The organism is Streptomyces sp. NBC_00775, from assembly GCF_036347135.1.
Lineage (GTDB): Bacteria > Actinomycetota > Actinomycetes > Streptomycetales > Streptomycetaceae > Streptomyces > Streptomyces lutosisoli.
Genome location: NZ_CP108938.1, coordinates 3,204,730 through 4,122,533, shown reverse-complemented (window position 1 = coordinate 4,122,533; position 917,804 = coordinate 3,204,730). Strand labels below are relative to the sequence as shown.

The window sequence follows — 917,804 nt, the reverse complement described above, 5'->3', positions numbered from 1 at the left end:
CAGCTCCGCCGCCCCCGCGGTGATCCGCTCGGCCCGCCGCTCCGCCCTGCGCCGGGCCGCCTCCGGGTCACCCGACGGCGCGGCTCCAGATGCCCCGCCCGCCGTCGTCCTCTCCTGTGCGCGCTTCCTTCTCCCCTCTATCCACTGCTCCGCCCAGTCCGGCGCCTGCCCCGGCGACACCGAGCCGTCCGCGCCCGCCCAGAGCAGCAGCAGCCCCAACGCGTGCTTGCACGGGAACTTGCGGCTGGGGCAGCTGCACTTGTAAGCGGGCCCGGTGGAGTCCGCGATGTCGATGACCGTCTGATACGGCTTGCTGCCACTTCCCCTGCACAGTCCCCACACCGTCCCCTCGTCAGAACTGCCTGCCTCGGACCACGGTCCGGCCGCGCCGAGTTTGCTCCCCGCCTTGCGTGACGCGGCGTCAGGCGCCAGTGCCAGCACCTGATCCGCCGTCCAGCGCACCGCCTGCTGAGTCATGTCATCGAAGGTAGATCCCGCCACTGACAATCGGCCCTCGCGAGCGCGTTTGTGCAGGTCAGAGCGCATTGTCAGTGGCGTGGTGCACGGTGGTACCAGATCCGAACCGGCCGAGCTGGAGGGGGACCGAGCCATGTCCGTGTCCGTTGAACCGACGTCCGTCGATATGCCTGCGGGAGAGCGCGCGGAAGCGATCGCGGACGAGCCGGGCGAGGCGCTGCGACCGCACGCCGAGCATGCCTTCGCGGCCGAACTCGCCGCGCTGGCAACGCAGGACGACCGGCCCCGCCCGGCCCGCTGGCGGCTGTCGCCGTGGGCGGTCGCGACCTATCTGCTGGGCGGCACCCTGCCGGACGGCACGGTGATCACTCCCAAGTACGTGGGACCGCGCCGCATCGTCGAGGTCGCCGTCACCACGCTCGCCACCGACCGGGCGCTGCTCCTGCTCGGCGTGCCCGGCACCGCCAAGACCTGGGTGTCCGAGCACCTGGCCGCCGCGGTCAGCGGCGACTCGACGCTGCTTGTGCAGGGCACGGCCGGCACCCCGGAGGAGGCGATCAGGTACGGCTGGAACTACGCGCAGCTGCTCGCGCACGGACCCAGCCGGGACGCCCTCGTGCCCAGCCCCGTCATGCGCGCCATGGCCGAGGGCATGACGGCCCGGGTCGAGGAGCTGACCCGAATCCCGGCCGACGTACAGGACACGCTCATCACGATCCTGTCGGAAAAGACGCTGCCGATACCGGAGTTGGGCTCGGAAGTGCAGGCCGTCCGCGGCTTCAACCTGATCGCCACGGCCAACGACCGCGACCGCGGGGTCAACGAACTGTCGAGCGCGCTGCGCCGCCGCTTCAACACGGTGGTGCTCCCGCTGCCGGAGAGCGCCGACGCCGAGGTCGACATCGTCTCGCGCCGCGTCGACCAGATCGGCCGCTCCCTCGACCTGCCTGCCGCGCCCGACGGCACCGTCGAGATCCGCCGCGTCGTCACTGTCTTCCGCGAGCTCCGGGACGGGCTCACGGCCGACGGGCGTACGAAGCTGAAGTCGCCCAGCGGCACCCTGTCCACCGCCGAGGCCATCTCCGTCGTCACCAACGGCCTTGCGCTGGCCGCCCACTTCGGCGACGGCGTCCTGCGGGCGAGCGACGTCGCCGCCGGCATCCTCGGCGCCGTCGTCCGCGATCCGGCGGCCGACCGCGTCATCTGGCAGGAGTACCTGGAGGCGGTCGTCCGCGAGCGGGACGGCTGGAAGGACTTCTACCGGGCCTGCCGGGAGGTGAGCGCATGACGGTCTTCACCGCGGGGCCGTTGCTGCTGGGGGTGCGGCATCACGGCCCCGGGTCGGCGCGGGCGGTGCGGGCCGCGTTGGAGGCGGCCGCTCCCCGGGTCGTGCTGATCGAGGGACCCCCGGAGGCGGACGCACTCATCCCGCTCGCCGCCGACAAGGAGATGCGGCCCCCGGTCGCCCTCCTCGCCCATGTCGTGGACGAGCCCGGCCGCTCCGCCTTCTGGCCGCTGGCCGAGTTCTCACCGGAGTGGGTGGCGATCCGGTGGGCCCTGGACCACGGGCTGCCGGCTCGCTTCATCGACCTTCCGGCGACGCACACGCTGGCGTGGGGCAAGGAGGAGCCGCCGCCCGAACCCGACCGGCCCGCCGGCGAACCCGGCCTGCCCGCTGACGAGCCCGACCTGTCCGCGGACGAGGCAGTGCGGATCGACCCCCTCGGTGTACTCGCCGAGACGGCCGGCTACGACGATCCCGAGCGCTGGTGGGAGGACGTGGTCGAGCACCGAAGCGGGGCGGGGAGCGATCCGTTCGCGCCGTTCGCCGTGCTCGAGGAGGCGATGGGGGCGCTGCGGGAGGCGTACGGGGTCGGGGGACACGACCGGGACCTGGTCCGGGAGGCGCACATGCGACTCCAGCTGCGGGCGGCGCAGCGGGAGTTCGGCGACGAGGTGGCCGTGGTGTGCGGGGCCTGGCACGTGCCCGCGCTGCGGCAGAAGACCACGGCCGGCGCCGACCGGGCGCTGCTCAAGGGGTTGCCTAAGGCGAAGGCCGACATGACGTGGGTGCCCTGGACGCACCGCCGGCTGGCCCGGATCAGCGGGTACGGCGCGGGCATCGACTCGCCGGGTTGGTACGGGCATCTGTTCGCCGCCCCCGACCGACCCGTCGAGCGCTGGATGACCAAGGTGGCCCGGCTGCTGCGCGACGAGGACCGGATGGTGTCGTCCGCGCATGTCATCGAGGCGGTGCGGCTGGCCGACACGCTCGCCGCGATGCGCGGCCGCCCACTGCCGGGACTGACCGAGACCACCGATGCCGTACGGGCTGTGATGTGCGAGGGCTCGGACGTGCCGCTGGCGCTCGTGCGGGACCGGCTCGTGGTGGGCGATGTGCTGGGGGAGGTGCCGGAGTCCGCCCCCGCGGTGCCGTTGCAGCGCGACCTGGCGCGGCTCCAGCGCCGGCTGCGGCTCAAACCGGAGGCACTGGAGCGGGAGCTGGAGCTCGACCTGCGCAAGGAGACCGACGCCGAGCGCAGCAGGCTGCTGCACCGGCTGCGGCTCCTCGGCGTCGAGTGGGGCGAGCCCTCCGCGTCGCGGAGCAGTACCGGCACCTTCCGGGAGACCTGGCGGCTGCGCTGGGAGCCGGAGCTGTCGGTGCGGGTCGCCGAGGCCGGCGTGTGGGGCACGACGGTAGTCGCCGCCGCGACGGCCAAGGCCGAGTCGGACGCCGTCGCCGCGCCCTCGCTGGCCGATGTCACGGCACTGGCCGAGCGCTGTCTGCTCGCCGAACTCCCGGATGCCTTGCCCGTGGTGATGCGGGTCCTCGCCGACCGGGCCGCCCTCGACGCGGACGTCGGCCACCTCGCCCAGGCCCTGCCCGCCCTGGTCCGCTCCCTGCGGTACGGCGATGTGCGCGGCACGGACACCCACGCCCTGACCGGCGTCGCGGTGGGCCTCGCCGAGCGGATCTTCGTCGGCCTCCCCCCGGCCTGCGCGGCCCTCGACTCCGAGGCCGCCGAGGACATGCGCCGCCATGTGGACGCGGTGCAGGGGGCCGTGGGACTCCTGGGGGAGACGTCCACGACGTCACCCGGTGGCGCACAGCCGTCCGGCGACGGACCGGCGTCCCGCGGTATACGCGGCCGCTGGCACTCCGTGCTCCGGGTGCTGGCCGGGCGCGACACCGTGCCGGGGGTGATCCGCGGGCGGGCCGTACGACTGCTGCTGGACGAGGGCGAGTTGGCGCAGGACGAGGCCGCGCGTCTCATGGGCCTTGTGCTGTCGCCGGGGACGGCGCCCGGGGACGCGGCCGCGTGGATCGAGGGCTTCGTCGGGGGCGGCTCCGGCGGCGGGATGCTGCTGGTGCACGACGAGCGGTTGCTCGGCCTGGTGGACGCGTGGCTGACCGGGGTGCCGGCGGAGGCGTTCACCGATGTGCTGCCGCTGCTGCGGCGGACGTTCTCGGCGTACGAGGCGGGCGTGCGCAGGACGCTGGGCGAGCTCGTCCGGCGTGGGCCGGGAGCGCCGGGGCGCACCGCGGCCGCCACCTCCGGGATACCCGGGTTCGCCCCCGACCTCGACCGCGAGCGCGCGGACGCCGTACTGCCGGTGCTGAGCCTGCTGCTGGGGCTGGACGAGCCCGACGACGGCGACTCCGAGGACAGCGATGCCGACGAGAACGACGCCGACTACAACGCCGACAACAACCTTGTGGAGGTGGCCCGATGACCGCAGTGCCGGTGGACGCGCCGGGCACGGCCCGTACGGCCGATGTGCGCGACGAGCGGCTCCGGCGCTGGCGGCTCGTGCTCGGCGGTGACGAGGCGGACGGCACCGGATGCGTGCTCGCCGGGCAGGACGCCGCGATGGACGGGGCGCTCAGCGCGCTGTACGGGAAGGGGGGCAAGGGGCAGCCCGGGCGGGACCGTTCGGCGGGGCTCGGGGCGTCGGCGCCCTCGGTCGCGCGCTGGCTCGGGGACATCCGGACGTACTTCCCGTCGTCTGTCGTCCAGGTCATGCAGCGCGACGCCATCGACCGGCTCGGGCTGTCCACCCTGCTGCTGGAGCCCGAGATGCTGGAGGCGGTGGAGGCCGACGTCCACCTGGTGGGCACGCTCCTCTCCCTCAACAAGGCCATGCCGGAGACAACGAAGGAGACCGCGCGGGCCGTCGTGCGCAAGGTCGTCGAGGATCTGGAGAAGCGGCTCGCCACCCGCACCCGGGCCACACTCACCGGAGCCCTGGACCGCAGCGCCCGGATCAGCAGACCCCGCCACCACGACATCGACTGGAACCGCACGATCGCGGCGAACCTGAAGCACTACCTGCCCGAGTACCGCACGATCGTGCCCGAGCGGCTGATCGGGTACGGGCGCGCCTCGCAGTCCGTGAAGAAGGAGGTCATCCTCTGCATCGACCAGTCGGGATCGATGGCGGCGTCCGTCGTCTACGCCTCCGTGTTCGGCGCCGTCCTCGCGTCGATGCGGTCCATCTCCACCCGGCTCGTGGTCTTCGACACGGCGGTCGTCGACCTCACCGACCAGCTCGACGACCCGGTCGACGTCCTCTTCGGCACCCAGCTCGGCGGCGGCACGGACATCAACAGGGCGCTGGCGTACTGCCAGTCGCAGATCACCCGGCCCGCCGACACGGTGGTCGTGCTCATCAGCGACCTCTACGAAGGGGGCATACGGAACGAGATGCTGAAGCGGGTCGCGGCGATGAAGGCGTCCGGGGTGCAGTTCGTGACGCTGCTGGCGCTGTCCGACGAGGGGGCGCCCGCGTACGACCGTGAACACGCGGCGGCGCTCGCGGCCCTGGGCGCACCGGCGTTCGCCTGTACGCCCGATCTGTTTCCCGAGGTGATGGCGGCGGCGATCGAGAAGCGGCCGCTGCCGATACCGGACACCAGGTGAGGGGAATGGCAAACCCGGACATGCATACCCATCGGTAACAGGGGACTTGCGCAACCTCGGGAGCCCCGTGCGAGGATCGACGCGGCCTCAGAGCCTTCACCCGGCAACCCTCACCCGCCGTCGCGCACCATCCGCCGCCGTCACCCGCCTTCGCACGGGAGGACCCTCCCCCTTGACCCTGTCAGCCGCACTGCCCGGTGCCGCTCTGCGCGTGATGCGTACGGCGGCCGGACGGCGTGCGCTGCAAGTGGTGCTGCTGGTGGGCGGGTTGTTCGCGCTCGGGTTCCTCTGCGGGGAGCAGGCGCACGCCGCCGACGGGGTGGTGCCCACGACTCCGGCGCGGGTCGTCGGGTCGGTGAAGAGTGCGGTGGGACAGGCCGTCGAGCCGGCCTCCGACGCCTCGAAGGCCAACCCGAAGGCCAACCCGAAGGCCAACCCGAAGACCAACCCGAAGGTTGACTCGACCCCCTCCAGCGGCGTCCAGCACGTCACCGGGACGGTCGCGCACGTCACCGACACCGCTCGCCGGATCAGCCGGCCGGTCGGCGACAGCGTCGTCCCGCCGGCCGCCGACAGCGTCGTACGGCCGGTCGGTGGTCTGGTGAAGACGGTCACCGGTGGGCTGGCCGAAGCCCCGCCGGAGGTGCTGCCGCCCCTGCCGGGCCTGCCCGTGCTCCCTGGTGCGGGTGCGCCGACTCCTCCGGCCGCTTCGGCGCCGCAGGCGTCGAGCGGGGTGACGGGGCAGCCGAGCGCGACGGTCGCGCACGACGTGGGGCGGCGACCGGACATATCCGCCACCCCCGCCGCGTACGGCCCGAGCGGCCCCGGCGTGGACATCGGTGACGGTGTCGCCGTGCGCCGTGACCACGGCGGCGTACGGCCGGGACAGGCCCCCGCTCACCAGGCACCCCCCGGCGACCCGACCGGTGCGCTGGGCGACCGGTCCGCGGTCAGCGACGGTGCGCCGCGGCACGGCGATCCGCATGCCGTCACTTCTGACCACCGGGCGCCGCTGCGGCTCGCGCCCGGTGCCTCCGCGGTGATGGCCGCGGCCGAGACCCGGGACAGGTACCGGGACATTCCCGTTTTCCCCGGCTAGGGCAGCCCTTCCCCCGCTGAACGACCTGCCGCGCGGGGGCGGAACAGGTCTGCCCGCCGTCCGGACACCTCTCCGATCCCCGGACGGACGCCCCGGAATTCGCCGGAAAGCACCGCGAATTCCCGGAATGTCCCGAACTCTCGGAATCCCGAAGGATCTGACGTACCCATGAACAAGAACATCCGCCGTTCCATCGTCATAGCCGCCGGTGTCACCGGCGCGTGGGCGCTCGGCTCCGCCGTCGCCAGCGCGGACGAGCTGCCCTCGTCGTCCCTGTCCACTTCCGACGTGAGTGTCGACCTGACCGACACCGTCGGCACGGTCACCGACACCGTCGACGGCGTCGTCGGGAACGTGACGAACGACGTGCAGAGCACGGTCTCCGGCGTCACCCACGGCGTTACCGACGGCTCGGCCGTCGACGGCGCGACCTCGACCGTCACGGGCACCGCCGCCAAGGCGCAGTCGACGGCTACCACCGTCACGTCCACCGCCCAGAAGGCCGCGCCGGTGAAGACCGCGGCCACGAAGACCGCCGACCACGCCCGCCGCTACGTCGACGCCGAGGTCTCCTCCGTGACCCCTCTCTCGCAGGCCAAGGCCGCCGTTGCCGCCACCGCGGAGCACGGCACCGGCAAGGCCCGGGAGACCGTCGCCGACGTCAGCGCCCCGCAGGACGAGATCGACTACCTGTTCGGCCCCCTCGCGGCCTTCGCGCCGGAGCTGGAGGAGGCCCTCGCCGGGGCGCAGAGCAGGCTCGCGGCCGCCCAGCGCACTGCCGCCGCCGTGCCGTCCGCCGCGCAGACCAAGGTCCAGCAGACCGTCGCCACGGCAGGAAACACCGCAGGAAACACCGCAGGAAACACGGCGGGCGACACGGTGACCGGCGCCCGCAGGACCGTCACCGGCGCCCCCGCGCAGGTCCAGGGCGCCGTCGGCACCGCCACCGGCCTCGCGATCCCGGTCGTCGACGAGACCGCCGCCGCCGTCCTGCCGCCGGTCGCCGCCACCGCCGTCCACGGCGTCACCCCGGTCGTGGACCACGCCGTCGGACACGCGACGGCACTGGCGTACGGCGCCGTCGGTGACGTGCGGCCGTTCGCCGGAGGCCTCGTCGGGCAGGTCGCCGACGACACCGTCGCCGCCGTCCTGCCGCCCGTCGCCGCCACCGCCGTGCACGGTGTCGTCCCGGTCGCCGGGCAGTCCGTCGGGGACACGGGCGCGCTGGCGTACGGCGTGGCCGGTGACGTCCAGCCCTTCGCGGGCGGTGTCGTGGGCGACGCGGGAACGCTCGCGTACGGCGTCACGGGCCAGGTCGCCCCGTTCGCGCAGGGTGTCGTCGGCGACGACGTGCGGCCCTTCGCCGGGGGTGTCGTCGGCGCGGTGCGGCCGGTCGTGGACCTCGTGCAGCCGGTCGTGGCGGGCGTCGGGGGCAGTGCCACCGGGCTGGCGTACGGCGTCACGGGCGACGTGCGGCCGTTCGCGGGCGGTGTGATCGGTGAGGCCGACCCGTTCGCGGGTGGTGTCGCCGGCCAGGCGGGTGCCCTCGCGCAGGACCTGACCGGAACCGTCGAGGCGACCGGCGGCCCCCTCGCGGGCAACGCCGTCGGCGGCGTCCAGGGCGTGGCCGACTCGGTCGCCCCGAGCTACCTGCACGGCGCCCAGTACGGCACGTACAGCATCTGACGCCCACCCGCCTGGCCGTACGACGGCGTACGACGACGACCGGCGAAGCCGTCGCACGGCACACGAACGACTCCGCGGGGCCACACACCCGGACGGCCGAAACCCATCGGTCCGTCCGGCCGAAACCTCGCGGATGGGCCGGGTGGTCCCCATTGGGGTGGGGACCGCCCTCCCTGGGCCCCTTCGGGGCCCTTCGAGGGGCCTCACCAGGTAAACCCCAGCCTGGTGAGGCCCGCTCTGTGACAGGTATCACCGCTCATCTGTGAGCTGCGATTTAGGGACGCGCGGGAAGCGGCGATAACCTGCGAGACGGACATGCCGCGCGCTCGGACACCGTGTGCGCCACCCTTGTGACAGCGGACGTCACGTTGCCCTTCGCGGCACGCCCACGCATCCAACGAACCGCGAGATCACTGATAGGGACGGACGCGCGTGGACCTGTTCGAGTACCAGGCGAGGGACCTCTTCGCCAAGCACGGTGTACCGGTGCTGGCCGGTGAAGTCATTGACACGCCTGAGGCAGCCCGCGAGGCGACCGAGCGTCTTGGCGGCAAGTCCGTCGTCAAGGCCCAGGTGAAGGTCGGTGGCCGTGGAAAGGCCGGTGGCGTGAAGCTCGCCGCCACCCCGGACGAGGCCGTCGCCCGCGCGACGGACATCCTCGGCATGGACATCAAGGGCCACACGGTCCACAAGGTGATGATCGCCGAGACCGCGCCCGAGATCGTCGAGGAGTACTACGTCTCGTACCTCCTCGACCGCACTAACCGCACCTTCCTCGCCATGGCGTCCGTCCAGGGCGGCGTGGAGATCGAGGTCGTCGCGGAGGAGAACCCCGAGGCCCTCGCGAAGGTCCCGGTCGACGCCAACGAGGGCGTCTCGATCGAGAAGGCCCGCGAGATCGTCGCCCAGGCGAAGTTCCCGGCCGAGGTGGCCGAGCAGGTCGCCGAGATCCTGGTGACGCTGTGGGACACCTTCATCAAGGAGGACGCCCTCCTCGTCGAGGTCAACCCGCTGGCCAAGGTCGCCTCCGGCAAGGTCATCGCCCTTGACGGCAAGGTGTCCCTGGACGAGAACGCCGAGTTCCGCCAGCCGGACCACGAGGCGCTCGTCGACCACGCGGCGGCCAACCCGCTCGAGGCCGCCGCCAAGGCCAAGAACCTCAACTACGTCAAGCTCGACGGCGAGGTCGGCATCATCGGCAACGGCGCGGGTCTCGTCATGAGCACCCTGGACGTCGTCGCGTACGCCGGTGAGAACCACGGCGGCGTGAAGCCGGCCAACTTCCTCGACATCGGCGGCGGCGCCTCCGCCGCGGTCATGGCGAACGGCCTGGAGATCATCCTCGGCGACCCGGACGTCAAGTCCGTCTTCGTCAACGTCTTCGGTGGCATCACCGCCTGTGACGAGGTCGCCAACGGCATCGTCCAGGCGCTTCAGCTGCTCAAGGACAAGGGCGAGGAAGTCACCAAGCCCCTGGTCGTGCGCCTCGACGGCAACAACGCCGAGCTGGGTCGCAAGATCCTGTCGGACGCCAACCACCCGCTCGTGCAGCGCGTGGACACCATGGACGGCGCGGCCGACAAGGCCGCCGAGCTGGCCGCGGCCAAGTAAGGGACGAGGGAAAACCACAGCCATGGCTATCTTCCTCAACAAGGACAGCAAGGTCATCGTCCAGGGCATGACCGGTGCCACGGGCATGAAGCACACCAAGCTCATGCTGGCCGACGGCACGAACATCGTCGGCGGTGTCAACCCGCGCAAGGCGGGCACGTCCGTCGACATCGACGGCACCGAGATCCCCGTCTTCGGCACGGTCGCCGAGGCGATGGAGAAGACCGGCGCCAACGTGTCCGTCCTCTTCGTGCCGCCGGCCTTCGCGAAGGCCGCCGTCGTCGAGGCGATCGACGCGGAGATCCCCCTCGCGGTCGTCATCACCGAGGGCATCGCCGTCCACGACTCCGCCGCCTTCTGGGCGTACGCGAAGTCGAAGGGCAACAAGACCCGCATCATCGGCCCGAACTGCCCCGGTCTCATCACCCCGGGCCAGTCGAACGCCGGCATCATCCCGGGCGACATCACGAAGCCGGGCCGCATCGGCCTGGTCTCGAAGTCCGGCACGCTGACGTACCAGATGATGTACGAGCTCCGTGACATCGGCTTCTCGTCCGCCGTCGGCATCGGTGGCGACCCGGTCATCGGTACGACGCACATCGACGCGCTCGCCGCGTTCGAGGCCGACCCCGACACCGACCTGATCGTCATGATCGGTGAGATCGGCGGCGACGCCGAGGAGCGTGCGGCGGACTTCATCGCGAAGAACGTGACGAAGCCGGTCGTCGGCTACGTCGCCGGCTTCACCGCGCCCGAGGGCAAGACCATGGGCCACGCCGGCGCCATCGTCTCCGGCTCCTCCGGCACGGCCGCCGCGAAGAAGGAGGCCCTCGAGGCCGCCGGTGTCAAGGTCGGCAAGACGCCGACCGAGACGGCGAAGCTGGCGCGCGAGATCCTCGCGGGCTGAACTTCTTAGCGTAATTCAGCTGAACGCCGGTGGGCCCGCACCCCTTGTTGGGTGCGGGCCCACCGGCGTTGGCCCACAGAAGCACCGGTACGGGCCTCAGCGGCGTCGGCAGTCCGAGCGGCGTCGCGGCCTCACCAGTTCTCCGGGACCAGCCTTTCCGGGCCGTTGACCGTCTCCGACTTCAGCTTGGCGTGGAGTTTGAGCTCCGCGTGGGACAAGGGGCCCGGGGCGGCCCGAGGGGGTACGCCCTGCACCGTTTCGCCCGGGGCCAGCGGCGCCTCGTAGTGGTCCGGGGCCGTCCGGAGCGTCAGCGTCGTGGCGCCGATGAGGAGGACCGTGAAGGCGATGGCCGCGCGGGTCCAGTGCCGGGCGCGGCGTTCGCCGCCCCAGCGGACCGTGCGGGGCTTCGCCGCCCGCAGCCGCTCGATGCTCGCGAGTTCGGCGAGCCGCCGGTGCAGTTCCTGAGGCACCGCCAGCTCCGGCAGGCGCGCCGCGACGGCCGCACGCGCATGCAGCAGCCGGCCCGCCGCCGCGGGCGTGCTCGCCTCCGTCTCGGCCGCGGTCTCCGGCAGATCGAGCCCGACCCCGTCGTACAGCAGCAGCGTGCGCCGGTACACGGGCGGCAGCTTCAGGAGTACGTCGAGCAGCGCGCGGTCGGCGGCATCGGCGGGCGGTGCCTCCGGGTGCCGGTGCCGCAGGCGCATCCGGTGCCAGGGGGAGAGCGCGTACTCGTACGCCGTCGCCCGCACCCACCCGGCCGGATCCCGGTCCACGGCCACCTCGGGCCAGCGGTGCCAGGCCAGTTGAAAGGCCTTCTCCACGGACTCCCGTGCCAGCTCACGCCGCCCGGTGAGCAGATACGTCTGCCGTACGAGGGCGGGGGCGCAGAACGCGTACAGGGCGTCGAAGGCCTGAGTGGGCGTCAGCGAAGGCACCGGGAGCGCGGATTCCACGCCCTCGGGCGGCTGCTCCTCGGCGCGTTCGGCACGTTCGGCACGTTCGGCACGTTCGGGGTGATCGGGGTGATCGGGGTGATCGGCGTGATCGGCGTGAGGTGTCGCGCCGGCGCCCACCAGCGCCGGAACGGCCTGCTCGTGACGAACGGTCACCTCGGCCCCGGTGTCAGCGGGCTCGGTCGGCTCGGTCAGCAGCTGTACGTACGCTTCCCGTGTGCTGCCGCGCGGTGTCGTACGGCCGGTCTCCCACGAGCGCACCGTCTCGTGCGTGACGCCCACCCGGGCGGCGACGTCGGCCTGAGTCAGCGACTTGGCCTCGCGCAGACGACGGCGCTCATGGGGGGCAGGCATCGGGGTAGCGGGGCTCCGCGTCATGTCGCACCCCACAGGGCGCCCCCTCGTACGAAAAAGTGCATAGCTGCATATTGAGCGACACATCCGTAGTTCGCCTGTTACGACGAGAAAGCGCGTGTCGTTGGGACCATGACGGTCGTGACCCAAATGACCGACCGCAGGCTGTCGTTGTCGCCCCTGCTCACACGGATGCGCGACCGATCCCCCGGACTGGCCGCCAGCTTCCTGGGTGGCGCCCTCGCGGCGGGGCTCGGACTCGGCTCGTTCGCCGTCCTCGTCATGGTGCTGTGGATCAGCTCGCCGTACCCGGACAGCGGACCGGGCGGAGCGCTGCACATGGCCGCGGCCCTCTGGCTGCTCGCCCACGGGGTGGAGCTGATCCGCACCGATACGTTGTCGGGCCTGCCCATGCCGGTGGGCGTGACGCCGCTGCTCCTGCTCGTGCTGCCGGTGTGGCTGCTGCACCGGGCGGGGCGCGACGCGGCCGACGCCGAATCCGAGGCGCCGCCGCGCACCGCGTGGGCCGGGGTCGTCGCGGGCTATCTGTCCGTGGGAGCGGCCGCCGCGCTGTACGCCTCGGGCGGCGCGCTGCGCCCCTCCTGGGTGTGGACCGCCGTATGCCTGCCGCTGCTTGCCGCGGGCGCGGCCGGGGCGGGGGTGTGGACGGCGTACGGGCGTCCGCGGGGGCCGATGCCGGCGTGGGGACGGCGGTTCGCCGAGGCCCCGCCGCTGCGTCCGCTCTCCGGCGTACGTCGTTTCGTCGCCGGCGCGGACGCCCGGCTCCTCGGGGGTGCGGTGCGGGCTGCCGGGGCCGGGGCGGCGGCGCTGGTCGGGGGAGGAGCCTTGCTGGTGGCGGTGTCGCTGGTGTGGCACGGGGGGACGGCTCGCGACTCGTTCCTCCAGCTCACCGACGTGTGGTCGGGGCGATTCGCCGTCCTGCTGCTCTGCCTGGCCCTGGTGCCGAACGCGGCGGTGTGGGGGGCGGCGTACGGGCTCGGGCCCGGGGTCGTGCTGGGGGCGGGGCATGTCGCGGGGCCACTGTCGGCGTCCGCGCCCGGGCCGCTGCTGCCCGCGTTTCCGCTGCTGGCGGCGGTGCCGGGGGCGGGGGTGCCGTTGAGTTGGGCGAGCGGGGTGGTGCCGGTGGCCGCGGGGGTGACGGTGGCGTGGTTCGCGGTGGCTGCGGCCGTGCCCGGGGGTGGGGCCGCGGGGCGGGACGAGGCTTGGTCCCGGCGGCGGACGGTTGCCGCCGTCGCGCTGGCCGCCGGGTTGTGCGGCGTCGCGCTCGGGCTGCTCGCCGCGTTGGCCGGGGGGCCGTTGGGGGTGGCTGCGCTGGCTCGTTTCGGGCCGGTGTGGTGGCAGGTGGGGGCTGCGACGGTGGTGTGGACGGGAGTGGTGGGGGTTCCCGTGGCGGTGGGGGTGCGGGGGTGGAGGCTTCGGGAAGCTTGGGGCGGAGGGGCGCGGGGTCCTTTGTCGCGGCCTTCGCGGCCTTCGCGGCGCGCGTGGTTGTCGCGGTCGCGGGGGGCCGGGGCCGGTCTGCCGTCGACGTCGCCGCCGGTTGCCGCGCAGCCTCAGCCCCAGCCTTTTGCCGAGGTGCCGGACCCCCTGCTTGACCCCTTCGAACCGTACGAGTTCCTTCCCGCCGACCCCACGGTTTCCCCCTGGCGCGAGGACGCCTCCCGCGAGGCCCGCTGGGCGGCTCTGAAGGAGGCCTCCGCTCCTCCGGAGCCGACGGATCCGACCTGAGGTCCTGGGTGAGTTCCTCGCCCCCGCCGCCCCTACCCGTCCCATCCCTGGGGGCTGCGCCCCCAGACCCCCCTAAAAGATTGCGCAGTTCCCCGCGCCCCTAAAAGGGGCGCGGGGAACTGCGCAATCTTTTGGACCAGCCCCCACCCACCCGCGGCCAAAGAACCGGCCTACGGGGTCTGGGGCGGAGCCCCAGGGACGGGATCAGCCTTGCGTCCCCAGCAGGCCGCGCAGCTCCTTCGGCAGGAGGTCGTTGCAGGACTGCTTCGCCGCGTTCGTGAGGGCGTCATTCGTACAGGAGTAGTAGTCGCTGTAGACGAGGTGCGCGGTGAAGGTCGCCGCGACCATGACGATGGCTAGCGACGCGGTGACAAGCCCGCTCACCGCGGCGGTCGTCTGGGGACGCGCATTCGGATCGGGCGCCGGCGCATCCGGGTCCGGAGTACGGGGCTTGGCCCGGAGCGCACTGCCGCCCCAGTACAGAGCGAGCGCACCGAGCAGCAATGCCACATACGGCCAGTTGAAGAGGGCGAAGAAGAACGCCCACATGCCGGAAAGCAGGGCATAGCGTGCACGCCGCTGCGCCGGGTCCGTCGGATCCCAGCGCATCCCGGTCCCCGGCCCTCCCGGACCATCGCCGGACCCTTCCGGACCACTCGGACCCTGCGGAGCCCCCGGCCGGTCACCGAAACGGCCGCCGGTCGAAGGCCCGGGCTGCCGGTCGCTCCACTGGCTGCCCCACGGGGACTGCCCGTTCTGGCCGGCCCCGCCGTTCTCGTCCGCACCCTGCCCGCTCGCGGGCCGCCTCGGCTGCCACGGCCGGTCGGGAGTCCCCTCGGGCGGCGGCGCGAACGGATTGTCGTCCGAGTCGGGAGCGTCGGGACCCGTCCCGCCCGAGGAACCGTTTCCACCCGCCGAGCCGTTTCCGCCCACGGGGCCACGTCCGCCTGCGGAGCCGTTCCCGCCCGCCGGCACGTCCCCGCTCGACCGCGGCGGGGTAGACGAAGGGCGCTGCTCGCGCAGCAGGAGCGGAGGGAGTCGGAGACTGCGGTCCGGCATCAGGTGTGCGTCTTCCCCTTGGTGGTTCTGGCGGGCGGCGTGTCCACACAGCATCGTGCTCGCGACGCGCGCCCCGAGCTTCTGCACTCCGGGCTCACACCCTGAGCGTCATACCCAGGGTTCGTACCCCGGGCAACGTGCCCCGGAGTCGCGCCCCGGGGATTCCTGCCCAGGGCTCGCGCCCCGAGCGTGCGTACCCGTCCCGGGTCAACGTCCCGCGCACGCAGGGCGTTCCCCGTGCTGGACGGTGTTCCCGGGTGGATCCTCCCCAGACGCTACCTTCCGGCCACGCCCCCGTCCCGTGGGGGCTGCCCGGTGTGCCGGTATCGTTGCTGACGGTCGGCCGGTTCGTAGACTTCCCCGTATCCCGGGGCGCGAAGCATTCGTACGACCGTACAAACGCTCCCCCGAGAAAGGGCCCCGCCGTGGCCAAGACCAAGCGCCTCGTCGTGCTGGTCTCCGGATCAGGTACGAATCTGCAGGCATTGCTCGATGCCATCGCGGAGGAAGGACCCGAGGGCTACGGGGCCGAGATCGTGGCCGTGGGCGCCGATCGCGACGGCATCGAAGGGCTCGCGCGTGCCGAGCGGGCGGGGATCGCCACCTTCGTCCGACGCGTCAAGGACTACGACGGCCGGGACGAGTGGGACCGCGCGCTCACCGAGGCCGTCGCCGCCCACGAGCCCGATCTCGTCGTCTCCGCCGGGTTCATGAAGATCGTGGGGAAGGAATTCCTCGCCAGGTTCGGGGGGCGGTTCGTCAACACGCATCCCGCCCTGTTGCCCAGTTTCCCGGGGGCCCACGGCGTACGCGACGCGCTCGCGTACGGCGCGCGGGTCACCGGATGCACCGTCCACTTCGTCGACGACGGCGTCGACACCGGACCGATCATCGCTCAGGGCGTGGTGGAGATCCGGGACGAGGACGACGAGAGCGCTCTGCACGAGCGCATCAAGGAAGTCGAGCGAAGGCTGCTCGTCGATGTCGTGGGGCGGCTCGCCCGCAACGGCTATCGCATTGAGGGACGAAAGGTAGTTATCCAGTGACCGCCGACATCACTGTCACGGCCGAGAGCAACCAGCGGGCCATTCGTCGCGCGCTCGTCAGCGTCTACGACAAGACCGGGCTGGAGGACCTGGCTCGCGGGCTGTACGAAGCCGGTGTCGAGCTCGTCTCCACCGGGTCCACCGCCGCGAAGATCGCCGCGACCGGCGTCCCCGTCACCAAGGTGGAGGAGCTGACCGGCTTCCCCGAGTGCCTGGACGGCCGCGTCAAGACCCTGCACCCGAAGGTCCACGCGGGCATCCTCGCCGACCTGCGGCTCGACAGCCACCGTCAGCAGCTCGCCGAGCTCGGCGTCGAGCCGTTCGACCTCGTCGTCGTCAACCTCTACCCGTTCCGCGAGACCGTCGCCTCAGGCGCGTCGCCCGACGAGTGCGTCGAGCAGATCGACATCGGCGGTCCTTCGATGGTCCGTGCCGCCGCCAAGAACCACCCGTCCGTGGCCGTCGTCACCAGTCCGGCGCGGTACGGCGACGTCCTCGCCGCCGTCAAGACCGGCGGCTTCGACCTGCGCACCCGCAAGCGGCTGGCCGCCGAGGCCTTCCAGCACACCGCCGCGTACGACGTGGCCGTCGCCTCCTGGTTCGCGGACGACTATGCGGCCGCCGACGAGAGTGGTTTCCCCGACTTCCTCGGCCACACCTACGAGCGCAAGAACACCCTGCGCTACGGCGAGAACCCGCACCAGGGCGCCGCGCTCTACGTCGACGGCACGGGCGGCCTGGCCGAGGCCGAGCAGCTGCACGGCAAGGAGATGTCGTACAACAACTACACGGACACGGACGCCGCGCGCCGTGCCGCGTACGACCACGAGGACCCCTGCGTCGCGATCATCAAGCACGCCAACCCGTGCGGGATCGCGGTCGCGTCGAACGTCGCCGAGGCGCACCGCAAGGCGCACGCCTGTGACCCGCTGTCCGCGTTCGGGGGTGTCATCGCCGTCAACCGGCCGGTGACGAGGGAGATGGCGGAGCAGGTCTCCGAGATCTTCACCGAGGTCATCGTCGCGCCCGAGTACGAGGACGGCGCCCTCGAAGCCCTCACCAAGAAGAAGAACATCCGCGTGCTGCGCGCCCACAAGGCGCCCGCGAACCCGGTCGAGGTCAAGCAGATCGACGGCGGCGCGCTGCTCCAGGTCACCGACCGCCTCCAGGCCGACGGCGACAACCCGCACAGCTGGACCCTGGCCACCGGCGAAGCCCTGAACGAGGGCGAGCTCGACGAGCTGGCCTTCGCCTGGCGGGCCTGCCGCGCGGTCAAGTCCAACGCGATTCTCCTCGCCAAGGACGGCGCCTCGGTCGGCGTCGGCATGGGCCAGGTCAACCGCGTCGACTCCGCGAAGCTCGCGGTCGAGCGTGCGGGCGCCGAGCGTGCCCGTGACTCCTACGCCGCCTCGGACGCGTTCTTCCCGTTCCCCGACGGATTCGAGATTCTCGCTGAGGCGGGCGTCAAGGCCGTGGTCCAGCCCGGCGGTTCGGTCCGTGACGAGCTGGTCGTGGAGGCCGCGAAGAAGGCGGGCGTCACGATGTACTTCACGGGGACGCGCCACTTCTTCCACTGAGCCACCCGCTTGCTGTCGAACACGTGACGCACACGTGACGCACCAGGGCCGTGTCCCCCTGTACGAGGGGGCACGGCCCTGGGCGTGAACGAAGCGGCTGGCGCGGGGTGTTCAGTAGCGCGGGCGCGCGAACCAGGCGGTGCCGCTGGAGACGACCGGCGCAGCCGTGATGACGGTGGCGAAGACGACCCAGATCAGCGGCAGGATGACCGCGGACGCGAGTCCGGAATCCAGGCCGGCGAAGAGCGCGATCAGGCCGACGATGCCGCCGAGCGCCCCGTAGACGACGGTGGTGATGCGGACACCCTGACCGCCCTTGCTGAACTTCACGCCGAGCGTGATGGAGAGGGTCGCGAGGCCGGCGGCGAGCAGAGCGATCACGACGAAGAGCCCGGCGGCCATGTGACCGCCGTTGCCCACGTTGGTGAACCCGTAGTCGTCCGCGCTGTCCGACACGTCGTTCGCGAAGGCGGCGAGGTAGAACCAGAACAGCGCTGCGATAATCTGCGGCACCGAGATGATGAAGAGGAAGACGCGGGCGGTCATCAGAAGCCCCGGCATCGACTGCGGAAGCATCTGGTTGCCGCCCGGGTAGCCGGGGTACGCCGGCTGCTGTGCATAGCCGTAGCCCTGCGGGGGTACGCCGGGCGGAGCGGCGGGGTAGCCGTAACCGGGAGCGGCCGGCGGAGCGGCGGGGGGCTGCTGGGGCGGCTGCCCGTAAGGGTTGTTCGGGTCGCCGAAACTCATGGCGGGTTTTCCTCCGTTGCATGCGCGGGGACGAAGCGCGGAACGGTCGGAGGAATTTCTACAGAGCGGTCCGTCCCCCCGGTACTGCCCGCGGCACTGTGCTGCTCATCGTTCTTTAGGCGCCTCTTACTTGTCCAGCCGGATGCCATATGTGTTGTGCAAGTGCAACATCAATGATCATGGCCGGATGCGGGGAACGGGCCCGGATATCGGCGCCGGAAGGCCCGTATGGTGGCCTGATTGGAACCGGGGCCGGGTCATCCGGGAGGATGGGGCCATGACCGCCCAGATTCTCGATGGCAAGGCCACCGCAGCCGCGATCAAGTCCGATCTGACCGCCCGCGTGGCGGCCCTGAAGGAGAAGGGCGTCACGCCCGGCCTGGGGACCGTCCTGGTCGGTGACGACCCCGGCAGCCAGAAGTACGTCGCCGGCAAGCACCGCGACTGCGCCCAGGTCGGCATCGCCTCCATCCAGCGTGAACTGCCCGCGACCGCCACGCAGGAGGAGATCGAGGCGGTGGTCCGCGAGCTGAACGAGGACCCCGCCTGCACCGGCTACATCGTCCAGCTGCCGCTCCCCAAGGGCATCGACGAGAACCGCATCCTGGAACTGATGGACCCGGACAAGGACGCGGACGGACTGCACCCGATGAACCTCGGCCGTCTCGTGCTGAACGAGCCGGCCCCGCTGCCCTGCACGCCCAACGGTGTCCTCACCCTCCTGCGCCGCTACGGCGTGGAGATCAAGGGCGCCGAGGTCGTGGTCGTCGGCCGTGGCGTGACCATCGGGCGCCCGATGCCGCTGCTGCTCACCCGCCGCAGCGAGAACGCCACGGTGACCCAGTGCCACACCGGCACCCGTGACCTCTCCGCCCACCTCAAGCGCGCCGACATCATCGTGGCCGCGGCGGGCTCCGCGCACCTCATCCGCGCCGAGGACGTGAAGCCGGGCGCCGCCGTCCTCGACGTCGGTGTCTCGCGCAGCGCCGAGGGCAAGATCGTCGGTGACGTCCACCCGGACGTCGCCGAGGTCGCCGCGTGGATCTCCCCGAACCCCGGCGGCGTCGGCCCGATGACCCGCGCCCAGCTGCTCGTCAACGTGGTGGAAGCGGCGGAGCGCAGTGTCGGCTGAGGGCGGCTCCAAGAACGGTGAGACGCGGGATGCCGAGTCGGCCCTGCGGGATGCCGAGTCGGCCGTACAGGACGCCGTGAGCGCCTCGGACGGCGAGCCCACCGTGCGGGACGCGATCAGCGCGCCCGACGCCGAGGGGAAGCCGCGGCGCACCACGCGACGCTTCCCGCTCTTCACGCGGGACACCGCGCGGCCCGAGGGCGGCGGCCGGGCGGCGCCCGGGGACGCCCCGGCGCCCGCGCGCCAGTGGCCCATCCTCTCCGTGCTGTCGGCCGTCGGGCTCGGTCTGCTGCTGACCGCGCTCGACGTGTTCCGGGTCGGCACGATCCTGATCGGCGCCGCGCTGCTGGCCGGCGCCGTGATGCGCTGGATACTCCCCGACGTGGGCATGCTGGCGGTCCGTTCCCGCTTCACCGACATGCTCACGTACGGCGTGCTCGGCGTGGCCATCGTGCTGCTCGCGCTGATGGCTCAGCCCAACCCGTTGCTGGTGATCCCGTTCCTGGACGACACGCTGCACTTCACGGTGCGCTGAGCGCTTGAGCGCTTGAGCGCTTGAGGTCTGAGCGGCGCGCGCTGCGGGCTGCGCGCCGCGCGTTGGGCCGGACATGGATGCGGCCCGTCCCCTCCCCCGAGTAAGGACGGGCCGCGATCGGGCGGGTGTTCCGCCCGGGGTCAACACTTGTGCACAGGAGCAAGCTGTTCAACGCCTGGCAGTTCCCTGTGGCACGGAAGTGACCATTCCGCTACGGAGTCCGCGCCGTGCGACGGGAACCGGGTGCGTGCCGCCCCTGACCTAGTCCGTCGCCCCTGGGGAACCGTCCGCGCCTCGGTGTCGTCCCTCCGCTGAGAGAACGCCGAGGGAGGTCATCGATGAGTGCGTGGCAGCCGCTGCCGGAGCAACTTCCGACGGAGGTACGCCACTTCGTCGAGCAGTTGCGGCGGCTCAAGGACAGCACCGGCCTCAGCCTGGTCGCCCTCGGCGCGCGCACCGCGTACAGCAAGTCCTCCTGGCAGCGCTACCTCAACGCGACCCAGCCGCCACCCCGGCAGGCGGTCGTCGCGCTCTGCCGGGTCGCGGGTCTCGGGGGCGCGGACACCGAACGATTCGGCGTGCGCTGGGAGTTGGCGGTGCGGGTGTGGCCGCGGGTGCCGGTGAGTGTGGGCCCGTCCGGAGAGCTGTCCGGCGACCCGTCCGGCGAACCGTCCGCAGGCTCGTCCGCCGACGCGTCGGTCGACCCGTCCGTCGACCCGTCGGTCGGTTCTTCGGCCCGTCCTTCCGCCCGTCCTTCCTTCGGTGAGCCCATCCCTGATATGTACGAGGACGACCCCACGCTTCCTTGGTGGGACGTGCCCGAGGTGCCGGAGCCCAAGCCCGCCACGGGGCGTCTGCTCCTCTATGCCGCCCTGTTCCTGCTCGCTCTTCTCCTCGTCGCCCTCGCCGGGGCCGTCACCTTCGGGTGAGCTGATCACTCCCGTGGTTCCTGAGGTCGTTCGTGTGTTCCCGTTGTGTCGATGTCTTGACAAGTTCAAGGATTTGCACTGATCCATCACAACAGCCGGGATAACGTGGGCAATCGGGACGGTCCGGTACGTCCCGTGCGGGGGTCAGAGGTTCGACCGGTCGTACACGATGCCGGTGGGACACTGGACCGCAGCCCAACGGGCGTGCAACGGTGCATGCCCCGGCCCGAATGCTCCCGTGCGCCCCCATCCCGGGAACTGAGATCCCGGCCGAGTGCATCCCTGTGGGTAGCCAGAACGGGGACTCGGCAGAGGGGCGCCACGCGCGGGGAGAACAGTCAGGCACGTACGGGGGAATGCAATGAGGGGGGAGAAGCAATGCCTCGTTGGAGGGCCTTGCCGGATGAACTCGATCCGCAGGTCAGGGAGTTCGCCAGTCAGCTGCGCCGACTCGTCGACCGGAGCGGGCTGAGCATCGCCGCCGTGGCCGACCGCACGGGCTACAGCAAGACGTCCTGGGAGCGTTACCTCAACGGCCGGTTGCTCGCGCCCAAGGGTGCGATCGTCGCCCTGGCCGAGGTGACCGGGACCAACCCCATCCATCTGACGACCATGTGGGAGCTGGCCGAGCGTGCCTGGAGCCGCTCGGAGATGCGCCACGACATGACCATGGAAGCGATCCGGATCTCCCAGGCGCGCGCCGCCCTCGGGGAGTTCGGGCCGACTCCGGCGAAGGGGAGCAACGGGCAGCAGGCCGCCCGCAAGAGCGGCAGTGCGACCGCGATGCCCGGGGTCGCCGGGCCCGCCGGAGTGGCCCCGACGTTCCCGCCGTCGGCGCCGTCCGTGCCGGCGCAGCCGTCCGGGCCCGACGCGGGGGAGTCGTCGTCATACGGGGCTTCGTCGTACGGGGGTGGCTCGCGCGGCGGTTCCGGTGCCGGTGCCGGCTCCGGTTACGGCGGGTCCTCGTCCGGTGGGCCTTCGTCCGGTGAGGCCGGGCGGAGCGGCAGTTGGGGGGCTGTCGCCACGCCGTCCGACGGGGCCGGGCAGTTCGGTCCTGCGGCGCCGGTCGGGCCGGTTCGGCCGGCGGGGGGTCCGCCGCAGGACGCCCGGCCGGGTGGTGCGGGGGCCGGGGGCGGGGCGCGGCGGGGGCGGCGGCTCACGATGTTCCTCGCGGGGATCGTCGGGGCGCTCGTGGTGATAGCCGTGGCCGTCTACCTCACCAGCGGCGGGGACAAGAAGAACGCGAGCCACACGCCCACGACGCCCACGACCTCCGCCAGCACCAACCCCGACCTGCCGGCCGGGGTGAAGTGCAGCGGCGCGGACTGCACGGGCAAGGACCCGGAGAACATGGGCTGCGGCGGGGAGTTGGCCAAGACCACCACCAGCGTCACCGTCGGTACGACCCTCGTGGAAGTGCGCTACAGCAAGACCTGCGGTGCCGCCTGGGCCCGCATCACCCAGGCCGCGCCCGGGGACCAGGTCGAGGTGTCCTCCGGCACCGCCGCCAAGCAGACCGGGGCGGTCGACACGGACACCGACGCGTACACCCCGATGGTCGCGGTCAAGGACGCCGGCGACGCCACGGCGTGCGCGACGCTGAAGTCGGGCCAGAAGGGCTGCACGAAGTAGCGTTTGGCGGGGGCACGCGTTCAAAGATTGCGCAGTTCCCCGCGCCCCTAAAAGGGGCGCGGGGAACTGCGCAATCTTTTAGGGGGGTCTGGGGGCGCAGCCCCCAGGAACGGGATGGGACGGGTAGGGGCGGCGGGGGCGAAAAAGGTCCTCCCGGGGGGTTCTGTGGGGTGGGCCACACGGACCCGGACGCCCGGGGTCCCGGATGCGCGATAGCCTGACGGCGGATCTCTCTTGACGCCGAGAGATCGATCATCGGTACCTTTGATCGATCATTGCGGCGGCCGCAGGGGAAGATCCTGCACCCGGGGCAGGGACGCCCCACCGCCAGCTGTCATACGGAGAACGCCATGACCCGCACTCCCGTGAACGTCACCGTCACCGGCGCGGCCGGCCAGATCGGTTACGCCCTGCTCTTCCGCATCGCCTCCGGCCAGTTGCTCGGCGCGGACGTGCCGGTCAAGCTGCGCCTCCTGGAGATCACGCCGGCACTGAAGGCCGCCGAGGGCACCGCGATGGAGCTCGACGACTGCGCCTTCCCGCTCCTCGCGGGCATCGACATCACGGACGACCCGAACGTCGCCTTCGACGGCACGAACGTCGGCCTCCTCGTCGGCGCCCGCCCCCGTACCAAGGGCATGGAGCGCGGCGACCTGCTGTCCGCCAACGGCGGCATCTTCAAGCCGCAGGGCAAGGCCATCAACGACAACGCCGCGGACGACGTCAAGATCCTCGTCGTCGGCAACCCGGCCAACACCAACGCGCTGATCGCCCAGGCCGCCGCCCCGGACGTACCGGCCGAGCGCTTCACCGCCATGACCCGCCTCGACCACAACCGCGCGCTGACCCAGCTCGCGAAGAAGACGGGCACCACGGTCGCCGACATCCAGCGCCTGACGATCTGGGGCAACCACTCGGCCACCCAGTACCCGGACATCTTCCACGCCACGGTCGCCGGCAAGAACGCCGCCGAGACCGTGAACGACGAGAAGTGGCTGGCCGAGGACTTCATCCCGACCGTCGCCAAGCGCGGCGCCGCGATCATCGAGGCCCGTGGCGCCTCCTCCGCCGCGTCGGCCGCCAACGCCGCCATCGACCACGTCTACACCTGGGTCAACGGCACCGCCGAAGGCGACTGGACCTCCATGGGTATCCCGTCGGACGGTTCGTACGGCGTTCCGGAGGGGCTCATCTCCTCGTTCCCCGTCACCACGAAGGACGGCCAGTACGAGATCGTCCAGGGCCTGGACATCAACGAGTTCTCCCGCACCCGCATCGACGCGTCGGTGAAGGAGCTCGAGGAGGAGCGCGAGGCGGTCCGCAGCCTCGGCCTCATCTGAGCCCACTCATCGTGTTCCTGATGCCCGGGTGGCTCGCGCCGCCCGGGCATCAGTGCGTCCCGCGTCAGTGCGTCAGCACGTCACGTCGAGGAGCCGCTTCTCGAACCAGTGGGCGGCGTAGACGTTGTCGTCGTAGCGCGGGATCTCGGTGTATCCCGACGCCCGGTACATGGCCTGCGCCTCCGTGAGTGCGGCGTGGGTGTCGAGCCGTACGACCTCGCACCCGCGCTCGACGGCCTGTCGCTCAAGGCCGTCGAGGATCCGCCGCGCGAGGCCCAGCCGCCGGGCCGCGGGGTGCACCCACACATGCCGGATCTCGCCCACCCCGGGTTCGAGGCGGCGCAGTGCCCCACAGCTCACGGGGCGCCCTTCCTCGTACGCGACCAGGAAGGCACCCGCGTCCCCCGACACCTCATGGGGCCGTACGAGGGCGGCGGGGTCGAAGCCTTCCGGGAACCGTTCGCCGATGTCGGCGGCGTACGCGGCGAGGCAGTCCCGCGCGTCGCGGGAGGCGCCGTCGACGAGCTCGACGGTGATCGAGGCCAGCCGCAGCAGCCGCTCGGCGACGGCCACCGCGGCGGTGAGTTCCTCGCGCCGGGCCGCGTCGAGACCGCTCAGCAGTCCTTCGGCCAGCGCGTTGGCCCGCCGGTTCTGCTCCTTGACCTCGACCAGCCCGGCCGGTGTGAGCTCCGCGATCCGCAGCCGGCTGTCCGTGGGATGCACCCGCACCCGTACGAGCCCCTGCGCCTCCAGCGCCCGGATCATCCGGCTCAAGTACCCGGCGTCCAGGCCGAGTCGGCTCCGCAGCTCCCGCAGCGAGGCCCCGTCGTCCCCGATCTCGAACAGCAGCCGTGCCTCGCCGAGGGGCCGGTCCTGGCCGAGGTAGTGGTCGTCGAGGACTCCGATGCGCCGGGTGAAGTAGCGATTGAACCGGCGAAGGGCCTTCACATGGTTCGCTGACACTGGCTCCATATTCCTTTGACTTTAGTCAAAGGATTGGGAGGCGTCCATGAGGTGTCCGGCGATCTCCCGCAGCGCATGCGTGGCCCGGCGCTGCAACCCCGGCCCGAACGTGATCCGCGTGGCACCTCGCTCACCGAGCTCGGCGAGGTGTCCGGCGAGCTGCCCGTTGAGCTGTTCGGCGGGTGAGGGGCTGTGGGGCCGGGCGAACACGTTGATCGGCCCCTGGATCCCCGACCGCAGGAGGGGGAGTAAGCCGACCGGGGCGCCGATCGGATAGACGCAGTCGGCGCCGGCGGCGACGTACAGCGCGGCCCGCTCGATCACCCGCTCCGGGTTCGAGTCCCCGTACTCGAAGACGTCGATACGGGCGTTGACGAAGAGCTGGTCACCGGCGGCGGACCGCACCTCGGCCAGCCAGTCGGCGTGCTGGGCCGCAACCTTGAGGACACCCCCGTTGGAGTCCTCAAGGTTGCAGCCCACCGCCCCGGTCTCAAGGAGCCGCTCCACCAGCTCCTTGGGGGCGAGCCCGTACCCACCCTCGACGTCCGCGGACACGGGCACGTCGACGGCCCGGACGATCCGCGCGACCGCCGCGAACATCTCGTCGGCGGGCGTGGCCCCGTCCTCGTACCCGAGCGAGGCGGCGACCCCCGCGCTGGGCGTGGCGAGCGCCGGGAACCCGGCGTCCGCGAACACCCGTGCGCTCGCGGCGTCCCAGGGTCCGGGCAGGACCAGCGGGTCGCCGGGGAGGCGGCGCCGGTGCAGTGCGCGGAATGTCTCGGCCTTGCTCACCGCGGCGTGCGTCCCGGCACGATCCGTGTGCACCGTCCCGCGTTCTTCCGTGTTCACCATTGCGTGTTCACCATTCCGTGCTTCCCGGGGCGATCCGTCGGGTGACCATCAGCCGATTCCATCCGTTGATGACGGTGATCAGCCCGATGAGATGGGCGAGTTGGGCGTCGTCGAAATGCTGGGCCGCGCGCTCGTACACCTCGTCCGGCACGAAGCCGTCCGTGAGCACGGTGACGGCCTCGGTCAGCGCGAACGCCGCCCGCTCACGCTCGCTGTAGATGCCCTCGGCCTCCTCCCAGGCGTCGAGGAGCTGGATCCGCTCCTCGTCGACCCCGTGTTTGCGGGCGAGCCCCAGATGCATGTCGAGGCAGAACGCGCAGTGGTTGACCTGCGAGGCGCGGATCATGACCAGCTCGGCGAGAGCCGGGTCCCCGAGCCCCTTCTTCGCGGCGGCACTGAGCCCCTGCATCGCGGTCCGTACCCCGGCGTCCAGGTGGGTCGTGCGCTCCGTGCGCTCCGTGCCCTGGGCGGTCTGGGCGGCCGTCACTTGTACTGCCCGGCCCGGTAGTGCCCGGGCACCAGACGGCAGGTCACGCCGAACCGGTTCCACGCGTTGATCACCGTGATCGCGGCGATCAGCTGGGCCAGCTCGGCCTCCTCGAAGTGCTCGGCGGCGTGCTCGTACACCTCGTCCGGCACGAAACCGTCCGTCAGGACCGTGACCGCCTCGGTCAGCCCGAGCGCCGCGAGCTCCTTCTCCGTGTAGAAGTGCTTCGACTCCTCCCACGCGCTGAGCTGCACGATCCGCTCGACGCTCTCGCCCGCCGCGAGCGCGTCCTTGGTGTGCATGTCGAGGCAGAACGCGCAGTGGTTGAGCTGAGAGGCGCGGATCCTCACCAGCTCCAGGAGTACGGGGTCCACGCCCCGCCGGGCCGCCGCGTCGAGCTTGATCATCGCCTTGTAGACGTCAGGGGCGAGCTTGGCCCAGGGCAGACGGGGACTGTGCTCGGGGGCGTACTTCGCGGTCTCGTCGGTCCTGCCGGTCTTCGTGCTCTCGTCGGTGTGGGTCGTCATGTGATCGACTCTAGGAGCGGAATAGCCCAGGGGTATGGTCCATTTCCATGGCAGATACTTGGGCCACTTTGGGAGCCGACGGGGTCGACTTCCATCTTGAGCCGACCGGTTCCGGGTCCGGCGTCCGTAAAGGGCTGACGGACGCGCTCCGTGAGGCGGTGCGCGGCGGGCGGCTGACCCCCGGAACCCGCCTCCCGTCCTCCCGCTCGCTCGCCGCCGACCTGGGCATCGCCCGCAACACGGTCGCCGACGCGTACGCCGATCTCGTCGCCGAGGGCTGGCTCACCGCGCGCCAGGGCTCGGGCACGAGGGTGGCCGAGCGGACGGTCGTGCGGCCGGTCCCGGAGGCGGCGCCGCGCAGCAGACGCGAGCAGGGGCTCCCCGCGTACAGCCTCGTCCCCGGCAGCCCGGACCTCGCCTCCTTCCCGCGCACCGCGTGGCTCAAGTCGGCCCGCCGCGCGCTGACCGCCGCGCCGTACGACGCCCTCGGCTACGGCGATCCGCGCGGCCGCCCCGAACTGCGCGCCGCCCTCGCGGGCTACCTCTCCCGGGCCCGGGGCGTACGGGCCGACCCGGACCGCATCGTGATCTGCTCCGGCATCTCGGACGGGCTGACGCTGCTCGGCGCGGTGCTGCGGGCGCGGGGGCTGCGGTCCCTCGCGGTGGAGTCGTACGGGCTGGACGTCCACTGGGACCTGCTGCACCGCTCGGGGTTGCGTACGACGCCGCTCCCTTTCGACGAACTCGGCACGCGCACGGGCGACTTGGCGGGCCTGCGAGCGGTCCTGCTGACCCCCGCGCACCAGTTCCCCATGGGGGTGCCGCTCCATCCGGACCGCCGGGCCGCCGTCGTGGACTGGGCCCGGCGTACCGGTGGGCTGATCCTGGAGGACGACTACGACGGCGAGTTCCGCTACGACCGTCAGCCGGTCGGAGCGCTGCAGGGCCTGGACCCCGACCGCGTGGTCTACCTGGGCACCGCCAGTAAGTCCCTGGCACCCGGGCTGCGTCTGGGCTGGCTGGTGCTGCCGACGTCGCTCGCGGCCGAGGTCACGTCGCTGAAGGGCGGGGGAGGGTGGTCCACCGGGGCCCTGGATCAGCTGACCCTCGCCGAATTCATCACGTCCGGCGCGTACGACCGCCACGTCCGTGCCGCCCGGCTCCGCTATCGCCGTCGCCGGGACGCCCTCGTGGCCGCTCTCGCCGCGCGTGCGCCCGCCGTTCACGCCACGGGTATCGCGGCCGGGCTCCACGCGGTTCTCCAACTCCCCGCGGGTACCGAACAGTCGGTGGTGCGGGCGGCGGCCTGGCAGGGCCTGTCCCTCGAAGGCCTGTCCCGCTACCGACACCCCGACGCCGTCCCCGACTCCCTCGACGCCCTGGTCGTGGGCTACGGCACACCACCGGACCACGCCTGGTCGGGAGCCCTGGACGCCTTGTGCCGAACACTCCCTTGACCCCGCGAGCGTCTTTCGCCCCCGCCGTGGGGGCGCGCCTAAAAGATTGCGCAGTTCCCCGCGCCCCTTTTAGGGGCGCGGGGAACTGCGCAATCTTTTCAGCGGGGGTCTGGGGGCGCAGCCCCCAGGGATGGGACGGGTAGGGGCGGCGGGGGCGAAGGAAACCTCACGTCCCCTCACCCGGCGCCTCCCCGAACCGCGCCAACGCCAACGCCCCCACCACAGCCACCACAAACCCAAGAACCGCCAGCCACTCCAGCCCCTCCCGCGTACGGTCCCCCAGCCACACCACCCCCACCACCGCAGGCCCAATGGTCTCCCCGATGACCAACCCGGCGGTAGCCGTCGTCACCGACCCCCGCTGCAACGCCGAGGTAAGCAGCAAGAACGCCGCCCCACCACCGATCAGCAGCGCATACGTCGCCGGATTGCCCAGCAACGCCCCCGGATCAAGGTCGTCAATGAGCCGCACCGACACCTCGACCACCCCGAACCCGAACCCGGCCCCCAGCCCCAGCGCAAGCGGCCGCCCCCGCTCGGGCAACCGCCCACCCACGAGGCTCAGCAGCAGCACGGCGACCGCGGTCGCCAACATCGCGTACTTCAACTCCGTGGACCCCGCCTGTTCCCCTTCCGTGCCGGATGCCAGCCCCAGCATCCCGAGCCCGGCGCACACCACCCCCACCGCACCCCACTCGACCCGGCTCAGCCGCACCTTCAGCAGCCGCGAGGCAACCACCGCGGTCACCGCGAGGCTGGCGGCGAGCGCCGCCCCGACCGCGTAGATCGGAATGGACCGCAGCGCGGCGATCTGCAGCAGAAACCCGACCCCGTCGAGTGCGAGCCCCGCCAGATACCGCCACTGCCGCAGTGCCCGCAGCAGCAGCGCCGCGTCGCCGCCCGTCCCGCTGTCGGCCGCCGCGCGCGCGGCCATCGCCTGCAACACCGTCGCCGTACCGAAACAGACCGACGCACCAAGGGCGCACATCATTCCAAAGAGCACGAAGTGACTGTAGGGGACGGTGTATCGCGGGGGGCCACTGCGCACCTGCGGAAAGCGATCTCTAATGTGATCGCCTGCGGTAAGCAAATGAACTGACATGAGCTGAACCGCGCTGGATCGATCTCAACACCGATCTCAACTGAACTGAACTGATCAACGGGGGAACGGACATGGCGGACACTCGACGGCAGCTGCGCTCGGGCACGGTCGTCCTCGGCGGCATGGGACTCCTCGCGGCGGCGCTGACCGCCTGCTCCTCGGACGCCGACAAGCGCTGCGTCGACCGCGACAGCTACAACCTCACCAAGGGCTACAAGACCGTCGCCGACAAGAACTGCAAGTCCGCCAAGACGTCGGTCAACGGCGCCTGGTACTACGGCGGCAAGAAGAAGAGCGGCTGGGTCGACGGCGGCTCCTTCACCAAGCCCAGCAAGGGATCCGGCAGCTCCGGCGGCACCCACAAGAGCGTCGACCGCGGCGGCTTCGGCAGCGGCAAGGGCAGCTCGGGCGGCTGACCCCACGACGCCCCCGGACCCTGTAACCCCAGGACGCCACCGGACCCGTAAGCCCAGGACGCGATCGGACCCGTACGCCATGGAACGCCGCACCATCACCCCCCGCCCCGGCTGGCAGCAGACCGTCGAGGAACAGGGCCTCATCTACCCGCTCACCCGCTACCCCGACGACTCCCTGCGCCCCTACTGGGACGAGAGCGCGTACTACGTCTTCTCGCTTCCCGAGGTGGAGGCGCTGGAGGAGGTCGTCGAGGAACTGCACCGCATGTGCCTGGCGGCGGCCGAGCACATCGTCACCGCGCACCGCTTCGCCGACCTCGGCATCACCGACCCGCGCGTCGCGGAACTCGTCGCCGAGGCCTGGCATCGCCGTGCCGAACTCCCCTCCGTCTACGGCCGTTTCGATCTCCGCTACGACGGCACGGGCCCCGCGAAACTCCTTGAGTACAACGCCGACACCCCCACATCGCTGGTCGAGGCCGCGTCGCCCCAGTGGTTCTGGATGGAGGACCGCTTCCCGGGCGCCGACCAGTGGAACTCCCTCCACGAACGCCTCGTCGCCACCTGGAAGAAGCAGGCCGCCCTCCTGCCACCCGGCAGCCCCCTCTACTTCGCGCACTCCGCCGCCGACGAACTCGGCGAGGACCTGATGACGGTCGCCTATCTCAAGGAGACCGCCGAACAGGCCGGCCTCGACACCGACTGGATCTCGATGGAGGAGATCGGCTGGGACCCCCTCTCCGGCCGCTTCGTCGACAACCAACTCCGCTTCATCCGCAGCTGCTTCAAGCTCTACCCCTGGGAGTGGCTCACCACCGACCGCTTCGCCGACCACGTCCTGGACACCCTCGACAACGGCGGCGGCACGGGCAGCACCCTGTGGATCGAGCCCGCCTGGAAGATGCTCCTCTCCAACAAGGCCCTCCTCGCCATCCTCTGGGAGCTCTACCCGGACCACCCGAACCTCCTCCCGGCCTACCTCGACGGCCCACGCGAACTGGCCTCCACCAAGGGATACGTCTCCAAGCCACTCCTCGGCCGCGAGGGCGCCGGGGTGACCGTCCACGAGCCGGGCGCCGCCTCTGCCGCACCCGTCGAAGAGCCCTGCTGCTACCAGGAACTGGCGCCCCTTCCCTCCTTCGACGGCAACCGTGTCGTCCTCGGCGCCTGGGTCGTCGAGGACGAGTCGGCGGGCCTCGGCATCCGCGAGTCCTCCGGCCTGATCACCGACGAGTACGCCCGCTTCCTGCCGCACGTGATCCTCTAGCCACCGGGTTCGGCATTCCCTACGCCCCCAGTACGCCGCGGAGTTGGGCCAGCCCCCAGTCCAGGTCCTCCTTGCTGATGACCAGGGGCGGAGCGATCCGGATCGTGACACCGTGGGTGTCCTTGACGAGGACGCCCCGGTCCATCAGCTTCTCGGAGATCTCCCGGCCCGAGCCGTACGCCGGAGCGATGTCGACGCCCGCCCACAGCCCGCGCCCACGCACCTCCGTGACATGGCCCGTGCTTGCCAGCAGACCCAGCTCGTGGTGCAGATGCTCACCGAGCTCCGCGGCCCGCCGCTGGTACTCGCCCGACCGCAGCATCGCGATCACCTCCAGCGCCACCGCACAGGCCAGCGGATTCCCCCCGAACGTCGACCCGTGCTCCCCGGGCCGGAACACCCCGAGCACGTCCCGGTCGGCCACCACCGCCGACACGGGTACGACCCCTCCTCCCAGCGCCTTGCCCAGCACATACACATCCGGCACGACCCCTTCGTGCTCACACGCGAAGGTCTTCCCCGTCCTGCCGAGCCCCGACTGGATCTCGTCGGCGATGAACAGGACGTTCCGCTCGCGGGTCAGCTCCCGCACCCCCGCCAGATATCCGGGCGGCGGCACCAGCACCCCCGCCTCGCCCTGGATCGGCTCCAACAACACGGCGACCGTCTCCTCGGTGACCGCCTCCCGCAGCGCCGCGAGATCCCCGTACGGCACGATGTCGAAGCCCGGCGTGTACGGCCCGAAGTCCGCCCGCGCCTCCGGGTCCGTGGAGAAGCTGATGATCGTCGTCGTGCGGCCGTGGAAGTTGTCGCTCGCCACGACGATCCTCGCTCTCCCGTCCGGGACTCCCTTGACCCGGTACCCCCACTTCCGGGCCGTCTTCACCGCGGTCTCCACCGCCTCCGCGCCCGTGTTCATCGGCAGCACCATGTCCTTGCCGCACAGCGACGCCAGCTCCCGGCAGAAGTCCGCGAACCGGTCGTGATGGAACGCCCGCGACGTCAGCGTCACCCGCTCCAGCTGCGCTTTCGCCGCATCGATCAGCCGCCGGTTGCCGTGTCCGAAATTCAGCGCCGAGTATCCGGCCAGCAGGTCGAGGAAACGGCGCCCCTCGACATCCGTCATCCAGGCCCCGTCCGCCGTCGCCACGACGACCGGCAGCGGGTGGTAGTTGTGCGCGCTGTGCGCCTCGGCCGAGGCGATGAACGCCTCCGTCGTCTCCCTGGCGGTCACGGGATCCCCCTTCCATACGGCATCAGGTGGCTTGTCGGTCATGGATGGCTTGTGGCTCATTTCCTATCGTCGCTCGCATGGTGGACTGGGGAGCCCGGCGATCCGACGCGCCCGGTAGGCTGATCGGCGGGCCGTGACTGGCGCGCTGGGATGGGACCGACCATCGGGGAGCGGCCTGGATGAATGTGTGCCGTGCGCCTGGGCCGAACCGTGAATCGTGATTGCTGAACGCCACGCCGTCCGGAGGCCGACATGCCCGAGCAGCCCCTCTCCACCGAGTCCACCGCCTTCCGCAACGCCCTCGACGTGATCCGGGCCGTGGAGCCCCGCGTCGCCGACGCCATCGGCCAGGAACTCGCCGACCAGCGCGACATGCTCAAGCTGATCGCGTCCGAGAACTACGCCTCCCCGGCGACCCTCCTGGCCATGGGCAACTGGTTCAGCGACAAGTACGCCGAGGGCACCGTCGGCCGCCGCTTCTACGCCGGCTGTCGCAACGTCGACACCGTCGAGGCCCTCGCCGCCGAGCACGCCCGCGAACTCTTCGGCGCCGAGCACGCCTACGCCCAGCCGCACTCCGGCATCGACGCCAACCTGGTCGCCTTCTGGGCCGTCCTCGCCCAGCGCGTCGAGGCCCCCGCCCTGGAGCGAGCCGGCGTCCGCAATGTCAACGACCTCACCGAGGCCGACTGGGCCCAGCTCCGCCGCGACCTCGGCAACCAGCGCATGCTCGGCATGTCCCTGGACGCCGGCGGCCACCTCACCCACGGCTTCCGCCCGAACATCTCCGGCAAGATGTTCGACCAGCGCTCCTACGGCACCGATCCCACCACCGGCCTCATCGACTACGAGGCCCTGCGCACCTCCGCCCGTGATTTCAAGCCGCTGATCATCGTCGCCGGCTACTCCGCCTACCCCCGCCTGGTGAACTTCCGCATCATGCGGGAGATCGCCGACGAGGTCGGCGCGACCCTCATGGTCGACATGGCCCACTTCGCCGGTCTCGTCGCCGGCAAGGTCCTCACCGGCGACTTCGACCCGGTCCCGCACGCCCAGATCGTCACCACCACCACGCACAAGTCGCTCCGCGGCCCGCGCGGCGGCATGGTGCTGTGCGACGAGACCCTCGCCGAGCAGGTCGACCGCGGCTGCCCGATGGTCCTCGGTGGCCCCCTCCCGCATGTCATGGCCGCCAAGGCCGTCGCGCTCGCCGAGGCCCGCCGTCCCGAGTTCCGCGACTACGCCCAGGCCGTCGTCGACAACTCCCGCGCCCTCGCCGAGGGCCTGATGCGCCGCGGCGCCACCCTGGTCACCGGCGGCACCGACAACCACCTCAACCTGATCGACGTCGCCTCCTCCTACGGCCTCACCGGCCGACAGGCCGAGTCCGCCCTGCTCGACTCGGGCATCGTCACCAACCGCAACGCCATCCCCGCCGACCCCAACGGCGCCTGGTACACCTCCGGCATCCGCATCGGCACGCCCGCGCTGACCACCCGTGGTCTGGGCACGACCGAGATGGACGAGATCGCCGGCCTGATCGACCGCGTCCTCACCGCCGCCGAGCCCGGCAGGACCGCCAAGGGCAGCCCGTCCAAGGCCCAGCACGTCCTGGACCCGAAGATCTCGGACGAGATCGCCCACCGCGCCACCGACCTGCTCACCGGCTTCCCGCTCTACCCGGAGATCGACCTCGGCTGACGCACCCCACCAGGGACCGCTCACCAGACCCTCGGGTCCTGAGGTGCCTTGGGGTGTCCCGAGGCTCTTGGATCCTCGGGCTCCCAGGCGCTCGGCTTCTCGGCTCCCTACAGGTCGATCAGCTCCTGTCGTGGTTCCCGCGGCGGTCCGGCAGTCTCATGCCGGGCCGCCGCGCGGCGTATCAGAAGAGTGCCGCCGGCGCCGATCACCAGGCCCATGGCGAGCCCGGACATCGCCCACCCCGCTCCGTCCGTCAGACCCTGCTCCCCGGCCGTCCCCGAGTCGCTCGCGGAGCCGAACAGATCCCCGCGCCGCGCCAACTCGTCGAACACCGAGCGCGGCGCGCGATGCCAGCGGATGTCGTCGTCCTCCACGTCGGGCGAAGGATCCGACCGCACCCACGGCGTGCCGTCCGCCGCGAGGAACACCTGGTCCTGGCGCTCGATGGCGACATCGCCGCCGGGCGGTCTGCTGGTCTGCGGCCAGCCTCCGACACCGGTCAGCCCCCAGATCACCGTGGCCCGAACCTTCGGGAAGCGGCCCGCCTCCCAGGCCGTGGGCACGCTCTCCGTCCCCGTGTACATGGGTGCCAGCAATCGCCAGAGCCGCACGAAGTCCTCTCCGCCGGAGTGCAGGGCGACCGTCCGCCCCGAGTCACCGGCCACGACCAGGGCCAGATCCGGCATGTCACGCCGAGCGTCCTGCTCCGACGCCTGCGCGCGAGACGCGCCGAGCGCGGTCAGCACCACCACGGCAAGCACTGCCAGCCGAACCTCCACCTGTCTGACCCGGATCCCCATCCGTCCCCCTCCCGCGTCCGTGTCCCCACATCCCTGTGTCGCTGCATCCCCGCGTCGCTCTGGTCCTCTGTCCCTCTGCGTCCCGTCATACGTCCCGCAACTCCTGCCGAGGCTCCGCCTCGCCCTCGCGCCGGCCCAGAAGCCGAGCCCCCGGCACCCCGGCGACCAGGGGCCGCAGCAACAGGGCCAGCACGGCTCCGGCCGCCGCCCCCGGTATCGCCCACCACCAGTCGGTGCCGTCATCGGTCGCCGCCGCGGCCGTGGTGCGGAGCCGCTCGGCCGGTGTGGGCGTGGGCGCAGGCACGGTGGAGGTGTCCTCCGTGGTCTGCCAGGGCGCCGGATAAATGGCCCCGGGACCCTTACCCGACGACTTGCCCATCACGCCGAGCTTCTTGAACAGGGCCCGCACCTGGGCCGGTTGCCCGGCCCTGTGCCAGTAGCCGTTCATCGACTGCGGCACCTGGGTCGTCGTGTGTATCCAGACCTCCTTGCTCCCCGGTGTGTCCGGGTAGACGCGGTCGACGCGCCAAGGCGACACGTCGTGGATCAGCCACGTGACATTGATCTGCCGGCCGCTGCCCAAGCCCAGCCCCGGTGGCTCCTCGCGTGTACCCGAGCCCGGATCGCCCAGCAGGAGCATCAACTTTCCGTACTCCTCGTCCGAGTAGTACAACGCCGTGCTCTCCGCGCTCTCCGGCGAGACCACCAGCACACTCGTCGGGCCGCCGGCCATCGCGGACGGTGCGCCCAGCAGCACCACCGCGAAGGCCACCGCCAACGCCCCCATCCCCGCGAGCAGTTCACGAAGCCTGTGCATCCGAACCTCCAGCCGGCCGGTCGATCCACGTGCGGTCCGCCCGCACGCCGTGTGTCACTTCTGGTACACCGCTCGACCCGCCGGGGTTCCCATTCCGCACCGACCAAAATTCCCGCTGCTTCGGCGACCGAAGTCCCTGCTACTTCAGCGACTTCGCTATCTCCACCGCCCGCGCCTTCGACGCCACCCCCTCAAGGCGGAGGGTCACGTCACCCCCGTGCATCCACAGCAGCGTGGGCCCCGCGGTCCGCTCGGAGCGGGTGAAGCGGTCGCCGTGCGCGTCGATGAGCCAGAAGCTCAGCAGATGCGGCTTCGGAAACCAGAGCGCCTGGTTGCCGTAGTCCTCGGCTTCCCCCAGCGGCACCCATTCCGGCGGTTCCCGCACCGTCTTGGAGAAGCTGACGTCGAGGCTCGCCGGATACTCGTCCAGCCGGACCGTGTGCCCATGCCCGCGCCAGCACAGACTCATCAGGAGCCGCCCCTTCGGCTCGCGCGTCACCGTCACCGCGTCCGGCACCCCGAGGGCGTCGGGCACGAGAGGCGCGAACCCGGCCCGCCGCCCGGCCTGCGCCAGTGTCAGCGAAGGGCCGCACCCGGGCACCCGGGCTCCGGACGAGGGCACCGCCGACGGGTCGTACCTCACCTCGACCCCGCCGAAGCCGAACCAGTCGACGACCGCGGCGCGCACCGGAGGCGTGAGCACGAGGACCGTCAGCACACCGCACAGGCCCGCGGTCAGCGCGCGCCAGCGCAGCCGCGCCCAGCGGCGCACCGACCGGAGCCGCTCGCCGGGTCCCGGCGGCTCGGGCACCGGGGCGGGGAGCCGCTCGGCGAGTATCTGCTCCAGCACCCGCTCGACCATGGACTCGCTCCCGGCCGCCCCGGCCCGGTCCAGCGACCGTCCGAGCGCCCGCAACTCCTCCGGCAGCCGGGAGACGCCCTCACGAGCACGCCGGCCCCGGTCACCGGAAGGCTCCGCGCCCTCCGTGCCCTCCGCGTCCCCGGTGCCCCCGCCCTCGTACGACTCACTCATGTTCATCACCTCCTTCCCGGGATTCCTGATGCTCCCCGGGCTCGAAGCCCGGCAGCAGGCGGCCCAGCTTGCGCAGGGCGCGGTTGAGGCGGGATTTCACCGTGCCGCGTGGCCAGCCCAGGGCCTGGGCCGTCTCCGGTTCGTCCATCTCCAGGAGATAGCGGTACATGACGACGAGGCGGTGCTCCTCGCTCAACTGCTCCAGGGCGGCCAGCAGTGCCGCGCGGCGCTCTATCTCCAGCGCCGCGACCGCCGGGTCCGCCGATTCCGGTATCAGCGGCTCCGCCTCGGCGAACGCGGCCTCCCGGCCGGCCAGCGTCCGCTGGCGCACCGCCGTCCGCACTGTGTTCCTCGTCTCATTGGCGACGATCGAGAGCAGCCACGGCTTGAACGCCGCGCCGTCCCGAAAGCGCCCCAGCGAGCAGTACGCCTTGATGAAGGCCTGCTGCACCACGTCCTCCGCGTCCGCACCTGCCCCGAGCGCCCTGGCCGCCCTGATCGCGATGCCCGTATGAGCACGGACCAGCTCCGCGTACGCCTCCGGCTCACCGGCGCGTACGCGTGCGATCACCACGGCCTCGTCGACGACGATGCGGCCCCCCTCCCGCGTCCTCACACTCTTGCTACACCGCCCGAGGCCGATCGGTTCCCACCTCTGTCACATCTCTTTCCGACCAGTTCTGGACCGGGCACCCACACCTGAGAGAATGGTGAGCATGGCCTCTGATCGTCCCCGCGTGCTCTCCGGAATCCAGCCCACAGCAGGCTCGTTCCACCTCGGCAACTACCTCGGCGCCGTCCGCCAGTGGGTGGCTCTGCAGGAGTCCCACGACGCGTTCTACATGGTCGTCGACCTGCATGCGATCACCCTTCCGCAGGACCCCGCGGACCTGCGCGCCAACACCCGGCTCGCCACCGCGCAGCTGCTCGCCGCCGGTCTCGACCCGGAGCGCTGCACGCTGTTCGTGCAGAGCCACGTTCCCGAGCACGCCCAGCTCGCCTGGGTCATGAACTGCCTCACCGGCTTCGGCGAGGCGAGCCGCATGACCCAGTTCAAGGACAAGTCCGCCAGGCACGGCTCCGACCGCGCCTCCGTCGGCCTCTTCACGTACCCGATCCTGCAGGTCGCGGACATCCTGCTGTACCAGGCCCACGAGGTCCCGGTCGGCGAGGACCAGCGTCAGCACGTCGAGCTGACGCGCGATCTCGCCGAGCGCTTCAACGGCCGCTACGGCCAGACGTTCACGGTCCCGAAGCCGTACATCCTCAAGGAGACGGCGAAGATCTTCGATCTCCAGGACCCGTCGATCAAGATGAGCAAGTCGGCGTCGACTCCGAAGGGCCTCATCAACCTGCTCGACGATCCGAAGACGACCGCCAAGAAGGTCAAGAGCGCGGTCACCGACACGGACACCGTCATCAGGTATGACACGGCGGAGAAACCGGGTATCAGCAACCTGCTGACCATCTACTCGACCCTCACCGGAACCGGTATCCCGGAACTGGAGCAGAAGTACACCGGCAAGGGCTACGGTGCGCTCAAGACGGACCTCGCCGAGGTCATGGTCGACTTCGTGACGCCGTTCCGGGAGCGCACCCAGCAGTATCTGGACGACCCGGAGACGCTCGACTCGATCCTGGCCAAGGGCGCCGAGAAGGCGCGTGCCGTCGCCGCGGAGACGCTCTCCCAGACCTACGACAAGGTCGGCTTCCTGCCCGCCAAGCACTGACCGCCGAGACCACTGCCGTACTGACAGCCGACACGCTGTCGTACGGCAGCGGTACGGCAGCCCCTACCACAGCCCGTTCGGCATTCAGTACGAGACGAGCGCGACACTCGTACGGCAGCCGACAACGGGCCGCACCGCCGTACAGTCGAAAGCCGAACAGACCGGGCAGCCACCCCTGCCCGCGCGGACAACACCGGACCACCGGACCATCGATCAACGACAGGAGACGACGTGGGGACCGTAACGATCGGCGTGTCGATCGCGGTCCCGGAGCCTCACGGCAGCCTGCTCCAGGAGCGGCGCGCGGGCTTCGGCGACCCCGCGGCTTCCGGCATCCCCACGCACGTCACCCTGCTGCCGCCGACGGAGGTCGACGACTCGGCGCTGCCCGCGATCGAGGCGCATCTCGTCGAGGTCGCGGCCACCGGGCGCCCCTTCCCGATGCGGCTGTCCGGCACGGGCACCTTCCGCCCGCTGTCGCCCGTCGTGTTCGTCCAGGTCGTCGAGGGCGCCGAGGCCTGCACCTGGCTGCAGAAACAGGTCCGGGACGCGTCCGGGCCCGTCGCGCGCGAGCTGCACTTCCCGTATCACCCGCACGTCACGGTGGCGCACGGCATCGACGACGAGGCGATGGACCGCGCCTACGAGGAGCTGTCCGCGTACGAGGCCGAGTGGCCCTGCACCGGATTCGCGCTCTACGAGCAGGGCGCGGACGGGGTCTGGCGCAAGCTTCTCGAGTTCGCCTTCGGCGGCGCCGTGGTGCCCCCACAGGCGGGCGCGCCCGAGCGGGACACCACACTGCCGGCTCGCTAGGACGACCGTCTGCGCGGTCTGTGCGTACGACCGTCCACGCGACTGTTCGTACGACCGCCGACTCGATCCTTCCGTACGACCCCGTCCGCGGTACGTCAGATCGGCAGCCGGCGGAACACCGGTCGCGGTACGTGCCGCAGCGCCGACATCACCAGCCGCAGCGACCCCGGCGCCCACACCGTTTCCGACCGGCGGCGCAGCCCCGTCTCCACGGCCGTCGCGACCGCCTCCGGGGTGGTGGCCAGCGGTGCCTGCGGCAGGCCCGCCGTCATCTTCGTACGGACGAATCCGGGGCGTACGACCATCACGTGCACGCCGGTGCCGTGCAGCGCGTCGCCGAGGCCCTGTGCGAAGGCGTCCAGGCCCGCCTTGCTGGAGCCGTAGATGAAGTTGGAGCGGCGGGCCCGCTCGCCGGCGACCGAGGAGAGCACCACCAGGGAGCCATGGCCCTGTGTCTGGAGCGCCCGCGCGCACACCAGGCCGGCGGACACCGCGCCCGTGTAGTTGGTCTGCGCGACCCGTACGGCCTTCAGGGGCTCCTTCTCGTCCTGCGCCTGGTTGCCGAGCACCCCGAACGCCAGCAGCACCATGTCGATGTCGCCCTCGGCGAAGACCTTGCCGAGCACGGTCTCGTGGGACTCGGAGTCGAGGGCGTCGAAGGGGACGGTACGGGCGTCCGCGCCCATCTCGCGCAACTGCTCGGCGGCACGCTCCAGGGCGGGCGACGGGCGTCCCGCGAGCCACACCGTGCGGGTGCGCCGGACGATCAGGCGGCGCGCGGTGGCCAGCGCGATCTCGGACGTGCCGCCGAGGATCAGCAGGGACTGGGGGATACCGAAGGCGTCCTTCATGACAGCTCCTCCTTCATAAGGGCTCCTGGAGCCGACTTCACGCAGCTCCTGGAGCCGACTACAGACCGAGGCGGCGGGACAGGTCCGAGGTGAAGACTCCCCGGGGGTCCAACTCCCGCCGCAGGGAACGGAATTCGCCGAGCCGCGGATACATCTCGGCCAGCAGCTCGGGCCGCAGCCGCGCGTCCTTGGCGAGGTACACCCGGCCGTCGGCCCCCGCCACCTCCGCGTCCAGCTCGTCGAGGAAGGTGCCGAGGCCCGGCAGGTTCGCGGGGATGTCCAGGGCGAGGGTCCAGCCGGGCATCGGGAAGGACAGCCAGCCCGGATCGCCCTCTCCGAAGCGCTTCAGGACGGCGAGGAAGGACGGGCAGCGGTGCTGCGAGATCTTCCCGACGATCCGCCTGAGCGACTCCTCCTGCCCGTAGCCGACGACGAACTGGTACTGGACGAAGCCGCCCCGCCCGTAGATCCGGTTCCAGTGCGGCACCCCGTCGAGGGGGTGGAAGAAGGTGGAGATCTTCTGCAGTTCACCGGCACGCGCGCGTGGTGCCTTGCGGTACCAGAGCTCATTGAAGAGGCCCACGGTCGTCCGCCCGAGGAGCCCCTCCGGCACGAAGGCGGGCGCGGACGGGAACTGCGCGGGGCGGAACACCAAGGGGTGTCTACGCGCGCGTGGCGGCAGCGCGTCCAAAGAGGCGTGCTCTCCGCGGGTCAGCACCGAGCGCCCCATCGACGCCCCGCGCGCGAGCAGGTCGATCCAGGCGACCGAGTACCGGTAGTGGTGGTCCGTGGCGGTGAGGCGGGCCATCAAGTCGTCCAGGTCCGCCGCGCGTTCCGTGTCGACGGACATCAGGGAGGTCTCGACGGGCTGTAGCCGGACGGTCGCCGTGAGGATCACGCCGGTCAGGCCCATGCCGCCCGCCGTGGCGTCGAACAGGGGCGTGCCGCGGCCCACCGTGCGGATCCCGCCGTCCGCCGTCAGCAGCTCGAAGGAGAGGACGTGCCGGGCGAACGAGCCCGACACATGGTGGTTCTTGCCGTGGATGTCAGCGCCGATCGCGCCGCCGACGGTCACATAGCGGGTCCCGGGGGTGACCGGCACGAACCAGCCCAGCGGCAGCAGCACTTCCATCAGCCGGTGCAGTGAGACGCCCGCGTCGCACAGCACGGTTCCGCCGTCCGCGTCGATCGCGTGGATCCGGTCGAGGCCCGTCATGTCGAGCACGGCCCCGCCCGCGTTCTGCGCGGCGTCCCCGTAGGCCCGCCCGAGCCCCCGGGGGATGCCTCCACGTGTCCCGCACTCCCGGACGGCGGCCACCGCCTCCTCGTAAGTGCGCGGGCGGACCAGACGGGCGGTGGTCGGGGCGGTGCGGCCCCAACCGGTGACGGAGACGGCGTCGGCAGGCATGACCGTGACCGTAGCGCCGGTAAGGGTGCATAACGTCGCAATCTAACCGGCCCTCACGGGTCCTCACCGAAATGGGTGATTAATGGGATGTCGTCATAGATTGCCGTAATTCTGCGACCACTCCCTAGAAGAGTGAGATCACATGGACGACATTGACGACCATGACGGCATGGACCGACGGCTTGACGACGTCGGTCACCGACTTGATGGCATGGACCGCCAACTTGAGGACATGGATCGCCGACTGCTGTCGGCCCTCCACGAGTGGGGCATGGATCCGCGCGTCGCGGCTGTCGCACGCGCCCTGTCCTGGAGCGGGGAGCACGGCGCACTGTGGGTCGCGGCGGGGCTCGCCGGGGCGGCCGTCGACCGTGACCGGCGCGGCGCGTGGTTGCGCGCGACGGCGCTCACCACCACCGCGCATCTCGCGAGCATGGCGGTGAAACGGATCGTGCGCCGTCCGCGCCCCGCGCACGTGGTGCCGCTGGTGCGCACGGCCGGACGGCACTCCTTCCCGAGCTCGCACGCCACCTCGGCGGCGGCCGCCGCGGTCGCGTACGGCGCGCTCGGCGTGCACGTCGTCCCCCCGCTCGCCGCAGCGATGTGCGTCTCGCGGATGGTCGTCGGCGTCCACTACCCCTCGGACGTCGCCGCGGGCGCCGCCCTGGGCGCCCTCACGGCCCGCCTGGGCGCCCGCTGGATCGGGGTCGGCCATGACTGAGCGCACGGCACTCCTGGAGCGCACACCGGCCGCTCCCGCGCCCGCGGTGAGCCTCACCGGCCTGGTCCGTGGCCTGGTCAGGACCGCGCGCCCTCGCCAGTGGGTGAAGAACGTGCTGGTCGTGGCCGCTCCCGCCGCCGCGGGCCAGCTCTTCGCCCGGAACGCGCTCACCCAACTGGCACTCGTTTTCGCGCTGTTCACGGCCTGCGCCTCCGCCGTGTACCTGATCAACGACGCCCGGGACGCCGCCGCCGACCGCGCCCATCCGGTCAAGCGCCACCGCCCGGTCGCCGCCGGCCAGGTGCCCGTCCCGGTCGCGTACGCCGTCGGGGGCGCCCTCGCGCTCCTCGCGCCCACCGCCGCCGCCTGGTTCTGCTCGCCGGCCGTCGCCGCGCTGCTCACCGCGTACATCGGCATGCAACTGGCGTACTGCATCAGCCTGAAGCACGTCCTGGTCGTCGACCTCGTCGTCGTCACGACCGGGTTCCTGATGCGCGCGATGATCGGCGGTCTCGCCCTCGGCATCCCGCTCTCGCGCTGGTTCCTGATCACCACCGGCTTCGGGGCGCTGTTCATGGTCTCGGCGAAGCGTTACTCCGAGGCCGTGCAGATGGCCGGGAAAGCGGGCGCCACGCGCGCGTTGCTCACCGAATACACCACCGGCTATCTGCGCTTCGTCTGGCAGCTGGCCGCCGGGGTCTCCGTCCTCGGCTACTGCCTGTGGGCCCTGGAGGAGGGCGGCGTGCCCAGCACCGGCGTGCTGCCCTGGCGGCAGTTGTCGATGGTCGCCTTCATCCTGGCCATCCTGCGCTACGCCGTCTTCGCCGACCGGGGCACCGCGGGCGAGCCCGAGGACGTGGTCCTGCGCGACCGCGCGCTCGCGCTCATCGGGCTGGTGTGGCTGGCGATGTACGGGCTCGCGGTGGCGAACTGGTGAGCGTCGCCCCGAAACCGGTTGCCCCAGGGGCGGCTGCCCAGGAACCGGTTGCCCGGCAACCGGTTTCGCGCGGCCCGCTCGGTCGCGGCCCGTGCGCCCGGAGCGCGTTCGCCCGCAGCCGGCTCGCCCGGAGTCCGCTCGCCCAGGAACTCCTCGGCTTCGCCACCGCCGGAATCCTCGCCTACGCCGCCGACCTCGGCCTCTTCGTGTGGCTGCGCGGCCCAGTGGGCCTCGACCCGCTCACCGCGAAGGCGCTGAGCTTCGTGGCGGGGTGTTCGGTGGCATACGCGGGCAACGCGCTCGGCACCTACCGGCACACGACCACACGGGGCCCGCGCCAGTACGTGATCTTCTTCGCGGTGAACATCGCGGGCGCCCTCGTCCAGCTGCTGTGCATCGCCCTCAGCCACTACGGCCTCGGGTTCACCTCGCAGCGCGCGGACACGGTCTCGGGCGCCGGAATCGGAATGGCGCTCGCCACTGTCCTGCGTTTTTGGGGTACCCGGACATTGGTCTTCCGAGGAGTCAGAGGCGTTCGAGGTGGTCCGGGCGAGGGCAGAGTCGGGTTATGGACTGGCTGAAAAAGCTTCCCGTCGTGGGCCCCCTGGTCACCCGTCTGATGGCCACGCACGCGTGGCAGTCGTACGAGCGACTGGACCGGGTGAAGTGGACCCGGCTCGCGGCGGCGATGACCTTCATCAGCTTCGTGGCGCTCTTCCCGCTCCTGACCGTCGCCGCGGCGATCGCGGCCGCCACGCTGAGCAGCAGCCAGCAGCAGGACCTCCAGGACAAGCTCGCCGAGCAGGTGCCGGGCATCTCCGACCAGCTGGACATCAACGGCCTCGTCCAGAACGCCGGCACGATCGGTGTCATCGCGGGCGCCGTCCTGCTGGTCACCGGCATCGGCTGGGTCGGCTCGATGCGGGAGTGTCTGCGCGCGGTCTGGGAGCTGCCCGACAGCGAGGAGAACGCCCTCCTGCGCAAGGTCAAGGACGGCGGCGTACTCGTCGGACTCGGCGCCGCCATGCTCCTCACCATCGCGGTCTCCACCCTCGCGTCCACGACGGTCGGCTGGTCGGCTCGGCAGTTGGGCATCGACGAGAACGGCTGGGGGAGCGTGCTGCTCCAGGCCGCCGCGTTCACCGTCGCCGTACTCGGCGACTTCCTGCTCCTGCTGTATCTCCTCACCCTGCTGCCCGGCGTCCAGCCGGCGCGGCGTCGGCTGATCGTCGCCGCGCTGATCGGCGCCGCCGGGTTCGAGCTGCTCAAGCTGCTGCTCAGCGGCTATATGAGGGGCGTCGCGTCGAAGAGCATGTACGGCGCCTTCGGGGTGCCGATCGCGCTGCTGCTGTGGATCAACTTCACCGCGAAGCTGCTGTTGTTCTGCGCCGCCTGGACGGCGGCGGGGAGCGATGAATCCGCGGATCCCCCGGAGGCGCCGGGGGATCCGGAGGACTCGAAGGCACCGGGAGATCCGGCACCGGGAGATCCGGAGGACTCGAAGGACTCGAAGGACTTGGAGGAGCCGGAGGTGCCGGAGGAGTCGAAGGGCTCGGCTGTCAGCGGCGGCGGCGCATCAGATCCGGCAGCGGCCACCGGCGGTTGATCAGGAAGGCGCCGGCCGCCAGCAGCACGAGGAGGCCGCCGGTGATGGCCAGCGCGATGCCGATGCCGCTCGAACCGTCCTGCGCTTCGGAGGCGGCGGCCACCGGCTTCGTGGACGCGTTGTCCTTGCCCGAACCTCCCGATGGCTTCGCGCCCGGCTGCGCGCTCGTCTCCACGCCCTTCGGCGGCACCAGCTCACCCACCGGCTCGACCTTGCCCGAGGCCTTGAAGCCCCAGTCGAAGAGCCGCGCGGTCTCCTTGTAGACCTCGTTGTGCTCGTTCTTCTCCGGGTTCATGACCGTGACGAGCAGCACTTTGCCGTCGCGTTCGGCGACGCCGGTGAAGGTGGCGCCCGCGTTGGTGGTGTTGCCGTTCTTGACGCCCGCGATGCCCTGGTAGGTGGAGACGTCGCTGTCGCCCGTCAGCAGGCGGTTGGTGTTCTGGATCTCGAAGGACTCCCGGGTCTTCTTGCCCTTCTTGTTCTTCGTGGTCTCGCCCGGGAACTTCGCCCGCACCGTCGAGCAGTACTCCCGGAAGTCCTTCTTCTGCAGCCCGGAGCGGGCGAACAGCGTCAGGTCGTACGCCGACGACACCTGGCCCTTCGCGTCGTAGCCGTCGGGGCTGACCACGTGCGTGTCGAGGGCCTGGAGCTCCTCGGCGTGCGCCTGCATGTCCTTGACCGTCTGGTCGACGCCCTTGTTCATCGCCGACAGCACGTGCACGGCGTCGTTGCCGGAGCGCAGGAAGACGCCGAGCCACAGGTCGTGGACCGTGTAGGTCTCGTCCTCCTTTATCCCCACCATGCTGGAGCCCGCGCCGATGCCCGCCAGGTCGGAGGAGGCCACCTTGTGCTCGGCGCTCTTCGGGAACTTCGGCAGCAGGGTGTCGGCGAACAGCATCTTCAGGGTGCTCGCCGGGGGCAGCCGCCAGTGCGCGTTGTGGGCGGCCAGGATGTCGCCGGACTCCGCGTCCGAGACGATCCAGGAGCGTGCGGTGAGGTCCTTGGGCAGTACGGGGGCGCCGGCGCCGAGGTTCACCTGGGTTCCGGCCTCGCCCAGCCGTTCGCCGCCGACGGTCGACATGTTCACCGGGGGTGTGGCCGACGGGGTCGTGGTCGGGGTCGCTGTCGCTGTGGGGCTCGCGTCCGCGAACGCGGGTACGGGCGCGGTGAGCGAAAGAGCCAACAGGGTGGCGGAAGTGACCAACAAGGATCGCTTGACGGTCTTTTTGGTGGCGGGCACGGTCGAGAAAGTACAGGGATCGGGTCGGGAAGTCCCATCAGCCTTTCGGGGAGTCCCCTCGCCCTCCACACCCCGGCGCCGGGTCCCGGCCGGCGGGCGCGATACTGAACCCATGAAGCTCAGCCGCCCCGTGTCCTGGTTCCTGCTCGCCTTCGGGGTGTGGAGCTGGGTCATTTGGGTCACTTTCATCAAGAATTTGTTCAAGGACGGCAGCGGGCTCGCGTTCGACGACGCGGGTAATCCGACGGCGTACCTCTGGGTGCATCTGACGCTCGCCGTCGTCTCCTTTGTGTTGGGGACGGTCGTCGGGTGGATCGGGTTGCGCGGGGTGCGCGCTTTGCGCCAGACGTCATAGCGGGGGATACGGCGCCATGGTCATCGTTTTCGTGCTGGCGGGCGTGGCCGCGCTGGCCGTGCTCGGGGGGCTGCACTGGTATGCCTGGCGGCGGCTGGTGCGGGACACGACGGCCGGGCCGGGGGTGGTCCGGCGGGTGGGCGCGGTGGTTTTTGCCGCCGGGCCGCTGTTGATGTTCGGCGCTGTCGCGAGTGAGCGCGGTGGGGCGCCTTTCTGGGTTCAGCGGGTGCTGGCCTGGCCCGGGTTTCTGTGGATGGCGCTGGCGATCTATCTGGTGCTGGCGCTGGTGGTGGGGGAGCTCGTACGGCCGGTCGTGCGGTGGGTTGTCGAGCGGCGTGCGGGGGGTGGGGGTTCCGCGCCCGCCGTTGTGGTGGGGGCGGGTCCGCGCCGGGGTATCCGTCCTCGGTCTGGCGCGGAATCGGTCGGCCTTCAAGGAGCCGGCGTTGACGCGCCATCCGCTGCGGGCGGACACCCCGGCACGGCCCCTCCGGTCGGATTGGCGGGTGCGGGCCGTCCCCCATCGGCGGAGGGTGCCTTTCGGCCTGCCCCATCGGCGGATACAGCCTCCCTGCCTCTCCCCTCGACGGAGACAGCCTCCCGGCGTCCCCTGTCGGCGGAGGGAGCGTCCCGGCGGCTCTTCGTCTCCCGGGTCGTGGGTGGGGCCGCTGCGGCTGCCGCCGTGGGGACTGTGGGGTACGGGACGTACGGGGTTCTGCGGGGGCCTCGGGTGAAGCGGGTCACTGTGCCGCTGGCCAAGTTGCCGCGCTCTGCGCATGGGTTCCGGATCGCTGTTGTCAGTGACATTCATCTGGGGCCGGTGCTCGGGCGTGGCTTCGCACAGAAGGTCGTTGACACCATTAACTCGACGCAGCCCGATCTCATTGCCGTGGTCGGGGATCTGGTCGACGGCAGCGTGAAGGATCTGGGACCGGCGGCCGCGCCTCTTGCTCAGCTTCGGGCGCGGCACGGGGCGTTCTTCGTGACCGGTAATCACGAGTATTTCTCCGGGGCCGCGCAATGGGTCCGGGAAGTGCGGGAGCTGGGGATCCAGCCTCTGGAGAACGCGCGTACCGAGGTGGCCGGATTCGATCTCGCCGGCGTGAATGACGTACAAGGAGAGAGCGAGGGGCAGGGGCCCGACTTCGGGAAAGCCCTGGGGGATCGGGATGCCTCACGCGCGTGCGTGCTTCTCGCGCATCAGCCTGTGCAGATTCATGAGGCCGTGCGGTACGGGGTCGATCTTCAGCTGTCGGGGCACACCCACGGTGGGCAATTGTGGCCGGGGAATTTCATCGCCGCGGCCGCCAATCCAACGCTCGCGGGGCTGGAGCGGTACGGGGACACCCAGTTGTACGTCTCCCGGGGTGCGGGGGCCTGGGGGCCGCCGACGCGGGTGGGTGCCCCCTCGGACATCACCGTCGTGGAGCTGGCCTCCAGGGAAGCCTGAGTGTGGGGGACTGGGCCAGGTTCACGCCTCGTACTCGGTGAGGTCGATGGCGTGGACGTGCAGCGGAAAGCCGTACACCGGGTGTGCCGTCTCGCGTTCCGGCTTCATGCCGAGCTTGCGGATGATGTTCTCGGTGGCGTCGTCGCCCATCCGGCTGATGCTGATGACGCGGTCGAGGCCACGGTCCTGGAGCGCGAACTCCAGCGTGGCCTGGGCGGCTTCGGACGCGTAGCCCTGGCCCCAGAACGGTGAGCCGAGCCGCCAGCTGATCGCCACGGCGGGCAGTACCTCCGGCAGGAACTCGGGCACGGACAGGCCCACCACGCCGGCCAGCTCGCCGGAGGCCAGCAGTTCCACGGCGAAGAGGCCGAAGCCCTCCTCGTCCCATTCCTCTTCCCAGCGCTCGATGTCCTCCGCCGTCTGGTCCAGGTCGCGGAGCGAGCCGTCGTCGATCCAGCGCATGACCTGGGGGTCCGCGTTGATGTCCGCCATGGGTGCGAGGTCGTCGTCGTACCAGCGGCGGAGGAGGAGACGGGGGGTGTGGATCTCGGTCATGGCGCCCATCCTGCCTGATGGCGGCGACAGAGGGCCGACGGCTGGTGAGGGTTGCGGAGACCGCCTTCGGAGAAGCCTGAGAATGAGCTGTGAAACAGGCTTGAAATGATCGTTTCGATCACCTCGGACCACTCTTCCGGAAGCTCTTCCCCCACCTGAAACTCCTGTGGTTAGGTGATCCGCGTCACTAGGGGAGTGACGTGCGGTGGGCCTGGGGAGGGGCACCGATGCGATCGGTTCGCATACGGATTCTCGCGACGCTGCTTGTGCTGGCGGGCGTGGGTGTGGGCGGCTGGCAGTTGCTGCCCACGCAGGAGAACAGCGGCAAGACGATCACGGTCGGCACGACGGACGCTGTCACGTCGCTCGACCCGGCGGGCGCGTACGACGCCGGATCATGGGCGCTGTTCAGCAATGTGTTCCAGTCGCTGCTGACGTTCGAGCCGGGCGGCGCCGCCCCCGTGCCGGACGCGGCGAAGAGCTGCGGCTTCGTGGGCACTGGCCTGCGCACCTATCGCTGTACGTTACGGGACGACCTCACGTTTCCGAGTGGGCGCAAGATGACCGCCGAGGACGTGAAGTTCTCCTTCGAGCGGGTGAAGCGCATCAACGACGAGGTGGGACCGGCGTCCCTCCTCGCCACACTCGGCTCGGTCGACGCGAAGGGCCTCACGGTCACCTTCCATCTGTCCTCGCCCGACGCCACCTTCCCGTTCAAGGTGGCCACCGGCGCCGGTTCGATCGTCGACCACACCCGCTACCCCAAGCGTGCCCTGCGCACCGACACCGGCGCCGACGGCACCGGACTGTACGTACTGAAGACGTATACGAAGGAGAAGCGGGCCGTCCTCGCGCCCAACCCGCACTACGAGGGCGCCGTCAAGGAGACCGGCCGGCCCATCGTGCTGCGCTACTACGCCGACTCGCAGGCGCTGGAAGCCGGCTGGAAGGCGAAGAAGTTCGATGTCGCCGCCCGTCAGCTGCCTCCCGCGCTGCTCGCCGGACTCTCGCCGAGCGACCCGAAACAGCGGGTCACGGAGGTCGACAGCGCCGAGACCCGCAACCTCGTCCTCAATGTGCGGGCGAACGCGCCGCTGCACGACCGGCGGGTGCGGCAGGCCATCGCCGCGCTCATCAACCGCGAGGAACTGGTCAGCCAGACGTACAAGGGGACGACCGATCCGTTGTACGGGCTTATTCCGGCGGGCATCACGGGGCACGCGACGTCGTTCTTCGACGACTACCCCAAGCCGGACGCCAAGAAGGCGCGGACGCTGCTGACCGAAGCCGGGGTGTCGCTTCCCGTGCGGTTCACCTACGGGTACGCGAAAGGACGGGGCGCCGCGGCGCAGGAGGCCGCCGAGCTCAAGCGGCAGCTGGAGGCGAGCGGGCTGTTCAAGGTGGCGACCAAGGGCTACGAGTGGACCGCCTTCCAGAAGCAGTACGCCGAGGGCAGGCTGGACGCGTGGGCCGTCGGCTGGGTCGCCGACTATCCCGACCCGGACACCTTCAGCGCCCCGCTCGTCGGCACCGGCAACAGCATGAAGAACGGCTACAGCAGCAAGGCCGTCGACCGGCTGATTCTGGACACTCAGCAGGACGAGGACCGCAGCCTCGCGACCGACTCCTTCCGGCAGTTGCAGGAAGTCGTGGCTCAGGATGTTCCGCTGATTCCCCTGTGGCAGCGCAAGGAGTATGTACTCAGCAGTGAGGACGTCGGGGGCGGTCAGTACCTGTCGGACGGGACCGGTGTCTTCCGCCTCTGGCGGCTGAGCTGGATATGACAACTGACGTGATCCCGCGGGGCGGACACCCGGCCCAGTGACATCGCGCTCTCGCCCAACGCAGCACCATGTGTCGGAGGTGTGTGCGGGGTGAGGGGCAGACGTGGTGAGACGCAACTCATTCCGGCTGCCCAGGCATCCGGCGTCCGTCGGTCTCGCCCGGCGCCGCGTACGGGACCACCTGGCCGACTGGGGTCACAGCGCCGACGATCCGGCCCTTGCGGATGTCGTGCTGCTCGTCTCCGAGCTGGCGACCAACGCCGTGCGCCACGGACCCCTGCTTGAGCGGGAGTTCGAGGTCGCGGTGACCGCCCTCGCCGACGGCTCCTGCTTCATAGAGGTCTCCGACGAGGGTGCCGCCGAGCCCCGTCTGCGGCCGGTCGCCGACTGGGAGGAGACCGGCCGCGGGCTCCATCTCGTGGAGAACATCGCCGTGGCGTGGGGGGTGTGGAGCCGGGGGAGGTACGGGAAGACGGTGTGGGCGCTGGTGGCAGCCGCGCCCACACCGTCTGCCTGAGAGGCCTTTACGGGTGCGGTGTGGAGCCGTACACCGTCAGGAAGCGGTCGCGGAACGCGCTCATCTTCCAGACCGGGGCGTTGTGCTCCGGCTGCAGGCCGTCCGTCCAGTTCCAGTCGGCGATCTTGTCGAGGACCTTCGGGTCCTTGGCGACGATCGACACCGGCACGTCACGGCTGGCGTTGTTGCCGCTGACCCGGGCGATCGGCTGGTGGTCGCCGAGGAAGATCAGCACGGTGTTCTTGTTGCCGTACTTCACCAGGTAGTCGATGAGGCTGGTCACCGAGTACTGGATGGACTTGCCGTACTCCTCCTTGGACTTGGTGGAGTCGGTGATGATGTCCGCGGGGCTCTTGCCGGCCTTCTCGATGGCGTCGTAGACCGAGCCGTCGCCGACCTGGTCCTGGGGGACCGTCTTGGGGATCGGTGCCCAGGGCTGGTGGCTGGAGGTCAGGATGATCGTCGACATCAGCGGCTTGTCGTGCTTCTTGCTGTGCTCCAGCCGCTCGAACGCGGTCAGCGCGTACTGGTCGGGCATGGTCGACCAGCTGAACTTCGGTCCCTTGTAGCCGAGATCGCGGGAGTCGTAGACCTTGTCGATGCCGTAGAACTTCGACTCCGGCCAAGCCTTCTGCACACCCGGCATGACGCCGACCGTGTCCCAGGCGCCCGTCTTCTTGAAGGCGCCGGGGAGGGTCAGGTGGTTGCCCGCGGTCACGGTGCGGTAGCGCTGCTGGTTGTTGATCCACAGGCCCGACAGAAACGTGGAGTGACCCAGCCAGCTGCTTCCGCCGTACGTCGCCGAGGTCAGCCAGCCGCTCTTCGCCGCGAACCCGGCCTTGGTCAGCTTCTCGTTCTCGGAGGTGAGGGTCGCGTCGACACCCGGCGCCATGACCGGGTCCTCGATCGCGCTGCGGCCGTAGCTCTCGATGAACGTGATCATCATGTCCTTGCCGCGCAGCCCCGTCAGCAGCTGGTCCGGCGGGGTGTTGGCGAACGCGTCCTTCTTGGCGACCTTCGCGAACGCCGCCTCGTCGCGGAGGGTGTTCCGCACCCGCACGGCACGGTCCTGGACGACCAGCGTCGTGTGCTCGGCGGCGATCGGTACGCCGGTGAACTGCACGCCGAGCGCCGCGCAGGTGACCCAGACGATGGCCATCACCAGCGTCGTACGCGTCGCCAGGTCGGTGTTCCGGGCCACCAGGTTGCCCAGCCGGACGACCGACAGCGTCATGAGGACGAGCACCGCGATCACGAGGACCACGACCAGCACCACGATGCCGAGCGCGCCGTTCTTGCCCATCGTGTCCTGGAGGTACGCCTGCGCGTCGCTGAACAGCGTCCAGTCGAGGACGACGTTGAATCCGCGCCCGAGGTATTCGTTGAAGCCGATGTCGAGGAAGTTCAGGACCGTCAGCGCGCCGAGGCACAGCCCGGCGAGCGCCGCCACGGCGATCCGCGGCTTGCGCGGCAGGACGATCAGCACGGCGGCGCCGAAGATCGCCTCCACCGGGATACGGAAGAACTCGGCGGGCCGGAAGGTGTCGATCCTGCTCGGCATGAGCAGCGCGAACAGCACGAGCGCGGCGGCCAGGGCGGTGGTGGTCCACGCCAGGGCGCGGGCCGCGAGGGGGTACCTCTCGCGCCAGCCGTGCCAGCGCCGCCGGCCTCGGGTGGGGGCGGGGGCCGGCGTGGGGGCCGGGGCGGCTTCGGCCGGATCTTCGGTGACTTCGGCCGGGGCTTCGGTGTCATCCGAGGGGGCGGCCGGGGCTTCGGCGTCATCCGAGGTGGTGGCCGGGGCTTCGGTGTCATCCGAGGTGGCGGCCGGGGCTTCGGCGTCGGCGGGGGCTTCAACTTCTGCGGCGGTCGCGGTGGCCTCGGCCGGGGTCTCGCCGTTACCGGAGGCAGCCTCGGCCTGGGTCTCGCCGTCACCTGAGAGGGGTTCGGCCGGGGCCGCCGCACTGGCGCCCGGGGTGGACGTCTCCGCGGTGGCCTCCGGCAATGGCTCCGGCGAAGGCTCCGGCGCGGGACCCTCCTCCGGAGGCTTCTCGTCCGTGTTCGGCAGCTGTCGAGAGCTCGTGTTGAACGACAACCCGGCGGTCCTTCCGTGCGAAGCCCGGTGGTGGCACGGCGGACCAGGCTGGGGAGGTCGGGGCCGCCTTCACCTGTGCTGTACGGCGCCGTGGCGGCCGGTGTTCAATCCTCCGGGTCTGCTTCTGCCCAAGTCCGTCCCAAGACCGTTCTAGCAGGTCACGGGGCCGAAAAGGGGGCGTCAGTGCGCCGGGAGCGTCACCGTGACCGCCAGCCCCTCGCCCGGCGCCGTCCGCACCGCCACCTTGCCCCCGTGCGCCGTCACCACGCCCTGCACGATCGCCATGCCGAGCCCGCTGCCCGCGCCGCCGCCCGCCCGGAAGAACCGGTCGAAGATGCGCGCCGCGTCGTCCTCCGCGAGCCCGGGACCCTCGTCCGCGACACACAACCGTACGACGCCGTCCTCGCGCTCCAGACCGAGCCGCACCGGCACTTCGGCGGGTGTGTGGGTGCGTACGTTGCCCACGAGGTTGCCGAGCACCTGCCGCAGCCCCGACTCGTCGGCGTGCAGCAGCAGCGTGCCTTCGGCGCCCACGCTCACCGGGCGCCCCGGCTGCTGGGCCCGCAGATCCGCGGCCGCGTCCCGTACCAGTCGGCTCAAGTCGACGTTTCTGAAGCGGAGTTCGGGGCGCTGGTCGAGCCGGGCCAGGGTGAGCAGCTCGTCCACGAGCCGGCCCATGCGGTCGGCCTCCGCGTTCATCCGGTCCCAGGCCCGCCTGCGCTCGGCGGGATCGGTCAGCATGCCCTTCTCGTACAGCTGGAGATAGCCGCGTATCGCCGACAGCGGTGTGCGCAGTTCGTGCGAGGCGTCCCCGACGAACCGGCGCAGCTGGGCCGCGCTGCGCTCGCGCGTCCGGTACGCCGACTCGACCTGGTGGAGCATGGAGTTGAGGGCGAGCCGCAGCTGTTCGACCTCCTGGGTCGGATGGTGGCTGGAGGGCACGCGCCGGGTCAGATCCCCCTCGGCGATCGCCGACGAGGTCTCCACCATGGCCTCCAGCGGCCGCATCCGGCGGCGCACGCTGAACATCGTCAGGCAGGCCAGCAGCGCCAACAGCAGGGTGCCGAAGGCCAGATCGAGCTTGAGCGCCTTCGCTATGCCCTTGTGCAGCCCGTCGGTCGAGGTGGCGAGCAGGACGTACGTTCCGTCGGCGAACCGTGCCCCGGTCACCCGGTAGGAGGCGCCATGCACCGTCACGTCGTGCGGGTCGCGGTCGGCGACGAGCGCGTGCGGGTCGTCCACCGCTTCCGCCAGGGCGAGCTGGCTGCTGGTCGGCTTGAAGCCGCCGATGCCGCCGATGGTGACGGCCTTCCCGCTCCGGTCGACCGCCGCGAAGATCGAGTCCGGCCTCGGTGACTCGTCCGCGGAGGCGATGAGCCGGTCGCGTACGAACGCCACCGCGCTCAGCGAGTCGATCTCCCGCATGGTGAGCCGTGAACTGCCCAGCGAGTCCCGCGTCTTGATCAGGTCCGTGTCGACCTGGTCGACCAGATAGTGCCGCATGCCCATCAGGCTCACCGCGGTCGCCATCACGATGCCCAGGGCCAGCAGCCCCACGTTCGCGAGCGTCAAGCCGCCGCGCAGCGAGTGGATGCCGTGCCGGCAGCGCGGGAGCCGGGGTCGCGGCCTCCGGCGGGCCCCGGTCTTCGTACCCGCCTCCGCCGGGACGGTGTCACGGGCCGCGCTGTCCGTGCGCACCGGCGAAATCCTCATGTGAGCCCGTATCCGACGCCTCGCCGGGTCTGTATCACCGGCGGTCCCAGCGGTTCGAGCTTGCGCCGCAGATAGCTGATGTACGTCTCCACGACGGTCGACTCGGCGGGGTGCTCGTACTGCCATACGTGGCGCAGGAGTTGCTCCTTGGGCACGATCCGTCCGCCGTTGCGGACCAGGAAGCGCAGCAGGGCGTACTCGGTGGGGGTGAGCTCGACCGTGCGGCCCGCGCGGTGGACGCAGTACGTCGTCTCGTCCAGCTCCAGGTCGCCGTAGCGCAGGGGCGGGCGCTGCGGCAGGACGTCGTCGGGGCGGGTGCGGCGCAGGACGGCCGTGATCCGGGCGACGACCTCGTCGATGTTGAACGGCTTGGTGATGTAGTCGTCGCCGAAGCCGAGCGCGCCCACGATCTCGGCGGGCGCGTCCCGCGCGGTGAGGAAGACGATCGCCAAGTCCGGCTGACGCTCCCGCAGTTCATGGCCGAGCGCCCGGCCGTCGCCGTCCGGCAGCATCACGTCGAGCAGCGCCGCGTCGGGGCGGGTGCGCTCGGCGAGCGTGAGCGCCTGGCGGACGGTGCCCGCGGTCATCACCTCGAAACGGTGGTAGCGCAGGGCGATGGCGAGGACGTCCGCGATGCTCGGCTCGTCCTCGACGACGAGGACGGTGGCTCCCTCGTGAGCGGTCATGTCCCCAGTATCCGTACACCTGCCCCGACATGGGGCGCTCTCGCTTTGGAGTTCCTTGAGAGTCATGTGCGGGCCGTGTCGCCGCGCACGGGGCTCGGTCGATGGTTGCTCCAGGACTTGGGGGACCAACCGACCGACTGAAGGAGCGTTGAGCGTGGCGACATTGGCACGGTGGTGCTATCGGCACCGGCTGGTGGTCCTGTTGCTGTGGGTGGGGGCGCTGTTCGGACTGGGCTTCGCGGCGTCCACCGCGGGCACAGACTACGCGACCGACTTCTCCCTTCCGAACACGGACTCCAAGCGCGCGTACGACCTGATGGAGAAGGCGTTCCCGGACCGCGCGGGGGACACCGACACGGTGGTGTGGAAGGTCGACGGGGGAACGGTCCGCGACCAGTCCGTACGGTCCCGGATCCAGCCCGCGCTCGAAGAGATCGGGAAGATGTCGGGCGTCGGCGGCGTCACCAGCCCGTACTCGGGTGAGCAGGGCGCGACGCAGATCAGCTCCGACGGGAAGATCGCGTACGCCCAGATCACCTTCGCCGACCAGGCCAACACCGTACCCAAGGACCTGGTGCAGAACGTCGTCGACACCGCGCAGAACGCCGAACGTGGCGGTCTCCAGGTCGAGTTGGGCGGTCAGGCGATCCAGAAGGTGCAGGAACCGCCCACCGGTCTCGCCGAGATGATCGGCATCCTGGCCGCGGCGGTCGTCCTGTTCCTCGCCTTCGGATCCCTCTTCGCGATGCTGCTCCCGATCGGCATCGCCATCTTCGGCGTCGGCACCGGTCTGTTCTCCACGCAGCTGATCAGCCATGTCACGTCCGTGCCCGACCTGGCGCCGCTGCTGGCCACGCTGATCGGCCTCGGCGTCGGCATCGACTACGCGCTGTTCATCGTCACCCGGCACCGGCGCGGCATCCTGCGCGGCATGGCGCCGGAGGAGTCGGCGGTCGTCGCCCTCGACACCTCGGGGCGGGCCGTGCTGTTCGCGGGCGGCACGGTGTGCATCGCGCTCGCCGGGATGCTCGTGACGAACCTGCGCTTCCTGGACGGCGTGGTCATCGGCACCTCGCTCACCGTCATCTTCAGCGTGCTCGCGGCGATCACCCTGCTGCCGGCGCTCCTCGGACTCCTCGGCGCCCGGGTGCTCAGCCGCCGCCAGCGGCGCAAGCTGGCCGCCAACGGGCCGGAGAAGCAGTCGACCAGCGGCGCCGCGGCGCGCTGGTCGACGAGTGTCCAGCGGCGTCCGCGGACGATCGCTGTCCTCGCCCTGGCCGTCATGGCGGTTCTCGCCCTGCCCGTTCTCGGACTGCGGCTCGGCGCCACGGACCAGGGCAACGACGACGCCTCGACGACGACCAGGAAGGCGTACGACCTGCTCGCCGAGGGCTTCGGGCCCGGTTTCAACGGCCCCCTTCAGGTGGTCACGTCCGGCGGCGACACCTCCGCGTTGGTGAAGGACATCGGCGACACGGCCGGAGTGGCCCGGGTCGCGGCGCTGCCGCCCGCGCGGGGCGTGACGGTGATCCAGGTGGTGCCGACGACCTCGCCGCAGTCGGAGAAGACCGACCAGCTCATCGACAGACTGCGGGACCGGGTGATCCCGGAAGCGGGGGCGCAGGCGCACGTCGGTGGCGTGACGGCCGTCTCCAAGGACTTCTCGTCCATCACCGGTGACCGGCTGCCCTACTTCGTCGCCACGATCATCGGCCTGGGCTTCCTGCTTCTGATGGTCGCCTTCCGCTCCCTCGTGGTGCCGCTGACGGCCGCGCTGATGAACCTGATCGCGGCAGCCGCGTCGTTCGGCGTACTCGTCGCGATCTTCCAGTGGGGCTGGGGCCTCGACCTGCTCGGCCTCGGCAAGGAGGGTCCGATCAACTCCTTCCTGCCCGTCATCATGCTGTCCCTCCTCTTCGGCCTCTCCATGGACTACCAGGTGTTCCTGGTGAGCCGGATGCACGAGGAGTGGGTGCACACCAAGGACAACGCGCGCGCCGTCCGCGTCGGCCTCGCGGAGACCAGCCGCGTCATCAACTCCGCCGCCCTGATCATGGTCTGCGTCTTCCTGGCCTTCGTCCTGAGCGGCGACTCGGGCGCCGCGATGGCGGGCGTCGGCCTGGCGGCCGCGGTCGCCCTGGACGCGTTCATTCTCCGTACGGCCCTGGTGCCGGCCGCGATGCATCTGCTCGGCAAGTCCAACTGGTGGCTGCCGGCCGGGCTGGAGAAGCGGCTGCCGCATCTGGCGGTGGAGCCGCGCGAATCGGCGCCCGAGGAGGCTGCCCCCGCGGGCGGCGCGACGGTGGTGCACGGCTTCGTCCGCGACCCGGAGGGTGCGCCGGTCGACGGCGCGGTCCTCACCCTGCTCTCCGCCGGCGGCCGCCAGCTGGACCGGGTGACGTCGCTGGCCGACGGCTCGTACATCGTCTCGGTGCCGGGGCCGGGGACGTATCTGCTGGCGGCGACGGCTGACACGTATGGGGCCCGGGCCCGGCATGTGGTCGTGACCGATGAACCACTCGTGTACGACGTGGAGTTGGCGGAGGGGGAGGTGGACGCGGTCAACTGAGGCCGCCAGGGGGACGTCCTTGGGCGGGCGACCCCCTAAGCCTTCTTCTTGGCCGTCTTGGCCGTCTTGGCGGTTTTAACGGTCTTGGCGGTCTTGGCGGTCGTGGCCTTCTTCGCCGGGTCGGGCAGAGCGTTCGTCATCCCCGGCAGGAAGTCCGTGAACAGCTCGTGCACCTCGTGGACCAGGGGCCGCAGGACACGGAAGCGGGCGAGGGAGACGCCGCGCGCGGTGAGGCGTGCGCCGCGCTCGGCGAGCCGGTAGCTGCGCTCGCGCCCCTCGGTCCGGTCGAAGATCCAGTACAGGACGAGGCCCATCTGCGAGAGCCACATCAACTCGGGCAGCGTGTCCCGGAGTTCCTCGGGCACCTTGGTCTTCGCCCCCGCCAGCACCTCCCGGTGGACGCTGATGGCCTCCACGCGCGCGTGCTCCGACTCGGCGGAGAAGGGGCTGAGCGGGCTGTCCGGGTCGGCGGCGTTCTTGAAGAACTGCACCGCGAACTCGTGGTACGGCGTGGCGATGTCCAGCCACACCTTCAGCACCCCGCCCAGCCGGGCCTCCAGGTCCGTCTCGCGGTCCAGTACCTCCCGGATCGCCAGCTGGTGCTCGGTGGCGAGCCGGTCGTAGAAGCCCTGGATCAGGTGCTCCTTGCCGGCGAAGTAGTAGTACGCGTTGCCGACGGAGACCCCGGCCTCCTGGGCGATGGCCCGCATGGTCGTCTTGTCGTAGCCCCGCTCCTGGAACAGCCGGAGCGCCGTCTCCAGGATCAGGGCCCGGGTCTGCTCGCTCTTGGCCGGGCTCTTGGCGGGGGCCGTAGCGGGACTGTCCTGGCCCGGACTGTCCTGACCGGGACCGTCCGGGCCGGGGCCGTCCGGGGCGGGACCGTCCTGAGCGCGGCTGTGGTGAGCGGGACTGTCTTTCGGTGCTGGCACGGGGTCGAGCCTAACGAGTGGAGCAGGTGCCGCTGTCGCAGGCAGGAGGTTGGTACGTCCATCCCGAGCTCGGGTCGTAGACCCAGCCGTCGCCCCGCTGATAGACGCCCCCGCCCCAGCCCTCGCGGGACTGGGTCTCGCGCCACTTGGCCGCGGTGAGCATGGCGCCCTTCGCGAAACGTGCGCCGGCCGGGGTGCTCAGCCGATGGGCGAGCGGCCGGTGTTCGCGCAACGCCCAGAGGGTGACGACCCAGGCGGCGGCCCCGCGGTAGACCTGCCCTCCGTCCCCCACGACGGTGATGTCCTCGAGGGTGGCCCGGTGATCGAGCGAGGGAAAGAGCGCCCGCGCTTCGTCGGACCCGGCGGGTACCAGCCGGAGCGGCACCAGTTGCGGCTGCTTCGCGAGCCAGCCCCGCAGGAAGGTGCACAGCGAGCACTGCGCGTCGTAGAGCACGGTGAGCCCGAGGACCGGGACGCGCACGGCGTCCCGGTCCCGGGTGGCTGCGGCGCCGGCCACCGGACTCACGCCCCGGCCGCGGGTGCGATCCAGTCGGTCGGCGCGACGGGCGGCTGCTGCTCCCGCTCCATCACGCCCCGCCGCCGGATCTTGTTGAGCACGTACACGTTCCCCAGGTGCATGACCCCGAGGACGAGCAGCACCACCCCGAGCTTGGTCGACAGGGCCTCGAAGATCTCGCGGGCGTTGCCGATCTCGTCGTCCTGGTGCAGATAGAGCGCGACGAAGCCCAGGTTGACGAGGTAGAAGCCCACCACCAGCAGGTGGTTGACGGCTTCGGCGAGCTTCTCGTTGCCGTGCAGCACATCGGACAGGAAGATCCGCCCGTTGTGGCTCAGGGTGCGTGCCACCCAGATGGTCAGCGCGATGCTGACCAGCAGATAGATGACGTACGCGACGACTGTGAGGTCCATGTCCCCACCCCTTCTTGAACGCGTTCAAAACGCTGTCAGGAAGGAATGTAGACCTGTGTTTGAACACGTTCAAGTCGGGGGTGGGTGTCTTGGGTCACGTCGCGGGTCACGTCTTGGGTCGCTCTGGACTTACGCCTTGGGCGATGACTTGGGTGACGACATGGGTCACGCCTACGCCCGTGCGGCGCGGCCCAGTTCGGGTCGCTTGCTGTAGTCGGTGAGGCCGATGACGTTGCCCCAGGGGTCGGCGATCTCGACGGTCCACCCGGTGGCGACGGGGAAGGGTTCATCGAGAGGCTGAACGCCCACCGCGGCGAGGGCGTCCGCCGCGGCCCGCGCGTCCCGCACCTCCAGCCACACCCGCGGCGAGGCCCACGGCGGCGGCCGGTGACTCAACTCCTCGTCCAGCCGCAACAGCACGCCGGGCGTCTCCTTGCCCACCTTCAACAGGGCGATCCCGGCCTCGTCGAGCCGGAACGCCACGGGGAAGCCGGCCCGCTCGTAGAAGGTCACGCCCTCGTTGAGGTCCCCGACGGGCAGGAGCACGTTGTCGAAGCCGAGCAGCTCGTATGACACGTCATCTGACATGTCGTCAGGTTAGGTGCGGACCGGAAGAGGACGAGGAGGGACTGACCGCGGGCCGAACATGTGATCACCCGTTGAGGTGAAGCGCCTCTCATTCCCCCTGGGTACGCTGAATCGACAGGCGAGACTCCGTCCCATGGGAGCACTGATGAGCGCCGCATCCGAGAACGGCCTCGACGACGAGTCGGCGTACCGCTGGCCGATCCCGCCCCCCGAGGGCTGGACCGCGGACGACCTAGACCGGATTCCGGGCCTCCCGCCGCACACGGAGTTGATCGACGGGAGTCTCGTTTTCGTGAGTCCGCAGACCGCCTTCCACGGACGTTGCATGCGTCTGCTGGAGAACAGTCTTCTGGAGCAGGCCCCTGACCATCTTGATGTCATGCGGGAGATGGCGATCAAGTTGGACACCAAGAATCGGCCCGAGCCGGACGTCTTGGTCTTCCTGGTGGAGGCGAACACGGGGCCGAAGCAAACCTGGTACAAGCCAGAGGACATCGTCCTCGCTGTCGAAGTAGTCTCACCCGACTCCCGCGAACGCGACCGAGAAGTCAAACCGCGCAAGTACGCCGCCGCCGGAGTCGAACACTTCTGGAGGGTGGAGGAGGACGACGACAAGGGCCTCCCCGTCGTCTACGTCTACGAACTCGACCCGGCCACCAAGTCGTACGGCCTCACGGGCATCTTCCACGACCGCCTCAAGGTCACCGTCCCCTTCGAGATCGAGATCGACCTGACGGCCATCAATCGGCGGCGCGGCGGTTCAGAACCCGCGTAGGAGCCGTTGCGGGGGCCGGCCACAGGGCGTGGCCGGCCCCCGCGTCACACCCTCAGCCGATGGCGAAAAGGGCTCCCTGGCTGCAAGTCTGAGGCCAGAAGCCCATGGCCATGAGCACTGCCAGGAGGGCGGCATGTTCGCCACCTACGCCGACAGCTTCGACGCGGTGTGGGCGGCGGCGACGCTCGTACGAGAGAGGGGCTGACCGTGGCCCGCACCGAGTACTACGACGACCCAGCCGCACCCAAGCCGAACAGCATGGTCGTCGCCGCCTCCAGCGTCGTCACCGACGACCACGGGCGCATCCTCCTCCAGCGCCGGCGTGACAACGACCTGTGGGCGCTGCCCGGTGGCGGCATGGATCTGACTGACTCCCTACCAGGCACGGCCGTCCGCGAGGTCAAGGAGGAGACCGGCTTGGACGTGGAGATCACGGGCCTGGTCGGCACCTACACCGACCCGAAACACATCATTGCCTACACCGACGGCGAGGTTCGCCGCCAGTTCAATGTCTGCTTCACCGCCCGCATCACCGGCGGCCGACTGGAGATCTCCGACGAGTCCACCGAGCTCCGGTTCGTGCCGGCGGAAGAGATCGAGCAGTTGCCGATGCACCACACCCAACGGCTCAGGCTCCAGCACTTCCTGGAACAGCGCGAGAAGCCGTACCTCGGCTAACTGGCTGACGGCAGTAGCTGACAGCAACAACCCCGCACAGCCACGGACACCCACTCACTTCACCGGACCGGCAAACTGCGCTTGACCTGCGAAAAAGCAGGTAGAGAGGTCCGCCAGTACACGTACTATGTGCTGGCGGGCGAAACGCCGATCCTCGTTCACAACAGCGACGCATGCAACATGGTGTCCAAGCCGAACGCGTTGGCACGGGCTACCGGATACTCCGTCAAGCAGATCAAGGAAGCCATTCATCGAGTAAGGGGCAGGGTGGATGGCGCGGAATTCGCGACAACGGGAATCCCGATATGCTCATCGACCCCAATACGGGTGAAGTTCACCCGCAGATGCTCGATGGAACCCCGGGCGACAGCATCGGAAACATTTTTTGACTATCTCCCGGAGGAGCCGTGATCGAAGAGTTGGAGGACCGCTGGACTCTGGGGCTACGGGGAACCCAGGTTTTGACTGTCGCTCAAGAATCGCACCCTTCGGCGTGCATGGTGACCCTCGCTGGCGGGGTGGACCTGACTGTCAACGGGTCAGTGCATCTGACGCGCGGGCCGGTCGCTGCCCCAGGTGCTGCCCCCATCCAGCAATTGGATGAACTGGTGGGTACCACCGTGCTGTCGGCGGTGGCATTCAAGTCTGGCGTACTGCGGATTGTATTCAGCGCGGGGCAGCACATGAATGTTCGGGGAGACAAGCCCGAGGTGACGGTCCGCATTCGAAAGTCGGGCGAATTTGATCATTCATACAAGGGGGGCGTTGGTGCCATGAAAGTCGTCGGCCCTAGCGCTCCATGAAGTCTGGCCAGGTGTGACGGGCTGTCGGCAGCTTGCCGCATGGCTTAGTGGAACGGGCAGGTGTCTCGGTGAGTGAGCTTCTGAGCCGGGGGACGGGAACTGAAAGTTCAGGCACGGCACCCCTATCGGATTCGCGATAGGGAGCAAGACGGATGGGGAGGGGCGCGTGGACCGTCATCGGTGGGGGCGTGTTGTGACGGCGCTGGTAGGGGTGGCGCTCGTGGCGGGGTGCGGAACGACTGGGGAACCCGGCAAGAAGGCTGAGGCTGTGAAGCTCAGTCGTGCGCAATTGGAGTCCGCCGTGCTGGATGCGGAGACTGTGGCCGACTTCGAGTTCTTTGCCATGTCTCGCAAGGAGATTCGCGGGTGGAGGGATCGGTTCGAGGCGCGGCCGACGGCATGTCTGCCCTTGGCTGACGTGAGGTCGATGCGCATGCGGCCTGAGCCTGGTGCAGTGGCCGCGACGACCGGCGTGGCACCGGAAACCGCTGGTGGGGCAAACCCGGTGGTGACCGTCGTGCTCGGAACCTTTGGGGCGGGAGGCGCGGAGGCCGCGTTCAAGCGGCTTCGGGCGGCAGTGCGTGCCTGTGGGGACGGGTTCAGCGCGACGGTTGATACCTCGCCCGTGCCTCAGCGGTATGCGGCGGTTGTGGAACGCGATGCGCCGAAGGGCAGGGGCGCGGCGATCTCGTACGAACTGTCGAGCAGCTTGTGGGGTATCCCGCGTACCCAGACAGTCACCGTGATCAGAAGCGGGTCCACCTTGGTGTACTTCGGCACGACCCCCGAAGCGGAGGACAGCGCGAGCGGTATTCCCGACGCGGTCGTCACGGCCCAGCTCGCCAAGCTGACGAAGGTGCGGCAGCGGGCTGCGGACTAGTAGCGAGCGCCCGGACCGGGCAGACGTATGCCCTCGCGGGCTGCGGCGAGTAGCGGGTTGAGGGTGGTCGCCCGGAGGGTGAGGGTTGTGGTTGGGGTGTCGGATTCGCGGAGATGGATCGTTCCGTCGGGGGTGGACGCGAGTTCGAGGCAGTTGTTTCCCTCGCTGCTGTAGGACGACTTCTGCCAGTGGAGGGTGTGCACTTCGGGCCTTTCAGAGGTCGTTGAGGATCTCGCGGATCAGGTCTCGGGAGGCGGACTCCTTTAGGGCCACCGCTTCGAAGTGGGCCATGAACGTGCGGTATTTCTCCAGTTGGAGGTCCGCATAGAGGAATACGGACCCATGTTCGGCGTCGAGCTGCACGCTGTCCAGCCGGGGGATCGGGCCCTCCGCATACAGGACGCTCTGCCCGGCGCCGGGGAAGACGCCGGCCTCGTACGGGATGACGAGAACGGTCACCTGATCTCGCTCGCTCATCTCGGCAACGTGCTTCAGCTGCTCGCGGGTTACCTCGCGGCCGCCGAAGCGCATCCGCAGGGCGGCCTCGTGGATGATCGCCGTGTACGGGGTCGGGCTGTCCGAGAAGAGGATGCCCTGCCGCTTGATGCGGTGAGTGACGCGGTACTCGATTTCCGGTGGGGACAGCTCGGGGATGGACTGCCGGAAGATCAGGCGGGCGTAGTCGACCGTTTGGAACAGCCCGGGGATGTGCGCGACTTGGGCGGTGCGGACCGCTGTCGCGTGGTGTTCCAGCTCAGCGAGGTCGAGTAGTCCGGCGGGCAGCGTCTCGCGGTACTCGTCCCACCAGTTGCGCCCGCGCCCTGCGGTCATGGCCGCGAGCGCCTCGATGTACGGCTCGTCCGAGCAGCCGTAGCTGTGCGCGAACATGCGGACGCGGTCCACGCTGACGCCGAAGCGTCCGGCCTCGATGGAGCTGATGCGCGCCGCGTTGACGCTGAGCAACTCGCCAGCCTCACGGGAGGTAAGGCCTGCTTGCTCGCGCAGTTTGCGCAGCTCAGCGCCGATGCGCTGCTGTCGTACCGACGCTGTTGGCCTTGGCGGCATGGCACCGTCCTCTCACTCGTAGGGGTAATGGTTTGACGGAAACGGTAGTAACCCTACTCCGAACCGTTTACCTTCGTGTCACGCCAACTACCCAACGTGGCACCGGGATCCCTGGAAGCGCACCGCCCTGCCCGCGCCCCTCGCAACGGCAGGGCGACAGAGCCACCGCCCGTGTCACTTAACTCTCCCATCCAACCCCCGTACCTCAACGAGGAGTTACGATCATGCCCGAAATCGCTCCGAAGGCTCTTGCCGACTTCCCGCTCGACCCTCCCGACGCCGACTGGGAGTACTCCCTCCGGATTCCCCACTCGCCCCTCGGCCCCGGCATCGTCCGCGCCCACGTGCGTGCCGTACTCAGCCGGTACCGCGTACCCGAGGTCGTCCTGGACAGCGTCGAACTCGTCGCCTCCGAGCTGGTCACCAACTCCCTTGCCTGTACGTGGGATCCGGTGGGAGTACGGCTCGGGCGTGAGGGCGGACGGTTACGGCTCAGCGTGTGGGACAGCAATCCGTTTCCGCCGAGGGAGAGTCCGGGGACGGTGGCGGACCTCGACGCCGAGAGTGGGCGTGGGCTCTGGCTGTTGCGGGAGTGCGCCGATGACTGGGGCCACTACCGGATGCTCAACGGGCGTCGCATGAGCGGCGGGAAGGAGGTGTGGGCGGAGTGGCGGGCTTCGTGCGGGTGAGCGGGGTCGGAGCGCTGTCAGATCGCGGCAGGGCTAGGTCAGAGTGGGGCGATCTCGATCCTGCCCGTGAAGCGGCCGCCCACCTGGGCCGCGAGCCACTCGATGCGTGCGGTGTCGTCGTCGCTCGGGACGTGGACGTACACAGTGTGGTCGGTGGACGGTTCGTCCTGGTAGATGTCTCGGGAGTTCAGCGCGAGGGTCAGGTACGCGTACTTCTGGGAGATGTACTCCAGGCCTGCCTCGGGGACTTCGGGCCAGGCGTTCAGGTCCCAGCGGATGGCAGCGGGGCTCGGGCCCAACGCGGCGATGAAGGGTTCGGCCACGTCGAGGGGGTGGCACCAGTCGTTGACCCGGACGGGCAGGCAGGCCGCCGGGTCGTCGCCGGCCTCCGAGGAGCCGTGTTGCTTTCCGGCCTTCGCCCACCATTCGAGGTCGGGGAGTACGTGACGTACCCGCGTCAGGACCTCCGGCGAGTGGATCACGGCCTCGAAGTCGACCTCCGAGTGATGGAGGTCGGCGATGTCCAGGAGGGTGCGTATGGCGCGCAGCGCTTCGGTGAGGTCGGGGGTGGTGAGGACCGCCGCCGCACGGGAGTTGCTCATGCCCGAACCATAAGACGGGAGGGTGGATTCGGGCGCGGTGATCGATTGTCAGTGGTGGCTCGTACTGTCTTCGGCATGGGAATGGTGACGTTCGTCGACGAGACGACCAGTGGGGACCGCGGCGCGGGCTGGGGGATCGAGATCGCTGAGGAGCGGCTCGCGTTGCGTGAGCTGATCCGGCGGCGGGTCTTCCAGGAGGTCGCCGAGTACAACGCGCGTACGCCGGGGGTCTTCCAGGGACTCGTGCAGCCCAGGGACGCCGAGCGTGTGCTGAACGGGTACGCGTTGCGGACGCCTCGGCGGATAGACCCGGAGGTCCAGACCGAGCTGGCGCTCAAGGCTTTCGCCGGTAATGGGTTCCTGGTGCTTGTCGGGGATCGACAAGTGACCGAGCTCGATGAGGAGATCGAGCTGGTGCTGGGGACCGAGGTCACGTTCCTGAAGCTTGTCGCGCTGGTGGGTGGATGATATCGATCGCTCGCTCGCACACGCAGAAGATCCGGAACCAGGTCGACGTGGGCAACATGGGGATGGTCGCCGACGAGGCTCTGAAGGCTGCCGTATCCAACAAGGGCTACTGGGGCGGTGGTTGGACCGAGATCCTCGACATCCTGCGGGGCCTGTCCGTGGAGGAGCGCATGCGCCTCGGCGGCGCCCTGGCCGAACGGTTCCACTCGGTCGGCGAGAAGTCCGAGGCTCGGCGCAACGTGCTGACGCTGCTCGGCATCATTTCCCGCGATCTTCCCGACGACGTGCTGTCCGTGGAGCGGCTTAAGGAACTCGACGCCCTCGGCCGTCAGCACTCCTTCTGGTACGCGGCGCGGCTCGATGTCCTGGCGGAGGCCGAGCTGGCCGCCGGCCGCCCCCTCGCCCCGGCGGTCGTGGCCGTCTTCCGGCGCTCCGCCATGGACGCCTACCGCTCCGACACCCTCCCCGCCCTGGCAAAGCAGCTCACCGATCCCGTTCTCAACGTCGGCGAGGAGTGGGCCGAGCACGCCATGGAGCAGATCACCGGACCGGACGACCCGTGGCACGCCCTGCTCGGCCACGCCACCACGGCCACCGCCTCCAAGCCCACCGCCAAGTGGGACAAGCAGGCCCTCGCCCTCGTCGACACCCTCGGCGCCGACCGTGTCCGCGCGACCGTGCTGCCCTGGCTCGCCCTCGTCGGCCGCCCCCGGACGTTCCCGTTGGACCGCCAGACGTACGAGCCGGACATCAACAACGCCTACGACCCCTACAACGCCAACGCCCTGCGCGGTCTTGCCTGGCTGGTCTCCCTGCTCCCGCCGCATCCCGATACCGCCCGAGCGCTCGGCGTGCTCGTCGAGACCTCCCTCAAGAAGGTCGCGGGACTCGGCCCTCGCAACCCCAAGGTCGCCAACGCCGGGGTCATCGCGCTCTCACGCATCGACAGCGAGTCCGCCCTCGCCGAACTGGCGCGGCTGGCCACCCGGGTGACGTACAAGAACACCGCGAAGCTGCTCGACGGCGCCCTGGAGGCGCGGGCCACCGCCCTCGGGCTGAGCCGCGAGGAGATCGAGGAACTAGCCGTCCCCGCCTACGGCCTCACCGAGGTCGGCCGGGCCGAGCACCGATTCGGGGAGATCACCGCCCTGGTCGAGGTGCAGGGCCCCAGAGTGGTGCTCAGCTGGCGCAACGTCGCCGGGAAGGCCGTCAAGAGCGTCCCCGTCGCCGTGAAGCGCGACCACCCCGACGAGCTCAAGGAGCTCAAGGCCGCGGTCAAGGACATCGACAAGATGCTGTCGGCGCAGAGCGAGCGGCTCGACCGGCAGTTCCTCGCGCGGCGGACCTGGGCGTACGACACCTGGCGCGAGCGTTACCTGGACCATCCGCTGGTCGGCACGCTCGCCCGCCGCCTCCTGTGGACCGTCGACGGTACGCCCGTGGGGTTCGCCGACGGCGAGCTGCGCACCCTCACGGACGACCCGGTGAACTCCGGGGCAGAAGTGGAGCTCTGGCACCCCGTCGGCCGCGAACCCGCCGAGGTCGTCGCCTGGCGCGACTGGCTGGAGCGGCACGCCGTCACCCAGCCGTTCAAGCAGGCCCACCGCGAGGTGTACCTGCTCACCGACGCCGAGCGTACGACGGGCAGTTACTCCAACCGGTTCGCGGCGCACATCCTGCGCCAGCACCAGTTCCACTCCCTCGCCGCAGTCAGGGGCTGGCGCAACAAGCTCCGGCTGTGCGTCGACGACTCGGCGCCGCCGGCCACCCGCGAGCTGCCCCAGTGGGGCCTGCGCGCCGAGTACTGGATCGAGGGCGACGGCGAGCACTACGGCGAGGACACCACCGAGTCCGGCAGCTATCTGCGGCTGCGCACCGACCAGGTGCGGTTCTATCCCATCGACGCTCCGGAGAACTCGGCGCACTGCTACGGCGGCGAGTACAGCATGTGGCTGCGGAACGGGGAGGACCCGGTCGAGCCCCTGCCCCTCACCGAGATCCCGCCCCTCGCCCTCTCCGAAGTCCTGCGTGACGTCGACCTGTTCGTCGGAGTCGCAAGCGTCGGAAACGACCCGACCTGGCAGGACGGCGGCCCCGGCGGCCGCTTCCGGGAGTACTGGACGTCGTACGGCTTCGGCGAGCTGAATCAGAGCGCCGAGACGCGGCGCGTGCTCCTCGACCGCCTGATACCCCGGCTTGCGATAGCCGACCGCTGCACGCTCGAAGGACGCTTCCTGCACGTCAAGGGCGAGCGTCACACGTACAAGATCCACCTCGGCTCGGGCAACATCCTGATGAGCCCGAACGACCAGTACCTGTGCATCGTGCCGAAGGCGAGCGGCGGCGTGCCGGGGGCCGGTTATCTGCCGTTCGAGGGGGATCGAATGCTGGCTGTGATCCTGAGCAAGGCGATGATGCTGGCGGCCGACACGAAGATCACGGACCCGACGATTCTGAGTCAGCTGTGATCAGGAGGTCTGCTTCGGGCGACCTGCTTCGAGGATCTCGGCTACGTCGAGGGTGACCTTGGCGCCGAGGGAGTCGGGGAGAGTGACGACCTCGCCGGGGGCGTGGATGCGGTGGGTGGCGTACTCGTCCCGCGTCGGCTCGGTGAGGACGTGGAGGCGCTGATGCTTGCGGTCGACGATCACGTAGATCGGGATCTTGGCGTTGGCGTACGCGGTGACCTTGGTTTGCAGGTCGGCTTTCCAGTTGTTGGAGGTGACCTCAAGGACGAGGCGGAAGGGAGCCGGCTCGTAGCAGTTGTTCTCGACGTAATGCTCTTCAGCGTCGGTGTCGACGACTACGAGGTCGGGGATGGCGTAATCCTCGGTGCCGCTGGGCAGCCACAAGCCGATGCCCTGGAGCACCTCCGCCTCGTCTCCGTCGACGCCGGCTGTGTTGAAGGGGCGCATGAGCCGGGTCAGCGCGCGGGAGTGGGGAGCGTCCCGGGGCGGGGACGCGAGGATCTGGCCTCCGATGATCTCGAAGCGGTAGCCCGGGTTGCGGTCCATGAGACGGTTCGCCTCGGCGATCAGCGGACGGTCGCCGTGGGGCCGTTCCGCGGATGCTGCGGACATCACGTGCCTCCTCTGGGCTGTTGTCGAGAGCATCATCGTCGGCCGGACATCCCCCAGGAGTCGTGATCGATCCGCGTCACCCGATCGTGGCCCGGTACGCGAGTGGGCCCCGCTCCCAAGGGGAAACGGGGCCCACAGCGACGTACAGCCAAGAAGATCAGAACCGCCGAGTGATCAGCGCCCTCTTCACTTCCTGGATCGCCTTGGTGACCTCGATACCGCGCGGGCAGGCGTCCGTGCAGTTGAACGTGGTGCGGCAGCGCCACACGCCGTCCTTGTCGTTCAGGATCTCCAGGCGCTGCTCACCGGCTTCGTCACGGCTGTCGAAGATGAAGCGGTGGGCGTTGACGATGGCGGCAGGACCGAAGTACTGGCCGTCGTTCCAGAAGACCGGGCACGAGGACGTGCACGCCGCGCAGAGGATGCACTTCGTGGTGTCGTCGAAGCGCTCGCGGTCCTCGGCCGTCTGGAGACGCTCGCGCGTCGGCTCGTTCGTGTCCTTCGTGATGAGGAAGGGCATGACGTCGCGGTACGCCTGGAAGAACGGGTCCATGTCGACCACGAGGTCCTTCAGGACCGTCAGGCCCTTGATGGCCTCGACCGTGATCGGCTTCTCAGGGTTGAGGTCCTTGATCAGCGTCTTGCAGGCAAGGCGGTTCTTGCCGTTGATCCGCATGGCGTCCGAGCCGCAGATGCCGTGCGCGCAGGAGCGACGGAACGTCAGAGTGCCGTCCTGGTCCCACTTGATCTTGTGGAGGGCGTCGAGGACACGCTCCTTGGGGTCGATCTCCAGCTGGAAGTCTTCCCAGGCCGCCTCCGCCGAGACTTCGGAGTTGAAGCGGCGGATGCGGAAGGTGACCGTGATGTACGGGGAGTCGGCGAAGCCCGCCTCGGGCTTCGCGTCTTCCTTGTCCAGAGTCGGGGTAGCCATCAGTACTTACGCTCCATCGGCTGGTAGCGGGTCTGGACGACCGGCTTGTAGTCGAGACGGATGGACTCGGTGCCGTCGTCGCCGACCTCGCGGTACGCCATGGTGTGGCGCATGAAGTTGACGTCGTCGCGGCTCGGGTAGTCCTCGCGGTAGTGACCGCCGCGGGACTCCTTGCGAGCCAGGGCCGACACCGCCATGACCTCGGCCAGGTCGAGCAGGTTGCCCAGCTCGATGGCCTCAAGGAGGTCGGTGTTGAACCGCTTGCCCTTGTCCTGGACCGAGACGTTCCGGTAGCGCTCGCGCAGCTCCGCGATCTTCTCGACCGCCGTCTTGATCGTCTGCTCGGTGCGGAACACCATCACGTTGGCGTCCATGCACTCCTGCAGCTCCAGGCGGATCGCAGCGACCCGCTCGGTGCCGGTGGAGTTGCGCAGGTGCTCGACCTGCGAGACGACCTGCGACGCCGGGTCCTCGGGCAGCTCGACGTAGTCGGTCTTCGCCGAGTACTCGGCGGCCGCGATGCCCGCACGACGTCCGAAGACGTTGATGTCCAGGAGGGAGTTCGTTCCCAGGCGGTTGGCGCCGTGGACCGACACACAGGCGACCTCACCGGCGGCGTACAGGCCGGGGACCACCGTCGTGTTGTCCGACAGCACCTCACCCTGGACGTTCGTCGGGATGCCGCCCATCGCGTAGTGCGCGGTGGGCTGGATCGGGATCGGGTCCGTGTAGGGCTCGATGCCGAGGTAGGTGCGCGCGAACTCCGTGATGTCCGGGAGCTTGGCGTCCAGCTGCTCCGGCGGGAGGTGCGTGAGGTCGAGGTAGACGTGGTCGCCCTCGGGACCGCAGCCGCGGCCCTCACGGATCTCCGTGTAGATGGAGCGGGACACGACGTCACGGGACGCGAGGTCCTTCATGACCGGCGCGTACTTCTCCATGAAGCGCTCGCCGTCCTTGTTGCGGAGGATGCCGCCCTCACCGCGGGCGCCCTCCGTCAGCAGGATGCCCATGCGCCAGATGCCGGTCGGGTGGAACTGGAAGAACTCCATGTCCTCCAGCGGCAGCCCGCGACGGTAGACCGCCGCCTGGCCGTCACCCGTCAGCGTGTGCGCGTTGGACGTCACCTTGAAGAACTTGCCGGTGCCGCCGGACGCGTAGATCACGGCCTTCGCCTGGAAGACGTGGATCTCGCCGGTCGCGAGCTCGTACGCGACGACGCCCGCCGACTTCTTGACGCCGTCGACCTCGGTGATGAGCTGGTCGAGGACGTAGAACTCGTTGTAGAACTCCACACCCTCCTTGACGCAGTTCTGGTACAGCGTCTGGAGGATCATGTGGCCGGTGCGGTCCGCGGCGTAGCAGGACCGGCGGACCGGGGCCTCGCCGTGGTTGCGAGAGTGACCGCCGAACCGGCGCTGGTCGATCGTCCCGTCGGGCGTCCGGTTGAAGGGCAGGCCCATCTTCTCCAGGTCGAGGACCGAGTCGATGGCCTCCTTCGCCAGGATCTCGGCGGCGTCCTGGTCGACCAGGTAGTCACCGCCCTTGACGGTGTCGAAGGTGTGCCACTCCCAGTTGTCCTCCTCCACGTTGGCCAGCGCGGCGGCCATGCCGCCCTGCGCGGCGCCCGTGTGGGAGCGGGTGGGGTAGAGCTTCGTCAGCACGGCGGTGCGGCTGCGCTTCGTCGCCTCGATGGCGGCGCGCATGCCGGCGCCGCCGGCGCCGACGATGACGGTGTCGTACTTGTGGATCTTCATGAGTGGTTGCCTCAGCCCCGTGCCTAGCGGATGTTCGGGTCGAAGGTGAAGATCACCAGCGTGCCCAGCAGAATCGTGAACACCGTGGCGGTGTACAGCAGGCCCTTCAGCCACAGGCGCGTGTTCGCGCGCTCCGCGTAGTCGTTGATGACCGTACGCAGGCCGTTGGCGCCGTGCAGCATGGCGAGCCACAGCATCGCGAGGTCCCAGGCCTGCCACCAGGGGGACGCCCAGCGGCCGGCCACGAAGGCGAAGCCGATCTTGGAGACGCCGCCGTCGAGGACGAGCTGGATGAGCAGGTGGCCGATGACCAGGACGACCAGGACGATGCCGGACAGGCGCATGAAGAGCCAGCCGTACATCTCGAAGTTGCCGCGGGTCGACTTCGGGGTCTTCTTGGTGCGCTTGCGCGGGGCCTCGATGAGGGGGGCCGGGTTGTCGACGCTGTACGACGAGAACTCGCCCGCGCCCTCGATCGGTCCGATACCGGAAGCGGCGGTTTCAGTGGTGGACATCTGCGTCAGCTCCCGAAGACTTCGCGGAATGCGTGACCGAGGACGGGGTACAGGGCCCCGACCATCAGCACGACCCAGATACTGACGACGGACCAGAGCATCTGCTTCTGGTAGCGCGGGCCCTTCGACCAGAAGTCGACAGCGATGACACGCAGGCCGTTGAGCGCGTGGAAGAGGATGGCGGCGACGAGGCCGTACTCCAGCAGCGCGACGATCGGCGTCTTGTACGTGGACACGACCTTGTCGTAGTCCTCGGGGGAGACACGGACGAGAGCGGTGTCCAGCACGTGTACGAACAGGAAGAAGAAGATGAGGACGCCGGTGACTCGATGAGCCACCCAGGACCACATTCCTTCCCGGCCGCGGTACAGCGTTCCAGCCGGCACGGAAAACCCTCCGGGAGCGGGGATTGGGGCCGCGCCGGCTTCGGTGTCGGACGGGCCCGGCCGGGTACGGTCCACCGGCCCCGGCCATCGTAGCGACGACTTGTCGGAACGCTTACAGCGGCCCTATCTATGTGATCAAACTGGCAATCAATCAGGCACGTTCGGGCTATTACGGGCGCGGTTGAGTGTCGGCTGCGGGCCGGTGGGGGCCGTTCGCGCCCACGCGGCGGAGCCGCACATGTCGCAGCCCCGCGCCCCTAAAAGGGGCGCTCCAGCACAGGTGACTCGAAAGAGTGCCGTACAAGGCGGGTGAGGCGGCCTCTTGCCAGGCGGCGAAGCTCCTCCGCCGTGATGATCCGCTCCTCCTCCGGATCGTTCGTCAATCGTGCTCGGATGCCGGCGAGTACCTGGTCCAGGGCTTCCGCCGGGGCGAAGTCGTCCAGGCAGATCACGAACACATGTCCGAAGCGGCTTTCGTACGCGGCGTGCGCGGCGCTCAGTGCGGTGTGGGCGGCGGAGTACGCGCCGTCCGGGAGCAGCGTGAGGGACTCGCCGGCCAGCGCCTCGGCGACATCGGCGGGGGTCAGGTCGTACGCCGCCTCGTCGGCCGCGGCGAGCAGCGCGTCCAGGTCCGGGTAGGGCCGGTGGTCGACCAGGCGGTGGGCCCAGCGCAGGCTGCGGCAGCAGGTGAGGAGGGTGCGCGCGACCGCGTCGGCGGGCGCGGAGTTGAACAGCTCCAGGCGGGCCGGGGACGGCGCCGCGCTCTTCTGCTCGGGGAGGGCGACCTGGCCGGGGAGGCGTGGGAGACGGTGCGAAGGCAGCGTGGGTCCTCGGCGGTGGGATGTGGGATCCGGATCCGGTGACGCCTGGATGAGCATCTCGCGGACTCGGTACGTGTGATTCGGCAGGGGAAGAAGTGAGAGTTGTGCCGCTCACGCTATCCAGGAGTGTCAGGAGCTGTCCGACGGATGCCCAAATTTCACCCGCACGGGAGAGTTTCGGAACGTGTGGTGGACGGTGAAGGTGGGGACGGGGGCTTAGGTTCGCCGAGGGATGTGCGGCAGCTGTGCGGCACATGTACGACTTGAAGCGGACCTCGAACGGCGAAATAGGGGCGTGATGCGGTGAGCACGGGAAGGCGGCGGGCGGCCGGGCGGCGGAGGCCGTGGGCGGTGGTGACCGTGGCGGGCGTGGCCGTGGCGGGGGCCGCCGCCGCGGTGGCCGTCGCGGTGTGGCCCTCCGGCGGCGACGGCGCGCCGGCGGGGGCGCGGGTGCCGTCGGCCGCCACCTCGGCGACCTCGCCCGCCGGCTCACCCAAGGCCACGCCCTCGTCCTCTCCCTCACCGACCCGGGTGTACCCGCTGTCCCGGACCCCGCGCACCATTCCCTCCGTACGTCAGCACACCCCAGCCCGGGGTCCCGGCTGGCGCCCCGCGGCCGGCGCCCGCGTGGTCGTGGACGACGCGGACCTCGCCGACGAGGGGAAGCTGCTCGCCGGAGAGCTCAAGCTGACGTACGCGGGGCAGACGGATGCCAGGGACGGCGATGTCGAGCTGGGCCTCGACGACGGGACCGCGGGACCGGAGTCGTACACCCTGACCGTCAAGAACCGGCGGGTCACCATCACCGCCCCCGACGACGCGGGTGTCTTCTACGGCACGCGCACCCTCAAGCAGGAGGTGCACGGCGGCGGTACGGCGTCCGAGGGCGTCGTGCACGACCGGCCCGCCAAGCCGCAGCGCGGGTTCATGCTCGACATCGCGCGCAAGCACTTCACGGCGGGCTGGATCGAGGACCGGGTCCGGGAGCTGGGCGACCTGAAGTTCAACCAGCTCGGGCTGCACTTCTCCGACGACCAGGGCTTCCGTATCCAGTCGGACACGCACCCCGAGATCGTGTCGCAGGAGCATCTCAGCAAGGCGGAGGTCCGCAGGATCATCGCTCTGGCGGCCGCCCGGCACATCACCGTCGTCCCCGAGATCGACTCGCCCGGCCATCTGGGCGCCGTCATCGCCGCGCACCCCGACCTCCAGCTGCGCAATGTGGCGGGGGTCGCCACTCGCGGAGCCGTCGACATCTCCAAGCCCGCCGCCGCGGACCTGATCGACGACCTGCTCGACGAGTACGCGCAGCTGTTTCCCGGCGCCTACTGGCATATCGGCGGCGACGAGTACCAGGCGCTGACGGTGGCGAACCCGCAGGCGTCGTTTCCGCAGCTGGCCACCGCGGCCAAGAACACCTACGGCGCCGGCGCGACCGTCGCCGACCTGGCGACCGGCTGGCTCAACGACCGCGCCCAGGTGGTGCGCGGGCACGACCGGACCCCGCGGGCGTGGAACGACGGGTTCTTCCGCGGGGGCACGGTCCAGGCCGACGGCGCTCTGCAGGTGGCGTACTGGACGGGCAAGGAGATCGGGGCCCGGCCGCCGGTCGAGTATCTGAGCGCGGGGCGCAAGCTCATCAACTACAACGACGAGTTCCTCTATTACGTCCTCGGGCAGCCGCAGACCTTCGTCTATCCGACCGGGCAGCGCATCTACGAGCAGTGGACCCCGCTCGTCCTGCGCGGCACGGCGGCGGTCCCCGCGAAGTACGACGGGCAGATCCTCGGCGGGACCTTCGCCGTCTGGTGCGACCTCTCGGGCGCGCAGACCCAGGACCAGGTGGCGGCGGGGATCCGGATGCCGCTGCGCGCGACGGTGCAGAAGCTGTGGGATCCGCGCCGACCGGCGTTGTCCTGGGCGGACTTCAGGGGGCTGGCGGACAAGCTGGGCTGAGACACGCTGGACGTACGGGCGACTGGAAACGTATCTTCCGGATACTTGTTCGTAAGCCGGGCGCGACCCCTGGGGAGGGGAACGCCCGGCTTCTTGTGTCCGTACGAGGTCTTCCGCGATCCCTCGTGCCTGTAGTCCGGGGGGTTCCCATGACCATGCCGCCGCAGCCCGTTTCTCCTCAGCCCGTGTCTCCTCAGCCTGTGTCTCCTCAGCCCGTGTTCTCCCACTTCACCTCGCCGCACGGCCCCGCCTGGCTGCGCTCGCCGGTGGGGCTCGGGCGGGCCGCGGCCGTCATGCTCGGTGTGGTCATAGCCTCCGACGTGCTCGCGATCTGGGCGGATTTCACGATGTCCGATGTGTCGGGTGCCCTCGCGGACGGCGGCACCTCCGCCGACCTGCAGCGGCGGGCCGACCACGCGGACGCGCTCTACTCCGCGGCCGGGTACGTGCAGTCGGCCGCCCTTGTGGCGGCCATCGTCGTCTACCTGATCTGGTTCCAGCGGGTGCGCGTCAACGCCGAGGTGTTCAACCCGCTCGGGCACAGCACGTCGCGGGGCTGGGTGATCTGGGGCTGGTTCGTGCCGGTGCTGAACCTGTGGCGCCCGCGCCGGGTCATGCTGGACATCTGGGACGCGAGCGGCCCTCATGGCGGCCGGGGCTCGCACGGGCTGGTCAATGGCTGGTGGACGGCGTGGGTCGTCGGGCTGCTCGCCGGCCGGGCCGGGTTCACCGAGTACCGCAAGGCCGACACGGCCCAGGAGATCCACGACGCCGTCGGCCAGGTCATGGTCGCCGACGCCATCGACATCGTGGCTGCCGTGCTCGCGATCCTCGTCGTGCTGCGGCTGACCCGGATGCAGAACCAGAAGGCGTACGAGGGCCCGCTTCCCGTCGGCGTCTGACGCGAGCCGCCGCCCCCGTCCGACCGTCCGGCCGTCCGGCGCGGACCGATTCGTCCGTTTCCCTGGCCAACTCCCGCACCCCTGTGGTGTATTCGGCGCGAGCCGCCGAACCGAGACGCCGGGGGGACCGGAATGGGCTACTGGGGGTACTACATCGTGGGCAGAAGCGAGCGGCCGCTCGCGGAGCTGGACGCGCTGGCGGGCGCGCGGGGCATGGTGCGGCGCACCGTGGCGCCCGACGGGTGGCAGGTGTGGGAGTACCCGGGCGGCGACGGCGACATCGGGAAGATGAGCACGCTCGCCCGGGAGACCGGCGCGCCCGCGCTCTTCGGGTACGTCATGGACAGCGACTGCGTGGCCGTCGAGGCGGCCGCGCCGCACAGCGGTGTGTGGACGGCGTGTCTGGCGCGGGAGGCGATGGCCGGGTACGTCGGCGGCGAGGACGAGCTCGGCGTCGACGACTACTTCCTCGAACCGGCCGACGCCGCCGACCGGGCCGTCGCGTGGGCCGCCGAAGCCGGGCGCACCGTCACCGCCCAGCCCCTCCTCGACGTACTGAACGCGGACCCCGAACCGTTGGCCGAAAACCTCTTCTTCCGGCTGCTCGACCGGCTCGGTGTGGTGCCGCTGTGACACTCCTGGTCCGTCGCACGCAGTAAGGGGAAGTGCGGGCTCCGTTAGGGAGAGGCGCCCTGTCGAGGGATTTCTAGGGAGACGTGATGAGCCTGGTGGAACTGATCGCTCAGGCCGACGAGCGAGGTCTGGCGGCGAGCGGTCTGGCTTGTTTGGATCGGTGCGTACCTCTGCTGGGCGGTGACGACGACATCCTGCGGCCCCTGTGGGCGAGCCTGGCGGAAGGGAACCCGTGGGGCGAGCGCCTGGAGCAGGCGCGCGCCAAACTGGACGCCGACGTCCCCGAGCCGGCCGTGACCGACGAGGACAAGGCCGCCGTACTCACCCGCCGCATGCTCGACGCGGTCCCCGCCGAGCCCACCGCCGCCGAACTGCGCCTCTGGGCCGACGCCTGTTCCGTCGCCGCCCTCCAGGTCCACCGGCACCTGGACCACGCCGACGACGCCGAGTCCTGTGTGACGGCCCGTCGCGAGGGCCGTACGGACGGCATGTCGCCGCTCGTCGCCGCCGAACTGCGCCGCCAGGTCACCATCCTGGAGCTGCTCGCGGGCCGAGGCGTGGGCGGACTCAGGCCGGCCCTGGACGTGTCGACGGAGGGGCGGCGGGTGCTGAAGGCCGTGGTGTCCCGGAGGGCGCGGGGGAAGGCGTAAACCAGATGGGCTGAGGGGTTCCTGTGAGCGTCCTGGGAGGGAGATGGCGGTCCTGAGCCGGTGTCGCGAACTCTCCCGTGACGCGTGACGAATCCCGCCCGGAGAGCGCTCTTCCGAGTGTGAACGCAACTCGAGCAACCAGACCCTCAGCCGCGACCAAGCCCGTGCGCTGGGCCGCGGACGCGGTCGCGACGATGCGTGAGGGCGCCCGGCTGCGCCTCGACTACTCGGCGCAGAGCCTGTGGCGCCTCGACCGGATGATCGAGGAGATACGCCGGGACGGGGCGCCGTACGACGCCGTCGGGACCGTGCTGCGCGGATTCGGCGCGTACGCCGGTGAGGTCGTCGCGCGGCACACGGGTGCGGAGTGGTGGGAAACCGGCGGCGAGCACTGGCTGCGCACCCCCGACGGACGCCTGTGGGACCCGGTGGAGGAGGCCCGCCGCTGTTACGCGGGTGACGGTTCGCTGCGGTTGCTGTGCCGGGAGGCCATGCGCTGACCGTCCTTGGCCGAAATTACCGGCTCTTAAGGTACGCGACCGTTCTCAAACGGTGGGCTCCGGAGTGAACATGGGGGCAACTGCCGGACTCGGGAGGCCTCGTGGCCGAGAACCGCCGTTGGTGGGCGCTGGTCGTCATCGCGCTCGCACAGCTGATGGTCATCCTCGACATGACCATCGTGAACATCGCCCTGCCGTCCGCCCAGACCGACCTGAACATGTCGGACGGAAACCGGCAGTGGGTGATTACGGCCTACACGCTGGCCTTCGGCGGACTGCTGCTGCTCGGCGGCCGGGTCGGTGATCTCGCCGGGCGCAAACTCGCCTTCATGACCGGCCTGTTGGGCTTCGCCGCCGCGTCCGCCCTGGGCGGTGCGGCGACCGGCTCCGGGATGCTGTTCGGGGCGCGCGCCCTCCAGGGCGTCTTCGCGGCGCTGCTCGCCCCCGCCGCCCTGGCGCTGCTCACCACGACGTTCACCGATCCCAGGGAACGCGGCAAGGCCTTCGGTGTGTTCGGCGCGATCGTCGGCGCGGGCGCGGCGATCGGGCTGCTCGCGGGCGGCCTCCTCACCGAGTACCTGGACTGGCGCTGGTGCCTGTACGTCAACGTCCCGATCGCGATCGTCGCGTTCGCCGGAGCGTGGGTGCTGCTCGACAGCGGCGGCCGCCGCGAGGACGCGCGCCTCGACGTGCCGGGCGCGCTGCTCGGCTCGGCCGGAATGCTCTCGCTGGTGTACGGCTTCTCCGAAGCGGAGTCGCGGAGTTGGGGCGACGCTCTGGTCCTCGGCCTGCTCGCCGCCGGGGTCGTCCTGCTCGGTCTCTTCGCGCTGTGGCAGACCCGGGCACGGGTGCCGCTGCTGCCGATGTCGGTGGTGAAGGACCGGCAGCGCGTGGGGGCGTTCCTGACCATCCTCTTCGTCACGATCGGGATGTTCGGCGTCTTCCTCTTCCTCACGTACTACTTCCAGCGCGTCCTCGGCTACTCGCCCCTGAAGACCGGGCTCGCCTATCTCCCCATCACCGTCGGCATGATCACCGGCTCGACGCAGATCGCGGCCCGGCTGCTCAACCGGGTCCCGCCGCGCACCCTGATCGTCCCCGGACTGCTGCTGGCCGCCGGCGCGCTGGCGATCATCGCGCAGGTCGGCGTGGAGCCCGCGTACGCCTCCCACGTCCTGCCCGGCATGCTGATGCTCGGCCTCGGCATGGGCACCGCGATGATGACGTGCGTCTCCCTGGCCACCGGAAGCGTCGCCCCGCGGGACTCGGGCGCGGCCTCCGCCACCTTCAACACCGCCCAGCAGGTGGGTGGTTCGATCGGTACGGCACTGCTGAACACGATCGCCGCGAGCGTGACGACCCGCTACGCGACCGCGCACGCCGGGCCCGGCACCGACCGCCGCGCCCTCGCCTCCCGCGCCGCCGTCCACGGCTTCAACGTCGCCACCTGGTGGGCCATGGGCTCGCTGCTGCTGGCGGCGCTGATCGCCGCGCTCGTGGTGGACGCGCACCGGGTGCCGGTGCCGGAGGGGCGGGCGGCCGCCGTGCCGGAGCCGGTGGAGAGCAAGGCCTGACCACCGGCTCCGGAAGGGGGTTCGGTACGCGCTACGGCGCCAGCGTCTGCCCCAGGTGCGCCCCCGTCGGCGTACCGAGCTGCGTCTTGCTGTAGACCGCGCCCTGGGTCAGGCCGAGCCCCGTGCTGTTGCTGGGCACGTACAGCAGGATGCCGTCGCCGCCGTCCTCGCCCTCGGTGCCGAGGACCAGGTCGGTGCGCCCGTACCCGGACAGGTCGGTCAGGGAGACGGCCGAGCCCAGCTTGTCGTCCGTCTCGGTGTTGCCGGGGACGCCCGAGGTGTCCTGCGAGACGGCGATCGCGCCGGAGCCGGTGAGGCCCGTGGAACTGCCCTTCAGGAGGAGGGCGGACCCCGCGTTGGAGCGGTTGACCGAGTCCCGCGTGATGTCCTCGTTCGGGGCGCCCGCGACGACGTCCGCGTAGCCGTCGAGGTTGTAGTCGCCGACGGAGACGGAGGATCCCAGCGCGTCGCCGGACTCGTTGGCGCCCGGGACACCCGTGGTGTCCTGCTGGACCGTCGTCATACCGGTGGTGGTGAAGCCGGTGGCGGTGCCGGGGACCATGGTGACCTGGCCGCCGGAGACGGCACCGGACTCGGAGGCGTACGGCTGACCGATGACGAGGTCGTCGTAGCCGTTGCCGTTCACGTCACCGGCAGCGATCGAACGGCCGCCCTTGACGCTGAGCGTGGACACCTTCGTGAGGCCCGACGCGCCGCCCTTGAACCAGGTGACCCGGCCGATGCCGCCCGCGTCACGGTAGTTGAGGGCCACATCCGCGTAGCCGTCCCGGTTGAAGTCGCCGGTCGCGGCATCGGCGTACGCGATCGCGCTCGTCGACGTGGTGAGGGTGCCGGTCTGGGTGGCGCCGCCGGTCAGGCGGGCGTTCCAGCTGCCGCCGTTGCCGGTGCCCGCGGCGAAGACGTCCGCCTTGCCGTCCGCGTTGAAGTCGCCGGCCGTGACGGCCGAGCCGAGCTTGGAGCCGGCCGCGGTGACCGTCGAAGTGGCGTACGAGAGTCCGGTGTTGAGGGCCGGGCCGTACAGGACCGTCACGGAACCCCGGTCGGTGTTGCCACTGGTGTCGTCCTCGCCGGGTGCGCCGACCGCGAGGTCCGCGTAGCCGTCGCCGTTGACGTCGCCCCACGCGGTGGCGGCGCCCCAGTTGTCGCCCGCCTCGGAGGTGCCGGGGACGCCCGCGCTGTTCTGGGTGAGCGACACCTTCGACGCGGGGACCGGGCCCTTCAGGCCGCCCGGGACCAGGGTGACGCTGCCGACGCCGCCCGACGCCTTGGGCGTACCGGCGACGAGGTCGCTGACGCCGTCACGGTTGAAGTCGGCCGTCGGGATCGCCGAGTTCTTGCCGGCGCTCGCCGCGTACCGGCGGATCTCGGCGAGCTTCGGGTAGAGGTTGGCGCCGGGGCAGGCGGTCGCGTTGGTGTCGCGGTGGCCGAAGACCGTGGGCAGGGTGATCGACGTGCCCTTGTCGACGAGGTTGCCGTCCTGGCCCTTGGCGCTGCCGGACACCAGCGTGACCTTGCCGTTCGGGTCGACGCCGTACATGCCGAACTTCCAGGCGACGATCCGGGATATCGCCTCCAGGCCGGCCCGGCTCGGCTTGGCGGTCTCGTAGTTGCCTATGTACGAGATGCCGACCGTGTTGGTGTTGAAGCCGACGTCGTGCGCTCCGATCACCGGGAGGTCCATGCCGCCGCTGCGGCCCTCGAAGATCTGGCCGCACTTGTCGACGACGAAGTTGTAGCCGATGTCGAAGTAGCCGCGCGAGAAGTGTTCCTGCTGGATGGTGCGCAGCCGGGCCCGGGACTCGCCGCAGGAGAGCTTGTTGTCGCTGTCGACGCCCGTGTGGTGGACGACGGCCGCCTTGATCTCGGTGCCGTACTCGGGGGTGCCGTCGTAGTCGGTGGAGGCGCCCCACTCCGCCTGCGTGATGACCGGCGGCTTGACGACCGTCGAGGGGCGGGGAGCCGGGACGGTGTCCGAGGGGGAGGGCGTCGGGCTCGGGGGCTCCGTGGTGGCCGGTGCCGTGTCGGTGGGCGACGCGGTGTCGGTCGGGACCGGCGGGTCGGTCGGCGTCGCCGAGTCCGTGGTCGCCGGATCGGTCGGTGTCGGTGAGTCGGTGGTCGTCGGGTCGGTCGGCGTCGCCGTGTCCGTGGCCGCGGGGGTCGTCTCCTCCACCGGGAGGGCGTACGCGGCGGGCTCCGTGCCGTGCCCCTTGGTGACGGGGTCGGTGCCGGGGTCGAGCAGCCGGACGTCCATGCCCGCCGGCTGGCCCTTCGCCGCCGTGCCGTCGGCGCCGGTCACGCGCACCTGGACGCCGTCCGCGTCGCCGGTCCACACGGACGCGGTGCCACCGCGCGTTCCGGCCCGCGCGGCCTCCTTGCCATCCGCCGAGAACGGGTCGTCCGGCAGCTTCTGCCAGCCCGACCACTTGCCGGTCTCCAGCGCGCGGTAGCGCACCTCGGGCGTGCCCTTCGGCTTCGCGTCCGGGTCGCTCCAGGTCAGCAGGACGGCGCTGAAGCGGTCGGTGGCCTGCTGGGGAAGCCCCTTGCGGCCCGACCCCTCGTCCTTGAGTTTCAGTGTGTGCGTCGCGGCCTTGCGTGAACCGGCTGCCTTGTCTCCCGGATCCGACGACGGATTCGCGACGGCGTACGTGACGATGCCCGCGCCTCCGAGTACGACCGCCCCTACCGTGATCCACGCCCTCCGCTTCAGACTCAGCGGTTTGTACGCATGGGTCGTCCTGCGACTCAACTGCCCCACCCCTAGAAATGGTTAACAAACGCCCCACCCGTCACAGGGGGGCCTGCTTACCAAGCGCACAGCAAACGCAAAACATCACGTCAGGCGCTCACTTCGCGGGGGTGCGCAGGTCGCCTCACGGCGGTTCCACGCCGCGCCCGCCCCGAGGCGGGCGCGCCCCGAGTTCCCAGGGGGCGCGCCCAGCAGCGTCGGCTCAGAGAACCTGAAGCGCGAGCTTCCCGCTCGGCGCCACCGTGACGCGTTGCGCGGTCCACGTGCCGTCAGCCGACGGGCCCACGACGACCGCCCCACCGTCCGGAACCTGCACGATCTGCGGCTCGGCGGACTCCAGCAGCGTGCTCGGGGCGCCACCCTCCAGCGGAGTGGCCAGCAGCGGTCCGCCGGGGCCAGGAGTCGTCCCGTACGGCGGCCGGTAGGACGTGAGCAGCCACTCCCCGGCCAGGCCGACGAACGCGGTGCCGGCCGGCGACTGCGGCACGGTCACCGCGCTCTGCGCGCCGGCCGGGTCGTCGCGCCGTACGACCCGGGCCTGGGCCGCGCCCTCGTGGTAGACGGCGATGTGCGTGGGGGAGAGCGCCGCCTGGAGCCGGAGCGGGTCGTCGTCCGTGGCGTGGGTGCTGACCTCGGTGATTGCGCCGGTGGTGAGGTCGAGCACTCCGATGGCCGTCGCGTGCCGGAACCGGATGAGCGCGGAGTTGTCGTCCCCCGCGAGCACCGTCTGCTCCTTGTGGAAGAACTGGCTCCCGGGCGGGTCCACCGGAAGGTCGCTGACGATCGCTCCGGTGTCCGACACCCGCAGGACGTGCAGGCGGACGGCCTGCCACACCTCGTTGTACTCCTGCGTGATCAGCGTGGAGCCGAAGGCGGCGGCGACGTACTGCCCGTCGGGCACGGTGACGTCGATCGCCGCGCCGGTCGCCGGGTTCAGCAACCGGGCCTGCCCGCCGGCGTACTGCTCCGAGGCGAGGACGGTGTCGCTGCCGGTGCCGTAGTACCCGTACTGGCCCGGAAGCGCGCCGCTGTAGGTGTCGAGCGTGCGCTCGGTCCCGTCGTAGCCGCGCCAGGTGTACGGGCCGGGCGAGCCGTCGGCGTTGGCGCGGCGGTGCAGGTAGCCGGAGTCTCCGGCGGCGTAGAGCGAGTCCTGTACGTACTGGACCGCTTGGGCGGGCTTCGAGGCGGCAGCGGTGTGCGCGCTGACGGTGACGGCCGACGCGCTCGCGTGGGGTGCGACGGCGATCACGGTCGCGGCGGCCAGAGCGAGTACCGCCAGCGGGTGCCTCAGGGGCATGCGGACCTCCAAATGGTGTGCGGGAGTGGGCAGTTGGCACCGGTGATAACACGCCGCGTTGTCGCACTTCCATTCGAATGGCATTTCTCGCATATGCCGCATCAGCTATCAATCTCCTCCCTTGAGAGGGGAGGGAAGACGCTTGAGTTGGGCGAATCGTTGTACGAACTCGGGAAACTCGTTATGTGTCACATGTCACTCCAGCCACATGTGATGTCCCACGTCCTTGTTCCGCTTGGACTGGTGGACCGGGACGTGACCGCGCCCCGGACGCATGGCGACCAGGGGGTGGGGACTCATGGCGGAGCAGGCACCGGCCGGGCTGCGGATGCGGCGGCAGGCGGAGCTGTTCGTGCGGCAGGCCACTGCGCGCAACCGGCTGCCACTGGACTACTCCGTGAACAGCCTGCGGGTGGTCGACTTCATCGTCGACGGCCTGCGGAAGGGAAGCCCCGACCGTGGCAGCGTCCAGCACGTGCTGTTCGGGCTCGGCGTCTACGCCGGCGAGGTGCTCGTGAGGCGCGCCGGGGCCCAGTGGGTCGATTTCGACGCCGGTCAGCGGGAGCTGTTCGGCCAGCCCGTCGGCGTACGGATGCCCGACGGGCGCGTGTGGAACCCGCTCGGCAAGGTCGTGAAGCGCTTCGAGGCGGGCGAGCTGGAGTCCGTACGGACCTTGTATCTGCAGCTGCACGGGCGAACGGCCCCCGCGGCCCGCCTGTGAGAGCCGGTACGCGTGAGGCGGCAAGGGCGCCTGACGCACTGTGACATTTCTGTGAGGCCCGACGCTGATGACCATGGGGGCGGCGACACGGCAGACCGTGTCGATCGGTGTTGATTTCGGGCGAACTCGGTGCGAACGAGGACAGTGTTGGGCCAGGGAGGGGAACCCCGCCGCGTGCAGGCGTACGACGGGGAGCTGGGCGTGGCCGTCGCGCGGGCGCAGGAGGGGGACGAGGCCGCCTTCGCGGTCGCGTACCGGATCGTGCAGCCCGGACTGCTCGGGTATCTGCGCGGGATCGTCGGCGACGACGCGGAGGACGTGGCGTCCGACGCGTGGCTGGAGATCGCGCGGGACCTCGGGCGCTTCCGGGGTGACGGGGCGGGGTTCCGCGGCTGGACCGCGACCATCGCCCGGCACCGGGCGCTGGACCATCTTCGGCGGCTGAAGGTACGGCCCCGGGGGACCGCGATCGAACAGGACGTACTGGAGCTGCCCGGCACGCACAGCACGCACGACCAGGCGCTGGAGACCCTCTCCACGGAGTACGCCCTGGAGCTGGTCTCACGGTTGCCGCGCGACCAGGCCGAGGCCGTGCTGCTGCGGGTGGTGGTCGGCCTCGACGGGCCGGCGGCGGCGCGGGTACTGGGCAAGCGCCCGGGCGCGGTGCGCACCGCCTCCCATCGCGGCCTGAAGAGCCTCGCGCGGCTGCTCCGCGCCGAGGGTGTGACGGATGAGGGACCCCAGACGCTGGGGGAGTCGGGATGAGCGGCAAGAAGTCGTCGAACGGCAGGAAGCCGTCGGACAGAGAGGGAACCGGACATGGGTGAACGAGACGGCGACGGCGGGAACTCCGGCCGTCGGGTCACGCGCCCGTCGGGTTCCGCGAGTGAAGAGCCCGCCCTGGAGGTGCTGCTCGCCGCCGTGATGCGCGGCGGGGCGCACGACGCCGACGCCGAGGCGCAGGCCGTCGCGGCCTTCCGTACCGCGCGGGACGGCGGCGCGCACGCCGCGCGCACCCGGCGGCGGGACGACTGGCGGCCGCGCGAGCAGCGGCGAGTGGGCCGCTCGCTGAAGGCCACGTTCGCCGTGCTGCTGGCGAGCGTGACGCTGGGCGGGGTCGCCGTCGCGGCCATCGGTTCGTCGTCCGACGACGACCCGGACGACCGGGGCGGGAGCAGGACTCAGCCGTCCAGCAGCGCCCCCGACCGGTCCGCCGTCGAGCCCACGGGGCCTGCGGTTTCCGGTTCGTCTTCCGCCCCCGCGCAGGCCGATCCCTCCGCCCGCCCCTCCCAGGCCCAGGACACCGAGGCCCACTGCCGCGCGTACGAGAACGTCAAGGGCCGGGGCAATGCCCTGAACTCGACGGCCTGGCAGCGGCTGATCACCGCCGCGGGCGGCGAGGACAACGTCGCGGCGTACTGCGCCGAGCAGTTGGGTGAGGACACCGAGCCCACGGACACGAACACGAAGAAGGCGGACAGCGCGCCGAGCCCGGCCGCCACGTCCGCGGCCACCTCGCCGTCGTCACCGACGCCGAAGCCGGCGAAGTCCAGGGGCAAGCAGTAGAGAAGTCGGAGAGCCGAGAGTTTCGAGGGCCCTTCGGGGCCCTTCGGCGTACCCGGCGTACGCCCGCCCTTCCTCGCCGATGGCAACGGCCGGGGCCGCCACCCCCCACAGGAGAGGCCCCGGCCGTCGCGCGGCACGGGCCGCGCGGCGGCCCGTACTCTCTACAGCGCCACGGCTGCGTTTTGTGTCACACCTCGCTCCGTCACGAGGTAGTTGCATGTTGTACGGACATGGACGGGGAGCGGTTTCACGTCGTAACGTGCCATTCGCGCCGGGTGCGGAAGATGCATGACCATCGCAACCACTTGCGGTCCCGGGACCGCAACCATCGACTGACGAACCACGGCGGCGAGGACCCGGTCCGCGAAAGCGGCGCCGGTTTAGGCGCAGGGAGAGGCGCGCGCGGGTGCTGGGGGACGACGCGGAGCTGACCGCCGCGGTGCTTGCTGCACAGGACGGGGACGAGACCGCGTTCCGGACTGTGTACCGCGCGGTGCACCCACGGCTGCTCGGATACGTACGGACGCTGGTCGGCGACCCGGACGCGGAGGACGTCACATCCGAGTCCTGGCTGCAGATCGCCCGTGACCTGGAGCGGTTCAGCGGAGACGCGGACCGGTTCCGCGGCTGGGCCGCCCGGATCGCCCGCAACCGCGCCCTGGACCACATACGGATGCGCGGGCGCCGCCCCGCGATCGGCGGCGACGAGACCGAACTGACCGGCAAGGCCGCCGAGTCCGACACCGCGGGTGAGGCGATCGAGGCGCTGGCCACCGACAGCACCCTCTCGCTCATCGCCCAGCTCCCGCAGGACCAGGCGGAGGCCGTCGTGCTCCGCGTCGTCGTCGGCCTCGACGCCAAGACCGCCGCCGAGACTCTCGGCAAGCGCCCCGGCGCGGTCCGCACGGCGGCGCACCGAGGTCTGAAGCGGCTCGCGGAGCTGCTCGGCGAGGATCCGGAATCCGCCGGCGCACTCGGCGCCGTTCCCCCACAAAGAGGATCGCGCACACGCGCGGTGACGTCCGCGGGTGTGACGCATACGCGTTCGCGGACGCAGAAGGACATGTGATGGCCGACGAGCAGTACAGGTGGCTGGACCGCGATGCCGCGGAGCGTTTGTTGCGCGGAGAGCCGCTGGAAGCCGTCGACGCCGACACCCGCGACCAGGCGGACCGACTCGCCGACGCCCTTGGTGCGCTGGCCGCCGAGACGGCGCTGAGCAGCACCGAACTCCCCGGCGAGGCCGCCGCTTTGGCCGAGTTCCGCAGGGCGCGCACGGGCAGGAACGGCGAGGAGGCGCACCTCGGCCGGCGCGGTCTGACACGCCCGGCCGCCCATGCCTCCGACGCCGGTCTGGTACGTCTCGGACGCCCGGTGCCGGGTGGCCGCCGGGCCCGTTGGGGTCGCCCCGCGCGCTTCGGGATCGCCGCGGCGCTGGCCGCCGGAATGATCGGCGGAGTCGCCGTCGCGGCCGGAACCGGAGTGCTGCCGACTCCGTTCCGTAACGACAGACCGGGCCCCGCCGCCTCGGTCACGGCCGCCGGGACACCGGAACGGCCGCTCGTCTCGCCGTCGCCCGGAGCCTCCGGGACCGGCGGCTCCCAGGCCCCGACGCCCGACGGCAGCACGAGCGGCCCGGCCGACAAGGGCTCCGCGAGCGACGAGGCATCCGGTGGCACCGCCGCGAGCGGGCAGCCGGGCTCGGACAAGACGGGCGACGCCGATCGCTCGGCCGCGTGGTGGACCAAGACCCGTTCGTACTGCCGCGACGTCCTCGACGGCAAGGACCTGGCCGCCGGCCGCCGGCGCGTCCTGGAGGACGCCGCGGGCGGCGGCAGCCGGGTGAAGTCGTACTGCAACGGCATCCTGGGGAAGACCGAGGGCGGCTCCGGCAACGGCCAGAACGGCGACGGGGACACGAACGGCGGCAACCAGGGGTCGGGGCAGGGCTCGGACCAGGGCGATCAAGGGGATCAGGGTGGTGACGACGACGGCAACCACATACTGCCGGGCGGCAACGACCACCGCGGCAACGGCGGCATCCTCACCCCGGCGCCCTCAGTGTCGGCCCTGAACCCGCTGCTGCCGAGCAAGACGGTCGCGGCTCCGACGCCGTCCCCGACGTACAGCGCACTGGCGCTGCTCACCGGCCACTGAGCCACTCACTGGGCACTGAGCCGCTCACAGCACCTCTCCGACCTGTCTTTGACCCGCCTCTGACCTGCGGTTTCGTATTTCTTGGAACTTTCTTCGGCCAGGGTGTGACGTTTTCGGCCGCCGTGACGCAGTAAGGGGTGAGCCGACTGGTCATCGGCCGTCGCACTGAGCCGGGGTTCCCCCCGTACCCATGGCTCGGTGCACATTGGCGCGGGCGGGACACGTTCCCCCGGTCCCGCCCGCGCCCCACTCTCCTTCTCCGCCCCGCGCCGGGTCCGTCACCAGTAGACGACGACCTTGTCCCCCGTGCGGACCTGCGCGAACAGCGCCGCGATCTTCCCCTCGTCCCGTACGTTGACGCAGCCGTGCGAGGCGCCGTAGTAGCCGCGGGCCGCGAAGTCCGAGGAGAAGTGGACCGCCTGGCCGCCGCTGAAGAACATCGCGTACGGCATGGACGTGTGGTAGATCGTCGACACGTGGTAGCGCGACTTGAAGTAGACGCTGAACACACCTTCGCGGGTCGGTGTGTACTGCGAGCCGAACCGCACGTCCATCGTCGAGACCGTCTTCCCGTCGATCATCCAGCGCAGCGTGCGGCTCGTCTTGCTGACGCACAGCACGCGGCCCGTCATACAGCGCGGGTCCGGCTGCGCGGCCGGCTGCCCGCCGTACGGGTACAGCTCCCACTGGGCCGGCTTGTGCGTCATCCTCTTCAGCCGCTCCCAGGTGACGGCGTCCAGTTCGCCGGTCTGCGGCAGCCCGCGCTTGCCCTGGAAGCCCTTCACGGCGGAGGCCGTCGCGGAGTCGTACGTTCCCGTCGGCGCGGTGATGAGCCAGGCGACCTGGTGCAGCCGGGCCTGTACCTCGCGGACGTCCGTGCCCTTGTCGCCGGAGGACCACAGGACCTTGGCGGCGGCGGGGGCGGGCTTGTCGTCCTTGTCCTTGTCCTTGGCCGTCGTCGTGGGCGTGGGGCCGGCCGAACCGCCGGTCCGCACGGCCGGCGGAGTCTTCCCGTGGGCGTCCACGGCCTGTGCCGTGCAGCCGCTCACCGCAGCGAGAACCGCGAGGGCGGCCAGCGATCTCTTCATACCTGCCGTAGTACCCGTCGTACGCATCCGGACCCCCGTTGTGCCGTTGTGTCACCTGAGATGCTCCCCGGGCGTGACCGGTTGCGAACCAGGCGGCATGGTGGAGAGCGAAACGGTGTACAGGTCCGCGGAACAGGTTCGTGAACCGGTCTGTGAGCAAGGTCCCAGCATGGGCCACTCCACCCGGCGCACGGCCGCCGCTACAGTCCGTCGCGAGGGTCGGAACCTACTAGTGAGTAGCTTGAGTGGGAGGCACAGCAATGGCGCGCGAATCCGAGTCCGGTCTGCCGATCGAGCCGGTCTACGGGCCGGAGACCCTGGAGGGCTGGGACCCGGCTGAGAAGCTGGGCGCGCCGGGCTCGTACCCCTTCACCCGCGGCGTCTACCCGTCGATGTACACGGGCCGTCCGTGGACGATGCGGCAGTACGCCGGCTTCGGTACGGCCGTGGAGTCGAACGCCCGCTACAAGCAGCTGATCGCCAACGGCACGATGGGTCTGTCGGTCGCCTTCGACCTGCCCACCCAGATGGGTCACGACTCCGATGCCGCCATCGCGCACGGTGAGGTCGGCAAGGTCGGCGTGGCGATCGACTCGGTCGAGGACATGCGGATCCTGTTCGGCGGGATTCCGCTGGACAAGGTCTCGACGTCGATGACGATCAACGCGCCCGCGGCGCTGCTCCTGCTGATGTACCAACTGGTCGGCGAGGAGCAGGGCGTCCCGGCGGACCAGCTGACGGGCACGATCCAGAACGACGTACTCAAGGAGTACATCGCGCGGGGCACGTACATCTTCCCGCCCAAGCCCTCCCTCCGTCTGATCGCGGACATCTTCAAGTACTGCAAGACCGAGATCCCGAAGTGGAACACGATCTCGATCTCCGGCTACCACATGGCGGAGGCGGGCGCGTCCCCCGCACAGGAGATCGCGTTCACGCTCGCCGACGGCATCGAGTACGTGCGGACGGCGGTAGCGGCCGGGATGGACGTCGACGACTTCGCCCCCCGCCTCTCCTTCTTCTTCGTCGCCCGTACGACGATCCTGGAGGAGGTCGCCAAGTTCCGCGCGGCCCGCCGCATCTGGGCCCGGGTGATGAAGGACGAGTTCGGCGCCAAGAACCCCAAGTCGCTGATGCTGCGCTTCCACACGCAGACGGCGGGCGTGCAGCTGACGGCGCAGCAGCCCGAGGTGAACCTGGTGCGTGTCGCCGTCCAGGGCTTGGGAGCGGTGCTCGGCGGCACGCAGTCCCTGCACACCAACTCCTTCGACGAGGCGATCGCGCTCCCGACGGACAAGAGCGCCCGCCTGGCCCTCCGTACGCAGCAGGTGCTGGCCTACGAGACCGATGTCACGGCCACCGTGGACCCCTTCGCGGGCTCCTACGTCATCGAGAAGATGACCGACGACGTCGAGGCGGCGACCGTCGAACTCATGGACAGGGTCGAGGAGTTGGGCGGCGCGGTCAGCGCCATCGAGCACGGCTTCCAGAAGTCCGAGATCGAGCGCAGCGCCTACCGCATCGCCCAGGAGACGGACTCCGGCGAGCGCGTGGTCGTGGGCGTCAACCGCTTCCAGCTCGACGAGGAGGAGCCGTACGAGCCGCTCCGCGTGGACCCCGTGATCGAGGCCCAGCAGGCGGAACGCCTCGCGAAGCTCCGCGCCGAACGCGACCAGTCCGCGGTGGACGCCGCCCTCGCCCAGTTGAAGAAGGCGGCCGAGGGTACGGACAACGTGCTGTACCCGATGAAGGACGCCCTCCGCGCCCGCGCGACGGTGGGCGAGGTGTGCAATGCGCTGCGGGGGGTCTGGGGGACGTATGTGCCGTCGGACGCCTTCTGAGCAGGGCTTTTGAGGGAACCCGGGGGCGGGCCGATGCGTCTTAGGGAGACATGACGGCCCGCTGCTTCGGGGAGGCTCGGATGGAGTTCGGACGGGAGAGGCCAAGTCGGAGGATCGAGCGCCCGACGAGGAAGATCGAGCAGGTTCGTCCGCCGTTGGAGCCACCCGGCGACCGGTCCATCGACAACGAGATCATCCTGTCGAAGCCCCTCCTCGGTGAGATGCGCGAGAAGCCACGGCTGGACCTCAAGGGGCTGGCCGTCGACGTCGGTCCGCTCGCCAACGAGAAGAAGGTCCTCGACAAGGCGCTGTCAGTGATCGAAGGCATGGAGCCTCCGCTGACCATCGAGAGGGTCAACGAGGAGACCAAGGACCTCGCGATCACGTTCCACGAGATCGGTGAGGGCGAGGACTCGGTCATCGCCCTGACGTGTCCCCTGGAGCCCGGGGGCGCCACCGTCTACGACGCGGCGTCGGTGGCCATCACGGCCCTGCACGGCGATATCGACGCAGCCTTGCTGCAGGGCGTCCACGCCGAGCTCAAGAGCGACAACAGCCTGGCGGCCGGCGCGGCCCGGTGTGTGATCGGCGGCTTCCTCATCCACATGATGCCGACGTCCGTGATCGGCAAGACCGTCACGATGCTGAGTGACGCGGTCCAGGGCATGCGCGAGAAGGCCGAGCAGAAGGAGCTGGAGGCGGCCAAGGACTTCACGCAGACACAGGCGATCGCGGAATGGCTGCGCCACCGTGAGATCACCAAGGACGCGCCACTCACGTACGAGCCGATGGAGCCGCTCGACGACCATGTCGGGCTCTACGCCCCGCCAACCGAGCTCTACGAGAAGTCGACGGAGCTCCCTGACGAGTCGATCGACCTCCCGGGCTTCGACGACGGTCCCTCCTTCGGTCTGTGAGCCGCGTGCTCACCCGCCGATCGCCCGTCCCGCCGGGCGACACCCCAAGAGGGAGTGTCGTACCTCCGTGCGACACTCGTTTTCATGCTCGGTGTCATTGATCTCCCCACCTATCTCGCAGGCCTCGTCCTGATCGTCCTGCTCCCCGGTCCGAACTCCCTCTATGTGCTGTCGGTCGCCGCCCGCCGGGGTGTGCGCGCCGGGTACACCGCCGCCGCCGGCGTCTGGTGCGGGGACGCCGTGCTGATGACCCTCTCCGCGGCAGGAGTCGCCTCGCTGTTGCAGGCGAACGCCGTGCTGTTCGGGATCGTGAAGTACGCCGGTGCCGGGTATCTGACGTGGCTGGCGGTCGGGATGCTGCGGGCCGCGTGGGGGATGTGGCGGACCCGGCGGGAGCGGGTCGCGGAGGCCGTGGAGTCCGAGGCGGCCGCCGAGGAGCGGCCCTACCGGCGCGCCTTCGTGATCAGCCTGTTCAACCCGAAGGCGATCCTGTTCTTCGTCGCCTTCTTCGTGCAGTTCGTGGACCCGGGGTATGCCTACCCGGCCCTCTCCTTCGTCGTCCTCGGCGCCTTCGCCCAGCTCGCGAGCTTCCTGTACCTGACCGCGCTGATATTCAGCGGTACGAAGCTGGCGGCGGCCTTCCGCAGGCGCAAGCGCCTCTCCGCGGGGGCCACGACCGCCGCGGGCGCCCTCTTCCTCGGCTTCGCCGTGAAGCTCACGCTCGCGAGCGCCGCCTAGCCGGGCAGGGTGTCGCGGAGGCCGACGCCCGTCGCGTACTCCGTCAGCCCCTCCGCCGTCCCGCCCGCCCAGCCGACGTAACCGTCCGGTCGCAGGAGGAAGACCCCGCTCCCGTACGCCTCCCGCGAGGGAATCCGCAGTGTGCGGACGGCGGGGAGCGACGGCAGGCTCTCGTCCGCGCCCGGGTCCGTGCCGACCGTCAGCAGCGTCCAGTGCGGCCCCCGGAACGTGTCGAAGAGGCGTACGCCGTCGTGGGCGCCGTCGGGTGCGCGATCGCCCGCCTGGAGCGCGGCCTCCGGCAGGCCCGCACGGGTCTCCACCGCGAGTGAGGAACCCCGGTAGCCGAGGCCGAGCTGCCGCGTGGCCGCGCCGCGGCGGGCCTCGCCCCGGTGGACCCGGGTGGAGAGGCCGAGCATGTCCGCGGCGACGGGCAGCCGCTCCTCCTCGTAGGAGTCGAGAAGGGACTCGGGAGCCCCGTCGCGCAGCACCGCGCCGAGCTTCCAGCCGAGGTTGTACGCGTCCTGGACGCTGGTGTTGAGGCCCTGGCCCCCGGCGGGGGAGTGGACGTGCGCCGCGTCCCCGGCGAGGAACACCCGCCCGGAGCGGAAGCGGTCCGCCAGCGCGGCCCGTGGCCGGAAGTCCGAGGCCCAGCGCACCTCCGTCACGGCGTCGGGGGACAGGTGCGAGCGGGCGGCGACAGTCTTGCGGATGCCGTCGAGGGAGAGGTCGACGTCCGTACCCTCCGCGAACTGGGCCGCGACCTGGAAGTCCGCCGTCCCCGCCAGTGGGCAGATCGCGAGGAAGCCCTCGCCGTCGGACGGCGGGAAGACATGCCAGTTGTCGCGGTCGAGCCCGGTGATCCGGACGTCCGCCACCAGCATCGGGTTCGGGGCCATGGTCATATCGGCCTCCCCGGTCATACCGATCCCGAGCGCGCGGCGCACCGCCGAGCGGCCCCCGTCGGCGGCGACGGCGTACCGGGCGCGGACGGGTGCGCCGGAGGCGAATTCCACGGTCACACCGTCCTCGTCCTGCGTGAGACCGACGACCTCCCGCCCGAACCCGACCCGCCCCCCGAGCTCCGTCAGCCGCGCGAACAGGATCTGCTGCGTACGCCACTGCGGCACCATCCACGGCTGCGCGTACGGCGAGTCGTCGCCGGCCTCGGCCGGGTCGAACATCTGGTGCTCACCGACCCGCTCGCCGTTCTGCCAGATCATGCCGACCGGGTAGTCGCCGCCCGCCGCGCGGATCGCGTCCAGCACCCCGAGGTCGTCGAAGACCTCCATCGTGCGCGGCTGGATCCCCTTGCCGCGCGACCCGGGGAACAGCCTGTCGGCCCGCTCCACGACGAGCGCGGCCACCCCGCGCCGGGCCAGGTCGATGCCGAGGGCGAGGCCGGTCGGGCCCGCGCCGACGATCAGGACGTCCGTGTCCACTGCCATCACTCAATCTCCTTAACGCTGTTAAGTGTCGTCGCTCATGAGCGTGCCCTTAACGCTGTTAAGCTGTCAAGCGTGAGTACGGAACGACGAGCGCCCCTCGACCGCAAACGGGTCGCGGACACCGCCCTGAAGCTGCTGAACGAGGTCGGCCTGGAGGGCCTGACCCTGCGCGCCATCGCCAAGGAGCTGGACGTCAAGGCACCGGCTCTGTACTGGCACTTCAAGGACAAGCAGGCGCTGCTCGACGAGATGGCGACGGAGATGTACCGGCGGATGGCCGCGGACGGGGAGCCCGCCCTCGACACCACCTGGCAGGAACGGCTCCTGACGTCCGGCCGCGGACTGCGCACCGCGCTGCTGAGCTACCGCGACGGCGCCAGGGTCTTCAGCGGCTCACGCTTCACCGGCACCCTGCACGCCGTCGAGATGGAGCGGACCCTGCGCCTCTTCACGGAGGCCGGCTTCACCCTCACCCAGGCGGTCCGCGCGACCACGACCGCCTTCATGTACACGCTGGGCTTCGTCACCGAGGAACAAAGCGTCGAGCCGCTCCCGGGCGAGCGCCGGGACGGCTACGACATGGAAGAACGCGCCCGCCTGATGGCCGACTTCCCCCTGTCGGCCGCGGCGGGCGCGGAGATCTTCGAGGACTACGAACGGCACTTCGAAGAGGGGCTGGCGCTGGTGATCGCGGGGATCGAGACGCGGTACGAGGTCAGTTGACCGAAGAGTCCCGGTGGCGGTGCCGCGGGAGCCCGCAGTGGAATAAGCCAATGAACCCAGATCGATGCCGGGTGCAATATGCGAATTGGAGTGGTGGAATTTAGCAGTCCGGGATCGGCATGAGCCGGCATCCGGGATTCTCGGAAACCTTGGCAGAGATGTCGTACCTGTTCGGCCGACCGCTCCCGTTTCCGGGTGGGTGTTGGCCACCCGGAAACGGTTGGATGCGGTTCAGCAGTGGTCGGTGGACGTCCCGTACCAGCCGCCCCACGTATTGGTCGCGTAGTCGTCATAATTGCAGTAGTAGTTTCCGGCCTCCGTCACGACCTTGACGGCCTTGCCGGCAGAGTTCTCGAAGTAGCCGATGAAGTGCAAGGCTCTGCCGTTGCCCGGCATCTCCTTCCAGCTACCCGCGCCCGACCACGTGTGCCAAATGGTTCCTGAGGGTGCCACACCGAAGCATTCGGACGGCCCGTATTGCCAGGCGACATAGTCCGCGCCGTATGCGTTGAGGTTCCCTGCGTAGCCAAAACAGGTGGCGGACGCCGCGGCTGCGGGCGTCGTGGACACTCCCACCGCGCCCGCAGCTGCCAGTGACACGGCGGCGACAGCGGCCGATAGACGGAAACGAGACTTCACGAGCTCTCCTCTGTTCGGCAATGCTGACTTGTTCCGGATCACACGCTATGGAGGCGTAGGGGCATCTCACAAGCGCGGGTTTCGGCTATCTGTGATAGATGGAGTGAATCCCTCCACGTACGGAAAGGTGTGGAAGAGTTCAGATCCACGTCACTCTTTCGACCCAAGCGCAGCGCGCAATGCGGACAATGGCAAGAAGCCGGGATCATCGCATGCGAGAAAACAGCGTCGGATCATAGTCCGCCCGGTTTGGGAATAACAGGCAAGAGAAAACTGTCCCCGGCCGAGAAAGTGTGCTCACTGCGGGCCCTCGCCCGTGAGCGTTGAGCGTCCGGGGCGTTTGCGGTCGATAAGTGAGGAGAGGCGCGGGTGCCTGCGCCGCGTTGTGGAGCGCGACGTCCGCACCGTCTAGCCCTGGCGGCTCGGGACGGGCCCACGGTTCAGCGCCGCACGCAGCCGCGGCGCCAGCCGCTCCTCCACGTACCGGTTCAGCAGCCAGGCCAGCAGCAGCATCGTCGCTACCGTCAGCAGGAACGTGCCGTACGACGGGATGCCCAGGGTCTGGTGGTAGGCCTTTATGGCGACCCAGCCCAGGTGTTCGTGGACCAGGTAGAAGGGGTACGTAAGGGCCCCCGCGACCGACAGCCAGCGCCAGTTGGCCCAGTTCAGCCAGCCGAGCGCGATGGCCGCCACCGCCAGATAGCCGAACGTGACGACCAGGATGATGCCGAACGACGTGCGGTAGGAGAAGAAGTCCGGGTTCGGGGCGTGCCACAGCTTCACCACGGCGTAGTGCTGGCCGATCAGCCAGCTCACGCCCACGATGCCCCAGGCGTACGCGTCCCGCCGGTTGCGGTGGACGAGGTAGAGGCCGACGCCGCCGACGAAGTACGAGGAGTACTCCGGCATCAGGACGATGTTCAGCAGTGGCTCGTTCGCGGCCTGCGCGATGGCCGCCGCCAGGGTCCAGCCCGCGCAGAAGAGGATCACCCGCTGCCGGCTGGCGCCCGGCAGGACGATGCACAGGGCGAAGAGGGCGTAGAAGCGGACCTCCGCCCAGAGGGTCCAGCAGACGCCCAGCACCCGGTCCACGCCGAGGGGTTGCTGCAGCATCGTCAGGTTCACCAGCGCGTCGCTCGGCGCGACCGCCTTGTACGCGACCACGGGCAGCGCGAAGACCGCCGTCACGATGATCACCGCCGCCCAGTAGGCGGGCAGGAGGCGTGACGCGCGGGAGGCGAAGAACGAGCGCAGGGGCCTGCCCCAGCCGCTCATGCAGATCACGAAGCCGCTGATCACGAAGAAGACCTGGACACCCAGGCAGCCGTACGCGAAGTACGAGTGCAGCAGCGGGAACTGGTGCCTCGCCGAACTGCCCCACGCCTGCGCGACCTCGCCGTCCCGCCCGCCGTAGTGGTACGCGGCGACCATCAGCGCGGCGATGAGCCGCAGCCCGTCGAGCGCACGCAGACGTGGCGCGTGCGCCCGGGGGATTATCCGGGCCGGGACGCCGGCGGCATCGCCGGCCGGTGCGAGCCGCGCTTCCGCCGAGGTGGAAGCGGAAGCTGAGGCGGTCATCCGAGTGCCGCCCGCTTCAACGACCGTGCGCGGCGCGCCACTCGGCGGACCGTCGCGTTGCGCGGGATGAAGGCGAGCTGCGAGGGGACCGCGCCGGGCAGCGCCAGCGAGGTGAGGCGGCGACGCTTGAAGTACCGCCAGGTGCGCTGGTTCAGATGGTGCGTCAGATAGTCCTCGGCGGCCTTGCGCAGGTCCGGGTAGATCTTCGGCTGCATGGCGAACCCAACGGCGCGTACGAGTCGGGTGAGGGCCGCAACATCCAGACCGTGCCGCTGCTCGGTGACCGCCGCCTCGTCCGTCAGCTCGGGCAGCAGGGCGTCCACGATCGTCACGGGGATGCGGTTGCTGTTCTCGTACGGCGTGAGACGGTCGAGGAGCGACCCAGTGCCGATGCGGGCGACCGGCAGGCCGTACAGCGCGGACGCCGTGAGCAGCGCGGTGGAGAAGCAGCCGACGACCAGGGCGGGGCGCATCCGCTGGTAGAGCACCTCGGCGAGGACCGGGGTGTCGAGCACCGTGAGGTCGGCGCCGAGCTTCTCGGCCTCCTTCTCCAGCAGGCGCGACCAGCGGGCCGGGGCCGAGGGGTGCGGCTTGAACACCACGCGGGTGTGGCCGAGCGCGAGGGCGCCCTTCAGCATCCGTACGTGGAGGTTCTCCTCCTCCTCGGCGGTGAGGATGTCCAGCGCGGAGAGGTACTGGCCGAGGAGGAGTGCCGGTTCGTCGATGGCGGGCAACGTGTCGCCGGTGTCCACGAGTTCGGCGAGCACCTTCACGAACGCGTCCGTCGGCACGATCTCCGGCTCGACGTCGAACTCCGTGAGGAGCAGGGGCCTCAGGCCCGGGACCAGGTCCAGGTGGAGCAGGCGGGTCACCCGGGTGCCGACCAGCGGGTCGATCTTGTTGCGGGTGGGGCCGTAGCTCATCAGGCCGTCCGCGTAGACGGTGACGGGCGCGCCGGTGAAGATCTGCGCGACGCCGAGCGCAGGGTTCACCTGGATCGACTCGACGGCCAGCTCGATGTCGTCGTCGCCCAGGTTCCAGGCGAGCCGCAGATGCCGCTCCCACAGGGGCACGTCGTCGAGCCGCGGGGCCCAACCGCCGGGGTGGAAGGGCGAGATGGTCTCGTTCCAGGAGATCACGTCGTCGAAGCGGCCGCGCAGCTGCTCGAAGCCGGGCATCTCGTCCACGCCGGACGTCGTCTCGGGTGTCGCCGCGTTGTTGGAGACGAGCAGGATGCGCCGGTCGGCCGGCGCGAAACACTCGGTGTCCAGGGCGGCGGCGAGCGTGGCCGTTCCGTACAGCGTGGACGCCAGGAAGATCTGGGTGGTCACGCGGCCACCCCCGTGGCGGCGGGACGGCGGCGCAGCCGGCGCAGCCGGGTGGCGCGCTGGATGTCCATCGAGTCGAGGGCGTCGTCGAGCACGTCCTGCGGCATACGCCGCAGGGCGACGGCGCTCATGGACTTGAGTTTCCGTGCCACCGCTGGCTCGAACCTTTCGATGGATCCCAGGTGATGGGAAATAATCGCGCAATATGTGCGCACGGCTTTGGGCAGGAGTTTTTCCGCGTCACGATCCTCGGCGGTTTCCGCCACGACCTGATCGAACGCGCGAATGAAATCGAGCTGGCGTACGTCGCCGATCTGGGTGAGAGAGGAGGCCACGCCACGCCGGTAGAACACGCCGAGCAGCCCCACCGTGGCGAAGGATTCCGCCTCCCGGTGCAGTTTCCAGATCCACGGCCGGTCCTCGGCCGTACGCAGTCCGTGGGTGAAGTGCAGCAGTCCGCGGTCGACCAGCCGGCGGTGGTAGATGCCCGCCCAGGCGTAGGCGTAGTCGACGGAGGTGGACCGGTCGGCGGGCAGGATCGCGTCGCGCGGATTCATCACCACACCCCGCCGGCCCTGCGGAACACGGTGGATGGTGCGGGCGCGGGCGGTGCACTGGACATGGTCCGTACGGACGAAGTCGCAGCCCAAGTCCTCGATGGAGGCCAGGAGTTGCTCGTAATAGCCGGGGGCGAGCCAGTCGTCCCCGTCGAGGAACGTGAGGTAGTCGCCGCGTGCCGCGTCGATGCCCGTGTTGCGCGCGGTCGCCAGTCCTCCGTTCTTCTCATGTCTGACATACACCGCGCCCGGGAGCTCGCGCTCCGCGCGCGCGAGGATGTCCGGTGTCTCGTCGCGCGAACAGTCGTCGACGAGAATGAATTCGAAGTCCGCCCGCGCGTTCGCACGCAGGCTCTTCAGAGTGTCGGGCGCGTATTGCTGCACGTTGTAGAACGGCACGATGACGGAGAGCTTGACCACCCATGTGACGTTAGGCGGCGGCCCGGCATTCGTCTTGACCGGCGGCTTGATGCCAGGTGAACGGCGCGTGGCGAAGCTGTGAACCAGGCTTTTTTCCTGTGCCTAAGCGGCCCGATTCGCCATTCGTCGATGTGCTGTTAACCCTTTGTTGCATTCAGGTTGGGCCGCAACTCCACATCGCTTTCTAGCGTCTTGGACGTGCCAGCAAGTACCACGAAGTTCCTGCGGGTCGCCGTCCTGGCGGACTCCGATACCCGGTGGAAATGGGGCTCGCTCACCGCGAACCGTATTTCTCCTACTGAATCGGACATCCACCTCGACGGATACCTCCTGCGCGGCCGTGCCACCCCCACCGCCCGCCAGCTCGAAGAAGTCGGCGTCCGCGCGGATTCCCTCCGCGAGGTCACCGCCGTCGAATTCCTGCGCGACATGGCGGAGGAGCAGTACGACGTCCTGGTCCTCGCCCTCGTCGGCGGCGCCGTCCAGGCGATGCTGCACGGGCTGGCCCGCGCCTGGGACGGGCGGACGAAGCGGCCCGTGGTCGTCACCGGCTATGTCGGCGTCGTCTACGAGAAGCTCGCCGACGGGCTGCTGCTGCGGCACGGCGCGGACCTCGTCCTCGCCAACTCCCGCCAGGACGCGGACCGTTTCCGGGCCGTGTACGAGGGGGTCGGCGCCGACGCCGAGTCGGTGACCGAGGTCGCGCTGCCCTTCCTGGGCGGCACGGCGTACCCGGCCGGGGGGCACGACCCGTACACGGTCGTCTTCGCCGCCCAGCCCTCCGTACCGGAGAGCCGCAAGGACCGCACGTATCTGCTGAACCGGCTGATCCAGCACGCACGGCTGCACCCGGACCGCGAGGTCCTGCTGAAGCTGCGCTCCAAGCCGGGCGAACACACCACGCACATCGAGGAGCTGCCCTACCAGAAGCTGGTGCAGAAGGCCGACCCGCCCGCCAACTTCCGCCTGGTGTACGGGCACATGGGCGAGGTCCTCGACCGCACCGACCTGCTGGTCACCATCAGCTCCACGGCGGCCCTGGAGTCCCTGCACCGCCGTATCCCCACCGTCGTCCTGAGCGACCTCGGGGTGCGTGAGGCGCTCGGCAACCACCACTTCGTGGGCTCCGGCTGCCTCGCCTCCTGGGACCAGCTCGACGACGGGTACCGGCCGGTGTCCGACGCGGCGTGGGTGGCCCGGCAGGGCGTCGCCGCCGACGGGTCGTACGAGACGGCCTTCGACGTGGCGCGGTTCCGCATCAGCGAACTGCTGGAAGCGCCCGGACTCCCGGCCCTCGCCCCCTACTACACGCCCGTCACCGCGCCCGGCTATCTGCCCGGCATCCTCGCCCGCCACCACCTCGGCCCGGACGGCAGCCCGCTGCCCGGCGCGCCCGCGGCGGACAAGGAGCCCAGCCCCGTACGGCAGATCGTGCGCCGGGCGGCCCGCGGCGCCTACCGCCACGGCGTCCAGCGCGTGGCGCCGGTGATCCGGCGGATGGGAGAGCTGTGAGCGCCGCCGCCCAGGGACCCGGCGGTCCCCACATCCCCGGCACCCCCCGCCCCCCACGCCTTTCTCGCCTTCCTCGTCAAGGAGAACAGCGCATGACCAACCCGGAAGCGGGCCAAGCGGCGCCGGTGCGCCGCGTGCTCGCGGTGATCCCCGCGCGCGGCGGCTCCAAGGGCGTGCCCGCGAAGAACCTCCTCCCCGTCGGCGGTGTGCCGCTGGTGGCCCGCGCGGTGCGCGAGTGCCGCGCCACCCGGCTCGTCACGGACGTCGTGGTCTCCACGGACGACCAGGCGATCGCCGCCGCCGCCCGCGAGGCCGGCGCCGAGGTCGTGCTGCGGCCCGCCGCCATCGCCGGCGACACCGCCACCTCCGAGGCCGCCGTCCTGCACGCCATGGACGCCCACGAGGCGCTGCACGGCTCCCCGGTCGACGTGGTCCTGCTCGTCCAGTGCACCAGCCCGTTCATCGTCCGCGAGGACATCGACGGGGTCGCGGGCGCGGTCGTGGAGAACGGCGCGGACACCGCGCTGACGGTGGCCCCGTTCCACGGCTTCATCTGGCGGGACGCGGACGACGACCCGGCGGTCGTCGACACCGCGCGCACCGCCGAGGTCGGGGGCTCCACCAAGGTCGCCAACTCCACCGCCACGGACGGCGGTTACGGCGTAAACCACGACAAGTCGTTCCGCCCGCGCCGCCAGGACCGCCCCCAGGACCTCCTGGAGACCGGCGCCGCCTACGCCATGGACGCGGCGGGCCTGCGCGAGCACCGGCACCGCTTCTTCGGGCGTACGGAACTGGTGCGCACCGACCCGGCCCGCGTGCTGGAGATCGACGACCCGCACGACCTCGCCCGTGCCCGCGCCCTCGCGCCGCTCTTCGACGCGAACCGGCCCGGCACCCTCCCGACCGCCGAAGACATCGACGCGGTCGTCCTCGACTTCGACGGCACCCAGACCGACGACAGGGTGCTGATCGACTCCGACGGACGGGAGTTCGTCTCCGTGCACCGCGGAGACGGACTCGGTATCGCCGCCCTCCGCAAGAGCGGGCTGACGATGCTGATCCTGTCCTCGGAACAGAACCCGGTGGTCGCCGCCCGGGCCCGGAAGCTCAAGCTCCCGGTCCTGCACGGCATCGACCGCAAGGACCTCGCACTGAAGCAGTGGTGCGAGGAGCAGGGCATCGCGCCTGAGCGCGTGCTCTACGTCGGCAACGACGTCAACGACCTCCCGTGCTTCGCCCTCGTGGGCTGGCCCGTGGCGGTCGCGAGCGCCCACGACGTCGTGCGCGGCGCCGCACGCGCGGTCACCACCGTCCCCGGTGGCGACGGCGCGATCCGAGAGATCGCCAGCTGGATCCTCGGCCCTTCTCTCGACTCCCTCGACAAGTAAGGAACTTCCCCGCCATGAGCACCAACTCCCGTCTGCGCACCTTCGGTTCGAAGACCGCCGGCCCGGGCCACCCCGTCTACGTCGTCGGCGAGATCGGCATCAACCACAACGGCGAGCTCGAGAACGCCTTCAAGCTGATCGACGCCGCCGCCGAGGCCGGCTGCGACGCCGTCAAGTTCCAGAAGCGCACCCCGGAGATCTGCACCCCGCGCGACCAGTGGGACATCGAGCGCGACACCCCCTGGGGCCGCATGACCTACATCGACTACCGCCACCGTGTGGAGTTCGGTGAGGACGAGTACCGCCAGATCGACGAGTACTCCAAGGAGAAGGGCATCGACTGGTTCGCCTCCCCGTGGGACACCGAGGCCGTCGCCTTCCTGGAGAAGTTCGACGTCCCGGCCCACAAGGTCGCGTCCGCGTCCCTCACGGACGACGAGCTCCTGCGCTCGCTCCGCGCCACCGGCCGCACGGTCATCCTCTCCACCGGTATGTCGACCCCGAAGCAGATCCGCCACGCGGTCGAGGTCCTCGGCTCGGACAACATCCTGCTCTGCCACGCCACCTCGACGTACCCGGCGAAGGCGGACGAGCTGAACCTCCGCGTCATCAACACCCTCCAGGCCGAGTACCCGAACGTTCCGATCGGCTACTCCGGCCACGAGACGGGCCTGCAGACCACGCTCGCCGCGGTCGCCCTCGGCGCCACCTTCGTCGAGCGTCACATCACCCTCGACCGCGCCATGTGGGGCTCCGACCAGGCCGCCTCGGTCGAGCCGCAGGGCCTGACCCGCCTGGTCCGCGACATCCGCACCATCGAGGCCTCCCTCGGTGACGGCGTCAAGAAGGTCTACGAGTCCGAGCTCGGCCCCATGAAGAAGCTGCGCCGCGTCACGGGCGTCGTCGCCGAGGCGGAGATCGCCGCGGCCGCGGGCGAGCCGGTCGCGGTCTGAACGCCCTGAATTCCTTACGACGGGACGGTCGTACGTCGATGAGCCCCCGCGCCGGTTCCGCCGGCTCCCACACTCTCGCCTTCGTCGAGAGTCCGGTACAGCTGCTCAACGTGCTGGAGTGGGCGCACACCCACGCCCACAGTGCGACGGCGCCCGGCGCGGGGCCCTCCGGGGCCGCCGATCCGGCGTCCGGCGCGGGGTCCTCGGGGACGGCCGATCCGGCGTCCGGCGCGGGGTTCACCCTCGTCGTCCTCTCGCCCAACGACCCGATGACCCGCGGCCAGCTGCGCCGTATGGCGGAACTGGCCCGCGACGAGGGTCACCAGGTCCGCTGGGAGGAGGCGCGCGGCGGCACCACGGCCCCCTTCCACACCATCGGGGGACTGGCCCCGCTGCTGCGCAAGGCCCGGCGCATCGTCATGGGGGACCCGTTCTCCCGCTACGTACAGCTCCTGCTGACGATCACCAAGGCCCAGGACCTGGTCGTCGTCGACGACGGCACGGCGACGATGGAGTTCGTCGCCCAGCTCGCCCGCGGTGAGCGCCTGGTGCGCTGGCACCGGCGCGGTGGCCGCCCCGGTGCGCGCGACGTGCTCTTCGCGCCGGTCTCGGCCTCGGCCCGCCGCCGTCTCACCCCGACCGGCCGCCGCAGCGTCGAGGTCTTCTCCTCCATGCCGATCGACTCGGCCCCGGACGGCGTCCGCATCACCGCCAACGACTTCTCCTGGACCCGCGCCCGCTTCGGCCCGCCCCGCATCACCAAGGGCGCGGACCTGGTCGGCACCTCGCTCGTCGAGACGGGCGTGGTCGACCCGGACCGCTACCTGGCGGCGGTCAAGAGCCTCGCGGGGGCGCACGGCGCGACCCGCTACTTCGCCCACCGCCGCGAGAGCGCCGACAAGCTGCACCGGCTGGCCGCCGAGACGGGCCTCGAAATCGTCCGCCCCGACCTGCCCCTGGAACTGATCGCCCGCCGCGGCCCCATCGGCCGTACGATCCTGAGCTTCCCCTCGACGGTCGTCCACACCCTCCCGCTGGCCCTGGTCGGCACCGAGGTCCGCGTCGCCGTCTGCGACATCGACCCGACCTGGCTGACCGAAAACGCCTCTCCGCGGGCCCAGGGGTTCCTGTCGGGGGTCACGGGAACGGCGCGGGACGTGACCCGGCTGTCGGCGGTCACGGCGGTGTAGGCGGTCACATCTTCGGCACCCCCGAGGACCAGCGCACCGCGGACTATGTGGCGGGCCGCTTCGGCTGAGCGCCGGGCTCGTCCGCCGTACGCCAGGTGAAGCCCGCGAAGCCGCCGGCGTCGGCCGGCGCGGGGTTCCCGGCCGGCGCCGCGCCGGGCGGGACCTCACCCGGCAGGATCCCGGGTCCGGCGGGCGCGCGGCGGCGCAGCAGCCACACCACCGTCCCCAGCGCCCAGCCCGCGAGGATCATCACCACGAGACCGCCGACGACCAGGAAGGCCGTCCCGATCAGGCCGAACCTCGCCAGCATCCAGGGAATCTGGTCCTCACCGCATCCGCATGCCTCCATGGCCGAAGAGTGCCCGTCCACCGGCCGCCGACCACGGTCCGTGTCGAAACAGCCGCATGGCGGTGATGGTTCCGGAATCCAGCGGGTGTGCTGTGAGACCGTGGACATGGAGTAGTACATGGAGCGCGGGAATGGGCTCGGGCACGCCGGGCGTTCACCGTGCTGATCCGTGGGCGATCCCCGGCGGACCGATTCAAGATCCAATCGCCCGGAAAGACGGGCGAGTTTACCCATCCCCGCAGATACCTATGCGCCGCGCGGCCATATTTTCTTCCCCTAACGGGCTGAACTTTTGTTGATCGTGGGTCAGTTGGCCGCCCCGTCGCCCTACCCTTCAGAGGGTGAACCAACTGATGTCCCGAGAGTCCGAGGCCGATCTCCCCGGGGAGCCGTCGCTCCCCGGCGCGCTGCCCGAGGCACTGCGCGCCGAACTCGTGGCGTTCCGTCGTGACTTGCACATGCACCCGGAGCTGGGCAACCAGGAGTTCCGCACCACGGCGGCGCTCAAGGCGCGCCTGGAGCAGGCGGGCCTGAAGCCGCACGTCCTGGACACCGGGACCGGCCTCATCTGTGACATCGGCGACCGGAACGGCGCAGGGCCCATGCTCGCGCTGCGCGCCGACATCGACGCGCTGCCCATTCCGGACACGAAGACCGAGTGCGCCTACCGGTCGACCGTGCCCGATCGCGCCCACGCCTGTGGCCACGACATCCACACCACGGTCGTCCTCGGCGCCGGGCTCGTCCTCGCCGAGCTGCACCGCGAGGGGCAGCTGAAGCGTCCCGTACGGCTGATCTTCCAGCCGGCGGAGGAGGTGCTGCCCGGCGGCGCCCCCGACGCGATCGAGTCGGGTGTCCTCGACGGTGTCGGGCGGATCGTCGGCGTGCACTGCGACCCGAAGGTGGACGCGGGGCGCATCGGTCTGCGGCACGGCGCCATCACCTCGGCGTGCGACCGGCTCGAAGTCTCGCTCGACGGCGCGGGCGGTCACACCGCGCGCCCCCACCTCACCACCGACCTCGTCACCGCCGCCGCGCGCGTCGTCACCGACGTACCGGCGCTGGTCGCCCGGCGTGTCGACGCCCGCAGCGGCCTCGCGGTCACCTGGGGACGGATCGAGTCGGGGCACGCCTGCAATGTCATCCCGCAGCACGCCGAGCTGTCCGGGACCGTACGCTGCCTGGACCTCGACGCCTGGCGGGCCGCACCGGACCTGGTGCACGCGGCGATCGACGAGATCGCGAATCTCTACCGCGCGAAGTCCGAGATCAACTACATCCGGGGCGTCCCGCCGGTCGTCAACGACCCGGCCGTCACGGACCTCCTCCGCGACGCCATGACCGCCCGGCGCGGCGCGCACTCCATCGAGGACACCGAACAGAGCCTCGGCGGCGAGGACTTCTCCTGGTATCTGGAGCATGTGCCCGGCGCGATGGCCCGCCTCGGTGTGCGCACACCGGGCGACCGCACCACCCGTGACCTGCACCGGGGTGACTTCGACGCGGACGAGTACGCCATCACGGTGGGGGTCGAGATGTTCACGGCGGCGGCTCTGCTGGACGCGGCGGGCTGAGCGGCCGTACGCCACGTCGGATGCGTGAGGTGGCCGGGAGGATACCGATCGGTGGCTTGATTGATGCCCCGATTGGTACCTCTTCGTCCACTTGCGTCACTGGTCCGTAACCGGTGGCGCGCAAACGTAACCCGGCGGCGGCACGGTTCGATAACGGCCCGGAGAAACCCCGTTCCCCTCCCCGTCTACGCGCGTTACTGTGCGCCGAAATCGCTGCGGTGACGGCGAATTGGGGATGCGGTCCGGTGACGGTGCCGTGGGGATGAAGGGTGCTTGTTGTGCGTCTGATCTCTCGGAGGACCAGGTTCTCCCAAGTCGCGGTGACCGCAGCGGTCGTCGCTCTCGCCGCGGCCGGTTGCGGCACCAGCAAGGACAGTGGAGGTTCCACCTCCTCCGACAGCTCCGGCAAGTACACGGGCAAGGGCATCGGCCTCGCGTACGACATCGGCGGCAAGGGCGACCAGTCCTTCAACGACGCCGCGTACGCCGGTTTCCAGAAGGCTGAGACGGAGTTCAAGATCGGCGGCCGTGACATCGAGCCGCAGGACGGCGAGTCCAACGCCGACAAGGTGCAGCGCCTGGAGCAGCTCGCCAAGGCGGGCTACAACCCGGTGATCGGTGTCGGCTTCGTCTACGCGCCGGCCGTCAAGGAGGTTGCGGCGAAGTACCCGAAGGTCACCTTCGGCATCATCGACGACGAGCAGGACAAGGCGTCGAACGTCGCCGACATGGTCTTCCACGAGGAGCAGGCCTCCTACCTGGCGGGTGTCGCTGCGGCCAAGACGACGAAGAAGGACCACATCGGCTTCATCGGCGGTGTGAACATCCCGCTGATCCACAAGTTCGAGGCGGGCTTCGTCCAGGGTGCCAAGTCGGTCAACCCGAAGATCCAGATCGAGAAGCAGTACCTGACCGAGACGGCTCAGGAGGGTGGCTTCTCCAGCCCCGACAAGGGCAAGGACGCGGCGGCCGGTCAGATCGAGGCCGGCGCCGACGTTCTCTACCACGCGGCCGGTCTCTCCGGCCAGGGCGTGATCTCCGAGGCTGCGGGCAAGAAGGTCTGGGCGATCGGTGTCGACTCCGACCAGTACTCGCAGTCGGCGCTCGCCAAGTACAAGGACTACATCCTCGGTTCGGCGCTGAAGAACGTCGGTGGCGCGGTCTACGACCTCGTGAAGTCCGTGTACGAGGGCAAGCCGAAGACCGGTGTGGTCCGCGGCGGTCTCGCCAACGACGGTGTCGGCTTCGCGGACACCAACCCGAAGTACAAGGCCATGACCGACGTCGTCGCCGCGGTCGACAAGGCCAAGCAGGACATCATCGACGGCAAGATCACCGTCAACACCAAGTGACCAACACCAGGTGACCAAGAGCAAGTGACCACCTGAGCACCAGCCACACGGCCGCGGGAGTGAAGCCAGAGCTTCACTCCCGCGGCCGCGTGCGCCCGCCCCCGGGTCAAGGCGCGAGGGGGGCGAGCACCTGGTTGTGGGTGTGCTGGTAGATCACGGAGGTACGGAATCCGACGACTTCGCGGCGCTCGGTGAACTTGTCCATGAGGAAGCCGTGGAGGTAGTCCACGCTGGGCACGGAGACGTGCACGATCATGTCGTCGCCGCCGGTGACGACGTAGACCGTGCTGACCTCGGGCAGGCCGGCGGCATAGGTCTTGAACGCCTCGATGACCGCCCGGCTGAGGGGGCGGATCTGGAAGTGGATGAGCGCCTGGACATGGCGGTTCAGGGCGGCCGGGTCGACCGCGGCGTGATAGCCGGTGATGACCCCGCGGGCGCGCAGCGCGCGGATGCGTTCGAGGCAGGTCGACGGGGCGATGCCGAGGGTGCGGGCGAGGTCGCGGTTGGTCTGCCGCGCATCGCGCTGCAGATGCCGGACGATCGCCGAATCAAGTTCGTCCATGCGGCGAGTATGGTCCGCGCACCGAATTGAATTCGGCAAGTGGCCGCGAGCTTCGCCGAACCGGCTAGCTTCGCGTCATGACAGCCGCACTTGAGCAAGCTCTGTCCCGCAACATCCCGAATCCCTCACACGAGTTGGTGCAGGTCGTACGCGGTCGCCGCAGCGGCCTGGCGATCACTGTCGCGATCCACTCGACCGCTCTGGGCCCGGCAGCCGGCGGGTGCCGGATCGCTCACTACGCCGACCCGGCCGCCGCGATCGCGGACGCGCTGCGGCTCGCGGCGGCGATGACCGAGAAGAACGCGCTGGCCGGCCTGGAACACGGCGGCGCGAAGACCGTCGTCGCCCTCCCGACCGCCGCCCGGCCGGCTGGTGCGGAGCGTACGGCGCTGCTCCACGACCTCGGCGACGCGATCGAATCGCTCGGCGGCCGCTACATCGCCGGCCCGGACGTGGGAAGCGGCCCGGCCGACATGTCCGTGATCGCCGGACGCACCACGCATGTCTGCTGCCGGCCCGTCGAGGACGGCGGCAGCGGCGACTCCTCCCTCCACACCGCGCGCGGCACGCTCGCGGCCCTGGGCGCGGTGGCCGACGAGGCCTTCGGCTCACCGGAGCTCGCCGGCCGGACGTTCGGGGTGATCGGCCTCGGTGCGGTGGGCGCCCACGTGGCCCGGCTGCTGGACCGGGCCGGCGCGCGGCTCGTCGTGACCGACGTCGACCCGGCCACACGGGGCCTGGCCGAGGAGCTGGGCGCGACCTGGGTGGATCCGGACGACGCCCTCGCGACGGAGGTCGACATCCTCGTGCCGGCCGCGCTCGGCGGCCTGCTGACCGCCCGCACGGTGCCGCTGCTGCGGTGCGCCGCCGTCGCCGGCCCCGCCAACAACCAACTCGACGAACCGGCCACCGCCCGCCTCCTCGCGGCACGAGGCGTCCTCTGGGCGCCGGATGTGGTCGTCAGCTCCGGAGGAGTCATCCACGCCACCGGCGTCGAACTGCGCCAGGAATCCGAGGAGCGGCTGACCGAGCGCATCCACGGCATCGCGGCCACGCTCCGGCAGGTCTTCCACAAGGCCCGGACCCACCGGATCACTCCCGCGCTCGCGGCCGGGCAGCTCGCCGAGCAACGGGTTCGCAGGGCCGTCCCGGCCAGGGCGTCGTGAATGGCCGTCCCTACGTTGTGCGTCGCGAAAGTCCACCGATCAGCCCGGAGGTGCCATGCCCCTGAAGATGACGTTGCGCGCGATCACGCTCGACTGCCCTGATCCGCCGGCTCTGGCCGCGTTCTATCAGCAAGCCACCGGCCTCGAACCCCACCCGGAATCCGACGCCGAGTTCGCCGGTCTCACCTGTGAGGACGGGCTCTTCATCGGCTTTCAACGGGTCGATGACTACCAGGCTCCGCGCTGGCCCGATCAGACCGTTCCCCAGCAGTTCCACCTCGACTTCGCGGTCGACGACCTGGACGAGGCCGAGTCCCTGCTACTGGCCCTGGGCGCGACCAAACCGGAGCATCAGCCGAACGAGACCAGATGGCGGGTCCTCACCGATCCGGCCGGACATCCCTTCTGCCTGGTCAGAGACTGACTGCTTTGTCCCCCAGAGCGGGCCAAGGGCCGCAGCCCCGACCCTCCAGGGGCGCGAGGAACGGCGCGCCCAGCCCCCACCCACCCGCAGCCAACAACCAACCCTCACCCACCCCCACCTCAGGGGCGCGAGGAACTGCGCGCCCAGCCCCCACTCACCCGCACTCGACGAACAACCAGGCGGAGCCCAGGTCGCAGCCCCAGGAACACCCCCCTTGCCTCCCGCAAGCCCCCGCCCACTGTCCGTACGCTGTGGGCAGTCTGTGGCCACAGCTCGATAACGGACCGGACAGAAGGGGTGTTCCGTCAGGTCTACGCGCGTTACGCTGCGGCGGAACCAGCGCCTGGTTTGGGCGCTTGCACAAAGGAGTCACGTTCCATGCGCCGGGTGTCCCGAATCGCGGTTGCGGGCGTTGCAACCGCATCCCTCGCTGTTGCCCTCTCCGCCTGTGGCGGCTCGTCCACCGATGCCTCGACCTCGTCGAGCGGCAGCGGTGCCAAGGGCATCGGCCTCGCCTACGACATCGGCGGCAAGGGCGACCAGTCCTTCAACGACGCCGCCTTCGCGGGTATCGAGAAGGCCGACACGGAGTTCAAGTACACCAGCCGTGACATCGAGCCGCAGGACGGCGAGTCGAACGCGGACAAGGTGCAGCGCCTGGAGAACCTCGCCAAGGCGGGCTACAACCCGGTGATCGGCGTCGGCTACGTGTACGCGCCGGCCGTCAAGGAGGTCGCGGCCAAGTACCCGAAGATCACCTTCGGCGTCATCGACGACGAGCAGGACAAGGCGTCGAACGTCGCCGACATGGTCTTCCACGAGGAGCAGGCCTCCTACCTGGCGGGCGTGGCCGCGGCCAAGGCCACCAAGAAGGACCACATCGGCTTCATCGGCGGCGTGAACATCCCGCTGATCCACAAGTTCGAGGCCGGTTACGTCCAGGGTGCCAAGTCGGTCAACCCGAAGATCCAGATCGAGAAGCAGTACCTGACCGAGACGGCTCAGGAGGGTGGCTTCTCCAGCCCGGACAAGGGCAAGGACGCTGCCGAGGGTCAGATCGAGAAGGGCGCCGACGTCGTCTACGCCGCCGCCGGCCTCTCCGGCCAGGGCGTCATCCAGACGGCCGCCGAGCACAAGATCTGGGCGATCGGTGTCGACTCCGACCAGTACAAGCAGGACGCGCTGGCCAAGTACAAGGACTACATCCTGACCTCGGCCACCAAGGACGTCGCCGGCGCGGTCTACAACCTCGCCAAGTCCGTGAAGGACGGCAAGCCCGAGACCGGTGTGGTCCGCGCGAGCCTCGCCACCGGCGGTGTCGGCCTGGCCGACTCGAACCCGGTCTTCAAGAACAACGCCGACCTCCAGGCCGCGCTGAAGAAGGCCGAGGCGGGCATCAAGGACGGCTCCATCACGGTCAAGACCTCCTGAACGAGGCCTTGACTCCGGCCAGGGTCAGGGGGATGTCACCAGGCGCGGCACCCAGTGCATCACCAGGTGATAACCAGACGTCGAAACCATGGCCAAGGGCAACGCTGTAATGGCAGCGTTACGGCCACGGAACGGGGTGTGGGGAGGATGACTCCCCGCGCCCCGTTCGCGCGGCAGAATGCTCGGATCGGATCGAGTCGGATCAGGCTCGGCCAGTCCGAGCACTATTTAAAGCAGGGGCGCTACGCGCGTAGATAGGCCCCTTTTCCAAGGAGAGTGCGCCATCGACGCGTCCAGCAGCCCTCCGCTCACCGCGCAGTCGACCGCGGTCGAGCTGGCGGGGATCACCAAGCGTTTCCCCGGTGTGGTGGCCAACCACGACATCCACCTCAGTGTCCGGAAAGGCACCGTCCACGCCCTCGTCGGCGAGAACGGTGCGGGCAAGTCGACGCTGATGAAGATCCTCTACGGCATGCAGAAGCCGGACGAGGGCACGATCGTCATCGAAGGCGAGCAGGTCACCTTCTCCTCGCCCGGCGACGCCATCGTGCGCGGCATCGGCATGGTCCACCAGCACTTCATGCTCGCGGACAACCTCACGGTGCTGGAGAACGTGGTGCTCGGCAGCGAGAAGCTGCACGGCATCGGTGGCGGCGCCCGGAAGAAGATCAAGGAGATCTCCGACCGGTACGGGCTGAACGTCCGCCCGGACGTCCTGGTCGAGAACCTCGGTGTCGCCGAGCGTCAGCGCGTGGAGATCCTCAAGGTCCTCTTCCGCGGCGCCCGCACCCTGATCCTGGACGAGCCCACCGCCGTACTCGTACCGCAAGAGGTCGACGCACTCTTCGACAACCTGCGCGAGCTCAAGTCCGAGGGCCTCGCCGTCATCTTCATCTCGCACAAGCTGGGCGAGGTCCTGTCGGTCGCCGACGAGATCACGGTCATCCGGCGCGGTACGACGGTGGGTACGGCCGTCCCCTCCAAGACCACCCCGCGTCAGCTCGCCGAGATGATGGTCGGCAGCGAACTGCCCACCCCGGAGACCGCCGAGTCGACGGTCACGGACAAGCCCGTCATCCAGGTCGAGGCCCTCACCGTCTACGCGAGCGGCGGCGCCTCCCTCGGAGAGGTCGGCGAGCCGACGGCCACCGGTCTGCTCACGGAGGCCACGGCCGAGACCGCCGCCACCGTGAAGCGCGTCCTCGACGACGTCACCTTCACCATCCACGCGGGCGAGGTCATGGGCATCGCCGGCGTCGAGGGCAACGGCCAGACCGAACTCATCGACGCGCTGATCGGTCTCAAGCACGCCGACTCCGGCGCCATCTCCTTCCTCGGCGAGGAGATCACCGGCTGGGCCACCCGCAAGCGCCGCGAGCAGGGCATCGGCTACATCCCCGAGGACCGCCACCGGCACGGCCTGCTGCTGGAAGCCCCGCTCTGGGAGAACCGCATGCTCGGTCACGTCACCGAGAAGCCCAACGCGAAGGGCGTCTGGCTCGACATCAAGGGCGCCCAGGAGGACACGCGCCGGATCGTCGAGGAGTACGACGTCCGTACGCCCGGCATCGACGTCACCGCCGCCTCCCTGTCCGGCGGCAACCAGCAGAAGCTGATCGTCGGCCGCGAGATGAGCCACAACCCGAAGTTCCTGATCGCCGCCCACCCCACCCGCGGTGTGGACGTCGGCGCGCAGGCCGCGATCTGGGACCAGATCCGCGAGGCCCGCCGCGAAGGCCTGGCCGTTCTGCTGATCTCGGCCGACCTGGACGAGCTGATCGGCCTGTCGGACACCCTCCGGGTGATCTACAACGGCAGGCTCGTGGCGGACGCCGACCCGGCGACCATCACCCCGGAGGAACTCGGCTCGGCCATGACCGGCGCCGCCTCCGGACACCTGGAGCACGTAGCGGAAAGCGCCGCCCCGGAGGACGAGGCCCGATGAAGAAGTTCGACAAGGAGCGGGTGCTCCTCGCGGTGGCCGGCCCGGTCATCGCCCTCGTCGCGGCGATCGCACTGACCTCGGTCGTGCTGCTCGCCTCGGGCAAGAACCCGTTCGAGCCGTACGCCCTGATGCTTCAGCAGGCGACGTACTCCGACGTCCAGGTGCTGATCGTCAACCAGGCGTCGATGTACTACATCGCCGCACTCGGCGTGGCCATCGGCTTCCGCATGAACCTGTTCAACATCGGCGTCGACGGCCAGTACCGCCTCGGCGCGATGATGACCGCGGTGGTCGGCGCGCACCTCGCGCTGCCGTCCTTCCTGCAGATCCCCGTGCTGATGCTCGTCGCGATGCTCACCGGTGCCTTCTGGGCCGGTATCGCGGGCGTCCTGAAGGTCACCCGCGGTGTGAGCGAGGTCGTCTCGACGATCATGCTCAACGCGATCGCCACCAGCCTCATCGGCTACCTCACCGCCGAGAACATCTGGGGCCAGCAGGTCGGCAACAACAACACGACCGGCATCATGAAGAAGTCCGGCTGGTTCCCCGGCATCAACCTCGGCGCGGACGTCGGCGAGCTCTACGGCATGGTCTTCATCGCGATCCTCGCGGGAGTCCTGTTCTGGATCGCCCTCAACCGCACCCGCTTCGGCTTCGACCTGCGCGCCACCGGCGCCTCCGAGTCCGCCGCCGCGGCCTCCGGTGTCGACGCCAAGCGCATGGTGCTCACCGCGATGCTGATCTCCGGCGCGGTCGCGGGCTTCTCGGGCCTGCCGCTGCTCCTGGGCGACGCGCACACCTACAGCCTGAGCTTCCCGGCCGGCCTCGGCTTCGTCGCCATCGGCATCGCGCTGCTGGGCCGCAACAACCCGGGCGGCATCGCGCTCGCCGCCCTCCTGTGGGCCTTCCTCGACAAGGCGTCTCCCGCCCTCGACTACGCGACCCCGGTGGCGTACGACAAGGAGATCGCCACGATCATGCAGGGCCTGATCGTCTTCGCGGTCGTCATCTCGTACGAGGCCGTACGCGTCTGGGGCCTGCGCCGACAGCAGAAGCGGGTCGGTGAGGAACTGGCCGCGGCCGCCGCCAACAACAACTCCACGAAGGAGGTGGCTGCCCGATGAGCACCGCGACCGTCGCCAAGCCGCAGGCGCAGCAGCCCGGCAAGGGCAGCCGCCGATTCTCGCTCCCGGTACTCCTGCTGATCATCGCGGGCGTACTGATCCTGACGTCGATCGTCCGCCTGATCACCGGCGCCGACGGCATCACCTCCACCGGACAGATGTCCACGGCGCTGCGTCTCGCGGTGCCGATCGGCCTCGCGGGCCTCGGCGGTCTGTGGTCCGAGCGCGCGGGCGTCGTCAACATCGGCCTTGAGGGCATGATGATCCTCGGCACCTGGTTCGGTGCCTGGGCGGGCTACCAGTGGGGCCCGTGGACCGGTGTCGCCTTCGGCATCATCGGCGGTGCCCTGGGCGCCGTCCTGCACGCCATCGCCACCGTGACCTTCAACGTCAACCACATCGTCTCCGGTGTGGCCATCAACATCCTGGCGCTCGGCACCACCCGCTACCTCTCCAAGTTCACCTTCGAGAACGCGCCGCAGGGCTCCTCCAAGCAGTCCCCGCCGATCGACTCGCTCGGCACCTTCGACATCCCGGGGCTGTCCAGCTGGCTGGACACGCTCAACCAGAAGCACTGGTTCCTGGTCTCGGACATCGCGGGTCTGCTCGGCGGACTGGTCACCGACCTGTCGCCGCTCACCGTCGTCGCGGTGGCCCTGGTCCCCGCCACCTGGTGGGTGCTGTGGCGCACGTCCTTCGGCCTGCGCCTGCGCTCCTGCGGTGAGAACCCGGTGGCCGCCGAGTCCCTCGGCGTGAACGTCTACAAGTACAAGTACCTCGCCGTCATCATCTCGGGCGGCTTCGCCGGTCTCGGCGGCGCCTTCCTGTCGATCGTGGCGTCGAACGTGTACCTGGACGGCCAGACCGCGGGCCGCGGTTACATCGGTCTCGCCGCGATGATCTTCGGCAACTGGATGCCGGGCGGCCTCGCCCTCGGCGCGGGCCTGTTCGGCTACACCGACAGCCTCAACCTGCGCGGCGGCGCCACCAACGTGCACGCGCTGATCCTGCTGCTGGCGATCCTGCTGGTCTTCGGCGTGGCCTACCTGCTGTGGAAGAAGCGGACCGTCCCGGCGCTGATCACGGCCGCGGTCTCGGCGCTGATGTTCGTCTGGTACCTCACCACCGACGAGGTCCCCCAGCAGTTCGTGAGCGCCACGCCGTACGTCGTGACCCTGCTCGTCCTCTCGCTGTCCGCACAGCATCTGCGGATGCCGAAGGCCGACGGCCTGCCGTACCGGAAGGGACAGGGCAAGTGACGTCCGCCGGGGCGGTTTCCGCGACCGTCGACTGGGAGGCGCTGAGGGAGGTGGCGCGTGCGGCCATGTCCCGCGCGTACGCCCCGTACTCGAAGTACCCGGTCGGTGTCGCGGCCCTCGTCGACGACGGCCGGACCGTCTCCGGCTGCAACGTCGAGAACGCCTCGTACGGGCTCGGGCTGTGCGCCGAGTGCGGTCTGGTCTCCCAGCTGCAGAACACCGGGGGCGGCCGTCTGACGCACTTCACCTGCGTCGACGGACGGGGCGAGATCCTCGTTCCGTGCGGGCGCTGCCGCCAGCTGCTGTTCGAGTTCGGCGGCCCCGACCTGCTCCTGGAGACCCCGGCCGGAATCCTGCCGCTCTCCGAGATGCTGCCGCAGGCCTTCGGGCCGGACCATCTCACCAAGTAACGCCGTGCGGCCCCTCCTGATCGACCGATGTCAGGGAGGGGCCGCTCATCTTTCGGAAGGAAAGCCATGGCCATGGACGCTGTCTCCGTCATCCGCGCCAAGCGGGACCGCGCTGAACTCAGCGACGAGCAGATCGACTGGGTCATCGACGCGTACACCCGCGGCGAGGTCGCCGACTACCAGATGGCCGCCCTCAACATGGCGATCCTGCTCAACGGCATGAACCGCCGTGAGATCGCCCGCTGGACCGCCGCGATGATCGCCTCCGGCGAGCGCATGGACTTCTCGTCCCTGTCCCGCCCGACCGCCGACAAGCACTCCACGGGCGGCGTCGGCGACAAGATCACCCTCCCGCTGGCGCCCCTCGTGGCCGCCTGCGGCGCGGCGGTCCCGCAGCTGTCGGGCCGCGGCCTCGGCCACACCGGCGGCACGCTGGACAAGCTGGAGTCGATCCCCGGCTGGCGCGCGCTCCTGTCGAACGAGGAGATGCTGCACGTCCTCGACACCACGGGCGCGGTGATCTGCGCGGCGGGCGACGGCCTGGCCCCCGCGGACAAGAAGCTGTACGCGCTCCGCGACGTGACCGGCACGGTCGAGGCGATCCCGCTGATCGCCTCCTCCATCATGTCCAAGAAGATCGCCGAGGGCACGGGCTCGCTGGTCCTGGACGTGAAGGTCGGCTCCGGCGCCTTCATGAAGACCATCGAGGACGCCCGCGAACTGGCCTCCACGATGGTGGGCCTGGGCACGGACCACGGCGTGAAGACGGTCGCGCTGCTGACCGACATGTCGACCCCGCTGGGCCTGACGGCCGGCAACGCCCTCGAAGTGCGGGAGTCCGTCGAGGTACTGGCGGGCGGCGGCCCCTCCGACGTCGTCGACCTCACCATCGCCCTCGCGCGCGAGATGCTCGACGCCGCGGGCGTGAAGGACGCCGACCCGGCGAAGGCACTCGCCGACGGCTCCGCGATGGACGTGTGGCGCCGCATGATCGCCGCGCAGGGCGGCGACCCGGACGCCACGCTCCCCACCGCGCGCGAGCAGCACGTGGTGACGGCCTCTTCGTCGGGTGTCCTGACCCGCCTCGACGCGTACGACATCGGCATCGCCGCCTGGCGCCTCGGCGCCGGACGCGCCCGCAAGGAGGACCCGGTGCAGGCCGGAGCGGGCGTCGAACTGCACGCCAAGCCGGGCGACACGGTGACGGCGGGCCAGCCCCTCCTCACCCTCCACACGGACACCCCGGAGCGCTTCGAGTACGCCCTCCAGTCGGTCGAGGGTTCGTACGACATCGCGGCCGCGGGCACGGACTTCAAGGCGAGCCCGATCGTGCTGGACCGGATCGCCTGAGCCGTACGGACGCGTCATGACGCAGGACTGCGGCATGACGCATGACGCGTGACTTATGACAGGGACCGGCGCTTTCACGGCGCCGGTCCCTCGCGTTTTCGCGACGCGTTCACCCCAGTACGGCCGCGATGACCACCAGCACGGGCACGGCCAGCATCGTCGACAGCAGGATCGACTCCCGGGCCAGGGTCTCGCCGACCCGGTAGCGCGAGGCGTACGTGAACAGGTTCTGCGCGGCGGGCAGGGCCGAGGTGACCACGACGTCGAGCAGGGGCGCACCCCGCAGCCCGAACACGCCGACGGCCAGCGCCCAGGCGGCCAGCGGCTGGCCCACCGACTTCAGCACGACGGAGAGCAGCACCGGGTACCGGTCGGAGCCGCGCCCCGGCAGGCTGCTGCCGCACAGCGAGATGCCGAACGCCAGCAGCACCGCGGGCACCGACATGCCCCCGATCAGCTTGAGCGGATCGAGGATCGGCCCGGGCACGGTCAGACCGGTCGCCGACACCGCGACCCCGCTGAGCGAGCCGACGGCGATGGGATTGCGCAGCGGCGTGATCAGCCGCTGCCACAGCGGACGCCTCTCGCCCTTCGTGGACAGGTCGAGGACGGTGAGGGCGATGGGCGTCACCATGATCTGCTGGAACAGCAGCACGGGCGCCACCAGCGAGGCGTCACCGAGCACATACACGGCGATCGGGATGCCCAGGTTGCCCGAGTTGACGTAACTGGAGCACAGCGCGCCGATCGTCGTCCGGCCCACGCCCCAGCCGCGTACGACACCCACCGCGACGAAGACCCCGGCCGCCGCGGCCGTACTCATCGCGGTGACCAGGAGCCGGCTGGAGAAGATCACCGACAGGTCGGCCTGTGCGAGCGTCGTGAACAGCAGCGCGGGCGACGCCACATGGAAGGCGAGCTTCGTCAGTACCTCCCGCCCGTTGTCCCCGAGATAGCCGCGCCGCCCGATGACGTAACCGACCCCGATGACGACGGCGATGACGGCGAAGCCGGTCAGTACGCCCTGCACGGCACCTCCTCGTCCTGGGCGGGGCAGAAGCCGTCAGGTATCGCGGGAGGTACTGATTCGTGGGGCATACACCCAACCCAACCGGGAGGGCAGGGCGCAGGTCAATGTGATCCTGTACGGGCTCCGGCCGCGCCCCCGATGAGTTCCGCGCCCCCGCCCGGTCTACTGACTGTGGACGCCACGACACCCGACGTACTCGTACTCGTACTGCCCGGACCCGTCACCCGTGACGAGGTACCGCGGCTCTGTGACGACGTGCGGGCGCGGCTGGAGTCGACCGGGGCCGGGTTCGTCGTCTGCGATGTCGCGGGGATCGGGCCGCCCGGTCTCGCCGCCGTCGACGTACTGGCGAGACTGGAGCTGGCGGCGCGGAGGGCCGGAGGCCGGATACGCCTGCGGAACCCGGACCCGGCCCTGCGCGCCCTACTGGACCTGGTCGGTCTCCGCTTCGAGCCGGAGGGGCAGGCCGAAGAGCGGGAACCAGCGGGCGGTGTCCAGGAAGAAGTGGAACCCGGCGATGCGCCCCTTTGAGATCTCCAGCACTTGGACGGACCACGGGACGTAGCCGCCCGCTTCCTCGTCCGGCTTGTACTGGGCGAAGCCCGGCAGACCGTTGACCTCGACCGGCACCAGGCGGGAGTCCGCGCAGGCGGCGCCCAGCGTCGTCATGAAGCCGGTGATGTCGTCCGTGCCGCGCAGCCACAGGTCGAACGGCGGCATCGTCATGATCGCGTCCTCGTGGAGCAGCGCGGTCAGTGCCGTCATGTCGTACCCCTCGAACGCGGCGACATAGCGCTCCAGGAGCTTCTGCTGCTCCTCGTCGAGCGGGTCGGAGGTGGCGGCCTCCGCGCCGTCGCTCTCCGCGAGGGTGGCGCGGGCCCGCTGCAGCGCACTGTTCACCGACGCGACCGAGGTGCCGAGCAGCTCGGCTACCTCGCTCGCCTTCCAGGCGAGGACTTCGCGCAGGATGAGCACGGCCCGTTGCTTGGGCGGCAGTTGCTGCAGGGCGGCCATGAAGGCGAGGCGCACCGACTCCTTCGCGACCGCCGCCTCGGCCGGGTCGGTGACCGTGGGCAGCACGCGGGCGTCGGGCATCGGCTCCAGCCAGGTGTTGTCCGGGCGGGGGGTGAGGGCGGCCTGGGCCAGCGGGGAGGGAGCGGTGAGGTCCATGGGGCGAGCCCTTTTGTTTCCCGCGCTCAACATGTCCAGGCACACGTTCGTCGCGATCCGGTACAGCCAGGACCGCATGGACGAGCGGCCCTCGAACTTGTCGTAGCTGCGCCAGGCGCGGACCATCGTGTCCTGCACCGCGTCCTCGGCCTCGAAGGACGAGCCGAGCATTCGGTAGCAGTACCCCGTCAGCTCGACCCGGTGCTTCTCCAGGCGCACATCCAGGTCTGTCGTCGTCGCCGTACCGTCGCTCATAGCCAACCCACCCCTGTGGCTCTTTCCGTCCTCACGCCAACACTCCGGAAGCTACCGCAGCCCACTGACAATGGCGCCCCGAGTAACAAAACCAGCAGGTCAGACGGTTGCCACCGACCAGTTCCCTCGCCCCCGCCGCCCCTACCCGTCCCATCCTTCCGGGGCTCCGCCCCAGACCCCGTGGGGGCTGGTCCAAAAGATTGCGCAGTTCCCCGCGCCCCTAAAAGGGGCGCGGGGAACTGCGCAATCTTTTGGGGGTCTGGGGGCGCAGCCCCCAGGAGCGGGATGGGACGGGTAGGGGCGGCGGGGGCGAAGAACGCCGTCAGTGGGCCAGGGCCGGGTTGCGGCGGGACTGGGCTCGGGCCGCGTGGGAGCCGAACACCGTGATGGACACGACGCCGAGGACCGCGAGCAGACCGAGCGTCACCGTGCCCGCCCAGCCCCCCGAGTGGAACGCCACCGCACCGAGCGTGCTGCCGGCACTGGACCCGACGTAGTACGCCGACTGATAGAGCGCCGACGCCTGCGCCCGCCCCTCCTGCGCGGTGTGACTCACCGAGGAAGAAGCGACCGCGTGCCCCGCGAAGAAGCCCGCGGTGATCAGGACCAGACCGAGCAGGACCAGGATCAGCGAGTCGGCCAGCGAGAGGAGCAGGCCCGAGGTCGTCGTGCCGCCCGCCAGGTAGAGGGAGCCGCGGCGGCCCATGCGGGCGACCAGCCGGCCCGCCGTCGACGCCGACACCGTACCGACGAGATAGACCAGGAAGACCGAGCCGATGATGCCCTGGGGGAGCGAGAACGGGGCCTCGGTCAGCCGGTAGCCGATGACCGTGTAGACCCCGCCGAACACCGTCATGAAGAGCGCACCGATCGCGTACAGCCGGCACAGCAGCGGATTCGCGAGGTGACCGCGGACCGTCCGGGCCAGCACCCGCGGCCGCAGCGAGCCCGGCGTGAAGTGCCGGGGCGCCGGGAGGAGAAGCCGGAAGGCCACCGCGCAAGCCACCGCGATCAGCCCGATCGTGCCGACGGCCACCCGCCAGCCCCACTCCTGCGCGACCCAGCCGGTAATGACCCGACCGCTCATCCCGCCGACGCTGTTGCCCGCGACGAAGAGACCGATCGCCGTGATCAGGGCCTTGGGGCGGACCTCCTCCGCCAGATACGCCGTCGCCGACGCCGGAAGCCCGGCCAGCGCCGCGCCCTGCACCGCCCGCAGCGCGACCAGCGCGCCGATCGACGGGGCGAAGGGGACCAGCAGACCGACCGTCACGGCGATCACCAGGGACGCCGTCATCAACGTACGCCGTCCGAAACGCTCCGACAGCGCGCTCATCGGGAGGACGAAGAGCGCCAGCGCACCCGTCGCGGCCGACACCGTCCAGCTCGCCTCGCTCGCGCTGACCCCGAAGTCCGAGGAAACGAGCGGCAGGAGGGCCTGCGTGGAGTAGAGAAGCGCGAAGGTCGCGACACCCGCGAAGAAGAGGGCGAAACTCATCCGGCGGTAGCCGGGCCCGCCCGGGGCCATACGGGAGTCGGCATCGCTGACGGCGACGGAGGCGGCGGCTGAAGCGGCGGCGGGAACGGACGGGACGGCGCCCACGGTGGTGGACGCCTCGGTACTGGCGGAAGGCATGTCCCGAACCTAAGGACCCCACCGCTCATCCGTCCAATGCATGGAATCGCCATAATCGTTCCCATGGTGCATCAGCAGAGGTCAGAAGCTCACCTGTCACCGTCCAGTGACACAGAAGACATTGTCGCGGTGCTCGCCCCGCGCCTCGCGTACTTCGCCGGCGTCGCCCGCACCGAGCACGTCACCCGGGCCGCGCAGGAGATGCAGGTCCCGCAGTCCACGCTGTCGCGGGCCATGGTCCGCCTCGAACAGGACCTGGGCGTCGACCTGTTCGCGCGCAGAGGGCGGACCGTCTCGCTCACGGCCGCGGGACGGACGTTCCTCTCCTCCGTCGAGCGTGCCCTCGCCGAGATCGAGCGTGCCGCCGACGAGGTACGCGCCGACGCCGACCCGGCCACCGGCAAGGTCGCGTTCGGCTTTCTGCACACCATGGGTTCGGAGACCGTCCCCGGCCTGATCCGCGCCTTCCGCGCCGATCACCCCCGGGTCCGCTTCAGCCTCGTCCAGAACTACGGCGAGGCGATGCTGGAGCGGCTCCGCTCGGGCGAGTTGGACCTGTGCCTCACCTCGCCCGTGCCGGACGCGCCCGACCTGGTGGGCCGCCGCCTCGACGAGCAGAAACTCCGCCTCGTCGTACCGGCCGACCACCGCCTCGCCGCCCGCAAACGCATCCGCCTGGCCGAAGCCGCCGACGAGACCTTCGTGACCCTGGAACCCGGCTACGGCATGCGCCGCATCACCGACGACCTGTGCCAGGAGGCAGGCTTCAAGCCCCGCATCGCTTTCGAGGGCGAAGAGGCCGAGACCCTGCGAGGCCTTGTGGCGGCGGGCCTGGGGGTTGCCCTCCTCCCGCCACCGGCCGTCGCCCGCCCAGGAGTTGTCGAGCTCACGGTCACCGCCCCACGAGCGGTACGTGAAATCGGCGTGGCCTGGCTGGACGGCCACCCGGACACCCCGCCAGTAGCCGCCTTCAAGAAGTTCCTGCTGTCCAGGAGGGGGCATCTGCTTCCGGACTGACGACGCCAGGAGCGCCCCTCAGGGGCGCGGGGCTGTGACATGTGCGGCTCCGCCGCGTGGGCGCGACAAGCCCCCGCCATCCCGCAGACGACACACGGCCTATCGACGCAAAGCCTTCCCGAACCCAGAAGCAAGCGGCATCCGCAGCCCCAACGGCGGCGGCGCAGCCAACGCATCCTCCAAAGGGCGCGACAAGTTGCGCCCGAACAACGTGCCCATCACGAAGTCCTCCGCCAGCGCATGCACTTCGCCCCGGTGCTGATATAGCCCGTGCCCGTCGGAGTGAACCTCGAACCGGCAGATGTCCCGGTTCGCTTTCTTCGCCCGCGCCGCGAGCCGGAAGGACAACTCCGGGTCGGTGCGCTCGTCGTTCGTGCCGTGCACGATCAGCACCCTTCGCCCCGCCAGTTGTTTCACCGGTTCGGGTGGCGCCGCCATGTCCTCCTCGGGCAGCCAAGGGGCCAGCGCCAGTACGGAGTTGACGGCCGTGTGACCGCCCGCGCGCAGCGCCGCCCGGCCGCCCATGTCCACTCCGGCCAGGCATACCGGAACGTCTCCATAGCGGCGTACGACCTCGTCGGCCGCCCAGGACGCGTCGCGCGCCAGATGCGCCTCGCTGCCGTTCCAGCCCCGGAACCGGTAGTGCACCACGTGGGTGACCAGGCCTTCCGCGCGTCCCGTGCGGGTGAGGCGGCGTCCCAACGCGCGTACGGAGGCGGTTGCCATCATCGGGGACGGTCTTCGGGCCGAGGTCTCCTCGCCGCCCGGGAGCAGCAGAACCACTCCGTTGACCGTCGTCGGCTCCGGGCCGAGCGCCCTCCCCAGCCGGGCCCTGCGAACCGGCGTCGCTTGCTGTGCCATGACAGAACAGTGTCAGAAGCGTCGGTGTACGCCACCCGTCCGCACGGTCACCGTTACATATCGACGGATCCGTCCAACAGGAGATCTACGCGCGTAGGGCGTACAGTGCGAAAATGACGAGCCAGATCCCCAACACCCCGAGCTGGGAACAGATCCGCCGGGCACCCAAGGTCCTGCTGCACGATCACCTCGACGGGGGCCTGCGCCCCGGGACGATCGTCGAACTCGCCCAGGAAACGGTCCCCCACAGCCTTAACGGCGTGGGCGGTGCCCCCAACTCCAGCCTCCCCGAGACCGATCCCGACAAGCTCGGCATCTGGTTCCGTGAGGCCGCGGACTCCGGTTCCCTGGAGCGGTACCTGGAGACCTTCGCCCACACCTGTGCCGTCATGCAGACCCGTGAAGCCCTCGTCCGGGTCGCCGCCGAGTGCGCCGAGGACCTCGCCGAGGACGGTGTCGTCTACGCCGAGGTCCGGTACGCCCCCGAGCAGCACCTGGAAGCCGGGCTCACCCTCGAAGAGGTCGTCGAGGCGGTCAACGAGGGCTTCAGGGAAGGGGAACGGCGGGCCAGGGAGAGCGGCCACCGGATCCGGATCGGTGCGCTGCTCACCGCCATGCGGCACGCGGCGCGCGCCCTGGAGATCGCGGAACTCGCCAACCGGTACCGGGACCTGGGCGTCGTCGGCTTCGACATCGCCGGTGCCGAGGCCGGCTTCCCGCCCACCCGGCACCTCGACGCGTTCGAGTACCTCAAGCGCGAGAACAACCACTTCACCATCCACGCCGGTGAGGCCTTCGGGCTGCCGTCCATCTGGCAGGCGCTCCAGTGGTGCGGCGCCGACCGGCTCGGCCACGGCGTGCGGATCATCGACGACATCCAGGTCCTCGAGGACGGCTCGGTGAAGCTCGGCCGGCTCGCCTCGTACGTGCGCGACAAGCGCATCCCGCTGGAGCTGTGCCCCAGCTCGAACCTCCAGACCGGCGCCGCCGACTCCTACGCCGCCCATCCCATCGGGCTGCTGCGTCGGCTGCATTTCCGGGCGACCGTGAATACGGATAATCGGCTCATGTCGGGGACCAGCATGAGTCGCGAATTCGAGCACCTTGTCGAGGCATTCGATTACACGCTCGACGACATGCAGTGGTTCTCGGTCAATGCTATGAAGTCAGCATTCATTCCTTTCGATGAACGACTGGCGATGATCAATGACGTCATCAAGCCTGGATATGCCGAGCTGAAGTCCGAATGGCTGTTCCAGCAGACCGCTTCCACCAGCGGGTCTGTGGGGGATCACGCCTGATCGGAGGGGTCGGGAAGCGGTCGGGTCTTCACTCATTCTCCATGACTCGGCCGCTTTTTGATGTTTGCGGAGGGTGGCTTTGCATGTTTACGGTTTTGGACCGCTCACCTCCCCGTCTCACGGATCCAAGGACGCATTCAAAATGAAGCAGTCTGCTGCCAAGACTCTCGGTGTCGCCGCTCTCGGTGCCGCCTTCGCCGCTGTTGGCGCGGGTGCCGCGAACGCCGCGCCGGCTGTACCGGACACCGCCACGGCGCTGGACACCGTCACCCACACGCTGCCGGCGGAGAACGTCGCCAAGGCGCTGCCGGGTGCCGGTGAGGCGCTCGCCCAGGGCCAGGGCGCGCTCGGCGCGGGTGTGGCCGCGGCCCAGCCGGTCGCCGCGAAGGTGCTCGCCGACGGGCCGACCGCGCCCGTGGCCGGGCTGCTCGGCGGGCTGCCGCTGAAGGGGCTGCCGACGCACGGTCTGCCGGTGAACGGGCTGCCGCTCGGCTGAGGCCGCCGTCTGTACGAACGCCGGTGGGGCGCACCCTGGTTGGGATGCGCCCCACCGGCGCGTTCAGCCGCGGGAGCCGTGCCTCACCAGGCCGTGCGGGCCTTGTCCTCGGACGGGAACAGGATCCACAGGGCTATGTACAGCAGGAACTGCGGGCCAGGGAGCAGGCAGGAGATCACGAAGATCACGCGCATCGTGGTCGCGGAGGTGCCGAAGCGCCGTGCCAGCGCTGCGCACACTCCGCCGATCATGCGGCCGTTGGTGGGGCGGGCAAGGGCGGTCATGGTGGCTCCTTCGCGAACCGTGGTTGAAGGCCGGTGAGTCCGGCTGAGTCGTCTTGATCGATGCCTTCATCGCGTTCGTCAGCGCGTTCGTCATCGCGGTCTTCGCCGATGTCGATGTCGTCTGCGGTGCCGTCTGCGATGTCGTCTTCGATGTCTTCAACGCTACGGGGACGAAGTGGGCCAAGCGTCGCTCTACGGTGCGATCCCGACCCTGGGAATCGTCGGGGTCCGACCCTGAGCCGCGTCCTCCCGGGGGAGGGCCGCGCGGCGTCGGGTCTCGGCCCGGCGGCGTAGCCCGGCCCTGAGGGCGGGCACGATCGCCAGGTGTGCCAGGGCCACGCCGACCGTGTTGAGCAGCAGTGAGTCGACGTCCACTACCTGGCCGGGGACGCCGGTCTGCAGGAGCTCGATGCCCAGTGAGAGCAGGGCGCCCGCGGCGACCGTGCGGAGGAGGGAGCCGAGGGGGGAGGCGGCGAGCTTGCCGCCCGCCATGGGGAGCAGGACGCCCAGCGGGGCGAGGAGGCCCAGGCCCTCTGCGATGCGGCGGGCCGCCTCCTGTGGGCCCAGCGCGAGGTCGGCTCTGATGCCGGCGAACGGCCGCAGGTTGGCGGCGCTCACCCAGGGGACGTCCAGGGGGCGCAGTGTGATCCAGGCGACGAGCGCGAGGTGTGCGACGAGGAGGACACCTCCTGCCACACGGACGCGGGTCACGGCACTGCCGCCGTCTGAGCCTTGACGCTGCACGCCCCCCAAGACGCGGGCTCCGGCACGATCGGTTCCGGCTGGGAGGTTTTCGCCCCCGCCGCCCCTACCCGTCCCATCCGTTCCTGGGGGCTGCGCCCCCAGACCCCCCTAAAAGATTGCGCAGTTCCCCGCGCCTTCAGGGGCGCGGGGAACTGCGCGACAAGCCCCCACCCACCCGCAGCCAAAGAACCCACCCCCGGGGTCTGGGGCGGAGCCCCAGGAACGGGATGGGACGGGTAGGGGCGGCGGGGGCGAAAAAGGCTACGAGCCGTTCACCGACGTGGACGGTGGGGACTTCGTGGCGGGGGCGGAGCGGACCTCGGGGGTGCACTCGTAGCTGCGGAGGGGGGACGGGGCGGGGCCGCCGAGGATGACGGAGCCGTCGTCGCGGGCCGCGGCGGAGTCGGAGAAGGTGCAGATGATCTGGGCCAGGGCGGCGGACGTGAGGTTCTCCGGCGGAGTGCTCAGCCGGAGGGTGTCCTCGGGGTCCTTGTCGCTGGGCCCGCTGACCGTCATGCCGCCGCGCACGTTCGTCGTGTACCCACCCTGCCGCTCCGTAGCGGAGGGCGTCTCGGCGAGCTCGTCGAGAAGCCCCTGAGCCACCAGAACCCGCCGCGCCGCCTCCGCCGTACCGTCCGGAATGCGCACCGAGCGGTCGACGGTCACGAGCTGCCCGGAACACAGCAGGAACACCTGGACGGGAACGCCCCGGGAGGACTGGGTGGAGATGTCAGGGCCGGAGAGGGCACAGGGGACGAGGGAGGGCGCCGGGCCGAAGTCCGTCGGTACCTGGGTGGAACGGATGCCGCAGCCCGCGAGCAGTACGGCGAGCAGCGGGACGGCCAGCGGGACGGCCAGCCAGGGCCGTACACCCCGCGGACGGAGAGGTCGTGCGATGGTCATCCGGCGGTGCCCCCCGTGCAGTTCCCGTTCCCGTTTCCGTTCTCGTCGCGCCCGTCGTCGGCGATCAGTTCCGACGCGTCCTGAGGCAGCCGCAGCGTGAAGACCGCGCCCCCCTTCGGCGTGTTCGCCGCCGTGATCTCGCCGCCGTGGATGTGCGCGTTCTCCAGGGCGATGGACAGGCCCAGGCCGCTGCCCTCGGAGCGGGGGCGGGACGCGCTCGCCTTGTAGAAGCGGTCGAAGACGTGCGGGAGGACGTCCTCGGGGATGCCGGGACCGTGGTCCTGGACCTCGATGACCAGGGCGTCGGCCTCCTTGCGCACCGAGACCCGTACCGGTGAACCGCCGTGCTTGAGCGCGTTGCCGATCAGGTTCGCGAGGATCACGTCGAGGCGGCGCGGGTCGAGGCGCACCATGACGCCGCGCTCGGCGTCCAGGTCCACCGCGTCCAGCCAGGCGCGTGCGTCGATGCACGCGGTGATCTGGTCGGCGATGTCCACGTCGTCGAGCACGAGACGGGCGGTGCCCGCGTCGAAGCGGGTGACCTCCATCAGGTTCTCGACCAGGTCGTTGAGGCGGCGGGTCTCGCTGACGACCAGGCGTACGGCCGGTTCGATCATCGGGTCGACGCTGCCGGTCTCCGCGTCCAGTTCCTCTTCCAGGATCTCCGTCACGGCGGTGATCGCGGTCAGTGGCGTACGGAGTTCGTGCGACATGTCGGCGACGAAGCGACGGGACGCCTCGTCCCTCGCGCTCATGTCGTCCACGCGTTTTTCGAGAGCTTCCGCCGTGTGGTTGAACGTACGGGAGAGGTCGGCGAGTTCGTCCGTACCCGACACGCGCAGCCGGGTGTCCAGCTTGCCCTCGCCGAGGCGGCGGGCCGCGATGCCCAGGCGGTGGACCGGCTTGAGGACCGTGGTCGCGGCGGCCTGCGCGAGCAGCGCCGAGCCGATCAGGGCGAGGCCGGTCGCGATACCGAGTGACCAGGCCAGGGAGTTGAGGTCTTTGGCCTCCGGCTCCAGGGACTTGAGCATGTAACCGGTCGTCGTGCCGCCGATCACCTTCGCGCCGCCCACCAGGTACGGCTTGTCGTGGTCGGTGATCCGCTGCCAGTACAGGTGGTACGCCGACTTGTTGTTCGAGGAGAGCGGCTGCTTTCTGTTCACCGCCTTCTGGAGGGACTTGGGTACGTCCTCCAGCGTGAAGGTGTCCAGCGCGGAGTTGCCGACGACGGTCTTGCCGTTGGTGTCCTGGGCGACCAGGAGCACGCTGAAGCGCTGGCTGCTGTTGGCCATCTGACCGGCCGTGCGCTGGAGTTCGTCCTGTGCGGGATTCTCCGGCAGCATGCTCGCGTGGTTGCGCATCTCCTGCTGGAAGTCGCGCAGCACCGCGTCCTGCGTACGCGTCAGCACGGCCTCGCGGTTGAGCCAGTACGCGATGCCCGACGCCGAGACGGCGGCCGTGAGGGCGACGAGTCCGAACACCACGACCAGCCGCAGTCGCAGGCTGGTGAAGCGCAGACCGGACAGGATCGCCTTGCGCGCCGCGGCCCAGCCGCGGAGCTTGTCCTGCGGTTTGGTCACTGAGGATTGTCCAGCCGGTAGCCGACGCCGCGCACCGTGCGGATCAGGGTGGGTGAGGACGGCACGTCCTCGACCTTCGCGCGCAGGCGCTGCACACACGCGTCCACCAGACGCGAGTCGCCGAGGTAGTCGTGCTCCCACACCAGACGCAGCAACTGCTGGCGGGACAGCGCCTGTCCGGGCCGGCGGCTCAGCTCCAGGAGCAACCGCAGCTCGGTGGGCGTCAGTTGCAGATCCTCGCCGTTCTTGGTGACCGTCATCGCGGCACGGTCGATGACCAGCGAACCGAACGTCGCCGAGTCGTTCGCCTCGCGCTCACCACGCCGCAGCACGGCACGGATCCGGGCGTCGAGCACCCGGCCCTGCACGGGCTTGACGACATAGTCGTCGGCGCCGGACTCAAGCCCGACCACGACGTCGATGTCGTCGCTGCGCGCGGTCAGCAGAATGATCGGCAGCTGGTCGGTGCGCCGGATGCGCCGGCACACCTCGAATCCGTCGATGCCGGGCAGCATCACGTCGAGGACGATCAGATCGGGCCGCTGCTCGCGCAACAGCTTCAGACCGTCCTCACCGGTGGCAGCGGTGGCCACGCGGTGTCCCTGGCGCGTCAGTGAGAGCTCCAGGGCCGTCCGGATGGCGTCGTCGTCCTCGATCAGCAACAGGGAAGGCACGGACGTCATTCTGGCCCATGTCATGGCCGGGTATCGACCGTTGGAGCGCTCCCACCCATCTCCCGCACAGAAGGAAGGCCTCTCCCGCGGGGAAGTGGGCCCCCGAGTGGTCATCTGCGTAGTCGTACCGCTCTTCTCTGTGATCGCGCTGTGGCGCGCCTGCGGATGGGCGCTGTGACAGGTCTGTGACAGTCGGCGGACACGGCCATGAAGTGGCCCGGGCAAGCTTTTCGACACAAGCAAGGAAGCACCGCGGAACAAACAGAACAACAAGCGGAACAAGCGGTACGAACCGAAGAACCGGGACTCCACGACGGGGGGCGCGAGATGAACACGCTGCACAGCACCAGCACTAGCGCAGTTGCAGTTGTCACGCGGCTCCACGACGTCACCCGGGGCACGGAGAAGTCCGGTGCCGTGAGCGGGCGGGGGTGCGCTCGCGGCGCCGGGCGTCAGCACACCGCGTACATGACGGTGGTTGACGCACGCACGGGGGAGAACGGTACGGGGGACCGGGCTCACGGGGGAGCCGCGTACGGGGAGGTCACGGGGGAGCGTCGCTCGGTGTCGGAGGCGGAGTTCACCGCCTACGTCCAGGAGCGCCGCGCCTCCCTGTACGCAACCGCCTACCACCTGACCGGTGACCGCTTCGAGGCCGAGGACCTGCTGCAGAGCGCGCTGTTCTCGACGTACAAGGCCTGGGACCGGATCAGCGACAAGGCCGCGGTCGGGGGCTACCTCCGCCGCACCATGACCAATCTGCACATCAGCGCGTGGCGCCGCCGCAAGCTGAACGAGTACCCGACCGAGGAACTGCCGGAGACCGCCGGTGACACGGACGCGATGCGCGGCACCGAGCTGCGCGCCGTGCTGTGGCAGGCGCTGGCCCGGCTGCCCGAACTCCAGCGCACGATGCTGGTCCTCCGTTACTACGAGGGCCGCACCGACCCGGAGATCGCGGAGATCCTCGACATCAGTGTCGGCACGGTGAAGTCGAGCATCTGGCGGTCGTTGCGCCGGATGCGCGAGGACGAGGTCCTCAGCTTCGGCCGTGACGAGGAGGAGTCCTTCGGGGAGCTTGTCGCCTGAAGGTCTGGGGGAACGGGGAAACAAGGGGAATGCAGTACAGGCAGTACCGGCAGTACAGCTAGTACGGGGGAGCAGTACCGGGGGGAACCAACGGGGTCACGGGGGACTTCGGGGGAGCACGGGGGAAACGAGCGAGGTCCAGGCGGACGGGGGGTCTGCCTGGACCTTTCTCGTTGTTCGCTTACCCGGTTACGCCGCCGTGGTGCGCGGAGCCGCGCGGCGTCCGGCGGCCGCCGCGGTCAGGCGGCCCAGGGCCTCGTCCTTGTCGCAGGGGTGGGCGCCCAGGGCGGCCTGACGGGCCACGATGGAGCGCTCGGCGCGCATCAGTCGCCAGCCGCGCCGCAGCAGGAAGGGCACCGACTTGCGGCCCTCCTTCAGATCCCGCAGGAAGCGGCGGCGGAAGGTGGTGACCGGGCCGCGTGACAGGCACAGCGCGTCGGCCAGCACCCCCAACTCGCGGCAGCGCTCGACGATCTCGGCGGCGAAGATGCCCTCCGCGATGAACAGCGGGGTCCGCTCGATGCGCAGCGACTCCGTGCCGGTACGGGCGCTCAGCGAGATGTCGTACACGGGGATGGTCGTTCGCCCCGTACGGCACAGCTCCTCGATCGCGGCGACCGCCGTGTCGGCGTCCCAGGACAGCGGGTGGTCCCAGTCGATGTCCGCGCTGCCCTCCACCTGCGGCAGTGTCGGGTCCGTGCCCTCCTTGTAGAAGTCGTCGAGGCGGAGCACGGGCAGCCCGGAATCGGCCGCGAGAAGGGACTTTCCAGAGCCGGAGGGGCCGCAGAGCAGCACCACGCGGGTGGGTATCGGGGGATGGGAACCCAATTCTCTGTACCTTCTGTGAATCGACCTGGTTTCGCCACGCATCGGACGCGTCCAGGACATTATCCCCTCCCCTGGGACTGGCGCTGATATGTCTGTTGACCCGCACAGGCGAATCCGCCGCCCGAACGGCCCTGAAGTCGGGCCGCTTCAACTACTCTGCGTGTCACTCCAGTTGCTCTCGGCTCCCCGAAGGCCACGAAGACCCCTGAAGACCCCGAAGACCCGAAGACCCCGAAGAGGAAAACCTGATGGCGCGACACGCAGCCCAGCTGACCACCATGGCCCGCACGACCGCGCGTATCGCCGCCGCGGTCGGTGTGGTCGCTGCCGGTGCGGCCGCGGCCGCACCGGCCGTCGCGGACACGGACCCCGTCGTGGACGTCATGCGCACCCGGCCCACCTCGCTGGGCAACATCGACCCGCAGGCGGGGCTCCAGGCCCTCACCGGCACGGTGGGTTATGTCACCGGGCCTATCGAGGCCCTCAAACCCAATCCGCTGGCGGGCACCGGGGTCGACCCGCTCGACAACGGCGTCGGCACCCAGCTCGCCGACTTCAAGCCGCTCACCTCGCAGGCGCTGACGGGTCCGCTGGCGCAGGCGCCGTCGGTGGGCAGCATCCCGGTGCTGGGGCAGGCGGCGGGGCTGCTGCACTGAACCGGGCGGTGACATGAGAGAGCCGCGCTCCCCCTGGACGGAGGGGAAGCGCGGCTCTCCCGTGAACGGGGCCCCGGGGACACTGATCGGGGCCCCGAAACCTCAGTAGGACGACCCGGAAGCGCCCAGGGAACCTGTCGGGTGCCAGACCGTCTTCGTCTCGAGGAAGGCCGTGAGGCGCTCGATGCCGGGGGTTTCCGAATAATCCACAGGCTGTGGACGGAGAACGCGCTTCAGGTTGTCGGCCGCCGCGATCTCCAGCTCCTTCGCCAGTACGTCGTCGGCGCCGGCGAGATCGATCGCGTTGACGTCCTGGTGTGCGGCGAGGGGTGCCGCGATCTCGGCGGTCTTGCCCGAGAGGACGTTGACGACTCCACCGGGCAGGTCGGAGGTCGCCAGCACCTCACCGAGGGAGAGCGCCGGGAGCGGGGACTTCTCGCTCGCGATCACGATCACCGTGTTGCCTGTGGCGATCACGGGGGCGATCACCGAGACCAGACCCAGGAACGACGACTCCTGGGGGGCGAGGACGGTGACGACGCCCGTCGGCTCCGGGGAGGACAGGTTGAAGAACGGGCCCGCGACCGGGTTGCCGCCACCGACCACCTGGGCGATCTTGTCGGTCCAGCCCGCGTACCAGACCCAGCGGTCGATCGCGGCGTCGACGACGGCCGCCGCCTTCGACTTCGACAGGCCCTCCGCGTCCGCGACCTCCCGTACGAACTGGTCCTTGCGGCCCTCCAGCATCTCGGCGACGCGGTAGAGGATCTGGCCGCGGTTGTACGCCGTCGCGCCGGACCAGCCGCCGAACGCCTTGCGGGCGGCGACGACCGCGTCACGGGCGTCCTTGCGGGAGGAGAGGGGCGCGTTCGCCAGCCACTTGCCCTTGGAGTCCGTCACCTCGTACACCCGGCCGCTCTCGCTGCGGGGGAACTTGCCCCCGACGTACAGCTTGTAGGTCTTGAAGACGCTCAGACGATTCTGCTCAGACATCGAGGTACGCCTCCAGGCCGTGGCGACCGCCCTCGCGGCCGAAGCCCGACTCCTTGTAACCGCCGAACGGCGAGGTCGGGTCGAACTTGTTGAACGTGTTGGACCAGATGACGCCCGCGCGGAGCTTGCTCGCGACGGCCAGGATCCGGGAGCCCTTCTCGGTCCAGATGCCCGCCGAGAGGCCGTACTGGCTGTTGTTGGCCTTGGCGACCGCCTCGTCCGGCGTACGGAAGCTGAGGACGGACAGCACCGGGCCGAAGATCTCGTCGCGGGCGATGGTGTGTGCCTGGGTGACGTTCGTGAAGAGCGTCGGGGCGAACCAGTAGCCGGAGGAGGGGAGTTCGCAGGCCGGGGACCAGCGCTCGGCGCCCTCGGCCTCGCCCGCCTCGACGAGCGAGGTGATACGGGACAGCTGCTCGGCGGAGTTGATCGCGCCGATGTCCGTGTTCTTGTCGAGCGGGTCGCCGAGGCGGAGGGTCGAGAGCCGCCGCTTGAGCGAGTCCAGCAACTCGTCCTGGATCGACTCCTGCACGAGGAGGCGGCTGCCCGCGCAGCAGACCTGGCCCTGGTTGAAGAAGATGCCGGTGACGATCCCCTCCACCGCCTGGTCGATCGGGGCGTCGTCGAAGACGATGTTCGCGCCCTTGCCGCCGAGTTCGAGGGTGACCTTCTTGTTGGTGCCGGCCACCTGGCGGGCGATCGCCTTGCCGACGGCCGTGGAGCCGGTGAAGGCGACCTTGTTGACGTCGGGGTGCTCGACGAGCGCGGCGCCCGTGTCGCCGTATCCCGGAAGGATGTTGACGACGCCCTTGGGGAGGCCGGCCTGGCGGCAGATGTCCGCGAAGAACAGGGCGGAGAGGGGGGTCGTCTCGGCGGGCTTGAGGACGACCGTGTTGCCGGTGGCCAGGGCCGGGGCGATCTTCCACGCCAGCATCAGCAGGGGGAAGTTCCAGGGGATGACCTGGCCCGCGACGCCGAGGGGCCGCGGGTCGGCACCGAAGCCGGCGTGGCCGAGCTTGTCGGCCCAGCCCGCGTAGTAGAAGAAGTGCGCGGCTACGAGGGGGAGGTCGGCGTCCCTCGTCTCCTTGATGGGCTTGCCGTTGTCCAGGGTCTCCAGGACGGCGAGCTCGCGGGAGCGCTCCTGGATGATCCGGGCGATGCGGAACAGGTACTTGGCGCGCTCGGAGCCGGGCAGCGCCGACCACTTCTCGAAGGCCTTGCGGGCGGCCTTGACGGCGCGGTCGACGTCCTCGGCGCCCGCCTGGGCGACCTCGGAGAGGACCTCTTCGGTGGAGGGGGAGACGGTCTTGAAGACCTTGCCGTCGGCGGCCTCGGTGAACTCGCCGTCGATGAAGAGCCCGTAGGAGGGGGCGATGTCGACGACGGAGCGGGACTCGGGCGCCGGTGCGTACTCAAATGCGGAAGCCATGATGGATCAGTCCACCGTCACGTAGTCGGGGCCGGAGTAGCGGCCGGTGGCCAGCTTCTGACGCTGCATCAGCAGGTCGTTGAGGAGCGAGGACGCGCCGAAGCGGAACCAGTGGTTGTCCAGCCAGTCCTCGCCCGCCGTCTCGTTCACCACGACCAGGAACTTGATGGCGTCCTTGGTGGTGCGGATGCCGCCGGCCGGCTTCACGCCGACCTGGATGCCGGTCTGGGCGCGGAAGTCGCGGACCGCCTCCAGCATGAGGAGCGTGTTGGCCGGGGTCGCGTTGACGGCGACCTTTCCGGTCGAGGTCTTGATGAAGTCCGCACCGGCCAGCATGCCGAGCCAGGAGGCGCGCCGGATGTTGTCGTACGTGGACAGCTCGCCGGTCTCGAAGATGACCTTGAGGCGTGCCGCCCCGGAGGCCTGCTTCACGGCGACGATCTCGTCGTACACCTTCATGTAGTTGCCCGCGAGGAACGCCCCGCGGTCGATGACCATGTCGATCTCGTCGGCGCCCGCGGCGACGGCGTCGCGCACGTCGGCCAGCTTCACGTCCAGCGCGGCGCGGCCGGCCGGGAACGCGGTGGCGACGGAGGCGACCTTCACGCCGGAGCCGGCGACGGCCGCCTTGGCGGTGGCGACCATGTCGGGATAGACGCAGACCGCGGCCGTGGAGGGCGTCGTGCGGTCGGTCGGGTCCGGGTGGACCGCCTTGACGCCGAGCGCCCGGACCTTGCCCGGGGTGTCCGCGCCTTCCAGCGTCGTCAGGTCGACCATCGAGATGGCGAGGTCGATGGCGTACGCCTTCGCGGTGGTCTTGATGGAACGGGTACCGAGCGAGGCGGCGCGCGCCTCCAGGCCGACCGCGTCTACGCCGGGGAGCCCGTGGAGGAAGCGGCGCAGCGTGCTGTCGGACGCGGTCACGTCCGTGAGTGCGTGTGCAGCGGGTGCAGTGGTGGGCATGGTCACCAGCCGAGCATATCTACGCGCGTAGCGGCTGTACACCCCCGGGGTCCTTCTGGGGCTCTGCCCCTTCGACCCCGTGGGTTGTTCGTCGGCTGCGGGCCGGTGGGGGTTGCTCGCGCAGTTCCCCGCGCCCCTTCGGCGGGGCTTCGCCCCGATCCCCCGCCCGCCCCGGTTTCTTTGGCTGCGGGCCGGTGGGGGCCGTTCGCGCAGTTCCCCGCGCCCCTTTTAGGGGCGCGGGGAACTGCGCAATCTTTTAGGGGGGTCTGGGGGCGCAGCCCCCAGGTACGGGATGGGACGGGTAGGGGCGGCGGGGGCGAAAAACGCCTCGGCACCCCCACCACGCGCAAGCCCGCCGCAGGCGTCCGGCAGAATCGGGGCCATGACCACCCCGGATCACCAGCCACCCGTACCGGACGCCTCGCGACCCGAGTCGAAGGACCGGATCTACCGGTCGCCCGCCGGTATCGCGGGCGGCGCACTGCTGCTCGTCCTCGCCGGCTGGCTCGGCATCGACGCGCTGGCCTCGGGGCACGGCCGCACCCCCTGGCTGGCACTCGCCGCGCTGATCCTCGTCGTCCCGCTGGTGTCCGCCTTCACCCTGCGCCCCGCGGTCTACGCGAACGAGGACCGGCTGCGTATCCGCAACCCGTTCCGCGTCATCGTGCTGCCCTGGGGCCAGGTCGCCTCCCTGCGCTCGAGCTACTCCAACGAGGTCGTCGACACCTCCGGCACGAAGTACCAGCTGTGGGCGGTCCCCGTCTCGCTGCGCGCCCGCAAGAAGGTGGCCAAGCAGCAGGCGCGGGGCGCCACGTCGGGCCCGGGCGGTGGCCGCGCGTCCTCGTTCGGCCGTTCGACCCCCGGCTCCGCCGCGTCGACCCGCGCCCAGACCGACCAGATCATGGACGACCTGCGTGACCTGGCCGAGGCCAGGGCCTCCGAGGAGAGCGCGCAGGGCGAGGTCAGTGTGCGATGGGCGTACGAGGTGATGGCGCCCGCGGCCGCGGGGGCGATCCTGCTGGCCATCCTGCTCGCGGTGGGCTGACCGGGCCCCCTCGTACGATTCACAGGCTTCTCGGCTAATTAACGGGGGCACCACCACACCTCCGGCCCGCCTGTCTGGGAAGCGACGCATCGATGAGTACGAGTCTTGAGGGGCCGCTGCGGCTGCCCGCCTCCGCCGTTCCCGACGGCTGCCGTTCCTGGGACGGCGAGTCGGCCTGGCGGTGGACGCGGGCGCTGCCGCCACGCTGGGTGCCGCTACGCGTCCTGTCGGTTCACCTCCTGAGCGTGCCCCTCCTCGCCTCGGCCTCGGCCTTCCTCTGGCTGTTCGGCGCGGACATGTCCCCGTACCTCGCCGCGCTGCTCGCACTCCACGTGGTGTGGATGATGCAGCTGCCGGAGATCGTTCTTGTCTCGGCGCCTGCCCTGATCGTCGCCCTGGCGGTCGAGCGGCCCGGGCTCCCGTGGGCGATTCCGCCGGCCGTGGCGCTGGCCCTGTCCTGGGCGTCCGCCCTTGTACGGCTGCGGGCCAGGACGCGGCAGCGCCACGCGGCCCTGAACGCGGCCGACGGTGTGACCGCCCCGCTGCCGGGCGCGGCCAAGCCGCTGGAGCGCGGGATCTTCCTGCTGTGGGCCGGGCTCCTGCTGGCCGTGCTCGGCGCCGTCGTGCTCGCGCTCTCGGGTCTGCCGGACGCCGCCCAGGACCGGCAGGGCGTGCGGATGGGGGGCTGCTTCGTCCTCGGTCTGGGGCTGACCGTCGTCCTCTCCGGCCTGCTGGGCCGCCGTAGGGCCAGGCTCCTCCGCCGTACGCCCGTGCCCGTACTGCGCGTGCGGATCCGCGACAACGAGGACGTCTGCACGGAGGTGTACGCCGCCGACGACTGGAAGGCACGGCGACCGCTCTTCGTCGTCCCGCTGCGCGAGTCCACCGACGCTCACGATCATGACGACGACATGGACGACGAGGAGCTGGAGAGACTCCTCGACGAGCTCGAAGACGACCCGGCCCCCGGGCCCCTCCGCGAAGCCCTCCTCTACGGAGTCCCTTACGACGGCGCCGAGGTGGTCGTCGTCAGCGCTGCCGAGGAACCGGGCGAGCCCCCGGTCGTCGAGTGGTCGACCGGAGTCGTGCGGCCATTCTCGGAGGCGGCCGTGCGCCGTCGTACCGCCAAGGAGAAGGCCCTCGCGGCACGCGATGCCGCGTACGAGGAGCGGAGTGCGGCGGCGAGCGCGGCGGTGCGGGAGAGTGCCGAGCCGGTACGGCGCTGGCGCGCGGGCTGGCCGGACTGGCTGTCCGCCGCCGCCATCGTCGTGTGGGGCGCGCACTTCTTCTGGGGCGAGACCGGACTGTGGCGGTACGCGATCGGCATCGCGCTCGGCGCCTTCGGCGTCTGGATGCTGCCCGCATGGGTCGCCTGGCGCATCACCGCGGACGGCGCGGGGCTGTGGTTCAACGGGCTGCGCCGCACGCACCACATCGCCTGGGACCACATACGGATCGTCCAGTGCAAGCGCAACCACCTGAAGATCGACAGCCACCGCGCCACCTTCCCGGAGTGGTCGGCCTTCGGCCCGCGCTGGCCCTGGCTGGAGCGGAAGCTGGGCCTGATCCACCCGTACGAGAAGGCGGCCGCCCAGATCACCGCCATGTGGCAGGACCCGGCGCTGCGGCCGGCCGGCGACAGCGGCGAGCGGGAGCTGGGCCGGCCGTTGTGGCCGGTGGCCGTGGTGGCCGGCCTCGGCTGGGTGGCGCTGCTCGTCCTGCTCCCGTAGCCGGGCGGCCGTGGACTGCCCCCGTCGTCAGGGCGCGCTGGGCCACACCAGAAGCATGTACGCGCTGCAGTACGCCGAGCCCAGTACCGCGGCCGTGAGGGCGAGTGTCCGCAAGCGGCGGGAGGCGCGGGCGAGGTGCAGGGCCGGCGGGAGCAGCAGCGGGAAGCCGGGGAGGAGGAAGCGGGCGCGGGGGAAGTACACGCCGCCGCTGCCCAGGACGATCAGGAGCAGGACCCCGGTGAAGACGAGCAGGGGGAGCGGCTGGCGGTCCCACGCGGAGAGGACGTACAGCGCCACCGACGCGAGCAGCGTCACGGTCACCATCACCAGGAACAGCTCGGGCGTCGAGTCGTCCGCCAGGACCTCCCGCAGCCGGCGCACGGTCTCCACGCCGCCGTCCCACTCGTTGTGCCACAGCCGCTGTACGGCGAAGTAGCCGTCCCAGCGGCCCAGCCGCAGGCCCACCCAGCCGACGTAGGCGAGCCAGCCCGCCGGGGCGAGGGCGGCGGCCACGGCGGCGCGTGCCGAGAAGCCGCGGCGCAGGGAGAGCAGGGCCGTCACGGTGACCGCGGCGGCCAGCGCGATGCCCGTCGGGCGGGTCAGCCCCGACACCGCGGCCAGGGAACCCGCCCACAGCCAGCGGCCGGTGAGCACCGCGTACAGCGCCCACGCGGCGAACGCCGTGAACAGGGACTCCGTGTAGCCCATCCACTCGACCAGGCCCACCGGGAGCGCCGCCCACAGGACGGTCAGTAGCACGCCCACACGGCGGCCGTGCAGATGGCTGCCCACCGAGTGGATGCCCCACGCGGCGAGGAACGAGCTCGCGACCGCGATCACCAGGCCCGTCGTCGCCCGGGTGCCTGGCGTCAGCACCGCGACCGCCTTGACCAGGAAGGGATAGAGCGGGAAGAAGGCGAGGTTGTTCGCGTCGTAGGCGCTGCCCAGGTGGTGCGTGTAGCCGTGTTCGGCGATGCCCAGGTACCAGCCCGCGTCCCACTCCGTCGCCAGGATCGGCCAGAGGCCGTGGTGCTGCCGGTGGGCCCACAGGGCGAGCAGGAGCAGACCGGTGACGCGTACGGCCGCGTAGGCCAGGAGCGCGGGGGCCGCGCGGCGCAGATGGGCCAGGAGTCTGGCGGCGCGGGTGGCGTCCCGCGGCGGGCGCCGGATGTTCGGGACGAGTCCGCTCGGGGCGTTCCGATGCGGGGCGGATGTCGGCCGGGAAGCGGTCGAGGGCACGCGGCAGCTCCTGGGACTCGGTGTGCGCTACCGGTAACCGTTCCTCGGTCACGCGGTCGCGCACGGGAGCGCTGCGTCAACTGCCGTGCGGAAATCACCCGTAAGGGCGGCGGAAAGGGCTTCGCCCCGGGTGGGCCCGTCACCGTCCGCGCGACGGTGACGGGCCCACCCGGGCGGTGTCAGCGGTGTCAGATACCGGCCGCGGCCGACAGGTCCCGCTTGATTGCCGTCAGCAGCTCGGTGGCCTTCGCGTGGGCCGCCGGGAGGTCGTCGTGGGTGCCCACGGGCACCACGACCTCCAGGTAGCACTTCAGCTTCGGCTCCGTGCCGCTCGGGCGGACGATGACGCGGGCGCCGTCCAGCGTGTAGCGCAGACCGTCCGTCGGCGGGAGCTTGTCCGTGCCCTTGGTCAGGTCCTCGGACTTCGTGATCGCCAGACCCGCGAGCTCGGTGGGCGGCTGTTCGCGCAGCCGCCGCATGGCGTTCGCGATGACCGACAGGTCCTCGACGCGGACCGAGAGCTGGTCGGTGGCGTGCAGGCCGTACTCGACGGCGATGTCGTCGAGGAGGTCCAGGAGCGTGCGCCCCCCCGCGGCGGAGCCGCTATTGGACTCAGCCTTGAGTTCGGAGGCGAGCTCGGTGATGAGGAGGGCGGCGGTGATGCCGTCCTTGTCGCGTACGCCGTCCGGGTCGACGCAGTAGCCCAGCGCCTCCTCGTACCCGTACCGCAGACCCTCCACGCGGGCGATCCACTTGAAGCCGGTGAGGGTCTCCTCGTACGGCAGCCCCGCCTTCCCGGCGATCCGGCCGAGCAGGGAGGAGGACACGATCGACTCGGCGAACGTGCCGCGCGCGCCCCGCCGGACCAGGTGCTCGGCGAGCAGCGCGCCGACCTCGTCGCCGCGCAGCATCCGCCAGTCGGCGCCGGCCTTCACGGCCACGGCGCAGCGGTCGGCGTCCGGGTCGTTGGCGATGATCAGGTCCGGGCCGGTCTCGCGGGCCTTCGCGAAGGCGAGGTCCATCGCGCCGGGCTCTTCCGGGTTGGGGAAGGCGACGGTGGGGAAGTCCGGGTCGGGTTCGGCCTGTTCGGCGACGAGGACGGGGGCGGGGAACCCGGCCCGGGCGAAGGCCGCGAGCAGCACGTCCTTGCCGACGCCGTGCATCGCCGTGTAGACGGTGCGGGCGGTGCGGGCGGAGCCCCGCGCCAGTACGGCGTCCGTACGGGCCAGGTAGGCCTCCAGTACGCCCTCGTCGAGGGTTTCCCAGCCGGAGTCCGGGCGGGGTACGTCGGCGAGTGCGCGCACCGCGTCGATCTCCGCCGCGATCTCGGCGTCCGCCGGGGGCACGATCTGCGAACCGTCGCCGAGGTAGACCTTGTAGCCGTTGTCGCGGGGCGGGTTGTGGCTGGCGGTTACCTCCACGCCGGCCGCCGCGCCGAGGTGCCTTATGGCGTAGGCGAGGACGGGGGTGGGGAGCGGGCGGGGGAGTACGGCCGCCCTGAGGCCGGCGCCGGTCATCACGGCCGCGGTGTCGCGGGCGAAGTCCGCGGACTTGTGGCGGGCGTCGTAGCCGATGACGACGAGGCCGTTCGTCTCGCCCTTGCTCTTCAGGTACGCGGCGAGGCCGGCGGCGGCGCGGATGACGACGGAGCGGTTCATGCGCATGGGGCCCGCGCCGAGTTCGCCTCTCAGGCCGGCGGTGCCGAACTGGAGGGTGCCGCTGAAGCGGGCGGCGAGCTCGGGCAGGGCCTCGGCGTCGATGAGCTTGGCGAGTTCGTCACGGGTTTCCGCGTCGGGGTCCTCGGCCAGCCACGCCTTGGCCCGTGCGATGAGTTCGTCCTGCACCTCGGGTGCACCTCTCTCTTCGTTCGTACGTTGCTGTGTACCCGGTTTTTCCTCGCCCCCGCCGCCCCTACCCGTCCCATCCCCCAGGGGCTCTGCCCCTTCGACCCCGGGGGTTGTGTTTCGTCTGCGGGCCGGTGGGGGCCGTTCGCGCAGTTCCCCGCGCCCCTAAAAGGGGCGCGGGGAACTGCGCAGCCCTCAGGGATGGGCGGGGCGAGGAAAGTCCTACAGGCGGTCCAGGACCTTGGTCAGGAGTTCGCCCATGCGGGCGGCGGAGTCGCGGCCGGCCTGGAGGACCTCCTCGTGGTTGAGGGGCTCGCCCGTCATGCCGGCGGCGAGGTTGGTGACGAGGGAGATGCCCAGGACCTCGGCACCGGCCTCACGCGCGGCGATGGCCTCAAGGGTGGTCGACATCCCGACGAGGTCCGCCCCGATGACCCGCGCCATCCGGATCTCGGCCGGCGTCTCGTAGTGCGGGCCGGGGAACTGCGCGTACACGCCCTCCTCCAGCGTCCCGTCGATCTCCTTGCACAGGGCGCGCAGGCGAGGGGAGTAGAGGTCCGTCAGGTCCACGAAGTTCGCGCCGACGATCGGCGACGTGGCCGTCAGGTTGATGTGGTCGCTGATCAGCACCGGCTGCCCGGGGCGCATGCCCTCGCGCAGACCGCCGCAGCCGTTGGTCAGCACGATGGTCTTGCAGCCCGCGGCGACGGCGGTACGCACGCCGTGCGCGACGGCGGCGACCCCGCGGCCCTCGTAGTAGTGGGTGCGGCCCAGGAAGACCAGGGCCCGCTTGTCGCCGATCTTGTACGAGCGGACCTTGCCGCCGTGGCCCTCCACCGCCGGCGGGGGGAACCCGGGCAGCTCGGTGACCTGGAACTCGGCGTCGGGGGAGCCGAGCGCGTCCACGGCCGGCGCCCAGCCGGAGCCCATCACGAGGGCGACGTCGTGGGTCTCGGCGCCCGTGAGCTCGCGCAGGCGCGAGGCGGCGGCGTCGGCGGCGGCGTAGGGGTCGCCCTGGATGTCGTCCGGAAGAAGAGATGCGTTCACGCGCATGAGCGTAGCTGGTCCAGGCCTACGCGCGTAGATGACAGAGCTCACGGTCTTGCGATCGTTGTCTTGTCGTTTCCAACAAAGGGGACCCTTCGTTGGAGACGGAGGATTCCCGGGGTGCCCCCGCGCCGGAGGCTTCAGCAGGGGCGCTTGCGCAGCTCCATCACATAGTCGTGCGGCGCGCCCGCCGACTCCGCCGCGTCCGCGATCTCACCGAGGTACCGCGCGGAGGGCAGTCCCCCCTCGTACCCATTGAGTACGTACACCCACGCCGGCTCCTCCCCCTCCAGCGTGTGCACGCGGACGCGCATCCGGCGGTAGATGTCGAGGCCCACGCCCTCCCAGCGGTCCATGGAGTCCTCGTCCAGGGGCGCGATGTCGTACAGCGTCACGAAGACCTGGGAGCGCGGTGCCTCGACGATCGTCGCGAGCGCGCCCTCCCAGCCCATGTGCTCGCCCCCGAAGGTCAGCCGCCAGCCGTTCAGCCAGCCGGTGGCGCGCAGCGGCGAGTGGGGAGCGCGGCGTGTCATGAGCCGCGGGTCGAGATTGCCGGCGTACGCGGCGTAGAGCGACATGGGGTCGAGGGTACGGCAGCGACACGTACGCCTCTTGCGTAACAGAAGGAGCTCGGATGCACGGGCGGTGCCCCCCTGGGCGGAAGCACCTTGAAGCGTGCGGGACAATGGAGTACGTGACTCGGATCGTGATCATTGGTGGCGGACCCGGCGGGTACGAGGCGGCGCTGGTCGCCGCGCAGCTCGGCGCGGAGGTGACCGTCGTCGACTGCGACGGTCTGGGCGGGGCGTCGGTGCTCACCGACTGCGTGCCGTCGAAGACCCTTATCGCTACGGCCGAGGTGATGACCACCTTCGACTCGTCGTACGAGGAACTGGGGATCATCGTCGCCGACGACACCCCGCCCATGGAGCAGGCCGCCCGGGTGGTCGGGGTCGACCTCGGGAAGGTCAACCGGCGTGTGAAGCGGCTCGCGCTCGCGCAGTCGCACGACATCACGGCCTCCGTGACCCGGGCCGGCGCGCGCGTCCTGCGCGGTCGCGGCCGGCTCGAAGGCATGCAGGGCCTGGACGGCTCGCGCAAGGTCGTCGTACGGGCCGTGGACGGCACCGAGGAGACGCTCACCGCCGACGCCGTGCTCATCGCGACCGGCGGCCACCCGCGTGAGCTGCCCGACGCGCAGCCCGACGGCGAGCGGATCCTGAACTGGACCCAGGTCTACGACCTCGACGAACTGCCCGAGGAGCTCATCGTCGTCGGTTCCGGTGTCACCGGTGCCGAGTTCGCCGGTGCCTACCAGGCGCTCGGGTCGAAGGTGACCCTCGTCTCGTCCCGTGACCGCGTGCTGCCCGGCGAGGACCCGGACGCCGCCGCCGTCCTGGAGGACGTCTTCCGGCGCCGCGGCATGAACGTCATGGCCCGCTCCCGCGCCGAGTCCGCCAAGCGGGTCGGCGACCGTGTCGAGGTCACGCTCTCCGACGGCCGGGTCATCTCCGGTTCGCACTGTCTGATGGCCGTCGGCGCCATCCCGAACAGCAGCGGGATGGGCCTGGAGGAGGCCGGGGTCAAGGTCAGGGACTCCGGGCACATCTGGACCGACAAGGTGTCCAGGACCACCGCTCCGGGTGTGTACGCCGCCGGTGACGTGACCGGCGTCTTCGCCCTCGCGTCCGTCGCGGCGATGCAGGGACGTATCGCCATGTACCACTTCCTGGGCGACGCGGTGGCCCCGCTGAACCTCAAGACGGTCTCCTCGAACGTCTTCACCGACCCCGAGATCGCCACCGTCGGCTACTCGCAGGCCGACGTCGACGCGGGCAAGATCGACGCCCGGGTCGTCAAGCTGCCGCTGCTGCGCAACCCGCGCGCCAAGATGCAGGGCATCCGCGACGGCTTCGTCAAGATCTTCTGCCGTCCCGGCACCGGCATCGTCGTGGGCGGTGTGGTCGTCTCCCCGCGCGCTTCGGAACTGATCCATCCGATCTCGATCGCGGTCGACAACAATCTGACGGTCGAACAGATCGCGAACGCGTTCACCGTGTATCCCTCTCTGTCGGGCTCGATCGCCGAGGTCGCCCGGCAGTTGCACACCCGCAAGGCCACGGGCGAAGGCTGACGGTTTCCGGCGACTCTCCGCTGGTCACGGGGAGTTGTCGACCATTCGTACGGCATAGGCGGCACGAGTAGGCGCGTATACCACTTCGTGCCCTGCCGTGCGAACAACTTCTGTTATTCGGCGCAAACTGCTGAAAGCAGACGGTCGTTGGGGTTACTGTCAGTTTCGTGTTCGCTGCAGAACGTCGCCAATTGATCCTCGAAATGGTGCGAGCGAATGGAGCCGTGTCGCTCCGTGAGCTCGCCCGCGTCGTCCAGACCTCCGAAGTGACCGTACGGCGGGACGTGCGCGCACTGGAGGCAGAAGGACTCCTCGACCGCCGGCATGGCGGTGCGGTATTGCCGGGCGGGTTTACGCGGGAGTCCGGCTTTCCGCAGAAATCGCATCTCGCGACCGCCGAGAAGACGGCCATCGCCGATCTCGCCGCGGGTCTCGTCGAAGAGGGCGAGGCCATTGTGGTGGGGGCGGGCACCACCACGCAGGAGCTGGCTCGCCGGCTCGCGCGGGTGCCCGGGCTGACCGTCGTCACCAACTCCCTTCTGGTGGCACAGGCGCTGGCCCATGCCAACCGCGTCGAGGTCGTGATGACCGGCGGCACCCTGCGCGGTTCCAACTACGCCCTGGTCGGCTCCGGCGCCGAGCAGTCCCTCCAGGGGCTGCGCGTCTCCCGGGCCTTCCTGTCGGGCAGTGGGCTCACCGCCGAGCGCGGGCTCTCCACGTCCAACATGCTGTCGGCCTCGGTCGACCGCGCGTTGGTGCAGGCCGCCGCGGAGGTCGTCGTCCTCGCCGACCACACCAAGCTCGGCACGGACACCATGTTCCAGACGGTGCCGACCGACTTGATCACCCGCCTGGTCACGGACGAGCCACCCCCGCACGACGACCGCGCGGTCACCGAACTGCAGGCCCTGGCGGACCAGGGCGTACAGATCGCGGTGGCCGGGTCATCCGCATCCGGCGGCGCGGGAGGCGATCCCGTCCCGGCGGGGCGCCAGCCACGCCGGGACGTACCGCTCCCCGGGCCGCGCCGCGGCCAGGTGGTACCGGGCGCGGGGCCCCAGCTGCGCAGCGCGACGGTCCTGGGCGAACAGCCCCAGGGCGAGCGCGCACGGGTGGCGGATCTTCGCCGCCGCTGAGCGATCGGCTGGAAATCCGGTGCGTCGTCCGCGGGCCCGTCGTGGCTGGCCGCTCCCCACTCTCGGCTTCGCTTGAGCGGGGGGACCCCCATCGCGGCGGAGCCGCATGTCGACACAGCCCCGCGCCCCTTCAGGGCGCCGCCCGCCCTGCCCGCCTCTCGCGCACCGGGCCGCCGCACCGCGCGAGGTCCGAACCGGCGTTGCGCGTTCAGCGCGAAGTCCGAACCGCCGTTGCGCGTTCCGCGCGGGGCTGCGCCGGGCGTCGGCACGCAGGGCGCGCCGCGCCCCGGGGTTCTCCGGGGGCCCGGGCGCCCCCGCTCTCTCCCGTGCGGTCGTGCCCACCACGGCATTCACCTGCCCTCTCCTGCCCCGCGGCCGCGGTTCACCGTGCCATCGGGGGCTGCCGAACGGCCTTCCCGTGCGGGAGCAAAGCCGTATCTTGTTCTGGTACGTCCCTTGGCGGGAGCAGCGCCGGGAGAGTGTGCATGGAGATCAGCGGTGCGGACGGGCGCCGCGTGCTGCGGCTCGTCCGGGAGGCCGAAGAGGCCGGATCCGTCGAGGAGTTGCGGGAGCGCGCGCTGCTGGCGCTGATGGAACTGATCCCCTGCGACGCGGGCCAGTGGTACCGGCTCTCGGCTGACTCCCTGACCACGGGCCTCGCCGCCCTCTCCCATCCCGAGGGTTCCTTCCACGAGGACCCGATGGTGATCTACAACCATCCCCTGGACCACCCGCTGACCGAGGTCATGCTCCAGACACCGACCCCCGAGGCCTGGAAGGTCAGCGACGTGGCCGGGGACCGGCAGTGGCAGCGCACCCACTGCTTCAACCTGGACTTCCGGCCCTTCGGGATGCGCCGGCACCTCGTCGCCTCGGGCGGCTCGGACACGACGATCGTCAAGGGGTACGCCCTCGTCCGCAGCGGCAGCGACTTCAACGAAAGGGAACGCGACCTCCTCGGCTTCGCGCAGCTCCAGCTCGCGGCGGCGGAACGCCACCTGGCCGAGCGCAAGCGCCTGATCGCCCTCTCCGCCGTAGCCCTGGAACTGGTCGGCAGCCAGGGCCGCGGCGTCGCCGCCCTCGACGAGCACGGACACCCGTACGCCCTCAACGCGGCCGCCGCCGCCCTGCTGCCCCTCGTACGCGAGGACCCCCGCGTCGCCGGGACCGTGCCCTTCGCCGTACGCCATGTCGAGGTACGGCCCCTCTCCCCGACCGCGCCCGGGCTCCCCACACTCCTGCTGCTCCGCGACCTCGCCCAAGGGCGCGCCGCCGCCCGGCTGTTCGGCGTGACCGAGCAGGAGCACCGGACCCTGGTGCACCTCGACAGCGGCCGTACGGCCACGGAGGCGGCGAACAGGATGGGGCTCTCGGCGGCGACCGTACGCGGCTATATCGCCTCCCTGCACCGGAAACTGGAGGCCGGGCACACGGCGGCGCTGCTGCGGCGCGGCAGGGACCTGGGGCTGCTCGACGACTGACCGTCGACACGACCCTGACGTGGCCCTGACGCGGCCCGCCCTCCGGCACGCGAGGACACGACATGTCGCGACCGGTCAGAATTGACGGATGGTCATGGGCCAGGTCCGGTCGCTTCACTGGGGGCAGGACGTCCCGACCAGGGGCGGTCTGCCTAGGGGGACTTCGATGACCGCGACGCCGTCACGCGCACATACCGTTGCCGAGGCCACCGCTTCGGGGGCCACGACAGGCCGCAGGATCATGGCGGTCACGGCGGCGCTCGGCCCGCTGCTGTTCGCGGCCGCCATAGCGCTCATTCCGTACGGGACCGCCGACTCCAACAGGGAGATGATCAACCAGATCGCCGACCACCGGTCGATCACCGAACTCACCGTCTGGGGCTGGGTACTGGGGACGATCGCCCTCGTGGCCGGCACGGTCGTCGTGGGGCTGCTGGCCATGCGGTACTCGCCGAAGCTCGGACTGTGGGGGATGCTCCTGCTCGGCACCGGAATGGCGGCGATCTCCGTGACGCCGTCGCTGGACGTGGTCGCGCTCGGCGGGCTCCACAAGGGCGTGAGCCAGTCGGTGCTGGCCAAGATCGGGGACGGCACGTTCGAGCTGCCGGTGGTCGGTGTGCCGACCCTCTACTTCGTGTTCGCGCACGTCGTGGGCGCGATCCTGCTCGGGGTGGCGCTGCTGCGGGGCCGGGTGATCGCGCCCTGGGCGGCCTGGGTGCTGATCCTGTCGATGCCGCTCAACGTCGTCGGTTACGCGGGCGGCATCATGCCCGTCACCGTCCTCTCCTTCGTGATGATGGGCATCGCCTTCGGGGTGGCGGGCCTGGTCATCATCCGCCAGGGCATCGGCTGGGTGCGTACCGCATAGCCACGGGGGACGGGGGAAGAACGAAGCGCCCGGCGGACTGACTGCTCCAGTCCGCCGGGCGCTTCGGGTGTCACACAGAGACTGAGTGATCAGTCCTTGATTTCGCAGATGGCGGCGCCGGAGGTGACGGACGCGCCGACCTCCGCGCTCAGGCCCTTGATGGTGCCGGAGCGGTGGGCGTTGAGGGGCTGTTCCATCTTCATGGCTTCCAGGACGACGATCAGGTCGCCTTCGTTGACTTCCTGGCCTTCCTCGACGGCGACCTTGACGATGGTGCCCTGCATCGGGGAGGCGAGGGTGTCACCGGAGGCGACGGGGCCGGACTTCTTGGCGGCGCGGCGCTTGGGCTTGGCGCCGGCGGCAAGTCCGGTGCGGGCCAGCGACATGCCCAGCGAGACCGGCAGGGAGACCTCCAGGCGCTTGCCGCCGACCTCGACGACCACGGTCTCGCGGCCCGGCTCCTCCTCGGCCTCGGTGTCGGTGGAGGTCGTGAAGGCGGGGATCTCGTTGACGAACTCGGTCTCGATCCAGCGGGTGTGGACCGTGAACGGCGCGTCCGAGCCGCCCAGTTCGGGGGCGAAGGCCGGGTCGGTGACGACCGCGCGGTGGAAGGGGATGGCGGTGGCCATGCCCTCCACCTGGAATTCGGCGAGGGCGCGGGCGGCGCGCTGGAGGGCCTGTTCGCGGGTGGCGCCGGTGACGATCAGCTTGGCGAGCAGGGAGTCCCAGGCCGGGCCGATCACGCTGCCGGACTCCACGCCCGCGTCCAGCCGCACACCCGGGCCGGTCGGCGCGGCGAAGGCGGTGACGGTGCCCGGGGCGGGCAGGAAGCCGCGGCCGGGGTCTTCGCCGTTGATGCGGAACTCGATGGAGTGGCCGCGCAGTTCGGGGTCGCCGTAGCCGAGAGGCTCGCCGTCGGCGATGCGGAACATTTCGCGGACCAGGTCGATCCCGGCGACTTCCTCGGTGACGGGGTGCTCGACCTGCAGGCGGGTGTTGACCTCCAGGAAGGAGATCGTGCCGTCCATGCCGACGAGGAACTCCACGGTGCCGGCGCCGACGTAGCCGGCCTCCTTCAGGATGGCCTTGGAGGAGGCGTACAGCTCGGCGACCTGCGCGTCGGAGAGGAACGGCGCGGGCGCCTCCTCGACCAGCTTCTGGTGGCGGCGCTGCAGCGAGCAGTCACGGGTGGAGACGACGACGACGTTGCCGTGGGAGTCGGCCAGGCACTGCGTCTCCACGTGGCGGGGCTTGTCGAGGTAACGCTCGACGAAGCACTCGCCCCGCCCGAACGCGGCGACCGCCTCGCGCACCGCGGACTCGTACAGCTCGGGGACCTCCTCCAGGGTGCGGGCGACCTTCAGACCGCGCCCGCCACCGCCGAACGCGGCCTTGATCGCGATCGGCAGGCCGTGCTGCTCGGCGAACGCCACGACCTCCTCCGCGCCGGAGACCGGGTCGGGGGTGCCCGCGACCAGGGGGGCGCCGGCGCGCTGGGCGATGTGCCGGGCGGCGACCTTGTCCCCGAGGTCACGGATGGCCTGCGGGGGCGGGCCAATCCAGATCAGGTTGGCGTCGAGAACGGCCTGGGCGAACTCGGCGTTCTCGGACAGGAAGCCGTAACCGGGGTGGATGGCATCCGCCCCCGCATCCTTGGCGGCCTGCAGCACCTTGGCGATGTCCAGGTAACTGGTGGCCGGGGTGTCACCGCCCAACGCGAACGCCTCGTCCGCCGCACGGACATGCAGAGCGTCCCGGTCCGGTTCCGCATACACGGCAACGCTCGCGATCCCGGCATCCCGGCACGCCCGGGCCACGCGGACAGCGATTTCGCCACGGTTGGCGATGAGCACCTTGCGCACGATGGCTCCCTCCTTGAAACAAGCCGAGTTTAGGGACTGCCGACACGACCTTTCGACCCGTCCCCAGTGGTGAGCTTGCCCACACGGAGCGTGATGCGAGGCTTGCCCGACCCTCAAAATCCCTTGTCGCACCACGGCACGCAGGAATCCTTCCCTGAACCCTAGCCCTCCGATGTGGTCAAGGTCTCTGTCCCTCCGTGCTGCGCCCCACAACGTTTCTTTGTGGAGTCCCTACGAATGGCCCAATGATTCTTTGCCCTCGGCAGAACACTTGTCCCGCGCTTTACCCGTTAGTAGCGTTCGGGATGTCTCGAACGTACTTGGGGTAACAGCACTCGGAAGTGGGTGGGGACCGGTGGTACGCAGACCGGTGGCGTGGGTGGCGGCGATCGTGCTCTTCGTGGAGGCGCTCGGCATCGGGTTGCTGAACTGGTTCCTCGGCGTGGTCGTCGACCGCCAGGACATGTCCATGGCCGGCATCGACTCGGACGTGATGTCCATGTCGTCGAAGGTCGGGGGGGTGGTCTTCGGCCTCTACTTCGCGGCGTGCGGTCTGGCTGCCCTGCTGATCGCCCTGCGCGACCGCGCCCCGGGTGTCGTCGGCCGCGTCCTGCTCATCAGTGCCGCCGTGGTGCACGGCATGCTCGGCGCGTTCACGGTGGGCCTGGTGGGCTGGGGCGCGTTCGCCTTCATGATGGTGGTGCTCGGGCTGATCGTGTTCACCCTGATGGCGTACGACCGCCGGGAGGCCGCCGGTCCCGCCGACGCCGCGCCCGGGGACGGCGAGGACCCCGAGGGCGGCAAGAACGGCGACACCGGAGGCGGAGCCTCGATCGCCGCACCGCCGGCCCCGTCGGCGTCCTGATCGCCTCTCCTGATCACTTCTCCGGCGGCGTCCACAAGTCCGTGATGCCGACGCCCAGTTCGGCCAGCAGACGGCGCACCAGCGGCAGCGAGATACCGATGACGTTGCCGTGGTCGCCGTCGATGCCCTCGATGAACGGGGCCGAGCGGCCGTCGAGGGTGAACGCGCCCGCCACGTAGAGGGGTTCGCCCGAGGCGACGTACGCGGCGATCTCGGCGTCGGTCGGGTCGCCGAAGCGGACCACCGTGGAGGCGACCGCGGCGACATAGCGCTTGGCCGCCGTGTCGTAGACGCAGTGCCCCGTCTGGAGCGTGCCCGCCCGGCCGCGCATCGACTTCCAGCGGGCGGTGGCCTCCTCCGCGTCGGCGGGCTTGCCGAGCGCCTCGCCGTCCAGGTCGAGGACCGAGTCGCAGCCGATCACCAGCGCGCCCTGGACCTCGGGCTTCGCCGCCACGACGGAGGCCTTCGCCTCGGCCAGCGCGAGCGCGAGTTCGGCGGGGGTGGGCGCGGTCACGGCGTCCTCGTCGACCCCGCTCACGATCACCTCGGGGGCGAGTCCGGCCTGCCGCAGCAGGTTGAGCCGGGCGGGGGACTGCGAGGCGAGCACGAGACGGCGGCGCGGCTGATCGGTCATGCGGTCAGGGTATCGGCGCCGATCGGCCCACGCCGTACCGCCGGTTCACCCGACACGTGCCACCGGTTCACATGATGCCGAGCACGATCATCGCGAGCACCATGGCCAGCGCCATGAGAACGCCCAGGCGCCGCAACATGTCCTGCATGTCGCGGAGTTCCTTGGGGGGCTCGTTCTCCGGGTCGGACCACAGCATGTCCTCGATCGTGCGGTGGTGAGGGGGTCGCGCGCCTGAGTACGCGTACTCAACTTGCGTACGTCCCGTGTAAATGGGTCTGAGGTTTCTTTAGTGTTCGTGCGCCTGCTACGGTCATGAGGTCAGCTAAAGGAACCCTGGTCCCTTTTAAGGAGGGAACTGCCGTGTTCACCACCGCCTGGACCGCATCGCCCCAGCTCCCCAGTGAAGGCTTCACCCCCAACTGGTCGCGCGAGAGCTTCTGGCGCCAGTCGCTGCGCCAGGTCGTCCGCCTCACCGCGGGCGGCCCCCGGCTCCGCGTCCGGCTCTCCCACACCTACGGCACCTCGCCGCTGCGGATCGCGGGCGCCACCGTGGCCCGTACGGGAGAGGGGGCCGCCGTCGAGGCGGGCTCGGTGCGGCGGCTCACCTTCGAGGGGGCCGCCCATGCCGAGATCCCGGCGCGCGGGCTCGTCGTCAGCGACCCGGTCGAACTCGCCCTGGAATCCCTGGAGTCGGTGACCGTCACCCTCCACTTCGATACCGCCACCGGGCCCGCGACCTTCCACGCGCAGGCCTTCGCGACCAGCTACCGGGGGGAGGGGAACCGCCTCGACGACATCGACGGCCAGGGCTTCGGCGAGACCACCGAGTCCTGGTACGTCCTGACGGCCGTCGAGGTCGACACGGGCGGCCGTACGGACGCCGTGGCGCTCTTCGGGGACTCCCTCACCGACGGCTTCGGCTCGACCCCGGGCGCGAACCGCCGCTGGTCCGACGCGCTCGCCGAACGCACCGGGCGGCCCGTGCTCAATACGGGCATCGGCGGGAATCTGCTGCTCAACGACTCGGCCTGGTACGGCGAGAAGGGCGTCCACCGCCTCGGGCGCGACGTCCTCGACCACCCCGGCGTGGACACGCTCGTGGTGCTCCAGGGCCTCAACGACATCGGCTTCAGCGAGACGGACGAACAGCCGACGTACAAGCCCGCGCCGGTGCTGGAGACCGATGAACTCATCGACGGCTACCGGGAGTTGATACGGCAGGCGCGCGCGAGGGGGCTACGCGTGATCGGGTCCACCCTGCTGCCCTTCGGCGGCTCCGACCACTGGGGCGAGCACGCGGCGAAGGTGAGCCACGAGGTGAACGAGTGGATCCGCGGCTCGGGGGAATGGGACGCCGTGGTGGACCTCAACCGCGTGCTGGCCGATCCGGGAGACCCGGACCGGCTGCACCCGGCGTACGACTTCGGCGATCACCTGCACCCGAATGACGTGGGGTACACGGTGATGGCCGAAGTCCTGGCGGAACTGCTCTAGCGCGACTGCTTCCGCGGAACTGCTCTAGCCGGGCCAGTACGTGCGGCTCCAGGCCTTCGGGCCCGGGGCCGGTACGCGGCTCATGGCCACCCGGGCCGGGTCCGCCCAGGCGTCCGGCTCCTGCGGCGCGCCGGACGGGGTGGAGACCGCCGTCGCGGCGCGCGCCCTGACCACCGCCAGTGCGGCGGCCAGCTCCTCCGGGGTCGGATTGCCCCGTACGACCTTGATCGTCATGTCTGCTCCCAGGATCCGGGTCTACAGGGGTCTACAGCGGGATGTTGCCGTGCTTCTTCGGAGGCAGTGATTCCCGCTTCGTACGCAGTTGACGCAGACCCCGGACGACGTGGGAGCGGGTCTGGGACGGCATGATCACGCCGTCGATGTAGCCGCGCTCGGCCGCCGTGTAGGGGTTCAGCAGCGTGTCCTCGTACTCCTGGATCAGCCGGGCCCGGGTCGCCTCCTGGTCCTCGGCGGCCGCGATGGTGCGGCGGTGCAGGATGTTCACCGCGCCCTGCGCGCCCATCACCGCGATCTGCGCCGTCGGCCAGGCCAGGTTGAGGTCGGCGCCGAGGTGCTTGGAGCCCATGACGTCGTACGCGCCGCCGAACGCCTTGCGGGTGATGACGGTGATGAGGGGGACGGTGGCCTCGGCGTAGGCGTAGATCAGCTTGGCGCCGCGGCGGATGATGCCGGTGTGCTCCTGGTCGACGCCCGGGAGGAAGCCGGGCACGTCCACGAAGGTGATGACGGGAACGTTGAAGGCGTCGCAGGTCCGCACGAAGCGGGCCGCCTTCTCGGAGGCGTCGATGTCGAGGCAGCCGGCGAACTGCATCGGCTGGTTGGCGACGATGCCGACGGGGTGCCCCTCGACCCGCCCGAATCCCGTGAGGATGTTCGGCGCGAACAGTGCCTGCGTCTCGAAGAACTCGGCGTCGTCCAGGATGTGTTCGATCACCGCGTGCATGTCGTACGGCTGGTTCGCGCTGTCCGGCACGATCGTGTCCAGCTCGCGGTCCTCGTCGGTGAGGGTGAGGTCCGCCTCCTCCGGGAACACCGGGGGCTCGCTGAGGTTGTTGGACGGCAGGTACGACAGCAACTGCTTGACGTACTCGATGGCGTCCTTCTCGTCCCCGGCCATGTGATGCGCCACGCCGGAGACGGAGTTGTGGGTCCTGGCCCCGCCCAGCTCCTCGAAGCCGACGTCCTCGCCGGTGACCGTCTTGATGACGTCCGGGCCGGTGATGAACATGTGCGAGGTCTGGTCGACCATGACCGTGAAGTCGGTGATCGCGGGGGAGTACACGGCGCCGCCCGCGCAGGGCCCGACGACGAGCGAGATCTGCGGAATCACGCCGGACGCATGGGTGTTCCGGCGGAAGATCTCCCCGTACATCCCGAGGGCGCTGACACCCTCCTGGATACGGGCGCCACCGGAGTCGTTGATACCGATGACCGGACAGCCGGTCTTCAGCGCGAAGTCCATCACCTTCATGATCTTCTGGCCGAAGACCTCGCCGAGGGCGCCGCCGAAGACGGTGAAGTCCTGCGAGAACACGGCGACGGGGCGGCCGTCGACCGTGCCGTAGCCGGTGACGACACCGTCGCCGTACGGGCGGTTGTTCTCCAGCCCGAAGTCGGTCGACCGGTGCTGTGCGAACTCGTCGAACTCGACGAAGGACCCTTCGTCCATCAGCAGCTCGATGCGCTCACGGGCCGTCAACTTGCCCTTGGCGTGCTGCTTTTCGACGGCGCGCTCCGAGCCGGCGTGCGTCGCTTCTTGAATGCGGCGCTGCAAGTCCGCGAGCTTGCCCGCGGTGGTGTGGATGTCGGGGTGTTGCAGCTGTTCCGGCTCGGACATCGGGATGCGGCTCCCTGCCTGATCTAAGGGGACGTGAGGGTGAGGTGCTCAGAAGGGGGGCTTGCTGGGGGCTTGCTACTCATCCGTAGCGTAGTGGCGTGCCTACTGTTCGGCAGTGCGGCGTTTACCACACCTAGGGTGGGTTGCATGACGCCGCGAGATGCTTCAGACGCGAACGACAACCGGTGGTCCGACCTGGACCGTCCGCCGCTCAACGCGGCCTCCTTGCGCAGAGCGCTGGTCCGCGAGGACGGGCTCTGGCGCGATGTCGACGTGGTGCAGCGCACCGGGTCCACCAACTCCGACCTGGTCGCCCTGGCCACGGAGCAGAAGGCCGACGAAGGGGTCGTCTTCGTCGCCGAGGAACAGAACGCCGGGCGCGGCCGCCTGGACCGCCAGTGGACGGCGCCCGCCCGCTCCGGCCTCTTCTTCTCCGTCCTGCTCAAGCCCACCCAGGTCCCCGTCGAGCGCTGGGGCTGGCTGCCGCTCCTCACCGGCGTGGCCGTCGCGACGGGGCTCTCGCGGGCCGCCGGCGTCGATACGGCACTCAAGTGGCCCAATGACCTGCTGGTGACCGTGGGCGGGGAGGAACGGAAGGCCGGCGGCATCCTCGCGGAGCGGGCGGGCGAGGACGCGGTGGTGGTCGGCATCGGCATCAACGTCACGCTCCGCGAGGACGAGCTCCCTGTGCCCGGGGCGGGGTCGCTGGCGCTCGCGGGGGCGGCGACCACTGACCGTGACACCGTGCTGCGTGCCGTGCTCCGCTCCTTGGAGCAGTGGTACGAGCGCTGGCGCGCCGCCGGGGGCGATCCCGCCGCGTCCGGCCTCCAGGACACCTACGCCGCCGGCTGCGCGACGCTCGGCCGCACGGTCCGGGCCGAGCTGCCCGGCGGGGGGTCCCTCACGGGGGAGGCGGTGGCCGTGGACGGTTCCGGGCGCCTGGTCATCGCCACGGAGGAGGGGGTACAGCAGCCGGTGGGCGCGGGAGATGTGATCCACCTCCGCTCGGCGTAACCCCCCCGGGTTTCTGGGTCGGGTGCGGGTGGGTGGGGGCTGGTCCAAAAGATTGCGCAGTTCCCCGCGCCCCTAAAAGGGGCGCGGGGAACTGCGCAATCTTTTAGCGGGGGTCTGGGGCGCAGCCCCCAGGTACGGATGGGACGGGTAGGGGCGGCGGGGGCGGAAAAACCTGGTTGCCTCGGGCGCAGGCGTCAGGAGTGAGCCAGCGCACACCTGCCGTAGAGTTGACCGCGGTCGATACCTGACCGCGGCAGATCGGAAGGGCAGCAGGCGTGACCGTCGACGACACCGGCTCCGACACGGGTTCCCACCCCGCCCCCGACGGCGAGTCGCCCCGTACCGCCGGGTCGGTCACCGACGCGACCCCCACCCGCCCGGACGCACGGCCCGACGCCGGCCCGGACAGCCGGTACGAACGCCGCCCCGACGCGAACACCCGCCTGGACGCACACCCCGACCCGGACTCCGAAGAAGACCCGCTGGCGCTCCGCCTGGAAGGGCTCATCCTCGGCGCCGAACGCCGCTACACCCCGTTCCAGGCCGCCCGCAGCGCAGGCGTCTCCATGGAACTGGCCTCCCGCTTCTGGCGCGCCATGGGCTTCGCCGACATCGGCCAGGCCAAGGCGCTGACGGAAGCGGACGTCCTCGCCCTGCGCCGCCTCGCCGGTCTCGTCGAGGCGGGCCTGCTGAGCGAGGCCATGGCCGTGCAGGTGGCGCGCTCCACCGGCCAGACCACCGCCCGCCTGGCCGAGTGGCAGATCGATTCGTTCCTGGAGGGGCTGACCGAGCCCCCGGAACCGGGAATGACGCGCACCGAGGTGACGTACCCCCTGATCGAGCTGCTCCTGCCCGAGCTGGAGGAGTTCCTCGTCTATGTCTGGCGGCGCCAGCTCGCCGCCGCGACCGGACGGGTCGTACAGGCGGCGGACGACGCCGAAATGGTCGACCGCCGTCTCGCCGTCGGCTTCGCGGACCTGGTCGGTTTCACGCGGCTGACCCGCCGCATGGAGGAAGAGGAGCTCGGGGAACTCGTCGAGGCCTTCGAGACCACGGCGGCGGACCTGGTGGCCGCGCACGGGGGCCGCCTCATCAAGACCCTGGGCGACGAGGTCCTGTACTCGGCGGACGACGCCGGTATCGCCGCCGAGATCGCGCTGCGCCTCATCGAGACCATGGCGAACGACGAGACGATGCCGGAGCTGCGCGTCGGCATCGCCTTCGGCACGGTGACCACTCGAATGGGCGATGTGTTCGGTACGACCGTGAACCTGGCGAGCCGCCTCACCTCGATAGCGCCACGCGACGCGGTCCTGGTGGACGGCGCCTTCGCGGAGGAACTGATCCACACCGGCGACGCCCCCGCCTCCGAGGCGGAGGCCGCCGAAGCCGCGGCCGCCGCGGAGAAGGAGGGCGAGGAACCGCCCTCCTACCGCTTCGCCCTCCAGCCGATGTGGCAGCGCCCGGTCCGCGGCCTCGGCGTGATCGAACCCTGGCTGCTCGCCCGCAGGGACGCCGAGTCCTAGCTCTTCCTGTCGGCCGTCGCCCAGGCCGTCCAGCCGTCCAGCCGTCCAGCCATCTAGCGGTGGCCCAGCGGCGCCGTCAGGCCGTTCACGCAGATCCCGACGATCGGCACGCACACGCCCGGTGTGCCGGGTCCCGGGGCCGGGGCGTGGGTGGTCGCGCCGGGGGCGGGCTGCGTCGCGGCGGGCGTGGTCGCGGCCGGGGGCGGTGGTGTGGCCATGGGAGCGGTGGGAATGCCGGTCGCGTCCGGTGCGGGGGCCGCGGGGGCGCTCCCGTGAGCCGACGGGATGGACGCGGGCCCCGTCGTCGGAGGCGCCGTCGGCGCGAGGCTCACGCCCGGCGTCGGCGTCGAGCCGGCCCCGCCCATGACCGCCGTCGCCGTGGCGGCCACCGGATGTGCGGCGGAGGGCACGGCCTTGACGGTGGTGACGGCGTCGCCGGCCGCGTCCGTGACGGTCGCCCCGGTCGGCTCGGCCTCCGCGCTCCCTCCACCCCCGATCATCGACTCCGGCGTCATCCGTACGAGGCTCAACACCCCGGCGGCGAGGGCGAGTCCACCCACGGCGAACAGCACCCGCCGCGGCCGGGGCCTGCGATGCCGCCCCTTGACGGGGCGCTGCCAGAGGGGAGCGGGGGTCGCGCCGCCGGAGCCCGATGCGGCCGCCGCGGGCGCCGGGCCGCTTGCGGGAGTGCCCTCGGCGGATGCGGCGGATGCGGCGGATGCGGTGGACGTGGGGGGCGTAGGCGTAGGCCTGCTCAGCGTGCGGCGCCTCGCCGTCCCGTCGTAGGCGGCTGCCCCGCTCGTGGACGGCGACGCCTCCGCTGCCGGGCCGGCCCATGCGCCCCCGCCGGTCGGAGCGGCGAGTCGGTCGTTGCCGGTCGTCCTGAGATCCGCCCATGTGCCGTCCACCGCTTTGGGCTCCGCCGACGCGCCCCCTGGGGGTGTGCGTCGCGGCTCCGGCCGGGTCTTCGTGGCCTGTGTGGTCTGTCGGTTCGTCATGGTCGTCCCTCCCCGATGTGCCCGCGCCCCCCGAACGCGTTGTGGCGGTGCGTAGGTTATGTGCGGTTTGGGGGTGGCGGAACGGAGTTGGGCGGGATGTCACCCGAACGGGGAGGTGCGGGGCGAGGGGACGGGTTTCGTCGGGCGGCGTCGGCTGCGATGATCGGAGGCGTGGGAAGTTAACCCGCGTTAACCGGTCATCGGGAGGGTGTCATGGCGGAGCAAGGGGACGAGCGGCGGTTCGGGGAGTTCGTCGCCGTACGGCGGCACGGGTACGTCGCGGAGCTCGCCCTCGACCGGCCCAAGGCCATGAACGCGGTGTCCACGGACATGGCCCGGTCGATCGCCGCCGCCTGCGAGGCGCTCGGCGCCGACCGTGACGTACGGGTGGTCGTGCTGACCTCCACCCATGAGCGCGCCTTCTGTGTCGGCGCCGACCTGAAGGAGCGCAACTCCTTCACCGACGCCGACCTGGTGCGGCAGCGCCCGGTGGCGCGGGCCGCGTACACCGGTGTCCTGGAGCTGCCGATGCCGACCGTCGCCGCCGTGCACGGCTTCGCGCTGGGCGGCGGGTTCGAGCTGGCGCTGTCGTGCGACCTGATCGTGGCCGACCGTACGGCGGTCGTCGGGCTGCCCGAGGTGTCCGTCGGGGTGATCCCCGGTGGGGGCGGTACGCAGCTGCTGCCCCGCAGGGTCGGTGCCGCGCGCGCGGCCGAGCTCATCTTCTCGGCGCGGCGTCTGGAGGCCGCCGAGGCGCGGGAGTTGGGCCTCGTGGACGAGTTGGTGGCGGAGGGTGAGGACCGGGCGGAAGCCCTCGCGCTCGGTGCCCGCATCGCCGCGAACTCGCCCGTTGGGCTGCGGGCGGCCAAGCGTGCGCTGCGGCTTGGGCAGGGGCTCGATCTGCGTGCGGGGCTTGAGGTCGAGGATGCCGCCTGGCGCTCCGTGGCCTTCTCGGGGGACCGGGCGGAGGGTGTGGCGGCGTTCAACGAGAAGCGTGCGCCGCGGTGGCCGGGGGAGTAGGCGTTTCTCGCCCCAGACCCCCGCTAAAAGATTGCGCAGTTCCCACCGTCCCTAAAAGGGGCGCGGGGAACTGCGCGACCAGCCCCCACCGTCCCGCAGTCGACACGCAACCTCACCCGAACCACCGCCTCGGACCCCTGTTCGCCGCATCAATGTCCCGAAATGCCACAGTTTTACCTAGCCTGGAGTGATGGGTGAGGACAGACGGCTGAGGGCTGTGGTGGAGCTGTCGCAGGGGATGGCGGCGGCGCACACCCCGCGCGAGTCGTGGCGGGCCGCCGCGCTCGGCGCGTGCCATGCGTTGGCCGGAAGCTTCGCCGCGCTCTCCGTGTGGGAGCGCGAACTGGGCCGGCTGCGGGTGCTCGCCAACGTCGGCGAGCGGGCCCCGGACGAGGACGAGTTCCCCGACGGGGAGGCCTACCCGGTGCACCAGTTCCCGGAGATCACCGAGTTTCTGCACGAGCGGTGGGCGGGCGGCGGTGAGCCCAACGCCTGGGTGGAGACGGCGGACGGCCCGGCGGGAGGCGGCGCCGGGTACTGCCATCAACGTGTCGCCGCGCTGCGCCGCCGCGGGCGCGGTTGCTGTGTTGTCGCCCCGATCGTGCTGCACGGCCGCGCGTGGGGCGAGCTGTATGTGGCCCGGCCGACCGGTGCCCCGGTCTTCGAGCGGGCCGACGCCGACTTCGCGACCGTCCTCGCCTCCGTGGTCGCGGCCGGGATCGCCCAGACCGAGCGCCTGGAGGAGGCCCGGCGGCTGGCGTTCACCGACGCGCTCACCGGGCTCGCCAACCGCCGTGCCGTGGACGTGCGCCTCGACGAGGCCGTCGAGCGGCACAAGAAGGACGCGGTCGTCGTCAGTCTCGTCGTCTGCGATCTCAACGGGCTCAAGCGCGTCAACGACACCCAGGGGCACGCGGTCGGTGACCGGCTGCTCGAACGGTTCGGGTCGGTGCTGTCCCTGTGCGGGGCCATGCTCCCGGGCACCCTCGCCGCACGCCTCGGCGGCGACGAGTTCTGTCTGCTGGCGGTGGGCCCGGCGGCGGACGAGGTCGTCCGTATCGCCGATGAACTCTGCCGCCGCGCCGCCGAGTTGGAGCTGGGGGAGGGCGTGGCGTGCGGGGTCGCCTCGACCGAGGATCCGATCGGGCCCGTGCGGTCCGCCCGCCGGCTGTTCCGGCTGGCCGACGCCGCGCAGTACCGGGCCAAGGCCGTGCGCGCGGCGAAGCCCGTGGTCGCCGGGCGCGAGGGTCCCGACGACCCGGTCGTACGCCTCGCGGACGCGCCGTCGCCCACGGAAGGGGAGCGCCGCCGCTTCCGGGGGCGACATGAGCGCCGCCCGTGACGGACGCCGGAGTGGGAGCCCGGCGCGGCGCCCTGTGTGACGTACGTCGGAGTAAGGGGTAAACCGGCCACCCGCTAGTGACATCATCGAATTCACTGCGTACGCTCCTGAATATGGATATGCACACTGTGGTGGTGGGGACGTCCGGGGTGACCGCGTCCGACGTTCTCGCCGTGGCGCGCGACGGCGCCCGGATCGAACTCTCCGACGAGGCGGTGGCGGCCCTGGCCGCGGCCCGCGAGATCGTGGACGCGCTGGCGGCCAAGCCGGAGCCCGTCTACGGCGTCTCCACCGGTTTCGGCGCCCTCGCGACCCGGCACATCAGCCCGGAGCTGCGCGCCCAGCTGCAGCGCAACATCGTCCGCTCGCACGCCGCCGGGATGGGCCCGCGCGTGGAGCGCGAGGTCGTCCGCGCGCTGATGTTCCTGCGGCTCAAGACCGTCTGCTCGGGACACACGGGCGTGCGGCCCGAGGTCGCGCAGACCATGGCGGACATCCTCAACGCCGGGATCACCCCGGTCGTCCACGAGTACGGCTCCCTCGGCTGCTCCGGCGACCTGGCGCCGCTGTCCCACTGCGCGCTCACGCTCATGGGCGAGGGCGACGCCGAGGGTCCGGACGGAGTCGTACGGCCCGCGGGCGAGCTGCTCGCCGAGGCCGGCATCGCGCCCGTCGAGCTCCGCGAGAAGGAGGGCCTCGCCCTTCTCAACGGCACCGACGGCATGCTCGGCATGCTGGTCATGGCCCTCGCCGACCTGGAGACGCTCTACAAGTCCGCCGATGTGACGGCCGCGCTCTCCCTCGAAGCCCTCCTCGGGACGGACAAGGTCCTCGCCCCCGAGCTGCACGCCATCCGCCCGCACCCCGGGCAGGGCGCCGCGGCCGCCAACATGCTGGCCGTGCTGAAGGGTTCGGAGCTCACCGGGCACCACCAGGACGGCGCCCCGCGCGTCCAGGACGCCTACTCCGTGCGCTGCGCCCCGCAGGTCGCCGGCGCCGGCCGCGACACCCTCGCCCACGCGCGCACGGTCGCCGAGCGTGAACTCGCCTCCGCCGTCGACAACCCGGTCGTCCTCCCCGACGGCCGCGTCGAGTCCAACGGCAACTTCCACGGCGCCCCGGTCGCGTACGTCCTCGACTTCCTCGCCATCGCGGCGGCCGACCTCGGCTCCATCGCCGAGCGCCGCACCGACCGGCTGCTCGACAAGAACCGCTCGCACGGCTTGCCGCCGTTCCTCGCGGACGACGCCGGCGTCGACTCGGGCCTGATGATCGCCCAGTACACGCAGGCCGCGCTGGTCAGCGAGATGAAGCGGCTCGCCGTACCGGCGTCCGCCGACTCCATCCCCTCCTCCGCGATGCAGGAGGACCATGTGTCGATGGGGTGGTCGGCCGCGCGCAAGCTGCGTACCGCCGTGGACAACCTCACCCGGATCGTCGCGATCGAGCTGTACGCCGCCACCCGCGCGATCGAGCTGCGCGAGGGCCTGACCCCCGCCCCGGCGTCGCAGGCGGTCATCGACGCCGTCCGTGCGGCCGGCGTCCAGGGCCCCGGCCCGGACCGCTTCCTCTCCCCGGACCTGGAGGCGGCGGACGCCTTCGTGCGCGGCGGCCACGTGGTCGCGGCGGTGGAGCCGGTGACCGGACCGCTGGCCTGACCGGAGCACTTCCGGGCCGCCGCTGTCACAGCGGCGGCCCGGAGTGTGCTACTGTCTCATTGATACGTTTTTGGTACCCATTTACTTTGTGCGCCTGATCGGAATCCTCCGCAGGCGCGTTTTGTTTTACCGGCTATCTCCGGATGGGGCCCTACCTGTTCAGGAGAAAAACATGGCTACCGGCACCGTGAAGTGGTTCAACTCGGAAAAGGGCTTCGGCTTCATCGAGCAGGACGGCGGCGGCCCCGACGTCTTCGCCCACTACTCCAACATCGCCAGCTCCGGCTTCCGTGAGCTGCTGGAGGGCCAGAAGGTCTCGTTCGACGTCGCCCAGGGCCAGAAGGGCCTGCAGGCGGAGAACATCATCCCCGCCTGATTTCGGGGACGCGCTTTTCCAGAGCCGGGGCCCCGCACCTTCGGGTGCGGGCCCCGGCTCGTGCTGTGACTGCTCATGAATGTGGTGAGCGCTGTGCGTGCAGTCCGTGGGGCCCAGGAAGGAAATCCAGATCCAGCATGACTCGATCCGAACGTCCCGTCCGTAAGCGGCCGGCAAACGCGCGCGGCGCCCAGACCGGCGGCTCCGCGAAGACCGGCGGCTCCGCGAGGAGCGCGGGCCGGAACACCGGCCGGGGCGCCGGCAAGGGCGGTGCCCGCAAGGTCGCGCCGCCGCAGGAGTTCTCGCTGCCCGAGACCATCACGCCCGCGCTGCCCGCCGTCGAGTCCTTCGACGCGCTGGACATGCCCGCCGCGCTGACGAAGACCCTCGCCGCCCAGGGTGTCACCGAGCCCTTCCCGATCCAGGGCGCGACCCTGCCCAACTCCCTTGCCGGACGCGACGTTCTCGGCCGGGGCCGCACCGGCTCCGGCAAGACGCTCGCCTTCGGGCTCGCCCTGCTGGCGCGCACCGCGGGCCGCCGCGCCGACTCCAAGGCGCCGCTCGCCCTCGTCCTGGTCCCCACGCGTGAGCTCGCGCAGCAGGTCAACGACGCGCTGACGCCGTACGCGACCGCCGTGAACCTGCGCGTGGCCACGGCCGTCGGCGGTATGTCGATCAGCCGGCAGTCCGGCACGCTGCGCCGCGGCGCCGAGGTGCTGGTGGCCACCCCCGGGCGGCTCAAGGACCTCATCGAGCGGGGCGACTGCCGCCTCGACCAGGTCGCGATCACGGTGCTCGACGAGGCCGACCAGATGGCCGACATGGGCTTCATGCCGCAGGTCGTGGCGCTGCTCCAGCAGGTCGAACCGGGCGGTCAGCGACTGCTGTTCTCGGCGACTCTGGACAAGAACATCGACCGTCTCGTGCGGATGTTCCTGACGGACCCCGTGGTGCACTCGGTCGACCCCTCCGCGGGCGCGGTGACCACCATGGAGCACCACGTGCTGCATGTCGCCGACGAGACCGACAAGAAGGCCGTCGCCCTGCGGATCGCGGCCCGCGACGGCCGCGTCATCCTCTTCGTCGACACCAAGCGCGGCGCCGACCGCTTCACCAAGCGGCTCCTCGCCAACGGCGTACGGGCGTCCGCGCTGCACGGCGGGCGCAGCCAGCCGCAGCGCAACCGCACCCTCGACCAGTTCAAGACCGGTCAGGTCACCGCGCTGGTGGCCACCAACGTGGCGGCCCGCGGCATCCACATCGACGACCTCGACCTCGTGGTCAACGTCGACCCGCCGACCGACCACAAGGACTACCTGCACCGCGGCGGCCGTACCGCCCGCGCCGGTGAGTCCGGCAGTGTCGTCACCCTCGTACTGCCCGAGCAGAAGCGGGAGATGACCCGCCTCATGGCGGACGCCGGCATCACCCCGCGCACCGCCCGCGTCAAGTCCAGCGACGAGGAGCTCACCCGCATCACCGGCGCCCGCGAGCCCTCCGGCGTCCCGGTCGTCATCGAGGTCCCCCAGCCCGCCGAACAGCCGAAGCGCACCAGCAAGCCCCGCCGCGCGACCGGCGGCGGCGCCAGGCGCCCGTCGGTCGCGGGTGCGGGCACGGGCGGCGGCACGGAGTCCCAGGGCCGTCAGCAGCGGTCCCGTCGCGGCGCGAACCCGGCCGCCACGACGAACGGCGGCACCGCCGCCCGCCGCTCCAGCACCACCGGCGGCACCAACGCCCGCCGCAGCGACACCGGCGCAGCGAGCCGCAGGCGCAGGGCAGCCTAGCCAGATCCAGCCAGCAGCCCCGCGTCCCGAAAGGGGCGCGGGGCTGTGGCATGTGCGGCTCCGCCGCGCGGGCGCGATCAACCACGACGGACCCGCAGCTTTTCAAGGGACCGGTGGCGCCCCGACAGGGGCGCGGGGCTGTGACATGTGCGGCTCCGCCGCGCGGGCGCGACCAGCCACGACGGACCCGCAGCTTCCCCACGACCCGCTAGCGCCGCGCCCCGTCACACGTTGCCGAAGAACCCCGGATCCACCGAGTCGAGCTTCCACGCGAAATCCCGGTGCAGACTCAGGAGTTCCGCAAGCGGCACCGCCCGCCGGCTCGTCGAGTGAAGGTCCCGCCGAGCCTCCGCGGACCACAGGAACGGCACGACCGACAACCCCTGCGTCCCCGTCAGCGCACCGGACTCGGCCCGCCACCCGGGCCACCGCAGGGTGTCGTAGAACGCCTCCGTACCCTCGGTGAGAAGCCAGTTGAGCCAGGCCCCATGGCCCACCTCAAGGGCATCCCACCGCAGCGAGTCCGGCGCGAAGTACACCATCTCGCCAGGACGTCCGGGACGGCCCGCCGCCTCGGGGGCGGGCCCGTTCAGCACGAAGACCCCGCCGAGCACGTCATGCCCGACCACAAGCCCGTTGAAGGGCCGCCAGGCCGGATCGAACCGGTCGGGGAACCCGTTGACCTCGGCGAGGCTCGGCAGGCCCGTCGCCCCGCCCGGCAGCCCCGTCGGCACACCGGCGCCCGGGCTGCCGTAAATCCGCAGCCACCCGCTGTCCAGCACCACCCCACCGCAGTTGAGCACCATGCCGCCCAGCCAGGAGCGCGCGGTGATCTGCAACTGGAGCAGGGTCGAGCGGCCCTGGGCCCGGTCGCCGGGCAGCACCTCCATGGACACCCCGCTGGAGGCGAGTGCCTCGGACAGCAGCGGCCAGGCAGGTTCCTCGACGTCGGTCAGCTCGGTCAGGTCACGCATGGGTTCCCCGTGGATTCTGGGTATTCCGGGTCGGACGTACCGACCTCAGTAGGCCATCGTGCGCTCCCGGCGCACCGAATAGGTCACGAACCCGGCGCCCAGGCCGAGGAAGAGGGTGCCGCCGACGACGTACGGCGTCGTGTCGACGCTTCCGGTGTCAGCGAGCTGAGTGTCATCGCCACCCGACTCCGTGCTCGACTCCGTTGACGCCTGCACCGCGTTGGTGGTCGTCGCGGAAGTCGAGGTATTCGCGGTAGTCGCTGAAGCCGACGCCGAGACGCTCGGGCTGGGTTCGTCCTGGGTCGCGTTGGCGTTCGGGACGAACCACAGGGCCCCCAGGAGGGTCCCCGCTGCGGTGGCGGTCAACAACGATCGACGTGCGGCGGACACGAAATATCGATCCCCTTGTGGCGCTGGCGAATTGGCCGTGTGGGGCGATGCTAATGAAAGGCGCGGGTCGTGGGAAAGTCGCGCAACCTGTGGGTCGTACGCTCCGTCCCATGAGTACTCCTGAGACATCACAGTTTGTACGGCTTCGTGTCGAACTGGTGCTGGAAGTCGACGACGCCGCCGCCGTCACCAAGGCCGCACTGCGCCGGATCGCCGACGACACGGACATGCCCGTCGACGAACGGACGCACGCCGAGAACGCAGTGACGGAAGACACTGCCGAGGCCCTCGCCTATCTCATCGATCCGTTCGACCTGGTCAGCGAGGTGCCGGGGATCGAGCTCGCGCAGGCCTCCTGGAGCAGCGAGCCCATTGACTACGACCCCGATTCGCCGGATTGGGATCTCGACGAGGATGATGCTGACGAGGACGACGAGGAAGACGCACTCGGCTGACGCGGCTTGGGGGAATTGTGACCCCGGGCGGCAACCGCCGTCCGGGGTTTCGTCGTCTCAGGAGACGCACTGACCACCTCCGCACCGCTCGGTCCACCTGTCTGGACGTGGTGTGCCCCACACATCCAAGGGATGTGGAACGGGACGAAACGGTCGTAGCGTTGATTGTTCTTACGGGGCTCTCGTGTCTTTTGGTGATTCGGCGACGATGGAGAAGCGTGTGATGACGGACAGTAAGCGGCGCAAGGGCCTGATGGCCGCGTCCGCACTGCTCGGCGGGGTGCTGGTGCTCTCTGCGTGCAGCGGAGGCGACGACAAGGCCAGTGGCTCGGACGGCGGCGACAGCACGTCGCAGGCCAAGGTCGACGAGGCCGCGGCCAAGAAGACCTCCGAGGCCGAGATCAAGATCACGCCCAAGGACGGGTCCGACAACGCCTCCATCAACAACGGCACCGCGGTCACCGTGAGCAAGGGCACGCTCACGTCCGTGACGATGACGACCGCGACCGGCACCGCCGTCGCCGGCCAGATATCCGCCGACAAGAAGAGCTGGAAGCCCGCCGGTCAGCTCGAGCGCGCCACCACGTACAAGGTCGCCGCCGAGGCCAGCGACTCCGCGGGCCGCACCGCCCACGAGAACACCTCGTTCACCACGGTGTCCCCGACCAACAGCTTCATAGGCAACTTCACGCCCGAGGACGGCTCCACCGTCGGCGTCGGCATGCCGGTCTCGATCAACTTCGACAAGGCGATCACGAACAAGGCCGCCGTGCAGAAGGGGATCACCGTCTCCTCCAGCAGCGGCCAGGAGGTCGTCGGTCACTGGTTCAGCGCCAACCGCCTGGACTTCCGCCCCGAGAACTACTGGACCGGCGGCTCCACTGTCACCCTCAAGCTCAACCTCGACGGCGTCGAGGGCGCGAGCGGGGTCTACGGCGTGCAGCAGAAGACGGTCACCTTCAAGATCGGCCGCAACCAGGTCTCCATCGTCGACGCCAAGACCAAGACGATGAAGGTCACCCAGGGCGGCAAGACCATCAAGACCATCCCGATCTCCGCGGGAGCTCCGGAGCACACGACCTACCAGGGCCAGATGGTGATCTCCGAGAAGTTCAAGGAGACCCGGATGGACGGCTCGACGGTCGGCTTCACGAACGACGACGGCAAGGGCGAGTACGACATCAAGGACGTACCGCACGCCATGCGTCTTTCGAGCTCCGGCACGTTCATCCACGGCAACTACTGGGGCGCCAAGTCCGTCTTCGGTTCGGTGAACACCAGCCACGGCTGTGTCGGTCTGTCCGACACCAAGGGTGCCAACGACCCGAACACACCTGCCGCGTGGTTCTACAACCACTCGCTGATCGGTGACGTCGTGGTCGTCCAGAACACCGGCGACAAGACCATCGCCCCGGACAACGGCCTCAACGGCTGGAACCTGGACTGGGCGGCGTGGAAGGCCGGTTCGGCGGTCTGATCCCGCATCAGCCCCGCTTCACCCCGCTTCCGACGGCGGCGGTCCCCTTCACGGGGGCCGCCGCTGTCGCGTTTGTGCGGGTTGCTATGCGGAGCACAGCATTCCGAGGCTGCGCACAGTTCAATCAACCGGTAAACCACAGCCTTCTCATCGTTCTCTTATTTCGGCCTTATCCCATCATCACGCGCCGTACCTAGCTTGCGGCCCATGTTCTTCACCTACCTGAGGCGCGAACTGCGCCGCCGCAGAAAGGCGGCCCTCGTCGTCGCCTCCGGGCTCGCCCTGGGCATCGCCCTGGTCATCGTGGTCAGTTCCGTGTCCTCGGGCATGGAAAAGGCCCAGGGCAAGGTGCTTCAGTCGCTGTACGGGCTGGGTACCGACATGACGGTCACCAAGGCCGCGGCGCCCGCCGCGAGCAGCAGCGACCGCCCGCGCTTCAACTTCGACGCGCAGGACAACGGCGACGACAGCGAGCAGAGCAGCGACCGCGTCATGGTCCAGGGCTTCCAGACCCTGGCCTCCTCGACCGTCACCAAGGTCAACTCCCAGAAGGGCGTCTCGGACTCCGTCGGCGGGCTGAGCCTCCAGGTCATCAAGGTCAACGGCTCGTTCACGCGGGGCCAGTTCCAGCAGAACCAGAACAGCGGCAGCGGCGACCAGCAGGGCCGCCAGGGTGGCGCCCAGCCCTCGCCCGAGGGCACCGTCAAGGGCGGCGGCGCCAACTTCGACGTCAACAACTACTCGGTCTACGGCACCGATGTCACCAAGCCGGCCCTCGGCCCGCTGACCTCGTCGAAGATCACCAGCGGTCGTACGTTCAAGACGTCGGAGACCAACGCCAAGGTCGTCGTCGCCGACAAGTCGTACGCCAAGGAGAAGAAGCTCAAGCTCGGCAGTACCGTCACTATCAAGAGCGTCAAGTACAAGGTCATCGGCATCGCGACGCCGGACAGCGGTGACGCGGCGGCCAACCTCTACATCCCGCTCAAGCAGGCCCAGACGATCAGTGACTCCAAGAACAAGGTCACCACGATCTACGTCAAGGCGTCCGACTCGCAGCAGATCAGCAGCGTCAAGAGCACCATCCAGAAGAACATCTCGGGTACGACCGTGACGACCTCCGCGGACCTCGCGGACACCGTCTCCGGTTCCCTGTCGACCGCCTCCAGCCTCGCCTCGAACGTCGGCAAGTGGCTCTCGATCGCGGTGCTCGTGGCCGCGTTCCTGGTGGCCGGTCTGCTCACCTCCTCGGCCGTCTCCCGCCGCGTGCGCGAGTTCGGCACCCTCAAGGCGCTCGGCTGGAAGTCGCGCCGGGTGACCGGCCAGGTCGTCGGTGAGGCCATCGTGAACGGTCTGGTCGGCGGCGCCCTCGGTATCGGGCTCGGCCTCGCGGGCGCCTATGTCGTCACCTCGATCAGCCCGACCCTCTCTGCTCAGGTGGGGAGTTCGGGCGGTGGCGCGGCCGGCGGTCCCGGCGGTGGCGGCGGCTTCGGCGGTCCCGCACGGCAGACCGCGTCCAAGGCCCTCGACGTCGCGCTCACCGCGCCCGTCAGCCTCAACACCATCGCCGTCGCGGTCGCCCTCGCTGTCGCGGGCGGTCTGATCGCCGGTGCCTTCGGCGGCTGGCGTGCCTCCCGGCTGCGGCCCGCGGACGCCCTGCGCCGCGTCGAATAAGCCCAGCCCCCTTCCGTAAAACAGGAGTTGCACGATGTACGAACTCAGAGGCGTCACCAAGCGCTATACGCGGGGCAAGGACACGGTCGACGCGCTCGCCGGTATCGATCTGACCATCGGGGACGGCGACCGGCTCGTCATCCAGGGCCCCACCGGTGGCGGAAAATCGACCCTTCTCCAGATGCTCGGCGGGCTCGACCGTCCCACCGCGGGCAGTGTCGAACTCGACGGCACGGACATGGCGAAGCTTTCCGAGGCGAAACTCACCAAAGTGCGCAGTGAGAACATCGGTTTCGTCTTTCAGAGCTTCAACCTGATTCCCACGCTCACCGCGCAGGAGAACGTGGAGACCGCCCTCGTACCCCTCAAGGTGAAGGCGAAGGAGCGGCGCGAACGGGCCGCCGCCGCGCTGGAGTCGGTGGGCCTGGCCGAGCGGCTCGGGCATCTGCCCGCCGAGCTCTCCGGCGGTCAGCAGCAGCGTGTCGCCATCGCCCGCGCCCTGGTCAAGCAGCCGAAGGTGCTGCTCGCCGACGAGCCGACCGGCAACCTCGACGAATCCATGCGCGACGAGATCATGGACGTACTGGAAGCCATGTGGAAGGAGCACGGGCTCACTTTCATCATGGTCACGCACGATTCCGCGATCGCGAAGAAGGCCCCGAGGCTTGCGACGATCCGCAAGGGCAAGATCACCGTCAAGGAGAACGCGGGAGCATAAAGGAGCACAAAAGGGGGAGCGCGGGAGCGTAGCGGAACAACTCCGTCAACTCTTCACTGCTGCCTCTCTATTGAGCGGCCGATCACCCCCCGGGCATACTTGCGTATTCCGGGGGGTGTGCGCGCATGCGTACGGGACGTCCCCCGGCCGGACGAATGGGGAATTCGCCCGGACCTCATCTCCAGGGGGAGACTTGCGCAGACAAGTGAAAAGGGCGTGCGCGGCGACCATCGCCACGGCGGCAGCCGTGGCTCTGGCGGCGGGAATGACCAGCCCGGCGTCGGCAAAGGCGGAGCGCGCGAGCAGCGCTTCAGCGGCCAAGGCGGCGGGGCTCACGGCCCGGCACCACATCACGCTGATCACCGGTGACCGGGTGGCCGTCGACGCGAAGGGCCGCGTCGTCGGCATCGAGCGCGCCAAGGGCCGCGCCCACATACCCGTGATGGTCCGCAAGGCGGACGGCCACACCCTCGTGGTGCCGGCCGACGCCCAGAGCCTGATAGCCACCGGCAAGCTCGACCAGCGGCTGTTCGACGTCACCGAGCTGAACAAGGCGGCGACCCGCAAGGCACAGAAGCAGGGCCTGAAGCTGATCGTCGGTTACAAGGGAGCCGCGACGGCCGCCAAGGCCGACGTCCGCGAGGCGGGCACGCTCCGCCGGACCCTGAAGTCGCTGAACGCGGACGCGGTGCTCACTCCGAAGAAGGACGCGGCGGAGCTCTGGTCGGCGGTCACCAACGGCGGCAGTACGGCCTCCGGCATCGCGCACGTCTGGCTGGACGGCGTCCGCAAGGCGAGCCTCGACAAGTCGGTGCCGCAGATCGGTGCTCCCAAGGCATGGGCGGCCGGTTACGACGGCAAGGGCGTCAAGATCGCCGTCCTCGACACCGGCGTCGACGCGACCCACCCGGACCTCAAGGACCAGGTGATCGCGGCCAAGAACTTCTCCACCTCCGCCGACGCGACCGACAAGTTCGGCCACGGCACGCACGTCGCCTCGATCGCGGCGGGCACGGGTGTGAAGTCGGGCGGCAAGTACAAGGGTGTCGCGCCCGGCGCGAAGATCCTGAGCGGCAAGGTCCTCAGCGACGACGGCTACGGAGACGACTCCTCCATCCTCGCGGGCATGGAGTGGGCGGCCGACCAGGGCGCCGACGTCGTCAACCTCAGCCTGGGCGGCGGCGACACCCCGGAGATCGACCCGCTGGAAGCCGAGGTCAACAAGCTCTCCGAGGAGAAGGGCATCCTCTTCGCGATCGCCGCCGGCAACGACGGCGACTTCGGCGAGCAGACGATCGGCTCCCCGGGCAGCGCGGCCGACGCGCTCACCGTCGGCGCGGTCGACGACAACGACAAGCTGGCCTCCTTCTCCAGCCGCGGCCCCGGCCTCGACGGCGCCATCAAGCCCGACGTGACCGCACCCGGCGTGGACATCACGGCGGCCGCGGCCCCGGGCAGCCTCATCGACAAGGAAGTCGGCGAGAAGCCCCCGGGCTATCTCACGATCTCCGGTACGTCGATGGCGACCCCGCATGTCGCGGGCGCGGCGGCGATCCTCAAGCAGGAGCACCCGGACTGGACGTTCGCCGAGCTCAAGGGCGCGCTGACCGGCTCCGCCAAGGGCGGCAAGTACACGCCGTTCCAGCAGGGTTCCGGCCGGATCGCCGTCGACAAGGCGATCAAGCAGTCGGTGATCGCCGACCCGAACTCGGTGAGCTTCGGCATCCAGCAGTGGCCGCACACCGACGACAAGCCGGCGACCAAGCAGCTCACCTACCGCAACCTCGGCAAGACCGACGTCACGCTGACTCTCTCGGCGACCGCCACCAACCCCAAGGGCCAGACGGCTCCTTCGGGCTTCTTCACGCTCGGCGCGAAGACGGTCAAGGTCCCGGCGGGCGGCAAGGCCTCGGTGGACGTCACCGTCAACACCAAGCTGGGCGGCACCACGGACGGCGCGTACTCGGCGTACGTGACGGCCACGGGCGGCGGCCAGTCGGTGCGGACCGCGGCCGCGGTGCAGCGCGAGGTGGAGTCGTACGACGTCAAGCTGAAGTACCTCGTGCGCGACGGCGAGCAGCCCATCCACCTCACCGACCTCTACGCCTACGCGGGGCTCGGCAACGGACGGGACTACTTCTCGCAGGGCACCGCGAGCACCGAGACCATCCGCGTGCCCAAGGGCACCTACATCCTCAACTCCCAGCTGGTCAAGGACCTCACCTCGATCGACGGCGGAGTGGACTGGCTCGTCCAGCCCAAGCTGACCGTCACCAAGAACCAGACGGTGACCATCGACCAGCGCACCGCCAAGTCCGCCGACATCACGGTGCCGGACGCCGGGGCGAAGCCGGTGTCGGCGATGGTCTCCTACATGTACGACCCCGCCGGCATCGGTATGGGCATCGGCCTGGATTCCTTCGCGGGCCTGCGAACGGCGCACATCGGCCCGGCGGTCACCTCCGGCCTCTCCCAGAGCTGGTCGGGTACGTGGACCAAGGGCGACGACGCCGAGTACGACGTGTTCACCGGCGGCAAGGTCACCAAGCTGCAGGGCGCGCACGTCAAGCACTACAAGGCGAGCGAACTGGCCACGGTCAAGACCAACATGGGGGCCGCGGCCTCCGGCAAGACGGGCGCCGTGAGCACGTACGGCTACCTGCCCGACGACTTCTCCTTCGGGCTCCCCGTCGAGCAGAAGCTGCCGGGCACCCGCACGCTGCATGTCTCCACCGGTGACAAGGTCCAGTGGAGCTTCGACTTCGAGCAGTACGCCGGCAAGGACGCCGACGGCTTCCCGATCACCGAGGCCTTCTACACCCTGGGCGAGCCGCAGACCTTCAAGGCGGGCGACAGCTACACGAAGACGTTCAACACCGGCGTCTTCGGCCCGAAGATCAGCAGCCTCTACGGCGTCTACCGCAACGGCAAGTACATCAGCGGGTATCTCCCGATATTCGCCGACGGCCAGTCGCACGCCGGTTCGTCCGTCTACACCTCGGTCAAGACGACCCTGTACCGCAATGGCACCAAGATCGCCGAGAACGATGACGCGCTGGACGGCAGCGGCCAGTTCAAGGTGCCGGACGCGGACGCGGCGTACAAGCTGACCACGTCCATCAAGCGTTCCGTGAAGGTGGCCGCGGCCTCCACACGGATCGACGCGAGCTGGACGTTCCACTCCAAGAAGGTCGACGACGCGAAGCTGCCCATCTCCACGGCCCGCTTCGGCGCGTCCCTCGGCCTGGACAGCCGTGGCCCCGCCGACCAGAAGGTCACCATCCCGGTGACCGTCCAGGGCGCGGCCGCGGGCACCAACCTCAAGTCCCTGGCCGTGTACGTGTCGTACGACTACGGCCAGACCTGGACCAAGCTCGACGTCAAGAACGGCAAGATCACCTTCAAGAACCCGGCGAAGGGCAAGGGCATCTCGTTCCACGCCAAGATCGCCGACAAGAAGGGGAACAAGTCGACGATCTCGATCTACAACGCGTATTACGGGAAGTGAGCCAGTACAGGTAGTGAGCCCATAGCGAACGGCCCGTCGGAAGGAAAGCTTCCGGCGGGCCGTCCGTGTTTGGTTGGGGCCATGACCGTTTCGACTGTCGAATACATCCGGTACCGGATTCCCGAGCAGCAGTCGGCGGAGTTCCTGGCCGCCTACACCCGGGCCGCCGCCCAGCTCGCCGCGGCCCCGCAGTGCGTCGACTACGAACTCGCGCGCTGCGAGGAGGACTTCGAGCACTTCACCCTGCGGATCACATGGACCTCGACCGAGGACCATCTGGAGGGCTTCCGGAAGTCGCCGCTCTTCCCCGACTTCCTCGCCGAGATCCGCCCCTACATCGGCGACATCGAGGAGATGCGCCACTACAAGCCGACGACGGTGCGTGGCACGGGCGCCTCCGTCCCCACCCTCTACGCCTGGGCGGGAGGCGCCGAGGCCTTCACACGGCTGACATCGGCGTTCTACGACAGGGTCCTCAAGGACGACCTCCTCGCGCCCCTCTTCGCCGACCTGGCCCCCGAACACGCCGTCCATGTCGCGCTCTGGCTCGGTGAGGTCTTCGGTGGTCCCGCCGCGTACTCCGAGTCGCAGGGGGGCCACGGTCACATGGTCGCCAAGCACATGGGGAAGGGCATCACCGAGGTCCAGCGGCGCCGCTGGGTGAACCTGCTGCAAGACGCGGCCGACGACGCCGGCCTCCCCACCGACGCCGAGTTCCGCTCGGCATTCCTCGCGTACGCGGAGTGGGGTACGCGGCTGGCTGTCTACTTCTCCGGCCCCGACGCGAGCCCTCCGGGGGATCAGCCGGTACCGAGGTGGACGTGGGGGGCAGCACCGCCGTACCAGCCGTGAGGCGTTCTTCGCCCCCGCCGCCCCTACCCGTCCCATCCGTTCCTGGGGGCTGCGCCCCCAGACCCCCCTAAAAGACTGCGCAGTTCCCCGCGCCCCTTTTAGGGGCGCGAGGAACTGCGCAATCCTTTGGATCAGCCCCCACCCACCCGCACCCGACACACAACCGAAACCCTACTGAGGGGACGTCGCGCCGGCGCGGGTCGCGTCCGTCCCCCAGCTGGCCAGCAGCCGCAGCGCCTCCGCAGAGGCAGAACCCGGCTCCGCGTGATACGTCAACAGCGACTGCTCCTCGTCGTCGACGAGCCTGAACGACTCGAAGTGGAGGCTCAGTTCACCTACCAGCGGGTGATGCAGCCGCTTGACGCCATGGCTCTTCTCCTTGACGTCGTGCGTGGCCCACAACCGCCGGAACTCCTCGCTCTTCACGGAGAGTTCGCCGACGAGGGCCGACAGGCGCGGGTCGTCGGGATGGCAGCCCGCGTCCATGCGCAGGAGACTCACGATGTCGGACGCCTTCTGGTCCCACTCCACGAACAGCTCGCGGTACTCGGGCTTCAGAAACACCATCCGCGCCCAGTTCCGCTCCTGCGGCGGCAGCTCGGACCAGTCGCCGAAGACAGCCGCGGCCATCCGGTTCCAGACGAGGATGTCCGAGCGCCGCCCCACGACGTACGCCGGAACGCTGTCGAGGGTATCGATCAGCTGCCGCAAGGCCACGCGCACCTGCTGCGGCCGAGCCGTCTGCTTCTTCTTGTGCTGCTTGGGCTTCGCCAGGTGAGTGAGATGCGCGTGCTCGGCGCCCGTCAGCCGCAGCGCGCGGGCGATCGCGTCCAGCACCTCCGCCGACACGTTCCGCCCGTTCCCCTGCTCAAGGCGCGTGTAGTACGCGACGGACACCCCGGCCAGCTGCGCCAGCTCCTCGCGGCGCAGCCCGGGCACCCGGCGGTGCCGCCCGAAGTCCGGCAGCCCCACGTCCTCCGGCTTCAGCCGGGCCCGGCGGGTGCGCAGGAACTCGCTGAGCTCGGCACGCCGGTCCAGCGGCAGCCCGGGCTCGCTCGCGGGGCCCTGGGAGCGCAGTTCATCCATACGTCCAGTATTCATGGTCGTACGCAGAGGAGCCTGACCCCGTCAGTAGTAGGACCAGCGGACGTACGCAGAGCCGTGGCCTGGGTGAACCCTGTGAACTGGGGCAGGCTGAGCGCTGTGCCCGGCCGAAGGTAGCCGGGCACAGGACAGAACCACTCCTGAGGAGAACCCCCGGCATGACCACTGTTGCTGCGTACGCCGCTCCCGCCGCCAAGGCTCCGCTGGAGCGCACCACCATCGAGCGTCGCGAGGTCGGTGAGTTCGACGTCCTGATCGACATCAAGTTCGCCGGTATCTGCCACTCCGACATCCACCAGGCCCGCGAGGGCTGGGGCGAGGCCATCTTCCCGATGGTGCCGGGCCACGAGATCGCCGGCATCGTCTCCGAGGTCGGCCCCGGCGTCACCAGGTTCCAGGTCGGCGACCGCGTGGGCGTCGGCTGCATGGTCGACTCCTGCCGCGAGTGCGAGAACTGCAAGGCGGGCCTGGAGCAGTACTGCACCGGCGGCAATGTGGGGACCTACAACGCCGTCGGCAAGGACGGCGAGCCCACCTACGGCGGCTACTCCGAGAAGATCGTCGTCGATGAGAACTTCACCGTCCGCATCCCCGACGGCCTCTCCCTCGACGTGGCCGCACCGCTGCTCTGCGCCGGCATCACCACATACTCCCCGCTCAAGCACTGGAACGCCGGCCCCGGCAAGAAGGTCGCCGTCCTCGGCATGGGCGGTCTCGGCCACATGGGCGTCAAGATCGCGCACGCGCTGGGCGCCGAGGTGACCGTCCTGTCGCAGTCCCTGCGGAAGAAGGACGACGGGCTGAAGCTGGGCGCCGACCACTACTACGCCACCAGCGACCCGGAGACCTTCAAGGAACTGCGCGGCACCTTCGACCTGATCCTGTCGACCGTGTCCGCCCCGCTCGACCTGGACGCCTACCTGTCCCTGCTCAGGACCGACGGCGCCTTCGTCAACGTGGGCGCGCCCGAGGAGCCCGTCTCCCTCAACCTCTTCTCCGTGATCGGCGGCCGCAAGACCCTCGCGGGCTCCGGCATCGGCGGCATCCAGGAGACCCAGGAGATGCTCGACTTCTGCGCCGAGCACGGCTTGGGCGCCGAGATCGAGCTGATCGGCGCGTCCGAGATCAACGACGCGTACGAGAGGGTGCTGGCGAGCGACGTCCGCTACCGCTTCGTGATCGACACCGCCACGATCCAGTAGCACCGCAACGATCCAGCCAGTGCTTCTGGCGTGGACGGGCGCCGACCGGTCGTACGACTGGTCGGCGCCTTTGGCGTTTCCAGGTCCCGTACGGCCGGTCAGCGCCCGCCCGAGCGGCCCAGCAGCCACAGCAGATAGGGGCCGCCCACCAGGGAGGTGAGCGCCCCGACCGGGATCTCCAGCGGCGGGATCAGGGTGCGGGCCACCAGGTCGGCGGCGACCACGACGACCGCTCCCGTCAACGCCGAGGCGATGAGCGGCAGTTGAGGGGTGCGGGTGAGTCGGCGGGTCAGTTGGGGGCCGGTGAGGGCGACGAAGCCGATCGGGCCCGCGGCGCCCGTCGCGGTCGCGGCGAGCACCACGCCCAGGACGGTCAGGCCGAGTTGGGCGCGGTGCACGCGGACACCGAGCGCGGCGGCCGTGTCGGCGTCCAGGCCCAGTGGCCGCATCGCCCGGTTCGCCCACACCAGGGCGGGGAGCGCGAGCAGGAGCACCCAGCCGAGGGGCTCGGCCTGTTCCCAGCCCCGCCCGTTCAGGCTGCCGGTCAGCCACAGTTTGAGCTGCTCGGCGGCGGCCAGTTCGCTCTCGGTGAGGTAGAGCTGGACGACCGCGGAGAGCGCGACGCCGATACCGACTCCGGTCAGCACGAACCGGCTCGGCCGCATCCCGTGCCGCCAGGCCAGCACGTACACCAGCGCGGCGGCCACGAGCCCGCCGGTGACCGCGACGGCCGGCAGCGCGCCGGGGGAGGCGACCGTGCCGGTGGCGAGCGCGAGCACGGTGGCGGCGGCGGCCCCGTGCCCGACGCCGATGACGTCCGGGCTGGCCAGCGGGTTGCGCGTCACGGTCTGCACCAGCGCCCCGGACAGCCCGAGCGCGGCGCCGACCAGCGCGCCGAGCACGATCCGCGGCACCCGCAGCTCCCCGACGACCAGGTCGTACGGGCCTCCGTGGCCGCGCAGCACCCGCCAGACCTTGCCCGGTGGGACGTACGACTGGCCGGCGCACGCCGAGAGCAGTATGACGCCCGCGAGGAGGAGCACGAGGACGGCGGCGACGGCGGCGGAGCGCCGGTGCAGGAGGAGGGAGAGGCCGCGGAAGCGGACTACGGAGAGCCCCGCAGGGCGCGGGCGGCCGGGCGCGGTGGTGGTCACGCGCTCACCCCGGATCCCGCGCTCACTCCGGTGGCTGCCGCCGTCACGTGACCGCCCCCTTCCGCCGTACGAGCACGACCAGCACCGGAACCCCCACCAGCGCGGTCATCACCCCGGCCGGGACCTCCGCGGGCGCGCGGACCACGCGCCCGGCGACATCCGCCGCGAGCAGCAGGGCCGCGCCGAGGAGGGCGGAGAGCGGGAGGGTCCAGCGGTGGCCGCCGGAGACGAGGCGGCGGGCGAGATGGGGTACGGCGAGGCCGATGAACGCGATGGGGCCCGCGGCGGCGACCGCCGACGCCGTGAGCACGGTCGCGCCGAGCGCCGCACAGCCCCGTACGAGCGCGACCCGGTGGCCCAGCGCCCGCGCGGTGTCGTCGCCCAGCGCGAGCGCGTCCAGGCCGCGGGCGCAGGCCAGCACGAGCAGCGCGCCCGCGAGGAGGAAGGGGAGCATCCGCCCCACCGTTCCCGCGTCGCGTCCGCCGATCGCGCCCACCTGCCAGAAGCGGAACTGGTCCAGCGTGGCCGAACTCGACGTCAGTACGACGGTCGTGGCGCCCGCCGTCATCGCCGACAGCGCGGTCCCGGCGAGCGCCAGCTTCACCGGGGAGGCACCGCCGCGCCCGCGCGAGGCGATGGCGTACACGGCACACGCGGCGACGACGGCACCGGCGAAGGCGTACCAGACGTATCCGGCGAAGCCGTTCGCGAGCCCGAGCGCGATCGCGCACACGACACCGGCCGCCGCGCCCTGGCTCAGCCCGAGGATCCCCGGATCGGCGAGCGGATTGCGGCTGACCGCCTGCAGGGCCGCCCCGGCGAGCCCGAGCGCGGCCCCGGCCGTCAGCCCGATCGCGGTGCGCGGCACCCGCAACGACCGTACGACCAGGGCGTCCGGCGTACCGCCGCCGTGCACCAGGGCGTCGAGGACGGCGGACGGCGGGACGGGCCGGGTGCCGACGGCGAGGCTGAGGGCCACGGCCGTGAGTGTGAGGAGGAGAGCGGCGGTGAGCCAGGCGCCGCGCCGGGCGGCCGTCGTACGACCGGTCACGTGCTCAGGGTGTCCGCGAGCTGCTTGATGACGAGCCGTGCGGCGGTCGGACCGGCGTTGAGGTACCACGGGTCGTCGTCGACCTTCACCGCGTGACCGGCCTTGACGGCCTTCATCGACTTCCACAGCGGTCCGGCGAGCACGCTCCCGGCGTCGGTCCTGGACGCGTCGCCCTGCACCGAGTAGAAGATCCAGTCACCGTCGGCGACATCGATGCTCTCCGGGCCGATGTCCTGCGAAATCGCCTTGAACCGCTGCGACGTGGGCCGGCCGAGCCCCATGTCGACGGCGAGGGACCCGGTGAAGGACGAGACGCCGAACATCCGCGTGCGGCCGGGCGTGAACCGCACCATGGAGACGGTGGGATCGCCGAGACTCCTGCCCTGCTCGGCGGCGTCGCCGGTGATGTCGTCGAGCATCTCCCGCGCCTGGCCGCCCTTGCCGATGGCGTCGCCGACGAGCAGCAGGTCCCGCTTCCAGTTGATGCCGTTGCCGGCGGTGATGACGGTCGGGGCGATCTTCTTGAGCTTCGGGTAGAGATCGCCGAGCGAGTCGTTGGCGAGGATGAGATCGGGCTTGGCGGCGGCCAGACTCTCCAGATTCGGCGCGGTACGGGTCCCCGCGTCGGTCATCTTCGCGAGCGCCTTCTTGTACGTCGGGAAGGCGTCCTGGAGATAGTCCGGCACGAGCCCCGCGTTGTCGGCGCGCGTGGTGGCGGCCGGTACGACGCCCAGGGACAGCAGGTCGTCCAGCTGGCCGGTGCTGAGCACGGCGATCCGCTTCGGCGCCGCCTTGACCTCGGTCGAGCCCGCGAAGTGCCCGACGGTGCGCGGGAACTTCCCGTCCGCGTCGGTGTCCGCGCCCATCCCCTTCGAGAGGGCGCTCGGCGCGGCGGACGGCCCCTCCGAGGCCCCGGCGACGAGATTGCGCGACCCTCCGCCGCTCGCCTCCTTGGCATCGTTGTCAGCGCCCGCCGAGCAGCCGACCACCATTCCTCCGACGACGGACACGGCCAGAACGGCCTTCCACCTCAACGCGCGCACAACCACTCCGACCAACCACTCCGACGACGACTAAGGCAAGGCTTACCTTAGCTGCCTCTCGGAGGGGTTGGGGGACCAGGGGGTCGGGAGCCGTCTCCGGTCGCGGGCTCAGTGAACGGAGAGGCCGCCGTCGACGAAGATCGACTGTCCGGTGACGTAGGCGGAGGCGCGGCTCGCCAGGAACACCGCCGCGCCCTCGAAATCCTCGGCCAGACCATTGCGCCCGACCATCGTGCGCGCGGCCAGCGCCGCCACCTTCTCCGGGTCGGTCGACAGTCGCGCGTTGAGCGGCGTCATCACGAAGCCCGGCACCAGCGTGTTGCAGGTGACGCCGTACGGCGACCAGGCCTCGGCCTGCGAACGGGCCAGCGACTCCAACGCCCCCTTGGAGACACCGTAGGCGCCGCTCTGGACGAACGCCCGGTGCGCCTGCTGGGAGGTGATGTGGATGATCCGCCCGAAGCCCCGTTCGGCCATACCGGGCCCGAACCGCTGTCCCAGCAGGTAGGGCGCCTCCAGGTTCACCGCCATGGTGGTGTCCCACACCTCCTCGCCCAACTCACCCATCGGCGGACGCAAGTTGATACCGGCGGAGTTGACGAGGATGTCGGGCTCCCCGAATGCCCCGGCTGCCTCCTCGGCCGCCGTACGCACGCCGTCGCGCGTGCTCAGATCGGCGCTCACCCAGGCCGCCCGACAGCCGTCCGCCGCCAACTCACCGACCGTCGCCGCCAGCTCCGCCTCCTTGCGCGCCACGACCACGACACTCGCCCCCGCACGCGCCAGGGCCCCGGCGATGGCGCGTCCGATGCCGGAACTGCCACCGGTGACCACGGCGACGCGTCCGTCCAGCGAGAACAGTTCGGAGAGGTAGGTCTGCGAGATCATTCCCGCACCCTAGAGGGGGAGTGCCGGTGGGAGCGGCCGGGGGTTCCCGGAGCGGGCGTTCAGCGACGGTACCCGCCGAAGATTCGCATTGCGATCACGCGCGTCTCCTCTCGGCGGCACCGACCACGCCAGCCGCACAGAGCAGGCAACTCGATCCGCCGCGACAGCACCTGGCGGAACAGACACGCCGTCGTCGCGGGTCACGCGTGCGGCAGCGGCTGCTCCGTCCAGACGGTCTTGCCGTCGTGGGTGTAGCGGGTGCCCCACCGCTCCGTGACCTGCGCGACCAGGAAGAGCCCGCGGCCGCCCTCGTCCGTGCTGAGGGCCCGTCGGAGGTGAGGCGAGGTGTGGCTGGTGTCGGACACCTCACAGATCAGGCAGTGCGTACGGATGAGGCGCAGGGTGACGGGGCCGGCCGCGTACCGGTAGGTGTTGGTGACGAGCTCGCTGGCGACCAGCTCGGTGGTGAAGGCCAGTTCCGACAGCCCCCATTCGGTCAGTTTCGCCGTGGTCAGCTCCCTGGCACGGGCAGCGGAGGTCGCTTCCAAGGGCAGCTGCCATGTGGCGACATTCTCTGGGGGCAGCACCCGGGTACGGGCGATGAGCAGCGCGATGTCGTCGATGGGGAGGTGCTCCTTGGGCAGCAGCGCTTCGACCACGGCATGGCAGGTGCTGTCCAGGGGATCGGCGGAGTGGGTGAGACATTCGTGCAGGTGCTCCAGCGCGCCGTCGATGTCGCCGTTGCGCGCCTCCAGAAGACCGTTGGTGTAGAGCGTGAGCAGGCTTCCCTCGGGGAGGTCGAGGTCGTACGTCTCGAACGGCAGTCCGCCCAGTCCGAGCGGTGGGCCTGCGGGCAGGTCGAGCACGGTGACCTCGCCGTCCGGCGTGGTCACCATCGGTGCCGGGTGGCCGGCGCGCGCCAGGGAGCAGTGCCGGGAGACCGGATCGTAGACCGCGTAGACGCAGGTGGCCCCCAGCATCTGCTCGATCACCGACCCATTGCCGTCGGTGTTCGCCTCCAGCTCGGTGGCCAGCAGACTGACCAGATCGTCCAGCCCCGCCACCACCTCGTCCGGTTCCAGGTCGAGGCTGGCCAGGGTGCGCACGGCGGCGCGCAGGCGGCCCATCGAGGCCGCAGCGTGGATGCCGTGGCCGACCACGTCTCCCACAACGAGGGCGACCCGGGCCCCTGACAACGGGATCACGTCGAACCAGTCACCGCCGATGCCCGGTTCACTGCTCGCTGGGAGGTATCGGCAGGCCACCTCGACGGCCGGCAGGTCGGACGCCGCGCTCGGCAGCAGACTGCGCTGCAGAGTCAGGGCGGCGCTCTGCTGCTGGGTGAAGCGGCGCGCGTTGTCTATGCAGACGGCCGCACGCGAGGAGAGCTCCTGGGCCACGGCGGCATCGTCGTCCTCAAAAGGCTCCGAATAGCGCGATCGCCACAGGCTCACTACGCCCAGTACCAGACCGCGCGCGACCAGGGGCACCGCGATCAGCGAATGAACTCCGAGACCCAAGGCGATCTCGACCCGCCGACGGTCCATGGCGTACCACTCGGGGCGGAGGGACAGCAGTCCTTCAAGAATCGGGCGACGCTCGAACAGGCACCGCGCCTGCGGAGATTCCGGAAGCAGCGGGACCACATCGCCTTCCTGGAACGGGACGCGCTGTTCTGGGGGTGAGAGGGCAGCTCGGATCAGCGGACCCGACGCACCGGAAACCGGCTCGTCACCCAGTGTCACCGGCTTGAGGAGATCCACAGAGCAGTAGTCGGCCAGGCCGTCGGCAGCCACCTCGGCCAGTTCCCGAGCGGTCTGTGTCACGTCCAGTGAGGTTCCGATCTTGGCGCTTGCCTCGTTCAGCAGGGCGAGCCTGCGTTGGGCCCGGTGGCGGTCGGTCACGTCCTCGATCGTCTCGGCCACGCCGAGCACCCGGCCCGAGGGGTCTTCCATCCGGAACGCCGAGATGGACACGATCCGGTCCCGGCCCGGATCATGGCGTGCCCGGGCCGACTGCTCCGTGAAGATCAACGGCTCACCGGTCTCCAGGACGTGCCGTACCCGCTCCTCGGTCGGACCCGCGTCCTCGTCGACCATGAATTCGCGAGGGCGACGGCCCACCGGCGCCTCGGCCGGGACACCGCTTGCCTTCTCGACCGCACGGTTGACCCGGATCACTCTGCTGTCCGGGCCGTAAGTGACCAGACCGATCGGGGACCGGCGGTAGAGGCCGTCCAGCAGCGCACGGTCCCGCTGCCAGGCAATGACCTCCGCGGCGGGGGCTCCGACCAGGACCCACTCCTGACGGTCCCCGTCCCGAGTGATCGCGCGGGCCCGGAAACCCATCTCCATCCGCCGTCCGTCGCGGTGTCGGACGGGCAGGACCCCGAACCAGCCCCCCGTCCTCATGGCGTCCACGACGACGGACCGCACGACAGGCAGGTCAAGGGCGTCCACCAGGAGGTCCTGCCACGCCCGTCCGATCACTTCCTTGGCCGGATAGCCCAGCAACTCCTGTGCACGTGCGCTCCAGCCGACCACGGTGCCTTGATCGTCGAGCACCGCCGTGGCGCCACGCCTGAGGGCGAACGGATCCTCCGGACTCTCGCTGAAATGCATCGACGGCATCGCCATAGCCACCACCTTGCCTAACTCCGATGTTCCTCCCCGCGGTCTCCGTTCGCGACCCTCCCGTCTCTCCCGGCCCGGCAGTCCGGCTGGTTCGGTTACTGCTCCGATGCCTCCGGCACCGACGCGATGTTCGCCGGGCAGGACGCCCCCAGTCGGTTTCGAACGGGGTACTCAGCCTGACCTCCGACCCGGCGGGCCTGTGCTGTCATGTGCCCCGTCGGCCGCAGCCGGCTGTTGAGTGAAGCGGCCCGTCAACCCCGTAGGTGGGCAGGGAGTCCATTTCCAAGGGGGTATGGACGTTCCTGGGGCAGCAGCCGGGCGGCGGAGTCCAGGTCACCACCGCTGACGAGGGCGTGGATCTCGTGGGCGAGCGGGGCCACGTCGCGGATGGCGACCGTCCACTCGTCCGCGTAGCGTCGTACGGCCTCACCGGAGAGGCCGAGTTGCAGGGACCGGTACGGCAGGGGCCGCAGGTGCAGGTCCCGCTCGGGGTCCCACTGGACGCGAGCGGGCGCATGCTTCAACTGACGCTGCCAGGTGGCCCGGTCGGGGTGTACCCCGTGGACGTAGCTCGACAGGCACGCGTGGCGCAGCGCCCACTCGAAGCCTTCGCGGGTGATCTCGACGGCCAGAACGGTCTCCTGACCTGCCTTCGTGCCCCAGCCGCAGCGGTACATCATCCACAGGAACGACGGCTTGATCCACGTCATCCTGTCCCGTTTCCACGCGGCGGGGAAACGGCCCTCGCGGACGGCGGGCAGGCCGATCTCCGGGGAGTACGCCTGGTAGACGGTGATCGTGGATTCCGCGTGGGCCGCGCGGATCCTGCGTTGTGGTTCTTCCATGGCGTACAGCGTGAGGTCGGCCCGTTCAGGCGGCCACTGGTTTTCGACCGCCGTCCACGGATACGGGGTGCGCCCGCCGCAGCACCACCGTGCGGGTTGCCGGTGTCGTCACCAGCCCGGTGGCAGGACGGTCGGTTTGCGGAGTCACCACCAGCGGGCATCGCGGCCTTCCGCGAGGGGCCGCCAGTACGTCGACCTCTGACGCCCCCGTGCTTGTCATCCGTCGGCGGGCGCCACGCCGATCGGGCAGGAAACGCCCGTTCCGCCGATCCCGCAGTAACCCGCCGGATTCTTGTCGAGGTACTGCTGGTGGTACCCCTCCGCCGGATAGAAGGTGCGCCCCTCCGCGGGGAGCAGCTCCGTGGTGATCGTGCCGTAGCCCGAGCCCGTGAGGACCTTCTGGTAGGCCTCGCGGGAGGCGGTCGCCGTCGCGGCCTGGGCCGGGGTGTGGGTGTAGATGGCGGAGCGGTACTGGGTGCCCACGTCGTTGCCCTGGCGGAAGCCCTGGGTCGGGTTGTGGGACTCCCAGAAGAGCTGGAGGAGCCGCTCGTACGACACCACGGACGGGTCGTAGACCACGCGGACCGCCTCCGTGTGGCCGGTCAGGCCCGAGCAGACCTCTTCGTAGGTGGGGTGCTCGGTGAAGCCGCCCTGGTAGCCGACGAGGGTCGTGTACACGCCCGCCGGGAGCTGCCAGAACTTGCGCTCGGCGCCCCAGAAGCAGCCCAGGCCGAAGTCGGCGATCTCCAGGCCCTCGGGGTAGGGGCCGAGGAGCGGGGTGCCGAGGACCGTGTGGCGGTCGGGGACCGTGAAGGTCGGCTCGGGGCGGCCGCGCAGAGCCTGCTCGGGGGTCGGGAGCTGCGGTGTACGGCTGTGCAGGAACATGCGGTCTCCACGGGGGTTACTGGGGCACGGGGCCGGGGGGTGGGGTCCGTGCTCTTCAACGCAGGAACCCCGGCCGGAATTCCGACGGTCTGGTGGCCGCCATGCCGACGGCTTGGCGGCCGGAATGCCGGCGGCCTGGTGGCGCGGGCGCCTTGCCTCAGTGCGACAGCGTCGCCGGGCTCCCACCGTTCGCCTCGTACCCCGCCACCGCCAGCGCCCGGTATATCGCGTAGTCGGCCGCCGGGTCGTCGGTGAGGGTCCAGGGCAGCGCGCCCACGTGGCCGTCCACGTGCACCAGCTGGTTCATCGCCTCCGACCAGCGCTCGCCGCGGACGAGGAAGAAGACCAGGAGGTGGCGGACATGCGCCAGCATCGGGTCGTCGGGGCGGGCCGCGTGGACCGCGAAGAGCGCGCCGTGGACCGCCTTCGTCACGACCTCGCTCTGGTAGAAGCTGCGGACCAGGTTCACCTCGGGGAGGTGCTCGAAGACCGCGAAGAGGGGCATCGCGGCGAGGAGGGAGCCTTGGGGGGCGCGTGCTGCCGCGGCCTCCGCGAAGGAGTACGCCACCTCCCGCGAGCCGTGCCACTTCTCGCACCAGTAGTGCAGGGCCGCCAGATGCGCTCCCATGTGGGACGGCGCGCGGTCCAGGATCTTCAGCCAGAGCTTCTCGAACTCCGGCTGGGGGTAGGCGAGTCCGCGGGCCACCGACAGTTCGATGATGTACGGGATCGGGTCACCGGGGGAGAGAAGGGCCGCCTCGCCGCACGCCGCCCGCGCCTCCTCCATGATGATCCGGAACTCGTCCGTCCCCGGCGTCGACGTACGCCACGCCTGCTGCACCAGGAACTCCGCGTGCACCGCCGCGCTGCCCGCGTCCTTGGGCTTCTCGGCCCGCCACACCCGCAGCCACTGCCCGCCCGGCGTCTCGCTGACCCCGCCGGGGCGCTGCTGGAGCTCCAGCGACGCGGCGCCCGCGAAGGCCTGCACGCGCTGCCAGCGCCGCTCGCCCTCCACTTCCGTGCCCGCGAGCAGCTGCGAGGCGGAGCCGTAGTCCTGCGTGCGCTGCACCAGGTCCAGCACGTCCAGCAGGTCGTGGTCCGGGCCCGGCATGCGGATGTCCAGCTCCTCCTGCCGCAGGAACCCGTAGTGCGCCGGGTCCGCGGCGTCCGGGTCGCCGGGCGCGACCTGCTGTATTCCGGCGCGCCTGCGCATCAGCACTGGCAGCAGAACCAGGCTGAACATGGCCAGCGCCATCAGGACCCAGAGAATCTCCATGCCTCAAGCGAACCAGACTGGTCCGACAATTGGCCAACCTGGTCGGACTCCGGCCCGGTTCCGGCGGGCCCGAGGCCCTCGCGCAGGGCGTACGCCGTCATCAGCCTCGCGGGCGCACTACGCTCGGGACCCATGAGCGACAGGCACATCAGTCAGCACTTCGAGACCCTCGCGATCCACGCGGGCAACACCGCCGATCCCCTCACCGGCGCGGTCGTCCCGCCGATCTACCAGGTCTCGACCTACAAGCAGGACGGCGTGGGCGGGCTGCGCGGCGGCTACGAGTACAGCCGCAGCGCCAATCCGACCAGGACCGCCCTGGAAGAGAACCTCGCGGCCCTGGAGGGCGGCCGTCGCGGCCTCGCGTTCGCGTCCGGACTGGCGGCCGAGGACTGCCTGTTGCGTACGCTGCTGAGCCCCGGCGACCACGTGGTGATCCCCAACGACGCGTACGGCGGCACGTTCCGCCTCTTCGCGAAGGTCGTCTCCCGGTGGGGCGTGGAGTGGTCCGTGGCCGACACCAGCGACCCCGACTCCGTACGGGCCGCCCTCACCCCGAAGACCAAGGCGGTCTGGGTCGAGACGCCCTCCAACCCCCTCCTCGGCATCACCGACATCGCCGCGGTCGCGCAGATCGCGCGCGAGGCGGGCGCCAAGCTCGTCGTCGACAACACCTTCGCGACCCCCTACCTCCAGCAGCCGCTCGCGCTCGGCGCGGACGTCGTCGTGCACTCCCTGACCAAGTACATGGGCGGCCACTCGGACGTCGTGGGCGGCGCCCTGATCGTCGGCGACCAGGAGCTCGGCGAGGAGCTGGCGTACCACCAGAACGCGATGGGCGCGGTCGCCGGGCCCTTCGACTCCTGGCTGGTGCTGCGCGGCACCAAGACGCTCTCCGTGCGCATGGACCGGCACAGCGAGAACGCCGGCAAGGTCGCCGAGATGCTCACCCGGCACGCGCGCGTGACGCGCGTTCTCTACCCGGGCCTCCCGGAGCACCCGGGTCACGAGGTCGCCGCCAAGCAGATGAAGGCGTTCGGCGGCATGATCTCCTTCCAGGTCGAGGGCGGCGAGGAGGCTGCTGTCGAGGTCTGCAACCGCGCCAAGGTGTTCACGCTCGGCGAGTCCCTGGGCGGTGTCGAGTCCCTGATCGAGCACCCGGGACGCATGACACACGCGTCGGCGGCCGGTTCGGCGCTCGAGGTCCCCGCCGACCTCGTACGTCTCTCCGTGGGCATCGAGAACGTCGACGACCTGCTCCAGGACCTCCAGCAGGCCCTCGGCTAGGCATCAGGAGGCCTGCCGGCCGGCAGGCCTACCAGCCCGTCAGCGGTGGAGTCGTCTCCGACGGCGGCTCCACCCACGGACGGGCCATCAACGCCCAGACGATGAAGGCGACGGCCGCGGCGAACAGCAGCAGCCACATCAGACGCCGGGCCACCGTCCTGCGGCGCAGCATGCGCCCGCCACGGCGTACGACGTCCGCGTACAGGTCGGGCGGTACCGGGGGCGGCGCCTGCTCCAGCATCCGCCGTACGGCCGCCTCGCGCTCGGGCCGGTTCACGGAAGATCACCTCGCGCAGGGCGCGCCGGACGAGCGGTCCGGCTTGTTTCCGCTGCCGGGGGTCCGGGGGATGTCCCCCGAGAGGGCGCAGTCATGAGGGTGCCACCTCCACCCTGGTCGGTGCCGGGCCCCGCGGCGGGTGCAGCAGCGTCGCCATCGCGCGGGCGCAGATCGCCCGGACCCGTTCCGTGGGGAGCCCGAGCAGGGCCGCCGTCTGTTCCTCGGCGACCCCCTCGTACAGCCTGAGGACCAGAATCAGCCGCTCCTGGGGTGTGAGCCGCGCCAGGACGGTGTCGGCGGAGGGACGGAACCGGAGCCGCCCGAAGCTCCCGTGCTGATGCCAGGCCGCGCGCGCGAAGCGGACGGCCAGTTGCTGGCGCGCGCAGTCGTACGGGTCCTCGCCGCGCAGCCGGTCCCAGGAGGCGTACGTGTGGGCGAGGGCCAGCGTCAGCAGGCGCCGGGCACGCGGGTTGGCGTCCCGGGGCTCCGCCGTGAGCAGCGTGGCGGCATGCAGCAGCCGCCCGGCCGCGCCCGCGACGAACGCCTCGAACTCCCGGGCCCGGCGGGCGCCTTGGGACGCATGCCGTTCTCGCACCGCGCCTCCCGTCTGAGGGCGACCCTGAGGGAAACGGAGCCCCGGCCGCGTACGACATGCCGCACCGCGTACGACAAGGACCCGGTCTCATATGAGGCCAGGTGCCGCCTTCCGGTCAAGAGTCCGGCGCACATGCACGCGCGCGTGGGGAGCGGGGGAGGGGTTTACGTCGCGCGCGCAGGCCCGGGGAAAGATCTCCGCGCGCGTGCGGAACCGGCAGCGAGCCGCACGGCGAGCCGTGCCGGCGCATCGGGCCGCCCGCGCCGGATGACCTACGCGCGCGTGGAGATGCTGGGATGTCACCCGCGCGCCTGGGGACCGGGATCCTGGAAATCACCCACCCGCGCATGGGGCACGGGAGGGCGCCCGCGCGTGCTGGAAATCGCCCACCCGCGCGTGGAGCCCGGACAACCACCTTCGCGCGGCCGAGGCCTCGGGAAGTGGCCCACGCGCGCGTGGAGACCGCGGACACGGTGAAGTGCCCCGCGGAAGTTCAGGAAGTCGGCTCCGGCTCCGACACCGGCATGCCCTGCGCGGCCTGGCGGGCGGAAAGGGCGCTGTTGAAGCGCGTGAGGAGCGTGCAGAACGCCTCGCGCTCCTCCGGCGCCCAGTCGTGTGTCAGCTCGGCCATCAACTGACGCCTGGAGGAGCGCACTTCGTCGAGCCGGGACTGCCCGCGCGGCGACAGCTGGAGCACCACCGCGCGCCCGTCCTCGGGGTGCGACGTGCGCTTGACGAGCCCGGTGTCGACCAGCGGGGCCACCTGCCGGGTGACCGTCGAGGAGTCGATGCCCATGCTCGCGGCGAGCGCCTTGACGCCCATCGGGCCTTCCTTGTCGAGGCGGTTGAGCAGCAGGTACGCGGCGCGGTCCATGGAGTTGCGCACCTGCCCCACCCCGCCGAGCCGGGTCTGTTCGGCACGGCGCGCGAATACCGCTACCTCGTGCTGAAGCGTGTCCAGGAGACCGGTGTCACCGACGGTCGTCATGTCCATCGACATTTCTGGTGTTGTGGGCATGGCCGGGGGCTCAATTCATGCGTGGGGAGCTGGGTTGGGGGACAGGGTACGCGGCTGGGAGGCGGGTCGTACCGGCGCTGCGCAAACCGGTCTCGGAGCGTGGTCACACCAGGAGGGGACCCGCGTGAACTGCGAGACTGGTGGTCATGAGCTACAGCACGGCTGACTCCTTTCCCAGCGTGACTCTCGACGACGTACGTGGCGCGCAGAAGATGCTCACGGGTGTGGCGCGGGTGACCGCGATGGAGGGCAGCAGGTATCTGACCCAGCTGGTGGGCGCACCGGTCCACTTCAAGTGCGAGAACCTCCAGCGCACGGGTTCGTTCAAGCTGCGCGGCGCGTATGTGCGGATCGCGGGGCTGCTTCCCGAGGAGCGCGCCGCGGGTGTCGTCGCCGCGAGCGCCGGAAACCACGCGCAGGGCGTCGCCCTGGCCTCCGCGCTGCTCGGCGTGCGTTCCACGGTGTTCATGCCCACCGGCGCCCCGCTGCCGAAGGTCGCGGCCACACACGACTACGGCGCCGAGGTGAGGCTGCACGGACAGGTGGTCGACGAGACGCTGGCCGCCGCGCAGGAGTACGCGGCCGAGACGGGCGCGGTGTTCATCCACCCCTTCGACCACCCCGACATCATCGCGGGCCAGGGCACGGTCGGCCTGGAGATCCTGGAGCAGTGCCCCGAGGTGCGCACGATCGTCGTCGGGATCGGCGGCGGCGGGCTGGCCGCGGGTGTCGCGCTCGCGGTGAAGTCGCTGCGTCCGGACGTACGGATCGTCGGTGTGCAGGCGGAGGGCGCGGCGGCGTACCCGCCCTCCCTGGCGGCCGGGCGCCCGGTGTCGATCGAGAACCCGGCGACGATGGCCGACGGCATCAAGGTCGGACGGCCCGGCGATGTGCCGTTCCGCCTTGTCGAGGAGCTGGTGGACGAGGTGCGCACGGTCTCCGAGGACAATCTGTCCAGCGCGCTGCTGCTCTGTCTGGAGCGCGCCAAGCTGGTCGTCGAACCGGCCGGCGCGAGCCCCGTCGCGGCGTTGCTGCGCGAGCCCGGGGCCTTCGAGGGCCCGGTGGTGGCCCTGCTGTCGGGCGGGAACGTGGACCCGCTGCTGATGCAGCGCATCCTGCGGCACGGCATGGCGGCGGGCGGCCGCTATCTGGCGGTGACGCTGCGGCTGACCGACCGTCCCGGAGCCCTGGCCACACTTCTCGGGGTGTTGTCAGTGGCGGACGCTAACGTCCTCGATGTGAGCCACGTACGGACCGATCCACGGCTCGGACTCACGGAGGTGGAGGTCGAGCTGCACCTGGAGACGAAGGGGCCCGAGCACTGCGCCGAGGTGAACCTGGCGCTGCGCGAGGCGGGTTACACGGTCATCGACTGAGGTCAGGGCCACGGCAGGGCCACTGTCAGTCCCGGGTGGAAAAATCTGTTGAGCAACGCGATACATCGCGTTACGGTGTGTCCCTTGCTGCTCATTTCGTGAAAATCCCCAACGACGTGGAGAACTCACATGCCAGGCGCCATCTATGCCGAAGGCCTGGTGAAGACCTTCGGTGACGTAAGGGCTCTGGACGGCGTCGATCTCGATGTCCCGGAAGGCACCGTTCTGGGCCTGCTCGGGCCGAACGGCGCGGGAAAGACGACCGCGGTCCGCTGTCTGACGACCCTGCTGCGCCCCGACAGCGGCACGGCGGTCGTCGCGGGCGTCGACGTACTCAAACACCCCGACGCGGTCCGCCGCAGGGTCGGCCTCTCCGGACAGTTCGCCGCGGTCGACGAGTACCTGACCGGCCGCGAGAACCTGCAAATGGTCGGCCAGCTCTACCAGATGAAGGCGAAGGCCGCGAAGGTGCGGGCGGACGAACTCCTGGAGCAGTTCAACCTCGCCGACGCCGCCGACCGCACCGCGAAGACGTACTCGGGAGGTATGCGCCGCCGGCTCGACCTGGCGGCCGCCCTGGTCGTCTCGCCCCCGGTGATGTTCATGGACGAGCCGACGACCGGTCTCGACCCGCGCAACCGCCAGCAGTTGTGGGACGTCATCAAGCAGCTGGTCTCCGGTGGTACGACGCTGCTGCTGACCACCCAGTACCTGGAAGAGGCCGACCACCTCGCGCACGACATATGCGTGGTCGACCACGGCCGCGTCATCGCCCGCGGCACCGCCGACCAGCTGAAGGCGCAGACCGGCGGCGAGCGTGTCGAGGTCGTCGTGCACGAGCGCGAGCACATAGAGGCCGCGTCAGAGGTGCTGCGCGGCTTCGGCAAGGGCGAGACCACGGTCGAGGAGCACACCCGCAAGCTCACCGTGCCCGTCACCGGCGGCGCGAAGCTCCTCGCGGAGGTCATCCGCGAACTGGACACCCGCGGCATCGAGATCGACGACATCGGCCTGCGCCGCCCGACCCTGGACGACGTCTTCCTCTCGCTCACGGGCCATATGGCCGAGGAGCGGGAAGAGGGCAACGGAGTGGCGGGCGGCAGCAAGGGTCCCAAGCGCCAGAAGGAGGCCGGCAAGTGAGTGCCGTGACCGACGCCGTGCAGATCGCGGCGCCCTCGAACCCGTTCAGCCAGTCCATCCGCGACTCGCTGGTCGTCGCCAAGCGCAATCTGATCAGGATGTCCCGGATCCCGGAGATGGTGATCTTCGGACTGATCCAGCCGATCATGTTCGTGGTGCTGTTCAGCTATGTGTTCGGCGGCTCCATGATGATCGGCGGCAGCACCAGCCCCACCGACTACCGCAACTTCCTGATGGCCGGCATCTTCGCGCAGACCGTCACCTTCGCCACCGCGGGCGCCGGCGCGGGCATCGCCGACGACATGCACAAGGGCCTCATCGACCGCTTCCGCTCGCTGCCCATGGCGCGCGGCGCAGTACTGACCGGGCGCACGCTCGCCGACCTCGTACAGACCGCGCTGACCCTGCTGGTCCTCGCGATCGTCGCCCTGCTGGTCGGCTGGCGGGTCGGCTCGGACAGCGACACCAACGCGGGCAAGGTGCTGGGTGCCTTCGGGCTGCTGCTCCTGGCGGGGTACGCGTTCACCTGGATCGGCGCGCTGATCGGCCTCTCGGTCCGCACACCGGAGGCGGCCACGTCGGGCGGACTGATCTGGCTCTTCCCGGTCACGTTCATCTCGAACGCGTTCGTGGACTCCAGCAATATGACGCCCTGGCTGCGGCACATCGCGGACTGGAACCCGTTCAGCGCCACTGTGCAGGCCTGCCGGGTGCTCTTCGGCAACCCAGGGCAGTCGAAGCCGGACGCCTGGCCCATGCAGCACTCGATCTGGGCCTCGGTGATCTACTCGGTTCTGATCACGCTGATATTCAGGACGCTGGCGGTGCGCAAGTACCGTTCGGCGACGGCGTGAGGACGATGACCGGCCGATCGTGACCTGGGCATGAAGATGCCCCCGGCCGTGCGGCCGGGGGCATCTTCGTAGTCGCTGGTCCTGGGCTCAGCCCTGGTACGGCTCGGCCTTGAGGATCTTCACCGAGGCGAACTTGCCGTTCGGCAGTTCGTACTGGGCGTCCTCGCCGACCTTCTTGCCGTTCACACCGGAGCCCAGCGGGGACTGCGGGGAGTACGTCTCGATGTCGGAGCTGGCGTACTCGCGCGAGGCCAGCAGGAAGTCCAGGGTGTCGTCCTCGTCGCCGTCGAAGGCGATGGTGACGACCATGCCCGGCGCGACCATGCCGTCCGCCGCGGGAGCCTCGCCGACCTTGGCGTTCTCCAGGAGCTGGGTCAGCTGGCGCACACGGAGCTCCTGCTTGCCCTGCTCTTCCTTGGCCGCGTGGTACCCGCCGTTCTCGCGCAGGTCGCCCTCTTCGCGCGCGGCCGCGATCTTGCCGGCGATCTCCGTGCGCGCAGGACCAGACAGGTACTCCAGCTCGGCCCTGAGCTGGTTGTACGCCTCCTGGGTCAGCCAGGTGACGCTCTCACTGGTCTGGGTCACAGGTGCTCCTCGTAGGTACTGGGAATACAAAGCATCGCCCTACCCAGAAGAATGTTCCTTCACAGGTGGGCGAAACCACGAGCCTAACAATTCGGTGGCTCGGAGGGGAGGACATAAGACATCAGAATTACGTCAATGCAGGTCAGGGGCTAGGTGCTGAGGGTGATGTCAGCCCGTGTCCGTTCCCGTTCCGTGTTTGTCCGGTTCCGCTCAGTCCGCGTGGCAGCCGAGCAGCTCCGCCGTGGAGCCCCGGGCCGTCGTACGCAGGGTAACCACCTTGTCGATGCGAGAGGAATGCTGGTCGAAGCGGAAGTCCGCGCGGCCCACCTCGGTGCCGTCGGCACTCTGGGAGCGGACCGTGCAGTAGCCGCTCGCATCTGTGTCCTTGCGCACCTCCAGGTGCGCCTCGACCGCGCTGTCGGAGACGGCCTTGAAGGTGATGACCTGGGCGCTGATCTTGTTGCCGCCGACGTAGTAGTAGGCGAACCAGCCCACCAGCACGAGCAGGGCCACTCCCAGCACACTGCCGACGACCTTGAGCTTGCGGTCGGCGCGTTCGTCCGCGGAGCGGCCGTACCGGCCCTCGGGCAGTTGCACCGTACTCATGATCGTCCTCTCCGCGGGGCCCACGAGGCAGGACCCCGGAATTATTCGCCCCCCGATTCCGTCACTATAGAAGCCGCCCATCAAGCCGATTAACGCCGGGCGCCGACTTGCCGACTGGCCGACTTACTGAGGATTGAGTCTTGACTGACCAGCTGCGACTGATGGCCGTGCACGCCCACCCCGACGACGAGTCGAGCAAGGGCGCGGCCACCATGGCGAAGTACGTGTCCGAGGGGGTGGACGTGCTGGTCGTGACCTGCACGGGTGGGGAGCGCGGCTCCATCCTCAATCCGAAGCTTCAGGGCGACAAGTACATCGAGGAGCACATCCACGAGGTACGCAAGAAGGAGATGGACGAGGCCCGCGAGATCCTCGGTGTCAAGCAGGAGTGGCTCGGCTTCGTGGACTCCGGCCTGCCCGAGGGCGACCCGCTGCCGCCGCTCCCCGAGGGCTGCTTCGCCCTTGAGGACGTGGACAAGGCGGCCGGTGAGCTGGTCAGGCAGATCCGCTCGTTCCGCCCGCACGTGATCACCACGTACGACGAGAACGGTGGTTATCCCCACCCCGACCACATCATGACCCACAAGATCTCGATGGTGGCGTTCGAGGGCGCGACGGACCGCGAGAAGTACCCGGAGTCGGAGTTCGGCCCGGCGTACCAGCCGCAGAAGCTCTACTACAACCAGGGCTTCAACCGCCCGCGCACCGAGGCGCTGCACAACGCCATGCTGGACCGCGGCCTGGAGTCGCCGTACGGGGAGTGGCTGAAGCGCTGGTCGGAGTTCGAGCGCACCGAGCGCACGCTGACCACACACATCCCGTGCGCCGAGTTCTACGAGATCCGCGACAAGGCGCTGATCGCGCACGCCACGCAGATCGACCCCGAGGGCGGCTGGTTCAAGGTCCCCATGGAGGTCCAGAAGGAGGTCTGGCCGACCGAGGAGTACGAGCTCGTGAAGTCCCTCGTCGATACCTCCCTCCCCGAGGACGACCTCTTTGCGGGCATCCGCGACAATGCCTGACATGAGCGCAAGCCTGGCACTGACGCACCTCGTCCCCCTCGCCAAGGAGGTCGACCAGAACAAGGTCACCCCCGGCGTCCTCGGCTTCATCGTCTTCGCGGTGATGGCCCTGGCGGTATGGGGCCTGATGAAGTCCATGAGCAAGCACATGGGCAAGGTCACCTTCGAGGAGGACCCCGAGAACGACGCGGCGGCCTCCGGCAAGGGCGCCGGCGCGGGTTCCGGTCCCGCCTCGGCCTCCGCCTCCGGCGGGAAGGCCTCACCCGCGAAGGGCTGAGCCACCGGGCGACGAACGGCTCGTCCCTGCGAGCGTTCGTTCTTGCGCACGCCTGCCGGCGTGCTTCAGCGCGAGTGGTCCGCCAGCGACAGCAGCAGGTGCGCGGACTCCGGCCGCAGATGGTCGGAGTGCGCGCCCGCCGGGCCGCTGCCGCGGACGTACACCTCACTCGCGTCGACGCTGACGAAGCGGTGGTCGAGGACGTCGTGCGGATACGGCTCCTCGACGCCCCGCATCGTGATGGCGGACACCGGCGCGGGCGCGGTGCCGATCCCCGCGTATCCGATGCCCGCCCGTTTCTCGGCGCGCAGATGCCAGAAGCCGGTGGCGCGGTCGTGCTGGGAGTAGGTCGCCACGACGGGGCCGCGCAGCGGTGCCTCGGCGAGGGCGGTGAAGGTGGCGGTGAACGCGTCGCGCGGCGCCGCCATCTGCAACAGCAGCATCGAGTCGACGGTGAACGGCCGGCCGGGCGGCTCGGGCGTGCTCCAGCCGAGCGTGGCGCCCGGTGCGTCGGCCGCCCACTGCACCGCCTCGCAGAGGAAACGGCAGCCGAACGAGTGCCCGACGAGGTGCAGATACTGGCCGTCGCGGTTGGCGAGGACGCCGGACGCGGCCGGGTCGGCGCGATGCGCGTCCAGGTAACCGAGCAGCCGGCCGATGACCCGGGCCGCGTGGCCGTCCGTGCTCATGGCGTGCGCCCGGTCGCGGATGCGCCGGTAGCCGCCGAGCGACGGGAGCGAACGGGACGGCCAGCGGACCAGCACGGTCCACGGCCGCCAGGGCGTGAGCTCCGGATACAGCGCCCGACGCCGTTCGTGCTGGCTCGTCGCCAGCGCCAGCAGCCGCTGGACCGCTGACAGCGCCGAGTCCGGCTTGGTCTGCCAGCCGTGTACGTAGACCAGCAGATCCGTGGCCCAGTCCGGCGGCGCCAGCTCCTCCGCGAAGTGGTCGAGCAGCCGGTCGGCCGGGACGGGACGGGGGCCGCGCGTGGTCGTTTCCAGGGGCCAGCCGTCGGAGTCGAGGTCGACGGTGTGTACGGCGGCGGCGTGAGCGGGGGCGCTCATACGGCGACCTCCTGGCCGGTCTCGGCGGTCGGCAGGGCGGCGCGTTCCAGCCGGGTGTCCATGCCGCAGTGCAGGGCGTAGGCGAAACCGAGCGGGTTGCGCAGTTCGTCCGCGAAGCGGCGGGCGACGGTGTGGGCGACCGAGCCCGCGGTCTCGGCCCCGCGCAGATAGCGGCTCAGGAACTCCAGCGCGTACTCGGCCGCGAAGACCTGCGGCATCTCGATCTGCGGGCCCAGCACGCCCCGGGCACCGGCGTGGATCAGCGCGCGGCCGAGGAAGGCGAGGTCGCCGCCGCCCTCGGGTATTCCGGCGTGGCAGGCGTTGAGGACGACGAAGGGCTGGAAGGGGCTGTCCTCGCCGAAGCCGCGCCGCCGCTCCCGTACGGTCTGTGCGTCGATGGTCGTCTGGTCGGTCAGCTTCAGGGCCAGGATGGCGGGTTGGGAGCCGTTGGACACGAAGTGGCCGTGGCACCAGAAGTACATGAGCTGCTCGCACAGGCCACCGTCCGCCAGCGCCCGCACCAGTTCCGCGCGGGTGGTGCGCTCCACGAAAGAGGTGTCCTTGGCCAGCACCGCGGCCACCTCCGCGGCCCGTGTGAGGCCCTTGCGGTCGACGCGGGTGTCGTGATTGAGGCTGACCGTGGGGACGGCGGGCGCCTCGCGACGGCCGCCGAGCCAGGGGTAGGCGCCGCCGGTCTGCTCGATCTGATGACGGTGGCCGAGGAAGAGCGGGAACAGGGCGTCCGGACCCGAGATCGGACGCGTCACCGGCACGTCCTCGGGGCGCAGGCACACCATCGGCCACGGCACGTGCAGCTCCGAGTCGAAGCGGACCCGCAGTCCCTCGCGGGCCGCCAGCGCCTCCGCCAGATAGTCCCGGAACCGCACGACGCGTGGATCGTTGCCGCCGAGGAGCGTGCCGAACAGCAACTCGGAGCCGACGAGGACGAGTTCGTCGACGATGTCGTACAACTCTCCCGTCGGCCGGTCGCGCAGATCCACGAGCGCGGCGTACGGGCGTTCCGGACCGCCCGGCGCGGGGCGGCCGTCCGCCGTCAACGGCTGGTGGTCGACGAGGAGTTCCTTCCACAACCGGCACAGCCGCGCCGCCCCGGCCCGCACGTCGGCGGGCCGCACGGAGAGATCCACGCGATGCTCGGTGCCGTACAGAGACGGCACGGCGGGGCCGTACAACCGCGCCCTGATCCGGTCACCGGCCAGTACATCGAGGCATACGGTGATGTCGGGACCCTGCGTCAGCTCGTCGGGCAGGGTCCTGAAGCCGTTGCTGGGGTCCTGGACGATCCGGACCCGGAGTTCTGTGCTCATCGTGCCCCTACCGCCCCCGCCGCGCCGTCGCGTGCGGGGCCGCCAACTCGTCCGGCCCGTCCGTGTCCAGGATCTCCAGCTCCGTCTCGACCTGCTGGAGGACTGTTCCGGTGCGTTCCAGGGCGATGGTGAAGCGGATGACGTGGACGCCCGGGCGGCGCGCGGTGAAGCCGAACTCGGCGCCGTGTTCCGGGTGTTCGGAGGGACGGAGGAGGGCGGTGGGGGGTTCGGCCGAGGCGGGGGTGAGAGGGGTGGCGACGGCGGTCAGCCAGGGGGGATCGCCCTCGGGCACGGCCCAGGGGTGGTCGTCGTCCGGGACCACGCGCAGGAGGAGGCGGGCGGTCGCGGCGACGGAGGGGGTGTCGTCGAGGAGGGTGAGGTGCACTTGGCAGTGGGGGGTGGAGGGGAGGGCGGCCTTCGATGGAACGGGAGGCAGGACCGGCGGCATGCTCGTGTCCTCGGCACAGACGCCGACGATGTCGCGGGCCCGGAGCGGGATGATGAGGCCCAGCCATGTGAAGTGCGGCGGATCGGCGGAGAAGCCGGCCACGGCCACCGCGCGCCAGAACTCCTTGAGGTCTTCCTCGATGAGGGAACGGCCGTTCGTCTCGGACGGCAGATGCCACGGAAGAGCTGGAGGGGCATCTCCGTCCTGTCCACTCAGGGCGCGGATGCAGGCCGTCCAGGCGAGACCTCCTTGGTCGTTCAGTTCACGGAAGAGCAGCTCGGAGTCGCGCAGGAACTCGTCCGCGACGGCAGGTGTCGGATGGCTCAGGGCCAGCTCCAGCGCGCTCCAGGCGTGCCCGAGCGGACAACCTGACCCCTTGAACAGGCTCACAGCGGTGAGTAGTTCGTCCAACGGTCGGTCATCGGGATCCAGTAGGGCCAGCCGGTGCAGGGTCCATGCCATGCCCAAGTCGTCCCCGCACTCCCGGAAGTGGTCGGAGGCGGCCATCAGCGCCACGCGCGCGTCATCCGCTTGTCCTCTGCGGGCATGGACCAGACCCAAGTAATGGCAGGTCCAGCCCATACCGCGGATGTCCTCGGTCTCTTCGTGCGCGGTGAGGGCGCGCTGCGCGGTATCGAGAGCCAGGTCGGTGTGGCCGCGCAGCAGATGAAGCCGGATCCTCTCCGTGGACGCCCAGTTCTGGCCGCCTTCGTCACTGGCGGAACGCAGCGTCTGCGTGGCTTGGTCCAGCAAGTGCTCCGCCCGCTGTGTCTGTGCCGTCAGCAGACAGGCGCGTGCGTGGTGCAACAGTGCCCAGCCGCGCCCGCGGGGGCAACCTGCCCTTCGGTGCAGTTCGGCGGCCTCCAGCAGGAACCTCTCCGACTCCGCGAGCCTGCCCTGGTCGCACAGTGACGCGCCGCGGACGACCGCGTGCCACGCCGCGTCGACCCCCTCCGGAGGCGGTGCCTGGTCGAGCGTCGCCAAGGCACCGGCCAGCCGGCCTGTGCAGTACGAGGCGGTGGCTGCCCCGTACGTGGTGTTCTCCGGGGTGTCGTGCTGGAGCAGCACCCAGGCGTGCCTGGACAGGCCCAGACGGCGGAGAGCCGAGCCGAGGGGGCGGCGCGCGGCACTCTCCGAGATCCGGTGAAGAGCGACGAGCCGGTGGGCGTCGCCGCGCACGGCGAGCAGGGTGGCCAGCGCGTTGATGAGCCCCTCCTCCTCGTGCGAGGCGGGGCGCCCCTTGGGCAGCAGGGCCATGAACTCGTCGACGTGCTCGGCGAGTTCGTCCGGTGTCAGCCACACCACGTGCTGGTCGTGCTGCGGCGGCTGGTCCCGGCCGTCGAGCAGTCCCGCCGTGTCCCAGGCGGCGTCGCGCGCGGCAGCCAGCAGGTCGGCGGGCACCCGAACCTTCAACCTGGACACCTCGTACCCCGACATGCGTAGCGGCACGGCGTCCACGAGCGGCGACGGGAGGGTGAATGCTCCCTCGCGCACCTCGTGCACCAGCCCGTACCTTGCCAGCCCGTCCAGGATCCGTTGCGCGCCGGCCTGCCTGCCGTTCTCCCAGAGCAGGGCCTCGACGCTGCGGAGGGTGAAGGGTCCGCCGGGCCCCCACACCGCAAGCCGCTGCAGCAAGTCCTTCTCGGCCACGTCGAGTCGGTCCCATGCGAGGGCGAACAGTGCTGACGGCGTGTTGACGGCCAGCCGCGGTGGAGTGAACGGCGGCCTCAGGATCAATCCGGCGATCCGCAGCAGGGCGGGTAGTCCCTGCGCGGCGGAGACGAATTCGTTTTCGGCGGAGCGGATGCCGTCCTCGGGTTCCGCGCGGGACACGTGCTTGACCAGTTGTAGGGCGTCCTGAGCGTCGAGAGGTCCTACGGCGTGCAGGTATGCGTTTGCGTCTCCGCAGCGTGATTCGTGCCTGGAGGTGATGATCACTTGGTTCAGGCCGGGGCCGAGCGCCTGCACCAGAGAGAGGCCGTATCCCTGCCCTACGTCGTCGAGAACGATGACCGAGCCCCGGATGTGTTCCGCGCACTGCCGCCACAGCTCCGTGGTGAACGCCGGGTCACCCGTGAGGGCTGCCTCCACGATCTCCCGCCGAGGGGCCGCGTGCTCGGCGAGGAGCCGGAGTATCGCCGTCTCTGCGCTGGGAGTGTCACCCACGGAGATCCAGTGCGCCCGTCGTCCCCTGGACCCGGCCACCGCACGGGCCACCTCGGCAGCCAGTGCCGACTTGCCGACACCGGCCGGCCCGTGCAGGACCACCACCTTTGAACGCGACATCGGAGACCTGCCGAAAGACAGCTGTTCGGCGAGGAGCGCGACCTCCCCGTCACGGCCCACGAACGGCACCGGAGGCTCCGGAGCAGGCCCAGGGCCCCGCAGTACGTCGTCCATCGCAGCCCCCAATGCGCCTACTTCGCACGGCAGTTACCGGTCGCGGCCGTACGACACCGGAAACAGCTCCACGTTCCCAGGTAGCCGCCCCCGCGGCCACCGGAACGCGGGCCTTCACTCCCGTCCGGCTCTGACCGCCACCCCCATCACATCCCGGGCATGCCGCCCCGGCACCATCCCCAACCGCCAGGCCTGCCACCCGGCGTCCAGGTCCACCCCCCGCTCCAGCAACAGCTGATACGCCTCGATGTAGTCGTCCAGCTTCGCGTCCCGGGACGCGTGGCCGGTGCGGGAGAGCTGGGCGAGTTCCTCCTGGGCCACGGCCGCGCCGACCTCGTAGCCGCCCGGGGCGGCGTACGGCAAGAGCGTGCACCTCAGGAACTTGGCCCAGTCCTCGCCCCGGTGGTCGCCGTACGACGTGAAGAGGGCGATCGCCTCCTCGCAGAGGGTCAGGGCCTGTTGGGTACGGGCGTTTCCGGCGTCCACCACCGCGAGCTCCAGGCAGGTCCACGCCTCGCCGTGGGCGACGCCGATGCGCTGGAAGTCGGCGCGGGCGTCGACCAGGAGCTGGCGGGCGAAGCCGGAGTTGCGCAAGGAGCCGGTCTGGGCCGCGCGTTGGTCGCGGGTGACGCGGGCCGAGTGGTGGCGGGCGCACGCCAAGCCGTACACGTCCCTCATGCGCGAGAACATCGTCCTCGACCGCTCCAGTTCCCGTACCGCCTGGTCCAGGTTGCCTGTCTCCTCCAAGGCCTGGCCCAGGTAGTAGACCGTCCATGCCTCCCCGCGCGCGTCCTCGTTCTCGCGGTGGCGGGAGGCCGCCTGGCGCAGACCGGCGACCGCGGTGGACGGGTCGCCGTCGACGAGGCGGGCGCGGGCCAGCTGGGTGAGGGCCCAGGCCTCGCCGCGGGCGTCGCGGGTGCGGCCGTACAGGTCGAGGGCCTCGCGCAGTTCGCGTTCGGCGCGCGGTACGTCGCCCATACGCAGGCCCAGCTGGCCGAGCTGGAAGTGGGCCCAGGCCTCGCCGTGCACGGACTCGCCCTCGCGGTGCAGGACCAGGGCCTGGGTGAGGAGTTCCAGGGCCCGGGCGAGCCGGGAGCGGTCCCGCTCGACCGCCGCGAGCGCGTGCATCGTCCAGGCGCGGTCGGCCGCGAGGTCGGGGGAGGCCTGGAGGTCCATGGCCTCCTGGAGCTTGGCCGCCGCCTCGGTGAGGTTTCCCTGGTGGTGGAGGGTGATGCCCAGGGAACACAGCGCCCTTGCCGCGCCCGCGTCGTGGTGGGCCTCGAAGTAGAGGTCCACCACAGAGGTGAGGGTCGTGCGGGCCTTGTCCAGTTCGCCCAGCTGGCGGGCCGCGATGCCGGTGCGCCACTGGACCGAGCGGACCAGCAGGCCCTGGTCGACGGCCTGCGTCAACTCGCTGATCTCGCCCAGGCGGTAGAGGTCGCCGCGCAGGAGGCAGTAGTCGCACAGGGCGCCCAGCAGGTTCAGTACGGCTGCCTGGTTGACGCCCTCCGCCTGTCGCAGTGCCGCCGTGATGAAGCTCGACTCGTCGTCCAGCCAGCGGAGCGCGGCGTCCAGAGACGTGAAGCCGTGCGGCCCAAACTGATCTGCGCGTGTCGACGTCTTACCGTCCACCAGGCGGATCACCGAGTCCGCCAGCTCCGCGTAGTTCACGATCAGACGTTCCTGTGCCGCCGTACGCTCGGACGGCTCCTCCTCGTCCAGGAGGCGGGCCCCGGCGAAGGCCCGTACGAGATCGTGCAGGCGGTAGCGGCTGCCGCGGACGTGGTCGATGAGGCCCGCCCGGGAGAGGGCGGTCAGGTGGCGGGTGGCCTCCGGCTCGTCCGTGGCCAGCAGGGACGCCGCCGCGGCCGTGCCCAGGGAGGCGCGGCCCGCGAGGGCCAGGCGGCGCAGGAGCCGGCGTGCCATGTCCGACTGGTCCGTGTAGCGAAGCCAGAGGACTCGCTCGACCGGTTCCACCGGGCCGTACGCCGCCAGGTCGGAGGCCAGTTGGCGCGGGGTACGGGGGCCGAGGGAGGAGCCCGCGATGCGCAGGGCCAGAGGCAGTCCGCCGCACAACTCCCGTACACGGTCGGAGGATTCGGCGTCGTAGGGGCCCGAGGCGTCCTGAGCCGACGCGTTCAGCAGCTCCTCGGCGCCCCCCGCGTCCAACGCCTCGACGGGCATCTGGTGCACCCAGGCGGGGAGGTCGGCGGGCAGGTCGAGCGGTTTGCGGGCGGTGACCAGGACCAGGCTCTCGGAGCGCTCGGGGACGAGGTCCCGTACCTGCTCGGCGTCCGACGCGTCGTCCAGGACGATCGTGACCGGCAGCCCGGTCAGATGCTGGTGGTACAGCTCGCTCAGTCGCCTGACCTGCTGGTCCTGGGAGGAACGCTCGCGGAAGAGGAGCTGTTCGCGGGGTGCGCCGAGGCGGTTGAGGAGGTGGAGCAGTGCGTCGCGGGTGGTCAGCGGCGGGTCGTCCGGGCTGTCGCCGCGAAGGTCCACCACGCACGCGCCCCGGAACTGGTCCTTGAGATCGTGTGCCGCCCGGATCGCCAGCGTGCTGCGGCCGGAGCCGGGCGCGCCGTGCAGCACGACGACCGTCGGCTTCGTCTCCGTGCTCGCCCGTGCGGCGTGCACCCACTGCGCGACCCGCGACATCTCGGCCCGGCGGCCCGTGAACGGGCCTTCCGGCTCGGGAAGTTGACCGAAGGACTGCTCCAGGACACTGCGCCGCCGCGCCGCCGCGCTCTTGTCGGTGCGCCGCAGCTGGGGCGCACCCTGCTTCGCGCCCGTGGAGGCGCTGAGCACCCGCTGCTGGTCGAGGAACGGGCGGATGCCGCGCACCTCCAGCGCTGTCAGCCACTGCAGGCGCAACTGCTCGGCGCCGCCGGGCTGGCCCAGGGCGCCGGCGCGTCGGCTCGCGGCCGGCAGGTGCGAGGCCGTCACCTTGAGCACGGTGGCCGCCGCGCCCACCACCGCCACCGTGGCGCCCGCGCCGAACGCCGTCCCGGCGCCCGTATCGAGCACCAGGTCCGCGACGACGGCGGCGACCGCCGCAACGGCCGTGACCAGTAAGGACGTTCCGGCGCCCTCCCTGGCGTAGCGCTGTCCGAACGTCAGCCGTCCCGCCTCCGCCTCGTCGAGGGCCCGCGTATATGCCCCGTACTCCTCGGCGGCCGTCTCTCCCATGGCGTCGAGCGCGCCCCGCGCCCTCGACAGCAGCACAGCCCCGTCGAGGCGTCCTCCCGAGCGCCGTACCTCTTCCTCCACGGCCCGGGCCAACAGCCGCTCGGCTTCCGCCCGATGGCTGTCCCGCATGTCACGTCCCCCTCCGGCAGCAACTCCCTTGCTTATGAGTGTCCTTCGTGCGGGACGTGAAGGCGAGAGGCCCGGCGATCATTCGGGCAGGGCCGTCCCGGTCATTCACGCACAGCGTGCCCCTTGGACAGGGCGAGGAACACGCACGCGCAGGCGAGCGCCGCCTCCGCCACCGCGCAGGCCAGGGCCTGGACGAGAGGGGCGCCCGGCTGCGCGGTGGTTATGTCGAACCAGGCGTCCAGCACCGCGACCGAGGCTGTCGCCGACGCGGTCAGCCGGGCGTGCGGACTGCCGCGCAGGCCCAGCGCGGCGGTGGCCGCGCAGCCCGCCGCCATCAGCACGTCGAGTCCGACCCAGGCCACCTGCCAGTTCCGCACCTCGGCGCTCGCCGGGAGCGTACGGACGAGGAGCACCATCCACGGCACGAGCGCCACGGCGGTGGCGCCGAGCAGCACGAGAGCCCACTTGGTCCGCATCCCGGCGCGATTCGTTCCGGCACGATTCGTTCGCATGCCTCCACGATAGAACCGCAGAGGAAATTCTGCAAAGGAAATTTTGCAGAACTCGCTCTGCCGAGGGAAGCGGGCCGGGGATACTGGTCGCATGCCCGACCCCGAGCTGACCAGCCTCGAACGCACCGCCCTGTACAAGTCCCTCGGCAACCCCCTGCGCCGCCGCATCCTCGACTACCTGGGCCGGCACGGCGAGGCGAACTCCACCGTGCTCGCCCGGGAGCTCGGCGAGAGCTCCGGCACGACCAGCTACCACCTGCGCAAGCTCGCCGAGCAGCACCTCATCGAGGAGATCCCGGAGAAGTCGGGCGGCCGTGAACGCTGGTGGCGGGCCCTCCCGTTCAGCCACACCGCACCCGATCCGGCCACGATGCGCCCCGAGGAGTACGCCGCCGCCGAGGGCGTGGCACGCCTGAGGATCGAGATGGACACCGAGCTCTACCTCCGGGCCCACAAGGAGTACGCGGGGCCCGAGGGCTGGTCCCAGGTCCAGCGCTCCGGCAACTGGATGACCAGGGACGAACTCGTCGACTTCGTACGCGAGTACCGCGCGCTCCTGGACCGGTACGGCCACCCTCGTGAAGATGCCCCCGAAGGGGCACGCCAGGTGTACCTGCGCTTCTACGCTGTCCCGGAGGCCGTGGGGGAGTGGGAGAGCGAGCCGGCCGGCCCATGAGAGCAGCCTTCGAGCGGATTCGCCGCCCCCGGCCGCGAAATCGCGCGGAACGCGGGTAAGTCCTAGCGCCGGTTGTCGTCCTGATGTTCCGCAGCCTCTGGCACTTCCTCGGCGGCGGAGCCCTCTTCGTGAGACAGGCGGTAGGCAACGGCGAGTCCCCAGGGGACACCGAAAAGGAGGACGAGGGCGAGGCCGAGAACGAGTGGAGTCGGGCGTGCGGCACCGACTCCCGCACACACGACGGCCATGGCGACGCAGGTGCGGGCCAGCGGTCGGTAGAGCCCGCGGTCCAGGCGCCAGACGCGCAGGGAGGTCGCGAGCACCGTCGTCGCGCAGAGCACGACGGCCGCGCCCCCGCAGAGCGCCCAGGCCGTGGCGGCGGGGGTCCGGCCGGCGTGGGCGTGCTCGACGAGGCCGACCATCGCGGCGCCCATGGCGGCCATCGCGGCCATGAGCGGCAAGTGGACCAGCATCCACTGCACGGTGCTCGCGCGGGTGGGCCTGGGCCGCCGGTGTCCGGCGAAGTCGAAGTACGTCCACCAGGCACCGAAGCCGACGACGACGGCGACGAGCCCGACGGCGAGGGTGAGCGCGTTGGTCGGCTCGTGGGTCAGTCCGTCGACCACTCCGGTCACGGTCTCGCCGAGCACGATGATGATGAACAGCCCGAACCGTTCGGTGAGCGCGTCGGTCACGCTGAGAGCGACCGCCTGTACCGGGGTGGCCGTACCGATCATGACCGCGAACCCCACCAGGTAGACGACGGCCCAAAGGCCCCATGCCGGCACGCGGACGCCTGCGGGCAGGGCGGCGGTCGCGGCCAGGAGGATCGCGGAGACTGCCGTCCCGGTCACGAACAGCGTGCTGGGACGGTGGAATTCGGGGCTGTCACCGCGTGCGGCCAGCAGCCACAGCACCGCCAGCACGGCGAACAGCACCCCCGCGGCCACGGCGAACGCGACTCCGCGTGCGCCGCCCGCCTCGGGGATGAACGCACCCAGCGGTACGAGCACCAGGATCTGCAGCAGGAACATGATCCGGCCGCGAGCATCCTCGCGCCCGTGCAGTTCGTGGTGGAGGGTGCCGTTGAACCAGGCGATCCACACCAGCGCGAACACCGCGGCGAACTCGCCCAGCCCGTGCCAGGTCAGGTGCCCGGCCAAGTGGTGGGCGGCCTGGGCGACCAGCACGACCACCACCAGGTCGTAGAACAGTTCGAGCGGGCCGACCACCCGATCGCGCGGCTGCTCGCCGTGGGCGCGCGGAGGCTGCCACAGCTGACGGCGCAGCCGGGCCCACTGCTCGTGTCGCGAGGCCATGCGCGCAGCGTAGATCGGCTAGCGGACGAACGCCTCGGATACGGCCCACAGGCGGGCTGCGTTCTCCGGATCCAAGGCGTACGGCGCGACGCCGGCGACGGCACCGGCTCGCTCGGTGACGGGCTGGGACTGCGCACAGTCCTCGAAATAGCGGCCGGTGACGCCTTCCACCGTCGGCGAGGCGGCCAGCAGCACCGAGGTCGCGGCGCCCTGCTCCACCGTCTTCTGAGGCGGCAGCGCCAGTTCGCCCGAGGCGATGAAGTCGGCCACCTGCTGCATGTCCATGTGCCGGGCGAGGGACGTGTCCGCGATGTTGCCCGGCATCAGCGCGTTGGCGGTGATGCCGTCGTCGGCCCAGCGTTCGGCGGCACCGACGGCGAACAGGGCGTTGGCGGTCTTCGACTGCCCGTAGGAGGTCCATGGGTCGTAGGGACGGAAGCGGTAGTCCAGGTCGTCGAAGACGACCGGTGAGAAGAGGTGGCCGATGGAACTCACCGAGACGATCCGTGCGCCGTCCGCCGCCGCGAGTGCCGGGTGGAGGCCGGTGGCGAGGGCGAAGTGGCCCAGGTGGTTGACGCCGAACTGCGTTTCCCGGCCGTCAGGTGTGCGGGTGAGTTCCGGCGGGGCCATCACTCCGGCATTGTTGACCAGGATGTGCAACGGGCCTTGCCAGGCCGCCACGAACGCCGCGACCGTCGACCGGTCGGCCAGGTCGAGCCGCCCCACTGTCAACTGTCCTGAGCTGGGCGGCAGTTCCTTCTCCAGGCGCTCCGCCACGCGGGCACCCGCGTCGGTGTCCCGCACGGCCAGCGTGACGTCAGCGCCCGCCGCGGCGAGCGCCCGGGCCGTCTCCACCCCGATTCCGGAACTGGCTCCGGTCACCACGGCCCGGCGGCCGTGCAGGTCGACGCCGTCGACTGCCTCGGCGGCGGTTGTGCTTGCCCCGAACGTGTGGGGCGTCTGAGGTGCGGACATGAGGTGGATCTCCTGAACCGAATGAACCGAATGAACCGAACCGAATGAAACGAACGAAACGAATGACATGCATGAGGTGGGCCGGCCCGCCGACGGGAACCCGTGAGGCGCCGACCGGCCCTCAGCCGTTGAGCGTCCCCATGAACTCGGGTGCGTAGCGGTCGCCGGTGACCGCGCCGTGCGGGGCGACCGCCTCGATCGCGGCGATGTCGTCCGCGGTGAGAGCGACCTCGGTCGCGGCGGCGTTCTCCTCCAGGTAGCGGCGGCGCTTGGTGCCGGGGATGGCGACCGCGCCCTGGTGCTGGACCCAGGCGAGCGCCAGCTGGGAGGGCGTGACGTCCTTGGCGGAGGCGATGCGGCGGACCTCGCGGACGACGTCCAGGTTGCGGTCGAAGTTCTCGCCCTGGAAGCGGGGGTCGGTCCGGCGCCAGTCGTCCTCGGCGAAGTCGTCGGGGCTGGTGATCGAGCCGGACAGGAAGCCGCGCCCCAGCGGGGAGTAGGCGACCAGGCCGATCCCCAGTTCCGAGAGGGTGTCGCGCACTCCGTTGTGCTCGATGTCGCGCTCGAAGAGCGAGTACTCGGTCTGCACCGCGGTGAGCGGGTGCACGGCGTGGGCCCGCCGGATCGTCTCCGCGGACGCCTCGCACACGCCGATGTACCGGACCTTGCCCTCGGCGACCAGCTCGGCCAGCGCGCCGACGGTCTCCTCGATCGGCACCTTGGGGTCGATGCGGTGCAGGTAGTAAAGGTCGACGTAGTCGGTGTCCAGGTGTCGCAGCGACCGGTCGAGCGCCCGGCGTACGTACTCGGGCCGGCCATTGAGGTCGCGTACCTCGCCGTCGTCGGTGATCTCCACGCCCGTCTTGGTGGCGAGGACGGCGGCATCCCGGCGCCCGGCCAGCGCCTTGCCGACCAACTGCTCATTGACGAACGGGCCGTAGCTCTCGGCGGTGTCCAGCAAGGTGACGCCGAGTTCCAGCGCACGGTCGATGGTGGCCAGCGACTCCGTCTCGTCGGTGGCGCCGTAGAAGACGCTCATGCCCATGCAGCCGAGGCCTTGGATGCCTGCCGTAAGCCCCTGGCCGCCCAGTGCCCGCTGTTCCATGGTTCCTCCTCGGGTAACCGGCCGGGGTGGCACCTCGGCCTGACATCTCATTGACATGTGTATATTAGACGGTTCTGGGGCATATTGCATTCTTGTGTGGCTTTTCTGGACATTCAGGGCCTGTAGACGGACGCGATCATGATCGTGTGCTCGGCGTCCTCGCCTAGGTATGGAGGCCGTCGTGGTGAGTGAGCGCACCGATCCGCGCATCACGCGGACCACCGGCGCCCTGCGGCAGGCCGTCGTCGAACTCGCCTCGCGACGGCCCGTCTCCCAGATCACGGTCGCCGACCTGGCCGAGCGCGCGGGCGTGACCCGGGCGACCTTCTACAACCGCTACGGCACCGTGCTGGATCCGCTCATCGAGGTGCTCGACGCCGACCTGGAGACCGGGCACCGGCGGGAGGACCAGCGCCGCGCCGAGGGGTACCCGGGCGTGGAACTCCTTCGTCTGGCCGTCTCGGAGGTGGCCGACCACGTCGAGCGGTTCGGGGACCTCTACCGGCACGCCCTCGGCGACCCCGCGGACCGCGGTGTCTACGACGCGCTGGTGCGCCACTTCAACGAATACGCCCTGGCCTACCTGGCGCGCGGCGCGGGCCGCGGTCTTCCCGGCGTTCCCGGCATCGGCCACCACCAGGTGGTCGCGCAGTTCCTGGCGCACGGTTTCGCCGGAGCCGTCAAGGCGTGGCTCAGCGACCCGGACGTCACCCGGGAGGACCTCGTCGACGCCGCCGTGACGTGCGCACCCGCCTGGTGGGCGTCCGCGGGCGAGGCCCGGGACGCCGACAACTGCGTGTAGGCGTGGGTGGGCGTGGTCCGAAGACCGCTGTCATCTCCACACCTCGATGCCTTCCGTCCCTGGTCAGGACGTCTGCCGCCTGACCTATGCTGACGGGGTGAGCAGCGAACCGGTCCCGCCGCAGGACACCGCCGTCGAGCTGATGCGGGCGATGACGCGGCTGCGAGCGCGGCTGCGTACCGAGGCGCCGATCGACGACCTGCCGTGGAACTGGTCGCATCTGACCACGCTGCACCGGATCGTGACGGACGGTCCGATGACCGTGAGCGAGCTCGCGCAGGCCGAGCACGTACGGCGCCAGTCGATGGCGGAGACCGTGACCGCACTGCGCGACGGTGCGCTGGTCACCACCGCCAAGGACCCGAACGACGGGCGCAAGTCCCTGGTGAGCGCGACCCCCGCCGGACGGGCGCTGACCGAGCGGATCCCGGCGGCCCGTGAGGCGTGGCTGGCCGGCGTGATCGGGACCGCGCTCAGGGCCCCCGAGCGTCGGACGCTCGACAAGGCCGCCGAGATCATGAATCGCCTGGCCGACTCCGAGACTCCTTAGCGTCCTTAGCGTCCTGCCGCGCTCAGGGCGGCGAGGTCCGCGGTGCTGATGATCTCGGCCTGGCTCGGGAACACCTTCTCCACGAGGACCTGGTGCACCTCCGGGTCGGGGTCGGCGGTGGCGTCGGCCAGGAGGAACAGGCGGTAGTCCTCGTCGGCCGCCTGCCGCAGGGTCGTCAGCACCACGCCGCCGGTGGACAGCCCGGCGAGTACCAGGGTGTCCACGTTCCGGGCGCGGAGTTCGGCGCGCAGATCGGGGTCGCCGGCGAAGGCGCTGATCCGTATCTTGCGCACGGTCAGATCGCCCTCCTCGGCCTTCAGGGACTCGTGCACCGCCGTCGCGGGGGTGCCGTCGGTGAGGTACCCGGCCGCGGCGGCCTGGGAGAACGTCTTGTTGCGGGCGGGTACGGCGGCGGCGTCCTCCTCCGTGAGCGCGACGCGTACGAAGACGACGTGCGCACCGTGGGCGCGGGCCCAGTCCAGTGCCTCGCCCGCGCGGGCGAGCACGCCCTCCGGGTCGGGCACGGCGCCGAGCACGATGGGCTGGAAGTCCATCAGCAGCAGTGCGGTGCGGGCCGGGTCGATGGTGGGGGTGGTGTGCGTACCAGTGGTCATGTCGGTGGATCTGCTTTCTGTGCTGTGTGGGGGGTCTCTGGATGGGCCCGGCGCCCGGGGCCGGGCTCCGGGCGGCGTGGGTTCAGTTCGTGTGCTGCCGGTCGGCCCCGGCCAACTGGCGGTCAAGGACGGTCATGATGAGGACGAGGGCGGAGATCGCGACCAGCACCCACGCGATGAGGTGCAGGCCGCTGTCGTCCACGCCGCTGTGGAAGGCGGTGCCGGTGATCGCCGCTGAGGCGATGGACCCGAGGTAGCCGAAGGTGCGCAGCAGTCCGGAGGCGGTGCCCAGCGTGGCGGCGGGGGCCTCCTGGTAGAGGACGCTCTGGTTGGCGACCGTCCCGGCGCCGGAGGTCAGGCCGAAGACCGCGGTGACACAGATGACCACCGCCATCGGGGTGCCGCTGTCCAGGAACAGCGCGGCCACGGCGCCGACGAGGAGCAGGACAGCGCAGGCGGTCAGCGGCAGCCGCACCCCCGCCCGCCGCGACACCACCCGGGCGGTCAGGGCGGTCAGTGCGCCCATCGGCATCAGCGCGAGCCCGGCCTGGTAGGCGGAAAGGCCGCGGGCCACCTCCAGCCACTGGGTGAGCCCGTACAGGATCACGTACGTGCCCATCAGGGTCAGGCCGTTGCGCAGATAGGTGCGGGTCAGGGCTCCGTTGGTGACGAGCAGGCGTACGTCGAGGAAGGGCTGGGCGGCGCGCAGCTCCCAGCCGACCAGGGCCGCGGCGAGGACCAGGGCGGCGGCGAGCGCGGGCCGGTCGAAGTGCGGCAGCGCGGAGAGGAAGATCATCAGCGCGGTGAGCGAGCCGCCGAAGCCCAGCATGCCCAGCGGGTCGATGCGGGACGCGAAGGCGCGCGCCGAGCCGAAGCGCACCGGGTCGGGGTCCCGCGCGATCCCGGCCCACGCCAGGATCAGGGCGACGGCCGCGACCGGGATGTTGATCCAGAAAGCGGTGCGCCAGCCCGACCAGCCGATCAGTAGTCCGCCGACGGCGGGACCGATGGCGACGGTGGCGGCACCGGTGATCGACAGACCGCCGAGCACCCCGCGCGGCGGGGCCTCGTGCCCGGCCTGTTCGGCGCGGCGGCGGATCAGCAGCATCGCCGCCGGGTAACCCGCCGAGGTGCCCGCGCCGATCAGTACCCGGGCCACGATCAGTGCTGTCAGCGAGTGGGCCAGCGAGCCGACGATTCCGGCCACGAGCACCAGCGCGATACCGGCGACGAAGATCCGCCGGGGCCCGAACACCTCGGCGAGGCGCCCGGCGGCCGGCTGGGCCAGTGCGCTGGTCAGATAGAGGCTGGAGATCAGGATCGCGGTGTCCCCGACGGGGATGCGCAGGGCCGCGGCGATGGAGACCAGTGCCGTCGCGATGATCGAGCTGTTGACCGGATTGAGTGAGGCCCCCAGGTACAGCGGCGCCACAAAGCGTGCGCCGAAGGGATTGCCACGGGGCGCTCCGGCCTCGGCCGTCCGCTCCGGAGTGTGGGTGTCACCGGCGAGGGGCATGACGCGGTTCCTTCCTCCGGGGCCTGTGTGACGGGGGTGGCCTGCCAGGGCGATCACGACGCCAATACGCAGGCTGCCTGACAAAGGTAAGCAGGATGCCTGCCTATTTCAAGTTTGCCCGGGTGCGGCCGGCGGGTTCGGCCGCACCCGCGTGCGGCACCGGCTGGTGACCTCGGTGCGCGGTGGTGAGAGGTGGGTTGACGGGGGATCGGGGTGCACCTTCCGGAGTCGCGGCCGTGCGTCGTGAGAAGCTGGGCGCCATGAACCGGTTGGCTGATGTGACCTCGCCTTATCTGCTTCAGCACGCGGAGAATCCGGTCGACTGGTGGCCCTGGGTGCCAGAGGCGTTCGAGGAGGCTCGGCGCCGCGACGTACCCGTCCTGCTGTCGGTCGGTTACAGCGCGTGCCACTGGTGCCACGTCATGGCCCACGAGAGCTTCGAGGACGCCGGGACGGCGGCGTTCATGAACGAGCACTTCGTCAACGTCAAGGTCGACCGCGAGGAGCGCCCGGACGTCGACGCCGTCTACATGGAGGCCGTGCAGGCGGCGACCGGACAGGGCGGCTGGCCCATGACCGTGTTCCTCACGCCGGACGCCGAGCCCTTCTACTTCGGTACGTACTTCCCGCCCGAGCCCCGCCACGGCATGCCCTCCTTCCCGCAGGTCCTGGAGGGCGTGCACGGCGCCTGGACCGGCCGGCGGGACGAGGTCGCCGAGGTCGCGGGGAAGATCGTGCGGGATCTCGCCGAGCGGGAGATGAGTTTCGGGGACGACCAGGTGCCCGGCGAGGAGGAGCTCGCCGGAGCGCTGCTCGGGCTCACCCGGGAGTACGACGCCTCGCGCGGCGGATTCGGCGGGGCGCCCAAGTTCCCGCCGTCCATGGTGATCGAGTTCCTGCTGCGCCACCACGCGCGGACCGGCTCCGAGGGCGCCCTCCAGATGGCCGCCGACACCTGTGAGCGGATGGCGCGCGGCGGCCTCTACGACCAGCTCGGCGGTGGCTTCGCCCGCTACTCCGTCGACCGCGAGTGGGTCGTGCCGCACTTCGAGAAGATGCTGTACGACAACGCCCTGCTGTGCAGGATGTACGCCCACCTCTGGCGCGCCACCGGCTCCGAGCTCGCCCGCCGCGTCGCCCTGGAGACCGCGGACTTCATGGTGCGTGAACTCCGCACCAACGAAGGCGGGTTCGCCTCCGCCCTCGACGCCGACAGCGACGACGGGACCGGCAGGCATGTCGAGGGCGCGTACTACGTGTGGACGCCCGAGCAGCTCCGCGACGTGCTCGGCGAGGAGGACGCCGGGCTCGCCGCCCATTACTTCGGGGTGACGCCGGAGGGCACCTTCGAAGAAGGGGCCTCCGTTCTTCAACTTCCGCAGCACGAAGGCGTTTTCGACGCCGGCCGGATCGCCTCGATCCACACCCGGCTGCTCGCCGCGCGTGCCGAGCGGCCCGCCCCCGGCCGCGACGACAAGGTGGTCGCCGCCTGGAACGGGCTCGCCGTCGCCGCCCTCGCGGAGACCGGCGCCTACTTCGAGCGCCCCGACCTCGTGGACGCCGCGATCGGCGCCGCCGACCTCCTCGTGCGGCTGCACATGGACGATCGCGCACGGCTGTCCCGTACCAGCAAGGACGGTCAAGTCGGCACAAACGCGGGGGTGTTGGAGGACTACGCGGATGTCGCCGAGGGCTTCCTCGCGCTCGCGTCCGTCACGGGGGAGGGGGTCTGGCTGGAATTCGCGGGGTTCCTGCTCGACCACGTGCTCGTGCAGTTCACGGATGCCGAGTCGGGCGCACTGTACGACACGGCCGCCGACGCCGAGCAGTTGATCCGCCGGCCGCAGGATCCGACGGACAACGCCACGCCCTCCGGCTGGAGCGCGGCGGCCGGGGCGCTGCTGAGCTATGCCGCCCAGACCGGCGCCGAACTCCATCGCAACGCCGCCGAGCGGGCGTTGGGCGTGGTGAAGGCGCTCGGGCCGCGCGCGCCCCGCTTCATCGGCTGGGGTCTGGCGGTGGCCGAGGCGCTCCTGGACGGGCCGCGTGAGGTCGCGATCGTGGGGCCGGGCGACGATCCGGCCACAAAGGCCCTGCACCGTAAGGCACTTCTGGCCACCGCGCCGGGTGCCGTCGTGGCCGTGGGGGCGCCGGAGAGCGATGAGCTGCCGCTGCTTTCCGGCCGACCGTTGGTGAACGGGAAACCGGCCGCGTATGTCTGCCGTAACTTCACGTGTGACGCCCCGACGACCGATCCCGACCGGCTCGGCACGGCGCTGAGCGGCTGAAACGGCCCTTCCCCAACCGGACCAAACGCCACCGGTGTCCAGTTTGTTCAGTTACTCGACCGAGTGTGATGAAACATGCTCTTCACCGGAGCAACCCGTGTGCTTCACAGTTCACCCATAGTCTCTGCAGCGTGACGCGACCGGTGTGACTCACCGTCGCGACTGGGGGCTTTTGGGGATCTGGGGGGATCTGTTGCTCACGTCTGTCTTCATCGCTGCCGTTTCGCTGGCCTTGTTCTGGATGGCGGCCTTCACCTTGTGGTGGCAGATGCACGCGTGGCGTACGCCCGAGGTGCTCGCTTCCACCCGGTTCAGCAGTCCGGACGGCGGTGAGAGCCTGTCCTTCTCGCTGCTGCTGCCCGCGCGGCACGAGCAGGCCGTGCTCGACCACACCATCCAGCGGCTGCTGGAATCCAGCCACACCGACTTCGAGATCATCGTGATCGTCGGCCACGACGACCCTGAGACCACCGCGGTGGCCCGCAGCGCCGAGGAGCGCGACCCGCGCGTCCGTGTCGTCGTCGACCACCACGAGAAGAAGAACAAGCCGAAGGCCATGAACACGGCCCTGCCGCACTGCCGCGGCGATGTGGTCGGGGTCTTCGACGCCGAGGACCAGGTCCATCCCGAGCTGCTCGCCCACGTCGACCACGCGTTCCGCACCACGGACGCCGACGTCGTCCAGGGCGGTGTCCAGCTCATCAACTTCAACTCCAGCTGGTACAGCCTGCGCAACTGCCTGGAGTACTTCTTCTGGTTCCGCTCCCGGCTCCATCTGCACGCGCAGAAGGGATTCATCCCGCTCGGCGGCAACACCGTCTTCGTACGGACGAACGTCCTGCGGGAAGCCGACGGCTGGGACCCCAACTGCCTCGCCGAGGACTGCGACCTGGGTGTGCGGCTCTCCAGTGCCGGCAAGAAGGTCGTCGTCGCGTACGACTCCGACATGGTGACCCGGGAGGAGACCCCGGGCAGCCTGATGTCGCTGATGAAGCAGCGCACCCGGTGGAACCAGGGCTTCCTCCAGGTCTACCGGAAGAAGGACTGGAAGCAACTCCCCGGATTCGGGCAGCGGTTGCTCGCCCGCTACACGCTGATGACGCCGTACCTCCAGGCCGTCTCCGGTGTGGTCATCCCGCTCAACGTGGCCATCGCGCTCTTCCTCGACGTGCCCGTCGGCGTCGCGTTCATCACGTTCCTGCCGGCCGTGACCGCCCTGGTCACCTTCGTCTTCGAGCTCGTCGGACTGCATGACTTCGGCAAGCAGTACGGGCTCCGAGTCCGCTTCATCCACTACCTGAAGCTCATTGCCGGCGGTCCCTTCTACCAGGTGCTGCTGGCGGGCGCGGCCGTGCGTGCCGTATGGCGCGAGCAACGGGGGCGCAATGACTGGGAGTTGACCAGTCATGTCGGCGCGCATCTCACCGAAGTGATCCGAGAGGACGTTCCTGCGTGACCTCCACTCTTCCCGCGGCGACCACCACCACGGTCCCCGCGCAGCGGCCCCGTGCGCCCAAAATCATCCCCAACCCCACTCCGGGCTTGCGTTTTCGCAGCTCGCGCTCGGATCTGATCCTGTGCGCGGTGCTCCTCGCGGCGATCCTCGTCGTCCAGGGCTGGAACATCGCCGACTACCCCACCCTCAGCGACGACGAGGGCACCTATCTCGCCCAGGCGTGGGCCGTGCAGCAGGGCAAGGGCCTGGCCCACTACACATACTGGTACGACCACCCGCCGCTCGGCTGGATCCAGATAGCCGCGCTGACCTGGATCCCCGCGCACCTCAGCCCGTCGCTGATGACCGTCGGCTCGATGCGGGTCGCGATGCTGCTGATCAGCGCCATCAGCGCGATCCTCGTCTACGTCCTCGCCCGCCGGCTCTCGCTGCCGCGGTGGGCGGCCGGGCTCGCCATGCTGCTCTTCGGGCTCTCGCCGCTGTCGGTCGTCCTCCAGCGCGAGATCTTCCTGGACAACATCGCGGTGATGTGGACGCTGCTGGCGTTCTGCCTGGCGGCCTCGCCGAGCCGTCATCTCTGGCACCACTTCGGTGCGGGCATCGCGGCCGCCGCGGCCGTGCTCACCAAGGAGACGATGCTCGTCATCCTGCCCGCGCTGCTGGTCACCATGTGGCGCCACGGCCACCGTGACACCCGCAAGTTCGCGCTCACCGGAGCCATCACGGCCTGCGTCCTGATCGGCCTGGCGTATCCGCTCTTCGCCCTGCTCAAGGGCGAGTTGTTCCCGGGCTCCGGCCATGTGTCGCTGTGGGACGGCATCTCCTACCAGATGAGCCGCCCCGGCTCCGGCTTCATCCTCGACCAGGGCACCGGCTCGTACGGCGTCCTGCACTCCTGGCTGTACTACGACCGCGTGCTGCCCCTCGGCGGCCTCGCCGGCGCCCTGCTGCTCCTGGTCACCTGGCGCTGGTCGGTGACCGCGCGCGCCCTCGCCGGACCCGCCCTCACCGTGGCGATCCTCGCCCTGGTGGCACTGCGGCCGAGCGGCTACCTGCCCGCGATGTACGTCATCCAGGCGCTGCCGTTCCTCGCCCTCGTCCTCGCCGGCGGCACTGCCAGCGTCGCGCACGCGGTGCTGCGCAGGTGGCGGAGCGAGCAGGAGAAGACGTACGCCACCTGGTCGCGCCGCGGCCTTGCGGCCGTGCTCGTGGTGGCGGCGGGCGCCTATGTCGTGCCCCGCTGGTACGACGGCGACCACACCGCCGTGACCACCGACGCCAACGCCCCCTACCGGGCGGCCTCCGCGTGGCTGAAAACCGAGGTGAAGGACCCGAGGAGCACCCGGGTCCTCGTCGACGACGCGCTCTGGCTCGACCTCGTCCACGACGGATACCAGCCCGGCCTCGGCGTCATCTGGTTCTACAAGGCCGACCTCGACCCCGCGGTGACCAAGACGATGCCGCGCGGCTGGCGCGACCTCGACTACGTCGTCGCCTCCCCGACGGTGCGGCGCGACGCGGTCGACCTGCCCAACGTGAAGGCGGCGATCGAGCACTCGACGCCGGTCGCCACCTTCGGCAAGGGCGCGGACCGCATCGAGATCCGGCACATCAACGACACCACCACCACCAGTTCCGGAGGCAGTCGATGAGCAGCTTCGAAAGCTTCGAAAGCACTGTCCCGGACGAACTGGGCGATCCGGCCATACGCGCCGCCGAGGTGCCGGAGCCCGGCGCCGTCACCATCGTCGTACCGACGTTCAACGAGTCCGCGAACATCCGCGAGCTGCTGCACCAGATCACGGAGTCGGTGCCGTCCCGGCTGCCCTGCGAGGTCGTCTTCGTGGACGACTCCACGGACGACACCCCCGAGGTGATCTTCCAGGCGGCGCAGGACTGCCCGTTCCCCGTCACCGTGCTGCACCGCGACGAACCCGTGGGCGGGCTCGGCGGCGCGGTCGTGGAGGGGCTGAAGGCGGCGAGCTCCGACTGGATCGTCGTCATGGACGGCGACTGCCAGCACCCGCCGTCCCTGGTACCGGAGTTGGTCGCCTCCGGTGAGCGCGCGCACGCCGGGCTCGTCGTCGCCAGCCGCTACATCAAGGGTGGCAGCCGCGAAGGGCTCGCGGGCGGCTACCGCATCGCCGTCTCGCGCGGCGCGACCTGGCTGACCAAGACGCTCTTCCCGCGCAGGCTGCGCGGCATCAGCGACCCGATGAGCGGGTTCTTCGCGATCCGCCGCAGCGCGGTCACCGCGGACGTCCTCCAGCCGCTCGGCTACAAGATCCTCCTCGAACTCGCCGTGCGCAGCCGCCCCCGCCAGGTCACCGAGGTGCCCTTCGTCTTCCAGGACCGGTTCGCGGGCGAGTCCAAGTCGACCGCGCAGGAAGGCTTCCGGTTCCTGCGCCACCTCGTCGGGCTGCGCACCGCCTCGCCGGTCGCCCGCATGGTGGTCTTCGGACTGATCGGAGCCACCGGCTTCGTGCCGAACCTGCTCGGCCTGTACGCGCTCACCGCGGCCGGCCTGCACTACGTACCGGCGGAGATCCTCGCCAACCAGCTCGGGGTGGCCTGGAACTTCCTGCTCATCGAGCATCTCCTCTTCCGCGAACGCCGGGGGCACCGGCACTGGTGGGACCGGGCCGGCCGGTTCGCGCTGCTCGCCAACGCCGATCTGGTGCTGCGCATCCCGCTGATCGCGCTCTTCGTCGACCGCTTCGGGATGGGCGCACTCTCCGCCACCGCACTGGCCCTGGTGACGACCTTCGTCCTGCGCTTCGCGGGGACCGAAGCGCTGGTCTATCTCCCGCGCCGCAGCGGCAAGCACGCGGGCGGGAGCCGCGGCCGCACGACAAGGAGAACCGCGTGAGATACCGGGTACGACCAAGGCGGAGAACCTCACTGCTGGCCGTGGCGGGCCTGGCCGCCGGACTGCTGCTCGTCTCGCCGCAGCCCGCGTCCGCCGCCAACCTCGTCACCAACCCCGGCTTCGAGACCGCCGGCAGCGACGACATGCCGTACTGCTGGGAGAAGTCGGGCTGGGGCGACAACGACTTCACCTTCTCGACCGTCGCCGACGCCCACTCCGGCGGCAAGGCCATGAAGGTCTCGCTGACCCGGCGCGTCGACGGCGACCGCAAGGCGCTGATCACGGAGTCCGCCAGCTGCGCGCCGACGGTCACCGCGGGCAAGCAGTACGACCTCGGGCTCTGGTACAAGACGACGACTCCCGACGCCGCCATCACGCTCTTCCGGCACGACACGACGGCCGGCTGGCAGTACTGGACCGACCTCAAGACCCTGGACATGGCGGGCAGTTACACCCAGGCGAGCGTCCGGACCCCCGCTGTTCCGGCGGGCACGGACCGCATCACCTGGGGTGTCTCGGTGTACGGCACGGGCTCCGCGACCACCGACGACTACACGATGGAGCAGGTCTCCGACCCGATCCCGCCGGCCAGTTGCACCGGCACGGCCGACGAGTGCGCCAACGGCCGCTGGGACGTGCTGCCCACCCAGAACCCGGTCCGCTCCATGCACTCCGTCGTCCTCAACAACGGCAAGGTCCTGCTGATCGCCGGGTCCGGCAACAGCGAGGAGAACTTCGACGCGGGCACGTTCACCAGCGCGGTCTACGACCCGGTGAACGGCACGTACAAGACGATCCCCACGCCCAAGGACATGTTCTGCTCCGGTCACGTCCAGCTCGCCGACGGGCGGGTGCTGGTGATGAGCGGCAACAAGGCGTTCCCGGTCGCGGGCGGGCACGGGTACGAGGGATACAAGGACTCGTACATCTTCGACCCGGTCACCGAGACGTACAGCAAGACCAACGACCTGAACGACGGCCACTGGTATCCGTCCGCCACCGAGCTGGGCAACGGTGACATCATCTCGTTCGGCGGGCTGCGCGAGGACTCAACCGGTTCGGTGACCGCCGAGCGCTGGTCGGCCTCGGAGCAGCAGTGGCTGCCGCTGTGGAAGGTCAACCAGACCTGGTCGTACTGGGGTCTGTACCCGTCGATGATCCTGATGCAGGACGGCCGGCTCTTCTACTCGGGCAGCCATGTCTTCGGCAACGGCACCCCGGGCACCGGTTCGGCGATCTACGACTACGACGCCAACACCACGACGGCGATCCCGGGACTCCAGAACAAGGACGAACGCGACCAGTCCGCCAGCGTGCTGCTGCCCCCGGCCCAGGACCAGAAGGTCCTGACGCTCGGCGGCGGCAACATCGACTCCAACCCGGACGCGAACCGGCTGACCGACATCATCGACCTCAAGGCCGCCAACCCCGCGTACACCGTCGGCCCGCAGATCCCGCAGGGCACGGTGGATCTGGGCAACGGCCAGGTGGCCGAGACCGGCAACCAGGGCAAGATGTACGTCTCCGCCGTACTGCTGCCCGACGGCAAGGTCCTGGAGACGGGCGGCGGTCTGCACAACCGCGCCAACCCCGTCTACGAGGCGTCGATCTTCGACCCGGCGTCCTCGACGTTCGACCCGGTGGCCGCCGACCCGGAGGCCCGCGGCTACCACTCCTCCGCGTTCCTGCTGCCCGACGGCCGGGTGATGGCGACCGGCGACAACCCTGGCAACGGCACCTGGAACCACGACGTGTCCATCTACACCCCGCCCTACCTGCTCAAGGGCACCCGCCCGACGATCACTTCGGTGATCGACAACGAGTGGGTGTACGGGGACACACAGCGGATCACGGTCGACCGGCCCATCGTGAAGGCGGAGCTGATCCGGCCCGCCGCGGTGACGCACTCCTCCGACCCGAACCAGCGGTACGTCGATCTGCCGCTGTCCGTCGACGGCAACAACGTCGATCTGAACGTGACGAGCAACCCCAACCTGGCACCGCCCGGCTGGTACATGCTCTTCGCGGTCGACGCCAACGGCGTGCCGTCGGTGGCCAAGTGGGTGCACCTCCAGGGCCCGTCCGCGCTGGCCACGGACACCGCGTCGGCGCATGTCCACTCCTTCGCCGACTCCCTGGAGGGCACGGTCACGAAGGCGGGCAAGAAGCGCGCCGGGCAGAAGGTGAGCACCACGATCTCCGGCTGCGACCGCCACTACGGGACGGTCAACGTCTGCGTGCCGACCGTCTTCCCGGACGGCGTGAAGAAGACGACGGCCTCCCGCTGCGCCTGGCTGAAGAAGAACGACTACGGGCGCCTGAAGGTCAACGGCGAGGACGATCCCCTGGGCCTCGACCCCAGCAAGGACGGACTGGCCTGCGGGGCGAAGGATCTGGTGAAGCGTAAGTAACCTTCGAGGGCTGCTGACTGGTGCCGGTACGGCCTGGACCTGAGTCAGCTGCCGAACTCGGCGAGGGCGTGCTCCACGATGGCCTCAAGGCGGTCGTGGTGCGCGCCCTTCCAATACGCGCGCCCGCAGTCCCCGCACTGGGCGAACACGTCGTACGACCGCTGTGTGCCGCCCTCCAACTGGTGCGCGACCTGCTCCTTCGTGGCCTCCTGGAGCAGGCCGTTGCACGCCGTGCAGCGCGTCCAGGGCTTCAGCTCGGGCGCGAACCGGCCCAGTACGTCACGGAGTTGGTCGTCGGGCCGGGTGCTGTAGACGAACGCGCCCGCCCACAGCTCGCGGCGGCGCAGCAGTCCGCGGTCGCGGCTGAGCATGACACGCCGCTCGGCCGCCGAGCGGGCGGAGAGGGCCGGGTCGCCGATGTCCGTCGACTCGTACGCCGTGTCGACGCCCAGCAGTCGCAGCCGGCGGGCGAGGGTGCCGAGGTGGACGTCGAGGAGGAAGCGGAGCGGGGCGCCGGGGACCTGCTGCGGGCGCTCGACCGCGCGTACCTCCACCGACTCGCCGGCCGCCGGGATGTGCGAGAACGGCACCTGACGGCCGTCCACGACCAGGGCGCCGGCCTCCGTCAGCGGGACGCCCAGAGACTCGACGACATGGCCGAGGGTCGAGACGCCGTCGGTGACGAGGGCGGTGGCGCCCCGGCGGCGGTCGTTCGGGACGAACACCGTCAGCTCGGGGGCGAAGTCGACTTGGATCTCGGGTCCGTTCACCCGGTCAGGATGCCACGGGGCAGGGCCCCCGCCTCAGGGCTTTTCGGTGGGGAGGCCGTGTTCCAGGACGTCCATGGTGCGGTCGATGAGGGTCAGGAAATCGTCCTGATGGCCGTTCTCGGCCCAGTACAAGGAGGTCTCCATCAGGCCGCCGATGAAGGACATCGCGTAGACCCGCACCTCCAGGCTCTCCGGGTCCCGGCCGGTGCGCTCGCCGATGGCCTGGCAGAGCATGCTGCCGGTGACCGACATGCTCTCCATCATCCGCGAGCGCACCGCCGGGACCTCGGCCAGCAGCTGGGTCCGCAGCCGGGCCACCTCGGCGTCCTCCTCGATGCCGACCTGGGCGGCCTTCCGCATCACATACCGGATGGTGTCCGGCCAGGGCTCGTCGGCGGGCCGGGCCCGCACCTCCTCCATGATGAGCGGGTCGTACTCGTCCGTGAGGACGATGTCCTCCTTGGTCGGGAAGTAGCGGAAGACGGTCGACGGCGACACCTCGGCGCGCTCGGCGATCTGCTCGATCGTCGTCGCGTCGTACCCCTGCTCCAGGACCAGTGCGTACGTCGCGGTGCGGATCGCCTCGCGGGTCTTGATCTTCTTCCGCTCGCGGAGTCCCAGCTGGGGGCGGTCGGCGGGGGCGGAGGTTCGTGCGGCCGTCATGTCGCTCATTCTCCGGCATCCGCCGGAACAGTGGCCATGGCCGGGTCCTCGTCCTCCTTCTCGGAGTGCGTGACCGGGGTGTTCGGCAGGAACGCCGCGGCCAGCAGGGCGGTGACGAGGGCCGCGATGCCGCACACCAGCAGGACCAGGCTCATGCCGTGGACGTACGCGCTGTTCGCGGAGGCCACGAGATCGGCCGAGCCCGCCTTCTGGGCGACGATGTGCGCCGCGACCACGGACTCCCCGGCGGTGTCGGCCGCCTTCGCGGGCAGACCGGTGACGTCGAGGCGGTCGCGGAAGGTGCTCGCCAGCAGGCTGCCGAGGAGGGCGATGCCGATCGCGCTGCCGACCTGGCGCATCGTCATGAGGAGCCCGGCGCCGCTGCCCGCCCGGTCGCGGGGCAGGGCGCCGAGGGCGCCGTCCATCGCGGGGACGACCGAGAAGCCGAAGCCGAAGCCGGTGATCGACAGCCACAGCGCGGTGAAGCCGTAGCCCGAGTCGACCGTCGTACGGCTGCCGAGCAGCGCGGCGAAGGCCAGTACCACCAGTCCCGCGCTGACCACCGCACGGGAACCGAACCGGGCGACGACCGGCTGGGCGGCCCGGGCCGCGACGATCAGACCGCCCATCATGGGCAGCAGCCTGACGCCGGTGCCGAGGGCGTCGTGGCCGAGCACCGCCTGGAGGTACGGCGGCAGCACGAACAGCAGGCCGGACAGGACGAACATCACCAGGGTCGCCGCGAGGGTGTTGAACAGGAACCCGCGCTGGCTGAGCAGTGTCATGTCGAGCATGGGGCGCTCCACGCGCCGCTCGCGCAGCACCAGGGCGGCGATCAGGACCACGGCCGCGCCGAGCATGCCCACGATCAGCGGGTCGCCCCAGCCGCGGCCGGGTGCCTCGATGATCGCGTAGATGAGGGCGCCGAGCCCGGTCGCGGTGAGCGCGGTGGAGAGGATGTCGACCTTGGGGGAGGCGGGGTCGCGGGTCTCGGGCAGCAGGAAGACGCAGGCGGCGATGCCGATCGCGGCCATCGGGACGTTGACCAGGAAGACCGAGCCCCACCAGAAGTGGTTGAGCAGCCAGCCGCCGATGATCGGGCCGAGCGGCAGACCGAGCGACGAGGCGGCGGAGATGATGCCGACGGCCTTGGTGCGCTCGTCGGGTCCGAAGAGTGAGGGCAGCACGGACAGGGCGAGCGGCATGACCAGCGCGGCGCCGAGGCCCATCACCGTGCGGGCCGCGATGACCCAGTTCACGTCGCCGGCCAGGGAGCCCATCACGGAACCGGCGAGGAAGATGCCGAGTCCGACGACCAGCATCCGCCGCCGCCCGAACCGGTCGCCGAGCAGTCCCGCCGGGAGCATGAGGGCCGCGAAGACGATCACATACGCGTCCGCCATCCACTGCTGCTGGCCGGTGGTGGCGCCGAGTTCACCCGCCATCGTCGGCAGGGCGACGTTGAGGATCGTCGTGTCGAAGCCGAGCGTGAGCATGCTCGCGACCAGGGCCCCGAGGGCCCACCAACGGCGCGGGTCGCGCCGTACGGCATTGTCCTGAGTGACAGTAACCATGAAATGAGAGTAACTCTCAAAAGATGGTGTCTGTCAATGGGGAGGTGCTTTCAAGACATGGCAAAGGGCCGCGGCTCGTAAGCCGCGGCCCTGGAAAGAAGCTGGTGGGAGGGGGTTAACCGTGCTGGTAGGCCACCAGCGAGATCCCGACGTAGTGCACGACGAACGCCGCGAGGGTGAGGGAGTGGAAGACCTCGTGGAAGCCGAACCAGCTCGGTGACGGGTTGGGGCGCTTGATCCCGTAGATCACACCGCCCGCGCTGTAGAGCAGACCGCCGACGATCACCAGGACGAGGACGGCGATGCCGCCCGTGCGCATGAAGTCCGGGAGGAAGAAGACGGCCGCCCAGCCCATCGCGATGTAGCAGGGGGTGTAGAGCCAGCGCGGGGCGCCGACCCAGAACACCCGGAAGGCGATGCCGGCGGCCGCCGCGGCCCAGATGCTCCACAGGAGCCACTGCCCCTTGGCGCCCGGGAGCAGCAGCATCGTCAGCGGGGTGTAGGTGCCCGCGATGATCAGGAAGATGTTCGCGTGGTCGAGTCTGCGCAGTACGCCGTCCATGCGCGGGCTCCAGTTGCCGCGGTGGTAGAGCGCGCTCACCCCGAACAGCAGGCAGGCCGTCAGGGCGAAGATCCCGCACGCGATGCGGCCGCGGGTCGAGGACGCGAGCGCGGTGAGCACCAGGCCGGAGATGAGCACGGCCGGGAACATACCGAGATGCAGCCAGCCGCGGAGCTTGGGCTTGACCGGATGCGGCTGGGAGAGCGCGTCGGGACCGTGGCCGGCGGCCGGCGAGTCCGTGGGCGCGTCGGGGACGGGCGCAGTCATAGGCGGAATCCTACCTACGGAACCGTAAGTTACGTGTCAGTACGGCGCACTGAACAGCCAAGAGTGGCCATGTTCTCACGAGTGTCGCGCAAGGCGGCGCTCACGCAAAGAATCCTTCAGCTGAACCCAACGTGGACGCAAAGAATCACGGATACACGTGGTGATGCTCACTCCGCTCAGCTGTGAAGCCCTCTGGACATATGCGCAGTACCATCGGATGATCATATGAGTGCGGTCGGCACCGGATGAGCGCCAGAGATCGACCACGTGAAGCATCCGGGTCGCGGCCCCCACGGGGCACAACAACAAAACCCTTCATTTAGGAGCAATCGTGGCGCGCGACATCGCGGCTCCCACTACGGTCCCCACCCAGCACAAGGAACTGATCTCGTGGGTCAACGAGATCGTCGAACTGACCCAGCCGGACAGCGTGGTCTGGTGTGACGGATCCGAAGCCGAATACGAGCGACTGAGCGAGGAGCTCGTCCTCAAGGGCACCTTCAAAAAGCTCGATCCGATCAAGCGCCCCAACTCGTACTACGCCGCTTCCGACCCGACCGATGTCGCGCGGGTCGAGGACCGGACGTTCATCTGCTCCGAGAAGGAGGAGGACGCGGGCCCGACCAACCACTGGAAGGCCCCCGCCGAGATGCGGGAGATCTTCGCCGGTGAGCAGGGCGTCTTCCGCGGCTCGATGAAGGGCCGGACGATGTACGTCGTCCCGTTCTGCATGGGCCCCCTCGGCTCGGACCTCTCCGCGATAGGCGTCGAGATCACCGACTCCGCCTACGTCGCTGTGTCCATGCGCACCATGACCCGCATGGGACAGCCGGTCCTCGAGGAGCTCGGCACCGACGGCTTCTTCGTGCGTGCCGTGCACACGCTCGGAGCGCCGCTGGCCGAGGGCGAGGCGGACGTGCCGTGGCCGTGCAACTCCACGAAGTACATCTCGCACTTCCCCGAGTCCCGCGAGATCTGGTCCTACGGCTCGGGCTACGGCGGCAACGCGCTGCTCGGCAAGAAGTGCTACGCCCTGCGCATCGCCTCCGTCATGGCGCGCGACGAGGGCTGGCTCGCCGAGCACATGCTGATCCTCAAGCTCACGCCGCCGCAGGGTGGGTCGAAGTACGTCGCCGCCGCCTTCCCGAGCGCCTGCGGCAAGACGAACCTCGCCATGCTGGAGCCCACGGTCTCCGGCTGGACCGTCGAGACGATCGGTGACGACATCGCGTGGATGCGGTTCGGCGAGGACGGCCAGCTGTACGCGATCAACCCCGAGGCCGGTTTCTTCGGCGTCGCGCCCGGCACCGGTGAGCACACCAACGCCAACGCGATGAAGACGCTGTGGGGCAACTCCGTCTTCACCAACGTCGCGCTGACCGACGACAACGACATCTGGTGGGAGGGCATGACGGAGGAGACTCCGGCCCACCTGACCGACTGGAAGGGCAACGACTGGACGCCGGAGTCCGGTACGCCCGCAGCGCACCCCAACGCCCGCTTCACCGTCCCCGCCTCGCAGTGCCCGATCATCGCGCCCGAGTGGGAGGACCCCAAGGGCGTGCCGATCTCGGCGATCCTCTTCGGCGGCCGTCGTGCCACCGCGGTCCCGCTGGTGACCGAGTCCTTCGACTGGAACCACGGTGTCTTCCTCGGGGCGAACGTCGCCTCCGAGAAGACCGCCGCCGCCGAGGGCAAGGTCGGCGAGCTGCGCCGCGACCCGTTCGCCATGCTGCCGTTCTGCGGCTACAACATGGGCGACTACATGGGTCACTGGATCGACGTCGCCAAGGACAAGGACCAGGCGAAGCTCCCGAAGATCTACTACGTGAACTGGTTCCGCAAGAACGACGCGGGCAAGTTCGTGTGGCCGGGCTTCGGTGAGAACAGCCGTGTCCTGAAGTGGATCGTGGACCGCCTGGACGGCCGTGCCGAGGGCGTCGAGACCCCGATCGGCATCCTGCCGGCCAAGGGCGCCCTCGACACCAAGGGTCTCGAACTGTCCGAGTCCGACCTGGACTTCCTCCTCACGGTCGACAAGGACGTGTGGCGGGAGGAGGCCGCGCTGGTGCCCGAGCACCTCAACACCTTCGGCGATCACACGCCGACGGAGCTGTGGGACGAGTACCGCGCGCTGGTGCAGCGCCTGGGCTAGGCCTGTCGTCAGCCCCAACCAAACTCCGCGGCCGGTCTGACTTGCCCTGACCTGCGACGTCATCACGACCGGCCGCGGTGATGTGGGCGCCGGGAGGTTCTCGCCCCCGCCGCCCCTACCCGTCCCATCCCTGGGGGCTGCGCCCCCAGACCCCCGCTGAAAAGATTGCGCCGTTCCCCGCGCCCCTTGACGGCCGGTGCCGCGCGCCCAGTGCTCCGTTGAAAAGATTGCGCTGTTCCCCGCGCCTCCTGACGGCCGGTGCCGCGGACGCTGTGAAATTCGCTGTCCCGTCGCCGGAGCACGCTGATAGACACTCGGCGTGGAAAAGACTCTGGAATTCCCTGCTCTGCTGCGGCTGATCGACGAACGGTCGGTCGCGTTCCGGGCCTTGGCCGGCGCCGCGCCCAGCCTTGAGGCGCAGGTGCCGACCTGCCCCGGGTGGACGCTGCTGGATCTGGTGCAGCACCTGGGCGGGGTGCACCGCAAGTGGGCCGACACCGTCGCCGCGGGGCCTGCCGACGCTCCCCCGGCCGAGACCACTTCGGAGTACGCCTCGGCCGCGCCCCGGGAGCGCGAGGCCCTGCTGGCCTGGTCGGCCGAGTCCACGGAGCGGTTGCTGAGCGCACTGCGGGACTCCGGCCCGGATCGCGGCTGCTGGACGTGGTGGGGCGGGTCGCAGTCGCCGCAGACCAGCGGTGCCGTCGCCCGGCACCAGGTCCAGGAGGCCGCGGTGCACACCTACGACGCCCAGACCGCCCTGGGTTCCCCGCAGCCGCTGCCGGACGAGGCGGCACTCGACGGTGTCGACGAGTTCCTGTCCACCTGCTGCGCGGGGCCGTACACCTGGCCGTACGAGCCCTGTGCCGTCGACTACCACGCCACCGAGGGCCGAGCCTGGCGCCTCTCGCTCTCCGCCGACGGCGTACGGGCCACCACGATGCCCGCCACAGCTGCCGGCGAGGACCCGGACGGGGCCGACGCCTGCCTCCGGGGCACGGCAAGTGAGCTGGTTCTGGTCTTGTACGGCCGTATTCCGGTGAACTCCCTGAAGGCCGACGGCGACCGACGTCACTTCGACCTCCTCATAGCCTGGGACCCGGATGCGTAGGACGTGACGGTCAACTGGTTGCTCGCGCGGTTCCCCGCGCCCCTTCAAGGGCGCGGGGAACCGCGCGGTCTTTTGGGCCGGCGGCGGGGGCGAACGTAATCCCGCTCCTCATTTCCGCCATCACCTCTGCCGCGCACCGCATTTCGCGGGACACTCGGGACATCCTGCAACGAACCCCCGAAACGAGGTGAGCGGGGTGCGGACACCCGTCAGTGACCCCATGAAGATCGGCCCGTACCGCATCGTGGGGCGGCTGGGCTCCGGTGGCATGGGATGGGTGTATCTCGGCCGTTCGCCGGCCGGACGCGAGGTCGCGGTGAAGGTGGTGCGGCCCGAGCTCGCGGCGGAGGGCGAGTTCAGAGAGCGCTTCGCGCGCGAGGTCGCGGCCGCGCGGGTGGTCAGCGGCGCGTACACCGCGGCCGTCATCGACGCCGACACCGAGGCCGACCTGCCCTGGCTGGCCACCATGTACGTGCCCGGACCGTCGCTCGCCGAAGCCGTCCGCACGGACGGCCCGCTCCCCGAGCCGCAGGTACGACGGCTCGGCGCGGGCCTGGTCGAGGCGCTCCAGGCCATCCACGCGGCCCGCGTGGTGCACCGGGACCTGAAACCGGCGAACGTGCTCCTCGCCTCCGACGGACCCCGCGTCATCGACTTCGGGATCTCCCGCGTCGACGGCGCCCCTGGACTCACCCAGGCCGGCATCGTGGTCGGCACCCCGCCGTTCATGTCCCCCGAGCAGATCAAGGGAGCACAGGCGGGCCCGCCGAGCGACGTCTTCTCCCTCGGCGGAGTCCTGGTGTACGCCCTCACGGGCCGCGCGCCGCACGGCAGCGGGGAGGCCGTGCGCTACCGGGTCGTCCTCGCCGCGCCCGAACTCGACGGCGTACCCGGGGGGATGCGGGAGCTGATCGCCCACTGTCTGGCCAAGCGGCCCGAAGACCGGCCCCAACTGGCCGAGCTGCTCGCCGAGTTGCTGGAACAGACCCCCAAGCCGGCGTCCTGGCCGCCACCCACCGTGGCCCACAGCATCAAGGTGCGCACCCATGAGCTGGCCAACCGCCGCAAGCAGGGCATCAGCGAGTCCGTGCCCTCCTGTCTGCTGCTGCACGCCCAGGCGCTGCTGGACGCCGGGTTGACCGACGCGATGGTCGCCGAGGCGGTGGGCCGTGGCGACGCCTGAGTCCGTTCCCAGCCGGGGGTCCCTCGGTGGACGGGGCCACGAGATCCTCGAAGTAGGAACGCACTGGCGGCAGTTGGTGCAGAACTGGGTCGGCCGGCGGAATTACCACACCGTGACCGACACCGTTTCCGTGTCCATGCAATTCGATCTCGAGGAAACGGGACGGATGGCCACGGTGAGATTCATGACCACCAAACGGCTGCTTGTCGCCTTTGCGACCGACGGCCATTATCTGCGCCAGGATCAACTGGCCGTCGCCGCGGCGGCGTCGAACGCGTGGAATACCGAACAACTGAATCCCATGCTGTCCGTGTGGGACGTACGAGGACCACGGCCCTGTCTCGCCGGGGTCTGTAATCTCCCGCTGACCTGCCGTATGACACAAGCGGATTTCGATGCTTTGGCCAGTGATTGGGTGGAACGGGCGCGACAGATGTTCATCCGCTGCCATCAGGTTTTCAAGTTGTAGAAGTGAAACCCGTCGTGTGCCCCGAACCCCTTCCGGGCGCACGCCGGTTGCCCCCACTATGGGCGAGTGCCTTTCAAGGCCACGGGGGTGTGCCTTTAGGCCACGGGGGGTTGCCCATGCGACGTTCGCTGTGTCTCACGGTGCTTTTCGGAATGGCGGTCGCGATGGCTTCCGCGGGGGCGGTGGCGGCGGCCGACGACTTGTGCGGCGACACCTTCAAGGAGCGGCTCCAATGCTGGTCCAAGTCGATCGACAAGGGTGCCGTCCATGTCACGCTCGACAGCCAGGTGCAGTTCGACGGCAGTGTGCGGGACCGCCAGGACCGCAGGAACGCCGAGAGCACCGTGTGGAACAAGCGCGACAACCTCGTCGTCGAGGTGCCGGCGGGCGCGTGGACCGGTGAGGGCGGAACGGTGCTGCTCCTACTGGCGAAGACCGGCTGGGTGGCCGAGAACGCACAGATCGCCAAGCTGCCGCCCGAGGCAGTGAAGGATCTGCAGAGCGTCAACGCCTGCCCCAAGACCCTGAAGAATCCCAAGGACCTGTGCACCCGGCTCGCCACCGGCCCGCTCCCGGGCAGTGAACTCATCGCCGCGAACCCGGGCACCTACCGGCCCCTCCACGCGTACTCCATCGCCGCCGAAGACGGCAACCGCAACGGAAACGGCAACGGCCACGGCCCCTCCTCGCCCCCGGCGTCCACCAAGCCCCCCTCCTCCTCGCCACCCGGCGACACCACCTCCCACAAGGGCTTCGACGCCGCCACCCAGATCCTCGCCGGCCTGTGCGTCGTGCTCGTCCTCCTGCTCGCCGCCCTCCTGTTCCTGATCCGCCGCTCCTCCCGCGCGGTGGGCACCCTGTCCCGCCGCGCGCTCGCCGCTCCGGGCGTCGGCGCCGTGCCCGTCGCCGCCGCGCGCACCCATGCGCCCGACGAGACGACCACCCGCCTCAGGGTGACGCCGACACCCCGGTACGGGCGGCGGGTCGGCAACGTACCGGGGCCGGCGCGCTCCGCCGTCGTACGCACCGAACTGCACCCGCAGGGCTATGTCGAGCTGGACCGCGTGCTGTACCGGGCGGTGTGGGCGGAGCCCGGGCGGCCGCCACCGGCTCCCGGCGGACTCGTCGACGTCACCGACGCGCGCGAGCGGGACTCCGACGTCCTGTACGCGTTCCCGCCGACCACCGGACGGCACGCCAAAGGCACCCGGCCCTGAGCCCCGAGACGCCCTGAACTGCCCTGAGACCAGGAGAAACAGAGATGCACAGCGAATACCCGCCCACGCTGCCGGCGGAGTACGCCGACATCGAGTTCGAGAACAACGCGCAGCGTCTGCCGCTCGTGCTCTGTCTCGACACGTCGAGCTCCATGGCGGGACAGCCCATCCAGACGCTCAACAACGCGCTGATGGAGTGGACCCGGGAGCTGCACGACGACGTCAGCCTCAGCTACAGCGTCGAGGTCGCCGTGGTCACCTTCGGCGGCCAGGGCGTCGTCGCCTGGCGCGGACCCCAACTCCTCGCCCCGCGCGCCCCGGTGAGCCCCTTCGTGCCCGCGCACACCTTCCAGCCGCCGCAGCTGACCGCCGCCGGCGTGACGCTGATGACGGAGGCGCTGGAGCTGTCGATGCACATCGTCGCGGCCCGCAAGGCCGAGCTGCGCGCCTCCGGACTCCAGTACTACCGGCCGCAGATCTGCCTGGTCACCGATGGCCTGCCGACCGACGGAACCGGCCATCTCACCGACTCCTGGCACCGGTTGATCCCGGTCCTCGCCGACGAGCAGCGCGCCCGCCGCTTCCGGCTGTACGCGATAGGCGTCGGCGGCATCACCGACATGGGCGAACAGGTACTCCAGGCGTTCGCCCCGAAGTTCAACGCCCGGTTGCAGGGATTCCCGTTCCGCGAGCTGCTCCAGATGATGTCCGCGAGCGCGAACGCCGAGCAGAAGGGCGCGGGCGACGAGGTCTTCGAGAAGATCTTCAGCCAGTTCAAGACCCAGCGCCCGGCCTGGGAATCCTGACCGATGGCCGGAGCGGAGAAGCTGGAGTCACCGTGGCGGATCCACGGCATGAGCGTCGAGGGCTATCGCCACCGCCGCCAGGGACTGCCCTGCCAGGACGCCTGCGCGTACACGGCGTCGCCGTCCGTGGCGGTCCTCGCGGTGGCGGACGGGGCGGGCAGCAGGCCGCGTTCCGAGGAGGGTTCGCGGCTCGCGGTGGAGCTGGCCGCGGAGCACTTCGCCCGCCGGGCGGCCGCCGCGGCGGACTGCCATCCCGGTGAGGCCGTGCACGAGCTGCTCGAAGACGCCTTCCACGACGTCAGCAAGGTGTTCCTGGACCGGACCGGGGCCGACGCCGCGGACTTCGCGACCACGCTCACCGTCGTGGTGCTCGCCCCGGGCTGGCTGGGCCATCTCACCGTGGGCGACGGCTTCGTCGTACTCCGGGCGGGGGTGGAGGACGGGGAGCGGCAGTTCCATCTGCTGCCGCAGACGCGGGCGGCCAGCGAGTACAGCAACGAGACGGTCTTCCTCACCTCGACGGACGCGGCCCGCTGGATACACACCGACTGTGTGTCCGACGACGGGATCGACGGGGTGCTGCTGTCCACCGACGGACTCGTGCAGGCCGCGCTCAACCGTGCCGCGCCCACCCCCGCCGGGGGAGGCGCGCTGTCCCCGAACACCTCCTTCGTCGACGCCGTGTTCCGTTCCCTCGACGCTCCCGGACCCGTGACCGACAACGCCCACGAGGGTCTCGCGACCCTGCTGAGGTCGGACCGCCTCACCGCCCTGAACGCCGACGACAAGACCCTGCTGCGGGCCGTGCGCAAGGCGCGGCCATGAGCGGCCTCACGGTGTTCCTGGACGGCAAGCCCGTCACCCTCGCGGAGCTTCCGCTCAAGGGCGGCGGTCAGGCGGCCGTCTTCCCGGTCGTCGGCGACGAGACGATCGTCGTCAAGCTCTACCGCGAACCGCCGGGCCTCGAACAGGAGCGGCGGCTGATGCGGATGCTGACCATGTCACCGCTGGCCGCCCGCCCCACCGACGTCTCCCAGCCGCCCGAACTGGCCTGGCCCACCGCCATCGCCCGCGGCCCGCAGGGGGAGTTCCTCGGCTACGCCATGCGCCGCTTCGGCGAACCCGACCACGTCCAGCTGATCGGCCTGTTCACCCGCGCCCAGCGCCTCAAGCTCTTCGCCGACCGGGCCGACTGGCGCTTCCTGCTCGGCGTCGCCTGGAACCTCGCGTTCATGACCGCCCGTATGCACTACGACAACCTCGTCATCGGCGACTTCTCCAGCAGCAACGTGGTGGTCGACGCCAACGGCTTCGTCACCTTCCTCGACTGCGACTCGATCGCCTTCAACGATCCGGTGTCCGGGGAACTCTTCCCCTGTCTGATGCACACCACCGACTACTCGTCCCCCGAGCGCCAGGCCGGCGGCCCCGCCACCCGCGCCACCGACGACTTCGCCCTCGCCGTCCTCGTCTACCAGCTGCTGACCGCGGGCAACCACCCTTTCGGCGGCGTCCCGCACGACAGCGCCTCCGAGTCGACCGTCAAGGACAACATCGCCGCCAGCTGCTCCTACGTCGTCCGCCCCGAGCGGGTCGTCATCCCGCGCGGCACCATCGACCCCTCCGTGCTGCCCCCCGAACTCCTCACCCTGGCCCGCGCCGCCTTCGGCCCCGGCGTGCACGCCCCCGCCGCCCGCCCCCCGGCGGAGGCCTGGCTGCGCGCCCTCAACAAGGAGCGCTCCCTCGTACGGGTCTGCCAGAACCGCCCGCTGCACGCGTACGGCTCCCATCTGACGTCCTGCCCGTGGTGCACGCGGGCGGCGGTGACGGGGCACGACGTGTTCAACGGGCCGGTACCGGTGCCCGTGCCGGACGCGCCGCCGCAGGGGACGACGGGCGGGGCGTGGCCCAAGGCGCTGAAGGTCGCCGTGCTGATCGCGGTGGTGGTGATCCTGGTGATCATCGGGGTCCACGGGGGCGGGGGCTGAGCCGCTACTGCGACCGTCCCCGGTCCTCCAGATACCGCGTGTGCGACTCCTGCCGCCGCGCCTCGGTCTCCCGCAGCGAGACGGCCAGCCGGTCCGACTCCTCGTGCAGCAGGGCGAGTTGGCGCTCCAGATGGCGCTCCGGCGGCTCGGTGCCGGGGGCCAGCCGGGTCCACCACCTCGTCCGTACGAAGGTGTCGACGGCCTCCGGAATGTCCTGCCGTACGGCACGGGACAGCGTGTGCACGCCCTCCGGGTCCTGGGCGAGCACCTCGGCGACCCAGCCGGGATCCAGCAGGGCGGCGACGAGTCCGGTCAGCTCGATGAGCCGGCCGCCGGCCGCCGGGGGCAGTTCGACGCCGCTCAGATACTCCCGCAGCTTGCCGAAGTCGACGCGCAGTTGCTCCAGTTGGGCCGACGGGTCCGGGAAGTCCGGCAGCGGCGGGCGCTCCGGCGGGGCGATCAGGGCGCCCGCGCCGTACAGTCCGGCGACGACGACGGGCCAGTACGCGCCCGCGACCCCCGTGAAGGTCAGCGCGAGGCCGACGAGCCCGCAGGCGCTGCCGGTGAGGTTCTTGCGGGATTCGAGATACCTCAGCGGGCTCTTACTGGTAGCCACGGATCTCCTCGAAGGCGCCGTCGAGCGAGCCCTTCTGGGCGTCGAAGAGACGGCCGCCGGTCAGGTCGGCGATGTGCTGGAGCTCGCCGCGGTCGGAGTCGCCGAACAGGATCGGGAAGACGGGTATCTCCCGCCGACCGCCCGGCAGCCGGTCGTAGAAGTCGTCGAACGCGGCCGGCTTCGCACCCGAGGTGTTCTCGCCGTCCGTCATCAGCACGATCGACGTGAACGTGTCGTCGTCGGCGCCCAGATGCTCGTACGCCTTCTCCAGTGACGTATAGATCGCGGTGCCGCCGTCGGCGCTCAGCGCGCGGGTGTCCTCGCGGATGCCGTCCAGTCCGGACTTCGGGTCCTCGGGCCGCACCACATGCGTGCGGACGCTCTTGACCGTCGAGCCGAACGGCATCAGCGTCACCTCCTCGCGGTCGCGGAAGTCGCCCGTCAGATCGCTGAGCGCCTTCTTCAGCCGGCTGAGACGGTCGCCGCCCATCGAGCCCGAGGTGTCGAGAACGTATACGGTCCTGGACGGCCGGCGGAGCTTGTTCTCGTACGAGTCGAGGAGCCGGTCGGCGACGGATCGGCTGCCGGGGAAGGGGAGTTCGCGGCGCCTTCCCGTGTCGAGGCCCGCCGCCGGAGGCACCGAGGCGACGACCGGGCGGCGATGCGTGTCACGGGTGATCTCGCCCTGCGCCTTCGGCGTCCGCAGGGCCTCGGTGAGGCGGCGGACGGTCTCGCGGGTGGCCTTCGACGACGACGCGAGGGAGGACAGCGGATAGTCGGCGGTCACGACGCCGTCGCGGGGCCGGATCACCGTCAGGCCCTTCATGCCCTTGAGGACCGACTCGTAGTTGAGCAGTGCGTCCACCGTGCCGCGACGCTCGTACGCCGTCGCCAGCCAGCCCGAGGACCCCGACGTCAGCTTCTGCCCCTTGAAGAACTCCCGCAGCTTCGGTGTCGCCTTGTCCACGTCCGCGTCGGTGAGCGCCGACTGGGCGCCGGACAGGCCCGAGGCCACCGAGACCAGCGTGGAGAAGCCGGAGTTGGAGCGGGCCGGATCGGTCATGCCGTACGTCAGTCTCCCGTCCGCCACCGCCTGCTCCACCTGGGACCAGGTGACGTCGTCCGGCTTCCAGCCCAGTGCGCCCACGGTCGCCGGCTTGACCCCGATGGCCACCGGGCTCGACATCACCGGCGTCTCGGACACGACCTTCTTCGCCGCGTCGGGGCGCAGATGCAGGTAGTCGTTGGACGACAGCCACAGCGCGTCGTACGCGCCGTCCGCCTTGCCCTGCGCGAGCAGGTCCACGGCGGCGAGGGTGCCGATGTAGGTGGGCTTGACCGTGATGCCGGTGTCCTTGTGGATCTGGTCCAACACCGGCTTCATGTCGCTGAGTTCGCTGGAGGCGAGGATGCGGAGGGTGCCCGGTTCGGGAGCGGCGGTGCCCTCGGACTTCTTCTCTTCCTGTGCCGTGCACGCCGTGACGGCGAGCAGCGCCACGACGGCGCATGCCGTACGTCGTCTCATGTGAGCCCGCCTTCCAGGGCCCCCTGCGACCGGCTGCGCTCCAAGTACGCGCTCGCGTGCTGGAGTTCCGCGGTCAGGGACTCCACCGTGGTCGCCATGACCTCGGTCGCCTGGACCTTGTACGTGTCGATCGCGTCGAGGGTGCGGTAGATCTGCTGGAAGGCGGTGCGGAGGGTCTCGGCGCCGACGGCCGGGTCGGCGGCGATGCGCTGGATCTCGCCGCTCTGCGTGGCGAGCATCTCGGCGTTGCCGCGGATGAGGTCCTCCGTGGTGCCGCGCAGGGCGTTGACCTGGTCGACGACCTTGCGCTGGTTGTCGAGGGCGGAGGCAAGCATGACCGAGATGCGCAGGGCCGAGACCGTGGTGGTGGCGGCGCGGTCGACGCCCTTGATGAGCTCTTCGTTGTTGCGCCGGACCACGTCCATGGCCAGGTAGCCCTGGGCGCAGACGGCGAGCTGGGTGAGCAGGTCCTGGTGCTTCTGGCGGACGGGGAACAGGACGTCGGCGCGGAGGGTGTCGCCCTGGGAGGGGTCGACGGACTCCGTGGTGGCGATGTGCTCCTCGACCGCCATGTCCAGGGCCTGGGTCAGGACGACGTACTCCTGGAGCTTGCCCATCGTCTCCCAGAGCCGGACGCGCTCGGTCTGGAGCGCCGCGTTGTCCCGGCGCAACTCGTCCTGGCCGCCACGCAGGGAGCCCACGATCTTGTTCAACGTGCCTTGCGCCGAGGCGTACTTGGCGACGTGGTCGCGCAGCTTGTTGCCGCCGGGCAGCCTGGACAGGAACTTCCGCCCCTTGCTCGCGGGCAGGTCGCGCGGGTCCAGGTCCTCGACCACACGGCGGAGTTCGACGAGCGAGCCCGCGACCTGCGACTGGGCGTCCTCGCCCGTGGCGGGCAGGCTGCGGATCGTCCGCTCCAGCATGCGGTTGGACTGGGCGGCGGCGCCCCGCATCTCGCTCGCGCCCAGGCCCGCGATCTCCCCGACCTTGCCGGCGAATTCGGGCGAGCGGGCGTCGACGGAGGCGAGCCCGCCGACGTACTCGGCGGCGCGCCGCGCCATGTCGTCCCGCAGGGCCGGGTCGACCGGGACGAGCCCGCCGGCCTTCTCACGGGGCACGGCGGCGACGGCCTCGGGCGGCGTGAGGGTGAAGGTGTCTTCGGTTGTCACGTGCTGTTCCCCCTAGTTCCCGGCCCGGCGCGCCATCTCGTGCAGCACCTTGGAGGCGGGCACGGGCGCCTGCCGGACGCCGGTCAGCTTCTGGTTGAGATAGGCGGTGTGGCCGGCGGTCGCCGCCGTGAACTCGGCGGTCGCACCCTGCGGCCGGAACCCGTGCTGGACGGCGAGCCTGCGCAACGTCGGGTCGCTGCTGAGGAGTTCACCCAGCGCGCGGCCCTGAGGTGTGAGCGGTACGACGGTGTGGTCGCTGTTGGCCGTGGTGTCCGGGTAGAGGACGGTGAGGTCGCCGGTGTCCTGGCCCTCGGCGAGCAGCGCGGCGACCTGCGACTCGTAGACGAGGACGAGCGGGTTGCCCGCCCCGCTGATGAAGTCGCGGAACTCCGCGTCCGTGCTGGTCTGCTGGGCCCCCTGGACGCTGACGAGCTTGCGCATGAGGGGCGCGGTGCGCTCGACGGCGGCGGTGTCCGCGGCCACGCGTCCGCCGTCGGCGACGTACGAGGCGGCGGCGAGGTAGAGGGCGCCCGAGTTGGAGGTGTCCGGGTCGGTGGTGGCGATGTAGAGGGTGCCGGTCAACTCGCCGTGCCGGCCGGCCCCCTTGAGCTGCTGCCACGTCCGGTCGTGCCGGGCCGCGTCGAGGTAGGCGGCCATCTTCAGCGTGCCGGTGTTCCGTTCGAGGGTGGCGAGACCGTTGGCGGCGAGTACCTGGGCCGCGCTGCGATGAGCCACGACAACGAGCGGCGAGTAGAAGGGCCGGGGGAGGGGCTGCCGTACGTGGTACTTGTCGGCGAGCTCGTCGGCCGGCGCCTGGCTGGACGGGAAGGCGAAGTCGTAGCCCTTGAGGTCGAGCCCCTCCATGGCCCAGGACCCGGAGGTCTCCGTCTTCACGGTGTAGCCCTTGGCAGCGAGGGCCTTCACCACGTCGGGATCGGCGAAGAACTCCGCCTTCTCCGATCCGATCACTCCTTGCACGGTCTTCGTTGCCGTGCCCTTGTCCTGACCATCGCGGCCTGCGACAACGGCTGCTACCACGCCGCCGATCAGCAGGACCGCCAGGACGATCCCTGCGATTCGTCTCACGCCTGGAGCGTGCACCTCGGAATCCAACGTTCCCCGTCTCCGGGGGTGAACACGGGGTGACCACCGAGTCCCGGTACGCAACCGGAACCCGGGGGTCCCACTCCGTTCCATGGGGCTGCGGACGGCAGGGCGACCGCGGACAAGAGGGCAGCCCGGCGGCGCCCGGAAGCCGGGGTCAAGGAGAGCCCCCTGGTCAAGCGAACGCAGTGTTGTGGCACCCGGTCCGCGCGACGCTGTGGGTGCGCGCGGACCGAGGCCGTACGGGGGAGCCGTGGGCTCGGGGAGCCCGGGGGCTCAGTGGGACGCGAGTGCGCGGGAGCCGGCGGCGGACGCGTGGGCGTCCATCTGTTCGGCAGCCAGAATCGCGGCCGCCGTGTCCGCGCGGGACGCCGCGACGACGAGGGCGCGGCCGGCGAGGGCGTGTGCGCGCTGGTGGAGAGTCACGAGCTGCGGCTCGTGGGCGGCGGCCGAGGCGCGGACCGGGGTGACGCCCTCCCGCAGCCGGGCCACCTGCTGCGCGAGCCGCTCGGCGGCCGTGTCCAGCGCGGGGGAGGGCGCGAGTGAGCGGATCTCGTCCGTCACGGCGAGCAGCGCCGCGAGGTGGCCGGCGAGCTGGATGTCCAGCTCCTCCTCGCGCGACCGGTGGGGGAAGTCGGAGGGGGCGGTGCCGGCCATCGTGTGGACCGACTTGGTGCGGATCGGTTCGTACATGGGATGGCCTCCTGTGCTGACAGGAAACCATCCTAGCTTAGATTTCGTCTAAAGTTGAGCCTGGTCGCAGAACTGGGCGTCCCGCGCACACAGGGTGAGAGTCACGGCTGGCTGTAGCCGTCCAGGAAGTTCCCGATCCGGGTCACCGCGTCGGTCAGATCCCCGACCGTCGGCAGCGTGACGACCCGGAAGTGGTCCGCCTCGGGCCAGTTGAAGCCCGTCCCCTGGACGACCATGATCTTCTCGCGGCGCAGCAGGTCGAGGACCATCCGCCGGTCGTCCTTGATCTTGAAGACCTTCGGGTCCAGGCGCGGGAAGAGGTACAGCGCCCCCTTCGGCTTCACACAGCTCACGCCCGGGATCTGCGTCAGCAGCTCGTAGGCGACATCCCGCTGCTCCTTCAGCCGCCCGCCCGGCAGCACCAGGTCGTTGATCGTCTGGCGCCCGCTGAGCGCGGCGACCACCCCGTGCTGGCCCGGCATGTTCGCGCACAGCCGCATGTTCGCGAGGATCGTCAGGCCCTCGATATAGGAGTCCGCGTGCGCGCGCGGGCCGGAGATCGCCATCCAGCCGACCCGGTAGCCCGCCACGCGGTACGCCTTCGACATGCCGTTGAAGGTGAGGGTGAGCAGGTCGGGGGCGATCGAGGCGGTCGACGTGTGGGTGGCGCCGTCGTAAAGGATCTTGTCGTAGATCTCGTCGGAGCAGACCAGCAGGTTGTGGCGGCGGGCGATGTCGGTCAGCCCGCGCAGCATGGCGTCGTCGTACACCGCACCCGTCGGATTGTTCGGGTTGATGATCACGATGGCCTTGGTGCGGTCGGTGACCTTCCGCTCCACGTCCGCGAGGTCGGGCATCCAGTCGGACTGCTCGTCGCAGCGGTAGTGGACGGCCGTACCGCCGGAGAGCGACACGGCGGCGGTCCACAGCGGATAGTCCGGCGACGGTACGAGCACCTCGTCGCCGTCGTCCAGCAGGCCCTGCATCGCCATGACGATGAGCTCGGAGACGCCGTTGCCGACGAAGACGTGCTCGACGTCCGTCTCGATGCCGAGGGTCTGGTTGTGCATGACCACCGCCCGGCGGGCCGCGAGCAGGCCCTTCGCGTCGCCGTAGCCGTGCGCCGACGAGACGTTGCGGAGGATGTCCTCAAGGATCTCGGGCGGGCACTCGAAACCGAAGGCGGCCGGGTTGCCCGTGTTGAGCTTGAGGATGCGGTGTCCGGCCGCCTCAAGGCGCATCGCCTCCTCAAGAACCGGACCCCGGATCTCGTAGCAGACGTTGGCGAGCTTCGTGGACTGGATCACCTGCATGTCCGTGAGCTTACGGCCGCGTAACGCTCGGCGGGGCGTGTTTTCCACCACGTGAGACGTGCCGGTTTGGTCAGCTTTGTCTGCTCGCTACGCCGCAAGCCCTTGCGGTCTCTACAATGCGCGCCCATGTCCAGGCAGCACGGCGAACCCGACGCCCCGCCGAGGGTGTACCTCCCGCAGGGCGACGGCGAGGTGCCCCCGGCCTATGAGTCGTACCTGGACCCGGCCGAGGCGCACGGCTGGCAGAAGGGCTACGAGGACGGCGTCGAGGGTGGTGACGGCGACGACACCATCGAGCAGGAAGCCGTCCCCGGCGGGTACGAGATCCTCCCGGGCGAGCCGTCGGGCGACACCTCGGGCCGCCACGAGCGGCTGCTGCGCCGGCGCCGTGTCCGGCTGCTGCGCCGGCTCGCCGTGGCCGGCGGGGCGGCGTGCGTCGTCCTTCTCGCCGTCCTGATCTCGGGAGCGTTCGACTCCGGGTCGTCCAAGGGGTCGGGCGGTACGACCGGGCGGACGGCCTCGCCCCCGCGACTCGCCACGGGGGCCGCCGCGCCCACGGAGGGTTCCGCCTCGACCGCGGGAGTCTCCTCGGCGAGTTCGCCGACCGCGTCGCCCGGTGCGTCCGAGAGCGCGGGCGCCGATTCCGCCTCCCCGAGTGCGTCCCCGTCCGTGAGCGCCTCGACGGCCCCCGCGTCCACGGCTCCGGCGACCGCCACCGCGACCGCCACGACCGGGACCGGCCCGGGCAACTCCAACGGCCACGGCCAGGGATCCACCAAGCGACCCAAGTAGCCGCCGGATCCCCCCGACCGGGCCGATGGTCTTTCGGTTCGCCGGCCGGGCGCTCGAACAAGCCGCCCCCTAGGCCAAAAACAACTCCTTGCCCCCCAACCCCCCTCCCCTCACAATGCGCATGACAAAACAGAAGGTGACCGGAAGATCTCCTGTCACCCAAGTCGCAAGAGGGGACCCCCACATGAGAAAGCCTCTCGTTGCCGCGCTCTTCGCTCTGGTGATCGCCGGAGCGGGCGTGGCACCCGCGGTCGCGGCACCCGCGCCCGAGTCGGCGGCCGTGTCGACGTCCGCGTCGGCATCCGCGGTCAAGTCGGACACCAAGGCGGCGGCGCCGACCCTCCAGGCCGTCAACCTCGCCGGGACCGTCGCGCTCAGCAACTGCTCCGGCTCCGTCATACGCTTCCCGAACTCCCTGGACACCGCCCCGGCGCTCGTGCTCTCCAACGGTCACTGCCTGGAGACCGGCTTCCCGGACCCCGGTGAGGTGATCGTCGGCCAGTCGTCCAGCCGTACCTTCGGCCTGCTCAACTCGGCCGGCACCCGGGTCGCCACGCTGCGCGCCAGCAAGGTCGCGTACTCGACGATGACCGACACGGACGTCACGATCTACCAGCTCACCAGCACCTACGCGACGATCAAGAGCTCGTACGGCATCAGCCCGCTGACCGTGCAGGACACGCACCCGACCGCCGGCACCGCCATCACCGTCGCCTCCGGCTACTGGAAGCGGCTGTACAGCTGCAACATCGACGGGTTCGTGTACCGCCTCAAGGAGGGCGACTGGACCTGGAAGGACTCGGTCCGCTACACCTCCGCCTGCAACACCATCGGCGGCACCTCGGGCTCGCCGGTCATCGACCAGTCCACCGGCAAGGTCGTCGCCGTCAACAACACCGGCAACGAGAACGGCGAGACCTGCACGGTGGACAACCCCTGTGAGGTGGACGAGAGCGGCAACGTCACCATCCACGAGGGCATCAACTACGCCGAGGAGACCTACCAGATCCCGGCCTGCTTCACGACCGGCAACGTGCTCAACCTGAGCGCGAGCGGGTGCACCCTGCCCAAGCCGTAACTCCTGTGCGGCGGGCGGTCACCGGGGAGTCCGGCGGACCGCCCGCCCCGCCAGTACGTCCGTCCTGCGCCCGTCCTCGATCACGAAGCGGCCGTCGATGAGGACGTGCGGGATCCCGGCCGGGAGCGTGCGCGGCGCCTCGAAGGTCGCACCCGCGGCGACCGTGGCCGGGTCGAAGAGGACCAGATCGGCGCGGTGGCCCTCGCGGACCAGGCCGCGGTCGGGCAGCCGCAGCCGGGCGGCGGGGCGGCCGGTGAGATGGGCGACGCACTCCTCCAGCGAGAGGACGCCCAACTCCCGTACGTAGTGGCCGAGATACCGCGGGAAGGTGCCGTACGCCCGCGGGTGGGGTTTGTCGCCCCGCAGGATGCCGTCGGAGCCGCCCGTGTGCACGGGGTGGCGCATGATCTGCCGGACGTTCTCCTCGTGGCCCACGTGCTGGAGGATCGTCGGGCCCAGGCCGTCCTCGATGAGCAGGCGGCGGGCGGTGACCCAGGGAGCCTCGCCGCGCAGGCCGGCGGAGTGCTGGACCGTCCTGCCGACGTAGGGCGCGAGCGCCGGGTCGCTGACGCCCGAGATCTCGATCGTGTCCCACTCGATGGGCACGCCGTGACAGCCGTCCGCGCCGACGACCTCCATGTGGTGCCGGATCCGCTCGGCCGTCGTGTCGTCCTTCAGACGGGCCAGGATCGCCTCCGGGCCGCCCTCGCTCGCCCAGCTCGGCAGCATCGCCACGAGGGTCGTGCAGCCGGGGGTGTACGGATAGGTGTCGAGGGTGATGTCCGCGCCCTCCGCCAGCGCCTTGTCCAGGAGGGTGAGCAGGTCCGGGGCCTTCCCCTTGTTCACGCCGAAGTTCATGGTGGCGTGGGCGAGGTGGAGCGGGCAGCCGGCGTCGCGGGTGAGAGCCACCATCTCCTCGTACGCCTCCAGGGCGCCCGCCCCGTACGAGCGGTGGTGCGGGCAGTAGTAGCCGCCGTGCGCGGCGACCACCCTGCACAGCTCGGTGAGTTCGGCGTCCTTGGCGTACATCCCGGGGGTGTACGTCAGCCCGGACGACATGCCGACGGCGCCCTCCCGCAGGCCGTCCGCCACCAACTGCCGCATCCGGTCCAGCTCCTGGGGCGTCGCCTCGCGGTCCTCCCAGCCGACGGCGAGCATGCGTACGGTGCCCTGGGGGATGAGATACGCGGCGTTCACGGCGATGCCCTCGCCGTCGAATCCGTGGTCGAGGCGGTCCAGGTACTCCCCGACCGACCGCCAGCTGAAGTCGATGTCATCGCCGTCACCGTTCCAGCCGGTGATCGCCCTGCGGACCTCGGCGAGCGTACGGTCGTCCACCGGTGCGTACGACAGGCCGTCCTGGCCGAGGACTTCGAGGGTCACCCCCTGCGCCGCCTTCGCGCTGTGGTCCGGGTCCCTCAGCAGCGCGAGGTCGCTGTGCGCGTGCATGTCGATGAAACCGGGGGCGAGGGCGAGACCGTCGGCGTCCAGCTCCCGGCGCGCGGTGGGGCGTTGGCAGCCCGCCGCCGCGGCCTCCTTGACGATCGAGACGATCCTGCCGCCGCCGACCACCACATCGGCGCGGTACGAGGGTGCGCCGGAACCGTCCACGACGTCCGCGTCACGGATGACGAGCTCTTCCACGCCAGGCCTCCTAGAAGAACGTGCGGATGTAGTCCACGACCGTGCCGTCCGCCTCGGCCACGGGAATCAGCTGCCACTTGTCGAAGGACGTGCACGGGTGGGAGAGGCCCATGCCGAGCCAGTCACCGACCTGGAGGTCCGCCTCCTCGGTGGTGCCGAGCCAGGCGTGCTGGTCGGAGAGGCCGGTGACGGTGACGCCGGTCGCGGGGCGTTCGGCACCCTCCCGGCGGACGACCTGGGCGAACGGCAGGTCCAGGTCGTACGCCGCGTCCCGCTTGCCCGCGTTGGCGAAGGCCTGCTCGGGGGAGGGGCGCGAGACGACCTGGGCCCAGAGCCGGAAGGCGGGGTGGAGGGCGCCCTCCTCAGGGACGCGGGTGAAGGGAGTGAGCTTGCGGTAGTGGCCGTCGTCGTGCGAGACGTACGCGCCGGAGCGCAGCAACTTCAGTACCGGGAGGGAGAGTTCGGGGATCTCCGCGAAGACATCGGCGACCGCGTCGAACCAGGCGCTGCCGCCCGCGCTGACCACGATCTCCTCCAGGCCCGTGAACCGGCCCGCCTTGTCGAAGTCCGCCGCCAGGGAGGTCAGCCGGCGCAGCCAGTCGTGGACGCGCTCGGGGGTCGCCCCCGGGACCTCGCCCTCGTAGCCCGCCACGCCGATCAGACGGAGCGTCCGCGTCGCGGCCACCGCGTCCGCGACCGCCGCGCACTCCGCCTCCGTACGGACGCCGGTGCGGGCGCCCTCACCGGCGGCGAGTTCGACGACGACGTCCACGGGGCGGGAGGTCCCGCGCAGCGCGGCGTCCATCAGCTCGACGCCGCGTACGGAGTCGACGTAACAGATGAAGCGGAAGTCCTCGTCCGCCGACAGCTCGGCGGCGATCCAGCGCAGGGCCGCCGTGTCGACGAGCTCGTTGGCGAGGAAGATCCGGTCGATCCCGAACCGCCTCGCCACGCGCACCTGGTGGGGGACCGCGAGCGTGATGCCCCAGGCGCCGTGCTCGATCTGCCTCCAGAACAGCTGCGGGGCCATCGAGGTCTTGCCGTGCGGGGCGAAGGCGAGGCCGTGGCGGGCCGCGTACGTCTCCATCAGTTCGAGGTTGTGCGTCAGACGCTCGGCGGAGAGGGCGAGAACGGGGGTGGTGAAGCCGTCCGTGAAGAGGTTGCGGCGCTGGGCGGCCAGCTCGCCGACGGTGAGGCCCTCGGCGTCCAGGGGGAGGCCCTTGAAGCGGTGGTCGACGCGGTCCGCCGTGAGAGCGGCCAGCTGTGCTGCGGCGGTGTCGGCGCCCATGGGGCCTCCTTGGTGAAGTGCGTGGCGATGAAGTGCGTGGCGATACGTGCGTTGCGATAAGTGCTTTGCGATGAGGTGCGATGCCCGCGTGTTGGCCGTACGTTGCACTGTCTGCAACGGTCATTGCGTATGTCGCTTACTGCTGTCTAACATCCCAGCCAACGCAGGGTCAACGGTGCCGTTGGCCGCGAGAGCGAGGAGCCCCAGCCATCGTGACCCCCAACTTTGTCGATGTCGGCACGCTTGATGTCGTCGCGCTCGGCGAGTCCATGGTCACGTTCCTGCCCTCCCGCCCGGGGCGCCTCGCCGACGTGCCGTCGTTCGTGCGGGGGATCGGCGGGGCGGAGTCGAACGTGGCGTGCGTGCTCGCCTCGGCCGGGCACACCGTGCGGTGGGTCGGCCGGGTCGGCGCCGACGGGTTCGGCGACCACCTCGTCGAGGCGATCGCCGCGTACGGCGTCGACACCTCCGCCGTGCGACGGGACCCGGCGCGCCCGACGGGCATCTACTTCCGCACGGCGGGCGACCGGGCGACCGACGCCCACGAGGTCGCGTACTACCGGGCCGGGTCCGCCGCCTCCGCGATGGCGGTGCAGAACGTGGACCTGGACACCGTCCGCGCGGGACGCGTGCTGCACCTGTCCGGGATCACCGCCGCGCTCTCCGACGACTGCCTCGCCCTGATGCGCGAGCTCACCGAACGCCGGCCCGGCCGCCCGCTGGTCTCCTTCGACGTCAACCACCGCCCGGGGCTGTGGCGCGACACCGCGGGACCGCAGGTGTTGCTCGACCTCGCGCGCGGCGCCGACATCGTGTTCGTCGGCGAGGACGAGGCCGAAGCGGCGTGGGAGGTCACCGGAGGCCCGGCCGCTCTCCGTGCCGCGCTGCCCGAACCCCGCGCCCTGGTCGTGAAGCAGGGGTCCCGGGGCGCCACCCTCTTCGACGGCGACACGGTCACCTTCGCCGCCGCCCTGCACACCGACGTCGTGGCCCCGGTCGGTGCCGGCGACGCCTTCGCCGCCGGGTTCCTCTCCGCCACCCTGCGGGGGCTGCCCGCCAGGGACCGGCTGCGGCACGGGCACTTGATGGCCGCCGCCGCCCTCACCGTGCCCGGTGACCTCGCCGAACCTCCCGCCCGCGACCACGCCGACCGGCTGGCCGCCCTGGACGAGGACGCGTGGGGGAGACTTCGACTCGGCCCCGGCTGGACCGAAGCCGTCACGCGGGCCGACGAGGAGGTACGTACGCCATGAGCCAGACCGTCGACCGAGCGCTGAGCATCCTGCCGCTGCTCGCCGAGGGGCCCGCCGACCTCGGGCAGGTCGCCGACCGCCTCGGCGTCCACAAGTCCACGGCGCTCCGCCTTCTGCGCACGCTCCACGAGCACGGCCTCGTCTACCGCCAGTCCGACCAGCGGTACCGCCTCGGCGCCCGCCTCTTCGCCCTCGCCCAGGAGGCCGTCGAGAACCTGGACGTCCGGGAGATCGCCCACCCCCACCTCGTACGCCTCAACGAGCAGTGCGGGCACACCGTCCACCTCGCGGTGTACGAGGAGAACGAGGTCCTCTACATCGACAAGGTGGAGAGCCGGTATCCGGTGCGGATGTACTCGCGGATCGGGAAGCCGGTCGCCATCACCGTCGCGGCGGTGGCGAAGCTGCTGCTCGCCGATCTGCCCGAGGCCGAGCGCCGCGTGCTCGCCGAGAAGCTCGACTACCCCATGTACACGGCCCGTTCGATCCCCAACGCACCCGCCTTCCTCAAGGAGCTGGCGACGGTGCGCGAACAGGGCTGGGCCACCGACCTGGGTGGCCACGAGGAGTCCATCAACTGCGTCGCCGCCCCCATCCGCGGCGCCGACGGACGCGTCGCCGCCGCCATGTCGGTCTCCGCGCCCAACGTCGTCGTCACCGCCGACGAACTCCTCACGCTGCTCCCGCTGGTGCGCCGCACGGCGGACGCCATCAGCCGCGACTACTCCGGCAAGTCCCCCGCGAAGGAAGACCCGAAGAAATGAGCACAGAAGAAATGAGCACACCATGACGGACAAGATCGCGCTCACGCCCAAGACCCACACCACGCCGCCCGCCAAGTTCTCGCACGGCGTGAAGAAGGGGAACATCCTCCAGGTCGCCGGACAGGTCGGCTTCCTGCCCGCGGAGGAGGGCAAGCCGCCGACGCCCGCCGGTCCGACGCTGCGCGAGCAGACCCTCCAGACCCTCGCCAACGTCCGGGCGATCCTCGAAGAGGGCGGCGCCACCTGGGACGACGCGATGATGATCCGCGTCTACCTCACGGACGTCGACCACTTCGCCGAGATGAACCAGCTCTACAACACCTACTTCGAGGAGCAGGGCCTCACCGCGCCCCCTGCCGCCCGCACGACGGTCTACGTCGGACTGCCGGCCGGCCTCCTCATCGAGATCGACGCGCTCGCCGTACTCGGCTGACCCGGTTGTGAGTCCGCTCGTGAACTCATGAGCTGAGGCTCGTCTCCCTCGTTCTCCCGCACTCCGTACGTCATCACGGTGCGGCGCCCTCACCTGTCATCCCTGGGGCGCCGTTCCGCGATTCCCCCTGCCCGAAAGCACATGTACTTAAGAAGAGGTCCCCCTTGAGCTCCCTTCCGCTCGCCGCACCAGCCCCCGTCGTGGAAACACCACCCCACACCGGCGGTCTGCTCCTCCTCATCGACGGCACCGCCGGGCTCCTCACGGTCGCCGCCCTCGGTATCGCCCTCCTCCTGGTCCTGATCATCAAGGCCAGACTCCAGCCGTTCGTCGCGCTGCTCGCCGTCTCCATAGCCGTCGGCCTCGCGGCCGGACTCTCGGTCACCGAACTCTTCGGCACGGTCCAGCGCTCCACCGCCGTCTCCGTCATCGAGACCGGCATGGGCGGCATCCTCGGCCATGTCGCGATCATCATCGGCCTGGGCACCATGCTCGGCGCGATCCTCGAAGTCAGCGGCGGCGCCGAGGTGTTGGCGTCCCGGCTGCTCAACCTCTTCGGTGAGAAGCGCGCCCCGCTCGCGATGGGTCTGACCGGCCTGATCTTCGGCATCCCGGTCTTCTTCGACGTCGGCATCTTCGTCCTCGCGCCGATCGTGTACGCCGCCGCCAAGCGCTCCGGCAAGTCGATCCTGCTCTACTGCCTGCCACTGCTGGCCGGCCTGTCGATGACCCACGCCTTCCTGCCGCCGCACCCGGGCCCGGTCGCCGCCGCGGGACTGCTCCACGTGCAGCTCGGCTGGGTCATCCTCATGGGCATCGTCTGCGGCATCCCCGCCGTGCTCGCCGCCTGGGTCTACGCCGCGTGGATCGGCAAGCGGATCTTCGTCGCCGTACCGCAGGACATGGTCGAGGCCGCCGCCGAGGCGAAGCTCGCCGTCATCGACGAGCAGCGCGAGGCAGGCGTCGAGCCCCGGGAGAAGCCCGTACCGCTCGGCACGGTTCTCGGCATCATCGGTACGCCGCTGGTGCTGATCCTGGCCGCCACCTTCTCCTCGATCGCCCTCGACCCCTCCACGGGCCGTTCGGTCATCGAGTTCTTCGGCAGCCCCTTCGTCGCCCTCACGATCGCGCTGCTGCTCGCGTACTACCTGCTCGGCATCCGGCGCGGCTGGTCCCGCAAGTCCCTTGAGACGGTGTCGACTTCGTCGCTCAAGCCGGTCGGCAACATCCTGCTCGTGGTCGGCGCGGGCGGCATCTTCGGTGCCGTACTGAAGGCCAGCGGTGTCGCCCAGGCCCTCTCGGACACCTTCAACGACGTCGGCCTCCCGGTGATCGTCCTCTCCTACCTGATCTCCGTGGTCCTGCGGGTCGCCCAGGGCTCGGCGACGGTCGCGATCGTCACCACGGCCGGCATCGTGGCGCCCCTGCTCGCCGAGGGCCACCACTCCCAGGCCTTCGTCGCCCTCGTCATCATGGCGATCTCGGCGGGCTCGATCTTCGCCTCGCACGTCAACGACGGCGGGTTCTGGATGGTCGCCAAGTACTTCGGCATCAGCGAGCGCGACACCCTCAAGACCTGGACCGTCCTGGAGACGGTGCTGTCGGTGGTGGGCTTCGCGGTAGCGGCGGTGCTGAGCCTCTTCGTGTAGTCACTCCGGTATCCAGCCATCCCACTGCACGGTTTTCGAACCGCAACCGGGACTGGCTGTCGCTGACACAGGATCGTCGACCATACTTCCCGCTGTGGAGCAGCGCATAGGTTCGAAGAGCCAGCCCCTGGACGCCGCCGCGGTCAACCCGGCATACATCCCCGGGCTCACGTCACCCGTGTCCGCGGAGCCGGAAGGCGCGGTGGCCGAGGGCGCCGACGTCGAGGACGCGGCAGTCGAGGACGCGGCAGTCGAGGAAGCCGTCTCCGCGGAGGTCACCTCCGAGGAGACGGCTTCCGAGCAGGAGGAGGCCGAGGACGAGACCGGGGGTGACACCGAGGCCGAAGCCGAAGCCGAAGCCGAGGCCGAGGCCGAGGCCGAAGCCGAAGCTGAAGCCGAAGCCGAGGCAGAAGCTGAAGCTGAAGCCGAACCGGAGGCCGACGCCGACGGTCCGGTCTTCGAGGCCTCCGACCGGCGCGCCTCGATCAAGGCCGACCACAGCGGCGTACACCTGCGTCTGGACGACCAGGCGGCGGAGTTCCGCTGGGAGGAGATCGGCGCCGTCGAGACGGAGTCGCCGCGCTTCGGGAAGCGGTTCACCATCACGGTGCACACGCCGGACCGCCGCTGGTACCCGATCGAGATCGAGGCCAAGTCCCGCTCCCGCTTCCAGGAGTGGGAGAACCAGCTGGACGCGGTGCTGGACGCCTACTTCGACGAAGACGCGGCAGACGTGGAAGATGAGGAAGCCGCGGAAGAGGGCGCCCCGTAAGGGGCGCGGGGAACTGCGCGCCCAGCCACAACCGGCCCGCAGTTCCCCGACTACCGATTCACCCCAGTCCTAACTGCAGTACTGGGCCGCCTTACCAATGGACCGGTACATACAGTCCGCGTTCTCCAGCAGCTGCAACACGGCATCCCGGTTCCGTGAGGTCTCCCGCTCGATGACCTCGTCGGGCGGGTAGAAGCCGCCGCCGGAGCTGGACGTCGGGTACATCTCGAAGGTGTAGTCGAAGATCTTCTGGGAGCCCCAGAGATAGTCGTCGATCGAGCCGTCGGTGATGTACAGGTCGCTGGACTGCTCGGGGGTGTACCCGTTGCTGGCGGCCATCTTCTGGCCGACGGCCTTGAACGCGGCGGCGTCGTCCGCGGTCATGCCGGTCGCGGTGTCGGCGGTGGTGTACCCGAAGGGCCACAGCACGAGCTCGCTGTAGGTGTGGAAGTCGATCCCGGCCTTGATCTGCTGTGCGCCGCCGACGACCCGGCTGCGCACGAAGTCCGCGACCACCTTCACCTCGGGCGCCGACTCGGCGGACGTGCCGCGGTAGGTCTCGGAGGACGTGGAGCCCGAGGAACCGCCGCAGCAGCCCCACTTGTAGTTCCAGTTCCGGTTGAGGTCCGTACCGACGTACGAGGAACCGGAGTTGGGCTGACGGTTCTTGCGCCACGAGCGGTACGAGCCCGTCGCGATGTCGTACTCGCCGCCGTCGGGGTTGAGATCCGGGACGATCCAGATCTCGCGGTTGTTCACCATGCTGGTGACGCGGGAGTCGGAGCCGTAGCCCGCGCCGAGTTCGCGCAGCAGGTACAGCGCCATCTCGACGGTCATGTGCTCACGGGCGTGCTGGTGGAAGGTGAGGAGGACCTCGGGCTCGGCCTCGTCGGTCGCGACGTTGTCGCTGACCTTGATGGCGACGATGTCCCGGCCCTGGTACGACTTGCCGATCACCTTCTTGCTCATGATGCTCGGGTACGCCGCGAGACGCTGGTCGATCTCCGTGTTCATCTCGGCGTAGTTGTGGTACTTCGAGTCCGCCGTCGGGAAGTCGAGGATCCGTACGTCGTCGGCGCTGCTCGCCCGGTTCGGTGCCGAGCCCAACAGCGAGACGTCATAGCCCTGTTGGCGCAGCTTCTTGATCTGGTCCGCGCGGCCGGATACGACGACGGTCTCCTCGTCGGCCTCGTCCACGGTGACCCCGGCCTGCTGGATCGCCGTACGGGTCAGGGGAGTTGTGCTCTGGTGGATCTCGTACTGCTTGATGTCGTCGGACGAGGGCGCGGGGGCCTTCACTCCGCTCGCCGTGGCGTCGGTGGCCGTGGCGGTGAGGGGAGCCGCGAGGGCGAAGGCCGCGAGGACGGCGAGAGCGGCGGTGCGCCGCCCGCTTCTGCCTTTGCCGTCAGGGCTGCCGTTGCCGCTGCCGCGTATGCGAAGTCGCATGAAGTCTCCTTGTTTCTCCAGGAATTCCGGGATCTCCGGAATGTGGGGAGTGGAGCGGGGGGTGGTTCATGGCGACGTGCCTGGTGCGGGTGTGGCGCTCATCGTGAGGCCATGGCATGAGCAGGTCAAGACACGATAAAGAGCCGATGGCGGGATCCGGCCGAAAATCGGCCGGGCGGCGGCACGCGCGCTTGTGCCGCCCTCCCCTTTACGCTTTCTTGAACCGCATGACGGAGACCACTGGGAAGTCCGGGAAGTCCGGGAAGTCAGTGTCGGGGGAGGCCATCTCCCAACCCCGCAAGTCCAGTTGGAAGTACATCGGCCCCGGCATCGTCGTCGCCGCGACCGGCGTCGGCGCCGGTGACCTCGTCGCCACCCTCATCGCGGGCAGCAACTTCGGATACACCCTGCTCTGGGCCGCCGTCATCGGCTGCGTCGTCAAGATCTCGCTGGCCGAGGCGGCGGGCCGCTGGCATCTGTCCACCGGACGCACCCTCTTCGACGGCTGGGCGAGCCTGGGCCGGTGGACGACGTACTTCTTCGTCGTCTACGTGGTCGTCTGGGGCTTTGTCTACGGCGCGGCGGCGATGTCGTCGAGCGCGCTGCCGCTCCAGGCGCTGTTCCCCGACGTCTTCCCGGCCGACTGGTCGATCAAGCCATGGGCGGTCATCTGCGGGCTGGTCGGCCTCGTCTTCGTCTGGTTCAACAAGTACGAGGTCTTCGAGAAGGTCATGACCGTGCTGGTGGGCGTGATGTTCGTGGTCACGGTCTATCTGGCGATCCGCGTCACCCCGAACCTCGGCCACGCCTTCGCGGGTCTGCTCCCCGTCCTCCCCGACGAGAAGGACGCGGTCCTCAACACGCTCGGCCTGATCGGCGGGGTCGGCGGCACCATCACCCTTGCCGCGTACGGCTATTGGGTCAACGCGAAGGGCTGGACGAACACCGGCTGGATGAAGGTGATGCGGCTCGACAACCGGGTCGCGTACGCCACCACCGGCATCTTCGTCGTCGCCATGTTCTTCGTCGGCGCGGAACTCCTCCACTCCGCGAACGTGGCGATCGCGAGCGGCGACCAGGGCCTCATCCAGCTCGGCGACATCCTGGAGGCGGAGTACGGCACGGCGACCGCCAAGTTCTTCCTGATCGGCTTCTTCGCGACGTCCTTCACCTCGCTGATCGGCGTATGGCACGGCGTGAGCCTGATGTTCGCGGACTTCGTGGAGCGCTATCGGTCGCGGGGCCGGGCCACGGGCGAGGAGGTCGCCTCGGGCGCCCGCGAGAAGTCCTGGCCCTTCCGCGCCTACCTGCTCTGGCTGACCTTCCCGCCCATCGTGCTCCTCTTCCAGGGCCAGCCGTTCCGCCTGGTCATCCTGTACGGCGTCCTGGGCGCGGCCTTCCTCCCCTTCCTCGCCCTCACCCTGATCTGGCTCCTCAACTCCTCCCGCACCCCAGGGGAATGGCGAAACGGCCTCCTGAGCAACGCCATGCTCGCCATCGCCGGACTGCTCTTCCTGGTCCTGTGCGTGAAGCAGATCTGGGACCAGCCGTGGTCGGAGTTCTTCTAGAAGCTTCCAGGAGCGCGAATGAGAGAGCCCGGGCAGCCTTCACCCCGCTCGCCGCGGATGCGAGGAGCGGGGTGAAGGTGGAGCTGTCCGATGCCCATGTCGCGCCTATGTCGTGCCTGTGCCGTATCTGCGGGCTGTGCCTACAGCGCGTGCACGTGCGGACCCACCGCGTTCGACCAGGCGTTGCCCGCCGACGCGTCCCAGTTCGTCGACCAGGTCATCGCGCCGCGCAGGGTCGGGTAGGTCTTGGACGGCTTGAAGGAGCCGCAGTTGGTGCCCTTGGCGAGGCAGTCGAGGGCGTTGTTGACGATCGTCGGGGAGACGTAGCCGCTGCCGGCGCCGCTGGTGGAGGCGGGGAGGCCGAGGCCCACCTGGGACGGGTCGAGGCCGCCCTCCAGCTGGATGCAGGCGAGGGCGGTCAGGAAGTCGACCGAGCCCTGCGAGTACACCTTGCCGTCGCAGCCGAGCATCGAACCGCTGTTGTAGTACTGCATGTTGACGACGGTGAGGATGTCCTTGATGTTCAGGGCGGTCTGGAAGTACGTGTTCGACGTGGACTGCATGTCGATGGTCTGCGGGGCCATCGTGATGACGAGGGACGACCCGGCCTTCGACGAAAGCGACCGCAGGGCCTGTGACATGTACGTCGCGTTGAGGCCGTTCTCCAGGTCGATGTCGACGCCGTCGAAGCCGTACGTCTGCATCAGGGAGTAGACGGAGTTGGCGAAGTTCGTCGCGGACGTCGAGTCGCTCACCGACACCGTGCCGTTCTGGCCGCCGATGGAGATGATGACCTTCTTGCCGGCGGCCTGCTTGGCCTTGATGTCCGCCTTGAACTGGTCGACGGTGTAGCCGCCGAGCCCGGCCGAGTCGAGGGTGAAGCTCACCGCGCCGGGTGTCGAGGTCGCGTCCGCGAAGGCCACCGCGATGATGTCGTACTGGGACTGCACGGCGGCGATCGTCTGGACCGTGGCGCCATTGTTGAAGTTCTGCCAGTAGCCGGTCACGGCGTGCGCGGGAACCGTCCCGCCGCCCCCGCCGCTGGACGCGGTCGTCGTCCCGGTGACCGCCGTCGACTTCGCCGACTCACCGGCCGAGTTGGTCGCCGTGACCTGGAAGGAGTACGAGGTGGAGGCGGTCAGACCGGTGACTGTCGCCGAAGTCCCGGTCACCGACTGGACCTTGGTGCCGCCCTGGTAGACGTTGTAGCCGGTCGCGCCCGAGACCGTGCTCCAGGAGAGCGAGACGGACGACGACGTCGTGGAGGAGACGGCCAGACCGGCCGGCGTCGCGGGGACGGTCGGGGCCGGGTCGGTGCCACCGCCGCCGTCGGGGCCGTACACCGACAGGTCGTCCGCGTAGTAGGCGGCCTGCGCGTACCAGCCGTGCGTGTACACCGTCACCGAGGTCGTCGACGCGCCCGTGGTGAAGGTGGTCGTCAGCTGCTTCCAGGAGGAGGAGTCGGGCGTCCAGGTCGACACGTCCGTCGTGCCCGTGCCCGTCACACCGAGGTAGGCGTACCCGCCCTGCACCCAGGCGCTCAGCGTGTACGTCGAGTTGGCCTTGACGGCGACGGACTGGGTGCACTGGGCGTTGTCCTGCCCGGCAGGCGTGGCCTTCAGCGCGGCCGAGCCGCCGTGCACCGGTGAGGAGACGGTCGTACCGCTGCTCGCGGAACACGTCCAGTTGCTCAGGCCCGACTCGTAGCCGCCGTTCTTGGCGTTGTTGACGTCCGCGGCCTGGGCCTGGCCCGCCAGGCCGGTGAGGGAGAGGACGGATGCGGTGACGATGGCGGCGAGGGCTCCGGCCCATCTCCGTTTGGGCATACGTGTGACGCGGTCCACTGGTCCTCCGGGAGGTGGGAGAGGTGGGGGAGGGGAGAGGAGGGGATGCGGAACGGTGGCCACCGTTGGATGTACAAGTTGGTCCAGACCAATTCAGTTGTCAAGACCTGTGGAGCCCTCAACCTCCTTCCCGGGGTGTCGAGTTGCGGCATATTCGCCTCACTCTCCGTTGATCACGCCCCCACCTTCCGTGAGTTGATCTCGGAGATTCGGTGTTGAGCGGGGCATGCCGTGGATATGGTGCTGATGCAAGAGGACGTCACAGTGACGATCTGTGGCCATCTGTGACGGTCCATGGCGAAACAGGGGCGATCTGAGGCGGTGGTTGACCACCCCGCCGCAGCGAACGGGGTGTGTGCAGCGTGCCGACCGCGATAGCCGTCACCAGTCCCGACCTGGTGCTCCCGCCGCACGACCGGCAGACCCCGCCGGCGGTCGTCCAGCCGCTCGACACCCTCGAAAGCTCCCTCACCGGGATGCACGCGCTCATCGAGCAGCACGGCTACGTCATCTCGCTCTATCCGTCCTCCGTCTCCGGTGACGTGACACGGCGGCTGCACACCATCCGCTCCGTCCTGGAGAGCGACCGCATCGCGCTGATCGGCATCGACCTCCCGCCACTCGGAGTCGCCCTGCTGGCCCAGCAGTTGCGACAGCTGTCCGTCTGCGACTTCAGCCCCGGCGTGCTCGCGTCCTCCGCCCGGCTGCTCGCCCACTACATCTACGCCGGCGCCCTGCTCGGCTCGGTCGCCAAGCTCGACCGGGTGCCGGTGTCCCTGAAGTCCCACGCCAAGTCCTGGGTGCCGGGCGCCCAGTTCGCCGTACTGGCCAATCCGCGACCCCAGCTCATCAAGGTCGGCCAGGAGGAGCTGCCCGGACCCGAGTTCGGCACCCGGCTGCTCGTCGCCGCGGGCCAGCCGCCCTCCGACTGGGTCACCGCCGAGCTCGCGCCCGCCTGGCGCGCCCAGGGCGTCGCGACCGTCCCGCTCCCGGAGGAGTCGGCCCGCTGGTGGGGCACGTCACGGATCGCCGAGTTCGCCGCCGGGCTGTACGACGTCTCCGTGCTCTACCAGCTCGTCTCGTCCGTCCGGCGGGAGGAGTGCCACTGGTGCGGCCTCGAACTCATCGGTGACCGCTGCGGGTTCTGTGCCGCGCCCCTTCCGCCACCACCGTCGTCGAACGAGCTTCCGACCACCGCCACCCGGGCAGTCTCCTCAGTACGCGCCCTGCCCCGAGGCGCCACATAAGCACACCCGCACACCAGGCACGACCGCTCGACCCCGCCGTCCCCGCCCCACGAACGAGGTTGTCCGCGTCATGAACTCACGCCAGCGCCGCGGCGTCATCCTGCTGGTCCTCTCGGCCCTGTGCGCCCTGGGCGCCTTCGCCGGAGTGCTCTCGGTGATCCGTGACGTGAACTCCAAGGTCGGCCCGGAGGTGGCGGCGTACCGTCTGAAGGGCGACATCGCGCCCTACAAGGAGCTGTCGGCCGACCAGTTCGAGAAGATCTCGATGCCCAAGCGCTGGCTGTCGTCCACCGCCGTCACCAGCCTCTCCCAGATCCGCGGCAAGATCGCGGTCACCCAGCTGGAGAAGGGCTCCCTGCTGCAGACCGACATGATCGTGGACCGGCCCGAACTGGCTGCGGGGCAGCAGGAGATCGCCATCATGATCGACGCGGCGACGGGTGTCGCGGGCAAGATCAACCCCGGTTCGCGGGTCAACATCTACGCCACCTTCAAGGCCGAGAACAACAAGGGCACCGACCAGTCGAAGGTCATCGTCGAGAACGCCCGCGTCATCGACGTCGGCAAGCTCACCGCGCTCGACCCCGGCCAGTCCAGCTCCGACCGACGCAACAGCGCCACCCAGGCCGTCCCCATCACCTTCGCGCTCGACACCGCCGACGCCCAACGCGTGGCGTACGCCGAGTCGTTCGCCGAACACGTCCGGCTCGCCCTGGTCGCGGGCGGCTCCGACACGGCCGTCGCACCCGGCGACCGTACGTACACCCTCGACGAGGACAAGTAGGAGGCCGCGCATGAGGTCCACGCCTATGGGGCGGTGCCGATGGCCGCGTACGGGGCCGACGCGTACGGGGCTGTGCCGATGACCATCCGCATCCTCCCCGCCGTCGGCGACATCGACTCGGCCCGCGCGCTCACCACCCTGCTGAGCCAGCTCGCCGACGCCGAACCGGCCCCGCCCGTCCCCGACTCGACGGCACTGCTGGACACGCTGGCGAGGCTGGCCGTCGAGTCCCTGGACGAGCTGCCCGAGGTGGTCCTGGTCCATGAACGCATAGGCCCGGTACCGGCGTTGGACCTGATCCGCGACCTGGTGATGCGCTTCCCGGCGGTCGGTGTCGTCCTCATCACCGCCGACACCAGCACCGGCGTCCTCACCGGCGCCATGGACTCCGGCGCCCGCGGCATCATCGGCCTGCCCCTGGGCTACGACGCCCTCGCCGAACGCGTCCAGGCCGCCGCCGCGTGGTCCCTCGGCATGCGCCGCCACCTCGGCAGCGGCACGCCCGAGCTGTACGCGGGCCCCGGCGGCACCGTCGTCACGGTGACCGGCGCGAAGGGGGGCGTCGGCGCGACGGTGACGGCGGTCCAACTCGCCCTGGCGGCAGGGGCGTCCGGCCGCTCGGTGGCACTGGTGGACCTCGACCTCCAGTCCGGGGACGTGGCGTCGTACCTCGACGTGCAGTTCCGCAGGTCGATCGCCGACCTCGCGGGCATCAGCGACATCAACCCCCGGGTGCTCCAGGACGCCGTCTACACCCACGACAGCGGCATCGGCCTGCTGCTGGCCCCCGGCGAGGGCGAACGCGGCGAGGAGGTCACCGACCGGGTGGCCCGCCAGGTGCTGGCCGCCCTGCGCTCCCGCCACGACGTGGTGGTCGTCGACTGCGGCTCCCAGATGAACTCCGCGACCGCCGCCGCCGTGGAGATGGCCGACCAGGCGCTGCTCCTCGTCACCCCGGATGTGGTCGCCGTCCGGGCCGCCAAACGCATGGTCCGCATGTGGGACCGCCTCCAGATCCGCAAGGCGGAGGAGACCACGACGGTCGTGAACCGCTTCGCGCGGGGTACGGAGATCCAGCCCTCCCTCGTCGAACGCGTCACCGGCACCAAGGTCGCCCGCTCCGCGGTCCCCGCCGCCTTCAAGGAACTCCAGTCCGTCGTGGACGCGGGCCGCCTCCAGGACCTCGACACCCGCTCGACGGTGAAACAGGCGCTGTGGGCGCTCGCGGGCGAGCTGGGACTCGTGGTCGCCCAGGAGGGCGGGGGCGGCGGCCGTCGTCGTAAGGCGTCGTCGGACCGGGGAGCGCTGGCGTTGCGCCGCCGGGGCGGCGACCGGGGAGCGGTGACCCTCGAATTCGCGGGCATGTTCCCGCTGCTCCTGGTCGTGATGTCGATCCTCTGGCAGTGCGTGCTGTACGGCTACACGTACTCGTTGGCCGGAAACGCGGCGGACGAGGCGGCCCGCGCGGCCACAGCGGCGTACGCCGTCGACGGCGACGTCGCGGGAGCGTGCGCGTCGGCGGGGGAGCAGCACCTGCCCGGCGCCTGGAAGGGCGCCACGATCAACTGCGGTGCCGCGGGCTCCGTGATGAAGGCCAGCGTCGAGGTGGACGTGCCGCTGTTCTTCCCGGGGTTCGACGCGGGGTGGCATGTGAGCGGGGAAGCGGGGGCGGCGCTGGAGGGGGACGGCGGATGACCCTGCCGACACTCCGCCGAAGGCGGTCCAGCCAGTCCAGCCAGTCGCACCGGTCCAGCCGGTCCCGCCGCCTGGACGACCGGGGCGTCTCCATCCTGGAGTTCGCCGGATTCCTGCCCATCCTGCTGGTCATCGGAATGGCCGCGATCCAGCTCGGCCTGGTGGGCTACGGCATCAATCAGGCGGGCTCCGGAGCGCGAGCCGCCGCACGGGTCGCCTCGCAGGGCGGCGACGGCGCGGCGGCCGGACAGGCGGCGGTGAGCGGCTGGCTCGACCCGGCCGTGTCGGCTCCCGAGGGCGCGGACGTCACCACCGCGACGGTCACCGTCACCGTCCCCTCCGTCATCCCCCTCTTCGACGCTGTGACCGTAGTCCGCCACGCCACCATGCCCACCGACGACTGACCGGGAGGAGCCGAAACCATGAGCCTGCGTTCCCGTATCGCCGCCCCCGACGAGGGGGGACCGGCCCGTGAGGACGGACACCTCGTCGCCGTCTACCGGGCCAAGCTCCTCGAAGAGATCGACCTCGCCGAGATGTCGAGCCTGGCGGCGGCCGAACGCCGCGTACGCCTGGAGCGCGTCCTCGGCCACATCATCAGCCGCGAGGGCCCGGTCCTCTCCTCCGCGGAACGCTCCCAGCTGATCCGCAGGGTCGTCGACGAAGCCCTCGGGCTCGGCGTCCTCGAACCCCTCCTCGCCGACGCGTCGATCACCGAGATCATGGTCAACGGGCCGGACTCGATCTTCGTGGAGCGGGCCGGCCGCGTGGAACAGCTCCCCCTGCGCTTCGCCTCCAACGAACAGCTCATGCAGACCATCGAACGCATCGTCTCGACGGTCAACCGCCGCGTCGACGAGTCGAACCCGATGGTCGACGCCCGCCTCCCCACCGGCGAGCGCGTCAACGTCATCATCCCGCCGCTCGCCCTCACCGGCCCGACCCTCACGATCCGCCGCTTCCCCCGCGCGTACACGCTCCCCGAGCTCATCGGTCTCGGCTCCCTCGACGAGCAGATGCTCATGCTCCTCGCGGCCTTCGTACGGGCCCGCTTCAACGTCATCGTCAGCGGCGGAACGGGCTCTGGGAAGACGACGCTCCTCAACGCCCTCTCCGGGCTCATCCCGTCCCACGAACGCATCATCACCATCGAGGACTCGGCCGAACTCCAGCTCCAGCAGGAGCACGTCATCCGTCTGGAATCCCGTCCCCCGAACGTGGAGGGCAAGGGCCAGATCACCATCCGCGACCTGGTCCGCAACTCCCTGCGCATGCGCCCCGACCGCATCATCGTCGGTGAGGTCCGCGGCGGCGAGACCCTCGACATGCTCCAGGCCATGTCGACCGGCCACGACGGCTCCCTGGCCACCGTCCACTCGAACTCCGCCGAGGACGCCCTGATGCGGCTCCAGACCCTGGGCTCGATGTCCGAGGTCCAGATCCCCTTCGAGGCACTCAAGGACCAGATCAACTCCGCGGTCGACGTCGTCGTCCAGCTCTCCCGGCACGCCGACGGCTCCCGCAAGGTCACGGAGATCGCGCTGCTCGTCTCGCACGGCCGCGAACAGTTCCGCGTCACGCCCGTCACCCGCTTCGTGCCCCGCCCCGTCGGCCCGGACCGTGTCGTCCGCGGCCACTTCGAGCACCTTCCCGTCCCACGCCAGATCGCGGAGAAGCTGTACGTCGCCAACGAGCCGCTGCCGCCCGCCTTCGGCGTCGCGGAGGCCATCGACGTACTCGACACGAGGCAGGCGATCGGATGAGGCCCCGCACCTCCGAGCCCCGCACCTCCACGCGCCCCACGTCCGAGTCCTTCACCTCCGAGTCCCTCACCTCCGAAGGGAGGCAGCCATGAACAACCCGGCCCTCCTCGCCCTGGGCGCCACCGTCCTCGGCGGCACACTCGCCGTCGCGGGCGTCCACGCGTACGCCTCGGGGCGTGCCCAGCGCCAGGCCCTCGTCGACCGCCTCTCCGGCGGCGGGCCCCTGCGCACGGCGGCCGGCCGCGTACGCCGCTTCGCGGGCATCGACCGCCGACTGCGGCGCACCCGCCTCGGCCGCACGATCCATCTGCGGCTGTCGGCGACGGGACTCGACGTGACGGCGGGGGAGTTCTTCACCTACGTCGCGGCGGTGGTCGTGGCGCTGTGGCTGATCGCGGCCGCGACGCTGGCCCCCTTCTTCGGCCCGATCGCCGGGATCCTGGGCGTCTGGAGCGCCGCCATCTTCCTCAACTGGCAGCGCCAGAAACGCATCGAGGCGTTCATCAGCCAACTCCCCGACGTGGCCCGCCTGCTGGCGAACGCGACGGCGGCCGGACTGGCGCTGCGGACGGCCCTCGCCATGGCGGCGGAGGAGCTGGAGGCCCCGGCGGGCGAGGAACTGGCTCACGTGGCCGACCAGTTGACCCTGGGCCGCACGGTGGACGACGCCCTCGCCGAACTCTCCGAACGTCTCCCGTCCCGCGAGCTGATCGTCCTCGTCACGACCCTCGTCCTGGCCAACAAGGCGGGCGGCTCGGTGGTGAGTTCCCTGCGCAATCTCACCCAGACGCTGGAAGACCGCAAGGAGACCCGCCGCGAGGTCCGCACGATGCTCTCCGAGGTGAACGCGACGGCCTTCACGGTCCCGTTCCTGGGCATCGGCTCCCTGGTGCTGATCAACTCCTCGAACGAGGGAGCCCTGGCCCGCGTCACCGGCTCCCCGCTCGGCCAGGGCCTGGTCCTGCTGGCCCTCGGCCTCTACACCGTCGGCTTCTTCGTCATCCGCCGGCTCGGCAAGATCGAAGTATGAGGGAGGGGTTACGTTGCTGCCGTTGCTGCTCGGCGTCCTGATGGGCGCGGCTGTCGCGGGCGTCCTCCTGGGCATCCGCATGATCCGCGCCGACGCCAAACTCCCCAGCGACCTCCAGCTCGCCCTGGAGGTCGGCGGAACCCGCGTCTCCAAGGCGGACTCGGCCGTCGACCGACTGGGCATGCGCTTCGCTCCCACGGTCCTGCGTCTGATGGGCCCCCGCAACGTGGACGCCAAGCGCCGCCGCATCGACATGGCGGGCAACCCCGGCGGTCTGACGCTGAACCGCTATGCCGCCCGCCGAGCGGTGTACGGCATCTTCGGCGTCGTACTCGCCTTCGTCTTCTTCTCCAACGGTCAACTCCTCTTCGCCGCCCTCGCGTTGGCGTTCGGACTGCTCGCCGCCGACGCCGCCATCTGGCAGGCCGTCCGGGAACGCAAGGAGGTCATCGACCGCACGCTGCCGGACTTCCTGGACGTGCTGGCGGTCGTGGTCTCGGCGGGCCTCGGCTTCCGCCAGGCCCTGGACCGGGTCGCCGAGAAGTACGAGGGCCCCTGGGCGGACGAGCTCCGCATCACCCTCCGCCAGATGGACATGGGCGTCAGCCGCCGCCAGGCCTTCGACGAGCTCCGCAAGCGCAACTCCTCCGAACAGGTGGCCCAGTTCGTGTCGGCCCTGCAACAGGGCGAGGAGCTCGGCTCCCCGATCGCCGAGACCCTCATCCAACTGGCCACGGACATGCGCCGAACGGACGCCCAGAACGCCCGCCGCCGCGCCGCGAAGACCATCCCCAAGGCGACCATGGTGACCCTCGTCTTCATGCTCCCGGCCACGATGATCCTGATCGCGACGGGAATGTTCCTGGGCTCGGGGACGAACTTCGGCTCGATCCTGGGCCGATGATGAGAGGCCGCGGAATCCACTGGCCGTGGCTGTCCGGGCCGCCACGGCTGCGGCGCCCGTCCCAAGGAGAGCGGCACCCTGCGAGCGCAGGCGAGCGCCACCACCCCGACGGTCACGAATGCGCCGGGCCCCCGGGAACGGAGACCAGCACAGGTTGGCCCCAGGGCGGCGACGCCGGATACCTGGCGGACGACGCCCCCGCCCCCGGCAGCATCCGCCTCCAGCTCAACGCGCTCCAGGCGCTGTGCCGCCAGGCCTTCGCCGTACGCCTCGCGGCGATAGCGATCGGCGCCCCCTTCGCGATGTCGAACGCGACGGACGGCCCACCTCGCTACGCGGTCCTCGCCGCGGCCGTACTCGGCGTCATGGGCTCGTACGCCATGCTCAGGGACTGGGACCGCTTCGGCCCCCGCCTCCTCGCCCACCCGACCCTGATGGCGGTGGACCTGACCTTCGGCGGGATCCTGCTCCTGACGGCGTCCCCCGCATCCCCCCTCGCCTACGCGACGGTCTGCACCCCCCTCCTCGCGGGCCTGCTCTACGGCTGGCGAGGCTCCGGAGTCTTCACGGGCATACAGCTGATCGTCCTCCTGACGGTGTTCAGGGCATGGGACCACCGCCCAGGGGCAGGCGCGAACACCCTGCTCATCGCGGGCTTCTGCATCGGCGCCGGCATCATCGGCGTAACCCTCCGCAACCTGATGTTCCGCTTCGGCACGGCCAGCCAGGCCCTGTCCGAGGCGAACTCCCGTCTGGCCGTCGCCGAGGCCGTGGAGTCCGAACGGGCCCGCCTGGCCCGCGAGATGCACGACTCGGTGGCGAAGACGCTGCACGGCCTGGCCCTGGCGGCGGAGGCACTCGCCGCGTCGGCGGACGCGTCGGACCCGCACACGCTCAAGCGCCAGGCGACGGTGGTGGCGGGCGCGGCACGCAGAGCGGCAACGGAGTCCCGCGCGCTCCTCTCGGACCTACGCCGTCACACGGACCTCACGACTCCCCACGGGGATGTGCTCTCCGAACTGGCGTCCCGTGCCGCAGAGTTCGAGTCGCGCACCCACCTCCCCACGACCCTGATCCACGAGGGCGACCACCCCACCCTCCCCCGCACCACGGCTCACCACGTCCTGGCGATCGTGTCCGAGGCCCTGGAGAACGCCCACCGTCACGCGAACGCCACGCGGGTAACGGTGGAACTGAGCGTCTCCGACACCGAGTTCACGGTGCGTGTCCAGGACGACGGCGTGGGCCTCCCACCCACAGTGACCCTGACCGAGGCGACGGAATCCGGCCACTTCGGCCTGCTGGGCATGACGGAACGAGCCGCCTCCCTGGGCGGACACATCCACCTGAACCCGTCCCCCCAAGGCGGCGCCGAGGTAGCGGTCTCGGTCCCCTTGGTCCACCCCCGCGCACCCTCCACTCCCCTCACCCCCCAAGAGGAGGCCGCACATGCCTGACCAGGCACTTACCGGCCCGCCGCTGCGTGTACTCGTGGCCGACGACAACCCGGTCGTCCGGGCCGGCCTGACCGCGCTGCTCGGCGGCCACCCGGACATCGAGGTAGTCGCGGCGGCGGCGGACGGCGAGGAAGCCGTGGCCTCGGCCACCCGCCTCACCCCCGACGTCGTCCTCTTGGACGTCCGCATGCCCGGCACGGACGGCCTGACCGCACTGCCCGAACTGGCCCGCCTGGCCCCCGTGATGATGCTGACGTACAGCCGCGAACCCGAGGTCGTGGCGGAGGCGCTGCGCCGTGGCGCGTCCGGCTACCTGGTCCACGGCGAGTTCACGGCCGCCGAACTGATCACGGCGGTGCGCGCCCTGCGCCACGGGCGGCCAACTGTCATGAATTCACTCGGAGTTTCGTACGAACCAAACGAAAGCACTTCGCATCTGCAACCATTTATGGCACAGTCGTCAAAGGCTCGACCCGTACCCGCGGCGGGACTCCACCGTCGCGCCCCCAACCAGCCCGACTTCGGCCTGAGTTCAAGGGAGGTGGAGGTGATGGACCTCATCGCGGCCGGCATGAACAACCGCCAAATCGCCGCCACCTGCTTCATCAGCGAGAAGACCGTCAAGAACCACATCAACCGCATCTTCGCAAAGCTGCACAGTTCCTCACGCAGCGAAGCGATCGCCCACTGGCTGGGCACGACCCGCGAGGGGTGGAGCCGGTGACTCCGCCTACGGGAACGAGAAGTTGGGTCCCTGGGCCCACCCGGAGTGAGGGTGTTCTCACGTACGGTGCTCGGGTTGGTGGTGGCGTCGGGTGGGAGGGTTGTGACGATGAGCGGGTTCAGTGGGTGGAGGCGGACCGTTGTCTCTCGGATGCGGGGGCGTGGGCGGGACGCGGGGGCGGGGTTCGTGGAGTATGCGGGCCTGATGATCATCATTGCGGGGATCTTCACGTTGATCGACCAGATCGGCCTGGACGGGCTGATCTCGGGAGCGATCAGGACCGCAGTCACCCAGGTCACTGGCGGCTGATCCGACCGGTCCGCGGCGACCGAGGGCAGACGCTCCCCATTTACATCTGGCTGACGGGGATACTGCTCTTCGCCGCGTTGGCCTTCTTCGTGTTCGCACAAGCAGCGTCCGCCCGCAATGGAGCTCAATCCGCGGCGGACGCTGCGGCGTTGGCGGCCGCTCAGGAATCCCGCGACGAGCTGATGGTGGGCCTGGCGGGGGCCGTCGGCAAGGACGACCAATGGCTGGACTGGCTCGACGGCGACCTGTTCAAGGGTGCGGGAGCGACGGCCGCGGCCGAGCGGCTGGCCGCTGAGAACGACTCGACGGTGCAAGGTGGAGCCGAGCCCACCAATGTGAACGGATTTCCGGGCTACCGAGTGGCCATCGAGACCCGATACACCGTTGGAGACTCGATCATCCCGGGCACGGAGACCACACACGCCAAGGCCCATGCGACGGCGGTCATCGAGCCGCGCTGCACCTTCGCCCCGGACGCGGATCCCAAGAAGCTCGTGGAGCTGGACTGCGGCGGCGATCCCGTCGACATCGATCCCGAAGATTTCAATTCGGACGACCTTCCCGACGCGTCCGTGCTGTTCTCTGTGCATCTGGCCGAGTGAGAGGAAGCCGTACCGATGGATCTCCGGCACACCATGAAGGGCCGCAGGGCAATGGCCGCGATGGCGATCACGACTGGGTTGCTCCTCACGGTGTCTGGGTGCGGCGGAGGAGACGGAGATGGCAAGCCTCAGACGACTTCGTCTACACCCCAGTCCGGCAAGAATGGCGACGGTGGCGCCAGCCAGGCGTCGCAGACGCCGAGTCAGGACCAGGTGCTTGCCGAGGTCAAGGGTGACGACATCACGCTCACGATCACCTCGGCTGTTCGTGACCAGGGCGGGTTCGTGACCGTGAGCGGCAAGGTGAGCAATGGCGGCGGCAAGTTCTGGATCGCTTCGAACTGGCGTGGTGACGAACAAGAGTTGAGCAGGAACGGCGCCTCCATGGCCGGAGCATCCCTGGTCGACAGCAATGGCAAGAAGAAATACCTGGTCCTGCGGGACACCCAAGGACGTTGCCTGTGCACCAAGTTCGACGGTGGCGGCGTGGACGCGGGGCAGTCGGCCGACTGGTTCGCCCAATTCCCCGCCCCGCCCTCCGACACCACCAAGGTCGACTTCCAAGTCGGCTCCATGCCCCCCGCCTCCATCGAAATCTCCGAGGGCTGACCCATGGCCCTACCCCGCCGCACCACCACGACAACGCTCACAGCCGTGGTCGTACTGCTCACCCTCGGCTTCCCCGGCGCCCCGGCGTACGCGGACGACGACCCGAGCGCACCCCCGGGCAGCGTGACGACATCCCCGCCCCCGGAAGTCGACGCCACCAGCCCCGGCCTCAAACTCGCCGACGGCGCCACCCTCGCCCCCGCCAAGGTCCTGGACATCAAGTCGGTGGTGGAGGACCTGGGCGGCGAGGAGCGCCGCGAGGACACCAACTCGGACGTGACGTTCGCGCTGCAAGCAGAGGTGCTCTTCCCCAAGGACAGCTCGAAGCTGAACCCGGACGCCCGTTCCCGTATCCAGGCGATCGCGGACGAGATCAAGGCCCAGAACGCGACGACCGTCCGAGTCTTCGGCTTCACCGACAACCTCGGCTCGTACGCCCACGGCCTGACCCTCTCCAAGAAGCGCGCGGAGGCGGTCCACGACCAACTGGCCGCCGCCCTCGGCTCGACGGACATCACCTTCGAGGTACGCGGCTACAGCGAGGACTACCCGATCGCCGACAACACCTCGGAACAGGGCCGCAGGAAGAACCGCCGGGTGGAGGTGACGTTCCCGCGCGGGGCGTCGAGCGGCGGTACGCAGAGCTGAGTCCCAGACGCAGGGTCTCAGAACTCGCTGCGTAATCTCAGCGAGAATTGCACGGCGGCGGCACCTATGCCACCGCCGTCCAGGCCCCAAGATGCCGCCCGCACGGCAGCTTGGGCTGTTGCGACGCGGGACCCAGTCAGGTGGCGGGCCGGGCGTAGCGCGGGTCCTGGTTGCCGAAGTAGACCACGGTCATGGTCAGTCGGACCGACTGCGCGGTCGGGTTTCGGTACACGTGGGCTCGGTCGCCCCGGATGCGTACGGACCCGCCTTCCGCGACGTGGAACACGGCCCCGCCGACTTCCACGATCAGTTCTCCCTGGTGCAGGTGGATCAACTCGCGCGTGCCGGTGGGATGGGCGTGCGAGCTGATCTCGTCGTGCGGCGCGATGTCGAAATCCCACAGCTCGACGAAGGGCGCCTGCCCGTCGTTGATCAGCAGCCTCGCCTCGCTGGCACGGCCGGCTCGCCGTACGTCGATGTCGGCGGCGGTCGTCACCCGGCCCAGGTCTTCCGGCGGCTCGACGAGCTGTCCGATGGAGATCCCGAGTGTGGCGCAGATACGGGCGACCGTCGCGATGCTGGGATTGGTCTGACCGGTTTCGATCTGCTGGAGCATGCCGCGGCTGACACCGCTGCGAGAGGCCAGGTCTTCCAGGCGCCAGCCGCGCTCGGTTCTTCCCGCCCGCAGATTCGCCGCCAGCGTCGCACTGACCGCCTCTGCTGGATCCGTTGACAACGTGCCGCCTCCGTGACCAGGATGATGCATCTGAATTCCAGGATACTGTATCTGAGGAGGATCAGACATGACGAGCCAGGACCCAGCCACCCACCAGAATGTCCAGTTCTGCCTGGAAGGGATCGGCGTAACCCGGCCCGGCTGGAAGACGCTTGTCGTCGCCGCGGCAGCCGATACCCCGGCCGACCCGCATGAGGTCTGGGCACTCTGGAGCGACCTGGGCAACTGGCCGTCCTGGTCGCCGTTGCACCAGGCCACCGAGTGGACCGGGCCGCCCGGATTCGCGGCGGGTGCGACCTTCGACCAGACGCTCCGCCTCGGTTTTCCCGCCGGGACCACCACCGACCACGTCACCGTCGACATCGCCGAGTCCGCCCACCGCGTCTCCTGGTCCGGCGACGCCAACGGCGTGCGGTCCTGTCATCTGTGGACCTTCACCGCGCGAGCCGGCGGGGGAACCCGGATCGGCAATACCGAGGTATTCGACGGCACAGTCATCGGACTGACCAAGTCGATGCTCGCCTCACGCTGGCGCCGCCAGTTCCAGCAAGCCGTCGACGCACTCGCAAGTAGGGCGGCACCAGTCCGACGTTGAGAGCGTCGCCGGCGCACCGGGTTCACGGGCAGCTACCGCTGACCTTCATCGTCAACGAAGCGCTGCGGCAGGTCGGCTGGCTCGACGAACCTGTCATCCCAGATCACTTCCGTACGCACGACAAGGTCGAGGCCGATCTGGTGCTGGAGGCCTACGACGGGCGCGTTGCGGCTCCTTCGTCGGCGGGTCGTGCTCAATCTGGGCACGCAGAGCTACGCCTTGGACGACAGGGTCCACGTGCTGCCCGTGAGCGCACTCTGGGCCGCTGGGGATCTGGCAGCAAAGTGAGACTGATCTTGCAGGTCGGCCCGTGAGACAGGAGGCGACCGCGCAGGTCAGCGCATCGCTCCATGCCACGGATCGCGAGATCCTGATATGTAGGCGTTTTTGTCAAGTGGGCAGGAGCGTATGGGCTCGTCGGTGCGGGCCGGCCTGGGGGTGGTGTGGCGATCCTGTCCGGGCTCGTCCGAAGGCCCTCCAGGTGGTGTGGGGGTGATTGGCGGATCTGTTCCACTGGGGAAGCCGAAAGTGGCAGGTGGACGGGGCTGGGCGTGGAACAAATCTGCCAATCGCTGGGCTTGTGACGCTTGTTGGAGCCCCCGAGCCCTGGGCCTTCGTCATCCTTGGTTGGCTGCACCACGCCACGGGACGCGACCGTGGAAACGTGCCGGCGAGGTATGCGACGGCAAACGGCGTAGCCGCAGTCGACCGTCTGCAATGACCGAGAGTTGGGTCGTCGATCGCTCGATGCGTGCTGCCTCGTCACATGGCGTGCGGGTCAATCCGTCCTAATTCGCTTAAATCCTGCGGTGGTTGGTGCGATCTTGTCGGAGACCCGCCTGGTGTCCTCAGACGCCCCTTGGATAGCGTTGGTTCGCTTGAGTTACCCCTCACCTCAACGGGAGTCCAGAGTGAACCGCCCCGCCCGGCTCGTGACAGCCGCGCTCACCACATCCGCAGCCCTACTGCTGACCGCCTGTGGATCGGGAGGTGGCGACGACTCGACATCCGACAAGATCAAGGGGGCTGATGCCGACAACAGCACGGCCTCGGCGAGCCCATCCGCTTCGGCCGTGGCCGACGGGGTCAAGCGGCCGGAGATCAAGCTCCCCAGCTCGTTCCAGGCGGACTTCCAGAGCTGGACGAACAGCGACTCCAAGCTCCAGGCGATCCTGAACGACGGACGCGAGGAGTTGCGGTCGAAGTACGCGGCGGTCATCGAGACGGACCCGGATTCGGATGCTGTCGCGTTCTACAACTCGGAAGCCACCCTGGCCTCCGCCCGCACGTGGATCAAGCAGTTCGTCGACGATGACGACACGTTGATCGGGAAGGTCACCGTTTTCGACCCCAAGGTTCTGATCAGCGACTCCGGTTCGGGTGTGCTCTTCTACTGTGTCGACGAGCGCAAGGCATCCACGAAGAATCGCAAGACCGGCAAGATCATCAATACTCCGGACAAGCCCGAGCACGTACTGCAGTACCGGGTCAGGCTGGACAAGAACTCCCAAGGTGTCTGGAGGACCACCTCCCTGACCACCGTTCCGGGGGCGTGTAGCTGATGCGGTCCGTAGCTAAGACATGCGTCCTCCTCGCCGCCTCCGTCTGCGCCACGGGCTTGTCCTCCGCAACGGCCTACGCCATTGGTGAGGACCACGACCAGGCGCCGCTGCCCTCTGGCCCTTCCGGTGGCGCGTCCGGCAGCACGCTGACCGCCAAGGCCACCGCCACCAGCATCAAGGTCACGCAGGTGAGCGGCGGCACCTCGGGAAGCTCCCCCAAGGCGCTCGCCCCGGTGGATCCCAACTGGGAGCCGCCGGCGTGCTGGTACGAACCGGTGGCCACGCCCCAGCAGCTGAAGGCCGCAGTGGACCGGCTCAAGAAGGGTGGGGACCTGGTGCCCGTCACGCCCACGCTCAGCTGGGGTGAGGAGCTGATGGTGGACCACTACGACAAGGGCAAGGCAGAGGCCGGCAGCGGAGAGGGCTACAAGAACTTCAACGTCGGCAAGGACGGCAGGTTCTGGCGCGGGGTGATCAACAAGAACAGGGAGAACGACCCCGAGTCGTCCGTCTGCGAGAACACCCTGTTCTGGCAGAACGCCAACACTCTCCCCGACAACAAACACGCGCCCACCCCGGACGTCCTCGCCGCCTACGCCTACGACAAGATCAAGGTCCCCGAGACCGAGGTCGAGCTGAAGCCCGCGACCAAGTCCATCGTGAACCTGCCCACTTGGGTGTGGCTGGACAAGGGCACCTTCAAAGAGGTCAAGGTCCGGGCCGAGCTGGCCGACGCGGGAGTGTGGGCGGAGACCACCGCGAAGCCGGTTGCCCTGCACCTGAATCCCGGCACCGAAGACGCCGAGACCTACCCCGCGTCCGGCGACTGCAAGATCAACGACGACGGCTCCATCGGCACCCCGTACACCCAGGGCGACGCCGACAAGACTCCGCCGTGCGGCATCACCTACCAGCGGGCGACGAACGGCAAGCCGTACCAGCTGACGGCGTCGATCACTTGGCAGATCTCCTGGGAGGGATCCGGCGGCGCGAAGGGCGACCTACCGGATGGCACATTCGAGACCACCCAGGACATGGCGGTGCAGGAAATCCAGTCCATCAATCGGTAGAGCACGGACGGGGGAACCATGAGCGATCTCTACATAGACAACGCGATGCTGCAGCGTGTCCGTAAGGACCTCGCCCACATCGACGACTTGCTGGAGAAACCGGCCAAGGCGATGGATGCGGTGGATGTGCGCGCCATGGGCGCCTCCGAGTTGGAGAAGCGTATGGACTCCTTCGGCGAGGAGTGGAACTACGGCATCAAGCAGCTGAAGAAGTTCTCGGGGAAGGTGGAGTAGGCCGTCGAGTGCTGGCGGTCAGCGCCATGTCCGAAGTGTGGCGTTCTCCCCACGCGTGCCTCTCTGAAGACCCTGCCGTGATGCTCGGCACGGCCGCCACACATCGTGCCGCCGCCGTCGGCGCCCCCGTCCCACTGGTGACCGGCAGGACCCCGAGTTGCACACCCTCACCAACCCGTGGTCGTCCGTTCGTCAGTTCGCCGCCTTCGCCTACATCGCCGACAGCTTGGCTACCGCTATGACGGGCTGGCTCCCGGCATCTCGGCGGACGAACCGCGCGGGGAGGACACCCCGGAGGCCGGCGGCCCGGATGCCGGAGGAACGGAGCAACAAGCATGAGCACCGTTGCAGAGGCCGAGGGCGATGTGCTGAAGAGACGCGTCCGGTACCCCGTCCTGCTGTCGGTCGGCATCAGCTGCTACGTGCTCGCCGTGATCGCGGGGATGTTCCTCGTGGCGGACGACTTCGGTCCCGGTCTCTTGGTACCCCTGTGGATCGTGCATGGGGTGCTCCTCGTCGTGCTCATCCGGAAACTGGGGGCCAGGGAGTCCAGCGCCTACGCGATGCTCTTCATCGTGTGCACATCCCTGATGTCCGTATACGTCGCCGACGTGGCGCGCGACGACCTCACACTTCAGCAGCGGGGCAGAAAGATCACCGCCACGGTCGTGAAGGAGTGGCGCGACCCGGCGCAGGGGCGCAAGGCCCGTGACTACAACTACGCGCTGGCGCATCGGGACGGCACCGAGGTCCCGGGACCTGCCATGAAAGCGACGTCCGACCTCTACGACGTCGGCCAGGAGGTGACGGTGATCGAGGATCCCGAGGGCGCACTCCGGCCCCAGACTCCGGGCCAGGCGGATGCCACGGGCGATGCACTCGGTTCGGGGGCCTTCGCGCTCGCCGCGCTCGGCGCCGTCGGCTGGATGACATGGCGGGGGTCGGACGCCGCGAGGCGGCGCGACGCACGGAAGCGGCCGGGGGCCATGCGAAAGGTGTACAAGACCGTCACCGGCGATCACTCCACGCAGCAAGAGCAGGAGGAGAAGTTGCGCGAGGCCCTGCACACGTACCCCGCCGACCGCCGTGGCTACATCAAGGTGCACCCCGAGGACTACCCCGACGTGCCGCAGCAGCGGGCCGCCCGGATCGCCTGGGAACTGGGGTTGCGCGCGGAGGCGATGGGCAACCGGGGCTCGTGGCGCTTCGGGGAGACCGTTGTCGAGGAAGTCCCGCACGACTGAGCCCGCGAGGTTCTAGGACTCATCGAGGGGGACGGAAGCAGCTCGTGGACCGAGGTGGTTGGGAGCGGTTGGAGGGGGCGTAGAGGCCAGTGAAAGACGCAGAGATCATCGCCTGCTTCGACGGACGCGGCCGTGCCGAGTTCCTGCTCGGAGGACTCCAAGTCATGGATGGCGACAAAATCACTGCGATCGCCTACGAGTTCGGCTACGACCTCCGGGAGAGCGAAGCCGTGAGCAGGGGCTCGTACCGGATGGTCTACGTGCGGAACGACTCCCCGGAGGTGCGCCGACGCGCCCAGCAGACGCTGGACCGGTTGCGCGCCGGTGGTCCGCTCTTGTCCGTCTGGGTGGGCCCTGGCGCCAGGCCTGGTGCGGTCCTGCCGATCTCGGCAATCGAGGTGGCGTCGATGAGGAGGGGTGTCGAGGCCTACGAGTCCCAAGGGGTGCGGGGATTCGCTGTTTTCGTCGGCTTGCTCAGCCTCGGGTGCTTCGGCCTCGGGTGGGCGCACCGGGACACGCCGGGCGCTGCCCTCGCCGTGGTGGTGATGCTGGGTATCCCGTTGGCGGTGACCGCGGCCTTGACTCCTCGGTGGATGAAGCGCTGGCACGAGAAGAACCGACGGCTGGTACAGCTTTACGACCAGCAGCGGTCAGGGAGAGTGGGGCCACCGCCACCGCCACCGCCACCGCCACCGCCGCCCCCGCCTCCGTCCGGTCCTGCCGAGGGCAGGACCGGTTGACGCGGAGCAAGTGTTGGGCGGTCGCGGGGCTGCGGTCAGAGCAAGTGGTCCGCCTTGCCGGCCTTGGGGACTCGTCGGGGACCCAGCGCTGAAACCGGCTCAGTCGCCTCGCCGGAATTTGGAGAAGGCGCGGCGACGGGGGGCGTCGGGCGTCACGTTCGGGGTGCCCGCGTTGTTCAGGTGGGTGCGATGGCCGGAGGCCGCGAGGGCCATGTCGAGTTCGTCTGCTTCGTGGGTGGAACGAAGTTGCCTGACCGAGAACATGAGCCTGGACGCCCAGCCGAAATTGCCCTCCGCGCACAAGGCGAGCAGGACCTCGCGGATGACCGGCAGTGTTCGCGTCGCGGCCACGAAGTGCGCGTGCCGGGAAACCCAGAGGCGTGGCAGCCCGGGCGCGGCCACCTCCTTGAAGGCGGCCACCAGCTTGCTGTCGGGACATCGCTCGAGGTAGCGGGTTATGGTCAGATCCGCCTCGGCCGAGAGACCCGCCACGAACAGGTCACGCGCATACCCCGGCAACCAGCCGTGATTACCGGGATCATCGGCGACGGCGTTCAGGATCTCGTCGTCGTACGAGGACAGTCCGCGCCGGTGCAGTGCCAGGATCACCTGGGCCGGTGTCCGTCCGGCCTTGACCTCGGCCGTGGCGATCCCGGCGATGACGTGACCGATGTCTTCGCGCGCCTGCGCCTTGTCCAGCTCCTGCATCAGGGCGGCCACCGCCTCCGGTGGGTACTGGAGCCCGATGTCGGTGAGGAGGCTCTGCGCCTGCCCGGCGAGTCCCGCGGCGAGCAGCTCGTCCACCAGGCGCACTACGTCACCGGGTTGCCGGTGCTCGGCGAGCAGCTCCAGCATGCCCGGCGCCAGGTGGTACGACTTCCGTACGGCCTCCGCCAGGGCCGGCACCAGCTCCTCGACGGGGCAGCGCTGCATGGCCCAGACCTGCAGCAGCGACCAGCGACCCCCAACGTCCCGGTGCAGTGGTGAGCCCACGGCCAGCGTCCCCAGGGGCAGGTACTGGGCGGCCTGGTCCAGCGCGTTCTGGAAGTCGGACGGGGAAGCCTCGGCGCGCCACTCTTCCAGCACGTGGCCCAAGTGGCCGGTCTGGGCGACCCGGTCCAGCAGACGCCGCGCACCCGCCTCCCACTTGCCGGACTCCGACGCCTTGAGGACTCTCGTCAGTTCCTTCGCCGGCCGCTGGGCCGCGTGCGAGAGGACCACGGAGGCGGCTTCGTCCAGACGGGCGTCGTACAGGACGTGCTCCCACTCCATGACCAGGGTCATGGATCGACGCGACAGCACCGATTCGAATGCCTTCCACGCGGAGGCGGTCAGCTCGGAGACGGACCCGTTTGCGGGGTCGGGCTCGTGTTCGGAGGCGGGCCCGTATTCCGTCATACCGAGTCTGCGGACCAGCGCGGGCAGACCGGTGGGCGGGCGGGAGTCGAAGGCCGTGAACAGGATCCTGCTGGCGTCCCCGGCACGACCTCGCGCGAGCAGTGTCTGCACGACCTTGGCCATGGTCGCGACCGGGCTGCGCTGTCCCACGCTGTCCAGGGCCCAGCCTCGCGGAGCGCTCTCGTCGTTCAGCCGGCTCAGCAGAAGGACCAAATCGGCGGCGCCACGACAGCGGGTCGCGGTGAAGAGCAGCCTGTGGGCGGCGTCCTGTAAGCCGAAGCCGAACAGGACGTACAAGATGTCCGTCACGTCGGCGATCGGCCGAAACTCGGCCGCCACGTCCGCGGCGAGCAGAGCGTCGTCACGGAGACCGGCACCGTTCAGCTTCCCCACGAGCCGTCCCAGGGAGTCCGGATCGCAGGTCTCCGCGGCGACGACGACGGTCAGCCGTGCCTCGTCGGTGAGTCCCGCTTCGCGCAGTGCCTCCATCAGCAGGCGCACCGCTCCGGCCTTCCTGGACAGGACGGCGCCGCGCAGGAGCTCCGGCACATCGTCTCTCCGGCCCTCGCGCAGCGCGCGTACCGCGTCGATGGTCTGGGCCGTCGGGCGGCCGGTTCCGAGAGCGGCGAGCGCGCGGTCGGCGGCGGTGTCGAGCCCCGCCGTGCGCAGGGACGTGGCCAGGGCCGGGATGTCTTCCAGCGGACGCAGTTCCACCGCGCGCAGGGCGAGGTGTTCGGCGTGCCTCGGGGCTCCGGCGGCGTTCAGTTCGCTCGCGAGGGAGACCACTACGTCGACCGGGCGTTGTTCGCTCACCAGGGGGAGCAGGGCGTCCACGTGCCGGGTCTGACCGGACCGCACCAGGGACATGACGAGGGCACTCAGCTGCCCGGCCGGAAGACTGTGGGCGGCGGCGTTCCGCAGGGTCCGCGCGGCCTCGGTCGCCTCGTTCTCGTGGAGCGTGCCGATCAGCGCGGGAAGGTCCCCGGAGGGGCGGACGGTGGCCGCGATCCCGAGCAGTGCCCGCAACTCCGCGGCTTCCCCGGTGGCGTGCAGGGTCAGGGCGAGGTCGGAGAACTCCTCGGACGGGCGTCCTGCCGCCACGGCCTGCCGCAGTTGCCGGAGGAGGGTGTCCGCCCCGCCCTCGCGCAGCGCCCGCAGCAGCAGCGGCAGGTCGGCCGCGGGACGCCGCAGCGCGACCGACTCCGTCACCGCGTCGCAGTCCAGACCGGCGGCGGAGAGCGCCAGGAGTACGGGCATCACGTCGAAGGCCGATCGGTACGGGTCCAGGACCACGGCCGACACCAAGCTGTGGATCTCGGCCCCGGCCCCGGCATCACGCAGGGCGTTGAGCACTGCGGGCAGATCGTCGTCCGGCCGTTGGCCGAGGACCAGCGCGACCAGCCGCCTCGCCTGCGAGGGCAGCTCCGCGCGACGCAGGGCCGCGAACGCGGTGGCCACCGTCCGCGGTGAGCGACGTGTGGCGACCGTGGCCAGCAGATGCCCCGCCTCGACGTCGTGGCCGCTCCTGGACAATGCCGAGACCAGTGGGGGCAGTTCGTCCGGCGGGCGGAGTCTGGTCCACAGTGCGAGCGCCGTCCTGGCCTCCCGGTCCAGCCACCGGGCGGCGAGTTCGCGGACCAGCCGGACGAAGTCGGTGAACCCGCGCCGCCGTACGGCGGCCTGCAGCAGGACGAGCGAGGCTGCGGCGCCGTCGGACGCGTCCTGGTGCAACAGGCGTACGAGGTCCGTCAGCCGGGGCACGGAAAGGCATCCGGCCGCGGTGTCGAGGACGAGAGCCGCGTCCGAGTCGGCGCCGCTGTCGAGCAGGGCCTGCACCAGTCGGGCCACCTCGGCCGGGTCCCGGGCCGCCGCACGGGCCAGTACCGCGCGGGCGTCCTCGTCGCGGCCGTCGGCCCGCAGGTCCGCCAGGCAGCGCAGGAGACCGGCCGTCGGCCGGGCGGCGATCGCGGTCAACAGCCGCCCGCGATCGGCCGTGCCGCTTCCCGCGGCCTCCAGCGCGGCCACCAGGCCGGGCAGCAGCCGCGCCGGATGGTGCAGGCCACAGTGCGTCAGCACCCGCTCCGCACCGCGCATCAGCCCGGCCGACCGCAATGCCGCCAGCAGGGGAGGCAACGCGTCGGTCGCTTCCCGTACGGCCGCGTACAGAAGCCGCCCGGCCTCATGTCCGAGACCATGGCCGTGAAGGCTCTCCACCAGCTCCACGGTGGCGCGTGCGTCGTACGTCCTCGCGACGCGGGTCAGTACGTCGTGCACGTCGTCCGCGGCCATGCCGAGAAACAGCTCGTCCGGAAGACGGCTCCGCAACCCGGTCTCCAGGACGCGCTGTTCGATTTCGGGGCGCCCGGCACGGTGCAGCGCCCGCCGCAGCTCGCACCACGCGGGCCCGGACCGGAGCAGCGCGCACGCGTCCCAGATCTGTTCCTGGACCGGCACGGGCACCACGTCCGCCAGCTGCACGACGTCACGGGCCGGACCCGTGGCGGCGAAGTCGAGCAGCGGCTCCGTCTCGTGGTGGAGCTGGAACCGGTAGAGGGCCCGGGCGAGCCGGACACCCGGATCCACCTCGGGCTCGGCGACGGCGGACATGGTGTCGGAGACCACGGCCGCGGCAGCCACGGGCCCGGCGGAGGCACCCGGCGAGGGGTGCGGCACGGGCTCGGCCCCGGCGCCCGGCAGCGGGTCGACGATCGGGAACTCGCCCTGGTCCCCGGCCGCGTACACCACCACGCGCAACTGCTGCAGATGGCTCATCTTGCCGTAGCCTCGGTGCAGATCCTCGATGCGGTCCTGGACGTTCTCCTTGAAGCCGCCCAGGTCCAGCGCGCCCGGGTGGCGCAGCAGTACGTCGCGCACCGCACGCGAGAAGAGGCTGAAGGACTCGCCGGGCCGGGTGCCGCAGTCGACTCCGTCGCGGACCTGGTCGCCCGGAGTCACGAACCGGGCCAGCTGGCCGGGGGAGCAGGCGTACACGTACGCGACCTTGCGCCGCAGCTCACGGTCGACCTTGCGGCGTCCCCAGCTCGTGAGGCCCGTGAGGCCCTGGGAGTCCCGCTCGATTCCCTCCCGGCAGGCGTCGACCAGGATCACGATGTGTTCGGCGAGCGATCTCTCCAGGTCACGCTTCCAGTCGATGGCGACACAGCCCTGCTCGAAGGGTTCGAGCTCCAGATGCGCGTCCTCGGGAACGAAGTAGTCCTGTCCCTCGGCGTGCACGCCATGGCCGCTGAGACAGGCGAGCAGGGAGTCGCCGGCCCGGGCCCTCTTGAGGAAACGGCCCATCTCGACATTGACGAAGGTGGTGCCGACCTGCCGCTTGGGTCTCGGGACGCTCACTTCGAAGCCGCGCCGTTCGAGCGCCTCGCCGAGTGCGGCCATGTCGTCCGGGATGAAGGGCAGGGGCGCGATCCCGGGAGAGTCGTAGTCACTCGCTCCGATCAGGAGCGCTCTCTTTCGTGCCATCGGGGGCCGGACCGCGGCTACTGCCGGGAGACCAGTGAGACGGCCCGTGTGTCCGTCACGGCTGTCCCGCCCCCGGGCCCGACGTCGTGCTCGCTCAACTTTCCCCCCACGCACGGAACTTCACACGAACAGCGCAGTGGTCCTCAGCGTATCCCTTCGGCGGGCCCGCCGGATCCTGGTTGACTGGGCACACCCTTGTGTGCCCCTGCCTACGAGACGACATCGGCGAGGTCCGTCATGCGAAAGATCATCCTGATGATGTCGGTGTCCCTCGACGGATACATCGAAGGCCCGAACCGCGAGATCGACTGGCATCAGGTCGACGCCGAACTGCACGGACACTTCAACCGGGAGATCCGGAAAATGGGCGCCCTGATGCAGGGCCGGGTGACGTACGAGCTGTTGGCCGGGTACTGGCCGACGGCCGACAAGGACCCGGAGAGCACGCCCGAGGTGGTCGAGTTCGCCGAGATCTGGCGGAACATCCCCAAGGTGGTGTTCTCGCGGACGCTGCACCACGCCGATGGGCACACCACCATCGTGCGGGAGGTCGTGCCCGAGGAGATCCGGGCCCTGAAGGAGCAGCCCGGCGGGGATCTGGGGCTCGGCGGGGCCGATCTCACCGCCGAGCTCATGCGGCACGATCTCGTCGATGAGTTCTGGGTGTACGTCCATCCCGTGCTGATCGGACGAGGCAAGCCGCTCTTCCCGGATGCGGACGCCCTGACGCGGCTCCGGCTCGTCGAGGCCCGGGTCTTCGGCAACGGTGTCGCGCAGCTGCGGTACGAGCGTGCCGGCAGCGGGGTCGGGGAGTGAACGGGGCTGAGGAGTAAAGAAGTTGTCCGGCGGGCGGCCGGTCGGTAGGAAGGCCGTATGACTGCTCTCGGCGTTGTGTTCCGGCCCCAACTGCCTCCCGAGCGACTGCGTGCCCTCGCGCGTGCGGCGGAGGACTCCGGCCTCGAAGAGCTGTGGCTGTGGGAGGACTGCTTCCTCGAAGGCGGGATCTCCGCCGCGGCGGCCGCGCTCGCCTGGACCGAACGGCTGAAGGTCGGGGTGGGACTCCTGCCCGTTCCGCTGCGCAACGTCGCCGTCACCGCGATGGAGGCCGCCACGCTGCACCGGCTGTTCCCGGGGCGGGCCACCGTGGGCGTGGGCCACGGCGTACAGGACTGGATGGGGCAGGTCGGGGCGCGGGCCGAGTCGCCCGTGACGTTGCTGCGCGAGCACCTCGACGCGTTGCGCGCGCTGCTGCGGGGCGAGCGGGTCACCGTCAGCGGACGGTACGTGAAGCTCGACGAGGTCGCCCTCGACTGGCCGCCGGCCGGGGCTCCCGAGGTCCTCACCGGCGCCACCGGGCCCCGTACACTCCGGCTCTCCGGCGAAGCCGCCGACGGCACCATCCTCACCGCCTCCACCGCGCCCGAGGGGGTGCGGCGGGCCCGCCAACTCATCGACGAGGGGCGGGAGGCGGCGGGCAGGACCGACCGGCATCGCGTGGTCGTCTACCTCCACACCGCCAGCGGGCCCGACGCCGCCGCCCGGCTGCGCGCCGAGATCGAGGCCAACGGGGAGGATCCGGTCCCGGAGCACGGGGTCGCCGGTGACGCGGGTGCCGTCGCCAAGGCCGTCCAGCGCCTTGTGGACGCCGGCGCCGACACCGTCGTCCTCCAGCCCACCGCCGACGAACCGGATCCCGAGGGGTTCGTACGGTTCGTGGCTGAAGAGGTGCGTCCACTGGTCCCCTGATGCCGGTGGACGGTGAGTGTCAGTGGGCGGTGCCAGACTCGGTGAGCATGGATGAGGACGTACGTCTGAGGGATGTGGCCGAAGCCGACCTGGAGCCGTTCTACCAGCAGCAGCTGGACGCGGAGGCGGTGCGGCGTTCGAGGTTCCCCTCCCGGGAACGCGAGGCCTTCATGACCCACTGGGTCACGCGTGTCCTCGGCAACAGCACCGGCTTCGTGCAGACGGTCACCGTCGACGGCGAACCGGCCGGGAACATCGTCGCCTGGTGGGAGGACGGGCAGCGCTTCCTCGGGTACTGGTTCGGCCGTCCCTACTGGGGCCGCGGCATCGGCACCCGGGCCCTCGCCCTCTTTCTGCCCGCCGAGAAGAACCGGCCCCTGTACGCCGAGGTGTTCACCGGCAACACCGCCTCGATACGCCTCCTGGAACGGCACGGCTTCGAGCGCTCGCAGACGGTACGCCACGGGGACGACGAGCACGTCCTGCTCGTACTCGACCCATGACCACGCCTGCCCTCCTCACCCCCCTGGCGCCCCAACTGGTCGGCAACCAGGGCGGTGACGGCTCGGCCGCGCCGGCACGGCGGTGCCTGAGTGCCGACGGTCTCCTCGACGCCCCCACGGCGGAGGCCGCGTACCGCCTGGTGTTCCCGTATCTGCCCCGGCGACCCGATCACCGGCTGCCTCGACGACCCGGACCCGATCACCCGGGCCGGTGATCCCCCGTCCCCCCGTCGATCAGCTCCCGCACGATGTCCATGTGTCCCGCGTGCCGCGCCGTCTCCTCGACCATGTGGATCAGGACCCAGCGCAGGGAAACCGTCGTGCCGCTCCACGACGTGCCCAGGTCGTCGAGCGACAGTTCGGAGATGGTGCGGTCGGCGGTGGCGCGGGCGCGGCCGTAGAACTCGACGATCCGGGCCGTCGTCTCGCCGGGCCCCGCGCTCATGTCCTCCCCGGTGAACGGGTCGAACCACAGCGGTTCGACCTCCCTCCCGAAGGTCGAGCAGAACCAGCTGTACTCGACGGACGCGAGATGCTTCACCAGGCCCAGCAGGTTCGTGCCCGACGGGGTCATCACCCGTCGTACCTGTTCGTCGTCGAGGCCGTCCAGCTTCCACAGCACCGCGTCCCGATGCCGGTCGAGGCTCGCGTGCAGAATCTCCTTCTCGCCCCCGGTGTACGGCACCCGGGCACCCCCTGGATTCGTCGTCATGGGCGGAACGTAGCAGCGGGCACCGACAACGCCCGCCGGGGGAAAACGCCTCGCCTCCCCTCGGCGGGAGTTGAGAAGATCCGCCCATGGCCACCACCCGTACCTTCGAAGACCTCGTCGCCGAAGCCGAGGCCGTGTCCGTCGACGGCTGGGACTTCTCCTGGTTCGAGGGCCGGGCCACCGAGGAGCGGCCCTCGTGGGGGTACGCGCGGGCGATGGGGGAGCGGCTGGCCCGCGCGTCCGCCGCGCTCGACATCCAGACCGGCGGCGGCGAAGTCCTCGGCTCCGCCCCGCGGTTGCCTTCGCTCACCGTCGCCACCGAGGGCTGGCCGCCGAACGCCGCCAGGGCCACCGCCCTGCTCCACCCGCGCGGCGCCGTGGTCCTCGCCTCCCCGGAGGACGCGCCGCTGCCGTTCGCGGACGAGGCGTTCGACCTGGTCACCAGTCGGCACCCCGTCCACACCTACTGGGACGAGGTCGCCCGCGTGCTGCGCCCCGGCGGCCGCTACTTCTCCCAGCAGGTCGGCCCGGCCAGCGTCTTCGAGCTCGTGGAGTACTTCCTGGGCCCGCAGCCGGAGGAGGCCAGGAACGGCCGCCACCCCGACCGCGCCCGCGCCGCCGCCGAAGCCGCCGGGCTCGACATCGTCGACCTCCGCTCGGAGCGGCTCCGCATCGAGTTCCACGACATCGGAGCCGTCGTCCACTTCCTGCGCAAGGTGATCTGGATGGTCCCCGGCTTCACCGTCGACGAGTACCGTCCCCAGCTCCGCGCCCTGCACGAGCGGATCGAGGCGAAGGGCCCGTTCGTCGCCCACAGCACCCGCTTCCTGATCGAGGCGAGCAAGCCACGGAACGATTGACCGAAAACATCCCAATGGGGCGCCCTTTGCGTGAGATGGCCGTCCGTATGGCGGGCGTGCGCCAGGCATCACGGCGCACATCTCCACAGGGTTTCCACATCGTTATCGAGGGCCACTCGCCTGGGCTGTTCGCCTCACGTAAGTTCAGACCAAGGTAATTCGCGTGAGCAAAGCTGCGCGTGTGGCACCGCGCAGTGGAGGGGGCTGCGCGGTGCTGCGTCCGTTTTCTGACGTGGCATCACGCGTCGTGGACCGTCACCCGCACCCCGCGCCGCACACCCCAGCGCTCCATCGCCCCGGCCTCCGCCTCCAGGACCCGCCGGGCCCGCGGGCGCGGCAGCCCCACCCGGCCCGGACGCATCGTCCGCACCGCCAGGACCCGCGACTTCCGGTCCAGATAGGCGACGTCGATCGCGAACCGCATCCCCAGGGTGTGCACCGAGCTCGCCGGTTCCAGCAGCAGCGCCCCCTCGATTCCGTCGCGGCCCAGCAGCCCGAGCCGCCGGGCGCGCGCCGAACCGGCGACTTCCAGTGGCACCGGACCGGGCGTCCCGGGAGTGGTGAACGTGGCCATGGCTGCGAAGTTAGCGGCGGCGTCAAGCGGGCGTTCGGCGCGCGGGTCACCCGCCTGGAGTACGTCCGGGCGAGTCGGCGAGGAAAACCCAATCGGGCGCAAACCCATCAGATCTCCCCGGATCCTCCGCGATTTCCTTGGAATCAGCTGTGATTCAGCCATGATCGGGCCCTGAATCGGGGCTTCCGCGCCCATCGGGGCGTTGTCGGACGACTCCGGAGAGTAGTTGTGGCACGCCGATGCACGCAGCATCACTTACGAAGGGTTATGGTGGAAACCCCCCCTCGGGCCGGTCCGTCTCCCCCCCACGGACCGGCCCGTTTTTTCTGCCCGCACGCGGTGGCCCGACGGGCGCCCCCGTGCGCCCCCCAGCCCCACGGGCCCCGACCGGCACCGGCCCCGGTGACTCAGCGCCGACCGGCGGCCGACGGCCGCCGGTCCCAGGCCGGCTCACCGGCCGGTCTCAGCTCCGACCGGCCCAGATGTTCGTGCCCGGCGTCGACACCGCGAACGTGTCGATCTCCTTCAGCTCCTCGTCCGTGAGCTTCGGCGCCGCCAGCGCCGCCACGTTCTCCTCCAGCTGCGCCACGCTGGACGCGCCGATGAGCGCGGAGGTCATCCGCTCGTCGCGCAGCACCCAGGTGAGCGCGAGCTGGGCGAGCGACTGGCCGCGGCGGGCCGCGATGTCGTTCAGCCCGTTCAGCCGCCGTACGACCTCCTCGCTCAGCAGGTCCGGGTCCAGCGACTTGCCCTGTGTGGCGCGCGAACCCTCCGGGATGCCCTTGAGGTACTTGCCCGTCAGCAGGCCCTGCGCGAGCGGCACGAAGGAGATGCAGCCCATGCCGGCCGCCTCCAGGGTGTCGAGCAGGGCGTCGTCCTCGGTCCAGCGGTTGATCATCGAGTACGAGGGCTGGTGGATCAGCGGACGTACACCCATCTCGGTGAGGATCCGCGCCGCCTCGGCGGTCTGCTCGCTGCTGTACGACGACACACCCACGTACAGCGCCTTGCCCTGCTGGACGGCGGACGCGAGCGCGCCCATCGTCTCTTCCAGCGGAGTGTGCGGGTCGAAGCGGTGCGAGTAGAAGATGTCCACGTAGTCGACGCCCATCCGCTTCAGCGAGGCGTCCAGGGACGACGTCAGGTACTTGCGGGAGCCCCATTCGCCGTACGGGCCGGGGTGCATGAGGTAGCCCGCCTTGGTCGAGATGAGCAGTTCATCCCGGTATGGCGCGAAGTCCTGCTGCAGCAGCTTGCCGAAGTTGAGCTCAGCGGAGCCGGGCGGCGGGCCGTAGTTGTTCGCCAGGTCGAAGTGCGTGACGCCCAGATCGAAGGCGCGGCGCAGGATCGCGCGCTGGGAGTCCAGGGAGCGGTCGTCGCCGAAGTTGTGCCACAGGCCGAGCGAGACGGCGGGCAGCTTGAGACCGCTGCGGCCCGTCCGCCGGTATTCCATCGAGTCGTACCGCTCCGTTGTGGCGCGGTATACAGGCATGTCGTTCATGCACACGAAACTACGACAGGCCACTGACACCCCATAGCAACGCCCTAGTTTTCCGGGGGTAGGCTTCGCCCCGGGGGGACCGCCATACGGACAGGGACTGCCCTCTGCGGCGCCTGTCTGATCCGCACGGAGGGGCTGACAACACGTGACCTTGCGCGACAACCTGCGCCGTCTGCTGGTCAGGTTCTATGCACGCAGGGTGGAAGGCCACCTCGACCACGACCAGGTGCCCAAGCACATCGGGGTCATCATGGACGGCAACCGGCGCTGGGCGAAGGCGGCGGGCTCCACCACCGTCCAGGGACACCAGGCCGGCGGCGAGAAGATCGAGGAGTTCCTCGGCTGGTGCTCCGAGACCGATGTCGAGGTCGTCACCCTGTGGCTGTTGTCCACGGACAACTTCGACCGCCCGGCGGAAGAGCTCGTCCCGCTGCTCGGCATCATCGAGGGCGTCGTCCGCACCCTCGCCGCCGACGGCCGCTGGCGGGTGCACCACGTGGGCACGCCGGACATCCTGCCCGCGCAGATGCAGACGGTCCTCAAGGAGGCCGAGGAGTCCACCGCGCACGTCGACGGGATACTCGTCAACGTCGCCATCGGCTACGGCGGCCGCCAGGAGATCGCCGACGCCGTCCGCTCGATGCTCCTCGACGCCCATGAGAAGGGCACCTCGATCGAGGACCTCGCCGACACCGTCGACGTCGACCTCATCGGCAAGCACCTCTACACCGGCGACCAGCCCGATCCCGACCTCGTGATCCGTACCAGCGGCGAGCAGCGGCTGTCCGGATTCATGCTCTGGCAGACGGCCCACTCCGAGTACTACTTCTGTGAAGTCTTCTGGCCGGCGTTCCGGAAGGTCGACTTCCTGCGTGCCCTGCGCGACTACGCGGCGCGACACCGCCGTTACGGTGGCTGATCCCACCGGCACCCCGGGACCGTACGTCATCAGGAGTTAACGAACGCGCCGTCATATGCCGTGGCATGGCGTGGCGTGTTCGAGGGCATAAGCCTTCCAGGTCGATGCCCGAACCACGGGCGTCGGATCTCAGCGGACGGCACGGGGCCGTCCGCCCGGGAGGCCCTTTGCACCAGCCCGACCGTGCGGTCAGTACGGACGAGACGGAGGGCCGGTTCTCGGCCCGCGCATCGCGGCCAGAACCGGTCCAGCTCCTCTCCGTCGCTCCCCGACCTCATCCGAGGGGGTACGTCCTTCCGTGGTGACCAGCACAAAGCGCCGTATGCCAGACCGGCGCACCTATGTTCTCGACACCAGCGTCCTGCTGGCCGATCCAGGCGCCCTGAACCGCTTCGACGAGCACGAAGTAGTGCTGCCGATCGTCGTGGTCACGGAGCTGGAGGCCAAGCGGCACCATCCCGAACTCGGCTACTTCGCCCGGCAGGCACTGCGCCTGCTCGACGAATTCCGGGTGCGGTTCGGCCGCCTCGATGCCCCCATCCCGATCGGGGACCTCGGCGGGACCGTACGCGTCGAGCTCAATCACTCGGACCCCAGCGTGCTGCCCAGCGGCTACCGCCTGGGGGACAACGACTCCCGCATCCTCGCGGTCGCCCGCAACCTGCAGGCCGAGGGGTACGACGTCACGGTCGTGTCGAAGGACCTGCCGCTCAGGATCAAGGCCTCGTCGGTCGGACTCCTCGCCGAGGAGTACCGCGCCGAACTCGCCATCACGGGCTCCTCCGGCTGGACCGGAATGTCCGAACTGACCCTCTCGGGCGAGCAGGTGGACGTCCTCTTCGACGTGGGCCACGCCTATGTCCCCGAGGCGTCCGACCTGCCGGTGCACACGGGCCTGACGATCCAGTCGGAACGCGGCAAGGCGCTCGGGCGGGTGACGTCCGAGGGCAACATCCGCCTCGTACGCGGTGATCGGGAGGCCTTCGGCATCAAGGGCCGCAGCGCGGAACAGCGCATCGCGCTGGATCTGCTGCTCGACCCCGACATCGGGATCGTGTCGATGGGCGGCCGGGCCGGCACCGGCAAGTCGGCGCTCGCGCTCTGCGCGGGCCTGGAGGCCGTGCTCGAACGGCGTCAGCACCAGAAGGTGATGGTCTTCCGGCCGCTGTACGCGGTGGGCGGCCAGGAACTCGGCTATCTGCCCGGCTCCGAGTCCGAGAAGATGAGCCCCTGGGCGCAGGCGGTCTTCGACACGCTCTCCGCGGTCACCAGCCGCGAGGTCATCGAAGAGGTCACCGCGCGCGGCATGCTGGAGGTCCTGCCCCTCACCCACATCCGCGGCCGCTCCCTCCACGACGCCTTCGTGATCGTGGACGAGGCACAGTCACTGGAAAGGAATGTGCTGCTGACCGTTCTGTCCCGAATCGGCGCCAATTCACGGGTTGTTCTCACCCATGACGTGGCGCAAAGGGACAATCTGCGTGTCGGTCGATATGACGGAGTCGTCGCCGTGGTGGAGAAGTTGAAGGGTCACCCGCTCTTCGCGCATGTCACCCTCAACCGGTCCGAGAGGTCCCAGATTGCCGCCCTTGTGACCGAAATGCTGGAGGACGGTCAGATCTGACCCCACTCACCCCACCTGTTCAAAGGATGGCGGATACACGCTAGTTGGCGCCGTCCGGCAAAAGGCGAAGAGCCTAGCCGGGCGGCGTCTGGCTGTGCGCTCGTTTCCGGAAAACAGCTGAGGCAAACGGGGTGTGAGCTTTCACACGCACATGAGAATTGCCTTGCGGTGTCGGGTTACGGCAGAGTCTCACTCCTGTCAGGCCCCGCATACGACACATCTGTACCCCCAGCGGTATGGCACCACAGGAACCTCAGAACTCCATAAAGCCGTCGTATGCCGCCCGAGCACCACGCGGCGCTCCCCTCGCGGGAGTTGCCCACCGGGCCCGCGCCTCCCGTGACCCCGCAGTTGGGAGGCCAGCGCCAAGGGGCACGATTGCGTCCGCGAGGGTCACCTACAGCGGGCGATGCTGGAAGGAAACCGTGTGAGCCGGATTTCGGTCCGGGGATTCGCAGTGGCCTCGGCCACCGCGGTCACCGCCGTCGGAAGTGTCGTCGGAGTTGCCTCGGGCAGCACTGCCCAGCCGAACGACGCTGAGGCGACGGCAAGTGACTCAACCCTCCTCGCGGACATACCTGCGGGCCAGCAGGCCCAGGTGCAGACCGCGTCCCTGACGCAGCAGGCCGACGCACAGGCCATCGCCGCGGACGCGAGCGCCAAGAAGGACGCGGAGGAGGCTGCCCGCAAGCAGGCGGCCGACGACGCCGTCGCGAAGCAGAAGGCCGCGGAGAAGGCCGAGAAGGAAGCCAAGGCGCGCAAGGCGGCCCAGGAAGCGGCCAGCCGCTCCGCGACGCGTGACGCCTCCAGCTTCTCCGTGCAGTCCTCGTACACCGTCGCGCAGATCCAGGCGATGGCTCGCCAGATGGTGCCGAGCGGTCAGTTCGCCTGCTTCAGCAACATCGTGAACCACGAGTCGAGCTGGAACTACAAGGCGGTCAACGCCTCCTCCGGCGCCTACGGTCTCTTCCAGGCCCTGCCCGGCTCCAAGATGTCGTCCGTCGGCTCCGACTGGCAGACGAACCCGGCCACCCAGATCAAGTGGGGCCTCAACTACATGAACAGCCGGTACGGCAGCCCCTGTGAGGCCTGGTCGTTCTGGCAGGCCAACAGCTGGTACTGAGCCCCACGCCGTACGCCGGCCGCTCAACCTTCTGAAGCCCCTCCCCGTCCTAGGGTGAGGGGCTTCGGCCATGTACGGTCGGAACCGACGACTCCAGGGGGGAGTGGTGGGGAGCAACGGGGAAAAGGGACGGATCATGTCGCGAGTGCCAGGGTGGCTCGGCCGGCTGGGCGCCGGACTGACCGAGCTGGGGGAGCGGTTGGACGAGCGCCGCGCCGAGGTGGAGATGGAGTCGCAGGGTCCCCTCGACTCCGAGGGGACGTCGATGCCGTCCGCGTCAGCGTCCGAGTTCGCGTCAGCGTCTGCGGCTGACGGTCATCCCGACAGTCGTCCCGAAGGCCTTTCCGACCGGCGTCCCGAGAGCCGTTCGGGGAGTCATCCCGAGGACGCGCCCACCCCTTCCGCCGCGCACGCCCCCGTCCTGACGGCCGAGCGTCCCGATCCCGCCCTCGCCGTGCCGTGGGGTGTGCGGGTCGCGGCCGAGGCCGGCTGGCGGCTGCTCGTACTCGCGGGCACCGTCTGGGTGCTGATGCGGGTCATCAGCGCCGTACAACTGGTGGTGCTGGCCTTCGTGGCCGCGCTGCTCATCACCGCGCTGCTGCAGCCGACGGTGGCCCGTCTGACGCGTTACGGGGTGCCGCGCGGGCTCGCCACCGCGCTCACCGCGATCCTCGGCTTCGTCATCATGGGGCTGGTCGGCTGGTTCGTGGTCTGGCAGGTCCAGGAGAACATCGACAACCTCTCCGACCAGATCCAGGACGGCATCGACGAGTTGCGCAAGTGGCTCCTCAACAGCCCGTTCCATGTGACGGACAAGCAGATCAACGAGATCGCCAAGAATCTGCGCGCCGCGATCGGTGCGAACACGGATCAGATCACGTCGGCCGGCCTGGAGGGCGTGACGGTCATCGTGGAAGCCCTGACCGGCATCCTCCTCACGATGTTCTCGACCCTCTTCCTTCTCTACGACGGCAAGCGGATCTGGGAGTGGACGCTCAAGCTCGTTCCGGCCGCTGCCCGGCAGGGGGTCGCGGGGGCGGGGCCGAGGGCGTGGCGGACGCTGACGGCGTATGTGCGGGGCACGGTGATAGTCGCTCTGATCGACGCGATCTTCATCGGCCTGGGCATCTACTTCCTCGAAGTCCCCATGGCCGTTCCGCTGGCCGTCTTCATCTTCCTCGGCGCGTTCATTCCGCTGGTGGGTGCGGTGATTTCCGGTGCGCTGGCGGTGGTGGTCGCCCTTGTCACGCAGGGCGTGTTCACGGCGGTGATGACACTGGTCGTGGTCCTCGCCGTGCAGCAGATCGAGGGCCACATCCTGCAGCCGTTCATCCTCGGGCGGGCGGTGCGAGTGCATCCCTTGGCGGTGGTCCTGTCCGTCGCCGCGGGCGGGATGATCGCCGGCATCGGCGGTGCGGTGGTCGCGGTTCCGTTGGTCGCCGTCACCAACACGGTGGTCGTCTACCTGCGCTCCTACGCCCGCGAGGCCGGCCTCCGCCAGGCCCCGGAGCCCCGCGGCGCCACAGCCCTGGACGCGTCCCCGGCCCACCGCCCGTAGCCCGGGTTTCCTCGCCCCCGCCGCCCCTACCCGTCCCATCCGTTCCTGGGGGCTGCGCCCCCAGACCCCCGCTAAAAGATTGCGCAGTTCCCCGCGCCCCTAAAAGGGGCGCGGGGAACTGCGCAATCTTTTGGACCAGCCCCCACCCACCCGCAGCCAAAGAACCGACCCACGGGGTCTGGGGCGGAGCGCTAGTCGGCCAGGATCGCCTCGGCGTCCAGCGTCGTCCCGACCGCCTGGATCACCGACGCGATCTTGAACGCCTCCTGGATGGTCTCCCGGTCGACACCCGCCTTGCGCAGCACCTGCTCGTGGGAGTCAAGACACTGCCCACACCCGTTCACCGCGGAAACGGCCAGCGACCACAGCTCGAAGTCGACCTTCTCCACACCCGGGTTGCCGATGATGTTCATCCGCAGACCAGCCCGCAGCGTCCCGTACTCCGGATCGGACAGCAGATGCCGCGTCCGGTAGAAGACGTTGTTCATCGCCATGATCGCAGCGGCCGACTTGGCGGCCGTGTACGCCTCGGGCGACAACTGAGCCTTCGCCTCCGGCTCCAGCTCGCGCAGCACCCGCGGAGAGCGCGAAGCGATCGCGCAGGCGAGGACCGTCCCCCACAGCTGCTGCGGCGGAAGGTCGGAGTTGCCGATGACCGAGCCCAGGTTGAGGCGCAGGTCCTTCGCGTAGTCCGGTAGGGCGGACTTCAGTTCGTCGAGGGACATGGAGGGTTACTCACCCGCCAGCAGCGCGACCGGGTCGAGGGTGGTCTCGCCCTTGGTCCAGTTGCACGGGCACAGCTCGTCCGTCTGCAGGGCGTCCAGGACCCGCAGGACCTCCTTGGGGTTACGGCCGACGGAGCCGGCGGTCACCATGGAGAACTGGATCTCGTTGTTCTGGTCGACGATGAACACGGCACGCTTGGCGAAGCCGTCCTCGCCCTCGATGCCGAGGTCCCGCATGAGCTCGTGCTTCGAGTCGGCCAGCATCGGGAAGGGCAGGTCACGCAGGTCGTCGTGGTCCTTGCGCCAGGCGTGGTGCACGAACTCGGAGTCGCCGGAGAAGCCGAGCACCTGGGCGTCACGGTCGGCGAACTCGTCGTTCAGCTTGCCGAACGCCGCGATCTCGGTCGGGCACACGAAGGTGAAGTCCTTGGGCCACGCAAAGACGATCTTCCACTTGCCCTCGTAGGTCTTGTGGTTGATCTGCTCGAACTCCTTGCCCTTCTCCAGCGAGACACAGGCAGTCAGATCGAACGGGGGGAACTGGTCACCAACAGTGAGCACACGCTCTCCTTGTAGCGAGGGAACACCCTTTTTGGGGGCGTTTCCCAGGGGTTGGACGCCGCTGATGGTGGCACAGGCTGCATTGATTAGGGAAATAGCTACACTCGGTCGTGTTGATCGGACTCGACTATCAGTAACGATGAGTAAGAGGTACGGCCATGGCCAGCCCCATCGGCAAGGCGAGCTCCAAGGGGAACGGCCGGCGTCAGCCCAGCCTCGCCCAGCTGCGCGCCTTCGCGGCCGTGGCCGAGCATCTGCACTTCCGTGACGCGGCCGCCGCGATCGGCATGAGCCAGCCCGCGCTGTCCGGCGCGGTCTCGACGCTGGAGGAGACCCTCGGCGTGACCCTGCTGGAGCGTACGACCCGCAAGGTGCTGCTCTCACCCGCCGGCGAGCGTCTCGCCGTACGGGCGAAGGCCGTGCTGACGGCGGTCGGCGCGCTCATGGAGGAAGCCGAAGCCGTCCGCGCGCCGTTCACCGGCGCCCTCCGCCTCGGTGTCATCCCCACCGTCGCGCCCTACCTCCTGCCCACCGTCCTCAAGCTCGTCCACGACCGCTACCCGGACCTCGACCTCCAGGTCCACGAGGAGCAGACGGCCACTCTGCTGGAGGGGCTGTCCGTCGGCCGCCTCGATCTGCTCCTCCTCGCCGTACCGCTCGGCATGCCAGGCGTCGTCGAACTCCCGCTGTTCGACGAGGACTTCGTACTGGTCACGCCGCTGGACCACTGGCTCGGGGGCCGGGAGGGGATTCCCCGGGAAGCCCTGCGCGAGCTCAACCTCCTCCTGCTCGACGAGGGGCACTGCCTGCGGGACCAGGCCCTGGACATCTGCCGGGAGGCCGGACGCGCGGACGCGCCCGTCACCACCACCGCCGCCGGTCTCTCCACCCTCGTCCAACTCGTCGCCGGCGGCCTCGGCGTGACCCTCCTCCCGCGTACCGCCGTCAAGGTCGAGACGACCCGCAGCAACCAGCTCCTCACCGGATACTTCGCGGATCCGGCGCCCACGCGGCGCATTGCGCTGGCGATGCGCTCCGGCGCGGCGCGCGGGGCGGAGTACGAGGAGTTGGCCGCGGCGCTGCGCGAGGCCCTGCGTCCGCTGCCCGTACGGGTGTGGGGACCCGAGGCCTGAACCGCCTCAACTGACTTGCACAGTCGGTCATTTGGGCGACCGATGAAGCCCCTGGAGGGGCGGGAGAATTCAACTTCCGTCAGGTAGTGCGACTCTCGCTGAAATATGCGCCCGGACTGATACACATACCCCCTCAGTGTGACGCATCAGGCGTCTGTACGAGGCTCCAGAGGCTCAAGGGGAGTGATGTCGACCAGTCGGGATTCCCTTGGCCGGGTCGGATACGACCTGCTGTCACGCGCGCTGGACGAGTGCCATCGCGAGAAGGTGACCGGGGGGCTGCGGATTTCCGGGAAGCCCGGGGGAGTCTTCCACTTCCGCGACGGACTGGTTGTCGCCGTCGAGAGCCCCGGTGCCCCCGGGCCCGAGGCACGGATGCTGCGCACCGGCCGGATCGGCGGTGAGCAGTGGGCGGAACTGCTCCGGGAGGGCGAGGGCAAGCGCTGGCCGGAGACCGAACTGGTCGCGCACGGCTACGCGGGGGCCGCCCAGCTCAGGGTCGTCTGCATGATGGCGCTCCAGGACGCCGCCTTCGCCGTCGTCGCGGGTCGGGTGGACGACTGTGAACGGCTCACCGTGTCCCAGCCGTTCGCGCCGGTCGCCGTGGGGGAGGCGCCGGGGCGGCTGCTGCAGGAGGCGGCCCGCAAGCTGGCCGCCGTCGCCGCGCTGCCGTACCCCGTACGCCCCGACCGCGAACGGCCCGCGCCCATACCGGGGTCGGACCTCCGGTGTCTCCGACTCTCCGCCGCGCAACGGGAGTTACTGGCGCACGCCGACGGCCGGCGCACCGCCCGCGACATCGCCTTCGCGACCGGCCGCGCCGTCTACACCGTGACGGTCGGCATGGCCCGCCTGATCGGCGAGGGTCTCCTGGAATCGACGGACGGGACCGGTCCGAGCGCCCCGATCACTGTTCACCTCCCGCCCACGGGAGCCTTGCAGCGCCGGCCACCGGCCGCGCCCCGTCCGGCGGATCGCGGCACGGGACCGGCGGGGGAGCCGCCCGGTGCGGACGGCGCCGAGGGGCGGTCCCTCTCCAAGAGGGAGGCCGAGGAACGCCAGGAGATCGCGGAGCCCAGGGAACCCGCGGAGCCCAAGGAGGTGCCAGAGGAGTCCGTCATCCGGCCCGTAGGACAGACTCCCCGCCTGGCTCCCGAGGTGATCTTGGCGCTGGCCTCCGCGGTGGGCGCGGGGGTCGGCGCCGCCACGGCTGCGGCCGGCGCCGCCAAGGGCGCGGACGCGACTCTCACCCGTCGGTCCGAGGCCGAGGCCCCCGCCACCGCCCGGTCCGAGGCCCCCGCCATCGCCCGGTCCGACGCCCCCGCCACGTCACCACGCCCCACCCCCTCCGAGCTGCCCCGGCGTAAACCCGGGGCGAGCGGGATCACCGAAACTCTCGCCCCGGAAAAAGCCGGGGCGAGTTGGAAAGGGTTCTTCCGTCTGCGTAACCGGATCTGGACCCCGGATTCCGGAACCTGACGTTTCCGGGGAACCGCGAAGTGGATCAGCGCTCTTCTGCGCGAGAACGAACAAGTGCGATCAGGCATCAGGGAGTTCAGCACATGGATCACGAGGCACTGGCGATGGAAATGAGAGGCCTGCGGGAGCAGGTGACCGGAATTACCGACACGGCGGTGGCGGCAGCCGACGGACTGCTCATCGCGGCGGACACCGCGGACACCATCGACCCGGAGGGACTCGCCGCGATCGCCGCCGCGGGCATGGGCATCGCCCGGCGCGCGGCCGAGGCCACGGGCCGGGGCACGTTCCGGCAGACGGTGACATACGGGAGCCAGGGCTGCGCCGCCTTCTACGCGGTCGGCGACACCGCGCTGATGGTGGTTCTGGGCGACGAGGGCATCGACCTCGACCGGCTGCACGAGGAGACCCGGCCCGCGCTGGGACGCATCGGAACGATCCTCACCGCGTCCGAAGGGGCCTGACGGAATGGCGACGAAGCGGATGACACCAGGGTTCTCGGATCAGGTCCTGAGCCTGGTCAAGTCGCTGCGCACTGACGCACCGGACTGTGTGGCCTCGGGCGCCGTCGACATGGCGACCGGAATGCTGCTGGCCTACGAGACCGTGGACAACCACCCGCCCGAGGTCCTGGACCTCCTCGCGGGCGCGACCCTCGACCTGTTCCAGGGGCGTACGGTCGCGATGATCGAGGACGTCTTCAAGGAGCGCCGCGGCGTCACCAGCGATCAGCACTTCTTCCAGGAGATCCTGGTGAACAGCGACAACCTGACCCACCTGTTCGTGCGCATGAACGACCACCAGGACGTCGTCGCGGTGGTCGTCTGTCGCAAGTCGGTGAACGTGGGCATGCTGTTCGCCCAGGTCAGGCGGGTGGTGCGGGAGTACACGGTCTGAGCGGGGCCGGGCGTGACGTGGCGGCTCCCTCCCCGCCCGGGGAAGGAGCCGCCACACGTGTCCGGCCGGCTCCGGCTACTCGGTACGCAGTCCGTCCGGCCGCATCAGGCGGATCAGCGGCGGCAGGCTGAGCAGCGTCACCAGCACCACGACCCCCGCGCCGATGCCCGTCATCGACAGCACGCTCGCCCAGTCCACGCCCACCGGGGTGCTGGTCATCTTCAGCAGGACCGTGCCCAGGGTCAGGCCGACGATCGACGCCAGCAGCAGGCCCAGCGCGATCGGGATCGCGGTCTGCCACAGCACGGACAGGCTCAGCGTGCGGCGCCGGGTGCCGAAGGCGACCAGCGACGAGAGCAGCTTTTTGCGCTCGCGCAGCTGCTCCAGCTGGGAGACCAGGAGGCTCGCGCCGATGAGGATCAGGACGCAGGCCGCGCCGACGGACAGCCCGGTGCGGATGGAGGTGAAGCGCGCGGACTGCGTGGTCGCGGTCCACGTATCGGGGTCCGCGAGCGGGTCGACCTTCGCCGCGCTGTTGCGTACGTACTCACGCACGTCCGGCACCGACTCGTCGAGCTGGAGGAAGACGGTCCCGGTCAGGGTCGACTCGGCCTTCTCGGGCAGCGCGCCGGGGGTGAAGAGGAAGCCTCCGCGCTCGTCGCCCGACGGGTCCTCGCGCGAGTCCGCCGTCCTGATGCTCTTCGGCACCGTCCAGGCGAGCTCCTTGCCCTTGACGGAGGTGCCGTACGACGGGTCGATGTAGAGCTTGGTACCGGGCTCGTCCATGTTCGACGTGTACGAGTCCCACCTGGCGTTCTCCACGGCGAAGATGTCGCCGTCCTTGCAGGAGGGCAGCTTGGCCGCCTCGCGCAGGGCCGCGCAGTCGCCGACGGTCATGGTCGCCTGGCGCTCGGGTTCGTTGCGCCCGTCGCCCATCTCACCCCTGAACAGCGCCGTCGTGCGCGTGACGCCCTTGGTCGCGGACATCTGCTGGACGACCCCGCTCATCGGGATCCCGTCCGGCACCGTGACCGACATCTGCGCACGCGAGAGGTCGTTCTTGTTCGCCTTGGTGTAGTCGCCTTCGACCCCGGCGAACAGCATCTGCAGGGCGATCGCGCCGGCCACCGCCACCGCGATGCCGTTGACCATGCGGGCCGCGGTGCCGCTGCTCAACTGGAGCCTGCGAATGGCCAGTTGCCAGGCCACTCCGCCGGAGTTCAGCCGGTTGACGACCGCCTCCACGACCCAGGGAAGCAGCGCCGTGATGCCGACGAGGAGCAGCATGACGCCGCCGATGACCAGGTACTGGTTGAAGTCCCCGTTGGTGCGCCCCTGCCCGATCATCGGGTAGAGCATCGCGAGGCCGCCCAGCGGCAGCAGCAGCCGCCACCACAGCCGGCGGCGCGAGGGCCGGGCCGTGCGGACCACCCCGAGCGGCTCGATGACGACACCGCGGAGCGCGAAGAGCGTCACCGCGACGGCGGCGGCCGGCACGGCCACGGCGACCAGGGCCGCCAGCGCGGGTGCCGGATTGAGGTCGCTGGGGAACACGCTCATCCTGAACAAGGTGATCATTCCGGCGACTTGACGCCCGACCAGGAAGAACGCGGCGCCGAACACCAGCCCGACCACCGCTCCGGCCAGCGCCTCACCGGCCGCGATCCGCCGGGTCATCCGCCCGTCGGCGCCGACCAGCCGGAGCGCCGCCAGCCTGCGGTCGCGCCGCTCGCCGCCGAAGCGTACGGCCGCGGCGATGAAGACACCGACCGGCATCAGCAGCACCACGAAGACGATCAGCACGAGCAGGAACAGGACGGGGTCCATCGCCTCCCCGGACTGGTCCCTGGACCCGAACGAGTCGATGCGCTCGATCCGGCCGGTCGTCTGCGTGGTCGCCTTCAGATCCTTGATGCCCGCGTAGAAGGCGAGTTCGTGCGGGTCGGTGAGGCCGGTGTCGGCGATCGTCCCGGCGACGCGGTAGGGCAGCCGCTCGCGCAGCAGCTTGCCGTCGGAGGACTTCAGCAGCCGGTCGAGGGCGGGCGAGACGACCATGTCGCCGACCGCGGGCAACTTCTTCACCCCGGGCGGCAGGGGCGCCTGCGCGCCTTCGGGCTCCAACACCCGCCCGCGCACGTCCTGTTCATGGAAGGTGGTGTCCGCGGTGCCGACGAGCAGCGTACGGTCCGACTTCTTATGGACCACCGAGGTGTACGTCATGTCGTTGCGGGAGCGTTCGCGGTCGCCCCGGTTCGCCAAGGCGTTGGGTATCGCCGTGGTGAGCAGCAGCAGCGCCACCCCGAGGCCGACCCCGACGGCCGTGAGCAGGACGCGCACCCAGGCCTCACGGCCACCGGTCACCGCGAACTTGGCACCCATGCCGAGGTCACGGGCCCATTGGCGTGCGCTCATACGATCCGCTCCATGTCGCGCGACTTGCCGTCCCGTACGACGATCTCGCGGTCCGAGTACGCGGCGACCCGTGCCTCGTGCGTGACGAGCACGACGGCGGCGTTGGTCGAACGGGCCGCGTCGGTCAGCAGTTGCATCACCCGCTCGCCGTTGAGCGAGTCGAGCGCGCCGGTCGGCTCGTCCGCGAACAGCACGCGCGGGCTGGTGACCAGCGAACGGGCCACGGCCACGCGCTGCCCCTGGCCGCCGGAGACCTCGCCGGGCCGCTTGCCCTTGAGATCGTCGACCTCCAGCTGCTGCATCCACGACAGGGCGGTGCGCTCGGCCTCCTTGCGCCCCGTCCCGTTCAGCCGCAGCGGCAGCGCGACATTCTCGACACAGGTCAACTCGGGAACGAGCTGCCCGAACTGGAAGACGAACCCGAACTCGGAGCGCCGCAACGCACTGCGCTGAGCGTCGTTCATGGTCGCCATCTCACGGCCGTTGTACGTGATCGAGCCCGAGTCGGGCGTCACGATGCCGGCGAGGCAGTGCAGCAGCGTCGACTTGCCCGAGCCGGAGGGGCCCATCACGGCGACGACCTCGCCAGGGTGGATGGAGAACTCGGCGCCGTCCAGGGCGCTCGTCGGCCCGTACGTCTTGCGCAGTTCGCTGGCGGCGAGCAGGGAACCGGGGGGAGGGGTCATCGACGTCATCGGGCCGTCACCGCCTCGGCGAGCTTGTCGAGGCGTGCGGCGGTGAGCTCCAGCCAGCGCAGGTCGGCCTCCAGGTGGAACAGGGCGTGGTCGCAGATCAGCTGGTCGGCGAGGTCGCCCTTGCGCTTGCGGTCGGTCAGGATGCGCATCATGCGGAGATGCTCCGAGCGTTGCGTGTCGAGGATCTCGCTCGCGTTCCGGTGCGTGAGCAGTGCGAGGACGACCTTCGTGTAGAGGGTCGACTGCAGATACGGTTCGGGCTTCTCCGGCGTCGCGAGCCAGCGCTGTACGTCGGTGATCCCGGCCTCGGTGATCGCGTACCGCTTGCGCTCGGGTCCGCCGCCCGCCTCTATCCCGTCGACCTCGACGAGCCCGTTCTTGAGCAGCCGCGACATCGTCGAGTAGACCTGGCCGTAGTGCAGCGGCCGATCATGACCGAACTTTTCGTCGAAGGCCCGCTTCAGGTCGTAACCGTGACGGGGCCCGGACTCCAGGAGCCCTAGGAGCGTGTGACCGATGGACATGCGGAGCACTCTACACACGGCGTATACATGGCGTGTATACCCGCCGCGAATAGATCGCCCGAGGGGCCACCACTCCGCAGGTCAGCCCCGATTGTCACGGTTCTGTCACCGGTTTCCTCGCCCCCGCCGCCCCTACCCGTCCCATCCGTTCCTGGGGGCTGCGCCCCCAGACCCCCCTAAAAGATTGCGCAGTTCCCCGCGCCCCTGAAGAGAGTCGGCTGCGGGACGGTGGGGGCTGGTCGCGCAGTTCCCCGCGCCCCTTAAAGGCACCCGGGGCGGACCGGCAGTTGTTTAGGGGCGCGGGGAACTGCGCGACCAGCCCCCACCCACCCGCACCCGACCCACAACCCCCGGGGTCGAAGGGGCGGAGCCCCTGGGGGATGGGACGGGTAGGGGCGGCGGGGGCGAGGAAACCCAAGTGCGATCACTTTCCGCATTCCGGCAACCTTCCACCCCTCTCGCTCGTCGGTTTCGTTGGGGCAGCTGCGCAGCGCGTGCTGATTGTCACGTCCGGAAAAGACCGGATCGGCGGCCCTTTGTCATAGCGCGCGGTGTTAGCTTTCTGAGCTGACCTGAGCGACGAACCTGTGTGCCACACGAGAGTGAAGCGGAGCGGATCGACCCATGGGACGAGCGGAAGAGAGACGAGCGCGGCAGGCGCAGGGCCGCCGCGCGGCGCCCAAGCGCTCGTCCGGAGCGGCGTCCGGAGGGGTGTCCGGAGCAGCGACCGGAGCGGCGTCCGGAGCGACAGCCGGGGGCAAGAAGGCCGGCCGCAGCGGTATACGCAGGTTCGTCAACTGGAAGACGATCCTCGGGACGTTCCTCGGCTGCTGCCTGCTCGGCATGGGCGCCTTCATCGTGCTCTACATGGTCGTCGACATACCCAAGGGCAACGCGGCCGCCAGGCAGCAGAGCAACATCTACCAGTACAGCGACGGCGCACTGCTCGCCCGCACCGGCACCGTCAACCGCGAGATCGTGGACCTGAGCAAGGTGCCCAAGGACGTCCAGAAGACCTTCGTCGCCGCCGAGAACAAGTCGTTCTACAAGGACGCGGGCGTCGACCTCAAGGGCACGGCCCGCGGTCTGATCAACACCCTCTCCGGCAAGGGCAAGCAGGGTGGTTCGACGATCACCCAGCAGTACGTCAAGAACTACTACCTCAACCAGGACCAGACCGTCACGCGCAAGCTGAAGGAACTGGTCATCTCGCTGAAGGTGGACCGCCAGACCTCCAAGGACGACATCCTCGCGGGCTACATCAACACCAGCTACTACGGCGAGGGCGCGTACGGCATCCAGGCCGCCGCCCAGGCGTACTACCGCGTGGACGCGAGCGAACTGTCGGTCGAGCAGGGCGCCTACCTCGCCTCGCTGCTCCAGGCCCCGAGCCAGTACGACTGGGCGGTCGCCACGGACACCGGCAAGCGACTGGTCAAGGCCCGCTGGGCCTACACCCTCGACAACATGGTCGAGGAGGGCTGGCTCGACTCCGCCAAGCGCGCGGCCATGGAGTTCCCGGAGCCGAAGGCCCCCAAGGGCGCGCCCGGCATGGAGGGCCAGACCGGCTACCTGGTGAAGGCGGCCGACAGCGCGTTGGCGAAGCAGCTCGTCGCCGATGGCACCGCCACCAGCCTGGACGACGCCCAGAACATGGTCGACGCGGGCGGCTGGACCATCACGCTCAACATCGACAAGAAGAAGCAGGCGCTGCTGGAGAAGACCGTCAAGGCGCAGCTGACCAGCAAGCTGGACCCGAAGAAGCGCAAGGTCGACGGCGACATCCAGGCTGGTGCCGTCTCCGTCGACCCCAAGACGGGCAAGGTCCTGGCGATGTACGGCGGTAAGAGCTACCTCGACCACTACAGGAACAACGCGACCCGCGTCGACTACCAGGTCGCGTCGACCTTCAAGCCCCTGATCTTCGCGGCGGCCCTCGACGAGCAGGCCAAGACGCAGAGCGGCAAGACGATCACGGCGAACACGGTCTACGACGGTACGAACCGCCGTCCCGTCGTGGGCAGTGACATCGCCTTCGCGCCGCCGAACGAGGACGAGCGCAGCTACGGCAACGTCACCGTCCAGACCGCGGTGAACAAGTCCATCAACTCCGTCTTCGCGCAGATGGGCGTCGACGTCGGCATGGACGAGGTCCTCAAGGTCGCGGGCAAGCTCGGCATGGACACCGAGAAGCTCGAGTCGGTGCCCGCGCAGACCCTCGGCTCCATGGGCGCGAGCCCGCTGCAGATGGCCGGCGTGTACGCGACGCTCGACAACCATGGCAAGAAGGTCACCCCTGCCATCCTGGCGAAGGTCGAGCACAAGGACCGTACGGTCAAGATCCCGGACGCGATCGGCGACCAGGTCATCAGCGAAGAGGCCGCCGACACGGTCACCTCGGTGCTGACCGGCGTGGTCGACGACGGTACGGCCCGGCTCTCCGTGCGGGACAACCCTGCCCGCGACGGCCAGCAGGTCGCCGGCAAGACGGGTACGTCCGACAACAACAAGTCGGCCTGGTTCACCGGCTACACGCCGAACCTGGTCACGTCGGTCGGTCTGTTCGGCGAGGGTGCGGTAGGGACCAAAAAGGCGGGCCAGCAGGTGTCGATGAAGGGCGCCACGGGCCTCGTGGCGGAGAGCGGCCGTGTCAACGGTGGTGGCTTCCCGGCCCAGATCTGGGCGGAGTACACCTTCGGCGCGATGGGCAAGGTCACCAAGTTCGACCTGAACACCACGTCGGGCGCGGCGGTGCAGCCCACCACCCTGACGCCCACGCCCACGCGGACGCGGAGCAGCACCCCGACGGCGACGCCGACCACCGAGGAACCGACCACCGAGCCGCCGACGACCTCCAGCCCGCCGACCCCGACGGACGAGCCGACGACGACCGAGCCGACCACCACGAAGCCGACGACCGCGACGGCGACGCCGACCGACGGGATCCCGGACAACCCACTGGATCCGAACAGTCAGTAGGACATGGCCAGTAGGACATGGTCAGTGCACGCCAAGGGCGCCCGGTGATCCACCGGGCGCCCTTGGCGTCTCTGTCTAACCCATCTCATCCATCAGCGCGTACGGCTCGTACGGCTCGTACGGCGCCGCGCTCAGCCCCGGTTCAGCTCGAACCAGACCACCTTGCCCGTGCTCAGCCGCGTCGCGCCCCACCGTCTGGCCAGTTTGTTCACCAGATAGAGCCCGCGTCCGCCCTCGTCCGTGGCGCGCGCCTGCCGCAGCCGCGGCAGTTGCGGTACGTCGTCGCCGACTTCGCAGCGCAGGACGTCCGTGCGCAGCAGCCGCAGTGTGACCGGGCGGGACGCATAGCGGACGGCGTTCGTCACGACCTCGCTGACCAGCAGCTCCACGGAGTCGGTCATGTCCTCCAGGCCCCAGCGGGACAGCGCGCGCCGGGCCAGCCGGCGGGCCCGCCCGGGGGCGGCGTCCTCCGGTTCGAGGAACCAGTACGCGACATCGCTCGGCGCGATCCCGTCGAAGCGCGCGGCGAGCAGCGCGATGTCGTCGTCCCGGTCGCCCGGGCCGAGCATGTCGAGCACCTCGTCGCACAGCGCTTCGAGCGGCGGCGGATGGTCGGGTCCGGTCAGTGCGGCGGTCGCGGCGAGCTTCTCCCGCAGCTGCTCTATCCCGGTCCACACGTCGCGCAGGCGGGACTCGACGAGCCCGTCCGTGTAGAGGAGCAGGGTCGCTCCGGCGGGTGCGTCCAGTTCTACGGCCTCGAAGTCGACGCCGCCCACGCCGATGGGGGCACCCGGCGGCACCCGCAGCACCTCGGCCCGCCCGCCCAGGTGCAGCAGGACCGGCGGGGGATGGCCCGCGTTGGCGATGGTGATGCGGTGCGAGACCGGGTCGTAGACGGCGTACAGGCAGGTTGCCATGCGGTCGGTTCCGAGCCGCTGCGCCTGCTCGTCGAGGTGGTGCAGCACCTCCTGCGGCGGCAGATCGAGCCCGGCGAGGGTCTGCGCTGTCGTCCGCAGCTGGCCCATGATGGCCGCCGACGTCATGGAATGGCCCATCACGTCACCGACGACGAGGGCGACGCGGCTGCCAGGCAGCGGGATCGCGTCGTACCAGTCGCCGCCGACGCGTGCGGTCTCGGCGGCCGGAAGGTAACGGCTGGCGAGCCGTACGCCCGTCGGCCGCGGCAGCGTCTCGGGCAGCATCGTGCGCTGCAACTCGTCGGCGATGTACGCCTCACGCCCGTACAGCACCGCCTTGTCGATGCCGAGCGCGCTGTGCGTGGCGAGCTGGGCGGCGACCAGCAGATCGTCGGCCTCGAAGGCGAGGCGCTCCGGGCGGCGCAGGAACAGCGCCGCGCCGATCACCCGGCGGCGGCCGCGCAGCGGCGCCAGGATCGCGCGCTGCCCGCCCGGCACGGCCAGGTCGTCGCCGAGCAGCTCGGGCAGCGCGGCCCGGGCGGCGGGCGCGTCCGCGAACACCGGCCGTACACCGCGCAGCACCTCGGCGAGGGCGCCACCGGGGCGCACCTCGCACAACTCGGCGGTCATCGACTGCAGTTCGCTGGGCTCGGGCCGCAGCGCGGGCATGAAGCCGCCGTCGGTGTCCCGGTCCTCGGGGATCCGGTCGGTGCGCCGCAGCCGCAGCACGAGGGGCCCGGTGGGCCGCTCGTCGCCGACCGGCAGCGGGTCGCGCAGATAGACGAGGATCGCGTCCGAGAAGGTCGGCACGGTGGCCCGGCACAGGCCCATCACGATCTCGTCGAGGTCGATGCCCCGGGCGATCCGCCGGGTCGCGGCGCCCACGAAGCGCAGCCGGTCGCCGTCGCGCCGCATCGGCATCGGACCGCCCTGCGGCAGCCCCTGCCCGGTGCGCCGCTCCTTGCCGCCGCCCCGCGTCGGCCGGTCCTGATCGGCGGCCGGCTGGGCCGGGATGGCCTCGGACGTGGGGCGCGGGCGGTGCGGATCGGGCTCGGCGGCCGAGGGCTGGGAGTGTTCGGAGGCGGGCGGCGGTGTGGGCGCGCCGGTGCCGGAGGGCGAGGGCGAGCCCGCGCCCGTGTCGGCGGAGCCCTTGGCGCAGGGCACGGCCGTACCCGGTCCGGCCGGGGCGTCGCCGTTGCGCGCCTGAACGGGTAACGCGGTGGTTCCCGGCGTGAGGGACGGCTGCTCCGGGGTACGCAGGAGCGCCCCGCGAGGGTCCGCGGGGGCGGGCGTCAGGCCGGCGCCGGGCTGCCGGCGCTCGTGCGAGGTGGGGTGCTCCGTCACGCGTGTCGAATCCATCCGTCCGGGGCTGCACGCCGTGCGCGCAGTTCGTCCCGCAGCCCCGATACCCGGAATGTGTGCCCCGGGAACGGAATCTGCGCGTCGTCAGGGCCGGGTGGTACGGCTCGCTCCGGCCGGAACGCCGTCGCCGGCGCGGACGCCGTGGCGAGCCCGCGCGGCCTGCCCGGCCGTCTGCAGGCCGTACCGCCGTGGCTCTCGTACCCCTCGCTCACGTCCTGCCGCCCCTCGGTGACGTATGGTCAAGCCCAGCTCATACTGCGGGAGTTGTTGCTGCCGTGTGCCCTCCCGTCACCCGACCGCCATCCCTCAACGACGGTGCTGCGCACCGGCCTTGATTGAATTTGACGCGGAAGACGATCCTACGGTTGTACCACGGGGGCGCATCAAGGGTCTCATGAGGACACATGCGCGGGCGTACGGTCCCAGTCATCCGGCAGAGCGGGAACCGGCCACGACGGATCCGGGCGCCAGTGCTGCCAGCCGTCCGAGAACGGCGCGCCCCAGGCACGGACCGCATCCACCGCCGACCATCCCGCTTCCCTTACCCGTGCGGCCAGTTGAGCATCCATCAGTCCGGCCCGCTGCGCCATGGCGAACTCGTCCTCGTCGAGCCAGCGCCAAGTCCGGTCCGGGTGCACGGAGATGTCCAGGAAGTGATCCTCGGAGTCCACTCCGCCCTCCCAACGGGCCAGCGGCGCCTCAAGGTTCACGTACCAGTTCTTGAAACGCCAGCCCGGCTCCCAGAACAGCCACACCGACCAGGGATCGCCGGGCCGCGCCAACTTCAGTACACCGGTGCCGAACCAGCGGCCGTGCTGCACCGTGCGCGGCTTGGTGTAGCGCGACTCCAGCGGCTCCCCGTGCACGGGCGTGCCGTCGGCGAGGACCGGCTTCACACACTCCGTGCCCGGGGCCAGCCACACCGCGAGCAGCTCGTCGTCGTCCCGTACGACGGTCACGGGGCGGCAGATGTGGACGTGCTCGCCGGCGTTCTCCCGGTACCGCCACAGGATCTGACTCCCGGGGGCCCAGCGCGCCGTCGACCCGTCCGCTTCCACTCGTCTCACCGCTCCACCGTCTGCCATGACCAGATATTAGGTGCCCTGGGCATACGACGCTGCGGCGCGCGTCACGGTTCTCGCCACCCGGCACAGGACGTTACGGGGGCGTCATCAGGCGTTTCACGGGAGACAGAAGGTGTTACGGATGCGTCATCCGCAGGACATCCAGCGCCTCGTCCAGCTGCTCAAGGGTCAGATCGCCCCGCTCCACGTACCCCGACTCCAGGACGACTTGGCGAATGGTCTTCCGCTCCGCCAGCGCCTTCTTGGCGACCTTGGCGGCCTCCTCGTACCCGATGTACTTGTTGAGCGGCGTCACCACGGACGGCGACGACTCGGCGTACTCGCGGGCCCGTTCGCGGTGCGCGACGATCCCGTCGACGGTGCGGTCGGCGAGCAGCCGCGAGACATTGGCGAGCAGCCGGACGGACTCCAGGACGTTCTTCGCGATGACGGGCAGCATGACGTTGAGTTCGAAGTTGCCGGCCGCTCCGGCGGTGGCGACGGTGGCGTCGTTCCCCATCACCTGGGCGGCGACCATGAGCACGGCCTCGGGGATGACCGGATTCACCTTCCCCGGCATGATCGAGGACCCCGGCTGAAGATCCGGGAGGCTGATCTCGGCCAGTCCGGTGCGCGGCCCGGAAGCCATCCACCGCAGGTCGTTCGCGATCTTCGTCAGTCCGACGGCGATGGTCCTGAGCTGCCCGCTGGTCTCGACGATGCCGTCGCGCGCCCCCTGCGCCTCGAAGTGGTCGCGGGCTTCGGTGAGCGGCAGCCCGGTGTCCCGGGCCACTTCCGCGATGACGGCGGCGGAGAACCCGGGCGGGGTGTTGATCCCGGTCCCCACGGCCGTTCCCCCGAGCGGCAGTTCGGCGAGCCGGGGCAGCGAGGCGTTCAGCCGCTCGACCCCGTACCGCACCTGGGCCGCGTACCCCCCGAACTCCTGTCCCAGGGTCACCGGCGTCGCGTCCATGAGATGCGTACGCCCGGACTTCACCACATCGGCGAACTCCTCGGACTTGCGTGCGAGCGAGGCCGCGAGGTGCTCCAGCGCGGGGACGAGATCGCGGGTGACGGCGGCGGTGGCGGCGATGTGGATCGAGGAGGGGAAGACGTCGTTCGACGACTGCGACGCGTTCACATGGTCATTGGGATGTACGTCCCTGCCGAGCCGCTCGGTCGCGAGCGTGGCGATGACCTCGTTGGTGTTCATGTTGGAGGACGTGCCGGACCCCGTCTGGAAGACGTCGACCGGAAAGTGCGTGTCCCAGCGCCCCTCGGCGACCTCACCGGCCGCCTCCTGGATCGCCTCCGCGACGTCCTTGCCGATCACACCCAGCTCGCCGTTCACCTTCGCGGCGGCCGCCTTGATGCGGGCGAGAGCCTCGATGTGGGCGCGCTCCAGGTGCTGTCCGGAGATCGGGAAGTTCTCCACCGCCCGTTGCGTCTGGGCCCGCCACTTCGCGTCCGCGGGCACCCTGACCTCACCCATGGAATCGTGCTCGATGCGGAACGGGACTTCAGCCTGGCCATCTGCCATGGACGACACCTCCACTGGTGACAGCATCGCCGACGGGTCCCGTGTTCCCGCGGCAGACGACGGAAACGGAGTGTCCCGTACGCCGTCCCGCGGGGCCCGGCGGTCAGCGCCGCGGAACGCCGAACAGTCCGGTGCACGCGGGCTTCCCGCCGACCTTGGCGCACGCCTCCGCTCCGCGCGGGTTCGACGCGGCCAGCATCGGGCTGCTGTAGCCGTCCGACTTGTCGCCCGGGTAGGTGGCGGACAGCTCGTCCTGACCCGACCTGATCGAGATCTCCCGCGCGCCACCGGTCCGGGTGCGCACCTCGGACCAGACCGTGGCGCAGGACGGGGAGAAGCGCAGCAGTACGACTTGGGCGGCCTTGACGACGGTGCTCTCCGTACGCGCGTCACGGCCGCAGGTCTCGGAGGTCGGGAACTCCCCCTGGCAGCTGCTGCCGTGGCAGGACGCCGCCGGCCGGGGGGCCGCCGCCTCGTCGGGGTCGATGATGTCCGCCGCGCCGGCGGTGACCGCCACCGTGGCGGCCACCGCCGCGAGGGCGACCACGGCCCGGTTCGGCTGCCGGACACGGCGCAGCCGCCGGGCGCGGACGGGTGCGGGTGCGGGTGCGGGTGCCGGCGGTACGGGTGCGACCGTGCTCGGCGGCCGCTGCCGCGGCGCGGTCGCCGCCCTGGCCTGGGCCCGGACCGCGGCGTCCCACAAGGAGAGCAGCGGGCCGGGGTCGGTGTCCGCGAGCCGGCCGAGCGCCTCGACCGCCTGGCGCGGCGGGAACTGGTCGCCGTTCAGATAGCGGTGCCAGGTCGACTTGCTGAACGGGGTGGCGGTGGCCAGCGCGGCCAGACTCAGTCCCGTCCGCTGCTTGAGGGTGCGCAGCCGCTCCACCAGGAGCTGCCCTGCGTCGTCCGACGAGTCGGGCAGCGGCTGCCTCTTGACCGTCACGTGGCTCTCCATCTTGCTCCCTCGCCGTGCCGGGGTGACCGCCCTGATGTGTTCCCGCGTGCGACGCCTGGCCACACCACGATCGCCGGAATATGAAGGGGAGTTGACCTGCTGTTTCGCCGCGGGGAGGCGGTGTGATCGGCTGATCGACGGGTCGTACGTCAGGTTGCGCGCCCGGTGGTGCCTCCTGACGGGGGGCTGCCCCGCCCCGTCAGGAGGCACCGGGTGTCATGAGCGGCGGAGCGCTCCTCAGCACCAGCGAACGGCGCTGCGGTTCCTCAGATAGCGGGCGGAGACGTAGCCCTTGCGGTGGGCGAGCTTGAACCAGCGCTGGTTGCCCAGGACGCTGGAACCCTGCTTCTTGCAGGAGATGGCCACGACGCGGCCGATGGGCTGCGAGCCGATGACCCGGTAACCGGTACCCGGACCGGACCGGACGTTCAGCCGCAGGTGGTGGGTCGCCACCCGACCCCAGGTGTGCGTCATCACGCGGTGCCGGGCGTGCGTGGTCACGTGGTGCCGGGCGTGGTGGCGCAGGTGGATTGCCGCGTGGTGCCGGACGTGGGTCTTCGGCTTGGTGTGCCGCGCGCCGGGCCGGCCGGGAACGGCGGACTGCGGGGCGGTCGGGTACCAGCTCGGCGTCGAGGTCTGCGAGGGCGTGGTGCCCCAGCCGGGAGCGTGCGGAGCCGGTCCGGCGGAGGCGACGGCCGCCGCCGGGAAGATGGCGACAGCCGCGATCGCGGCCACCAGGCCGTTGCGCAGTGTGCGTCGAATCATGGGACTTCCCTCCGAGTTGACCTTCGGATCACAGGCTGTGATCCAGTCAGCACGGAGCTTTTCCGGCAAAGCGCGCAAAGATGCTGTCCCGCTTGTTCCTGGGACGAAGTGGGACAGCGCGGAGACGTCCCGGGATGCGACGCCATCGCTGGGCCGTCTGTCGGCTGCGGACCGGTGGGGGCCGTTCGCGCAGTTCCCCGCGCCCCCAGGAGCGGGGCTGCGCCCCGCAATCCCCGCCCGCCCCGGTTCTTCGGCTGCGGGTGGGTGGGGGCGGGTCGCGCAGTTCCCCGCGCCCCTAAAGGCGCGGGGCTTCGCCCCGCGATCCCCCGCCCGCCCCAGTTCTTTAGGGGCGCGGGGAACTGCGCAATCTTTTAGCGGGGGTCTGGGGGCGCAGCCCCCAGGAACGGGATGGGACGGGTAGGGGCGGCGGGGGCGAAAACCATCCCCGGTCGCCCCGAAGGGACTACGCCAGCCCGGGCCCACGCACCGGAATCGACGTGAACGTCGGCGCCGGCGCCGGGTCCTGGAAGAAGTCGTTGCCCTTGTCGTCGACGACGATGAACGCCGGGAAGTCCTCGACCTCGATCTTCCAGACGGCCTCCATGCCGAGCTCCTCGTACTCGACGACCTCGACCTTCTTGATGCAGTCCTGGGCGAGCCGCGCGGCGGGCCCGCCGATGGAGCCGAGATAGAAGCCACCGTGCGCGTCACACGCGTGGGTGACCTGCGCCGACCGGTTCCCCTTCGCCAGCATCACCTTGGAGCCCCCCGCCGCCTGGAACTGCTCGACGTAGGAGTCCATACGGCCGGCGGTCGTCGGCCCGAAGGAACCGGACGCGTATCCCTCGGGCGTCTTCGCCGGACCGGCGTAGTACACCGGGTGGTCCTTCAGGTACTGCGGCATCTCCTCGCCCGCGTCCAGCCGCTCCTTGATCTTGGCGTGCGCGATGTCACGGGCCACGACGAGCGGGCCGGAGAGCGAGAGCCGGGTCTTGACCGGGTACTTGGTCAGCTCGGCGAGGATGTCGTCCATCGGCTGGTTGAGGTCGATGCGCACGACGTCCCCCGCCTCGTCGAGATGCTCATCCGTGGTATCCGGGAGGAAGCGCGCGGGGTCGGTCTCCAGCTGCTCCAGGAACACGCCCTCGGCGGTGATCTTCGCGACGGCCTGCCGGTCGGCGGAGCAGGACACGGCGATCGCGACGGGGCAGGAGGCGCCGTGCCGCGGCAGCCGGACGACCCGTACGTCGTGGCAGAAGTACTTGCCGCCGAACTGCGCGCCGATCCCGATCTTCTGGGTGAGCTCGAAGACCTTCTCCTCCAGCTCCTTGTCCCGGAAGCCGTGGCCCAGCTCGGAGCCCTCGGCCGGGATCTCGTCCAGGTAGTGAGCGGAGGCGTACTTCGCGGTCTTCAGGGCGTACTCGGCGGACGTACCGCCGACGACGATCGCCAGGTGGTACGGCGGGCAGGCGGCCGTACCGAGCGAGCGGATCTTCTCCTCCAGGAACTTCATCATGGAGGCCTCGTTCAGAACGGCCTTCGTCTCCTGGTAGAGGAACGACTTGTTCGCCGAGCCGCCGCCCTTGGCCATGAAGAGGAACTTGTAGGCGCCGCCGTCGGTCGCGTACAGCTCGATCTGCGCCGGCAGGTTCGAGCCGGTGTTCTTCTCCTCCCACATGGTGAGGGGAGCCATCTGCGAGTAGCGCAGGTTGAGGTTCAGGTAGGCGTCGTAGATGCCGCGGCTCAGGGCCGCCTCGTCGCCGCCCTCGGTGAGCACGTTCTGCCCGCGCTTGCCCATGACGATGGCGGTGCCGGTGTCCTGGCACATGGGGAGGACGCCCGCGGCCGCGATGTTCGCGTTCTTCAGGAGGTCCAACGCCACGAACTTGTCGTTGCTCGACGCCTCGGGGTCGTCGATGATGCGCCGCAGCTGGGCCAGGTGGGCGGGCCGCAGATAGTGCTGGATGTCATGGATGGCCTCCGCGGCGAGCTTGCGCAGCGCCTCCGGGTCGACCTTGAGGAACGTGCGCCCGTCGGCCTCGAAGGTGGAGACACCCTCGGAGGTCACCAGCCGGTACGGGGTGGTGTCCTCTCCCTGGGGGAGCAGATCGGTGTACGCGAACTCAGGCATCTAGCCCATTCCTCACTCGGCAGACGACGGCGTGCCTCCATTGGCAGCGTCCACCAGCGTAGAACCTGGCACGGACACCGAGCCTGTGAGGTAAGGCTCAGTTCGAACACCGGACGCACGTACGACGGGTTTTCCACAGGTCGCGAGAAGGGGTAGTCGCGATCTATCGCGTTTGGGTACGCTGCTTTCGTGGATTTTCAGAAGCGCCCCGACCCGACCGCGCCCACGTCGGCGAAGCCGACTGCCACCAAGGTGGCGGAGCCGACCGAACTGCGTGCCTCGGACGCCGACCGTGACCGGATCGCCGACATCCTGCGCGAGGCGCTCGCCGAGGGGCGCCTCACCGCCGAGGAGCACGCCGAGCGGGTGGAGGGGGTGCTGGCCACGAAGACGGTGGGCGAACTCGACCAGTTCATACGCGACCTGCCCGCCGCCCACCCGGGCCGCGCGACCTCCGCGTACACCTCCGCGCCCAACCGTCCCACCGCGGGCTCGATCCCGGTGGAGGCCGACGAGAACGTGGTGGCGGTCTTCAGCGCGGCCTCCCGCAAGGGCCGCTGGCGCGCCGGACGCCGTATTCACGCGTACTCGGTCTTCGGCAATATCGAGATAGACCTCAGCGAGGCGATCTTCGAGTACCAGCACGTCGTGATCAAGGCGATCTCGGTCTTCGGCAACGTGGAGATCCGGGTCCCGGAGAACGTCTCGCTGCGCGGCAATGGCGGAGCGGTGCTGGGCAACTTCGAAGTGGCCACGCTGGATTCGGCCGATCCCCACGCACCGGTCGTCTACGTGGACGGACTCGCCGTACTCGGAAATGTCGAGGCGGCGCCCAAGCGCGGCAAGCTGATCGCGGACATTCTCGACCGGATGACGGGCCGCGTGACCGAGCGTGTGGCCGACCGGGTGGACCGGGGTTTGCGCAAACACCTGGATCGTTGACGCTTGTGAATTCGGCGGCGCCGCCAGCGAATTGGTCCAGTTGTACGAGCCTTGCCGCGTACGAGATTGCCCGGGCTTCGGAACTCAGTGCATAGGCTCGCGCACAGCGGGTAGGCCTTGCTGCATCGTCTCTTGGAGGGCGCTGTGGAACTTTCCGCGGTGCCCGGCACGCTCGCGAAGCCGTCGTCAGGAGTAGACCGTGCTGCAACCGCCGCATCAGTCCCTGCAGGTAGCTGCCGTTCCGGCCCCGCGGGCGCCAGTGCGGGACAGGGATCAGGAAGCGCCATGGCACACGGAGGCCGTGTGCCGGCGAGACGAAGCCGGCCTGTTCTTCGCCCCTTCCAAGGAACCCACCGCGGCCCGACTCTCCCGTGAGGAGGCGGCGAAGCGCGTTTGCGCCCGTTGCCCGGTGATGGTCGAGTGCCGCGAACACGCGCTGCTGCAACCCGAGCCGTACGGCGTCTGGGGCGGCCTCACCGCCGCCGAACGCCGAGTGGTCCTCGCCAGGCGCCGCCGCCGCGACCTCGAACTCCAGAAGGCCACCCGGGGGACGATAGCGGCAGCCGGCTAACCACCCAGCACGGAAAGAGGGGCGCCCCCTCCGCACAGGGGGTGCCCCTCTTTTCGTAGCCACTCATCAGGCGCGCGCTGCTCCTGACACGCGCCCCTTCAGCACGCGGCCGTGTCAGACACGCGTCCCTCTAGGCGGGCGTCCCCTTCAGGCGCGCCCCTTTAGGGGCGCGGGGCTGTGACATGTGCGGCTCCGCCGCGTGGGCGCGACCAGCCACAACGGACCCGCAGTCACCCACGGTCCGCAGATACCCAGCGCAACCGACCGGAGCTACTTGGCCCGGTCAAAGTCAATCGCGCTATAGGCCCGCAGCTTGCTCAACCGGTGCTCAGACCTGATCTGCCGCACCGTCCCGGACTTCGACCGCATCACGATGGACTCAGTCGTGGCGGTCTCCGCCCGATACCGCACCCCACGCAACAGCTCACCATCGGTGATCCCCGTGGCGACGAAGAACACGTTCTCGCCGGAGACCAGGTCGTTCGTGGTCAGCACGCGGTCCAGATCGTGACCGGCGTCGATGGCCCGCTGCCGCTCCTCGTCGTCCTTGGGCCACAGCTTGCCCTGGATGGTGCCGCCGAGGCACTTGACCGCACAGGCCGAGATGATGCCCTCGGGCGTGCCGCCGATGCCGAGCAGCAGGTCGATGCCGGTGCCCTCGCGCAGGGCCAGGATCGAGCCGGCGACATCGCCGTCGGAGATCAGCTTGATGCGCGCGCCGGTCTCCCGGATCTCCTTGATGATCCCGTCGTGACGCGGCCGGTCGAGGATGACGACCGTGACGTCCTCGGGCGTGGAGCGCTTGGCCTTGGCGACCCGCCGGATGTTCACGGAGACGGGCGCGTTGATGTCGACGAAGTCGGCGGCCTCGGGGCCGGTGACCAGCTTGTCCATGTAGAAGACCGCGGACGGGTCGAACATGGTGCCGCGGTCGGCCGCGGCGAGCACGGCGATCGCGTTGCTCATGCCCTTGGCGGTGAGCGTGGTCCCGTCGATCGGGTCGACGGCGATGTCGCACTCGGGACCGGTCCCGTCGCCCACGCGCTCCCCGTTGAAGAGCATCGGGGCCTCGTCCTTCTCCCCCTCACCGATGACGACGACGCCGTTCATCGAGACGGTGGAGACGAGGGTTCGCATGGCCCGGACGGCGGCGCCGTCGGCGCCGTTCTTGTCGCCGCGGCCGACCCAGCGGCCCGCCGCCATCGCGGCGGCCTCGGTGACGCGGACCAGCTCCAGGGCCAGATTTCGGTCGGGGGCTTCCGACGGGACTTCGAGTTCGGACGGCAGCTGATGATTCTCGGTCATCGAGACGCACCTTTCTGATACGACGACGGCCGGATGAGGGTGATGGCCTCGACTCTATCGTTAGGCCGACAAAATGAGCAGGGGACCCTACGGATGAGCAGGCCGGGGCACCTGCGACGATAGGTCCGTGGCAGGTACGAAAGGCAAGCAGTCGGTCCGGGACATGATCCTCTCTCTGGCCCTCATCGGGCTCATGGCGGGCATCATCTACATCTTCATCCCGCACGACGACTCGGAGCCTCCTCTCAAGCGCGTCGACTACCGGGTCGAGCTGCTCACGGCGCGCCGCGCGGCGAGTTATCCCGTGGCGGCGCCCGAGGGCCTGCCCGGGACCTGGAAGGCGACGTCGGTGCGGTACGACGGCTCGGAGTTCGACACCTGGCACCTGGGCTTCCATGCCCCGGACGGCCAGTATGTGGCGATCGAGCAGTCCACGCAGAAGCCGGCCGTGTTCATCGACACGGCCAGCCAGGGCGCCGAGGCGACGAAGGTCACCCAGCGCATCGGCGACCGGACGTGGCAGCGGTACACGGGGGGCCGCTACGACGCCCTCGTGCTCAAGAGCAAGGGCTCCACGACGGTGGTGACCGGAACGGCGTCGTTCGGTCAGCTGGCGAAGATGGCCGAGGCCCTGAAGACGTCCTGAGCTTGTAGTGGCGTACGCCTTGGTGCGTACGTACGAGAAGGGCCCCCGGCGTCGTTGCCGGGGGCCCTTCTCGTATGCGTTCGTGCTGGACGTGCTGGACGTGCTGGACGTGCTGGACGTGCTGGACGTGCTGGACGTGCTGGACGTGCTGGTCGCGCGGGATCAGACGGTGGTGACGACCTCGTCGAACGCCAGGCGCGGGGAGCGCGGGAACCAGGCGTCCTCGCCCGGCTTGCCGATGTTGACGACCATCAGCGGGGTGTGGTCGCCGTCCAGGAACTCCTTCTGGACGCCAGCGAAGTCGAGACCGGTCATCGGGCCGGCGGCGAGGCCGGCGGCGCGGACGCCGATGATGAAGTAGGCGGCCTGGAGGGCGGCGTTCAGGGAGGCGGCACCCTCACGGGCCGGACGCTCGGAGAAGAAGAGGTCCTTGGCGGCCGGGAAGTGCGGGAAGAGGGTCGGGAGCTCCTCGTGGAACTCGTTGTCCGCGGAGAGGATCGCGACCAGCGGGGCGGTGGCGGTCTTCGGCTGGTTGCCCTCGGCCATGTGCTTCACCAGGCGCTCGCGGGCCTCGGCGGAGCGGACCAGGGTGATACGCAGCGGCGACTGGTTGAAGGCGGTCGGGCCGTACTTGACCAGGTCGTAGATCGCCTGCACCTGGTCGTCGGTCACCGGCTCGTCGGTGAACGTGTTCGCGGTGCGGGCCTCGCGGAACAGCAGGTCCTGGGCGGTGGGGTCAAGGACGAGAGACATGAAGAACCTTCTCGGGACGAGCGGGGATCCGGGGGGATCGGCTTGAGATCTCGACAGTACGACAGGAAGGTTTAAGCTTCAACCAAAAGTCGCGCAACGTGATCCACTTCACACATGCTTCAACTTTCAAGGATCAGCTGACCGGCCGGCTACTCGGAGCCGGCCGAGCCGCCCCCGGTCTCCTCTTCCTCTTCCGCGAGCGCCGCGTCCAGTCGCTTGCGCGCGCCCTCCAGCCACCGCCGGCAGACCTTCGCCAGCTCCTCGCCCCGCTCCCAGAGCGCGAGGGACTCCTCCAGGCTCGTACCGCCCGCCTCCAGACGGCGTACGACCTCGATGAGCTCGTCCCGCGCCTGCTCGTACCCGAGCGACTCGTCCACCTTGCTGGTCATGCGCCCACCCTATGCATCGACTCGTACCGTGAATTCACCCTCGGCGACCCGCGCCCGCAACTCCTCGCCCGCCGCCACCTCGTCCGGCCCCCGGACCACGTGACCATCGCCCTTCTGCAGCACCGCGTACCCCCGCTGGAGGGTCGCCGCGGGGGAGAGGGCCACCACGCGCGCGCGGGTGTGCGTCAGCTCCGAGTCGGCGCGGTCGAGGAGGTGCCCGAGGGTGCGCCGGCCGCGGCCCAGCAGGGCGGCGACATGGTCCGCCCGCTCGTCGACCATGCGGTGCGGATCCTCTATCGAGGGGCGGGCCAGCGCATGCGCGAGGCCGCGCTCCTCCCGCTCGATGAAGGACTGGACACTGCGCCGCGCCCGGTCCCGCAGGAACCGCACCCGTTCGTACTCCTCGCCGACGTCCGGCACGACCTTCTTGGCGGCGTCGGTCGGCGTGGACGCGCGCAGGTCGGCCACGTGGTCGAGCAGCGGGTTGTCGGGCTCGTGCCCGATGGCCGACACCACGGGCGTACGGCACGCGGCCACGGCTCGTACGAGCTGCTCGTCGGAGAACGGCAGCAGGTCCTCCACGCTGCCGCCGCCCCGCGCCACGATGATCACGTCGACATCGTCCCGCGCGTCCAGGTCCTTCACGGCCTGCACGACCTGCGGCACCGCGTGCACGCCCTGCACGGCGACGTTGCGGACTTCGAAGCGGACGGCCGGCCAGCGGTGGCGCGCGTTCTCCAGCACGTCCCGCTCGGCCGCGGACGCCCGGCCGCACACCAGCCCGATGAGCTGCGGCAGGAAGGGCAGCGGCTTCTTGCGATCGGCGGCGAACAGCCCCTCGCCGGCCAGTGACTTCTTCAACTGCTCAAGACGGGCGAGGAGTTCCCCGACCCCCACCGGCTTGATCTCGGTGGCCCGCAGCGAGAGCTGACCCCGCGGCGCGTACCACTCGGGCTTGGCGTGGACGACCACGCGCGCGCCCTCGGTCACCACGTCGGCCACCGCGTCGAACACCTGCCGGTAGCAGGTCACGCTCACGGAGATGTTGTACGACGGGTCGCGCAGCGTCAGAAAGACGACGCCCGCGCCCGGGCGCCGCGACAACTCGGTGATCTGCCCCTCGACCCACACCGCGCCGAGCCGGTCGATCCATCCCCCGATGAGCCGCGACACCTCGCCGACGGGCAGCGGAGCTTCCGCGGACGTGTTGAGAGCCATGCGCCCGAGCGTAACGGCCGCCACCGACAGTGCCCGCACTCCTGAGGCGCGGGTTACGGGAGCCCGGCCTCGCGTGCCAGTACTCCCATCGCGTGGGCGAGCGCGTCCCGTTCCGTCGCGCTCAGTCCCGCCGTGAGCTCCGCGTCGAGGGCACGCGCGCGTGCCGTGCACTCGGCCAGCAGCGCACGCCCCTCCTTGGTCAGCCCGAGCCGGTGGCGGCGCCGGTCGTCCGGATCGCGTACGCGCTCGATGGCGCCCAGGCCTTCGAGCTGGTCGGCGAGTGTCACCACCAGGCTGGGCACGACGCCCATCGTCCGGGCGGCGTCCTGCTGCGACGCGGGCGCTCCGGAGCTGAGCACGGAGAGCAGCCCTACGTGCTTGGGCTTCACCCCGAGGTCCTCGACGGCTGCCGTGAAACGGGCGCCGACCAGGGTGCCGACGGTGCCGAGCCGGAAGGTGAGGGTGCCGGTCAGTGCCTCGGGGTCGGGTTCCTGGGAGGGAGAGCCCTTGACATCGTTCACGTCGAAAATGCTAACTTCCCCATATCGTTCACAGCTCGAATGATTCGAGGAGTGCATGGAAATGCCGATGAACACGTCCCGCTCGCAGAAGTGGGTCCTCGCCGCCAACGCCGCCCTGGTCGCCACCTCGGCCGTCGCCTCCCTGGTGGGCGTCGTCGATCCGACCTTGGTCCTGCCGGACGGCAGCACGGCGGAGGACGGCCTGCGGCTCTACGCCGAGGGCATCGCCGTACGTCAACTCCCGCTCACCGCCGCGGTGTTCGTCTCCCTGGGCGGCAGGCACCGGCGCCACCTGGTCCCGCTGCTCGCGGTCAGCGCCGCCGCTCAGGCCGGCGACATGGTGATGGGTCTGACCTCACGTGTACCCGGCATGGCCATCGGGGGCGGCGTCAGCGCGGTGGTGCACCTCGCCTCCGCGGTCTGGCTGGGCCGCGGGCAGGCGTCCGCCTCGCTCACGTCTGCGGCACGCCCCGCCCCCGCTGCGCGATGAGCACCGCCAACCCCACCGCCAGCCAGATCGCGCCCACCACCTGGGCCGTGCCCGACGCCTCGACGATCACCGCGACAGTGATCGCGGCGCCGACGACGGGGATCAGCACATGCCGCCACCACACCACCGGCCCGCCCAGCCGCCGTACCGCGAACCAGCCCACCACGCTCGCGTGCAGCAACGTGAACGCGGTCAGCGCACCGATGTCGACGACCGACACCAGCTTGTCGAGGCCGTCGTCCCGCCGCGCGGCCCACACCGCGGCCACCAGCGTGATGACAGCCGCGCACAGCAGCGCGGCCCGCGGCACCCCGGAGTCGGTCCGCGCCAGCGCCCGCGGCAGCCGCCGGTCGCGGGCCATCGCGAAGACGAGACGCCCCGCCGCGGCCTGCCCGGCGAGCGCCGCGAACGCCGCACCGATCGCCTTGCTCACCGCCACCAGGTTGTGCAGCCACGAACCGACCGAGGAGTCCACGGCGTCGTAGAAGGCCGACCCCTGCTTGCCGGGATCGGCGGCGAGCTGCGCGGACGACAGCGGCTCCAGCAGCGCCACCAGATACGTCTGGGCGACGAACAGCACACCCGCCAGCGCCAGACAGAACAGGACCGCCCGGGCCACCTTCTCCGAGCCCCCCGTGACCTCCTCCGCGAACGTGGCGATCGCGTCGAAGCCCAGATACGACAGCACGGCGACCGAGACGCCGCCGATCACCGCCGACATCGCGAACGCGCCCTGCGTGCCGTCGCCGGACAGCGGCGACAGCCAGTCGCGGTGGGCCCCGTCGCGCGCGAGCATGACGGTCGCCGACACGATGAAGACAAGAAGGACCACGATTTCCATGGCGAGCACCAGGGAGCCGACCCGGGCGGCGGCCCGTACACCCCAGAGGTTCAGAAGTGTCGTGATGACGACCGCGAGCGCCGTCCACACCCACCGGGAGACGTCCGGCACCAGGGAGTTCATGGCGATCCCCGAGAAGAGGTACGCCACCGCCGGGATGAGCAGATAGTCCAGCATCGCCATCCACCCGGCGATGAATCCGGCCCCTCGTCCGAGACCCACGCGCGCGTAGGCGAACACCGAACCCGCCCGAGGGACCACGCGAACCATCTGGGCGTAGCTGAAAGCGGTGAAAGCCATGGCGACCGTGGCGACGACGTAGACCAGCGCCACCGCCCCGTGCGACTTGGCGTCGAGGGTCCCGAAGACACCGACCGGCGCCATGGGGGCGATGAACAGCAGCCCGTAGACGACCAGATCCCGGAAGCCGAGGCTGCGCCGCAGTCCGTGTTCCGGGTCGGCTGTGCGGGCCGTGTCCACTGCGGGCTCCGTGCCGGACATCGTGCCTCCCGAGAGTCGCGCCTGGCCCCACCCCTCCCAGCTCCCCGCCCGGCTCCTCACAGTGTCCCCAAGGAGGCGATCTTTGACCCGCCGGGCTCGGCCTTACGATGGGGTGCATGACTGCTTCGCCTGGCCGCCGTGTCCTGCTCGCCGCCCCCCGGGGCTACTGCGCGGGCGTGGACCGTGCCGTGATCGCCGTCGAGAAGGCCCTTGAGCAGTACGGGGCCCCGATCTATGTCCGGCACGAGATCGTTCACAACAAGTACGTCGTGCAGACCCTGGAGAAGAAGGGCGCGATCTTCGTCGAGCGCACGGCGGAGGTCCCCGAGGGGTCCATCGTCATGTTCTCGGCGCACGGAGTCGCCCCGGTCGTCCACGACGAGGCCGCCACGGGCAAGCTCGCCACCATCGACGCGACCTGCCCGCTGGTCACCAAGGTGCACAAGGAAGCGGTCCGGTTCGCGAACGAGGACTTCGACATCCTCCTGATCGGGCACGAGGGCCACGAGGAGGTCATCGGCACCTCCGGCGAGGCGCCCGACCACATCACCCTCGTGGACGGCCCCGGGGACGTCGCCAAGGTCGAGGTCCGCGACCCCTCCAGGGTCGTCTGGCTCTCCCAGACCACGCTGTCGGTCGACGAGACCATGGAGACGGTCGACGCGCTGAAGGAGAAGTTCCCGCAGCTCATCTCCCCGCCGAGCGACGACATCTGCTACGCCACGCAGAACCGTCAGCTGGCCGTGAAGCAGATGGGCGAGGAAGCGGACCTCGTCATCGTGGTCGGCTCGAAGAACTCCTCCAACTCCGTGCGTCTCGTCGAGGTCGCCAAGCTCGCGGGCGCGCGCGACGCGTTCCTCGTGGACTTCGCCGACGAGATCGAGGAGGCGTGGCTGGACGGCGTGACGACGGTCGGCGTCACCTCGGGCGCGTCCGTCCCGGAGATCCTGGTCGAGCAGGTCCTGGAGTGGCTGTCGCAGCGCGGTTTCGAGGACGTCGAGATCGTCAAGGCGGCCGAGGAGTCCATCACCTTCTCGCTGCCGAAGGAACTGCGCCGCGATCTGCGCGCGGAGGCGGCGGCACTGGTCGCGGAGCGCACCGGCGAGAAGTGAGCGCCCGGGGGCCGTGCGGCGCCCGGGCCCGACAAGTGACTGTCAGTCGTACGACGTAACGTAGGGCCATGCAGATCTTCGGTGTGGACATCGGCGGTTCAGGGATCAAGGGCGCTCCCGTGGACCTGGACCGCGGCGACTTGGCAGAGGAGCGCTACAAAGTGCTCACCCCGCAGCCGGCGACCCCCGACGCGGTGGCCGACGGCGTGAAGGAGGTCGTCGGTCACTTCGGCTGGACGGGCCCGGTCGGGATCACCTTCCCCGGAGTGGTCACCGGCGGCGCCACCATCCGTACGGCTGCCAATGTCGACAAGGCCTGGATCGACACCGACGCGCGCGCCCTGCTCGGCGAGCGGCTGGGCGGCCTCCCGGTGACCGTGCTGAACGACGCGGACGCGGCGGGCGTCGCCGAGATGCAGTTCGGTGCCGGACGCGACCGTCAGGGCACGGTCATCCTCCTCACCTTCGGCACGGGCATCGGCAGCGCCCTCTTCCACGACGGCGTCCTCGTCCCGAACACGGAACTGGGTCATCTGGAGCTGTCCGGCCACGAGGCCGAGAAGCGCGCCTCCACCAAGGCCAAGGAAGACCACGAGCTCACCTGGGAGCGCTGGGCGCACCGCGTGCAGAAGTACCTCGCCCACGTCGAGATGCTCTTCTCCCCGGAGCTCTTCATCATCGGCGGCGGTGTCAGCCGCAAGTCCGACCGATTCCTGCACCTCATCGAGGACATCAAGGCGGAGATCGTCCCGGCGCAGCTGCAGAACAACGCGGGGATCGTGGGAGCGGCGATGAGAGCGGCGAAGTCGGCGACGTAGGGCCGCGCTTCGGGAGTGCGGGGCCGTCGCCGTCCGCCGGCTGCCCCGGCTTGCCGACTGCCGTCCCAGCTCGTCGGCTGCCGTCCCGGAGCCGGGCTATCCGGCCGACCGGGACGGACGGCCGGGCGGGAGATCCCGCCGCGAGGCGGCGGCCTGGGCGCGTCGCTGGGCGGCCCGGCGGCTCATCAGCCGTACCTTGCGGACGGTCACGATGAGACCCGCGACCAGCGTCCCCCCGTACAACCACCCCGCCTGCAGGGCGAGCGCGGTGACCAGCCCCATCGCGCGGCCGCCGACCCCGCCCCCACTGTCGTCGGCGACCGGCAGCAGCCCGAAGGCGAAGGCGATCGGTACGACGACGGGTGCGGTCACCAGGTCCCCCCGCCGCACCCACACCGCGGTCAGCGCGCACACCGGCAGGAACAGCACCCCGTACACCGTCGGCGACGCCCCGAACAGCAACTGGTCGAGGCAGCCGAGCGCGAACATCGACGCACTGCAGAACAGCCCGCTCCCCAGCCCGGTGAGCCGGGGATTCGGCATCCTCCGCACCGCCTGGACCAGCGGCGGCGCGGGCCGCCGAGCCGCAGGGGCGCCCCGCCGCACATCGCCGTCCGAGCCCCGCCCGGCTTGTGCAGGAACGGGCATGCCGCGTCGCGGTCGGTACTGAGAGGGACGCGTCCTGTGTTGCTCCACTGGACCAACTTAGGTCGGTTTATGTGTCGAATAGCCCTTCAGACACGCCGAGACACGCCGATAAGCAGACCTTGGCCAAGCGTTCGATACGTCGCCGGTGCGGGCCCGGGCACGCCGTAGACTGGTGGATCGGCCCGCGCATCAGCCATGCCGGTCACCGGTCATGGCAGCCATGAAGGACCCGGGCCGCGCAGCCCCAGTCCTCACATCCTCAACATCCTCACGTACGGGAAGTCGCAACGTGTCGCTCACGATCGGAATCGTCGGTCTGCCCAATGTCGGCAAGTCGACCATGTTCAACGCCCTGACCAAGAACGACGTGCTCGCGGCCAACTACCCGTTCGCCACGATCGAGCCGAACGTGGGCGTGGTCGGCGTCCCCGACGCGCGGCTGACGAAGCTGGCCGAGATCTTCGGCTCGCAGAAGATCCTCCCCGCCACCGTCGACTTCGTCGACATCGCGGGCATCGTGAAGGGCGCGTCCGAGGGCGAGGGCCTGGGCAACAAGTTCCTCGCGAACATCCGCGAGTCCGACGCCATCTGCCAGGTCATCCGCGCCTTCAAGGACGAGAACGTCGTGCACGTCGACGGCAAGGTCTCGCCCAAGGACGACATCGAGACGATCAACACCGAGCTGATCCTCGCGGACCTCCAGACGATCGAGAAGGTCCTGCCGCGCCTCCAGCGGGAGTCGCGCATCAAGAAGGACATCGGCCCGAAGGTCGCGGCGGTCGAGGCGGCGCAGGCGATCCTGGAGAGGGGCGACACGCTCTTCTCCGCGGGCATCGTCCAGGGCTCCGGCAACGAGGAACTGCTGCACGACCTGCACCTGCTCACCACCAAGCCGTTCCTGTACGTCTTCAACGTGGACGAGGACGAGCTGGTCGACGACGCCTTCAAGGCCGAGCAGAGCGCCCTGGTCGCCCCCGCGGAGGCGATCTTCCTCAACGCCAAGCTGGAGGCGGACCTCGCCGAGCTCGACGAGGAGGAGGCCATGGAGCTCCTGGAGTCGGTCGGCGTCGAGGAGCCCGGCATGACGACCCTGGCCCGCGTCGGCTTCAACACCCTCGGCCTCCAGACGTACCTGACGGCCGGCCCCAAGGAATCCCGCGCCTGGACCATCAAGAAGGGCGCGACCGCCCCCGAGGCCGCCGGTGTCATCCACACCGACTTCCAGAAGGGCTTCATCAAGGCCGAGGTCATCTCCTTCGCGGACCTCGTCGAGACGGGCTCGGTCGCCGAGGCCCGCGCCAAGGGCAAGGCCCGCATGGAGGGCAAGGACTACGTCATGCAGGACGGGGACGTGGTGGAGTTCCGCTTCAACGTGTGACCGGTTCGTTGCTTTGAGCCAGGTCGTTCGTCGGGTTCGCAGGTGGCAAGGGGTCGACTCTTTCGGGAGTCGGCCCCTTGCTGCTTCCCGCGCTGGGATGGTGCCGGGTTTTCTGATCGCGCAAGATGCTCGCTCGGGTCAACAAGCTCATCGAAGACGTCAAACGTGACCCCTTCGCAGGGATCGGCAAGCCCGAGCCGCTCGCCATGATGTGGCCGCGGATCTGCCCGTCGCTCTGGACGGGTTCGCCGGGATCCGTCGGCGGCCGGGTGGTGAACGGGGTGAAGGACCTCGTGCAGACCCCTAGGCATACCGACTAGTCGGTACTAGCCTCTGGCCACGCTCTCGGAGCCGGGCGCACCTTGTCCCCCGTCGAACCGACGCAAACACCCGGTTTCCGCGTATCCCCAGGAGGAGCCGTATGCCCGCCACTCCGACGGCGTTCGACGCCGACAGACCCGCGCCCGATGCGCCCGCCGTGGACGCCCGCACCCCGCTGACCTGGCTGTACCGCCGAGATCTGGCGGACTACCCGCCCACCGGTCGCCGTATGACGTATCTCGCGATCGTGGTCATCACCACCGTCGTCCTCTACTACATGCTGTACATCCAGTACGCGGTGGCGACGTCGATCATCACGCACTTCGACATGACGTACCGCTACTTCGTCTGGGTCTCGGTGATCGGCAACGCGATCGGGGCCTTCGCCTCGCTCGTGGCCGGTCTGGCGGATCGCTGGGGCCGGGCGAATCTGGTGGTCTACGGGTTGCTGATCGCCGCGCTGCTGGTCTTCTTCGGGCTGCCGAACGCGGCGAACAAGACCACCTATCTGGTGCTCTTCGCGCTCGTCAGCTTTATCGAGGGCATCGTGCTGGTCGCCACCCCCGCGCTGATCAGGGACTTCTCCCCGCAGCTCGGTCGTGCCACCGCGATGGGGTACTGGACGATGGGCCCGGTCATCGGCTCTCTGGTGGTCACCACCGTCACCAGCAACACCCTCGACAGCGCCACCTGGCAGGACGAGCTGCGCTATTCGGCGATCGCCGGGTTCGTCGTCTTCGTCGTCGCGATCTTCGCGCTGCGCGAGCTGTCCCCGGCGTTGCGCGACCAGACCATGGTGTCGCTGCGGGACCGGGCGCTGGTCGAGGCGCGCGCCAAGGGGCTGGACACCGAGGCGGTGCGCCGCGGCGAGTGGCGGCAGATGATGCGCCTGGACGTGCTGGGCTCGGCCTTCGCCATCGCCGTGTTCCTGCTGCTGTACTACGCGGCGGTCGGCAACTTCGTCGTCTACTTCGCGACCACCTTCGGCTACAGCGAGCAGCGCACCAACGCGTTGGCCAACTGGTACTGGGGGGCGAACGCCATCGCCCTGGTCCTGGTCGGCCTGCTCTCGGACCGGCTGAAGGTGCGCAAACCCTTCATGATCGTCGGCGCGGCCGGCTCCGTCGTGGTGACCGCGATCTTCGCTACCCGCGCCACTCACCTGACGACCGACTACTACACCTTCGCCTGGCTGTTCGTCGGCATCGGCGTCTTCAGCGGCATCGCCTACGCACCCTGGATGGCGAGCTTCACCGAGACCGTGGAGAAGCACAACCCGGCGGCGACCGCGGCGGGCCTGGCGGTGTGGGGCTGGACGGTGCGCATCGTGGTCGCCGTCTCCGCGGCCTTCATCCCGGTGCTGGTCACCTCAGTGACCCCGCTCGTGGAGCACGGCGCCGAGGTCAAGGCCGCCTCGGTGCAGGCGGCGCCGGCGCTGGCCATCGTCAACGCGCACCCTCAGCTCTTCGCCGAGCTGAACAAGTACACCCCGACCACGGTGCCGCCCGCGCTGGGCGCCCGCGCCGTCAAGGAGGTCGGCGCGGAGAACCTGGGCGTCGTGCAGAAGGCGGCGCCGCAGCTGAAGCTGCTGCAGGAGTACGGCGCCAAGGTCCAGAAGGCGTCGAAGGACGGACCCGGCGAGTGGCGCAACTGGTGGTGGATCTGCGTCGGCGGCCAGGTGCTCTTCCTGCCCTTCGTCTTCGTGATGGCGGGTCGCTGGAGCCCGAAGAGGGCGCGTGAGGACGCCGAGGCGCACCAGATCGCGGTCGACCGCGAACTGGCCGCCCTCGCCGCCGCCAAGGAGTGACCGGACGCGGAGCCGGCCGACCCGTCCACGGCCGGACGGGCCGGCCGGCTCCGCGGTCGTGTGTGTCGATCAGCGCGAGTCGGCCGAGAACCCGCCGGAAGCGACCACCGGCGGGGCACTCGCCTCCGCCAGCCAGCCAGCCAGCCAGCCGGGTCGGCCGGATCAGGCGGTGGCGCAGGTGGCACCGCTGAGGGTGAAGGTGGTCGGGGCGGTGTTGGTGGAGCCCTTGCCGGCGATGAAGCCCACGGTGACCGAGCCGCCGGCGGGAATGGTGGAGGTGTAGGAGGCGGGGGTGACGCTGACGGTGCCGCCGCTCTGTGTGGGCGTACCTCCCCACATGTTCGTGACGGTCTGGCCGTCGGCGAAGGTGAAGGCGAGCTTCCAGCCGCTGATGGCGGTGGTGCCGGTGTTGCCGATGCTGATCTCGCCCTGGAAGCCGCCCGGCCACTCGCCCACGATGCGGTAGCCGACGGAGCAGCTCCCGCTGGGAGTGCTGCCGGTGGTGACGTTCACCGTGGCCGAGCGGGCCGAGCGGTTTCCGGCGGCGTCGTGGGCGTAGACGGCGAACGTGTACGTGGTGTCGGCGGTGAGGCCGGGCACGGTGACGGTGTTGGTGGTGGAGGTGGCGATCTTGGTCTCGGAGCTGCCGCTGACGCGGACGATGTCGTAGCCGGTGACGCCGACGTCGTCGGTGGCGGCGGTCCAGGTGAGGGTGGCGGAGGTGGCCGTCACGGAGGAGGCGGTCGGGGTGCCGGGGGTGGTCGGGGCCTGGGTGTCGCCCGAGCTGCCGCCGGAGTAGACGGTGGCTTCCTTGGCGGTCTGGGCGATGCCGTTGGCGCCGTTGAAGACACGCTGGCCCCAGGAACTGAGCTGCGTGGGATCGAAGTTGATCGCCAGGTCGAGGATCGGGTCGGTGTTGCCGCTCCAGGACCAGGCCAGATAGCCGAGCTTGAGCTGCTGGGCCGCGGCCATCATGGTGTCCTCGTCCGGGTCGCCGTACTGGTCGGCAGGGCCTCCGAACTCGCCGATGAGGATGGGCAGTTTGGCGTTGACGAAGGCGTTCAGGTAGTCGGTGATCTCCTGGGCCGTGTCGAAGACGCTGTACATGTGGATCGAGAAGATCAGGTTGCCGGTGGGGTCGGCGTCGTACACGGACTGGGCGTTGGCGCGCATGACGCCCTGCCAGTCCTGGCCCCAGTTGGGCGCGTCCACCATGATCGTGTGCGCGAGCCCGGCGTCGCGCAGCTTCTTGACCGCGGCGATGGTGGGGGCGGTCCAGCCTTCAGGATTCGTGTTGCCCCAGGGCTCGTTGCCGATGTTGATCATGATGTAGTTCTCTTGCCCGGCCAGCACGTCCTTCAGGCCGATCCAGTAGTCGGCCGCCTCGTCGAGCGTGCCGGCCGCGGTGTCCTCGCCGTAGCCGGTGGTGTCGTGCACCTCCAGCACGCAGATGAGCCGGTTGGCCTTGCACTGTGCGATGACGTTGGCCACGTCCGCCGCGCTGTTCGCGCTCCAGCGGTGGCCGTCGGCGAGGACGACGCGGACCGTGTTGGCGCCCAGCGCCTTGATGTCGGCCAGCGACTGCGTCGTCCTGCCCTGGTACCAGGTGTGGGCGTGATTGACGCCACGCATGATGAATTCGTTGCCGTTGCCTTCGAGCAGGCGGCCGTCGCTGATGTGGAGGCCGGCGGCGAGGGCGCCGGGTGACGGGGACTGCTGCGGTGACTGTGACTGCGCCTGGGCCTGGGCCGGGGTTGGGCCGACGGTGCCGAGGACGATGAGTCCCAGGAGGGTGATCAGCCCGGTCAGCAGAGCGGTGACGGGGCTCGTTCGTGTCGTGCTTCTTGCTGTTCTCACTGCGCCTCCAAAGAGTGAGCGCCATGAGCGCCAAGAGACCTGAGCGTCAGAAGAAACGTGGGAGCGCTCCCATGAACCCACCTTGCCAGGGGCACGTCAAGGGATCGCGCGCGCTCCGGGGGCGTCGAAGCGTGCGGCGTATTCGGCGTGACGGCGACGAAGATGGTGTCGCCGACCGGCCGAGCTCCCAGTCCAGGCCGGTGCCGGAGATCCCGTATGTGTGACCGGCGTCCACCCGCCGGAACTGGGAGCAGTCGTCAGCGTTCCGCTGCGACATCTAGTCCCAGTTCGTGTGCAGGTGCCACCACTCCGTCAGAAGGGCGAGGCGCTTGCGGACCTCCTGCGGGGTGTCGGCGGTGACGAGGGCGTCGGCCGCCGACTGGGTCGCGTACTCCAGGCCCGTGCACTCGGCGCCGGGTTCCAGGCGCACGGTGAGGTCCACGCCGGGCACCGGGCACGGTTCGGCGGGCGGGGCGAACCTGCCGTGGCCGGGCGGGAAGAGAACCCAGCCGGTGGAGACTTCGGGCCCGGCGGGCTGGTCGGTGAGGGTGAGCGCGCTGCCGCACTGGGCGCGCAGCCCCTCCTTGGCCAGGTGGACGCCGAAGGACCGCTCGTAGGCCTCGGCGATCAGAGCGCCGCCCGCCCGGCTGGCGATCTCGCACACGACGGGGCTGCCGTCGGCACCGAGCCATGCCTCCAGGTGGAAGGCGAGCGGCTGCTCGGCGGGCGGCAACGCGGCGACGACCTCGTGGGCCAGCCCGCGCAGCAGGGGCGTACGGTCGTCGTCCGCGCCGAGCAGCACGCTGCTGAGCTGGGTCTGGCCCTGCAGATGCTCGGCGACTCCGCTGTTGTACTGGGACGGCCAGCAGTGCAGTACCCGGCCGCCCCGCATGATGCCGTCCACGTGGAAGAAGTCGCCGTGGACGAAGCCCTCGGCCATCCACTGGCCCGGCAGGAAGGGCACCTCGGAGGTGCTCTGCCGGGCCAGGAACGCGTCCAGGTCCGCCGGGCCGCGCAGGATGCTCACGCCCTCCGCGCCGGCCCCGGTCCGCGGTTTCACGACCACGGGACCGTCCTCGGTGTCGAGGAAGTCGAGCAGGTCCAGCGGGCCGTCGACCGCGGCGAAGGACGGCACGCGCAGTCCGGCGTTCCGCAGCAGCCGCTTCATGACCACCTTGTCCCGGTAGGCGGTGGCGCCGGCGGTGTCCTGTCCCGGGACGCCCAGGCGATCACGCAGCCGGGCCGCCCGCAGCACGTCGTCCTCGCTGGTGCTCGCCACCAGCCCGACACCGTACGTCCGGGCCGCCTCCTCGGCGACGAGCTCGGTGGACCACGCGTAGTAGTCGTCCACCAGCCGGTGCTCGGGGAAGTGCTCGGCGAGCACATCCTCCGAACCGGCCACCGCCTTGTGCGTGGTGACCAGGACGACGGTGTCGGCGGTGCTGTCCAGCCAGTCCTGAAGGGGGCGCTTGGCCAACGGCTGGCGGGAGTACAGAAGGACCTTGGGCATGTCGGGGGCATCCTTGGACGGGAGTTCCGGCCCGTGGGGCCGGCGGAGCGGTCGGGGTTTTCTCAGGGAACGAGGGACGCGCGGGGCGCGGCCACGGGGCGTACGGCACCGCGCAGGTGCACCAGGGCGTCGCCCGGCGCCCCGGCCAGGGCGTGCTCGACGGCGGCGACCACCATGTGGTGGTCGCCGAGCCGGAGCCGTTCGCGGCGGGAGCAGACCAGCCAGGCCAGACAGTCGTCGAGCAGCGGAACGCCCTGCGGACCGGTGTGCCAGCGGGTGGGCGCCGCGAACCGGTCGGTGCCGGAGGCGGCGAACCGCTCGGCGACGTCCGCCTGTTCGGCGCTCAGCACCTGGATCCCGAACCACTCGCAGTCCCGGATCCTGGCCCAGGTGGACGAGGTCTCGGCCAGGCAGAAGGAGACGAGGGCCGGCTCGGCGCTGACCGAGGTGAAGGACGTGATGGTCACTCCGGCCGGCCCCGCGGTGCCGGCTGCGGTCAGCACCGCCACCCCGGAGGCGTGCGCGCGCAGCGCCGAGCGCAGGGCCGCTCCCTCGACGGTCACGCCCGCACCTCAGCCGCACGGCGGGCGGAGGCGAAGGCGGGCCGGGGCAGGCCCAGGTTGGCGCGCAGGCTGGTGCCCTCGTACTCGGTACGGAACAGCCCGCGCCGCTGGAGCTCCGGCACCAGCAGATCGACGATGGCGTCGAGGCCGTCCGGCAGATAGTCGGGCATGATGTTGAAGCCGTCGGCGGCCTCGTTGACGAACCAGTCCTCCAGCTCGTCCGCGATGGACTCGGGAGTGCCGAGCAGGAACCGGTGGCCGCGCCCGGCCGCCACCGACAGATACAGCTCGCGGATGGTCAGCCCCTCCCGCCTGGCCTGCTCGTAGATCAGCTGCTGCTTGCTGGTGGAGCCCTCCGTGGGCGGCAGGTCGGGCAGCGGGCCGTCCAGCGGGTATCCGGAGATGTCGACGTCGCCCAGCTGACCGGTCAGCAGCCCGAGCCCGACCACCGGGTCGACCAGGTCCTGGAGGACCGCGTACTTGTCCTCGGCCTCCGCCCGGGTACGGCCGACCACGATGAACGCGCCGGGCAGGATCTTCACGTCGTCCGGGTTCCGGCCGTGCTCGGCGACCTGCTTCTTCATGCCCCGGTAGAACGTCTGCGCCTGGTCCAGCGTCTGCTGCGCCGTGAACACCACCTCGGCCCAGCGGCCGGCGAAGTCCTGGCCGTCGGCGGAGGAACCGGCCTGCACGATCACCGGGTAACCCTGCGGCGGGCGCGCGACGTTGAGCGGGCCGCGCACCGAGAAGTGCTCGCCCTTGTGGTGCAGGATGTGCAGCTTGGCCGGGTCGAAGAAACGGCCCGACTCCTTGTCGTACGAGAACGCGTCGTCCTCCCAGCTGTCCCACAGCCCGGTGACCACGTCCATGAACTCACGGGCCCGCCGGTAGCGGGCGGCGTGGTCCGGCTGCTTGTCCAGGTTGAAGTTCTGGGCCTCGGCGTCGGTGACCGAGGTGACCACGTTCCAGCCCGAGCGGCCGGAGCTCAGGAAGTCCAGCGAGGCGAACTTCCGCGCGATGTTGAAGGGTTCGTTGTACGTCGTGGAGGCGGTGGCCGTGAGCCCTATGTGCGTGGTGTGCACGGCGAGGGCGGACAGCAGGGTCAGCGGCTCGAAGTGGACCATGCGGCCCTGCCGGCTCAGCTCCTCGGCGTCCCGGTAGGTGGTGCGTACCCCGGCGCCGTCCGAGAGGAAGACCATGTCGAACTTGCCCCGCTCGGCGGTCTGCACCAACGAGCGGTAGTAGTCGAAGTCCAGGCCTCCGTCGGGGCGTGCGTTGGGATGCCGCCAGGCGGCGACATGGTGGCCGGGCGCGGGGAGGAAGGCGCCGAGTTTCATGAGACGGCGGTGCGCGCTCACGGTGGTGGTCTCCGATCGGACGTAGGGCGGTGGGACGCGGTGGGACGGTGAGTGGCCGGGCGGGATCCGTGGCGGATCGTCAGCCGAGGATCCGCACGGGCTCGCCGGCGAGGTAGGCCTGGATGTCCTCGACGGCCTGGCCGTAGTAGCGCTCGTAGTTGGCCCGGGACACATAGCCGAGGTGCGGGGTGGCGAGCAGGCGCGGGGCGGTGCGCATCGGGTGGCCGGCGGGCAGGGGTTCTACGTCGAAGACGTCGACGCCCGCTCCCGCGATCCGGCCCTCGTGCAGCGCGGCGAGCAGCGCGTCCTGGTCGACGATCGCGGCCCGTGAGGTGTTGACGAGGTAGGCGGTCGGCTTGAAGAGGTCCAGTTCGGCGGCGCCGATCAGGCCGCGGGTCCGCTCGCCGAGCTTCAGGTGCACGGAGACGAAGTCGCTGCTCGCGAGCAACTCCTCCTTGGAAGCGGCCAGATGGACCCCGACCTCGTCCGCGCGCTCCTTGGTGAGGTTCTGGCTCCAGGCGGTGACCTCCATGCCGAAGGCGAGCCCGACCTGGGCCACCAGGCCGCCGATCCGGCCCAGGCCGAGCAGGCCGAGCCGGCGGCCGTGCAGATCGGCGCCGACGGTGGACTGCCAGGGGCCGCCGTCGCGCAGGGCCCCGCTCTCCTGGACGAGGCCGCGGGCGAGACCGAGGAGCAGGGCCCAGGTCAGCTCGACCGGCGGGGTCGAGAAGCTCTGGGTGCCGCACACGGTGACGCCGTTCGCCCGCGCCGCCGCGTAGTCGATCACGGAGTTGCGCATGCCCGCGGCGATCAGCAGCTTCAGCCGGGGCAGGCGGTTCAGCAGTGAGGCCGGGAAGGGCACCCGCTCCCGCAGCGTGACCACGAAGTCGAAGTCGGCGATGGCCTCGGCGAGTTCCTCCTCGGTCGCGAAGTGCTCCGTGAAGGTGACGACCTCGACCCGGTCGCTCACCGGTGACCAGTCGGCGAAGGCGGTGGCGACGTTCTGGAAGTCGTCGAGTACGGCGCAGCGGAATTGCATGTCGGTTCTCCTTACGGAATGTCGTCGGCGTGGACGGCCTGGGCGCCCAGCCCGGGGGCGTCCGGCAACACGATCCTGCCCCGGTCGATCACCACACCGGAGAACGGGTCGTCGCGCAGGTCGAGATGGCCGTCGAGGTCCAGATGGTCGGCGAGCGGCGCCAGTTGGGCCATCGCGCTCACCCCGAGGGCGCTCTCGGTCTTGCAGCCCAGCATCACGCCCAGGCCGGCCTGCCGGGCCAGCGTGATCATGTCGAGCGCGGCGCGCAGTCCGCCGCACTTGGTGAGCTTGATGTTCACGGCCGATGCCCGGCCGCGCAGCGGCAGTACGTCCTCGGGCAGCACGCAGTCCTCGTCGGCGACCACCGGTATCGGCGAGCCGCGGTGCACCTGGCCCAGGCCGGCCGGATTCCCCCGGGCGACGGGCTGTTCGAGCAGCTCGACCCCGTGCCGGGCCAGCTCGTGGGCCACCTCCACGGCCCGCTCGGGGCTCCAGGAGCCGTTGCCGTCGACCCAGATACGACCGTCGTAGACCGAGCGGAGCACTCCGGCGCGGCTGCCGTCGTCGTCCGGTGTCAGCTTGAGCTTCAGGATCGGCCAGTCGCCGAACTGCCTTCCCTTGCGCTGGAGTTCGTCATCGCTTCCGGCGCCGATGGACAGTGCGCTCGGGGCGAGCGGCAGTCCGGCGAGCCCCAGCATCCGGTGCAGGGGCTGGCCGGCGGCCTTGCCGAGCAGGTCGTGCAGCGCGAGATCGACCGCCGCGGCGACGGCCGGCCGCACCCCGGCGGTGCGCAGCGCGTCGAGGACCCGGCGCAGGTCGTACGGTGTCGCGTCGGCGAGCAGCGGTGCGCAGGCGTCCAGTTCGGCGGGATCGGCGGCGAGCGCCGCCCCGTATCCGGTCAGCCCCGACCAGTCCAGGCGCAGCACGCTCTGGCGTACGTGCGTGGTCACGCCGGTGTTGCTGGCGAAGGGCTCGCTCAGGGTGATCTCGATCCGGCGGTGTCCGGCCCGCATCGGCGTCCCGGCTCCGGTCCGCGGCTTCGTGTCCGTCATGCCAGTGTCTCCTCGAAGGCCGCGACCAGTGCGGAGGCCTGACGCAGGGTCAGGTCGCGGAAGCCGTCCGGCTCGACCGGAACGGCCGCCTCGCGGCTCGCCCCGTCGTGCGGCACTCCGCTGCCGTCCCGGAACCGGTCGAGCAGATACGCGGACAGGCCGTCCCGGTGCTCGGCCAGCCAGCCCAGCGCCGTCTCGTAGGCCTGGTCGCCGGGTGCGGACAGGGTGGTTTTGAACAGGCCCGCCAGCACCTCCGCGTCCCCGGCCGAGGTGCCGGGCGGGCAGAGCATGAAGACGGGGGCGGGCAGCAGGACGAAGCACAGCGGGTGCGCCTCGGCGAAGTCCCGCACCAGCGGGCCCGTGATGCCGCGCATCGCACGGGCGGTGGACTTGCGGCCGAAGTAGCCGCCGCGGCGCGGCGGACAGCCGGCCATCGCCCGGGCCCCCCAGTGCAGATGGACCCGGAAACCGCCGTCCGTGAGACCGGGCGCCCGCGAGGGAGCCGTAACCGGCTCCGGTACGTCCGCACTCGGCCGTACATCGGGATAGTCCACGCCGAACAGCGCCGACAGCACGGTCGTCACCAGGTGCGACATCACTGGAAGCACCGGCGGGAGGGCGCTCAACGAGTCGAAGAACCAACGGGGTTCGGTCAGCGCCCGCAGGGGCAGGAGGGCAGCCTCGGCGAGTTCGCGAGCGGAGCCGAACCGGTGGCCGTCGAGCAGGTAGCCCGTGCCGTCGGGGCGCAGCTCGCAGCGCCCCACCCGGCCGTCCAGCCGGGCCGCGTGGCTGATCAGCTCGGCGAACGCCCGGCGCGGGTTCTCCTTGCGGCCCGCCTCCGCGAGCAGGACGCAGAGCATGTCGGCCACCAGCGGAGCGTGTGCCAGCAGCCGGGTCGCCTCCAGCTCGAAGCGGTATCCGGTGAGCGCGCGCATCCGCCGCCAGTGCACCTCGACCAGCGGAGTCAGCTCGCCGTCCACGTCGGCCCGCACCAGGGGGCAGAACAGCGGGCGGGAGCGGTCCCGGCGGACGAAGGCCCGCCCGTCCCAGGTGTGCAGCGGCAGCGGCCGGCGCCGGCCCCCTTCGACCAGCGAACCGGGCAGATAGACGTCGTCGCCGCCGGTCTCCTCCGCCTCGGTCTGGGTGAAGCCGTAGATGAGCGGGAAGCCGTGGCCGCCGCCGCAGACGGCGGTGTTGAAGTCCATCGGGCCGGACCGGCCCAGCGCGATGTCCTCCCAGTTGCCCAGGTGGCCGCTGCGCGGCGGCAGCAGACCCGGTTCGGCGTGCACCGCGTCGAGCAGCGTACCCACGCGCACGTCACGGGTGCCGAGGTGGACCGGAGCGAACACACCGCCCCGCTCGGTGAGTGCCTCGGCCGCCGGCGACAGGCCCAGTTCGTGCAGCAGACGGGCGCTCACCGGGCCTGCTCCGGTGCGGCGTCCGGCCCGGCCGCCGGGGTGAGGCGGCCCAGCAGATAGGGCATGGTGCCGCCGGCCAGCAGGACGTCCCACTCGCCCGCGGAGTGCACATCGGCGCGGGCGGTGAACGTGATGCCCTCCGCGCGGACGTCGACCAGGCCGTTCTGCCGGGCCCGGTCCAGGGAGAGGTCGAACTCCTCGCGGCCGGTCAGCCCGAGCGAGGGCCAGGACGCGCCCTCGGGCAGCAGCAGGGGCAGGATGCCCATGGCGCAGAGATTGGCGCGGTGGATGCGCTCGAAGCTCTCCGCGAGCACCGCGCGCACTCCGAGCAGCCACGGTCCCTTCGCCGCCCAGTCGCGCGACGAGCCCATGCCGTAACTGCGGCCGGCGAGCACGATCAAGGGGGTGCCGTCGGCGGCGTACCGCTCGGCCGCGTCGTAGACCGGCAGCCGCTCGCCGCTCGGCAGATGCGCGGTCTGCCCGCCGCCGTCCCCGTCGCCGAGCAGCCGGTTGACGAGGCGCGGGTTGGCGAAGGTGCCGCGCGCCATCACCTCGTGGTTGCCGCGGCGTGACCCGTACGAGTTGAAGTCCCGCACCCCGTGCTCGCGCAGATGCCGTCCGGCCGGAGAGTCGGCGCGGATGGCGCCCACGGGGGAGATGTGGTCGGTGCTGACGTCGTCGCCGAGGGCGAGCAGCACCCGGGCGCCGGTGAGCGGGCCGGAACGGGGGCGCGCGCCGACGTAGGCGGGCGGGCGGATGTAGGTGGACGTCTGGTCCCAGGGGAAGACGTCCGAGCCGGACGCGGGGAGCGCGCTCCAGTGGTCACCGGCTGGTGCGCCGGCGGGCGCGGCCGTCGTGTCGCCGGCGCTCGCGGTCTCGGCCGCGAACACCTCCGGGGTGACGTACTCCGCCTCCAGCGCCGCGAGTTCGGCGGCATCCGGCCACAGCTCGCGCAGGTGTACGGGCTTGCCGTCGCGGTCGGTGCCCAGGGGCTCCGTCTCCAGGTCGGCGCGGACATGGCCCGCCAGGGCCAGGGCGACCACGAGCGCGGGGGAGGCCAGATAGCCGGCCCGCGCCTGGGCATGCACCCGGGCCTCGAAGTTGCGGTTGCCGCTGAGGACCGCGCACACCGTCAGATCCGCGTGCTCCACCGTCTCGCCGACTCCGTCGGCCAGTGGTCCGCTGCCGCCGTTGCAGGTCATGCAGCCGTAGCCGGCGACATGGAACCCCAGCTTCTCCAGGTCGGTGAGCAGGCCGGCGGCGCGAAGGTAGCGGGTGACGGTACGCGAGCCGGGGGACAGGCTCGTGCGGACGTGGGCGGGCACGGTGAGACCGCGCTCCACGGCCCGGCGGGCCAGCAGACCGGCCGCCAGCATGGCCTTCGGGTTGGAGGTGCTGGTGCAGGAGGTGATCGACGCGATGACGATGTCGCCGTCGCTCAGCCCGTTCGCGGTCCGGGGCGGACGCGATGTCAGATCCGCGAAGGAGCCGGGGAGTTCGGCCAGGGAGATGTGCTGGTCCGGACGGCTCGGGCCGGCGAGACCGGTGCCCACCGAGCCGAGGTCGAAGTCGATCACCCGCCCGAAGCGCGGCCCCGTGCCGACAGTGTCTGTGCCGGCAGCACCTGTGCCGTCGGCGTCCGTGCCGACAGCGTCCGTGCCGCCCGCGAACAGCCCCTGTGCGCGGCAGTACTCGGCGACGAGCCGGACATCGTCCTCGGCGCGCCCGGTCTGCCGCAGATAGCGCAGGGTTTCGCCGTCCACCGGGAAGAAGGCGCTCATGGCTCCGTACTCGGGTGCCATGTTGGCGATGGTGCAGCGGTCCGCGGCGGTGAGTGCGGCCACGCCGGGACCGGTGAACTCCAGCAGCAGTCCCCGCACGTTCTCCTCGCGCAGCCGCCGGGTGAGGGCGAGGACGACGTCGGTGGGGGAGGTCCCCGGCCGCGGTGAGCCGGTGAGCCGGACGCCGACCAGGGGCGGGACGCGCATCGGCTGGGCCAGGCCCAGCATCAGGGTCTCCGCCTCCAGGCCGCCCACGCCCCAGCCCAGCACACCGAGGCCGTTGACCATGGTGGTGTGGCTGTCGGTGCCGATCACGGTGTCGGGGCGGAGCAGGCCGTCGGGGCCCTGTGCCACCACCGTCGCCAGCCGCTCCAGGTTCACCTGGTGCACGATGCCGCGGCCCGGCGGGATCACGCGCAGCCCGTCGAACGCCGACTCGGCCCACTTCAGGAACGTGTACCGCTCGCGGTTGCGGTCCCACTCCAGCGCCTCGTTGAGGGCCAGGGCGTCCGGCCGGCCCGCCCAGTCCGTCTGGACCGAGTGATCGACCACCACGTCGACGGGCAGCGCCGGGTTGACCCGTCCGGGCCGGGACACCTGGTCGCGCAGCGCCGCCAGGTCCACGAGCAGGGGGATGCCGGTGTAGTCCTGCATCAGGATCCGGGCCGGGCGGAACACCATCTCCACGTCCGGTGTCTGACCGGCGGCCAGCCGCTTGCCCAGCACCGCGGCCGTCTGCGGCTCGCCGTCGCGCAGCAGCGACTCCAGCAGCACCCGGCCGCTGTACGGCACGTCGGCCAGGGCGAATCCGGCGCCCGCGGCGAAGGCGGGCAGGTCGTACCACGTGGCCTCGCGGCCCGCGAGCCGCCCACTGCTGATCATGAACAGTCTTTCTCTCTCGTCGCGGTGTTCGTTGCTGTGCTCGTTGTCGTGTTCGTCGTCGTGTTCGTTGCCGTGCTCGTCGTCGCGCACCGGCTCACCGCTTCCGTTCCGTTGTCCCGGTCATCCGGCGCACACCACCACGAACCGCAGCCGTGCCGCCGCCGCCAGGCTTCGGGCCACCGCCTGCTGTCCGCTGTCGCCGGTGGTGACGACACAGGCGCCGCTGCTGTCGGCGGTGTGCCCGGCGGTGAGGAGCGAGCCGGGCTCCCGCAGCCAGTGGACGGCCTCCACACCGTCGAGGGCGGCGGCCTCCTCCGCGCCGTAGCAGCGCTCCAGCAGCCCGGGGGCGCGCGGTGTGACGAACCGGACGGCGGCCGTGCGGATCGCCCGTGGGCGCACCTCGTCCAGCACCCGCTCGCCGCACACCTGGCGCACCCAGAGCTCGTCGAGGTCCAGCCCGAGGGCCAGCCCGGCCAGTTCGACGATCCGGTCGCCGCCGGGCCGCAGGTGCGTCCCGACCACGCGGGGACCGGCGGGCGTCGCGACGATCTTCGTGTGGGTGGGGCCGTCCTCGACGCCCAGCGCGTCCAGCACCAGCGGCACGTACTCCTCGAACGCCGCGCGCAGTCCGTCGTCGATCGAGGCCGGCAGACAGTGTCCGGTCCGCACCCCCGTCACCGGGTCGGCGAAGGCCTGCGCGACGGACACGATCCGGTGCAGACCCCGCTCGGAGAACGCCTGGACGCCGAACTCCGCGCCGTCCAGGTACTCCTCGGCCATCATCCGGCTCCCGGGCGGCAGCGTGTCCGGGAGGCCGGCCGCCGAACGGACGACACGGACGCCGGCGCCGCCCGTGCCCTCGACCGGTTTGAGCACGAGCGGGAACCCGTGCACCGCGGCGAACGCCGCCACGTCCGCGGCGTCCCGCACCTCGCTCGCCGCGGTGCCGTCCAGGCCCGCCTCCCGCAACCGGTCACGCGTCAGCGGCCGGTGCCGGCTCCGCCGTACGACGTCGGCCGGGTGGAAGCGCAGCCCGAGCGCGTCCGCGACGGCCGCCGCGTACTCCTGGGCCTCCTCGGCGAAACCGCCGACGGCGTCCACCGGGTCGTGCGCGTGCACCGTGCGTGCCGCCGCCGTCCACTCCTCGACGCGGGCGGTACCGGGTACGGCGACGATCCGCTCGTAGCGCGACAGGTCCCCGAGCCGCCGTACGTCGGACACGTCCGCGAGCAGGCTCAGCCGCGCCCCCAGCCGGTGTGCCGTGGCGTGCTGCGGCTCCGCGCCCCCGACGAGCAGCAGATGACCGCTCACCCGGCCGCTCCCGGGTACAGCAGGCCGCGCGGCCCCACATAGTCGAGCAGCGGCCTGATCAGTACGTTGTTGGCGTGCTGTTCGAGCGCCTGGGCGACCCAGCCCGCGGTCCGGCCGATCACGAACAGGGGCACCGCCAGGTCGTCGGGCAGCCCGAGCAGCCGGTAGGCGAGCCCCGCGTACAGGTCGACGTTGGGTGCCACGCCGTGCCGGCCGTAGGGGCGCATCGCGGCGGCGACCGCGTCCAGGATGTCAAGTCCGCGCCGGTCCCCGCGCTCCTCGCTCAACTCCACGACGGTGGCCCGCAGATGGCGGACCCGGGGGTCCTCCGTGCGGTAGACCCGGTGGCCGAAGCCCATCACCGGGCGTCCCTGGCCCTGGAGTTCGGCGACATAGCGCTCTGCGTTGCCGGGCTCGCCCACCTCGTCGATCAGGCGCACCGCCCGCTCCGCGGCCCCGCCGTGCACCGAGCCCGCGAACGCGGCGACGGCCGCGGTGAGCGCGGCCGTCATCCCGGACCGGCAGCCGACGGCGATGCGCGCGGTGAACGCCGAGGCGTTGGCGCTGTGGTCGGCGTGGACGATGAAGCCCTTGTCGACGAACCGCACGGCCGCGGGGGAGGGCCGCTCGCCGAGCAGTGCGGTCAGGAACGCCTCGGCGTACGAGGTCTCGTCGGCCGGCACCGTGAACTCCCGCCCGCTGCGGAAAGCGTGGTGGGCCGCGACCAGCATCGGCACACGGGCGATCAGGGCTGTTCCGGCCGCGAGCGCCTCGCCGTACGTCTCGTCGGCCGTCGTGTCGCGCGCCGGGCCGAACGAGCCGAGTGCGGAGACCAGGGTGCGCAGCGCCTCCATCGGATGGGTGTGCGCGAGGGAGCGAGCCAACTCGACTACAGGCGGGGGAAGTTCGCGCTGGGCCCGGAGCTCCTTGGCGAACGCCTCCCGGGCCGGCTCGTCCGGGAGGTCGCCGCGTACGAGGAGATGGGCGACCTCCTCGAAGGAGGCCCGGCCGGCCAGGTCGTGGATGCTGTAGCCGCGGTATTCGAGGGAGCCCTCCGCGCCGTCGATCCGGGTGACGGAGGTGCGGTCGAAGACCACGCCCTCCAGGCCCCGGTGGACCGTGGTGTGTTCCCCGGCGGAAGCGGCGGAAGCGGCGGAAGCGACGGAAACGGCGGGCCGGGCCCTGGTGTCGGCCGCTGCGTGGCCGTCGGCCTCCGCGAACGCGCGGATGGCGGCCACGGTCCGCAGCTCCAGCGTGAGTTCGTCGTCGACGGGCACGCCGTAGGCCTTTTCCAGGGCGACCATCAGCGAGACGTGGCCGAGGGAGTCCCACTCCTTGATCGACTGGTATTCCAGGGCGGGGGTGACCCGTTCCGGCGCGATCCCCAGCGTGCGGGCGATCAGCTGGTCGACGCTGCTCATGTTTCCTCTCCGGCGGTGCTCGGTAGTGGTGGGCGCCCGGCAACGGGCGCGGGGTGACGGCGGGGGTCAGGCGAGGGCGGCGGTCCGGGAGTCGAGCCATTGGCGCAGCGCGCCGCGGTCGACCTTGCCGTTGGCGTTGACCGGCAGTTCGTCGACCGTGTGCACGGACTTCGGCACCATGTAGACCGGCAGCGCGGCAGCCGCCGCGTCGGACAGGGCCGACAGGTCGTCGGCACCGGTGACGACCGCGGTGATCGTGGCCTCGTCCGGCCACATCAGGCAGACGGCGTCCGTGCAGCCCTGCCGGCGCAGCACGGCCTCGATCTCGCCCAGTTCGACACGGTGTCCGCCGACCTTCACCTGCTGGTCGTTGCGGCCGAGGCAGACCAGCTCGGCTCCCTGGCGGCGCACCAGGTCGCCGGTCCGGTAGTAGGTGCGGCCGGCGTGCTCGAAGAACCGTTCGGCGGTCAGGTGCGGGGCCTGCCAGTACCCGGGGGTGGTCTGGGGACCGGCGACGCACAGCTCCCCGGTCTCCCCGGGGGCGACCGGCGCCAGCTCCTGGTCCACGATCAGGCCGTGCAGGCCCGGGTAGAGCTGTCCGATCGGCACGTTGTCGTGGACGCACTCCGCCGGACTGGTCGCCGGCTCCCAGCGGTGCACGGAGCAGGCGATGGTGAGTTCCGTCGGACCGTACAGGTTCTCGACGACCGAGCCGGGGGCCGCGGCCTGCCAGGCCTCGGCGGAGGCGCGGGGCAGTGCCTCCCCGCAGAAGAGGCTCCAGCGCAGGGACGGCATCGTGCCTGGGGCGAGGACACCGCGCCGGCGCATCACGGCCGCCACCGACGGCACCGAGAACCACACCGTGACGCCGTTGCGCTCCAGGTACTTGAAGGGCGCGAGGAGCTCGATCGGCTCCATGGCGCACACCCGCGCCCCGTGCTCCCACGCCATGAACAGGTCGAACACGGAGAGGTCGAAGGTCTGGTCGAAGGTCTGGGAGAACCGGTCGTCCGGGGTGATGCCGTACCGGTCCTGGTTGGTGTCCAGGAACGCCCGGACGTTCGCGTGGGTGATGGGCACGCCCTTGGGGGTGCCGGTGCTGCCCGAGGTGAACAGCAGGTAGGCCAGGTCGTCGGGGGCGGCCTCGGGCGGTTCGCGCAGCTCGGGCGCCGCGGCGAGGTCGGCGGCGCGCAGGACCGGGCCGCCCGCCGGGCCGTCCCAGGTCCCGTCGCCCGGCAGCAGCAGCGCCGGCCGCCGCTCCAGCCCGGAGAGCAGTTCGGGGAGTTGGGCGGCGGACGCGTCGTCGACGATCAGGGCGTCCAGGTCGGCACGCTCCAGCATGGCGCGGGTGCGGGCGATCGGGAACTTCCGGTTCAGCGGTACGAACGCGGCGCCCGCGCACAGGGCCGCGAGTGTGCCGAAGTACCCGGCCTCGCTGCGGTACGCGAAGACGCCGACCCGTCGGGGCCGTCCGCCGCACGCCTCGACGAGCCGTGCCGCCCAGCGCCGGGCGACGGACGCGGCCTCGGCATAGGTGTACGCGCGGCGGCCCAGGGTCAGTGCGATGTCGTCGGGACGGGCCGCCGCATGCTGCAGGAAGCCTGTACCGAGAGGTCGGTTCGAGGCGTTGGTGGTCATGAGTTCCTGTTCCGTGGTGTGTGCGGGGGCAGGGGTGAGCTCCCGGCCTGCCGCCGGGTCGGTGGAGGGCGGCTGCCGGGTCACGGACGGGGCGGTGTCCCCGGTCGGTTCGGCCGCGTGTCCGGCGCCTCGCCCGCCGTCAGGTCCCGGCGGGTGCCTGGGCCGGGGCTTCCACGCGTGCGCCCGCGGTCAGCGCGACCCGCTCGGCGGTGACGCCGGCTGCCACGAAGACCACGGCCGCGGCGATCCAGCCGGCGGTACCGGAGCCGAGCAGCAGACCGGTGACGACGAGGGGCCCGAGGACCCGCTGGCCGTTCACGCTCAGGTTGAAGACCGACAGATAGCGTCCGCGCTCCTCGGGCGGGGCGAGCGCGATCGACAGGTCCCACACCGCCGAGTTGGCGATGACCTCGCCGAGGGACAGCGCGACCACCGCCGCGGCCAGCCAGGCCACCGAGGTCCAGCCGGGCGAGGCGCCGGACGCGGCGAAGCACAGACTGCCCACCGCCAGCACCGCGCCGGTCCAGGTCAGCATGCGGCTGGTGCGGCGCAGACCGTCGGCGAACCGGCTGACCGGGATCTGCAGCACCACCACGAGCACGGTGTTCGCGGCGAACAGCACCGACACCGTGGCCCGGGGCGCGTCCGTGTGGTCCAGCACCCACACGGGCATGGCGACCAGCAGCAGCGCGTCGAAGAACGACAGCAGGAAGTTGAGCCCGGTCAGTGCCAGATAGCGGGAGTCCGGGACCACCGGCCGCCCGCGTGTCTTCTCCGCCCGGGCCGCCGGTGCCTTCTCCGGTACCCGCAGCACCAGGACCGCTCCGCCGAAGAACGCGCAGGCGATCACGCCCAGGGTGATCCGGTAGGCGGTCGCCGTGTCGAAGGTCAGAGCGGCGCCGGCCGCCATCGCGCCGACGCCGAGTCCGCAGTTGCGGACGACGTTGACGACGGCGAGCAGCCTGGTGCGCTCCTGTTGTTCGGGGAGCGCGCTCGCGACCAGGGCCTGGAGCACCGGCGGCCCGGCCCGGTCGCAGGCCACCGCGCACAGGGTCACCGCCATGAACTGCCAGAAGGAGGTGACGAAGGCGTACGACCCGCAGCAGACCCCGCGGCCCACGTAGACGCCGGCGAGCACCCGCCGTGCCCCGTAGCGGTCGGCGAGCACACCGCCGTACAACGACACCGCAAGCGCGATTCCGCCCGCGGTGGCGAGCCCCGCGGCCACCTGGTTGGGAGTGAGTCCGACCTGCCGCGTGTAGAACGCCATGGAGCTCGCCATGAAGAGCCCGATGCCGAGCGACTGCACGAGCGCGGCCGTGGCCAGCCTGCGACCGCTCGCGGTCAGTTTCATCCCACTCCGTCCCGAGCTCGAATGCCGAGCGAACCCTGCTGATGTAAAGGTGAGCGGAATGGGGAATGGGAAGTTCGTTAACAACGGAGATTCCGTTGCATGTTGAAGTATTCCTTCCCCCGTCCGCTCACGAAGTGCGGCTCGGGAAAGACCGTAGACCAGCTCGCCGGGGGCGTCGCGTTTTCGCGCACACTGGGATTTCCGTGCGGAAATCCCATTCTGCTTGTTTTGCGAATGCCGGGGCGCCGCACGGCGGGGACCGCCCGGTCAGTGTGCGGTCGGGACGCTCACGCGCAGTCCGTAGTGGTGTTCGGGGCGGCCCGCTGCCCCGTACTTGAGGGTGAGCAGGACGCTGCCCCGCTTCTCCATGTGCTTGAGGTAGCGCTGCGCGGTGGACCGGCTCACGCCGGCCTGCTCGGCCACCTCCTGTGCCGAGAGCGGCTCCTGTGCCTCGCGCAGGATCTGGCGGATCAGCTCGGAGGTCGGCCCGGAGAACCCCGTGGACGCGGAGACGGGCACGGCCGACGCGGCCTGCGCGCCGAAGACGCTGTCCATGCCCTCCTGCTCCAGTTCGTCCGCTCCGTCGAACATGCCGTGCAGGGCGGCATAGCCCTCCAGTTTGCGGCGCAGGGCGGGAAAGCCGAACGGCTTCACCAGGTACTGCAGGACTCCCGAACGCTGCGCCGCGCGCACGGACGCGGCGTCCCGGGCCGCCGACACCATGATCACGTCGATCGGCCGGTCCTGCTGCCGCAGTCGCTGCACCAGGCGCAGTCCCGTCTCGTCGGGCAGGTACTGGTCGAGGAGTAACAGGTCGACGCCGCCCCGCTCGATCGCGGCCAGCGCCTCGCCGGCCGAGTGGGCGCGCCCGGCCACCCGGAAGCCCGGAACCCGGGAGACGTACGCGGCGTTGATCTCGGCCACGTGGAAGTCGTCGTCCACGATGAGTACGTTGATCACCGGACGGTCCTCTCCCCGGGGGTGAGCGCCCGGGGCAGTCGTACGGTGAACACGGCGCCGCCGCCCGCGCGTTCGGTCACGCTCGCGGTGCCCTCGTACCGGTCGGCTATCCGTCGCACCTGGGCGAGTCCCGCGCCCCGGCCGCCGCGGGGCTCCTTCGTGGACCAGCCCTCTTGGAACATCAGCTCGCGCGCCCCGGCCGGAACGCCGGGCCCGTTGTCGCCGACCCGCAGCACCGCGCTGTCGCCCTCCGCCCACACGTCGACGTCGACGCGCGGCTCAGGGGTGGGGTGGGCGGCGACCGCGTCCAGCGCGTTGTCGATCAGATTGCCCAGCACCATCATCAGGTCGTGCGGCACGAGCGCGCGGTGCGGCAGATGGCAGCCAGGGCCGATCCGCAGAGCCACGCCCCGCTCCGCGGCGACCGCGCTCTTGCCGACCAGAAGCGCGCTGAGCAGCGGTTCGCGCAGCCGCTGGGCCTGCAATGCGATGCGGGTGGTCCGGGCCCGCGTCACTTCCGCGATGAACTCGCTCGCCCTTTCGTACATTCCCATTTCCAGCAGACCCGCGATGGTGTGCAGGCAGTTGGCGAACTCATGATGTTGAGCGCGCGTCGTTTCGCTGGGAACTCGGATGGTTTTCAACCCTATCCCCCGTGTACGTCGTATACCCCGTAGATCAAGATCCTTTTCTGTCTATCATGAGCAAAATGAGCAGAACAATCTACTCCTGGTAAAGCTTTGACTGCGTGACTTCCGGCATCAAAGATCGCTCCGCCGTCGACTGTCAGTGCCGCGTGGAAGGATGCGCGCATCGGTGCGGACGGCGCATGAGGGGTGTCATGGCGGGTGTGGCGGGGGCGGGAGGGCGACCGCAGGCCGGACAGCCCCCGGTCGGGCGAAAGGCGAGGCAGCTGCTCACGGAAGGCGCGCGGCTGCACGAGGCCGCACGCACCGTGCTCGCCGATCACGCCCGCGCCCTCGAAGCGGTGCGTACGGCACTGGTGCCGATCCAGGCCGAACTCGTCGCCCAGGAACTGGAGTCCATCCCCGTCGCACGGCTGAAGGACGTCACCGAGGGGCGGCTGCGCCTCGGGGCCGTCGAGGCGGCCGGGCTCGGCTCGGTGCGCGCGGTGTACGAGGCGAGCCGCTACGAACTGCGGCAGATCCCGGGGGTCGGTGCCCAGACCGCCGACCAGGCGCTCGCCGCCGCGCGCCAGATCGCCCGCGCGGTCGAGGAGACCGTCTCCGTGCGCCTGGACGTGGACCGGCCCGAGCCCCGCAGCACCGCCCTGGTCGTCGCGCTGCGCAAACTCGTCGAAGCCGGGCCCGAGCTGCGGCGGGCGGTGGACGCCGCCCAGCGGCTCGACGAGCGGCTCGGCGCGCTGCTGCCCGAGGCCCGGCCCACCGCCGGATGGCTGCGGATGGCGTTCACCCGGCGGCACCGGCGGCAGAGCGCGTTCACGGCGGTCGTCGGCATCCGCGAGCTGACGGCCGACGCGGCCACCCGTGACGTACGCCTGCTGCTCGCGCAGGCCTCCACGGACCTGCTGCGCGAACCGGCCTCCGACATCGAGGCCTGGGTCGACTTCGAGCTGCGCTCCACGGAGTACTACAGCCAGCTCGCCGAGATCTCCGAGCACCGGGCGGACGTCGAGGCCGCCGAGGGCTTCCTCCCCTCGGAGGTCGCCGAACGGGTCCATGGGCAGTCCCTCGACGACACCCACCGCCGGGTCTCGCTGCGCGGCTACCAGTCCTTCGGCGCCCGTTTCGCCCTGGCCCAGCGCCGGGTCGTCCTCGGTGACGAGATGGGGCTCGGCAAGACCGTGCAGGCCATCGCCGTGCTCGCCCACCTCGCGGCGGAGGGGCACAGCCACTTCCTGGTGGTGTGCCCGGCCAGCGTGCTGATCAACTGGACCCGCGAGATCCGCGCGCGCAGCACCCTGCGCGCCCTGCCGGTGCACGGCGCCGACCGGCAGGACGCGTACGCCGAGTGGCGGGAGCGCGGTGGCGTCGCGATCACCACGTTCGACGTACTGCACACCCTGCCCACGCCGAACGGGAACGGCCTGTCCAAGGCGAACGGAAACGGCCTGTCCAAGGCGAACGGCACGAAGCCCGGGATCTCCGGCGACCCGGCACCCGGAATGCTGGTCGTCGACGAGGCCCACTACGTGAAGAACCCGGACACCCGTCGCTCCAAGGCCGTCGCCGCCTGGACCGACCGCTGTGACCGGGTCCTCTTCCTCACGGGTACGCCCATGGAGAACCGCGTCGAGGAGTTCCGCACCCTCGTCCGCTACCTCCAGCCCGCCCTCGTGCCCACGATCGACCACGGCACCGCGGTCGCCGGCCCGCACGCCTTCCGCGCCTCCGTCGCCCCCGCCTATCTGCGCCGCAACCAGCGGGACGTCCTCACCGAACTCCCCACGCTGCTCCAGGTCGACGAGTGGGAGGAGTTCAGCGGGGCCGACCAGGAGGCCTACCGGAAGGCGGTCGAGGCGGGGAACTTCATGGCGATGCGCAGGGCCGCGTACGCCGACGCGGAGCGGTCCGCGAAGCTCCAGCGGCTGCGCGAGCTGGTGTCCGAGGCGGCCGAGAACGGACTGAAGGTGGTGGTGTTCTCGTACTTCCGCGATGTGCTCGCCACCGTCCAGGAAGCCCTGGGCACCCCTGCCCGCAAGGACCGGGCGAGGCGCGTGTTCGGGCCGATATCCGGCGCCGTGCCCGCCGCCCACCGGCAGCGTCTCGTCGACGAGTTCGCGGCGGCCGACGGGCACGCGGTGCTGCTCTGCCAGATCGAGGCCGGCGGCGTCGGCCTCAATCTGCAGGCGGCGTCCGTGGTCGTCCTGTGCGAGCCACAGGTCAAGCCGACCCTGGAGCATCAGGCCGTGGCCCGCGCCCACCGCATGGGCCAGGTCCGCACGGTCCAGGTACACCGCCTCCTCGCCGCGGACAGCGTGGACGACCGGCTGCTGCGCATCCTGCGGAACAAGGACCGGCTCTTCGACACCTACGCCCGCCGCAGCGACATGGCGGAGGCGAGTCCGGACGCGGTCGACGTCTCGGACGGCTCGCTCGCCCGCCGCATCGTGGAGGAGGAACAGCGGCGGCTGGCCGCCCAGGGCTGAGCGCGCCTCAGATCCCGTGCACCCACGCCACCGTGAATGGCGTCTCGGGAGTCCCCGGCCCCATCGGCCCGCCCTTGTCGAACTGGGAACGGACGACGAGGGTGCGGCCGTCGCGGCGGACGAGCGTCGTCGGGATCTGGAGCGCGGTGTCGGTGAAGCTCCGCTCCAACCGGGCCGAGGTGCCGTCCGCCGACAGCCGCCAACGGGTGATCGTATTGGTCCTGTTGAGAGCGGCCCACAGCGTGCCGCCGACGAGCTCCAGGCCGTCACCGTTCACCAAGTCGCCGCCGGACAGGGTGACTTGGCGTACGTCACCGGTGGCCAGGTCGACCCGGTAGAGGGCGCCCGACGTCATGTCGACGGTCAGCAGGAAGTGCGCCGCGGCGACGATGCCGTTCAGGGTGAACGCGCCGGAGGGGTGCGGGGACACGACGGCGCCGAGGTCGTAGGCGGTGGTGAGCGAGGAGCGGCCGCCGTGCGCGGCCACCCGCGCCAGTTCGGCCGGGGTCACCCGGTAGATGACCCCCCGCAGGCTGTCCGTCAGATACGCGCTGCCGTCCGCGGTGATCGCCAGGTCGTTGACGAGGAGCGGCGCGTCACCGGGCACGTCGAAACGGGCCAGCAGGGTGCGGGTGCGCAGGTCGTACACGTCGACCCCGGACGTCGAGTCGATCACCCAGAGGCGGCCGGCCCGGTCGGCCTTCAGACCGTTGGCGGTGGTCCGGCCGTCCGCGCCCGCGGGCAGGAAGACCTCGGCCGTACGGCGGCCGGGCTGGGCCCGGTAGACGGCACCGGTGGCGTACGAGCCCACGTACAGGTCGCCGGTACGCGGGTCCGCCGCGATGCCCTCGGGGTAGACGCGGTCGCCGGGGAGTTCGAAAGCGGTGGAGATACGGGGTGCCGCGGTCGCGGGCGGTGCGCCCACGACGGCCGCCGTGACGGTCATGGTGGCGGCGGTCAGGAAGGAGCGGCGCTGGATCGAACGGGACACGACGGTGCCTCTCGGTCGGCTTCTCGCTTATCAATGACGAGTACGAACCTAAGTTAGAGCTCTAATCATCGTCAACGTATTTATGAATGTGTGAGGACTCATCGTCGTATCGCCCATGCAGTGCGCCACGCAGACCGCCGCTACCATGCGGAAATGACGTCCATGCCCGTGTCCGAGCGCCTCGGCTCCCACCTCAAACGGGCCGAGCAGGCCCTCAACGCGACCAAGACCGCGGTCCTGAAACCGGCGGGCGTGACCGTCGCCCAGTACGGGGCGCTGCTCCACCTCAGCACCAACCCGGGTATCTCGGCCGCCGCCCTGGCCCGCCTCTGCGCGGTCACGCCCCCGACCATGAACACGGTCCTGAAGAACCTCCAGGAGCGCGGCCTCATCGAGCGCACCCCGCACGAGTGGCACAGGAACGTCCTCGAAACCCGCCTCACCGACGAGGGCCGCACCGTCATGGCCGACGCGGACGCCCGCGCCGTACGGGTCGAACGCGCCCTGGCCGCCGAGTTCACGGACGAGGAGCGCGACGCGCTGGCAGGCCTGCTGGGCCGGTGCGTCGCGCTCCTCGAAAAGGAACGGCCCCAGGCCTGATCAGCGCCGCACGTCGAGCTCGGCGAGCGCGGCCGGCCCCCGCACGGTGACGCGCACGAACCGGACCGCCGTGCCGTCCGGAGCGTGCCAGCCCTGCCCGTCCGCCGAGACCTCCACCGTGTACGACGCCGGTTGCTCCGTCCACGTCGGCTCGACCGAGCCGACCTGCGCGCCGCGACCCAAGTCGACGGTCAGGGAGGCGCGTTCGGCCGACGGCGACCAGGTCGTGGCCGGGCTGCCGTCCACGGCCGCCTCCGGGTAGAGGCCCGGCTCCGACGAGGTGGCGGTCGCCGGCCGGCAGCGGGCGAGGTCGGTGGTCGGGGCGAGGTCGGGACGGCGGGTCCTGAGGGTGGCCGTACCGGTGAGCCGCACGGGCCCCGTGGGAGTCTCCAGGGTGAAGGGTGCGCCGGACCGCAGGCGGACCGTCGTGGTCGTACGGCCGATGTGGATGTCGTACGTCCGTCCGCGCCACCGCAGCCCCGACAACCACACGCCGCCGTCCGCCAGTTGGGGCGGGAGCACCGGATCGAGATGCAGGGCGTTCTCGCGCAGGCGCAGACCGGTCAGGCCGTGCGTGAAGATCTGCAGGAAACCGCCCTTGCCGGTGAGGAAGTCCTGGGCAGGGGAGCCCGCGAGCGCGTCGCCCGCGCCCGCCTTGCCGCCGCGGGCCTCCGAGAAGAGGGCGAACGGACCCCGGGAGAAGGGACGGTAGGCGCGCTGCAGGAAGGTGTACGCGGCGCAGCCCGGCTCGCCGATCGCGGCCGCGTCGATGGCGTGGACGGAGTCGGTCATGGCCGGACCGTCCGGGTCGGTGCGCCCGGTGTAGTAGTCGAGGGTCGCGGACGCGGCGCCGGCGGGCATCGGCCACTCCAGGGGGTAGAGCAGCAGGACCGCGTCCGCCTGCTTGATCTGGGAGCCGTCGTAGCCCGCGTACTGGAGGAAGACCTTGCGCTCCGGGTCGTACGGCATGCGCAGCCCGCCCGCTACGGCGGCCCAGCCGGGCGGGGCGGGCGCGGCGAGGAGCGCCGCCGCACGGGTCGCGGCGCGCAGGGCGGTGGCCGCGACGGCGTTCGTGTAGACCCCGTCGTCGACGCCGTTGCTGTACTCGTCGGGACCCGCGACGCCCTTGATGGAGTAAGAGCCGTCGGAGTTCTTCGTGGCGCGCGAACTCCAGTACTCCGCAAGGCCCTTGAGCAGCGGCCAGCCGTGCGTACGCAGCCATGCCCGGTCCCCGGTGGCGAGGTAGTACTGCCACGCGGCCAGCGCGATGTCGCCCTGGAGATGGTTCTGGGTGACGCAGTGCGGCGGGTTCCAGCTCTGGCACTCGCTCCACAGACGGCCATGACTCGCGCTCGTCCATGGATAGAAGAGCCCCTGGACAGCGGTCTTGCGCGCGTTGTCGGCGGCTGCGCCACGTGTGCGATAGCGGTAGTCGAGGACCGGGCGGGCGAGGTCGGGCCGGGTGGCGAGCAGTGACGGGAACATCCATGTCTCGGCGTCCCAGAAGACCATGCCCGCGTAGTTGTCGCTGGTCAGGCCCGCGGGCGCGATGCTGTCGGCGGCGCCGGGGCGGAGGGCGGACAGCAGGCCGTACTGCGCCGACCGCGTCCACAGCTGGATGTTCGGATGCCCCGGCACCTCGATGTCCGAGCTCCACAGCGCGCGCCAGGCCGCGGTGTGCGCCGCCATGAGCGCGCGCCAGCCGCGGTCCGCCGCGCGCAGGGAGGCCGAGCGGGCGGCGTTGCGGGGGTCGGGAGCGGTGAGGGTGGTGTCGATGCCGACGTACTTGGTGACGTCGTAGCCACGGCCCGAGTGAACACGGAATGCCGACGACTGACGGGCACTCAGTGTGCCTTTTGCGTCGGCCTCTTGTGGGGGAGAGGGGGCGTCCAGCGTGGACGCCACGGCGCCGTCCACCTTCGTACCCTCCGTGCGGAACGCCACGCCCATCGTGCGGTCGCCGATGCGGCCCGCGTCCGTCTGCGTGAGGCGGCGGGCGCCGCGGCCGTCGATGCGGTCGGTGACGGTGAGTTCGCCGTCCCAGTGCGGGGTGATGTGGAGGCGTACGGCGCCGGTGTGCGAGGCGTCCCGTGCGGTGAGGACGTCGTACGTCAGGTCGGTGCGGCGGCCGTCGGGGGTCGTCCATGTCAGGGCCGTGCGGACGTAACCGCAGCGCAGGGAGAGGGTCTGGCGGTAGTGCGAGATCCGGCTGCGTGCGCCGTACGTCTCGTCGCCGACGCGGATGTCGAGGCCCGTCCAGGCCGGCAGCGCGGCCAGTGCCTCGCGGCCGGCCGTGTTCTGCGGGCCGCGTGCGTAGAGCCCCGCCACGAAGGTGCCGTCGTAGCGGGGGGTGTAGAGCGGCCAGCCCGTTTTCTCGCCGGTGGCCGCGTAGCCCGTGCCGGTGGGCGGGACTCGGGTGCCGAGGTAGCCGTTGCCGACGTAGGGGTGGTAGGTGTCCTTGGCGTCGATGTGGGTCGAGGTGGGCGACCAGGTGGGGTCGTCGTCCGTGCAGCCCGGGGGGTGGGCTGCCGCGAAGGCCGGGGCGAGGGGGAAGGGGAGGGGGAGGAACAGGGCGGCGGCCAGGAGTGGGGCGAGGCGGCGCGGTGTGATCACCGTTTGATCATGGGACGGGTTCCCCGCCGGGGCGCGGTACGCGCGCCGGGCTTGTCCCTCGTTTATCGCCCCCGCCGCCCCTACCCGTCCCATCCCGTTCCTGGGGCTCCGCCCCAGACCCCGGGGGTGGGTTCTTTGGCTGCGGGTGGGTGGGGGCTTGTCGCGCAGTTCCCCGCGCCCCTGAAGGCGCGGGGCTTCGCCCCGCGATCCCCCGCCCGCCCCCAGTTCTTTAGGGGTGCGGGGAACTGCGCAATCTTTTAGGGGGGTCTGGGGGCGCAGCCCCCAGGGATGGGACGGGTAGGGGCGGCGGGGGCGAAAAACCCTACGCTCGCGCCAACCCCGTCTTGACCCCCGCCCCGCACAACGGCACCACCCCCGACCGCCCCTCAAGCACCCCCTCCCGAACAGCCGCCCAACAAGCCACCCCCGTCGACTCCACGTACAACCCCTGAGACGCCAAATCCGCCTGCGCATGACGAATCTGATCCTCCGTCACCGTCAGAAACGTGCCCCCGGACTCCCGCACCGCCCGCAGAATCTGCCGAGCCCGCGCCGGCCGGGCAATCGCGATGCCCTCGGCGAACGTGGGCGCCATGGGCGTGACGCCCACGAGGTCGTCCGCGCCCTCGGCCCAGGCGTGGGCCAGCGGAGCGACTGCCGCGGACTGGACGGCGTAGAGGGCGGGCCGCCGGTCGATGAGACCGGCCGAGTGCAGTTCGGCCACGGCGAGCGCGGCGCCGAGGAGCAGCGTGCCGTTGCCGACGGGGACGACGATGACGTCGGGGAGGCGTCCGCCGAGGTCCTCCCAGAGTTCGTGGACGTAGGTCTTCGTCCCGTGCAGGAAGTACGGGTTGAAGACGTGCGAGGCGTAGAACACGCCCTCCTCGTCGGCCGCCGAGCGCGCCGCCGCGGCCGTCGCCTCACGGTCGCCCCCGATCACACGCAACCGCGCCCCGTGCGCCTCGATCTGCTCCAGCTTCTTCGGCGAGGTGCCCTCGGGGACGTACACCGTGCACGGCAGCGCGGCCCGCGCACAGTACGCGGCGATCGCCGTGCCCGCGTTGCCGCTGCTGTCGGCGAGCACCTGGCGGGGCTTCAGCCGCAGGGCGAGTTCGGCCAGCAGCACCGCCCCGCGGTCCTTGAACGACAGCGTCGGCATGAGGAAGTCGAGCTTCGCGGAGATGCCGTCCCGGAGGGGCACCAGCGGGGTGCGGCCTTCGCCCAGGCTGACGGAGGGAGTCGCCAGCGGCAGGCACTCCGCGTACCGCCAGAGTGAATTGACCCGCCCGGCAAGGGACTTGAGGGACGCGGGCGTCGGCGCGAAGTCCAGGTCGAGCGGGCCGCGACAGACCGGACAGCACCAGGCGAGCGAGCGGGCCGGGACGCGGGTGCCGTCCGCGGGGCAGAAACAATCCGGCAGTGGTGTCATGTGCGCAGGTTAGATGCGCCGATTGGTGACACTGCGTCACGACTTACGCCGACGCGCCAGTGTTGTGGCCCCGCAGGGCCCTTGCGCCATTCCTGTGGAGGCCCCAGCCTTTCGGCTGACGCACAGGGTCAACGCCCCCGCCGGTTTTGCGCGCGCCGTGCCCCCGGCCGTTGTCTCCCTGACCCCCATGACGCCCCCGCCCGTGTCGCGTTTACGATGCGCGCAGCCGTACGGACGTCGTACGTCAGTTCTGCACAGCCCCGCTGGGACTAGGAGCAAGGTACTCGTGGCCATACCCCCGCCGCCCGGGCCGCAGCAGCCCGAGGGTCAGTACCCGCCTCCAGGGACGCCGCCGACCGCTCCGGGGGTGCCGCCGGGCACTCCGGGGATGCCTCCGGGCGCGTATCCGTACCCGCAGCAGACGCCCTATCCGGCGGCCTATCCGGCGCCGTACCAGCCCTGGGGCCAGGGCTACTCCCCGTACAACAGCCCGGCGCCCGTCAACGGCCTCGCGATCTCCGCGCTCGTGCTCGGCATCCTCTGCTTCCTGCCCGCTGTTGGGCTGGTGCTCGGGATCGTCGCGCTCGCGCAGATCAAGAAGCGGGGCGAGCGGGGCAAGGGGATGGCGGTGGGCGGCATGGTCATGTCGTCGATCGGTGTCGTGCTGGTCGCGGTCATGGTCGCCACCGGCGGCGCCCGCGACTTCTGGGACGGCTTCCGGGACGCGGCGAACGACTCGGGGAGCTCGGACTCCGCCTTCTCGCTCAGCAAGGGCGAGTGCTTCGACGCGCCGGGCGGCTCGCTGGAGGGCGTGGCGTACGACGTCGACAAGGTGCCGTGCGCGGGCAAGCACGACGCCGAGGTGTTCGCCGACTACAAGATGAGCGGAGGCAGTTACCCGGGCGACGGCGCGGTCACCGACGCCGCCGACAAGAAGTGCTACGCGCTGGCGGACACGTACGCGATGGACGCCTGGGCCGTCCCGGAGAACGTCGACGTGTACTACTTCACGCCGACCTCGCAGAGCTGGCGCCTCGGTGACCGCGAGGTCACCTGTCTGTTCGGGAACACGGACGCGAAGGGCAGCCTGAGCGGCTCGTTGCGCAACGACGGCACGACCCTCGACGTGGACCAGCTCGCGTACCTGAACGCCGCGCACGGCATCAACGCCGCGATGGACGCGGCGCCCGACGAGGAGTACGTCGAGGACGATCTGCCGGGGCACAAGAAGTGGGCGACCAAGATGTCGGACACGCTCACGGAACAGGCGGACGCGCTGCGCCGCCACACGTTCGCTCCCGCCGCCGCGAAGCGGGTCGCGGTCCTGGTCAAGGACATGGAGCTGTCCCAGAAGGAGTGGGCGCAGGCGGCGAAGGCGAAGGACGCGGACACCTTCTACGCCCACTACGAGAAGGGCATGAAGCTCATCGACCCCAAGAAGACGGTCACCACACGCAAGGCTCTGGGGCTCGCCACGACGCCGCCCGCGTACGACGAGAGCGGCGGCGGCGACAGCGGCGGCGAAGGCGGCACCGGCGCGGAGGTGTGACGGCGGCTATAGCGGGGAGAAAGTGCCTGCGTAAAGCCCTCGGGCGCCACAAGTCATCACATCGAGTGATTCTCTGGCCTTCGCTTGCATGGCACAACCCACGGTTGCCACGCTGTTGCTGTCTGTACAACCTGATGGGAGCGGCTAAGTGACTTTCGGTGAGCAGCCGGCGTACCTGCGCGTCGCGGGCGATCTCCGCAAGAAGATCGCCGACGGTTCGCTGCCACCGCACACCCGCCTTCCGTCCCAGGCCAGGATCCGCGAGGAGTACGGCGTCTCGGACACGGTCGCCCTGGAGGCGCGCAAGGTGCTGATGGCCGAGGGGCTGGTCGAGGGCCGCTCCGGGTCGGGCACCTATGTGCGGGAGCGGCCGGTGCCGCGCCGGGTGGCCCGCTCCGGGTACCGGCCGGACAGCGGTGCGACCCCGTTCCGCCAGGAGCAGGCGGACAACTCCGCGCGCGGCACCTGGGAGTCGAATAGCCGGCAGGTCGAGGCGAGCGGCGCGATCGCCGAGCGCCTGTCCCTCCAGCCCGGCGACCGCGTGATGTGCACGAACTACGTCTACCGGGACGGGGGCGAGGCCATGATGCTCTCCACGTCCTGGGAGCCCCTCGCCGTCACCGGCCGTACGCCGGTGATGCTCCCCGAGGAGGGCCCGCTCGGCGGCATGGGCGTCGTCGAGCGCATGGCGGCCATCGACGTGATCGTGGACAACGTCACGGAGGAAGTGGGAGCGCGCCCAGGCCTGGCCGAGGAACTCCTCGCACTGGGCGGCGTACCCGGGCATGTCGTCGTCGTCATCCAGCGGACCTTCTACGCGTCGGGGCGCCCGGTGGAGACGGCCGACGTCGTCGTACCGGCGGACCGGTACCGGATCGCCTATCACCTGCCGGTGAAGTAACCGCCGGTGAAGTAATCGCCGGTGAAGTAATCGCCGGTTGCCGGGGCGGCGGCGTCGTCGGTGCCCAAGTGGACCGCGCGTGAACCCGGTTGGAATCTGGCCTTTCTCAAGTGCCCGGCCCGCGCCGGACTTCGCGCTGCTCGAGGGGCGCGCGGAGAGCGGTCGACAGCGCGTTCGATGGCGTACGAAGCCTCCGCTCCTGGCTGGTTGCGTACCTCTTTGTGAAAAGTCGTATTCGCTGCGTAAAGGTTAGGCGTAGGCTCGGGCATATGCGGATTGCGGTTTCCTTAGAGGGCGGGGTAGGGCGGGGGCCCGGGGCGGGAAGTGGAGGGGCGCGATGAACGACGGCACGATCACTCTTCCCTGGCTCGTCATACGGCAGGACGACAACGGCAATCGCTATCGCGTGGGCAGGTACGCGACCCGCGCCGAGGCCCAGAAGATCGCGGACAGCCTCGACCATCGGGGGCACAAGCAGCTGTACTGGGTCGAACGGATCGGGCAGAACGGTCAGAGCGGCCAGAACCTGCAGAACGGAAGCAAGTGATCCACGGGCCCGCGGGGCTCCCGTAGGCTCCGGCGCATGACCGAACGGATCGTGGTGGTCGGAGCCGCCCTGCTGAGCGGCGGACGCCTGCTCGCCGCCCGCCGCAGCGCGCCTCCCGAACTGGCCGGGCGCTGGGAGCTGCCGGGCGGCAAGGTCGAGCCGGGGGAGACCCCTGAGCATGCCCTCGTACGGGAGTTGCGCGAGGAACTCGGCGTCGAGGCGGAGCCCCTGGAGCGGGTCCCCGGCGAGTGGCCCCTGAAACCGGGGTACGTCCTGCGGGTGTGGACCGCACAGCTGCGCTCTGGCTCCGCCGAACCCAGGCCGCTGGAGGACCACGACGAACTGCGGTGGCTCACACCTGACGAGATCTGGGACGTGGACTGGCTGGACCAGGACGTACCGGCGGTGAAGGGTGCGCTGCTGAGGCTGGACGCGGGGGCGTAGCCGGCGGCCCGGTACGGGGTCGCCCTGCGGGCGCCGCGGAGAGTGCGGGTGGGGGTTGTTTGTTGGCTGCAGGCCGGTGGGGGCTGGTCGCGCAGTTCCCCGCGCCCCTGAAGGCACGGGTGCGCTTGATGGCGGGAGAGCTCGTGGGGCGCACGGAGGTCTGGCGGGGCGTAGGGGCGGGCCGGGTTGAAGGTCGCGTACGCCGTTCGTGCCACAGTGCGCCTTCGTGTGCGGTAAGGCATCCCGGATATCGGGTATGTGCCCATTAACCCCACGAAACCGGACATGGGTTCCTGGCCTGGGAAGTGATCGGCGTGATCGACACCGAAGGCGACTGCGCCGAGTGGACCTTTCCCGCGGAGCCAGGTGCCGTCCGCACCGCTCGTGCCGTCGTCAGGGGCCAGCTGCGCACCTGGGAGCTGGATTCCCTCGGTGACATCGCCGCGTTGCTGGTCAGCGAGCTGGTGACGAACTCCCTGCGGCATGCCACGGGCCCCATCGGCGTACGGCTGGTGCTTCCCGCCGGGGTGCCGGACGCCCTGCTGGTGGAGGTCTCCGACCCGCTGCCGGATCCGCCGCGCGAACGGACCGCCGCCGCCGACGACGAGAGCGGCCGTGGACTTCAGCTCGTGGCGAGCTCGTCCCGGCGCTGGGGCACCCGTCCCGGGGGTGGCGGAAAGACGGTCTGGTTCGAGCTGGCGGTGCCTGGTTGACGGCTCGTCGGCTGGGGGGCGCGCGACCGATTGGTTCAGGCCACTGGTGCCGACGGGACTCTTTGATTCGAGGGGGCGCCACCTGGTTAGAAGACTGGGAGTATGTCGCGGCCGGTCCAAAAACCATCGGGACCGTGCTGTGATCGTGAACACCGTGTTGTGCGGCGCCGTAGTGCTGGATACTGCGGGCAGCCGCCCCCGGTGACCGGTGCCGGACGCGGTGAGCTGGAGGGGACGGTTCGCGTGAGCGAGATACCAGCGAAGGCCACGGAGTCCGAGGACCCGTCGGACCGCGCGAGGGCTGAGGCGGCGGGCGATTCCGCGCGCACGGTGCCCGGCGAGGGCACGGGGGGCGCCATGGGCGACGCGATGTGGCAGAGCAGTCCGCCCGGTTCGATCTACGACTACATCAAGGTCGCCTCGTTCTCCATCGGCGCCGACGGGCTCGTCGACCAGTGGAGTCTGCGAGCCGAGCAGCTCTTCGGCATCTCCCCCGAACGGGCTGTCGGCATGGACCCCATCGAGGCGTTCGTCGCCCCCGACCGGCGTGAGTTCGGGCAGCGCAAGATGGCGGAGATCCTGGACGGGCGCGAGTGGACCGGTGTGGTCCCCTTCCGGATGCCGGCCCCCGAGGGCGGTGGCGAGGGCGCCGAGGGGCTCGCCGAGGTCTATGTGATGCCCACCACTACGGAGGACGGTGAGCGGGCCGCCGTATGCATCGTCGTGGATGTCCGCACCCTGCGCCGGATCGAGACGGACCTCGCCGCCTCGCAGTCGATTTTCGGTCAATCTCCGTTCGGCTTCCTGCTGATCGACACGGATCTGCGGGTCCGGCGCGCCAACCAGCGGTTCGCCTCGATTTTCGGCGGCGGCGTCGACGACCACCGCGGCAAGGGCGTCCACGACTATCTGCCGCGCGCGGAGGCCGAGCGTGTCTCCGCCACCCTGCGCCGCGTCCTGGAGACCGGCGACTCCATCACGGACATGCACGTCACCGGCTATCTGCCCGGCTCCGACGAACGCCGTCACTGGTCCATCAACCTCTACCGTGTGCACAGCGGCAGCGGCCGCCCCATCGGTATCGCCTGGCTCGGAACCGACATCACCTCCCGCCGCGCCGCAGCCCGTGAGGCGGCCGCGGCCCGGCGCAATCTCGCCCTTCTGAACGAGGCGGGCGCCCGCATAGGCAACTCCCTCGACCTGGAGACCACCGCACGCGAACTGCTCGACGTGGTGGTCCCCGGCTTCTGCGACCTGGCCACGGTGGACCTCTACCAGGGCCTGCTGGCCGGCGACGAGACCCCGCCGGGCCTGGCCGACGGCAGCGCCGAACTCCGCAGGGTCGCCTTCGCGAGCGCCGTCTCCGACGCGCCCTTCGTCGGCGGACCGGCACCGGTGGCCGTGGGCGCGGTCCACCACTACCCGTTCAACTCGCCCTGCGCGGACGCCCTGCGCACCGCACGGCCCCAGCACATCCCCGCCGAAGAGGGCGGCCTCATCCGGTCCACCCTCGCGGTCCCGATGGTCGCCCACGACACCGTCGTCGGGCTCGCCCAGTTCTCCCGTACGAAGGGCAGCGAGCCGTTCGGGGAACGCGACCGTGCGCTCGCGGTGGAACTGGCCGCGCGAGCCGCCGTCTGTATCGACAACGCGCGCCTCTATCGCCGCGAGCACGAGCGCGCGCTGATCCTGCAGAGATCCCTCCTCCCCCCGGGCGACCCGGAGGCCTCCGGCCTGGACATCGCCTGCCGCTACCTGCCGGGCAACGCGGCGACGGAGGTGGGCGGCGACTGGTTCGACGTCATCGAACTGCCCGGCCACCGAACGGCGTTGGTGGTGGGCGACGTGATGGGCCGCGGCCTGCGCGCCGCGGTGGCGATGGGTGAACTCCGTACGGCCGTACGGACACTGGCCCTGCTCGACCTCGAACCCGCCGAAGTCCTCTCCGCGCTGGATGAGATCGCGCGCGGCCTTGGCACCCCCGGCGGGGTCCAGCAGGCCACCCGCGCGGCCCGGCAGCCGCGCGACGCGGATCTGTCGGAGGTGTACCTCGCGACCTGCGTGTACGCGGTCTACGACGCGGTGACCAGGCGCTGCACCTTCGCCAACGCGGGCCATCTGCCGCCGGTGCTGGTGGAGCCCGGCGAGAGCGCGCTGATGCTCGACGTGCCGCCGGGGATGCCGCTCGGCGTGGGCGGCGAGCCCTTCGAGGAGGTGGAGGTCGAACTACCCGAAGGCTCACTGTTGGCGCTCTACACGGATGGACTGGTCGAATCGCGCGACCATCCCCTCGACGAAGGCCTGCAAGCCTTCGTGGGTGCCCTCACCGATCCCTCCAGCCCCCTGGAGGACGTCTGCGACCACGTCCTCAACACCCTCGACACCCACCACGGCGAGGACGACATCGCCCTGCTGATGGCACGTGTCCAGGGGCTGCCCGCCGATTCCGTCGGCGACTGGACCCTGCCGCGCGAGCCGCGCAGCGTCGGGCGCGCCCGCGAACACGCCCGTACGCAGCTGGTGTCCTGGGGCCTGGAGCCCCTCGTCGACACGGCGGAGCTCCTGGTCAGCGAGCTGGTGACCAACGCGCTGCGCTACGGCGAGGGCGAGATCAGGCTTCGGCTCCTGCTCGACCGGATGCTCGTCTGCGAGGTCTGGGACGCGGGGCTTGTTCAGCCGCGGCGACGGAGGGCGCGTGATACCGACGAGGGTGGGCGGGGGTTGCAGCTCGTGGGCCTGCTGTCCGCGGCGTGGGGCTCCCGACGGACCCCGCGGGGCAAGACGGTGTGGTTCGAACTCCCGCTGCCGGACGGGGAGACGGGGCTGGTGGATCCGGCGGAGGCGTTGCTGAGCCTGTTCTGAGGACGAGGGGAGGGCGAGCGGGGGTTTTTCGCCCCCGCCGCCCCTACCCGTCCCATCCCTGGGGGCTGCGCCCCCAGACCCCCCTAAAAGATTGCGCAGTTCCCCGCGCCCCTTTTAGGGGCGCGGGGAACTGCGCGATCTTTTGCACCAGCCCCCACCCACCCGCAGTCGAAACACAACCCCCCGGGGTCGAAGGGGCGAAGCCCCTGGGGCTAGAACTCGTCGGCGGGTCAGGTGGGGGGCGTTGCCCGGCGGGATCGTGTTCGGGGGCCGCCGAAGCTCGCGGGGCCGCCTCCGACGCCGAGGAGGATCCCGCCCAGCACGGCACCCCCCACTCCGGCCCCCTCACACCCCCCGTACGGATTGCCGAAGGCCCGCACGTCCCGCTCGGCAAGCTCCCGCGCCCGACGGGCAAGAACATCGGCCCGCTGGACTTCGAGGAGGAGAGGCGCCAGGGCGAGATGACGTTCCGCCTCCGCCAACCGCGTACGCGCCTCGCACCCCACAGCCCCCCGATGCGTCGTGATGAATCCCCCCGCGACGGCGACCGCACCGCGGGCGGGCAGGAGAGCGTGGTCGAGGAGGCCGCCGGCGCCCTCGGAGGAAGGGACGCCGCCGGACGTCGAGGCGAGCACCGTGCCCGCCTCGGCAACGAGCCGCAGGACGTCCACAGGGTCGTACGGTCCGGCCGCCGTCAACCGGCGTACGTCGGCGAGGAGCGCCTCGGCGTGCGCGACATGCCCGGGCAGCGCACCGGCACCGGCGGTCACCAGCCGGCGGCGGGCCTCCACGAGAGCGGCCTCCACTCCGGTGAGCGCGGCGGGCAACTGCCCCGCGGCCGAGGCAAGTTCGCCCGCCAGCCGGTCGACACCGTTCACGAGGACGCCCGCCTGGTCCACGGCCCCCTCCGCCGCGCGCAGATACGTGGTGGCCTTGCCGACGTCGCCCCGGTCGAGGGACTGCCGCGCCTGGTTGAGATGGATCGTGGCGAACACGAGCCGGTCCTTGGCCTGTTCGACGTGGCCCGTGACCGGGAGGAGCGCGGAGGGGGCGTACCGCTTGTGGAGGTCGACGAGCGTCGTCTCCGTGGCCGGGATGCGTGCGGCGAGCTCACGGAAGCGGGTCTCCGCGTACTCCAGCGCGGTCGCCGCGTTCCGCTCCAGGGCGCGCAGCTGGTCGAACCCGGCCGCCTCCGAGTCCAGCCGCTGACCCGCCTCCGTGCAGCGAAGGACGATCTCCTCCAGCATGCCCCGGCTGTCCGCCGGGGCCGCGTCGTCGAGCCGCTGTCGCAGCCGGAAGGCCTCCGCCAGCTCGGACTTCGCGTACGCCAGCGCCTGCGCGTACGGCTTGACGGCTTCGTCTCCGAACTGGGCGGTGGCACAGCCGAGTTCCTCGGCACTGGTGCGGACACAGTCGTCGGTGGCGACCAGTAACCTCCGGGCGTTCCCGTCGAGTTCATGGATCGGTACCGGCACGGCGTGCGGGAAGCCGCCGCCCGGTGTCGTACGCGTCCTCGCCCGCCGCTTGCGGCGCCCGTACCCGTACGCCGCCAGTGCCGCCGCGGCGCCCACCGCGACGAGGGGCAGTACGAGATCTCCGGTGGCCGTCCCGTCCTGGCCCGGGCCGCCCGCGGCCTCCTGCGCCCCCGCCTCCTCGGTGACCCGCACGTTCCGCGCGAGGGTCGCCGGATCCCCGCTCCCCGTCCTCGCCAGGGGCAGCACCAGCCACCCCACCGCCACCAGCCCCCCGAGCACGGCATGCGCCACCCGCACGGCTATGTGGGACGTGGCTCGGCGCGACCGATTTCGGGTCTGGGGCGACGTCACATTTGGGAGCGTATGACCGCTCGCACGCCGACGCGACCGGGGTACGCCGAGGTGGGGACGCCTAAGGTACGGGGGATACGGGGGCGTACGGGAGGGGTGCGGGGGATGGATACGGGACGGACGGAATCCGAGGCGGAGGACCGCGCGGGAAGGCCGGGACCGGGAACGGAGTCCCACGCGGCCCAGGCCGAAGCGGCGGCCGACGCGGGAACAGCGCGGCTGGAGAGCGCCGACGAGCCCGGCCCGGCCGAAGTACACCGGCCCGCCCCGGAGGCCGCCGGCCCGGCCGGAGGGGACCGGACGGGCGACCCCGCACCGCCGACGGGTGCTCCCGAAGTGCCGACAGGCGGCGGCGCGCGGTCAGCCGGTCGCCCCGAAGCGCCGGCCGGCAACCCCGCGGAGCTGTCAGACCGCCCCGCACCGCCGGCGGACGCCCCCGCACCGCCCCCGAACGTCCCCGAGAAGCCCCCGCGCCGTGCCACCCCCGGCTGGATCCGGCGCCTCGCCCGGACCTGGCGTCACCCCTATCTCCGTTGGCCCAAGCGCGTCGCCTTCACGCTCCTCCTCGTCCTTCTCCTTCCGGCCCTCGCCGCTGGGATCGCCCTCCGGGTGAACTACGCCGGAGACCTGGCGCCCGGTACGCAGACCAGGAACCGTGACGCGATCTGGCTGGGGCATGCCTGGGTGGACGGGCGGAAGGGGGACGCGGACGTCAAGGCGTTGGCGGCGCGGCTGCGGAGTACCGGGATCCGGGATCTGTACGTGCACGCGGGCCCGCTGGAGCACGACGGGACGTTGCCCGCGACGGCGTACCCGTCGGCCGGCTGGCTGATCGCGGCCGTGCACCGTCAGCTGGACGGCGTGCGGGTCCAGGCCTGGCTCGGTGACGAGCTGGCGAGCGAGGGGCCGGTCGGGCTACGGCTGGAGCGGGACGCGACCCGGGCCGCCGTCGTGCGCTCCACCCGCCAGATCCTCGCGGCCGGCTTCGACGGCGTCCACTTCGACCTGGAACCCCTCCACTCGGGCAACCGCGACTACCTCTCCCTCCTCGACGACCTGCACCGGGTCACCAAGGCCCGCGGTGTCCCCCTCTCCGTCGCAGCCCACCAGATCGACCCGCTCCCGGCGGCCAACTCCGTCCGCGGCGCCCTCACCGGACACCCCAAGTGGTGGTCCCAGTCCTACTTCGGCCAGGTCGCCCGCCGCGTCGACCAGATCGCGGTCATGTCCTACGACACGGCCATGCCACTGGAGAGCCTGTACGGCGGCTACGTCGCCCAGCAGACCTCCCTCGCCCTCGAAGTCACCCCGAAATCAACCGACTTGCTGATGGGGCTGCCCTTCTTCCACGAGGACGACATGAGCCACCACGGGTCCGCCGAGACGGTCGCGGCGGCCGTACGCGGCACCCGCCTCGGCCTCTCCCGCGCGGACCGCCGCCGTGAACACTTCGGCGTCGCCCTGTACGTCGACTTCGCCGCGACGGAGTCCGACTGGACGGCGTACCGCGAAGGATGGGTCCGGTGACGCTGCGCTTCCAGGACCACTGCGAAGCCCTGCTGGACGGCGGCTTCCCGGATCCGGGGTTCCTGCGCGGGATCGCGGAATGCAACCTTCAACAGACGGTCATGTGTCTGGAGAACCCGAGTTCGCGCGTGCCATGATCTGGGCACGCGCCGTACTCGGCGCGCACCGGAAAATGGGGGACTGATGCACTGGTATCTGGTGGGGTTCGCCGCGCTGGCAGTGACGGGCCTCGCGGGGTTCGGGATCGCCGCGATCACGACCGGCTGGGTGCCGCCGTGGGGGCGCCGCCGTGTGCTGCGGCCCAAGGTGTGGGGCTACGGCTCGGTGCTGTCGGCCGCCGGCATGTCCCTGTTCATGTTCCTCGGGCCGTTCCGCGGGCCCGACGCCGACATGACGCCCTACGCGATGACCGGGCTGGCCCTCTTCCTCGCGGGCACGGTCCTTCAGGTGGCCGGGCAGCGCCCCGGCCGTCCCGCGGGTCCCGCAAGCCCGTGAACCCGGACTGGCACCTCGCCCTGGGCCTCGCCGCGGGCGTGCTCCTGGGGCTGGGCACCGCCGTCGGGATCGCCGCCGTACGCACCGGCTGGCTGCCGGGGCGGGCGCGCGGCCGTGTCGTCCGGCGGCGGCTGTGGGGCCAGGCGACGCTGGTGCTGACGGCGTCCCTCGGGCTGCAGCCGGTGGCTCTGGCCCTGTTCGGTCCCGGACCCGTCCAGTTCGCCGCCTCCCTCCTGTGCGGCGCCGGGATCATCACCAGCGTCGTCATGCGGCAGCGCGCGATGCGCGACCGGCGCCGCTCCGGCCCCGCTACGACTCCCGGTCCCGCCGCCTGATCTTCGACCCCAGCCACACCAGCGGGTCGTACTTGCGGTCAACCGCCCTTTCCTTCAAGGGAATCAGGGCATTGTCGGTGATCTTGATGCCCTCGGGGCAGACCTCCGTGCAGCACTTGGTGATGTTGCAGTAGCCGAGGCCGTGTTCGTCCTGCGCGGTGCGCTTGCGGTCCAGGCCCGACTCCGCCGCCGCGTCCAGCGGATGCATGTCCAGTTCCGCCACCCGCATCAGGAAGCGCGGGCCCGCGAACGCCGGTTTGTTCTCCTCGTGGTCGCGGACGACATGGCAGGTGTCCTGGCACAGGAAGCACTCGATGCACTTGCGGAACTCCTGCGAGCGGTCCACGTCCTCCTGCCGCATCCGGTACTCGCCGGGACCCAGCTCGGCAGGGGGGACGAAGGCGGGCACCTCCCTCGCCTTGGCGTAGTTGAAGCCCACGTCCGTGACGAGATCACGTACGACGGGGAAGGCGCGCAGCGGTGTGACGGTGATCGTCTCCTCCCGCGTGAACACCGACATCCGCGTCATGCACATCAGCCGCGGTCGCCCGTTGATCTCCGCCGAACACGAACCGCACTTGCCCGCCTTGCAGTTCCAGCGCACGGCGAGGTCGGGGGCCTGGGTCGCCTGGAGCCGGTGGATGATGTCCAGCACCACCTCACCGTCGTTCACCTCCACCGCGAAGTCCTTCAGGCCGCCGCCCTTGATGTCCCCGCGCCACACCTTGAAGCGGGCCTCATAGCTGCTCACTCGTACAGCTCCTCTTCGGCGAGGTACTTGACCAGCTCCTCCTTCTCGAAGAGGGCGAGCAGGTCGGGGCGAATGGGTTCGGTGGTCTCGCGTACGAGGTCGATCTGGCCCGCCACGGGGTCGGTGGCCGCCAACCCGCCCGTCGGGTCGGTCAGTTGGCACAGCAGGTTGATCCGGCGCCAGGACCGCTCCATCGCCGGATGGTCCTCGCGGGTGTGGCCGCCGCGGGACTCCGTACGCTCCAGGGCTGCCCGCGCCACGCACTCGCTGACCAGCAGCATGTTCCGCAGGTCGAGGGCGAGATGCCAGCCGGGGTTGAACTGCCGGTGGCCCTCCACGCCCGCACGGCGCGCCCGGAGCCGCAGGTCCGCGAGCTTCTCCAGCGCCTGCTCCATCTCCGCCTCGCGGCGGATGATGCCGACCAGGTCGTTCATCGCCTGCTGGAGTTCCTGGTGGAGGGTGTACGGGTTCTCGGGCGGGCGCCCGTCCTCCTGGCCCGGCTCGGGTCCCTCGGCCGAGAAGGGCCGCAGCGCCTCCGCGGCGGCCGTGTCGACCTGGATGTCGTCCACGGCGGGGCGGGCCCCGTCGAGCCCGGCCGCGTACTGCGCCGCGTACAGCCCCGCCCGCCGCCCGAAGACCAGCAGGTCGGAGAGGGAGTTGCCGCCGAGCCGGTTGGAGCCGTGCATGCCGCCCGCGACCTCGCCGGCCGCGAAGAGCCCGGGGACGCCGCGTGCCGCCGCCGTGTCCGACTCGACCGCGATACCGCCCATGACGTAGTGGCAGGTGGGGCCGACCTCCATGGCCTCCGCCGTGATGTCGACGTCCGCCAGCTCCTTGAACTGGTGGTACATGGACGGCAGCCGGCGCCGGATCACCTCGGCCGGCATACGGGTGGAGACGTCCAGGAAGACGCCGCCGTGCGGGGAGCCGCGGCCCGCCTTCACCTCGGAGTTGATGGCCCTGGCCACCTCGTCGCGGGGCAGCAGTTCAGGGGGGCGGCGGTTGTGGTCCGGGTCTTCGTACCAGCGGTCGCCCTCCTCCTCGGACTGGGCGTACTTCTCCTTGAAGACGTCCGGGATGTAGTCGAACATGAACCGCTTGCCGTCGGAGTTCCTGAGCACTCCGCCGTCGCCGCGCACCGACTCGGTGACGAGGATGCCCTTCACCGACGGCGGCCAGACCATGCCCGTCGGGTGGAACTGCACGAACTCCATGTTCAGCAGCGGAGCTCCGGCCAGCAGCGCGAGGGCGTGCCCGTCGCCCGTGTACTCCCACGAGTTCGACGTCACCTTGAAGGACTTGCCGATACCGCCCGTGGAGATCACGACGGAGGGCGCTTCGAGGGTGAAGAAACGGCCGGACTCGCGCTCGTAGCAGAACACCCCGGAGACGCGGCTGCCGTCCTTCAGGACCCGGGTGACGGTGCACTCCTGAAACACCTTGAGCCGGCTCTCGTAGTCACCGGTCTCCTTCATGTCCTCCTGCTGGAGCGACACGATCTTCTGCTGGAGGGTCCGGATCAGTTCGAGCCCGGTCCGGTCGCCGACGTGCGCGAGCCGCGGATACTCGTGTCCGCCGAAGTTGCGCTGCGAGATCCGCCCGTCCTTCGTGCGGTCAAAGAGGGCGCCCCAGGTCTCCAGCTCCCATACGCGGTCGGGGGCTTCCTGGGCGTGCAGCTCGGCCATCCGCCACTGGTTGAGGAACTTCCCGCCGCGCATGGTGTCGCGGAAGTGGACCTGCCAGTTGTCGTGGGAGTTGACGTTGGCCATCGCCGCCGCGATGCCGCCCTCCGCCATCACCGTGTGCGCCTTGCCGAACAGCGACTTGCAGATCACGGCCGTACGGGCGCCCCGTTCGCGCGCCTCGATGGCGGCGCGCAGGCCGGCGCCCCCGGCACCGACCACGACGACGTCCCACTCCTGCCGGTCGACCACGGACATCAAAAGGCCCCACTCATCTAGAAGAAGCGCGGATCGTCGAAGGCGCCGGACGCGACCAGATACACGTAGAAGTCGGCGAGTGCCACACTCACCAACGACGCCCAGGCGAGCAGCATGTGATGGGCGTTCAGCTTCCCGACCCACTGCCACATCCGGTAGCGCACCGGATGCTTGGAGAAGTGCTTCAGCTTCCCGCCGACGATGTGCCGGCAGGAGTGGCAGGAGAGGGTGTACGCCCAGATCAGCGTGATGTTGACCAGGAACACCAGGGTGCCCAGGCCCATGTGGCCCCAGCGGTAGTGCTCGTCGCGGAAGGAGAGCACCGTGTCGTACGTGAGGATCCCCGCGACGACGATGGCCGCGTAGAAGAAGTACCGGTGGATGTTCTGCAGGATCAGCGGGAAGCGGGTCTCGCCGGTGTACTTCTTGTGCGGCTCCGGCACCGCGCAGGCCGGGGGCGACATCCAGAAGCCGCGGTAGTAGGCCTTGCGGTAGTAGTAGCAGGTCAGGCGGAAGCCGAGCGGGAAGATCAGGATGATGACCGCCGGGGAGATGGCCCACCAGCTGCCGAAGAGGTCGGCGTTGGGGCCGGCGTGCATCGTCCCGCACCGCTCCGCCAGGCAGGGCGAGTAGAACGGCGAGACGTACGGCGCGGCGTAGTAGTGCGCGTCGGCGAACGCCCGCCACGTCGAGTAGATGACGAACGCCAGCAGACCGGCGGCGGTGGCGGCGGGGGCCAGCCACCACCGGTCGGTCCGCAGATGCTGGGCGGCGATCGCGGCGCGCGTACCGGTGTGTACACCGCCGCTGTTCAGATGGGGTTCCGTACCAGTGGCCAAGGGAGAGCTCCGGTCGGGGTCGGGTCAGGGGGCGTGCCGGTCGCGGGCGCCGAGACCCTCGTCGTCCGAGTCCGTCCACAAGGCGTCGTCGTACGGGGTGTCGGGGATGCGCACGAGGTCGGGGGGCTGTGGCGAGGTGGCACCGGGGGCCGTCTCACGCAGCAGCGCGACGCTCTCGCGCAGATGGTCGGCGTCGGCACGGACGCGGCGCATCTCGAGCCCGCCGCTGCCGATCTCCTGTTCCAGGCGGCCCACTGACCGGTTCAGGTCGTCGAGGCAGCGCTGCACTGACATCAAGTCGTCTTGCACGGACATGACGTGACCTCACTTCCGCGGGCCGTCGGGCCCCTGGGTGGCAACGTTCATGCGCCTGCGAGTGTTGCGCGTCACACCTGCCGGTGTGAAGGGACGTGCACCAATTGGCGGGCGTGCGCTGGGGGCGCCGGCTCCCTGGGATTGCGCCCCCAGGCCCCTGCTTCGGCCTGAACGGCCTCGTCCTTACACGTCGGACGGGCCGAGCCGAGTCGGCCGGCGTTGCGCCGCACGGGTGGGCTTGCCCTCACTCCTCGCGTGTCGCCACTGACAGGCGAACCCTTTCCTCTTCAGTGGGTCCGTAGATCTGATCAGCTCCATATATCCGCAAATATACCGCCAAATGTGATCAGAACCCCTGTTCACCCGCGGAGCGGCTCGTCCCGGAGGTTGCAGTGATGTCCCACGACGGCGTCGGACTGCGCGCGGTGATGCGCTCGGTCGCGTTCCTCACCGCTGGCGCGCTCGCGGTACCCGCCCTCACCGCGTGCAGTTCGGAGGACGCGGCGGGCAAGCCCGTCGCCGGGCAGGACATCGCGCCCGCCTCCCGCGACCTGGTCGCCGACGGCGGCACCCTGCACTGGGCCGTGGACGCCGTACCGGAGACCCTGAACACATTCCAGGCCGACGCCGACTCCGCGACCTCGCGGGTCGTCGGCGCCGTACTGCCCTCGATGTACCGGCTCGACCGGAACGGGCGCCCGCAGATCAACCCCGACTACCTGGAGTCCGCGAAGGTCGTCGAGACCGAGCCCAAGCAGGTCGTGCTGTACAAGCTCAACCAGCAGGCGGTCTGGAGCGACGGCCGCGAGATCGGCGCCGCCGACTTCGCCGCCCAGTGGCGCGCCCTGTCCGGCAAGGACACCGCCTACTGGACGGCCCGCAACGCCGGCTACGACCGCATCGAGAAGATCGAGCGCGGGAAGAACAACCTGGAGGTCCGCGTCACCTTCAGCCGGCCCTACGCCGACTGGAAGTCGCTGTTCTCGCCGCTGTACCCGAAGGACGTCATGGGCACCCCGGACACCTTCAACGACGGGGCGAGAAGGAAACTGAAGGTCACCGCGGGACCCTTCGCGCTGAAGAACGTGAACCGCAAGGACGGCGAGGTCCGCCTCACCCGCAACCCGCGCTGGTGGGGCCGCCCCACCAAGCTCGCCGAGATCGATCTGGTCGCCGTCCCCCGCGCCGAGCGGGCCACCGCGCTCGCCGCCGGCAAACTGGACCTGGCCGAGATCGCCCCCTCCGAGGCCGAGCGGATCACGCTCGCCGGCCAGGACAAGGGCAGCACCCCCCTCCAGGGCCCCGGCGCCACGATCACACCCGCAAAGGCGCTGCGCTCCTGGGCCCGCGCGTACGGCTCCGACGATGACGCCGCCGGCGAGGAGACCCAGGCCCGCAAGAAGCGGCGCAAGGCGATCGCGAAGTACGCGGGCCAGCAGTCGGCCCTGAGCGGTTTCGTGGTCCGCAAGTCCCTCGAACCCATCTACACCCAGCTCGCCCTCAACGGCTCCGGGGGCCCGCTCGCCGACGAACGCGTCCGCCGCGCCGTGGCCCGCGCCCTCGACCGCCAGGAGCTCGCCCAGGTGGTCCTCAAGCCGCTGGGCCTGCCCGCCGTGCCGGTCGGCAGCCACCTCGCCCTCTCCGGCCAGCAGGCGTACGCCGACAACAGCGGCGCCCTCGGCGGCCAGGACACCGCCGCGGCCCAGGCGCTGCTCACCGACGCCGGGTGGGTGCCCGGCGGGCCGGTCACGGAGCAGAAGCCGGACAAGGCGGCCGGGTCCCAGGGCAAGGGGGCCGGCTCCCCGGGCGGCAAGGCGGACTCCGGGGACGGTTCCGGCGACGACGGGCGGTACATCGTCGGCGAGGACAACAAGCCCGGCGAGGCCGACCGGGAGAAGAAGAAGGACCCCAAGGACCACACCGGGCAGCACAAGAACAAGCACTCCGGGCAGCACGCGGACGAGCAGGCCGGCAAGCACCTCGACGGGAAGCAGTACTCCCGCCAGGGCGGGGCACAGGGGGCGTACGCGCCCCAGGGCACGGCCGCCCCGGCGGGCGCCGCGGCCAATGCGCTCGCCAAGGACGGCAAGCCGCTGACGCTCCGCTTCGTCGTGCCCTCCGGCACCGGCTCGGAGCCCCTGCGCGCCGTCGCCGACCGCATCGCGCAGATGCTCCAGCGCATCGGCATCCGTACGGAACTGAACAAGGTCTCGGACGACAGCTACTTCAAGGACCACATCGCCTCGGGCCAGTACGACCTGGCGCTGTACTCGTGGCCCGCCTCCGCCTTCCCGGCCACCGACGCCCGCCCGATCTTCGCCAAGCCGGTGCCGGCCGCCGACGGCTCCCTGAGCGTCGAGCAGAACTACACCCGCGTCGGCACCGACCAGGTCGACCAGCTCTTCGACCAGGCCATTTCCACGCTCGACGAGGACGAGGAGCGCGCCCTCGTCCGCAAGGCCGACGCCCGGATCTGGGCCGCCGCCGGCTCGATTCCGCTCTACCAGCGCCCCCAGCTCACCGCCGCCCGCACCAACCTCGCCAACACCGGCGCCTTCGGTTTCCAGACCCCGATCTACGAGGACATGGGCTTCCTGAAGAAGGGCGCGAACCCTTCGGCGAGCCCCTCCCAGGGCTAGCCGGACCGTGGCCCACGTGGCCCTGCGGAGGCCGCCTCCGTCAGGGCCACGTACCATGGGGTAAGGCCGTGGCGTGTAGTAGCCCGGCAGGCCCCGCGCTGCGGAGGCCGTCCACTCACTCCGGGAGAAGCGCCTCAATATGGCCACGCGCCACGACATCCGCAACGTCGCCATCGTCGCCCACGTCGACCATGGCAAGACCACCCTGGTCGATGCCATGCTCAAGCAGGCCGGTGCCTTCGCCGCGCACGCCGCCGAGTCGCTCGACGACCGCATGATGGACAGCAATGACCTGGAGCGTGAGAAGGGCATCACGATCCTGGCCAAGAACACGGCCGTGAAGTACCACCCCAAGGATGGCGGTGAGGCCATCACGATCAACATCATCGACACCCCCGGCCACGCCGACTTCGGCGGCGAGGTCGAGCGCGGTCTGTCGATGGTGGACGCGGTCGTCCTCCTCGTCGACGCCTCCGAGGGCCCGCTGCCCCAGACCCGCTTCGTGCTGCGCAAGGCGCTGCAGGCCCGCCTGCCCGTCATCCTGTGCATCAACAAGACGGACCGCCCGGACTCGCGCATCGACGAGGTCGTGAACGAGGCGTACGACCTCTTCCTCGACCTCGACGCCGACGAGGACCAGATCGAGTTCCCGATCGTCTACGCGTGTGCGCGTGACGGTGTGGCCTCGCTGACCAAGCCGGAGGACGGCACCGTCCCGGCCGACAGCGACAGCCTGGAGCCGTTCTTCACCACGATCCTGGAGTCCGTCCCGGCCCCGTCCTACGACGAGTCCGCGCCGCTCCAGGCCCACGTGACGAACCTGGACGCCGACAACTTCCTCGGCCGTATCGCGCTGCTCCGCGTCGAGCAGGGCGAGCTGCGCAAGGGCCAGACGGTCGCGTGGATCAAGCGTGACGGCACCATCAGCAACGTACGCATCACCGAGCTGCTGATGACCGAGGCGCTCACCCGCAAGCCCGCCGAGAAGGCCGGCCCCGGTGACATCTGTGCCGTCGCCGGTATCCCGGAGATCATGATCGGCGAGACCCTCGCCGACCCCGAGAACCCGATCGCGCTGCCGCTGATCACGGTCGACGAGCCCGCGATCTCCATGACCATCGGTACGAACACCTCGCCGCTGGTCGGCCGTGGTGGCACCGGCAAGGGCGCGGAGAACAAGGCCGCGGTCAAGGACCGCAAGGTCACCGCCCGCCAGGTCAAGGACCGCCTCGACCGCGAGCTGGTCGGTAACGTCTCCCTCCGCGTGCTCGACACCGAGCGCCCGGACGCCTGGGAGGTCCAGGGCCGTGGTGAGCTCGCGCTCGCCATCCTGGTCGAGCAGATGCGCCGCGAGGGCTTCGAGCTGACCATCGGCAAGCCGCAGGTCGTCACGCAGCAGATCGACGGCAAGACCCACGAGCCGGTCGAGCGCATGACGATCGACGTTCCCGAGGAGCACATGGGCGCGGTCACGCAGCTCATGGGCGTCCGCAAGGGCCGCATGGACAACATGTCCAACCACGGCTCGGGCTGGGTCCGCCTGGAGTTCGTCGTTCCCTCCCGTGGCCTCATCGGCTTCCGGACCGAGTTCCTGACCGGGACGCGCGGCACGGGCATCGCCCACTCCATCCACGAGGGCCACGAGCCGTGGTTCGGCACGCTGACGACCCGTAACAACGGTTCGCTGGTCGCCGACCGCGCGGGCGCCGTCACCGCGTTCGCGATGACGAACCTCCAGGAGCGCGGTGTGCTGTTCACCGACCCCGGCACCGAGGTGTACGAGGGCATGATCGTCGGCGAGAACTCCCGCGCCGACGACATGGACGTGAACATCACCAAGGAGAAGAAGCTCACCAACATGCGCTCGGCCGCCGCCGACTCGTTCGAGGCGATCGTCCCGCCGCGCAAGCTCTCCCTGGAGCAGTCGCTTGAGTTCTGCCGCGACGACGAGTGCGTCGAGGTGACCCCGGAGGCCGTTCGCATCCGCAAGGTCGTCCTCGACCAGAAGGAGCGCGGTCGCTCCGCCAGCCGCGCCAAGCACGGCTGATCGACTGTGCAGTCCGGCTGAGCAATCGGCCGACTGAGCCCGGGTGCCCCCATTGATGGGGGCACCCGGGCTTTTTTCAACCCGTTTTCCCGCACCTCGTGTCCGAAATGCGGAACCTCCCGCCCGATACGCATGTAACACGTCCGTTTCGCGGGCTTCTCCCTCAGATCATTTTGTCCAGATTTTGGAAGATGTACGCGTGAGCTGTGATGGAACCGAGACCTAAAGGCAGTGGTCGGTATCTGGCTCATGTCAGATAGTTAGCCGCGTAACGCTCGGGTCAATGGGTCATGCGCTGTGGGGACAGCGCCGACTCACGAGCACAGTGGGGTGTTTGACCCTCCGTCAGGGGTGTCGGAGGTCAATCAGAGGCCCCTCCTGTCCGTGCACCGGTTGAGTCATGAGGAGGCACCAGATGCCAACTACGCGTGTTCACCTGCGAGTTGTCGCACGCCGCGCCCTGGCGCACAGCGACCGCTAGGCATACGTCTCTCCTGATCCGCATGGTCCGAACGTGGCCGCCCACACCCTGTGGCGACCGCGGAATCGGCGTACCCATGAAATGGACGAACCATGACGAGTCCGATCGAGATCGAGGGCGCGGCAGCCTCCACCGAGGTCGACGAGCAGACGAAGCAGAAGCGTTCCGCCGAGCCGGAGCTGCTGGAGGGCCGATCGCCCGGCCAGCTGATGTGGCGCCGGTTCAAGCGCGACCGCAGCGGTGTCGTCTCCGCGTACATCGTGATCTTCTTCTTCCTGATCGCCGCCCTCGCTCCGCTGATCTCGAAGCTGTACGGCAAGAACCCGTACACGCTCTACGGGCAGGACAACCCGCTGCTCCTGAACGACTTCAACATGCCGTCGGGTCCCAACGGCGGCATCACCTCGGAGTACTGGTTCGGGATCGAACCCACCCTGGGGCGCGATGTGTTCATGCAGCTCCTGTACGGCATGCGCACCTCGCTGTACACGGCGCTCGCGGCGACGATCGCGATGGTCTTCATGGGGGTGCTGATCGGTCTGGTCGGCGGCTACTTCGGCGGCAAGGTCGACTACTGGCTCGGCCGGCTCACGGACTTCCTGCTCGCCTTCCCGCAGCAGCTGTTCATGATCGCGGCGATGCCGGTGATCACCGTGGCGTTCGTCGCTCCTGACGAGGAGACGCCCACCTACATCCACGCGCTCGCGATCATCGGAGTCCTGTGGTTCCTCGGCTGGATGGGCCTCGCCCGGCTGATCCGGGCGGTCACGCTCTCGCTGCGCGAGCGGGAGTTCGTGGAGGCCGCGAAGGTCGCGGGCGCCTCGCCGTGGCGGATCATCCGCAAGGAGCTGCTGCCCAACCTCGTCACACCGATCCTGGTGCAGGGCACGTACATGCTGCCCAACACCATTCTCTCGGTGGCCTTTCTCTCCTTCGTCGGTGTCGGCTACTCCGAACCGACCCCCGACTGGGGCCGGATGTTCGCCATCGGGTCGGACATCTACGAACAGGACCCGGTCTACATGTTCTTCCCGGGTGTCGCCATGGTCGTCTTCGTCGTGGCGTTCAACCTCCTCGGTGACTCGGTCCGGGACGCCTTCGATCCCAAGACGGGCCGCTGACTCCGAGTACGGGGGTGCCGCTGCCACCCGGGAGCCGGCGACGACCGGCCGTGCACTGCCAAGCAGCACCAGTGGATCACTGATCACAACTCACAGGCAGGTGGACTCGACTCCATGAGCATCCTCAGTTCCCGCAGAGCGCGGACCGCCGTCGTCGCGGTCGCGGCCGGCGCCCTCGCGCTGGCAGGCTGCAGCAGCAGTGACAACGGCAACACCACGAACAAGAGCAAGGACAAGAAGGAGGCCGCGGCCCAGTCCGCGGCGGTCAAGATCGGCACCGCGGCGGACTCGACGGGGCCTGCCGAAGAGGTCACGGGCGCCAAGCCCGGCGGCACGGTACAGGTGTACGAGGAGGACGACTTCTCGCACCTCGACCCGGGCCAGATCTACGTCAGTGACGCCGGCCTGCTCTCCAAGCTCATCTTCCGCGGCCTGACCACGTACAAGGAGGACGCCAAGGGCGGCCTCACCGTGATCGGTGACCTCGCGACCGACGCCGGCAAGATGTCGGACGGCGGCAAGACGTGGACGTACACGCTGAAGGACGGCGTGAAGGACGAGACCGGTCATGTGATCGACGCGAACGACATCCGGCACACCTTCGAGCGGCTCTACGACCCGTTCATCACCGACGGTCCGTCCTACATCCAGCAGTGGCTGTCCGGTGCCGGCACCACGTACCGCAAGGCGTACGCGGGTCCGTTCAAGGGCAAGCACCTGCCGGACACCGTCCTCGCGACCCCGGACGACAAGACCGTCGTCTTCCACTTCTCGGCCGCCCAGCCCGACCTGCCGCAGGCGCTGGCCATGGCCGGCTACTCCGTCGTCCCCGAGAAGACGGACACCAAGGCCAAGTACGACACCAAGCCCGTCGCCGTCGGCCCGTACAAGATCTCGGAGTTCAAGGCCGGCAAGAGCGTCAAGCTGGTCAAGAACACCAACTGGGACGCGAAGACGGACGCCATGCGTCACCAGTACGTCGACGGCTTCAACATCGACATCAACCACGACGACGAGGACCAGACCAAGACGATCCTCGCCGACCGAGGTGACGCCAAGAACGCCATCATGATGACCGGTCAGGTCGCCACCACCCAGGTGCAGAAGGTGGTCTCCGACTCGGCGGCGATGAAGCGCACGATCCAGGGCTACGCCCCGTACGTGTGGCAGATGAACTTCAACATGGACCGCATCAAGGACAAGAAGATCCGCGACGCGATCACCTACGCCATGCCGTCCACCGCGGTGTACAAGGCAGACGGTGGCGCGTACGGCGGTGAGGTCGCCAACAGCCTGATGTCGCCCACCACTCCGGGCTACCAGAAGGACTTCGATCCCTTCGACCGGGCCAAGCACCCCAACGGTGACATCGCCAAGGCCAAGAAGCTGATCGAGGAAGCCGGCGCCAAGGGCAAGAAGATCGTCTACGCCTACGCCAACATCCCGGTCCGCCAGCAGCAGGCCGTGCTCGTCGAGAACGCTCTCGGCAAGATCGGTCTCGACGTCCAGAAGAAGGAAGTCGACGCCGCCACCTGGTACGAGCAGATCGGCAAGGTCGACAACGGCTTCGACATCTACATGACCGGCTGGGGCCAGGACTGGTCCTCCGCCTCCACCGTCTTCCCGCCGCTGTACGACGGCACGCAGATCCAGGACGGCGCGTCGAACTACTCGCACATCAACGACGACCACGTGAACTCGGAGATCGTCCGCATCCAGAAGATCACGGACACCGCCGAGGCCACCAAGGCCTGGACCGCGCTCAACCAGTACATCAGCGAGAAGGTCAACCCGGCGTCGCCGATCTACTACACCAAGGTGTTCCAGATCGCCGGCACCAACGTGGGCGGCCTGCGCTACTCCACGGTGACGAGCTACACCGACCCGACCCGGGTCTTCCTCAAGAGCTGACCACCCTCCCGGGGCGCACTCCAGCGAGTGCGCCCCGGGCGCTCCTGTCCCTGGCCGCCGTCCTGAGAGCAGCGTTCCGCCATGCTTCGATTCATCCTTCGCCGGACGTTCGGCGCGATGCTCATCCTCCTGCTGATCAGCGCCTTCACGTTCTTCATGTACTACGCGATCCCCCAGGACCCGGCCACCCTCGCGTGCGGCAAGAACTGCACACCGGACGCGCTGGCGATCATCCACAAGAACCTGGGGCTCGACGAGTCGATCCCGGTGCAGTACTGGAAGTTCCTCTCCGGCATCTTCGTTGGACGGGACTTCGCCGTGGGCCACTGCCCGGCCCCCTGCTTCGGTGTCTCCTTCCGTGACCAGCAGATGGTCTGGGCGACGATCATGGACCGCTTCCCGCTGACGCTGTCCCTCACGATCGGCGGCCTGATCGTCTTCCTCATCGTCGGCCTCGGCACCGGCATGATCGCCGCCCGCTACCGGGGAACCTGGCTCGACAAGGTCTTCAGCTCCATCTCGCTGGTGCTGAGCTCGTTCCAGATCTACTTCCTCGGCCCGATCATGCTCGGCATCTTCGTGTACAGCACCGGCTGGCTGGACAAGCCCAAGTACGTGCCGTTCACGGAGAATCCGGCACAGTGGTTCATGGGACTGCTGATCCCCTGGGTCGTCATGTCCGTGATCTTCACCGCCAACTACACGCGCATGGCGCGCTCGACGATGATCGAGCAGCTCCAGGAGGAACATGTGCGCGCGGCCCGCGCGAAGGGCATGACCGGCAGATACGTCTTCTTCCGGTATGCCTGGCGCGGCTCGCTGATCCCGATCCTCACCATCCTCGGCATGGACCTCTCCGCGCTGCTCGGCGGCGCCGTCGTCACCGAGTTCACCTTCGGTCTCGCGGGCATCGGCCGGCTCGCCGTGGACTCGGTCGTCGGCAAGGACCTGCCGAAACTCATGGGCGTGATGCTCTTCAGCGCCGCGTTCATTCTCCTGCTCAACGTGATCGTGGATGCCCTGTACGCCGTGATCGACCCGCGTGTGCGGCTGTCCTAGTGCTTGAGGAGACCTCTCAGTGACCACACTCACCAAGCCCGAGGACGGCGCGGCGCCGGCCGGCTCCGACGCGTTCCTCTCGGTCCGCGACCTCCAGGTGCGGTTCTCCACGGAGGACGGCGTCGTCAAGGCGGTCGACGGGCTCTCCTTCGACCTGGAACGCGGTACGACACTCGGCATCGTCGGCGAGTCCGGGTCCGGGAAGTCCGTCACCAACCTGACCATCCTGGGCCTGCACTCCCCGCTGAACACCACGATCGAGGGCGAGATCGTCCTCGACGGCAAGGAACTCATCACCGCCACCGAGACCGAGCTGGAGCGGCTGCGCGGCAACAAGATGGCGATGATCTTCCAGGACGCGCTGACCGCGCTGTCGCCGTACCACACCGTGGGCCGGCAGATCGGCGAGCCGTTCCGCAAGCACACCGGGGCGTCCAAGAAGGAGGCGCGGGACCGGGCCATCGAGATGCTGGGGAAGGTCGGCATCCCGCACCCCCAACAGCGCGTGGACGACTATCCGCACCAGTTCTCCGGCGGTATGCGCCAGCGCGCGATGATCGCGATGTCCCTGGTCTGCAACCCTGACCTGCTGATCGCCGACGAGCCGACGACGGCCCTCGACGTCACCGTCCAGGCGCAGATCCTGGACCTGCTGAAGGACCTCCAGCAGGAGTTCGGCTCCGCGATCATCATGATCACCCACGACCTCGGTGTGGTCGCCAACATGGCGGACGACCTGCTCGTGATGTACGCGGGCCGGGCGGTGGAGCGCGGCACGGTCCGCGAGGTGCTCAAGAGTCCGCAACACCCGTACACCTGGGGCCTGCTGGCCTCCATGCCGCGCCTGTCGGCGGACGTGGACGAGCCGCTGACCCCCATTCCGGGCACACCCCCGTCGCTGCTGAACCCTCCCTCGGGATGCCCGTTCCATCCGCGGTGCGCCTTCCGGAGCGAGGTCGAGGGCTCCGACCGGTGTGTGGACATCCGGCCCGAACTGCCGGTGGGGCGCGGCGCCGCCTGCCATCTCACGCCGGACCAGAAGAGCCGCATCTTCACCGAAACGATTCGGCCCAGGCTGGGCTGAGGGGACTGACTGTGAGCGACGCTGTGAGCGACGAGAAGACCGCGGTCGCGGCCGACGTGATCCCCGGGCAGCGGGACGCGGACCCGGCCGAACCGCTGATGCGGGTGCGCGACCTGAAGAAGTACTTCCCGGTGAAGGGAGGCTTCCCGATCCGCCGCACGATCGGCGACGTGCAGGCCGTGGACGGCGTCTCCTTCGACGTCTTCCCCGGTGAAAGCCTGGGCCTGGTCGGCGAGTCGGGCTGCGGCAAGTCCACGACGGGACGGCTGCTGACCCGTCTCCTGGAGCCCACGCAGGGCACGATCTCGTACCAGGGCAAGGACATCAGCCGCTCCACCCGGCGCCAGCTGGCCCCGATCCGCTCCGAGATCCAGATGATCTTCCAGGACCCGTACGCCTCGCTGAACCCCCGCCAGACGGTCGGCACCATCATCTCCTCGCCGATGGAGATCAACGGCGTCAATCCGCCCGGCGGCCGTGAGGCCCGTGTACGCGAACTCCTGGAGACGGTCGGCCTCAACCCCGAGCACTACAACCGCTTCCCGCACGAGTTCTCCGGCGGTCAGCGTCAACGCATCGGCGTGGCACGGGCGTTGGCGCTCTCGCCGAAGCTGATCGTGGCGGACGAACCGGTCTCCGCGCTGGACGTCTCCATCCAGGCGCAGGTGGTCAACCTGCTCCAGGAGGTCCAGCGGGAGATGGGCATCGCGTTCGTCTTCATCGCCCACGACCTCGCCATCGTCCGCCACTTCTCGCAGCGCGTCGCGGTCATGTACCTCGGCAAGATCGTGGAGATCGCCGACCGCACGTCGCTGTACACCGGACCGCGCCACCCCTACACCCACGCGCTGATGTCGGCCGTTCCCGACGCGGACATCGACGCCGAGAAGAAGGAACGCATCCGCCTCCAGGGCGACGTGCCGTCCCCGATCTCGCCGCCCTCCGGCTGCCGCTTCCGTACGCGCTGCTGGAAGGCGCAGGACAAGTGCGCACAGGAGGAACCGCCACTGATCCGGCTGTCGGGCAACGCCGAGGGGCATTTGACGGCCTGTCACTTCCCCGAGGACCCGACGATCGAGGCGCGGGCCGAGGACATCGTGCTGGACCCGGCGCTGGCGGCGCTGGAGGGACACGACGACTAGAAGCGGTCTCCGGACCCGGCGTCAGCGTCCCGCCGAAGCCGGGTCCTGGGTGGCACGTCAAGCGACGGCACCTGACGGAACGAAGGCACCTGACAGATCGCGGTCAGGGAGGTTATGCTCGCCGCGATGATGACTCCCTCTGTTCAGAGATTGGGGGCCCCGTCCACGCAAGGTGAGTGCTGATGCTCACTCAGACCGCGTACGGGTACTCCTCCCTTTCCTACTGGCGCCTTTCCTTCTGGCCGCGCGTGCGAGAGTTCGCCGTGCCGCCGTCCATGATCGAGACTGCGACCGTCCGCCGCTCTGCCGGGGACTGGGCGGGGGCGTGCGCCGCCGCAGGCATCGACATCGATTTCAACCTGCGTTCCGTGGCGCGCACTCATGGCCACGACCTCGCGGCCCAAGTCCGGGCAGATCTACGCCACTTGGCTCCCGACCTGCTGCGCTGGCACATGCCGAGGATCGCTCCTGACGGGCTGTTGCGGCCAGGGCTGACCATCGCTCTGGCTCGGTACGACTACGAGTACGGCGCGGCGGGGCGCGAGGGCGCGTGCCCGGTGCACCTCGTGGTCCGGACTCCGCCGGCCTGGGCGGACGGCGGGCAGCGGATCAGCCTCGCACTGTGGGACGGCTCCCTCGACGGATCCGCGTTCGGGGCAGGCATCGACCGGCATCCGCATCCGCATCCCCATCCAAGCCCGCGGTTCCGCCTCGACCTGCACCGCCACCTGTGGGACGCGCGCAGGGCCGATGAGCTGCGGGTCCGCTCCGGGGCCGACCGGCCGCCCGCCGACGGCCGTTCCGCGGACCCGGACCCGCTGGGGTTGGTGCCGCGAGGGCGCAGCTGTGCCGTCGACCGGTGGGCGGCTGAGGCGGGGATCCTGCTCCGCGCCGAGGGGCGGACGACCGGTGCCGTCGCCGTGCGGTTCGGGGGCCGGCACCGGCTGCTCCTGGACCTGGCCGCGGACGGGGACGGCCTCGGGCCGCCCGCCCTGCGGATCGCGGCGGCGCCCACGGACGGCACCTTCTCCGCGCTGCCGGTGCTGCCCGACGCCGCGACCTGGGTACTGCCCGACCTGGAACTGATCCGCACCGGTGCGATCGAGGCCGGTCAGCTGCACCCGCTGGTCGCCTCGGCGCTCGTACCGGATCGTTCGCCGGCCGGTTCCTCCTGGATTCCGGACCGGGCGGGACAACCGCGCATCGTGGAGTGCCGGGGCGCTCAGCACCGCATCGCCCTGGTCGACGGGGTACTGGCGCCACTGGACCACGACCCGGACGAGATCCGCCGCGAGGAACTGCTGGTCGCACTGACCGGCACTCCGCTTCCGTGCCTGCGGGCCATCGACGAGGCGCACCGCCGTCCGGACTGCCTCACCGGTGTCCGCGAACGCCTGCACCACGGCGACACCGCCGGTGCGCTGGCCGTCGTCGAAGGCCTGCTGGGCCCCGACGCGGTGCTGCGCGGCGGCGCTCTGCGGGACGAACTGGAGGCGGCCGCGCTGCGGCGGATCACCTACGGGCTGTTCAGGGCGGGCCTGGTCGGACCCGGACCTCGGTCCGGCCGCCTCACCCCGGGTCCGAGCCGTCCTCCCGGCCACCGCACGCACCCGCGCCACATGTCCCCTCGCTGACCCGGCTCTCGCCGACCCGGCTCTCGCTGACCGGGGGACGTCTGTCCCCGCGCCCACCTGGCCGTCCCCTGGGCCGACTTGGCCCACTATGAAACCAAAGGTGATGAAACATGACCATGTGCACCGCGTACGCTACTGCCGACGCCCCCTCCGACCAGGTCCACGCCTCCCAACTCGACGTCGCCGCCGAGTTGTTGACCCTGCTGCGCGACGCCACCACCGAACCGCGCCCCGACATCCAACTGGAGGCCCTGACTCTGGCCGTGGCCGCCGACCTGCCCGTGCTTCTGTGGGGTGAGCCGGGGATCGGCAAGACCGCGGCCCTGACACAGCTCGCCGCGGCGCTGGACCTTCCGCTGACCACGGTGATCGCCAGTGTGCACGAGCCGTCCGACTTCTCCGGGCTGCCCATCGTCGGCGACGACCCCGCGGAACAGGGCGTCCCGATGGCCCCGCCGGACTGGGCCGTACGACTGGTGCGGGCCGGCCGGGGGCTGCTGTTCCTGGATGAGCTGTCCACCGCGCCACCGGCGGTTCAGGCCGCCCTGCTCCGCCTCGTGCTGGAGCGGCGGATCGGTGCCCTGCGGCTGCCGCCGGGCGTCCGGATCGTGGCCGCCGCCAATCCGCGGTCCTCGGCGGCCGACGGCTGGGAGCTGAGCCCGCCGCTGGCCAACCGGTTCGTCCATCTCCAGTGGACCCACGACCACGACGTCGTCGTACGCGGCCTCGGCGGGACCTGGCCCCGGGCCACTCTGCCGCGACTCGACCCGGCGAGGCTGCCGGAGGCCGTCGACTTCGCCCGTCGTGCCGTGTGCGGGCTCCTCACCGGCCGCCCCAAGCTGGTGCACCAACTGCCCAGCAGTGAGACGCGTCGGGGCGGCCCCTGGCCGTCACCCCGAAGCTGGGAGATGACCCTGAGTCTGATCGCCTTCGCGACCGCGGCCGGCTCCTCCCGGGAAGTGCTTTCCCTGCTGGTCAGGGGCACTGTGGGGGACGGTCCGGGGCTGGAACTGCTGGCAAGCCTGGACCGGATGGATCTCCCGGACCCCGAGACACTGCTCGCCGACCCGGCCGGTGCCGCCCTGCCCGAGCGGGGGGATCTGCGCCAAGCCGTGCTGGACGGGGTGGTGGCCGCGGTCCGGAGGCGCCCGGAGAAGTCCCGCTGGGACGCGGCGTGGGCGCTCCTGGTCCGGGTGGTGGAGACGGGAGCCCCGGACCTGGTGGTCGTCCCCGCGACCACACTCGCCTCGCTGCGACAGGAGGACTGGGACGTTCCGGCATCGATCGAGCGGCTCGCCGGAGCGGTGTCCGTGTCCCGGCGGGCGGACCAGGCGGCAGACCGAGTGGCGGCCCGCGCCGCCGCCGTCGCCGCGAAGGCCGGCCGATGACCGCGGACGCACCGGTGACCGCGGACGTGCCGGTGACCGAGGAGGCACCGGTGACCGAGGAGGCACCGATGACCGCGGACGTGCCGATGACCCCGCACGCACCGATGACTCCGGACGCACCGGGGACCCTGGACCTCGACAAACTCTTCGCCGCCCGGCTTCAGGCCGCCCGCGCCCGGCCCTACTTGGCGACGGCGCTGTTCGCCCTGCACACCGTGGAGTCGCGGCGGGTGCCGACGATGGCCGTCGACCGGCACTGGCGTTGCTACGTCTCGCCGGTGTTCGTGGACCGGACGCCGGTGGAGGAACTGGCCGGCGTATGGGTGCACGAGGTGTCGCACCTGCTGCGCGACCACCACGGGCGCAGCGACCGGTTCGCGCGGCTGCACGGGCTGACCGGTCCGGCGGAACGGCTGCGGATGAACATCGCCGCGGACTGCGAGATCAACGACGACGTGTTCGGCGACGGGCTGGTCCGGCCCGAAGGCGCGGTCCAGCCGGGGTCTTTGGGGCTGCCCGCGGGGGAGCTCATGGAGGACTACCTGCGCCAGTTCCGGCTCGGGCCGCATACGCAGAGCCTCGCCTGGCTGGACTGCGGCAGTGGCGCCGACGGACTGGAACGGGAGTGGGACCTCGGAGCGGACGGCGCGCACGGCCTCAGCGCGCAGGAGCGGGACGCCGTGCGGTTCCGGGTGGCCCAGGGCATCACCGCCCGTCCGGGGAACACCCCGAAGGCGTGGCAGCGGTGGGCGGAGGACGCGTTCCACCCGCCGCAGCCATGGCGGGAGTTGCTGGGAGCGGCGGTCCGCTCGGCGGCCTCCGGACCCGGCGCCGGCGAGGACTACATCTACGGCCGGCCGTCGCGGCGCTCGGCCGGCGTACCCGGCGTCGTCCTGCCGAGCCTCCGCCGCAGGCCGCCCCGGGTCTCCGTCGTCATCGACACCTCCGGGTCGGTCAGTGACGCCGAACTGGGCAGCGCGCTCCTGGAGGTCTCCGCGATCTCCCGTGCCGTGGGCGGCCGTCGCGACCTGATCACCGTGGTGCCGTGCGACGCGGCGGCCCGCATCGCGCACCCGCTGTGCCGTGCCGAGGGCATCCCCCTGCTGGGCGGCGGGGGTACGGATCTCCGCACGGGCTTCGCCAAAGCCCTCCGGGTGCGGCCTCGCCCCGACGTCATCGTGATCCTGACCGACGGCCAGACACCCTGGCCGGAGACGCGACCACCGTGCCGGACGGTGGTGGGTCTGTTCCCCCGGCGGCGGGAGAACCCGTCGGACGATGAGGACGACCCCGACTACGAACCGGACACGCCGCCCGCGTGGGCACGCGTGGTGGTCATCGGGTGAGCTGCCGCTGGGCGACGGTGACGATTTCGGGGGCGGAGGGGGTGAGCGGCCCCCGCCCCCAGTCCCCGAACTGCTCCCGCACGACGAGCCCGGCCTCGCCGAGGAACCCGGACAGGCCGTCCGGGCCCAGGAACCGCAGGGTGCTGCGACTGAGCCGCGGTCGCTGCCACGCCGGGTGGTCGAAGGTCTCGGTGAACGTCACACGGTCTCCGAGCACGGGTGACTCGACCTCGTGCCAGACGCGTACGACTTCGCCGTGCGCGTCGGTCACTTCGCGCACGCGCTCCGGGGTCCAGGACTCCCAGGCGCGGGCGGCGGGGTTCCGCGTCTCGAAGACGAACCGCCCTTCGTCGCTGAGGGCGTCCCGCACGGAGGCGAGAGACATGCGTAACTCCTCGTTCCCGACGAGAACTTGGAAAGCGTGCCCGGTCATCACGACGAGGTCGAACTCCCGCTGCCAGCGGGAGCAGGCGAGATCCCCGAGCACCCACTCGACGGCGGCTTCCCGGCGCCGCGCCCGCACCAGCATGGCCGCGGCGGGATCCAGCCCGCAGAGCCGCCCCTGGTGCCCGGCCTCCCGGGCCCGCCCCAACAGCCGCCCCGTCCCGCACCCGACGTCAAGCACGGAACGCGCGGACATCACCAGGTCCAGGTAGAAGTCGTCGCTCGGTCCCCATGGATTGAGGGTGTCGTACAGGGCGGCGAGCGGGACTTCACTGAACGAACGATCAGCCATCGGAGCAGTCTCTCAGTCCCCGGGCCCGCTCGAACCCGTGATCGGGAAGGAATTCGGGAAGGAATTCAGGAAGGAACTTCGGGAAGAAGACACGTCGGGTCGCGCCGCCGCGGCCCACGGCGACCGGACGGGCCGAGAGGCCGCGCAACCGTTCAACACGGCGCGAGCGTCGGAACCGTAGAGTCGAAAAGAGCTGACAACTACGGGGAAAGGACGGGCAGTTGAGGAGCGACAACCTCGATGTCGGGTCGGTGACGCCGGTGCTCTTCGACGTGGACGGCGTACTGATCGACACCGCGGACGCGCACGGCCGGGTCTGGCGGGCCTGGGCGCGGCTGCACGGCCTGGACCCCGAGGCCGTCTGGCGGGCTACGCAGGGCAGGCGCCGGACGGACACACTGCGCAGGGTCGCCCCGGATCTCGACCCCGTCGAGGAACACCGGGTGCTGGACCGGCTGATGGCCGCCGAGGAGCCCGGCTTCCGCGCCTTCGACGGCGCCGCCCCCCTGCTGCACGCCCTGCCACCGCACTTGTGGGCCGTCGTCACCTCCAGCCGCGCGACCCCCACGGCGGCCCGCCTCGCCCGTACGGGACTGCCGGTGCCTCAGGTGCGGGTCTGCGCCGAGGACGTCTCCGAGGGCAAGCCCTCGCCGGAGGGGTATCTCACCGCTGCCGCGCGGCTCGCCGTCGACCCGGCCCGGTGCGTGGTGGTCGAGGACTCGCCCGCGGGCATCGAGGCGGGCCTCGCGGCCGGCTGCACCGTGTACGCCGTGGCCTCCACGCACAGCCCCGCCGAACTCGCCCGCGCCCACGTCTGTTTCCCCTCGCTGAGCGAGGCGGCCCGTGAACTGACCCCCGTGCACCCGTCGGAGGAGTGATCCCGCACATGCCCGAGCCCGGGGCCGCCCGCCGCCAGGCCGCCCGAGAACCCGAAGGGCCCGCGGCCGGGCCGAGGCCTCTGACACCCTGACGGTCCGAGGCCGAGGGGAGCGCCGATGCTGCACCACATCGAGTTGTGGGTGCCGGACCTGGGACGGGCGGTGGAGGCGTGGGGCTGGCTGCTGGAGGGGCTCGGGTGCGTTCCGTACCAGGACTGGCCGGAGGGCCGCAGCTGGCGTCTGGGGGAGACCTACCTCGTGGTCGAGCAGTCGCCCGCGCTGACCGGTGACCGGCACGACCGTCTGCGCCCCGGCCTCAACCACCTCGCCTTCCACGTCGCGAGCCGCGCCCGGCTCGACGCGCTGGTCGAGGAGGCGCCGGCGTACGGCTGGACGCTGCTGTTCCCGGACCGGCATCCGTACGCGGGCGGGACCGAGCACTGCGCCGCGTATCTGGAGAACGCGGACGGGTTCGAGGTGGAGCTGGTGGCGAGGGACGAGTGACGAGTGACGCGGTGTCAGTGGACGATCCGGCCGCGCAGCACGATGCGCCGGGGGTGGCGCAGGGTGCCGGGTTCCAGACGGGGGTCGGCGTCGTGGACGGTGATGTCGGCGAGGGCGCCCTCCGTCAGGGTGGGCAGGCCCAGGAAGGTTCGAGCGGTCCAGCTGGCGGCGCCGACCGCGGTCTCGGGCGGGAGTCCGGCCGCGATGAGGTGTTCGACCTCGGTGGCGACGTTGCCGAACGGCGCGGAGTCCGTGCCGGCGAGGACGGTGACACCGGCGTCGTACGCCTCGCGGACGCGGCGGATCATCGTGCGGTGGCCCTCGTGCCAGAGCCGGCCCCGGGCGTTGTCCTTGATGCGGGGTGCGCTGCGGGCGAAGGCGGTGAGGGTGGGGACGTACGAGGTCCCGTGCGCGGCCATCAGCGCCACGCTCTCCTCCGGCATGCCCATCCCGTGCTCGATCGAGTCGACGCCGGCGCGCGCCGCGCCCAGCACACCCTCCGCCGACTGGCAGTGCACGGCGACCCGCCCGCCCGCCGCGTGCACGCCGTCGACGACCGCGCGCAGCAGCTCGCAGGGCACCGGCGCCGCCTCGAAGTCCCAGTCGCCCATGAGCTTGCACCACCCGTCGTGGGCCTTCGCCTCGGCCACCGCCAGGGCGACGAGGTCATCGGTCACCGTGTGGAACCCGGCGCTCTTCGAGAGCCCCGCCCAGGCCAGCCAGCGCCCCGCCGTGATCATGCGCGGAGAGTCCGGCGCGTCCCGCAGCGCCGTGGGCACCTCGCCCAGCAGCCCGGGGAAGCGCAGGGCCGTGGTCCCCGCGTCGCGGTGGGCGGCGATCTGCTCGGCGAAGACGTCCGGGTCGAAGACGAGGGAGCCGTCGGCGGCCCCCGGGTGCGTGTGTACGTCGACCAGGCCCGGAAGCAGGAAACCGCCGTCGGCGACGGTGTCGGCGGGGGCGGTGGGGCGCTGGAAGGTGATCCGGTCGCCGAGTGTCCAGAGGTCGCGTACGACGCCGTCGGGCAGGACGGTTCCGCGCAGGTGGAGGGCCATGGAGGGAGAGTCTGACTCTCCCGCGCGGGCGTCGACAACCCCGTACGGAAGGCGGGTTCTTAATCGCTCGACATCGAACGGACGGCCGGGGATGCTTCACCCCGATGACTCGAACCGACACGCCTTCCGCCTGGGACGAACGCACCCAGCTGACCACCTTCCTCGACTACGCCCGCGCCACGGCGCGCGCCAAGTGCGAGGGCGTCTCCCCGGAGGACGCCCGCAAGGCCCCGCTGCCGGGCTCCCCGCTGATGACCCTGTGCGGACTGATCAGCCACCTCCGCTGGGTCGAGTACTCCTGGTTCCAGGTGGTGTTCCTCGGCGAGGAGGACGAGGGGCCCTGGACGGACGAGGACCCCGACCGCGAGATGCGTATCGCCGTCGACATCCCGCTGGCCGACCTCCTGTCCGAGTACGAGGAACAGGCCGCCCGCTACCGCGAGTTGGTCGCCGAGCACTCCCTGGACGACAAGGCCGAGCGCCCCATCCGCGACGGCCGCCATGTCGACCTCCGCTGGATCCTCCTCCACCTCATCGAGGAGACGGCCCGCCACAACGGCCACCTCGACATCCTGCGCGAACTGGCCGACGGCCGGACCGGGGCCTAGAACATGGGAGAACAAGGACCGTTGAACCCCACCATCCGCACGATCACCTTCGACTGCACCGGCGACCCGTACGATCTCGGGCTGTTCTGGAGCGAGTTGCTCGGCCGGCCGCTCGCCGACGACGACAAGCCCGGTGACCCGGAGGCGGTGATCGTGGACCCGTCCGGTGGGCCGACCCTCCTCTTCGTGCACGTTCCGGAGGAGAAGACGGCCAAGAATCGCGTCCACCTCGACCTCCAGCCGCAGGGACGCACCCGCGCGGCGGAGGTGGAGCGGGCGCTCGGGCTCGGGGCCCGGCAGGTCGCGGACCACACGCGGCCGGACGGTGGCGGGTGGGTCCTCCTGGCGGACCCGGAAGGCAATGAATTCTGCGTGGAGCGCGGGGAGTTGGGTTAGCGGTGGCTGATCTGCGCCTGGAGAGGGTGACGCCGGCCAACGTCGAGGCGGCCATCGCGCTGAAGGTGCGGCCGGATCAGGAACGGTTCGTGTCCCCGGTGGTGAAGTCGCTCGCCGAGGCCTATGTGCACCCTGAGTCCGCCTGGCCCCGCCTGATCTTCGACGGCGAGGAACTCGTCGGGTTCGTGATGGCCTTCTTCGGCATCCGCTTCGACCCCGACAACCCCGACGACCGCCCCCGCTCGGGTCTCTGGCGACTGAACATCGCCGACGGCCGGCAGGGGCGCGGCTACGGCCGGTTCGCCGTCGAGGCGGTGTGTGAGGAGATCCGTGAGCGGGGGCAGTCCCGCGTCACGGTGACGTGGGCCGAGGGCGAAGGCGGCCCCGAGGAGTTCTACCTGCGGCTCGGCTTCCGCCGCACGGGAGAGATGAGCGGCGACCAGGTCGTGGGCGAACTGGACTTGGACCGGGCCTGAAGATGAAAGGGGCCTCGTAGTCCTCGCCCACCCGTGAGGCGGCCTTGAGGGTAGCGAGACGAGCGCCCGCCCTCTGTTGCCAAGGCGGAGGCCTTGCCATGAGCGATCGGCAGACATGTGCCGCCAGCGGCCCCGATCATGCCCGCTCACAGCCCCTCGGATCCGGCACAGATCCGCCCATCGCTGATCCGGGCCGCTGCGGCAGGGCGGGAAACAGGTTGGGGATCTCTCGTAACATCGCGGCCGGCCCGAGCGTGTCCTAGGCAGCAGCAAGTGGGCAGCACGGGAACGTGCCTGACGGACGGGGGAACGGGGATGCCGGCGCAGCCGGAGGAATTCGACGTGTTCTACGCCGCCACCGCCAAACGCCTGGTCGCCCTGGTCTACGCGATGACCGGAGACCTGGGCGAGGCGGAGGACGCGGTGCAGGAGGCGTATGTACGCGCATGGCAGCGCTGGGACCGCCTCACGCGTGAGGGGGACCCGCTGCCGTGGGTCCGCACGGTGGCGATGCGGCTCGCGATCAGCACTTGGCGGCGCACCCGGGGACGGCTGCGCGCGCACTTCCGGCACGGCCCGCAGACGGACGTGCCGGAACTCTCCGGCGACCGGGTGGCGTTGGTGGCCGCTCTGCGCGACCTGACGCCCGACCAGCGGCAGGCGGTCGTGCTCCACCATCTCCTCGATCTGCCGGTGGAGCAGGTCGCCCGGGAGACCGGCGCTTCCAACGGCGCCGTCCGCACCCGGCTCAGCCGGGCCCGCAGGATCCTCGGCGAACGGCTCGCCGAGGTCGATCCCACATTCACCGGCGAGGGGGTGGCCAGCCATGGCTGAGGTCGAGGAACTGCTGGATGAGATCACGGTACGGATGCCCTCCGGGGCCCAGCTGCGTGCCAGGGGCGACCGGCGGCTCGCCCGGCGGCGGGCCGGCGCCGTGGCCGCGGCGGTCGTCGCGGTGGCGGGCGCGGTGACCTGGGCGGTGCTGCCGGGCAACGGTCCGGCGGAGGAGACCCGGCCGGCGAAGGCGCCCACCGCGACCGCCTCACCGTCGTCCGAGCTGGGCGACACGCCGTACAAGAAGAACGGCGTGGTGGACCTGCTGGCCGCCAAGAAGCTGCCGCTGTACGGGCAATGGCACTGGCAGCGGGACGACGAGTCGGACGATGCCCTGTCCATGGGCTCGCTGGGCGACTGCGCGGCGGTGGAGCAGGTTCTCAGGACGTCGAGCGGACCCTGGCGCTACAGCACCGCCTACCACGGGGACCGCGGGGCCAGGGCGGGCCACGACTACACCGAGTACGACGCCGGGCAGGACGGTACCGCCGCACTCGCCACCGCCCTCTCCGGCCTGGGCGAGGCCGCCTCCGGTTGCGGCGCGACCTCGCACGTGACAGCCACGGGCGCCGAGGGCCGGACGATCGACACCTACACGGGCACCGGCGAGAACAACCGCCAACTGCGGATCGTCGTCGAACACGGCCCCCGCTGGCTCTCGGTGGTCGAGGAGTACGGCGGCGCGCCGCGCGCCTGATGCCGGCCGTGGACAGACGAAGGCCCGTGCGCCCCGAAGGGTGCACGGGCCTTCCTTCCCCGGGAGCCGGGATCGTCATATGGCTCGGGTCAATGGGCCGACGTTTCCGGTCCCGTGAGGCGGCGCCCCGACGAATTGGGGTGTGTCAGGGCGTCGCCGGGGGTCTTACAGAGACTTGCGGGCCGCGGGCAGCGCCAGGTCCGCCGTAGTCTCCGGGTAGTGGCACGCCGTCAGATGGCCGTCCTTGTTGCCCTCGACCTGGACCAGCGGCGGAGCCTCCGTCGCGCACTTCTCCGTCGCCTTCCAGCAGCGGGTGCGGAAGCGGCAGCCCGACGGCGGGTTGAGCGGGGAGGGCACGTCGCCGGTGAGCAGGATGCGCTCGCGGGCCGGAACGTCGTCCGCCGTGGCCTCGGGGACGGCGGACAGCAGCGCGCGCGTGTAAGGGTGGCGCGGGTTCTCGTACAGGTCCTCGCGGTTGGCGATCTCCACGATCTTGCCGAGGTACATGACCGCCACGCGCTGCGAGAAGTGGCGGACGATGGCGAGGTCGTGGGCGATGAAGACGAACGCGATGCCCAGGTCCCGCTGGAGGTCCTGGAGGAGGTTCACGACCTGGGCCTGGATCGAGACGTCCAGCGCGGAGACCGGCTCGTCCGCCACGATCAGCTTCGGCGAGAGCGCCAACGCCCGTGCCACGCCGATGCGCTGGCGCTGACCGCCGGAGAACTCGTGCGGGAAGCGGTTGTAGTGCTCGGGGTTGAGGCCGACCGTCTCCAGGAGTTCGCGTACGCGGTTCTCCTGGCCGCCGGGCGGGTTGATCCCGTTGATCTCCATCGGGCCCGAGATGATCTTGCCGACCGTCTGGCGCGGGTTCAGCGACGCGTACGGGTCCTGGAAGATCATCTGGATCTCGGAGCGGATCGGCGCCAGCTGCTTGCGGCCCGCGTGCGTGATGTCCTGGCCGCGGTAGCTGATCTTGCCGCCGGTGGGCTCCAGGAGGCGCGTGATCAGCCGGCCCGTCGTCGACTTGCCGCAGCCGGACTCGCCGACCAGACCCAGGCTCTCGCCCTCGGCGACCTGGAAGTCGAGGCCGTCCACGGCCTGGACCGCGCCGATCTTCCGCTTGAAGGGGAAGCCTCCCATCACCGGGAAGTGCTTGGTCAGTCCGGTGACGTCCAGGAGGGGGTTCGTGTTGCTCATGATCGTGAAATCCCGTCTCAGTTACGTCAGTGCGACCGGGTCGCGGCGTAGTCGGCGAAGAACTCGTGGCGCTGGTCCGCCGTGAGGTGACAGGCGGCACCGCGCCCGTCCGTGATCGTCAGCAGCGGCTGCTCGGTGGAGCAGAGACCGCCCTCGATCTTCTCCGTGAAGGTGCACCGCGGGTGGAAGCGGCAGCCGGTCGGCGGGTTCAGCAGCGACGGAGGCGATCCGGGGATCGGGTTCAGCGGTACGTCCACCGGACCGTCCAGGGTCGGCATCGAGCCCAGCAGACCCCAGGTGTACGGGTGCTGCGGCTCGCGCAGCACCTCCTTCTTGGTGCCGCGCTCCACGCACCGGCCGCCGTACATCACCAGCACGTCGTCCGCGATGTCGGCGATGACACCCAGGTCGTGGGTGATGAAGATGATCGCCGTGCCGAACTCCTGCTGGAGGTCCTTCAGCAGGTCCATGATCTGGGCCTGCACCGTCACGTCGAGCGCCGTCGTCGGCTCGTCCGCGATCAGCAGCTCCGGGTCGCAGACCAGCGCCATCGCGATCATCGCGCGCTGGCGCATACCGCCGGAGAACTGGTGCGGGTAGTCGTCCACACGGACGTCCGGCTGCGGGATGCCGACGCGCTTGAGCATCTCGATCGCCCGCTCCCGGGCCTCCTTCTTGGAGGCGCCGGTGTGCTTGCGGTACGTCTCACCGATCTGCTTGCCGATGGTGTGGTACGGCGACAGCGAGGCCAGCGCGTCCTGGAAGATCATCGACATCTTGTTGCCGCGCAGCTGCTCCATCTCCCGCTCGGAGGCGGTCAGCAGCTCCTTGCCGTCGAGCAGGATCTCGCCGTCGATGGCGGTGCGGTCGCGGTCGTGCAGGCCGAGGATCGTCAGGTTCGTGACGGACTTGCCCGAGCCCGACTCGCCCACGATGCCGAGCGTCTTGCCCTTGGCCAGGTCGAAGGTGAGACCGTCGACGGCCTTGACGACGCCGTCTTCGGTGGAGAAGTGGACCTTCAGATCCCTGACGGACAGGAAGGGCTGCTGATCGGTGCTCGTCACGGGGACGCTCCTGAGGGGGGTGATGCCGGGGGTAGCTGTCGGGGGCGGGGTGCCCGGGGTCAGGCGAGCCGGATCCGCGGGTCGATGAGGGCGTAGACGGCGTCGACGGCGATGTTGGCGAGCACGATCGCGCCGGCCGACAGGACGGTGACGCCGAGCAGCATGGGCAGGTCGCTCTTGACCACGGAGTCCACCGCGAGGCGGCCGACGCCCTGCATGCTGAAGGTCGACTCGGTGATGATCGCGCCGCCGACCAGGGTGCCCAGGTCGATGCCGAAGACCGTGACGATCGGGCCCATCGCACCGCGCCAGGCGAATCGGAAGAAGACGTTCGCACGGGACAGGCCCTTGGCGCGGGCGGTGCGGACGTAGTCCTCGCTGAGCTGCTCGACCAGCTGGGAGCGGGTCATACGGGTGTAGTTGGCGGTGAAGATGATCGCCAGGGTCAGCCAGGGCAGCAGCAGTCCGGAGAACCAGGCGACCGGGTCCTCGGTGAGCGGCGTGTACGACGGCTGCGCGAACAGGCCCAGCTTCGAGACGAAGAAGAACATCGCGATGTAGCCGACGAAGTAGATCTGCAGCGAGGAGCCGAACAGCGAGGCCGAGCTGGCGAACTTGTCCAGGAACTTGCCCTGCTTGAGGGCGGCGAGCATGCCCGCGCCGACGCCGAAGATCAGGAAGACGACGGCCGCGCCGAGGGCGAGGGAGAGGGTCGTCGGCAGGCGGTCCAGGATCGTGCCGAGGACGGGCTCGCGGTTGGCGAAGGAGTAGCCGAGGCAGGGGGCGTTGCAGTTCCCGAAGCTCCCGTAGTCGCGTCCGACGAAGACACCCTTGAGCCAGTCCCAGTACTGCACCGGGATCGGGTGGTCGATGCCCAGGTTGTGCCGGATCTGCGCGAGCATGTCGGGCGTGCAGTTCTTGCCGCAGGACATCATCGCCGGGTCACGCGGGATGGCGTAGAAGAGCCAGAAGGTGATGGCGCTGATGATCAGCAGGATGACCAGTGCGCCGAGGACTCGGCGAATGAGGAAGCGGGACATGGGGGGCGTGACTTTCCGGACGGGGCGCCGTCGCCGGGGGCGTGAAAGGAGGAGGAGCCGGAGGGGGCGGCCGGGCGAACGGCCGCCCCCAGGGTCGTACGGCTTAGCTCATCGCGTAGAGCTTGCAGAGCGCGACGCAGGTGTTGCCGCTGTCGTAGATGACGTTTCCGACCTTGGAACCGTGCATCCAGTTGCGGATGGAGTGGTAGTCCGGGATCACGGCGGCCGTCTCCATGATCTGGCGGTCGATGTTGCCCCAGGCCTTGTTGGCCGCGGCGACGTCCGTGATCTTGGCGGCCGCGTCGATCGCCTTGTTGATCGTCGGGTCGTTCAGCTGGGCGTAGTTGCTGCGGCCGTCGCCGATGTTCTTGCCGCTCCAGCACGGGAAGAAGACCGAGTAACCGTTCGGCCAGTCCGGGCTCCAGCCGGCGGCGAACAGGTCGTAGTCGTTGTCGATCTTGCCGATCTGGGTGTAGAAGGTCGACTTGTCGACCTGCTTGTTGACGACCGTGAAGCCGGCCGCCTCCAGAGCGTTCTTGATCGCGACGGCCTGCTTCTGCGCGTTGTCCGAGGCCTGGTAGGCGATGACCAGCTTCTGGCCCTCCTTGCCGGCTTCCTTCAGCAGGGCCTTGGCCTTGGCCGCGTCGCCGCCGGGCTTCGTGGTCACGCCGTACAGGTCGAACTTCTGGTAGCCCGGGGTCACCGGCGAGAGGATGGTGGAGGCCAGCTCGCTGGTGGAGGCGCCGCCGCGGATCGTCTGCAGCTGCTGGTGCGGCCAGGCCCAGTTGATGGCCTGACGGACCTTGACGTCCGTGATGCGGGTCGTGTTGATCGGCCAGTAGTAGGTGACCGTGTCGACCTCGGTGAGGACGCGCGTCTTGAGCTTGGCGTTGGTGAGGACCGAGGCGATGCGCTCCGGGGCGACCTCGTTGAAGATCGACATCGCGTACTGGTCGTTGCCCGAGTCCGCGACGTAGCGGTCGGTCGAGGCCAGCGGCTCGAAGCCGAACTGGAAGACGTACTTGTCCGGGTAGTTGTTGCGGATCGAGTCGGTCTTCGGGTCCCAGTGCTCGTTGCGCACGTAGGTGAGCGACTTGCCGATGCTGCGGGCGCCGATCTTGTACGGGCCGCAGGAGAAGGGCTTCTTGTCGTACTTCTCCTTGGTGTCGTGCTTCTTGTTCACCAGGGAGTAAGCACGCATGGCCAGCGTGAAGTTGAAGTCGGTGCGCGCCTCGGTGAGGCTGAACGTGATGGTCTTGCCGTCGACCGCGATGGAGTCGAGGGACTTGCCGTCGTAGGGGCCCTTGTACTTGTCGCCGCCGACCAGCCACTGCTGGACGTAGCGGGGACCCTCGGTGACGAAGGTGGCGAAGAGGCGCTCGAAGGTGTGGCGCAGGTCGGCCTCGGAGATGTCCGTGCCGTCCTCCCACTTCAGACCGTCCTTCAGGGTGAAGGTCCAGGTCTTGCCGCCGTCCTTCATGGTGCCCGCGTCCGTGGCCGCGTCGCCGACCAGGGTGGCGCCGCCCTTGTCGTCGATCTTGTAGCCGGTGAGGCCACGCAGGATCGGGACGGTGATGGCGCCCTCGGTGGAGACGTAGATCTGCGCCGGGTCCAGGTGGTCCATGTCGAACTGGTCGAGCGAGTAGATCGTCCCGCCCTTGACCGCTCCCGTGACCTCCGGCGCCGGGCCGGTCGAGTCGGCCTTGGTGCCGACCGGGATCTCCTGGGTCTTGGAGCCGCTGACCTTGGGGACCTTGCGGGTCGACTTGTTGTCGCTGCCGCCGCCACACGCGGTCAGGAGGGACGACGAGGCCGCGACCACGCCGGTCGCGATCAGGAAGTTTCTACGGGAGAAAGACATGGATAAGCCTGCCTTATATGGACGATCGGGACGGATGAAGCCGGCCGGACGACACTGAACTGGCCGGGTGGAACGGGGTGGCTACCGCTTGGACTTCGGGTCGAGCGCGTCGCGCACCGAGTCGCCGAGCAGGTTGAAGGCGAGGACGAAGATCACCATCGAGAGGCCCGGGAAGAGCATGAAGGTGAGGTCCTCGGTGTAGAACTGGGCGCCGCGCTGGATCATGACGCCCCAGTCCGGGGTCGGGTCGATGATGCCGACGCCGAGGAAGGACAGACCCGCTTCCGCGGTCACGTAGGCCGGCAGCATGAGCGTGGACTGGATGATGATCGGCGTCCACAGGTTGGGCAGCAGTTCCTTGAACACGATGCGCCGCGGGGAGGCGCCGGTGACCTTGGCCGCCTCGATGTACTCCCGCTCGCGCAGACCGAGTACCTGGCCACGCAGCAGTCGGGCGATGGAGGCCCAGCCGAAGGCGGAGAGGACGAGGATCAGGGAGACGGCCCGCAGGGAGGTGGGGATGTTGTCGTCGGGGGCGACGAAGAGCCCGTACACCACCGGCATGAAGGCGATGAAGAACAGCGTGGACGGGAACGACAGCACGATGTCGATGATCCGGCCGACGAAGTAGTCGGTCTTGCCGCCCAGGTAGCCCGCGGTGATGCCGATGATCACGCCGACGACGGTGGTCAGCAGGGTGGCGGCCACGGCGAGGCCCAGTGAGGTCCGGATGCCGTACAGCAGGTACGTGAAGACGTCCCGGCCCAGCTGCGGCTCGATGCCGAACCAGAACTCCGAGCTCATCCCGCCGTTCGGACCCGAGGGGTAGGAGAAGGCGTCGAGGAGTTCCGGCCGCTGGCTCGCGTACGTGGTGTACGGGTCCTTGCCGTACAGCTTCGATATCAGCGGGGCGCAGATCGCGATCGCGAAGAAGAAGATCACGATATAGGCCGATATGACGCCCGTGCGGTCGCGTTTGAACCGCTTCCAGGCGAGTCGTCCAGGGGAGCGACTCTCCGAGCCCTTGGGGGTGGAAGACGGAGCCGAGGTTTTCTCGGTCTCGTCGGTCACCTCAAGCGGGGCGGCCGCGGAAGGAGTAGGGGGGGTCATGGTGCTCCAGGCCCGAAGGACGTCAAGGGCTCCGCAGGGCGCTCCCTACGGGCTACGCCGGACTTTTTCAACGCAATTCATTCAAGGTCAATAAATTCTCGACCCCCTTGGGTTTCTCTTTACCTTCTTTGCTTGGACTTGACCTTAGCGTAACTACGCGTGTAGCGCACTGTGGCCGTTCCGTGTCCAGAATCGGACCAACTGCGCGAAACGGGCAAGGAGTTCGATAAGCGGACGCCGGAGTCTCGGAATGCGTACATCTGGTGCACGAAATCCAACGGTTCCGCATCGAACGACGAAGATCCATTGCGTTGATCATCCGGAGTGACCGCGTCCGGATGTGTCCGGACGCATCCGGGTGGTCTGCCACCCGGAAGGGTGGGGTGAATGTGCGATGTGCCCTGTATGCGCCGATATTGGGCGCTAAAGGCACAGCGCACTCTTGAGGAGGCACTCCATGCGTGGAGTCACGCACGCCAGATGGGCCGCATGCGCGGCGGCGGTAGCCCTCGCGGCAACCGCCTGCGGAGGCGGAGGGGGCGGCGGCGGTGGCAACGGCTCCGGGGTACTCACTTCCTCCTGGGGCGACCCGCAGAACCCGCTGGAGCCGGCCAACACCAATGAGGTGCAGGGCGGCAAGGTCCTCGACATGATCTTCCGCGGTCTGAAGCGGTACGACGCCAAGACCGGCGCGGCCGAGAACATGCTGGCCGACAAGATCGACACCTCGGACTCGCAGAACTTCACCATCACCGTCAAGGACGGCTGGAAGTTCAGCAACGGCGAGGCCGTCACCGCGAAGTCCTTCGTCGACGCGTGGAACTACGGGGCCAGCCTGAAGAACAACCAGAAGAACGCGTACTTCTTCGGGTACATCGACGGCTACGACAAGGTCCACCCGGAGGACGGCAGCCAGCAGACCGCCGACACCCTCTCCGGGCTCGCGGTGACCGGCACGAACACCTTCACCGTCAAGCTCAACCAGAAGTTCTCGACGTTCCCCGACACCCTCGGCTATGTGGCCTACGCGCCGCTGCCCACCGCGTTCTTCGACGACCACGCGGCCTGGGTCAAGAAGCCCGTCGGCAACGGCCCGTACACCATCGGCTCGTACACCAAGGGCTCGGAGATGGCCCTCAAGAAGTGGGACGGCTACCCCGGCGACGACAAGGCGCAGAACGGCGGCGTGACCCTCAAGGTCTACACCGACAACAACACCGCCTACACCGACCTGCTGGCCGGCAACCTCGACCTCGTCGACGACGTGCCCGCCTCTCAGCTCAAGAACGTGAAGAGCGACCTCGGTGATCGCTACATCAATACACCGGCCGGCATCATCCAGACGCTGGCTTTCCCGTTCTATGACAAGAAGTGGGACACCAGCGGGGCGGTGAAGGTCCGCCAGGGCCTGTCCATGGCGATCAACCGCGCGCAGATCACCGACACGATCTTCCAGAAGACCCGCACCCCGGCCACCGACTGGACCTCACCGGTGCTCGGTACGGACGGCGGCTTCCAGGACGGGCTGTGCGGCGACTCCTGCGAGTACAACCCGACCGAGGCCAAGAAGCTGATCGAGGAGGGCGGCGGTCTGCCCGGCGGACAGATCAAGATCTCGTACAACGCGGACACCGGCTCCCACAAGGAGTGGATCGACGCCGTCTGCAACTCCATCAACAACGCGCTCGGCAACGACAAGGCCTGCGTCGGCAACCCGATCGGCACCTTCGCCGACTTCCGTAACCAGATCGGCCAGCACAAGATGCCCGGCCCGTTCCGGGCCGGCTGGCAGATGGACTACCCGCTGATCCAGAACTTCCTCCAGCCGCTCTACTACACGAACGCCTCCTCCAACGACGGCAAGTGGTCCAACAAGGACTTCGACAGCCTTGTCGACCAGGCGAACGCGGAGACCGACACGGCCAAGGCCATCAAGCTCTTCCAGCAGGCCGAAGGGGTCGTCCGGGACAACATGGCCGCCATCCCGCTCTGGTACCAGAACGGCAGCGCCGGCTACTCGGAGAACATCTCCAACGTGGCGCTCAACCAGTTCAGCGTTCCCGTCTACAACGAGATCAAGGTCAGCTGAACCGTCCACGGGGCGAGCGCGCTTCTTCTGAGAAGAACCCCGGCGCTCGCCCCGTACTACCTCCGGAGCCCTCATGGGACGGTACGTAATCCGGCGTCTGCTGCAGATGATCCCGGTCTTCATCGGCGCCACACTGCTGATCTTCCTGATGGTGAACGTCATGGGCGACCCCATCGCGGGCCTGTGCGGCGACAAGCAGTGCGACCCCGCGACGGCCGCCCAGCTGCGCAAGGAGTTCGGCCTCGACAAGCCCGTGTGGCAGCAGTACCTCACCTACCTGGGCCACATCTTCACCGGCGACTTCGGCACCGCCTTCAACGGGCAGCCGGTCACCGAGCTGATGGCCTCCGCCTTCCCGATCACCATCCGGCTGACGATCGTCGCGATCCTCTTCGAGATCGTCATCGGGATCACGCTGGGCGTCATCACCGGGCTGCGCCGCGGCCGGCCGGTCGACACGGGCGTGCTGCTGCTCACCCTGGTCGTCATCTCGGTGCCGATCTTCGTCACCGGTCTGCTGCTCCAGCTGGTGCTCGGCGTCAAATGGCACTGGATCGAACCCTCGGTCTCCGGGGATGCCACCTTCGGCGAACTGATCGTGCCGGGCCTGGTGCTGGCCTCGGTCTCCCTCGCCTACGTGACCCGGCTGACCCGGACCTCCATCGCGGAGAACAGACGGTCCGACTACGTCCGTACCGCCATCGCCAAGGGCCTGCCCCGGCGCCGGGTGACCACCAAGCATCTGCTGCGCAATTCGCTGATCCCCGTCGTCACCTTCATCGGCACCGACATCGGCGCGCTGATGGGCGGCGCGATCGTCACCGAGCGGATCTTCAACATCCACGGCGTCGGTTTCCAGCTCTACCAGGGGATCCTCCGGCAGAACACCCAGACCGTGGTCGGCTTCGTGACCATCCTCGTCCTTGTCTTCCTGGTCGCCAACCTGCTCGTCGACCTCCTCTACGCCGTACTCGACCCGAGGATCCGCTATGCCTGAGCAGCCGCCGTACGAGCCGGACGGGCCTGGGGGGCCTGGGGGATCGGGATCCCGTGGTCCTGGGGTGCCCGAGAGGCCGGTGGGGCCTCCTCCGGACGACCTCGCCATCGCGCCGACCGGCTTTGGGGGCACCATGGACCTCGGAACCAGCGAGGCGGAGACCCTGGAGAAGACCCCCGGCGGACCGGAAGGCACGGGTCCGCGGGAGAAGCCCAGGAGCCTGTGGTCCGACGCCTGGCGCGACCTGCGGCGCAACCCCGTCTTCATCCTCTCCGGGCTCGTCATCCTCTTCCTGGTCGTCATCTCCCTCTGGCCTTCCCTGATCGCCTCCGGGAACCCGCTCAAGTGCGACCTGGCCAAGGCCCAGGAGGGCTCGCAGCCCGGACACCCCTTCGGCTTCGACGGCCAGGGCTGCGACGTCTACACGCGGACGGTGTACGGGACCCGCGTCTCGATCAGCGTCGGCGTCTGCGCCACCCTCGGTGTCGCGATCCTCGGCTCGGTGCTCGGCATGCTCGCCGGGTTCTTCGGCGGGCTGGGGGACTCGTTCCTGTCCCGCATCACCGACATCTTCTTCGCGATCCCCGTGGTCCTCGGCGGTCTGGTCCTCCTCTCCGTGGTGACCAGCAATACGATCTGGCCGGTCATCGGGTTCATGGTGCTGCTCGGCTGGCCGCAGATCTCCCGCATCGCGCGCGGCGCCGTCATCACCACCAAGCACAACGACTACGTCCAGGCCGCCCGCGCCCTCGGCGCCTCCAACTCCCGGCTGATGCTGCGGCACATCACGCCCAACGCCGTCGCGCCGGTCATCGTCGTCGCCACCATCGCGCTCGGCACGTACATCTCGCTGGAGGCGACCCTCTCGTACCTCGGCGTCGGCCTGAAGCCGCCGACGGTCAGCTGGGGCATCGACATCTCCTCGGCGTCCGCCTACATTCGGCAGGCCCCGCACATGCTGCTGTGGCCCGCCGGCGCCCTCGCGATCACCGTCCTGGCGTTCATCATGCTCGGCGACGCGGTGCGCGACGCCCTCGACCCGAAGCTGAGGTGACCGCGGTGCTGCTCGAAGTGCGCGATCTGCACGTGGAGTTCCGAACCAGGGACGGGGTCGCCAAGGCCGTCAACGGCGTCAACTACAGCGTGGACGAGGGCGAGACGCTCGCCGTGCTCGGCGAGTCCGGCTCCGGCAAGTCGGTGACCGCGCAGGCCGTGATGGGCATCCTCGACATGCCGCCCGGCAGGATCACCGGCGGCGAGATCCTCTTCCAGGGCAAGGACCTGCTGAAGCTCAAGGAGGACGAGCGGCGCAAGGTGCGCGGCGCCGAGATGGCGATGATCTTCCAGGACGCGCTCTCCTCCCTGAACCCCGTGCTCAGCGTCGGCGACCAGCTCGGCGAGATGTTCACCGTGCACCGCGGGATGTCGAGGAAGGCCGCCCGGGCCAAGGCGATCGAGCTGATGGAGCGGGTACGGATCCCGGCCGCCGCCGACCGGGTGCGCGACTATCCGCACCAGTTCTCCGGCGGCATGCGCCAGCGCATCATGATCGCCATGGCGCTGGCGCTCGAACCCGCGCTGATCATCGCCGACGAACCGACCACCGCGCTCGACGTCACCGTCCAGGCCCAGGTCATGGACCTCCTCGCCGAGCTGCAGCGCGAGCTCCACATGGGGCTCATCCTCATCACCCACGACCTCGGCGTGGTCGCGGACGTCGCCGACCACATCGCGGTGATGTACGCGGGCCGGATCATCGAGTCGGCGCCGGTCCACGACATCTACAAAGCCCCGGCGCACCCCTATACGAAGGGGCTCCTGGAGTCGATCCCGCGGCTCGACCAGAAGGGCAAGGAGCTCTACGCGATCAAGGGTCTGCCGCCGAACCTGATGCACATCCCGCCGGGCTGCGCCTTCAACCCGCGCTGCCCGATGGCCCAGGACATCTGCCGGAGCGAGGTGCCGCCGCTCGCGGAGGTGGACGGTCCGGAAGGGGTCCGCAGGAGCGCCTGCTTCTTCTGGAGGGAGACGCTCGATGCCGCGAGCGGCCGGGGCGCCGGCGACGGGGGCGCGAACGCCGGGGGAGAGTCCGATGTCTGAGACGATTCTCGAGGTCAGCGGCCTGGTCAAGCACTACCCCCTCACCCAGGGCATCCTCTTCAAGAAGCAGATCGGCGCGGTCAAGGCCGTCGACGGCGTCGACTTCCACCTCGACCGCGGTGAGACCCTCAGCATCGTCGGCGAGTCCGGCTGCGGCAAGTCCACGGTCGCCAAGATGCTGGTCAACCTGGAGAAGCCGACCGACGGGACGATCAAGTACAGGGGCGAGGACATCGCCCGGCTCTCCGCCAAGGCCCTCAAGGCCGTACGCCGCAACATCCAGATGGTCTTCCAGGACCCGTACACCTCGCTCAACCCGCGCATGACCGTCGGCGACATCATCGGGGAGCCGTACGAGATCCATCCCGAGGTCGCGCCCAAGGGCGACCGCCGGCAAAAGGTCCAGGACCTGCTCGACGTGGTCGGGCTCAACCCGGAGTACATCAACCGCTACCCGCACCAGTTCTCCGGCGGCCAGCGCCAGCGCATCGGCATCGCGCGCGGGCTGGCGCTGCGCCCCGAGATCATCGTCGCCGACGAGCCGGTCTCCGCGCTCGACGTCTCCGTGCAGGCCCAGGTGATCAACCTGCTGGACCGGCTCCAGGACGAGTTCGACCTGAGTTACGTCTTCATCGCGCACGACCTGTCGATCGTGCGGCACATCTCCGACCGGGTCGGCGTGATGTACCTCGGGCGGATCGTGGAGACCGGCAAGGACGCCGAGATCTACGACCACCCGACGCACCCCTACACCCAGGCGCTGCTCTCCGCCGTGCCCGTGCCCGACCCGGAGGCCAGGGAGCACCGGGAGCGGATCATCCTCGCCGGCGATGTGCCCTCTCCGGCGAACATCCCCTCCGGATGCCGCTTCCGCACCCGCTGCTGGAAGGCGCAGGAGCGGTGCACGCTGGAGGTGCCGCTGCTCGCGGTGCCCGCGGAGTTCCGGCTCACCGAGGGCCCGGCCGCGCACGACTCGGCCTGTCACTTCGCGGAGGAGAAGCGGGTGGTACCGCCGGAGGAGCCACCAGACGATCATGCTGACGGGGTGAAATAGCCGTACAAATGTGCACCAACCGCGTTAACACGCAGGCAACTTAGCCGACCCGATCTCGATATACGGACGCGTCAGTCTGAACAACGTACGGCCGTGCGGGTGCCGTAAACGGACCGGGGCGCGCCATGTCGCCCCGGTCCGTTGCTGTTCCGGCTACGCCAGTCCCAGCGACCGCTTCAGGAAGTCCACCTGGAGCAGCAGCAGGTTCTCGGCGACCTGCTCCTGCGGGGTCATGTGGGTGACACCGGACAACGGCAGCACCTCGTGCGGGCGGCCCGCGGCCAGCAGCGCCGAGGAGAGCCGCAGGGCGTGCGCCACCACCACGTTGTCGTCGGCGAGGCCGTGCACGATCATCAGCGGCCGGTGCGGCTCGGCGGGCGCGGAGAGCCCGTCGTCGGTGATCAGTGAACTCTTCGCGTACGTCGCCGGGGCCGCCGCCGGGTCACCGAGGTACCGCTCCGTGTAGTGGGTGTCGTACAGCCGCCAGTCCGCGACCGGGGCGCCCGCGATGCCCGCGTGGAAGACGTCGGGGCGGCGCAGCACGGCGAGTCCCGCGAGCCAGCCGCCGTAGGACCAGCCGCGGATCGCCACCCGGGAGAGGTCCAGCGGGAAGGTCCCGGCGAGGCCGTGCAGCGCGTCGACCTGGTCGTCGAGGGAGAGCGTGAAGTCGTCGCGGACCGCCTTCTCCCAGGCGGGGGAGCGGCCGGGGGTGCCCCGTCCGTCGGCGACGATCACCGCGAAGCCCTGGTCGGCGAACCACTGCGAGGTGAGGTGCGCGTTGTGCGCGGCCAGCACCCGGGGGCCGTGCGGACCGCCGTAGGGGTCCATGAGGACCGGTAGGGGATTGTCGCCGTCGTAGTCAGTAGGCATAAGCACGGCGCATGGGATTTTCCGTGCGCCCCCCTGCGTGAGCGTCACGCGCGGGGACAAACCGGGATGTTCGGCGTACGACGGTACGGTCGCCACCTGCTTCCCCTCCCGCAGCACCTGCACCTGGGCGCCCGGCCGGTCGAGCACCGACGAGACGAGCACGGTCACGCCCCCGGCGCGCACCGCCGAGTGCACGCCGGGCTCGTGCGAGACGCGCTCCATGCCGAGCTCGTTGACGCGGTACACATGCACCTCGCCGGTCTCCGGGGTCGCCGCGGCCTCGCCGGCCGACGCCGCGATCAGCACATCGTCGTCCGAGACATCGAGCACCGCGCGCACATGCAACTGCGGTCCCGTCAGCGGACGTTCACCGAAGGCAAGCACCCGGGCGCCGCCCTCGTCGGCGATCCGCACAAGCTGCCCGCCCGGGCTCCAGCACGGCACACCAGCGAAAAGATCCAGCCATTGTGGATCTTCGTCCGCGTGCACCATCCGGGTCGCCCCGGTGTCCGGGTTCACCGCCAGGAACAGCTGGCTGCGCTGGTCCCGCGCCTGCACCAGGATCAGCGGCGCACCCGCCGCTGACCAGTGCACATGCGCCAGGTACGGGTAGCGCGCGCGGTCCCACACGACCTCCGTGCGCACCCCGTCGAGGGTGATGACGAAGAGCCGTACGTCCGCGTTGGCGCTGCCCGCCACCGGGTACGCGACCCGCTGCGGATCGCTCTCCGGACGCGCCGGGTCGGAGATCCACCAACGCTGTACGGGCGTGTCGTCGACCCGCGCGACGAGCAGCCGGTCGCTCTCCGGCGACCACCAGAAGCCGCGTGAACGCCCCATCTCCTCGGCCGCGATGAACTCAGCCAATCCATAGGAAACCGACGCCGGATCCGCCGCGGGCTCCGGCTCCGCGAGCGCCCGGTCGTCCCCGCCCTCGGCGCCGACGACCCGCAGGGCGCCCCCGGCGACGTACGCGACGAGCCGTCCGTCGGGCGCGGGGCGCGGGTCGATCACCGGTCCAGGGACGCGGAGTTCACGTGCCGTGCCGGCCCGCAGCTCCGCCGTGAAAAGCCGCCCTGACAAGGCGAAAGAGGCCAACTCGACCGCCGTGTCGGTGGCGTAGCCGACGATCCCGGCACCGCCCTCGCGGCTGCGCTCGCGGCGCGCCCGCTCCTCCGGTGGCAGATGCTCGGTGGCGCCGCCGAGCAGCGCCGCCGGGTCGGCCGCGACACGCTCCGCGCCCTGAGCCACATCGAGAACCCACAGCTGATGGGCGCGGTCCGTACCGGAGCCGGACCGCAGGAACACGACTCGGGAACCGTCGGGAGACACGGTGAACGCACGCGGCGCGCCGGAGGTGAACCGCTGCGTGCGGGCGTACCGGCGCGGGAAGGAGAGGGGCTCGGTCGTCATGCCCCGACCATATTGGCCATGCGCCCCCTTGTGCGGCCGTGCGCCGATCGATGCGCGCGTACGGATAGTTATGATCACTAGCGCTGTGTGGGTATCAACCTGCTGGCTGTTGTATGGATTTACCGACCCGTGTCCAACCCCCCATACCGGACCCCGAGTCCCTGGGACCTTTGGAGGTGAGCCGCCGTGGCACTCTCGATTTCGGCGGTGGTGCTGCTGGCGATCATCGTCTTTCTCCTGGTCAAGAAGTCAGGACTGAAGGGCGGTCACGCGGTCGTGTGTGTCCTGCTGGGCTTCTATCTCGCCTCCTCGACGGTCGCTCCCACCATCAGCGAGCTGACCACCAACATCGCGGGGATGATCGGCAGCATCAAGTTCTGAGCGGCGGCCTCGTAGGGTGGTTCCATGACGGAACTGCCCGACCGGCGTCTGCTCCTGGTGCACGCGCACCCGGACGACGAGTCGATCAACAACGGCGCGACCATGGCCAAGTACGCGGCCGAGGGCGCCCATGTGACGCTGGTGACCTGCACCCTCGGCGAGGAGGGCGAGGTCATCCCGCCCGAGCTCGCGCATCTGGAGCCCCACCGCGAGGGCGGGCTCGGCCCGTACCGGACCGGTGAGCTGAGCGCCGCCATGAAGGAGCTGGGCGTCACCGACCACCGGTTCCTCGGCGGCCCCGGGCGCTACCGCGACTCCGGGATGATGGGCCTGGAGCAGAACCACCGCGCGGGCGCCTTCTGGGCCGCCGACGTCGACGCGGCCGCCGCGGACCTCGTGGCGGTGATCCGCGAGGTGCGCCCCCAGGTCCTCGTCACCTACGACCCGGACGGCGGCTACGGCCACCCCGACCACATCCAGGCCCACCGCGTCGCCATGCGCGCCGCCGAGCTGGCCGCCGACGCGGGGCAGCCGATCGCCAAGATCTACTGGAACCGGGTGCCGCGCACGGTCGCCGAGGAAGCGTTCGCGCGCCTGCGTGAGGCCCTTCCCGACCTGCCCTTCGGCGAAGCCGCCGCCATCGACGACGTACCCGGCGTGGTCGACGAGTCGGTCATCACCACCGAGATCGACGGCACCGCGTACGCCGCCGCCAAGACCGCCGCGATGCGCGCGCACGCCACGCAGATCGAGGTGGCCGAGCCGTACTTCGCGCTCTCCAACGAGCTCGCGCAGCCGATCTTCACCACCGAGTACTACGAGTTGGTACGCGGGGACCGAGGCGAGAGCGGCGAGCGCGGCGGGGCGGCGCCCGAGACGGACCTGTTCGAAGGGATGTCCCTGTGATGAGCACGAACGGCGGCGGGAGCATGCTCGCCCAGCCCCTGACCCGGCCCTCGGGCGGGCGGATCGCCGCCTACCTGGGGCTCTTCGTACTCGGCGTGGTGGTCGGGACCGCCGGGGCGCTGGTGCAATCCGGCTGGTTCCCGGGCGGGTTGCTGCTCGCGCTCGCGGGTGCGGCCGGGCTCTTCCTGGGCGGTGCGCGGGCGACCGGCACGCGGGCCGGGGCCGTCGCGCCCGCGGCCGGCTGGATGGTCGCCGTCGTGCTGCTCACCGCCAGCCGCCCGGAGGGAGACTTCCTCTTCGGCGCGGGAGTCGTCTCCTACCTCTTCCTGCTCGGCGGGATGGCAGTCGCTGTGATGTGCGCCACCCTTGGGCAGGGGCGGCAACCGGACCGTTCCGACGTCCGACTTGGCAAGTGACGTACCACTTCGCCGTATCCGACAGGTGCGGGTCCCGTGGGGGTTTCCTTGGCGGGCGAGGTTTGCGCGCCGGACACGGCCAGTATGGTGGTGCGCGCCGCCGAGCTGCCCGAGATGAGGTCGAGTAAACGGGCGGCGGAGCCAACCGGGAGAACCTGCCTTGAGTCGTGAAACTGACAGTTCGTCCTCCGGGCCCAACGGGCGCGGTGGAGCCGCGTACCCGTCGGGGACGCCGCCGTACGGGACCCCCATGGCTTCCGAAAGCGGCGCCGACGCGGGCCGTTCGGCCACCGGCAACCCGCCGGAGGAGCGCAAGACCGAGACCACGCTGACGACCCGGATCCGGATCAACATCCCCGGGTCGCGGCCCATCCCGCCCGTCGTCGTCCGCACGCCGGTCGCAGACGCGGACGGGTCCGCTGTGTCCGCCGAGGGTGCCGACGGCCCGGGCTCCGGCGCGGAGGCGCCGCCGGGCGTGAGTTCGCCCATAGGCGCGTCCACCGCGACGGCCCCCGCACCCTCCATGGCCCCGTCCGCGGACGGCCCCGCCGGGGCGCCCGCCACGGCCGAGGAGAAGACGAGCGACTGGTTCGCGCCGCGCAAGTCCGGTGCGCCCAAGGGCGGGCCGGGAGGCGGGTCCACCAACGGTGCGGGCCTGCCGGGCGGTTCGGGCCCCGCGGGCGCGGCCGGCTCCCCGGGGACACAGGGCGGACGTCCTGGTGCCCCGGGCGGTGCGCACCCGAGCTCCGCGAACGGTGCCGGTCCGCTGGGCGCCCCCGGTGGTGCCCGGCCCGGTGGCGCGAACGGTCCCCGCCCCGGCGGCGGCGGTACGAACGGTGCCGGGCTGCCCGGTGCCACCGGCGCCGGACCCGTGGCCCCGGGCCATGGCGGCGGCACCGGCTCCTTCGACGTCTCCGCGGCGCTGAGCAGCACGGGCTCCTTCCCCGCCGTGGGATCGTCCGCCGGGTCGCCCGCCGGCTCCGGCAACGGCGGCGAACGGCGCCGTGACGACCTGCCGTACTTCTCCGAGGGCGGGCCCGCGGGCCCGACGGGCGGCCCGGTCACCGGGGACGGCCCGCTGGTCCCGCCGGCCGGTCCGGGCGTGGCACCCGGCAGCCTGGCCGCGGGACCGGGCCCGGGCGCCGGGTATCCCGGCGGCGGTCCCGGTGGTCCGGGCGGCATGAGTGGTCCTGGCGGTCCGGGCACCCATGTCACCCCGCGGGGCGGCCTCAGCGGCGGTCTCAGCGACGACACCGCGATCCTCACGCCGCAGAAGCCCGCGCCCGAGCCGGGCTCGGGCGGCTACGGCGGCCCCGGGGACAATGTCTCCGGGCACACCCTGACCAGCGGTATCCCCGTCGTACCGCCCGCCCAGAACTCTCCGTTCGGGCCGGGCGCGCACACCGACGGCCCGCTGCCGCACACCCCGCCGAAGCTGCCCGAGCCGGTCCAGCAGCCCGCGGCCTCGTCGAAGCCGGCCAAGAAGAAGAAGGGCCGCAGCAAGCTGACGCTGCTGGTCGTCGGCGTGGTCGTCATCGGCGGCGGTGCCTACGGCGCCGGGCTCCTGATGAACCACTCGGACGTGCCCAAGGGCACCACCGTGCTCGGCGTCGACATCGGCGGCGGCACCCGCGACGAGGCCGTCAAGAAGCTCGACGACGCCTTCAGCAGCAGTACGAACAAGGCGCTCAAGCTGTCGGTCGACGGCGACACCGTCTCGCTCAAGCCGGACCAGGCCGGGCTCCAGTTCGACACCCAGGCCACCGTCCGCGCCGCCGCGGGCAGCGACTACAACCCCGTGTCGGTGATCGGCTCGCTGTTCGGCCAGGAACGCGTCGTCGAGCCCGAGATGCCGGTCGACGAGGAGAAGCTCCAGGCGGCCCTTGAGGGCGTCGCGAGTGGCTCCGGTTCGGCGAGCGACGGCACGATCAAGTTCGTGGCGGGCAAGGCCGTCGCCGTGTACGGCAAGGCGGGCAAGGGCATCGACGTCAGCGCCTCGACGCAGGCCGTCGAGGACGCGTACCGCGCCCAGGTGGAGTCCGGTACGACCACGCCGGTGAAGGTCGCCACCACGACCCGTCAGCCGACGATCTCGAAGACCGAGGTCGACCGGATGATGAAGGCCTTCGCCAAGCCGGCGATGTCCGCGAACGTCACGGTCCGCACGGACGCGGTGCACACGATCTCCTTCAGCCCGCAGAACTCCATCTGGCAGTTCCTGAGCGTGCGCGCGGTCGACGGCAAGCTCGTCCAGCACTACGACCTCGTCACCCTCAAGAAGCTGTACGGCGGCGCCTTCACCGGCGTCACGATCACCAAGGGCGACGGCAGCAAGAAGGCCGTGAGCCCGCAGGACGTGGCCTCGGCCCTCGGCCAGGCACTGCTCGGCAAGACGGCCGCCGACCGCATCGTGACCATCTCCACCAACCCCAGCTAGCGAACGCGCTTCCGGGAGGGCGCCCGGCCATGGATTCCATGGCCGGGCGCCCTCTTGTCGTACGCCAAGATCCGATGGAGCGTGGCATCGAGCGAGCCAGGGCGAGCGGGTGTCGAAGGGGCGGGTGGGCCGCATGGGGTGGGAGTTCACGGACGATCGCTGAGTCACCGTACGGGCCGACGGGCGGCCCGAGCGGGTCGCGGCCTACGTACGGGCGGGCGCCGGGCTCTGGGACCTCGGGGTGCGGCCCGCAGGGGTGTACGGATCCGGCCACGACGGGGACCGGCCCGACCCGGCCAAGTCGGGGGCGCTGGCCGACGTGCCCTACCTGGGCGCGGGCAAGGCACTCGACGAGATGGCGCTGCGGTCGGTGCGGCCCGACCTGATCGTCGACGTCACGTACGACCGCGAGCATCCGTACGCCGTCGCCGCCGATGTCGCCGCGGCGGTGGGCGTTCCCGTGCTGACCCTCGCGGTGGGCGGCGACACCGGCCTCCCGCGTATCCTCGCCCGCTTCGCCGAACTGGCCCAGGCGCTGGACGGCGAACCAGCAGCGCAGCAGGGCGAGTTGGCAGCCGCCGAAGAGGCCGTACGAGCCGCCGCGAGCCCGCTGCGGGTGCTAGGCCCTGTCGGCCGCAGGGCCCGCACAGGTGCATCTCGCGCGCCCCCGGACCTGGCCGGAACTGCGCCATCTTGCGGGCCTGGGCGTGGAGTTGACCGACCCGGGTGCGGGCGGGGTGAACTGGTGCACGACCACGTGGGAGGCTGCCGCCGGGTTCGCGCCCGATCTCGTCCTGGCCGACAACTGCGGGAACGCCGTGACCGGGCGGGAGTTGGAGGCCCTGCCGGGCTGGCGCGCGCTCACCGCCACGGCGGTGGTGGAGCCGTGGAACCCGGAACTCCCGTGCAGCGGCGCCGCGGCCGCGGCCTTTCTGCGGTCGGTGGCGGACGCGCTGGAGCTGCTGCGGGCGAAGGGGTAGCCGCGCGTCGGGGGCGCCGGCGTATGGCAGGGGGAGGCGTCGGCATATGACATCTGTCATCCAGGAGTCAGGACACGCCGCACTGCCGGGCGCACCCCCTCCGCCGCCACGATGGAGCACATGACAACGACTACACGGACCACGGGGACCACGGGGGCCACCACCTCGGTGGTCGGGTTCGCCTCGGTGACCAAGAGCTACGGGAGCGTCCGGGCCGTGGACGGGCTGACGCTCGACCTGCACCCGGGCGAGACGGTCGCCCTGCTGGGTCCCAACGGCGCGGGCAAGTCGACCACGCTGGACCTGCTCCTCGGCCTCAAGCACGCCGACAGCGGCACGGTCAGCGTCTTCGGAACCAGCCCGCGCGAGGCGATCGTCCGCGGCCGGGTGGGCGCCATGCTGCAGAGCGGCGGCCTGATGGACGAGGTCACGGTCGCCGAGCTGGTGAAGCTCGCCTGCGACCTGCACCCCAAGCCGTACCGCGCCACCGACGTGCTGGCCCGCGCCGGCATCACCCAGATCGCCGACCGCAAGGTCAACAAGCTCTCCGGCGGCCAGGAACAGCGCGTCCGCTTCGCCCTCGCCACGGCCGGCGACAGCGATCTGATCGTCCTCGACGAGCCCACCACGGGCATGGACGTCTCCGCCCGCCAGGCCTTCTGGGCCACCATGCGCGAGCAGGCCGACCAGGGCCGCACGGTCCTGTTCGCCACGCACTACCTGGAGGAGGCCGACGCGATCGCGGACCGCGTGCTGGTCCTGCACCGGGGACGCCTGCTGGCCGACGGCACCGCCGCCGAGATCAAGGCGAAGGCCGGCGCCCGCCGCATCGCCTTCGACCTGGAGGGCCCGATCGACGAGGCCGCGCTGCGCGCACTGCCCTTCCTGACGTCCGTCACGGTGTCCAACAGCGGCTCCGCCGCGGGGTCCGGCCAGACGGTCCGCATCCAGTCCTCCGACGCCGACGCGACCGTCCACGCGGTGTACGGGCTCGGTGTCTACCCGCGCAATCTCGAAGTGGCCGGACTCGGCCTGGAGCAGGCCTTCGTCGCCATCACGGAGGCCGAGGAGGCCAAGCAGTCATGAACAGTTTGATCAAGCTGGAACTCACCCGCGCCCTGCGCAACCGCAAGTTCCTGTTCTTCTCGGTGATCTACCCCTCGGCCCTGTTCCTGCTGATCGCGGGCAACGCCGACAGCACCACCAAGGTCGACGGCACCGGCCTCACCGTCCCGACGTACATGATGGTCTCGATGGCCTCCTTCGGCGCCCTGACCGCCGTCCTGATGGGCAACAGCGAGCGCATCGCCAAGGAGCGCGAGAGCGGCTGGGTACGGCAGTTGAGGCTCACCACGCTCCCCGGGCGCGGCTACGTCCTCGCGAAGACGGCCAGCGCCGCAGTGGTCAGCCTCCCCTCCATCGTCATCGTCTTCGTGGTCGCCGCGACCGTGAAGGACGTCCACCTGGACGCCTGGCAGTGGCTCGCGCTCACCGGCGCCATCTGGGCGGGATCCCTCATCTTCGCCGCGCTCGGCGTGGCCATCGGCTACCTCGCCACCGGTGACGCGGTCCGCCCCATCACGATGATCACGTACTTCGGTCTGTCGATGCTCGGCGGCCTGTGGATGCCCAGCACGACCTTCCCCGACTGGTTGCAGAACATCGCGAAGTGGCTGCCCACGCACGCGTACGCTGCCCTCGGGCAGGCCATCGAACTGGGCGACGCCCCGCACGCGAAGGACCTCGCCATCCTCGCCGTCTACTTCGCTCTCTTCGCGGGCGGCGCGGCCTGGCTGTACCGGAAGGACACGCTGAAGGCGTGAACGCCATGACGGAAGCCCCGCTGCCCGACGAGACCCGGCCGGTGCCGCTGATGCGGATGGGGGAGTCCCCCCGCAACATCCGCGAGGCACTGCGCAAGGGGATCTGGATCGTCATCTGGCTGGTGTTCCTCAGCTCGCCGGTCCACGACCTGGTCTCCGGTCACCACACGACCACCGCCACGGTGGCCGGCTGGCTGGGCCTGACGGCCTTCGTCGGGATCTATCTGACGCTGGTCTTCCGGAACATGGGCAGGGCGTTCACCGCCACCCCGGTCGTCGCCGGCCTGGTCATCGGCCTCGGCGCCCTCGCCGCCGTGCTCTGCCTCACCCTCGGCCCGTCCTGGCTGGGCCTGTTCGTGTACGTCTCCGTCGCCTGCGGGACGTCGTTCTCGCTCCGCGTGGCGTACTGGACGATCCCGCTGACCGCCGTCGTGATGCTGCTCGTCGGCCTGCACGGCGGCAAGGAGGACGCGCGCAACCTCATCCTCCTCGTCGTCCTCATCGGTTACGCGATGACGGGCGTACGGCAACTCGTGCGTACGACGGTGGAGTTGCGCAAGGCGCGGGCGACCGTCGCCCAACTCGCCGCGAACGAGGAGCGCTTGCGCCTGGCCAGGGACCTGCACGACCTCCTCGGCCACTCCCTCTCGCTGATCACGCTGAAGAGCGAACTGGCCGGCCGGATGCTCCCCGACCACCCCGACAAGGCGGCCCAGCAGGTCGCCGACATCGAACAGGTCAGCCGCCAGGCCCTCGTCGACGTCCGCGAGGCGGTCACCGGCTACCGGCGGCCCCGACTGGCCGGCGAACTCGCCGGCGCCCAGGTCGCGTTGACCGCTGCGGGCGTCACCGCCGACCTGCCGGCCGAACCGGACCTCGACGGCGTCCCCGAGGAGAGCGAGTCCGCGCTGGCCTGGGCGCTGCGCGAGGCGATCACCAATGTCGTACGGCACAGCGGGGCCCGGCGCTGCGCGGTGGAGCTCGTCCGACGCCAGACGCTCGACGGGCCCGTGCTCGAACTGTCCGTGGAGGACGACGGCTCGGGCGGCTCCGGCACCCCGGGGAACGGCCTGACCGGGCTGACCGAACGACTGGAGAAGGCGGGCGGTTCGCTGGAGGCGGGGAAGGTGCGGCACGGATTCCGCCTCGTCGCCCGAGTACCGACGGGAGCCCCGGCCCAGTCGTCCGGCCACCCCGTAGGATCCGGGGCATGAGCCCCACGATCAAGGTCCTGCTCGCCGAGGACCAGTCGATGGTCCGCGAGGCGCTGGCCGCGCTGCTCGGCCTCGAACCGGACATCGAGGTGGTCGCCCAGGTGGCGCGCGGGGACGAGGTGCTGGCCGCGGCGCGCGAGCACGACGTCGACGTCGCGCTCCTCGACATCGAGATGCCGGGGCAGACGGGTATCGAGGCGGCGGCCGAACTCCACAAGGAGTTCCCCGGCCTCAAGCTGGTCATCCTCACGACCTTCGGCCGTCCCGGTTATCTGCGCAGCGCGATGGAGGCCGGCGCCGCCGCCTTCCTCGTCAAGGACGCGCCGGCCGCCCAACTCGCCGAAGCCGTACGGAAGGTACTGGCCGGCGAGCGGGTCATCGACCCCACCTTGGCGGCCGCCGCCCTGGCCGAGGGGGCCAACCCCCTCACCGACCGCGAACGCGAGGTCCTCCGCGCGGCGGCCGACGGCTCCACCAACGCCGAACTGGCCACCGCCCTCCACCTCTCCCAGGGCACCGTCCGCAATTACCTCTCCACCGCGATCCAGAAACTGGCCGTCCGCAACCGAGCGGAAGCGGTCCGCACGGCCAGGGAAAAGGGCTGGCTGTAACCGCCGAACGTTCCTCGCCCCCGCCGCCCCTACCCGTCCCATCCTCCAGGGGCTCCGCCCCTTCAACCCCGTAGGTGGTTCGTCGGCTGCGGGCCGGTGGGGGCCGTTCGCGCAGTTCCCCGCGTCCCTAACGGCGCGGGGCTTCGCCCCGCGATCCCCCCGCCCGCCCCCAGTTCTTTAGGGGCGCGGGGAACTGCGCAATCTTTTAGGGGGGTCTGGGGGCGCAGCCCCCAGGGATGGGACGGGTAGGGGCGGCGGGGGCGAGAAGAGGTTGTCAGTTGAGCATCGCTCGGGCGGCGTGGGCCTGTTGGCGTACTCGGGTGGCGGCCGGTTCGTCGACGGCGGCCACTATGTCGGCGTACGCGTCGAGTTCGGCGGCACCGGAGAGAAAGTCACCGCGCTGGACGAGCAGTTGGGCGCGTTCGTAGCGCAGCCGCGCCGGGTGCGACGGCAGCAGCAGGGACAACTCGACGGCCCACAGCGCCACATCCGACCGCTCGGGACGGGTGGCGGCCCAGGCACGGATGTTGTTCAGGATGCGCAGCACGACATCGAGCGGATCGGCGGGGGAGAGCATCGACGGGTCGAGCGGAGCACCGGTCGCCCCCGCGACCAGCAGCTCCGCGTCGGAGCCACTGAGCACGCGCCCCCCGTCGAAGGGATCGGCGAGCACCTGCTGCTCGGTGGGCCCGAAGCCGACGACGAAGTGCCCGGGCAGAGCGACCCCGTACACCGGCGCACCGGCCCGCCGGGCGACCTCCATCCACACCACGGAGAGCAGGATGGGCAGCCCGCGCCGCCGCCGCAGCACCCCGTGCAGGAGAGAGGACTCCAGCCGCTGGTAGTCGCCGGGCGTCCCCCGGAAACCGCAGCGCCCGCCGAGCAGTTCGGCGAGCGCGGTCGCCCAGGACCGCGGCCCGCCCGGCCGGAACGGCAACTGCCCGGCCAGCCGGTCCAGCTCGATCTGCGCCGCGTCCATCCCGGCCTCGTCCAGCGTGCCGTCCGCCGCGGCGCCGACCAGCAGACACAGCACCGCCAGATCGGGCCGCTCGGCCCGCGCCTCGTCGGCGAAACGCTGCCGCACCTCGGCGGCGCGCTCGGGCTCCGGTGGCTGAGGGACACGCATAGCTGGCCTGTGCCCCTTCACACCGATCGATACGGGTCGCCGGCCCCGAAACCGCCATCCGCCGTCCCGGGGGCGGCGCCGGCGTCCGGGACCCACCGGTAGTGGTGGTACGCGTGATGAGCCCAGAAGCCCATCTCCGCGTACAGCGCCCGCGCCCCCGTGTTGTCCTCCTCCACCTGGAGCCAGCCGGCCGAGGCGCCCTCGTCCAGGGCCCGGCGGGCCAGGGCGGCCATGACAGTGGTGGCGAGGCCCCGGCGGCGGTGGGCGGGGTCGACCTCGACGGCGGCGAAACCGGCCCAGCGGCCGTCCACCACGCAGCGTCCGATCGCGGCCGGAGGCTCCCCCTCCGCACCGGGCACCGTCGCGAACCACACCGAGGGCCCACTGCCCAGCACCTTCAGGGCCACATGGCTCAGCCCCTTCCGCTGGTACCGGCCCAGCCACGCGTCGTCCGCCTCGCGGGAGAGCACGACCCCCGGCGCCTCCCGGTCCCCGACCGGCGCGAGCGAGCCGATCCACAGCTCGGCCGTCACCTCACGTACCCAGCCGCGCGCCTCCAGCTCCGCGCACAGCAGCTCCTGCGTGCCCTCCGCCCCGGTCGCGGTCTGGATGTACGCGGGCAGGCCACGGGCGGCGTACCAGTCCCGTACGCGGGTCAGCGCCTCGTCCAGCGGCACGCCGGGGTCGCCGATCGGCAGGACGGAGTTGGCGCGCCGGGTGAAGCCGGAGGCAGCCCGCAGCTCCCACTCGCCGAGCCGCTCGCTCTCCACCGGCCGCCAGGCCCGCTCCGAGACCCGCGCCAGCTCCTCGTACGAGGCTGCCGGGCCCCGCCGACGCGCCGGAGCGGACGGTACGACCTTGCCCGCGACCAGCAACGATTCCGCGATCTGGACACGCTCACCGGTCCGCCGTGTGATCTGCAACACGCCGTTGTCCCATGATGTGAGAACACCGACCGTGTCGGTGAACTTCTCACCCTCGGCGACATCATCGATCATCCGCCGAACAGAGACACGTTTGCCCACGTCAGCACTGGTGATACGGACCTCAAGGCGGCCGGAAGCAGAGATTTCCACAGGTCAGTTCACCCCTCCTGTTCGGATCATGCCCAAGAACGGAGATACTAGGGGCGGGCATCGACGACGCCGCGCTCCCGCGCGCCAGGCGGCGGGAGCCTACGAAGGCCCGCCAGCGCCCTATCGAGGAGGAACGACAGCGTGACCTACGTCATCGCGCAGCCTTGTGTCGACGTCAAGGACAAGGCGTGCATCGAGGAGTGCCCGGTCGACTGCATCTACGAGGGCTCCCGGTCCTTGTACATCCACCCGGACGAATGCGTCGACTGTGGAGCCTGTGAGCCGGTGTGCCCGGTCGAGGCGATCTTCTATGAAGACGACACTCCGGAAGAGTGGAAGGACTACTACAAGGCGAACGTCGAGTTCTTCGACGAGCTCGGCTCGCCCGGCGGCGCCAGCAAGCTCGGCCTGATCGAGCGCGACCACCCCTTCATCGCAGCGCTGCCGCCGCAGAACCAGTAAGCGGCCCGCACACACACGCGCCGCCTCGGTCCCGTACGGCCTGATCGCTCCGATCGGCTTACGGGACCGAGGCGTTTGCCGTACCGGCGAGTACAGAGAAAGTGAGCCAGATCCCGTGTCCGCAGTCTCCGACCGGCTTCCCACCTTCCCCTGGGACAAGCTGGAGCCCTACAAGGCGACGGCCGCCGCTCACCCGGGTGGCATCGTCGACCTGTCCGTCGGCACCCCGGTCGACCCGGTGCCCGAGCTGATCCAGAAAGCTCTGGTCGCGGCCGCGGACTCGCCGGGCTATCCCACGGTGTGGGGCACGCCCGCGCTGCGGGACGCGATCACGGGCTGGGTGGAGCGACGGCTCGGCGCACGGGACATCACCCACCGTCACGTACTCCCGATCGTCGGCTCCAAGGAACTCGTCGCCTGGCTGCCCACCCAGCTGGGCCTCGGCCCCGGCACTGCGACATCCAAAGACGTGGTGGCCTACCCGCGTCTGGCGTACCCGACGTACGAGGTCGGCGCACGCCTGGCCCGCGCGGACTACATCGCCTACGACGACCCGACGGAGCTGGACCCGACGGACGTGAAGCTCCTGTGGCTGAACTCCCCGTCCAACCCGACGGGCCGGGTCCTCTCGAAGGACGAGCTCACCCGGACCGTGGCGTGGGCCCGCGAGCACGGCATCCTGCTCTTCTCCGACGAGTGCTACATCGAGCTGGGCTGGGAGGCCGACCCGGTCTCGGTCATGCACCCGGACGTGAACGGCGGCTCGTACGACGGCATCGTCTCGGTCCACTCGCTCTCCAAGCGCTCGAACCTGGCCGGCTACCGCGCCGCGTTCCTCGCCGGCGACCCCGCCGTCCTCGGCGACCTCCTCCAGATCCGCAAGCACGGCGGCATGATGACGTCCGCGCCGACCCAGGCCGCCGCGGTCGCCGCCCTCTCGGACGACACCCACGTCCGCGAACAGCGCGAGCGCTACGCCGCCCGCCGCACCGCCCTCCGCGACGCCCTCCTGAAGCACGGCTTCCGCATCGAACACAGCGAGGCCAGCCTCTACCTGTGGGCCACCCGCGACGAGTCCTGCTGGGCCACGGTGTCCCACCTCGCGGACCTCGGCATCCTCGTCGCTCCGGGCGACTTCTACGGGGAGGCGGGCGAGAACTTCGTCCGCGTAGCCCTGACGGCAACGGACGAGCGCGTGGCGGCGGCGGTGCAACGCCTGGCCTAGGAGCGTCCCGTAAGGGGCGCGGGGCTGTGACACTATGCGGCTCCGCCGCGTGGGCGCGCCCAGCCCAGGACGACCCGCGCGTACGAACCGACATGAACGAAGGGGTCCAGGGAAACTCCCTGGACCCCTTCGCCGTGAAACAGCCATACGGCCCCGGCGCCTAGCCGAGCGGCAGCCCCTTCAGCGGCAGCCCGCCCTTGGTGACCGCGTCCGTAGGCAGACCGCCCTTGGTCACCTGGTCAGTGGGGAGGCCCCCCTTGGTCACCCGGTCGGTGGGCAGAGCCCCCTTGGTCACCGCGTCCGTCGGAAGACCGCCACCCGCCGTCTTCGCGGTGTCACCGAGCAGACCCCCGGCCTGCCCCGCCGTGTCCCCGGCCACCTTCTGCGCGGCCGGCGTCGCCGTCTTGGCGACCTTGCCACCGGTCTTGCCCGCGGCCGGCACCGCCTTCTTGACCGCGTTGCCACCGGCTGTGCCCGCGAGTCCGGTGGCGTGCTGCGTCGCACCGTCGACCGTGTTGCCGACCTGCGCCCCGTCCAGGGCGGTCAGTCCGCCGAGGTTGGGGGTGGCCGGCAGTTCGGCCGCCGCGCTGGCGGAGCCGGCCGCACCGACCCCGGCAGCCGCTCCCGCTGCGACGAGCAGCGCGGCACGGGCGATCCGGCGGGTCAGGGGGAGGGACATGATGCTCCTTAGACGGGAGAGAACGGTGAAGTATTCGACCGCGCCCGGGAGTTGACCGGCTGGCTGCCGACCGTCCGATGGTTGATCGTTCCGGGCTCGGACGCAGTGACTACCGCTCGAAGCCCACGAAGGTTGCGGTGGCCCAACGTAAAGAGTTGGCAATGCGTCGCATTATCATCTGCGGATGAAAACGGGCAAAAGACACCCGGTCGGAAAGTCTGCCGAATCCTTATGGCCCTTTGTTTTCAAGGGAATCGGCGGATGCGGGAGTGAGTGCGCGAAAACGTGCGCACATCGTCGACTCCGCGTGACGCGGCTCCCCCCAAAGGGTGAGGACCCGTACTACTGCCCAGTGACGATTCGGACCTCGGCGGCGGACTTCCCCGCGGCCGAGCCCGCCTTCGCGTCGGACGTACGCCACTCGCTGTCGGTGCTCCCGGCGGTCCACTCCCGCCCCGCGTACGACACCCGCTCGATGTGCAGCGCGGACGAGTTGGCCACGGCCCAGTGCGCCAGCTCCCAGCCGCGCTGCCGCACACCGCGCTTGGCGGTGGCCTCCTTGCGCACGGGGACGGTCACCGTGCCGCTCCCGCCGCTGGAGGAAGCCGAGGAGGCCGAAGAGGCGGCGGACGGAGAGGCGGAGGTGCCCTCGGCGCTCACGGCGGCCCCGGCGTCCTGGAGCACGTCACGCCCGAAGTCCCGTACGAGCGCCGCGCGCACCGAGTCCGCTCCGCCGGCCGGGGTCGCGTCCGGGCGCCCCTCACAGGTCAGCGTGGCCGCCGCGCGGCCGGTCAGGGCGGCGGCGAGCAGCGTGGCGTCCGGCTCGTGCTTCGCGTACGCCTCCGGATAGCCGCTGCGCTGCACGCGCTGCGCAGCGACGGTCAGCGGCAGCTTCGTATAGCCGGACACCTTGGCCAAGTGCTCGTAGAAGATGCCCGCCGCGTACGTCGGGTCCATGATCTGCTTCTTCGTGCCCCAGCCCTGCGACGGCCGCTGCTGGAAGAGGCCGAGCGAGTCACGGTCGCCGTGCTGGATGTTGCGCAGCCCCGACTCCTGGAGCGCGGTCGCGAGGGCGATGGTGACGGCGCGCTCGGGCAGGTCGCGGGAGGTGCCGACCGCCGAGATCGTCGCCGCGTTCACCGCCTGCTCCGGCGTGAACTCGTACGACGCACCGTCGCCCTTGCCGGAGACGACCTCGCATCTCGGTGCGCCTGTGCCTCCCGTGAGGTACTGCACGGTGAGATAGCCCGCGACCGCGAGCAGGACTACGACGGCCGCTCCGAAACGCAGGAGGCGGCCACGCCGGACGGGAGTGGGGGACGGCTCTGACACGTCGTACAAGGTACTGGAGGCCTCTGTCGGCGATCTGTGGGGCTGTGGACAACGGGAGGGCGGCCCGGGGCGTCCGGCCACGGATGAGACGAGATGGCCCGGGGCGCTAGGGTCGACAGCATGGCCGACACCCCGCTTGACCTCGCCCTCGACGCTGCCGAGCTGACCGCGCGGCTCGTCGACTTCCCCTCCGAGAGCGGCAACGAGAAGCCGCTCGCGGACGCCATCGAGACCGCCCTGCGCGCCCTGCCGCACCTGACGGTCGACCGGTACGGCAACAACGTCGTGGCGCGTACGAACCTGGGCCGCGCCGAGCGCGTCATCCTCGCCGGCCACATCGACACGGTCCCGATCGCCGACAACGTCCCCTCCCGCCTCGACGAGGACGGCGTGCTGTGGGGCTGCGGCACCTGCGACATGAAGTCCGGCGTCGCCGTGCAGCTGCGCATCGCGGCCACGGTCCGCGAACCCAACCGCGACCTCACCTTCGTCTTCTACGACAACGAAGAGGTGGCGGCCCATCTGAACGGCCTGAAGCATGTGGCCGAGGCCCACCCCGACTGGCTGGAGGGCGACTTCGCGATCCTCCTGGAGCCGACGGACGGCCAGGTCGAGGGCGGCTGCCAGGGCACGCTCCGGGTGTTCCTGAAGACCAAGGGGGAGCGCGCGCACTCCGCGCGCGCGTGGATGGGCTCCAACGCGATCCACGCGGCCGCCCCGATCCTGGCCAAGCTCGCCGCCTACGAGCCGCGCACGCCGGTCGTCGACGGCCTCCAGTTCCACGAAGGCCTCAACGCCGTCCGCATCGAGGGCGGCGTGGCCACCAACGTCATCCCCGACGCCTGCACGGTCGTCGTCAACTTCCGTTACGCGCCGGACCGTAGCGAGGAGGAGGCGGAGGCCTTCGTCCGCGACTACTTCGCGGACTGCGGTGTGGACGAGATCGTCGTCGACGACCATTCCGGCGGGGCCCGCCCCGGCCTGACCCACCCCGCCGCCGCGGCCTTCCTGGCCGCCGTCGGCGGCGAGGCCCGCCCCAAGTTCGGCTGGACGGACGTCGCCCGCTTCAGCGCGCTCGGAGTGCCCGCGGTGAACTACAGCCCCGGCAACCCGATTCTGGCCCACAAGGTGGACGAGCGGGTCAAGGCGTCGCTGATCCCGGAGGCCGAGGAGCGGCTGCGCGGCTGGCTGACCGACTGAGCCGTATCTCCGGGCGGTTCACGGCGGACATCCTCGCGTCCCCCCTCCGTAACCCGCGTAGATCTACGCTGGGGTGGAACGACCGCAAGCGGAGGGAGCGCACATGGCTACTGGCAACCCCGAGGGCAAGAAGCGGCCACCGGAGGAGCAGCGACTGGGGCCCGTGCTGCGCAGGCGGAACCAGGTGCAGTCGAGCACCACGGATCAGCGGTTGCTGGACGCGGGCGGGCCTTCCGACTGGGTGCACACCGACCCCTGGCGGGTCCTGCGCATCCAGTCGGAGTTCATCGAGGGCTTCGGCACGCTGGCCGAACTCCCGCCCGCGATCAGTGTGTTCGGCTCGGCGCGTACGCCGGTGGACTCGCCCGAGTACGAGGCCGGAGTCGCCCTCGGCCGAGGCCTGGTCGAAGCCGGCTTCGCCGTCATCACCGGCGGTGGTCCCGGCGCCATGGAGGCCGCCAACAAGGGTGCCTGCGAGGCGAAGGGCATCTCCGTCGGCCTCGGCATCGAGCTGCCCTTCGAGCAAGGCCTCAACCAGTACGTCGACATCGGCCTCAACTTCCGCTACTTCTTCGTCCGGAAGATGATGTTCGTGAAGTACGCGCAGGGTTTCGTGGTTCTGCCCGGCGGCCTCGGAACCCTCGACGAACTCTTCGAGGCCCTCACCCTCGTCCAGACCCAGAAGGTCACCCGCTTCCCGATCGTCCTCTTCGGCACGGCGTACTGGGGCGGCCTCGTCGAGTGGCTCAAGAACACCCTCATCGCCCAGGGCAAGGCCTCCGAGAAGGACCTGCTCCTGTTCCACCTCACCGACGAGGTGGAGGAGGCGGTGGCCCTGGTCTCGAAGGAGGCGGGCCGCTAACCGAACAGGACGCCCCTGTCGGCTGCGGGTGATCGCGCAGTTCCCCGCGCCCCTAAAAGGGGCGCGGGGAACTGCGCAATCTTTTAGCGGGGGTCTGGGGGCGCAGCCCCCAGGAACGGATGGGACGGGTAGGGGCGGCGGGGGCGAGAGACTCGCTACGCCAGGCCCCGGCGGGCTACCGCAGGTGGGCGGTGGCCCGCGATGGACGTCACCATGTCGAGGACCTGACGGGTCTCCGCGACCTCGTGGACGCGGTAGACCTGGGCCCCGAGCCACGCGGAGACGGCGGTCGTCGCCAGAGTCCCCACCACCCGTTCCTTCACCGGCTTGTCGAGCGTCTCGCCGACGAAGTCCTTGTTGGAGAGGGAGACCAGCACGGGCCACCCCGTAGCCACCATCTCCCCCAGCCGCCGCGTCGCCTCCAGACTGTGCCGGGTGTTCTTCCCGAAGTCGTGCCCGGGGTCGATCAACACGGACTCCCGGGGCACGCCCAGCGACACCGCCCGCTCGGCCAGCCCGAGCGTCACCCGCAAGATGTCGGCCATGACATCGTCGTACGCGACCCGATGCGGACGCGTCCGCGGCTCGGACTCACCGGCGTGGGTGCACACCAGCCCCACCCCATACCGCGCGGCCACCTCCGCGAGCCGCGGATCGACCCCGCCCCACGCGTCGTTGAGCAGATCCGCCCCGGCCTCGCAGACCGCCTCACCGACCTCGTGCCGCCAGGTGTCGACGCTGATGATCACGTCGGGGAAGCGCCGCCGCACCTCGGCGACGAAACCGACCGTCCGCCGCGCCTCCTCCTCGGCGGACACCTCTTCCCCCGGCCCGGCCTTGACCCCACCGATGTCGATGATGGCGGCACCCTCCGACACCGCCTGCTCCACACGGGCGAGGGCGGGCTCGTCGCGGAAGGTGGCCCCCTGGTCGTAGAAGGAGTCCGGGGTCCGGTTCACGATCGCCATGATCACCGGCTCGCGCGGGTCGAATTCGTGCCTGCCCAGCCTGAGCATCCCCTGTGACCTCTCCCAGTAAATCCCGCTGATAAGCCGCCTGCGACCTTAACTGTCAGACTCGCATGGCACGATCGGACCCTGGCACCTTCAGAGCCAGACAGCTTCAGTACCCGTCAGACAGCTTCAGTAGCTTCAGTACTTTCGCGCCGGCGTGAAACGCGCCGGCACCAGAGCGTGGGGACCTCAGCGATGTTCATGTTCTTGTTCCTGGTCGTCGCGCTCGCCGTCGTGGTCGCCGCGGTGACACTGTCCGTGGTGGGCGGCGGCGAGAGCGCGCCCCTTCCCGAGGCCGTGCCCGAGCGGCTGGCGGACCCCCTGCCCTACGACCGGCCGGTGAACCGGGGAGACGTGGAGGCGCTGCGCTTCCCCCTCACCCTGCGCGGCTACCGCATGGCGGACGTCGACGACGCGCTCGGCCGTCTCGGCGCCGAGATCGCCGAGCGCGACGCCCGCATCGTCGACCTGGAGACCGCGCTCGCCGGCGCCAGGGCGGCCGCGGCCACCACCTCGCTGCGGAAGCACGCCGAGGAGGACCACCAGTGAGCGACGCGCTCGCCGGCCCGGACGGCGCGCTGCGCTGCCCCTGGGCGCTGTCGACCGAGGACTACGTGGCGTACCACGACGAGGAGTGGGGCCGCCCGGTCCACGGCGACGACGCGCTGTACGAGCGGCTCTGCCTGGAGGCCTTCCAGTCGGGCCTGTCCTGGATCACCATCCTGCGCCGCCGTTCGGGCTTCCGCACCGCCTTCGCCGGCTTCGAGATCGCCAAGGTCGCGACCTTCACGGACGCCGACAAGGAGCGCCTGCTCACCGACCCGGGCATCATCCGCAACCGGGCCAAGATCGAGGCGACCGTCGCCAACGCACGCGTGCTGGCCGACTGGACCCCGGGCGAGCTGGACGAACTGATCTGGTCCTTCGCCCCGGCCCCCTCCAGCCGCCCGGCCCCGAAGCACCTCTCCGACGTACCGGCCGTCACCGACGAGTCGACCGCCCTCTCCAAGGCACTGAAGAAGCGCGGCATCCGCTTCGTGGGCCCGACAACGGCCTACGCCTTGATGCAGGCCTGCGGCCTGGTGAACGACCACTTGGAAGACTGCGCCGCGCGCAGTCTTTAGGGGCGCGAGGCTGTGACACCATGCGGCTCCGCCGCGTGGGCGCGACCAGCCCCCACCGGCCCGCAGCTTCCCGCCGTCCGTCACCGACCCAGATACTTCGGCTTCTCCTTGTTGACGAACGCCTGCACAGCGATCGTGTGGTCCTCGGAGGCACCGGCCCGCGCCTGCAACTCGTCCTCCTTCTCCAGCGCCTCGTCCAGAGAATGAGTAATCCCGTACGCCAAGGACTCCTTCAGCGCGGCATACGCGACCGTCGGCCCCGAGGCCAGCGCCCGCGCCACCTTCTCCGCCTCCCCGCGCAGCTCGGCCGAGGGAACGAGCCGGTTCGCGATGCCGAGGTCGTACGCCTCCTGCGCGGTGATGCTGCGCGGAAACAGCAGCAGATCGGCGGCCCGGCTCGGGCCGATGACCCGCGGCAGCGTCCACGAGATCCCCGAGTCGGCGGTCAGCGCCACCCCGGCGAACGACGTGTTGAAGGCAGCCGTATCCGCCACGATCCGGTAATCGGCGGCGAGCGCGAAGCCGAAGCCCGCTCCGGCCGCGACGCCGTTCACCGCGGCGACCACGGGCTTCGCGGCCCCGGTCAGGGCCCGCACGATGGGGTTGTAGTGCTCGCGCACGGTGCTCATCGTGTGGCCCGACCCCGACTGCTTGTCGGCGGCCAGCAGCCCGATGTGCTCCTTGAGGTCCTGTCCGACACAGAACGCCCGGTCACCGGCGGCGGTCAGCAGGATCGCCCGTACGTCCCCGTCCGCGGCGGCCGCCTGTGCCGCGTCCCGGAAGGCGACCTTGGTCGCGACGTTCATCGCGTTCATCGCCTCGGGGCGGTTCAGCGTGATCGTCGCGAGTCCGTCGCTCACCTCGTAGAGCACGGTGTCGGCCATGGTGGGTCCCCTCCGGTGTGCGGCTCCGTCGTACCGGCCGGTACGTCTGTGTCCGATGACAGCATGGCGGAGATCACCGGCGGTCGCGCGGGCCCCACATGTGACCTGCGTCAAAGAATTCCGTGCCGGGGAGGTCGATGCGGCGGCGCAGTATCGCAGTCACATCGCCGAATTGAGTGGTTTTGCTCAAGCGCGTTGCGCAAGCGATGCCGACTGATGTTGGTCATCGGGTCCTGAGATGCGGGATAATGGCCTGGAAGCAATGTGTTCGATGCCGGTGACGTGTGTCCTATGAGGGGACGTGCGTGCCCTTCAAGGGGCCGTCGGCGACGATGAGCTGGTTTCAGGAAGGGGAACGAGCATGGCGGCCATGAAGCCGCGGACGGGCGATGGCCCGCTCGAGGTGACCAAGGAGGGGCGGGGCATCGTCATGCGCGTTCCGCTCGAAGGCGGCGGTCGGCTCGTCGTCGAGCTGACCCCTGACGAGGCTGACGCGCTCGGCGACGCCCTCAAGAAGGTCGTCGGCTGACGCGGAACGCGACCATACCTTTCGGCTGCCCCGGCATCGTATTCGGTGCCGGGGCAGTGGTGTGTCAGGGGTGCGCCATCGACGTACCCCGCATCATCGGTACAGGTCAGGCCCCATGTGCGGCGGCCTGGGTCAGCGCTTGACCGCGCACAGCAGACCGTCGCCCACCGGCAGCAGCGAGGGCACCAGCTCCTGGCTCTCGCGCACCGCGCGCAGCAGTTCGCGCAGCCGGCCGACCTCCGCGGGCTGCGGGCCCGAGTCCACGGTGCGGCCGTCCGCGAAGACGCCCTCGAAGACCACGAGCCCGCCCGGTCGCAGCAGGCGCAACGATTCAGCGAGATAGTCCAGGCACTCCAGACGGTCGCCGTCGCAGAAGACGAGGTCGTAGCCGGCGTCCGCGAGCCGGGGCAGGACGTCCAGCGCGCGACCGGGGATGAAACGGGCGCGGTTGCTGGCGAAACCGGCCGCGCGGAAGGCCTGGCGGGCGAACTGCTGGCGCTCCGGCTCCGGATCCACGGTGGTCAGTACCCCGTCCGGCCGCATGCCGTGCAGCAGATGAATCCCGGAGACGCCGGTCCCGGTCCCGATCTCCGCGACCGATTTCGCGTCCACGGTGGCGGCGAGCAACCGCAGCGCGGCGCCCGTGCCGGGCGACACCGAGCGCAGCCCTGCCTCCCGGGCCCGGTCCCGGGCCCAGCGCAGTGCTTCGTCCTCGGCGACAAAGGCGTCGGCGAACGCCCAGCTCGTCTGCCGGTTGCCGGTAATGACCCTCTCCTGTCCCCGCGGTTGCCTGGGCGTGACTGTATCCGTTGGTGCCGGGAACCCGCAGATGGGACCAGGCGTTTAGAGGGGTGGGGAAACAGAGCGGGGGAAGAGGATGGATCAGTACGTGGGGCAGGGCGCGGTGCGAGGCGGTGAGCACGTGCTGACGCGACCATATGAGCGCGTATCAAATTCTCGTAAAACCGCTTATCCGGAGCTAACGGGCGAGGTGGCTATGGTAGGGGCTCCACTGGACACCACCAGAGCCGACAGGGGAGGTGCGGCTGCGCCTGTGGATCGAGGCGGGGTGCTGAAGCGCCTGCTCAGATCGGCGGGTGAGCCGAAATCCGTGACCGAGATCGCTGACAAGTTCCATGCTGCTGCCCCAGCGCAGACCGCGACGTTCACCACCGACGCGGAGTCGCAGGCGTGGACTCCGCCCACCTGGGAGGAGATCGTCAGCACGCACAGCGGCCGGGTCTACCGTCTCGCCTACCGCCTGACGGGCAACCAGCACGACGCCGAGGACCTCACCCAGGAAGTCTTCGTCCGCGTCTTCCGCTCGCTGTCCACGTACACGCCCGGTACCTTCGAGGGCTGGCTGCACCGCATCACCACGAACCTCTTCCTGGACATGGTGCGCCGCAAGCAGCGCATCCGCTTCGACGCCCTCGGTGACGACGCGGCCGAGCGCCTGCCCAGCCGCGAGCCGTCCCCGCAGCAGGTCTTCAACGACGCGCACTTCGACGCGGACGTCCAGCAGGCGCTGGACACCCTCGCGCCCGAGTTCCGCGCCGCCGTCGTCCTGTGCGACATCGAAGGACTGTCGTACGAGGAGATCGCCGCGACCCTGGGCGTCAAGCTCGGCACGGTCCGCAGCCGGATCCACCGCGGCCGCTCCCAGCTGCGCAAGGCCCTGGCCCACCGGTCTCCCGAGGCCCGCGCCGAGCGCCGCTCGTTCGCGGTCCGTGTACCCGTGCTGGGGGGAGGGGGCGCGACCGCGTGAGTGGATCCCGGCCCAACTCTGCCGAGCGGCCCATCACTGAGCAGCACCTCGGCGACCGACTCTCCGCCCTCGTGGACGGCGAGCTCGGTCATGAGTCGCGCGAACGCGTCCTGGCCCACCTCGCCACCTGTGCGAAGTGCAAGGCCGAGGCGAACGCCCAGCGCCGACTGAAGAACGTGTTCGCGGAAATGGCCCCTCCGCCGCCCTCGGAGAGCTTCCTGGCCCGCCTCCAGGGGCTTCCCGGGGGAGGCGACTCCGACGGCGGTGGCTCGCCGCTGGGCGGGGGAGGATTCGGCGGCGCACTCCCCGGCGGCTCGGCCGGCTCCGGCGTCACCGGAATCTTCGGAGTGAGAGGCGAACCCTTCGGGTACGTCCCCGCCGGACCGCACGCCAACGTACTGCCCCCCTCCCCGGGGAGGGGCTTCCGCATCCATGACGTCAGCCGTCACGAGGCCGAGCGATCGGCCTCGCGCGGGCTGCGGTTCGCCTTCGCCGCCGCCGGCGCGGTGTCGCTGGCCGCGGTCGCGCTCGGCGGGGTGTCGACCGGAGTGCCGGGCGACACCGCGGACGCGCGCGGCGGTTCCGGCACCGGAAGCAATGTGACGCCGATGCGTTCGCAGGGCACAGGGGCCTCCACATCCCCCGAGTCGCAGCGTCGCCGGTCCGTCGGGCCGCTGCTGGCCCAGGGCGAGCGCGCGCTCGGCGACGGTCCCGTGGCGCCGACCGAGGTGTCCGCGCCGCTGCTGCCCGGAGTCCCCGCTCCGGTGGGCGGCGTCCAGGACGCCATGCACACGCTGACGACACCGGTGGTCGCCGGTGCCGCCGCGATGTCCCCGCTCATACGTCCGCTCACCGATGCCCAGCCGCTCGCGCTGACCTCGTGGTCCGAGGCCCCGGATGTCACGACTCCGGGCCTGCTGGCCGCCCCCGCCGCCACCCCGTCCCCCTCTTCCTCCCCGTCCCCCACCTCCCCCTCCTCCCGTACCGTCCGCTGACCCCGCCCTCTGCGCGGCGGCCCGTGAACCTGGTTGAATCCAGGGTGGGCCGCGTCCGCGAGAGGAATCCCGGACGCGGAGTCGACAATCTGCAACAACCGTCGGCGAGTTGTGCCGCGGGCCAGGTGTGGGGAGAGCATGAACGAGGGGAAGCCCACGAAGGCGAAGTGGTGGAGCCGGCCCCGTGCGCAGGGCACGGGGCCCGATACCACCACGGATCACCTCAGGGAACCGGGCACCCCGGGCGTGGGCGCACCCGAGGGTGCGTCCGCGGGCGACTTCGAGCTGGCGCGCCCCGCGACGGGCCCGGCTTCGGGCGAGGCCAACGGCCGTCGCACCACCCCTGGCGCCGAAGGCGCCGACGCCCGCACGGGCACCGGTACGTACAGCGCTGGCGGTGGCGCTGGCACCGGCTCCGGCACTGCCCCGGGTACCGACGGCGACTTCGAGCTGGAGCGCCCCGCGACGGTTCGGTCGGGGAGTGCGCTCTCGGTCCCCGCGCAGGTCGCGGAGGACGCGAGCGCGTACGCCGACGCCCCCGCTGACCGCTCCGACCGCCCCAAGCCCCTGCACGACCCCGACCCCTACAGCACCCCGCCGTACGGTCAGCCCGGCCCCTGGGCGCCCGCCCCGCCGGTCCAGCACCCGGCGGCCACGCCCGCGCACGGGACGCACGTCCCGGCAGGCACACCGGCCCAGGCCCCGCCCTTCGAAGCCCCGGCCCAGGCCACCCCCGTGCCACCGGCGCCCGCCGGACACGGCACCCATGTGCCTCCGGCCCCGGCCCCGTACGCGGCCACCCCCCACGAAACCCCCGTACACAGCCCCCAGCCCCGCAACCCCTGGCAGAACTACGACCCCTGGGCCACCCCGGGCCCCCTCCAGCAGAACGGCGCGGTCGTGGCGAGCGTGGCGCAGCGGCGTACGCGGGCGAGGAAGGGGCTGGTGCTGGGGGCCGTGGTGCTGGCGCTGGTGTCCGGGGGCGTGGGGGGCGCCGTAGGGGCGTATCTGGAGCGGAACGGGGGGATGGGCGACGTCGAGCTGCCGCAGGCCGCCAAGGAGGCGCCGGGGCGGGCTCCGGACAGCGTGGCCGGGATCGCCGCGCACGCGCTGCCCAGCGTCGTCACCCTGCATGTGCGCGGGTCCCAGGAGGAAGGCACCGGCACCGGCTTCGTGCTCGACAGCCAGGGGCACATCCTCACCAACAACCACGTGATCGAACCGGCCGGAAGCGGCGGCGAGATATCCGTGACGTTCAGCGGCGGCGAGACCGCCAAGGCCTCGGTCGTCGGGCACGACAGCGGGTACGACCTCGCCGTCGTGAAGGTGTCGGGTGTCAGCGGGCTCGAACCCATGCCGCTCGGCAACTCCGACAACGTCCAGGTGGGCGACCCCGTCGTCGCCATCGGCGCCCCCTTCGACCTGGCCAACACGGTCACCTCCGGCATCATCAGCGCCAAGGAGCGGCCCATCACGGCGGGCGGGGAGAAGGGCGACGGGAGCGACGTCTCGTACGTCGACGCCCTGCAGACCGACGCGCCCATCAACCCCGGCAACTCCGGCGGGCCCCTCCTGGACTCCAAGGCCCGTGTCATCGGCATCAACAGCGCCATCCGCTCCGCCGACAGCGGCTCGGATCTGGAGAGCGGGCAGGCCGGCTCCATCGGGCTGGGCTTCGCCATCCCCATCAACCAGGGCAAGCGCGTCGCCGAGGAGCTCATCAACACCGGCAAGGCCACCCACCCCGTGATCGGGGTCACACTCGACATGGAGTACACGGGCGACGGCGCCCGGGTGGGCGCCAAGGGCAACGGCGGCGGTCCGCCGGTCACCGCCGGCGGTCCCGGCGCCGAGGCGGGCATCAAGGCGGGCGACATCATCACCGAGGTCGACGGCGAGCGCGTCCACTCGGGCGAGGAACTCATCGTGAAGACCCGCGCCCACCGCCCCGGCGACCGGCTCCAGCTGACCCTCCGGCGCGGCGGCACGGAAAAGAAGGTCACCCTGGTCCTCGGCTCCGCCGACGGCGACTGACATGAACTTCACAGCTGGGCGCAATCTCCCAGCTCCGGACGGCAAACATCACGGAAAACCACCCACGTACATGAACTCGGAAGCCTCTGGACAGTTCCGGACGGACAGGATCGGCGGGTACCGTTGGACCCGGCCCGGACCACGGAAGACTCCCGAGGGCCGCGGACCGAGGACATCGCAAGGAGCTACCAGGTGTTCAATGACATAGGACCACTCGAGCTGGTGACGCTCGTTGTCCTCGCCGTGCTCGTCTTCGGCCCGGAGAAGCTCCCGAAGATGATCCAGGACGTCACGCGCACCATCCGCAAGATCCGCGAGTTCTCGGAGAGCGCCAAGGCGGACATCCGCGACGAACTCGGCCCGGGGTTCAAGGACTTCGAGTTCGAGGACCTCAACCCCAAGACGTTCATCCGCAAGCAGCTGGACAACGACGAGCTGGGGCTCAAGGAGATCCGCAACGGCTTCGACCTGAAGAAGGAGATGGCCGACGTCACGGACGCGGTCCACGGCCGCGAGTCCGACAGTTCGTCGTCGTCTTCGTCGTCCTCCTCCACCACGGGTTCGACCGGCGGCTCCGTCGACATGACGAAGAAGCGCGAGAAGCTCGACCCGGACGAGCGCCCGCCCTACGACGCCGACGCCACCTGAGCCGTACGGCGCTCTCTCTCCGTCGTACGGCGCCTCCGAAGCCGTACGACGTCATCTGAGCCGTACGCCGTACGGATGCCGCGCCTCTCGCTGCCCCCCGCGGCCTGAATCCGGCACGTTCGCGTCCCACGCGCCGGGCGGTTTCGCTGCTGCTCGGATCGGTGTGGCTATGCTGCCCAGTTGTTGTGCGGACCGATAAGGACGCCCGAGGGGGGCGGGCCGCCCGGTCCGACGAGAGCGAGGAGGCGTCCGGGCAGATGGAGACGACAAGTCGGGTAGGCGCGCAGGCGCCGGCCGCGGAGGGCGGACAACAGGTCCCCTCCGCCCGGCGCACGGTCGACGGCTACCTGCTGGCGCCCTTCCCTTGGTACGGCCTTGACGAGGCCTTCACGGGGCCGCGCTGGCTGATGCAGGTCGGTACCTCGGCGGACGGTGCCGTCGAGCACGGTTCGATCGGGCACGGCGACGAGCCCTCGGTGCGCGGTGAGTCGACCGAGGACAAGGAACGCTTCGCGGTGGTCGTCACCGTCGCGGCCAGCCCCGTACGCCGCAGCGCGGACGGTACGGGTCTGCTGGAGGCCACCTCGGTGTCCTCCGCGGCCTGGCTGGCCGGTGTGGGGCTGCTGGCCTTCACCTGGCCCGGCCAGATGGACCACACCCTGCGGGACGACTGGCTGGACCAGCAGACCGAGACCGCGTGGGTCCTGGCGGACGACCTGGACGGCGCGGACTGGTCCTCGCTGTCCCTTCCCGTGGACGGTGTCCCCACGCCCTTCCACTACCGCGAGTCCGAGTTCGGGTGGGTTCTCGCGGGGTCCACGCAGGAGGGTGTCCATGTGGGCGCTTATGGGCGGGGGATGAGTGCTTATGGGCTGGGGTTCGCCATGATCAAGGACATCGGCGCGTACGCCTAGGCGGCGGGCAACGAGGGAGGGGGCGCCGTCTTGGTGGATGGCGCCCCCTTCGTTGTGCGAGGCCGTTGAGCTGCGGGTCGTTTGTCGGCTGCGGGCCGGTGGGGGCTGGTCGCGCAGTTCCCCGCGCCCCTGAAAGATGCGCCGTTCCCCGCGCCCCTTTCGGGGCGCGGCATTTATCCGGCGTCTAGAACTTGTTCCTCGGGGTGATGCCCAGCGACATGCCCGACAGGCCCCGGGCGCGGCCGCCCAGCTTGCCGGCGATGGCGCGGAGGGCGGTGCCGGCCGGGGAGTCCGGGTCCGTCAGGACGACCGGCTTGCCCTCGTCGCCGCCCTCGCGGAGGCGGACGTCGATGGGGATGGAGCCGAGGACCGGGACGGTGGCGCCGGTGGTGCGGGTGAGGCCGTCGGCGACGCTCTGGCCGCCGCCCGTGCCGAACACGTCGACCATCTCGTCGCAGTGCGGGCAGGGCAGGCCGGACATGTTCTCGACCACGCCGACGATCTTCTGGTGGGTCTGGACGGCGATGGAGCCCGCGCGCTCGGCGACCTCCGCGGCGGCCTGCTGGGGGGTCGTGACCACCAGGATCTCCGCGTTCGGGACCAGCTGGGCCACCGAGATCGCGATGTCGCCCGTGCCCGGCGGAAGGTCGAGCAGGAGCACGTCCAGGTCGCCCCAGAACACGTCCGCCAGGAACTGCTGGAGGGCGCGGTGCAACATCGGGCCGCGCCAGACCACCGGGGCGTTGCCCGGGGTGAACATGCCGATGGAGATGACCTTCACGCCGTGCGCGGACGGCGGCATGATCATGTTCTCGACCTGGGTCGGACGGCCGTCCGCGCCGAGCATGCGGGGCACCGAGTGGCCGTAGATGTCGGCGTCGACGACACCGACCTTCAGGCCGTCGGCCGCCATCGCCGCCGCCAGGTTCACGGTCACCGAGGACTTGCCGACGCCGCCCTTGCCGGAGGCGACCGCGTACACGCGCGTGAGGGAGCCCGGCTTGGCGAAGGGCACCTCGCGCTCCGTCTGGCCGCCGCGCAGCGCGGTCGCCAGCTCCTTGCGCTGCTCGTCGCTCATCACGTCCAGGGTCACGTCGACGCGCGTGACACCCTCGACCTTCGAGACCGCCTCCGTCACGTTCTTCGTGATGGTCTCGCGCATCGGGCAGCCGGAGACGGTCAGATACACGGTGACCGCGACCGCACCATCCGCACCGATCTCCACCGATTTGACCATCCCCAGCTCGGTGATGGGTCGCTGGATCTCGGGGTCGTTCACCGTCGCCAGTGCTTCGCGCACCGCGTCTTCCGTAGCCATAAGGACGATGGTACGGCGCCCGGCGGGGGGCCCGGAAAGCCCCGTCAGCGGTCTTCTACGTCACGTCCGCGCGGGCGATCTGCCGGAACTGTCGGGAATACGACCTGACCGTCGCGGCGGTGCTCCTCCATCTCCTTGACCAGATCCTGCAATTCGGAGCGGATCCAGTCGCGGGTGGCGACCTCGCCGAGGCCGACGCGCAGCGCGGCGATCTCGCGGGTGAGGTACTCGGTGTCCGCGATGGACCGCTCGTTCTGCTTCCGGTCCTGTTCGAGGTTGACCCGGTCACGGTCGTCCTGGCGGTTCTGCGCGAGCAGGATCAGCGGGGCGGCGTAGGAGGCCTGGAGCGACAGCATCAGCGTCAGGAAGATGAACGGGTAGTTGTCGAAGCGCAGGTCGCCCGGCGCGAAGATGTTCCACACCACCCACAGGATGATGACGACCGTCATCCAGACGATGAACCGTCCGGTGCCCAGGAAGCGGGCGATCCGCTCCGACAGCCGCCCGAAGGCCTCCGGGTCCCACTCGGGCACCAGTCTGCGCCGGGGCGGCATCGGCTGGTCGAGCCGGGTGCGGGGCCGGGTGGTCGCGGTGGCCCCGGTGGCGGCCCGTTCGCGGGCGTCGGCGCGTCCGCCCACCCGCTCGCGGCCGTCCCGCCCCTCCCGCCCGTCGCGCTCAGGCGCCATGGGGAGCCTCCTCCTCTTCGAGGTGGAACTCCGTCTCGCGCCAGTCCTCGGGCAGCATGTGGTCCAGTACGTCGTCCACGGTCACCGCGCCGAGCAGCGAGCCGCTCTCGTCGACGACCGGCGCCGCGACCATGTCGTACGTCGCGAAGAACCCGGCGACGACGGGCAGCGCGGCCTCCGGGTCCAGCGGCTGGAGGTCGTCGTCGACGAGCGCGCCGACCAGCGTGAACGGCGGGTCGCGCAGGAGCCGCTGGAAGTGGACGGTGCCCAGGTACTTGCCGGTCGGTGTCTCGTCCGGCGGGCGGCACACGTACACCTGGGCGGCGAGCGCGGGGGAGAGGTCGGGGTTGCGGACCCGGGCGAGCGCGTCGGCGACCGTCGCGTCGGGCCGCAGCACGATCGGCTCGGTGGTCATGAGACCGCCGGCGGTCTTCTCCTCGTACGCCATCAGCCGCCGTACGTCGGCCGCCTCGTCGGGCTGCATCAGCGTCAGCAGCCGCTCCACGTCCTCGGCGGGCAGTTCGGCGAGCAGGTCGGCCGCGTCGTCCGGGTCCATCGCCTCCAGGACGTCGGCCGCGCGCTCCTCCTTGAGCTTGCCGAGGATCTCGATCTGATCGTCCTCGGGGAGTTCTTCGAGGACGTCGGCGAGACGGTCGTCGTCGAGCGCGGCGGCGACCTCTCCGCGCCGTTTCGGAGACAGGTGGTGCAGCACGTTCGCGAGGTCGGCCGGGCGCAGCTGCTCGAAGGTGGCGAGGAGGCTCTCGGCGCCCTGTCCGTGCTCCTCCAGCGAGAACCCGGTGACGGCGGACCAGCTGACGGTCAGGGTCTCGCCCTTGGCGCGCCGGAAGGCCCCGCCGCGCCCCTTGCGCACGAAGACCTTGCCGATCTCCCAGTCCCTGCGGGCCGGCAGCTGCTGGACCGACACGTCGAGCACGGTCACCTCCTCGTTCGTCTCGACGAGGTGTACGCGCCGGTCGAGCAGTTCGCCGAAGACGAGCCGTTCGGTGGGCCGCTGCTCGAACCGGCGCACGTTCAGTACGCCGGTGGTGATGACCTGGCCGGACTCGATGCCGGTCACCCGGGTCATGGGCAGGAAGATCCGGCGGCGCGTGGACAGCTCGACGACGAGGCCGAGCAGCCGGGGCGGCTGCCGCCGGACGCGCAGCATGGCGACGAGGTCCCGCACGCGGCCCACCTGGTCGCCGTTAGGGTCGAAGACGGCGACACCGGCGAGGTGCGAGACGAAGATCCGGGGGGCGCTTGCGGCCATGCCCGCGCCTCCGTTCCGTTCTGTCCTGCCGTGTCCTGACCTGTCCGCTCGGGTGGGCTTCAGGCTAGCCCGTCCCGGTCGGATACGCCCTGGTGAGCGGTCCGGACGGACTGCCTCCGCCGGGCGCGGGCGGCACCGGTACGCTGCCGTACGCCGCCATGGACCCCCACATGAAAGGCAGCCCCACCTGTGACTGCAATTCCCCAGGGCCGAACCCACAGGGCCGCACTGGTGAGCGCCATGTGCGCACTGGTCGTGACGGGAACGGGGCTGACGGGGTGCAGTAGTAGCGAGGATCCGGACGCGGGCACGAACGGGGTGGGGAAGCTGCCCGCCGCCACCATCCAGGCGAAGACGAAGAAGGCGGCCGAGGCCGCGGACACGGTACGGCTCTCCGGAACCGTCGTGACCAACGGGACCACGTACACCCTCGACATGCGCCTCAAAGCCGACGGCGGCTCCGGCTCGGTCACCTCGAAGGGGGCGACGTTCCGGCTGCTGCGGGTCGGCAAGCACCTTTTCCTGAAGGCCGACGCCGAGTTCTGGACGCACCAGGACGGCAAGAGCGACAGCAGCTCGGCGGACACCGCCGCCGCCAAGAAGCTGGAGGGCATGTACGTGAAGGTCCCGACCGGCGACCCCGCCTACAAGCGTTTCAGCGGCTTCACCGACAAGGACGTCCTCCTGGACGGCCTGCTGACCCTGCACGGCAGCCTCGCCACGGACGGCCATCACGCGCAGTCCGGCGTCCGCACCATCCGCATCACCGCCGGCAAGGGCTCTGGCGGCTCCCTCGACGTCTCCCTGAAGGGAACGCCGTACCCCCTCCTGCTGGTCCGCGCGGGCAACGCCGGAACCCTCCGGCTCACCGACTGGGGCAAGGACTTCGCCCTGGAGGAGCCCGGCAAGAAGGAGACGGTGGACTACGGCAAGCAGCTGCCCGCGTCCTAGACGGCCGTAGCCATCTCAGTGGCGCTTGCGCTTCTTCCTGAGGAGCAGGCGGGGCAGGGCCGCCGGGATCGGCTGCCGGGTCGTCGCCGGGGTCGGCAGCGGCGGCTCGGAGAGCGAACCGTCGGGCAGTTCGGCGATGGCGCCCGACGGCTCCAGGCGCAGCACCCGGCACTCACGGGCCCAGCGCTCGGGCATGGCCTCGCCGTCGGGGGCGTTCAGCCGCTTGCCCTTGAGCTCGGCGACGGCGGCCTCCCACTCCGGGGAGGCGGGGGTCAGCTCCACGACCTTCGCGGACCAGGAGACGAGACGCCCGCCCTTGTCCTTGCTGCGTACGGTGACGACCGCGCCGCCCCCGTCGACCAGACCGGGCAGCGGCTGTTCGCCGGGCCCGTCGCCGACCAGACAGGCCGCGCCGTCGTGCCACACGTGCCACAGGGCGCGCGAGGGCAGCTCCCGCCCCTGGGCCCCGGCCGCCGGTTCCCCGGCATCCCGTACCCAGATCAGCCCGGACTTCTTCGTGGCCTCCTCGACGAGGGCCTGGTCGAGCAGCTCTTCCGTCATACGGCCAAGACTATCCAGCCCGTGTTCACAGCCAGCCGTTGCGCTTGAGGATGCGGTGGATCGAGAGGCAGAGGCCGACCGTGATGCCCATGACGACCGGGTAGCCGTAGCGCGCGTGCAGCTCGGGCATGTACTTGAAGTTCATGCCGTAGACGCCACAGACCATCGTCGGTACGGCGATGATCGCGGCCCAGGACGTGATCTTGCGCATGTCCTCGTTCTGCGCGACGGAGGCCTGGGCGAGGTTGGCCTGGAGGATGGAGTTGAGCAGCTCGTCGAAGCCGAGGACCTGCTCCTGCACCCGGGCGAGGTGGTCGGCGACATCCCGGAAGTACTTCTGGATGTCGGGGTCGATCAGCCGCATCGGCCGCTCGCTCAGCAGCTGCATGGGGCGCAGCAGCGGCGACACCGCCCGCTTGAACTCCAGTACCTCACGCTTGAGTTGGTAGATCTGTCCGGCGTCGGTGCCGCGCGGCGTGCCCTTGCGGCCCGGCGAGAACACCTCGGTCTCGACCTCGTCGATGTCGTCCTGCACGGCGTCCGCGACCGCGATGTACCCGTCGACGACGTGGTCGGCGATCGCGTGCAGCACGGCGGAGGGGCCCTTGGCGAGCAGCTCCGGGTCGTCCTGGAGCCGGTGGCGCAGCGCCCGCAGCGAGCCCTGCCCGCCGTGCCGGACGGTGATGAAGAAGTCCCGTCCGGTGAAGCACATGACCTCGCCGGTCTCCACCACCTCGCTGGTGGCGGTCAGCTGGTCGTGCTCCACGTAGTGGATGGTCTTGAAGACGGTGAACAGGGAGTCGTCGTAGCGCTCCAGCTTGGGCCGCTGGTGGGCCTGGACGGCGTCCTCGACGGCCAGCGGGTGCAGCCCGAACTCCCGGGCGATACCGGCGAATTCGGCCTCGGTCGGCTCATGCAGGCCGATCCACACGAAGCCGCCGTCGCGGTGCACCTGACGCATCGCCTCGTGCGGCGTCAGCGGCTCGCGGGTCTCGACGCGGGCGCCGTCCCGGTAGACCGCGCAGTCGACCACGGCCGACGGGGTCCCGGGGTCACGGGTGGTGTCGTACGAGCCGCTGTCCTTGCTGCGCAGCGAGGGGCGGGGGCGGACCGCGGCACGCAGGTCACGGATCATCGACATGGCAGGCTCCTTCTCGCAACGGAGGCGGCCGGCGACGGTTGAAACTACCCGGAATGGGGACGTCCTGACTGCGGATGTTTGGTACGTCCACAAAGCGGGGAGCACCGCACCGTCGCGGTGGCAGCTTCGCTACTGATTCAGATCAGACAGATCAGGCGGAAACGAAGCGCTCTTCCGTGGTGCACCGGGACAACGCTGACACGTATGCACACGTTTGCGGGAGGCAGTAGCCAGCAAGACCCAAGAAGCGGAACCAGCTACAGAACTCAGCGACCGGAAGAGCGGGTGGTACTGCACGGTCGACTTCGGTCCATTGCAGCCCCACCTCCTCCGGTCGGTCCCCCGTGAGGGACGAGCCATCCCCCGAAGGGGAGTCCGTCTCCCTCCAAAGGGGAGCCAGATCAGTCTCAGTGCGTCGGAGCTTGAGAGCGACTCCCCCAGCGCCTTAAGGGCCTGGGTGGTGCCCCCATCTGCACGCTGCCCCGACCAGCGGCCAAGACTATCAGCGCACTGAAGCGTCAAGCCGCCGCTTTGCCCGTTGTTGACGCGGGGTCCGGTGCGCTCCTTGGGAATTGACGCGGCCTATGCTCGGCGCATGGCTGATGTTCTTCCTCTGGTCGAGGCCCGTTTGCGCTCCGCGCTGGGCGAACCCGACGCACGGGCCGCGGTCACCTTTCTCGGCACCGACCGCATCGAAGTGTTGCGCTTCACAGAGGGCGACATCGTCCGCTACGCGACGCTCGGTATGTCCGCCCAGCCGATGGCGGACCCCACGGTGGTCCTCGCCGACCCGGTGAAGGGACCGCGCGCCGAGCTGATCCTCTCGGTCCGCGCGGGCGTCGTCGACACCGACAAGGTGCTCAGGCCGCTCGCCGTGCTCGGCGCGTCCCCGCAGGTCGAGGGCCTGGTGGTGGCTTCGGGTGCCTCGCTGGACGTGGGCGAACCCCTGTGGCCCGGCGCGCCGTTCACCTCCGTCCTGGTCGCGGAGTCCGGCGGCCTGGTGGAGGACCTGGAGCTGGACGCCCCCGCCGATCCCGTACGTTTCCTGCCGCTGCTCCCGATGACGCCCAACGAGGCGGCGTGGAAACGCGTGCACGGCGCGAACGCCCTCCAGGAGCGCTGGCTGAACGGCGGAACGGACCTGCGCGATCCCTTGCGCAAGTCCGTTCCCCTGGACTGAGCCGGGCTCAGAACCCCGGCCGCAACCGGTCAGTTGGCGAACACGGCGACACTGTCCTCGGTGGCGTGCCGGGGCTGAAGCTCCTCGGCGATGGGGGTCCCCCCGCTCGAGCGAAGCCGAGAGTGGGGGAGAGCGAGCGCGTTCCGTCGTACGAAGACCACCACCGCACCGAGGACGGCCGTGACCGCCGCGACCACGAACGGGACGTGGATGTTGCTCCACTCCTCGATCTTCGGCGCGAAGTACGGCGCCGCCGCGGCCGCGAACCACCGCACGAAGTTGTAGCCGGCGCTCGCCACCGGACGCGGTGCGTCCGACACGCCCAGCGCCAGCTCGGTGTAGACCGTGTTGTTCACGCCGATGAACGCACCGGACAGGATCGTGCAGACGACGGCGGTGGTGTGGCTGCCGTACCCGAGCACGAGGACGTCGGCGGCGAGCAGCACCAGCGAGCCGCCGAGCACCTTGAGCGAGCCGAACCGCGCTTGCAGACGCGGGGCCACGAGCACCGAGAAGACCGCCAGGAGCACACCCCACGCGAAGAACACGGCACCCGACTTGTACGGGGTCATGTTCAGCACGAACGGGGTGAAGGCCAGCACGGTGAAGAACGTGTAGTTGTAGAAGAACGACGAGACGGCCGCCGAGGCGAGTCCGCCGTGGCCGAGCGCCCTGACCGGGTCGAGCAGGGACGTCTTCTTCGCGGGCCTCGGCTGCTCCTTCAGGAACGCCGTGATGCACAGGAAGCCGACCGCCATCAGGAACGCGGTGCCGAAGAACGGGTAGCGCCAGCTGGCGTCACCGAGCAGTGCGCCCAGCAGTGGCCCGCACGCCATGCCGAGGCCGAGCGCCGACTCGTACAGCAGGATCGCCGCGGCGCTGCCGCCGGCCGCCGCGCCGACGATGACCGCGAGGGCGGTCGAGACGAAGAGGGCGTTGCCGAGGCCCCAGCCGGCCCGGAAGCCGACGAGTTCGCCGACCGAGCCAGAGGTGCCCGCGAGCCCCGCGAAGACCACGACGAGCGCGAGGCCGAGCAGCAAAGTCTTCTTGCCGCCGATGCGGCTGGAGACGAAGCCGGTCACCAGCATCGCGACGGCGGTGATCAGGAAATACGAGGTGAAGAGCAGCGAGACCTGGCTCGGCGTGGCGTCCAGGCCCTTGGCGATGGACGGCAGGATCGGGTCGACGAGCCCGATGCCCATGAAGGCGACGACGGACGCGCCCGCGGTCGCCCAGACGGCCTTCGGCTGACGCAGGAGGCCGCCGGATCCGGCGTCGAACGGGTCGGCTTCGGTCGGCCCTCCTGTACTGGCTCCTGTGGTGGTGCGCATACGTGGTCCTCGCAGTCCTCGACGAGATCGTTGACGTATACACATAATAAGTTAGCTGACCTAATTAATGCAAGTACCATCTAGTTCTTCGGTGTGACAGGCACACGCCGGACGGGTGATCGTCCTTGACGCGGCGAAGGACGGGGAGGACCGTTGAGCCCTATGAGGGGCGAACCCAGTTGCCCGAAGTGTGGTGGCCGGGTCAGGGCTCCCGGCCTCTTTGCCGACTCCTGGCAGTGCGACGTGCACGGGACCGTGCATCCACTGCAGCCCGTGATCCCGCCCAGCGTCGAGGCCCTCGGTGTGGTCGTGCATCACGCCCGGGTGCCGGTGTGGATGCCGTGGCCGCTGCCGGTCGGCTGGCTGTTCACCGGTGCGACGTTCGCCGGTGACGACCGCAGCGGCGGGCGCGCGACCGCCGTCGCCTGCTCGGGTCCCGGCCCGCTCGGCGGCATAGGGGAGCTGATCCTCGTCGCCGAGGAGCTCGGCGTCGGCCTCGGCGCGCGGTACGCGGGCCTCGACGGGCCCGACCCCGGCCCGTACATGAGTGTCGAGAAGCCGCCCCAGGCGAAGGTCCTCGCGGCCGGCCGGCCGACCCCGCTCTGGCATGTCGCCGGTACCCCCGACGACCGTGCCGTCTTCGCGGGCGAGGCGCTCGGGCTGTGGCTGTGGGCGGTCGTGTGGCCCGAGCAGTCCGGGCTGCTGATGTACGACGAGCTGGTGCTGACGGATCTGCGGGACGCGGGGGCGGAGGTGGATCTGCTGCCGTGCGGGGCGTTGTCGCCGCGGATTCTTGAGCCGTAGCGCTCCGCTGGGTTGGGCGGTGTCGGCGTTGGGGTGCCTGGGGGCGGTGGGCGTGCGCGGGTTGTTGTGGGCTGGGCGCGCAGTTCCCCGCGCCCCTTGCGGGGGCGCTCACAGGGAGCTCGTAGAGAGTTCGTAGGGGGCGCTTGGGTCTTTCGGGTGTGACAGGGAAGGGCGGAATTCCCGTTATCCTTGGGTGTCCCCTTCCGTTCCGTCACCGCCTGGAGTCCGCGTAGTGCGCATCGATCTGCACGCCCACTCCACCGCTTCCGACGGTACGGACACCCCGGCCGAGCTGGTGCGGAACGCTGCCGCCGCCGGTCTGGACGTCGTCGCGCTGACCGACCACGACACCACCCGCGGATACGCCGAGGCGATCGACGCGCTGCCCGAGGGGCTCACCCTCGTCACCGGCGCCGAGCTCTCCTGCCGTATCGACGGCATCAGCATGCACATGCTGGCCTACCTGTTCGACCCCGACGAGCCCACGCTGCTCGCCGAGCGCGAGCTGGTACGGGACGACCGTGTGCCGCGCGCCCGGGGCATGATCGCCAAGCTCCGGGAACTCGGCGTGCCGATCACCTGGGAGCAGGTGGCGCGTATCGCGGGCGACGGATCCGTGGGGCGGCCGCATGTCGCGTCCGCGCTGGTCGAGCTGGGCGTCGTGGACAGCGTCTCCGACGCGTTCACCGAGGAGTGGCTGGCCGACGGCGGCCGCGCCTATGTCCCCAAGCACGAGACCGACCCGTTCGAGGCCATCCGGCTGATCAAGGGCGCGGGCGGCGTCGCCGTCTTCGCGCACCCGGCCGCCGCCAAGCGGGGCCAGACCGTGCCGGAGTCCGTGATAGCGGAGCTGTTTGCCGCCGGGCTCGACGGCATCGAGGTCGACCACATGGACCACGAGCCGGCCACCCGGGCGCGGCTGCGCGGACTCGCGGCCGACCTGGGGCTGCTCACCACGGGATCCTCCGACTACCACGGCAGCCGCAAGACGTGCGTGCTCGGGGAGTACACGACCGACCCCGAGGTGTACGGGGAGATCACCCGGCGGGCCACCGGGGCGTTCCCGGTTCCGGGCGCCGGCGGAGCCCCGCGCGCCCAGTAGCCGGTACCCCGTACCGCTACCGCGTACTTACTTCTGCCGCGCACGTCCCGGATCCGGGACGTGCCCTTCGTTCCGCCGCGTTCCGCCATGCTCCACCCTGGTCCGCGGCTTCTCCCGCGTTCTGCCGCGTCCGGTCCCGCCGCGCGCGCCGACCGCCTGCCCACAGCGGTAACCACCGCTTTCACCACCCTCCGCAAGGCCATTCACCGTGTTCGACGTCGCCGTCTTCGGCTCCCTGTTCCTCACCCTTTTCGTCATCATGGATCCCCCCGGGATCACCCCGATCTTCCTCGCCCTCACCGCCGGACGCCCCGCCAAGGTGCAGAAGCGGATGGCCTTCCAGGCCGTCTGCGTGGCGGGTGGCGTGATCGTCGTCTTCGGACTGCTCGGGCACCAGATCCTGAACTACCTGCATGTCTCCGTGCCCGCGCTGATGATCGCGGGCGGGCTGCTGCTCCTGCTGATCGCCCTCGACCTGCTGACCGGCAAGACGGACGAGCCGAAGCAGACCAAGGACGTCAACGTCGCCCTCGTGCCGCTGGGCATGCCGCTGCTCGCGGGTCCGGGCGCGATCGTGTCCGTGATCCTGGCGGTGCAGAAGGCCGACACGGTCGCCACCCAGGTGTCGGTGTGGACCGCGATCCTCGCCATCCATGTCGTGCTGTGGGTGGTCATGCGCTACTCGCTGCTGATCATCCGCGTCATCAAGGACGGTGGCGTCGTGCTGGTGACCCGCCTCGCGGGCATGATGCTCTCTGCGATCGCCGTGCAGCAGATCATCAACGGGGTCACGCAGGTGATCCAGAGCAGCTGACCGCCCCCTTGCACACACGCAGAGCCCCGCACGGCATCCGTAGCCGTGCGGGGCTCTGAAGTGTGAATCCGGAGTCGGACTCTGGAAGTCAGAGCCAGAGTCGGTCCGAAGTCTGCGTATAAGTCCGCGCTGTTATGAGGCGGACGAGTCGGCCGGGCGGATCCACAGTCGCTGCCCGATGGCGGCGGCCTGCTGAACGATCCGGTTGACGGAGGCGGCGTCTACGACAGTGCTGTCCACGGGCGTGCCGTCGACATCGTCGAGTCGCATGATTTCGAAGCGCATGGGCTTCTCCCTTCGTCTGGTCATCCTCCTGAGGAGAACTACTGGTGGTGGCCGCGCGAGGCGTCGGTGCCTGCGCTTCCATAGGTAGTCAACGGGGTGCGTGTTACAAACATTCCCTACGCTAAGGAAATTTTTCGAGAACCTAATTACCCACTGGTAAGCGATGTGGCGGAGACTGAACGGGGCCAGTTGTGTTCGCAGCGTGACCGCCGGGACAATGGAAGTGATGAACGACGACCTCGCGGCGCTCGGCGCCCGCATCGACCGCACGAACGAGCTGCTGCAGCGCATGCTCGCCGAGGTGGCGAAGACGCCCTCGACCCATGCGATCTTCGTCGACGCCGGATATCTGTACGCGGCGGCGGGGCGGCTGGTCGCCGGGACGGAGGACCGCCGCTCCTTCGACCTGGACACCGAAGGCCTCATCGAGGCGCTCATCGACCGGGCCCGCACGATCTTCGCGGACAGCCGGCTGCTGCGCGTCTACTGGTACGACGGCGCACGGCGCCGCATCCACACCGCGGAACAGCAGGCGATCGCCGAACTCCCCGACGTGAAGGTCCGGTTGGGCAACCTCAACGCCAACAACCAGCAAAAAGGCGTCGATTCACTCATCCGCTCCGACCTGGAGTCCCTCGCCCGGCACCGCGCCATCAGCGACGCCGCGCTGCTCGGCGGCGACGAGGACCTGGTGTCGGCGGTCGAGGCGGCGCAAGGGTACGGGGCGCGGGTCCACCTGTGGGGCATCGAGGCGCCCGAGGGCCGCAATCAGGCCGAGCCGCTGCTCTGGGAGGTCGACAGCCAGCGGACCTTCGACCTCGACTTCTTCAAGCCGTACGTGTCACGGCGGACTGGCCTCTCCTACGACGCGACGGCCGCGGCCCGGCCCACACGGGAGGACGTGCGCTTCGTGGGCGCACAGATCGCCGCGAAGTGGCTGGCCGCACGGGGGCGCGAATCGCTCGTGGAACTGCTGCCCGGGCACCCCTACCTCCCCGGCTCGGTCGACCAGGATCTGCTGGTCGAGGCCGAGGGGCTGCTCCAGTACTCCCTGCGGGGACAGGCGGATCTGCGCCGCGCGCTCCGGGACGGCTTCTGGGAGCACTTGCAGGCGCAGTACTAGCTGGTCGCTTGAGCTGCCTGGGCGCCTGATCGCCCGGTCGCCTAGCCGGCCACGCCGTCCCAGAAGTCGGCGAAGGCGCGGGCCGTCTCCAGCGGCTGATCCGTGTTGGGAGAGTGCTCGGCTCGCGCTACGAGCGTGCGCCGGGCCTCCAGCCGTACGGCCATCTCGTCCAGCAGGGTCACCGGCCAGGTGTCGTCGTGTTCGCCGGAGAGCACGTGCTTCGGCAGCGGGACGGCGGCCAGTTCGGCGACGCGGTCGGGTTCGGTGCACAACTGGCGGCCCGTGGCGATGAGCTGGGCGGGGCTGTTGCCCAGCCAGCGGCGCCGCAGGTCGGCGCGGTCGTCGAGCCCCGAGTCGAGCCCGCCGGTCTCGGTCTCCTCCGGCGTCTCCATCGCCTGGATCGCCTCCCACACCTCGGCCATGCTCATCACGGCGAGCGCGTCCCGCAGCAGCTTGACGCGCTGCTGCTGGGTGCTGGAGATCTGGGCGGGGCCCGAGGCCATCAGAGTGAGTGAGAGGAAGGGCGACGGGTCGATCAGCACGGCGGCGCGGGAGATCAGGCCGCCGAGGGAGTGCCCCACGAGGTGCACGGGCGTGCCGATGGCGGCGGCCTGTGCCAGCACGTCCCGCGCCAACTCGTCCTGCGCGTACGCCGCTTCGTCGTCCTTCGGCCCCTCGGTCTCGAACTGGCCGCGTCCGTCCACGGCCACCGTCCGATATCCCGCCGCCGCCAACGGTTCGTGCAGCGCGATGAAGTCCTCCTTGCTCCCGGTGAACCCCGGCAGCAACAACGCGGTGCCCTTCGGCGGTCCCTTCGGGTCCGCGTCCAGCACGGCGAACTCGCCACGGGCGGTCGACAGCCGATGAGCACGGACTCCGGCGGGCGGGACGAAGGTAGGGGGCCTACTCATGTCCCAGAGGCTATAGGGCGGAGCGTTTTCTCGCCCCCGCCGCCCCTACCCGTCCCATCCCGTTCCTGGGGGCTTCGCCCCCAGACCCCCAAGAGATTGCGCAGTTCCCCGCGCCCCTGAAAGACGGGGGTGGTTCGTCGTCTGCGGGTGGGTGGGGGCTGGGCGCGCAGTTCCCCGCGCCCCTGAACAACCGCCGGCCCGCCCCAGGTGCTTTTAAGGGGCGCGGGGAACTGCGCGACCAGCCCCCACCGGCCCGCAGCCAAAACACGACCGAACGGGGTCGAAGGGGCGGCGGGGGCGAAAACCAATGGCCCGGCCCCACGGAAAGTGGGACCGGGCCATCAGGGTCAGGCAGGGAGATCAGCTCTCCGCAGGCTCCGCGGCAGCCGCCACAGCCTTGCGGGTCCGGCGACGCACCGGCTTGGCCTCGGCCTCCTCGGCGACGGCCTGCGCCGGAATCTCCGGCTCGGCGGCGGCGACGGCCTTGCGGGTGGTCCGGCGCCGCACAGGCTTGGCTTCCGCGGCCTCAGCCTCGACGGCCTCGGCGGTGTCCACAGCGGCAACGGCGGCGGCCTTGGCCCGAGTGCGTCGCGGCTTGGCCGGAGCCTCAGCGGCCTCCTCAGCCACGTCGGCAACAGCCACCGCAGCCTTACGAGTACGCCGCGCCTTGACCGGAGCCTCAGCGACACCCTCGGCCGCGTCGACGACAGCCTCGGCGGCCTTGCGGGTGCGACGACGCACCGGCTTGACCTCGGCCTCCTCGGCGACGGCCTGCGCCGGAATCTCGGGCTCGGCGGCGACGGCGGCCTTGCGGGTCCGGCGTCGCACAGGCTTGGCTTCCGCGGCCTCAGCCTCGACGGCCTCGGCGGTGTCCACAGCGGCAACGGCGGCGGTCGTGGCCTTGGCCCGCGTACGACGCGGCTTGGCCTCCACCTCGGCCTCGACAGCCTCGACAGCCTCGACGACGGCCTCCGCTGCCTTACGGGTACGGCGACGCGGCTTGGCCGGAGCCTCAACCACGGCCTCGGCGGTCTCCACGGGGGCGGCAGCCACCGTCTCGACCGTCTCGACGACGGCCTCGGCAGCCTTGCGCGTCCGCCGACGGCGCGGCTTGGCGGGCTCGTCGGTGACACCCTCGGCCGTCGCCACGGAGGCCTCAGTGGCCTCGACCACCGGAGTCACCGCCGGCTCGACGACCGCCGCGCTCGCGACAGCGTCCGCCGCCCCGTTGCGCGTACGGCGACGACGCCGCGGCGTACGGGCCTCGACGGTCTCGTTGCCCTCGGCGGAGGCGGACTCGGTCGTCGCCTCCGGAGCCGGGGACCCGGACGTCTCGTCCATCGGCGCCCCGTTGCGCGTACGGCGGCGGCGACGCGGCGTACGCGCCGGGCGCTCACGCTCGCGCTCACGCTCGGCGGACGGCGCGGACGGCGCCGACGAACGGCCACCGCGACCACGCGGAGCGCCACGGCCACCGGTCTCGCCGAGGTCCTCGACCTCCTCGGCCGCGAGCCCGGCGCGGGTGCGCTCGGAACGCGGGAGGACGCCCTTGGTGCCGGCGGGAATGCTCAGCTCTTCGAAGAGGTGCGGGGACGTGGAGTACGTCTCCGGCGGGTCGTTGAAGTTGAGCTCCAGCGCCTTGTTGATGAGCTGCCAGCGCGGGATGTCGTCCCAGTCGACGAGGGTGATCGCGATGCCCTTGGCGCCCGCGCGGCCCGTACGGCCGATGCGGTGCAGGTACGTCTTCTCGTCCTCGGGGGACTGGTAGTTGATGACGTGGGTGACACCCTCGACGTCGATGCCGCGGGCGGCGACGTCGGTGCAGACGAGGACGTCGACCTTGCCGTTGCGGAAGGCGCGCAGCGCCTGCTCGCGGGCGCCCTGGCCGAGGTCGCCGTGGACCGCGCCGGAGGCGAAGCCGCGCTGCTGGAGCTGGTCGGCGAGGTCGGCGGCCGTGCGCTTGGTGCGGCAGAAGACCATGGCCAGGCCACGGCCGTCGGCCTGCAGTATGCGCGCGACCATCTCGGGCTTGTCCATGTTGTGCGCGCGGTAGACGAACTGCGCGGTGTTGGCGACCGTCACGCCCTCGTCGTCCGGCGCGGTGGCGCGGATGTGCGTGGGCTGCGACATGTAGCGGCGCGCGAGACCGATGACCGCGCCCGGCATGGTCGCCGAGAACAGCATCGTCTGACGGCGGGCCGGCAGCATGTTCATGATCTTCTCGACGTCGGGCAGGAAGCCCAGGTCGAGCATCTCGTCGGCCTCGTCGAGGACAAGTGCCTTGATGTGCTTGAGGTTGAGCTTCTTCTGGCCCGCGAGGTCCAGCAGTCGGCCCGGGGTGCCGACGATGACGTCGACGCCCTTCTTGAGGGCCTCGACCTGCGGCTCGTACGCCCGGCCGCCGTAAATGGCGAGAACGCGTACGTTGCGGACCTTGCCCGCGGTCAGCAGGTCGTTCGTCACCTGGGTGCACAGCTCGCGCGTCGGGACGACGACGAGGGCCTGCGGGGCGTCGGTGAGCTGCTCGGGCTGGGCCCGGCCCGCCTCGACGTCCGCGGGAACGGTGACGCGCTCAAGGAGCGGGAGGCCGAAGCCCAGCGTCTTGCCGGTGCCGGTCTTGGCCTGGCCGATGACGTCGGTGCCCGACAGGGCAACGGGGAGCGTCATCTCCTGGATGGGGAAGGGACTGATGATGCCGACGGCCTCAAGGGCCTCGGCCGTCTCGGGAAGGATGCCGAGATCGCGGAAAGTCGTAGTCAGGGTGCTGCCTCTTCTGTGTACGCGGTGCGAGGCGAGCGCGGGGGTCGTGTCGGGACCGTGCCGGGGGGACGTCGGCCGCTCTTGACCAGCGGGCCGGGTGGCATGGGACCACTGCCGACGCTCGAGCGCTCGTACCGCTGAGGGTCCCTCCGTATCGTCCGTACGCAATGTGCCGTATGGACGAGGAGGGCTGTCGGGTCGGAGCCGATCGGGCCACCGACCGGGCATCCTCATTCGTGCGGCCCGTCGAATACTCGCCGGGCGCATTACCACCATACCCCGGAATCGCGCATATGCGATGGCCGATTTGGTCACGTAGTGGTCGTCACACTGATTGACCAGGGACTTCCCTGTTGCGGTGAGCGGGCTATTGTGCGCTTCATGACGACGCCTGACAACGCCGCTGACACCCCCGCCGAGGCCCCCGACGACACCGCTCCCGCGGCCACCGGAGTAGCCGCCCAGGACTGGGACACGGCCTCCGCGGACCCCCAGTACCGCGCCGCGGTCGTGGACCTGCTCGGAGCGCTCGCGTACGGCGAGCTCGCGGCGTTCGAGCGCCTTGCGGAGGACGCCAAGCTGGCGCCCACGCTCAGCGACAAGGCGGAGCTGGCCAAGATGGCGTCGGCCGAGTTCCACCACTTCGAGCGGCTGCGGGACCGGCTCGCGGCGGTCGGCGCGGAGCCGACGCAGGCGATGGAGCCGTTCGTCGCCGCGCTCGACGGCTTCCACCGGCAGACGGCCCCCTCGGACTGGCTGGAAGGGCTCGTCAAGGCGTACGTCGGCGACTCCATCGCCAGTGACTTCTACCGCGAGGTCGCCGCGCGGCTCGACTCGGACACCCGCGGGCTCGTCCTCGCGGTCCTCGACGACACCGGGCACGCCGGCTTCGCCATCGAGAAGGTGCGCGCCGCGATCGACGCGGACCCGCGTGTGGGCGGCCGGCTCGCGCTGTGGGCGCGCCGTCTGATGGGCGAGGCCCTGTCCCAGTCGCAGCGCGTGGTCGCCGACCGCGACGCCCTGTCGACGATGCTCGTGGGCGGCGTCGCGGACGGCTTCGACCTCGCCGAGGTCGGCCGGATGTTCTCGCGGATCACCGAGGCGCACACCAAGCGGATGGCTGCGCTGGGCTTGGCGGCCTGAGCTCCCGCGGGGAGTTCGTACGTGCAGGTCGTGGTGGGCTGATCGCGCAGTTCCCCGCGCCCCTTACGGGGCGCCTCAGTCACGGGGCGCCTCAGTCACGGGGCTCTGAGTCACGGGGCTCTGAGTCACGGGGCTTGCGGAACGGGCTACGCCGTCGCCGAGCGGCGGCGAAATCGCTCCGCCGGGCGGAGCAGCAGCGACAGCAGCGCCGCGGCGACCGCCGCCGCGCCGAGCATGATCACCAGGAAGTGGCCGGATCCCAGCGCGGTGTGGGTCAGGAAGGCGCCGAACAGGCCTCCGGCCACACCGGTCGACAGGACCAGGTTGCGGGCCGGAAGCCGGTGGGGGAGGCGGTACGCCGCCGCCCACGCCAGCGCGAGACCGAGCATCGCGGAGCCGAGAGCTTCCAAGAACATAGTGGGGGTCCCTCCCGCACGGCCGGTGCAAATCGGTCGTAGCCGGTCTTACCCGTGACGTGCGGAATGCAATCCTCCTCTGTGCCTGATCTGTACTCCATCTGTGTACGAGCGCGGTGTCCGGCCAGGCGTCCGGCCAGGCATCCGGCAGGCGTCCGGCCGGCCGGGCGGCAGGCATGCGAAGGGGCCCGGTGACATGGTCACCGGGCCCCTTCGAGCTTCCGCTCGCCGAACTACAGCGCGCTGAATCCCACCTTGCGCTGCGTGGGCTCGCCGAGCTCCACGTACGCCAGGCGGTCGGCCGGAACCAGGACCTTGCGGCCGTGGTCGTCCACGAGGCTCAGCAGCTGCGACTTGCCTGCCAGCGCCTCGGACACCGCGCGCTCGACCTCTTCCGGGGTCTGACCGCTCTCCAGAACGATCTCGCGGGGCGCGTGCTGCACGCCGATCTTGACCTCCACGGCTTTGTCCCTCCGACGGTCAGTCATGTGCGCGTTCGTACGCGCCGTACGCAGCACACATTAGCCCGGTGAGGGGACGTACACGCTCCGCCCGAGAACGCCAGGAGCGAACAGTGGGTGGGAACAAAGTGGCGGTCAGCGATGTGCCGGTGACCTGCCCCTCGTACGTCCGCGGTGATCCGCGCCGTCGGCAGCGGTTGTCCGTGCCGTCGTCAGTGGCTGTCCGTGCCGTGCAGCGGGAAGCCCGCGATGCCCCGCCAGGCCAGCGAGGTCAGCAGCTGGACCGCCTGGTCGCGCGGGACGCTGCGGTCGCTGTGCAGCCAGGAGCGGGCCACCACCTGGGCCAGCCCGCCGAGGCCGGAGGCCAGGAGCATCGACTCGGCGCGCGAGAGGCCGGTGTCCTCCGCGATGACCTCGCAGATCGCCTCGGCGCACTGGTGCGTCACCTTGTCGACGCGCTCGCGGACCGCGGGCTCGTTGGTCAGGTCCGACTCGAAGACCAGCCGGAAGGCGCCGCCGTCGTCCTCGACGTACGCGAAGTAGGCGTCCATCGTCGCGCGGACGCGCAGCTTGTTGTCGGAGGTCGAGGCGAGCGCTGTGCGCACCGCCTGGAGCAGGGACTCGCAGTGCTGGTCGAGCAGGGCGAGGTACAGGTCGAGCTTGCCCGGGAAGTGCTGGTAGAGAACCGGCTTGCTGACGCCCGCGCGCTCGGCGATGTCGTCCATGGCGGCCGAGTGATACCCCTGCGCAACGAATACTTCCTGGGCGGCGCCGAGGAGCTGGTTGCGTCGGGCACGGCGCGGCAGGCGAGTGCCCCGCGGGCGTGCTGCCTCTGTCTGCTCGATGGCTGTCACGCCGCCTCCCAAAATTGTCCACATGCGGTGTGCGCCGCGCGGCCATCGTACTTTTCGGTAACCCTGGTGTGCGCGGTGCGAGCGCAGAATTTCACGGACCGGACGCGGGCGATAGAGGCACAAACCATTCCGAACGGGGCGAGGTGGGCGCTGCGCCGCCCCGACTGCCCTGGTCAGCGGCGTCCCGGCACCGGCAGTCGCCCTCGTTTGTCACTGGTGTGCGTTCCCGTCGATTACCGGTAGTCGTCCTCGTTGATGCGTACGACCCTGGCCTGCTCGGCGATGTCCGCCTCGTTGGCGTTGAAGGGGTCGCCGACGGGCTGCGGATCGTCCTCGTCGGCCGGGTCCAGCTCGGTGACCTGCTCGGCGGCGTCGGCTTCGGGAGCCTCCGTGGCGAGGATGTCCCGGAACTGGTCGTTGAAGGTCTCGGGGTCTGTCGGATCGAGTGTCATGGTTCCTCTTCCCGAGCGGTGCGAGTGCGCTCCTGATGTACGACGAGTGCCCTCGTCTGAAGCCTAGGAGACACGCGATCCAGGCGCTATGCGATCCGGTCACCACTTGTGACGGCGAACACATGAACCACTGCGTGATCGTCTCGTAACATTGCCGCATGTCTTCGACCGAGCTGCCGCCCGCGCTGGCCACCACCGTCACGCCGAAGGCCAGTGCCGTCAGGGTCGCGGCGGGGGAGCGGCTGCGATCGGTGGGACTGCCGGGGATCACACTTTCGGTGCGGTCGAGACCGCCGGCGCGTGCCGGACTGCCGCCCGCGTTGTACGTGCACGGCCTGGGCGGTTCCTCGCAGAACTGGTCCGCGCTGATGACGCAGCTCGACGGGCTCGTGGACAGCGAGGCCCTCGACCTGCCCGGCTTCGGTGACTCGCCGCCGCCGGACGACGGGAACTACTCGGTCACGGGGCACGCGCGCGCGGTCATCCGTTATCTCGACGCGGCCTCGCGCGGACCCGTGCACCTCTTTGGCAACTCGCTGGGCGGTGCCGTCGCGACACGCGTCGCGGCCGTACGCCCCGATCTGGTCCGTACGCTCACGCTGGTCTCGCCCGCGCTGCCGGAGATCCGGGCGCAGCGCACCGCGTGGCCGACCGCGCTGCTCTCGGTGCCCGGCGTGGCGCGGCTGTTCACCAGGCTCACCAAGGACTGGAGCGCCGAGCAGCGCGTCCGCGGGGTCATGGCGCTCTGTTACGGCGACCCCAACAGGGTGGCGCCCGAGGCGTTCCGCGACGCGGTCGAGGAGCTGGAGCGGCGGCTCGCCCTCCCCTACTTCTGGGACGCCATGACGCGCTCGTCGCGCGGCCTCGTGGACGCGTACACGCTGGGCGGCCAGCACGGACTGTGGCGCCAGGCCGAGCGGGTGCTCGCGCCGACGCTCCTCGTCTACGGCGGCCGCGACCAGCTCGTCGGCTACCGCATGGCGCAGCGCGCGGCCCGCTCCTTCCGTGACTCCCGGCTGCTGTCGCTGCCGGAGGCGGGGCACGTCGCGATGATGGAGTACCCGGACGTGGTGGCCGCGGCGTTCCGTGAACTCCTCGCGGACACCGACGAGTTGACCTCATCGGCCGCCGTCGGCGCGGGGAGCTGAGGCGGGACGTGGGACGTCACAGTCGTCCGGGGCGGGCCGGCAAGACCGACACCTCGGAGATACCCAAGGTTCCCGCACCGGGCGCGGCTCCGGTGCCGGAACCCACTCGCTCGCGTCGCGCGGCGACTCCACCCGCGGGCGCGCAGGACCCCCAGGCCCCGCAGGGTCCCCAGGGCCCGCAGAGCGCCCTGGGGCCGTATCCGCCGGTGAGCGGGGCTCCGTCTCGGGGGGTGCCGCGCTTTCCTGACGGGACACCGGCGCATGGGGTGCCGCGTTTCCCGGACGGGACTCCCGCGCATGGGGTGCCCCGTTTCGCCGACGGGACACCGGCGCACGGCATCCCGCGTATGGCTGATGGCACTCCCGCGCGCGGGGTGCCGCGTTTCCCGGACGGGACTCCGGCCCACGGGGTGCCCCGTTTCGCCGACGGGACTCCCGCCCATGGCGTCCCTCGTGTGCGTGGTGGTCATCCCGAGCAGCGTGAACCGGGCGGCGGCTGGGGCGAGTTCAGGGCCGGTGGTGTGCCTCAGGGGGCGCCCCCGGGTGCGCCTCCCGGGCCCCGGATCCCGCGTCAGCGCCAGGAGACCGTGCCGGGCCCCCGGCAGTCCTACGTCGACGCCTTCGAGCTCGACGAGGACGACGACGTCTTCGCGCGCCGCGACACGGCACTCCGTGACTCGGCGTTCCGCGACACCGCACCGGATCGCGCCGACCCCTACGGTCCCGTCACCGACTGGGACACGGAGGCCGGAGAGAAGCCGCTGCCGGAGGTCGAGGCGCCGGCGAAGGGCAAGGGCGGCAAGGGGCGGGCGTTCACCGGGATCGCGGCGGCCGCCGTCACCACCGTGCTGGCCGTCGTCGTGGCCGGACAGGTCGCCACCGGGCGGGAGGACGCCGCTGTGCGTGCGCAGTCCGCAGGCGGCAGCGACCGGGAGACCGGCGACTCCGCCTCGCGCGGGGACGGCCGGCCGACCCAGTCGGGGACACCGAGTGCGAAGGCCGCGACGACACTGACGTACGACCAGAAGATGGGCAAGAAGTACGCGCTCGGCGCGAAGCTCAAGGGGTCGGGGAAGTTCGACGCGGTCCCCGGCTTCGACAAGGCGCCGGGCAAGGGCCGCAAGTACACCTATCGCGTCGACGTGGAGCAGGGCCTCGGTCTCGACGGCGCCCTCTTCGCGCAGGCCGTGCAGAAGACCCTGAACGACGACCGGAGTTGGGCCCACAACGGCGGCCGCACCTTCGAGCGGATCTCTTCCGGCAAGCCCGACTTCGTGATCACGCTCGCGAGCCCGGGCACCACCGCCACCTGGTGCGCCAAGTCGGGGCTCGACACGACGGAGGACAACGTGTCGTGCGACTCGGCGTCGACCGAGCGCGTCATGATCAACGCGTACCGCTGGGCCCAGGGCTCCAAGACCTACGGTGACAAGATTCACGCGTACCGGCAGATGCTGATCAACCACGAGGTCGGCCACCGTCTCGGATACGGGCACGTCACCTGCGACAAGGACGGCGAACTCGCCCCCGTCATGCAGCAGCAGACCAAGTTCCTCGACCACGACGGGATCCACTGCCTGGCCAACCCCTGGCCGTATCCCGGGAGTTGACAGACGCCCCACAGGTCACGTTGACATGCGCCGAAAGTTCGTTCATATTTCTCCGCATGTCGCCTCGTCACGTCTCCGCCCGCGCCGCCATTGAGCTGGCGCTGCTCGGCGTGACCGCGCTCTGCGTGGCCGATATTCACTGTTGCTGACGCCCGCCCCTGGCGAGTGCGTCGCTGTCTTCGATTTCTTCCATGTTGTCCGTTCGCCGTGTGCCGGCGTGCGGATCTCCCGTGGATTCCGCCGGTCTCTGTCACCGATCACGTCGGTCTCTCTGCGGTCGGATGTCGACGCCTGACGCCTTGGGCGAGCTCTGCTCTCTTCCGTCTCACTCTGCGTCAATCCGTCTCACCATTCGAGAGGTCGTCTTCCGATGCGTCAACCGTCCCTCATAGCGCGCCGCGTGGCCGCGGTGTCCGTCAGCCTGGTCGTGGCAGCGGGTGCCGCCGCCTGCGGGCCGAAGGACAACGATGCCAAGGGCGCCGGTGGCGACTCCAAGCCGCGGAAGGGAGGCACGCTGACGGTCCTCAACGCCAACCCGCAGGAGGACTTCGACCCGGCGCGCCTCTACACCTCCGGCGGCGGCAACGTCCCCTCCCTCGTCTTCCGTACGCTCACCACGCGCAACCGCGAGAGCGGGGCCGCCGGCGCCGAAGTCGTCCCCGACCTCGCCACGGACACCGGCCGCCCGAGCAAGAACGCGACCGTGTGGACGTACACCCTGAAGAAGGGCCTCAAGTACGAGGACGGCAGCGCGATCACCTCCGCCGACATCAAGTACGGCATCGAGCGCTCCTTCGCCGCCGAACTCTCCGGCGGCGCCCCCTACTTGAGGGACTGGCTGATCGGCGGCGCCGACTACCAGGGCCCGTACAAGGACAAGAAGGGCCTCGACTCGATCGAGACGCCGGACGACCTGACCATCGTCTTCCATCTCAACAAGCCCGAGGGCGAGTTCCCCTACCTCGCCACGCAGACGCAGTTCGCGCCGGTCCCGAAGGCCAAGGACAACGGCACGAAGTACGAGGAGCACCCGGTCTCCTCGGGCCCCTACAAGGTCGTCAAGAACGAGAACGACGGTGAGCGGCTCACCCTGGAGCGCAACACGTACTGGTCCGCGTCGACCGACGCCGAGCGCAAGGCCTACCCGGACAAGATCGACGTGCGGTCGGGTCTGGACTCGTCCGTGATCAACCAGCGGCTGTCCGCGTCTCAGGGAGCGGACGCCACGGCCGTGACGACGGACACCAACCTGGGGCCTGCCGAGCTCGCCAAGGTCTCCGGTGACAAGGAACTCGCCTCACGCGTCGGCACCGGACACTTCGGCTACACCAACTACATCGCCTTCAACCCGAAGGTGAAGCCGTTCAACAATCCGAAGGTGCGGCAGGCGATCTCGTACGCCATCGACCGTACGTCGGTGATCAACGCGGCCGGCGGGTCGTCGCTGGCCGAGGCCGCGACCACCTATCTGCCGAACCAGAAGTCCTTCGGCTACACGCCGTACGACCTCTTCCCGGCGGGCAAGTCCGGCAACGCGGAGAAGGCGAAGGAGCTGCTGAAGGAGGCCGGTTACCAGAACGGGCTCACCATCACGCTCACGCATTCCAACGACAAGGACTTCGAGACCAGCCCGGAGATCGCGACCGCGATCCAGGACGCGCTCAAGAAGGCCGGGATCACCGTCAAGCTCCAGGGCCTGGAGATCAACGACTACAAGGACAAGATCCACAGCGTCAAGACCGAGCCGGGCTTCTTCCTCGCCCACTGGGGTGCCGACTGGCCCTCGGGCGGTCCCTTCCTGGCCCCGATCTTCGACGGACGGCAGATCGTCAAGGACGGCGCCAACTTCAACACCGGCTTCCTCAATGACAAGTCGGTCAATGCCGAGATTGACGCGATCAACAAGTTGACCGATCTTGACGAGGCCGCCAAGCGCTGGGGTGCACTGGACAAGAAGATCGGTGAGCAGGCCCTGACCGTGCCCCTGTTCCACCCGGTCTACAAGCGCCTGTACGGCAGCGCCGTCAAGAACATCGTGATCAGCGACTGGACCGGCGTGCTGGACATCTCCCAGGTCGCGGTGAAGTAGCACCGTGAGCGAGGCAATCGTCGCCTCTCAGGCCCCCGGCACGGACACCTCGTCCGTGCCGGGGGCCTCGGGGGCCCGTCAGTTCTGGCGGCGGCTGCGTGCGCAGCGCGCCGCCCTCGTCGCGGCGGGCGTCGTCGCGCTGCTCGTCCTGGTCGCGCTCGCCGCACCGCTGTTCACGGCGATCGAGGGCCAGGATCCGACCACCTACCATCCGGGGCTCGTCGACTCCGCGCGCGGCGGCGTGCCGGTCGGCTCGCTCGGCGGCATCAGCGGGGACCACTGGCTCGGCGTCGAACCGCAGACGGGCCGCGACCTCTTCGCCCGGCTCGTGTACGGCGCCCGGGTCTCCCTGGGAGTCGCGTTCGCGGCCACGCTGGTGCAGGTCCTCATCGGGATCGTGGTCGGTGTCGCGGCCGGCCTGGGCAATCGATGGGTTGATCAACTGTTGAGCCGGGTCACGGACATCATCATCGCCATGCCGTTGATGATCATGTCCCTCGCGCTGCTCGCGATCGTCCCCAGCGGCTTTCCGCGGCCCGTCCTGGTCGCGCTCATCATCGGCCTGGTGGCCTGGGGCTCGACCGCGAAGATCGTGCGCGCCCACACGCTGACGCTCAAGGAGCTCGACTACGTGGCCGCCGCCCGGCTCAGCGGCTGGGGCTCCTGGCGGGTCGCCCGCCGCGAACTGCTGCCCGCGCTCGCCGCGCCCGTCATCACGTACGCGGCCCTGCTCGTCCCCACGAACATCACTGTCGAGGCCGCACTCAGCTTCCTCGGCGTCGGCGTGAAGCCGCCCACCCCGTCCTGGGGGCAGATGCTCACCGCGGCCGACGTCTGGTACCAGGCGGCGCCGCAGTACCTGCTGCTGCCCGCGGGCTCCCTGTTCATCACCGTGCTGGCGCTGACCGTCCTCGGGGACGGAGTGCGCACGGCCCTCGACCCGCGCGCGGCCTCACGGCTGCGGGTCGGCACGGGACGCAAGCGGGAGGCCAAGGCATGAGCGGTTTCCTTGGCTTCGCCGTACGGCGCCTGGTCGGTGCCGTCGTCACCCTGCTCGCGATCTCCGTGATCATCTACCTCGTCTTCTACGTCGCCCCCGGCAACGTCGCGCAGATCACCTGCGGCCCGCGCTGCTCGCCCGCCCAAGTGCACCAGGTCACCGAGCAGCTGAAGCTCGACGACCCGCTGTACCTGCGCTACTGGCACTTCCTGCAGGGCATCTTCGCCGGTCAGGACTACTCGACGGGTACGTCGGTGCAGCACTGCGGCGCACCCTGCCTCGGCCTCTCGTACCAGGGCGACCAGCAGGTCACCCAGCTGATCTGGGCGAAGCTGCCGGTCACCCTGTCGCTGGTGTTCGGTGCGATGGTGCTGTGGCTCGTCATCGGCGTCGGCACCGGTGTGCTGTCCGCTTGGCGGCGCGGCCGGATCAGCGAGCGGGTGCTGACCGGCATCACGCTCGCCGGCACGGCCACGCCCGTCTTCGTCATCGGCCTGGTGCTGATGATCATCGTGTGCGGGCAGCTGCAATGGCTGCCGTTCCCGCAGTACGTGCCCTTCACCGAGGACCCCGAGCAGTGGGCATGGAACCTGCTGCTGCCCTGGCTGTCCCTCGCGTTGATCGAGGCCGCCAAGTACGCCCGCCTGACGAGGGCCTCGATGTTGGAGACGCTCGCCGAGGACCATGTGCGCACCTTCCGCGCGTACGGCGTGGGGGAGCGCGCGATCATCGGGCGGCACGCCCTGCGGGGCGCCGTCGCGCCGGTCATCGCGCTGAACGCCAACGACTTCGGGTCGGCGATCGGCGGTGCCGTCCTCACGGAGGCGATGTTCGGGCTGCCCGGTCTCGGGCGCGAACTCGTGCACGCGGTGAGCGTCGTCGACCTGCCGGTGGTCGTCGGCATGGTCCTGGTCACCGGCTTCTTCGTGGTCCTGGCCAATGCCGTCGCGGACGTGCTGTACGCGGTGGCCGACCGACGGGTGGTACTGACATGAGCGACTCACCTTCGGCGCCGTTGGTCGAAGTGACGGACCTCTCGGTCGAGTTCGGTGACCTGCGCGCCGTCGACGGGCTCTCCTTCACCCTGGAGAAGGGCGCCGCACTCGGTCTGGTCGGTGAGTCCGGCTCGGGCAAGTCGACGGTGGCGTCCGCCCTGCTGGCGCTGCACCGGGGTACGGGGGCGCGCGTGGGTGGTGCGGTGCGTGTGGCCGGCGTGGACGTGCGGGCGGCCTCCGACGACGCGCTGCGGGGGCTGCGCGGCGGGAAGGCCGCCATGGTCTTCCAGGACCCGCTGTCGTCCCTCGACCCGTACTACGCGGTCGGCGACCAGATCGCCGAGGTGTACCGGGTGCACGTGAAGGCGTCCCGGCGGGCCGCACGCGCGCGTGCCGTCGAGGTGCTCGACCGTGTCGGCATCCCGGACGCCGCGCGCAGGGCGCGCTCCCGCCCGCACGAGTTCAGCGGCGGCATGCGCCAACGCGCCCTCATTGCCATGGCCCTGGCCTGCGAGCCGGAGCTGCTGATCGCCGACGAGCCGACCACCGCCCTCGACGTGACCGTCCAGGCCCAGATCCTCGACCTCCTGCACACCCTGCGGGAGGAGACCGGGATGGGCCTGCTGCTGGTCACACATGACGTCGGGGTCGCCGCCGAGAGCGTGGGCGAGATCCTCGTCATGCGGCACGGGCGCGCGGTCGAACACGGGCCGGTCGCGGCCGTCCTGGGCGCGCCGCGGGAGATGTACACACAGGAGCTGCTGGGTGCGGTCCCACGCGTGGACGCGCCGCGCGGCTCGGAAGGGGACGCACCCGTCTCGGACGAGGTCGTTCTCGAAGCGGTGGATCTGCGGCGTGAATTCGGGCGCGGCAAGCGGCGGCTCGTGGCCGTGGACGACGTGTCGCTGGCCATTCACCGGGGCGAGACCCTCGGCATCGTGGGGGAGAGCGGCAGCGGGAAGACGACGCTGGGCCGGATGCTCGTGGGGCTCCTGGAGCCCACGACCGGCGCGGTCCGGTACGAGGGGCGCGCGCAGTCCGGTGTGAGCCCCTCCGTGCAGATGGTCTTCCAGGACCCGGTCTCCTCCCTCAACCCCCGTCGCAGCATCGGCGAGTCCATCGCCGACCCGTTGCGGGCGCGCAGGATGGGGGTCCCCCCGCTCGAGCGAAGCCGAGAGTGGGGGATGGACGAGGGGCGGATCAGGGGGCGCGTGCGGGAGTTGCTGGAGCGCGTGGGGCTCGACGCAGGGCACTACGACCGCTACCCGCACGAGTTCAGCGGAGGGCAGCGCCAGCGCGTCGGCATCGCGCGGGCACTGGCCGCCGAACCGCGCGTCATCGTGTGCGACGAGCCGGTCTCCGCGCTCGACGTCACGACCCAGGCCCAGGTGGTCGCCCTGCTCGGCGAGTTGCAGCGGGAACTCGGGCTCGCGCTGGTGTTCGTGGCGCACGATCTCGCGGTCGTACGCCAGGTCAGCGACCGGGTGGCCGTGATGCGGCGCGGGCGGATCGTCGAGTACGGGCCCGCCGACCAGGTCTACGAGTCCCCGCGGGACCCGTACACGAGGCAGCTGCTGGCCGCCGTACCGGCACTCGACCCGGAGGTCGCGGCACGGCGCCGCACCGCCCGCAGGGAGCTGGCCCCGGCGTGAGGAAGGGTCGGCCTCGGCCTAACGAAACGTAACTGCTTGATCCCTTAGCGCGACGGAACGCGGTCCGTACGGGAAAGTTACGACCGTTCACCCCTTTTGGTGGCGCGATGGACAACCGTCCGTCGCGCCACCGTCATGTCCGCATACGTTCGTCCCGCTGCGAGCCGCCGGGTCAACGGCGGCTCCCCAGACGGGAGATCGGGGGTGGACTCGTGCGCATCGGACTGCTGACGGAGGGTGGCTATCCGTATGTGAGCGGTGACGCCAGGCTCTGGTGCGACCGGCTCGTGCGCGGGCTCGGGCAGCATGAGTTCGACATCTACGCGCTCAGCCGCAGCGAGCGGCAGGAGGACGAGGGCTGGATCCAGCTGCCGCCGCAGGTCAGCCGGGTGCGGACGGCACCGTTGTGGACGGCCGAGGACGACGGCGTGGTCTACGGGCGGCGGGCGCGCCGGCGGTTCGCGGACGCATACGGGGAACTGGCCGCGGCGGTGTGCGGGGGGCCGGGGGTGACCGGGGGCTCGGGAACGGCCGGCGGCTCGGCGGCCTCCGACGGCGTTGAGGCGGACCGTTTCGGCAACGCGCTGTACGGGCTTGCCGAACTCGCCCGGGACGAGGGCGGCCTGGTCGGCGCGCTGCGCTCCGAGGGAGCCGTGCGCGCCCTGGAGCGCGCCTGTCGCGCGCCCGGCGCACTCCGCACCGCGCGCACGGCGCGCGTGCCCGACCTGCTGGCAGTCGCCGCCCACATCGAACGAGCCCTGCGCCCCCTCTCGCTCGACTGGTACGAGGACGACGGGCTCGACTCGGTCGATCTGTGCCACGCCGCGGCCGGCGGGGCGGCGGCGCTGCCCGGCCTCCTCGCCCGGCACTTCTCCGGGGTGCCGCTGCTGGTCACGGAGTACGGGGTCCAGCTACGGGCGCACTACCTGGCCTCCGCTTCCGTCGGGGAGCCCCCCGCCGTTCGGGCGCTGCTCGCCGCGTTCCATGGCAGGCTCGCCGCCGAGGTCTACCGCGCGGCCGCCCTCATCACGCCAGGCAACACACACGCCCGCCGCTGGCAGGAGCGCTGCGGTGCCGACCGCGCCAAACTGCGCACCGTCTATCCCGGCATGGAGGCGTCCCGCTTCGCCGAGGTGGGGGAGAACGCGGAGGGCAGCGGGTGCGCGGACCCGGACACGCTCGTGTGGGTCGGCCGCATCGAACCGGCCAAGGACCTGATCTCGTTGCTGCACTCCTTCGCGGAGATCCGCAAGGAGGAACCGAAGACCCGGTTGCGGATCGTCGGCGCGCCCGCCGACGGGCCGGAGGGCGCGACCTACCTCTCCCACTGCAGGGCGTTGGCCGCGCAGCTCTTCCCCGACGAGGCGGACGGCGTGCACGCGGTCGGCGACAACCCGGTGTCCTTCGAGGAGATCGGCGGCCCGGAGGTCCCCAGCCTCGCGGAGGCATACGCCTCCGGAGCGGTGATCGTCCTGTCCAGCGTCATCGAGGGCTTCCCCATCAGTCTCGTCGAGGCCATGTTCTGCGGCCGCGCCACGGTCTCCACGGACGTGGGCGCGGTCGTCGAAGTCATCGGGGGTACGGGCCTCGTCGTGCCGCCGCGCAATCCGCGGGCGCTCGCCGAGGCGTGCGTATCGCTGCTGCGCGACCCCGAGCGCCGTGAGCGCCTGGGCGCGGCCGGCCGCGCACGCGCCCTCGAACTCTTCACCGTCGAGCAGAACGTCGCGGCATTTCACGGCATTTACCTGGAGATCGTCTCGCACTCTCCCGTACGGCGGGTGGTCGTCGACGACGAGGGAGAGCCGTTGCCCTTCGGAGTCCCTGCCGAGGCCCACCTGCCCGGCCGCTGGGCCGAGACCCGCCTCATGGCCTCGGGCCGTCCGCGCTGGGCGGCCGGTGCGCCGGTACGGGCGACGGTTCCCGTGCCCGCGGGGGAGGGCGCGTGATGAGCGAACCGGGCGCACCGGGCGGCCTGAACGGGCTGGACGACCTGGGCGAACTGGACCGGCCCGGAACACCGGCGAGCCCCGGGGCCTGGGACCAGCAGTCGGAGGAGTGGCTCGTCTCGGGGGTGGGGGAGACGGACGTACGGGCGGGGAGTGTGCGGGAAGGGGCAGCCGGCGCCGACGGGACGGCGGGCGGCTCCGGCGGCTTCGGTGAGACAGCCGGAGGCTCTGCCGGCCCTCGTGCGGGGCTCTTCGCACCCCGTGGGGCGGGCGAGAGCGCGGCGCGCGCCGGCACGAGTGGTGACGGCGGCCTGGGCGCGGGAGACAGCGTGGGCGGTACGAGCGGCGCGCGCGGCCTGGGTGCGGGGAGTGGCGCGGGCGGCTTGGGCGCCGGGGACCGCCTCGGCGCCGGGAGTGGCGCGGGCGCGGGCGGTGGCACGGGAGGTGCGGATGGTGGCACGGGAGGTGCTGACGGCGCGCGCAAGGCCACCGGGCGGCGCGGTGCCGTGGACCCCGTGAAAGCCCTGATGCACCGGCACCGCGAGCTCTGCGAACGGGCCGTGGACCCGCTGGAGATCGCGGCGGGCCTGGAGGCACACGGGGTGACCGACCGGACCGCCACGCGGTTCCGGCACCGGGACGTGTTCTCGCTCGCCGAGGAGATGTACGCGCGCGTGCCCCGCGACGGGGAGCCCGCGCCCCGCGCGGTGACCTCGGCGCGCCCCGGCGCGCGCGCCGACTGGGCGGCGCTCGCTCTGCTGCCGGGCGCCCTCTGCGCGATGGCCGTGGCCGGGCTGCGGCTCACCGACGGACAGCCGCGCCTCGCGGTCGCCGCGGTCGGTGCCCTCGCCGTGGCGCTCGGCCTGCGCGTCGCCCTCCGCCGCGGCCCTCTGAGCACCGGCCACCGCACCACGAGCGCCACGCGCGCGTGGACGTGTTGGCTCATCGCGTACGCCCTCCTCGGCGACGGACTGCTGAGCGCCGGCCTCGACGGCGGTCCCGACGGCCCCTGGCCGCTGGCCACCGCACCCCTGCTGGCCCTCGCCCTGGCCTGCGCCCCGGCAGCCTGGTGCGCCCACCTCTTCGCGGTACGCGCGAGCCGCCGGCTGACCGCGAGCCGTGGCCTGGAGGAGTTCGCCTCCTCCGTACAGCCCCTGCTCCTCGGGGCGTTCGGCCTGTTCCTGTGCTCCCTCGGCGCGCTGCTCGCGCTGTGCGGAGCGGCACTGGGCGAGCCCACCGCGTACGCCGGAGCCGGTGCCCTCGGCGCGCTGCTCCTGCTCGCCCGGCTGCTGACAGCGCGGGGCTTCACCCATGCCCCGGCCGTCGTGCTGGCCGTCGCGGGCGCTGCCGAGGCGACCGCCCTCGCCACGGTCTTCGCGGGCCGCCTCCCCGGCTGCTCGTTCCTGGCCACCCCCGTCGAGACCGTCGTCGACGCCTGGGGACCGGGCGCCGTACCGGCCCTGGTGTGCGGCGCGGCCACCCTCGTCCTCCTCGTCCACTCGACACGCACCCTGACCCGGGCCTCGGCCCACGCCCTGCCCTGCGGGGCGACATGAGCCGCGCACCGAGCCCTGGCCCACGGACCGATCGGAGCGCCGGCTCCCCGACCGATCAGGGCCTCGGCGCGCCCATCGGCCGGAGCCGTGGTCCACACGCTCGGCCGGTCCAGGCCGTACGGCTTCACGCCTGGGCCGCACGCCATCGAACCGAGGCCGCACGGCCTCAGGTCCAGGGCAAGCCGCTTCAACTCCAGGGCGAGCAGCCTGACGTGCCGGACCCATGGCCTCAGGTGCCGTGGACGGCGACCCGAAACCCGACCCACGGCGTCCCCCACCACCGTGAGCCGCGCCCGGCGCCCGGGACAGCACCCCGGGCACGGGCCCCTTACTCCCGCGGGGCCGACACCGCGGGCCCTCTCCCCGACCTACGGCATCACCTCGAAGGAGAACGCCAGATGATCACCTCCCGAACCGGAGAGTCCGCCCCGGGAGCCGCCCGATGAGGGTCCTGCTGATCGGAGCCAACGGATACCTCGGCCGTTTCGTCGCCGACCGCCTGCTCGCCGACCCAGCCGTGCAGCTCACCGCGCTCGGCCGGGGCGACGACGCCGACGTACGGTTCGACCTCGCCTCAGGCAGCCCCGGCGCGCTCACCCGCTTCCTGGACGCGGTACATCCCGGAGTCGTCATCAACTGCGCGGGCGCCACCCGCGGCGGTGCCCGCGAACTGACCCGGCACAACACCGTCGCCGTCGCCACCGTCTGCGAGGCCCTGCGTCGCAGCGGCTGCGGGGCACGGCTCGTCCAGATCGGCTGCGGCGCCGAGTACGGGCCCAGCCAGCCCGGCTCCTCCACAGCCGAGGACGCCGTGCCGCGCCCGGGCGGCCCGTACGGCGTGAGCAAGCTCGCCGCCACCGAACTGGTCCTCGGCTCCGGCCTGGACGCCGTCGTGCTCCGCGTCTTCTCGCCCGCCGGTCCCGGAACCCCCGCCGGATCCCCGCTCGGCCGTCTCGCCGAGGCCCTGCGCCGTGCCATGCAGTCCGGCGACGGCGAACTCAAACTCGGCGGACTCGGCGTCCAACGCGACTTCATCGACGTCCGCGATGTCGCCCGCGCCGTCCACGCCGCCTCGCTCTCCGCCGCGCAAGGCGTGATCAACATCGGCTCGGGCCGCGCCGTGCGTCTCCGCGACGCCGCCGCCGTCCTCGCCCGCGTGGCCGGTTACGGCGGCGCCCTGCACGAACTCGACGGCCCGCCCGGACCCATGAGGTCAGCCATCGGCCACCCCCGCAGCGAACCGGACCACGCGGCCCCGGTCGCCTATCCCTACCCGGACGGCTGCGGCAGCTGGCAGCAGGCCGATGTGCGCACCGCGCGCGACCGGCTCGGCTGGCGGCCCCGGATCAACCTCGAGGAATCCCTCGCCGACATCTGGATGGAGGCGGCATGCCGTATCTGACCAGCACCGCAGCGGGCACCGCGAGCACCGACTTAGGCCTCGGGTTCGGCATCCCCGGTTATGCGCACCCCCTTGTCGCTCCCGTGGAGTGGGGCGAGCTGACCCGCCCCGGCACCCCCTTGCACTGGGTCGTCCTGAACGTGGCCAAGGGCCCCGGCACGCGCCCCGACCCGCACTGCCTGGAGGCCGCGGGACGGCTGCGCAACGCGGGGGTCCGGATCCTCGGGCACCTGGACACCACCTATGGCGCGCGCAGCTTCGGCGAACTGATCTCCGACGCCCACCGCTATCTCGACTGGTACCGGGTCGACGGATTCCTCCTCGACCGCTGCCCCACCGAGCGCGCCGCGCTCCCCGAGGTCCGCCGCACGGTCACCACGCTCCGCGCGCTCCTCGACGGCGCGCACATCGTGCTGGGCCACGGCGGCCACCCCTACCCCGGGTACGCCGAGAGCGCCGACCAGTTGGTGACGTTCTCCGGCTCCTGGAGCGACTACCGCTGGTCGCAGGTCGCCGAGTGGACCGCCGACTATCCGCCCGAGCGCTTCTGCCACTTCGTACACAGTGTGCCGCGCGGCCATCTGGACGAGGCGCTGCGCATCGCCCGCTGGCAGGGCGCCTCGACGATCTACTTCACCGACCGCACCGACCAGGGCGGCCGGGCCGACCCCTGGGCGACGATGCCCGGCTACTGGGACGAAATCGTCTCGCGGATCGGAACGGGTGTCTCGGAATGAAGAAGGGCGTGGCAGTGTTACGGGGAGAACAACTGTAGTGATTGACCGACCAACGGAGTCCCCGTGTCGCTGCCACCCCTGGTCGAGCCAGCTTCTGAGCTCACCGTAGACGAGGTCCGCAGGTACTCCCGCCACCTGATCATCCCCGATGTGGGCATGGACGGGCAGAAGCGGCTGAAGAACGCCAAGGTGCTGTGTGTGGGCGCCGGCGGCCTCGGATCGCCGGCGCTGATGTACCTGGCCGCCGCGGGCGTGGGCACGCTCGGCATTGTGGAGTTCGACGAGGTCGACGAGTCGAACCTGCAGCGCCAGATCATCCACAGCCAGGCGGACATCGGCCGCTCCAAGGCCGAGTCGGCGCGCGACTCCGTGCTGGGCATCAACCCGTACGTGAACGTTGTCCTTCACGAAGAGCGGCTCGAGGCCGAGAACGTGATGGACATCTTCAGCCAGTACGACCTGATCGTCGACGGCACGGACAACTTCGCGACCCGATACCTGGTCAACGACGCGGCCGTGCTGCTGAACAAGCCGTACGTCTGGGGCTCGATCTACCGCTTCGACGGCCAGGCCTCGGTCTTCTGGTCCGAGCACGGCCCCTGCTACCGCTGCCTCTACCCGGAGCCCCCGCCGCCGGGCATGGTCCCCTCTTGCGCCGAGGGCGGCGTCCTGGGTGTGCTCTGCGCGTCCATCGGCTCCATCCAGGTCAACGAGGCGATCAAGCTCCTCGCGGGCATCGGTGAGCCGCTCGTCGGCCGCCTGATGATCTACGACGCCCTGGAGATGCAGTACCGCCAGGTCAAGGTCCGCAAGGACCCGAACTGCGCGGTCTGCGGCGAGAACCCCACCGTCACCGAGCTCATCGACTACGAGGCCTTCTGCGGCGTCGTGTCCGAGGAGGCCCAGGAGGCGGCCGCCGGTTCGACGATCACTCCCAAGCAGCTCAAGGAGTGGATCGACGACGGCGAGAACATCGAGATCATCGACGTCCGCGAGATCAACGAGTACGAGATCGTCTCGATCCCCGGCGCCAAGCTGATCCCGAAGAACGAGTTCCTCATGGGCACCGCCCTGGAGACCCTTCCGCAGGACAAGAAGATCGTCCTGCACTGCAAGACGGGTGTCCGCAGTGCGGAGGTCCTCGCCGTCCTGAAGTCCGCGGGCTTCTCGGACGCCGTGCACGTCGGCGGCGGCGTGATCGGCTGGGTCCACCAGATCGAGCCGGACAAGCCGGTGTACTAGGCGTACGCCTTCTTCGGTGAAGGGGCTCGGCACTCGGTGTGCCGGGCCCCTTTCCGCTGTCTGCGGCGCGACCCGCGCGGGCCGGGGCGAGTGCCGTCGGCCCGCAGGGGCTACGACGCGCAGACCTTGCCGTCCTTCGGTACCGTCCCGTCCAGCAGATAGCTGTTCACGGTCGAGTCGACGCAGTCGCTCCCACTTCCGTACGCCCCATGGCCCTCGCCCTTCCAGGTGAGCTCCACGCCGACGCCCTTGCCCAGCTCGTCGGCCATCTTGCGGGCGCCCTCGTACGGTGTCGCAGGGTCCCCGGTGTTGCCGACGACCAGGACGGGTGCGGCTCCCGGGGCGCTGACCTCCGGGTTGTCGTACTGACCGGCCACCGGCCAGTCGTGGCACCAGCCCGCCGTGTCCCAGCCCATGAAGTCCCCGAACACGGGCGAGATCTTCTCGAACTCGGGCAGCAGCTTCTTCGTCTCCGCGGGCGTCGGCCGCTGCTTGTCGTCCAAGCACGATATGACCCGTTGCGAATGCGTCGTCGTGCCGTAGTGCCCCGAGGAGTCACGGTCGTTGTAGCCGTCGGCGAGATCCAGCAGCTCCGAACCGTCTCCGTCCTCGGCCGCCTTGAGGGCGCTGGTCAGGCGCGGCCAGCCCTCCTCGCTGTACAGCGGCAGGACGATACCGGTGAGCGCGAGCGTCTGAGTGAGCTTGCGCCCGCTGGTCGTCGGCAGCGGCTTCGTGTCGATCCGGTTCAGCAGGTCCACGATCTTCTGGGAGCCCTGCTTCGGGTCCTGGCCCGTGGACTTGAGGTAGTCGTCCAGGGCGCGCTGGAAGCCCAGGGTCTGGTTCTTGGCGTGGCCGACCGTGTCGGCGCTCGGGTCGACGACGGCGTCCAGCACCAGGCGTCCCACGTTCCTGGGGAACAAGTGGGCGTACACCCCGCCGAGTTCGGTGCCGTACGAGATGCCGAAGTAGTGCATCTTCTGGTCGCCGAGGACTTGGCGCATCAGGTCCATGTCGCGGGCCGTGTCCGTCGTCGAGACGTGTGACAGCAGCTTCCCCGCGGCCTTCTCGCAGCCCTTGCCGAAGTCGGTGGCGTCCTTGAAGTAGGCCGCTTCCTCAGCCGCGTCGTCGGGTGTGGCGTCCACCGACTCGGCGGTCTGGATCGCCTTGTCGCTGCGGCAGCGCACGCCCTCGCTGGCGGCCACGCCGCGCGGGTCCCAGCTCACCAGGTCGTACCGCTCGTGCAGCTGGCCGACGACACTTTCGTACGCGGGCATGGTGGAGACGCCCGAGCCGCCGGGGCCGCCGAAGTTGAACAGAAGGGAGCCGATGCGCTTGCTCTGGCCGCCGGTCGCCTTCGAGCGGATCAGCGCGAGGCCGATCGTCCCGCCTTCCGGCTTCGCGTAGTCCAGCGGCACCTTCAGCGTCGCGCACTGCCAGCCGCTGCCTGGCGCGGGGGAGTCCGAAGTGCCTTTGCAGCGGCCCCAGTCGAGCTTCTGCGAGGTGAGTGAGGCGGGCAGTCCCGAGGCCGTGCCGGAAGACGGCGCGGCGGCCGACGGCGTATCGCTGTTCTTCCCCTCGTCCGTGCCGTCCCCCGATGAGCCGCTGCCGCAGCCCGCCACCAGCAACGCGGCGGCGGCCGCGGCCGTCCACCGTGCGAAACGTGTCATGAGCTCCCCCTCGCCCGTGATCCGCCCGAAGTCGCGGATCACACGCAAGCCATATTAGGCGTCAGCGCTCAGCGACCGACGAGCCCTGTGGATAACTCTTTGACCTGCGGTTTTCTAGGTGCAGACGGTTCCGGCCGGCGGTACGGTCCCCTCCAGCAGATAGCCGTTCACGGCGCTTTGCACGCACTTGTTCTTGCTGTCGTACGCCCCGTGCCCCTGGCCCTTGTACGTCAGCTCGACGCCGACTCCCTTGCCCAGCGCGTCCACCATCTTCTTCGCACCCTCGTAGGGCGTGGCCGGGTCGCCGGTGTTCCCGACGACGAGGATCGGGGCCGCACCCGCGGCGCCGACGTCCGGGTGGTCGGCGGCGCCCGCCACGGCCCAGTCGGCGCAGCTGACCATGCCCCAGGCCAGATAGTCACCGAACAGCGGCGAGGCGGCCCGGAACTCCGGAAGCTTCGACTCCACGTAGTCGGAGGTGTAACGCGGCTTGTCGTCCGCGCAGTTGATGGAGACGTTCGCCGCGGTGATGTTGCTGTACTGGCCGTTCTCGCTGCGCCCGTTCATCGAGTCCGAGAGCAGCATCAGCACCCTGCCGTCACCGTCGTACGCCTGTTGCAGGCCCTCCGTCAGGTACTCCCAGAAGTCCTTGGAGTACAGGGCCTGCGCGATGCCGTTGGTCGCGGCGGTCTGGGTGAGCTCGCGGGGGAAGACGCCGGGGATCGGCTTGCTGTCGAGCTCCTTCAGGAGGGTGGCGATGCGGTCCTTGACGTCCTGTGGGGTGTCTCCGATCGGGCAGGGGTCCTTTTTCGAGGTGCAGTCGTCGGCGAAGTTGTCGAGCGCGAGCTGGAAGCCCTGGGCCTGCCCGAGTGAGCTCTGCTCGGGGTTCTGCGTCGGGTCGACGACCGCGTCGAAGACCGCGCGTCCCACGTTCTTGGGGAACAAGTGGGCGTAGACGCCGCCGAGTTCGGTGCCGTACGAGATGCCGAAGTAGTGCAGTTTGTCGTCGCCGAGTACCTGCCGCATCAGATCCATGTCGCGGGCCGCGTCGGTGGTGCGTACGTGGGGGAGCGTCTTGCCGGAGTGCTTTTCGCAGGCCGCGTTGAACGTCTTGGTGTTCGTCAGGAGCGTCTGCTGCTCGGCGGTGTCGTCCGGGGTGGCGTCCTGCTGGAAGTACTCGTCGAGCTGACTGTCGTCCTCGCACTTCACGCCGGCACTGCGGCCGACCCCGCGCGGGTCGAAGCTCACCAGGTCGTAGCGGGTGCGCAGGGTGGCGTAGTCCTCGCCGAAGGCGGGCAGTGTGGTGACGCCCGAGCCGCCCGGGCCGCCGAAGTTGAAAAGGAGCGAGCCGATGCGCTTGCTCGGGTCGCCGCTCGTCTTCGCACGGATCAGCGCGAGCCCGATCGTGTGGCCCTTGGGCTCGGCCCAGTCGAGGGGCGCCTTCAAGGTGGCGCACTGCCACTCCGTACCGCCCGGCAGGGGTGAGGGGGCGTTGCCTCCGCCCTCGGACTCGGACGGCGCCGGGCACTCCTTCCAGTTCAGCTTCTGGGCCGTCAGATCCTCGTCCTTGGAGCCGTCGCTGCAACCCGTCATCAAGGAGGACAGCAGGACGGCGGCGACGGTCAGGGCAGCGGCGCGCAGCTGGGGAGGGTTCGGCATGACCCCATCCTGCGGGCGTGCCGGGCGAGGCGCTCGGGGCGCGAGCCGTGCGGGTGAGGGGCCGCCGTGGGGTGTACGGGACCGTCCGCGCAGGGACACGCCGAGGGGCGTACGAGCCGGCCCGTACGCCGGCCTAGAGCGCGCCCTTGCGCGTCAGGTGGTTGAAGAACAGCCATCCCGGCAGCACCGGAATCCACAGGGTCAGCAGCCGGTACAGCAGCACCGCGGGCGCGGCGACCTCCTTGGGGAGGCCGACGGCGATCAGACCGACGGTGAGGGTCGCCTCGACCGCGCCGACGCCTCCGGGGGTGGGTGCCGCCGAGCCCAGCGCGTTACCGGCGAGGAAGACGACGGCGACGCTGGCGAGGCTGAGCGTGGTGGTCTCCTCGTGGCCGAACGCACGGATCGACGCGTCCAGGCACATCACGAAGCAGGCGGTCAGCAGCAGCATGCCGCCGATGCCGGTGACCAGCTTCTGCGGCCGCTGCAAAACGTCGAGCATGCGCGGCACCACACCGGCGAACAGCGACCTCACGCGCGTGACGACGAATTTGCGCAGGAACGGCACCGACGTCATCACGAGAACCAGCACCGCGACCGTCAGCAGACCCGCGATGACCGTGCGGGACGGAGACAGGGACGGCGTCTTCTCGGTGCCGGTCAGATAGCCGAACGACAGCAGCATCAGGATGTGGCAGCCGAGCCCGAACAGCTGCGACGCGCCGACGCTCGCCACCGCGAGCCCCGGCCGCACCCCGGAGCGCTGCAGGAAGCGGGTGTTGAGGGCGACGCCACCGACCGCGGCGGGTGCCACGATCTTCACGAACGAGCCGGCGACCTGAGCCGCAACGGTCCGCAGGAACGGCACCCGCTCGGGCACGAAGCCGAGCAGGCTCATCGCCGCCGCGAAGTAGCTCAGCGCCGAGAACAGCACGGCCGCGGCGACCCAGCCCCACTCGGCGTTGTCGAAGAGGGTCCCGAACTCGATGTGGGTGAGCTGCGTCAGCAGGAAGTACGCACCGATCGCGCCGGCGATGAAACTGATCAGCGTGCGCGGCCGGACCCGCTCCAGGCGGGCCGGTTCGACCGGCGCCTGCGGCCTGATCAGCAGCACCTGGTGGCGGATCTGGGTGAGCAGATCCTCCTCGCGTGCCTCGTCCAGAGCCTCGTCGATCGCCCGCTTCTCGGCCCGCTGTTCGGCGCGTACCGCCTTCTTGCCGGGCTTTTCGAGTACGGGAGTGGTGTCTTTCCTGGCTTCCTCGGCGCGGGCGAGCTTGTCCTGCCGGGAGGCCTCCAGGACCGCCTCGCGCTCGCGGTGTGCGCGCTCCCTGGCCAGTTTCCGCAGCGTCGCGCGCGTGGCGCGCGTCAGCGCGATCGGCTGAAGCAGCGGCAGACAGTCGGCGACGGCGTCGGGGCCGAGCACGCCGACCGCCGACTCCACGGCGCGCTCCGCGCCCACACGAAGCCCGAGCGTGGTGACCATCTGGGCGATGTCCATACGCAGCAGCAGATCGCCGGCCGCGATCTCGCCGCCCCGCAGATCGGTGAGGATCACCATGCCGGAACGATCCACCAAAATCGCGTCACCGGCGAGTCTGCGATGCGCGATGCGCCGGGACTGGAGTGCCTGCACCTGGTGCCAGGTGTCGCGCAGCAGATCGTCGGTGATGAGCTCGTCGGGCAGCGAGTCGAGGGTGCGGCCACCGGTGTGTTCGTAGACGAGCATCACGGCGTCCGGGCCGAGTTCCGAGGTCGCGATCAGTTTGGGCGCGTTGGCCCCGGCCGCGATGGCCGCGTACGCGAGGAGCGCCTCCTGCTCCAGAGCCTGGCGCAGCGACTGGAGGCTGCGGCGCGTGGTGATGCCGCGCAGCGTCAGCCGGCGCCACACGCGGTAGAAGAAGCCCTGTGCCTGCTGCTCGCGGTCGACCACGGTGACGTCGAGCGGCAGGCCGTCCTCCAGGGTGACGAAGTAGCGCCGGCCGCGGTCGCCGTTCTCCGTGGCCTCCGGTGCCTCCTCGCGGGCCGCGCTCACCGGGTGGAAGCCGACATGCCGCAGGCCCGCCATCAGCGTCCGCCCGGTGGGCCGTACGTTCGGCGAGCCGACCGCGTACAGCGTCCCGTACGCGACGGTCCAGCCGATCAGCACCGTCAGGATGATCGAGAACGGTGTCGTATAGCCGGTGACCAGCATGGAGAAGGCGTCGAGGAGCAGCACCACCCAGAGCACCGCGCGCCAGCGCGGTCTGCGAGACATGCCGACGGCCGTCATGTACGCGATGACCGGTGCGAGATAGCCGTGCACGGGGTCGGTGAGGGCGTGGATGTCACCCGGCGAGGGCTGGGTGAGGGCCTCCTGGATGGAGTCCGGGGCGGCCTTCGCGACCCAGAGGTCCGTGGCGAGTGTCACCCCGTGCGCCAGGACCGCGGCGAGGACGCCGTCGGCGATGCGCAGCCCGTCCCGCTTGATCAGACGCTCGATAGCGAAGGCAACGGGCACCAGAAGGATCGCGATGCTGGACGCCAGCCCCGCGATCTTGATCAGCAGATCGGGTGCCTGGCCCGTGCCCTTGTTGATGTCCTGTTCGAGCCCGGAGGTGGTGCCGTGCGCGAACGCGGCGATGGCGAGGAGCAGGACGATCGCGAGGAAGCCGACCAGGAGCCGCATCAGGTCGGACGGACGGTGCACGCGCGCGGGGAGCAGCGGTTCGTCGCCCTCGACCTCGTCGGTGTGGGCTCCGTCGGCGCAGTCGGTGTCCTGCTTGACCTGCTGCTTCTCTTTTTCGTACGTCCGAGGAGCGGTCTCTTCGGCCGTCTTGGAGGCGGACTCGTTCGCCTTCTCGGCTGTGTCCTTCTCGTCTCTCTCGTCGACGCCGCCGGTGTCCGGGCGTGACGAGGCCTCGGAGGTGCTCTCCGCGTCTTCGGGGTGCACGCCCTGCTGCCTCATCGTCTCTTCTTGGTCTCGTATCACCAGTCACCGCCCGCACGATGGTGGCATGCCCCACCGACACACGGGGGCATCAGGGTGCAAACGCGGGGGCGCACAGTCTGCCCCAAGCGTCGCCGCGGGGCGAGGGATACGCACAGTCATCACCGAGTCACATTGTCGGTGGGGTGGGGCAGGATGGGTCGGATGAGCGAGGAGAGCCTTCCGGCGGATGCCCTGCCGGAGTACGCGGAGCGGGTCCTTGAGGTCGCCGAGCTGATCCCGCCCGGACGCGTCATGACGTACGGCGACGTCGCCGAATGGCTGGAGGAGGGCGGACCGCGCCAGGTGGGCCGCGTGATGGCCCTCTACGGAGGAGCGGTTCCGTGGTGGCGCGTCATACGCGCGGACGGCGTGCTGCTCCCCGGTCACGAACTGCGGGCGCTGGCTCACTACCGCGACGAGGGCACGCCCCTGAAGGAGGCGAGCAGAGCCTCCGAGGGGCATCTGCCGCGCGTCGACATGAGACGGGCGCGATGGGACGGCGGCGAGCGCGCGGAAGGTCACACCTGACAGCTTCCGGCATCGGACGGGCGGAAGGGGAACCTGTGGCCCGTACGAGCGAAACGAGGCACATCCGTGACATGCCGTACGTTCGTGGAGCGAGGGACGCACGTGGTGTGAGGGAAGAAGGGGAAGCCCTCCATCCACGAAGCTCACCGGCGTAGCGTCGTCGGCGCGCATCCCCCTCACCTCGCGGCCACCGCCCTCCAGGCGCGGTGGTCCACCCACCCGTCACCCGACCACCATGCCTCCACGTCGGCGCTCAGCGCCGGCAGTGACAGATCGCACAACCACCAGGACCGGCGAACCACGTGAGCTCCTCCTCTTCCCACAGGCGCCTGACGCACCCCCAGGTGCGCCAGGGGACCCGCGGCGCGTACCGACTGGTGCGTACGCCGCCGGTCCGGGTGGATCCCCCTCGTCTGGACGCAGGGCAGCGCGCGGTGGTTGACCACGGGAGCGGCCCGCTGCTCGTTCTCGCAGGTCCGGGCACCGGCAAGACGACCACACTCGTCGAGTCCGTGGCCGCCCGGATCGCACGGGACGGCGACCCGGAGCGGGTCCTGGTGCTCACGTTCAGCAGAAGGGCGGCCGTCGAACTGCGCGACCGTATGGCGCTGCGCATAGGGGCCGCCCGCGCGCCCCAGGCCACCACCTTCCACTCCTTCTGCTACGCCCTGGTCCGCGCCCACCAGGACAGCGACCTCTTCGTGGAGCCGCTGAGGCTGCTGTCCGGTCCCGAGCAGGACGTGGCGGTGCGCGAGCTGCTCGCGGGCCAGCCCGACCTGGAGCGGCTCGGCCTCGCCCATGTGCGCTGGCCCGACGAACTGCGCGCCTGCCTGACCACCCGCGGTTTCGCCGACGAGGTCCGCGCGGTCCTCGCCCGCAGCCGTGAACTGGGCCTGAGCCCCGACGCCCTGGATGCCTTCGCCCGGCGCATCGGCCGCCCCGACTGGGGTGCGGCGGCGGCCTTCCTCGCCGAGTACCTCGACGTCCTCGACATGCAAGGAGTGCTCGACTACGCGGAACTCGTCCACCGCGCGGTGCTCCTCGCCCGGCGCCCCGAGGTCGCCGAGCGCCTCGCCGCCCAGTACGACGCCGTCTACGTGGACGAGTACCAGGACACCGACCCCGCGCAGGTGCGGCTGCTGCGCGCCCTCGCGGGCGGCGGGCGCACCCTTGTCGCCTTCGGCGACCCCGACCAGTCGATCTACGCCTTCCGGGGCGCCGATGTGAACGGCATCCTGGAATTCCCCGACGCCTTCCCGCGCGCGGACGGCCGTCGGGCGCCGGTCGAGGTACTCAGGACGTCCCGCCGCTCGGGAGCCGCCCTGCTGGCCGCCACCCGCCTGCTCACCCAGCGGATGCCGCTGACCCGCCTCCCGGCGGAGAAGGTGCGCGCCCACCGCGAGCTGTCCCCGGTACGGGACGGGGGCGGCGCCGAGGTCTACACGTACCCGACGTCCGGTACGGAGCTCGACAACATCGCGGACATCCTGCGCCGCGCCCACCTGGAGGACGGCGTTCCCTGGGGCGACATGGCCGTCCTGGTGCGCGCGGGCTCCCGCACGATCCCGACGATCCGACGGGCGCTCACCGCGGCTGGGGTGCCGCTCGACATCGACGGCGACGATCTGCCGCTGCGCCACGAGCCGGCGGTCACGCCACTGTTGACGGCGTTGCGGGCGGTGGCGCGGGCAGAGTCCGGTGCGGACGTGGCCTCCGGTGCCGACAGCGGCGTAGTCGTCGATGTCCCTGAAGACACCGATGTACGTGACGACGCAAACGCATCCGAAGACACCGACGTACGTGACGACGCTGACGTATCCGAAGAAGACGTACGCGAAGACGCCGATGTACCTGAAGACGCTGACCCGCAGGGCGCGCCCTGGCTCGACACCGAAACCGCGCTCACCCTCCTCGCCTCGCCCCTCGCGAGCATGGACGCCGCCGACCTGCGGCGCCTGGGCCGCGCGCTGCGCGAGGAGGAGCGCGCCGCCGGCAACCTCGTACCGCCGCCGTCCGACGACCTGCTCGCCCGCGCGCTGGCCGAGCCGGAGCGGCTCGTCGCGCACGACCCGGCGTACGCCCGGGGAGCCCAGCGCCTCGGCGCGCTGCTGCGCAAGGCGCGGGAGCGCCTCGCGGGCGGCGGGACGGCCGAGGAGGCGCTCTGGGACCTGTGGGAGGGCACACCGTGGCCGCAGCGCCTGGAGCGGGCCGCACGGCGCGGTGGTGCGGCCGGGCGCAACGCCGACCGGGACCTCGACGCCGTGTGCGCGCTGTTCGCGACCGCGGCGCGCGCCGAGGAGCGCACCGGGGGCCGTGGCGCCCTCAACTTCCTGGAGGAGATCGAGGCGGAGGACATCGCCGCCGACACGCTCACCCGCAGGGCCGTACGCCCCGACGCCGTACGCCTGATGACCGCGCACCGTTCCAAGGGCCTGGAGTGGCGCCTTGTCGTCGTCGCGGGCGTCCAGGAGGGCCTGTGGCCGGATCTGCGCCGCCGCGGCTCCCTGCTGGAGGCGGACCGCATCGGGCGCGACGGGCTCGCCGAACCCCTCACGCCCGGAGCGCTCCTCTCCGAAGAGCGCCGTTTGTTCTACGTGGCCGCCACGCGCGCGCGTGAACGCCTCGTCGTCACCGCCGTGAAGGCCCCCGCCGACGACGGCGACCAGCCCTCCCGCTTCCTCACCGAACTCGGTGTCGAACCCAAGGACGTGACCGGCCGTCCCCGCCGCCCCCTGTCCGTCGCCGCGCTGGTCGCCGAGCTGCGTGCCACGACCGTCGACCCGCGCGTCTCGGACCCCCTTCGACAGGCCGCGGCCCGCCGCCTCGCCCGCCTGGCGGCGCTCGCCGACGAGGACGGCCGTCCTCTGGTCCCCTCCGCGCACCCGTACCGCTGGTGGGGCATGTACGAGCCGACCGAGAGCAAGGTCCCGCTGCGCAACCGCGACCAGCCCGTCGTGCTCTCCGGAAGCGCCCTCGACCAGCTCGCCAACACCTGCGCCCTGCAGTGGTTCCTGGGCCGCGAGGTGAAGGCCGACGCGCCCGCGACGGCCGCCCAGGGCTTCGGCAACGTGGTGCACGTCCTCGCCGACGAGGTCGCGTCCGGACACACCCCCGCCGACCTCGCCGTCCTCATGGAGCGCCTCGACTCCGTGTGGAACGCCCTCGCTTTCGACGCGCCCTGGAAGTCGGCTCAGGAGAAGGAGCACGCGCGCGTGGCGCTCGAACGCTTCCTGAAGTGGCATGTCGACTCCACTGGAGCCCGCACCGGGCGTATGCCGGTGGCCAGCGAGCACGACTTCGACGTGACCCTCGAAGCGGGCTCCTACGAGGTACGCATCCGCGGCTCCATGGACCGCGTCGAGGCGGACACCGAAGGCCGCGCCTACGTGGTCGACTTCAAGACCGGCAAACAGGCGCCGAGCGCCGCCGAGGTGACACACCACCCGCAGCTCGCCGTCTACCAGCTCGCCGTCCGCGAAGGCGCCGTCGACGACGCCTTCGAGGGCGTACGCCCCGAGTCGGGCGGTGCCGAACTCGTCCAGCTGCGCCAGGGCGCCGCGAAGAAGAACGGCGGCGAGACCCTGCCCAAGGTGCAGGCCCAGGCGCCGCTGGAGGGCGAGTGGGTCGGCGACCTCCTGGCCACTGCCGCCGGCAAGGTCCTCGACGAACGGTTCTCGCCGACCGCGGGACAACACTGCACACACTGCGCGTTCCGGGCGTCGTGCAGCGCTCGGCCTGAAGGGCGGCACGTGGTGGAGTGACGGGTCCCGAAGGGCGCCGGCCGCCGGGCGAGGTGTCCCCAGGGGACTCCACGGAGACGAGTGATGTACGGCACCACGTGTGCTGACCAGCGGTTCTTTCGCCCCGGTGGCCGATGTGGCCCCCGCTGTCAGTGGGCGCGGCTAGCCTCTCTGACGTGCCCGCCCGTATCACCGATCCCGAGCAGCTCAAGGAGCTCCTCGGCATCCCGTTCACCCCGGAGCAGACGGCCTGCATCACCGCACCGCCCGCCCCGCAGGTGATCGTGGCCGGAGCCGGTTCGGGCAAGACCACGGTGATGGCGGCACGCGTGGTGTGGCTGGTCGGCACCGGACAGGTCGCCCCCGAGCAGGTCCTCGGCCTGACGTTCACCAACAAGGCGGCCGGCGAACTCGCCGAGCGCGTCCGCAAGGCGCTCATCAAGGCGGGCGTCACCGACCCGGACGTGATCGACCCCGACAACCCGCCGGGCGAGCCCGTCATCTCCACGTACCACGCCTTCGCGGGCCGGCTGCTGACCGACCACGGGCTGCGCATCGGACTCGAACCGACGTCCCGTCTGCTCGCCGACGCCACCCGCTACCAGCTCGCCGCACGCGTGCTGCGCGAAGCCCCGGGACCGTACCCGGCACTGACCCGCTCCTTCCCCGACCTGGTCGGCGACCTCCTCACCCTCGACTCCGAACTCGCCGAACACCTCGTACGCCCCGAGGACCTGCGCGCCTACGACGCCGAGCTACTGCGCTCCCTGGAGGGCGCCAGACTCACCAACGCCGATCTGCGCAAGGTCCCCGAGGCCGCCGCGGCCCGGCGCGAGCTCGCCGAGCTGGTGGGCCGCTACCGGGCGGCCAAGCGCGAGCGCGACCTCCTCGATTTCGGCGACCAGATCGCCCTCTCGGCCACCCTGGCCCGCACCCGCCCCGAAGTCGGAGAGATCCTGCGCGACGAGTTCCGCGTGGTCCTGCTGGACGAGTACCAGGACACTTCGGTCGCCCAACGCGTCCTGCTCGCCGGACTCTTCGGCGGCGGCACCGGCCATCCCGTGACCGCGGTCGGCGACCCCTGCCAGGCCATCTACGGCTGGCGCGGCGCTTCCGTCGCCAACCTCGACGACTTCCCCGAGCACTTCGCGCACCCCGACGGCCGCCTCGCGAGCCGCCAGGCGCTCAGTGAGAACCGTCGCAGTGGCGGCCGCCTCCTCGACCTCGCCAACGACCTCGCGGAGCCCCTGCGCGCCATGCACGCGGGCGTGGAGGCCCTCCGCCCGGCCCCCGGGGCCGAGCGCGACGGACTGGTCCGCTGCGCGCTGCTGCGCACCCACGCCGAGGAGATCGACTGGCTCGCCGACTCCATCGCCCATCTCGTACGCACCGGAAAGGCGCCCGGCGAGATCGCGGTCCTGTGCCGTACGGCCACCGACTTCGCCGAGATCCAGGGCGCGCTCGTCGCCCGCGACATCCCCGTCGAGGTGGTGGGCCTCTCCGGGCTGCTGCACCTCCCCGAGGTCGCCGACCTCGTCGCCGTCTGCGAGGTCCTCCAGGACCCCGGCGCCAACGCCTCCCTCGTCCGCCTGCTCACCGGCCCGCGCTGGCGGATCGGCCCGCGCGACCTCGCCCTCCTGGGACGGCGTGCCCGACTTCTCGTGTCGCACGCGCGCGTGGGGGCCGACGACGACCCGGACCGCCGGCTCGCCGCAGCCGTCGAGGGGGTCGACCCGGCCGAGGTGATATCGCTCGCGGACGCCCTCGACACGTTTCTGGAGCTGCCCATCGAGGCCGAAGGGGACGACGACGGGCTGCCCTTCTCGCCGGACGCACGGGTGCGGTTCGCGCGGCTCGCCGCCGAGCTGCGTGACCTGCGCCGCTCGCTCGCCGACCCCCTGATGGACGTCCTGCACCGGGTGCTCGCCGTCACGGGCCTGGAGGTCGAGCTGTCCGCGTCCCCGCACGCCCTGGCCGCCCGCCGACGCGAGACCCTGTCGAACTTCCTGGACATCGCCGCCTCCTTCGCCGCGGGCGACGGCGAGGCGACCCTGCTCGCCTTCCTCGGCTTCCTGCGCACCGCCGCACAGTACGAGAAGGGCCTCGACAACGCCCTGCCCGGCGGCGAGAACACTGTCAAGGTCCTGACGGCGCACAAGTCCAAGGGCCTGGAGTGGGACGTCGTCGCGGCCCCCGGCCTCGTCAACGGCACCTTCCCCAGCAGCCAGGGCCGCGAGAAATGGACCGCCCAGGGCAAGGTCCTGCCGCACGAGCTGCGCGGCGACGCCGACACACTTCCCGACATCGACGCCTGGGACGCCAAGGGGATCAAGGCCTTCCACGAGGCCATGAAGGACCACCAGCACACCGAGGAACTCCGTCTCGGCTATGTCACCTTCACCCGCCCCCGCTCGCTGCTGCTCGGCTCCGGCCACTGGTGGGGCCCCTCCCAGAAGCGGCTGCGCGGCCCCTCGGACTTCCTGCACGCCCTGTACGAGCACTGCGCGGCGGGACACGGCGAGATCGAGGTCTGGGCGGACGAACCCGCGGAGGACGAGGAGAACCCCGCCCTGCGCGAGGCAGCCGCCGACCACGCGTGGCCGCTCCCGCTCGACGACGCGGCACTCGCCCGCCGCCGCGCGGCCGCGGAGACCGTACTCGCGCACCTGGAGCGGGTGGCGTCGCGCGAGGAGGCCCACTCCGGGGCGGAGAGGGGCCGAGCCGGGGCCACCCACGACCCGGCCTCCTTCGACGACCCGGAATGGCCACCTCCCCCGGAGGACGACGAACCGCCCTACGACGAGGACGGTTTCCCAGACGGAGAGGACGGTTTCCCGGACCACGCCGAGTCGTCGGACTTCCCCGACGACGACTCTTCCGACTGGGACGCGTGGACCACGGCCCGGCCGACGCGCCCCGTACCGGTGCAGCACGCGCGCGTGCCGCTCGCCGGAGAGCCGGACGGCGACCTGCCGGGGCCGACGATCCCGCACGCACGTCGGCACCCCGCCGAAGCGGACCTCACCCCGGAAGAAGCCCGCACCCTCGCCTCCTGGGACCGCGATCTGGACGCCCTGACCGGAGAGCTCCTGCGCGCCCGCGCGAGCGTCACGGACGTACCCCTGCCGTCTTCGCTCACCGCGTCACAGGTGCTGCGCCTGGCAGCCGACCCGGAGGGCTTCGCGCAGGAGCTGGCACGCCCCATGCCGCGCCCCCCGCAGCCCGCCGCGCGCCAGGGCACCCGCTTCCACGCCTGGGTGGAGTCGCGCTTCGAAGAGCTGCGGCTGCCCATGCTGGAGCCGGAGGAGCTGCCCGGCAGCGAGGCCGAGATCGCCGACGAGCGCGACCTGGAGACCCTCAAGGACGCCTTCGAACGCACTCCGTACGCGCACCGCACTCCCCACCGCGTCGAGACGCCCTTCCAGCTCGCCATAGCCGGACGCGTCGTACGCGGCCGTATCGACGCCGTCTACAGGGAAGGCGAGGGCGACGGGACGACGTACGAGATCGTCGACTGGAAGACCAGCCGCGGACGCACCGCCGACCCCCTCCAGCTCGCGCTCTACCGCCTCGCCTGGGCCGAGCAGCAAGGTGTGCCCCTGGAGTCCGTCAAGGCGGCGTTCCTGTACGTCCGCAGCGGCGAGGTCGTGCGACCGCACGACCTCCCGGACCGTGCCGCACTGGAGAGGCTGCTCATCGAAGACCCAGCGGGCCCCCAGGAACAGGCTCCGGGGGAACCGCCGGACGAACACGCCTCTGTGGGCGGATAGGCTCATAAGCATGAGCAAGCCCGTTGACAACGCCGTCAGCACCGTCCGCACGTACATCCAGAACCACCGCACGGCCTTCCTCGACGACCTCGCGGAGTGGCTGCGCATCCCTTCGGTGTCGGCCCAGCCCGACCACGCCGCGGACGTGGCGCGCAGCGCCGACTGGCTTGCCGCCAAGCTCCGGGAGACCGGTTTCCCGACCACGGAGGTCTGGGCGACCGCGGGCGCGCCGACCGTCTTCGCCGAGTGGCCCTCCGACGACCCGGAAGCCCCGACGGTCCTTGTCTACGGGCACCACGACGTGCAGCCCGCCGCCCTCGAGGACGGCTGGGACACCGAGCCCTTCGAGCCGGTGATCCGCGGAAACCGCCTCCACGCGCGCGGGGCCGCCGACGACAAGGGCCAGGTGTTCTTTCACACACTCGGGGTCCGCGCCCACCTCGCCGCCACCGGGCGCACCGCCCCGGCCGTACACCTCAAGCTGCTGATCGAGGGCGAGGAGGAGTCCGGCTCGCCGCACTTCCGTGACCTCGTAGAAGAGCGGGCGCAGCGGCTCGCCGCCGACGCCGTGATCGTCTCCGACACCGGCATGTGGTCCGAGGACACCCCCACGGTGTGCACCGGCATGCGCGGCCTCGCCGAGTGCGAGATCGAGCTGCACGGCCCCGAGCAGGACATCCACTCCGGCTCCTTCGGCGGCGCCGTGCCCAACCCGGCGACCGCCGCCGCCCGCCTGGTCGCCGCGCTGCACGACGAGCACGCGCGCGTGGCCGTACCCGGCTTCTACGAAGGCATCACCGAACTCACCGACCGGGAGCGCGAGCTCTTCGCCGAGCTGCCCTTCGACGAGGAGCGGTGGCTGCGCACGGCCAAGTCGACGGCCACCCACGGAGAGGCCGGACACACCACCCTGGAGCGCATCTGGGCCCGTCCGACCGCCGAGGTCAACGGCATCGGCGGCGGCTACCAGGGCCCCGGCAGCAAGACCATCATCCCGTCCTCGGCCATGGTGAAGCTCTCCTTCCGGCTGGTCGCCGGCCAGGATCCGGACCACATCGAGAAGGCCGTACGCGCCTGGGTCACCGAGCAGCTGCCCGCGGGGATCCGGCACGAGATCACGTTCGGAGCGGCCACGCGCCCGTGTCTCACACCCCTGGACCACCCGGCCCTGCAGTCCGTCGCGCGCGCCATGAGCCGCGCCTTCGAGCAGCCGATCCGCTTCACCCGCGAGGGCGGCTCGGGACCCGCCGCCGACCTCCAGGAAGTCCTCGGCGCCCCGGTGCTCTTCCTCGGCATCTCCGTTCCCTCCGACGGCTGGCACGCCCCCAACGAGAAGGTCGAACTCGATCTCCTCATGAAGGGCGTCGAAACCACCGCCTACCTGTGGGGCGATCTGGCCGAGAACTGGCGCGAGGCACACTGAAGAAGCCGATTCACGCCCTGAAGAGCGCCCCGCGCACCCGCCCTGCCGTACGTCCTGCTGAACCGCCCGCCGAAATAACCGTTCCACCGGGGGAGTTGGAAGCACCCGTGACCACCTGGACCGACCGCACCGCCGAACGTCCCATCTCGCTCACCGCCCCGAGCGGCATCGACCGGGCCGCCCACCACCGGCTCGACGAGGCCTGGCTCGCGGCGGCCTGGAGCCACCCCACGACCCGTGTCTTCGTGGTCTCCGGCGGTCAGGTGCTCCTCGACGAGACGGCGGACGGCACCACCGAACTCGTGATGACCCCCTCCTTCGAGGCCCCGCTCACCGAGGCGCACCGCTACTTCCTGGGCACGGACGACGACGGTGTGAGCTATTTCGCACTCCAGAAGGACGCGCTTCCCGGCCGTATCGACCAGTCCGCACGCCCGGCGGGTCTGCGCGAGGCCGGACTGCTGCTGTCTCCCCGTGACGCGGGCCTGATGGTGCACGCGGTCGCCCTGGAGAACTGGCAGCGACTGCACCGCTTCTGCTCGCGCTGCGGCGAGCGCACGGTCATCGCGGCCGCCGGGCACATCCGCCGCTGCCCCGCCTGCGGCGCCGAGCACTACCCGCGCACCGACCCGGCCGTGATCATGGCGGTCACGGACGACGAGGACCGCATCCTGCTCGGCCGCCAGGTGCACTGGCCCGAAGGCCGCTTCTCCACGCTCGCGGGCTTTGTCGAGCCCGGCGAGTCCATCGAGCAGTCCGTGCGCCGCGAGGTCTTCGAGGAGGCGGGCGTCACGGTCGGCGAGGTCGAGTACGTGGCCAGCCAGCCGTGGCCCTTCCCCTCCAGCCTCATGCTGGGCTTCATGGCCCGAGCGACCTCGTCCGAGATCAACGTCGACGGCGAGGAAATCCACGAGGCCCGCTGGTTCTCCCGAGAAGACCTGCGGGCCGCCTTCGAGTCCGGGGAGGTCCTGCCTCCCTACGGAATCTCGATCGCGGCCCGCCTCATCGAGCTCTGGTACGGCAAGCCCCTGCCGACGCGGGCAGTGGCCTGACGTCCGTCAGACGCCGATCTTCTGCTTCACCTGAGCCAGCGAAGGGTTCGTGAGCGTCGAACCGTCCGGGAAGAGAACGGTGGGAACCGTCTGGTTTCCGCCGTTCGCCTTCTCCACGAACGCCGCGGACTGCGGGTCCTGCTCGATGTTGATCTCGTTGTACGTGATGCCCTCGCGGTCCATCTGGCTCTTCAGCCGACGGCAGTAGCCGCACCACGTGGTGCTGTACATCGTCACAGTGCCCTGCATGTCGTTTGCGCTCCTTCACGGCTTCGGGGTGCGTGGTCGCTGCCAGTGGAACGTATGTGACCTGGCCCCCATTCCCGTAGGGGGTATCCGGAGCTGTCCCGCAGGACGTGATGCCTGCCGCATTAGTACGACTGCGAGGGCCTCCCTGTGGACAACCGGCTCATCCGTCTCCGGCGACCTGGCAGCATGGCGGGGTGACAGCAGCAACGCACTCCACCCTCTTCCCGCAGGTTCCGGACACGGCCGACGCGGTGCTCGACGGGCTCGACCCAGAGCAGCGCGAGGTCGCCACCGCCCTGCACGGTCCGGTGTGCGTGCTGGCCGGCGCCGGTACGGGCAAGACGCGGGCGATCACCCACCGCATCGCCTACGGGGTGCGCGCCGGGATCCTGCAGCCCTCCAGTGTGCTGGCCGTCACCTTCACCAACCGTGCCGCGGGCGAGATGCGAGGCCGCCTCCGCCAGCTCGGCGCCGGCGGCGTCCAGGCCCGCACCTTCCACTCCGCCGCGCTGCGCCAGCTCCAGTACTTCTGGCCGAAAGCAGTCGGTGGCAGCCTGCCCCGGCTCGTCGACCGCAAGATCCAGCTCGTCGCCGACGCGGCGGCCGCCTGCCGCATCCGCCTCGACCGGGGGGAACTGCGGGACGTCACGGCGGAGATCGAGTGGTCCAAGGTCACCCAGACCATCCCCGCCGACTACGCGGCCGCCGCCGCCAAGGCCGGCCGCGAAGTCCCCCGCGCCCCGGCCGAGATCGCCCAGCTGTACGGGACGTACGAGGACCTCAAGCGCGACCGAGCGGTCATCGACTTCGAGGACGTCCTGCTGCTGACGGTCGCGATCCTCCAGGACCGTCACGACATCGCGGAGCAGGTCCGCTCCCAGTACCAGCACTTCGTGGTCGACGAGTACCAGGACGTCAGCCCGCTCCAGCAGCGACTCCTGGAACTGTGGCTCGGCGAGCGCGACAGCCTCTGCGTCGTCGGTGACGCCAGCCAGACGATCTATTCGTTCACCGGTGCAACTCCCGACCACCTTCTCGACTTCCGCATCCGCCACCCCGGAGCCACAGTCGTCAAGCTCGTCCGCGACTACCGCTCCTCGCCCCAGGTCGTCCACCTCGCCAACGGCCTGCTCGCCCAGGCCCGCGGCCGCGCCGCCGAGCACCGCCTGGAGCTGATCTCCCAGCGCGCCCCGGGCCCCGAGCCCGTCTACGCCGAGTACACGGACGAGCCCGCCGAGGCCGAGGGCGCCGCCCGCCGCATCCGTGACCTCATCGCCTCCGGCGTCCCCGCGGGCGAGATCGCGATCCTCTTCCGTACGAACTCCCAGTCCGAGATCTACGAACAGGCCCTCGCCGACGCGGGAGTGCCCTACCAGCTGCGCGGCGCCGAGCGGTTCTTCGACCGCCCTGAGGTGCGCAAGGCGGGCGCCGCCCTGCGCGCCGCCGCCCGCTTCGGGGGCAACGACTCGCTGCTCGACGACGCCGTCGACCTGCCCTCACAGGTCCGTGCCGTGCTGTCCGGCGAAGGGTGGACCAGCCAGCCCCCCGCAGGCTCCGGCGCGGTCCGAGAGCGCTGGGAGTCGCTGGCCGCCCTCGTGTCCCTCGCGCAGGACTTCGCCGCCGCCAAGGCGGGCGCCACCCTCAGCGACCTGGTCGCAGAGCTCGACGAGCGGGCCAGTGCCCAGCACGCTCCGACCGTGCAGGGCGTCACCCTCGCCTCCCTCCACTCCGCCAAGGGACTGGAGTGGGACGTCGTCTTCCTGGTCGGTGTCGCCGAGGGCATGATGCCGATCACCTACGCAAAGACCGACGAACAGATCGAGGAGGAGCGCCGCCTCCTGTACGTCGGTGTCACCCGGGCCAGAGAGCACCTCTTCGTCTCCTGGGCGCTGTCCCGCTCACCCGGTGGCAGAGCCAACCGCCGGCCCAGCCGCTTCCTCGACGGGCTGCGCCCGGGCTCCGTCGCCACCGCGGGACGGAGCAGCGGCGGCGGTACGGGAGGCGTCGAGCGCGGTGTCGGAAGCAGCGGTGGCACGGCGGTACGGCGCACGAGTCGGACTCCGGCCCGCTGCCGGGTCTGCGGTCGTACCCTCACCGACGCCGGCGAGATGAAACTGATGCGCTGTGAGGACTGCCCCTCCGACATGGACGAGGGTCTCTACGAGCGGTTGCGTGAGTGGCGGGCGGTGCAGGCGCAGCGCAGCGGGCAGCCCGCGTTCTGCGTCTTCACCGACAAGACACTGATGGCGATCGCCGAGACCGTGCCCGACGACGAGGGTGAGCTCGCGCGGATCCCCGGGGTCGGCGTGCGCAAGCTCAACCGCTTCGGAGCCGACGTTCTGGCCATCTGTGCAGGTCAAGAGCTTGGAGGAGACGACGAAGGTGACTGATACAAACTCGTCGAAAAAATAGTTTGCGCATGCCCCAGCAATCCCCATAGGTTCTTAACACGGAAACGGCGGCCTTCTCCAAGGCCCTGGTTCCGTGCTGTACTTAATAACCGTCGGACCGGTTCACCCCGGTCCCCATAGACGCCGAGAGGAGGCGATTCCAGTGATCAGCATCAACACCAGCTCCATCAGCACCGTCAAAATGACCGATCGCTCTGTCGTCTCCACGTGCCTGCTCGGCGTCTCGAACCTGGGCACCGGTCTGTCCGGCATTCCCGCCGTCCGGCCGGCGTCCTCCGTGTCTCTCTCGGGTCTTCCCATCCGTGAGCGCAATGAGCGACCGACCCAGGCACTGGAAGCGGCAGTAGGGGCAGAGGCGCACGCCTATGCCTTTGCGGCAGCCGGTGCCGGATCCCTGAAGCAGACGAAGCAGCACCACACGATGTGGGCCTTCCGTGGGCCTGAACCCTGGAGTGATCCAGCCTGATTCTCGATCAGGCCGGCGCCTTCAGGGCCGCGGAACCCCACCCGGGATCCGCGGCCCTTCTGTTTGTCCCCGACCAGGGACAGCGGAACGAAGGGGCCTCGGGACAAGAAAAGAACCCGGTACCAGCCGCCAACCGGCCAACCCGGCCGGCACGACCAGACGAGGAAGACGAACCGTGCAACTCGAAGCGCACGCCCCGTCCGTACCGCCTTCCGAAACGATCCCCCCGCCCGGCCTCACGGAGGACTCCACCTTGATCCCGCTCACTGCGCTCACCGCGCTCGACGACGCCATCGAGAACCTCGGCGTACCCGTCCCCTGCCGCTCCTACGACCCGGAGGTCTTCTTCGCCGAGTCGCCGGCCGATGTCGAGTACGCCAAGTCCCTCTGCCGCACCTGCCCGCTGATGGAGGCCTGCCTCGCCGGCGCCAAGGAGCGGCGCGAGCCCTGGGGCGTCTGGGGTGGCGAGCTCTTCGTCCAGGGAGTTGTCGTGGCCCGCAAGCGGCCGCGTGGCCGCCCGCGCAAGAACCCGGTTGCGGCATGAACGCCCGAGGAACGATCGACCGCCCCCTGACGAACGACCCCAAGAAGCAGGCCCCGATGAAGCCGTCCGCCGGCGAGCCCGCAGGCTCCGCGATCCCAGACTTCACCACCACCGGCGCGAACGACTCGCGTCAGAACAGGACCCGAGAGATGCAACTCATCCCAGAAGCCCTGGCTCGTGCGCATATGCACGAGCGACTGCACCAGGCTGAGCAGGAACGTCGGGCCGTGCGCCTGGCGACCGCCCGCCGCATGCAGCGCCGGGCCGAGCGCGCCTCGATGCGAGCCCGGCGCGCGCTGGCCATGGCGGTCATGCAGTAGCCGACGGCAGTCGCAGCCATAGCAGACAGTGATTCCCCGCGGGGGCCGGTCCGAACGGACCGGCCCCCGCGGTGCGTTGTGCCGGGCGAACCGCCGACCACGGCGATATCGTCGCCGAGTGACGAGTCTTCCCGGGGACAGTGACAGCACCGGCTCCGCACCGCGGCCCGAGGCGGGCGAGGTCCAGCACATCGTGTGCGCCCGCTGCGGCACCCCGGCTGACGGTCCCCAGCTGACCTGGACCTGTTCCGTCGAGAACGGCACCCGCAACTACTTCTGCGACAACTGCGCCCGCACCAACCTCAGAGCGATCGAAGGCCGCCTGGACTCGGCGTGGTGGTAGGCCCGCTCACGCCTCCGCCGCCGCATCCTCCTCGTCCAGCAGCTCCTCGTCGGGCACGAACCCCGGCAACCACTCCTCCAGTTCGTCGCGCAGGCGGACCGTCGCGCCGAGTTGGCACAGGACGCCAATGGTGCTCAGCGTCACGCGGTGTATCAGGAGGTAGGCCGGGGGCAGGTTGAGCCGTTTGCCCAGTTGGTGGGCGGGGGAGCGGGGGTCGGCCACCCGGGCGGCCTGGCTGCGCATCCAGCCGCGGGTGAAGGTGAACTCGTCGGCCTGGGCCGGTTCGATGATCGGCAGGAGGTAGTCCAGGACCGCGTCCGGTTCGAGGTCTATGGACTCCTTGACGAAGCCCTCCTCGCAGAGCAGTTCGTAGACCGCCTCAGCCTCGCCGTCGAGGGTCATGCGGAGGGAGTCGCCGATCGGCAGGGGCAGACCGCCGGGCAGGCGGTCGACCGTGCCGAAGTCCAGGACGCCCAGACGCCAGCCGTTCTTCTCGTCCGGCAGGAGACGGAAGTTGCCCGGGTGCGGATCGGCGTGCAGCAGGCCGGTGCGGGCGGGGCCCGAGAAGAGAAAGCGGGCCAGCAGCTGGCCGGCGCGGTCCCGCTGCTCCTGGGTTCCGTCGGCGATCACTTCCGACAGCGGTATCCCGTCGATCCATTCGGTCACCAGGACCTGGTCGCACTGGTGGACCACCGCCGGTACAAGGACATCCGGGTCGCCCGCGAACTCCTCCGCGTGCGCCTTCTGGGCCTGCGCCTCGAGTCCGTAGTCGAGCTCCTCGGACACTCGGTCGCGCAGTTCCGCGATGAGCGGCTTGATGTCCATACCGGGGATCAGGGGGCCGAGAAGTCTGGCGAATCGGCTGAGCTGGGTCAGATCGGACAGCAGGGCCTCGCCCGCCCCGGGGTACTGCACCTTGACGGCGACCTCGCGCCCGTCATGCCACACCGCCCGGTGGACCTGGCCGATCGAGGCCGCCGCGGACGGCTTGTCCTCGAACTCCACGAACAGCTCGGACCAGTTCTCGCCGAGCCGCTCCTCCAGCACCGAGTGGACGGTGCGCGTCGGCATGGGAGGCGCCGCTTCCTGGAGCTTCGTCAGCGCCGCGCGATACGGCCCCGCGACCTCCTCGGGCAGCGCCGACTCGAAGACGGACATCGCCTGCCCGAACTTCATGGCGCCGCCCTTGAGCTCGCCCAGCACCTTGAACAGCTGCTCCGCCGTGCGCTGCTGGAGCTCACGGCCCACGATCTCCGCCGACTTCCCGCCGATCCGTTTGCCGAGCCCCCAGGTTGCCCGTCCGGCGAAGCCGAGCGGTAGCGCGGCGAGTTTGGCCGTACGGGTGACCGCCTTCCGGGGAAGATCAGACATGCGCCCTCCAAGTCCCAGACAGCCGTGCCGCGTACGGCTGTTGCCCCGCCATTGTCGCGTGCGGCCCGCCGTCCTCCGAGGCCCGCTCCCCCTTACCTTTCTCCGCCGTGCCGCACGGGCATGCCGGATGCGGCCAGACGGGTCTGGCGTGCCAGTCGAAGCCCGGGACCGATGCCTCCCAGCGTGCCCCCGCGCTGGAGGGCAATTCGCCGTCCAGGAAGGCAAGTGCGTGACCCGCGGCCACTCCGGCTACGCCGGCCGCCAGAGTGAGGTCGCACGCGGGTACCCGGCGCTGCTGTCCTGAGCGCCACTGTGCGACCAGACGAGGCCATGTCGGATCCCGGTCGGCGCGTCCCTCGTCCAGGCATCCCGCGCAGCCGGTGTCGCCGGGCAGGACCAAGGGGCCGACCACGCCGGTGCCTTCGACGACACCCGCGTACAGATGTGGCGTCCCCGAGGCGATCAGGGCTTCGGCGGCGGCTGGATCGGGCGCGTGGACGGCGAGACCGTCCCGGGGAGTGAGGATCACCAGCGACAGTCCCCGCACCGCCCCCTTCTCCGCCCCCTTCTCTTCCTCGTTCTCCTTCTTCTCCTTCGAGGATGTCCGGGGCGGACGGCCGGGTGCGGCTCGGCGCACCGCCCGGCGGGCGGCCTCCTCCCGGCGCTCACCGATGGAGTCTGCGGGCAGCCCGCCCGGTGCCACGTCCCACGGCTCGACGCGGCCGATGTCGCGCACATCGATCTCGCCCACGCCCGCGCCCGCGAGCAGTGAGGCCAGGATCACTCCCACCCGACCCGCGCCCCTCACCTGTACGCGCAGTGAGCGGCGGGCGGCCAGGCGTTTGATGGCGTCGCCCGGTTCGGGTGCGACGAGGGAGAGGGAGGCGAGGTCGGGGAGCAGCCGGTCCAGGACCTCCTTCTTCCTGCGCAAGGCGTCCGCGGCCGGGCCACCTCCGGTCGAGTCGTCCAGCAGGCCGGACCGGGCCAGCCGTTCCACCAGCCCGTCGACATGGCCGTCGGGCAGGCCCATCTTGCGTCCCTCTTCGCGTAGGTGCGGCAGCCCGCGTGTGCCGTCGAGCAGGTCGAGGAAACTGCCCGTCGCCGTGTCCATCGGGCCCAGCACCATGGCGTGCGCGGGTGCCATCCCGAACTGCACGGTGTTGAGATCCCGCCAGCCGCGCCGCAGCGCGGGCTTCACCATCGGATGCATGACCTACCCCCGTAGCCCGTAGAACGTCCCCGTGTGTCGGCGGGGGTGCGTCCTGCTCCGCCGACCGAATGCCAGCATGCCCGTCCGGGCCGATCGGTGCCGAAAGTTGTCCACAGGTGGCACCGTTCGTCGTACAAATCAAGCGCACGGAGTGCGGATCGGCATCGAACCGTCCCGGGGGCGGGACTTCCCCCATGTGCAGCGGGTAACGTCGGGGCGTGCCCGCCGACCCACTGCACCGCGCCGGAAAACCACAGCGCAGTACGACGAGCCCGCCGCCAAGCGGCTCGGGGGCGAGCGCGATCGAGGTCCGCAGGAGCGCGCGACGGCGCAGAACGGTCTCCGCGTACCGCGAGGGCGATCGCACCGTTGTGCTCATCCCCGCCCGGATGTCCGAGGCGGAGGAGCAGCGCTGGGTGACCGTCATGCTCGACAAACTGGCCGCCCAGGAGAACAAAAGGGTGCTCGGCGACGCCGAGCTGGCCGAACGGGCGGAGCGTTTGTCGAGCCAGTACTTCGACGGCCGGGCCCGGCCCACTTCGGTGCGCTGGGTCACCAACCAGAACACGCGCTGGGGCTCGTGCACCCCGTCCGAGGGCAGTATCCGTCTGTCGCACCGGTTGCAGGGCATGCCCGAGTACGTCGTCGACTACGTCCTCGTCCACGAACTGGCCCACCTGTTGGTGCCCGGACACGGGCCGCGCTTCTGGCGGCTGCTCGAGGCGTATCCGCGTACCGAGCGTGCTCGCGGCTACCTCGAAGGGGTGGTCGCCGCCGACCGGCTGCCCCATCTGCCCGCCGCCCGCGACGAGTAGCGGGGGTCCGCCCTCGACGAGAGGGCGATTGTGTACCGGGTCTGTACCGGCTTCGTCCACTCCCAGGGTTTGCCGTTAGCCTGACGCGACGCACTCGCATCGGGATGGGGGACGGTCGTTACGCATGGCCAGGGAATTCCAACGCGGCCACAAGGCCAAGATCAGTGACCTCACCGCGGGCACCGATCTGTACGTAGGTGTGCAGATCACTGGCCCCGGACTGACCTTCGACATCAGTTGCTTCGGTCTTGACGCCGACGAACGGCTGTCGGACGACCAGTACTTCGTCTTCTTCAACCAGCCGAAGACCCCGGAGGAGTCGATCCAGCTCCTCGGTGCCCAGTCGGGCGACACGGAGTCCTTCCGCGTCACGCTCGACCGGATCCCGGCGCAGATCCACAAACTGTCGTTCACGGCGACCATCGACGGCGCCGGACAGATGGCGCAGATCGCTCCTGGATACCTCCGTATCGTCGCGGGCGGCGAGGAGGTGGCCCGGTACTCGTTCAGCGGCGCGGAGTTCTCCACGGAACGTGCCGTGATGCTGGGCGACTTCTACCTGAAGGACGTCTGGCGGTTCGCCGCCGTGGGACAGGGCTTCGACGGCGGCCTCGAAGCGCTGCTCAAGAACTTCGGCGGCGAGGTCGCCGAGGAGCAGCCCGCCGCGCAGCAGCCGCAGGCCGGGGCCGCGCCGTCCTTCGCCCCGCCGGCCCAGGCCACCGCGCCGCCCGCGTTCGGCGGCCCGGCCGCTCCGGCCCCGGCACCCGTGCCCGCCCCGGCTCCGGCCCCCGCGCCGCAGCCCGCCGCGCAGGGCTTCGCGCCGCCCCCGGGAGTCACGCCCCCCGTCGCGCCGGCGCCCGCGCCCTCGGTGCACGCCGCGCCGACCATCATCGCGCCCCTGCACACCCCGCCGGGCGGCACCGTGCATCCGCCGGGCCCCGCGCCGTACGCGCAGCCGCCCGGGCAGCCCGGTCCGCCGCCGGGCTACGGCCAGCAGCCTCCCGGCCAGACGGCGCCGATGCCGCCCGGTTACGGCCAGCAGGCGCCGACCGCGCCTCCCGGTTACGGTCAGCAGGCGCCTCCCGCGCCTCCTGGTTATGGCCAGCAGGCCCCGGCCGCGCCCCCCGGTTACGGCCAGCAGCCGCAGTACGGGCAGGTCCCGGGTCAGGCGCCCGGACAGTTCCCGGGCCAGCCCGGTGCGCCCTCCCCGTACGGTGCTCCCCAGGGCGCTCCGCAGGGCGGTGCCGGTGTGGCCGCCGCGCTGGGGGCCTTCAAGGAGACGCCCACCGGCCAGCGGTGGACCCAGCAGAACAAGAAGCTCATCCGGGTCGACCTCGGCATCGGTGGTCAGCCCGTGCTGGCCCGCCAGGGCAGCATGGTGCTCTACCAGGGCAAGGTCGACTTCAGCTACAAGGGCGCCGGATTCGCCGGCCGGATCGTGGGCAACTCGACCGGCCAGGAGATGCAGCTGATGCGCTGCACCGGCCAGGGCCAGGTGTTCCTCGCCGAGAACTCCACCCATGTGCACCCCATCGAGCTCCAGGGCGACGCGATCTGTGTCTCCGCGGAGAACGTGCTCGCCTTCGACGAGTCGCTCCAGTACGAGGTGCGCCGTATCGAGGGACACGGCATTCCCGGAGGCGCCCTGTTCACGATGCAGTTCCAGGGGACCGGCACCATCGTCGTGAAGACCCACGGTGCCCCCGTCGTGCTGCCCGTGACGCCCACGACCTTCGCCGACTGCAACGCGGTCGTCGCCTGGTCCGCGGCCGCACAGGTGATCGTCTCCAGCCAGGTGCGGATGCGCCGGAACGCCTATCCCGGCGACACCGGCGAGAGCGTGAACCTCCAGTTCCGCGCCGCGCCCGGCAGTTTTGTCGTCGTCCAGCCGTACGAGGTCTGAGGGAGCCCGTCATGAACCAGCCACTTGCGGGCTTCGCCCCGGCACCCGTCACCACCCGCATGGAGAACCACGGCAATCACATGCTGAAGGTCGCCATGCAGACCGGAAACGACCTCCTCGCGCGCGTGGGGTCGATGGTCGCCTACGAAGGGTTCGTCCAGTACGAGCCCAACCCGCCAGCCGTACGCCAGATCGCGCGCGACTGGGTCACCGGCGAGGGCGCGCCCCTGATGAAGTGCTCCGGTGACGGCCTGCTCTACCTCGCCGACTACGGGGCGAACGTCGTCGTCATCAACCTCAATGGGGACGCGATTTCCGTCAACGCGACGAACCTGCTCGCCTTCGACGCGCACCTCACGTGGGGCGTCGAGCGGGTGAAGGGGCTCGCCAAGTTCGCCGGACAGGGGCTCTGGAACACCAAGATCTCCGGCCAGGGCTGGGTCGCGCTGACCTCCCGGGGCAAGCCGATCGTCGTCGACTGCGGCGGTGGTGAGGACGAGACGTACGTCGACCCGGACGCGCTCGTCGCCTGGTCCCCGAACCTCAAGGTGAAGGGCAAGCGCAGCTTCAAGGCGCAGTCGCTGATCGGACGCGGCAGCGGTGAGGCGTACCAGATGGCGTTCTCCGGGCAGGGCATCGTCGTGGTCCAGCCCAGCGAGGACAGCACCGACCGCCTCCGGATCCGGGGCTGAGGGGGAGCAGGACACCATGCAGAGCCCGCTTTTCGGCTACAACGAGCAGCAGACCCAGGAGCGCTACAGCCTGCAGAACTCGCAGATGCTGCGCGTCGTCCTGGAGGGCCACGACGACATCCTCGCCCGCAAGGGCACGATGGTCGCGTACCAGGGTCTCGTCGAGTTCGACGCCGAGTACCAGAACAACAGCCAGCACCGCGCGCGTGCGTACACCGGTGAGGGCCTCGACCTGATGCGCTGTCACGGGCAGGGGACGGTCTACCTCGCCAACCTCGGCCAGCACGTGCACGTCGTGGAGGTGGACCAGGACGGTCTCACCGTGGACAGCAGCTACGTCCTGGCGATGGACTCCGGGCTGCACTACGAGGCCATCGCCGTCGACAGTCAGTACGGCATCTCCGGCTCGGGCAAGTACCAGCTCAACATCACCGGTCGTGGCAAGGTCGCGCTGATGACCTCCGGGATGCCGCTGCTGATGCAGGTTACGCCGGACCGGTACGTCAACTGCGACGCCGACGCGATCGTCGCGTGGTCCACCAGCCTGCGGGTGCAGATGCAGGCCCAGACGCACTCCTCCGGGGTGTGGCGGCGCCGCGGCAACACCGGGGAGGGCTGGGAGCTGAGCTTCATGGGCAACGGGTTCGCGCTCATCCAGCCCAGTGAGCTGCTGCCGCCGCAGAACGCTGTGATCGGCCAGGGGCTGCGTGCGCAGTACGGCATGGGCCAGCACGGTGCGCACGCGCAGAACCAGGGCAACGTCTGGAGCTGACCGCTCCGCGGGAAGCGCCGCCGTACAAGACCGCCGCCGTACAAGGCTGCGAGTCGGCTGTGGCTGGTCGCGCAGTTCCCCGCGCCCTTTCGGGGCGGGGCAGCACAAGTAAGGGGTGACCGCAATTGCGGTCACCCCTTACACACGTTCAGAGCCTGGCGCGGGTGGCCTCCAACAGCCGTACGACCGAGGCGTCCGCCACCTCCGCGACCTCGCCGTAGCCGAACCAGCGCAGGTCGAGGGACTCGTCGCTGATGGCCTCCACGGCGTCGGCCGGGGCCAGCGCGGCGTACTGGACGTCCAGATGCCAGTTGCACGGCGCCGGAATGGCGTGCCGGTCCAGACGTACAGGACCGCCCGGCAGCAGCGTCAGGCCCGGGATCCCGGACTCCTCGGTCGCCTCGCGCAGGGCCGCCGCGGCCAGCGTCGCGTCGTCCGGCTCGCAGTGGCCGCCCATCTGCAGCCACATCCTGAGCTTGCGGTGCAGCGTCAGCAGGACGCGGCCGCGCTCCGGGTCGATCACCAGCGCGCTCGCCGTGACATGCCCGGACGTGCAGGACTTCCAGGTGCCGTCGGGGTGCTCCGAGAGGTGCTCCAGGTAGACCTGGCGCAGCTCTTCCTGGTCCTCGTAGCTCTTCAGTACGAGGACCGCGTCGTCGTGGAGGCTCACTCGGTGTCGTCGCCCTTGTCGTCGCCCTTGTCGTCGTCCTTGGGGGAGTCGTCCTTCGTGAGGTTCGTCTTCTCGGCGGAACCGGAGCCGCTCGCCGCCTCGCCGAGCATCTTGTCGATCTCGGAGAAGTCCAGCTGCTCGCGGTGCACGAAGCCGTCCGGGTCGTCCAGGTCGGACGCGGTCGGCAGCATGTCCGGGTGAGCCCACAGGCCGTCACGGCCGTCGACACCGCGCGCGTCGGTGAGCGAGGCCCACAGGCGCGAGGCGTCCCGCAGCCGGCGCGGGCGCAGCTCCAGGCCGATCAGCGTGGCGAAGGTCTGCTCGGCGGGACCGCCCGTGGCGCGGCGGCGGCGCAGCGTCTCGCGCAGCGCGTCCGCGGACGACAGGCGCGGCTTGGCGGCCGCGTGAACCACCGCGTCCACCCAGCCCTCGACGAGCGCGAGAGCCGTCTCCAGGCGGGCCAGGGCGGCCTTCTGCTCCGGCGTGTCCTCCGGCTGGAACATGCCCTGCTGGAGTGCCTGCTGCAGCTCCTCCGGGTTCTGCGGGTCGAACTGGCCGACCACGTCCTCCAGCTTCGCGGTGTCGACCTTGATCCCGCGCGCGTAGCCCTCGACCGCGCCGAACAGATGCGAGCGCAGCCACGGCACGTGGGCGAAGAGGCGCTGGTGGGCGGCCTCGCGCAGGGCGAGGTAGAGCCGTACCTCCTCCTGGGGGACGCCCAGGTCCTTGCCGAACGACTCGATGTTCAGCGGCAGCAGCGCGGCCTTGCCGGCCGGGCCGAGCGGCAGGCCGATGTCGGTCGAGCCGACGACCTCGCCCGCGAGCACGCCCACGGCCTGCCCGATCTGCGTACCGAACATGGCGCCGCCCATGGAGCGCATCATGCCGATGAGCGGGCCCGCCATGGCCTGCATCTCCTCCGGCAGGACGTCGCCCATGGCCGCGCCGACGCGCTCGGCGACCGGGTCGACGAGCTCCTTCCACACGGGAAGGGTCGCCTCGACCCACTCCGCGCGGCTCCACGCCACGGCGGAGCCGGCGCCGGACGGCAGAGACGTCGCGTCGTCCAGCCACAGGTCGGCCAGACGCACGGCCTGCTCGACCGCGGTGCGCTCGGCGGGACCGACGCTCGCGTCCTTGGTGCCGTCAGGGGTGCCCTGGGAGACCGTCTGGCGGGCGATCTGCTTGGCCATGTCCCAGTTCACCGGACCGCCCTCGTACGAGAGCATCTGGCCCAGCTGCTGGAACGCGGCGCCCAGGTCATTGGGGTTCATGGAACCGAACATGGCTGCGAGCGGATTGTCGGCTCCGGGACCACCGGCTCCGGGCAGCCCGAAACCGAACGGTCCCTGACCACCACCGCTCTGCTGGTCCTTCTCCTTGCCCTCGTCGCCGTTCTCCGGCTCCTCCGGCGGAAGGCCGAATCCGAATGGGGTGTCACTCACGGGATTCCTCGGCTGGTAAGGCCGCCGGTTCGTTCCGACGGCGACTGCCCGACAACACCACCCAGCGTAGACACCACAGCCCGATTGGGCCTCGGTGCTTCGCCGACTCTTGGCCTGCGGCAGGATGGATGCCACCTGGTACGTACGCGTCACGCGCGTCCGTTACTGAAGACAACCGCTGGAGACGCCCGGTGAGTTCCCCAGATCCGCAGGTTCGCGCAGCGCGAAACCACTCAACCAGCTCGCTCCCGCGCGGGCCCGTCGTCGCGGTCACCGGCGCCGCGTCGGGCGTGGGCGCGCTGCTCACCGAGCGGCTGGCCGCCAGCGAGGAGATCAAGCAGGTCATCGCCATCGACGAGCGGCGTGGCGAGTGCGCGGACGCGACGTGGCACATCCTGGATGTGCGGGACCCCGCGATCGCCGAGAAGCTGCGCGGGGCCGATGTCGTGGTGCATCTGGCGCTCGACCTCGACCTGGAGACGGACGCGGCGGCGCGGACGGCGTACAACGTCCGGGGGACCCAGACCGTGCTCACCGCCGCCGCCGCGGCCGGGGTCCACCGGGTGGTGCTGTGCACCTCGGCCATGGTCTACGGGGCGCTGCCCGACAACGAACTGCCCCTCTCCGAAGACGCCGAATTGCGGGCGACGGCCGAGGCCACGGGGGTCGGGGACCTGCTGGAGATCGAGCGGCTGGCGCGGCGGGCGCCGCGGGCCCATCCGGGACTTAATGTCACCGTTGTGCGGCCCGGTGTGCTCGTCGGGGGTACCGATACCGCTCTGACCAGGTATTTCGAGTCGCCTCGGCTGTTGGTGGTGGCGGGGTCCCGGCCCGCCTGGCAGTTCTGCCACGTCGAGGATCTGTGCAGTGCTCTGGAGTACGCCGTCGTCGAGAAGGTGGAGGGGGAGCTGGCCGTCGGGTGCGACGGGTGGCTGGAGCAGGAGGAGGTCGAGGAGCTGAGCGGGATTCGGCGGATGGAGCTGCCGTCCGCGGTCGCTCTCGGGGCCGCGGCTCGGCTTCACCGGATTGGGCTCACTCCTTCGCCTGCCGGGGATCTGGCGTACACGATGTATCCCTGGGTGGTGAGTGGGAGCCGGCTGCATGACGCCGGGTGGCGGCCGCAGTGGACCAATGAGGAGGTTCTCGCGGAGCTGCTGGAGGAGGTTGCCGGGCGGCATACGGTGGCTGGGCGACGGCTCGGGCGGAAGGATGCGACCGCGGCGGGGGCTGCGGGGGCGACGGTGGCTCTGCTGGGTGCGGCTGCGGTGGTTCGGCGGGCTCGGAAGGCTCGGCGGCGGATCTGAGTACGGGTGGGGCCGGACAGGGGGTTTTCGCCCCCGCCGCCCCTACCCGTCCCATCCACCAGGGGCTCTGCCCCTTCGACCCCGTTCGGTTGTGTTTTGGCTGCGGGCCGGTGGGGGCTGGGCGCGCAGTTCCCCGCGCCCCTTCTGGGGGCTGCGCCCCCAGACCCCCGCGTTCCTTTCTGGGGGCGCCGCCCCCAGACCCCCGCTTCGGTCTGAACGGCCTCGTTGTAGGAGGCTCCAAAGGTCTGTGTGTCCGTGCCGGGGGAAAGGTCTATTTCCTGTTGTCAGTGGGGTGGGGCACGATGGGCTTATGGCACCCATGAATGACCATCCCGGTGAGCAGGCGGCGCAGGACGCGATCAAGTTGATCGGTATTCGTGAGACGCCGCTCTCGCTGGACGAGGTCTTCAAGGCTGTGGGGGACGACGCCGCCGGGGGGACCGCGCTGTTCGTGGGGAGTGTGCGGAATCACGACGGGGGTGCTGACGTCGATGAGCTCGGATATTCGTGTCACCCCAGTGCCGAGGCGGAGATGCGGCGGATCGCCGAGAAGGTGGTCGCCGAGTATCCGGTGCGCGCGTTGGCCGCTGTTCACCGTGTGGGTGAGCTGGCCGTCGGGGATCTCGCGGTCGTCGTCGCTGTTTCGTGCCCGCATCGGGGTGAGGCGTTCGAAGCCTGTCGCAAGCTCATCGATGACCTGAAGCACGAGGTGCCCATCTGGAAGCACCAGAAGTTCTCCGACGGTACGGAGGAGTGGGTCGGCGCCTGTTGAGCCTCACCCGCCCTCCGGTTGCGTAACCAGGGCCCTGCCGTGAGCGTTAACACTGCGGATGGTTAATCTGCTGATCAGTCAGTTGCGGTCGCTCATGGGGTTGGGAGGTCGACATGGCGGCGCTTGCCTGGTTGCTGATTCCGCTTGTGGCTGCGATCGGTGCCGGACTGTGGGGCAGTTGGGCCGGCCGGAATCGCAAGGCGGCGGGAGACGGCGTCGAGCTCGCGGGCTACACGCGCTTCCGTGAAGCCATGGAGAAGGCCGAGGCCATGGAGAAGGCCCAGGCGAGAGAGAAGTCCCACTCCGACGCCGTCTGAGGCTCCCGCGCCCCGGCCCCGTACGCGCGGCCCGGGCCGACCCCGTACGGACGGCCCCGAGGGTGCGCTGACAGCACCGTCCCGTACTGTCGTTCCATGCCACGCCGCACCGCGACGATGCTCGCCTCCACTCTGATCCTGATCGCGCTCCTGTGCGCGGGAGTGTTCATCAAAGTGCCCTACTCGGAGATGTCACCGGGCCCCACGGTGAACACGCTTGGCGATCACGACGGCGAGCCGGTGCTGCAGATCACCGGGCACAAGACGTATCCGACGACCGGGAACCTGAACATGACCACGGTCCGGGTCACCAGCGCCGACTACAACATGAATCTTGTCGAGGCGGTCTATGGGTGGCTCGCGCACGACAACAAGGTCGTGCCGCACGACACGCTCTACCCGGACGGCAAGACCGAGGAGCAGTCGACGCAGGAGAACGCCGAGGAGTTCAGCCAGTCCCAGGAGAGCGCCAAGGTGGCCGCTCTGAAGGAGCTGAACATCCCGGTGAAGTCCTGGGTGATCGTCTCCACCGTGCTCAAGGACTCCCCGTCCGAAGGCAGGCTGCACGCCGGAGACGTCATCAAGGCCGTCGACGGTACGACGGTGAAGGCGCCCGACGACGTCGCGAAGCTGGTCACCAAGCACAAACCGGGCGACAAGGTCGTCTTCACGATCGTGCCCGCCAAGGAGCAGGCCGCCGCCGAGAAGGAGAACAAGACGGCGACCGCGACCAAGGACGTGACCATCACGACGACCAAGTCCGACGACAGCGGTACTGATCGGGCGATCGTCGGGATCTCGGCCGGCACCGACCACACGTTCCCGTTCACCATCGACATCAAGCTCGCCGACGTCGGCGGACCGAGCGCGGGCCTGATGTTCGCGCTCGGCATCGTGGACAAGATCACCCCGGGGAACCTCACCGGCGGCAAGTTCGTGGCGGGCACCGGCACCATCGACGACGACGGCAAGGTCGGCCCGATCGGTGGCATCGAGATGAAGACGGTCGGCGCGCGCGAGAAGGGCGCCCAGTACTTCCTGACGCCCAAGGACAACTGCGCGGCCGCCGCGAAGGACACCCCCGACGGGCTCACGCTCGTCAAGGTCAACACCATCGACGACGCGATGAGCGCCCTCAAGGACATCAGCTCGGGCAAGACGGCCGACCTCCCGAAGTGCACTACCAAGGGCTGACCGCGCCGGCTCCGAGCTCGTACGTCGATGGGGGCGCACCCGACACCGGGTGCGCCCCCCATCGACGTAGCAGAAAGCCTTGTACGAGAGATCAGTCCGCGAACGTCGTCGACAGTGCCTCGGCCAGGCCCGGTACCAGGTTCGACCCTGTGAGCACCTCCGTCGGCGCGTCCTTCTCGCGCAGGCGGAGCGCCGAGTCGCGGGTGCCGTCGCGCAGGACGCCGACCGTCATGCGGACCTCCTGGCGGTCGGGGTGCTCGGCGACCCACTTCGTGAGCTTCTTGCCGCTCAGGCCCGCCGGGACGGACGCCTCCGCGGAGGGCGGCAGCATCAGCCGCTCCACCGTGAGCGCGCAGCCGACCACGGCGTCCGGCCAGGCGATGGTGCCGAGGAACTCGTCCAGCGGCTTGTCGGCAGGGATCTCGTCCTGCTCGATGGGGGTGAGACCGGTGGTCTCCGGCTCGTCCTGCAGGCCGAGCTGGGCCGCGAGGCCGGGTTCCTGGGCCCGCAGTCGCGCGGTGTCTACGAGGGCGAAGAGGCGAGCGGGCTGGTCCCAGCCGAGGCCGGAGGCGTACTCGTCGATCTCGAGTACGGCCCGGGTGAGCGGGCTCGCTGCCATGGGAGTGTTGGACATGGTCACAATCCTGCCTCGTTAGTACCCGGAACCGGGAACCGAGTAAAGCGTGAGTAAGTTGCATAGATGAGGCTCCACGATCACGGAGCCTTGCGGACGGTCCACCATCACGGGGGCCTGACGGATCAACAGCGACTTCGAGGTGCGCACCTTGGCTTTCCAGATGCCGGACCGCGGCGGAGGCCCGACGGGGCCACGGATCAGAGTGGGCCGACCGTCCCGGCGTGTCCGGACCCTGCTCATGACGCTGGGCGTACTGGCCGTGCTGGCCATGGCCTTCGTCATGTTCGCGGGGTTCTGGACGGACTGGCTCTGGTACAGGTCGGTTCACTATTCGTCCGTCTTCACCACCACTCTGTGGACCAAGATCGGACTCTTCTTCGTCTTCGGCCTGCTGATGGCGGCCTCGGTCGGCGTGAACATCTGGCTGGCTCACCGGCTGCGCCCGCCGCTGAGCGCCATGTCGATGGAGCAGCAGAGCCTCGACCGCTACCGGATGGGCATCGCGCCCTACAAGAAGTGGCTGCTGCTCGCCATCACCTCCCTGGTCGGGCTGATCGCCGGCGCATCAGCCTCGGGCCAGTGGCGTACGTGGCTGATGTGGGTGAACGGGGTTCCCTTCCACCAGAAGGACCCCCAGTTCCACCTCGACGTCTCCTTCTACGCCTTCGACCTGCCCTGGTACCGCTTCCTGCTCGGCTTCGGCTTCGCCGCCGCGGTGCTCTCGCTGATCGCCGCCGCGCTCACGCACTACCTGTACGGCGGGCTGCGGATCACCAGCCCGGGGGCGCGTGCCACGGCCGCGGCCACCGGTCATCTCTCCGTGCTCCTCGGCATCTTCGTCGCGCTGAAGGCGGTCGCCTACTGGCTCGACCGGTACGGACTCGCGGTGAAGTCCAGCGACTTCAAGGCGACCGGCAACTGGACGGGCCTCAGGTACGTCGACGCCCACGCGTATCTGCCCGCCAAGACGATCCTGTTCTGCATCGCCGTCATCTGCGCGCTCCTGTTCTTCGCCACCCTGTGGCGGCGCACCTGGCAGTTGCCCGTCATCGGCTTCGGCCTGATGGTGCTCTCGGCGATCCTCATCGGCGGTCTGTACCCGGCGATCGTGCAGAAGTTCCAGGTCCAGCCGAACGAGCAGGCCAAGGAAGCGCCGTACGTCGAGAAGAACCTGAAGGCGACCCGCGAGGCGTACGGGATCGACGGCACCCAGGTGTCGGAGTACGCGGGCACCAGCGACACCAAGGACAAGACCAAGCTGCGCGAGGACGCCGACACCACGGCGAGCATCCGTCTGCTGGACCCGAACATCGTCTCGCCGACGTTCCAGCAGCTGCAGCAGATGAAGAACTACTACGCGTTCCCGACCAATCTGGATGTCGACCGGTACAGCAAGGACGGCAAGGACCAGGACACGGTCATCGGTCTGCGCGAGCTGAACCTCAGCGGCATTCCGAAGAACAACTGGATCAACGACCACTTCCGCTACACCCACGGATACGGCGTCGTCGCCGCCAAGGGCACCACGGCGACCTCCGGCGGCCGGCCCGTCTTCACCGAGTCCGACCTGCCGTCCAACGGTGACCTGGGGACGTACGAGCAGCGGGTCTACTACGGCGAGAAGACCACCCAGTACTCGATCGTCGGCGGTCCCCAGAAGGAGATCGACTACTCCGACGACAACGGTGAGAAGACCACCAGCTACAAGGGCAAGAGCGGGATAAGCCTCTCCAGCCCGATCAACCGGGCCGCGTACGCCGTGGCGTTCGGTGAGCCGCAGATCCTCTACTCGGGCGCGATCGGCGAGGGTTCCCGGATCCTCTACAACCGCACCCCCAAGGACCGCGTCGAGGCGGTGGCCCCCTGGCTGACCATCGACGGCGACGCCTACCCGGCCGTGGTGGACGGGAAGATCCAGTGGATCGTCGACGCCTACACCACGACCAACGGCTACCCGTACGCCTCCCGCACCACCCTGGGCGACACGACCGCCGACTCGCTCACCGCGACGAACAACCAGCGCGCGGTGGTGGCCCAGCAGAACCAGGTCAACTACATCCGCAACTCGGTGAAGGCGACCGTCGACGCGTACACCGGCGAGGTCAAGCTCTACCAGTGGGACACCAAGGACCCGGTCCTCAAGACCTGGATGAAGGCGTTCCCGAACACGGTGCAGCCGAAGACGGCGATCTCGCAGTCGCTCATGGACCATCTGCGGTACCCGCAGGACCTGTTCAAGGTCCAGCGCGAGCTGCTCACCCGCTACCACGTGAAGGACGCGCAGACGTTCCTCAGCGGCAGCGAGGTCTGGCAGGTCCCGGACGACCCGACCAACAAGTCGGGCAACGCGGTGCCGCCGTACTACCTGAGCATGAAGATGCCCGACCAGAAGGCCCAGACGTTCTCGCTGACGACGACGTTCACGCCGAACGGCCGCGACAACCTGAGCGCCTTCATGTCGGTCAACGCCGAGGCGGGCACCAGTGATTACGGCAAGATCAGAATCCTGAAACTGCCGACAAGCGAACCCGTCGACGGGCCCAAACAGGTCCAGAGCCAGTTCAACTCCGAACAGGACATCGCCGAGTCGATCAGACTCCTCAAGGGCGGCGACTCGGACATCGAGTACGGCAATCTGATGACGATCCCGCTCGACGGAGGACTGCTCTACGTGGAGCCCGTCTACGTACGCGGCAATCAGCTCAAGTACCCACTGCTGCGCAAGGTGCTGGTGACCTACGGAGGCAAGACCGCCTTCGAGAACACGCTCGACGCGGCGCTCAACAAGGTCCTGGGAGAGGACGGTTCGACCGCCCAGCCACCGGGCGACGGAACCACGACTCCGCCCACGTCGAGCAATCCGACGGTCCAACAGGCGCTGAACGACGCCCAGAAGGCCTTCACCGAGGGCCAGGAAGCCCTGAAGAAGGGCGACTGGCAGGCGTACGGCGTGGCACAGAAGGATCTTGAGGACGCGCTGAAGCGGGCCGAGGAGGCGCAGTCCAAGGCCGACAAGACCAGCGGCAGCAGTGGCAGCGGCGGCAGCAAGAGCGGCGACAAGAGCAGTCCCAGCAGTAGTCCCAGCAGTACTCCCAGTAGCAGCCCGAGCAGCGACAAGAGCTCGGGCAGCGGCTGAGTCAGGGGCACCCCCGCGCCGTGGTACGGTTGCAACACAACGGCGCGGGGTGGAGCAGCTCGGTAGCTCGCTGGGCTCATAACCCAGAGGTCGCAGGTTCAAATCCTGTCCCCGCTACTAAAGTCGAAGGCCCGGATCCTGATCATGGATCCGGGCCTTCGGCGTGTGTGTCCGCGGTCGGCATGTGCGTCCGTGGTCTTCAGGGTGTGTGTCCGGGGACTTCGGGGTGTGCGAACGCCGCGCCGAGGCGCCCGTGGTGACCTGGCGACTCTTGTGAAGTGCTGCGCCATGCGGGGGGAGTTGGGAAATCTGTGTTTGACTTGTCTCTCTGTGGGCATGTCGACAAAACGCTGAAGTGACCTCACTGGCTGCGGTATACCAGGTGTACCCAGGTTGCAGGTGGTGCGACGATGGACGTTATGGGGGACAAGGCAACTCTGTTGGATACAGGGCGGTTTGCGCAGTCTGCCGACTTTGGGCGGCCTGCGGATTTCACGCAGCCTTCCGACCGGGACGAAACCGGCGAGGCTGCCGAGGAAGCACGCCAGCGGCTCGCCGCCGAAGCCGGCGACGTCGAGGCGATGAGCGTCCTCGGAGCCATGCTGCTGCGCCGCGGTGATCTCGACGGAGCCGAGCCTCAGCTGCGCGCCGCGACCGCCGAAGGCGATCGCGCCGCCGCCAACAACCTGGGTGTCCTCCTGCACCAGCGCGGGTACGCCGACGACGCCGCCGGATGGTGGCGGATCGCCGCCGTCGCGGGCTCCGCGGCCGCCGCGCACGCGCTCGGGCGCCACCACCGCGAGCGCGGCGACGAGCCCGCCGCCGAGTACTGGCTGCGCCAGTCCGCCGAGCAGGGGCACGCCCTCGGCGCGTACGCGCTCGCCGATCTGCTGGAGCACCGCAGTGACGTGGGCGCCGAGCAGTGGATGCGGGCCGCCGCCGAGCGCGGGCACCGTGAGGCCGCCTACCGGCTGGCGCGTGCGCTTGATCGCAAGGCCGTGGACGCGGGCGAGATCGGCGGCGACAACGGTGTCATCGGAGTGATCGGTGCCGCCGGCGAAGAGGCCGAGCAGTGGTACCGGCAGGCCGCCGCGCGCGGGCACCGGCGGGCCGCGCTGCATCTCGGGGCGATTCTGGAGAAGCGCGGTGACCTGAGGGAGGCCGGGCGCTGGTATCTCACGTCCGCCAAGGACGGGGAGGCGCGTGCCGCTTGTGCGCTCGGATTCCTGCTGCGGGACGCGGGGGACACCGAGAGCGCGGCCGTGTGGTGGCTGCGGGCCGCGCAGGACGGTGACGGGAACGCCGCCAACGCGCTGGGAGCGCTGCACGCCGAGCGCGGTGAGACGCAGACCGCGGAGCGGTGGTACCGGGCCGCGATGGACGCGGGCGATGTGAACGGGGCGTACAACCTCGGGCTGCTCTGCGCCGAGCAGGGGCGGACCGCGCAGGCCGAGCAGTGGTACCGGCGGGCCGCGTACGCGGGGCACCGGGAGGCGGCGAACGCGCTGGCCATTCTGCTGCTTCAGGTCGGGGACTCGGCCGGGGCCCAGCCGTGGTTCTCCAAGGCCGCGGAGGCGGGGAGCGTCGACGCCGCTTTCAATCTCGGGATTCTGCATGCCGGGCGGGGGACCGAGGAGGACGACGCGGCCGCGCTGCGGTGGTACGAGCGGGCTGCCGCCGACGGGCACACCGAGGCGGCGCTTCAGGTCGCCATCGCGCGGCTGCGGGAGGGGGACGAGCGGGGGGCTGAGCGGCATCTGCGGTGTGCGGCGGGGGGTGGCAGTGCCGAGGCCGCGTACCGGCTTGCGGCGGTGCTTGATGCCCGGCGGCCGCCGGCGCCCGCGCATGAGCTGGGGGAGCCGGCGCAGGAGAAGAGCGAGTGTGAGGAGTGGTACGAGCGGGCGGCGTCCCAGGGGCATCGGCGGGCGCAGGTGCGGGTCGGGATGCTGGCCGCTGCGCGGGGCGATGTGGTGGAGGCGGCTCGGTGGTACCGGGAGGCCGCGGAGGCCGGGTCTCGGAACGGGGCGTTCAATCTCGGGCTGCTGCTGGCTCGGGAGGGGAGTGAGCCTGAGGCGGCGCTGTGGTGGGCTCGGGCCGCTGATGCGGGGCATGGGCGGGCGGCGCTTCGGCTGGCGCTTGTGTATGCGCGGCGGGGGGAGTTGGCGGAGGGGAAGCGGTGGGCTGACCGGGCCGTTTCTCTTGGGCCTGCGGAGGTTTCTGAGCGGGCGGCTCGGTTGCGGGACGCTCTGCGGGAGGAACTGTCTGCGTGACGGTGGCTCTGGGGTGGGGTTTTCGCCCCCGCCGCCCCTACCCGTCCCATCCCCAGGGGCTCTGCCCCTTCGACCCCGTTCGGTTGTGTGTCGGGTGCGGGTGGGTGGGGGCTGGGCGCGCAGTTCCCCGCGCCCCTTTTGGGGGCTGCGCCCCCAGACCCCCGCGCCCCTTCTGGGGCTGCGCCCCCAGACCCCCGCTGCTGGGCCCGAACGGCCGGCGTTAAGCGATTTGCGCTGGTCCACACGGTTGACGTAGTGTTCAGTTTGTCGACGCGGGGTGGAGCAGCTCGGTAGCTCGCTGGGCTCATAACCCAGAGGTCGCAGGTTCAAATCCTGTCCCCGCTACTGAAACCGAAGGCCTGGATCCAGATCATGGATCCGGGCCTTCGGTGTTTGTTGGCGTTCGGTGGTTTTGGTGGTTTCGGTGGTAGCGAAAAGCCCCGGCACCCTCAGGTGCCGGGGCTTTTCGCGGAGTTTTTATGCCGCCGCGCAGTTTGGGCAGACGCCGCGGTACGTCACCTCGACGTCCGAGACCGTGAAGCCGAAGCGCTCCGAGTCCGGGAGGTCGGCGAGCGGGTTGCCGCTCGGGTGGACGTCGCGGATCGCGCCGCACTGGGCGCAGACCAGGTGGTGGTGCGGACGGTGCGCGTTCGGGTCGTACCGCTTGGCGCGCTTGTCCGTGGCGACTTCCAGCACCTCGCCGAGCGAGACCAGCTCACCCAGCGTGTTGTAGACAGTCGCCCGGGAGATCTCGGGCAGCTTGGCGACGGCCCGGGCATGCACCTCGTCGGCCGTCAGATGGACGTGATCGCCGTCGAGGACCTCGGCCACGACACGCCGCTGCGCGGTCATTCGCCATCCGCGTCCGCGCAGTCGTTCCAACAGGTCACTCATACAGACCAGCCTAACAGCAAGGTGACCAGATTCCGAACAGGTGTGAATTTGGAAGCCTGCTTGACTTGGACTTTGTCCAATATGGGATCGAGTTCGGTATTGGCCAAAGGGCAGGACTGGGCAGGAATGACGCAGGAGGCGCACATGACGCAGGGACCGCTTACGACGGAGGCCGGCGCGCCGGTGGCCGACAACCAGAACAGCGAGACCGCGGGCGTCGGCGGGCCCGTCCTCGTTCAGGACCAGCTGCTGCTGGAGAAGCTCGCGCACTTCAACCGTGAGCGCATTCCGGTGGGGGTCCCCCCACGCCTTTAAGGCAGTGGGGGAGGGTCGTGCACGCACGGGGCGCCGGTGCGTACGGCACCTTCACGCTGACCCGTGACGTCTCGCAGTGGACCCGTGCCGCGTTCCTCTCCGAGGTCGGCAAGCAGACCGAGACCTTCCTGCGCTTCTCGACCGTCGCCGGCAACCTCGGCTCCGCCGACGCCGTGCGCGACCCCCGCGGGTGGGCGCTGAAGTTCTACACCGAGGAGGGCAACTACGACCTTGTCGGCAACAACACCCCGGTGTTCTTCATCAAGGACGCCATCAAGTTCCCCGACTTCATCCACACGCAGAAGCGCGACCCGTACACCGGGTCGCAGGAAGCCGACAACGTGTGGGATTTCTGGGGGCTGTCCCCCGAGTCCACGCATCAGGTGACCTGCCTCTTCGGTGACCGCGGGATTCCCGCCTCGTATCGGCACCTCAACGGGTACGGCTCGCACACGTACGAGTGGAACAACGAGGCCGGCGAGGTCTTCTGGGTCAAGTACCACTTCAAGACCGACCAGGGCATCAAGAACCTCACCCAGGACGAGGCCAACAAGCTCGCCGGTGAGGACCCCGACTCCCACCAGCGCGACCTGCGCGAGGCCATCGAACGCGGTGACCTCCCGTCCTGGACCGTACAGGTGCAGATCATGCCGGCGGCCGAGGCGGCCACGTACCGCTTCAACCCGTTCGACCTCACCAAGGTGTGGCCGCACGAGGACTACCCGCCGGTCGAGATCGGGAAGCTTGAGCTCAACCGCAACCCGGAGAACGTCTTCGCCGAGGTCGAGCAGAGCGTCTTCTCGCCCGCTCACTTCGTGCCGGGTATCGGGCCCTCGCCCGACAAGATGCTCCAGGGGCGGCTCTTCGCCTATGGCGACGCCCACCGCTACCGCGTCGGCATCAACGCCGACCACCTGCCGGTGAACCGGCCGCACGCCACCGAGGCGCGCACCAACTCGCGTGACGGCTTCCTGTACGACGGGCGCCACAAGGGTGCGAAGAACTACGAGCCCAACAGCTTCGGCGGTCCCTTCGAGACGGGCAGGCCGCTGTGGCAGCCGGTCGCGGTCACCGGATACACCGGTGACATCGCCGCCCCCGTCCACTCCGAGGACGACGACTTCGTACAGGCGGGCAACCTCTACCGGCTGATGTCCGAGGACGAGAAGGGGCGTCTGATCGAGAACGTGGCGGGCTTCATCGCCAAGGTCTCCCGTGACGACATCGCCGAGCGGGCGATCGACAACTTCCGCCGGGCGGACGGCGACTTCGGCAAGCGGCTGGAAGCCGCCGTCCAGGCTTTGCGCGGCTGAGAACCAGTACTGGAACGCTTGTCGTGGATGGCGGGCCGGGTCCCCGTTCGGGGTCCGGCCCGCTGGCGTGCAGGTGTGTGGAGGGCTTACGCCGGTACGTGCTGCCGTACCGGGGCCCAGCAGCGGATGATGTCGCGGACCGAGACGATGCCGACCGGGCCGTTGCCATCGAGCACGATCAGGTGGCGGAAGCCGCCGTGCGACATCGCCGTCGCGGCCTCCTCCAGGGTCCAGGCGGGTGCGGCGAAGACGACGTCGGTGGTGGTGTGGGTGCCTGCGGTCTCGGTGTCCGGGTTCTGGCCCAGGGCGAGTGAGTTGAGGATGTCGCGCTCGGTGATGATGCCGAGGCCGCTGGAGTCCTCGTCGTGGACGACGGCCGCGCCTACGCGGCGTGCGGACATCAGGCGGGCCGCCTGGCGGAGAGTGTGTGCCGGGCCGATGGTGAGGACCACCGTGCTCATGGCGTCGCGGACGAGCATGGACGGAGCCACCTCCTACGAATCCGATGGGCTTGTCCCACGGGGTGGGCTTGCGCATGGATTCACAAGTTCACAAGTGGGGGGACTCTCAGAGTCGCAGTTAAAGGGAGGGTCAACAAGGGGGCGCGTGCGGTGAGTTCGGGGGCGCCCGGAGGTGCCCCGGGAACCCCAGCTCAGTACCGCTGGTTCAGGTAACCCAGCAGTTCGTCGTGGAGGATGCCGTTCGACGCGGCCGCGTTCCCGCTGTGCGGGCCCGGGCGGCCGTCGAGGCCGGTGAAGGAGCCGCCCGCCTCGGTCACCACGATCGCGGTCGCCGCCATGTCCCAGAGCGAGAGCTCGGGCTCCGCGCAGATGTCCACCGAGCCCTCGGCGACCATCATGTACGGCCAGAAGTCGCCGTATCCGCGGGTGCGCCAGACGGCCTTCGTGAGATCGAGGAAGCCGTCGAGGCGGCCCTGGTCCTCCCAGCCGGACAGGGACGAGTACGCGAAGGACGCGTCGGCCATGCGGGAGACCTTGGAGACCTGGAGGCGCGAGGCCGAGGAGAGGCTGCGGCCGGTGAACGCGCCGTGGCCCTTCGCGGCCCACCAGCGGCGGCTCAGCGCCGGCGCCGAGACCACGCCGACGACGGGCTGGTAGCCGCCCTCGCCCGCCTCCATCAGGGAGATCAGCGTGGCCCAGACGGGGACGCCGCGTACGTAGTTCTTGGTGCCGTCGATCGGGTCGATGACCCAGCGGCGCGGGCCCGTGCCCTCGATGCCGTACTCCTCGCCGAGGATCGCGTCGCGTGGCCTCGCCCGCTGGAGCTGGCCGCGGATGAGCTCCTCGGCGGCCTTGTCCGCCTCGCTCACCGGCGTCATGTCCGGCTTGGTCTCGACCTTCAGATCGAGTGCCTTGAACCGGGCCATCGTCGCGGCGTCGGCGGCGTCCGCGAGGACGTGGGCGAGACGCAGGTCATCGTGGTAGTCGGGCATGAGCGAACCGTATCTGCCTGTTCTGGGATCGGGCCACAGGGGCCCGGGATCATCCCGGTTTCGGTTCCGCCCGGTTTCGGTTCCGGGTTTTGGCAGCTGCTCTCCGGTTCCGGCTGCGGGCCGTCTTGGGGCGCCTGGTGTTCGTTGTGGGGCGGGGCCGGGCCGGGGGTATCCGTCCTCGGTCCGGCGCGGAATCGGTTGGGTTCCGAGGAACCGGCGTCGACGCGCCATCCGCTGCGGGCGGACACCCCCGACCCGGCCCCTTCTCTCCGTTCGCGGGTGTCCCTTGTCGGGGGCTCGCGTTCCGGATTGGGTGCGTGCGAGCAGTTGTTCGCGCCCCTTGGGGCCGCCGCGAACCCTTGACAGTGCCTCTGTGCGCGTCAAATCTGAGCTGCAGAGCCGCTCGCCCCAGGGAGGCGATGATGCCTGCAGCGCGGGAATCCCTCTTGGACGCCGCATATACGGCGCTCGTGCGTCGTGCTTGGTCTGCCGTACGGATGGTCGATGTGGCCGCCGTGGCCGGAGTGTCACGTCAGACGCTCTACAACGAGTTCGGGAGTAAGGAGGGGCTCGCGCGTGCCCTTGTGCGGCGGGAGGCCGACGCCTATCTCGTGGGGGTCGACCGGGCGCTGGCCGCGCATGTGGATGCGCGGGAGCGGCTGCTCGCCACCGCTGAGTGGACCGCGTCGGCCGCGCGGAGCAACGTCTTGGTGAGGGCGATGCTGACGGGGTGCTGGAGTGAGCGGCTGCCCTCGCCGACGTTGTCGGCGGTGCCCTCGTCGTCCGCGGTGCCCGCGCAGCGACGGGCCGACGGGCCGTTGCCCTCGCCCTCCGACTTCGTGGCGCTGGTGCGGGACCGGGCCGTTGCCACGCTCTCCGGCTCCAAGGCGGACACGTCCGAGCTGGTCCGCTCCTGCGAGCTTGTCGTGCGTATCGCCTTGTCCTGTGTGTCGGCGCCGCCCGGTGAGGGCGGGGTCACGGATCTGGTGAAGGCCGCGTTGACCCCGTCCCACCGGCTCGGCGTGTAGAGGGTTACTTCTTCTTGAGCCAGCCGACCTTCGTGAAGTCGTCGTCCGCCAGTCCGCCCGCGCCGTAGTTGGCGAGGTTCGAGCGGACTGCCAGGACCTGGGGGCGCTGGTAGAGCGGGATGGAGTGGCCGAGGGCCCAGATCTTGGTGTCGGCCTCGTTGTAGAGCTTGGCCTGTTCGGTGGTGTCCGTGGTCTCGCCCGCCTTCTTGAGGAGGGCGTCGATGGCCGGGGAGCCGACCGAGCCGTAGTTCTCGTACAGGTTCTTGCCGGACGTCTGGCGGTAGATCGGGTACGCCTCGGAGCGGAAGGTCTGGTCGACCCAGCGGAAGCTGACCAGGTCGAAGTTGCCGATGGTGACGTACTTGGAGAAGTAGTCGTTCGTGGGGACCTTCTTGATGGAGACCTTGATACCGATCGCGGCCAGCTGCGCCTGGATCAGCTCGGCCTGGTCCTCCTGGGCCGACGTGCTGCCCGCGCTGAGGGTGTAGGTGAGGGCGAGCTGCTTGCCGTCCTTGGCCCGGGTGTCGCCCTTGAGCTTCCAGCCGGCCTCGTCGAGGAGTTTGCCGGCCGCCGTCACGTCGTAGGTGCCGTACGTACCGGAGTTGTCCTGGTAGCCCGCCTGGTTGGGCATGAAGAAGTGGCTGCCGTACGTCTTCAGCTGGACCGGGAGGTCCTTGCCGAAGGCGGTGGCGATGGACTTGCGGTCGATGGCGTGCTGGATCGCCTGGCGGACCTTGACGTCCTTGAGCGGGCCCCGGGCGCCGTTGAGGGTGATGTGGACCTCGTCCCAGCGGGCGCCGGTGCGGATGTCCGTGTCGGCTGCTTTCGCCAGGCGCTTGTAGTCCTCGGGGAGGATCGCGGAGGCGTAGTCGATCTCCTTGTTGAGGTACGCGTCCGTCCAGGCCGTGTAGTCCAGTGCGCGGAAGACGACCGAGTCCAGCTTGGGCTTCGTGCCCCACCAGTCGGGGTCCGGGACCGCGGTGATCGTCTGGGCCGTTTTGTCGTACGAGGAGATCTTGAAGGCTGCGCCTGTGACCGGGATCTTCTCCGTCCAGCCCTTGTTGAACTTGGCGGGGGTGTCGATGCCCGCGGCGGGCAGGAGGGGGTCGAAGAGGCGCTTCCAGTCGGCGTACGGGGAGGAGAAGGTGACCTTCACCTGGTGGGCGTCGGCGCCCTGTTCGACCGCGCTGATCTGGTCGTAGCCGGAGGTGTTGGCTGCCTCGTATTCCTTGTTCGTGCCGTTGGTCGCCTTCCAGAGCGCGTTGAAGTCGCGCCAGCTCAGCTGTTTCCCGTCGGACCACTTGGCTTTGGGGTTCAGCTTGTATACGACGGTCTGGGGGCTGGTGGAGGTCACCGCGGCGGAGAGCAGGAAGTCCGTGCTGGGGTGGACCTCGCCGCGTGCGTCGGCGGTGAAGAGGCTGGGTTCGACGAGTTCGTTGATCGAGGCGGCGTCGCCCTGGTTGCCGTTGGCGGTGTAGCGGTTGAAGTCCGCGATCCACTGGGAGATCGCGAGCTTGAGGGTGCCGCCCTGCTGGATGTCGGCGAGCGGGTGGGCGTTGATCTGCTGGCTGCCGGCCGGGGCGGCGCTCTTCTGTGCCTGGGGCTTGTCGTCGCCGGACGAGCCGCAGCCGCTCACCAGCAACGCGGCGGCCGCGGTGGCGGCGACCAGGGCCCCGGCGGGGGTTCTGCGCATGTCGGTGTCCTTTGTGGGATGTCCCCATGGGGCCCAGGAGGGGTGTCCCCGGGGGCTCCTGCGGGGTCCGGCGGGAGCCGGTGGTCATCGGTGAATGCGCCGAACGTAGAACGGCTACGGCAGTCGGGGGAGCCGTTCTGGACTGCTGTCATGTTCTCTTCATAGTGGTGCAACAGTGGGGCGGAAGGATGCGTGATGTGCCTGCCTATCTGGCCAAACGCCTCGGCTATTACGCCGTCCTGCTGCTGGCCGCCGTCTGCCTCTCCTATCTGCTGGCCTCGTTCGCGCTCGACCCGCGCGAGTACTACGAGGGCCGGCAGCCACCCGTCTCCGCGAGCGCGGTCGATCACCATCTGACCGAGATCGGGGTGAACGACCACGAGCCGCTGCTCACCCGCTTTCTGCGCTGGGCGGGGCACGCGGTGCGCGGCGATCTGGGGAGGACGATCGACGACACGTCCGTGAACGCGGAGTTCGGGCGGCGCATCGGCGTCAGTCTGCGGCTGCTGCTCGCGGGGACCGTGCTCGGTACGGTCGCCGGTGTACTGGTCGGGGCCTGGACCGCCGTGCGCCAGTACCGCTTCAGCGACCGGGCCGTGACGCTCGCGTCGTTCGCGCTGCTGTCGACCCCCGTGTTCCTGCTGGCGATTCTGCTCAAGACCGGCGCCATCTGGTTCAACCAGAAGACGGGGACGGATCTCATCCAGTTCACGGGGGAGAAGAGTCCGGGACTGGAGGGCGGGTTCTGGGCCGTGCTCAGGGACCGGGCCGTGCATCTGCTGTTGCCGACGCTGTCCGTCGCGCTGTTCGCCATCGCCAGTTACAGCCGGTATCAGCGCAACACCATGCTCGACGTCCTCGGGTCCGACTATCTGCGTACGGCGCGGGCCAAGGGGCTCGGCCGTCGGACGGTGCTGCTCAGGCACGGGCTGCGGACGGCGCTCATCCCGATGTCGACGTATTTCTCGTACGGCTTCCTGGCGCTGTTCACCGGTGCCACGTTCACGGAGACGATCTTTGGCTGGCACGGGATGGGGGAGTGGTTCGTCTCGTCGATCGGCAAGAACGACGTCAACTCCGTCGTCGCCGTCAATGTGTTCGCCGCCGTGACCGTGCTGCTGTCCGGCTTCCTCGCCGACGTGCTGCACGCCGCCCTCGACCCGCGTATCCGGCAGGCGTCATGACCACGATCACTGCCGCGGTGGTACGTCCGGTGGGCCGCGGATCCGTCGTGCTGCGCCGCTTCCTGCGCAACCGGGGCGCGCTCGCCGGAGCTGTCGTCCTCGTGCTGCTGTTCCTGCTGGCCTTCGTCGGGCCGTACGTCACCCCGTGGTCGTACAGCCACATCGACTACACCGCGCTGCGGTCGGGGCCCAGCGCCGAGCACTGGTGGGGGACCAACCGGATCGGGCAGGACGTGTTCGCGCAGACCGTGCGGGGGCTTCAGAAGTCCTTGCTCATCGGGTTGCTGGTCGCCGTCTTCTCCACCGGGCTCGCCTCGCTCGTCGGTGCGTGTGCCGGGTACTTCGGCGGGTGGGCCGACCGGGCGCTGATGTTCTTCGTGGACCTGCTCCTCGTCTTCCCGTCCTTCCTCATCATCGCGATCATCTCGCCGCGGCTGCGCAGTGGCGGCTGGTTCGCGTTCGTCGGGCTGCTCGCCGTGTTCGGGTGGATGATCACCGCGCGGGTGGTGCGGTCCATGACGCTGTCCCTGAAGGAGCGGGAATTCGTGCGCGCGGCGCGGTTCATGGGGGTCGGGCCGTTCCGGATCATCTGGCGGCATGTGCTGCCGAACGTCGCCTCCTTCCTGATCATCGACGCGACCATCGCGGTGGGCGGGGCCGTGATGAGCGAGACCGCGCTGTCGTACTTCGGGTTCGGGGTGCAGGCGCCGGATGTCTCACTGGGGACGCTCATCGCCTCCGGGACCGGGGCGGCCGTGACGTACCCCTGGATGTTCTTCTACGCGGCCGGGCTGCTGGTCGTGTTCGTCCTGGCCGTGAACCTGGTGGGGGACGGGCTGCGGGACGCGCTGGACCCGACCGCGCGCAGCCGTCCACGGAGGAAGGGGGCGGGGCGGTGACCCGGCCGGTGCTCGAAGTGGCCCGTCTCGACGTCGACTTCGACGGCAGGCCCGCCGTCCGTGACGTCGGCTTCTCGCTGGCGCGGGGCGAAGTCCTCGGCCTGGTGGGCGAGTCGGGGTCGGGGAAGTCCGCCACCGCGCTCGCCGTTCTCGGGCTGCTGCCGGACAACGCGGCGGTACGAGGGTCCGTACGGCTCGACGGGCAGGAGCTGATCGGCGCCGGCGAACGGGAGTTGACCCGGATCCGGGGCCGGCGGATCTCGATGGTCTTTCAGGACCCGTTGTCCGCCTTCACGCCCGTGTACCGGATCGGCGAACAGATCGCGGAGGCCGTACGAGCCCATCAGGACGTGTCACGGGAACGTGCCCTGGAACGCGCGGGCGAACTGCTCGACCTCGTCGGCATTCCCGCGTCCCGGGCGCGGGCCTTCCCGCACGAGTTCTCCGGCGGAATGCGCCAGCGCGCGATGATCGCCATGGCGATGGCCAACGAGCCGGACGTCATCCTCGCCGACGAACCGACCACCGCCCTCGACGTCACCATCCAGGCCCAGGTGCTCGACGTGCTGCGCACCGCCCAGCGGGAGACCGGCGCCGCGCTGCTGCTGGTCAGCCATGACCTCGGGGTGATCGCCGGGATGGCGGACCGGGTGGCGGTCATGCACGAGGGGCGGGTCGTCGAGGCGGGGACGGCGGTCCAGGTCTTCGGGCGGCCCCAGGAGCCGTACACGCGCAAGCTCCTCGGCGCCGTGCCCCGGCTGGACGACGCGCGGCCCCGGGGAGAAGTCCCCGCCGGCGAACCCGTGTTGAAGGTGCGCGGGCTCACCAAGACCTTCCCCCTGCTCAAGGGCGGCGCCTTCAAGCGGCGGGTCGGGAGCGTGTACGCCGTCGACGGCGTAGACCTCGACATCCGGCGCGGGGAGACCCTGGCCCTCGTCGGAGAGTCGGGGTCCGGGAAGTCGACGACCCTGTTCGAGCTGCTCGAACTCGCCGCGCCCGAGGGCGGATCCATCGAGCTGTTCGGGCAGCGGATCGGGGACCTGACCAAGGAGGAGGTGAAGGCGGTCCGCAGGCGTGTGCAGATCGTCTTCCAGGACCCGATGGCCTCCCTCGACCCGCGCATGCCGGTCGGCGACATCATCGCCGAGCCGCTGCGCACCCAGGGCGCGGACCGGGCCACCGTCGCCCGGCGCGTGCCCGAACTGCTCACCCAGGTCGGGCTCGAACCGGGGCACGCGGAGCGCTTCCCGCACGAGTTCTCCGGCGGTCAGCGCCAGCGCGTCGGTATCGCGCGGGCGCTGTCGGTCGAGCCGGAACTGCTCGTGCTCGACGAGCCGGTGTCGGCGCTCGACGTCTCCGTGCAGGCGGGTGTCCTTGAGCTGCTGGACCGGCTGAAGACGGAGCTGGGGCTCGCCTATCTCTTCGTCTCGCACGACCTGTCCGTCGTCCGGCACATCGCGGACCGGGTCAGCGTCGTCTACCTGGGGCGGACCGTGGAGTCCGGGCCGGTCCAGGAGGTCTTCGAGCGGCCCCGGCACCCGTACACCCAGGCCCTGCTGTCCGCCGTACCGCTGCCCGATCCGGAGCGCGAGCGGGAGCGGCAGCGCACGCGGATCCTGCTCGCCGGGGACCCGCCGAGCCCGACCGAGCGGCACGAGGGGTGCCGGTTCCGGGCGCGCTGCCCGCTGTACGCCGAACTCGCCGAGGAGGAGCGCAAGCGGTGCGCCCATGATGTGCCCGTCCTCGAAGGGGACGGTGCGGCCTGCCACTTCCCGCGGGTACGGGAGGTGATCTAGGGAGTTCGCCGGCCAGGGCCTGGTCCGAAAGACAGGCCCTAGTGGGCCGAGCCCGACAGCTGGAGGCCGATGACTCCGATGATGACGAAGCTGATCGAGACGATCTTGAGCGTCGAGACCAGGTCGCCGAGGAAGATCATGCCGTAGATGGCCGTGCCCGCCGCGCCGATGCCGGTCCACACCGCGTACGCCGGGCCGACGTCGAGCTTCCTGAGCGCGAGGGTCAGCAGGCCGAAGCTGCCGAGCGCGAAGACGCAGAACGCGACCGTCGGCCAGAATCTGGTGAAGCCGTGCGAGAGCTTCAGACAGACGGCGAAGCCGGTTTCGAGGAGCCCCGCCACAACGACCAGCAGCCACGCCATGTCTTGACCTCCCGCGTCCGCACGTCGACTGCTTCGTCTGGCTTTTCTGGCTTGGATCCGGCTTGGTGTGATTATGCATTTACCGACCGGAGAAGCACTTACCGACGGGCCGCGTACGCAAACAACGCGGAGGTCAGGACGTGAAGGGACGCCCCTCTCTCGCGGGGATCAGTCGCCTTCCCTGCGCTCGCGCGTGGCCAGCAGCCTGCGCAGGGAGTACAGCCGCTGCGGGTCCGCGTGACCGTCCGCCACCCACTGGTCCAGGGCGCAGTCCGGCTCGTCGTGGCTGCACGCGCGCGGACAGCCCTCGGTGCCGGGTTCGAGGTCGGGGAAGGCCTTGATGACACGGGACGGGTCCACGTGGTGCAGGCCGAAGGAGCGGACGCCCGGGGTGTCGATGACCCAGCCGGACTCGCCGGGCAGCGGGATCGCGCGTGCCGACGTGGTGGTGTGCCGACCGCGCCCGGTGACGGCGTTGACGACTCCGGTGCTGCGTCGCCGCTCCAGCGATACGAGCGCGTTGACCAGGGTCGTCTTGCCCACACCCGAGTGGCCGACGAACGCCGTGATCTTGCCGTCCAGCTGCTTGCGTACGCGCTCGATCGCTTCGCCGCTCTCCAGCTCCTCGCGGCTGGTCACGACGTAGGGGACGCCCAACGCCCCGTACAGCTCCAGGAGTTCGTCCGGGGAGGCCAGGTCCGACTTGGTGAGGACCAGGAGCGGGGTGAGGCCGCCGTCGTACGCCGCGACCAGGCACCGGTCGATCAGGCGCGGGCGCGGCTCGGGGTCCGCGAGGGCGGTGACGATGGCGAGCTGGTCGGCGTTGGCGACGACCACGCGCTCGTACGGATCGTCGTCGTCGGCCGTGCGGCGCAGCACGGAGCTGCGCGGCTCGATGCGGACGATGCGGGCGAGGGTGTCCTTCTCGCCGGACAGGTCGCCGACGATGGCGACACGGTCGCCGACGATCGCGGCCTTGCGGCCCAGTTCGCGGGCCTTCATCGCCATGACCACGCGGTCCTCGACGAGGCAGGTCAGGCGGCCCCGGTCGACGGTGAGGACCATGCCCTCGACCGCCTCCTCGTGCTTGGGGCGGATGTTCGTACGAGGCCGGTTGCCCTTGCGGTTGGGGCGCTGGCGGATGTCGTCCTCGTCGGTGTGCTTGCCGTAACGGCGCATGATCCCGGTCCGCCCGTCAGTTCCCGAGCATTCCGGTCCACATGTCCGGGAAGTCCGGCAGGGTCTTCGCCGTCGTCGCCACGTTCTCGATCCGCACGCCTTCCACCGCCAGCCCGATGATCGCGCCGGCCGTGGCCATGCGGTGGTCGTCGTACGTGTGGAAGACGCCGCCGTGCAGCGGGCGCGGGCGGATGTGCAGGCCGTCGGCGGTCTCGGTGACGTCACCGCCGAGCTCGTTGATCTCCTTGGTGAGCGCGGCCAGCCGGTCCGTCTCGTGCAGGCGCAGATGGGCCACGCCCCGCAGGGTCGAGGGGGAGTCCGCGAGGGCGGCGACCGCCGCGATGCCCGGGGTCAGCTCGCCGACCTCGCTCAGGTCCACGTCGATGCCGTGGATCGCGCCCGAACCGGTGAACTCCAGCCCGCTGTCGGTCAGTTCGCAGGAACCGCCCATCTCGGTGAAGATCTCCCGCAGCTTGTCACCGGGCTGGGTGGTGCGCGCGGGCCAGTCCGGGATGACGACCGTGCCGCCGGTCACCAGGGCCGCAGCGAGGAACGGCTGCGCGTTCGACAGGTCCGGCTCGATGATCAGGTCGCGGCCGAGCAGGGCGCCCGGCGTGACCCGCCAGACGTTCGGCTCGCCGCCCGACTCCGGGGTGTCCACCTGGGCGCCGACCGCGCGCAGCATGTCGACCGTCATCCGGATGTGCGGCATGGAGGGGAGCGCCGAACCGATGTGGCGGACCTCGACGCCCTGGTTGAAGCGCGGACCCGAGAGGAGCAGGGCCGACACGAACTGCGAGGACGACGAGGCGTCGATCTCCACCGGGCCGCCGTCCAGGGCGCCGCCGCCGTGCACGGTCAGCGGCAGCGCGCCACGGCTGTCGTCGTCGATCCGGGCGCCGAGCAGGCGCAGCGCGTCGATCACGCCGTTCAGCGGGCGCTCGTACGACCGCGGGTCGCCGTCGAAGCGGATGGGGCCGTCCGCGAGGGCGGCGACCGGGGGCAGGAAGCGCATCACGGTGCCGGCGTTGCCGACGTCGACCGCGGCCGGGCCGTGCAGGCCCGAGGGGATGACCCGCCAGGCCTCGCCCGAGGCGTCCGGGCCCGCGGCGACCGTGGAGCTGGACGCCACCGTCTCCTCGATGCCGACGCCCATCGCGCGCAGCGCGCCCGCCATCAGCAGCGTGTCGCGGGAGCGCAGCGGGCGGCGCAGCCAGCCCGGCTCCGAGGCCAGCGCGGCGAGGACGAGGGCGCGGTTGGTGACCGACTTGGACCCCGGCACGTGGACCGTCGCGTCGACGGCTCCGCTTGCGTGCGGGGCGGGCCAGAGGGCGGTGTGGGCGGGGTTCGCGGTCATGGGCTCCACTTTAGTGGGGGTTCGCTCCGCTGGGTTTGGCCGGGGAATGCGGGTCGTCTGTTGGCTGCGGGTGCGTTGTGGCTGGTCGCGCCCCGCGGCGGAGCCGCAAATGTCACAGCCTCGCGCGCCTGAAGGGGCGCGCCTGAAGAGGCCCGTCTCGGAGTCGCTGCCTCGAAAAGTTAGACCTGGAGCAGCCAGCGGCCGCCGCCTATCAGGGAACACAGTGACACTGCGTGGAAAAGGAACAGCCACAGGCCCGCCGGGACGTGTGTCAGGCGTGACAGCTGGTCCGCGTCCGAGTCGCCCGCGCCGCCCCGGCTGCGCTTGGCCTGGAGTTCGAAGGCCGGGCGGACGCCGCCGAGCAGGAGGAACCACACCACGGCGTAGGCGAAGGCGGCTTGTACCTGGGGGCCGGCGAGCCAGGACACCAGCAGGAACACGCCGCCGGTGAGGACCACGGTGAGCGCGCCGTACGCGTTGCGGATCATCACCAGCATGGCGACGAGCAGGGCCGAGGCCAGCCACAGCAGCAGGGTGATGCGGCCCGCGCCGAGCAGCGCGGCGCCGCCGAGGCCGAGCAGCGGCGGAGCGGTGTAGCCCGCGGCGGCGGTGAGGATCATGCCGAGGCCGGTGGGCTTGCCGCGGCTGACGGTGAGGCCGCTGGTGTCGGAGTGCAGCCGGATGCCGCTGAGACTGCGTCCGGTCAGCAGCGCGATCAGACCGTGGCCGCCCTCGTGCGCGATGGTGATGGCGTTGCGGGAGACGCGCCAGACGTCGTGCGGGACGATCACCGCCAGAGCCGCGACCAGGGTGGCGATCACCACCCACAGATCGGGGTCCGGCTGGGTGCCGGAGACCTGGTCCCAGAGAGAGGCCAGCGAGGTGGATGCGGTGCTGTCCATTGTCGGCTTGGGCTCCCTCGGGTCGCGTGGAATCTGGCAGTGTGGCACGTATGTGCGGACGGTATGCATCGAGTCGTAGGCCCGAGGATCTCGCAGGAATCTTTGAGATCGAGAAGTGGGAACCCGAGGAGACCCTGGCACCCGATTTCAACGTGGCCCCGACCAAGGAGGTCTACGCGGTCCTGGACCGTCCCGTTAAGGACGCCGAAGACCCGCGCCCGGTTCGCCAGCTGCGCAAGCTCAAGTGGGGGCTCGTCCCGTCCTGGGCCAAGACGCCCGAGGGCGGCGCCCGGATGATCAACGCACGCGCCGAGACCGTGCACGAGAAGCCCTCGTACCGTCGCGCCTTCACCGCCCGGCGCTGCATCCTCCCCGCGGACGGCTACTACGAGTGGGTCACCGGCGCCGCCGAGCGCGATCTGGAGGTCGAGGGCAGGAAGAAGCGCCCGCGCAAGCAGCCGTACTTCGTGACTCCGGCGGACGGTTCGGTCTTCGCGATGGCTGGGCTGTACGAGTTCTGGCGCGACAAGACCCTCCCCGACGACCATCCGCAGGCGTGGTGGGTGACGTGCTCGGTCATCACGACCGAGGCGGAGACCTCGCCGCTCGCGATCGCGCCCGCCGAGGGCCCGCACGCCCTGGCCGACATCCACCCCCGGATGCCCCTGATGCTCACCCCGGACCGCTGGGACGCCTGGCTCGACCCGGCCCGCACCGACGCCGACGGCCTGCGCGAGCTGCTCGCGGCGCCGCCCGCCGGGCTGATGCGCGCGTACCCCGTCTCCACGGCGGTCAGCAACGTCCGCAACAACGGGCCGGAGCTGCTGAAGGAGCTGGAGGGGCCCGAAGAGGGCACACTCTTCTGACGTGACGGATGACACGACGGATGACACGACGGATGACACGACGGAGAGCGTCGAGACGGACGCCGGTACCGCCCGCGTCACCTGGCACCGGGCGAGGAAGGCGCGGCTCGTCCTCGCCCTCAGCCATGGCGCGGGCGGTGGCATCGAGGCGCGGGACCTTCAGGCGCTGGCGGAGGTGCTGCCGGGCCAGGGGGTGAGCGTCGCGCTCGTCGAGCAGCCCTGGCGGGTGGCCGGGAAGAAGGTGGCGCCCGCGCCGAAGACGCTGGACGTGGGGTGGCGGGGGGTGTGGCCGGTGCTGGTGAAGCCGGGGCCGCCCGTCGTCTCCGGCGGTCGCAGCGCCGGTGCCCGCGTCGCCTGTCGTACGGCGACGGAGCTCGGCGCCGCCGCCGTGCTCGCGCTCGGCTTCCCGCTGCACCCGCCGGGCAAGCCCGAGAAGTCCCGCGCCGACGAGCTGCTCGGCTCCGGGGTGCCCACACTCGTCGTCCAGGGCGGCAACGATCCGTTCGGGAAGCCGGAGGAGTTCCCGCAGGGCTCGTACGAGCTGATCGAGGTGCCGTACGGCGATCACGGCTTCGCCGTCCCCAAGAGGGCGCCGCTCGATCAGGCCGACGCGCTGAAGATCATCACGGACGGCGTCGTGCAGTGGACCGCGTCACTCGGGTGACACCCGGGAATGTTGCCTGACGGACGACTGTTGTGCCGAGCAGACAGCACGGACCGTGCTGGACCGTTCGTACGAGAGGAAGTCCGCCGCATGGGTTCGACCATCTGCCCGAGCCGCAGCAGCCGCGCTGACCTGGACTGGACGGTGCTGCACGCAGGCAAGAACGCCCCTATTCGGGCGGCGGGTGGGCCTGATGTTCGTCTATCCTCCGATTCCAGTGGGACCGGTCTCGGTCTCACGACAACGCTGGAGGAGGTGGGTCCGGTACCTGGGACCGACGCAGGGACCGATCACGGCCAGGCGGAGCAGCCCGAGGGCCAGGGCACGAGCACGGAGTCGTCCGCCGAGCGCACCGCGCGCTTCGAGCGGGACGCGCTCGAATTCCTCGACCAGATGTACTCGGCCGCCCTGCGCATGACGCGCAACCCGGCCGACGCCGAGGACCTGGTGCAGGAGACGTACGCGAAGGCGTACGCGTCGTTCCACCAGTTCCGCGAGGGCACCAACCTCAAGGCATGGCTGTATCGCATTCTCACCAACACCTTCATCAACTCGTACCGCAAGAAGCAGCGTGAACCCCAGCGCTCCGCGGCCGAGGAGATCGAGGACTGGCAGCTGGCGCGCGCCGAGTCGCACATGTCGACGGGTCTGCGCTCCGCCGAGTCGCAGGCGCTCGACCACCTGCCCGACTCGGACGTGAAGCAGGCGCTGCAGGCGATCCCCGAGGAATTCCGCATCGCGGTCTATCTCGCCGACGTAGAGGGCTTTGCGTACAAGGAGATCGCGGACATCATGGGGACACCCATCGGTACGGTGATGTCCCGGCTGCACCGGGGCCGCCGTCAACTGCGCGGCATGCTCGAGGACTACGCGCGTGACCGCGGGCTGGTTCCGGCCGGTGCCGGAGAGTCGAACGAAGCGAAAGGCTCGGGCTCATGAGCTGCGGAGAGCCGCACGAGACGGATTGCAGTGAGGTACTCGACCACCTTTACGAGTTCCTCGACCATGAGATGCCGGACGCGGACTGCACCAAGTTCGAGGTGCACTTCGAGGAGTGCTCCCCCTGCCTCGAGAAGTACGGCCTGGAGCAGGCCGTGAAGAAGCTGGTCAAGCGCTGCTGCGGCCAGGACGACGTGCCGACCGATCTGCGCGCCAAGGTCATGGGCCGCATCGATCTGATCCGCTCCGGGCAGGTCGTGCCGGAGCACGATGTGACGGCGACGCCCCAGGAGTCGTAAGACACCCGGGGCGAGTCGTAGGACTATCCGGACGAAGATCGTCCGCTTATCACCCGAACGTGCTAATCCGCGGGCTCTGAGCCCGCGGATTCAGCCATACCCGTCCCCGTGCCGCCCCCGCCGTTCTAGGCTCCGGAGCCTGAAGTCGGGGAGGGGACGAGGATGGGGTCGGTTCCGGCGTGGGCCCGTGTGTACGTGGCCTGTGTCGTCCTCGCCGCCCTGGCCTGCATGGCCCCCCTGCCGCACCTCCACGTTCCGTGGTGGGTCGTCGCGCTGCTCGCCGTGCTGTACGCCGGGTGCGAGCGGATCACGCTGCCGCGTGGGACGAGGGGAGCGGGCGCCCCCGGCCGTGACGCCCGTGACGCCCCGAAGGGCATGGGCACCTTCCTCCCCGTGCTGCTGGCCGGGGCCTTTCTGCTGCCGCCTCCCGCCGCCGCGCTCGTCGCGCTGCCGGGGGCGCTGCTCGCCCGGGTCGAACAACGGCCGCGGTGGCTGCGCCGGGTCTGGCGGGCGGCCCAGCTCGCCGTCGCGATCTGGGCGACCTCCCGGGTGCACTGGGCGCTGGGCGGCCGGGACGCGGTGGTCGCACCCCACTTCCCGTACGCGCTCGTGCCCGCCGGCGCCGGAGTGCTCACGTTCTGCCTCGTGCTGACCGTCCTCGACGGCGGGATCCTGGCGCTCGCCGACCGGGTGCCGGTGCGCGGCGCCTGGCGCGGGCTCTTCGCCCGCTCCCTCGCACCCGTCGCCGTGCACGGGCTCGCGGGGCTGATGATGGCGGTGCTGTGGCGCAGTCCGTACGGGCCTGTCGCCGCGTTGCTCGTGCTGCTGCCGATGTACGTGTCCTCCTGGGTGTTCGCGCAGTACCACCGGGAGCGGGCCGCCCACCAGGCCACGATTCGCGCGCTCGTCCAGGCCGTCGACATCAAGGACGGGTACACCCGCGGGCACAGCGAGCGGGTCGGGCAGGCGTCGATGATGATCGCGCGGGAACTCGGCATGGACGACGAGCGCGTCGAAGTGCTGCGGTTCGCCGGGATCCTGCATGACGTGGGCAAACTCGGTGTGCCCACGCGGCTGTTGCGCAAGGACGGGCCGCTGACGCCCGAGGAACGGCGGGTCATCGAGCTGCATCCCGAGTACGGGCACGAGATGGTGCGCGGCATCGGTTTTCTGGGGGAGGCGCGGTCGGCGATCCTGCACCACCATGAGCGGCTGGACGGCAGCGGGTATCCGTACGGGCTGGTGGGGGCGCAGATTCCGGAGTTCGCGCGGGTGGTGGCTGTCGCCGACGCGTTCGACGCGATGACGTCCACGCGGTCTTACCGGCGGGCTCGGCCGGTGCCGGCGGCGCTGGAGGAGCTTGAGCGGTGCTCGGGGGCGCAGTTCGATCCGGGGATGGTGTTGGCCCTGGTGCGGGCCTTGGACCGGTATGGCTGGCATCCCGCGGTGACCGCAGATGTTCACCCGCCCACTCCACCGGTTTCCAGCTCGCCACAAGGGGGCCTACAAGACTCCGCGGGGCGGAGGGCTCCATGAGTGCCCTCACCCCCCGGCTTGTCGCCCGGTCCGGCCGTTTCCCGTGGCATCCAAGGCTCCCCGTCCCCCTCTCCCTCGTCCGTGCCCTCACCCTCCTCCTCACCCTCGTCGCCCTCGCCGACACCCTCTGGCACGGCCTCGACGAACGCGGTACCGCCCTCGCCTTCGGCATCCTCATCACGGTCGGCGAACTCACCCGCTGGTCCGGTGCCGAAGAGCGGGAGTCGGCTCCGCTCGGGGCCTCGGCGGCACTGTCGTACGCACTGCTCGGGGAGCAGGCCGGTCAACCCACCCATCACGGGGTTTTCCAGGTCGTCACGGTCGTCGCCGCGGCGGCCCTGCTGGGATGTGTGCCGCATGTGGCCAGGGGGCGGGGGCCGACCGTCGACCACCTCACCCGGCGCGTTCTCACCGTCGCCTTCGCCGCTGTCTGCTTCCAACCGCTCTACAACCAGGGCCGGTTGCTGGAGTGGGGCGGCCCGGCGTACGCGCTGCTGCTGGTCGCGCTGCTCGTGCTCACCGCGCTGTGCGACGCCGTGCTCGCGGCGGCGCTGGCGCACACGCGCACCCGGTGGCCGTTCGGGCCGCTGCTGTGGGACGAGCTGCGGGCCACGCTCGGCATCGGGTCGGCCGTGTGCGCGACCGGGGCCGTGATGTCGCTCGCCGTGGCGGTCGTGGGGCTGTGGGCGCTGCCCGTGTTCTCGCTGCCCCTGCTGCTCACCCAGCTGTCCTTCCGGCGGTACGCGGCCGTGCGCGTCACCTATCGGCAGACCATCGCCTCCCTCGCGCGGGCGACCGAGATCGCCGGATACACGCCCGCGGGGCACGCGCGACGGGTGGCCGCCCTCAGCAGGGCCGTCGGGCGGGAGCTGGGCCTCTCCGAGCCCGATCTGACCGTTCTGGAGTACGCGGCACTGATGCACGACATCGGGCAGCTCAGCCTCGTCGATCCCGTCCCCGCCGGGGCCACCTCCGCGCTCGCCGCCGACGAACAGCGGCGGATAGCCCTCCTCGGCGGCGCCGTCGTACGCCAGACCGGGGTGGACGCCGAGGTCGCCGTGGTGGTGGAGCGGCAGGCGGACCCGTACCGGGAGCAGCCGGTCACCGCGCGGATCGTCCGGGCCGTGAACGCATACGAGGAGCTGGCCCGGGAAGCAGGGCCCGGAGGGACCCTGACCGCACTGGAGAAGCTGCGCCTGGCCACCGCCCGCGACTATCAGCCGGAGGTCGTGGAGTCGCTGGCCAGGGTGCTGTTGCGGGGTGGCCTTACCCTGCCCCAGGCTGGGTAACCCATGGGTAATGAGCGCCCGTCCGACGGTACGTGGTTGGATGCGAGGAAGAGGGTGTTCGGGGGCACGGGCCAGCCCGGGGCTGCACTGTCTTCAAGGACTCTTCAAAGGACCGGCAGGCGGGAATCGTAAGGAACTGGCAGGCGGGAATCGTGAGGATCTTCGGCAAGGGACGACACCGGCCCTCCGCCTCATGGCGGCAGGCCACCGACCGTGCGTTCACGCTGATCGGCGACGGCCGGTACGAGGACGCGGGAGCGCTGCTGACGCGCGCCGCGGACCTGGAGCCGTGGCTGTCCGAGTCCTGGTTCAACCTGGCTCTGCTGCACAAGTTCCGGCACGACTGGGAGCAGGCCCGGGCGGCAGGTCTGCGGGCCGTCGCGCTGCTCGACCGGGAGACCGGCGCACCTGACTGGTGGAACGTGGGCATCGCGGCCACTGCCTTGCAGGACTGGCCGCTGGCCCGGCGCGCCTGGCAGGCGTACGGGCTGCGGGTGCCCGGCGGCGCCGCCGTCTCCGGGGAGCCGGTGGGCATGGACCTGGGCAGTGCGGCCGTACGGCTGTCTCCGGAGGGTGAGGCCGAGGTGGTGTGGGGACGCAGGCTGGACCCCGCCCGCGTCGAGGTGCTGTCCATTCCGCTGCCGTCGTCCGGGCGGCGCTGGGGCGAGGTCGTGCTGCACGACGGGGTGCCCCACGGGGAGCGGACGACCGCGGCCGGGCACGCCTATCCCGTGTTCGACGAGATCGAGCTGTGGGCGCCCTCCCCGGTGCCTACCTGGGTGGTCCTCCTTGAGGCGGCCACCGAGGACGACCGGGACGCGCTGGAGCAGCTGGCCGCCGATGCCGGGTTCGCCGCGGAGGACTGGTCTTCGTCGGTGCGGTTGCTGTGCCGGATGTGTTCCGAGTCGCGGATGCCGTCCGACGAGGGTGACGGCGAGCATCTGGATCCGCACGATCACAGTGAGCCCGGGCATCCTGGGCCGCTGGGGCACCGTACGGACGGGCAGCTGTGGGTGCCTGAGCGGGAGTGTGGGGTGGCTGCGCCGGCTGGGCTGGTGCGGGGGTTGTTGGACGGGTGGGTTGCCGACAGTCCCGATTCCCGGGACTGGCGGGATCTGGAAGAGGTCTGCTAGGCGCTCGTCGGTCGTCGGCTGCGGGTTCGTTGTGGCTGGTCGCGCAGTTCCCCGCGCCCCTTTCGGGGCGCGACCCCCCTTAGTCTGTATGAGCACCACACCCCTGGTTTCGAGGAAGGCGTACGTCGGTCATGGCGCAGCAGGACACCGATCAGCAGCACGTGGGCGTGCTCCCCGTGGACGACGAGGGCTTCGTCATCGACACCGAGGACGGTGAGGAGCGTGAGACGGCCTACCGTGAGCGTGGGACCTCGCGGCCGATCACGGTCGTCGGGAACCCGGTGCTGCACAAGGAGTGCAAGGACGTCACCGAGTTCGGGGACGAGCTGGACCAGCTGGTCGCCGACATGTTCGCCAGCCAGCGCACCGCCGAGGGCGTGGGCCTGGCCGCGAACCAGATCGGCGTCGACCTGAAGGTCTTCGTCTACGACTGCATGGACGACGAGGGCAAGCAGCACGTGGGCGTCGTCTGCAACCCCGTGCTCGTCGAGCTGCCCGCCGAGCAGCGCCGCCTGGACGACAGCAACGAGGGCTGCCTCTCGGTGCCGACCGCGTACGCGCCGCTGGCCCGCCCCGACTACGCCGAGGTCACCGGGCAGGACGAGAAGGGCAACCCGATCAAGGTGCGCGGCACCGGCTACTTCGCGCGCTGCCTCCAGCACGAGACGGACCACCTGTACGGCTACCTGTACATCGACCGGCTCTCCAAGCGCGAGCGCAAGGACGCGCTGCGGCAGATGGCCGAGAACGAGCCCCGCTACGAAATCGTCGCGAACGACTGACGTAGCACAGCGGCCGTCATCACGCACGGCTGTGACAGAAAATGACAGGTGGGGTTCTCGATCTCTCGTGAGCCCCGTTCGTTGATCTCCTCGTACGGCGTCTGGACAGGTACCCCCTGACCAGGCGCCGTTCGTGTGTACGTCGCACGTTCGATCCCTTGTGCTCTTCTTGTGATCCATATTCAGTCACACAAGGGGAGATTCTCGGCACCATGGGGTAGTGAACGATGCAAATCCGTTCCCAGAACGGTCAGTTGTGGTGCTGAATGGGAAGTGCGGGGATACGCAACGGCGCACGCCCGGCACAACGGGAGGGGTGTAGCGCCAACAGGCGGCTGAGAGGGGTTTGTTCGTGCATGCTTTCTCACAGAGCACTTCATCGACACCAACAGCGGTCGCGGTACCACCGGCGCTCTCTCTCCCGGTGATCGAGGCAGCGTTTCCCCGTCAACTGCACCCGTATTGGCCCAGGCTCCAGGAGAAGACCAGGACCTGGCTCCTCGAAAAGCGGCTCATGCCGGCGGACAAGGTCGAGGAATATGCCGACGGCTTGTGCTACACCGACCTCATGGCGGGCTACTACATTGGCGCCCCCGACGAGGTCATGCAGGCGATAGCGGACTACAGCGCGTGGTTCTTCGTCTGGGACGACCGCCACGACCGCGATGTCATCCACGGCCGGACGGACGCCTGGCGGAGGCTCAGGTTCCAGTTGCACGCGGCCCTCGACTCCCCCCGGGACCATCTGCGTCACCGGGATCCCCTGGTCGCGGCGTTCGCGGACACCATGGTGCGCCTGTACTCGTTCCTCAGCAAGAAGTGGAACGAGCGGTTCGCGCTCCACTTCCATGCGGTGATCGAGGCGTACGACCGGGAATTCCGGAACCGTTCCTCGGGCACCGTCCCCACGGTCGAGGAGTATCTCGAACTCCGCCGGCTGACGTTCGCGCACTGGATCTGGACCGACCTGCTGGAACCGAGCGCGGGCTATGAACTCCCCGCCATGGTACGGAATCACCCCGCATATCGGAGGGCGGCACTGCTCAGCCAGGAATTCGCCGCCTGGTACAACGATCTGTGCTCACTCCCCAAGGAAATAGCGGGCGACGAATTCCACAATCTCGGAATCAGTCTCATTCACCATGAAGGGCTGACTCTCGAAGAATCCGTCGTAGAAGTGCGACGACGGGTCGAGGAATGCATCAACGAATTCCTCGTCGCCGAACTGGACGTATTACGGCTCGCCGACACCCTCGCGGACGGGACCGTGCGGGGAAACGCGGCGAGCGTCGCCGTGACGGCGTGCCTCGGCAATATGCGGAACTGGTTCAGCTCCGTGTACTGGTTCCACCACGAGTCGGGCCGGTACATGGTCGACAAGTGGGACGACCGCGCCACACCCCCGTACGTCAACAATGAAGCGGCAGGTGAGAAATGACCGTCGAGTCTGTGCGACCCGAGGCGCCTCAGGTGCTGGAGCCGCTGTCCACCCCGCCCCTCGCGGGGGGCGGAGTACCCGGCCTCGGCCACGGCTGGAAACTGGTCCGCGACCCGCTGGGCTTCCTGGCCCAACTGCGCGACCACGGCGACGTCGTCCGGCTCAAACTGGGCCCCAAGACGGTGTACGCCGTCACCACCCCCGAGCTCACTGGGGCGCTGGCGCTCAGCCCTGACTACGAGATCGGCGGCCCGCTGTGGGAGTCCCTCGAAGGGCTGCTCGGCAAGAAGGGGGTCGCGACGGCCAACGGGCCGCAGCACCGGCGTCAGCGGCGGACGATCCAGCCGGCGTTCCGGGCCGACGTCATCCACGAGTACGGGTCGATCATGGAGGAGGAGGCGCGCGCGTTCGCGACGCGCATGGTGCCGGGGGAGACGATCGACTGCACGTCGGAGTCGTTCCGCGTCGCCGTCCGCATCGCGTCCCGCTGTCTGCTGCGCGGCCAGTTCATGGACGAGCGGGCCGAGCGGCTGAGCATCGCGCTCGGCGCCGTGTTCCGCGGCATGTACCGGCGCATGGTGATCCCGGCGGGGCCGCTCTATCGGCTGCCGCTTCCGTCCCACCGCCAATTCGACCGCGCATTGGCCGATTTGCATGACATCGTCGACGAGATCACCGCCGAACGGCGGGCATCTGGTCAAAAGCCGGACGATTTGCTGACGGCATTGCTGGACGCGAAGGACGACAACGGCGACCCCATCGACGAACAGGAGATCCACGACCAAGTCGTCGCGATACTCACCCCCGGCAGCGAAACCATCGCGTCCACGATCATGTGGCTCCTGCAAGTCCTCACCGAACATCCGGAACAGGCGGACCGGGTGAGCAAGGAGGTCGAATCCGTCACGGGCGGCCGGCCCGTCGGATTCGACGACGTCCGGAGGCTGTCGCACACGAACAATGTCGTCATCGAGACGCTGCGTTTGCACCCCGCCGTATGGATATTGACGCGGCGCGCGGTGACCGAAACCGACCTGGGCGGCTATCGCATTCCGGCCGGTGCCGACATCGTCTACAGCCCGTACGCGATCCAGCGCGATCCCCGGTCGTACCAGCAGCACCTGGATTTCGACCCCGACCGCTGGCTTCCGGAACGGTCCAAGGAGATAGGGAAGTACGCGATGCGCCCGTTCAGCCTGGGCAACCGGAAGTGCCCGAGTGACCACTTCTCGATGGCCCAGCTCAGCCTGATCACGGCGACCGTGGCGTCCAGGTGGCGCTTCGAGCAGGTGTCCGGCTCCCACGACGCGCCCCATGTCGGCATCACCCTGCGGCCGCACGAACTGCTGCTCAAGGCAGTGCCCCGCTAGCACCTCTCCGGCGTGCCGCGCCGGAAAGGCCCTGGCCCCGCGCGTCTACTGGCGCGCGTTCAGGCAGCCCGCGGGCCCCTGAACGTGCGCCGGTACGCCTGCGGGGTCGTCCCCAGACTCCGGACGAACTGATGGCGCAGCGCGGCCGCGTTCCCGAACCCGGTGCGGCCCGCGACCGCGTCCATCGTCTCGTCCGAGGACTCCAGCAACTCCTGGGCCAGCAGCACCCGTTGGCGCAGGATCCAGCGGTACGGCGTGGTGCCGGTCTCCTGCTGGAAGCGGCGCGCGAAGGTGCGCGGGGACATATGGGCGCGGGCCGCGAGCTGCTCGACGGTCACCTCCTCGTCGAGGTGCTGCTGCATCCACACCAGCACCTCGCCGACGGTGTCGCAGGGGGAGCGGGGCAGCGGGCGCTCGATGTACTGGGCCTGGCCGCCGTCGCGATGCGGCGGTACGACCATGCGGCGGGCGATGGCGTTGGCGACCTCCGGGCCGTGCTCCTTGCGCACCAGATGCAGGCAGGCGTCGATTCCGGCCGCGGTGCCCGCCGAGGTGATCACCGGGTCCTCGTCGACGTACAGCACGTCCGGCTCGACGATCGCCCGCGGATACTGCCGGCCGAGCGCCTCCGCGTGATGCCAGTGCACCGCGCAGCGCCGCCCGTCGAGCAGCCCGGCCGCGCCCAGCACGAAGACGCCGGAGCAGACGCTGAGCACCCGGGCACCGCGCTCGACGGCCCGGCGCAGCGCGTCGAGCAGCGCGGGCGGGTAGTCGCGCACGGCGTAGGTGTCCCCGGCCGGCACGACGACGAGGTCGGCCTCGTCGAGCCGGTCGAGGCCGTGCGGGGTGGAGACGGTGAACCCGGCGACATGGGTGCCGAGGGTCGGGCCCTCGGCCGAGGCGATCGCGAAGTCGTACACGGGCAGCCCCTCGTCGCTCCGGTCGAGGCCGAACACCTCGCAGACGACGCCGAGTTCGAAGGGATGCACACCGTCGAGCAGCACTGCGGCCACGTTCTTCAGCATGTTCTCCAGTGTGCCTCGGAAGTGGCAGTAATTCGAGGGTGCGCGGCAGTCCTGCCACTGCCGGTAAGGAGTCATCGGCGCGACAGTGGTGTTCATGGAGACGCTGATGAACAACCAAGACAACCTCGTCGGACTGCTGACCGTCCTCGGAATCTTCGTGGTCCTGGCTCTGCCGGCGCTGGTCGGCCTGGCCCGCGAGCGGCGCATCGACCGTCAGCTAGGGCTTCGCGACCACCACGGTGACCGTCCACTCCTGAAGGCCTTTGCACGAGATCCGGGCCGGGTCGCTGGGGCACAGCGGACGGGACGACGTCAGGCGGGCCGTACCGGCGGAGACCGCTTTGAAGGCGGCGGACGCGTCGCCCGCCTGAAGGACGATGCCGCTGTTCGTGGCTTCTAGGCCGCCGCCGTCGGCCTTGACCGGCGACCAGGGCTTGCTGGTCGTGCCGTCGAGGCTGACGCGGAGCACCTCGCCCGTCGTCAGGCAGAAGGTGTGGCCGGTGTCGGCGGCGCCGAGCTCCGCCTTCGCCTCCGTACAGCCCTTGTGGGACGTGGTGGGGGACGGCGACACGGTGCCGCTGCCGCCCGCGTCGCCCCCGCTCTGGGTGCCGCAGCCCGCGAGAAGAAGCGTTACGGCGGTGAGGGGTGCCGCCGCGAGGACGAGGGTCCGGCGGTGGATCGTACGGTGCAAGCGCATGGGGGGCCTCCTTGCGGCTTGGACGTGCCACCCGCCGATCAGGATCCCGTCGTGATCCTTTTTCTCGATCTTTTTCTCGAAGTTTCTCTCGATCCCTTTTCTGGATCCTCTTCCGGGCGCGGAAAGGCCCTGACCGCCGTGGCGGCCAGGGCCTTCGTGCGTCAGCTGGTCGTGACGGCGGTGTCGTCGACGACGAAGCTGGTCTGGAGCGAGGAGTCCTCGACACCGCTGAACTTCAGGGTGACGGTGGACCCGGCGAACGAGGACAGGTCGAACGTCTTCTGGGCGTAGCCCGAGGCGGCGTTGAGGTTCGAGTACGTCGCCAGAGTGGTCGATCCGGCGGTGACCGTCAGCTTGTCGTACTGGCTGCTGGTGGTCGTCTCCGCCGTGTCGATGTGCAGGTAGAAGGTGAAGCTGGCCTTGCAGCCGGACGGGATGGTCACCGACTGGGAGAGCGTGTCGGTGTGCGTCGAGCCGTAGCCGTCCATCCACGCCTTGTACGAGCCGGCGTGTGCGGCCTCACTGCTGGAGCTGGTGATGACACCGCTGCTGGCGGTCCAGGTGGTGTTGCCCGACTCGAAGCCCGGGTTGCCGAGCAGCTGCGCCGAGGTGCAGGTGCCGCCGCCGGAGGTGCTGACGGTCCAGGTGAAGGACGCCGAGCCGGAGGCGCCCGTGCTGTCGGTCGCTGTGACGGTGGTGCTGTAGGTGCCCGCCGTGCTCGCGGTGCCGGAGATCAGGCCGGTGGAACTGCTGATGGACAGCCCGGTCGGCAGACCGCTCGCGCTGTAGGTGAGGGTCGCGCCCGCGCTGTCGCTGGCCGAGATCTGCAGGCTGACCGAGCCGCCGGTGGCGGTGGACTGGCTGCCCGGGTTGGTGACGGTCACCGTGTTGCCGGTGCTGGTGCCCGAGGTGAAGGCGGCGGTGCCGTTGGGGGTGCCCCAGCCGGTCGGGCCGTCGTAGCCGGTGGCCGCGGTGCAGAAGTACGAGGTGGAGCAGGAGCCGTTGTTGCCGCTGGTCACGTCGTACAGGTTCGAGGTGTGCGAGTACGGGTACTTCGCCGGGTAGTCGCTGGAGCCCGGGGTGCCCGCGAGGGCGTACACACCCGCGATGATCGGCGAGGAAGCGCTCGTACCGCCGTAGACCGCCCAGCCGGAGCCGCCGTAGGTGTCGTAGACGGCCACGCCGGTGGCGGGGTCGGCGACCGCGGAGACGTCGGACTCCATGCGCTTGGTGCAGCCGGTGTCGGTCTGCCAGCTCGGCTTGGCGTCGTACGCGGAGCAGCCCGAGCCGGTGCCCTCGGTGCTGCTGGTCTTCCAGACCGACTCGCTCCAGCCGCGGGTGGTGGAGGACGTGGACAGCGCGGTGCCGCCGACGGCGGTCACGTACTGGGACGTGGCCGGGTACTCGGCGCCGTAGTCCGAGTCACCCGCGGAGACGGTGATCGCGACGCCCGGGTGCTTGAAGTACGAGGTGTCCTCGCTGGTCTGGGAGGAGGACTCGTCACCGCCCCAGCTGTTGGAGACGAACTTCGCGCCCAGGGTCACGGCCTCGTTCTCGGCGGTGCCGAGGTCCGAGTCGGTGGCCGAGTTGGCCTCGACGAGGATGATGTTGCAGTTCGGGCAGACCGCGCTGACCATGTCGATGTCGAGCGCTTCCTCGCCCGCCCAGCCGGTGTCGTTCGTCGGCAGCGAGGTGGTCGAGCCGGTCTGGCTGACCTGCTTGAAGCAGCCGTTGGCGACCGTGCAGGCCGACAGGCCGAACTGCGAACGGTAAGTGGCCAGGTCGGAGGCCGCGTTGGGGTCGTTGTACGCGTCGACCACGGCGACGGTCAGGCCGGAGCCGCCGGTCGAGGGCAGGTTGTAGGCGCTGTGCAGGTTGGCCGGGCTCAGGCCGGACACCGCGGCGGCGGCGTTGGGGGAGACCGCGGCGGCCAGCTTCTGCCTGATGTCGGTACGCCGCTGGGCGAAGCAGGCCGCGTGACCGGGGGCCGGGGTGCCGCACAGGTGCGTGGTGGGCACCTTCTGTCCGGCCTTGCCGGTGGAGTGGACGGCCTGTGCGCCGGGGGCCGTCAGGGCCTTCGCGTTCTGGGTGACGCGGGAGGTGTGCCCGGTGGTGGGCGCGGTCTGCGCGCCGGCGCTCGGGGCCGCCATCAGACCGGCGACGGTGAGGGCGAGGGCGGGTATGGCGGCGGTCAGAAGTCTTCGCAGGTTCCCGGCGGGTCTGCCGGAGCGGGTCTCACTCATGGGGGGTGCTGCCTCCATCGGTTTGAGGCGGGTGCCGCGCGGACCGGGGTAGGGCCGTACGCGGCTCCACAGCCGGAAGTGGGGGTTCTCGGCGCTGAATGGCGGGCCCGTGACGCGCGTAGCGTGAACAAAGGGAGGGAGTGTCATGGGCATGCCAAATCAGTCGTCCTGTCATGTCCTTGTGCAGGACATGTCGGGACGGCCAGAACGTAACCGGGGCCGAGGACGCGCGGATAGCCGCGCCCGAAGAACTTTGCCGCTCCATGGCTGCTCCATGGACGGCGCATAGCCGCTCCATGGGCGAGACGCGACGACGCCGGGCCGCACACGCGGCCCGGCGTCATCCGTGTCGCACCGTCCCACCCGGGAGTGCCTGCCTGCGCCGGACGGGTGGAGAAGCGGGAGCCGGACAGTGTGTCAGTGGTCCCGTGAGGGGAGGTGCTTGCACCATCCTCACGACACTGCCCGACATTCTGGGCAGCCTCCGGCCGCGACACATCCTCGTCGGGCCGAAGGCCTTCCCCGCTTCGGTCGGCCGGCGGCAAAGCGTCTCGCCGGCGCTGGGCACCCGTCGGGCGAAAGGATGGGTGAAGTGACCGCTAGGCATCAGGCACTCTTCAAACGACGCTGGCGCATCGGGCTGATGGCCCTGGCCATGCTGCTGCCCGTGGCCTGGACCGGTTCCGCGGGGGCGCAGGCGGCGCCGGGCAACGGGAACCACGTGGTGTACCAGGAGTCGGTGCCTGTCTCGGCAACGCCGACCCTGCCGAAGGACTTCAAGCCTGGGGCTCCCCTGACGTCCAAGCAGGGCCAGGCCATGCAGAACGCGTTGCTCAAGAAGCGCCGGCACATGGCCGCCCGGATCCCCCGGTCGGTCGGCCGGCGAGGGGTGCCTCCGGTGACCGCACCTGAATCCCAGGTGGAGGACGTTTCGTCCCGGGCGAAGGGCCCCGCCTCGAAGGCTCTCGTCATCGCACGCAACCACCGCAACCCCGTCGCGGCCGGCAACACCTGTGGACAGGCGGCCTCATTGGCCGAGCCGGCTGCGGCGAACGACGGCCGGAACGTCTACTACACCGGCAACTTCGACCACCAGGAATTCTCCACGGACCACGGGGCCACGTACTCCTGTGCCGCCCCTTACCCGGCGGGGCCGGCCGAAGCGCCGTTCACCTGCTGTGACACCCAAGTCGTCCACGACCACGCGCGCGATGTCACGTTCCACAGCATGTTGTACGTGAGCAGCCGCACGACGTTCAGCAACGGTGTCGTACGCATCTTCGTGAGGCGGCACATTCCCTCGGCGGACAACTGCTACTACGACATCGATTTCGACCCGTCCGCGACCGACGTGCTTCCTGACTACCCGCATCTGGGCCTCAGCAAGAAGTTCTTGTACGTCAGCGCAAACCGACTCGCCGGGCCGAACCTCGACTGGGCGGGCGCGGAGGTGAGACGCCTCAATCTCGACCAGCTTGCTGCGTGCAAGGTCGCCTCGGGGAGAAGCGTCAACATCACAAACCCCGGAGGCCAGCGGATTCTGGTCCCGGGCAGCGGCGCGCAGCATGTCATGTACTTCTCCTGGGTCAACACGCCCACCCAGTGGCGCGTGTTCAGCTGGCCCGACAACTCGACGGCCGTCGGTTCGACCCTGCACGATGTCGGTGCCATGACCTTCGGCGACCCCGACTGCCGGGGCGGGGTGAACAACACTGACTGGGCCGACGATCTCGCGGCGAGCATCGAAGGATTCAATGTGGCCACAGCCGTCAACCGGAGATCGGTGAACGTCTGGGCTTCCACGAGCTCCGATGCCGCTCATCCGAACGCCCATATCGTCGGCGCCAAGTTCCGCCTCGGGAAGCGCCCGAACGACCTGAGGCTCGTCCAGCAACCTGTCATCGCCTTCGCGCACCAGTGCACGGGCTTGCCGGCCGTCGGTGTGAACGACTCCGGAGACCAGGGCCTGGCCATCGCCGTCGGCGGCAGGAACGGAGGCCGCGGACCCGCCGTCACCACAGCGGTGGGGATCAAGGACAAGTACAGCCCCGGGCCCGGCCGGTTCACCTTCCGGAAGGTGGCCAAGGCCACCCACAACCCCGACGACGCCCGCTTCGGCGACTACTTCACCGTCAGCAGGAACTCGCCGTGCGGCAGGTACTTCGACGCCACGGGTTACGGCTTGCTCGGCGGCACCGAAGCGTCGAACGTCAACGCGCGATACGTCGAGTTCGGGCGCGGCGCGTACTGCCGCTAGGGAGCCGTCGCGGACCGTCCTCAACGGATCTCGCCCAGAGCGGGAACGACACCGGACAGGACCGCTGCCTCGTAAGAGGCAGCGGTCCTGTCGTTTCTGCTTCAGGCAGGATCCGCTTGAAGCCGGAGCCTAGAACTCGTCGTCGAAGGAGACCGACCCTTCCACCGCGACCTGGTACGCCGACGGGCGCCGCTCGAAGAAGTTGGTCAGCTCCTGAACACCCTGGAGCTCCATGAAGGAGAAGGGGTTCTCGGAGCCGTACACCGGCGCGAAGCCCAGCCGCTGGAGGCGCTGGTCGGCGACGCACTCCAGGTACTGCCGCATCGAGTCGGTGTTCATGCCCGGCAGACCGTCACCGCACAGATCGCGGCCGAACTGCAGCTCGGCTTCGACAGCCTCGCGGATCATGTCGGTGACCTGCTGCTGGAGCTGGTCGTCGAAGAGCTCCGGCTCCTCCTTGCGGACCGTGTCGACCACCTCGAAGGCGAAGGACATGTGCATGGTCTCGTCGCGGAACACCCAGTTGGTGCCCGTCGCCAGGCCGTGCAGCAGACCCCGGCTGCGGAACCAGTAGACGTACGCGAAGGCACCGTAGAAGAAGAGGCCCTCGATGCACGCGGCGAAGCAGATCAGGTTGAGCAGGAAGCGGCGGCGGTCGGCCTGGGTCTCCAGGCGCTCCAGCTTCTCGACCTCGTTGATCCACTTGAAGCAGAACTCTGCCTTCTCGCGGATGGAGGGGATGTTCTCGACGGCGTCGAAGGCGGCGGCGCGGTCCTCCGGGTCGGGGAGATAGGTGTCCAGCAGGGTCAGATAGAACTGGACGTGGACCGCTTCCTCGAAGAGCTGCCGGGAGAGATACAGGCGCGCCTCGGGGGAGTTGATGTGCTTGTACAGCGTCAGCACGAGGTTGTTCGCCACGATCGAGTCGCCCGTCGCGAAGAACGCGACCAGCCGGCCGATCATGTGCTGCTCGCCCTGCGAGAGCTTCGCGAGGTCGGCGACGTCCGAGTGGAGGTCGACCTCCTCGACGGTCCAGGTGTTCTTGATCGCGTCCCGGTAGCGCTCGTAGAAGTCCGGGTAGCGCATGGGGCGGAGGGTGAGTTCGAAGCCCGGGTCGAGGAGGTTCTTCTCGGTCTTTTCGGGGGCGGTCGTCATTACTGGCAGGCCTCGCAGGACTCGGGGTTCTCAAGGGAGCAGGCGACGGCGTCGGGGTCGGCCGCCTGCTGGACGGGGATGGTCTTCTCGGGCTGCGTCTGCGCCTGGGCGGCGCGGGCGATGCGGGTCGCCGGGCGCGAGCGCAGGTAGTACGTCGTCTTCAGGCCCGACTTCCAGGCGTAGGCGTACATCGAGGAGAGCTTGCCGATGGTCGGCGTCTCCAGGAACAGGTTCAGCGACTGGGCCTGGTCGAGGAACGGGGTGCGGGCGGCGGCCATGTCGATGAGGCCGCGCTGCGGGATCTCCCAGGCCGTGCGGTACAGGTCACGGACGTCCTGCGGCACCCAGGTGAAGCCCTGCACCGAGCCGTTGGACTCGCGCAGCGCCTCGCGGGTCTGCGCGTCCCACACGCCGAGCTTCTTCAGCTCGGCCACCAGGTAGGAGTTGACCTGGAGGAACTCGCCGGAGAGCGTCTCGCGCTTGAAGAGGTTCGAGACCTGCGGCTCGATGCACTCGTACACGCCCGCGATCGACGCGATCGTGGCGGTGGGGGCGATGGCGAGGAGGAGCGAGTTGCGCATGCCGACCGCGGCGATGCGTTCCCGCAGGGCCGTCCAGCGCTCCGGCCAGGTGAGTTCCACGTCGAAGTGGTCGGGGTGGAGGACTCCGCGGGCCGTACGGGTCTTCTCCCAGGCCGGAAGCGGGCCGTTGCGCTCGGCGAGGTCCGCGGAGGCCTCGTACGCGGCGAGCATGATGCGCTCGGCGATACGGGTGGACAGGGCCTTGGCCTGCGGTGAGTCGAACGGGACGCGCAGCTTGAAGAAGACGTCCTGGAGGCCCATCGCGCCGAGGCCGACCGGGCGCCACTTCGCGTTGGAGCGGCCCGCCTGCTCGGTCGGGTAGAAGTTGATGTCGACGACGCGGTCGAGGAAGGTGACGGCCGTGCGGACCGTCTCGTCCAGCCGCTCCCAGTCGATGTCGCCGGCCGCCGTGTCGACGAACGCGCCCAGGTTGACCGAGCCCAGGTTGCAGACCGCCGTCTCGCCGTCGTCCGTGACCTCCAGGATCTCGGTGCACAGGTTCGAGGAGTGGACGGTGTGGCCCGGCTCCGCCGTCTGGTTGGCGGTGCGGTTGGCGGCGTCCTTGAAGGTCATCCAGCCGTTGCCGGTCTGTGCGAGGGTGCGCATCATGCGGCCGTACAGGTCGCGGGCCGGGATGGTCTTCTTGGCGAGGCCCGCCTCCTCCGCCTTGCGGTACGCGGCGTCGAACTCGTCGCCCCACAGGTCGACCAGCTCGGGCACGTCGGCGGGGGAGAAGAGGGACCAGACGGCGTCCTCGTTCACCCGGCGCATGAACTCGTCCGGGATCCAGTGCGCGAGGTTCAGGTTGTGCGTACGGCGGGCGTCCTCGCCGGTGTTGTCGCGCAGCTCCAGGAACTCCTCGATGTCGGAGTGCCAGGTCTCCAGGTAGACCGCGGCCGCGCCCTTGCGCCGGCCGCCCTGGTTCACGGCGGCGACCGAGGCGTCGAGGGTCTTCAGGAACGGGACGATGCCGTTGGAGTGCCCGTTCGTGCCGCGGATCAGCGAACCGCGCGAACGGATACGGGAGTACGACAGGCCGATGCCGCCCGCGTGCTTCGAGAGCCGGGCGACCTGGTGGTAGCGGTCGTAGATGGAGTCCAGCTCGTCCAGCGGGGAGTCGAGGAGGTAGCAGGACGACATCTGGGGATGCCGGGTGCCGGAGTTGAAGAGGGTGGGGGAGGAGGGGAGGTAGTCGAGGCGGCTCATCAGGCTGTAGAGCGCCGCTACTTCGTCGAGGGCCCTGGTGGTGTCGTCCTCGGCGAGGCCGGATGCCACGCGGAGCATGAAGTGCTGGGGCGTCTCGACGACCTTGCGGGTGATCGGGTGCCGCAGGAGGTAGCGGCTGTGCAGGGTGCGCAGGCCGAAGTAGCCGAAGCGGTCGTCGCCTTCGGTGTCGATCAGGGCGTCGAGGTGGGCCGTGTGCAGCCGGACGAACTCGGCGGTGCGGTCGGCGATCAGGCCCTCGCGGTGGCCGGTCGTGATCGACTCGGAGAAGGTCGTGACGCCCTGGGAGGCGGCCTCGGCCGCGATGCTGATCGTCAGCAGCCTGGCCGCCAGCTTCGAGTAGGCGGGGTCCTCGGAGATGAGGCCCGCGGCGGCCTCCGTGGCCAGTTCGCGCAGTTCCGTGTCGTCCGCGCGGGCGGAGCGGCCGCGCAGCGCGGCGGCGGCGACCCGGCCGGGGTCGGCGTCGGGGAGGTCGGCGGTGAGGTCGGTCAGGGTACGCAGCAGCGTGGTACCGGGACCGTCGTTCTCCACCGGGGCCTGCACCGGGGCCTGCGGCACGGAAACTGAAGCCGGATCGGCTGGCGCGATGGTCACTTGGGGCTCTCCCTCGCTCGGCACGGGGCCAGGGGAAAGCGGCGGGGCACACGAGCGCGCACGGCGTCGCGTCCACCGGCCCATTCCGCGAGGCCCGGACGTCGTCGGCGCCCGGGCCGGGTGGCCGGGGCGCGCTGTCGGCAGGTCCTCGGACTGACGCGAGTGTGTGCACGCGGGTACGCGAACACACACAAGTACACCGTTGCGGGACAGTTCCGGATTCGCACCGGATTCCCCTGCGGCGACAGCGAGCATGAGCATACATCTTGTGCCGGGCTGCGGGAGCACCACCACATGTTGTGTCGCGTTGGTGTCGGGGAGTGCTACGGAGTGTGCTGGAGCGTCAACTCGTAGGTGAGCAGCGGGATGTGTCAGGGGCATGAGTGCGGGCCGCCGGATTGTGTCCGGCGGCCCGTCTGGTGGCCGCTGTGGCTTGTTGTGGGTCGGGGCCGGGTCGGGGGTATCCGTCCTCGGTCTGGCGCGGAATCGGTGGGGTTTCAAGGGCTCGGCGTTGACGCGCCAGCCGCTGCGGGCGGACGCCCCCGACCCGTCCCCTTCGGCCGTACGGCGTCTGCGGCATTGAAGGGGCGCGGGGAACTGCGCAATCCCTCCGTCCGCACCCGTCCGGCGGCTAGGGGGTCGCCTCCGCTGTCGCCGGCGGCAGCTTCGCCTCGACGCTCGGGGTGGCCGCGTCCGCCGTGTAGTCCTCCGGGGACGTTTCGTCCACGCCGTCGGGGGCGTTGAAGGCCCGGAGGGCGAAGGTGAGGACCACGGTCACGACCACGTTGAGGACGAACGCCGTGAAGCCGATGTAGCCGATCTCCCCGATGCCAGGGATCTCCTTCGAGTTGCCGCCGAAGTGATCCTGGGTGGGGGAGGCGATCCCGTACGCGGCGAGCGTGCCGTAGAGCATGCCCACGGCCCAGCCGGCGAGGAGTGCCCAGCGGTGGAACCAGCGGGTGAACAGGCCGCCCACCAGGGCGGGGAACGTCTGGAGGATCCAGATGCCGCCGAGGAGCTGGAAGTTGATCGCGACGGTTTTGTCCATCGTCAGGACGAAGACCAGCGCGCCCACCTTCACCAGGAGCGAGACCAGCTTGGAGACCTTGGTCTCCTGCTGCGGGGTCGCGTCCGGCTTGATGAAGTCCTTGTAGATGTTGCGGGTGAAGAGGTTGGCGGCGGCGATGGACATGATCGCCGCGGGGACGAGCGCACCGATGCCGATCGCGGCGAAGGCCACGCCCGCGAACCAGTCCGGGAACATGGTCTCGAAGAGCTGGGGGATGGCGAGTTGGCCGTTCGTGACCTTCACCCCGGCCGCGATCGCCATGAAGCCGAGGAGGGCCAGCAGGCCCAGCATCAGGGAGTAGAGCGGGAGGATCGTGGTGTTGCGGCGGATGACGTTGCGGCTGCGGCTCGACAGCGTCGCCGTGATCGAGTGCGGGTACATGAAGAGCGCGAGTGCCGAGCCCAGGGCGAGGGTGGCGTACGTCCACTGGTTCGCTTCGGCGGGGACGATTCCGCCGGCGCCCGCCGCCGTGTACTTGTCGTTCGCCGCCTTGAAGATCTCGTCGAAGCCGCCCAGCTTGATCGGGATGTAGATGATGGCCACCGCGATCACGATGTAGATCAGGGTGTCCTTCACGAACGCGATCAGCGCCGGGGCGCGCAGGCCCGAGGAGTAGGTGTAGGCCGCCAGCACGCCGAAGGCGATGAGGAGCGGGAGGTCCTTCACGAACCAGTTCGTGTTCTCGCCGCCGCCCACGCCCATCACGTCCAGCACGGCCTGGATGCCGACCAGTTGGAGCGCGATGTACGGCATGGTGGCCAGGATGCCGGTGACGGCCACGGCGAGGGACAGCCCCTTGGAGCCGAAGCGGCCGCGCACGAAGTCCGACGTCGTCACGTATCCGTGCTTGTGGGAGACCGACCACAGGCGGGGGAGGAAGGTGAAGATCAGGGGGTAGACCAGGATCGTGTACGGAACCGCGAAGAAGCCGGCCGCGCCCGCCGCGTAGATGGCGGCCGGTACGGCGACGAAGGTGTACGCCGTGTAGAGGTCGCCGCCGAGCAGGAACCAAGTGATCCAGGTGCCGAACGACCGTCCGCCCAGGCCCCATTCGTCGAGGCTGTGCTCGTCGTCCGCCTTGCGCCAGCGCGCGGCCAGGAAGCCCATGACCGTGACGGCCAGGAAGAAGAAGATGAAGACGGCGAGTGCCACGCCGTTCACGCCGTCCTTCATGCTTCGACACCGCCCTTCGCGGCGGCGCGGGCCCGCTGGTCACGCTGCCACAGCTGGTACGCGGTCATCGTGAGGGCGGTCGAGATGATCACCCACAGCATCTGGTACCAGTAGAAGAACGGGATGCCTATGAAGGCCGGGTCCGTCTTCGCGTACGAGCCGACCCACAGCATCGCCACGAACGGTGCGGACAGACAGAGGGCGATCACTACACGGACCGGCGTCACCACCGGTGGCTTCACTTCAGGCACATCTGACATACGGCGGCTCCGTCCCCTCACTGATCACCTGTGTAACGCGCAGGCAATCTAGGCGACGGTTCCGCCTTTATGGAACCCCCGTCCGCATAGCGGATGTGGAGGGTTCGTGTGGGCGGCCGGTGTTGGCTTCAGCAGCAGCGGAACCCCTGGCGCGGGTCCCGCTCCTGACGGTCCGTCCGCCATCGTTCGAACTCACGGCGCGAGGGTACGGGTGTGTCCGGATCGTCCTTCCGCAGGTGGGTGACATGGCGGTCGTAGGCGGATTCGTCCGTCAACTCCCTTACGTACCAGCGAATTCCCCTTCCCGTGCGGCTAACCGCCCGTTTCAGCGCCGACCGCATCGCGCTCCGCCTCCCCCGCCTTCTCCGTCTTCTCCTCCCTGGTCGGGATCAGCCCGGCCGGAGCGACGATCTTCGACTCCACGTACGGCGCCTCGCTGAGCGTGGACAGCGCCGGGCGGCGTACGTGCCGGACGCACACCCGGGCCGCGTCCGCGATCACGACGACGACGAGGACGGCGAGAATGGCCGAAAGTATGCCGTCCACCGTGGAGTTGGTGACGACGGTGTGCATGTCGTCCATGCTCTTGGCGGGTGGCAGGACCTTTCCCGCGTCGATGCCGTCCTGGTAGACCGAGCGCTGCTTGAAGAAGCCCACGCGCGGGTCGCTGGAGAACACCTTCTGGTAGCTGGCGGTGAGGGTGACCGTGGCGTCCCAGAGGAGTGGAACGCCGGTGATCCAGGCCCACTTGAGGCGGCCCGACTTCACGAGCAGGGTCGTGCAGACGGCCAGGGCGACCGCCGCGAGCAGCTGGTTCGAGATGCCGAAGATCGGGAAGAGCTGGTTGATGCCGCCGAGCGGTTCATGGACGCCGACCCAGAGGAAATAGCCCCACAGGGCGGACACGATGGCGCTGGTGATGACGAGTCCGGGTTTCCAGCTCACGTTCTTGAAGGGGCGGTAGACGTTGCCCAGCATGTCCTGGAGCATGAACCGGCCCACGCGGGTGCCCGCGTCGAGCGCGGTCAGGATGAACAGGGCCTCGAACATGATCGCGAAGTGATACCAGAAGGCGCGCAGACCTCCCCCGGTGACCTTGGAGAAGATCTCCGAGACGCCGACGGCGAGGGTGGGCGCGCCGCCGGTGCGGGAGAGCAGGGTCTGCTCCTCGACCTGGTGGGCGGCTTGCGCGAGGTCCGCCGGGGAGATCGTGTAGCCGAAGCCCGCGACCGCGTGCGACGCCGACTCGACCGTGGTGCCGATGACTCCGGCCGGCGCGTTCATCGCGAAGTACAGGCCCGGGTCGATGATGCACGCGGCGACGAGGGCCATGATCGCGACCGACGACTCCATCAGCATGGAGCCGTACCCGATCATCCGGACCTGCGTCTCCTTCTGGATCATCTTGGGTGTCGTGCCGGATGCGATCAGCGAGTGGAAGCCCGAGAGCGCACCACAGGCGATCGTGATGAAGACGAAGGGGAAGAGCGAGCCCGCGAAGACCGGCCCGTTGCCGTGTCGGGCGAAGTCGGTGACCGCGTCCATCTTCAGCGTCGGCAGCGCGATCACGACGCCCAGCGCGAGCAGCGCGATCGTGCCGATCTTCATGAAGGTGGAGAGGTAGTCGCGGGGGGCGAGGAGCATCCAGACGGGGAGGATGGAGGCGATGAAGCCGTACGCCACCAGCCAGATCACCAGGGTGGAGGGGGCGAGGGTGAAGGTGCCGGCCCAGGAGGACTCGGCGACCCAGCGTCCGGCGACGAGGGCGAGCAGGAGGAGCGCGACGCCGATCAGCGACACCTCGGCGACGCGTCCCGGCCGCAGTACCCGCAGGTAGAAGCCCATGAGCAGGGCGATCGGAATGGTCATCCCGATCGAGAAGGTGCCCCACGGCGACTGCGCCAGCGCGTTCACGATCACCAGCGCGAGCACGCCGAGCAGGATGATCATGATGGCGAAGGTGGCGAGCAGGGCCGCGGCGCCGCCGAACGGGCCGATCTCCTCGCGGGCCATCTGCCCGAGCGAGCGGCCGTCCCGGCGGGTGGAGAAGAACAGCACCACCATGTCCTGGACCGCGCCCGCGAAGATCACGCCGACGATGATCCAGATGGTGCCGGGCAGGTAGCCCATCTGCGCGGCCAGTACGGGTCCGACCAGCGGGCCCGCGCCCGCGATCGCCGCGAAGTGGTGACCGAGCAGCACGCGCCGGTCCGTCGGGTGGAAGTCGATGCCGTTGTTCAGCCGCTCCGCGGGGGTGGCCCGGGTCTTGTCGACCTTGAGCACCTTGTACGCGATGAACTTCGCGTAGAAGCGATAGGCGATGGCGTACGTGCCGAGGGCCGCGGCCACCATCCAGGCGGCCGAGACGTTCTCGCCGCGGGCGAGGGCGAGCACGGACCAGCCCGTGGCGCCGACCAGCGCGACGAGGGTCCAGATGACGATGGTGCGGGGCGTTGCCTTGCGAGGGGATGCTATTTCAGGGTTTTCAGGGCTTTCGGTGCGCACGGGTCGTCCTCCCGTCCATGGGTGACGGGAGGACCGTAGAGCAGGAAGAGGAGCTGCGCTACACCACGTGCACTACCTCAAGTGGCTTATTTCTGGGGGCACTTGAGTACGGTGATCCACCAGAGGCCCGCTAGTCCTGCGGGCGCTTGAGCCTCGCCACGAACTTGTACCGGTCGCCCCGGTACACCGAGCGCACCCACTCCACCGGCTCGCCCTGCCTGTCCAGCGAGTGCCGGGAGAGCATCAGCATGGGCAGGCCGACGTCGGTGCCGAGCAGTCCGGCCTCGCGCGGGGTGGCCAGCGAGGTCTCGATGGTCTCCTCGGCCTCGGCGAGATGGACGTCGTACACCTCGGCGAGCGCGGTGTAGAGGGAGGTGTACTTGACGAGAGACCTGCGCAGCGCGGGGAAGCGCTTGGCGGACAGGTGGGTCGTCTCGATGGCCATCGGTTCGCCGCTCGCGAGGCGCAGCCGCTCGATGCGCAGCACCCGGCCGCCGGCCGAGATGTCGAGCAGCCCGGCGAGGGTCTCGTCGGCGGTGATGTAGCCGATGTCCAGGAGCTGCGAGGTGGGTTCGAGGCCCTGGGCGCGCATGTCCTCGGTGTACGAGGTGAGTTGCAGTGCCTGGGAGACCTTGGGCTTGGCCACGAAGGTGCCCTTGCCCTGGATACGCTCCAGGCGGCCCTCGACGACCAGTTCCTGAAGGGCCTGCCGCACGGTGGTGCGCGAGGTGTCGAACTCGGCGGCGAGGGTGCGCTCGGGCGGTACCGGCGTGCCGGGCGGCAGTGTCTCCGTCATGTCGAGCAGGTGCTTCTTCAGGCGGTAGTACTTGGGCACGCGCGCGGTACGGATGGGCGCCCCACCCTCGTTCTCCGCACTGCTGACGTCGGTGCTCATGCTCTGCCTTCCCGGCTCCGGATGCCGAAGCGACCGACATCCCCATCGGCCACGGCTCACATCGTGGCACGGCTTCGTGTGCGAGTGTCCCCTCGCACGCTCCGTGATCCCCTCTATATACCGTCGCCGTACCTGTTGGTCTAGTCCACCGCGCGGAGACGCGTCGCACAGGGTGCGTGAACTGGGCTGTCCGTTATGCCACTTACCTAATTAAAGGTCCTTTCATATGTAGGTCCCATAACGGACGGTCGGAGTGCCTGTGAACGCCTTGACACCCCCCTAGGTCTAGGCCAAGCTCCCCGTACTGGTCTACACCATTGGTCCAGTCCCGGCCCCACGGGCGGTACGCGTCGTATGTCACCGCAGGGAGCAGGGGGGTTTATGGCATCCCTGAGGAGGGTGGCGTGAAGCGCAAGCTGATAGCCGCGATCGGTATCGCGGGCATGATGGTCTCCATCGCGGCGTGCGGGAGTGACGACAAGTCCGGGGGGTCGGACAAGGGCGCGGACGCCAAGGAGCTGACCGTCTGGCTCACCGTCGACGCGCAGAACAACTGGCCCGAGCTGGTCAAGGCCGCCGACACGGCGATCAAGGCGAAGCACCCCGGCATCAAGATCAACCACGAGTACTACGGCTGGCCGGACAAGAACACCAAGCTCGACGCGGTCCTCGCCACCGACAAGGCCCCCGACGTGGTCGAGATGGGCAACACCGAGATGCTCGGCTACATGGTCAAGGGCGCCTTCGCTCCCCTCGACGCCTCGAAGTTCGAGCAGTCGGACGCCTGGCTCGACGGCCTCAAGGCCTCGGTCACCTACGACGGCAAGACCTACGGCGTCCCGTACTACGCCGGTGGCCGCGTCGGCAACTGGCGCAAGGACCTCGCCGCTTCGGTCGGCGTGAAGTCCGCCCCGAAGACGTACAAGGAGCTCACCTCCACCCTGGACAAGATCCAGAAGAAGGAGGGCGACAAGTTCAGCGCCTGGTACCAGCCCACCCGTGACTGGTACGCGGCCATGTCCTTCGTCTACGACGCCGGCGGCTCCATCGCGAAGGAAGACGGCGGCCAGTGGAAGGGCAACCTCTCCTCGCCCGAGTCCATCAAGGGCCTCACCGAGTTCAAGAACGTCGTCGACAAGTACATGCACGGCGACAAGACCAAGGACGAGTCCGACCGTTACATCGTCTACGGCCAGGGCAAGTCCGGCATGATCTTCGGCGCGGCCTGGGAGGGCGCGACCTCCGAGGACCCGAAGAACGACAAGACCGGCAAGCTCAAGGGCAACCTCGAGAACTTCGTGATGCCCGGCCCGTCCGGGAAGAACCTCCCCGTCTTCCTCGGCGGCTCCGACCTCGCCGTACCGGTGAAGTCCAAGGCGCAGGCCGTCGCCGCCGAGTGGATCAACGCGTTCACCGGAGCCAAGGGCCAGAAGGGCCTGATGGGCAAGGGCAACCTGCCCAACAACAAGACCGACCTCGCCACCCTGAAGAACGACCCGGCCACGGTGGTCCCGGCCACGGCGGCCGAGTCCAACTGGTTCGTCCCGATGGCACCGGGCTGGGGCCAGGTCGAGAAGGCCCAGGTCCTGCAGACCATGCTGCAGAACATCGGCACCGGCAAGAAGTCGGTCGCGGACGCCGCGAAGGAAGCGGACGCCGCGATCGACAAGGTCATCAACACCAAGTGACCTGAGAGCAGGGCCCCGTCGGTCCTCCCTCGCGGAGGCGCGGGGCCCTGCTCCCCGTACGACCGGGGGGTGAGCCTCCCGTACGACCCGGTCGCGGGCGGGGCTTGCTTCCCGTACGACCCGTACGACCTGAGGTACCGCTGAGGAGCGCGCGGATGAGTGCCGCTGAAACGACCACTGCCAAAGTGCCGCCTGCGCGGCAGTCGCCACCACCATCGGCCGCGCCGGAGCAGCCACGGAGAAAGCGGACGAACGGCGGGGCAGCCGTCCCCTGGGCGCTGCTCGCCCCCTGTCTGCTGATTCTCGCGCTGGTCCTCGGCTATCCGCTGGTCCGGCTGGTCACGCTGTCCTTCCAGAAGTTCGGGCAGTCCCAGCTCTGGGGCTTCCAGCCGGCCGAGTCGGTCGGCTTCGACAACTTCGGCAAGGTGCTGGGGGACAGCGAGTTCTGGGCGGTGGTCGTCCGGACGATCGTCTTCGCGGGCGGCTCCGTCATCTTCACGATGGTCATCGGCATGCTGATCGCGCTGCTCCTCCAGCGGGTCTCCGGCTGGGTGAAGACACTCATCAACATCGTGCTCGTGGCCAGCTGGGGCATGCCCATCATCGTGGCCACCACGGTCTTCAAGTGGCTCTTCGACTCCGACTACGGCGTCTTCAACGCGCTGCTCAGCAAGTTGCCGGGCGTCGACATGGTCGGCCACAACTGGTTCGCCAGCGGCACCCAGGGCCTGGCCGTGATCATGCTCCTGGTGGTGTGGGGCGCGGTGCCGTTCGTCGTCATCACGCTCAGCGCGGGACTCACCCAGGTGCCGGCGGAGCTGGAGGAGGCGGCACGCCTCGACGGCGCGGGCGCCTGGGGCGTCTTCCGTTACGTCACGCTGCCGATCCTCAAGCCGATCATCGTGATGCTCACGACCCTCTCCGTCATCTGGGACATGGGCGTCTTCCCCCAGGTCTTCGTCATGCGGGGCGGCCACCCGGAGGCCGAGTTCCAGCTGCTCACCACGTACTCGTACGACCGTGCGTTCGTGGTCAACGACTACGCGCAGGGATCGGCGATCGCCCTGCTGACCGTGCTCCTGCTGCTGGGCGTGGTCGCCGTGTACATGCGTCAGATGCTGAAGATCGGAGAGGTCGAGTGAGCGCGATCACCACCTCGGGGCGTACGTCCTCCGGCCCCCGCAAGTCCTCCGGACCCCGCAAGTCCAAGCTCGGCTGGAACCTGCTCGGCCTGCTTGTCTTCGTCACCGCGGGTTTCCCCGTCTACTGGATGTTCAATACGGCCTTCAAACCGGCCAAGGACGCCATCGACTCGGATCCGAGCCTGTTCCCCACGGCGGTGACGCTCGACAACTTCCGCCGCGCGCTGGACATCGCCGACTTCTGGGGCCCGGTGGGCCGCAGCCTGATCGTGTCCCTGTCGGTGGTCGTGATCGGCATGGTGGTGGGGCTGCTGGCCGCGCTGGCCATCTCCCGCTTCGCCTTCCGCGGCCGGAAGATCGTGATCGTCGGCATCCTGGCGGTCCAGATGGTCCCGCTGGTCGCCATGATCATCCCGATCTTCCTGCTGCTGAACGACCTCGACCAGTACGACAAGCTCTCCGGTCTGATCATCACGTATCTGACCTTCATCCTCCCCTTCACGGTGTGGACGCTGCGCGGCTTCATCGTCAACATCCCGAAGGAGCTGGAGGAGGCGGCGATGGTCGACGGCTGCAGCCGCACGGGCGCCTTCGTCCGCGTGGTCTTCCCGCTGCTGGCACCCGGCATGGTCGCCACGTCCGTGTACGGCTTCATCCAGGCGTGGAACGAATACCTCTACGCCCTCATGCTGTTGAGCCAGAAGAACCAGACCGCCACCGTCTGGCTCGGCAACTTCACCACCAAGCACGGCACCGAGTACGCCCCGATGATGGCCGGTTCCACGATGATGGCCGTGCCGATCGTCGTCCTGTTCCTCATAGTCCAGCGCAAGATGGCCGCGGGGCTGACCGCGGGCGCCGTGAAGGGATAACGCCACCCGATGACGACACTCGCCAGTGGGACGGACACCATCACGCGTGACGCGCTCACCGTCCTCCAACCCGGTTTCACCGGAACCACGGCCCCCGACTGGCTGCTCCGCCGCCTGGGTGAAGGCCTCGCCTCGGTCGGCCTGTTCGGCCGCAACATCGACTCGCCCGAGCAACTCGCCGCCCTGACGGCCCAGTTGCGCGCCGAACGCGACGACGTGCTCGTCGCGATCGACGAGGAGGGCGGTGACGTCACCCGCCTGGAGGTGCGTACGGGGTCCTCGTTCCCCGGCAATCACGCGCTGGGAGCGGTGGACGACGTCTCACTGACGGAGGAAGTGGCCGCCGAACTGGGCCGCCGCCTCGCCGCCTGCGGCGTCAACCTCAACTGGGCCCCGTCCGCCGACGTGAACTCCAACCCCGACAACCCCGTCATCGGCGTACGGTCCTTCGGCGCCGACACCGACCTGGTGGCCCGGCACACGGCCGCGTACGTCACCGGACTCCAGTCCGCGGGGGTCGCCGCCTGCACCAAGCACTTCCCGGGGCACGGCGACACGGCCGTCGACTCGCACCACGCGCTGCCGCGCATCGACGCCGATCTGTCGGTACTGGAGTCCCGCGAACTCGCCCCGTTCCGCGCCGCGATCGCCGCGGGGACGCGCGCCGTGATGAGCGCGCACATCCTCGTCCCGGCGCTGGACCCCGACCGCCCGGCCACCCTCTCCCGCCGCATCCTCACGGGCCTGCTCCGCGAGGAACTCGGCTACGACGGTCTCATCGTCACCGACGGCATGGAGATGCAGGCCATCGCCGCGACGTACGGCATCGAGCGGGGCAGCGTCCTCGCCATCGCGGCCGGCGCGGACGCGATCTGCGTGGGCGGCGGCCTCGCGGACGACGACACGGTACGCCGCCTCCGCGACGCCCTCGTCTCAGCCGTCCGCACCGGCGAACTCCCCGAGGAACGCCTCGCGGACGCGGCGAACCGGGTGCGGGCGCTGGCACGTTGGACGGCGGTAGGCGTGGGTGCGAGTGCAGGTGAGGGGACGGGTGCGGGTGTGGGTGCGGGTGATCGTGCCGACGTCGGCCTGGTCGCCGCCCGTCGCGCGCTCACGGTGACCCACGCCGAGACGTACGCCCCGCTCACCGAGGCCCCGTACGTCGCCGCGCTCACCCCGGTCGCGAACATCGCTGTCGGTGACGAGACCCCCTGGGGCGTGGCGGCGGAACTGGCCCGGCTGCTCCCCGGCACGGAGACCGGCAGCTTCACCGGCGAGAGCGCGGGCGCCCTGGCCCTCGCCGCCGCGGGCACCCGCCGGATTGTCGCCGTCGTCCGCGACGAACACCGCCACCCCTGGATGGCGGCCGCCCTCGACACCCTCCTCGCCGCCCGCCCCGACACCGTCGTGGTCGAGATGGGCGTACCGCAGTCCCCGCCCCGGGGCACCCTCCACATCGCCACCCATGGCGCGGCACGCGTATGCGGCCGGGCGGCGGCGGAGGTCATCGCGGGGGAGCAGCGTGGCAGCGATTACGTGACCACCTGAACGAAAAGGTGCCGGGCCTCCCTGGGGGGAGACCCGGCACCTTCGTGTGGTCGCTCGGCGTGCGTGACGATCTGTGCCCGTGACGCTCGGCGACCGTGACGATCTCTGTCCGTGCCGCTAAATCCCCTGCCAGTCCGGCTTGTTGGCGAACGTGTGCCGGAAGTAGTCCGCGAGCTTCAGCTTGGAGGCCGCCGCCTCGTCTACGACGACGGTCGCGTGCGGGTGGAGCTGCAACGCCGACGCCGGGCACACCGCGGCCACCGGCCCCTCGACCGTCGCGGCCACCGCGTCCGCCTTGCCCTCGCCCGTGGCGAGCAGCACCAGGTGCCGTGCCTCCAGGATCGTGCCGATGCCCTGGGTGATGACGTGGTGCGGCACCTGCTCGATGTCGCCCTCGAAGAACCGCGCGTTGTCCACCCGGGTCTGCTCGGTCAGCGTCTTGATGCGGGTCCGTGAGGCGAGCGAGGAGCACGGCTCGTTGAACCCGATGTGCCCGTCCGTCCCGATCCCGAGCAACTGGAGATCGACGCCGCCGGCCTCCGCGAGCGCCTTGTCGTACGCCTCGCACGCGGCCCGCACGTCCTCCGCGGTGCCGTCCGGTCCGATGAACGCGTCCATGCCCAGCCCCAGCGGCTCAAGCACTTCGCGCCGCAGTACCGAGCGGTACGACTCGGGATGTTCGGCCGGCAGCCCCACGTACTCGTCGAGCTGAGCGATCCGCGCGCCCGAGGCGTCCACGGCACCGGCGCTCACCTTGGCCGTCAGCGCCTGGTAGATGGGCAGCGGAGTCGAGCCGGTGGCCACGCCGAGCAGGGCGTCGGGCTTGCGTCGGAGCAGCTCCGCCATGGCCTCGGCGATCAGCTCGCCGCCCGCCTTGGCGTCCGGGACGATGACAACTTCCACGCTGGGCCTGCCGATCTGGAGAGGGGACTCAGGGACTCAAGGACTCAGGAGACTCACTGGAACCCGAAAAGGGACACATGTGGTATAGACCAATCTAGCAGAGCCCCTCCCTATCGTCGCCCGAAGCTTCCCCGCGATGGCGCCCGGGTCACTGAAGGCGCCCGCCTCACATGAGCGAACCCCCCGTCGCGTCCACCCAGCTTCCCGTGATCCACCGCCCGTCGTCCGACGCCAGGAACGCCACCACGTCCGCCACATCCGCCGGCACTCCCACCCGGCCCAGCGCCGATATCGCCGAGGCCTGTGCCCATCCGTCCTCGGTCCCGTGCAGGAACTCGGCGGTGTTGTCGGTGTCGATGATGCCCGGGGCCACCGAGTTCACGGTGATCCCCCGGGGGCCCAGCACCTTGGACAGGTCCCGGGTGAAGACGTCCAGGGCGCCCTTCGTCATCGCGTACGCCATCTTGTCCGGCATCACGGCGTTGCGGGCGAGGCCCGAGGAGATGTTGATGACGCGCCCGCCGTCGCGCAGGCGGGAGGTGCCGAGCCGGGTGATGAAGTGCGGTGCCGTCACGTTCACCGCGAACACCTTGTCGTACTCCGTCTCGTCGATCTCGTCGAACGAACGCGACGTACCGATCCCCGCGTTGTTCACCAGGATGTCCAGCCCGTCCGCCTGCCGGTCGAAGGACTCCCACAGGGCCTCCGCGTCGCCCGGCAGCCCGAGCTCCACCCCGATCGCGAACGCCGATCCGCCCGCCGCCTCGATCGCGGCGACCGTCTCCTTCGGGGCTGCCTCATTGCTGCCGTAGTGCACGGCCACCCGCGCGCCGTCCCGTCCGAGCCGCTCGGCGATGCCCCGCCCGATGCCCCTGCCGCCGCCCGTGACGAGTGCCGTCCTGCCGCTGAGCACGCCCATGCCGACGCCCCCTTCGCATTTCACTAGTGGTCGCTACAGAAAAAACCGTACAACAGCCCACCGACATTTCTCTAGCAGCCGCTATAAAATCCATCCCATGGTGAGCAGGCAGCAGACCGAGCCGGGGACCGCCGCACCCGAGGACGCCAAGGTCCTGACCAAGCAGCGCGGCCGTCCCCGTTCCTTCGACCGTGAGACCGCGCTGGAGAAGGCGATCCTCGCGTTCTGGGAGCGCGGGTACGAGGCGACCTCCGTCTCCGACCTCACACGCGTCATGGGCATCGGCGCCCCGAGCCTGTACGCGGCGTTCGGTGACAAGCGGTCGCTCTTCGACGAGGTGGTCCGCGAGTACGGCACGAAGTACGGCTCGTTCGGCGAACGCGCGCTGGCCGAGGAGCCCACCGCCCGCGGCGCGGTCGAGCGGATGCTGCGCGAGGCGGCCGTCGAGTACACCGACCCGGGCCACCCGCACGGCTGCCTGGTCATCCACGCGGCCACCAACTGCACCTCACCCGAGGTCGAGGAGTCCCTGCGCGAGCGGCGCAACGCCAACATCGCCGTCTTCGAGAGCCGTATAAGGGCGGGGATCGCCGCGGGCGAGCTGCCCGCGGACACTGACGCGGCGGCCCTCGCCCGGTACACCGGGGCGGTCATCCAGGGCATGTCCCAGCAGGCCCGCGACGGCGCCGGCCGAGAAGAACTGGAGGCGCTGGCGGAACTCGCCATGGCCGTCTGGCCCCGCTCCGCCGCCCATCCGGTCCGTTCATCCGCCAATCCGGCCCGTTCCTGAACCGAAGCGGGTTAGTCTGCGTGATGGATGCTGTTGGATGTTGGATAAGCCGACAACAATAAACATCGCTTGGCGCATGGACAGATGACGCATGGACGCAGGACCATGGTCTAGTCCACAATGCTGGTGTATCGCAATGCTTGAGTAACTGAACAAGCCTCCGTCTTCCCCGCACAGGAAGGCGGACCGAGGAACCGGCGCTCTCTGCCCTGACTGCTCCGGCTCCTCTCTTCGGCCATCGGGACCGCACACCCCGCGGCCGTTGTTGCTCCGGGCTGCGGTGCCGGGAGGGTTGAGGGTCCCTCCCAGGCGCCGCGGCCCGCGGGTGTTTCCGGGCCCGTGCGAAGCCTCCGCGGGACCCGTGCGAGTGGCTGATTTCGGGGCCTGTCGTATCCGCCGGGTACGCTCGCACACGTGCCCTCCATGAACGACCTCGTACGCCAGCACACCGCCCTCGGTGACTCCGATCTCGAGTGGCTGCATCTGCTGGTCTCGGAGTGGCAGCTGCTCTCCGACCTCTCCTTCGCCGACCTCGTCCTGTGGGTGCCCACGCGCGACGGCACCCGCTATGTGTCCGTGGCGCAGATGCGGCCCAACACCGGCCCCACCTCGTACCAGGACGACATGGTCGGCCACCTCGTCCCGCGCGGCCGCCGCCCCATGCTGGACGCCGCGCTCGACGAGGGCCGGATCGTGCGCGAGGGCGACCCGGAGTGGCGCGAGGAGGTTCCGGTACGGGTCGAGTCCATTCCCGTACGACGTGAGGGGCGCGTCCTCGGGGTCATCGCGCGCAACACCAACCTGCTCACCGTGCGTACGCCGAGCCGCCTTGAGCTGACGTACCTCCAGAGCGCCTCCGACCTCGCCCAGATGATCGCGGCGGGCTCCTTCCCGTTCCCGAACCAGCAGGTCGACATGGACGCCTCGCCACGGGTGGGCGACGGACTGATCCGCCTCGACGCGGACGGCATCGTCCAGTACGCCTCTCCGAACGCGCTGTCGGCGTACCACCGCCTCGGCCTCGCCGCCGACCTCGTGGGCCACAACCTCGGCGTGACCACCGCCGAACTCGCCCCGTCGCGCGGCCCGGTGGACGAGGCGCTCTCCAAGGTCGCCAGCGGCTGGGCGCCCCGCGAGTTCGAGATCGAGAGCGGTGACGGCGTGATCCAGCTGCGCGCGATCCCGCTCAAGCCCAAGGGCACCCGCGTGGGTTCACTGGTGCTGCTGCGCGACGTCACCGAACTGCGGCGCCGTGAGCGTGAGTTGATCACCAAGGATGCGACCATCCGGGAGATTCATCACCGGGTGAAGAACAACCTCCAGACGGTGGCGGCCCTGCTGCGGCTCCAGGCCCGGCGCATCGACTCGGACAAGGGCCGGGAGGCCCTGGAGGAAGCTGTACGCCGGGTCGGTTCGATCGCGATCGTGCACGAGACGCTCTCCCAGAACCTGGACGAGCGCGTGGAGTTCGACGAGATCGCCGACCGGGTGCTCGCCATGGTCGCCGAGATCTCTCCCGGCAAGGTCACCGGCCGGCGCACCGGCCGCTTCGGCATCCTGGACGCCGAGGTCGCGACGCCGCTCTCCATGGTCCTCACGGAGATCCTGCAGAACGCCCTGGAGCACGGCTTCCGCGAGGGCGACCGGGGCACCGTCGAGGTCTCCGCGGTCCGTGGCGGCACCACCAAGGACGCCCGCCTCCTGGTCACCGTCCAGGACGACGGCGTCGGACTTCCGGAAGGATTCGATCCGCACCGCTCGGGCAACCTCGGTCTGCAGATCGTACGGACGCTGGTGGAGGGCGAGTTGGGCGGCACCTTCGACATGGTGGCGGCTCCGGAGCGCGGGACCCAGGTGATCCTGGACATCCCGGTGCTGGCTCACAAGTAAGCGGCACCCGTACGCGGCCGGCGCCCACAAGTAATCCACAGACATGCACAGGTAATCCACGCGGACGCAAACAGCAATGAGCCCCGGACCACTTGGTGGTCCGGGGCTCACGCTCACGTTGCTATGCGCATCGGGGGTACTGCGCGCTGCGGCTCGGGGGCGGGAGATGCGTACTCGCTGTACGCGCCGCCAAGCTCAGGCTCGTGCGGGGTGGGGTGTCAGGCGGTGGCCTGACGGGCCCGGTTGCGGGCGGCGCGACGCTTCATGGCACGGCGCTCGTCCTCGCTGAGGCCACCCCAGACGCCGGAGTCCTGGCCGGACTCGAGCGCCCACTGCAGACACTGCTCCATGACGGGGCAACGGCGGCAGACGGCCTTGGCTTCCTCGATCTGCAGCAGCGCAGGACCGGTGTTGCCGATGGGGAAGAAGAGCTCGGGGTCTTCCTCGCGGCAAACGGCGTTGTGACGCCAGTCCATGGCTGCTACCTCTCCTTGGTATTACATGCAAGTTGCTTGTGAATGTGAACGCTTTCACGAATCCCTCAACAAGTGAAGGGCCGACTGTCAGATGACCTGACGTGGTCCTGTGATTTGAGGAGGGGTTCTGGCTCTCTGTGGGGCCGATGTTGCGGGCCGTCCCGATCGCCACGTAGAGACTCGCAAACCTCAGCGGCGGATACAACCCCTTCTGGAAAGTTTTTTTTGATTCCTCGGTGTCGACTAGGTCACAGCCGTACTTCTATGGGGTGGACCCTGGTCTAAACGTTCGAGTGAAAGGACTTTGAGCCCTTCCGCTCACACAATCACACGCAGTGCACGGCGTACGCCTGTGAACGTCACGCTGGTGCGCAGTCCGAGGTGGTCACCGTCCATCTGGAGGGGGAGCGGCACCTTCGAATGCAAGGTGAAGTCCGTCAGATCGTGCAGGGACACCGCATGCTTGCCATGGGGTCCGCGCTCGGGGGACGAAGTGAGCAACTGCGTGGCATACCGGGCAACCGCGGGCGTCGACATGCGGCTGAGACCGAGTACGTCGAGTCCGGTATCGAACGAGGCCTTAGGTGAGGCGTACACCGGACGATTGCCGAGAAACGTCCACGGCGAGGTGTTGCAGATTATGGACAGGACCAGATCGGTGACCGGGTCCGCGCCGGGGCGCTCCAGTGTGATCGTTCCGTGCCGGCGGTGAGGTTCGTCCAAAAACTGGCGTACCGCTTGGCGGAGATACAGCGCATGCGTGGAGCGCCTGCCGCGCTCGCGCTGCTGCTCGACCCGGCCGATCACGCCCGCGTCGAAGCCGAGGCCGGCGCAGAAGGTGAACCAGCGGGAGGGCACGGCTTCGTCCTCCGTGCCGGGTGTGCCCGCGGCGAGGCCGAGGCCGATCGTGCGCTCGCGCTCCTCGCGCAGCGCGTCCAGCAGGGCGCCGGTGGCCTCCACGGCGTCGTTGGGCAGGCCGAGGGCGCGCGCGAAGACGTTGGTGGAGCCGCCGGGGACCACGGCGAGGCGGGGCAGGCGCTCCGGGTCGGGGCCGTGGTGGAGCAGTCCGTTCACGACCTCGTTGACCGTGCCGTCGCCGCCGAGGGCCACGACCAGGTCGATGTCCTTGCTCTCCGCGGCCTGCCGGCCGAGGTCCCGGGCGTGCCCGCGGTACTCGGTGGTGACCGCCTCCAGCTTCATCTCGCTGGCCAGTGCGTGGATCAGTACGTCACGCGTACGCGCACTTGTGGTGGTTGCTGCCGGATTGACCACGAGAAGTGCACGCATGAGATGCAGCGTACCTACTGGGTGGTACTGATCCCAGGCCGAGGTAGGGATCAGGTAAGAGCTCGGGCGTGACGCTGCGCACGTGGAGCGGCCCGCTCCGGAACGTGCCCCGGCGCCCGCCCCGCCCGGAAGGCGGCCCCCGGGCCCATCGGCCGCCGGGGGCCGACGGCTACTCTTCAGGGGTGAGCCCTGAGCAGAATCCCACCCCCGACGCCCCCGCCGCAGAACCCCGCCCCGGGCGGCTGACCGCCGCGGCGGCGCTGGCCGCGCTGGAGGGGCTCGCGCTCGTCGCCGGCGGCGTCTACATCCTCGTCCTCGGCCTCACGGGTGACCCCGACGACCGCCGGCAGGCCGTCACGGGCGGTGTCACGCTGATCGTGCTCGCCCTGCTGCCGCTGCTGGCCGCGCGCGGCCTGCTGCTGCGCCGCGGCTGGAGCCGGGGCCCGGCTGTCATCACCCAGATCATGGCGCTGCCGGTGGCCTACAACCTGCTCCAGGCCGACAGCATCGCGATCCCCGCCGGCATCGTCCTGGCGGTCGTCGCGGTCGCGGCCCTGGTGCTGCTCGTGAACCCGGCAACGACGCGGGCCCTCGGAATCCGAGGGCCCGGCGGCGATGTACAGGATCAGAAGTAACCGAGAGTCACCGGTCTCACTCCTCCACGAGCAGCTTCTCCCGCAGCTGGGCCAGTGTGCGTGCCAGCAGGCGCGACACATGCATCTGTGAGATGCCGACCTCCTGCGCGATCTGCGACTGCGTCATGTTGCCGAAGAAGCGGAGTAGCAGGATCCGCTTCTCTCGCGGCGGCAGATCCTCCAGGAGCGGCTTGAGGGACTCGCGGTACTCGACGCCCTCCAGGGCCTCGTCCTCGGCGCCGAGGGTGTCCGCGACGGCCGGGGACTCGTCGTCCGTGTCGGGGACGTCCAGGGACAGCGTGGAGTACGCGTTGGCGGACTCCAGACCCTCCAGGACCTCCTCCTCCGAGATCCCCAGCTTCTCGGCCAGCTCATGGACGGTCGGGGAGCGGCCGTGCAGCTGCGAGAGCTCCGCGGTCGCCGTGGTGAGCGCCAGCCGCAGCTCCTGAAGACGGCGCGGTACCCGCACCGCCCAGCCCTTGTCCCGGAAGTGCCGCTTGATCTCGCCGACGACGGTCGGGGTCGCGTACGTCGAGAACTCGACGCCGCGCTCCGGATCGAAGCGGTCGACCGACTTGATCAGGCCGATGGTGGCGACCTGGGTGAGGTCGTCCAGCGGCTCGCCGCGGTTGCGGAAGCGGCGCGCGAGGTGCTCGACGAGCGGGAGGTGCATGCGGACCAGCTGGTTGCGCAGCTCCGCGTACTCGGCGCTGCCCTCCTTCAGCTTGCGCAGCTCGATGAACATCGCCCGCGCCCCGCTGCGGTCCTGGGGGTCGTGCTGGATGTGCTGGGCGCTCGGCCCGTGCTGCGCGCCCTGCACGCTCTGCGCCCCTGGCTTGTCGTGTCGCTCGTGCTCGCTCATAGTCCCGCCCGTCACCAGCCGCCGCCCTTCCGAGGACGTGCTCAGCGCGGCACCCTCCGGATCCCGTTGCCCGTCGCTCTGGCCGGAGAGCTTCTCCCGTTCGTCCTCGTCGACCGGCGCTGCCTCTGAAGACGCTTCGGCGGCCGCCGAGGATGTGCTGTCCTCCGGGTGCGGCCGGGCCTGCTCGGGGATGCCGTCGACGCCGTCCGCCGTGCGCCGCGGCCCGCCGAGGCCGTCGACGCGCTCGGCGGGAAGCTCCCGTGTGCCGCGCTCTTCGTCCCGCACCGGCCCGTCCCCGTTCCTCACGCCGGCCCGGGTCCCGCGCCGCGCTGTTTGTAGAGGCTGATGTATACGGTCTTGTCCTCGGCGACGGTCGAGTCGACCTTGCCGGCGAGGGCAGAGAGGACGGTCCACGCGAAGGTGTCCCTGGCGGGGGCGTGACCGTCCGTGGTCGGGGCCGAGACCGTGACCTCCAGTGAGTCGTCGATGAGCCGGAAGACACAGCTGAGCACCGAGCCGGGGACGGCCTGTTGCAGCAGGATCGCGCAGGCCTCGTCGACCGCGATGCGCAGGTCCTCGATCTCGTCGAGGGTGAAGTCCAAACGGGCCGCAAGCCCGGCCGTGGCCGTGCGCAGCACCGACAGGTAGGCACCCGCGGCCGGCAGCCGGACTTCCACGAAGTCCTTCGTCGCGGGCTCGCCTGCGATCTGGGACACCCTCACCTCCATGGTGGTACAAGCTCTTTCGAGCTCTTACGGGGCCGAGGGTCGCCCCCCGGGGTAACGCGATACGTGGTTCAGCGGTGACGCTACCGCGCTCTCAGGTTTCCTGTCCCGGGGACCCCGCCCCTTGCTGTCACTCATAGTAAGCCTATGAGTACGGACAGTGGCTAGGGGTCTGCGGGCCCAAATAGGAAGAGCGCGCGCCGGGTTGACGTACCCAGGCGTCAGACGGTCGAACCGTCCGGATCGAGGGTCGCACGCGTACGTGATCCACGGGTCCTCTTCAGTATGCCGTCGCCGTATGCCGTCGACGCGTCATACGCGTACCCGCGTCATACGAGTACGTGGTCGACGAAGCACCAGCGCCAGCTCTCCCCGGGCTCGAAGGTGCGCATGACCGGGTGTCCGGTGTCCTTGAAGTGCTCCGTCGCGTGCCGCAGCGGAGAGGAGTCGCAGCAACCCAGGTGCCCGCACTCCAGACACAGGCGAAGCTGCACCGGGTGCGTGCCGGCCGCCTGGCACTCCAGGCAGGTCTCGCTCAGGGGCTCGGGTTCGGGGTGCGGCAGCGCGTCGGCGTGCGTGCACTGTTTCATGATTGCCAGGTTACGTCGGGTGTGCGGGAAGCCGCGCGAAAACGAGGGCGGGCGGAAGACGATGCACGTTTTGCCACTGCTGTTGCTGGTCGCGGGGAGCGCGGCGGTCGCCGGGGCCGCCCGCCGCACCCCGGTCCCCGCACCACTGCTGCTCGTCGCCGCGGGCCTGCTGATCTCGTACGTCCCCGGGGTGCCCGCGTACGAACTCGACCCCGAGGTCGTGCTCCCGCTGGTGCTGCCCCCGCTGCTGTACACGGCGGCCACCGACAGCTCGTACCTCGATCTGCGGGCGCAACTGCGGCCCGTCGCGCTGTTGTCGGTCGGGTACGTCCTCTTCGCGACCCTCGTGGTCGGCTGGGCCGCGTATCTGATCGTGCCGGGCCTGCCGCTGCCCGCCGCGCTGGTCCTGGGCGCGGTGGTGGCGCCGCCGGACGCGGTCGCGGCGACGGCGGTGGCGCGCCGGGTGGGGCTGCCCTCGCGGGTCACCACGATCCTTCAGGGCGAGTCCCTGGTGAACGACGCGACCGCGATCACCGCCTACAAGGTGGCGCTCGCCGCGGCGGTCGGCGAGGGCGCGACCTGGGCGGGCGGCATCCGCGAGTTCCTGCTCGCGGCGGTCGGCGGTGTGCTCGTCGGACTCGTCCTGATGATCCCCATCCACTGGCTGCGCACCCACATGAAGGAGGCGCTTCTCCAGAACACCCTCTCCCTGCTGATCCCCTTTGTCGCGTACGGGATCGCCGAGCAGCTGCACGCCTCCGGGGTGCTCGCGGTGGTGGTCGTCGCGCTCTACCTCGGACACCGTGCCTGGGAGGTGGACTTCGCGACCCGGCTCCAGGAGGAGGCGGTGTGGAAGATGGTCGCCTTCGTCCTGGAGTCGGCGGTGTTCGCACTGATCGGACTGCAACTGCCGGTCGTTCTCAAGGGGCTTGGGGAGTACTCGGGCGGTCGTGCCGCCTGGTACGCGGTGGCCCTCTTCCTCGTCGTGGTCGCGGCCAGGTTCGTGTGGGTGTACCCGGCGACGTTTCTGCCGCGTCTGCTGTCGGCACGGATCCGGGAGCGCGAGCCCGACCCCACCTGGAAGGGGCCGTTCATCATCAGCTGGGCCGGCATGCGCGGTGTGGTCTCGCTCGCCATCGCCTTCTCCATCCCGCTCACCGTGCACGGCGGCGGGGACTTTCCCGATCGCAATCTGATCCTCTTCCTGACCTTCACGACGGTCATCGGGACCCTGGTCGTGCAGGGGCTGACGCTGCCCCCGCTGATCCATCTGCTGAAGCTGCCGGGGCGCGATCAGCAGGCCGAGACGCTCGCCGAGGCCAACGCCCAGGCGCAGGCCTCCAGGGTCGCCGAAGAACGCCTCGACGAACTCCTCACCGACGAGCGCAACGCCCTGCCCCCGCCCCTCGCCGAGCGCCTGCGCTCGGTCCTGGAGCGGCGCCGCAACGCCGTCTGGGAGCGCCTCGGCGCCGTCAACCCGGTGACCGGCGAGACCGCCGACGACACCTACCGGCGGCTCTCCCGCGAGATGATCGGCGCCGAGCGCGAGGTCTTCGTCAAGCTCCGGGACCACCGCTACATCGACGACGAGATGCTGCGTACGCTGCTGCGCCGACTGGACCTGGAGGAGGCGGCGGCATATCGGGAGGCGGCCTGAGAGCCGCTCGGGGAGAGCGTCCCTTCAGGAGAGCGGTGCTCCCGTGATCACCGCCGCCACCGTCGTCCCGCGCGGGAACGCGCCCTCCTCCGCGAGGGCGACAAGTCCGTACAGCATCTTGGCGACATAGAGACGTTCTACGGGCAGCCCGTGGCGGTGCTCGAAGTCCTCGGCGAAGGCTTCGAGTTCGGGGGTGGTGCGGGCGTAGCCGCCGAAGTGGAAGCGGTCGTCGAGGGACCAGATGCCGCGACGGGCACCGAAGGCGGCCTGCTGGAGGGCCTGTATGTCGGCGCTCAGGAAGCCGCCCTTGAGAACCGGAATGCCGAGGGCGCGCTGGTCGGGGGCGAGTCCGGCGGCCAGACCCGCGAGGGTGCCGCCGGTGCCGCAGGCGAGGGCGACGATGCCGGCGTGGCCGCGCAGCTCCGCGCCGAGCCCCTGACAGCCGCGTACGGCGAGAGAGTTGCTGCCGCCCTCGGGCACGACGTACGCGTCCTCGGCGCCCACCGCACGCAGGATCCCGGCCAGCGTCCCCGGTTCCGCTTTGCGGCGGTACGTCGATCTGTCGACGAAGTGCAGTCGCATGCCGTCCGCGGCGCAGCGGGCGAGCGAGGGGTTGAGGGGGCGCTCGGCCAGCTCCTGGCCGCGGATCACACCGAGGGTGGACAGGCCGAGGAGGCGGCCCGCGGCGGCCGTGGCGCGCAGATGGTTCGAGTACGCCCCGCCGAAGGTGACCACCGTGCGGCCCGCCGCCGCCTCCAGGTTCGGGGTGAGCTTCCGCCACTTGTTGCCGACCAGCTCCGGGTGGATCAGATCGTCCCGCTTGAGCAGCAGCCGGACGCCGTGGCGCGCGAAGCGCTCGTCCGCGGCCTCCCGCAGCGGCGACGGAAGTCGCGGCCGCAGGCCGACCGGGCCGAGCGCTTCGGGGACGTCGGGGACGTCGGGGCTGGTCACCCCATCATTGTCGGACATTCGTCCGGGGGGTGGGTGCTTACGGGTGCGCGCCGGATGCCCGGCCCAGGGGCACGCTACGGATGCCCGCTACAGGAGCACGCTACGGATGCCCGCTCTCGTCACTTCAGACGGTCGCGGACGCGCTCCCGCAGGGAGTGCATCGTGAATCCTCTCGGGTCCACCTTTCCAGGCTGCCATTCGAGGTGGCCGATGACCGAGCGTTCCGTCCAGCCGTGATGGCGGCAGATCGCCGCGGAGACCTTCTCGATGGTCTCCAGCTGTGCCTCGGGCCAGGGGTCCTCGCCATCGCCGAGGTTCTCGCACTCGAAGCCGTAGAAGTGGCGGTTGCCGTCGGTGTTCGCCTCGTTGTCGTGCGGGAGCGCCTTCTCCGCGATCACCGCGCGCAGGACGTCGTCGTCGCCCAGGCCCGCGTGGTTGGCCCGGCCGTAGCCGACGATGTGGAGGACGCCGTCCTTGGTGATGACGCCGTGGCACAGCGGTCCGGGCAGCTCCGTGTAGCCCTCGCGGCAGAACTCGACGGTGCGCTCACTGCCCGAGGTCGCCGTGTGGTGGATCATCACGCCGTACACCGGACCCCAGGGGCCCTTGTGATTGCGGTTGTGATGCTCCCAGTCGCCGACCTCGACGACGGTGACGCCTGCCTCCCTGAGCCGGTCCAGGAAAACGCCCGCGGACATGGGTGGGGCCATGACCGCCTCCTTCGCGCTGCGCGCCGGCCACCTCTCGTGGCCGTCTCGTACCGCAGCTTGTACCCGCAACCGGGCGCCCGGGCCTACTCGTTCGCACAGCGTGCGAGCCGATCCGGACAGGAAGGGAGGAAGCGGTCAGGAGTGGAGGAACGTGTCCCCGTGCGTCGCTATGTGGCTCTCCAAGGCCTGCAGGGCCTGTTGCGTCGCCTCGGGGGAGCCGGTGCCCCGCCGCTCCGCGTAGTACGCGGCGCCCAGCTTCTTGAGGAGGTCGCCGCCGGCGCGCTGCGCCTGCACCTCGTCGATCTTCTGCTTGCCCTGCGTGAGGCCGCGCTGCGCCTGCTCTTTGGCCCGGTCCAGGAAGCCTGCCATTGCCGTCTCCTGTCGTTGTCCGTAGTCGCTGTCCGCTGTCGTTGTCCGTCGTGGGATCAAACGGATGGCCCGATCTTGGAGTTCCCGCCCGCGTCGTTCGACGGGTCGGTCGGCCATGGCACGGACGTTCGGCAGGTCGACAGAACGTCGTCCTCTGCCCACTCCCAGTTGATCCATTCCCCCTCATTCGTGTAATAGCACCGGCACGCTCCGTGATGGAAGGCTGATCCCGCGAATCAGTGCACGACTGGGAGGGCAATTTTCATGTCGGTAGGCGAAGAGGTCCGCGCGGAGCACGGCAGGCCGCAGCAGAGTCTCGGCACATCCGCCGCGCGGAACCTGGCCACCACCACCAAGTCCGCACCCCAGATGCAGGAGATCAGCTCCCGCTGGCTGCTGCGCATGCTTCCGTGGGTGAACGTGCAGGGTGGCACGTACCGCGTGAACCGGCGGCTCAGTTACTCCGTGGGCGACGGCCGCGTGACGTTCGTGAAGACCGGGGACCGCGTCCAGGTCATCCCCGCGGAGCTCGGCGAGCTGTCCGTACTGCGGTCGTACGAGGATCAGGAGGTGCTCGGCGAACTCGCCCAGCGCTGCCAGCAGCGGGAGTTCGCACCGGGGGACGTGCTCGCCTCGTTCGGCAGCCAGGCCGACGAGGTGTTCCTGCTCGCACACGGCAAGGTCGAGAAGATCGGCACGGGTCCCTACGGGGACGACGCGGTGCTCGGCACCCTCGCCGACGGCGCGTACTTCGGGGAGCAGGCGCTCATCGACCCAGAAGCCATCTGGGAGTACACGGCCCGCGCGGTCACCGCGTGCACCGTGCTGACGCTGCCCCGCAACGACCTTGAGCAGGTCGCGGAGCGTGCCGAGTCCCTGCGCGACCACCTCACGGCGCTGCGGGCGATCCCGGAGCAGCGCGCCAACAAGTACGGCGAGAAGGAGATCGACCTCGCGGCCGGCCACACCGGAGAGCCGGACATCCCCGGCACCTTCGTCGACTACGACGCCGCGCCGCGCGAGTACGAACTGAGCATCGCCCAGACCGTACTGCGCCTGCACACGCGCGTGGCCGACCTTTACAACCAGCCCATGAACCAGACCGAGCAGCAGTTGCGGCTCACCGTCGAGGCGTTGAAGGAGCGCCAGGAGCACGAGCTCATCAACAACCGGGAGTTCGGACTGCTCAACAACTGCGAGTACGACCAGCGGCTCCAGCCGCACGACGGTGTGCCCAGCCCCGACGACCTCGACGAACTGCTCAGCCGCAGGCGCGGCACCAAGCTGTTCCTCGCCCACCCGCGCGCGATCTCCGCGTTCGGCCGCGAGTGCAACAAGCGCGGACTCGTCCCCGAGAGCGTCGAGATCGCGGGCAACCGCATCCCGACCTGGCGCGGAGTCCCGATCTACCCGTGCAACAAGATCCCGGTCAGCGACACCCGTACGACCTCGATCATCGCCATGCGTACCGGCGAGGCCGAGCAGGGCGTGATCGGGCTCCAGCAGGCGGGCATCCCGGACGAGATCGAGCCGAGCCTGTCGGTGCGCTTCATGGGCATCAACGAACAGGCGATCATCTCCTACCTGGTGACGGCGTACTACTCGGCCGCGGTGCTCGTGCCGGACGCCCTCGGCATCCTGGAGAACGTCGAGATCGGCCGCTGGCGGTGACGGTGACCTTCCGCGAGCCGGTGGTCGCCGTGTTCCCGTCCTCCGGGGCGGGTACATCGAGGGGGTACGCGCCCAGCGGCCGCGGAAGCGCCACCGTCCGGGGACTCTCCGAGGCGAACCCAAGGGTGAGTGCATGACGGAGACCACGCAGAGCCCGACCGAGATCCTGGAAAAGCGGAGCCCCATCGGGAGGCCCATGGAGTCCAGGGAAAGGCAGGGACCGGCGGGCCCGCGGTGGGGGTCCCCCCGCAGTGAAGCCGAGAGCGGGGGAGGGCTGGAAGCGGCGGGCATCCTGGAGCGCGCCCGGGAGTCCGTCGACCCCGAGCTGCGCAGGGCCATCGATTCGCTGCCCGGCTCGATGCGCCGGATCGCGCTCTACCACTTCGGCTGGGAGCACGCGGACGGCACTCCCGCGGCGGGCAACGCGGGCAAGGCGATCCGGCCCGCGCTCGTCCTGACCGCCGTCCGGGCGCTCGGCGGACAGCAATCGACGGCCGTACGGGCGGCCGCCGCCGTGGAGTTGATCCACAACTTCACCCTGCTGCACGACGACGTCATGGACCGCGACACCACCCGCAGACACCGCCCCACCGCGTGGACCGTGTTCGGCGACGCCGACGCGATCCTCGCCGGGGACGCCCTGCAGGCGCTGGCCCAGCGGCTGCTCGCCGAGGACCCGCACCCGGCGTCCTCGGCGGCCGCCGCCCGGCTCGCGGCCTGTGTCGTCGAGCTGTGCGCGGGGCAGCACGCGGACACGGCCATGGAGAAGATGGGCCCCGACGAGGTCACCCTCGACGAGGTGCTCGCCATGGCCGAGGCGAAGACGGGCGCGCTGCTCGGCTGCGCCTGCGCGGTCGGGGCGCTGTACGCGGGGGCGGGGGATGAGGACGTCGAGGCCCTCGACGCGTTCGGCCGGGAGGCCGGGCTCGCGTTCCAGCTGATCGACGACGTGATCGGGATCTGGGGGGACCCGAACCGCACCGGCAAGCCGGCCGGGGCGGATCTCATCGCCCGCAAGAAGTCGCTGCCCGTGGTCGCCGCGCTCGCCTCGGGCACCGCGGCGGCGACCGAACTCGCCGAGCTGTACGGGGTGCCCTACGAAGGAGGGGACGTGGGGGAGTTGGAGCGCACCGTGCTGGCCGTCGAGCGGGCGGGTGGCCGCGACTGGGCGCAGGTTCAGGCGGCGGACCGGATGTCGCGGGCGATGCATGAGCTGGCCCGGGCGGTTCCCGACCCGGAATCGGCGGGTGGGCTGCTCGCGCTGGCGGAGTTTGTGACGCGGCGCAGCAACTGACTCCGTCGGTTGGGCGGTTGTAGACCCCGGGGCTTCGGGACCGTGCGGCACCTGACCTCCGTACGGCATCGGGCTTCGGTCGGGGCGGGTCCCGCACATCCCCACGGTGTGCGGGGCCCGTTCCTTTCGCCCCCGCCGCCCCTACCCGTCCCATCCTCCAGGGGCTCTGCCCCTTCGACCCCGTTCGGTTGTGTGCCGGGTGCGGGTGGGTGGGGGCTGGTCGCGCAGTTCCCCGCGCCCCTTGGGTGGGTGGGGGCTGAGGTTGTTGGTCGACTGCGGGTCCGTGCGGGCTGGGCGCGCCGTTCCCCGCGCCCCTTGGGTGGGTGGGCCCCCAGGCCCCCGATTGGCCGGACCGCCCCACTAGGCTGCCAACCGCCATACGATCAACGTCAGTTGAGGTGAAGGGGCGGGGCATGGGTGTGGTGATCCGGGCGGCGGGTGAGGGTGACAGAGGGGTGGTTGTGCGGCTGCTGGACGAGGCCTTTCAGGGGGATCCGGTGAGTGGCTGGGTCTTTCCGGATGAGGGGCATCGGCGGGCGACGCACCACAAGCTGATGGCCGCCTTCCTCGATGTCGTGCTGGCGGAGGGGCGCGTCGACCTGACCGAGGACGGGACGGCGTGTGCGCTGTGGCTGGCCGTCCCCGCTGAGGAGCACGCGGACGTCGATGGCCCCGTGCAGTTGCGGGAGGCCGTCGATCCGGACAACGAACGTGTTGAGCTGATCGGCCGGCTGACCGCGGACATTCACCCCGTGGGCCGCGCTCACGAGTACCTGTGGATGATCGCCGTGGCACCGGAACGCCAGGGCGAGGGGCTCGGCACCGCGCTCATCCAGTCGGTCCTGGACCGCTGCGACCGCGAGGGTCTGCCCGCGTATCTGGAGGCGAGCAACGCCCGCAGCCGCAAGCTGTACGAGCGTCTCGGCTTCGGCCTTGTCGAGCGTCCGCTCGACCTGCCGGACGGCCCGCAGATGTGGCCCATGTGGCGCGAGCCGAGGGCGGGGCAGGAAGACATCCCCTGAGCGCTGGGGTGCTCGTGCTGACGTACCGCAGGAAGCGCTGAACCCTCTGTCGACCTACCCTGAAGGCATGGGCACCGATGAGCATGTCTGTCCCGCTTGCGGGCAGCCGGTCGCCACGGTCGTGCGGCGCTACAAGACGCTGGGCGCGTGGGTCCCCCAGTGGGTGGCCGGCCCCTGCTGGAACCCGAAGTGTGAGGCGTACGCCGGCGAGGCCGAGTACGTGCCCCGCGAGCGGCCGGAGGAGCCCGCCCCCACGGAGAAATCCTGACGGAGTACGCGCGGCCGTGTAGAGAAGCGCGGTCCGGCTCCGACGTCCCCTGTGAGAACCGTCCGGTACGGGCGGTCCGAGCCGAGGAAGCGAAGGAGCGGACTCATGAAGTACCTGGTGATGGTGCAGGGCACACAGGCCGACTACGAGGGCATGCGCGGCAAGGGGTCCGCTCAGGCCCCGGCCTGGAACGAGCAGGAACTGCAGGCCATGTACGCCTACATGGGCGCGATCAACGACGACCTCTCCGAGTCCGGGGAGCTGGTCGACGGGCAGGGGCTGGCCGAGCCCGCGCGGACCCGGCTGGTCGCCCTCGGGCAGGACGGCAAGGCCGTGATCACCGACGGGCCGTACAGCGAGACCAAGGAGCTGATGGCCGGCTACTGGGTCCTGGAGTGCGCGAGCCTGGAGCGGGTCACCGAGATCGCCGAGCGCGTCGCCCGGTGCCCCGGCCCCGAGGGGCTCACCGACTACCCGGTGGTCATCCGGCCCATCCTGGACGGCGCCGGAGACATCTGCGCGGACGTCTGATCCGAGTGGTAGCGGTATGAGGGCCACGAGCGAGGTCGAGGACCTGCTGCGCCTGCACGCGCCGCAGGTCCTCGGCGCGCTCGTACGCCGGTACGGGCACTTCGACGCCGCCGAGGACGCCGTACAGGAGGCGCTGCTCGCGGCGGCCGGGCAGTGGCCCCGCAAGGGCGTGCCCGACAATCCGCGCGGCTGGCTGATCAAGGTCGCCTCGCGGCGGCTCGTGGACTGTCTGCGGGCGGAGGAGGCGCGGCGGCTGCGGGAGGAGCGGGTGGCGGCGCTCACGCCCCGGGACGCCTTCACGGCGCCGCCGCCGGGGGCGGACCGTGCGCCGTCGGAGGACGACACGCTGTCCCTTCTCTTCCTCTGCTGCCGTCCGGAGCTGACCCCGCCCGCGCAGATCGCGCTCACCCTGCGGGCCGTCGGCGGTCTGACCACCGCGGAGATCGCGCGGGCGTATCTCGTGCCCGAGGCGACGATGGCCCAGAGAATCAGCCGGGCCAAGCAGCGCGTCAAAGGGGTGTCCTTCGGGCGCCCGGACCACTGGGAGGAGCGGCTGCCCGCCGTCCTCCACACCCTGTACCTGATCTTCAACGAGGGCTATACGGCCACGTCCGGGGCCGCGCTCCAACGGGCCGAACTCGCGGGGGAGGCGATCCGGCTGACCCGTATGGTCCACCGGCTGCTGCCCGAGGACCTCGAAGTGACGGGCCTGCTCGCGCTGATGCTGCTGACCGACGCCCGGCGCGCCGCGCGGACCGGCCCGCACGGCGAGCTCGTGCCGCTCGACGAGCAGGACCGCGGCCTGTGGGACAAGGCGGCGGTCGAGGAGGGCGTGGCGCTGGTGACGGCGGCGCTGTCGCGGGGGCGGGCGGGCCCCTACCAGCTGCGTGCCGCCATCGCCGCCGTGCACGACGAGGCGCCCTCGGCGGCGGAGACCGACTGGCGCGAGATCCTCGGCCTGTACGACGTGCTGGTCCGCCTGGTCCCGGGCCCCGTCGAACGCCTCAACCGGACGGTGGCGGTGGCCATGGTGCACGGGCCGCGGGCCGGGCTGGCCGAACTCGGCCCGCTGGAGGACGAGCCGGCGGCCGGACACCGACTGGACGCGGTCCGCGGGCACCTGCTGGAACGCGCCGGAGACACGGCGGCGGCCCGGGCGGCCTACGAGTCGGCGGCCCGCAAGACGCTCAGCCTCCCCGAACAACGCTATTTGCACGCGCGGGCCGCACGCCTGAAGCCGTAGCGTTCGCGCTATGTCCGAACCTCTGCTGCACCTCACCGAACGCTCCCTCTGGGACGCGGCCCGTGCGTCCGGCACCTACGAGATGTCCACCCGTGGCCGCACCCTCCAGGAGGAGGGCTTCATCCACTGCTCCCTGCGTCACCAACTCGCGGGCGTGGCCGCCTTCTTGTACGGCTCCTCCACCGACCCCGACGACCTGGTGGTCCTCGTCATCGACGCCGAACGGCTCGGGGTGCCGGTGCGGTTCGAGGCGATGAAGCCCGGGGGCGAGGAGTTCCCGCACATCTACGGGCCGATTCCGGTGGACGCGGTCGTGGATGTGGAGAACTGGGACCAGGGCGGGGTGACGTCGGAGTGACGGCGGCGGGGGGACGGCGCCGGTTATGGCGCTGGGTGCTGGCGGTGTGGATGGTGACCGTGGTCGTGGGCGGTGGCCTCACCCTCTGGCTCCAGGACGCGGCCGAGCCGGAGCGGCCGGGCGGCTGGGAGAAGAACCAGGAGTCCCCGGCCCCGCTCCTGCGCTTGGACGACCTGCCGTCCTCCTGCCCGAGCATCAAGAAGGGGGAGGACGGTCTCTGCTTCATTCGCCACCGGCCCTAGACCTGATCCGCCGGGCAGGCCCTAGCGGAGGCTGCCCGTCCCGGGATCACGTGGCGTCAGGCAGTATGTGCCGCCGGACGGGTCCCGCATCACGGCCCAGCGGGCGCCGTGGGTGACAAGGGTGGCGCCCAGACGTTCGTGCTGGGCCCGAACCGCCTCGATGTCCGAGCAGGCGATGTCGAGGTGCGCTGAGGTGGGTCGGTCGGTGTCGAGGCGTTGCAGGAGGATGCGGAAGGGGAGTGCGGCGGGGGGCTTGACGAGGTGGAACTCCGGGAGCGCGCCGGGGTGGGACGCCCAGCCGGTGAGCTCGCTCCAGAAGGTGATCTCGGTGTCGTACACGGACGGTGCCAGGTCGATGCTCACCTGGTCGAGCCGGCTGGCAGCGCCGCTCGGTCCCTCGACGACGGGCGGCCGCGTCGACTCCCCGTGCCAGGGCACCGCGCAGAACAACTGACCGCCGGGGGACCGCAGTACGGCCCACCCCTCGTGGTCGGCGACGACCTCGGCGCCCAGCCGCAGCGCCGACTCCACCAGCGCCGGTACGTCCTCGACGGCGAGGTCGAGATGCGCGCCGCCGTCGCCGGCCCCGACGCCCTGCGCCTTCACGCACGCGTCGGCGCCGTCGTGCAGCAGGGTCACGAACTCGCCCTGGTCGCCGCGGGGTTCGGACAGCCGTGTCCCCGTGACCGCGGTCCAGAAGTCGGTGGCCGGGCCGAACTCCTTCATGGGGCGGTCGATGAAGGCGTAGGTCCACCGGATCGGTTCAGCGGTCATCGGGGGCGCTCCCAGTCAGACGGTCGGTACGGCTCGTACCGTCTCCTGCCCGATCAGCCCGCGCAACGAGGTTTTCACGCTCGCGACAAAGGCGTCCCGCGCGCCGGGGGAGAGGACGTCCAGGGACAGATACGGGTTGAGGTCCTCCAGCTCTACGAGGAGCAGCTCACCGCCGGGCGCCCGGCAGGCGTCCACGCGCTGGATCCCGTACGCGATGTCGTTCCAGTCGACGAACCGCCGCGCGAACTCCAGGTCCTCGTCGGTCGGGTCGTACGGCTCCAGGGCCCACCGCTCGTCCGGGCGGGGCGCGTACAGGGCGTACTGGAAGGTGTGGTCGACGAAGTAGAAGGACACCTCGTAGCGGAAGTCGATGCGCGGCTGGACCAGGACATCGCCGTACGCCAGCTCGGTGAGCCGCGCGCGGGGCACGAACTCCAGGCCGATCGAGTCCGCCCCCAGCTTCGGCTTCACCACGTACTGGTCCGCCTCGGGCAGCAGCCCCAGGTCCTCCGCGCGGTCGACCGTGGGAATGACCGGGTACCCGGCAGCAGTCAGCTCCAGCAGGTAGTGCTTCCCCGCCATGTCGCCCTTGCCCGACAGCTGGTTGTACACGCGCACACCGGCCGCGACCGCGCGCTCGCGGAACGCGTCGTACTCCGCCTGGTAGTTCAGCACCGGCCCGCTGTTGCGTACGACCACCACGTCGAAGCCGTCCATCAGCGCGGCCGCGTCCAGCGGATGGCACACGGCGACGTCGAACTCCTCGCGCAGCCGTGAGGTGAGGAAGATGTCCTCGTCGCAGTACCGGCGGCCCTTGGCCGGATAGGCCAGGTCACTGACGTAGAGGATGCGAGGGCGTGCGGACGGCATGGGTGGCTCCCGGTGGTGGTGATCAGCCGATGGTAGTTCCGGCGCACCGGGGGAGGCGGATGCCGTCGGCGGGACGATCAGCCGCCGGAGGGCTGGTTGAAGCGCAGCATGTTGCCCGCCGGGTCGCGGAAGGCGCAGTCGCGGACGCCGTAGGGCTGGTCCATGGGTTCCTGGAGGACTTCGGCGCCGGAGGCGCGGACGCGTTCGAAGAGGGCGTCGCAGTCGGCGGTGGAGAAGATGACGCCGCGCAGCATGCCCTTGGCCAGCAGCTCGGCCATGGCCTGCCTGTCCGCGGGGGAGGCGTCCGGGTTCGCCCCCGGGGGCTCCAGGACGATCTCCACGTCCGGCTGGAGCGGCGAGCCGACCGTGACCCAGCGCATCCCCTCGAACCCGACGTCGTTGCGGACCTCCAGGCCCAGCACGTCCTGGTAGAACGCGAGCGCTTTGTCATGGTCGTCGACGGCGATGAAGCACTGGGAGAGTTTCACGTCCATGGTGCTCACCCTAGAGGCGCGTCCCCGGCTCCGCTTCCGGGTTGCGGTGGCGGGCCGGGCGCGTCAGATGCCGGGCGATGCAGGACGGGATGGGGGCGCCGTGGTCGTGCGGGCGGGCCCGGTACGCGCTCGGGGTCTCGCCGACCAGTTCCGTGAAGCGGGAGCTGAAGGAGCCGAGTGACGTACACCCCACGGCGAAGCACACCTCCGTGACCGTCATGTCGCCGCGGCGCAGCAGGGCCTTGGCGCGCTCGATCCTGCGGGTCATGAGATAGGTGTACGGCGTCTCGCCGAAGGCCGCGCGGAAACTCCGCTGGAAGTGGCCCGGCGACATCAGCGCGCTGCGCGCGAGCGTGGCCATGTCCAGCGGCTCCGCGTACTCACGGTCCATACGGTCGCGGGCCCGGCGCAGCCGGACCAGGTCCTCCAGGGTCACGACACAAGAATGGCACGGGCCACTGACAGGCGTCCCGCACACCAGCGCACCGGTGCTCGCTCCGCTGGATGCGGCCGTCAGCGTCGGGTGGGTTCGACGGTTCCGCCGCCGCGGCGCGGTGTCGTTGCCCAGGAGGGGAGCCACGCTGCTTCGGGGAGCGGTGCCAGGCTTCCGAAGTGGTCGATGATCGCCCGGAGTCCTGGGTGTGGGTTCGCCCGGGGGAGGATGAGCGAGAGCGGGTACGCGAGCGTCGGATTCACGATCGGGATGCGGCGCAGGTCGTGGTTCGTCGGCCAGATGTACCGGTCGCGCGAGCCTACGAAGGTTGCCACGTCCGCCGAGTCCGCGAGGATGTCGAGGAGTACCTCGTTGCCGAAGTTCGGGCCCGCGGCGTCGATGCGGAGGTCGAAGTCGGTGGCGAGCTGATCGTAGAACTCCGCCCATTCGCTTCGCGGCGCGATACCCGGCACCCAGATCCGGTGCCGGCGCAGCTGGGACGGTGTCAGTGTCCGTGCGGAGGCGAGCGGGTGCCTCGGGCCGACGAGGAGTTCCAGCGGGGAGTGGAACGCGTGGATCATCCGCACGTCGCGCGGCAGTGCGGCCGGGTCGGTGACCGAGCGGAACGAGGCGTCGATATCGCCTGCCTGGACGGCGGCGACTGCCAGGCGCGGGTCGTTGACCCTGAGGGTCACCACGTCGAGGTCGGTTTCGGGATGCGACCGCCAATAGTCGTGCAGGACGACGGCCTGCGCGGATCGCAGGCCGAGAACGTCGATCCGAAGGGCCCGCGAGCCCGGTCTGATCGCGGTGACGGCGCGATCGACACCCGTGACGATGCTCCGGGCGTGCGGGAGGAAGGCCTGGCCGTCGAGTGTCAGCTCGACCCCTCGGGCGGTGCGGGTGAACAACCGGACGTCGAGTTCGCGCTCAAGGGCCGCGATCCGCTTCGACACGGCCTGTTGCGTGACGCCGAGCTCGTCGGCCGCGTGCTGCAACTGTCCGAGCTCGGCCGCGCGGACGAACGATCGCACCGCCTCGGTATCCATTGATCCAGCGTAAACGTGCCCAACTGATGGTTGTGGCTCGCCCGGGAGCCGGTTGTTTGATCCCGCGCCGGTGCGGGCGGTGTGATGCGGAGACCCGAACATCGGTTGTCGCGAGGGAGTCGCATGCGTGCGCGGTTGGGGCACGGTTTCGGTTGGCTGTGGTCGGCCTACGCCGTCAGTACCTATGGCACATGGATCGCCTTCGGCGCGTTCCCGCTGATCGCCGTTCGAGTGCTGCACTCGCCGGCGTTCGCCGTGTCGCTCCTGGAGGCGGCCGGGCTCGCCGTCGCGGCGATGGTCGCGTTCTCGCTCGGGCCGTGGGTCGAGCACCGGGCCAAGCGTCCGGTGATGATCGCGATGGACCTGATCCGGTTCGCCGCGATGGCGAGTGTCCCGATCGCGTACGTCCTCGGCTTGCTCTCCTACGGCCAACTGCTGGTCGTCTCGGTCATCTCCGGGACCGCGGGCATCGCCTTCAGTGCCGCGTCCGGCGCGTATCTGAAGTATCTCGTCCGCAGCGACCACCTCCTTGTGGCGAACGGGAGATTCGAGGGCACGAGCTGGGTGGCGACCGCGGCGGGCCCGCCCCTCGGCGGTGCACTCATCGGGTTGCTCGGCCCGGTCGTCACGGTCATGGCCGACGCCCTCAGCTACCTGCTGTCCGCGCTCGGGGTCCTCCGCATCCGCGGGGGCGATGTCGCGGCACCCCGCGACCGGGCCACCAGGTTGCGCGGGGCCGACCTTCTCGGCGGCTGGCGGTTCATCCTCCGCGACCGCGCGCTGAGGCGCCTGTTCCTCAACTCGATCCTGGTCAGCGGCCTCATCATGGCTACCGCCCCGCTGCTGTCCGTCCTCCTGCTGGGCCAGTACCACTTCCCGGCCTGGCAGTACGGTCTTGCCTTCGGCATTCCGGCACTCGGCGGCTTCGTGGGCGCCCGCCTCTCCGCGCGCCTCGTGACCCGCTACGGCCGGCACCGGGTCATGATCGTCTCCGGCTGGCTGCGATCGCTCTTCCCGCTCGGCCTCGCGTTCGTCCGTCCGGGTATCCCCGGACTCCTCACCGTGATCATCGTCGAGGGCCTGCTGATCACCAGCATGGGCGTCTTCAACCCGATCTACGCGACAGAACGCCTGCGACGGACTCCCGCGGATCACACCGCCCGAGTCCTCAGTACCTGGAGTGCCATCAGCAAACTCCTGCAAGCCGCCCTGATGGTGATCTGGGGCATTCTCGCCACACTCACCAGCCCGCTCGCCGCGATCACCATGTCCGGCGTTCTCCTGCTCGCCACCCCGCTCCTACTGCCCAAACGGATACATCTGGCAAACAAGACCGCACCCGGACCGTCATGGACGCCGAGTTCGGCGGCCTGCGGACCGGGTGCGGGCAGGTAGACCAGGCGACCGAAAAAATCGCAGGTCAAGCGGCATGATCGAAGATCAGGCCTTCTTGGTCTCCCAGAAGATCTTGTCGATCTGGGCGATGTAGTCCAGCGCCTTCTGGCCCGTCGCCGGGTCCGTGGACGCCTTGGCGGCCGAGAGGGCCTTCAGGGCGTCGTTGACCAGCTGGTGCAGCTCCGGGTACTTCTCGAAGTGCGGGGGCTTGAAGTAGTCGCTCCAGAGCACCGAGACGTGGTGCTTGGCGAGCTCGGCGCGCTGCTCCTTGATGACCGTGGCGCGAGCCTGGAAGTGCGGGTCGTCGTTGCCGGCCATCTTTTCCTGGACGGCCTTCACCGACTCCGCCTCGATGCGGGCCTGGGCCGGGTCGTACACACCGCAGGGCAGGTCGCAGTGTGCGCTGACCTTGACCTTGGGGGCAAACAGGCGGGAGAGCATTGAGCTGTCCTTCCTCGTGATCGTCTTCTCAGGTGGGACATTACTCCGTAGGAGACGTCTTTTCGCGAGTGCCCCCATGGGCTTAGGACAAAAGTCCAGGGTGAAACTGGGACTCGTGGAGGATAGGACCGGGGAGGTGCCGGTGATGCCGGAGCTGTCGCAGGAGACCGAGCGTGGGAGGGCCGTCTTGCCGTTTGGGGCGGCCGAGGTGACGGGACCGTCCATGGTGCCCACGCTCCAGCACGGGGATCGGCTCGTCGTGCAGTGGGGGGCGCGGGTCCGGGCCGGGGACGTGGTCGTTCTGCGTCATCCGTTCCAGCAGGATCTGCTGGTCGTGAAGCGGGTCGCCGAGCGGCGGGACGGGGGGTGGTGGGTGCTCGGGGACAACGCGTTCGCCGGGGGCGACAGCACTGACTACGGAACCGTGCCCGAGGAGCTCGTCCTGGGGAAGGTGCGGCTGCGGTACCGGCCCCTGAAGGACGGTCAGCGGTCGCCGGCCGCCGTCGTGCGGTGGGTGTTCGGGGCCGCCAGGCCCGTGCTGTCCGACCGGTCCGCCTCCAAGCGCTTGCGGGCGCGGTAGGCCGCCACGTTGGCGCGGGTCGCGCAGCGGTCCGAGCAGTAGCGCCGGGAACGGTTCGTCGAGGTGTCCAGGTAGGCGTTGCGGCAGGGCGCTGCCTGGCACAGGCCCAGCCGGTCGACGCCGTACTCGGTGAGGTGGAAGGCGAGGCCCATCGCGGCGGTCGCGGCGTAGCCCGCCGTCACGTTCGACGGATGGTCCGCCAGGTGCATGTGCCACAGGGGGCGCCCGTCGTCGTCCCGGTGGTCGTGCCCGGAGATCTGCGGGCTCACCGGGAACTCCAGCAGGAGTGAGTTCAGCAGGTCCACGGCGAGGGTCTCGTCGCCGCCGTCCGCCGACTCGAAGACCGCCCGCAGCCGGGCTCGTACGGAACGGAAGCGGGTGACGTCCGCGTCCGTGGCGCGGCGGGCCGCCTGGGCGTTGCCACCGAAGAGGTCGCGGACGGCCTCGACCGAGGTCAGTGAGTCCTTGCCCCGGGCCGGCTCCTCGCTGTTGACGAGACGGACGGCGTAATCCGAGTAATAGGCCAGTTCCACTTGTAGTCCTTACGAGGGCGCTCTATCGTCGTGACTGCGGTCAGGTAACAGATGATCGTGCTTCCAGGGTATTACGAGGCGTGGCGAAGAAGGGGCTTCCATGACCACGACGACCGGAACGAGCACCACGACCGCACCCGACTGGCCCGCCTGGCAGGAGAGCTGGGACCGGCAGCAGGAGTGGTACATGCCGGACCGCGAGGAGCGTTTCCGGGTGATGCTCGACATGGTCGAGGCCCTGGTCGGGCCCGAGCCGCGCGTCCTCGACCTCGCCTGCGGCACCGGCACCATCACGGCCCGGCTGCTCGCCCGCTTCCCGAAGGCCGTCAGCACCGGCGTCGACCTCGACCCCGCGCTGCTCACCATCGCCGAGGGCACCTTCGAGGGCGACGACCGGGTCTCCTTCGTCACGGCCGACCTCAAGGACCCGCAGTGGACCACGCTGCTGCCGTACGACTCGTACGACGCCGTCCTGACCGCCACGGCCCTGCACTGGCTGCACAGCGAACCCCTCGCGGCCCTCTACGGTCAGGTCGCGGAACTCGTCCGCGACGGCGGTGTCTTCATGAACGCCGACCACATGATCGACGAGTCGACGCCCAGGATCAACGCGGCCGACCGCGCCCAGCGCCACGCCCGCATGGATCAGGCCAAGTCGGACGGCGCCCTCGACTGGGCCGAATGGTGGGAGGTGGCCGCGAAGGACCCCGTCCTCGCCGCGCCCACCGCCCGCCGTTTCGAGATCTACGGCGAGCACGCCGACGGTGACATGCCGTCCGCCGACTGGCACGCGCGCGTCCTGCGCGAGAAGGGCTTCGGGGAGGCCCGTCCGGTGTGGCGCTCGCCCTCGGACGCGCTGGTGCTCGCGGTCAAGTAGCCACGGGGGTACGCGTTTTCGGAGGCGGTACGGAAATTCCGTACCGCCTCTTCTGCAACCCCCCGGGCATCCCGCCGCACTGGAAGGGTGAGACGGCCCGCGACCGGGGGCCGGGGAAGGGGGCGGGATGACGCGCGGCGAGGAAGCCGCTCTGCACGCCTTCGTGGAGGGCAGACGCACGGCGCTGTTCCGCAGTGCCTATCTGCTGTGCGGCAACCGCGACGAGGCGGAGGATCTCGTTCAGACGACCCTGGTGAAGGTCGTCCTCGGCGCGCGCCGGCACGGACGCCTCGACAACCTCGAGGCCTACGCGCGCAAAACGCTGGTCAACACCTTCATCTCCGCCCGCCGCCGGTTCTGGCGGCGCGAACAGGCGTACGGCGAAGTGCCGGACGTGGCGGGGCGGTCGGTCGACAGCGACACCGGACTCATGGTGCGGGCCGCCCTCGCGGAACTCGCGCCCAAGCAGCGGGCCGTGCTGGTGCTGCGCTACTGGGACGACCTGAGCGTGGCCGCCACTGCTCAGCTGCTCGGGATGCGGGAGAGCACGGTCAAGAGCCATACGGCCAGGGGACTCGCGGCGTTGAGGGCCGCGGTGCGGGAGGAATACGCATGAATCAGCGGGAAGTTGAGGCGGAACACGTCAAGGAGCTGCTCGGGCGGGCCGTGGACACCGTGCGGGCGCCGGGGAGCCGCGGCAGCGAGGCCGTCTTCGCGCAGGCCTCGCGGGTACGGCTGCGGCGGCGCGCGGCGGCCACGGGCGTCGCGGCGGCGGCCGTCGCCGCGGGTCTGGTCCTCGGGCCGGGGCTGCTGAGCGACGGCCAGGGGGTGCGCGTGGCCGGCGCGCCCACCGCCGGGGACTTCACCACCAGGGCGGGCAAGTTCGGGAAGCTGCTGCCCGCCGGGACCGGCAAGATCAGCGAGGTCTCGCTGATGCGCCTGGTCAAGCAGGTGCCGAAGGCCCCGCTGCGCAAGCCCGTCGGGCCGTACGACGGTGACTACGCCGTCCACCGGGACGGCGGCGTCGGATACATCTCGGTGACTCTGGCCACCCGCAAGGAGGCTCAGGCCAAGTCGGGCGGCAAGGGCATCGAGGACCCGTGCAAGGACGCCCCCAAGGACGGGCGGGTGGGCTGCACCACCCAGAAGCTGTCCAACGGCGACCTCCTGGGCATCTGGCAGGAGGGCGAAGCGGATGCCGGCTCGTATCCGACCTGGGGCCCGACCTTCAGCGCCGTCCTGAAGCTGACGGACGGCAGGGTGCTGCATGTGCGGGACACCGGCGGCTTCCTGGGCAAGGGCCAGCTGGGCCCGCTGCTCAAGACCCCGCCGCTGACCCGGGACCAGCTGCACAAGCTGATCTTGAACCCGAAGCTGCTGCCGTGACGAGGAGAACATGACGAAGGGGCGGTACGGGATTCCCGTACCGCCCCTTCATCAGTGGCTCAGAAGGCTCACAGCACCTTGGACAGGAACGACTGCGTCCGCTCGTGCTGCGGGTCCGTCAGGACGTCGCGCGGGTTGCCGGACTCGACCACCACACCGCCGTCCATGAAGACCAGCGAGTCGCCCACCTCGCGGGCGAAGCCCATCTCGTGCGTGACGACGATCATCGTCATACCCGACTCGGCGAGGTCGCGCATGACGTCGAGGACGTCACCGACCAGCTCCGGGTCGAGCGCCGAGGTCGGCTCGTCGAAGAGCATCAGCTTCGGGTCCATGGCCAGCGCACGGGCGATGGCCACGCGCTGCTGCTGGCCGCCGGAGAGCTGCGAGGGGTAGTTCTTCGCCTTGTCGGCCAGGCCCACGCGCTCCAGCAGCTGGCCCGCGCGCTCCCGCGCCTGGGACTTGCTGACGCCCTTGACCTGGACCGGCGCCTCCATGACGTTGTCCAGCGCCGTCATGTGCGGGAACAGGTTGAAGCGCTGGAAGACCATGCCGATGTCCCGGCGCTTCAGTGCGACCTCGCTGTCCTTGAGCTCGTACAGCTTGTCGCCCTTCTGGCGGTAGCCGACCAGCTCACCGTCGACGTACAGGCGACCGGCGTTGATCTTCTCCAGGTGGTTGATGCACCGCAGGAAGGTCGACTTGCCGGAGCCGGACGGGCCGATGAGGCAGAACACCTCGCCGGTGTTCACCTGAAGGTCGATGCCCTTGAGGACCTCGACGCTGCCGAAGGACTTGTGGACGCCCTCGGACTTCACCATCGCGGTCATCACACGGCTCCCCTCGGGCTGCCCTTCGAGAACAGGTTGGCCCTGATCTTCTGGAAGACGGTCGGCGGCAGGCTGCGGCTGGAACCCTTCGCGTAGTAGCGCTCCAGGTAGTACTGGAAGACGCTGAACACGCTGGTCATGGCCAGGTACCAGATCGAGGCGACGAAGAGCATCTCCATCACAGCGTACGACGTGGAACCGATGGCCGACGTGGAGCGCAGCAGCTCGTTGTACGTGACCGCGTACACCAGCGACGAGGTCTTCAGCATGTTGATGAACTCGTTGCCGGTCGGCGGCACGATCACCCGCATCGCCTGCGGGATCACGATCCGGCGCAGCGTCTTGGTGTGGCTCATGCCCAGGGCGTGCGCCGCCTCCGTCTGGCCCTCGTCGACGGCCAGCAGGCCGGCGCGGCAGATCTCCGCCATGTACGCGGCCTCGTTCAGGCCGAGGCCCAGGAGGGCGCACATGAACGGGGTCATGACGTCCGTCATCTCGTTCTTGTAGATCGGACCGAGATTGAGGACGGGGAAGATCAGCGCCAGGTTGAACCAGAGCAGCAGCTGGACGTAGACCGGGGTGCCGCGGAAGAACCAGATGTAGAGCCAGGCGACGGTGCTGGTCACCGGGTTCTTCGAGAGGCGCATCACCGCGAGGAGGATGCCCAGCACCACGCCCACGATCATGGCGAGCACGCTGATCAGCAGGGTACGGCCCGCGCCCTTGACGACACTGGACTCGAAGAGCTGGTCGCCGACCGTGTGCCACTGGATGTCGCCCTGCGAGAAGGCGTAGATGAGCGCGACGAGGAGCGCGACGACGATGATGCCGCTGGCCCACCGGCCGTAGTGCGGCACCGGGATCGCCTTGATGGCCTCCGGGTTGGTTCCGGACGCCGAGGTCTTGGAGACCGGGCCTCCCGGAGGCGGGGTGTCCTCGGGGGACTTGTCGAGATTGTCAGTCACGTGACTGCCCTTCAGTGGTGCGCCGGCTCACTTGCCGCCGTTGATCGCGGACTGCTCGATCGCGCCGGACTGCGCGCCCCACTTCTCAAGGACCTTCTGGTACGAACCGTCCTTGATGATCGCGTCGACGGCTTCCTTCAGCACGTCACGCAGCTCGGTGTTCTGCTTGTCGAGGATGATGCCGAACGGGCCGGCGTCGTACTGCTTGTTGATCACCTCGTAGGCGTTGCCGCCATCGGCCTTGCGGGCCAGGTCCAGGGCGACCGGGTAGTCGTTGATGCCGGCCACCGCGCCGCCCGACTTCACGCGGGTCTGGGCCTCGGTGTCGTTGTCGAACGACTCGATGTCGATGGCCTTCTTGCCGGCGCTCGTGCACTTCTTGGACTGGTCCTTGAGCGCCTGCTCGTAGGTGGTGCCCCGCTGCACGGCAGCGGTCTTGCCGCACAGGTCCTCGATGCCCGTGATCTTCTCCGGGTTGCCCTTCTTGACGTAGATGGCAGTACCGGCGGTGAAGTAGTCGACGAAGTCGACGCCCTCGCCGAGCTTCTTGCCCTTGTCGTCCAGGCCCTCCTGGCGCTGCTTGTTGTCCGTGATGGACGACATCGCGATGTCGTAGCGGCCCGAGTTCACGGCGGTGATCAGACCGTCGAAGGAGCCGGAGGTGAACTGGAACTTCACGCCGAGCTGCTTGCTGAGCGCGTCGGCCAGGTCCGGGTCGACGCCGACGATCTTGCCGCCCTCGGTCGACTCCATCGGGGCGTACTCGGCGTTCGTGCCGACCTTGATGACGCCCGCGTCCTGGATCTTCTTCGGAAGCTTGGAGAAGAGGGGAGCGCTGTTGGCGTTGGAGGACTCGGTGGAGCTGCTGCCTCCGCTGTTCGTCTGGTCACCGCAGCCGGTGAGGATCAGGGCGCCCGCGACCGCGATCGCGCCGACCGCTGCTGTCCGGGAGCGCATGGCGGTCGTACGACGGGTGGTGCCTGCGGTCATTTGGGGTTCCTCCGGCGGATGAGGGAGTAGCCGATAGGTCGACGAGAACACACACCTTCGGGTGTCGCGACCTTGTGTGATGACGGCATCTTGCCATTCGGACCAAGGCATTCAGGGGACTCGCTATGTCAAAATCGGATAACGGGTGACCCCCGAACCGCTACCAGCCGGTACATCAAGGCCGGACCTTATGCGGGAATCCTTCTTTCCGGCCGGAAGATCTTCGGCGCATCTCAGGATGCGAGCGGCCGCTACTCCGCACCTGCGGCGACATGTGGGCAAGTCATGGACTTGTCCACATATTCGGCTATGAGTCATGTCACCGGCGTGTGACCTTGGCGTTATGGACTCGTCGTCGGCACCATCCGTCCGGTAAGAAGGTTCTTTACACCCCTCATCCGGGGCTCAGGGCGCGTGTGCGGCGCGCCCGTCGCGCAAACGCCCGTACGCAACCACGGCGGCTGGGCTTGCGCGGTGCCCGCCCACCCCTCAACCAGGAGTGGTCACCCTCAAACATTAAAGACTTAAGGGGTAAAACAAAGTGGCAGCGGAGATCGTCAATCCTCGCAGCGACAGCAGTACGGATCAGGAAGGCGGGGCCGAGCCCCTCGATTCCTTCGATCCGGCATTCGCGCTGCACCGCGGCGGCAAGATGGCCGTGCAGGCCACCGTGCCCGTCCGCGACAAGGACGACCTGTCCCTGGCGTACACGCCCGGCGTCGCGAAGGTGTGCAGCGCGATCGCCGAGCAGCCGGAGCTCGTCCACGACTACACGTGGAAGTCGTCCGTCGTGGCTGTGGTCACGGACGGAACGGCTGTTCTCGGCCTGGGGGACATCGGTCCCGAGGCCTCCCTTCCGGTCATGGAAGGCAAGGCCATCCTGTTCAAGCAGTTCGGCGGAGTCGACGCGGTGCCGATCGCGCTCGCCTGCACGGGCGTCGACGAGATCGTCGAGACCGTGGTCCGGCTGGCGCCCTCGTTCGGGGGCGTGAACCTGGAGGACATCTCGGCACCGCGGTGCTTCGAGATCGAGCGGAAGCTCCAGGAGCGCCTGGACATTCCCGTCTTCCACGACGACCAGCACGGGACCGCGGTCGTCACGCTGGCGGCCCTGCGGAACGCCGCGAAGCTGACCGGGCGGTCGCTGGGCGACCTGCGCGCGGTCATCTCCGGCGCGGGTGCGGCCGGCGTCGCCATCGCCAAGTTCCTGCTGGAGGCGGGGCTCGGGGATGTCGCCGTCGCGGACCGCAAGGGCATCGTGTCCAAGGACCGGGACGACCTGACGGACGTCAAGCGGGAGCTGGCCGAGATCACCAACAAGGCGGGGCTCTCGGGCTCGCTGGAGTCGGCCCTCGCCGGCGCCGACGTCTTCATCGGGGTCTCCGGCGGTACGGTGCCGGAGCCGGCGGTGGCTTCCATGGCGGAGGGTGCCTTCGTCTTCGCGATGGCCAACCCGAATCCCGAGGTGCATCCCGACGTCGCCCACAAGTACGCGGCTGTCGTCGCGACCGGGCGGTCGGACTTCCCGAACCAGATCAACAACGTGCTGGCGTTCCCCGGGATCTTCGCGGGGGCGCTGCAGGTTCGGGCCTCTCGGATCACTGAGGGGATGAAGATCGCGGCGGCTGAGGCGTTGGCCGCGGTGGTCGGGGACGACCTTGCCGCGGACTATGTGATTCCTTCGCCGTTCGATGAGCGGGTGGCGCCGGCGGTTACTGCGGCGGTGGCTGCGGCTGCTCGGGCCGAGGGTGTCGCCCGACGCTGACGCGGTGTCTCTTGTGGCCCCGCCGGGATCGCTCCCGGCGGGGCCATTTTTTGCTTTTCGGGGGCGTCCGGGTGGGTGGTTTTTCGCCCCCGCCGCCCCTACCCGTCCCATCCCCAGGGGCTCTGCCCCTTCGACCCCGTGGGGTTGTGTGTCGGGTGCGGGTGGGTGGGGGCTGGTGCAAAAGATTGCGCAGTTCCCCGCGCCCCTTAGGGCGTCTGGGGCGGGCCGGCGGTTGTTTAGGGGCGCGGGGAACTGCGCGAGCAATCCCCACCGGCCCGCAGACGACGAACCATCCCCGTCTTTGGGGGGTCTGGGGGCGTAGCCCCCAGGGGCGGGACGTGTGTCACAGGGCGACCTGGTTCCGTCGGGCGGGGGCGGAGTTTATCGTCGGGATCATGTTCGCTGCCTATGCCGCCCGAATCGACCGTGACCAGCCGCTGAACGGCCTGGAGTTGGGGGAGCGTCCGGCCCCGGAGAAGAGGCCGGGCTGGACGACCGTCAAGGTACGGGCCGCCTCGCTCAACCATCATGACCTGTGGTCGCTGCGCGGAGTCGGCCTGGCCGAGGACAAGCTGCCGATGATCCTCGGCTGCGACGCCGCCGGAATCGACGAGGACGGCAACGAGGTCGTCCTGCACTCCGTCATCGGACAGACCGGCCACGGGGTCGGCCCCAAGGAACCCCGGTCCATCCTCACCGAGCGCTACCAGGGCACCTTCGCCGAGCAGGTCTCCGTACCGACGTGGAATGTGCTCCCGAAGCCGAAGGAGCTGTCCTTCGAAGAGGCCGCCTGTCTGCCCACCGCCTGGCTGACGGCGTACCGCATGCTGTTCACCAACGCGGGGGTACGGCCTGGCGACTCCGTTCTCGTGCAGGGTGCGGGAGGCGGCGTGGCCACCGCCGCGATCGCGCTCGGGAAGGCCGCCGGGCTGCGGATGTTCGCCACCAGTCGCGACGAGGCCAAGCGGAAGAGGGCCGTCGAGCTGGGGGCCGTGGAAGCGTTCGAGTCGGGCGCGCGGCTCCCGCAGCGGGTCGACGCCGTCATCGAGACGGTGGGTGCCGCCACCTGGTCGCACTCCATCAAGTCCCTGCGGCCCGGCGGCACGCTGGTCATCTCGGGTGCGACCAGCGGTGACCGGCCGTCCCATGCCGAGCTGACCCGTGTCTTCTTCCTCGAACTCAAGATCGTCGGCTCCACGATGGGCACCAAGGACGAGTTGGAGGACCTGCTGTCCTTCTGTGCCGCCACGGGTGTACGACCCGTCATCGACGAGGTGCTTCCGCTCGACCGGGCCCGTGAAGGGTTCGAACGGCTGGAGACGGGCGATCAGTTCGGGAAGATCGTGCTTACTGTCGGCTGACGGTTGTCGTTGTCGCTCAGATACTCGTCTCTCACCTGCTCGTCTTTCACTTACTCGTCTTTCGGTGCGGCGGGCTCGGGGTTCCGGGCCCGCCGTTCTTGGTTCTGCGCCGGCGCGGGTGTCAACTTTGGTTGACGTGGGCGAGGTGTCAATGTAAGTTGACAGCATGACCGAAGCGACGGATCTGGCCGAGCGCGCGGGTGATCGCGATCCGCGGGTCGGGCTGCGGGCCGTCTCCGCGCTGCGGAGGCTGCTGGAGCAGTTGGAAGCGGTGCAGGTGCGCAGTGCACGCAATCAGGGCTGGTCGTGGCAGGAGATCGCCGCGGAACTCGGAGTGAGCAGGCAGGCCGTGCACAAGAAGTACGGGAGGCAGTGATGTTCGAGCGGTTCACGAAGGATGCGCGGGCTGTGGTCGAGGGTGCGGTCGGACACTCCGAGCGGGCGGGGGCCGAGACCGTCGGGGAGGAACATCTGCTGCTCGCCCTCTTTGATCGGGAGGGCAGCCGGGGTTCGTCCGTCCTGGCCTCGCTCGGGGCGGCCGGTCGTCGGGACTCGGTGGAGCGGGACCTTGCCGAGGCGCGGCGTCGGGGTGGGCTCTCTCGTGCCGATGTGGACGCCCTCTCCGGGCTCGGTATCGATCTGGCGGAGATCGTCTCCCGGGTTGAGGAGACGCACGGGGAGGGGGCGTTGGAGTCGGGCGGAAGGAGAGGGGGTGGTCGGTGGTCTCGGCGTCGGCCCTTTGCGCCGGGGGCCAAGGATGTGCTGACGCAGGGCCTTCGGGTCGCCCTCGCGCACCGGGATCGGTTCATCGGGGATGAGCATCTGTTGATGGCGCTCACCGTGCGGGGTGGTGTTGTGGCCGAGGTGCTTGCCGATCACGGGGTTACGTATGCGGCGGTGACGCGGGTGTTGTACGGCGACGGGGGTGTGGCCAAGGCGGGGTGAGTTTCAGGGTGGGTGCGGCCCAGGGTTCTCGCCCCCGCCGCCCCTACCCGTCCCATCCTTCTGGGGCTCCGCCCCAGACCCCGTTCGGTTGTGTGTCGGGTGCGGGTGGGTGGGGGTTGCTCGCGCAGTTCCCCGCGCTCCTTAAGGGGCGCGGGGAACTGCGCGACCAGCCCTCACCGGCCTGCGGTCGACGAACCACCCCCGGGGGCGAACTCAGTCCCGGGCGGAGCCGCTGCGCAGTGCCGCGCCGATGTGTGCCGCCGCTGTCGACAAGTGGCGGCGGGTTTCGCGTAGTTGGTCTTCCGTTACGCCGTGGTCGCGGGCCGCGTCGCGGATGTCGTCGCGGAAGCGGTCCAGGAGGCGGTCGAGGTCGCGGGCGGGGTTGCCGGTGGAGTCCTCGTGGGCCCAGGAGGGTTCGTAGTCGGCGGGGAAGTCCTCGGGGGTGACCGTGTACTCCGGGTCCGTGGCCGAACCGGCTGCCGTGGCGGTGCGGCCGAAGCCGAAGTCCTTGCCGAAGTCCTTGCCCAGGTCCTTTCCGAAGTTCTTTCCGAAGTCGCCGAATTCCTTGGCCAGTTCGGTCAGTCCCTCGCGCACGCCCGTCGGCCAGTCGCCTCGGGCGAAGTGGTCCTGGACCTGGTCCTGGACCCGCTTGGCCATGCGCTGCATTTCCTCCTGGGCCTGGGCGCGGGCCTTCTCCTGCGCCTCCTTGGCCTGGCGGCGGGCGCGCTGGGCCTCGTCGCGGGCGCGGCGGCTCTCGTCCTTCGCGCGGCGGGCCTGTTCCTTCCACTCCTGCCGGACGCGCCGCATCTCCTCCTTCGCCGCCCGCCACGACTCCTTGTCGCGATAGTCCTCGAAGCCGCCGAACTCGCCCGGGGCGGCTTCGTGTTCCTTCGCCCCGGCACCGCCCTTCGAGCCCCGCCGGGCCTCCGTGGCCGCGGCGCGCATCTCGCGGCGCAGGTCGCCCGCCGCGCCCCGTACGTCGGCGCGGATCTCGGCGGCGAGCTCCGACACGGATTCGCGGATCTCCAGCTCCAGATCGGCCAGTTCGCCGCTGCGGTCGGCCAGTTCGGCGCGGCCCGCGTCCGTGATCGCGTACACCTTGCGGCCGCCCTCGGTGGTGTGCGTGACGAGTCCCTCGGCCTCCAGCTTGGCCAGCCGGGGGTAGACCGTGCCCGCCGAGGGCGCGTACAGACCCTGGAAGCGCTCCTCCAGGAGCCGGATCACCTCGTACCCGTGGCGCGGCGCCTCGTCCAGCAGCTTGAGGAGGTAGAGACGCAGGCGTCCATGAGCGAAGACGGGGGGCATCTCAGAGAACCTTCCTGTCGGTCGCGCCCTCGGTGGCGGCCTCGGTCGAGTCGGCGGTCGAGTTGTCGGTCGATTCGGCCGTTGGTTCGTCGCGCGGGCTGTCGGTCGCGGCGGCTTCCTGCGGTTCGGGGTCTTCGTCGTACGGCTCGTCCTCCGCCGGTGGCCTGCGGAGGAGGGCGATGGAGCCGGAGGCGGTCATCGCCTTCAACTTGCCGTTGCCCGCGCCCAGTCGGCCGGTGATCTTCTTGGCGCCCCACTGCCCGCTGATCCGGAGGTCCTCGAAGGCGCTGGAGACGGTGCCGCTCGCGGTGTTCGCCTCCACCTCCGCGTCCGCCGGGTGGGGGAGGCGGATGGCGATCTCGCCCGAGACGTTCGACAGCTGGACGTCGGTCGGGATGCCCGTGGTGTCCAGGTCCACGATCATCGAGCCGGTCACCGACTCGGCCCGCACGGAGGAGCCCGAGCCCTCGACGACGGTCAGGTCGCCGGAGACGGAGTTGAAGCGGAGGTCGCCGGTGACGGCCTGGGCCTCCACGTTCCCGGACACCGTGTTCACCTGTACGGGACCGGCGACGCGGACGAGTGTCGTGTCGCCGGTGACGCCCTTGACGTCCACGCGTGCGTCCATCCCGGAGACCACGGCGGCGGCGCCGACCACGCCGACCTCGACCCGGGTGCCGGTGGGAACGGCCAGGGAGACCACCGCGGAACGGCGCCAGCCCTTGCGGTCGAGCCACTTGAGGAAGCCCTTCCAGGGCAGGTCCTCATACGCCACCGTGAGGGTGCCGTCCTTCTGGGTCACCTGGAGCGGCGGGCCCTCCAGATCGGACACTTCCAGCCGGGCGGAACCTTCGTCGGTGCCCACGATGTTCACAGTTCCATTGACGACACGTACGTGCAGCGCCGTCACGGGGTCGTCGAAGGTGAGCTTTTTCGGCTCTGCGACGGACCACTCGGACATGGTGCAGACCTCCTCGACCGGGCCGGACCCCCACGTGAGCCCGAACTCGACGCGCCATATCGCGTCTTCCATCAATCACGATATATCGCGGATGCGGAAAGTCAAGACACCCGTTCTGGGGATCATGGGGGGATTGCAGTGGGCAAATCGTCCTAAAGTGTGACTATGTCGACTGCCTCGGGCGAGCCCTCCGACGACCTCCCGGCCAAGGCCCCCGGCGCCCTGCTCCTGTGCCGGGCGCACCCCGAGTCCGTCGGTCCCGCCGCCCAGCTGCTGCGCGAGCGGATGCTGCTCGCCGGGGCCGGTCCCGAGTGGAGCGTGCTGGTTCCCGAGGGCAAGCCCTGGCAGCACGGCGTGGAGCCCGTCGACCGCGTGCTCACCGGCTGGGCAGGCGCCCTCGCCGTCAGTGCCCCCTGGCCCGTACTCGCCCTCTGGTGGGACCCCGATCGCAGTGGCTTCACTCTCGCCTCGGGGTTCCGGCGCACCGTCGGCTACGAATGGCTGGCGAACGGTACCCCCGTAGGCGAGGACGAGGCGATGCGCACCTTCGCCGCGCGGCTCGGTCTCGATCCCGTGCTCGACATGCAGTCCCTGGAGCAGTTGACGAAGGCCGACCCCGGTGCCGACTCGCGGGCGCGGCTGCGGGGGTTGATCGCTGTCCTCACGCGCGCGGGGGTAATGCTTCCGGCCGGGCTCAGTCCCGGTGAGTCCGCCGACCGGCTTCGTGAGGTGGCGCGGATTCAGCCGGGTGCCGAGCAGGTCGAGTGGACGGGGTGGCGGGCTGCCGTCCGTGCGGAGCTCGATGTCGTGGAGGGCAGTGCGGTGGGGGTCTGGGTGCGTGGGTCGAGGGCTGGTGTTCTTGCCACGGTGGAGCTGGCCGCCGGGGTTCCGCTTGCCGTGTGGGGTGTGCGGCGGCGCAGTGGTGGGTGGATCGCTGCCGGGGTGCTGCTGGTGATCCACGGTGCGCTCGGGGTCGCGTACGACCGGCTGCGCGCCTTCGATTGACGCCCCCGCCGCCCCTACCCGTCCCATCCTTCTGGGGCTCCGCCCCAGACCCCGTGGCCGGTTCTTTGGCTGCGGGAGGGTGGGGGCCGGCCCTAAAGATTGCGCAGTTCCCCGCGCCCCTAAAAGGTGGGGGCTGGTCCTAAAGATTGCGCAGTTCCCCGCGCCCCCGAAGGGCTCGGGCTACTCCTCGTCGTCCTCGTCGTCGTCCAGGCGGGCCAGCCACGTCGCCAGTCGCTCCACCGGCACCTCGAAGTCCGGGTTGAGGTCGACAAACGTACGCAGCTGCTCGGCGAGCCACTCGAAGGTGACCTCTTCCTCGCCGCGCCGCTTCTCCAGTTCCTCGATGCCACGGTCGGTGAAGTACATGGATGGTGCTCCGTCGGTGAAAGTGAAGTGGAACGCTGGGGAAAAGGATAAGTGGGGGCGCGGGGTGCGCGGAGGTCCTCTGTCGTGGGCGCCCCCCTGCGGCTAGCCTGCAAGGCCGGCGGGACCACGGGGGCGTGGGGGAACGGGGGATGTCATGGGTGACGCGGTGACCCGGATCGCACGGATCGAGATGCCGGACGGGACGCCGGTGTGGGCGCGGATCTCGGGGGCCGACGAGCTGGAGGGCTCCGGCGGGCTGTCGTTCACGGACACCGGGTTCGGGGAGCGGGTCGAGGCGCAGGTCGAGAGCCTGCAGTCGGTGATCACGAGTGTCGCGCGCTCGTTGGCCGCGCCGTTGCGCGCCGTGCGGCCCGACGAGGTGAGTGTCGAGTTCGGGATCGAACTGACGGCCAAGGCGGGCAAGGTGGTCGGCCTCCTCGCCGATGGTGAGGCCAAGGCCGGTATCACCGTCACGCTCACCTGGAACGGCGGGCCACCGGACCTCGACCCTCCCGAGAGCGCCGCGCAGCCGGATCCGGCGCCCGGCGCGCAGACCGGCGCCCCGGCGCACGGCGGCTCCGGTGACGCCTCCGTCGGGGGCGGGGCATGACAGAGGGGTACGCCCGGGGCGCACCGGGCGGCCCGCAGAACGCTCACCGTGCGCTGAGTGATCTCGTCAGGGCGGCGACCGTACGCATCCATCGCTCGGGGGCCGGGTATGCCCTGGACGAGCCCGGCACGTTCCTCGGGAGTGGGTTTTTCGTCGCCCCCAACTGGGTTCTGACCTGCGCGCATGTGGCACTGAGCGGGGAGGGGGGCGAGGTGACCGTGGTCTACGAGACGGGTCAGGGCCGCGGTACATCCGCTGTCGCGGCCGAGGTCGCGACCGTCCTCCCGGAGCACGTCGAGCGGGCCGTACGGGGCAGCTGGCCCGCCCCCGACCTGGCGCTCGTGAGGCTGCGCGAGCCCGTGGTCCACGACTGCGCCTATGTCACCGAGCGCCCGGCGGCGTACTACGGAGAGGCGGTCGTCTTCTACTCCGGCTGGTCCGTGGTCGGCGGCGAGCTGCGCCGGCTGACCGGGACCTGCACGGTCCAGGGCACCCTCGGCTCGTCGGACGACGAGCAGATCCGGCTGGGCGGCGACGTACTGCCGCCCGGCGTCTCGGGCGGCCCGGTGGTCGATCCCGTACGCGGGGAGGTCGTCGGCGTCCTGAAATCGCAGGTGGACAGGGGGATCGGCGGTACGTGCACGGGGGTGGAGCAGTTACGTGCCCTGCCGGTGCCGGCCAGTGCGGTGCGGGCCGAGCACGACGACAGCTACCAGGCCGTCTTCCACGGCCACGACCGCTACCACCGGGACCGGCAGCGCCATCCCGACACCACCCGCAGCACCTGGACGGACGTCCAGAGTCAGCTCGGCGCGCGGCCCGGACGCGCCCTCAGTCCGGAGGAGCGGACCCAGCTGCTCGGCAGGCTCGCCGACCTTCCGCCACCTGTCAGCACGCGCGTTCTGCTCGACATCCTCGAACTGCTCCTCGGCGGCCCGGCCGCGATCCGGCATCCCGCGCCGCGCGGCTGGCGTGACGGTCTGGGCGCGCTGTACGAGAGCTCGCACCACGGCGCCATGCTGGACCTCGTCCTCGCCTACACGATGCTGGTCCTGTCCGCCGACCGCCCCTTCGGCACCCCGGGTACCCGGGGTGCCGAGCAGGCGTTGTGGCAGTGGGTGCGGAACGCGGCGGAGGGCATCGACCCCACCCACCGCGGCCGCTTCGCGCAGCAGTGGACGGACCTGCTCCGGCGGCGGCAGGACCCCGGCACCCCGCCCGTGGAAGCTCCGGGGGAGGACGGGCCGGACCCCGCTGCGGTGACAGCCTCCGGGGCGCCGTCGGCCCCGGCCGCGCCGGCCGGGTCGCCGACGGGAACACCGGTCACCCCGTCAGGTTCCGGACAGGTCTCGGTGGCGACCCTGAGTTCCCTGGTGCGTATGAGGCTCCGGCAGGCGCACGGCCCCGACCGCGGGCCCGGCCCGTCCGCCTTGATCGAACTCGCCCAGCGGGGCTGGGAGCCGGACCGCTGCGACTGGCGGGTCTGCGTGGTACGGCCCGACGGAGATGTCGAACGCCTCCACGAGGCCGAGCGCACGCCTCTGGCCGAGCTGCCCGGCCCGCTGGCCGCCCCCCTGGCGGAGGCGTTCCGCCGTTGCGATCAGCCAGGACGGCCCGCCGCCCTCCAGGTCGCGCTGCTCCATCCGCTGCTCGGACTGGCGGTGGACGACTGGCGGTTGGGCCCGGGCGAGCCTCCGATCGGCGTGCAGCGCCCCGTCTATGTGCGCTTCGCCGGCCGTGAACAGCCCTTCGAGCAGGACGAGTTCTGGCCGTTCGGCGCGGAGCGGCCCCCGGCCGAGGCGGAGTCCCAGGAGCGGGTGGCCCGCTGGAAGTGGATTCACGAGCACGAGGCCAAGGCCGAAGTCCTGGACTGCGACGACGGATTGCGGATACCGGTCCCGCTCGTGGAGGTGCTGCGGGGACTGCCCTACAAGACGGTCCCGGTGCTCTGCCGCCATGGCGACGACCGCTTCGAGGACGACCCGATGGCGCTCGTGCGGATCGTGCACGGCGGCTACGGCGTCGCCCTGTGGCGGCGTTGGCACGGCCGGCCCGAGGCTGTGTGCGGGGAGTTCCACCGGCAGGTGGGCGACACCGTGGCGGGCCCGGGCAACGTGGTGCGGCTTCCCGAGCTCGTCCACGCGTTGAGGGCGGGGCTGCACGAGGGCCGGACGGAGGCGTTCTGGGCCGATGGAATCGCCCTGCTCTACGACGATCCGGGCCGGCCGCTGCCCGGTACCGGGGACCTGTTGGAGGCGCCATGACCGGATCGGCCGGCGATCTGCCGTACAGCGCGCGTGCGACGCCCAAGTGGCCCGTTATGAGCCCGTCTTGGGACCTTACGAGGCCCCCCGAGGATCGATACCGTGATGCAGGTTCGGACGGCTGCCGTGGTGGACGAGTGACGACGAGGACTGGGCAATGACCGAATCCAGCGAGTGGCTCATCTACCGAGGTGCCGGTGAACCCCACGACGGCATAGACCGCCTCCCGGCCCCGCCCCCCTGGCGCGACTTCGCGAGCCGGGACGCGGCCGGGAGGGGCGCGGACGGTTCCCAGGACCGGCGGCTGGGCGCGCACCGGCACCTGGCCGAACTGCACCGGCCGGGCGCCGAGGAACTGGAGATGATCAACGCGGCGCTCTATCTGCGCCGGCCCCTGCTCGTCACCGGCAGCCCGGGTGCGGGCAAGAGCACGCTCGCGCACTCGGTGGCGTACGAACTGGGTCTGGGCAACGTACTGCGCTGGCCGATCGTCAGCCGGTCCACGCTCCAGGACGGGCTGTACCACTACGACGCGATCGCCCGGCTCCAGGACGTGCAGATCGCCGCGCCGCAGGGCACCGATCCCGCCACTCCCGGGGCCCCCGGCTCCGTCGAGGGCATCGGCAGCTACATCCGGCTCGGCCCCCTCGGCACCGCGCTGCTGCCGTCCGACACCCCGCGCGTACTGCTCATCGACGAGCTGGACAAGAGCGATATCGACCTGCCGAACGACCTGCTCAACGTGCTGGAGGAGGGAGAGTTCGCCATCCCCGAGCTGGAGCGCGTCGCCGACCGGCTGCCCGGCGGTGTGGCCGAGGTGCTCACCGCCGACGGCACCAAGGCGCGGGTGCGCGACGGCCGGGTGCGCTGCCGCGCCTTCCCGTTCGTGGTGCTCACCAGCAACGGGGAGCGCGACTTCCCGGCTCCGCTGATGCGCCGCTGCATCCACCTGGAACTGGCGCGCCCCGACCACAATCGGCTCGCCACCTTCGTACGCGCTCATCTCGGTGATGAGGCCGCGCGGGCCGGAGACGATCTCATCACCCGCTTCCTGGAGCGCTCGCGCAGTGAACTGGTCGCCGCGGACCAGCTGTTGAACGCCATCTACCTCACCGACGCGGCCGCCCCGCCCAGTCGCGACCGTCTCGCGGACCTCCTCATCCAGCGACTCGACCGCCCGAGGTGACGCGCTGATGCCTGACGCCGCGGCGCGCCACGGGCCCGACCCCGATCCCGGTCCCGATCCCGTCGAACCCTCCGGCAGCCATCCGACAGCTTCCGGCGGAGACCGGACACGTTCCGGCGGTGACCGGATCCGTTCCGGCGGCGACCCGATCGCCGAACTCATCGCCGGGATGCGGCAGATCGGGCTCGACCCGGACGCCGAGCAGCTCTGCGACACCCTCTGGCTGGCCCGCTGGGCGCGCCCGACGGACGCCGTCGAGGGCGAGGAGGCGGGGCGGGGGAGCACGCCGCCGTCCGGAGCGCCGGTGACCGGACGTGACCTGGTTCCCGAGCGTCCGGCCCCGCGGGGTGCCGCTCCGGTGCCGCCCGGCGACCGGCCCGAGCCGCCGCAGCGGGACGGGGCGGCGGACCGGCGTGTGGCGCTGTACCCGGTGCCGCGGGACGGCGCGCCGCGCGGCCACGGGCAGGGCCGGGTGACGGTGCTGCCGATCGGGGTGCCCGCCGCGCCCGCGTTCCCCGCCCCGCTCGAACTCCAGCGCGCCTTACGGCCGTTGCAGGGGTATCGGACCGGCGCCCCGCCCCTGCGCACGACCCTCGACGAGACGGCGACCGCGGAGCTGAGTGCCCGGGCGGGCGGTCTGGTCCTGCCGGTGTTCCGCGGGGTGACCCGGGCCGACGCGGCGCTCCAGCTGGTGATGGACGCCTCCTCGTCCATGCGGGTGTGGGACCGGATGTTCGCCGAACTGGAGCAGGTCTTCGGCCAGTTGGGCGCCTTCTGGGACATCGAGGTCAGCCATCTGCACCAGGCCCCGGACGGCGAGCCCGCCGTCAGCCGCAGCCCAGAGCCGCGCGCGGCCCCGCTGCACTCCGCCGACCGGCTGAGCGACCCCACCGGCCGCCGGATCACCCTCCTCGTCAGCGACTGCGCGGGCCCCCTGTGGCACAGCGGCCACGCCCACCGGCTGCTGTACCACCTGTCCCGGCAGGGCCCCGCCGCCGTGATCCAGCCGCTGCCGCAGCGCATGTGGAACCGCACCCGACTGCCCGTGTCGTACGGCGAGCTGACGCGCGGCGAGGCCCTCGCGGGCGCGGCCACGCTGAAGGTCCGGCTGCCGGCCGGCACCCCGCCGGAGGCGCACGCGGGTGCGCTTCCCGTGCCCGTCCTGCCTCCCGAGCCCGCCGCGCTCGGCGCCTGGGCGCGGCTGCTGTCCGGGGCGGGCGCCGGGCCCGTGGCCGGTGCGGTCGGCTGGGTGCGCCACAACCATCCGCCCGCCCCGGCCGCCCGCCCCGGGCGCCGGCTGTCCGCGCTCGAACTGGTCAGCCGGTTCCGTTCCAACGCCTCCAAGACGGCGGGACGCCTGGCCGGCTATCTGGCGGCGGCGCCCCTCAGCCTCCCCGTGATGCAGCTCGTCCAGCGCACCATGCTGCCCGACTCCGGACCTTCCGAACTGGCCGAGGTCCTGCTCAGCGGCCTGGTCTCGCGCGCCAAGGCGGAGGACTACGGGGCGGACGGCGCCCAGTGGTACGAGTTCGCGCCCGGCGTGCAGGAGGCCCTCCTGTCGCCGCTGGGCCGTGACGAGGCCATGCTGGTGCTCAAGCATTGCTCGGAGTACATCGAGTACCGCTTCGGCAAGGGCGGCCCCAACTTCCCGGCCCTGGCGCTCGCCCAGCTCGGCGACGGCGGCTCGGGGCGGCCGTACGCGCCCGGTGCCGCATACCCGGGCGAGAACGGCGACAACGGCGGGGCCACGCTGGTCCCGCAGCCCTTCGCCGAGGTCGCCGTGCGGGTCCTGGAGCGCTTCATGCCGCTGCCGGAACAGTTCGCGCTGGTCGCCGGCCGGGGGCGCGACGACCCGCCCGACGAGCGGCCGACCCACGCGGCGGTGATCCGGGCCCGCTCCCTGGTCGGGCAGTTCGACACCGACGGCATGGTGCAGGACCTCATCGACGCCGTACAGCTGCTGCGTGGCGCGACCGAGCACGAACGGCCCGCGGGCGCCGACCCGGAGCTGTGGGCCGAGTACGCCAACTGTGTGCTGCGGCTGTGGGAGGTGCAGGGCGGCGCCGAGCTGCTGCGCGAGGCGGAGACGGCCGCCGAGCGCGCCGTCGCCCACCCCAGGGCACTGCGCGAACGAGCCGTACTGGCACGGGTGCTGCACGCCGCCGCCACCGACCGCAGGCGCCGCGGCGACCGGCGCGGCGCGCTCGACCTGCTGCAACGCGCCGACCGTGAGTACGCGGTGGCCTGCGCCGCGCCCGACCTGGACGACCGGGAGGAAGCCCTGCGGCTCACCCTGGAGCGGGTGCGGGCGCTGGAGGCACAGTGGCGGCTCGGTGGCGACAGCGCGCTGCTCCAGGGTGCGGTCGGCATGCTGGAGGCCTTCGCCGACGCCTGGCCCGACCGGCGGCAGCGCCCGCCCGAACTCCCGCTGGCCCACGGCCGCGTCCTGCTGCGCCTGTCGGGCGCCACGGCCGACCACGAACAGGCCCGGCTGTACGCCGAACAGGGTGCGCACTCCCTGCGGGCCGCCCTGGAACCCGGCTCCGGGCCGGTGCTCCCCGCGGCGGGTGAACCCTCCCGTGTCCGTATCCTCCTCGACCTCGTCGACGCGCTCCTGAAGTCGGGCGGCGCGCTGGACGACGCCCAGGCATACGTCGACGAGGCGCTGGGCCTGACGCGTGAACAGGGCCTGCGCGCCCAGCTGTTGGTGCGCGCCGGGCGTATCGGCGTGGCGCGGTACGCCGAGTCGGGCGACCCGCGCGAACTCCAGGACGCCGCCGCACGGTTCGAGCAGGCCTCCCGGGGCGTGCCCAGGGACGCCCCCGTGCACGCGGACGTCCTCGCCGAATGGGGTGAGGCGTTGCTGCGCCGGGCGGTGCCGGCCAACGGCGCCGGTTCGCGCGAGTCGCTCTCCCAGGCCATCCGGGTGCTGCGCGACTGCCGTACCGAGACCCCCGCGGGCAGCGGCGAGCTGGCGTACCGCCTGCTGCTGCTCGGCCGCGCCCTGATGCTGCGCTACCGCGCCCGGGGCGACCGGGTGGATCTGCGGGAGGCCGAGCATCTCTTCGGGCTCGCGGCGCTGGAGGCCGGTGAACCGCTGACGGCCGCGCGCTGCCGGCTGGAGCTCGGGCAGGCGCAGTTCGAGGCGTACCAGAGCCTGGGCAGGCCCGCGCGGCTCGACGAGGCGGTCGACGCCTTCCGCGCCGCGGCCGAATCGGCCCGTGCGGCCGAGGAGGAGGCGGAGACGGACCGACGGCGCCAGGAGGCCGTGGAGCTGGGTGCGCAGGCGCATCACTGGCGGGGTATGTCCTACGAGGCGGCGGCACGCCCGCGTGCCGCACGCGAGGCCTACCGGGCCGCCCGGGCCGAGTGGTCCAGGCTGCCGGACGGCGCCGTGAGCACGGGTGAGCCGACGGCCCGGCAGACGGCGCAGCGGCTGGCCGAGCTGGAGTGAGGGAGTGCCTCCCGGCGGTCGCCGGGCGGAGTGAGGGAAAAGGGGGAGGACATGAGTGCACGGGACGACGCACTGAATGCCGACATCGCCGCGGGGCGGCTGCCGGATCTGCTGGAGCTGGACCTCGCGGATCTCAGGACGGTTCAACACCCGGTGCTGACCGAGGTGCTGGAGGAGCTGCGGGAACGGGCGGGGCAGCCGAGCGAGATGCTCTGGGGGTTCAACAACTCCTTCTGAATGGGCCATCCGAAGGGTCAATTCTTCATCGCAAGACGTCAGTTCCGGTCTGACTTGTCGTTGAACCGGACAAGTTCGATCGTGCCGCGTTTGTGTCGGGCCCCCGCCCGGGAATGCCGCCCTGTACGGGCAGGGGGCCGTGGCGCGGACCGTACCGTGGGATCACGGGGCCTTACAGCATGGGGGTGCCGGAGTGTCTGAAGAGGTGACCCCGGCGACCTTCGCCACCTCCGCGACCTCCGCCACCTCCGCGACCTTCGCCGGGCTGCCCGAACATCCCCTTCCCTTTGGGCAGTTCATCGTCAAGATGCACGGCCGCTGCAACCTCGCCTGCCGCTACTGCTACCTCTACGAGGGCCCTGACCACACCTGGCGCACCCGCCCGGCCGCCGCCCCGCCCGGCGTCCTCGACCGGACCGCGACGCGGATCGGCGAGCACGCGCGCGCCCACGGCACGACGGCGCTCTCCCTCGTCCTGCACGGCGGAGAGCCCCTGCTCGCGGGCGTGGACACGCTCGCCCGCTTCACCGCTCTCGTACGCGACCGGGTTCCGGACTCCTGCACGGTCCACACCACCGTCCAGACCAACGCCACCCAGCTCACCGAGCGGCGGCTCGCCGTCCTGGCCCGGCACGGCATCCGCGTCGGCATCAGCCTGGACGGCGGCCTGCCCGCGCACAACGCGCTGCGCACCGACCGCGCCGGGCGCCCGTCCTGGCCCGCCGCCTCGCGCGGCGCGCGGCTGATCGCCGACCGCTGCCCCGAGGCGTACGCCGGGATCCTCACGGTCGTCGACCCCACGACGGACCCGGTCGAGCTGTACGAGTCCCTGCTGGCCCTGCGGCCACCGGCGATCGACCTGCTGCTGCCGCACGGCAACTGGTCGGCGCCGCCGCCGCATTGGGGCGACATGGATGTCCCGTACGGGGACTGGCTCTGTGCCGTCTTCGACCGCTGGTGGGGGGCCGGGCGGCGGGAGACGCGCGTCCGGCTCTTCGAAGCCTGCGTCGCGCTGCTGTTCGGGCTGCCCGCCGCCACCGAGTCGCTGGGCCTCGCGCCCTTCGACGCCGTGGTCGTGGAGACCGACGGGTCGATCGAGCAGGTCGACTCCCTGAAGTCCTGCTACGAGGGGGCGGCGGAGACCGGCCTCGACGTCTTCCGGAACAGCTTCGACGAGGCACTGCGCCACCCCGGTGTCGTGGCCCGGCAGACGGGCGCCGCCTCGCTGGCCGCGCGCTGCCGGACCTGCCCGCTGCTCTCCGTCTGCGGCGGCGGCCACTACGCCCACCGCTACCGGGCCGACAACGGCTTCGCCAACCCTTCCGTCTACTGCGCCGACCTCCAGCGCTTCATCCGCCATGTGGCGGACAGGCTCGCCGGGGTCGCCCCCGTCTCCGCCTCTTTCGAAGGAGGCACCCCGTGATCCTGCCGGCGGTCCCGGACCGGGCCCTGACCGAACTCGGCCGCACCGAAGGCGGCCCCCAGACCCTGGGGCTCCTCGTACGCGACCAGCACACGCGGCGGCTGCTGCTGCTCCGCGCGGTGCTCGACGAGGTGGCGGCGGCCGACCCGACGGTGTGCTCCGCCGCCGCCCGGGACCGGCTCGGGGAGGACTGGGCGCTGCTGGAGGAGGCGGACCGGATGGAGCCGCCCGTCCGCCCGGCGGCCTGGGCGGACGAGAGCGGTGCGGCACCCGCGGCCGCGTACGGCGGTTCGCCGGCACCGACGCCGCCGGCCGGCACGGGGCTCGGACCTCCGCTCTCGCCGGTCCGCGCCCTCGTCCTGCACCCCTTCGTCGGCCCCTGGGCCCGGCACTGTCTGCGCGGCCTCCGCAGGGAACCCGGGCCGCGCAGCGAGCGGGAGGCCCGCGAACTGGCCCGCGACCTCGCCCACTTCGGGGCGCTCGCCGCCGTGGCCGCCGTCCGGGCCGGAGTGTCCTTCGCCGTACGGCTGACCGCGCGCGACGGAGTGCTGACGCTGCCCTCGCTCGGCGCACTGCACACGGCCGCGCCCGGGGACGCCCCGGTCGACGTCGTGCACCGCCGGCAGAGCCTGACCTTGCGGCAGCGCGGTGCGAAGGACGTCGTCGTCCACCTGCAGAGCGGCGGCGTCGGCGCCTGGTCCGAGGCCGCCGCCTGGACACCCGCGCACGCCCTGCCCGGGCTGCTGCCCGGCTCCGGCCCCGTACCGCTGGACGACCTCGACCCGTACCGCACCGCGCGCGGCGGTCCCCGCCACCACGAGCTCAGCGGACCCGTCACCCTGGACGACGCCGAGCGCAAACGCTGGCTGCAGTCGTGGTCGGGCATCGCGTCCGTGCTCGGGCTCGGCGGCGAGCACCGCCTCACGGAGGCCGTCGTGCTGCTGCGCTGTCTGGTTCCGCTGTCCGCGCCACCCGGTTCGACGCCCGGCGGCCGGACCACCGGCAGTTGCAGCGGCACCCGGCGGGAGGCCTTCGGCGCCCTCCTCAGCAGCACCCCGGCCACGGCCACGACGTTCGCGGCCACCCTGGTGCACGAACTCCAGCACACCAAACTGGCCGCACTCAGTGACATGCTCACGCTCCATCACGCGGGCGCGGGGGCACGCTACTTCGCACCCTGGCGGCCCGACCCGCGACCGTACGACGGCCTGTTGCAGGGCGCGTACTCCCACCTCGCGCTGGCGGACTTCTTCCAGCGCAGCGCCCTCGCCACCACCCATCCGGCCCGGCGCGACGCCGCCTGGGCCCAGCACGCGCGCTACCGGGAGCAGGTCGGCGCCGTCCTGCCGAGCCTCGTCGGATCGGGCGATCTCACCGCGCAGGGGCGCCGGTTCGTCGACCAGATGGTCGCGGTGTACGAACGGCTGGCCGACCATCCCGCGCCGCGCGGACAGGCGGCGCGCGCCCAGGCGTACGTACGCGCCTCCCGCGCGCTGTGGACGCAGCGCCACGCGCCGGGCGAGTGAGACCCGCGCGCGCCCACCGGAGGCGCGACGCGCGCCCGCCGAACCCGCTGTGCGCCCGCCGAACGCGCCACGCCACCCGCGCGATTGAGCCATCCTCGCCGAAAGTCGCGGGTTCCCGGACGCGGAGCGATCGGTGCGCCAAGATCGTCGCTTGAGCAGGATGAAAAGGAACCGTGGAGCAAGCGACTGGTAGCCGTCAGTGCCTTTCGCCGGACCTCGCACCGGTTCTAAAATCACGTGCGGGGAGGCCGCTGCATGTCTGGAGCTCGTACGCCGGTCGGGCCAACCGAGAGGGGGGCCGCGAGGCAGACCGTCACGATCAGCTTCGCCGGTTTCAACCGGGCCTGGGCGGCCTGGATCGGGGACCGTCTGGAGCGGCGTGGCCATCGCGTCGTGTACCAGCGCTGGGATTCCCCGGCCGAAGTGCCGCTCGTGGACCTGCTGCGCGACCTGATGCTCGCCCAGGGCCGGATCCTGATCATCGTCAGTGAGTGGTACTTCCAGCTGGGCCCGCGCACCCACGACGAGTGGAACAGCGCGCTGCGCGAGGTCATCGCCCCCGACCCGACCCGTTTCGCGGCCGTCTCCGTCACCACCGTCCCGGTGCCGACCGCCACCACCGTGCTCGGCGCGGTCGAGCTGAACAACATGGGTGCCGACGAGGCCGAGCGGCGCGTCCTGGACCGCCTCGACCTGCCCGCCGACCCCCTCCCGGAGTCCGCCGAAGGCACCCGCCGGGGCCCCCGCTTCCCGGCCGCCATGCCCGAGGTGTGGGGCGGAGTGCCCCGCCGCAACACCCGCTTCACCGGCCGCGAGCCCCTGCTGAACGACGCCTACCACCTGCTCCAGAGCGCCGAGCCGGGCGCCGGCGTGGTCACCCTGTACGGCATGTCGGGCGTGGGCAAGACACAGCTCGCCGCGGAGTACGTGTACCGCTTCGGTTCCGAGTACGACGTGGTGTGGTGGGTCAACTCGGAGAAGCGGGTCACCTACCGGCGCCGACTGGCCGAACTGGCCCCGCAGTTGGGCCTCTCGACAGGCGCCGAGTACGGCGAGCGGCTGCGCGCCGTGCGGGACTCGCTGCGGCGCGGCGACCCGTACGCCCGCTGGCTGCTGATCCTGGACGGCGCGGACGAGCCGGACCAGATCTACGACCTCGTCCCCACCGGACCCAGCCATGTTCTGATCACCTCGCGCAACCCCGAGTGGAGCGAGCACAACAGCAAGCTGCTGGAAGTGCCGGTCTACGACCGCGACGAGTCGGTCGCCTTCATCCGCCGCCGGGCGCCCCGCCTCAGCGAGCCCGAGGCCGACCAGCTCGCCGAAGCGCTGGAGGACCTGCCGCTGCTGCTCGACCAGACGGCGGGCTGGCTCAACGACTCGGACCTGTCCGTCCAGGAGTACATCGCCCTCCTGGAGGGCGGCATCGACCAGGACGTCGTCAAGATCTCCGCCGACTTCCCGGTCGCCTTCCAGACCGCCTGGTCGATACTGCTGAACAAGCTCCGCGACACCGTCCCGGAGTCCGTCGACCTGCTCCGCCTGTGCACCTTCTTCGCGCCGGGCTTCATCCCCGTACGCCTCCTGAAGGAGATGCCGCACGACGAGCTGCCCGAACAGATCGCGGGGCTGCTCAACGACCCGCTCCTGTGGAACAAGGCGATCAACCAGCTCCGCCAGTACTCGGTCGTCCGCCTGGAGTCCCACGAGACCGCCACCGACGAGATCACGTCCTCCGGTGAGTCCCTCTACCTCCACCGCATGGTCCACCAGATCGTCCGCAAGGACATGCCCGACGAGGACCGCGGCGAGTTCATCGAGGTGGTCCGCCGGGCGCTGGCCGCGGCCGATCCACGGCGGCCCACGGACACCCGGCTGTGGACCGGCTACGCGGAGATCGTGCCGCATCTGAAGCACGCCGACGTACTGCAGAGCAAGGACCCGGCGGTGCAGTCGCTGGTCTTCAACTGCCTGCGCTACATGTACATTTCCGGCGAGTACCGTGCGGGCATCAAGCTCGGCGAACGCGCTCTGAAGGCCTGGCGGACGCTGCTGGGCGAGAGCCACCCGAGGATCTGGGAGCTGACCCACCACTACGCCAACCTGCTGCGCGCGGTCGGCGACTACCAGCGCACCGAGACGATCGAGCGCGCCGCCGTCGACCATCTGCGCGAGCAACGCGGCGAGCACGACCTGGACTACTCGCGCGCGGTCGGCGGCCTCGCCGCCGACCTGCGCGGCCTGGCCCGCTACGGCGAGGCGCTGGAGCTCTCCCAGCAGCTCCTCGTCACCTACCGCGACCTCCTCGGCGAACAGGACTCGCGCACCCAGGGGGCCCAGAACAACCTGGCGGTGTCGCTGCGGCTACTCGGCCGCTACGGGGAGGCGCTGAACGCCGACCGGCAGACCATGGAGGCACGCCGCCTGCTGCTGCGGGCCCGGCACCCCTGGACGCTCAACTCGGAGAACTCCTACGCCACGGACCTGCGTCTGCTGGGCCGCTACACCGAGGCCACGTCGATCCAGACGAAGAACGTGCGGGAGAACCGCATCGTCATGGGTGAGGACCGGCCGCAGACCCTGGACGCCGAGCACAACCTGGCCCTGTGCCGCTACCGCACCGGCGACCGTGCCGCGGCGGGACCGATGCTCGCCCGCGTACTGGAGCGCTGCGAGCGCGTGCTGGGCGAGGCGGACCCGCAGACGCTGAGGTTCGCGACCAGCACCAGCTGCTTCGCGCGGGAGCACGGTGACATCGACCAGGCGCGGGAGCTCGGCGAGTCCGTCGTCGCCCGCTACGAAGTGATGCTCGCCGAGGGGCATCCCTACATCGCCGGTGTCCGCGCCAACCACGCCCTGGTGCTGCGCAGCGTCGGCGAACGGGACCACGCCCATGTCCTCATCGAACAGTCGCTGGCCGACATGACCGAGGCGGTGGGGGAGCGCCACCCCTGGACGCTGAGCTGCGCCATCAACGCCGCCGCCCTGCGCAACCTTGTCGGCGACCCCGAGGGGGCGGCCACGCTCAGCAAGCAGGCGGTCGCCCGGGCCACCGAGGCACTCGGCCGCACTCACCCGCTGACCCTGTCCGCCCGCGTCGCCCTCGCCGCCGACCTGCGCGCCCTGCGGGACCGTCAGCAGGCCGAGAAGGTCGAGCAGGAGGCCCTCTCCGACCTCGCCGCCACCCTGGGCGAACAGCACGTCCACACCATCTCGGCGCGCTCCCGCAACCGGCCCTACTGGGACTTCGAACCCCAGTCGACCTGAGAATTCCGCCGTCTGTGACTGAGGCCCGGTCCCCTTTCCGGAGGGGCCGGGCCTCAGCCGTACGCATTGTCGACTCCCGGAAGTGTGGGGCAAGCACTTTCAAGTTGTCGCGGTACGGCGGACTCCGGACGTTCACTGCTGAACGGGAGAACACCGCAGTGCCGAAGGGAGATGCTGTGCCGCACGAAGATGAGCCGGCCAAGCGGAATGTGGCGCTGGTCGAGCGGATGTATGAGCTCTTCAACACCGGAGACCTGAGCCTCCTGAAGGAAGAAGTCTTCGCGGCGGACCTCGTGTGGACGTTGCCCGGACGCAATCCGGTGGGCGGGGTCAAACAGGGGCCGGACGAGGTCATCGCCTTTTTCGGCGGCCTCGTGAACTCGGGAATCAAGGTCGACATCGTTCGGATCGACGCATGGGGCGACGACACCGTGGTCGAGGTGCACCGCGGATACGGAGAGTCCCGGGGCGCCACCCTCGACGCGTTGAACTGCACCCACTACCGCATTCGTGACGGGCGTATCGCGGAAGTCCAGGTCTATATGAGCGACCAGTACGCGGCCGACAACTTCTTCTGGGCCGCCTACGACCTCGCCCCCATTCCGGACAGGTGGGCCAAGTAGCCAAGTAGCAGGCCCGCACCCATAGGTCGGAACGCAGACAGGAGACACACATGCCCATCATCGAGCTGACCCTGGTCGAGGGATTCGCCGACGACGAGCAGAAGTCGGATGTCATCACCAAGCTCGCCGACGTAGTCGTCAATGTCTTCGGTGAGATCACCAAGCCGAACATCTTCTCCCTCATCCGGGAAGTGAAGCCCGGCTCCTGGTCCATCGGCGGTGTCGTCGCGGACCAGGAGATGGTGGCCGGCGGCAAGGCCATCTCCAACCAGCAGATAGCCAACCGCCTCGACGAGGCCCGCGTGATCGCCGCCTATGAGGCGCTGGCGAGCGGCGACCGTGCCCAGATCGACAAGTACTGGGATGCCGACATGACGTGGCTGGTCCCGGGCGAGGCGCCGGTCTCGGGCCTCAAGGAGGGACTCGACACCTTCCTCGCCTTCATGGGCGAGGTGGGCGCGCTCGCCGACAACTCCTTCGCCATGGAGCGTTCGAACACCCTGGTCAAGGGCGACATCAGCGTCGACCTGACCCACAACACCGCCACCCGGGCCGGTGACACCTCCCGCAAGCTCGACATCGACGTGGTGCACGTCATGCGCTGGCGGGACGGCAAGATCGTCGAGGGTCGTGGATCGATCTTCGGCACCGGGACCACCGAGTACAACGAGTTCTTCGCCTGAGCGGCGCGGCCGCACTCGCGGGGCGCGGGCGGCCGGACGGTGGGCCGGGAGGGACATCCCTCCCGGCCCACCGCCGCGTGTGGTCAGCGGCTCCGGGGGACGACCCGGGGGCCCACCGTGCCGTAGACCCACTGGGCCGTCGAGTCGATGAAGTCCAGCGGGAAGCCGCGGCTGAACCCGGTCGGCGCCTCCAGCCTGGCCAGCTGCTCGGCGGAGAGCGAGACCCCGGTCGCGTCCAGGTTGTCGGTGAGCTGGTCGACGGTGCGGACACCCACGATCGGATGGACGGCCGTGGAGCGGGCCCGGGTCCAGGCGATCGCCACCTGCGAGGGCGTGGCGCCCACCTCGTCCGCGACCTCGGCCACGGCCTCCGCCACGGCACGGTCGCGCGGGCTGAGGTCCTGCGCGGACATCCGGGTCCTGCCCGTGGGCCGGCCGTTCGGGCGCGTGTACTTGCCGGAGAGGGCGCCGCTCGCCAGCGGGCCCCACCCCGCGACGGACAGCCCGGTCGCCTCGGCCATGGGCAGCAACTCGCGTTCGATGTCACGGTTGAGCAGGTTGTACGGCACCTGGATCGCCGAGAAGGGAGTCCAGCCGTGCTGCTGGGCCAGTGTGTTGGCCCGCGCTACCACCCAGGCGGGGGTGTCGGAGATACCGAGGTAGAGGACCTTGCCCGAGCGGACGACGTCGTCGAGGGCGCGCATCGTCTCTTCGAGCGGTGTGTTCCGGTCCCAGATGTGCACCCAGTAGAGGTCGATGTAGTCGGTCCGCAGCCGGCGAAGGCTGGTTTCCAGCGAGAGTTTCAGATTCTTCCGGTGATTTCCGGAGGCATTGGGGTCGGACGCGTCACGGTAGAGCGTGTACTTGGTGGACAGCACAAAGCGGTCACGGTCCTTCTGGAGTAACTCGCCGAGAATCTCCTCGCTCTCCCCTTCGCCGTAATTGACCGCGGTGTCGATGACATTTCCGCCGGCCTGTGCGTAGGTTTCGACGATGCGTGCGTATTCCTTGTGCGCGGTGTCGTCGCGGTCCCGCCCGTGGAACGTCATGGCGCCGAGGAACAGTTCGGACACCCGAAGCCCCGTCTGCCCCAGCAGTTGATAGAGCATGTCTGTCCTCCTCAGTAGAACTCGGCCGCATGCTAGGCGGCTGAACTGCCGCGACACGCGTAGCGCCGCGGGAGGAGACGGCACTGTGTCAGGTCGTACCGCCCGATAGGCCCTTGGGGGCCCCGTGGGAGTGCGCCGACGCACCATCCGTCGCAGCCTCGCGCGCGGGCGTCCTCAGGAAGCACCGGGCACGACTTGACGCAGTTCCCGCCCGGTCGCCGTGACCGGCGACGGCCTCGAATTTCCGGTGCTAGCAATAGGAGCGGGCGATATCGCCTTCGTATGCCGGACAACCGGAAGGATGCATAGCATGCGCATCGGCGTATTGGGCACTGGAATGGTCGGAAAGGCCATAGCTACTCGCCTGGTGGAAGTCGGACATGAAGTGCGTCTGGGATCGCGGACCTCGGACAACGAGAGTCTGCTGAAGTGGGTCGAGGAGAACGGTGAGGCGGCGAGCGGCGGTACGTTCGCCGACGCCGCCGCCTTCGGCTCCGTCGTCGTGAACGCCACTCGGGGCATCATCTCGCTCGACGTGCTGGAAGCCGCCGGTGAGGACAACCTGGACGGCAAGATCATCATGGATGTCGCGAACCCGTTGGTGATCACCAGCGAGACGGAACCGCCCTCGCTCGGCATTCTCAACGACGACAGCCTCGGCGAACGCATTCAGCGCCGTTATCCGTCGGCGCGGGTGGTGAAGACCCTCAACACCATGAACTGCGACATCATGGTGAACCCGAAACTGCTCTCCGGTCACCACAATGTCTTCGTCAGCGGAGACGACCGGTCCGCGAAGGACCAGGTCGCGTCTCTGCTGGGCCAGTTCGGCTGGGCCGAGGACACCATTTTCGACCTCGGCGACATCACGACGGCCCGCGGCCCGGAGATGTTCGTCGCTCTCTATTCCCGGATGTTCCTGAAGATCCGGCACCTGCATTTCAACATCTCGGTCGTCTGGGACCCGAACGTGGAGCCGTTGCTGCCCGAGGGGGTGTAACGGAAGGCGGCCCCGTCCCACCGGGCAGAGTTCAGAATTCGAGGAGCGTATGACAGCCGTGAAATCGGTAATCGACCGGCGCTGGGGTGTCTTCGCCCTGCTGGCCATAGCGCAGTTCGTGGTAATCCTGGACATCAGCGTCGTCAACATCGCACTGCCGTCGATGCAAGCCCCGCTGGGGTTCACCCAGGACGGTCTGCAGTGGGTTGTCGACGCCTACATGCTGACCTTCGGCGGCTTCCTGCTCCTGGGCGGGCGGGCGGCCGACCTGTTCGGCCGCAAGAGGATCTTCCTGGCGGGCCTGACCCTGTTCGGCCTCGCCTCCCTCGCCTGCGGAATGTCGGACACCAGTACCCAGCTCATCGCGGCGCGCGCGGCGCAGGGCCTGGGCGGTGCGCTGATGTCGCCCGCGGCCCTCTCCCTGGTCGTCGTGACCTTCCCGGAGGACCGGGAGCGCAACAGGGCGATGGGCCTGTGGGGCGCCGTCGCCGCCGCCGGTGGTGCGACCGGCGTGGTGCTCGGCGGTGTGATCACCGACGCCCTGGGCTGGGAGTGGGTCTTCTGGATCAACGTGCCCCTGACGCTCGGCGCCGCGCTGGTCGGCGTACGCCTGCTCACCGAGACCGAACGCACCGGCAACGTACGGCACTTCGACGCGCTGGGCGCGATCACCGTGACCGCCGGTCTGTCGGCGCTGATCTACGGATTCGTGCGGATCGGCGAGCACGGCTGGGACGGGCGCGCCGGTATCTCGCTGGCCGCCGCCGCGGTGCTGCTCACCGTCTTCGTGATCACCGAGCTCAACGTGCCCGAACCCGTCGTCGACTTCAGCATCTTCAAGGTGCGCGGGCTCACCGCCGCGAACGTCATCATGCTGATGTTCTCCGCGGGCGCGGTGGCGATGACCTTCTTCGTCACCATCTATGTGCAACGGGTGCTGAACTACGGCCCGATCGCCGCCGGTCTGTGCTTCCTGCCGATCGCGGTGGGCCAGGTGATCACCTCCCAGGTGGTCGTCGGCCGGCTGATGGGGCGGATGCACATCTTCACCGTCCTGGTCATCGGTCTCGGCCTGACCGCCGCGTCCTTCCTGTGGTTCGCGCAGCTGTCCACGGACGGATCGTTCCTGAAGAGCATCCTCGGGCCGGGACTCCTGCTCGCGGTCGGCAGCGGGTTCGCCTTCACGGCGCTCGTGGTGTCGTCCGTCTCGGGCGTCGAGCCGGAGCGCTCCGGTATCGCCGGCGGCATGATCAACATGTGCCAGCAGATCGGTGGTGCCCTGGGTCTCGCCATCCTCGCCTCCGTGGCGACCTGGCGGACCAATCGGATCGCCGACGGCCCGGTGGACGACTCCGCGCTCACCGCCGGCTTCCGGCTCGGCTTCCTCGTGGCCGCCGCGCTGATCGCCCTGGGCGCGGTCGTCGGCTGGCTGGCGACGCGTACGCGACCGGCCGCGGCCGGATCGGCGGCCGGCTCTTCCGCCGCGCAGAGCGCGCCCGTACGTGAGGTCATCGAGCCCTCGCTGGACGAGCCGCACGCCACGGGGGCCACCTCCTAGCCCGTCCACGAGACACGTCCATACGTCCGCACCGGGCGGAACACCAAGGTGTTCCGCCCGGTGCGGACGTTTCCCTGCGGGGGCTGCCTACTCGTCGCCCGACTCCAGGGCGCTCACCACCCACTCCAGGGCGCCCATGGCCTTGGCCGTGCCGAGGCCGTCCATGTAGTCGCGCGCGTGGACGATCAGGCCGTGCCGGACCCGCAGGACCAGGATGCTCGGCACGGAAAAGGTCTTCCCCGTCGTGGAGATCGTCCCCTCGAAGAGCCGCTCCGCGGTGAGGAGTTCGGGGTCCCGGCCCTCGTGGACGGCGACCTCGACGACCTTCTCCGTCCGCGCGGGGCTCTGCTCCCAGGCGGCCCGGTAGCCGGCCCGGACCTCCTCACGGCCGTGGTAGTCGGTGACTCCGGGGAACAGGAACGGGAACTCGTGGACGGCGTCGACCGCGTACAGCTCGGCGACGGCGTCCGGGTCCGCCTCGACGATCGCCTGGTGGTAGGCGGCCAGGACCTCGCGGGGGCTCAGGTGCGCGCTCGGGGTGTCGGGCATGGCTGGGGATCCTTTCGGTCGGCACACAGTCGACTTCATCCTTGGCCGCGGGCACCGCCCGGAGCGGGCTCCCGCACAACGGCGGGCGTACCTCGCCAAGTCGGCGCGCACACAGGCTGACCTTCGCCCGAACCGCGCACCGGCCGCCGTACGCCCCCGTCCGGCTCGTCGGCGCGCGGGGCAAATGGCCTATTTACGGAAGTGTTTCCGGCCACTTGCCGATATGGGGCCATCACCTCTTGCACTCCTGGTCGCTTCGAACTCCCAGAACGTAGACATGAGTTCGACGGTTCGCGGACCGAACCGAACGAGAGGACATCCCCATGAGCAAGCGCATCCTCGTCGTCCTGTCCGAATACGGGTACTGGGGCGAAGAGTTGATCGGCCCTCTGGAGACCTTCGACAAGGCCGGGTATCACGTCAGCTTCGCCACACCGACCGGAAAGCGTCCCGTGGCCCTGCCGCCGAGCATGGACCCCGACTACATCGACCCGCCCCTCGGCCGCTCGGTCACGACGCCCGAGATGGCCGGCAAGGTCCGGGCGATCGACACCTCGGCCCGCCTCGACGACCCGCTCGACCTGTCGTCCTGGCTGCCCGACCGGCCTTACCGCAGCAAGCCGTACTTCCTGCGCGACTGGGAGGCGTACAACACCCGCCTGGAGCAGATCCGCGAGCAGATCGCGAGCCGCTACGACGCGCTGCTCATCGTCGGCGGCAGCGGCCCGATCGTGGACCTCGCCAACAACTGGCGGGTGCACGACCTGATCCTCGCCTTCCGCGCACTCGACCTGCCGATCGCCGCCGAGTGCTACGGGGTGACCGCGCTGGCCTTCGCCCGTGACCAGGAGGACCGCGTCTCCATCATCCGCGGCAAGCACGTCACCGGGCACTGCATCGAGTACGACTACAAGGACGGCACCGGCTTCATGGGCACCGACTTCGTGATCGGCCCGCCGCCGTACCCGCTGGAGTACATCCTGCGGGACGCGACCGGCCCGGACGGCGCCTTCCACGGCAACTTCGGGAAGACGACGTCGGTCATCGTCGACTACCCGTTCATCACCGGGCGTTCGACCCCCGACTCCTACCTCACCGGCGAGAAGGTCGTCGAGGTGCTGGAGAACGGCCTGCGGCAGTGGGGCTTCCGGGCCGCCAACTGACGTGCACGCGAACTGATGTGCACGCCAACTGACGTACACCGCACCGAAGTTCACATCGAGAGGTGGACGCATCATGGTCAGCAGGCCCGCGCGGGTCGCGATCCTGGAACAGCTGCGGGCCGACGGGGTCCGGTACATGTTCGGCAACCCCGGCACGGTCGAGCAGGGCTTTCTCGACGAGTTGCGCAACTTCCCCGAGCTCGAATACGTCCTCGCGCTGCAGGAGGCCACGGCCGTCGGCATGGCGGACGGCCATGCGCGGGCCACCCGCACGCCGACCGTCTGCCAGCTGCACACCGGCGTCGGCCTCGGCAACGGCATCGGCATGCTCTACCAGGCCATGCGCGGCCACGCCCCGCTGGTCGTGCTCGCCGGTGAGTCGGGCCTGCGCTACGAGGCCATGGAGGCGCAGATGGCCGCCGACCTGGTCGGCATGGCGGAGCCGGTCACCAAGTGGGCCACCCGGGTGGTGGACCCGGAGTCCACACTGCGGATCCTGCGCCGCGCGTTCAAGGTGGCGGGCACGCCCCCCTACGGCCCCGTCCTGGTGGTGCTGCCCGCCGACGTGATGGACCGGGACACCACCGAGGCGGCCGTGCCGACGTCGTACCCCGTCACGCGGAGCACGCCCGACGCGGCGGCCCTCGACCGGGCGGCGGAACTCCTCGCCGGTGCCGAGCACCCGATCGTCGTCGCCGGCGACGGTGTCCACTTCGCCCAGGCCGCGGAGGAGCTTGGGCGACTGGCGGAGGTGTGGGGCGCCGAGGTGTGGGGCGCGGACTGGGCCGAGGTCAACCTGCCTGCCGAACACCCCGCCTACGCGGGGCAGTTGGGCCATATGTTCGGTGAGTCCAGCCGGCGCGTCACCGGGGCGGCCGACGCCGTGCTCATCGTGGGGACGTATGCGCTGCCCGAGGTCTATCCGGTCCTCGACGGCGTCTTCGCCGAGGGCACCCCGGTCGTCCACATCGACCTGGACAGCGACGCGATCGCCAAGAACTTCCCCGTCGACCTGGGCCTGGTGGCCGATCCCCGCCGGGCGCTCGCCGGGCTCACCGCGGCACTTCAGGCGCGGATGAGCGAGGAGAGCCAGGTCCGCGCGTTCGAGTGGCTGCGGCGCAGGTCCGTCGAACGGGCGCGGGAGATCGAGGAGGCCAGGCAGGTGGACGAGGCGACGACCGCCCCGACCGCCCTGCCGACCACGGCCTTTCTGCGGGAGCTGGCACGCCAACTCCCCGAGGACGCCGTGGTGTTCGACGAGGCACTCACCGCCTCGCCCGACGTCTCACGGCATCTGCCGCCGAACCGCCCCGGCCACTGGTTCCAGACGCGCGGCGGCTCCCTGGGCGTCGGTATCCCCGGCGCGCTCGGCGCCCAGCTCGCGTTCCCGGACCGTACGGTCGTGGGCTTCACCGGCGACGGCGGGTCCATGTACACCATCCAGGCGCTGTGGACGGCGGCCCGGCACGGCATCGGCGCCAAGTTCGTGATCTGCAACAACAGCAGCTACAAGCTCCTCGAACTCAACATCGAGGAGTACTGGAAGTCGCAGGCGATCGCCGCCCACGAGCAGCCGGAGATCTTCGACCTCTCGCGGCCCGCCATCGACTTCGTCGGACTCGCCCGCTCGCTCGGCGTACCCGCCGTGCGCGTCGACAAGCCCGACCAGGTTCAGGCCGCGGTCGCCGAGGCGCTGAGCACCGAGGGTCCGTTCCTGATCGACCTGGTCACCGGCAGGGGGAGGGAATAGCCGTGCGGCTTTCCGGCCACAAGATCGCTGTCCTGATGGAGAGCGACTTCTACGAGCCCGAGATTCTCTACTACCAGTTCCGCTTCCCGGAGGAGGGCGCCGAGGTCCACTTCCTGTCCCGGCTCTGGGGCCAGGACTCCATGACCTTCCAGGGGCACGAGCACCGGATGCCCTTCGAAGTCTCCGAGTCCTTCGAGGACATCGACGAGTTCGCCCTCAAGGAGTTCTCCGCCGTGATCGTCCCCTCGGGGATGGTCTCCGACCGGCTCCGCTACACCGAGGACCCCGCCGAACTGCCGCCCGCGTCGGCGTTCCTGCGCCGCGCCTTCCAGGACCCGGCCATCGTCAAGGGCATCATCTGCCACGGCATGTGGCTGACCGCACCGCTGCCCTCCCTGGTGCGCGGACGGCGCGCGGTGGTCCACAACAACCTGCTCGGCGATCTGCGCAACATGGGCGGCGAGTACGTGGATGAGGACGTCGTCGTCCATGACGACCTGGTCACCGCGCGCACCGGCCAGCACTGCCATCTGTTCGCCCGCACCATCATCGACCTCATCGCGGACAAGGAGAGGCCGGCCGTCCCAGGACCCCGCGCACCGGTGAGGAGCCGGTCATGACCGCCGTCGTGCCGTCGCGGGCCCACCCGACGACCGAGGAGCGCATCCCCATCAGGGACATCCGCCCCCAGGTGCGCGGCGGCGCGGTGCCCGCCAAGGCGGTGCGCGGCGAGACCCTCACCATCAGCGCCGTCGTCTTCCGCGAGGGCGCCGGGGAGGTCGGCGCCAACGTGGTCCTGTACGACGCGGCCGGACGGCGGGGCCCCTGGACCCCGATGGCCCTCGTCGACGCCGACGCCGACCGCTGGGAGGCCGCGGTCGTCGTCGGCCCCGGCCGCCCGGGGCTGTGGACGTACACCGTCGAGGCCTGGGCCGACCCGGTCGCCACCTGGCGCCGCGACGCGCACCTGAGGATTCCCGCCGGGGTCGATGTCGAGCTGACGCTCGCGGAGGGGGCCCTGCTGCACGAGCGGGCCGCCCTCGGCATCCCGGACAAGGACCGCCGGGAGGCGGTGACGGCAGTGGCCGGGGCGCTCCGCGACGAAGCGAGCCCCTCCCTGCGCCGGCTCGAAGCGACCACCGGCCGTGCGGTGGTCGCCGCGCTGGAACGCCATCCACTGCGTGAACTGGTCACCGTCTCCCGGCCGTTGCCCCTGCTCGTCGAGCGGCGACGGGCCCTCGTCGGCTCCTGGTACGAGATGTTCCCGCGCTCGGAGGGCGCGGTGCTCCGGCCCGGCGAGCCGCCCGTCAGCGGCACCTTCGAGACGGCCGCGCGACGGCTGCCCGCCCTCGCGGAGATGGGGTTCGACGTGGTGTACCTGCCACCGGTGCACCCCATCGGGCACACCCACCGCAAGGGCCCGGACAACACACTCACCGCCGGGCCCCACGACGTGGGCTCGCCCTGGGCCATCGGCTCGGCCGAGGGCGGGCACGACGCCGTGCACCCGGACCTCGGCACCCTGGACGACTTCCGCAAGTTTGTCGCCAGGGCGGGGGAACTGGGCCTGGAGGTCGCCCTCGACTTCGCGTTGCAGTGCTCGCCCGACCACCCCTGGACGGCCGGGCACCCCGAGTGGTTCACCCGGCGCGCTGACGGCACACTCGCCACCGCCGAGAACCCGCCGAAGAAGTACGAGGACATCCATCCCCTCTCCTTCGAGACGGACTTCGAAGGCCTGGTCGAGGAGACGCTGCGGCTGCTGCGCCACTGGATGGACCAGGGCGTACGCATCTTCCGCGTCGACAACCCGCACACCAAGCCGGTCTCCTTCTGGGAGCGGGTCATCGGCGACATCGGCCTGACCGACCCCGATGTGGTGTTCCTGGCCGAGGCGTTCACCCGCCGCGCCATGGTGCACGCCCTCGCCCAGGCCGGCTTCCAGCAGTCGTACACCTACTTCACCTGGAAGAACGACAAACGGGAGCTGACCGAGTACGCGAGCGAACTCGCCCTGGGCAGCGCCGACTTCCTGCGCCCCAACCTCTTCGTCAACACCCCGGACATCCTGCACGGCTACCTCCAGGACGGCGGCAGGCCCGCCTTCGAGACCCGGGCCGTGCTCGCCGCGACCCTCGCGCCCACCTGGGGGGTCTACGCCGGGTACGAGCTGTGCGAGAACGACGTCCTGGCGGCGGGCACCGAGGACTACCGGCACTCCGAGAAGTACGAACTCCGACCGCGCGACTGGGTGGCGGCCGAGGCGGCGGGCACCAGCATCGCCCCGCTGATCACCCGCCTCAACCAGCTGCGCCGCGCCCACCCGGCCCTCCAGGAACTGCGCAACCTGCGCTTCCACCACACCGACCACGACCAAGTGCTGGCCTATTCCAAGCAGTTGGTACGGCCGGACGGTTCCGCCGACACGGTCCTCGCCGTCGTCAACCTCGACCCGCACCACACCAGCGAGACCACGGTCACCTTCGACCTGGCCGCGCTCGGCCTGCCCGAGGACGGCTCGCTGAAGGTGCGCGACGAACTCACCGGCGAGATCCACACCTGGGGCCGCCACGCCTACGTACGACTGGAACCCGGGGTGGCGCCCGCGCACCTGCTGGTTCCGCTCGGACCCCGGGAGGCGTCATGAGTGTCGCCGTCGCGGAACCCGTGCTCGAACCGCTGCTGCCCGTGCTGACCCCCTGGCTGCGCACCCGCCGCTGGTACGGCGACGCGGGCGGCCCTCTGGACGACATACGGCCTGTCGTGGTCTCGGTCGTCCACGACGACGCGCCCGTCCTGGTCCACGCGGTGCTCCGCGCCCGGCACCGGAACGGCACCGAGCAGCTCTACCAGCTGTTCCTCGGGCTGTGCCCCGAGCTGCCGGAGCGGCTCGCGGGCGCGGCCATCGCCACCGTGCCCGAGGGACGCTGGCAGGGCTGGACGGTTTACGAGGCGACGGAGGACCCCGCGCTGATGGGGGTGCTGCTGCGCTCCCTGGCCGTGCGGGAGCCGCGCGGCGGACCTCGTCTGGAACCGACCTCCCCGCACCCCCTGCCCGTCGGTCTCGTACCCCGCCTGCTGACCGCCGACCAGAGCAACAGCGCTGTGGTGTACGGCGACCGGCTGCTGTTCAAGATCTACCGGCGCCCCGAGCCAGGACCCCACCTGGAGGTGGAGGCCCTGCGCGCCCTCACCGAGCGGCACTGCACCCGCACACCCGCACTGCACGGGACGCTGTACACCGACGCCCCCGGCGGCGAGGGCCTGGTGCTGGGCCTCTTCGAGGAGTTCCTGCCCGTCGAGGCGGACGGCTGGCAGACCGCCGTACGACAGGTCGGCGACTGCGTCGACGGAACCGGCACCACCGTCCCCGCCACCGGCGGCTTCACCTCGCGGGCACGCGCCCTCGGCCAGGCCGTCGCCGAGGTGCACACCGTGCTCGCCGACGCCTTCCCGCGGACCCGGGTCACACCGGGGGAAGCCGCCGAGGAGGCCCGGCTCATGAACCGCCGACTCGGCCTGGCCGTCGACGAGGTGCCCGCCCTCGACCGCTACCGCTCCAGGATCAGCGCGCTCTACGACGACTACGCACGCCACGCCGGACGCGGCTGCCCCGTCTTCGCGCAGCGCGTCCACGGCGACCTGCACCTCGGTCAGGCGCTGCCTACGGCGGACGGCTGGCGGCTGATCGACTTCGAGGGGGAGCCGGAGCGCTCCGCTGCCGAGCGTGCCGCTCCTCAGCACGTCCTGCGGGATGTCGCGGGCATGCTGCGCTCCTTCGACTACGCCGCGCGGGCCGGGCTCGCCGCCGTGCGGCGCCGGTCCGCCGAGCCGGCTCCCGGGCTCCGGCTGCGCCACATCCGGCGTGCGGACGCCTGGATGGTGCGCAACCGCCGCGCGTTCATCGCCGGTTACGCCGAGGCCGGGGGTGCCGATCCGTGGTGTCATCCGGTGCCGATGCGGGCGTTCGAGGCGGACAAGGCGGTGTACGAGGCCGTGTACGAGGCCCGGCACCGGCCGGACTGGCTGAGCATCCCGCTCGGGGCCGTGCATCGGCTGGCGGCGGTGCGGGGCTGAGGCGGGTGGTTTCCTCGCCCCCGCCGCCCCTACCCGTCCCATCCCTGGGGGCTGCGCCCCCAGACCCCCTAAAAGATTGCGCAGTTCCCCGCGCCCCTGAAGAACCGGGGGCGGGCGTGGGATCGCGGGGCGCAGCCCCGCGCCGTTAGGGGCGCGGGGAACTGCGCGACCAGCCCCCACCGGCCCGCAGACAACCAACTACCCGGAGAGGACCCCACCGTTGCTGCAGACACGGCACGCTCAAACCCTCGTGCGCCCCGGACTCCCGGACGCCCGGCTGGCCGATGCCGAGCTGGAGCGGCTGCTCGCCGGCGCCCACCACGCCCCGCACGCGGTCCTCGGGGCGCACGCGGCAGCGGACGGCTCCGGCGTCGTCGTACGCGTGCTCCGGCCCCTGGCCAGAGCCGTCACGGTGGTCACGGACGAGGGTGTCCGGGCAGAACTGGCCCACCAGTCGGGCGGGTTGTTCACCGGAGCGCTGCCGGGCGAGAAGGCGACCGGGTACCGGCTGCTCGTGACGTACGGGGAGCGGCAGGAGGAGCACGACGACGGCTACCGGTTCCTGCCCACTCTCGGCGAACTCGACCTGCACCTGATCTCGGAGGGGCGCCATGAGGAGCTGTGGCGGGTCCTCGGCGCACGCGTCCTGACCCTGGACGGCAGCACGGGCACCGCTTTCGCCGTCTGGGCGCCGCACGCCCAAGGGGTGCGTGTCATCGGCGACTTCAACGGCTGGAACGGCGTCGCGCACCCGATGCGCTCGCTCGGGTCCAGCGGGATCTGGGAGCTGTTCGTGCCGGGGGCCGGCGCCGGCACCCGGTACAAGTACGAGATCCGCACCCGGGCGGGGCAACTGGCCCAGAAGGCCGACCCGCTGGCCCGCGCCGCCGAGTGCCCGCCCGCCACCGCGTCCGTCGTCCACACCTCGACGTACGAGTGGACGGACACGGAGTGGATGGCGAACCGCGGCGGCCGGCACTGCCGGGCGAGCCCGATGTCCGTGTACGAGGTGCACCTGCCGTCGTGGCGCCCGGGTCTGTCCTACCGGCAGCTCGCCGGGGAACTCCCGTGCTATGTGAGCGACTTGGGATTCACCCACGTGGAGTTCATGCCGGTGATGGAGCATCCTTTCGGCGGCTCGTGGGGATATCAGGTCTCCGGGTTCTATGCCCCCACTGCCCGAATGGGGGATCCCGACGACTTCCGGTATCTGGTCGATTCCCTGCACGCCGCCGGTATCGGTGTGATCGCCGACTGGGTTCCCGCGCATTTCCCGCGCGACGAATTCGCACTCGCCCGCTTCGACGGAGAGCACCTTTACGAACCCGGCGACCCGCGCCGCGCACATCATCCGGACTGGGGGACCCTGGAATTCGACTACGGCCGCCGAGAGGTCCGCAATTTCCTGGTGGCCAACGCCGTCTACTGGTGCTCCGAGTTCCACATCGACGCGCTGCGGGTGGACGCGGTGGCCTCCATGCTCTACCTCGACTACTCGCGCCCCGAGGGGGGTTGGAGCCCGAACGAGCGAGGTGGCAGGGAGAACCTGGCCGCTGTCGCCTTCCTCCAGGAGCTGACCGACACCGTCCGCCGCAGGGTGCCGGGTGCGCTCACCATCGCCGAGGAGTCCACCGCATGGCCGGGTGTGACCCGGCCCACTTTCGAGGTCGGCCCCGATGGATTCGGCGGACTCGGCTTCGACCTGAAGTGGAACCTCGGCTGGATGCACGACACGCTCGACTATCTGGAACGCGACCCGGTGCATCGCGCCTATCACCACGACGACATGACGTTCGCCATGGTCTATGCCTACAGCGAGAACTATCTGCTCCCGTTCTCCCACGACGAAGTCGTGCACGGAAAACGAGCCATGGTGGCCAAGATGCCGGGGGACTGGTGGCAGCGGAGGGCGAATCTACGCGCGTGCCTGGCATTCATGTGGGCCCACCCCGGAAAACAACTCCTCTTTATGGGACAGGAGTTCGGACAGGGCGCGGAGTTCGACCATGACGCGGGACCGCAGTGGTGGGTACTGGACGAGGGCTGGCCGGGGCACCACGACCACCGGGGGATCCGTTCCCTGGTGCGTGACCTCAACCGGATCTACGCCGGGACCCCGGCCCTGTGGGAACTCGACACCTCGCCGGCCGGTTTCGCCTGGATCGACGGCTCCCACGCCGAGGCCAACGTCCTGTCGTTCGTGCGCTACGACGCCGACGGACGCCCGCTGGTGGTCGTCTGCAACTTCTCGCCGGTCGTCCGCACCGGGTACCGCGTCGGGCTGCCGGAGGGCGGCGCCTGGCGGGAGGTCCTCAACAGCGACGCCGCCGCGTACGGCGGCAGCGACGTACGCAACGGCGGGGTCGTCCGGGCGGAGGCGACGGCCTGGCACGGGCAGGCCTGGAGCGCGGCGCTCACGCTGCCGCCGCTGGCGGTGTGCTGGCTGCGGCCTGTCTTCGAGGCATAGCGCGGAGAGGAACAGAGGAGAGGACGGTGAGGGGCGATGAGCGGGGCGTTCTGGATGGGGACGGGGCCTTGGCTACCGCCGGTCGTCGGCGAGCGAGGGGACCTGAACGTTGGGGCTGGGGGCAACGCCGGCCGAAGAGAGCGCCATGTCGTAGGCCTTGAGGGCTTCCCTGACGTCTCCGCCGTGGCGCTGCCACAGGTCGCCGATGTGACGCCAGTTGATGGCGGCCTCGCGGGACGGCGGGAAGTGCCGCAGCTGGCGAGCTGCTGCCCGCAGGTACTGGAGCGCCAGTTCGGGTTCCTGCCGCAGGAAGTGGACCTCGGCGAGTGTCGCCCGTGCGCCCGCGGAGAGCACCCGGGGCTCGGTGCCGAGCAGCCCCAGTGCCCGCTCGGCGTGCGCCACGGCGTCGTCCCACTGCCCGAGTGCCTTGTCCGCGTCGGCGAGGAGGACTTCGCACCGGGCGAGCTCATCGGCGTTGCCGACCTCGGCCAGGGACTGCTGGGCGGATTCGAGGACGTCCTTGGCCCGGTCGGGATCGGGGTGGTCGCTCTGCATCAGCAGGTAACCGAAGTTCATCTTGAGAGCGGCGACATGGCGCTGGTTGTCACCCTCGGCCATCATGGCCAGGGCTCGCTCGACCAGGGCGAGTGCCTCGTTCAGCTTCCCCCGGGAGTTGGCGACAAGCCCCGCGTTCCAGTAGACGGCGCCTCGGGCGGCGTACGAGCCCTCCGCCTCGGAGGCCGGGATGAGGCGCTCGCCGAGCAGGTGGGCCCGGGTCAGGTCGCCCCGCATGTGGTAGGAGCCCATGAGCGTGGAGCCGAGCTGGATGTGGTCCATCGTCACATCGAGGCCCAGGGAGTCGAGCTCGGCCAGGGCCCGCTCGCCGATCTCGATACTGACCGCGATGTCACCGGAGTTGCGGTAGCAGCGGCACAAAGCGACGGCGATCTGGCACCAGTCGTCCGAGCCGGCGGCGAGCGCGGGGTCGCGGAACAGCTCTTCAAGGATCGGGATCGCGGCTTCCAGGCGGTCCAGCTTCTCAAGCGCGGTGGCCTGCCCTACGAGGGCGCGGCGCGTCATCGAGGCGTCCAGGGCCGAGCGATGGGCCAGGACTTCGCTGAAGGTCTGCAGGGCTTCGCCGTTGGCCCCGTTGCGCAGGGCCATCTCGCCGAACGCCACCTTGAGGTGCGTCTCTCCCAGCTCGTGGCCGTCCCGTCCGGTGCGGAGGTATTCGACGGAGCTTCCGAGTCTGTTGGCGATGGTGGCGAGCACCGCGTCCGACGGTGTGCGCTTGCCTGCTTCGATCAAGGAGATGTAGCTGATCGAAACGTCTTGTGAGGCCAGGTCCTGCTGCTTCAGTCCGTGCCTGGTGCGGAGTGTCCTCATGCGCTCGCCAAGGCCTGTGGGGGTCTGCGCCTCGGTGTAGTCCACCTGGACTCCTTCTGGAGTTCCTGACATTCCATATTACAAAGCCAAGTTACCAGCTTGACTGTCGCACGTCAATCAGTCAAGTCGGAGGTGCGCTTGGCATTTGGTCAATTAACCCCCAATGGTCCCATGTGAAGTGCCTCGTTCGCCTTCGAAGTGGATGTAGATATTCCGATTTCCCATGCAACATCATCTTTTACCAAATCTAGACTTGACCGACTGAGTAATTTGAACTTGACTCATTGTGTCAATTTACCGCGAGATTCGAAAGGTGGAGTAATGAAGGGACGGATCTTTCTGTTCGTCGCGGCCTTGGCTTTTGTGCTCGGGATTATTGTCAGCGGATTTGGGATAGCGGCTTCGGGTGCCACGGGTGTACCGGCTTCCGAGGTGACGTACGTCCCGTTGACCGGTGGTACTGCCGGTGGTTGCTGCTGACGACCAAGGTGTACCAACCGCCGATGGAACTCGCCTACGCCGACGAGGCGCTGACGTTCCTCGGTGACCTGACGATGGCAGGTGACTGTGCCGGTACGGGAGTCGTGCGCAGCCACACGTGATACGTCAGGCCGGACAGCCCTGAGATCGCCGCGGACGTGGCGGCTCCTGCCGAGGAACTGCGCACCGTACGGGACGAGGTGCTCCACCCAGGGTCACATTCGAAGCATCTCCCGATACCTAGGGTGAACCCCGGGATCAGGACTCCGGGTCTCGGGACCGGCCGCAGGACTGATTGCTGGACGGATCGGTGAACCGGTCGGTGAACAGGGGGTGCCCCTTCGAAGCCTGCGGGCGTCGGAGGGGCACTTCGTCGTCCTCGTGCGGGAAGTGGCACGCCGCCACATGCGGGTTGGACGCGGTCGCGCCGAGCGGCTCGGGCGTCTCCTGCTCGCACAGCTGCCGCGCGCGCGGGCCCGACGCCTGGTACACCGGGCAGCGCGTACGGAATCCGCAGCCGGTGGTGCGGCGGCCCGCGCCCGGCGGATCCCCGGGCAGGATGATCCGCTCGCGGGTGCGCTCCGCGCGGGGGTCGGGCAGCGGCACCGCCGACAACAGGGCCTTGGTGTAAGGGTGCCGGGGCCTGCTGAAGACCTCCGTGACGTCCCCCGACTCGACGGTGCGGCCGCCGTACATCACCACCATCCGGTCGGCGATCTGCCGGACCACCGCGAGATCGTGCGAGACGAAGAGGCAGGCCGGGCCGAGCTCCCGCTTGAGGCGGCGCAGCAGGTCGAGGATCCCCGCCTGCACGGAGACGTCGAGCGCGGAGACCGGCTCGTCCAGGAGCAGCAGGTCCGGCTCGACGGCCAGCGCGCGGGCAATGGCGATGCGCTGCCGCTGGCCGCCGGAGAACGCGTGCGGATGACGTCGAGCGGCGCCGGGGTCGAGCCCCACCTGGCGGAGCAACTCCGGTATACGCGCGTCGATGTGCTCCTTGGTGGCCCGCTGGGCCTGTAGCGGTTCGGCGAGGATGGCGTCCACCGTCATCCGCGGGTCCAGGCTGGCCATCGGGTCCTGCAGCACGAGCTGCACGCGACCGCGCAGCCTGCGGACCTCGGCCCGGCCCAGGGTGGCCGTGTCATGGCCGAGTACCTCGATCCGGCCCGCCTCGGGCGCCGCGAGCGCGATCACCTGCGCCAGGATCGTGGACTTGCCGGCCCCCGACTCCCCGACCAGCCCGACCGTCTCGCCGCGCCGGATGTCGAGATCCACCCGCTCCACGGCGTGCGGCGCGGCATCGTCCGCGGAGCGCCGCCCCCGCGGCCGTACGGCCGACCGGCGGGACAGCGGATAGCTCTTGACGAGACCCGTGATGCGCAGGACCGGCTCCGCCCGCGCCGCCGTACGCCCGGGTCGACCGGTCTGCGCGGACGCGGGGAACAACTCGGCCGCGGTGTATTTCGCGAGGGTGTCGGAGTGGAGGCAGGCTGCCAAATGGGCCTGGGGGGAGGCGAGTTGGGGCTGGAGCCTGTCTGTGGGGCGACTGCTTACGCTCGTCGGCGTCGGCGTCGGCGTCGGCGTCGGCGTCGGCGTCGGTACGGGCGCGGGGGCTGAGGCTGAGGCTGGGGCCTTGCGGGGCGCGGATGAGGGCTCGTCTCCGGAGTCATGCTTGCCGTTGCCGTTGCCGTTGCCGTTGCCGGGGCCCGGCTCCGCGTCACGGCTGCTTTCGTAGGCGGCGGCCAGAGTTTCCGAGGCGCCCCCGCCCACCTCACCCAACAGGGGCTCCCCCCGCTCGCACTCCTCGTCCGCCAGCGGGCAGCGCGGTGCGAAGGAGCAGCCCGGGCCCGTCCTGCCGGGGGCGGGCGGGGTGCCGGGGACCGGCGTGAGCGTGCCGGCACCGTCGAGTCTCGGTACCGAGCCGATCAGGCCCAGGGTGTACGGCATCCGGGGGTGGGCGAAGAGCTCGTCCACCGGGGCCGACTCGACGATGCGGCCGGCGTACATGACCGCCACCCGGTCGGCCGTTCCCGCGATCACCCCCAGGTCGTGGCTGACCAGGAGGAGCGCGGCGCCGGTCGCCTTTCGGGCCTTTTTGAGCGCGTCGAGGACCTGCGCCTGCACGGTGACGTCGAGGGCGCTGGTGGGCTCGTCGGCGACGATGACGTCCGGGCGGTTGGCGATGGCCATGGCGATCATGGCCCGTTGGCGGAGGCCGCCGGAGAGCTCGTGCGGGTACGCGTGCGCGGCGCGGTCCGGCTCGGGCACCCCCACGCTCTCAAGGAGTTCGACGGCGTGCCGGCGTGCCGACTCCCGTCCCGGGCGCGGCCGTTGGTGGATGCGCAGCGCCTCGCCGATCTGGTCCCCGATCCGCCGGACCGGCGTGAAGGCGGTGAGCGGATCCTGGAAGACCATGGCGATCCGGCGCCCGCGCTGCCGTGCGAGTTCCCGCACGGGCAGCCCCACCAGCTCGGTGCCGAGCAGCCGGACCGAGCCGCTGACCACCGCGCCGGGCGGCGGCAGCCCGAGCACGGAGAGTGCGGTGACGGACTTGCCCGCTCCCGACTCCCCGACGAGCCCGAGGACCTCGCCCGCGCGCAGGGTGAGGTCCACGCCGCGTACGACGGGGAGGGGCGCGGTCCGTCGGGCGCCCTGGAACGACACGTGCAGGTTCCGTACTTCGAGGATCGCGCTCCCGGTCATACGCGCAGCTCCGCCCGGACGGCCACCGGGTCGAGCGCGTCGCGCAGCGCCTCGCCGAGCAGGTTCACGGCGAGGACGAAGCAGAGCAGCAGCCCGGTCGGGAAGAAGAACATCCAGGGATAGGTGAGCGCCACATCCGTACTGTCGGCGATGAGCGTGCCCAGGGACACGTCCGGCGGCTGCACCCCGAAGCCGAAGTACGACAGACCGGTCTCGCTGATCACCGCTCCGGCCACCGCGATCGTGGCGTGGGTGATGAGGAAGGACGCCATGTGGGGGAGGAGATGGCGCCGGATGATCAGGAAGGGGCCGACTCCCATGTGGCGGGCGGCGGTGACGTACGGCCGTTCCTTCAGGGAGAGCGTCATGGCCCGCACCGCCCGCGCGGTGAGCATCCAGCCGAGGGCGGCGAGCAGTCCCACGTACGCCATCCAGCCCGCCCCGTGCAGCGACGGCGCGACGACGACCAGGACCAGGAAGCCGGGGAGTACGAGGAGCAGGTCGACCAGGAACATCAGGACCCGGTCCGTCCAGCCGCCGAAGTAGCCCGCGCAGGTGCCGACCGCGGCGGCGAGCCCCGTACTGAACAGGGCGACGAAGAGTCCGATGAGCAGTGACTTCTGCAGTCCGCGCACCGTCTGCGCGAAGACGTCCTGGCCGATTCGGTTGGTGCCGAACCAGTGCCGGGCGTCCGGTGTGCCGCGCAGCGTGGTGTAGTCGACGTCGGTATGGCTCCACGGGGTGAGGTGCGGGCCGACGAAGGCCAGCAGGAAAAGGGCCAGGATCAGCACCGCCCCGGTGAGGGCGCGTGGTGAGCGGGCCAGCCCGCGCAGCCCCGGCATCACCCGCGCCGCACCCTCGGGTCGAGCACGACGAGCAGGACATCGGCGACCAGGCCGGCGAGCAGCACCGTCACGGCGGCGAACAGGTTGACCGCCACCACCGAGTTGACGTCGCCCTTCTGTGCCGCGTCCATGAACCAGCTGCCCATACCGGGCCAGCCGAAGATCTGCTCGGCGAAGACCGAGCCGGTGAACAGGGTCAGGAACCCGAACGAGAAGAACGTGGTCATCGGGATGAGCGAGGTCCGCAGTCCGTGCCGCAGCAGCGCGCGCCCGGGGGTGAGCCCCTTGGCCTGGGCCGTCCGCAGATGGTCGGAGCCGAGGACGTCGAGGGTCGCGCCGCGCTGGTAGCGGCTGTAGGAGGCGACGGAACCGAGGGCGACGGTGGCCGCGGGAAGCACCAAGTGGGAGGCCCTGTCCTGGAGTTGGGACAGCAGTCCGCCGGTGTGGCCGGGGGTGCGCTCGCCGGTGTAGCGGATCACCGTGTGTCCCACCGCCTGGTTGAGCTGGAGGGCGCCGTCCTTGAACAGCAGCGCCAGCACGAAGGTGGGCACGGACAGGACGAGGAAGCAGAAGACGGTCAGCGCCCGGTCCGGGAGCCGGCCCCGGCGCACGGCAGCCCAGACCCCCGCGAGGACGCCGAGACCGGTGCCGACGAGTGTGCCGACGAGCAGTAGCCGTGCCGAGACCCCCACCCGCCGGCCGAACTCGGCGTTGACCGACTCGCCGTCGATGGTGCGTCCCAGGTCGCCGTGGAGGGCCCGCCAGGACCAGTGCGCGAACCGGTCGACGACGGGCGTGCGGTCGTCGAGTCCCAGCGTGGCGAGTTCACGGTCGACGGAGGCCGCCGGCGGGCGCGGCTGGCGGTCCTGGAAATAGGCGCGCGGGCTGAGGGCGGTGGAGCTGACGAGGTACGAGAGAAGGGTGGAGACCAGCAGCAGGATCGCGCAGTGGATGAGACGCTGGGACAGGCGCCTGACCATGTGACTCCTCATGGCTCAGGAAGGTCGTCGGTTCATCGGCGTGACGCACGCCAATGCTATGGTCTCGGCACGTAAATCGGAGATCAGTTCGGGTAGTTGACGCTCTGTCAATCGGGGAGCTGGTGTGGCGCGTTTGCGGCGGTCCTGGGTCGCGTCCGGTCTCGTGATGCTGGCGCTGGTCTCCGGATGTACGTCGTCCGGCGGCGCACACCCCGACGGGGGAACCCCCACGAAGGCCGTCGAGTACGGCTCCCAGGACATCAACTCCCGCCCCGTGAACCAGCTGAAGCAGGGCGGCACCCTCACCCTCGCGAACCCGCAGTGGGTCACGCAGTACAACTTCAACCAGACCGACGGCGCCGTCGACCAGGTCGAGCAGATCGACAGCCTGGTGGAACCCGTCCTCTTCCGGCTGGACGCGAAGGGTGTCCCGCAGGCCGACCCGGACTACGTCACCTCGGCCGAACTCACCTCCACCTCCCCGCAGACCGTCACCTACCACCTGAACCCGAAGGCGCGCTGGTCGGACGGAAAACCGCTCTCGGTAAGGGACTTCGCGGCGCAGTGGCAGGCGCTCGGCCGCGGCGACGACCGGTTCGGCATCGCGGACCCGTCCGGATACGACCGGATCAAGGACGTACGCCAGGGCGCGGACGCGCACGAGGTGAAGGTCGTCTTCAGCACCCCGTACGCCGACTGGCAGCGGCTGTTCACCCCGCTCTTTCCGGCCCCGGCCACCGGCACCCCTGACCAGTTCAACAAGGGCTGGATCAACCGGATCCCGGTCACCGCGGGCCCCTTCAGGATCGATTCGATCGACCGCACGGCGCAGACCGTCACCGCCGTGCCCGACCCCGGATGGTGGGGCACCCCACCGCGCCTCGACAAGGTGATCTTCCGTACGCTGCTGCCCGACGCCGCCCAGCAGGCGTACCTCAACGGCGAGATCGACGCGGTCAACGCGGCGACGACGGAGGACTACGCGAAGCTGAAGGGCGCCAAGGACAGCGAGATCAGGACCGGTTCCGCCTGGGACGAGGTGCATGTCTCCCTCAACGGAGTGGGCGGTCCCCTGGCGGACATCGACGTCCGGCACGCGGTCCAACGAGCCGTCAGACGTGAGGCGTTGGCGCAGGTCGCCGCCGAGGGACTGCCCGTCGGCGTCCCGTTGCTCGGCAACCACATCTTCATGACCAACCAGCCCGGGTACGCCGACCACTCCTCGCCGTGGGGGACGTACGACCTCGACGAGGCGCGGCGCATCCTGGACAGCGCGGGCTGGAAGAGCCAGGGTGACGGCAAGCCGCGGGTCAAGGACGGCAAGGAGCTGCGGCTGCGGTTCGTGCTGAGCAACGCCACCAACCGCCTCGGCCTCGACCTCGCCCAGCTCATCCAGCAGATGCTCGCCCAGGCCGGCGTCGCCGTGGACATCACCAAGGTGCCGGCCAACGACTACGCCTCGAAGTACCTGTTCAAGGGCAACTTCGACATGGTGATCTTCCGTTTCACCGGACTCACCTATCCCGGGTCGACGGTGTCGATCTACCAGCAGCCGAAGGGCGAGCAGGCCTTCCTGAACTACGGCCGGGTCTCGGACGCCAAGCTGGACGGCCTGCTCAAGAAGGCCGCCGGAACCCTCGACCGCACCCGTGCCACCGAGCTCTACAACCAGGCCGACGCCGAGATCTGGCGGCTCGGCCACGACGTCGAGCTCTATCAGCGCCCCCAGGTGATGGCGGTGCGCAAGGGCCTCGCCAACTACGGGGTTCCGGGCCTCGGCAACATCGACTTCGCCAAGGTCGGCTGGGAACGGTAGACCTCCGGCGGCCGGGAGCGGTGAGCCCCCGGCCACTGACCTCTCCCTCGCCCTCCTCGGTCAGCGGGAGCCGTCCTTCTTGCCGTCCTTCTCGGGCTTCTCGGGCTTCTCCGGCAGGGAGGCGAGAAGGACCACGCTGCGGCCGTGCGCGTGCAGCGCGTGGCCGTCGACCGGCTTCTCCTTGCCGGCGGGCAGGATGTCGTGCGGTCCCCGGTGCGCCGTGTCCAGGACGTGGTGCCACCGGTGGCCACGGATCCGGGGCAGCTCGAAGTCCAGCCCCAGGTGGTACATGTTCAGGATCAGATGCAGATCGGGATCGTCCTCGAACCCGCCGAGCGTGCAGGCCAGGACACGGGCGTTGGTGTCCTCCCAGCCGGGCTGCTCCAGCCGGGTGCCGTGCCAGGTGACGTCGGGCAGCCCCCGTGTGTTGAGGTGCCCGTTGAAGAACCGCGGTTCGCGGAAGGTGCGGTAGCGCCCGCGCAGCTGGATGAGGCGGCGGGTGAAGTCCTTGGTCTCCTGTTCCTTCTCCGCCTGGTCCCAGTCCAGCCAGGACGTCGGGTTGTCCTGGCAGTACGCGTTGTTGTTGCCGCCCTGGCTGTTGCGGAACTCGTCGCCGGCCAGCAGCATCGGCACACCGCGGCTCAGCAGCAGCACGGACATGAGGTTCTTGATCTGCCGCACCCGGAGCCGCTCGATGTCGTGCTCCTCGCTGGGGCCCTCCACTCCGCAGTTCCAGCTGAAGTTCTCGCTGGCGCCGTCGGCCTCGGCCTCCCCGTTGGCGTAGTTGTGCTTGTGCTCGTACGACACCAGGTCGTTGAGGGTGAAGCCGTCGTGGCAGGTGATGAAGTTGATGCTGTTGGTGGGCAGTTCGTTCTGCGGCCCGAAGAGGTCCTCCGAGCCGCCGAGCCGCTTGGCGACCTCCCCGACGAGCCCGGCGTCACCGCGTACGAACCGGCGTACGTCGTCCCGGAACGGGCCGTTCCACTGCGCCCAGCGCTTCCCGGGGAAGCGGCCCACCTGGTACAGCCCGCCGCCGTCCCAGGGCTCCGCGATGATCTTCGTCTCGGCGAGCACCTTGGACAGCTCGATCGCCCACAGGACGGGCGGCACGGCCATCTCGTACCCCTTGTCGCCGCGCGAGAGCTCCGAGGCGAGGTCGAAGCGGAAGCCGTCGACGTGGTGCTCGGTGACCCAGTACTCCAGGCACTCGACGATGAACTTGGCCACGAAGGGATGGTTGGCGTTGACCGCGTTGCCACAGCCCGTGAAGTCCATGTAGTGACTGCGGTCCTGCGGCCACAGGTGGTAGTACGCCTCATTGGCCTGGCCGCGGAAGCTGATCGTCGGGCCGAACTCGTTGCCCTCGCTGGTGTGGTTGAAGACGACGTCGAGGATGACTTCGATGCCCGCCTGGTGGAAGGCCTTCACCATGTCCCTGAACTCGCTGATGTGCGTGTTCAGATGGGGCGAGGTGCAGTAGCCGGTGTGCGGGGCGAAGAAGCCGTACGGGTCGTAGCCCCAGTAGTTGGGCAGCTTGCTGCCGTCCGGCCCGGTACGCAGGATCTGCGTCTCGTCGAAGTCGAAGACCGGCAGTAACTCGACCGCGGTGATGCCGAGTTCCTTGAGGTACGGGATCTTCTCGACGACGCCGGAGAACGTGCCGGGGCTCGCCACCCGCGCGGTGGGCGACGCGGTCATGCCGCGCACATGCAGCTCGTACAGGACGGTGTCCGCCATCGGGAGCCGCAGCGGCCGGTCGCCCTCCCAGTCGTAGTCGTCGAGGTCGACGACCAGACTGCGCATGGAGTGCGCGACGTTGTCCTCCAGACCGATGGCGTACGTCCGCTCCCAGCGGCTGTTGATGTTGGCGCGGGCGTACGGGTCGAGCAGGACCTTGCGGTGGTCGAAGCGGGTGCCCGACTTGCTCGTGTCACGTGGCCCGTCCATGCGGTACGCGTAGACCTGTCCGGCGCCGACGCCCCTGACGTGGCAGTGCCAGAAGTGGAAGCTGCGGTGGGTCTCCGCGTGCAGCTGGATGGTCCGGGAGGGCTCGGGGTCGTCGCAGTGGTCGAAGAGCAGCAGGTCGACACGTGTCGCGTGCTCGGAGAAGACGGAGAAGTTGACGCCGTCCGCGTCCACGGTGCTGCCCAGCGGCTGCGGGCGTCCTGCGGTGATGTCCGGCGCCTCGGTCATGGTCTCTCCCCGGTCTCATGACGGGAATGCAGTGTCATCCCCGGTCATTTGCCTCGCTGATGTGCGGATGATCGGTGGCGCCGGTCCCTCTGGTCTCTTCGGTCTCTCTGGTCTCTGGTCCGTCCGGCCGTCTGCCCGCCCGCCCTCAGGCGAGGGCGCGCTCCGGCGCGGGCCGCCGTGTGCCGGGCCCGCCGAACAGTGCCTGGACGCAGGCCTCGGCGATGTCGTGTTCGGTGCGCAGGCCGGGGCGTACGACGGTGTAGGGCAGCCCCGAGGCGCGTACGGCGTCCTCGCCGGCCGGGGGGCGTCCGGTCAACCGCTCCTGGGTGGGCCCCGGGCTGTCCGGGCGGCTGACGAGAACGAACCGCGGACCGCCGGACACGGCGCCCCTCAGCAGCGTGTCGAGCGTGTTGACCACCCCGGACTCCGGGGTGCCCGCCGGGCCGCCGGACCCGCGGGAGCCGGGGCCCGGCTCCATCACGTAGACGACCGCCCCACAGCCGTACAGCGGGGTGCGCAGGGTCTCGGGCTCGCGCACATCACCCAGGAAGAACTGGGCGAGCGGCGGCAGATGGCGTCGGGCGCGCAGGGTGGCGCGGCCGATGACGCGGACGGTCTCGCCCCGCGCCATCAGCTTGCGCGTGACGAGCCGGCCGACTCCGCCGGTGCCGCCGATGACGGCGATCGGACTCTTCACGGAACTCTCCTGACGAGTGACGGGGCTTCATATCCACTGCAAGATGTCGTCCGAACTGGTGAGTTGTGTTCCCGTGGGCACCTTGGACAGGGCGGGAACGCGCAGCCGCGGATAGACGCTGACCCCGGAGAGCCGGGTCCCCGGCCACAGGTACGCGCCGTCCCCGACGGCCGTGTGCTGTTCGAGCCGGACCGGTGCGCGGCGGTCCGACTGCACCTGGGCCATCGGGCCGACGTACGAGTCGCTGATGCGCGCGTACGGGCCGATGACGGCGCCGTCTCCGACGACGGTCCGGTCGAGCCGCGCGCCCTCGGCGACATCGACGCCGTCGCCGATGTCCGTGTACCGGAGGTGGACGTCGGTGCCGATCTCCGCGTGGCGGCCGATGCGCACCCCGGGACCGAGGACGACGCTGCCCTCGGCGATCTTCTGGGCGAGGGTCGTGCCGGTCGCGCTGTCCTTGGTCCGCAGGCTCGTCTCGTGGATCCAGTACCGCGGATCGGCGCTGAGCGGATCGCCCAGCGCGCGGTTCACGTACGGATACAGGCCGTTCAGGGCCTCGCCGAGCGTGCCCAGGTAGTCGCCGATGCTGCCCAGGTCGCCCAGGCGCGCGATGGGTCCGACCGCTACCCGCTGATCGTGCCCGACCAGCCAGGGCAGCAGATCATGGCCCCAGTCCAGGCGCTGCTGGGCGAGGCGGATCAGCTCGGGGGTGCGGGCGGCGAGCCGCAGCCGCGCGCAGTCGATTAGATACATCCCGGCATTGGTGGGCAGGGTGTGCGGCCTTCGCGCGGGGCCGGTGCGGGGGAACTCCTCGTGGATACGGGCGAGTTGGGGCTTCTCCAGGAAGCCGGACACCAGCCCGTTCGCCGTGGTCCGCATGACCCCGTACTTCCCCGCGATCTCCTCGGGTGAGCGGGAGACGGCGGCCACCGTGACCACCGCGTCGGCCGTTTCATGGGTGGCGCGCAGCTCGTCGAGCGAGAAGTCGAACAGCGAGTCAACCGGCATGACAAGCGCGGACCCCGTGAGGTTCCACTGTTCGAGGTTGTGCAGCGTGGCGGCTCCCGACCCCACGTTGTACTGGTCGAAGCGGGCCCGTGAGTAGTCGATCTCGACGCCGTACCGCTCGCCGTGGCCCAGCACGAGCTTGATCTGGCTGCGGTTCTCCGCTCCCTGCGCCACCACGTAGAAACAGCGAATGCCCTGGTCACGGCAGGTCTCGACGATCCACTCGATGAGGGGTCTGCCGGCGAACGGGATGAGTGCCTTGCTGCGGATGTAGTCGGCGGACTGCAGGGTGATGGGCTTCGCCCGTTCCCCCCGGCCGCCGGCCAGGATGATGCCGACCGTGCTGTCGTCCCCCATCGCTGTCCTGTCTTCTCGACCGACTTACCGACAGGTCAATTTCAACAGCCGTAGTCATGTTCAGTCAAGTTAACTGTAAATAAGGCGGGCTGCCTCCGGATACGCCGAAGGGCCCGGCGCCGAGTCCTGATGACTCGGCGCCGGGCCCTTCGTACGTACAACCCGTCAGACTCCGTACAGACAGCCCGTCAGGCTTCGAACACCTCACGCACCAGCTGCTCCTGCTCCGCCTGGTGCCGCTTCGCGGAACCCACGGCGGGGGACGAGGACGCCGGGCGGGAGATACGGCGCAGGCGCTCGCCGTGCGGAACGTCCGCGCCGACCGCCAGGTCCAGGTGGTCGATCAGGTTGAGGGCGATGAAGGGCCACGCGCCCTGGTTCGCCGGCTCCTCCTGGGCCCACAGGTACTTCTCGGCGTTCGGGTACTTGGCGATCTCCGCCTGGAGCTCCGCACCCGCGAGCGGGTACAGGCGCTCGATGCGGATGATGGCCGTGTCGGTGACACCGCGCTTCTTCCGCTCGGCCTCGAGGTCGTAGTACAGCTTGCCGGCGCAGAAGACGACCCTGCGGACCGCCGCGGCGTCGACGATCGTGTCGTCGCCGATGACCGGACGGAACGCGCCCGTCGTGAACTCCTCCGTCTTCGAGGCCGCGGCCTTGAGGCGCAGCATCGACTTCGGGGTGAAGACCACCAGCGGCTTGTGGTGCGGGTTGTGCACCTGCCACCGCAGGAGGTGGAAGTAGTTCGACGGGAGCGTCGGCTGGGCGACCGTCATGTTGTTCTGCGCGCACAGCTGGAGGAAGCGCTCGATACGGGCCGAGGAGTGGTCCGGGCCCTGGCCCTCGTAGCCGTGCGGCAGGAGCAGGGTGACGCCGGACGTCTGGCCCCACTTCTGCTCGGCGGCCGAGATGTACTCGTCGACGACCGTCTGCGCGCCGTTGACGAAGTCGCCGAACTGCGCCTCCCACATCACGAGGGACTCGGGGCGGGCCAGCGAGTAGCCGTACTCGAAGCCCATGACCGCGTACTCGGAGAGCAGCGAGTCGTAGACGTTCAGGCGGGCCTGCTCGTCGGCGAGGTACTGGAGCGGGGTGTAGTCCTCGCCCGTGACCCGGTCGATCAGCACCGCGTGGCGCTGGCCGAAGGTGCCGCGGCGGGAGTCCTGGCCCGACAGACGGACCGGGGTGCCCTCAAGCAGCAGCGAGCCGATGGCGAGGGTCTCGCCCATGCCCCAGTCGATCGTGTCGTCCTCGATCATCGACGCCCGGCGCTGGAGCTGCGGCAGCAGCCGCGGGTGCACGGTGACGTGGTCGGGGATGTTGACCTGGGACTCGGCGATCCGCTTCACGACCTCCTGGGAGACCGCGGTCGGCACGGCGACCGGGAACTCCGGCTGGGTGTCGAGGACGGGTGCCTCGGCCGGCGCCGAGACGGCCTCGCGGACCTCGGTGAAGACCTTCTCCAGCTGGCCCTGGAAGTCCTGCAGTGCCTGCTCGGCCTCTTCCAGGGTGATGTCGCCGCGACCGATCAGGGACTCGGTGTAGAGCTTGCGCACCGAGCGCTTCTTGTCGATCAGGTCGTACATCAGCGGCTGCGTGAACGCCGGGTTGTCGGACTCGTTGTGACCGCGACGGCGGTAGCAGATGAGGTCGATCACGACGTCCTTGTTGAACGCCTGGCGGAACTCGAAGGCCAGGCGAGCGACGCGGACGACGGCCTCGGGGTCGTCGCCGTTCACGTGGAAGATCGGCGCCTCGATCATGCGGGCCACGTCGGTGGCGTACATGGAGGAGCGCGACGACTCCGGGGCGGCGGTGAAGCCGACCTGGTTGTTGATGACGATGTGGACCGTGCCGCCCGTGCGGTAGCCGCGCAGCTGCGACATGTTGAGCGTCTCGGCGACCACACCCTGGCCCGCGAAGGCCGCGTCACCGTGCAGGGCGACCGGCAGGACGGTGAAGTCCGTGCCGCCCTTGTTGATGATGTCCTGCTTGGCGCGGACGATGCCCTCGATGACCGGGTCGACCGTCTCCAGGTGGGACGGGTTGGCGGCCAGCGAGACCTTGATCTGCTCGCCGTCCAGGCCGGTGAAGGTGCCCTGGGCGCCCAGGTGGTACTTCACGTCGCCGGAGCCGTGCATCGACTTCGGGTCGAGGTTGCCCTCGAACTCGCGGAAGATCTGCGCGTACGACTTGCCGACGATGTTGGCGAGGACGTTCAGCCGGCCGCGGTGGGCCATGCCGATGACGACCTCGTCGAGACGGGATTCCGCCGCGCTGTCGATGACCGCGTCAAGGAGCGGGATGACGGACTCGCCGCCCTCCAGGCTGAAGCGCTTCTGGCCGACGTACTTCGTCTGCAGGAAGGTCTCGAAGGCCTCCGCCGCGTTCAGCCGGCGCAGGATGCGCAGCTGCTCCTCGCGCTCCGGCTTGGAGTGCGAGCGCTCGATCCGGTCCTGGATCCACTTGCGCTGCTTCGGGTCCTGGATGTGCATGAACTCGACGCCGGTGGTGCGGCAGTACGAGTCGCGCAGCACACCGAGGATGTCGCGCAGCTTCATCAGGGACTTGCCCGCGAAGCCGCCGACCGCGAACTCGCGCTCCAGGTCCCACAGGGTGAGCCCGTGCTCGGTGATGTCCAGGTCGGGGTGCTTGCGCTGGCGGTACTCCAGCGGGTCGGTGTCGGCCATGACGTGGCCGCGGACCCGGTAGGAGTGGATCAGCTCGAAGACACGGGCGGCCTTCGTGACGTCGTCGTCGTGGCTGGCGTCGATGTCCTTGAGCCAGCGGACCGGCTCGTACGGAATCCGCAGCGACTCGAAGATCTCGTCGAAGAAACCGCCCTCGCCGAGCAGCAGGTTCGCGACGATGCGCAGGAACTCGCCGGAGGCGGCGCCCTGGATCACCCGGTGGTCGTAGGTCGACGTGAGCGTCATGACCTTCGAGATGCCGAGCTTGTTCAGGGTGTCCTGGGAGGTGCCCTGGAACTCCGCCGGGTAGTCCATGGAGCCGACGCCCATGATGACCGACTGGCCGGGCATCAGACGCGGGACCGAGTGGACGGTGCCGAGGCCGCCGGGGTTGGTCAGGGAGACCGTGACACCGGTGAAGTCGTCCATCGTCAGCTTGCCGTCACGGGCGCGGCGGACGATGTCCTCGTAGGCCTGCCAGAACTCGAAGAAGTTCAGCGTCTCGGCCTTCTTGATGCCCGCGACGACCAGCTGGCGGTCGCCGTTGGGCTTCACCAGGTCGATGGCGAGGCCGAAGTTGACGTGCTCCGGCTTGACCAGGGTCGGCTTGCCGTCCTTCTCCTGGAAGGAGTAGTTCATCGACGGCATGGCCTTGATGGCCTGCACCATCGCGTAGCCGATGAGGTGGGTGAAGGAGATCTTCCCGCCCCGGGCGCGCTTCAGGTGGTTGTTGATGACGATGCGGTTGTCGAAGAGCAGCTTCACCGGGACCGCGCGGACGGACGTGGCCGTCGGCACCTCGATCGAGGCGTTCATGTTCTTCGCGACCGCGGCGGCGGGGCCGCGCAGCGTCACGAACTCGGGACCGGCCGGGGCCTGGGTCGCGGGCGCGGCCTGCGGCTTGGCGGCGGCCGGAGCGGCCTTCGCGGGAGCCGGGGCGGCGGCGACGGGCTTCGGGGCCACCGGAGCCGGCGCTGCGGCCGGAGGAGCGGCCTGAACCGGAGCCGGGGGGGCCACGGGCGCCACAGGGGCGGCCGGAGCGGCAGGCGCGGCCGGAGCCGCCGGGGTGGTCCCTGCGGCCCCCGCGGCCGCAGTACCCGCCGGAGCCGGGGCGGCAGCCGCTCCGGGCTTGTAATCGGCGAAGAAGTCCCACCAGGCGCGGTCTACCGAATTCGGGTCCTGGAGGTACTGCTGATAGATCTCGTCGACGAGCCACTCATTGGCGCCGAACGCAGCCGTGGGATTCTTCCCGGCTTGATCGGTGTCGGTCGAGATGCTCGAGTTACTGGGGGACTGTGGCGACACGGCGGCAACCGCCCTCTTCCGCTTCACAAGGTGATGGACAGCGGGAATAAAGGCTACGCCTCCCTGGCCGAGAAGGTCAGGCCGGGCCTGTCCAACGTCGCGTAAGTCACATCGGAAAGCGTGTTTCGGCTGTGGAAATGGCGGGAAACAAGCGGGGTTCCGCCCCGGAATGGGTACGTCGATCGGGGGTCGCGGCACGATTCACGCGGCCCACTGCCTGTTGGGAGCCTGATCACACGTGTCCGCCAGTGGCGACACCGGTGGATCTTGTGGCTCCGGTCCGAACTTTACGTCAACTTGGCAGAGAAGGAAGCCCCGGAAGGATGACCTGGATCCGGCAACCCCGCTGGGATTCGGCCACCCCGATCCGGCCGCCGTGCAGATCGACCGCCCAGCGCGCGATGGCCAGGCCCAGCCCCGTACCGCCGTCGCTGCCCGGACCGTGCGGCGAGGGCACCCCGCCCCGGTTGAACCGCTCGAAGACCCGGTGCCACTCCGACTTCGGAATGCCGGGCCCCTCGTCCAGGACCTCCAGGGCCAGTGACTCCGGGTAGGCGCCCCGCCGTGCCTTCACCGTCACCCGGCCGTGCGGCGGGCTGTGCTTGACCGCGTTGTCGATGAGATTGGCGACGACCTGGTGGATCCGCTCCGGGTCCGCGAGCGCCGTCAGCTCGGGCGGGGACACGTCGAGGTGCAGATGGACGTCGGTGCGGGTGTGGCTGCCGGAGCCCGAGGCGATGCCCGCGCGCGCGGAGGCGACCATGTTGGCCTCCTTGAGCACGCCGGAGAGATAGGGCCAGACCTCGAAACGCCGCTTGCGCAGCGGTACGACGCCGTTGTCCAGCCTGGACAGGTCAAGGAGGGTCTCCACGAGCCGTCCGAGCCGCTCCGTCTGCTTCAGGGCCGTACGCATCGTCTCGGGGTCGGCGGCGGAGACACCGTCCACGACGTTCTCCAGGACCGCGCGCAGGCCCGCGATGGGGGTGCGCAGCTCGTGCGAGACATTCGCCACGAGCTCCTTGCGCTGGCGGTCCTGGGCCTCCAGCTCGTCGGCCATGAGGTTGATCGTCTCGGCCAGGTCGCCCAGCTCGTCGCGGCGGCTGTCGCTCACCCGGCGCGTGTAGTCGCCGTGCGAGATGGACCGGGCCACCGCGTTCATCTCGTCCAGCGGGGCGGTGAGCGAATGGGCCACGAACTGCGTTATCAGCAGTGTGGCGATCATCGAGAAGACCGTGATGAAGCGGAGCTCTGTCTCGGTGCGCACCGCGATCATCAGCAGACCGGTGGTGATGAAGACCGAGACGACGACCAGGAAGCCCAGCTTCGTCTTGATCGAGAAGGGGCGTACGCCGCCCCAGGGGTTGTCGCTCTTGCGTGTCCCGAACCCGCTCATCACATCAGCCCCCTCAGAGTCCCGACGAAGGCCCGGCTCAGGGAGTCGGGGTCTCCAGCGCATAGCCCACGCCGTGGACCGTGCGGATCCGCTCGGCGCCGATCTTCCGGCGCAGCGCCTTGATGTGGCTGTCCACGGTCCGGGTACCGGAGGCGTCCGCCCAGTCCCACACCTCGGCGAGCAGCTGTTCGCGCGAGAGTACGGCACGCGGAGTGTTCGCGAGGCAGACAAGGAGGTCGAACTCGGTGGGAGTGAGATGCACGTCCTCGCTCCGCACCCGCACCCGGCGCTGCGCGTGGTCGATCTCCAGCTCGCCGAGCCGCAGGATCCCGCTGCGCGGAGTCGAGGCGGCCACGACGGCACGCTCCACCCGGCGCAGCAGGACGTGCACGCGGGCGGCCAGCTCACGCATCGAGAATGGCTTGGTCATGTAGTCGTCGGCGCCGACACCGAGCCCGACCAGCATGTCGGTCTCGTCGTCGCGCGCGGTGAGCATCAGCACCGGCACCGGGCGCTGGGCCTGCACGCGGCGGCAGACCTCCAGGCCGTCGAAGCCGGGCAGCATGATGTCGAGGATCAGCAGGTCGGGCTGCCAGGCCTCGGCGGTGTCGACGGCGGCCGGGCCGTCGCCCGCGGTTTGCACCAGGAATCCCTCGGCGCGCAGGCGGGCCGCGATGGCGTCGACGATTGTCGGGTCGTCCTCGACCACCAGTACCCGCCGCTGAGCGCCAGGCGTCGCCGCCGTGCCGTTGTGGGAGGTGTGTGTCTGCTCCATCGCCCGCCCCTGAGGTGTGCTTTCCGGAATCCGTGGGGTGATCCCATGACTGCGCTTGACGCTTGAATGATCCGCGTCAGGGAAGCAGGGTACGGGCAGTCACCGTGCCTCGGCTATCCAGGTCTGACTGCGAGGTGTACGACGTCCGGAACGCCCCGGGCAACCGGGATCTCTTCGGTACGCACCCCCTGGAACCCGGCATTCCGCAAGGTTCCTTCAAATTCCGGAGAGGGCTGTGCGGACCACACCGCGAGTACCCCGCCGGGCCTCAACGCCCTTGCGCAGCTTGCCAGTCCGGCCTTCGAGTACAGGCCCTGATTGCCCTCGGTGACCGTCCAGCCGGGTCCGTTGTCGATGTCGAGACACAGCGCGTCGTACGTGTCGGAAGTCTCATTGACGTACGCGACCAGATCCGCTGCGACGATCTCGGTGCGCGGATCGGCGAGGGCGCCCGCGGAGAGCTCGGCGAGCGGCCCGCCGCGATGCCAGTCGATGACGGCCTGTTCGCGCTCGACCACCGTGATGCGCCCCCATCGGGGGTCCGCGGCGGCGTGCGCGAGTGAGAACCCGACGCCGAGCCCCCCGATCAGCACGCTCGGCGCCGCGCGCCCGTCCAGCGCGTTGTACGCGGCGTCGACGAGCAGCCGTTCCGAGCGGCCGTCGGAGGTGTCCATCAGGAAGCAGCCGTTGGCGATGATCTGCAACAGCGCGCCGTGGCGCCGCAGCACGACCTCGCCGTACGGGCCCTCCCGGCGATCGATGACCACAGGAATGTCGTACGAGGCAGTCATGGCCCCCATCCTGGCAGTTTCGCCAGGACGGGCACCCGAATTACATCGACTTACTTCGACTTCAGAGCTCGATCCCGTGCCCGCAGGGGAACACCGGATCCACCGTGTCGTTGGGCACGTCCGGCCGGGAGGCCTCCACCGCCGCCATGGAGCGCGGCAGTTCGAACGGCAGGCGTCCCTCGGCCCGCGCCCGTCCGAAGGCGACGTCGAGAAGGGCCGCGTCGCTCGCGCCGTAGTCGGCGACCAGGGCGGCCGCCTTCGCGGCGATCTCGGGGAGGACGGCGGGCCGCTCCAGGTTGACGCACACCAGCGTGGGCGTCGTGTCGAGCAGCCGCAGGATCTCCTTCAACTCCTCCTCGGGGAAGGCGAGCGAACCCGCGTGGAAGAACGACTCGAAGGTGCCGGGCCGTTGCTCGTAGGGGGTGCCCAACCGCAGTACGGCCACGTCCGCTTCGGCCGGGTCGGCGACGACATTGCCGTACGCCGCCGCCGTCTGCTCGCTCACGCCCTGGACGTAGAGGTTCGGGCGGCCGGTCAGCGGCAGCAGGGTGCGGTTGGTCAGGACGGTGAGGGAGCGGCGCTGGGCGGCCTCACCAAGGGCGGTGAATTCACTCGCGCCCACGATCTCCTCGGCTTTGTCCACGTCGACGTACGGGTTCTCGAAGAGCCCGAGGACGAACTTCTCGCGCAGCAGCCGCCGTACGGACGTGTCGATCCGCTCCTCGGAGATACGGCCGGAGCGGACCAGGTCCACGATCAGCTCCGGGCACTGCTCGCCGCCGAACTGGTCGGTGCCCGCGTCCAGCGCCTTCGCCGCGCGCTCGGCGACGCTCAGGTGCTCGACGCCCCAGGCGCGGGCGGCGGCCGGTTCGCCGAGGATCTCGGCGTCGTTGAGCAGGCCCCAGTCGGTGCAGACGATCCCCTCGAAGCCGAGGCGCTCGCGCAGCAGGCCGGTCAGGACGTCCTTGTTGAAGCCGAAGCCGACCTCCTCCCAGTCGGTGCCGACGGGCTGGCCGTAGTACGGCATCATCTGCGAACAGCCGGCTTCGATCGCGGCCTTGAAGGGTTCCAGGTGGTAGTCGCGCAGGCCGCCCGGGTAGACCTGCTCCTTGCCGTGCGGGAAGTGCGGGTCCTCGCCGTCCTTCTGCGGGCCGCCGCCCGGGAAGTGCTTGACCATGGCGGCGACGGACTCCGGGCCGAGCTGTGGGCCTTGGAGGCCGCGGATGTACGCCCGTACCAACTCGCTTGAGAGATCGGCGCTGGAACCGAACGTGCCCGACTGCCGTGACCAGCGAGGCTCCGTCGCCAGGTCGATCTGCGGGTGCAGCGCGACCCGGAAGCCGACCGCCAGGTACTCGCGGCGGACCGTGTCCGCGAACCGCTCCACCAGCTCCGCGTCCCCGATCGCGGCCAGACCCAGTGGCTCGGGCCACGCCGAGAAGTCCCCGGCCAGGAAAGAGGCGCCCGGGTTTTCGGTGAACGCGTGGCGTGGGTCGGTGGAGAGGGTGAGCGGGATGCCGAGCCGGGTGCTCGCGGCGAGCCCCTGGACGCGATTGACCCACGTGGCCATCTCGCGGGCGCTGCCCTGGCCGATCAGGTTGAAGTGGGTCAACTGCCGCTCGGCGACCAGCTCGGTGGTGCCGCACTGGAGGAACGTGCCCTCCTCGGCGAGGGTTCCGCCGGGGCCCATGCTGAGCATCGTGTGGAAGAGCTGGCCCGCCTTCTCCTCCAGGGTCATCCGGGAGAGCAGGTCTTCGACGCGCTCGTCGACGGGGCGGTGCGGATCGCGGTAGGTGGGCGTGGTCATCCCGGGTTCCTTGCTTCCTTCGTACGAGGGCTATACGGGGGCTACTTGACGGAGCGGACGAACTGGACGGCGAGGGCGCCCAGCACGGCGGCGACCGCGCCGAAGAGGAACAGCGCGCCGTAGTTGCCGCCGCCGCCGATCGCGAGGAAGGCGGGGGCGACCATGGGGACGAGGGACTGGGGGAGGGCGTTGCCGATGTTCAGGACGCCCATGTCCTTGGCGGACTCCTCGGGGTTGGGGAGGACCGCGGCGGCGAGCGCCATGTCCACGGAGAGGTAGAGGCCCTGGCCGGCGCCGAAGACGGCCAGCGCGGCGACGTACATCCCGAAGCCCTGTGCGGAGGCGATCATCGCCAGGCTGAGCGCCATGATCAGCGAGGAGCCCAGGACGTACGGCTTGCGGCGGCCGGAGCGGTCGGAGAGCTGGCCGCCGAGGAGCGAGCCCACGACGGTGGTGGCGACCATGACGAGGGTGCCGACGAGGACCTTCTGGGTGACCTGGTCGTCGTCGTAGCCGAGGCGGTCCATCAGGAAGTACACCTGGTAGCTGGTGACGCAGGCGGCGCCCGTGAAGACCAGGAAGCGGCCGGCGAAGTTCCACGCGAAGTCGGGGTGCCTGCGCGGGTTGACCCAGAAGCTGCGGGCGAACTCCTTGACGCTGTACGGCTCGAAGGCGCCGGTCCGGGCCGGGCGGTCCGGCATCGTCACGGCGAGCAGGGCGACCGCGCCCAGGCCGATGACGCCGGGTACCAGGAAGGCGAGTGCCATCGAGCCGCTGAACACCTGGGCCAGCACCGAGCCCCCGATCATCGACAGGGAGGTCGTGACGCCGATGACTCCGGAGACGCGGGCCTGCTGCTGGGGCGGGATCAGGTCCGGGACGCAGGAGGTCAGCGCGGCCAGGGTGGCGTTGATGCCGAGTTGGGCGAGGGCCCAGCCGAGCATCAGTACCGGCACGTTGCCGCCCAGGGCGACGACCATGAGCCCGGCGACGCCGACGGCCATGCCGCCGATCAGCCAGGGGCGGCGGCGGCCGAAGCGGCTGGTGGTGCGGTCGGAGAGGGCGCCGAAGACCGGGTTGCCGAGCATCGCGAGCAGTGCTCCGACCGACAGCACCTGGCCGAGGGCGGAGCCGCGGTCGCCCTCCGGGACGATCTGGCTGACCCGGAGGGCGAGGGTGACCATCACCGGGGTGAGGACGGCGAGGTAGGCGCCGAACTGGGCGAAGGCGAGGGTGAGGATGAGCTTGGCGGGGGCGTTCTCCGCGGTCGCGGGGGCCTCGGGGGAAGGCGTGTCCTGCGCGGGGAGCTCGGGCGAGCGGGCACCGAGCGAGGCGTCTGGCGTGACGGCCATGGCGGCTCTCCATGGGGACGTGGGCGGCTTCCTTGCCGCTCCGGCGCCCCTAGGGAAACAGCAAAACCGAGTAGGTACTAGGTTTTGTGCGCGTGGCCAGAATCACGCTGCACATGGCTTGAAAAAGGGTCCTGGTTGACTCGTGTAACCGGCGGTCAGTGGCGCCCGGAAAAGGCCACCGCGCGCGGGCTATGGTGGCGGGCATGGCGCAGAACGAGAGGTCGAGCGAGAGGTCGAGCGAGAGGTCACCGGGGCGGAAGACCGCGTCCGCCGGCAGGGGCACGTACGCCGTGGGCGACGAGCGCCGCTCGCGGATCCTCGACGCCGCCGTGGAGCACTTCGCCCAATGGGGCTTCCACGCCTCCTCGCTGGCCCGCATCGCCAAGGACGTCGGCATCACCCAGGGCGGGCTGCTGCACCACTTCCGCAGCAAGGAGGACCTGCTCGTGCAGGTACTCGCGCGCGCCGACGAGAACGACAAGGAGAAGTTCTTCTCCCACGAGTTCGTCTCGGCCGTCGAGTGCTACGCGTGCCTGGTCCGGCTCGCCGAGTACAACAGCACACGGTTCGGCCGGACACGCATGTTCAACGTCCTCGCCGCCGAGGCCGGCGACCCCGGACACCCGGCGCACGCGTACTTCACCCGGCGGTACACGGACCTCGTCGAGCACATGTCCGGCCCGCTGCGGCAGGCCGTCGAGAGCGGGGAACTGAAGCCCGGCACCGACATCGTGGCGGTGTCGCAGGAGACCGCCGCCGTCATGGACGGCCTCCAGGTCCAGTGGGTGCTCGACCCGAAGGGCTTCGACATGGTCGGACGCTTCCGCGCGTACGCCGACCGGCTCCTGCGGTCGATCACCGTCGACGGACGGGGACTTCCCGCGGACGTCTGAGGATCTGCGGACGCCTGACGAACTGCGGACGCCCGACGAACTGCGGACGTCCGACGACCTTCTGAGGTTGTCTCTGGAATTCCTATGAATACCCCCGTGCGTGGCGTCGGTCATAGACAGCGACGCGTGGGACACGAAGGGTGGGGTGCAACGGAAGGAGCGCCTCACCGTGGACCGGAGCACCACCGTTCAGGCCGACGTCACGCTCACCGACCCGGAGACGGGTGCGCCCCTGCTGGACGGGTTGCCCCGACAGCGCGGCGGCCCCGTCACCGCGCCCGTCCACCGGGCGACGACGGCACCGGCACCGGCTCCGGACGCGACGCCCGAACCGGCCACCACCGGCGTTCCCGCCGCCCCCCGCGCCCGCGCCCGGCTCCGTGCCGTCCGCCCCTGGCGCCTGTTCCCCACCCCCACCGGGACCCCCTTCACCTTCGGGTACGCGGCTGTCCTCGTCGTCACCTCGGTCATCGCCGACCACGCCGACCCCTCCGTCGTACACGCGCTGCACCAGGGATCCAGCACGGACGTCGCCCACCTCGTACAGAACCCGGTGCTGGTGCTGATCGCGAGTGCGCTGTGGATCGCGGGCGGCATCACCTCGCCCTACGCGATCGGGTTCCTCCTCGTCCTCACCGCGCTGGAGCGGCGGATAGGCGGGCTGCGGACGGCCGGTGTGTTCCTGCTCGGCCATGTGGTCGCGACCCTGGCCACCGAAGTGCCGGTCGGGCTCTCGGTGCTGGCCGGCCATCTGCCCGACAGCTCCCTGCACCGCCTCGACTACGGCATCAGCTTCGGTGTCGCCGCGAGCATCGGCGCGCTCGCGGGACTGCTGTCGCCGTGGCTGCGCTGGCCGGTCCTGACCGGCTTCGGCGCGATGCTCGTCGGTGACCTGTTCACGTTCGCGGACCCGATGACGGACTGGGGGCACCTGATGTCTCTGGCCATCGGGATCTCGACATGGCCGCTGGTACGGCGCTGGCGGGCGGCGCGCGGTGCCGCCCGGACGGCGCGGACCGCCGGCCGGGAGGCCGGTCACGGGGCGGCGGCGCCCTGCCTCGGAACCACGGCCCCGTAACCGCTCCCGCCGGTCAGCCGCTCCGGGCCGCCGTGAGGCGCCGGGCCAGCTCCGGGATGCCAAGTCGCCGCTCCTGCGCGGCGGTTGCCCCATGGAGCCGGTTCGTGAGCTGGTACGGGTCGGCGCGCAGGTCGTAGTACTCGCGGAAGGTGACCTCGCCGCTGTTCGTACCACCGGAGTTCGCGCCACCGGAGTCCGTGCCCGCGCTGATCGCGCCGGAGGGCAGCCGGCCGTCCCGGTCGAGGCGGAGGCGGTAGTACTCCGTGTACTGCTCGGTCTTGCCGACGTACGTCGCCCAGCTGTGGATCGGCTGCTTGTCCTGGCGGTTCCACCACCACTCGGCGAGCAGATGATCGCGGTCGTTCGTGCCGAGCAGCGAGTGCCCGTCGTGCGGGGTGTCCGGCTTGATCCCGGCCGCGTCGAGCAGCGTGGGCGCGATGTCGACGTGGCCGACGAGCCGGTCGTCGGTCCTGGCCGTGCCGAGCTTGCCGGCCGGCCAGGACAGGTAGAACGGCACCTCCAGGCTCGGCCGGTATGGCACCGACTTGCGCAGCCAGCCGTGGTCGCCCCAGAGGAGGCCGTGGTCGCTGGTGTACAGCACCAGGGTGTTGTCCAGCTGCCCCAGCGCGCGCAGCTTGTCGCGGAAGTCCCGCATCGCGTCGTCGACGGACAGCAGGGTGCGCAACTGCCGCGCCCGCAGGGCCTGTCCGTCGGCGAGCGAGTGCCGTGCCGCGCCGCCGCGCAGGAACGGCGGCTTGTCGCTCTTGTCGTCCTCGAAGACGGACGGCCGCCCCTCCCACTCCGGGACCCGGATCCCGTCGTACTTCTTCTCCGGGATGTTCAGCTCGTGCGCCGCGCGCGTGGCGACATACGCGAACCACGGGCGCTCGTCGCCCCGGGAACCCTCCATGAAGGCGAGGGTCCGGTTCTTGATGACGGTGGTGTTGTAGCCGGGGATGTTCCGGACGGTCCCGTTGTCGTTGTAGTGGCCGTTGTAGTACCGGACCGGCTCCTGGAGCAGCCACTCGTCGAAGTGCGGCGGATTCACGCCCGTACGCCAGTAGTTGAGGTACTTCCCGAACAGGCCCGTGCGGTACCCGGCCTCGTGCAACTGCCGCTGCACGGTGGTGTTCTGGTCGAGGCGCTCGGGGTGGCGGGTGTCGAGGACGCCGTGGTTGTGGGCGTAACGGCCCGACATGATCGACGCCCGCGACGGCGCGCAGAGCGGGGTGTTGGCGTGCGCCCGCTCGAAGGTCACGCCGTGTTCGCCGAGCCAGTCGAGGGTCTGCGGGGTCGCCCACTCGGTCTGCTTGGGCTGGTCGTCGGTGACCACGACGAGGATGTTGGGGCTGCCGGGGGCCGGCGTGCGCCTTGGTGTCGGTGATGCCGGGGGCGTGGTGGCCGGGGCCCGGCTGACGGCAGGCGCCACGGTGCGCGTCACCCGCGTCTCGCCCTCGGCCCCGCTGCCGCCCCCCGTCGCCGCCCGGACCGCGGCCACGCCGACGCCCGCCGCCACCACGGCCCCGGCCCCGGCGATCACCCCGCGCCGTCCCGGCCGCCCCCGCTGCTCGTCGCCCATATCGTCCCCCATGTTCCCGTTCGCCCCGCCTTGCCGTCCCCGTTGGCTGTGAATGCGCTTGCAGTTTGCAGGCGTTGCCTGTGAATGCCGTTGCGGTCGTGTAGCAGTGCCGCTGCGAAGCCATGGCGATCCCCGGCCGGACGCCCGCCGGGTGTGGACCCTCTGGCAGGAACAAAGGTTTCCGGCGACGTGCGTGGGTGGTGTGCGGGGCGATGAGTGGCCGACGCGCGCTTCCATGCGCTCTGCCCCGCACGGACTCGGACCGCAAGGCTGTCTGGCCCGAGCGGGCGCCCGATGCGGGCGGCCACCGGTCGAGGGGACGGAGAAGCCGTGGACGAGGAGGTAAGGATCGAGGTCGGGCGGGACATGGCGGGACAGATAGCCGTCGGACGCCACCTCATCCAGCTTTCGGGTGCGCACTCGTCGGTGACTCTGATCCAGCGGGAACAGCTGCCCCGTCCCGTTCCGCGGGAGGACATGACGCTGCTGCCCAGACCTGCCGAGGAGCTGGGCGAACTGCTGGATGCCGCGCCCGCCGCCACGTACCTCGTGGCCTGCACGGACCGCACGCTGTGGGGCGAGGGCACGGCGAAGCGGCTGCGCGGACTGGGCCCGGCGGACAGCGTCGAACTGTTGGAGCGCGCGCTGGACCGTGACCTGGACACGGCCGAGCTGCGGACCGCCAGGACACTGCGGCAGCTGACGGAGGGCACCCCGCTGCGTCTGCTCAACGCGGCGGCCGCGGTTCACCGGGCCGGCGGCCCACCCCGGTGAACCGCGCACTCGTCAGCGCCGCCTCCACCCGCCATCCCAGGGACTCGTACAGCGCCCGCCCCTCCGGCGTCCCCGCCAGGACGCCGGTCTCCGCGCCCCGCGCCACCGCCGCCCGCGCGAGGGTGCCCATGACCAGGCGGCCGAGCCCCCGCCGCCGGTGCCGCTCCGCCGTCTCGATCTGGTCGACGACCGCCGTCTCGCCGGTCGGGGCGATCTGGCCGCGCGCGGCCCAGGAACCGTCCGGCGCCGCGACCAGGACGCGGGTGACGCCGCCGCGCGACCAGGTACGCAGCCGGTAGCCGTCGGGGGCGGCCCCCTCGGTGGCGGCGCCCTGTGACGGGCGGGCCAAGGGCACCGACATCAGGTACCCCGGCTCAGGGTCGATCCACCACCCCTCGCCGAGCCAGGCCCCCACGGTCGACGGCTCCGCGAAGACCTTGAGCCACACGCCGGCCCCGGTCACCCCCTCCGCGACCTTCCGGACCGCCGCCTCCTCGACCTCGTCGTTCGTCGCCCCGAAGACATGCCGGGTGACGTGCTCCGCCTGCCCCACGTCGACGGTGTACCCCCACGGCTCGACCACCGGGGGAGCCGCCCCGCGGGAGAGGACCCACCCGTCCACCCAGGCCCGCACGATCTTGTCCATCACGACCCCCTGTAGCCCATGTAATAGTCACTCTGTGATTTAGGCTCTTACTTGCCGAGTGACGATACGGGTGCGCCGCGCCACCCCGACAGAGGTGATCGCTCACAGCGAACAGCTCCGGGGGAACAATCAGGGGCTCACGTGCATTGAGTCGGCATAGCTCAACTTGACTGCCTAAGGGGAGATCATGGCATCCACGTCCACACCGCTCACCCTGCCCGTGCTGCCACTCGACGACGAGGTCGTGCTGCCCGGGATGGTGGTTCCGCTCGATCTGAACGACACCGATGTACGCGCCGCGGTGGAGGCCGCCCAGGCCGCCGCCCGTTCAACACCCGGCAAGCCGCAAGTACTCCTGGTGCCACGTATCGACGGGACTTACGCGGGCACCGGTGTGCTCGGCACCGTCGAGCAGGTCGGCCGCCTGGCCGACGGCGACCCGGGCGCGCTGATCCGCGGGCGTGGGCGCGTGAAGGTCGGCGCGGGGACGACCGGTCCCGGTGCCGCACTGTGGGTGGAGGGCACCCGGATCGCCGAGACCGTGCCCGACCCGCTGCCCGGCCGGGTCGCCGACCTGGTCAAGGAGTACAAGGCCCTCGCCACCAGCTGGCTGCGCAAGCGCGGCGCCTGGCAGGTCGTGGACCGCGTTGCGCAGATCGATGACGTTTCCGCCCTTGCCGACAATTCCGGTTACTCCCCGTTCCTGTCCACCGAACAGAAGGTGGAGCTGCTGGAGACCGCCGACCCGGTCGCCCGCCTGAAGCTCGCCACCGAGCAGCTCCGCGAGCACCTCGCCGAGCAGGATGTCGCCGAGTCCATCGCCAAGGATGTCCAGGAAGGCGTCGACAAGCAGCAGCGCGAGTTCCTGCTGCGCCGCCAGCTGGAGGCCGTACGCAAGGAGCTGCGCGAGCTCAACGGCGACTCCTCCGACGGTGAGGAGTCCGACGACTACCGCTCCCGCGTCGAGGCCGCCGACCTCCCCGAGAAGGTCCGCGAGGCCGCGCTCAAGGAGGTCGAGAAGCTGGAGCGGTCCAGTGACCAGTCGCCCGAGGGCAGCTGGATCCGGACCTGGCTCGACACCGTGCTCGAACTGCCGTGGAACGAGCGGACCGAGGACGAGTACGACATCCAGGGCGCCCAGGCGATCCTCGACGCCGAGCACGCCGGTCTCGAGGACGTGAAGGAGCGCATCACCGAATACCTCGCCGTACGCAAGCGGCGCTCCGAGCGCGGGCTCGGCGTGGTCGGCGGGCGGCGCGGCGGTGCCGTGCTCGCGCTGGTCGGTCCGCCCGGTGTCGGCAAGACATCGCTCGGCGAGTCCGTCGCGCACGCCATGGGCCGCAAGTTCGTCCGCGTCGCCCTCGGTGGCGTACGGGACGAGGCCGAGATCCGCGGACACCGGCGTACGTACGTCGGCGCGCTGCCCGGCCGTATCGTCCGCGCCATCAAGGAGGCCGGGTCCATGAACCCGGTGGTCCTGCTCGACGAGATCGACAAGGTCGGCTCCGACTTCCGCGGCGACCCGGCCGCGGCGCTGCTCGAAGTCCTGGACCCCGCCCAGAACCACACCTTCCGTGACCACTACCTGGAGGTCGAACTCGACCTCAGCGACGTGGTGTTCCTGGCCACGGCCAACGTGCTCGAAGCCATCCCGGAGGCCCTGCTCGACCGTATGGAGCTGGTCCGCCTCGACGGCTACACCGAGGACGAGAAGGTCGTCATCGCCCGTGACCACCTGCTTCCGCGTCAGCTGGAGCGGGCCGGTCTGGCGAAGGACGAGGTCACGCTCGAGGAGAGCGCGCTGCGCAAGCTCGCCGGCGAGTACACGCGGGAAGCGGGCGTACGCACCCTGGAGCGGGCCGTCGCGCGGCTGCTCCGCAAGGTCGCGGCGCAGCACGAACTCGGTGAGCGGGAGCTGCCGTTCACGGTGACCGACGCGGACCTGCGCGGGCTCATCGGGCGGCCGCACCACGTGCCCGAGTCCGCCCAGGACCCGGCCGAGCGCCGTACGGCCGTCCCCGGTGTCGCCACCGGGCTCGCGGTCACCGGCGCGGGCGGCGACGTCCTCTTCGTGGAGGCGTCGCTGGCCGACCCGGAGACGGGCGCGGCGGGTCTGACCCTGACGGGCCAGCTGGGTGACGTGATGAAGGAGTCGGCGCAGATCGCGCTGAGCTTCCTCCGCTCGCACGGAGCCGAGCTGGAGCTGCCGGTCGGCGACCTCAAGGACCGGGGTGTGCACATCCACTTCCCGGCGGGCGCGGTCCCGAAGGACGGTCCGAGCGCGGGCGTCACGATGACGACGGCGCTGGCCTCGCTCCTGTCCGGCCGCCTGGTCCGCACGGACGTGGCGATGACGGGCGAGGTCTCGCTGACGGGACGTGTCCTGCCCATCGGCGGCGTGAAGCAGAAACTGCTCGCCGCGCACCGCGCGGGTGTCACGACGGTCATCATCCCGAAGCGCAACGAGCCCGACCTGGACGACGTCCCGGCCGAGGTCCTGGAGAAGCTCGACGTCCACGCCGTCACGGACGTCCGCCAGGTCCTGGAGCTGGCACTGTCGCCGGCGACGAACGGTGCGCAGCAGGAGTTTCCGGTCGCGGCGTGACGCCCACCGGAAAGGGAAGGCCCGGGTCCCGTGAGGGAGGCCCGGGCCTTCGCCGTACGTGCGTGCCTTCCGCTTCCCGTCAGCCGTTGGCGAGTGCCTGTACGCGATCCAGGGCGCCGTTGAACTTGTCGTGGTCGCCGACGGTCGGTCCGGACGACGTGTACTGCCACATGGTGTAGTACGACCACCCGGCCGGCAGGGTCCCCACATCGGAGGCGTACCGCGCGATCCACAGCGGGTTGCTGGAGGCGAAGCCGCTGTAGTTGCCGGTGCAGTCGGTCCACCAGCTGGTGGCCGTGTAGATCACGGCGTCACGGCCGGTGCGTGCCTTGTACTGGGTGAGGAAGCTGCTGATCCAGCTGACCATGGCGCTCTGCGACTTGCCGTAGCAGGAGGCTCCGTACGGGTTCCACTCGATGTCGAGCGCGCCGGGCAGCGTCTTGCCGTCCTTGGACCAGCCGCCGCCGTGGTCGACGAAGTAGTTGGCCTGTGTGGCGCCGCTCGTGGTGTCGGGGGTGGCGAAGTGGTACGAGCCGCGGATCATCCCGACGTTGTACGAGCCGTTGTACTGCTGGGCGAAGTACGGGTTCGTGTAGTACGTGCCCTCGGTCGCCTTCGTGTAGGCCCACTTGACCCCGCTGCTCCACAGGGTCGACCAGGCGACGTTGCCCTGGTAGCCGGACACGTCCACACCTTCGGTCTGGGTGGCGTCGCCGCTGGTCGGCGTGCCGTCCTGGCCGTCGTGGGCGATTACGCCCATGCCCATGCGGGCGGAGCCGCGGGCGGGGGTGTCGGCGGCGGAGGAGGGGAGGGTGAACAGGAGGGAGAAGGCGGTGAGCAGAATTCCTACCGCGAGCGGGCGCAGGCGGTGGGCCGTTCCGGATCTGTGCACGGGCATGTGCGTGCCTCCGAAGGGCTTGGTGGAGCTCGGTGGAGCTCGGTGGGGGGAATGCTCGGGCACGCGTGCCGTAGTGGGGGGTCAGGTCCTCGTTGACCTGGAATGGCGTGCGCATGCCAGTAACTGCCTGGTAATGAAGCTAGGCGCGGAGAAGACGGTGTGGGAAGAGGGCCCGGAGGCTGCCGTTGGTCTACGCCTGCGAAATACTGTCGGAGCTGCGGTAACGGCGAATTTTGGCGGAAACTTTCAGGACCGGGAAACCGGGTGAGGGGCTGACGTGCACGAGGACGGGAACGACGGCCGACGTCCGGTCGAATCCGGCGTGTCGGGACACGGTGCGGACCAGCCTGCCGCGCACGGCGGCGGGGACCGCGAGTTCCTCTCCCTGGAACGCGAGTTGACCGTGTTCCTGCGACGCGCCCGCGCCAACCAGGGGGAGATGGCTCGCGAGGTCCACCCGGACCTGGAGTCCGCCGCCTACGGACTCCTCGTACGCCTGGAGGAGTACGGCCGCCAGCGCGCCACGGAACTCGCCGCCTATATCGGCGTCGGCAAGGCCACCATGTCCCGCCAGCTGCGCGCCCTGGAGGACCTCGGCCTCGTGGCCCGCGAACCCGACCCCGCGGACGGCCGCGCCTGGCTCGTCCACCTCACGGAGGAGGGCCGCAGCCGAGTCACCAGGGTCCGCGAGGCCCGCCGCGCGCGCTACGTCAGCCAGCTCGCCCACTGGGACCAGGACGAGGTGGCGGAGTTGGCGCGGCTGCTGCATCAGCTGAATCTCGGCATGGAGAAGTAAGGGCAGAAGTCACAACGAGAGGGCTTTCGCAAGGCTCCTGCCAACGGCCGTGGGGACGGCTACTCTGACGCCTCCGGGGGACGGGGCGGTGACGGGTGAGCGGGACAATTCCACGGTATGTCAGGGTAGTTGGGGGCGTCCTGCTGCTCGTTGTCGTGGTGCTGGCGTCCGTGGCCGTGCATCTCCAGTGGGTGCGGACGGCCGAGCGGGCCTACGCGGGGGCGGGACCCTACGCGGGATCCGCCGCCGACTCCCAGGACGACGTGGACGACGCGAAGGCCGGCGAACGGGCCAAGGCCGCGGTCGAGAAGCGGTACCGCGCCGAGGGGCGGCGTACCGGGGCGACGACGCTGAGGATCGTTCCGGGCTCCGGGACCAGGGCCGACCAGTGGCACGCCACGGCGAAGCATCGGCTGGTGCTCGACCCGGACGACCCCATGACCGGCGACCTGCGCAGAGGCGCCGAGGACCCCGCCGACTGGCTGCCTCTGGAACTCGGCATCACGACGGGTTATGAAGAGTGCGCCACTTCAGCCCTCGATGCCTACAAAGCAACAGAGCCTTTCAAGCAGGACGGCCCGAAGAAGCCGGCATACGCCTACGCCAGGGCCGATACGGGGTGGTTCACGAGCTTCGACCAGTGCGGGGCCCCGACCGGGGGGCCGGCCGCCAACGTCTTCATCACCCTGAAAGTGAAGAAGGGCCTGCTCGGAGACAAGGGGCTCTACGACCACTGGAACGTCACCGTGGAGTCGCCGGACCAGCCCATCATCGCCGTGGAGGGAGGAACCACGCTGCGGCAGTCCGCCGCCCGTGCCGAACTCATCCTGCCGGCCAAGGGCAAGGTGTACGTCTCGCTGGGCCATCCACGCTCGGCAGGCACAGGAGGCACGAGCAATCTCGCGGCACTCGGCGCCGTGCTGCAGAGCTATCGCTCGCCCAATCGCGAAGCGGCCGGACTGCTGCTCGCCGTGGCGGCGGTGACCTGCTGTCTGGCAGTGCCGTTCGTACGACGCTGGGCACCGCTCGCGACGCGCACCCGTTGGACGGCAGCGGCAGTTACGGGCGGCGCCCTGACGGGTGCGACGCTTATGTACGCGCTGGCGGGAACAGATGAGCAGCCGTGGAACGGCTGGTGGGAGTACGCCGGGCGAGGGATGCCCTTGGTGGTCTGGTGGTGGGTCGTGCTCCCCCTGCTGCTCGCGGCGTTCGGGGCTCGGATCAGTGGCGGACGGCCGCCGCGCGTAGGGCAGTTGCTGCCCCTTTTGCTACCGAGTCTCCTGCTCGCGTGGCCTGTGGTCCTGCTCGCGGAGAGAGCTCGATCAGCGCTCGCAGCCCTGCCGATCGTGGTCGCGGCTGCCTCCGCCGGACTTGTGGCGCAGGTTCTGCGGCGACGATTGCTGGGAACGGCGGGCCACCGTTGGGCCGCCACCGCGGCAGCGGGAGTGTGGCTGGCCATCCTGGCCGCCGGCCCCGGGACGGGGCTGCCGGACATCTGGGCGGAGCCACCGAACCTCTTCGACCCGGATGCCGCGTCGGCGAACCAGGTCGTGATGGGCTTCCTCTCGTGGTGCTGGCCCTTCGCACTCTGGCCCGTCCTGGCCTCCTACGCGTGGGGGCGATGGGTTGCCCCCACGGTGGTCCTGTTCCTGTGGTGGGCACTGGCCGTGCCGGATGCGGACTTCGGGGTCCACGACTGGACCAAGGCGACGGACGGTCCGTGGATCGCCGTAGGGATCGATCCCAGGGTGGCTGCCAATCTGCCTCTCGTCATCGTGGAGACCACTGTTCTCGGCGGCGCTCTCCTCCTGGCATGGCAGCAGGGTCGTACGCACGGAGTCTGGCCCGTGCACGTCCGTACGGTCGTCGGCGCTCTGGGCGTCGCGGCGGTGGGCAGTCAACTCATCCGGGTGGGCTTCTCGATGTTCGACGGTTATGAGCAGACGAGCGGCGCCTGTTTCGCCGTCGGGATCGCCGCCCTCGGCTTCGCCTGGCTGCTGCCACCGGCGGCGGAATCGCGCGCCCTGCGGTTGCACAGCACCCGCGCGCCCACACACAACCGTCTCGTCCACGCCCTGCTGAAGGACGAGACCCTTGCCGCGGGTCGACGGGAATTCCTCAGCTCCTCGCGTACGGCTCTCGCCGCTGGGGACCTCACCGCCCGGCAGTGGAGCACGCGATGGCATGCGCTCGGTGCTCTCGGCGCCCGGGCTACGGCGCCCCACCGCTCGGTGGCGCTGCGTGCGGCCGCTCTTGGCACCTCAGGCGGCCGCAGTGCTTGGCGCAACGGCGTGGCGGCCGCCGTTCTGCTCACCGGCCTCACTCTGCCGTGGCTCCTCTACACGCTGCCGTCCCGGCTGACGGAGATCGGCTACGACCTGAGCGACATTGTCGATGTATGGGCCAACGCCCTGCGCTGGTCGCTGTACGGATTCGTCTACGGCTACGCCTACTCCTGGCTTCGCGGCGGTACGCCGATCGGCAAGGCGCTGTGCCTCCTGGCGGTCGTTCTTCCCGCTGAGCTCACCGAGCTCCTGTATCAGGACCTCGAACCGGGCCGCTTCGGCATCTCGCTCCTCCTCACCGCCGGCAACTGTCTGGCCGTCTTCCTGGTGCTGGGCCTGTACTGGGAAGCCCGACTGGTACGGGTCGCCGGTCTGCGCTGGGGACAGATCCGCAACTTCCGCTCCCTGTCCGCGACCGCGGTCCCGGCGACCACTGTGCTGGTGGCGGCAGCGACGGCGCTGGCCACCGCCATGGTCGGCGTCTGGGTCTCGCCCGAGGCTGGCCCGGATTCGAACACACCCAAGGACCAGTCTTCCGTGAGCGGCAGTCCTACCCCGGGCGCCGAGGGCCACTGACGGTCACAACTCCACGAACACCACCGTCGCGTCGTCATGCGTCTTGCTCCGCCGCAAATACACCCGCGCCTCCGCGTCCGCCGCCTCCAGCCGCCGTACGCGGTCCACGAGCGCCTGGCCGCCCTCCTTCCGTACGAGGGTGAACAGGTCGGTCCAGTCGCCCTCCCGGAACTTCTCCACCCAGCGGGTGGCGCCGTCGGTGAGGGCGGTCAGGGCGCGGACGGAGGAGCGCGGCAACACGCCCGTCACCGCGCGCCCGGCCACCGAGGGATCGGCCGCCGCGGTGAAGAAGCCGCCCTCCTTGTTGCGGACGGTCGCGTCGGCGATGGCGTCCGTGGTGAGGGAGGTGCGGGGGAGGCGGGAGAGGCGGTCGTCGAGGAGGGGGGTCACCTCGCCCGTGGGGGACTCCAGCAACAGGGCCGAGTCCGAGAGGACCAAGTACTCGACCTCGGTCGCGGACCACCTCGCGAGGACCACGGTTGCCTGGGGTGTGCGCGGGTGAGAAAGGTCACAGGTGTCGGCGTGGGCGTCGGCCACCCGGCGAATGGCGTCGGAGAGGATCTCCGGCAGCGTCAGATCCCGGCAGGAAACGGACAGTTCGGTCAGGGCTCCGCCCAGGCGCGCGGAGAACCAGGCAACGGAATGCAGACAGCCGTCGTCGCCCTGAGGAGGTGTCACGCCGTCCAGGACGACCAGGGAACCCCCCTGTCCTGAGGCGGGAAGTCCGACCGATGCGAAGTCCTCATTGGGGCGGTCCGGGTCTCCGGGCTCCGAAAAGAGTTCAGTGCGCATCCGGCCAGTCTGCACGAGCCCTTCACAAGGTCCACGAAAGGGTGGCATCGGTCGCCGAACCAGTGCGGACCAGCAGCTCAGGCGCCGGGTTTGGCATGGAATGATCGACTCCGGGGGAGCGTGGCGGCGAATATTGTCAAAGCGCGTCGCCGACGTCCAACCGGCCCGCCGGTCAAGGCCGTCGCACACGCCAGGGGAACTTGCCCGCCAACTCCCGTCCGGGGTTCACTCCTTCGGGTGGCGGGCCGGATGATGCGGGACCACTGCCCACCGGCACTGGGAGGGTCGGGGGCCGATGGGGGTCCTTCCTGCTGGAGCGAAGTCGAAAACCCGGGGGTGGGCGGACGCCCCCGTTGACGGGACGTCACCCGGGCCCATGGGTACACGAGTCAGGAATGCGAGCACCGGTGCAGAAGACGCGGCCGAGGCGCACAGGCAAGCAGACGGCCTCCAGCTCGACTGAGGGCGGTTCCACCGGCGACTCCGCGGGCCGGGGCCGCCCCGCCCACGTACGCAACCGGCTGATCGTCGCCGTGGCGGTCGTCGCGGCCGCCATCGCCGGTGCCGGAGCTCCCACGGTGCTGGCCGCGTCGGGGCAACTGAACGACTCCCAGAACCTGGTGACGCTCGCGCAGCGGACCCAGCAGGCATTGGTCCTCGCGCACTCGCTGGCCGACGAGCGGGACGAAGTCACCTCGTACATCGCCGCGGGCCGGCCCAAGGCCAAGGCCCCCTCCGAGCAGCGCGGCGCCCGCGTCGACCGGGAGGTCGAGGAGTTGCGGGCGGACGAGGACGCCCCCGCCACCCTGCTGAAGGACCTCGACTCCATCGCCTCCCTGCGCAGAGCGGCGCTCACCGGAAAGAGCACCGCTCTCGAAGCGCACCAGGCGTACTCCGCCGCCATCACCGAACTGCACGCCCTCGCCGAGGACCTGGCCGACCAGCTGCCGCCCCGCGCGGGCTCCGGCGCGCACGCCCTCGCCGAGCTGGACTCCGCCGTCCAGCAGTCCGCCGCCGCCCGCGGACTGCTCCTTGCGGCCCTCAACATCCCGCGCACCACCCAGACCGTCATCGACCCGCTCACCGGTCTGGCGAGCACCACCAGCACTTCCACGGCCGCAGGCACCAAGCAGCGCGACGCGCTCAGCGCCGCCGCCCAGCAGGCCCGCCTGCGCTCGGACGCGGCCCTCGCCGACTTCCACGAGACGGCGCCCAAGACCGCCACGTCCTCCTACGACTCCACGGTCACCGGGCCCGACGTCACGACCGCCGAGAAGTACCTCGCGGGCCTCACCGACCAGCCGAAGCTCTCCGGCGCCGAGCTCGACACCAGCACCAAGAAGCTGGACGCGGCCCTGTCCGCCCGCATCGAGCTGATGCGCGGCGCCGAGGCCTCCCTCAACGACCACCGCACCAAGGCCCTCGCACAGCTGCGGGACGACGACGTCACCGCGCTGGAGATCCGGATCGCCCTCATCGGCACGCTGCTGCTGGTCGCGGTCGGCGTCTCGATGGCCATGGCCCGCAGCCTCACCCGCCCGCTGGCCGTCCTGCGGATCGGCTCGGCCCGCCTCGCCGCCGACCCGGGCACCCAGGAACCGGTCAAGTTCACCGGCCGCAACGACGAGTTCGCCCAGGTCGTCCGCTCCGTCAACGCGCTGCACACGCACGCCGCCACGCTTCACGAGCGGATCACCACTCTGGAGGGCGACCGCAAGCACCTCATCGGCCAGCGCCAGCTGATGGCCGACGAGCGCGACAAGCTCCGTACCGAACTCGCCGACGCCACCGCCCATCTGGAGCAGATGCGCGGCAGCATCCACGGCACCTTCGTCAACCTGGCGCTGCGCACCCTCGGCCTGGTCGAACGCCAACTCGGCGTCATCGAGGGCCTGGAGGAGCGGGAGCAGGACCCGGACCGCCTCGCCACCCTCTTCAAGCTCGACCACTTCGCGACCGTCATGCGGCGCCACAGCGAGAACCTGCTCGTCCTCGCGGGCGCCGAACACGTCCAGCACCACGCGGGTCCCGTCCCGCTCGTCGACGTCGTACGGGCCGCGGTCAGCGAGATCGAGCGGTACGAGCGGGTCCGCATCGCCGCGCTGCCGCCGCACGCGCACCTCGCCGGTTTCGCCGCCGACGACATCAGCCACCTCGTGGCCGAACTCCTGGAGAACGCCTCGTCGTTCTCGCCGCCCGACCTCCCCGTCGAGGTCTCCGGCTGGCTCCTGGAGAGCGGCGAGGTGATGCTCTCCGTGCAGGACGGGGGCATCGGCATGACCGACGAGCGGATGAGCCAGCTCAACTCCCGGCTCGCGGACTTCGATCCGGAGGACGCGTACGACCTGGAGAGCGGCGAAGGCCTCGGGCTCGGCCTGTACGTGGTGGCCCGGCTCGCCCACCGGCACGGGGTGCGCGTGCAGTTGCGCGAGCAGAAGCAGGGCGGTGTGACCGCCGTGGTCGTCCTCCCGAAGACGATGCTCGCCGCCGCGCCCGCCGTCACCCTCCCCACGGCCACCCGCCTCGCCGGCGGCGTCCCCACGGTGACGCTGCCCGGAGCCAGCGCCGAGGCCAACTCCAACGTGCTGTACGGCCGTTCGGCCCTCGCGGCGTCGGCGTCGGATCCGGCGGGGGACGAGGACCCGCTGATCGCGGCAGCCGAGGAAGCCGTACGGGACGCCGCCGCCGAGCCCGAGCCCGAGCGGGAAACGACAGCCGAGCCGGAACCGGCATCCGCGCCCGAGGCAGCCGTGCCCGCCCCGACCGTCCCGGCCCCGCGCGAACCCGAGCCGATGCCGACGCCGGAGCGGACGCCCGAGACCACGATGGAGCTCCTGCTCCCGGACCTTTCGGCGGAAGAGGCGCCCCGCGCGTTCCCGGAGCCTCCGGCGGAAGAGGCGGCGGCCCCCGAGTTCACGGAAATGGAACCGCCGGCAGAGGAAGCGGCTCGCGCGTTCGCAGAGCCCGCTCCCCAGCCCACCCGGGCTGCTCCCGAAACCGCCGAGGCCACTCCCGCACCCACCCCGGAAGCGGACCTCCCCGCCCAGACCACCACCGACCCCTACGCCATCGGCCCCGACACCCACGCACGTGTCCCGGACCAGCGCCCCCGGCTGACCGACAAGGGCCTGCCCAAACGAACGCCGAAGATCTCCACGCCCGCGCCCGCTCCGCGACCGCGCACGGGCGGCGTGGACGCCGATGCCCTGCGCCGCAGGCTCGGCGGTTTCCACCGAGGCGCGATGGAGGGCCGCCGGGACGTGGAGGCGGAGATCGCCGAGCAGACGGCGGAGCTGGACGCGCCGCACCAGCTCAACGCACAGGACGTAGAAGCATCGGGGGGCACCGTCGAGGAGGCAAGCAGTTGACCGCGCCCAGTACCTTCGGCCTGAGCAGTGAAGCCCGCAATCTGCACTGGCTGTTGACGAATCTCGTCGAGGAGGTGCCGGGCCTCCTGTCGGTCGCGGTCGTCTCCTCCGACGGCCTGCTGCTGCTCTCCTCCGACCCCGGCAGAAACGCGGAAGCGCGAGCGGGGACGGAGACGGACCGCCCCACGGGCCCCAAGGGCTCCGCAGCCGACCTCGCCACCATCGTCTCCGGCATCGGCAGCCTCACCATTGGCGCCGCCAAGCTGATGGACGGCGGCGGCGTCAAGCAGACGATGGTCGCGATGGACGAGGGCAGCCTCTTCGTCATGTCGATCAGCGACGGCTCGCTGCTCGGTGTGCACGGCTCCCCGGACTGCGACATGAGCGTGGTGGCGTACCACATGGCGCTCTTCGTCGGCCGGGCCGGACATGTACTGACCCCCGAACTCCGCAGCGAGCTCCGAAAATCGCTGGAGTCCGAACCGATGGGGAGTGGCCGATGAGCACGCCCAGCAGGCTTCCCGTGCGCGGCGGCGACCGCAAACCCGCCCGCGTACGCCCCTACTCGCTCACCGGCGGCCGTACCCGCTTCGCCCACGTCCTCCTCGTGGAGACGTTCGTGGCGGCGCTGGAGGCCCCCGAGGAGCGCAAGGAACTGCCGAAAGGTTCCCTCGAAACCCGGGTGATGCCCGAGATGCGGGCCATCGTCGAACTCTGCCGCCGGATGCGGACGGTGGCCGAGATCGCCGCGCTCCTCAGGATGCCGCTCGGTGTGGTCCGCGTGCTCCTGAGCGACCTGGCGGACCAGGGAAAGATCCGCGTGTACGGAACAGGTCACGGCCCGGGACAGCCGGACCGCGCACTGCTGGAAAGGGTGCTGAATGGACTCCGTCGTCTCTGAGGGCGCGCCGAGAACCGCCTTCCCCACCACGGCGCCGATACCCGCGGCCCCCGTGCCGCTGCCCGAGACCGACGAGAACCTCCAGGCCTGGCAGACGGACCGCACGCGCGCCCCGATCGCCACGAAGATCGTGGTGGCGGGCGGCTTCGGCGTAGGCAAGACCACCCTCGTCACCGCCGTCTCGGAGATCACGCCCCTCCAGACGGAGGCGCTGATGACCCAGGCCAGCGAGGACACCGACGACCTCACCGCGACCCCGGAGAAGTTGACCACCACCGTGGCCATGGACTTCGGCCGCATCACGCTCGACGACGACCTGGTGCTCTACCTCTTCGGTACGCCGGGCCAGCAGCGGTTCTGGTTCATGTGGGACGACCTGGTGCGCGGCGCGATCGGCGCGGTGGTCCTCGCCGACACCCGCCGCCTGTCGGACTGCTTCCCGGCGCTCGACTACTTCGAGAGCTGCGGACTGCCGTACGTCGTCGCCGTCAACCACTTCGACGGCAGCGAGCGGTTCGAGCCGGAGGACGTACGCGAGGCCCTCACGGTGCCCCCGCACATACCTGTCATGATCATGGATGCCAGGCGCCGGATCTCGGTTGTCGAGAGCCTGCTCGCGCTGGTGGGGCACGCGCTCGACGTGAGCCCCGAATAAGTCGTACGCAGAGTTAGGACGCGCATGCGGAAGATACTCGTCGTCGGAGCCGGCCAGTCCGGTCTCCAGCTCGCCCTCGGACTCCAGTCGCACGGGTACGAGGTCACCCTGATGTCGAACCGGACGGCGGACGAGATCCGTACCGGCCGTGTCATGTCGACACAGTGCATGTTCGACATGGCACTCCAGCACGAGCGTGATCTCCAGCTGAACTTCTGGGAGTCCCAGGCCCCGAAGATCGAAGGAGTCGGTATCTCGGTCGCCGTGCCGGGTTCGTTCGACCCGGGCCCCTCGCAGCGGGCGATCGACTGGGTGGGCAAGCTCGACGGGTACGCCCAGTCCGTGGACCAGCGCGTGAAGATGGCCGGCTGGATGGAGACGTTCGCGCAGCGCGGCGGCCAGCTGGTCATCCACGGCGCGGCGGTCTCCGACCTGGACTACTTCTCCCGTACGTACGACCTGGTGCTGGTGTCGGCGGGCAAGGGCGAGCTGGTCTCCATGTTCGGCCGCGACGCCTCCCGTTCGCCGTACAGCGAGCCGCAGCGGGCGTTGGCGGTCTCCTACGTCCACGGTCTGGGCCCGCGTCCCGAGCACCCGGACTACGACGCGGTCCGCTGCAACCTGGTCCCCGGCGTCGGCGAGCTGTTCATCATGCCGACGCTCACCACGTCCGGCCGCGCGGACATCCTCTTCTGGGAGGGCATACCCGGCGGCCCGCTCGACGTCTTCAACGGCGTCAAGGATCCGGCCGAACACCTCTCCCTGACCCTGGAACTCATGGAGCGGTTCACGCCGTGGGAGCACGCGCGGGCCACGAAGGTCGAACTGACCGACGCGCAGGGCACGTTGTCGGGGCGCTACGCGCCCACGGTCCGCAATCCGATCGGCCGCCTGCCCGGCGGCGGCCTGGTCCTCGGCGTCGCCGACGTGGTCGTGGCGAACGACCCGATCACCGGTCAGGGCTCCAACTCGGCCGCCAAGTGCGCCGCCGCGTATCTCGCCTCGATCGTCGAGCAGGGCGACAAGCCCTTCGACGAGGAGTGGATGCAGGCCACGTTCGACCGCTACTGGGAGACCGCGCAGCACGTCACCAAGTGGACGAACGCGATGCTCGGCGTGCCGCCGGAGCATGTCCTCAACCTGATCGGTGCGGCGGGGCAACTGCCGCCGGTCGCTCACCGGTTCGTCAACGGGTTCGACAACCCGGCGGACTTCGAGAACTTCTTCTATGAGCCGGAGAAGACCGAGGCGTACCTGGCCTCGGTGACCGGGGCCTGAGTTCGGCGCTTCGGGTGCGGGTTCACTGTGGCTGGTCGCGCAGTTCCCCGCGCCCCTTACGGGGCGCCTTGCTGGGGGAGCCTCGGCGGTGTGTAGTGCCGCAGGGGCTCCTCGCCGGGATCCGGACGCACCGCACCCAGCAGCGGATTCGCGGCGATCGGAGAGACCTTGATCTTCGTGCCCGGTCTCGGGGCCTGCACCACCATCCCGTCGCCCGCGTACAGGGCGACGTGGGTGGCCTCGGGGAAATAGACCACCAGATCCCCGGGGCGCAGTTCGCTCAGGGGGATTCTCGGGAGCTCGGCCCACTGTTCCTGGCTGGTGCGGGGGACGGGGTGCCCGGCGCGCTGCCAGGCCTGTGAGGTCAGGCCCGAGCAGTCGTACGACTTCGGGCCCTGCGCACCCCAGGCGTACGGCTTCCCGATCTGGCCCACGGCGTACCGGAGGGCTTCCTCGCCCTCCCGGGAGGGCGGCCGCTCGCTGCTCAGGGCGCCGGAGGCCATGAACTTCTTCTGCGCCTCGGCCGCCCCCGACTTCTCGAACCTGTCCAGCTCGGCCAGCTGGTCGACGGTCAGCGAGGCGAGCAGCCGCTCGACGTCGTCGAGCCGCTTTCGTACGTCGTCGCGCTCCTTCTTCTGCTGTTCGGCGAGGGTGAGTTGATCGTCGAGCGCCTTGCGGGCCGCGCGCGCGAGCGCGTCGGTCCTCTTCTCGCCGCCGGCCACCCGCTGCACGGTCTCGGCCCGCTCCAGCGACAGCTGCCCGATCAGATGCCCCTCGTCGAGGGCGTGCTGCGGATCGCGGGCGAGCAGCAGCCGTACGTACGAGGAGATCTCGCCGCTGCTCTGGTACTGCTGCCGGGCGAGCCGCCCCGCGGCGCCACGGCTGTCGTGCAGGGAGAGACGGGCCTTGGCGAGGCCGGTGTCGAGCCGGGTGACCTCGGCGCGCTGCTTCTTCAGCTTCTCCGCGGTCGCGTTGTACTTCTCGGTGGCGCGCTCGGCGTCCCGGTACAGCCGCTGAAGGTCCGTCAGCAGCGAGGCGACGGAGCGCTGTCCGGGCTTACCGACGGCCGCGCCGGCCTCGGGAGCGGGATCCGGGACGGCCACCGCGGGCGACGGCGCGAGCAACGCCCCGGCCGCCACCGCCGCCGTACAGACCAGACGCAGAAGCCTTCCTGACACGTCATCACCTCCGGTGCCGGGGTGGCGGGTCCACCTCGCACCGGCAGGATCGGGCGGCCGCATCCCGAGCGCGCGCCGGCTGACCGCTTCGGCCCAAGAAGGTCACTCGTCGGCGTGGGGCTCCGGCGTGGCGTCACCCTTGCCCTCGGGCTTCGACCAGGGCCAGGCCGGCCCGCGCCCCTGCTTGCCCTCGGGGTCGTACTCGTACTTCCAGCCCTGGTGCAGCCCGAGGCGCTTGCTCCGGCTGGACTGCACACGCCGGTAGACGAGCACGGTCGGCGGACCGCCGTCCGCGTCCGGCACCGGGATCCGGTACGTCTTGGGCGGATGGCCGGTGATCCCGAGCAGGACCGGCAGTACGCGCCCGTCCAGCGGGCCGCCGACAAAGGGAGTGTCTTGGCTCTTCACCGCACCAGTGTCACAAACCCCACGGTCGCAGCCGTCACAGCAGGCGCGCCGCGTCCCCGATCACCGGCAGCACCCGGCGGGCCAGCGCCGCCACGGCCCCGTCCGCCGTCTCCAGCGCGAGCGCGGCCTTCACCACCGCCGCGGCCTGCGGATCCCGCCCCGCGCTCGCCGCGAGGGCCGCCACGAACTGCTCGACGAGCCAGTCCCGCAGCTCGTCCAGCGGCGGTTCCTTGTCCTCGTCGAGCCAGATCAGCGAGGCGGCCTCCACGGCGGTGATCCACATCCGCACCGTCATCCGCAGCCGGGGCCCGGGATCCTCGACCGCCAGATGATCGAGAATGTGCTCGGCGGCGGCCCGCCGTACGCCGTCCACTATGGCGGTGGTCCGGGACGTCTCGATGACACTTCCGCCCTGCAGCAACGCGCTGAACCCGGCGTCGTGCTGATCCACGAACGCGAGATACCGGTCGAGAGCCCGGGACAGCCGCTCGGTGAGCGGTCCCTCCGGGGGCTCCGCGAAGCAGTGCTCCAGCTCCTCGGCCGCGGACCGCAGCGCGGCCTCGTACAGCTGCTGCTTCCCGCCCGGGAAGTACCGGTACACCAGGGGCCGCGACACCCCCGCCGCCTCCGCCACGTCGTCCAGCGACACCTCCTCGGGCACCCGCTGCGCGAAGAGCGACAGCGCCGCCTCCAGCAGCTGACTGCGCCGTTCCTCGACGCTCAGCCGTCGGTACGCGCGGGGAGCAGCCTCGGAGGTCATATCGGCAGCGTAACCGGGTATTCGCCCCCGCCGCCCCGGGCTCCGCCTCTTCGACCCCGGGGTTTGTCCGTCGTCTGCGGGTGGGTGGGGCTGGTGCAAAAGATTGCGCAGTTCCCCGCGCCCCTGAAGGCGCGGGGCTTCGCCCCGCGATCCCCCGCCCGCCCGGGTTCGTTCGTCTGCGGGCCGGTGGGGGCTTGTCGCGCAGTTCCCCGCGCCCCTAAAAGGGGCGCGGGGAACTGCGCAATCTTTTAGCGGGGGTCTGGGGGCGCAGCCCCCAGGAACGGATGGGACGGGTAGGGGCGGCGGGGGCGAAAACCCCTCAGGCCAGCAACCCCGACGACTTCCACAGCCGCCGCCCCGCCCCCCGCAACACCCCGATGTCATCCAGGAAATCCGTCAACCGCTTCGCCCCGGTCTGCATCACATCCCGCCGATGCCCACTCGCCTTCACCTGCGCCATCGCCTCCCGCCGGTCGAGCCCGACATTCGTGTAGACCTCGGGATTGATGAAGGCGACCGAGAAGATCCGCGCGAACTCGCCCGACGTGACCCGGGTGAACTCCTGCGACCACCTCGGCGCCGTCAGCATCTGCCGCCGCAGCTCCTCCCGCGCGTACCGCACATGCCGAGCCTCCTCCACGACATGAATGCGCGTGACCCCCCGTATCAGGGTCTGCACCCGCTCGTCCGGAAACGTCAGCCGCTGCATCCAGTCCAGAACCTCCTCACCGAGCAGCGTCGCCGTGAAGGACCCGGGCGTGGTCGAGATGGTCTTGAAGAGCCGCCCGAGGTTCAGGTGTGCCCGGCTCACCGGGTAGTACGGCGTCCCGCCCCGCGAGATCAGCCGGGCGAACATCTTGGAGTGCCGGCACTCGTCCTCGATCTCGGTCAGCGCGTACCGGACGTGCGCGCTCGTGGCCGGCTTGTCGTAGATGTGCCGCACCAGCAGCTGCATCAGGATGAGCTCGAACCAGATGCCCAGGGACGCGAGCGCGGCGGCCTCGTGCTGCGACAGCGCGATCCGCTGCTCCTCGCTCATGCGCCGCCACATCGGGGTGCCGTACAGCGACACCAGCTCCGGCGGCCAGAACCACTTGCCCTCCTCGAAGGGCGCGTCCCAGTCCAGCTCCTTGTCCGGATCGAAGGAGTGCTTGGCGGAAGAGTCGAGCAGCCGTTCGGCCACCTGCTCACGGTCCTTGAGCAGACCGAGTGCGTCGCGGAGACCTTCGAGTCCGTCTTCCGTCACCGTCGTCATGACTGTTCCCACCTCGTCGTACGGGATCTGCAAGGGTTACCGGCGGTCACGTCTTATGAGACTGCTTGTCAGCAAGACCGTCAATCCCTTGCGCGCGACTTGTTGACGACGCGTCTACCCCGTGTGAGCCTGCGATGTATGCCGACGCATGAGCTGTACGCCAAGGACTCGGGAGACCCCCTCTGGCAAGTACCGGCCTCCGGGGCGGCGCGCTTCAGCTGGGAGTACGACGACGGTCGTGACCGGCTGCTCGCCCTGTACCAGAAGGGCAAGGACAAGCAGTGGGACGGCCAGAAGCGGATCGACTGGGACCTGGAAGTGGACCCGTACGATCCGCTCGGCACCCCCGACGAGGCGATGACCCTCTACGGGACCCGGCACTGGGCGAAGATGACCGACCGGGACAAGGGCGAACTGCGCAAGCACTACGCGTCCTGGCAGTTCAGCCAGTTCCTGCACGGCGAACAAGGGGCCATGGTCTGCGCGGCCCGCATCGTCGAATCGGTCCCCGACCTTGATGCCAAGTTCTACTCGGCCACCCAGACCATGGACGAGGCCCGCCACGCCGAGGTCTACTCCCGCTTCCTGCACGAGAAGATCGGAATGCTCTACCCGATCAACGACAACCTGCAGTCCCTCCTCGGCGACACCCTCCGCGACTCCCGCTGGGACATGCCGTACCTGGGCATGCAGGTCCTGATCGAGGGCCTGGCCCTGGCGGCCTTCGGCATGATCAGGGACACCACCGACAAGCCGCTCCCGAAACAGATCCTGGCGTACGTGATGCAGGACGAGGCGAGGCATGTCGCCTTCGGCCGCATGGCCCTGCGCGACTACTACCGGCAACTCTCCGACACCGAACTGCGCGAACGCGAGGAATTCGTCATCGAGGGCTGCTACTTGATGCGGGACCGGCTCCGCGGGATCGAAGTCCTGGAGAACTTCGGCATCCCGAAGGCCGAGGCCGAGGAGTACAGCGAACAGTCCGAATTCCTGCACCTCTTCCGTCAGTTGCTCTTCAGTCGCATCGTCCCCTGCGTCAAGGACATCGGCCTCTGGGGCAAGCGCCTCCAGCAGGCCTACGTCGACATGGGTGTCTTCGACATGGGCAACTCCAACCTCGACCTGTTGATGGCGCAGGACGAGGAGATCGCGGAGCGGTTGGACGCGGAGCGCTTTGCGGTGGAGGAGGAGGAACGGGTGGCGGAGGTGAACGAAATGATCGACGGGGGTGCGGAGGCCTAGGGTTTTCGCCCCCGCCGCCCCTACCCGTCCCATCCCGTTCCTGGGGCTCCGCCCCAGACCCCCCTCAACCCTGGAGAGAGTCGTCTGCGGGACGGTGGGGGCTGGTCGCGCAGTTCCCCGCGCCCCTAAAAGCTCCCGGGGCGGGCCGGGGGCGAAGGGGCGCAGCCCCGAGCCGTCAGGGGCGCGGGGAACTGCGCGACCAGCCCCCACCCACCCGCAGCCAAAACACAACTGAACGGGGTCTGGGGCGGAGCCCCAGGAACGGGATGGGACGGGTAGGGGCGGCGGGGGCGAAGAATCCCCTACGCCCCCGCCGGGAACGACGTCCGCAAGGTGAACGCGTGCTCCGTAGGCCCGTGTTCGCGCAAATGCAGAAGGCGGGACTCGGCCTCCGCCACCGTGGGGCGGTGGCCGGACGGGACCCACCACAGCACGGTCATCGCCTCCTCCAGGCGTTCGAACCACTCGCGCCGCCGGGCCAGCAGTTCGCGGTGCTGTCCCTGGTACATGAACGCCGTCAGCGCGTTCGTGTCCCGCCAGGTGGACATGTTGATGATCAGCCAGTCGTCGCCGAGGACGGGCACGTCCGTCGCGTTGCCGGAGTCGCTCTGGAGGCGCCAGACGAATCCCTCGGCGGCGTCCGCGACGGCGTTCACGGGGTCGAGGGCCTCGACGAAGTCCTTCAACTGCGGTGAGTCCAGGGGGGCTTTGAGGCGGCCGATGTTGGCTTGGGCGAGCTCGTACGCGGTGGGAGGCGTCATGGACCGAACGATAGGTCGGGACCGTGTGCCGACCCCAGCCCCGTCTCACCACGTGAGCATTGTCCGACTCTCACAGCACACCAGCCGCCCGGGTGAGTACCTGTGAACCGTTGTCTTACGGAGGGGAAACCGCTCCCTGACCGACCCGCCCGTAGCGTCACGGAGCATGACGGGGAACGTAAAGACCACCCTTCGGCTTCCCACCCTTCGCCTTCCGGCCCTTCCCGGCTGGCACTCCATCCGCGGACGTATGGCCATCGTGCTGGCCGTCCCGACCTGCCTGCTTCTCGCCCTGACGGGACTCGGCGTCGCCGACCGCGCCGCCGACTGGTCCGCCGCGCGCGCGACCGAGGCGCACGTGGGCGTCCTGCTGCGGGTGCAGGATCTCGTACGTGAGCTCCAGCGCGAACGCGGCCTGACCAATGGGTTATTGGGCGGGGCCGAGGGCTACCGGGACGATGTGCGGCGGCAGCGGGGACGTACCGACGACGCCCGCTCCGCACTGCGAGCGGCGCTCTCCGAGGAGAGCGGTGATCTGCCGGGAGCCTCCGCCTCCGCCCTCCGCGACGCCCAGCTGCCGCTCGCGGACCTTGCCACCCTCCGTGCCGACGTCGACTCCGGCGCCGCCGACCGCACCGCCACCCTGACCTCCTACACCAAGGCCGTCACCGCTCTCATCGACGCCGAGTCCGCCGGGGCGCCGCAGGGAGACCGCCGTATCGGCGACGGCGTCCAGGCCTTGCAGGCCCTGGCCCGCGCCACCGAGGCCGTCGCCCTCGAACGCGGCTCCCTCAACGGCGTGTTCGCGGCCAAGCGGTTCCGTTCCGGCGAGTACCTCGACTTCACCGAGATCCGCGCCACCCGGGTCGCCGGGCTCGGCCAGTTCCGCCAACTCGCCACGCACACCCAGGAGTCCGCCCTCGACACCGCCTTCAAGTCGACCGCGGCACGTCGTGTCACCTCCTACGAACGGCAGGCCGAGGGCGGTGCCGACGGCTCGGCCCTCGTCGTCCCGCCGTCCCGCTGGTGGGCCGACATGACGACCCTCGTCGACGATCTGCACGGCGTGCAGAAGCGGGTCGGTGCCGATGTGCGCGCCCGTGCCGCCGAGACCGGTGACGCGGCCACCCGGCAGCTCGTCGGCTTCCTCGGGCTCGGTGCGCTGATCGTCGCCGTGGCCGCGGCGCTCGCGGTCATCTCCGCCCGCTCCATCACCCGCCCCCTGGGCGCCCTCGCCGACGAGGCGGACGCCGTCGCGGGAACCAGGCTGCCCGTCGCGGTCAAACGCATCCAGGAGAACGGCCCGGCCACCCTGGACGCCTCGGACATCCCGAACATCCCGATCGCCACCGGACCGGCCGGACCGGCGAGACCCCGGGCGGCGGACCACGGCGCGCGGGAGATCACCCGGCTCGCCGCCGCCCTGCGCAACGTCGAGCGCACCGCCGTAGGCCTCGCCGCCGAACAGGCCGTCCTGCGCCGCAACAGCACCGAGTCCCTGGCCGGCCTGGGCCGCCGCAACCAGGCGCTCCTCCGCCGCCAGCTCGGCCTGATCACCACCCTGGAGAGCCAGGAACTCGACCCGGACGCCCTCGCCGAACTCTTCGAGCTCGACCATCTGGCCACCCGGATGCGCCGTAACGCCGAGTCCCTCCTGGTCCTCGCCGGTGAGGAGTCACCCGCCCGCTCCTGGCCCGGCACGGTCGCCGTCGCCGATGTGGTGCGGTCGGCGGTCTCGGAGGTCGAGCAGTACCGGCGGGTGGCCGCCGTGGACATCGAACAGTGCGGCATCCGCGGCCACGCCGTCGCCGAACTCTCCCATATGCTCGCCGAGTTGGTGGAGAACGCACTGATGTTCAGCCCGCCCGGTCAGCCCGTCCAGATCTACGGCTGGCGGGACGGCGCCGAGTACTGTCTCGCGGTCGTCGACCAGGGGATCGGGATGACCGAGGAACGGATGACGCAGGTCAACGCCCTGCTGTCCGGCAACGGCGGCTCCTTCCTCGCCGCCCCCACTCTCCGCCGGGTTCCCGGCTCCGCGCGGACACAGGGGATGCCCACTCTCGGCCACCACGTCGTGGGCGCGCTCGCCGCCCGCCTCGGCGCCCAGGTCGAGCTGCGCCCCACCCGGGGTGCGGGCGTCACCGCGTACATCGCCCTGCCGGCCGCGCTCGTCGAGCAGTCGTCAACCGCCACTGTTGTAGGAGGTGTCGGATGACGCGTTCAGCACCACCTCCATCACCGCCTTCGCGATCGGTGCCGCGTCCCCGCCCCCGCTGATGTCCCCGCGGCGCGCCGCCGCGTCCTCGACGACGACGGCGACCGCGACCGCGGGCTCCATCGCGTCGTCGGCCTGGGCCCAGGAGATGAACCAGGCGTACGGCATACCGGAGTTGTCGACACCGTGCTGGGCGGTGCCGGTCTTGCCGCCGACGGTGGCGCCCGGGATGGCGGCGATGCTGCCGGTGCCCTCCGTTACGACGTCGGTCATCAGCTCACGCATGCGCAGCGCCGTCGACGGGTTCATCGCCTGGTGGAGCGTGCTCGGACCGTGCGAGGCCACGGTGCTGTCGCCTCTCGTGGTCGTCCGCTCCACCAGGTACGGCGACTTCACCGAACCGCCGCCCGCCACGGCCGCCGAGATCATCGCCATCTGCAAGGGCGTGGCCCGGGTGTTGAACTGCCCGATGGAGGAGAGCGCCAGCTGCGCCCTGTCGAGCCGGGTGTCGAAGTTGCTGGGCGCGACCGCGAACGGAATCCTCAGCTTCCGGTCGTTGAAGCCGAAGTTCGCCGCCGTGTTCGTCATGTTGCCGAGGCCCACGTCCACGCCGAGCTTCGCGAAGACCGTGTTGCAGGACCACTCGAAGGCGTACCGCAGCGAGGCGTCCTCGCAGCCCTCGACCTCGTTCGTCAGCCGTGTGGTGGTGCCGGGCAGCCGGTACGGGTTCGGGGACCTGGTCGGCTCGTCGACATCCGTCACCACCCCCGCCTCCAGCGCCGCCGCGGCCGTCACCACCTTGAACGTCGACCCCGGCGGATACGTCTGCCGGATCGCCCGGTTGAGCATCGGCTTGTCGGCCTCCCCGTTCAGCCGCGCCCATGCCCGCGTCACCGCCGAACCCGTCCCGGACAGCTCCGCGGGGTCGTACGACGGTGTCGAGACCAGGGCGAGGATCTTGCCCGTGGCCGGCTGAATCGCGGCGACCGCGCCCCGGCGCGAGCCGAGTCCCTCGAACGCCGCCTCCTGCGCGTCCGGGTCGATCGTGGTGACGACCTTGCCGCCGGGGTTCTCGGCGTGCGTGATGTCGTTCCACAGGGGGAGCGGGGCGAGCATCGGGTCGGCGCCGGAGAGGATGTCGTCCTCGGCGTTCTCCAGGAACGTCGTGCCGTACAGCTGCGAGGCGAAGCCCGTGACGGGCGCGTACAACGGGCCGTCCTTGTACGTCCGTTCGAAACGGAGCTGCTCGCCCGTGTCCTCGGAGCCGGTGACCGTCTCGCCGCCGACGACGATGTCGCCGCGCGGCTGGCCGTAACGGGCGATCGTCTGACGGCGGTTGGCGGGATTGTCGTCGTACGACGGGGCCTGGAAGACCTGGACGCGGGTGGCGTTGACCAGGAGGGCCACCAGCAGCACGGCACACAGGCCGGCGGCCCGGCGGATGTACTTGGTCATGGCGAGACCTCCCGGTCACTCACGGCGCCGCCGTCCCGTCGTACTGACTGCGCGCCGAGTCGCTGATCCGGATCAGCAGCGCGACGATGATCCAGTTGGTGACGACCGAGGAGCCGCCCTGTGCGAGGAACGGCATCGCCATGCCGGTCAGCGGGATGAGGCCGGTCACCCCGCCCGCGATGACGAAGACCTGGAGCGCCACGATCGACGCGAGGCCGATCGCGAGGAGCCGCCCGAAGGGGTCGCGCAGGGCGAGGCCCGCCCGGTAGCCGCGCTCCACGAGAAGGGCGTAGAGCAGGAAGATCGCCGACAGGCCGGCCAGGCCGAGCTCCTCGCCCGCGGTCGCCAGGATGAAGTCCGACTTGGCGGCGAAGCCGATGAGGGTCGAGTGGCCGAGCCCGAGGCCGGTGCCGAGCATCCCGCCCGCGGCGAACGCGAAGAGGGACTGGGCGATCTGGTTGGGTCCCTGGCCCGCGTCGATCGACGCGAAGGGGTGCAGCCAGTCCTGCACCCGGCTGTGGACGTGCGGTTCGAGCCGGCCGACGGCCATCGCGCCCACACAGGCCAGCAGCAGCCCGACCGCGATCCAGCCGGTGCGGCCCGTGGCGACGTACAGCAGAATCACGAACAGGCCGAAGAACAGCAGCGATGTCCCCAGGTCCCGCTCCAGTACCAGCACCAGCACGCTCAGCAGCCAGATCGCGACGATCGGCCCGAGCACGCGACCGGTGGGCAGCTGGAGCCGGGTGAACCTCCAGATGTGCCGGCCCGTGTACGCGAGCGCGTTGCGGTTGGCGGCCAGATATCCGGCGAAGAAGACGGCGAGGAGCACCTTCGCGAACTCGCCGGGCTGGATGGAGAATCCGGCGATCCGGATCCAGATGCGGGCGCCGTTCACCGCCGGGAAGAGGATCGGCAGGATCAGCAGCGCCAGGGCGGTGACGACGGAGACGTAGGTGTAGCGCTGCAGGACGCGGTGGTCGCGCAAGAAGAGAACGGCCGCGATGAACAGGGCGACCCCGAGCGTCGACCAGATGAGCTGGATGGGGGCCGCCTCGTCGCCCGGGGTCTCCAGGTCGAGCCGGTAGATCAGCACCAGGCCGAGGCCGTTGAGGAGTACGGCGATGGGGAGCAGCAGTGGATCGGCGTACGGCGCCCGCAGCCGTACCGCGAGGTGCGCGAGGAGCGCGAGCACGCCGAGCCCGGCGCCGTAACCGGCGGCGCCGGGCGGGACGGTGCCGTTCTTCGCGAACCCGACAGCGCAGTAGCCGCACACGCAGAGCAGGACGGCGAGGACGATGAGGGTGAACTCGATGCCACGGCGCCTGGGCAGGCGTACAGCGGGTGTGGACGGGTCCGCTGCCACGGTCGTTCCGGGCATTCCGGGCTGACTCATGTGCGGAACGTAGCAAGCGAGGGACCTGATGTCCCGTTATGTGATGACAAACGGGCTGATCCGGTGTATCTGCCGGGGAAGTCGGCGCCGTCGGTTCAGCACCAGCGGGGAGAGCCGAAGGCCTCGATGAAGCGCGCGGGGCTCCAGGCCCAGGTGCCGTCCGAGAGCAGGTACCAGAGGGAGTCGCCGCCCACCGACTCGCCCCAGGCCTTGCAGTAGATGTGGACGATCTCGCCGTTCCTCGCGACCCGGATCAGCCGGCTGCCGCGATGCGGGGCGTTGCGCAGGGCCAGCCCGCCGTTCACGTCGACCCGGCCTCTGACCGTGCCGTCGTTGTCGAGGCCGTCGCCGCGTTCGTCGTCGAACCCGTTGTCGTTGTCGCGGCCGTCACCGCGTTCGTCACCGAATCCCTTGTCCGAGCCGCGGCTGTCGCCGGTTCCGGGGCCCGATTCGTCGTCGGCGAGGGCGGGGGTGGCGCCGGCGAGTGCGACGAGGCTGCCGGCGGCGAGGGCTATACCGAGACGGGTGTACGTGGACCGCAGGGACATGGGGGCTCCTCTGGGAAGGGGGCGGAACCTGACTAATCGCCACATTAGGAGCGAGCCCGGGTGAGCGCAGGTCGCACTGAGCCATCGGGGACGCGAAGGCGCCCAGGGTCCTTCGGACGGTGGTTCAGAGCGCTCCGGACGGTCCTTCGGGGAGACCGGACTGAGGGAGCGTCAGGGTCGCCAGCGCGCCGCCCCCGGCAGCATCGCCGAACGTCAGCCGCGCGCCGAGTACCTCCGACTGGCCGAGCGCGATCGTCAGTCCGAGTCCGTGCCCCTTCGAACCGCCCTCCGTACGGAAGCGCTGCGGCCCGTGCTTCAGGAGGTACTCCGGATAGCCGGCGCCGTGGTCCCGCACGGTGACGACCGGGCCGTCGACCGTCAGTACCACCGGTCCCTCGCCGTGCTTGTGCGCGTTCGCCACCAGATTCCCGAGCACCCGCTCCAGCCGGCGCCGGTCGGTCTCGACCCGCGCGTCCCGTACGACCCGGACCTCGGTGTCGGTCCCCGATGCCCGCACCACCCGCTCGGCCAGCGGAGCGAGCTGCTCCGAGTCCAGTTCGAGGCGTTCGCTCCGGGCGTCCAGACGGGAGATCTCCAGCAGGTCCTCGGTCAGCGTGCGCAGCGCGGCCACCCGGTCGCGCACCAACTCGGTCGGGCGCCCCGGCGGCAGCAGCTCGGCCGCCGCGTGCAGCCCGGTCAGCGGGGTGCGCAGCTCGTGCGCCACGTCCGCGGTGAACCGCTGCTCGCTCAGCAGCTTGCTCTGCAACGAGGACGCCATGGTGTCGAGGGCACCGGCGACCGCGGCCACCTCGTCCTGCGGGCGCGTCGGATCCTGCGCGCGGGGGTCGTTGACGCGCGCGTCCAGGTCGCCCGCACTGATCCGCCGCGCCACCTGCGCCGTCCCGTGCAGCCGCCGCGTCACCCGGGTCACCGCGAACGAGCCCACCAGCAGCGTCGCGCCGATCGCCAGCGCCGACGACCACACGATCGCCCGGTCCAGGGTGTCGATGGTGTGGGCGCCCTGCGCGTAGTCGTACTGCACGGCCAGCGCGCGTCCGCCGCCCGCGGGCCCGGCTGCCCACATCGTGGGGTGCTCGTGCTGGTCGCCGACCATGGTGCCGCGCTTCCCGGCCGCGGCCAGCGCGCGCAGCGGGGCCGGCAGCCCGGGCAGATCGACGCCCGCGTCCGGCGGCAGCCGGTCGCCCGCCTCGTACCTCGCCGTCACGTCCGTGAGCCGGTCGAGCGCCCGGCCGCGGGCCTCGCCGACGGTCTGATCGGTCACCGAGACATGGACGAGGACACCGAGGAGCGCGGCGAGGCCGCAGCACATCACCGTGATGAAGGCGGCCGCCTTCCAGGTGAGGGTGGCGGTCCAGTGCGGGAGACGCCGGAGGGTCTCTCTCATGAGGCGCTCGCCGGGGGCGAGAGCGTGGGTACGGCCGATGGCGCCGGCGTGGGGGAGACCGACGGGGTGGGCGTCACGGAGCCGACGCGGATGATCTCGTCGCGTGTCGCCAGCATCGCGTTCTGGAGCCGGTCCCACGTCCAGACCGTACGGAACTCGTATCCCGGCAGCGTCGAGGGCGAGCGGATGATCACGTCACGGCCCGCCAGCTCCACGCTGACCACGCTGTCCGAGGTGCCCATGACCTGCACCAGTTTGTGATGCGTGAAGGTGTACACACGGACCGCCAACTGCTCGTCGGGAAAGCGGATGCCGAGCACCAGGTCGTCCTTCCCGTCGCCGGTGAGATCGCGGTAGTACGCCTGGAGGATCGGGCACTTCTTGCCGAGCGCGCCCTTCTTGCCGCAGTCCTTGAGCTGCTGGACCGTTTCCGCGTACATGGCGTGCGGGCCGCTGTACTCGTCCGGGTGCGCGGCCACCTCGGCGCGTACGACGGAGACCGGGTTCACCTTGTGGATGTCGTCGCCCGGGGCGGTGATGCCCTTGACGGTCTCGGTGTCCGCCTCGCCGTAGTCGAGGGCCGGCGTCGAGGCGGGCGACAGCTGGGGCCACAGCTTGGTCGGGCCGACGGCGGTGGGCGTTGCACCCGCGCCCCGCAGGTCGCCGGAGTCGCCGCAGCCCGCCAGGACCGCCACCAGCACGGCGGTGACGGCGGCGCCGAGGGGCACGCGCGCGAGGCGGCTGGGGGTCACGGCACTCCTGCGTCCGGGCCGCCCCGCCCCGCAGGGGCTACCGCTGCTGCGCGAGGTCGGCGTAAAGAATGATGGGGTCAGTGGTGATGTCGTCGGCGCGGTGAACCGTCCACGAGGGGCCGGCCCGCCACAGGTGATCAGGCGCAGCTCCGGATGACCGGTCGCTCCGTACACCTTATTGGCGTGAAAGTCCTTCTTATCCACCTATTGGATCTCGTGCGAGCGGGTGACGCGGTGACGTCAGGGCTCCGCGAGTTCCTCCAGGAGGCGGGCCGTGGCGAGCCCGGCCCTCAGATACTCCACGAACAGCTCGTTGTGCAGCGCCCACGGGGAGCGCCGGGTCCGGATCAGCCGTATCGCGTCCTCGGTGGTGTGCCCCGCGAGGACGAGCGCGTGTGCGACGACCAGTCCCGAACGGTTGTACCCATGATGGCAGCGGACGAGAACCCGGCGCCCGTCCTCCAGGGCATCGTCGGCGGCCCGTGCGAGACGGATGACACCCGCGAGCTGCGTACCGTCGAGGGGCCCGTCCGGGATGGGCCACACATGGTGCTCGACGCCCGGGTCCGGTCCGTGCCCCGGCAGCCGCAACAGCGTCAGGACCAGGTCGAACTCATCCCGCACGACGGCGAGCTCCGGCTCGCCGGGGCGTCCCGCGAACACGTGCCCGCCCATCCACAGACCGGGCACGATCTCGCTCCACGGGCTGTCCGGAGCCGGAACATCGGGTTGCTTCCTGCGGGTCCGCAACGGCGCCTCCCAGCCGACTCCCCCAACTCCTCCCAAAGGTAACCGGGTTCTTGCCCCTGGAGCACCCCGCCTGTTCCCATGGTCATGGGGTGATGGTGCATGAACGGACTGCGCGTCATACCGACCTGGCGCCACGGGCAGGAGCGTCTGTACGTGTGCCTGACCGACGGGAGGAACGTCGCCTGGTACGACCGTGAGACGGCCCGGGTCAATCTACTCAGCGAGGACCGGCGCGAGGACGTACTCGACGCGCTCGGCCCCTTCCTCACAGGCCCGGTGACGGTGGGACCGCCCCCCGTCCCGACCCCGGCGGAACTGGCCCGCCTGACCCTCCACCCGGACGACGACCTCGCGCCGAACCGCCCGGGCGAGGCGCTGGTCATCGACCTCGACCGCGATCCCGGCCCGGCGCACCGGCTGCGTCCCGACCCGCGCCGCCGCGCACTCGCCGCCGAACAGGCGGTCGGCGAAGCCCTCGACCAACTGGAGGGCGCGGGCTGGCACACCCTCCACTCCCTCCCGCTCCCCGGCGGCGACCGCATCCACCACCTGCTCATCGGCCCCGGCGGCCTCTTCTCCCTCCGCGCCCTCCACGCCCGCAAGCAGCGTGTCCTCGTGGCCGACCCGATGGTCACGGTCGGCCGCCATGAGCCGAGCCCGCTGCTCCGCCACGTCCGCACCGACGCCGACCGCGCCTCCTACGCCCTCACCGCCGAGGTCCATCCCGTCCTCGCCGTGGCCGGCCCCGCCAACCTCGACGTCCTCGCACCCCCACGCGAGGTCCGCATCCTCCAGGACACCGACCTCGCGTCCCTGGCCCGCCTCGGGGGCGTCCTGAAACCGGCGGACGTGGAGGCGCTGCACGCGATGGCCCGGGACCGGCATACGTGGCTACGGGTCTGAGGGCGCCGAGCGGTTTTCGCCCCCGCCGCCCCTACCCGTCCCATCCCGTTCCTGGGGCTCCGCCCCAGACCCCGGGGTGGGTTCTTCGGCTGCGGGTGGGTGGGGGCTGGTCGCGCAGTTCCCCGCGCCCCTAACGGCTCGGGGCTGCGCCCCATCGCCCCCGGCCCGCTCCCGACCCGCTCCCTGCCCGCCTCCGGCCCGCCTCCGGTCTTTTGTCTTTTAGGGGCGCGGGGAACTGCGCGCCCAGCCCCCACCCACCCGCACCCGACTCTCTTCAGGGGCGCGGGGAACGGCGCAATCTTTAGGGGGGTCTGGGGGCGCAGCCCCCAGGAACGGGATGGGACGGGTAGGGGCGGCGGGGGCGAAAAAAACGAGCCCCGCTCACGGCAACGGACCCGCGCGCCCGGGATCGAACAGGGGTGCCAGCAGATCCCCGTAGCGCTGGAGGCGGGGCGCGATGTCCGGGGCGAGGAATCGGAATTGGTCCGGACGGGCGCAGGAGCCGACCTCGTCCCAGGTGACCGGCGTGGAGACGCCGGGCTCGGGCCGAGCCCGGAGGGTGTACGGCGTCGCCGTGGTCTTGCGCGCGGCGTTCTGGCTGAAGTCGACGAAGACCTTCCCGGCCCGCAGGTCTTTGGTCATGCGATGCGTGACCCGCCCGGGCAACACCCGCTCGGCCTCGACGGCGAGCTCCTTCGCATACGCACTGACCTCGCCCGACGGAGTCGGCTCCAGCGCGGCCAGCAGATGCAGCCCCTTCGCCCCGGACGTCTTCGCGTACGCCTCGATCCCGTCCCGCCCCAACCGCTCCCGCAGCCACAACGCCACCTCACAGCACTCGACCACCGTCGCCGGCGCCCCGGGATCGAGGTCGAACACCACCCGGTCCGCGACACCGGGCGTGTCGATCGTCCACTGAGGCGTGTGGAACTCCGTCACGAGGTTCGCCGCCCACATCAGCGAGGCCAGATCCTGGACCAGGACCATGCGCGCCGGCCCCTCCGAGCGGGGGACCTCGGCGGTCCTGACCCAGTTGGGCGTACCGGGCGGCACGTTCTTGGTGAAGAAGACCTGCCCGTCGGGCCCGTCCGGGTAGCGGAGGAAGGAGACGGGCCGGTCGCGGAGGTGCGGGAGCAGCGCGTCCGCCACCGTGGCGTAGTAGTGCAGCACCTCGCCCTTGGTGAAGCCGGTGGCCGGATAGAGAACCTTCTCCAGATTGCTGAGCGCGAGCCTTCGCCCCTCCACCTCCGTGATCGGCGTCATAGGATGAGAATCCCATGAAAACGTGTGATATCGGATATCGATGATCGACGCGGTGACCGATGCGGTGACCGCTGCGATGACCGATTCGATGAACGACGCGGTGATCGACTCGAAAGGGTGCTGCACGTGCGATCCATATGGAACGGCGCCATCTCGTTCGGCCTGGTCAGCATCCCCATCAAGCTGGTGAACGCCACGGAGAGCCACTCGATCTCCTTCCGCCAGATCCATCTCGACGACGGCGGCCGCGTGCGCTACCGCAAGGTCTGCGAACTGGAGGACCGCGAGGTCTCGGCCCCGGAGATCGGCAAGGCGTACGAGGACGCGGACGGCACGCTGATCCCGATCACGGACGAGGACCTGTCCTCGCTGCCGATCCCGACGGCCAGGACCATCGAGATCGTGGCCTTCGTGCCGGCCGACCGGATCGACCCGCTCCTGATGGACACGGCGTACTACCTCTCCGCGAACGGCGTCCCCGCCGCCAAGCCGTACGTCCTGCTGCGCGAGGCCCTGAAGCGCAGCCAGAAGGTCGCCGTCGCGAAGTTCGCGCTGCGCGGGCGGGAACGGCTCGGCATGCTGCGCGTGGTCGACGACGTCATCGCCATGCACGGGCTGCTCTGGCCGGACGAGATCCGCGCCACCGACGAGGTCGCCCCGGACACGAGCGTCACCGTCCGCGAGAAGGAACTGGACCTGGCGGACGCCCTGATGGACACCCTCGGCGAGGTCGACCTCGCCGACCTGCACGACGACTACCGCGAGGCCGTCGAGGAACTCATCGCCGCCAAGGCCTCCGGCGTCGAGGCGCCCGCCGCCCCGGCGGGGGAGCGGACCGGTGGCAAGGTGCTCGACCTGATGGCTGCCCTGGAGAAGAGCGTGCGCGCCGCGAAGGAGTCGCGCGGCGAGGAAACGGGCGAGGAATCCGCGGAGGTCACTCCCCTCCCGGCCCGCAAGTCCGCGCGTACGGCCCCCAAGGAGGTCGCCGGCAAGAAGTCGACGTCGACGGCGAAGAAAACAACGGCGAAGAAGACCACGACCAAGACCACGACGAAGCAGTCGACCACCAAGAAGACCGCCGCCAAAAAGACCACGACAAAGAAGGCCACCCCACGAAAGCGCGCGTCCGCCTGAGGGCGGTTGCGCGCCCCTAAAAGCAAGAACCAGGGGCGGTCCGGGGGATTGCGGGGCGAAGCCCCGCGCCTTTGCTTTTGCTTTTAGGGGCGCGGGGAACTGCGCGACAAGCCCCCACTCACCCGCACCCGACCCACAACCCCCGGGGTCGAAGGGGCGGAGCCCCTGGAGGATGGGACGGGTAGGGGCGGCGGGGGCGAAAACCCCGTAGGCCCCCCGAAGTCACCCGGTCCGTCGAAGCGCCAGCACCGCGTTGTGCCCCCCGAACCCGAAGGAGTTACTGAGGGCGAGATCCCCCAGCGCAGGCAGCGCCCGAGGACTCTTGGTCACCACGTCGAGCTCGATGGCATCGTCCTGGTCCTCGCAGCCAATGGTCGGCGGTATGAGCCCATGGTGAAGCGTGAGCACCGTGGCGACAGCCTCCACACCACCCGCCGCACCCTGCAGATGGCCGAGATGACCCTTGAGCGCGGTCACCGGCACGCCCCCGCCGAGCACCGCCCGCAGGGCACCCGCCTCGGCGAGATCGCCGTCGGTCGTGGCGGTGGCATGGGCGTTGACGTGCACGACGTCCACCACGTGGCCGCCCGCGTCCCGTACGGCCCGCCGCAGCGCGAGCGCGACACCCCTGCCGGAGGGGTCGGGCGCGGCCATGTGGTGGGCGTCGGCGGACAGCCCCCAGCCGGCGGCCTCGCAGTAGACGCGTGCGCCGCGGGCCCGCGCGTGCTCCTCGGACTCAAGGAGCAGGAAGCCCGCCCCCTCCCCGTTCACGAAGCCGTCGCGGTCCTTGGCGAAGGGCCGGGACGGGCTGGTGGACCCCAGTTCGTGGGTGGACAGCGCGCGCATCGCGGCGAACGAGGCCATGATCGCCGGGGTGACCACGGCTTCGGCGCCACCGGCGAGGGCCACGTCGACATGCCCGTACCGGATGCGGTCGATGGCCTGTCCGATGGCCTCGGTGCCGGAGGCGCAGGCGCTGGTCACGGTGCGGGCCTCGCCGGTGATCCGCAGCGCGAGCGACACCTGGGAGGCGGCCTGCGAGGGCACGGTCATCGGCGTGGTCAGGGGCGACACGGCACGCGGCCCCTTGTCCTGCAGCTTCCGGTCGCCGCCGACGAGCACGGAGGCGTCGCCGAGGATGGCGCCGACGCTGACGCCGACCCGCTCGGGGTCGAGCCCGCTCTCGACGGTTCCGGCCACGTCGAACCCGCCGTCCTGCCAGGCCTCGCGCGCGGCGAGCACCGCGAACTGCGCGGCCCGGTTCATCCGCCGCGCCTGCTGCCTCGGCAGCAGCCCGGCGGGATCCACGGGAACGCTCCCCGCGACGCGTACGGGCAGCTCGGCGAACTCCTCGCCGTCCAGCTCCCGTATCCCGCAGCGGCCCTCCATCAGCCCCTGCCAGAGTTCGTCCACTCCCATCCCGAGCGGGGTGACGGCCCCGAGCCCGGTGACGACGACCCGTCGGGGCGCGGCCCCGCCGGTGACCGAACGCCGCGGCCGCGCGAGATGCCGTACGACATGTCCCTGCTCCACCGCGTGCGCGACGCGCTCGCGCAGTCCGGCGTCCGAGACGGGCTCCTCGGCCCGGCTCTCCAGGTCCCGGTGCCAGTGGCCCCACCTGCGGGTGTACGACTCCTCGACGGCCCCGGGGTCGACGGCGCGCAGCGAGGTGACGCGGTCGCCGTCCCGGAATTCCACCGCCGTGAGATCGGCCGGGGCGATCTCGGGAATTCCGGCGACATCCATCCGCCGGCAGCCCACGGTCACCCGGTGGCCGCGCTCGAATACCTCGTCGTGATCAATTCCACCGAGCGGCGGTCGCAAGGTTATTCGAATGGTGTGCGGGGTCTCGGGGAGGGTGTGCATCACCACATGCCATTTGTCTTCCGCCGCATCCTGTTCCGAGAGGGCGAGGAGATCACCGGGAATCACTTCGGCGACGGTGACGGCGTGGGGCTGTACGGGGACGTCGGACGAATTGCGCATGGGGCGAGAGCCTTCGGTGCATGGGGGGTGGGGGGAATGCCAGGCTCAACTGTCGACGACAAATCGCCAGTTGCCTAGGTGTCCCCACCACTGATGTGCGCAACGTCACGGAAGGCGTAGCCTCAATTCCCGCTCCGGAAAAGGGAGTCCGGCCGGTGTGATGTCCTTACGGAAATTGATCAATTCGAGTTGCCGGGCCTGGGCTTTTCTTTCCTTGCCAGAACCCGTGCCTCAGTACCGCGGCCGGTGTCAGCGGCGCGGCCAGGGGCGCCCGTCCAGGCGCTCGATGTCGCGGTTCAGGCGGCCGAGATACGCGGCGAACTCGGCCACCTCCTCCGGCGCCCAGTTCTCCATCACCTTCTCCAGGCCGTCCAGGTTCTCGGTGCGGTCGGAGGCCAGCCGGCGCTGGCCCTCGGCGGTGATGGCGAACTTGCGGGCGATGCCGCCCTCGGGGTCCGGGATGCGCTCGACGATCCCGGATCGCAGCATGGCGGCGGTCTGCCGGTTGAGCGTGGAGGTGTCCAGACCGAAGGCGTCGCTGAGCTGACCGATGGACATCGGGCCGTCCACCTGGATGCGGCTGAGCAGCAGGTAGGCGCTGCGGTCGAGCCGCCGGTCGCCCTCCCGCATGCGCGGTGTCAGCAGGTGCATGTACCGCCCGAGCAGCATGGTCTCGAACTCGATCAGATCAAGGGGCTTGTCCACGCGACGTTCCTTCGGCTCCTGGTCGGCCACCCCCTTCCCTCATGGGGAGACCGCCTATCTGTCAGGTATACCACGCGTGTGTATGATGCAATTGGCGTGCATGATGCACATCAATTGCATGATGCACATGACTCTGACCGCCCTGAGGGAGTACCCGTGGACAGTTCCAAGCCCGAGACCGGCTCCGGCCGGGTCGTAGGCATCCTCGCCTTCGCGGGCATCGTGGCCGCGATCACGCAGACCCTGGTGGTGCCGCTGATCGGGGAACTGCCGACCCTGCTCGACACCAGCGCCTCGAACGCCTCATGGGTGATCACCGCCACGCTGCTGGCGGCCGCCGTGATGACGCCCGTCGCCGGTCGCCTCGGTGACATGTACGGCAAGAGGCGCATGCTGCTGGCCTCCCTCGTCCCGCTCATCCTCGGCTCGGTGGTCTGCGCCCTGTCCTCCTCGGTGATCCCGATGATCGCCGGACGCGGTCTGCAGGGCATGGGCATGGGCGTGGTGCCGCTGGGCATCAGCCTGCTGCGCGACGTGGTGCCGGCGGAGAAGCTGGGCACGTCCATCGCGCTGATGAGCGCGTCCATGGGTGTGGGCGGCGCGCTCGGCCTGCCGTTCTCCGCGGCGATCGCCGAGAACGCCAGCTGGCGGGTGCTGTTCTGGGTCGTCGCCGCGCTGAGCCTCGCGGTCGGCACGCTGATCTACTTCTTCGTGCCCGCGGGCCGCGAGAACACCGAGTCGAGCGGCTTCGACCTCCTGGGCGCACTGGGTCTCGGCACCGCGCTGATCTGTCTGCTCCTCGCCGTCTCCAAGGGCGCCGACTGGGGCTGGGGCAGCGGCACCACGCTCGGCCTGTTCGCCGCCGCCGTCATCGTGCTGCTGGCCTGGGGCTGGTGGGAGCTGCGTACCACCGACCCGCTGGTCGACCTCCGCGTGACCGCCCGCCCGCAGGTGCTGACGACGAACGCCGCCTCGATCCTGGTCGGCTTCGCGATGTACGCCCAGGCGCTGGTGATCCCCCAGCTGCTCCAGCTGCCCGAGGCCACCGGCTACGGTCTCGGTGAGTCGATGCTGGCCATGGGCCTGTGGATGGCCCCGGCGGGCCTGATGATGATGCTGATCTCGCCCGTCGGCGCCAAGCTGTCGGCCGCGAAGGGCCCCAAGGTCACCCTGATCGTCGGCGCCCTGATCATCGCCCTCGGCTACGGCATCTCGCTGCCGCTGATCAGCTCCGGATCCCCCTGGGGCCTGCTCGTCGTGACCATGGTCTGCAACTCGGGTGTCGGCTTCGCCTACGGCTCGATGCCGGCCCTCATCATGAGCGCGGTGCCCCAGTCGGAGACCGCCTCGGCCAACAGCTTCAACACCCTGATGCGCTCCATCGGCAGCTCCGTGGCCGCCGCCGTGATCGGCGTGGTGCTGGCCCAGATGACGACCAAGTTCGGCCCCTACACCTTCGCCTCCGAGAGCGGCTTCCGTGTCGCCATGCTGATCGGCTGCGGCGTGGGCCTCGCGGCGGCGGCCGTCGCCGCGCTCATCCCCGTACGCCCGGCGACCGCCGCCGCGCCGGGGTTGGCCACCGCGCCGGACTCCGAGCCGGAGACGTCCGGGGCGAAGGCGTGACCGGCTGAGGTTCGCTGACACCTGATCAGGGGCGGTCCCACGGGGGACCGCCCCTGACGCTTTCGCACCCTTCCGTCGTGAAGGGTTGAAGGGTGCCGCTCATTCCTCGTGGTGGAGCGTGCCGTCCTCGTCCATGGTCGGATGCATCTTCATGGGGCCGTAGTCGTCCAGGTCGGAGGGGCGGGGCGGCTCCGGCCCGTCGGGGCCGAACCGGGCCGTCCGTTCGATACGGCAGATCCTGAACAGGCTGTCGTCCACGCGGACTTCATCGGCGTGCCGGGCGGCCCTGAACCTCTCGGCGGCCCGCGCGTACCGCTCTCGCTTCGCCTCGCCGAACTCGTACAGCAGAGGCCACATCTCGTTCAACCCGTCGTAGAGCATCCGCCGCGCGTCGTGCGGGGTCGGCATCAGCGTGCCGCGCGGCTGCCACCCGCGCGCGCCGCGTTCCGCGATGCCGAAGCCGACGGGAAGGAGCACGACGTCCGGGTGGCTCGTGATCGCCCGCTCGGAGTCCGCACGCACCCCTGCGGGAAACCGTGCGCCGGTGTACGCGAACTCCCGCATCGCCAGCTTCAAGGCGCCCGCCATGAGCCCTTCGTCCTCGCCGGGTGCGAAGACGAACCCCACATCGCGCTCGGGTGTCGTATGCCGGCCCTCCCAGGACGGTTCGGCGGGCTCCAGGTCGGTGGGCCGAGGCGGCTCGAGCCCGTCCGGCCCGCTGCGCGCGAACTCGTCGCCGCGTACGACGCGGTAGCGCACGCCGAGCACGCTCAGCTCGTCCACCGGCTCGCGTTCGAGCACCGCCACCGCCGCCAGCAGCTCACGCCGTACGCCGGGATCGTCGGTGTCGTCCTTGGCCCTGAACCACAGCAGGGAGTTCAGACCGTCCCGGACCTGCTGCGGCATGCCGTTGGTCATCGGCTGCAACACCCGCCACTCGGGCCCGGCTTCGGCGTCCTGCGCGGCAAGTCCGAAGACCGGGCCGCGCAGCGCGAAGTGCGGATACCGCCGGGAGGCGTCCACAGCATCGGCCTCGGCCACCCAGGCGGCCGGGTCGTCCCGCCCCACCAGCCCCGCGTGCAGCCTGTCCAGGTGTTGCTTCCAGTCATCGGCCATGCGCGCATTGTTGTGCTCGCCCGGCCGGCGCCCGCCCTGAATATCCCAAGTGATCAAACTCGGGCACGTTCGGTTCGGCCCCTTGGCATGAGAGGGCGCCGCTCGGACAGGACGGGCACGCTCCCTACTGCGAGAAGTCCACCCCCTGCGCCAACGCCACCCGCCCCGAGTAGTTCACGGTGTTGGTCGCGCGCCGCATGTACGCCCGCCAGGCGTCGGAGCCGGACTCGCGGCCGCCGCCCGTCTCCTTCTCGCCGCCGAACGCGCCGCCGATCTCGGCCCCCGACGTACCGATGTTGACGTTCACGATCCCGCAGTCCGCGCCGTCGACGGCCAGGAATCGTTCGGCCTCGCGCTGGTCGGCGGTGAAGATCCCGGACGACAGGCCCTGCGGTACGTCGTTGTGCAGCCGGATCGCCTCGTCGAGGTCGCGGTAGGTGAGGACGTACAGGATGGGCGCGAAGGTCTCCTCGCGGACGACGGCGGTCTGCGCGGGCATGCGGACGAGGGCGGGGCGGACGTAGTAGCCGCCCGGTGCCGCGTCGGCGAGTTGCCGTTCGCCGCCCGCGCACAGGGTGCCGCCTTCCTCGACGGCGCGGTCGAGGGCCGAGCGCATTTTGGCGTACGAAGCTTCGCTCACGAGCGGCCCGACCAGGGTCGACTCCTGGAACGGGTCGCCGATCGGCAGCCGTGCGTAGGCGGCGGTGAGCCGCTCCACGACGGCGTCGGCGACGTCGTCGTGCAGGATCAGCCGGCGCAGCGTGGTGCACCGCTGCCCCGCCGTGCCCGCGGCGGCGAACACGGCGGCGTTCACCGTGAGATCGAGATCCGCCGAGGGAGTCACCACCGCCGCGTTGTTCCCGCCGAGTTCCAGGATGCTGCGGCCGAACCGGGCGGCCACCCGGGGCCCCACCGCACGCCCCATCCGAGTCGAACCGGTCGCGCTGACCAGAGGCACCAGCGGCGAATCCACGAGCCGCTCGCCGATATCGGCCCCACCGAGCACGACCTGATTGAGATGGGCCGGGGCACCCGTCTCGGCGATGGCGCGGCCGAGCAGGGCGGTACAGGCCAGCGCGGTCAACGGGGTGAGCTCGGAGGGCTTCCAGACCACGGTGTCACCGCAGACCAGGGCCACCGCGGCGTTCCACGCCCACACGGCCACCGGGAAGTTGAACGCGGAGATCACGCCGACCACGCCCAGCGGATGCCAGGTCTCCATCAGCCGGTGCCCTGGACGCTCCGAGGGCATGGTGCGGCCGTAGAGCTGCCGGGACAGACCGACCGCGAAGTCGCAGATGTCGATCATCTCCTGCACCTCGCCGAGCGCCTCGGAGCGGATCTTCCCGGCCTCGACGGTGACCAGGTCGGCGAGGTGCTCCTTGTGCTCGCCGAGCAGCTCCCCGAACCGTTTGACCAGCGCGCCCCGCACCGGCGCCGGTACGCTCCGCCACCCAAGAAACGCCGCGTGCGCGGCCTCGACGGCCCGATCGACGCCCTCCACGGTGTCGGCGCGCAGCCCGAACAGCTCCGTACCGGTGATCGGCGTACGAGCGGCCAGGGCATCGCCCTTGACGGCGCCGAGCTCGACTCCACAGCGCGCCAGCGCGGCCTCGGCCCTGGCCCGGACGTCGTCGGTCCTGCTGACTGTCGTAACCATGGTGACTCCTCATCAGCTCTCGGGCGTTTCCCGGCACTTCTCATGAGTTCCCCGGCAACTCTTGCAGCAAGAGCGACTCCTGCAGCAAGAGCGACTCCTGCGGCGCGAGCAACTCTTGCGGCGCGAGCGACTCTGTCAGCGCGCCCGCCAGAAGCGGCCGGTAGTCGGGCAGGTCGACGAGGTTGATGTCCTGCGTGATCTCGGCGCGGTACGCCGGCGCGTCCTCCAGTGCGACGGTGAGATCGAACCGCACCGGTACGTCGCTCGACTCACCCCCGATGGCCTCCATGCTCTCGATCATCGCGAGAGCCGTACGCGGCACGACGGCCGTCTCCCGGGCACGCCGCGGCATACCGGCGAGGAAGAAGGGCAGTCCGTAGACGACGGGCAGGCCCAGAGGGCGTTTCGGACGGCTCTTGAAGCCGTCCGACGGCTGTCACCCATGGCCCAGGCGCGACTGTCGGCGCCTCAAGAGACACTCCTCCCGGCCGACGATCGACTCCCGGGTTGCCTACGTACACTGACGGGCATGGCATGCCGTATCAGTGAGTTGGTCATCGACTGCGCCGACCCCGAACGGCTCGCCGCATTCTGGAGCGAGGTCCTCGGCTACGTCGAACTCGGCCGGGAGGACGACGGAAGCATCGAGATCGGCTCGCCCGACGCCGGCTTCGGCGGCCCGCAGCCCACCCTCGTCCTCAGCCCCAGCACCGACCCGCGGGCCGGGAAGCTCCCCCTGCACATCGACGTCAACGCCACCGACCGCGACCAGGACGCCGAGCTGGAACGGCTGCTCGCCCTCGGCGCCAGGCCCGCCGACGTCGGCCAGACAGGCACCGAGAGCTGGCACTGCCTGGCGGACCCGGAAGGCAACGAATTCTGCCTCCTGCGCACCCGGCTCCAGCCCCTCTGACCTCGTGCGACCGCCCCTGCTGGAGGACGGCTCCGGGCCAGGGCAACGATGGACGTCGGCAGGGCAAGTAGCGCCGAGGGCAGCCACCGTCACGCAGGTGACGGGGGGCGGCAGCCCGGCAAACCAGTCACTCGGCCGCGGGCCACCGCAGGTTGGGACTGGCAGTGCCCTTTCGCCGTAGGCCGGGCGCTGAGCCGACGAGAATGAGCCACGCATCCCGTCACAAGACTGATGCCGTCGCCGGCGGCGCGACTGGGCCGATCTTTTCGCCGAGATGTTTTCGGCGTCTCATCGGACAGATCGTTCGGGGATCCTCGGAAGAACCTTCTCGGCGATGTTGAGGAGAACGCTGTCGTTCGGGAGGGCTCCGGACGTGCTCCACACGGTGATGTCGCAGTAGCCGCCTCGGTCCTTACGGTCCAGGGCCACGGTCAGCGTCCTGGCCAGGGGGCCTTGTTCGACCGGTCCGCCGGATCCGCCACTCCCGAGATCGATCTCGAGCTTCATGGTGTGATCCGAGGAGAGGACCGCGGGCCGACCGAGAACCTTGAGCGTCTTGATGTCCGTCTCGTCCCCGAACTTCATCAGCTTCACGTACTGGTCGGTCGTCAGCCCGTTGTAAGTGGCCGAGACATTCACGGTGTACGTGTCGAACGCGACCTCGGCCTCCGGTTGGGCGACCTTCCCATCCGTCAGAGGAGCGGTGTTGTTGGTGCCGGAAGCAGTGGTCGCGGTCTCTCCAGGCGTTCCAAGGAGCGTGGCCAGGTCTGGCCGGTTGAGCGCCTTGCACAACTTTTCACCGGTCACAGGCCGGGGCGTGTCCTTGTAGGCCTTCGGAAGCTTCTCGTGTTCCCCGCTCGAACACGAGGCGGGCTGCGGGGTGTTGTCGTCGGACGGCATGAAGCGTGGGCCCAACCACAGCGCGGCCGCGAGTGCCCCGAACAGGGCCACGGCCGCGAAGGCCTGGCGCCATGGGTTGTGCTCCTTCTCCGGAGTGTCCGGCCTGGGACGCGGCCCGGTTCCGGCCTGGGGCTGGGGCTGGGGCTGGGGCTGGGCGGCAGCATCGACTGCCGCCCCGCCCGCGGAGGCTGCTGCCGGACTCGGGTTCCGGCGTGCGCGCAGGGCCCGGACCACCGCGTGGACGCGTATCGCGGTGAACACGAGGAACACCACGCCGAGACCGGCCGCGACCCGATCGTGATCGCGGACGGCGAGATACATGATGCGTACGCCGAGAACCGACCCGACCGCGATGAGCAGGGGCTCGCGGACCCAGAACGGCAGGAGACGGAGGAGGAAACCGAGCATCCGGCGATCTCACCAGGACAAGATCACATGCGCCATGATGGAAGCCACAGTTCCGGGCACGTGCAGGACTGCCGAAGCAAGAGACGCCAAGCCGACGATCCCGAGATCGGCTATCGGGCCGACAGCGGGTGCAAGGGCTGAGCCAAAACCGCCTGATGTTCTGGACCACTCCACTGCCCTGAGCTCGGACACCCACGGCACGCCCGTGGCCCGCCGCCGTCCGCTACCGGCCTTCAGGTTCCTGAAAACCATTCGCTGCTCACTCGCGATCAGTGCGTAACAACGACAAAGAGCCGAACCCAGTAGGACTGGGTCCGGCTCTCAATGTCTGGCACTTTGGCTGGTCAGCGGAGTGATCGCGCTGGTCCGGCTTCTGTGCCCCCGGCAGGATTCGAACCTGCGCACACGGCTCCGGAGGCCGTTGCTCTATCCCCTGAGCTACGGGGGCGTGTCGGGCGCGGTGTTCGCGGCGACGGGTAGAACCCTACCAGCTCTTTCAGGGGTGATTGCCACGGGTTTTGGTGCGGGGAGGGGTGGGTCGTGGGGAGCGTGTAGGGGGCCGTCCCGGACGGCGGGCGGGCGCCCCGCACAAGGTGGAACGGCCGTCTCGCGCGGGTCGGGCAGGGCGCGCCGTCCACGGCGGACCGGGTACCGCGTAGCGGGCGGACCGGGCGCCCCCCACGGGGTGGAAGTGGGGAAAAGCCGGACGCGGCGGTAGGTGCGGACCTACTCTCGAGTTGTGCCAGGCGCGTCCGGTCGGGTGCTTGTTGTGGACGACAACAAGGTCATCCGGCAGCTGATCAGGGTCAACCTCGAACTGGAGGGTCTCGAGGTCGTGACCGCGGCCGATGGTGCCGAGTGCCTGGATGTCGTGCATCAGGTGCGACCCGATGTCGTGACGCTCGATGTCGTCATGCCTCGGCTGGACGGGCTGCGGACCGCTGCCCGGCTCCGTGCCGATCCCCGGACCCGGAATCTTCCCCTCGCCATCGTGAGCGCCTGCACTCAGTACGAGGTCGAGAGCGGGCTCGATGTGGGTGTCGACGCCTTTCTCGCCAAGCCTTTCGAACCTGCCGAACTCGTCCGGCTCGTCAGGCAGTTGATGGAGCGGCAAGGGCGTGGCGGCAACGCGGGGGGCGGTGAGGGCGGCTCGCCGTCGTTCGAGAGTGCCTTCGGGGCCACCACCGAGGTCGAGGAAGCCGAGCGCGCAGGCCGCGCCAGCCACTGACCGGCCGCGTCGGCGCTGACCGTCCTTGCCGGGTCACTGACCCGGCCCGACCATCCTCGCCGGGTCACTGACCCGGCCTGACTGTCCTCGCCGGGTCACTGACCCGGCCGCGCCAGCCACGGAGAAGCACGACGGTCACCGAGAAGCACGACGGTCACCGAGAAGTACCAAGGTCACCGAGACTCCGCCCGCCAACCCCCTGCCTGGCCCCGCCGACTAACCCCCTGCCCGGCCCCGCCCGCCATCCCCCTCTGCCCAGCCCGGCCCCGCAACGCCCGCAGGCCCGCCCCCCCACCGGCCAGTCGCCCCTCGCCCCTCGCCCCCCCCCGGCCACGCGCGCCCCCACCCATTCGCCACCCCAGCTGCCACCCCCCACCCCAGCTCCCACCGCCACCCCCCCGTCCACATCCCGGACCCTCCCCAAATCGACTCGCCTACCCACCCCCCTCCTCCCCTACGCTTGTCCCGTGACCCCCGTCGAGCTCTCCCGTACCGTGCTGCGCGCGGTGCGTCGTGCTGTCGATGACGGGGAGCTGAGTGTCGCTGTGCCCGCGCGTGCCGTGGTGACGTCGCCGGGGCCGGGTGGGTGTGGGGATTACGCCACGAACATCGCCCTCCAGCTGGCGCGGCCGGCCGGGCGGGCGCCCCTCCAGGTCGCCGAGATCCTGCGGCCGCACCTCAGTGGCGCCGCCGGGGTCGCGGACGTCGCGATCACCGGGCCCGGCTTCCTGAACATCAGCCTCGGCGCCGGAGCACCCGCCGCACTCGCGCACCACGTCCTGACGCAAGGCGCTCGGTACGGGCACAGTGACGTCCTCGCCGGGCAGGTCGTCGAGCTGCGCGTGCCGTACGACGCCCGTGCCGAGGTCGTCGCCGACACCCTCGTACGGATCGTCGCCACCCAGGGCGGCCGTGCCGAGGTGCGGCACGCCGAGCCGGTGAATCTGCGGCCCGTGCCGGCGCCGGAGGACCCCGCGCCCCTTGGTCCCGACGCCGCCCGCTGGGCCCTGCTCCACCCCGCACCCCACGACCGGCCCCGGACCACCGCCGAACACCTCGTCCAGCGCGAGAGCAACCCTCTCTTCCGCGTCCGGTACGCCCACGCCCGCACCCGGGCCCTCAGCCGCAACGCCGCCGCACTCGGATACGTCAGCGACCCCAGTCACGTATCCCATGAGTCTCGGGAACCTGAGTCTCAGGAGCTTGAGTCTCAGGAACACGATCTCCTTGCCGCCCTCGGCGACTACCCCCACGCCCTCCGCATCGCCGCGAGCCACCACACCCCCGACCGGCTCGCCCGGCATCTCGTCGTCACCGCCGACGCCCTCCTCGCCTTTCAGCACACCGTGCTGCCGCTCGGCGACGAGAAACCCTCGGCCGCCCACCGCGCCCGGCTCGCGCTCGCCGAAGCCGCCGGGACGGTGCTGGCCGGCGGCCTGTCCCTGCTCGGCATCAGTGCCCCTGACTATCTGTGAGAGAAGAATGAGCCGTTCCGCACACCCCGCCGGGCCCCGTCACGCCGATGTCCTCCACGAGGGCCACTACTCCGCGCCGCCCGCCGACCTCAATGCCCTTGATCCGAAGGTCTGGGCGCACACCGTCAGCCGTACGGGGGAGGGAGTCGTCAGCGTCGGGGGGATCGAAGTGACGCGGCTCGCCGAGGAGTTCGGCACTCCCGCCTACTTCGTCGACGAGGCCGACTTCCGGGCCCGCGCCCGTGCCTGGCGTACCGCCTTCGGGCACGACGCCGATGTCTTCTACGCCGGTAAGGCCTTCCTCTCGCGGGCCATCGTGCGGTGGCTGCACGAGGAAGGGCTCAATCTGGACGTGTGTTCCGGTGGCGAGCTCTCCACCGCCCTGTCCGCCGGTATGCCCGCCGACCGCATCGCCTTCCACGGCAACAACAAGTCGGAAACCGAAATTCGTACGGCCATCGAGGCCGGCGTCGGGCGTATCGTCCTCGACTCCTTCCAGGAGATCGTGCGCGTCGCCCACATCGCCCAGTCCCTCGGCAAGCGGCAGCGGGTGCAGATCCGCGTGACGGTCGGCGTCGAGGCGCACACCCACGAGTTCATCGCCACCGCGCACGAGGACCAGAAGTTCGGGATCGCCCTCGCCGACGGGCAGGCCGCCGAGGCCGTGCGGCGGGCGCTCGCCCTCGACGGGCTCGAACTCATCGGGATCCACAGCCACATCGGGTCGCAGATCTTCGACATGGCGGGCTTCGAAGTCGCCGCCCGGCGTGTTGTGTCGCTGCTCGCCGCCGTTCGTGACGAGCACGGTGTCGAACTGCCCGAGATCGACCTCGGTGGCGGTCTCGGCATCGCCTACACCAGCGAGGACGACCCGCGTGAGCCGCACGAGATCGCCAAGGCGCTGGGCGAGATCGTGACGCGCGAGTGCGAGGCCGCCAAGCTGCGGACGCCTCGTATCTCCGTCGAGCCGGGGCGCGCCATCGTCGGACCGACCGCCTTCACGCTCTACGAGGTCGGCACCATCAAGCCGCTCGACGGGCTGCGGACGTACGTCTCCGTGGACGGGGGCATGTCGGACAACATCCGCACCGCGCTGTACGACGCCGAGTACAGCGTCGCGCTCGTGTCGCGTACGAGCGAGGCCGAGCCCATGCTCGTCCGCGTCGTCGGCAAGCACTGCGAGAGCGGCGACATCGTGGTCAAGGACGCGTTCCTGCCCGCCGACCTGGCCCCGGGCGACCTCATCGCCGTCCCGGCCACCGGTGCGTACTGCCGCTCCATGGCCAGCAACTACAACCACGCGCTGCGACCGCCGGTCGTCGCCGTGAACGACGGCGAGGCACGGGTGATCGTCCGCCGTGAGACGGAGGAGGACCTTCTGCGTCTCGATGTCGGTTAACCGATAGGCCATGCCCCGAGTCATTCCATGGGCCAACCTATGGAAGCCATGGAAGTCATGGAAGTCATGGAATGACTCGGGTGGAAGATCTCCTGCGTCCGGCTACCAGAATAATGAAATAGATGTCTCACGATCCGGACGAAGGATAGAAACTCCCGTCCGGTGAGTGAGACTGGTCCAACCGAAGACGGTATGAGGAAACGAGGTCGGATGATGCGTACGCGTCCGCTGAAGGTGGCGCTGCTGGGCTGTGGGGTTGTCGGCTCAGAGGTGGCGCGCATCATGACGACGCACGCCGACGACCTCGCGGCCAGGATCGGCGCCCCGGTCGAGCTGGCCGGTGTCGCCGTGCGGCGGCCCTCCAAGGTCCGCGAGGGCATCCCGGCCGACCTCGTCACCACCGACGCCACCGCGCTCGTCAAACGCGGCGACATCGACGTGGTCGTCGAGGTCATCGGCGGCATCGAGCCCGCCCGTACGCTCATCACCACCGCCTTCGCGCACGGCGCCTCCGTCGTCTCCGCCAACAAGGCGCTCCTCGCCCAGGACGGCGCGGCCCTGCACGCCGCCGCCGAGGAGCACGGCAAGGACCTCTACTACGAGGCCGCCGTCGCCGGCGCCATCCCGCTGATCCGGCCGCTGCGCGAGTCCCTCGCCGGCGACAAGATCAACCGGGTGATGGGCATCGTCAACGGGACGACCAACTTCATCCTCGACAAGATGGACTCCACCGGCGCCGGGTATCAGGAGGCCCTCGACGAGGCCACCGCCCTGGGGTACGCCGAGGCCGACCCGACCGCCGACGTCGAAGGCTTCGACGCCGCCGCCAAGGCCGCCATCCTCGCCGGAATCGCCTTCCACACGCGCGTGCGCCTCGACGACGTCTACCGCGAGGGCATGACCGAGGTCACCGCCGCCGACTTCGCCTCGGCGAAGGAGATGGGCTGCACCATCAAGCTGCTCGCCATCTGTGAGCGGGCCGCGGACGGGGGCTCGGTCACCGCGCGCGTGCACCCGGCCATGATTCCGCTGAGCCACCCGCTCGCCTCCGTGCGCGGCGCGTACAACGCCGTGTTCGTCGAGTCGGACGCCTCCGGGCAGCTCATGTTCTACGGGCCGGGCGCCGGCGGCGCTCCCACCGCCTCCGCCGTCCTCGGCGACCTCGTGGCCGTCTGCCGCAACAAGCTCAGCGGCACGACCGGGCCCGGCGAGTCGGCGTACGCCGCCCTGCCCGTCTCGTCCATGGGCGAGGTCGTCACGCGCTACCACATCAGCCTTGATGTGGCGGACAAACCGGGTGTTCTCGCCCAGGTGGCCACCGTCTTCGCCGAGCACGGTGTGTCCATCGATACGGTTCGTCAGCAGGGGAAGGCCGGCGAGGCCTCTCTCGTCGTCGTCACCCATCGAGCGTCCGACGCGTCCCTGAACGGGACCGTGGAGGCGCTGCGCAGCCTCGACACCGTGCGGGGTGTCGCCAGCATCATGCGGGTTGAAGGAGAGTAACCAGCAATGACCCACCAGTGGCGCGGAATCATCGAGGAGTACCGGGACCGGCTGCCGGTGTCCGACAGCACGCCGGTCGTGACACTCCGCGAGGGCGGTACGCCGCTCGTGCCCGCGCAGGTGCTCTCCGAGCGCACGGGCTGCGAGGTCCACCTCAAGGTGGAGGGCGCGAACCCCACCGGGTCCTTCAAGGACCGCGGTATGACCATGGCCATCAGCAAGGCCAAGGAGGAGGGCGCGAAGGCGGTCATCTGCGCCTCCACCGGCAACACGTCCGCCTCCGCCGCCGCGTACGCGGTGCGGGCCGGCATGGTTTCGGCCGTCCTCGTCCCGCGGGGCAAGATCGCGCTCGGCAAGATGGGCCAGGCGCTCATCCACGGCGCGAAGATCCTCCAGGTCGACGGCAACTTCGACGACTGTCTGACGCTGGCGCGCGCGCTGTCCGACAACTACCCGGTGGCGCTGGTCAATTCGGTCAACCCGGTGCGCATCGAGGGCCAGAAGACCGCCGCGTTCGAGATCGTGGACATGCTCGGCGACGCGCCCGACATCCACGTCCTGCCGGTGGGCAACGCGGGCAACATCACCGCGTACTGGAAGGGCTACACGGAGTACGCCGCCGACGGCATCGCCACGCGGACCCCGCGCATGTGGGGCTTCCAGGCCTCCGGCTCCGCGCCCATCGTGCGCGGCGAGATCGTCAAGGACCCGTCGACCATCGCCACCGCGATCCGCATCGGCAACCCGGCCTCGTGGAAGTTCGCGCTGGCCGCGCGGGACGAGTCGGGCGGCCTCATCGACGAGGTGACGGACCGTGAGATCCTGCGCGCCTACCGGCTGTTGGCCGCGCAGGAGGGCGTCTTCGTCGAGCCCGCCTCGGCCGCTTCCGTCGCCGGTCTCCTCAAGGCCGCCGAGCAGGGCAAGGTCGACCCGGGCCAGACGATCGTCTGCACGGTGACCGGCAACGGCCTCAAGGACCCCGACTGGGCCGTCGCGGGCGCCCCGCAGCCCGTCACGGTCCCCGTGGACGCGGCGACGGCGGCGGAGCGGCTCGGTCTGGCGTAAAGCCGTCGGAAAGCTGTTGGAAATCCGCCAGGACCGGACCACACGCGGCCCGGCTCTGGCGGAAAGCCGCCTGGCGGGAATCCGCCAGAGGCAGCCGGACACGGTCACAGACAGGCGGAAACCGCCAGGAGCCGACGGCGAAAAGCGCCCGAAGCCGACGGAAACCGCCTGACGCGGGGCCCACCCCTACGGCAACCCGACAGGGGGTGCACGGGGGGCTTACGACACGCATCGTGCGCCTCCTGTGCGCCCTATGTCGCCACAGAACCTTCCTTCGATAGGCTGTACCGAACCCGCCCGCCGCATATGCCGCGGTGCCGCGCCGTCATTACGGCCTCCGGGTCTTCGTACGCATCGCAGTTCATCTCATCGAGTTCATCGAAGTTCATCGCAGTTCATCGAAAATCTCGTACATCACGCAGCTCAAGGAGAGTCTTCGAGCGATGGCCGGTCCAGCGTTCCGCGCCGCCGCCGTCCGGGTGCGCGTCCCCGCCACCAGCGCCAATCTCGGGCCGGGCTTCGACGCCTTCGGCCTGTCACTGGGGCTGTACGACGACGTGGTCGTCCGGGTGGCCGACTCCGGGCTGCACATCGACATCGCAGGTGAGGGCAGTGAAACGCTGCCCCGCGACGAGAGTCATCTCCTCGTACGCTCCCTGCGCACCGCCTTCGACCTGCTGGGCGGACAGCCGCGCGGCCTCGAGATCGTCTGCGCCAACCGCATCCCGCACGGACGGGGCCTCGGCTCCTCGTCGGCCGCCATCTGCGCCGGAATCGTCGCAGCGCGCGCCGTGACCATAGGCGGGGACAGCAAGCTCGACGACACCGCGCTCCTGGAGCTCGCCACCGAGATCGAGGGACACCCCGACAATGTCGCGGCCTGTCTTCTCGGCGGTTTCACGCTCTCCTGGATGGAGGCCGGCGCCGCGCGGGCGATCAGGATGGATCCCGCCGATTCCATCGTTCCGGTGGTTTTCGTACCGGGGAAGCCGGTTCTCACCGAGACCGCGCGCGGACTGCTGCCGCGCACCGTGCCGCATGTCGACGCCGCCGCCAACGCGGGCCGCGCCGCACTGCTCGTCGAGGCCCTGACCCGGCGCCCCGAGCTGCTGCTGCCCGCCACCGAGGACCGGCTGCACCAGGAATACCGCGCCCCGGCGATGCCCGAGAGTGCGGCCCTTGTGGAGCGGCTGCGTGCCGACGGCATCCCCGCGGTGATCTCCGGTGCGGGCCCCACGGTGCTCGCCCTGGCGGACCCGGCTTCCGCCGACAAAGTGGCCGATCTCGCAGGTCAGGGGTGGGCTGCCAACCGGCTGGACCTCGACGCCCAGGGGGCGTGCGTGCTGCCGCTCGCACCCGTCGGGGTCAATTAAGCGCGCACGGTTGCCGGATTTGGAGAGGGGGAATGTTTGTTGGATCCGGTAGTGTTAACCTCAAGTCTGCACCCGACCCCACCATGGCGAGGTGCTTCGCGTCCCCGTCCGGGACAACCATTCTTCCGGGAGCCTCCCAAACTGCTTTGTGCGATGCATTGGGCGCTACGCGCTGAGCAGTGCTGAGCACGGCTCCGGAACCGGCGTGATCGAGCCGATGACACCGCAATTCAGTGCCTCGGTTCCGGAATCGTCATCACCAGTTATGTCTTCCGCCGTTTTGGCGGACAACCGCCCCGGCACGGTCCATACAAAGAGGACCAAATCCGGACAGCACAACCGGTCGCCGAGCCAGACAGGCCGACGTCCGCTCCAGGGAAGGACCCTTCGTGAGCGACACCACCGATCTGATGGGCGCACGTGTCGAGGAGACCGCTGCCGCGCCCGCCACGGACGCCTCCGCGCCTGCCACCGGTGCCGGGTCCCGGCGGCGCCGCGGTACCGGCCTCGAGGGCATGGTGCTGGCCGAGCTGCAGCAGGTCGCATCCGGCCTCGGCATCAGGGGCACCGCGCGTATGCGCAAGAGCCAGCTGATCGAGGTCATCAAGGAGGCGCAGGCGGGCGGTGGCGCCCCGGCCAAGGCCGAGACCGCCACCGAGACCAAGCCGAAGCGCCGGACCACCTCGAAGGCTCGTACGGGTGACGAGGCCGCGGCCCCGGCCGAGAAGAAGGCCGCCGCGAAGCCCGCCGCCGAGACGGCCGTGGCCCAGCAGCAGATCGAGATTCCCGGCCAGCCCGCCAGCGAAGACGCCCCCGCGGGCGAGCGTCGCCGTCGTCGGGCCGTCGCCGAGGCCGGCAGCCCCGAGACGGTCACCGCCGAGGCGAAGAGCGAGCCGAAGGCCGAGACGCCGGTCCAGGCGCAGGGCGACGCCGAGGGTGACGGCCGTCAGGGCCGCCGTGACCGTCGTGACCGCGACCGGGGCGGCCGTGACCGCGACCGCCGCGGTGGCAAGGGCGACGAGCAGCAGGGCGGCCAGGGTGGCGGCCAGCAGGGCGGCCAGCAGGGCGGCCAGCAGCGTCAGGAGCGCCAGGACCGTCAGCAGCAGGGTGGCGGCCGTCAGGACCGCCAGGACCGTCAGCAGCGTGACAACGGCCCGCAGGACGACTTCGACGACGAGGGCGGCCGTCGTGGCCGCCGCGGGCGTTACCGCGACCGTCGTGGCCGTCGTGGCCGTGACGAGTTCGGTGCCGCCGGTGCGGGCGAGCCGCAGCTCGCCGACGACGACGTCCTGATCCCCGTCGCGGGCATCCTCGACATCCTCGACAACTACGCGTTCATCCGGACGTCGGGCTACCTGCCCGGTCCGAACGACGTGTACGTCTCCCTCGCCCAGGTCCGCAAGAACGGTCTGCGCAAGGGCGACCACGTCACCGGCGCGGTCCGGCAGCCGAAGGACGGCGAGCGCCGCGAGAAGTTCAACGCGCTGGTCCGCCTCGACTCCCAGAACGGCATGGCGCCCGAATCCGGGCGTGGACGCCCGGAGTTCAACAAGCTGACGCCGCTGTACCCGCAGGACCGGCTCCGTCTGGAGACCGACCCGGGCGTGCTGACCACCCGCATCATCGACCTCGTCGCGCCGATCGGTAAGGGCCAGCGCGGTCTGATCGTGGCCCCGCCGAAGACCGGCAAGACCATGATCATGCAGGCGATCGCCAACGCGATCACGCACAACAACCCCGAGTGCCACCTGATGGTCGTCCTGGTCGACGAGCGTCCGGAAGAGGTCACCGACATGCAGCGGTCGGTCAAGGGCGAGGTCATCTCCTCGACCTTCGACCGCCCGGCCGAGGACCACACCACGGTCGCCGAGCTCGCCATCGAGCGTGCCAAGCGCCTCGTGGAGCTGGGCCACGACGTCGTCGTCCTGCTCGACTCGATCACGCGTCTGGGCCGTGCGTACAACCTCGCCGCCCCGGCCTCCGGCCGCATCCTGTCCGGTGGTGTCGACTCGACCGCGCTGTACCCGCCGAAGCGCTTCTTCGGTGCCGCGCGCAACATCGAGGACGGCGGTTCGCTGACCATCCTCGCGACCGCGCTCGTCGACACCGGGTCCCGCATGGACGAGGTCATCTTCGAGGAGTTCAAGGGCACCGGCAACGCGGAGCTCAAGCTCGACCGGAAGCTCGCCGACAAGCGCATCTTCCCGGCGGTGGACGTCGACGCGTCCGGCACCCGCAAGGAAGAGATCCTGCTCGGCAGCGACGAGCTCGCCGTCACCTGGAAGCTGCGTCGTGTGCTGCACGCGCTCGACCAGCAGCAGGCGATCGAGCTGCTCCTCGACAAGATGAAGCAGACGAAGTCGAACGCCGAGTTCCTGCTCCAGATCCAGAAGACGACTCCGGGTCAGGGCAACGGCAACGACTGACGTCAGCCGGGCAAGAAACACAAAGGGCCGCCCCCGTCACGCACGTGACGGGGGCGGCCCTTTGTGCTGTCCGGGACAGGTGTACGATCGCGGTTCTTTGAAGCTTCTCATCATTCTCGAAGCTTCCTCGAATCTTTGAAGTTCTTTCGAATTCGCCTGTCTCTGGGGGGACTTGAGTGGATACGTCCATGTCCGGGAACGGTCGTCACAGACGTCGGATACGCATCGCCGTGCCCGTCGCGGCAGCGGGCCTGGCGGCCGCGGTCGCCGGCGCGCTCCTGATGTCGTCCGCGAACGCCGCCACCGCCGCCACGCCGCCGACGCCGACCGTCAAGCCCAGCATCTCCGCGCCCACCCTGGCCGAGCTGCAGAGGCGCGTCGCGGGCGCCGTCGCCGGTGACGACACCGCGGGCCAGACGACCAAGAAGTCGTCGCTGAGCGCCAGCACGAACACCGCCGGTACCAGCACCGCGACGGTCGACCCGAAGATCATCGGCGGCACCGAGACCACCATCACCACGGCCCCGTGGATGGCGCAGCTCTGGTACTACGACGACAAGGGCACCACCGACGAGAGCGACGACCTCGGCTTCTTCTGCGGCGGTTCCGTCGTGTCGCCGACGAAGATCCTCACGGCCTCGCACTGCGTTAAGGGCTACAACTGGTACAAGTACGGCGCGGTCCTCACCGGCACCGCCCAGCTGCCGACCAGCGACAGCTCCGGCAACACCGACCTGCACGGCGGCACCGTCTCGCTGCCCCTGCGGCAGTGGAACCACCCGTCGTACAACGCGACGACCGTCGACAACGACATCGCGGTCATCACGCTGGACAGGCCCGTCACGGCCAAGCCGATCCGCATGACGACGTCCGGCGACACCGCCTCGTACGCGTCCGGCACCAACGCGACGCTCTACGGCTGGGGCCGCACCAGCTCCACCACGCAGGACATCTCCGAGACGCTGAAGACGGCCACGCTGCCGATCAAGTCCGACAGCACGTGCAACACCGCCATGAAGTCGGTCCTCGGCGAGGACGACTTCATCGAGGGCCACATGGTCTGCGCGGGCACCGCGGCGACCGGCAGCGACACCGGCACCACCACGGCGTGCAACGGTGACTCCGGCGGCCCGCTGATCGTGAAGGACTCGGCCGGCAACCCCCGGATCGTCGGCGTCGTCTCCTGGGGCGTCGAGGACTGCGTCGCGAAGGGCGCGTACGGCGTCTTCTCGAAGGTCAGCACGTACGTCGGTGCCGCGTACCCGCGCGTCGACGACGGCAACCTGAGCCGTGACCACAAGGCCGACCTGTGGGTGCGCAACTCGTCCACCAAGACGGGTTACGAGAAGGACTCCACGGGCACCGGGTTCGGCGCGCGCCAGTCGTGGGACAAGTGGGACGGCGTCAACGTCGTGCTGCAGGCCGACCTCAACCGGGACGGCGTCGAGGACCTCGTGATCCGCGACAGCGCCACCGGTGACGTCTACTGGTCGCACTACGGGTTCGCGAGCGGGACCTGGTCCACCGACAAGATCTTCGGCAACTGGAAGACCCGCACCCGCATCATCGCTCCGGGCGACATCAACGGCGACTACCTGCCCGACCTGCTCTCGGTCGACTCCGGCGGCGTCCTGTGGCTCTACCCGGGCAAGGGCAACGGCACCTTCTCGGCGCGTGTCCAGGTCAGCTCCGGCTGGAACCAGTACAACACCGTGCGCGGCCACGGCGACTTCACCGGTGACGGCAAGGCCGACCTGATCGCGCGCAACAAGAGCACCGGCGACCTGTACCTGTACAAGGGCACCGGCAAGTCCGGCACGGGCGCCTTCTCCAGCCGTATCAAGGTCCGCAGCGCCTGGACCGGCTACAACGCCTTCGACGCGGTCGGTGACATCACCGGCGACGGCAAGGCCGACTTCCTGGCCCGTACGCCCGGCGGCACGCTCTACCTGTACAAGGGCACCGGCAAGGCGACCAGCGAGATCTTCGCCACAAGGGTCTCCGTCGGTACCGATTTCAAGCAGTACGACATTTTCGGCTGAAATCGCAGGTGAGCGGGGTTTCCCCGGATTCACCGATCACCCAGCGTGCCCACCGCTCCACGCGGTGGGCACGCTGCGTTGTGCAACCCTTTGCCGAGTTTCCCCGTCTGACCGTACGGAGTGACCATGGAGCAGTACGTGTCACGACCAGACGGGCTTGGCCCTGAAAGCAGGGGTAACCGACCGCAGAGGGACTGAGGAGCACATGCCTGCCGAGAGCACGCCGGAACCCGGCATACCGGGGGAGCCCGGCACGAGCGCCGCTCGCCCCCGTGCGAAGGGGCGCCGCCGCAAGGCCCGGAGCACGCGCAGCAAGGCCCTCCTCATCACGGCCTGGACCGCCGCGGGCATCGTCGTGCTCGGCGGCACGGGCGCCGGGATCCTGTACTTCAAGCTCAACAGCAACCTCAAGAGCGTCGACATCAACCAGGCCCTCGGCACCGACCGGCCGACGAAGGTCGACAACGGCTCCGAGAACATCCTGGTCCTGGGCTCCGACACCCGCTCCGGCACGAACAAGAAGCTGGGCGGCGGCACCGACGACGGCAGCGCCCGCTCCGACACGGCGATGATCGTGCACGTGTACCAGGGCCACAAGAAGGCCAGCGTGGTCTCCATACCCCGCGACACCCTCGTCGAGCGGCCCTCCTGCACCGACACCAAGGGCGTCACGCACGACGCGGCCTCCGGCGTCATGTTCAACTCCGCGTACTCCACCGGTGGCGCCGCCTGCGCGGTGAAGACCGTCGAGTCCATCACCGGTATCCGCATGGACCACTACATCGAGGTCGACTTCAGCGGCTTCGAGAAGCTCATCGACAACCTCGGCGGGGTGGAGATCACCACCACCAAGGACATCTCCGACTCGGACAGCCATCTGAACCTGAAGGCCGGCACGCACACGCTCAACGGTGAGCAGGCGCTCGGCCTGGTCCGCACCCGGCACGGCGTGGGCGACGGCTCCGACCTCGGCCGCATCCAGCTCCAGCAGGCCTTCATCAAGGCCCTGGTCAACCAGGTCAAGCACATCGGGGTGCTGTCCAGCCCGACGAAGCTGGTCAAGCTCGCCAACACCGCGACCAAGGCCATCACCACCGACTCGGAGATCGGCTCGGTCACCGACCTCGCGTCCTTCGCCGACGGCCTCAAGGGCATCAGCTCGTCGCACATGAACATGGTCACGATGCCGGTCCAGTACGACAGCGCGAACGCCAACCGCGTACTCGTCGACACCGCCAAGGCCGAGCTGGTCTGGAAGGCGCTGAAGAACGACCAGGCGATCCCGAAGGCGGCCACCAAGGGCACGGCCACGGGCACGGCGAAGGGCGTCGTCAGCTCGTCCTGAGCCCCCTGGAGGCCAGCTCGCCCTGAGCCCCCTGAGGCCGGTCGTGAGCCCCTTTGACGGAGCTCGGGAATAGATCACAGCGGCCCCCGGTTTTGGGGGATGCGGCCAGTCCTGGCAGACTGGTACGTCGGCTCCGGTTCACGCACCCGCAATCCGCGGTGGCGACCCGGCGCCCTCCCGAAACTAGGAGACACCTTGAAGCGCGACATCCACCCCGAGTACGTCGAGACGCAGGTCAGCTGCACCTGTGGCGCGTCGTTCACCACCCGTAGCACGATCTCCAGCGGTTCCATCCGCGCCGAGGTCTGCTCCGAGTGCCACCCGTTCTACACGGGCAAGCAGAAGATCCTCGACACCGGTGGCCGCGTGGCCCGCTTCGAGGCCCGCTTCGGCAAGGCTGCCGCTGCCAAGAAGTAGCGAGCCCACAGCGCCGGTCTTCGGCGTCCCCGGCACGGGGGCGCCGGGACCGGCGCTTTGCGGTGCAGCCCCTATTCGTCTTACCTACGTCCCTGAGCCCACACTGGAGCTGGGGACAGTCCATTGGAGCCGGAGATGTTCGAGGCGGTCGAGGAACTGATCGGCGAGCACGCCGATCTGGAGAAGAAGCTCGCTGACCCGTCGGTCCACGCCGACCAGGCCAACGCGCGCAAGCTCAACAAGCGCTACGCCGAGCTGACCCCGATCGTCGCGACGTACCGCTCCTGGAAGCAGACCGGGGACGACATCGGGACCGCGAAGGAGCTCGCGGCCGACGACCCCGACTTCGCCGCCGAGGTCAAGGACCTGGAGAAGCAGCGCGAGGAGCTCACCGAGAAGCTCCGTCTGCTGCTGGTGCCGCGCGACCCCAGCGACGACAAGGACGTCATCCTGGAGGTCAAGGCGGGCGCCGGCGGCGACGAGTCCGCCCTGTTCGCGGGCGACCTGCTGCGCATGTACCTGCGCTATGCCGAGCGCGCCGGCTGGAAGACCGAGATCATCGACGCCACCGAGTCCGAGCTCGGCGGCTACAAGGACGTCCAGGTCGCCGTGAAGACCAAGGGCGGCCAGGGTGCCACCGAGCCCGGCCAGGGCGTCTGGGCGCGCCTGAAGTACGAGGGCGGTGTGCACCGCGTGCAGCGCGTGCCGTCGACCGAGTCGCAGGGCCGTATCCACACCTCCGCGGCCGGTGTCCTGGTCACGCCCGAGGCCGAGGAGGTCGACGTCGAGATCCACGCGAACGACCTGCGCATCGACGTCTACCGTTCGTCGGGCCCCGGCGGCCAGTCCGTCAACACGACCGACTCCGCGGTGCGCATCACGCACATTCCCACCGGAGTCGTCGCTTCCTGCCAGAACGAGAAGAGCCAGCTGCAGAACAAGGAGCAGGCGATGCGTATCCTGCGCTCCAGGCTCCTCGCTGCGGCGCAGGAGGAAGCGGAGCGGGAGGCCGCCGACGCCCGTCGCAGCCAGGTCCGTACCGTCGACCGTTCCGAGAAGATCCGTACGTACAACTTCCCGGAGAATCGCATCTCGGACCACCGCGTCGGCTTCAAGGCGTACAACTTGGACCAGGTGCTCGACGGGGACCTCGACGCGGTCATCCAGGCCTGCGTCGACGCCGACTCGGCCGCCAAGCTCGCGGCCGCGTAAAGCCGAACACAGCCTCGTAAGGCCGTACTTGTCAGGCCGTACGACAACAGCTCAGCCCCGGAGGACCAGCGTGAACCTGCTGCTCGCGGAAGTGGCCCAGGCCACCCAGCGGCTGGCCGACGCCGGCGTGCCCTCGCCGCGCAACGACGCGGAGGAGCTCGCCGCCTTCGTGCATGGCGTGAAGCGGGGCGAGCTGCACACCGTCAAGGACTCGGACTTCGACGCCCGTTACTGGGAGGTGACCGCGCGCCGCGAGGCCCGCGAGCCGCTCCAGCACATCACCGGCCATGCCTACTTCCGGTACCTGGAACTCCAGGTGGGGCCGGGGGTGTTCGTCCCGCGCCCGGAGACCGAGTCCGTCGTCGGCTGGGCCATAGACGCCGTCCGCGCGATGGATGTCGTCGAGCCGCTGATCGTCGATCTCTGTACCGGCTCGGGCGCCATCGCGCTCGCCCTCGCGCAGGAGGTCCCGCGCTCCCGTGTGCACGCCGTGGAGCTGTCCGAGGACGCCCTCCAGTGGACGCGCAAGAACGTCGAGGGGTCCAGGGTCGACCTGCGCCAGGGAGACGCTCTGGACGCCTTCCACGACCTCGACGGCGAAGTGGACCTGGTGATCTCCAACCCGCCGTACATCCCGCTCACGGAGTGGGAGTACGTCGCTCCGGAGGCCCGGGACTACGATCCCGAACTCGCCCTGTTCTCAGGGGAGGACGGACTCGACCTCATTCGCGGCATCGAGCGCACCGCGCACCGGCTGCTGCGCCCGGGCGGTGTCGTCGTCATCGAGCACGCCGACACCCAGGGCGGGCAGGTGCCGTGGATCTTCACCGAGGAGCGGGGCTGGGCCGACGCGGCCGACCACCCGGACCTCAACAACCGGCCGCGGTTCGCGACCGCACGCAAGGCGATGCCGTGAGCGCGCGCATCGTGATCCCCAGCCAGCAGTACGTGTACGAGGAGGCCCGCTAAATGGCACGGCGATACGACACCAATGACGCGACCGACCGCACCACCGGTCTGCGTGAGGCCGCGTCCGCCGTCCGCCGTGGCGAGCTGGTGGTCCTCCCGACCGACACCGTGTACGGCGTCGGCGCCGACGCGTTCTCCTCGGAGGCCGTCGCCGACCTCCTGGAGGCCAAGGGCCGGGGCCGCAACATGCCCACCCCTGTCCTCATCGGCTCCCCGAACACGCTGCACGGCCTGGTCACGGACTTCTCCGAGATGGCCTGGGAGCTCGTCGACGCGTTCTGGCCGGGTGCGCTCACCCTCGTCGCCAAGCACCAGCCGTCCCTCCAGTGGGACCTGGGGGACACCCGGGGCACCGTAGCCATCCGCATGCCGCTGCACCCGGTCGCCATCGAACTGCTGACGGAGGTCGGCCCGATGGCCGTCTCCTCCGCGAACCTCACGGGCCACCCGGCTCCCGAGGACTGTGACGCCGCGCAGGAGATGCTCGGCGACTCCATCTCGGTCTACCTGGACGGCGGCCCGACCCCGGGCATCGTGCCGTCCTCGATCGTCGACGTGACCGGCAAGGTGCCCGTGCTGCTGCGCGAGGGGGCACTGTCGGCGGAGGAGCTCCGGAAGGTCGTACCCGACCTCGAGGTGGCGAATTGACAGCCCCTGACGCGGGGCGTGGCATAGGCACGGGGATCACGGGGACCAGTGGGTTCTCCAGGGGGTCCTTCCGCATCCTCCACGTCAGCACCGGCAACGTGTGCCGCTCGCCGATCACCGAGCGGCTGACCCGGCACGCCCTGGCGGACCGGCTCGGCGACCCCCTGTGGGGCGGCCTGATCGTGGAGAGCGCGGGCACCTGGGGCCATGAAGGCGCGCCCATGGAGGCCAACGCCGAGACGGTCCTCGCCGACTTCGGCGCGGACCCCTCCGGCTTCGTCGGCCGCGAACTCCTCGACGACCACGTCATCCGCGCCGACCTGGTCCTGACGGCCACCCGCGACCACCGCGCCCAGGTCATCTCCATGGGCCACTCGGCGGGCCTGCGCACCTTCACCCTGAAGGAGTTCACCCGCCTCGTGCGAGCGATAGACCCGGCCACGCTGCCGCCACTGGAGGACGGCGTGATCGAACGCGCGCGTGCGCTGGTGCGGGCCGCTGCCGCTCTACGCGGGTGGCTCCTGGCCCCCACGGCGGAGGCGGACGAGGTGTACGACCCGTACGGGGCGCCGCTGCCGTTCTTCCGGTCGATCGGGGACGAGATCAACGAGGCCTTGGATCCGGTGGTGACCGCGCTGACCGGGGTGCGCGCGCGGGCCTAGGCCCCCGCCGGGCTCTGATCGCACGGCACCCGGCGTATCGGCTGCGACACCCGGCAGGACGTAACACCGGGCGTCCCAACGGTCCCGGTTCTACATTGGACGTAGCGCGTCCCCGCCGAGGTCCGGAGTCCATCATGCCGGTCACACAAACGCTTGAAGCGGATGTCCTGCGTCGACAGGACCCCGAGCTCGCCGAGATCCTCCTCGGGGAGCTGGACCGGCAGTCGACGACGCTGCAGTTGATCGCGGCCGAGAACTTCACCTCGCCGGCCGTGCTGGCCGCGCTGGGGTCGCCGCTGGCGAACAAGTACGCCGAGGGGTATCCGGGCGCCCGGCACCACGGCGGATGCGAGATCGTCGACGTCGCCGAGCGGGTCGCGATCGACCGGGCGAGGTCGCTCTTCGGCGCCGATCACGCCAATGTGCAGTCGCACTCCGGGTCTTCGGCCGTCCTCGCCGCGTACGCCGCCCTGCTGCGCCCCGGCGACACCGTGCTGGCGATGGGCCTGCCCTTCGGCGGTCACCTCACGCACGGGTCGCCCGCGAACTTCTCCGGACGCTGGTTCGACTTCGTCGGGTACGGGGTGGAGGCGGACACCGGGCTCATCGACTACGAGCAGGTGCGGACCCTCGCGCGCACGCACCGGCCCAAGGCCCTCGTGTGCGGCTCCATCTCCTACCCCCGGCACATCGACTACGCCGCCTTCCGGGAGATCGCCGACGAGGTGGGCGCCTATCTCATCGCGGACGCCGCCCACCCCATCGGGCTCGTCGCGGGCGGCGCGGCGCCCAATCCGGTGCCGTACGCCGATGTCGTCTGCGCGACGACGCACAAGGTGCTGCGCGGGCCGCGCGGCGGAATGATCCTGTGCGGCGCCGAGCTGGCCGAGCGGGTCGACCGGGCCGTGTTCCCGTTCACCCAGGGCGGCGCGCAGATGCACACCATCGCCGCCAAGGCCGTCGCCTTCGGCGAGGCGGCGACTCCGGCCTTCACGGCGTACGCCCATCAGGTGGTCGCCCATGCGCGGACGCTGGCGGCGGCGCTGGAGGCGGAGGGGCTCGCGATCACCACGGGCGGCACCGACACCCATATGCTGATCGCCGATCCCGCGCCGCTCGGCGTCGACGGACGCACCGCCCGCGGGCGCCTCGCCGCCGCCGGAATGGTCCTCGACACCTGTGCGCTGCCCCACGGGGACGCCCGTGGCCTGCGGCTCGGTACGGCGGCGCTCACCACCCAGGGCATGGGCGAGGCGGAGATGGAGCGGATCGCCGTACTGTTCGCGGGGGTGCTGCGGAACGACATCGACGGCAGACAAGCGCGTGAAGAAGTGCGGGAGCTGACCGGAAGATTTCCGCCCTATCCCGGCTAGAGAGGGGCAGGCGCGCCCCCGGGCTCAGCCACTCGTGCAACCATCGTCGCTACCCGGAAGTCCCCAACCGTATGCGCACCTCGCTAGGGTGTGGGGCTGAGATGGCCAGCGAGACCTGTGGGGAAGCCCGTGCGTGAATACCTGCTGACGCTCTGCATCACGGCCGCGGTGACGTATCTGCTGACAGGGCCGGTACGCAAGTTCGCGATCGTGGCCGGAGCCATGCCGGAAATCCGTGCGCGCGATGTGCACCGGGAACCCACTCCGCGGCTCGGCGGCATCGCGATGTTCTTCGGGCTGTGCGCGGGCCTGCTGGTCGCCGACCACCTGAAGAACCTCAACGCGGTCTTCTCGAACTCCAACGAACCGCGCGCCCTGCTCTCCGGCGCGGCGCTGATTTGGCTGATCGGCGTCCTGGACGACAAGTTCGAGATCGACGCCCTGATCAAGCTGGGCGGTCAGATGATCGCCGCGGGTGTGATGGTCATGCAGGGTCTGACGATCCTGTGGCTGCCGATCCCCGGTGTCGGCCTGGTCGCGCTGACCCAGTGGCAGGGCACCCTCCTCACCGTCGCCCTCGTCGTGATCACCATCAACGCCGTGAACTTCGTGGACGGCCTCGACGGCCTCGCCGCTGGCATGGTGTGCATCGCGGCCGCCGCGTCCTTCCTGTACGCCTACCGGATCTGGTACTCGTACGGCATCGAGGCCGCGGCCCCGGCGACGCTGTTCGCGGCGGTCCTGATGGGCATGTGCCTGGGCTTCCTGCCGCACAACATGCATCCCGCGCGGATCTTCATGGGCGACTCCGGCTCGATGCTCATCGGGCTGGTGCTCTCCGCCGGCGCGATCTCCATCACGGGGCAGGTCGACCCCGACGCGATGAACCTGTTCTCCGGTTCGGAGCGCAACACCGTGCACCAGATGGTGCCCGTCTACATCCCGCTGCTGCTGCCGCTGACGATCATCGCGGTGCCGGCCGCCGACCTCGTGCTCGCCATCGTGCGGCGCACCTGGCGGGGCCAGTCCCCCTTCGCCGCGGACCGCGGCCATCTGCACCACCGTCTTCTCGAGGTCGGCCACTCGCACAGCCGGGCCGTCCTGATCATGTACTTCTGGTGCGCGACGATCGCCTTCGGCGCCCTCGCGTACTCGGTCAACTCAGGGGCCATGTGGAGCGTGCTCGTCATCGTGGCGCTCAGCGCGGTCGGTCTCGTGCTGCTCCTGCTGCCCCGCTTCACGCCGCGCGCCCCGCGCTGGGCCGAGCACCTGGTGCCGCCGCGCTACCGCCGGCGCAGGGCCGTCGCCGTGGCCGACGGGGCCGAGCCGTCCGTCACACACGGGACGGCGGCTGCCGAGGAGGAGCCGGAGGAGGCCCGCGAACACCGTGCCCCGGTCGCCGCGGGAGTCTCAGGAGTCAACGGAGCGACGGCAATTGGCCCCCGTTCGCGCTTCCTGGATCGGCGCAAAGCCGGGTCGTCGCGCTGACGCAAGGTAAGAATCTGACTAACGCGTTGCCAAGTCGTGGGGGTGCAAAGCTCCCCAATACCAGACAACTTGGCGCGCTGGGCGCACAGACGCGCAGCGTCACTCTCATGTGTGACAGCGAGCACACCTTCTAGGTAAAGACCGCATCAAATAGTTTGTGATACCGTTCACGAGAACCCGGGACAGAGCCGAAGGACCCTAGTGCGACGGTCCTTTGGCGTGAGGTTCCCTCTCAGCCCGGGACTACGCTCGTCCATGACGACACGCCCCCCTTAGCAAGCGGAGTTGCCGCCATGCCGTCCAATGACGTCCGGATTCTCCTTCAGGCCGCTGTACCCACAGCTGCCGTCGGCGCGATTGCCGCCGTCGTCAGCGGCGTGGTCGCGGGCGGCAAGGGAGCCATCGGGGCGATCGTCGCGACGCTGGTCGTGATCCTCTTCATGGGAATCGGGCTCTACGTACTGCAGCGCACCGCCAAATCGCTTCCGCACTTGTTCCAGGCGATGGGCCTCATGCTCTACACGGCGCAGATTCTTCTGCTGTTCATCTTTGTCGCCGCGTTCAAGAACACGACGCTGTTCAATCCCAAGGCTTTCGCGATCTCGCTCGTCGCCACCACGCTCGCGTGGATCGGCGCACAGGCGCGTGCTCAGATGAAGGCCAAGATCCTTTACGTCGAACCCGACTCCTCGAAGGGCGACAAGCCCGAAAAGACGGGGCACTCGTCGTGAGGGGTAGGGCCGGAATAAGTGCGCGTAAGAGATCCTGCTATCGTCCGGTGCCAACTGCGGCATCGCGGGCGCGGGCATCTGAGCTGACGCCTGCTCAATCGCGAGGCTTGATGCCCCACAGCCGCCCCCACATCCGTAACACCAGTCCAGTGCCGAACCGCGGCTGTGCGCCGCGCCGACACAACGAGGTTGCCGTACCTATGCGCCACGCTGAAGGAGCCCGCGGTGAGTGCTGACCCGACGCAGGTGCTCGCCTTCGAGACCGACTGCCACATCTTCGCCGACTGTGGCTTCCCCGCTCCCGGCCTGCACTCGTTCCTGTTCGAGCCCCTGTGGGGTGACGGCGACAGCAACGTGTACTTCAACAAGACGATGCTCCTGGCGCTGCTCGGCTCGATCATCGTTGTCGGCTTCTTCTGGGCCGCCTTCCGCAAGCCGAAGGTCGTCCCGGGCAAGCTCCAGATGGTCGCCGAGGCGGGCTACGACTTCGTCCGACGCGGCGTCGTCTACGAGACCATCGGCAAGAAGGAAGGCGAGAAGTACGTACCACTGGTCGTCTCGCTCTTCTTCTTCATCTGGATGATGAACCTCTGGTCGATCATTCCGCTCGCCCAGTTCCCGGTCACGTCGATCATCGCGTACCCCATCGTCCTCGCGGCGATCGTCTACATCACCTGGGTCTCGCTGACGTTCAAGCGGCACGGATTCGTCGGCGCGTTCAAGAACTTCACCGGCTACGACAAGTCGCTGGGCCCGGTTCTCCCGCTGGCCATGTTCATCGAGCTCCTCTCGAACCTGATCGTCCGGCCGTTCACGCACGCCGTACGACTGTTCGCGAACATGTTCGCCGGCCACACGCTGCTGCTGCTCTTCACGATCGCCACCTGGTACCTGCTCAACGGCATCGGGATCGCCTACGCGGGTGTCTCGTTCATCATGGTGATCGTCATGACGGCCTTCGAGCTGTTCATCCAGGCCCTGCAGGCCTATGTCTTCGTGCTCTTGACCTGCACCTTCATTCAGGGCGCGCTCGCCGAGAACCACTGAGCACCCCCCTCCAGAACCCCCTTAAGCGTCCGGTGGCCAACCCCCGCCGGTCCGTACAGAGAAGGAAGAATCAGCATGGCTGCCACTGAGACCCTCGCCGCCGTCTCCGGTTCGCTCGGCTCCATCGGCTACGGCCTTGCCGCCATCGGTCCCGGCGTCGGCGTCGGCATCATCTTCGGCAACGGCACCCAGGCCCTCGCCCGTCAGCCTGAGGCCGCCGGTCTGATCCGTGCCAACCAGATCCTCGGCTTCGCCTTCTGTGAGGCGCTCGCCCTCATCGGTCTGGTCATGCCGTTCGTCTACGGCACCTGATCCACCCGATCAGCGACAGCCCACTAGACGAAAGGCACTGACATGAGCCAGCTGCTCATTCTGGCGGTCGAGAAGGAGAACCCTCTCGTCCCGCCGATCCCCGAGCTTGTCATCGGCCTGATCGCCTTCGTCATCGTCTTCGGTTTCCTCGCCAAGAAGCTCCTCCCGAACATCAACAAGGTTCTGGAGCAGCGTCGCGAGTCCATCGAGGGCGGTATCGAGAAGGCCGAGGCCCTTCAGACCGAGGCCCAGAGCGTTCTTGAGCAGTACAAGGCTCAGCTCGCCGAAGCCCGTCACGAGGCCGCGCGGCTGCGCCAGGAGGCGCAGGAGCAGGGCGCCACGCTCATCGCCGAGATGCGCGCGGAAGGCCAGCGGCAGCGTGAGGAAATCATCACCGCCGGTCACGCGCAGATCGAGGCGGACCGCAAGGCCGCGTCTCAGGCGCTGCGTCAGGACGTCGGCCACCTGGCCACCGACCTGGCCGGCAAGCTGGTCGGCGAGTCCCTTGAGGACCACGCCCGGCAGAGCCGCGTCATCGACCGCTTCCTCGAGGACCTCGAGGAGAAGGCCGAGGCTGCGCGATGAACGGAGCGAGCCGCGAGGCCCTGGCAGCCGCACGTGAGCGTCTCGACGCGCTGACGGACTCGACGTCCGTGGACGCGGCGCAGCTCGCCGACGAGCTGGCCGCCGTCACCGCGCTGCTCGACCGCGAGGTGTCGCTGCGTCGGGTCCTCACCGACCCGGCGCAGCCCGGCGAGGCCAAGGCCGAACTGGCCCAGCGCCTCTTCGGTGCCCAGGTCAGCGGGTCGACCGCCGACCTGGTGACCGGCCTGGTGCGCTCCCGCTGGTCGCGCTCGCGTGACCTGGTGGACTCCATCGAGGAGCTGGCCGCCACCGCCGACCTCACGGCGGCGCAGCGGACGGGCGCCCTCGACGACGTCGAGGACGAGCTGTTCCGGTTCGGCCGGATCGTCTCTTCGAACACCGAGCTGCGCGCCGCGCTGACCGACCGCGCCGCCGCCAAGGCGGCCAAGAGCGAGCTGCTGCGCAGCCTGCTCGGCGGCCGGGCGAACGTGACGACCGAGCGTCTGGTGACGCGCCTGGTGACCGCTCCGCGTGGACGTAGCCTGGAAGCGGGACTCGAGTCCCTGTCCAAGTTCGCCGCCGAGCGCCGCAACCGCATGGTCGCCGTGGTCACCTCGGCGGTCGCGCTGAGCGACGGACAGAAGCAGCGCCTCGGCGCCGCTCTGGCGAAGCTCTACGGCCGTCAGATGCACCTCAACCTCGACGTGGACCCCGAGGTCCTCGGCGGGATCCGGGTGCAGGTCGGTGACGAGGTCATCAACGGCTCCATCGCGGACCGGCTTGAAGACGCCAGCCGCCGCATGGCCGGCTAGCAGCAACTCAATACGTAGTACGTACATACGGCCCTGGTTGGGCCGTGCAGAGGATTCACCTCTCTTAGGGGGGAGTCCCCATCCCCCCAAGTGAAACTTCGGGCCCAACAAGGAGAGCAGGGAACCCAGATGGCGGAGCTCACGATCCGGCCGGAGGAGATCCGGGACGCGCTGGAGAACTTTGTCCAGTCGTACAAGCCGGACGCGGCCTCGCGCGAGGAGGTCGGTACGGTCACCGTCGCCGGCGACGGTATCGCCAAGATCGAGGGTCTTCCCTCGGCGATGGCGAACGAGCTGCTGAAGTTCGAGGACGGCACTCTCGGTCTCGCGCTGAACCTGGAAGAGCGCGAGATCGGTGCGGTCGTCCTCGGTGAGTTCAGCGGTGTCGAGGAGGGCCAGCCGGTGCAGCGCACCGGTGAGGTGCTGTCCGTCGCCGTGGGCGAGGGCTACCTCGGCCGCGTCGTCGACCCGCTCGGCAACCCGATCGACGGCCTCGGCGAGATCGAGACCACCGGCCGCCGCGCCCTCGAGCTGCAGGCCCCGGGCGTCATGGTCCGCAAGTCGGTGCACGAGCCGATGGAGACCGGCTACAAGGCCGTCGACGCGATGACCCCGATCGGCCGTGGCCAGCGTCAGCTGATCATCGGTGACCGTCAGACCGGCAAGACCGCCCTGGCCGTCGACACGATCATCAACCAGCGCGACAACTGGCGCTCGGGCGACCCGAAGAAGCAGGTCCGCTGCATCTACGTCGCCATCGGTCAGAAGGGTTCGACCATCGCCTCCGTGCGTGGCGCCCTCGAAGAGGCCGGCGCGCTGGAGTACACGACCATCGTCGCCGCCCCGGCGTCCGACCCGGCCGGCTTCAAGTACCTGGCGCCGTACACCGGTTCGGCCATCGGCCAGCAGTGGATGTACGAGGGCAAGCACGTCCTCATCATCTTCGACGACCTCTCGAAGCAGGCCGACGCCTACCGCGCCGTGTCCCTGCTGCTCCGCCGTCCGCCGGGGCGCGAGGCCTACCCCGGTGACGTCTTCTACCTGCACTCCCGTCTGCTGGAGCGCTGCGCGAAGCTCTCCGACGACCTGGGCGCCGGTTCGATGACGGGTCTGCCGATCGTCGAGACCAAGGCGAACGACGTGTCGGCGTTCATCCCGACCAACGTCATCTCCATCACCGACGGCCAGTGCTTCCTGGAGTCCGACCTGTTCAACGCCGGCCAGCGTCCGGCCCTGAACGTCGGTATCTCGGTCTCCCGCGTCGGTGGCTCCGCCCAGCACAAGGCGATGCGCCAGGTGTCCGGCCGTCTCCGCCTCGACCTCGCCCAGTACCGTGAGCTGGAGGCGTTCGCCGCCTTCGGTTCCGACCTGGACGCCGCGTCGAAGTCCCAGCTGGAGCGCGGTCAGCGTCTGGTCGAGCTGCTCAAGCAGCCTCAGTACCAGCCGATGCCGACCGAGGACCAGGTCGTCTCCGTGTGGGCCGGTACCACCGGCAAGATGGACGACGTACCGGTCTCCGACGTCCGCCGCTTCGAGAAGGAGCTCCTGGAGTACCTGCACCGCAAGGAGCAGGGCCTCATGACCTCCATCAAGGAGGGCGCGAAGATGTCGGACGACACCCTCACCGCTGTCGCCGACGCCATCGCGGACTTCAAGAAGCAGTTCGAGACCTCGGACGGCAAGCTTCTCGGCGAAGACGCTCCGGCCGCCGCGGCCAAGTGACGACGGAAGGGACCTGACTCATGGGAGCCCAGCTCCGGGTCTACAAGCGTCGTATCAAGTCCGTCACCGCGACCAAGAAGATCACCAAGGCGATGGAGATGATCGCCGCCTCGCGCGTCGTCAAGGCGCAGCGCAAGGTGGCGGCCTCCGCGCCGTACGCGACCGAGCTCACCCGCGCGGTCACGGCGGTCGGCACCGGCTCGAACACCAAGCACCCGCTGACCACGGAGGCGGAGACGGCGACCCGTTCCGCGGTGCTGCTCCTCACGAGCGACCGCGGACTGGCCGGCGCGTTCAACTCCAACGCCATCAAGGAGGCGGAGCAGCTGACCGCCCGCCTTGAGGCCGAGGGCAAGGAGGTCGACACGTACATCGTCGGCCGCCGCGGTCTCGCCCACTACCACTTCCGCGAGCGCAAGGTCGTGGAGTCGTGGTCGGGCTTCACCGACGAGCCCACCTACGCGGACGCGAAGAAGGTCGCGGGTCCGCTGATCGAGGCCATCGAGAAGGAGACGGCTGAGGGCGGCGTGGACGAACTCCACATCGTCTACACCGAGTTCGTCTCGATGATGACGCAGACGGCGGTCGACGGCCGCCTGCTGCCGCTGCGCCTCGAAGAGGTTGCGGAGGAGGCGCCCAAGGGCGAGATCCTTCCGCTGTACGAGTTCGAGCCGTCGGCGGAGGACGTCCTTGACGCCCTGCTGCCGCGGTACGTCGAGAGCCGTATCTACAACGCGCTGCTCCAGTCGGCTGCCTCCAAGCACGCCGCCACCCGCCGCGCGATGAAGTCGGCGACCGACAACGCGGGAGACCTGATCACCACGCTCTCCCGCCTTGCCAACGCGGCCCGCCAGGCCGAAATCACCCAGGAAATCAGCGAGATCGTCGGTGGCTCCGCAGCCCTGGCCGACGCGACCGCGGGGAGTGACAGGTAATGACGACGACAGTTGAGACGGCCGTTGCCACGGGCCGCGTCGCCCGGGTCATCGGCCCGGTCGTCGACGTGGAATTCCCCGTCGACGCCATGCCGGACATCTACAACGCCCTTCACGTCGAGGTGGCCGACCCGGCCAACGCCGGCGAGAAGAAGACGCTGACCCTGGAAGTCGCCCAGCACCTGGGTGACGGCCTGGTCCGCACGATCTCCATGCAGCCCACCGACGGTCTGGTCCGCCAGGCCGCGGTCACCGACACCGGCACGGGTATCTCAGTCCCGGTCGGTGACTTCACCAAGGGCAAGGTGTTCAACACCCTCGGTGAGGTGCTGAACTCCGACGAGAAGTACGACGGCGAGCGCTGGTCCATCCACCGCAAGGCCCCGCGCTTCGACGAGCTCGAGTCGAAGACCGAGATGTTCGAGACCGGCGTCAAGGTCATCGACCTTCTCACCCCGTACGTCAAGGGTGGCAAGATCGGTCTGTTCGGTGGTGCCGGTGTCGGCAAGACGGTGCTCATCCAGGAGATGATCTACCGCGTCGCCAACAACCACGACGGTGTCTCCGTGTTCGCCGGTGTCGGCGAGCGCACCCGTGAGGGCAACGACCTCATCGAGGAGATGTCGGACTCGGGCGTCATCGACAAGACCGCCCTTGTCTTCGGTCAGATGGACGAGCCCCCGGGCACCCGTCTCCGTGTGGCGCTGGCCGGTCTGACCATGGCGGAGTACTTCCGCGATGTGCAGAAGCAGGACGTGCTGTTCTTCATCGACAACATCTTCCGCTTCACGCAGGCCGGTTCCGAGGTCTCGACCCTGCTCGGCCGTATGCCCTCCGCGGTGGGTTACCAGCCGAACCTGGCCGACGAGATGGGTCTCCTCCAGGAGCGCATCACCTCGACCCGTGGTCACTCGATCACCTCGATGCAGGCGATCTACGTCCCCGCGGACGACCTGACCGACCCGGCCCCGGCCACCACGTTCGCCCACCTCGACGCGACGACGGTTCTCTCCCGTCCGATCTCCGAGAAGGGCATCTACCCGGCCGTGGACCCGCTGGACTCCACGTCCCGCATCCTGGACCCCCGCTACATCGCGGCGGACCACTACGCGGCCGCGATGCGCGTCAAGTCGGTTCTGCAGAAGTACAAGGACCTTCAGGACATCATCGCGATCCTCGGTATCGACGAGCTGGGCGAGGAGGACAAGCTCACCGTCCACCGTGCCCGTCGCGTGGAGCGCTTCCTGTCCCAGAACACCCACGTCGCCAAGCAGTTCACCGGCGTCGACGGGTCGGACGTCCCGCTGGACGAGTCGATCGTGGCCTTCAACGCGATCATCGACGGCGAGTACGACCACTTCCCGGAGCAGGCGTTCTTCCTGTGCGGTGGCATTGAGGACCTCAAGGCCAACGCCAAGGAGCTCGGCGTCTCCTGAACTTCGTGTTCATGAAGAGGGGCGGGTGCGTCCCGCCCCTCTTCGTACGCCTACTAGACTTTGACCCAACACCCGGCAGTAACGCCGGGTGGTGACCCGAGGAGCCCACCTTGGCTACTGAGCTGCACGTCGAGCTCGTCGCCGCGGACCGCAGTGTCTGGTCCGGCGAGGCCACCCTGGTCGTCGCGCGTACCACGTCCGGCGACATCGGCGTCATGCCCGGTCACCAGCCGCTTCTCGGTGTGCTGGAGTCGGGCCCGGTGACCATCCGTACGAGTGATGGTGGAACGGTCGTCGCCGCGGTGCACGGCGGTTTCATCTCGTTCGCCGACAACAAGCTGTCGCTGCTGGCCGAGATCGCCGAGCTGTCGGACGAGATCGATGTCCAGCGTGCGGAGCGGGAGCTCGAGCGCGCGAAGGCGGAGGGCGATGCCTCCGCCGAGCGTCGCGCGGACGTCCGCCTGCGTGCGGTGTCAGCGCGCTGAACCCAGCGCGCACGGAATGACGTGACTCAGCCGCGGCCGGGACTGGAGATATCCAGACCGGGCCGCGGCTGAGGCGATGCGGGTGCTTTTTTCCGTTTCATTACCTGCTTTACCTAGGAGACGAGGAGGTCGGTGTCGATGGTCCTCGCTCTGACTGTGTGCGGGTTGGTAGTGGCGCTCGTGGTGGTGGGGCTGTTCGTCTTCGGCCTCCGCCGCCGGCTGATCCAGCGCTCCGGCGGAACGTTCGACTGCAGCCTGCGCTGGGATGTCCCCGAGAAGGGTGACCCCAACGGCAAAGGCTGGAGCTACGGGGTCGCCCGCTACAACGGCGACCGCATCGAGTGGTACCGCGTCTTCTCCTACGCCCCCCGACCGCGCCGCACCCTGGAGCGCTCGGCGATCGAGGTGGCGGGCCGCCGCGCCCCCGAGGGTGAGGAGGAGCTGGCGCTGCTCTCCGACGCGATCATCCTCGTCTGTCTCCACCGCGGGACACGCCTTGAGCTGGCGATGAGCGAAGACGCGCTGACCGGTTTTCTCGCGTGGCTGGAAGCAGCCCCGCCCGGACAACGAGTGAATGTGGCGTAGCCACATTCACTCGTTGGGTGGGGGTCCCCCCGGACGAAGTCTGGGGGAGCGTCAATGTCGCTTAGCTCTTAGCGCTTAACGCCGCTTAGCTCAGTCCGCTGTTGATGGCGCTCACCAGCTCGCCGCTGGTGGTGTCACCGCTGAACTCCCAGAAGAACGCGCCGCCCAGACCCTGGGTCTTGGCCCACGCCATCTTCGTACCGATGGTGGTCGGGGTGTCGTACGACCACCAGTTGCTGCCGCAGTGCGCGTACGCCGTGCCGGCGATGGTGCCGGTGGACGGGCAGGACGTCTTGAGGACCTTGTAGTCCTCGATGCCCTGCTCGTACGTGCCTGCGGCCGGGCCCGTGGCGGTGCCGCCCGGCGCGTCCTGGGTGACGCCGGTCCAGCCGCGCCCGTAGAAGCCGATGCCGATCAGCAGCTTGCTCGCGGGGACGCCGATCGCCTTGAACTTGGCCATCGCGTCGGCCGTGGTGAAGCCGGCCTTCGGGATGCCGCTGTACGAGGTGAGCGGGGAGTGCGGGGCGGTCGGCCCGGTCGCGTCCCAGGCACCGAAGAAGTCGTACGTCATCACGTTGTACCAGTCGACGTACTGTGCGGCGCCCGCGTAGTCCGCGGCCTCGATCTTGCCGCCGGTGGAGCCGTCGGCGGTGGTGGCCGCGGTGACCAGGTTGCTGGAGCCGAACTTGGCGCGCAGCGCGGACATCACGTTCTTGAAGGCCGCCGAGCCGCTGGTGTCGCAGGACAGACCGCAGGCGTTCGGGTACTCCCAGTCGATGTCGATGCCGTCGAAGACATCGGCCCAGCGCGGGTCCTCGACCAGGTCGTAGCAGGACTGGGCGAAGGCGGCGGGGTCGGCCGCGGCCTGTCCGAAGCCGCCGGACCAGGTCCAGCCGCCGAAGGACCACAGCACCTTGAGGTTCGGGTACTTGGCCTTCAGCTCGCGCAGCTGGTTGAAGTTGCCGCGCAGCGGCTGGTCCCAGGTGTCGGCGACGCCGCTGACCGACTGGTCGGCGGTGAACGCCTTGTCGTAGTCGGCGTAGGAGTCGCCGATCGCGCACTTGCCGCCGGTGACGTTGCCGAAGGCGTAGTTGATGTGCGTGATCTTCGCGGCCGAGCCCGACGTCACCAGGTTCTTGACGTTGTAGTTGCGGCCGTAGATGCCCCACTCGGTGAAGTAGCCGAGCTTGACCGCGCCGCTCGTGGTCGGCGGGGTCGTGGTGCCGCCGGTGGTGTGCACGGCGACCGCGCCGCTGACCGGTCCGGTCTGGTCGGCGGTGTCACGGGCCTGGACGGTGTACGAGTAGTCGGTGCCGGCGGTGAGACCGGTGTCCGTGTACGAGGTCGTCGTCACGGTCGCGACCTTGGTGCCGCCGCGCAGAACGTCGTAGTTCTTGATGCCGTTGTCGTCGGTGGCCGCGCTCCAGTCGAGCTTCACCGAGGTGTCGGTGATCGAGGAGGCGGTGGGAGTGCCGGGCGCGGAGGGCGCGCTGTCGCCGGGGACGGTGGTGCCGCCGTCACAACTGCCGCCGTTCAGCAGACAGTTGGAGGGTGAGCCGGAGCCGGCGCCGTTGAAGCCGAAGGAGACGGAGGCGCCCGCGGCGAGGGTGCCGTTGTAGGACTTGTTCTTGGCGGTCCAGTGGGTGCCGGAGGACGTGACGTCCGCGTCCCACGCCGACGTCACCGACGTACCGGAGGGGAAGTCCCACTCGATCGTCCAGGAACTGAGGGCGGTGGTACCGGTGTTGGTGACGGTCCACTTGCCTTCGAAGCCCGTACCCCAGTCCGAGCTCTTGGTGTACGTGGCGGTGGCGGTGGTGGCCGCGTGGGCGGGGCTCGCGAGGCCGACCAGCGCGGCGAGCGGGAGGAGCAGGGTGGTGAGTCCTGCCACGGTTCGTTGTCTGGCTCTCTGCCGGAAGCGCATGGATGCCTCTCCTCGGGAGTCGGGGGTGTCGTGGGCATGGCTAAGCGCAGTGCGGCGAGAATAGAAAGGTCTGGACCATAGGTCAATAGGTCTGGACCAGTAGGTGGATGCCTGTGTTCCGGCTGTGTTAGACGCCCAACTCCCGAGCGAGAACGGCCGCTTGGACCCGGCTGCGCAGCTCCAGTTTCCCCAGCAGGCGGCTGACGTGGGTCTTCACCGTCGCCTCCGCCATGTCCAGACGGCCCGCGATCTCCGCGTTCGAGAGCCCCTCCCCGAGACAGCACAGCACCTCCCGCTCCCGGCGGGTCAGCGCTTCCAGGACGGCCGGGTCGGCCGTCGGCTCCCGTACGGGCTTCGCTGCGAACTCGGCGATCAGCCGGCGCGTGACCGCCGGAGCGATCAGCCCTTCGCCGCGCGCCACCGTCCGCACCGCCTCCAGCAGGCCCTTCGCGTCGGTGTTCTTCAGCAGAAAGCCGGAGGCGCCCGCGCGCAGCGCCCCGAACACGTACTCGTCGAGGTCGAAGGTGGTGAGCACCAGGACGTCGGCGAGCTGCTCGGCGACGACCTGGCGGGTGGCGGAGACCCCGTCGAGCCGGGGCATCTGGATGTCCATCAGGACGAGATCCGGCCGGAGTTCACGGGCGAGCGCGACCGCCCGCTCCCCGTCCGCCGCCTCCCCGACCACCTCGATGTCGGGCGCGCTGCGCAGGATGAGGACGAGCCCGGCCCGTACGGCGGACTGGTCCTCGGCGACGAGCACGCGGATCATGCGTCTTCTCCTTGGGACAGGGGCAGGGCGGCGCGTACGGTCCAGACCCTGCCGGTGGGGGAGTCCTCGGGGCCGGCCTCGAAGGTGCCGCGCAGGAGGGCGACTCGCTCCCGCATGCCGACCAGCCCGGCGCCCGATCCCGGAGCCCGCGGCCCGTCCCGGTCGCCGTACGGACTGCGTACCCGCACCGTGAGCGAGCCGTCCGGCTGGGCGAGCGTCACGGTGACCTGGCCCGGGGAGGCGTGCTTGAGGGCGTTGGTCAGGGACTCCTGGACGATGCGGTACGCGGCGAGCTCGACCGGAGCGGGCAGCCGGTCCTCGTGCGTCGCGTCGAGGGCGACGTCGAGTCCGTTGGTGCGGGCGCCCGCCAGGAGCGCTTCGAGGCCGTCGAGGGTGGGCGCCGCGGCGGGCTCCTTGTCGCCGCTGTCGTCGCGCAGGATGCCGATGAGCCGGCGCATCTCGGCGAGGCCCTCGACGCTGTTCTCGCGGATGACGGCGAGGGCGTCCTGGGACGTCTTCGGGTCGTCGAGCGAGAGCGCGGCGGTCGAGTGGATGGCGATCGCGGACAGGTGGTTGGCGACCATGTCGTGCAACTCCCGTGCCATGCGCGCCCGTTCGGACGTGACCGCCTGGGTGCGGTCGACCTCGGCGAGCAGGGCGGTCTGTTCGGCACGCAGGCGCTCGGCGACGGCGGTGTCGCGATGGTTGCGGACGATCCAGCCGGTGGCGGCCGGGGTGAAGGTCACCAGGCCGGTGAACGCCCCGATCAGCAGTCCTTCCGGCTTGCGCCAGGCCGCGACGGGCCACACCGTTGCGATCACCGTGATCAGACCGGTGATCCAGGGGATGCGCCGGGCCGCACCGGGCGAGCCGTACAGGACGGCCGCGTACACGAGGTCCGTGAACATCACGACGGTGGCCAGGCTGCCGCGGGTGAGCAGGTCGGCGGTGAGGGCGGCGGTGCCGATGAGCAGGGCGGTGCGCGGCCGCGTACGGCGCATCAGCTCACAGCCGGCCATGACGACCAGCGGAACGAGGACCACCCAGGTCTGATCGACGAGGGAGACCGGGTCGTCCGCCGTGCGGCTATAGAGCCCGACGCCCCACAGGGCGAGCCCGCCGAGCAGGCCCCCGACGGCGATGCGCACGTCGTCGCGGTGCGGGCGGGGGAGTCGGTAGGCCATGACTCCATCCAACATGGCGTACTGGCGGCTCGCCTTCTCCCCTGGAACGGTCCGCGACTACATCGAAGGATGCAGTCCCGCTTCGTCACCGCCGACGACGCATCGCGCCCGTGCGCACATGAGCCTGGAAAGGTGACCGAGAGGAGCGAACCATGATCGTCGCACTGATCATCGCCTGCGAGGTCGGCTTCTGGGTAATGCTGGCCGCCGGCCTCGCCGTCCGCTACCTGCTGAAGCGGCGCCGCACCAGCGTGGCCCTGCTGCTGTGCGAGCCCCTGCTGGAAGTGGTGCTCTTCGTGGTGACGGCGATCGACCTGAAGAACGGCGCCGAGCCGAGCTGGGAACACGGCCTCGCCGCGCTCTACATCGGCTTCACGGTCGCGTACGGCCACTACACGATCCGCCGGCTCGACGGCCACGCCGCCCACCGCCTCGCGGGCGCCCCGCCCCCGCCGAAGCCGCCCCGCTACGGGATGGCGCGGGCGGGGCACGAAGGGAAGATCTGGCTCCGTACGGTCCTGGCGGCCGCGGTCGCCTGTGCTCTCCTCCAGGCCGCGATCTGGTACGTCGGCGACGGCAACACGGAGTCCCTGCGGGCCTTCCAGTGGGTGGCGCTGCGGGCGGCCGTGATCCACGGGTTGATCGCGCTGACCTATCTGATCTGGCCGAAGAAGGGGCCGACGGCGGGCACCGAGCGGGCCCGGACGCTCACGAAGCCGTCGCCCCTTACGGCGAAGGCGGCGAGGAGCACCGAGCCGTCCTCGCCGCCTGGGAATCCGTCGGCCTGCCGGCCGGCTAGCGCTCGCCCCCCGGCACCCACAGCACGTCCCCGACCTCACCGTTCGCCGTCCGGGCAAGGATGAACAGTAGGTCCGACAGCCGGTTGAGATAGGTCGCGGTGAGCGGGTTCATGACCTCGCCGTGAACCTCCAACGCGGCCCACGTCGAACGCTCCGCCCGCCGTACGACCGTGCACGCCTGGTGCAGCAGCGCCGCGCCGGGGGTGCCGCCCGGAAGGATGAAGGACCGCAGCTTCTCCAGGCGTTCGTTGAAGTGGTCGCAGTCCGCCTCCAGCTTGTCGATGTAGAACTGTTCCACCCGCAGGGGCGGGAACTGCGGGTTCTCGACCACCGGCGTCGACAGGTCGGCACCGACGTCGAACAGGTCGTTCTGGACGCGGGTGAGGACCTTGACGACCTCCTCGTCCAGGCCGCCGAGCGCGATCGCCGTGCCGATCACCGCGTTCGCCTCATTGGCGTCGGCGTACGCCGAGATCCGCAGGTCGGTCTTGGCGACTCGGCTCATGTCGCCGAGGGCGGTGGTGCCCTGGTCGCCGGTCCTGGTGTAGATGCGCGTCAGATTGACCATGACCTCAGCGTAGTTACGCTCCGGCCTTCCGGAAGACCCGTGTGCCCACCGTCACGGCGAGCGCGGCGAAGCCGAGGGCGACGAGGACGCCGTACAGCATGGCGGCGGTCGCGTAGTCGCCGACGTACGCGTCCCGGATCGCGTCCACCAGATAGCGCAGCGGCATGACGTGGGAGAGGGCGTTCAGCCAGCCGGGGGCCAGGGTCATCGGCAGCATCAGGCCGGACAGCAGCATGGACGGCATGGTCAGCGCGTTGATGGCGGGGCCGAATTCCTGCGGCGTACGGACCTTCATGGCCAGGGCGTACGAGAGGGAGGCGAGGGAGAGCGTCAGCAGGGCGACGAAGGCGAAGCCGATCAGGATGCCGGCGAGGGGGGCGCGCAGCCCCACCGCCACCGCCGCCAGCACCAGCAGTACCGCCTGGAAGACGAAGATGGCGGCGTCGCGCAGCACCCGCCCCAGCAGCAGGGCGAGGCGGCTCACGGGGGTGACCCGCATCCGCTCCACGATCCCCTGGTTCTTCTCGATGATGATTGCGAAGCCGGCGAACGCGGCTCCGAACAGCCCGAGTTGGAGCAGCAGCCCAGGGACCAGGATCTGCCAGGAGCTGCCCCGCGAGCCGAGCGGGAGGCCGGTCAGCAGCGGGCCGAAGAAGAGGAGGTAGAGGAGCGGCATCAGGACGCCGAAGAGGAGCTGGAACTTGGAGCGCAGGGTCTGGCGGGCGTAGCGCCCGAAGATCAGGGCGGTGTCGTGCAGAAGCATGTCGTCGTACGTCCTATACGGCTACGGGGGTGGCGTCCGCCGGCGTCGGGCCGCGGCCGGTGATGGCGAGGAACGTGTCCTGGAGCGTGGCGTCGATCGAGCCGCCGTGCGCCAGTTTCAGCGCGCTCGGCGTGCCCTCGGCGACGACCACGCCCTTGTCGACGATCACCAGCCGGTCGGCGAGCGCGTCCGCCTCGTCGAGGTAGTGGGTGGTCAGGAAGACCGTGGTGCCGTGGTCGTCGCGCAGGCGGCGGACCAGGTCCCACAGGTCGGCGCGGCTGCCGGGGTCCAGGCCCGTCGTCGGCTCGTCGAGGAACAGCACCTGTGGCCGATGGGTGAGGCCCATCGCGATGTCGAGACGGCGGCGCCGGCCGCCGGAGAGTGCCGAGGTCCTGCGGTCCAACTCCTCGGTGAGGTCGAGTTCGCGCGCCAGCTCCCCGGCCCGCTCCACCGCCTGCGTCTTCGTCAGGCGATACAGCCGCCCCTGGGTGACCAGCTCCTCCCGCACGCTCACGTGTGGGTCGACGCCGCCCGACTGGGCGACATAGCCGCAGGCGCGGCGCACGCCGGCCGGGTCGGTGGCGAGGTCGTGGCCCGCGACGGTGGCCGCGCCGCCGGTGGGCGGCAGCAGAGTCGTGAGCATCCGGAGGGTGGTCGTCTTGCCCGCGCCGTTCGGGCCGAGGAAGCCGAGGATCTCGCCCGGCCGCACGGTGAGGTCGATACCGCGCACCGCCTCCACCGGGCCGCGCTTCGTCTGGAAGGTACGGGCCAGACCGGCCGTACTGATGATTGCCATGCCGTACAGAAAAACAGAGGCGATGAAATTTTGCAATGACACCAAGATTTCTGTGGCTCCAAAATTTCAGGAGGTGCACCGAAAGCTACGATGCGGGCATGGCTGAGGGACTCAGGGAGCGGAAGAAGCGGCAGACCCGGCAGTACATCTCGGATGTCGCCACCGGGCTGTTCCTGGAGCGGGGCTTCGACGCGGTGACGGTCGCGGAGGTCGCGGACGCCGCGAACGTCTCCGTGAACACCGTCTACAACTACTTCCCGACGAAGGAGGACCTCTTCCTCGACCGCTCCCAGGGAATCGTCGAACGGCTCGCCCGCTGGGTGCGCGGCCGGGAGAAGGGCGAGTCGGCCGCCGCCGCCGTGCTGCGCGAACTGCGCGAGGAGGTCGAGGCGGTCTCGCCCCGGCTCGGCCTGATGGACGGTTATGCCCGCTTCATGAAGGTCATCCACGACGCTCCCGCGCTCCGCTCGCGGCTGTGGGCGATCGGCCAGGAGATCCTCGACAACCTGGACGTGGCCCTGCGCGAGGAGACCGGCGCGCCCGACGACGACCCGTTGCCCGGGCTGATCGCCGGTCAGATCAACTGGGTGCACCAGACCGTGATGTCCGTCATCGGCCGGGAGATGATGACCGGACGAAATCCGGACGAAGTATCACGCGAAGTGCTTGTTCTCCTCGACGACATGGAGGAGCTGTTGAGCCAGAAGGTCCTCAACTACGCCGTACGGGCGGTGGAATGACCCGCGCCGGTGTGATGTCCGTCCTGTGAGACGTGACGCGCATTACTTACCGGTCACACAGCCCCTCACGAACGCTATGGTCCGCCGAAGAGGTGTACTAAACAGCGTGTAAGGGGAGTCGGAGTGGCACGGAAGCTCGCCGTCATCGGGGCCGGACTCATGGGGTCCGGTATCGCCCAGGTCTCCGCGCAGGCGGGCTGGGACGTCGTCCTGCGCGATGTCACCGACGAGGCGCTGACCCGTGGCGTCGACGGCATCAAGGCCTCGTACGACAAGTTCGTGAGCAAGGGCAGGCTGGAAGCCGCGGACGCCGACGAGGCGCTCGCGCGCATCACCGCCACCACCGACCTGGACGCGGTCGCCGACGCCGACATCGTCGTCGAGGCCGTCTTCGAGAAGCTCGAGGTCAAGCACGAGATCTTCCGGGCGCTCGACAAGATCGTCCGCGCGGACGCTGTGCTCGCCTCCAACACCTCCGCCATCCCGATCACCAAGATCGCGGCGGCCACCGAACACCCGGAGCGGGTCGTCGGCGTGCACTTCTTCTCGCCGGTGCCGATGATGCAGCTCGTCGAGCTGGTCCGCGGCTACAAGACGAGCGACGAAACGCTCGCCACCGCGCGGGAGTTCGCCGAGTCCGTCGGCAAGACCTGCATCGTCGTCAACCGGGATGTGGCGGGCTTCGTGACCACCCGTCTCATCTCCGCGCTCGTCGTCGAGGCCACCAAGCTGTACGAGTCGGGCGTGGCCACCGCCGAGGACATCGACCTCGCCTGCAAGCTGGGCTTCGGTCACGCCATGGGCCCCCTGGCCACGGCCGACCTGACGGGCGTCGACATCCTGCTGCACGCCGCGAGCAACATCTACACCGAGACCCAGGACGAGAAGTTCGCGCCGCCGGAGCTGATGCGCCGGATGGTTGACGCCGGTGACATCGGGCGCAAGAGCGGGCAGGGCTTCTACAAGCACTGAATCACCCACCGAAACCGCACGCGCCTCTGGGGCATCACTCCATGAGGTGAATTCGGTATCGGTTCGCTTACAGACGGCAACCTCTGCGCCCTTTCGGCAGTCAGACGGTGCACAACACAGAACGACAGACAGAACGCGAACAGACAGACGCGGAGTACGAGACGCACTCTCGGGGAGCGCATATGTACATCAGGGGCGACCACGCCGAGCTGGTCGTCGGGGGCCGCCTCGACGTACGCAGCGCGGCGGACGCCCGTACGGTCCTGCACTCGGCCGTCGACGACGGAGCCGGCGACCTGGTGCTCGACCTGTCCGAACTGGACTCTTGGGACGCCACCGGGCTCGGTGTCATCATGGGGGCCCACCGACGGGCCGGGCGGTGCGGCCGACGGCTCGTGCTGCGCGGCGTACCACCGCAGATGCAACGCCTGCTGGTCGCCACCCGGCTGCACCGGATCCTGGCGATCGAGGGCGGCATCGGAGTGGAATCCCTGCCCAGGGTGTGAGACCCGGGGGCCTGCACCGCCCCGGGAGTGAGGCCTCGTACACGCGTCCTGACCGGCGTACGAAACGCACCACGCGCACAATCCTCACGAAGCTGTGACGTCTCGGACGGCGCGGTACCCCGCCTGTTCGTAGATACTGTGCGAAGGTTTAGGGTTCGGCTGCCCGCCGACCGAAACCCTACGAGCGGGCACCGGACCAGAAGCGACAGCGCGGTGTGCAGCAAGGCCGGGAGGGGCTCGGCACACGACGCTTTTGGGGGGCTTGGAACATGGACCCGAACACCCGGGGACCCGAAGATTACGGCCATGACGACGACGGCCAGGCGCCTCGCTCGCGCCCGCCTCGCGATCCGCTCACGACCGACCTGGGCCAGCACACACCGGCGCTCGCCCGCACGGTCCAGCTCGTCTCGGGCGACTTCCTGCTGACGGTCAACCCCGTCGACGGTAGCGAAATAGAGAACTGCCCGCCGCACGAGCGGCCGCAGCGCCCGGCGAAGTTCAGCGCAGCCGAACGCACCGAGCTGGCCCGCACGGCCCAGCCGCCCGTCCCGCCGGGACCCGCGCAGCCCCGGCTGCCGCTCCTGGAGCGCCAGGAGGAGCGTGAGAGGCTCGTGCGCCTCCTCGCGCGCGGGCGCTCGGTACGGCTCACCGGACCTTCGGGATCGGGTCGCACCAGCCTCCTCGACGCCGTCGCCGACGACTGCGCGGACCTCGCCCCCGACGGCGTCGTACGCCTCTCCGGCTACCGGCGCACGGCGAGCGACCTGCTGTACGAGCTCTTCGCCGCCGTCTACAGCGCGCCCCTGCACCGCCCGGAACGGGACGAACTGCTCCAGCTCGTCCACGAGATCGGCGCGGTCGTCGTCCTCGACGACGTGGAGTTCGGCGGCAGCGCGCTCGACGAGCTGCTCGACGCCACCCCCGAGTGCGCCTTCCTCATCAGCACGACGCCCGACGTCGCCGCGCCGTCCGCCGACTCCCTCCTCGAAGAGGTGTTCCTCGGCGGACTCGACCGCAGCGGCGGCCTCGAACTCCTGGAGCGGGCCGTCGGCCGCGTCCTCACCGAGGACGAGTCGAACTGGGCCGGCGACCTCTGGTTCGAGTCCGAGGGCCTGCCCCTGCGCTTCATGCAGGCGGGAGCGCTGCTGCGGCAGCGCGACCAGCTGCGGGCCAGCGAGAACGCCGTCGACGAGTTCGGCGTCTTCCAGAACATCCCCGTCGACGCGCCCTTCGACGCCGAGGACGGCGACGATCACGACGTACCGCTGCCGTCGCTCGCCGAAGGCGCCGCGCCCGCCGCGCTGCTCGCCTCCCGGCTGAGCGACTCGGCCCGCGCCACCCTGCGCTTCGCGGTCGCCCTCGGCGGCGAGGTGCCGCACCAGGCGCACCTGCCCGCGCTCGTGGGCGACACCCACGCCGACGCCGCCCTCGCCGAACTGGCGAGCTGCGCGCTGGTCTCCCCGGTCGGTTCCCGCTACCGGCTCGCCGCCGGCGTGCAGGCCCAGCTGGAGGCCGCCGGATACGCGGACGGCCTTGAGGAGCAGGCGCTCGCCGCGGCCCGGCACTACACCTGGTGGGCCGGGCACCCCTCGGTCACCCCGGAGCGGGTCTGCGCCGAGGCCGACGCGCTGCTCGCCGCGCTCACCGTCCTGGTGCCGCTCACCACGGCCCCGCTCGACGAGCAGGACGAGAGCGTCGCCGTACAGCTGGCCCGCACGGCCGCGCCCGCGTTCGCCGCGGGTCTGGACTGGAGCGCCTGGGAACGCACCCTGCGCTCCGGCGCCGAGGCCTCCCGGCTCTCCGGCGAGGTCTCCGAACAGGCCTACTTCCACCACGAGTTGGGCATCCTCGCGCTCTGCGGCGGCCAGCTGGACCGGGCCCGCGCCGAGCTGGAGGCCTCCATCGGGCTGCGCGGCGCCCTCGCCGACAAGCGCGGCACCGTCGCGGGCCGCCGCGCCCTCGCGCTGGTCGCCGACCGCTCCGGAGCCACCCTGGCCGGCGGGCGCACGGCGGCGGGGGAGGAGGTGCCCGACGCGCGGCACGAGGAGTCGGCGTCGCCCCCCGGTGGCGTACCGGCCGCGTTCGTGATGGCCGAACCGCCCGGCGAACCCACCACGTTGGTCACCCACCGGTCCGAGCCCGGTGGCCCCGCGCCCAAGCGGGCCGGCGTCGCGGGCCGGCTGGTCAGCGGCACCCGGCGCAACCTGGTGGCCGCGGGCGCCGGCGCGCTCCTCGTCGCCGTGCTGGGCACCGTGGTGACGCTCGGCGCGACCTCGGACCACAGCAACGACACCCCGTCCGAGAAGGTCGGCGTCAATCCCTCGGCCAGCCAGGGCAGCGACGACGACAGCCTCGGCGCGGACAAGGCCAAGAAGGGCGGCGACTCCGACACGGGTACCGTGGCGACGCCCACGGATCCTGGTCCCGACGGTACGTACGGGACGTCGGACGATCCGACCCCGACGGACACGGGCAGCGGTACGCCGTCCGACGACCCGAGCGGCACGCATACGTCGAGTACGCCGTCGAAGTCGCCGTCCAAGACCCCGTCCAAGACGCCGTCCAAGACACCCTCGCAGACTCCGTCGAAGACGCCGAGTCAGACTCCGTCGGCCACCCCGTCCGAGACGCCATCCGAAACGCCTACGCCCACCCCGTCGACAACCCCGTCGACGTCGGACACCGCCAGCGGACCCGCGTCGAGCAGCGCCCCGGTGAGTTCGTCGGCCAGCGCCCCCGAGAGCAGCGTGCCGGCGGGCAGCAGCGCCGCCACATCGCCGGGCGGCGCGGTGATCTGACCGTACGAAGCGAGAGGGCCGGGTCCACGACGTGGACCCGGCCCTCTCGCTGTAGTCGTCCCCGCGGTCAGAACAACCGCAGCTTGTCGTCCTCGATGCCGCGCATCGCGTTGTAGTCCAGGACCGCGCAGCCGATGCCGCGGTCGGTGGCGAGGACGCGGGCCTGCGGCTTGATCTCCTGGGCGGCGAAGATGCCGCGGACCGGCGCGAGGTGCGGGTCGCGGTTCAACAGCTCCAGATAGCGCGTGAGTTGCTCCACGCCGTCGATCTCACCGCGCCGCTTGATCTCCACGGCGACGGTCTGGCCGTCGGCGTCCCGGCACAGGATGTCGACCGGGCCGATGGCCGTCATGTACTCGCGGCGGATGAGCGAGTAGCCCTCGCCGAGCGTCTCGATGCGGTCGGCCAGGAGCTCTTGAAGGTGTGCTTCCACGCCGTCCTTGATCAGGCCGGGGTCCACGCCGAGTTCGTGCGAGGAGTCGTGGAGGATCTCCTCCATCGTGATGATGAGCTTCTCGCCCGCTTTGTTGATGACGGTCCAGGTGCCTTCGTCGTCGCCGGAACCCTCCTTCAGCGTGCAGGGCGGCGACATCCAGTTGAGGGGCTTGTAGGCCCGGTCGTCCGCGTGGATCGAGACGCTGCCGTCCGCCTTCACGAGGATGAGGCGGGGGGCCGACGGGAGATGGGCGGTGAGCCGGCCCGCGTAGTCCACGGAACAGCGGGCAATGACGAGACGCATGGTCGGCAACGCTACTCGACGGGCGGTGGTGCACGCGATTCGCCCTGGAAGAAGCCTGTTCGGTCGTGGCTGATTGTGTGCCTACTGGGAGTTCGCTATGTGCGCATTCTCCTGGTGCCGTCACCGTCCGTTGCTTACCGTATAAACGGGAGGTCGCGATGCGTGTACTCAGCGTGTTCGATATCGCGAGTTCCCTATCCCTGTCCGGCAACCCCCGAGGTCTGGGGGTGCGAGAGGAGAACCCATGTCGCTCGACGTCTCACCGGCCCTACTTGAACAGGCCGAGCGAGGCGAGGTCGACGACGCTGAATTCGTCGACTGCGTCCGGACCTCCCTGCCCTACGCGTGGGAGATGATCAGCTCCCTGGTGGCCCAGCTGAAGGTGGACGGCGGCAACTTCGCCGACAACCAGACGCCTCCGCCGGACGAGCAGGCACGTGGCCAGCTGCTGCGTGCGCTGGCGAGTGACGCGATACGCGGCGCACTGCAGCGGCACTTCGGAGTGCGGCTGGCCTTCCAGAACTGCCACCGGGTGGCAGTGTTCCCGCTGGACGCCTCAGTGGACGACACGCTGGCACGCTTCACCTCGGTCCGCAGTCAGCTGCTGAACCAGTCGCCGGAGTTCCGGGACTGCTGACGCGGTGACGCAGCACTGCTTGCCGCTCCGTACGCGGGAGGTGCATTTGTACTGGAGCGGCAAGCTCCCCGCGCGGTCACCTGAGGTGCGGCAGCACCTCGGCGCCGAGACGTCGTACGTTCTCCTCCGTCGCCGCCAGGTCTCCCGAGCCCTCGACGAGCAGGGCGAAGCGTGAGATGCCGGTCCGCTCCGAGGTCGCCGCGAGCCGGTCGGCGCACAGCCGGGGGGTGCCCACCGGGTGCAGCCCGCAGAGCAGTTCGGTGTACGCCAGGGGGTCCCGCATGGAGCGGGTGCGGCCGTCGACCGTCACATGGGCGTCCAGCCCCTGCTTCAGCCAGCCCGGCATCGCCTTGAGGAGCGCCTCGACGGCGTCGGTGCGACGGTCCGCGATCTGGCAGACGCCGGCGGACACATGGGCCGCCGCGAAGATCTCGTCCGCCGGGCGCCGGGCCGCGCGCGCGTACTGCCGCCACAGCGCGACCATTTCGGCCTTCTCCTCGTCCCCGACATGCATCCCCAGGAGCATCGGCAGCCCGCGCTCGGCCGCGAGCCGCACGCTCGCCGGTGAGGTGCAGGCGACGACGACCTCGGGCCCCGGACCGCCGCTCAGCGCCTCCGACGGCCGGGGGACGACGGGGACTTCACGGAAGCTGAACCGCTCCGAGGTGCCCCGCACCGACGGCTCGCGCAGCCAGCGCACCAGGAGGTCGAGTGACTCCGGGAACCCCTTCTCGTACGCCTCCAGTCCTGAACCGAAGACCTCCAGGTCGACCCAGGGGCCGCCGCGTCCGACGCCCAGCGAGAACCGTCCACCGGACGTCAGATGCAGCAGCGCGGCCTGCTCGCCGAGTGCCACGGGGTGGACGGTGGGCAGCACGCTGACCGCTGTGCCGACCCGGATCCGGCTGGTGCGGCCGAGCAGGAACGCGGCGAGGGTGATGGCCGACGGGCAGGTGCCGTACGGCACGAAGTGGTGCTCGCCCAGCCATACCGAGTCGAGCCCCGCCTCCTCGGCGACCTCGGCGGACCGCACCGCCCGGTGCAGGGCCTCCCCCTGGCCCTGTCCCGGGAACTGGGCCGCCAGTACAAAACTTCCTACGTGCATCGCACTTCCTGCTTCCTCGGCTCCGACAAGGAGCTCCCCCACCGGGCATAACCGTCTGACACGTGCCGAAGTCACGGTCTGGCGGGGAGATTTGCGGATTGTCTGCGAAATGGGCCGCCCGGTGGGGGATCTGTACGGGTTGGTGGAGTACGCGTACCCCGGTGCGCGCCGCGTAGGCTGGAGATGGCCCCTGCTCCCTGTATAGCTCCGTGAGGTGTCCCGTGTCCCCGCGTCGCAACCGTCCGAAGGCCGCCGGTGCGTCCGGCAGTAGTGCGGACGAGGAGCGGTCCGGCCGTTATGGCGGCTGGCAGTCGACCGAGAGCTGGCAGGGCGAGGAGTGGAGCGTGCGCCATGTGGCGGGCGCGAGCGCCGAGGGCAAGACCTACCGGTGCCCCGGCTGCGACCAGATGATCCCCTCCGGTGTCCCGCACGTGGTGGCCTGGCCGGAGCACTCGGGCGTCGACGAGCGGCGCCACTGGCACAAGGCCTGCTGGAACGCGAAGGACCGCCGCACCTCGCGGGTGCAGCGGTCCCGTAACGCGCCCAGGTTCTAGGCGGTCAACGCGCCCAGGTTCTGGGCGACTTCAGAAATCAGGGCGGGGCTCAGACGTCCCGGCGCTCCAGCAGCACGAACGCGCCGACGATCGCCGCCGCCGTCACCCCGGCGAGCAGACCGAGCTGCGCGCCGCCGTGGCCGCTCTCGGTGTCCAGCCGGAAGATCCTGGCGAGGGCGTTGGGAGCGTTGTACTCCTGCATCTTCTCGCCGATCGTGCGCATGCTGTCGGACATCATCAGGAACGCGGGCATGATCGCGGGCACCAGCACCACACCGAGCATCGTGGTGATCGCGCCCGCCGAGTGACGCAGCATCGAGCCCACCGCGAGCGCGAGGACGCCGAGCAGTGAGACGTACAGCGAGCCCATGATCACCGTGCCGCCCCACGGCACGTCCGAGGTGCCGCTGCTGCCGTGCATCCCCGAGGTGATCAGGCCGACGAAGCCGATCGCGAACGCCGACACGACGAACGCCACCGCGAAGAAGATGATCAGCTTCGCGGTGAGCACCCGGTGCCGCTGCGGCGAGGCCGTGAACGTCGTACGGATCATGCCCGTGCCGTACTCGGACGAGACGACCAGGACGCCCAGCGTGATCAGGCAGATCTGGCCGAGCATCAGCCCGAAGAAGGCCGGGATCGTGTACGGGACGTCGGTGAAGTCCTCGTTCGTGGTCTGCGCGGCGACCAGGAAGCCGATGCCGACCACGAGGAGCAGGAAGGTGCCGAGCGTCCACATCGTGGAGCGCACCGACTTGATCTTCGTCCACTCGGAGTTGAGCGCGTGACCGAGGTGGGTGCGGGTGACCGGGATCGGTGAGGTGTACGAAGTGCCGGGCGCCGCCTGCCAGTTGGGGGCAGCGACGGCCTGCTGCGGCATCGGGGGCTGGGGCGTGCTCATCGGGCGTCCTCGGGCTTGGTCAGGTCGGGGGCGGCGGCAGGCGCGGCGGCGGGTGCCGCGGGCGGCTGTGCGGGGGCCTGGGGCGCGGCCTGGGCGTACGGGTTGACGTCCGCGGCACCGGAAGCCACGGGGGCGGCCGGAGCGCCGTAGAGACCCGGCTGGCCCGCACCGGGGGCGGCGGGGGCGCCGTACGGGCCCGGCTGTCCCTGCGGCATCGCGAACGGCTGCCCGCCCTGCTGGGGCGGCGGCGGGGCGTACCAGCCCGGCTGGCCCTGACCCGCCACCGGCATCTGCTGGGGCGGCATGGCGCCCGGCGGCAGCTCCTGCTGGAGCCCGGCCTTCTGGTCGATGGTCGAGCGGTAGTCGACGGCGCCCTGCGTCATCCGCATGTACGCCTCCTCCAGCGAGGCCTGGTGCGGCGACAGCTCCCACAGGCGTACATCGGCGGAGTGCGCGAGGTCGCTGATACGGGGCAGCGGCAGCCCCATCACACGAAGGGCGCCGTCCTGCTCGGGCAGCACCTGGCCGCCCGCCTCGGTCAGCGCGGCCGTGAGCTTCTCGCGCTGCTGCGGCTCGGTCTCCGGGGTGCGGACCCGGGCGAAGTCGGCCGAGTTGTGCGAGATGAAGTCCTTGATGGTCATGTCGGCGAGCAGCTGGCCGCGGCCGATCACGATCAGATGGTCGGCGGTCAGCGCCATCTCGCTCATCAGGTGCGAGGAGACGAAGACCGTACGGCCCTCCGCCGCGAGGGACTTCATCAGGTTGCGCACCCAGAGGATGCCCTCGGGGTCGAGGCCGTTGACCGGCTCGTCGAAGAGCAGCACCTGGGGGTCGCCGAGGAGCGCGGCGGCGATGCCGAGCCGCTGGCCCATGCCGAGCGAGAAGCCCTTGGAGCGCTTCCTGGCCACGTCCTGGAGCCCGACGACGCCGAGCACCTCGTCCACCCGGCGGGCCGGGATACCCGACAGCTGGGCCAGGCACAGCAGGTGGTTGCGGGCATGCCGGCCACCGTGCACGGCCTTGGCGTCGAGGAGCGCGCCGACCTGGCGGGGCGCGTTCGGCAGCTTGCGGTACGGGAAGCCGCCGATCGTCACCTGCCCCGAGCTGGGGTTGTCCAGGCCGAGGATCATGCGCATCGTCGTCGACTTGCCCGAGCCGTTGGGCCCGAGGAAGCCGGTGACGGCGCCGGGCCGCACCTGGAAGGAAAGGTTGTACACGGCCGTCTTGGCGCCGTAGCGCTTCGTCAGGCCGACTGCCTCGATCATGCTCCGCACCCATCGAAAGGTTCAGGACGTCGGGGCGCACGCCCCCGTAAGGGTTAGGAGGATATCGGGGCGCTGACGGTTCCACTCAAGAGAAAGTAAAACTGCGCAGGTCACACGGGGGAGAGATCGAGTAAGGACTCTTACCCGCATACCCACCTTTGTCAGGTACCCGCCGTGCCTGGTCGGGCTCGAAACGGAACCCTCAGGGCCGGTTCGGCAGCGAATCGTCCCGCGGAGGAAGGTCGTCGTACAGCTTCAGTTCCGAGTCGTCGGACTCGTAGGGCAGGAACTCCGGCTGCTCGGTGAGCCAGCCCTCCTCTCGGAAGATACGAGTGCCCCGGTGCCGCGTCGCCTCGTCGGAGCCCGCCCGGCGGACCCAGGTCTCGGGGTCCGGGCCGAGCAGTTCGCGCAGCGCGGTGGAGTCGGCGAGCAGTTCCCTGAGCAGGGCGGCCTGGTCCCCGCCGCCGGCGCGGGGGGAGCCGTTCGGGCCGGCCAGGACTCCGTAGGCGCTGAAGTAGATGTACGCGGCGCCCAGTCGTTCCCCGGACGGCATGGTCATCGGGAACACGTCGCCCGGCAGCAGCGCCCGGCGGTATCCAGGGAACTCCGTGTCGTCCACGACCTTCAGCTGGGCTGCGTCCAGCCAGGTCACGACCAGCGAGGTTTCGGCCGCGGGGTCCATGTACGGCGCGGCGGCGACGTATCCCGCCGGGCTGATGTGGGCGGAGAGCCCCACCTTGATGCCGCGCACCCGCACCGGGATCATCGGCATCTCGTCGGGGACTCCGATGCGGTCGAACTTGTGGCTCACCTGGCCCGGTGCGGCGTTCGACCCCACCGAGACGACCGGGTAGCGGCCGCCGACCGATGCCTGGCCGAGCCGCTCCAGAGCCGCGTCCAGGGTCTCTTCCCCGGACGCGACGCCGCTCCGCACGGTCCAGGCGCCCAGGCGCCGCGGTTGCACGCCGAGCGCCAGCAGTTCCTTGCCGGAGAGCAGGACAGGTTCGTCGATGACGCGGCCCGGGTATGTCAGCGGCTGCAGCGCCGGGACGTCGGTGTAACCGAGTGCTTCGATGCTGCGGTCGGTCATGGAGAAGCCCTTCTGTGAGCTGGCCGGGAGTCGGGCGGACGACAGTCCGAGCCTCCCACAACGGCGTATACCCGCGACACCTGTCATCGGGCGCCGCAGGGCTGGGCGGGGGACACCGATGCGTTTACCGAGGCGCGGCCACCGGCCGCATCCCAGATTCCGTAAGTCTGTTCGCTGGTGGATAGCGGATCGCACGCTGTCCGCCCTGCTGCTGCTCGCCCTGGCGGTTCTTCTGGTGTTCTCCGTGCTGCTCGCGGTGGGTTTTGTGCTGGCGGAGGACTCCTCCCGGCCCCTGGGGGAGCGCCTGTGGTCCCGTCAGCTGCTGGATGTGACCCTGGAGGTGCTGCGCGCCTGCGTGGGCACGGACAGCCTGTCCGTCGAGGGCGCGAACACCGCGCAGGAAGTACTGTCGACCGTCGCGTCGTTGACCGGCGCACTGGTCCCGGCGACCCTTCTGGGAATCGCGCTCATCAAGGTGTTCACGGTCCGGCCGGTCGTCTGGCGCAGGAAGGCCAGCATCGCGCTCGCCGCGATGTCGGACTCGCCGAACTACGCGCGCGATCACCAGGGCAGTGACAAAGCGGTGATCGCCGTACGCTTCTACAACCACGTACTGAACCTGGTCATGATGGAGGCGCGTGCGGAGGCCCATCTGCGCTTCCTGGAGAAGTCGCCGCACGCCGACACGCTGGTGATGTACAAGCAGCGGCTGAAGATTCTCGGCGAGGACGGCGGGTTGTGCGACGAGCGTGTGTGGTCCGTCGTGGAGCGCGCGGCCCCGTTCACCGTGTGGATACCCGTCGGCTCCGAGGTGCCCGAGCTTCCGCTCGGCTCGCTCCAAGGCAAGGACCTGCGGGGACTTCAGGGCGTACGCATCATGGTGCGCTTCACCGCCAAGGCGGTGGGGACCGGAGCGCAGCTCAGTGACGAGCGCTGGTTCAAGCTGGACGATTCGGATCTTGAGTTGGGCAAGTTCGTGTCCGTGGAACCGGATCTCGACGTTCATGTGAGCAAGTGGAAGGGGTGGAGGGAGTTCGACGAACTCCAGCCCGACGCCTCGCCGGAGGGCTCCGCGCCTCCCGCTTCCTGAGCGGTCACACGCCTGTCCTGAGCGGTCTCAGGCGTCCCGCCTCTTGAGCAGCGCGTAGCCCCCGAGGAGCGCCAGAGCCACCCACAGCACCATGATCGCGAGGCCGCCCCAGGGGCCGTACGGAGTGTCGTCGTTGATTGGGGTCACGACCCGCATGATCTTGCTGCCGGCCTGGTCGGGCAGATAGCGGCCGATCTTCTTGGTCGCGGAGACGGCGCCCAGGATGTTGGAGATCAGGAAGAAGAACGGCATCAGGATGCCGAGCGAGAGCATCGGACTGCGCAGCATCGCCGCGACGCCCATCGAGAAGACGGCGATCAGCGTCATATAGAGCCCGCCGCCGATCACCGCGCGCAGCACACCGGGGTCGCCGATCGACGCCTTGTGCGTGCCGAGCATGGCCTGGCCCAGGGAGAAGGCGATGAAGCTGGTGATCATGCCGACGACGAGGGCGAGGCCGGCCGCGACCGCGATCTTGCTGAAGAGGAACGTGCCGCGCTGGGGGACCGCGGCGAGCGAAGTGCGGATCATGCCGGTGCTGTACTCGTTGCCCACGACGAGCACCCCGAACACGATCATCGCGAGCTGGCCGAGGCTCATCCCCGCGAAGCTGATGAACGTCGGGTCGAAGGAGAGTTTGTCCCCCGCGCTCAGCTTGTCCCACTCGTTCCTGGACAGCAGCGAGATGAGGATGCCAAGAGCGATGGTGACCACCGCGGCGAGACTGAGTGTCCACACAGTGGACGAGACGGAGCGGATCTTGGTCCACTCGGACTTGAGGACCTGGGTGGCCGCCATGGTCAGTCCCTCTTCCAGTCGTCGCCCCAGTGCGGGGCCGGCGGCGCGGTCTGCGGACGCGGGCTCTGCGGAAGCGGTGCGTCCGTGTGCGCGTGGTACTCCACCGACTCCGCGGTCAGCTGCATGAACGCCTCCTCCAGGGAGGCCTGCTGGGGACTCAGCTCGTGCAGCACGATCTGGTGCTGCGCGGCCAGCTCACCGATGTGCTCCGGCTTGCCGCCGTCGACTTCGAGCAGAGCGCTGCCCGTCTCGACGACCGTGATGCCCGCGCCGTGCAGCACGTCGAGGAGCCGCTCGCGCTGGGGGGAGCGGATACGGACGTAACTGCGCGAGTTCTGCTCGATGAAGTCGGCCATGGAGGTGTCGGCGAGGAGCCTGCCCTGGCCGATGACGACGAGGTGGTCGGCGGTCAGCGCCATCTCGCTCATGAGGTGGGACGAGACGAACACCGTGCGCCCTTGCGCCGCGAGGGACTTCATCAGGTTGCGGATCCAGTGGATGCCCTCGGGGTCGAGCCCGTTGACCGGCTCGTCGAACATCAGGATCCGCGGGTCGCCGAGCAGCGCGCCCGCGATACCGAGCCGCTGGCCCATACCGAGCGAGAAGCCCTTGGCCTTCTTCCTGGCGACCGGGGTCAGGCCGACGGTGTCCAGGACCTCGTGCACCCGTGCCTTCGGGATGCCGTTGCTCTGCGCGAGGCAGAGGAGGTGGTTGAAGGCGCTGCGTCCGCCGTGCATGGCCTTGGCGTCGAGGAGGGCGCCGATGTACTTCAGCGGGTCCCTGAGGTGGTCGTAGTGCTTGCCGTCGATCTGTACGTCGCCCGCGGTGGGGCGGTCGAGGCCGAGCATCATCCGCATCGTCGTGGACTTCCCGGCGCCGTTGGGGCCGAGGAAGCCCGTGACGATGCCCGGTCTGACGGTGAAGGTGAGGTTGTTGACCGCCACCTTCTCGCCGTACCGCTTGGTCAGCCCCGAGAGCTCGATCATGCGGCCACGCTAAGTCGGACCTATGGGCCGCGCTACTTGAGCGGGGAGGGGGGTGCCGCTTGTTCGCCGTGTGCCTCTGCTCCACCCCGTGCCTACGACAACGGCCCGCACCCCGAGGAGGGGGTGCGGGCCGGAGCCTTGAGCAGGAACTACCAGGAACTACCGGGACTGCTGCGCCGGAACCCCACGCGAGATCGGCTCGTCCTCGGCCGGCGTGCTGGCGGCGGCCACCGCGGCGCCCGTGAGCGTCGCGAGCATCTCGCGGACGTTCGTGAGCTGGGCGTTGATCGAGTCGCGGCGGTTGGTGAGGGCCGCGAGCTCGCGCTCGGATTCCGAGCGGATGCGGTCGGCCTTGGCGTTCGCGTCGGCCACGATGTCCTCGGCCTGGCGCTGAGCCGTCTCGACCGTCTGGCGGGCGCGGCGCTCGGCGTCCGTGCGCAGCTTCTCGGCCTCCAGGCGGAGCTGCTCCGCGCGGTGCTCGATCTCCGCGAGACGCTTCTCGGCCTTGGCCTGGCGGGACGCGAGGTCGCGCTCCGACTGCTCGCGGCGCTTGGCGAGGTTCGTCTCGAAGTCGGCGGCGGCCTGCGCGGCCTTGGCGCGGGTCTCCTCGAAGAGGGCGTCCGCCTCCTCGCGCTTGGACTGCGCGTCCTTCTGCGCATCCTGGCGCAGCTGCGAAGCGTCGCTCTTGGCCTTCTCGACGATCCGGACGCCCTCGTCCTCCGCCTTGGACTTGCGGTCCGCAGCGAACGATTCTGCGTCGTTGCGCACCTGCTGGGCCGCCGACTCGGCGAGCTCACGGTGCTGCTCGGAAGCGCGACGGGCCTCCTCGCGCAGGTCCTTCGCCTCCTCCTCGGCGAGGCGGAGGATCTTCTCGACGCGCGCGCCGAGACCCGCGTACGACGGCTCTGCGTCGCTTACCTGGGCCTGGGCGTTCTGCGTTTCGAGGTGGAGCTCCTCGATGCGCTTTTCCAGAGCAGTGATACGGGCCAGAGCGCTGTCACGGTCGGAGACGAGCTTCGAAATGCGTTCGTCCACCTGAGCGCGGTCGTACCCACGCCGCACAAGCTCGAAGCCGTAGGGGGAAGTGTCGCTCATGGGGTTCCTGTCGAATGAGACCGGTGAGGTGATAGGGGGAATCCTAGGGGCCAAAGCGGTGTGTCATCGAGCGGATACGTGTTTGATCTGGAGAATGACACTCCTTTTGGGTGGCTAGCTGTCGGAGGGCTTGCCAGAAGCTGTGCCAAAGGTCCCTGCTAAGCATGGAATCGGTGCTTCTGGCTAGCCCTCTGACGACTTGCCACTCGAACGTGGTGCGCCGACGGCAGCGCCCGCCTTGACTCCACCGTCCTTGTTTCCGGACGGGGCCTCAAAGGACTCCAACGCCTCCAGGACGTCCTGGACACGGGAAATCTCGGCGTTGATGTCCTCGCGGCGGCGCACCAGGACCTCCAGGTCCCGCTTGCCCTCCTCGACGGCCGCCTTCGCTTCGCGGATCGCCTCGGACCTGATCTGCTCGGCCTCGGTGACCAGCGAGGACTTCTTCTGCTCGGCCTCCTTGAGGAGACCCTCGGCCTTCCTGACGGCGGCGATACGCACCTTGCTCGCCTCGGAACTGGCCTCCGAGATCAGGTCCTTCGCCTTCGCCTCGGCCTCGGCGAGCTGGTCCTCGGCCGCCTTGATGAGCGCGTCGCACCGGTCGCCCGCGTTCTTCATCGTCTCGGCCGACTCGCGGCGGGCCCGCTCGTGCAGCTCCTCGATCTCCGTGGTGATGCGGTCGCGCAGTTCCTCCGCGCGTTCCCTGATCGCCGTCGCGTCCCGGCGCGCGCCGACCAGCAGCTCGTCCGCGTCCGTACGGGCCCGCTCCACCAGGGAGTTGCCCTCCACGGTCGCCTCGGAGACGACCCGCTCGGCCTCGTTGCGTGCCGCGCCGACCATCGTGTCGGCCTGCGACTCGGCCTCGGCCGTCGTCTTCTGCGCGCTCTGCTGCGCCTCGGAGAGCAGCTTGTCGGCCTCCGACGCGGTCTCCGAGATGAGCGTGTCGACCTGCTCGGCCGCCTCGGAACGCCGCTTGTTGGCCTCCTGGCGCGCCTCGTCCAGCGTGTGCTCGGCCTCCTCGCGCGCCGACGACGTGAGCCGCTCGGCCTCCGCGGCCGCCTCGGCCTTGACGCGCTCCGCCTCGCTGCGCATCCGCTCGGCGTGCTGCTGCGCGGAACCGACCGTCTCGGCGGCCTCGGCACGCAGCCGCTCCGCGTCGCCCGTCGCGTCCGAGATGAGCTGCTCGGCCTTGGCCACGGATTCGGCCCGTACGCGCTCGGCCTCGGTGGCGGTGTCATGGGCGAGCCGCTCGGCCTCCGACGAGGCCTCGGTGATGAGGGTGTCCGCCTGCGTGGCCGCGTCCGAACGGATCCGGTTCGCGTCCTCCCGGGCGTCCGCACGGGTGCGTGAGGCGTCCTGCTCGGCGTTCGCGATGGCGTCCGACGCGTCGGTGCGGACCCGCTGGGCGTGCGCGGCGGCGTCCGAGCGCAGCCGCTCGGACTCGGCGATCGCCTCCGAAACCGTGCGCTCCGCCAGCGACTTGGCGGCGTCCGTCTCCTCGGCCGCCTCCCGCCGGATGCGCGCCGCGTCCTCGGACGCCCGCTCCCGCTCCGCGTAGGCGTCGGCGCGGACCCGGTCCGCCTCCTCCTGCGCCTCGGTCCGCGTACGGTCCGCCACATGCTCGGCGGCGCTGCGCAGGCCGGTGATCTCCTCCTGAGCCTGCTCGTGCAGCCCCGCCACGGAGTCGCGCACCTGCTGCGCGGTCTGCTCGGCGTTGGAGACCATCTCGGTCGCGCGCCTGTCGGCCTCCTCGACCACGCGTACGGCCTCGGCCTGGGCCTCCTCGACACGGGTGCGCGCGGAAGCCAGCAGCTCCTCGCTCTGCTCGCGGGCCCGCTCGCGCTCCTGGTCGGCCTCCTGGCGTGCGGAGCCGAGAAGTTCCTCGGCCTCGCGGCGGCGCCGGACGGCCTCCTCCTGCGCGGCGGCCAGCGTCTCGGCGCCCTCGGTCGCCAGGCGTTCGGCCGCGGCCTGCGCCTCCGCCCGCACCCGGTCGGCGCTGTCCTGGGCCTCCGACTTCAGCCGCTCGGCCTCCGCCGCCGCCTCCGAACGCAGCCGTACGGCGATGGTCTCGCCCTCGGCCCGGGACGCGGAGGCGTCCGCCGCGGCTTCGTTGCGCAGCCGGTCGGCCTCGGCCTCGGCCTGTGCCTGGAGCGCACGGATCCGCTCGGCGGCCTCCGAACGCAGCCGCTCCGCCTCCGCGGCGGCCTCGCGCCGGATGCGCTCGGCCTCCGCACGCGCGTCGGTCAGTGCCTCCTCGGCGGCGGCGAGGCGCTCCTCGGTCTCCGTGTGCCGACGGGTCAGCTCGTCGGCGGCCTCGGCCTGGCGAGCCGCTATGGCGCGCTCGGTGTCCTCGCGCAGCTGCTCGGCGGCCCGCTCGGCCTCCGCGTTGATCGCCTCGGACTGCTCGACCGCCTCCGCGCGATGCCGCTCGGCCTCGGCGCGGGTGCGTTCCAGGGTCTCCTCGGCCTGCCGGCGCAGCGTCGTCGCGCGCTCGATGGCCTCGGTGCGGACCTTCTCGCTGTCCGTCGTGGCGGTCTGGCGCAGCTCGTCCGCGTCGGCCTTCGCCTTGGCGAGCAGCTCCTCGGCGGTCTTGGCCGCCTCCTCGATCTGCTGGACGGCCTCGCGCCGGGCCTCGGCGCGGATGCGCTCGCCCTCCGCGACCGCGTCGGCGCGCAGCTGCTCGGCCTCGCCGCGCAAGCGGCGCGCCTCCTCCTGCAGCTCGACAGTCTTGGCCCGGTACTCCTTGGTGTCGTCCTTCGCCGTGCCCTTGAGCTGCTCGGCGATGTCGTGCGCCTCGGCGCGCAGCCGGTCCGCCTCGGCCTCCGCCTCGGTGCGGATCCGCTCGGCCTCCTCGGTGGCGGCCTTGGTGGTGCTCTTCGCTTCCTCGGACGCCTTGTTCAGCACGTCCTCGGCGGTACGGGCCGCCTTGGCGAGCTGGGAGGCGGTCTCCTCGGCGGTGAGGCTGCGGGCGTTCTCCTCGGCCTCGGCGACGATCTTCTCGGCCTTGGTGCGGGCGTCCGCGACGAGCTGCTCGGCGTCGGCCTTGGTGGTCTCGGCCTCCTGATTGGCCTCGGTGACCAGCCGGGCGACCTGCTCCTTCGCCGTACGCGTGCGCTGCTCGTTCGCCGACTCCGCGCTCGCCAGGGCCTTGGCCGCGGCCTCCTTCGCCTCCGCGACGACCTTGTCCGCCGCGGACCGCGCCTCGCGCAGCGCCCCTTCGGCCTCGGTCATGCGCTGCTCGGCGGCCCGGCTCAGCTCGGTGGCCTGGCGGCGGGCGGTGTCCGACTCGGTCGCCGTGGAGCTGCGCAGCTGCTCGGCGTGGTCGGTGGCCTCCTGGGCCTGCGTGGACGCGGCGTTCAGCAGCCGCTCGGCGTCGGTGCGGGCGCGGCGCAGCAGTGCCTCGGCCTCCGCGCGGGCCGACTCGGCGTCGGCGGTGAGCCGCTGACGGGCCTCGGCGGCGACCCGCTCGGCCTCCGTGCGGGCCGCGGCCAGCGACTGGTCGGCCTCGGCGCGCGACTCCTCCAGCAGCCGGCGGGCCTGCGACTCGCTGCGGGCGCGCAGCTGCTCCGCCCACGCCACGTTCTCGTTGACGTGCGACTCGACGGTCTGGCGGCGCTCCGCCAGCTCCTGGTCGAGCTGCTGGCGCCGGGAGACCGCCTCCTGGTGCAGCTCCGCCTGGAGCCGGGCCGCCTGCTCGGCGTGCTCCTGAAGGATGCGCTGCGTCTGCGCGCGGGCCTGGCTCAGCTCGCGCTCGGCGTCCGCGCGCAGCTGGTCGGCCTGGATCTGCGCGTTACGCAGCAGCTGCTCGGCCTGGTAACCGATGTCGCCGCCGTCATAGGCAGGACGGGTCGCCAGACTGCGCCGCGCCTCATGCAGCTTGGCGCGCAGCACCTCGACTTGATAGCCGAGGTCCTCGGCGTGCTGGACGGCCTTCTCCCGCTCGGTCTTCAGCCGCTCCATCTCGGCCTCGAACCGAGAGAGGTGGTCGACGTCAGCCGCCGGCTCTCGCTCCTGGCGTTCGTAGCCCCGCACTGCGCGGTCCCATCCGTCCCCTGGTCGCAAGTCACTCCAAACGAGCTCCGTCCATCCGCCGAACGGGGCCCCCGGGGAATGGTGTCAGATCAACGGCGGAGCATGGGCTGCTGCCCCGACGCTCGTCCCCCGAAACCTGGACCCCGGCCCTCGGTCCTGCTCGTTGGAATGCGGCAGGACCTCGGCCGTCCCCGCGTAAAGGCGACGGCCGCCCCCAACCCTACCGGCCCAGATATACGGAGGTCAGTGCTCAGGTGACTCAACAGTGGCCGAAGTGACCAGTTCTGTCAGGACACCATGGCAATCCTTTGGATGAAGGAAGGTGATCCGGGACCCCATGGACCCGATCCGGGGCTCGTCGTAGAGCACGCGTACGCCCTTGTCCTTGATGTCGGCGGCGTCGGCGTCGACGTCCGCCGTGCCGAAGGCGATGTGGTGAACTCCCTCACCGTTCTTGGCCAGCCACTTCGCGACGGTGGAGTCCTCGCGGGTGGGTTCGAGCAGTTGGAGGTAGGAGGCGCCGCCGTCGGACGTCTCGTTGATCTTGAGCATGGCCTCTCGTACGCCCTGCTCCTCGTTGACCTCGGAGTGGAAGACCTCGAAGCCGTACGTCGCACGGTAGAACTCGACAGTCTTGTCGAGGTCGAAACAGGCGATCCCAATGTGGTCGATTCGCGTCAGCATGGTTTTAGTGCAGCGCTCCGGAGGTGGTTACGCAACGTGCGCGCGATCACACTCCACGCCGGATGACGGGTGGCCTACCGCTCAGTACATTCAAGTAAACCCTCGTTCACTCCTCGGCTGTGCAGCCGGTAAGGGGATCGCACCTCATGTCTGGAACGAACAGCAGTACCTCGGTGATCGTCGCGGGCGCCCGAACGCCCATGGGACGTTTGCTGGGTTCGCTGAAGTCCTTCTCCGGAGCCGACCTCGGCGGCTTCGCGATCAAGGCCGCCCTCGACCGTGCGGGCATCGGTGGCGACCAGGTGCAGTACGTGATCATGGGCCAGGTGCTCCAGGCCGGGGCAGGGCAGATCCCGGCACGCCAGGCCGCGGTCAAGGCGGGCATCCCGATGAGCGTCCCGGCACTCACCATCAACAAGGTGTGTCTGTCGGGCCTGGACGCCATCGCACTCGCGGACCAGCTGATCCGCGCGGGCGAGTTCGACGTCGTGGTCGCGGGCGGCCAGGAGTCGATGACGAACGCGCCGCATCTGCTCCCCAAGTCCCGTGAGGGCTACAAGTACGGGGCGATCGAGATGCTCGACGCCATGGCGTACGACGGTCTGACGGACGCCTTCGAGAACATCGCCATGGGCGAGTCGACGGAGAAGCACAACAGCCGGCTGGGGATCCAGCGGCCCGAGCAGGACGAGATCGCGGCCCTGTCCCACCAGCGTGCGGCCGCCGCGCAGAAGAACGGCATCTTCGAGGCGGAGATCACTCCCATCGAGATTCCGCAGCGCAAGGGCGAGCCCGTCGTCTTCAGCAAGGACGAGGGCATCCGCGGCGAGACCACGACCGAGTCGCTCGGCAAGCTGCGCCCCGCCTTCACCCGCGACGGCACGATCACGGCCGGTACGGCGTCGCAGATCTCGGACGGCGCCGCCGCCGTGGTCGTGATGAGCAAGACCAAGGCGCTGGAGCTGGGCCTGGAGTGGATCGCCGAGATCGGCGCGCACGGGAACGTGGCGGGGCCGGACAACTCCCTCCAGTCGCAGCCGTCCAACGCGATCCTCCACGCGCTCAAGAAGGAGGGCCTGGACGTCTCGGACCTCGACCTCATCGAGATCAACGAGGCCTTCGCGGCGGTCGCGGTCCAGTCAATGAAGGACCTCGGGGTGTCCACGGAAAAGGTGAACGTCAACGGCGGCGCCATTGCCCTGGGTCACCCGATCGGTATGTCGGGCGCCCGGCTCGTGCTGCACCTCGCCCTCGAACTGAAGCGCCGCGGCGGCGGCGTGGGCGCGGCCGCACTGTGCGGTGGCGGCGGACAGGGTGACGCGCTGATCGTGCGGGTACCGAAGGCCTGAGAGGGTTTCGCCCCCGACCACTCATGACCCCTCATGACCACGCATGACCCGTCGTGACCTCGTGAACGGAGCTGTGATGCAGGACGTCTCCTCGCTGGTGGCCCAGGCCAGGGAAGGACGGCCGCGGGCCGTGGCCCGGCTGATCTCCCTGGTGGAGGGCGCGGCACCGCAGCTCCGTGAGGTCATGGCGGCGCTGGCACCGCTGGCCGGCAACGCGTACGTGGTCGGGCTCACCGGCTCCCCGGGTGTCGGCAAGTCGACCTCGACGTCGGCACTGGTGACGGCGTACCGGCGGCAGGGCAAGCGGGTCGGGGTGCTGGCCGTCGACCCGTCCTCGCCGTTCTCCGGGGGCGCCCTGCTCGGCGACCGCGTGCGGATGTCCGAGCACGCGTCGGATCCGGGGGTGTACATCCGCTCGATGGCCACCCGGGGACACCTGGGCGGCCTCGCGTGGGCGGCTCCCCAGGCGATCCGGGTCCTGGACGCGGCCGGCTGTGATGTCGTCCTGGTGGAGACGGTCGGTGTCGGCCAGTCCGAGGTCGAGATCGCCTCCCAGGCGGACACGTCCGTCGTCCTCCTCGCCCCCGGCATGGGCGACGGCATCCAGGCGGCCAAGGCCGGAATCCTGGAGATCGGCGACGTGTACGTCGTCAACAAGGCGGACCGGGACGGCGCCGACGCGACCGCCCGTGAGCTGAACCACATGCTCGGCCTCGGCGAATCCCGTGGCCCCGGCGACTGGCGGCCGCCGATCGTCAAGACGGTCGCCGCGCGGGGCGAGGGGATCGACGAGGTGGTCGAGGCGCTGGAGAAGCACCGGGCGTGGATGGAGGAGCACGGGGTGCTTCACGAGCGGCGTCTTGCCCGGGCGTCCCATGAGGTCGAGACGATCGCGGTCACCGCGCTGCGGCAGCGGATCGGTGACCTGCACGGGGATCGGCGGCTCAGTGCGCTGGCGGAACGGATCGTGGCGGGCGAGACGGATCCGTACCGCGCCGCGGACACCCTGGTGGAGGGCCTGACGGAGGGCTGACCCAAGGGTCTTTCGCCCCCGCCGCCCCTACCCGTCCCATCCCGTTCCTGGGGCTCCGCCCCAGACCCCGTGGGCCGGTTCTTTGGCTGCGGGTGGGTGGGGGCCGGCCCAAAAGATTGCGCAGTTCCCCGCGCCCCTTTTAGGGGCGCGGGGAACTGCGCAATCTTTTAGCGGGGGCCTGGGGGCGCAGCCCCCAGGGATGGGACGGGTAGGGGCGGCGGGGGCGAAGAAACTCGCTGGTCAACTTTTATTGGGCGCTGGTAAGTTGGGGCGCATGTTCCTTCACTTGGCGTAGAGGCCGACCAGGCCCGCGACGGATGCACAGCGAGTCGGCTGTGTCGTCGCGGCACCCAGGCGTCCCCTTTTCCGCCTCGCTGTTGAGGAACCTTCACATGTCTGCGTCACCTTCGCGGCCCTCGTACGCCGCGCTCTTCCGCATGCCCCACACCCGCCGCACCTTCACGACCGCCCTCATCGGCAGACTGTCGTACGGCATCGTCTCGCTGGCCATGATGCTCACGGTCACCCGCGCGACCGGGTCGTACGCCGTGGCCGGCACGGTCATGGCGCTGTTCGGCGCGATGAGCGTGGCCCTGTCGCCCGCGCGGGCGGCCCTGATCGACCGGTACGGCCCGCGCCGTGCCCTCATCCCGATGGCCTCGCTCTACGCGACCCTGCTCGCGACCTTCGCGGCGGCAGCCTGGCGCCCGGGAGCACCGGTGACGGCCATCGGCGCGCTGGCCGTCGCTGCCGGCGCCTGCACGCCGCCCCTCGGCCCCACGATGCGTGCCGTATGGAGTGAGGTCATCGAGGACAAGCCGCTCCTGCAGCGGGCGTACAGCCTGGACGGTGTCGCGGAGGAGATCCTCTTCGTCTCGGGGCCGTTGCTGGTGGGCGTGGTGGTGCAGTTCGCGCCGCCGGCCGCCGGGGTCGCGCTCAGTGCCCTGCTGGTGTGGGCCGGAACCCTCGCGTTCGTGCTGTCACCGATCGTCGCCGGCGTACGTCCGGCCGCGGCGAAGTCCGCCGGACGCTCCGGGCGCCGGCTGCGGGGCGGGCGCGCGCTCGTGCAGTCCGTCGTCGTGGCGGCGGGTGTCGGTCTGTCCCTGGGAGCCATCGACCTGCTGGTCATGGCCTTCGCGCAGCAGCGCCATCACGGGGACGACGTCGTGGCCTGGGTGCTCGCCGCGCTGTCGGTGGGCAGCGCGCTGGGCGGCCTGCTCAACGGCGCCGTCAACTGGCGTACGTCCGCACGGGTCCGGCTGCCGCTGCTGGCCGGCGGCCTGGGCCTCGCCCTGCTCGCCGCGGGACTCGCTCCCGGCCTCGGCACCCTGACGGTCGCGGTGGCCTGCGCGGGCTTCTTCGTCGCCCCGGCCCTGACGACGTCCTACCTGATCGCCGACGAGGCGGCCCCGCCCGGCTTCCGCACGCAGGCGGGCGCCTGGGTCAACACCGCGGTGAACGCCGGAAGTTCGGGCGGCGCCGCCGGGGTGGGCTTTCTGGTCGGCCACGTGTCCCTGGGCCTGTGCTTCGCGATCTCGGGGGCGGCGGCCGTGACGGCGGCCCTGATCTCCGTACGGGGTACGGGCGCGGCGGCGGTTCCGCGGGAAACCCCCAAGGACGCTGAGGAGCCTTCCCGAGTCTGATCGACGGGGCACTGTTCGAGCTCCGGCTCCCCGCGCCCCGAAAGGGGCGCGGGGCAGCGACATTTGCGGCTCCGCCGCATGGGCGCGACCAGCCACAGGCAACCCGCAGACAACGGACGGCCCGCGGTTCCCGGCTGAACCCAGCGGAGCGCTACGGCTTACCTCGTTGCCCCCGCAGATGCTCAGCGATCGGCCGCAACGACTTGTGCAGCTCCTCCAACGCCTCCGGCGACACCAGATCGATGAAGTGCCTCCGCACAGACCCCACATGGTGCGGCGCGACCTTCTTCATCGTCTCCATGCCGTGCTCGGTGAGCACGGCATACAGCCCCCGCCGGTCGGACTCGCAGTTCTCGCGGCGCACCAGATCCGCGTTCTCCATGCGGGTGATCTGGTGCGAGAGGCGGCTCTTGGACTGGAGGGTGGCGGACGCGAGGTCACTCATCCGCATCCGTACGCCCTCCGACTCGGAGAGGTTCACCAGGATCTCGTAGTCGTTCATGGTCAGCCCGAACGGCTGCAGGTCCCTTTCGAGCTGGTAGGCCAACAGCCTGTTGACCTCCAGGTGGGTGCGCCAGGCGCACTGCTCCGCATCGGTCAGCCAGCGCGTGGCCGTCTCGGTCTCCATAAATGAAGTCTACCTAAAATGTTGAAAGGCGAACTAGTGAGGGTGGTGTGACTGTGCGCACGCGTTCGATGTCACACTCCGCAGACTACCGCTCACAGCCCGAAGCGACGCTGGAGGTCCCCCAGCTGTCCGGGAAGGCGCGGTGCGCCGGCTTGCTGCCCCTGGTGACCAGGCACCCCGCCCGCGCCCGGCACTCCGGGCTCGCGTGGGACCGCCCCCATGGCCTGCTCGGCCATGAGGGTTTCGGTGGACTGGAGCAGCACCGTGCCGGCCCCTACGAACTCGAACTGGTGCTCCTCTCCGGAGGCCCCGCCGAGGCCCGTCATCGCACGTAGACCGCCCATTACACCTGTCATGTACCCGTGGTCGTAGTGATGGCAGGGGGAGGGGCAGTCGGCCCAGCCGACCAGGGCCTGTGGGTCCACCCGGATCGGGGGTTCCATGAACACCACCGGACCGTTAGATGCGGCTACGAACTTCCCGGTTCCGATCAGGGTCAGAAACCCCGGCACGATCGACTGCTTGAGGGCAAGACTTGGCTGAAAAGCGAGCAAGTTGCCCGAGCGAATGGTCAGATTGCCGTTGTCCAGATCGTAGGAATTCACATCGAAGGCCCGGTCGGCGAGCAGCATCTTGCCCGAGCCCTCCGCCACGACCCAGTCGCTCGCGTGCAGAGGCGAATGGAACGACGTACGGACGAGACGGTCGAGCCGGCCGTGTCCGATGCCGTTGAATTGCATCGACCCGTAGTAGGCGATCATCTTGCCCTTCTGCAGGAACCACTGGCTCCCCTTGAGCTCCACGCAGAAGGTGTAGTTGTTGACGTTGTCGTCGACCGGCAGCGTCATCGGGTCGTGGATGACCGGGCCGCCCGGAGTCCCGTACGCGCTCACAGCTTCTCCTCCGAGGCCTGGACGTACACCGCACCACTGCCGCTCAGCTCCAGCTGGAACGCCTCGCCCGAACCGCGGCCCACCATGTCGCGCCAGCCCAGCGCCGTGGACAGCTTGTTCCGTACGTCGCCGTGGTGTGCGACGTACGCCTGCGGGTCGACGTGGACCGGGCGCTGCGGGGTGATCGGGACCTCGAAAACACCCCCGTGCGCCATGACCGCGACCGCGCCCTGCCCCTTCAGCGTCGTCGTGAAGAGCCCCTGGCCGGTCACCTGGCCGCGCACCATGCCCATGACGCCGCCCTGCGAGCCCAGGAACATCGTGCCCTGCTGGAGCGTGCCGTCGAAGGCGAGCAGCCGGTCCGCCTCGACGTACAAGGTGTCGCCGGTGAGATTGATCACCTGGACGTGATGGCCGCCGTGCCCGAAGAGCACCGTGCCGGAGCCCTCGACGGTCATCAGCGGGGTCGCCTCGTTCGCCAGGCGGCGGCCGATCATCGACATCACACCGCCCTGGCCGCCCTGGACGTTGGGCGTGAAGGAGACCTCGCCCTTGTAGGCGAGCATCGCGCCGCGCTGGCTGAACAGCCGCTGGCCCGGCAGCACCGTGGCCTCGACCATCTTCGAGTTCACTTCGCGAAAGGGCATGTCACACGTCCCCGGCGATCGTGTTGCGCTCACTGGGCTGTACGTAGACCAGGCCGTCGCCCTCGAAGCGGATCTGGAAGGCCTCGCCGCCGCCCTCGCCGAGCAACGTGCGGAACGTCACACCGGACTGGAAGGACTGCCGCACATTGCCCTGGTGCGCGATGTACGCGCCCGGGTCGACCGTCAGTGGGTACTGGGAGCTGACCCGCAGCACCACCGCCGGGCCGTCGGACGTGATCGCCGCCTGTCCGTGCCCCTCGACGGTGGTGGTGAACAGCCCGTTGCCCTGCGAGGCGCCCCGCAGCCCCGTGAAGGACGTGCCCGTGCGCAGGCCCGCGTCCGTCGCGAGCAGATTGCTCGACTCCACGTAGAGCTTGTCCCCCTGGAGGCTGACGAGGTTTATCTCGGAGGCCCGGTCCGCGAACCAGCAGGTCCCGTGCCCCTTCACCTCCATCACCGTCATCTGCTCACCGGTGAGGCGCCGGGTCACCATCCCCCGTACCCCCTCACCGCCACCGCTCAGCTTCTTGAAGGCCATCTGACCGTCGTACGCGACCATCGAGCCGTTCTTCGCCTTCACGGCGTCCCCGGTCATGTCGACGGCCAGCACCTTGCTGCCTTGAAGTCGAAACATCGCCACCTGGTGAAGGTAGCCGCCGGGCCGCTCCGCGGAACAGAGCCCGTGGGTGGACAGGCACCCTGATCGCACCCTTAGGGGGACCGTTTGCCACAATGGGCGATGCTTGTGCGTGCGTTCACAAACTGTGGACGTCTCCCCCACCGAAGGTGACCCGTGGACCTGAAGACAGCCTCCGCCCTCCGCCGCCTGCGTCTGGTCTCGGCCCCCGAAGCCGTTTCCTTCCTGCTGCTGCTCGTCTGCTCGGTGCTGAAGCGGACCACGGAATTCAATGCGGTGCCCGTCATGGGCGCGATCCACGGTGTCCTCTTCATCCTGTACGTGATCTTCTGGCTGGACGCCTGGAACCGCAGCAAGTGGAGCACCGGCACCGGCCTCCTCTACTTCGTCCTCTCCGTCCTGCCGACCGGCGGTTTCTTCGCCGAGCGCAAGCTCAAGCGCGAGGCCGAGAACGCGGTCATCGCGTCCCGCGCCCGCCGCGAGGGCGTGGTGGAGACGTCATGATCGTCGCTTTCTCCGTGACACCGCTCGGCGTCGGCGAGGACGTGGGGGAGTACGTCGCCGACGCCGTCCGAGTCGTCCGCGAGTCGGGTCTGCCGAACCGCACCGACGCGATGTTCACCTCGATCGAGGGCGAGTGGGACGAGGTGATGGACGTCGTGAAGCGCGCCGTCGCCGTCGTCGAGGAGCGCGCGCCGCGCGTCTCGGTCGTCCTGAAGGCCGACATTCGGCCCGGTGTGACGGACGGTCTGACCTCCAAGGTGGAGACGGTGGAGCGGCACCTGTCGGCCTGAATCGCCACAATCTCAGCAATCTCCGCAATCTCCGCGACGGAGACTCGAAACCCCGGTCCCCAGGACCGGGGTTTTTCGTGCCGCGATATTTGAGCGATCGCTCAAACCTCGGTAGCCTCCTGTTCCGATCGATTGAGCAGTCGCTCAAAAAGCGTTGCTGAAGTGGGGGTTCGGGGATGGGGCTCTACGTAGAGGCGCATATACGCGTCGATCTCGACGAGTTGTGGGCGCGGACGCAGGACCCCGCACAGCACCGGCGCTGGGACCTTCGCTTCACCGAGATCGACTACCTCCCGCGCGCGGAGGGCGAGCCGCAGCGCTTCCGCTACGCCACGCGCGTGCTGCCGTTCCTGACCGTCGCGGGCACCGGTGTCTCGGCCGGCGAGAAGGAACGCCCTGACGGCACCCGCACCTCCGCGCTGCGCTTCGCCTCACCGCATCCGCTCTCGCTGCTCGCCGAAGGCAGCGGCTATTGGCGGTACGTCCCGGGCGGCGACGGCGTCCGCTTCCTCACCGGGTACGACTACCGCCCGCGCTGGGGCCGCCCCGGAGCGGTGGCCGACCGGCTGCTCTTCCGCCCCCTCATGGGCTGGGCCACCGCCTGGTCCTTCGACCGGCTGAGGCTGTGGCTGGAACGGGGCATCACGCCGGAGCGGGCGCTGCGCAACTGGCTCGCCGAAACGGCGGTCCGCGCCCTCGTGCTCCTGGCCGCCTGCTCGGGGCTGGTGTGCGGGGCGCTCGTGGACGCGGCGGGCCCGCTGGCGCCGCTCGCCCTGTTCGCGACCCCCGTGCTCGCCGTACTGGCCGCTCTGTCCGCCCTCTTCGTACCGCCGCTGCGGGGCACCCCGGCGGCCCGCCGCTGTCTGCGCACACCGCATGCCCACGCCCGCGCCCCCCGCCTCCTCACCACCCTGGAGCTCCAGCGATGACCTCGATCTTCCGTACGGTGATGGGCGCGGACTTCGAACGCCTCCACCCCGAGCTGCAACGCCGCTTCTCCGTCGGCCTGTCGAGCGGCGAGGCGTGCACCGGGCGCGGTGTCATGGACCGGATCTGGCACGGGCGCGGCTTCGTGAAGCCCTTCCTGGCGCTGGGCACCACGCGCAACATCCTGGTCCCGCGTACGGGCCGGCACGTGCCCTTCACCATCGAGAACGTGCCGTACGCCGACGGTTTCGGGCGGGAGACGGTGACGTTCGTGCGCACCTTCGACCTGCCCGGCCGCTCGCGCCGCTTCGACGCCCAGATGGTGCTGAGCCCCAAGGGCGACCGCGTCCTCGACTACCTCGGCACGCATCAGCACCTCGCCAGCGACCTGTTCTTCCGCGCCGAACCCGACGGCTCCCTGCTGATCCAGTCCGGCGAACACCGCTTCCGTGAGGGTCCCGTGGACGTCCGGGTGCCCGAACTCGTCGGCGGCGAGGCCGAGGTGCGGGAGTCCTTCGACGACGCCACCGGCCGCTTCCGTATCCAAGTCCGCGTAGTGAACCGCCACTTCGGGCCGCTCTTCGGCTACTCGGGCTCCTTCCGGGCGACGTACACCGACATCCGTGCGCGCGGTGTGCGCGCCGGTCTGCGGCCGGTCCGTGAGGAGGCGCGGGCGTGAGTGAGGCGACCAGGGAGAAGCTGCTTGAGGGGGCGCTGCGGACGCTCGTCGAGCAGGGGATCGCGAAGACCTCGGCCCGTTCGATCGCGGCGACGGCCGGGGTCAATCAGGCGCTGGTGTTCTACCACTTCGGGTCCGTGGACGAGTTGCTGTCGGAGGCGTGCCGGTACGGGGCGGAGCGGCGGGTCGCTCGCCACCGTGAGCGTCTCGCCGAGATCGGGAGCCTTGCCGAACTTCTCTCCTTCGGGCGGGAGATGCATGAGGTCGAGCGGGCGGAGGGGTATGTCGCCGTGCTGGGCCAACTCCTTGCCGGGGCGCAGACGCATCCGCGTATCGCGCCTGCCACGGCGGCCGGACTCGACCTCTGGATCGCGGAGATCGAGAAGGTCCTTACGCGGGTCCTGCCGGCGACGCCCCTCGATGGATTCGCCGATCCGGTGGGGCTCGCCCGTGCGGTCGCGGCGTCCTTCGTCGGTATCCAGCTCTACGAGGGCGTCGACCCGGCCGGGGCCGCCTCCGCCCTCGCGTCCCTCGAACAACTCGCCGTCCTCATCACGGCCCTCGAGTCCCTCGGGCCGGTCGCCCAACGAGCCATCCGCCACCACCTGCGCCGCACCACCCGCTGAACGCCGTGGGGTTTTCGCCCCCGCCGCCCCTACCCGTCCCATCCCGTTCCTGGGGGCTGCGCCCCCAGACCCCCCTCAAGATTGCGCCGTTCCCCGCGCCCCTAAAAGACGAAAGCACCCGGGGCGGGCCGGGGGCGACGGGGCGCAGCCCCGAGCCGTCAGGGGCGCGGGGAACTGCGCGGCCAGCCCCCACCCACCCGCAGCCAAAACACAACCGAACGGGGGTCTGGGGCGGAGCCCCAGAAGGATGGGACGGGTAGGGGCGGCGGGGGCGGAAGACGTCGTCAGGCGGGTCCCGACGCCAGCGCCATCCCCAGTGGTGTGCGCTCGTACAGGACCTGGTGCCCGTAGCGGCGCGAGACGAGCAGGCCCGTGTCACGCAGGGCCGCGAGGTGGGCCGACACCGAGGACGGTGCGAGACCGAGACGGTGTGCCAGGGCCGTCGTGGTGGCGGGTTCGTCCAGGGCCGTGAGGACGGTGGCCCGGCCGCGGCCGAGGAGTCGTACGAGAGCGTCGGACGTGTGGTGCGAGGGCTCGGCCCAGAGGCCGCCGATGCCACGGGCCGGATAGGCGAGGGTCGGCTGCCAGGGCGGATCGAAGGTGCTGACCACGTCCGGCCAGATGAAGACGCTCGGCATCAGGACCAGGCCCTGCCCCGCGAGTTCCCGCTCGTGCCGGCCCTTCCACTCGATGGTCAGCGTGTGGGACTGCCATCCGAACCGCCGGTCGATCTCCGGCAGCAGCCCGCCCAGACCGACCTCCGCGAGCCGCCGGGAGTGGAACGCGACATCCGCCTCCAGCAGGGCACGCAGCCGCGGCCAGTCCGGTTCGAGGAGCGTGTGCCAGGCGGTCTCCATCAGGTCGGCCAGCTCCTGGACCATGCGCACCGGGTCCTTCAGCAGGGCCCGGCCCCGGGACGAGTCGAGGGCGCCCGGGGTGTCCGCGAGCGACCTCGCGGTTTCCTCGCGGGCCGCCTCCGGGTCGGCCGCGCGGACCGCGGCGATCTCCTCCTCGAAGGTGGCCGCCGGACCGATCGGGGGCGGGCCGAGCCAGTCGGGGGAGTAGCCGGTCTGCGGCATCAGGAGCCACAGGGGCGCGAGGTCGAGTCCGGCGGCCGCCGTGCGGATACGGCGCAGCCAGTGCGCCTGGTACCCGTGCCGCGCGGGGCGGTTGAGGGTGCGTACCGCCTCCTGTGTCTCCCACAGGGGCGACACCGCGAAGCGGCAGTTGAGGAGGTCGTCCTCCCCGAAGTGCAGAAGCGACGGCACACGCACCCCCTGGAATGAGCGAAGACGCCCGAAGATGCCCGAAGAGCAAAGATTCGGCTGTCGCCGAAACTCTACGGGGGTCGGCGAGCGCGCGTGCACCCTGCTGCACATGCCACAAGCCCCCGAAACCACCGGTTACCGCCCCCTCTTCGCCGTACGCGAGTTCCGTGCCGTCTTCGTCGCGCACGCGTTCTCGGTCCTCGGGCTCGTGGTCAGTGAGATCGCCCTGTCCGTCCTCGTCTACGACCTGACGGGCTCTCCGCTGATGAGCGCCCTGACGTTCGCGCTCGGCTTCCTCCCCTATCTCATCGGAGGGACCCTCCTCGCCGGCCTGGTGGACCGCTTCCCGGTCCGTCGGGTCCTGGTGGTGTGCGACCTGGTGTGCGCGGGGTGCGTGGGCGTGATGGTGGTGCCGGGCGCGCACATCGCGGTACTGCTGGCCATGCGCTGCGCGCTCGCCATGGTCGCCCCGCTGTTCCAGGGGGCGCGGACGGCGACGCTCACCGATGTCCTCGGCGACGGAGAGCTGTTCGTGCTGGGCCGCTCCCTGCTGCGGATCGTCGCGCAGGGCGCGCTGCTCGCCGGGTTCGGGCTCGGCGGTGTGCTGCTCGGCGTCGTACCGCCGCGTGGTGCGCTGCTCATCACCGTGTGCACCTTCCTGGCCTCCGCCGCGCTGCTGCGGTTCGGCACCCGGCGGCGGCCCGCGCGGGCCCATCGAGGCCAGGCGCTGGTGCGGGACTCGCTCCGCGGCACCCGGCGGATCCTCGCCGACCGGCGCGTGCGCGTGCTGCTCCTGCTGTTCTGGGTGCCGCCGATGTTCGCCGTCGCGCCGGAGGCCCTGGCCGCGCCGTACGCCGACGGGCTCGGCACCGGCTCGGCCGGGCTCGGCCTGCTGATGTGCGCGCTGCCGGTCGGCGCGATCGCGGGTGAGCTGTACGCGGGGTCGAGGCTGCGGCCCGCGACCCGTACCCGGCTCGCCCTGCCCCTCGTCTGCGTCACGTTGCTGCCGTACGCCGGGTACGCGCTGCGGCCCGGGCTCGCCGGATCGCTGGTCCTGCTGCTGCTCGCGGGCGCCGGATCGGCGTACTCGCTCGGGCTGGACCAGTGGTTCGTGGCGGCGGTGCCCGAGGAGGTGCGCGGGCGGGCCATGACCTTGAACACCGCCGGGCTGATGACCGTCCAGGGGGTGGGGATGGCGCTGTCGGGGACCGTGGCGGAGTTCGCCGGGGTGCGGGCGACGGTCGCGGGCGCGGGGGTGCTCGGCACCGTCTGCTGTCTGTTCCTGGTGGTGGAGGCGCGGCGTACGGAAGGGGCGGGAATCCCGGCCCCGCAGGGGTCGGCGACCGAAACGCGAGACGGGGCTGACCACGATGTGACCGGCCGGTAAGGTCTTTGGCGTGCCGAAGCCGCTCAGTCTTGCCTTCGATCCCATCGCCCGCGCCGACGAACACTGGAAGCAGCGCTGGGGATCCGTGCCGTCCATGGCCGCGATCACCTCGATCATGCGCGCGCACCAGATCCTGCTCGCCGAGGTGGACGCGGTCGTCAAGCCGTACGGACTGACCTTCGCGCGGTACGAGGCGCTGGTGCTGCTCACCTTCTCCAAGGCGGGCGAGCTGCCGATGTCCAAGATCGGGGAGCGGCTCATGGTGCACCCGACGTCCGTCACGAACACCGTGGACCGGCTGGTGACGTCCGGGCTCGTCGACAAGCGGCCCAACCCCAACGACGGGCGCGGCACGCTCGCCTCCATCACCGAGAAGGGCCGCGAGGTCTGCGACGCGGCCACCCGTGACCTGATGGCGATGGACTTCGGGCTCGGGGCGTACGACGCCGAGGAGTGCGCGGAGATCTTCGCGATGCTGCGGCCGCTGCGGATCGCCGCGCGGGACTTCGAGGACGAGTAGGGCCCCACTTCCAGGACGAGTGGAGTCTCGCTTCGAAGGCGAGTGGGGGCGGCCGAAGATCGTGCAAAAGGGGCCGTTACGCTCGTACGCATGAAGAAGAGCGTGCTGACCCGCTACCGCGTGATGGCCTACGTCACCGGTGTGCTGCTGGTCCTGCTGACCCTCGGCGTGATCGCCAAGTACCTGCTCGACATGGACGGTGCCGTGGACTTCACCCGCGTCGTCGCCATCGCGCACGGCTGGCTGTACGTCGTGTACCTGATCTTCGCCTTCGACCTGGGCTCCAAGGCGAAGTGGCCGGTCGGCAAGCAGCTGTGGGTGCTGCTGGCCGGGACGATCCCCACGGCGGCCTTCTTCGTGGAGCGCAAGATCTCCCGCGAGCTGGAGTCCAGGGTCGCGGACGGCTCTCCCGCGGTCGCGAAGGCGTAACTCTCACCGCCGTACGGCAACGTACGGCGGTTTGCCATCGACATTTACTAGGACGTCCTAGTAAATTCGAGGGTATGGACGCTGACGCCATCGAGGAGGGCCGCCGACGCTGGCAGGCCCGCTATGACGCTTCGCGCAAGCGCGAGGCCGACTTCACCACGCTCTCCGGTGACCCCGTGGAGCCCGTGTACGGGCCGCGGCCCGGGGACGAGTACGAGGGCTTCGAGCGGATCGGCTGGCCGGGCGAGTACCCCTTCACCCGCGGCCTCTATCCGACCGGCTACCGAGGGCGTACGTGGACCATCCGGCAGTTCGCCGGGTTCGGCAACGCCGAGCAGACCAACGAGCGCTACAAGATGATCCTCGCCAACGGCGGCGGCGGCCTCTCCGTCGCCTTCGACATGCCCACGCTCATGGGGCGCGACTCCGACGACCCGCGCTCGCTCGGCGAGGTCGGGCACTGCGGGGTCGCGATCGACTCGGCCGCCGACATGGAGGTCCTGTTCAAGGACATCCCGCTGGGTGACGTCACGACCTCGATGACCATCAGCGGTCCGGCCGTTCCCGTCTTCTGCATGTACCTGGTCGCGGCCGAGCGGCAGGGTGTCGACCCCGCCGTGCTGAACGGCACGCTCCAGACCGACATCTTCAAGGAGTACATCGCGCAGAAGGAGTGGCTCTTCCAGCCCGAGCCGCACCTTCGCCTCATCGGGGACCTGATGGAGCACTGCGCCGAGAAGATCCCCGCGTACAAACCGCTCTCCGTCTCCGGGTACCACATCCGGGAGGCGGGCTCCACGGCCGCGCAGGAGCTGGCGTACACGCTGGCGGACGGTTTCGGGTACGTGGAGCTCGGGCTGTCGCGCGGACTCGACGTGGACGTCTTCGCGCCCGGTCTCTCCTTCTTCTTCGACGCGCACCTCGACTTCTTCGAGGAGATCGCCAAGTTCCGGGCGGCGCGGCGGATCTGGGCCCGCTGGATGCGGGACGTGTACGGCGCCCGGTCCGAGAAGGCGCAGTGGCTCCGCTTCCACACGCAGACGGCCGGTGTCTCACTGACCGCCCAGCAGCCGTACAACAACGTCGTCCGTACGGCGGTGGAGGCGCTCGCGGCGGTGTTGGGCGGCACGAACTCCCTCCACACCAACGCGCTGGACGAGACGCTCGCGCTGCCGTCCGAACAGGCCGCGGAGATCGCCCTGCGTACGCAGCAGGTGCTGATGGAGGAGACGGGCGTCGCCAACGTGGCCGACCCGCTGGGTGGTTCCTGGTACGTGGAGCAGCTCACCGACCGGATCGAGGCCGACGCGGAGAAGATCTTCGAGCAGATCAAGGAGCGGGGGCTGCGGGCGCATCCCGACGGGCAGCACCCGATCGGGCCGGTCACTTCCGGGATTCTCCGGGGGATCGAGGACGGGTGGTTCACCGGGGAGATCGCGGAGTCGGCGTTCCAGTACCAGCGGGCGCTCGAGAAGGGCGACAAGCGGGTGGTGGGTGTCAATGTCCACCATGGGTCCGTGACCGGGGATCTGGAGATTCTTCGGGTCAGTCATGAGGTGGAGCGGGAGCAGGTGCGGGTGCTGGGGGGTCGTAAGGCGGGGCGGGACGAGGGGGATGTGCGGGGGGCTCTCGATGCGATGCTCGCTGCCGCGCGGGACGGGTCGAACATGATTGGGCCCATGCTGGACGCGGTGCGGGCCGAGGCGACGCTGGGTGAGATCTGTGACGTCCTGCGGGACGAGTGGGGCATCTACACGGAGCCGGCGGGCTTCTGAGCGCCTTTCCTCGCCCCCGCCGCCCCTACCCGTCCCATCCTTCTGGGGCTCCGCCCCAGACCCCGTAGGGCGGTTCTTCGGCTGCGGGTGGGTGGGGGCCGGCCCAAAAGATTGCGCAGTTCCCCGCGCCCCTTTCAGGGGCGCGGGGAACTGCGCAGTCTTTTAAGGGGGTCAGGGCTGGCTTGTTGCGCCTGTCAGGCCCAGGAGTAGTACTCGGGTGAGGCTGCGGACCCACTCCTCGTCCGCCGGCTCCGCGCTGACGAGGGTGCGATGGACCACGGCACCGGCGACCATGTCGAAGATGAGGTCGGCGGTGCGGGCGGCGGTGGCCGGGTCGGGCTCCGAGGGGAGTTCGCCGCGGGCGGTGGCGCGGGCGCGGCCCTCCACGACGAGGCGTTTCTGGCGGTCGACGATCGACGTACGGATGCGTTCGCGGAGAGGTTCGTCACGGGTGGACTCCGCCACCACCGCCATCAGCGCCGTCTTCGCCTCCGGACGGCCCAGAATCGCCGCGAACTGCAGCACCACGCCCTCGATGTCGGCGGCCAGGCTGCCCCGGTCGGGGAGCTCCAGCTCGTCGAAGAGCACGGCCACCGCGTCGACCACGAGTTCGTTCTTTCCCGCCCAGCGGCGGTAGAGGGTCGTCTTGGCGACCCCGGCGCGGGTCGCCACGTCTCCCAACGTCAGCTTGGACCAGCCCAGTTCGACCAGTGCCGCGCGCGTCGCCTCCAGGATCGCGGCGTCCGCGGCGGCACTGCGCGGGCGCCCCGTACGGGGGGCGGAAGTGCGGCTCTGCATGTCAGTGACCATATCCGGCGACGGCTGGGGGCATGGGGAGGCTGTGCGGAGGCCGTTCAGAGGTCATTCGGCGGGCATCGCGTGACGATAACCGGCGGTTCTGTGAAGCCGTGAGGGAGATCACCGGGGGAGGGGCGTCAGCGGTGCCCGGAGAGAGTTACGCTACGGGTCGTAGCGAAAGCTGGCGCACAGGAATGCGCGCGAGCGGCAGTCGCAGCGACAACCACTGGCGCCAGGTGGGGACCCGGCGCCCAGCGAGACCGATCAAGACGTAACAGGCCTGGCTTTCACCACGCTTTTCACACGTGCGCGCGGAAGGGGGAGGATGTACTCATGCAGCCACGGAACATGTCCATGAGCGGAGTCGTCGACCTCGCCGCGGTGAAGGCGGCCCAGGAGGCCAAGGCGAAGGCGGAGCAGGTGCGCGCCGAAGCGGCCAGGCAGGGCGGCGGAGGCGGGGCCGTATCCCCCGCCAGCCTCGTCATCGACGTCGACGAGGCGGGTTTCGAGCACGACGTCCTGCAGCGCTCCACCGAGGTCCCGGTCGTCATCGACTTCTGGGCCGAGTGGTGCGAGCCCTGCAAGCAGCTGAGCCCGGTGCTCGAGCGGCTGGCCGTCGAGTACAACGGACGCTTCGTTCTCGCCAAGATCGACGTCGACGCCAACCAGATGCTGATGCAGCAGTTCGGGGTCCAGGGGATTCCGGCGGTGTTCGCCGTCGTCGCCGGACAGGCGCTGCCGCTCTTCCAGGGAGCGGCCGGTGAGGCGCAGATCCGGGGGACCCTCGACCAGCTCGTGCAGGTCGCCGAACAGCGCTTCGGCCTCACCGGCCTGGCCGTCGACCCCGATGCCGAGCCCGGCAGCGCCCCGGTGGCGCCCGAGATTCCGGCGGGACCGTACGACGCGCTCCTCGAAGCCGCCGTGCAGGCCCTGGACGCGGGTGACTTGGGCGGTGCCGTCCAGGCGTACAAGAACGTACTGAGCGACGACCCGGGCAACATGGAGGCCAAACTGGGCCTTGCCCAGGCCGAGTTGCTCCAGCGGGTACAGAGCGCCGATCCGCAGCAGGTGCGCAAGGACGCCGCTGAGAAGCCGGGCGACGTACAGGCGCAGATCGCCGCGGCCGACCTGGACCTCGTGGGCGGGCATGTCGAAGACGCGTTCGGGCGGCTCATCGACGCGGTGGGGCGTACGGCGGGCGACGACCGTGATGCCGTACGGCTGCGGCTGCTCGAACTGTTCGAGGTTGTCGGGGCCGATGACCCGCGGGTGACCGCGGCGCGCCGGGCGCTGGCCAGGGCGCTGTTCTGACCTGTTCCTAAACGTCGGGGCTTGTGATGCCCAGGTGAAAGATTGGCCACCAGAGCGACATGTGGCCGCGCTTTACCAAATCTTGGTAAACGCGGCCGCTGTTACTTGGAGTAAGTCTGGGGCCTTGATCTGTCGGATTCCGTCCATGGATCAACCGTTTTGCCCACCGGGGTCACGCCACCCTGCGTCGCCGACCGATACCCACGGGTCGTTGTTCGGTTATCCCCCCGTTACTAGCGAGTAACGAACCCCCTTGTGCGGGCGGCGAGAATGCACCACGATCGGCGACGCTCGGTCCATTACCCCTACTCCGACAGCCAATCGGGTCAAGGGGTTTTCTGGGTCCCCACCGAGTAGAGCCGATGGTTGTGTCGCCGGCTCTTGGGCAGGGGGGTCTTTGCCAATCGGCAGAGCCTGCCCAGCAGGTTGTGCGTGATGTGTGTCAGGCGCGACCAGTGGTTGTCGCTCGGGGGTGATCGCCGGTGAATCGGGTGTTGTTCGCACCTCCGAGGACGGGCGCTCTCCTTCCCGAGGACGTAGCACTTCTCCCATCCCTGCCCGGCTGAGCCGCCGACATGGGGCAGTCAGGGCCAGGAGATGTACGTCCGAGAAGGAGGAAATATGGAGTCCCAGGTGCGTGGCGGGACCAGATGGAAGCGGTTCGCGGTCGTGATGGTGCCCAGCGTGGCCGCCACGGCAGCGATAGGTGTCGCCCTCGCGCAGGGCGCTCTGGCCGCGTCGTTCAGCGTTTCCGGTCAGTCGTTCAAGGTGACGGCGGACAAGCTTGAAGGTACGGGCTTCGTCCAGTACGGAGCCATTGACTCGGGTTACAACCTCGACGGCACCAAGACGGCTCACCCCGTCGCCGTCTCGGGTTTCAAGACCGCGTCGCTGACCAACATGTGCCAGTCGGTGGTCACCCCGAACATCCCGCTGCTCGGCTCTGTCAGCCTGACGCTGAAGGCGGGCGGCGACGGTACGCCGGTCGAGGCCGAGAACCTCTACGTCGACGTCGAGGACCTGCAGGCCAACGCGGTCTTCAAGGGCATCGACATCGGTGTTGCGGCCAAGGACGCCAGCAAGGGTCCGGGCATCTCCAAGGGTGACACGGCCAACCCCTACGGGTTCGCCCAGCAGGCCGAGTCGGCCACGCTGACGGATGTCAAGCAGACGGCGTGGGCGACCACTGCCGGCACGTTCAAGCTCAGCGGCCTGAAGATGTCAGTGTCCAAGGGCGTCAAGGAGTGCTACTAGGCACTCCAGGGGCGGGCGGGGGAGCCTAGGCTGCCTCGCCCGCCCCGCTCCTTCCGCCGTACGCGTCCTTCTCCTACGCGTACTTTTCACAGCAAAGCCGTTCCAGGGAGCTGTTTTCCATGAGCGCCGAGACTCCTGCCGCGCCCGGCCAGAACGAGCACTACCTCACCGTGTTCCGGCGGAACTTCCGCGCCTGGAGGGGCAACCGTCCGTTCTGGGCCGGCCTGTTCATCCTGCTCGGCGGTTTCCCCATCGCCTACTTTCCGTACGCGCACCTCCAGGTCGGCCATCTGACGCTGGCGATGGCCACCACAGCCGGCGCGGGCTCCCTGATCATCGGCGTGCTGCTGGGCGTGCTGGGCGTCAGTCTCTGGTTCCAGAAGCACGTACGGACCTTCGCGGGTGTCGCGGCGATCCTCCTCGCGCTGGTCTCCATTCCGGTGGCCAACCTCGGTGGCTTCCTGATGGGCTTCCTGCTCGCCATGATCGGCGGCGCGATGGCGGTTGCCTGGGTGCCGGGCGAGCCCGACACGGATCCGTCCGCGTCGGGATACAAGAGCGCGGGCGACACCTCGAAGACCCTGAACACCCCGAACACCCCGAACACCCCGGACAGCCCGGCCCCCGAGGCCGCCCAGCCCGAGGCCGTGTACGGCGTGGACGAGCCGAACGACCTGTACGGAACGAGCCCGGCGAACGGGGCGAACGGGAGGCACAGTGCCGGCTGACGAGGCGATCCATGGGACTGATGTGGACGAGTCCCGTGTGAGAACCGGGCCGCGGCACGCGGCCCCAAGGAAGCCGCTGTTCACCCGGTTCCACATGCCGGCCGGCAAGGCGATCGCGCTGGCCGCGATGCCCACCGCGGTCCTCATGGGGATAGGGCTCACCCCGACCCTCGCCAACGCCGAGGACCACCCGACGTCCAAGAGTCTGACGGCCGACGAGTACCAGGCTTGCGTCGAGGCCGTGGACGGCACGGACGCGTCGGACTCGGCGTCGCCCTCGGCCTCCGCCTCTGCTTCCGACTCCGCCTCGCCGAGCGCGACCGAGTCCGCCGACAAGGCCACGCCGACCCCCTCGGCGTCCTCGGGCACGTCCTCTTCGTCGGATTCAGGTTCCGACGACACGGCCGAGCCCACACCGTCGGCGTCCTCGTCCTCCGCGAGTACGTCGAGCAAGTCGTCGGACAGCGGTACGTCCACGGCGACCCCCTCGGCGTCCGCGAGCAGCGGCAGCGTGCTGGACACCATCGGCGATGCGATCACCGACGTCCTCACGGGCGGCGGCGACTCCTCGACGAGCTCCAGCCCCACGCCGTCCGCCACGGCCAGCGCGAGCGCGAGTGCGAGCGAGGACACGTCCTCCAGCGCCTCCGACACCGTCAAGGACACGACCGACAAGGTCACCAAGACGGTCGAGGACACCGTGAAGGACACCACCGACACGGCGTCCAAGGCGGCCTCGGACGCCACGGACACGGTGACGAAGGCGGCCGACGCGGCCACCGCGTCCCCGAGCCCCTCCGCGAGCTCCACGACGGACGCGTCGGACTGCCCGGTCGCGACCGACGACGAGGGCGGCGTCGACAACCCCGTGACCCTGCCCGACGACCCCTGGTACCTGGACGCCAGCTCGCTGCTCCTCAAGGGCGCCGACTACCAGGGCATCGTGAAGGTGAAGACGGCCGACGGATCGACCAAGAAGGTCCTGAAGTACGTCATCTCCGACGGCACCGACATCGGCGATCTGCACCAGACGGTGAAGGACAAGCAGTCCGGCAAGACCTACCACGTGCAGGCTGCCAGCGGCTCGACGTCCACCATCCGTGACGGTAAGACGATCATGTACACGGAGAGCATCTCCGGCAACCTGTTCGGTCTGATCCCGATCACGTTCAGCCCGGACAACCCTCCGCCGCTGAACATCCCGCTGATCTACTTCACCAAGGTGAAGGTCGTCCAGGCCGGCCAGTTCGGCGGCACGCTGACCATCCCCGGGCTGCACTCCTACCAGGACTGAGCGCCCCCAGACCCGTCCGGGAGCCGCAGAAACACTGAGGGCGCCCCCTGTTCGCAGGGGGCGCCCTCAGTGGCGTACGGGGACCGTAGGTCAGGCGTGGTCGCTCTCGCCCAGGTGGTGCACCCGGACCATGTTGGTGGTGCCGGGGACGCCGGGGGGCGAACCCGCGGTCATCACGACGACGTCGCCGTCGTTGAAGCGCTTGAGCTTCTGGAGCTCCTGGTCGACCAGGTCGACCATCTCGTCGGTGCTGTTCACGAACGGCACGACGTGGGACTCGACGCCCCAGCTGAGCGTCAGCTGGTTGCGGGTGCCCTCGTCCGTGGTGAAGGCCAGGATCGGCTGGAGCGCGCGATAGCGGGACAGCCGGCGGGCGGTGTCACCGGACTTGGTGAAGGCCACCAGGCCCTTGCCGCCGAGGAAGTCGGCGATCTCGCAGGCGGCGCGGGCGACCGAACCGCCCTGCGTGCGCGGCTTCTTGCCGGGAACCAGCGGCTGCAGGCCCTTGGAGAGGAGTTCCTCCTCGGCCGCGACGACGATCTTCGACATCGTCTTCACGGTCTCGATCGGGTACGCGCCCACGCTCGACTCGGCCGACAGCATGACCGCGTCCGCGCCGTCCAGGATCGCGTTGGCGACGTCGGAGGCCTCGGCGCGCGTCGGGCGGGAGTTGGTGATCATCGACTCCATCATCTGGGTCGCGACGATCACCGGCTTGGCGTTGCGGCGGCACAGCTCCACGAGGCGCTTCTGCACCATCGGGACCTTCTCCAGCGGGTACTCCACGGCCAGGTCGCCACGGGCCACCATCACCGCGTCGAACGCCGCGACGACGCCCTCCATGTGCTCGACCGCCTGCGGCTTCTCCACCTTGGCGATGACGGGGACCCGGCGGCCCTCCTCGTCCATCACCTTGTGGACGTCGTTCACGTCGTTGGCGTCGCGCACGAAGGACAGGGCGACCATGTCGCAGCCCATCTTCAGGGCGAAGCGCAGGTCCTCGACGTCCTTCTCCGACAGCGCCGGCACGTTCACGGCCGCGCCGGGCAGGTTGATGCCCTTGTGGTCGGAGATCACGCCGCCCTCGATGACGACCGTCTTGACCTGCGTACCGTCGACCTCGACGACCTTCAGCTCGACGTTGCCGTCGTTGATGAGGATCGGGTCGCCCTTGGAGACATCGCCGGGCAGACCCTTGTAGGTCGTGCCGCAGATGTGCTTGTCCCCGGGAACGTCCTCGACGGTGATGGTGAACTCGTCACCACGCTCCAGCTCGACGGGACCCTCGGCGAAGGTCTCCAGGCGGATCTTCGGGCCCTGGAGGTCGGCGAGCACACCGATGGCCTTGCCGGTCTCGGCCGAGGCGGCCCGGACGCGGTCGTACCGCCCCTGGTGCTCTTCGTGCGTGCCATGGCTGAAGTTGAAGCGGGCCACATTCATGCCGGCTTCGATCAGCGCGACGAGCTTCTCGTGGGAGTCGACCGCGGGGCCGAGAGTACAGACGATTTTCGAACGGCGCATGGGGCGATCCTATCGGTTTGTTTCGCTACGGAATATTCCGTCTGGTGGAAGATACAAATGGGCGGGTAGGTGCTCAGGCGTTGCTCTCCGCGAACTCAGTCATTGCTCTCTCCGACCAGCGCATACGTCTGTGTGGCGATCTCCAGTTCCTCGTCCGTCGGCACCACGGCGACCGCGACCCGCGCGTACTGCGGCGAGATGAGCCGCGGCTCGTCGCCGCGTACGGCGTTCAGGTCGCTGTCGACCGCGAGACCCAGTTCCTCCAGGCCGGCGATCGCGGCCTCGCGCACCGGGGCGGCGTTCTCGCCCACTCCGGCGGTGAAGGCGATGGCGTCCACCCGGCCGAGGACCGCGTAGTAGGCGCCGATGTACTTCTTCAGGCGGTGGATGTAGATGTCGAAGGCGAGCCGCGCCCGCTCGTCACCCTCGTCGACACGACGGCGGATCTCCCGCATGTCGTTGTCGCCGCACAGACCGATCAGGCCGCTCTTCTTGTTGAGCAAAGTGTCGATCTCGTCTGTGGACATCCCCCCAACACGCATCAAATGGAAGATGACCGCGGGATCCATGTCACCGGAGCGGGTCCCCATCACGAGCCCCTCCAGCGGTGTGAGCCCCATGGAGGTGTCCACGCACCGGCCGCCGCGCACGGCCGACGCCGAAGCCCCGTTGCCCAGGTGCAGCACGATGACGTTGACGTCCTCCGGCGCCCTGCCCAGGAGCTCCGCGGTGGCCCGGGACACATAGGCGTGCGAGGTGCCGTGGAAGCCGTACCGGCGGATGCGGTGCTCGTCGGCGGTCTTCACGTCGATCGCGTAGCGCGCCGCCGACTCCGGCATCGTCGTGTGGAAGGCGGTGTCGAAGACGGCGACCTGGGGGAGGTCGGGGCGCAGCGCCATGGCCGTACGGATGCCCGTGAGGTTCGCCGGGTTGTGCAGCGGAGCCACCGGGATCAGCCGCTCGATCTCGGCGAGCACGGAGTCGTCGATGACGGTCGGGTCGGTGAAGGTCTTCCCGCCGTGCACGACCCGGTGGCCGATCGCCGCCAGCTCGGGGGAGTCCAGACCGAGCCCGTCCTTGGCCAGCTCGGCGGCGACGGCCTTGAGGGCGGCCTCGTGGTCGGCGATGGGGGCGTTCGTCTCACGGGACTCGCCGGTGGTGAGCGCCGTGTGCTTGAGACGGGAGGTCTCCTCGCCGATTCGCTCCACCAGGCCCACGGCCAGCCGGCTGCTGTCGCGCATGTCGAGCAGCTGGTACTTCACCGACGACGAGCCGGAGTTGAGGACGAGGACGCGGGTGCCGGTCACTGCTGGAAAGCCTTCTGGTCGGAGGTCTGGGCCTGGATCGCCGTGATGGCGACGGTGTTGACGATGTCCTGGACGAGCGCGCCGCGGGACAGGTCGTTGACGGGCTTGCGCAGACCCTGCAGAACCGGACCGACGGCGATCGCGCCGGCCGAGCGCTGCACGGCCTTGTAGGTGTTGTTGCCGGTGTTGAGGTCCGGGAAGATCAGCACGGACGCCTGCCCGGCGACCTCCGAGTCCGGCAGCTTGGTCGCCGCGACCGACGGCTCGACGGCGGCGTCGTACTGGATGGGCCCCTCGATCCGCAGATCGCCGCGGCGCAGCCGCACCAGCTCGGTCGCCTCGCGCACCTTGTCGACGTCGGCGCCGGAACCGGACGTACCCGTCGAGTACGACAGCATCGCGATCCGCGGTTCGACCCCGAACTGCTCGGCCGTGGTGGCCGACTGGATGGCGATGTCGCAGAGCTGCTCGGCGTTCGGGTCCGGGTTCACGGCACAGTCGCCGTAGACGAGGACCTTGTCGGCGAGGCACATGAAGAAGACGGACGAGACGATCTTCGAGTCCGGCCGGGTCTTGATGATCTCGAAGGCGGGCCGGATGGTGGCGGCCGTGGAGTGCACCGAACCCGACACCATGCCGTCGGCGAGGCCCTCCTGCACCATCAGCGTGCCGAAGTAGTTCACGTCGGCGACGACGTCGTACGCCAGCTCCACGGTGACGCCCTTGTGGGCGCGCAGCTTGGAGTACTTCTCGGCGAAGGAATCCCGCAGCGGGGAGGTGTGCGGGTCGATGAGCTGGGTGGCGCCGAGGTCGATGCCCAGGTCGGCGGCCTTCTTGCGGATCTGGTCGACCGGGCCGAGCAGCGTCAGGTCACAGACCCCCCGGCGCAGCAGCACCTCGGCGGCGTGCAGGACGCGCTCCTCGGTGCCCTCGGGGAGGACGACACGGCGCTTGTCGGAGCGGGCCTGCTCCAGCAGCTTGTGCTCGAACATCATCGGCGTGACCCGGTCGCTGCTCGGCGCGGACACCCGCTTCAGCAGGTCACTGGTGTCCACATGCCGCTCGAACAGGCCGAGCGCCGTCTCCGCCTTGCGGGGCGTGGCCGCGTTCAGCTTCCCCTCCAGGCCGAAGAGTTCGGTCGCGGTCGGGAAGGAGTTCCCGGCCACGGAGACGACGGGGGTGCCCGGCGCGAGGCGGGCCGCGAGGGTGAGGATCTCGTCGCTGGGCCGCTCGTTCAGGGTGAGCAGCACACCGGCGATCGGGGGAGTGCCGGCGCTGTGCGCGGCGAGCGAGCCGACGACGAGGTCGGCGCGGTCGCCCGGGGTGACCACGAGACACCCGGGGGTCAGCGCGTTCAGGAAGTTCGGCAGCATCGCGCCGCCGAAGACGAAGTCCAGCGCGTCACGGGCCAGCCCCGCGTCGTCGCCGAGGAGCACCTTGCCGCCGAGAGCCTGGGTGATCTGCGCGACGGTGGGCGCGGACAGCGCGGGCTCGTCCGGGAGGACGTAACAGGGCACGGGAAGACGGCTGTCGAGCCGCTCGAGTATCCCGGCGCGGTCGGCCGCGGCCACCCGGTTCACGATCATGGCGAGAACGTCGCAGCCCAGACCGTCGTAGGCGCGGTAGGCGTTGCGCGTCTCGGCGCGTACGGACTCGGCGGTCTGGCCACGGCCGCCGACGACCGGGATGACCGAGGCGCCGAACTCGTTCGCCAGCCGGGCGTTGAGCGCCAGCTCGTCGGGGAACTGGGTGTCGGCGTAGTCGGTGCCGAGGACGAGGACGACGTCGTAGTCCCGCGCGACCGCGTGGAAGCGGTTCACCAGCGAGGAGACCAGCTCGTCCGCGCCCTGCTCGGCCTGGAGCGCGGACGCCTCGTGGTAGTCCATGCCGTACACCGTCGACGGGTCCTGCGCCAGCCGGTAGCGGGAGCGCAGCAGCTCGAAGAGGCGGTCCGGGCCGTCGTGCACGAGCGGACGGAACACCCCCACCCGGTCGACCTGGCGGGTCAGGAGCTCCATGACCCCCAGCTCGACGACCTGGCGGCCGTCGCCGCGGTCGATCCCGGTCACATACACGCTGCGCGTCACGCGTGCTCCATCCGTTTCGTCTCGTCTTCGTCTGCGTCGGTCTGCGTCGGTCTGCGTCGCTCGGCGGCGGTCTGCTTCGCGTTCGTCTTCGTCGCGAGGTGGTGATTTTCCGGCTCAGAAAAATGGCCCGCTGACGTGAGCAGAACCCTCTTGACAATACCTCTGCGGGTAGCTAAGGCGCCCGCCAGGGAGAACGCCCTGGTGGAGTGGGTGGGAGCGGCGGTGCCCTGTGGGCCGTGAAACAATCGGATTGGCTCACCGGTATCAACAGCGAGCAGGAGACACAGCACGATGCGCATCGGAGTTCTCACCGCAGGCGGCGACTGCCCGGGCCTGAACGCAGTGATCCGATCGGTCGTGCACCGAGCGGTCACCAACTTCGGGGACGAGGTCGTCGGCTTCGAGGACGGCTACGCCGGCCTGCTCGAAGGCCACTACCGCACCCTCGACCTGGACGCGGTCAGCGGCATCCTCGCCCGTGGCGGCACCATTCTCGGCTCCTCCCGCCTCCAGCGCGACCGGCTCCGCGAGGCCTGCGACAACGCGCAGGACATGGCCCGCGAATTCGGCATCGACGTGCTCATCCCGATCGGCGGCGAGGGCACGCTGACCGCCGCGCGCATGCTGTCGGACGCGGGGCTGCCGGTCGTCGGCGTCCCCAAGACGATCGACAACGACATCTCCTCGACGGACCGCACCTTCGGCTTCGACACGGCGGTGGGCGTGGCCACGGAGGCCATGGACCGCCTCAAGACGACGGCCGAATCCCACCAGCGCGTGATGGTCGTCGAGGTCATGGGCCGGCACGCCGGCTGGATCGCCCTGGAGTCCGGCATGGCCGCCGGCGCCCACGGCATCTGCCTGCCCGAGCGCGCCTTCGACCCGGCCGACCTGGTCAAAATGGTCGAGGAGCGCTTCGCCCGCGGCAAGAAGTTCGCGGTCGTCTGCGTCGCCGAGGGCGCCCACCCCGCCGAGGGCACCATGGACTACGGCCACGGCGCGATCGACCAGTTCGGCCACGAGCGCTTCCAGGGCATCGGCGCGGCCCTCGCGTACGAGCTGGAGCGCCGCCTCGGCAAGGAGGCCAAGCCGGTCATCCTCGGCCACATCCAGCGCGGCGGCACGCCGACCGCGTACGACCGCGTACTCGCCACCCGCTTCGGCTGGCACGCGGTCGAGGCCGCGCACCGCGGTGAGTTCGGCAAGATGACGGCGCTGCGGGGCACGGACGTCATGATGGTGCCGCTGCACGAGGCGGTCACTGAGCTGAAGACGGTGCCGAAGGATCGGATGGACGAGGCGGAGTCCGTTTTCTAGCAGGCGGCTACTGGTGCTTCTTACAGGCGGCTACTAGTGCGTATCTAGTGCGTACTAGTACGTGCTTCTTTGGACCATCGACCAAAAGTGATCGACGATCCGGTCGAGGAAGTCCCGGCCGGACTCGCTGGAGTCGGCGGCCGCCGAGCCGCCGCCCCAGCTCAGGGTGGCGACCATCTGCCCCTGGTAGTCCGTGTGCATCTCCTCCAGGACGTTCTCCAGGAGGTGCCGGTCCAGGGGCACCATCTTGGCGACCGGCCGCACATACGCCTGCCAGCGCGTCGTCATCGCGCTGCGCAGCAGCTCCGCGAGCTTGTCGTTGCGCCCCGTCACCGTGATGAAGTCGGGCAGCGAGAGGTCGAGGACGTCGGCGAGCATGGCCGACTGCCGTTCGTTGCCACGCCACTCGTCGGACTCCTCCATCCGCTGGTACGCGAGGAGTTCGAGGCCTACGGTGCGGGCGACGTCCTCCGGGGCGAGGCCGCGGGCGACGCGGTGCTCGCGCAGGGTGCGGGGGGCGCCGATGAGTTCGCCCGGGGAGCACCACAGGACTCCGGCGAGGGCCGTGAGTTCCGGGCCGCTCGGGGCGGTGATGCCGCGTTCCCAGGCGGCCACGAGGTCGGGTGTGACGTACGGCAGCCCGTATGAGGCTCTCATCCCGTACGCGACGTGCTCGGGCCCCATTCCGAGCGCCGCGCGCAGTTTGCGGGCGGCGGGGGCGTTGAAGGGCGGGGTGGGCTGATGGGCTTGCGGTTGCTGCACGCGCACAAAGTATGGGTCCGGGGCAGCGGTGACTACGGTCTGTTCGGCCACAATTACAGATTGTAGGAACATACGGTTCCGGCCGCGGGCCGGGTTCGGGTGTGGTTTTTCGCCCCCGCCGCCCCTACCCGTCCCATCCCCAGGGGCTCTGCCCCTTCGACCCCGTTGGGTTGTGTGTCGGGTTCGGGTGGGTGGGGGCTGGTGCAAAAGATTGCGCAGTTCCCCGCGCCCCTAAAAGGGGCGCGGGGAACTGCGTGAGCAACCCCCGCCGGCCCGCAGACGACTGTGGCGCAATCTGTGAGGGGGGTCTGGGAGCGCAGCCCCCAGGAACGGCGGGGGCGAAAAACCGGCGGTGGGTGTCAGCCGGTGTAGGTGGCCAGGGTTTTTGTGAAGGCGTACTTCGACTGGTTGATGCCGCTGCACTCGTCGGCCTCGCTGCCGGCGGCGCAGGACCGGTCGCGGTTCACGGACCAGAGGGAAACGCGCGCGAGGTGGTGCTTCTTCGCGTACGTCACCATCGCCTTGAAGCCGGCGACCGTGACGGTTTCTCCGTCCGAGTCGGTCACACCGTTCATCGTGGAGAACCCGACCTCGCGATACGCGGCCCCCGAAGAAATCCCGTACGCATCGGCGACCACATCCTTCAGCCCCTTCACCGCGGACTTGGTGGCCGCCACCATGTCGGTCTCCCCCTGCTCGAAGTCGAACGGCATCACGGCCCAGCCATCGACCTCCAGCCGCTTGGCCGCAGCACGCCGAACCAGGTCCGTGCCGACCGTGCCCGGCCCCTCGGGCCCACTGCCGAAGGTGACGTACACCTTCAGATCGGGATTCTTCGCCTTGACGGTCTTGAGCGCGCCGACGACCCGCTTGCGCACGGAGGACTTCGTGAACTCGGTCCCCTCGATGTCGATGTCGATAGAGCCGAGGTCGTAGGCGTCGACGACCTTCTGATACGCGGCGGCGAGCGCGGCGACAGACCCGCACTTCTCCCCGAGCTTGGCGCCGCCGGCCCCGCCGAACGACACGGTGACATCGCCGCCGGCCTTCCGGATGGCCTTGATGGCAGCCGCGTCGGTCCCGCCCGTCAGCCGGCGCTCACCGTCCCACTTCGGCGTGCAGGTCCCGTCCGAGAGCATGAAGGCGAGGGTGAACTGGGTGATGCCGGTGGCCGACATGACCTTGGTGGGGGAGGGCGGGTCGCCCCAGCCGAGGTACAGGTAGGGGCCGTTGAGTCCGCCGGCGAGGGTCGTGGATGATGCCGCCTCGCCTTCCGGGGCCGTGGCGAACCAGAGGCAGCCGGCAGCGAGTGCGGTGGCCGCCATGGTGGCGAGGGGTCTGTGGCTCATGCGGGTAAAAGCTAGTTAAGCGGCATGGTCACACCAAGGTGTGGATCATGAGTTCCTTCTCAGGCGGGTGAGAAGTGAATGAGTGGTGAGTGGTGAGTGGTGAGCGGCAGGGCGTTGAGCGGCGTCGAGCGGCGTCGCGGTCAGAACCGGTCTTAGCGTCAAGTTCTCGGCCACGGGCGCCCGTCCAGGCGCTCCACATCCATGTTGAACCGCTTGAGATACGCGGCCAACGCGGCGGCCTCCTCCGGCTCCCAGCCCGCCATCACCTTCTCCAGGCCGCCGACGTTCTCGGCCCGCGCCGCCGCAAGGCTGCGCTCGCCCTCGCTCGTGACGCGGAACCTGCGAGCGATGCCGCCGCCGGGGTCCGGAATGCGCTCGACCAGGCCGCTACGGAGCATGGCCGCGGTCTGGCGGTTGAGCGTGGACGTGTCCAGGCCGAAGGCCTCGCTGAGCCCGCCGATGGACATCGGGCCTTCCACGCTGAGCCGGCTGAGCAGGGTGTACGCGCTGCGGTCCAGCAGACCGCCGCCACGCCGGGGCCGCGGGGCGGTCAGGCTGAGATGCCGCCCGAGCACCATCGTCTCGAACTCGATCAGGTGCGTGGGCTTGTCCACACCGGTCCCCTCCCCGCAGTAGTGAGCAGCAGTCAGCAGTCGGCAGCAGTCAACAGCAGTCACGCAGTACTCGCGCAGTAGTCATCCCTTGACCGCGCCGCCCAGCGCAAACCCGCCCCCCAGCCGCCGGGCGATCAGCACGTACAGAAGCAGCACCGGCGTCGAGTAGATGACCGAGAACGCCGCCAGTTGCCCGTACACCACCATTCCCCGATTCCCGAAGAACTCATTGATGCTCACGGACGCCGGCATCTGGTCCGGTGTCAGCAGCAGCATGAACGGGACGAAGAAGTTCCCCCACATCATCACGAAGGAGAAGACCGTCACCACGGCCACGCCCGGTCCCATCAGCGGCAGCACGATCCGTACCAGTGACTGGAAGGACGACGCCCCGTCCGTCCAGGCCGCCTCCTCCAGCTCCTTCGGCACACCGTCCATGAAGTTCTTCATCAGCCAGATGGCGAAGGGAAGTTGGGAGGCCGCGAAGAAGAAGATCGTGCCCTGCATGGTGTCGATCAGATTGACCCGCACGAACAGCGCGTACACCGGCACCATGATCGCCGTGATCGGCAGGCTCGTCGCGAAGAGGATCGTCAGGAGGAACGGGCGGTTCAGGCGCGAGCGGAATCGCGACAGGGGATACGCCGCCAGTGCCGCGCACACCACCGTCAGCAGCGTTCCGCCCCCGCACAGGATCAGGCTGTTGAGCATCGGGGTGAAGGTGATGTCCGGCTTCAGTACGGCGTCGAAGTTGGCGAGGGTGACACCGTCCGGCACCTTCACCGTCAGGCCGGCGTGCGCGTCCAGGGCCGACAGGACCACCCAGGCGAGCGGCAGCGCGAACGCGGCCGCCAGGGCCAGGAGTCCGGCATCCGCCGCCAGACGTCGCCCCGTACGGCGGGACCTGAACGGCGTACCCCGAGTCGACAGGGCCATCTCACACCTCCGTTCGCAGCAGTCGCATATAGACCACCGAGAACAGCGAGCCGACCACCAGGAGGAGCAGCGCCACCGCCGTTCCGTACCCGATCATGCTTTTCTGGAAGGCCTGTTCGTACATGAAGAGGGGGAGGGTCTGGCTGCGATTTCCCGGGCCGCCGCGCGTCATCACCCAGATCAGGCCGAAGACGGACAGCGTCTGCAGCGTGTTGAGCATCAGATTCGTGCCGATGGAACGCCTGATCATCGGCAGCGTGATGTGCCACAGGCGCCGCCAGCCGCCCGCGCCGTCGACCTCCGCCGCCTCCGTGATCTCCTTCGGGATCTCGTTCAGGGCCGCCGAATAGACCAGCATCGAGAACGCCGTGCCCCGCCAGACATTCGCGAACGACACCGCCAGGATCGGCAGCGTGAACATCCAGTTCTGGGAGGGGAGATGGAGCCAGTCCAGGATGGCGTTCAGTGTCCCCTCGCGGCGGAAGAAGGCGTACAGCAGGAAGCCCGCGACCACCTCCGGCAGGACCCACGCCGTGATCACGATCCCGCCGACCAGCGTGCGGACCGGCTTCGACGCGCGCTGCATCAGCGAGGCCAGCGCCAGGCCCAGCGTGTTCTGGCCGACCAGCGAGGACAACACCGTGAAGACGAGGGTCAGCCAGACGGCGTTGCGGAACGCGTCGTCCTTGAATGCCGTACGGAAGTTGTCGAGGCCGACGAAGGACGAGTGGGCCTGGCCCGTCAACTGGAGGTCGGTGAAGGCGATGTACGCGCAGTAGGCGATCGGGCCCGCGAGGAACAGGAGCAGCAGGACGACGGCCGGGGCGAGCGGAAGCGCGCGGGTGAGGGAGCGCAGGAGGCCTCCCCGGCGGGGCGGGGCGACCTTCGTGCCCACCGGGCGGACCGGGGAGGACGCCGTCCGCGTGCCGACGCTCACTTCTTGATCACTTGGTTGTCGGTGGCCGTCTTCAGCTCCTCGTCGTAGCCGCTCGCCGCCTTGCCGACCGAACTGTCGCCCGTCGTCACGCCCTCCATGGCCTCCTGGATGGCGGTCGAGACCTTCGGATACGCCGGGTACGCGGGCCGGTAGTGCGTGCTCGCGACCAGATCCGTGAAGAACTTGATGCCGGGCTGCGCCTTCACGTACGCGGGGTCGGCGGCGACGTCCTCGCGGACCGCGATACCGGAGTTGGCGACGTACCACTTCTGGGCGTTGGCCTTGGTCTGCATCGCCTCGATGAACTTGAAGGCCAGGTCGGGGTTGTGGGCCTTGGCCGGGATCGACCAGGTCCAGCCGCCGGACATGCTCACCTTGCCGGGGGCCTGGCCGTGCTGGGTGGGCATGTAGGCGAGGCCCAGCTTCTGCGACCACTGGGGCCATTCGTGCCCCGAGCCCTTCAGCCAGTCCTGCGGGAGCCAGCTGCCGTCGAGGTCGATGCCGAGCTTGCCCTTGGGCAGCAGCTCACCGCGGATCCTCGTCTGGATGTTGGGGTCGAGGGCATCGGCGACGTCGAGGCCGAGCTTCTCCTTGTAGACGGTCTCCACGAAGGTGAGGGCGTCCTTGAAGCCCTGGCTCCCGGCGATCCACTTCTTGGTGGCGGTGTCGTACAGCGGGTCCGTGGTCCCGTCACCGGTCCCGTACAGCAGCATTTCGAAGCCCTGCATGGTGGCGGCCTCGCCGGCGGGCTTACCCGTGTAGACGTTCAGCGGTGTGACGCCGGGGACCTTCTCCTTGATGGTGCGGGCGGCGGCGAGGACGTCGTCCCACGTCTTCGGCTGCCAGTCACCGGGCAGACCGGCCTTCTTGAAGATGTCCTTGTCGAACCAGAGCCCCCGGGTGTCCGTCCCGTCCGGGACGCCGTACGTCTTCCCGTCCTGGGCCTTGGCCGCCGCCTTGGCGGTGTCGATGAACCGGTCCCAGTCCTGCCACTTGTCGAGATACGGGTCGAGGGGCTTCAGGTATCCGCTGGTGATGTCCGAGTTGATGAGGAACGTGTCCTCGTAGACCAGGTCGGGGGCCGTCTTGGGCGACCTCAGCATCTGCTGGAGTTTGACGTAGTACTCGGAGTCCGGGGCCTTGATCGGCACCAGCTCGACCTTCTTACCGGGGTTCGCCTTCTCGAACTGCTTCTTGACGTCGGCCAGGTAGGTGTCCATGACCTTGATCGAGTTGTCCGTCGACTGCTTGAAAGAGATCTTCACGGTGTCCGGATCACTTCCGGAACCCGAGCCGCATGCGGTGAGCGCGGTGGCGGCGAGCAGCGTTGCGAGGAGAAGTGGGGCGGCGGTGGGGCGCACGGGCACGACCTCCTACTGGCCTACGTCGTTGTGGCCGAGTCGAGTTGTCTGCCCGGTGAACGTAAGAGGAGTGGTCTAGTCAGGTCAATGACCTTGCAGGGGTTGGGAGTTGGCCGTCCTGGGGTGAAGGCGGCACGCGCAACCATCGACCGCTGCCGCGAGTCCACCTCATGCGGGTCGAGTAGTACGTCATCACGGTCGAGTACGTCATCACGGCAGGGGGCGGCGACATGACGTCGGACGACAAGGCACGTGGATTTGCTGAGCGTGTGCGCCGGTTCTTCTGGCTTCCGCGGGGGGCTTCGCGAGGCGCCGCGCCGATCATGCCGCTGGCACGGGTCTGGGCTGCCTGTGTCGCCGTCGCGGCGGGGGCCGCCGCCGTCGGCTGGGGGGACATGGTGGTGGTGCTGATCTTTGTGGGCACGGTGTCGGCATTGACGGACGACGTGACCGACGGGGTGCGGTATCGGTGGCCGGCCTTCGTTGTGGGGCTGCTGGCCGGGTGGGGTACCGCGCGGCTCGTACGGGCCGGGACCCCCGCCCCGGCTGATCCGGACTGGGCCGACTATCCCGCTCTCGCCGTCGGGAGCCTGGTGGCGTTCGTGGTCTTTGTTGGGATCACTCGCTTGCCGGTTGCTCGCCGCTGGGGTTAGCCGCGTGTGTCCCTCTGGGGTTACAGGAGGTGGTCCGCCCTTCCTGCCTTGATGTCGCGGATGAGGGTGCGGAGGGCTTCGCGGGTGTCGGTGAGGTAGTGGTCTTCCTGTCCGGCGATGGCGATGTAGGCGTTGCCTTCTGGGTCGGTGCCTATGCGGAAGCAGTTGTTTCCTTCGCCGCAGAAGGGCTCTTCCCAGGTGATCTCGGCCATGGGGTGTCCTTACAGCTCGTGGGCGATGCCGTGGATGAGGTCGCGTGTCTCTTGCGGTCCGAGTGTGTGGGCACGCCACCATTCCATGTGGGTCCGGTACTTGGCGAGCTGCGCCTCGGCGTGGGTGAACTCGCCGCCATGCGCGGAGTCCAGCTGCACGGTGTCCAGTTGGGGTACGGCGCCGTCGGCGTACAGGACCGCGTGTCCGGCGCCGGGGAACGCCCCGGCGTCGACGGTGAGGACGCGCACCTCGATGTTGTCGCGCTCGGACGACTCGCACAGGTGCAGGAGCTGCTCCCGGGTCGCGCGGCGTCCGCCGAACCGCATGCGCAGAGCCCACTCGTGGATGTACGCGATGTAGTCGACGGGGTTGTCACGGTCCAGGACCTGTTGCCGCTGCATCCGCTGCAGTACGCGTACCTCCACCTCCGACTGGGGTAGCGCGGGGAGCACGGCGCCGAAGACGGCGCGGGCGTATTCGCCGAGTTGAAGTAGTCCGGGGATGTGCACGGTCTGGTAACTGCGCAGTCGAGAGGCGAACCACTCCAACTCGGCTACATCCAGAAGACCTTGGGGGAGGATCCCCTTGAAGTGGGCCCACCAGCCCCGCTTGCGCAGATCGGCCATGGCGACCAGGGCCTCGATGTACGCCTCGTCCGCGCAGTCATAGTTGCCGGCGAGTATCCGAATCCGCTCGGGAGTGGTTGCCCGGATGCCCGACTCCATGTTGGACACCTTCGTACGGTCCAGCCCGAGCAATCCGGCGGCGTACTCCGTGGTCTGGCCGGCGGCGAGCCGCATCTTGCGCAGCTCTGCGCCCAGGCGCTTCTGACGTTCCGTCGGCGCTGGCCGTGTCGGCATTGACACCTTCCTCCCCGCTTGGTCGGGGCCAGTTTGCACCGTCAGTGACGTACCGGTCCAGCTCGTGGAGGCAATGCACGCAAGCATGTGGCACACGTGCTACTTCAAGCTCTACAGTCGGTGACGAGTTGCTTACGGTCCGACGTGGCCGGAAGCGCGTCGCGCGAGCCTGCCCGCGTTCTCACCCAAGGGAGTTGCTCATGTCCACAACCGTTGCCGTATCGGCCTGCCCCCTCTCCACCGACCTGGAGAAGACACCGCCGCCGTCCCCCGACACTCTCGCCTACAGCTTCACGCTGCCTGCCGGACCGGCGAGTTCACGCGTCGCACGCGCGGCGACCCGCGTCGTCCTCCAGACGCACGGACTGGACGACATGACGGACGCGGCCGTGCAGGTGGTGGCCGAACTGGCCGCGTGTGCCTGTCGGTTCACGCCCGATGTCGAGGTGTATATGTCGCTGCGGTACCGGGAGGGCGCGTTGCGCGTGATCCTGTACGACGGACACCCCCGGCACGTCCATCCCCGCCTCGTCGCCGCCTGTGATGCGCGGCGGCGGGCGGCGCTGCGGGTGCTGGGGTGTGTGGTGCGGGCGTGTGAGGGGGAGTGGGGGTTCGGGGAGGCGCGGGAGCCCGGGGGCGGGACGCGGATGTGGGCGGTGCTGCCGGGGTGGGGGGCTCGGGGATATGTGGGGGTGGGGTGAGGGCGGGGCTATGTCAGGCGCTCGGCCTGGGTGCTGGCTTGGGTGGCTCGGTCGGGGGCGTCGGCGCGGGTGAAGGTGTCGGCGGCCTGAAGCCAGTGTGTGCGGGCCTCGGCCCGGCGTTGGGCGGTCTCGTCGGCGATGGCCAGGTTTTCGAGGACCTGGCCCGCGTTGTACCAGTCCTCAAATTCCTCGTAGGTCTCCAGGGCCTTGCCGTACGCCTCGATTGCCTCCCCTGTCCGACCCGCCTCCTGCAGGGCGTTGCCGAGGTTGTTCCACGCGCCGGCCTCGCGGTGGCGGTCCTCGGCGGCCTGGTAGAGGTCGCGGGCGCGGGTGTGGGCCTCGATCGCCTCCTCCGTCCGGCCCACCTCCCACAGGGTGATGCCGAGGTTGTTCCACGCGCCGGCCTCGCGGTGGCGGTCCTCGGCGGCCTGGTAGAGGTCGCGGGCGCGGGTGTGGGCCTCGATCGGCTCCTCCGTCCGGCCCGCCTCCCGCAGGTTCAGGCCGAGGCCGGTCCACGCGATGGCCTCCCGCTGGCGGTCCTCGGCGGCCTGGGACAGGTCGCGGGCGCGGGTGTGGGCCTCGATCGCCTCCTCTGTCCGGCCCGCCTCCCGCAGGGCGTTGCCGAGGCTGATCCACGCACCGGCCTCGCCGAGTCCGTCCCCAGCACGGTGAGTGGCCTGCTGGGCGACACGGGAGATCGTGATCTTGTCGTCGAAGTACCGCCGCCAGTTCAGGTACTCCGCCAGGTACGCGGACAGCCGCACCGCCGTAGCCGCGTACCGCTCCTCCCGCGCCCACTGCGCCGCCGCAACCAGCCCCGCCCACTCCCCGTCAAGCCACGCCAGCGCCCGCCCCCGATCGCCGAACCGCTCTGGCTCCGGCATCCCCGGCAGCCACCGCAACCGGCCATCGGCCGCAACCGCCCACAGGAAGTAGAACTCCAACACCCGCTCCCGCGCCGCCTCCCCCTCCCCCTTCAACCTCACATCCCCCGCCACCACACCCGCCCCATAGGCCCGCACAAGGTCATGCAACCGCCACCGCACAGCGGAATCCGAGCCCTCCCCACTGCACACCGGTGTAACCAGGTGGGTAGCGGCGAGATCCTCCAGCAGGGACAGGGCGGCCCGCGCGTCGAGGTCGGCCAGGGCTGCGACGGCTTCCGTTCCGGTCTCCGCCCCGGGCGCGAGGGCAAGCAGCCGCAGCAGCCGTGCCTGGTCCGGCGGCAGTCGGCGGTACGAGGTCTCCAGCACAGGCCGTAAGGCCAGTGAGCGGCCGTACAGGTCCGTGCCCGGGCTGCCGTTGTCGAGGACGGTCGTGGCGTCCCCGGTCTCCGCGATCTCGCTCAGCAGTGAGGCGATGTCACGGTGGCGGCGCCGGCGGAGCATCGCCGCGGCGATCTGGAGTGCGAGGGGCAAGTGGCCGCACAGGTCGGTCAGTTGGCGGAGAGCGGCCGGTTCGCGGGTCGGGCGGTCGTCGCGTTCGTCGGCGTCGTGCAAGGCGCGGGTCACGAGGGCGGCGGACTCGTCCGGAGTGAGGGCTTCGAGGTCGATGAGGCGTACGGGGAGGGCGTACGGGCGGTCCCGGGAGGTGATCAGTACGCGGTGGTGGTCCGTGCCGGGCAGGAGGGGGAGGAACTGGGACGCGGCCGAGGCGTTGTCCAGGATCAGCAGCATCCGGTCCCTCCGCTCGGCGAGGAGGGCGCGGTAGGCGTCGTACTGGCGTGCCGTCGTCGGCGGGAGATCCGGACCTCGTACGCCGAGCGCGTCGAGCAGAGCCAGAATCGCCTGGTCCGCCGTGACCGGGTTGTCGTCGTAACCGCGCAGGTCTACGAACAGCGTGCCGCCGGGGAACCAGCCCTGCGTGCGAGCCTGGTGGCCCGCCTCGACCGCGAGTGCCGTCTTGCCGATGCCGCCCATGCCGGTGACGGCGAAGATGAGGAGGGGGAGCGCCGTCTCCTCGACCTCGGCGGGCGCGAGATGGGGGAGCAACCGGCCCAACTCGGCTGATCGGCCGGTGAATCCGAGGGGCCGGGGTGGGAGTGTGGTGGTCGCGACCGGCACCGGGCCGTGGACGGTGCCCTTACCCTCGCGGGTGGTCGTCGTCCCGTCGTCGCCCGACCGACTTTCCGGTGACAGGCCCGTGGAAGGTGCCGCCGCGGAAGTCGATGTGGTCGCCGCCGTAGGTGGCCCCGCCGTCATCGCCTCGTTGGGGACCCTCCTGGGGGTCACGGGGCTCGGGGACGCCGGCGGAGTCGCGGCGCGGCAGGTGCTTGCGGAGCACGGCGACGGCCACCGCCGCCGCCTGCTTGGCGGCCAGTTCCTGGGAGCCGGAGGCATCGGCCTTGTGCTTCTCGGGGTTGGCGCGGTCGCTGATGCCCCGGATCACGAGGGTGTCCAACTGGCCCTTCAGATAGGCGGCATGGGCGGCGCCTGAGCCCTCCATCTCGATGGCACAGGCGTCGTTGTAGTGGTGCCGGATGTGCGCGGCGAGCGCCGACTTGTCGTCGGCCAGGACGACATCTCCCACCGCGATCGGCTTGCGATGCGCTCGTACGTCCGGCATGTCCCGCAGCGCCGAACGGGCCGCCTGCACCAGCCGGTGCGAGCCGTGCCAGACCTCGGGCCGCGCCTGGAAGCCGTCCGGGGTCTGCTTGCCGCCGTGGATGGCGTACACCTTCGTACCGACCACGACGTCACCGATCTCGATGTCGTCCTTGAGCCCGCCCGCCACCCCGACGAAGAACAAAGCCTCCGGGGCGAGCCAGTCCACGATCCGCGTGGTGAGCGCGGCGGTGTTCAGGGCCCCCTCGCCCAGCTCGGCAATCGCGACACTCCAGGACGTGCCGTCGAGCCTGCCCCGCTCCGCCCGGGTCCCGTCGGGGTGGACGAGCTCCTCGGTATCCGTCAGGTGGGCGCGTACGGCGTCGTACTCCACCGGGAGCGCCGTGAGGATGACGGCGATGGCTGCGGTGGGCTGTGGCACGGTCACGTGTTTAAGGTACTGCCAAGTCACCGCCATGAGTGGGGTGTTGGGTACGGGGGAGGCGGGACTCAGTGCCGGAGCCAGAACAGGGCGTTACCGTCGGGCAGTTGCTGCTCGCCGAGTACCAGAGCGTCAAGGACGAGCAGAAGGCCCGGATCGGGTTTCGCGACAACCTGCTGTACGTCACGCTCGGGGTCGTGGCCGCCGTCATCGCCGCCGCTGCCCAGGCCGGGCAGGCGTCCATGCTGCTCGCTCTGCCTCCCGTGTGCGTGGTGCTCGGGTGGACCTACCTCGTCAACGACGAGAAGATCTCCGCGATCGGGGCCTATGTGCGCGGCGAGTTGGGGCCGAAGCTGGCCGCGCTGGCCGATCCCGGCGGTGGGTTCGCCGCCTTCGGCTGGGAGACCGCCCACCGTGGCGACGCGCGGCGCGGTCCCAGGAAGGTCATTCAGTGCGTGGTGGACCTGACGGCGTTCTGTGCCGTCCCGCTGGCCGCGCTGGTGGTGTTCTGGGCGAGCGGGGACGGCGGCGGACTGCTCGTCGGGCTGTCGGTGGTGGAGGCGTTGGCGTTGGCGGGGCTCGGGGCGCAGGTCGTGGTGTACGCGAGGTAGGTCCGAACTCCGCACTGACGCCGTACCGTTGACGCACTGACGGCTCCGAGTGGGTCGGCAGTACGGACCGGGACGGTGGGACGGGCGGGACGGGCACATGAACGTGGCGTTGCTGGCGGCCCTGGCCGAGGGCGCGGGCGGGGAGGCCGGGCGCCGGGCAGTCGAGGACCTGGCGGGGGCGGTAGCACAGGGCGCGGGCGCGTCCGCGCAGGCGCTCGCCGAAGCGGCGTGCCATCCCGCGCGGCAGGACGCGGTGCGGGCCTGGGGCGACAAGGTGGCGGAGCTGCTCGCCGCCGATCGGACGGTGGCCCGTGCCGTCGTGGCAGCGATGGAGCGGCACACGCCGGGCAGCGGCACCTGGTACTGCGGCGATCACACCGACTTCCGGGGCGGGTTGTTCCTGCGCGAGGTGATCGGCTTACAGATCAACGTCCAGGTGACCGGTGCCGCCGCGCCCGAGGCCATGGCCTCCCTTCCGCCCAGGCCCGGCGGCTTCACCGGCCGGGACGACGAGACGGCCGCGCTGCTGCGCGCACTGGACCCGGCCGTACCCCGGTCGACGGGATCACCGGAGCCCACGGCGGTGCTCGTCGCCGCCGTGTCCGGACTCGGTGGCATCGGGAAGACCGCGCTCGCCGTCCAGAGTGCCCATCTGGCGTGTGAGAAGGGCTGGTTCCCGGGCGGGACGCTCTTCGTGGACCTGCACGGCTACGACGAGGACCCCGTCACCGCCGACCAAGCCCTCCAGTCCCTGCTGCGGGCCCTTGGGGTCCCGCCGGAACACATCCCTGCCACGGTGGACGACCGCGTGGCTCTCTACCGCTCGGTACTCGCCGAGCGCGCGAGGAAGGACGGAGCGGTGCTGGTGCTGGCCGACAACGCGTCGTCGCCGGACCAGGTGCGCCCTCTGCTGCCCGGTGACGCCCGGCACCGCGTCCTGGTCACGTCCCGCGACCGATTGCCCCAACTGGGCGCGCGGCTCGTCCCCTTGGACCAGCTCACGCCCAAGGCCGCGTACGAACTCCTCGACCTCGCCCTGCGGATCGCCGACCCCGATGACAGTCGTGTCACGGATGACGCCGAAGCGGCCGAGCGACTCGCGGCCCTCTGCGGACACTTGCCGTTGGCCTTGCAGATCGCGGCCGCGCTGCTGGCGGAGGACCCGGAGAAGCCGGTCACGGAACTCGTCGACGAACTCGCCGTGTCCCACGACCGTCTCGCCCACCTCGACGACGGCGACCGCAGCGTCCGCGCCGCCTTCGACCTCTCCTACCGCCGTCTGTCGCCCAGTCAGGCCCGTCTGCTGCGCCTGCTCGCCCTCGCTCCGGGGCCGGAGGCCAGCGACGAGGTCGTCGCCGCGCTGATCGGGGCCGATGCCCCTCCGGCACGAGACCTGAAGGCACTGGCCCGGGCCCACCTCGTCGAGCGGGGGAGTGGGCGAGGACGGTGGCGGTTGCATGACCTGGTGCGGGCGTATGGGGCGGGTGTGGTGGCGGGGGATGTGAGGTTGAGGGGGGAGGGCGAGGCGGCGCGGGGGCGGGTGCTGGAGTTCTACCACCGGTGGGCGGACGCGGCCGATGACCGGTTGCGGTGGCTGCCGGGGATGCCGGAGCCGGAGCGGTTCGGGGACCGGGGGCGGGCGCTGGCGTGGCTGGACGGGGAGCGGGCGGGACTGGTGGCGGCGGTGCAGTGGGCGCGTGAGGAGCGGTATGCGGATGTGGCTGTGCGGCTGTCCGCGCGCCTGGCGGTGTACCTGGACTGGCGGCGGTACTTCGACGACTTGATCACCATCTCCCGTGTCGCCCAGCAGGCCACCCACCGCGCCGGGAACAGGCTCGGCGAGGCTGGCGCGTGGAGCCACCTCGGCAGCGCCCTGCGTGAGGTGGGCCGGGTGGGGGAGGCGATCGAGGTCCACACCCGCGCCCGTGACCTGTACCAGGCCGTCGAGGACCGCCGCCTGGAGGCCATTGCGTGGAACAACCTAGGCGGCGCCCTGCAGTTGGCGGGCCGGGTGGGGGAGGCGATCGAGGCCCACACCCGCGCCCGCGACCTGTACCAGGCCGCCGAGGACCGCCACAGCGAGGCCAGCGCGTGGAACAACCTCGGCCTCGTCCTGCGGGAGGTGGGCCGGGTGGGGGAGGCGGTCGAGGCCCATACCCGCGCCTGCGTCCTCTACCAGGCCGCGGAGGACCGCCACCGGGAGGCCGTTGCTTGGATCAACCTCGGCAACGCCCTGTATGAGGTGGGCTGGACAGGGGAGGCAATCGAGGCGTTCGGCAAGGCCCGGGAGACCTTGGAGGATTTTGAGGACTGGTACAACGCGGGCCGGGCCCTCGTAAACCTGGCGCTCGCGCACGAGGACACCCGCCGCCCGGCCGAGGCCCGCGCCCACTGGCTCCGGGCCGCCGACGCCTTCACCCGCGCCGACGCCCCCGACCGAGCCACCGAAGCCCGCGCCCGGGCCGCCGAACTCAATGACCCCCCACCAGGCACCCCCACGCCCACCTAACACCCGCGCTCAAACCCCCCGAACCCACCGATACTGCAACTCCGGCCGCCCCACCTGCCCATACTGCGGAGCCCGAGCCGCCCGCCCCGACTCCACCAGATGCTCCAGATACCGCCGCGCCGTGATCCGCGAGATGCCGACCGCCTCGGCGACTCCAGCCGCCGTGAGGCCCTCGGCGCAATCCCTCAGGGCGACGGTGACCCGTTCCAGGGTTGGTGCGCTCAGGCCCTTCGGGAGAGCGGCCGGTCCCGGGGCGCGCAAGGTCGCCAGCGCCCGATCCACCTCGTCCTGCCCGCTCGCCTCGCCCACCGAGGCATGGAACTCGGCGTACCGCACCAGCCGGTCCCGCAACGTGGCGAAGGTGAACGGCTTCAGGACGTACTGGACGACGCCGAGCGAGACCCCCTCCCGTACGACCGCCAGGTCCCGCGCGGACGTCACCGCGATCACGTCCGCGTGATACCCGGCGGCGCGCAGGGAGCGGGCGAGCTGCAGCCCGTGCACGTCCGGCAGGTGCAGGTCCAGGAGGAGCAGATCTACGGGCGTACGGTCCAGGGCGCGGCGCGCCTCCGCTCCCGTGTGGGCCTTGCCGACCGCCGTGAAGCCGGGCACCCGGCCGACGTACATGACGTGCGCGTCGGCGGCGACCGGGTCGTCCTCGACGACGAGTACGCGGATGGGATCGGTCATACGTCGCCTCCAGGCAAGGCGTGCTGGGCAGGCTTGGGCGGGGCCGGCTCGGACGGGGTGGGCTCGGGCTCGGCGCCAGCGTCCCCCGCCGCGCCCGACACGGAGGCCGGTGTCGCGGCCGGCGCCGAGGACACCGTAGGCAACGGCAGCCGCACCTCGAACTCCGCCCCGCCCCCGGACGCCTCCCGCACGGTCAGCGTGCCCTCGTGGCGGCTCACCGCCTGCCGGGCGAGGGCGAGGCCCAGGCCGCGGCCGCCGGGTCCCGCCGGTTTCGTGGACCAGCCGCGCTGGAAGACCTGCTCGGCGTGGGCCGGGTCCACCCCGGCGCCGGTGTCAGCGACCCGCAGTACCAGGACGGACTCGTCGGTGAACGCCGTCACCGTGACCCGCGCACGCACCGTTCCCTGCGCCGCGTCCACCGCGTTGTCGATCAGGTTGCCGAGGACGGTCACCAGGTCCCGGGCCGGAAGGCTCTCGGGGAGGAGTCCGTCGTCGATGGCGCTGTCGTCGGACACCACCAGCTCCACGCCCCGCTCGTTCGCCTGCGCGGCCTTGCCGAGCAGCAGCGCCGCGAGGACCGGTTCGCTGACCGCCGAGATCACCTGGTCGGTGAGCGTCTGCGCCAGCTCCAGCTCCGCCGTGGCGAAGTCGACGGCCTCCTCGGCGCGGCCCAGCTCGATGAGGGACACCACCGTGTGCAGACGGTTCGCGGCCTCGTGCGCCTGCGAGCGCAGCGCCTGGGTGAAGCCGCGCTCCGAGTCCAACTCGCCCATCAATGACTGGAGTTCGGTGACGTCGCGCAAGGTCACCACCGTGCCGCGGCGTTCGCCGCCGGTGACCGGTGAGGTGTTGACGACGAGGACGCGCGACGCGGTGAGATGCACCTCGTCGACCCGGGGCTCCGCCGACAGCAGCGCGCCCGTCAGCGGTGCGGGCAGCCCGAGTTCGGCCACCGAGCGGCCGACCACGTCGTCCGTCACACCGAGGAGTTCCCGCCCGCCGTCGTTCATCAGCGCCACCCGGAACTGCCCGTCCAGCATCAGCAGCCCCTCGCGCACGGCGTGCAGCGCGGCCTGGTGGTAGTCGTGCATACGGCTGAGCTCGGCCGCGTTCAGGCCGTGCGTGGAGCGGCGCAGCCGGGCGTTGATGACGTACGTGCCGAGGCCGCCCAGCGCCAGGGCGCCCGCCGCGACCCCGACGAGGGCCGACACTTGCTCCTGGACGCGTTTGGTGATCGCCTCGACCTTGATGCCCGCGCTGACCAGGCCGACGATGTGGCCGTTGTCGTAGACCGGGGTGACGGCACGCATGGACGCGCCGAGGCTGCCCGTGTACGTCTCCGTGAACGACGTGCCGTTCAGGGCGGGGCCGATGTGGCCGAGGAAGTGCTTGCCGATCAGTTTCTCGTCGGGGTGGGTCCAGCGGATGCCCTGCGGGTTCATGATCGTCACGAAGTCGATGCCGGTGTCCCGCTGCACCTGGAGGGCGTACGGCTGGAGGGTCTTCGTGGGGTTCGTGGTGCGGATCGCCTCGTGCACGGAAGGGGCGTCCGCGACCGAGCGGGCGACGGCCATGGCCCGGCTGGCCGCCGCGTCCTCGGCCTGGCCGCGGTCGCTGACGTAGGTGAAGAGCGCGTACCCGGCGACGAGGACCGCGATCAGCACGGCCTGCATGCCGAAGAGCTGGCCGGCCAGGCTGCGGGGTCGCGGGACGCGGGGAAGGCGCATGTCGTTCAGTCTGCCTCTCCATATAAGTGTGAACTAAATGAACGGAAGGGTGACCGCCCTCACAAGCCGGGAGATAGTCACCGCATCCCCCGGGAGTCCACGCCTCCCGGATCCCCCCCGGACGTGAGCCGCACTCCGGGATTCCGCCGGTCGTGAGCCGCACGCCGGATGATGCCGACGACGTCGTCAAGGAGGGCAGCCGTGGCCAGCACACCCCGAACCGCACCTGCCGCACCCGCTGTGAAGCGGGATCGCACCCATTACCTGTACATCGCCGTCATCGTCGCGGTGGCGCTCGGTATCGCCGTCGGACTGATCTGGCCCGACGCCGGGGTCGAGCTCAAGCCCCTGGGTACGGGCTTCGTGAACCTGATCAAGATGATGATCTCGCCGATCATCTTCTGCACGATCGTGCTCGGAATCGGATCGGTCCGGAAGGCCGCCAAGGTCGGAGCGGTCGGCGGTATCGCGCTCGGCTACTTCACGGTGATGTCGCTCGTCGCGCTCACCATCGGTCTCGTCGTCGGCAACATCCTGCACCCGGGTGACGGGATGCACCTGACCGAAGCGATCAAGGCGACCGGGCACGACCAGGTGTCCGCCGACGCGCTGCCGCCGGTCGACTTCGTGCTGTCGATCATCCCGCTGACCTTCGTCTCCGCCTTCACCCAGGGCCAGGTCCTGCAGACCCTGCTCGTCGCGCTGCTCGCCGGGTTCGCTCTCCAGGCCATGGGGCCGGTCGGCCAGCCGGTGCTGCGCGGTGTCGAGCACATCCAGCGGCTCGTCTTCCGCATCCTCGCCATGGTGATGTGGGCCGCTCCGATCGGTGCCTTCGGTGCCATCGCCGCGGTGGTCGGTTCGGCCGGTGTGGACGCGCTCAAGAGCCTCGCCGTGCTGATGCTCGGCTTCTACGCGACCTGCTTCCTGTTCGTCTTCATCGTGCTCGCCGCGATGCTGCGCGCCTTCGCCGGGCTGAACATCTTCTCGCTGTTCAAGTACCTGGCCCGGGAGTTCCTGCTGATCCTGTCCACCTCCTCCTCCGAGTCCGCGCTGCCGCGGCTCATCGCGAAGATGGAGCACCTGGGCGTCAGCAAGCCGGTGGTCGGCATCACCGTCCCGACCGGCTACTCCTTCAACCTCGACGGCACGATGATCTACATGACCATGGCGTCGCTCTACATCGCCGATGCCATGGGCACCCCGATGTCCATCGGCGAGCAGATCCCGCTCCTGCTCTTCCTCCTCCTCGCCTCGAAGGGCGCGGCGGGTGTCAGCGGCGCGGGTCTCGCCACCCTGGCCGGTGGTCTCCAGTCGCACAAGCCCGCCCTGGTGGACGGTGTCGGCCTCATCGTCGGCATCGACCGGTTCATGAGCGAGGCGCGCGCCCTGACGAACTTCGCGGGCAACGCGGTGGCGACGGTCCTGATCGGCACGTGGACGAAGGAGATCGACAAGGACCGGGTGAGCCGGGTTCTCGCCGGTGAGCTGCCCTTCGACGAGAAGACGCTGCTGGACGACTACGAGGACGCTGCCGCTGAGCTGCCCGAGGTGCCTGAGCAGGGTGGCGAGAAGGAACTGGCTAAGGCGTAGGCGCTCCGCTGGGGGCGCGGTTCGGAGCTGCGGACCGTTCGGAAGCTGCGGGTACGTCGTGGCTGGTCGCGCAGTTCCCCGCGCCCCTTACGGGGCGCTCCACTTGACCGGGCGTGCCTCCCTGAACGGGGCACGCCCTCAAGGCGCCGAGCGGCTGGGTCACTCCCCCGTAGGCCTGGCCGCTCGGTGCATCACTGAAGAAGCAACTGAAGAACCAGCTGAGGAAGCTCAATCGCTCAGCTTCGCCACCAGCTCGGTGGCACGAGAGGCGGGTACGCCCGCCGCGGTCAGCATGGTGACCGCGGCGGAGCGGCCCGCCTCTTCCGCTGCCAGCAGGCCGTCGTTCACCGCGTCCATGAGGGCGAACAGCGACTGCTCGTGTACGTACGCCAGGGCGCGCGGCGGCAGCGGGGACTCGAACACGCCCTGCTCCAGGCCGCGCCGGAGGATCTCCGCGCAGGCCTCGCGGACCGGCGCGAGGCGGTCGCGGATGCCCTGCATGGTGACGCTGCGCTGCGCGAGCGCGACCAGCAGCCGGTAGCGGTCGGCGATCTCCCAGACGGCCAGGGTCGAGCGGGCGAGTGACTCCGCCGGGTCCTCGACGCCCTCGCGGCCCGCCGCGTGCGCCGCCGCGACCGTTTCGACCGCCTCGTCGGTCAGGGCGCCGACCAGGGCCTCGCGGTTCCGGAAGTGCCCGTACACCGTGCGCCGTACGACGCCCGCGGCCCGTGCGATCTGGTCCATGGACGCGTCGGGGTCGCGCAGCAGCTCGGCGAGTGCGACATCGAGGATGCGGCGGCGGTTCACATCCGCGCGGCTGGCGTTACCCGTGGTCATGGCTGCCATTCTGCCCGCCTTTCGCCGACGGCCGGTCTCCCGCCCGCCAGGCCCCCACCCTCCCTGTTTGCACAGTGCTGTGCAACCACGTACATTGCACATGGTTGAGCAATTGCACACCACTGTGCAAGCCGCGTCGAACGAGGAAGGGCGACCGTAGCCATGCGTCTCGTCATGAACGAACCGGTCGAGAGGATGGGCCGGCCCTACGCCCGGCGCTGGTGGGCGCTGCTGGTCCTCTGTCTGAGCCTGCTGATCATCGTGATGGCGAACACCGCCCTCACGGTCGCGGCCCCGGACATGACCCAGGACCTGGGGCTGTCCAGCGCCGACCTGCAGTGGGTCATCGACGGCTACACCGTCCCGTACGCCGCGCTGATGCTGCTGCTCGGCGCCATCGGCGACAAGTACAGCCGGCGCGGGGCGCTCATTCTGGGACTCGTGGTCTTCGGGGGAGGCGCCGTCGCGGGCTCGCTCGTCGGCAGTTCCACGGGGGTGATCGCCGCCCGTGCCGTCATGGGCGTCGGCGCCGCGCTGATCATGCCCGCCACGCTCTCCCTGCTCGCCGCGACCTTCCCGCGCGCGGAGCGGGCCAAGGCGATCGTGCTGTGGACCGCCACCGCCGGACTCGCGATCGCCGCCGGTCCGCTGGTCGCGGGCCTGCTCCTGGAGCACCACGGCTGGTCGTCCACGTTCCTGATCAACGTGCCCATTGCCGCGCTCGCGATCATCGGCGCCCTCGTGCTCGTACCGCCGTCCAAGGCCGGGCATCAGCACCGCATCGATTACGTGGGTGGTCTGCTGTCCGTGGTCTGGATCGGCTCGCTGGTCTACATGATCATCGAAGGGCCGCACTTCGGCTGGGGTGTCAAGGCCGTGACCGCCGCGGTCGTCGCGGGAGTCGGCCTCGCGCTCTTCGTGGTGTGGGAGCTGCGCCACCCCCGCCCGGTCATCGACGTACGCCGCTTCGCGAACCGCCGCTTCGCCGGCTCCAACCTCGCCGTCGCGCTGTTCTTCCTGGCCGTCTTCGGCGCCTTCTACTACCTCACGCAGCACCTCCAATTCGTCCTCGGATACGACGCGTTGGACACCGGAGTGCGCATGCTGCCGCTCGCCGGGGCCGTCTTCGTCGGCTCGGCGCTCACCGGCTACCTCACCCCGCGCATCGGCATGAAGATCACGGTCACCGCGGGCATGGTCGGCGGCACGGCGGCGCTCGCGCTGCTCACCCAGGTGGACGCGTCATCGTCGTACGGCGATTTCGTCCTGCCCCTCGTCATCCTGGGCCTCGCGATCGGGCTCGCGCTGTCGCCCTGCACGGACGCCATCATGGGCGCGTTCCCCGAGTCCGATCTGGGCGTCGGCGGCGCGGTGAACGACACCTCCCTGGAACTCGGCGGCTCGCTCGGTATCGCCATCCTCGGTTCGGTGCTGGCGAGTTCGTACTCCTCGCACCTCTCGGACGCGACCGCGGGCAGCAAGCTTCCGGCGGGTGCCCTGTCCACGGCGCAGGACTCGGTGGGCGCGGGGTACGCGGTCGCCCAGGGCATCGGAGACAAGGCCCAGCAGCTCGCCGAGCAGGCCGCGCGGACGGGGGATGTGGAGAAGGCCGCGCAGGTGAAGGCGCAGGCCGACCAACTCGCCCAGGGCGCCCACCAGATGGCCGACGCGGTCGGCTCGTCCTTCGCGGACGCGGTCGCGCACACCAGCCTCATCGGTGCGGTGATCCTGGGGGTGGGGACGGTGCTGGTGGCTGTGTTGCTGCCGCGGAACGGCCGTACGGCGGAGGCCAAGCCCGAGGCCGACGTGACGGACACGTTCGAGCCCGAGCCCGAGCCCGAGCCCGACGCGTCGGACGCCCCGGAAGCCGAAGAGCCCGAACCCGCGGCCAGCGCCACCCGCTGACCGACCCCGGAACCGCGACCCTCGGCCCACCGTCTCGTAGAACATGCACTACCGTGCCGTGCCGGACTGACCGGCACGGCACGGCACGTTCTGCGGAGGACACGGGAGTATGAAGATCGACTGGGACCGGCGCACATGTGCGCGGCGCGGGCATGTGACGTACGCGCCGAACGAGTCGGAGCTGCGGGCGCGGCTGCGTGCCGGGACGAGCCTGGGCGAGGCATGGCGCTGTCTGCGCTGCGGTGACTTCGTGCTGGGCGACCCGCATGGTTCCGGCCCGGCGGAAGAGGCTCCGCTGGTGCCGCGCGGCAAGGTGCTGCGCGATCTGTTCATCCTGCGCTTCCTGGCGATCGAGCGGGCCGTGCGCGGCGTGTTCATCGTGCTGGTGGCGGCCGCCGTGTGGAAGTTCAGCAACAGCCAGGACTCGGTGCGCCGGCTCTTCGACGAGTACCTCGACGTCCTTCGCCCGGTCTTCAGGCACTTCCACTACGACCTCGACCACTCGCCCGTGGTCGGCACCATCCAGAAGACCTTCGGCTACAAGCACTCCACCCTGACGCTGGTGGCCGTGCTGCTGCTGGCGTACGCCCTGATCGAACTCATCGAGGCGGGCGGACTCTGGTACGCCAAGCGCTGGGCGGAGTACCTCACGGTCGTCGCCACCGCCGCCTTCCTGCCCCTGGAGATCTACGAACTCACTGAGCACGTCAGCTACTTGAAGATCGCCACCCTGGTCCTCAACATCCTGGCGGTGCTCTACATCGCCCTCGCCAAGCGGCTGTTCGGCCTGCGCGGCGGACGCAAGGCGTTCGAGGAGGAGCGGCAGAGCGCGTCGCTGCTGGAGGTGGAGGAGTCGGCGGGGGTCGCGGCCCACGCGTAGGCCGACGGTCCGCTTTACGCACATCGGGGTGCTGTCCGCCGGTCTGACGCACACGTTCGGGGACATCCGTCCCAAATGCTTTGACCGGCCTACGTGTTCGGTCCCAGGCTGGGAGACCAGAGTGGTCGGCCGGACAACTAGGCCAGAGTGGTCGGCCGGACAGTGCGGCCGGACAGCGCGGAGGCGGGCATGGGCGAGACCGAGATCATCAGCAATGCGGAGTTCAAGGCCCGGCTCGCCGCCGAGGGGCAGGGCTCACCGCTGTCTCTTGAGGAGGTCGGCGAGTTGTTCAGCCAGTTCCTCGACGCCGTCGCGCGGCCCAAGCCCCAGGTCGCGGACGGCCGGAATCTCGCCGAGCGGATGCGCGCGCATCTGGGCACGGCACCCGGGGACCAGCCGGTGGTCAAGGCCGCGTATCCCTCGTACGACCTGCCCAATGTGCATCTGGCGGTGGAGCGCTGGTTCGCGGCCGAGGGGCGTTCCTACGAACTGATCGGCATGCGCGGCTCCTCCCATCATGGGGACCTGACGCTGGGCGACATCCTCGAATCGGCCGACCGGTACAACCGGTTCGTGATCGGCGCGGTCGACTACGCGCATCTGCCGATCTCCCCTGACCAGGAACTCGCCTGTGTCTCCTTCGGGTTCTACCTCGGCCAGGAGGGCGACGAGCGGTTCGCGGTGCTGCTGCGCGGCCCGGCGGACGAGTACGGGCGCAACAAGGTGGAGATCGAAGTCCTCGCTCGGGAGAAGGAGTTCGCGGACCGGCTGCTGGCGGAGATCGACGCTCTGGTCCGCGCGCACAACATCTTCCGCGGCCAGGTCCTCTCCTTCGAGGGCTCCGACTTCGGCCACGGCCTGGGACCGTTCCGCTTCCATCGCCGACCCGGTCTCTCCCGTGAGGAGATCGTGCTGCCGGACGGTCTCCTGGAACGCGTGGAGCGCCAGGTGGTCGGAGTGGCGCGCCGCCGTGAACGCCTGCGCGCCGCGGGCCAGCACCTGCGCCGCGGCCTTCTCCTCTACGGCCCGCCCGGCACCGGCAAGACCCACACGATCCGCTATCTCCTCTCCCACCTCCCGGAGTTCACGGTCGTGGTGCTGGCCGGGACGAGCATCGACGCCATCGGCCCGGCCTGCGCCCTGGCACGCATGCTCCAGCCCGCCCTCGTCGTCCTGGAGGACTGCGATCTGATCGCCGAGGCCCGCGACTACGGCGGCGGCGAACAGCCCCTGCTCTTCCAGGTGCTGAACGAGATGGACGGCCTCGGCGACGACGCCGACGTCGCCTTCCTGCTCACCACCAACCGCGCGGACCTGCTGGAGCCCGCCCTCGTCCAACGCCCCGGCCGCGTCGACCTCGCCGTCGAGATCCCCGTACCCGACGCCGAGGGCCGCGCCCGTCTCCTCGCCCTGTACGGCGCCTCCCTCGACCTCGGCAAGGACCTCACCGACGAGATCGTCGCCCGCACGGCGGGCACGACGGCGTCCTTCACCAAGGAGCTCGTACGACGGGCCGTGCTGATCGCGGCCGAACGGGAGGCCGAGCGGACGGAGCCGGACGACCTCCGGGCCGCGGTGGATGAGCTGCTGTCCGACCGGGACCGGTTGACGCGCCGGCTGCTGGGCGTGCGGGACCCCGACGGGGACGCCGAAGACTCTCTCGCGACAGGGGACGACGACTAGGGAGTGTTGTGACGACTAGGGAGTGTTGTGCGGGACTTTCTCGCCACACCCCCCTAGTCCCGGGGGCCGGCCCCCGCGTCCAGCCGTGCCAGCTCCTCCGTGTCCAGGACCAGGTCCGCGGCGCCCGCCGAGTCCCGGATGGTCTCTGGGCGGCTGGCGCCCGGGATCGGGATGACGTTCGGCGACCGGGTCAACAGCCAGGCCAGGCAGATCTGTTGGGGGCTGACGCCCCGCTCGTGGGCCACCTCGTGGAAGGCGCCGAAGCGGTCGTCCGGCCGTACGCTCGACGAACCGCGCAGGGAGCTGCGGGAGATGCCGCCCAGCGGGCTCCACGGGAGGAAGGCGATGCCCAGTTCGGCGCAGAGCCGTAGCTCCGGCTCGCTGTCCCGTACCTCGGGGGAGTACTGGTTCTGGACGGAGACCAGACGGTCGCCGAGGATCGCGTGGGCCCGGCGGATCTGGTCGGTGGTGGTGTTGGAGATGCCGGCCAGGCGGATCTTGCCCGCGTCGAGGAGTTCGCGCAGGGCGCCGACCGAGTCCTCGAAGGGGACGGCGGGGTCGGGCTTGTGCAGCTGGTAGAGGCCGATCGCCTCCACACCGAGCCGCTTCAAGGAGGCCTCCGCGGCCGACTTCAGATGGGCCGGGGAACCCGTTACCGTCCAGCTGCCGTGGGGGTCCCCCCAGGCCCTTAAGGCACTGGGGGAAGGTCTGCCGCGCCCGCCCTTCGTGGCGACCAGCACCTCGCTGGTATCACCGCCGTATGTGGCCAGGGCGCGGGCCACGAGCTGTTCGTTGTGGCCGGGCTCGGCGCCGGGCAGGTGGTACGAGTCCGCCGTGTCCAGGAGGGTCACGCCCGCGTCGAGGGCGGCGTGCACCGTGGCCAGTGCGCGCGCCTCGTCCGGGTGGCCCTCGATCGACAGCGGCATCGCGCCGAGGCCGATCGCGCCGACGCGGAGGTCTCCAAGAAGCCTGTACCGCATGTCAGTTGTCCTTTCCGACCGTCTCGGCCACGGCCTGGGGGAGCCATTGGCGAGCCTCGCCGAACGCGAAACCGAGCTGGGTGGCCCGCGAGTTGTCCATCCCGTACGAACGGGCGAAGGAGAACGGCGAGGCCTCCCCGACCTCGACGCTCTGGAAGGCCGTCTTGCCTTCCGGCACGTGCACGGCGACCGCCTCGCACAACGCCTCGGTGGTGAGCACCCCGTGGGAGGCGGCGTTCACCGGCCCGGTGAAGTCCGCGCCCGCCGTCCAGGCGAGGAAGTCCGCGATCTCCTCGACATGGATGTACGTGGCCGGGTGGTTCACGGCGGGGACGGCGATCGGTTCGCCGGTGCGGATGCGGTCGGTGTAGTGGTCGAGGCGGCCGGTGAAGTCGTCGGCCCCGCCCAGGACGTGGGCGACGCGGACGGCCACGTACGGGAACGCGGGGTCGGCCGTGAAGACCGCCTCGGCCTGCCGCTTGCCCTCGCCGTAGTGCGCGTCGAGGAAGTCTGGGTCGTCCCAGGGGAGTTCGAGGTCGACGGTGACGGTACGGGGGTCCACGGCGTCCTCGCGCACGAGGGCCGCCGAGTCCTCGTACTCGTACACCTCGACGGTGGACGTCATGACGTACCGCCGTGTGCGTCCCGCGAATACCCGTCGCGCGATCTCCGCCTGCCTCGGCGTATAGCAGACCTGGTCGATGACCACATCGAAAGTCCGCGAACCCAGGGCGTTCTCCAGGGAATTCTCATCATTGCGGTCGGCGATGAGGTGAATTGCCCCCGCGGGCGGTGCCGACGAGCCGCGATTGATGACGGTGACCCGGTCTCCCGCGGCCATCAGCCGGTCTATCAGGCGTTTTCCGAAATACCGGCTTCCGCCGATGACAGCTACCTCAGGCATGGCGCCCTCCCCCGATCCCATTCGATGAGCTGCGGCCTTGTGGTCATAATTCTCCCGACGTACGCAGGAGTTCTGAAGGGGGAGTCATGGGAGATGCGGCCGAGGCACCGAAGGAACCACGGCATCTGCGCGCCGCCGCCAACGAAACGTCGGTGGCCTTCGACGCGCTGGACCGGCAGATCCTGGAGCTGCTGCAGAGCGACGGCCGGATCAAGCTCAGCGAGCTGGGCCGCCGCGTCCGGCTGAGCCCGGCCGCCGTAGCCGAACGCGTCCGCCGCCTGGAGTCCGCGGGCGCCATCACCGGCTACGGCGCCCACGTCTCCGCGCCCCGCCTCGGCTACGGCCTCCAGGCCTTCATCCGCGTCAACCCGCACGGCGGCTACACCCTGAAGCACCCCAGGACCCTGGAGCTGCTGGCCCGCCCCGAGATCGTCGAGGTCCACCACGTCGTCGGCGAGGACTGCTGGATCCTCAAGGTCGCCGTCCAGGACACCATCCACCTGGAGGACGTCCTGGGGCAGACGTCCGCGCTGGGCCGTACGACGACCTCGATCGTCCTGTCGTCACCGGTGGAGCGGAAGCCGCTGCTGCCGCCGGCCTGATCGGGGAGAGGGCAGCCCGTGCCCCGGCGGCCGACATGGCTTGCCTTGACGTCGGCGTCAAGGATTACCGTCAAGGCATGCGAATCGGCGAGCTGGCGGCGCAGGCGGGGACGACCACGCGGACTCTGCGCTACTACGAGTCGCGGGGGCTGCTTCCCGCGCGGCGGGGCGAGAACGGGTACCGGACGTACGACGAGGACGACCTGCGGCTGCTGCGGCAGATCAGGACGTTGCAGGACTTCGGGTTCGACCTGGAGGAGACGCGGCCCTTCGTGGAGTGTCTGCGGGCCGGGCACCCGGAGGGCGACTCGTGCCCCGCGTCGCTCGCGGTCTACCGCCGCAAGCTCGGCGAGCTCGACGCGCTGATCGACGAGTTGGTGTCGGTGCGCGCGAAGGTCGGCGAGCAGCTGGCGCGGGCGGAACGGGCGCGGGACGAGCTGGCCGCCGACGCCGAGGTTCCGGGCGGCCCGGAACCCGTATGCGCTGTGTTTTCCCGGGGGACAACCCCCGGACCCCCGGCAGGAAGAACAGAAGGGTGATCGCAGTGGTGAAGGCAGCAGGTGTGGCCGAGGTGACGGACGCGGACTTCGCGACGGAGGTGATCGGGGCGGATCTGCCCGTGCTGGTGGAGTTCACCGCCGACTGGTGCCCGCCGTGCCGGCAGATGGGGCCGGTGCTCAGCGCTCTGGCCTCCGAGGAGGGCGACCGGCTGAAGGTGGTCCAGCTGGACGTGGACACCAACCCGGAGACGACGAACGCGTACAAGGTGCTGTCTATGCCCACGTTCATGGTGTTCCAGGGCGGTGAGCCCGTGAAGGCGATGGTGGGGGCCCGGCCCAAGCGACGGCTGCTGGAGGAGCTGTCCGACGTGCTCTGACCTCACCGATACCCAACCCATCGGTCCCATCGGTATACAAAAAATCCCCTGAGCGATTGCGCTCGGGGGATTTCTCTGCGTATATTCAATGGTTCGCGACTTCAAGGGGATTGAGTCGCAAAGAAGTTCACTGGCCACAGTATATCCGGGCGGGAGCGGAATTGTCAAACAGGGGCTCACACACAGAATTTCCCGACGATGAATTGCGCGATGAGCAGGAATTCATCGACGGGTTGTACGCGCGCGTGGACGCCCTGCGCGGTGTCACGGAGGCATCCGTCGGGAACGCGCTCGCGCAGGGCAGCACGCCCATGCAGGCACGCCTCGAACGGGACATCCTGGTCGCCGAGCGCTCGGGCCTGCTCGCCGCGCTGAACGCCGTGGACGGTTCGCTCTGCTTCGGCCGCGTCGACCTCACCACAGGCGTCAAACACCACATCGGCCGGATCGGCATCCGCGCCGACGACACCGAGCACACCCCGATCCTCATCGACTGGCGGGCCCCGGTCGCCCGCCCCTTCTACCTGGCCACCGGCCACACCCCCATGGGCCTGCGCCGCCGCCGGCACATCACCACCGACGGCCGGCACGTCACCGACCTGCACGACGAGATCCTCGACCTCGGCGACCACGAACGCACCGGTCACGAGGACCCGACCGGAGACGCCGTGCTGCTCGCCGCGCTCAACTCCGCGCGCACCGGCCGCATGAGCGACATCGTGCAGACCATCCAGGCCGAGCAGGACCGGATCATCCGTGCCCCGCACCGGGGTGTCATGGTGGTGGAGGGCGGCCCCGGCACCGGCAAGACGGCCGTCGCCCTGCACCGGGCCGCATACCTCCTCTACGAGTACCGGGAGCTGCTGGCCAAGCGCGCCGTCCTCATCGTCGGCCCCAACCCGGCCTTCCTCGGCTACATCGGCGAGGTGCTGCCCTCGCTCGGCGAGACGGGCGTCCTGCTCGCGACGGTCGGTGAGCTGTTCCCCGGCGTGAAGGCGACGGCGGCCGACACCCCCGAGGCAGCCGCCGTGAAGGGCCGCGCGGACATGGCCGAGGTACTGGCCTCGGTGGTCCGTGACCGCCAGGAGCTCCCCGACCCCGTGATCGCGATCGAGCACGACCGGGACATACTGATGCTCGACGCCGGGCTCGTCCAGGTCGCCCGCGAACGCACCCGCGAGGCCAAGCTGCCGCACAATGTCGCGCGCGAGTACTTCGAGGGTCACATCCTGAACACCCTCACCGACATGCTCGCCGAACGCATCGGCACCGACCCCTTCGACGGCTCCAACCTCCTCGACGCCAGCGACATCACGCAGATGCGTGACGAGCTGGCCGAGAACCCCGAAGTCTGGGGCGCGATCGACCAGTTGTGGCCGAGGCTGACACCGCAGCGGCTGGTCGCCGACTTCCTGGCCGGTCCGGAGGGCTACCTCCCGGACGAGGACGCCGAGGCGATCCGCCGTCCGGTCACCGGCGAGTGGACCACCGCGGACGTGCCGCTCCTCGACGAGGCCGCCGAGCTGCTCGGCGAGGACGACCGGGTGGCCAGGGCGCTCGCGGACCAGGAGCGCCGCACCCAGGTCGCCTACGCACAGGGCGTCCTGGACGTCTCCTACGCCTCTCGTACCTACGAGTTCGAGGACAAGGACGAGGAGGACTCCGAGGTCCTCTCCGCGCACAACATCATCGACGCCGAACGGATGGCCGAGCGGCACGAGGAGGACGACCACCGCAGCGCCGCCGAGCGTGCCGCCGCCGACCGGACCTGGGCCTTCGGCCACATCATCGTCGACGAGGCGCAGGAACTGTCGCCCATGGCCTGGCGGCTGCTGATGCGCCGGAGTCCCACGCGCTCCATGACCCTCGTGGGTGATCCCGCGCAGACCGCGGAGGCGGCGGGGGTCGGATCGTGGGAGGAGATCCTCTCCCCGTATGTGGAGGACCGCTGGGAGCACACGCGTCTCGCCGTCAACTACCGGACTCCGTCCGAGATCATGGATGTCGCGGCGGGGGTGGTGCGGGCGGAGCGGCCCGGGTTTGAGCCGCCTCGGTCCGTGCGGTCTACGGGGGTACGGCCGTGGGTGCGGGACGCGGGTGACGACTTGCCCGGCGCCGTCGCCAAGGCCGTCGCCGAACTGACCCCCGCCGAGGGGCGGCTTGCGGTGATCGCGCCTCGTGCGCTGCACGCTGCGCTGGCCGTGCGTCTGGAGGGGGTTGCGGTGGGATCGGAGCCCGATCTGACCCGCGCCGTCGTCCTTCTAGACCCTCGGCAGGCCAAGGGGCTGGAGTTCGACTCCGTGCTGGTGGTCGAGCCGGCGTTGTACGGGACGAGTGACCTGTATGTGGCTCTGACTCGGGCTACGCAGGCGCTTGGGGTGCTCTATACCGGTGAGTTGCCGGATTCGCTGCGGGAGTCTGGGCCGGCGTAGGAGTTCTCGCCCCCGCCGCCCCTACCCGTCCCATCCTCCAGGGGCTCCGCCCCTTCGACCCCGGGGGTTGTTCGTCGGCTGCGGGCCGGTGGGGGCTTGTCGCGCAGTTCCCCGCGCCCCTAAAGGCAAAAGCAACCCCACCCCCCCGACGAACCGGGACGGGCGGGGGACCAGGGCGCAGCCCCGTGCCTTCAGGCACGCGGGAAACTGCGCACCCAGCCCCCACTGCCCCGCACCCAACAATCAACCTTCACGCCCACCCACCCCAGGGGCGCGGGGAACTGCGCGCCCAGCCCCCACCGTCCCGCACCCGACGCACAACCGAACGGGGTTGAAGGGGCGGAGCCCCTGGGGGATGGGTCGGGTAGGGGCGGCGGGGGCGAAGAACGTTTAGGCGGGGCGGAGCCAGAGGGTGGCGAGTGGGGGGAGGGTGAGTTGGATGCTGGTGGGGCGGCCGTGGGTGGGGTGGGGTTCGGGTTTGACGGGGTCCTGGTTGAGGACGTCGCTGCCGCCGTAGCGGGCGGCGTCGGTGTTGAGGATCTCGTGCCAGGCGGGGATGTCCTCCGGGACGCCGAGGCGGTAGGCGTGGCGGACGGCGGGGGAGAAGTTGGACACGGCCAGGAGTGGTGTGCCGTGGGCGTCGTGGCGGAGGAAGGCGAAGACGTTGTCCTCGGCGGCGTCGCCGGCGATCCAGGTGAAGCCGGTGGGGTCGGTGTCGCGTTGCCAGAGGGCGGGTTCGCGGGTGTAGACGGTGTTGAGGTCGCGGACGAGGTCGCGTATGCCCCGGTGGTCCGGTTCCGCTCCGTAGGCGGGGTCGAGGAGCCACCAGTCGGGGCCGTGTGCTTCGGACCATTCGGCGCCCTGGGCGAATTCTTGTCCCATGAAGAGGAGTTGTTTGCCGGGGTGGGCCCACATGAAGCCGAGGTAGGCGCGGGTGTTGGCGCGTTGTTGCCACCAGTCGCCGGGCATCTTCGACACGAGTGAGCGTTTGCCGTGGACGACTTCGTCGTGGGAGATGGGCAGGACGTAGTTCTCGCTGTAGGCGTACACCATCGAGAACGTCATCTCGTTGTGGTGGTACTGGCGGTGGATGGGGTCATGGGCCACATAGTCCAGCGAGTCGTGCATCCAGCCCATGTTCCACTTCAGGCCGAAGCCCAGACCTCCGAAGCCGCCCGGGCCGATATGGTGCGTGGCCCGGGTGACGCCGTCCCAGGCCGTGGATTCCTCCGCGATGGTGACCACGCCCGGGTTGCGGCGGTAGACGGTGGCGTTCATCTCCTGGAGGAAGGCGACCGCGTCGAGGTTCTCGCGGCCGCCGTGCTCGTTGGGGACCCATTGGCCCGGCTCGCGGGAGTAGTCGAGGTAGAGCATCGAGGCGACGGCGTCGACGCGCAGGCCGTCGATGTGGAACTCCTCGCACCAGTAGACGGCGTTGGCGACGAGGAAGTTGCGGACCTCGCGGCGTCCGTAGTCGAACTCCAGGGTGCCCCAGTCGGGGTGCGCGGCCCGCAGCGGGTCCTCATGCTCGTAGAGCGGTCGGCCGTCGAACTCGGCCAGCGCCCAGTCGTCGCGCGGGAAGTGGGCCGGAACCCAGTCCATCAGGACGCCGATGCCGGCCCGATGCAGCGCGTCCACCAGGTACTTGAAGTCGTCCGGGGTGCCCAGCCTCGCCGTCGGCGCGTAGAAGCCCGTCACCTGGTAGCCCCACGATCCGCCGAACGGATGCTCGGCCACTGGCATCAGCTCCACATGGGTGAAGCCCAAGTCGCCGACGTACGCCGGTAGTTGTTCGGCCAGTTGGCGATACGTCAGCCCGGGGCGCCAGGACGCCAGATGCACCTCGTAGACCGAGAACGGAGCCTCGTGCGCGGCCCGCGCCCCTCTCCCGGTCATCCAGTCCTCGTCCCGCCACTCGTGGTGCGACGCGTGGACGATCGACGACGTCGCCGGAGGCACCTCGGTGCGCCGGGCCATCGGGTCGGCGCGCAGCGTGTGCGTGCCGTCCGGGCGGGTGATGTCGAACTTGTAGAGCTCACCCTCGCCGATCGCGGGCACGAACAGCTCCCACACCCCGGAGGAGCCCAGCGACCGCATCGGATATCCCGTGCCGTCCCAGAAGTTGAAGGTGCCGGCGAGGCGCACGCCGCGTGCGTTCGGGGCCCACACCGCGAAGCGGGTTCCGGTCACGCCCTGGTGCACCATCGGCTCCGCGCCGAGCGCACGCCACAACTGCTCGTGACGGCCCTCGCCGAGCAGATGCAGATCGAACTCGCCCAGCGCGGGCAGGAAACGGTACGCGTCCTCGGTCTCCTGCTCCGTGGCCTCGTACGCCACGACCAGCCGGTACGACGCCGGAACCGCGCGCAGCGGCAGCAGCCCCGAGAAGAAACCGTCCCCGTCGTCGTGCAGCTCGGCGCGCAGGTCGTCCGTCACGACAGTCACCCCGAGCGCGTACGGGCGGAAGGCCCGGAAGGCGACGCCGCCCGGCACTGGATGGGCTCCCAGCACCCCGTGCGGATTGTGATGCGTGCCGCTGAGCAGCCGCTCCCGGTCACCGGGGTCGACACCGGCGAAAACGGGGGCCGGAACAGGGGGCAGAACGGGGGCCAGGACGGGTGCGCCGTCGGCGGCGGGTTCCGGCACCTTCGCAGCCTTCACGGCCTTGCTGTCAGTGGTCTTGCCTCCCGCGGCCTTGCTCGCCGTGGTCTCGCTCCCCGGAGCCTTCTTACCCACGGCCTTCTTCCCCGTGGCAGCCTTCTTCCCGGCAGCGGCCTTCTTGGCCGTCGTCTTCCCCTCGGCGGCCTTCTTCACCGCCGTCTTCTTCACTGCGGCCGGCTTCTTCGCACCAGTCTCACCAGTCGCACCGTTCTTCTTCGGACTGTCGTCGGACGGGGGGCGGGGCGTCACGGGCAGGGCCTCCTCGGCAGGGTGAGGTCGGGAACGGCAAGGGCGTTCAGGGGGACGCGGCGAGCCGGCGTACGGCCGCGAGCGGCACCGGCAGCCAGTCGGGCCGGTGCCGGGCCTCGTACAGGACTTCGTAGACCGCCTTGTCCGTCTCGTAGGCGTGCAGGAGTACGGGGTCGGTGCGCGGGTCGACGCCGGCGACCTCGGCGTACCCGGTGCAGAACGCGGCCCGGCACGCATCCGCCCAGCCGGGCACCGGGGGGCGCTGCGAGTGGGCCGCGTAGTCGAAGGAGCGGAGCATGCCCGCGATGTCCCGTGCCGGAGGCTGTGCCATGCGGCGTTCGGCGAGCGGTTTCGAGGGCTCGCCCTCGAAGTCGATGAGCGACCACTCCCCGGAGGGGGAGCGCAGGCACTGGCCGAGGTGCAGGTCGCCGTGGATGCGCTGCGCGGTCCAGGTGTGGCCCTCGGCGGCCAGATCGGCCAGCGCCTCGAAGGCGGTGCGCAGGCCGGGAGCGTAGGGACGGAGCGCGGGCACCGCCTGTGCGGCCGCCTCCAGGCGCTCGGTCATGCCGTCGACGAGCGGCCCCATCTGCGCGCGGCCGAGCGTGGCCGTGGGCAGCGCATCGGCCAGCGCCGTGTGCACCTCGGCCGTGGCTCGGCCCAGTTCCCGCGCCTCGCCGGTGAAGTCCTCGCCCTTGGCCAGCTGGCGTAGCGCCAGCTCCCAGCCGTCCGACGCGCCCTGTACGAAGGGCTGGAGCACACCGAGTATGTACGTCTTCTCCTCGCCCAGGTCCGCGACCATCCACGCCACCGGGGCGGGCACCCGTATACAGCCCTCCCGGGACAGCACCAGCGGAAGCTCCAGATCCGGATTGGTCCCCGGCACGATCCTGCGCAACAGCTTCAGGATGAACGTATCTCCGTAGACGATGGACGAGTTGGACTGCTCCGACGTCACCACCCGTGGCACCAGATCGCCCCGGATCTCCCGGAGTTCCCGGGCCTCCCCGGGCCCCCGGTGCCGCTCACGCTCGAAGCGCAGCTCGCCGACGCGGGCCCGGGTGCGCAGGGCTTCCAGGAGTACGGCGGCGGGGCGCGGGTCGTACAGCGCCTCGTACACCGTGCGGCCGGCCAGCGGCCCCTCCTCCAGATGCCCGATCAGCGCGGGCGCGAGCCGTGGCGGCAGCACCTCGCGTACGCCGATCAGCAGCTGGTAGCAGTCCCCGGGGTGCGGGGTGGCTCCCCGGGCCGGGCTGAGTGGCTGGTGTACGCGTACGAGTAGATGGAGCAGGCCCAACTTGGCTGTGAGCGGCAGTAGTTCTACCGCCGCCACCAGGGAGAATCCGGTCACCGGACGCCCTTTGCCCGCGAACCAGCGCTGTCGGGGCAGCCACTCCCGCAGCAGTGGATCGAGGGACGCGAGCAGTTCGGGGCGTGCGACGGGGGCCGTGGCAGAGGGGGTTGCGGCTTCCGACATGGCGTCGCGTCCTTTCCCCAGGGGCCCGGAGACCGGGCGAGTCGGGGTGTGAGTGATGCGTGCCCAGGGCGGGGCGGGAGAAACCGCCCCGCCGTCCGGGTTCTAGACGGCGTCCTTGCGGAGCCGGAACCAGTAGAAGCCGTGACCCGCGAGCGTGAGCAAGTACGGAAGCTCACCGATGGCCGGGAATCGCACCCCGCCGATCAGCTCCACCGGATGTCTTCCGCTGAACGCCCGCAGGTCCAGCTCGGTGGGCTGGGCGAAGCGGGAGAAGTTGTGGACGCACAGGACGAGGTCGTCTCCTTCGTCCTTTGTCGAGGGGGCTTCGCGCAGGAACGCGATGACGGCCGGGTTGGAGGACTGGAGTTCCGTGTAGGAGCCGAGGCCGAATGCCTTGTTCTGTTTGCGGATCTCGATCATGCGGCGGGTCCAGTGCAGCAGCGACGAGGGTGACGACATCGACGCCTCGACGTTGGTGACCTGGTAGCCGTAGACGGGGTCCATGATCGTGGGGAGGAAGAGGCGGCCGGGGTCGCAGGAGGAGAAGCCGGCGTTGCGGTCGGGGGTCCACTGCATGGGGGTGCGCACGGCGTCGCGGTCGCCGAGCCAGATGTTGTCGCCCATGCCGATCTCGTCGCCGTAGTAGAGGATCGGCGAGCCGGGCAGGGACAGCAGCAGGGCGGTGAAGAGTTCGATCTGGTTGCGGTCGTTGTCGAGGAGTGGGGCCAGGCGGCGGCGGATGCCGATGTTGGCGCGCATCCGCGGGTCCTTGGCGTACTCCGCGTACATGTAGTCGCGTTCCTCGTCGGTGACCATTTCCAGGGTCAGCTCGTCGTGGTTGCGCAGGAAGATGCCCCACTGGCAGCTGGAGGGGATCGCCGGGGTCTTGGCGAGGATTTCCGACACCGGGTAGCGCGACTCACGCCTGACGGCCATGAAGATGCGCGGCATGACCGGGAAGTGGAACGCCATGTGGCACTCGTCGCCGCCCGAGGGGAAGTCGCCGAAGTAGTCGACCACGTCCTCCGGCCACTGGTTCGCCTCCGCCAGCAGCACCGTGTCGGGGTAGTGCGTGTCGATCTCCTTGCGCACCCGCTTGAGGAACTCGTGCGTTGCTGGAAGGTTTTCGCAGTTGGTTCCCTCGACCTGGTAGAGGTACGGCACCGCGTCCAGGCGGAAGCCGTCGATGCCCAGGTCCAGCCAGAACCGCAGCGCGGAGATGATCTCCTCCTGCACGGAGGGGTTCTCGTAGTTGAGGTCCGGCTGGTGGGAGAAGAAGCGGTGCCAGAAGTACTGCTTGCGGACCGGGTCGAACGTCCAGTTGGAGGCCTCGGTGTCGACGAAGATGATGCGGGCGTCCTGGTACTGCTTGTCGTCGTCGGCCCAGACGTAGTAGTCGCCGTACGGGCCGTCCGGGTTGGCGCGCGACTCCTGGAACCACGGATGCTGGTCGCTGGTGTGGTTCATCACGAAGTCGATGATCACCCGCATGCCCCGCTGATGGGCCGAGTCCACGAACTCGACGAAGTCCGCCAGGTCACCGAACTCCGGCAGCACCGCGGTGTAGTCCGAGACGTCGTACCCGCCGTCCCGCAGGGGCGATTTGAAGAACGGCGGCAGCCACAGGCAGTCGATGCCCAGCCACTGCAGATAGTCCAGTTTCGCGGTGAGGCCCTTGAGGTCGCCGACACCGTCGCCGTTGCTGTCCTGGAAGGAGCGGACCAGGACCTCGTAGAAGACGGCGCGTTTGAACCATTCGGGATCGCGGTCCTTGGCCGGTGTGTCCTCGAACGTGTCCGGGACGGGCTCGTTGACGATCATATTGTGGGTGACCCTCCGATCTGCGGTGAGGACGGTCGCAGGACGGTGAGGATGTGCGCGGGCCTATGCCCCGGCTCCAGGCGCACATAGTTGGTCCTGCCCCAGTGGTAGGTCTCGCCGGTGAGCTCGTCGCGCACCGGCACGGACTCGTGCCAGTCCAGGCCGAGTTGCGGCATGTCCAACGAGACCGTGGCCTCCTGGGTGTGGTGAGGGTCGAGGTTGGCCACCACCACAACCGTGTTCGAACCGCGTGCGTTCCGATCAGACTTCGAGTAGGCGATCACCGCCTCCTTGTCCGTGTGATGGAAATGGAGGTCGCGCAACTGACGCAGCGCGGGGCTGCGCCGCCTGATCGCGTTGAGCGCGCCCACCAATGGCGCGATGCTACGTCCGTCACGCTCCGCCGACTCCCAGTCGCGCGGCCGCAGTTGGTACTTCTCGGAGTTCAGATACTCCTCGCTCCCGGCACGCAGCGGGGCGTTCTCACAGAGTTCATACCCGCTGTAGATCCCCCAGGTCGGCGACAGTGTCGCGGCCAGAACGGCCCGCAGTTCGAAGGCCGGCCGGCCACCCTGCTGCAGGAACTCATGAAGGATGTCAGGGGTGTTGACGAAGAAGTTCGGCCGCATGTACGCGGCTGTCTCACCCGACAGCTCCGTCAGGTAGTCGGTCAGCTCCTCCTTGGTGTTGCGCCAGGTGAAGTAGGTGTACGACTGCTGGAAGCCGACCGCCGCGAGCGTGCGCATCATCGCCGGGCGGGTGAACGCCTCCGCCAGGAAGATCACGTCCGGGTCGGTGCGGCTGATGTCCGCCAGCACCTGCTCCCAGAACACCACCGGCTTGGTGTGCGGATTGTCGACGCGGAAAATCCGTACGCCGTGATCCATCCAGTACCGCAGCACGCGCAGCGTCTCCCGGACCAGGCCCGGCATGTCCTTGTCGAAGGCGATCGGGTAGATGTCCTGGTACTTCTTCGGCGGGTTCTCGGCGTACGCGATCGTGCCGTCCGGCCGGTGGTGGAACCACTCCGGGTGCTTCTCCACCCACGGGTGGTCGGGGGAGCACTGGAGCGCGAAGTCGAGGGCGACTTCCAGGCCTTCGCGTGCTGCCCGGCGTACGAACGCGTCGAAGTCGTCGATCGTGCCCAGGTCCGGGTGGACGGCGTCGTGCCCGCCCTCCGGGGAGCCGATCGCCCAGGGCACACCGACGTCGTACGGGCCCGCGGACAGGGTGTTGTCGGGGCCCTTGCGGAAGGTCCTGCCGATGGGGTGGATCGGTGGCAGGTAGACGACGTCGAAGCCCATCTCCGCGATGGCGGGCAGGCGTTCGGCGGCCGTGCGGAACGTGCCGTGCGGCGGCGGGACCGGCCGTCCGCTCTCCGACAGCCCGCTCTCGGGCTGCCCGTTCTCCGAGCGCGGGAAGAACTCGTACCACGCGCCGTACAGCGCCCGCTCACGCTCCACCAGCAGCGTCAACGGCTCCGAGGACGTGACGAGTTCGCGCAGCGGATGGCGGGCGAGGATCTTGTCCACCTCGGGCGTGAGCGCGGCGGCGAGACGGGCCGCGGCGGGGCGGTCGAGGTCGCGCAGTGCGTCGGCGGCCTTGAGGATCGTGTCCCGGCGGCCCTTGCCCTTCGGCACCCCGGTGGCCGCCCGCTCGTGCAGCCGTGCGCCCTCCTCCAGGACCAGCTCCGTGTCGATGCCCGCCGGGATCTTGATCCCCGCGTGGTGCCGCCAGGTGGAGATCGGATCCCCCCACGCCTCCACCCGGTACGTCCAGCGGCCCTCCTTCCCCGCGGACACCGTGGCGCCCCAGCGGTCGGTGCCGGGGGCCAGTTCGCGCATCGGGGTCCAGGGGCCGGCGCGGCCGTCCGGATCGTGCAGGACGACGTTCGCGGCGACCGCGTCATGGCCTTCGCGGAAGACCGTGGCCGAAACCTCGAAGCACTCGCCGGCCACCGCCTTCGCGGGCCGTCGCCCGTGCTCGACGACCGGGTGGACGTCCAGGACGGGGATGCGCCCGATGGACGCCGTGTACGTCGTGGACGCCGTGGATGACGCGTGCGCCGTGGTGGATGCCGTGGATGCCGTGGTGGTGACGGTGGCGGTGGTGGTGACGGCCGTGCTGGTGGCGCCGGTCGCGGCGGAGGGTTTCTCCGGGGTGCGGGAATCGGCGTCGGCCCTGCGTATGGGGGGTGTGTCGGGGGTGGTCGTCGGGGGTGGCGACGTGGGGGACGAGTGGTGCGTTGCGGGCATGACCGCTCCTGTCCGCGTCAACGTGGGTGGGCGGATGAGGGTGTCGGGAGATGGGGCCTGCGGGGCGTACCGGAGGAGCCTTCCCACCCTATGCGGGTGGGCATTCCGGCACTTTGTTAACTACTCACGCGTATGTCTACACACAAGACCGGCCTCGTCCTGTGAGGTCGAGGCCGGTTGGTGTCCCCGGGGCCCGCTAGGGGTTCTCGACGTGCAGGAGCTTGTTCGGCGAAAGGAGCCCCGCGCCTGAGATCCTGCCCGAAACCGCCTGTTTCACCAGCGCTTTGGCCACCTGGGCCGGTGTCGCCTTGGGATGGTCGGCCAGATAGAGCGCGGCCGCGCCCGCGACGTGCGGGCTCGCCATCGACGTACCGGAATAGGTCGCCTTCCCCGTGTCACTCGCGTACGACGCCGAGGTGATCGCGACGCCGGGCGCGAACAGGTCGAGCGAGGAACCGGTGTTCGAGAAGCTCGCCCGTGCGTCCGTCTTGTCGCTCGCGCCGACCGTGAGGGCCTGCGTGACCCGGGCCGGGGAGTACAGACCGGCGGGAAGTCCGTCGTTGCCCGCGGCCACCGCGTAGGTCACGCCGGAGGCGATGGAGTTGCGTACGGCGGTGTCCAGTTGTGTGTTCGCGTACCCGCCCAGGCTCATGTTCGCCACGGCCGGTTTCTTCGCGTGCCTGGTCACCCAGTCGATGCCCGCGATGACCTGCGCGGTGGTGCCGGAGCCGTCGTTGTCGAGGACGCGGACGGCGACGACCTTGGCCTTCTTGGCCACGCCGTACTTGGTGCCGACGATGGTCCCGGCGACGTGCGTGCCGTGCCCGTTGCCGTCCTTGGCCGTCTTGTCGTTGCCGACGAAGTCCCAGCCGTAGCTCGCCCGGCCGCCGAAGTCCTTGTGCGTGATCCGGATGCCGGTGTCGATGACGTACGTGGTCACGCCGGCGCCCGCCGATTCGGGCCAGGTGTAACCCTTGTCGAGCGGCAGGTCAGGCTGGTCGATCCGGTCCAGGCCCCACGAGGGCGGGTTCTTCTCGAAGTGGTCGAGCGTCACCCGGGTGTCCTGTACGACCGAGGCCACGCGGGAGTCCGCCGCGAGCCGCCGGGCCTGCTTCTCGTTGACCTTCACGGCGAAGCCGTTGAGGGCCGTGCCGTAGGTATGGCTGATTCTCGCCCCGTACTTCTCGGCGATGCTCTTTCCCGCCGACGACGGAGCCTGGGTCCCCCCTTTGAGCGTCACGATGTAACTCCCGCTGACGGAACCGGGATCGCCGGCCCCGAGTATCTGCCCCTCCGGGGCGGCGTGCGCGGGCAGGGTGATGGCCGAAAGCACCGCGGCCGTCGCGACCGCGGTGACGCCCCCCGCCCAGCGCAGACGCCTCTCTCTCGTCTGTGCCATGACTTGAGTTCCCCTCCTCAACTCGGCGTACGGAGGCCGGAGCCGGCCGGTGTCGGCCTGGGCCCTGTCGTGCCGGCCGTACGCCACCCGGCGAGCCTCTCGTGTGGGGTGAAGCACCACAAGGCCGCCCAGGAGGGCGGAATCGGCCATATCGGCCGTGATGTGCGGGTGAAGGTTGCGGTGCATTCCCGCCGAAGTCACGTAGTCGGCCCGATCGGCTGCCCGGGCCCACAGGGCTTCCGATGCGCCGTGTCGCGAGGGCACCCGCGCCGCTACCGTCGTGGGTGACGAAGGGCGCACACGGACGTGCGTCCCTCTGCCGCGTACGTCCTCCGTGAAGGTGGAAGCCCGTGAAGGCCATCCGCAGATTCACCGTACGACCCGTACTCCCCGAAGCCCTTCACCCGCTCAGTGACCTGGCGCGCAACCTCCGCTGGTCCTGGCATGCCGAGACCCGTGACCTCTTCCAGTCCGTCGACCCGGAGCGCTGGGCCGCGTCGGACGGCGACCCCGTACGCCTGCTCGGCAGCGTGCCGACCGGGCGTCTCGCGGAGCTCGGCGAGGACCGTCACTTCCTGCGCCGTCTCGCCGCGGTCTCCGACGATCTGCGCGACTATGTGACCGGCGACCGCTGGTACCAGTCCCAGACCTCCGAACTCCCCGCCGCCATCGCCTACTTCTCACCCGAGTTCGGCATCACGGCCGCGCTGCCGCAGTACTCCGGCGGCCTCGGCATCCTCGCGGGCGACCATCTGAAGGCCGCCAGCGACCTGGGCGTCCCGCTGATCGGTGTGGGGCTGCTCTACCGGCACGGCTACTTCCGCCAGTCCCTCTCCCGCGACGGCTGGCAGCAGGAGCACTATCCGGTCCTGGACCCGAACGAACTCCCGCTGGTGCCCCTGCGCGAGAGCGACGGCACCCCGGCCCATGTCTCGCTGGCCCTCCCCGGCGGGCGGGCGCTGCGGGCCCGGATCTGGCTGGCCCAGGTCGGCCGCGTCCCGCTGCTCATGCTCGACTCCGACGTCGAGGAGAACGACCTCGGCGAACGCGGGGTGACCGACCGGCTGTACGGCGGCGGCAGCGAGCACCGCCTGTCGCAGGAGATGCTCCTGGGCATCGGAGGCGTGCGCGCGGTGCGGACGTACTGCCGTCTGACCGGCCACGCGCAGCCCGAGGTGTTCCACACGAACGAAGGGCACGCGGGCTTCCAGGGCCTGGAGCGGATCGCCGAACTCGTCGGCCAGGGGCTGGACTTCGAGCCCGCGCTCGAGGCGGTCAGGGCCGGCACGGTCTTCACCACGCACACCCCCGTCCCGGCCGGAATCGACCGCTTCGACCGGGAGCTGGTCGCCCGCCACTTCGGACCGGACGCCGAACTCCCGCGCATCGACGTGGAACGCATCCTGGGCCTCGGCATGGAGACCTACCCCGGCGGCGAGCCGAACCTCTTCAACATGGCGGTGATGGGGCTCCGGCTGGGCCAGCGGGCGAACGGGGTCTCGCTGCTGCACGGCCAGGTCAGCCGGGAGATGTTCTCGGGCCTGTGGCCGGGCTTCGACCCGGAAGAGGTCCCGATCACCTCGGTGACCAACGGTGTGCACGCACCGACGTGGGTCGCGCCGGAGGTGTTCCGCCTGGGCGCACGGCAGATCGGCGCGCCGCGCACCCAGGACGCGCTGACGGTCGGCGGCTCGGACCGCTGGGACGCGGTGGCCGCCATCGCGGACCAGGAGATCTGGGACCTGCGGCGCGTGCTGCGGGAGCAGCTGGTGGTGGAGGTACGGGAGAGGCTGACCGCGTCCTGGCGCCAGCGCGGCGCCGGCACGGCCGAACTCGGCTGGATCGACGGGGTGCTGGACCCCGACGTCCTGACCATCGGCTTCGCCCGCAGGGTCCCCTCGTACAAGCGGCTGACCCTGATGCTGCGCGACCGCGACCGCCTCATGGACCTTCTCCTGCACGCCGAGCGCCCGGTCCAGATCGTGGTCGCGGGCAAGGCCCACCCCGCGGACGACGGCGGCAAGCGCCTGGTCCAGGAGCTGGTCCGGTTCGCGGACGACCCGCGGGTCCGGCACCGGATCGTGTTCCTGCCGGACTACGGGATGGCGATGGCGCAGAAGCTGTACCCCGGCTGCGACATCTGGCTCAACAACCCGCTGCGGCCCCTGGAGGCCTGCGGCACGTCCGGCATGAAGGCGGCGCTCAACGGCTGTCTGAATCTGTCGGTTCTGGACGGCTGGTGGGACGAGTGGTTCCAGCCCGACTTCGGCTGGGCGATCCCGACGGCGGACGGCACGGCGACCGACGACGACCGCCGTGACGACCTGGAGGCCGCGGCTCTCTACGAGCTGCTCGAACAGCGGGTGGCCCCCCGCTTCTACGAGCGCGGCCAGCACGGGCTGCCCGACCGCTGGATCGAGATGGTGCGCCAGACGCTGACCCACCTCGGTCCGAAGGTGCTGGCGGGCCGGATGGTCCGCGAGTACGTGGAGCGGCTCTACGCCCCCGCGGCCCAGGCCCACCGCTCGCTCACCGCGGACACGGCCCGCGAACTCGCCTCCTGGAAGTCCCGGGTGCGCGCCGCCTGGCCCCAGGTCACCGTCGACCACGTCGAGGCCTCCTCCGCCACGACGTCCGCCGAACTCGGTACGACCCTGTCGTTGCACGTCCGCGTCGGCCTCGGTGACCTCGTCCCCGACGACGTCGAGGTCCAGGCCGTCGCCGGGCGCGTCGACGCGGACGACCGGATCGCGGACGCGATGTGCGTGGCGCTGAAACCGGCGGGCGGCCCGGACCTGGAGGGCCGCTGGGTCTACGAGGGCCCGCTCTCCCTGGACCGCACGGGCCCCTTCGGCTACACGGTCCGGATCCTGCCCACGCACCGACTGCTGGCATCCGGCGCGGAGCTGGGGCTGGTGGCGGTGCCGGCGGAGGAGAAGGGGGAGGAGGCGTGGGTTCTGATGCGGTGAGGGGGGCGAGGCTCTAGTCGTCCAGGCCCGCGCACAACCGGCGCAGTACCTTCCCGCACCTCTGGGCGTAGGCGTGCTGGAGTCCTCGGGTCGCCGGTCCGGCCGCGCGGGAGTACCACTTCGCCGCGCGGCTGAAGGCGGTGATCGTCAGCCAGACGGTGCCGTCGCCGGTGCGGGTGACGACGAAGGCCTCCTCGCCGCACTCCGGATGGCCGGAAAGCGTTCCGTAGGCCCAGGCGGTGCGGCGTGGTTCCTCGGCCGTCCAGACCACGCGGCAGGGGGCCTTGATCGGGCCGAGACCGACGGTGACGTCCACTCCGGGGGCGGCCTTGTCGGCCTCGGAGGAGATGCCGACGCCCATGGCCCGGTGCATTTCCCAGGTCATCAGGGCCTCGGAGGCGCGGCGGAAGACGGCCTCGCCCTCGCCGATCCGGGAGCGGACGTGCAGTCGGTGGAAGCCCGGTGGGCAGCGGTCCTCGCGGGTCGCGCCCACGTCCTCGTACGTGAAGGGCATGGGGGACAGCGTAGGGCGGTACCCGGAGTTGCCCTCTCCCCGGGTACCGCCCCGTTCGATTACGCCGGAACTAGCTGACGTTCACCGCGGACCACGCCGCCGCGACCGCCGCGTACTCCGTGCTGCTGGAGCCGTACAGGGCCGACGCCGCGGAGAGCGTGCCCGTGCGGGCGGCCTTGTAGTTCGTCGACGACGTGAAGTAGGTCGTCAGCGCCTTGTACCAGATCTGCAGGGCCTTGTCGCGGCCGATGCCGGTGACCGTGGAGCTGTTGGACGTCGGGGAGTTGTAGCTGACCCCGTTGATCGTCTTGGCGCCGCTGCCCTCCGAGAGGAGGTAGAAGAAGTGGTTCGCCACGCCCGACGAGTAGTGCACGTCGAGGTTGCCGACACTGGACGACCAGGAGTCGGCGGAGCCGCCGTCCTTGCTGGGCTTGTCCATGTAGCGCAGCGGGGTGCCGTCGCCGTTGATGTTGATCTTCTCGCCGATGAGGTAGTCGCCGACGTCCGAGGAGTTCGCCGCGTAGAACTCCACGCCGGTGCCGAAGATGTCGGAGGTCGCCTCGTTCAGACCGCCGGACTCACCGCTGTAGTTGAGGCCCGCGGTGTTGGCGGTGACGCCGTGGCTCATCTCGTGGCCGGCCACGTCCAGCGAGGTCAGCGGGTGCGTGTTGCTGGAGCCGTCGCCGTACGTCATGCAGAAGCAGTCGTCGTCCCAGAAGGCGTTGACGTACGAGCTGCCGTAGTGGACGCGGGAGTAGGCGCCGACACCGTCGTTCTTGATGCCGCTGCGGCCGAACGTGCTCTTGTAGAAGTCCCAGGTCTCCTGCGCGCCGTAGGCGGCGTCGGCGGCCGCGGTCACGTCGGTGGTGGAGCTGGAGGCGGCGCCGGTGCCCCACGTGTTCGTGGTGTTGGTGAACAGGGTGCCGGTGCCCGAACTGGTGGTGTGCTTCAGGTTGTACGTCTTGTGGCTGCCGCGCGAGGCGTCGGTCAGCGAGTACGTCGTGCCCGAGAGGCTGGTGGTGAGGCTGACGGTGCCCGAGTACAGCGTCTTGCCGGTGCCGGTCGCGTTCTCGATGCCCTGGTACTCGAAGAGCTTCTTGCCGGTGGCGGCGTCGGTGATGACGTGCAGACGGTTGGGGGTGCCGTCGTCCTGGAGGCCGCCGACGATCGTCTCGTACGCCAGGGTCGGGGTGCCGTTGCCGGCCCAGATCACCTTGCGGGCGCCGTCCGCGGCGGTCTTCTCCGAGCCCGCGGCCCGCGCCGCGGTCAGGGCCTGCTTCTCGGCCTTGGCGACGGCGATCTGCGGCTTGAGGGAGGCCACCTTGATGGTCTTCGTCGTCGCCTTGGTCACGGTCTCGGTCTTGCCCGGCTTCTGGTGGACGACCAGGTCGCCGCCGAGGACCGGGAGTCCGGCGTAGGTGCGCTCGTAACGCGTGTGCACCGTGCCGTCGGCGTCCTTGACGACGTCCTTGACGACCAGCTTCTCCTTGGCGCCGAGGCCTATCTGCTGAGCCGTGGCGGCCGTGTTGGCGTCCGCCTTCTGAATCAGGGCCGTGCGCGCGGCCGCGGACAGCTGGACCGGGGCGGCGGCGAGGGCCGCGGCACCCGAGGGGGAGGCGGCGTTCTGGGCGGAGGCACCGGTGGTCATACCGGTGGTGAGCAGGGCTCCGGCCGCGACAGCGGTGGCGATGGCCAGAGTGGTGCGCTTGTGACGCGCGTAGAACTGAGTCACGCAAGCTCCTCGTGTGGGGGCGTCCGGACGGCGTGGGGTAGTCGTACGGACGGTGTGAAGTTGCGGTGCGGGTGAGCCGTGCGATGGAAGAGTGGCATCAGCAGCACATAAATGTCATGACCCCGACTAGATCTTGGCTGAAAAGAATCGCCCAGGTGAAAATCTGGTGCGAGCCGCGACCTCCGGATTTTGTCCATGGGACAACAAAAGCGCGGTCAGGGCATGGCAAAGAGGGCGCCGCCCCGGGGAGTTGAACCTCCGGGACGGCGCCCTGTTCTGTGCCCTGCGGCAGACCCGAGCCGGCCAGGGTTTACGGGAAGGTCAGCTTCCAGCTGTTGATGTAGCCGGTGTCCTGTGCCGCCTTGTCCTGGACCCTCAACTTCCAGGTCCCGTTGGCGACTTCGGAGGAAGCGTTGACCGTGTAGGTGGTCTGGACGTTGTCCGCCGAGTCGGAGGAGCTGAACGCCTTCAGGTTGTAGACCGAGCCGTCCGGGGCCACCAGGTCGACGACGAGGTCACCGCGCCAGGTGTGGATGATGTCCACGGCGACCGCGAGGTTCGTGGGCGCGTTGCCGGTGCGGCCGGAGACCGTGATCGACGACGTGACCGCCGCTCCGTTGTCCGGAATTGATACGTCGGCCGTGTTCTCGAACGACGTACCGCCTCCGCCGCCGCCACCGGAGCGCGCACCGACCGCGACGGCCGCCCACGCGTCCTGCACCGCCTTGTACTCGGTGCTCGTGGTGCCGTACAGCTCACCCGCCGCCGCGAGCGTGCCGGTGCGGGCCGCCGCGTAGTTGGTGGTCGAGGTGAACTTGGTGGTGAGCGCCCGGTACCAGATCTGCAGCGCCTTGTCGCGGCCGATGCCGGTGACCGGAAGGCCGTCCGACGTCGGCGAGTTGTAGCTGACGCCGTTGATGACCTTGGCGCCGCTGCCCTCGCTCAGCAGATAGAAGAAGTGGTTGGCGACACCCGAGGAGTAGTGCACGTCGAGGTTGCCGACACCCGAGTACCAGGAGTCGGCGGAGCCGCCGTCCTTGCTGGGCTTGTCCATGTAGCGCAGCGGGGTGCCGTCGCCGTTGATGTCGATCTTCTCGCCGATGAGGTAGTCGCCCACGTCGGTGGAGTTGTTGGCGTAGAACTCGACGCCCGTGCCGAAGATGTCGGACGTCGCCTCGTTCAGACCGCCGGACTCGCCCGAGTAGTTGAGGCCCGCGGTGTTCGACGTGACGCCGTGGCTCATCTCGTGGCCCGCGACGTCCAGCGAGGTCAGCGGGTCGGCGTTGCCGGACCCGTCGCCGTACGTCATGCAGAAGCAGGTGTCGTCCCAGAACGCGTTGACGTACGCGTTGCCGTAGTGGACGCGCGAGTACGCTCCCACGCCGTTGTTCTTGATGCCGCTGCGGCCGAAGGTGTTCTTGTAGAAGTCCCAGGTCTCGGCGGCACCGTAGTGCGCGTCGGCGCCGGCGGTCGCGGCGTTCGACGTGGTGCTGTTGCCCCAGGTGTCGTTCGTCTGCGAGAACAGCGTGCCGGTGCCGGACGTCCCGTGGTTCAGGTTGTACGTCTTGTGGGCGCCGCGCGCGCTGTCGTTCAGCGTGAAGGTGGAGCCCGACTGGGTGGTCGTCAGGGTCACCTGGCCGCTGTACTGGGTGTTGCCGATACCGGTCTTGATGCCCTGCCACTCGAAGAGCTTCTTGCCGGTGGCCGCGTCGGTGATGACGTGCAGCTGGTTCGGGGTGCCGTCGTCCTGGAGACCGCCGACGACCGTCTCGTACGCCAGCACCGGTGTGCCGCTGCCCGCCCAGATCACCTTGCGGGGCGCGCGGTCCGCGTCGGTCTGCTTCGAACCGGCGGCCTTGGCGGCGGACAGGGCCTGCTTCTCCGCCTTGGCGGCGGCGACGGAAGGCTTGAGCGAGGAGACCTTGATGGTGGCCTTCGTCGCCTTGTAGACGTGCTCGGTCTTGCCGGACGTGGCGGTGTCGACCACCAAGTCGCCGCCGAGGACCGGGAGTCCGTCGTACGTCCGCTCGTAGCGGGTGTGGACGGTGCCGTCGTGGTCCTTGATGACATCGCGGGCCACCAGGCTCTCCTTGGCCCCGAGGCCCAGGTCCTTGGCGGTGGTCGCCTTGGCGGCGTTGGCGTCGCGTATCAGCTCGGCGCGCTGCGAGGGCGTGAGCTTCAGGGCGACCGCGCCCGGGTTGACCTTGCCCGCCCGAGGTGCCTTCTCCGGGGCGGCGCTCGCGGCGCCCGACTGGACGGCCGCGGTCAACAGGGCGGCGACGCCGACGAGGGCGACGCCCGAGATACGGCGCTTGGTGATGTGGGAGGTGCGTCTGTGGGGAGAACTGCTACTCAACACTGACTCCTTCTGCGTGGCCGCGGGTCGCGCGGCCAGGGGAGACCGGACGATGGGTGACCCGTCCGGGCAGAACAGGGCGGTACGCGGAACCAGGTGCATGGGGTCGTACGGCACGACACAGCGGTAAGACTGTGGGGTTGCTGTGAACTTGCCGTGGGAAGAGTGGCAGCAGATTGCGCTGTCTGTCAGGAGCGCATCAAGAAGTTGGCCGGAAATAGTCCGTTGTCCGGTTGGTCATGTTCGTTATACGAACTCTTCAACTACCGGCCAGAAACGGGCCGTTGAGGGTGAGGACAAATTTGCTCGGGCGACATGCCCCCGGAACCGACCCGCAATAGATCCGGCACGATCCTGCCGTGCACACCGGCGGTCCGCCGGACTGCCGCTCCCATGAGGGGAGTTGACGGCGCAGTGATCCCCTATCCCAACTGGCTGGATGCCGGCGACAACGCCTGGCAGCTCGTCGCGGCCACCCTGGTCGGCCTGATGAGCATCCCCGGTATCGCGATCCTCTACGGCGGCCTCGTCCAGCGCAAGTGGGTCGTGAACACCATGTTCATGGCCTTCACCGGCTTCTCGCTCGTGCTCGTCGGCTGGGTGCTCTGGGAGTTCAAGATGGGGTTCGGTGAACCCCTGAACTCCGACTGGCCCGGCATCCTCGGCGCGTTCGTGGGCCGCCCGGGCACCATCGTCGGCTCGGCGAGCGAGCAGGCACAGGCGTACATCCCGCTCGTCAACGGCAATGACCTGATGCCGAGCTTCCACTTCCCGCAGTCCACGCTCGCCTACTTCCACTTTGCCTTCGCGGCCATCACTCCGCTGCTCTTCATGGGCAGCGTGGTCGGCCGGATGAACATCCGCGCGTGGCTGCTCTTCGTCCCCCTCTGGTCGACCCTGGTCTACACGGTCAACGCCTTCCTCCTCTGGGGCGGCGGCTGGTGGGCGGCCAAGGGCGCGCTCGACTACTCCGGCGGGTACGTCATCCATCTCGCCGCCGGCACCTCGGGGTTCGTGGCGGCCGCGGTCATCGGCCCCCGGCTGGCCCGCGACCGCGCGCACGGCGTCCCCAACAACCTCCCCATGGTCGCCGTCGGCGCGGGCATCCTGTGGCTCGGCTGGAACGGGTTCAACGGCGGCGACATGTACTTCGGCGGCCACAACGCCGCCGCCGCCGTCCTCAACACCAACCTCTGCACGGCGGTCGCGCTGCTGACCTGGGTGGTGTGGGACATGTTCGCGGGCCCGCAGCGCAAACCGACCTTCCTGGGCTCGGTCAACGGCATGATCGTGGGCCTGGTGGCGATCACCCCGGCGGCCGGATTCGTCACCGGCATCGGCGCGATCTACATCGGCATCATCGCGTCGTCCCTGGTGTGGCTGGCCTGGAACTACCTGTCCAAGGTGCCGCCGTTCAACAAGGTCGACGACGCGCTCGGCGTCGTCTACACCCACGGCATCGCGGGCCTCGCGGGCGGCATGCTCGTCGGGATCTTCGCCGACCCGGCGATGGCGGTCTACCTCAACAAGGACGGCTCCACCGCCTGGTCCACCAGCGGCTGGCTCTACGGCAACCTCGACCAGCTGTGGAAGCAGGCCGGCGCCGCGGGCACGGTCATCGTCTACGACGCCGTGATGACCTTCCTCATCCTGCGCGCGATCGGCCTGTTCGTGAAGTTGCGCGCCCCCGACGAGGTCCTGGAGGGCGGGGACCTCGCGGTGCACGACGAGGAGGCGTACCCGGCGGAGACAGCGGTGACGGGGCTGGCTCCGGAGCCGGTCGCCGCCGCGGCGGTGGCGCGGAAGGCCCCGGAGAAGGAACCGGCGGGCGACACGGACTCCGGCTGACGGATGGGGAGTTGAGGGACCGTGAAGCTTGTCACCGCGGTCCTCCCTCCGCATCGGGTGCCTGACGTGATGCGGGCGCTCCAGTCCTTCGGGGTGCGCGGGGTGACCGTGACCGAAGTCCAGGGGTACACGCCGAAGAGGGTCCGCGTGGAGATCTATCGCGGCGCCGAGTACCGCGTGGACCTCAGCCCTCGGCTCCGGCTCGACGTCCTCACGCTGGACTTCGACGCCGCGGATCTTGTCCGTGTCATCCGTGCGGCGGGGGCCCGCGGGACGGGCGGCGGGGTGGTGTGGGTGACGCCGGTGGAGGAGGTGGTGCGCATCCGGACGCGGGAGCGGGGGCCGGACGCGGTGTGAGGGGGAGCGGGCGGTCACACCGTGATGACGACCTTCGCCCGGGTGTGCTCGATCTCCATGTACCGGATGGCGTCGGGTATCTCGCTCAGTGAGCCGTACGTCCGGTCGATGACCGGGGCGAGCTTGCCGGACTCGGCGAGTTCCCGCAGGGCCGCCAGGTTCTCCCCGGTCGGCTGGGCGAAGAACGTGAGGACCCGCTGGCCGACGAAGCGGGACAGCGCCTGGCCCCTGAGGGTGAGGCCCATCGGGCCGAAGAGGCTGCCGCCCTCGGACACGCCGCCGCCGGACAGCACGAGCGTGCCCGTGGGTGTCAGCGCGCGGCGCAGGTCGCTCAGTGAGCGATTGGCCACCAGGTCGAACACGACGTCGTACCGCGGGCCTTCGCGCGTGAAGTCCTCCTCGGCGTAGTCGATGACCCGGTCCGCGCCGAGCGAGCGGACCAGCTCGGCGTTTCTCGCGCTGCACACCGCGGTCACCTCCGCGCCGTACGACTTGGCGATCTGCACGGTGAGGGTGCCGACTCCTCCGGACGCTCCGTTGACCAGGAGGCGCTGCCCCGACGCCAGCCGCCCCACGTCGCGCAGCCCGGTCAGGGCCGTGTTCCCGGCCAGTGGCAGCGCGGCCGCCTGCTCGAACGTCAGGCCGGCCGGCTTCGCCGACACCGCTGCGTCGGGCGCGCACACGTACTCGGCGAACGCCCCGTCGGCCTCGCCGAACACCTCGTCCCCGGGACGCAGTCGCCGCACGTCCGCGCCGACCGCTTCTACCCGTCCCGCGAAGTCCCGGCCCCGGATCCGCACCTTCGGCCGGACCGCGCCGAACGACAGACGCGCCAGATACGGATCGCCCCGCATGAGGTGCCAGTCGTACGCGTTGACCGACACCGCGTGCACCCGCACCAGCACCTCGCCGCCGGCGGGCTCCGGCTTGTCGAACTCCCGCAGCTCCAGCACGTCCGGAGAGCCGTACCGGTCCTGGGCGATCGCCTTCATCGGGCCTCCGTGACGCAGGCATTCGGGGCGGAAGCGGCGGGAGAGACCGACCGGTCCCGGCGGCCGCCACTCCTCACGACGGTAGCCGCGAGACCCGCTCACGGGAATCGGGGACAGGCCCTAGGGGCACGGCACGGGACTGTCCTTACACCCCTAGGGGGCGCCGAAACCGCTCAGCCCAGCCCCAGTTCACGGCGCCAGCGCCACGCCAGCGTCAGACACGCCCGGCCCGCCGGCAGGGTTCCGGCGTGTTCGGCGTAACCGAGCACGTTGTCGGCGGTGAAGGGGATGCCCCGGTAGCCCTCCTGGGCCCGGGTGCCGACCACGAGGACGCCTTCCTCGTTGCGCTCGCCCATGCTCGCGAAGATCTCGTCGAAGGCCTGGGCGTCCCACACGCAGACCAGGCAGATCTCCGGTTTCCAGGTCAGCGGATCAAGGCCGAGCCCGAGGAACCGCACGCGGGCACGGCCCTCCCGTACTGCCCGTTGGAAGTCCGCGTAGGGCGCGTCGCGCGCGTAGTCGATGGTCACCCCGCCGCTTCCGGTGGCGTCGGCGGCGCCCAGGAACTCCTCGGCGTACTCGCGCATCGTGTTGTGCCACAGGTCGAGGTCGGACCGCCACACGGGCAGCACGTCGGCGTGCGGCTGGAACTCCCCGGCGGGAGCGACGTGTGTGGTGTCCATGGCCACGGCGACCTTGCCGGCCTCGCGACGGTGCATGAAGAAGTACGCGTCGTCGTCCTCGGCCCGGACCGTCAGCGTGCTCACCCCCGGGAGCGCGGCTCTCCTGTCCAGCGCGAAAGGACTGCCGAGGCCCCGTCGGATCGGGCCCTGCAACGGCCTGGCCCCGCCCTTCAGCTGACGCAGCGCCTCCTCGTAGGCAAGCGGCTCGGTGGTGTCCAGGCCGTCGAAGTAGCGGCCGAGCGCGAAGGTGAGGCCGAGTCCGCCCTCGGGGTGGTCGGCCGGTGCGGACGCGACGTCGAGCAGGCGGTAGGACGGGCCGTTGAACCAGACCCCCGGCCGGTCGAACGCCTCGATCGCGGCCGAGTAGGTCTCCGTGCGCCGTGCCCCCGGACCGTGCGGCCAGTACCGGCGCAAGTCCGCACGGCAGCCGTCCAGTCGCTCATCGGGCCGGGGTTCGCGCAGCGTCATGCGGACGGAGTCCAGGGTGAGCGGGCGGGGCGGGATCCAGCCGGGCCGGGTCAGCAGCACCAGCTCCCCGTCGGCGCGGTGCGCGGTCTGGCCCTCGGCGCACGCCGTGCTCAACTCGGCCCGGCTGCCCCGCAGATGGCCCCGCGTCCGGACGAACAGGGCGACGCTCCGTTCCCGGCTCGCCAGCCGCTGGGGCGCCCAGGCGAGCGCCGCCGCAGCGACCCCCACCAGTAACCCCGCCACGGCGATGGTCGTCTCAAGGCCCATGTCTCCCCTTCGTCCGACGGGCTGGCCATTCAACCAGGGAGGCGGCCGGCGCGGTGCGGGTCAGCCGCCCGAAGGCCCGCGCTCCCCGTGCCACGAATGCCACAGCGCCGCATACGCCCCCTCCGCCGCCACCAGCTCGTCGTGCGTGCCGAGTTCGGTCAGCCGGCCGTCCTCCATCACGGCCACCCGGTCGGCGTCGTGCGCGGTGTGCAGCCGGTGGGCGATGGCGATGACGGTGCGGCCTTCGAGCACGGCGGCCAGCGCGCGCTCCGTGTGGCGGGCGGTCGTCGGATCCAGGAGTGCGGTGGCCTCGTCGAGGATCAGGGTGTGCGGGTCGGCCAGGACCACCCGGGCCAGGGCGAGTTGCTGGGCGCGGGAGCCGTCCACGGGGAAGCCTTCGGGGCCCAGTTCGGTGTCCAGGCCGTCCGGCAGCTCCTCGGCCAGGTCGTCGGCGCCGACCGCCGCGAGCGCCGCCCACAACTGGGCGTCCGTGGCGGCCGGTTCGGCGATCAGCAGGTTGTCGCGGACCGTGCCCAGGAACACATGGTGCTCCTGGGTGACCAGGACGACCTGCCGGCGCAGCTGCTCGGGGTCGAGCGCGACGATCGGGACCCGCCCGACCGTCACCGAGCCGGCGCCCGGTGCGTCGACGCCCGCCAGCAGCCTGCTCAGGGTGGTCTTCCCGGCGCCGGACGGGCCGACCACGGCCAGCCGCTCCCCGGGCCGCACGGTCAGGTCGACCCCGCGCAGCACCTCGCCCCCGCGGTCGTAGGAGTAGCGCACACCCCTCACGTCGATGCGGTCGTCCACCGGAGTGGGGGAGCCGGACGGAACGGCCCTCGGCGCCCGGCCGAGGCCCTCCACCCGGGCGAAGGAGGCGCTGCTGCTCTGGAGTTGCTCGACCTGGTTCAGGATCTGGTCGAGCGGCTCACCGAGCTGGCGCATGTACAGGGCCGCGGAGACCACGGCACCCAGACTCATCGCACCCCGGGCGTGCAGGGCGCCGCCCACCAGCAGCACGCCGACCACGGGAAGGACGTAGGAGATTTCCACGGCCGGGAAGAACACGCTGCGCAGGAACAGGGTCCACATCCGCTTCTGGCGGGAGGTCTCCAGGGCGTCCCGGCTCGCGGCGGTCCGGCGCTCCCGCAGCCCGAACGCCTCGATCGTGCGGGCGCCGGACGCGGTGGCCGCGAGGATCTCGGCGACCTCCGACGTGGCGGCGCCCTCGGCGAGATAGCCGGTGCGGGCCCGGCGCAGATACCAGCGCAGGGCGAACCGGATGCCGGCCAGGCCGAGGAGCCCGCAGCCGCCGAGCAGCGGGTCGATGACGAAGACCGCGCCGAGGATGAACAGCGCCTGGGCCGAGGAGATGAGCAGCTCGGGTCCCGCGTCGCGCAGGGTGTTGCCCACGACGGTGACGTCGGCGGTGCCGCGCGCGGTCAGATCGCCCGTGCCCGCCCGCTCCACGACCGAGGCCGGCAGCGTCAGCGCCCGCTCCACGAACTCCTCACGCACCCGCGCCAGCGTCCGCTCCCCGAAGCGGTGCCCCACATAACGGGCCCAGCGCGCCAGCAGCAGCTGCGCCAGCGAGCACACCAGGATGACCAGCGCCAGCCGGTCCACGACATCCACACCGCCCCCGGCCCGTACGTCGTCGATGATCCGCCCGAGCAGCCAGGGGCCGACCAGACCGGCCGCGGCGGCCAGCGCGTTGAGGCCGAGCACGGCGGCGAAGGCCCGCCCGTCCGCCCGGATCAGCCGCACCGCCGCCCGACGCACCTCGGCGGGCTCGGCGACCGGCAGCTGCGCGCTCATCGCACGACCTCCTCGGAGTCCACGTCGCGGGCCACCAGCGCCCGGTATCCCGGCTCCCCGTCGAGGAGTTCGCGATGGCTGCCGCTCGCCGCGACCTTGCCGTCGACCAGGAAGTACACGGTGTCCGCCCGGTCCAGGAGGAGCGGCGAGGTGTTGGTGACGAGGGTCGTGCGGCCGGAGCGCGCCGCGCGCAGCCGGGTCGCCACGGCGGCCTCGGTGTGTGCGTCGAGCGCCGAGGTGGGCTCGACCGCGAGCAGCACCTCGGGGTCGGCGAGGAGCGCCCGCACCAGCCGTACCCGCTGCCGCTGACCGCCGGAGAGACTGCGGCCCTGCGCCTCGACGGCCGAGTCGAGCCCGTCCGGCAGGCCGAGGACGATGTCGTCCGCCACGGCCGCGTGCACCGCCCGGGTGATGGTTTCGTCGTCGTGGTCCCGGCGCCCCGAGACCAGGTCGCGCAGGGGGCCCGCGAACAGGTCGGCCTCGTTGTCCGCGACCATGATCCGCTCGCGCACCTGCGGCAGGGCGATCTCATCCAGCCGTACGCCGCCCCAGGTCACCGCCGACTCCGCGTACCTGCCGAGGCGGTCGACCACGGCCTCGGACTCCGCGGGACGGCCACCGGCCAGCGCGGTCAGCCGCCCCGGCACCACCCGGACACCCGACTCCGGATCGTGCAGTACCGCTGGGGACGAGGGCGCGTCCAGCGCGTCGGCGCGATCGGCGGCGGGCTCCAGGGACAGGAACCGTGCGACACGCCGGGCGGAGACCACGCCCCGGTTGAGCTGGTAGCCGCATTCGATGAAGAACGCCACCGGCAGCACGAGGGCCGCGACATACCCGTACACGGACACCAACTCGCCTACCGTGATGTCCCCTTGGGCGGCCAGCCGGGCCGCGAGCCAGGTCACGACGGCGAGGAACAGAGTCGGCAGCCCCGTGCCCAGCGCCTGGACCCAGCTGGTCACCGCCCCGACCCGGTACCCCTGTTCCCGCAGCGCCTGCGAGTCGCGCCGGAAGCTGTCGGCGAACAGTCCCTTGCCGCCCAGCCCGTTGAGGACGCGCAGGCCGCCCGCGAGGTCGGCGATCCGGGCCGTCAGCACGCCCTGCCGCTCGCGGTAACCCGTCTCGGTGCCCTGCAACCGTCCCATCAACGGGCCGACGAGTACGGCGATCAGCGGCACCCCGAGCAGGATCACCACGGACAGCTGGAGCGAGACCGACAGCAGCAGCGCGGCCACCACGGCGTAGGTGAAGAGTGCGGCGACGCCGGGGCCGACGGCGGTCAGCGACGTACTGATCGTCTGCACGTCACCGACCCCGATCGTGACGACCTCCCCGGCCCCGGCCTGCCGCGACAGCGCGGCACCCAGCCGGACCGACTGCTCGACCACGACCTTGACCGTACGGAAGTTGGCGTCCATCCGCAGCTTGGTCATCGTGCGGTGCCGCACCACGCCCAGCCAGGCGTTGAACACCCCGATGCCCAGCACGGCGGCGGTCCAGCCGGCCAGCGCGGCCTGGTCGCCCGGCTCCAGCCCGTCGTCGATCGCACGGGACAGCAGATACGGCGGCAGCGCCAGAAGCGCCATCCAGACGCTGGCGATCAGCGCCCCGGCAACGGACCGGCCCGCCTGCCGCGTGACCAGCCACCACAGGTACCGCCAGCCGCCACGACAGTCCGGCGTCCCCGGATCCTCGTACGCGTCGATCATCCGCCCCCCTCTCGCCTCTGCCCGTCGCTACACGAGGCTGTCGCGCCACGCCCGGTGCAGATCCGCGAACCTGCCGGTACCCGCGACGAGTTCCTCGGGTGTGCCGTCCTCGACGATCCGGCCGTGCTCCATCACCAGCACCCGGTCGGCGATCTCCACCGTCGACAGCCGGTGCGCGATGACCACCGCCGTACGGCCGCGCAGAACCGTCGACATCGCCCGCTGGACGGCCCGTTCGCCGGGGATGTCCAGGGAACTGGTCGCCTCGTCGAGGATGAGGACCGCCGGGTCGGCGAGCAACGCCCGGGCGAACGCGACCAGTTGGCGCTGGCCCGCCGAGATACGGCCACCCCGTTTGCGTACGTCCGTGTCGTAGCCGTCGGGCAGGGCGCTGATGAAGTCATGGGCGCCGATCGCCTTCGCAGCCTGCTGGATCTCCTCGCGGGACGCGTCCGGGCGGCCGATCGCGATGTTCTCGGCGACCGTGCCGGAGAACAGGAACGCCTCCTGGGTCACCATCACCACACCGCGCCGCAGTTCCGGCACGGAGAGATCGCGCAGATCGACGCCGTCGAGGAGGACCCGTCCGTCCGAGGGGTCGTAGAAGCGGGCCAGCAGCTTGGCCAGCGTCGACTTGCCCGCGCCCGTCGAGCCGACCACGGCCACCGTCTGCCCGGCGGGGAGCGTGAGCGAGAAGGAGGGGAGGATCTCGCCGCCGGTGCGGTACGCGAAGCGGACGTCGTCGAAGACGACCTCGCGACCGGGGTGCTCGGACGCCAGAGCGGGCAGCTGCTTCGGCGCGGACGGCTCCGGCACCGACGGCGTCTGGGCCAGCAGGCCCGCGATCTTCTCCAGCGAAGCCGCCGCGGACTGGTACGAGTTGAGGAACATGCCGAGCCGGTCGATCGGGTCGTACAGACGGCGCAGATAGAGCACCGCGGCGGCCAGCACACCCAGCGCCAGCGACCCCGAGGCCACCCGGTACGCGCCCCACAGCACGATCCCCGCGACCGCCGTGTTGGCGACCAGACGGGAGCCGACGACATAGCGGGCCATCTCCAGCATGGCGTCGCCGTTCGTCTTCTCGTGGCGCTGGTTGAGCACCCGGAAGTCCGCGTCGTTGGCGGCCTCGCGACGGAACGCGCGCACCGGGCGGATGCCGTTCATCGTCTCCGCGAACTTCACGATCACGGCGGCGATCGCGGTCGACCGGAGGGCGAACATACGGCCCGCGCGGTGCTGGTAGAGGCGAATGAGCAGATACAGCGGCACGAAGGACACCACCGCCACCGCACCGAGGCCCAGGTCCAGCCAGAGCAGCATCGCCGAGATGTAGACGAACGACAGGATGACCGTGACGAGCTCCTGCAGACCCTCGCTGAGCAGCTCGCGCAACGACTCGACGTCCGTCGTGGAGCGGGAGATCAGCCGGCCCGAGGTGTAGCGCTCATGGAAGTCGATGCTCAGCGCCTGCGCATGGCGGAAGATCCGGCCGCGCAGATCGAGCAGCACGTCCTGGTTGACGCGGGCCGAGGCGATGATGAAGGCGTACTGGAGCCCGCCGGAGGCCAGCGAACACAGCAGATACCCGACTCCCACCACGATGAGCGGGCCGTGGTCGTCGTGCCGGAACGCCGGTACGGCGCGGTCGAGGGCGTATGCCACGAGCAGCGGGCTCGCCTGTACCGCGGCCTGCTGGAGCAGCAGCAGGACGGTGGTCACGACCACACGGGCCCTGAGCGGGGCGAGCAGGGAGCGCAGCAGCGCGGCGGTCGCGCCCGGGGGAGTGGGCAGCGTGTCGCGGTCGAAGGGGTCCGTGTACCGCTCGGGTTCCCGGCCCGGCCGGTCCTTGCCCGGTTCCTTGCCCGGTTCCTTCTCCGGTTCCTTGTTCGGCGCGGTGGTCGTGGGCGCCGCCGTCATCGGTCGTCCTCCTCTGCACCCGACATCAGATGGGCGTACTCGGTGTTCGTGCGCAGCAGTTCGTGGTGGGTGCCGACCGCGGCGATGCGGCCGCCGGAGAGCAGGGCCACGCGGTCGGCGAGCAGGACCGTGGACGGGCGGTGCGCCACGATCAGGGCGGTCGTCTCCGCGAGCACCCGGCGCAGGGCGGCCTCGACCGCGGCCTCCGTGTGCACGTCCAGGGCCGACAACGGGTCGTCGAGCACAAGGAAGCGGGGGCGGCCGACCACCGCCCGTGCCAGGGCCAGACGCTGGCGCTGCCCGCCCGACAGGCTGAGGCCCTGCTCCCCGACCTGTGTCGCGGTGCCCTGCGGCAGCGCGTGCGCGAAGTCCGCCTGGGCGACGGCGAGGGCGCGGTCCAGCTCGGGCTCGCCCGCGGTGTCTTCGGCGCCCATGAGGACGTTCTCGCCGACCGTCGCCGAGAAGAGGGTGGGCTCTTCGAAGGCCACGGCGACGAGTTCGCGCAGCGTGTCCCTGGACATCTGGGTGATGTCCTCGCCGTCCAGGGTGATGCGGCCGGAGGTCACCTCGTGGAGGCGGGGGACGAGGGCGGTCAGGGTGGTTTTGCCCGTGCCGGTCGCGCCTACGAGGGCCATGCTTTCGCCGGGGCGGATGTGGAGGTCTATGCGGTCGAGGACGGGCGCGGTGTCCTTCGGGGCGTCGGGATAGCGGAACCGGACGCTGTGGAACCGAAGTCCGCCGTCCCTGGACTCTGCCGAATCGGCACCCGGCGCTGCAGGCTGTGCCCACCCTCCCCCACTCTCGGCTTCGCTCGAGCGGGGGGACCCCCATCGCCCTGCGGAACGATTGCCCACAGCGGTAGCGGTAGCGGTAGCGGTACCGGTGTCGGCGTCAGTCGACTCCGGCTCCGCGTCCATCACCTCGAAATACCGTTCCGTCGCCGTCCCCGCCTCCTGGCTCATCGCGAGGAGGAAGCCGATGGAGTCGACGGGCCAGCGCAGCGCGAGGGCCGTCGAGAGGAAGGCCACCAGCGTGCCGGCGGAGAGGTGGCCGTCGGCCACCTGGACCGTGCCGAGGACGAGGGCGGCGCCGATGGCGAGTTCGGGCAGGGTGACGATGACGGCCCAGATGGAAGCGAGGAGACGGGCCTTGACGAGTTCCGTGCCGCGCAGCTTCCCGGACAGCTCGCGGAAGGCGCGGGCCTGGCTGCGATGGCGGCCGAAGCCCTTGATGATACGGATGCCGAGCACGCTCTCCTCGACGACCGTCGTCAGATCGCCGACCTGGTCCTGCGAGCGCCGGGCCACCTCCGAGTAGCGCCGCTCGAAGAGCCAGCAGACGATCACGACGGGGACGGCGGGAGCGAGCAGCACCAGCCCGAGCGTCCACTCCTGGGCCAGCATGATGGCCACGCCCAGCAGGATCGTCACGGAGTTGACCAGTAGGAAGGTCAGCGGGAACGCCAGGAACATGCGCACCAGCATCAGGTCCGTGGTGCCCCGGGACAGCAGCTGACCGGAGGCCCAGCGGTCGTGGAAGGCGACCGGGAGGCGCTGCAGATGCCGGTACAGATCCGCCCGCATCGCCGCCTCGACCCCCGCCAGCGGCCGCGCCACCAGCCACCGCCGCAGCCCGAACAGCCCGGCCTCGGCCAGCCCGAGCAACAGCAGATACAGCGCCCCGAGCCAGACACCCGCCGGATCGTGGCCGGCCACCGGACCGTCCACCATCCACTTCAGGACGAGCGGGAACACCAGCCCCGTACAGGAGGCGACCACCGCGACCAAGGCCGCGCCGAACAGCCGCACCCGCACCGGCCGCACATACGGCCACAGGCGCAACAGGCTGCGTACGGTCGAGCGGTCGACACGATCCTTGGTCACTGCATCTGTTGTGGGCATCATCGGCGAGCCTACGGTTCACCACTGACAGTGCCCACCGAGTTTTGGCCGGTCCTGAATCGTTCAACGATCTCATCGCAGGTCGATCAGCAGGTCGTACCGCCGCATCAACCGATCGGCTGATGCGGCTTCGAGCGCGATGGCCGATGTGCCGCCCGCCGCCTCCCCGGGACCCTCGGAGCATGTCAGTCATCGAAGTCAGCGGACTACGCAAGTCCTACGGTGGCCGGGCCGTCGTCGACGGGGTCTCCTTCGCCGTCGAGGAGGGCGAGATCTTCGGGATCCTCGGCCCGAACGGCGCCGGCAAGACCACCACCGTCGAATGCGTCGAGGGCCTGCGCGTCCCCGACGCGGGCCGCGTCCGGGTCACCGGCCTCGACCCCGTCGCCGACCACGAGCAGGTCGCCCGCGTCCTCGGCGCCCAGCTCCAGGAGAGCGAACTCCAGGCCAAGCTCACCGTCCGCGAGGCCCTGGAGCTGTACGCCGCCTTCTACCCGAACCCCGCCGACTGGCAGCCCCTCGCCGAACGCCTCGGCCTGACCGCCAAGCTCACCACGCGCTTCGCGAAGCTCTCCGGCGGCCAGAAACAGCGCCTGTTCATCGCGCTCGCCCTCATCGGCAACCCCCGCGTCGTCGTCCTCGACGAACTGACCACCGGGCTCGACCCGCGCGCCCGCCGCGACACCTGGCAGCTCATCGAGGACGTCCGGGCCAGCGGGGTCACCGTCCTGCTCGTCACGCACTTCATGGAGGAGGCGCAGCGCCTGTGCGACCGGATCGCCGTGATCGACCAGGGCCGGGTGGCAGCCCTGGACACCCCGTCAGGGCTGATCCGCCGCTCGGCGGGCTCCACCGTCATCAGCTTCACGCCCTCTGCTCCGCTGGACGACGGTGACCTGAACGCGCTGCCCGCGCTCGCGTCGGTCGCGCACAAGGACGGCCGGATCACACTCTCCGGCACCGACGAGACCGTCAACGCGGTCATCACCCTCCTCGCCCGCCACCACATCACCGCCCACCAACTCCGCGTGTCCGACGCCACGTTGGACGACGCGTTCCTGGACCTCACGGAGGTCACCGCATGAACACCGCCGTCCTGCGCACCGAAGTGCGCCTCTTCCGCCGTGAACCGGGCGCCCTCTTCTGGATCCTGCTGTTCCCCACCCTGCTGCTGGTGATCCTGGGATCGATCCCGTCCTTCCGCCACCACCAGGCCGACCTGGGCGGCCTGCGCACGATCGATGTGTACGTCCCGGTGGCCGTGCTGCTCGGCATGATCATCGGCGGGCTGCAGTCGATGCCGCAGAACCTCACCGGCTACCGCGAGCGCGGCATCCTGCGCCGCATGTCCACCACTCCGGTACGCCCGTCCGCCCTGCTGTCCGCGCAGATGCTGGTCTACGGCGCGGCGGCCCTGGCCTCCGCTCTGTGCGCCCTCGCCGTGGGCCGCCTCGCCTTCGACGTACGACTGCCCGAGCAGCCGTACGGCTATGTCCTCGCCCTGCTCCTGGCGATCCTGGCCGCGCTCGCGCTGGGCGCGGTGGTCTCCGCGCTGTCCCGTACGACGAAGGTCGCGGGTGCGATCGGTTCGGCGGTGTTCTTCCCGATGATGTTCTGCGCGGGCGTGTGGCTGCCGGTGCAGTCCATGCCGGACACGCTCGCCCGGATCGTCGGCTACACCCCGTTCGGCGCCGCCGCGCAGGCCCTGAACCGGGCGGCCGCGGGGGACTGGCCGGGCTGGGCGCACCTCGGAGTGCTCGCGGTGTGGACGCTGCTGCTGACGGGCGTCGCGTCGCGCTGGTTCCGCTGGGAGTGAGCGGGCCGTGCCGGACACTGGGGCCATGACGAACGCCGTGCCGCTGGAGCCCCGGGCCTCCTTCGACCGTTGGGGGCCCTACGCGCTGCTGGTCACCGGTGTCGTCGCGGCGATCATCTCCGCCCGCCTGGTCGGCATGGGCCGGTCCGAGGTCATCGCCTCGGCGGCACTCGTCGCCGCCGGTGCCGTCCTGCAGGTGTGGTGGGGGAGGGTGAAGCGGAGGCGACCGGGCCCGAGCCGGACCGGTGTGTGCCTCTACTTCCTGCGCTGGGCCCTCGGGTTCGTGCTGACCTGGCTCAACCCGTTCTTCGCCTTCTACGCCGTGACCGGCTACTACACGGCCCTCCGGGAGCTGCCCCGCCGACTGGTGATGCCCGGTCTGTTCCTGACCGCGATCACCATGGCCGGCAGCGAGGTGGGCGGCATGCCACTGCACGGGCTGGTCATCTGGCTCGGTTTCTTCCTCGTCCTCGCCGCCAACACCGGCCTGGTCGTGGTGTTCACCCGGTTCAACGAGCAGGAGGAGCAGCGCGCCCGCGTCCAGGCCGAGACCATCGCCGAACTGGGCCGCACCAACACCGCGTTGCAGCAGGCCCTCGACGAGAACGCCGCCCTGCACGCCCAACTCCTCGTCCAGGCACGGGAAGCCGGCGTGGCCGACGAACGCCGTCGGCTGGCCGCCGAGATCCACGACACGATCGCCCAGGGCCTGACCGGAATCATCGCCCAGCTCCAAGTCGTCGCCAACGCCCCCGACCTGACCATCGCCCGCACCCACCTCGGACGCGCCTCCGCCCTCGCCCGCCACAGCCTCGGCGAGGCCCGCCGGTCGGTGCACAACCTCGCCCCCGTCGCGCTGGCCGACGACGGTCTGCCGGAAGCGCTGAAGAAGACGGTCGCCGAATGGTCCGAACGGACGGGCGTACGCGCCGAGTTCACCGTCACGGGCACGGCCGAGCAGCTCCACGAGGAGCTCGCGGCGACCCTCCTCAGGATCGTCCAGGAGGCCCTGTCGAACGCCGCCCGGCACGCCCGGGCCACCCGCCTCGGTGTCACCCTCTCCTTCCTGGGCGACGAGGTCATCCTCGACATCCGCGACGACGGCCGCGGCTTCGACCCGGGCGCCCTACCCGAACGCACCCGCATCGGCGGCTTCGGCCTCGACGGCATGCGCGCCCGCGCCGAACGCATCGCCGGCACCCTCACGATCGAGGCCGAGCCGGGGCACGGCACGGCGGTCTCGGCTCGCGTACCGTTGGTCCGCGATGACCGATGACGCTGTGATCACCCTGCTGATCGTCGACGACCACCCCGTCGTACGGGACGGCCTGCGCGGCATGTTCGAGTCCGCGCCCGGATTCCGGGTCCTGGGCGAGGCGTCCGACGGCGTCGAGGCCGTGGAGCGGGCCGCCGCCCTCGACCCGGACGTGATCCTGATGGACCTGCGTATGCCGGGCGGCGGCGGAGTAGAGGCCATCGCCCGGCTGACCCGCCGCTCGGCCCGTGCGAAGGTGCTGGTCCTGACGACGTACGACACAGACTCGGACACCCTGCCCGCGATCGAGGCGGGCGCGACGGGCTATCTACTGAAGGACGCCCCGCGCGACGAACTCTTCACCGCCGTCCGCGCGGCGGCGGAAGGCCGTACGGTCCTGTCTCCCGCCGTCGCCTCCCGCCTGGTCTCCGCGGTCCGCAGCCCCCAGGCCCCCGGCAACGAGCCGCTCTCCGCGCGCGAGCGCGAAGTTCTGGCCCTGGTCGCCAAGGGGACGTCGAACCGTGAGATCGCCCGCGAACTGTTCATCAGTGAGGCGACCGTCAAGACCCATCTCACCCACCTGTACGCCAAGTTGGGCGTCAAGGACCGCGCGGCGGCGGTGGCGGTGGCGTACGACCGGGGGATCCTCGGCTGACTAAGTGGCCGGGTACGGCAGCAGCCCGTCGTCGATCTTCTCCCACGCCGCCTTCAGCTCGGCGAGCAACTCCGGCTTGTCCGGCGCGAGATCGGCCTGTTCGCGGTTGTCCGCGGCCAGGTCGTAGAGGTGATCGGCCCCGGCCGCGTCCTGGTAGTACTTCCAATCACCGCGCCTGAGCGCCCGGTTGGCCCGCACCCGCCAGAACAGCTCTCGCTCCGGCAGCTCCTCGCCCTTCAGCAGATAGCCCGCGAGGCTCGTGCCGTCCAGCGGATAGGCCGGGTCGGGCCGGGCGCCGGCCAGCTCCAGCAGGGTCGCGGTCCAGTCGGGGGAGAAGTTCGGCTCGTGGCTGACCTGGTTGCCGTCGAGCCGGTGCGGCCAGCGGACGATCGTCGGCACCCGGATACCGCCTTCCAGCAGCGAGGCCTTCTCACCGCTGAGCGGCCACAGGTACGACCAGCGCTCACCGCCGTTGTCGCTGGCGAACAGCACCAGCGTGTTCTCCTCCTGCCCGGACCGGCGCAGCGCGGTCAGCACCTCGCCGACGGCGGCGTCCAGGCTCTCGACCATCTGCGTGTACTTCTCCACCGAGCCGCCATCGTTGTGCAGGAGCGCGGCGGTGACCTCGGCCTGGCTCTTGGCGGCCCGGATCTTCGCGGCGATCCCGGCACCGGTCTCGGCGTCGTCCTCGCTGAGCCAAGGCCAGTGCGGGGTGGTGAAGTTGAGGTTGAGCAGCCACGGCTTGTCGTGCTTCCGGCCGACGTATTCCACGGCACGCTCGGTCAGGACCTCTGTGTAGTAGCGCAGGTCCTTGTAGGTCGCGTCCCCCTCGTAGAGGTCGTAGTCGCCGAGCTGGCCGAGCTTGGAGAAGTACTCCAGCACGCCCCCGTGGTTGCCGAAGAACTCGTCCCAACCCGACTTCGTGGGGCTGTAGTCCGGCAGCCAGCCGCAGTGCCACTTGCCGATCAGCGCGGTCGAGTAGCCCGCCTTCTTCAGCAGTGAGGCGAGCGTGGGGTGGTTCGGGTCCAGACCCTGGGTCCTGTTCGCGATGGGCTCGGCGAGCCCGCCCTTCGTACGGCCCGGATAGCGGCCGGTGTACAGGCTGAACCGGGTCGGCGAGCAGGTGGCGGACCCGGAGTACGCGTCGGTGAACCGCACCCCCTGGCGCGCCAGCCGGTCCAGGTTCGGCGTCCTGATGTGCGGTGCGCCGTACGAGGAGAGGTCGGCCCAGCCGAGGTCGTCACCCAGGATGACCAGGAGGTTGGGGCGCCGGGCGGACGTGGGGGAGGCGGTACGGGCCTGGAACGGGCGCTCGGCGGGGGCGGCTTCGGCGGTGGTGGCCTCGGCGGTGGTGGCCGTGCCGGCGACGGCGGTCACGGCACCGCCACCGACCAGTCCACCGAAAGCCCGACGGGATATTTCGGACATGGGGGTTCCTCGGAAGAAGTAAGGAAGAAGTCAGGGAAGAAAAAGGAGGGAGAGGGAGCGCGAGGAGCCTGCGGGCTCGGTCAGCGACAGATGGCGCTGGACTGCCGGCACAGGTCGACGTGGCGCCGCTCCACGAGCGCGACGAGCGCGCGCGGGTGATCAGCGGAGGGCCTCATGACCATGGACGCTGCCAGCGAGAAGCCCCGCGGGTCAAGCCACCGTCCATGGTGTGGACGCCGGGTTTCCTCGCCCCCGCCGCCCCTACCCGTCCCATCCCTGGGGGCTGCGCCCCCAGACCCCCCTAAAAGATTGCGCAGTTCCCCGCGCCCCTTTCAGGGGCGCGGGGAACTGCGCAATCTTTTGGACCAGCCCCCACACACCCGCAGTCGGCAAACTCCTTACCCGACCACCCGGAGCAGCAGCACAGCCCGCGCCGGCACCGTAACCGCCGCCCCCGCCCGGTGCACCACCCCTGGAGCCTCCCCCTGCTCCTCCCGAGACGTATCGACAACCACCTCGTACCGCTCGGCCCAAGGCATCCCCGGAAGAAGGAAACTCACCGGCCGATCCCCGCCGTGCAGCACGGCGAGGAAGCTGTCGTCCACTACGGGCACTCCACGGGCGTCCCGCCCAGGGATGTCCCGCCCGGACAGATACATGCCCAGCGTCGCGGCGGGCGCGTACCAGTCCCGCTCCGTCATCTCCGTGCCCCGGGCGGTGAACCACGCCAAGTCCCGCAAACCGTCGGCCGAATGGGCCCGCCCGGAGAAGAAGGCACGGCGCCGCAGCACCGGATGCTCATGCCGCAGGGCGATCAGCCGGGACGTCAGCTCGAACAGCGCCCGCCATCCGGGATCGTCGAGATTCGACCAGTCGACCCAGCTGATCTCGTTGTCCTGGCAGTACGCGTTGTTGTTGCCGCGCTGAGTCCGCCCGAACTCGTCCCCGGCCACCAGCATCGGCACCCCGGTGGACAGCAGCAGAGTCGTCAGCAGGTTCCTCAGCTGCCGGCGCCGCAGCCCCCGTACGCGCTCGTCGCCCGTCTCCCCCTCCGCCCCGCAGTTCCACGCCCGGTTGTCGTCGGAACCGTCCCGGTTCCCTTCCCCGTTCGCCTCGTTGTGCTTGCGCTCGTACGACACGAGATCCCGAAGCGTGAAACCGTCATGAGCGGTCACGAAATTCACCGAGGCGTACGGCCGGCGACCGCCCCAGGCGTAGAGGTCGCTCGACCCGGACAGCCGGTACCCCAGATCCCGTACGTCCGGCAGCGCGCCCCGCCAGAAGTCCCGCACGGCGTTCCGGTACCGGTCGTTCCACTCCGTCCACAGCGGGGGGAAGGACCCCACCTGATATCCCCCGGATCCCACGTCCCAGGGCTCCGCGATCAGCTTCACCCGCCGCAGCACCGGATCCTGGGCGATGACGGCGAGGAACGGCGACAGCATGTCGACGTCGTGCATGGAGCGGGCGAGCGCCGCGGCGAGATCGAAGCGGAAACCGTCCACCCCCATCTCCGTCACCCAATACCGCAGCGAGTCCGTGATCAGCCGCAGCACATGCGGCTGCACCACGTGCAAGGTGTTGCCGCACCCCGTGTAGTCCGCGTACCGGCGGGCATCGGACTGCAGCCGGTAGTAGCCCCGGTTGTCGATGCCGCGCAGCGACAGCATCGGTCCCAGCTCGCCCGCCTCCGCGGTGTGGTTGTAGACCACGTCGAGGATGACCTCGATCCCCGCGGCGTGCAGCGCGCGCACCATCCGCTTGAACTCGCCGACCTGCTGGCCGGTCGTGCCGGAGGCGGCGTATCCGGCGTGCGGCGCGAAGTAGCCGATCGAGTTGTAACCCCAGTAGTTCTTCAGGCCCCGCCGCAGCAGATGGTCCTCGTGCGCGAACTGGTGCACCGGCAGCAGCTCCACGGCGGTCACGCCGAGCTTCACCAGGTGCTCGATCGCGGCCGGGTGCGCCAGCCCGGCGTACGTCCCCCGCAACTCCTCCGGAATGCCGGGATGCAGGCGCGTGAAACCACGCACGTGCAGCTCATAGATCACCGAGTCCGCCCACGGGGTCTTCGGGCGGTGGTCGTCCGACCAGTCGTCGTCATCGTGGACGACGACCCCCTTGGGGACGTACGGCGCCGAGTCCCGGTCGTCGCGCACGGTGTCGGCGACCTGCTGCTGGGGCCAGTCCCGGACGTGCCCGTACACCTCGGGCGGCAGGCTGAAGTCACCGTCGACGGCACGGGCGTACGGGTCCAGGAGCAGCTTCGCCGGGTTCCAGCGGGCGCCGGTCCACGGGTCCCAGCGGCCGTGCACGCGGTAGCCGTAGCGGCGGCCGGGCAGTACGTCGGGGACGAAGCCGTGCCAGATCTCATGGGTGAGCTCGGTGAGCGGTACGCGGGTCTCGTGGATCTCACCGTCCCGCTCGTCGAAGAGACACAGGTCCACCGCTTCCGCGCCGCCCGCCCAGAGGGCGAAGTTGGTGCCCGCGACGCCGTCGGGGCCGACGCGGAAGCGCGATCCGAGCGGGGTCGGGGCGCCCGGCCACACGGACACGGCGGGCGCCGCCGGCTGCCGGGCCCCGGTGTCGTCGTGCGGCGCCCGGGCGCCGTTCAGCGCGGGAGCGGCCGACTGCGCGGGCAGCCCGCCGCCCGCGGCACGCCCCTCCTGGACTGCCTCCTGCTCGGGTGCGCTCGACACCGGTTCAGCCTCCCGCGGCTCATGGAACGACCCGAAAAAGGGGCATGCGGCGTCCCGGCCGCGGCTCCCCATCGCGTCGTCCTCCCCACTGTTCTGCCCAGAGCGTGCCTCGCACTCACGTTTCCCCAGAGGGGCACAGTCGTTGGGACCCACGTGAAGCACGTACAGACGCGCGCGCGGCGCGCAGGGGCCGCGCTGGCCGCCGTACTGACCTGGGCCGGCCTGCTGGCCGGAGCCGCCGGCTGCACCTCGGACCCGATCGACGAGGTGCTCGGCAAACCACAGTCGCCCGAGGACGTCATCCGCGTCTCGCCGGGCGACGCCAGCAAGGGCGTACGCCCCGACGAGCCGCTCAAGGTGCGGGTGCCCGATGGGAGGCTGGAATCCGTGAAGGTCGTCAAGTCCCAGGACGCGCAGGAGTCCCGGGTGCCTGGGCACATCACCGACGACGGCCTGACCTGGAAACCCGACGATCCGAGGCTCGCCCTGGCCGCCAAGTACACCGTCGACGTGGTGGCTCTCGACGAGCACGGGCGGCGCTCGGCACGGCACACGACGTTCACGACGGCCGTCCCCGGTGAGCGGTTCATCGGATACGTCACTCCGGAGAACCGGGCCACCGTCGGCACCGGAATGATCGTCTCGCTCGAATTCAACCGGGAGATCGAGAACCGGGCCGCCGTCGAACGCGCCATCCAGGTGACGGCGAAGCCCGCCGTCGAGATCCGACCGCACTGGTTCGGCAACGACCGGCTCGACTTCCGCCCGCGGAAGTACTGGAAGCCGGGGACGAAGGTCACGGTCGGGCTGCGGCTGCGCGACGTGGAGGCGGCACCGGGCGTGTACGGACTCCAGTCCAAGACCTTCTCGTTCACCGTCGGACGCAGCCAGGTCTCACTCGTCGACGCCGCCGAGCACACCATGGAGGTACGCCGCGACGGTGACCTTCTCGCCACGGTCCCGATCACGGCGGGCGCCCCCAAGAGGACGACGTACAACGGGAAAATGGTCGTCATGGAGATGCTGGAGATGACGCGGATGAACAGCCGCACGGTCGGCTTCGGCGGCGAGTACAACATTCCGGACGTTCCCCACGCGATGCGGCTCACCGACTCCGGGACCTTCCTGCACGGCAACTACTGGGCGCCGGACGCCTTCGGCAACACCAACGTCAGCCACGGCTGTGTGGGCCTGAGGGACGTGAAGGGCGGCAGTTCGGACACCCCGGCGGGCTGGTTCTTCGACCGCAGTCTCATCGGGGACGTCATCGAGGTCGTCAACAGCAAGGACAAAGAGGTCGCTCCCGACAACGGGCTCGGCGGGTGGAACATGCGCTGGAAGGAGTGGAAAGCGGGTGGCGCGGTGAAGTAGCCCGATATAGGGGTACGCGCACGACGCGCTCCAGTGGCACCCCGTTCGGCCGAAGTTGGGACTGAACAGTGACATTCCCGGGGAGCCATCGCTCCAGGTCGTGTGATTAATTAGCGCGATACGCGCGTGGGACGCGCTGGAGTGCGGGCCTGATCAGGCCGTGCGAGGGGAGAACCATTTTGAACGGGCGACCGATATCGGGGGCGTCGGTTGGCGCGCGGACACACAAGGGCAAGGGAATCCTGGCACTCCTGCTGGGCGTCCTGCTGCTCGCCGTGACCGCCTGCGGCGGGGGAGGGGACTCGGACACCGGGTCCGGGGACGGCAAGGGCAAGAGTGCCGGCAGTTCCAGTACGGCGGACACCAAGGCCTCGCAGGCCGTGGTGACCATCGCCCCCAAGGACGGCGCCGCCGATGTGAAGACCAGCGGCGCCCTCAAGGTGTCCGCCGCCAAGGGCAAGCTGACCGAGGTCAAGGTCGAGGACACCAAGGGCAACGCGGTCGAGGGCAAGATCGCCGGCGACGGCGCCAGCTGGACGCCCTCGACCCACCTCGCCTCGGCCACCAAGTACAAGGTCCACGCGGTGGCCAAGGACTCCGACGGCCGTGAGGCGGCCGAGGAGTCGGCGTTCACCACCCTCACCCCCAAGAACACCTTCGTCGGCATCTACACGCCCGAGGACGGTTCCAAGGTCGGCGTGGGAATGCCCTTCTCGGTCCACTTCACGCGGGGCATCACGCACCCCGACGAGGTCGAGAAGGCCATCAAGTTCAAGACCGAGCCGGCGGTCGACGTCCAGGGCCACTGGTTCGGCAACGACCGCCTCGACTTCCGTCCCGAGCAGTACTGGGCGGCCGGTACGAAGGTCACCGTCACCCTCGACCTCGACGGCGTCGAGGGCCGGCCAGGCGTCTACGGCAAGCAGGCCAAGACCGTGAGCTTCACGATCGGCCGCAGCCAGGTCACCACCGTCGACGCCAAGAAGCACACGATGGTCGTCAAGCGCGACGGCAAGGTCCTCAAGACCATCCCGATCACCACGGGCAAGCCGGGCTACGACACCTGGAACGGCCAGATGGTCATCAGCGAGCGCCTCAAGGTGACCCGCATGAACGGCGAGACGGTCGGCTACGGCGGCGAGTACGACATCAAGGACGTGCCGCACGCCCAGCGCCTGACCAACTCGGGCACCTTCATCCACGGCAACTACTGGGGCGGCGGCGCCTTCGGCAACTACAACGCCAGTCACGGCTGCATCGGCGTACGCGATGTGCGCGGCGGCTACGACAGCGATGTGCCGGCGGCCTGGTTCTACGACAACTCGATCATCGGTGACGTGGTGATCGTGAAGAACTCCAACGACAAGACGGTCGCCCCGGACAACGGCCTCAACGGCTGGAACATGTCCTGGGACAAGTGGATCGCCTAGATCCTCCCGCTTGCCCGGTACGGAATCTGATGCGGGAACGGGCCCGGTGTGCTGCTGTGACTGAGCACACCGGGCCCGTTCCCGTTAACGCGCACTAACCTGCTGCCATGACTGTGCATCTCGAAGTGGCCGAAGGTGTGGGCACCATCCGTCTGGACCGCCCGCCCATGAACGCGCTGGACGTCGCCACCCAGGACCGGCTCAAGGAGCTCGCCGAGGAGGCCACCGGCCGGGCGGACGTCCGCGCGGTGGTGCTGTACGGCGGGGAGAAGGTGTTCGCGGCGGGCGCGGACATCAAGGAGATGCAGGCGATGGACCACGCCGCGATGGTCGTACGGTCCCGGGCCCTGCAGGACTCCTTCACCGCCGTAGCCCGTATCCCCAAGCCGGTCGTCGCCGCCGTCACCGGCTACGCGCTCGGCGGGGGCTGCGAGTTGGCGCTGTGCGCCGACTTCCGCATCGCCGCGGAGAACGCCAAGCTGGGCCAGCCGGAGATCCTGCTCGGCGTGATCCCCGGCGCCGGCGGCACCCAGCGCCTGTCCCGTCTGATCGGCCCCTCCAAGGCCAAGGACCTCATCTTCACCGGCCGCATGGTCAAGGCCGACGAGGCCCTGTCGCTCGGTCTGGTGGACCGGGTCGTCCCGGCCGACGAGGTCTACACCGCCGCGCACGCCTGGGCCGCGAAGCTCGCGCAGGGCCCGGCGATCGCGCTGCGCGCGGCGAAGGAGTCGATCGACGCGGGTCTGGAGACGGACCTCGAGACCGGACTCGCCATCGAACGCAACTGGTTCGCGGGCCTGTTCGCGACGGAGGACCGTGAGCGGGGGATGCGGAGCTTCGTGGAGGAGGGCCCGGGGAAGGCGAAGTTCCTCTGAGCCGCGAGCGGTTCCGCTGAGCCGAAAGTCACTCTCCAAGTTCCGCTGATCCACTTGTAGTTGACGCGATGTCTTACCCGGCGTCCCCCGAAGGGGCGGTTTATGTAAGCCTTAAGGCAACCTTAAGCCTGCCCTGTGGGGGGCGTCCGGTGATTGCCGTCAACTGAGTAATACGGCCAGGTCAGACGGGCTGTCCATGCCGCCGAACTGCCCGTGGCATATGTCAACTGGATGGTGCGGAATGGGGCGTTCCGGGGGGCGTATTCCTTCGGAACGGCCCCGCGGAGCGCTCTGGACGGCCATGATGGGGGCATGGCGGGGCTGGAGGGTATCGAACAGCCGCGGCGGCACGGGAGTGCGACCGCGGCGCGCTGGACGCCTGCGGTCGAGGACGAACGGGCGCTCCAGGCGCTGGAGTTGTTCGGCAATCCGACAGAGGCGGAGGTGCCGTTGCCGTCCCGCCCGGAGTCCGCGGCCACCGCGCGGCGGCTCACGCAGGTCGTGGTTCTGCGTCACTGGGGTCTGTCGCCGAAGATGACGGAGGACGCGGTCTTACTCGTCTCGGAGCTCGTCGGCAACGCCGTGCGCCACACCGGCGCCCGTGTCTTCGGACTCCGTATGCGCCGCCGCCGGGGCTGGATCCGGATCGAGGTCCGCGACCCCTCGCGGGGTCTCCCCTGTCTGATGCCGGTCCAGGAACTCGACCTGAGCGGCCGAGGCCTCTTCCTCGTGGACAAACTCTCCGACCGCTGGGGTGTGGATCTGCTGCCCCGAGGCAAGACCACCTGGTTCGAAATGAGAGTGGCCGACCGCTGACTTCACCCTCTCCACCCCCGTACACGCGGAAACCCCGGCCGCTGAGCAGCCGGGGCTCCTGAGGCACCGTGGAACGAATTGGGGTGTGAACCACGGCACCGGCGACAACCATGGCCCGGGTCAATGGGTGGAGGTCGCACCGCTGACTATCGCAGACGCGGGTGATTGATCCAAAAGTGGCCCTCTGGGCGCGACCAGGATGTTCCTCGCCCCCGCCGCCCCTACCCGTCCCATCCCGTTCCTGGGGGCTCCGCCCCCAGACCCCCAAAAGATTGCGCCGTTCCACGCGCCCCTGAAATGACCGGGTGGTTCGTCGGCTGCGGGCCGGTGGGGGCTGGTCGCGCAGTTCCCCGCGCCCCTAAAAACACCCCCCGGAACCGTTCGACGCACGGCACCGCCCAGCCCCAGCCGACACACACACCCGCACCCGACGACGCACGACGGCCCCACCCACCCTCACCCGGCAGGTACGGCGGCGCGGTCGGCGACGTGCGGAAGGGGCCGTGCCGGTACGTCCAGCCCGTCGCATACGGGGTTATGGGCAAGTTCATGCTGTGGCAGCAAGCAGTAATGCCCACCGGCGACGGGCTGGACGTACCGGCGCGGCCCCGACCCCCAACGACGAACCGCACCGCCGACCCACCCCCCGATCGGCCCAATCGCCACTTTTAGGGTCAACTCACCCTTAAATAGTGCGGGTGACCACGTCTGAAGAACGCGTCGCACGCCCGGCACCAGACCGCCGCGCGGCGCTGCGCTCGGGGATCGCGCTCGCCGCGGGGACGCTCGCCGCCGGCTGCTCCGCGGCAGGCGCCGTCGCGCACCCGGTACCCCCCAGCGCCCCCGCACCCCCCGCCACAGGTACCACGTCCACGTCCCCGTCCCCGTCCCCCCGCACCACACCCCCCGCTCCCACCCCCCGCCGCTTCCCGGCCCAGCCCGCCGTGATCGCCCACGGCCCCCGCACCCGCCCCCAAGCAGCCCTCACCTTCCACGGCCAGGGCGACCCCGCCATCGCCAAGGCACTCCTCGGCGAGGCCGAGAAGAGCGGCGCCCGAGTCACCGTGCTCGCCGTCGGCAGCTGGCTCGACGAGCACCCCGACATCGCCCGCCGCATCCTCGACGGCGGCCACGACCTCGGCAACCACACCCTGCGCCACCTCGACATCAACGCGATGTCCGAGGCGGACGCGGTCGCGGAGATCCAGGGCTGCGCGGACCGCCTCAAACGGCTCACCGGCTCGATCGGCACCTGGTTCCGGCCGTCCCGCACACCCCGCGCCTCACTCCTGGTCGAACGGCTCGCCCGCGACGCGGGCTACCCGCACACGCTCTCCTACGACGTCGACTCGCTCGACTTCACCTCGCCGGGAGCCGCCGCCGTCACCCGCAACATCATGGGAGAAATCCGCGCCGGATCGATCGTGAGCCTGCACTTCGGGTACGCGGACACGGTCGCCGCACTGCCCGCCGTCCTGGAAGAACTCGACCGCCGCGGCCTGCGCGCGGTCACCACCACGGAGCTGCTGAGCTGATGCAGATGCACCACACCCCCCTCAGGCACGCACTGATCGCCGGCGCCGCCCTCGCCGCCCTCGCCGCGCTCCCGGGCTGCGGCGGCGGGCCCAAGGACCACGCGAACGGGGCCCTCGGCACCAAGCCCGCCGCCGTCCAGCCCGCCCCGCCGAAGACGAAGACGAAGCCGAAGCCGAAGACGGTCCAGGGCCTGCCCGGCATGCCCGCCGTGCTCGACCCGACGGACGTCTACGCCGCCGACCGCCCGAACAGGCTCTCCCCGGTGGTCAAGGACTTCCCCTCCCGCGTCTACGTCCCCAACTCCGAGTCCAACACGGTCTCGGTCATCGACCCGAAGACGTACGAGGTCATCGAGACGATCCCGGTCGGCGCCCAGCCCCAACACGTCGTCCCCTCCTGGGACATGAAGACGCTGTGGGTCAACAACGACAAGGGCAACACCCTCACCCCCATCGACCCGAAGACCGGCAGGGCGGGCCGAACGGTCGAGGTGCACGACCCGTACAACCTCTATTTCACGCCCAACGGCAAGTACGCCATCGTGATGGCCTCCCTCGACCGCGAACTGGTCTTCCGTGACGCGCACACGATGAAGCGCGTCAAGACGGAACCGGTCAGCTGCTACGGCGTCAATCACGCCGACTTCTCCCTCGACGGCCGCTACTTCATCGTCTCCTGCGAGTTCAGCGGCGAACTGCTGAAGGTCGACACCGAGAAGATGAAGGTGATCGGCCGGCAGAAGCTCCCGTTGGACGGCGCGATGCCGCAGGACGTGAAGATCTCCCCGGACGGCAAGAAGTTCTACATCGCCGACATGATGGCCAACGGCATGTGGGTCCTGGACGGCGACAAGTTCACCACACCGACCCTGCTCCCCACCGGCAAGGGCTGCCACGGCCTGTATGTCAGCCGCGACTCGCGCGAGATGTACATCTCCAACCGCGGCGAAGGCACGATCTCCATCTTCGACTTCACCCGGAACAGGCTCACCAAGAAGTGGCACCTGCCCGACGGCGGCAGCCCCGACATGGGCGGCGTCTCCGCCGACGGCAAGGTGCTGTGGCTCTCCGGCCGCTACGACGCCGAGGTGTACGCCATCGACACCCGCACCGGCGTCCAGCTCGCCCGCATTCCGGTCGGCAACGGCCCGCACGGCCTCGCGGTGTACCCGCAGCCGGGCCGCTACTCGCTCGGCCACACGGGCATCTTCCGCTAGAAGCCCTGTCGGGCAACCCCGGTTGACGGACACGCCGCCGTACGGGTGATGATCCACGACCCGCCGCCGTGGAACCGAGATCGTGCTCCCCATGATCACAACTCGCCTGCGGCGGCGGGCCGCTGCCGCCGTCATCTCCCTCGCGGCCGTCTTCGCGACGTCCGCCGCGACCCCCGCCTCGCCCGCCACGGGGACGGCCACCCAGGCCGTCAAGGGCACCAAGGCAGCCGCCGCGCCTGCCTGTCCCCAGTTCGCCGACCCGGTCCAGGCCGCCGCCGACCGCCGCGTGGACGTCGACCGCATCACCCCCGACCCGGTCTGGCGCAAGACCTGCGGCACGCTCTACCGCAGCGACAGCCGTGGCCCGGCGACCGTCTTCGAGCAGGGCTTCTACCCGAAGGACGTCGTCAACGGGCAGTACGACATCGAGCAGTACGTCCTGGTCAACCAGCCCTCGCCGTACGTGTCGACGACGTACGACCACGACCTGTACAAGACCTGGTACAAGTCCGGCTTCAACTACTACATCGACGCGCCCGGCGGCGTGGACGTCAACCAGACCATCGGTGATACCCACAAGTGGGCCGACCAGGTCGAGGTCGCCTTCCCCGGCGGCATCGCGCGCCAGTACATCATCGGCGTCTGCCCGGTCGACAAGAAGACCAAGACCGAGATCATGAGCGACTGCGAGAGCAACCCGAACTACGCGCCCTGGCACTGACGCTTCACCACGCGCGCCGAACCCTCAGCGCGCGATGAGCAGCGCCTCCGCCCCGACGGGACGGTAACCGGCCGCCTGGAACGCCCGCAGACTGCGGGCGTTCCCCGGCGACACCTGCGCCCAGACGGGCTCGTCGGCCAGCTGCCGTGCCGCCGACGCGAGTGCCCGCCCCAGCCCCCGATGCCGTACGCCTTCCGCCACCTCGACCGCGACCTCCAGACGCCCCGCGATCCCGCGCCCCAGGACGAGGACCCCGCCGTCCGCGGCCCACACCCGTACGTCGTCGCGCCGCTTGCGGGAGCCGGCGACCCGGGGATGGCCGGGGTCGCCGATCTCGCTCAGGGCCAACGGGGGTTCGCCCGGGAGCGGGGCGGCGACGTTCATCAGGTCGATGGTGTCGTTCGATCGCCCGGTGCGCTCCATGAGCGCGGTGAGGAACCGTGGGTTCATGGTCGCGGCGAGCGTGTCGCAGTCCATGGCGGCCAGCGTCTCGCGTACCCACCCCTCGTCCTCGTCGGTGAAGACGACGGAGTGCGCCGTGAAGGACAGGACACCGGCGTCGCGGGGGGAGTGCTGGCGTACGACGGTGGTGCGGCCGTCGGGCGGAGGAAAGACACCCCGGGCCGCCGCGTCCACAATGTCCCGCAGGGTGTCAGCCATGACCGTCACCGTTTCCCGCCGCTTGAGTCTCCACCCACTGGAAGGCCCAGACTCGCAGACATGATCGAAGACGGCACCGGACTTTTCACCATCGGCGAGCTGTCCCGCAGCACCGGGCTGTCCGTCCGTACCATCCGGTACTGGTCGGACGAGGGGGCCCTGCCCCCGGTGACCCGCTCCTCGGGCGGCTACCGCCTGTACGACGCCGCGTCCGTCGCCCGCCTGGAGCTGATCCGTACCCTGCGCGAACTGGGCCTGGGCCTGGACGACGTACGCAAGGTGCTGGCGGGCGAGACGACGGTCGCGGAGGTCGCGGCGACGCATGTGGCGGCGCTGGACGCGCAGATCCGCTCGTTGCAGGTGACCCGTGCGGTGCTGTCGACCGTGGCGCGACGCGGCTCGACCGCGGAGGAGATGACCCTGATGAACAAACTGGCGCGGCTGTCGGCCGCGGAGCGGAAGCGGATCGTCGACGACTTCATGGAGGAGACCTTCGCGGGCCTCGACACCGCGGATCCCGACATCCGCACCCGGCTGCGGTTCGGCCTCACCGCCGAGCTGCCCGAGGACCCCACGCCCGAGCAGGTGGACGCCTGGGTGGAACTGGCGGAGTTCTTGCAGGACCGGGGCTTTCGCGCGCGGATGCGCAACATGATCGAGTTCAACGCGGCCGACCGGGGGCCCGAGGTGCCCGCCGGTACGTCCCTGTGGTTCATGAGCCGTCTCGTGCAGCTCGCCGGCGAGGCGCTGGAGCAGGGCGTCGCACCCGAGTCGCCCGAGGCCGAGGAGGTGCTGGCCGGGATCCTGGGGAACGCCGACCGGGCCGCCGTACTGGAGCGCATGGAGTCCGCGGCACACAGCGAAATGGCCCGCTTCCGGGAGCTGAACGCCCTGGTCCGCGGCATGGACCCGCTGTCGGCGCACCGTGCGGAGTTCGCCTGGGTGGTCGCCGCACTGCGGGCTCGGTCGGCCAGTTAATCTGACCCCCGTACACAAGGCAGTAACGCACGCAGTGATGCAATACGAAGGGGCGGACCGGTGGCGGACATCGAGGAAGCACGTAAGCAGTTCGAGCGGATCGACACGGACGGTGACGGTTCGATCACCGCGGCCGAGTTCAAGACCGCCCTCGCCCAGGGTGGCGACTGGAACGTCACCGAGTCGGTGGCGGAGGCCATCATCGCCAGCCGTGACCTGAACGGCGACAAGGTCCTCTCGTTCGACGAGTTCTGGGCCCACCTGAACAAGTAGCGCCTGCGAAGGGCGAAGGGGCGCCCACCGGTGATCCGGCGGGCGCCCCTTCGTCATGCCCGCCTTCGGATGCGTACGGCCCAGCGCCCGTCCCGCCGTTCCAGGGTCAGCGGCAGGTCGAAGCACTTGCCGATCTGATCGCCGGTCAGGACGGTCTCGACCGGTCCCTGGGCGAGCTCGCGGCCGTCGCGCAGGAGGATTGCGTGCGTGGTGCCCGGGGGCAGCTCCTCCAGATGGTGGGTCACCAGGACGGTTGCCAGGCGGGGGTGTTCCCGGCGGAGGGTGTCCAGGGCGTCGAGCAGATGCTCGCGGCCCGGCAGGTCCAGTCCCGTCGCCGGTTCGTCGAGGAGCAGCAGCCGCGGGTCGGGCATCAGTGCCCGGGCGATCAGGGCACGGCCGCGCTCGCCCTGGGAGAGCGTGGGCCAGCGGGCTTCGCGGCGGCCTGTGAGCCTCAGAGCCCGGATGAGCCGGTCGGCGCGGTGCTCCTGCTGCGGCGTCGGCTTCCAGCGCGGCGGACGCTCGACCGAGTTCGTGAGACCGGTCAGCACGACATCGTGGAGACGTGGCGATGAGCGCAGTGGATGGCGGGGATCGACGTGGCCGACGTACGAGCGCAGCTCCCGCAGATCCACGGTGCCCAGACGTCTGCCGAGCACCTCCACGGTGCCGTGGGTGGGGTGGGTGAGCGCGCCGAGCAGGCGGAGCAGCGTCGTTTTGCCGGCCCCGTTGGCGCCGAGCAGCGCCCAGTGCTCCCCGGCGCGAACGCTCAGCGACACCTCCTGGATGAGGGGGACGCCGTCGCGGACCACGTGGACCCGATGGGCGCGCAGCACCGCCGTCACCGCGCCCCCGCCCGGTTCAGCGCCGACAGCACCGCCTGGACCGACGCCGTGAGGCCGGAGGTGTCCTCGCCGGCGCCCCAGCGGGTGATCCCGTTGACGCGGCACTCGGCGTAGGCGACCGCCTTGCTGTCGGGGCCGGTGGTGGCCGCATGTTCGTGGAAGTCGAGGATGTCGACGGTGAGGCCGACCCCGGCGAGGGCGTCGACGAAGGCGGAGAGCGGGCCGTTGCCCGTGCCCTCGCAGTCGCCGATCCGGTCGCCTGCCTGGAGGGTGCAGACGAAACGGTGGACGCCCGAAGGCTTTCGGTGTGTGGACCAGGTGTGGAGGAGTACCTCGCCTTCGAGGGCCAGGTACGTCGCCCGGAACAGCTCGTACAGCTCCTTCGGTGTCGCCTCCCGCCCGCTGTCGTCCGTCGCCTCCTGGACCACGCGGGAGAAGTCGGGACGCATCCGCTCGGGCAGGTCCAGTCCGTGGTGGGTCTTCAGCAGATACGCCACTCCGCCCTTGCCCGACTGGGAGTTGACGCGGATGACCGCCTCGTACGAACGTCCCACGTCGGCAGGGTCGATGGGCAGGTACGGGACGGACCAGGGGGCCCGGTCCACCGGAACCCCCAACTCCTGTGCCCTGCGGGCATGCTGGGCGAGTCCCTTGCTGATCGCGTCCTGGTGGGTGCCCGAGAATGCCGTGTGGACGAGATCGCCGACGTACGGATGGCGAGGATGCACCGGCAGCCGGTTGCAGTGCTCCACCGTCTCGCGCACCGCGTCGATATCGCTGAAGTCGACCATGGGATCGACCCCTTGGGCGTACAGATTGAGGGCGAGGGTCACCAGGTCGACGTTGCCCGTCCGCTCTCCGTTGCCGAACAGGCAGCCCTCCACGCGCTGTGCCCCCGCCAGCACGGCGAGTTCGGCGCACGCCACCCCTGTGCCGCGGTCGTTGTGCGGATGGACGGACAGGATCACCGCGTCGCGCCGTGCCAGGTTCCGGTGCATGTACTCGATTTGATCGGCATAGACATTGGGCGTCGCGATCTCCACCGTCGCCGGGAGGTTGTGCGTGACCGGCCGGTCGGGGCAGGCGTCCCACAACTCGGTGAGGCCGTCGCAGAGTTCGAGGACGAAGTCCGGCTCGGTGAGGTTGAAGGTCTCGGGTGCGAACTGGAATCGGATGTACGAGGAGGGCATCGCGTCCGCCCGCCGGGCCATGTGCGCGGCCGCGTCCCGGACCGTCTCCCACAGCTCCGCCCGGCCCCGCCCGAGCACCACCTCCCGCCACACCGGCGAGGTCGGGATGTACAGATGGACGACCGCGCGCGGCAGCCCCTCGATCGCGTCGAAGGTGCGGTCGATCAGGTCCCGCCGGGCGGGCGTGAAGACGACCGGGGTGACGTCGTCCGGCACTGCGTCACCCGCCGCGAGATGGCGTACGAAGTCGAAGTCCGTCCGGCTCGCGGAGGGATAGCCGACCTCGATCTCCTTGAAGCCCACCCGGGTCAGCAGGTCGAAGAAGCGGCGTTTGCGGCCGGTGTCCATCGGTTCGGCGAGCGCCTGATTGCCGTCCCGCAGATCGACGGGCACCCAGAGGGGGGCTCGTTCGAAGCGGGCGGAGGGCCAACTCCGGTCGTCGGCAGGGACGTTCACGCGATCCTGAAAGGGACGGTAGCGGTGGTACGGCATGGGTCCCGGGCGCTGCGGATTCCAGCGGGGAGTGTCATACGGCGTGATGGTCATGGTCTCGCTCTCGGCCAGGCGGGAGACCGGCAGCACGGCGACCCGCGGCGGGGTGCCGGTCGCGTCAGGCCCCGCCGCGGCAGCCGAGAAGAAGGAGACCGCGAAGCGTCATACCGGTACGCTAACCACTGCTCAGGTCCTCAGACAAGTGAAATCGCCCTACTCCTCAGACAAGTTGGTGAACGATTGCCTCCGCTCAGCCCTGTCCGCCCCAGCCCCCTGGTCGAGCAGGCCACCGATCGGCTGCGCGCGCGGATCGCCGACGGCAGTTGGCCCGTGGGCGCGAAGCTGCCCGGTGAGACCACGCTCGCCACCGAACTCGGCGTGGGCCGCTCCACCGTCCGTGAGGCGCTGCGCGCGCTCGCCGGGGCAGGGCTCGTGCGGCCCCGGCAGGGTGCGGGCGTCTTCGTCATCGCCACCGAACCTGTCGAGGACTGGCCCACCCGGCTGCGCCGCGCCGCCGTGACCGACGTGTACGAGGTGCGGATTCTGGTGGAGGTGCAGGCGGCCCGCCTCGCCGCCGCACGGCGCACACCCGAGGACGTGACCCTTCTCCGTACGGCTCTCGAAGGCCGCCGCGCCGCCTCCGCAGCCGATGACGCGGCCTTCGTCGACGCCGACATCGCACTGCACGCGGCTGTGGTCGCCGCCGCGCACAACCCCGTACTCACCGATCTCTTCGGGGAGTTCGCGCCCGCGCTGCGCGAGGGCCTGATCGAGCTGCTGGACCTGGTGGGGATGCGGGAGCATGAGCCCAACACGGGCGACGACGGGCACGCGGCGCTGGTGCGGGCCGTATCGGACGGCGACGCGGAGGCCGCCGGGGCGGTGCTCCAGAGGGAGTTGGAGGAGACGCTCGCCCTGTTGCGGCGGTACTAGGACGCCTGTTTCCGGTACTGCCCCGGCGCCACCCCGTACTCCTGCTTGAACGCCTTGGCGAAGGCGAACTCCGAGGTGTAGCCGGCGCGCCTGGCGATCAGGCGGAGGGGGACGGAGTCCCCGCGCAGGAGCCGGCCCGCGGTGACCATGCGCCACCAGGTCAGATACGTCAGTGGGGGCTCGCCCACCAGCGTGGCGAAACGGCGGGCGAAGGCCGCGCGGGAGAGGCCGCCGTGGACGCCGAGCTCCTCGACCGTCCACGGGTGCGCCGGATCGTTGTGGATGGCGCGCAGCGCGGCCCCGACGGCCGGGTCGGCGAGCGCCGCGGCCCAGCCCGTCGGGTGCCCAGAGCCATGGCGCTCGGTCTGCCACCAGGCGCGCAGGATGTAGAGCAGCAGGGTGTCGAGCAGAGACGTGACGATCGTGTCCGAGCCGGGCTGCCGCTCCTCCAGCTCCATGCCGAGCAGTTCGACCGCCGCCCGCAGCGAGCGGTGGGCGCCGATCCGCGAGGGCAGGTGCACGACCTCCGGCAGCTCCGAGAGCAGCGGGTGGGCGCGGCCCCGGTCCAGGTGGTACGCGCCGCACAGCATCACCGTGACCGGGCCCGAGTCCCGTACCGGAGGCGGCAGTTCGGACCACGAACCGTCCGGCAGCTGTCGTATCTCCTCCAGGGGTACGTCGAGACCGCTGGCCAGCGCGTATCCGCGGCCCCGGGACAGGAACGCCACATCACCGGGCCCCAGCGTCACCGGCTCGCCCTCCGCCGGGATCAGCAACGCCGAACCCTGCAACACCACATGAAACCCCGTGCTGTCCGAGTCCGGGAAGCTCATGCCCCAAGGCGCGTACTTGTCATGGCGCTTGGAGTGCGGCAGCCCGGTGCGCATCGCCGCGATGGCGTCGCTGAGTACGTCCATGCCCGTACGGTAGCCGCCGCTCGCCGCCGCGAGACGTACGGACAGGAAATCGAGATCGGCAGACATGGATCGTCTCGCACGACCCTCGTAGCGTCGACGGCATGTCAACCACCGCACGTACAGTGCTCTTTCATGAACTCGGCGGCCCCGACGTCCTGACGGTCGAGGAGGTCGAACTGCCCGCGCCAGGACCGGGCGAGGTGCTCGTCAAGGTCGCGGCGCTGGCGCTCAACCGCGCCGAGGCGCTCTTCCGCGCGGGCGCCTACTTCTACCAGCCGACGCTGCCGGGCTCCCGCAACGGCTACGAGGCGGCGGGCGAGGTCGAGGCGGTCGGCGCGGGCGTGACGGACTTCGCGCCGGGCGACCCCGTGATGTCGGCGGCCAACTTCAAGCTCAGCGAGCACGGCGTGTACGGCGACCGGATCCTGCTGCCCGAGAGCGCCCTCGTTCCGCGGCCCGCCGGGGTCGACGCGGTCACCGCGGCCGCCGTCTGGCTCACCTACACGACGGCGTACGGCGCCCTGATCGTGACCGCGGGCATGGCTTCCGGGGACCAGGTGCTCATCACCGGGGCGTCCAGCGGTGTCGGTACCGCCGCGATCCAGGTCGCCCGCCGCAGCGGCGCCGTCCCGATCGTCACCACCCGCAGCGATGCCAAGCGGCAGCAGCTGCTCGACCTGGGGGCGGAGCATGTCATCGTCAGTGAGCACGAGGACGTGATCAAGGAGACCAGGCGGCTGACCGGCGGGCAGGGCGCCGACATCGTCTTCGACGCGATCGGCGGCCCCGGCTTCCGCGCCCTGGGCGAGGCCACCGTCCCGAACGGAACCCTGGTCAGCTACGGCTGGCTGGACCCGCGCCCGATCGAACTGCCGATGAACTGGCCCCTCACCGTCCACGGCTACAGCAACTTCGAGGTCACCGGGCCCGTGGACGCCCGTCGCCGCGCCGCGCACTATGTCAACGCGGGCCTCGCCGACGGCACCCTGCGCCCCGTCGTCGCCGAGGTCTTCGACGGCCTCGACCGCATCGGGGACGCCCACCGCCTGATGGAGTCCAACACGCACACCGGCAAGATCGTGGTGAAGCCCTGAGGCCTTGAGGCCCGTCACGGCGGTCACCCGATTGCCGTACGCCTCGGAATAGTGAGCGCGGGCCCGGGGTTGGTGATCCCCATCAGGAGCATCAACCCTGGAAAGGCCTGTCCATCATGAAGATCGGCATCATCGGCGCGGGCAACATCGGCGGCAACCTCACCCGGCGGCTCACCGCCCTCGGGCACGACGTCTCCGTCGCCAACTCCCGCGGTCCCCACACGCTCACCGCGCTCGCCGAGGAGACCGGGGCGACAGCCGTCAAGGTCGAGGACGCGGCGCGCGGCGCCGAGGTCGTGGTCGTCACGATCCCCCTGAAGGCGGTCCCGGACCTGCCGGACGGGTTCCTGGACGGAGCCGCCGAGGGCGTCGCCGTCATCGACACCGGCAACTACTACCCCCAGCAGCGCGACGGCAGGATCGCCGGGATCGAGGACGAGGGCGTCACCGAGAGCCGCTGGACGGCCCAGCAGATCGGTCACACGGTCATCAAGGCCTTCAACGGCACGTACGCCCAGGACATCCTGGACCGCCACCGTCCGGCCGGTGCCCCCGACCGCATGGCCCTCCCGGTCGCCGGGGACGACGAGGCCGCCAAGCGCGTCGTCCGCGCCCTCATCGACGACCTCGGCTTCGACACCGTCGACGCCGGCGGCCTCGACGACTCCTGGCGCCAGCAGCCCGACAGCCCGGTGTACGGCCTCCAGGAAGGCCTCGACGCGGTGACGAAGGCCCTGGCCGAGGCCTCCCCGGAGCGCCCGGCGGGCTTCCGCGGCTGAGGTTCTAGACGATCTCCAGGGGCCGGTGCGGCTCGGCGGGCAACTCGACCTTGACCGAGTCGCCGGGTCGCACCAGCCCGCCTTCGCGCACGACACTCATGACCCCGGACTTGTAGACGACGCCGCTCTCGCCCCTTCCCACCACCTGCTTGAGCAGCCCCTTCTGGAAGTTGTCGATCTGCGCGCACGGATTCCGCAACCCGGTGACCTCGACGACGGCCTGGTCCCCGATGTGCAGCAGCGCCCCTACCGGCAGCCCCAGCAGATCGACCCCACGGGTGGTGACGTTCTCCCCGAGCTCCCCGGGAGCGACGGCGAACCCGGCCTCCCGGAGCTCGTCGAAGAGTTCCCCATGTATGAGATGCACCTGCCGCAGATTCACCTGCGACGGATCCTTCTCCATCCGGAACCGGTGCTTGACCGTCGTCCCGGCGTGCACATCCCCCTCCACCCCGAGCCCGGCGAGCAGCGTGATGCTCTCCCGGTTCGGCTTGGTGAACGAGTACGTCCCGTTGCTGCTGACCGCTGTGACTGTCCCACCCATGTGCTGCTCCCCGCTCCGCCGATGGCGTCATCGCGCCAGTGACCAGCGAAATCGTAAGGCCCGCCCCGGAAAAGTCCCAGGGATGCCGGCCTTCGCGACCGGGGAGCGGTCAGCCGTTGTCGGCCCACTCGACCAGCTTCGCCTTGCTCGCGAAGTCGGCGACGTCCTTGTCCAGCGGGTCGTCGGTGTACTGGTGGAAGCGCCACTTGGCCTTGATGCGCGGCTTGCCCGCCGTGACGTAGTCGGCGATCCACAGGCCGTCCCCGGCATACGAGGTGGTGTCGACGTTCAGCCAGTAGTTCCGGTTCGTGTAGAGAACGACCCGGTGGTCCGGCCGGAGTTCCTTCACCGTCCGGATGAAGCGGTCCTTCTCCGCGTTGCTCGCGTGGGTGCCGTCGCCGGTCGTCTCCCAGTCGACGGCGAGCAGGTCGCCCGCCTGCTCCGGGGTCTTGCCGAGGAAGTACTCGGCCTGCGCGGTGATGTTGCCGGGCCAGAGGAAGTGGTAGAAGCCGACGACGCATTCGGCGTCGCGGGCGGTCTTCACCTGGGCCGTGAGCTTGGGGTTCACATACGAACGCCCCTCCGTCGCCTTGATGAAGACGAAGGAGAGGCCGTCCGTGTCGTACGCCGACGACTGGTACGCGCTGACGTCGATGCCTCGCAGCATGGGGGGCTCCCTGGTGTCGTGGGGGGGCAGGGGACACGCGGAGGTGCGTTAGCTTCCGCTTTCCCTCGGCCGGACCGTCCCACCCTCGGGCGGGCGTTCGACACCGGACGCGCCCGCGACGTCAGCCCCGGTCGGCGACCGACCCCAGTACCGTGGCCGACTTCGCCGACCAGTCCGAGGTGATCACGCTCGCGTGGTCCGCGGCGAGGAGCGACAGCCGGGCCGCGACCTCCGCGTCCGTCGGGCTGGTCGAGGAGATGGCGGGGGAGATGCCCGCCGCGTCCGTCATGATCAGAAGGTAGTGACGGGTGTCGTACCAGGCCGTGTCGTAGCCGTTGTTGACGTACGTCGCCGCGTCGCCGTCGAAGACCACGAACCAGGGGCGGATGGAGCTGTCGTAGCGGCTGGTGCGCGGGTCGCCGGACGCGGCGCCCAGCACCGCCGGGAAGGCCTGCGCGGCGGAGATGTTCCCGGCCGCGTACAGGTCCCGCAGATGATCCCCGTACTCCTCGTCCGTCCAGTACGTGTCGAGCGGGTTGGACTGCTCGACCGTGCCCGGTATCAGCTCGAACATGACCTTGCCGGTCAGATCGTCGCGCGAGGGCCAGGCATTGGCCTGCGCGGCCGCGTCCAGCGTCGAGTACGAGGAGCCGAGCAGGTCGGACGGCTTGTAGACGATGTTCCCGAGCTTGGCCGCGACCAGTGCGTCGAACTCGTCCGGGCCGAGCGAACGGTCGTTGTTGAAGCCGTTCTTCATCTCCACCTTGAAGATGATCGGCCGGTGTGCCGGGTGTGCCTGGTGCCAGGCCGCGATGTTGTCCAGGCAGCTGCCGAGGTCCTGGTTGCGGTCCTTGCTGTACAGCTCGTCCGGGCTGTCGGCGTACTCGCAGTTGTTGTCGTTCCCGACCGGGTTGCTGTGACTCACCCGCCACCGCTTGCTCACGCCGTCGGTGTAGACGTCGAGTTCGAGCAGCGAGGCCCCCGAGTCCAACGCGTTCGCGAAGTACGTGTACTTGTCCTTCTCGTACGCGTTGTGCGTCCCGATCACCGTCGCGTCGGACACCTTCACCGCCGCCGCCTCGGCACTGCCCGGCATGCCCAGCAGCATCGCCGCCGCCCCGCACAACGCCGCCAGCCGTCTCACCGTACGCACGTGTCAACTCCCCTTCGCCGCCGCCCATTCGGCGGCAGCCTAGGGTGGGTGGATTACCGTGCGGTAGCCCTAAGAGGAACATCAACCTCCGCTGCGCGCACCGGAGTTCGCGGGGCTAGTGCCCACGCCTCCAGAGGTTTGCCGCTCCTTCGGGCCCGGCCATCGCCAGGAGACCGCCGTGGGAACTGAACGCGAGAGTGGTGACCGCCTCGTCGGATTCCGTGATGGGGTGCCCGACATACCCCGGCTTCGAGGGGTCCGTCACGTCCCACAGGCGCACCCGGCGGTCCCGCCCCACCGCCGCGAGCAGCGTGCCGTCCGGGGTGAACGCGAGCGCCGTTGCCCCCTCGGTGCCCACCGTGAACGACCGGCCTCTGTTCTTCGGGTGCGTGGGATCCGTGACATCCCACAGGCGTACGGTCCAGTCGGCGTCGGCGACGGCGAGCGTGTCGCCGTCGGGGGTGAACTGCGCCGCCCGCGGGGCGTGGGGGAGCCGGATCGTCCCGCCGCTCGCCGTTTCGCCCACCGGTGGAAGCGGACCCTCCTGCACCTGGACGGTGTCACCCGACCCGAAGGCGGCCCATCTCACGCTGCTCCTGCCGCCGCTCACGGCCTCGACGCTTTGACCGAGGGACACGCTCCAGAGGCGCTTCCCTGCCTCGACGTCCCACGCTGTCAGCCCGCTCGCCTGCGCGGCCACGAACGTATGACCGTCCGCGGTGAAGTCCAGCGCCGAGACGGGGCCGGTCCCGATCATGCTCTGTGCCAACAGCTGCCCGGAAGGGCTCAGCCTCCACGCGTCGAGCGCGACGTCGCTCCCGGCCACCAGAGTGAGGCCGTCGGGCGAGAAGGCCAGCGCACTTGCGGGGCCCGAGAACGGGAAGACGCGGGTGCCGACGGGCTGCCAGGTTTCCGTCCGCGGCGTCGCCGCTCCCCCCGGACCGATCTCCCTCCACGGCGACGGCAGTACGCCTGCGCCCTGGACCAGGCCGACCGTCAGGCCCATCACCCCGAGGATGCAGGCCGCGGCGAACCCGGGAGTCCAGCCCGTCCACCCCGGTGCGGGGCGACGACGCTCGCTGCCCCGCATCCGTACCCGTACCCGCACCGGCAGCGGCCGGGTGCCCAGCGCCGCCATGAGCCGGGCACCGCGTCGCCCTGGTCGCGCTGTGCCCACGTCCGGCGGCGCCGTGCCCGCGTCGGGCGGCAGCGCGGCGAGAGCCAGCACCAGGCGACCGAGCCGGCTGTCAGCGCGCACCATCGGAGCCCCCGCTCTCCGGCGCCGGCAGGCCGAGCCGGTCGGACGGTTCCCGCGTGGTGGGCAGCGCCGTGTCGGGGCGCTGCTGGGCCCCGGGTTCGGCGAGGGGGATCGACTGGAAGAACCTGGCCACGATGAGCGGCGCGGCCAGTCCCGCCGCCAGCGCCGCGGTCGCGTTGGGCAGTTGGTCCGAGGTACCCAGGGCCGCGGTCAGACCGAAGCCCGCGAAGAGTCTCAGCGCGATGGCGACCAGCACCACGGGACGGTCGGCGGGACTGCTCCACGGCCACCGCCACCGACGGCGCGGACCGGTGGGCCGCATCGATGCGGAGAGGTTCAGCGCTTCGGCGACGCCGCTCCCCAGCAGTCCCCACAGCGCGGCTTCCAGGCCTGTCACTGCACAGAGGGTAGCGGAGGGCGACCGGGCCGTGTCACCAAGTGACCAAAGTGCTGTGGTCGGCCGCGCCTACGCCGTCAGCACTCGATGATGTTGACCGCGAGCCCGCCGCGAGCCGTCTCCTTGTACTTGACGCTCATGTCGGCGCCCGTCTCCTTCATGGTCTTGATGACCTTGTCGAGGGAGACCTTGTGGGAGCCGTCGCCGCGCATCGCCATCTTGGCCGCCGTGACGGCCTTGACCGCGGCCATGCCGTTGCGTTCGATGCAGGGGATCTGGACGAGGCCGCCGACCGGGTCGCAGGTCAGGCCGAGGTTGTGTTCCATGCCGATCTCGGCGGCGTTCTCGACCTGTTCGGGGCTGCCGCCGAGGACCTCGGCGAGGGCGCCGGCGGCCATCGAGCAGGCGGAGCCGACCTCGCCCTGGCAGCCGACCTCGGCGCCGGAGATGGAGGCGTTCTCCTTGAAGAGCATGCCGATCGCGCCCGCGGCGAGCAGGAAGCGGACCACGCCGTCCTCGTCGGCGCCCGGCACGAAGTTGATGTAGTAGTGCAGGACCGCCGGGATGATTCCGGCCGCGCCGTTCGTGGGGGCCGTCACCACACGGCCGCCCGCCGCGTTCTCCTCGTTCACCGCCATCGCGTAGAGCGTGATCCACTCCATCGCGTGGGCCAGCGGGTCGCCCTCGGCGCGCAGCTGGCGGGCGGAGACCGCGGCGCGGCGGCGGACCTTGAGGCCGCCGGGCAGGATGCCCTCGCGGGACATGCCGCGCGAGACGCACGCCTGCATCACGTGCCAGATCGCGAGGAGGCCCTCGCGGATCTCCTCCTCGGTGCGCCAGGCCCGCTCGTTCTCCAGCATCAGGGCGGAGATCGAGAGACCGGTCTCCTTCGTCAGCCGCAGCAGCTCGTCGCCCGAGCGGAAGGGGTACTTCAGGATCGTGTCGTCCAGCTTGATGCGGTCCTCGCCGACCGCGTCCTCGTCGACGACGAAGCCGCCGCCGACCGAGTAGTAGGTCTTCTCCAGGAGCAGGGCGCCCTCGGCGTCGTACGCGAAGATCGTCATGCCGTTCGCGTGGTACGGGAGCGCCTTGCGGCGGTGCAGGATCAGGTCGTCGTCGAAGGAGAAGTCGATCTCGTGCTCGCCGAGCACCCTCAGACGTCCTGAGGACTTGATCTCCTCGACCCGGCCGTCGGCCCCCTCCACGTCCACCGTCCGCGGCGAGGCGCCCTCCAGGCCGAGCAGCACCGCCTTCGGGGTGCCGTGGCCGTGGCCGGTCGCGCCCAGGGAGCCGTACAGCTCGGCGCGTACCGAGGCCACCGGGGCCAGCAGCTCCTCGTTGCGCAGCCGCCGGGCGAACATACGTGCCGCACGCATCGGGCCCACCGTGTGGGAGCTGGACGGGCCTATACCGATCGAGAACAGGTCGAAGACCGAGATGGCCACGGGGACTCCTAAGGGTTTCGGCGGACGCCGTTGTCTGCCGGGTCGTGCGGAGGGCGGTACATGTACATGCGGCGGGGCACCGCGCTCACCCACCAGTGTGCGCGGTGCCCCGGACGTTCGTGCGAAGTAATGATGCTCGCACGAAACGGTCGTACCTCAAAAAGCGTACGGAACTACTTCAGGCCGGGGTACAGCGGGTGCTTGTCGGCCAGAGCGGACACCCGGGCCTTGAGGGACTCCGCGTCGTAGGACGGCTTCAGCGTCTCGGCGATGACGTCCGCGACCTCGGTGAAGTCCTCGGCCGTGAAGCCGCGGGTGGCGAGGGCGGGCGTGCCGATGCGCAGGCCGGAGGTGACCATCGGCGGGCGCGGGTCGTTCGGGACGGCGTTGCGGTTGACCGTGATGCCGACCTCGTGGAGGCGGTCCTCGGCCTGCTGCCCGTCCAGCTCGGAGTTGCGCAGGTCGACCAGGACCAGGTGCACGTCGGTGCCACCGGACAGGACGTCCACGCCCACGGTCTTCACGTCGTCCTGGACCAGGCGCTCGGCCAGGATCCGCGCGCCGTCCAGCGTGCGCTGCTGGCGCTCCTTGAACTCGTCCGAGGCGGCGACCTTGAAGGAGACGGCCTTGGCGGCGATCACGTGCTCCAGCGGACCGCCCTGGAAGCCGGGGAAGACCGAGGAGTTCAGCTTCTTGGCGAACTCCTTCTTCGCCAGGATGATGCCGCCGCGCGGGCCGCCCAGCGTCTTGTGGGTGGTGGAGGTGACCACGTCCGCGTACTCCACCGGGTTCGGGTGGAGACCGGCCGCGACCAGGCCCGCGAAGTGCGCCATGTCGACCCACAGCAACGCGCCGACCTCGTCCGCGATCCTGCGGAACTCCGCGAAGTCGAGCTGCCGCGGGTACGCCGACCAGCCGGCGATGATCACCTTGGGCCGGTGCTCCTTGGCGAGCCGCTCGACCTCGGCCATGTCGACCAGGCCGGCCCCGTCCACGTGGTACGCGACCACGTTGAACTGCTTGCCGGAGAAGTTCAGCCGCATCCCGTGGGTCAGGTGGCCGCCGTGGGCCAGGTCCAGACCGAGGATGGTGTCGCCGGGCTGCGCCATCGCGAAGAGCGCGGCCTGGTTGGCGGAGGCGCCCGAGTGCGGCTGCACGTTGGCGTACTCGGCGCCGAACAGGTCCTTGACCCGGTCGATCGCGATCTGCTCGGCGACGTCGACGTGCTCGCAGCCGCCGTAGTAGCGGCGGCCGGGGTAGCCCTCGGCGTACTTGTTGGTGAGGACCGAGCCCTGGGCCTCCATGACCGCGACCGGAGCGAAGTTCTCCGAGGCGATCATCTCCAGGGTGGACTGCTGGCGGTGCAGTTCGGCGTCGACGGCGGCGGCGACGTCCGGGTCCAGTTCGTGAAGGGGCGTGTTCAGAAGCGACATGCGGTGACTCCTCAGCCGGCGGTGAAGGCGGTGTACTCGTCGGCGGACATCAGGTCTTCCGGCTCGTCCGCGATGCGTACCTTGAACAGCCAGCCGCCCTCGAAGGGCGCGGAGTTCACCAGCGACGGGTCGTCGACCACGTCCTGGTTGGCCTCGACCACCTCGCCGTTGACCGGGGAGTACAGGTCGCTGACCGACTTGGTCGACTCCAGCTCACCGCAGGACTCGCCCGCGGTCACCGTGTCACCGACCTCCGGAAGCTGGGCGTAGACGACATCGCCGAGCGCGTTGGCCGCGAACTCGGTGATGCCGACCGTCGAGACGCCGTCCTCGGCGACCGACAGCCACTCGTGCTCCTTGCTGTAGCGCAGCTGCTGGGGGTTGCTCATGGCCTGAATTCTCCTGTACGCGGGGGAGTGCTGATGAAGGGGGGAGGGTTGGTGAGCTGGGCGGACGCGCCCAGTGTCACTTCTGACGCTTGTAGAACGGCAGAGCCACGACCTCGTACGGCTCGTGGCTGCCTCGGATGTCCACACCGACGCCGGCCGTGCCGGGCGCGCAGTGCGCGGCGTCGACGTACGCCATCGCGATCGGCTTGCCCAGCGTCGGGGAGGGCGCGCCGGAGGTGACCTCGCCGATCACCGTGCCGCCGGCGACGACCTGGTACCCGGCGCGCGGGACGCGGCGGCCCTCGGCGATCAGGCCGACGAGCACCCGGGGAGGGTTCTCGGCAGCGCGCTCGGAGGCGGCCTCCAGGGCCGTACGCCCCACGAAGTCGCCCTCCTTCTCGAACTTCACGACCCGCCCGAGCCCCGCGTCGAAGGGGGTGAGCGAGGTGCTCAGCTCGTGCCCGTACAGCGGCATGCCCGCCTCCAGGCGCAGCGTGTCACGGCAGGACAGACCGCAGGGGATGAGCCCGACGGGGGCGCCCGCGTCGGTCAGCGCCTGCCACAGCTTCTCGGCGTCGGCGGGCGCGACGAACAGCTCGAAGCCGTCCTCGCCCGTGTAGCCGGTGCGCGCGATGAGGGCCGGGACGCCCGCGACGGTGCCGGGCAGGCCCGCGTAGTACTTCAGGCCATCGAGGTCGGCGTCGGTGAGCGACTTCAGGATGCCGGGGGACTCCGGGCCCTGCACGGCGATCAACGCGTACGCGTCACGGTCGTCGCGCACGAGGGCGTCGAAGCCCTCGGCTCGCTCGGTCAGCGCGTCCAGCACCACCTGGGCGTTGGAGGCGTTGGCGACGACCATGTACTCGTGCTCCTGGAGCCGATACACGATCAGGTCGTCGAGGATGCCGCCGTCCGCCCGGCAGATCATGGTGTAGCGGGCGCGGCCCACCCCCACGGAGGCGATGTTGCCGACCAGCGCGTAGTTCAGGAGCGCGGCCGCCTGCGGGCCGGTGACCGTGATCTCGCCCATGTGCGAGAGGTCGAAGAGACCGGCCTTCGTACGGACGGCGAGGTGCTCGTCGCGCTCGGAGCCGTAGCGCAGGGGCATGTCCCAGCCTGCGAAGTCGGTCATCGTCGCGCCGAGCGAACGATGCAGGGCATCGAGCGCGGTATGACGGGGTGCGTTGCTGCTCATCGGTGGGGCTCCCAAGGCATGACGGCGAGGTCGTTCCTCCCCATCTGTCATCGGAACCTGAGAGGTTCATCACGACCCCGCGAAACGGTGGTCCTGACTTGCACCTTGGGTGGAGCCACTGGTCAGCGGCCCGCTTTTCAGATGTGCCTCGCCCGCGCGGTAACGGTGCCTGAGAGATTCAAGGGAGGGACTTGCTCCTTCGGCGTCCCAGCAGGACGTACGCAGTACGTCACTGGGAACTCTCCCGCGCGGATTCAAGCGGCCGGTATGCAGTTGGCGGGCACATCATTGCACGCGCCGTCCGATGACGGCAGTCCGCATCTGTAACCGGCCTGTGGCAGTCCGATCACCGAAACAAGAAGCGCCGCGCATTACCTTCTCTTTACACTCGACGGGGATGGGACTCCACACCCAAGGGGAGGACGATCACGGTGAACAGGACCACGGCGTACGCGACGACCTCGGGCTTGGCGCTGCCCAAGCAGCCCGGCGCCCCGGCCCAGGAGGCCTGCGGGCCGCTTCCGACGGCCGTCGTCCGCGACCTCAGGGACCGCGCGGGACACAGCCCGCACGGACTGCGCTTCGGGGCCTTCGACCTCGTCGTGATCACCGGGCTGCCCGGCAGCGGCAAGTCGACCCTGATGCGCCGGGCCGTCACGGGCGCACGGATCGACTCCCAGGACACGCGCGACCGCTGGGACGGCCGGATGGCGGCCTGGCTGCCGTACGCGGTCTACCGCCCCCTGGTCCGCCTCGCGCACTACGCGGGACTGCGCCGCGCCCTGCGCTCCGGCACCGGAGTCGTCGTGCACGACTGCGGTACGCAGGCCTGGGTGCGCCGCTGGCTCGCCCGCGAGGCCCGGCGCCGGGGCGGCGCGCTGCATCTGCTGCTGCTCGACGTCACCCCGGGCGCGGCGCTGGACGGTCAGCGCGAGCGCGGCCGCGGCGTCTCGCGGTACGCGTTCGCACGCCACCGCGGCGCGGCCACCCGGCTGCTGCGCTCCGTGGAGAAGGGCGACCTGCCCGACGGCTGCGGCTCGGCGGTCCTCATCGACCGGGAGGCGGCGGACGTGCTGCGCCGGATCGACTTCGGCGACTGAACGGGAGTACGACGCAGGGAGGTCGCACGAAAGGACGTACGGGACGGCGGCGCGAGCCCACTAACCTTGCCAGCCGGAGCACAGGTTCACAGGTTCACAGCAGGCGGTAGACAGATGGACTTCCCCGAATTCCCCGACTTCCCGGCGCCGGAGCACCCGCAGCCCCATCCGCACGGCGGATGGCCCGGCAACGAACTGGAGGAGGTGCTGTCGGCCTCCCTCGGCGTGCCCTCGGCAGGGGCCCGCATCGTCGAGGTCCTCGGCCGCAGCTTCGTCTGGGTGCCCCTGCCCAACGGCGGCGGGCCCCAGAGCGGCCCGCTCGACCTGCCCACGCTGGAGATCGAGGGCCAGGCATTCGTCCCTGTCTTCAGCTCCGAGGAGCAGTTCCGCCAGGTGACCGGCGGCCACATGTCGTACACGATCGCGCCCGCCGTGGAGTTCGCCCGCGGGCTGCCCCCGCAGGTCGGCATCGCGGTCAATCCGGACGGCGTGGTCGGCGTACCGCTGCCGCCGCTCGCCGTCGCCGAGCTGTGCCGGGCCGGGCGGACCCCGCTGGACGGGCCCGCGAGCGGCGGCCGGGTGCGGCTGTTCGAGCCCGACTGGCAGGAGGACCCGGTGGACTTCCTGTCCGCGGCCTCCGCCGAATTCGCCGAGACCGGCGTCGTCCTGACCGCCCGCCGCTGCCTGGCCGCCATCGAGACCGCCGACCCGGTCATGTTCATCGGCGTCGAGCTGTCCCAGTGGGAGGGCGACCTCAGGACACTCCCCATGGAGGCGCTCGGCCGCGCGCTGGGCCGCGTCGCTGTGAAGTGGCCGGTGAACCTCGTCCTCCTGGACGTGGCCCAGGACCCGGTGGGCGAGTGGCTGAGGACGAACGTACGGCCCTTCTATCAACACGGTCACTGAAGCGCCCCGATAGGGGCGCGGGGAACGGCGCGATCAACCACGACGGACCCGCAGCCGCAAGACTGACAGCGGGCCCCGAGTTCGAAGGCGGCTTTCCCAGCGGAGCGCCCCGGTGCTGTCAGGATCGCCGCATAAGCTGGTTTGATAACTCGGTCAAGGTGTTGTTCGCGAAGGGGCGGTAGAAGGTGAGCGCGTCGGGCACGGCTGCCGCGGGGCAGGTCGAGCACATGCTGCGCCAAGTGACGCCCGGGCGTTACGACGCCTACGAGGCGCTCCTTCGCGCGCTCGCGACCCCGTCGTCCGGCCAGGTCTGGATGCTGCTCTGGCACGGCCAGGCCGGCTCCCCGGACGCGCAGTACGGGAACATGGAGGTGGACGGCTTCGGGTACGCGCCCTGTGTCACCTCCGCCCAGGAGCTCTCGGCCAGCGGCTGGAACCGTTCGTACGAGGTCGTCGACGGCCTCGACGTCGCCCGCACCCTCTACCCCGACCACTTCGGCCTCTGGCTCAACCCGCACGCCCCCGGCGGCGGCGTCGGCATCCCCTGGCTGGATCTGCGCCGCATCGCCACGGGCCTGGAGCGCCAGCCGGCGGGCCCGCTCCGGCTCTCCGAACCCGGTATCGAGATCCCGCAGTTCTACGCGCTGATCACGCAGAACGCGCACCGCACCCCCGCCGTGCGCTCGCTGCGCCGCGCCTGGGTACAGCCCGCGCTCGGGGCGCCGTACCTGGCCATCGGCCTGGACGTGTACGACACTTCGCCGCCCGCCGTCGACTCGGTGCGCGCGATGATGCAGCAGTCCATCGGCGCGGTCCCGGACGGCCTGCCCGTCTCGACCGTCGCGATGTCCGACGAGTACGACCCGGTGGCGATCTGGCTGCGCGCCAACGCCCGGCCGTTCTACGACCGCGAAGCGCACGCGGCCCCGGCGCAGGCACCGATGGCGGGCGGCTACGGTTACCCGCAGCCCCGCTCGTACTGATCCGGCGCGGCCCGGCCGACCGTCTGACCTGCGGGCGAGAAGACGTAAGGGCTTGTTGTCCCGTTTGGGGACGACACGGACGGAAAGGGTGCCTCATGGCCCCTTCCCACCCAACTGCCCCCCGTCCGTCTCGCGTTACCCACTGTTCGGATAACGGAATCCCCCTACAAGCATCACGGTTGCGCATACTTTCTCCATCAGGCCTGGCACGTGATCGTGGCGGCACTGAAGACTCGCCCATCAGACATGGGGTCATCGATCCTGTGAGCGAGTGCAAGTCGAACGATCAAGCCGGGTCACCAGGTCGCACCATCTGCGGCCACCTCCCGGCATGCAAGTGAACCAAGCCGCAGACAGCGGCAGGCGTAGGCCGGTCACCACCGGCGAGAGGGGTCGGGTCACTGTGACCGCACCGATCGAGACCACCGGGGCGGCATCGGAAGCACAGCCAGAGGCCGTGCTTGCCGGAGTCGACAAGGGGCAGATCGAGGGCCGTTCCCTGGGACAGATCGCCTGGACGCGCTTCAAGCGCGACAAGGTGGCGGTCGCCGGCGGTGTCATCGTCGTGCTGCTCATCCTGCTGGCCGTGCTCGCCCGGCCCATCCAGGCGATGTTCGGCCTTGACCCGAACGCGTTCAACCAGGACCTGATCAATGCCAACACCTCGCTGCCCAAGGACGGCTTTGGCGGCATGAGCTGGGACCACCCGCTTGGTGTGGACCCGCAGTTCGGGCGTGACGTCGCCACTCGCATCCTGGAGGGCTCCTGGGTGTCGCTGGTGGTCGCCTTCGGCGCCACGATCCTCTCCAACGTGATCGGCGCGATCCTGGGCGTCGTCGCGGGCTACTACGGCGGCCGGGTCGACTCGATCATCAGCCGGCTGATGGACACCTTCCTCGCCTTCCCCCTCCTGCTCTTCGCGATCGCCATCTCCGCCACCCTGCAGGGCGGCGCGTTCGGCCTCGAAGGGCTCCCGCTCCACCTGAGCGTGCTGATCTTCGTCATCGGCTTCTTCAACTGGCCCTACCTGGGCCGGATCGTCCGAGGCCAGACTCTCGCCCTGCGCGAGCGGGAATTCGTGGACGCCTCCCGGGGCATGGGCGCCAAGGGCCCGTACATCCTGTTCCGGGAGCTGCTGCCCAACCTGGTCGGCCCGATCATCGTCTACTCGACGCTGCTCATCCCGACCAACATCCTCTTCGAGGCGTCCCTCAGCTTCCTCGGGGTCGGTATCCAGCCCCCGCAGGCGTCGTGGGGCGGCATGCTCAGGGACGCGGTCACCTACTACGAGGTCGACCCGCAGTACATGATCGTGCCCGGCCTCGCCATCTTCGTGACCGTGCTGGCGTTCAACTTGCTCGGCGACGGTCTCCGCGACGCTCTCGACCCGCGCAGCCGCTGAGGCCGGCCGCACACCGAGAGCCCATCAAGTTTCCGACAATGGAGGGGAACCCGCCCATCATGCGAAGGTCAGCGCTGGCCGCAGTTGCGGCCATCGGCTCCGCGAGCCTGCTTCTTGCAGGCTGCAGCAAGGCCGATGACAACAAGAACGACAACGACACCACCAAATCAGCTGGGGCCAACGCAGCGACCAAGGATGTCGTCAACGCCTCCACGAAGAAGGGCGGGACGGTCACCTACGAGCTGTCCGACGTCCCGGACTCGTTCGACCCCGGTAACACGTACTACGCGTACATGTACAACCTCAGCCGGCTGTACGCCCGCCCGCTGATGACGTTCCAGCCCGGCGCCGGCGAGAAGGGCAACACCCTTGTCCCGGACCTCGCCGCGAGCAAGGGCGTCCCGAGCGACGGCGGCAAGACCTGGACGTACAAGCTGCGTTCGGGCCTGAAGTACCAGGACGGCTCGGCGATCACGTCGAAGGACGTCAAGTACGCCGTCGAGCGCTCCAACTTCGCGCGTGACGTGCTCTCCCTCGGCCCGAACTACTTCCAGCAGTTCATGGCGGGCGGCGACAAGTACAAGGGCCCCTACAAGGACAAGAGCGCCAAGGGCCTGTCGTCGATCGAGACCCCCGACGACACCACGGTCGTGTTCCACCTGAAGACGGCCTTCCAGGAGTTCGACTACCTGGTCGCGGCGCCGCAGACGGCTCCGGTGCCCCAGGCGAAGGACACGGGCGTCGACTACGTCAAGAACATCGTGTCCTCGGGCTCGTACAAGTTCCAGAGCTACTCCGAGGGCAAGCAGGCCGTCCTCGTGCGCAACGAGAACTGGGACGCCTCGACCGACCCGCTGCGCAAGCAGTACCCGGACAAGATCGTCGTCAACCTGAAGGTCAACCCCGACACCATCGACAAGGACGTCCTTGCCGGTGACGCGATCGACCTCGGCGGTACGGGTGTCCAGGCCGCGACCCAGGCGAAGGTGCTCACCTCCGCCGCGCTGAAGGCCAACACGGACAACACCTACGGTGGCCGTCTCGTCTACATGGCGATCAACACCAAGGTGAAGCCGTTCAACAACGCCGCCTGCCGCAAGGCCGTGCAGTACGCGATCGACAAGGTCTCGGTGCAGACCGCCGAAGGCGGCCCGGTCCGCGGTGACGTCGCCACCACCGTTCTCCCGCCGGACATCCCGGGCTACGAGAAGTCGGACGTCTACGCCTCCACCGGCAACAAGGGCGACGCGGCCAAGGCCAAGGAGCAGCTGAAGGCCTGCGGCAAGTCGTCGATCAGCACGAACATCTCCGCGCGCAGCGACCGCCCGCAGGAGATCGCCGCGGCCACCGCGATCATCAACTCGCTGAAGGCGGCCGGCATCAACGCCAGCCTGAAGCAGTACCCGTCGGGCAAGTACTTCACCGACTACGCGGGTGTCCCGAAGTTCACCGAGAAGAACAACATCGGTCTGATCATGATGCAGTGGGGTGCCGACTGGCCGTCCGGCTACGGCTTCCTGCAGCAGATCCTGAACGGCAGCGCGATCGGCGACTCGGGTAACACCAACCTGTCGCAGTACGACAACAAGGATGTCAACGCCCTCCTGGAGAAGGCGATCGGCACCGAGGACACCACCGCGCGCAACAGCCTGTACACCCAGATCGACAAGCAGACCATGGACGACGCCGTCCTCGTCCCGCTGACCTACTTCAAGGTGCTGCTGGCCCGTCCGACGACCTACACCAACCTGGTGTCGACGGCGGCCTTCAGCGGTCAGTACGACTACCTCAACATCGGCACCACGAAGAAGTAGCAGCCCCGGAAGGCAGGTGAAGGCATTGGTGCCCGCGGGCTTCGCGGCCCGCGGGCACCAGCGCCGATCCCCGTGATCTCGTACATCCTCCGTCGGACGGTCGCCGCAGTGATCCTGCTGCTGGTCGTCTCCGCGGTCACCTTCGCCATCTTCTTCCTGCTGCCCCGCATGGCCGGCCAGACCGCCGACCAGCTGGCGCAGCAGTACATAGGTAAGAGCCCGTCGAAGGCCGACATCCTCGCGGTCAAGCACAACCTCGGTCTGGACCAGCCCCTGTACGTCCAGTACTGGCACTTCATCAAGGGGATCGTTTCCGGCGCCACCTACAACCTGGGCCCGACCACGGTGCACTGTGACGCGCCGTGCTTCGGTTACTCCTTCAAGACCCACGAGGCGGTCTGGCCGCAGCTGACCTCCCGCCTTCCGGTGACGGTCTCGCTGGCCGCGGGTGCCGCCGTGCTGTGGCTGGTCTCCGGTGTGGCGGTCGGTGTGATCTCCGCGCTGAAGCCGCGCTCGTTCTTCGATCGCGCCTTCATGGGCGTCGCGCTCGCCGGTGTCTCGCTGCCCATGTTCTTCACGGGCAACCTGGCGATCCTGCTCTTCACCTACCAGTGGCCGATCTTCGGGCGCACCTACGTTCCGTTCACCGAGAACCCCGCGCAGTGGGCCAACACCCTCTTCCCGGCGTGGTGTTCTCTCGCACTTCTGTACTCCGCCATCTACGCGCGGCTCACCCGCTCGGGCATGCTGGAGACGATGAACGAGGACTTCATCCGCACGGCCCGCGCCAAGGGCCTGCGCGAGCGCAACGTGGTGGTCCGGCACGGACTGCGCGCTGCGCTCACCCCGATCATCACCGTCTTCGGCATGGACCTCGGTCTGCTGCTCGGCGGTGCCCTGATCACCGAGACCGTGTTCTCGCTGCACGGTGTCGGCCAGTACGCGGTGCAGGCCATCGACGACAACGACCTGCCCCCGATCCTCGGCGTGACCCTCCTCGCCGCCTTCTTCGTCGTGATCGCAAATCTCCTGGTGGACCTGCTGTACGCCGCCGCCGACCCGCGGGTGAGGCTCTCGTGACCGAACTGTCCAAGACCGGCGCCGCCGTGGGCGAGCCCGTCAGCGCACCCTCGGACGCGCCGAACGCCTTCCTGGAGGTCCGCGACCTCAAGGTGCACTTCCCGACCGACGACGGCCTGGTCAAGTCCGTCGACGGGCTCAGCTTCTCGCTGGAGAAGGGCAAGACCCTCTCCATCGTGGGCGAGTCGGGCTCCGGCAAGTCCGTCACCTCGCTGGCGATCATGGGCCTGCACCGGCTCGGCGCGCGCGGCAAGAACGTCCAGATGTCCGGCGAGATCTGGCTGGACGGCAAGGAACTGGTGGGCGCCGACCCGGACGAGGTGCGCAGGCTCCGCGGCCGCGAGATGGCGATGATCTTCCAGGACCCGCTCTCGGCGATGCACCCGTACTACACGATCGGCAACCAGATCGTGGAGGCGTACCGCGTCCACCACAAGGTCGACAAGAAGACCGCGCGCAAGCGGGCCATCGAGATGCTCGACCGGGTCGGCATCCCCGAACCGGCCAAGCGCGCCGACAGCTACCCGCACGAGTTCTCCGGCGGTATGCGCCAGCGCGCGATGATCGCCATGGCGCTCGTCAACAACCCCGAGCTGCTCATCGCGGACGAGCCGACGACCGCCCTCGACGTCACCGTCCAGGCGCAGATCCTCGACCTCATCCGGGATCTGCAGAAGGAGTTCGGGTCCGCGGTCGTCCTCATCACCCACGACCTGGGTGTGGTCGCCGAGATCGCCGACGAGGTCCTGGTGATGTACGGCGGGCGGTGCGTGGAGCGCGGCACCGTCGACGCGATCTTCGAGCAGCCGCAGCACCCGTACACCTGGGGTCTGCTCGGTTCGATGCCGCGTATCGACCGGGAGACCTCCGACCGGCTCATCCCGGTCAAGGGCCAGCCGCCGAGCCTCATCAACGTCCCCTCGGGCTGCGCCTTCCACCCGCGCTGCCCGTACGCGGACCTGCCCAAGGGCGATGTCACCCGTACCGTGCGCCCCGAACTGCAGCTGGTCGGCAGCGGGCACTACACCGCCTGCCACCTCTCGCAGGAGGACCGTACGCGGATCTGGACCGAAGAGATTGCGCCGAAGCTGTGAGTGAGACGAAGAAGACGGACTCCGCCGACGCGGTGATCCCGCAGCAGGCAGCGGCACCCGAGGACCGCGCGGACTCCGCGAAGGGCTCGGACGAGCGCGAGGTCCTGCTCAGGGTCCAGGGGCTGAAGAAGCACTTCCCCATCCGGAAGGGCATCCTCCAGCGCCAGGTCGCCGCCGTGAAGGCGGTCGACGGCATCGACTTCGAGGTCCGCAAGGGCGAGACGCTCGGCGTCGTCGGCGAGTCCGGCTGCGGCAAGTCGACCATGGGCCGGGTCATCACCCGGCTCCAGGACCCGACTGGCGGCACCATCGAGTTCGAGGGCAAGGACATCACCTCGCTGAGCGCGGGAGGGATGCGCCCGCTGCGCCGGGACATCCAGATGATCTTCCAGGACCCGTACGGTTCGCTGAACCCGCGGCACACCATCGGCTCGATCGTCTCGGCGCCGTTCCGGCTCCAGGGCGTGGAGCCCGAGGGCGGCGTGAAGAAGGAGGTCCAGCGGCTCCTGGAGCTGGTGGGCCTGAGCCCCGAGCACTACAACCGCTACCCGCACGAGTTCTCCGGCGGCCAGCGCCAGCGCATCGGCATCGCCCGCGCGCTCGCCCTGAAGCCGAAGCTGGTCGTGGCGGACGAGCCGGTCTCGGCCCTCGACGTGTCGATCCAGGCGCAGGTCGTGAACCTGATGGACGACCTCCAGTCCGAGCTGGGCCTGACGTACGTGATCATCGCGCACGACCTCTCCGTCGTACGCCATGTCTCGGACCGCATCGCGGTGATGTACCTCGGCAAGATCGTCGAACTCGCCGACCGCAACTCGCTGTACGAAGCGCCGATGCACCCGTACACCAAGGCCCTGATGTCGGCCGTGCCGGTGCCGGACCCCAAGCGCCGGGGCGCCAAGAGCGAGCGCATCCTGCTCCGCGGCGACGTGCCCTCGCCGATCTCTCCGCCGAGCGGCTGCCGCTTCCACACGCGCTGCTGGAAGGCCACGGAGATCTGCAAGACCACCGAGCCCCCGCTCATCGAGCTGAAGCCCGGTCAGCAGGTCGCCTGCCACCACCCGGAGAACTTCGAGGACCAGGCTCCGCAGGACACCGTGCTGCTGTCGGCGGCGAAGGAGGCGGTGGAGCTGGTGACCGCCGTGGACGCCACCGAGGTGTCGGGGGAGGCTCCGGCCGAGGTCTCGCAGACGCCCGCCGAAGAGGAAGCCTCCACCGAGCCGGAAGCCGAGACGGAGGCCGAAGCAGAGGCGGAAGCCGAAGCAGAGCCGGAAGCCGAGCCCGAGACGGCGGCGGACGCCGAAGCCGAGCCCGAGGCGGAAGCCGATCGTCAGGAGTCAACCGGCAAGTAGGCCATGACGACTTGGCAAAGTCATGAACATGCCTGAACGGGAGAGTGCAGAGTCCTGCGTGTCCGTCTGATCGAAATTGATCGGTACACGTACGAAAGGGACGCTCATGGCACTCTCCCGTTCGGCACGTTTAGGGGCCCTCGCTACCGCGGCGGCCTCCTTCCTAGTCATCGCAGCCTCCTCCGCCCCCACCCCGGGCGCCGACGGCGTCGGAGACCCGTACTTCCCGCAGCTCGGCAACGGCGGCTTCGACGCCCGCCACTACGACCTCGACGTGACGTACAACCCGGACACCGACCGCCTCGACGGCCGTACGACGATCACGGCCCGCGCCACCCAGAACCTCTCCGCCTTCGACCTGGACCTCCAGAAGCTGGACGTCACGAAGGTCGAAGTGAACGGCAGACGCGCCGAGTTCACGCGGGACGGCGACGAGATCCACATCACCCCGCGCGGCACGCTGTCGAAGGACCGGACCTTCACCGTGACCGTCACCTACGGCGGTGTGCCCGAACCCCTCGGCGGCCCCATCATCTTCGGCTCCGACTACGGGTGGATGAAGACCCCCGACGGCGTCTTCGTCGCCTGCGAGCCCAACGCCGCCTCCACCTGGTTCCCGTCCAGCGACCACCCGTCCGACAAGGCCACGTACGACATCCGGATCAAGGCGCCGAAGGGCCTGACCGGCGTCTCCAACGGCCGCCTGATATCGACGTACGACAAGGACGGCCAGACCGTCACGCACTGGCGCGAGAACAAGCCCATGGCGACCTATCTCGCGACCGCGACCATCGGCACGTTCGACGTGAAGACCGGGACGACGCCCGCCGGGACGCCCATCTACGTCGCCATCGACCCGGTGCTCGCGAACAGCAACAGCGTCGACGTGTACGCCGTCACGGCCGAGGCCACCGACTACTGGTCGCAGGTCTTCGGCCCGTACCCCTTCGAGGAGACCGGCGCGATCGTCGACGACATGCCGCAGGCCGGTTTCTCGCTGGAGGTCCAGTCGAAGCCCGCGTACTCCGCCGTACGCTCGGAGTCGACCATCGTGCACGAACTGGCCCACCAGTGGTTCGGCGACTCCGTCTCGGTGGACCGCTGGAAGGACATCTGGCTCAACGAGGGCTTCGCGACCTACGCCCAGTGGCTCTGGTCCGAACACAAGGGCATCCGCTCGGCGCACGACTCCTTCGTCGCCGGCTACAACGCGCGGCCCGCGGACGCCCCCTTCTGGCAGATCACCGTCGCCGACCCGCAGCGCGACACGATGTTCGCCTCGGCGGTCTATCAGCGCGGCGCGATGACGCTTCAGATGCTGCGCGAACGCATCGGCGACACCGCCTTCTTCAAGCTGCTGCCCGCCTGGACGAAGCTGCACAAGTATGGCAACGCCAACACGGCCCAGTTCATCGAGCTCGCGGAGAAGATCTCCGGCCAGCAGCTCGACGACCTGTTCCAGACCTGGATCTACACGACCGGCAAGCCGACGCTGTAGCCCACCCGACAGCCCACCGTGTAGGTCGTACCACCTGCCGTAGGCCTTGCTTTGTAAGGTTCACGCCCGTCGGCGGGTGAGAATGTACGGGTGCTTCAGGAACTGTTCGGCCCCTCCGTCCAGCATCTGCTCGACCTCGTGGGGATCTTCGTCTTCGCGATCTCCGGCGCGCTGCTGGCCGTCCGCAAGAACTTCGACGTCTTCGGCATCGCCGTACTCGCCGAGGTCACGGCGCTGGGCGGAGGGCTGTTCCGGGACCTGATGATCGGCGCCGTGCCCCCGGCCGCCTTCACCGACCTCGGCTACTTCACCACCCCGCTGCTCGCCGCTCTGCTGGTCTTCTTCCTCCACCCCCACGTGGAGCGGATCCAGGCGGGGGTCAACGTCTTCGACGCGGCCGGGCTCGGCCTCTTCTCTGTCGCGGGCACCATGAAGGCGTACGAGTACGGTCTCGGCCTGCCCCAGTCGGCCGCCCTCGGTCTCGTCACGGCGGTCGGCGGAGGTGTGCTGCGCGACGTCCTCGCCAACGAGGTGCCCTCGCTGCTGCGCTGGGACCGTGACCTGTACGCGGTGCCCGCGATGGTGGGCGCCACGATGGTCGTGCTGTGCATCCGCTACGACGCGCTGTCCCCGTTCACCAGCGGGCTCGCGGTCGTCACCGCTTTCGTCCTGAGGCTGCTCGCGATGCGGTACCACTGGCGGGCGCCGCGTGCGTGGAACCGCCGGTCGACGGTCACTGAGGAAGAGACCCCGTAGATCCCGTAGTACGGGTGAATCCTTTGGTGCTGGTGGATTCCGTAGTGCTGGTGGATTGAGTGGATCCGGTGGAACCCGCGGCTCCCTTGGCGGCGCTGCCGCCGATCTGCCGGGTCAGCCAGTGGAACACCTCCGGGATCTGCGGCCGCCACAGCCCCATGTCATGGCCGCCCGCGCTGCGCGGCAGCAGCAGTACGTCCACGGTCGTCGGCGGCCTGGCGATCTGCTGGAGCGCCGCGCCCGCCTGGTAGCCGTCGCCGGACTCGCCGGAGAGGTAGAGGGCCAGGCGGGGCGGGGTGCGGTAGCCGCGCAGCAGCAGATAGGGGTTGTTCTGCCGGCGCAAGTCCGGGCTCCGCGCGGCGAGCGACTTCCGTTCGCCGATCGGGTCGTTGTAGCCGGACAGGCTCACCGCCGCCCGGTAGCGGTCGGGATGCGCGACGGCCAGCTTCGTCGCGCAGTGCGCCCCCGCCGAGTAGCCGGCGGTCGCCCAGCCGTCCGGAGCGGCCTCGGCGCGGAAGTTGTCCGTCACCATCCTGGGTACGTCGACGCTGAGCCAGCTGTCGGCGTTCACCGTGCCCGGGACGTTCGCGCAGCCCGTGTCCACCCGGGCCAGCAGCGTGGTGCGCGGTGCGACCAGGATGAACGGCGCGACCTCGCCGTCGCTCATCAACGGCAGCAGTTGCTCGTGCACCTTCAGCGAACCGAACCACGCCTTCGCCGAACCGGGATAGCCCGGCAGCAGCTCCACGACGGGGAACTTCCGGTGGCGGTAGGCGGCTTCGTGGTACTGCGGCGGCAGCCAGACATAGACCTCCGCGTTCACCCCCGACACCCGGCCCTTGAGCTGGGTGACGCGCACCCCGCCCGCCTGGTGCATACCGGGACCGTCCGCCTGGGTGAACGTCTGCCGGACCTTCGGCAGCTGTTTGAGCGCGATCCCGCCGGTGCCGTCCTTGCCGAGGTCGGCGGCCCGCTGGACGTGGTCGCCCGTGCCGAGGAGGTCCGCCCAGTTGTCGTACAGGCTGTTGGCGTTGTTGACGAGGACGAAGACGAGGGTGATCGCGGTGCCCTGGGCGAACAGCAGCATCAGCAGCCGGGCGGCACTGCGCACGGGCGCGGGCCCGCGGACTCGGGACCAGAGGGCCAGGGGCAGGACGAGGGCGAGGGCGAACACCGCGATCGCGGTGAAGAGGAACGGCGTCCCGGTGAGGCTCATGTCAGTTCAGAGGCGAGACGAGGGCGATTGGTCACGGGTCATAACGGACACTTACCAGGAAATTGCCGAGTCCTCACCTGGGCTACTGGGAGATGTCATCTGGCCGAAACAGTCAAAGCTACCGCTTAGTAATCTCCTGTTGTACCGTTCACGTATGCCAGAAGCAGCTTCGGTACAGGCCGTACGGGCCACGATCGGCGACAGCGAGTTCGACCGGGACACCGCGGTCACCCTGCGCGAACCCGGTGTCTACGACATCGACCTCTCAGCCGGGTGGACGATCATCAACGCCGTCAACGGCGGCTATCTGCTGGCCGTCCTGGGCCGCGCCCTCGCGGACGCCCTGCCGCACAGCGATCCGTTCACGATCTCCGCGCACTACCTGACCGCGTCCCAGCCGGGCCCCGCGGTCGTCCGCACGGACGTCGTCCGCACCGGCCGGACCCTGTCGACCGGCCAGGCCTCCCTGTTCCAGTACGACGACGAAGGCCGCGAGGTCGAGCGGATCCGCGTCCTCGCCTCGTACGGCGATCTCGACACCCTGCCCGACGACGTCCGTACGACGGCGAAACCGCCCGCGATCCCGCCGATGGACCAGTGCTTCGGCCCGCAGGACGCACCCGCTCCCGTTCCCGGCAGCTCGGCGATCGCCGACCGGCTGTTCCTCAAGCTCGACCCGGCGACGCTGGGCTGGGCGCTCGGCGCGCCGTCCGGGAAGGGCGAGATGCGGTCCTGGTTCGGACTCGCCGACGGCCGCGACGCCGACCCCCTCTCGCTGCTCCTCGCGGTCGACGCGCTGCCGCCGACCGCCTTCGAGATCGGCCTGTCCGGCTGGGTGCCGACCGTCGAGCTGACGGTGCATGTGCGCTCCCGTCCGGCGCCCGGCCCGCTGCGGGTGTCGATCACCACCCGCAACCTCGCCGGCGGCTTCCTGGAGGAGGACGCCGAGGTGTGGGACAGCGAGGACCGGCTGGTCGCGCAGTCCCGGCAGCTCGCGCGCGCCCGCCTCAGCTGAGCGGCCGCCGGCCGAGATAGGCCGCCAGCTGTCCGTAGGCGTCGGCTCCTTCGGGGGCCGGCACCACCGAGCCGAACGGCAGCTCCGCGTCGTCCTCGCGCTCTCCTTCGGGAAGTACGCGCTGGGCGATGGCGAGTGCGAACCCGGCGAGTTCGGGGTCGAGTTCGAGCGGCCGGCCGAGCGCCTCGGAGAGGTCCCAGGTGTGGGTGACGTGCTCCATCACATACCCGGCGAGAGCGTTGCGGCCGGGTGCCTCGCCCCACGGCACCATCACCGGGGCGTCCAGCCGGGCGTCGTCCGCCCAGGCCTTCAGCACCCGGGTCCGGACGCCGTCGTACGCGGCCGGCCAGCCGTCGTCCCCGACGCCCTCCGCGAAGGGGTGCACGGCGAGTCCGTCGCCGCCCTCACCGGTCACGGCGATCCGCAGGGTGCCCCCGACCATGTGCGACAGCAGGGTCCGTACGTCGTACTCGGTGCAGGGAGTGGGACCGGCGAGCTGCTCCGGCCGTACGGTCTCGACCAGCGCGGCGATCTGCTCGGTGGCGCGGGCGTACAAGGGGCGGGGGTCCATGGCGTTCATGGCTGACCTCTTCCGTGTGTCGGTGTGCCCCTAGATTCGCCGCATAACCTGACAGTTTCCGTCAACATTTGCGCGGGACTTTCGGCGGGCGCGATCCTGGGGTCGTGAAGTCCGACCGCCTGCTCTCGATCCTGCTGCTCCTGCAAACCCGTGGCCGCGTCCCCGCCCACGAACTCGCCGACCGCCTGGAGGTGTCGGTGCGCACCATCTACCGGGACGTCGAGGCCCTGTCCGCCTCCGGCGTCCCGGTCTACGCCGAGCGCGGGCGGCACGGCGGCATCGAGCTGCTCGCCGGATTCCGTACGGACGTCACGGGGCTGACGGCCGACGAGTCCCGCGCGCTGTTCATCCTGGCCGCGCAGGGCGCGCACGCCGCGCTCGGCCTGGACGCGGCCCTCGGCTCGGCCCTGCGCAAGGTGATGGCCGCGCTGCCCGCGCCGCACCGGCCGGCCGCCGAGGTCACCAGCCGCCGCGTCCTGGTCGACGCGACGCGCTGGAAGGGCGGGCCACAACGGGCCGTCGACCTGGACGTGTTGCAGGACGCCGTCTTCACCGACCGCCGGCTGCGGCTGCGCTACCGGCACAGCGGGGACGCCGAGCCGCGCACGTACACCGTCGACCCGTACGGGCTCGTCTCCAAGGCCGGCGTCTGGTATCTGGTGGCCGACCGGCGCGGCAAGCCGCAGCTCTTCCGCGCCGACCGGGTGCGTACGGCCACCCTGCTGCCGGACCCGGTGCGGCGGCGTCCGGGCGTCGAACTCGGCGACGCCTGGGAGGTGTTGCGGCGCCAGGTGGAGGAGCGCCCGGGCGGCCTCGATGTCACAGTTCGGGTACAGCGCTCCCGCCTCGACATGTTCCTGCGCCTCAACGCCGCCGCCCTCTCGGAGTTGCCCGAGGACGACGGCACGGGCGAGTGGGTCCTCGCCCGTCTGTCGTACGGCTTCATCCCCGAAGCCCGCACCCTGCTGGCCTTCGGGGACGCGGTGGAGGTCCTCGCGCCGGCGGAGGTGCGGGAGGAGCTGGCGGGGACGGCCGCCGCCATCAGCGCTCTGTACGGGGACGGTTGAGGTCCGGCGGGGGCCGTTGATCCACAGCTAGCCACAGCTACGGCACAGCGTGGCCCTACGTGGATCTGGTGCTCTGGCCCCCCGCTCATCCGGTCTTCATAAACCGGCTCCGTGACTTGACTGGGAGTTACCCTCATGAACCGTCGTGCACGACTTGTCCCCGTCGTCGCCCTGCTGGCGCTGTCGCCCCTGCTGGCGGCCTGCGGCTCGGACGACTCGTCGTCGTCCTCGAACAGCGGCAACTCCAGCCAGAACTGTCAGCAGCCGTCCGGAATGCCGAGCGGGGGCCCGTCCGGGCGCCCCAGCGGTGCGCCGTCCGGGATGCCGTCGCAGTCCGGCACCCCGTCGAACATGCCCACCGGGAAGGCCCCTTCCGGCAACCCCTCGGGCATGCCGAGCGGCGGCCCCGGCGGCGGTGGCATGGGCGGCGGCCAGGGCGGCTGTGGCGGCGGCCCCGGCGGCGGCCAGCAGAGCGGTCAGCCGCAGCAGCAGGGCTGATCCAGGACGTCGTACGCGGACGATGGTCGTACGCGGGTGGGCGGCGCGCTCGGTGAACGGGCGCGCCGCCCACGCGTGTCATTCCGGCCGGTTGAGTCATCCCGGCGGGTTGAGTCACCCCAGCCAGTTGAGTCATCCCAGCCAGTTGTGGCGGCCGATGCTGATCAGCCGCATCTGGCGGCTCGTCACGCAGGCCACCCGCTCCCGCTCCTGGTCGGACCCCTCCAGCGCCTCCAGGAACGCCGAGGCCGCCATCAGCATGTGGTCGACGTACAGGCCCGCGAGCATCAGCAGATCGTCGTCGCTCCACCCCGCCGACTCGGGGTGTTCGGCCAGCGCGACCTTCACCTCCTCGGCGAACCGGGCCAGTTGCTCCCTGATCGCCGCCCGCACCGGCTGGACACCGCCGTGCCGCTCGCGCGCGATGAAGCGGACGTGCGCCGGGTAAGTCGCGACATGGCGGGCGATCAGGTCGACGGCGCGCGCGATGCGTTCGTCGCTGTCCCCGGCCGCGGACACCGTGTCCTCGATCATCGGGTGCAGGCTGCCGAGCGCCTCCTCGACGAGCGCCACGCCGAGATCCGCCGTCGAGCGGAAGTGCCGGTAGAAGGCGGTCGGGGCGACACCGACGGCGCGGGTGACCTCGCGCAGACCCAGGCTGCTCAGGCTCTGCTCCTCCAGGAGTCCCAACGCCGCGTCCAGGAGCGCCTGTCGGGTCTTCTGCTTCTGGGCCTGTCGGATGCCGAGAGTGTGACTCATGCCATGCAGTTAACAACTGTTCTCTGTAATTGGAAAGCCGGGAGACGCGCTAGACTCAAGAGTCAGTGAACAACTGTTACTACAACCGTTCACTGAGTCGTCAAGTCCCCGAAACAATCGGGCCTCACTGTCGAGGTCATGGATCCCGGGGACGGGACTTCGAGACTTCTTCGAGAGGCATCTCATGCTGTTCCTCGTCGCCGCCCTCCTCCTGCTGGGTGTCGTCATGGGCTCCGTGGCCCACGCGCCGCTGCCCGTCACCCTCGTCGCCGCCGCCGTCATCGGCATCTGGCTCGCCGTCTTCGCGGTCCGCGAGCGCAACGCCCGCCGGCGCCACACCTCCGCCAACTGACCGCTCGTGCCCCACGTCCACCAACCGACCGTTGGGAGCTGACCCACCTCATGGAACTCACCGCCACCACCCCCGCCCCCGCCACCGCGCCCGTCACCGCCACTGCCACCCCCGCTCGCCGGGCCGCCGTGCGGGACGCCGACGGCATGGCCGTCGCCGCCTTCATCCTCGGCCTCGTCGGCCTGCTCGTCCTCAACGTCTTCCTGGGCCCCATCGCCATCGCCCTGGCCTCCGTCGCCCTCTGGCGCGGCACCGCCCGCCGCGGCCGTGCCTTCCTGGGCCTCGGCCTGGGCATCGCCGACCTGCTGGTGCTGGTCGCGTTCATGCAGTTCGACTCGACGATGTCCTGGAACTTCTAGGACTTTCGGCAGCGTGGTGTCCTGGAACGGACGGGGCTGAGGGCCGGAGCCGAGGCCGCGGAGCGGGGGCCCGTAGAATCGGGCCCACCATGGCTTACCTCGACCACGCCGCGACCACCCCCATGCTCCCCGAGGCGGTAGAGGCACTGACCGCCCAGCTGAGCATCACGGGCAACGCCTCCTCCCTCCACGCCGCCGGCCGCCGGGCCAGGCGGACGGTCGAGGAGGCCCGCGAAACCCTCGCGGACGCCCTCGGCGCACGCCCCAGCGAGGTGGTCTTCACCTCCGGCGGCACCGAGGCCGACAACCTCGCGGTGAAGGGCCTGTACTGGTCCCGCAGAGACGCCGATCCGGCCCGCACCCGCGTCCTCGCGAGCCCCGTCGAGCACCACGCCGTCCTCGACGCCGTGCACTGGCTCGGCGAACACGAGCGCGCCACCGTCGAGTACTTGCCCGTCGACTCCTGCGGCCGCGTCCACCCGGACGCCCTGCGCGAGGCCATCGCCCGCAACCCCGACGACGTCGCCCTCGCCACGGTCATGTGGGCCAACAACGAGATCGGCACGCTCATGCCGGTCCGTGAACTGGCCGACGTCGCCGCCGAGTCCGGCATCCCGCTGCACGCCGACGCCGTCCAGGCCTTCGGCCAGGTCCCCGTCGACTTCGCCGCCTCGGGGCTCGCCGCGATGACCGTCTCGGGCCACAAGATCGGCGGCCCGTACGGCATCGGCGCGCTGCTCCTCGGCCGCGAGTACAGCCCCGTACCCGTCCTGCACGGCGGTGGCCAGGAGCGCCATGTCCGCTCCGGCACGCTCGACGTCCCGGCCATCGCCTCCTTCGCGGTCGCGGGTCGTCTCGCCGCCGAGCAGCGCGAGTGGTTCGCTCGTGAGATCGGCGCCCTGCGCGACGACCTGGTCGCGGCCGTGCGCAAGGCCGTGCCCGACGCGATCCTCGGCGGCGACCCGGCCGGTGCGGGCCGCCTGCCCGCCAACGCCCACTTCACGTTCCCGGGCTGCGAGGGCGACTCCCTGCTGCTCCTGCTGGACGCCCAGGGCATCGAGTGCTCCACGGGCTCCGCGTGCACGGCGGGCGTGGCCCAGCCCAGCCACGTCCTCCTCGCCACCGGCACCGACCCCGACCTCGCCCGCGGCACCCTCCGCTTCTCCCTCGGTCACACCTCCACGGAGGCGGACGTCGAGGCGGTGGCCAAGGCGATCGGCCCGGCGGTGGAGCGGGCGCGCACCGCGGGACTGACGTAGCGTCGCAGGTTCCTCTGGCGGTCGAGGGTCTAGTGTCGACACTCTGCCCTAATCTGGGGTTCCCCTTTGAATAGATGCCCCAACTGTCGACAGTGGATGCCCGTTGGTGCACACTGCGGGCTGTGACCTCGTTGAAGCCGGACGAGTGGACGTGTTCAAGGGTGCCTGCTGACCACCGGCGCCGCCCTCGACGCGGCTGCCGCCGGCACTTCCACTGCCGGCGGCAGCCGTCCCGTGAGGCCGGGCCGTCCGTCCGTCACCCTCTAGTCGTCCGCCACCAGCTAGCTGTCCGTCACCATGAGGGCGGCCATCATGCCCTCGTCCTCGTGCTGGAGCAGATGGCAGTGGAGCATGTACATGTACGTGTCGTCGGTGAAGTCGGTGAACTTCATCGCGATCTTGATGGAGCCGCCGCCGACCACCTCGAAGGTGTCGAACCAGCCGAGGTCGACGCCGGTGGGCTCCTCACCGTTGATCTCGATCAGCTGGAACGGCACGTCGTGCAGATGGAAGGAGTGCTCCAGCTGCGTACCGTTGCTGATCGTCCAGACCTCCTCTGCGTCCAGCGTGGTGCTGATCATCGCCATCGAGGACATGCTGGTGCCCACGGAGCCGTTGATCGTCATGGCGCCGCCGGTGCCCTGGCCGAGGGTGATCGTGCGCGCGGTGAAGTCGCTCGTGTCGTACCGGGTGATGGTGTTGAGCGTGCTCGGCAGGTCGTCGGGTGTGTCGGAGGCGTCCGGGGTCACGGTCAGGAAGTCGTATGTGCCGCTTCCGCCGCGGATCCAGCCGGTGGTGACGACGGCCTGAAGCGTGACCGCTTCCTCGAGGTCGAGGACGAACTCGGCGCGGGCGCCCGCCACCAGCCGGATGGTGGTCACCTCGGTGGCCTCGGTGAGGTAGCCCTGGTCGGTGGCGATCTGGGTGAGCGTGCCGCCGTCGCCGCGCTGGACGGTCATGATGTCGGCCGGCGAGGCGTTGAGGACGCGGAACCGGGTGCGGGTCTTGGTGGCGGTGAAGCCGAGGGTGGTCGAGTCGACGTTGGTGCCGTTGCACAGCACCGGATAGCTGAGGCCGGAGCTGAGATAGCCCGTGACGTCGTACTTGATGTCGCCGCTGCTGTCGGACGCCAGACACTGCAGGATGATCGGGATGTCGTCGACGCCGTACTCGCTCGGCAGCGCGGCCGAGGTGTCCGAGTCGTCCTCGACGATGATCATCCCGGCCAGTCCGTGCACGACCTGCTCGGCCGTGGTGCCCAGGGCGTGCGGGTGGTACCAGAGGGTCTTGGCCTCGTCCTTGACCTCGAAGGTGGGGGACCAGGTCACGCCGTCGGCGAAGGCGTTCTGCGGACCGCCGTCCATCTTGGGCGGGATGTGGGCGCCGTGGAAGTGGACGGTGGTGTCGTCGCCCAGGGAGTTGGTGATGTTCAGCAGGACCGTGTCGCCGCTGGTCCACTTCATGGTGGGGCCGAGGAACGACTGGTTGTAGCCGGCCGTCGTGCTGCTGACGCCGCTGATCACCTCGCTGGTGCCGGTCTGCGCCTCCAGGGTGTAGGTGGTGGTGCTGTCGGACGTGGTGCCCTCCAGCAGGTCCGGGATGGTCAGGGTGCCGTCCGCGGCGGCGGCCTTGTTGCTGTTGCCGCCGGTCAGCAGGGAGAAGGCCGCTCCCGCCGCGCCGACGGCCCCCAGTCCGGCCCCGGCCATTCCGCCGAGGAACTTCCGCCGGTGCAGGCCCTTGCCGCCCCGGCCCTTGGTCTCGCTGCTCTTGCGGTGCCGTTCGCCCTTGTCGCCCCGGCCGCTTCTCGCGTGGGTGCCCTTGTTCTGCTGTCCCGCGCCGGAGGCGGGATCTGTGGTGTGGGTCATGGCCGTGGAGCCTTGGCCTAAGGGCTATGTAAAGACTGAGGCGAAGTTAGGAGCGAGCCGGGGAGGCTATGGATGCGCCGTGGATGGCCGTGGCCGCCAACTCCCTTGAAAAAAAGCCAAGTTGGCGTGCCGCAGGTCACGTGTGGGGTGAGGGGCGGATCGGGCGGGAGGCTCTCACGAACTGTTCACGATATTGAGAACATGTGATCTGTGTCACAGGGTCTCCTGCTGACGTGATGTGCCCGTCCTCGTCGTACCGCTAGGCGGAAGCGGTTTTCGCCTCCCGCACGAGCCGCATGTACCGGTCCCAGTCCCAGTAGCGCCCGGGATCGGTGTGGTCCGTGCCCGGCACCTCCACATGCCCGATGATGTGCTTCCGGTCGAGGGGGATGCCGTACCGTCCGCATATCTCGGCGGTGAGCCGCGCGGAGGCGGCATACATCGCGTCCGTGAACGACGAGGCGCGCTCCACGAAGCCCTCGTGCTCGATGCCGACGCTCCGTTCGTTGTACTCCCGGTTCCCCGCGTGGAACGCCACGTCCAGCTCGCGGATCATCTGCGTGATGTGCCCGTCCTTGCGGATGACGTAGTGGGCGGCGGCGCCGTGCCCCGGGTCCTGGAAGACCTTCACCGCGCTCCTGAAGCTGCCCTGGGTGACATGGATGATCACTCGGTCTATGCCGTAGTCGTCGGGCCGGTCCGCGCGCCGCCAGTTCGCCGCGGACGCCGCCACCCACTGGGCGCCCCGGAAGTCGACCGCACCCGCCACCCGGGGCTTCTCCACGCCCGGCAGCCTCCACCACAGGTGGCCCAGTTTGTCCCGCGCCAGGGCGGCCGTGCCCAGGGCCGCCGCCGCACCGCCGATGAGCAGCGTCCGGCGACCCACCCGCCGGTCCGCGTCCTTGGCGCCGGCCTTGCCCTTGCCGCTCCGTGGCTTCCCCTGCTTCCCCTTTTTCTCCCCCATGGGATCTTCAACGGATACTCGCGGGATCCGGTTCCCGGCGCCCCGTACCCTGGAGGGGTTATGACTGACACCTCGCAGCGCCCCCTCCGCGTTCTCGCCGCCATGTCGGGCGGAGTCGACTCCGCCGTAGCCGCCGCCCGCGCGGCGGAAGCAGGCCACGACGTGACCGGCGTACACCTCGCCCTCTCGGCGAACCCGCAGTCGTTCCGGACCGGCGCGCGCGGCTGTTGCACCATCGAGGACTCGCGCGACGCCCGCCGCGCGGCGGACGTCATCGGCATCCCCTTCTACGTGTGGGACCTCGCCGAGCGCTTCCGCGAGGACGTGGTCGAGGACTTCATCGCCGAGTACGAGGCCGGGCGCACCCCGAATCCGTGCCTGCGCTGCAACGAGAAGATCAAGTTCGCGGCCCTGCTCGACAAGGCGCTCGCGCTCGGCTTCGACGCGGTCTGCACGGGCCACTACGCCAAGGTGATCGTGAACGACGACGGCACGCGCGAGCTGCACCGCGCGTCCGACATGGCCAAGGACCAGTCGTACGTCCTCGGGGTCCTCGACGACCGCCAGCTCGCCCACGCGCTGTTCCCGCTCGGCGACACGGTCACCACGAAGGAAGAGATCCGCGCCGAGGCCGAGCGCCGGGGCCTGGCCGTCGCCAAGAAGCCCGACTCGCACGACATCTGCTTCATCGCCGACGGCGACACCCAGGGCTTCCTCGCGAACCGCCTCGGCAAGTCCGAGGGCGACATCGTCGACGAGTCCGGCGCGAAGCTGGGCACCCACGAGGGCGCGTTCGGCTTCACCATCGGCCAGCGCAAGGGCCTGCGCATCGGCACCCCGGCCGACGACGGCAAGCCGCGCTACGTCCTGGACATCTCGCCGGTGAACAACACGGTGACGGTGGGCCCGGCGGCGTCCCTCGACGTGAACGGACTGACGGCCATCAAGCCCCGCTGGTGCGGCGCCGCCCCGACCGGTCCGGGCACGTACACCGCCCAGCTCCGCGCCCACGGCGGCGAGACGACGGTCACCGCCGAACTCGTCAACGGCGGGCTGGAGGTCGCGTTCACCGAGCCGGTCCGCGGGGTCGCGCCCGGCCAGGCGATCGTCCTGTACGACGGCACGCGCGTGGTGGGCTCGGCGACGATCGCGACGACCACGCGCGCGACGGCCACCGTCTGACCGGCCCCGCCGCCGGCTGGCCGGCAGGCGGAGACCGGCGCGCAGCGCCCTCTAGCCGCCCTGAGCGGCCCCCGAGAAGAACTCCGTCAGGAGGGGGGCCAGTACCTGGGGGTCCACCATGTGGGTCTGGCCGTCCAGCGTGCGATACGTCCCGTCGGGCGCCGTGTCCGCGACGGTCCGGGCCGCCTCGCGCATCCACTCGGGGCTCGCGCCGCCGGCGACGGTCAGTACGGGCACGGTGAGCGAGGCCAGACGGTCGCGGGGCACCAGGCCGTCGCCCATCGCCGCGTTGTCGTACGCCAGCGTGGGCGCGATCGCCTCCATGCCGGGCCACGCGGGGGACCGGCGGGCGCCCGCGATCATCTCCGGGGGAGCGCCGGCGAGCGCCATGAACAGCTCGACGGCGTCTCCGTGCCGGTCCTGGCCCAGGAGCTCGGTCAGCCGCTCCGTGTACTCCCGGCGCTCCTTGCCGCCGCCCTCGTACACGGCGAACGGCGTCTCGTAGACGGCGACCCCGCCGACCGGCAGCCCACTGGCCGCCGCCTCCAGGACCAGCGCGCCGCCCGACGAGATGCCGTAGAGCGCCGCGCTGCCCCCGGACGCCTCGATCAGGGCCGCGATGTCCTCGACCTCGCGGGCCACCGCGAAGGGAGCGGTGTCGCCGCTGTCGCCGCGGCCCCGGCGGTCGTACGTGAGGGCGCCGAAGCGGTCGGAGAGGGCCGACGCCAGGGGCGCCAGTGTGGCGCCCGTGCACATGGCGCCGCCGACCAGGACGACCGCCGGGCCGTCACCGTAGCGTTCGTACGCGATGGGGGTGCCGTCGCGCGAGATGGTCTTCTTGTCCATGCCGGTGGAGACCGCCGGCGGACCCGGAACTCATCGGCTCACCGCACTTCTACTTCGTAGAAGCAGAGGTGGTCCTTGATCGGGGATACGTCGGGCTTGGGGTCGGGGTACGACCAGACCAGGTCGGCCGCGTCCGGGAGCGACCAGTAGGACGCGGTGCCCTTGAAGGGGCAGTGGGTGTGGGTGTCGGAGGGCGTCAGCAGGTCCAGACGGACGTCCTCGGCCGGGAGGTAGTAGCGCACGGGACAGCCGGTCTCGCGCAGCACCAGGGGGCGGTCGCTCTCCGCCAGGACCTGGCCGCCGTGCACCACGCGTATGTGCTCAGTGCTCTGCTCGATGGTGATCGTGTGTCCTTCAGCCATACCTGAAAAGCGCTCGCGGGGCCCTGGTTCTTCCCGCGTACGGTGGCGGCATGAATATCTGCGTCTTCCTCTCCGCCGCCGACCTCGACGACCGCTACACGCGTCCCGCGCGGGAGTTCGCGAAGCTGATCGGGAAGGGCGGGCACACGCTCGTCTGGGGCGGTTCCGACGTCGGGCTGATGAAGGTGGTCGCCGACGGCGTACAGGAGGCCGGCGGACGGCTCCTGGGCGTTTCCGTGGACTTCCTCGCGGCCAAGGCGCGGGCGGGTGCCGACGAGATGGTGATCGCCCGGGACCTCGCCGAGCGCAAGGCGCTGCTCCTGGAGAAGGCCGACGCGGTGGTAGTCATGGTCGGTGGAACCGGGACGCTCGACGAGGCGACCGAGATCCTGGAGCTGAAGAAGCACGGGAAGACGGACAAGCCGGTGGTGCTGCTCAACACGGCAGGCTTCTACGACGGCCTGAAGGAGCAGTTCCGGCGCATGGAGGACGAGGGTTTCCTGCCGTGCCCGCTCGCCGACCTGGTGTTCTTCGCGGAGGAGCCGGTGGGCGCGCTGACCTACCTGGAGGAGAGCCACGGCACCCGGTGATGCGAGCATGGCGGGCATGGCTACACATCTGATCACCGGGGCGGGCTCCGGCATCGGCGCGGCCGTCGCCCGCCGCCTCCACGCGCGCGGGGACGAACTCGTGCTGCACGCGCGCGACGCCGGCCGCGCCAAGGAACTGGCGGCCGAGTTCCCCGGAGCGAGGACCCTGGTCGGCGACCTGGCGGACCCCGACAAGCTCTCCTGGGCGTTCTCGCACCAGTCGCTGCCCGACCGGATCGACTCCCTCCTGCACATCGCGGGCGTGGTCGACCTGGGCCCGGTCGGCGGGCTGACCCCCAAGGCCTGGCGCCACCAGCTCAACGTCAACCTGATCGCCCCCGCCGAGCTGACCCGCCACTTCCTGCCCCAACTCCGCCTCGCCCAGGGCCACGTGCTCTTCGTCAACTCCGGCGCCGGCCTCAACGCCCACGCCGACTGGTCCGCGTACGCGGCTTCCAAGCACGGCCTGAAGGCCCTCGCGGACTCCCTGCGCCACGAGGAACACGCGAACGGCGTCCGCGTCACCTCCGTCTACCCCGGCCGCACCGCCAGCCCCATGCAGGCCAAGGTCCATCAGCAGGAGGGCAAGCAGTACGACGCCTCGAAGTGGATCGACCCGGAGTCGGTGGCGACCACGATCCTGATGGCCCTCGATCTGCCGCGGGACGCGGAGGTCAACGATCTGACGGTGCGACCGGGCAGGTGACGGGGCCACCACCAGCCCGTCCGGCGTTTGAGGACGAGGCCGTTCAGGCCGAAGGGGGGTCTGGGGGCGCAGCCCCCAGGGGGGCGCCCACGCCGACGCCGAGCACCCGACAACGGAGGGTGCCCCTAAGTCGGCCCCACCCCCGGAGGGTTCCGTAGGCTTCGGGGGTGAGCGAAGACAGCGAGTTCAGGTTCGGTTCCGCCACCGGCGTCGGATCCATGCCCGGTGGTGACGCGCGGGAGGCCGCCAAGACGGTCGTGGGGTCCTGCGAGGACTTCCCGTTCCTTGCGGAGCTGCCCGCGCGGGGACCCGGCGCCGACATGATCGGGCGGACCGCCGGGATGCTGGTCGAGCTGTACGCGCGCGTGGAGCCCAGCGGCTGGCGGCTCGGGGACCGGCCGGGGCGGGACACCAGGCGGGCCAGGTCGTGGCTCGGCGAAGACCTCGACGCGCTGGAGGAGTTCACGCAGGGATACGAGGGTCCGCTCAAGGTGCAGGCCGTCGGTCCGTGGACCCTCGCCGCCGCGCTGGAGTTGAGGAACGGCGAGGTGGCCCTGGCCGACGCGGGCGCGTGCAGGGACCTCGCCGGATCGCTCGCCGAGGGACTGCGCCTGCATCTCGACGAGGTCCAGCGGCGCGTCCCCGGTGCGCAGGTCGTCCTCCAGCTCGACGAGCCCTCCCTCATCGCTGTACTGCGCGGGCAGGTCAAGTCAGCCAGCGGCTACCGGACTCACCGTGCAGTGGACCGGCAGGTCGTCGAAGCCACGCTCCGCGACGTCATCGGGGTTCACGACGGCGGCCCGGTCGTGGTCCACTCGTGCGCACCGGACGTACCGTTCGCCCTCCTGCGCCGGGCGGGCGCCGCGGCGATCTCGTTCGACTTCTCACTCCTCACCGAGCGTGACGACGACGCGATCGGGGAGGCCGTGGAAGGCGGTACGCGGCTCTTCGCAGGTGTCGTCCCCAGCGTGGACGGCCCGTTGTCAGACCCTGCCGGTAGCGTCATGGGTGTCAGGACGCTGTGGCGCAGGCTGGGGCTGCGACCGGACCTTCTCGCGGAGGCGGTCACGGTCACTCCGTCGTGCGGGTTCGCGGGGGCTTCTCCCGACTTCGCGCGCAAGGCACTCGCCCACTGCGTCCGGGCGGCGAGATCCCTCGCGGACAACCCTGAGTAACGGGAGGACAACACGGTGGCCGGCGAAAAGCACGCAGAGACCGCCTCAGCTTCGCAATCCGTACCCGCCGAGGCACGGCAGAAGCACGCGCAGCTCGCTGAGCAGATCGAGGAGCACCGCTTCCGGTACTACGTGAACGACGCTCCCGTCGTCAGCGACGCGGAGTTCGACAAGCTGCTGCGTTCCCTCGAAGCGATCGAGGAGGAGCACCCCGAGCTGCGCACCCCCGACTCGCCGACCCAGAAGGTGGCCGGGGCGTACGAGACGGAGTTCACCTCCGTCCAGCACCGCGAGCGCATGCTCTCCCTCGACAACGCGTTCACCGACGAGCAGCTCGCCACCTGGGCCGAGCGCGTCGCCAAGGACGTGGGCACCTCCGACTACCACTTCCTGTGCGAGCTGAAGGTCGACGGCCTCGCGGTCAACCTCACCTACGAGCACGGCCGCCTCACCCGCGCGGCGACCCGCGGCGACGGCCGCACGGGCGAGGACATCACCCCCAATGTCCGTACGATCGCGGAGATTCCGGACCGCCTGAAGGGCGACCGCATCCCGGACCTCGTGGAGATCCGCGGCGAGGTCTACTTCCCGATGGAGAAGTTCGAGGAGCTCAACGCCCGCCTCCTGGAGGCCGGCGACAAGCCCTTCTCTAACCCGCGCAACGCGGCGGCGGGTTCGCTGCGCCAGAAGAACCCGCGCGTCACCGCCACCCGCCCGCTGCACATGGTCGTGCACGGCATCGGCGCCCGCGAGGGCTTCGACATCGACCGCCTCTCCCAGGCCTACGACCTGCTGAGCGAGTGGGGCCTGCCGACCACGCAGTACGCCAGGGTGGTCGACGACCTCGACGGCGTACGGGAGTTCATCGCGTACTACGGGGAGAACCGTCACTCCGTGGAGCACGAGATCGACGGTGTGGTCGTCAAGCTCGACGAAATCCCCCTCCAGGGACGGCTCGGCTCCACCTCGCGCGCGCCCCGCTGGGCGATCGCCTGGAAGTACGCGCCCGAGGAGGTCAACACCAAGCTGATCAACATCCGCGTCGGCGTGGGACGTACGGGCCGCGTCACGCCGTACGCGCAGGTCGAACCGGTCACGGTCGCCGGCTCGGAGGTCGAGTTCGCCACCCTGCACAACCAGGACGTGGTGAAGGCCAAGGGCGTCCTCATCGGCGACACGGTCGTGCTGCGCAAGGCCGGTGACGTCATCCCGGAGATCCTCGGCCCGGTCGTCGACCTGCGCGACGGCACCGAGCGGGAGTTCGTGATGCCCGCCGAGTGCCCCGAGTGCGGTACGGCGCTGCGGCCGATGAAGGAGGGCGACATCGACCTGCGCTGCCCGAACGCGAGGACGTGTCCGGCCCAGCTGCGTGAGCGGCTCTTCTACCTCGCGGGCCGCAAGGCGCTGGACATCGACCACTTCGGGTACGTGGCGGCCGCGGCCCTCACCAAGCCGCTGGAGCCGGCCGAGCCGCCGCTGGTGGACGAGGGCGACCTCTTCGACCTCACCATCGAGCGGCTGCTGCCCATCAAGGCGTACGTCCTCGACCAGGACAGCGGCCTGCCCAAGCGCGACCCGAAGACCGGCGAGGAGAAGATCGCCACGGTCTTCGCCAACCAGCAGGGCGAGCCGAAGAAGAACGCGCTTGCGATGCTGGACACCATCGCGGCCGCCAAGGACCGCCCGCTCGCCCGCATCCTGACGGGTCTGTCGATCCGTCATGTCGGGCCGGTCGCGGCGGAGGCGCTGGCCCGCGAGTTCCGCTCCATCGACCGCATCGAGCAGGCCACGGAGGAGGAGTTGACCGCGGTCGACGGCGTGGGCGGGATCGTCGCGAAAGCCCTGAAGGAATGGTTCGCCGAGGACTGGCACGGCGAGATCATCCGTAAGTGGCGGGCCGCCGGCGTTCGTATGCAGGATGAGGGCTCCGGTGAGGATGAGGGGCCGCGTCCGCTCGAAGGGCTCACCGTTGTCGTCACTGGCACGCTCGAACACCACACGCGGGATGGCGCGAAAGAGGCCCTGCAGAGCCGGGGAGCGAAAGTGACCGGTTCTGTTTCGAAGAAGACAGCTTTCGTTGTGGTGGGCGACAATCCTGGTTCGAAGTACGACAAGGCAATGCAGTTGAAGGTGCCGGTTCTGAACGAGGAGGGCTTCGCCGTCCTGCTCGAACAAGGGCCGGACGCGGCAGCGGAAGTCGCGCTCCCGATCGAGGAGTAGCGGTTGAAGGTCACCCGTTCGGCGCATATCAGATGCATACGGGTGGCCGGGTCGCATTCGGGCAACCGTCGACGACCGCTGCCCGTGGAAGCCTTCTGCGGCCTACTGTTGAGGTGTGCGCCTGCCGTGCCCAGCTGCGGCTGGGGCATCCCCTGCTCTTGAAGAGTCTGGGGAAAGGCTTTTCAGACGCGGCGCCGTTGGCGGTTGTCGCCGGCAACGGACCGCGTGGCGTGGGCACCGCCGGCTGTGAGAGGGACGGGAATGGAACCGACCGAGAGCGCCGCCCCTGACTCACGCCTGCGCCTGCGCCGGATGACCGGCACGTGGCTGGCCGGCCTGCGGACGGTGCGGTCTCCGGAACACCCCGGCACGGGCGGACCGGGCTCCGCACCCCTCATGGCACCCACCGCTCCCGGCGTCGGCAGGCTCACCGCGGAGCGTGCCACCGGACCGACCGGCCACGACGCCGAACGGCACATGTCCTGGCCCGCGCTGCCCGCGCTGCCCGCGGCGGTCGTCGCGGTGGCCGGGTTCGTTCTGGGCGCCGGCTTCTACCGGGCGTTCAGCGGCGACCACGCGCTCTTCCCGTCGGGCGCCGTCGGCTGGTCGCTGGCCGTGCTGACCGGCATCATCGTCGGCCACCTGGTCGCCCTCGGCCGGGCCCGCTGGTGGGGCGGCACCGGCTCCGGCGCGGCGCTCACCCTCTCGGTCCTGCTGCTGTACGGCTGGGTGCCCGCCGGCATGGTCAGCCTGACCGTCGTCGTCCTGGTCGGCATCGCGCGCCGCAACCGCTGGCGCCAAGGCCTGCTGCACGGCGCGGCCGACATCCTCGGCATCGGCGCCGGAGCGCTGGTCCTCGCCGTGTTCGGGCGGTTCCCCACCGTCGAGACGCCCTGGAACCCGGAGACCTGGACGCTCTCCGCCGCGCCGGAGGTGGCGCTGGTCGCCGCCGCGTATCTCGCGGTCACCCGCGGCCTGCTCTGGTACCTGCACGCGCCGCGCACCGGCGGTCTGCCCACCGTCGCCCGTACGGCGCTGGTCAGGCAGGGGCTCGTCGCGGTCGCGCTGCTCGGTATCGCGCCACTGATCTGTGTGGTCGCCATCGCGCAGCCCATACTGCTGCCGCTGTTCTCGATCCCGCTGATCGCCCTCGACTCCACGCTGTGGATCGCCCGCGCTCGGGCGGAGGAGCAGCTGCGCGATCCGCTGACCGGGCTGCCCAACCGGCAGTGGCTGCTGGAACGCACATGGACGGCTCTGGACGATGCCGAGCGCATCGGCGCGCGTTCTGCCCTGATGCTGATAGATATGGACCGATTCCGTTCGGTGAACGACACGTTGGGGCATCTCGCCGGAGACCGGCTGCTCCTTCAGATAGCCGACCGGCTGCGGCTGGCGCTGCCGCGCGGGGCGGAGGCCGCGCGGCTCGGCGGCGACGAGTTCGCCGTGTTACTGCCGGTCGCCGACTCCACGACGTCGGCCACACGGGTCGCCCGCAATCTCGTCGCCGCGCTCGGCTCGCCGCTCGACCTCGACGGGCTCACCCTCGTCCTGGAGGCCAGCGCCGGGCTCGCCGTCTTCCCCGACCACGCGCTGGACGCGGAGGGGCTGCTGCGGCGGGCGGACGTGGCGATGTACCAGGCGAAGCGGGACCGTACGGGGGTGGAGGTGTACGAGTCCAAGCGGGACTCCAACACCCCGGACCGGCTCGGTCTGCTCGGCGACCTGCGCCGGGCCCTCGACGCCGGCGACGTCGAACTGCACTACCAGCCGAAGGTCCGCTTCGACGGACAGGTGGCCGGACTCGAGGCACTGGTCCGCTGGGTGCATCCCGAGCGCGGGAAGGTACCGCCGGACGAGTTCATCGCCATCGCCGAGTCGTCCGGGCTGATGCCGCACCTCACCGAGTACGTGCTGGAGACGGCGCTCGGACAGGTCGCGCGCTGGCGGGCGCAGGGCCTGTACGTGCCGGTGGCCGTCAATGTCTCGCCGCGGGACGTCCACACGCCCGGGTTCGCCGGAGCGGTCGCCGCCCGTCTCGCCCGGCACGGGGTCCCCGCGGGGTCGTTGCAGCTGGAGATAACGGAACACGTACTCCTGGAGGACCCGCAGCGGGCCGCGGACACCCTGGCCGGGCTGACCGGGCACGGGGTGAAGATGTCGCTGGACGACTTCGGTACGGGGTACTCGTCGCTGGTGCACCTTCGCCGGCTGCCGGTGAGCGAGCTGAAGATCGACCGGTCGTTCGTCGCGCGGCTCGCCGTGGACAACGAGGACGCGGAGATCGTGCGCTGCACCGTCGATCTCGCGCACTCGCTGGGGCTGCTGGTCGTCGCGGAGGGTGTCGAGGACGACGAGACGTGGGAGCGGTTGCGGGACCTGGGGTGTGACGCTGTGCAGGGGTGGCTGGTCGCCGCCGCGATGCCGCCCGAGGAGGCCACGGCGTGGCTGCTGGCCCGTGGGTCCCGGGGGTGGCAGCGGCCGCGGGCCGCCTTGCCGGCCGCGGAGTAACTCTCGACGGTTCGTTGTCGGCCGCGGGTGCGTGGGGGTTCCGGCCTGTTCTCCCACCCGCGCACCGCCCATGACGGTCACCAGACAAGTCAAGCTCTCCCGCGGGGGTTCCTCACCGCCGGCGTCCGCACCTCGTCGGCTTCCTGCCCTCGTCAGCGGTAGTGCCCCGTAGGCGTTCGCGCCCGTGAGGGGCGGCCGCGCCCCTTCAGGGGCGCGGGGAACTGCGCGGCCAGCCCCCACCGGCCCGCAGGTTCGGACGGTGGTGTGGCCCCCTATGGAGAGCCGCCGACGGTGATGAACCCCCGCAGGAGACCCGCACCTTGGCAGCGGAGTGTCACGGGCGGTGCGCGGGTGGGAGACCCCCCGGATGAAACCCGGGCGCAGGCACCACCCCCGGCGCCATAGGATTGGGCCCAAACCACACACACTCACCCCAGAGGATCGCTGCATGCCTGGCATCACGCGCGAGGAGGTCGCCCACCTCGCACGGCTGGCGCGTCTGGAGCTGAAGGGCGAAGAGCTCGACCACTTCGCAGGCCAGCTCGACGACATCATCGGCGCGGTCGCCCGCGTCAGCGAGGTCGCCGACCAAGACGTACCGCCGACCTCTCATCCGCTGCCGCTGACGAACGTCATGCGCGCGGACGAGGTCCGTCCGTCGCTCACCCCCGAGCAGGCGCTCTCCGGCGCCCCGGCCCAGGAGCAGCAGCGTTTCAAGGTGCCGCAGATCCTGGGGGAGGACTAATCACCATGACGGACACCAACGTCAACATCATCAAGCTCACCGCGGCCGAGATCGCCGGCAAGATCGCCGCCGGCGAGCTCACCGCCGTCGAGGTCACCGAGGCCCACCTCGCCCGGATCGAGGCCGTCGACGAGAAGGTGCACGCCTTCCTGCACGTCGACCGTGAGGGCGCCCTCGCCCAGGCCCGTGCCGTCGACGCGAAGCGCGCCAAGGGCGAGAAGCTCGGCCCGCTCGCCGGTGTGCCTCTCGCGCTCAAGGACATCTTCACCACCGAGGGGATCCCGACCACCGTCGGTTCCAAGATCCTCGAAGGCTGGATCCCGCCGTACGACGCGACCCTCACCAAGAAGCTGAAGGCCGCCGACGTCGTCATCCTCGGCAAGACCAACATGGACGAGTTCGCCATGGGGTCATCCACCGAGAACAGCGCGTACGGGCCGACCGGCAACCCCTGGGACCTGACGAAGATCCCCGGCGGTTCCGGTGGCGGATCGAGCGCGGCCCTCGCCTCCTTCCAGGCACCCCTCGCGATCGGCACCGACACGGGCGGCTCCATCCGCCAGCCCGCGTCCGTCACCGGCACGGTCGGCGTCAAGCCGACGTACGGCGCGGTCTCCCGTTTCGGCATGGTGGCGTTCTCGTCCTCCCTCGACCAGGGCGGCCCCTGCGCCCGTACGGTCCTGGACGCGGCCCTCCTGCACGAGGTCATCGCCGGGCACGACCCGCTCGACTCGACCTCCATCGACGCCCCGGTCCCGCCGGTCGTCGAGGCCGCCCGCAACGGCAGCGTGACGGGCATGCGCGTCGGCGTCGTCAAGCAGTTCCGCGGCGAGGGCTACCAGGCCGGTGTGCTCCAGCGCTTCGACGAGTCGGTCGCGCTGCTCAAGGACCTCGGTGCCGAGATCGTCGAGCTGGACTGCCCGTCCTTCGACCTGGCGCTCTCCGCGTACTACCTGATCGCCCCGTCCGAGTGTTCGAGCAACCTCGCCCGCTTCGACGGCCTGCGCTACGGCCTGCGTACCGGCGACGACGGCACCCGCTCCGCCGAGGACGTCACCGCCCTCACCCGTGAGGAGGGCTTCGGCCCCGAGGTCAAGCGCCGCATCATGCTCGGCACGTACGCGCTCAGCTCCGGCTACTACGACGCGTACTACGGCTCGGCGCAGAAGGTCCGTACGCTCATCACGCGCGACTTCGAGAAGTCGTTCGAGAAGGTCGACGTCATCGTCTCGCCGACCACCCCGACCACCGCCTTCCCGATCGGCGAGCGCGCCGACGACCCGATGGCGATGTACCTCGCGGACCTGTGCACCATCCCCACCAACCTGGCCGGCAACTCCGCCATGTCGCTGCCCTGCGGTCTCGCGCCGGAGGACAACCTCCCGGTCGGTCTGCAGATCATCGCCCCGGCGCTGAAGGACGACCGGCTGTACAAGGTCGGCGCCGCCGTCGAGGCCGCCTTCGTGGAAAAGTGGGGGCACCCGCTGCTCGAGGAGGCTCCGTCGTTGTGAGTAAGGCACTGTCCAAGGCCAAGGGCTTCAAGAAGTCCAAGTCCGGTACGTACCTGTCCATCGCGACCACCGCGTTCGGGGCCGTCAGCGTTGCCAAGCAGGTCAAGAAGGCCCGCTTCGAGCACGACACGCTGCGCCTCATCGACGCGGCCGTGTCCGCCGCCGCCATCGTCACCGGCCTCGCCATCCTCTACCGCGAGCTGAAGCGGTTGGGCGACGACGACGTCCTGCTGGGCTGAGAGGGAAGTTTTCACCGTGACCACCACGACCGACCTGGTGTCGTACGAGGACGCGCTGGCGTCGTACGACCCCGTCATGGGCCTCGAAGTCCACGTCGAACTCGGCACCAGGACCAAGATGTTCTGCGGGTGTTCGACCGAGCTGGGCGCCGAGCCCAACTCGCAGACCTGCCCGACCTGCCTCGGCATGCCCGGCGCACTCCCCGTCGTCAACGCGATCGGCATCGAGTCCGCCATCAAGATCGGTCTCGCGCTGCACTGCGAGATCGCCGAGTGGTGCCGCTTCGCCCGGAAGAACTACTTCTATCCGGACATGCCGAAGAACTTCCAGACCTCCCAGTACGACGAGCCGATCGCCTTCAACGGCTACCTCGACGTACAGCTGGAGGACGGCGAGGTCTTCCGCGTGGAGATCGAGCGCGCCCACATGGAGGAGGACACCGGTAAGTCGCTGCACGTCGGCGGCGCCACCGGCCGTATCCACGGCGCGTCCCACTCGCTGCTCGACTACAACCGCGCGGGCATCCCGCTCATCGAGATCGTAACCAAGCCGATCGAGGGCGCGGGCGAGCGTGCTCCCGAGGTCGCCAAGGCGTACGTCGCCGAGCTGCGCGAGCTCATCAAGGCGCTCGGTGTCTCCGAGGCCCGCATGGAGCAGGGCCAGATGCGCTGCGACGTGAACCTGTCGCTGCGTCCGCACGGCCGCGAGAAGTTCGGCACGCGCTCCGAGACGAAGAACGTCAACTCGCTGCGTTCCGTGGAGCGTGCGGCCCGCTACGAGATCCAGCGCCACGCCGCGGTGCTGGACTCCGGCGGCACGATCATCCAGGAGACCCGCCACTTCCACGAGGACACCGGGTCCACGACCTCGGGCCGCGTGAAGGAGGAGGCCGAGGACTACCGGTACTTCCCGGAGCCCGACCTGGTCCCCGTCGCCCCGTCCCGTGAGTGGGTCGAGGAGCTGCGCGCCGGTCTGCCCGAGCAGCCGCTGGCCCGCCGCAACCGGCTGCGCGAGGAGTGGGGCGTCAATGCCCACGACATGCAGTCGATCCTCAACGCCGGTGCCATCGACCCGATCGTCGCCACGATCGAGGCCGGCGCGGACGCCGCGTCCGCCCGCAAGTGGTGGATGGGCGAACTGGCCCGCAGCGCCAACGAGTCGGGCAAGGCCCTGGAGGACCTGCCGATCACCGCGGCGCAGGTCGCCCGGGTCGCCGAGCTCGTCACCTCCGGCGATCTGAACGACAAGCTGGCCCGCCAGGTCATCGAAGCCGTTCTCGCGGGAGAAGGCACCCCGGACGAGGTCGTCGAGAAGCGCGGTCTGAAGGTCGTCTCGGACGAGGGCGCGCTGACCGCCGCCGTCGACGAGGCCATCGCCGGCAACCCCGGCATCGCCGACAAGATCCGCGGCGGCAAGGTCCAGGCCGTCGGCGCGCTCGTCGGTGCGGTCATGAAGGCCACCCGGGGCCAGGCCGACGCGGCCCGCGTCAAGGAGCTCATCCTGGAGAAGCTGGGCGTCAGCGAGGGCTGAGGTCAGGGTTTTCCTACTCCTTAGGGGGATACATCGGTTGCGATGTATCCCCCTAGGTGCGTCAACAGCCGCACAGGAGTACGCGCTACGCTCCCGCGCCATGGGTGGAAGCACAGACTCCAAGACGCGCGACGCCGCAACGCAGGACTTTGAGACGCATGACGTGGAGGATCCGGCGCAGGAGGCCCGGCGGGCCCGCTGGACGGCGGTCGGGACGGGAGCGCTGCTGGCCGTCGTCGGCCTCGCGGCGTCGGCGCTGCGCTCCACCGGTTCCCTGACCGCGCTCATACCCGTCTCCTACGCCTCGGGGGCCGCCCTGTGCGCCGGAGCGTCGGTGCTCGGGTCCCGGGGGCGCACCAGGCGGGCCCTGTGGCTGATGGTCGCCGGAGTGATGGTCATGGCGATGGGCGACCAGTTCGACTGAGCGATACCGCGCGGGGCGACAGAGTTCACGGGAATGTCCTGTGAGTTGGGTCGCACTCATGTGAATAAGCCCATGAATGAGGCAAACGATCACTTCCGGCTGTAAGAGTGATGGCGCATAAGTCATGCGTTCTTTGCGGGCGATTCCCGATAAAGATCCACAAAACGCCCAGGGAGCTCGTCCGTGGCAGCCCTCGCACGTTGGTGTGTGCAGCACCGCCTCGTCGTCGTTCTGCTCTGGCTTCTCGCCCTCGGCGGTGTCACCTCCGCCGCTGCCGTCACGGGCTCCGCGTACTCGAACGACTACGAAGCCCCCGGCACCGAGTCGGGCCGCGCCACCCAGCTCCTGCGGGACGGCTTCCCGGGCCTCGGCGGCGACAGCGACACCGTCGTCTGGCACACCAGCCCCGGCACCGTGCGCTCCTCGGACGTCGAACAGACCATGACCCGGACCCTGGACAAGATCTCGACCCTGCCCGGCGTGGCCTCCGTCGTCAGCCCCTACGAGGGCCAGGGCTCGGGCCAGATCAGCGCCGACGGAGGTACGGCCTACGCCACCGTCACCTTCCACGACCAGGCCGAGAACATCGACAAGGGCGACGCGCAGGCCGTCGTTGACACCGCGAAGGCAGCCGAGACCAAAGGGCTCCAAGTGGAGCTGGGCGGCAGCGCGATAGGGCTCACCGGGTCGTCGGGCGGGCACCTCTCCGAGATCGTCGGCGTGGTCGTCGCCGCCGTCGTCCTCTTCCTCGCCTTCGGCTCGCTCGCCGCCTCCCTGCTGCCCATCGCCACCGCCCTGGTCGGCGTCGGCACGGCGTACGCCGGAATCGTGCTCCTCGGACACGCCATGACCGTCGCCGACTTCGCGCCCATGCTCGGCATGCTGATCGGACTCGGCGTCGGCATCGACTACGCGCTGTTCATCGTGACCCGGCACCGGCGCGGGCTGAAACGAGGTCTCCCGGTGGCCGAGGCCGCGCGGAACGCCGTCGCCACCACAGGGCGCGCGGTCGTCTTCGCGGGCGCCACCGTCTGCATCGCCCTGCTCGGCATGCTCATCCTGCGGCTCGGCTTCCTGAACGGCGTGGCGATCGCCGCCTCCTTGACCGTCGTCCTCACCGTCGCGGCCTCCGTGACGCTGCTGCCCGCGCTGCTCTCCTTCATCGGTCCACGCGCGTTGAGCCGCCGCGAGCGGCGCAGGCTCTACGAGCACGGGCCCGAACCGGAGCTCCCGACCGGGTTCGCCGCCCGCTGGTCCGTCTTCGTGGAACGGCACCCCAAGCTGCTGGGCGCGGTCGCCGTCGTCGTCATGGCGCTGCTCGCGCTGCCCACGCTCTCGCTCCACCTCGGCACCTCCGACCAGGGCAACGACCCGAAGTCGACGACCACGCGAGCGGCGTACGACCTGGTGGCTGGGGGCACCTCCCGGTCGAGCGAAGCCGAGACTGGGGGAGGCTTCGGTGCCGGCGTGAACGGCCCCCTCACCCTCGTCACGAAGGTCGACGGCGCCGAGGACAAGCTCGCGCTCGACAACCTGGACGCCACGCTCCGGGCGACCAGGGGCGTCGCGTCGGTGACCCCGGTGACGTACAACACCGGTGGTGACACCGCCTACCTCATCGTCGTCCCGGAGTCTGCGCCGCAGTCCCAGAAGACCAGCGATCTCGTGGGCAGGCTGCGGGCCGACGTCCTGCCGCGCGCCGAGGCGGACACCGCGCTCGATGTGCACGTCGGCGGTGTGACGGCCAGCTATGACGACTTCGCGGACGTCATCGTCGGCAAACTCCCGCTCTTCGTGGGCGTCGTGATCGGCCTCGGCTGCGTCCTCCTGCTGCTGGCCTTCCGTTCGATCGGCATCCCCCTGAAGGCCGCCGTGATGAACATCGCCGCCGTGGCCGCCGCCTTCGGAGTCGTCGTCGCGATCTTCCAGTGGGGCTGGGGCAGCGAACTGCTCGGCCTCGGCCGCGCGGGCCCGATCGAACCCTTCCTGCCCGTGATCATGGTGTCGGTCCTCTTCGGGCTCTCCATGGACTACCAGGTCTTCCTGGTCAGCCGGATGTACGAGGAATGGCTGGAAACCGGCGACAACCGGCGCGCCGTCCGGGTCGGCCTCGCCGAGACCGGCCGTGTGATCAACTCCGCCGCCGTCATCATGATCTCGGTCTTCCTCGCCTTCGTGCTCAGCGGCGACCGCGTCATCGCGATGTTCGGCATCGCCCTCGCCTCCGCCGTCGCCCTCGACGCCTTCGTCCTGCGTACGCTCCTGGTGCCCGCCCTCATGCACCTGCTGGGCGGCGCCAACTGGTGGCTGCCCCGCTGGCTCGACCAGCGGCTGCCGCGCATCAGCATCGAGCCGCCCGAATGCCGCGCCGCCCATGAGAGGCTGGCCGCGGTGACGGACGCCGAGGTGGCGGACGTACTGGAGAAGGAGCGGCAGCGGGATGTACGCGATATCTCTGGGTGACGACGGAGCGGAACTGCGGCCCCTGGAGCCGTGGCACGCCGAGGAGTTCCTGGCGCATCTGGACCGGGGCAGGGAGTTCATCAGCCAGTTCATCCCCTTCGGGTCCAAGGCGACGGACATCGCGTCCACGCGGGTCCTGCTCCAGAGGTACGCCGACATGCGCGCCGCCGACACCGGATCCCTGCACGGTCTGTGGCTGGACGGGAAGCTCGTGGGCGGGGTGCTCTTCCTGAACTTCGACGCGGAGCGCGGCAACAGCGAGGTCGGGTGCTGGCTGGAACCCGACGGCACCGGGCGCGGGCTCGTCACCCGTGCGATGCGGGTGCTCCTCGACTGGGCCTTCGAGGAGCGCGGGATCCACCGGATCGAGTGGATCGCCGCCTCCGGGAACCAGCCGAGCCTGAACGTGGCACGCCGGCTGGGCATGAGCCGGGACGGGGTGCGCCGGGAAAGCCACCCCTACCGGGGCGTACGGCACGATCTTGAGGTGTGGTCCCTCCTCGCCCCCGAATGGCGTGAGGCACGCGCGCGTGCCGCTCACAACGATCATTAAGGGACCTCTCAGAGAGCGTCCGTACCGTGCGGGGTATGGGAACCAAGACTGTTGACGAGGCCGGGGTCGAGACCGGCACCGAGGCGAAGAGCGACCAGGAGACGGTGGACGTCACCAAGACCGACGTCACCAAGACCGACGAGGCGACGGAGACCGAAGCGGACGCCTCGGCCGGCGCTCCGGACGACGACGAGGACGGGGATGACCAGCCCGAGGCGATCGCCGACAAGACCTCCGCGGGAGTCGGCCAGGGTGCCGCCGCGGTCGTCTCCGCCGCCCTGGGCCTGGTCTCGCTGACCGGCAGCTGGCTCGGCACCGTCGGGCAGGCCCGCGACTCGCTGTACGGGCAGCTGGAGACCGCGTCGACCGCCTCCGTCTCCACGCAGATCAAGCAGGTCTACGCCGACTCGTGGAACGTCAACGCGTTCGTCGCCGGCCTTTTCGCGCTGACGGCCCTGATCGTCGCTGTCGTCGTGCTGGCCCGCCCGGCATTCGGGAACCCCGACCGGGTGCAGGCCCCGTGGATCAAGTCCGTCGCCTGGGCGGGTGTCTCGCTCGGGATCATCGGTCTGCTGCTGGCCGTCCTCAAGTACACCGACGTCCTTATGTCCATGCCGTCCACCTGAGCACCTGCTGCCCGGGTTTCTGAGGGGCCTTAGGGCCGGCGTAGGACACTTACGCCGGCCCTAAGGCCCTTCGCATGCGCAAGATGCGGAACTCTCCCGATGTGGCGCACCCCCCTGGGAGAAGAGAGTTGAGGCATCGCAAACGAGCGAGGCCGAAACCGACTCTTCACGAGGGGCACGAGATGTTCGAGTACGAGCTTCACCAGATCCGATCCGCCGAGCTGATCCGCGAGGCCCAGAACCACCGACTGGCGCAGGAGGCCCTCCGCGGCCGCCGTGCCGCCCGCCGCGCCGCCGCGCGTGAGTCCGGGCAGAACGACACGGAGGGGCAGTCGCATAGCGGCCGTCCCCGCCGGCACCGGTTCGCCCGCGCCGCATGAGCGGCGGGGCACGGGAGGACAGCCGCGCCACCGGCGGCCGTCCTCCCGTGGCAGTGGAGCGCGGCCGTACGGGGGTCGGCCGCCTCCTGGAACACGAAGGCCGCCAGGCCGGAACAACGGCCGCCTTCCCGATAACCGGTGCCGCACTGCCGGACCCCTGTGCGATGCTCGGGCCTGTGGAGACCAGGTCCGTCAGCCCGGTGTTCGTCGGACGCACCGACGAATTGGGGGTGTTGAACGAAGCGCTCGCGCGCGCCGCCGGCGGGGATGCCCCGCCGGCGTCGACCGCTGCGGGAGAACCCCAGGCGTTGCTGCTCGGCGGCGAGGCCGGGGTCGGAAAGACCCGCCTGCTGGAGGAGTTCGCCGCCGCGGCCGCCCGCGAGGGCGCCGTCGTCGTGTCCGGCGGCTGCGTCGAGATCGGCGCCGACGGGCTTCCCTTCGCACCGTTCTCCACCGCCCTGCGCGCCCTGCGCCGCATCCTCCCCGACGAATTCGCCGCCGCGGCCGCCGGCCAGGAGGAGGAGCTGGCCCGGCTGCTGCCCGAGCTGGGCGAGACACCCCGGGGACAGCGGTACGACGAGCAGGGCATGGCCCGCCTCTTCGAACTCACCGCCCGTCTCCTGGAGCGCGTCGCCGCGGACCGCACGGTCGTCGTCGCCCTCGAAGACCTGCACTGGGCCGACGCCTCCACCCGCCACCTGCTCGCCTACCTCTTCCGCACGCTGCGCACCGGCCGCCTGGTCGTCGTCGCCAGTTACCGCGCCGACGACATCCACCGCCGCCACCCGCTGCGGCCCCTCCTCGCCGAGCTCGACCGCCTCCGCACGGTCCGCCGCATCGAACTCGGTCGCTTCAGCCGCGCCGAGGTCGGCCGCCAGATCGCCGGAATCCTCGCCCACGAACCCGACCCGGCCCAGGTCGACGAGATCTTCGCCCGCTCCGACGGCAACGCCTTCTTCGTCGAGGAACTCGCCGTCGCCGCCCACGAAGGCTGTCGTACGGGACTCACGGACACCCTGCGCGACCTCCTCCTCGTACGAGTCGAAGGCCTGCCCGAGAGCGCCCAGCGCGTCGCCCGGATCGTCGCCGAGGGCGGCTCCACCGTCGAGTACCGGCTGCTGGCCGCCGTGGCCCGGCTCGCCGAGGACGACCTGATCGAGGCGCTGCGGGCCGCCGTCGGCGCCAACATCCTGCTCGCCTCGCCCGGCGGCGACGGCTACCGCTTCCGCCACTCCCTGGTCCGCGAAGCCGTCAGCGACGATCTGCTGCCTGGCGAGCGCTCCCGCTTCAACCGCCGCTACGCCGAGGCCCTGGAGGCCGACCCGACACTCGTACCGGCCGACGAGCGGACCACCCGCCTCGCCAGCTACTGGTACCACGCCCACGACGCCGCCAAGGCCCTGCCCGCCGTCCTCGACGCCTCCGTCGAGGCCCGCCGCCGGCACGCCCACTCCGAGCAACTGCGGCTCCTGGAGCGGGCGATGGAGCTGTGGGACATCGCCCCCGACGCCGTACGGGCCGCACTGCGCCCCATCGACTACGTGGAGGTCTATCCGCCCTGCGGCTGCGACCCCGCCACCACCCCCCTGCGCTATCTCGACCTGATGGCCGAGGCCGCCGTCGCCGGCCGCCTGTGCGGGGAGCGCGAGCGCGCCCTGAAGATCACCAAGAAGGCGGGGCGCCTCCTGGAGGACGAGGGCGACCCGCTGCGCGCCGCCTGGTTCTGGCTCCAGCGTTCCCGGCTGACCCAGTCGCTGGTGCGCGGCGACGGCTGGAAGGAACTCGCCACCGCCCAGGACCTGGTGCGCGGCCTCCCGCCGTCCGAGGTGCACGCCGAGGTGCTGTCCATGGTCGCCTCCTGGTGCATGCTGCACGAACCGGGCCCCGGCGCCCTCTCCGCCGCCGAGCGCGCCGTGGAGTACGCGCGCATGGTGGGCGCCCGCGACACCGAGCTGAACGCCCGGCTCACGCTCGGCGGCCTCATGGTCGACGCGGGGGACATCGAGGCGGGACTCGCGCAGATGTACGAGGTCAAGGAGCAGGTGAACCAGTCCGGCGCCTCCTATGTCGCCGGCCGCGCGCACATCAACCTCCCGTCCAACCTGGAATCGGTCGGCCGCTCCCGCGAGGCCGTCACGGTCCTGCGGGAGGGCGTCGAACTCTCCCGCAGGAACGGCCTGCTGGACACCCAGGCCTGGGTCTGGGGCAACCTCTCCGAGTCGCTCTACACACTCGGCCAGTGGGACGAGGCCCTTGAGGCCGCACGGAACACGCTGGCCATCGGACTCAGCGGCAAGGCGTCCGGCCTCGGCGCCTCCCGGCTGGCGCGCCTCGCCCTCGCCTTCGGTGACCTCCCCGAGGCCGGACGCCAACTGGCCGCCGCCCGCGGCCACTTCGGCACCCACGACTCCATGCCCCAGCACTCCCTGCCGCTGATGTGCACAGCGATCGGGATAGCCGCCGGCGAGGGCCGCCTCCTCGACGCCCGCGCCGAGCTGCGGCAAGCCCTGGACATGGGATTCGCGCCCGGCACCCAGCGCTACGCCTGGCCCCTGCTGCGCGCCGCCGCCACCGCCGAGGCCGACGCCCGCGGGCTGCCCGTCGCCGAAGCGGCCCGCGCCGAGAACGTCGAACACATCCGCGCCGCCGCCAAGTCACTGGCCACCGGCGCGCCGGTCTGGCTCGCGTACGCGCAGTGGGTGCGCGCCGAACTCCAGCGCGCCGAGGGCGTGACCACGCCGCACGACTGGTCCGAGGCGGTCACCGCCTTCGAACCTCTGGAGCGCCCCTACGACCTCGCCCGTGTCCGCCACCGTCTCGCCGAGGCTCTGCTGACCTCGGGCACGGACGACGACGACCGCGACCGCGCCACGGAACTCCTCCGGCTGGCCCGGGCGACCGCCGACCACCTCGGCGCGCGCCCGCTCGCCGACGCCGTCGCGCTGCTCGCCCAGCGGGCCCGCCTGGTCCTGACCCACACCCGCGAAGCGTCCGCCCTCGCCCCCGTCGACCCGGCGGCGGCGCTCGGCCTCACCAGCCGCGAGCGCGATGTCCTCCGCCTTGTCGCCGCCGGCCGCAGCAACCGCCAGATCGCGGAGGAACTTTTCATCTCCCCTAAGACGGCCAGCGTCCACGTCTCGAACATTCTGGCCAAGCTGGACGTCTCAGGACGGGGGGAGGCGGCGGCCCTGGCGCATCGGCTGCGGCTGTTCCCACCGGAGACCCGCGCTGCCCAGGCGGCGGGCTGACGCCTACGCTGTAAAGGATCCGGGCCGAGGAGGCGCCGTGTTCAACATGTTCGAGGAGCTCTTCGCACCAGGCCGCAAGCACACGAACGACGAACGCAAACGCCTGGAACTGACCCGAGTGGACCTGAACGACGCCGACCCGGGCCGCGGCCCCATAGACCTGTCCTCGGGCAAGGTGGTCGTACGACTGCCGAAGCCGGAGCCCGGGCAGGAGCGGGCGGGCACGGCCGAGGAACCCAAGTCCGAGCGCGAGCCCAAGTCCGGGCGTGAACCGAAGTCCGCGCGTGAGCCCAAGTCCGGGCCCGACGCGTCCTGAGGCTCCGCGCGCCTACTTCACCTCCACCTCCAGAATCCTGTCGTCCCCCTTCCCCGGGCTCCCGCGGCCGTCCGTCTCGCTCGTCGTCAGCCAGAGCTTGTCTCCGCCCGCCGAGACGACCGTGCGCAGGCGGCCGTACTTGCCCTTCAAGAAGGCCTCGGGGGCGGCGGAGGCCTTCGTGCCGTTCAGGGGGATGCGCCACAGGCGTTCCCCCTTGAGGCCGGCCATCCATATGGAGCCCTCGGCGTAGGCGATGCCACTGGGGGAGGCCTCGTCGGTGGGCCACTGGGCGATCGGGTTGTGGTACTTGGGGTTGTCGCTCTTGCCCTCGACCACCGGCCAGCCGTAGTTGTCACCCGGCTTGATCTGGTTGAGCTCGTCCCAGGTGTCCTGGCCGAACTCGGAGGCCCACAGGCGCTGTTTGTCGTCCCAGGCGAGGCCCTGGACATTGCGATGCCCGTACGAATAGACCACCGAGTCGCCGAAGGGATTGCCCGGCGCCGGCTCGCCGTCCGGTGTCATCCGCAGGATCTTGCCGCCCAGCGCCTTCTTGTCCTGGGCCAGCTCACGGTCACCGGTCTCACCCGCACCCGCGTACAGCATCTTGTCCGGGCCGAACGCGATCCGGCCGCCGTTGTGGATCATCCCCTTGGGGATGCCCTTGAAGATCGTGTCCGGTGCGCCCAGCTGCTCGCCGGACGGCTTCTTGTCGTCGTACAGCATGCGGACGATGCGGTTGTCCGAGGCCGTCGTGAAGTAGGCGTAGATCATGTGATCCGAGGCGTAGTCCGGGGAGAGCGCGATGCCCAGGAGGCCGCCCTCTCCCGCGGGCGCCACCCCGGGCACCTCGCCCATCACTGTCTTCTTGCCGGTCTTCTCGTCCACCCGGGTGATCGTCCCCTTGTCCCGCGAGGACACCAGCAGTCCGCCCTCGGGCAGCGGCGCGAGGCCCCAAGGGGTGTCGAGGTCCTCGGTGACGGTGCGCAGGACCTTCACCGAGCCCTTGGCGGGCGGTGTCTCCTCCGCGGACTGCTGGGAGGAGGGCGACCCCGGCTCCGTACTCCCGGCGTTCGGGAACGCGCTCCCGCCGCCCGACGTTCCCCCGTCGCCGGAGGAACATCCGGCCGTCACCAGGAGCGCGGCCGCGGCCAACACGGCTGTCACTGCTCGACGTTGCACCATCAAGGTCCCTTCGACGCGGCGGTCCTACTGTTCATACACCGCTCGCGATCCGCGGGTTCCCGATCACCGACAAGCAATCCGCAAATCCCCGTACAGCCTCAGGACCCTTCTCAGTCCCAGGATCCCCGTGCCCCCGGCAGCCCCGCCACCTCCGCGAGGTCCTCCGCCGTCAGCCGCAGCCCGGCCGCGCCCGCGTTCTCCGTGACCCAGCGCTCCCGCTTGGCCCCCGGCACCGGGACCACGTGCGGACCCTGCGCCAGGACCCATGCCAGCGCCACCTGCGCGGGCGTGACCGCGTTCTCGTGGTCCCCGTGCCGCCGGGCGATGCGCCGCAGCCCTACGACCAGGGGCTGGTTCGCGGCCATCATCTCGGCCGTGAAGCGAGGGTGGCGGGCGCGCACGTCGTCGGGTTCGAAGCCCTCGCCGGGGGTCAGCGTGCCGGTCAGGAAGCCGTTGCCGAGCGGCATCGCGGCCAGGAAACCGACCCCGCGCGCCGCGCACCACGGCAGCAGCGCGTCCAGCGCCTCCGTCGACCACACCGACAGCTCCGCCTCCACGGCGCTCACCGGGAAGACCTGTTGCACCCGCTCCAGTTGCCGGATCGTTCCGTCGTGCAGCCGGGCCCCTGAACGGCGGGCGGACCGGGCGCCCACCGCGCACAGTCCGAGCGACCGCACTTTTCCGGCCGACACGAGGTCGGCCATCGCGCCCCAGGTCTCCTCGACCGGAACCTCCGGGTCCGCGCGGTGCAGCTGATAGAGGTCGATCACGTCCGTCTGGAGGCGCCGCAGCGACGCGTCGCACGCCCGCTTCACATAGCCGGGGCGCCCATTGGCCACGATGTGCTGCTCGCCCACCAGCAGGCCGACCTTGGTCGACACGAAGGCCTCGGAGCGCCGCTCCTTGAGCACCCGCCCCACCAGCAGCTCGTTGGTGAAGGGGCCGTACATGTCGGCCGTGTCGAGCAGCGTCGAACCCCGGTCGAGTGCCGTGTGCACCGCGCGGAGCGACTCCTCACCACGCTGCCGCGAACCCGTGTACGCCCAGCTCATCGGCATGCATCCGAGCCCGACCGCCCCCACATCGAGCGCCGCAGCCCCGATCGTCCTGCGCTCCACTTGGCCGCACCCTCCCTCATCTGGCACCCCAAACTAACCTCTGCGCGCGCGGGTGCTTCGCATAGCCTCCTGACCATGACTTCCGATGTGTGGCTTCCGTTTCACGCCGACGAGATCGACGGCCTCCCCGAGGGCCTGAACTACCACTTCTGGGACGGCGACCAGCAGTTTCCCGCGAATCCGGCCGACTGCGCGTTCTACGCCGTGCCCTATATGAAGCCGCCCGCCGTCTCCCAGCGGCCGATGTCCGAAATGACGTCGGTACGGGCCGTGCAGACCCTGTCCGCCGGTGTCGACCACGTCCTGCCGAGCCTCAAGTTCCTGCGCCCGGGCGTGCAGTTGTGCAACGCCCGCGGGGTGCACGAGGCGAGCACCGCCGAGCTCACCCTCACCCTGATCCTCGCCTCGCTGCGGGGCATCCCCGGTTTCGTACGGGGCCAGGACAAGGAGGAGTGGCGCTCGGGCTTCTATCCGGCGCTGGCCGACAAGACCGTACTGATCGTCGGGTACGGGTCGATCGGGTCCGCGATCGAGGACCGGCTCGCGCCCTTCGAGCTCGCGCGGGTGGCGCGCGTCGCGCGCTCCGAGCGCACCACGGCGCGCGGTCCAGTGCATCCGCTCACGAAACTGTCTTCTCTGCTGCCCGAAGCCGACGTAGTGGTCCTGTCGACGCCCCTCACGGACGCCACACGTGGCCTGGTGAACGCCGATTTCCTGTCCCGGATGAAGGACGGGGCGCTCCTCGTGAACGTCGCCCGCGGCCCCGTCGTCGACACCAAGGCGCTCCTCGCCGAGCTGGAGAACGGGCGCATCACCGCGGCGCTCGACGTCACCGATCCCGAGCCGCTGCCCCAGGGACACCCCTTGTGGCACGCGCCCGGCGTGCTCATCAGCCCCCATGTCGGCGGGCCCACCTCGGCGTTCCTGCCGCGCGCCAAGCGGCTCCTGGTGGACCAGTTGAACCGTTTCGTGAACCGGGAGCCGCTGCGCAACGTGGTCCTCACTACCGGCGCTTGAGTCGCGTCCCGTCCGCGCCTCGTCCGCCTCCCGTTCGCTTCGAGCACCCTCCGCAGTTCCCCGAATGCGGGCAGTACCGACATCCTCCCTGGTCGTCACGGAGCGTAGAGGAACTATGTCCCTGAGTGACGAGACTGGTGTATCGTCCCGACAGGGGCTGCGCCGCGGACCGTTCGGCGCCGGGGACGGACATTTCAGACTGCGAGGGGGGCGACGGGCGATGCACGGCCTATGGACCAACGATCCGACGCGGCGGGGCCGCCGACGACCCTGGCGCGCGGCCACACGCAGACGCGGCCACAGCGGCCATGGTGGCCACGGCGGCCATCACCACCGCAGGCACAGCGGTCGCCGGAGGCATGCGCACCCAGGGCACGGGGACCAGCGGGACCCCGGAGTGCGGACAGGGTGGGCCCGGTGAGCTCCCCCGGGGCGCTGCTGACCCGTCGGCCGGCACTCGGCGGCGGGGCGAGCCTGTTCTCGCAACTCGTACTGGCCCTGGTGTGCGCGGGATACGCCCTCGGTTCCGCGCTCGGCTGGGGCTCCGCGAGCCTCGCGCTGATCATGGGCGACTTCGGGCTGAGCGCCGCCGCCGGAACCGCGGCGGTCTCCTGCTTCCGCTACGCCCGCAGTCGCAGCAGCCGCTTTCGACCCGCGTGGCTGCTGTTCGCGCTCTCCTCCGCCATGGCCTCGCTCGGCAACCTGGTGTGGGGGTGGTACGAGGTCGTCCTCGACCGCCCAGTGCCCAGCCCGAGCTACGCCGACCTGTTCTTCCTGTGCTTCGCGCCACCCGCCATCGTAGGACTGCTCGTGCTCGCCAAGAGGCCCGTCACCAAGGCGGGTTGGGTGTGCCTCGCGCTGGACGCCTGGCTGATCGGCGGCTCGCTGCTCACGCTGTCCTGGAGCCTCGCGCTCGCCCAGGCCGCGAAGTTCGACGGGCCGAGCGTCGCACACACCGCGCTGTCGCTGGCGTACCCGCTGCTGGACATCGCGCTCGTCAGCATGGTGCTCGCGCTGCACTTCCGACGCTCGTCGGTGAACAGATCGGCGGTGAACACGGCGATCGGGGCACTCGCCCTGACCGTGATGTGCGACGCCCTGTTCACCTCGCCCCTCCTGCACAACAACTACCACTCCGGTCAGCTCCTCGACGCGGGATGGTTCGCCGGCTCGCTGCTCCTCGCGTACGCCCCCTGGGTCGGCACCCGGCATGGGCAGCCGGACGACGACGGGCACGCGCGCGTGGTGCACGAACACATCCCGGGGCAGCGCCAAGAGGGCCAGTACCAAGACAGACCGCACGGACAGCAAGGGCAGCACGGACAGCAAGTGCAACGGCAAGAAGGTCAGCAAGGGGGGCACGCGGACGTGCTCCCGCAGGGAGGAGGCCACATCCGGTACCCGGCCACGCGCCCGATCGCCGGATCGCTGGCCGCGCTCACGCCCTATCTGGCCGCCGCCGTCTGCACGTTGGGGATCCTCTACAACGTCCTCAACGGGCGCAACGTGGACCGCGTGGTGCTCATCACCGCCGGCCTGGTCGTCCTCGCCCTCGTCGTGCGCCAGGGCATCATGCTGCTCGACAACATCACCCTCACCCAGGAGCTGGCCCAGAAGGAGAACCACTTCCGCTCCCTGGTGCAGGGCTCCAGCGACGTCATCATGATCGCCGCGCCCAACGGGATCCTGAGGTACGTCAGCCCGGCCGCCGCCGGGGTCTACGGACGCGACGCCGACGAACTCGTCGGCAACGAGCTCGCTTCGCTCATCCACCCCGAAGACCTTGGCTGTGTAGTTCACGAAGTACGACGTTTCTTGGCCGCCAGCCACACCGAGGAACCCACCACCCGGATCGAGTGCCGTTTCAGGTCGGGCGACGGCGGCTGGCTCAATGTGGAGTCCACCGTCAACCGGCACCAGGGCGGCCTCATCTTCAACAGCCGTGACGTGACCGAACGGGTCCGCCTGCAGGCGCAGTTGCAGCACAACGCCGAGCACGACCCGCTCACCGACCTGCCCAACCGCGCGCTGTTCACCCAGCGCGTCCAGCAGGCCCTGTCCGGCCGCCGCTCCTCCGACCGCGGCACGGCCGTTCTCTTCATCGACCTCGACGGCTTCAAGGCCGTCAACGACACGATCGGGCACCAGGCCGGCGACGAGCTCCTCGTCCAGGCCGCCCGCAGACTCCAGGACTCGGTGCGGCACGGCGACACCGCCGCCCGCCTCGGCGGCGACGAGTTCGCGGCCCTGATCGTCGGCGACGGCACCCGCGACCGCAGCGCGCGGGAACGCCACATCCTGGAGCTCGCCGACCGGCTCAGGGTCAGGCTCTCGCAGCCGTACGCCATCGACGGCAACGATGTCCGGGTCGCCGCGTCCATCGGTGTGGCCTTCGCCGAACCGGGCCTCGGCGCGGGGGAGCTGCAGCGCAACGCCGACCTGGCCATGTACCGCGCCAAGGCGGCGGGCAAGGGACGCGTCGAGCTGTACGCGCCCCAGATGCAGCAGGACGTCGTACGGAAGGCGGAGCTGGCCACCCGGTTGCGCTCCGCCCTTCAGGACGGCGAGTTCACGCTGCTGCACCAGCCCGTGGTGTCCCTCGACAACGGCCGGATCACATCGGTCACCTCGAAGGCGCGCTGGCGCTCCTCTCAGGGTGTGCTGTTCACGCCCGCCGAGTTCCTGCGGGTCGCCGAGGACAGCGACAAGACCGCCGAGCTGGGCCGCTGGATGCTCGAAGAAGCCGTGGAGCAGGCCGCCCAGCGCGCCGCCGCGGGCGTCGCCGTGCCCGTCGCCGTCCGGATGAACGCCCGGCGGCTGCTGGACCGCTCGCTGCCCGTCGGCTCCGTGGAAGCCCTGCTGACGCGGCACGGGCTGCCCTCCGGTGCCCTGATCGTCGAGCTGTCCGACACCGACCCCCGGGTCTCCCTGGACGAGCTGGAGCGCCGGCTGAACGCGCTCAGGCGGCTCGGCGTCCGGGTGGCCCTGGACGGCTTCGGCAGCGGCTATGCCGCCATCACGGCTCTCAGGAGGCTCCCCGTCGACGTGCTCAAGCTCGACCGGAGTCTCGTCGAGGGGGTCGTCGAGTCCGCCCGGCTGCACAAGATCACCAGCGGGCTGCTGCGGATCGCCACCGACCTGGGGCTGCAGTCCGTGGCCGACGGGGTGGACCTTCCGGAGCAGGTCATCGCCCTGCGCGCGATGGGCTGCACGCACGGGCAGGGCATGGCGTTCTCCGGGCCGCTGGATGAGTACCGGCTGCGCCGGGCGCTGTCTTCCGGCCACTATCCGGTGCCGCACGGGCCGGTCGAGCCGGCGTTCGCGGGCGGCGGCTCAGGGGTGTATACGAGTGGTGTGCCCGCAGTTTTCGGGGGCGGTACGGCCCTCCGCTCACATAATGAGACTCCCGTCCCACCCACTTGACAGTCAGTGCGTGCCGGGGGGAGGGTCAATGCCATGCGCACCCGAATTCTCGTACTTGGAAAGCGCGTCGGCTGAAGCTGGTGACCACCGGACCGACCCGGAACACCCAGCGACCGCACCCGGCGCGCTCCCCTCGCTTGCCTCACGGCACGAGGGGTTTTTTGTTGCACAGGTGCCTGTCGAGCAACAACCGCACACCGCACAAAACTCGCAAAAACCCTCAGCATCGAGAAGAGAATGCCGATGACCGAGCAGGCCACCGGGGCCCACCATCCGCAGCCGCGGCCCCGTTCCGGAGGACAGCAGTCCGCCCCCGAGCACGTCACGGGTGCGCAGTCCCTCATCCGCTCGCTTGAGGAGGTCGGGGCCGACACGGTATTCGGCATTCCCGGCGGTGCGATCCTCCCGGCCTACGACCCGCTGATGGACTCGAAGCGCGTGCGGCACGTGCTCGTCCGCCACGAGCAGGGCGCGGGTCACGCGGCCACCGGTTACGCGCAGGCCACCGGCAGGGTCGGCGTGTGCATGGCCACCAGCGGCCCGGGTGCCACCAACCTGGTGACGCCGATCGCCGACGCCCACATGGACTCCGTGCCCATGGTCGCGATCACCGGCCAGGTCGCCTCCAAGGCGATCGGCACGGACGCCTTCCAGGAGGCGGACATCGTCGGCATCACCATGCCGATCACCAAGCACAACTTCCTGGTGACCAAGGCCGAGGACATCCCGCGGACGATCGCGGAGGCCTTCCACATCGCCTCCACCGGCCGCCCGGGTCCCGTCCTCGTCGACATCGCCAAGGACGCCCTCCAGGCGCAGACCACCTTCCAGTGGCCGCCCACGCAGGACCTGCCCGGCTACCGCCCGGTGACCAAGCCGCACGCCAAGCAGATCCGCGAGGCCGCGAAGCTGATCACCCAGGCGAAGCGGCCCGTCCTCTACGTCGGCGGCGGCGTCCTCAAGGCGAAGGCCACCGCCGAGCTGAAGGTCCTCGCAGAACTCACCGGAGCGCCCGTCACCACCACCCTGATGGCGCTCGGCGCATTCCCCGACAGCCACCCGCTGCACGTGGGAATGCCGGGCATGCACGGTGCGGTCACCGCCGTCACCGCGCTGCAGAAGGCCGACCTGATCGTCGCCCTCGGAGCCCGCTTCGACGACCGTGTCACCGGCAAGCTGGACAGCTTCGCCCCGTTCGCCAAGATCGTGCACGCCGACATCGACCCGGCGGAGATCGGCAAGAACCGCGCCGCCGACGTGCCGATCGTCGGTGACGCCCGCGAGGTCATCGCCGACCTGGTCCAGGCCGTGCAGAAGGAGCACAGCGAGGGTCACGCCGGCGACTACACCGCCTGGTGGAACGATCTGAACCGCTGGCGCGAGACCTACCCGCTCGGCTACGACCAGCCGGAGAACGGCTCGCTCTCGCCGCAGCAGGTCATCGAGCGCATCGGACAGCTCGCGCCCGAGGGCACGATCTTCGCGGCGGGCGTCGGCCAGCACCAGATGTGGGCCGCGCACTACGTCCAGTACGAGCAGCCCGCGACCTGGCTGAACTCCGGCGGCGCCGGAACGATGGGCTACGCGGTCCCGGCCGCGATGGGTGCCAAGGCGGGGCAGCCGGACCGTACGGTCTGGGCGATCGACGGTGACGGCTGCTTCCAGATGACCAATCAGGAACTCACCACCTGCTCCCTGAACAACATCCCGATCAAGGTCGCCATCATCAACAACGGCGCCCTCGGGATGGTCCGCCAGTGGCAGACCCTCTTCTACAACCAGCGCTACTCCAACACCGTGCTGCACTCCGGCCCGGATGCGACCGGCAAGGAGCCGAGCGCCGGCACCCGCGTCCCCGACTTCGTGAAGCTGTCGGAGGCCATGGGCTGCTACGCGATCCGCTGCGAGTCCGTGGACGACCTCGACAAGGTCATCGAAGAGGCGAACTCGATCAACGACCGCCCGGTCGTGATCGACTTCATCGTCCACGAGGACGCCATGGTGTGGCCGATGGTCGCCGCCGGCACCTCGAACGACGAGATCATGGCCGCCCGGGACGTCCGCCCCGACTTCGGCGACAACGAAGACGACTGAGAGCCGTAGGAAAAGGAACGAGACCCATGTCCAAGCACACGCTCTCCGTCCTGGTCGAGAACAAGCCCGGTGTCCTCGCCCGGATCACCGCCCTGTTCTCGCGCCGCGGCTTCAACATCGACTCGCTCGCGGTCGGTGTCACCGAGCACCCCGAGATCTCCCGCATCACCATCGTGGTGAACGTGATCGAGGCACTCCCGCTCGAACAGGTCACCAAGCAGCTCAACAAGCTCGTCAACGTCCTGAAGATCGTCGAGCTGGAGCCGGCCTCGGCGGTTCAGCGCGAACTCGTTCTGGTGAAGGTGCGCGCCGACAACGAGACGCGCTCCCAGATCGTCGAGATCGTCCAGCTGTTCCGCGCCAAGACCGTGGACGTCTCCCCGGAGGCCGTCACCATCGAGGCCACCGGCGGCAGCGACAAGCTGGAGGCCATGCTCAAGATGCTGGAGCCGTTCGGCATCAAGGAGCTCGTCCAGTCCGGCACGATCGCGATCGGACGCGGGGCGCGTTCGATCACGGACCGGTCGCTGCGCGCGCTGGACCGATCGGCCTGATCCTTGGTACGGGCGGTCGGTGATCGCCGACCGCCCGTATACCGAGACCCGAAAACTTCCCTTCCCCCGCCCGCCGTACGGTGGGACGCAACACCGCACACCAAGGAGAACCCCAGTGGCCGAGCTGTTCTACGACGACGACGCCGACCTGTCCATCATCCAGGGCCGCAAGGTCGCGGTCATCGGCTACGGCAGCCAGGGCCACGCCCACGCGCTGTCGCTGCGCGACTCGGGTGTGGACGTCCGCGTCGGTCTGCACGAGGGCTCCAAGTCCAAGGCGAAGGCCGAGGAGCAGGGCCTGCGCGTGGTGACGCCGTCGGAGGCCGCCGCCGAGGCCGACGTCATCATGATCCTGGTGCCGGACCCGATCCAGGCCCAGGTCTACGAGGAGTCCATCAAGGACAACCTGAAGGACGGCGACGCGCTGTTCTTCGGCCACGGCCTGAACATCCGCTTCGGCTTCATCAAGCCCCCGGCCGGCATCGACGTGTGCATGGTCGCCCCGAAGGGCCCGGGCCACCTGGTCCGCCGCCAGTACGAGGAGGGCCGCGGCGTTCCGTGCATCGCGGCCGTGGAGCAGGACGCGACCGGTTCCGCGTTCCCGCTGGCTCTGTCGTACGCCAAGGGCATCGGCGGCACCCGTGCCGGCGTCATCAAGACGACGTTCACCGAGGAGACCGAGACCGACCTGTTCGGTGAGCAGGCCGTCCTCTGTGGTGGTACGGCGGCGCTGGTCAAGGCGGGCTTCGAGACGCTGACCGAGGCCGGCTACCAGCCGGAGATCGCGTACTTCGAGTGCCTCCACGAGCTGAAGCTCATCGTCGACCTCATGTACGAGGGCGGCCTGGAGAAGATGCGCTGGTCGGTCTCCGAGACCGCCGAGTGGGGCGACTACGTCACCGGCCCGCGGATCATCACGGACGCCACCAAGGCCGAGATGAAGAAGGTCCTCGCCGAGATCCAGGACGGGACGTTCGCCCGCGAGTGGATGGCCGAGTACCACGGCGGTCTGAAGAAGTACAACGAGTACAAGAGCCAGGACGAGAAGAGCCTCCTGGAGACCACCGGCAAGGAGCTCCGCAAGCTCATGTCGTGGGTGAACGACGAGGCGTAAGCCGTACGACGCGGGGGCCGGGGCATGACGCCCCGGCCCCTTCGTCGAACCCCGGGTAACGCCCGTGAACACGGCGTTGTCCATCCCGTCCAGCCACGGACGGGTGATCCTTCCGCAGCGGCGTAAGACGACCACCGCGACGCCACTACACTGCTGCACAACATACGCGTCAGGCCCACAGCGTCGTGCGTCTTCCACGCGGCTCAAGCGACCCCGAGGGGCCGCGACAACCCTCCACCGCCTGCGGCCGTCGGGACGGCCGTCCGCATTGGACCTGTGAGGACTCACGTGAGCTCGAAACCTGTCGTACTCATCGCTGAAGAGCTGTCGCCCGCGACCGTCGACGCCCTGGGCCCGGACTTCGAGATCCGGCACTGCAACGGCGCGGACCGCGCCGAGCTGCTGCCCGCGATCGCCGACGTCGACGCGATCCTGATCCGTTCGGCCACCAAGGTCGACGGCGAAGCCGTCGCCGCCGCCAAGAAGCTGAAGGTCGTCGCACGAGCCGGCGTCGGCCTGGACAACGTGGACGTCTCCGCCGCCACCAAGGCCGGCGTGATGGTCGTCAACGCCCCCACCTCCAACATCGTGACCGCGGCCGAGCTGGCCTGCGGTCTGCTGCTGGCCACCGCGCGCCACATCCCCCAGGCCAACACGGCGCTGAAGAACGGCGAGTGGAAGCGCTCGAAGTACACGGGCGTCGAGCTGGCCGAGAAGACCCTCGGTGTCGTCGGCCTCGGCCGCATCGGCGCCCTGGTCGCGCAGCGCATGTCGGCGTTCGGCATGAAGGTCGTCGCGTACGACCCCTACGTGCAGCCCGCGCGCGCCGCGCAGATGGGTGTGAAGGTCCTGTCCCTCGACGAGCTGCTCGAGGTCTCGGACTTCATCACCGTCCACCTGCCGAAGACCCCCGAGACCCTCGGTCTCATCGGCGACGAGGCGCTGCACAAGGTCAAGCCGTCGGTGCGGATCGTCAACGCCGCGCGTGGCGGGATCGTCGACGAGGAGGCGCTGTACTCGGCGCTCAAGGAGGGCCGCGTCGCGGGCGCCGGCCTGGACGTGTACTCCAAGGAGCCCTGCACGGACTCCCCGCTCTTCGAGCTCGACGAGGTCGTGTGCACCCCGCACCTCGGCGCCTCCACGGACGAGGCGCAGGAGAAGGCCGGTATCTCCGTAGCCCGTTCGGTGCGCCTCGCCCTCGCCGGTGAGCTGGTCCCGGACGCGGTGAATGTCCAGGGCGGCGTCATCGCCGAGGACGTCAAGCCGGGCCTGCCGCTCGCCGAGCGCCTCGGCCGTATCTTCACCGCCCTCGCGGGCGAGGTCGCGGTCCGCCTCGACGTCGAGGTGTACGGCGAGATCACCCAGCACGACGTCAAGGTGCTCGAACTCTCCGCGCTCAAGGGTGTCTTCGAGGACGTCGTCGACGAGACGGTGTCGTACGTCAACGCCCCGCTGTTCGCGCAGGAGCGCGGCGTCGAGGTCCGTCTGACCACGTCGAGCGAGTCCCCGGACCACCGCAACGTCGTCACCGTGCGCGGCACGCTCAGCGACGGCCAGGAGGTCTCGGTCTCCGGCACGCTCGCCGGTCCCAAGCACCTCCAGAAGATCGTCGCGGTCGGCGACTACGACGTGGACCTGGCCCTCGCCGACCACATGGTCGTGCTGCGCTACGAGGACCGTCCCGGTGTCGTCGGCACCGTCGGCCGCATCCTCGGCGAGGCGGGCATCAACATCGCCGGCATGCAGGTCGCCCGTGCGGCCGCCGGCGGCGAGGCCCTCGCGGTCCTCACCGTCGACGACACGGTCCCGCAGGCCGTCCTGTCCGAGGTCGCCGAGGAGATCGGCGCCACGTCGGCGCGGTCGGTGAACCTCGTCTGAGGTTCGTTGTACGACGCCGTCCTGTACGACGGCTTCCTGTACGACAGTTGAGGGCCGGGGCACCTTCGGGTGGCCCGGCCCTCGGTCGTACGGCACGGCGGGTGGATGCCCGTACGACACGTCACGTGGACGCCGGCGCCCCCGGTTCGACCAGGCCCTCGCGATAGGCGATGGCCACGGCCTCCGTGCGGCTCGCGGCCCCCAGCTTGGCCAGGATGTTGGACACGTGCACGCTCGCCGTCTTGCCCGTGATGAACAGCTCCTCGCCGATCTGACGGTTGGTCCGCCCTCGGGCGAGCAACCGCAGGACATCGCCCTCCCGGGCGGTCAGTACGGGAATCCGCTCCGCACCGGACGGCGCCGCGTCGAGCCGCCCGCGCCGGATGAGGGCGTCCAGGGCCTCGCGCAGCGGCACCGCGCCGAGGCGCACGGCGGTGTCGCGGGCCGCGCGCGCCCGCTCGGCCGCCTCCGTGCGGCGGTCCGCCGCCAACAGCGCCTCGGCCAGCCGTCGCCCGCAGCGCGCCAGCTCGTACGGATCGCCGTACCCGAACGCGGCGACGGCCTTCTCCCAGGCCGCCACGTCCGGTCCCGACCGCGCGCGCAGCCACTCCGCCTCGGCGCGGGCCAGCCACGCCAGCCCCTCCGGGCCCTGCCGCGAGCCGTCCTCGCCCTTGGCCGCCGTGGCCCGGGCCACCTCCACCAGCTCGGTGGCGGTGTCGGCCCAGCGGCGCGCCCCCGCCTCGTCGCCGGTCAGCCGCAGCTCCACGGCCGTGTCGGCGACCGCGGACAGGGCGAGCGCGGCGAGCCGCACACCGACGTCCGGCCGGTCGGTGGCCGTGTCGCCGGTGATCCTCGCGATGGTGCCGCGCACCCACTCGACGGCGCCCTCGGCGTCCCCTCGTACGGCGGCGTCGTCGGTCAGCACGATGCCCGCGACGAGCGTGGCCATCCAGTCGAACGGCCCGTCGAGGAGGGCGCGGGCGCGGTCGGCGGCATCCTGATCGCCGCGTGCCAGGGCGACATACAGGGCGGGCCCGGTCGCGAACCCGCCCGCGGCGGGCAGCCGTTCGGCGTCCGCGGCGGCCGCCCGGGCGCACTCGTCCCAGCGGCCCAGCGTGTAGAGCACCAGGGACTGGAGGTAGCGCAGCTCCAGGGCGTACGGCGAGGAGAGGAGACCGGCGCGGCGGGCGCGGTCCAGGCCGTCGGTGAGCGAGGTCAGACACTCGTCGAGGTCACCGGATTCGTAGCACCCGACGGCCAGGTTGTAGAGCGCGCGCATCTCGACCGGGATGTTGCCGGCGCCCCGGGCCAGCTCGCGGGCCGCCCGCAGCCGGTCCCGGCCCTGCGGCGTACGCCGGTTGTGCGCTTCCAGGCCGACCAGGGAGATCATCAAGTCGGCCTGGGCGTCGGCCAGCCGGAGCTCCTCGGCGGTGCGCAGCGCCTGCCGGGCGACCCGCTCGGCGTCCTCGTCGTGCCCCACATACCGCGCCGCCATGACGTGGGTCGCCGCCGCCCACACCCAGGTGTACGACGGGGGCTCGGCGGGGATCATGGCGAGCGCCTCGCTGCTGTACGTGAACGCGGCCGTCAGATTGTCGATGCGCATCAGGTTGCCCGCGAGCGTGTAGCGGACGCGGGCGGCGAGTTCGGAGTCCGCGTCCGAGCCGGCCCTGGCGAGGGCGGCGCGGGTGAGGTGGACCGCCCGGTGGGTCTCGCCGGCGCGCGCGGCGGCCGCGGAGGCGCGCAGGGTGAGGGTCACCGAGTCGCCGTCCTCGGGGCGGGCGGCGGCGTCCACCGCGGGCCACAGCTCAAGTGCCGTCTCCAGGTGGCGCAGCTCCTCGGCGGGGGCGCCGACGCGCTGGGCGTGGTCGGAGGCTTCGAGCGAGGCCGTGAGCGCGTCGGCGAGGTCGTGGCTCTCGCGCGAGTGATGGGCCCGCTCCGCCGCGCGCTCCGCCGAACGGCTGTGCCCGGCAAGGAGTCTGGCGAACGCCCCGTGCAGTCTGACCCGCTCGCCGGGCAGCAGATCGGCGTACACCGCCTCGCGGGTGAGGGCGTGCCGGAACGAGTACGTGGCCTCCTCGTCGGGAACCAGCAGCTGCCGGCCGACGGCCTCGCGCAGCGCCGACTCCAGCTCGTCCTCCGGCAGTTGTACGGCGTCACGCAGCAGGCCGTGCTCGACGCGGCGCCCGGCGACGGCGGCCGTGCGCAGCACCTGCTGGGCGGTCTCGGAGAGCTGCTCGATGCGGATGAGGAGGACGTCGGCCAGGCCGCTCGGCATGGCGGGCGAGGCCGGGTCGAAGTCGCCGGGCAGGGCGGCGAGCAGCTCCTCCGCGTAGAAGGCGTTGCCCTCGGCGCGGTCGACGATACGGCGGACCGTGGCGTCCGGCAGCGGGTCCGTGCCCAACGCCCGTACGAGACGGGCCACTTCGGCGTCCGCCATCGGCCGCAGCTCCACCCGGTCGACGGCGGGCAGCCGGATCAGCTCGGCGAGGAGAGGACGCAGGGGGTGGCGGCGGTGCAGGTCGTCCGCGCGGTACGAGGCGAAGACCGCCAGGCGGCGCGCGGGGGCGCCGGGTCCCTGGCGCTGGAGGAGGCCGCGGCTGAGCAGGAAACGGAGCAGGTCCCGGGAGGACTGGTCAGCCCAGTGGAGGTCTTCGAGGATCAGCAGGAGTGGGGTGATGTCGGCGAGGTCGGCGAGGAGACT

General features: G+C 70.2%; 800 protein-coding genes, 3 tRNA genes, 6 pseudogenes and 4 riboswitches (2 of these 813 only partly in view). Of the genes and pseudogenes, 460 read left to right on the top strand and 349 right to left on the bottom strand.

Going from position 1 to position 917,804, the window contains the following annotated elements:
* On the bottom strand, nucleotides 1-477 hold the 5' portion of the coding sequence (locus OIC96_RS18270) for an SWIM zinc finger family protein (RefSeq protein WP_330306802.1). It extends 879 nt beyond the left edge of the window; the window shows 477 of its 1,356 coding nt (coding positions 1-477); its start codon is at nucleotides 475-477; its stop codon lies off the left edge, out of view.
* A gap of 133 nt (nucleotides 478-610) precedes the next feature.
* Between OIC96_RS18270 and OIC96_RS18265 the strand changes: the two genes are divergently transcribed.
* The 7 genes from OIC96_RS18265 (at nucleotide 611) to sucD (ending at nucleotide 10,702) form a co-directional block, all read left to right on the top strand.
* Entirely contained in the window at nucleotides 611-1,765 is a 1,155-nt protein-coding gene (locus OIC96_RS18265) for an ATP-binding protein (RefSeq protein ID WP_330306803.1), read from the top strand.
* Complete coding sequence (locus OIC96_RS18260) at nucleotides 1,762-4,212, top strand: DUF5682 family protein (protein ID WP_330306804.1); 2,451 nt, start codon at nucleotides 1,762-1,764, stop codon at nucleotides 4,210-4,212. The genes OIC96_RS18265 and OIC96_RS18260 overlap by 4 nt, the downstream gene beginning before the upstream one ends.
* On the top strand, nucleotides 4,209-5,399 hold the full coding sequence (locus tag OIC96_RS18255) for a VWA domain-containing protein (RefSeq protein ID WP_330306805.1): 1,191 nt from the start codon (nucleotides 4,209-4,211) through the stop codon (nucleotides 5,397-5,399). Before OIC96_RS18260 ends, OIC96_RS18255 begins: the two co-directional genes overlap by 4 nt.
* A gap of 172 nt (nucleotides 5,400-5,571) precedes the next feature.
* Nucleotides 5,572-6,498: a hypothetical protein gene (locus tag OIC96_RS18250; RefSeq protein WP_330306806.1), complete on the top strand. Its 927-nt coding sequence runs from the start codon at nucleotides 5,572-5,574 to the stop codon at nucleotides 6,496-6,498.
* Nucleotides 6,499-6,666: 168 nt separating this feature from the next.
* Complete coding sequence (locus tag OIC96_RS18245; RefSeq protein ID WP_330306807.1) at nucleotides 6,667-8,184, top strand: hypothetical protein; 1,518 nt, start codon at nucleotides 6,667-6,669, stop codon at nucleotides 8,182-8,184.
* Nucleotides 8,185-8,616: 432 nt separating this feature from the next.
* Nucleotides 8,617-9,795, top strand: a complete 1,179-nt coding sequence (gene sucC, locus OIC96_RS18240; protein ID WP_330306808.1) for an ADP-forming succinate--CoA ligase subunit beta — start codon at nucleotides 8,617-8,619, stop codon at nucleotides 9,793-9,795.
* A 22-nt stretch (nucleotides 9,796-9,817) separates the two neighbouring features.
* Complete coding sequence (sucD, locus tag OIC96_RS18235; RefSeq protein WP_060901445.1) at nucleotides 9,818-10,702, top strand: succinate--CoA ligase subunit alpha; 885 nt, start codon at nucleotides 9,818-9,820, stop codon at nucleotides 10,700-10,702.
* 131 nt (nucleotides 10,703-10,833) lie between these two features.
* Here the strand turns inward: sucD and OIC96_RS18230 are convergent, their stop codons facing one another.
* Complete coding sequence (locus OIC96_RS18230) at nucleotides 10,834-12,033, bottom strand: helix-turn-helix domain-containing protein (RefSeq protein ID WP_330306809.1); 1,200 nt, start codon at nucleotides 12,031-12,033, stop codon at nucleotides 10,834-10,836.
* A gap of 108 nt (nucleotides 12,034-12,141) precedes the next feature.
* On the opposite strand from OIC96_RS18230, the gene OIC96_RS18225 reads away from it, so the two are divergent.
* Nucleotides 12,142-13,755, top strand: coding sequence for a cell division protein PerM (locus OIC96_RS18225; RefSeq protein WP_330306810.1), 1,614 nt, complete (start codon nucleotides 12,142-12,144; stop codon nucleotides 13,753-13,755).
* Nucleotides 13,756-13,959: 204 nt separating this feature from the next.
* Here the strand turns inward: OIC96_RS18225 and OIC96_RS18220 are convergent, their stop codons facing one another.
* The gene (locus OIC96_RS18220; RefSeq protein ID WP_330306811.1) at nucleotides 13,960-14,814 is read right to left on the bottom strand and encodes a hypothetical protein; all 855 of its coding nucleotides are present in this window, start codon (nucleotides 14,812-14,814) and stop codon (nucleotides 13,960-13,962) included.
* Between the two features lie 425 nt (nucleotides 14,815-15,239).
* Here OIC96_RS18220 and purN point away from each other — a divergent pair, with 425 nt between their 5' ends.
* Nucleotides 15,240-15,860 carry a phosphoribosylglycinamide formyltransferase gene (gene purN, locus OIC96_RS18215; RefSeq protein ID WP_330306812.1) on the top strand — a complete coding sequence of 207 codons (621 nt, stop codon included), beginning with the start codon at nucleotides 15,240-15,242 and terminating at the stop codon, nucleotides 15,858-15,860.
* Nucleotides 15,857-17,437: a bifunctional phosphoribosylaminoimidazolecarboxamide formyltransferase/IMP cyclohydrolase gene (gene purH, locus OIC96_RS18210; protein ID WP_406502012.1), complete on the top strand. Its 1,581-nt coding sequence runs from the start codon at nucleotides 15,857-15,859 to the stop codon at nucleotides 17,435-17,437. The genes purN and purH overlap by 4 nt, the downstream gene beginning before the upstream one ends.
* 111 nt (nucleotides 17,438-17,548) lie before the next feature.
* On the opposite strand, the gene OIC96_RS18205 is transcribed toward purH, so the two are convergent.
* Nucleotides 17,549-18,184, bottom strand: a complete 636-nt coding sequence (locus OIC96_RS18205; protein ID WP_330306813.1) for a hypothetical protein — start codon at nucleotides 18,182-18,184, stop codon at nucleotides 17,549-17,551.
* 277 nt (nucleotides 18,185-18,461) lie between these two features.
* On the opposite strand from OIC96_RS18205, the gene OIC96_RS18200 reads away from it, so the two are divergent.
* The 5 genes from OIC96_RS18200 (at nucleotide 18,462) to OIC96_RS18180 (ending at nucleotide 23,752) form a co-directional block, all read left to right on the top strand.
* Entirely contained in the window at nucleotides 18,462-19,316 is an 855-nt protein-coding gene (locus OIC96_RS18200) for a bifunctional methylenetetrahydrofolate dehydrogenase/methenyltetrahydrofolate cyclohydrolase (protein WP_327431119.1), read from the top strand.
* A 43-nt stretch (nucleotides 19,317-19,359) separates the two neighbouring features.
* Nucleotides 19,360-19,851 (top strand): DUF3017 domain-containing protein, encoded by a 492-nt coding sequence (locus OIC96_RS18195; RefSeq protein ID WP_406502278.1) that lies wholly within the window; start codon nucleotides 19,360-19,362, stop codon nucleotides 19,849-19,851.
* A 338-nt stretch (nucleotides 19,852-20,189) separates the two neighbouring features.
* Nucleotides 20,190-20,780: a helix-turn-helix domain-containing protein gene (locus OIC96_RS18190; protein WP_330306814.1), complete on the top strand. Its 591-nt coding sequence runs from the start codon at nucleotides 20,190-20,192 to the stop codon at nucleotides 20,778-20,780.
* Between the two features lie 378 nt (nucleotides 20,781-21,158).
* Entirely contained in the window at nucleotides 21,159-22,412 is a 1,254-nt protein-coding gene (locus OIC96_RS18185) for a helix-turn-helix domain-containing protein (RefSeq protein ID WP_330306815.1), read from the top strand.
* Nucleotides 22,413-22,762: 350 nt separating this feature from the next.
* Nucleotides 22,763-23,752, top strand: a complete 990-nt coding sequence (locus tag OIC96_RS18180; RefSeq protein WP_330306816.1) for a malate dehydrogenase — start codon at nucleotides 22,763-22,765, stop codon at nucleotides 23,750-23,752.
* Between the two features lie 72 nt (nucleotides 23,753-23,824).
* Here OIC96_RS18180 and OIC96_RS18175 read toward each other — a convergent pair whose 3' ends face one another.
* The 4 genes from OIC96_RS18175 to OIC96_RS18160 all read right to left on the bottom strand — a co-directional run bounded on the left by OIC96_RS18175 (nucleotide 23,825) and on the right by OIC96_RS18160 (nucleotide 26,581).
* On the bottom strand, nucleotides 23,825-24,724 hold the full coding sequence (locus tag OIC96_RS18175; RefSeq protein ID WP_330306817.1) for a bifunctional helix-turn-helix transcriptional regulator/GNAT family N-acetyltransferase: 900 nt from the start codon (nucleotides 24,722-24,724) through the stop codon (nucleotides 23,825-23,827).
* Nucleotides 24,725-24,736: 12 nt separating this feature from the next.
* Nucleotides 24,737-25,507, bottom strand: a complete 771-nt coding sequence (locus tag OIC96_RS18170) for an isocitrate lyase/PEP mutase family protein (RefSeq protein WP_330310257.1) — start codon at nucleotides 25,505-25,507, stop codon at nucleotides 24,737-24,739.
* 67 nt (nucleotides 25,508-25,574) lie between these two features.
* A complete protein-coding gene (locus tag OIC96_RS18165) occupies nucleotides 25,575-25,976 on the bottom strand; it encodes a carboxymuconolactone decarboxylase family protein (protein ID WP_330310258.1) in 402 nt (133 codons plus the stop codon).
* A gap of 74 nt (nucleotides 25,977-26,050) precedes the next feature.
* Entirely contained in the window at nucleotides 26,051-26,581 is a 531-nt protein-coding gene (locus tag OIC96_RS18160; RefSeq protein ID WP_330306818.1) for a carboxymuconolactone decarboxylase family protein, read from the bottom strand.
* Nucleotides 26,582-26,628: 47 nt separating this feature from the next.
* On the opposite strand from OIC96_RS18160, the gene pdxR reads away from it, so the two are divergent.
* Nucleotides 26,629-28,038 carry a MocR-like pyridoxine biosynthesis transcription factor PdxR gene (gene pdxR, locus OIC96_RS18155; protein WP_330306819.1) on the top strand — a complete coding sequence of 470 codons (1,410 nt, stop codon included), beginning with the start codon at nucleotides 26,629-26,631 and terminating at the stop codon, nucleotides 28,036-28,038.
* A 166-nt stretch (nucleotides 28,039-28,204) separates the two neighbouring features.
* On the opposite strand, the gene OIC96_RS18150 is transcribed toward pdxR, so the two are convergent.
* On the bottom strand, nucleotides 28,205-29,029 hold the full coding sequence (locus tag OIC96_RS18150) for a DMT family transporter (protein ID WP_330310259.1): 825 nt from the start codon (nucleotides 29,027-29,029) through the stop codon (nucleotides 28,205-28,207).
* A gap of 182 nt (nucleotides 29,030-29,211) precedes the next feature.
* Between OIC96_RS18150 and OIC96_RS18145 the strand changes: the two genes are divergently transcribed.
* Both OIC96_RS18145 and OIC96_RS18140 read left to right on the top strand, forming a co-directional pair.
* Nucleotides 29,212-29,556 carry a hypothetical protein gene (locus OIC96_RS18145; RefSeq protein ID WP_330306820.1) on the top strand — a complete coding sequence of 115 codons (345 nt, stop codon included), beginning with the start codon at nucleotides 29,212-29,214 and terminating at the stop codon, nucleotides 29,554-29,556.
* A gap of 79 nt (nucleotides 29,557-29,635) precedes the next feature.
* Complete coding sequence (locus OIC96_RS18140) at nucleotides 29,636-30,823, top strand: glutathionylspermidine synthase family protein (RefSeq protein WP_330306821.1); 1,188 nt, start codon at nucleotides 29,636-29,638, stop codon at nucleotides 30,821-30,823.
* Between the two features lie 19 nt (nucleotides 30,824-30,842).
* Here OIC96_RS18140 and rocD read toward each other — a convergent pair whose 3' ends face one another.
* A complete protein-coding gene (gene rocD, locus OIC96_RS18135; protein ID WP_330306822.1) occupies nucleotides 30,843-32,099 on the bottom strand; it encodes an ornithine--oxo-acid transaminase in 1,257 nt (418 codons plus the stop codon).
* A gap of 81 nt (nucleotides 32,100-32,180) precedes the next feature.
* A riboswitch (ZMP/ZTP riboswitch) is annotated at nucleotides 32,181-32,268 on the top strand.
* Between the two features lie 41 nt (nucleotides 32,269-32,309).
* On the opposite strand from rocD, the gene OIC96_RS18130 reads away from it, so the two are divergent.
* Nucleotides 32,310-33,758, top strand: coding sequence for a glycine hydroxymethyltransferase (locus OIC96_RS18130; RefSeq protein WP_330306823.1), 1,449 nt, complete (start codon nucleotides 32,310-32,312; stop codon nucleotides 33,756-33,758).
* Between the two features lie 107 nt (nucleotides 33,759-33,865).
* Here the strand turns inward: OIC96_RS18130 and OIC96_RS18125 are convergent, their stop codons facing one another.
* From OIC96_RS18125 to OIC96_RS18110, 4 genes are all read right to left on the bottom strand, one after another.
* A complete protein-coding gene (locus OIC96_RS18125; protein ID WP_406502016.1) occupies nucleotides 33,866-34,558 on the bottom strand; it encodes a hypothetical protein in 693 nt (230 codons plus the stop codon).
* 85 nt (nucleotides 34,559-34,643) lie between these two features.
* Nucleotides 34,644-35,375 (bottom strand): hypothetical protein, encoded by a 732-nt coding sequence (locus OIC96_RS18120; RefSeq protein WP_330306824.1) that lies wholly within the window; start codon nucleotides 35,373-35,375, stop codon nucleotides 34,644-34,646.
* Nucleotides 35,376-35,514: 139 nt separating this feature from the next.
* Nucleotides 35,515-36,408: a hypothetical protein gene (locus tag OIC96_RS18115; protein ID WP_330306825.1), complete on the bottom strand. Its 894-nt coding sequence runs from the start codon at nucleotides 36,406-36,408 to the stop codon at nucleotides 35,515-35,517.
* Entirely contained in the window at nucleotides 36,401-37,024 is a 624-nt protein-coding gene (locus OIC96_RS18110) for an RNA polymerase sigma factor (protein ID WP_330306826.1), read from the bottom strand. The genes OIC96_RS18115 and OIC96_RS18110 overlap by 8 nt, the downstream gene beginning before the upstream one ends.
* A 100-nt stretch (nucleotides 37,025-37,124) precedes the next feature.
* Here OIC96_RS18110 and trpS point away from each other — a divergent pair, with 100 nt between their 5' ends.
* Together trpS and OIC96_RS18100 are read left to right on the top strand one after the other, a co-directional pair.
* Nucleotides 37,125-38,138 carry a tryptophan--tRNA ligase gene (gene trpS, locus OIC96_RS18105; RefSeq protein WP_330306827.1) on the top strand — a complete coding sequence of 338 codons (1,014 nt, stop codon included), beginning with the start codon at nucleotides 37,125-37,127 and terminating at the stop codon, nucleotides 38,136-38,138.
* Between the two features lie 231 nt (nucleotides 38,139-38,369).
* A complete protein-coding gene (locus OIC96_RS18100) occupies nucleotides 38,370-38,951 on the top strand; it encodes a 2'-5' RNA ligase family protein (protein ID WP_330306828.1) in 582 nt (193 codons plus the stop codon).
* Nucleotides 38,952-39,046: 95 nt separating this feature from the next.
* Here OIC96_RS18100 and OIC96_RS18095 read toward each other — a convergent pair whose 3' ends face one another.
* Both OIC96_RS18095 and OIC96_RS18090 read right to left on the bottom strand, forming a co-directional pair.
* A complete protein-coding gene (locus tag OIC96_RS18095) occupies nucleotides 39,047-39,802 on the bottom strand; it encodes a decaprenylphospho-beta-D-erythro-pentofuranosid-2-ulose 2-reductase (RefSeq protein ID WP_330306829.1) in 756 nt (251 codons plus the stop codon).
* Between the two features lie 58 nt (nucleotides 39,803-39,860).
* The gene (locus tag OIC96_RS18090) at nucleotides 39,861-41,210 is read right to left on the bottom strand and encodes an FAD-binding oxidoreductase (protein WP_330306830.1); all 1,350 of its coding nucleotides are present in this window, start codon (nucleotides 41,208-41,210) and stop codon (nucleotides 39,861-39,863) included.
* A 232-nt stretch (nucleotides 41,211-41,442) separates the two neighbouring features.
* Here OIC96_RS18090 and OIC96_RS18085 point away from each other — a divergent pair, with 232 nt between their 5' ends.
* The 4 genes from OIC96_RS18085 to OIC96_RS18070 all read left to right on the top strand — a co-directional run bounded on the left by OIC96_RS18085 (nucleotide 41,443) and on the right by OIC96_RS18070 (nucleotide 44,474).
* Nucleotides 41,443-41,931 carry a phosphatase PAP2 family protein gene (locus OIC96_RS18085; RefSeq protein ID WP_406502019.1) on the top strand — a complete coding sequence of 163 codons (489 nt, stop codon included), beginning with the start codon at nucleotides 41,443-41,445 and terminating at the stop codon, nucleotides 41,929-41,931.
* Nucleotides 41,924-42,868, top strand: a complete 945-nt coding sequence (locus OIC96_RS18080; RefSeq protein ID WP_330306831.1) for a decaprenyl-phosphate phosphoribosyltransferase — start codon at nucleotides 41,924-41,926, stop codon at nucleotides 42,866-42,868. Before OIC96_RS18085 ends, OIC96_RS18080 begins: the two co-directional genes overlap by 8 nt.
* A gap of 173 nt (nucleotides 42,869-43,041) precedes the next feature.
* Nucleotides 43,042-43,449: a GtrA family protein gene (locus tag OIC96_RS18075; RefSeq protein ID WP_406502279.1), complete on the top strand. Its 408-nt coding sequence runs from the start codon at nucleotides 43,042-43,044 to the stop codon at nucleotides 43,447-43,449.
* Nucleotides 43,437-44,474, top strand: coding sequence for a YihY/virulence factor BrkB family protein (locus OIC96_RS18070; protein ID WP_330306833.1), 1,038 nt, complete (start codon nucleotides 43,437-43,439; stop codon nucleotides 44,472-44,474). Before OIC96_RS18075 ends, OIC96_RS18070 begins: the two co-directional genes overlap by 13 nt.
* Here the strand turns inward: OIC96_RS18070 and OIC96_RS18065 are convergent.
* On the bottom strand, nucleotides 44,428-45,714 hold the full coding sequence (locus tag OIC96_RS18065; RefSeq protein WP_330306834.1) for a D-alanyl-D-alanine carboxypeptidase family protein: 1,287 nt from the start codon (nucleotides 45,712-45,714) through the stop codon (nucleotides 44,428-44,430). The genes OIC96_RS18070 and OIC96_RS18065 overlap by 47 nt on opposite strands.
* 112 nt (nucleotides 45,715-45,826) lie before the next feature.
* Here OIC96_RS18065 and OIC96_RS18060 point away from each other — a divergent pair, with 112 nt between their 5' ends.
* Both OIC96_RS18060 and OIC96_RS18055 read left to right on the top strand, forming a co-directional pair.
* Nucleotides 45,827-46,069: an SCO4848 family membrane protein gene (locus tag OIC96_RS18060; protein WP_330306835.1), complete on the top strand. Its 243-nt coding sequence runs from the start codon at nucleotides 45,827-45,829 to the stop codon at nucleotides 46,067-46,069.
* A 16-nt stretch (nucleotides 46,070-46,085) separates the two neighbouring features.
* Entirely contained in the window at nucleotides 46,086-47,516 is a 1,431-nt protein-coding gene (locus tag OIC96_RS18055) for a metallophosphoesterase (protein ID WP_330306836.1), read from the top strand.
* A 21-nt stretch (nucleotides 47,517-47,537) separates the two neighbouring features.
* Here the strand turns inward: OIC96_RS18055 and OIC96_RS18050 are convergent, their stop codons facing one another.
* Entirely contained in the window at nucleotides 47,538-48,071 is a 534-nt protein-coding gene (locus OIC96_RS18050) for a GNAT family N-acetyltransferase (RefSeq protein ID WP_330306837.1), read from the bottom strand.
* 227 nt (nucleotides 48,072-48,298) lie between these two features.
* On the opposite strand from OIC96_RS18050, the gene OIC96_RS18045 reads away from it, so the two are divergent.
* Both OIC96_RS18045 and OIC96_RS18040 read left to right on the top strand, forming a co-directional pair.
* Entirely contained in the window at nucleotides 48,299-49,855 is a 1,557-nt protein-coding gene (locus OIC96_RS18045) for an ABC transporter substrate-binding protein (RefSeq protein ID WP_330306838.1), read from the top strand.
* Between the two features lie 103 nt (nucleotides 49,856-49,958).
* The gene (locus OIC96_RS18040; RefSeq protein WP_330306839.1) at nucleotides 49,959-50,372 is read left to right on the top strand and encodes an ATP-binding protein; all 414 of its coding nucleotides are present in this window, start codon (nucleotides 49,959-49,961) and stop codon (nucleotides 50,370-50,372) included.
* Nucleotides 50,373-50,379: 7 nt separating this feature from the next.
* Here OIC96_RS18040 and OIC96_RS18035 read toward each other — a convergent pair whose 3' ends face one another.
* From OIC96_RS18035 to OIC96_RS18025, 3 genes are all read right to left on the bottom strand, one after another.
* The gene (locus OIC96_RS18035; protein ID WP_330306840.1) at nucleotides 50,380-52,464 is read right to left on the bottom strand and encodes a sulfatase-like hydrolase/transferase; all 2,085 of its coding nucleotides are present in this window, start codon (nucleotides 52,462-52,464) and stop codon (nucleotides 50,380-50,382) included.
* 180 nt (nucleotides 52,465-52,644) lie between these two features.
* Nucleotides 52,645-54,057 (bottom strand): sensor histidine kinase, encoded by a 1,413-nt coding sequence (locus OIC96_RS18030; RefSeq protein WP_330310262.1) that lies wholly within the window; start codon nucleotides 54,055-54,057, stop codon nucleotides 52,645-52,647.
* Nucleotides 54,058-54,173: 116 nt separating this feature from the next.
* Nucleotides 54,174-54,863 carry a response regulator transcription factor gene (locus OIC96_RS18025; protein WP_330306841.1) on the bottom strand — a complete coding sequence of 230 codons (690 nt, stop codon included), beginning with the start codon at nucleotides 54,861-54,863 and terminating at the stop codon, nucleotides 54,174-54,176.
* Between the two features lie 163 nt (nucleotides 54,864-55,026).
* On the opposite strand from OIC96_RS18025, the gene OIC96_RS18020 reads away from it, so the two are divergent.
* On the top strand, nucleotides 55,027-57,432 hold the full coding sequence (locus OIC96_RS18020; RefSeq protein WP_330310263.1) for an MMPL family transporter: 2,406 nt from the start codon (nucleotides 55,027-55,029) through the stop codon (nucleotides 57,430-57,432).
* A 35-nt stretch (nucleotides 57,433-57,467) separates the two neighbouring features.
* On the opposite strand, the gene OIC96_RS18015 is transcribed toward OIC96_RS18020, so the two are convergent.
* The 4 genes from OIC96_RS18015 to OIC96_RS18000 all read right to left on the bottom strand — a co-directional run bounded on the left by OIC96_RS18015 (nucleotide 57,468) and on the right by OIC96_RS18000 (nucleotide 59,879).
* Nucleotides 57,468-58,361, bottom strand: coding sequence for a TetR/AcrR family transcriptional regulator (locus OIC96_RS18015; RefSeq protein ID WP_406502022.1), 894 nt, complete (start codon nucleotides 58,359-58,361; stop codon nucleotides 57,468-57,470).
* A 10-nt stretch (nucleotides 58,362-58,371) separates the two neighbouring features.
* Entirely contained in the window at nucleotides 58,372-58,878 is a 507-nt protein-coding gene (locus OIC96_RS18010) for a thiol-disulfide oxidoreductase DCC family protein (protein WP_330306842.1), read from the bottom strand.
* Between the two features lie 5 nt (nucleotides 58,879-58,883).
* Nucleotides 58,884-59,291, bottom strand: coding sequence for a hypothetical protein (locus tag OIC96_RS18005; protein ID WP_330306843.1), 408 nt, complete (start codon nucleotides 59,289-59,291; stop codon nucleotides 58,884-58,886).
* 171 nt (nucleotides 59,292-59,462) lie between these two features.
* Nucleotides 59,463-59,879, bottom strand: coding sequence for a VOC family protein (locus tag OIC96_RS18000; protein WP_330306844.1), 417 nt, complete (start codon nucleotides 59,877-59,879; stop codon nucleotides 59,463-59,465).
* Between the two features lie 145 nt (nucleotides 59,880-60,024).
* On the opposite strand from OIC96_RS18000, the gene OIC96_RS17995 reads away from it, so the two are divergent.
* The 4 genes from OIC96_RS17995 (at nucleotide 60,025) to OIC96_RS17980 (ending at nucleotide 63,015) form a co-directional block, all read left to right on the top strand.
* Nucleotides 60,025-60,654 (top strand): Uma2 family endonuclease, encoded by a 630-nt coding sequence (locus tag OIC96_RS17995; protein WP_330306845.1) that lies wholly within the window; start codon nucleotides 60,025-60,027, stop codon nucleotides 60,652-60,654.
* Between the two features lie 207 nt (nucleotides 60,655-60,861).
* Nucleotides 60,862-61,332 (top strand): NUDIX domain-containing protein, encoded by a 471-nt coding sequence (locus tag OIC96_RS17990; protein ID WP_330306846.1) that lies wholly within the window; start codon nucleotides 60,862-60,864, stop codon nucleotides 61,330-61,332.
* A 407-nt stretch (nucleotides 61,333-61,739) separates the two neighbouring features.
* Nucleotides 61,740-62,135 carry a DUF6188 family protein gene (locus tag OIC96_RS17985; protein WP_330306847.1) on the top strand — a complete coding sequence of 132 codons (396 nt, stop codon included), beginning with the start codon at nucleotides 61,740-61,742 and terminating at the stop codon, nucleotides 62,133-62,135.
* Between the two features lie 268 nt (nucleotides 62,136-62,403).
* Entirely contained in the window at nucleotides 62,404-63,015 is a 612-nt protein-coding gene (locus OIC96_RS17980; RefSeq protein ID WP_330306848.1) for a hypothetical protein, read from the top strand.
* On the opposite strand, the gene OIC96_RS17975 is transcribed toward OIC96_RS17980, so the two are convergent.
* On the bottom strand, nucleotides 63,012-63,218 hold the full coding sequence (locus OIC96_RS17975) for a DUF397 domain-containing protein (protein ID WP_330306849.1): 207 nt from the start codon (nucleotides 63,216-63,218) through the stop codon (nucleotides 63,012-63,014). The two genes, OIC96_RS17980 and OIC96_RS17975, sit on opposite strands and share 4 nt — an antisense overlap.
* Nucleotides 63,219-63,228: 10 nt before the next feature.
* Nucleotides 63,229-64,080 (bottom strand): helix-turn-helix domain-containing protein, encoded by an 852-nt coding sequence (locus tag OIC96_RS17970; protein ID WP_330306850.1) that lies wholly within the window; start codon nucleotides 64,078-64,080, stop codon nucleotides 63,229-63,231.
* Nucleotides 64,081-64,304: 224 nt separating this feature from the next.
* On the opposite strand from OIC96_RS17970, the gene OIC96_RS17965 reads away from it, so the two are divergent.
* Complete coding sequence (locus tag OIC96_RS17965; protein ID WP_330306851.1) at nucleotides 64,305-64,769, top strand: ATP-binding protein; 465 nt, start codon at nucleotides 64,305-64,307, stop codon at nucleotides 64,767-64,769.
* Nucleotides 64,770-64,807: 38 nt separating this feature from the next.
* On the opposite strand, the gene OIC96_RS17960 is transcribed toward OIC96_RS17965, so the two are convergent.
* On the bottom strand, nucleotides 64,808-65,371 hold the full coding sequence (locus tag OIC96_RS17960; protein WP_330306852.1) for a hypothetical protein: 564 nt from the start codon (nucleotides 65,369-65,371) through the stop codon (nucleotides 64,808-64,810).
* Nucleotides 65,372-65,446: 75 nt separating this feature from the next.
* Here OIC96_RS17960 and OIC96_RS17955 point away from each other — a divergent pair, with 75 nt between their 5' ends.
* Together OIC96_RS17955 and OIC96_RS17950 are read left to right on the top strand one after the other, a co-directional pair.
* Nucleotides 65,447-65,839, top strand: a complete 393-nt coding sequence (locus OIC96_RS17955) for a hypothetical protein (protein ID WP_330306853.1) — start codon at nucleotides 65,447-65,449, stop codon at nucleotides 65,837-65,839.
* Nucleotides 65,836-68,307 carry a DUF4132 domain-containing protein gene (locus OIC96_RS17950; RefSeq protein ID WP_330306854.1) on the top strand — a complete coding sequence of 824 codons (2,472 nt, stop codon included), beginning with the start codon at nucleotides 65,836-65,838 and terminating at the stop codon, nucleotides 68,305-68,307. The genes OIC96_RS17955 and OIC96_RS17950 overlap by 4 nt, the downstream gene beginning before the upstream one ends.
* Here OIC96_RS17950 and OIC96_RS17945 read toward each other — a convergent pair whose 3' ends face one another.
* The 6 genes from OIC96_RS17945 to OIC96_RS17920 all read right to left on the bottom strand — a co-directional run bounded on the left by OIC96_RS17945 (nucleotide 68,308) and on the right by OIC96_RS17920 (nucleotide 73,383).
* On the bottom strand, nucleotides 68,308-68,919 hold the full coding sequence (locus tag OIC96_RS17945; RefSeq protein WP_330306855.1) for a Uma2 family endonuclease: 612 nt from the start codon (nucleotides 68,917-68,919) through the stop codon (nucleotides 68,308-68,310).
* 157 nt (nucleotides 68,920-69,076) lie between these two features.
* Complete coding sequence (locus OIC96_RS17940; protein ID WP_330306856.1) at nucleotides 69,077-69,850, bottom strand: succinate dehydrogenase iron-sulfur subunit; 774 nt, start codon at nucleotides 69,848-69,850, stop codon at nucleotides 69,077-69,079.
* Nucleotides 69,850-71,604 carry a succinate dehydrogenase flavoprotein subunit gene (gene sdhA, locus OIC96_RS17935; RefSeq protein WP_330306857.1) on the bottom strand — a complete coding sequence of 585 codons (1,755 nt, stop codon included), beginning with the start codon at nucleotides 71,602-71,604 and terminating at the stop codon, nucleotides 69,850-69,852. Before sdhA ends, OIC96_RS17940 begins: the two co-directional genes overlap by 1 nt.
* 23 nt (nucleotides 71,605-71,627) lie before the next feature.
* Nucleotides 71,628-72,119: a succinate dehydrogenase hydrophobic membrane anchor subunit gene (locus tag OIC96_RS17930; protein WP_330306858.1), complete on the bottom strand. Its 492-nt coding sequence runs from the start codon at nucleotides 72,117-72,119 to the stop codon at nucleotides 71,628-71,630.
* A 5-nt stretch (nucleotides 72,120-72,124) separates the two neighbouring features.
* Nucleotides 72,125-72,505, bottom strand: a complete 381-nt coding sequence (gene sdhC, locus OIC96_RS17925; RefSeq protein ID WP_330306859.1) for a succinate dehydrogenase, cytochrome b556 subunit — start codon at nucleotides 72,503-72,505, stop codon at nucleotides 72,125-72,127.
* A gap of 257 nt (nucleotides 72,506-72,762) precedes the next feature.
* Nucleotides 72,763-73,383, bottom strand: a complete 621-nt coding sequence (locus tag OIC96_RS17920; RefSeq protein WP_330306860.1) for a 2-oxo-4-hydroxy-4-carboxy-5-ureidoimidazoline decarboxylase — start codon at nucleotides 73,381-73,383, stop codon at nucleotides 72,763-72,765.
* Between the two features lie 312 nt (nucleotides 73,384-73,695).
* Between OIC96_RS17920 and OIC96_RS17915 the strand changes: the two genes are divergently transcribed.
* The 6 genes from OIC96_RS17915 (at nucleotide 73,696) to OIC96_RS17890 (ending at nucleotide 79,541) form a co-directional block, all read left to right on the top strand.
* On the top strand, nucleotides 73,696-75,282 hold the full coding sequence (locus OIC96_RS17915) for a beta-N-acetylhexosaminidase (RefSeq protein WP_406502280.1): 1,587 nt from the start codon (nucleotides 73,696-73,698) through the stop codon (nucleotides 75,280-75,282).
* Nucleotides 75,283-75,497: 215 nt separating this feature from the next.
* The gene (locus tag OIC96_RS17910) at nucleotides 75,498-76,184 is read left to right on the top strand and encodes a DUF4328 domain-containing protein (RefSeq protein WP_330462129.1); all 687 of its coding nucleotides are present in this window, start codon (nucleotides 75,498-75,500) and stop codon (nucleotides 76,182-76,184) included.
* Between the two features lie 132 nt (nucleotides 76,185-76,316).
* Complete coding sequence (locus OIC96_RS17905; protein ID WP_330306862.1) at nucleotides 76,317-76,817, top strand: hypothetical protein; 501 nt, start codon at nucleotides 76,317-76,319, stop codon at nucleotides 76,815-76,817.
* A gap of 86 nt (nucleotides 76,818-76,903) precedes the next feature.
* Nucleotides 76,904-77,467: a hypothetical protein gene (locus OIC96_RS17900; protein WP_330306863.1), complete on the top strand. Its 564-nt coding sequence runs from the start codon at nucleotides 76,904-76,906 to the stop codon at nucleotides 77,465-77,467.
* Between the two features lie 119 nt (nucleotides 77,468-77,586).
* The gene (locus OIC96_RS17895) at nucleotides 77,587-77,967 is read left to right on the top strand and encodes a hypothetical protein (protein WP_406502024.1); all 381 of its coding nucleotides are present in this window, start codon (nucleotides 77,587-77,589) and stop codon (nucleotides 77,965-77,967) included.
* A 101-nt stretch (nucleotides 77,968-78,068) separates the two neighbouring features.
* On the top strand, nucleotides 78,069-79,541 hold the full coding sequence (locus OIC96_RS17890; protein WP_330306864.1) for a DHA2 family efflux MFS transporter permease subunit: 1,473 nt from the start codon (nucleotides 78,069-78,071) through the stop codon (nucleotides 79,539-79,541).
* A gap of 31 nt (nucleotides 79,542-79,572) precedes the next feature.
* Here OIC96_RS17890 and OIC96_RS17885 read toward each other — a convergent pair whose 3' ends face one another.
* Nucleotides 79,573-82,308 carry an FG-GAP-like repeat-containing protein gene (locus tag OIC96_RS17885; protein ID WP_330306865.1) on the bottom strand — a complete coding sequence of 912 codons (2,736 nt, stop codon included), beginning with the start codon at nucleotides 82,306-82,308 and terminating at the stop codon, nucleotides 79,573-79,575.
* Between the two features lie 202 nt (nucleotides 82,309-82,510).
* Complete coding sequence (locus tag OIC96_RS17880) at nucleotides 82,511-83,605, bottom strand: hypothetical protein (protein WP_330306866.1); 1,095 nt, start codon at nucleotides 83,603-83,605, stop codon at nucleotides 82,511-82,513.
* Nucleotides 83,606-83,903: 298 nt separating this feature from the next.
* On the opposite strand from OIC96_RS17880, the gene OIC96_RS17875 reads away from it, so the two are divergent.
* From OIC96_RS17875 to OIC96_RS17855, 5 genes are all read left to right on the top strand, one after another.
* A complete protein-coding gene (locus tag OIC96_RS17875; RefSeq protein ID WP_330306867.1) occupies nucleotides 83,904-84,326 on the top strand; it encodes a hypothetical protein in 423 nt (140 codons plus the stop codon).
* 147 nt (nucleotides 84,327-84,473) lie between these two features.
* On the top strand, nucleotides 84,474-85,091 hold the full coding sequence (locus tag OIC96_RS17870) for an RNA polymerase sigma factor (RefSeq protein WP_330306868.1): 618 nt from the start codon (nucleotides 84,474-84,476) through the stop codon (nucleotides 85,089-85,091).
* A gap of 54 nt (nucleotides 85,092-85,145) precedes the next feature.
* Nucleotides 85,146-85,892 (top strand): hypothetical protein, encoded by a 747-nt coding sequence (locus tag OIC96_RS17865; protein ID WP_330306869.1) that lies wholly within the window; start codon nucleotides 85,146-85,148, stop codon nucleotides 85,890-85,892.
* Nucleotides 85,893-86,298: 406 nt separating this feature from the next.
* Nucleotides 86,299-86,961, top strand: a complete 663-nt coding sequence (locus tag OIC96_RS17860) for an RNA polymerase sigma factor (protein ID WP_330306870.1) — start codon at nucleotides 86,299-86,301, stop codon at nucleotides 86,959-86,961.
* The gene (locus OIC96_RS17855; RefSeq protein ID WP_330306871.1) at nucleotides 86,961-88,049 is read left to right on the top strand and encodes a hypothetical protein; all 1,089 of its coding nucleotides are present in this window, start codon (nucleotides 86,961-86,963) and stop codon (nucleotides 88,047-88,049) included. The genes OIC96_RS17860 and OIC96_RS17855 overlap by 1 nt, the downstream gene beginning before the upstream one ends.
* Nucleotides 88,050-88,327: 278 nt before the next feature.
* Here the strand turns inward: OIC96_RS17855 and OIC96_RS17850 are convergent, their stop codons facing one another.
* Nucleotides 88,328-89,137: a L,D-transpeptidase family protein gene (locus OIC96_RS17850; protein ID WP_330306872.1), complete on the bottom strand. Its 810-nt coding sequence runs from the start codon at nucleotides 89,135-89,137 to the stop codon at nucleotides 88,328-88,330.
* Nucleotides 89,138-89,397: 260 nt separating this feature from the next.
* Between OIC96_RS17850 and OIC96_RS17845 the strand changes: the two genes are divergently transcribed.
* The 3 genes from OIC96_RS17845 (at nucleotide 89,398) to leuE (ending at nucleotide 92,633) form a co-directional block, all read left to right on the top strand.
* Entirely contained in the window at nucleotides 89,398-90,978 is a 1,581-nt protein-coding gene (locus OIC96_RS17845) for an acyl-CoA mutase large subunit family protein (RefSeq protein ID WP_330306873.1), read from the top strand.
* A gap of 80 nt (nucleotides 90,979-91,058) precedes the next feature.
* Nucleotides 91,059-91,895: a hypothetical protein gene (locus OIC96_RS17840; RefSeq protein ID WP_330306874.1), complete on the top strand. Its 837-nt coding sequence runs from the start codon at nucleotides 91,059-91,061 to the stop codon at nucleotides 91,893-91,895.
* 84 nt (nucleotides 91,896-91,979) lie between these two features.
* Complete coding sequence (gene leuE, locus OIC96_RS17835) at nucleotides 91,980-92,633, top strand: leucine efflux protein LeuE (protein WP_330306875.1); 654 nt, start codon at nucleotides 91,980-91,982, stop codon at nucleotides 92,631-92,633.
* Here the strand turns inward: leuE and OIC96_RS17830 are convergent.
* A complete protein-coding gene (locus OIC96_RS17830) occupies nucleotides 92,630-94,078 on the bottom strand; it encodes an FAD-dependent oxidoreductase (RefSeq protein WP_330306876.1) in 1,449 nt (482 codons plus the stop codon). The two genes, leuE and OIC96_RS17830, sit on opposite strands and share 4 nt — an antisense overlap.
* A gap of 72 nt (nucleotides 94,079-94,150) precedes the next feature.
* On the opposite strand from OIC96_RS17830, the gene OIC96_RS17825 reads away from it, so the two are divergent.
* Nucleotides 94,151-94,801 (top strand): TetR/AcrR family transcriptional regulator C-terminal domain-containing protein, encoded by a 651-nt coding sequence (locus tag OIC96_RS17825; protein ID WP_330306877.1) that lies wholly within the window; start codon nucleotides 94,151-94,153, stop codon nucleotides 94,799-94,801.
* A gap of 231 nt (nucleotides 94,802-95,032) precedes the next feature.
* Here OIC96_RS17825 and OIC96_RS17820 read toward each other — a convergent pair whose 3' ends face one another.
* From OIC96_RS17820 to OIC96_RS17805, 4 genes are all read right to left on the bottom strand, one after another.
* The gene (locus tag OIC96_RS17820; protein WP_330306878.1) at nucleotides 95,033-95,440 is read right to left on the bottom strand and encodes a hypothetical protein; all 408 of its coding nucleotides are present in this window, start codon (nucleotides 95,438-95,440) and stop codon (nucleotides 95,033-95,035) included.
* A 408-nt stretch (nucleotides 95,441-95,848) separates the two neighbouring features.
* Complete coding sequence (locus tag OIC96_RS17815) at nucleotides 95,849-97,018, bottom strand: acyltransferase family protein (protein WP_330306879.1); 1,170 nt, start codon at nucleotides 97,016-97,018, stop codon at nucleotides 95,849-95,851.
* On the bottom strand, nucleotides 97,015-98,349 hold the full coding sequence (locus OIC96_RS17810; RefSeq protein WP_330306880.1) for an alpha-2,8-polysialyltransferase family protein: 1,335 nt from the start codon (nucleotides 98,347-98,349) through the stop codon (nucleotides 97,015-97,017). Before OIC96_RS17810 ends, OIC96_RS17815 begins: the two co-directional genes overlap by 4 nt.
* Nucleotides 98,346-99,323, bottom strand: a complete 978-nt coding sequence (locus OIC96_RS17805) for a glycosyltransferase family 2 protein (RefSeq protein WP_330306881.1) — start codon at nucleotides 99,321-99,323, stop codon at nucleotides 98,346-98,348. Before OIC96_RS17805 ends, OIC96_RS17810 begins: the two co-directional genes overlap by 4 nt.
* Before the next feature lie 198 nt (nucleotides 99,324-99,521).
* On the opposite strand from OIC96_RS17805, the gene OIC96_RS17800 reads away from it, so the two are divergent.
* From OIC96_RS17800 to OIC96_RS17785, 4 genes are all read left to right on the top strand, one after another.
* Nucleotides 99,522-100,835, top strand: a complete 1,314-nt coding sequence (locus OIC96_RS17800) for a DUF6716 putative glycosyltransferase (RefSeq protein ID WP_330306882.1) — start codon at nucleotides 99,522-99,524, stop codon at nucleotides 100,833-100,835.
* Nucleotides 100,836-100,927: 92 nt separating this feature from the next.
* The gene (locus tag OIC96_RS17795) at nucleotides 100,928-102,226 is read left to right on the top strand and encodes an N-acylneuraminate cytidylyltransferase (RefSeq protein ID WP_330306883.1); all 1,299 of its coding nucleotides are present in this window, start codon (nucleotides 100,928-100,930) and stop codon (nucleotides 102,224-102,226) included.
* 14 nt (nucleotides 102,227-102,240) lie between these two features.
* Nucleotides 102,241-103,179 (top strand): N-acetylneuraminate synthase family protein, encoded by a 939-nt coding sequence (locus OIC96_RS17790; RefSeq protein ID WP_330306884.1) that lies wholly within the window; start codon nucleotides 102,241-102,243, stop codon nucleotides 103,177-103,179.
* A 38-nt stretch (nucleotides 103,180-103,217) separates the two neighbouring features.
* Nucleotides 103,218-104,369 (top strand): hypothetical protein, encoded by a 1,152-nt coding sequence (locus tag OIC96_RS17785; RefSeq protein WP_330306885.1) that lies wholly within the window; start codon nucleotides 103,218-103,220, stop codon nucleotides 104,367-104,369.
* Nucleotides 104,370-104,412: 43 nt separating this feature from the next.
* Here OIC96_RS17785 and OIC96_RS17780 read toward each other — a convergent pair whose 3' ends face one another.
* Nucleotides 104,413-104,718: a hypothetical protein gene (locus tag OIC96_RS17780; RefSeq protein WP_330306886.1), complete on the bottom strand. Its 306-nt coding sequence runs from the start codon at nucleotides 104,716-104,718 to the stop codon at nucleotides 104,413-104,415.
* A gap of 353 nt (nucleotides 104,719-105,071) precedes the next feature.
* Between OIC96_RS17780 and OIC96_RS17775 the strand changes: the two genes are divergently transcribed.
* Both OIC96_RS17775 and OIC96_RS17770 read left to right on the top strand, forming a co-directional pair.
* Entirely contained in the window at nucleotides 105,072-106,292 is a 1,221-nt protein-coding gene (locus tag OIC96_RS17775; protein WP_330310267.1) for a M20 family metallopeptidase, read from the top strand.
* Between the two features lie 320 nt (nucleotides 106,293-106,612).
* The gene (locus OIC96_RS17770) at nucleotides 106,613-107,644 is read left to right on the top strand and encodes a BMP family lipoprotein (protein ID WP_330306887.1); all 1,032 of its coding nucleotides are present in this window, start codon (nucleotides 106,613-106,615) and stop codon (nucleotides 107,642-107,644) included.
* Between the two features lie 106 nt (nucleotides 107,645-107,750).
* On the opposite strand, the gene OIC96_RS17765 is transcribed toward OIC96_RS17770, so the two are convergent.
* Nucleotides 107,751-108,209: an Lrp/AsnC family transcriptional regulator gene (locus OIC96_RS17765; protein ID WP_330306888.1), complete on the bottom strand. Its 459-nt coding sequence runs from the start codon at nucleotides 108,207-108,209 to the stop codon at nucleotides 107,751-107,753.
* A gap of 77 nt (nucleotides 108,210-108,286) precedes the next feature.
* Between OIC96_RS17765 and OIC96_RS17760 the strand changes: the two genes are divergently transcribed.
* From OIC96_RS17760 to OIC96_RS17725, 8 genes are all read left to right on the top strand, one after another.
* Nucleotides 108,287-109,375: a Glu/Leu/Phe/Val dehydrogenase family protein gene (locus OIC96_RS17760; protein ID WP_330306889.1), complete on the top strand. Its 1,089-nt coding sequence runs from the start codon at nucleotides 108,287-108,289 to the stop codon at nucleotides 109,373-109,375.
* A gap of 55 nt (nucleotides 109,376-109,430) precedes the next feature.
* Entirely contained in the window at nucleotides 109,431-109,799 is a 369-nt protein-coding gene (locus tag OIC96_RS17755) for a VOC family protein (RefSeq protein ID WP_330306890.1), read from the top strand.
* Nucleotides 109,800-110,177: 378 nt separating this feature from the next.
* Entirely contained in the window at nucleotides 110,178-111,230 is a 1,053-nt protein-coding gene (locus tag OIC96_RS17750) for a BMP family lipoprotein (protein ID WP_330306891.1), read from the top strand.
* Between the two features lie 283 nt (nucleotides 111,231-111,513).
* Nucleotides 111,514-113,175: an ABC transporter ATP-binding protein gene (locus OIC96_RS17745; protein ID WP_330310268.1), complete on the top strand. Its 1,662-nt coding sequence runs from the start codon at nucleotides 111,514-111,516 to the stop codon at nucleotides 113,173-113,175.
* Nucleotides 113,172-114,299, top strand: coding sequence for an ABC transporter permease (locus OIC96_RS17740; RefSeq protein ID WP_330306892.1), 1,128 nt, complete (start codon nucleotides 113,172-113,174; stop codon nucleotides 114,297-114,299). The genes OIC96_RS17745 and OIC96_RS17740 overlap by 4 nt, the downstream gene beginning before the upstream one ends.
* Nucleotides 114,296-115,558 carry an ABC transporter permease gene (locus OIC96_RS17735; protein ID WP_330306893.1) on the top strand — a complete coding sequence of 421 codons (1,263 nt, stop codon included), beginning with the start codon at nucleotides 114,296-114,298 and terminating at the stop codon, nucleotides 115,556-115,558. Before OIC96_RS17740 ends, OIC96_RS17735 begins: the two co-directional genes overlap by 4 nt.
* On the top strand, nucleotides 115,555-115,968 hold the full coding sequence (locus OIC96_RS17730; protein WP_330306894.1) for a cytidine deaminase: 414 nt from the start codon (nucleotides 115,555-115,557) through the stop codon (nucleotides 115,966-115,968). The genes OIC96_RS17735 and OIC96_RS17730 overlap by 4 nt, the downstream gene beginning before the upstream one ends.
* A 66-nt stretch (nucleotides 115,969-116,034) precedes the next feature.
* Nucleotides 116,035-117,318 carry a thymidine phosphorylase gene (locus OIC96_RS17725; protein ID WP_330306895.1) on the top strand — a complete coding sequence of 428 codons (1,284 nt, stop codon included), beginning with the start codon at nucleotides 116,035-116,037 and terminating at the stop codon, nucleotides 117,316-117,318.
* Between the two features lie 109 nt (nucleotides 117,319-117,427).
* On the opposite strand, the gene OIC96_RS17720 is transcribed toward OIC96_RS17725, so the two are convergent.
* Nucleotides 117,428-118,348: an AEC family transporter gene (locus OIC96_RS17720; protein ID WP_330306896.1), complete on the bottom strand. Its 921-nt coding sequence runs from the start codon at nucleotides 118,346-118,348 to the stop codon at nucleotides 117,428-117,430.
* 138 nt (nucleotides 118,349-118,486) lie between these two features.
* Here OIC96_RS17720 and OIC96_RS17715 point away from each other — a divergent pair, with 138 nt between their 5' ends.
* Nucleotides 118,487-118,879, top strand: a complete 393-nt coding sequence (locus OIC96_RS17715; RefSeq protein WP_330306897.1) for an STAS domain-containing protein — start codon at nucleotides 118,487-118,489, stop codon at nucleotides 118,877-118,879.
* Here OIC96_RS17715 and OIC96_RS17710 read toward each other — a convergent pair.
* Together OIC96_RS17710 and OIC96_RS17705 are read right to left on the bottom strand one after the other, a co-directional pair.
* Nucleotides 118,772-119,773 (bottom strand): sigma-70 family RNA polymerase sigma factor, encoded by a 1,002-nt coding sequence (locus OIC96_RS17710; RefSeq protein ID WP_330306898.1) that lies wholly within the window; start codon nucleotides 119,771-119,773, stop codon nucleotides 118,772-118,774. The two genes, OIC96_RS17715 and OIC96_RS17710, sit on opposite strands and share 108 nt — an antisense overlap.
* Before the next feature lie 322 nt (nucleotides 119,774-120,095).
* Entirely contained in the window at nucleotides 120,096-121,409 is a 1,314-nt protein-coding gene (locus tag OIC96_RS17705; protein WP_330306899.1) for an MFS transporter, read from the bottom strand.
* A 63-nt stretch (nucleotides 121,410-121,472) separates the two neighbouring features.
* Between OIC96_RS17705 and OIC96_RS17700 the strand changes: the two genes are divergently transcribed.
* Nucleotides 121,473-122,426 carry a LysR family transcriptional regulator gene (locus OIC96_RS17700; protein WP_330306900.1) on the top strand — a complete coding sequence of 318 codons (954 nt, stop codon included), beginning with the start codon at nucleotides 121,473-121,475 and terminating at the stop codon, nucleotides 122,424-122,426.
* Between the two features lie 99 nt (nucleotides 122,427-122,525).
* On the opposite strand, the gene OIC96_RS17695 is transcribed toward OIC96_RS17700, so the two are convergent.
* Entirely contained in the window at nucleotides 122,526-123,287 is a 762-nt protein-coding gene (locus OIC96_RS17695; RefSeq protein ID WP_330306901.1) for an alpha/beta hydrolase family protein, read from the bottom strand.
* A gap of 113 nt (nucleotides 123,288-123,400) precedes the next feature.
* Here OIC96_RS17695 and OIC96_RS17690 point away from each other — a divergent pair, with 113 nt between their 5' ends.
* Both OIC96_RS17690 and OIC96_RS17685 read left to right on the top strand, forming a co-directional pair.
* Nucleotides 123,401-124,588, top strand: a complete 1,188-nt coding sequence (locus OIC96_RS17690) for an adenosine deaminase (RefSeq protein ID WP_330306902.1) — start codon at nucleotides 123,401-123,403, stop codon at nucleotides 124,586-124,588.
* Nucleotides 124,589-124,730: 142 nt separating this feature from the next.
* On the top strand, nucleotides 124,731-125,084 hold the full coding sequence (locus OIC96_RS17685) for an ATP-binding protein (RefSeq protein WP_330306903.1): 354 nt from the start codon (nucleotides 124,731-124,733) through the stop codon (nucleotides 125,082-125,084).
* A gap of 83 nt (nucleotides 125,085-125,167) precedes the next feature.
* Here the strand turns inward: OIC96_RS17685 and OIC96_RS17680 are convergent, their stop codons facing one another.
* The 5 genes from OIC96_RS17680 to afsQ1 form a co-directional block, all read right to left on the bottom strand.
* Complete coding sequence (locus OIC96_RS17680; RefSeq protein ID WP_327431204.1) at nucleotides 125,168-125,368, bottom strand: PspC domain-containing protein; 201 nt, start codon at nucleotides 125,366-125,368, stop codon at nucleotides 125,168-125,170.
* A 192-nt stretch (nucleotides 125,369-125,560) separates the two neighbouring features.
* The gene (locus OIC96_RS17675) at nucleotides 125,561-126,112 is read right to left on the bottom strand and encodes a VanZ family protein (RefSeq protein WP_327431203.1); all 552 of its coding nucleotides are present in this window, start codon (nucleotides 126,110-126,112) and stop codon (nucleotides 125,561-125,563) included.
* Between the two features lie 261 nt (nucleotides 126,113-126,373).
* Nucleotides 126,374-127,015 carry a hypothetical protein gene (locus tag OIC96_RS17670; RefSeq protein ID WP_330306904.1) on the bottom strand — a complete coding sequence of 214 codons (642 nt, stop codon included), beginning with the start codon at nucleotides 127,013-127,015 and terminating at the stop codon, nucleotides 126,374-126,376.
* Complete coding sequence (locus OIC96_RS17665) at nucleotides 127,012-128,595, bottom strand: HAMP domain-containing sensor histidine kinase (protein WP_330306905.1); 1,584 nt, start codon at nucleotides 128,593-128,595, stop codon at nucleotides 127,012-127,014. The genes OIC96_RS17670 and OIC96_RS17665 overlap by 4 nt, the downstream gene beginning before the upstream one ends.
* Nucleotides 128,592-129,269, bottom strand: a complete 678-nt coding sequence (gene afsQ1, locus OIC96_RS17660; protein WP_099505496.1) for a two-component system response regulator AfsQ1 — start codon at nucleotides 129,267-129,269, stop codon at nucleotides 128,592-128,594. Before afsQ1 ends, OIC96_RS17665 begins: the two co-directional genes overlap by 4 nt.
* A gap of 327 nt (nucleotides 129,270-129,596) precedes the next feature.
* On the opposite strand from afsQ1, the gene OIC96_RS17655 reads away from it, so the two are divergent.
* Nucleotides 129,597-130,358 (top strand): SigE family RNA polymerase sigma factor, encoded by a 762-nt coding sequence (locus OIC96_RS17655; RefSeq protein WP_330306906.1) that lies wholly within the window; start codon nucleotides 129,597-129,599, stop codon nucleotides 130,356-130,358.
* A 189-nt stretch (nucleotides 130,359-130,547) separates the two neighbouring features.
* Here OIC96_RS17655 and OIC96_RS17650 read toward each other — a convergent pair whose 3' ends face one another.
* Nucleotides 130,548-131,186: a uridine kinase family protein gene (locus tag OIC96_RS17650; protein WP_330306907.1), complete on the bottom strand. Its 639-nt coding sequence runs from the start codon at nucleotides 131,184-131,186 to the stop codon at nucleotides 130,548-130,550.
* Nucleotides 131,187-131,434: 248 nt separating this feature from the next.
* On the opposite strand from OIC96_RS17650, the gene OIC96_RS17645 reads away from it, so the two are divergent.
* Nucleotides 131,435-131,842: a hypothetical protein gene (locus tag OIC96_RS17645; RefSeq protein WP_330306908.1), complete on the top strand. Its 408-nt coding sequence runs from the start codon at nucleotides 131,435-131,437 to the stop codon at nucleotides 131,840-131,842.
* Between the two features lie 102 nt (nucleotides 131,843-131,944).
* On the opposite strand, the gene OIC96_RS17640 is transcribed toward OIC96_RS17645, so the two are convergent.
* Genes OIC96_RS17640 through deoC form a run of 3 tightly spaced genes read right to left on the bottom strand, consistent with a single transcriptional unit; the run spans nucleotide 131,945 to nucleotide 135,227 of the window.
* Entirely contained in the window at nucleotides 131,945-132,835 is an 891-nt protein-coding gene (locus OIC96_RS17640) for an aldehyde dehydrogenase family protein (RefSeq protein ID WP_330306909.1), read from the bottom strand.
* Nucleotides 132,828-134,264, bottom strand: a complete 1,437-nt coding sequence (locus tag OIC96_RS17635; protein WP_330306910.1) for an aldehyde dehydrogenase family protein — start codon at nucleotides 134,262-134,264, stop codon at nucleotides 132,828-132,830. Before OIC96_RS17635 ends, OIC96_RS17640 begins: the two co-directional genes overlap by 8 nt.
* Nucleotides 134,265-134,270: 6 nt before the next feature.
* On the bottom strand, nucleotides 134,271-135,227 hold the full coding sequence (gene deoC, locus OIC96_RS17630; protein WP_330306911.1) for a deoxyribose-phosphate aldolase: 957 nt from the start codon (nucleotides 135,225-135,227) through the stop codon (nucleotides 134,271-134,273).
* Nucleotides 135,228-135,609: 382 nt separating this feature from the next.
* Here deoC and OIC96_RS17625 point away from each other — a divergent pair, with 382 nt between their 5' ends.
* Together OIC96_RS17625 and OIC96_RS17620 are read left to right on the top strand one after the other, a co-directional pair.
* Nucleotides 135,610-136,272 carry a PH domain-containing protein gene (locus OIC96_RS17625; RefSeq protein WP_330306912.1) on the top strand — a complete coding sequence of 221 codons (663 nt, stop codon included), beginning with the start codon at nucleotides 135,610-135,612 and terminating at the stop codon, nucleotides 136,270-136,272.
* A gap of 92 nt (nucleotides 136,273-136,364) precedes the next feature.
* Nucleotides 136,365-138,002: a hypothetical protein gene (locus OIC96_RS17620; protein ID WP_330306913.1), complete on the top strand. Its 1,638-nt coding sequence runs from the start codon at nucleotides 136,365-136,367 to the stop codon at nucleotides 138,000-138,002.
* Nucleotides 138,003-138,029: 27 nt separating this feature from the next.
* Here the strand turns inward: OIC96_RS17620 and OIC96_RS17615 are convergent, their stop codons facing one another.
* The 4 genes from OIC96_RS17615 to OIC96_RS17600 all read right to left on the bottom strand — a co-directional run bounded on the left by OIC96_RS17615 (nucleotide 138,030) and on the right by OIC96_RS17600 (nucleotide 142,710).
* A complete protein-coding gene (locus OIC96_RS17615) occupies nucleotides 138,030-139,241 on the bottom strand; it encodes a hypothetical protein (protein ID WP_406502027.1) in 1,212 nt (403 codons plus the stop codon).
* Nucleotides 139,242-139,429: 188 nt separating this feature from the next.
* On the bottom strand, nucleotides 139,430-141,085 hold the full coding sequence (locus OIC96_RS17610; protein WP_330306914.1) for a phospho-sugar mutase: 1,656 nt from the start codon (nucleotides 141,083-141,085) through the stop codon (nucleotides 139,430-139,432).
* 222 nt (nucleotides 141,086-141,307) lie between these two features.
* The gene (locus OIC96_RS17605; protein ID WP_327431221.1) at nucleotides 141,308-142,132 is read right to left on the bottom strand and encodes a purine-nucleoside phosphorylase; all 825 of its coding nucleotides are present in this window, start codon (nucleotides 142,130-142,132) and stop codon (nucleotides 141,308-141,310) included.
* 140 nt (nucleotides 142,133-142,272) lie between these two features.
* Complete coding sequence (locus tag OIC96_RS17600; protein ID WP_330306915.1) at nucleotides 142,273-142,710, bottom strand: gamma-glutamylcyclotransferase; 438 nt, start codon at nucleotides 142,708-142,710, stop codon at nucleotides 142,273-142,275.
* Between the two features lie 50 nt (nucleotides 142,711-142,760).
* On the opposite strand from OIC96_RS17600, the pseudogene OIC96_RS17595 reads away from it, so the two are divergent.
* The 4 genes and pseudogenes from OIC96_RS17595 to OIC96_RS17580 all read left to right on the top strand — a co-directional run.
* Nucleotides 142,761-144,266, top strand: a pseudogene (locus OIC96_RS17595) (NAD(P)H-quinone dehydrogenase); the annotation flags it as partial.
* Nucleotides 144,267-144,433: 167 nt separating this feature from the next.
* On the top strand, nucleotides 144,434-145,402 hold the full coding sequence (locus OIC96_RS17590) for a DeoR/GlpR family DNA-binding transcription regulator (RefSeq protein WP_327431223.1): 969 nt from the start codon (nucleotides 144,434-144,436) through the stop codon (nucleotides 145,400-145,402).
* A gap of 485 nt (nucleotides 145,403-145,887) precedes the next feature.
* The gene (locus tag OIC96_RS17585; RefSeq protein WP_330306916.1) at nucleotides 145,888-146,883 is read left to right on the top strand and encodes a helix-turn-helix transcriptional regulator; all 996 of its coding nucleotides are present in this window, start codon (nucleotides 145,888-145,890) and stop codon (nucleotides 146,881-146,883) included.
* A gap of 166 nt (nucleotides 146,884-147,049) precedes the next feature.
* Nucleotides 147,050-147,751: a hypothetical protein gene (locus tag OIC96_RS17580; RefSeq protein WP_330306917.1), complete on the top strand. Its 702-nt coding sequence runs from the start codon at nucleotides 147,050-147,052 to the stop codon at nucleotides 147,749-147,751.
* 89 nt (nucleotides 147,752-147,840) lie between these two features.
* Here the strand turns inward: OIC96_RS17580 and OIC96_RS17575 are convergent, their stop codons facing one another.
* Nucleotides 147,841-149,613, bottom strand: coding sequence for an acetyl/propionyl/methylcrotonyl-CoA carboxylase subunit alpha (locus tag OIC96_RS17575; protein WP_330306918.1), 1,773 nt, complete (start codon nucleotides 149,611-149,613; stop codon nucleotides 147,841-147,843).
* A gap of 355 nt (nucleotides 149,614-149,968) precedes the next feature.
* Between OIC96_RS17575 and OIC96_RS17570 the strand changes: the two genes are divergently transcribed.
* Nucleotides 149,969-150,478, top strand: a complete 510-nt coding sequence (locus tag OIC96_RS17570) for a hypothetical protein (RefSeq protein WP_330306919.1) — start codon at nucleotides 149,969-149,971, stop codon at nucleotides 150,476-150,478.
* A 13-nt stretch (nucleotides 150,479-150,491) separates the two neighbouring features.
* On the opposite strand, the gene OIC96_RS17565 is transcribed toward OIC96_RS17570, so the two are convergent.
* Both OIC96_RS17565 and mmpB read right to left on the bottom strand, forming a co-directional pair.
* A complete protein-coding gene (locus OIC96_RS17565; RefSeq protein ID WP_330306920.1) occupies nucleotides 150,492-151,112 on the bottom strand; it encodes a Maf family protein in 621 nt (206 codons plus the stop codon).
* Between the two features lie 67 nt (nucleotides 151,113-151,179).
* Nucleotides 151,180-151,308 carry a morphogenic membrane protein MmpB gene (gene mmpB, locus OIC96_RS17560; RefSeq protein WP_327431229.1) on the bottom strand — a complete coding sequence of 43 codons (129 nt, stop codon included), beginning with the start codon at nucleotides 151,306-151,308 and terminating at the stop codon, nucleotides 151,180-151,182.
* Between the two features lie 164 nt (nucleotides 151,309-151,472).
* On the opposite strand from mmpB, the gene OIC96_RS17555 reads away from it, so the two are divergent.
* On the top strand, nucleotides 151,473-152,606 hold the full coding sequence (locus OIC96_RS17555) for an SGNH/GDSL hydrolase family protein (protein ID WP_330306921.1): 1,134 nt from the start codon (nucleotides 151,473-151,475) through the stop codon (nucleotides 152,604-152,606).
* A gap of 24 nt (nucleotides 152,607-152,630) precedes the next feature.
* Here OIC96_RS17555 and OIC96_RS17550 read toward each other — a convergent pair whose 3' ends face one another.
* Together OIC96_RS17550 and OIC96_RS17545 are read right to left on the bottom strand one after the other, a co-directional pair.
* Nucleotides 152,631-152,840 (bottom strand): acyl-CoA carboxylase epsilon subunit, encoded by a 210-nt coding sequence (locus OIC96_RS17550; RefSeq protein WP_330306922.1) that lies wholly within the window; start codon nucleotides 152,838-152,840, stop codon nucleotides 152,631-152,633.
* A 31-nt stretch (nucleotides 152,841-152,871) separates the two neighbouring features.
* A complete protein-coding gene (locus OIC96_RS17545; RefSeq protein ID WP_330306923.1) occupies nucleotides 152,872-154,464 on the bottom strand; it encodes an acyl-CoA carboxylase subunit beta in 1,593 nt (530 codons plus the stop codon).
* A 147-nt stretch (nucleotides 154,465-154,611) separates the two neighbouring features.
* Here OIC96_RS17545 and OIC96_RS17540 point away from each other — a divergent pair, with 147 nt between their 5' ends.
* Nucleotides 154,612-155,478, top strand: coding sequence for a biotin--[acetyl-CoA-carboxylase] ligase (locus OIC96_RS17540; RefSeq protein ID WP_330306924.1), 867 nt, complete (start codon nucleotides 154,612-154,614; stop codon nucleotides 155,476-155,478).
* A gap of 275 nt (nucleotides 155,479-155,753) precedes the next feature.
* On the top strand, nucleotides 155,754-157,004 hold the full coding sequence (locus tag OIC96_RS17535) for an adenylate/guanylate cyclase domain-containing protein (protein ID WP_406502028.1): 1,251 nt from the start codon (nucleotides 155,754-155,756) through the stop codon (nucleotides 157,002-157,004).
* A gap of 53 nt (nucleotides 157,005-157,057) precedes the next feature.
* On the opposite strand, the gene OIC96_RS17530 is transcribed toward OIC96_RS17535, so the two are convergent.
* Nucleotides 157,058-158,002, bottom strand: a complete 945-nt coding sequence (locus OIC96_RS17530; RefSeq protein ID WP_330306925.1) for a hypothetical protein — start codon at nucleotides 158,000-158,002, stop codon at nucleotides 157,058-157,060.
* Nucleotides 158,003-158,215: 213 nt separating this feature from the next.
* On the opposite strand from OIC96_RS17530, the gene OIC96_RS17525 reads away from it, so the two are divergent.
* The 5 genes from OIC96_RS17525 (at nucleotide 158,216) to OIC96_RS17505 (ending at nucleotide 164,182) form a co-directional block, all read left to right on the top strand.
* The gene (locus OIC96_RS17525; RefSeq protein ID WP_330306926.1) at nucleotides 158,216-159,022 is read left to right on the top strand and encodes an enoyl-CoA hydratase/isomerase family protein; all 807 of its coding nucleotides are present in this window, start codon (nucleotides 158,216-158,218) and stop codon (nucleotides 159,020-159,022) included.
* Nucleotides 159,023-159,212: 190 nt separating this feature from the next.
* The gene (locus OIC96_RS17520; protein ID WP_330306927.1) at nucleotides 159,213-160,364 is read left to right on the top strand and encodes a GGDEF domain-containing protein; all 1,152 of its coding nucleotides are present in this window, start codon (nucleotides 159,213-159,215) and stop codon (nucleotides 160,362-160,364) included.
* Between the two features lie 119 nt (nucleotides 160,365-160,483).
* On the top strand, nucleotides 160,484-162,022 hold the full coding sequence (hutH, locus tag OIC96_RS17515; RefSeq protein WP_330310271.1) for a histidine ammonia-lyase: 1,539 nt from the start codon (nucleotides 160,484-160,486) through the stop codon (nucleotides 162,020-162,022).
* Between the two features lie 172 nt (nucleotides 162,023-162,194).
* A complete protein-coding gene (locus tag OIC96_RS17510) occupies nucleotides 162,195-162,398 on the top strand; it encodes a cold-shock protein (protein WP_028803001.1) in 204 nt (67 codons plus the stop codon).
* 137 nt (nucleotides 162,399-162,535) lie between these two features.
* Nucleotides 162,536-164,182, top strand: a complete 1,647-nt coding sequence (locus OIC96_RS17505; protein WP_330306928.1) for a DEAD/DEAH box helicase — start codon at nucleotides 162,536-162,538, stop codon at nucleotides 164,180-164,182.
* Between the two features lie 224 nt (nucleotides 164,183-164,406).
* On the opposite strand, the gene OIC96_RS17500 is transcribed toward OIC96_RS17505, so the two are convergent.
* Nucleotides 164,407-165,156 (bottom strand): DUF2625 family protein, encoded by a 750-nt coding sequence (locus OIC96_RS17500; protein ID WP_330306929.1) that lies wholly within the window; start codon nucleotides 165,154-165,156, stop codon nucleotides 164,407-164,409.
* Between the two features lie 45 nt (nucleotides 165,157-165,201).
* On the bottom strand, nucleotides 165,202-165,546 hold the full coding sequence (locus OIC96_RS17495) for a hypothetical protein (protein ID WP_330306930.1): 345 nt from the start codon (nucleotides 165,544-165,546) through the stop codon (nucleotides 165,202-165,204).
* 110 nt (nucleotides 165,547-165,656) lie between these two features.
* On the opposite strand from OIC96_RS17495, the gene OIC96_RS17490 reads away from it, so the two are divergent.
* The 6 genes from OIC96_RS17490 (at nucleotide 165,657) to OIC96_RS17465 (ending at nucleotide 174,230) form a co-directional block, all read left to right on the top strand.
* Nucleotides 165,657-166,001 carry a hypothetical protein gene (locus tag OIC96_RS17490; protein WP_330306931.1) on the top strand — a complete coding sequence of 115 codons (345 nt, stop codon included), beginning with the start codon at nucleotides 165,657-165,659 and terminating at the stop codon, nucleotides 165,999-166,001.
* A gap of 223 nt (nucleotides 166,002-166,224) precedes the next feature.
* Complete coding sequence (locus tag OIC96_RS17485; RefSeq protein WP_330306932.1) at nucleotides 166,225-167,478, top strand: L,D-transpeptidase; 1,254 nt, start codon at nucleotides 166,225-166,227, stop codon at nucleotides 167,476-167,478.
* 207 nt (nucleotides 167,479-167,685) lie between these two features.
* On the top strand, nucleotides 167,686-169,152 hold the full coding sequence (locus tag OIC96_RS17480; RefSeq protein ID WP_330306933.1) for an ABC transporter permease: 1,467 nt from the start codon (nucleotides 167,686-167,688) through the stop codon (nucleotides 169,150-169,152).
* 34 nt (nucleotides 169,153-169,186) lie between these two features.
* Entirely contained in the window at nucleotides 169,187-169,870 is a 684-nt protein-coding gene (locus OIC96_RS17475; protein WP_327431243.1) for an ABC transporter ATP-binding protein, read from the top strand.
* A gap of 193 nt (nucleotides 169,871-170,063) precedes the next feature.
* Nucleotides 170,064-173,378 (top strand): S8 family peptidase, encoded by a 3,315-nt coding sequence (locus tag OIC96_RS17470; RefSeq protein WP_330306934.1) that lies wholly within the window; start codon nucleotides 170,064-170,066, stop codon nucleotides 173,376-173,378.
* A gap of 81 nt (nucleotides 173,379-173,459) precedes the next feature.
* Nucleotides 173,460-174,230, top strand: a complete 771-nt coding sequence (locus OIC96_RS17465) for a group II truncated hemoglobin (RefSeq protein ID WP_330306935.1) — start codon at nucleotides 173,460-173,462, stop codon at nucleotides 174,228-174,230.
* A 171-nt stretch (nucleotides 174,231-174,401) separates the two neighbouring features.
* On the opposite strand, the gene OIC96_RS17460 is transcribed toward OIC96_RS17465, so the two are convergent.
* Nucleotides 174,402-175,316 (bottom strand): helix-turn-helix domain-containing protein, encoded by a 915-nt coding sequence (locus OIC96_RS17460; protein ID WP_330306936.1) that lies wholly within the window; start codon nucleotides 175,314-175,316, stop codon nucleotides 174,402-174,404.
* Nucleotides 175,317-175,492: 176 nt separating this feature from the next.
* Here OIC96_RS17460 and OIC96_RS17455 point away from each other — a divergent pair, with 176 nt between their 5' ends.
* Complete coding sequence (locus tag OIC96_RS17455) at nucleotides 175,493-176,536, top strand: NAD(P)-dependent alcohol dehydrogenase (RefSeq protein ID WP_330306937.1); 1,044 nt, start codon at nucleotides 175,493-175,495, stop codon at nucleotides 176,534-176,536.
* Nucleotides 176,537-176,634: 98 nt separating this feature from the next.
* On the opposite strand, the gene OIC96_RS17450 is transcribed toward OIC96_RS17455, so the two are convergent.
* The 8 genes from OIC96_RS17450 to OIC96_RS17415 form a co-directional block, all read right to left on the bottom strand.
* Complete coding sequence (locus OIC96_RS17450) at nucleotides 176,635-177,690, bottom strand: FecCD family ABC transporter permease (protein WP_330306938.1); 1,056 nt, start codon at nucleotides 177,688-177,690, stop codon at nucleotides 176,635-176,637.
* A 43-nt stretch (nucleotides 177,691-177,733) separates the two neighbouring features.
* A complete protein-coding gene (locus tag OIC96_RS17445) occupies nucleotides 177,734-178,741 on the bottom strand; it encodes a FecCD family ABC transporter permease (RefSeq protein WP_330306939.1) in 1,008 nt (335 codons plus the stop codon).
* Entirely contained in the window at nucleotides 178,738-179,784 is a 1,047-nt protein-coding gene (locus OIC96_RS17440; RefSeq protein WP_330306940.1) for an iron-siderophore ABC transporter substrate-binding protein, read from the bottom strand. Before OIC96_RS17440 ends, OIC96_RS17445 begins: the two co-directional genes overlap by 4 nt.
* A gap of 108 nt (nucleotides 179,785-179,892) precedes the next feature.
* The gene (locus tag OIC96_RS17435) at nucleotides 179,893-180,672 is read right to left on the bottom strand and encodes an SDR family NAD(P)-dependent oxidoreductase (RefSeq protein ID WP_330306941.1); all 780 of its coding nucleotides are present in this window, start codon (nucleotides 180,670-180,672) and stop codon (nucleotides 179,893-179,895) included.
* A 200-nt stretch (nucleotides 180,673-180,872) separates the two neighbouring features.
* Entirely contained in the window at nucleotides 180,873-183,308 is a 2,436-nt protein-coding gene (locus OIC96_RS17430) for a SpoIIE family protein phosphatase (RefSeq protein ID WP_330306942.1), read from the bottom strand.
* Nucleotides 183,309-183,556: 248 nt separating this feature from the next.
* On the bottom strand, nucleotides 183,557-184,150 hold the full coding sequence (locus tag OIC96_RS17425) for a DUF4291 domain-containing protein (protein ID WP_330306943.1): 594 nt from the start codon (nucleotides 184,148-184,150) through the stop codon (nucleotides 183,557-183,559).
* Nucleotides 184,151-184,366: 216 nt separating this feature from the next.
* Nucleotides 184,367-185,035 (bottom strand): peptide-methionine (S)-S-oxide reductase MsrA, encoded by a 669-nt coding sequence (msrA, locus tag OIC96_RS17420; RefSeq protein ID WP_330306944.1) that lies wholly within the window; start codon nucleotides 185,033-185,035, stop codon nucleotides 184,367-184,369.
* A 157-nt stretch (nucleotides 185,036-185,192) separates the two neighbouring features.
* On the bottom strand, nucleotides 185,193-186,311 hold the full coding sequence (locus OIC96_RS17415; protein ID WP_330306945.1) for a hypothetical protein: 1,119 nt from the start codon (nucleotides 186,309-186,311) through the stop codon (nucleotides 185,193-185,195).
* 132 nt (nucleotides 186,312-186,443) lie between these two features.
* Here OIC96_RS17415 and OIC96_RS17410 point away from each other — a divergent pair, with 132 nt between their 5' ends.
* The gene (locus tag OIC96_RS17410; protein WP_330306946.1) at nucleotides 186,444-187,598 is read left to right on the top strand and encodes a cystathionine gamma-synthase; all 1,155 of its coding nucleotides are present in this window, start codon (nucleotides 186,444-186,446) and stop codon (nucleotides 187,596-187,598) included.
* A 28-nt stretch (nucleotides 187,599-187,626) separates the two neighbouring features.
* Here the strand turns inward: OIC96_RS17410 and OIC96_RS17405 are convergent, their stop codons facing one another.
* From OIC96_RS17405 to OIC96_RS17395, 3 genes are all read right to left on the bottom strand, one after another.
* Nucleotides 187,627-187,875, bottom strand: coding sequence for a hypothetical protein (locus OIC96_RS17405; RefSeq protein ID WP_330306947.1), 249 nt, complete (start codon nucleotides 187,873-187,875; stop codon nucleotides 187,627-187,629).
* Between the two features lie 91 nt (nucleotides 187,876-187,966).
* A complete protein-coding gene (locus tag OIC96_RS17400; protein WP_330306948.1) occupies nucleotides 187,967-188,470 on the bottom strand; it encodes a sigma factor-like helix-turn-helix DNA-binding protein in 504 nt (167 codons plus the stop codon).
* A gap of 493 nt (nucleotides 188,471-188,963) precedes the next feature.
* The gene (locus OIC96_RS17395) at nucleotides 188,964-189,470 is read right to left on the bottom strand and encodes a MarR family winged helix-turn-helix transcriptional regulator (protein ID WP_330306949.1); all 507 of its coding nucleotides are present in this window, start codon (nucleotides 189,468-189,470) and stop codon (nucleotides 188,964-188,966) included.
* Between the two features lie 164 nt (nucleotides 189,471-189,634).
* Here OIC96_RS17395 and ilvA point away from each other — a divergent pair, with 164 nt between their 5' ends.
* The 3 genes from ilvA to OIC96_RS17380 all read left to right on the top strand — a co-directional run bounded on the left by ilvA (nucleotide 189,635) and on the right by OIC96_RS17380 (nucleotide 192,858).
* The gene (gene ilvA, locus OIC96_RS17390) at nucleotides 189,635-190,864 is read left to right on the top strand and encodes a threonine ammonia-lyase (RefSeq protein WP_330306950.1); all 1,230 of its coding nucleotides are present in this window, start codon (nucleotides 189,635-189,637) and stop codon (nucleotides 190,862-190,864) included.
* A 129-nt stretch (nucleotides 190,865-190,993) separates the two neighbouring features.
* A complete protein-coding gene (locus OIC96_RS17385) occupies nucleotides 190,994-192,004 on the top strand; it encodes an ATP-binding cassette domain-containing protein (protein ID WP_330306951.1) in 1,011 nt (336 codons plus the stop codon).
* Complete coding sequence (locus tag OIC96_RS17380; protein WP_330306952.1) at nucleotides 192,001-192,858, top strand: ABC transporter permease; 858 nt, start codon at nucleotides 192,001-192,003, stop codon at nucleotides 192,856-192,858. Before OIC96_RS17385 ends, OIC96_RS17380 begins: the two co-directional genes overlap by 4 nt.
* 87 nt (nucleotides 192,859-192,945) lie before the next feature.
* Here OIC96_RS17380 and greA read toward each other — a convergent pair whose 3' ends face one another.
* Both greA and OIC96_RS17370 read right to left on the bottom strand, forming a co-directional pair.
* On the bottom strand, nucleotides 192,946-193,443 hold the full coding sequence (gene greA, locus OIC96_RS17375; protein ID WP_327431265.1) for a transcription elongation factor GreA: 498 nt from the start codon (nucleotides 193,441-193,443) through the stop codon (nucleotides 192,946-192,948).
* 210 nt (nucleotides 193,444-193,653) lie between these two features.
* A complete protein-coding gene (locus OIC96_RS17370) occupies nucleotides 193,654-194,049 on the bottom strand; it encodes a DUF4307 domain-containing protein (RefSeq protein ID WP_327431266.1) in 396 nt (131 codons plus the stop codon).
* A gap of 161 nt (nucleotides 194,050-194,210) precedes the next feature.
* On the opposite strand from OIC96_RS17370, the gene mca reads away from it, so the two are divergent.
* Nucleotides 194,211-195,071, top strand: a complete 861-nt coding sequence (gene mca, locus OIC96_RS17365) for a mycothiol conjugate amidase Mca (protein ID WP_330310272.1) — start codon at nucleotides 194,211-194,213, stop codon at nucleotides 195,069-195,071.
* A gap of 1 nt (nucleotide 195,072) precedes the next feature.
* Nucleotides 195,073-195,348: a hypothetical protein gene (locus tag OIC96_RS17360; protein WP_406474008.1), complete on the top strand. Its 276-nt coding sequence runs from the start codon at nucleotides 195,073-195,075 to the stop codon at nucleotides 195,346-195,348.
* A gap of 65 nt (nucleotides 195,349-195,413) precedes the next feature.
* Here OIC96_RS17360 and OIC96_RS17355 read toward each other — a convergent pair whose 3' ends face one another.
* From OIC96_RS17355 to OIC96_RS17335, 5 genes are all read right to left on the bottom strand, one after another.
* Nucleotides 195,414-196,412 carry a hypothetical protein gene (locus tag OIC96_RS17355; RefSeq protein ID WP_330306954.1) on the bottom strand — a complete coding sequence of 333 codons (999 nt, stop codon included), beginning with the start codon at nucleotides 196,410-196,412 and terminating at the stop codon, nucleotides 195,414-195,416.
* Complete coding sequence (locus OIC96_RS17350) at nucleotides 196,409-197,740, bottom strand: CHAT domain-containing protein (RefSeq protein WP_330306955.1); 1,332 nt, start codon at nucleotides 197,738-197,740, stop codon at nucleotides 196,409-196,411. Before OIC96_RS17350 ends, OIC96_RS17355 begins: the two co-directional genes overlap by 4 nt.
* A gap of 7 nt (nucleotides 197,741-197,747) precedes the next feature.
* A complete protein-coding gene (locus OIC96_RS17345; protein WP_330306956.1) occupies nucleotides 197,748-200,588 on the bottom strand; it encodes an NB-ARC domain-containing protein in 2,841 nt (946 codons plus the stop codon).
* Between the two features lie 114 nt (nucleotides 200,589-200,702).
* The gene (locus OIC96_RS17340) at nucleotides 200,703-203,906 is read right to left on the bottom strand and encodes a tetratricopeptide repeat protein (RefSeq protein ID WP_330306957.1); all 3,204 of its coding nucleotides are present in this window, start codon (nucleotides 203,904-203,906) and stop codon (nucleotides 200,703-200,705) included.
* A gap of 101 nt (nucleotides 203,907-204,007) precedes the next feature.
* Nucleotides 204,008-204,418 (bottom strand): hypothetical protein, encoded by a 411-nt coding sequence (locus OIC96_RS17335; RefSeq protein ID WP_330306958.1) that lies wholly within the window; start codon nucleotides 204,416-204,418, stop codon nucleotides 204,008-204,010.
* Nucleotides 204,419-204,509: 91 nt separating this feature from the next.
* Between OIC96_RS17335 and OIC96_RS17330 the strand changes: the two genes are divergently transcribed.
* Nucleotides 204,510-205,094: an ArsR/SmtB family transcription factor gene (locus OIC96_RS17330; RefSeq protein ID WP_330306959.1), complete on the top strand. Its 585-nt coding sequence runs from the start codon at nucleotides 204,510-204,512 to the stop codon at nucleotides 205,092-205,094.
* A gap of 62 nt (nucleotides 205,095-205,156) precedes the next feature.
* On the opposite strand, the gene OIC96_RS17325 is transcribed toward OIC96_RS17330, so the two are convergent.
* The 3 genes from OIC96_RS17325 to OIC96_RS17315 all read right to left on the bottom strand — a co-directional run bounded on the left by OIC96_RS17325 (nucleotide 205,157) and on the right by OIC96_RS17315 (nucleotide 208,493).
* Entirely contained in the window at nucleotides 205,157-206,413 is a 1,257-nt protein-coding gene (locus OIC96_RS17325) for a low temperature requirement protein A (protein ID WP_330306960.1), read from the bottom strand.
* A gap of 18 nt (nucleotides 206,414-206,431) precedes the next feature.
* Complete coding sequence (locus OIC96_RS17320) at nucleotides 206,432-207,388, bottom strand: SDR family NAD(P)-dependent oxidoreductase (protein WP_330306961.1); 957 nt, start codon at nucleotides 207,386-207,388, stop codon at nucleotides 206,432-206,434.
* Nucleotides 207,389-207,509: 121 nt separating this feature from the next.
* Entirely contained in the window at nucleotides 207,510-208,493 is a 984-nt protein-coding gene (locus tag OIC96_RS17315) for an aldo/keto reductase (protein ID WP_330306962.1), read from the bottom strand.
* A gap of 184 nt (nucleotides 208,494-208,677) precedes the next feature.
* Here OIC96_RS17315 and OIC96_RS17310 point away from each other — a divergent pair, with 184 nt between their 5' ends.
* Both OIC96_RS17310 and OIC96_RS17305 read left to right on the top strand, forming a co-directional pair.
* Complete coding sequence (locus OIC96_RS17310) at nucleotides 208,678-209,295, top strand: TetR/AcrR family transcriptional regulator (protein ID WP_330306963.1); 618 nt, start codon at nucleotides 208,678-208,680, stop codon at nucleotides 209,293-209,295.
* 97 nt (nucleotides 209,296-209,392) lie between these two features.
* Nucleotides 209,393-209,845, top strand: a complete 453-nt coding sequence (locus OIC96_RS17305) for a MarR family winged helix-turn-helix transcriptional regulator (protein ID WP_330306964.1) — start codon at nucleotides 209,393-209,395, stop codon at nucleotides 209,843-209,845.
* Nucleotides 209,846-209,850: 5 nt separating this feature from the next.
* On the opposite strand, the gene OIC96_RS17300 is transcribed toward OIC96_RS17305, so the two are convergent.
* Both OIC96_RS17300 and OIC96_RS17295 read right to left on the bottom strand, forming a co-directional pair.
* Nucleotides 209,851-210,459 carry a cysteine hydrolase family protein gene (locus OIC96_RS17300; protein WP_330306965.1) on the bottom strand — a complete coding sequence of 203 codons (609 nt, stop codon included), beginning with the start codon at nucleotides 210,457-210,459 and terminating at the stop codon, nucleotides 209,851-209,853.
* A gap of 82 nt (nucleotides 210,460-210,541) precedes the next feature.
* A complete protein-coding gene (locus tag OIC96_RS17295) occupies nucleotides 210,542-211,975 on the bottom strand; it encodes an MFS transporter (protein ID WP_330306966.1) in 1,434 nt (477 codons plus the stop codon).
* A gap of 260 nt (nucleotides 211,976-212,235) precedes the next feature.
* Between OIC96_RS17295 and OIC96_RS17290 the strand changes: the two genes are divergently transcribed.
* The 5 genes from OIC96_RS17290 (at nucleotide 212,236) to OIC96_RS17270 (ending at nucleotide 220,999) form a co-directional block, all read left to right on the top strand.
* Nucleotides 212,236-214,263 (top strand): thioredoxin domain-containing protein, encoded by a 2,028-nt coding sequence (locus tag OIC96_RS17290; protein WP_330306967.1) that lies wholly within the window; start codon nucleotides 212,236-212,238, stop codon nucleotides 214,261-214,263.
* A gap of 193 nt (nucleotides 214,264-214,456) precedes the next feature.
* On the top strand, nucleotides 214,457-215,719 hold the full coding sequence (locus OIC96_RS17285) for a glycosyltransferase (RefSeq protein WP_330306968.1): 1,263 nt from the start codon (nucleotides 214,457-214,459) through the stop codon (nucleotides 215,717-215,719).
* Complete coding sequence (locus tag OIC96_RS17280) at nucleotides 215,716-217,371, top strand: ArnT family glycosyltransferase (protein ID WP_330306969.1); 1,656 nt, start codon at nucleotides 215,716-215,718, stop codon at nucleotides 217,369-217,371. The genes OIC96_RS17285 and OIC96_RS17280 overlap by 4 nt, the downstream gene beginning before the upstream one ends.
* Nucleotides 217,368-218,588, top strand: a complete 1,221-nt coding sequence (locus OIC96_RS17275) for a glycosyltransferase family 2 protein (protein WP_330306970.1) — start codon at nucleotides 217,368-217,370, stop codon at nucleotides 218,586-218,588. Before OIC96_RS17280 ends, OIC96_RS17275 begins: the two co-directional genes overlap by 4 nt.
* Nucleotides 218,589-218,731: 143 nt before the next feature.
* Complete coding sequence (locus tag OIC96_RS17270; RefSeq protein WP_330310273.1) at nucleotides 218,732-220,999, top strand: galactose oxidase early set domain-containing protein; 2,268 nt, start codon at nucleotides 218,732-218,734, stop codon at nucleotides 220,997-220,999.
* Nucleotides 221,000-221,043: 44 nt separating this feature from the next.
* Here the strand turns inward: OIC96_RS17270 and OIC96_RS17265 are convergent, their stop codons facing one another.
* The 4 genes from OIC96_RS17265 to trhA all read right to left on the bottom strand — a co-directional run bounded on the left by OIC96_RS17265 (nucleotide 221,044) and on the right by trhA (nucleotide 224,835).
* Complete coding sequence (locus OIC96_RS17265) at nucleotides 221,044-221,769, bottom strand: Mut7-C RNAse domain-containing protein (RefSeq protein ID WP_330306971.1); 726 nt, start codon at nucleotides 221,767-221,769, stop codon at nucleotides 221,044-221,046.
* 33 nt (nucleotides 221,770-221,802) lie between these two features.
* Complete coding sequence (locus OIC96_RS17260; protein ID WP_443058321.1) at nucleotides 221,803-222,432, bottom strand: TetR/AcrR family transcriptional regulator; 630 nt, start codon at nucleotides 222,430-222,432, stop codon at nucleotides 221,803-221,805.
* Nucleotides 222,433-222,437: 5 nt separating this feature from the next.
* A complete protein-coding gene (locus OIC96_RS17255) occupies nucleotides 222,438-224,006 on the bottom strand; it encodes an MFS transporter (protein ID WP_330306973.1) in 1,569 nt (522 codons plus the stop codon).
* 115 nt (nucleotides 224,007-224,121) lie between these two features.
* Entirely contained in the window at nucleotides 224,122-224,835 is a 714-nt protein-coding gene (gene trhA / locus OIC96_RS17250; protein WP_330306974.1) for a PAQR family membrane homeostasis protein TrhA, read from the bottom strand.
* Between the two features lie 331 nt (nucleotides 224,836-225,166).
* On the opposite strand from trhA, the gene OIC96_RS17245 reads away from it, so the two are divergent.
* The 8 genes from OIC96_RS17245 to OIC96_RS17210 all read left to right on the top strand — a co-directional run bounded on the left by OIC96_RS17245 (nucleotide 225,167) and on the right by OIC96_RS17210 (nucleotide 233,761).
* Nucleotides 225,167-226,990, top strand: a complete 1,824-nt coding sequence (locus OIC96_RS17245) for a phosphoenolpyruvate carboxykinase (GTP) (protein WP_330306975.1) — start codon at nucleotides 225,167-225,169, stop codon at nucleotides 226,988-226,990.
* 319 nt (nucleotides 226,991-227,309) lie between these two features.
* On the top strand, nucleotides 227,310-228,098 hold the full coding sequence (locus OIC96_RS17240; RefSeq protein ID WP_330306976.1) for a maleylpyruvate isomerase family mycothiol-dependent enzyme: 789 nt from the start codon (nucleotides 227,310-227,312) through the stop codon (nucleotides 228,096-228,098).
* A gap of 196 nt (nucleotides 228,099-228,294) precedes the next feature.
* Nucleotides 228,295-229,281 carry a serine/threonine-protein kinase gene (locus OIC96_RS17235; protein ID WP_330306977.1) on the top strand — a complete coding sequence of 329 codons (987 nt, stop codon included), beginning with the start codon at nucleotides 228,295-228,297 and terminating at the stop codon, nucleotides 229,279-229,281.
* 112 nt (nucleotides 229,282-229,393) lie between these two features.
* Nucleotides 229,394-229,750: a hypothetical protein gene (locus OIC96_RS17230; protein ID WP_330306978.1), complete on the top strand. Its 357-nt coding sequence runs from the start codon at nucleotides 229,394-229,396 to the stop codon at nucleotides 229,748-229,750.
* A gap of 116 nt (nucleotides 229,751-229,866) precedes the next feature.
* Complete coding sequence (locus tag OIC96_RS17225) at nucleotides 229,867-230,967, top strand: hypothetical protein (RefSeq protein WP_330306979.1); 1,101 nt, start codon at nucleotides 229,867-229,869, stop codon at nucleotides 230,965-230,967.
* A 44-nt stretch (nucleotides 230,968-231,011) separates the two neighbouring features.
* Nucleotides 231,012-231,773 carry a vWA domain-containing protein gene (locus OIC96_RS17220; RefSeq protein ID WP_330306980.1) on the top strand — a complete coding sequence of 254 codons (762 nt, stop codon included), beginning with the start codon at nucleotides 231,012-231,014 and terminating at the stop codon, nucleotides 231,771-231,773.
* A 3-nt stretch (nucleotides 231,774-231,776) separates the two neighbouring features.
* Nucleotides 231,777-232,598, top strand: coding sequence for a PP2C family serine/threonine-protein phosphatase (locus OIC96_RS17215; RefSeq protein ID WP_330306981.1), 822 nt, complete (start codon nucleotides 231,777-231,779; stop codon nucleotides 232,596-232,598).
* On the top strand, nucleotides 232,595-233,761 hold the full coding sequence (locus OIC96_RS17210; protein ID WP_330306982.1) for a hypothetical protein: 1,167 nt from the start codon (nucleotides 232,595-232,597) through the stop codon (nucleotides 233,759-233,761). Before OIC96_RS17215 ends, OIC96_RS17210 begins: the two co-directional genes overlap by 4 nt.
* Nucleotides 233,762-233,765: 4 nt before the next feature.
* Here OIC96_RS17210 and OIC96_RS17205 read toward each other — a convergent pair whose 3' ends face one another.
* The 6 genes from OIC96_RS17205 to OIC96_RS17180 all read right to left on the bottom strand — a co-directional run bounded on the left by OIC96_RS17205 (nucleotide 233,766) and on the right by OIC96_RS17180 (nucleotide 240,181).
* Nucleotides 233,766-234,377 carry a hypothetical protein gene (locus OIC96_RS17205; protein WP_330306983.1) on the bottom strand — a complete coding sequence of 204 codons (612 nt, stop codon included), beginning with the start codon at nucleotides 234,375-234,377 and terminating at the stop codon, nucleotides 233,766-233,768.
* Nucleotides 234,364-235,902, bottom strand: a complete 1,539-nt coding sequence (locus OIC96_RS17200) for a vWA domain-containing protein (RefSeq protein ID WP_330306984.1) — start codon at nucleotides 235,900-235,902, stop codon at nucleotides 234,364-234,366. Before OIC96_RS17200 ends, OIC96_RS17205 begins: the two co-directional genes overlap by 14 nt.
* On the bottom strand, nucleotides 235,899-237,071 hold the full coding sequence (locus OIC96_RS17195; RefSeq protein ID WP_330306985.1) for a toxic anion resistance protein: 1,173 nt from the start codon (nucleotides 237,069-237,071) through the stop codon (nucleotides 235,899-235,901). The genes OIC96_RS17200 and OIC96_RS17195 overlap by 4 nt, the downstream gene beginning before the upstream one ends.
* Before the next feature lie 12 nt (nucleotides 237,072-237,083).
* On the bottom strand, nucleotides 237,084-238,157 hold the full coding sequence (locus OIC96_RS17190; protein ID WP_330306986.1) for a substrate-binding domain-containing protein: 1,074 nt from the start codon (nucleotides 238,155-238,157) through the stop codon (nucleotides 237,084-237,086).
* A 294-nt stretch (nucleotides 238,158-238,451) separates the two neighbouring features.
* Entirely contained in the window at nucleotides 238,452-238,868 is a 417-nt protein-coding gene (locus tag OIC96_RS17185; RefSeq protein ID WP_330306987.1) for an SCO4983 family protein, read from the bottom strand.
* A 101-nt stretch (nucleotides 238,869-238,969) separates the two neighbouring features.
* Nucleotides 238,970-240,181 (bottom strand): pyridoxal phosphate-dependent aminotransferase, encoded by a 1,212-nt coding sequence (locus OIC96_RS17180; protein WP_330306988.1) that lies wholly within the window; start codon nucleotides 240,179-240,181, stop codon nucleotides 238,970-238,972.
* Nucleotides 240,182-240,307: 126 nt separating this feature from the next.
* Here OIC96_RS17180 and OIC96_RS17175 point away from each other — a divergent pair, with 126 nt between their 5' ends.
* Nucleotides 240,308-240,973, top strand: coding sequence for a hypothetical protein (locus OIC96_RS17175; RefSeq protein ID WP_330306989.1), 666 nt, complete (start codon nucleotides 240,308-240,310; stop codon nucleotides 240,971-240,973).
* A gap of 184 nt (nucleotides 240,974-241,157) precedes the next feature.
* On the top strand, nucleotides 241,158-242,051 hold the full coding sequence (locus OIC96_RS17170) for a S1 family peptidase (RefSeq protein ID WP_330306990.1): 894 nt from the start codon (nucleotides 241,158-241,160) through the stop codon (nucleotides 242,049-242,051).
* An 18-nt stretch (nucleotides 242,052-242,069) separates the two neighbouring features.
* Here the strand turns inward: OIC96_RS17170 and OIC96_RS17165 are convergent, their stop codons facing one another.
* Nucleotides 242,070-243,695, bottom strand: coding sequence for an N-acyl-D-amino-acid deacylase family protein (locus OIC96_RS17165; protein WP_330306991.1), 1,626 nt, complete (start codon nucleotides 243,693-243,695; stop codon nucleotides 242,070-242,072).
* 10 nt (nucleotides 243,696-243,705) lie between these two features.
* Nucleotides 243,706-244,983: an amino acid deaminase gene (locus OIC96_RS17160; RefSeq protein ID WP_330306992.1), complete on the bottom strand. Its 1,278-nt coding sequence runs from the start codon at nucleotides 244,981-244,983 to the stop codon at nucleotides 243,706-243,708.
* Between the two features lie 212 nt (nucleotides 244,984-245,195).
* On the opposite strand from OIC96_RS17160, the gene OIC96_RS17155 reads away from it, so the two are divergent.
* The 5 genes from OIC96_RS17155 (at nucleotide 245,196) to OIC96_RS17135 (ending at nucleotide 249,854) form a co-directional block, all read left to right on the top strand.
* Nucleotides 245,196-246,236, top strand: coding sequence for a sugar kinase (locus OIC96_RS17155; RefSeq protein WP_330306993.1), 1,041 nt, complete (start codon nucleotides 245,196-245,198; stop codon nucleotides 246,234-246,236).
* A complete protein-coding gene (locus OIC96_RS17150; protein WP_330306994.1) occupies nucleotides 246,233-247,000 on the top strand; it encodes an IclR family transcriptional regulator in 768 nt (255 codons plus the stop codon). Before OIC96_RS17155 ends, OIC96_RS17150 begins: the two co-directional genes overlap by 4 nt.
* A gap of 22 nt (nucleotides 247,001-247,022) precedes the next feature.
* A complete protein-coding gene (locus tag OIC96_RS17145; protein WP_330306995.1) occupies nucleotides 247,023-247,433 on the top strand; it encodes a RidA family protein in 411 nt (136 codons plus the stop codon).
* 164 nt (nucleotides 247,434-247,597) lie between these two features.
* Complete coding sequence (locus tag OIC96_RS17140) at nucleotides 247,598-249,082, top strand: GntP family permease (protein ID WP_330306996.1); 1,485 nt, start codon at nucleotides 247,598-247,600, stop codon at nucleotides 249,080-249,082.
* 94 nt (nucleotides 249,083-249,176) lie between these two features.
* Nucleotides 249,177-249,854, top strand: coding sequence for a hypothetical protein (locus OIC96_RS17135; RefSeq protein ID WP_330306997.1), 678 nt, complete (start codon nucleotides 249,177-249,179; stop codon nucleotides 249,852-249,854).
* A 69-nt stretch (nucleotides 249,855-249,923) separates the two neighbouring features.
* Here the strand turns inward: OIC96_RS17135 and OIC96_RS17130 are convergent, their stop codons facing one another.
* Nucleotides 249,924-251,300, bottom strand: a complete 1,377-nt coding sequence (locus tag OIC96_RS17130; protein WP_330306998.1) for a M14 family metallopeptidase — start codon at nucleotides 251,298-251,300, stop codon at nucleotides 249,924-249,926.
* A gap of 227 nt (nucleotides 251,301-251,527) precedes the next feature.
* Between OIC96_RS17130 and OIC96_RS17125 the strand changes: the two genes are divergently transcribed.
* Complete coding sequence (locus OIC96_RS17125) at nucleotides 251,528-252,868, top strand: Nramp family divalent metal transporter (protein WP_330306999.1); 1,341 nt, start codon at nucleotides 251,528-251,530, stop codon at nucleotides 252,866-252,868.
* Between the two features lie 140 nt (nucleotides 252,869-253,008).
* Here the strand turns inward: OIC96_RS17125 and OIC96_RS17120 are convergent, their stop codons facing one another.
* Nucleotides 253,009-254,694, bottom strand: a complete 1,686-nt coding sequence (locus OIC96_RS17120) for a chitinase (protein ID WP_330307000.1) — start codon at nucleotides 254,692-254,694, stop codon at nucleotides 253,009-253,011.
* Nucleotides 254,695-255,074: 380 nt separating this feature from the next.
* On the opposite strand from OIC96_RS17120, the gene OIC96_RS17115 reads away from it, so the two are divergent.
* The 12 genes from OIC96_RS17115 to OIC96_RS17050 all read left to right on the top strand — a co-directional run bounded on the left by OIC96_RS17115 (nucleotide 255,075) and on the right by OIC96_RS17050 (nucleotide 266,484).
* Nucleotides 255,075-255,959 carry a hypothetical protein gene (locus tag OIC96_RS17115; RefSeq protein ID WP_330307001.1) on the top strand — a complete coding sequence of 295 codons (885 nt, stop codon included), beginning with the start codon at nucleotides 255,075-255,077 and terminating at the stop codon, nucleotides 255,957-255,959.
* A 70-nt stretch (nucleotides 255,960-256,029) separates the two neighbouring features.
* Nucleotides 256,030-256,743, top strand: a complete 714-nt coding sequence (gene cpaB, locus OIC96_RS17110; protein ID WP_327431330.1) for a Flp pilus assembly protein CpaB — start codon at nucleotides 256,030-256,032, stop codon at nucleotides 256,741-256,743.
* Between the two features lie 78 nt (nucleotides 256,744-256,821).
* Nucleotides 256,822-258,438, top strand: coding sequence for an AAA family ATPase (locus OIC96_RS17100; protein ID WP_330310274.1), 1,617 nt, complete (start codon nucleotides 256,822-256,824; stop codon nucleotides 258,436-258,438).
* On the top strand, nucleotides 258,435-258,842 hold the full coding sequence (locus OIC96_RS17095) for a TadE/TadG family type IV pilus assembly protein (RefSeq protein WP_330307002.1): 408 nt from the start codon (nucleotides 258,435-258,437) through the stop codon (nucleotides 258,840-258,842). The genes OIC96_RS17100 and OIC96_RS17095 overlap by 4 nt, the downstream gene beginning before the upstream one ends.
* An 18-nt stretch (nucleotides 258,843-258,860) precedes the next feature.
* A complete protein-coding gene (locus OIC96_RS17090; protein ID WP_327431331.1) occupies nucleotides 258,861-260,201 on the top strand; it encodes a CpaF family protein in 1,341 nt (446 codons plus the stop codon).
* A gap of 88 nt (nucleotides 260,202-260,289) precedes the next feature.
* Nucleotides 260,290-261,231 carry a type II secretion system F family protein gene (locus OIC96_RS17085; RefSeq protein WP_330307003.1) on the top strand — a complete coding sequence of 314 codons (942 nt, stop codon included), beginning with the start codon at nucleotides 260,290-260,292 and terminating at the stop codon, nucleotides 261,229-261,231.
* 13 nt (nucleotides 261,232-261,244) lie between these two features.
* Complete coding sequence (locus OIC96_RS17080; RefSeq protein ID WP_406502037.1) at nucleotides 261,245-262,135, top strand: DUF5936 domain-containing protein; 891 nt, start codon at nucleotides 261,245-261,247, stop codon at nucleotides 262,133-262,135.
* Nucleotides 262,132-263,592: a sensor histidine kinase gene (locus OIC96_RS17075; RefSeq protein WP_330307004.1), complete on the top strand. Its 1,461-nt coding sequence runs from the start codon at nucleotides 262,132-262,134 to the stop codon at nucleotides 263,590-263,592. The genes OIC96_RS17080 and OIC96_RS17075 overlap by 4 nt, the downstream gene beginning before the upstream one ends.
* Nucleotides 263,585-264,316 (top strand): response regulator transcription factor, encoded by a 732-nt coding sequence (locus tag OIC96_RS17070; protein WP_330307005.1) that lies wholly within the window; start codon nucleotides 263,585-263,587, stop codon nucleotides 264,314-264,316. Before OIC96_RS17075 ends, OIC96_RS17070 begins: the two co-directional genes overlap by 8 nt.
* A 386-nt stretch (nucleotides 264,317-264,702) precedes the next feature.
* The gene (locus tag OIC96_RS17060; protein ID WP_406502038.1) at nucleotides 264,703-265,227 is read left to right on the top strand and encodes a hypothetical protein; all 525 of its coding nucleotides are present in this window, start codon (nucleotides 264,703-264,705) and stop codon (nucleotides 265,225-265,227) included.
* A gap of 15 nt (nucleotides 265,228-265,242) precedes the next feature.
* Nucleotides 265,243-265,836: a hypothetical protein gene (locus OIC96_RS17055; RefSeq protein WP_330307007.1), complete on the top strand. Its 594-nt coding sequence runs from the start codon at nucleotides 265,243-265,245 to the stop codon at nucleotides 265,834-265,836.
* Between the two features lie 3 nt (nucleotides 265,837-265,839).
* Nucleotides 265,840-266,484, top strand: coding sequence for an OmpA family protein (locus OIC96_RS17050; RefSeq protein ID WP_330307008.1), 645 nt, complete (start codon nucleotides 265,840-265,842; stop codon nucleotides 266,482-266,484).
* 136 nt (nucleotides 266,485-266,620) lie between these two features.
* Here OIC96_RS17050 and OIC96_RS17045 read toward each other — a convergent pair whose 3' ends face one another.
* Nucleotides 266,621-267,220 carry a helix-turn-helix domain-containing protein gene (locus OIC96_RS17045; protein WP_330307009.1) on the bottom strand — a complete coding sequence of 200 codons (600 nt, stop codon included), beginning with the start codon at nucleotides 267,218-267,220 and terminating at the stop codon, nucleotides 266,621-266,623.
* Between the two features lie 67 nt (nucleotides 267,221-267,287).
* Between OIC96_RS17045 and OIC96_RS17040 the strand changes: the two genes are divergently transcribed.
* The 6 genes from OIC96_RS17040 (at nucleotide 267,288) to OIC96_RS17015 (ending at nucleotide 272,665) form a co-directional block, all read left to right on the top strand.
* The gene (locus OIC96_RS17040; RefSeq protein WP_330307010.1) at nucleotides 267,288-267,815 is read left to right on the top strand and encodes an SRPBCC family protein; all 528 of its coding nucleotides are present in this window, start codon (nucleotides 267,288-267,290) and stop codon (nucleotides 267,813-267,815) included.
* Nucleotides 267,816-268,726: 911 nt separating this feature from the next.
* Nucleotides 268,727-269,377, top strand: coding sequence for a hypothetical protein (locus OIC96_RS17035; RefSeq protein WP_330307011.1), 651 nt, complete (start codon nucleotides 268,727-268,729; stop codon nucleotides 269,375-269,377).
* Nucleotides 269,377-270,447 (top strand): hypothetical protein, encoded by a 1,071-nt coding sequence (locus tag OIC96_RS17030; protein WP_330307012.1) that lies wholly within the window; start codon nucleotides 269,377-269,379, stop codon nucleotides 270,445-270,447. Before OIC96_RS17035 ends, OIC96_RS17030 begins: the two co-directional genes overlap by 1 nt.
* An 18-nt stretch (nucleotides 270,448-270,465) precedes the next feature.
* Nucleotides 270,466-270,681 carry a hypothetical protein gene (locus OIC96_RS17025; protein ID WP_330307013.1) on the top strand — a complete coding sequence of 72 codons (216 nt, stop codon included), beginning with the start codon at nucleotides 270,466-270,468 and terminating at the stop codon, nucleotides 270,679-270,681.
* Between the two features lie 335 nt (nucleotides 270,682-271,016).
* Nucleotides 271,017-271,925 (top strand): hypothetical protein, encoded by a 909-nt coding sequence (locus tag OIC96_RS17020; RefSeq protein WP_330307014.1) that lies wholly within the window; start codon nucleotides 271,017-271,019, stop codon nucleotides 271,923-271,925.
* Between the two features lie 89 nt (nucleotides 271,926-272,014).
* Entirely contained in the window at nucleotides 272,015-272,665 is a 651-nt protein-coding gene (locus tag OIC96_RS17015; RefSeq protein ID WP_330307015.1) for a hypothetical protein, read from the top strand.
* 99 nt (nucleotides 272,666-272,764) lie between these two features.
* Here the strand turns inward: OIC96_RS17015 and OIC96_RS17010 are convergent, their stop codons facing one another.
* A complete protein-coding gene (locus tag OIC96_RS17010) occupies nucleotides 272,765-277,543 on the bottom strand; it encodes a hypothetical protein (protein WP_330307016.1) in 4,779 nt (1,592 codons plus the stop codon).
* 237 nt (nucleotides 277,544-277,780) lie between these two features.
* On the opposite strand from OIC96_RS17010, the gene OIC96_RS17005 reads away from it, so the two are divergent.
* The 4 genes from OIC96_RS17005 to OIC96_RS16990 are packed head-to-tail and all read left to right on the top strand — an operon-like array spanning nucleotide 277,781 to nucleotide 280,007.
* Nucleotides 277,781-278,359 (top strand): dihydrofolate reductase family protein, encoded by a 579-nt coding sequence (locus OIC96_RS17005; protein WP_330307017.1) that lies wholly within the window; start codon nucleotides 277,781-277,783, stop codon nucleotides 278,357-278,359.
* Between the two features lie 57 nt (nucleotides 278,360-278,416).
* Nucleotides 278,417-279,289, top strand: a complete 873-nt coding sequence (locus OIC96_RS17000) for an LLM class flavin-dependent oxidoreductase (RefSeq protein ID WP_330307018.1) — start codon at nucleotides 278,417-278,419, stop codon at nucleotides 279,287-279,289.
* 47 nt (nucleotides 279,290-279,336) lie between these two features.
* Nucleotides 279,337-279,792 (top strand): GNAT family N-acetyltransferase, encoded by a 456-nt coding sequence (locus tag OIC96_RS16995; protein WP_330307019.1) that lies wholly within the window; start codon nucleotides 279,337-279,339, stop codon nucleotides 279,790-279,792.
* Nucleotides 279,789-280,007, top strand: coding sequence for a hypothetical protein (locus tag OIC96_RS16990; RefSeq protein WP_330307020.1), 219 nt, complete (start codon nucleotides 279,789-279,791; stop codon nucleotides 280,005-280,007). Before OIC96_RS16995 ends, OIC96_RS16990 begins: the two co-directional genes overlap by 4 nt.
* Here the strand turns inward: OIC96_RS16990 and OIC96_RS16985 are convergent.
* Entirely contained in the window at nucleotides 279,992-280,504 is a 513-nt protein-coding gene (locus tag OIC96_RS16985; protein WP_330307021.1) for a DinB family protein, read from the bottom strand. The genes OIC96_RS16990 and OIC96_RS16985 overlap by 16 nt on opposite strands.
* A gap of 86 nt (nucleotides 280,505-280,590) precedes the next feature.
* Between OIC96_RS16985 and OIC96_RS16980 the strand changes: the two genes are divergently transcribed.
* Entirely contained in the window at nucleotides 280,591-281,364 is a 774-nt protein-coding gene (locus OIC96_RS16980) for a class I SAM-dependent methyltransferase (protein ID WP_330307022.1), read from the top strand.
* A gap of 238 nt (nucleotides 281,365-281,602) precedes the next feature.
* Here OIC96_RS16980 and OIC96_RS16975 read toward each other — a convergent pair whose 3' ends face one another.
* A complete protein-coding gene (locus tag OIC96_RS16975; protein ID WP_330307023.1) occupies nucleotides 281,603-281,938 on the bottom strand; it encodes a DUF192 domain-containing protein in 336 nt (111 codons plus the stop codon).
* A gap of 463 nt (nucleotides 281,939-282,401) precedes the next feature.
* On the bottom strand, nucleotides 282,402-283,439 hold the full coding sequence (gene mgrA / locus OIC96_RS16970) for an L-glyceraldehyde 3-phosphate reductase (protein WP_330307024.1): 1,038 nt from the start codon (nucleotides 283,437-283,439) through the stop codon (nucleotides 282,402-282,404).
* 145 nt (nucleotides 283,440-283,584) lie between these two features.
* On the opposite strand from mgrA, the gene OIC96_RS16965 reads away from it, so the two are divergent.
* The 4 genes from OIC96_RS16965 to OIC96_RS16950 all read left to right on the top strand — a co-directional run bounded on the left by OIC96_RS16965 (nucleotide 283,585) and on the right by OIC96_RS16950 (nucleotide 288,663).
* Nucleotides 283,585-284,358 (top strand): isoprenyl transferase, encoded by a 774-nt coding sequence (locus OIC96_RS16965; protein ID WP_327431351.1) that lies wholly within the window; start codon nucleotides 283,585-283,587, stop codon nucleotides 284,356-284,358.
* 298 nt (nucleotides 284,359-284,656) lie between these two features.
* The gene (locus tag OIC96_RS16960; protein ID WP_330307025.1) at nucleotides 284,657-285,982 is read left to right on the top strand and encodes a PhoH family protein; all 1,326 of its coding nucleotides are present in this window, start codon (nucleotides 284,657-284,659) and stop codon (nucleotides 285,980-285,982) included.
* Nucleotides 285,983-286,409: 427 nt separating this feature from the next.
* Complete coding sequence (locus OIC96_RS16955) at nucleotides 286,410-287,105, top strand: transglycosylase SLT domain-containing protein (RefSeq protein ID WP_330307026.1); 696 nt, start codon at nucleotides 286,410-286,412, stop codon at nucleotides 287,103-287,105.
* A gap of 136 nt (nucleotides 287,106-287,241) precedes the next feature.
* Entirely contained in the window at nucleotides 287,242-288,663 is a 1,422-nt protein-coding gene (locus tag OIC96_RS16950) for an AI-2E family transporter (protein ID WP_330307027.1), read from the top strand.
* Nucleotides 288,664-288,854: 191 nt separating this feature from the next.
* Here the strand turns inward: OIC96_RS16950 and OIC96_RS16945 are convergent, their stop codons facing one another.
* Together OIC96_RS16945 and OIC96_RS16940 are read right to left on the bottom strand one after the other, a co-directional pair.
* Complete coding sequence (locus OIC96_RS16945; RefSeq protein WP_330307028.1) at nucleotides 288,855-289,388, bottom strand: alkyl hydroperoxide reductase; 534 nt, start codon at nucleotides 289,386-289,388, stop codon at nucleotides 288,855-288,857.
* Between the two features lie 6 nt (nucleotides 289,389-289,394).
* On the bottom strand, nucleotides 289,395-289,949 hold the full coding sequence (locus tag OIC96_RS16940) for a peroxiredoxin (protein ID WP_330307029.1): 555 nt from the start codon (nucleotides 289,947-289,949) through the stop codon (nucleotides 289,395-289,397).
* Between the two features lie 158 nt (nucleotides 289,950-290,107).
* Between OIC96_RS16940 and OIC96_RS16935 the strand changes: the two genes are divergently transcribed.
* The 4 genes from OIC96_RS16935 (at nucleotide 290,108) to OIC96_RS16920 (ending at nucleotide 293,458) form a co-directional block, all read left to right on the top strand.
* A complete protein-coding gene (locus OIC96_RS16935) occupies nucleotides 290,108-291,082 on the top strand; it encodes a LysR substrate-binding domain-containing protein (protein WP_330307030.1) in 975 nt (324 codons plus the stop codon).
* Between the two features lie 186 nt (nucleotides 291,083-291,268).
* The gene (locus tag OIC96_RS16930; RefSeq protein WP_330307031.1) at nucleotides 291,269-292,561 is read left to right on the top strand and encodes a hypothetical protein; all 1,293 of its coding nucleotides are present in this window, start codon (nucleotides 291,269-291,271) and stop codon (nucleotides 292,559-292,561) included.
* Nucleotides 292,562-292,644: 83 nt separating this feature from the next.
* Entirely contained in the window at nucleotides 292,645-293,025 is a 381-nt protein-coding gene (locus OIC96_RS16925) for a roadblock/LC7 domain-containing protein (RefSeq protein WP_330307032.1), read from the top strand.
* A 4-nt stretch (nucleotides 293,026-293,029) separates the two neighbouring features.
* Nucleotides 293,030-293,458 (top strand): hypothetical protein, encoded by a 429-nt coding sequence (locus tag OIC96_RS16920; RefSeq protein ID WP_330307033.1) that lies wholly within the window; start codon nucleotides 293,030-293,032, stop codon nucleotides 293,456-293,458.
* A gap of 75 nt (nucleotides 293,459-293,533) precedes the next feature.
* Here the strand turns inward: OIC96_RS16920 and OIC96_RS16915 are convergent, their stop codons facing one another.
* Genes OIC96_RS16915 through OIC96_RS16905 form a run of 3 tightly spaced genes read right to left on the bottom strand, consistent with a single transcriptional unit; the run spans nucleotide 293,534 to nucleotide 297,089 of the window.
* Nucleotides 293,534-295,870, bottom strand: coding sequence for an ABC transporter permease (locus OIC96_RS16915; RefSeq protein WP_330307034.1), 2,337 nt, complete (start codon nucleotides 295,868-295,870; stop codon nucleotides 293,534-293,536).
* Complete coding sequence (locus OIC96_RS16910; protein WP_330307035.1) at nucleotides 295,867-296,556, bottom strand: ABC transporter ATP-binding protein; 690 nt, start codon at nucleotides 296,554-296,556, stop codon at nucleotides 295,867-295,869. Before OIC96_RS16910 ends, OIC96_RS16915 begins: the two co-directional genes overlap by 4 nt.
* A gap of 5 nt (nucleotides 296,557-296,561) precedes the next feature.
* A complete protein-coding gene (locus tag OIC96_RS16905) occupies nucleotides 296,562-297,089 on the bottom strand; it encodes a PadR family transcriptional regulator (RefSeq protein ID WP_327431362.1) in 528 nt (175 codons plus the stop codon).
* Between the two features lie 624 nt (nucleotides 297,090-297,713).
* Between OIC96_RS16905 and OIC96_RS16900 the strand changes: the two genes are divergently transcribed.
* Nucleotides 297,714-300,068 carry a transglycosylase domain-containing protein gene (locus OIC96_RS16900; protein WP_330307036.1) on the top strand — a complete coding sequence of 785 codons (2,355 nt, stop codon included), beginning with the start codon at nucleotides 297,714-297,716 and terminating at the stop codon, nucleotides 300,066-300,068.
* A gap of 131 nt (nucleotides 300,069-300,199) precedes the next feature.
* On the opposite strand, the gene OIC96_RS16895 is transcribed toward OIC96_RS16900, so the two are convergent.
* The 6 genes from OIC96_RS16895 to OIC96_RS16870 form a co-directional block, all read right to left on the bottom strand.
* Nucleotides 300,200-302,344, bottom strand: coding sequence for a SpoIIE family protein phosphatase (locus OIC96_RS16895; protein ID WP_330307037.1), 2,145 nt, complete (start codon nucleotides 302,342-302,344; stop codon nucleotides 300,200-300,202).
* A gap of 395 nt (nucleotides 302,345-302,739) precedes the next feature.
* On the bottom strand, nucleotides 302,740-303,432 hold the full coding sequence (gene fomD, locus OIC96_RS16890; protein WP_330307038.1) for a cytidylyl-2-hydroxypropylphosphonate hydrolase: 693 nt from the start codon (nucleotides 303,430-303,432) through the stop codon (nucleotides 302,740-302,742).
* Nucleotides 303,433-303,547: 115 nt separating this feature from the next.
* Nucleotides 303,548-304,951, bottom strand: a complete 1,404-nt coding sequence (locus OIC96_RS16885; RefSeq protein ID WP_330307039.1) for a class II fumarate hydratase — start codon at nucleotides 304,949-304,951, stop codon at nucleotides 303,548-303,550.
* Nucleotides 304,952-305,054: 103 nt separating this feature from the next.
* Nucleotides 305,055-305,891 carry a helix-turn-helix domain-containing protein gene (locus OIC96_RS16880; protein ID WP_330307040.1) on the bottom strand — a complete coding sequence of 279 codons (837 nt, stop codon included), beginning with the start codon at nucleotides 305,889-305,891 and terminating at the stop codon, nucleotides 305,055-305,057.
* A 249-nt stretch (nucleotides 305,892-306,140) separates the two neighbouring features.
* Nucleotides 306,141-306,668 (bottom strand): SH3 domain-containing protein, encoded by a 528-nt coding sequence (locus OIC96_RS16875; protein WP_330307041.1) that lies wholly within the window; start codon nucleotides 306,666-306,668, stop codon nucleotides 306,141-306,143.
* A gap of 463 nt (nucleotides 306,669-307,131) precedes the next feature.
* Entirely contained in the window at nucleotides 307,132-308,799 is a 1,668-nt protein-coding gene (locus OIC96_RS16870) for a fumarate hydratase (protein WP_330307042.1), read from the bottom strand.
* A gap of 189 nt (nucleotides 308,800-308,988) precedes the next feature.
* Here OIC96_RS16870 and OIC96_RS16865 point away from each other — a divergent pair, with 189 nt between their 5' ends.
* Complete coding sequence (locus OIC96_RS16865) at nucleotides 308,989-309,741, top strand: DUF1707 SHOCT-like domain-containing protein (protein WP_330307043.1); 753 nt, start codon at nucleotides 308,989-308,991, stop codon at nucleotides 309,739-309,741.
* Nucleotides 309,742-309,940: 199 nt separating this feature from the next.
* A complete protein-coding gene (locus OIC96_RS16860) occupies nucleotides 309,941-310,312 on the top strand; it encodes a WhiB family transcriptional regulator (RefSeq protein ID WP_330307044.1) in 372 nt (123 codons plus the stop codon).
* A 270-nt stretch (nucleotides 310,313-310,582) separates the two neighbouring features.
* On the opposite strand, the gene glpX is transcribed toward OIC96_RS16860, so the two are convergent.
* Complete coding sequence (gene glpX, locus OIC96_RS16855; protein ID WP_330307045.1) at nucleotides 310,583-311,617, bottom strand: class II fructose-bisphosphatase; 1,035 nt, start codon at nucleotides 311,615-311,617, stop codon at nucleotides 310,583-310,585.
* A 127-nt stretch (nucleotides 311,618-311,744) separates the two neighbouring features.
* Between glpX and OIC96_RS16850 the strand changes: the two genes are divergently transcribed.
* Nucleotides 311,745-312,263 (top strand): DUF4245 domain-containing protein, encoded by a 519-nt coding sequence (locus OIC96_RS16850; RefSeq protein WP_330307046.1) that lies wholly within the window; start codon nucleotides 311,745-311,747, stop codon nucleotides 312,261-312,263.
* 162 nt (nucleotides 312,264-312,425) lie between these two features.
* Here OIC96_RS16850 and OIC96_RS16845 read toward each other — a convergent pair whose 3' ends face one another.
* From OIC96_RS16845 to OIC96_RS16830, 4 genes are all read right to left on the bottom strand, one after another.
* Nucleotides 312,426-313,016, bottom strand: a complete 591-nt coding sequence (locus OIC96_RS16845; protein WP_330307047.1) for a malonic semialdehyde reductase — start codon at nucleotides 313,014-313,016, stop codon at nucleotides 312,426-312,428.
* Nucleotides 313,017-313,165: 149 nt separating this feature from the next.
* Nucleotides 313,166-313,405, bottom strand: coding sequence for an exodeoxyribonuclease VII small subunit (locus tag OIC96_RS16840; protein WP_330307048.1), 240 nt, complete (start codon nucleotides 313,403-313,405; stop codon nucleotides 313,166-313,168).
* Between the two features lie 9 nt (nucleotides 313,406-313,414).
* Nucleotides 313,415-314,623, bottom strand: a complete 1,209-nt coding sequence (gene xseA, locus OIC96_RS16835; RefSeq protein WP_330307049.1) for an exodeoxyribonuclease VII large subunit — start codon at nucleotides 314,621-314,623, stop codon at nucleotides 313,415-313,417.
* A 53-nt stretch (nucleotides 314,624-314,676) separates the two neighbouring features.
* Nucleotides 314,677-315,144 (bottom strand): MarR family winged helix-turn-helix transcriptional regulator, encoded by a 468-nt coding sequence (locus tag OIC96_RS16830; protein ID WP_330307050.1) that lies wholly within the window; start codon nucleotides 315,142-315,144, stop codon nucleotides 314,677-314,679.
* A gap of 67 nt (nucleotides 315,145-315,211) precedes the next feature.
* Here OIC96_RS16830 and OIC96_RS16825 point away from each other — a divergent pair, with 67 nt between their 5' ends.
* The gene (locus tag OIC96_RS16825; protein ID WP_330307051.1) at nucleotides 315,212-315,634 is read left to right on the top strand and encodes a hypothetical protein; all 423 of its coding nucleotides are present in this window, start codon (nucleotides 315,212-315,214) and stop codon (nucleotides 315,632-315,634) included.
* Here the strand turns inward: OIC96_RS16825 and OIC96_RS16820 are convergent.
* A complete protein-coding gene (locus OIC96_RS16820) occupies nucleotides 315,597-316,976 on the bottom strand; it encodes an APC family permease (protein ID WP_330307052.1) in 1,380 nt (459 codons plus the stop codon). The two genes, OIC96_RS16825 and OIC96_RS16820, sit on opposite strands and share 38 nt — an antisense overlap.
* A gap of 107 nt (nucleotides 316,977-317,083) precedes the next feature.
* Here OIC96_RS16820 and OIC96_RS16815 point away from each other — a divergent pair, with 107 nt between their 5' ends.
* Entirely contained in the window at nucleotides 317,084-318,088 is a 1,005-nt protein-coding gene (locus tag OIC96_RS16815; protein ID WP_330307053.1) for a 4-hydroxy-3-methylbut-2-enyl diphosphate reductase, read from the top strand.
* 68 nt (nucleotides 318,089-318,156) lie between these two features.
* A complete protein-coding gene (gene ppgK, locus OIC96_RS16810; protein WP_330307054.1) occupies nucleotides 318,157-318,906 on the top strand; it encodes a polyphosphate--glucose phosphotransferase in 750 nt (249 codons plus the stop codon).
* A gap of 96 nt (nucleotides 318,907-319,002) precedes the next feature.
* Here the strand turns inward: ppgK and OIC96_RS16805 are convergent, their stop codons facing one another.
* On the bottom strand, nucleotides 319,003-319,602 hold the full coding sequence (locus OIC96_RS16805) for a DUF6542 domain-containing protein (protein ID WP_330307055.1): 600 nt from the start codon (nucleotides 319,600-319,602) through the stop codon (nucleotides 319,003-319,005).
* A 241-nt stretch (nucleotides 319,603-319,843) separates the two neighbouring features.
* Here OIC96_RS16805 and ychF point away from each other — a divergent pair, with 241 nt between their 5' ends.
* The 3 genes and pseudogenes from ychF to OIC96_RS16790 all read left to right on the top strand — a co-directional run bounded on the left by ychF (nucleotide 319,844) and on the right by OIC96_RS16790 (nucleotide 323,060).
* Nucleotides 319,844-320,932 (top strand): redox-regulated ATPase YchF, encoded by a 1,089-nt coding sequence (gene ychF, locus OIC96_RS16800; protein ID WP_330307056.1) that lies wholly within the window; start codon nucleotides 319,844-319,846, stop codon nucleotides 320,930-320,932.
* 119 nt (nucleotides 320,933-321,051) lie between these two features.
* A pseudogene (locus OIC96_RS16795) lies at nucleotides 321,052-321,150 on the top strand (type II toxin-antitoxin system YoeB family toxin); the annotation flags it as partial.
* A 203-nt stretch (nucleotides 321,151-321,353) separates the two neighbouring features.
* Entirely contained in the window at nucleotides 321,354-323,060 is a 1,707-nt protein-coding gene (locus OIC96_RS16790; RefSeq protein WP_330307057.1) for an MFS transporter, read from the top strand.
* A gap of 162 nt (nucleotides 323,061-323,222) precedes the next feature.
* On the opposite strand, the gene OIC96_RS16785 is transcribed toward OIC96_RS16790, so the two are convergent.
* The 14 genes from OIC96_RS16785 to OIC96_RS16720 all read right to left on the bottom strand — a co-directional run bounded on the left by OIC96_RS16785 (nucleotide 323,223) and on the right by OIC96_RS16720 (nucleotide 341,848).
* The gene (locus OIC96_RS16785; RefSeq protein ID WP_330307058.1) at nucleotides 323,223-324,917 is read right to left on the bottom strand and encodes a cellulase family glycosylhydrolase; all 1,695 of its coding nucleotides are present in this window, start codon (nucleotides 324,915-324,917) and stop codon (nucleotides 323,223-323,225) included.
* 277 nt (nucleotides 324,918-325,194) lie between these two features.
* Nucleotides 325,195-326,427, bottom strand: a complete 1,233-nt coding sequence (locus OIC96_RS16780) for an ATP-grasp domain-containing protein (RefSeq protein WP_330307059.1) — start codon at nucleotides 326,425-326,427, stop codon at nucleotides 325,195-325,197.
* A 62-nt stretch (nucleotides 326,428-326,489) separates the two neighbouring features.
* The gene (locus OIC96_RS16775) at nucleotides 326,490-326,990 is read right to left on the bottom strand and encodes a flavin reductase family protein (protein WP_330307060.1); all 501 of its coding nucleotides are present in this window, start codon (nucleotides 326,988-326,990) and stop codon (nucleotides 326,490-326,492) included.
* The gene (locus OIC96_RS16770) at nucleotides 326,987-328,348 is read right to left on the bottom strand and encodes an LLM class flavin-dependent oxidoreductase (RefSeq protein ID WP_330307061.1); all 1,362 of its coding nucleotides are present in this window, start codon (nucleotides 328,346-328,348) and stop codon (nucleotides 326,987-326,989) included. The genes OIC96_RS16775 and OIC96_RS16770 overlap by 4 nt, the downstream gene beginning before the upstream one ends.
* A gap of 79 nt (nucleotides 328,349-328,427) precedes the next feature.
* Nucleotides 328,428-329,387: a D-2-hydroxyacid dehydrogenase family protein gene (locus OIC96_RS16765; protein WP_330307062.1), complete on the bottom strand. Its 960-nt coding sequence runs from the start codon at nucleotides 329,385-329,387 to the stop codon at nucleotides 328,428-328,430.
* An 11-nt stretch (nucleotides 329,388-329,398) separates the two neighbouring features.
* Nucleotides 329,399-330,439 (bottom strand): mandelate racemase/muconate lactonizing enzyme family protein, encoded by a 1,041-nt coding sequence (locus tag OIC96_RS16760; protein ID WP_330307063.1) that lies wholly within the window; start codon nucleotides 330,437-330,439, stop codon nucleotides 329,399-329,401.
* Nucleotides 330,436-331,857 (bottom strand): DUF6025 family protein, encoded by a 1,422-nt coding sequence (locus OIC96_RS16755; protein WP_330307064.1) that lies wholly within the window; start codon nucleotides 331,855-331,857, stop codon nucleotides 330,436-330,438. The genes OIC96_RS16760 and OIC96_RS16755 overlap by 4 nt, the downstream gene beginning before the upstream one ends.
* Nucleotides 331,854-334,610 carry an aconitate hydratase AcnA gene (acnA, locus tag OIC96_RS16750; protein ID WP_330307065.1) on the bottom strand — a complete coding sequence of 919 codons (2,757 nt, stop codon included), beginning with the start codon at nucleotides 334,608-334,610 and terminating at the stop codon, nucleotides 331,854-331,856. The genes OIC96_RS16755 and acnA overlap by 4 nt, the downstream gene beginning before the upstream one ends.
* Nucleotides 334,611-334,640: 30 nt before the next feature.
* Nucleotides 334,641-335,831: an ATP-grasp domain-containing protein gene (locus OIC96_RS16745; RefSeq protein ID WP_330307066.1), complete on the bottom strand. Its 1,191-nt coding sequence runs from the start codon at nucleotides 335,829-335,831 to the stop codon at nucleotides 334,641-334,643.
* Nucleotides 335,828-337,252 (bottom strand): citrate/2-methylcitrate synthase, encoded by a 1,425-nt coding sequence (locus tag OIC96_RS16740; RefSeq protein WP_330307067.1) that lies wholly within the window; start codon nucleotides 337,250-337,252, stop codon nucleotides 335,828-335,830. Before OIC96_RS16740 ends, OIC96_RS16745 begins: the two co-directional genes overlap by 4 nt.
* A gap of 66 nt (nucleotides 337,253-337,318) precedes the next feature.
* Nucleotides 337,319-338,974 carry an amino acid adenylation domain-containing protein gene (locus OIC96_RS16735; protein WP_330307068.1) on the bottom strand — a complete coding sequence of 552 codons (1,656 nt, stop codon included), beginning with the start codon at nucleotides 338,972-338,974 and terminating at the stop codon, nucleotides 337,319-337,321.
* 55 nt (nucleotides 338,975-339,029) lie between these two features.
* The gene (locus OIC96_RS16730; RefSeq protein WP_330307069.1) at nucleotides 339,030-340,244 is read right to left on the bottom strand and encodes an MFS transporter; all 1,215 of its coding nucleotides are present in this window, start codon (nucleotides 340,242-340,244) and stop codon (nucleotides 339,030-339,032) included.
* 267 nt (nucleotides 340,245-340,511) lie between these two features.
* Entirely contained in the window at nucleotides 340,512-341,204 is a 693-nt protein-coding gene (locus OIC96_RS16725; RefSeq protein WP_330307070.1) for a DUF7342 family protein, read from the bottom strand.
* Entirely contained in the window at nucleotides 341,201-341,848 is a 648-nt protein-coding gene (locus OIC96_RS16720; RefSeq protein ID WP_330307071.1) for a sensor histidine kinase, read from the bottom strand. Before OIC96_RS16720 ends, OIC96_RS16725 begins: the two co-directional genes overlap by 4 nt.
* Nucleotides 341,849-342,033: 185 nt before the next feature.
* On the opposite strand from OIC96_RS16720, the gene OIC96_RS16715 reads away from it, so the two are divergent.
* Nucleotides 342,034-344,334: a DEAD/DEAH box helicase gene (locus tag OIC96_RS16715; RefSeq protein WP_330307072.1), complete on the top strand. Its 2,301-nt coding sequence runs from the start codon at nucleotides 342,034-342,036 to the stop codon at nucleotides 344,332-344,334.
* Nucleotides 344,335-344,341: 7 nt separating this feature from the next.
* Here OIC96_RS16715 and OIC96_RS16710 read toward each other — a convergent pair whose 3' ends face one another.
* A complete protein-coding gene (locus OIC96_RS16710; protein WP_330307073.1) occupies nucleotides 344,342-345,325 on the bottom strand; it encodes an SMP-30/gluconolactonase/LRE family protein in 984 nt (327 codons plus the stop codon).
* A gap of 153 nt (nucleotides 345,326-345,478) precedes the next feature.
* Here OIC96_RS16710 and OIC96_RS16705 point away from each other — a divergent pair, with 153 nt between their 5' ends.
* A complete protein-coding gene (locus OIC96_RS16705; protein WP_330307074.1) occupies nucleotides 345,479-345,925 on the top strand; it encodes a MarR family winged helix-turn-helix transcriptional regulator in 447 nt (148 codons plus the stop codon).
* Here the strand turns inward: OIC96_RS16705 and OIC96_RS16700 are convergent, their stop codons facing one another.
* A complete protein-coding gene (locus tag OIC96_RS16700) occupies nucleotides 345,926-348,538 on the bottom strand; it encodes a discoidin domain-containing protein (RefSeq protein WP_330307075.1) in 2,613 nt (870 codons plus the stop codon).
* A 322-nt stretch (nucleotides 348,539-348,860) separates the two neighbouring features.
* Nucleotides 348,861-349,967, bottom strand: a complete 1,107-nt coding sequence (locus OIC96_RS16695) for a threonine synthase (RefSeq protein ID WP_330307076.1) — start codon at nucleotides 349,965-349,967, stop codon at nucleotides 348,861-348,863.
* Nucleotides 349,968-350,253: 286 nt separating this feature from the next.
* Here OIC96_RS16695 and OIC96_RS16690 point away from each other — a divergent pair, with 286 nt between their 5' ends.
* From OIC96_RS16690 to OIC96_RS16665, 6 genes are all read left to right on the top strand, one after another.
* A complete protein-coding gene (locus OIC96_RS16690) occupies nucleotides 350,254-351,516 on the top strand; it encodes a DUF4190 domain-containing protein (protein WP_330307077.1) in 1,263 nt (420 codons plus the stop codon).
* A 148-nt stretch (nucleotides 351,517-351,664) separates the two neighbouring features.
* The gene (locus OIC96_RS16685; protein WP_330307078.1) at nucleotides 351,665-352,417 is read left to right on the top strand and encodes a GntR family transcriptional regulator; all 753 of its coding nucleotides are present in this window, start codon (nucleotides 351,665-351,667) and stop codon (nucleotides 352,415-352,417) included.
* A gap of 337 nt (nucleotides 352,418-352,754) precedes the next feature.
* A complete protein-coding gene (locus OIC96_RS16680) occupies nucleotides 352,755-352,964 on the top strand; it encodes an SPOR domain-containing protein (protein WP_330307079.1) in 210 nt (69 codons plus the stop codon).
* Nucleotides 352,965-353,000: 36 nt separating this feature from the next.
* On the top strand, nucleotides 353,001-353,408 hold the full coding sequence (locus OIC96_RS16675; RefSeq protein ID WP_330307080.1) for a (deoxy)nucleoside triphosphate pyrophosphohydrolase: 408 nt from the start codon (nucleotides 353,001-353,003) through the stop codon (nucleotides 353,406-353,408).
* 305 nt (nucleotides 353,409-353,713) lie between these two features.
* Nucleotides 353,714-354,121 (top strand): ATP-binding protein, encoded by a 408-nt coding sequence (locus OIC96_RS16670; RefSeq protein WP_330307081.1) that lies wholly within the window; start codon nucleotides 353,714-353,716, stop codon nucleotides 354,119-354,121.
* A gap of 243 nt (nucleotides 354,122-354,364) precedes the next feature.
* Nucleotides 354,365-356,983 (top strand): SpoIIE family protein phosphatase, encoded by a 2,619-nt coding sequence (locus tag OIC96_RS16665; protein WP_330307082.1) that lies wholly within the window; start codon nucleotides 354,365-354,367, stop codon nucleotides 356,981-356,983.
* Nucleotides 356,984-357,213: 230 nt separating this feature from the next.
* Here the strand turns inward: OIC96_RS16665 and OIC96_RS16660 are convergent, their stop codons facing one another.
* A complete protein-coding gene (locus OIC96_RS16660; RefSeq protein ID WP_330307083.1) occupies nucleotides 357,214-358,809 on the bottom strand; it encodes a hypothetical protein in 1,596 nt (531 codons plus the stop codon).
* A gap of 492 nt (nucleotides 358,810-359,301) precedes the next feature.
* Here OIC96_RS16660 and OIC96_RS16655 point away from each other — a divergent pair, with 492 nt between their 5' ends.
* Genes OIC96_RS16655 through OIC96_RS16640 form a run of 4 tightly spaced genes read left to right on the top strand, consistent with a single transcriptional unit; the run spans nucleotide 359,302 to nucleotide 361,166 of the window.
* Nucleotides 359,302-360,336 carry a hypothetical protein gene (locus OIC96_RS16655; RefSeq protein ID WP_330310277.1) on the top strand — a complete coding sequence of 345 codons (1,035 nt, stop codon included), beginning with the start codon at nucleotides 359,302-359,304 and terminating at the stop codon, nucleotides 360,334-360,336.
* Nucleotides 360,333-360,473: a hypothetical protein gene (locus OIC96_RS16650; protein WP_330307084.1), complete on the top strand. Its 141-nt coding sequence runs from the start codon at nucleotides 360,333-360,335 to the stop codon at nucleotides 360,471-360,473. Before OIC96_RS16655 ends, OIC96_RS16650 begins: the two co-directional genes overlap by 4 nt.
* A 46-nt stretch (nucleotides 360,474-360,519) precedes the next feature.
* Nucleotides 360,520-360,831, top strand: coding sequence for a hypothetical protein (locus OIC96_RS16645; RefSeq protein ID WP_330307085.1), 312 nt, complete (start codon nucleotides 360,520-360,522; stop codon nucleotides 360,829-360,831).
* Entirely contained in the window at nucleotides 360,828-361,166 is a 339-nt protein-coding gene (locus OIC96_RS16640) for a hypothetical protein (protein WP_330307086.1), read from the top strand. The genes OIC96_RS16645 and OIC96_RS16640 overlap by 4 nt, the downstream gene beginning before the upstream one ends.
* Here OIC96_RS16640 and OIC96_RS16635 read toward each other — a convergent pair.
* Genes OIC96_RS16635 through OIC96_RS16620 form a run of 4 tightly spaced genes read right to left on the bottom strand, consistent with a single transcriptional unit; the run spans nucleotide 361,141 to nucleotide 365,011 of the window.
* Entirely contained in the window at nucleotides 361,141-361,917 is a 777-nt protein-coding gene (locus OIC96_RS16635) for a succinate dehydrogenase/fumarate reductase iron-sulfur subunit (protein WP_330307087.1), read from the bottom strand. The genes OIC96_RS16640 and OIC96_RS16635 overlap by 26 nt on opposite strands.
* On the bottom strand, nucleotides 361,914-363,857 hold the full coding sequence (locus OIC96_RS16630) for a fumarate reductase/succinate dehydrogenase flavoprotein subunit (RefSeq protein ID WP_330307088.1): 1,944 nt from the start codon (nucleotides 363,855-363,857) through the stop codon (nucleotides 361,914-361,916). The genes OIC96_RS16635 and OIC96_RS16630 overlap by 4 nt, the downstream gene beginning before the upstream one ends.
* 17 nt (nucleotides 363,858-363,874) lie before the next feature.
* Complete coding sequence (locus tag OIC96_RS16625) at nucleotides 363,875-364,696, bottom strand: hypothetical protein (RefSeq protein ID WP_330307089.1); 822 nt, start codon at nucleotides 364,694-364,696, stop codon at nucleotides 363,875-363,877.
* 24 nt (nucleotides 364,697-364,720) lie between these two features.
* Nucleotides 364,721-365,011: a hypothetical protein gene (locus OIC96_RS16620; protein WP_330307090.1), complete on the bottom strand. Its 291-nt coding sequence runs from the start codon at nucleotides 365,009-365,011 to the stop codon at nucleotides 364,721-364,723.
* A 395-nt stretch (nucleotides 365,012-365,406) separates the two neighbouring features.
* On the opposite strand from OIC96_RS16620, the gene OIC96_RS16615 reads away from it, so the two are divergent.
* The 10 genes from OIC96_RS16615 (at nucleotide 365,407) to OIC96_RS16570 (ending at nucleotide 380,863) form a co-directional block, all read left to right on the top strand.
* On the top strand, nucleotides 365,407-367,650 hold the full coding sequence (locus OIC96_RS16615; protein ID WP_330307091.1) for an ABC transporter family substrate-binding protein: 2,244 nt from the start codon (nucleotides 365,407-365,409) through the stop codon (nucleotides 367,648-367,650).
* A 139-nt stretch (nucleotides 367,651-367,789) separates the two neighbouring features.
* Nucleotides 367,790-369,697, top strand: coding sequence for a translational GTPase TypA (typA, locus tag OIC96_RS16610; protein ID WP_330307092.1), 1,908 nt, complete (start codon nucleotides 367,790-367,792; stop codon nucleotides 369,695-369,697).
* A 573-nt stretch (nucleotides 369,698-370,270) separates the two neighbouring features.
* Nucleotides 370,271-371,299, top strand: coding sequence for an ABC transporter permease (locus OIC96_RS16605; RefSeq protein WP_330307093.1), 1,029 nt, complete (start codon nucleotides 370,271-370,273; stop codon nucleotides 371,297-371,299).
* Nucleotides 371,300-371,413: 114 nt separating this feature from the next.
* Nucleotides 371,414-373,210: an ABC transporter substrate-binding protein gene (locus OIC96_RS16600; RefSeq protein WP_330307094.1), complete on the top strand. Its 1,797-nt coding sequence runs from the start codon at nucleotides 371,414-371,416 to the stop codon at nucleotides 373,208-373,210.
* Nucleotides 373,211-373,291: 81 nt separating this feature from the next.
* Nucleotides 373,292-374,269: an ABC transporter permease gene (locus OIC96_RS16595; protein WP_327431482.1), complete on the top strand. Its 978-nt coding sequence runs from the start codon at nucleotides 373,292-373,294 to the stop codon at nucleotides 374,267-374,269.
* Between the two features lie 19 nt (nucleotides 374,270-374,288).
* Nucleotides 374,289-375,353, top strand: a complete 1,065-nt coding sequence (locus OIC96_RS16590) for an ABC transporter ATP-binding protein (RefSeq protein WP_327431483.1) — start codon at nucleotides 374,289-374,291, stop codon at nucleotides 375,351-375,353.
* Nucleotides 375,354-375,409: 56 nt separating this feature from the next.
* A complete protein-coding gene (locus tag OIC96_RS16585; RefSeq protein ID WP_406502281.1) occupies nucleotides 375,410-376,495 on the top strand; it encodes an ABC transporter ATP-binding protein in 1,086 nt (361 codons plus the stop codon).
* A gap of 182 nt (nucleotides 376,496-376,677) precedes the next feature.
* Entirely contained in the window at nucleotides 376,678-378,129 is a 1,452-nt protein-coding gene (locus OIC96_RS16580; protein ID WP_330307096.1) for a hypothetical protein, read from the top strand.
* A 110-nt stretch (nucleotides 378,130-378,239) separates the two neighbouring features.
* The gene (locus tag OIC96_RS16575) at nucleotides 378,240-379,517 is read left to right on the top strand and encodes an AAA family ATPase (RefSeq protein WP_330307097.1); all 1,278 of its coding nucleotides are present in this window, start codon (nucleotides 378,240-378,242) and stop codon (nucleotides 379,515-379,517) included.
* 104 nt (nucleotides 379,518-379,621) lie between these two features.
* On the top strand, nucleotides 379,622-380,863 hold the full coding sequence (locus OIC96_RS16570) for a vWA domain-containing protein (RefSeq protein WP_330310278.1): 1,242 nt from the start codon (nucleotides 379,622-379,624) through the stop codon (nucleotides 380,861-380,863).
* Here the strand turns inward: OIC96_RS16570 and OIC96_RS16565 are convergent.
* Complete coding sequence (locus tag OIC96_RS16565; protein ID WP_330307098.1) at nucleotides 380,853-381,599, bottom strand: class I SAM-dependent DNA methyltransferase; 747 nt, start codon at nucleotides 381,597-381,599, stop codon at nucleotides 380,853-380,855. The genes OIC96_RS16570 and OIC96_RS16565 overlap by 11 nt on opposite strands.
* Before the next feature lie 221 nt (nucleotides 381,600-381,820).
* Here OIC96_RS16565 and OIC96_RS16560 point away from each other — a divergent pair, with 221 nt between their 5' ends.
* Nucleotides 381,821-382,477: an HAD family hydrolase gene (locus tag OIC96_RS16560; RefSeq protein WP_330307099.1), complete on the top strand. Its 657-nt coding sequence runs from the start codon at nucleotides 381,821-381,823 to the stop codon at nucleotides 382,475-382,477.
* 117 nt (nucleotides 382,478-382,594) lie between these two features.
* On the top strand, nucleotides 382,595-382,981 hold the full coding sequence (locus OIC96_RS16555; protein WP_330307100.1) for a VOC family protein: 387 nt from the start codon (nucleotides 382,595-382,597) through the stop codon (nucleotides 382,979-382,981).
* 14 nt (nucleotides 382,982-382,995) lie between these two features.
* On the opposite strand, the gene OIC96_RS16550 is transcribed toward OIC96_RS16555, so the two are convergent.
* Nucleotides 382,996-384,033 carry an amidohydrolase family protein gene (locus OIC96_RS16550; RefSeq protein ID WP_330307101.1) on the bottom strand — a complete coding sequence of 346 codons (1,038 nt, stop codon included), beginning with the start codon at nucleotides 384,031-384,033 and terminating at the stop codon, nucleotides 382,996-382,998.
* Nucleotides 384,034-384,137: 104 nt separating this feature from the next.
* Between OIC96_RS16550 and OIC96_RS16545 the strand changes: the two genes are divergently transcribed.
* The 5 genes from OIC96_RS16545 to OIC96_RS16525 all read left to right on the top strand — a co-directional run bounded on the left by OIC96_RS16545 (nucleotide 384,138) and on the right by OIC96_RS16525 (nucleotide 387,044).
* Nucleotides 384,138-384,641 (top strand): DinB family protein, encoded by a 504-nt coding sequence (locus tag OIC96_RS16545; protein WP_330307102.1) that lies wholly within the window; start codon nucleotides 384,138-384,140, stop codon nucleotides 384,639-384,641.
* Nucleotides 384,642-384,644: 3 nt separating this feature from the next.
* Entirely contained in the window at nucleotides 384,645-385,037 is a 393-nt protein-coding gene (locus tag OIC96_RS16540; RefSeq protein WP_406502054.1) for a VOC family protein, read from the top strand.
* A gap of 11 nt (nucleotides 385,038-385,048) precedes the next feature.
* The gene (locus tag OIC96_RS16535; RefSeq protein WP_330310279.1) at nucleotides 385,049-385,513 is read left to right on the top strand and encodes a GNAT family N-acetyltransferase; all 465 of its coding nucleotides are present in this window, start codon (nucleotides 385,049-385,051) and stop codon (nucleotides 385,511-385,513) included.
* 315 nt (nucleotides 385,514-385,828) lie between these two features.
* Nucleotides 385,829-386,347, top strand: a complete 519-nt coding sequence (locus OIC96_RS16530) for a SigE family RNA polymerase sigma factor (RefSeq protein ID WP_330307104.1) — start codon at nucleotides 385,829-385,831, stop codon at nucleotides 386,345-386,347.
* Nucleotides 386,340-387,044 carry a hypothetical protein gene (locus OIC96_RS16525; protein ID WP_330307105.1) on the top strand — a complete coding sequence of 235 codons (705 nt, stop codon included), beginning with the start codon at nucleotides 386,340-386,342 and terminating at the stop codon, nucleotides 387,042-387,044. The genes OIC96_RS16530 and OIC96_RS16525 overlap by 8 nt, the downstream gene beginning before the upstream one ends.
* A 165-nt stretch (nucleotides 387,045-387,209) precedes the next feature.
* Here OIC96_RS16525 and OIC96_RS16520 read toward each other — a convergent pair whose 3' ends face one another.
* From OIC96_RS16520 to OIC96_RS16500, 5 genes are all read right to left on the bottom strand, one after another.
* On the bottom strand, nucleotides 387,210-388,244 hold the full coding sequence (locus OIC96_RS16520) for an ABC transporter ATP-binding protein (protein WP_330307106.1): 1,035 nt from the start codon (nucleotides 388,242-388,244) through the stop codon (nucleotides 387,210-387,212).
* 26 nt (nucleotides 388,245-388,270) lie between these two features.
* Nucleotides 388,271-389,308, bottom strand: coding sequence for an ABC transporter ATP-binding protein (locus OIC96_RS16515; RefSeq protein ID WP_330307107.1), 1,038 nt, complete (start codon nucleotides 389,306-389,308; stop codon nucleotides 388,271-388,273).
* 59 nt (nucleotides 389,309-389,367) lie between these two features.
* Entirely contained in the window at nucleotides 389,368-390,348 is a 981-nt protein-coding gene (locus OIC96_RS16510) for an ABC transporter permease (protein ID WP_327431499.1), read from the bottom strand.
* 103 nt (nucleotides 390,349-390,451) lie between these two features.
* The gene (locus OIC96_RS16505) at nucleotides 390,452-392,209 is read right to left on the bottom strand and encodes an ABC transporter substrate-binding protein (RefSeq protein WP_330307108.1); all 1,758 of its coding nucleotides are present in this window, start codon (nucleotides 392,207-392,209) and stop codon (nucleotides 390,452-390,454) included.
* An 81-nt stretch (nucleotides 392,210-392,290) separates the two neighbouring features.
* Entirely contained in the window at nucleotides 392,291-393,319 is a 1,029-nt protein-coding gene (locus tag OIC96_RS16500; protein ID WP_327431501.1) for an ABC transporter permease, read from the bottom strand.
* 457 nt (nucleotides 393,320-393,776) lie between these two features.
* Here OIC96_RS16500 and OIC96_RS16495 point away from each other — a divergent pair, with 457 nt between their 5' ends.
* The 5 genes from OIC96_RS16495 (at nucleotide 393,777) to OIC96_RS16475 (ending at nucleotide 399,559) form a co-directional block, all read left to right on the top strand.
* Entirely contained in the window at nucleotides 393,777-395,408 is a 1,632-nt protein-coding gene (locus tag OIC96_RS16495; RefSeq protein WP_330307109.1) for a peptide ABC transporter substrate-binding protein, read from the top strand.
* Nucleotides 395,409-395,481: 73 nt separating this feature from the next.
* A complete protein-coding gene (locus tag OIC96_RS16490) occupies nucleotides 395,482-396,405 on the top strand; it encodes an ABC transporter permease (RefSeq protein WP_330307110.1) in 924 nt (307 codons plus the stop codon).
* 133 nt (nucleotides 396,406-396,538) lie between these two features.
* The gene (locus OIC96_RS16485; RefSeq protein WP_330307111.1) at nucleotides 396,539-397,459 is read left to right on the top strand and encodes an ABC transporter permease; all 921 of its coding nucleotides are present in this window, start codon (nucleotides 396,539-396,541) and stop codon (nucleotides 397,457-397,459) included.
* Nucleotides 397,460-397,464: 5 nt separating this feature from the next.
* Nucleotides 397,465-398,505: an ABC transporter ATP-binding protein gene (locus OIC96_RS16480; RefSeq protein WP_330307112.1), complete on the top strand. Its 1,041-nt coding sequence runs from the start codon at nucleotides 397,465-397,467 to the stop codon at nucleotides 398,503-398,505.
* Nucleotides 398,498-399,559, top strand: a complete 1,062-nt coding sequence (locus OIC96_RS16475) for an ABC transporter ATP-binding protein (protein ID WP_330307113.1) — start codon at nucleotides 398,498-398,500, stop codon at nucleotides 399,557-399,559. The genes OIC96_RS16480 and OIC96_RS16475 overlap by 8 nt, the downstream gene beginning before the upstream one ends.
* Nucleotides 399,560-399,712: 153 nt before the next feature.
* On the opposite strand, the gene OIC96_RS16470 is transcribed toward OIC96_RS16475, so the two are convergent.
* The gene (locus tag OIC96_RS16470; RefSeq protein WP_330307114.1) at nucleotides 399,713-401,842 is read right to left on the bottom strand and encodes a prolyl oligopeptidase family serine peptidase; all 2,130 of its coding nucleotides are present in this window, start codon (nucleotides 401,840-401,842) and stop codon (nucleotides 399,713-399,715) included.
* Between the two features lie 186 nt (nucleotides 401,843-402,028).
* Here OIC96_RS16470 and OIC96_RS16465 point away from each other — a divergent pair, with 186 nt between their 5' ends.
* The 9 genes and pseudogenes from OIC96_RS16465 to OIC96_RS16425 all read left to right on the top strand — a co-directional run bounded on the left by OIC96_RS16465 (nucleotide 402,029) and on the right by OIC96_RS16425 (nucleotide 410,610).
* Entirely contained in the window at nucleotides 402,029-402,223 is a 195-nt protein-coding gene (locus OIC96_RS16465; protein WP_330307115.1) for a hypothetical protein, read from the top strand.
* Nucleotides 402,224-402,247: 24 nt separating this feature from the next.
* Nucleotides 402,248-403,129: an N-acetyl-1-D-myo-inositol-2-amino-2-deoxy-alpha-D-glucopyranoside deacetylase gene (gene mshB, locus OIC96_RS16460; protein ID WP_330307116.1), complete on the top strand. Its 882-nt coding sequence runs from the start codon at nucleotides 402,248-402,250 to the stop codon at nucleotides 403,127-403,129.
* Nucleotides 403,129-403,545 (top strand): DUF6113 family protein, encoded by a 417-nt coding sequence (locus OIC96_RS16455; protein ID WP_330307117.1) that lies wholly within the window; start codon nucleotides 403,129-403,131, stop codon nucleotides 403,543-403,545. Before mshB ends, OIC96_RS16455 begins: the two co-directional genes overlap by 1 nt.
* A 160-nt stretch (nucleotides 403,546-403,705) precedes the next feature.
* Nucleotides 403,706-405,982 carry a hypothetical protein gene (locus OIC96_RS16450; RefSeq protein WP_330307118.1) on the top strand — a complete coding sequence of 759 codons (2,277 nt, stop codon included), beginning with the start codon at nucleotides 403,706-403,708 and terminating at the stop codon, nucleotides 405,980-405,982.
* Nucleotides 405,983-406,223: 241 nt separating this feature from the next.
* Nucleotides 406,224-406,962 (top strand): annotated as a pseudogene (locus tag OIC96_RS49890) (ABC transporter substrate-binding protein).
* Nucleotides 406,963-407,082: 120 nt separating this feature from the next.
* Nucleotides 407,083-408,048, top strand: a complete 966-nt coding sequence (locus tag OIC96_RS16440) for an ABC transporter ATP-binding protein (RefSeq protein ID WP_406502058.1) — start codon at nucleotides 407,083-407,085, stop codon at nucleotides 408,046-408,048.
* A complete protein-coding gene (locus tag OIC96_RS16435; protein ID WP_330307121.1) occupies nucleotides 408,045-408,785 on the top strand; it encodes an ABC transporter permease in 741 nt (246 codons plus the stop codon). Before OIC96_RS16440 ends, OIC96_RS16435 begins: the two co-directional genes overlap by 4 nt.
* Before the next feature lie 5 nt (nucleotides 408,786-408,790).
* Entirely contained in the window at nucleotides 408,791-409,999 is a 1,209-nt protein-coding gene (locus tag OIC96_RS16430; RefSeq protein ID WP_330310280.1) for a sensor histidine kinase, read from the top strand.
* Entirely contained in the window at nucleotides 409,996-410,610 is a 615-nt protein-coding gene (locus OIC96_RS16425) for a response regulator transcription factor (RefSeq protein WP_330307122.1), read from the top strand. Before OIC96_RS16430 ends, OIC96_RS16425 begins: the two co-directional genes overlap by 4 nt.
* Nucleotides 410,611-410,884: 274 nt before the next feature.
* Here the strand turns inward: OIC96_RS16425 and OIC96_RS16420 are convergent, their stop codons facing one another.
* Together OIC96_RS16420 and OIC96_RS16415 are read right to left on the bottom strand one after the other, a co-directional pair.
* Nucleotides 410,885-411,736, bottom strand: a complete 852-nt coding sequence (locus OIC96_RS16420) for a transglutaminase-like domain-containing protein (RefSeq protein ID WP_330307123.1) — start codon at nucleotides 411,734-411,736, stop codon at nucleotides 410,885-410,887.
* Between the two features lie 17 nt (nucleotides 411,737-411,753).
* Nucleotides 411,754-412,812 (bottom strand): GNAT family N-acetyltransferase, encoded by a 1,059-nt coding sequence (locus tag OIC96_RS16415; protein WP_330307124.1) that lies wholly within the window; start codon nucleotides 412,810-412,812, stop codon nucleotides 411,754-411,756.
* A 141-nt stretch (nucleotides 412,813-412,953) separates the two neighbouring features.
* Here OIC96_RS16415 and fdxA point away from each other — a divergent pair, with 141 nt between their 5' ends.
* Together fdxA and OIC96_RS16405 are read left to right on the top strand one after the other, a co-directional pair.
* Nucleotides 412,954-413,274 carry a ferredoxin gene (gene fdxA / locus OIC96_RS16410; protein WP_018089397.1) on the top strand — a complete coding sequence of 107 codons (321 nt, stop codon included), beginning with the start codon at nucleotides 412,954-412,956 and terminating at the stop codon, nucleotides 413,272-413,274.
* Between the two features lie 115 nt (nucleotides 413,275-413,389).
* Nucleotides 413,390-414,499, top strand: a complete 1,110-nt coding sequence (locus tag OIC96_RS16405) for a bifunctional succinyldiaminopimelate transaminase/glutamate-prephenate aminotransferase (protein WP_330307125.1) — start codon at nucleotides 413,390-413,392, stop codon at nucleotides 414,497-414,499.
* 160 nt (nucleotides 414,500-414,659) lie between these two features.
* Here OIC96_RS16405 and OIC96_RS16400 read toward each other — a convergent pair whose 3' ends face one another.
* Together OIC96_RS16400 and OIC96_RS16395 are read right to left on the bottom strand one after the other, a co-directional pair.
* Complete coding sequence (locus tag OIC96_RS16400) at nucleotides 414,660-415,178, bottom strand: ATP-binding protein (protein ID WP_330307126.1); 519 nt, start codon at nucleotides 415,176-415,178, stop codon at nucleotides 414,660-414,662.
* A gap of 342 nt (nucleotides 415,179-415,520) precedes the next feature.
* Complete coding sequence (locus OIC96_RS16395) at nucleotides 415,521-416,510, bottom strand: heavy metal transporter (protein WP_330307127.1); 990 nt, start codon at nucleotides 416,508-416,510, stop codon at nucleotides 415,521-415,523.
* Between the two features lie 120 nt (nucleotides 416,511-416,630).
* On the opposite strand from OIC96_RS16395, the gene dapE reads away from it, so the two are divergent.
* Entirely contained in the window at nucleotides 416,631-417,710 is a 1,080-nt protein-coding gene (gene dapE, locus OIC96_RS16390; protein ID WP_330307128.1) for a succinyl-diaminopimelate desuccinylase, read from the top strand.
* 103 nt (nucleotides 417,711-417,813) lie between these two features.
* On the top strand, nucleotides 417,814-418,572 hold the full coding sequence (locus OIC96_RS16385) for a TIGR00730 family Rossman fold protein (RefSeq protein ID WP_330307129.1): 759 nt from the start codon (nucleotides 417,814-417,816) through the stop codon (nucleotides 418,570-418,572).
* 155 nt (nucleotides 418,573-418,727) lie between these two features.
* Here the strand turns inward: OIC96_RS16385 and folP are convergent, their stop codons facing one another.
* Nucleotides 418,728-419,588 carry a dihydropteroate synthase gene (gene folP, locus OIC96_RS16380; protein ID WP_327431520.1) on the bottom strand — a complete coding sequence of 287 codons (861 nt, stop codon included), beginning with the start codon at nucleotides 419,586-419,588 and terminating at the stop codon, nucleotides 418,728-418,730.
* 192 nt (nucleotides 419,589-419,780) lie between these two features.
* On the opposite strand from folP, the gene OIC96_RS16375 reads away from it, so the two are divergent.
* Entirely contained in the window at nucleotides 419,781-420,134 is a 354-nt protein-coding gene (locus OIC96_RS16375; protein WP_330307130.1) for a DivIVA domain-containing protein, read from the top strand.
* Entirely contained in the window at nucleotides 420,131-420,709 is a 579-nt protein-coding gene (locus tag OIC96_RS16370) for a DNA-3-methyladenine glycosylase I (protein ID WP_330307131.1), read from the top strand. Before OIC96_RS16375 ends, OIC96_RS16370 begins: the two co-directional genes overlap by 4 nt.
* An 80-nt stretch (nucleotides 420,710-420,789) precedes the next feature.
* Here OIC96_RS16370 and OIC96_RS16365 read toward each other — a convergent pair whose 3' ends face one another.
* Entirely contained in the window at nucleotides 420,790-421,593 is an 804-nt protein-coding gene (locus tag OIC96_RS16365) for an enoyl-CoA hydratase/isomerase family protein (protein ID WP_330307132.1), read from the bottom strand.
* A 361-nt stretch (nucleotides 421,594-421,954) separates the two neighbouring features.
* Here OIC96_RS16365 and OIC96_RS16360 point away from each other — a divergent pair, with 361 nt between their 5' ends.
* A complete protein-coding gene (locus OIC96_RS16360; protein WP_003966491.1) occupies nucleotides 421,955-422,122 on the top strand; it encodes a DUF3117 domain-containing protein in 168 nt (55 codons plus the stop codon).
* A gap of 132 nt (nucleotides 422,123-422,254) precedes the next feature.
* Here OIC96_RS16360 and OIC96_RS16355 read toward each other — a convergent pair whose 3' ends face one another.
* A complete protein-coding gene (locus tag OIC96_RS16355; protein WP_327435202.1) occupies nucleotides 422,255-422,953 on the bottom strand; it encodes an O-methyltransferase in 699 nt (232 codons plus the stop codon).
* 238 nt (nucleotides 422,954-423,191) lie between these two features.
* On the opposite strand from OIC96_RS16355, the gene sigE reads away from it, so the two are divergent.
* The 5 genes from sigE (at nucleotide 423,192) to OIC96_RS16330 (ending at nucleotide 428,481) form a co-directional block, all read left to right on the top strand.
* Nucleotides 423,192-423,890, top strand: a complete 699-nt coding sequence (sigE, locus tag OIC96_RS16350; RefSeq protein WP_330307133.1) for an RNA polymerase sigma factor SigE — start codon at nucleotides 423,192-423,194, stop codon at nucleotides 423,888-423,890.
* The gene (locus OIC96_RS16345) at nucleotides 423,887-424,885 is read left to right on the top strand and encodes an anti-sigma factor family protein (RefSeq protein WP_330307134.1); all 999 of its coding nucleotides are present in this window, start codon (nucleotides 423,887-423,889) and stop codon (nucleotides 424,883-424,885) included. Before sigE ends, OIC96_RS16345 begins: the two co-directional genes overlap by 4 nt.
* Before the next feature lie 138 nt (nucleotides 424,886-425,023).
* Nucleotides 425,024-426,919 carry a trypsin-like peptidase domain-containing protein gene (locus OIC96_RS16340; RefSeq protein WP_330307135.1) on the top strand — a complete coding sequence of 632 codons (1,896 nt, stop codon included), beginning with the start codon at nucleotides 425,024-425,026 and terminating at the stop codon, nucleotides 426,917-426,919.
* Nucleotides 426,920-427,111: 192 nt separating this feature from the next.
* Nucleotides 427,112-427,567, top strand: coding sequence for a sec-independent translocase (locus OIC96_RS16335; RefSeq protein ID WP_330307136.1), 456 nt, complete (start codon nucleotides 427,112-427,114; stop codon nucleotides 427,565-427,567).
* A 257-nt stretch (nucleotides 427,568-427,824) separates the two neighbouring features.
* Entirely contained in the window at nucleotides 427,825-428,481 is a 657-nt protein-coding gene (locus OIC96_RS16330; protein ID WP_327431527.1) for a hypothetical protein, read from the top strand.
* A 184-nt stretch (nucleotides 428,482-428,665) separates the two neighbouring features.
* On the opposite strand, the gene OIC96_RS16325 is transcribed toward OIC96_RS16330, so the two are convergent.
* From OIC96_RS16325 to OIC96_RS16315, 3 genes are read right to left on the bottom strand one after another with little or no spacing between them, the layout of a single operon-like run.
* Nucleotides 428,666-429,799, bottom strand: a complete 1,134-nt coding sequence (locus OIC96_RS16325; RefSeq protein WP_330307137.1) for an Mrp/NBP35 family ATP-binding protein — start codon at nucleotides 429,797-429,799, stop codon at nucleotides 428,666-428,668.
* Between the two features lie 44 nt (nucleotides 429,800-429,843).
* Nucleotides 429,844-430,485, bottom strand: coding sequence for a DUF1003 domain-containing protein (locus OIC96_RS16320; protein WP_330307138.1), 642 nt, complete (start codon nucleotides 430,483-430,485; stop codon nucleotides 429,844-429,846).
* Entirely contained in the window at nucleotides 430,475-431,755 is a 1,281-nt protein-coding gene (locus tag OIC96_RS16315) for a magnesium transporter MgtE N-terminal domain-containing protein (protein WP_330307139.1), read from the bottom strand. Before OIC96_RS16315 ends, OIC96_RS16320 begins: the two co-directional genes overlap by 11 nt.
* 189 nt (nucleotides 431,756-431,944) lie before the next feature.
* On the opposite strand from OIC96_RS16315, the gene OIC96_RS16310 reads away from it, so the two are divergent.
* Nucleotides 431,945-432,706: a hypothetical protein gene (locus OIC96_RS16310; RefSeq protein WP_406502064.1), complete on the top strand. Its 762-nt coding sequence runs from the start codon at nucleotides 431,945-431,947 to the stop codon at nucleotides 432,704-432,706.
* Nucleotides 432,707-432,721: 15 nt separating this feature from the next.
* Here the strand turns inward: OIC96_RS16310 and OIC96_RS16305 are convergent, their stop codons facing one another.
* Nucleotides 432,722-433,267, bottom strand: a complete 546-nt coding sequence (locus OIC96_RS16305) for a hypothetical protein (protein WP_330307141.1) — start codon at nucleotides 433,265-433,267, stop codon at nucleotides 432,722-432,724.
* Nucleotides 433,268-433,292: 25 nt separating this feature from the next.
* Complete coding sequence (locus tag OIC96_RS16300) at nucleotides 433,293-434,408, bottom strand: magnesium and cobalt transport protein CorA (protein WP_327431533.1); 1,116 nt, start codon at nucleotides 434,406-434,408, stop codon at nucleotides 433,293-433,295.
* 595 nt (nucleotides 434,409-435,003) lie between these two features.
* Between OIC96_RS16300 and OIC96_RS16295 the strand changes: the two genes are divergently transcribed.
* Nucleotides 435,004-435,588: a suppressor of fused domain protein gene (locus OIC96_RS16295; protein WP_330307142.1), complete on the top strand. Its 585-nt coding sequence runs from the start codon at nucleotides 435,004-435,006 to the stop codon at nucleotides 435,586-435,588.
* Between the two features lie 29 nt (nucleotides 435,589-435,617).
* On the opposite strand, the gene OIC96_RS16290 is transcribed toward OIC96_RS16295, so the two are convergent.
* Nucleotides 435,618-436,919 (bottom strand): MFS transporter, encoded by a 1,302-nt coding sequence (locus OIC96_RS16290; protein WP_330307143.1) that lies wholly within the window; start codon nucleotides 436,917-436,919, stop codon nucleotides 435,618-435,620.
* A gap of 162 nt (nucleotides 436,920-437,081) precedes the next feature.
* Here OIC96_RS16290 and OIC96_RS16285 point away from each other — a divergent pair, with 162 nt between their 5' ends.
* The 3 genes from OIC96_RS16285 (at nucleotide 437,082) to OIC96_RS16275 (ending at nucleotide 439,639) form a co-directional block, all read left to right on the top strand.
* On the top strand, nucleotides 437,082-437,723 hold the full coding sequence (locus OIC96_RS16285; protein WP_330307144.1) for a DUF6758 family protein: 642 nt from the start codon (nucleotides 437,082-437,084) through the stop codon (nucleotides 437,721-437,723).
* A gap of 232 nt (nucleotides 437,724-437,955) precedes the next feature.
* Nucleotides 437,956-438,825, top strand: coding sequence for a PHP domain-containing protein (locus tag OIC96_RS16280; RefSeq protein ID WP_330307145.1), 870 nt, complete (start codon nucleotides 437,956-437,958; stop codon nucleotides 438,823-438,825).
* A 208-nt stretch (nucleotides 438,826-439,033) separates the two neighbouring features.
* Nucleotides 439,034-439,639 (top strand): MarC family protein, encoded by a 606-nt coding sequence (locus tag OIC96_RS16275; protein WP_330307146.1) that lies wholly within the window; start codon nucleotides 439,034-439,036, stop codon nucleotides 439,637-439,639.
* 132 nt (nucleotides 439,640-439,771) lie between these two features.
* Here OIC96_RS16275 and OIC96_RS16270 read toward each other — a convergent pair whose 3' ends face one another.
* Entirely contained in the window at nucleotides 439,772-439,924 is a 153-nt protein-coding gene (locus OIC96_RS16270; RefSeq protein ID WP_105968294.1) for a hypothetical protein, read from the bottom strand.
* Nucleotides 439,925-440,150: 226 nt separating this feature from the next.
* Here OIC96_RS16270 and OIC96_RS16265 point away from each other — a divergent pair, with 226 nt between their 5' ends.
* The gene (locus OIC96_RS16265) at nucleotides 440,151-441,047 is read left to right on the top strand and encodes an NYN domain-containing protein (RefSeq protein WP_330307147.1); all 897 of its coding nucleotides are present in this window, start codon (nucleotides 440,151-440,153) and stop codon (nucleotides 441,045-441,047) included.
* Between the two features lie 41 nt (nucleotides 441,048-441,088).
* Here OIC96_RS16265 and OIC96_RS16260 read toward each other — a convergent pair whose 3' ends face one another.
* Together OIC96_RS16260 and OIC96_RS16255 are read right to left on the bottom strand one after the other, a co-directional pair.
* Nucleotides 441,089-441,958 carry an alpha/beta fold hydrolase gene (locus OIC96_RS16260; protein WP_330307148.1) on the bottom strand — a complete coding sequence of 290 codons (870 nt, stop codon included), beginning with the start codon at nucleotides 441,956-441,958 and terminating at the stop codon, nucleotides 441,089-441,091.
* Nucleotides 441,959-442,318: 360 nt separating this feature from the next.
* Nucleotides 442,319-444,625 (bottom strand): DEAD/DEAH box helicase, encoded by a 2,307-nt coding sequence (locus tag OIC96_RS16255; RefSeq protein ID WP_330307149.1) that lies wholly within the window; start codon nucleotides 444,623-444,625, stop codon nucleotides 442,319-442,321.
* Between the two features lie 465 nt (nucleotides 444,626-445,090).
* Here OIC96_RS16255 and OIC96_RS16250 point away from each other — a divergent pair, with 465 nt between their 5' ends.
* Nucleotides 445,091-445,861, top strand: coding sequence for a ferritin-like fold-containing protein (locus tag OIC96_RS16250; RefSeq protein ID WP_330307150.1), 771 nt, complete (start codon nucleotides 445,091-445,093; stop codon nucleotides 445,859-445,861).
* Nucleotides 445,862-446,007: 146 nt separating this feature from the next.
* Here OIC96_RS16250 and OIC96_RS16245 read toward each other — a convergent pair whose 3' ends face one another.
* From OIC96_RS16245 to OIC96_RS16230, 4 genes are all read right to left on the bottom strand, one after another.
* Nucleotides 446,008-446,277 carry a hypothetical protein gene (locus tag OIC96_RS16245; protein WP_327431544.1) on the bottom strand — a complete coding sequence of 90 codons (270 nt, stop codon included), beginning with the start codon at nucleotides 446,275-446,277 and terminating at the stop codon, nucleotides 446,008-446,010.
* 233 nt (nucleotides 446,278-446,510) lie between these two features.
* Nucleotides 446,511-446,738, bottom strand: coding sequence for a DUF3107 domain-containing protein (locus OIC96_RS16240; RefSeq protein WP_028801993.1), 228 nt, complete (start codon nucleotides 446,736-446,738; stop codon nucleotides 446,511-446,513).
* Between the two features lie 212 nt (nucleotides 446,739-446,950).
* Nucleotides 446,951-447,592, bottom strand: coding sequence for a TetR/AcrR family transcriptional regulator (locus OIC96_RS16235; RefSeq protein WP_330307151.1), 642 nt, complete (start codon nucleotides 447,590-447,592; stop codon nucleotides 446,951-446,953).
* A gap of 233 nt (nucleotides 447,593-447,825) precedes the next feature.
* The gene (locus tag OIC96_RS16230; RefSeq protein ID WP_330307152.1) at nucleotides 447,826-448,044 is read right to left on the bottom strand and encodes a hypothetical protein; all 219 of its coding nucleotides are present in this window, start codon (nucleotides 448,042-448,044) and stop codon (nucleotides 447,826-447,828) included.
* 158 nt (nucleotides 448,045-448,202) lie between these two features.
* On the opposite strand from OIC96_RS16230, the gene OIC96_RS16225 reads away from it, so the two are divergent.
* From OIC96_RS16225 to moeZ, 12 genes are all read left to right on the top strand, one after another.
* Nucleotides 448,203-449,192 carry an alpha/beta fold hydrolase gene (locus tag OIC96_RS16225; protein WP_330307153.1) on the top strand — a complete coding sequence of 330 codons (990 nt, stop codon included), beginning with the start codon at nucleotides 448,203-448,205 and terminating at the stop codon, nucleotides 449,190-449,192.
* Nucleotides 449,193-449,200: 8 nt separating this feature from the next.
* A complete protein-coding gene (locus OIC96_RS16220; RefSeq protein WP_330307154.1) occupies nucleotides 449,201-450,802 on the top strand; it encodes a DUF3152 domain-containing protein in 1,602 nt (533 codons plus the stop codon).
* Nucleotides 450,803-450,858: 56 nt separating this feature from the next.
* Nucleotides 450,859-450,951 (top strand): Ms4533A family Cys-rich leader peptide, encoded by a 93-nt coding sequence (locus OIC96_RS16215; protein ID WP_327431549.1) that lies wholly within the window; start codon nucleotides 450,859-450,861, stop codon nucleotides 450,949-450,951.
* A 221-nt stretch (nucleotides 450,952-451,172) separates the two neighbouring features.
* On the top strand, nucleotides 451,173-452,891 hold the full coding sequence (locus tag OIC96_RS16210) for an ABC transporter substrate-binding protein (RefSeq protein ID WP_330307155.1): 1,719 nt from the start codon (nucleotides 451,173-451,175) through the stop codon (nucleotides 452,889-452,891).
* A gap of 4 nt (nucleotides 452,892-452,895) precedes the next feature.
* Nucleotides 452,896-453,891, top strand: a complete 996-nt coding sequence (locus OIC96_RS16205) for an ABC transporter permease (RefSeq protein ID WP_330307156.1) — start codon at nucleotides 452,896-452,898, stop codon at nucleotides 453,889-453,891.
* Nucleotides 453,888-454,886 carry an ABC transporter permease gene (locus tag OIC96_RS16200; protein ID WP_330307157.1) on the top strand — a complete coding sequence of 333 codons (999 nt, stop codon included), beginning with the start codon at nucleotides 453,888-453,890 and terminating at the stop codon, nucleotides 454,884-454,886. The genes OIC96_RS16205 and OIC96_RS16200 overlap by 4 nt, the downstream gene beginning before the upstream one ends.
* A complete protein-coding gene (locus OIC96_RS16195) occupies nucleotides 454,883-456,538 on the top strand; it encodes an ABC transporter ATP-binding protein (RefSeq protein ID WP_330307158.1) in 1,656 nt (551 codons plus the stop codon). The genes OIC96_RS16200 and OIC96_RS16195 overlap by 4 nt, the downstream gene beginning before the upstream one ends.
* A gap of 212 nt (nucleotides 456,539-456,750) precedes the next feature.
* The gene (locus OIC96_RS16190; protein WP_330307159.1) at nucleotides 456,751-458,484 is read left to right on the top strand and encodes a DUF3492 domain-containing protein; all 1,734 of its coding nucleotides are present in this window, start codon (nucleotides 456,751-456,753) and stop codon (nucleotides 458,482-458,484) included.
* Nucleotides 458,484-460,040 carry a hypothetical protein gene (locus OIC96_RS16185; protein ID WP_406502069.1) on the top strand — a complete coding sequence of 519 codons (1,557 nt, stop codon included), beginning with the start codon at nucleotides 458,484-458,486 and terminating at the stop codon, nucleotides 460,038-460,040. Before OIC96_RS16190 ends, OIC96_RS16185 begins: the two co-directional genes overlap by 1 nt.
* Nucleotides 460,041-460,482: 442 nt before the next feature.
* Nucleotides 460,483-461,442 (top strand): NAD-dependent epimerase/dehydratase family protein, encoded by a 960-nt coding sequence (locus OIC96_RS16180; RefSeq protein WP_330307160.1) that lies wholly within the window; start codon nucleotides 460,483-460,485, stop codon nucleotides 461,440-461,442.
* Complete coding sequence (locus tag OIC96_RS16175; protein ID WP_330307161.1) at nucleotides 461,430-462,179, top strand: spherulation-specific family 4 protein; 750 nt, start codon at nucleotides 461,430-461,432, stop codon at nucleotides 462,177-462,179. Before OIC96_RS16180 ends, OIC96_RS16175 begins: the two co-directional genes overlap by 13 nt.
* A 63-nt stretch (nucleotides 462,180-462,242) precedes the next feature.
* Nucleotides 462,243-463,421, top strand: a complete 1,179-nt coding sequence (moeZ, locus tag OIC96_RS16170; RefSeq protein ID WP_330307162.1) for an adenylyltransferase/sulfurtransferase MoeZ — start codon at nucleotides 462,243-462,245, stop codon at nucleotides 463,419-463,421.
* A 110-nt stretch (nucleotides 463,422-463,531) separates the two neighbouring features.
* On the opposite strand, the gene OIC96_RS16165 is transcribed toward moeZ, so the two are convergent.
* The 3 genes from OIC96_RS16165 to OIC96_RS16155 form a co-directional block, all read right to left on the bottom strand.
* Nucleotides 463,532-465,088, bottom strand: coding sequence for an alpha/beta hydrolase (locus tag OIC96_RS16165; protein ID WP_330307163.1), 1,557 nt, complete (start codon nucleotides 465,086-465,088; stop codon nucleotides 463,532-463,534).
* 114 nt (nucleotides 465,089-465,202) lie between these two features.
* Complete coding sequence (locus OIC96_RS16160; protein WP_330307164.1) at nucleotides 465,203-466,747, bottom strand: alpha/beta hydrolase; 1,545 nt, start codon at nucleotides 466,745-466,747, stop codon at nucleotides 465,203-465,205.
* 133 nt (nucleotides 466,748-466,880) lie between these two features.
* Nucleotides 466,881-469,691 carry a lysylphosphatidylglycerol synthase domain-containing protein gene (locus OIC96_RS16155; RefSeq protein ID WP_330307165.1) on the bottom strand — a complete coding sequence of 937 codons (2,811 nt, stop codon included), beginning with the start codon at nucleotides 469,689-469,691 and terminating at the stop codon, nucleotides 466,881-466,883.
* Between the two features lie 186 nt (nucleotides 469,692-469,877).
* On the opposite strand from OIC96_RS16155, the gene OIC96_RS16150 reads away from it, so the two are divergent.
* From OIC96_RS16150 to nudC, 5 genes are all read left to right on the top strand, one after another.
* Nucleotides 469,878-470,243, top strand: coding sequence for an MGMT family protein (locus OIC96_RS16150; protein ID WP_330307166.1), 366 nt, complete (start codon nucleotides 469,878-469,880; stop codon nucleotides 470,241-470,243).
* A gap of 302 nt (nucleotides 470,244-470,545) precedes the next feature.
* Nucleotides 470,546-474,004: an ATP-dependent helicase gene (locus OIC96_RS16145; RefSeq protein WP_330307167.1), complete on the top strand. Its 3,459-nt coding sequence runs from the start codon at nucleotides 470,546-470,548 to the stop codon at nucleotides 474,002-474,004.
* Between the two features lie 155 nt (nucleotides 474,005-474,159).
* Nucleotides 474,160-477,753, top strand: coding sequence for an ATP-dependent DNA helicase (locus OIC96_RS16140; protein ID WP_330307168.1), 3,594 nt, complete (start codon nucleotides 474,160-474,162; stop codon nucleotides 477,751-477,753).
* A gap of 10 nt (nucleotides 477,754-477,763) precedes the next feature.
* On the top strand, nucleotides 477,764-479,176 hold the full coding sequence (locus tag OIC96_RS16135) for a dipeptidase (protein ID WP_330307169.1): 1,413 nt from the start codon (nucleotides 477,764-477,766) through the stop codon (nucleotides 479,174-479,176).
* A 107-nt stretch (nucleotides 479,177-479,283) separates the two neighbouring features.
* Nucleotides 479,284-480,228, top strand: a complete 945-nt coding sequence (gene nudC / locus OIC96_RS16130; RefSeq protein WP_330307170.1) for an NAD(+) diphosphatase — start codon at nucleotides 479,284-479,286, stop codon at nucleotides 480,226-480,228.
* Nucleotides 480,229-480,234: 6 nt separating this feature from the next.
* On the opposite strand, the gene OIC96_RS16125 is transcribed toward nudC, so the two are convergent.
* A complete protein-coding gene (locus OIC96_RS16125; protein ID WP_081219297.1) occupies nucleotides 480,235-480,477 on the bottom strand; it encodes a mycoredoxin in 243 nt (80 codons plus the stop codon).
* Nucleotides 480,478-480,671: 194 nt separating this feature from the next.
* Here OIC96_RS16125 and OIC96_RS16120 point away from each other — a divergent pair, with 194 nt between their 5' ends.
* From OIC96_RS16120 to OIC96_RS16100, 5 genes are all read left to right on the top strand, one after another.
* Nucleotides 480,672-482,867, top strand: a complete 2,196-nt coding sequence (locus OIC96_RS16120) for an ATP-dependent DNA helicase UvrD2 (RefSeq protein WP_330307171.1) — start codon at nucleotides 480,672-480,674, stop codon at nucleotides 482,865-482,867.
* A 163-nt stretch (nucleotides 482,868-483,030) separates the two neighbouring features.
* Complete coding sequence (locus OIC96_RS16115) at nucleotides 483,031-483,354, top strand: hypothetical protein (protein WP_330307172.1); 324 nt, start codon at nucleotides 483,031-483,033, stop codon at nucleotides 483,352-483,354.
* Between the two features lie 175 nt (nucleotides 483,355-483,529).
* Nucleotides 483,530-483,898: a WhiB family transcriptional regulator gene (locus OIC96_RS16110; protein WP_028802016.1), complete on the top strand. Its 369-nt coding sequence runs from the start codon at nucleotides 483,530-483,532 to the stop codon at nucleotides 483,896-483,898.
* The gene (locus OIC96_RS16105) at nucleotides 483,895-484,218 is read left to right on the top strand and encodes a hypothetical protein (protein ID WP_327431569.1); all 324 of its coding nucleotides are present in this window, start codon (nucleotides 483,895-483,897) and stop codon (nucleotides 484,216-484,218) included. The genes OIC96_RS16110 and OIC96_RS16105 overlap by 4 nt, the downstream gene beginning before the upstream one ends.
* A gap of 118 nt (nucleotides 484,219-484,336) precedes the next feature.
* Nucleotides 484,337-484,561: a hypothetical protein gene (locus OIC96_RS16100; protein WP_330307173.1), complete on the top strand. Its 225-nt coding sequence runs from the start codon at nucleotides 484,337-484,339 to the stop codon at nucleotides 484,559-484,561.
* Nucleotides 484,562-484,567: 6 nt separating this feature from the next.
* On the opposite strand, the gene OIC96_RS16095 is transcribed toward OIC96_RS16100, so the two are convergent.
* Nucleotides 484,568-485,932, bottom strand: a complete 1,365-nt coding sequence (locus tag OIC96_RS16095) for an ABC1 kinase family protein (protein ID WP_330307174.1) — start codon at nucleotides 485,930-485,932, stop codon at nucleotides 484,568-484,570.
* Entirely contained in the window at nucleotides 485,925-487,142 is a 1,218-nt protein-coding gene (locus OIC96_RS16090; RefSeq protein ID WP_330307175.1) for a TOMM precursor leader peptide-binding protein, read from the bottom strand. The genes OIC96_RS16095 and OIC96_RS16090 overlap by 8 nt, the downstream gene beginning before the upstream one ends.
* Nucleotides 487,143-487,360: 218 nt before the next feature.
* On the opposite strand from OIC96_RS16090, the gene OIC96_RS16085 reads away from it, so the two are divergent.
* From OIC96_RS16085 to OIC96_RS16070, 4 genes are all read left to right on the top strand, one after another.
* The gene (locus OIC96_RS16085; protein ID WP_330307176.1) at nucleotides 487,361-487,957 is read left to right on the top strand and encodes a M48 metallopeptidase family protein; all 597 of its coding nucleotides are present in this window, start codon (nucleotides 487,361-487,363) and stop codon (nucleotides 487,955-487,957) included.
* Nucleotides 487,958-488,081: 124 nt separating this feature from the next.
* Nucleotides 488,082-489,860, top strand: a complete 1,779-nt coding sequence (locus OIC96_RS16080; RefSeq protein ID WP_330307177.1) for a TerD family protein — start codon at nucleotides 488,082-488,084, stop codon at nucleotides 489,858-489,860.
* A gap of 11 nt (nucleotides 489,861-489,871) precedes the next feature.
* Nucleotides 489,872-490,552 carry an AIM24 family protein gene (locus OIC96_RS16075; RefSeq protein ID WP_327431575.1) on the top strand — a complete coding sequence of 227 codons (681 nt, stop codon included), beginning with the start codon at nucleotides 489,872-489,874 and terminating at the stop codon, nucleotides 490,550-490,552.
* 16 nt (nucleotides 490,553-490,568) lie between these two features.
* Entirely contained in the window at nucleotides 490,569-491,324 is a 756-nt protein-coding gene (locus tag OIC96_RS16070) for an AIM24 family protein (protein ID WP_330307178.1), read from the top strand.
* Between the two features lie 148 nt (nucleotides 491,325-491,472).
* On the opposite strand, the gene OIC96_RS16065 is transcribed toward OIC96_RS16070, so the two are convergent.
* Nucleotides 491,473-491,994, bottom strand: coding sequence for an NUDIX hydrolase (locus OIC96_RS16065; protein ID WP_330307179.1), 522 nt, complete (start codon nucleotides 491,992-491,994; stop codon nucleotides 491,473-491,475).
* Nucleotides 491,991-493,439, bottom strand: coding sequence for a zinc-dependent metalloprotease (locus tag OIC96_RS16060; protein ID WP_330307180.1), 1,449 nt, complete (start codon nucleotides 493,437-493,439; stop codon nucleotides 491,991-491,993). The genes OIC96_RS16065 and OIC96_RS16060 overlap by 4 nt, the downstream gene beginning before the upstream one ends.
* 191 nt (nucleotides 493,440-493,630) lie before the next feature.
* On the opposite strand from OIC96_RS16060, the gene OIC96_RS16055 reads away from it, so the two are divergent.
* The 4 genes from OIC96_RS16055 to OIC96_RS16040 all read left to right on the top strand — a co-directional run bounded on the left by OIC96_RS16055 (nucleotide 493,631) and on the right by OIC96_RS16040 (nucleotide 497,026).
* Nucleotides 493,631-494,743, top strand: a complete 1,113-nt coding sequence (locus OIC96_RS16055) for an SDR family oxidoreductase (RefSeq protein WP_330307181.1) — start codon at nucleotides 493,631-493,633, stop codon at nucleotides 494,741-494,743.
* A gap of 310 nt (nucleotides 494,744-495,053) precedes the next feature.
* Complete coding sequence (locus tag OIC96_RS16050) at nucleotides 495,054-495,515, top strand: molybdenum cofactor biosynthesis protein MoaE (RefSeq protein WP_327431580.1); 462 nt, start codon at nucleotides 495,054-495,056, stop codon at nucleotides 495,513-495,515.
* Nucleotides 495,516-495,628: 113 nt separating this feature from the next.
* Nucleotides 495,629-495,832, top strand: a complete 204-nt coding sequence (locus OIC96_RS16045; protein ID WP_330307182.1) for a hypothetical protein — start codon at nucleotides 495,629-495,631, stop codon at nucleotides 495,830-495,832.
* A 96-nt stretch (nucleotides 495,833-495,928) separates the two neighbouring features.
* A complete protein-coding gene (locus OIC96_RS16040) occupies nucleotides 495,929-497,026 on the top strand; it encodes a YlbL family protein (protein WP_330307183.1) in 1,098 nt (365 codons plus the stop codon).
* Nucleotides 497,027-497,117: 91 nt separating this feature from the next.
* On the opposite strand, the gene OIC96_RS16035 is transcribed toward OIC96_RS16040, so the two are convergent.
* Nucleotides 497,118-497,660 (bottom strand): PPA1309 family protein, encoded by a 543-nt coding sequence (locus tag OIC96_RS16035; protein ID WP_330307184.1) that lies wholly within the window; start codon nucleotides 497,658-497,660, stop codon nucleotides 497,118-497,120.
* Nucleotides 497,661-497,823: 163 nt separating this feature from the next.
* Between OIC96_RS16035 and OIC96_RS16030 the strand changes: the two genes are divergently transcribed.
* The 4 genes from OIC96_RS16030 (at nucleotide 497,824) to OIC96_RS16015 (ending at nucleotide 503,414) form a co-directional block, all read left to right on the top strand.
* Complete coding sequence (locus OIC96_RS16030; RefSeq protein ID WP_406502282.1) at nucleotides 497,824-500,799, top strand: UPF0182 family membrane protein; 2,976 nt, start codon at nucleotides 497,824-497,826, stop codon at nucleotides 500,797-500,799.
* Nucleotides 500,800-500,842: 43 nt separating this feature from the next.
* Nucleotides 500,843-500,916, top strand: a tRNA-Met gene (locus OIC96_RS16025).
* A 293-nt stretch (nucleotides 500,917-501,209) separates the two neighbouring features.
* Nucleotides 501,210-503,069 (top strand): tetratricopeptide repeat protein, encoded by a 1,860-nt coding sequence (locus OIC96_RS16020; RefSeq protein ID WP_330307186.1) that lies wholly within the window; start codon nucleotides 501,210-501,212, stop codon nucleotides 503,067-503,069.
* 271 nt (nucleotides 503,070-503,340) lie between these two features.
* Nucleotides 503,341-503,414, top strand: a tRNA-Met gene (locus OIC96_RS16015).
* Nucleotides 503,415-503,546: 132 nt separating this feature from the next.
* Here OIC96_RS16015 and OIC96_RS16010 read toward each other — a convergent pair.
* Nucleotides 503,547-503,963: a Fur family transcriptional regulator gene (locus OIC96_RS16010; protein ID WP_095747967.1), complete on the bottom strand. Its 417-nt coding sequence runs from the start codon at nucleotides 503,961-503,963 to the stop codon at nucleotides 503,547-503,549.
* A gap of 126 nt (nucleotides 503,964-504,089) precedes the next feature.
* On the opposite strand from OIC96_RS16010, the pseudogene OIC96_RS16005 reads away from it, so the two are divergent.
* Nucleotides 504,090-505,591 (top strand): annotated as a pseudogene (locus tag OIC96_RS16005) (catalase).
* Between the two features lie 86 nt (nucleotides 505,592-505,677).
* Here the strand turns inward: OIC96_RS16005 and OIC96_RS16000 are convergent.
* Both OIC96_RS16000 and hisN read right to left on the bottom strand, forming a co-directional pair.
* Nucleotides 505,678-506,070, bottom strand: coding sequence for a CBS domain-containing protein (locus tag OIC96_RS16000; protein WP_327431587.1), 393 nt, complete (start codon nucleotides 506,068-506,070; stop codon nucleotides 505,678-505,680).
* A 173-nt stretch (nucleotides 506,071-506,243) separates the two neighbouring features.
* On the bottom strand, nucleotides 506,244-507,044 hold the full coding sequence (gene hisN, locus OIC96_RS15995) for a histidinol-phosphatase (RefSeq protein WP_327431588.1): 801 nt from the start codon (nucleotides 507,042-507,044) through the stop codon (nucleotides 506,244-506,246).
* A gap of 422 nt (nucleotides 507,045-507,466) precedes the next feature.
* Between hisN and OIC96_RS15990 the strand changes: the two genes are divergently transcribed.
* On the top strand, nucleotides 507,467-508,072 hold the full coding sequence (locus OIC96_RS15990) for a TetR/AcrR family transcriptional regulator (protein ID WP_330307187.1): 606 nt from the start codon (nucleotides 507,467-507,469) through the stop codon (nucleotides 508,070-508,072).
* Between the two features lie 4 nt (nucleotides 508,073-508,076).
* Here OIC96_RS15990 and OIC96_RS15985 read toward each other — a convergent pair whose 3' ends face one another.
* Nucleotides 508,077-509,765 (bottom strand): ABC transporter family substrate-binding protein, encoded by a 1,689-nt coding sequence (locus tag OIC96_RS15985; RefSeq protein WP_330307188.1) that lies wholly within the window; start codon nucleotides 509,763-509,765, stop codon nucleotides 508,077-508,079.
* A gap of 197 nt (nucleotides 509,766-509,962) precedes the next feature.
* Here OIC96_RS15985 and OIC96_RS15980 point away from each other — a divergent pair, with 197 nt between their 5' ends.
* From OIC96_RS15980 to OIC96_RS15970, 3 genes are read left to right on the top strand one after another with little or no spacing between them, the layout of a single operon-like run.
* Complete coding sequence (locus OIC96_RS15980) at nucleotides 509,963-510,949, top strand: ABC transporter permease (protein WP_330310282.1); 987 nt, start codon at nucleotides 509,963-509,965, stop codon at nucleotides 510,947-510,949.
* Nucleotides 510,946-511,848, top strand: a complete 903-nt coding sequence (locus OIC96_RS15975) for an ABC transporter permease (RefSeq protein WP_330307189.1) — start codon at nucleotides 510,946-510,948, stop codon at nucleotides 511,846-511,848. The genes OIC96_RS15980 and OIC96_RS15975 overlap by 4 nt, the downstream gene beginning before the upstream one ends.
* On the top strand, nucleotides 511,845-513,644 hold the full coding sequence (locus OIC96_RS15970) for an ABC transporter ATP-binding protein (RefSeq protein WP_330307190.1): 1,800 nt from the start codon (nucleotides 511,845-511,847) through the stop codon (nucleotides 513,642-513,644). The genes OIC96_RS15975 and OIC96_RS15970 overlap by 4 nt, the downstream gene beginning before the upstream one ends.
* A gap of 38 nt (nucleotides 513,645-513,682) precedes the next feature.
* Here the strand turns inward: OIC96_RS15970 and OIC96_RS15965 are convergent, their stop codons facing one another.
* The 4 genes from OIC96_RS15965 to OIC96_RS15950 all read right to left on the bottom strand — a co-directional run bounded on the left by OIC96_RS15965 (nucleotide 513,683) and on the right by OIC96_RS15950 (nucleotide 517,444).
* The gene (locus OIC96_RS15965) at nucleotides 513,683-514,006 is read right to left on the bottom strand and encodes a DMT family transporter (RefSeq protein WP_327431592.1); all 324 of its coding nucleotides are present in this window, start codon (nucleotides 514,004-514,006) and stop codon (nucleotides 513,683-513,685) included.
* Between the two features lie 168 nt (nucleotides 514,007-514,174).
* Nucleotides 514,175-515,185, bottom strand: coding sequence for a ribosome small subunit-dependent GTPase A (gene rsgA, locus OIC96_RS15960; protein WP_330307191.1), 1,011 nt, complete (start codon nucleotides 515,183-515,185; stop codon nucleotides 514,175-514,177).
* Nucleotides 515,186-515,201: 16 nt separating this feature from the next.
* Nucleotides 515,202-516,542, bottom strand: coding sequence for a 3-phosphoshikimate 1-carboxyvinyltransferase (gene aroA / locus OIC96_RS15955; RefSeq protein ID WP_330307192.1), 1,341 nt, complete (start codon nucleotides 516,540-516,542; stop codon nucleotides 515,202-515,204).
* 179 nt (nucleotides 516,543-516,721) lie between these two features.
* Complete coding sequence (locus OIC96_RS15950; protein WP_330307193.1) at nucleotides 516,722-517,444, bottom strand: M50 family metallopeptidase; 723 nt, start codon at nucleotides 517,442-517,444, stop codon at nucleotides 516,722-516,724.
* A 50-nt stretch (nucleotides 517,445-517,494) separates the two neighbouring features.
* Here OIC96_RS15950 and OIC96_RS15945 point away from each other — a divergent pair, with 50 nt between their 5' ends.
* From OIC96_RS15945 to OIC96_RS15900, 10 genes are all read left to right on the top strand, one after another.
* Complete coding sequence (locus OIC96_RS15945; RefSeq protein ID WP_330307194.1) at nucleotides 517,495-518,310, top strand: SOS response-associated peptidase; 816 nt, start codon at nucleotides 517,495-517,497, stop codon at nucleotides 518,308-518,310.
* Between the two features lies 1 nt (nucleotide 518,311).
* Nucleotides 518,312-518,974 (top strand): alpha/beta hydrolase family protein, encoded by a 663-nt coding sequence (locus tag OIC96_RS15940; RefSeq protein WP_330307195.1) that lies wholly within the window; start codon nucleotides 518,312-518,314, stop codon nucleotides 518,972-518,974.
* 255 nt (nucleotides 518,975-519,229) lie between these two features.
* Nucleotides 519,230-519,913, top strand: a complete 684-nt coding sequence (gene sigR / locus OIC96_RS15935) for an RNA polymerase sigma factor SigR (protein WP_327431598.1) — start codon at nucleotides 519,230-519,232, stop codon at nucleotides 519,911-519,913.
* Nucleotides 519,910-520,212: a mycothiol system anti-sigma-R factor gene (rsrA, locus tag OIC96_RS15930; RefSeq protein ID WP_327431599.1), complete on the top strand. Its 303-nt coding sequence runs from the start codon at nucleotides 519,910-519,912 to the stop codon at nucleotides 520,210-520,212. Before sigR ends, rsrA begins: the two co-directional genes overlap by 4 nt.
* A 162-nt stretch (nucleotides 520,213-520,374) precedes the next feature.
* A complete protein-coding gene (locus OIC96_RS15925; protein ID WP_330307196.1) occupies nucleotides 520,375-521,748 on the top strand; it encodes an HD-GYP domain-containing protein in 1,374 nt (457 codons plus the stop codon).
* The gene (locus tag OIC96_RS15920; RefSeq protein WP_330307197.1) at nucleotides 521,745-523,037 is read left to right on the top strand and encodes an HD-GYP domain-containing protein; all 1,293 of its coding nucleotides are present in this window, start codon (nucleotides 521,745-521,747) and stop codon (nucleotides 523,035-523,037) included. Before OIC96_RS15925 ends, OIC96_RS15920 begins: the two co-directional genes overlap by 4 nt.
* A 152-nt stretch (nucleotides 523,038-523,189) precedes the next feature.
* Nucleotides 523,190-524,170: a tetratricopeptide repeat protein gene (locus OIC96_RS15915; protein ID WP_327431602.1), complete on the top strand. Its 981-nt coding sequence runs from the start codon at nucleotides 523,190-523,192 to the stop codon at nucleotides 524,168-524,170.
* A gap of 131 nt (nucleotides 524,171-524,301) precedes the next feature.
* Nucleotides 524,302-524,952, top strand: a complete 651-nt coding sequence (gene def / locus OIC96_RS15910; RefSeq protein WP_330307198.1) for a peptide deformylase — start codon at nucleotides 524,302-524,304, stop codon at nucleotides 524,950-524,952.
* 352 nt (nucleotides 524,953-525,304) lie between these two features.
* Nucleotides 525,305-526,390 carry an epi-isozizaene synthase gene (gene cyc1 / locus OIC96_RS15905; RefSeq protein WP_330307199.1) on the top strand — a complete coding sequence of 362 codons (1,086 nt, stop codon included), beginning with the start codon at nucleotides 525,305-525,307 and terminating at the stop codon, nucleotides 526,388-526,390.
* Entirely contained in the window at nucleotides 526,387-527,760 is a 1,374-nt protein-coding gene (locus OIC96_RS15900; RefSeq protein ID WP_330307200.1) for a bifunctional albaflavenone monooxygenase/terpene synthase, read from the top strand. Before cyc1 ends, OIC96_RS15900 begins: the two co-directional genes overlap by 4 nt.
* A 59-nt stretch (nucleotides 527,761-527,819) precedes the next feature.
* Here OIC96_RS15900 and OIC96_RS15895 read toward each other — a convergent pair whose 3' ends face one another.
* The 3 genes from OIC96_RS15895 to OIC96_RS15885 form a co-directional block, all read right to left on the bottom strand.
* Nucleotides 527,820-528,785 carry a GlxA family transcriptional regulator gene (locus tag OIC96_RS15895; RefSeq protein ID WP_330307201.1) on the bottom strand — a complete coding sequence of 322 codons (966 nt, stop codon included), beginning with the start codon at nucleotides 528,783-528,785 and terminating at the stop codon, nucleotides 527,820-527,822.
* A 217-nt stretch (nucleotides 528,786-529,002) separates the two neighbouring features.
* Nucleotides 529,003-529,482, bottom strand: coding sequence for a hypothetical protein (locus tag OIC96_RS15890; protein WP_330307202.1), 480 nt, complete (start codon nucleotides 529,480-529,482; stop codon nucleotides 529,003-529,005).
* Nucleotides 529,483-529,643: 161 nt separating this feature from the next.
* On the bottom strand, nucleotides 529,644-531,725 hold the full coding sequence (locus OIC96_RS15885; protein ID WP_330307203.1) for a putative Ig domain-containing protein: 2,082 nt from the start codon (nucleotides 531,723-531,725) through the stop codon (nucleotides 529,644-529,646).
* 592 nt (nucleotides 531,726-532,317) lie between these two features.
* Between OIC96_RS15885 and OIC96_RS15880 the strand changes: the two genes are divergently transcribed.
* On the top strand, nucleotides 532,318-533,982 hold the full coding sequence (locus OIC96_RS15880) for a hypothetical protein (RefSeq protein WP_330307204.1): 1,665 nt from the start codon (nucleotides 532,318-532,320) through the stop codon (nucleotides 533,980-533,982).
* A gap of 129 nt (nucleotides 533,983-534,111) precedes the next feature.
* On the opposite strand, the gene OIC96_RS15875 is transcribed toward OIC96_RS15880, so the two are convergent.
* The 7 genes from OIC96_RS15875 to OIC96_RS15845 form a co-directional block, all read right to left on the bottom strand.
* The gene (locus OIC96_RS15875; protein WP_330307205.1) at nucleotides 534,112-535,137 is read right to left on the bottom strand and encodes a ribonucleotide-diphosphate reductase subunit beta; all 1,026 of its coding nucleotides are present in this window, start codon (nucleotides 535,135-535,137) and stop codon (nucleotides 534,112-534,114) included.
* Nucleotides 535,137-537,536 (bottom strand): ribonucleoside-diphosphate reductase subunit alpha, encoded by a 2,400-nt coding sequence (locus tag OIC96_RS15870; protein WP_330307206.1) that lies wholly within the window; start codon nucleotides 537,534-537,536, stop codon nucleotides 535,137-535,139. Before OIC96_RS15870 ends, OIC96_RS15875 begins: the two co-directional genes overlap by 1 nt.
* 122 nt (nucleotides 537,537-537,658) lie before the next feature.
* Nucleotides 537,659-537,797, bottom strand: a riboswitch (cobalamin riboswitch).
* 370 nt (nucleotides 537,798-538,167) lie between these two features.
* The gene (mctP, locus tag OIC96_RS15865) at nucleotides 538,168-539,778 is read right to left on the bottom strand and encodes a monocarboxylate uptake permease MctP (protein WP_330307207.1); all 1,611 of its coding nucleotides are present in this window, start codon (nucleotides 539,776-539,778) and stop codon (nucleotides 538,168-538,170) included.
* Complete coding sequence (locus OIC96_RS15860) at nucleotides 539,775-540,038, bottom strand: DUF3311 domain-containing protein (protein WP_330307208.1); 264 nt, start codon at nucleotides 540,036-540,038, stop codon at nucleotides 539,775-539,777. The genes mctP and OIC96_RS15860 overlap by 4 nt, the downstream gene beginning before the upstream one ends.
* A 128-nt stretch (nucleotides 540,039-540,166) precedes the next feature.
* Nucleotides 540,167-540,379 (bottom strand): YbdD/YjiX family protein, encoded by a 213-nt coding sequence (locus tag OIC96_RS15855; RefSeq protein WP_330307209.1) that lies wholly within the window; start codon nucleotides 540,377-540,379, stop codon nucleotides 540,167-540,169.
* Nucleotides 540,351-542,543 carry a carbon starvation CstA family protein gene (locus OIC96_RS15850; RefSeq protein ID WP_330307210.1) on the bottom strand — a complete coding sequence of 731 codons (2,193 nt, stop codon included), beginning with the start codon at nucleotides 542,541-542,543 and terminating at the stop codon, nucleotides 540,351-540,353. Before OIC96_RS15850 ends, OIC96_RS15855 begins: the two co-directional genes overlap by 29 nt.
* A 130-nt stretch (nucleotides 542,544-542,673) precedes the next feature.
* Nucleotides 542,674-543,438, bottom strand: a complete 765-nt coding sequence (locus OIC96_RS15845; protein ID WP_327431614.1) for a GntR family transcriptional regulator — start codon at nucleotides 543,436-543,438, stop codon at nucleotides 542,674-542,676.
* A 404-nt stretch (nucleotides 543,439-543,842) separates the two neighbouring features.
* Between OIC96_RS15845 and OIC96_RS15840 the strand changes: the two genes are divergently transcribed.
* The 4 genes from OIC96_RS15840 (at nucleotide 543,843) to OIC96_RS15825 (ending at nucleotide 548,688) form a co-directional block, all read left to right on the top strand.
* Entirely contained in the window at nucleotides 543,843-545,126 is a 1,284-nt protein-coding gene (locus tag OIC96_RS15840; protein ID WP_330307211.1) for an extracellular solute-binding protein, read from the top strand.
* Nucleotides 545,127-545,281: 155 nt separating this feature from the next.
* A complete protein-coding gene (locus tag OIC96_RS15835; RefSeq protein ID WP_330307212.1) occupies nucleotides 545,282-546,268 on the top strand; it encodes a carbohydrate ABC transporter permease in 987 nt (328 codons plus the stop codon).
* A 5-nt stretch (nucleotides 546,269-546,273) separates the two neighbouring features.
* A complete protein-coding gene (locus OIC96_RS15830) occupies nucleotides 546,274-547,140 on the top strand; it encodes a carbohydrate ABC transporter permease (protein ID WP_330310283.1) in 867 nt (288 codons plus the stop codon).
* Between the two features lie 9 nt (nucleotides 547,141-547,149).
* Nucleotides 547,150-548,688, top strand: a complete 1,539-nt coding sequence (locus OIC96_RS15825; protein ID WP_330307213.1) for a glycoside hydrolase family 3 protein — start codon at nucleotides 547,150-547,152, stop codon at nucleotides 548,686-548,688.
* A gap of 117 nt (nucleotides 548,689-548,805) precedes the next feature.
* On the opposite strand, the gene nagB is transcribed toward OIC96_RS15825, so the two are convergent.
* Nucleotides 548,806-549,591, bottom strand: coding sequence for a glucosamine-6-phosphate deaminase (gene nagB / locus OIC96_RS15820; protein ID WP_330307214.1), 786 nt, complete (start codon nucleotides 549,589-549,591; stop codon nucleotides 548,806-548,808).
* Nucleotides 549,592-549,757: 166 nt separating this feature from the next.
* Nucleotides 549,758-550,510: an SDR family oxidoreductase gene (locus OIC96_RS15815; RefSeq protein ID WP_330307215.1), complete on the bottom strand. Its 753-nt coding sequence runs from the start codon at nucleotides 550,508-550,510 to the stop codon at nucleotides 549,758-549,760.
* Nucleotides 550,511-550,607: 97 nt separating this feature from the next.
* Here OIC96_RS15815 and OIC96_RS15810 point away from each other — a divergent pair, with 97 nt between their 5' ends.
* Both OIC96_RS15810 and OIC96_RS15805 read left to right on the top strand, forming a co-directional pair.
* On the top strand, nucleotides 550,608-551,300 hold the full coding sequence (locus OIC96_RS15810) for a TetR/AcrR family transcriptional regulator (protein ID WP_330307216.1): 693 nt from the start codon (nucleotides 550,608-550,610) through the stop codon (nucleotides 551,298-551,300).
* Between the two features lie 423 nt (nucleotides 551,301-551,723).
* The gene (locus OIC96_RS15805; RefSeq protein WP_330310284.1) at nucleotides 551,724-553,190 is read left to right on the top strand and encodes a sensor histidine kinase; all 1,467 of its coding nucleotides are present in this window, start codon (nucleotides 551,724-551,726) and stop codon (nucleotides 553,188-553,190) included.
* A gap of 218 nt (nucleotides 553,191-553,408) precedes the next feature.
* On the opposite strand, the gene OIC96_RS15800 is transcribed toward OIC96_RS15805, so the two are convergent.
* Together OIC96_RS15800 and OIC96_RS15795 are read right to left on the bottom strand one after the other, a co-directional pair.
* A complete protein-coding gene (locus tag OIC96_RS15800; RefSeq protein ID WP_006380970.1) occupies nucleotides 553,409-553,666 on the bottom strand; it encodes a WhiB family transcriptional regulator in 258 nt (85 codons plus the stop codon).
* 318 nt (nucleotides 553,667-553,984) lie between these two features.
* Nucleotides 553,985-554,953: a diacylglycerol/lipid kinase family protein gene (locus OIC96_RS15795; protein ID WP_327431622.1), complete on the bottom strand. Its 969-nt coding sequence runs from the start codon at nucleotides 554,951-554,953 to the stop codon at nucleotides 553,985-553,987.
* Between the two features lie 182 nt (nucleotides 554,954-555,135).
* Here OIC96_RS15795 and OIC96_RS15790 point away from each other — a divergent pair, with 182 nt between their 5' ends.
* A complete protein-coding gene (locus OIC96_RS15790) occupies nucleotides 555,136-555,588 on the top strand; it encodes a hypothetical protein (RefSeq protein ID WP_330307217.1) in 453 nt (150 codons plus the stop codon).
* 16 nt (nucleotides 555,589-555,604) lie between these two features.
* Here the strand turns inward: OIC96_RS15790 and OIC96_RS15785 are convergent, their stop codons facing one another.
* The 3 genes from OIC96_RS15785 to OIC96_RS15775 form a co-directional block, all read right to left on the bottom strand.
* Nucleotides 555,605-556,756, bottom strand: coding sequence for an RNA polymerase sigma factor SigF (locus OIC96_RS15785; protein ID WP_330307218.1), 1,152 nt, complete (start codon nucleotides 556,754-556,756; stop codon nucleotides 555,605-555,607).
* Entirely contained in the window at nucleotides 556,753-557,166 is a 414-nt protein-coding gene (locus tag OIC96_RS15780) for an anti-sigma regulatory factor (RefSeq protein WP_330307219.1), read from the bottom strand. Before OIC96_RS15780 ends, OIC96_RS15785 begins: the two co-directional genes overlap by 4 nt.
* 338 nt (nucleotides 557,167-557,504) lie before the next feature.
* Nucleotides 557,505-557,765, bottom strand: a complete 261-nt coding sequence (locus tag OIC96_RS15775; RefSeq protein ID WP_330307220.1) for a UBP-type zinc finger domain-containing protein — start codon at nucleotides 557,763-557,765, stop codon at nucleotides 557,505-557,507.
* Nucleotides 557,766-557,826: 61 nt separating this feature from the next.
* Between OIC96_RS15775 and OIC96_RS15770 the strand changes: the two genes are divergently transcribed.
* Entirely contained in the window at nucleotides 557,827-559,422 is a 1,596-nt protein-coding gene (locus OIC96_RS15770) for a Na+/H+ antiporter (protein WP_330307221.1), read from the top strand.
* Between the two features lie 24 nt (nucleotides 559,423-559,446).
* Here the strand turns inward: OIC96_RS15770 and OIC96_RS15765 are convergent, their stop codons facing one another.
* The 3 genes from OIC96_RS15765 to OIC96_RS15755 all read right to left on the bottom strand — a co-directional run bounded on the left by OIC96_RS15765 (nucleotide 559,447) and on the right by OIC96_RS15755 (nucleotide 561,452).
* Complete coding sequence (locus tag OIC96_RS15765) at nucleotides 559,447-560,391, bottom strand: 1-aminocyclopropane-1-carboxylate deaminase/D-cysteine desulfhydrase (RefSeq protein ID WP_330307222.1); 945 nt, start codon at nucleotides 560,389-560,391, stop codon at nucleotides 559,447-559,449.
* Between the two features lie 101 nt (nucleotides 560,392-560,492).
* Nucleotides 560,493-561,083 carry an N-acetylmuramoyl-L-alanine amidase gene (locus OIC96_RS15760; RefSeq protein WP_330307223.1) on the bottom strand — a complete coding sequence of 197 codons (591 nt, stop codon included), beginning with the start codon at nucleotides 561,081-561,083 and terminating at the stop codon, nucleotides 560,493-560,495.
* A gap of 135 nt (nucleotides 561,084-561,218) precedes the next feature.
* The gene (locus OIC96_RS15755) at nucleotides 561,219-561,452 is read right to left on the bottom strand and encodes a hypothetical protein (RefSeq protein WP_327431630.1); all 234 of its coding nucleotides are present in this window, start codon (nucleotides 561,450-561,452) and stop codon (nucleotides 561,219-561,221) included.
* Between the two features lie 264 nt (nucleotides 561,453-561,716).
* On the opposite strand from OIC96_RS15755, the gene OIC96_RS15750 reads away from it, so the two are divergent.
* From OIC96_RS15750 to OIC96_RS15715, 8 genes are all read left to right on the top strand, one after another.
* On the top strand, nucleotides 561,717-563,123 hold the full coding sequence (locus OIC96_RS15750; RefSeq protein WP_330307224.1) for a family 2B encapsulin nanocompartment shell protein: 1,407 nt from the start codon (nucleotides 561,717-561,719) through the stop codon (nucleotides 563,121-563,123).
* 133 nt (nucleotides 563,124-563,256) lie between these two features.
* A complete protein-coding gene (locus OIC96_RS15745; protein WP_330307225.1) occupies nucleotides 563,257-564,417 on the top strand; it encodes a family 2 encapsulin nanocompartment cargo protein polyprenyl transferase in 1,161 nt (386 codons plus the stop codon).
* 413 nt (nucleotides 564,418-564,830) lie between these two features.
* Nucleotides 564,831-565,439, top strand: coding sequence for a GNAT family N-acetyltransferase (locus tag OIC96_RS15740; protein ID WP_330307226.1), 609 nt, complete (start codon nucleotides 564,831-564,833; stop codon nucleotides 565,437-565,439).
* A 67-nt stretch (nucleotides 565,440-565,506) separates the two neighbouring features.
* Nucleotides 565,507-565,707, top strand: a complete 201-nt coding sequence (locus tag OIC96_RS15735) for a hypothetical protein (RefSeq protein ID WP_330307227.1) — start codon at nucleotides 565,507-565,509, stop codon at nucleotides 565,705-565,707.
* A gap of 105 nt (nucleotides 565,708-565,812) precedes the next feature.
* Nucleotides 565,813-566,238: a YciI family protein gene (locus tag OIC96_RS15730; protein WP_330307228.1), complete on the top strand. Its 426-nt coding sequence runs from the start codon at nucleotides 565,813-565,815 to the stop codon at nucleotides 566,236-566,238.
* A 16-nt stretch (nucleotides 566,239-566,254) separates the two neighbouring features.
* A complete protein-coding gene (locus OIC96_RS15725; protein WP_330307229.1) occupies nucleotides 566,255-567,481 on the top strand; it encodes an RNA polymerase sigma factor in 1,227 nt (408 codons plus the stop codon).
* Nucleotides 567,482-567,491: 10 nt separating this feature from the next.
* Entirely contained in the window at nucleotides 567,492-567,839 is a 348-nt protein-coding gene (locus OIC96_RS15720) for a DUF952 domain-containing protein (protein ID WP_330307230.1), read from the top strand.
* The gene (locus tag OIC96_RS15715) at nucleotides 567,836-568,081 is read left to right on the top strand and encodes a hypothetical protein (RefSeq protein ID WP_330307231.1); all 246 of its coding nucleotides are present in this window, start codon (nucleotides 567,836-567,838) and stop codon (nucleotides 568,079-568,081) included. The genes OIC96_RS15720 and OIC96_RS15715 overlap by 4 nt, the downstream gene beginning before the upstream one ends.
* Nucleotides 568,082-568,102: 21 nt before the next feature.
* Here the strand turns inward: OIC96_RS15715 and OIC96_RS15710 are convergent, their stop codons facing one another.
* The 5 genes from OIC96_RS15710 to OIC96_RS15690 all read right to left on the bottom strand — a co-directional run bounded on the left by OIC96_RS15710 (nucleotide 568,103) and on the right by OIC96_RS15690 (nucleotide 571,701).
* Nucleotides 568,103-568,855 (bottom strand): VOC family protein, encoded by a 753-nt coding sequence (locus OIC96_RS15710; RefSeq protein WP_330307232.1) that lies wholly within the window; start codon nucleotides 568,853-568,855, stop codon nucleotides 568,103-568,105.
* 15 nt (nucleotides 568,856-568,870) lie between these two features.
* Nucleotides 568,871-569,725: a hypothetical protein gene (locus tag OIC96_RS15705; RefSeq protein ID WP_330307233.1), complete on the bottom strand. Its 855-nt coding sequence runs from the start codon at nucleotides 569,723-569,725 to the stop codon at nucleotides 568,871-568,873.
* 77 nt (nucleotides 569,726-569,802) lie between these two features.
* Nucleotides 569,803-570,219, bottom strand: a complete 417-nt coding sequence (locus OIC96_RS15700; protein ID WP_327431641.1) for a VOC family protein — start codon at nucleotides 570,217-570,219, stop codon at nucleotides 569,803-569,805.
* A gap of 10 nt (nucleotides 570,220-570,229) precedes the next feature.
* Nucleotides 570,230-570,655 carry a helix-turn-helix transcriptional regulator gene (locus OIC96_RS15695; RefSeq protein ID WP_330307234.1) on the bottom strand — a complete coding sequence of 142 codons (426 nt, stop codon included), beginning with the start codon at nucleotides 570,653-570,655 and terminating at the stop codon, nucleotides 570,230-570,232.
* Between the two features lie 77 nt (nucleotides 570,656-570,732).
* The gene (locus OIC96_RS15690; protein WP_330307235.1) at nucleotides 570,733-571,701 is read right to left on the bottom strand and encodes a LysR family transcriptional regulator; all 969 of its coding nucleotides are present in this window, start codon (nucleotides 571,699-571,701) and stop codon (nucleotides 570,733-570,735) included.
* Nucleotides 571,702-571,824: 123 nt separating this feature from the next.
* Between OIC96_RS15690 and OIC96_RS15685 the strand changes: the two genes are divergently transcribed.
* Entirely contained in the window at nucleotides 571,825-573,096 is a 1,272-nt protein-coding gene (locus OIC96_RS15685; RefSeq protein WP_330307236.1) for an MFS transporter, read from the top strand.
* Between the two features lie 45 nt (nucleotides 573,097-573,141).
* On the opposite strand, the gene sodN is transcribed toward OIC96_RS15685, so the two are convergent.
* Nucleotides 573,142-573,537, bottom strand: a complete 396-nt coding sequence (gene sodN, locus OIC96_RS15680; protein WP_023546844.1) for a superoxide dismutase, Ni — start codon at nucleotides 573,535-573,537, stop codon at nucleotides 573,142-573,144.
* Nucleotides 573,538-573,682: 145 nt separating this feature from the next.
* On the opposite strand from sodN, the gene sodX reads away from it, so the two are divergent.
* Nucleotides 573,683-574,117, top strand: a complete 435-nt coding sequence (gene sodX, locus OIC96_RS15675; protein ID WP_330310285.1) for a nickel-type superoxide dismutase maturation protease — start codon at nucleotides 573,683-573,685, stop codon at nucleotides 574,115-574,117.
* Here the strand turns inward: sodX and OIC96_RS15670 are convergent.
* On the bottom strand, nucleotides 574,021-574,650 hold the full coding sequence (locus OIC96_RS15670) for a CGNR zinc finger domain-containing protein (RefSeq protein WP_330307237.1): 630 nt from the start codon (nucleotides 574,648-574,650) through the stop codon (nucleotides 574,021-574,023). The genes sodX and OIC96_RS15670 overlap by 97 nt on opposite strands.
* 100 nt (nucleotides 574,651-574,750) lie before the next feature.
* Between OIC96_RS15670 and OIC96_RS15665 the strand changes: the two genes are divergently transcribed.
* The 3 genes from OIC96_RS15665 (at nucleotide 574,751) to OIC96_RS15655 (ending at nucleotide 576,913) form a co-directional block, all read left to right on the top strand.
* A complete protein-coding gene (locus OIC96_RS15665) occupies nucleotides 574,751-575,527 on the top strand; it encodes a class I SAM-dependent methyltransferase (protein ID WP_330307238.1) in 777 nt (258 codons plus the stop codon).
* A gap of 127 nt (nucleotides 575,528-575,654) precedes the next feature.
* Entirely contained in the window at nucleotides 575,655-576,143 is a 489-nt protein-coding gene (locus tag OIC96_RS15660; protein WP_327431647.1) for a sigma-70 family RNA polymerase sigma factor, read from the top strand.
* Nucleotides 576,140-576,913, top strand: a complete 774-nt coding sequence (locus OIC96_RS15655) for a hypothetical protein (RefSeq protein ID WP_330307239.1) — start codon at nucleotides 576,140-576,142, stop codon at nucleotides 576,911-576,913. Before OIC96_RS15660 ends, OIC96_RS15655 begins: the two co-directional genes overlap by 4 nt.
* A gap of 68 nt (nucleotides 576,914-576,981) precedes the next feature.
* Here the strand turns inward: OIC96_RS15655 and OIC96_RS15650 are convergent, their stop codons facing one another.
* The 3 genes from OIC96_RS15650 to OIC96_RS15640 are packed head-to-tail and all read right to left on the bottom strand — an operon-like array spanning nucleotide 576,982 to nucleotide 579,698.
* Complete coding sequence (locus OIC96_RS15650; RefSeq protein WP_330307240.1) at nucleotides 576,982-577,743, bottom strand: amino acid ABC transporter ATP-binding protein; 762 nt, start codon at nucleotides 577,741-577,743, stop codon at nucleotides 576,982-576,984.
* Nucleotides 577,743-578,708, bottom strand: coding sequence for an amino acid ABC transporter permease (locus OIC96_RS15645; RefSeq protein ID WP_330307241.1), 966 nt, complete (start codon nucleotides 578,706-578,708; stop codon nucleotides 577,743-577,745). The genes OIC96_RS15650 and OIC96_RS15645 overlap by 1 nt, the downstream gene beginning before the upstream one ends.
* 27 nt (nucleotides 578,709-578,735) lie before the next feature.
* Nucleotides 578,736-579,698: an ABC transporter substrate-binding protein gene (locus OIC96_RS15640; RefSeq protein WP_330307242.1), complete on the bottom strand. Its 963-nt coding sequence runs from the start codon at nucleotides 579,696-579,698 to the stop codon at nucleotides 578,736-578,738.
* A 541-nt stretch (nucleotides 579,699-580,239) separates the two neighbouring features.
* Between OIC96_RS15640 and OIC96_RS15635 the strand changes: the two genes are divergently transcribed.
* The 4 genes from OIC96_RS15635 (at nucleotide 580,240) to OIC96_RS15620 (ending at nucleotide 583,769) form a co-directional block, all read left to right on the top strand.
* Nucleotides 580,240-581,463: an NAD(P)-dependent malic enzyme gene (locus tag OIC96_RS15635; RefSeq protein WP_330307243.1), complete on the top strand. Its 1,224-nt coding sequence runs from the start codon at nucleotides 580,240-580,242 to the stop codon at nucleotides 581,461-581,463.
* A gap of 395 nt (nucleotides 581,464-581,858) precedes the next feature.
* Nucleotides 581,859-582,824: a zinc-binding dehydrogenase gene (locus OIC96_RS15630; protein ID WP_330307244.1), complete on the top strand. Its 966-nt coding sequence runs from the start codon at nucleotides 581,859-581,861 to the stop codon at nucleotides 582,822-582,824.
* A gap of 166 nt (nucleotides 582,825-582,990) precedes the next feature.
* The gene (locus tag OIC96_RS15625) at nucleotides 582,991-583,200 is read left to right on the top strand and encodes a helix-turn-helix domain-containing protein (RefSeq protein WP_121405930.1); all 210 of its coding nucleotides are present in this window, start codon (nucleotides 582,991-582,993) and stop codon (nucleotides 583,198-583,200) included.
* The gene (locus OIC96_RS15620; RefSeq protein WP_330307245.1) at nucleotides 583,200-583,769 is read left to right on the top strand and encodes a Clp protease N-terminal domain-containing protein; all 570 of its coding nucleotides are present in this window, start codon (nucleotides 583,200-583,202) and stop codon (nucleotides 583,767-583,769) included. The genes OIC96_RS15625 and OIC96_RS15620 overlap by 1 nt, the downstream gene beginning before the upstream one ends.
* A gap of 213 nt (nucleotides 583,770-583,982) precedes the next feature.
* On the opposite strand, the gene OIC96_RS15615 is transcribed toward OIC96_RS15620, so the two are convergent.
* Complete coding sequence (locus tag OIC96_RS15615; RefSeq protein ID WP_330307246.1) at nucleotides 583,983-585,074, bottom strand: PadR family transcriptional regulator; 1,092 nt, start codon at nucleotides 585,072-585,074, stop codon at nucleotides 583,983-583,985.
* 1 nt (nucleotide 585,075) lies between these two features.
* Nucleotides 585,076-586,035 (bottom strand): DUF4097 family beta strand repeat-containing protein, encoded by a 960-nt coding sequence (locus OIC96_RS15610; protein WP_330310286.1) that lies wholly within the window; start codon nucleotides 586,033-586,035, stop codon nucleotides 585,076-585,078.
* Nucleotides 586,036-586,200: 165 nt separating this feature from the next.
* Here OIC96_RS15610 and OIC96_RS15605 point away from each other — a divergent pair, with 165 nt between their 5' ends.
* Nucleotides 586,201-587,040: a hypothetical protein gene (locus OIC96_RS15605; protein ID WP_330307247.1), complete on the top strand. Its 840-nt coding sequence runs from the start codon at nucleotides 586,201-586,203 to the stop codon at nucleotides 587,038-587,040.
* A 180-nt stretch (nucleotides 587,041-587,220) separates the two neighbouring features.
* Here OIC96_RS15605 and OIC96_RS15600 read toward each other — a convergent pair whose 3' ends face one another.
* Nucleotides 587,221-587,406 (bottom strand): DUF6104 family protein, encoded by a 186-nt coding sequence (locus OIC96_RS15600; protein WP_030207192.1) that lies wholly within the window; start codon nucleotides 587,404-587,406, stop codon nucleotides 587,221-587,223.
* A 154-nt stretch (nucleotides 587,407-587,560) separates the two neighbouring features.
* Here OIC96_RS15600 and OIC96_RS15595 point away from each other — a divergent pair, with 154 nt between their 5' ends.
* The 10 genes from OIC96_RS15595 to OIC96_RS15550 all read left to right on the top strand — a co-directional run bounded on the left by OIC96_RS15595 (nucleotide 587,561) and on the right by OIC96_RS15550 (nucleotide 602,679).
* Nucleotides 587,561-588,016 carry a CU044_2847 family protein gene (locus tag OIC96_RS15595; RefSeq protein ID WP_330307248.1) on the top strand — a complete coding sequence of 152 codons (456 nt, stop codon included), beginning with the start codon at nucleotides 587,561-587,563 and terminating at the stop codon, nucleotides 588,014-588,016.
* Nucleotides 588,013-590,280 carry a VMAP-C domain-containing protein gene (locus tag OIC96_RS15590; protein WP_330307249.1) on the top strand — a complete coding sequence of 756 codons (2,268 nt, stop codon included), beginning with the start codon at nucleotides 588,013-588,015 and terminating at the stop codon, nucleotides 590,278-590,280. The genes OIC96_RS15595 and OIC96_RS15590 overlap by 4 nt, the downstream gene beginning before the upstream one ends.
* 157 nt (nucleotides 590,281-590,437) lie before the next feature.
* Nucleotides 590,438-591,466, top strand: coding sequence for an AAA family ATPase (locus OIC96_RS15585; RefSeq protein WP_330307250.1), 1,029 nt, complete (start codon nucleotides 590,438-590,440; stop codon nucleotides 591,464-591,466).
* A gap of 7 nt (nucleotides 591,467-591,473) precedes the next feature.
* Nucleotides 591,474-594,920: an SAV_2336 N-terminal domain-related protein gene (locus OIC96_RS15580; protein WP_330307251.1), complete on the top strand. Its 3,447-nt coding sequence runs from the start codon at nucleotides 591,474-591,476 to the stop codon at nucleotides 594,918-594,920.
* A 51-nt stretch (nucleotides 594,921-594,971) separates the two neighbouring features.
* On the top strand, nucleotides 594,972-595,157 hold the full coding sequence (gene fxsA, locus OIC96_RS15575) for an FxSxx-COOH cyclophane-containing RiPP peptide (protein WP_330307252.1): 186 nt from the start codon (nucleotides 594,972-594,974) through the stop codon (nucleotides 595,155-595,157).
* A 265-nt stretch (nucleotides 595,158-595,422) separates the two neighbouring features.
* Nucleotides 595,423-596,580 carry an FxsB family cyclophane-forming radical SAM/SPASM peptide maturase gene (locus OIC96_RS15570; protein ID WP_330310287.1) on the top strand — a complete coding sequence of 386 codons (1,158 nt, stop codon included), beginning with the start codon at nucleotides 595,423-595,425 and terminating at the stop codon, nucleotides 596,578-596,580.
* Nucleotides 596,580-598,106, top strand: coding sequence for an aKG-HExxH-type peptide beta-hydroxylase (locus tag OIC96_RS15565; RefSeq protein WP_406502283.1), 1,527 nt, complete (start codon nucleotides 596,580-596,582; stop codon nucleotides 598,104-598,106). The genes OIC96_RS15570 and OIC96_RS15565 overlap by 1 nt, the downstream gene beginning before the upstream one ends.
* A 255-nt stretch (nucleotides 598,107-598,361) precedes the next feature.
* On the top strand, nucleotides 598,362-601,373 hold the full coding sequence (gene fxsT / locus OIC96_RS15560) for an FxSxx-COOH system tetratricopeptide repeat protein (RefSeq protein WP_330307254.1): 3,012 nt from the start codon (nucleotides 598,362-598,364) through the stop codon (nucleotides 601,371-601,373).
* A gap of 176 nt (nucleotides 601,374-601,549) precedes the next feature.
* Nucleotides 601,550-601,996, top strand: a complete 447-nt coding sequence (locus tag OIC96_RS15555) for a nuclear transport factor 2 family protein (protein WP_327431664.1) — start codon at nucleotides 601,550-601,552, stop codon at nucleotides 601,994-601,996.
* A 50-nt stretch (nucleotides 601,997-602,046) separates the two neighbouring features.
* Nucleotides 602,047-602,679 (top strand): nuclear transport factor 2 family protein, encoded by a 633-nt coding sequence (locus OIC96_RS15550; protein ID WP_330307255.1) that lies wholly within the window; start codon nucleotides 602,047-602,049, stop codon nucleotides 602,677-602,679.
* Between the two features lie 83 nt (nucleotides 602,680-602,762).
* Here the strand turns inward: OIC96_RS15550 and OIC96_RS15545 are convergent, their stop codons facing one another.
* Nucleotides 602,763-603,788, bottom strand: coding sequence for an aldo/keto reductase (locus OIC96_RS15545; RefSeq protein WP_330307256.1), 1,026 nt, complete (start codon nucleotides 603,786-603,788; stop codon nucleotides 602,763-602,765).
* Between the two features lie 310 nt (nucleotides 603,789-604,098).
* On the opposite strand from OIC96_RS15545, the gene OIC96_RS15540 reads away from it, so the two are divergent.
* Nucleotides 604,099-604,788 (top strand): NADPH-dependent F420 reductase, encoded by a 690-nt coding sequence (locus OIC96_RS15540; protein ID WP_330307257.1) that lies wholly within the window; start codon nucleotides 604,099-604,101, stop codon nucleotides 604,786-604,788.
* Between the two features lie 58 nt (nucleotides 604,789-604,846).
* A complete protein-coding gene (locus OIC96_RS15535; RefSeq protein ID WP_330462128.1) occupies nucleotides 604,847-606,346 on the top strand; it encodes an MFS transporter in 1,500 nt (499 codons plus the stop codon).
* A gap of 87 nt (nucleotides 606,347-606,433) precedes the next feature.
* On the opposite strand, the gene OIC96_RS15530 is transcribed toward OIC96_RS15535, so the two are convergent.
* Complete coding sequence (locus OIC96_RS15530; protein WP_330307259.1) at nucleotides 606,434-606,895, bottom strand: nuclear transport factor 2 family protein; 462 nt, start codon at nucleotides 606,893-606,895, stop codon at nucleotides 606,434-606,436.
* A gap of 323 nt (nucleotides 606,896-607,218) precedes the next feature.
* Here OIC96_RS15530 and OIC96_RS15525 point away from each other — a divergent pair, with 323 nt between their 5' ends.
* The 6 genes from OIC96_RS15525 (at nucleotide 607,219) to glgB (OIC96_RS15500) (ending at nucleotide 616,352) form a co-directional block, all read left to right on the top strand.
* Nucleotides 607,219-608,058 carry a type 1 glutamine amidotransferase domain-containing protein gene (locus OIC96_RS15525; RefSeq protein WP_330307260.1) on the top strand — a complete coding sequence of 280 codons (840 nt, stop codon included), beginning with the start codon at nucleotides 607,219-607,221 and terminating at the stop codon, nucleotides 608,056-608,058.
* A gap of 73 nt (nucleotides 608,059-608,131) precedes the next feature.
* Nucleotides 608,132-609,808 (top strand): thiamine pyrophosphate-binding protein, encoded by a 1,677-nt coding sequence (locus OIC96_RS15520; protein WP_330307261.1) that lies wholly within the window; start codon nucleotides 608,132-608,134, stop codon nucleotides 609,806-609,808.
* A gap of 2 nt (nucleotides 609,809-609,810) precedes the next feature.
* Nucleotides 609,811-610,428 (top strand): DJ-1/PfpI family protein, encoded by a 618-nt coding sequence (locus OIC96_RS15515; RefSeq protein WP_327431672.1) that lies wholly within the window; start codon nucleotides 609,811-609,813, stop codon nucleotides 610,426-610,428.
* The gene (locus tag OIC96_RS15510) at nucleotides 610,425-612,455 is read left to right on the top strand and encodes an alpha-1,4-glucan--maltose-1-phosphate maltosyltransferase (RefSeq protein WP_330307262.1); all 2,031 of its coding nucleotides are present in this window, start codon (nucleotides 610,425-610,427) and stop codon (nucleotides 612,453-612,455) included. Before OIC96_RS15515 ends, OIC96_RS15510 begins: the two co-directional genes overlap by 4 nt.
* Complete coding sequence (locus tag OIC96_RS15505; protein WP_330307263.1) at nucleotides 612,452-613,885, top strand: maltokinase N-terminal cap-like domain-containing protein; 1,434 nt, start codon at nucleotides 612,452-612,454, stop codon at nucleotides 613,883-613,885. The genes OIC96_RS15510 and OIC96_RS15505 overlap by 4 nt, the downstream gene beginning before the upstream one ends.
* A 250-nt stretch (nucleotides 613,886-614,135) precedes the next feature.
* Nucleotides 614,136-616,352: a 1,4-alpha-glucan branching protein GlgB gene (gene glgB, locus OIC96_RS15500; protein WP_330307264.1), complete on the top strand. Its 2,217-nt coding sequence runs from the start codon at nucleotides 614,136-614,138 to the stop codon at nucleotides 616,350-616,352.
* Nucleotides 616,353-616,424: 72 nt separating this feature from the next.
* Here the strand turns inward: glgB (OIC96_RS15500) and OIC96_RS15495 are convergent, their stop codons facing one another.
* The 4 genes from OIC96_RS15495 to OIC96_RS15480 form a co-directional block, all read right to left on the bottom strand.
* The gene (locus OIC96_RS15495) at nucleotides 616,425-617,783 is read right to left on the bottom strand and encodes a helix-turn-helix domain-containing protein (RefSeq protein WP_330307265.1); all 1,359 of its coding nucleotides are present in this window, start codon (nucleotides 617,781-617,783) and stop codon (nucleotides 616,425-616,427) included.
* Nucleotides 617,784-618,476: 693 nt separating this feature from the next.
* Complete coding sequence (locus tag OIC96_RS15490; RefSeq protein ID WP_330307266.1) at nucleotides 618,477-620,921, bottom strand: ABC transporter ATP-binding protein; 2,445 nt, start codon at nucleotides 620,919-620,921, stop codon at nucleotides 618,477-618,479.
* Nucleotides 620,918-621,763, bottom strand: coding sequence for an ABC transporter permease (locus tag OIC96_RS15485; RefSeq protein ID WP_330307267.1), 846 nt, complete (start codon nucleotides 621,761-621,763; stop codon nucleotides 620,918-620,920). The genes OIC96_RS15490 and OIC96_RS15485 overlap by 4 nt, the downstream gene beginning before the upstream one ends.
* Nucleotides 621,763-622,746 (bottom strand): ABC transporter permease, encoded by a 984-nt coding sequence (locus tag OIC96_RS15480; protein WP_330307268.1) that lies wholly within the window; start codon nucleotides 622,744-622,746, stop codon nucleotides 621,763-621,765. The genes OIC96_RS15485 and OIC96_RS15480 overlap by 1 nt, the downstream gene beginning before the upstream one ends.
* Before the next feature lie 124 nt (nucleotides 622,747-622,870).
* On the opposite strand from OIC96_RS15480, the gene OIC96_RS15475 reads away from it, so the two are divergent.
* A complete protein-coding gene (locus OIC96_RS15475; protein WP_330307269.1) occupies nucleotides 622,871-624,562 on the top strand; it encodes an ABC transporter family substrate-binding protein in 1,692 nt (563 codons plus the stop codon).
* Nucleotides 624,563-624,622: 60 nt separating this feature from the next.
* Here OIC96_RS15475 and glgX (OIC96_RS15470) read toward each other — a convergent pair whose 3' ends face one another.
* The 9 genes from glgX (OIC96_RS15470) to OIC96_RS15430 all read right to left on the bottom strand — a co-directional run bounded on the left by glgX (OIC96_RS15470) (nucleotide 624,623) and on the right by OIC96_RS15430 (nucleotide 638,933).
* Nucleotides 624,623-626,755, bottom strand: a complete 2,133-nt coding sequence (gene glgX / locus OIC96_RS15470; RefSeq protein ID WP_330307270.1) for a glycogen debranching protein GlgX — start codon at nucleotides 626,753-626,755, stop codon at nucleotides 624,623-624,625.
* A gap of 145 nt (nucleotides 626,756-626,900) precedes the next feature.
* Nucleotides 626,901-627,452, bottom strand: a complete 552-nt coding sequence (locus OIC96_RS15465) for an SDR family oxidoreductase (RefSeq protein WP_330307271.1) — start codon at nucleotides 627,450-627,452, stop codon at nucleotides 626,901-626,903.
* Between the two features lie 27 nt (nucleotides 627,453-627,479).
* Nucleotides 627,480-628,820, bottom strand: a complete 1,341-nt coding sequence (locus tag OIC96_RS15460) for an NDP-sugar synthase (protein WP_330307272.1) — start codon at nucleotides 628,818-628,820, stop codon at nucleotides 627,480-627,482.
* A gap of 188 nt (nucleotides 628,821-629,008) precedes the next feature.
* The gene (locus OIC96_RS15455) at nucleotides 629,009-632,815 is read right to left on the bottom strand and encodes a multifunctional oxoglutarate decarboxylase/oxoglutarate dehydrogenase thiamine pyrophosphate-binding subunit/dihydrolipoyllysine-residue succinyltransferase subunit (RefSeq protein WP_330307273.1); all 3,807 of its coding nucleotides are present in this window, start codon (nucleotides 632,813-632,815) and stop codon (nucleotides 629,009-629,011) included.
* 292 nt (nucleotides 632,816-633,107) lie between these two features.
* The gene (locus tag OIC96_RS15450) at nucleotides 633,108-634,208 is read right to left on the bottom strand and encodes a HAMP domain-containing sensor histidine kinase (protein WP_330307274.1); all 1,101 of its coding nucleotides are present in this window, start codon (nucleotides 634,206-634,208) and stop codon (nucleotides 633,108-633,110) included.
* Between the two features lie 37 nt (nucleotides 634,209-634,245).
* A complete protein-coding gene (locus tag OIC96_RS15445; RefSeq protein WP_054236710.1) occupies nucleotides 634,246-634,983 on the bottom strand; it encodes a response regulator transcription factor in 738 nt (245 codons plus the stop codon).
* 113 nt (nucleotides 634,984-635,096) lie between these two features.
* Entirely contained in the window at nucleotides 635,097-635,774 is a 678-nt protein-coding gene (locus OIC96_RS15440) for a spermidine synthase (RefSeq protein WP_330307275.1), read from the bottom strand.
* Between the two features lie 61 nt (nucleotides 635,775-635,835).
* A complete protein-coding gene (locus OIC96_RS15435; RefSeq protein ID WP_330307276.1) occupies nucleotides 635,836-637,581 on the bottom strand; it encodes a glycoside hydrolase family 3 protein in 1,746 nt (581 codons plus the stop codon).
* A 41-nt stretch (nucleotides 637,582-637,622) separates the two neighbouring features.
* Nucleotides 637,623-638,933: an MFS transporter gene (locus OIC96_RS15430; protein ID WP_330307277.1), complete on the bottom strand. Its 1,311-nt coding sequence runs from the start codon at nucleotides 638,931-638,933 to the stop codon at nucleotides 637,623-637,625.
* Nucleotides 638,934-639,136: 203 nt separating this feature from the next.
* On the opposite strand from OIC96_RS15430, the gene OIC96_RS15425 reads away from it, so the two are divergent.
* Both OIC96_RS15425 and OIC96_RS15420 read left to right on the top strand, forming a co-directional pair.
* Entirely contained in the window at nucleotides 639,137-639,826 is a 690-nt protein-coding gene (locus OIC96_RS15425; RefSeq protein WP_330307278.1) for a TetR/AcrR family transcriptional regulator, read from the top strand.
* A 169-nt stretch (nucleotides 639,827-639,995) separates the two neighbouring features.
* A complete protein-coding gene (locus tag OIC96_RS15420; protein WP_330307279.1) occupies nucleotides 639,996-640,904 on the top strand; it encodes a rhomboid-like protein in 909 nt (302 codons plus the stop codon).
* A 13-nt stretch (nucleotides 640,905-640,917) separates the two neighbouring features.
* Here OIC96_RS15420 and OIC96_RS15415 read toward each other — a convergent pair whose 3' ends face one another.
* A complete protein-coding gene (locus OIC96_RS15415) occupies nucleotides 640,918-642,483 on the bottom strand; it encodes a sulfatase family protein (protein WP_330307280.1) in 1,566 nt (521 codons plus the stop codon).
* Nucleotides 642,484-642,813: 330 nt separating this feature from the next.
* On the opposite strand from OIC96_RS15415, the gene OIC96_RS15410 reads away from it, so the two are divergent.
* A complete protein-coding gene (locus OIC96_RS15410; RefSeq protein ID WP_330307281.1) occupies nucleotides 642,814-643,257 on the top strand; it encodes a hypothetical protein in 444 nt (147 codons plus the stop codon).
* Here the strand turns inward: OIC96_RS15410 and OIC96_RS15405 are convergent.
* Nucleotides 643,211-643,903: a GNAT family N-acetyltransferase gene (locus tag OIC96_RS15405; RefSeq protein ID WP_330307282.1), complete on the bottom strand. Its 693-nt coding sequence runs from the start codon at nucleotides 643,901-643,903 to the stop codon at nucleotides 643,211-643,213. The genes OIC96_RS15410 and OIC96_RS15405 overlap by 47 nt on opposite strands.
* Nucleotides 643,904-644,090: 187 nt before the next feature.
* On the opposite strand from OIC96_RS15405, the gene lon reads away from it, so the two are divergent.
* Nucleotides 644,091-646,508: an endopeptidase La gene (gene lon, locus OIC96_RS15400; RefSeq protein WP_330307283.1), complete on the top strand. Its 2,418-nt coding sequence runs from the start codon at nucleotides 644,091-644,093 to the stop codon at nucleotides 646,506-646,508.
* A gap of 79 nt (nucleotides 646,509-646,587) precedes the next feature.
* On the opposite strand, the gene OIC96_RS15395 is transcribed toward lon, so the two are convergent.
* The gene (locus OIC96_RS15395) at nucleotides 646,588-647,406 is read right to left on the bottom strand and encodes a lysozyme (RefSeq protein WP_330307284.1); all 819 of its coding nucleotides are present in this window, start codon (nucleotides 647,404-647,406) and stop codon (nucleotides 646,588-646,590) included.
* Nucleotides 647,407-647,683: 277 nt separating this feature from the next.
* Between OIC96_RS15395 and OIC96_RS15390 the strand changes: the two genes are divergently transcribed.
* Both OIC96_RS15390 and OIC96_RS15385 read left to right on the top strand, forming a co-directional pair.
* Nucleotides 647,684-648,202: a MarR family winged helix-turn-helix transcriptional regulator gene (locus OIC96_RS15390; RefSeq protein WP_330307285.1), complete on the top strand. Its 519-nt coding sequence runs from the start codon at nucleotides 647,684-647,686 to the stop codon at nucleotides 648,200-648,202.
* 170 nt (nucleotides 648,203-648,372) lie between these two features.
* A complete protein-coding gene (locus OIC96_RS15385) occupies nucleotides 648,373-651,063 on the top strand; it encodes a hypothetical protein (protein WP_330462127.1) in 2,691 nt (896 codons plus the stop codon).
* 3 nt (nucleotides 651,064-651,066) lie between these two features.
* Here the strand turns inward: OIC96_RS15385 and OIC96_RS15380 are convergent, their stop codons facing one another.
* Nucleotides 651,067-651,855 carry a protein phosphatase 2C domain-containing protein gene (locus OIC96_RS15380; protein ID WP_330307287.1) on the bottom strand — a complete coding sequence of 263 codons (789 nt, stop codon included), beginning with the start codon at nucleotides 651,853-651,855 and terminating at the stop codon, nucleotides 651,067-651,069.
* A 395-nt stretch (nucleotides 651,856-652,250) separates the two neighbouring features.
* Between OIC96_RS15380 and OIC96_RS15375 the strand changes: the two genes are divergently transcribed.
* The 5 genes from OIC96_RS15375 to OIC96_RS15355 are packed head-to-tail and all read left to right on the top strand — an operon-like array spanning nucleotide 652,251 to nucleotide 658,057.
* Nucleotides 652,251-655,223: a sensor histidine kinase gene (locus OIC96_RS15375; protein ID WP_330307288.1), complete on the top strand. Its 2,973-nt coding sequence runs from the start codon at nucleotides 652,251-652,253 to the stop codon at nucleotides 655,221-655,223.
* Nucleotides 655,220-655,726, top strand: a complete 507-nt coding sequence (locus OIC96_RS15370) for a roadblock/LC7 domain-containing protein (RefSeq protein ID WP_330307289.1) — start codon at nucleotides 655,220-655,222, stop codon at nucleotides 655,724-655,726. Before OIC96_RS15375 ends, OIC96_RS15370 begins: the two co-directional genes overlap by 4 nt.
* Nucleotides 655,723-656,124, top strand: coding sequence for a DUF742 domain-containing protein (locus tag OIC96_RS15365; RefSeq protein ID WP_330307290.1), 402 nt, complete (start codon nucleotides 655,723-655,725; stop codon nucleotides 656,122-656,124). The genes OIC96_RS15370 and OIC96_RS15365 overlap by 4 nt, the downstream gene beginning before the upstream one ends.
* Nucleotides 656,105-656,779 (top strand): GTP-binding protein, encoded by a 675-nt coding sequence (locus OIC96_RS15360; protein WP_327431700.1) that lies wholly within the window; start codon nucleotides 656,105-656,107, stop codon nucleotides 656,777-656,779. The genes OIC96_RS15365 and OIC96_RS15360 overlap by 20 nt, the downstream gene beginning before the upstream one ends.
* A 24-nt stretch (nucleotides 656,780-656,803) precedes the next feature.
* Nucleotides 656,804-658,057, top strand: a complete 1,254-nt coding sequence (locus tag OIC96_RS15355; protein ID WP_330307291.1) for a styrene monooxygenase/indole monooxygenase family protein — start codon at nucleotides 656,804-656,806, stop codon at nucleotides 658,055-658,057.
* Nucleotides 658,058-658,113: 56 nt separating this feature from the next.
* Here OIC96_RS15355 and OIC96_RS15350 read toward each other — a convergent pair whose 3' ends face one another.
* The 4 genes from OIC96_RS15350 to OIC96_RS15335 form a co-directional block, all read right to left on the bottom strand.
* Nucleotides 658,114-659,235 (bottom strand): C40 family peptidase, encoded by a 1,122-nt coding sequence (locus tag OIC96_RS15350; RefSeq protein WP_330307292.1) that lies wholly within the window; start codon nucleotides 659,233-659,235, stop codon nucleotides 658,114-658,116.
* 102 nt (nucleotides 659,236-659,337) lie between these two features.
* Nucleotides 659,338-659,643, bottom strand: coding sequence for a hypothetical protein (locus OIC96_RS15345; RefSeq protein ID WP_330307293.1), 306 nt, complete (start codon nucleotides 659,641-659,643; stop codon nucleotides 659,338-659,340).
* Between the two features lie 34 nt (nucleotides 659,644-659,677).
* Nucleotides 659,678-660,403 (bottom strand): TetR/AcrR family transcriptional regulator, encoded by a 726-nt coding sequence (locus OIC96_RS15340; protein ID WP_330307294.1) that lies wholly within the window; start codon nucleotides 660,401-660,403, stop codon nucleotides 659,678-659,680.
* A 319-nt stretch (nucleotides 660,404-660,722) separates the two neighbouring features.
* Nucleotides 660,723-661,658, bottom strand: coding sequence for an AurF N-oxygenase family protein (locus OIC96_RS15335; protein ID WP_330307295.1), 936 nt, complete (start codon nucleotides 661,656-661,658; stop codon nucleotides 660,723-660,725).
* A 138-nt stretch (nucleotides 661,659-661,796) separates the two neighbouring features.
* On the opposite strand from OIC96_RS15335, the gene OIC96_RS15330 reads away from it, so the two are divergent.
* Nucleotides 661,797-662,903: a ferritin-like domain-containing protein gene (locus tag OIC96_RS15330; protein WP_330307296.1), complete on the top strand. Its 1,107-nt coding sequence runs from the start codon at nucleotides 661,797-661,799 to the stop codon at nucleotides 662,901-662,903.
* A 302-nt stretch (nucleotides 662,904-663,205) separates the two neighbouring features.
* On the opposite strand, the gene OIC96_RS15325 is transcribed toward OIC96_RS15330, so the two are convergent.
* The gene (locus OIC96_RS15325) at nucleotides 663,206-663,664 is read right to left on the bottom strand and encodes a DUF3291 domain-containing protein (protein WP_330307297.1); all 459 of its coding nucleotides are present in this window, start codon (nucleotides 663,662-663,664) and stop codon (nucleotides 663,206-663,208) included.
* 166 nt (nucleotides 663,665-663,830) lie between these two features.
* Between OIC96_RS15325 and OIC96_RS15320 the strand changes: the two genes are divergently transcribed.
* On the top strand, nucleotides 663,831-665,882 hold the full coding sequence (locus OIC96_RS15320; protein ID WP_330307298.1) for a sensor histidine kinase: 2,052 nt from the start codon (nucleotides 663,831-663,833) through the stop codon (nucleotides 665,880-665,882).
* Here the strand turns inward: OIC96_RS15320 and OIC96_RS15315 are convergent.
* From OIC96_RS15315 to OIC96_RS15290, 6 genes are all read right to left on the bottom strand, one after another.
* A complete protein-coding gene (locus tag OIC96_RS15315; protein WP_330307299.1) occupies nucleotides 665,850-667,337 on the bottom strand; it encodes a penicillin-binding transpeptidase domain-containing protein in 1,488 nt (495 codons plus the stop codon). The two genes, OIC96_RS15320 and OIC96_RS15315, sit on opposite strands and share 33 nt — an antisense overlap.
* 19 nt (nucleotides 667,338-667,356) lie before the next feature.
* On the bottom strand, nucleotides 667,357-668,733 hold the full coding sequence (locus OIC96_RS15310; RefSeq protein ID WP_330307300.1) for an FtsW/RodA/SpoVE family cell cycle protein: 1,377 nt from the start codon (nucleotides 668,731-668,733) through the stop codon (nucleotides 667,357-667,359).
* A 95-nt stretch (nucleotides 668,734-668,828) separates the two neighbouring features.
* Entirely contained in the window at nucleotides 668,829-669,281 is a 453-nt protein-coding gene (locus OIC96_RS15305; RefSeq protein WP_330307301.1) for an SH3 domain-containing protein, read from the bottom strand.
* Nucleotides 669,282-669,405: 124 nt separating this feature from the next.
* Nucleotides 669,406-670,686 carry a HAMP domain-containing sensor histidine kinase gene (locus OIC96_RS15300; protein WP_330307302.1) on the bottom strand — a complete coding sequence of 427 codons (1,281 nt, stop codon included), beginning with the start codon at nucleotides 670,684-670,686 and terminating at the stop codon, nucleotides 669,406-669,408.
* Complete coding sequence (locus tag OIC96_RS15295) at nucleotides 670,683-671,438, bottom strand: hypothetical protein (protein WP_330307303.1); 756 nt, start codon at nucleotides 671,436-671,438, stop codon at nucleotides 670,683-670,685. The genes OIC96_RS15300 and OIC96_RS15295 overlap by 4 nt, the downstream gene beginning before the upstream one ends.
* Before the next feature lie 240 nt (nucleotides 671,439-671,678).
* Nucleotides 671,679-672,188: a protein-tyrosine phosphatase family protein gene (locus tag OIC96_RS15290; RefSeq protein WP_330307304.1), complete on the bottom strand. Its 510-nt coding sequence runs from the start codon at nucleotides 672,186-672,188 to the stop codon at nucleotides 671,679-671,681.
* A gap of 99 nt (nucleotides 672,189-672,287) precedes the next feature.
* Between OIC96_RS15290 and OIC96_RS15285 the strand changes: the two genes are divergently transcribed.
* Nucleotides 672,288-673,091 carry a nuclease-related domain-containing protein gene (locus OIC96_RS15285; protein ID WP_330307305.1) on the top strand — a complete coding sequence of 268 codons (804 nt, stop codon included), beginning with the start codon at nucleotides 672,288-672,290 and terminating at the stop codon, nucleotides 673,089-673,091.
* 381 nt (nucleotides 673,092-673,472) lie between these two features.
* Here OIC96_RS15285 and ligD read toward each other — a convergent pair whose 3' ends face one another.
* A complete protein-coding gene (ligD, locus tag OIC96_RS15280) occupies nucleotides 673,473-674,354 on the bottom strand; it encodes a non-homologous end-joining DNA ligase (protein WP_330307306.1) in 882 nt (293 codons plus the stop codon).
* Nucleotides 674,355-674,480: 126 nt separating this feature from the next.
* On the opposite strand from ligD, the gene ku reads away from it, so the two are divergent.
* The gene (gene ku / locus OIC96_RS15275) at nucleotides 674,481-675,488 is read left to right on the top strand and encodes a non-homologous end joining protein Ku (protein WP_443058308.1); all 1,008 of its coding nucleotides are present in this window, start codon (nucleotides 674,481-674,483) and stop codon (nucleotides 675,486-675,488) included.
* 222 nt (nucleotides 675,489-675,710) lie between these two features.
* On the opposite strand, the gene OIC96_RS15270 is transcribed toward ku, so the two are convergent.
* Both OIC96_RS15270 and OIC96_RS15265 read right to left on the bottom strand, forming a co-directional pair.
* Nucleotides 675,711-677,474, bottom strand: a complete 1,764-nt coding sequence (locus OIC96_RS15270; protein WP_330307308.1) for a beta-ketoacyl-[acyl-carrier-protein] synthase family protein — start codon at nucleotides 677,472-677,474, stop codon at nucleotides 675,711-675,713.
* 249 nt (nucleotides 677,475-677,723) lie between these two features.
* Nucleotides 677,724-678,179 carry a MarR family winged helix-turn-helix transcriptional regulator gene (locus tag OIC96_RS15265; RefSeq protein WP_327431718.1) on the bottom strand — a complete coding sequence of 152 codons (456 nt, stop codon included), beginning with the start codon at nucleotides 678,177-678,179 and terminating at the stop codon, nucleotides 677,724-677,726.
* Between the two features lie 156 nt (nucleotides 678,180-678,335).
* Here OIC96_RS15265 and OIC96_RS15260 point away from each other — a divergent pair, with 156 nt between their 5' ends.
* Nucleotides 678,336-679,802 (top strand): MFS transporter, encoded by a 1,467-nt coding sequence (locus tag OIC96_RS15260; protein WP_330307309.1) that lies wholly within the window; start codon nucleotides 678,336-678,338, stop codon nucleotides 679,800-679,802.
* 99 nt (nucleotides 679,803-679,901) lie between these two features.
* On the opposite strand, the gene OIC96_RS15255 is transcribed toward OIC96_RS15260, so the two are convergent.
* From OIC96_RS15255 to OIC96_RS15245, 3 genes and pseudogenes are all read right to left on the bottom strand, one after another.
* Nucleotides 679,902-680,918, bottom strand: coding sequence for a DUF5954 family protein (locus tag OIC96_RS15255; RefSeq protein WP_330307310.1), 1,017 nt, complete (start codon nucleotides 680,916-680,918; stop codon nucleotides 679,902-679,904).
* Nucleotides 680,919-681,042: 124 nt separating this feature from the next.
* Entirely contained in the window at nucleotides 681,043-682,578 is a 1,536-nt protein-coding gene (gene amaB / locus OIC96_RS15250) for an L-piperidine-6-carboxylate dehydrogenase (RefSeq protein WP_330307311.1), read from the bottom strand.
* Between the two features lie 154 nt (nucleotides 682,579-682,732).
* Nucleotides 682,733-682,975: pseudogene (locus tag OIC96_RS15245) on the bottom strand (hypothetical protein); the annotation flags it as partial.
* A gap of 132 nt (nucleotides 682,976-683,107) precedes the next feature.
* On the opposite strand from OIC96_RS15245, the gene OIC96_RS15240 reads away from it, so the two are divergent.
* Nucleotides 683,108-683,491: a VOC family protein gene (locus OIC96_RS15240; protein ID WP_330307312.1), complete on the top strand. Its 384-nt coding sequence runs from the start codon at nucleotides 683,108-683,110 to the stop codon at nucleotides 683,489-683,491.
* Nucleotides 683,492-683,779: 288 nt separating this feature from the next.
* Here the strand turns inward: OIC96_RS15240 and OIC96_RS15235 are convergent, their stop codons facing one another.
* Together OIC96_RS15235 and OIC96_RS15230 are read right to left on the bottom strand one after the other, a co-directional pair.
* A complete protein-coding gene (locus OIC96_RS15235) occupies nucleotides 683,780-684,799 on the bottom strand; it encodes a DUF6215 domain-containing protein (RefSeq protein WP_330307313.1) in 1,020 nt (339 codons plus the stop codon).
* Nucleotides 684,800-685,175: 376 nt separating this feature from the next.
* A tRNA-Arg gene (locus OIC96_RS15230) sits at nucleotides 685,176-685,247 on the bottom strand.
* 270 nt (nucleotides 685,248-685,517) lie between these two features.
* Between OIC96_RS15230 and OIC96_RS15225 the strand changes: the two genes are divergently transcribed.
* The 26 genes from OIC96_RS15225 (at nucleotide 685,518) to OIC96_RS15100 (ending at nucleotide 714,074) form a co-directional block, all read left to right on the top strand.
* The gene (locus tag OIC96_RS15225) at nucleotides 685,518-686,027 is read left to right on the top strand and encodes a response regulator (RefSeq protein WP_330307314.1); all 510 of its coding nucleotides are present in this window, start codon (nucleotides 685,518-685,520) and stop codon (nucleotides 686,025-686,027) included.
* 467 nt (nucleotides 686,028-686,494) lie between these two features.
* The gene (gene nrtL, locus OIC96_RS15220; protein WP_330307315.1) at nucleotides 686,495-687,502 is read left to right on the top strand and encodes an ArgS-related anticodon-binding protein NrtL; all 1,008 of its coding nucleotides are present in this window, start codon (nucleotides 686,495-686,497) and stop codon (nucleotides 687,500-687,502) included.
* 7 nt (nucleotides 687,503-687,509) lie between these two features.
* Nucleotides 687,510-688,901, top strand: a complete 1,392-nt coding sequence (gene lysA, locus OIC96_RS15215) for a diaminopimelate decarboxylase (RefSeq protein ID WP_330307316.1) — start codon at nucleotides 687,510-687,512, stop codon at nucleotides 688,899-688,901.
* 210 nt (nucleotides 688,902-689,111) lie between these two features.
* Complete coding sequence (locus OIC96_RS15210; protein WP_330307317.1) at nucleotides 689,112-690,404, top strand: homoserine dehydrogenase; 1,293 nt, start codon at nucleotides 689,112-689,114, stop codon at nucleotides 690,402-690,404.
* A gap of 6 nt (nucleotides 690,405-690,410) precedes the next feature.
* Complete coding sequence (gene thrC / locus OIC96_RS15205; protein ID WP_330307318.1) at nucleotides 690,411-691,469, top strand: threonine synthase; 1,059 nt, start codon at nucleotides 690,411-690,413, stop codon at nucleotides 691,467-691,469.
* A gap of 443 nt (nucleotides 691,470-691,912) precedes the next feature.
* Nucleotides 691,913-692,842: a homoserine kinase gene (thrB, locus tag OIC96_RS15200; RefSeq protein ID WP_330307319.1), complete on the top strand. Its 930-nt coding sequence runs from the start codon at nucleotides 691,913-691,915 to the stop codon at nucleotides 692,840-692,842.
* Between the two features lie 389 nt (nucleotides 692,843-693,231).
* Nucleotides 693,232-695,268, top strand: coding sequence for a transcription termination factor Rho (gene rho / locus OIC96_RS15195; protein WP_330307320.1), 2,037 nt, complete (start codon nucleotides 693,232-693,234; stop codon nucleotides 695,266-695,268).
* A 188-nt stretch (nucleotides 695,269-695,456) separates the two neighbouring features.
* Entirely contained in the window at nucleotides 695,457-697,310 is a 1,854-nt protein-coding gene (locus OIC96_RS15190; RefSeq protein WP_330307321.1) for a trypsin-like serine protease, read from the top strand.
* Nucleotides 697,311-697,515: 205 nt separating this feature from the next.
* Complete coding sequence (locus OIC96_RS15185; RefSeq protein WP_330307322.1) at nucleotides 697,516-698,655, top strand: LCP family protein; 1,140 nt, start codon at nucleotides 697,516-697,518, stop codon at nucleotides 698,653-698,655.
* A gap of 195 nt (nucleotides 698,656-698,850) precedes the next feature.
* Complete coding sequence (gene rpmE / locus OIC96_RS15180) at nucleotides 698,851-699,072, top strand: 50S ribosomal protein L31 (protein ID WP_033323852.1); 222 nt, start codon at nucleotides 698,851-698,853, stop codon at nucleotides 699,070-699,072.
* Between the two features lie 135 nt (nucleotides 699,073-699,207).
* Nucleotides 699,208-700,284 (top strand): peptide chain release factor 1, encoded by a 1,077-nt coding sequence (gene prfA / locus OIC96_RS15175; protein ID WP_330307323.1) that lies wholly within the window; start codon nucleotides 699,208-699,210, stop codon nucleotides 700,282-700,284.
* Between the two features lie 70 nt (nucleotides 700,285-700,354).
* A complete protein-coding gene (prmC, locus tag OIC96_RS15170; protein WP_330307324.1) occupies nucleotides 700,355-701,200 on the top strand; it encodes a peptide chain release factor N(5)-glutamine methyltransferase in 846 nt (281 codons plus the stop codon).
* A gap of 53 nt (nucleotides 701,201-701,253) precedes the next feature.
* Nucleotides 701,254-701,901 carry an L-threonylcarbamoyladenylate synthase gene (locus OIC96_RS15165; protein WP_327431762.1) on the top strand — a complete coding sequence of 216 codons (648 nt, stop codon included), beginning with the start codon at nucleotides 701,254-701,256 and terminating at the stop codon, nucleotides 701,899-701,901.
* Nucleotides 701,898-702,563, top strand: a complete 666-nt coding sequence (locus tag OIC96_RS15160; RefSeq protein ID WP_327431763.1) for an arsenate reductase/protein-tyrosine-phosphatase family protein — start codon at nucleotides 701,898-701,900, stop codon at nucleotides 702,561-702,563. The genes OIC96_RS15165 and OIC96_RS15160 overlap by 4 nt, the downstream gene beginning before the upstream one ends.
* 134 nt (nucleotides 702,564-702,697) lie before the next feature.
* A complete protein-coding gene (glyA, locus tag OIC96_RS15155; protein ID WP_330307325.1) occupies nucleotides 702,698-703,936 on the top strand; it encodes a serine hydroxymethyltransferase in 1,239 nt (412 codons plus the stop codon).
* A gap of 129 nt (nucleotides 703,937-704,065) precedes the next feature.
* Nucleotides 704,066-705,424: an MraY family glycosyltransferase gene (locus OIC96_RS15150; RefSeq protein WP_330307326.1), complete on the top strand. Its 1,359-nt coding sequence runs from the start codon at nucleotides 704,066-704,068 to the stop codon at nucleotides 705,422-705,424.
* Between the two features lie 293 nt (nucleotides 705,425-705,717).
* Entirely contained in the window at nucleotides 705,718-706,155 is a 438-nt protein-coding gene (locus tag OIC96_RS15145; protein ID WP_330307327.1) for a hypothetical protein, read from the top strand.
* Between the two features lie 225 nt (nucleotides 706,156-706,380).
* A complete protein-coding gene (gene atpB, locus OIC96_RS15140; protein WP_330307328.1) occupies nucleotides 706,381-707,202 on the top strand; it encodes a F0F1 ATP synthase subunit A in 822 nt (273 codons plus the stop codon).
* Nucleotides 707,203-707,277: 75 nt separating this feature from the next.
* On the top strand, nucleotides 707,278-707,514 hold the full coding sequence (locus OIC96_RS15135; protein WP_043683105.1) for an ATP synthase subunit C: 237 nt from the start codon (nucleotides 707,278-707,280) through the stop codon (nucleotides 707,512-707,514).
* A gap of 42 nt (nucleotides 707,515-707,556) precedes the next feature.
* Entirely contained in the window at nucleotides 707,557-708,099 is a 543-nt protein-coding gene (locus OIC96_RS15130) for a F0F1 ATP synthase subunit B (RefSeq protein WP_330307329.1), read from the top strand.
* The gene (locus tag OIC96_RS15125; RefSeq protein ID WP_330307330.1) at nucleotides 708,096-708,911 is read left to right on the top strand and encodes a F0F1 ATP synthase subunit delta; all 816 of its coding nucleotides are present in this window, start codon (nucleotides 708,096-708,098) and stop codon (nucleotides 708,909-708,911) included. Before OIC96_RS15130 ends, OIC96_RS15125 begins: the two co-directional genes overlap by 4 nt.
* A 129-nt stretch (nucleotides 708,912-709,040) precedes the next feature.
* Nucleotides 709,041-710,633, top strand: coding sequence for a F0F1 ATP synthase subunit alpha (atpA, locus tag OIC96_RS15120; protein WP_330307331.1), 1,593 nt, complete (start codon nucleotides 709,041-709,043; stop codon nucleotides 710,631-710,633).
* Nucleotides 710,634-710,653: 20 nt separating this feature from the next.
* The gene (locus tag OIC96_RS15115; protein WP_330307332.1) at nucleotides 710,654-711,568 is read left to right on the top strand and encodes a F0F1 ATP synthase subunit gamma; all 915 of its coding nucleotides are present in this window, start codon (nucleotides 710,654-710,656) and stop codon (nucleotides 711,566-711,568) included.
* A complete protein-coding gene (gene atpD, locus OIC96_RS15110; RefSeq protein ID WP_330307333.1) occupies nucleotides 711,568-713,004 on the top strand; it encodes a F0F1 ATP synthase subunit beta in 1,437 nt (478 codons plus the stop codon). Before OIC96_RS15115 ends, atpD begins: the two co-directional genes overlap by 1 nt.
* Before the next feature lie 110 nt (nucleotides 713,005-713,114).
* Entirely contained in the window at nucleotides 713,115-713,489 is a 375-nt protein-coding gene (locus OIC96_RS15105) for a F0F1 ATP synthase subunit epsilon (protein WP_330307334.1), read from the top strand.
* Nucleotides 713,490-713,627: 138 nt separating this feature from the next.
* Nucleotides 713,628-714,074 (top strand): DUF2550 domain-containing protein, encoded by a 447-nt coding sequence (locus OIC96_RS15100; protein WP_330307335.1) that lies wholly within the window; start codon nucleotides 713,628-713,630, stop codon nucleotides 714,072-714,074.
* 85 nt (nucleotides 714,075-714,159) lie between these two features.
* On the opposite strand, the gene OIC96_RS15095 is transcribed toward OIC96_RS15100, so the two are convergent.
* The 3 genes from OIC96_RS15095 to OIC96_RS15085 form a co-directional block, all read right to left on the bottom strand.
* Nucleotides 714,160-715,998 carry a glycoside hydrolase family 18 chitinase gene (locus OIC96_RS15095; protein WP_330307336.1) on the bottom strand — a complete coding sequence of 613 codons (1,839 nt, stop codon included), beginning with the start codon at nucleotides 715,996-715,998 and terminating at the stop codon, nucleotides 714,160-714,162.
* A 127-nt stretch (nucleotides 715,999-716,125) separates the two neighbouring features.
* Nucleotides 716,126-716,767, bottom strand: a complete 642-nt coding sequence (locus tag OIC96_RS15090; RefSeq protein WP_330307337.1) for a response regulator transcription factor — start codon at nucleotides 716,765-716,767, stop codon at nucleotides 716,126-716,128.
* Nucleotides 716,764-717,951, bottom strand: coding sequence for a sensor histidine kinase (locus tag OIC96_RS15085; protein ID WP_330307338.1), 1,188 nt, complete (start codon nucleotides 717,949-717,951; stop codon nucleotides 716,764-716,766). The genes OIC96_RS15090 and OIC96_RS15085 overlap by 4 nt, the downstream gene beginning before the upstream one ends.
* A 152-nt stretch (nucleotides 717,952-718,103) precedes the next feature.
* Here OIC96_RS15085 and OIC96_RS15080 point away from each other — a divergent pair, with 152 nt between their 5' ends.
* Nucleotides 718,104-718,814 (top strand): hypothetical protein, encoded by a 711-nt coding sequence (locus tag OIC96_RS15080; protein WP_406502093.1) that lies wholly within the window; start codon nucleotides 718,104-718,106, stop codon nucleotides 718,812-718,814.
* On the opposite strand, the gene OIC96_RS15075 is transcribed toward OIC96_RS15080, so the two are convergent.
* The 3 genes from OIC96_RS15075 to OIC96_RS15065 are packed head-to-tail and all read right to left on the bottom strand — an operon-like array spanning nucleotide 718,747 to nucleotide 720,878.
* The gene (locus OIC96_RS15075; protein ID WP_330307339.1) at nucleotides 718,747-719,319 is read right to left on the bottom strand and encodes a cob(I)yrinic acid a,c-diamide adenosyltransferase; all 573 of its coding nucleotides are present in this window, start codon (nucleotides 719,317-719,319) and stop codon (nucleotides 718,747-718,749) included. The genes OIC96_RS15080 and OIC96_RS15075 overlap by 68 nt on opposite strands.
* 13 nt (nucleotides 719,320-719,332) lie before the next feature.
* A complete protein-coding gene (locus OIC96_RS15070; RefSeq protein WP_330307340.1) occupies nucleotides 719,333-720,082 on the bottom strand; it encodes an ABC transporter permease in 750 nt (249 codons plus the stop codon).
* A gap of 13 nt (nucleotides 720,083-720,095) precedes the next feature.
* The gene (locus OIC96_RS15065) at nucleotides 720,096-720,878 is read right to left on the bottom strand and encodes an ABC transporter ATP-binding protein (RefSeq protein WP_330307341.1); all 783 of its coding nucleotides are present in this window, start codon (nucleotides 720,876-720,878) and stop codon (nucleotides 720,096-720,098) included.
* 98 nt (nucleotides 720,879-720,976) lie between these two features.
* On the opposite strand from OIC96_RS15065, the gene OIC96_RS15060 reads away from it, so the two are divergent.
* From OIC96_RS15060 to OIC96_RS15045, 4 genes are all read left to right on the top strand, one after another.
* Nucleotides 720,977-721,618, top strand: coding sequence for a TetR/AcrR family transcriptional regulator (locus OIC96_RS15060; RefSeq protein ID WP_330307342.1), 642 nt, complete (start codon nucleotides 720,977-720,979; stop codon nucleotides 721,616-721,618).
* Between the two features lie 123 nt (nucleotides 721,619-721,741).
* Nucleotides 721,742-722,590, top strand: a complete 849-nt coding sequence (locus OIC96_RS15055) for a 3-hydroxyacyl-CoA dehydrogenase family protein (protein WP_330307343.1) — start codon at nucleotides 721,742-721,744, stop codon at nucleotides 722,588-722,590.
* Nucleotides 722,591-722,772: 182 nt separating this feature from the next.
* The gene (locus OIC96_RS15050; protein ID WP_261707178.1) at nucleotides 722,773-723,096 is read left to right on the top strand and encodes an STAS domain-containing protein; all 324 of its coding nucleotides are present in this window, start codon (nucleotides 722,773-722,775) and stop codon (nucleotides 723,094-723,096) included.
* 269 nt (nucleotides 723,097-723,365) lie between these two features.
* On the top strand, nucleotides 723,366-725,897 hold the full coding sequence (locus tag OIC96_RS15045) for an ATP-binding protein (RefSeq protein WP_330307344.1): 2,532 nt from the start codon (nucleotides 723,366-723,368) through the stop codon (nucleotides 725,895-725,897).
* Between the two features lie 67 nt (nucleotides 725,898-725,964).
* Here OIC96_RS15045 and nucS read toward each other — a convergent pair whose 3' ends face one another.
* On the bottom strand, nucleotides 725,965-726,636 hold the full coding sequence (nucS, locus tag OIC96_RS15040) for an endonuclease NucS (protein ID WP_327431784.1): 672 nt from the start codon (nucleotides 726,634-726,636) through the stop codon (nucleotides 725,965-725,967).
* Nucleotides 726,637-726,880: 244 nt separating this feature from the next.
* Between nucS and OIC96_RS15035 the strand changes: the two genes are divergently transcribed.
* Nucleotides 726,881-727,273, top strand: coding sequence for an SCO5389 family protein (locus OIC96_RS15035; protein WP_330307345.1), 393 nt, complete (start codon nucleotides 726,881-726,883; stop codon nucleotides 727,271-727,273).
* Nucleotides 727,274-727,349: 76 nt separating this feature from the next.
* Here the strand turns inward: OIC96_RS15035 and OIC96_RS15030 are convergent, their stop codons facing one another.
* Nucleotides 727,350-728,378 (bottom strand): LLM class flavin-dependent oxidoreductase, encoded by a 1,029-nt coding sequence (locus OIC96_RS15030; RefSeq protein ID WP_330307346.1) that lies wholly within the window; start codon nucleotides 728,376-728,378, stop codon nucleotides 727,350-727,352.
* Nucleotides 728,379-728,599: 221 nt separating this feature from the next.
* Here OIC96_RS15030 and OIC96_RS15025 point away from each other — a divergent pair, with 221 nt between their 5' ends.
* On the top strand, nucleotides 728,600-728,932 hold the full coding sequence (locus tag OIC96_RS15025; RefSeq protein ID WP_330307347.1) for an ATP/GTP-binding protein: 333 nt from the start codon (nucleotides 728,600-728,602) through the stop codon (nucleotides 728,930-728,932).
* A 49-nt stretch (nucleotides 728,933-728,981) separates the two neighbouring features.
* Here the strand turns inward: OIC96_RS15025 and OIC96_RS15020 are convergent, their stop codons facing one another.
* The 3 genes from OIC96_RS15020 to OIC96_RS15010 form a co-directional block, all read right to left on the bottom strand.
* Nucleotides 728,982-729,833: an ABC transporter permease gene (locus OIC96_RS15020; protein ID WP_330307348.1), complete on the bottom strand. Its 852-nt coding sequence runs from the start codon at nucleotides 729,831-729,833 to the stop codon at nucleotides 728,982-728,984.
* Entirely contained in the window at nucleotides 729,830-731,098 is a 1,269-nt protein-coding gene (locus OIC96_RS15015; RefSeq protein WP_330307349.1) for an ABC transporter ATP-binding protein, read from the bottom strand. Before OIC96_RS15015 ends, OIC96_RS15020 begins: the two co-directional genes overlap by 4 nt.
* A 202-nt stretch (nucleotides 731,099-731,300) precedes the next feature.
* Complete coding sequence (locus OIC96_RS15010; protein WP_330307350.1) at nucleotides 731,301-732,188, bottom strand: hypothetical protein; 888 nt, start codon at nucleotides 732,186-732,188, stop codon at nucleotides 731,301-731,303.
* Between the two features lie 118 nt (nucleotides 732,189-732,306).
* Here OIC96_RS15010 and OIC96_RS15005 point away from each other — a divergent pair, with 118 nt between their 5' ends.
* Entirely contained in the window at nucleotides 732,307-733,278 is a 972-nt protein-coding gene (locus tag OIC96_RS15005) for a hypothetical protein (RefSeq protein WP_330307351.1), read from the top strand.
* 27 nt (nucleotides 733,279-733,305) lie between these two features.
* Here OIC96_RS15005 and OIC96_RS15000 read toward each other — a convergent pair whose 3' ends face one another.
* From OIC96_RS15000 to mce, 5 genes are all read right to left on the bottom strand, one after another.
* Complete coding sequence (locus OIC96_RS15000) at nucleotides 733,306-734,076, bottom strand: ABC transporter permease (RefSeq protein ID WP_330307352.1); 771 nt, start codon at nucleotides 734,074-734,076, stop codon at nucleotides 733,306-733,308.
* Nucleotides 734,077-734,078: 2 nt separating this feature from the next.
* Nucleotides 734,079-735,062, bottom strand: coding sequence for an ABC transporter ATP-binding protein (locus OIC96_RS14995; RefSeq protein ID WP_330307353.1), 984 nt, complete (start codon nucleotides 735,060-735,062; stop codon nucleotides 734,079-734,081).
* A 159-nt stretch (nucleotides 735,063-735,221) separates the two neighbouring features.
* Nucleotides 735,222-736,157 carry a cellulose-binding protein gene (locus tag OIC96_RS14990; protein ID WP_330307354.1) on the bottom strand — a complete coding sequence of 312 codons (936 nt, stop codon included), beginning with the start codon at nucleotides 736,155-736,157 and terminating at the stop codon, nucleotides 735,222-735,224.
* A 183-nt stretch (nucleotides 736,158-736,340) separates the two neighbouring features.
* Nucleotides 736,341-740,189 (bottom strand): polarized growth protein Scy, encoded by a 3,849-nt coding sequence (gene scy, locus OIC96_RS14985; RefSeq protein ID WP_330307355.1) that lies wholly within the window; start codon nucleotides 740,187-740,189, stop codon nucleotides 736,341-736,343.
* 243 nt (nucleotides 740,190-740,432) lie between these two features.
* Nucleotides 740,433-740,873, bottom strand: a complete 441-nt coding sequence (mce, locus tag OIC96_RS14980; protein WP_330307356.1) for a methylmalonyl-CoA epimerase — start codon at nucleotides 740,871-740,873, stop codon at nucleotides 740,433-740,435.
* 146 nt (nucleotides 740,874-741,019) lie between these two features.
* Here mce and OIC96_RS14975 point away from each other — a divergent pair, with 146 nt between their 5' ends.
* From OIC96_RS14975 to OIC96_RS14965, 3 genes are all read left to right on the top strand, one after another.
* Nucleotides 741,020-742,222 (top strand): acetyl-CoA C-acetyltransferase, encoded by a 1,203-nt coding sequence (locus OIC96_RS14975; RefSeq protein WP_330307357.1) that lies wholly within the window; start codon nucleotides 741,020-741,022, stop codon nucleotides 742,220-742,222.
* Between the two features lie 76 nt (nucleotides 742,223-742,298).
* Complete coding sequence (gene meaB / locus OIC96_RS14970) at nucleotides 742,299-743,255, top strand: methylmalonyl Co-A mutase-associated GTPase MeaB (RefSeq protein ID WP_330307358.1); 957 nt, start codon at nucleotides 742,299-742,301, stop codon at nucleotides 743,253-743,255.
* A 392-nt stretch (nucleotides 743,256-743,647) separates the two neighbouring features.
* Nucleotides 743,648-744,898, top strand: a complete 1,251-nt coding sequence (locus OIC96_RS14965; protein WP_330307359.1) for an MFS transporter — start codon at nucleotides 743,648-743,650, stop codon at nucleotides 744,896-744,898.
* 151 nt (nucleotides 744,899-745,049) lie between these two features.
* Here the strand turns inward: OIC96_RS14965 and OIC96_RS14960 are convergent, their stop codons facing one another.
* The 4 genes from OIC96_RS14960 to OIC96_RS14945 all read right to left on the bottom strand — a co-directional run bounded on the left by OIC96_RS14960 (nucleotide 745,050) and on the right by OIC96_RS14945 (nucleotide 747,700).
* Nucleotides 745,050-745,526: a MarR family winged helix-turn-helix transcriptional regulator gene (locus OIC96_RS14960; protein WP_330307360.1), complete on the bottom strand. Its 477-nt coding sequence runs from the start codon at nucleotides 745,524-745,526 to the stop codon at nucleotides 745,050-745,052.
* Between the two features lie 92 nt (nucleotides 745,527-745,618).
* A complete protein-coding gene (locus OIC96_RS14955) occupies nucleotides 745,619-746,419 on the bottom strand; it encodes an AIM24 family protein (protein ID WP_327431797.1) in 801 nt (266 codons plus the stop codon).
* Nucleotides 746,416-747,066, bottom strand: coding sequence for an AIM24 family protein (locus OIC96_RS14950; RefSeq protein WP_330307361.1), 651 nt, complete (start codon nucleotides 747,064-747,066; stop codon nucleotides 746,416-746,418). The genes OIC96_RS14955 and OIC96_RS14950 overlap by 4 nt, the downstream gene beginning before the upstream one ends.
* A gap of 1 nt (nucleotide 747,067) precedes the next feature.
* Nucleotides 747,068-747,700 carry an AIM24 family protein gene (locus tag OIC96_RS14945; protein ID WP_327435213.1) on the bottom strand — a complete coding sequence of 211 codons (633 nt, stop codon included), beginning with the start codon at nucleotides 747,698-747,700 and terminating at the stop codon, nucleotides 747,068-747,070.
* Nucleotides 747,701-747,859: 159 nt separating this feature from the next.
* Here OIC96_RS14945 and OIC96_RS14940 point away from each other — a divergent pair, with 159 nt between their 5' ends.
* The 5 genes from OIC96_RS14940 to OIC96_RS14920 all read left to right on the top strand — a co-directional run bounded on the left by OIC96_RS14940 (nucleotide 747,860) and on the right by OIC96_RS14920 (nucleotide 750,729).
* Entirely contained in the window at nucleotides 747,860-748,207 is a 348-nt protein-coding gene (locus OIC96_RS14940) for a DUF3817 domain-containing protein (protein WP_330307362.1), read from the top strand.
* Complete coding sequence (locus OIC96_RS14935) at nucleotides 748,204-748,497, top strand: MTH1187 family thiamine-binding protein (protein WP_327431800.1); 294 nt, start codon at nucleotides 748,204-748,206, stop codon at nucleotides 748,495-748,497. The genes OIC96_RS14940 and OIC96_RS14935 overlap by 4 nt, the downstream gene beginning before the upstream one ends.
* Before the next feature lie 176 nt (nucleotides 748,498-748,673).
* Nucleotides 748,674-749,426 (top strand): hypothetical protein, encoded by a 753-nt coding sequence (locus OIC96_RS14930; protein WP_330307363.1) that lies wholly within the window; start codon nucleotides 748,674-748,676, stop codon nucleotides 749,424-749,426.
* A complete protein-coding gene (locus tag OIC96_RS14925) occupies nucleotides 749,423-750,103 on the top strand; it encodes a DUF4166 domain-containing protein (protein ID WP_330307364.1) in 681 nt (226 codons plus the stop codon). Before OIC96_RS14930 ends, OIC96_RS14925 begins: the two co-directional genes overlap by 4 nt.
* A complete protein-coding gene (locus OIC96_RS14920) occupies nucleotides 750,100-750,729 on the top strand; it encodes a TetR/AcrR family transcriptional regulator (RefSeq protein ID WP_330307365.1) in 630 nt (209 codons plus the stop codon). Before OIC96_RS14925 ends, OIC96_RS14920 begins: the two co-directional genes overlap by 4 nt.
* A gap of 284 nt (nucleotides 750,730-751,013) precedes the next feature.
* On the opposite strand, the gene OIC96_RS14915 is transcribed toward OIC96_RS14920, so the two are convergent.
* Nucleotides 751,014-751,997, bottom strand: a complete 984-nt coding sequence (locus OIC96_RS14915) for an ArsR/SmtB family transcription factor (RefSeq protein ID WP_330307366.1) — start codon at nucleotides 751,995-751,997, stop codon at nucleotides 751,014-751,016.
* Nucleotides 751,998-752,106: 109 nt separating this feature from the next.
* On the opposite strand from OIC96_RS14915, the gene OIC96_RS14910 reads away from it, so the two are divergent.
* The 4 genes from OIC96_RS14910 to OIC96_RS14895 all read left to right on the top strand — a co-directional run bounded on the left by OIC96_RS14910 (nucleotide 752,107) and on the right by OIC96_RS14895 (nucleotide 756,108).
* Complete coding sequence (locus tag OIC96_RS14910) at nucleotides 752,107-753,384, top strand: MFS transporter (protein ID WP_330307367.1); 1,278 nt, start codon at nucleotides 752,107-752,109, stop codon at nucleotides 753,382-753,384.
* A gap of 10 nt (nucleotides 753,385-753,394) precedes the next feature.
* Nucleotides 753,395-753,904, top strand: a complete 510-nt coding sequence (locus tag OIC96_RS14905) for a MarR family winged helix-turn-helix transcriptional regulator (RefSeq protein WP_330307368.1) — start codon at nucleotides 753,395-753,397, stop codon at nucleotides 753,902-753,904.
* A 90-nt stretch (nucleotides 753,905-753,994) separates the two neighbouring features.
* Nucleotides 753,995-754,333: a DUF3817 domain-containing protein gene (locus OIC96_RS14900; protein ID WP_327431807.1), complete on the top strand. Its 339-nt coding sequence runs from the start codon at nucleotides 753,995-753,997 to the stop codon at nucleotides 754,331-754,333.
* A gap of 74 nt (nucleotides 754,334-754,407) precedes the next feature.
* On the top strand, nucleotides 754,408-756,108 hold the full coding sequence (locus OIC96_RS14895) for an acyl-CoA mutase large subunit family protein (RefSeq protein WP_330307369.1): 1,701 nt from the start codon (nucleotides 754,408-754,410) through the stop codon (nucleotides 756,106-756,108).
* Nucleotides 756,109-756,279: 171 nt separating this feature from the next.
* Here the strand turns inward: OIC96_RS14895 and OIC96_RS14890 are convergent, their stop codons facing one another.
* Nucleotides 756,280-756,906 (bottom strand): TetR/AcrR family transcriptional regulator, encoded by a 627-nt coding sequence (locus tag OIC96_RS14890; RefSeq protein WP_330307370.1) that lies wholly within the window; start codon nucleotides 756,904-756,906, stop codon nucleotides 756,280-756,282.
* A gap of 333 nt (nucleotides 756,907-757,239) precedes the next feature.
* Here OIC96_RS14890 and OIC96_RS14885 point away from each other — a divergent pair, with 333 nt between their 5' ends.
* The 4 genes from OIC96_RS14885 to OIC96_RS14870 all read left to right on the top strand — a co-directional run bounded on the left by OIC96_RS14885 (nucleotide 757,240) and on the right by OIC96_RS14870 (nucleotide 761,493).
* Entirely contained in the window at nucleotides 757,240-758,217 is a 978-nt protein-coding gene (locus tag OIC96_RS14885; protein ID WP_330307371.1) for a tetratricopeptide repeat protein, read from the top strand.
* Between the two features lie 621 nt (nucleotides 758,218-758,838).
* Nucleotides 758,839-759,471, top strand: a complete 633-nt coding sequence (locus OIC96_RS14880) for a DUF6230 family protein (RefSeq protein ID WP_330307372.1) — start codon at nucleotides 758,839-758,841, stop codon at nucleotides 759,469-759,471.
* A gap of 119 nt (nucleotides 759,472-759,590) precedes the next feature.
* Entirely contained in the window at nucleotides 759,591-760,199 is a 609-nt protein-coding gene (locus tag OIC96_RS14875; protein ID WP_330307373.1) for a DUF6114 domain-containing protein, read from the top strand.
* Complete coding sequence (locus OIC96_RS14870; RefSeq protein WP_330307374.1) at nucleotides 760,189-761,493, top strand: hypothetical protein; 1,305 nt, start codon at nucleotides 760,189-760,191, stop codon at nucleotides 761,491-761,493. The genes OIC96_RS14875 and OIC96_RS14870 overlap by 11 nt, the downstream gene beginning before the upstream one ends.
* Nucleotides 761,494-761,583: 90 nt before the next feature.
* On the opposite strand, the gene pyk is transcribed toward OIC96_RS14870, so the two are convergent.
* The 4 genes from pyk to OIC96_RS14850 all read right to left on the bottom strand — a co-directional run bounded on the left by pyk (nucleotide 761,584) and on the right by OIC96_RS14850 (nucleotide 766,707).
* Nucleotides 761,584-763,014 (bottom strand): pyruvate kinase, encoded by a 1,431-nt coding sequence (gene pyk, locus OIC96_RS14865; protein ID WP_327431814.1) that lies wholly within the window; start codon nucleotides 763,012-763,014, stop codon nucleotides 761,584-761,586.
* Nucleotides 763,015-763,109: 95 nt separating this feature from the next.
* Nucleotides 763,110-764,321: an acetate kinase gene (locus OIC96_RS14860; RefSeq protein WP_330307375.1), complete on the bottom strand. Its 1,212-nt coding sequence runs from the start codon at nucleotides 764,319-764,321 to the stop codon at nucleotides 763,110-763,112.
* On the bottom strand, nucleotides 764,318-766,408 hold the full coding sequence (pta, locus tag OIC96_RS14855) for a phosphate acetyltransferase (protein ID WP_330307376.1): 2,091 nt from the start codon (nucleotides 766,406-766,408) through the stop codon (nucleotides 764,318-764,320). Before pta ends, OIC96_RS14860 begins: the two co-directional genes overlap by 4 nt.
* Nucleotides 766,405-766,707, bottom strand: a complete 303-nt coding sequence (locus OIC96_RS14850; RefSeq protein WP_330307377.1) for a hypothetical protein — start codon at nucleotides 766,705-766,707, stop codon at nucleotides 766,405-766,407. The genes pta and OIC96_RS14850 overlap by 4 nt, the downstream gene beginning before the upstream one ends.
* On the opposite strand from OIC96_RS14850, the gene OIC96_RS14845 reads away from it, so the two are divergent.
* Nucleotides 766,700-767,725: an ATP-dependent 6-phosphofructokinase gene (locus OIC96_RS14845; RefSeq protein WP_330307378.1), complete on the top strand. Its 1,026-nt coding sequence runs from the start codon at nucleotides 766,700-766,702 to the stop codon at nucleotides 767,723-767,725. The two genes, OIC96_RS14850 and OIC96_RS14845, sit on opposite strands and share 8 nt — an antisense overlap.
* A gap of 54 nt (nucleotides 767,726-767,779) precedes the next feature.
* Here the strand turns inward: OIC96_RS14845 and OIC96_RS14840 are convergent, their stop codons facing one another.
* The 6 genes from OIC96_RS14840 to OIC96_RS14815 all read right to left on the bottom strand — a co-directional run bounded on the left by OIC96_RS14840 (nucleotide 767,780) and on the right by OIC96_RS14815 (nucleotide 773,690).
* The gene (locus OIC96_RS14840; protein ID WP_406502284.1) at nucleotides 767,780-768,409 is read right to left on the bottom strand and encodes an XRE family transcriptional regulator; all 630 of its coding nucleotides are present in this window, start codon (nucleotides 768,407-768,409) and stop codon (nucleotides 767,780-767,782) included.
* A gap of 437 nt (nucleotides 768,410-768,846) precedes the next feature.
* Nucleotides 768,847-769,836, bottom strand: coding sequence for a chitinase (locus tag OIC96_RS14835; RefSeq protein ID WP_330307380.1), 990 nt, complete (start codon nucleotides 769,834-769,836; stop codon nucleotides 768,847-768,849).
* 158 nt (nucleotides 769,837-769,994) lie between these two features.
* Nucleotides 769,995-770,414: a MarR family transcriptional regulator gene (locus OIC96_RS14830; RefSeq protein ID WP_330310288.1), complete on the bottom strand. Its 420-nt coding sequence runs from the start codon at nucleotides 770,412-770,414 to the stop codon at nucleotides 769,995-769,997.
* 117 nt (nucleotides 770,415-770,531) lie between these two features.
* Nucleotides 770,532-771,386, bottom strand: a complete 855-nt coding sequence (locus OIC96_RS14825) for a carbohydrate ABC transporter permease (protein WP_330307381.1) — start codon at nucleotides 771,384-771,386, stop codon at nucleotides 770,532-770,534.
* A 1-nt stretch (nucleotide 771,387) separates the two neighbouring features.
* The gene (locus tag OIC96_RS14820; protein WP_330310289.1) at nucleotides 771,388-772,281 is read right to left on the bottom strand and encodes a carbohydrate ABC transporter permease; all 894 of its coding nucleotides are present in this window, start codon (nucleotides 772,279-772,281) and stop codon (nucleotides 771,388-771,390) included.
* A 38-nt stretch (nucleotides 772,282-772,319) separates the two neighbouring features.
* Nucleotides 772,320-773,690 carry an extracellular solute-binding protein gene (locus tag OIC96_RS14815; protein ID WP_330307382.1) on the bottom strand — a complete coding sequence of 457 codons (1,371 nt, stop codon included), beginning with the start codon at nucleotides 773,688-773,690 and terminating at the stop codon, nucleotides 772,320-772,322.
* 317 nt (nucleotides 773,691-774,007) lie between these two features.
* Between OIC96_RS14815 and OIC96_RS14810 the strand changes: the two genes are divergently transcribed.
* Nucleotides 774,008-774,337, top strand: coding sequence for a hypothetical protein (locus tag OIC96_RS14810; protein WP_330462126.1), 330 nt, complete (start codon nucleotides 774,008-774,010; stop codon nucleotides 774,335-774,337).
* A 20-nt stretch (nucleotides 774,338-774,357) separates the two neighbouring features.
* On the opposite strand, the gene OIC96_RS14805 is transcribed toward OIC96_RS14810, so the two are convergent.
* The gene (locus OIC96_RS14805) at nucleotides 774,358-774,549 is read right to left on the bottom strand and encodes a hypothetical protein (RefSeq protein WP_330307384.1); all 192 of its coding nucleotides are present in this window, start codon (nucleotides 774,547-774,549) and stop codon (nucleotides 774,358-774,360) included.
* Nucleotides 774,550-774,558: 9 nt separating this feature from the next.
* Nucleotides 774,559-775,410, bottom strand: a complete 852-nt coding sequence (locus tag OIC96_RS14800; RefSeq protein WP_330307385.1) for a helix-turn-helix domain-containing protein — start codon at nucleotides 775,408-775,410, stop codon at nucleotides 774,559-774,561.
* A gap of 200 nt (nucleotides 775,411-775,610) precedes the next feature.
* On the opposite strand from OIC96_RS14800, the gene OIC96_RS14795 reads away from it, so the two are divergent.
* Nucleotides 775,611-776,111 carry an ATP-binding protein gene (locus tag OIC96_RS14795; protein ID WP_330307386.1) on the top strand — a complete coding sequence of 167 codons (501 nt, stop codon included), beginning with the start codon at nucleotides 775,611-775,613 and terminating at the stop codon, nucleotides 776,109-776,111.
* Nucleotides 776,112-776,119: 8 nt separating this feature from the next.
* On the opposite strand, the gene OIC96_RS14790 is transcribed toward OIC96_RS14795, so the two are convergent.
* Nucleotides 776,120-778,030 (bottom strand): tetratricopeptide repeat protein, encoded by a 1,911-nt coding sequence (locus OIC96_RS14790; RefSeq protein ID WP_330310290.1) that lies wholly within the window; start codon nucleotides 778,028-778,030, stop codon nucleotides 776,120-776,122.
* A 163-nt stretch (nucleotides 778,031-778,193) separates the two neighbouring features.
* Nucleotides 778,194-779,102: a 5'-methylthioadenosine/S-adenosylhomocysteine nucleosidase gene (locus tag OIC96_RS14785; protein WP_330307387.1), complete on the bottom strand. Its 909-nt coding sequence runs from the start codon at nucleotides 779,100-779,102 to the stop codon at nucleotides 778,194-778,196.
* Nucleotides 779,103-779,167: 65 nt separating this feature from the next.
* Here OIC96_RS14785 and OIC96_RS14780 point away from each other — a divergent pair, with 65 nt between their 5' ends.
* Both OIC96_RS14780 and OIC96_RS14775 read left to right on the top strand, forming a co-directional pair.
* The gene (locus OIC96_RS14780) at nucleotides 779,168-779,707 is read left to right on the top strand and encodes a hypothetical protein (RefSeq protein ID WP_330307388.1); all 540 of its coding nucleotides are present in this window, start codon (nucleotides 779,168-779,170) and stop codon (nucleotides 779,705-779,707) included.
* A 97-nt stretch (nucleotides 779,708-779,804) separates the two neighbouring features.
* Entirely contained in the window at nucleotides 779,805-782,216 is a 2,412-nt protein-coding gene (locus OIC96_RS14775; RefSeq protein ID WP_330307389.1) for a tetratricopeptide repeat protein, read from the top strand.
* A gap of 9 nt (nucleotides 782,217-782,225) precedes the next feature.
* Here the strand turns inward: OIC96_RS14775 and OIC96_RS14770 are convergent, their stop codons facing one another.
* On the bottom strand, nucleotides 782,226-782,906 hold the full coding sequence (locus OIC96_RS14770) for a response regulator (protein ID WP_330307390.1): 681 nt from the start codon (nucleotides 782,904-782,906) through the stop codon (nucleotides 782,226-782,228).
* Nucleotides 782,903-784,633, bottom strand: coding sequence for a sensor histidine kinase (locus OIC96_RS14765; protein WP_330307391.1), 1,731 nt, complete (start codon nucleotides 784,631-784,633; stop codon nucleotides 782,903-782,905). Before OIC96_RS14765 ends, OIC96_RS14770 begins: the two co-directional genes overlap by 4 nt.
* Before the next feature lie 171 nt (nucleotides 784,634-784,804).
* Here OIC96_RS14765 and OIC96_RS14760 point away from each other — a divergent pair, with 171 nt between their 5' ends.
* Nucleotides 784,805-786,223, top strand: coding sequence for a cation:dicarboxylate symporter family transporter (locus tag OIC96_RS14760; RefSeq protein WP_330310291.1), 1,419 nt, complete (start codon nucleotides 784,805-784,807; stop codon nucleotides 786,221-786,223).
* A 228-nt stretch (nucleotides 786,224-786,451) separates the two neighbouring features.
* Here OIC96_RS14760 and OIC96_RS14755 read toward each other — a convergent pair whose 3' ends face one another.
* Nucleotides 786,452-787,060 (bottom strand): TetR/AcrR family transcriptional regulator, encoded by a 609-nt coding sequence (locus OIC96_RS14755; RefSeq protein ID WP_330307392.1) that lies wholly within the window; start codon nucleotides 787,058-787,060, stop codon nucleotides 786,452-786,454.
* 162 nt (nucleotides 787,061-787,222) lie between these two features.
* Between OIC96_RS14755 and OIC96_RS14750 the strand changes: the two genes are divergently transcribed.
* From OIC96_RS14750 to OIC96_RS14740, 3 genes are all read left to right on the top strand, one after another.
* On the top strand, nucleotides 787,223-788,965 hold the full coding sequence (locus tag OIC96_RS14750) for an MFS transporter (protein WP_330307393.1): 1,743 nt from the start codon (nucleotides 787,223-787,225) through the stop codon (nucleotides 788,963-788,965).
* Nucleotides 788,966-789,074: 109 nt separating this feature from the next.
* The gene (locus OIC96_RS14745; protein ID WP_330307394.1) at nucleotides 789,075-789,845 is read left to right on the top strand and encodes a DUF2127 domain-containing protein; all 771 of its coding nucleotides are present in this window, start codon (nucleotides 789,075-789,077) and stop codon (nucleotides 789,843-789,845) included.
* A gap of 189 nt (nucleotides 789,846-790,034) precedes the next feature.
* Nucleotides 790,035-791,528, top strand: a complete 1,494-nt coding sequence (locus OIC96_RS14740; protein WP_330307395.1) for an ATP-binding protein — start codon at nucleotides 790,035-790,037, stop codon at nucleotides 791,526-791,528.
* 53 nt (nucleotides 791,529-791,581) lie between these two features.
* Here OIC96_RS14740 and OIC96_RS14735 read toward each other — a convergent pair whose 3' ends face one another.
* Both OIC96_RS14735 and OIC96_RS14730 read right to left on the bottom strand, forming a co-directional pair.
* Nucleotides 791,582-792,508, bottom strand: a complete 927-nt coding sequence (locus OIC96_RS14735) for an aldo/keto reductase (RefSeq protein WP_330307396.1) — start codon at nucleotides 792,506-792,508, stop codon at nucleotides 791,582-791,584.
* 1 nt (nucleotide 792,509) lies between these two features.
* Nucleotides 792,510-793,412 (bottom strand): NAD-dependent epimerase/dehydratase family protein, encoded by a 903-nt coding sequence (locus OIC96_RS14730; protein ID WP_330307397.1) that lies wholly within the window; start codon nucleotides 793,410-793,412, stop codon nucleotides 792,510-792,512.
* Between the two features lie 86 nt (nucleotides 793,413-793,498).
* Here OIC96_RS14730 and OIC96_RS14725 point away from each other — a divergent pair, with 86 nt between their 5' ends.
* The 4 genes from OIC96_RS14725 to OIC96_RS14710 all read left to right on the top strand — a co-directional run bounded on the left by OIC96_RS14725 (nucleotide 793,499) and on the right by OIC96_RS14710 (nucleotide 797,323).
* On the top strand, nucleotides 793,499-794,014 hold the full coding sequence (locus tag OIC96_RS14725) for an Lrp/AsnC family transcriptional regulator (protein WP_330307398.1): 516 nt from the start codon (nucleotides 793,499-793,501) through the stop codon (nucleotides 794,012-794,014).
* Between the two features lie 77 nt (nucleotides 794,015-794,091).
* On the top strand, nucleotides 794,092-794,553 hold the full coding sequence (locus OIC96_RS14720; RefSeq protein WP_330307399.1) for a MerR family transcriptional regulator: 462 nt from the start codon (nucleotides 794,092-794,094) through the stop codon (nucleotides 794,551-794,553).
* Nucleotides 794,554-794,576: 23 nt separating this feature from the next.
* Complete coding sequence (locus tag OIC96_RS14715; protein WP_330310292.1) at nucleotides 794,577-794,891, top strand: thioredoxin family protein; 315 nt, start codon at nucleotides 794,577-794,579, stop codon at nucleotides 794,889-794,891.
* Nucleotides 794,892-795,034: 143 nt separating this feature from the next.
* Nucleotides 795,035-797,323, top strand: coding sequence for a HelD family protein (locus tag OIC96_RS14710; protein WP_330310293.1), 2,289 nt, complete (start codon nucleotides 795,035-795,037; stop codon nucleotides 797,321-797,323).
* Between the two features lie 390 nt (nucleotides 797,324-797,713).
* On the opposite strand, the gene glgB (OIC96_RS14705) is transcribed toward OIC96_RS14710, so the two are convergent.
* The 5 genes from glgB (OIC96_RS14705) to OIC96_RS14685 all read right to left on the bottom strand — a co-directional run bounded on the left by glgB (OIC96_RS14705) (nucleotide 797,714) and on the right by OIC96_RS14685 (nucleotide 807,182).
* Nucleotides 797,714-800,233 carry a 1,4-alpha-glucan branching enzyme gene (gene glgB, locus OIC96_RS14705; protein WP_330307400.1) on the bottom strand — a complete coding sequence of 840 codons (2,520 nt, stop codon included), beginning with the start codon at nucleotides 800,231-800,233 and terminating at the stop codon, nucleotides 797,714-797,716.
* Nucleotides 800,234-800,279: 46 nt separating this feature from the next.
* Nucleotides 800,280-801,707 (bottom strand): maltokinase N-terminal cap-like domain-containing protein, encoded by a 1,428-nt coding sequence (locus OIC96_RS14700; RefSeq protein WP_330307401.1) that lies wholly within the window; start codon nucleotides 801,705-801,707, stop codon nucleotides 800,280-800,282.
* A 102-nt stretch (nucleotides 801,708-801,809) separates the two neighbouring features.
* Nucleotides 801,810-803,528 (bottom strand): maltose alpha-D-glucosyltransferase, encoded by a 1,719-nt coding sequence (gene treS / locus OIC96_RS14695; RefSeq protein ID WP_330307402.1) that lies wholly within the window; start codon nucleotides 803,526-803,528, stop codon nucleotides 801,810-801,812.
* Nucleotides 803,525-805,783 carry an alpha-1,4-glucan--maltose-1-phosphate maltosyltransferase gene (locus tag OIC96_RS14690; RefSeq protein WP_330307403.1) on the bottom strand — a complete coding sequence of 753 codons (2,259 nt, stop codon included), beginning with the start codon at nucleotides 805,781-805,783 and terminating at the stop codon, nucleotides 803,525-803,527. The genes treS and OIC96_RS14690 overlap by 4 nt, the downstream gene beginning before the upstream one ends.
* A 196-nt stretch (nucleotides 805,784-805,979) precedes the next feature.
* A complete protein-coding gene (locus OIC96_RS14685) occupies nucleotides 805,980-807,182 on the bottom strand; it encodes a S8 family peptidase (RefSeq protein ID WP_330307404.1) in 1,203 nt (400 codons plus the stop codon).
* A gap of 350 nt (nucleotides 807,183-807,532) precedes the next feature.
* On the opposite strand from OIC96_RS14685, the gene glgP reads away from it, so the two are divergent.
* Nucleotides 807,533-810,151: an alpha-glucan family phosphorylase gene (gene glgP / locus OIC96_RS14680; protein WP_330307405.1), complete on the top strand. Its 2,619-nt coding sequence runs from the start codon at nucleotides 807,533-807,535 to the stop codon at nucleotides 810,149-810,151.
* Between the two features lie 13 nt (nucleotides 810,152-810,164).
* On the opposite strand, the gene OIC96_RS14675 is transcribed toward glgP, so the two are convergent.
* The 3 genes from OIC96_RS14675 to OIC96_RS14665 all read right to left on the bottom strand — a co-directional run bounded on the left by OIC96_RS14675 (nucleotide 810,165) and on the right by OIC96_RS14665 (nucleotide 814,753).
* Nucleotides 810,165-810,665, bottom strand: coding sequence for a DUF1990 family protein (locus tag OIC96_RS14675; RefSeq protein ID WP_330307406.1), 501 nt, complete (start codon nucleotides 810,663-810,665; stop codon nucleotides 810,165-810,167).
* Between the two features lie 70 nt (nucleotides 810,666-810,735).
* Nucleotides 810,736-812,397, bottom strand: a complete 1,662-nt coding sequence (locus OIC96_RS14670) for a M4 family metallopeptidase (RefSeq protein WP_330307407.1) — start codon at nucleotides 812,395-812,397, stop codon at nucleotides 810,736-810,738.
* A 310-nt stretch (nucleotides 812,398-812,707) separates the two neighbouring features.
* Nucleotides 812,708-814,753 carry a M4 family metallopeptidase gene (locus OIC96_RS14665; RefSeq protein ID WP_330307408.1) on the bottom strand — a complete coding sequence of 682 codons (2,046 nt, stop codon included), beginning with the start codon at nucleotides 814,751-814,753 and terminating at the stop codon, nucleotides 812,708-812,710.
* Nucleotides 814,754-815,167: 414 nt separating this feature from the next.
* Between OIC96_RS14665 and OIC96_RS14660 the strand changes: the two genes are divergently transcribed.
* Nucleotides 815,168-816,601 (top strand): ammonium transporter, encoded by a 1,434-nt coding sequence (locus OIC96_RS14660; RefSeq protein ID WP_330307409.1) that lies wholly within the window; start codon nucleotides 815,168-815,170, stop codon nucleotides 816,599-816,601.
* Nucleotides 816,602-816,622: 21 nt separating this feature from the next.
* On the top strand, nucleotides 816,623-816,958 hold the full coding sequence (locus tag OIC96_RS14655) for a P-II family nitrogen regulator (RefSeq protein ID WP_327431852.1): 336 nt from the start codon (nucleotides 816,623-816,625) through the stop codon (nucleotides 816,956-816,958).
* 14 nt (nucleotides 816,959-816,972) lie between these two features.
* On the opposite strand, the gene OIC96_RS14650 is transcribed toward OIC96_RS14655, so the two are convergent.
* The 6 genes from OIC96_RS14650 to OIC96_RS14625 form a co-directional block, all read right to left on the bottom strand.
* Entirely contained in the window at nucleotides 816,973-817,950 is a 978-nt protein-coding gene (locus OIC96_RS14650) for an NAD(P)-dependent alcohol dehydrogenase (RefSeq protein ID WP_330307410.1), read from the bottom strand.
* A 173-nt stretch (nucleotides 817,951-818,123) separates the two neighbouring features.
* Nucleotides 818,124-819,368, bottom strand: a complete 1,245-nt coding sequence (locus OIC96_RS14645) for a hypothetical protein (RefSeq protein WP_330307411.1) — start codon at nucleotides 819,366-819,368, stop codon at nucleotides 818,124-818,126.
* A 60-nt stretch (nucleotides 819,369-819,428) separates the two neighbouring features.
* Nucleotides 819,429-821,186: an ABC transporter ATP-binding protein gene (locus OIC96_RS14640; RefSeq protein ID WP_330307412.1), complete on the bottom strand. Its 1,758-nt coding sequence runs from the start codon at nucleotides 821,184-821,186 to the stop codon at nucleotides 819,429-819,431.
* Nucleotides 821,183-822,898 carry an ABC transporter ATP-binding protein gene (locus OIC96_RS14635; RefSeq protein ID WP_330307413.1) on the bottom strand — a complete coding sequence of 572 codons (1,716 nt, stop codon included), beginning with the start codon at nucleotides 822,896-822,898 and terminating at the stop codon, nucleotides 821,183-821,185. Before OIC96_RS14635 ends, OIC96_RS14640 begins: the two co-directional genes overlap by 4 nt.
* Before the next feature lie 27 nt (nucleotides 822,899-822,925).
* A complete protein-coding gene (locus OIC96_RS14630; RefSeq protein ID WP_330307414.1) occupies nucleotides 822,926-824,818 on the bottom strand; it encodes an ABC transporter ATP-binding protein in 1,893 nt (630 codons plus the stop codon).
* Nucleotides 824,815-826,719 carry an ABC transporter ATP-binding protein gene (locus OIC96_RS14625; RefSeq protein WP_330307415.1) on the bottom strand — a complete coding sequence of 635 codons (1,905 nt, stop codon included), beginning with the start codon at nucleotides 826,717-826,719 and terminating at the stop codon, nucleotides 824,815-824,817. Before OIC96_RS14625 ends, OIC96_RS14630 begins: the two co-directional genes overlap by 4 nt.
* Nucleotides 826,720-826,901: 182 nt before the next feature.
* Here OIC96_RS14625 and OIC96_RS14620 point away from each other — a divergent pair, with 182 nt between their 5' ends.
* From OIC96_RS14620 to OIC96_RS14605, 4 genes are read left to right on the top strand one after another with little or no spacing between them, the layout of a single operon-like run.
* Complete coding sequence (locus tag OIC96_RS14620; protein ID WP_330307416.1) at nucleotides 826,902-827,804, top strand: ABC transporter ATP-binding protein; 903 nt, start codon at nucleotides 826,902-826,904, stop codon at nucleotides 827,802-827,804.
* On the top strand, nucleotides 827,801-828,535 hold the full coding sequence (locus OIC96_RS14615; RefSeq protein ID WP_330307417.1) for an ABC transporter permease: 735 nt from the start codon (nucleotides 827,801-827,803) through the stop codon (nucleotides 828,533-828,535). The genes OIC96_RS14620 and OIC96_RS14615 overlap by 4 nt, the downstream gene beginning before the upstream one ends.
* A gap of 25 nt (nucleotides 828,536-828,560) precedes the next feature.
* On the top strand, nucleotides 828,561-829,811 hold the full coding sequence (locus OIC96_RS14610) for a sensor histidine kinase (RefSeq protein ID WP_330307418.1): 1,251 nt from the start codon (nucleotides 828,561-828,563) through the stop codon (nucleotides 829,809-829,811).
* Nucleotides 829,801-830,445 carry a response regulator transcription factor gene (locus tag OIC96_RS14605; RefSeq protein WP_330307419.1) on the top strand — a complete coding sequence of 215 codons (645 nt, stop codon included), beginning with the start codon at nucleotides 829,801-829,803 and terminating at the stop codon, nucleotides 830,443-830,445. The genes OIC96_RS14610 and OIC96_RS14605 overlap by 11 nt, the downstream gene beginning before the upstream one ends.
* Here the strand turns inward: OIC96_RS14605 and OIC96_RS14600 are convergent, their stop codons facing one another.
* The 3 genes from OIC96_RS14600 to glgX (OIC96_RS14595) form a co-directional block, all read right to left on the bottom strand.
* Nucleotides 830,446-831,873 (bottom strand): sulfatase family protein, encoded by a 1,428-nt coding sequence (locus tag OIC96_RS14600; protein ID WP_330307420.1) that lies wholly within the window; start codon nucleotides 831,871-831,873, stop codon nucleotides 830,446-830,448.
* A gap of 80 nt (nucleotides 831,874-831,953) precedes the next feature.
* Nucleotides 831,954-832,049, bottom strand: a complete 96-nt coding sequence (locus OIC96_RS49885) for a putative leader peptide (RefSeq protein WP_326771367.1) — start codon at nucleotides 832,047-832,049, stop codon at nucleotides 831,954-831,956.
* Nucleotides 832,050-832,271: 222 nt separating this feature from the next.
* Nucleotides 832,272-834,569, bottom strand: coding sequence for a glycogen debranching protein GlgX (glgX, locus tag OIC96_RS14595; protein ID WP_330307421.1), 2,298 nt, complete (start codon nucleotides 834,567-834,569; stop codon nucleotides 832,272-832,274).
* Between the two features lie 153 nt (nucleotides 834,570-834,722).
* On the opposite strand from glgX (OIC96_RS14595), the gene OIC96_RS14590 reads away from it, so the two are divergent.
* The 7 genes from OIC96_RS14590 (at nucleotide 834,723) to OIC96_RS14560 (ending at nucleotide 842,534) form a co-directional block, all read left to right on the top strand.
* Nucleotides 834,723-835,940: a L,D-transpeptidase gene (locus OIC96_RS14590; RefSeq protein WP_330307422.1), complete on the top strand. Its 1,218-nt coding sequence runs from the start codon at nucleotides 834,723-834,725 to the stop codon at nucleotides 835,938-835,940.
* A 179-nt stretch (nucleotides 835,941-836,119) separates the two neighbouring features.
* Nucleotides 836,120-837,370: a L,D-transpeptidase gene (locus OIC96_RS14585; protein WP_330307423.1), complete on the top strand. Its 1,251-nt coding sequence runs from the start codon at nucleotides 836,120-836,122 to the stop codon at nucleotides 837,368-837,370.
* Between the two features lie 107 nt (nucleotides 837,371-837,477).
* Entirely contained in the window at nucleotides 837,478-838,245 is a 768-nt protein-coding gene (locus OIC96_RS14580) for an enoyl-CoA hydratase/isomerase family protein (protein ID WP_330307424.1), read from the top strand.
* Nucleotides 838,246-838,476: 231 nt separating this feature from the next.
* The gene (locus OIC96_RS14575; RefSeq protein ID WP_330307425.1) at nucleotides 838,477-839,061 is read left to right on the top strand and encodes an ATP-binding protein; all 585 of its coding nucleotides are present in this window, start codon (nucleotides 838,477-838,479) and stop codon (nucleotides 839,059-839,061) included.
* Nucleotides 839,062-839,750: 689 nt separating this feature from the next.
* Entirely contained in the window at nucleotides 839,751-840,596 is an 846-nt protein-coding gene (locus tag OIC96_RS14570; RefSeq protein ID WP_406502285.1) for a polysaccharide deacetylase family protein, read from the top strand.
* 5 nt (nucleotides 840,597-840,601) lie between these two features.
* A complete protein-coding gene (locus tag OIC96_RS14565; RefSeq protein ID WP_330310294.1) occupies nucleotides 840,602-841,813 on the top strand; it encodes a YVTN family beta-propeller repeat protein in 1,212 nt (403 codons plus the stop codon).
* A 91-nt stretch (nucleotides 841,814-841,904) separates the two neighbouring features.
* A complete protein-coding gene (locus tag OIC96_RS14560) occupies nucleotides 841,905-842,534 on the top strand; it encodes an ADP-ribosyltransferase (protein ID WP_330307427.1) in 630 nt (209 codons plus the stop codon).
* 24 nt (nucleotides 842,535-842,558) lie between these two features.
* On the opposite strand, the gene OIC96_RS14555 is transcribed toward OIC96_RS14560, so the two are convergent.
* The gene (locus OIC96_RS14555; RefSeq protein ID WP_330307428.1) at nucleotides 842,559-843,194 is read right to left on the bottom strand and encodes a GNAT family N-acetyltransferase; all 636 of its coding nucleotides are present in this window, start codon (nucleotides 843,192-843,194) and stop codon (nucleotides 842,559-842,561) included.
* Nucleotides 843,195-843,254: 60 nt separating this feature from the next.
* Here OIC96_RS14555 and OIC96_RS14550 point away from each other — a divergent pair, with 60 nt between their 5' ends.
* Nucleotides 843,255-844,172, top strand: coding sequence for a helix-turn-helix domain-containing protein (locus OIC96_RS14550; protein WP_330307429.1), 918 nt, complete (start codon nucleotides 843,255-843,257; stop codon nucleotides 844,170-844,172).
* Nucleotides 844,173-844,232: 60 nt separating this feature from the next.
* The gene (locus OIC96_RS14545; RefSeq protein ID WP_327431872.1) at nucleotides 844,233-844,445 is read left to right on the top strand and encodes an EF-hand domain-containing protein; all 213 of its coding nucleotides are present in this window, start codon (nucleotides 844,233-844,235) and stop codon (nucleotides 844,443-844,445) included.
* 53 nt (nucleotides 844,446-844,498) lie between these two features.
* On the opposite strand, the gene OIC96_RS14540 is transcribed toward OIC96_RS14545, so the two are convergent.
* Together OIC96_RS14540 and leuA are read right to left on the bottom strand one after the other, a co-directional pair.
* Nucleotides 844,499-845,287 carry an ABC transporter ATP-binding protein gene (locus tag OIC96_RS14540; RefSeq protein ID WP_330307430.1) on the bottom strand — a complete coding sequence of 263 codons (789 nt, stop codon included), beginning with the start codon at nucleotides 845,285-845,287 and terminating at the stop codon, nucleotides 844,499-844,501.
* The gene (gene leuA, locus OIC96_RS14535) at nucleotides 845,284-847,023 is read right to left on the bottom strand and encodes a 2-isopropylmalate synthase (protein ID WP_330307431.1); all 1,740 of its coding nucleotides are present in this window, start codon (nucleotides 847,021-847,023) and stop codon (nucleotides 845,284-845,286) included. Before leuA ends, OIC96_RS14540 begins: the two co-directional genes overlap by 4 nt.
* Before the next feature lie 186 nt (nucleotides 847,024-847,209).
* On the opposite strand from leuA, the gene OIC96_RS14530 reads away from it, so the two are divergent.
* Nucleotides 847,210-847,902 (top strand): FadR/GntR family transcriptional regulator, encoded by a 693-nt coding sequence (locus OIC96_RS14530; RefSeq protein ID WP_330307432.1) that lies wholly within the window; start codon nucleotides 847,210-847,212, stop codon nucleotides 847,900-847,902.
* Here OIC96_RS14530 and OIC96_RS14525 read toward each other — a convergent pair.
* Nucleotides 847,899-848,819 carry an AraC family transcriptional regulator gene (locus OIC96_RS14525; RefSeq protein ID WP_330310295.1) on the bottom strand — a complete coding sequence of 307 codons (921 nt, stop codon included), beginning with the start codon at nucleotides 848,817-848,819 and terminating at the stop codon, nucleotides 847,899-847,901. The genes OIC96_RS14530 and OIC96_RS14525 overlap by 4 nt on opposite strands.
* A 101-nt stretch (nucleotides 848,820-848,920) precedes the next feature.
* Here OIC96_RS14525 and OIC96_RS14520 point away from each other — a divergent pair, with 101 nt between their 5' ends.
* Together OIC96_RS14520 and OIC96_RS14515 are read left to right on the top strand one after the other, a co-directional pair.
* Nucleotides 848,921-849,913 carry a zinc-dependent alcohol dehydrogenase family protein gene (locus tag OIC96_RS14520; RefSeq protein ID WP_330307433.1) on the top strand — a complete coding sequence of 331 codons (993 nt, stop codon included), beginning with the start codon at nucleotides 848,921-848,923 and terminating at the stop codon, nucleotides 849,911-849,913.
* 95 nt (nucleotides 849,914-850,008) lie between these two features.
* Nucleotides 850,009-850,692, top strand: a pseudogene (locus OIC96_RS14515) (NADPH-dependent F420 reductase); the annotation flags it as partial.
* A 4-nt stretch (nucleotides 850,693-850,696) separates the two neighbouring features.
* Here the strand turns inward: OIC96_RS14515 and OIC96_RS14510 are convergent.
* The 9 genes from OIC96_RS14510 to gcvT form a co-directional block, all read right to left on the bottom strand.
* On the bottom strand, nucleotides 850,697-851,236 hold the full coding sequence (locus OIC96_RS14510) for an MOSC domain-containing protein (protein WP_330307434.1): 540 nt from the start codon (nucleotides 851,234-851,236) through the stop codon (nucleotides 850,697-850,699).
* A gap of 109 nt (nucleotides 851,237-851,345) precedes the next feature.
* A complete protein-coding gene (locus OIC96_RS14505; RefSeq protein ID WP_330307435.1) occupies nucleotides 851,346-851,903 on the bottom strand; it encodes a glycoside hydrolase family 25 protein in 558 nt (185 codons plus the stop codon).
* A 121-nt stretch (nucleotides 851,904-852,024) separates the two neighbouring features.
* Nucleotides 852,025-853,056, bottom strand: a complete 1,032-nt coding sequence (locus OIC96_RS14500) for a phosphatidylinositol-specific phospholipase C domain-containing protein (RefSeq protein WP_330307436.1) — start codon at nucleotides 853,054-853,056, stop codon at nucleotides 852,025-852,027.
* A 115-nt stretch (nucleotides 853,057-853,171) separates the two neighbouring features.
* Nucleotides 853,172-854,317 carry a WD40 repeat domain-containing protein gene (locus tag OIC96_RS14495; protein WP_330307437.1) on the bottom strand — a complete coding sequence of 382 codons (1,146 nt, stop codon included), beginning with the start codon at nucleotides 854,315-854,317 and terminating at the stop codon, nucleotides 853,172-853,174.
* A complete protein-coding gene (locus OIC96_RS14490) occupies nucleotides 854,304-854,711 on the bottom strand; it encodes a hypothetical protein (protein WP_327431877.1) in 408 nt (135 codons plus the stop codon). Before OIC96_RS14490 ends, OIC96_RS14495 begins: the two co-directional genes overlap by 14 nt.
* A gap of 77 nt (nucleotides 854,712-854,788) precedes the next feature.
* Entirely contained in the window at nucleotides 854,789-856,156 is a 1,368-nt protein-coding gene (locus OIC96_RS14485) for an L-serine ammonia-lyase (RefSeq protein ID WP_330307438.1), read from the bottom strand.
* A 173-nt stretch (nucleotides 856,157-856,329) separates the two neighbouring features.
* Complete coding sequence (gene glyA, locus OIC96_RS14480; RefSeq protein ID WP_330307439.1) at nucleotides 856,330-857,589, bottom strand: serine hydroxymethyltransferase; 1,260 nt, start codon at nucleotides 857,587-857,589, stop codon at nucleotides 856,330-856,332.
* Between the two features lie 11 nt (nucleotides 857,590-857,600).
* Complete coding sequence (gene gcvH, locus OIC96_RS14475) at nucleotides 857,601-857,978, bottom strand: glycine cleavage system protein GcvH (RefSeq protein ID WP_330307440.1); 378 nt, start codon at nucleotides 857,976-857,978, stop codon at nucleotides 857,601-857,603.
* A gap of 76 nt (nucleotides 857,979-858,054) precedes the next feature.
* Nucleotides 858,055-859,173 carry a glycine cleavage system aminomethyltransferase GcvT gene (gene gcvT, locus OIC96_RS14470; protein ID WP_330307441.1) on the bottom strand — a complete coding sequence of 373 codons (1,119 nt, stop codon included), beginning with the start codon at nucleotides 859,171-859,173 and terminating at the stop codon, nucleotides 858,055-858,057.
* Nucleotides 859,174-859,207: 34 nt separating this feature from the next.
* Nucleotides 859,208-859,320, bottom strand: a riboswitch (glycine riboswitch).
* A riboswitch (glycine riboswitch) is annotated at nucleotides 859,321-859,430 on the bottom strand.
* A gap of 168 nt (nucleotides 859,431-859,598) precedes the next feature.
* Here gcvT and OIC96_RS14465 point away from each other — a divergent pair.
* From OIC96_RS14465 to OIC96_RS14420, 10 genes are all read left to right on the top strand, one after another.
* Nucleotides 859,599-860,273 carry an AAA family ATPase gene (locus tag OIC96_RS14465; RefSeq protein ID WP_330310296.1) on the top strand — a complete coding sequence of 225 codons (675 nt, stop codon included), beginning with the start codon at nucleotides 859,599-859,601 and terminating at the stop codon, nucleotides 860,271-860,273.
* 114 nt (nucleotides 860,274-860,387) lie between these two features.
* A complete protein-coding gene (locus OIC96_RS14460) occupies nucleotides 860,388-861,179 on the top strand; it encodes an enhanced serine sensitivity protein SseB (RefSeq protein WP_330307442.1) in 792 nt (263 codons plus the stop codon).
* A gap of 185 nt (nucleotides 861,180-861,364) precedes the next feature.
* Complete coding sequence (locus OIC96_RS14455) at nucleotides 861,365-862,162, top strand: enhanced serine sensitivity protein SseB C-terminal domain-containing protein (protein WP_330307443.1); 798 nt, start codon at nucleotides 861,365-861,367, stop codon at nucleotides 862,160-862,162.
* Nucleotides 862,163-862,565: 403 nt separating this feature from the next.
* A complete protein-coding gene (locus tag OIC96_RS14450) occupies nucleotides 862,566-863,564 on the top strand; it encodes an ABC transporter permease (protein WP_330307444.1) in 999 nt (332 codons plus the stop codon).
* Nucleotides 863,565-863,623: 59 nt separating this feature from the next.
* Nucleotides 863,624-865,378 carry an ABC transporter substrate-binding protein gene (locus OIC96_RS14445; protein ID WP_330307445.1) on the top strand — a complete coding sequence of 585 codons (1,755 nt, stop codon included), beginning with the start codon at nucleotides 863,624-863,626 and terminating at the stop codon, nucleotides 865,376-865,378.
* A gap of 72 nt (nucleotides 865,379-865,450) precedes the next feature.
* Nucleotides 865,451-866,458: an ABC transporter permease gene (locus OIC96_RS14440; RefSeq protein WP_330307446.1), complete on the top strand. Its 1,008-nt coding sequence runs from the start codon at nucleotides 865,451-865,453 to the stop codon at nucleotides 866,456-866,458.
* Nucleotides 866,455-867,552 carry an ABC transporter ATP-binding protein gene (locus OIC96_RS14435; RefSeq protein WP_330307447.1) on the top strand — a complete coding sequence of 366 codons (1,098 nt, stop codon included), beginning with the start codon at nucleotides 866,455-866,457 and terminating at the stop codon, nucleotides 867,550-867,552. Before OIC96_RS14440 ends, OIC96_RS14435 begins: the two co-directional genes overlap by 4 nt.
* The gene (locus OIC96_RS14430) at nucleotides 867,549-868,904 is read left to right on the top strand and encodes an ABC transporter ATP-binding protein (protein WP_330307448.1); all 1,356 of its coding nucleotides are present in this window, start codon (nucleotides 867,549-867,551) and stop codon (nucleotides 868,902-868,904) included. Before OIC96_RS14435 ends, OIC96_RS14430 begins: the two co-directional genes overlap by 4 nt.
* Nucleotides 868,905-869,010: 106 nt before the next feature.
* Nucleotides 869,011-870,402, top strand: a complete 1,392-nt coding sequence (locus tag OIC96_RS14425) for a M1 family metallopeptidase (RefSeq protein ID WP_330307449.1) — start codon at nucleotides 869,011-869,013, stop codon at nucleotides 870,400-870,402.
* Nucleotides 870,403-870,492: 90 nt separating this feature from the next.
* Nucleotides 870,493-871,158: a trimeric intracellular cation channel family protein gene (locus OIC96_RS14420; protein WP_330307450.1), complete on the top strand. Its 666-nt coding sequence runs from the start codon at nucleotides 870,493-870,495 to the stop codon at nucleotides 871,156-871,158.
* On the opposite strand, the gene OIC96_RS14415 is transcribed toward OIC96_RS14420, so the two are convergent.
* Nucleotides 871,136-872,374: an alpha/beta hydrolase gene (locus OIC96_RS14415; RefSeq protein WP_330307451.1), complete on the bottom strand. Its 1,239-nt coding sequence runs from the start codon at nucleotides 872,372-872,374 to the stop codon at nucleotides 871,136-871,138. The genes OIC96_RS14420 and OIC96_RS14415 overlap by 23 nt on opposite strands.
* Before the next feature lie 154 nt (nucleotides 872,375-872,528).
* On the opposite strand from OIC96_RS14415, the gene OIC96_RS14410 reads away from it, so the two are divergent.
* Complete coding sequence (locus OIC96_RS14410) at nucleotides 872,529-873,389, top strand: thioesterase family protein (RefSeq protein ID WP_330307452.1); 861 nt, start codon at nucleotides 872,529-872,531, stop codon at nucleotides 873,387-873,389.
* Here the strand turns inward: OIC96_RS14410 and OIC96_RS14405 are convergent.
* Entirely contained in the window at nucleotides 873,382-873,969 is a 588-nt protein-coding gene (locus OIC96_RS14405) for a TIGR03086 family metal-binding protein (RefSeq protein ID WP_330307453.1), read from the bottom strand. The genes OIC96_RS14410 and OIC96_RS14405 overlap by 8 nt on opposite strands.
* 104 nt (nucleotides 873,970-874,073) lie before the next feature.
* On the opposite strand from OIC96_RS14405, the gene OIC96_RS14400 reads away from it, so the two are divergent.
* Together OIC96_RS14400 and OIC96_RS14395 are read left to right on the top strand one after the other, a co-directional pair.
* On the top strand, nucleotides 874,074-875,036 hold the full coding sequence (locus tag OIC96_RS14400) for a helix-turn-helix transcriptional regulator (RefSeq protein WP_330307454.1): 963 nt from the start codon (nucleotides 874,074-874,076) through the stop codon (nucleotides 875,034-875,036).
* 135 nt (nucleotides 875,037-875,171) lie between these two features.
* Nucleotides 875,172-875,534, top strand: a complete 363-nt coding sequence (locus tag OIC96_RS14395; RefSeq protein ID WP_330307455.1) for a hypothetical protein — start codon at nucleotides 875,172-875,174, stop codon at nucleotides 875,532-875,534.
* A 132-nt stretch (nucleotides 875,535-875,666) separates the two neighbouring features.
* Here OIC96_RS14395 and OIC96_RS14390 read toward each other — a convergent pair whose 3' ends face one another.
* Nucleotides 875,667-876,293, bottom strand: coding sequence for a TetR family transcriptional regulator (locus OIC96_RS14390; RefSeq protein WP_327431896.1), 627 nt, complete (start codon nucleotides 876,291-876,293; stop codon nucleotides 875,667-875,669).
* Nucleotides 876,294-876,477: 184 nt separating this feature from the next.
* Here OIC96_RS14390 and OIC96_RS14385 point away from each other — a divergent pair, with 184 nt between their 5' ends.
* From OIC96_RS14385 to OIC96_RS14375, 3 genes are all read left to right on the top strand, one after another.
* Nucleotides 876,478-876,645, top strand: a complete 168-nt coding sequence (locus OIC96_RS14385; protein ID WP_330307456.1) for a hypothetical protein — start codon at nucleotides 876,478-876,480, stop codon at nucleotides 876,643-876,645.
* Between the two features lie 50 nt (nucleotides 876,646-876,695).
* Nucleotides 876,696-877,004, top strand: coding sequence for a DUF4190 domain-containing protein (locus OIC96_RS14380; protein WP_330307457.1), 309 nt, complete (start codon nucleotides 876,696-876,698; stop codon nucleotides 877,002-877,004).
* A gap of 89 nt (nucleotides 877,005-877,093) precedes the next feature.
* Nucleotides 877,094-878,263 carry a cysteine desulfurase family protein gene (locus OIC96_RS14375; RefSeq protein ID WP_330307458.1) on the top strand — a complete coding sequence of 390 codons (1,170 nt, stop codon included), beginning with the start codon at nucleotides 877,094-877,096 and terminating at the stop codon, nucleotides 878,261-878,263.
* A gap of 281 nt (nucleotides 878,264-878,544) precedes the next feature.
* On the opposite strand, the gene OIC96_RS14370 is transcribed toward OIC96_RS14375, so the two are convergent.
* Both OIC96_RS14370 and OIC96_RS14365 read right to left on the bottom strand, forming a co-directional pair.
* The gene (locus tag OIC96_RS14370; RefSeq protein WP_330307459.1) at nucleotides 878,545-880,128 is read right to left on the bottom strand and encodes a multicopper oxidase family protein; all 1,584 of its coding nucleotides are present in this window, start codon (nucleotides 880,126-880,128) and stop codon (nucleotides 878,545-878,547) included.
* Nucleotides 880,129-880,387: 259 nt separating this feature from the next.
* On the bottom strand, nucleotides 880,388-881,092 hold the full coding sequence (locus OIC96_RS14365) for an N-acetylmuramoyl-L-alanine amidase (protein WP_330307460.1): 705 nt from the start codon (nucleotides 881,090-881,092) through the stop codon (nucleotides 880,388-880,390).
* Nucleotides 881,093-881,152: 60 nt separating this feature from the next.
* Between OIC96_RS14365 and mnmA the strand changes: the two genes are divergently transcribed.
* Entirely contained in the window at nucleotides 881,153-882,274 is a 1,122-nt protein-coding gene (mnmA, locus tag OIC96_RS14360; protein ID WP_330307461.1) for a tRNA 2-thiouridine(34) synthase MnmA, read from the top strand.
* A gap of 51 nt (nucleotides 882,275-882,325) precedes the next feature.
* Here the strand turns inward: mnmA and OIC96_RS14355 are convergent, their stop codons facing one another.
* Both OIC96_RS14355 and OIC96_RS14350 read right to left on the bottom strand, forming a co-directional pair.
* On the bottom strand, nucleotides 882,326-883,120 hold the full coding sequence (locus OIC96_RS14355; RefSeq protein ID WP_330307462.1) for an alpha/beta fold hydrolase: 795 nt from the start codon (nucleotides 883,118-883,120) through the stop codon (nucleotides 882,326-882,328).
* Between the two features lie 38 nt (nucleotides 883,121-883,158).
* The gene (locus OIC96_RS14350) at nucleotides 883,159-883,482 is read right to left on the bottom strand and encodes a DUF427 domain-containing protein (protein WP_330307463.1); all 324 of its coding nucleotides are present in this window, start codon (nucleotides 883,480-883,482) and stop codon (nucleotides 883,159-883,161) included.
* A 50-nt stretch (nucleotides 883,483-883,532) separates the two neighbouring features.
* On the opposite strand from OIC96_RS14350, the gene OIC96_RS14345 reads away from it, so the two are divergent.
* The 16 genes from OIC96_RS14345 (at nucleotide 883,533) to OIC96_RS14270 (ending at nucleotide 902,720) form a co-directional block, all read left to right on the top strand.
* The gene (locus OIC96_RS14345) at nucleotides 883,533-884,072 is read left to right on the top strand and encodes a TIGR00730 family Rossman fold protein (protein ID WP_330307464.1); all 540 of its coding nucleotides are present in this window, start codon (nucleotides 883,533-883,535) and stop codon (nucleotides 884,070-884,072) included.
* Nucleotides 884,073-884,079: 7 nt separating this feature from the next.
* Complete coding sequence (locus tag OIC96_RS14340; protein ID WP_330307465.1) at nucleotides 884,080-884,778, top strand: SDR family oxidoreductase; 699 nt, start codon at nucleotides 884,080-884,082, stop codon at nucleotides 884,776-884,778.
* A gap of 167 nt (nucleotides 884,779-884,945) precedes the next feature.
* Nucleotides 884,946-885,953, top strand: a complete 1,008-nt coding sequence (locus OIC96_RS14335) for a methionine synthase (RefSeq protein ID WP_330307466.1) — start codon at nucleotides 884,946-884,948, stop codon at nucleotides 885,951-885,953.
* Nucleotides 885,954-885,968: 15 nt separating this feature from the next.
* The gene (gene ligA / locus OIC96_RS14330; RefSeq protein ID WP_330307467.1) at nucleotides 885,969-888,173 is read left to right on the top strand and encodes an NAD-dependent DNA ligase LigA; all 2,205 of its coding nucleotides are present in this window, start codon (nucleotides 885,969-885,971) and stop codon (nucleotides 888,171-888,173) included.
* Between the two features lie 261 nt (nucleotides 888,174-888,434).
* Nucleotides 888,435-890,684: a putative bifunctional diguanylate cyclase/phosphodiesterase gene (locus OIC96_RS14325; RefSeq protein WP_330307468.1), complete on the top strand. Its 2,250-nt coding sequence runs from the start codon at nucleotides 888,435-888,437 to the stop codon at nucleotides 890,682-890,684.
* A 448-nt stretch (nucleotides 890,685-891,132) separates the two neighbouring features.
* Nucleotides 891,133-891,429: an Asp-tRNA(Asn)/Glu-tRNA(Gln) amidotransferase subunit GatC gene (gene gatC / locus OIC96_RS14320; RefSeq protein WP_015036350.1), complete on the top strand. Its 297-nt coding sequence runs from the start codon at nucleotides 891,133-891,135 to the stop codon at nucleotides 891,427-891,429.
* Nucleotides 891,430-891,434: 5 nt separating this feature from the next.
* Nucleotides 891,435-892,940 (top strand): Asp-tRNA(Asn)/Glu-tRNA(Gln) amidotransferase subunit GatA, encoded by a 1,506-nt coding sequence (gene gatA, locus OIC96_RS14315; protein ID WP_330307469.1) that lies wholly within the window; start codon nucleotides 891,435-891,437, stop codon nucleotides 892,938-892,940.
* Nucleotides 892,937-893,179 carry a hypothetical protein gene (locus OIC96_RS14310; RefSeq protein WP_330307470.1) on the top strand — a complete coding sequence of 81 codons (243 nt, stop codon included), beginning with the start codon at nucleotides 892,937-892,939 and terminating at the stop codon, nucleotides 893,177-893,179. Before gatA ends, OIC96_RS14310 begins: the two co-directional genes overlap by 4 nt.
* 16 nt (nucleotides 893,180-893,195) lie before the next feature.
* Complete coding sequence (gatB, locus tag OIC96_RS14305) at nucleotides 893,196-894,710, top strand: Asp-tRNA(Asn)/Glu-tRNA(Gln) amidotransferase subunit GatB (RefSeq protein ID WP_330307471.1); 1,515 nt, start codon at nucleotides 893,196-893,198, stop codon at nucleotides 894,708-894,710.
* Nucleotides 894,711-894,810: 100 nt separating this feature from the next.
* Nucleotides 894,811-895,134 (top strand): hypothetical protein, encoded by a 324-nt coding sequence (locus OIC96_RS14300; protein ID WP_330307472.1) that lies wholly within the window; start codon nucleotides 894,811-894,813, stop codon nucleotides 895,132-895,134.
* 183 nt (nucleotides 895,135-895,317) lie between these two features.
* On the top strand, nucleotides 895,318-897,597 hold the full coding sequence (locus tag OIC96_RS14295) for an MMPL family transporter (RefSeq protein WP_330307473.1): 2,280 nt from the start codon (nucleotides 895,318-895,320) through the stop codon (nucleotides 897,595-897,597).
* Nucleotides 897,575-898,150, top strand: a complete 576-nt coding sequence (locus OIC96_RS14290; protein ID WP_330307474.1) for a GNAT family N-acetyltransferase — start codon at nucleotides 897,575-897,577, stop codon at nucleotides 898,148-898,150. Before OIC96_RS14295 ends, OIC96_RS14290 begins: the two co-directional genes overlap by 23 nt.
* Nucleotides 898,151-898,185: 35 nt before the next feature.
* Nucleotides 898,186-898,776, top strand: coding sequence for a hypothetical protein (locus tag OIC96_RS14285; protein ID WP_330307475.1), 591 nt, complete (start codon nucleotides 898,186-898,188; stop codon nucleotides 898,774-898,776).
* Between the two features lie 182 nt (nucleotides 898,777-898,958).
* Nucleotides 898,959-899,156 (top strand): hypothetical protein, encoded by a 198-nt coding sequence (locus OIC96_RS14280; protein WP_330307476.1) that lies wholly within the window; start codon nucleotides 898,959-898,961, stop codon nucleotides 899,154-899,156.
* Nucleotides 899,157-899,320: 164 nt separating this feature from the next.
* Nucleotides 899,321-902,404 (top strand): helix-turn-helix transcriptional regulator, encoded by a 3,084-nt coding sequence (locus OIC96_RS14275; protein WP_330310297.1) that lies wholly within the window; start codon nucleotides 899,321-899,323, stop codon nucleotides 902,402-902,404.
* 37 nt (nucleotides 902,405-902,441) lie between these two features.
* Nucleotides 902,442-902,720, top strand: coding sequence for a DUF6191 domain-containing protein (locus OIC96_RS14270; protein WP_330307477.1), 279 nt, complete (start codon nucleotides 902,442-902,444; stop codon nucleotides 902,718-902,720).
* Between the two features lie 12 nt (nucleotides 902,721-902,732).
* Here OIC96_RS14270 and OIC96_RS14265 read toward each other — a convergent pair whose 3' ends face one another.
* A complete protein-coding gene (locus OIC96_RS14265) occupies nucleotides 902,733-903,902 on the bottom strand; it encodes a PQQ-dependent sugar dehydrogenase (protein ID WP_330307478.1) in 1,170 nt (389 codons plus the stop codon).
* Between the two features lie 110 nt (nucleotides 903,903-904,012).
* On the bottom strand, nucleotides 904,013-905,020 hold the full coding sequence (locus tag OIC96_RS14260) for an aldo/keto reductase (RefSeq protein ID WP_330307479.1): 1,008 nt from the start codon (nucleotides 905,018-905,020) through the stop codon (nucleotides 904,013-904,015).
* Between the two features lie 75 nt (nucleotides 905,021-905,095).
* Between OIC96_RS14260 and OIC96_RS14255 the strand changes: the two genes are divergently transcribed.
* The 6 genes from OIC96_RS14255 to serA all read left to right on the top strand — a co-directional run bounded on the left by OIC96_RS14255 (nucleotide 905,096) and on the right by serA (nucleotide 915,100).
* The gene (locus tag OIC96_RS14255) at nucleotides 905,096-906,037 is read left to right on the top strand and encodes a 2-hydroxyacid dehydrogenase (RefSeq protein ID WP_330307480.1); all 942 of its coding nucleotides are present in this window, start codon (nucleotides 905,096-905,098) and stop codon (nucleotides 906,035-906,037) included.
* Nucleotides 906,038-906,268: 231 nt separating this feature from the next.
* Nucleotides 906,269-909,460 (top strand): putative bifunctional diguanylate cyclase/phosphodiesterase, encoded by a 3,192-nt coding sequence (locus OIC96_RS14250; RefSeq protein ID WP_406502106.1) that lies wholly within the window; start codon nucleotides 906,269-906,271, stop codon nucleotides 909,458-909,460.
* Between the two features lie 237 nt (nucleotides 909,461-909,697).
* Nucleotides 909,698-911,554 (top strand): acetolactate synthase large subunit, encoded by a 1,857-nt coding sequence (locus tag OIC96_RS14245; RefSeq protein WP_330307482.1) that lies wholly within the window; start codon nucleotides 909,698-909,700, stop codon nucleotides 911,552-911,554.
* Nucleotides 911,555-911,580: 26 nt separating this feature from the next.
* On the top strand, nucleotides 911,581-912,108 hold the full coding sequence (gene ilvN / locus OIC96_RS14240; RefSeq protein ID WP_266832976.1) for an acetolactate synthase small subunit: 528 nt from the start codon (nucleotides 911,581-911,583) through the stop codon (nucleotides 912,106-912,108).
* A gap of 115 nt (nucleotides 912,109-912,223) precedes the next feature.
* Nucleotides 912,224-913,222: a ketol-acid reductoisomerase gene (gene ilvC, locus OIC96_RS14235; protein ID WP_327431935.1), complete on the top strand. Its 999-nt coding sequence runs from the start codon at nucleotides 912,224-912,226 to the stop codon at nucleotides 913,220-913,222.
* Between the two features lie 288 nt (nucleotides 913,223-913,510).
* Nucleotides 913,511-915,100, top strand: coding sequence for a phosphoglycerate dehydrogenase (gene serA, locus OIC96_RS14230; protein ID WP_330307483.1), 1,590 nt, complete (start codon nucleotides 913,511-913,513; stop codon nucleotides 915,098-915,100).
* Between the two features lie 121 nt (nucleotides 915,101-915,221).
* Here the strand turns inward: serA and OIC96_RS14225 are convergent, their stop codons facing one another.
* Nucleotides 915,222-917,804, bottom strand: partial view of a helix-turn-helix transcriptional regulator gene (locus OIC96_RS14225; RefSeq protein ID WP_330307484.1) — the 3' portion only. The gene runs 384 nt beyond the window's last position; the window shows 2,583 of its 2,967 coding nt (coding positions 385-2,967); its start codon lies off the right edge, out of view; the stop codon is at nucleotides 915,222-915,224.

Coding starts and splice junctions, on each gene's coding strand:
- OIC96_RS18265 (WP_330306803.1), top strand. CDS start 611: ATGTCCGTGTCCGTTGAACCGACGTCCGTCGATATGCCTGCGGGAGAG.
- OIC96_RS18260 (WP_330306804.1), top strand. CDS start 1,762: ATGACGGTCTTCACCGCGGGGCCGTTGCTGCTGGGGGTGCGGCATCAC.
- OIC96_RS18255 (WP_330306805.1), top strand. CDS start 4,209: ATGACCGCAGTGCCGGTGGACGCGCCGGGCACGGCCCGTACGGCCGAT.
- OIC96_RS18245 (WP_330306807.1), top strand. CDS start 6,667: ATGAACAAGAACATCCGCCGTTCCATCGTCATAGCCGCCGGTGTCACC.
- sucD (WP_060901445.1), top strand. CDS start 9,818: ATGGCTATCTTCCTCAACAAGGACAGCAAGGTCATCGTCCAGGGCATG.
- OIC96_RS18230 (WP_330306809.1), bottom strand. CDS start 12,033: ATGACGCGGAGCCCCGCTACCCCGATGCCTGCCCCCCATGAGCGCCGT.
- OIC96_RS18225 (WP_330306810.1), top strand. CDS start 12,142: ATGACGGTCGTGACCCAAATGACCGACCGCAGGCTGTCGTTGTCGCCC.
- OIC96_RS18220 (WP_330306811.1), bottom strand. CDS start 14,814: ATGCCGGACCGCAGTCTCCGACTCCCTCCGCTCCTGCTGCGCGAGCAG.
- OIC96_RS18205 (WP_330306813.1), bottom strand. CDS start 18,184: ATGAGTTTCGGCGACCCGAACAACCCTTACGGGCAGCCGCCCCAGCAG.
- OIC96_RS18200 (WP_327431119.1), top strand. CDS start 18,462: ATGACCGCCCAGATTCTCGATGGCAAGGCCACCGCAGCCGCGATCAAG.
- OIC96_RS18190 (WP_330306814.1), top strand. CDS start 20,190: ATGAGTGCGTGGCAGCCGCTGCCGGAGCAACTTCCGACGGAGGTACGC.
- OIC96_RS18185 (WP_330306815.1), top strand. CDS start 21,159: ATGCCTCGTTGGAGGGCCTTGCCGGATGAACTCGATCCGCAGGTCAGG.
- OIC96_RS18180 (WP_330306816.1), top strand. CDS start 22,763: ATGACCCGCACTCCCGTGAACGTCACCGTCACCGGCGCGGCCGGCCAG.
- OIC96_RS18175 (WP_330306817.1), bottom strand. CDS start 24,724: ATGGAGCCAGTGTCAGCGAACCATGTGAAGGCCCTTCGCCGGTTCAAT.
- OIC96_RS18165 (WP_330310258.1), bottom strand. CDS start 25,976: ATGCAGGGGCTCAGTGCCGCCGCGAAGAAGGGGCTCGGGGACCCGGCT.
- OIC96_RS18160 (WP_330306818.1), bottom strand. CDS start 26,581: ATGACGACCCACACCGACGAGAGCACGAAGACCGGCAGGACCGACGAG.
- pdxR (WP_330306819.1), top strand. CDS start 26,629: ATGGCAGATACTTGGGCCACTTTGGGAGCCGACGGGGTCGACTTCCAT.
- OIC96_RS18150 (WP_330310259.1), bottom strand. CDS start 29,029: ATGATGTGCGCCCTTGGTGCGTCGGTCTGTTTCGGTACGGCGACGGTG.
- OIC96_RS18145 (WP_330306820.1), top strand. CDS start 29,212: ATGGCGGACACTCGACGGCAGCTGCGCTCGGGCACGGTCGTCCTCGGC.
- OIC96_RS18140 (WP_330306821.1), top strand. CDS start 29,636: ATGGAACGCCGCACCATCACCCCCCGCCCCGGCTGGCAGCAGACCGTC.
- rocD (WP_330306822.1), bottom strand. CDS start 32,099: ATGACCGACAAGCCACCTGATGCCGTATGGAAGGGGGATCCCGTGACC.
- OIC96_RS18130 (WP_330306823.1), top strand. CDS start 32,310: ATGCCCGAGCAGCCCCTCTCCACCGAGTCCACCGCCTTCCGCAACGCC.
- OIC96_RS18125 (WP_406502016.1), bottom strand. CDS start 34,558: ATGGGGATCCGGGTCAGACAGGTGGAGGTTCGGCTGGCAGTGCTTGCC.
- OIC96_RS18120 (WP_330306824.1), bottom strand. CDS start 35,375: ATGCACAGGCTTCGTGAACTGCTCGCGGGGATGGGGGCGTTGGCGGTG.
- OIC96_RS18115 (WP_330306825.1), bottom strand. CDS start 36,408: ATGAGTGAGTCGTACGAGGGCGGGGGCACCGGGGACGCGGAGGGCACG.
- trpS (WP_330306827.1), top strand. CDS start 37,125: ATGGCCTCTGATCGTCCCCGCGTGCTCTCCGGAATCCAGCCCACAGCA.
- OIC96_RS18095 (WP_330306829.1), bottom strand. CDS start 39,802: ATGAAGGACGCCTTCGGTATCCCCCAGTCCCTGCTGATCCTCGGCGGC.
- OIC96_RS18090 (WP_330306830.1), bottom strand. CDS start 41,210: ATGCCTGCCGACGCCGTCTCCGTCACCGGTTGGGGCCGCACCGCCCCG.
- OIC96_RS18085 (WP_406502019.1), top strand. CDS start 41,443: ATGGATCGCCGACTGCTGTCGGCCCTCCACGAGTGGGGCATGGATCCG.
- OIC96_RS18080 (WP_330306831.1), top strand. CDS start 41,924: ATGACTGAGCGCACGGCACTCCTGGAGCGCACACCGGCCGCTCCCGCG.
- OIC96_RS18070 (WP_330306833.1), top strand. CDS start 43,437: ATGGACTGGCTGAAAAAGCTTCCCGTCGTGGGCCCCCTGGTCACCCGT.
- OIC96_RS18060 (WP_330306835.1), top strand. CDS start 45,827: ATGAAGCTCAGCCGCCCCGTGTCCTGGTTCCTGCTCGCCTTCGGGGTG.
- OIC96_RS18055 (WP_330306836.1), top strand. CDS start 46,086: ATGGTCATCGTTTTCGTGCTGGCGGGCGTGGCCGCGCTGGCCGTGCTC.
- OIC96_RS18050 (WP_330306837.1), bottom strand. CDS start 48,071: ATGACCGAGATCCACACCCCCCGTCTCCTCCTCCGCCGCTGGTACGAC.
- OIC96_RS18045 (WP_330306838.1), top strand. CDS start 48,299: ATGCGATCGGTTCGCATACGGATTCTCGCGACGCTGCTTGTGCTGGCG.
- OIC96_RS18025 (WP_330306841.1), bottom strand. CDS start 54,863: ATGACCGCTCACGAGGGAGCCACCGTCCTCGTCGTCGAGGACGAGCCG.
- OIC96_RS18005 (WP_330306843.1), bottom strand. CDS start 59,291: ATGGACCTCACAGTCGTCGCGTACGTCATCTATCTGCTGGTCAGCATC.
- OIC96_RS18000 (WP_330306844.1), bottom strand. CDS start 59,879: ATGTCAGATGACGTGTCATACGAGCTGCTCGGCTTCGACAACGTGCTC.
- OIC96_RS17995 (WP_330306845.1), top strand. CDS start 60,025: ATGAGCGCCGCATCCGAGAACGGCCTCGACGACGAGTCGGCGTACCGC.
- OIC96_RS17970 (WP_330306850.1), bottom strand. CDS start 64,080: ATGCCGCCAAGGCCAACAGCGTCGGTACGACAGCAGCGCATCGGCGCT.
- OIC96_RS17965 (WP_330306851.1), top strand. CDS start 64,305: ATGCCCGAAATCGCTCCGAAGGCTCTTGCCGACTTCCCGCTCGACCCT.
- OIC96_RS17960 (WP_330306852.1), bottom strand. CDS start 65,371: ATGAGCAACTCCCGTGCGGCGGCGGTCCTCACCACCCCCGACCTCACC.
- OIC96_RS17955 (WP_330306853.1), top strand. CDS start 65,447: ATGGGAATGGTGACGTTCGTCGACGAGACGACCAGTGGGGACCGCGGC.
- OIC96_RS17950 (WP_330306854.1), top strand. CDS start 65,836: ATGATATCGATCGCTCGCTCGCACACGCAGAAGATCCGGAACCAGGTC.
- OIC96_RS17945 (WP_330306855.1), bottom strand. CDS start 68,919: ATGTCCGCAGCATCCGCGGAACGGCCCCACGGCGACCGTCCGCTGATC.
- OIC96_RS17940 (WP_330306856.1), bottom strand. CDS start 69,850: ATGGCTACCCCGACTCTGGACAAGGAAGACGCGAAGCCCGAGGCGGGC.
- sdhA (WP_330306857.1), bottom strand. CDS start 71,604: ATGAAGATCCACAAGTACGACACCGTCATCGTCGGCGCCGGCGGCGCC.
- OIC96_RS17930 (WP_330306858.1), bottom strand. CDS start 72,119: ATGTCCACCACTGAAACCGCCGCTTCCGGTATCGGACCGATCGAGGGC.
- OIC96_RS17920 (WP_330306860.1), bottom strand. CDS start 73,383: ATGCTCATCCAGGCGTCACCGGATCCGGATCCCACATCCCACCGCCGA.
- OIC96_RS17905 (WP_330306862.1), top strand. CDS start 76,317: ATGGGCTACTGGGGGTACTACATCGTGGGCAGAAGCGAGCGGCCGCTC.
- OIC96_RS17900 (WP_330306863.1), top strand. CDS start 76,904: ATGAGCCTGGTGGAACTGATCGCTCAGGCCGACGAGCGAGGTCTGGCG.
- OIC96_RS17880 (WP_330306866.1), bottom strand. CDS start 83,605: ATGCCCCTGAGGCACCCGCTGGCGGTACTCGCTCTGGCCGCCGCGACC.
- OIC96_RS17875 (WP_330306867.1), top strand. CDS start 83,904: ATGGCGGAGCAGGCACCGGCCGGGCTGCGGATGCGGCGGCAGGCGGAG.
- OIC96_RS17865 (WP_330306869.1), top strand. CDS start 85,146: ATGGGTGAACGAGACGGCGACGGCGGGAACTCCGGCCGTCGGGTCACG.
- OIC96_RS17855 (WP_330306871.1), top strand. CDS start 86,961: ATGGCCGACGAGCAGTACAGGTGGCTGGACCGCGATGCCGCGGAGCGT.
- OIC96_RS17850 (WP_330306872.1), bottom strand. CDS start 89,137: ATGAAGAGATCGCTGGCCGCCCTCGCGGTTCTCGCTGCGGTGAGCGGC.
- OIC96_RS17845 (WP_330306873.1), top strand. CDS start 89,398: ATGGCGCGCGAATCCGAGTCCGGTCTGCCGATCGAGCCGGTCTACGGG.
- OIC96_RS17840 (WP_330306874.1), top strand. CDS start 91,059: ATGGAGTTCGGACGGGAGAGGCCAAGTCGGAGGATCGAGCGCCCGACG.
- leuE (WP_330306875.1), top strand. CDS start 91,980: ATGCTCGGTGTCATTGATCTCCCCACCTATCTCGCAGGCCTCGTCCTG.
- OIC96_RS17830 (WP_330306876.1), bottom strand. CDS start 94,078: ATGGCAGTGGACACGGACGTCCTGATCGTCGGCGCGGGCCCGACCGGC.
- OIC96_RS17815 (WP_330306879.1), bottom strand. CDS start 97,018: ATGACCGCCTCAGCTTCCGCTTCCACCTCGGCGGAAGCGCGGCTCGCA.
- OIC96_RS17795 (WP_330306883.1), top strand. CDS start 100,928: ATGACCAACCCGGAAGCGGGCCAAGCGGCGCCGGTGCGCCGCGTGCTC.
- OIC96_RS17790 (WP_330306884.1), top strand. CDS start 102,241: ATGAGCACCAACTCCCGTCTGCGCACCTTCGGTTCGAAGACCGCCGGC.
- OIC96_RS17785 (WP_330306885.1), top strand. CDS start 103,218: ATGAGCCCCCGCGCCGGTTCCGCCGGCTCCCACACTCTCGCCTTCGTC.
- OIC96_RS17780 (WP_330306886.1), bottom strand. CDS start 104,718: ATGGAGGCATGCGGATGCGGTGAGGACCAGATTCCCTGGATGCTGGCG.
- OIC96_RS17775 (WP_330310267.1), top strand. CDS start 105,072: ATGTCCCGAGAGTCCGAGGCCGATCTCCCCGGGGAGCCGTCGCTCCCC.
- OIC96_RS17765 (WP_330306888.1), bottom strand. CDS start 108,209: ATGGACGAACTTGATTCGGCGATCGTCCGGCATCTGCAGCGCGATGCG.
- OIC96_RS17760 (WP_330306889.1), top strand. CDS start 108,287: ATGACAGCCGCACTTGAGCAAGCTCTGTCCCGCAACATCCCGAATCCC.
- OIC96_RS17755 (WP_330306890.1), top strand. CDS start 109,431: ATGCCCCTGAAGATGACGTTGCGCGCGATCACGCTCGACTGCCCTGAT.
- OIC96_RS17750 (WP_330306891.1), top strand. CDS start 110,178: ATGCGCCGGGTGTCCCGAATCGCGGTTGCGGGCGTTGCAACCGCATCC.
- OIC96_RS17740 (WP_330306892.1), top strand. CDS start 113,172: ATGAAGAAGTTCGACAAGGAGCGGGTGCTCCTCGCGGTGGCCGGCCCG.
- OIC96_RS17735 (WP_330306893.1), top strand. CDS start 114,296: ATGAGCACCGCGACCGTCGCCAAGCCGCAGGCGCAGCAGCCCGGCAAG.
- OIC96_RS17725 (WP_330306895.1), top strand. CDS start 116,035: ATGGCCATGGACGCTGTCTCCGTCATCCGCGCCAAGCGGGACCGCGCT.
- OIC96_RS17715 (WP_330306897.1), top strand. CDS start 118,487: ATGAGTTCCGCGCCCCCGCCCGGTCTACTGACTGTGGACGCCACGACA.
- OIC96_RS17710 (WP_330306898.1), bottom strand. CDS start 119,773: ATGAGCGACGGTACGGCGACGACGACAGACCTGGATGTGCGCCTGGAG.
- OIC96_RS17705 (WP_330306899.1), bottom strand. CDS start 121,409: ATGCCTTCCGCCAGTACCGAGGCGTCCACCACCGTGGGCGCCGTCCCG.
- OIC96_RS17700 (WP_330306900.1), top strand. CDS start 121,473: ATGGTGCATCAGCAGAGGTCAGAAGCTCACCTGTCACCGTCCAGTGAC.
- OIC96_RS17695 (WP_330306901.1), bottom strand. CDS start 123,287: ATGGCACAGCAAGCGACGCCGGTTCGCAGGGCCCGGCTGGGGAGGGCG.
- OIC96_RS17690 (WP_330306902.1), top strand. CDS start 123,401: ATGACGAGCCAGATCCCCAACACCCCGAGCTGGGAACAGATCCGCCGG.
- OIC96_RS17685 (WP_330306903.1), top strand. CDS start 124,731: ATGAAGCAGTCTGCTGCCAAGACTCTCGGTGTCGCCGCTCTCGGTGCC.
- OIC96_RS17680 (WP_327431204.1), bottom strand. CDS start 125,368: ATGACCGCCCTTGCCCGCCCCACCAACGGCCGCATGATCGGCGGAGTG.
- OIC96_RS17670 (WP_330306904.1), bottom strand. CDS start 127,015: ATGACCATCGCACGACCTCTCCGTCCGCGGGGTGTACGGCCCTGGCTG.
- OIC96_RS17655 (WP_330306906.1), top strand. CDS start 129,597: ATGAACACGCTGCACAGCACCAGCACTAGCGCAGTTGCAGTTGTCACG.
- OIC96_RS17645 (WP_330306908.1), top strand. CDS start 131,435: ATGGCGCGACACGCAGCCCAGCTGACCACCATGGCCCGCACGACCGCG.
- OIC96_RS17640 (WP_330306909.1), bottom strand. CDS start 132,835: ATGTCTGAGCAGAATCGTCTGAGCGTCTTCAAGACCTACAAGCTGTAC.
- OIC96_RS17635 (WP_330306910.1), bottom strand. CDS start 134,264: ATGGCTTCCGCATTTGAGTACGCACCGGCGCCCGAGTCCCGCTCCGTC.
- deoC (WP_330306911.1), bottom strand. CDS start 135,227: ATGCCCACCACTGCACCCGCTGCACACGCACTCACGGACGTGACCGCG.
- OIC96_RS17625 (WP_330306912.1), top strand. CDS start 135,610: ATGACCACCCCGGATCACCAGCCACCCGTACCGGACGCCTCGCGACCC.
- OIC96_RS17620 (WP_330306913.1), top strand. CDS start 136,365: ATGAGTACGAGTCTTGAGGGGCCGCTGCGGCTGCCCGCCTCCGCCGTT.
- OIC96_RS17600 (WP_330306915.1), bottom strand. CDS start 142,710: ATGTCGCTCTACGCCGCGTACGCCGGCAATCTCGACCCGCGGCTCATG.
- OIC96_RS17585 (WP_330306916.1), top strand. CDS start 145,888: ATGGAGATCAGCGGTGCGGACGGGCGCCGCGTGCTGCGGCTCGTCCGG.
- OIC96_RS17580 (WP_330306917.1), top strand. CDS start 147,050: ATGACCGCGACGCCGTCACGCGCACATACCGTTGCCGAGGCCACCGCT.
- OIC96_RS17565 (WP_330306920.1), bottom strand. CDS start 151,112: ATGACCGATCAGCCGCGCCGCCGTCTCGTGCTCGCCTCGCAGTCCCCC.
- mmpB (WP_327431229.1), bottom strand. CDS start 151,308: ATGCTGTGGTCCGACCCGGAGAACGAGCCCCCCAAGGAACTCCGCGAC.
- OIC96_RS17550 (WP_330306922.1), bottom strand. CDS start 152,840: ATGACGATCAAGGTCGTACGGGGCAATCCGACCCCGGAGGAGCTGGCC.
- OIC96_RS17545 (WP_330306923.1), bottom strand. CDS start 154,464: ATGTCCGAGCCGGAACAGCTGCAACACCCCGACATCCACACCACCGCG.
- OIC96_RS17540 (WP_330306924.1), top strand. CDS start 154,612: ATGACGCCGCGAGATGCTTCAGACGCGAACGACAACCGGTGGTCCGAC.
- OIC96_RS17530 (WP_330306925.1), bottom strand. CDS start 158,002: ATGACGAACCGACAGACCACACAGGCCACGAAGACCCGGCCGGAGCCG.
- OIC96_RS17525 (WP_330306926.1), top strand. CDS start 158,216: ATGGCGGAGCAAGGGGACGAGCGGCGGTTCGGGGAGTTCGTCGCCGTA.
- OIC96_RS17520 (WP_330306927.1), top strand. CDS start 159,213: ATGGGTGAGGACAGACGGCTGAGGGCTGTGGTGGAGCTGTCGCAGGGG.
- hutH (WP_330310271.1), top strand. CDS start 160,484: ATGCACACTGTGGTGGTGGGGACGTCCGGGGTGACCGCGTCCGACGTT.
- OIC96_RS17510 (WP_028803001.1), top strand. CDS start 162,195: ATGGCTACCGGCACCGTGAAGTGGTTCAACTCGGAAAAGGGCTTCGGC.
- OIC96_RS17505 (WP_330306928.1), top strand. CDS start 162,536: ATGACTCGATCCGAACGTCCCGTCCGTAAGCGGCCGGCAAACGCGCGC.
- OIC96_RS17500 (WP_330306929.1), bottom strand. CDS start 165,156: ATGCGTGACCTGACCGAGCTGACCGACGTCGAGGAACCTGCCTGGCCG.
- OIC96_RS17490 (WP_330306931.1), top strand. CDS start 165,657: ATGAGTACTCCTGAGACATCACAGTTTGTACGGCTTCGTGTCGAACTG.
- OIC96_RS17485 (WP_330306932.1), top strand. CDS start 166,225: ATGACGGACAGTAAGCGGCGCAAGGGCCTGATGGCCGCGTCCGCACTG.
- OIC96_RS17480 (WP_330306933.1), top strand. CDS start 167,686: ATGTTCTTCACCTACCTGAGGCGCGAACTGCGCCGCCGCAGAAAGGCG.
- OIC96_RS17475 (WP_327431243.1), top strand. CDS start 169,187: ATGTACGAACTCAGAGGCGTCACCAAGCGCTATACGCGGGGCAAGGAC.
- OIC96_RS17465 (WP_330306935.1), top strand. CDS start 173,460: ATGACCGTTTCGACTGTCGAATACATCCGGTACCGGATTCCCGAGCAG.
- OIC96_RS17460 (WP_330306936.1), bottom strand. CDS start 175,316: ATGGATGAACTGCGCTCCCAGGGCCCCGCGAGCGAGCCCGGGCTGCCG.
- OIC96_RS17455 (WP_330306937.1), top strand. CDS start 175,493: ATGACCACTGTTGCTGCGTACGCCGCTCCCGCCGCCAAGGCTCCGCTG.
- OIC96_RS17435 (WP_330306941.1), bottom strand. CDS start 180,672: ATGATCTCGCAGACCTACCTCTCCGAACTGTTCTCGCTGGACGGACGC.
- OIC96_RS17430 (WP_330306942.1), bottom strand. CDS start 183,308: ATGGCGATGCCGTCGATGCATTTCAGCGAGAGTCCGGAGGATCCGTTC.
- OIC96_RS17425 (WP_330306943.1), bottom strand. CDS start 184,150: ATGGAAGAACCACAACGCAGGATCCGCGCGGCCCACGCGGAATCCACG.
- msrA (WP_330306944.1), bottom strand. CDS start 185,035: ATGTTCCTGCACAGCCGTACACCGCAGCTCCCGACCCCCGAGCAGGCT.
- OIC96_RS17415 (WP_330306945.1), bottom strand. CDS start 186,311: ATGGAGATTCTCTGGGTCCTGATGGCGCTGGCCATGTTCAGCCTGGTT.
- OIC96_RS17410 (WP_330306946.1), top strand. CDS start 186,444: ATGAGCGACAGGCACATCAGTCAGCACTTCGAGACCCTCGCGATCCAC.
- OIC96_RS17395 (WP_330306949.1), bottom strand. CDS start 189,470: ATGTCGATGGACATGACGACCGTCGGTGACACCGGTCTCCTGGACACG.
- ilvA (WP_330306950.1), top strand. CDS start 189,635: ATGAGCTACAGCACGGCTGACTCCTTTCCCAGCGTGACTCTCGACGAC.
- OIC96_RS17385 (WP_330306951.1), top strand. CDS start 190,994: ATGCCAGGCGCCATCTATGCCGAAGGCCTGGTGAAGACCTTCGGTGAC.
- OIC96_RS17370 (WP_327431266.1), bottom strand. CDS start 194,049: ATGAGTACGGTGCAACTGCCCGAGGGCCGGTACGGCCGCTCCGCGGAC.
- mca (WP_330310272.1), top strand. CDS start 194,211: ATGGCCGTGCACGCCCACCCCGACGACGAGTCGAGCAAGGGCGCGGCC.
- OIC96_RS17360 (WP_406474008.1), top strand. CDS start 195,073: ATGAGCGCAAGCCTGGCACTGACGCACCTCGTCCCCCTCGCCAAGGAG.
- OIC96_RS17355 (WP_330306954.1), bottom strand. CDS start 196,412: ATGAGCGCCCCCGCTCACGCCGCCGCCGTACACACCGTCGACCTCGAC.
- OIC96_RS17350 (WP_330306955.1), bottom strand. CDS start 197,740: ATGAGCACAGAACTCCGGGTCCGGATCGTCCAGGACCCCAGCAACGGC.
- OIC96_RS17345 (WP_330306956.1), bottom strand. CDS start 200,588: ATGGACGACGTACTGCGGGGCCCTGGGCCTGCTCCGGAGCCTCCGGTG.
- OIC96_RS17340 (WP_330306957.1), bottom strand. CDS start 203,906: ATGCGGGACAGCCATCGGGCGGAAGCCGAGCGGCTGTTGGCCCGGGCC.
- OIC96_RS17335 (WP_330306958.1), bottom strand. CDS start 204,418: ATGCGAACGAATCGTGCCGGAACGAATCGCGCCGGGATGCGGACCAAG.
- OIC96_RS17330 (WP_330306959.1), top strand. CDS start 204,510: ATGCCCGACCCCGAGCTGACCAGCCTCGAACGCACCGCCCTGTACAAG.
- OIC96_RS17325 (WP_330306960.1), bottom strand. CDS start 206,413: ATGGCCTCGCGACACGAGCAGTGGGCCCGGCTGCGCCGTCAGCTGTGG.
- OIC96_RS17320 (WP_330306961.1), bottom strand. CDS start 207,388: ATGTCCGCACCTCAGACGCCCCACACGTTCGGGGCAAGCACAACCGCC.
- OIC96_RS17315 (WP_330306962.1), bottom strand. CDS start 208,493: ATGGAACAGCGGGCACTGGGCGGCCAGGGGCTTACGGCAGGCATCCAA.
- OIC96_RS17300 (WP_330306965.1), bottom strand. CDS start 210,459: ATGACCACTGGTACGCACACCACCCCCACCATCGACCCGGCCCGCACC.
- OIC96_RS17295 (WP_330306966.1), bottom strand. CDS start 211,975: ATGCCCCTCGCCGGTGACACCCACACTCCGGAGCGGACGGCCGAGGCC.
- OIC96_RS17290 (WP_330306967.1), top strand. CDS start 212,236: ATGAACCGGTTGGCTGATGTGACCTCGCCTTATCTGCTTCAGCACGCG.
- OIC96_RS17275 (WP_330306970.1), top strand. CDS start 217,368: ATGAGCAGCTTCGAAAGCTTCGAAAGCACTGTCCCGGACGAACTGGGC.
- OIC96_RS17270 (WP_330310273.1), top strand. CDS start 218,732: ATGCCGTACTGCTGGGAGAAGTCGGGCTGGGGCGACAACGACTTCACC.
- OIC96_RS17260 (WP_443058321.1), bottom strand. CDS start 222,432: ATGACGGCCGCACGAACCTCCGCCCCCGCCGACCGCCCCCAGCTGGGA.
- OIC96_RS17255 (WP_330306973.1), bottom strand. CDS start 224,006: ATGGTTACTGTCACTCAGGACAATGCCGTACGGCGCGACCCGCGCCGT.
- trhA (WP_330306974.1), bottom strand. CDS start 224,835: ATGACTGCGCCCGTCCCCGACGCGCCCACGGACTCGCCGGCCGCCGGC.
- OIC96_RS17225 (WP_330306979.1), top strand. CDS start 229,867: ATGCGACGTTCGCTGTGTCTCACGGTGCTTTTCGGAATGGCGGTCGCG.
- OIC96_RS17220 (WP_330306980.1), top strand. CDS start 231,012: ATGCACAGCGAATACCCGCCCACGCTGCCGGCGGAGTACGCCGACATC.
- OIC96_RS17215 (WP_330306981.1), top strand. CDS start 231,777: ATGGCCGGAGCGGAGAAGCTGGAGTCACCGTGGCGGATCCACGGCATG.
- OIC96_RS17210 (WP_330306982.1), top strand. CDS start 232,595: ATGAGCGGCCTCACGGTGTTCCTGGACGGCAAGCCCGTCACCCTCGCG.
- OIC96_RS17200 (WP_330306984.1), bottom strand. CDS start 235,902: ATGAGACGACGTACGGCATGCGCCGTCGTGGCGCTGCTCGCCGTCACG.
- OIC96_RS17185 (WP_330306987.1), bottom strand. CDS start 238,868: ATGTACGAACCGATCCGCACCAAGTCGGTCCACACGATGGCCGGCACC.
- OIC96_RS17180 (WP_330306988.1), bottom strand. CDS start 240,181: ATGCAGGTGATCCAGTCCACGAAGCTCGCCAACGTCTGCTACGAGATC.
- OIC96_RS17175 (WP_330306989.1), top strand. CDS start 240,308: ATGTCCAGGCAGCACGGCGAACCCGACGCCCCGCCGAGGGTGTACCTC.
- OIC96_RS17170 (WP_330306990.1), top strand. CDS start 241,158: ATGAGAAAGCCTCTCGTTGCCGCGCTCTTCGCTCTGGTGATCGCCGGA.
- OIC96_RS17160 (WP_330306992.1), bottom strand. CDS start 244,983: ATGGGCGCCGACACCGCCGCAGCACAGCTGGCCGCTCTCACGGCGGAC.
- OIC96_RS17150 (WP_330306994.1), top strand. CDS start 246,233: ATGAGCCAGACCGTCGACCGAGCGCTGAGCATCCTGCCGCTGCTCGCC.
- OIC96_RS17145 (WP_330306995.1), top strand. CDS start 247,023: ATGACGGACAAGATCGCGCTCACGCCCAAGACCCACACCACGCCGCCC.
- OIC96_RS17130 (WP_330306998.1), bottom strand. CDS start 251,300: ATGCGACTTCGCATACGCGGCAGCGGCAACGGCAGCCCTGACGGCAAA.
- OIC96_RS17125 (WP_330306999.1), top strand. CDS start 251,528: ATGACGGAGACCACTGGGAAGTCCGGGAAGTCCGGGAAGTCAGTGTCG.
- OIC96_RS17120 (WP_330307000.1), bottom strand. CDS start 254,694: ATGCCCAAACGGAGATGGGCCGGAGCCCTCGCCGCCATCGTCACCGCA.
- cpaB (WP_327431330.1), top strand. CDS start 256,030: ATGAACTCACGCCAGCGCCGCGGCGTCATCCTGCTGGTCCTCTCGGCC.
- OIC96_RS17100 (WP_330310274.1), top strand. CDS start 256,822: ATGACCATCCGCATCCTCCCCGCCGTCGGCGACATCGACTCGGCCCGC.
- OIC96_RS17095 (WP_330307002.1), top strand. CDS start 258,435: ATGACCCTGCCGACACTCCGCCGAAGGCGGTCCAGCCAGTCCAGCCAG.
- OIC96_RS17090 (WP_327431331.1), top strand. CDS start 258,861: ATGAGCCTGCGTTCCCGTATCGCCGCCCCCGACGAGGGGGGACCGGCC.
- OIC96_RS17085 (WP_330307003.1), top strand. CDS start 260,290: ATGAACAACCCGGCCCTCCTCGCCCTGGGCGCCACCGTCCTCGGCGGC.
- OIC96_RS17075 (WP_330307004.1), top strand. CDS start 262,132: ATGATGAGAGGCCGCGGAATCCACTGGCCGTGGCTGTCCGGGCCGCCA.
- OIC96_RS17070 (WP_330307005.1), top strand. CDS start 263,585: ATGCCTGACCAGGCACTTACCGGCCCGCCGCTGCGTGTACTCGTGGCC.
- OIC96_RS17055 (WP_330307007.1), top strand. CDS start 265,243: ATGGATCTCCGGCACACCATGAAGGGCCGCAGGGCAATGGCCGCGATG.
- OIC96_RS17050 (WP_330307008.1), top strand. CDS start 265,840: ATGGCCCTACCCCGCCGCACCACCACGACAACGCTCACAGCCGTGGTC.
- OIC96_RS17040 (WP_330307010.1), top strand. CDS start 267,288: ATGACGAGCCAGGACCCAGCCACCCACCAGAATGTCCAGTTCTGCCTG.
- OIC96_RS17030 (WP_330307012.1), top strand. CDS start 269,377: ATGCGGTCCGTAGCTAAGACATGCGTCCTCCTCGCCGCCTCCGTCTGC.
- OIC96_RS17025 (WP_330307013.1), top strand. CDS start 270,466: ATGAGCGATCTCTACATAGACAACGCGATGCTGCAGCGTGTCCGTAAG.
- OIC96_RS17020 (WP_330307014.1), top strand. CDS start 271,017: ATGAGCACCGTTGCAGAGGCCGAGGGCGATGTGCTGAAGAGACGCGTC.
- OIC96_RS17010 (WP_330307016.1), bottom strand. CDS start 277,543: ATGGCACGAAAGAGAGCGCTCCTGATCGGAGCGAGTGACTACGACTCT.
- OIC96_RS17005 (WP_330307017.1), top strand. CDS start 277,781: ATGCGAAAGATCATCCTGATGATGTCGGTGTCCCTCGACGGATACATC.
- OIC96_RS17000 (WP_330307018.1), top strand. CDS start 278,417: ATGACTGCTCTCGGCGTTGTGTTCCGGCCCCAACTGCCTCCCGAGCGA.
- OIC96_RS16995 (WP_330307019.1), top strand. CDS start 279,337: ATGGATGAGGACGTACGTCTGAGGGATGTGGCCGAAGCCGACCTGGAG.
- OIC96_RS16990 (WP_330307020.1), top strand. CDS start 279,789: ATGACCACGCCTGCCCTCCTCACCCCCCTGGCGCCCCAACTGGTCGGC.
- OIC96_RS16985 (WP_330307021.1), bottom strand. CDS start 280,504: ATGACGACGAATCCAGGGGGTGCCCGGGTGCCGTACACCGGGGGCGAG.
- OIC96_RS16980 (WP_330307022.1), top strand. CDS start 280,591: ATGGCCACCACCCGTACCTTCGAAGACCTCGTCGCCGAAGCCGAGGCC.
- OIC96_RS16975 (WP_330307023.1), bottom strand. CDS start 281,938: ATGGCCACGTTCACCACTCCCGGGACGCCCGGTCCGGTGCCACTGGAA.
- mgrA (WP_330307024.1), bottom strand. CDS start 283,439: ATGAACGACATGCCTGTATACCGCGCCACAACGGAGCGGTACGACTCG.
- OIC96_RS16950 (WP_330307027.1), top strand. CDS start 287,242: ATGTCGCGAGTGCCAGGGTGGCTCGGCCGGCTGGGCGCCGGACTGACC.
- OIC96_RS16945 (WP_330307028.1), bottom strand. CDS start 289,388: ATGTCCCTCGACGAACTGAAGTCCGCCCTACCGGACTACGCGAAGGAC.
- OIC96_RS16935 (WP_330307030.1), top strand. CDS start 290,108: ATGGCCAGCCCCATCGGCAAGGCGAGCTCCAAGGGGAACGGCCGGCGT.
- OIC96_RS16930 (WP_330307031.1), top strand. CDS start 291,269: ATGTCGACCAGTCGGGATTCCCTTGGCCGGGTCGGATACGACCTGCTG.
- OIC96_RS16925 (WP_330307032.1), top strand. CDS start 292,645: ATGGATCACGAGGCACTGGCGATGGAAATGAGAGGCCTGCGGGAGCAG.
- OIC96_RS16920 (WP_330307033.1), top strand. CDS start 293,030: ATGGCGACGAAGCGGATGACACCAGGGTTCTCGGATCAGGTCCTGAGC.
- OIC96_RS16915 (WP_330307034.1), bottom strand. CDS start 295,870: ATGAGCGCACGCCAATGGGCCCGTGACCTCGGCATGGGTGCCAAGTTC.
- OIC96_RS16910 (WP_330307035.1), bottom strand. CDS start 296,556: ATGACCCCTCCCCCCGGTTCCCTGCTCGCCGCCAGCGAACTGCGCAAG.
- OIC96_RS16905 (WP_327431362.1), bottom strand. CDS start 297,089: ATGTCCATCGGTCACACGCTCCTAGGGCTCCTGGAGTCCGGGCCCCGT.
- OIC96_RS16900 (WP_330307036.1), top strand. CDS start 297,714: ATGGGACGAGCGGAAGAGAGACGAGCGCGGCAGGCGCAGGGCCGCCGC.
- OIC96_RS16895 (WP_330307037.1), bottom strand. CDS start 302,344: ATGGATTCGACACGCGTGACGGAGCACCCCACCTCGCACGAGCGCCGG.
- fomD (WP_330307038.1), bottom strand. CDS start 303,432: ATGGCAGACGGTGGAGCGGTGAGACGAGTGGAAGCGGACGGGTCGACG.
- OIC96_RS16885 (WP_330307039.1), bottom strand. CDS start 304,951: ATGGCAGATGGCCAGGCTGAAGTCCCGTTCCGCATCGAGCACGATTCC.
- OIC96_RS16875 (WP_330307041.1), bottom strand. CDS start 306,668: ATGATTCGACGCACACTGCGCAACGGCCTGGTGGCCGCGATCGCGGCT.
- OIC96_RS16870 (WP_330307042.1), bottom strand. CDS start 308,799: ATGCCTGAGTTCGCGTACACCGATCTGCTCCCCCAGGGAGAGGACACC.
- glpX (WP_330307045.1), bottom strand. CDS start 311,617: ATGACCGAGAATCATCAGCTGCCGTCCGAACTCGAAGTCCCGTCGGAA.
- OIC96_RS16845 (WP_330307047.1), bottom strand. CDS start 313,016: ATGTCTCTCGTCCTTGACCCCACCGCCCAGGACCTGCTGTTCCGCGAG.
- OIC96_RS16840 (WP_330307048.1), bottom strand. CDS start 313,405: ATGACCAGCAAGGTGGACGAGTCGCTCGGGTACGAGCAGGCGCGGGAC.
- xseA (WP_330307049.1), bottom strand. CDS start 314,623: ATGGCTCTCAACACGTCCGCGGAAGCTCCGCTGCCCGTCGGCGAGGTG.
- OIC96_RS16825 (WP_330307051.1), top strand. CDS start 315,212: ATGAACACGTCCCGCTCGCAGAAGTGGGTCCTCGCCGCCAACGCCGCC.
- OIC96_RS16820 (WP_330307052.1), bottom strand. CDS start 316,976: ATGTCCGGCACGGAGCCCGCAGTGGACACGGCCCGCACAGCCGACCCG.
- OIC96_RS16815 (WP_330307053.1), top strand. CDS start 317,084: ATGGGGTGCATGACTGCTTCGCCTGGCCGCCGTGTCCTGCTCGCCGCC.
- ppgK (WP_330307054.1), top strand. CDS start 318,157: ATGCAGATCTTCGGTGTGGACATCGGCGGTTCAGGGATCAAGGGCGCT.
- OIC96_RS16790 (WP_330307057.1), top strand. CDS start 321,354: ATGCCCGCCACTCCGACGGCGTTCGACGCCGACAGACCCGCGCCCGAT.
- OIC96_RS16780 (WP_330307059.1), bottom strand. CDS start 326,427: ATGCCCAAGGTCCTTCTGTACTCCCGCCAGCCGTTGGCCAAGCGCCCC.
- OIC96_RS16765 (WP_330307062.1), bottom strand. CDS start 329,387: ATGCAATTCCGCTGCGCCGTACTCGACGACTTCCAGAACGTCGCCACC.
- OIC96_RS16760 (WP_330307063.1), bottom strand. CDS start 330,439: ATGACGGACACGAAGCCGCGGACCGGAGCCGGGACGCCGATGCGGGCC.
- OIC96_RS16740 (WP_330307067.1), bottom strand. CDS start 337,252: ATGAGCAGCGTCGACCAGCTGATCGCCCGCACGCTGGGGATCGCGCCG.
- OIC96_RS16730 (WP_330307069.1), bottom strand. CDS start 340,244: ATGAAACTGACCGCGAGCGGTCGCAGGCTGGCCACGGCCGCGCTCGTG.
- OIC96_RS16715 (WP_330307072.1), top strand. CDS start 342,034: ATGAGGGGTGTCATGGCGGGTGTGGCGGGGGCGGGAGGGCGACCGCAG.
- OIC96_RS16705 (WP_330307074.1), top strand. CDS start 345,479: ATGACGTCCATGCCCGTGTCCGAGCGCCTCGGCTCCCACCTCAAACGG.
- OIC96_RS16695 (WP_330307076.1), bottom strand. CDS start 349,967: ATGACACCACTGCCGGATTGTTTCTGCCCCGCGGACGGCACCCGCGTC.
- OIC96_RS16680 (WP_330307079.1), top strand. CDS start 352,755: ATGAACGACGGCACGATCACTCTTCCCTGGCTCGTCATACGGCAGGAC.
- OIC96_RS16675 (WP_330307080.1), top strand. CDS start 353,001: ATGACCGAACGGATCGTGGTGGTCGGAGCCGCCCTGCTGAGCGGCGGA.
- OIC96_RS16645 (WP_330307085.1), top strand. CDS start 360,520: ATGCACTGGTATCTGGTGGGGTTCGCCGCGCTGGCAGTGACGGGCCTC.
- OIC96_RS16630 (WP_330307088.1), bottom strand. CDS start 363,857: ATGTCCGTGGTCGACCGGCAGGAGTGGGACGTCGTCGTGGTCGGTGCC.
- OIC96_RS16620 (WP_330307090.1), bottom strand. CDS start 365,011: ATGTCCGTGCAAGACGACTTGATGTCAGTGCAGCGCTGCCTCGACGAC.
- OIC96_RS16615 (WP_330307091.1), top strand. CDS start 365,407: ATGTCCCACGACGGCGTCGGACTGCGCGCGGTGATGCGCTCGGTCGCG.
- typA (WP_330307092.1), top strand. CDS start 367,790: ATGGCCACGCGCCACGACATCCGCAACGTCGCCATCGTCGCCCACGTC.
- OIC96_RS16605 (WP_330307093.1), top strand. CDS start 370,271: ATGACGAGTCCGATCGAGATCGAGGGCGCGGCAGCCTCCACCGAGGTC.
- OIC96_RS16600 (WP_330307094.1), top strand. CDS start 371,414: ATGAGCATCCTCAGTTCCCGCAGAGCGCGGACCGCCGTCGTCGCGGTC.
- OIC96_RS16595 (WP_327431482.1), top strand. CDS start 373,292: ATGCTTCGATTCATCCTTCGCCGGACGTTCGGCGCGATGCTCATCCTC.
- OIC96_RS16580 (WP_330307096.1), top strand. CDS start 376,678: ATGCTCACTCAGACCGCGTACGGGTACTCCTCCCTTTCCTACTGGCGC.
- OIC96_RS16575 (WP_330307097.1), top strand. CDS start 378,240: ATGACCATGTGCACCGCGTACGCTACTGCCGACGCCCCCTCCGACCAG.
- OIC96_RS16570 (WP_330310278.1), top strand. CDS start 379,622: ATGACTCCGGACGCACCGGGGACCCTGGACCTCGACAAACTCTTCGCC.
- OIC96_RS16565 (WP_330307098.1), bottom strand. CDS start 381,599: ATGGCTGATCGTTCGTTCAGTGAAGTCCCGCTCGCCGCCCTGTACGAC.
- OIC96_RS16555 (WP_330307100.1), top strand. CDS start 382,595: ATGCTGCACCACATCGAGTTGTGGGTGCCGGACCTGGGACGGGCGGTG.
- OIC96_RS16550 (WP_330307101.1), bottom strand. CDS start 384,033: ATGGCCCTCCACCTGCGCGGAACCGTCCTGCCCGACGGCGTCGTACGC.
- OIC96_RS16545 (WP_330307102.1), top strand. CDS start 384,138: ATGACTCGAACCGACACGCCTTCCGCCTGGGACGAACGCACCCAGCTG.
- OIC96_RS16540 (WP_406502054.1), top strand. CDS start 384,645: ATGGGAGAACAAGGACCGTTGAACCCCACCATCCGCACGATCACCTTC.
- OIC96_RS16530 (WP_330307104.1), top strand. CDS start 385,829: ATGCCGGCGCAGCCGGAGGAATTCGACGTGTTCTACGCCGCCACCGCC.
- OIC96_RS16525 (WP_330307105.1), top strand. CDS start 386,340: ATGGCTGAGGTCGAGGAACTGCTGGATGAGATCACGGTACGGATGCCC.
- OIC96_RS16520 (WP_330307106.1), bottom strand. CDS start 388,244: ATGAGCAACACGAACCCCCTCCTGGACGTCACCGGACTGACCAAGCAC.
- OIC96_RS16510 (WP_327431499.1), bottom strand. CDS start 390,348: ATGTCCCGCTTCCTCATTCGCCGAGTCCTCGGCGCACTGGTCATCCTG.
- OIC96_RS16505 (WP_330307108.1), bottom strand. CDS start 392,209: ATGTCTTTCTCCCGTAGAAACTTCCTGATCGCGACCGGCGTGGTCGCG.
- OIC96_RS16500 (WP_327431501.1), bottom strand. CDS start 393,319: ATGACCCCCCCTACTCCTTCCGCGGCCGCCCCGCTTGAGGTGACCGAC.
- OIC96_RS16495 (WP_330307109.1), top strand. CDS start 393,777: ATGCGTGGAGTCACGCACGCCAGATGGGCCGCATGCGCGGCGGCGGTA.
- OIC96_RS16490 (WP_330307110.1), top strand. CDS start 395,482: ATGGGACGGTACGTAATCCGGCGTCTGCTGCAGATGATCCCGGTCTTC.
- OIC96_RS16485 (WP_330307111.1), top strand. CDS start 396,539: ATGGACCTCGGAACCAGCGAGGCGGAGACCCTGGAGAAGACCCCCGGC.
- OIC96_RS16475 (WP_330307113.1), top strand. CDS start 398,498: ATGTCTGAGACGATTCTCGAGGTCAGCGGCCTGGTCAAGCACTACCCC.
- OIC96_RS16470 (WP_330307114.1), bottom strand. CDS start 401,842: ATGACGACCGAGCCCCTCTCCTTCCCGCGCCGGTACGCCCGCACGCAG.
- mshB (WP_330307116.1), top strand. CDS start 402,248: ATGACGGAACTGCCCGACCGGCGTCTGCTCCTGGTGCACGCGCACCCG.
- OIC96_RS16455 (WP_330307117.1), top strand. CDS start 403,129: ATGAGCACGAACGGCGGCGGGAGCATGCTCGCCCAGCCCCTGACCCGG.
- OIC96_RS16440 (WP_406502058.1), top strand. CDS start 407,083: ATGACAACGACTACACGGACCACGGGGACCACGGGGGCCACCACCTCG.
- OIC96_RS16435 (WP_330307121.1), top strand. CDS start 408,045: ATGAACAGTTTGATCAAGCTGGAACTCACCCGCGCCCTGCGCAACCGC.
- OIC96_RS16430 (WP_330310280.1), top strand. CDS start 408,791: ATGACGGAAGCCCCGCTGCCCGACGAGACCCGGCCGGTGCCGCTGATG.
- OIC96_RS16425 (WP_330307122.1), top strand. CDS start 409,996: ATGAGCCCCACGATCAAGGTCCTGCTCGCCGAGGACCAGTCGATGGTC.
- OIC96_RS16420 (WP_330307123.1), bottom strand. CDS start 411,736: ATGCGTGTCCCTCAGCCACCGGAGCCCGAGCGCGCCGCCGAGGTGCGG.
- OIC96_RS16400 (WP_330307126.1), bottom strand. CDS start 415,178: ATGTCCCTCCCCCTGACCCGCCGGATCGCCCGTGCCGCGCTGCTCGTC.
- dapE (WP_330307128.1), top strand. CDS start 416,631: ATGGCCGACACCCCGCTTGACCTCGCCCTCGACGCTGCCGAGCTGACC.
- OIC96_RS16385 (WP_330307129.1), top strand. CDS start 417,814: ATGGCTACTGGCAACCCCGAGGGCAAGAAGCGGCCACCGGAGGAGCAG.
- folP (WP_327431520.1), bottom strand. CDS start 419,588: ATGCTCAGGCTGGGCAGGCACGAATTCGACCCGCGCGAGCCGGTGATC.
- OIC96_RS16375 (WP_330307130.1), top strand. CDS start 419,781: ATGTTCATGTTCTTGTTCCTGGTCGTCGCGCTCGCCGTCGTGGTCGCC.
- OIC96_RS16365 (WP_330307132.1), bottom strand. CDS start 421,593: ATGGCCGACACCGTGCTCTACGAGGTGAGCGACGGACTCGCGACGATC.
- OIC96_RS16360 (WP_003966491.1), top strand. CDS start 421,955: ATGGCGGCCATGAAGCCGCGGACGGGCGATGGCCCGCTCGAGGTGACC.
- OIC96_RS16340 (WP_330307135.1), top strand. CDS start 425,024: ATGAACGAGGGGAAGCCCACGAAGGCGAAGTGGTGGAGCCGGCCCCGT.
- OIC96_RS16330 (WP_327431527.1), top strand. CDS start 427,825: ATGGAGACGACAAGTCGGGTAGGCGCGCAGGCGCCGGCCGCGGAGGGC.
- OIC96_RS16325 (WP_330307137.1), bottom strand. CDS start 429,799: ATGGCTACGGAAGACGCGGTGCGCGAAGCACTGGCGACGGTGAACGAC.
- OIC96_RS16320 (WP_330307138.1), bottom strand. CDS start 430,485: ATGGCGCCTGAGCGCGACGGGCGGGAGGGGCGGGACGGCCGCGAGCGG.
- OIC96_RS16315 (WP_330307139.1), bottom strand. CDS start 431,755: ATGGCCGCAAGCGCCCCCCGGATCTTCGTCTCGCACCTCGCCGGTGTC.
- OIC96_RS16305 (WP_330307141.1), bottom strand. CDS start 433,267: ATGACGGAAGAGCTGCTCGACCAGGCCCTCGTCGAGGAGGCCACGAAG.
- OIC96_RS16300 (WP_327431533.1), bottom strand. CDS start 434,408: ATGTCGATGATCCGTGACCTGCGTGCCGCGGTCCGCCCCCGCCCCTCG.
- OIC96_RS16295 (WP_330307142.1), top strand. CDS start 435,004: ATGGCTGATGTTCTTCCTCTGGTCGAGGCCCGTTTGCGCTCCGCGCTG.
- OIC96_RS16290 (WP_330307143.1), bottom strand. CDS start 436,919: ATGCGCACCACCACAGGAGCCAGTACAGGAGGGCCGACCGAAGCCGAC.
- OIC96_RS16285 (WP_330307144.1), top strand. CDS start 437,082: ATGAGGGGCGAACCCAGTTGCCCGAAGTGTGGTGGCCGGGTCAGGGCT.
- OIC96_RS16270 (WP_105968294.1), bottom strand. CDS start 439,924: ATGCGCTTCGAAATCATGCGACTCGACGATGTCGACGGCACGCCCGTG.
- OIC96_RS16265 (WP_330307147.1), top strand. CDS start 440,151: ATGAACGACGACCTCGCGGCGCTCGGCGCCCGCATCGACCGCACGAAC.
- OIC96_RS16260 (WP_330307148.1), bottom strand. CDS start 441,958: ATGAGTAGGCCCCCTACCTTCGTCCCGCCCGCCGGAGTCCGTGCTCAT.
- OIC96_RS16255 (WP_330307149.1), bottom strand. CDS start 444,625: ATGACGCTCCCCGTTGCCCTGTCGGGCACCGACGTCATCGGCCAGGCC.
- OIC96_RS16245 (WP_327431544.1), bottom strand. CDS start 446,277: ATGTTCTTGGAAGCTCTCGGCTCCGCGATGCTCGGTCTCGCGCTGGCG.
- OIC96_RS16230 (WP_330307152.1), bottom strand. CDS start 448,044: ATGACACTCGATCCGACAGACCCCGAGACCTTCAACGACCAGTTCCGG.
- OIC96_RS16225 (WP_330307153.1), top strand. CDS start 448,203: ATGTCTTCGACCGAGCTGCCGCCCGCGCTGGCCACCACCGTCACGCCG.
- OIC96_RS16215 (WP_327431549.1), top strand. CDS start 450,859: ATGTCGCCTCGTCACGTCTCCGCCCGCGCCGCCATTGAGCTGGCGCTG.
- OIC96_RS16210 (WP_330307155.1), top strand. CDS start 451,173: ATGCGTCAACCGTCCCTCATAGCGCGCCGCGTGGCCGCGGTGTCCGTC.
- OIC96_RS16200 (WP_330307157.1), top strand. CDS start 453,888: ATGAGCGGTTTCCTTGGCTTCGCCGTACGGCGCCTGGTCGGTGCCGTC.
- OIC96_RS16195 (WP_330307158.1), top strand. CDS start 454,883: ATGAGCGACTCACCTTCGGCGCCGTTGGTCGAAGTGACGGACCTCTCG.
- OIC96_RS16185 (WP_406502069.1), top strand. CDS start 458,484: ATGAGCGAACCGGGCGCACCGGGCGGCCTGAACGGGCTGGACGACCTG.
- OIC96_RS16180 (WP_330307160.1), top strand. CDS start 460,483: ATGAGGGTCCTGCTGATCGGAGCCAACGGATACCTCGGCCGTTTCGTC.
- OIC96_RS16175 (WP_330307161.1), top strand. CDS start 461,430: ATGCCGTATCTGACCAGCACCGCAGCGGGCACCGCGAGCACCGACTTA.
- OIC96_RS16165 (WP_330307163.1), bottom strand. CDS start 465,088: ATGACACGTTTCGCACGGTGGACGGCCGCGGCCGCCGCCGCGTTGCTG.
- OIC96_RS16160 (WP_330307164.1), bottom strand. CDS start 466,747: ATGCCGAACCCTCCCCAGCTGCGCGCCGCTGCCCTGACCGTCGCCGCC.
- OIC96_RS16155 (WP_330307165.1), bottom strand. CDS start 469,691: ATGAGGCAGCAGGGCGTGCACCCCGAAGACGCGGAGAGCACCTCCGAG.
- OIC96_RS16150 (WP_330307166.1), top strand. CDS start 469,878: ATGAGCGAGGAGAGCCTTCCGGCGGATGCCCTGCCGGAGTACGCGGAG.
- OIC96_RS16135 (WP_330307169.1), top strand. CDS start 477,764: ATGAGCAAGCCCGTTGACAACGCCGTCAGCACCGTCCGCACGTACATC.
- OIC96_RS16125 (WP_081219297.1), bottom strand. CDS start 480,477: ATGCAGGGCACTGTGACGATGTACAGCACCACGTGGTGCGGCTACTGC.
- OIC96_RS16105 (WP_327431569.1), top strand. CDS start 483,895: ATGAACGCCCGAGGAACGATCGACCGCCCCCTGACGAACGACCCCAAG.
- OIC96_RS16095 (WP_330307174.1), bottom strand. CDS start 485,932: ATGTCTGATCTTCCCCGGAAGGCGGTCACCCGTACGGCCAAACTCGCC.
- OIC96_RS16090 (WP_330307175.1), bottom strand. CDS start 487,142: ATGCATCCGATGGTGAAGCCCGCGCTGCGGCGCGGCTGGCGGGATCTC.
- OIC96_RS16080 (WP_330307177.1), top strand. CDS start 488,082: ATGGCCAGGGAATTCCAACGCGGCCACAAGGCCAAGATCAGTGACCTC.
- OIC96_RS16075 (WP_327431575.1), top strand. CDS start 489,872: ATGAACCAGCCACTTGCGGGCTTCGCCCCGGCACCCGTCACCACCCGC.
- OIC96_RS16070 (WP_330307178.1), top strand. CDS start 490,569: ATGCAGAGCCCGCTTTTCGGCTACAACGAGCAGCAGACCCAGGAGCGC.
- OIC96_RS16050 (WP_327431580.1), top strand. CDS start 495,054: ATGGCACCCATGAATGACCATCCCGGTGAGCAGGCGGCGCAGGACGCG.
- OIC96_RS16045 (WP_330307182.1), top strand. CDS start 495,629: ATGGCGGCGCTTGCCTGGTTGCTGATTCCGCTTGTGGCTGCGATCGGT.
- OIC96_RS16040 (WP_330307183.1), top strand. CDS start 495,929: ATGCCACGCCGCACCGCGACGATGCTCGCCTCCACTCTGATCCTGATC.
- OIC96_RS16035 (WP_330307184.1), bottom strand. CDS start 497,660: ATGTCCAACACTCCCATGGCAGCGAGCCCGCTCACCCGGGCCGTACTC.
- OIC96_RS16030 (WP_406502282.1), top strand. CDS start 497,824: ATGCCGGACCGCGGCGGAGGCCCGACGGGGCCACGGATCAGAGTGGGC.
- OIC96_RS16020 (WP_330307186.1), top strand. CDS start 501,210: ATGGACGTTATGGGGGACAAGGCAACTCTGTTGGATACAGGGCGGTTT.
- OIC96_RS16010 (WP_095747967.1), bottom strand. CDS start 503,963: ATGAGTGACCTGTTGGAACGACTGCGCGGACGCGGATGGCGAATGACC.
- OIC96_RS16000 (WP_327431587.1), bottom strand. CDS start 506,070: ATGCTCGTCCGCGACGCCATGAGCACGGTGGTCCTCACCATCGGCCCG.
- hisN (WP_327431588.1), bottom strand. CDS start 507,044: ATGCCCGACTACCACGATGACCTGCGTCTCGCCCACGTCCTCGCGGAC.
- OIC96_RS15990 (WP_330307187.1), top strand. CDS start 507,467: ATGCCTGCAGCGCGGGAATCCCTCTTGGACGCCGCATATACGGCGCTC.
- OIC96_RS15985 (WP_330307188.1), bottom strand. CDS start 509,765: ATGCGCAGAACCCCCGCCGGGGCCCTGGTCGCCGCCACCGCGGCCGCC.
- OIC96_RS15975 (WP_330307189.1), top strand. CDS start 510,946: ATGACCACGATCACTGCCGCGGTGGTACGTCCGGTGGGCCGCGGATCC.
- OIC96_RS15965 (WP_327431592.1), bottom strand. CDS start 514,006: ATGGCGTGGCTGCTGGTCGTTGTGGCGGGGCTCCTCGAAACCGGCTTC.
- rsgA (WP_330307191.1), bottom strand. CDS start 515,185: ATGCGCCGTTACGGCAAGCACACCGACGAGGACGACATCCGCCAGCGC.
- aroA (WP_330307192.1), bottom strand. CDS start 516,542: ATGACCGCGAACCCCGCCCACACCGCCCTCTGGCCCGCCCCGCACGCA.
- OIC96_RS15950 (WP_330307193.1), bottom strand. CDS start 517,444: ATGGACAGCACCGCATCCACCTCGCTGGCCTCTCTCTGGGACCAGGTC.
- OIC96_RS15945 (WP_330307194.1), top strand. CDS start 517,495: ATGTGCGGACGGTATGCATCGAGTCGTAGGCCCGAGGATCTCGCAGGA.
- rsrA (WP_327431599.1), top strand. CDS start 519,910: ATGAGCTGCGGAGAGCCGCACGAGACGGATTGCAGTGAGGTACTCGAC.
- OIC96_RS15925 (WP_330307196.1), top strand. CDS start 520,375: ATGGGGTCGGTTCCGGCGTGGGCCCGTGTGTACGTGGCCTGTGTCGTC.
- OIC96_RS15920 (WP_330307197.1), top strand. CDS start 521,745: ATGAGTGCCCTCACCCCCCGGCTTGTCGCCCGGTCCGGCCGTTTCCCG.
- def (WP_330307198.1), top strand. CDS start 524,302: ATGGCGCAGCAGGACACCGATCAGCAGCACGTGGGCGTGCTCCCCGTG.
- OIC96_RS15900 (WP_330307200.1), top strand. CDS start 526,387: ATGACCGTCGAGTCTGTGCGACCCGAGGCGCCTCAGGTGCTGGAGCCG.
- OIC96_RS15895 (WP_330307201.1), bottom strand. CDS start 528,785: ATGCTGAAGAACGTGGCCGCAGTGCTGCTCGACGGTGTGCATCCCTTC.
- OIC96_RS15890 (WP_330307202.1), bottom strand. CDS start 529,482: ATGCGCTTGCACCGTACGATCCACCGCCGGACCCTCGTCCTCGCGGCG.
- OIC96_RS15885 (WP_330307203.1), bottom strand. CDS start 531,725: ATGAGTGAGACCCGCTCCGGCAGACCCGCCGGGAACCTGCGAAGACTT.
- OIC96_RS15875 (WP_330307205.1), bottom strand. CDS start 535,137: ATGACGACCGCCCCCGAAAAGACCGAGAAGAACCTCCTCGACCCGGGC.
- mctP (WP_330307207.1), bottom strand. CDS start 539,778: ATGAAGGACGGCGTGAACGGCGTGGCACTCGCCGTCTTCATCTTCTTC.
- OIC96_RS15860 (WP_330307208.1), bottom strand. CDS start 540,038: ATGTCAGATGTGCCTGAAGTGAAGCCACCGGTGGTGACGCCGGTCCGT.
- OIC96_RS15855 (WP_330307209.1), bottom strand. CDS start 540,379: ATGCGGTCGGCGCTGAAACGGGCGGTTAGCCGCACGGGAAGGGGAATT.
- OIC96_RS15845 (WP_327431614.1), bottom strand. CDS start 543,438: ATGAGCACCGACGTCAGCAGTGCGGAGAACGAGGGTGGGGCGCCCATC.
- OIC96_RS15835 (WP_330307212.1), top strand. CDS start 545,282: ATGAGTGCCGCTGAAACGACCACTGCCAAAGTGCCGCCTGCGCGGCAG.
- OIC96_RS15825 (WP_330307213.1), top strand. CDS start 547,150: ATGACGACACTCGCCAGTGGGACGGACACCATCACGCGTGACGCGCTC.
- OIC96_RS15815 (WP_330307215.1), bottom strand. CDS start 550,510: ATGGGCGTGCTCAGCGGCAGGACGGCACTCGTCACGGGCGGCGGCAGG.
- OIC96_RS15810 (WP_330307216.1), top strand. CDS start 550,608: ATGGTGAGCAGGCAGCAGACCGAGCCGGGGACCGCCGCACCCGAGGAC.
- OIC96_RS15805 (WP_330310284.1), top strand. CDS start 551,724: ATGAACGACCTCGTACGCCAGCACACCGCCCTCGGTGACTCCGATCTC.
- OIC96_RS15800 (WP_006380970.1), bottom strand. CDS start 553,666: ATGGACTGGCGTCACAACGCCGTTTGCCGCGAGGAAGACCCCGAGCTC.
- OIC96_RS15795 (WP_327431622.1), bottom strand. CDS start 554,953: ATGCGTGCACTTCTCGTGGTCAATCCGGCAGCAACCACCACAAGTGCG.
- OIC96_RS15775 (WP_330307220.1), bottom strand. CDS start 557,765: ATGAAACAGTGCACGCACGCCGACGCGCTGCCGCACCCCGAACCCGAG.
- OIC96_RS15770 (WP_330307221.1), top strand. CDS start 557,827: ATGCACGTTTTGCCACTGCTGTTGCTGGTCGCGGGGAGCGCGGCGGTC.
- OIC96_RS15765 (WP_330307222.1), bottom strand. CDS start 560,391: ATGTCCGACAATGATGGGGTGACCAGCCCCGACGTCCCCGACGTCCCC.
- OIC96_RS15760 (WP_330307223.1), bottom strand. CDS start 561,083: ATGGCCCCACCCATGTCCGCGGGCGTTTTCCTGGACCGGCTCAGGGAG.
- OIC96_RS15755 (WP_327431630.1), bottom strand. CDS start 561,452: ATGGCAGGCTTCCTGGACCGGGCCAAAGAGCAGGCGCAGCGCGGCCTC.
- OIC96_RS15750 (WP_330307224.1), top strand. CDS start 561,717: ATGTCGGTAGGCGAAGAGGTCCGCGCGGAGCACGGCAGGCCGCAGCAG.
- OIC96_RS15745 (WP_330307225.1), top strand. CDS start 563,257: ATGACGGAGACCACGCAGAGCCCGACCGAGATCCTGGAAAAGCGGAGC.
- OIC96_RS15740 (WP_330307226.1), top strand. CDS start 564,831: ATGGGTGTGGTGATCCGGGCGGCGGGTGAGGGTGACAGAGGGGTGGTT.
- OIC96_RS15735 (WP_330307227.1), top strand. CDS start 565,507: ATGGGCACCGATGAGCATGTCTGTCCCGCTTGCGGGCAGCCGGTCGCC.
- OIC96_RS15730 (WP_330307228.1), top strand. CDS start 565,813: ATGAAGTACCTGGTGATGGTGCAGGGCACACAGGCCGACTACGAGGGC.
- OIC96_RS15725 (WP_330307229.1), top strand. CDS start 566,255: ATGAGGGCCACGAGCGAGGTCGAGGACCTGCTGCGCCTGCACGCGCCG.
- OIC96_RS15720 (WP_330307230.1), top strand. CDS start 567,492: ATGTCCGAACCTCTGCTGCACCTCACCGAACGCTCCCTCTGGGACGCG.
- OIC96_RS15710 (WP_330307232.1), bottom strand. CDS start 568,855: ATGACCGCTGAACCGATCCGGTGGACCTACGCCTTCATCGACCGCCCC.
- OIC96_RS15705 (WP_330307233.1), bottom strand. CDS start 569,725: ATGCCGTCCGCACGCCCTCGCATCCTCTACGTCAGTGACCTGGCCTAT.
- OIC96_RS15700 (WP_327431641.1), bottom strand. CDS start 570,219: ATGGACGTGAAACTCTCCCAGTGCTTCATCGCCGTCGACGACCATGAC.
- OIC96_RS15690 (WP_330307235.1), bottom strand. CDS start 571,701: ATGGATACCGAGGCGGTGCGATCGTTCGTCCGCGCGGCCGAGCTCGGA.
- OIC96_RS15685 (WP_330307236.1), top strand. CDS start 571,825: ATGCGTGCGCGGTTGGGGCACGGTTTCGGTTGGCTGTGGTCGGCCTAC.
- sodN (WP_023546844.1), bottom strand. CDS start 573,537: ATGCTCTCCCGCCTGTTTGCCCCCAAGGTCAAGGTCAGCGCACACTGC.
- sodX (WP_330310285.1), top strand. CDS start 573,683: ATGCCGGAGCTGTCGCAGGAGACCGAGCGTGGGAGGGCCGTCTTGCCG.
- OIC96_RS15665 (WP_330307238.1), top strand. CDS start 574,751: ATGACCACGACGACCGGAACGAGCACCACGACCGCACCCGACTGGCCC.
- OIC96_RS15660 (WP_327431647.1), top strand. CDS start 575,655: ATGACGCGCGGCGAGGAAGCCGCTCTGCACGCCTTCGTGGAGGGCAGA.
- OIC96_RS15655 (WP_330307239.1), top strand. CDS start 576,140: ATGAATCAGCGGGAAGTTGAGGCGGAACACGTCAAGGAGCTGCTCGGG.
- OIC96_RS15650 (WP_330307240.1), bottom strand. CDS start 577,743: ATGACCGCGATGGTGAAGTCCGAGGGCGTCCACAAGTCCTTCGGCAGC.
- OIC96_RS15640 (WP_330307242.1), bottom strand. CDS start 579,698: ATGACCGCAGGCACCACCCGTCGTACGACCGCCATGCGCTCCCGGACA.
- OIC96_RS15630 (WP_330307244.1), top strand. CDS start 581,859: ATGTTCGCTGCCTATGCCGCCCGAATCGACCGTGACCAGCCGCTGAAC.
- OIC96_RS15625 (WP_121405930.1), top strand. CDS start 582,991: ATGACCGAAGCGACGGATCTGGCCGAGCGCGCGGGTGATCGCGATCCG.
- OIC96_RS15620 (WP_330307245.1), top strand. CDS start 583,200: ATGTTCGAGCGGTTCACGAAGGATGCGCGGGCTGTGGTCGAGGGTGCG.
- OIC96_RS15615 (WP_330307246.1), bottom strand. CDS start 585,074: ATGCCCCCCGTCTTCGCTCATGGACGCCTGCGTCTCTACCTCCTCAAG.
- OIC96_RS15610 (WP_330310286.1), bottom strand. CDS start 586,035: ATGTCCGAGTGGTCCGTCGCAGAGCCGAAAAAGCTCACCTTCGACGAC.
- OIC96_RS15605 (WP_330307247.1), top strand. CDS start 586,201: ATGTCGACTGCCTCGGGCGAGCCCTCCGACGACCTCCCGGCCAAGGCC.
- OIC96_RS15600 (WP_030207192.1), bottom strand. CDS start 587,406: ATGTACTTCACCGACCGTGGCATCGAGGAACTGGAGAAGCGGCGCGGC.
- OIC96_RS15595 (WP_330307248.1), top strand. CDS start 587,561: ATGGGTGACGCGGTGACCCGGATCGCACGGATCGAGATGCCGGACGGG.
- OIC96_RS15590 (WP_330307249.1), top strand. CDS start 588,013: ATGACAGAGGGGTACGCCCGGGGCGCACCGGGCGGCCCGCAGAACGCT.
- OIC96_RS15585 (WP_330307250.1), top strand. CDS start 590,438: ATGACCGAATCCAGCGAGTGGCTCATCTACCGAGGTGCCGGTGAACCC.
- OIC96_RS15580 (WP_330307251.1), top strand. CDS start 591,474: ATGCCTGACGCCGCGGCGCGCCACGGGCCCGACCCCGATCCCGGTCCC.
- fxsA (WP_330307252.1), top strand. CDS start 594,972: ATGAGTGCACGGGACGACGCACTGAATGCCGACATCGCCGCGGGGCGG.
- fxsT (WP_330307254.1), top strand. CDS start 598,362: ATGTCTGGAGCTCGTACGCCGGTCGGGCCAACCGAGAGGGGGGCCGCG.
- OIC96_RS15550 (WP_330307255.1), top strand. CDS start 602,047: ATGCCCATCATCGAGCTGACCCTGGTCGAGGGATTCGCCGACGACGAG.
- OIC96_RS15545 (WP_330307256.1), bottom strand. CDS start 603,788: ATGCTCTATCAACTGCTGGGGCAGACGGGGCTTCGGGTGTCCGAACTG.
- OIC96_RS15540 (WP_330307257.1), top strand. CDS start 604,099: ATGCGCATCGGCGTATTGGGCACTGGAATGGTCGGAAAGGCCATAGCT.
- OIC96_RS15530 (WP_330307259.1), bottom strand. CDS start 606,895: ATGCCCGACACCCCGAGCGCGCACCTGAGCCCCCGCGAGGTCCTGGCC.
- OIC96_RS15525 (WP_330307260.1), top strand. CDS start 607,219: ATGAGCAAGCGCATCCTCGTCGTCCTGTCCGAATACGGGTACTGGGGC.
- OIC96_RS15520 (WP_330307261.1), top strand. CDS start 608,132: ATGGTCAGCAGGCCCGCGCGGGTCGCGATCCTGGAACAGCTGCGGGCC.
- OIC96_RS15510 (WP_330307262.1), top strand. CDS start 610,425: ATGACCGCCGTCGTGCCGTCGCGGGCCCACCCGACGACCGAGGAGCGC.
- OIC96_RS15505 (WP_330307263.1), top strand. CDS start 612,452: ATGAGTGTCGCCGTCGCGGAACCCGTGCTCGAACCGCTGCTGCCCGTG.
- OIC96_RS15490 (WP_330307266.1), bottom strand. CDS start 620,921: ATGACCGGGAGCGCGATCCTCGAAGTACGGAACCTGCACGTGTCGTTC.
- OIC96_RS15485 (WP_330307267.1), bottom strand. CDS start 621,763: ATGCCGGGGCTGCGCGGGCTGGCCCGCTCACCACGCGCCCTCACCGGG.
- OIC96_RS15480 (WP_330307268.1), bottom strand. CDS start 622,746: ATGGTCAGGCGCCTGTCCCAGCGTCTCATCCACTGCGCGATCCTGCTG.
- glgX (WP_330307270.1), bottom strand. CDS start 626,755: ATGACCGAGGCGCCGGACATCACCGCAGGACGCCCGCAGCCGCTGGGC.
- OIC96_RS15460 (WP_330307272.1), bottom strand. CDS start 628,820: ATGGGGGACGACAGCACGGTCGGCATCATCCTGGCCGGCGGCCGGGGG.
- OIC96_RS15450 (WP_330307274.1), bottom strand. CDS start 634,208: ATGAGCGGGTTCGGGACACGCAAGAGCGACAACCCCTGGGGCGGCGTA.
- OIC96_RS15445 (WP_054236710.1), bottom strand. CDS start 634,983: ATGGAGCAGACACACACCTCCCACAACGGCACGGCGGCGACGCCTGGC.
- OIC96_RS15440 (WP_330307275.1), bottom strand. CDS start 635,774: ATGACTGCCTCGTACGACATTCCTGTGGTCATCGATCGCCGGGAGGGC.
- OIC96_RS15435 (WP_330307276.1), bottom strand. CDS start 637,581: ATGACCACGCCCACCTACCGCGATCCGCACCGCCCCGTCGACGAGCGC.
- OIC96_RS15430 (WP_330307277.1), bottom strand. CDS start 638,933: ATGGCCGTCACGCCAGACGCCTCGCTCGGTGCCCGCTCGCCCGAGCTC.
- OIC96_RS15425 (WP_330307278.1), top strand. CDS start 639,137: ATGGCGCAGAACGAGAGGTCGAGCGAGAGGTCGAGCGAGAGGTCACCG.
- OIC96_RS15415 (WP_330307280.1), bottom strand. CDS start 642,483: ATGGGCGACGAGCAGCGGGGGCGGCCGGGACGGCGCGGGGTGATCGCC.
- OIC96_RS15405 (WP_330307282.1), bottom strand. CDS start 643,903: ATGGACAAGATCGTGCGGGCCTGGGTGGACGGGTGGGTCCTCTCCCGC.
- lon (WP_330307283.1), top strand. CDS start 644,091: ATGGCATCCACGTCCACACCGCTCACCCTGCCCGTGCTGCCACTCGAC.
- OIC96_RS15395 (WP_330307284.1), bottom strand. CDS start 647,406: ATGCCCGTGCACAGATCCGGAACGGCCCACCGCCTGCGCCCGCTCGCG.
- OIC96_RS15380 (WP_330307287.1), bottom strand. CDS start 651,855: ATGCGCACTGAACTCTTTTCGGAGCCCGGAGACCCGGACCGCCCCAAT.
- OIC96_RS15375 (WP_330307288.1), top strand. CDS start 652,251: ATGCGAGCACCGGTGCAGAAGACGCGGCCGAGGCGCACAGGCAAGCAG.
- OIC96_RS15365 (WP_330307290.1), top strand. CDS start 655,723: ATGAGCACGCCCAGCAGGCTTCCCGTGCGCGGCGGCGACCGCAAACCC.
- OIC96_RS15360 (WP_327431700.1), top strand. CDS start 656,105: ATGGACTCCGTCGTCTCTGAGGGCGCGCCGAGAACCGCCTTCCCCACC.
- OIC96_RS15355 (WP_330307291.1), top strand. CDS start 656,804: ATGCGGAAGATACTCGTCGTCGGAGCCGGCCAGTCCGGTCTCCAGCTC.
- OIC96_RS15340 (WP_330307294.1), bottom strand. CDS start 660,403: ATGACCTCCGAGGCTGCTCCCCGCGCGTACCGACGGCTGAGCGTCGAG.
- OIC96_RS15335 (WP_330307295.1), bottom strand. CDS start 661,658: ATGACGACGGTGACGGAAGACGGACTCGAAGGTCTCCGCGACGCACTC.
- OIC96_RS15330 (WP_330307296.1), top strand. CDS start 661,797: ATGCCGACGCATGAGCTGTACGCCAAGGACTCGGGAGACCCCCTCTGG.
- OIC96_RS15325 (WP_330307297.1), bottom strand. CDS start 663,664: ATGACGCCTCCCACCGCGTACGAGCTCGCCCAAGCCAACATCGGCCGC.
- OIC96_RS15320 (WP_330307298.1), top strand. CDS start 663,831: ATGACGGGGAACGTAAAGACCACCCTTCGGCTTCCCACCCTTCGCCTT.
- OIC96_RS15315 (WP_330307299.1), bottom strand. CDS start 667,337: ATGACCAAGTACATCCGCCGGGCCGCCGGCCTGTGTGCCGTGCTGCTG.
- OIC96_RS15310 (WP_330307300.1), bottom strand. CDS start 668,733: ATGAGTCAGCCCGGAATGCCCGGAACGACCGTGGCAGCGGACCCGTCC.
- OIC96_RS15305 (WP_330307301.1), bottom strand. CDS start 669,281: ATGTCCCTGCGGTCCACGTACACCCGTCTCGGTATAGCCCTCGCCGCC.
- OIC96_RS15300 (WP_330307302.1), bottom strand. CDS start 670,686: ATGAGAGAGACCCTCCGGCGTCTCCCGCACTGGACCGCCACCCTCACC.
- OIC96_RS15285 (WP_330307305.1), top strand. CDS start 672,288: ATGAACGGACTGCGCGTCATACCGACCTGGCGCCACGGGCAGGAGCGT.
- ligD (WP_330307306.1), bottom strand. CDS start 674,354: ATGACGCCGATCACGGAGGTGGAGGGGCGAAGGCTCGCGCTCAGCAAT.
- OIC96_RS15270 (WP_330307308.1), bottom strand. CDS start 677,474: ATGCGCAATTCGTCCGACGTCCCCGTACAGCCCCACGCCGTCACCGTC.
- OIC96_RS15255 (WP_330307310.1), bottom strand. CDS start 680,918: ATGGCCGATGACTGGAAGCAACACCTGGACAGGCTGCACGCGGGGCTG.
- amaB (WP_330307311.1), bottom strand. CDS start 682,578: ATGGTTACGACAGTCAGCAGGACCGACGACGTCCGGGCCAGGGCCGAG.
- OIC96_RS15240 (WP_330307312.1), top strand. CDS start 683,108: ATGGCATGCCGTATCAGTGAGTTGGTCATCGACTGCGCCGACCCCGAA.
- OIC96_RS15235 (WP_330307313.1), bottom strand. CDS start 684,799: ATGCTCGGTTTCCTCCTCCGTCTCCTGCCGTTCTGGGTCCGCGAGCCC.
- lysA (WP_330307316.1), top strand. CDS start 687,510: ATGAGCCGTTCCGCACACCCCGCCGGGCCCCGTCACGCCGATGTCCTC.
- OIC96_RS15210 (WP_330307317.1), top strand. CDS start 689,112: ATGATGCGTACGCGTCCGCTGAAGGTGGCGCTGCTGGGCTGTGGGGTT.
- thrC (WP_330307318.1), top strand. CDS start 690,411: ATGACCCACCAGTGGCGCGGAATCATCGAGGAGTACCGGGACCGGCTG.
- thrB (WP_330307319.1), top strand. CDS start 691,913: ATGGCCGGTCCAGCGTTCCGCGCCGCCGCCGTCCGGGTGCGCGTCCCC.
- OIC96_RS15190 (WP_330307321.1), top strand. CDS start 695,457: ATGTCCGGGAACGGTCGTCACAGACGTCGGATACGCATCGCCGTGCCC.
- OIC96_RS15185 (WP_330307322.1), top strand. CDS start 697,516: ATGCCTGCCGAGAGCACGCCGGAACCCGGCATACCGGGGGAGCCCGGC.
- prfA (WP_330307323.1), top strand. CDS start 699,208: ATGTTCGAGGCGGTCGAGGAACTGATCGGCGAGCACGCCGATCTGGAG.
- OIC96_RS15165 (WP_327431762.1), top strand. CDS start 701,254: ATGGCACGGCGATACGACACCAATGACGCGACCGACCGCACCACCGGT.
- glyA (WP_330307325.1), top strand. CDS start 702,698: ATGCCGGTCACACAAACGCTTGAAGCGGATGTCCTGCGTCGACAGGAC.
- OIC96_RS15145 (WP_330307327.1), top strand. CDS start 705,718: ATGCCGTCCAATGACGTCCGGATTCTCCTTCAGGCCGCTGTACCCACA.
- OIC96_RS15135 (WP_043683105.1), top strand. CDS start 707,278: ATGGCTGCCACTGAGACCCTCGCCGCCGTCTCCGGTTCGCTCGGCTCC.
- OIC96_RS15130 (WP_330307329.1), top strand. CDS start 707,557: ATGAGCCAGCTGCTCATTCTGGCGGTCGAGAAGGAGAACCCTCTCGTC.
- OIC96_RS15125 (WP_330307330.1), top strand. CDS start 708,096: ATGAACGGAGCGAGCCGCGAGGCCCTGGCAGCCGCACGTGAGCGTCTC.
- atpA (WP_330307331.1), top strand. CDS start 709,041: ATGGCGGAGCTCACGATCCGGCCGGAGGAGATCCGGGACGCGCTGGAG.
- OIC96_RS15115 (WP_330307332.1), top strand. CDS start 710,654: ATGGGAGCCCAGCTCCGGGTCTACAAGCGTCGTATCAAGTCCGTCACC.
- atpD (WP_330307333.1), top strand. CDS start 711,568: ATGACGACGACAGTTGAGACGGCCGTTGCCACGGGCCGCGTCGCCCGG.
- OIC96_RS15100 (WP_330307335.1), top strand. CDS start 713,628: ATGGTCCTCGCTCTGACTGTGTGCGGGTTGGTAGTGGCGCTCGTGGTG.
- OIC96_RS15095 (WP_330307336.1), bottom strand. CDS start 715,998: ATGCGCTTCCGGCAGAGAGCCAGACAACGAACCGTGGCAGGACTCACC.
- OIC96_RS15090 (WP_330307337.1), bottom strand. CDS start 716,767: ATGATCCGCGTGCTCGTCGCCGAGGACCAGTCCGCCGTACGGGCCGGG.
- OIC96_RS15085 (WP_330307338.1), bottom strand. CDS start 717,951: ATGGCCTACCGACTCCCCCGCCCGCACCGCGACGACGTGCGCATCGCC.
- OIC96_RS15080 (WP_406502093.1), top strand. CDS start 718,104: ATGATCGTCGCACTGATCATCGCCTGCGAGGTCGGCTTCTGGGTAATG.
- OIC96_RS15075 (WP_330307339.1), bottom strand. CDS start 719,319: ATGGTCAATCTGACGCGCATCTACACCAGGACCGGCGACCAGGGCACC.
- OIC96_RS15070 (WP_330307340.1), bottom strand. CDS start 720,082: ATGCTTCTGCACGACACCGCCCTGATCTTCGGGCGCTACGCCCGCCAG.
- OIC96_RS15065 (WP_330307341.1), bottom strand. CDS start 720,878: ATGGCAATCATCAGTACGGCCGGTCTGGCCCGTACCTTCCAGACGAAG.
- OIC96_RS15060 (WP_330307342.1), top strand. CDS start 720,977: ATGGCTGAGGGACTCAGGGAGCGGAAGAAGCGGCAGACCCGGCAGTAC.
- OIC96_RS15050 (WP_261707178.1), top strand. CDS start 722,773: ATGTACATCAGGGGCGACCACGCCGAGCTGGTCGTCGGGGGCCGCCTC.
- OIC96_RS15045 (WP_330307344.1), top strand. CDS start 723,366: ATGGACCCGAACACCCGGGGACCCGAAGATTACGGCCATGACGACGAC.
- nucS (WP_327431784.1), bottom strand. CDS start 726,636: ATGCGTCTCGTCATTGCCCGCTGTTCCGTGGACTACGCGGGCCGGCTC.
- OIC96_RS15035 (WP_330307345.1), top strand. CDS start 726,881: ATGTCGCTCGACGTCTCACCGGCCCTACTTGAACAGGCCGAGCGAGGC.
- OIC96_RS15030 (WP_330307346.1), bottom strand. CDS start 728,378: ATGCACGTAGGAAGTTTTGTACTGGCGGCCCAGTTCCCGGGACAGGGC.
- OIC96_RS15020 (WP_330307348.1), bottom strand. CDS start 729,833: ATGAGCACGCCCCAGCCCCCGATGCCGCAGCAGGCCGTCGCTGCCCCC.
- OIC96_RS15015 (WP_330307349.1), bottom strand. CDS start 731,098: ATGATCGAGGCAGTCGGCCTGACGAAGCGCTACGGCGCCAAGACGGCC.
- OIC96_RS15010 (WP_330307350.1), bottom strand. CDS start 732,188: ATGACCGACCGCAGCATCGAAGCACTCGGTTACACCGACGTCCCGGCG.
- OIC96_RS15005 (WP_330307351.1), top strand. CDS start 732,307: ATGCGTTTACCGAGGCGCGGCCACCGGCCGCATCCCAGATTCCGTAAG.
- OIC96_RS15000 (WP_330307352.1), bottom strand. CDS start 734,076: ATGGCGGCCACCCAGGTCCTCAAGTCCGAGTGGACCAAGATCCGCTCC.
- OIC96_RS14995 (WP_330307353.1), bottom strand. CDS start 735,062: ATGATCGAGCTCTCGGGGCTGACCAAGCGGTACGGCGAGAAGGTGGCG.
- OIC96_RS14990 (WP_330307354.1), bottom strand. CDS start 736,157: ATGAGCGACACTTCCCCCTACGGCTTCGAGCTTGTGCGGCGTGGGTAC.
- mce (WP_330307356.1), bottom strand. CDS start 740,873: ATGCTGACGCGAATCGACCACATTGGGATCGCCTGTTTCGACCTCGAC.
- OIC96_RS14975 (WP_330307357.1), top strand. CDS start 741,020: ATGTCTGGAACGAACAGCAGTACCTCGGTGATCGTCGCGGGCGCCCGA.
- meaB (WP_330307358.1), top strand. CDS start 742,299: ATGCAGGACGTCTCCTCGCTGGTGGCCCAGGCCAGGGAAGGACGGCCG.
- OIC96_RS14965 (WP_330307359.1), top strand. CDS start 743,648: ATGTCTGCGTCACCTTCGCGGCCCTCGTACGCCGCGCTCTTCCGCATG.
- OIC96_RS14960 (WP_330307360.1), bottom strand. CDS start 745,526: ATGGAGACCGAGACGGCCACGCGCTGGCTGACCGATGCGGAGCAGTGC.
- OIC96_RS14950 (WP_330307361.1), bottom strand. CDS start 747,066: ATGCCCTTTCGCGAAGTGAACTCGAAGATGGTCGAGGCCACGGTGCTG.
- OIC96_RS14945 (WP_327435213.1), bottom strand. CDS start 747,700: ATGTTTCGACTTCAAGGCAGCAAGGTGCTGGCCGTCGACATGACCGGG.
- OIC96_RS14935 (WP_327431800.1), top strand. CDS start 748,204: ATGATCGTCGCTTTCTCCGTGACACCGCTCGGCGTCGGCGAGGACGTG.
- OIC96_RS14930 (WP_330307363.1), top strand. CDS start 748,674: ATGGGGCTCTACGTAGAGGCGCATATACGCGTCGATCTCGACGAGTTG.
- OIC96_RS14925 (WP_330307364.1), top strand. CDS start 749,423: ATGACCTCGATCTTCCGTACGGTGATGGGCGCGGACTTCGAACGCCTC.
- OIC96_RS14910 (WP_330307367.1), top strand. CDS start 752,107: ATGCCACAAGCCCCCGAAACCACCGGTTACCGCCCCCTCTTCGCCGTA.
- OIC96_RS14900 (WP_327431807.1), top strand. CDS start 753,995: ATGAAGAAGAGCGTGCTGACCCGCTACCGCGTGATGGCCTACGTCACC.
- OIC96_RS14895 (WP_330307369.1), top strand. CDS start 754,408: ATGGACGCTGACGCCATCGAGGAGGGCCGCCGACGCTGGCAGGCCCGC.
- OIC96_RS14890 (WP_330307370.1), bottom strand. CDS start 756,906: ATGCAGAGCCGCACTTCCGCCCCCCGTACGGGGCGCCCGCGCAGTGCC.
- OIC96_RS14885 (WP_330307371.1), top strand. CDS start 757,240: ATGCAGCCACGGAACATGTCCATGAGCGGAGTCGTCGACCTCGCCGCG.
- OIC96_RS14880 (WP_330307372.1), top strand. CDS start 758,839: ATGGAGTCCCAGGTGCGTGGCGGGACCAGATGGAAGCGGTTCGCGGTC.
- OIC96_RS14875 (WP_330307373.1), top strand. CDS start 759,591: ATGAGCGCCGAGACTCCTGCCGCGCCCGGCCAGAACGAGCACTACCTC.
- pyk (WP_327431814.1), bottom strand. CDS start 763,014: ATGCGCCGTTCGAAAATCGTCTGTACTCTCGGCCCCGCGGTCGACTCC.
- OIC96_RS14845 (WP_330307378.1), top strand. CDS start 766,700: ATGCGCATCGGAGTTCTCACCGCAGGCGGCGACTGCCCGGGCCTGAAC.
- OIC96_RS14850 (WP_330307377.1), bottom strand. CDS start 766,707: ATGCGCATCGTGCTGTGTCTCCTGCTCGCTGTTGATACCGGTGAGCCA.
- OIC96_RS14840 (WP_406502284.1), bottom strand. CDS start 768,409: ATGGGGCCCGAGCACGTCGCGTACGGGATGAGAGCCTCATACGGGCTG.
- OIC96_RS14835 (WP_330307380.1), bottom strand. CDS start 769,836: ATGAGCCACAGACCCCTCGCCACCATGGCGGCCACCGCACTCGCTGCC.
- OIC96_RS14830 (WP_330310288.1), bottom strand. CDS start 770,414: ATGGTGCTCGGGCGGCATCTCAGCCTGACCGCCCCGCGGCCCCGGCGT.
- OIC96_RS14825 (WP_330307381.1), bottom strand. CDS start 771,386: ATGGCCCTGTCGACTCGGGGTACGCCGTTCAGGTCCCGCCGTACGGGG.
- OIC96_RS14810 (WP_330462126.1), top strand. CDS start 774,008: ATGCCGCTGGCACGGGTCTGGGCTGCCTGTGTCGCCGTCGCGGCGGGG.
- OIC96_RS14805 (WP_330307384.1), bottom strand. CDS start 774,549: ATGGCCGAGATCACCTGGGAAGAGCCCTTCTGCGGCGAAGGAAACAAC.
- OIC96_RS14800 (WP_330307385.1), bottom strand. CDS start 775,410: ATGCCGACACGGCCAGCGCCGACGGAACGTCAGAAGCGCCTGGGCGCA.
- OIC96_RS14795 (WP_330307386.1), top strand. CDS start 775,611: ATGTCCACAACCGTTGCCGTATCGGCCTGCCCCCTCTCCACCGACCTG.
- OIC96_RS14790 (WP_330310290.1), bottom strand. CDS start 778,030: ATGGGCGGCATCGGCAAGACGGCACTCGCGGTCGAGGCGGGCCACCAG.
- OIC96_RS14775 (WP_330307389.1), top strand. CDS start 779,805: ATGAACGTGGCGTTGCTGGCGGCCCTGGCCGAGGGCGCGGGCGGGGAG.
- OIC96_RS14770 (WP_330307390.1), bottom strand. CDS start 782,906: ATGACCGATCCCATCCGCGTACTCGTCGTCGAGGACGACCCGGTCGCC.
- OIC96_RS14765 (WP_330307391.1), bottom strand. CDS start 784,633: ATGCGCCTTCCCCGCGTCCCGCGACCCCGCAGCCTGGCCGGCCAGCTC.
- OIC96_RS14760 (WP_330310291.1), top strand. CDS start 784,805: ATGCCGACGACGTCGTCAAGGAGGGCAGCCGTGGCCAGCACACCCCGA.
- OIC96_RS14755 (WP_330307392.1), bottom strand. CDS start 787,060: ATGACCACGGGTAACGCCAGCCGCGCGGATGTGAACCGCCGCCGCATC.
- OIC96_RS14750 (WP_330307393.1), top strand. CDS start 787,223: ATGCGTCTCGTCATGAACGAACCGGTCGAGAGGATGGGCCGGCCCTAC.
- OIC96_RS14745 (WP_330307394.1), top strand. CDS start 789,075: ATGAAGATCGACTGGGACCGGCGCACATGTGCGCGGCGCGGGCATGTG.
- OIC96_RS14740 (WP_330307395.1), top strand. CDS start 790,035: ATGGGCGAGACCGAGATCATCAGCAATGCGGAGTTCAAGGCCCGGCTC.
- OIC96_RS14735 (WP_330307396.1), bottom strand. CDS start 792,508: ATGCGGTACAGGCTTCTTGGAGACCTCCGCGTCGGCGCGATCGGCCTC.
- OIC96_RS14730 (WP_330307397.1), bottom strand. CDS start 793,412: ATGCCTGAGGTAGCTGTCATCGGCGGAAGCCGGTATTTCGGAAAACGC.
- OIC96_RS14725 (WP_330307398.1), top strand. CDS start 793,499: ATGGGAGATGCGGCCGAGGCACCGAAGGAACCACGGCATCTGCGCGCC.
- OIC96_RS14720 (WP_330307399.1), top strand. CDS start 794,092: ATGCGAATCGGCGAGCTGGCGGCGCAGGCGGGGACGACCACGCGGACT.
- OIC96_RS14700 (WP_330307401.1), bottom strand. CDS start 801,707: ATGTCGGAAGCCGCAACCCCCTCTGCCACGGCCCCCGTCGCACGCCCC.
- treS (WP_330307402.1), bottom strand. CDS start 803,528: ATGATCGTCAACGAGCCCGTCCCGGACACGTTCGAGGACACACCGGCC.
- OIC96_RS14690 (WP_330307403.1), bottom strand. CDS start 805,783: ATGCCCGCAACGCACCACTCGTCCCCCACGTCGCCACCCCCGACGACC.
- OIC96_RS14685 (WP_330307404.1), bottom strand. CDS start 807,182: ATGGCACAGACGAGAGAGAGGCGTCTGCGCTGGGCGGGGGGCGTCACC.
- OIC96_RS14675 (WP_330307406.1), bottom strand. CDS start 810,665: ATGCCCTTCACGTACGAGGACGTGGGCGCGACCCGCGAGGACCGCTGC.
- OIC96_RS14650 (WP_330307410.1), bottom strand. CDS start 817,950: ATGAAGGCGATCGCCCAGGACCGGTACGGCTCTCCGGACGTGCTGGAG.
- OIC96_RS14645 (WP_330307411.1), bottom strand. CDS start 819,368: ATGGGCCTTGAGACGACCATCGCCGTGGCGGGGTTACTGGTGGGGGTC.
- OIC96_RS14640 (WP_330307412.1), bottom strand. CDS start 821,186: ATGAGCGCGCAGCTGCCGGTCGCCGAGCCCGCCGAGGTGCGTCGGGCG.
- OIC96_RS14635 (WP_330307413.1), bottom strand. CDS start 822,898: ATGATCGACGCGTACGAGGATCCGGGGACGCCGGACTGTCGTGGCGGC.
- OIC96_RS14630 (WP_330307414.1), bottom strand. CDS start 824,818: ATGACGGCGGCGCCCACGACCACCGCGCCGAACAAGGAACCGGAGAAG.
- OIC96_RS14625 (WP_330307415.1), bottom strand. CDS start 826,719: ATGCCCACAACAGATGCAGTGACCAAGGATCGTGTCGACCGCTCGACC.
- OIC96_RS14620 (WP_330307416.1), top strand. CDS start 826,902: ATGTCAGTCATCGAAGTCAGCGGACTACGCAAGTCCTACGGTGGCCGG.
- OIC96_RS14615 (WP_330307417.1), top strand. CDS start 827,801: ATGAACACCGCCGTCCTGCGCACCGAAGTGCGCCTCTTCCGCCGTGAA.
- OIC96_RS14610 (WP_330307418.1), top strand. CDS start 828,561: ATGACGAACGCCGTGCCGCTGGAGCCCCGGGCCTCCTTCGACCGTTGG.
- OIC96_RS14605 (WP_330307419.1), top strand. CDS start 829,801: ATGACCGATGACGCTGTGATCACCCTGCTGATCGTCGACGACCACCCC.
- OIC96_RS14600 (WP_330307420.1), bottom strand. CDS start 831,873: ATGTCCGAAATATCCCGTCGGGCTTTCGGTGGACTGGTCGGTGGCGGT.
- OIC96_RS49885 (WP_326771367.1), bottom strand. CDS start 832,049: ATGAGGCCCTCCGCTGATCACCCGCGCGCGCTCGTCGCGCTCGTGGAG.
- OIC96_RS14580 (WP_330307424.1), top strand. CDS start 837,478: ATGACTGTGCATCTCGAAGTGGCCGAAGGTGTGGGCACCATCCGTCTG.
- OIC96_RS14575 (WP_330307425.1), top strand. CDS start 838,477: ATGGTGCGGAATGGGGCGTTCCGGGGGGCGTATTCCTTCGGAACGGCC.
- OIC96_RS14565 (WP_330310294.1), top strand. CDS start 840,602: ATGCACCACACCCCCCTCAGGCACGCACTGATCGCCGGCGCCGCCCTC.
- OIC96_RS14560 (WP_330307427.1), top strand. CDS start 841,905: ATGATCACAACTCGCCTGCGGCGGCGGGCCGCTGCCGCCGTCATCTCC.
- OIC96_RS14555 (WP_330307428.1), bottom strand. CDS start 843,194: ATGGCTGACACCCTGCGGGACATTGTGGACGCGGCGGCCCGGGGTGTC.
- OIC96_RS14550 (WP_330307429.1), top strand. CDS start 843,255: ATGATCGAAGACGGCACCGGACTTTTCACCATCGGCGAGCTGTCCCGC.
- leuA (WP_330307431.1), bottom strand. CDS start 847,023: ATGACCATCACGCCGTATGACACTCCCCGCTGGAATCCGCAGCGCCCG.
- OIC96_RS14525 (WP_330310295.1), bottom strand. CDS start 848,819: ATGGACGTACTCAGCGACGCCATCGCGGCGATGCGCACCGGGCTGCCG.
- OIC96_RS14520 (WP_330307433.1), top strand. CDS start 848,921: ATGTCAACCACCGCACGTACAGTGCTCTTTCATGAACTCGGCGGCCCC.
- OIC96_RS14510 (WP_330307434.1), bottom strand. CDS start 851,236: ATGGGTGGGACAGTCACAGCGGTCAGCAGCAACGGGACGTACTCGTTC.
- OIC96_RS14505 (WP_330307435.1), bottom strand. CDS start 851,903: ATGCTGCGAGGCATCGACGTCAGCGCGTACCAGTCGTCGGCGTACGAC.
- OIC96_RS14495 (WP_330307437.1), bottom strand. CDS start 854,317: ATGGTGCGCGCTGACAGCCGGCTCGGTCGCCTGGTGCTGGCTCTCGCC.
- glyA (WP_330307439.1), bottom strand. CDS start 857,589: ATGTCGCTTCTGAACACGCCCCTTCACGAACTGGACCCGGACGTCGCC.
- gcvH (WP_330307440.1), bottom strand. CDS start 857,978: ATGAGCAACCCCCAGCAGCTGCGCTACAGCAAGGAGCACGAGTGGCTG.
- gcvT (WP_330307441.1), bottom strand. CDS start 859,173: ATGAGCAGCAACGCACCCCGTCATACCGCGCTCGATGCCCTGCATCGT.
- OIC96_RS14460 (WP_330307442.1), top strand. CDS start 860,388: ATGGACTTCCCCGAATTCCCCGACTTCCCGGCGCCGGAGCACCCGCAG.
- OIC96_RS14445 (WP_330307445.1), top strand. CDS start 863,624: ATGCGAAGGTCAGCGCTGGCCGCAGTTGCGGCCATCGGCTCCGCGAGC.
- OIC96_RS14425 (WP_330307449.1), top strand. CDS start 869,011: ATGGCACTCTCCCGTTCGGCACGTTTAGGGGCCCTCGCTACCGCGGCG.
- OIC96_RS14415 (WP_330307451.1), bottom strand. CDS start 872,374: ATGAGCCTCACCGGGACGCCGTTCCTCTTCACCGCGATCGCGGTGTTC.
- OIC96_RS14410 (WP_330307452.1), top strand. CDS start 872,529: ATGCCAGAAGCAGCTTCGGTACAGGCCGTACGGGCCACGATCGGCGAC.
- OIC96_RS14405 (WP_330307453.1), bottom strand. CDS start 873,969: ATGAACGCCATGGACCCCCGCCCCTTGTACGCCCGCGCCACCGAGCAG.
- OIC96_RS14395 (WP_330307455.1), top strand. CDS start 875,172: ATGAACCGTCGTGCACGACTTGTCCCCGTCGTCGCCCTGCTGGCGCTG.
- OIC96_RS14390 (WP_327431896.1), bottom strand. CDS start 876,293: ATGAGTCACACTCTCGGCATCCGACAGGCCCAGAAGCAGAAGACCCGA.
- OIC96_RS14385 (WP_330307456.1), top strand. CDS start 876,478: ATGCTGTTCCTCGTCGCCGCCCTCCTCCTGCTGGGTGTCGTCATGGGC.
- OIC96_RS14380 (WP_330307457.1), top strand. CDS start 876,696: ATGGAACTCACCGCCACCACCCCCGCCCCCGCCACCGCGCCCGTCACC.
- OIC96_RS14375 (WP_330307458.1), top strand. CDS start 877,094: ATGGCTTACCTCGACCACGCCGCGACCACCCCCATGCTCCCCGAGGCG.
- OIC96_RS14370 (WP_330307459.1), bottom strand. CDS start 880,128: ATGACCCACACCACAGATCCCGCCTCCGGCGCGGGACAGCAGAACAAG.
- OIC96_RS14365 (WP_330307460.1), bottom strand. CDS start 881,092: ATGGGGGAGAAAAAGGGGAAGCAGGGGAAGCCACGGAGCGGCAAGGGC.
- mnmA (WP_330307461.1), top strand. CDS start 881,153: ATGACTGACACCTCGCAGCGCCCCCTCCGCGTTCTCGCCGCCATGTCG.
- OIC96_RS14355 (WP_330307462.1), bottom strand. CDS start 883,120: ATGGACAAGAAGACCATCTCGCGCGACGGCACCCCCATCGCGTACGAA.
- OIC96_RS14350 (WP_330307463.1), bottom strand. CDS start 883,482: ATGGCTGAAGGACACACGATCACCATCGAGCAGAGCACTGAGCACATA.
- OIC96_RS14345 (WP_330307464.1), top strand. CDS start 883,533: ATGAATATCTGCGTCTTCCTCTCCGCCGCCGACCTCGACGACCGCTAC.
- OIC96_RS14340 (WP_330307465.1), top strand. CDS start 884,080: ATGGCGGGCATGGCTACACATCTGATCACCGGGGCGGGCTCCGGCATC.
- OIC96_RS14325 (WP_330307468.1), top strand. CDS start 888,435: ATGGAACCGACCGAGAGCGCCGCCCCTGACTCACGCCTGCGCCTGCGC.
- gatC (WP_015036350.1), top strand. CDS start 891,133: ATGCCTGGCATCACGCGCGAGGAGGTCGCCCACCTCGCACGGCTGGCG.
- gatA (WP_330307469.1), top strand. CDS start 891,435: ATGACGGACACCAACGTCAACATCATCAAGCTCACCGCGGCCGAGATC.
- OIC96_RS14300 (WP_330307472.1), top strand. CDS start 894,811: ATGGGTGGAAGCACAGACTCCAAGACGCGCGACGCCGCAACGCAGGAC.
- OIC96_RS14290 (WP_330307474.1), top strand. CDS start 897,575: ATGTACGCGATATCTCTGGGTGACGACGGAGCGGAACTGCGGCCCCTG.
- OIC96_RS14285 (WP_330307475.1), top strand. CDS start 898,186: ATGGGAACCAAGACTGTTGACGAGGCCGGGGTCGAGACCGGCACCGAG.
- OIC96_RS14280 (WP_330307476.1), top strand. CDS start 898,959: ATGTTCGAGTACGAGCTTCACCAGATCCGATCCGCCGAGCTGATCCGC.
- OIC96_RS14275 (WP_330310297.1), top strand. CDS start 899,321: ATGCTCGGGCCTGTGGAGACCAGGTCCGTCAGCCCGGTGTTCGTCGGA.
- OIC96_RS14265 (WP_330307478.1), bottom strand. CDS start 903,902: ATGGTGCAACGTCGAGCAGTGACAGCCGTGTTGGCCGCGGCCGCGCTC.
- OIC96_RS14255 (WP_330307480.1), top strand. CDS start 905,096: ATGACTTCCGATGTGTGGCTTCCGTTTCACGCCGACGAGATCGACGGC.
- OIC96_RS14250 (WP_406502106.1), top strand. CDS start 906,269: ATGGACCAACGATCCGACGCGGCGGGGCCGCCGACGACCCTGGCGCGC.
- OIC96_RS14245 (WP_330307482.1), top strand. CDS start 909,698: ATGCCGATGACCGAGCAGGCCACCGGGGCCCACCATCCGCAGCCGCGG.
- ilvN (WP_266832976.1), top strand. CDS start 911,581: ATGTCCAAGCACACGCTCTCCGTCCTGGTCGAGAACAAGCCCGGTGTC.